This window comes from Streptomyces sp. NBC_01410, assembly GCF_045040195.1.
Lineage (GTDB): Bacteria > Actinomycetota > Actinomycetes > Streptomycetales > Streptomycetaceae > Streptomyces.
In genome coordinates this window covers 4,879,436-5,786,075 of sequence record NZ_CP109530.1, presented here as the reverse complement: position 1 = coordinate 5,786,075, position 906,640 = coordinate 4,879,436, and the positions used below count along the sequence as shown (strand labels likewise).

Below are 906,640 nucleotides of genomic sequence, written 5' to 3'. Positions count from 1 at the left end.
ATGAACAGCACCAGCATCGGGGCGACGAACGCGAGGCCCACCAGGGCCTCGCGCCGCCGCCCCTGACGCCGGCCCGGCCGGCGCGCGGCGGACTCGTGCGTCGCCGTCTTGCGCGTGGCCGCCCCGTCAGGGGCTGTCCCGTCCGGGTCTGTCTCGTCCGGAACCGCCTCGTCTGTGACCGCCTCGCTCAACGCTGTCGCGCCAGCAGGTCGTCGGCCGCCTTGGCCGCGTCGTCCAGCGCGTCCTTGGGACTCTTCTTGCCCAGCAGCGCCGCCTGGATCTCCGGTGCGAGCAGGCCCATCAGCTGGCGGGCGACGGGATTGGGCTCACCGGGACTGACGTCGGCCAGCGCGGCCTGGTACTGCTTCGCGTACGGAGAGGCGTTCGGCACGCTCACGTCCGTACGGGGTGAGAAGTAGCCGCTGGCCTTGCCGAGGGACTTGATCTGCTCCGGCGCTGTCATGAAGGCGAGGAACTTCTCCGCGCCCGCCGTGTTCTTGGACTTGGCGTTGACGCTGAGCGCGCCGGGGATGCCGAAGGCGACCTCCCGGGCGGGGCCCTTCAGCGGCGCACCCACGACGACGTTCTCGTTGCCCCAGGTCTTGGCGGCCAGTTCCGCGTCGGCGAGGACGACGGAGAAGCCCATGGCGGCCTGCTGCTTGCCCAGTGCCTGGTCGGCCAGCAGGTTGGTGTTCGTCATCGACGACTTGGGGACCGAGCCCGCCTTGTAGAGGTCGGTCAGGAAGGTGAGCGCTTCGACGCCCTCAGGGCTGTTGAAGGCGACCTTCTTGCCGTCCTTGGCGAAGACGGTGCCGCCCGCCTGCCACAGCAGCGGATAGAAGTTGAGGTTCAGCGAGGCCTCGTTGCTGGCGGAGTAGTCGAGGAGGGCCACGCCCTTCTGCTTGAGCTTGGGAGCCGCGGCCTTGATCTCGTCCCAGGTGGCGGGCGGTGTGGTGATACCGGCCTGGGTCAGCAGCTTCTTGTTGTAGACGGTGGTCGTGATGGTCTGGTAGATCGGCGCACCATAGATCTTGCCGTCCTGCTTCATCGCGTCCATCGTCGCGGGCAGGAACTTTCCGGCGCTGTCCTTGAGCGCCCCGTCCACCGGCCTGATGGCGCCGTTGGCGGAGAACTGGGGAATCTGGTCCGGCGTCAGCAGGACGACGTCCGGGCCCTTTCCGCCGCCGAACGCGGTGGCGATCTTCTGGTCGCGGTTGTCCCACGGCTGCTGCTCGACGGTGAGCGAGGTGCCCGGTGCCGCCTTCTCGAAGGCCTTCTCGATGCCGTCCCAGTAGGCCGCACTGGCCTTCGGGTCGGCGATCACCGGATACATCCAGACGGTGACCTTCTTCGAGTCCGAGCCCGCGTCGCCGTCCCCGCATGCGGAGAGCGAGGCGGCGAGCATGAACAGTGCGAGAGGTGCGGTGGCGCGCTTGAAGCCTGTCTTCATGGGGGCCTCCGGAAGGCCTGATGAGAAGGGAGCACGGAGCCCGGCTGTTTCGGCCTGGGCCGAAACTAGTCTCGGGGGATTTGACCTGTCAATGAGTCAGTAACGGGGAACCACCCGGAACAGCTCGGGTCCACGGTTCAAAGAGAAGCTGCCGTCACTGTGGACACACAGCCGCCTGTGCACGAAGCCCACCACGAGCGCCGGTTCATCGTCCTCCGCGTAGGGATCGACCCGGTAGATCAATGCGTTGTCCACGCTCACGTACAGCCTTTCCCGGGAGATCACGATGGACCCCGCCGCGCTTCTGCTGCCCAACCTGTACTGGCGCACCACCTGTTGACTGCCGAGATCGACCGCGAAGAGCGTGTGCCCGGCGAGGCCCCACAGCCTGTTGTCGGGGCCGATCGCCACGGCGCTGACCGACCGCTCCGTGGGGACGGGCTCCAACTCCCAGAGTTTTTCGCCCGCTTGCATGTCCCAGGCGAACACCGCGCCCGACTCCCGGGTGTACTCGGTGGTGCTGAGCCCTCCGGTGATCGACGCCCCTCCGTAGACCACACCCTCGTGCGCGGTCAGACAGAACACGGACTGGTCCTCGACCACATGCCGGACGAACCGGTAGGTCCCGGCCGCCGGGTCGTGGATCGCGAGCCCGCCGCCGAGCCGGTCGCCCTCGGGGACCGTGCCCACGACGATCTTCCCGTCGGCCTCCACCAGGCATCTGGCACGCATCTGGAGATGCGGCGCGAGGTTGAGGACCGGTTCGGGGTTGACGGGCGTGCCGGGCGGGCCGCCCGGCGAGTACTCGGGGCTGTTCCAGGGCCGGTCGGGCCGGTAGCGGTAGAGCCTGGCCTCGGGATAGAGACCGAGCCACACGGAACCGTCGGAGGCGGGCAGGATGCACTCCGTCTGTCCGAAACGGTGGAATTCCGTGGCGCCGGTGGCGATGTTCACCGAGGCCAGACCGCCATTGAGGAAGCCGCCCGCATAGAGGGTCCCGCCGTCGCCCGCGGCGAGCGCGAGGATCTCGATCGGGCTCTTGGTGATCCCCGTGTCCGTGATCGCGTACGCGCCGGTGGCCGGGTTGTAGCGGAACATCTCGCCGCGCGAGAGCGTGCCCACGACGCTGGGGCCCGGCCAGTCGTCGAGCAGCAGCTCGGCCCAGCCGAACGAGCGGACGCTCTGCATCTTGCCGGTGAAGGTGAGACCGGTGCTGCTGAGCTGCCGGGTGGCCGGGTCGTAGCGGTGCAGTTCGCCGTACTGGACGAGATGGATGCCGCCGCCGGGGTCGGGCGGGGCGACCGTCAGGCCGTGTGCGCCGGGGATCTCGTCGGTCCAGGCGCGCGCCTGGAGGTCGTAGACGAAGAGCGGTCCCGGCAGGTCGGAGCCGATGCGGGCGTACAGCCGTCCGTCGTGGGCGTCGAGGTCGTAGACGGCCCTTCCCACGGCGGACTCCAGGCTCGGGGGCATCGGGAGTTCGGTGACGGACCCGGTCGCCGGGTCCAGTTCGGCGATGTGGGCGGCCGCGTACGAACCGGAGTAGACCTTGCCGCCGGCGCAGGCGATGCTCCGTACGTACGTCTGACCCGCGACGACCTGCCCGAAGTCGGTGTACTCCTTGGCCGCCGGGTCGAAGCGGAACACCTTTCCCCCGGGGAAGGTGCCGCCCCAGATCGCGCCGTCCTCGTCGCAGGCCAGCGACCAGACGAAGGACTCCCCGTCGAGCGGCTGCCCGAGATCCTCGGCCTCGTCGCCCGCGCCGGGCCGCCAGCGGTACAGATGCGCGTTGCTGTACGTCCCCGCGTAGACGCCGTCGGGCGCGGCGGTGAGGGCCCAGGCGCCGTCCGCGTCGGCGAGCGGCACGCTGACCAGCTGTTCGCCGGTGGCCGGGTCGACGGCGGTGAGACAGGCGGGCCTGCCCGTGGACACATTCCACAGGGCCGGTCTGCCGCCGGGTCCCGGTGCGACCGTGCCGCCCAGAAGCAGGACGTCGGCGAGCGGTACACCCAGCGGTTCGGGTTCACGCATCAGCGTCTCCCGGGCCGGCGCGGTCTCACAGGAGTAACACCTCCGGCCCAAAGGGGGGTTATGGCAGTAGCCGAAAGTGATACGCCACTGCCCCTGAGGCGTCAACGGTGCCTGCCCGGCGGGCCCCGTGCTGCACTCCAACGGGTGCATGCCACGCCGCGGCGCGCCCGGTGACCGCGACGGACGGGCCCTGCGTGAGACTGGCCCGTGTGAGAAGCGAGAACACCCCCTTCGAGGGCGGGCCGCTGGACGGGCGCGTCCTGCCGGTGCTGACCGGGCCGACCGGCCATCCCCCGAAGTGGTACAAGGTCCCCGTCCCGAACGACGACGGCACGCCGCCGACCGTGTACGCCTACCGGCGCGTCCCCTCCGGCTACACCAAGCGGCTCGGCCTCCAGCGCGGCTGGAAGTACGAGTACGCGCCGGGGGGTGTCGAGCGGCGCACACTCAAGTGGCCCTGGTCGAAGCCGAACAGCGCGCCATAAGATCACTGGACTGTCCGTCAGGGGGGATGCTCGCCATGGAGCCGCTTCAGCAGGACGATCCGCGCCGGATCGGCCCCTACACCGCGCTGGCGCGCTTCGGGGAGTCGGCGGTCTGCGTCCGCTATGTCGCGTACGGGCCGGACGGCGCGGTCTCGGTCGTCTCCGTGGCCAGGCCCGAACTCGCCGCGCTGACGGCCTTCCGGACCCGCTTCCGCTCGGAGACGCGCAGGACGGAACGGCTCGCAGGCGGCTGGGTGGCACCCATCGAGTCCCGTACGGACGGGGATCCGCTGTGGACGGCGAGCCCCTACGTCCCGGCGCTGAGCCTGCGTGAGGCGATCGCCCTCGGCGGTCCGCTGCCGGAGCGGGCGCTGCGGACCCTGGGCGCGGGGCTGGCGGAAACCCTGTCGCGGGTGCACGCGGGCGGGGCCGTGCTGCACGGTCTCGCGCCCGACACCGTGCTGCTTGCCGCGGACGGGCCGCGGCTGACGGCCTTCGGAGCCCTGGGCGCGGCGGCCGTCGCCGAGGCGCGTCCGGACGGGCAACTGACCGTCAGGCTCGGCTATCTGACCCCGGAACAGGCAGCGGGTTCGAAGCCCGGACCGGCCTCCGACATCTTCGTACTCGGTCTGCTGCTGGCGTACGCGGCTACGGGCACGACCCCGCTGGGCGACGCGGACCGGATCGCGCACGCCGAGCCGGAACTGGACGGCGTGCCCGCTGAGCTGCGTCCGCTGGTGGCGAGCTGCCTGGCCAAGCTCCCGGAGGACCGCCCGTCGGCGGGCACGGTGGCGGCGGAACTGGCCCTGGAGGGCGCGGCGGCCCTGGCCCGGGACGGCTGGCTTCCGCCGGGCCTGGTCCAGGCGGTGGAGTCGCAGGCGGCGGAGGTCGAGTCCCTGCGGTCGGGCGGCGAGCCGGGGCAGACGGGCCCCGGGCCGACGGATGCGATCCCCCAGCAGCATCCGGGCGGGAGCCAGGACCCGGTGGGCGCACCCGAGGGCGGACAGCTCGTCACCGGCGGCGACACCCTCGTCGTCCGTGGGCGGGGGGCCGACCGGGCGACGGCTGCCCTGGGGGTGCCCAGCGCCCGGACCGCACCGGTCGTTCCCGGCGCGCCTGCGGCCGCCCCGGCCCTGCCCGCCGTACCCCTGCCGGTGCCAGCACCGGCACTGCCACCCGCGTCCCCGCCACCGCCCGCCGGGCCCGATCGGCGTGCGCTGCTCGTCGGGATCGCCGCCGGGGTCGCCGGTGTCGCGCTCGGCGGCGCCGGTGTCTACGCCCTCGGTGACGATGCGTCAAAGTCCGCCCCCAAACCGGCCCCCACTCCCCCGCGCACCCGCGTCGCCGGAGTGCCGCCCGAGCCCGTATGGCGTTACGAGCACCCCGGCAAGGAGGACGACGCGCCGCCGAACGCCACCGTCTCGGGCGACCGGGTGCTGGTCCTGACCGGCGGCGACCAGGCCGTCGGCGTGGATGTGCGCACCGGACGCCGGCTCTGGCAGCTCGCGGAGGCCGCCTCGCCCTCCCGTGCAGTACCCGTGGACGCCGAGCTCTGTTTCGTCGACGGCGAGTCCGAGTTCCTCTGGATCTCCGTACGGGACGGCCGGATCAAGCACCGGGTCGCCAAGACCACCCTCCTGGGCCCGGGCGAGGCCCTGACCGTCGGGAGCGTCACGGGCTGGGACGGCAGCACGCTCTGGATGACCGGGCACATCAAGAAGGGCGCCGCGACCACCGCGCACTTCCTCGCGTACGACCTGGTCGCACGCACCTGGCAGTGGCGCACGCAGATCACCAAGGGGCAGCCGCCCGCGATCCCGCGGTACGACCTGATCGCCGTCCGCGCCGCCGACATCGTCGTACGTCAGGACGCGGCGTCCCTGACCCCCGTACAGCGCAGGGCGTCCAAGGGCGCGTCCGTGCTGCTCACCTTCGACCGCAAGACGGGCAGGCAGCGGCAGACGCTCGCGCTCCCGGGCATCGGGCCCACCGCGGCCCTGACCGGCGATGCGGCGGAGAAGGTCTTCACCGCGTCGGCGGGCGAGCTGCACGCGTACGCCGGCAGCGGCGGGAAGCGGCTGTGGCGGCTGGCCGCGGCCGCCCTCGCCCCCGGTGAGACCGGGGTCTTCCCCTTCGGGAAGGGGGTCCTGCGAGGCTCGACGCTCTATGTCGCCAACCGCCATCAGGAGGTGTGCGCCGTCGACACGGCAACGGGCCGCGCCCTGTGGCGGCGCTCCACCGAGGCGCCGGTCTGGGGCAGCGTCCCGGCGACCGCGCTCAGCGCGAGCGGCGGCACGGTGCTCGCGGGCGACGGCGTCCAGCTCACCGCGTTCGCCGGGCGCGACGGCAGGCGGCTGTGGAAGTTCCAGGAGGCGGGTGCGAGCGACGTCCCTGGCGGACCGCGCTATGTGCCGCTGCAGGGCGGCGGCCGGATGCTCGTCGTCCAGCGGGAGCGGACCTTCTACGCGCTGCCGGTGGACTGACACGCCGGAGGCGGGCCGTACTCCCTCTCGACGAGTGACCGCGTTGCGCTGAATCGACCACCCGCCGGGCGCTTCGGGTTGCGCGCTCGCACGATGGGGCGCACGGCCCACCCCACAGCCGGAGGTGACGAGATGTCAGGCAGCGTGCTCCGATCCGTCTGTGCCGCGGCGCTGGCGGCCGCGACCGCTCTCGCGGCGGTGCCCGCCGCGGCCGAACCCGCCGCCGATCCGACGGCGAACCTCACCCGGGTGCTGACACAGCTTCAGACCCTGTACCGGCAGGCGGAGGCGGCCGGTGAGAGGTACAACGCGACGGAGGAGGAACTCACCGGGCAGCGGGCCGAGACGGCGCGGCTCGGCCGCGAGCTCGCGAAGGCCCGCAATGCCCTCAGCGCGAGCCGGGGCGAGGCGGGACGGCTGGCACGCCTGCAGTACCAGGGCCAGTCCGAGCTCTCCTCGTATCTCCAGCTCCTCCTCGCCCGGAACCCGCGCGAGGCCCTCGACCAGGACCATCTCATCGAGCGCGCGGCCCTTGGACGGCTGGCGACAACCGCCAGGCTGGAGACGGGAGCACGGCGGGCCGCGGGACTTGAGGCCGCGTCCCGCAAGGCCCTCGGCCAGGAGCAGACCCTCGCGGCGCGGCAGAAGAAGGCGAGCGAGGCCGCGACGGCGAGGCTGAAGGCCGTCGAGGCGATGCTCGCCTCGCTCTCGCCCGAGCAGATCGCCGGGCTGGCCGCGCTCGAACAGTCCGGCACCGACAAGGCACAGGAGGAGCTGATCGCCTCGGGCGCGCTCGCGGACGACCGCCCGCCCACCGAGGAGGGTGAGGAGGCCCTGCGGTACGCGGTCGAGCAGATCGGCAAGCCGTACCTCTGGGGCACCGAGGGACCGGAGTCGTACGACTGCTCGGGGCTGACCTCCCAGGCCTGGGCGGCGGCGGGCCGCGAGATCCCGCGGACGAGCCAGGAGCAGTGGGAGCAGCTTCCCAAGGTCCCGCTGCGCTCACTGCGCCCCGGCGACCTGGTGGTCTACTTCCCCGAGGCCACCCATGTGGCGATCTATCTGGGCGGCGGCATGGTGGTCCACGCCCCGCGCCCCGGAGCCACCGTCAAGGTCTCCCCCCTCGCGGCGAATCCGCTGCTCGGCGCCGTACGCCCGGACCCGGACGGCAGCCCGCTCAGTTCGTACACCCCGCCGCGGCTCCCGGACGGAGCCACGGCGGGACCGGACACCGGCTACTCGGGGGCGGAGCCGCCGGACGAGGCCGCGGAGACTTCGGCGAGGTAGGCGTTCGCCTTCTCCGGCTCGTAGAAGAAGTTCTCGAAGTCGGCCGGGTCGTTGAAGCCGTTCGCGAACCGGTTGGCGACCGGCTGCAGCTGACCGCCCGCGCCGATCAGGTTCAGTACATGCTCGGGCGGGACGCCGAGCATCGCGTTCGTCCACTTGGTGACGTGCTGCGCCGTGTCCCAGTAGCGGTCGAACGTGGACTGCATCCACTCCTCGTCGAACGGCCTGTCGCCGTGCCCGGTGATCGAGGCGAGATACGAAGCGGCGCACTTGGACGCCGAGTTGGAGCCCTGTCCGGTGATCGGGTCGTTGGCGACGACGACGTCCGCGACACCCAGGACCAGGCCGCCGCCGGGGAGCCGGCCGATCGGCAGGCGGACGGTGGGGGCGTAGCGCCCGGCCAGGGTGGCGCCCGGGTCGGTCAGCTCGACCTTGGTGGCACGCGCGTACTCCCAGGGCGTGAACTTCTCCATCAGCTCAAGCGTCAGGGAGAGGTGCTCGGCGGGGTCCTTGACGCCCTGGAACACGTCGAGCGGGCCGCCCGGGATGCCTTCCCAGAAGAGCATGTCGGCGCGACCGGTGGTGGTGAAGGTCGGCATCACGAAGAGCTCGCCGACGCCGGGGACGAGGTTGCAGCGGACCGCGTCGTAGTCGGGGTGCTCGGGGCGCGGGCCCAGGCCGTGGACGTAGGAGACGGCGAGCGCGCGCTGCGGGGTGTCGTACGGGGAGCGCGAGGCGTCGCGGCCGAACATCGAGACCAGTTCGCCCTTGCCCGCCGAGACCAGCACCAGGTCGTACGTACGGGAGAAGTAGTCAAGGTCGGAGACGGCGGCGCCGTGGATGACGAGCTGGCCGCCGCGCTGGGCGAAGGTCTCCATCCATCCGGCCATCTTCACGCGCTGGTCGACGGACTGGGCGTAGCCGTCGAGCGTGCCGACCCAGTCGACGGCACGCGAGGCGTCGGGGGCGGCGACGGAGACGCCGAGTCCCTCGATGCGCGGGGCCTGGGACTCCCAGAAGTTGATGCCGAGATCCCGCTCGTGCTGGAGCGCGGTGTCGAACATGCACTGCGTGGACATGACCCGGCCGGACCGGATCTCGTCCGCCGTGCGGTTGGACATCACGGTGACGTCGTAGCCCTGGGACTGGAGGCCGAGCGCGAGCTGGAGACCGGACTGGCCGGCTCCGACGATGAGTATCTTCCGCATGGCGGGGGTTCTCCGTTGTGTAGCTAGTCGGGGACGGCTTCGAGGGCGTGGGCGACCAGCGTCAGCAGCGACTCGACCACCGTGATCCGGCTGCGCGCGTCCATGATCACTACGGGTACGTGGGGCGGCACCGTCAGCGCCTCCCGCACGTCCTCGGCCTCGAACCGCTCCGTTCCCTCGAAGTGGTTGACGGCGACGATGTACGGCAGAGCGCTGCTCTCGAAGTAGTCGAGCGCCGGGAAGCAGTCCGGCAGCCTGCGGGTGTCGGCCAGCACGACCGCGCCGATCGCGCCGCGCACCAGGTCGTCCCACATGAACCAGAAGCGCTGCTGTCCCGGTGTGCCGAAGACGTACAGCACCAGATCGTCGTCGAGCGTGATCCGGCCGAAGTCCATGGCGACGGTGGTGGTGAGCTTGTCGGGCGTCGCGGTGAGATCGTCGCTCTCCTCGCTCGCCTGCGTCATCAGCGCCTCGGTCTTGAGCGGCGTGATCTCGGAGACCGCTCCGACGAAGGTCGTCTTGCCCACCCCGAAACCGCCCGCGACGACGATCTTGGTCGCGGTGGGGGCGCGGGTGGGGTCCAACTGCCAGGCCTGCAGCTCCTCTTCGGGCTGCGGGTCGGCCGGCGCCGGCAGAGTGCCAGGGGCGAGCGTGCCGGACGCGAGCGTGTCAGAGGCGTCGGAGTCCACTCAGCACCCTTTCGAGCAGCGCGCGGTCGGGCTGGCCGGAGCCGTGCCCGGTCCCGAACACGCGGATCCTTCCCTGGTCGGCCAGATCACTGAGCAGCACCCGGACCACACCCAGCGGCATCTTCAGCAGCGCCGATATCTCGGCGACGGTACGCATACGACGGCACAGCTCGACGATGGCCCGCAGCTCGGGCATGACGCGCGAGGAGCCCTTGGGGAGTTCCCGGCGCTCGGCCGGTGCTTCGAGCGCGGCCACGAAGGTCTCGACGAGCAGCACATGACCGAAGCGGGTGCGGCCGCCCGTGAGTGAGTAGGGGCGGACCCGGGCGGGGCGGCGGCCCTCGCCGCGCACGGGGAGCCTGCGGGCCGGTTCGGCGGCGTACGTCACTGGGCGCTCTCCTCCATCGATGTGCGCAGCTCGCTGCGGAGTTCGGGGGTGAGGACGTGTCCGGCGCGGCCGACGAAGAGCGCCATGTGGTACGCGACGACGGACATGTCGCAGTCGGGCGTGGCGTGCACGCCGAGCAGTGAGCCGTCGCTGATCGACATCACGAAGACGCTGCCCTCCTCCATCGCGACCATCGTCTGCTTGACGGCGCCGCCTTCCATCAGCCGTGCCGCGCCGATGGTGAGGCTGCCGATGCCGGAGACGATCGTGGCGAGGTCGGCGCTGGAGCCCTTGGGTCCTTCCGGGCGCTCGGTGGTGGCCGCCGCGGCGTTGCGGGCGGGGTCGGAGGAGAGCAGCAGCAGCCCGTCGGACGAGACGACGGCGACCGAGCGCACCCCTGGCACCTCCTCCACGAGATTGCTCAGCAACCAGTGCAGATTGCGGGCTTCACTGCTCAGGCCGAATGTCCCGGTCGCAGTCAACTGCGTGCCTCCTCGACTGTGTCCCCCGCTTCTTCTGTTGTTGTACGTGCGCCAGTTGCAGGTGTGCCTTCTGTCTGCTGTGTGATCTCGGCCTCGGCGTCGCGGCGGCCCGAGTCGGCGCCCTGCTGGAAGCCGCCGAGGCGGCGGCGCAGGGCATCGGCGTCGATGCCGCCGGTGCGCCCGGTGGGCGCGGCGGCGGGCTTGACGATCTTGGGGGTGCGCTTGGGGAGGCCCTTGTCGGTGACGCGCTGCCGGGCGGGATGCGCGGGCTCGGACTCCACTGCCTCGGGGTCGGCGGCCTCGGGCTCGGGTGCCGCGTCCGGCTCCGGTTCGGCCTCCGGCTGCCGTTCGGCTTCCGGCTCCGGCTGCGTGTCCGGCAGGCGCATCGAAAATGTCGCTTCATCGATGCCGTCGGCCTCCTCCACCCCGTCGGCCTTGTCGCCGTCCGCCGTTCGCTCCTGAGGGTCCGGTTCCGCGTCGCGGATCGCCTGCTCGGCGGCCACCACCAGGGGGTCGATACGCCGCGAACTGCCTGGCAGGGCATTGGAGTTGGCCTCCGCCACCGATCCGGGCAGCTGCAGCGCGGGCGCGGATCCCGCCATGGTCACCGTGGGCGACGCGGGCGCCGGCGGACCCGTCGGAAGCAGCCCCTGCGACAGCACGACGACCGCGGCGATCCCGCCGCCCTTCTGCTCGCGCAGCTGGACCCGTACGCCATGACGCGCCGCCAGGAGCGCGGCCACCCGCAGCCCGAGGCCCTCGCCGTCCCGGCCCGTCCGCGTCTGGTACGCCTGCGGGTCCGCAAGGCGGGCGTTGAGCTCGGCGATCCGCCCGGCGGTCATCCCTATGCCGCTGTCCTGTACGGAGAGCATCACCTCGCCGCTCTCCAGCAGCCAGCCCGACAGCTCGACCTGGGCGTCCGGCGGCGAGAAGGAGGTGGCGTTCTCCAGGAGTTCGGCGACCAGATGGCTGAGGTCGTCGGCGGCGAATCCGGCGACCTGGGCGTGCGGCGGCAGCGACTGGATGACGACCCGTTCGTACCGCTCGATCTCGCTGACGGCCGCGCGCAGTACGTCGACGAGCGGGACGGGTCCGGGATGCCCGTGGCTGTGCTCGGAGCCCGCGAGGACCAGCAGGTTCTCGCTGTGGCGGCGCATGACGGTCGCCATGTGGTCGAGCTTGAAGAGGGTCGCGAGCCGCTCGGGGTCCTGCTCGCGCTCCTCCAGCTTCTCGATGACGCCGAGCTGGCGCTCGACGAGGCCGAGGGTGCGCAGGGAGAGGTTGACGAAGGTGTGCTGGACGGTGTGCCGCAGGCGTTCGAGCTCGGCGGTCAGCAGGTCCGTCTGCTCCTTGAGCTCGGCGCGGCCCGTGGCGAGTTCGGCGGCGAGCGTGTCGCGGGCGCCGGCCAGGTCGCCGCGGTCGCTGTCGAGGCGTTCGGCGCGTACCCCGAGGTCCCGCACCTTGCCGTGCAGGGTGTTCAGGGAACGTACGACCTGCGCGAACTCGTCGTTGCGCCCGGTGAAGCGGACCGGCTCCTCGACCTCGGGGGCGGCGGCGAGGCGGGCCGCGCCGATCCGCAGGACGGCGAGCGGGCGGGTGAGCGTACGGGTCACGGCTGCCGAGACTCCGATGGCGACGATCACCAGGCCGCCGAGAAGCGCGACCCGGATCTCCAGTGCGGTGACATCGTCGTCGCGCAGCTGCTCGAAGCGCTCGATCCGCTCGGTGGCGAGCGTCGACTCGACGCCGCGCATCTGCTCGATACGGGCGGTGAGCGAGGTTTCGAGCTTCTCGCGGTTGGACTTGCGGTCGGCCTTCGAGAGCTCGGGCTGGTCGGTCAGCCGGGCGAGGTAGATCTCGGCGGTCTTGACCTCGGCCCCGGTGACGGTGGCGGCCAGCGAATCGCGGGCGTCCTTGTCGGCGGCCCGGTCGAAGTCGGCGAGCGCGGCGAGTTCACGCATCCGGGACTGCTGGGCGGCGGCGCTCAGGGCGTTGCGCGCGGGGTCCGCGGCGTCGTCGTCCTCGCCCTCCACCGGCAGTCCGGTGACCGGGTCGAAGTCCGGGCTGCTCTGCTTGCCGGGCAGGGCGAGCGCGGCCAGCAACAGCCCGCGGGTCGCGGAGGCCTGCTCGACGGCGAGAGCCAGCTCGGCGGGGGCCCGGGTGCCGTGGGCCGCGCGCGGCGGGGTCTTCTCGGCCAGTTCGTCGGCCAGGTCGTGCAGGCTCGCGATGACGGCCGTGTACGCCCGGTGGGCATCCATCGCCGTGCCCTTGCCGGTCAGCGCGGTGCGGCGGACGGAGGGGACGACGGACAGATCGCGGCCCAGGTCGGCGTGGTCGTCGGGGATGCTGGCGCGGATCTCGTCGATCTGGCGGTCGACGCGGGCGCTCAGACCTGCGGAGACCGCGCGCCGGGCGGCCTTGTCGCCCTTCTGGTCCGCACGGCCCGCGGCGATGTACGCGGTGACCTCGTCGCGTTCGTCGGCGAGGGAGTGGGCGAGGGTGACGGCCTGGCGGTCGAGTCCGGCGAGGGTGACCAGGCGCTGGGACTCGGTCAGTTCGGCGGAGGTGGCGAGGATGCCGGGGGTGCCCGCGGCGACCACCACGATCGTGACGGCGGCGACGCCGGCGACGAGGCGGTTGCGCACGCGCTTGGCGCGACCGCGCTCGGCGGGCTCGGGCGAGGGGTCCTGCGTCCGGGACGGCCGCTTGTTCTGCACCGGTGCTCGCAATCTTGCTTGACTCGTCCACCCATGAAGCAGAGATGACGACCGGTCACACGTGAGAGCCCCACCCCTGGTACGGCCTACGACCATTCCAGCGCCTTTGGGAGGGAGACGCGCATCGGCCGCTCCGCCACCCGAAGGAGTGAACATCACCGAGGAGTTGACGAACAACTCGCCCCGGCCACGGATACGGCGGCGCGCGGGGCCGGGCTGGATCTTCGGGCCGGGCTTTGGCAGTATGCGCGCCCGCAGCTTCCCCAGGCCGCGCCGCGGCACGTCCGGGACCCTTCTGACCTGCCGATACGAGCCATTCGCGGTCTCGTGCGGGCATCGTGAAGGAGTCATGCAGACTGGGGTCATGCGTATCGAACTGGCCAGCGCACCCGGCACCCCCGAGCGGCTCAACGAGGACTGGGCATCCGTGGCCCTGCCTGCATCGGGCCAGGGCGGAACGATCGTGGTGCTGGACGGTGTGACGCCGCCGGCGGGCGACGACGGATGTGTGCACGGTGTGCCGTGGTTCACCGCCAGGCTCGGCGGCGCGCTGATCGAACTGTCCGGTTCACGGCGGGATATGACCCTGGCCGAAATCCTCTCCGAGGCAATCCGGCGCACCGCCGACTCCCACCGCGACACCTGTGACCTTTCTCACGTCCGTACGCCTCAGGCGACGGTGGTCCTGGTGCGCTGGGGCGGCCCGGCGGACGCCGTGGAGCATCTGGTCCTCTCCGACTCCACCCTGCTGCTGGAGTCGCCGAACGGGGAGGTCCGTCCGGTGCTGGACGACCGCATCGACCGCCTGCCCCGCGAACTGCTGCGCGCACACGCCACGGCGGACGCACTGCGCAACGCGGAGGGCGGCTTCTTCACGGCGGCGGCGGACCCGGCGGTGTCGGCGCGGGCGGTGACGGGCGCGACCCCACGGTCCGAGGTCCGCGCCGTGGCGGCGCTCACCGACGGAGCCTCGCGCTGGGTCGACATGTTCGGCGAGGGCGACTGGGCCGACTGCATGGCCCTGCTCCGCAAGGAGGGCACGCAGGGCCTGATCGACCGGGTCAGGTCGATGGAGACATCGGCGCAGGAGCGGGGTGAGGTGATTCGCTGGAAGCTCCGCGACGACGCGACGGCGGTCTTCGCGGAGCTCTGATGCGTGCGGGGCTTCGCCCCGGACCCGGTATGCGACCTTCGGCCGCATGTCCTCAAACGCCGGACGGGCTGAATGTGCGGCCCAGCCGCACAATCCAGCCCCGCCGGCGCTTGAGGCGCGGTCCCGGACGCGACATTCAGCCCCGCCGGTGTTGGGACAAAGCCCGCCGCAGGCGGACCGCTCAGCTCCCCGCGCGCGCGTTCAGCTGGTGCAGCAGCCGCGCCAGCTCCGCGATCTCCCCCCGGTCCCACCCCGCCAGCTTGCTCATGTACCGGTCCCGCCTCGCGTCCCTCACCCGGCGGAAGCGGAGCCGACCTTCTTCGGTGAGCCGGACGAGTGAGGCCCGGCCGTCCGCCGGATCCGGTTCGCGGGTCACCAGGCCGAGTTCGTCCAGCGCCCGCAGCTGACGGCTCATCGTCGCCTTGCCGACGCCGAAGTACGCGGCGAGTTCGGTCGCCCGCTGCTGCCCGGCCTCTTCCAGCCGCACCAGCAGGCCGTACGCGGCGGGCTCCAGCTCGGGGTGGACCTCGCGGGCCATCTCGCCCGAGGACGCCCGTGCCCGGCGCAGAAAGACCGCCAACTCCCTTTCCAAAGCAAGGAATTCGCGGTCCACACCATTTCCGCCCTTCGCGTCCGCTTCACTCCCCGTACCGCTTTCGTGCACGTCAGCACCCCTCGCGCGCTTTCCGGATTCTGAAAGTTTCTTCCGGCGCTTCCCATCGCCGCAGCTCGGCCAGTATTTCGCAGGCGTAGACCAACGGCGTCCCCCTGCCCCCCTTCCGCAAGGGGTTCTACGCGCCTAGCTTCATTGCTGACATGTCCACACCACATGGTCCCCGCCATGGATTTCCGCCACGGCATGTCGACAGATCGCCAGATCCCCCACCGAGGTCTTCGGAGGCACGCTATGCCCGTGCACAGATCCCGAACGACCGGCCGGTCGCATCTTGCGGCAGCCGGCACCCTCCTCGCAGTACTGTCCCTGCTCCTCACACTCCCCGGCACGGCAAACGCCGCCGACGTACCCCCGCGCGGCTCCGCCCACCTGGGCATGGGCGTCATCGCCCACGACGGCCAGGGAGGACTCCCCCGTGACAGCCGGGTGGTGCAGACGGAAGGCGTCGACGTCTCCAGTCACCAGGGCAACGTCGACTGGCCCCGCCTGTGGAACAGCGGTGTGAAGTGGGCCTACGTCAAGGCCACCGAGGGCACCTACTACAAGAACCCGTACTTCGGGCAGCAGTACACCGGCTCGTACAACGTCGGGATGATCCGCGGCGCCTACCACTTCGCCACCCCCGACACCGCCACCGGCGCCGCGCAGGCCGACTACTTCGTGAACAACGGCGGCGGCTGGTCCCGCGACGGCAGGACGCTGCCGGGCGCACTCGACATCGAATGGAACCCGTACGGCGCCGCGTGCTTCGGCAAGACGCAGTCCGGGATGGTCACCTGGATCCGCGACTTCCTGAGCCGCTACAAGGCCCGCACCGGGCGCGACGCGGTGATCTACACCGCGACCAGCTGGTGGACCCAGTGCACCGGCAACTACAGCGGCTTCGGCGCGAGCAGCCCGCTGTGGATCGCGCGCTACAACACCACGCCCGGCACTCTCCCCGCCGGCTGGGTCTACCAGACGATGTGGCAGTACACCTCGTCAGGACCGATCGTCGGCGACCACGACAAGTTCAATGGCGCGCTGGACCGCGTGGTGGCTCTCGCGAACGGCTGAACAGAGCCTGGCAAGCCCGTCCCGCGCACCTGCGCGACCCGTGGGTCACGACCAGTGCGCGGGGCGGGTCAGCTCGGGCGGCAGCCTGGTCGCCGCGTCGCCCTTCGCCGCGTTGAGCTGTGGCTGGGTGACGAAGAAGCTCCCCGTCAGATCCGCGCCCGCAAGGTCCGCGTCCCGCAGATCCGCCCCGATGAGGTCCGCGAGACGCAGATCCGCGCCCGTGAGGTCGGCCGCGATGAGATACGCGCCCCGCAGATTCGCGCCCCTGAGGTCGGCGCCACGGAGCTTCGCCCCGATCAGGTCGGCCCCGCGGCGGTCCTTCTTCCTGTGTCCGGCTTCGGCCCGCACCAGTTCGCTCGTACGGAGCAGCAGCACGTTCACGTCCTGCCGGTGCGCCGCCACATCGAGCTTTTCCAGCGCCTCGGGGGCAAGACCGGTCAGGCGCTCGGTCTCCTCCAGCAGCCGGCGGATCTCGCCGTGCAGCGCGCGGGCCGGCCGCAGCTTCAGCGCCTCGGTCAGGTACCAGAGCAGTTCGTGCAGCTGCCGTACGACGGGGAACACGGCGAACATCTGCTGCGCGGTGTCCGGCGCCTGCCGCCAGTCCGTGCCGCCGAAGGTGACCTGGGAGACCTGCTGCCCGGCGCCGAAGCAGTCGTAGACCGTGCAGCCGGGAAAGCCGCTCTGCCGCAGCCGGGTGTGGATGCCGCAGCGGAAGTCCGTACGCAGATTGGGGCAGGGCTTTCCGGCGTCCTTGTTGATCGCGAAGTCCGCCGACCTGGCGAACGGCAGCGCGGCACAGCACAGCCCGAAGCAGCTCCCGCAGTCGGCCTGCAGGGGGTTTTCCATGCCTCCATTGTGAACGACCGCGAAGGACCCCCGGCGCACGGGCGCCGGGGGTCCGTCTCTCATCGGGGCCGGGGCCGGAGCCTCAGCCGCACAGTCCCGCGGGGCGTTCGCGGGTGACCAGGTCGGTCCAGCCCGTCGTGCCGTCGATCCAGATCACCTGGCGGCCGGTGCCCGCGGCCGGGGAGATCTGTTCGCCGCGGTTGCAGGAGACCCGCTCCTGGCGCGATCCGTCGGTGGTCAGCTGCCAGAGTTTCGGCAGTGACTCGTTGCGGAACGCCGTGTCGGGCAGTGCGCTGTTCACGGTGACCGCGTCGTCCGAGGCCGTGAGGTCGAAGGGCATCAGCGCGGACGGCTTGTACTCGGAGCTGATGTCCACCGTGTCCTTGCCGTCCAGGCCCGAGCGGCGGATCCCCATCTGGCCCTGGTCGTTCAGGTTCTCGTCCACCAGCCAGAAGGCGTGTGTGGCGTTGATGCCGGTCTGGCCGAGGATCTGCGGTTCGCCGAGCTGCTCCGCGAGGGCGGCCTTGCCGGTCTTGAGGTCGAAGACCTCGACGCCCAGCTTGTAGTCCTCGGGGGTCGGATACAGCTTGGCGTAGGCGAGCCTGCCGTTCTTGATCGCCGGGAGGGCGGTCAGGATCTCGAAGCCGCCGCCGTCGACGAAGGCGGGCTTACTGTCGCCGGGGCGCAGATAGCCGACGTGCCGGTCGCCGAAGATGCCGAAGCTCTCGAAGACGACGACGCCGTTCTCGACGCGCAGGCCACCGATGTCGGTGGACGAGGTGTACAGCTTCTTGATCGGTCCGCCCGTCAGGGGGCGGGAGAGGATGTCGAGGCTGGTCGTCCCGTACGCCGCCCAGACGACCGTCTTGCCGTCGGTCGCCGGATAGACGTGGTAGCGGCCGTCGTTGGGGCTGATCAGCTTCGGGGCGCCCTTGCCGTCCGTACGGCCCGCGTACACGGAGTACGGCTCCGAGCCGTCGTCGTTGGACTGCGAGGCGGTCCACCAGCCGCCGCCCGCCTGGGCTCCGGTGCCCGCGGTGTTGACCTTGCCGAGCAGCTGGTCGGAGTCGACGCCGAGCGCGTCCTCCCAGCCCGGGACGATGCCGTGGGCGTTGAACGAGCGCTTCACGGCGGTGAGCTGCTTCGCGGTGACGCCGAGGTCCTTGGCTGCGGCGAGTACCGCGTTGCGGCCGTCGGTGAAGCCGTCGAGCGGCGTCATGTACTCGGACAGGGCCTTGTACACGATGCTGTCGGCGAGCTGTCCGCCCACGTCCTGGCGCAGGTCCCACAGGGCGCCGGAGAACACGGTGGAGTTGAGGTGCACCCCGCCGCTGTCGGTGCCGTAGGTGACGCCGAGGAAGTTCTTCGAGGTGGTCGCGCCGTCGTTGAGGTCGCGGAAGGCACAGGCCCGCGGCTTCGTCGTACGGCACAGGTCCTCGCCGACGAGACCGGCGTCCGGGTCGTCCATGGAGACTCCGGACGCGGCGGTGTCGATCGCGTTGCCGAAGTAGTCGGCGAGCGCCTCGTTCATCGCGCCGGACTGTCCGGCGTAGACGAGGTTGGCGGTGTTCTCGACGACGCCGTGCGTCATCTCGTGGCCCACCACGTCGAGGTCGGCGGAGAGCGGCTTGTAGTCCTCGTCGCCGCTGCCGTAGACCATCTTCTGGCCGTCCCAGAAGGCGTTGACGTACGGCGTGCCGAACTCCGTCACGCCGACCAGGGAGTTGATGGTCATGCCGCGGCCGTCGAGGCTGTCACGGCCGTGGTTCTGCTTGTAGTAGTCGTAGACCTTCCCGGCCGCCCAGTGCGCGTCGACCGCGCCGGACTCGGTGGCGTCCTTGCCGAATTCCTTCTCCGCGTGGCTGAATTCCTTCAGCCCGCCGGGCCAGGTTCCGGCCACCTCGCTGACATCGCGGTCGCGGGCGTCCCAGGTGGTGAGGGTGTTCTTGGTGGAGCCCGCCATCCGCGTGGAGTCGATCATCAGGTACTTGTTCGCGGTGGTGTCGAGCTGGAGGTCGAGGTCGACCTTGGCCTTGTCGAGCTTGACGCCGCTGCCCTTGATCGCGGCGGCCGGGTCGGCCTCGGCCGCGCGGGCGCCCGCCGGGGCCGCCTTCGCGGTGGTGCCGGACGCGGCGGTCCCCTTCGCGGTCAGCGTCTTGATGCCGCTGAACTGCAGCACCGGGTAGCCGGCGCGGGCGTCGATGTAGACCTGCTGGAGGACCGGTTCGCCGGTGCTGGGGTTCGTGCCGCGTACGGTCACGTGGTGGGCGAGGACGCCCTCGCCGCGCGGGATCACCACGAGGCCGCCCGCGCTGCCGGTGAGGGCCGCCGCCTTCGCGGACTTGGCGCCCTTGCCGCGTATCGCGTCGGCCTTGCTGAGCGTCTTGCCGCCGAGGCGTGCGGCGGTCGCGGCGACTGCGCGGCGTACCGCGGTGTCCTTGGTGACGCTCGCCTTGGTGCCGGTCTTCAGACCGGTGAAGTACTTGCCGGAGGTGCCGGTGACGACGCGCTTGCCGCCCTTGGACTCCATCCGTACGACGTACTGGCCGCCGAACACCGGTATGCCGTGGTGCTTCTGCTGAAGACGCACGGTCTCTTCCGCGCCATTTTTGACGGTCCCCATCGGCGCGAGGTCGCGCCGCGCGTCGGCGATCTTGTAGCGGCTCTCCTTGGCGGCGAGATGGCCGCGGGCCGCGTCCGCCGGGCTTGCCTTGGCGTCCGCCGTCTCCCTGATTCCGTCGACGAGCGACGGGGTGGCCGTCTCCGCCCCCGGAAGGACATCGGCGGGCGGTGCGGTGGCCGGCGGGGTGGCCGCCTGGGCCGGTACCGCCGTCAGCAGCAGCCCGGCCGCGCCGAGCAGTGCCGCGAGACCGGTCCCCCTGGAAATACCCGATCTCTGTGTGCTTGTTCTGGCCTTGCGCACAGTACGTACCCCTCCCACGTGCTGGTCAAGCCGTAAAGGTGGTCATGGCCATGCAACCCGCGGGACGCCAACCGATCAATGTGGCCAGCATGTTGACAAGTGGACACGCACACTTGTGTGGCCCGTGAAGAGGGAGTGAGAATCCGACGCATGAGCGAGGGGGAACTGCACACCCTCGGCCTGGGGGAGGCCGAGGAACGCATCTACGAGGCACTGCTCAAGGAACGGGCCACCGGGGCCGAGGAGTTGGCACGCCTGCTGGGCCTGCCACGCGACCGCCTCGACCGGGCGCTCGGCCATCTTGTCGAGCACGGCCTCGCGCTGCCGGCGGACGGCGACGCACTGCCGCATCCGGCGGCACCGGACGCCGCGATCCGTACGCTCATCCATCGCCGCCAGGCCGAACTGCACTTACGGTCGGCCGAGCTGGAGCGATTACGGATGACCGCGGACCGGCTGGCGGGCCGCCTGATGTCGGGAGCGACCTGCGCACCCGAGCGTGGCATCGAGGTGGTGACGGGGCCGCGGGCGATCGGCGAACGGGCGGAGTATCTCCTCGCCACGGCAGAGCGGGAGGTCGCCATCCTGGACCGCTCGCCGTACGGGAAGGGGTCACGCGGGGACGGCAGTTCACGCGCACCGGCACTGGACATCGAGGGGCTCCTGGACCGCGGGGTGGAGGTGCGGACCGTCCTGGACCGGGACGGGCTGGCCCGTCCCGGCCGGATGGGGTCGGTGACCGGCCTCGTCGAACAGGGCCTGCGGGCACGGGTCGCGGCGGCGGTGCCCACCGAACTGATCACCGTGGACCGGCGGATCACCCTGCTTCCGCCGGCCGACCCGGCCGACCCGAGGGCATCCGCGCTGGTGATCGGCGACGCGTTACTGCGCAACGCACTGATGCCGCTGTTCGAGACGGTGTGGGACCGGGCCACGCCGCTCGGCGGTTCGGGCGGGGCGTGCGACGACGGGGCCCTCGTGAAGGCCCAGAAGGAGCTGCTGGGCCTGCTCGCCTCGGGCCTCAAGGACGAGGCGATCGCGCGCCGCCTGGGCGTCCATGTGCACACGGCGCGCAGAAGGATCAGCCGTCTGCTGGAGACGCTCGGCGCCGAGACCCGCTTCCAGGCCGGGGCGCAGGCGACCTTGCGGGGCTGGCTGGACTGACGGCCGCAAACAGGCAAGATGGCCGGATGAAGTGGATCGCTCCGGGGCGCCGCCCGAAGAGGCTGCTGAGGTGGCCCGCTATAGCCCTGCTCGCCGCCACGACGGCGTGCGGCGGTCCGGTTTCGGCCGCGCCCGACGCGGGGGACGAGTCCCCCTTGCCGCCGCCGCCCGCGCCACAGTCCTCGGCGACTGCTTTCGCGGGCCTGTCGTCGGCCGGCGTGCTGCTCGACAAGGACGGCCAGCACTTCTGTTCCGCGAGCGTCGTCGGCAGCCCCAAGGGCAATGTCATCGCCACCGCCGCGCACTGTGTCTTCGAGTACGGCAGCTATATGGAGAACGTCACCTTCGCCCCCAGCTTCAGCGGCCCGGGTGCGGGCAAGGCGCCGTACGGACGGTGGAAGGTCCGCGCCATCCAGGTGGACGCCCGCTGGCGCGCCGACGCCGAGGACTCCGACACCGTGGACTACGCCTTCCTGACGCTGGAGCCGGACGCCAAGGGCCGCAACGTCCAGGACATCGTGGGCGGGACGCCCGTCGACTGGACGGCGGTGCCGGCCGGCCGGGTCACGGTCGTCGGCTACCCCAACCCCGACCACAATCCGGACAACCGCCCGATCGCCTGCACCACCGACACCGAGCCGGATCCCGAACTGGCCGGATCCGTACGGATGGACTGCTCCGGTTTCTGGGACGGCACGAGCGGCGGTCCCTGGCTCGCGGGCTACCGGGACCCGAAGCATCCGGGCCGCCTCATCGGGGTGACCAGCGGCGGCGACACGGACAGTGTGTCGACGGCGGTGCGCTTCAACGCGAACGCGCGCCGGCTGTACGACAAGGCCGCGAAGCAGTAGCGCGGAGCCGTGGGGGGAAGGTCAAAGACCTTCCCCCCACGGCTCGTCGATCGTGCTCAGGCCGCGGCCTGCACCGGCACATCCGCCGGTGCGAGCGCGATCTCCAGCACCTGGAGCACATCCGTGACCGGGTGCACGTCCAGCTTCTCGAGGACCTCCGCCGGGACGTCGTCCAGGTCCGCCTCGTTCCGCTTGGGGATCACGACCGTGGTGATGCCGGCCCGGTGCGCGGCGAGCAGCTTCTGCTTCAGACCGCCGATCGGCAGGACCCGCCCGGTCAGCGACACCTCACCCGTCATCGCCACATCCGTACGCACCAGGCGCCCGGACAGCAGCGACGCGAGCGCCGTCGTCATCGTGATGCCCGCGCTCGGGCCGTCCTTGGGGACCGCGCCCGCCGGGAAGTGGATGTGCATGCCCCGGTCCTTGAGGTCGGCGACCGGAAGCTCCAGCTCCGCGCCGTGCGAGCGCAGGAAGCTCAGCGCGATCTGCGCGGACTCCTTCATCACGTCGCCGAGCTGTCCGGTCAGCGTCAGCCCCGCCGCGCCCGTCTCCGGGTCGGCGAGAGAGGCCTCGACGAACAGGACGTCACCGCCCGCGCCGGTGACGGCGAGGCCGGTGGCCACGCCCGGCACCGCCGTACGACGCTCGGCCGGGTCCTGCGCGGACTCGGGCACATGGTGCGGCCGCCCGATCAGGCCACGCAGCTGCTCGGCGCCGATCGTGAACGGCAGCTTCTGGTCGCCCAGTTCGTGCTGGGCCGCCACCTTGCGCAGCAGCCGGGCCACCGAACGCTCCAGGTTCCGCACGCCCGCCTCACGGGTGTACTCGCCCGCGAGCTTGCGCAGCGCCGACTCCTCGATGATCACCTCGCCGGGCTCCAGGCCCGCCCGCTCCAGCTGGCGCGGCAGCAGGTGGTCCCGGGCGATGACGACCTTCTCGTCCTCGGTGTAGCCGTCGAGCCTGACCAGCTCCATCCGGTCGAGCAGAGCTTCCGGGATCGCCTCCAGCACATTGGCCGTGGCCAGGAAGACGACATCGCTCAGGTCGAGTTCGACCTCCAGGTAGTGGTCGCGGAAGGTGTGGTTCTGCGCCGGGTCCAGGACTTCGAGCAGGGCGGCCGCGGGGTCGCCGCGGAAGTCGGAGCCGACCTTGTCGATCTCGTCGAGCAGGACGACCGGGTTCATCGAACCGGCCTCCTTGATCGCCCGGACGATCCGGCCCGGCAGGGCGCCGACGTAGGTGCGCCGGTGGCCGCGGATCTCCGCCTCGTCCCGTACGCCGCCGAGCGCGACCCGTACGAACTTGCGTCCCATGGCGTGCGCCACGGACTCGCCGAGCGACGTCTTTCCCACGCCGGGCGGGCCGACGAGCGCCAGAACCGCGCCCCCGCGCCGCCCGCCGACCACGCCCAGCCCCCGGTCGGCGCGCCGCTTGCGCACCGCCAGGTACTCGGTGATCCGTTCCTTCACGTCCTGCAGACCCGAGTGCTCGGCGTCCAGGATCGCCTTGGCGCCCTGGATGTCGTACCCGGCCGCGCTGTCATCAGTTCTTTCGTTCCAGGGCAGTTCGAGGACGGTGTCGAGCCAGGTGCGGATCCAGGAACCCTCGGGGCTCTGGTCACTGGAACGCTCCAGCTTCTCGACCTCCTTGAGGGCGGCATCGCGCACCTTCTCGGGGAGGTCGGCGGCCTCGACACGGGCCCGGTAGTCGTCGGACTCGTCCGCAGCGTCGGTGGCCCCGCCGTTGAGTTCGCGCAGCTCCTTGCGTACGGCTTCGAGCTGGCGGCGCAGCAGGAACTCGCGCTGCTGCTTGTCGACGCCTTCCTGGACGTCCTTGGCGATCGACTCGGCGACGTCCTGCTCGGCGAGGTGCTCGCGCAGCTGCTGGGTGGCGAGCTTGAGGCGGGCCACCGGTTCGGCGGTCTCCAGGAGTTCGATCTTCTGGGCGGTGGTCAGGAAGGGTGAGTAGCCGGAGTTGTCGGCGAGCTGCGAGACGTCGTCGATCTGCTGGACGCGGTCGACGACCTGCCAGGCGCCGCGCTTCTTCAGCCAGTCGGTGGCAAGTGCCTTGTACTCCTTGACCAGCTCGGTGACCGAGCCGGGCAGCGGATCGGGCAGGGTCTCCTCGACGCGCGAGCCCTCGACCCAGAGCGCGGCGCCCGGGCCCGTGGTCCCCGCGCCGATCTTCACCCGGCCGCGGCCGCGGATGAGCGCGCCGGGGTCACCGTCCGAGAGCCGGCCGACCTGCTCGACGGTCCCGAGCACGCCGGTCGCCGCGTACGTTCCGTCGACGCGTGGAACAAGCAGCACGGTCGGCTTGCTTGCACCACTGGAACGCGCGGCGGCCTGAGCGGCCTCCACCGCGGCTCGTACGTCGTTGTCGGACAGGTCGAGCGGCACCACCATTCCGGGCAGCACGACCTCGTCGTCGAGCGGCAGCACGGGCAGGGTGAGCGGTGTGGACGTCGAAGCCATGATCTCCCCTTAGGCAGTCAAGTTGAGCTGTATGGACTCAATGCATGAAGCCGCGGAGTTGTTCCCCCGGGGGCGTTCGCTCTGAGCGATCAGGCATGGCGCAATTTCCCAGAGGCCCGCCGACTGATCGGCCACACTGCAGCGAGAGGCCGATGACATGTGCTCGTGCGATACGGACGGCAGGTGGGCGCGTGCGAGGGACGAGGCAGGGCCGGTGCGGGGCGGCGGGAATGCTGCTGGGTGTCCTGCTGGCGGCGGGGTGCGCGTCCGGCGAAGGCGCGGACGATGGCGGGGATTCAACCCGCGCGGAGCCCTCTGCTCCCACGACGCCCGCCCCTACGACGCCCGCCCCCACGACGCCTGCCGCCGCGCGGCCGCTCGTCCACGTGACCGTCACCGGTGGCATCGCCGGCGTACACAACGACCTTCTCGTCCGGGACGACGGGACCTACACCACGTCCACGAAGACCGGCCCCAAGGGCTCCGGCAGGATGACGCCCGCCGAGCTGGCAGAGCTCCGGCGGGCTCTGGAGAAGGCGGACTTCGCGCGGCTTCCCCGTGAGGCCACCGGCAGTCCCGTCGCGGACGGGTTCACCTACCGGATCACGTACGCGGGCCATACCGTCACCACGGACGAGACGACGCGGCTACCCGCCCTGCGGGACGTATTCGCCGCGCTCCCCGACGACTGACCGGCGCACCCGCTCACGCCCTCGCGACCAGCTGCGTACGACGGGCCAGCAGGCGATACCGGCCAGCAGCGCGAGCGGGTGGCCCCAGTTGGTGAGCGGATCCGCGAAGGCCAGCAGGTCCTGGACCTGCATCAGGACGACGAAGCCGAGCAGCGTCCCGCGCTGGATGGGGCCGAGCAGTCCGGCGAGGGCGCCGATGCTCGCCATCAGGCCGAAGCTGATGCCGTAGTCGAGGCGGTGCAGCGACGTGGCGGGCAGATGCCCGGCCATGACGGAGAGGGCCACGGGTATCTCGGTGGCCAGCGTTGCCCCTACATGACCCAGCAGGAACACCCCCGCGGTGCGCCGGCCGCCGATGCGGCGCTCCAGCGCGGTGAGGGTGAAGAGAAAGGCGACGGCGTACGGGGACGCCAGGCCGCCCGCGACCCAGAGGGCGCTGGCTCCCAGAACAAGGAGCGGGGTGTGGGCCAAATGGGCGACATCGGTACTGGATCCATGGAGCAGCAAGGAGACGGTCGCCGGGTCGCCGTACTCCACGAAGAGCGAGGTGGCGATCAGGACGAGCGCGTAGCCGAAGGTGAACGGCGTGCCGGTCGGCGTGGGCAGCAGCCACAGCGCGCGGCGCCACAGGGGCCGTCGCAGACACGGGGCGGGCGCGGGCGTCAGGGCCGGTGGGGGCGCGAGTGCGGGTGCCGCCGCCCGCGTCACCGTGCGCTGGGCCGGGATGGCGCCCAGCAGCTCCTGGCCCGTGGCCGGGTAGCGCGTCGAAAGCTGGTCCACGCGTGAGGCCCCTTTCGTCCAAGCCCGAACGAACCCCCACCCAACGCGATCACCATGACCCCCGTCTATGACCTGCGCCACACGAGGCAACCTTCGCGCCACCCGGAACGTCGTGTGCACGCCACACTGCGCCGACCAGCTGTGAGTCCACTGTGGATCAGCTGTGAATCGACCGGGAAGCGACTGCGGAACCGCCGGAGCCACACCGGCCGAAACCATTTGTCCCGCTCGCCCCATCCCGGCACCATGGCCACCTGCACTGTCCACCCCCGTCGCCAGGAGGTCACCGCCATGCCCCTTCATGCCGACGCACCCGTCACCCTCGACCGCCGCGAGGGGCCCCACGGGGAGGTCGTCCTGCGGCAGCGCGGCGAGCAATACGAGATCATCGCCAACGGGTGCTTCCTCATGGACACCTCCGACGGCCGCTCCGAGCGTCTGCTCGTCGACGCCGCCTACGACGCGCTGGCCACAGGCCGCACCGCCCCCGCCCCCGCCCTCCTCATCGGCGGACTCGGCGTCGGCTTCTCTCTGGCCCGCGCCGCGGCCAACCCCCACTGGCGACGTATCGCCGTCGTCGAGCGCGAGCAGGCGATCATCGACTGGCACCGTTCGGGACCGCTCGCACGGATCTCCGGCGACGCGCTCGCCGACCCCCGCAGCGTGATCCTTCACACGGACCTCGTCACCCATCTGGGCACGACCACGGACCGCTACGACGCACTTTGTCTGGACATCGACAATGGACCCGACTGGACCGTCACCGACGACAACGGAAACCTCTACTCACCGGCCGGACTCGCCGCCTGCCAGGGGCGGTTGGAGCCCGGCGGCGTGCTCGCCGTCTGGTCCGCCAAGCCCTCCCCCGCATTTGAGGACGCGTTGCGGAATGCCGGATTCACCGGGGTAAGAACCGAAGAGATCCGGGTTGCCCGGGGAGTACCCGACGTGGTCCATCTCGCTGTTCGCCCTGCGTAGCCGGGATGCCTTCAATGCCCTTACGCTGCTCACCTACACACGGGATCTACACCGGCATGCAGCTCGCGAGAACGCGTACAGGGGCGGGGCCATGGAGCAGACACACACCACGCACAACGGCGTCGCGGCCACACCCGGCGCCCAGCGCCGCGTGCTGGTCGTCGAGGACGACTCGACGATCGTCGATGCCATCGCCGCACGCCTGCGGGCCGAGGGCTTCCTCGTCCAGACGGCCGCGGACGGACCGGCCGCCGTCGACGCGGCCGAGGCCTGGCAGCCCGATCTGATGGTGCTTGACGTGATGCTGCCGGGCTTCGACGGCCTGGAGGTCTGCCGCCGGGTCCAGGCCCAGCGCCCGGTCCCCGTGCTGATGCTCACGGCGCGCGACGACGAGACGGACATGCTCGTCGGCCTCGGTGTCGGCGCCGACGACTACATGACCAAGCCGTTCTCGATGCGGGAGCTCGCGGCACGCGTGCATGTGCTGCTGCGCCGCGTCGAGCGCGCCGCACTCGCCGCCGTGACGCCGCGCAGCGGCATCCTGCGCCTCGGCGAGCTGGAGATCGACCACGCCCAGCGCCGGGTCCGGGTGCGCAGCGAGGACGTGCATCTCACCCCGACCGAGTTCGACCTGCTGGTCTGCCTGGCGAACACCCCCCGCGCCGTCCTCTCCCGCGAGCAGCTGCTCGCCGAGGTGTGGGACTGGGCCGACGCGTCCGGCACCCGTACCGTCGACAGCCACATCAAGGCCCTGCGCCGCAAGATCGGCGCCGAGCGCATCCGTACGGTCCACGGCGTCGGCTACGCGCTGGAGACGCCGGCGCCATGAGCGCCATGAGACGGCGGCGGCCCTGGGACGGGCTGCCCGCTCGCCAGGGCTGGCGGAACTGGCTGCGTTCGGTCTCCATCTCGATCTCGATCAAGACCAAGCTGGGCTCGCTCGTCGTCGTCTCGGTCTTCATCACCACCGGCCTGCTGCTGGTCGCCCTGCGCACCGAGACCGAGCTGCGCTTCATCACCGTCTTCTCGGTGATCGCCACGCTGCTGATCACCCAGTTCGTGGCGCACGGCCTGACCGCCCCGCTGGACGAGATGAACACGGTCGCCAAGGGCATATCGCACGGCGACTACACCCGCCGCGTGCGCGGCGCGGACCGCCGCGACGAGCTCGGCGACCTCGCGTCCACGATCAATCGCATGGCGGACGACCTGGAGGCCGTGGACCAGCACCGCAAGGAGCTGGTGGCCAATGTCTCGCACGAGCTGCGCACCCCGATCGCCGCGCTGCGCGCCGTGCTGGAGAACGTCGTCGACGGGGTCTCGGCCGCCGACCCGGAGACGATGCGTACGGCGCTGAAGCAGACGGAGCGCCTGGGCCGCCTGGTCGAGACGCTGCTGGATCTGTCCCGGCTCGACAACGGCGTCGTACCGCTGCGGGCCCGCCGTTTCGAGGTGTGGCCCTACCTGTCCGGGGTGCTGAAGGAGGCCAATCTGGCCGCCGCCCAGCGCGGTCTGACCTCGGGGTCCGGCAACCACACCCGTACCGACGTCCATCTGCACCTGGATGTGTCGCCGCCGGAGCTGACCGCGCACGCGGACGCGGAGCGGCTCCACCAGGTGGTGGCCAATCTGATCGACAACGCGGTCAAGCACTCGCCGCCGCACGGCCGTGTGACCGTACGGGCCCGGCGCGGCCCGCTTCCGGAGTCCCTCGACCTGGAAGTGGTCGACGAGGGTCCCGGCATCCCGGAGCAGGAGCGCCACCGGGTCTTCGAGCGGTTCAACCGGGGCACCGTCACCGCCCCGCACGGCAAGGGCAGCGACGGCGGTACGGGCCTGGGCCTCGCGATCGCGCGCTGGGCCGTCGATCTGCACGGCGGACGCATCGGGGTGGCCGAATCGTCCCGTGGCTGCCGCATTCTCGTGACCCTTCCGGGGATCCCCTCGGCACGCGGTTGACGTAGGGTTCGAACCGGAAGCGCGCATTCTGCGTGTACGCGGTGAGGGCACGGCCGAAATGCGGCCAGTACGCCCTCCTGGGTGCGAGGCAGTGGGCCGCAGCCGCGGTGAGTCGTACCCGCGGAAAACGGAACCGAGCTTGTTTCCCGCCATTCCTTGCCCCGAAACCCGCCGATCGGTGTGACTTGCGCGACGATGACCCGCCCGGCCTGCACCTCTCGGCCAGGGAGGCGTAGCCTTTATTTCCGCTGTCCATCACCTTGTGAAGCGGAAGAGGGCGGTTGCCGCCGTGTCGTCTCAGTCCCCCAGTAACTCGAGCATCTCGACCGACCAAGGCGGGCAGGGTAAGAACCCTGCCGCCGCGTTCGGCCCCAATGAGTGGCTCGTCGACGAGATCTACCAGCAGTACCTCCAGGACCCGAATTCGGTCGACCGTGCCTGGTGGGACTTCTTCGCCGACTACAAGCCGGGCGGCGCGGGTGCCGCCGCCGCAGGCGCGAAGCCGGTCGACGGGGCTCCTGCCCCGGATGCCCCGGCCGCCACGCAGTCCGGCGCCGTAGCCGCGGGGGCTACGGGTGCCACCGCAGCGGCCCCGGCCGCGGCCCCCGCCCCGGAGGCCGCGAAGCCCGTCGCCGCACCTGCGCAGGCCGCGCCCGCCGCACCGGCGAAGCCCGCGGCTCAGGCCCCGGCCGCCCCCGCTGCGGCGAAGCCCGCCGCGGCTCCCGCCGCACCGAAGCCGGCGGCTGCTGCCGACAAGGCGGCCGAGCCCGCCCCGGCGGGCCCCGAGTACGTGCCCCTGCGCGGTCCCGCCGCCGCCGTCGCGAAGAACATGAACGCCTCGCTGGAAGTGCCCACGGCCACGTCCGTGCGCGCCGTTCCGGTGAAGCTGCTCTTCGACAACCGCATCGTCATCAACAACCACCTCAAGCGCGCCCGCGGCGGGAAGGTCTCCTTCACGCACCTCATCGGGTACGCGATGGTGCAGGCCATCAAGGCCATGCCGTCGATGAACTGGTCGTTCGCGGAGAAGGACGGCAAGCCGACCCTCGTCAAGCCGGACCACGTCAACTTCGGCCTGGCCATCGACCTGGTGAAGCCCAACGGCGACCGACAGCTGGTCGTCGCGGGCATCAAGAAGGCCGAGACGCTGAACTTCTTCGAGTTCTGGCAGGCCTACGAGGACATCGTCCGGCGCGCCCGCAACAACAAGCTGACGATGGACGACTTCACCGGCGTCACCGTCTCGCTGACCAACCCCGGCGGGCTCGGCACCGTCCACTCCGTGCCGCGTCTGATGCCCGGACAGTCGGTCATCATGGGCGTCGGCTCGATGGACTACCCGGCGGAGTTCCAGGGCACCTCCCAGGACACCCTGAACAAGCTGGGCATCGCCAAGGTGATGACCCTCACCAGCACGTACGACCACCGGGTCATCCAGGGCGCCGCCTCCGGCGAGTTCCTGCGGATCGTCGCCAATCTCCTCCTCGGCGAGGACGGCTTCTACGACGACATCTTCGAGGCGCTGCGCATCCCCTACGAGCCGGTCCGCTGGCTCAAGGACATCGACGCCAGCCACGACGACGACGTCACCAAGGCGGCGCGCGTCTTCGAGCTGATCCACTCCTACCGGGTCCGCGGCCATGTCATGGCCGACACCGACCCGCTGGAGTACCGCCAGCGCAAGCACCCCGACCTGGACATCACCGAGCACGGCCTCACGCTGTGGGACCTGGAGCGCGAGTTCGCCGTCGGCGGCTTCTCCGGCAAGTCCCTGATGAAGCTGCGCGACGTGCTGGGCGTGCTCCGCGACTCGTACTGCCGCACCACCGGCATCGAGTTCATGCACATCCAGGACCCGAAGCAGCGCAAATGGATCCAGGACCGGGTCGAGCGCGGGCACACCAAGCCCGAGCGCGAGGAGCAGCTGCGGATCCTGCGCCGTCTGAACGCCGCCGAGGCCTTCGAGACCTTCCTGCAGACCAAGTACGTCGGTCAGAAGCGGTTCTCGCTGGAGGGCGGCGAGTCCGTCATTCCGCTGCTCGACGCGGTCATCGACTCGGCCGCCGAGTCGCGGCTGGACGAGGTCGTCATCGGCATGGCCCACCGCGGCCGCCTGAACGTCCTCGCGAACATCGTCGGCAAGTCGTACGCGCAGATCTTCCGGGAGTTCGAGGGCAACCTCGACCCGAAGTCGATGCACGGCTCCGGCGACGTGAAGTACCACCTGGGCGCCGAGGGCACCTTCACCGGTCTCGACGGCGAGCAGATCAAGGTCTCGCTGGTCGCCAACCCCTCGCACCTGGAGGCGGTCGACCCGGTTCTCGAGGGTGTCGCCCGCGCCAAGCAGGACGTCATCAACAAGGGCGGCACGGACTTCACGGTCCTGCCCGTCGCCCTGCACGGTGACGCGGCCTTCGCCGGCCAGGGTGTCGTCGCCGAGACGCTGAACATGTCGCAGCTGCGCGGCTACCGCACCGGCGGCACGGTCCACATCGTCATCAACAACCAGGTCGGCTTCACCGCCGCCCCGGAGTCCTCGCGTTCGTCCATGTACGCGACCGACGTGGCCCGCATGATCGAGGCGCCGATCTTCCATGTGAACGGCGACGACCCGGAGGCCGTGGTCCGCGTGGCGCGGCTCGCCTTCGAGTTCCGCCAGACGTTCAACAAGGACGTCGTGATCGACCTCATCTGCTACCGCCGTCGCGGTCACAACGAGGGCGACAACCCGCAGTTCACCAACCCGCAGATGTACAACCTGATCGACAAGAAGCGCTCGGTGCGCAAGCTCTACACCGAGTCGCTCATCGGTCGCGGCGACATCACGCTGGAAGAGGCGGAGCAGGCGCTCCAGGACTTCCAGGGCCAGCTGGAGAAGGTCTTCGCGGAGGTCCGCGAGGCCACCAGCCAGCCGACCCCGGCGCATGTCCCGGACGCGCAGGCCGAGTTCCCGGTGGCCGTCACCACCGCGGTCTCCCAGGAGATCGTGAAGCGGATCGCCGAGTCCCAGGTCAACATCCCCGACCGGATCACCGTCCACCCGCGACTGATGCCGCAGATGCAGCGCCGTGCGGCCTCGGTCGAGGACGGCACGATCGACTGGGGCATGGGCGAGACGCTCGCCATCGGCTCGCTGCTGATGGAGGGCACCACGGTCCGGCTGTCCGGCCAGGACACCCGCCGTGGCACGTTCGGCCAGCGCCACGCGGTGCTGGTGGACCAGGAGACCGGCGAGGACTACACCCCGCTGCTGTACCTCTCCGAGGAGCAGGCCCGCTACAACGTCTACGACTCGCTGCTCAGCGAGTACGCGGCGATGGGCTTCGAGTACGGCTACTCGCTGGCCCGCCCGGACGCACTGGTCATGTGGGAGGCCCAGTTCGGTGACTTCGTCAACGGCGCGCAGACCGTCGTGGACGAGTTCATCTCCTCGGCCGAGCAGAAGTGGGGCCAGACCTCCGGCGTCACGCTGCTGCTGCCGCACGGCTACGAGGGCCAGGGCCCGGACCACAGCTCCGCCCGACCTGAGCGCTTCCTGCAGATGTGCGCGCAGAACAACATGACGGTCGCCATGCCGACCCTGCCGTCGAACTACTTCCACCTGCTGCGCTGGCAGGTCCACAACCCGCACCACAAGCCGCTGATCGTCTTCACCCCGAAGTCGATGCTGCGTCTGAAGGCCGCGGCGTCGAAGGCGGAGGAGTTCATCAACGGCGGCTTCCGCCCGGTGATCGGCGATGACACGGTGGACCCGAACGCGGTCCGCAAGGTCGTCTTCTGCACCGGCAAGGTCTACTACGACCTGGAGGCCGAGCGGGTCAAGCGCGGCAACACGGACACCGCGATCATCCGCCTCGAGCGGCTGTACCCGCTGCCGGGTGCCGAACTCCAGGCGGAGATCGCCAAGTTCCCGAACGCCGAGAAGTACCTGTGGACCCAGGAGGAGCCGGCGAACCAGGGTGCGTGGCCGTTCATCGCGCTGAACCTGATCGACCACCTCGACCTGGCGGTCGGCGCGGACATTCCGCACGGCGAGCGCCTGCGCCGTATCTCGCGTCCGCACGGCTCGTCCCCGGCGGTCGGTTCGGCCAAGCGTCACCAGGCCGAGCAGCAGCAGCTGCTCAACGAGGTCTTCGAGGCCTGATCCGGCCGACCGAGCGGCCGACCGTACGAACCGGAGGGCCCTGTCCCGCGCACACCGCGCGGGACAGGGCCCTCCGGCCTGTCAGGGGTGCCAGGCGTGCAAGGGGTGTCAGGGGCGGACTTCGAGCCGGTCGATCTCCTGCCGGACGAGACTCGCGGTCTGTGTGCGCGAGGCGCCTGCGGCCGACAGCAGGGACAGCACCGCCCGGTGTTCCTCAAGGGCCCGCCCGGGACCCGCCGTCCGTTCCAGGCGGGTCGCCCGCATCCACTGGGCGGCCGTCGCCCGCTCCAGCAGCTCGCCCGCGCCGGGCTGGGCCGCGGCGCGGCGGTAGTGGGCAGCGGCGTCCTGGAGCTTGGGGTGCGAGGCGGTGCGCTGGGCGAGCAGGGCCGAGGCGAGGGCGCGGTACCACCAGGCGTACGCGGCCAGTTCGGGATCGCCGGCGGCCCGGGCCGTGGCTCCCAGAGCCCAGTCCGCCTCGTGCAGGTCGGCGACGGTCTCGTCGGCACGGAAGCGCTCGATGTAGGCGTGGCCCAGCAGGGCACGTCGGCGCGGGAGTTCCGGATCGGCAGCCGCTGTCTCCTCGATCGCGCCGCGCAGTGCCCGTACGGCCGCGTGGATGTCGGCGGATGAGTCCTTGTCCACACCGCGCTCGGTCAGCTGCCTGCCGAGCGAGGTCAGGACCACGGCACGGCCCGGGTCGTTCCACGGCAGCAGCGGCACCGCTTCGGTCCAGGCCGCGATCGCCGAGTCGCGGTGTGCCCAGCCTCCCGTCGACGCGTACCGCTGCTCCAGGACGCGGGCCATCCGCAGCAGGATGTCGGCCAGGGCGTCCTCGTCCTTGCCGACGTGCTGGCGTGCCTGGTCCAGGGCCTGGAGGATGCGCAGCCTGTCGTCGTCGTCCGGGATCTCGTGGGCGAATTCGATGGCGTCGGCGTAGTCCAGCCAGGCGCGGCAGAGCTGCGTCTCGGGGACCGCCTCCCAGTCGAGTCCGTCGATGCCCGCGTGCAGGTCCTCGTCGGCGCGCTCGGCGTAGGCGCGGGAGGCGATCCGGTCCTGCTCGTCGGCGGCCCTGGCGACGGGGCCCTCGCCTCGGTAGTGCCGGGCCAGCTCCAGCAGCAGCCCGCCCTCGACGAGCAGCGCGGACTCGGGGCGCTCGTCGTCCAGCAGCAGTTGTACGACGTCCAGTGCGGTCTGTGTGGTCCGGGTGAACCAGTCCTCGGGCCGGACCGGGCCGCGCAGTCCGTACGGGGCGCCGGTCACGGCGAGCCGCCGCAGCACCCGGATCCTGGCGGCCGCCGCTGCCTCCCTGAGCCCGGGAACATCGTCGAACCGGGGTCGGCTGTCGGTCAGTTCGGCGAGTCCGGCATCCGCGGTCGACAGCAGGACCGATGCCACCAGACGCACATCGTCGGCTCCGGCCGCCGCCTGCAGCCGTACCCACTCCGGCATCAGCAGGGTGCTGAGCCGGCCGGACTCCACCTCGTCGGCCATCGCTTCCAGCACCTGCGCCAGCGTCAGATACGCCTGCGGCTTGCCGGTGAGCGCGTTCTGGGCGGCGTCCAGGGCCTCGCGCAGGTCCTCGGGCAGCGGCCGCACCAGCCAGCGCCGCAGCAGGGCATCGGCCAGCTCCCCGTAGAGCACGGCCCGTTCGGCGGTGCGCCGTTCGGCCTGGGTGGCCGAGCCGAGCAGCCTGATCGCCTCGTCGAGGTCGCGTACGGTGCCGTACTCGCCGAAGTGCGCCAGGCAGGCGCGGGCCTGCGCCCGCAGACCCGCCGGGCCGTCCTTGGGCAGGCCGCCGGGGGGCGCAGCGGGTTCGGGGACGCCCAGCCGCCGCAGCACCTGCGCGGACACCTGGGCGAAGGCCCACTGGCTGCGGCTGCCGGGGCCGCCGGGCGCGGCCGGATGCGGGTCCACCGAACCGGCGAGGAAGGCGGCGGCCATGGCCGGGAAGTTGCGCACCGTGCGCCCGTAGCGGTTCTCGACGTACTCGGAGCAGTGCTTGAGCACCAACGCCGCGCTGCTCGCACCCAGTTGGCCGAGCAACTCCTCGCGGACCCCGTCCAGGAAGACGTAGGCGGGGCCGCCCTCCTGCTCGGCCGGCCCGTCCTCGTCGCGCCGCAGCAGGCCGCTGAGCAGCACTTCCGCGAGCACATCGGGGCCGCCGCGGACGAGCATGGCGCGCTGGACGAGCTGCATCACGGGCAGTACCAGCGGGACCGCCGACAGATAGACGGCGAGCTGGGCGGCCGCAGGCGAGGCGGTCCTGCGGAAGGCCCGGACGCGCTGGGCGGGTTCGATGTGCCGGGCGGTGCGGGACCGGATCGCGGCGGGTCCGTGGCGGGCCCGCACCAGCGCGGCGGCGGCGTCGAGCGACTGACCGGTAGCGCCCGCCACCAGCCTGGTCCAGGCGTCGAACGAGGAGCGGCGCAGGGCGAGCACCGGCACCGGTATGCCCCGGTCGAGGTCCCCCGGTCCGGGCTGTTTCGGGGTGAACTCCAGCCGTCCCGCAGGTCCTTCGCGCCGTCGCAGCAGCCCTGGCCGCGCGGGCAGGTGCGTACGCCCCCACATCCGCTGCGGCAGCGGCTGCACCACCGCGACCGGCGCGGTCGACGCCCAGGTGTACAGCAGCCGCTGCATCCGGCCGCTGCGCCACATGGGGCCTGCGCAGTCGCTGAGGACCAGGGTCAGCTGGCGGCCGGTCGGGTCGCCGAGCTGGGCGGGCGTGGGCGCGTCCTCGCGCAGGCGGTGGACGGCGACTTCGCGGAAGGCCCCTGCGCGTTCGCAGACCTGCCGCAGTTCCTCGAGTGCCCTGTCCCATACGACGTTCGACGAGGAGACGTCCATCACGAGGGCGAGGCGCGCCTCGCGCCGCCTGGCCGTGCGCAGCACCGGCACCACGAGGCCGGTGTCGGCGGCGCGGTCGGCCGTCGCGACCTCGTCGAGGTCGCGGCGGACCGGGCGCATGGGCGGGCGGTAGCGCTGCAGGGGCCGCAGCGCGCGCTGGAGTGCCGGGGCGTCGGGCAGCGCGGCGGCGGCCGGCACCGGAACCCTGCGCATACCGGCGGGCGATACGCCTGCTGGTACGCCCTCCGTCTGCGCCGGGCCGTACAGGTCGATGCGGGGCCCCGGCGGCTGTCCCGCCCGGAACGGGGAGGGTGCGGGCGGCTGTGCCGCCTCCACCGGCGGACGGTCCACCGGCCGTGTCCCGGACTCCCCCTGGGATATCGCGCCCGGAGCCCTGGACGGGGCCGGCGGCACATGGCGGGACAGCCACAGCGCGTCGGCCAACTCCTCGGCCGTCGGCTTCAGTTCCGCCTCGCGCAGCCGGGCGACCAGCGCGGTCAGCGCCGCGGGAGGCGGAACGGCAGGCGGAACGGGAGCGGGAGGCGGAGCGGCCGCGTTCATCAGGTCACCGCTGCCGGGTGTCGAGGGGGCGGATCAGCAGCTCGGCGATCTCCTCACGCCGCCCCGACTCCGCCCGTACCGCCTGCTGTGTGAGGTAGATGGCGTTGAGCAGCTGGTCGGTGGGCCGCAGTTCGCCGTCGCCGTCCTCCCGGGTGAACTGCCCGATCAGATCGAGGTTCAACTCGTCCGCCCCGGCGCCGAAGTGGGCCTGCACCATCGCGGCGAGCCGCTCGTCGCGCGGCGGGTCCAGGTGCAGATGGATACAGCGGCGCAACAGCGGTGCGGGGAAGTCCCGCTCGCCGTTGCTGGTCATCACGACGAAGGGGAAGGCGTGACAGCGCACCCTGCCGTCCCTGACAGGCACCCGGCGGCCGTCGTCGGTGAGCACCCGCACCTCGTCGTGCCCCGGCCGGTCGGCCATCCGCTCCAGCTCCGGAAGGGCGAACTCCCCTTCCTCCACCACATTCAGCAGGTCGTTGGGCAGATCGATGTCGCTCTTGTCGAGCTCGTCGATGAGCAGCACCCGGGGGCGCTCGGCGGGCAGCAGCGCGGTGCCCAGCGGCCCGAGCCTGATGTACCGGCCGATGTCGTCGGATCCCCGCTCGGCCCCGCGCCCGGCGAGCTGGGCGTCCTGGAGCCTGCCTATGGCGTCGTAGGTGTACAGGCCGTCCTTCAGCTCGGTGCGGCTGACGATGGGCCACTGGAGGACCCGGCCGAGCCCGAGTTCGTACGCGACCGAGTGCGCGAGCGTGGACTTGCCGGAGCCGGGCTCGCCCGTGACCAGCAGCGGACGCCTCAAGTACAGGGCGGCGTTGATGAGTTCGAGCGCTTCGGCGTCCTGAGCGGGCGGGGCTCCCACGCGCGCGCCCAGCCGCCGCGTCGACGAACTGTCGATCGGCGGCGCCGGGTCGGGCAGCGGCACCCCGGAGAAGGCACGCCAGGGGGGCGGCGGTGGTAGGTGGCGGATCCGGCCGGGATCCGGTGCGCCGACGCCTCGGTAGATCAGCCAGTCGTCCATCGCTCGCTCCTCATAGGCGGCCGGTGGGACCCGTGGCGGACCACGGGGGTCTTGTACCCATCGCCCTGACTTCCGATACTGCAATTTCCGGGGGACAACCCCCGGACCCCCGGCAGGAAATGCAAGTTGGCCACGCCGCCCGGCGAGGACACTGCGCGGCGAACCCGTGGCGCCCCGACGTGGCTCGTCATGGCGAGTCCACCGGTCCGGAGTCGTCGGCGGGCAGCGGGCGGCTCGGGTCGTCGTAGAGCATGGCCACCCCTTCCGCCCAGTGCCTGCTGTTCCTCGATCCGCTGATGTCGTCCCTGATACGGCGAAGCCGGTCGGGAAGCTCAATCGCCCCCGCGCTCTGGGCGAGCAGCTGGGCCGCACCCTGCTGCATCTCCTCGCAGAACTCCGTACAGCTGAGGTCGGGATGGCCGTCCGTGTGCCACAGGGCGATGCCGTGCCCGGCTTGCAGCGCCATCCCGATGGCCCGCCGTCCGACGCCGCTGCCTGCGGGGCGGCACAGGACGGGCACCGTGGACGCCGGCATCTCCTCGAAGTGCCGCGGGCGCGGGACCTGCCGCTGCGGCGGCGTACGGGCCCCCGTGAGCACTTCGGCGGTCAGCGTCCCCTCCCAGCGGCGCTGCCAGACGGCGTCCGGTTTCCCTCGTCTCGCGAGATCGCGCAGCACCACCATCCGCCGTACTCCCACATACGCCGGATGGTGCAACCTGGCCATCTCGGTGAGCTGCCAGCGGTGCACGGCGGTGTCGAAATGATCGACGGGCAGGGCGACTTCGAGGGGAGCCGGGGCACCTGGCGAGTCCACGGAGGCGAAGACCTCCTCCAGCGGACCGCGCAGCCGCTGGACGATCTGCTCGGGCGGGACACCGTCGCCGGTCTGCTCCTCGTGCAGCGGCTCGTTCACGTCCTGGCCGTCGTCGACACGGATCCGCCAGTAGAAGCGGGCGGGGCGGGCGTCGCAGACCGGCTCCAGCTCGACGATGACGACGGCGGCCCCGTCGCCGGGCCGCGGGTAGTGCACGACGATCCGGTCCTGTCCGTCGGCCGTGCGCTGATGGACGAGTCCGGGCGGCAGCGTCGCCTGGGTGACCACGGTGTGCACGATGCGGGGCACGTCCTGCAGCCGCCGGGCCACCCAGTCGGCGAGCGCGACGGGGTCGCCGCCGCGGCTGCGCTCGTACTCGACGACCAGCTGGAGGTAGTGGAGCGCGGCGATGGCGGCGACGGGCTGCCCCGCCTCGTACAGCAGGCCGTGTCCGTCGCGCCAGATGCGCGGCAGCAGCTGGCCGGGCGGCGCGGCGACGCCGCCGCGGGCCTTCTTGGCGAGCTCGACGACGGGACGGATGGCGGCCGGCGGGTGCAGGCCCGAGAGCAGAGCCAGCGCCTCGCGCCGGTCGCGGGGGCTCCACTGGTCGCCGCTGGTGTGCACACCGGCGCCCGGGAGCTGGTGCTGGCGCTCGATCCAGTTGTGGCCCGTGACCTTCGGAGACTGACCGTGCCAGCGGTCGTGCGCGGCCATGAGGGTCTGGTAGGCGGGGCCGAAGCGGCGCAGTGCGGTGGCGGCGATGGCCATGCCGCCGTCCCGGCCACTGCGCCGGGACTTGAGGATGCCGACGACGGCGCCGGTGTGGGCGTCGAGCACCGGTGATCCGGAACCGCCCTTGGGGAACTCGGCCTCCGGCCGGAAGCGCATCCCGTAGTCGTCGTCGAAACCGTTGATCCTGGCACCGGCCTTCCAGCGCACGGCCCGCCGGATCTGGCGCACGGGGTCGTCCTCGGGCCGGTAGCCCTGCACGATCCCGCGGCCGCCCGGGTAGTCGGTGCGGTCGGTGAGCCAGACGCACTCGTGCTCGACGGCCTCGTCGACGAGGCGCACGAGGGCGAGGTCCTGCTCCACGGGCACGCGCTGCTCGGCGCGCGGTTCACCGTCGAGCAGCCAGGAGGCGAGCCGCGCATCCAGCGGCTCGCCGTCGTTCACCTCGCTGCCGCAGACGCGGAAGGTCATGGCCGGGTCGCCCTTGAGGTGGGGGGCGAGTACGTGGGCGCAGGTGAGGACCCAGCCGGGGGCGACGAAGAAGCCGCTGCCCCACATGGGGGAGTCGTCCTGCCGGTGCGATAAGTGGACGGTGGCCGCGCGGGTCAGGGCGTCTATGACGGAGTCGGAGTCGGGATCGCTCATGCCGGGTCTGCGGGGGCCTGAGCCGAGGGCCGGTCGGTCTGTCGGCGGGGCGGCTGGTCGGTCGGCTGCTCCTTGAGCTGCCAGGTGAGGGTGACCTGGACGGACGCCTTGGCCTCCCCCGCCGCCAGTACGGCGAGAGCGACTCCGGACTTGGCGGTGAGCTCGACGCCGAAGGTGACGCTCGCCTCGTCCGGCTTGGCGGCGGCCGCGGCATCGAGGACGGAGGCGCCGACCTGGGTGATCAGCTGCTGGAGCTGCTGAACCTTGGCGGTGGCGTTCTCGACGAAGCCGACGTCCTCGTCGTCCTCGCCGTATCCGCCGCCGGGAGTGGACAGCCGGGCGAGCACGACGGCTCCCCCGGGAAGTTCGATCTGCTGGACGCGTCCGGTCACGGTTCCCCCCGTCGTTGCACGGCCAACTCATCCCAGTGTCACCGCACTTGGGTGCTGTGCGAATGGCGACGACGTTACTGGCCCGGGCGGTTGCAGGGGAGAGACGGAAGTCGCCGTAATCTGAGGAGGTAGACCCCGTCCGTACCAGGAGCATGTCTTGTACTTCACCGATCGCGGCATCGAGGAGCTGGAGAAGCGGCGCGGCGAGGAGGAGATCACTTTCGAGTGGCTCGCCGAGCAGCTGCGCACGTTCGTCGACCTCAACCCGGACTTCGAGGTCCCGGTGGAACGGCTGGCCACGTGGCTGGCGCGGCTGGACGACGAGGACGAGGACGAGTAGGGGGCGGGACGGGGGGAACACCGCCCTACCCCCGACGCCCCCGCACCCGGTCGTACACCAGCCCCAGCGCCCCGTGCACGATCAGCACCGCCCCCGCCACCGCCCAGCCTCCGCTCCGCCGCCGTACCCCCCGCGCCACCATCGGCACTCCCGCCGCCGACTGCGCCGCGCTCAGCAGCCGGGCCGCCGGGCCGCGCAGCCACGGTCCGAGCGGACCCTCCTCGACCGCGTCGAGCTCCGCCCGTACCGCATCGCGCCACCCCGACCACTCCACCGGCTCCGCGCCCAGCGCGCGGGCGGCCGACCGCAACCGGTCGGCCGGTTCGCCGCCGTCCAGCCAGGGCTTTCCCTCGGGGACGAGCACGCTCCACTTCTCACCGGCCGGTGCGAGCAGCTGCTGCTCGCGCAGCAGATGGGCGCGGTGCCGTACGGCAGCCGGCTCGGCCCGGCAGAGCAGCAGCGCGCCCGCGGATGTCGCGTTCATGGCTCATACGCCAGGCCAATTTGCCCCCGTACAACCGTTATGCGCTCCCCCACGCGCCCGCCACCACGCTTGACATCCCCTATTCGCGATATATCGTATCTACCAAGAGACGCGATATGTTGCGTCAAGCCCGCCCCAGGGAGGTCAGCACCATGGCAGAGTCGACGTGGGAAGTCGCTGAGCCGAAGAAGCTCACCTTCGACGACCCCGTGACGGCACTCAACGTGCGCATAGTCAACGGAACGGTCAACGTCGTGGGCACGGACGAAGGTTCCGCCCGCCTCGAGGTCTCCGAGATCGAGGGCCCCCCGCTGATCGTGACCCAGCAGGGCTCCACGCTGACCGTGGCGTACGAGGACCTGCCCTGGAAGGGCTTCCTCAAGTGGCTCGACCGCAAGGGCTGGCACCGCAGCGCGGTCGTCTCCCTCGCCGTGCCGACCGGTTCGGCGGTCGAGGTCGGCGTGGTCGGCGCGGCGGCCTTCGTATCCGGCGTCCAAGGCACGACGGTGGTACGCGGCGTCAGCGGCGACACCACACTCGTCGGCCTGTCCGGCGCGGTCCGCGCCGACACCGTCTCCGGGAATCTGGAGGCCCAGTCCGTCACCGGCGATCTGCGCTACCACTCCGTGTCCGGCGATCTGACCGTGATCGAGGGCGCCGGAACCTCCGTACGGGCCGAATCGGTCAGCGGCGACATGGTCATCGACCTCGACCCCGCGGGCAGGCCCACCGACATCCGGCTGAGCACCGTCTCCGGCGAGGTCGCGATCCGGCTCCCGCACCCCGCGGACGCGCGCGTCGAGGCGAACACCGCGAGCGGAGCGGTCTCCAACGCCTTCGACGACCTGCGGGTCAGCGGCCAGTGGGGCGCGAAGAAGATCACCGGGAGACTGGGCGCGGGCACGGGGACGCTCAAGGCGACGACCGTGTCCGGCTCGATCGCCCTGCTGCGCCGGCCGTCCGCGGAGGACGAACCGCACGACGCAGCCCCCACCGGAAAGGTGCTCTGACATGCCGCCCGTCTTCGCTCATGGCCGTCTGCGCCTGTATCTGCTGAAGCTCCTGGACGAGGCCCCCCGCCACGGCTACGAGGTGATCCGGCTGCTGGAGGAGCGCTTCCAGGGCCTGTACGCGCCTTCGGCGGGAACGGTGTACCCGCGCCTGGCCAAGCTGGAGGCCGAGGGTCTGGTCACCCATGCCACCGAGGGCGGACGCAAGGTCTACTCGATCACCGAGGCCGGCCGGGAGGAACTGGCCGGGCGCAGCGGCGAGTTGGCCGACCTCGAACTGGAGATCCGCGAGTCGGTCTCCGAGCTGGCCGCGGAGATCCGCGACGACGTGCGCGGCGCGGCGGGCAAGCTGCGCAGCGAGATGCGCGCGGCGGCGTCCGAGACACGGACGACGTCCGGCGGGGCGGAGACGGACTGGGGCGACAAGGAGTCGTGGCGCGCGGCGAAGGAGGAGCTGCGCAAGGCGAAGCAGGAGTGGAAGGAGCAGGCGCGGCGGGCGAAGGACGAGTCGCGCCGGGCCCGCGAGGACGCCCAGCAGGCACGCCGCCAGGCGAAGGAGGCGCAGGAGACGGCCCGCCGGGAGATGCAGCGCATCGCCAAGCAGGTCCAGGACCAGGTGCAGGACCACTTCGCCCGGGGCGATTGGCCGACGGGTGTACGGGAGGGCCTGTCGGAGCTGAGCACGCAGCTGGGCGGCCTGGCGCGGGGCACGGCGTGGCCCCCCTACGTCAAGCCGGACCCTGCGGAGGAGCCCCCGGAATGGGCAAAGGACCCGGCCGACTCGGACAACCCGGCCCGGGACCTGGACCGCCTGCTGGACCGCTTCCGCGACGACATCCGCGACGCGGCGAGGGACCAGGGAGTCACGCCCACCCAACTGGCGGAGGCCCGCCGCCACTTGTCCACGGCGGCGGCCCACATCGGCGCACTGCTGCGAAACCCGGAGGCGTAGCCGCGACGCGGGGGCCCGGGGCGCGGGTCCTCGCCGGGCCCGGGGGCCACGAACGCGGTTCCGCCGCGGCGCGAAGCTGCCGCCGGGGGTGTGGGGACGTCAGCCCCCACGTCAACCTCCCCCGGGGGCCTGGGGGACCGCACCGCGAACGCCCGCACTGCAGGCTGCGGCGCGAAGCTGCCGCCCGGGGGCCGGGGGGCGAAGCCCCCACCGTTCCCGTCAGGGTTTCGCGAAGGGGCGGGGTGGGGGAAACAACCCCGCCCGCGGCGCGAAGCTGCCGCTCCGGGTGTGGGGCGCCGGCCCCCACATGAACCTGCCCAGGGGGCCTGGGGGCGTCCCCCAGTTCGGTTAGGGGGTTGGGGAAGAACCCCCCTCACCCCGCCCGCGCCGCTCCACCCCCAAACATCACCCGCTCCACCGCCTCATACGTCGCCCCATGCTCCGCCAGCACATCCGCCACCACCCCCGGCCGCGCCGTCAGCGCCAGCAGCAGATGCTCGCCCCCGATGCGCCGGTCACCCCGGCCCGCCGCGATGCGGAGCGACTTCACCAGCGTGTCCTTCGCCGAGGGGCCGAAGGCCCGGTGCCCCGACCACCGCCGCTTCGACTTGGGGCCCACTTGGAGCGCCCCCGCCCCGTGCGTCTGCTCGACCTTCGAGACGATCTCGGCCACATCGATACCGAGTCCGGCGAGGGCTTCTTCGTCCGCCTTTGACAGGCCCCCGCGCCGCCGTGCGTCCGCGAGCGCGTTCTCCACCGAGCCGCGCCGGTCGGTGATCCCGAGGGCGGCGAAGGCAAACGCCGTCCGGGTCCCCTCCTGGTCGAGCATGGCCAGGAGCAGATGCTCGTCGGTGGTGGAGTCCGCGCATGCGCGCTCCGAGTGTTCTACCGAGCCCGTGACGACCTCACGGGCGTCCTTGGTGAAGCGCTCGAACATCACTGCCTCCCGTACTTCTTGTGTACGGCCTGCCGGCTGACGCCCAGCTCGGCCGCGATCTCCTGCCACGACCAGCCCTGGTTGCGGGCACTGCGTACCTGTACGGCTTCAAGCTGCTCAAGGAGCCGCCGCAGCGCGGCGACGGCTCGCAGCCCGACCCGCGGGTCACGGTCGCCCGCCCGCTCGGCGAGATCGGTTGCTTCGGTCATGAATGTCAACCTACATTGACAGTTGTCCATAGTCAACCCCGGTTGACAACCTCTCGCCGTACCGTGGTCCCGTGATCGATTTCCGTACGTCCGCACCCGTGACCGGCAGCCTCGATGTCCAGTGGCACGCCGGCTGGCCCTCTCCGAAGCACGACCCGGCTTCCGAGATACAGGTGCATGCCTACTCCGAACACACCGTGATCCTCCGGCAGAACAAGTCCGTGCACTTCGAAGCCCCGTTCCTCTTCCTGCTGTTCGGGAACGAACGGGCGCTGCTGCTGGACACCGGCGCGACCCCGGACCCCGCCCACTTCCCCCTGCGCGCCACCGTCGACGCGCTGATCGAGCAGTGGCTGGCCCGCCATCCCCGCGCGCGGTACGGACTGGTGGTCGCCCACACACACGGACACAGCGACCACATCGCGGGCGACCCCCAGTTCGCGGACCGGCCGCACACCGAAGTCGTCGGGCCGTCGCTCTGCGAGGTACGGGAGTTCTTCGGACTTACGGACTGGCCGGACGGCCGTGCCGAGCTGGACCTCGGCGGGCGGGTGCTCGATCTGGTGCCCGGGCCCGGGCACCAGGAAGCCGCCGTCGTCTTCCACGACCGGCACACCGGGCTGCTGCTCACCGGCGACTCGCTCTACCCCGGCCGGCTGTATGTCCAGGACACCGAGGTGTTCGCCGCCACCGTAGACCGGCTCCTCGCCTTCTGCGAGACCAACCAGGTCACCCACGTCCTGGGCTGCCACATAGAGATGACGACAACCCCGGACAAGGACTACCCCCGAGGCACCACGCACCAGCCGGACGAGCCTCCGCTCCAGCTGACGACCGCGCATCTGCGACGGCTGCGCGACGCCCTCGCCGAACACAGGACCCACAGCGGGGACTTCATCGTGGTGTACCAGGACTGACGGTGACCGTGATCCGCGCGCCGGGCAGCGCCCGCACCCGCACCGCGCAGGCCCGGCCCGCCGGCACCGTCGGGGTGTCCGTCCACGCCGGGCCGTCCAGGGCGATACGCCGGCCGGACGCGCTCGGCGGCAGCGAGATCTCCGTCGCGCCGCGCTGCCCGTGCGCCCGGTACTCCAGACGGTACGTCCCGGACCCCTGGTCGTACGTATCGGCCGCGACCCGCCCCGCGACGGCCGCCGCGTACGGCGCCGCCGTCTGCTCCTTGTTCGTACGGAACAGACCGCGCTCGTCGACGGCGCAGTAGCCGCCGCCGTAGCACCAGACATAGCCCGCCCACCCTGAGCTGTAGCGGTTCAGGGATGCCAGCGCCTCACGGTAGAAACGGCCCATGTTCGGAAGGGAGTTGTTGAGGGGACCCCACTCACCCACCACGACCGGGATCCGCTGCTCCTTCGGGTAGGCGGTCACGGCCGCCTCGTACGACTCGATCCAGCCCGCCGAGGGGTCGTAGTCCGCGCCCGCCTCCATCGCGGTGTTGTAGAAGTGCGGTGCGTAGACGACCTTGGGGTCCTTGATCCTGCCGAGGCCGGTCGGGAGGCCCTCGCCCACGATCGGGGTCGGTTCGACGAAGACCCAGTTGCCGTCGTCGGCCGAACGGACGGCGTCGGCAAGGCGGTTGTACATCGGCGTGAGCTGATCGCGTTCGATGCGGCGGGCCGCGGCGGGCAGGTCCTCGCCCGCGCGCAGCTCACCCATCGGCTCGTTGATCAGGTCGTAGCCGAGAACGGCCGGGTGGTGCTCGAAGCGGTCGGCGATGACCCGCCACATCCGTGCCTGGGCACGGCGCAGGTCCTCGTCCTCGTAGAGGTGGGTGAAGGCGCGCTGCACGGCCGGTTCGAAGTACTCGGAGAACCAGTCGTCCGGATGCGGGGTGAAGGGCAGACCGTCGGTCCGGGTGGCCCATTCCGGGATTCCGCGATGCCCGAAGGCAGGGCCGAACACGTCCTGGTGGGAATCGATCAGCACCTGGATGCCGTTTGTCTCCGCCCAGTCCAGAATCCGCTCGATCTTGCGGAGATACGCGGCGCTGTAATGGCCGCGCCGGGGCTCCAGGTCGTCCCAGAAGACCAGCAGACGGGCGAAGTTGAAGCCCTGGGCGCGCATGTCGCGGAAGTGCTTCTCGGTGATGGCGGACAGCGCCCGGTCGCCGCGGTTCGTCTTGTCCTCGACGTTCCAGCCGCGCAGGGTGAGGGTCCGGCCGCGGTCGTCGGTCAGACGGGGGATGCCGGGCGGGTCCGAGGGGGTGGCGGCGGAGGCCGGAGCCACCGCCGCCAGAACCAGAAGGAGACAGCAGCCGATCAGTACCGGGATCGTTCGGCGCGTAGGCATGGGACGGATCCCATCAGCGAACCTGACGGTCCATCAAGAGGGCGTCAGCACGATCTTTCCGAAGAGGTCGCCCGCGGCCATCTTCTCGAAGCCCTCCCGCGCCCGGTCCAGCGGCAGGACCTCGTCGATCACGGGACGTACGCCCGTTGCCCCGCAGAAGGAGAGGAGATCCTCCAGCTCATCCTTGGTTCCCATCGTCGAGCCGACGACCTTGAGCTCCAGGAAGAAGATCCGGGTCAGTTCGGCGTGCGAGGGCCGGTCGCCGCTGGTCGCGCCGGAGATCACCAGCGTGCCGCCGGGCCGCAGCGACTTGACCGAGTGCGACCAGGTGGCGGCGCCGACGGTCTCGATGACGGCGTCCACGCGCCGCGGCAGCCGTGCGCCGGGCTCGTAGGCCTCCTCCGCGCCGAGCTCGACGGCCCGCTTGCGCTTGGCCTCGTCGCGGCTGGTCGCGTACACCCGCAGTCCGGCGGCCTTGCCGAGGACGATCGCGGCGGTGGCGACGCCGCCGCCCGCGCCCTGGACGAGGACCGAGTCACCGGGGCGCACCCCGGCGTTGGTGAAGAGCATGCGGTACGCGGTGAGCCAGGCGGTCGGCAGGCAGGCGGCCTGTTCGAATGTGAGCTCCTTGGGCTTGGGCAGCAGGTTCCAGGTGGGGACGGAGACCTGTTCCGCGAAGGTGCCCTGGTAACGCTCGGTGAGAATGGAGCGCGGCTCGTCGGGCCCGACGCCGTGGCCGCTCTGGCCGATGACGGAGTGGAGGACCACCTCGTTGCCGTTCTCGTCGATGCCCGCGGCGTCGCAGCCGAGGATCATCGGGAGCTTGTCCTCGGCGAGGCCCACTCCCCGCAGCGACCAGAGGTCGTGGTGGTTGAGCGAGGCGGCCTTGACGGTGACGGTGCTCCAGCCCGGTCGGGCCTCGGGGGCCGGGCGTTCACCCAGCTCCAGGCCGTTGAGCGGGGCGTCACGGTCGATGCGGGCTGCGTAGGCGGCGAACATGACCATGACGATAGGACGGCGGCCGGACGCGACGGAACCACGCAGCGGTGTGACACGCACCGCGTCCCGCGCGTCGGCGGCGGGCGATCCACCTGTTCGGCGCAAACTCGCACAGAATTTTCCCGCTACACGCCCGTACGGGCCGTGCCGCACCCCTTCAGGAGTGCCCCACGGCCCGTACGGATGCATCGGCGGCGCGCTGTCGCGCCCCGCAACAGTGCCGGGTCAGCGCCTCGCGACGCCCTCCGCGCGCGCAGCCGCCGCCACCGCCGCGGTGACCGCGGGGGCCACCCGCTCGTCGAAGGGGGACGGGATCACATAGTCGGCCGCCAGGGCGTCGCCGACCACGTCCGCCAGCGCGTTCGCCGCGGCGATCTTCATGCCCTCGGTGATCCGGGAGGCCCGGACCTGGAGCGCGCCCGCGAAGATCCCGGGGAAGGCCAGGACGTTGTTGATCTGGTTCGGGTAGTCGCTGCGGCCCGTCGCCACGACGGCCGCGTACTTGTGCGCGACGTCGGGGTGGACCTCGGGGTTCGGGTTGGCCATCGCGAAGACGAAGGCACCCGGCGCCATCGACGCGACCGCCTCCTCCGGGACCGTACCGCCGGAGACGCCGATGAAGACGTCCGCCCCGGCCAGAGCGGTCTCCAGGGAGCCCGAGAGACCGGCCTTGTTCGTGATCTCCGCGAGCTCGCGCTTCACGGACGTCAGGTCGTCGCGGTCCTGGCTCACGATGCCCTTGCGGTCGGCCACGGCCACATCGCCGATGCCCGCCTCCAGCAGGAACTTCGCGATGGCCACACCCGCGGCGCCGGCGCCGGAGATGACCGCGCGCAGGTCACTCAGACCGCGACCGGTCAGCTTCGCGGCATTGCGCAGCGCGGCGAGGGTCACCACGGCCGTGCCGTGCTGGTCGTCGTGGAAGACCGGGATGTCGACCCGCTCCTGGAGCCTGCGCTCGATCTCGAAGCAGCGCGGCGCCGAGATGTCCTCGAGGTTCACTCCGCCGAACGAGGGCGCGAGCCGGACCACGGTCTCGATGATCTCGTCCGTGTCGGTCGTGGCGAGCGCGATCGGAACCGCGTCGACCCCGCCGAACTGCTTGAAGAGGATGGCTTTCCCCTCCATCACCGGAAGCGACGCCTCCGGCCCGATGTCGCCGAGACCGAGCACCGCTGTGCCGTCCGTCACAACTGCGACGACCTGCGACTTCCAGGTGTAGTCGTGGACGAGCTCCGGATGCTCGGCAATCGCGCTGCACACCTTGGCGACCCCGGGTGTGTACGCGAGGGACAGGTCGTCCTTGTCTCGCACCGGCACCGTGGCCTGGATGGCCATCTTGCCGCCGCGGTGCAGCGCGAAGGCCGGATCGAAGGGCTCCTCGGGAGCACCCTCCGCACCGTCTTCGCTGTCGCTGCGAGGATTGACGATCTCCGCTGCCATTTTGTTGACCCCTTAAGTCTTCATCAGTTGAGGGTGGCCACTCCTGGTTGAGGAGGGGTGGGCGGGCACCGCGTAAGTGCCCCGCCTCGGCGGTTGGCCCGCCCGGCGGGGGAGGTACGTACGCGCGGGCGCGCCGCACACGCGCCCTGAGCCCCGGATGAGGGGTGTAAGCGTCCTTCTTACCGGACCGACGGCCCCGGCGACGAGTCGATATCAGCTTGCTGACAGGACTCATTGCCGCATGTCAGGACACGTCAGCTACGCACCCGGAAACCGGTGCGAAGCACCGGTCGGGCCGCAGATTTTCCGGCCGGAAGAAGGTATCTCAGTGAAAGGTCCGGCCTTGATGTACCGGCCTCGTGAGCTTCGGGGGTGTCCCGTTACCCGATTTTGACATGCGTGGCCCCCTGGTTGGGCTAGTCCGAATGGCAAGATGCCGAAAACACTCAAGGTCGCGACACTCGAAGATGAGTGGAACGACTCGAAATGTCCCAAATGGCAGCACCCTCATCCGCCGGAGGATCACGACCATGACCGCAAGCAACACCTGTCGTACGACCGCTACCAGGGCCCGGATCGCCGCGGTCGGCGCGATCGCGGTCGCCGGGTCACTGATGCTCACCGCCTGTGGTGACCAGACGGCCGAGGGCTCGAAGGAGACCAAGGGCACATCGGCGAGCAGCGCAGCGCTCTTCGACAAGCTGCCTCAGAAGTACCAGGACTCCAAGGTGATCAAGGTCGGCACCGACGCCGCCTACGCCCCCATGGAGTTCGAGGAGGGCGGCAAGATCGTCGGCATCGACCCCGACATCGCCGCCGCTCTCGGCAAGGAGCTGGGCGTCTCGTTCCAGTTCACCAACGGCACCTTCGACGGCCTGATCTCGTCGCTGAACACCGGTCGCCAGGACCTCGTCATGTCCGCCATGAGCGACACCAAGGCCCGCCAGCAGGGTCTGGACGACACGGGCAAGAAGGTCGGCGAGGGCGTCGACTTCGTCGACTACTTCACCTCGGGTGTCTCGCTCCTGGTCAAGAAGGGCAACCCGGAGAACATCCAGTCGCTCGACGACCTGTGCGGCAAGAAGGTGGCCGTCCAGCGCGGCACGACCTACGAGAACACCTTCAAGACCCAGGCCGCCAAGTGCACCAAGGACGGCAAGGGCAAGCTCACCATCGAGGCGTTCGACACCGACGCCGAGGCCCAGACCCGCGTGAAGTCCGGCGGCGCGGTCGCCGACCTCAACGACTACCCGGTCTCCGCGTACATCGCGAAGACCGCGGGCGGCGGCAACGACTTCGAGGTCGCGGGCAACCAGACCGAGGCCGGTCCGTTCGGCATCGCCGTCGACAAGGACAACGCTCAGCTGCGCGACGCGCTCAAGGAAGCCCTGAACGCGATCATCAAGAACGGCGAGTACACCAAGATCCTGGAAAAGTGGGACGTCAAGAACAGCGCCGTCACCGAGGCGACGATCAACGCCGGCAAGTAGTCCCGGCGCCCGCCTCAAGCGTTTCACTGAAGGGCAGTCACTGTGACTGACAAGTTCGACAAGACGCCTGCCGACGAGCCGCCGAAGGACTCGGCGGCCGTCAAGGTGGCAGCACACCCTGAGCAGATCAAGGCCATCCCGGTACGGCACTGGGGCCGCTGGATCAGCGGAGTCGTCGTCGTGGCGCTGCTGGTCCTGCTGGTCTATTCGTTCTCGCAGGGCGACGTCAACTGGGACACGGTCGGAGACTTCATCTTCGACGACCGGATCGTGACCGGCGCGTGGCACACGCTGCTGATCAGCGTGCTGTCGATGCTCATCGGCCTGGTGCTGGGTGTCGTCTTCGCCGTCATGCGGCTCTCGAAGAACCCGGTCACCGGTGCGGTGGCCTGGCTGTACATCTGGTTCTTCCGCGGCACACCGGTGTTCGTGCAGCTGCTGCTGTGGTTCAACCTCGCGCTGATCTTCCCCGTCCTGAACCTCGGGTTCTACAAGGACGAGATGGTCGACGTCATGACGCCGTTCATGGTCGCCCTGCTGGGCCTGGGCCTGAACGAGGGCGCGTACATGGCCGAGATCGTCCGGGCCGGCATCCAGTCGGTCGACGAGGGCCAGACCGAGGCCTCGCACGCGCTGGGCATGTCCAGCAGCAAGACCATGCGGCGGATCGTTCTTCCGCAGGCGATGCGGGTGATCGTGCCGCCGACCGGCAACGAGTTCATCAACCTGCTCAAGACCTCCTCGCTGGTGTCCGCGGTGCAGTACACCGAGTTGCTGCGCGCGGCGCAGAACATCGGCTCCACGTCCTTCGCGGTCATGGAGATGCTGCTGGTCGCCTCGGTCTGGTATCTGGCTCTGACCAGTGTCTTCACCGTCGGCCAGTACTATGTGGAGCGGTATTACGCGCGCGGTTCGCTGCGCGAGCTGCCGCTCACGCCGTGGCAGAAGATCAAGAAGAACCTGTCGTTCCGCAGCAGCCCCAGGGGGGTGTGACATGACCGCCATGGTGAAGGCCGAGGGCGTACACAAGTCGTACGGTCTGGCCCACGTCCTCAAGGGCATCGATCTGGAGGTCGCGCCTCAGGAGGTCTTCTGCCTGGTCGGCCCCTCCGGCTCCGGCAAGTCGACATTCCTGCGGTGCATCAACCACCTGGAGCAGATCAACGCCGGCCGGCTGTCGGTCGACGGCCAGCTGGTGGGCTACCGGCAGAAGGGCGAGAAGCTCTACGAGCTGAAGGACAGCGAGGTCGCGGCCCAGCGCCGGGACATCGGCATGGTCTTCCAGCGCTTCAACCTCTTCCCGCACATGACCGCGCTGGCGAATGTCATGGAAGCGCCGATACAGGTCAAGGGCGAGTCCAGGGCCGTGGCCCGTGCGCGCGCCGAGCGTCTGCTCGACCGGGTGGGCCTGGGCGACAAGGGCAAGCACTACCCCACCCAGCTCTCCGGCGGCCAGCAGCAGCGTGTAGCCATCGCCCGTGCGCTGGCGATGGAGCCGAAGCTGATGCTCTTCGACGAGCCGACTTCCGCGCTCGACCCGGAGCTGGTGGGCGAGGTCCTGGACGTCATGCGCGGCCTTGCCGAGGACGGCATGACGATGATCGTCGTCACGCACGAGATGGGCTTCGCGCGTGAGGTCGGCGATGCGCTGGTGTTCATGGACGACGGCGTCGTGGTCGAGTCCGGCCACCCCCGCGAGGTCCTGAGCAACCCGCAGCACGACCGCACCAAGGCCTTCCTCTCGAAGGTCCTCTGAGCAGCACCTTAAGCAGCACGGAAAGGGCGGTACGGACCTGGTGTCCGTACCGCCCTTTCCGCTGTGCCGTGTCGCTGCCGGCCGGGCTACTTCACGGCCAGCAGCAGCGTGTCGGAGGGCGAGGCCCATACGGCACGGGCTTCCCCGAATCCGGCGTTCCGCAGCGTTTCGGCGTGCCAGCGTACGGAGGGCATCTCCCCGTCGGCGTGCTCGCCGTAGATCTCGTAGCGCTCCGCGGTCGGTCCGGCGAGTACGGGGTCCTTGGCGGCCAGGGCCCACCACTCGGACCAGTCGAGCGCGCCCGCGGCCCTGGCCCGGTCCATCTGGGCGTGGCGGTAGGCGCGTTCGGCGGCGTTGATGCGGGGGGTGTCGCGGTCGATCATGTGGTCGGCGTTCATGAGGACGCCGCCTTCGCGCACGAGCCCGGCGATCTGTCCGTACAGCGTGGCCAGCGGTCCACTGCGCAGCCAGTGCAGGGCGGTGGCGGTGAGGACCGCGTCGTACGAGTCGTACGGCAGCTCGGTCACCCAGTCGGGGTCCTTGAGATCGGCCGTCACGAAGCCGACCCGCTCGTCGCCCTCGAAGTAGCCCCGGGCGATGGTCAACAGAGCGGGGTCCAGGTCGACCCCGGTACTGGTGGCCTTCGGGAACCGGCGCAAGAGCCGGTCCGTGATACTTCCCGTACCGCACGCGAGGTCCAGCACCCGGGGCTCGGGTCCCACCAGCGCCTCGACCATGTCGAGCATCACCCGGAACCGCTCCTCGCGATCGGGCATGTACCACTCCTGCTGCCGGTCCCAGCTCTGCTGCCAGGCCCGCCAGTCTGCTCCCGTCATCGTCTCCGACACCGGAACCCTCCCGTCCGTAATACCCTCGAAGCTGTAGCAGCTGTTACGCCGACCCTAGACCGCCGCAGTAAGGACTACAAGTGGAACTGGCCCATTACTCGGACTATGCCGTGCGCCTGGTCAACACCGAGGAGCCGGCCCGCAACAAGGACTCCCTCACCTCGGTCGCGGCCGTCCGGGATCTCTTCGGCGTTTCCGCCCAGGCCGCGCGGCGCGCCACCGACGCGGACGTCACCCGTTTCCGGTCCGTACGGGCCAGGCTGCGCGCGGTCTTCGCCGCGGCCGACGCGGGCGACGAGACCCAGGCGGTCGACCTGCTCAACTCGCTGCTGCTCGAGTTCCCCGTCAACCCGCAGATCTCGGGCCACGACTACCGGGACGAGGACGGCCGGCCCAAGTGGCACATGCACCTGGCCGAGCATCCGTCCAACGCGACAGCGGGGTACGCCGCGATCGCCGCGATGGGGCTCGCGTTCCATCTGACCGAGTACGGAGTCGACCGGCTCGGCCTGTGCCAGGCAGCGCCGTGCCGCAACGCCTATCTGGACACCTCGACCAACCGCTCCCGCCGCTACTGCTCGGACCGCTGCGCCACCCGCGCCAACGTGGCCGCCTACCGCGCCCGCAAGCGCCTCGAGACGGAACGGTCGGACAGCACCGGCCTCACCGCCGAGAACGCCCAGGCGGCGACCCCGCGCACGGATCGCTGATCCCGCGCGAGCGGCCGGTACCTGCCGCGTACCCGCCCCAGGAGCAGCTCATGGGGCACCGTGCCGAACAGCCGGCTGTCCCCCTCCGCCCCCGGATTGTCGCCGAGCACCCACCAGCCGTCCTCGCGCCGCTCGACGAGCCGCTTGACGATGAGCAGGTCCTGCTGGAGCGGATGACGCAGCACGGCGACGTCGCCGGGCCGCACCTCCGCGCCGTAGTGCACCAGCAGTTGATCCCCGTGCTTGAGCGTCGGGTACATGGAAGGACCTGTCACCTCGGCGACCCCGAACGGCACTTTCGGCTCCCGCCCCTGATCGGTCATCCGCCACCTCCGAGTCCCACGGTATGTTCGCCCACCAGTCCCATACTGGCCCTGGACTTTTGTCCTAAGCCCTAGGGGGCACTCGCGAAAACACGTCTCTCACGGAGTAATGTCCCACCTGAGAAGACGATCACGAGGAAGGACAGCTCAATGCTCTCCCGCCTGTTTGCCCCGAAGGTGAAGGTCAGCGCCCACTGCGACCTGCCTTGCGGTGTCTACGACCCGGCCCAGGCCCGTATTGAGGCCGAGTCGGTCAAGGCCGTCCAGGAGAAGTTCCAGGCCAACGAGGACCCGCACTTCCGGGCCCGCGCCACGGTCATCAAGGAGCAGCGCGCGGAGCTCGCCAAGCACCACGTCTCGGTGCTGTGGAGCGACTACTTCAAGCCGCCGCACTTCGAGAAGTACCCCGAGCTGCACCAGCTGGTCAACGACGCCCTCAAGGCGCTGTCGGCCGCGAAGGCATCGACGGACCCGGCGACCGGCCAGAAGGCGCTGGACTACATCGCCCAGATCGACAAGATCTTCTGGGAGACCAAGAAGGCCTGACCTTCGCGGTCACGTCTTTCGCGTAGGCATATCGCGTACGTACGACAGCACCCGGCATCCGCGCGGAGCCGGGTGCTGTCGGCGTTATGCCGCACCTTCCTCCGCGGATCCGGTCCGCCGGCTGTGCAGGACCACCATGCCGAGCACCGCCGCGGCCAGCAACGCCAGGGCGAGCAGGGCGGGAAGCAGGACGACGAGCCCGCCCGCGGCAAGGCAGGCGAGGCCGCCGATGATGAAGACGAGGGAGCGCCGGCCGCTGGTGCGCAGGAGGATCGCCGCCGCCGCGAGCAGGAAGACGCCCACGCCGCCGGTGAGCGCCCATGCCACCACGCCGTGCAGCGGCTCGGACAGGTCGTAGTGCTCGCTGTCGGCGACCTGGTGGAGCACCTTCTTCATGCCGAGCGCGGTGAGCACGATGCCCCCGACGAGCGGCAGGTGCAGGAAGGTGTACGCATCCCGTGCCAGGCGGGTGCGGTCGTCACCCTCCAAAGCGGTCAGGCGCTCTTCGGCCGGCTCGCTGAGCTGGCGGAAGTACAGGCGCCACAGCCCGGCGACGACCAACAGGCCCGCGGCGGCCCCGGCGAGAACCGGTGTGGAGATGGGGAGGCCGGACACCCCCACGCCGATCGCGACGATCGACTCGCCCAGCGCGATGATGACGATCAGTCCGTGCCGTTCGGCGAAGTGGCCCGGCGAGGCGACCCGCCAGCCCGAGGAGCCGGTGAGGTAGATGCCGCTGTAGTCGATGACAACCGCACCGAGCCAGATGAGCACCTGTGTCAGGCCCGTGAAGGCGCTGCCGACCAGGAGCAGGACGAACGGCGGTGCCACCGAGAGCAGTGCGGTACGGCGCAGCGTGGCATGGAGCGCCTCGTCGCCGGGGCTGGAGATCCAGTACGTGACGAGGTGCAGGACGCGGACCGCGCCGTAGCAGAGGACGAACACGAGCGGTGCGTACAGGCCGCCGGGCAGGTCGTCGTAGACCTCCGGCACGGTGACCGAGACGACCAGCACCACCGCCATCACGGCGACCAGCACGGCGAACATCGCCCCGGAGTCCGCGCGGACGACATTGCCCAGCCAGGCGAAGCAGCACCAGCACCACCACAGCAGGGCGAGCACAACTCCCCCGCCGAGCAGCCGAAGCAGGGAGGGGTCGGCCGCCATCAGTGCCGTGACCTGCGTGATCGCGTACACGAACACCAAGTCGAAGAACAGCTCGGCAGGCGTCACCCGGTGACCGCCCTCCGTGGCGATCAACCCGGAACGCTCTCTACCTGTCGGCACGGCCTCTCCCCCTCCGGCGCCCATCCCTGGGTCGGCTGATTCCGCGCGGAACAATACAGACGATGCGGGGTCCGCAACCGTTCATCACTCGCCCAGAGCCTGCCGGATGTTGGCCCTCACCATGACCGGCGAGCAGATGTCAGGCCGCCGGCGCATGCGGCAGAGGGCGCTTGTGCCGCAGCAGCCACTGCCGGTATGCGGCCGCGCGCAGCGCCGCCTCCCGGTAGGCGGCCGCCAGTTCCGCGTACACCGCCTCGTGCAGCTCCTCGCAGGCTCCGGGTCTTCGGAACAGCAGTAGCCGGACGGCGAGCGGGTCGCCCCGCAGTGGACGGATCGCCATGTCCTCGCGCGGGCCCGAGGTCGGCTGGCAGGGTGCCACGGCCTCGCCGATCGCGATCAGGGACGCCGCTGTGTGGTAATCACCGTGCAGAACGGGCGGGTTGAGCCCCGCCGCTCGCAGGACGCGGCGCAGGCCGTCCCACTCGCCGTCCACCGTCGGGTCGACCATCCAGCGGTCCTCTGCCAGATCGGCGAGTTCCACGACGGGAGCGGCGGCGGCCGGATGGTCGCGGGACATGGAGATGAACTGCGGCTCGCGCTCGACCAGTACGCGTGAGGTCAGGGCGTCCGGGACCAGGAGGGGGCATCCCTCCACCTCGTGCACGAAGGCGATGTCGAGCTGGCCCGCCGCGACCATCCTGAGCAGGGCGTTCGCGGAGACATCCACATGCAGTGAGATGTCGGTGGCGGGCAGCCGCTGCCGCAGTCGGCGCAGCCAGTCGGCAAGCACCCGGCTGGCGGTGGAGCCGATGCGCAGCCTGGGGCCGCCTGCCCGGGCGGCCGACGCCTTGGCCTCGACGACGAGTGCGGCCATTTCGGCCAGCAGGGGGCGGGCACGGCTCAGGACGGAGCGGCCGAGCGGGGTCGGCCGGCAGCCGGTGCGTTCACGCGAGAAGAGCTCCGCGCCCAGGGAGTTCTCGATCCGCCGCAGCTGGGTGGTCAAGGACGGCTGGCTGACGCCCAGTTGCCGGGCGGCTTTGTGCAGGCTGCCGGTGTCCGCTATGGCGCACAGCGCACGGAGGTGCCTCACCTCGAGCTCCATGACCAGAGGGTAAAGCCAGCCCCAACAGTCACACCAGACACCGTAGTTGGGGCACAAGGGACTGACCGGAACATGGTGATGCGCTCGAGTTATCGGCCATTGGCATCATCCGCGAGAGGGACCGGCTCCCCGAAACTCTGCCCTACCGAACCCCATCCGCCGGGGTTCACCGGACACGTAGGAGCCCCCCACATGCGTCACCAGAGAACGTTACTCTCCGCCGTACTCGGCCTCGGTCTCGCCGCCGCGCTGAGCGCGGTGCCCGCCACCGCCGCCACGAACACAGGCACGTCGGCCAACTCCCCTGAGGCCGCCGCCGCCCAGTCCTACGCCGCCTACGAAGGGTCCGACGAGGACGCCAAGGCGACCAAGGCCTTCTTCGACGCCGTCGTGAAGTCGGTCGCCGAGAAGCGCGCCGCGAACCCCGGTGCGCAGGCCGTGACCGTCATCTACAGCGCAGGCAACGCCCCGAGCTTCCGCAGCCAGATATCCCGGAGCACCCAGATCTGGAACAGCTCTGTCAGCAATGTGAAGCTCCAGGAAGGCAGCAACCCCGACTTCCGGTACTACGAGGGCAACGACTCCCGCGGCTCGTACGCGAGCACCGACGGACACGGCAGCGGCTACATCTTCCTCGACTACCGCCAGAACCAGCAGTACAACTCCACCCGCGTCACGGCCCACGAGACCGGGCACGTGCTGGGCCTGCCGGACCACTACTCGGGCCCGTGCAGCGAGCTGATGTCGGGCGGCGGCCCCGGCACGTCCTGCCAGAACGCCTACCCGAACGCGCAGGAGCGCTCCCGCGTGGACCGGCTGTGGGCGAACGGCCTGGCAGCGGCGCTCGCCCGCGTCTCCTGACCGGATCTCCACGAACGCCGGGGCGTCCCTCCACGAAAGTGAGGGGCGCCCCTCCGCCGCTTCGCGCTTAGGCTGGTCGCATGACGACGAGCCCGAGTGAGCGTCCCGAGACGCTGTACGAGGCCGTGGGCGGCATGGACGTCCTCCGACGGCTGAGCAACACCTTCTACGAGGCTGTCCTCGCCGATCCGCTGCTCGCCCCCGTCTTCGCCGACTTCACGCCCACCCATATCGAGCATGTCGCCGTCTGGCTCGCCGAGATCTTCGACGGTCCGGCCCGCTTCACCGCCGAACTGGGCGGACACCAGACTCTGCTCCGGGCCCACCTCGGGCTTTCGGTCACCGAGGAGCAGCGACTGCGCTGGATGGAGCTGATGACCGCGGCGGTGGAGAAGGAGCTCCCGGACGACGAGCTGCTGCGCCGCCGGGTGATGGAGTACTTCGACTGGGGTACGAAGATCGCCCGGTCGGTCTCGGCCGACCCGGCGGGCACGGACCTCGGCGATCCGGGCCCGACCCCGCGCTGGGGCTGGAACGGCCTGCGCTGAGGCCGCAACCGTGCGGCTGTCGCCGTACGACCATCACCGTACGACCGTCCCGCATGACCCTCCCGCATGACCGTCACCGTATGGCGTCAGGCACCCACCGGCGTCCGCACCACGAACTCCGCGCCGGGCGGCAGCTGCCTGCGTATCCGGCTGAGCGCATCACCGAAGTCGCCCCCGGCGACACCGGATTCGTACGCCGCCCCGCCGTAGTGCAGGGTCAGGTTGAGGTCCGCACGGTCGAGCGGGCCGCCGTCCTGCGGTGGCTCGCCGAGCGTCAGCAGACAGCTGAGCGTGGCTTGTTCGACACTCCCGTCCCACTGCACGGGAAGCGGCATGTCCCACTCCAGTACACAGGAGGACAGCACCCCGTCCGCGCCCACCGGCTCCAGAGCGGCGAAGGTCTCCCCTGCGTACTCAACACCCTTGATACGCGTGCGCAGTTGGCGCCCGCTCGCGGCGATCGTGACCGCTTCCGCGCCCGTGCGGTCGCGGTACCAGCCCGCCCACACTTCCGTCGACTCCGATGACATGGCGCGGACTGTAGCGGTACGCACCCCTCCGCTGAACAGGCGGGATGCCTCAAGCGGTCCCGACCGGGGCGCCGGGCCCGTCGCCCGCCTCACCGCCGGGCTCGTCGGTGTGCTCCGTGTCCCGCTGTCCGCCTCGCGGCTCAGCCCGCTGCCCGCCCGGATGCTCTCCCTCGGTGTCGACGGACTGAGGGCATTCGGGATTGTGGCAGGGGCCCGGCCCCCAGAGGGGGACGAAGGTCCCGAGAGTCTTGTGCCGCTTCACGACCGTGACGACAGGCTGTCCGCACGCAGGGCACACATGCTCGGCCCCCGGGTCATGAAGGATCTCACGTCGTTGGCTGCCCATGCCTCCAGGATATGGCGGTTTGGGCAAGCCCGACAGCTCAGCGCATGCGCCGGGTGACGAACTCCGCCAGGGCAAGGAGATCGCCCGCCGCCGCCAGATCCGGGACCGCGCGGGCGAGCTCGTGGACGGCCCGGGCCATCCGGTCCGCCGCCTGCAGCTGCGCCCAGTCACGGCCGCCTGACCTGTCCACTGCGTCCGCGGCCCGGCGCACCGCAGCGGCGTTCATGGGGCGGCGGTAGAGCTCGGCCAGTTCCGCCCCGGCCGGGGTGCCCGAGGTCAGGGCGGCGACCACCGGCAGGGACTTCTTGTGGGCGGCCAGATCGGCGCCGGCCGGTTTGCCCGTACGCTCCGGGTCGCCCCAGATCCCGATCAGATCGTCGATGAGCTGGAAGGCGAGCCCGGCCTCCCGGCCGAAGGCGTCCAGGGCAGCGGTCTCCTCCTCGCCCGCTCCCGCGTACAGGGCGCCGACCGCGCAGGCGCAGCCCAGCAGCGCCCCGGTCTTGGCCGTCGCCATGGCGAGGCACTCGTCGAGCGAGACCTCGTGCGGGGCACGTTCCTCGAAGGCCCGGTCCGCCTGCTGCCCCGCGCACAGTTCGATCACACAGGCCGCGAGCCGCTCCGACGCGGCGCCGGCCGCCGGATGCCGGTCCTCGGCGAGCAGTCGCAGCGCGAGGGCGAGCATGGCGTCGCCCGCGATGATCGCGTCCGGAATGCCGAAGACGGTCCAGGCGGTGGGGCGGTGTCTGCGGGTGGGGTCCTCGTCGATGACGTCGTCGTGGAGCAGCGTGAAGTTGTGCGCCAGCTCGACGGCGGTCGCCGCCCGCACCGCGTGCTGCGGGTCCCCGCCCAGTGCCCGGGCCGCGGCCAGCACGAGCGCGGGCCTGATTGCCCTGCCCGCCGAGCCCGCGGCCGGGGTGCCGTCCGCGTGCTCCCAGCCGAAGTGGTACATCGCGACACGGCGCACGGATCCGGGCAGCGACTCCACGGTGGTGCGCAGTTGGGGATGGACGGCTGCACGGGTGCGTTCGAGGAGGGCGACGGCCTCACCGGCCTCGACGGTGTCGGACATGGTCAACCGGGCAGTCCTTTCCAGGCGTTGGACCAGGTGGTGAGGGAACGGGGGCCGGGGGCGCGGGTGCGGTACCGCGCCCCCGGCCGGCCCGGTCACCGCCAGCGGCTCACCTCGACGTTCTCCAGAACACCGAGCGCGTCCGGCACCAGCACGGCCGCCGAGTAGTAGGCCGTGACGAGGTACGAGATGATCGCCTGCTCGTCGATGCCCATGAAGCGGACGGAGAGGCTGGGCTCGATCTCGTCGGGGATCCCGCTCTGCTGGAGGCCGATGACGCCCTGGTCGGCCTCGCCCGTACGCATGCAGATGATCGAGGTGGTCCTGGCCTCGGTGACCGGGATCTTGTTGCAGGGGAAGATCGGAACACCGCGCCAGGCGGGCACATGCTGCCCCGCGATCTCCACGCTGTCGGGGACCAGTCCGCGCCTGTTGCACTCGCGCCCGAAGGCGGCGATGGCCCGCGGATGGGCGAGGAACAGCTTCGAACCGCGCCGCCTCGAGAGCAGTTCGTCCATGTCGTCGGGGCTGGGCACGCCGTCGTGCGGCTGCAGCCGCTGGTCGTAGTCGCAGTTGTTCAGCAGGCCGAACTCGCGGTTGTTGATCAGCTCGTGCTCCTGGCGCTCGCGCAGCGCCTCGACCGTGAGCCGCAACTGCTGCTCGGTCTGATTCATCGGCTGGTTGTAGAGGTCGGCGACCCGGCTGTGGACCTTCAGCACGGTCTGGGCGACGCTCAGTTCGTATTCGCGCGGCGCCGCGTCGTAGTCGACATAGGTGTGCGGGACGACGGCTTCGCCGACATGGCCCGCGGACAGGTCGATGGCCGCCTCGCCGTACTTGTTGGTGCGCTGGTGCGGAAGTGCCGCCTGCCCGTCCAGATGCGCACGCAGCGAACCCGCGCGCTCCGCAAGGTTCAGCACATCGGCCCGGGTGAGCACGAGCGCCGTGCACGCGGTCGCGGCGCGTGCGGTGTACTCCCAGGGGGCGTCCCCGTCGAGCAGCGCGTGGTCGCCGAAGTACGAGCCGTCGGCGAGGACTCCGAGCACCGTCTCGTCGCCGTACGGACCGGTGCCGATCTGCTCCACCCGGCCGTGGGCCAGCAGAAAGATCCGGTCCGCCGCCGAACCGGAGGCGGCGAGCACCTCACCGGCCGCGAACTCCCGCTGCTCGCAGCGGTTGGCCAGCTCGGTGAAGACCGCCTCGTCGTCGAACTCCCGCAGGGCGGGCAACTCGGCGAGCTCGGCGGGGATGACCGCCACCCGGTCGCCCGTCTGCACGAACGTCACCCGCCCGTCGCCGACCGAGTAGCTCAGGCGGCGGTTCACGCGGTAGGTGCCGCCCTGTACCTGCACCCACGGCAGCATGCGCAGCAGCCACCGGGAGGTGATCTCCTGCATCTGCGGTGCGGACTTCGTGGTTGTCGCAAGGTTCCGCGCAGCGGCCGTACCAAGACTCTGCTGCTTCGGCGTCTGCTGTTCGCGGACTTCGTCGCCGACAGAACCAACCGAGCCAACCGACATGGGACTCCCTCTCGATCACGGGTCTGACCTGCGTCTGCAAGCCTTCCAGTACGGAGAGTCCTCGCACCATTACACAAATGGATGGGACTAGTTCGACCTCGGCGGGGCAGGTACGGCCGATCGCCGCTGGCCTGATCTGTTCGCACCCCCGTACCAACATATGGTCATTCCAAGGGAGTTGGGAGTAAAAGCGCGGTACGGCACATTTGACGCGCACCCCCTCACCTCCCCAAGGAGCCAGCCATGTCCCCACCCATGCCCGCGAGCAGTTTCCTCGACGCACTGCGCGACGAGGGGCTGACAGTCGTCGAGGTCGGCGAATGGCGCACACACAACCGCAACCACAAGGGCCCTTGGGGCCCGGTGCACGGCGTGATGATCCACCACACCGTCACCCAAGGCACCGCGAACACCGTCCGTATCTGCAAAGACGGCTTCGAGGCGCTGCCGGGGCCGCTGTGCCACGGAGTCATCACCAAGGACGGCACGGTCCATCTCGTCGGCTACGGCCGCGCCAACCACGCCGGGCTCGGTGACGACGATGTCCTGAACGCCGTCATCGCGGAGAAGGCGCTGCCCGCCGACAACGAGGCGAACACGGACGGAAACCGCCATTTCTACGGATTCGAGTGCGAGAACCTCGGTGACGGCAAGGACCCCTGGCCCGAGGTCCAGCTGGAGGCGATCGAGCGGGCGGCCGCGGCGGTCTGCCGCCACCACGGCTGGACAGCCCGCTCAGTGATCGGCCACCTCGAATGGCAGCCGGGAAAGGTCGACCCCCGGGGCTTCACGATGGACGCCATGCGCGCACGCATCCATGACCGTCTGAAGTGACAATGGGTGCGTGACCAGGGAAGCGCTCGATCTCACCACCGTCCTGCGGCCGCGACTGCCGTCGCCGCTGCAGCCGGTCGAGGACGAGCGCTTCACCCGGCACGGGATACGTCTGCTGCTCAAACGGGACGATCTGATCCACCCGGACCTCCCGGGCAACAAGTGGCGCAAACTCTCCCGCAACCTTCAGGCGGCAGCGGGCCGCCCGCTGCTGACCTTCGGGGGCGCCTACTCCAACCATCTACGGGCGACCGCCGCGGCGGGCCGCCTGCTGGGCTTCGGGACGACCGGCGTCGTCCGCGGCGACGAACTGGCCTCGCGCCCCCTCAACCCTTCCCTGGCCCGGTGCGCGGCGGACGGCATGCGGCTGGTGTTCGTCTCCCGCTCGCTGTACCGCCGTAAGTCCGAGCCGGACGGGCTGGCGGCGATCCTGGACCTGGCGCGCGCATCGAGCGCCGACGGGGCCGGGATACCGGGGGACATCTACGTCGTACCCGAAGGCGGGAGCAACGCACTGGCCGCCCGTGGCTGCGCCGACCTCGGCCTGGAGCTGGGTAGCGTCGCGGACGTCGTCACCGTCGCCTGCGGCACCGGCGGGACCCTGGCGGGGCTCGCCGCCGGTCTCGCACCCGGCCGGCGTGCCATCGGCTTTCCCGTCCTGGAAGGCGGGTTCCTCACCGACGCGATAGCCCGCCTCCAGCACGAAGCCTTCGGCGACCGCGCGGGCGACTGGTCCCTCGACGAGCGCTTCGCCTTCGGCGGGTACGCCCGCACCACTCCCGAACTCACGGCGTTCGCGGACGACTTCGAAGCCCGTCACGATCTTCCTGTGGAGCGCGTCTACGTCGCCAAGATGCTCTACGGCCTCACCGCGCTGGCCGCCGAAGGCGCGTTCCCGCCCGGCACCACGATCGCCGCGGTGATCACCGGTCAGGACTCCTCGCGATAGGCCGCCGCCTCCTCCAGGTCCAGTCGGCGCAGCAGCGTACGCATCATCTCGTCGTCGATCCGCCGCTGGTCGCGCAGCTGTACGAAGACCTCGCGTTCGGCGTCGATCATCTCCCTCGACAGGCGCCGGTAGGTGTCGTCCGCGGACTCGCCGGTCAGCTCGTTCACGGCGCCCAGCCGCTCCCAGACGGCGTTCCGGCGCCGCTCCAGCACGGTGAGCAGCCGGTCCGCGAGCGGCTGCGGCAGCGCGTTGCGCTCGTCCGCCAGCAGCTCTTCCAGCCGCCGCTCCGCCGCCTGCGAGGCCTCGCTCTGGGCCTGCGCCTCGGCCAGCGTCTCGGCGTACGCGTCGCGCCCCGGCAGCTTCAGCGCCCTGATCAGCGGCGGCAGCGTGAGCCCCTGGATCACCAGCGTGCCGATGACCGTCGTGAAGGTGAGGAACAGCACCAGGTTCCGCGCCGGGAAAGGTTCGTCGTCCGCCGTCGCCAGCGGGATCGAGAAGGCGATCGCGAGCGAGACGACGCCGCGCATCCCGGCCCAGCCCACGATCACCGGCGCGGTCCAGTTGGTGTCCGGTTCGCGCTCCCTGATGCGTTTCGACAGGCCGCGCGGCAGGAAGGTCGCCGGGAAGACCCAGACGAACCGCACCACCACCACGGCCGCGAAGACGCCGGCCGCGTACCAGAGGGTTTCGCCGACGCCGTACCCGCCCAGGCCCTCGATCACGTACGGCAGCTGCAGCCCGATCAGCGCGAAGACGGACGACTCCAGGATGAACGCGACCATCTTCCAGACAGCCTCCTCCTGCAGCCGGGTCGCGAAGTCGACCTGCCAGGCGCGGTGCCCGAGATACAGCGCGACGACGACCACGGCGAGCACTCCGGACGCCCCGACCCACTCGGCCGCCGCGTAGGCGACGAACGGGATGAGCAGCGAGAGCGTGTTCTGGAGGAGCGCTTCCTTCAGATGCGTACGCAGCCAGTGGATCGGAACCATGAGCACCAGGCCGACAGCGACCCCGCCGAGCGACGCCAGCGCGAACTCCGCGATGCCGCCTCCCCAGCTCGCGCCCTCGCCGACGGCGGCGGCGAGCGCCACCTTGTAGGCGGTGATCGCGGTCGCGTCGTTCACCAGGGACTCGCCCTGCAGGATCGTCGTGATCCGGTTCGGCAGTCCCAGCCGCCGGGCGATCGCGGTCGCCGCCACGGCGTCCGGCGGCGCGACGACCGCGCCCAGCACGAGGGCCGCCGTCAGCGGCAGATCCGGCACCAGAAGATAGGCGAGGTAACCGACAGCGACGGTCGCGAAGAGGACATAACCGACGGAGAGCATCGCGACGGGCCGTGCGTTCGCCCGCAGATCGAGATACGAGCTGTCGACGGCGGCCGTGTACAGCAGCGGCGGCAGGATCAGCGGGAGCACGATGTGCGGGTCGAGCGTGTAGTCGGGCACCCCGGGCACATAGGCGGCCAGCAGCCCGGCCGCCACCAGCAGCAGGGGCGCGGGAACCGGTGTCCTTCGGGCCGCCCCGGCGATCGCGGCACTCACCGCGATCAGCGCGATCAGTGGCAATGCGTCCATCTCGCCGATCCCCTGTCCGTACGTATGTCCGTAACCCGCGTCGTAATCTGGCAATCATGAGCGAGTGTTCTCACGTAGCCGAACTGCCCCGCCCCCAGCCGGCTCCCCAGAGCGAGACCTGTGTGGAGTGTCTGACGACCGGCAGCCATCCCGTGCAGCTGCGCATCTGTCTGGTGTGCGGGCATGTGGGGTGCTGCGACTCGTCGCCCCACCGGCATGCGAGCGGGCACTTCAGGCAGACGGGGCATCCGATTATGCAGAGCCTGGAGCCGGGTGCTCCCTGGCGATGGTGTTCCGTCGACGGTTCGATCGTCTGACGCGTGGGTACGTCAACCCTCCGCCGGTTCCTCGCAATTGGACCGCGCAGACCTCTAGCCACTGTGCGTACTCATGTGCTTACCATGAGTGACAGCCATCGACTGGGGGTCCCGGCGACAGGGCACCATGGATCGCGATAGCGTCGCCGGGCCACTACCGGCTACGTACGAAACGTAGCGACGGCTTCGGGATCTCCCCTCCCGTAGCCCCGTTTGAGCTTGTGCCACCTTGGAGGTGAGGGTGTCCCAGATCGCAGGCGAGCCCGGGACTCAGGACTTCGTGGAAGTCCGGCTGCCCGCTGCGGGTGCCTACCTGTCCGTGCTGCGTACGGCCACGGCCGGTCTCGCGGCGCGCTTGGACTTCACCCTCGACGAGATCGAGGACCTTCGGATCGCGGTCGACGAGGCGTGCGCGATCCTGCTCCAGCAGGCCGTTCCCGGTTCCGTCCTCAGCTGCGTGTTCCGGCTCGTCGACGACTCGCTCGAGGTCACGGTCTCGGCACCGACGACCGACGGGCGCGCGCCGGAGCGCGACACCTTCGCCTGGACGGTGCTCTCCGCACTGGCGGGCAAGGTCGACTCATCGGTCGCCGACGACCGTACGGTCACCATCAGCCTGTACAAACAGCGCGGCGCGGGACCCGGTCCGGCGTGAGGGACGGGGACGGTCCGGTGCGGAAGGAGCCACCCGCGGTGACGGGCTTCCCGGAGCAGCAGGCGCGGCCGCACCCGGAGGACGGGCTGGACGGCCAGACGGCCGCGGCGGAGCAGGCGCAGGCGCAGGCAGGGCAGGCGGACCGTATGAGCGAGCACGTGAACGAGCAGCAGCACCACGATCCACATGACCGCAGCGGGGCGCGGGCGATGTTCATCGAGCTGCGCAAGCTGCCCGACGGCTCACCGGAGCGGGCGGAGCTGCGCAACCAGCTGGTGCGGATGCATCTGCCGCTGGTCGAGCACCTGGCCCGGCGCTTCCGCAATCGCGGCGAGCCGCTGGACGATCTGACGCAGGTCGCGACGATCGGCCTGATCAAGTCGGTGGACCGGTTCGACCCGGAGCGCGGTGTCGAGTTCTCGACGTACGCGACCCCGACGGTGGTCGGCGAGATCAAGCGCCACTTCCGCGACAAGGGGTGGGCGGTGCGGGTTCCGCGTCGCCTCCAGGAACTGCGGCTCGCCCTGACGACGGCGACGGCGGAACTGTCCCAGCAGCACGGCCGCTCCCCCACGGTCCACGAACTGGCCGAACGCCTGGGCATCTCGGAGGAGGAGGTCCTGGAGGGCCTGGAGTCCGCGAACGCGTACTCCACGCTGTCCCTGGACGTCCCCGACACGGACGACGAGTCCCCCGCGGTGGCGGACACGCTGGGCGCGGAGGACGAGGCGCTGGAGGGCGTGGAGTACCGGGAGTCGCTGAAGCCGCTGCTGGAGGACCTTCCGCCGCGGGAAAAGCGGATCCTGCTGCTGCGGTTCTTCGGCAACATGACCCAGTCGCAGATCGCGCAGGAGGTGGGCATCTCCCAGATGCACGTCTCCCGCCTCCTGGCCAGAACGCTGGCCCAGCTCCGGGAGAAGCTCCTCGTGGAGGAGTAGGGCCCCGCGGTAGCGGGCCCTGGCCCGCTACCGCTGCGCGTCCCCCGCACTGCCGCGGATTCCCAGGGCCTGGGCCGTCGTCGGGTTCACCAGCAGCACCAGGCCCGTCACCGCCATCGCCGCCAGCACGATGCCCACCGGGATCAGCGCGCCCGACGAGCGCAGCAGCGTCCACGCCGGGATCAGGGCCATCAGGTGCGTGATGATCGCCGGGCCCCGGCTCCAGCTGCGCGCGCGCAGCAGCCCCCTTGCCGCGATCAGCGGAATCGCGCCGAGTGCGACAAGTGTCACCCCGCCCATCTCCGCCTGCGAGGGACTGTCCGGCCGGCCGAGCAGCCCCAGTACGAGCATGTAGACGCCGCCGGCGACCAGTACCAGCCCTTCCAGGCCGGACACCGCGGCCGCGGCGGTCAGGCGGGCGGGGCGGGGGGTCTGGTCAGTGCTCATTCCAGCAGGGTAGCGGCCGTGCGCAGCCCTGGGCTGGGCCAGGTACACACCACTGGGTACGCTGCTGCGCATGCGCGCACTTCTCGTGGTCAATCCGGCAGCAACCACCACCAGTGCCCGCACTCGTGACGTACTCATCCATGCCCTCGCCAGCGAGATGAAGCTGGAAGCAGTCACCACGGAGTACCGCGGACACGCCCGCGACCTCGGCCGCCGGGCCGCCGACTCCGACGACATAGAGCTCGTCGTCGCCCTCGGTGGCGACGGCACCGTCAACGAGGTCGTCAACGGCCTGCTGCACAACGGCCCCGATCCCGACCACCTCCCCCGTCTCGCCGTCGTCCCCGGCGGCTCGACGAATGTGTTCGCGCGCGCCCTCGGGCTGCCGAACGACGCCGTGGAGGCGACCGGCGCGATTCTGGACGCTCTCCGTGATCAGACGGAGCGCACCGTCGGCCTCGGGCTCGCGGCCGGCACCCCGGGCACGGAGGACGAGGGCGTCCCGGCCCGCTGGTTCACCTTCTGCGCCGGACTCGGTTTCGACGCGAGCGTCATCGGCAGGGTCGAACAGCAGCGGGAGCGCGGAAAGCGGTCCACGCACGCCCTCTATATGCGCCAGGTGGTACGCCAGTTTCTGGACGAGCCCCACCGTCGCCAGGGCCCGATCACGCTCGAGCGCCCCGGCGAGGACCCGGTCAGCAATCTCGTGCTGTCCATAATCTGCAACACCACCCCCTGGACCTACCTGGGCAATCGCCCGGTGTACGCCTCCCCGGAGGCCTCCTTCGACACGGCCCTGGACGTCGTCGCGCTGACCAAGCTGTCGACTCCCGCCGTGGCTCGTTATGCGACCCAGCTGCTCACATCCACCCCTGAGCGCGGACCACGCGGTAAACACGCGGTCACTCTTCACGACCTGACCGACTTCACCTTGCATTCAAAGGTCCCGCTCCCGTTCCAGATGGACGGTGACCACCTAGGACTGCGCACCAGCGTGACGTTCACAGGCGTACGCCGTGCACTGCGTGTGATTGTGTGAGCGGAAGGGCCGGAAGTCCTTTATCTCGAACGTACGGACTGGGCTCCACCCCATAGAAGTACGGCTGTGACCTAGTCGACACCGAGGAATCAAAAAAAAGTTTCCGGAAGGGGTTGTATCCGCCGCCGAGGTTTGCGAATCTCTACATGGCGATCGGGACGGCCCGCAACATCGGCCCCACAGACCGCCAGAACCCCTCCTCAGAACTCAGGACCACGCCAGTGCAACTGGCAGTCGGCCCTTCCCTTGCGGGGGGATTCGTGAAAGCGTTCACATTCACAAGCAACCTGCATGTAATACCAAGGAGAGGTAGCAGCCATGGACTGGCGTCACAACGCCGTTTGCCGCGAGGAAGACCCCGAGCTCTTCTTCCCCATCGGCAACACTGGTCCTGCGCTGCTGCAGATCGAGGAAGCCAAGGCCGTCTGCCGTCGCTGCCCCGTCATGGAGCAGTGCCTGCAGTGGGCGCTCGAGTCCGGCCAGGACTCCGGCGTCTGGGGTGGCCTCAGCGAGGACGAGCGCCGCGCTATGAAGCGCCGTGCCGCTCGCAACCGGGCGCGTAACGCCAGCGCCTGAAGCCCCTGATACGAGCCTGAGCTCTGGCGGCGCGTACAGAGAGTACGCACTCACCGCCCCCGAGCCGCAGCGCGCAGTGCCCCCGATGCGCATCGCAATCGCAGCGTGAGCAAACACAAGCTTCGAGCCCCGGACCGTTCCACGGTCCGGGGCTCATCGCTTATTTGTCGCCCTGGACCGGGATGTCGAGCACGACCCGCGTGCCCCGCCCCGGCTCCGGCACCCGCACCATGTCGAAGCCGCCGCCCAACTCCCCTTCCACCAGGGTCCGTACGATCTGCAGGCCCAGATTCCCGGCGCGCTGCGCGTCGAAGCCCTCGGGCAGTCCGCAGCCGTCGTCCTGCACGGTGATCAGCAGCCGGCCCTCGGTGCGCTGGTCACTGCGTACGGCCGCGACCTCGACCGAGCCGTGTTCCCCCTGTGCGAAGGCGTGTTCCAGGGCGTTCTGCAGCACCTCGGTCAGGACCATCGACAGCGGGGTCGCGACCTCGGCGTCCAGAATGCCGAAGCGGCCCGTACGGCGGCAGGCGACCTTGCCCGGGGAGATCTCGGCGACCATCGCGATGACCCGGTCGGCGATCTCGTCGAACTCGACGCGCTCGTCCAGGTTCTGGGAGAGCGTCTCGTGCACGATCGCGATCGAACCGACGCGCCGCACCGCCTCGTTGAGCGCTTCGCGGCCACGGACTGAATCCATCCGCCGGGCCTGGAGCCGCAGCAGCGCGGCCACCGTCTGGAGGTTGTTCTTCACCCGGTGGTGGATTTCCCGGATGGTGGCGTCCTTGGTGATCAACTCGCGCTCGCGGCGGCGCAGTTCGGTGACGTCGCGCAGCAGTACGAGCGAGCCGATGTGGGTGCCCTTGGGCTTGAGCGGGATGGTGCGCAGCTGGATGACGCCGTCGTTGCCCTCGACCTCGGTCTCGCGGGGCGCGTATCCGCTGACGAGTTTGACCAGGGCCTCGTCGACCGGGCCCCGGGAGGGCGCGAGTTCGGCGGTGGTCTGGCCGAGGTGGTGTCCGACGAGGTCGGAGGCGAGGCCGAGACGGTGGTACGCGGAGAGGCCGTTGGGGCTCGCGTACTGGACGACGCCGTCGGCGTCGAGCCGGATCAGCCCGTCGCCGACGCGCGGAGACGCGTCCATGTCGACCTGCTGGCCGGGGAAGGGGAAGGAGCCCGCGGCGATCATCTGGGCGAGGTCGGACGCCGACTGGAGGTAAGTGAGCTCCAGCCGGGACGGGGTCCGCACCGTCAGCAGATTCGTGTTGCGGGCGATGACTCCGAGGACGCGGCCCTCTCGGCGTACGGGGATGGACTCGACCCGTACCGGAACCTCCTCGCGCCACTCCGGGTCGCCCTCGCGCACGATCCGCCCCTCGTCGAGCGCGGCGTCGAGCAGCGGGCGCCGGCCGCGGGGAACGAGATGGCCGACCATGTCGTCCTGATAGGAGGTGGGGCCGGTGTTCGGCCGCATCTGGGCCACGGAGACATAGCGGGTGCCGTCGAGCGTGGGGACCCACAGGACGAGGTCGGCGAAGGAGAGGTCGGAGAGCAGCTGCCACTCCGAGACCAGCAGATGGAGCCACTCGAGGTCGGATTCACTCAGGGCTGTGTGCTGGCGTACGAGGTCGTTCATGGAGGGCACAACTGCGAGCGTACCCGCGGGGTGAACCGGTCGAGCCGCCCGCCCGTGCCGCAGGATGGGACGAGAACTATGCTCTGCAAGTGGATGGACAGTGGAGAATGGTCTAGTCCACAATGAATCAAGCTGTACGACTCCGGAGGGCGACCCCCGGATCCTGATACCTCCGCCCTCCCCGCACAGGAGGGTGGACCGAGGTCCACGGCGCTCTCTGCCCTGACTGCGCCGAGACCTCCACCCGGCCGCGCGGGACCGCACCCTGCCGGCCGGAGCGACTCCGGGCTGCGGTGCCGGACGGGTTGAGGGTCCCGTCAGGCGCCGCGGCCCGCGGGTTTCAGTGCGTCTCCGTCACCTTGGCCAGCGCCCTCGGCGCGTCCGGATCCTGGCCCCTGGCGATCGTCACCTCGTACGCCAGCAGTTGCAGCGGCAGGATCTCCAGAATCGGCTGGAGCTCCTCCGGGACGCCCTCAGTCGGCAGGACGAAGCCCGCAGAGGCCGCCTCGGCCTGGGGAGCCGGGCCCACCACCACGAGGTCCGCGCCGCGGCCGCGGAGGCGGTCCAGGACCGGCTGGAGGGCCTCGCCGCCCTTGCCGTCGGTGACCACGGCGATGACCGGGGAGATGTTGTCCACCATCGCCAGCGGACCGTGCAGCAGGTCCGCGCCGGAGTACGAGAGCGCCGGGATGTAGCTCGTCTCCATCAGCTTCAGCGCGGCCTCCTTCGCCGTGGGGTAGCCGTAACCCCGCGACGTGATCACCATCCGCTCGGCGAAGCGGTAGCGGGAGGCCAGGTGCCGTACCTCGTCCTGGCGGGCAAGGACCTGCGAGGCCAGGTCGGGAAGGACCTTCGCCGCGGCGCCGTCACCGCCCCGCAGACCCTCCACGAACAGATAGAGCGCGAGCAGCGACGCCGTGTACGTCTTCGTCGCCGGAAGCGCCTTCTCGGGACCGGCCAGGATGTCGATGTGGAACTCGGAGACCGCCGCCAGCGGGGAGTTGGGGTTGTTCGTGACCGCGAGCGTGATCGCGCCCCCCTCGCGTGCCGCCTTCGTCGAGGCGACCAGGTCCGGTGAGCCTCCGGACTGGCTGACCGTGATGACCAGAACGTCCGTCAGGTCGGGCCGCGCGCCGTATGCCGTCGTCGTGGACATGGAGGTCAGCCCGCACGGCAGACCGAGCCGGATCTCGAGCAGATACTTCGCGTACAGCGCGGCGTTGTCGGACGTGCCGCGCGCGGTGAGCAGCACGAAGCGCGGGCCGCGCGCCGCGATCGCCGCCGCCACCTCGCGGATCCTCGGCGCGCCCTGCTCCAGGATGCGCCGCAGAACCATCGGCTGCTCCGCCATCTCACCGGCCATGATCCCGCCCGGCTTTCCGGACATGCGAGGTGCCTCCATGTGGCTTTCCCCGTGCCGGGACGGACAGTCCGGCCCGGCACCGCGCGGTCCGCGTCGGTCAGGCTCCGGCGCCCTTGCCGGTGATGACCTCCGCGGCGGCCCGTCCGCAGACGCGGGCGGCGCCATGGGTCGCGATGTGCAGGGCTCCCCTCGGCTCGGCCCGGTCCAGCCCCATCTCGACCACGACCGTGTCGGGGCGGGCCGCGATCAGGGCGTCCAGGGCGTCCGCCATCCAGGGGTGGCGGTGAACGTCGCGCACTACAGCGACGATCCTACGATCACCCGCGGCACCCAGCACCTGTGCCACCAGGTGCGACACATCCGTCGCGGCGGCATAGGTGTCGGTCGTCGTGGCCCGCAGGATCGCGGCCAGCTCGGCGGCCACGCCCCAGGGAGTCTCGTCCCCCACGGCGATGTTCGCGACGGGGGTGAGAGCCGCGACGTACGGGGCGCTCGTGAGGGGCGTGAACGGCTCCGCCGCCCTCACCCGCAGGGCCCGCCGCGCGGCGACCAGACCGATGTCCCTCAGTCCGGTGTCGGCCAGTCCGGTGTCGGTGCCGGGCGCGGTCCCCTCCTCCGAAGCCGCGCCCGGCTCCGCTGCGGCCCCCCTGGCCCGTCGCGTCCAGTCGGCGAGCGCGCGCACCCGCGCGGCCGCGTCGGCCAGTCGCTCCTCGGGCAGTTCGCCGTCCCGTACCGCCCTGACCAGCGCGTCGCGCAGTCGCAGTACGGTCTCCTCGTCGGCCAGGCCGCCGCCGACACAGATCGCGTCGGCACCCGCGGCGATCGCGAGGACGGAGCCGCGCTCGATGCCGTACACCGCCGAGATGGCCTGCATCTCCATGCCGTCGGTGACGATCAGGCCCTGGTAGCCCAGCTCTTCGCGCAGCAGACCGGTGAGGATCTGCGGGCTCAGTGTCGCCGGGCGATCAGGGTCGAGCGCGGGAAGCAGGATATGCGCGCTCATCACCGCTTTGGAACCCGCCGCGATCGCCGCTCTGAAAGGCACCAGCTCACGGGCGTGCAGCGTGTCGAGATCCACATCGATCCGGGGCAGCGCGTGGTGCGAGTCCACGTTGGTGTCGCCGTGTCCGGGGAAGTGCTTGGTGCAGGCGGCGACTCCGGCGGCCTGGAGACCTTCGATGTACGCGACGGTGTGGCGGGCGGCGAGCGCGGTGTCGGCGCCGAAGGACCGTACACCGATGACCGGATTGTCCGGGTTCGAGTTGATGTCCGCGGACGGCGCCCAGTTGAGGTCGACCCCGCATTCGGCGAGCCTGCGGCCCAGTTCACGGGCGACAGCCCGGGTGAGGTCGGTGTCGTCCACCGTGCCCAGCGCGTAGTTGCCGGGGAAGGAGGAGCCGGTGCGTACCTCCAGGCGGGTGACGTCTCCGCCCTCCTCGTCGATCGCGACGAGCACGTCGTCCCGCTCGGCCCTCAACTGTGCGGTGAGCGCGGCCAGTTGATCCGGGAAGAGGATATTGCGGCCGAACAGGCCGACGGCCGAGAGGCCTTCGCCGATCCGGCGCAGCAGCCAGTCGGGTGCGGTGGTTCCGACGAAACCCGGCTGGAGGACGGCGAGGGCGTCGCGCGTCAGGGTGTCTGTGCGTACGAGAGTTGTCATGGGGACGGCGTCATCCCTTCACTGCGCCGGCCGTCAGACCCGCGGCCATTTTGCGCTGGACGAGGAGGAAGAGGATCACGATGGGGATGGCCATCATCGTGGCGCCCGCCATCATCGGGGCGTACTCGGTGCCGTTCTTGGTGGTGAAGTTGCCCAGCCACACGGTGGCGGTCTGGTTCTGCTGGCTCATCAGCATCAGTGCGTACAGGTACTCGTTCCACGCCTGGATGAAGCCGTACACCGAGGTGGCCACCATGCCCGGGGCGAGCAGCGGGAAGACCACGCGGACGAAGGCGCCGGTGCGGGTGCAGCCGTCGACCATCGCCGCCTCCTCGAGCTCCTTGGGGATGTTGACGATGAATCCGCGCAGCGTCCACACGGTGAAGGGCAGGATGAAGGTCAGGTACGTGATGATCAGGCCCGTGAGCCTGTCGTACTGACCGAGGTCGTTCAGCAGCAGGAAGACCGGGATGATCATGGCGACCAGTGGGATCATCTGGACCGCGAGGATGCCGACGATCACGATCTTGCGGCCGCGGAAGGCGAAGCGGGATATCGCGAGCGCGGCGAGCATGCCGACCGCGATGCCGATGACGACCACGACGAGCGAGACGGTCAGACTGCGTCCGACCGGTCCCCAGAAGTCGGCGATGTCCAGGGCGCGGCGGAAGTTGTCCGTCGTGAAGACGCTGGGGAAGAAGTGCGGATCGGGATCGATCGCGTCCTTGGCGGGCTTGAACGCCGTGTTCAGCATCCAGTAGACCGGGAAGCCCGCGGTGACGAAGACGAGGAGGCCGAGCAGATTCCAGCCGAGCCGGCTCTTCCTGGGACGGCGGGTGGCGGCGGGAGCCGCGGCGGTCGAAGTCACTCCACCTCTCCGATCTTGAGCATCTGGCGCATGTAGACCGCGACCACACCGAGCAGCAGGATCACCGTGACGAGCGCGATCGCCGAGCCGGTTCCGTAGTCGTTGACGACGAACGCCTTGTCGTACGAGTACGTGGTGAGCAGCTGGAACTCCGCCTCGGGATGGCCGTTGCGCATCACGAAGACCTGCGGGAACACGCCCATGTCCCAGATCACCGAGAGCGTCGTCAGCATCACGATGATGGGCTTGAGGATCGGCAGGGTGACGTAGCGGAAGACGCCCCAGGCGCCCGCGCCGTCGAGCCGGGCGGCTTCTTCGAGCTCCTTGGGCACCTGCGTGAGGCCGGCGCTGAGCGTGATCACGACGAAGGGCACGGCGCCCCAGACCACCAGCAGGATGATCACGGCGAGGCCCTGGGGGCCGCTGGCGAACCAGTTGTGGCCGATCATGTCGACGCCGGGCAGCCGGGAGAGCAGCCAGTTGAGGACGCCGTAGTCGGCGTCGAAGAGCCACTTGAAGATCGCGGTGGCGACGATGATCGGCATGCCCCAGCTCGCCACCAGCGCGATGTTGACCAGGGTCTTCACCCAGCCGGAGACACGCTGCAGCAGCAGGGCGACCAGCATGCCGATGACCATGGTCAGGACCACGGCGCTGAAGGCGAAGACGGCGGTCCGTACGACGACCGTCCAGAACTCGCTGTCCCCGAGGATCTTGGAGAAGTTGCCGAAGCCGACCGACTCCGGGTCCTTGAAGCCCCACAGCTGGGGCTGGCCGAACTTCTGGAAGGAGAGGGTGACCAGCCGTACCAGCGGATAGCCGAGGACGAGCAGCAGGATGAGCAGGCAGGGCGCGAGCAGCAGCCAGGGCACTCCCGTCCCGCCTCTGGTCCGCTTTCTGCCGGGCTTCGCGGGGGTGGCTGCGCCGGTCCCCGGTGGTGGCGACGGCCGCGTCGGCGGCGCCGTGGCGGTGGTTGTCTCTGCGGCACTCATCCCGTGCTCCTCAGCAGTCCCTCTCCCGGTACGAAAGGCAGGGCCCCGTCGCGGTGACGGGGCCCTGCCCACAGGTCACTTGGTGTTGATGACCTTGTCGATCGCGGCGTCCGCGGCCTTCGCGGCGTCAGCGACCGACTTCTTGCCGGTGCCGATCTCCTGCAGCATGGTCTTGAGGGTCTGGGCCTTCTCGACCTGACCCCAGCCCGGTGCCATGGGCACGAACCAGTTGGACTCGGCGGCGGTGGCCGGGACCACCGTCTTCGGGTCGTTCTTCAGGGTCGCGAGGTCCGTCTTGTTGTTGGGCAGATTGCCCTTGGCGAGCAGACCCTTCTGGCCCTGGGCGCCGGTGAAGGCGTTGATCCACTCGGCCGCGACGTCCTGCGCCTTGGACTTGACCGGGACGGCCAGGTCGGAGCCGCCGAGGAAGACCGGGAGGGCCTTGCCGTTCGGGCCGGGCATCACGAAGTTCTCGATCTTGTCGGCGAGCTTGCCGACCTTGTCGTTCTCCGGGGCGGCGGCGGTGCCACCCTCCCAGGCCGCGCTGAAGATGGTCGCGGACTTGCCCTGGCCGAAGACGACCGGACGGTCGGCCTCGTCCTTCGTCTTGTCGCCGTGCATGTACTTGTCGAGGATCGACTTGTACTCATTGAGGCCCTTGAGGGACTCGGGCGAGGAGAGGCTGGCCTTCCACGTGTCGCCGTCCTTCTTGGCGATGGAGCCGCCGGCGTCGTACACGAAGGACATCGCGGCGTACCAGTCGGGCGACGGCTGGTACCAGGCGCTGAACTTGTCGCCCTTCTTCTCCTGGATCTTGTCCAGGGCCGCGGTGAGCTCCGCGTACGTCTTGGGGGCGGCCTTCACGCCGGCCTCGGCGGCGATGTCCTTGCGCCAGGTGCCGACACGGCCACCGGCGTAGTACGGCACGCCGTAGGTCTTGCCCTCGTACGTGACGGACTCCTTCAGGCCGTCCAGCCACGCGTCCGACTGCTCGAACTTCTTCGGGTCGACCTCGGCGAAGGCGCCCTTGGTCATGTAGCCGAGCATCTCGGTGTTGCCCATCTCGACCACGTCCGGAGCCTTGTCCGTGGCGAGTACGGCGTCGAGCTTGGCGTTCTTGTCCGGCCAGCCGTAGTACTCGTGCTTGATCTTGATGCCCGGGTGCTTCTTGACGACCGCCGCGTCGGCGGCCTTCACCAGATCGGGCCAGTTGTTCTGCGCGTCGACCGTCAGCCAGACGGTCAGTTCCTTGGCGTCGCCGCCGCCGGCCTTGTCCCCGCCCTTGTCCGAATCGCCACAGGCCGCCAGACCGATCATCATGCCCGCGACGCCTACCGCCGCGATGAGCTTGCGCTTCACGTCACCCTCCTCAGGGATGCCTGCAACCCCCCGCCCACCGCGAAGACATACGACGAGTACTGCTCGTGGGGCTGGGACCTGGTCTTTAATGGTTTAGACCAGTACCCGGAGCTTGGCCTAGACCTTTAGGGGTGTCAAGGGTGTATAAGAAGGGCTGTCGCGTCCGTTATCGGACCGACACCTGAGGGCAGGCGAGGACCCGTGACCGTGCCCGTGCCACCATGTGAGCCGCAACAGACGGAGGAGCCGGTGACGGCAGCAGCACAGGAGTCGGGAAGGCGGGCCATGACCACGGACGGGGGCGGCACCGAAGCCGAGGGCGGGGCAGTGGCCCGTACCGCGCGCGTGCCCAAGTACTACCGGCTCAAGCGCCACTTGCTCGACATGACCGAAACGCTTCCGCCCGGCACGCCCGTGCCGCCGGAGCGCACACTGGCGGCCGAGTTCGACACCTCGCGCACCACGGTGCGCCAGGCGCTTCAGGAACTGGTCGTCGAGGGCCGACTGGAGCGCATCCAGGGCAAGGGCACCTTCGTGGCCAAGCCCAAGGTCTCGCAGGCTCTCCAGCTCACCTCGTACACCGAGGACATGCGGGCCCAGGGCCTCGAGCCCACCTCGCAGCTGCTGGACATCGGCTATGTCACGGCCGACGACACGCTGGCCGGACTGCTGGACATCTCGACCGGCGGGCGGGTGCTGCGGATCGAGCGGCTGAGGCTCGCGAGCGGCGAGCCGATGGCGATCGAGACGACGCACCTTTCGGCCAAGCGCTTCCCGGCGCTGCGCCGCAGCCTGGTGAAGTACACCTCGCTCTACACGGCGCTGGCGGAGGTGTACGACGTCCGTCTGGCCGAGGCCGAGGAGACGATCGAGACCTCGCTGGCCACCCCGCGCGAGGCCGGGCTTCTCGGCACGGACGTGGGCCTGCCGATGCTGATGCTCTCGCGCCACTCGCTGGACGCGCAGGGCGAGCCGGTGGAGTGGGTGCGCTCGGTGTACCGGGGCGACCGGTACAAGTTCGTAGCCAGGCTCCAGCGGCCGCAGGACTGACACGGCGGCCAGCCGGGTTTGCCGGGGGTCCGGGGGTTGTCCCCCGGGAGACTGCAGCGTAGCCAGGCTCCAGCGGCCGCAGGACTGACACGGCGGCCAGCCGGGTTTGCCGGGGGTCCGGGGGTTGTCCCCCGGGAGACTGCAGCGTAGCCAGGCTCCAGCGGCCGCAGGACTGACACGGCGGCCAGCCGGGTTTGCCGGGTGCGCTCGGACCGGACGGACCGTCAACAGGCCGGATCCCACCACGGGGTTCGGCCTGCTGACGAGACGCCACCGCCAAGTCGTTGCCGTACCGATATGCGGACGGGGGTGACGCTGGTCAGAACCCTCCCCTAGATTTCCTGCGCATTACAACTGGTGATACGTGAGGGGACGGAACCGCCGTATGTCAGATGTGACGGAAGTGACGGACGAGAAACAACCAGTGATCACGCCGGTGCGCGTGATCGTCGCCCTCTGCCTCTTCGCGCCGTTCGTCGCGATGCTCTGGGTCGGCTCGTACGCGAAGACCGAGCCGACGTTCATCGGCATCCCGTTCTTCTACTGGTACCAGATGCTCTGGGTGCTCATCTCCACCGCACTCACCGTGGTCGCCTACACGCTGTGGCAGCGCGACCAGCGCGCCCGCAAGGGGGGTGCGTCGAAGTGAACGACGGCGTGAACGGCGTCGCACTCGGCGTCTTCATCTTCTTCTTCCTGGCCGTCACGGTCATGGGCTTCCTGGCCGCGCGCTGGCGCAGGGCCGAGAGCGACAGCCTCGACGAATGGGGCCTGGGCGGCCGGTCGTTCGGCACCTGGGTCACCTGGTTTCTGCTCGGCGGCGACCTCTACACGGCGTACACCTTCGTCGCCGTCCCCGCGGCGATCTACGCGGCGGGCGCGGCGGGCTTCTTCGCCGTCCCGTACACGATCCTGGTCTACCCGCTGATCTTCACCTTCCTGCCGCGGCTGTGGTCGGTCTCGCACAAGCACGGATACGTCACCACCTCGGACTTCGTCCGCGGACGCTGGGGCTCGAAGGGCCTGTCGCTGGCGGTCGCCGTCACCGGCATCCTGGCGACGATGCCGTACATCGCGCTCCAACTGGTCGGCATCCAGGCCGTACTGGACGTGATGGGCGTCGGCGGCGGCGAGACGACGAACTGGTTCGTCAAGGACCTGCCGCTGCTGATCGCCTTCGGTGTGCTCGCGGCGTACACGTACTCCTCCGGGCTGAGGGCCCCCGCGCTGATCGCCTTCGTCAAGGACACGCTGATCTACATCGTCATCGCGGTGGCGATCATCTACATCCCGATCAAGCTCGGCGGCTTCGACGAGATCTTCGCCAAGGCGGGCGACGCGCTGGCGCAGATCAACCCGGCGACGGACAAGCCACGGGGCGCGCTGGCACCGGCGGAGGCGGGCCAGTGGGGTTACGCCACGCTGGCACTGGGGTCCGCCCTTGCGCTGTTCATGTATCCGCACTCGATCACGGCGACGCTCTCCTCGCGCAGCCGCGACGTGATCCGGCGCAACACCACGATTCTGCCGCTGTACTCACTGATGCTGGGCCTGCTGGCGCTGCTCGGCTTCATGGCGATCGCGGCGGGCGTGAAGGTGAAGAACGGTCAGCTGGCCATCCCGCAGCTGTTCGAGAACATGTTCCCCGACTGGTTCGCCGGTGTCGCCTTCGCGGCGATCGGCATCGGGGCGCTGGTGCCGGCGGCGATCATGTCGATCGCGGCGGCGAATCTGTTCACGCGGAACATCTACAAGGACTTCATCAAGCCGGACGCGACGCCCGCGCAGGAGACCAAGGTCTCCAAGCTGGTGTCCCTCCTGGTGAAGGTCGGCGCGCTGGCCTTCGTCCTGACGATGGACAAGACGGTGGCCATCAACTTCCAGCTTCTGGGCGGCATCTGGATCCTCCAGACCTTCCCCTCGCTGGTGGGCGGCCTGTTCACCCGCTGGTTCCACCGCTGGGCACTGCTGGCGGGCTGGGCTGTCGGCATGATCTACGGCACAGCGGCGGCGTACGGAGTGGCCAGCCCGACGCAGAAGCACTTCGGCGGCTCGTCGGCGGAGATTCCGGGCTTCGGCGAGATCGGGTACATCGGTCTGACGGCGTTCGTGCTGAACGTGGTGGTGACGGTGGTGCTGACGTTCGTACTGCGGGCGTTGAAGGCGCCGGAGGGCGTCGACGAGACATCGCCGTCGGACTACACGGCGGACGCGGGGGATCCGGGCGTGAAGGCGGAACTGCCGTCGGCGACGGCGGGCGCGGGTCACTGACGGTCGGACGTGGCGCGGGTGCCGCTGCGCGGGGCTGTTCCCCTACCCGCCCCTTCCCGATCCGGGGGCAAGCCCCCAGACCCGAATGCGACCTTCGGCCGCATGTCCTCAAACGCCGGACGGGCTGGATGTGCGGCCGAGCCGCATATTCAGCCCCTCCGGCGTTTGAGGAGCGGGGTCCGGGGCGGAGCCCCGGTTAAGGGAAGGGGCGGGGTGGGGAACAAGCCCGCCGCAGGCGCACCCCGCACCCCGTAGCCGCCCCGACACAACATGTGGTGGGTGCGGCAACTCCCCGCCCCCACATGTATGCTCATGCTCGCTGTCGCCGCAGGGGAATCCGGTGCGAATCCGGAACTGTCCCGCAACGGTGTGATGCGGTGCGCTTTGTCGTACCCCACCAGTCCGAAGACCTGCCGACGGTGCATCCGGCTCGACCGAACCGGGTGCCGACACGTCCGGGCCTCGCGGTTGGGCCGGTGGACGCGGTGAGCCGTCCCCTGACGCGCGCCCGTGACCCCCTCCCCCCGCCGGCCCAGAGCCGAGCGAGGGAGAGCACCACGTGACCATCGCGCCAGCCGATCCGGCTTCAGGCATCTCCGAGCAGGTGGCCGACGGCCCCGGGACCGCCCTTCTGCGGACCCTGACGGGTCTCACCGCCGATCTGCCCGACACCGACCCCGGCCGTGTCGCCGCCGCCGCGCTGCGCGGCCGGCACGCCGGTTCGGACGCGGCCGAACTCCGGAGCCTGGCCACCGACGCGGCCGCGGGGCTGATCTCCGAGGACCCTGCCTACTCCCGGCTCGCCGCCCGCCTGCTGACCCGTCATATCGCCGACGAGGCAGCCGGACAGGGCGCGGTCTCCTTCTCCGCCTCGGTCGCCGTCGGCCACCGCGAGGGCCTGATCGCCGACCGCACGGCCGAGTTCGTGGCGCTGCACGCCGCCCGGCTGGACGCGCTGATCGACCGGGACGCGGACGACCGCTTCGGCTACTTCGGTCTGCGCACCCTCTACAGCCGCTATCTGCTGCGGCATCCGATCACCCGTCAGGTGATCGAGACCCCGCAGTACTTCATGCTGCGCGTCGCCTCGGGCCTCGCGGAGGACAACAGCACCCGCGCCCTCGACGAGGTCGCCGCGCTCTACCGGCTGATGAGCAGGCTCGACTACCTCCCCTCCTCGCCCACGCTCTTCAACTCCGGGACCCGCCACCCGCAGATGTCGTCCTGCTATCTGCTGGACTCCCCCCTTGACGAGCTGGACTCGATCTACGACCGCTACCACCAGGTCGCCCGCCTGTCCAAGCACGCGGGTGGTATCGGCCTCTCGTACTCCCGTATCCGCGCCCGCGGTTCGCTGATCCGCGGCACCAACGGGCACTCCAACGGCATCGTGCCGTTCCTGAAGACCCTCGACGCCTCGGTCGCCGCCGTGAACCAGGGCGGCCGGCGCAAGGGCGCGGCCGCGATCTATCTGGAGACCTGGCACGCGGACATCGAGGAGTTCCTGGAGCTGCGCGACAACACCGGTGAGGACGCGCGGCGTACGCACAACCTCAACCTCGCGCACTGGATCCCGGACGAGTTCATGCGCCGCGTCGAGGCCGACGCCGAGTGGTCGCTGTTCTCGCCCGCCGATGTGCCCGAGCTGGTCGACCTGTGGGGCGAGGAGTTCGACGCCGCGTACCGCAAGGCGGAGGCCCAGGGCCTGGCCCGCAAGGCCATCCCGGCGCGCGAGCTGTACGGCCGGATGATGCGTACGCTCGCCCAGACCGGCAACGGCTGGATGACCTTCAAGGACGCCTCCAACCGCACCGCCAACCAGACCGCCGAGCCCGGCCGGGTCGTGCACAGCTCCAACCTGTGCACCGAGATCCTCGAAGTCACGGACGACGGCGAGACCGCCGTGTGCAACCTCGGCTCGGTCAACCTGGGTTCGTTCGTCGCGGGCGACGGCATCGACTGGGAGCGCCTGGACGAGACCGTCCGTACCGCCGTGACCTTCCTCGACCGGGTCGTCGACATCAACTTCTACCCGACCGAGCAGGCGGGCCGTTCCAACGCCAGGTGGCGTCCGGTAGGCCTGGGCGCGATGGGTCTTCAGGACGTCTTCTTCAAGCTGCGCCTGCCCTTCGACTCCCCCGAGGCGAAGGCGCTCTCCACGAGGATCGCCGAGCGGATCATGCTCGCCGCGTACGAGGCGTCCTGCTCGCTCGCCGAGCGCAACGGCCCGCTGCCCGCCTGGTCCGAGACCCGCGCGGCCCGTGGCGTGCTGCACCCCGACCACTACGACGTCGAGCTCAACTGGCCCGAGCGCTGGGACGCCCTGCGCGCGCGGGTGGCGAAGAGCGGCATGCGCAACTCGCTCCTCCTCGCCATCGCGCCGACCGCCACCATCGCCTCGATCGCGGGCGTGTACGAGTGCATCGAGCCCCAGGTCTCCAACCTGTTCAAGCGCGAGACGCTCAGCGGTGAGTTCCTCCAGGTCAACGCCTATCTCGTGGAGGAGCTGAAGCAGCTGGGCGTATGGGACGCGCAGACCCGCGAGGCGCTGCGCGAGTCCAGCGGCTCGGTGCAGGGCTTCAACTGGATCCCCTCCGATGTCCGCGCGCTGTACCGCACGGCGTGGGAGATCCCGCAGCGCGGCCTGATCGACATGGCCGCCGCCCGTACTCCGTTCCTGGACCAGTCGCAGTCGCTGAACCTGTTCCTGGAGACGCCGACCATCGGGAAGCTCAGCTCGATGTACGCGTACGCCTGGAAGCAGGGCCTGAAGACGACGTACTACCTGCGCTCACGCCCGGCGACCCGGATCGCCCGCGCCGCCCAGTCGCAGGCGACCATTCCCGTGCAGCAGGCGTCCGCGCCCGACGACGACGCGATCGCCTGCTCCCTCGAAAACCCCGAGTCCTGCGAGGCCTGCCAGTAATGACCACTACCGAGAACAAGAATCTCCTCGACCCGGGCTTCGAGCTGACCCTGCGTCCGATGCGCTACCCGGACTTCTACGAGCGCTACCGCGACGCGATCAAGAACACCTGGACCGTCGAGGAGGTCGACCTCCACTCCGACGTCGCCGACCTCGCCAAGCTCACGCCGGGCGAGCAGCACATGATCGGCCGGCTGGTCGCGTTCTTCGCGACCGGCGACTCGATCGTCTCCAACAACCTGGTGCTCACGCTCTACAAGCACATCAACTCCCCCGAGGCGCGGCTCTACTTGAGCCGTCAGCTCTTCGAGGAGGCCGTGCACGTCCAGTTCTATCTGACGCTGCTCGACACCTACCTCCCCGATCCGGATGACCGCGCGGCCGCGTTCGACGCGGTGGAGGAGATCCCCTCCATCCGCGAGAAGGCCCAGTTCTGCTTCAAGTGGATGGACTCGGTCGAGAAGATCGACCGGCTGGAGACGAAGGCCGACCGGCGGCGCTTCCTGCTGAATCTGATCTGCTTCGCGGCCTGCATCGAGGGGCTGTTCTTCTACGGCGCGTTCGCGTACGTCTACTGGTTCCGCTCCCGCGGCCTGCTGCACGGCCTGGCCACCGGCACCAACTGGGTCTTCCGCGACGAGACCATGCACATGAACTTCGCCTTCGAGGTCGTGGACACGGTCCGCAAGGAGGAGCCCGAGCTCTTCGACGACGAACTCCAGCAGCAGGTCACCGACATGCTGAGGGAGGCCGTCGAGGCGGAGCTGCAGTTCGGCCGCGATCTGTGCGGCGACGGTCTGCCCGGCATGAACACCGAGTCGATGCGCGAATACCTGCAGTGCGTCGCCGACCAGCGGCTCACCCGGCTCGGCTTCGCCCCGGTGTACGGCTCGGAGAATCCGTTCTCCTTCATGGAGCTCCAGGGCGTCCAGGAGCTGACGAACTTCTTCGAGCGCCGTCCGTCCGCGTACCAGGTGGCGGTGGAGGGCTCGGTCGGCTTCGACGACGACTTCTAGGCCTCACTCGAGACCTCACAGATCTCTCCCGTCACGGGGGGACGGGAGAACCGGCCGGGCGGATGCAGGGGTGCATCCGCCCGGCCTTGTCGTTGCTCGTGCCGACAAAAGTAAAGGCAAGGAGCTTGCCCACTCCTTGCCACTTTCAACATATAGCGCACAGGGGGCCTTGCGGCAAGACCCGGGGCGTGGCGCAGAATCGTCAGCCGAAGCCAGGACCTGCGTAAATCAGGGATTCGCGAAGTACGTGTGCTTTGTCGAATCGAATGGGGGATTTCATGATTGACGCGATCATTGCCGGCGGTGGACCGACCGGCTTGATGCTGGCCTGCGAGTTGCGGCTGCACGGCGTGCACGCGCTCGTGCTGGAGAAGGAGACGGAGCCGACCAGGTTTGTCCGCGCGCTCGGTCTGCACGCGCGCAGCGTCGAGGTGATGGATCAGCGCGGTCTGCTGGAGCGGTTCCTCGCGCTCGGCCAGCAGTACCCGGTCGGTGGTTTCTACGCCGGCATCCCGAAGCCGTCGCCGGAGCGGCTGGACACCGCACATCCGTATGTCCTCGGCATCCCGCAGACCATCACCGACCGCCTGCTGACCGAGCACGCCACCGAAGTCGGCGTCGATATCCGGCGCGGCTGCGAGCTGGTCGGGCTGAGCCAGGACGACGACGGGGTGACCGCCGAGCTGGCCGACGGCACACAGCTGCGCTCGCGCTACCTCGTCGGCTGCGACGGCGGCCGCAGCACGGTGCGCAAGCTGCTCGGCGTCGGCTTCCCCGGTGAGCCCACCAGGGTCGAGACGCTGCTGGGCGAGATGGAGGTGGCCGTACCGCAGGAGACGGTGGCCGCCGTGGTGGCCGAAGTCCGCAAGACCCAGTTCCGGTTCGGCGTCGGACCCTTCGGGGGCGGGGTGTACCGCGTCGTCGTACCCGCCGAAGGGCTGGCCGAGGACCGCTCGGTCCCGCCGACCCTCGAGGAGGTGAAGAAGCAGCTGCGGGTGTTCGCGGGTACCGACTTCGGCGTGCACTCGCCGCGCTGGCTCTCCCGCTTCGGCGACGCCACCCGGCTGGCCGAGCGCTACCGGGTCGGCCGGGTGCTGCTGGCGGGCGACGCGGCGCACATCCACCCGCCGGCCGGCGGGCAGGGGCTCAACCTCGGCATCCAGGACGCGTTCAATCTCGGCTGGAAACTGGCCGCCGAGGTGGGCGGCTGGGCGCCGGAGGGGCTGCTGGACAGCTACCAGACCGAACGGCACCCGGTCGCCGCCGACGTGCTGGAGAACACCCGCGCGATGATGCTGCTGATGTCCCCCGAGCCGGGTCCCCGGTCAGTGCGCCGGCTGGTGTCGGAACTGATGGACTTCGAGGACGTGAACCGGTACCTGACCGAGAAGATCACCGCGATCGGGGTCCGCTACGACTTCGGCGAGGGCCATGAACTGCTCGGCCGGCGGCTGCGGGACGTGAAGCTGAAGCAGGGTCGCCTCTACGAGCTGATGCACGGCGGCCGCGGGCTGCTGCTCGACCAGACCGGCCGGCTCTCGGTGGAGGGCTGGGCGGACCGGGTCGACCACGTCGTCGACCTCAGCGAGGAACTGGACGTGCCCGCTGTGCTGTTGCGACCGGACGGCCATGTGGCGTGGGTCGGTGACGACCAGCAGGATCTGCTCGGCCGGCTGCCCAAGTGGTTCGGCGCACCATCGGCTTGACGGCCCACGGACCGCTACTCCGCATTGCACGGGGCCTTCACCGCTGCCGCGTTCCGGCGGGAGACGGGCGTGGGCTTCGGGCTCACGATCGTCCTCGACGGGACCGGCGTGCGCACCGGAGCACGGACCCGAGCAGTGGTCGAGGAACGACGCCGGGCCTCTCGCAGCTCGGCCTGAAGCAGCCTGGCCCGGCGCACGTCCCTCCGGCCCAGCTCCGCCTCGCGCAGCTGGCGGTCGACGATGCGCTCCCTGACGTTTCCCACCAGTGCGGGAAGGAGGACGAGCCCGAGGAGGGCGATGACGAAGAGGTACTCGAGGAATGTGTTCATGCCGTCCACTGTCGTCCTCGCGCGCCAAGAAAGTCAGTGGCAGGACTGTCATGAATCATCGAATTGCTGCCACAATGGTCCCATGCTGAAAAACGTGGCCGCCGTCCTCCTGGAGGACGTGCATCCCTTCGAGCTCGGGGTCGTCAGCGAGATCTTCGGCCTCGACCGCAGCGACGACGGACTGCCCGTGTACGACTTCGCGGCAGTCTCCGCCGAGGGCCCCGTCCTGCGCACGCATGCGGGGTTCACCATCAGCACTCCGTACGGCCTCGAACGGCTGGAGGACGCTGATCTCATCGCCGTGCCCACCGGCGGTTCCTACCCGACCCGCGAGTATCCCCAGGAGTTGCTCGACGCGCTGCGCCGCGCCGTCGACCGCGGTGCGCGCGTGCTGAGCGTCTGCACCGGCGCTTTCGTCCTCGGTGCCGCCGGGCTGCTCGACGGCCGCCGCTGCACCACCCACTGGCGGCACGCCCGTGCCCTGGCCGAGCGCTGTCCGCGGGCCCTCGTCGACCCCGATGTGCTGTACGTCGACGAGGGGCCGGTGATCACCTCGGCCGGCACCGCGGCGGCGATCGACGCCTGCCTCCATGTCGTACGCCAGGAGCACGGCCCCGAGACCGCCAACAGCATCGCCCGCCGCATGGTGGTGCCGCCGCACCGCGACGGCGGCCAGGCGCAGTACATCGACCGCCCGCTGCCGCGCACCTCGTGCGACACGGTCGGCGAGGTGCTGGCCTGGATGGAGCGGCATCTGGACGTCGAGCTGACCGTCGAGCAGCTCGCCGCCCGGGCGCATATGTCGCCGCGTACCTTCGCCCGCCGCTTCCAGCAGGAGACGGGCACCACTCCCTACCGCTGGCTGCTGCGCCAACGGGTGCTGCTGTCACAGGAGTTGCTGGAGACGACGGACGAGACGGTGGACGCGATCGCGGGCCGCGCCGGCTTCGGCAACGCGGCCGCACTGCGCCACCACTTCCTGCGGACGCTCGGCACCACGCCGCACGCCTACCGCCGCACCTTCCGGGGCCCGCTGCACGGCGTCGCGTGACGCACCGCCCCGGCAGGCGCTCCCCGAAGGATCAGGCCTTGGGGACGGTCTCGTAGCGCGGCGTGCCCTCTTCCATCTGGCGCAGCGCGTCCTTGCGGTCCCGCTTGGAGAGCCGGTCGATGTACAGGTAGCCGTACAGATGGTCCGTCTCGTGCTGGAGGCAGCGGGCGAAGTAGCCCGTGCCGCGCACCTTGATCGGATTGCCTTCGGCGTCCTGGCCGCGCACCACCGCGTAGTCGGGGCGGGCCAGCGAGGCGTAGGCCGTCGGGACGGAGAGGCAGCCCTCGTTGGAGTCGTCGAGGACGCGCAGCTCCGGCGGCAGCTCCTCCAGCACCGGGTTGCAGACGACACCGGTGTGACGTCGGCCGTCGTCGTCGGGGCAGTCGTACACGAAGACCTTGAGGTCGACGCCGATCTGGTTGGCGGCAAGGCCCACGCCCTCCGCCGCCTTCTGGCTGGCGAACATGTCGTCGATCAGAGCCGCGAGCTTGTCGTCGAACTCGGTGACGTCCTTGCACTCCTTGTGGAGCACGGGGTTGCCGACGACCGTGATCGGGCGGGCCGTGCCGCGCTCGCGGTACGCCAGCTCGCGCTCCTCGCAGTTCTCCGTGTCGACGACGAAGCCGTCGTTCACCTGCTCGTCCGTCTGCTGCTGCGCCATGGCCGCTTCTGCGCCTTCCTGGGAACCCGAATCGATCCCGTACAGCCTACGGCCCTCGGTCAGCAGACTTCTTCGAGATCCCGCCACTCACGGGTGCCGGGGCTGTCGGCGACCCAGCCGTCCAGCAGGCCCCGGACCAGCCCGGCGGGGGCGGCGATCCCGCACTCGCGCTCCGGCGACCACAGATCGCCCGCTGTGCGGTGGCCCAGCGGTCCCGGGTGGCCCGGCTCGCTGTGGTCGTGCGGGTCCAGGTGCTCGCCCTCGCCCTCGGCGCTGGGCATCCGGCTCTCGGAGCAGGCCCGGCACAGCAGCCGCACGGAGGAGGACCAGTCCTCGGCGGCGAAGCCGGCGTCGGAGGCGAGCTGCTCCAGGGCGTCCCGGTCGGCCTCGGTCGCGGCTTCCAGCAGCACCACCCAGGTGGGGACGGGAGAGGGCGCCCAGAGCTCGATCTCGTCGAACACGGGGTACGAGGGCCCGGCGGTGGTGGTCCGCTCGCCGTGCGGCACGCCGTCGTGCAGGACGACCTCGCCCCAGCGCCGCCCGGAGGACGGCAGCGGGATCGAGAGCACTTCTATCCGTGCCGGATCAAGCCTGCGGCCCCACACCACCTCGGCCTCGCCCTCGGGCGACAGCCGTACGGCGGCGCTGCCGAGCTCCATGCCGACCGGCTCGCCGTTCGCCGCGGCCGCGCCGGGCACCTTGAGTCCGTAGGCCTGCCAGGCGCGGCGGGCCAGCGGCCAGTCCTGGAGGGCGGTGGCGGCGATCCCGACGTTCCACCAGTCGGGGGCGCCGGTCTCCTTGTCCAGCAGCGCGACGGCCCGCAGGCCGGCGGCGCGGGCCTGCTCCCAGTCGTGCCGGAACTTGTGCAGAAGTGCAAGGTTGAACCAGGACTCCGAGAGCCAGGGCTCCAGGTCCGCCGCCCTTGTCAGCAGCGCGCCCGCGTCCTCGTACCGGCCGTCGCCGATCAGCGTGAACGCGCGGTCGGTGGCCTGCCGCCACGAGGCGGAGGGCCGATGCCGTACCTTCCCGAAGATCCTCACGATTCCCGCCTGCCGGTCGCTCGGGTCACTGCCCCCGGACACCTGTTTTGTGCCTTCCTTCGCATCCAACCATGCCGAGCTGGAGGCTCGCTCATTACCCATGGGTTACCCAGGCGGCACCGGGGCCAGACCGCCTCGGGCAAGGACTCTGGCGAGCGATTCGACGACCTCTGGCTGGTAGTCCCGCCCTGTGCCCAGACGCAGCTGTTCGAGTGCGCCGAGCACTCCGCCCGCTGTTCGTCCGCTTCCCCCGGTCAGATCGTCGTATGCGTTGACGGCGCGGACAATCCGGGCGGGCAGCGGCTGTTCGCGGTACGGATCTGCCTGCAGCTCCACAACGACCGCGACGGCGGCCGGGACCCCGGTCTGGCGCACGACCGCACCCCCCAGCAGGGCTATCCGCCGCTGCTCGGCCACGGGCAGCAGGGCGGTGGCCCCGTCCCGAACGGGGTCCACGAGCGAGAGCTGCCCGATGTCGTGCATCAGGGCCGCGTACTCCAGAACGGTCAGCTCGGAGCCCGAGAGCCCCAGCTCGCGCCCCACCGCGGTGGAGAGCGCCGCGACCCGGCGGGCATGGCCCGGCCGGGTGTATCCGGCGATCTCGGTCGACCGGGCGAGGGAGGCGATGGTCTGCCGGTAGGTGGTGCGCACGGCCGCGTACCGGCGGAAGGACAGCTGCGTCAGCAGCAGCGGCACACAGAACACGGGCAGCGCCCAGAGCCCTGCGACGGCGACGGAGAGCGCCATCACGGCCCCGGTCGCGCAGACGGCCGAACCGATGCCGAGGAGGGCTCTGAGCTCCTCACGCAGCAGTGGTGTGTACGGGAAGCCAGTGGTGCGGGCGTGCAGCATCGCGGCGGCCAGTACGGCGTCGCACAGGGCGGTCAGCAGGAGCAGGACGACGAGGAACAGCGGGTAGTACGCCCCGTGTCCGACCCAGCGCTCCAACTCGCCGGAGTTGTACAGCGGCTGGAAGCAGGCGGCGGCGAAGGAGACGGTCAGCACCCGCCGCGCCACATGATCGAGCGCGGGCCCGCTCCCCCGCGCCACATGGGGCACGGCACCGGCGAGCGCTGCCGCGACGACGACGCAGACGACTTGCAGCACGCCGTGTGTCGTGGGCTGCCCTGCGCACTCCCCCAGGAGCGCGTACGCGAGGGCTCCGGCGGCACCGAGGGGCGCCGGTTCGCGCTCCCCGAGCAGAGCGCCCCAGCGGGCCAGCTCCCCGACGGCGATGAACGTCCCGAAGGCCAGGGCGTTTGCGGGCTGTTCGAGCCCCTGCCACAGGGTCAGGGCGAGGGCCCCACCGGTGAGCAGGGCGGCGGCGGCGTACACCCCGCGAACGGTGATCCCGGCCGCCGGGCTCACTCCGGTCCGCCCGGCGCACCGTCGCGGCCCGCGAGCGGCCCACGGACCGGCAACCGGACGGGCTGCGGCTGCGACTCCGGTTGCTGCTCAGGCTGTGGCGGGACGTTTCCGCACGCCGCCTGCGCGACCGGCTCGTCCGATGTCACCGAGGTCTCCCAGCCGTGCCGGGCGAGCGCCCGCACCAGTGCCTGCACCATCTGCGGGTCGAACTGCGTCCCCGCGCACCGCTTCAGCTCCTCGAGCGCCGCGTCCACCGGCCGCGCCCGGCTGTACGAACGCGTCGAGGTCATCGCGTCGAAGGCGTCCGCGACCGCGACCACCCGCGCGAACTCGGGGATCTGCGGCCCCACCAGACCGTACGGATATCCGCTGCCGTCCAGCCGCTCGTGGTGGTGCAGGATCGCCGCCCGCGCCTCCCCCAGGAATCCGATCCCGCGCACCATCTCGTGCCCGTACTCCGGATGCAGCTCGATCACCCGCCGCTCCTGCGGCGTCAGCGGACCGTCCTTGCGCAGTACGCGCGTCGGCACCCCGAGCTTGCCCACGTCGTGCAGGATCCCGGCGGACCTGAGCACCTCCAGGCGCCCTTCGTCCATGCTCAGTTCGCGCGCGATCAGCACGGACGCGCGCCCCACCCGCTCGCTGTGCCCCCGGGTGTACTTGTCCTTGATGTCGACCGCCTGCACCAGCGCCCGGATCGTCGCCTGATGCGCGGCCCGCTCATGGTGGTACTGCGCGAAGATCCAGCAGGAGATGTACATCGGCAGCAGGACGAGGAGCGCGGACAGCGGCCCGTACGGACTGCGCCACAGCACCGCCATCATCAGCCCGGCGAGCCCGTGCACGAGGTGCGGAGCCAGTGAGCGCAGCAGCGGCCCGCGCCAGGCGCTGCGTACGGGCAGCCGTTCCGCGGTGGCGAGGATGCCGCCGTCGAGCGCGGTCAGCACCAGACAGAAGGCGAGGGCTCCGGCCGCGGCCGGCAGCAGCGCATACGGAAAGTCCGGTACGCGCAGCGTCCGCCCGCCGCCGAGCAGCAGATACGCCTGCGCCGCGCCCCAGGTCGCGAGCGAGAGCCGGGCGGCGCGCCAGATCCGCCGTACACCCGCGGGCCGCTGGTCCACCCGCCCCAGCAGCGCGCCGGGCACGGCGACGAGCGCGGCCGCGGGGGGCGGCAGCACAAAGGCCGCGGCGAGCAGCACGGGGAAGAAGGACCCGGCGCCGACCGGCACCCGGTCGCCGGGACAGCGCCAGCGGGCGGGCATCTCGCACACCGCGTACAGACCGGCCAGCAGCAGCGCGCTCCAAGGCACCGTGGCGCCCGGCCTCACAGGGGGCAGCAGCGGCAGCGCGCAGGCCGCAGCGCAGAGCACGGCGCCGAGAATGTACGCACGTGCCGCCGTCGGTATGGCCGTCACCGCCCAGCCCCCTCCTCAAATCGAGCGCCAGGCTAGCGAGTTGAAGGGTGAACGGCGGGCGGATGCGCTCTGTTCGCACCCACGGGTGACACGTGGGTGAACATACGAGCAGGGTGCGCCGCGAGAATCGCGACGCACCCTGAACGCGTGTACGAGTTTGTTTGTCGGCTACTCCTGGGCGAGACCCGGGAGGTCCGCGCCGGCGACCGTCACATCGTGGTCGGGCACGGCCTGCCCCGAGCGGATGAGATCGATGCGCCCCATGACCTTGGCCCGCAGATCGCTGGGCACGTCGTCATGTCCGCAGCAACGCTTGACGAGCTTCTTCACCGCCTGCTCGAGACCGTACTTCTCCAGGCACGGCGAGCACTCCTCGAAGTGCACCTCGAACTTCGTGCAGTCGCTCTCGGACATCTCACGGTCGAGAAACTCGTAGAGATGGTCCAGGACCTCTGAGCAGTCCGTCTCGTGCGGCTCTCCGCAGCTCATGAGCCCGAGCCTTTCGCGTTGTTCGACTCCCCCGCACCGGCGGGTACGAGTCCGCGCTCGCGCGCGTAATCCTCAAGCATGCCGCGCAGTTGACGGCGGCCCCGGTGCAGGCGGGACATCACCGTCCCGATCGGTGTTCCCATGATGTCCGCGATCTCCTTGTACGCAAAGCCCTCTACGTCCGCGAGATAGACCGCGATTCGGAACTCCTCGGGAATGGCCTGCAGCGCTGCCTTGACGTCCGAGTCCGGCAGGTGGTCGAGAGCCTGCGACTCGGCGGAGCGCAGCCCGGTCGACATGTGCGACTCGGCGCGCGCCAGCTGCCAGTCCTCGATCTCCTCGGCGCCACTGCGCTGGGGCTCGCGCTGCTTCTTGCGGTACGAGTTGATGAAGGTGTTCGTGAGGATCCGGTACATCCACGCCTTGAGGTTCGTGCCCTCGCGGAACTGGTGGAAGGATCCGTACGCCTTGGCATACGTCTCCTGCACGAGATCCTCGGCATCAGCCGGATTCCGCGTCATACGCAGCGCGGCCGAGTACATCTGGTCCAGGAAGCCGAGAGCGTCCCGCTCGAAACGGGCATTGCGCTCGGCAGTCGTCTCCTCGGACTGCCCCGCCTGGCCGTCGTCGGTCCCTGCGTCGGTCCCAGTGACCGGACCCACCTCCTCCAACGCTGTGGCGAGACCGAATGCGGACCCGCTCGACTCGGAGGATAGACGACGATCCGCTCCGCCCGCCGCCCGACGAGGGGCGGTCTTGGCCGCGGAAAGCACCGTCCACTCCAGGTCAGCGGTGTTCGAGCGGCTCGGGCAGATGGTCGAACCCATGCTGTGGACTCCCTACTCCGTGCGCTGTGACTGACGTCCCGACAACCGCCTCAACAGTGTGTGCGCGCGCATCATTCCCGGAGCCCGCGGACCCAGTCCCGCACCGCATCCGTGATCACCCGCAGCGTCTCGCTCTCGCTGATCCCGGCCCGCTTGGGGACGGCGAAGCCGTGATCTCCGTAGGGGACTTCCACGAGCTCGTACGCCCCCTCGGGGAATTCCGCGGGCTTCCCGAAGGGATCGTTGCCGCCCTGTACGACGAGGGTGGGCACGCCCGCTCCGAGCAGCTCGTCGGCGCGGGACTTCTCGGGACGGCCCGGCGGATGCAACGGAAAGCTCAGCGCGAGCACCCCGACGGCCCCGAGCTCGACCGCGGTCCGGCAGGCGACACGGGCCCCGGCACTGCGCCCTCCGGCGACCACGGGCAGCCCGGACTTCGCCAGTACGGGCCAGATGCCGCGCCATCCGGCGTCGAGCGTCTTCGGCGCGGGGGCGACCTTCTTCCCGGCCACCCGCCAGGGCTGCTCCACCAGCGCGACGGTGACCCCGTCCGCGGTCAGGCCCCGGGCGACGGCCTGCAGATCCCGCGCCTCGATCCCGCCCCCGGCACCGTGCCCGAGCCCCAGCACCAGCCGGGCCCGCCTGGCGGCATGCCAGGTGACACGCGCCTCACCGGCGTCCGTCTCCACGCTCTCGATCCGACTCACGCTTCCATCCTGCCGCGCGAAGCGTGCGACAGGGCTGCGCCGCGACGGGGTGCGGTCAGAACAGCGTCTCCACCTCCGGCGCCGCCAGCTCCTCCAGCAGCTCCGGCCCGTTGTTGCGCACATTGCTCACCGCGGTCGTCACCGCGTACGCCCGCATCAGCCCCTCCGGCGGCGGTTCCAGCATCCCGCGCAGTTCGTCCAGGTCCGTCCGTGAGGGGTCCAGCCACGCGTCCCACCGGTCCGGTGTCAGCATCAGCGGCATCCGCGGGTGGATGTCGGAGAGCGACCGGGGGCCCTGCGCCGGGGCCACCCCCAGCGGGCCCTTCTCCGCCTCCGTGGTGATCACCGAGCACGTCACCCACCACGCCAGCGGATGTTCGTCCGGCAGCGTCCGGTCCCGCCAGAACTCGTACAGCCCCGCCATCGCGAACACCGATCCGTCCGCCGGCGTCACGAAGTACGGCTGCTTGCGCGGGCGCTTCTTCTTGCCCTCGACCTCGAGCTCCCGCTCGCCCGCCCCGGTCACCCACTCGAAATAGCCGTCCGCGGGCAGGATGCAGCGCCGCGAGACGAAGGGCTTGCGGAAGGACGGCTTCTCGTGAATCGTCTCGGCCCGCGCGTTGATCATCCGTGCCGCGCCCTCGGGTGACTTGGCCCACGACGGCACGAGCCCCCATTTCAGCGCCCGCAGCTGGCGAACCGGACGCCGGTCCGGGGCGTCTTTCACAGGGCGCTCGAGAATCGCGTAGACGTCCTTCGTGGGGGCCACGTTCCAGTCGGGCTCCAGCGTCTCCTTGGAATCCCACTTCTCGACCTCGAAGAGTCCTGAGAGATCCTCGGGCCTACGACTCGCTGCATACCGTCCGCACATGAGTGCCAGACTGCCACTCCTGCCCGCCGCCCGAGGAGCCGCCCGAGAAATGGCCATCACACAGTCAGCCACCGATCTCTGGGACCGCGTCTTCGGCTCTCAGCCCGCCCCCGACGAATGGCTCGTCCTCGTCGCGGGCGTCATCGCTCTCGGCGTCGTCGCACCCCACCCGATATGGCGGATCTCGCGCAACGCCATCACCATCGCCCACGAGGGCGGCCACGGCCTCGTCGCGCTGCTCACCGGCCGCCGGCTCGACGGCATCCGGCTGCACTCCGACACCAGCGGCCTCACGGTCAGCCGCGGCAAGCCCACCGGTCTCGGCATGATCCTTACGGCGGCCGCGGGCTACACCGCGCCACCGCTCCTGGGCCTCGGCGGGGCTTGGCTGCTCGCCGCGCACCACATCACGCTGCTTCTCTGGCTGGCCACCGCCCTGCTCATCGCGATGCTGGTGATGATCCGCAACGCGTACGGCGCGCTCACCGTGATCCTCACCGGCGCCGCCTTCCTCCTTGTCTCCTGGCTGACAGAAGCCGAGGTGCAGGCCGCCTTCGCCTACACCGCCGTCTGGTTCCTGCTGCTCGGCGGCGTACGACCGGCCTTCGAGCTCCAGTCCAAGCGGCGCCACGGCGGGGCCCCGGACTCGGACGCCGATCAGCTGTCCCGGCTGACCCATGTACCGGCCGCGATGTGGCTGTTCCTGTTCCATGCCGTGTCACTGTGTTCACTTATCGGCGGCGGCCGCTGGCTGCTGGGCCTTTGAACACCCGCGGTCCGGTGGGCGGACGCGCCGGGAAACCTGACCGGCCGAGCCCTCTATCACTCCCCGGTTACGCCCCGATTTCGCCACTTTTGATCAAGATCCTGGTCTTCGCGGAACCACTAAAGTGATGGCCATGACCGAAAGCTCCGTGCACCCCGCCCTGTGGCCCGCCCCCTACGCGACCGGAGCCGTCGAAGCGACGGTGACCGTGCCCGGGTCCAAGTCGGTCACCAACCGGGCCCTGGTGCTGGCGGCCCTGGCCGCCGAACCCGGCTGGCTGCGCCGCCCGCTGCGCTCCCGCGACAGCCTCCTGATGGCGGATGCCCTGCGCGCGCTGGGCGTCGGCATCGAGGAGACGGTGTCCTCCAGCTCCACCGTCGCGGGCAGCCACGACGGCGAGGGCGAGGCCTGGCGCGTCATTCCCGCCGGTCTGCACGGCCCCGCCACGATCGACGTCGGCAACGCCGGTACGGTGATGCGCTTCCTGCCCCCCGTCGCCGCGCTGGCCGACGGCGCGGTCCGCTTCGACGGCGACCCCCGTTCCTACGAGCGCCCGCTGAACGGCGTGATCGACGCGCTGCGCGTCCTCGGCGCCCGTATCGACGACGACGGGCGCGGCTCGCTCCCGATGACCGTGTTCGGCAGCGGCGCGCTGGACGGCGGCTCGGTGGAAATCGACGCCTCCTCGTCCTCGCAGTTCGTCAGCGCCCTTCTGCTGTCAGCGCCGCGATTCAACCAGGGCGTGGAGGTACGCCACATCGGCGGCACCCTCCCCTCCATGCCGCACATCCGGATGACCGTCGACATGCTCCGCGCGGTCGGCGCCCAGGTCGACGAGCCCGAGACCGGCGGCGAGCCCAATGTCTGGCGGGTCTCCCCCTCCGCCCTGCTCGGCCGCGATCTGACCGTCGAGCCGGATCTGTCCAACGCCCAGCCGTTCCTCGCCGCCGCGCTGATCACCGGCGGCCGGGTCACCATCCCCGACTGGCCCGAGCGCACCACCCAGCCCGGTGACGCACTGCGCCGGATCTTCACCGAGATGGGCGGTGCCTGCGAACTGACCGAGTCGGGTCTCACGTTCACCGGCACGGGCCGCATCCACGGCATCGACGTCGATCTCGGCGAGGTCGGCGAACTGACCCCGGGCATCGCGGCGGTCGCGGCGCTCGCCGACTCCCCCTCCACGCTGCGCGGCGTGGCACATCTTCGCCTCCACGAGACGGACCGCCTCGCGGCCCTGACCAAGGAGATCAACGAGCTCGGCGGCGATGTCACCGAGACCGAGGACGGGCTGCACATCCGCCCGCGCCCGCTGCACGGCGGCGTCTTCCACACGTACCACGACCACCGGATGGCGACGGCGGGCTCGATCATCGGCCTCGCCGTCGAGGGCGTACAGATCGAGAACGTGGCGACGACCGCCAAGACCCTGCCCGACTTCCCGCGGATGTGGGCCGGAATGCTCGGGGCCTGACGACAGATGCGCCGCTACGGCAAGCACACCGACGAGGACGACATCCGCTCCCGCCCCAACCGCAAGGGCAACCGGCCCCGTTCCAACATCCGCCCCAAGCACGAGGACGCGGTCGAGGGCATGGTCCTGACCGTCGACCGGGGCCGGCTCACCTGCCTCGTCGAGGACCGCGTGGTGATGGCCATGAAGGCCCGCGAACTGGGCCGCAAGGCCGCTGTGGTGGGCGACCGTGTCGGCATCGTCGGCGATCTGTCCGGCGAGAAGGACACCCTCGCGCGGATCGTGCGCATCGAGGAGCGCAAGTCGGTGCTGCGCAGGACCGCCGACGACGACGATCCGTACGAGCGCGTGGTCGTCGCCAACGCCGACCAACTGGCGATCGTGACGGCGCTGGCCGACCCGGAACCGCGCCCGCGGCTGATCGACCGCTGCATCGTCGCGGCGTACGACGGCGGGCTCACCCCGCTCCTCGTCCTGACCAAGTCGGATCTGGCCTCGCCCGACGAACTGCTGGAGAAGTACGGCGCGCTGGGCGTCCCCCATATCGTCACCACGCGCGACGAGTTCGTGGACGGCGCCGCGGCCGACCGGGTCTACGAGCACCTCCGGGGACGGACCACCGTGTTCGTCGGCCACTCCGGTGTCGGCAAGACGACCCTGGTCAACGCCCTTGTCCCGAAGGACCGTCGACGGAGCACGGGCGTTGTCAACGCGGTCACGGGCCGCGGCCGGCACACCACCACATCGGCGCTGGCCCTGCCGCTCTCGGGCAAGGAGGGCGGCTGGGTGATCGACACCCCGGGCGTGCGCTCCTTCGGTCTGCACCATGTCGATCCGTCCCGCGTGATCCTCGCCTTCCCCGATCTCGTACCGGGTACGGAGGGCTGTCCGCGGGCATGCAGTCATGACGAGCCGGACTGCGCGCTGGACGAGTGGGTCGCCGAGGGGCACGCGGATCCGGCGCGGCTCTACTCATTGCGGCGTCTGCTGGCCACCAGGGAACGACGCGAGGGGGACTGACTCCCGCACGTTTGCGGCCCGCCGCAGTTGGTAAGTGCATAATCGCACCAAGTCCGACGAAGCAGTCACCGACTGATGCGGGAGGCACAGACCATGGCGTGGCTGCTGGTAGTGGTCGCCGGAATCCTGGAGACGGGGTTCGCGGTCTGCCTCAAACTCTCGCACGGCTTCACCAGGCTGTGGCCGACCATCGCGTTCGCCGCCTTCGCGCTGGGAAGCTTCGGTCTGCTGACGCTCGCCCTGAGGAAGCTCGACGTCGGTCCCGCGTACGCGGTGTGGACGGGCATCGGCGCGGCGGGCACCGCGATCTACGGAATGATCTTCCTCGGCGACCTGGTGTCCACCCTCAAGATCGTCTCGATCTCGCTGGTGATCGTCGGCGTCATCGGTCTCCAGCTGTCGGGCTCGTCGCACTGACGGCCTCACTGACCCACTCGCCGACGGCCCCGCCCACGGCCGTGCGCACCAGCTGCCCGACCCCTTCGCCGACGGGCGCGACCACATGGGCGAGCGCGAGCCGCGCCGCCAGCTCGCAGCGACGCGCCACATCGGCCGGCTCCTCCTTCGTACGCCCCTCGGACAGCCCTTGTTCCAGCGCGGCCACCGAGCGGTCCCGTACCGCCGCGACCAGCTCCGACGGGGACGGCGGCCCCGCGTCGGCGCGCCGCTGGGCGGGCACCCCGGACAGCACCGCACCGCGCCGGGCCGGCCTCGGCGCGGGCAGCCGCTCACCCCAGCAGGCGGTGAGCAGGGCCCGCAGCAGCGGCCTCGCGCGCGCCTCGGCGACGGTCCACTCGGCGACCGAGACCAGCCGGTCCGCGGCCCCGGTCCGCTCGGCCAGCAGCCGCTCCACGCCATGGAGATATGCGTCGGCCTCGCGCCGCACCATGGCGCGGGCGAGACCGTCCTTGCTGCCGAACTCGTTGTAGAGGGTCTGCCGCGAGACCCCGGCGGCGGAGGCGACATCGACCATCCGCACCCCCGACCAGGGCAGATCGGCGAGCGCCGCGAGAGCGGCGTTCAGCAAGGACTCGCGCGCTGTAGGCATCGTCGCCTCCCCGGCCGTACGGCTCTGCGGCCGTGCGCCTCTTGGGCCGTGCGGCACTGCGCTCAGAGTTGACGCGCGGCCATCCACTGTCAAGAGCCCTGCCGGACAGGGCCCGGAAGCCGGGCGGGACAGGGCCCCAGGACCGCCCACTTGCGCCCGGATAGAGTGACGACCATGCCCGACTACCACGACGATCTGCGTCTTGCCCACGTCCTCGCGGACGCCGCCGACGCCGCCACGATGGACCGGTTCAAGGCTCTGGACCTGAAGGTCGAGACCAAGCCGGACATGACGCCGGTGAGCGAGGCCGACAAGGCGGCGGAGGAGCTGATCCGCGGACAGCTCCAGCGGGCGCGGCCGCGTGACGCGATCCTCGGCGAGGAGTACGGCATCGAGGGCACGGGCCCGAGGCGCTGGGTGATCGACCCGATCGACGGCACCAAGAACTATGTGCGCGGAGTGCCGGTCTGGGCGACGCTGATCTCGCTGATGGTGCAGGGCGAGGGCGGCTACCAGCCCGTCGTGGGCGTGGTGTCGGCCCCGGCGCTCGGCCGCCGCTGGTGGGCGGCGCAGGGCGGCGGCGCGTACACCGGGCGCAGTCTGAGCTCGGCGAGCCGGCTGCGGGTCTCCAAGGTCGGCCGGATCCGGGACGCCTCGTTCGCGTACTCCTCACTGAGCGGCTGGGAGGAGCAGGGGCGGCTCGACGGCTTCCTCGATCTGACCCGGGCCTGCTGGCGCACACGCGGCTATGGCGACTTCTGGCCCTACATGATGGTCGCCGAGGGTTCGGTGGACATTTGTGCCGAGCCGGAACTGTCACTCTGGGACATGGCGGCCACAGCGATCGTCGTCCAAGAGGCGGGCGGATCCTTCAGCGGTCTGGACGGACGCCCTGGTCCGCACAGCGGCAACGCCGCCGCGTCCAACGGTCTGCTCCACGAAGAGCTGCTGGGATATCTCAACCAGCGCTACTGACAGTCAACTGGCGGGCGTATACACCCTTTTCCGCCCGTGCGTGCCCCCTTGCTGCCCCGTCCCAGGGCTGCGACTCTGAGAGTCCCCCCACTTGTGAACTTGTGAATCGGTTCCCGAACAACCGATCCACCAAGGAGGTGGCTCCATTCATGCTCGTCCGTGACGCCATGAGCACGGTGGTCCTCACCATCGGACCCGCACACACACTCCGCCAGGCGGCCCGCCTGATGGCCGCGCGCCGCGTCGGCGCCTCCGTCGTCCTCGACAGCGACGCGGGCGGTCTCGGCATTCTGACCGAGCGCGACATCCTGAACTCGGTGGGTGCGGGGCAGAACCCCGACCTGGAGCTCGCCGGCACCCACACCACCACCGACGTCGTCTTCGCCGCGCCGTCATGGACCCTGGAGGAGGCCGCGGAGGCCATGACACACGGCGGCTTCCGGCATCTGATCGTGCTCGACAACGACGGACCCGTCGGCATCGTCTCCGTACGCGACATCATCCGCTGCTGGGCACCGGCACGGCGCCACCCGGCAACGCTCGCCGGATAGGCCGGGTGGCCGGATCCCCGGGTGGGGATCCGGCCCTCGTCAGGCGGTTTGGGCGGGCGCTTGTTTGGACTTCATCCAGATCAAGCAAGTGTCCAAAGTCACACCCGTTCGGGAACTGGGACGTGCCACTGCTAGGCTGGTCCTTATGAGTGACCTGTTGGGACGACTTCGCGGACGTGGCTGGCGCATGACGGCGCAGCGGCGTGTCGTGGCCGAGGTCCTCGACGGCGACCATGTCCACCTGACGGCCGACGAGGTACATGCGCGCGCCGTGACGAGGCTGCCCGAGATCTCCCGGGCGACGGTGTACAACACCCTGGGCGAGCTGGTCAACCTCGGCGAGATCCTCGAGGTCTCGACGGACCGCCGCGCCAAGCGGTACGACCCGAACGCGCACCGCCCGCACCAGCACCTGGTCTGCGCCCAGTGCGGCGCGATCCGTGACGTCCACCCCGCGGGCAACCCGCTGGCGGACCTCCCGGACTCGGAGCGCTTCGGCTTCACGATCTCGGACGTCGAGGTGACGTACCGGGGTACGTGCCCGAACTGTGCGTCGGCCTGACGCTCAGGTTTCCCGAAAGCCCGGCACCAAGAGGTGCCGGGCTTTCGCTTACCCTTCCGGCATTTTTTCGGCACACGACGAAGGCCCGGATCCTGATGGATCCGGGCCTTCGTCTTCAGTAGCGGGGACAGGATTTGAACCTGCGACCTCTGGGTTATGAGCCCAGCGAGCTACCGAGCTGCTCCACCCCGCGTCGATGAATGCAACACTACGTCACCCCGCCGACCAGCGCAAATCGATATTCGTCTCTACATCCGCCGCTACGCCGTGAGCTCCTGGTGGAGCGCGTCGCGCAGCCGTGCCGCACGCTCCGCCACCTCGGCGGGACCCAGTTCGACGGCACGTGCGCACCACCGCTGCCCCTCGGTCAGCTCGCCCCTGCGGGCCGCGAGGAGGGCCAGGCGCAGCGCTGCCCGGCCGTGCCCCGCGCGGGCCGCACGGGCCCACCACAGGGCCGCCTCGCGCTCATTGCCCTCGCGGGCCAGGAGCAGCCCGAGGTTGAAGGCGCCGTTGCGGCTGCCCGCCTCGGCGGCCTCCCGGTACCAGCGTGCGGCATCCGCCATGTCTCCGCGAGTCGCGGCGAGCATTCCCACCCGTACCTGGGCACGACGGTGCCCCTGCTCGGCGGCACGCTCGTACCACTCCTCGCACTCGCTCTTCTCCGCCATCGGCTCGCCGAGCGCGGGCGGGCCCGGCGGCGGCTGGCGGGAGTCGAGCACGGTGGCGAGCCGGAACGCGGCCTCGGCGCTGCCGCCGCCCGCCGCGCAGCGCAGATGCCGCTCGGCGGCCTGCTCGTCGCCGTCCCTGAGCAGCGCGATACCGACCTGGAGGGCGGCCTCGGTGTGCCCGGCGGCCGCTGCCCGCTCGTACCAGGACAGGGCCGTACGGTCGTCGTCCCGGCCGACGTAGAGGATGCCCAGGTTGAAGGCGGCGTCGACGCTTCCCGCCTCGGCGGCCTTGGAGAACCAGGGCTCGGCGCCGGTCGCGTCCCCGGCCTGCAGCAGCAGTACGGCTAGCGCGTTGGCGGCCTCGCGGTGCCCCGCGTAGGCGGCGCGGCGGTACCACTGCTCGGCCTGCGGCGTACGGTCCTGGGCAGCGCAGAGCAGCCCCAGGTTGTACGCGCCGTTGACGTCACCCGCGTCCATGGCGGCGCGGTACCAGCGCTCGGCGGTCTGCTGCTCACCGCGGGCGGCGTGCAGCGCGCCGAGGGCGTTGGCGGCATTGCCGTCACCGTCCTGCGCGGCGCGCAGCCACCAGACGGCGGCGCTCTCCTCGTCACCGGCATCACGCAGCAGGAATCCGAGCGCGCAGGCGGCGCGGGCCTCACCGTCCTTGGCGGAGGTGAGGTACCAGCGACCGGCCTCCTTGAGCTCGCCTCGCTTCTCCAGGATCGCGCCGAGGTGCAGCGCGGCCCGCCGGTGCCCACGGGCGGCGGCCTGCTGGTACCACTGAGCGGCCTCGTCGAGTACGGAGAGCTCGCCGCCCTCGCCCCCGGCGACGGGCGCGGGAACAGCGGATGCCGGGGCACCCGCAGCGAGACCGATCGCGCCGCCGCCGGCACCCGACGTACCCGAAACCGCGCCGGCAGCCAGGACCGCGTCCCCGCCGCCCGCACGACCCTGCGCCTGCACGCGCGCCGCGTTCTCCGTGCGCCCCAGAACCAGGCCCACGTCCCCTCCAGCGCGTGCCTCTTCCGCCGCCCGGCGCTCCAGCGCGCGGGCAAGCCGGTAGGCCGCCTCACGGTGTCCCTGCTCGGCCGCTGCGCGCAGCCAGCGCTCCGCGCCCACGTCGCTGCGGTGCTCCAGCAGGTCGGCGAGGGCGTACGCCCCCAGCGCATGCCCCTGCTCGGCGGACTGGCGCAGCCAGTACTCCGCAGCCGGCTCGTCGCCGCGCTCGCGGAAGTGGCGCCCCAGCGCATGGGCCGCGGCCGCGGAACCGGCGACGGCGGCGATACGCCACCATCCGGCCGCCTCGTCGGCGTACCCGCGCTGGTGGAGCAGGACACCCAGGTTGTTGGCCGCGGCGCGGTCGCCCTCGGCGGTCGCGGCACGCAGGTACGGCTCGGCGCCGTCGAGGTCGCCACCGCGCAGCAGCAGCGCGCCGAGCACGCTCATCGACGCGGTGTCGCCGCTTTCGGCCGCGCGCCGGTGCCGTGCCTCGGCCCCGGCGGTCTCCACCGAGTCGGCACTTCCACCACCGCCGGCGCCGTCAACGTTGTCAGCGGCTACGGCAGAACTGGTCGCATCCGCCACGTCTCCGGCATGCCGCTGCACAAACCGCCCTGTCTCCAACAGAGTTGCCCTGTCCCCCATAAATTCCATCGTCGCACCACCCGCAACCCGCGTACACCTGGTATACCGCAGCCAGTGAGGTCACTTCAGCGTTTTGTCGACATGCCCACAGAGAGATAAGTCAAACACGCCGAACCCCAACTCGCGCCACGCGGCACACAGTTCTCACCGGCAGCACATACGCACGAAGAGGGCCCGGATCCTCAAAGGATCCGGGCCCTCTTCATTTTCAGTAGCGGGGACAGGATTTGAACCTGCGACCTCTGGGTTATGAGCCCAGCGAGCTACCGAGCTGCTCCACCCCGCGCCGTTGTGTTGCAACCGTACCACGGCGCGGGATGGTGCCTGCTCAGACGCCTTCAGCCACGGTCAGCCGCCCTTGGACGGGGTGGCCGTCGGGCTGGGCTTGGACTGCGCCTCGGAGAGCCTGCGCAGCGCGTCGTCAAGAGCCTCCTGGGCCTTGCCGTACGCCTCCCAGTCCTTCGGATCCTTCGACAGCGCCGCCTCGGCGTCCTGATGCGCCTTCAGGGCATCCGCGATGGCTGCCTTCGTCGCCGCGTCACCGGTCGCCGGTGGCTTGGTGCCCGGTGGCGGTGTCGTCGTCGGCGGTGGCTGCTCGGTGCCGACCTGCCCGAAGGCCGCGTCAAGTGCTTCGGAGAGGCTGTCCTTGAAGACCGGCTTGCCTCCGCCGTAGGCGGCGGCCACCTTCTTCAGCAGCGGGTAGTTCGCGCTGCCGCCGCGTGCGTACACCGGCTCGATGTAGAGGAAGCCGCCGTCGAGCGGCACCGTGAGCAGGTTGCCGTACTCGATGTCCGAGTCGGTGCCTCTGAGGTTTCTCACGAACTCGGCAACGTCGTCATTGCCGTTGAGCTCACTCTGCACCTGTTGTGGACCTTGCACGGTCTCGGTGACTCTCAACAGCCTTATCGTGCCGTACTTGTCGCTGTTGGCATCGGCGTCGACCGCCATGAAGGCACCCAGGTTGGGGCGCCCGGCCGGCGTGAACGTCGTCGTCAGCGAGAACTTCTGCGTCTGGTCGCCGGGCATCTTCAGGCTCAGGTAGTACGGCGGGACGGCGCTGGTGTCCTTGTTCGTCGGGTCGTCCGGCACCTGCCAGGCGTCCGAGCCGCTGTAGAACTGCTCGGGCTCGGTGACGTGGTACCGGGTGAGCAGCTCGCGCTGCACCTTGAACATGTCCTGCGGGTACCGCAGATGGGCCTTGAGCGAGGGCGAGATCTCGTCCTTCGCCTTCACCGTGCCCGGGAACGCCTTCATCCAGGTCTTGAGCACCGGGTCCTGGGTGTCCCACTGGTACAGGTTGACCGTGCCGTCGTACGCGTCGACGGTCGCCTTCACCGAGTTGCGGATGTAGTTGACCTGGTTCTGCTGGGCGACGACCGCGCGCTGGTTGGTGGTCAGCGAGTCGGCAGTGGTCTCGCCCAGCGTCGTACGCGAGGCGTAGGGGTAGCCGTTGGTCGTGGTGTACGCGTCGACGATCCACTGGATGCGGCCGTCGACGACCGCCGGATAGGCGTCGCCGTCGATGGTCAGCCAGGGGGCGACCGCCTCGACGCGCTCCTTGGGCGTGCGGTTGTACAGAATCCGCGAGCCCTCACCGACGGCTCCCGAGTACAGGATCTGCGGCTCGCTGAAGGCGACTGCGTACGCCGCGCGGTTGAGCGGGTTGGAGAGGTTGACCCCGCTCTTGCCCTTGTAGCTCGTGTACTTGGTGGGCCCGACGCTCGCCTCGTAGTCGAGCTCCTTCTGCGGGCCGCCGACGATGGAGTACTGCTCCGTCTTCTCGCCGTAGTAGATCCGCTGCTCGTACTTGCCGAGCTGACCGCCGGTGGGCATTCCGGCCTCGGTGAAGTCGGGCGAGCCGACGGTGCCCTTGTCCGGGTCCGTGATGGTGTTCGTGCCCTTGGCCGCGATCGCGCCGTAGCCATGGGTGTAGGTGAAGTGGTCGTTGATCCAGTTGCGCTTCTGGATGCCCTTGATGTTGAGCTCGCGCAGACCGATGACCGTGTCCTGCGGCTTGGCGTCGGGGCCGGTGTAGCGGTCCACGTCGAGGGTCGCGGGGAACTGGTAGTACTTGCGCTCTTGTTGGAGCTGCTGGAAGGCGGGCGAGACCACGTTCGAGTCGACAAGTCGGTAACTCGCCGCCGAAGGGGCGGCAGCGCGCTGCTGGGCCTTCCGCTTGGGGTCACCCTTGCCGGAGTAGTCCTCGGGGTTGGCCTTGTCGATGCCGTACGCGTGACGCGTGGCCTCGATGTTCTTCTTGATGTACGGGCTTTCCTTGGCCTGCTCGTTCGGCTGGACCTGGAACTTCTGCACGATGGCCGGGTAGAGGCCGCCGATGAGGATCGCGGACAGGACCATCAGCCCGAAGCCGATCACCGGGAGCTGCCAGGTGCGGCGCCACAGCGTCGCGAAGAACAGCAGAGCGCAGATGACGGCGATGCAGAACAGGATCGTCTTCGCCGGCAGGTAGGCGTTGGCGTCGACGTACCGCAGGCCCGTCCAGTTGCCAGTGGCCTTGAAGTCGCTGGACTTCACCGCGAGGCCGTACCGGTCGAGCCAGTACGCCACGGCCTTGAGCGAGACGAAGACGCCCAGCAGCACCGAGAGATGCCCGGTCGCCGCACCGGTCGCCCGCGCGCCGGGGCTCGTGATGCGCAGCCCGCCGTAAAGGTAGTGCGTCAGCGCGGCGGCGATCAGCGAGAGCACGGCGGCCGCGAAGCCGAAGCCGAGGAGGAACCGGTACCAGGGCAGATCGAACGCGTAGAACGACACGTCCATGTGGAACTGCGGGTCCTTCTGGCCGAAGGACACGCCATTGACCCACATCAGCCAGGTGCGCCACTGACCGGTGGCGGAGGCTCCGGAGATCAGCCCGACGAGAGCGGTGATCCCGAGGAGCACCCACTTCTTGTACGGCGCGATGCCCATCCGGTACCGGTCGAGGCTCTGCTGCTCCAGCGACATCGCGCTCAACGGCGGGCGCAGCCGGTGAGCGAGCCAGATGTTGACGCCGACGGCCGCGGCCATCAGCAGCCCGAAGACGGCGAACAGTCCGACCTTTGTCCACAGGGTGGTGGTGAAGACGGAGGAGTAGTGCACCGATCGGTACCAGAGCCAGTCGGTCCAGAACCCGGCGAACATGACGAACGCCATGGCCAGAACGGCCAGGACGCCCAGCGTCATGAGCAGGGTGCGGACCCGCCGGGACGGCCGGCCCACTCTGATCCGTGGCCCTGTCGGGCCTCCGCCGCGGTCCGGCATCTGGAAAGCCAACGTGCGCACCTCGAAGTTCGCGGTCGTGTGAAACGGGCCCCGCGATCGTAGAGCCCACTACTGCAACTTACTGAGGCTTTACCTAGTTCCCGTCTTGGGGCCGGAAGGAGGCAGGATATTGGCCATGCCCAACGTTTCCCCCTCCGGCCCCCCGATGGCCGCCAGCCCGCTGACACGCGCCGTGCTCGAAATCGACGAGTACGCGTCCGGCCTCGGCTGGGACCAGCCGGCCAGGCTCTTCGCGCTCGTCGACACCGCACATCTGCGCTCCCACGAACCGGGCCTCGCGGCCCAGCTCGGCCTCGACGCCGACGAAGCGGCCGCGCCGCTCACCCCGATCGAGCAGGACGAGATCCCGGCCGGCACCCCGCTGGACGAATTCCTCGCAACGATCGCCTGGCCGGACGCGGTGGCGGGCTGCGCGCTGACGGTGGAGCGCCAGATGCTCCCGCCCTCGGCAGAGTCCTCGGTCCCGGCCGGCCTCGACGACAAGGCTCTCACCAAGTGGGTCTCGTCCCATCCCGACCGCCAGGAGGTCCGCATGACGGTCGGGGTCCTCCGCGACGGCACCCGCGAATCGGCGCTGCGCCTGCGCGAGAAGGACTCCCCGAAGGAGGTCCTGACGGGCTCCGCCCTGGTCCCGGGCCTGGCGGAGGCACTCGCGGCGACGTTCGAGGCGTAATCAGCTCTGCAACACCGCCGTACCGGGCCCGTGGCCCGGATACGGCGGTGTCTGCTGCTTGCACCACGGGCGCGGACTCATAAGGACCGAGGCGCAGTCCGGCAAGGCCCGGCATCAGCCCCCGGGGGCCTGTGGGGGCACCCCCCGGTTCCGGGGAGCCCGCCGCCCAGCTCGCCAGGGGCCACAAGCCCAGCTGTCGCGCGAAGCGACCGAAGCACAGGGCCGACCGCGGGCTCATGCACCGTGGCGCAGTCCCGTGACAGCCCCAGCATCAGCTGGCACAGCCGCGGCGCGAACCCGCCGCGATCAGGATCCGGGGCGCAGCCCCCGGCGGCACCACTCCGGGGACCTGGGGGCACCCCCCAGTTTCGGGATGGGGGTACCTCCCAGGCGAAGCTCTGGGGGAGGGCGGGCCTGGGGAGCAAACCCCCCGCTCAGCCCGCCGCGCAGCCCACCAACCCCGCCGTGTCCCCCGACCGAATCTTCTCCAGCGACTTCGTCGCATCGGCGATCGTGTTGACCTTCACCAGCGTCAGCCCGTCCGGAATGTCCGACACCGCCGCCGCACAGTTGTCGCTCGGCGTCAGGAAATACTGCGCCCCCGCGTTCCGCGCCCCCACCAGCTTCATCTCGATCCCCCCGATCGGACCGACCTTCCCCTTGTCGTCGATCGTCCCGGTGCCCGCCACGAACTTCCCGCCCGTCAGGTCCGCCGGCGTCAGCTTGTCGACGATCCCGAGGGCGAACATCAGCCCCGCACTGGGCCCGCCGACATCCGCCAGGTTGATGTCGATGCTGAACGGAAACGTGTGGTCGGTACCAGCCTGGATGCCGACGATCGCCCGGTCGCCCTTGTCCGCCTTGACCGTGGTGATCGTGACCTTCTCCGTGGTGTCCGGCTCCTTGCCCGCCTTCTCCGCCGCGGCTGCCTCCTTCGCGGGCACGATCGTGAAGACCACGTCTTGGCCGGGCTTGTGCTTCACGACCAGCTTCGCGACGTCGCCCGGCTCCTTCACCGCCGTACCGTCCACCGCGCGGATCACATCCCCCGCGTGCAGCCGGTTCTCCGAAGGCGTGTTCTTGAGGACCGTGGAAACCACGACCCGCGACTTCACCGGAATCTTCAGCTGCTGTAGCGCCGCGACCTTGGCGCTCTCCTGCGACTGGGAGAACTCCTCGGCGTTCTCCTGCGTCGACTGCTCCTCGGTCTTCCCGTCCGGGTAGAGCGTGTCGTGCGGCACCACCACGTTGTCGTGGGCCAGCCAGCCGTACACCGCCTCGACGAGGTTCATCTTGTAGTCCGCGCCGGTGACCCTGACCGTCGTCATATTGAGGTGGCCACTCGTCGGGTACGTCTTGCGGCCGGAGATCTGCAGGACCGGCTCGCCACCGGCCGCCCCGAGCGTGTTGACCGTCGGCCCGGGCGACATCTCCGAATACGGCACTGTAATGAACACCCCGGCGCAGAGCAGCGCGATGAAAATCAGGGTGGAAGCGAGCATCGTCGCGGTGCGGCGTGGCATGGAACGACAGTACGGGACGGGCCTGTCAGTGCACCGCCGGGGCCAGTCCGTACGTGGCAACTTGGCAACTGCGTACGGTCAGCGGCCGGGTCCCCCGGTCACGCGGCGTCAGGCGGCGTCGGTACCGGAGCCTGCTCTCTCCATCGCATCGCGGAACCGCGCATATCCCGCAAGCTCGGCAACATCCCCCGACGTCCGGTTACGTGAAGCCCAGCTTCCCCATATCGCAGCACCCACGGCAGCGAAAAACGGAATCAGCAGCCAAGCGAGTGCTGCCATCGCGACCCCCTTACCCCATGAACGTACGCAACTGAGTGATCAGCAGATTAGTGTCTGCGAGTTCAACACTCGTGGCAGGGGGGTGGTTACGCAAATCAGGCGCTTGGTGACTCTCCGGGTTTCATCCGATCGTGCCTCAGCAGGCGCCGACCCACTCCTCCGTGCCGTCGGAGAACTTCTGGTGCTTCCAGATCGGCACTTCGTGCTTGAGGTCGTCGATCAGCTTCCGGCAGGCCTCGAAGGCCTCCCCCCGGTGCGGGCACGACACAGCGACGACGACCGCCAGATCGCCGACCACCAGGTCACCCACACGATGGACCGCGGCAAGCGCCCGTACGGGAAACTCCGCCGTCACCTTCTCGGCGACACGGCGCATCTCGGCCTCTGCCGTGGGATGGCAGGAGTACCCCAGCGTGTCCACATCCGCGCCGCCGTCGTGATTGCGCACGGTGCCGACGAACAGCGCGATGCCACCCGCCGCGTCGTCGCCGACGGCCGCGAAGACCTCGTCGACGGAGAGCGGGGTGTCGCGGATCGCGAGCAGACGGATGGGGTCCTGGGCCGCCTGTTCACCGGGGTGGTCGTACGTGCTTGCCATGCCGTCCATCGTGCCGTACGCCACTGACATCGCGAAATAGCCCATTCGACCGGCCGCGGCGTTACCACCTTGGAGCCTCCTACATACGGCGCCTGGCCTTGCGCGCACGCCGCACCAGCGCGGCCGTACCGAGCAGCGCCACCGTCGCGCCCGCGGCGCCGGCCGCGGTCGCGTCCTTGCGGCCGAGGCGGCGGCCCGCGACCGTGTGGCGGCCCTCTACCTCCTCCAGCAGCGCAGCCAGGACTTCCTCGTTGGTCCACTGAGGACGCCAGCCCGCATCGTGGAGCCGGCTCACACTGACCACCCAGGGGTGCATCGTGTACGCCAGATCCCCGGCCGGAGACGGGGTGAGGCCGATCCGGTGGAGCCGAGCCGCAGCGCCCAGGGCGACCGCCGAGGGCAGCTCCATCCTGCGGATGCCGCTGAGCTCCTCGACCTCCTCCTGTTCGAGCCAGCCGTCGCAGCCGACCGCGAGCTCGCCGTCGACCTTCTCCAACGCGGCGTACTCCAGGGCGGTCACCAGGTCCTCGACATGGCAGAACTGCCAGGTGGGACGAGATCCGGCGACCACAAGGAGGCGCGGCGACTCGAAGTAGCGGGTCAGCGCGGTGTCCGTACCGCCCACCAGGACAGCGGGCCTTACCACCGTGACGTTCAGACCGGGGTGGGCGCGCGGGGCACGGCGGCCCAGGCGTTCGATCTCCAGCAGGTCGCCGACGCCCGTGGCTTCGGCGGTGGCGCGAAGCTCCGCGTCCTCCGAGAGGGGGATGTCGTTCTCGGGCAGCGCCCCGTAGACCATTGCCGAGGTGCACAGGACGACCCGGTGGACGCCCGCCGCCGCGGCGGCGGTCAGCACCGTCTGTGTACCGCGCACGTTGTATGCCGAGCGGGCGGCCGGGTCGGTCTCCAGGTCGAGGTCGAGCGCCAGGTGCACGACAACGTCCGCGCCCCGCAGCTTCTCGGCGATGGCCGGGTCACGTACGTCGAGGATGTGCCACTGCGCCTCCGAGACCTCGCCCCGGCGCTCGTCGATCGCGATGACCTGCTTGATCTCGTCGGACCCGGTGAGGCGCCGGGTGAGCAGGTCACCGACGCCCGTGGCGGCACCGGTGATCGCGACCACGGGGCCACGGCCGGCCGACCCGCGGCCCGGGGCCGAGGTCTGGGTTGAGTGGTTTCGCGCTGCGCGAACCTGCGGATCTGGGGAACTCACCAGGCGTCTCCAGCGGTTGTCTTCAGTACGTGAGCGAATGAACGCGTACGTACCAGGTGGCGTCCATCCTGCCGCAGGCCAAAGGTCGGCGGAGCACTGAGCCCATATGCGACCCGCATGTCTACGCTGGGTGTGTAGTCGGGCAGCCGCCGCCGGCAGGAAGCCGGCGGCCCTACGAGCCGAGGAAACCCGTGAGTGACACCCCATTCGGATTCGGCCTTCCGCCGGAGGAGCCGGAGAACGGCGACGAGGGCAAGAAGAAGGATCCCGCCGGAGGTGGCCAGGGCTCCGGCGGGCCTTCGCCTGCCAATCCTTTCGGTTTCGGCTTTGGCGACGGCGCGGACAATCCGTTCGCCGCGATGTTCGGCTCCCTGAACCCGAACGACCTGGGTGCGGCCTTCCAGCAGCTCGGCCAGATGCTGAGCTATGAGGGCGGTCCCGTGAACTGGGACATGGCCAAGCAGATCGCGCGCCAGACGGTCTCCCAGGGCACGCCGGACGGCACCAAGGACCAGAGCGTCGGCCCGGCCGAGCGCACCGCGGTCGAGGAGGCCGTGCGCCTCGCCGACCTGTGGCTGGACGGAGCGACCTCGCTTCCCTCAGGCGCCAGCTCCGCCGTGGCGTGGAGCCGCGCCGAGTGGGTCGAGGCGACCCTCCCTGCGTGGCAGCAGCTCGTCGACCCGGTCGCCGAGCGCGTCGGCCTGGCCATGGGCGATGTGCTGCCCGAGGAGATGCAGGCCATGGCAGGCCCGCTGATCGGCATGATGCGCTCCATGGGCGGCGCGATGTTCGGCCAGCAGATCGGGCAGGCCGTGGGCGTGCTGGCGGGCGAAGTGGTCGGCTCGACCGACATCGGTCTGCCGCTCGGCCCGGCCGGCAAGGCCGCGCTCCTGCCGCTGAACGTCGAGGCGCTCGGCAAGGACCTCGGGGTGCCGAAGGAGGAGGTGCGGCTGTATCTCGCGCTGCGCGAGGCCGCCCACCAGCGGCTCTTCGCGCATGTGCCGTGGCTGCGCTCGCATCTGTTCGGCGCGGTCGAGGCGTACGCGCGCGGGATCAAGGTCGACACGTCCAAGCTGGAGGACGTGGTCGGCCAGTTCGACCCCCAGAATCCCGAGCAGCTCCAGGAAGCTCTCCAGCAGGGCATGTTCCAGCCGGAGGACACCCCCGAGCAGAAGGCGTCACTGGCCCGTCTGGAGACCGCGCTCGCGCTCGTGGAGGGCTGGGTGGACGCGGTGGTCCACGAGGCCGCATCGACGCGTCTGACCTCCGCGGACGCCCTGCGAGAGACGCTGCGCAGGCGGCGGGCATCAGGCGGTCCCGCCGAGCAGACGTTCGCGACGCTGATCGGCCTTCAGCTGCGTCCGCGGCGGCTGCGGGACGCCTCGCGGCTGTGGGCTTCGCTCACCGACGCACGGGGCGTGGACGGGCGTGACGGCCTGTGGGCGCACCCGGACATGCTGCCGACGGCAAGCGATCTCGACGACCCCGACGGCTTCGTCCACCGTGAGCAGCTCGACTTCTCCGAGCTGGACAAGATGCTCGGCGAGGCCGCGGGCGGCAGCAAGCCGAGTCTCGACAAGGACCTCGGCAAGGACGACGACGAGGGCGACAAGGACAAGTGAGCCTGCACGACGAAGCGGTCCTCGTACTGAAGAGCTACGAGGACCAGGAGGAGCTGCGCCGGCTCTATCTGGACCATCTCGCGGCGCATCCCGACGGAATGTGGAAGGCCTGCGGGGCGGGGCATGTCACGGCGAGCGCGCTGGTCGTCGACCCTGAGCGCGGGCGGGTGCTGCTGACCCTGCACAAGAAGCTGGGCATGTGGCTCCAGATGGGCGGCCACTGTGAGCCGGACGACACGACGCTGGCGGCCGCCGCGCTGCGCGAGGCCACGGAGGAGTCGGGGATCAGCGGCCTGACCCTGCTGCCCGGCGGCCCCGTACGGCTTGACCGGCATCCGATTCCGGCCCCCTGTCACTGGCATCTCGATGTGCAGTACGCGGCGCTGGCTCCGTCCGGAGCGGTCGAGGAGATCAGCGAGGAGTCTCTGGATCTGCGCTGGTTCGCGTACGACGAGGTGGCGGAGGTGGCCGACACGTCGGTCGTACGACTGCTTGAGATGACGCGCGCGGCTCTGTAGCGAGCCAGGGTGCGCAGCGACGCGTAAGGGGCGGCCTCCGGGGAGGCCGCCCCTTACCTGTGCCCTGTGCGTCAGCTCCAGGCGTTGTTCTGGTTCTGGGCGTGGGCGCCGTGCTGGCCAACGCCGTACTGCGCACGCAGGCCCTGTCCGATCTCCGCGCCCTGCGGCGGCATGACCTCACTGGGCTGCACCAGCGCGAAGCCCTGGCCCAGGAAGCTCAGCTCCCAGCCCTCGCCGGTGTTGCCACGCCTTCGCCGTACACCGGAGGAGTGCGTCTGCGCCTGCATCTGCACCCGCAGCGCGGACGACCAGGCGACGATCGCATCGGCGTCGACATTGACGTACTTGTCGGGCGTCACCTGCATCATCAGCGGCTGGCCGGAGGTCATCAGCGCGACCTTGCCCCGGCCGGAGATATTGAGCTGGTACTTCCCGGAGCCGGAGATTCCGTACTGGCTGTCCACCGCGATGACTTCGGTGTGGAGCGTGGAGTCGAGCGCCAGGACGTATGCGCTGTCGACCGTCATCCCCTCCTGGTCGACGTCCACGACATGGACGTACTGCGCGAGGTTGGCGAAGTAGACGGTGCCCTGCCCGGAGCAGCGCATCAGATCCAGGCCCTCGCCGGTGTTGGCGCGGGCACGGCGCTGATTGCTCGTCTGGTACTCGCCGTCGAAGTCGACAAGACCCTGGTACGCGACCATGGCGCCCTTGCGGGCGAGGACGTCGTCGTGGCCGGTGAGCGCGACCCGCAGGAGCTGCGGGTTCTGCACGACGTACCGGTCCTGGGACTGCTGTTCCGTGTTGCTGAAAAGCGGACTCTGCATGGCGTGTTCTCGCTCCCCCTCAGTTCCGGATCCGCAGGCGGTCGGTACTGTCCTCGCTCGGCTGTACGACGACGATGCCCTGGCCCGAGAAGGCCATCTGGTACGCCTCTCCGCTGCCCCGCCCGATCAGCGAGGAAGCCTTGAAGCTGCGCTTGCCCTTCACCTTCAGGTTCGGGGACCAGGCGACAAGGGCGTCCGGGTCGACATAGGTCTCGTCCTCGCCGCGGCCGCAGTCGACGACGATCGGCGTGCCGCGCGACGTGAGGGCCACCCAGCCGGTGCCCGCCACCTCGACGTTCCACAGGCCTTGGCCAGCGAACTTGGCCAGGCCCTTGACCCGCTCGACGCCCCACTGGAGATGCGCGTCGAAGGCAAGCAGGTTGGTGCCGTTGACCGAGAGCGAGTCGTTGTTGAGGTTGATGACGACGACATCCGCGCCGTAGTCGGCGAGGTAGAGCAGTCCGTCGCCGGAGCACTTCATGATGGGCGCGCCCTCGCCGGTCACCCACTGGGAGGCGATCTGGCGGACGGCGGGCGGGTTCGGCTCGTACTGCACGAAGCCTTCGTAGGCGACCATCGAGCCGGTGCGCGCGTACAGGTCCTGGCCGCTGGACATGGCGACCTTGAGCATGGCGCGGCCGTGGTTCTCCATCCGGGCCGCCATCGGTGTCGGGGCGAAGCCCGCGAGTTGCTGGTTCATTTCTTCGGGCTCCCTCAGACCTCGTACGGCTGGACGACGATGAAGTTGCCGGGAGCGCCCCGGAACTGGAGGTTGACGGTCTCTCCGCTGTGTCCCGGGTACGCGTTGCGGCGAAGCCGGACCTGGCTGGAGAGGATCACCTGGGACGCTGCCGACCAGGCGACGACCGCATTGCAGTCGGCGAAGGTCGTCGGCGTGACCGGGAGGACCACGGGGACGCCCTGGGTCTTCACGACGACCGTGCCGGTGCCCTGGAACATCATCGTGAACAGCGCGCCGCCGGGTATGCCGTGGCCCTCGATCCTGCGGACTTCGTGCTGCAGGGACTCGTCGAAGGCGAGGACGTTCTCGGCGGAGACGCAAATGCCGTCGCCCTGCAGCTCGATGGAGTGCAGATGCGCGCCGTCCTCGGCGAGGAAGACCTGGCCGCGGCCACTGCAGCGCATCAGCTGCATCTCCTGGCCGGTGGCGTTGCCGACAATGCGGCCGGCGAAACCGGCGCCCTTGTAGCTGAAGTCGACCTTGCCCTGGTACATCACCATGCTGCCCTGGCGGGCCAGCACGGGCATGCCCCCCATGGTCAGATCGACCCGCATGACCTGCTGGTTCTGCGGGGTCCAGCGCTGGCCGGTGGCGGTCTCGCGGTACGGCTGGAGGGCGGCCTGGAGACCGGCTCCCGTCTGCGGGACGCCCTGAGGAACGCCCTGCGGAACCCCTTGCGGCATGCCCGGAGGCTGCTGCCCGTACGGGGACGGCGCCTGCTGTCCGTACGGCGAGGGCGCGCCCGGCGGGACCTGGCCGGGGACCTGCCCCGGCATCTGTCCCGGGACCTGGCCGTACTGCGGCTGCTGGGGCGTCTGTCCGTACGGAGCCGGCGCGGGCGGCGGCACAGTGCCCGCGGGCGGGCTCATCGGGGCCGCGATGGTGGGCGCGGCATGCATCTGCGGGTTCGGCTGAGGGGCCGGGGCAGGTGCGGGGGCCGCAGGGGCGCCGAACGAGGGCGCGGGCTGCGGGGCCTGAGGCGCCTGCGGTGCGGCCGGTGCGCCGAACGCCGGAGGCGCGGTGGCCTGCGAGGGCGGCGCGAACGACGGCGCGGCGCCCTGGGGCTGCTGCGCGGCCGGCTGCTCCTCGGCGACCTCGCCGCCGAAGTTCTTGAGCAGTGCGTCGAGTCCGCCGTCGAAACCCTGGCCGATGGCGGCGAAGCGCCAGACGTCCTTCAGATAGAAGTCGCCCAGCATCACCGCGCGCTCGGTGGTGAACTCCGAGCCGGTGAAGGCGTACCTGACGACCTCCTCGCCACCCGCGACGATACGGATGTACCCGGGGCCGACCTGCGACATCTGTCCGGCGCCGTCGATCGTCGCGGTGAAGGAGAGCCGGTGGATGTTCGCCGGAATGCGGTCCAGAGTGACGCGGAATGACTCGGTGTCACCGGACTGCGCGCCAAGCAGCTGGATGGACTCCTCGGGTGACTTCGGCTGGTTGAAGAAGATGAAGTACCGGTCGTCCGAAAGCTGCTCGTTGGCGTCGAGTCCGAAGCAGCTGATGTCGAAGGTCAGCCCAGGAGCGGCGATCTGCACACCTACGTACAGATCCGTTCCCGGCGTGAGATCACTGATCTTGGCCTTGTGGCCGCGTTGGAATTCCCTGGCCATGCGTAACGACCGTCCCCCATCCCGAAATGTGAATCCGTCGCGCCAGGCTAACGGCTCAGTACGACATTGAGCCAAGCCGGTACAGATTCGGTACAGGACGGCCGCCGGTCACTCTCCGCGTGCGGCTGGCAGGTGCGGCAGACGGTCGGCCGCGACGACGCCCTCGAGATAGCCTCGCGCGCGCTCGGTGCGCGGATACGCCTCAAGGAGTCGCCAGAAGCGCGGTCCGTGTCCCGGCACGAGGAGATGTGCCAGTTCATGGACGAGCACATAGTCGACGACGTACTCGGGCATCCCCTGCAGGCGGTGCGACAGGCGGATACTGCCCTCCGCCGGGGTGCAGGAGCCCCAGCGGGTGTTCTGGTTCGTCACCCATCGCACGGATGTCGGTCTTGCGCGACCGTCGAAGTACTGGGCGGACAAACGCTCGGCGCGCTCGGCCAGTTCACTGTCGCCGAGGATGCGCTTGCTCTCCTGAGCGGCGAGCTTGTCCAGCATCACGGTGACCCAGCGCCGCTCCTCCGCCTCGGACATCCGGGCAGGAATGAGGACAATGGTGCGGTCACCCTCGCGGTAGGCCGAGACCGTTCTGCTGCGCCGGGTGCTCCTTCGGACCTCGACCGCACTCGTCCCCGATCCGCGGAGCGGTCGGCTTTTCGTGCTGCGCTGTGGGGTGTCCCCAGTGAAGCGAGGGGACGGGTCGACGGACACGCCCCGACGTTACCCGCTGTCAGTGGGGGAAGTCCCGCCTCCGGGACGGTTCGAGCTTGATCCACTCCATGGCTGCACCATTTGAACGACTAATACCCCATGCCTGTGGATAACTTTTCACATCCCTCGACGCGGCCGTGCATTCTGACAACAGATCAGCGGAGAGATCCGACAAGACTTCAACGGGGAAGCGGGAACGGGGACGTGGAAATGCATCCGATGGTGAAGCCTGCCCTGAAGCGGGCATGGCGGGAGCGACAAACGGTGCAGTTCGGGACAACGCCCGCGCATGCGGTGATGGTCGGCCCGGTGGACACGGCGACGGGAGCCCTGCTCGAGCTCTTCGACGGGACGCGGGGGCTGCCGCTGCTGCGTCAGGAGGCCCGGGAGATAGGGCTGCCGGAAGGACAAGTGGACGCGCTGGTGAAGCGGTTGACATCGGCCGGACTGCTCGACGATCCGACGGCCGGCGGACCCGCGGCAGAGGCCTTACGAAAACGGACGGGCGCCTTCGACCGGCTGCGCCCCGATCTGGCATCGCTGTCCGTGGTCGATCCGGAACCGGGCGGTGGGATACGGCGCCTGGCGGCCCGGCGCGCGATGCGCGTCCAGGTCCGGGGCGCGGGCAGAGTGGGTGCGACGGTCGCCGCGGTGCTGTCGGCCTCGGGGGTGGGCCGGGTCGAAGTGCTCGACGGCGGTTGCACAGAGCCATGGGACGTGGCGCCCGGCGGGCTTCCGGCGGAGGCGATCGGTGAGCGGCGGGAGGCGGCGGCCCGGCAGCTGGTGCGGCGGACCGCGCCCGACCGCCCGCCACGTCCGGCCGAGTACACGACGGCATCGGGCTGCGGTGAGCCAGGTCTCTCTCTGGTCGTGGTGGCCCCACGGGACGGTCTGGCGGCATACGCACCCGACCCGGCCGACGCCGCGGACTGGATCGTCGGCGGAACACCCCACATTTATGCGGGAGTTGTCGAAGCAACCGGTGTGGTCGGCCCGCTGGTGCTGCCCGGCGGCACGGCGTGCGCGAGCTGCCTGGAGCTGGACGGAGTGGAGCGGGATCCGGGCAGGGCGAGGCTGCTCGCACAGTGGCGGTCGGGCCGCCGCCGCGCGCTACCGGCCTGCGATGTCGCCCTGGCCACGGCCGTTGCGGGGATGACGGCGGCGCACGCGCTGTCCCTTCTCGACGGGGAACTGCCCGCGAGCACGGGAGCGCGCTGGGAGGTTTCGCTGCCGCTGCTGGAGTGGCGCTCGGAGACAATGACGCCGCATCTTCACTGTGCCTGCGGAGCGAGAGGGAAGAGTGAGAGGGGACACACCTCAGAGTTCGGGTCGCCGCACGAGACAATGGCCGGGTAACGGCCGTCAACGGAGCAATGCCGTAAGGCACACGCGGCACGGCTGTCTGGGATTTGGAGGGGCACATGTCTGATCTTCCCCGGAAAGCGGTCACCCGGACCGCCAAGCTGGCCGCGCTGCCACTGGGCTTCGCCGGTCGGGCCACTTGGGGGCTGGGAAAGCGGATCGGCGGGAAGTCCGCGGAGATCGTGGCCAGGGAACTGCAACAGCGCACGGCGGAGCAGCTGTTCAAGGTGCTCGGCGAGCTGAAAGGCGGTGCGATGAAGTTCGGGCAGGCCATGTCCGTCTTCGAGTCCGCCCTTCCCGAGGAGGTCGCGGGTCCCTACCGCGCGGCCCTCACCAAGCTCCAGGACGCCGCGCCCCCGATGCCGACGCGTACGGTCCACGCGGTCCTCGCCGAGCGGCTGGGCGAGGACTGGCGGGAGCTGTTCCTGAACTTCGAGGACAAGCCGTCGGCCGCCGCGTCCATCGGCCAGGTGCACCGGGCGGTGTGGCACGACGGGCGTGAGGTCGCCGTGAAGGTGCAGTACCCGGGAGCGGGGGACGCGTTGCTGTCCGACCTCACTCAGCTCAGCCGCTTCGCCCGGCTGCTCGGGCCCCTGATCCCGGGCATGGACATCAAGCCTCTGATCTCGGAACTCCGCGACCGGGTCTCGGAGGAGCTGGACTACGAGCTGGAGGCGCAGGCACAGCGGGAGCACGCCGCCGAGTTCGCCGGCGATCCCGATGTGGTGGTGCCGGATGTGGTGCACCAGAGCGATCAGGTGCTGGTGACGGAGTGGATCGACGGGATCCCGCTGGCCGAGGTGATCGCCGACGGCACCGAGGAGCAGCGGAACCGAGCGGGGCAGCTGCTGGCCCGTTTCCTCTTCTCCGGCCCGGCGCGCACGGGACTGCTGCACGCCGATCCGCACCCGGGGAACTTCCGGCTGCTTCCGGAGGAGGACGGCAAGGGCTGGCGGCTCGGAGTGCTGGACTTCGGCACGGTGGACCGGCTGCCCGGCGGGCTGCCGCAGACCATCGGCGACTGTCTGCGGATGACGCTGGAGGGCGAGGCCGAGGCGGTCTACGAGCTGCTGCGCGAGGCGGGCTTCGTCAAGGAGTCGATAGAGCTGGACCCGGACGCGGTACTCGAGTATCTGCTGCCGATCATCGAGCCCGCCGAGGTCGGGGAGTTCACGTTCAGCCGCAGCTGGATGCGCAACCAGGCGGCCCGGATCGCCGATATCCGCTCCCCCGCGCATCAGCTGGGCAAGCAGCTCAATCTGCCGCCCTCGTATCTGCTGATACACCGGGTGACGCTGAGCACGATCGGGGTGCTGTGCCAGCTGAACGCGGCGGTGCGGCTGCGGGACGAACTCGAGTCGTGGCTGCCCGGCTTCCTGCCGGAGGACGAGGAGGACGGCGCGGCTGTCGAGGCGGGGGCGTGAACGATCGCCGCCGGGCGCACCGCCATCTGTAGCTCCGGCGGCACCGCGTCAGGCGGCGTTCACCACCAGGCGGAGTCGAGTCTGCCCTCGATCGCCCTGATGTTGGCGCGTGCGCAGTCGTCGCAGAAGTAGTGACGGGTGCCGTTCTCCACGGAGCAGGTCCAGGTCGGCGGTGGTCCCTCGGCGACCGTGCCGCAGTGGGAACACACGATGCTCTCGGCACCCGCCTGCGCAGGGTGAGGAGTCTGCTGCTGGTCCACCTCGTGACGATAACCCCGTAACGGACGTGCCGCAGGGACAACGCACCGCGGGGCCCGGTCCGTTCGGACCGGGCCCCGCGGGTTCAGTGCCTACGTGGCGGAGCGCTTGCGCGATCAGTGCATGAGGGCCATGGCCAGCGCGCGGCGGGCACGCAGCGAGGCGCGCTCGGCGCGGCGCTGCATCCGCCGGGCGGCGACCAGGCGCACGGCCTGGCTTTCGGCCTCGGCCTCGCGCAGGCGCTCGTGCATATGCGCACGAGCCATGGCTTCTGGGATGAGTTGCATCTCACGGGTCCTGTTCTGACGCGAGGCGTTCGCGCCGGTGGTGGTGACGTCTGGGGTGGCGGAGCCGGACGGCTCGCTCGTGGAAGGGGTCATGGGGGCCAGCTTCTGGGGATCGTGCGTGATGGGGCGGTCGATGGTTCCGATGACGGTCATGCCGCGACCGGGTTCTTGCGCGGGCGGCCACGCGGCCGCTTGCGGGCGACGACCACGCCCTGGACGAAGAGCTCTCCGCCCCAGACACCCCACGGCTCACGCCGCTCCTTGGCGCCCGCGAGGCAGGCCTCCATCAGCGGGCAGGTGCGGCAGAGGGACTTGGCGTACTCGACGTCGGCCGGGGACTCGGCGAAGAAGACCTCCGGGTCGTAAGCACGGCAGGGGACGGGTACGCCGAGGTTCTCGATGGCGTCGTCGAGCGCGGAGAGCGCGGTGAGCGGAGTCAAGGTGGAGTCCTCCGTGAGGGCGGGCGGGGGGATCGTCTCGGAAGGCGGTACGGACGGGGCGTGCGCTTCGAGTTGCACGGTGGTGTCTTCCTCGTCTGGTCGGTTCCGGCCTGTTGGCCGGGTGTCGGCTGGTACCGGGTGCTGCTTGTCCCGAGGCCCCTTCGCTCTGTGGTCCCCGTTCGGGGAAAACAGAAGGGCCGCGGATCCCGGGTGGGGTTCCGCGGCCCTGAAGGCGCCGGCCTGATCTGGATCAGGCTGGATCACTCCAGGGTTCGAGCCCACGGAAGGCCCACATCGTGTGGTGCTGCGTCGTCTGCTTCTGGGTTTCGGCACTGGCCGCCGCAATGGCATAGGCCTTGGCCTCTGCCGCTGCTACTCCTGCTTCCAGTGCCTTGGCCGGTCGCTCATTGCGCTCCAGGACGGGGAGGCCGCCCAGGCCGGACACCGGAAGCACAGCGGAGAAGCCGGACAGACCGGTGCCGTTGAACGCCGCGGAGAAGCCGAGCGTGCAGGCGGAGACGACCGAGCGATCGGTCACTTTGGTGCTGGTGAAGCGGGTCTTGGTGCTGATCACTGGAATCGCCTCCTCTCGGCGTCTAGAGGACCGGCCGGGGCCGATCGCGCGTATTCGGATAAGTACAGCACGAGGACAGGGCTTCAGAGAAGTCGCTGTTCCCGTGGTTAAGAACCTATGGGGCTGGCTGGGGCGCGCGCAAACTATTTTCTCGACGAGTTTGTATCAGTCCTCCTCCTCGCCCTCTTCGACTTCCTGACCAGCGCAGATGACCAGCACATCGGCTCCAAAGCGCTCAAGTTTGCGTCCGCCGACGCCGGAGATCTGGGCCAACTCCCCCTCGCTGCCCGGCACGGCCTCGGCGATCGCCATCAGCGTCTTGTCGGTGAACACGCAGTACGCGGGCTGGCCCAGCTCCTTCGCCTGGTCCGAGCGCCACTCCCGAAGGCGCTCGTACAGCGCCTCGTCCATGTCGGAGGGGCAGCCCTCACAGCGCATCAGCTTCATCTCGCCCGCGTCCGTCAGCGTCTTGCCGCAGACGCGGCACAACACGGGTCCGCGCCGCTTGCGCCGGCCGGCGCCGCGCTCGATGCCGCCTCCACCGCCCACGCCACGGGCGCCCGGGGCGACCGATCCCGGGCGCATCCCGTTGAGGAAGCGCGTGGGGCGGCGGGAGGCGCGGCCGCCGGGGGAACGCGACAGCGCCCAGGACAGCGAAAGATGGAGCCGCGCCCGGGTCACGCCGACATAGAGAAGCCGACGCTCCTCCTCGACCTGTTCGTCGGTCTTGGCGTAGGTGATCGGCATCATGCCCTCGGTGAGGCCGACCAGGAACACGGCGTCCCACTCCAGGCCCTTCGCCGAGTGGAGCGAGGCGAGGGTGACGCCCTGGACGGTGGGGGCGTGCTGGGCGGCGGCGCGTTCGTCGAGCTCGGCCACCAGATCGGACAGGGTCGCCTCCGGCTTGACCCGCACATAGTCCTCGGCGAGGCGGACCAGCGCGGCCAGGGACTCCCAGCGGTCGCGCACGGCGCCCGATCCGGCGGGCGGCTCGGTGGTCCAGCCCTTTGTGGAGAGCACGGCCCGGACCTGGGACGGCAGGTCACCGGCGTCGTCGAGCAGGGCGTCGTTGCCTCCGGCGCGGGCGGCACCGCGCAGGGCGATGCCCGCCTCCCTGACCTCCTGGCGCTCGAAGAAGCGCTCGGCGCCACGCAGCTGGTAGGGGACCCCGGCATCCGCCAGCGCCTGTTCGTAGACCTCCGACTGGGCGTTGACGCGGTAGAGAACGGCGATCTCCCCGGCTGGGACGCCCGCGGCGATCAGGTCGCGGATACGGCGGGCAGTGCCCTCGGCCTCGGCCGGTTCGTCCGCGTACTCGGTATAGGCGGGCTCGGGGCCTGCCTCGCGCTGGGAGATCAGTTCGAGGCGGTGCTCGGCGGCGCGGCCGTGGGCCTGGCTCAGCAGGCCATTGGCGAGATGGACGACCTGTGGCGTGGAGCGGTAATCGCGGACGAGCTTGACGACGGTCGCGCCGGGGTGGCGGGTGCGGAAGTTCAGCAGATGGTCCGGGGTCGCGCCGGTGAAGGAGTAGATCGTCTGGCTGGCGTCGCCGACGACGCAGAGGCTGTCCCGGTCGCCCAGCCACAGATCGAGCAATCGCTGCTGGAGCGGGCTGACGTCCTGGTACTCGTCCACCACGAAGTGCTGGTACTGGCTGCGGATCTGGTCGGCGATGTCGTGCCGGTCCTGGAGGATGCCGACCGCGAGGAGCAGGACATCCTCGAAGTCGATCACCGAGCGGTCGCGCTTGAGCTGCTCGTACATCGCGTAGATCTGGCTGATCTCGGCCGTGTCGCGAGGGGCGTCGCGATGCGATTTGGCGACCTCGGCCGGGTAGTCGGCGGGGACGGTCTGGGTGACCTTGGCCCACTCGATCTCGCTCGTCACATCCCGCAGCTCATTGCGGTCGAGCCGGATACGGCAGCGCGCGGCGGACTCGGCGACCAGCTGGATCTTGCGCTCGAGCAGCCGGGGCAGCTCACCGCCGACCGCCTTCGGCCAGAAGTACTGGAGCTGGCGCAGCGCGGCGGAGTGGAAGGTGCGTGCCTGCACACCTCCCGCGCCGAGCTGGCGCAGCCGCCCGCGCATCTCGCCCGCGGCGCGGTTCGTGAAGGTGACGGCCAGCACACTGGCGGGCTGGAGTATGCCGGCGCGCACGCCGTACGCGATGCGGTGCGTGATCGCGCGTGTCTTGCCCGTGCCGGCGCCTGCCAGCACACACACCGGACCGTGCAGGGCCGTCGCCACTTCGCGCTGCTCGGGGTCGAGCCCGTCGAGCACCGCGTCCGCCGACTCGGGGACCTGCGGGAAAAGGGAGGAGTGCGTTGCTGCTGTCACACCGCCATGCTGCCAGGTCGTACGAGGCTGCCGTGGCCGTTGTCCACAGGGGGCCCTGGGCAGTCGTACTAATGCGGGAATGGTGGACAGGTCGCGTACGTTCAAGTACCCGGTGCGAAGACGCATCGAGCAAAGGGACCGGACTGCGAGACAGAGGAGCGCGAGAGACGATGCAGGGCACTGTGACGATGTACAGCACCACGTGGTGCGGCTACTGCCGTCGGCTGAAGAGCCAGATGGACCGCGAGGGCATCGCGTACACCGAGATCAACATCGAGCAGGACCCGCAGTCCGCGGCCTTTGTCGAGAAGGCCAACGGGGGCAATCAGACCGTCCCGACCGTGCTCTTCTCGGACGGTTCGACGCTGACCAACCCCTCTCTGGCGCAGGTCAAGCAGAAGATCGGCGTCTGAGCCGCACGGTCTCTCAGCCGACATCACCGGGCTTGGGCAACGGCTTTCCGTACCAGAGCTCGATCAGGCGGGCCGCAATCGAGATCCCGTAGGGAGGCAGCACCTCCCCGGACTCGAAGGCGGCCCGCAGGTCGTCCCGGGAGAACCAGCGCGCCTCGTGGATCTCCTCGCCGTCCACGTTGATCTCCGCGGACGTGGCCCGCGCCACGAAGCCGAGCATCAGGCTGGACGGGAAGGGCCAGGGCTGGCTGGCGATGTACTCGACGTCGCCGACCGTGACACCTGCCTCCTCGAAGACCTCCCGGCGCACCGACTGCTCGATCGACTCACCCGGCTCGACGAAGCCCGCGAGCGTGGAGAAGCGTCCCTCCGGCCAGTGGAGCTGGCGGCCCAGCAGCGCACGGTCCTGCTCGTCGGTGACAAGCATGATCACGGCAGGGTCGGTACGGGGGTAGTGCTCGGCGCCGCAGGCTTGGCAGCGGCGGATGTGGCCCGCGGCCGCGATGACCGTGCGCTCGCCGCAGCGTGAGCAGAAGCGGTGCAGCCGCTGCCAGTTCTCCAGCGCGACGGCGTGCACCAGCAGCCCCGCGTCGCGCGGAGACAGCAGCAGTCCGGCCTCGCGCAGTCCCGCGGGACGGGCCGACTGGTCCATACGTCCGGGAAGGGCGTCCTTCTGGAGCGCGAAGTAGCGCACGCCCTCCTCGTCCGTACCCAGGAAGTAGCGGTGGGTCTCGGTGACAGGGGCCTCGAAGGCCGGGGTCATCACCAGTTCGGTACGGCCGTCGGGGGTGTCGTCGATCAGCGCCTGGCCGCCGCAGACCACGAAGACCCGGGTCGTGGGGTGACTCCAGGCCGCCGCGAGCCATGCCTCGTCGAGGCGGTGGTGCGCCTCGCGGTCGATGCCGGTCGGCGCGGTGAGAGCGATCGGGCGGTCCGCGGTGGCGTAGCTGTTGGTGCTCACGGTAATTCCAACTCCCCCGGGTGGATTGGGTGTCGTGTCAGCGGAGTTCAGCGCAGGGCTTGGGCGAGGTCGCCCCACAGGTGGGCGGTGGTCTCGACGCCCTTGACGAGCAGATCCAGTTCGACCTTCTCGTTCGGGGCATGCCAGCCGTCGGACGGTACGGAGATGCCGAGGAACAGCACCGGTGCCGCGAGGACATCCTGCAGGTCCGCGGCGGGTCCCGAGCCGCCCTCGCGCGTGAAGCGGATCTTCTGTCCGTCGAAGGCGCGGCTCATGGCCCGTACGACCGACTGCAGGGCGGGGTGGTCCAGCGGGGTCAGACAGGGGCGGGTCGAGGCGCCGAAGCGGATCTCGTGGCGGATTCCGGCCGGGACCCGATCCGCGACCCATGCGTCGACGGCCTTCTCGATGATGTCCGGATCCTGTCCCGCGACAAGCCGGAAGGTGAGCTTCAGCTGCGCCGACGACGGGATGATCGTCTTGCCGCCGGGGCCCTGGTAGCCGCCGCCGATGCCGTTGAGCTCGGCGGTCGGGCGGGCCCAGACGCGCTCCAGGGTCGTGTATCCGGCCTCGCCCAGGGTGCGGTGCGACTTGGCGGTTTTCAGCCAGGCCGCCTCGTCGAAGGGCAGCTCGGCGAGCAGTTCGCGCTCGGCGCCGGTGAGCGGCGCGATGCCGTCGTAGAAGCCGGGGATCGTCACCTGCTCGTCGGCGTCGTGCAGCGCCGCGACGAGGCGGGCGGCGACGGTGGCCGGGTTCGGGACCGCGCCGCCGAAGGAGCCGGAGTGGATGTCCTGGTCCGGTCCGTACAGATCGATCTCGCAGTCCACGAGGCCGCGCATGCCGGTGCAGACGGTGGGGGTCGTCTCGGACCACATACCGGTGTCCGAGACGATCACGGCGTCGGAGGCGAGACGGTCGGCGTTGGCCTCGACGAGTGCGCGGAAGTTCGGCGAACCCGACTCCTCCTCGCCCTCGATGAGCAGCTTGAGGTTGACCGCGGGTGCGGTGCGGCCGGTGGCGGCGAGATGAGCCCGTACACCCAGGGTGTGGAAGAACACCTGGCCCTTGTCGTCGGCCGCGCCGCGCCCGTACATCCGGCCGTCGGCGATCAGTGGCTCGAACGGGTCGCTGTGCCAGCCGTCCTCGCGGGCGGCGGGCTGGACGTCGTGGTGTCCGTAGACCAGCACGGTCGGCGCGTCCGGGTCGCCGGAGGGCCACTCGGCGAAGACCGCGGGTGCGCCGGGCGTGGGCCAGACCTCGGTGACCGGGAAGCCGGTCTCCTTGAGCTTGCCCGCGAGCCAGTCGGCGCTGCGCAGTACGTCCGCGGCGTGATCGGGCTGGGCCGACACGGACGGGATACGCAGCCAGTCGGCGAGATCGTCGAGGAAGGCGGCGCGGTGCTGCTCGATGTACGTACGGACGGCGCTGTCCGGGGTGTCGCTCATGCAGGTGAGCCTAACGGGCCTCGGCTGCTGTCTCGTCGGCCGTCTCGCCCAGCAGGATGCGCTCAAGATCGGCCCGGCCGGGGAGGTTGGTGGGGCGCGCGATGTCGCCGCTGCGGACGTAGACGAAGGCTGCTTTGACGGCTTCCGGGGGGAGGTCGTGCTGCTCGGCCCAGGCGAGGCGGTAGATGGCGAGCTGCAGCGGGTCCGCGGTGCGCGTGCGGCTGGTCTTCCAGTCGACGATCTCGTACGTGCCGTCCTCGTCGTCGCGGTAGACGGCGTCGATACGGCCACGGATCACGCGGCCCGCGAGGGTGAGCTGGAACGGCGACTCCACGCGGTAGGGGGTGCGGCGGGCGTACAGGGTGCGCTCGAAGGCCTCCTTCAGCGCGGTCAGGTCGCGCTCGTCCGCGATCCCGGGGTCGTCGGCGTCGCCCCCGGGGAGCTCGTCCGGGCCGAGCATCGGCAGCGGCAGCTCCTCGAACCGGGACTCCACCCAGGCGTGGAACCGGGTGCCCCGGCGGGCGGCAGGCTGCGGGGGGCGGGGCATGGGGCGGGCCAGCTCATGGGCGAAGCCGTCGGGGTCGGCGGCGAGGCGCATGAGCTGGGAGGCGGACAGGGAGGGCGGCAGGGCTACGTCGCGGACGGTGGCGCGGGTGCGGCGGAGCTCGCCGGTGAGGGCGGTGAGATCGCGGTCCCAGGAGGCGATGGTGCGGATGTCCTCGGGCGTTGCCCCCACGTTTCCGGGAGCGCCCGTCTCGTGACGCAAGGACGGCTCGCTGCGCTGGTGCGGCAGCTCCACCGACGGGGCGGCCTGTTCCCACTCCGGCTCCGGGGCGTCCTCGTCCCAGGGCGGCTCGTCGTCCCACAGCGGCTCGTCGTCCCCCAGCTCCGGCTCCTGTGGCTCCGGCTCCTGTGGCTCGGCCGGGAGCAGCGTCAGCGCGTCCAGGTGCGACAGCACCGTGTCCGCCGCCTCACGGCGGCGGGACAGCGACGTCGGGTCCAGAGGAAGTGGCCAGGCATGGTCGTTCGCCGACTCCCGCAGGGACGGGTTCTCCGCGTCCTGTTCCGGTTCGTCGGCCCAGATCTCGATCTCGCCGAAGCCCGCCGCGCAGTGGTCGTACAGCGCCTGAAGGAACGCCGACGGGCCCCGTCGGCGTTTCTGGGTCGGCCCCCACCAGTGGCCGGAGCCCAAGAGCATGGAGCGGGGGCGCGTGAAGGTGACGTAGCCCAGGCGTAGTTCCTCCGTGTGCTGGTGGTCCTTCATGGCGTCCTTGAAGGCCTTGAGGCCCCTCGCGTCCCAGGACGGCACGTCGGGAAGCGTGCCCGCGTCACCGCGCAGTGCGTGCGGCAGGACCTTGGACTGGGAGGTCCAGGCCTCGCGCGCCTGGTCGTTCGGGAAGTGTTTGGCGACCAGGCCGGGGACCGCCACGACGTCCCACTCCAGACCCTTGGACTTGTGGGCCGTCAGGACCTTGACGGTGTTCTCGCCGCCCGGCAGGGCGTTGTCGAGGCCCTTCTCGTACTGCGCGGCCGTACGCAGGAAGGCAAGGAAGGCCAGCAGCGAAGCCTCACCGTCCAGCGCCGCGAAACGGGCGGCCGTGTCCAGGAAGTTGGCGAGGGTCTCGCGGCGGCGGGCGGCCAGGGCGTGCGGGGACGCCGAGAGTTCGACCTCCAGGCCGGTGGTGCCAAGGACACGGTGCAGGACGTCCATCAGCGGGTCGGCCAGCGAGCGGCGCAGATCGCGCAGTTCCGCGGCGAGGCGGGCGAAACGGACCCGGGCCTGAGCCGAGAAGGGAAGGTCGTCGTCCGCCTCGCCGGCCGACTCCAGGAAGGTGTCCAGCGCGTCGGCGAGCGAGATGACCTCGGACGGATCGGTACCCTCGACGGCCGCGGCCAGCCGTTCGTCCGGGTCCGTGCCGTCGGCCCGGGTGCGGTGGACGAGCAGCCGGGCCCGGCGGCCGAGGAGGGCCAGGTCGCGCGGGCCGATCCGCCAGCGCGGACCTGTGAGCAGCCGTACGAGCGAGGCATTGGCCCCCGGGTCCTGGAGGACTTCGCACACCGCGACGAGGTCGGCGACCTCGGGGAGGTGCAGCAGTCCGGAGAGGCCGACGACCTCCACCGGGATGTCCCTGGCGACCAGCGCTCCCTGAATCTGGGGAAAGTCACCCGCCGTACGGCACAGGACCGCGATCTCGCCGGGCTCCTTGCCCGTACGCACCAGGTGGGCGATCGAGTCGGCCAGCCATTCGATCTCCTGCGCGTGGGTGTCGAGGAGGGCGATGTGTACAGATCCGTCGCGCTCGGCGCCGGGCGCGGGGCGCAGCGCCTCCACGCCCGCGTGCATGGCGCGCAGGGGCTCCGCCAGGCCGTTGGCGAGGTGCAGCAGCCGGCCACCGCTGCGGCGGTTCTCGCTGAGCGAGAAGCGCGTGGCCGGGCTGCCGTCCGCGTGCGCGAAGTGCGCTGGGAAGTCGTCGAGGTTGGCGACGGAGGCTCCGCGCCATCCGTAGATGGCCTGGCAGGGATCGCCGACCGCGGTCACGGCATGACCGGTGCCCTGGCCGAACAGGCCGGACAGCAGCAGCCGTTGGGCCACCGAAGTGTCCTGATACTCGTCGAGCAGTACGACCCGGAACTCGTCCCGCAGGATCGTCCCGACCTCGGGCCTGGTCAGCGCGAGCTCGGCGGAGAGCGCGATCTGGTCGCCGAAGTCGAGGAGGTCGCGGGCGCGTTTGGCCTCGCGGTAGCGGACGGTCAGATCGAGCAGCTCACGGCGGGCCGCCGCGGCCTCCGGGACCTTGCGCAGTTCGGCGTTGCTGAGCCGGGCGCTGTGAAGGGTGCGCAGCAGTTCCACGTCGTACGCGGCGAGCTGCCCGGGGCGTACGAGATGCTCCGCCAGTTCCCCGTCGAGCGCCAGCAGGTCGCTGACCAGGGAGGGAAAGGACTTGGTCAGCGAGGGGTAGGGCCCGGGCGCTTCGCGCAGCACGCGCGCGGCGAGCTGATAGCGGGTCGCGTCGGCGAGCAGCCGGGCGCTCGGCTCCAGGCCAATCCGCAGCCCGTGGTCGGTCAGGAGCTGCCCTGCGAAAGCGTGGTACGTGGAGATGCGCGGCTCGCCCGGCGGGTTGTCCGGGTCGATGACGTCGGGGTCCGTCACCCCGGCCCGTACGAGCGCGGTGCGGACACGCTCGGCGAGTTCGCCCGCCGCCTTGTTGGTGAAGGTGAGACCGAGCACCTGCTCCGGGGCGACCTGGCCGGTCCCCACGAGCCACACCACCCGCGCGGCCATGACCGTCGTCTTCCCCGACCCGGCTCCGGCCACGATGACCTGCGGGGCAGGCGGCGCGGTGATGCAGGCCGTCTGCTCCGGGGTGAAGGGGATGCCGAGGAGCTCCTTGAGCTGCTCGGGGTCGTTGATGCGTGCGGTCACCTCAGTGAGGCTAATGGGGACCACTGACAGCGACGGCCCCCATCGGCCTCGACCGCGTCAGGCTCCCGCGGCGGTACCGGAGCGGAAGCCTGCCGCGGTCGAGGCGGAGAGCGCGCCGGCGGCGGCCGAGCCCAGGTTGTCCACGTCCACCACCTGGTCCGGCGGCGGGGCCACCGCCTTGACGGGCTTGTTGTAGTCCGAGAACGTCAGCGCCCCGGGCTCGGCGCCGCCCGTCCTGACGACCTTGAGCAGATACGGCGCGCCCTCCTTGGCGACATACATGGTGAGCGTTTCGCCGCCCGGCTTCTTCTTCACCAGGGTCGCCACCGGCTTGCCGCCGACCACCGCGTCGGGCCCTTTGGTCATGCCCCGGAGCTCCGCGGTGTCCTTGCCCAAGTCGGCGATCATCGCCTTGAGGTCGCAGACGCCTGCCACGTTGGTGGAGGCGCCCTGCGGCACCTTCATCCAGCGGCCCTTCAGCAGCTCCGTGATGCCGTCGGCCTGCGCACCGACCGAAGCCGTCCAGAACTTCTCGTCGCCCTTGATGTACATGACCTTGCCGACCTGGCGAAGCTCGGCGTTGCCGCCCTTCATCCCGATCTTGCCGGTGCAGGAACCCTTGCTGTCCACCGCGAAGTCGACGGTCAGCAGCTCGCCGTCGCCAGTGACCTTGCCCGCGATCCGCATGGACCGCGCGGACTTGGTGGCCGCGACCGTCTTGGCGGCGATCTGGTCGGCGCTGAGGCCGCCGAACGGGTTGTCCGAAGCCTTCGTGGCCGCGGCGTCCTCGGCCTCGATCTTCTCGGTGCCGCTCTGGGCCTTGAGCTCGTCGCCGGTGGAGCAGCCCGCCAATCCGGCGGCCGCGGCCGCCCAGACCACCGCGATGACCAGGAACTTCCGCTTGGCCGCCATGTACTTCTCCTCGCAGTTCACGTGGTCCGCCGCACGGCCTTCGTGACCCGTGTCACATCGCCGCTCACTCCACTATCTGGCGGCCCTCCGGCTGTGCGCTGCATGACGCGCGGAAGGCGCAGTGGGTGCAGTGCTGCCCGGCGGTCGGCGTGAAGCGCTCGTCGAGGACGCGGCCCGCGGCGGTGGCGAGCAGCTCACCGACCCACTCCCCCGCCAGCGGCTCCTGCGCCTGGACCTTGGGCAGGTCCTCACCGCCCTCCTTCTTCGCGGCGGCCTGTCGCAGCTGTACGAGCTCGGCGCCGCCAGGCTCGGGGCGGCGGCCGCCGAAGGCCTCGTCGAGCGCGCCCTCACGCACGGCGAGCTGGTAGACGGCGAGTTGGGGGTGGCGGGCGACCTCGTCGCGGGTGGGGGTCTGCTTGCCGGTCTTGAAGTCGACGACGTACGCGCGTCCTTCGGCGTCCTGCTCGACGCGGTCCATGGAGCCCCGGATGCGCACCTCGTACGCACCGGCCTCCAGGGTGACGTCGAAGCCGTGCTCGGTGGCGGCGGGAGTGCGGCCGCCACGGTCCATGACGTGCCACCGAAGGAAGCGTTCGAGCGCCACGCGCGCGTGCTCCTTCTCCTGCTGCGACTTCCATGGGGCGTCGAAAACGAGCGCGTTCCAGACCGAGTCGAGGCGTTCCATGAGGACGGCGAGGTCGGCGGGGGTCTGTCCGGAGGCGACCTCGTCGGCCAGTACGTGCACGACATTGCCGAAGCCCTGGGCCGCGGTGGCCGGGGCGTCCGCCTTCACCTCGCGGCCCAGGAACCACTGCAGGGCACAGGTGTTGGCGAGCTGGTCCAGTGCGCTGCCGGACAGGGTGAGGGGCTCGTTCCGGTCGCGCAGGGGCAGCCGGCTGTGGGTCGGTTCGTACAGGCCCCACCAGCGGAAGGGGTGGGCTGCGGGCACGAGCGGCTGACCCTCGTCGTCGGTGAGCGCGGCGAGGCGGGCGAGGCGGCGGGCGGCGGCGTCGCGCAGCGCGGGACTCGCCTGCGGGTCCACCGTGGTGGCGCGCAGCTCGGCGACGAGTGCGGCAACGGCAAGAGGGCGGCGGGGGCGGCCGGTGATGTCCTTCGGCTCGACACCGAGTTCGGTGAGGAAACGGGAGGGCTGATCGCCGTCGTCGGCCGGTGCCTTGACGGCGGTGACGACGAGGCGTTCGCGGGCGCGGGTGGCCGCTACGTAGAAGAGCCTTCTCTCCTCGGCGAGGAGGGCGCCGGGGGTGAGCGGCTCGGCGAGGCCGTCGCGGCCGATGCGGTCGGCCTCCAGGAGTGAGCCGCGGCGGCGGAGGTCGGGCCACAGGCCCTCCTGTACGCCCGCCACGACGACAAGGCTCCATTCGAGGCCCTTGGAACGGTGGGCGGTCATCAGGCGTACGGCGTCGGAACGCACCTCTCTCTTGTAGAGCGTGTCGGCGGCGATGTCCTGGGCGTCGATCTCTTCGAGGAAGTTGAGGGCGCCGCGGCCGCCGGTGCGCTCTTCGGCGCGGGCGGCGGTGTCGAAGAGCGCGCAGACGGCGTCCAGATCGCGGTCGGCATTGCGGCCGGCCGCGCCGCCGCGGAGGGCCGCGCGTTCCAGGCGCTGCGGCCAGGGGGTGCCGGCCCACAGCTCCCACAGCGCCTCCTCGGCGGTGCCGCCGCCTTCGAGGAGCTCGCGCGCCTTGCGCAGGAGCGCGCCCAGCCGCTGGGCGCCGCGGGCGTACGCGGGGTCGTGGGCGACGAGACGCTCGGGCTCGGCGAGGGCGCGGGCGAGGAGTTCGTCGGAGGGCGGGGGGATTTTGTTCCCGCCGGCGCGCTCTTCGTCACGCAGCGCGCGGCCGAGGCGGCGGAGGTCGGCGGTGTCCATACCGCCGAGGGGCGAGGCGAGGAGGTCGAGGGCGGTCTCGGTACGGAGCCAGGGGGTGGCGGGGGCGGTCCCCTGGGCGGGGCTCCCGGGGTCGCCCGGCTTCGCGCCGGCTTCGCGGGGCGCCTCGGGTTCGGTCTCGCGCTGCTCGGCGCCGTCCGCGTCCGGGCGGGTCGCGCTCAGCCCGTCCACCGCCGACGTGTCCGTGCCCGACACCGCGACCGCCTCGATCGGCGAACCCGCAGTCGGAGCTGTCGGCGCGACGTCCGCGCCGACCCGTCCCATCACCGCCTCCGCCACCGCGCGCAACGCCGTCAGCAGTGGCGCGACCGCCGGTTCGTGGCGGAGAGGGACGTCGTCGCCGTCTATGTCCAGGGGGACGCCCGCCGATGTCAGGGCGCGGCGGACCGAGGGGATCGTGCGGCCGCCCGCGCGGACCAGTACCGCCATGTCACCCCATGGGACGCCCTCCTCCAGGTGGGCCCGGCGCAGGATGTCCGCGATGTTGTCGAGTTCCGTGGAGGCCGTCGGGTAGGTGTACGTCTCGATCCGGCCGCCCTCGCGGACGGCGCCCAGTTCCCGGTGCGCCCGGACCTTCTCCGACGGGAGGCGGGGCAGCGGCATCCTGCGCGTCAGCAGGCGGGTCGCGTCCAGCAGTTTCGATCCGCTGCGGCGGGACGTCGTCAGCACCGCCACGCCCGCCGGGCTGCCGTCCGCGTGCGGGAAGGCGTCCGGGAAGTCGAGGATGCCGTTCACGTCCGCGCCGCGGAAGGCGTAGATCGACTGGTCCGGGTCGCCGAAGGCGACCAGCGTGCGGCCCCTGCCGGCCAGCGCCTGGAGCAGCCGGACCTGGGCCGGGTCGGTGTCCTGGTACTCGTCCACGAACACCGCGTCGTAGGGGAACCCGTACGGCAGACGCTCCGCCAGCAGGACCGCCCGGTGTACAAGTTCCGCGTAGTCGAGCACCCCCTGCATGTCCAGAACATCCAGATATTCCGCGAGGAACGACGCGGCCGCCCCCCAGTCGGGGCGGCCGGTGCGGGCCGCGAAGCGGGCCAGGGAATCGGGTCCCAGCCCCAGTTCACGGCTCCGGGCGAGCACCGCGCGTACCTCGTCGGCGAAGCCGCGCGTGGTCAGACACGCGCGCAGCTCGTCGGGCCACTCGTTGCGCGCCAGCCCGTCCGCCTCCAGGTCGATCTGGCCCGCCAGGAGTTCACGTACGGCGACGTCCTGCTCGGGACCGGACAGCAGCCGCAGCGGTTCGGAGAAAAGATCGGCGTCCTGGTGCGCGCGGACCAGTGCGTAACAGAAGGAGTGGAAGGTCGTCGCCTGCGGCCCCTTCGTGCCGCCGAGCCGCAGCGCCATCCGGTCGCGCAGTTCCACCGCCGCCTTGCGGCTGAAGGTGAGCACCAGGATCCGTTCCGGATCCGCGCCCTTGGCCACGCGCGCGGCGACCGCCTCGACCAGCGTCGTGGTCTTGCCGGTGCCGGGACCTGCCAGAACCAGCAACGGACCGTGATCGTGGTCAACCACAGCGCGTTGCGTTGCGTCCAGGAGAGGGGGATCCACCGGGCCCGGCGGGGTACGCACCAGTCGGTACGCGCCGGGGGTCCCACGCCGTACCTGGTGCTGGTACGGCGTACGCCCGGTGGTGGAGGAGGAGCTCACGTGGATCGCCGGTCCTGGTGGGTGTGCTGGTGGTGATGGAGCGGTTCGCGCCGCGCGCTGACGACGCTACGCCAGCGCTTGGCGGGAACGCAGTGAGTCCGTCGCGTACCGCCTGTAGTCCCGGTACTCCGTACGGTCCTCCGATTCCCCGTGCCGCCCCCGATTGGCGGAAGCTGTCATATGTGAGCGCTGTCGTCGGCACCCTCGTCGCCGTCCCATCGCGCGCGCTTCATGTCGAGGCGCGGCACATGGCTGTCGGCGCTTCGTGCGGCCTCGCGCAGGGGCGTCCCCTCGCTGCGGTAGTGCGCCAGGGCGCTGAGCTCATGGCCGGGCAGCAGCGTGCCGTCCGAGCGGACGACGCGCCACCAGGGCACCCCGCCCCCGTACAGCGCCATGACCCGGCCGACCTGCCTCGGGCCGCCCTCTTCGAGCCATTCGGCAATGTCGCCGTAGGTCATCACGCGGCCGGGCGGGATGAGCTCGGCGACCTCGAGCACCCGCTCCGCGTACTCCCGCAGCTCTTCCATCCGGCCCATCCTGCCGCACGCCACCGACAACGCCCTGCGCCGCGGGCACCGCGCGGGCGGTCGGTTCCGGCGGGCAAAGGGGCGTATCTCGCGCACCTCCCGTCCCCGCGATGCACCCTGATGCCCCCCGCTGTCGTCCGGTCGTGCCACCATCATGCGGGCGGTGACTGGTGATACGAGATCAAGAAGAGACCGAGACGGCGAGGGAGCAGGGCGTGCAGCCTCCGAAGGTGGCAAGCACCCCTGAGGCCGAGTCGTACCCGGACGCGCCCGTTCCGCAGCCGGATACGAGCGACGAGGCGGCGGCCGGTGCCGCCTCCAGTGCCGGTGCCGGGAAAGCGTCCGACGCCGCCGCGGACAAGACCTCCTCGGACCAGACAGCCGCAGAGAAGGCAGCCGACAGGACGGCCGACGAGTCGCCGGACGCGGCCGAGGTGACCGACGTGGCCGGCGTCGACCGCGTCTCCGGGGACGAGCCGCTGCTGGCCGCCCGCGTCCACCGGCCCTCCGATCTGATGCGCCTGCTCATCGGCATCCTCGTCATCGCGATCGTCCTCGCCGTGGCCGCCTTCGCCCAGGCCACCACGACGGGCCTCGCACAGGACATCGACAAGGGCACCGACCAGGCCCCCGACCTGTTCGTCAAGATCGCCGGCCTGGTGTCCAGCATCGCCGTACTGCTCGTCCCGGTCGCCTTCGCCATCGAACGGCTGATCAAACGCGACGGTCTGCGGATCGCGGACGGCGTACTGGCCGCCGTGCTCGCGCACGGAGCCACTCTCGCCACCGACCTCTGGGTCGCCAGGGCCGCGCCCGGCACCCTCCAGGAAGCCCTGACACAGGCACAGACCGGCGGCGGGCTGACCGATCCCGTTCACGGATATCTCGCGCCCGTCATCGCCTACATGACGGCCGTCGGAATGTCCCGAAGACCGCGATGGCGGGTGGTCCTGTGGGTGGTGCTGCTGCTCGACGCCTTCGCGATGCTGGTCGCCGGGTACACCACACCGTTCTCGATCATCCTCACCATCCTGCTCGGCTGGACCGTGGCGTACGGAACGCTCTACGCCGTCGGCTCGCCGAACGTACGCCCCACGGGCCAGACCCTGCTGGCCGGTCTTCGCCATGTCGGTTTCCGCCCGGTCACCGCCATGCGGGCCGAGGACATCCCCGACAGCGCCGACCAGGGCGACCGCGGCCGCCGCTACCTGGTCACGCTGGAGGAGGGCTCGCCGCTCGATGTCACCGTCGTCGACCGCGAGCAGCAGGCCCAGGGCTTCTTCTACCGCGTGTGGCGGCGCCTCACGCTGCGCTCCATCACCACCCGCCGCTCCATCCAGTCGCTGCGCCAGGCGCTGGAGCAGGAGGCGCTGCTCGCGTACGCGGCGATCGCCGCCGGAGCCAACGCCCCGAAGCTGATCGCCACCTCCGAGCTCGGCCCGGACGCCGTGATGCTGGTCTACGAGCACCTGGGCGGCCGTTCCCTCGACTCCATGGACGACGACGAGGTCACCGACGACGTGGTGCGCGGGGCCTGGCGACAGGTGAAGGCGCTCCAGTCGAGGCGCATCGCGCACCGGCGGCTGACCGGCGACGCGATTCTGGTGGATCGTTCCGGCACGGTGATCCTCACGGATCTGCGCGGCGGCGAGATCGCGGCGAGCGACGTGGTGCTGCGCATGGACATCGCGCAGCTGCTCACCACCACCGGCCTGCGCATCGGCGCCGAGCGTGCGGTGGCCACCGCGGTCGAGGTGCTCGGCCCGGACCAGGTCGCCGACTGCCTGCCGCTGCTCCAGCCCATCGCGCTCAGCCGCTCGACCCGGGCGACGCTGCGCAGGCTCGCGCGTGAGCGGTCCCAGCGGGAGCGGGAGGCCGTCCTCGAGGCGTCGGCCGCCGCCAAGCGGGCCCGTACGGAAGAGGCGCACGCCGACCCCAAAGTCGTACGCAAGACGGAACGCGCCGAGAAGCAGGCCGACAAGAAGGCCATGGACGAGGCCATGGACGAGGCGCGCGAGGAGGATCTGCTCTCCCAGATCCGCGCCCAGATGCTGCTGATCAGGCCGCAGGCGCCGGTCGAACCGGTCCGTCTGGAACGGATCAGGCCGCGCACGCTCGTCAGCTTCATCGCGGGCGCGGTCGCCGCGTACTTCCTGCTCTCACAGCTCGCGGGCATCGACTTCGGCACGGTCTTCGGCCAGGCCCACTGGGGCTGGGTGGCGGCCGCTGTCGCCTTCTCCGCGCTCAGCTACTTCGCCGCGGCGATGAGCCTGCTGGGCTTCGTGCCCGAGCGGGTGGGATTCCTGCGGACCGTCGTCGCCCAGGTCGCCGGATCCTTCGTCAAGATCGTCGCCCCGGCGGCGGTCGGCGGTGTCGCGCTGAACACCCGCTTCCTGCAGCGCTCGGGAGTGCGCCCCGGGCTCGCTGTGGCCAGTGTCGGCGCCTCCCAGCTCTTCGGGCTCGGCGCGCACGTCATGCTGCTGCTCGCCTTCGGCTATCTGACCGGTACGGAGCGGACGGCGTCGTTCACCCCGTCCAGGACCGTGATCGCGGGGCTGCTGACGGTCGCGGTGCTGGTGCTGGTGGTGACCGCGATCCCGTTCCTGCGGAAGTTCGTCTCGACGCGGCTGCGTTCGCTGTTCGCCGGGGTCGTGCCGCGCATGCTCGACGTACTGCAGCGGCCGATGAAGCTGATCACCGGCATCGGCGGGATGCTCCTGCTGACCGGTCTCTTCGTGATGTGTCTGGACGCGTCGATCCGTGCCTTCGACAACGGCAACCAGCCGCTGAGCTACGCCAGCATCGCCGTGGTGTTCCTCGCGGGCAACGCGCTGGGGTCGGCGGCGCCGACGCCGGGCGGTGTGGGTGCGGTGGAGGGTGCGCTGACCTTCGGTCTGATCGTGGCGGGGGTGCCGAAGGAGGTGGCGGCGCCGGCGGTGCTGCTGTACCGGATGATGACGCTGTGGCTGCCGGTGCTGCCGGGGTGGTTCGCGTTCAACCACCTGACGCGCAAGGGCGCGCTGTAGGCGATGCCGGGGGGGGTGTTCCCGCCCCACCCTTGACGAACCACCCGCATGGACCGTCGTCGCGGGCGCAGCCCGCACCCGCGGCGCACGATGGGAGCATGGCCCGTTCCTCCGTCGTCCGCGCCGCCGCCACCAGCGCCTGTGCCGCCGTGCTGCTGGCCGCAGCCGGCTGTTCCGACGACGGCGGCAAGGGCAAGGAGACCGACCAGGAGCGGGCGAAGGAGCTCGCCTCCCAGAAGCTGGACTGGCAGGCGTGCCCGGCCCCCTCGGACGCGGAGGGCGGCGGCACCGCGCCGTCGCCGCTGCCCGGCGGCACGGTCTGGGAGTGCGCCTTCATGGACGCCCCGCTCGACTACGCCAAGCCGGGCGGCGACACCATCGAGCTCGCCCTCATACGCGCCAGGGCCCGCGACCAGTCCAAGCGCATCGGCTCCCTCATATTCAACTTCGGCGGACCCGGAGGCTCCGGGGTCGCCGGTCTGCCGCCCGCCGCAGCGGACTACGCAGCCCTGCACACCCGTTACGACCTGGTGAGCTTCGACCCGCGCGGGGTCGGCCGCAGCGCCGCGGTGGAGTGCAAGGACGACAAGCAGCTCGACGCGTACTACCAGCAGGATTCGACGCCCGACGACACCACCGAGGAGAAGACCTTCGCCGAAGGTCTGAAGTCCTTCGCAGCGGCCTGCGAGAAGAAATCCGGGGACCAACTGCCCTACGTCGGAACCGTCAACGCCGCCCGCGACCTGGACCTGATGCGCCAAGTCCTCGGCGACGACAAGCTCTACTACTTCGGCATTTCGTACGGCACCGAACTGGGCGGCGTCTACGCCCACTTGTATCCCACCAAGGTCGGCCGGGCGGTCTTCGACGCTGTCGTGGACCCCACCAAGAACTCCGAAGAGGGCTCCCTTGGCCAGGCGAAGGGCTTCCAGCTGGCCCTCGACAACTTCGCCCAGGACTGCGTGAACCGCGGCGACAAGTGCCTGCTGCCCGGCTCCACCGCGAAGGAGGTCGAGGCCTGGATCATCGCCCTCCTCGACGAGCTCGAGAAGAAGCCGATCCCCGCCAGCGGCGACCGGATGCTGACCCAGAGCCAGGCCACCAGCGGCATCGCGCAGGCCCTGTACTCCAAGGAGTACTGGCAGTACCTGGAGCAGGGTCTCGACGAGGCCGACGGCGGCAACGGCGGGCTGCTGCTCGCACTCGCCGACTCGCTGAACGGGCGCGGCGAGAACGGCCACTACAGCAATATCCAGGCGGCGAACGCGGCCATCAACTGCGTCGACTTCAAGGACCGATGGACCCTGGAACAGACGAAGGCGAAGCTCCCCGAGTTCCGCCGGGCGTCGCCCGTCTTCGGCGACTACCTCGGCTGGGGTCTGATGGGCTGCACCGAGTGGCCGCTGCCGGGCACCTGGGACACACCCGATGTGTCGGCCCCCGGCGCACCGCCCATCCTCGTCATCGGCAACACCGGGGATCCGGCGACCCCTTACGAGGGGGCGAAGGCGATGGCCGACGCCCTCGGCAAGGGGGTCGGCATCGAGCTCACCTACCGGGGTCAGGGACACGGCGCGTACAACGGCGGCAGCGCGTGCGTGCAGCGGGCGGTGAACTCGTACCTCCTGGAGGGCAAGGTGCCTGCCTCGGGCACGGTGTGTCAGTAGCCCCACCTAGGATGTCGAAACAATCTTCGAAGCGCGGGGGCACGTATGACGATTCGGGTACGGGCGGGGGCCCTGGCCGTGAGCGCGCTGCTGGTGGCAGGTCTGGCCGTCGGCTGTGACAGCGGTCAGGACAAGGCGGGTGACGACGGCAAGAACGCGGCCGCGCCCTCCGCCTCGCAGAACTCCCCGGGCAAGGCGGCTCCGAGCGAGCCGGTTCTGCCCGCCGCGCTCACCGGTCAGAAGCTCGACTGGAAGCGCTGCGAGGCGCCCGTGAAGGCCGCGGGCAGCAATGCGAAGAGACCGGGCGGACAGTGGCAGTGTGCCCGGCTCAAAGCCCCTCTCGACTACAGCAAGCCCACGGGCGAGACGATAGGGATCGCCCTGATCCGCTCGAAGGCCGAGGACGGGTCCAAGCGGATCGGTTCGCTCCTGTTCAACTTCGGCGGTCCCGGCGGCTCGGGTGTCGGCGCGCTGCCCGGCGCGGCCGGTCAGTTCAAGACGCTGCACAGCCGCTACGACCTGGTCAGCTTCGATCCGCGCGGTGTCGCCGAGAGCGCCGAGGTGACCTGCCGGGGTGACAAGGAGATCGAGGCCGCGCACCGGCTGGACTTCACCCCCGACACCCCGGCGGAGGAGAAGGCGTACATCGACGACTCCGTGGCCTTCGGCGCCGGCTGTGCCAAGAAGTCCGGCCGGGTGCTGCCGCATGTCGGCACCACCAACGCCGCCCGCGACATGGATCTGATACGCCAGGTCCTCGGCGACGCCAAGCTGCACTACCTCGGCTTCTCCTACGGCACCGAACTGGGCGGCGTCTATGCCCACTTGTTCCCCAGGAACGTCGGACGCCTCGTTCTGGACGCCGTGGTCGATCCCACCGCCGGCTACGCCGGACACTCGCGCGGCCAGGCGCTGGGCTTCCAACGCGCCCTGGATAACTACTTCAAGAGCCGGGACATCAGCGCCAAGGACGGCACCGAACGGGTCGTGAAGCTCCTCGACAGGCTGGACCGCAAGCCGCTGCCCACCGACGAGGGGCGCACGCTCACCCAGAGCCTGGCGCTCACGGGGATCGTCCTTCCGCTGTACTCGAAGGACAGCTGGCCCTACCTCACCCAGGCGCTGGACGAGGCGGAGCACGGCGACGGCACGCGTCTGCTGATCATGGCGGAGGCGTACTACAGCCGTGACCGGACGGGCCACTACAGCACCCAGGACCACTCCCAGCGCGCCATATCCTGCGCGGACACCAAGGGCCGGGTGACGGCCGCCGAGGTCAGGTCCCGCCATCTCGCCGAGTTCATTAAGGTGTCGCCGGTCTTCGGCCCCTATCTGGCCTGGGACCTGGCGGGCTGGTGCGCCGACTGGCCTGTCCCCGGCGAGTCCGACACGCCCGACGTCGCCGCCGCGGGCGCGGCGCCGATCCTGGTCGTCGGCACCACCGGCGATCCGGCGACTCCGTACGAGGGCGCGAAGAAGATGGCGGACGAGCTCGGTGCGGGCGTCGGAGTGCTGCTCACCAACAAGGGCGAGGGCCATGGTGCCTACGGAAACGGGGCCTGCGTGACGGAGACGGTGGACGCGTATCTGCTGGACGGCAAGGTCCCGGCGAACGGCAAGACCTGCTCGTAGCGGCGCACGCAAAGGCCCCGGACCAGCGCTGCGGTCCGGGGCCCTGCACACATCCGCGTCAGTAGATCGGCTTGTCCGGCTCGATCTGGTTGACCCAGCCGATCACGCCGCCGCCGACATGCACCGCGTCCGCGAAGCCCGCGGACTTGAGCACGGCGAGGACTTCCGCACTGCGGACACCCGTCTTGCAGTGCAGGACGATGCGCCTGTCCTGAGGCAGGTCCTGCAGAGCGGTGCCCATCAGGAACTCGTTCTTCGGGATCAGCCTGGCGCCGGGGATCGAGACGATCTCGTACTCGTTGATCTCACGGACATCGATGATGTCGATGCTCTCGCCGTCGTCGATCCACTCCTTGAGCTGCTTGGGAGTGATCGTCGAACCGGCCGCCGCCTCCTGGGCCTCTTCGGACACGACGCCGCAGAAGGCCTCGTAGTCGATGAGCTCGGTGACGGTGGGGTTCTCGCCGCAGACCGCGCAGTCCGGGTCCTTGCGGACCTTGACCTGGCGGTATTGCATCTCCAGGGCGTCGTAGATCATCAGTCGGCCGACCAGCGGCTCACCGATGCCCGCGAGCAGCTTGATGGCCTCGTTGACCTGGATGGAGCCGATGGACGCGCAGAGCACGCCCAGCACGCCGCCCTCGGCGCAGCTGGGGACCATGCCCGGCGGCGGGGGCTCGGGGTAGAGGCAGCGGTAGCAGGGACCGTGCTCGGACCAGAAGACGGAGGCCTGTCCGTCGAAGCGGTAGATCGAGCCCCAGACGTACGGCTTGTTCAGGAGCACGCACGCGTCGTTGACCAGGTAGCGCGTCGCGAAGTTGTCCGTGCCGTCGACGATCAGGTCGTACTGGCTGAAGATGTCCATCACGTTCTCGGCCTCGAGCCGCTCTTCGTGCAGGACCACGTTCACATACGGGTTGATGCCGAGCACCGAGTCCTTGGCGGACTGGGCCTTGGAGCGGCCGATGTCGGCCTGGCTGTGGATGATCTGGCGCTGCAGGTTCGACTCGTCGACCTCGTCGAACTCCACGATGCCGAGCGTGCCGACGCCGGCGGCGGCGAGGTACATCAGGGCCGGCGAACCCAGGCCGCCCGCGCCCACACACAGCACCTTGGCGTTCTTCAGCCGCTTCTGCCCGTCCATCCCGACATCGGGGATGATCAGGTGGCGGGAGTACCTGCGGACCTCGTCGACGGTGAGCTCAGCAGCTGGCTCGACCAGGGGTGGCAGCGACACGGGGACTCCGTTGCGTCGATAAGTCAGTACGGTTGTTCTCCCCGTAACACTGCCACGGCCCTCCTCATTCCGAGACACCCGGTCCGATCCGCGAGACGATTTCGTCCCAGTAGCCGGGCAGTGCCTCGAATGGACTGTTTTGCCCCCACTGGTCCGTGCGATCGGTGAAGAAGATCGTCCCGGCACCCTGCCAGCGGGCGATTCGGGTGGCCTCCTCCAGGTGGGTGCGCGGCACCCCGTGCACGAAGTGCACAAAGCGCTCCGGCGGATGGTCCGCCGTCCACTCCGCCACCTGTGACCAGCGGTAATCCGTCCATGGCCCGGAGAAGGTGACCAGCTGGTCGGCGACCTCCGCGTAGCCCGGATACGGATGCGAGCCGTGCCCGAGGACGACATGGCCGCCGTCGAGTACGGCCTCCAGCGTCGCCGTCGTGCGCCGCACCTCCTGCAGATCGGCGCGGTCCGTGGGGCAGCGGTCCAGCAGGAAGCCGTCGACCCGGTACCACTCGAGGTAGAGGTGCGCCTCGGAGACGAGATGGCCGAAGGATCGCGAGCCGTGGGCCATGTCGAGATGGCCCAGAACTCGCACGCCCGCATTGCGCAGCTTGCCCGCGGCCTCCAGGCAGTGCGGGTCGGGGCGTGCCCCAGGACCGCCGTCGACATTGAGGACGACCCAGTGCAGGGGCGTTCCCGGGCGGGTCAGTTCGGCCCATTCGACCGGGGCGAGCAGCGGGTGGGCATAGCCGGGGATGCCGAAGCCGAGTCTCTCCGCGCCGGTCGCGGAGAGCTTGGTGCCCGTGGTGGTCAGATGCGGCATGCCGCCTCCATCCAGATGTCGGCGAGGGACTCTTCGAGGTTGATGCGGGGGCGCCAGCCGAGGCGGTCGCGGGCAGTGCGCACATCCGCCTGCTGCCAGCTGCCGCAGCCGTCGGGGTAGGGGGCCGGGTTCGCGGACAGCTGCTCCAGCACGGATTCGGAGCGGGGGGCTCCGATGGAGGGGCGGCCGGGGCTCGCGTCGAGTTCGTGCAGCGCGCCCGCGTAGCCCGCGACCCGGGCCAGGACGGCGGCCGCGTCGCGCAGTCGTACGGCACGTCCCGTACCGATGTTGACGACGCCCTGCGCGGCGGAGAGCGAGGCGGCGTGCACGGCGCGCGCCACGTCCCGTACGTCGACGAAGTCGCGCTGCACGCCGAGCCCGCTGAGCTTCAGCTCACCGTCGCCGGACTGCATCGCGCGGCGCATCGCCTCGGCGAGACGGCCGAGCGGTGAACCGGCCGGGGTGCCGGGGCCGACGGGTGAGAAGACCCGCAGCACGACGGCGTCCAGGCCCGCGCCGAGTACCAGCTCGGTGGCGGCGAGCTTGCTGACGCCGTACGGGCCGCCCGGGCGCGGAATCGCATCCTCCGCGGTCGACGAACCCTGCTGGGACGGACCGTACTCGGAGGCGCAGCCGACCTGGACAAGCCGGGCGCCACAGCCGCTGCGGCGCAGGGCCTCGCAGACGGTGGCGACGGCGACGGTGTTGTGCCGGGTCAGCTCGCGGGCGCCGCCGCGGGTGGCGCCGGCGCAGTTGATGACGACACCCGGGTGGACTGCGCCCAGGAAGCGGGTGAGCGCGCCCGGGCTGCCTCCGGCGAGGTCGAAGCGTACGTCGGCGTCGTCACCGCGCCCGAGGGCGGTCAGGTGCACGGCGGGGTCGGCGAGCAGCCGGTCGGCGACGAAGCGGCCGAGGAATCCATTGGCACCGAGCAGGAGCACCCTCATCGCGCGGCCCCTGTGTGCCGACGGGCCTCTGTTGGGGGTTGGGGGGTCATGTCGCTTTCTCCTTAGGGGTGTTGCTGTCGGTGCGGAAGGGGTGCCGGATCCCGTGGCGACACGGGTGCCGGATGCGCCCGCGATGTCGGCTCCGCGGGGGTCAGACGGTGTGCGCCGAGGCCCGGGACAGGGCCGCGGTGGCATGGGCCAGCAGGCCGAGCGCCGCGGCCGAGCAGGCGATGGCAGGTAAGGCACCGGCGCCCCAGGCTCCGACGGCCGCCTCGACGGGACTCGCCAGGACCTCGAAGCCGGGCAGGCGTCCGGCCAGCAGGAGGGCGGGGAAGAGGACCTCGGCACCGCAGGCGACGGCGAGTCCCGCGGACGCGGACGCCGGGTAGCCGTGGACGATCAGCAGCCTGGCCAGGAAGAGCAGGGCGCCGAGGGCCACGGCGGGGACGAGGGCCTGATGGGGAAATACCAGGCCGGCCAGGACGAGGAGCGCGCCGAGGGATGCGACGTACAGGGCGACGATTCCCAGCAACAGCGGACGCATCCCGGACGCGAACTCCTCCAGGCCCCGGCTGCCGTCCAGCCTGCGCCGTGCCTGTACGGAGAAGAGGCGGGCGCACCCGGCCGCGGGGGCGACGGCGAGGGCGAGCCCGACGAGTGGGGCGGCGCTCAGGGGCAGTGGGCCGTCCGGGCCCCCGGCGACGATCTCGTCGAGGAGGCCTTCTCCGTACGCCGCGTACGCCAGCAGCCAGAGCGTCCACAGGCGTACGGCGGGGACCGTGCGCCCCTCGGCGCGCAGGGGACCGCGCCGCAGACACAGCGTGAGTGCGACGGCGACGCCGATCGCACCCGCGGCCGCGACGGCGATCGGGGCACCGCCGTCCATCGCCTCCGTGAGGGCGACGGCGAGGGCGCAGACGGCGCCTGGCAGGAGCGTGAGAAGTGCGCGCCCGGCGGCTCGGGGGCGGCGTCCGGCGCGCGCCTGGGCCGCGCGCGCCGGACGGCCGGCCCCTTCCGCCGACTCCGCTCCCCGCGGCACGCGGGCGTACAGCTCCTCGGCGAGCGAGAAGACGTCCCGGTGACGGAAGCGGGCGGCGGTCCGGTCGGTGATGCCGTGGGCTTCGAGACCCGCGGCGATCTCCAGGGGGTCGACGGCGCGCTCGCACAGCTCCCGGTGGCGGTGCATCAGCGCCTTGACAGGGTCGGCAGGGCCGCGCCGGGGGGCCGGGGGCCTGCGTGTCTTCGCCGGCTCGTCATCCCGGACGTCGGCGAGGTGGGCGTCGCCACGGCTGTCCCTCGCGTCGCCGCCGGCGAGCGGCCAGGCCCCGTCGAGAGCGGAGGGCTCCTTGGAGAGCCGGTCGGAGGGTCCGCTGCCGGTGCCTTCGGTGGTCCCGGTGGTCCGTGAGCTGCCGGACTCTCCGGCGCTCGGATCGGGGCCGACGGCACATGGAGCGCTTTCGGCGCCCCAGGCGTGCGCGGTGCGAAGGAGGCTCACGTGCTCTTCCGCACCCCGGGTGCTCACGTGGTCTTCCGCATCCAGAGCGTCCGACGCGCCCCCCGCGCTCTCAGTGATCCGCGACGTATTCATGCGCGCGCCTCCTTCGGGGTCACGGCCGCGCCGACCAGGCCGCCGCCGACCGGGTCCTGTCTGTCCGCCCAGCGCGGGGTGCGGCCGCTGGACGCGGCGCCGCCGCCCGTCCAGTGGCCCGGGACATGCGCCTCGGCGGGATGGGCGAAGGGCAGCGGCTCGCCGTCCTCGTCGACGGCTTCTCGCTTCACCGGGGAGTGCGAGATCAGCTCCAGGTAAATGCCGCGAAATGCCGTCAGGTTCTGCTCGATCGTGAACAGTTCGAGTGCGCGGGCGCGTGCGGCGGCGCCCAGCCGTTCCCGGCGCTCCGGGTCGCGCAGCAGCGCGAGGCAGGCGTCCGCGAGCGCCCGCGGGTTGCGCGGGGGCACGACCAGGCCCGTACCGCCGATGACTTCGACGACCGCGCCGACGTCCGTCGACACCGTCGCGCGGGCGCAGAACATCGCCTCGACAAGGCTGATCGGGAAGCCCTCGACGACGCTGGACAGGACGACCACGCCGCCGGACGCGTAGGCGTCGGCGAGTTCGGGGGCCTCGGGCCCGCCGATCTCCTCGAACGAGACGGGGTTGTCGCCCACGGCGTGCGCGTCGGCGGCCTCGTCGGGGAAGAGCTGGGCGGCCAGCGCCTTGCAGTGGGCGAGATACGTCGCGGCCTCGGGCCCGTGCACCGGCGCCCCGAACATCCGCAGCCGCGCCTGCGGCTCCTCCTTGCGCACCTCGGCGAAGGCGTGGAGCAGCGCGATGAGGTCCTTGGCGGGCTCGAACCTGCCGACCCACACCAGGGTGTGCCCGTCTCCGCTGTCGTCGCCGTCGCCGACCGCGGCGAACCGATCCGCCTCCATGCCCGGGTAGACGGTCCGCAGCTTGGCGCGATCGGCGCCGCACTTCTCCTGCCAGCGCCGGGCGTGCGTGTTGCCGGGGGTGATGACGGAAGCCTGGGCATACACCTCGGCCGCCAGTCGGCCCTGGAAGGCGGCGAGCAGCGCGCGTACCGGTGCGGTCAGCTCGCCCTCGCTCGCGGCCAGATAGTGCGCGCGCAGCTGAACGCCGTACTCCGTGACCAGCAGCGGAACCCCGAAGAAGCGTTTGGCCAGCAGGCCGGAGAGCGCTGCGGAGCCGCCGGACGCGGCATGGCAGAGATCGACGGCTCCGAGCCCGTCGTCGCCGTACCAGTCGAGCGAGAGCGGGCGCAGGGCGCGCTCCAGCTGGTCGGCGAAGGCGAGGTAGTCGGGGACGGTGGCGGCGTGCACGGTGCGGCGCGCGCCGGGGGCGCGGCAGGCGGATTCGAGGGCGCGCACGGCCAGTTCGGAGCGGAGCGCGGCGTAGAGGCCGCCCCGTTCGCGGGCGAGTTCGGCGAGGCCGTAGAGGCCGTCCGCGAAGCCTTCGCCCGGTCCGCAGACGGCGGCGGCGAGTTCCGTGAAGTGGCCGACGAAGCGCCGTCGTTCGCGTCTGCCGTATGTGTGCCCGTCGTCCTCGGGCGCCCAGAGCGGGGCGGTGCGCACGCGCTGCACCTGCGCCGGGAGCTGGATCCAGCCGTGGTCTTCCTGCTGTGCGCTGCGGCTCAGCGCGTAGATGTCGAACTCGTGCTGCGCCAGCCCGCGCACAAGCCTGTCGCACCACAGCCTGGATTCACCCGTCGCATACGGATAACCACCGTCCGTAAGCAGTCCGATCCGCACGAGCACACCCCCGATCTCCCTTGTGGGCGGCCGCCGTTGGTCCGGCGACTCGCAGCGTGACGACGTTAAGCCGGTACGACGGTGGCGCGACGGACGGTTGTCCATCGCGCCACCGGAAGGGGTGAATGCACGTAACTTTCGCGTGCCGGTTGCGTTCTGTCGCGCTACGGTGCGGTTTCAGTGATCAACTCAGCCGCCTCTGCCGACGCGCAGGGCGCGGGGGCTGAGACACCGGTCCCGCACGGCGGACTCAACTGCCGGGGTACACCCAGGGGTTGGGTCTGCACTTGATGCCGTCGATGTCGAGGGACTTGGTCTGCTGCTGCATCACCGGCGCGAGCGCTCCCGGCGTACGGCAGGTCACATGCCCGTGTCCGAGCCGGTGCCCGACCTCGTGGTTGATGAGCATCTGACGGTACGTGAGCATCGCCTGGGGGCCGTACGTCTCGGAGCCCTGGGCCCAGCGGTACGCGTTGATCATCACGCGGTCTGTCGACGCGGAATCGCAGGAGACATTGTCGGCGCTGGTGTCCAGACCGGATTTGGCGCACCAGTCGTCCGTGGTGCCGGGACTGGCGAGCGTGATGACGAATTCGGGATCGCCGGAAGATATCCGCTCGAAGGTCATCGCGCCGCCGTGCGCCCAGCTGCGGTCGTCGTTCAGGGTTTCCTGGACGGCCTTGGCGAAGAGCGCTCCGTCGAGTCCGAGGCCCCGTTCGACATCCACCCGGTAGCGGATCTTGCGGCCCTTGCCGGGCGCCTTGTCGAAGCCGGGGACGGCCTCGAACTTTCCGCTCGCCTTCAGCTTGGGGGCGAGCGCGAACTGTGAGGCCATCAGCTGCCGGTACGAGGGCGGGGCCGCGGGAGCAGCGGCTCCGCCCTTCTGCGGGGCCTGCCGGTTCTGGGAACGGGAGGCCGGGCTCTCGGCGCCACCGCGGTCCTGGCCCGCGGACTGGGCGCTGGAGTGGCCGTGATTGTCGGCTGCCACCTGGCCGGCCACGACGACCGCGAGCACGGTGGTCACCGCGGCGGCGGCGATCCCGGTGAAGGTGCGCCCCTTGCCGCCCTTGGCGGGCCGCTCCTCGGGCACGCCGTCCTCGCCCGCGCCGTCCATGTACGCGTCGAAGGCTGGGTCTGGCTCGACGTCCCAGGTGGTGGTGGAGGAGTACGGATCGTCCTGCGGCCCCCTGCCCTGCTGGGGCTGGTCGAAGGCCTCGACGAACTCCCGTCGCGGGCCCGGTATTCGCGCCCCGCCGGCCACCGTACGAGGTGGCGGTTGCGGCGTCTGCACCCGCTGCCCGCCCGGGGCACCCTGCCAGTTCTGGTACTGCTGCGGTACGCCCCAGCCACCGCCCGGCTCGCGCTGCTCGGGGTGTCCACCCCTGGCCGGCGGTATGCCGTAGCCGGAAGGCGTGTGCTGCTCGGCACCCGGCGCGGCGGGGCGGCCGAGCCGCCCGCCTGCCCGATCCGTCCCTATACCGGATTTACTGTCCGAATCGGAGCCCTTGGGTGCGGGGCCCTTGCGACTATGTCGTCCCACGCCCCGGATCAGCTCCCACCGCAGTCGTCGAGCAGCTCCCGGATGGCCAGGGCGACCGTTTCCGGGTACTCCATCATGGCGACGTGCCCCGCGTCCGGGAGTGTCAGCAGCCGGGAGTCCCGGAAAGCCGCCGCCGCTTTGCGCGCCATACGGTACGCGACGAGCTGGTCGCGTCCTCCGTACACCAGGAGCGTCGGCGCGAGCACCCGCTCCGCCTGCCGCCACAGTCCGTGCTGACCGCCCAGGGTGTACGCGTCGACGATCCCGCGCGCCGAGCGGGCCATGGCGTCCCAGAAGTACGGGAGCTGTATGCGCCGCTCCATCTCTTCCACAGCATTGCGCAGCGCCTCGTCGGTGACGCGCGTGGGGTCGCCGTAACACAGTTCGAGCACGCCTTTTGTGCGTTGCTCGGCCGACCAGTCCTTGGTGATCCTGGTGAAGAGCGAGACCACACCGGGCAGTGCCAGCAGCGCGGTGGGCACGGCCGAGCGCTGGACGCGCAGCTCGGGAAGGGCGGGCGAGATCAGGGTGAGCGTGCGCACCAGATCGGGTCTGACGGCAGCGACTCTGGTGGAGACCGCGCCGCCCAGCGAGTTGCCGATCAGATGCACGGGCCCGTGCCCCGCGGCGTCCAGAAAACGGATCACGGCCCGGGCGTGTCCCGTGAGCGAGTAGTTGCCGTCGTCCGGCGGCGGGGAGTCCCCGAAACCGGGCAGATCCAGCGCCTCTCCGTCCACGACATCCTCGAGCAGGTGCATCAGCGCGGACCAGTTGAGCGAGGAACCGCCCAGGCCGTGCACGTACAGCGCGTGCGTCAGCCCGGAGCGCGCCGGGGGACGCGATCTGACGTTGAGCGTCAGACCGGGCAGCGTTACGGAGCGAAGCTCCTCCCCCTCGGCGACCCGTACGGCCGCGACCTTGGGGGCCACGGCAGCGGTCGCGGCGCGGACTCCCGGCAGCTCGGTCGAAGACATGCGGCAATGTTACGAGACGATCACACCGTGGTTCGTGTGTTCGGCATCACACATCGCATAGCGCCGCGAATCAGTAGCTCCTACGCTCGTAGGAAAGGCGCTCTCCATGGAAAGCGGTGCCGCATGCCTGTCGATCCCACCGACCCGGAAACTTTCGAAGAAGACGACCAGGCCGCCGCTCTCGACGAGGAGGTCCCCGAGGCCGATGCGGCGGAACAGCTCAAGGACCTGCAATCCGAGCAGGACGACCAGGTCAGCCCCAATGGGCTGGACTCGGCGAACGTGGCCGACGCCGTGGAACAGGCCCGGGTGGTGGCTCTCGACGAGGACGACTACCGGTGACCTGCCCCTGATTGCCCCCGAGCAGGGAGCTACCGCGACTGTCCGGTCCGTGAAATTCTGCGCTCGCAGCACGCACAGCCGGGTTACCCAAAAGTACGATGGCGGCGCTGCGCACAGCGCGCACGGAACGATTTTGGGAGGCGGCGTGACAGCCATCGAGCAGACAGAGGCAGCGCGCCCACGGGGCACACGCCTGCCACGCCGAGCCCGCAGGAACCAGCTTCTGGGTGCTGCCCAGGAGGTTTTCGTGGCCCAGGGCTACCACTCGGCCGCCATGGACGACATCGCCGAACGGGCAGGCGTCAGCAAGCCGGTGCTCTACCAGCACTTCCCGGGCAAGCTCGAGCTCTATCTCGCGCTGCTCGACCAGCACTGCGAGTCGCTACTGCTCGCGGTCCGTACGGCGCTCGCGTCGACGACCGACAACAAGCTGCGCGTCGCCGCCACCATGGACGCCTATTTCGCGTACGTCGAGGACGAGGGTGGTGCCTTCCGGCTGGTCTTCGAGTCCGACCTGACCAACGAGCCCGCCGTGCGCGAGCGCGTGGACCGGGTCTCGCTCCAGTGCGCCGAGGCGATCTCGGACGTGATCGCCGAGGACACGGGCCTGTCCAAGGAGGAGTCCATGCTGCTGGCCGTGGGCCTCGGCGGGGTCTCGCAGGTGGTGGCCAGGTACTGGCTCTCCAGCGCTTCCGCCATTCCGCGCGATACGGCCGTACAGCTGCTGACCTCGCTTGCGTGGCGGGGCATCGCGGGCTTCCCGCTGCACGGCACCGACCAGCACCCAGGGCACGGCACCGACCAGCAGGGAGACTGACCGGCCGGTGTTCGCTCCTGGCGTTCACGGGGGACGCCTGCCGGGTCCGTTCGCCGGGCTAGTGTGTGCTGCGTACAGCGCGGCTGACCGCGCAACGCACTGACCGTTCGGAGGGACATAGCCGTGGAGGTCAAGATCGGCGTGCAGCACGCGCCCCGGGAGATCGTTCTGGAGAGCGGGCAGTCCGCCGAGGAGGTCGAGCGCGCGGTGGGCGACGCTCTGGCCGGCAAGGCGCAGCTGCTCAGCCTCTCGGACGACAAGGGCCGCAAGGTCCTGGTGCCGGCCGACCGGATCGCGTACGTCGAGATCGGCGAGCCGGCGGTACGGCGCGTTGGCTTCGGCGCGCTGTAGGGCGCCGAGACGTCACTGAAGCAGTACTACCGAAGCAGCACGAAGAGGGCCCGGCGGGAATTCCCGGCCGGGCCCTCTTCCGCTGCTCAGGGAGGGTTGTAGTCCACGAGGGCCGGGTAGTACGGGCTACGACCGATTTGCCCGCACCGGCATCCGTGAGGTGATCAGCAGTGCTGCTGGAAGCGCTCGGTTCAGTCCTGCTCGGACTCGCCCTCGCCTGGGCCGCTGTCCGGCAGCTGCCGGACCGTCTCCCGTCGCGCCGCGTGGTGCTCACCTCAGGTCCGCTCGGTGCCCTGTTCGGCGCGTATGTGACGCATGCGGCGCTCGGTCCGGGACACACTCTGGCGGTGCTGGCGGGCGCGGTGGCCGTCGGAGCCGTACTGCTCTCGCTGCTGATCAGGCCGTCGACGGGCCGGCTGCGCCGGGCGTTCCCTTTCTGAGGCCGCCCGAAGCGGCTTCCGCGAAGCCCGAGGAGCCGCGGAAGCCGCCGAAAGCTCCGGAGTCGACCGAGTCGCCCAAATCCCCGGAGTCCTCCGAGCCGAGTGAGCCACCCAGGCCGAGCGAGCCGCGCAAGCCGCCCGAGTCGACGGAAAGCTAGGCCGCCAGCCCCAGGGCCGCCATGCGCTTGGTGTGCGCCTCGGTGATCCGGGAGAACATCCGGCCCACCTCCGCGAGGTCGAAGCCGCCCGCCACACCGCCCACGAGCATCGTGGAGAGCGCGTCGCGGTCCGCCACCACCCGCTGCGCCTGCGAGAGCGCCTCGCCCATCAGCCTGCGCGCCCACAGCGCGAGGCGTCCGCCGACGCGCGGCTCGGCCTCGATGGCGGCGCGTACCTTCTCGACCGCGAAGTTGCCGTGGCCCGTGTCGTCGAGCACCGCGAGCACCAGCCCGCGGGTGTCGGTGTCCAGGCGGGCCGCGACCTCGCGGTAGAAGTCGCTGGCGATCGAGTCGCCGACGTACGCCTTGACCAGGCCCTCGAGCCAGTCGGACGGCGCGGTCTGGCGGTGGAAGTCGTCCAGGGCCTGGGCGAAGGGCTCCATCGCGGCGGTCGGCTCGGCGTCGATGGCGGTGAGCCGGTCGCGCAGCTGCTCGAAGTGGTGGAACTCCGCGGAGGCCATCTTCGCCAGCTCCGCCTTGTCGCCGAGCGTCGGTGCGAGCTTGGCGTCCTCGGCGAGCCGCTCGAAGGCCGCCAGCTCGCCGTACGCGAGCGCGCCCAGCAGATCCACGACGGCGGCGCGGTACTGGGGGTCGGCGGACGCCGTTGCCCAGTCCTGGGCGGCGATTCCGGTGGGTTCAGTGGCGTTGTCAGGCGTCTCCATGAAGCGCACAATAGCCCGCCCACCGTAGGGCGGAAGGGCCTGGTCAGCCTCGCCCGTAGTGAGGTTCCTACGAATTCGCCCAACACACATGCGCGATTCCGGGGTACAGTGGTAATGCGCCTGTCGAGCGTTCTAGTTACTCGACGGGCGATCGCATGTATGACTGGGGACTTGTTCCCCAGAGTCCCCTTGAGGATGCCCGGTCGGTGGCACGATCGGCTCCGAACCGACCGCCCTCCGCGCGGACCGTGCGCACAGTTGCGTACGACCGCAGATGAGGGGCCCCCTCAGCGGCATGACGCTCGAGCGACGGCAGTGGTCCCGCGCCATCCGGCCAACCCACGGCCGGCCCAGTACCCAGGTGCGGTACGACCCCCATCGTTCGCCTCGTGCCGCGTCTCACAGAAGAGGCAGCACCCTGACTACGACTTTCCGGGATCTTGGGATCCTCCCCGAGACCGCCGAGGCCCTTGAGGCCGTCGGCATCATGTCCCCCTTCCCCATCCAGGAGATGACGCTCCCCGTCGCCCTCACGGGCACCGACGTCATCGGCCAGGCCAAGACCGGCACGGGCAAGACCCTCGGTTTCGGTCTGCCGCTGCTGGAGCGCGTCACCGTCCCCGCGGACGTCGAGGCCGGCCGGGCGAAGCCCGAGCAGCTGACCGACGCCCCGCAGGCTCTGGTGGTCGTCCCCACCCGCGAGCTGTGCACACAGGTCACCAATGACCTGCTGACCGCCGGCAAGGTGCGCAACGTCCGCGTGCTCGCCATCTACGGCGGCCGTGCGTACGAACCCCAGGTCGAGGCGCTCAGGAAGGGCGTCGACGTGATCGTCGGCACCCCGGGCCGACTGCTCGACCTGGCCGGCCAGAAGAAGCTCGACCTGTCGCACGTGCGCGCACTCGTCCTCGACGAGGCCGACGAGATGCTCGACCTGGGCTTCCTGCCCGACGTCGAGAAGATCATCCAGCTGCTGCCGCCCAAGCGCCAGACGATGCTGTTCTCGGCGACCATGCCGGGTGCGGTCATCGGCCTCGCCCGCCGCTACATGACCCAGCCCACACACATCCGCGCGACCTCGCCGGACGACGAGGGCGCGACCGTCGCGAACACCGCGCAGTACGTGTACCGCGCGCACTCCATGGACAAGCCGGAGATGGTCTCCCGCATACTGCAGGCCGACGGCCGCGGGCTCGCGATGATCTTCTGCCGCACCAAGCGCACGGCGGCCGACATCGCCGAGCAGCTGCAGACCCGCGGCTTCGCCTCCGGCGCGGTCCACGGCGACCTCGGCCAGGGCGCCCGCGAGCAGGCGCTCCGTGCCTTCCGCAACGGCAAGGTGGACGTCCTCGTCTGCACCGATGTCGCCGCGCGCGGCATCGACGTCGAGGGTGTGACGCATGTCATCAACTACCAGTCGCCCGAGGACGAGAAGACCTACCTCCACCGCATCGGCCGCACCGGCCGCGCGGGGGCCAAGGGCATCGCGATCACGCTGGTCGACTGGGACGACATCCCGCGCTGGCAGCTGATCAACAAGGCGCTGGACCTCGGCCTCAGCGACCCGGTCGAGACGTACTCCACGTCGCCGCACCTGTTCGAGGAGCTGAGCATCCCGGCGGGCACGAAGGGCGTCCTGCCGCGCGCCGAGCGCACCCGCGCCGGTCTCGGGGCGGAAGAGGTCGAGGACCTGGGCGAGACGGGCGGCCGCGGCCGCAAGTCCGCGCATGCCACCGAGGAGCGTGCACCGCGCGCGCCGCGCACTCCGCGTCAGCGCCGCCGCACGCGCGGCGGCTCCACGCCGGAGACGGCGGAGCCGACGACCGAGGTGACGACCGAGACCACGGACGCCCCCGCGGAGCCCCGCACTCCGCGGCGCCGCCGCCGCACCCGGGTGGGAGCGGCGACGACGGCTGTGGACACGGTCGAGGCGACCGACACGGTGGTCGAGGTTGAGGCCGAGGTCGAGGCCAAGCCGCGCCGCCGCACCCGCGCCGCCAAGCCGGTCGAGGTCGAGATCACTCCCGAGGTCGAGGTCGAGGCCGAGCCGAAGCCCCGCCGCCGGACGCGTGCCGCCAAGGCCGTCGAGGTCGAGATCACGCCCGAGGTGGAGGTCGAGGTGGAGACCAAGCCCCGCCGCCGCGCCCGCGCCGTCAAGCCGGTCGAGGCCGAGGTCGACTTCCAGATCGCACCCCCGACCGAGCCGGAAACCAAGCCCCGCCGCCGCACCCGCGCCGCCAAGCCGGTCGAGGCCGTCGCGACGGCCGAGGCTCCGGACGCCCCCGAGGCGGTCGCGAAGCCCCGCCGACGTACGCGCACGGTGAAGGCAGCCCAGCCCGAGAGCAGCTGATGCACCACCCCGACGGCCCGGTCCCCTGTGCGGGGGCCGGGCCGTCGGCGTATGAGGCGCGGAGTCCGGGGCGGAGCCCCTGTCGAGGCCGGGGCCCCGTTAGCCTCGTCGCATGAGCCGGCCGCCCACCTTCACCCCGCCCCCCTGCGCCCTTCGCCGCGACCTCCCCACCGCGCGCGGCACGTTCGCCGTGCTCGACGCGCGGCCGAGCGGTCAGCCCCACAAGGGCACCGCCCTCCTCCTGCCCGGGTACACCGGGAGCAAGGAGGACTTCATCGCGCTGCTCGAGCCCCTCACCACGGCCGGTTACCGCGCTGTCGCCGTCGACGGGCGCGGGCAGTACGAGACCGATGGCCCCGAGGACCAACAGGCCTACGCCCAGGCCGAGTTGGCCCGCGACGTGCTTGCCCAGGCCGAGGCGGTCCAGGACGGCCCGGTCCATCTCGTCGGGCACTCGCTCGGCGGACAGATCGCCCGCGCCGCCGTCCTCGTCGCCCCCGCCCCCTTCCGCACCCTGACCCTCGTCTCCTCCGGGCCCGCACAGATCTCGCCCGCCCAGCAGCAGAAGGTGAAGATGCTCAGCGACGCGCTCGCGGTGCTGAGCATGGACGAGGTGTGGCAGGCGATGAAGGCGCTCGACCCGCCCGAGGACGCGGACACCGACCCCACCAACGGCGAGGACCTGCGCCGACGCTGGCTGCGGCACAACCCGTCCCAGTTGATCGCCACCGGCCGCGCCCTGACGGTGGAGCCCGACCGGGTCGACGCGCTCGCCGCCGTGCAGATGCCCAAGCATGTGGTGTCGGGCGAGCGCGACGACACCTGGCCGGTGCCGCTGCTGGACGAGATGGCACAACGCCTGGACGCCCGCCGGACGGTCATCGCCGGAGCCGAGCACTCACCGAACACCGGCCGTCCCGCCGAGACTGCAGCGGCCCTGGTGTCGTTCTGGGATCAGTACTGAGCCTGCAGGTGCTGCCAGAACCCGTCCCGCAGCGCCCGCCTCAGCACCGCATGCCCCCGCAGTGAGCGCTGCAGGACCCGCTCCGCCTCGATGAGCAGGTCCTGGTCCACCGGACCGGGCAGATAGGGATGGCCGGGCAGCAGCTCCGCCATCGGCTCCCGCCCCCGCTCCGCCAGCCATGTCGCCGCGATCTGCGCCCCCACGAAGCGCACCTCGTCGCGTGACGGCGGCGGAGCGCCCTCGTTCTCGTACGTCGTGACCGGGCGGCGGGTGATGTAGGGACGGCAGAAGTCGAGGTCGAAGGTCCGCTGGCTGTCGACCTCCCACAGCAGCGGTTCGGCCTGATTGCGTCCGTCCCCCGCTTCGATGCCCCACAGATGGACCCGGGCCCCGTACCCCTGCGCCGCCTCGACCGCCGAGACCAGGTCCTCGTCGCCGCCCACGAGGGCCGCGTCGCTGATCGCGCGGTGCCGGGCGAGTGACTCCAGGTCCGTACGGATGAGTGAGTCGACGCCCTTCTGCTGGTTGTTCGCGTTGAGATTGCCCAGGCGCACCTTGACGTCCGGCAGCTCGGCGATGGACTGCTGCTCGGAGGTGTGGATACGGCGGCGTGCGCCGTCGTACCAGTACACCCGCAGCAGTCTGCTGTCCGCGAAGATCGTGCGGGCCTTGTCGATGAAGGCCTCGATCAGCCCCTCGGCGTCCAGATCGAAGGAGCGCCGGTCCTCGGTGCCCGCCACAAGCAACCCGGCCGCAGCATAGACGTAACCGGCGTCCACGAAGATGGCATGCGTCGAAGGGGTCTTGGCGACCTCGGCGAGCATGCGATGGAGCAGCTCGTTGGTGCGCTCCAGGCGGGCGCTGATCTCGTTGATCTCTGCATCGTTCATACGAGGCTCATTCTCCGTGGCCCCGCCTCTACCTGCCAGTAGTTAGGCATCCAAAAAATTTCCTTAGCGTAGGGAATGTTTGCAGGGTGCATACCGTTGAACCACTACAGAACGCCGACGGGCAACCGTCGCCATCAGTTCTCCAGCAGGAGGATCAGACGAAGGGAGAAGCCTTGCGCTTCGAAATCATGCGACTCAACGACGTCGACGGCACCGCCGTGGACACCACCGTTGTAGACGCCGCCTCCGTCAACCGGATCGTGCAGCAGGCCGCTTCGATCGGCCAGCGCATCTACATCCGACCCGCCGAAACCACGGCCTCGTAACGCTTCATGACGTTGTGATGTGACGCACCGCGCCCCCGTACGGATCACCGTACGGGGGCGCACTGTGTTGTCGCGGCGGCTCAGGAGCTCTGGATCACCTGGGTGATGCCGTTGATGATCTGCTGCACGGCGATCGCGGAGAGCATCATTCCGGCGAGCCGGGTCACCAGCACCACGCCGCCGTCCTTGATCAGCCGGATGATCAGCAGCGAGTAGCGCATGGTCAGCCACAGCACCACATGCATGGCGACGATCGCGGCCCACACTGACACCTGCTGGGCGGCGCCGTCGGCGTGCTGCACGGCCAGAATCACCGAGACGATCGCGCCGGGCCCGGCGAGCAGCGGCATGCCCAGCGGTACGAGCGCGACATTGACGTCCTTCGTCTGCTGGGGCTCGTCCGTCTTGCCGGTCAGCAGATCGAGCGCGATGAGCAGCAGGAGCAGACCGCCCGCGATCATCAGCGCGGGCACGGAGACATGCAGATAGTCCAGGATCTGCTGGCCGAGGATGCCGAAGACGGTGATCACACCGAAGGCGACCGCGACGGCCTGCCAGGCCATGCGGCGCTGCACCTTGGCTGGCCGGCCGGAGGTCAGCGCGAGGAAGATCGGAGTGATCCCGGGGGGATCCATGATGACAAAAAGAGTCAGGAAGAGAGAGCCGAAAATGGCAGCGTCGAACACAGTGAGGGCCTAGCGAGAAGAGGAACGGAGGGAGGGCGAGGAGGCTACGCGGGACGTCCGCCCGTGCCCGGCACCGGGAACGCGCCCGTCGCGCGGCGCGTGATCTCGCCGTAGATCTCCGGGTCGGTGGTGAACTCCCCGAGCCGGCACGTCTTGCGGCTGCCGTGGTAGTCGCTGGATCCGGTGCCCAGGAGGCCGAGGTCGGCGGCCAGGGAGCGCAGCCTGGCGCGTGCCGCCTCGTCGTGGTCGATGTGGTCGATCTCGATGCCGTCGAGACCAGCCGCCGCCAGTTCCGCTATCGCGCTCTCGGGCACGGTGCGGCCGCGCTTGACGGCGAGCGGGTGCGCGAAGACGGTGACGCCGCCGGCGGCCTTGACCAGCCGGATCGCCGTGAAGGGGTCCAGCTCGTGCTTGGTGATGTGCGCACGGCCGCCGTCGGCGATCCACTCCGTGGTGAACGCGTCGGAGACGGTGGGCACGACGCCGAGCTCGACCAGCGCGGACGCGATGTGCGGGCGGCCGACCGAGCCCTCTCCGGCGATACGGGCGACCTGCGACCACTCGACGGGGACACCCAGCTCCTGGAGCTTGGCCACCATCGCCTGGGCGCGCGGCACCCGGTCGTCCCGTACGAGCTCACGCTCGCGCAGCAGGTCCGGCTCGTCGGCGTCGAAAAGATACGCCAGCAGATGCAGGCTCACCCCGTCGATACGGCAGGAGAGTTCGGCGCCGGTGACCAGGGTCATGCCCTCGGGGAGCGCGGCGATCGCCTCGGCGTGGCCGCGGGTGGTGTCGTGGTCGGTGAGCGCGACGACGTCCAGTCCGGCCGCTGCGGCGTTGCGTACCAGCTCGGCCGGGGTGTCCGTGCCGTCCGATGCCGTGGAGTGGGTGTGCAGATCGATGCGCACGACGCGTGACTCCAGGGACGGGAGGCGGACAGGGGACGGTCAAGTGTATCGGGGATTCGAACAACCCCGGTCAGCCCCGGTTCACGACAGCAGGCGGGGCGACAGCGCCCCGCAGGGCAGTAGTTCCACCTCCGCGCCCGCGTCCCGCAGATCCGTCAGCACCAGCTCGTCGTACATGAGCAGCCCGGACTGCTCGGGCCAGACGATCGCCCACAGCCACAGCCCGCGCGCCTCGCCGGCGAACACCGCGCGGTCGTCGGGGGCATCGGCGACATGCCACAGCGGGGTGGGGCGGCCGGCGGCGAGGACCTTGGCCTGCGACGGCTTGTCGACGCAGATGTGCGGGCCGGGGTCGGGGCCGTCCATCCCCGCGTAGCGCGCTCCGAGGCCGACGCCCAGTTCCTCGGCGACCAGCAGGAGTTCACCTATGCCGCCGAGGGGGCCGGGGCCCGAACAGGCCACCGCGGTCGCGCGGCCTCCGCTGCGGTCGTCGCCCGCGTAGGCGACACCGGTGAACAGCCAGCCGACGGGCAGCGGCCAGGGCATCCAGACAGGGACTTTCGCGCGGTGCACGACGACACCGAGGGCCTCGACGCTGGGCGGGATCACCGGCTGCAGCGGATGCACGGCACCGTGCACGTCGCACTGCCAGGAGTCGGCAAAGAGACCGGGCGCCCTGACCCGGCCACCGCACTTCGGGCAACTGGGTTCGCCCCTCATAGCGCCCCACGGTCCTCCCCGGCCGTCGTCGCGTCAAGGACGATCACCCGTCCGGCGTGTGCCCCCGTCAGCTTTCGGCAGTTCGGAGTTCAGACCTGAGTTCAGTCCAGAGTGACGGACCTGCGCAGCGGATCGCGCAGGTCCGTGCCGTGCGTCAGCCAGCGCTCCTGGAGTTCCTGCGCGCCGTGCACCCGCTTCCAGGCCGCCTCGTTCGACGTCATCGGCAGCAGCGGAAGAAAGCGCACCGGGTCCATCGGGGCATCCAGTTCCAGATCCTCGACAAGGCCGCCCGGCTCCGCGACGAGCACCGAGCTGAACGGCGCGGACGGCCACAGCGGATCGCCGACGTCCAGCGAGGCGCCGGGCGCCACCACCACGCCCTCGACCTGCGGTGACGCGGCGAGCACGGCGAGCGGGCGCAGCACCTTGTCGGTGTCGGCGAGCCCGCCCCGTACGGAGAGGACCAGCTCCGCGCGCGGCCCCTTCACCGGGTCGGCGAGGGCTGCCGTGGGGTCCGTCATCGGGTGCGCGGACATGCCGAGAGTGGCGTAGCGAACGATGTCCCCGTCGCCGTCGCGGTCCATGAACCGCAGCACCTCGATACGGTCCGTACCGAGGAAGGTCACCGCGGCGCGCGCGTCCGGGTCGCCAAGTGCCGTGCGCAGCCTGGCTTCGACCAGAGCAAGAACATCTTCCATGTCGCGAGCATAAAGCGCGTATGGAACGGGCAAAGCAAGGGATTGACCCTCTGTCGGCTGATAGTCTTGGCCGCTGGTCGGGACGGCACGCTGATGGGGGCACCCCCAGGCGGAGCTCTGGGGGAGTCGCTCTTCAGTCCCGACGACACGTCATCCCCTACGGGGGACCGGCCGGAGGAGGTGGGGTCTGCGGTGGATCGAAGTCGACCGTGCAGTACCAACCGCTCTTCCGCTCGACACCTCTCCTAGGTGATCTGAGGCCTTCCCGCACGGGGCCCGCGGCTTTTCGCACGACGGAAGAGCACTTCGTTTTTGCCTGTCTGTAGCGAACGCCGTCACCGCGAATCCCGCGGTGCCGCCCGCTTTGCGGACGTATGCATCACGTCCCCATTCCGGGCTGTGCCACGCCACTCGCCGACGGCCTCTCCGTGAAGGAGCCCGCCATGTCGATGATCCGTGACCTGCGCGCAGCGGTGCGCCCGGCCCTGCGCAAGAGCAGCACCCCGTACAACACGTACGACACCACCCGCGACCCGTCCGCCTCCAGCGCCGTCGTCGACTGCGCGGTCTACCGCGACGGGAAGCGGCTGGACACCGACGTCTGCCAGACGCCGCACGAGGCGATGCTGCGGGTGCGCGAGGCCGGCGGCTTCGCGTGGATCGGGCTGCATGAGCCGACGGAAGCCGAATTCGCGGGTATCGCGGCGGAGTTCGGGCTGCACCCGCTGGCCGTCGAGGACGCGGTTCACGCGCATCAGCGGCCCAAGCTGGAGCGGTACGACGACACGCTGTTCACCGTCTTCAAGACGATCCACTACGTCGACCACGCCGAGCTCACGGCGACGAGCGAGGTCGTCGAGACCGGTGAGGTGATGTGCTTCACCGGCCGGGACTTCGTCATCACGGTGCGGCACGGGGGCAAGGGCTCGCTGCGGGCGCTGCGGCACGGGCTGCAGAAGGACACCGAACTGCTCGCCAAAGGGCCGTCGGCGGTGCTGCACGCCATCGCGGACCATGTCGTCGACGGCTACATCGCGGTGGCCGCGGCGGTGCAGGACGACATCGACGAGGTCGAGATCGATGTGTTCTCCGCGCCCGCGAAAGGCAGCCCGCGGGGCAGTGACGCGGGCCGGATCTACCAGCTCAAGCGTGAGGTGCTGGAGTTCAAGCGGGCCGTGTCTCCGCTGCTGCGGCCGATGCAGCTGCTGAGCGAGCGGCCGATGCGGCTGGTCGACCCGGACATCCAGAAGTACTTCCGCGATGTCGCCGACCACCTCGCCCGGGTGCAGGAAGAGGTCATCGGCTTCGACGAGCTGCTCAACTCCATCCTCCAGGCCAATCTGGCGCAGGCGACGGTCGCGCAGAACGAGGACATGCGCAAGATCACCTCCTGGGCGGCGATCATCGCCGTGCCGACGGCGGTCTGCGGGGTGTACGGCATGAACTTCGACCACATGCCGGAGCTGCACTGGAAGTACGGCTACCCCATGGTGCTCACCGGCATCATCGGGCTCTGCCTCGCGATCCACCGCACCCTCAAGCGCAACGGCTGGCTGTAGATAGGCTGCCCGCATGACAGAAAAGCTGCTCGGCCAGGCGCTCGTCGAGGAGGCCACGAAGAAGTCCGGCCTCATCTGGGTGCGCGGCGGGGGTCCCGCGCGGGCCCTGTGGCACGTCTGGCACGAGGGCGCCGCGCATGTCGTGGGCGACGGGCCGGGCGAGCAGCCCCTGCCGCAGCTGGCGAACGGAGCGACGGCCGAAGTCACGGTCCGCAGCAAGGACAAGGGCGGCCGGCTGATCGCCTGGACGGCGACGGTGAACGAACTGGAGCCGCACTCCGAGGCCTGGGAGTCGGCCGTCGCCGAACTGAAGGGCAAGCGGCTGAACGCGCCGGACGCCGAGCAGATGACGGAGCGCTGGGCACGTGAGTGCCGGGTGCTGCGCCTGGAGCCGCAGGACGCGAACACCGACTTCCCGTCCGACTCGGGAGCGGCGGCGCCGCTGCCGACGACGGCGACGACGCGCCTTCCCGCGCCTGCGGGGCTGCCGCGGCTGCTCATGAAGCGCAAGCGGAAGAGCGGCTAACCGGCCAGGGCGCCCTAGTCGCTCGTCTTCGGGAGCTTCTGGCCGTAGTCGACCGTCTCGTCCTTCGACGGCGCCGCCAGCGCGAAGTCCTTGTCCCAGTCCCCCAGCGTCAGCACACCCGCCCCGCCCGCCCGCGCGAACTGCAGCGGATACGGCTTGCCCTCCAGCGAGACGTCGAGCGTGCCGCCCGTGCCCTCGCCCGCCATGACCTTGATCGTGCGGACGCCGCCCACCTGCGTGCGGTCGCCCTTGCTGAGGTCGCCCTGCATCCCGAGCAGGCCCTCCAGCAGCACATCCATGTCCGTGAAGCCGCGGAACTGCTTGTACGCCGGGTCCCCCTTCGGAACCTTCACGTACTTGTCGTTGAGCTTGCCCGCCGCCTGGGAGTCCGACGTACCCGGCTTCTCGTCGCCCTCGCCGTCCACGTGGGTCCAGAAGCCCGCGTCGGCCTTGAGGTAGAGCGCGTCCCCGATCCGCAGCAGTTCGAAGGTGTTGTCCTTCGAGGTGACCGAGCCGGTGCCGCCGTCGTGCTTGAGGCGCATGTTGAGCTTGTACGTGCCGCCCTTGCTGACCAGCGTCCCGGAGAGCCGTACCGACGTGGCCGCGTCCGCCGTCGCGCGCGCCTTCGTCTCGATCTCGGCCGCGGACAGCTTGGCGATGCCGTTGGTCCCCGCGTCCGGGTCCTCGCCGCACGCCGTGAGTACCGCGGTCAGCACGGCGCAGAGCGCCACGGAGAGCGCGGCCCGGCGGGCCCGGAGAACCGGAGGGAGGGGAGTCACAAGCGCACTGCCTCTCATCTGCTTGTCGTGGTGGCAGGTCGCAGCGTACCCGTGCCGGGGGCATCGATCGGAAGGGTCCCGTCCGGACGTCCAGCCAGGGCGGCGCGGAACGGTACGGGCTAGCCTGAAGCCCTCAAACAGCGGTATTCACGGGCAAAAAGGAGGCGCGGAGCATGACTGGAAGCGCCCCTCGGATCTTTGTCTCCCACCTCGCCGGTGTGCCTGTGTTCGACCCCCACGGAGACCAGGTGGGACGCGTGCGCGACCTGGTCGCGATGCTGCGCGTGGGCAGCCGCCCGCCGCGACTGCTCGGCATGGTCGTCGAAGTGCTCAGCCGCCGCCGGATCTTCCTCCCAATGACCCGGGTCACCGGCGTGGAGTCGGGCCAGGTCATCACCACCGGCGTACTGAACATGCGCCGTTTCGAGCAGCGTCCCACCGAGCGGCTGGTGCTCGGCGAACTGCTGGACCGGCGCGTACGGATCGTGGACACCGGCGAGGAGGTGGCCGTCCTCGATGTGTCGATCCAGCAGCTGCCCGCCCGGCGCGACTGGGAGATCGACAAGGTCTTCGTACGCAAGGGAAAGCCCGGGGCGCTGCGCCGCAAGGGCGAGACGCTGACCGTCGAGTGGTCGGCCGTGACCGGCTTCTCGCTGGAGGAGAACGGGCAGGGCGCCGAGAGCCTGCTGGCGACCTTCGAGCAGCTGCGCCCCGCCGACCTCGCCAATGTGCTGCACCACCTGTCACCGAAGCGCCGTGCCGAGGTCGCGGCCGCGCTCGACGACGACCGGCTCGCGGACGTCCTGGAGGAACTGCCCGACGACGACCAGGTGGAGATCCTCGGCAAGCTCAAGGAGGAGCGCGCCGCGGACGTCCTGGAGGCGATGGACCCCGACGATGCGGCCGACCTGCTCTCGGAGCTCCCCGAGGAGGACAAGGAGCGGCTGCTCGCGCTGATGCGGCCGGACGACGCCGCCGATGTGCGGCGCCTGCTGTCGTACGAGGAGCGGACGGCGGGCGGTCTGATGACCACCGAGCCGATCGTGCTGCGGCCGGACGCGACGGTCGCGGACGCGCTGGCGCGCGTACGCCAGCAGGACCTGTCCCCCGCGCTCGCCGCGCAGGTGTACGTGTGCAGACCGCCCGACGAGACGCCGACCGGCAAGTACCTGGGCACGGTGCATTTCCAGCGGCTGCTCAGAGACCCGCCGTTCACACTGGTCAGCTCGATCGTGGACAGCGATCTGCCACCGCTCTCGCCGGACACCCCGCTTCCCGAGGTGACCAGCTATCTCGCGGCGTACAACATGGTGGCGGCGCCCGTCGTCGACGAGGGCGGATCGCTGCTGGGGGCCGTGACCGTCGACGACGTACTCGACCATCTGCTGCCGGAGGACTGGCGGGAGACGGACTTCGAGGAGTCCGCCCACGAGGAGTCCGCCCGCGCCGAGTCCGCCCGCGAGGAGTCCGCACATGGGTAGCGGCAGCGAACACGGGCCGGGCGAGCGCGGCGAGCCGAAGGAGCGGACGCTCGCCGGGGCGAGTGCCCTGCCCCGTCACCGCGTACGGCTCGACCAGCCGCGCGCGCCGCGGCGCAGGCTGCTGCCGCAGTACGACCCCGAGGCCTTCGGCAGGTTCTCGGAGCGGTTCGCCCGCTTCCTCGGGACGGGGCGGTTCATCGTCTGGATGACGGTGATCATCATCGTGTGGCTCCTCTGGAACGTCTTCGCGCCCAAGGGTCTTCGCTTCGACGAGTTCCCGTTCATCTTTCTGACGCTGATGCTCTCGCTTCAGGCGTCCTACGCGGCCCCGCTGATCCTGCTGGCGCAGAACCGGCAGGACGACCGGGACCGGGTCACCTACGAGCAGGACCGCAAGCAGGGCGAGCGCTCCATCGCGGACACGGAGTATCTGACGCGGGAGATCGCCGCGCTCCGGATGGGCCTCGGTGAGGTCGCGACCCGGGACTGGATCCGCTCCGAATTCCAGGATCTGATGAAGGAGATGGACGAGCGGCGGCTATTCCCGCACGAGCGCCGGGACCGGAGTGACGAAGGCGACCGCTAGGGCTTACCGGGGGTGGCACCCCGCGCCGTACCATCGTCCTTATGGCTACACAAGACGCGGTGCTTGAAGCACTGGCGACGGTGAACGACCCCGAGATCAACCGCCCGATCACCGACCTCGGCATGGTCAAATCGGTCGAGATCGGGGCGGACGGCGCGGTCGCCGTCACGGTGTATCTCACCGTCTCCGGCTGCCCGATGCGCGAGACGATCACCCAGAATGTGACCGACGCCGTCGCGCGCGTCGAGGGCGTCACACGCGTCGACGTCACGCTGGACGTGATGGGCGACGAGCAGCGGCGCGAGCTGGCGGCTTCGCTGCGCGGCGGCACCGCCGAGCGCGAGGTGCCGTTCGCCAAGCCGGGCTCGCTGACCAGGGTGTATGCGGTGGCCTCGGGCAAGGGCGGCGTCGGCAAGTCCTCGGTGACTGTGAACCTGGCGGCGGCCATGGCGGCCGACGGGCTGAAGGTCGGCGTCGTGGACGCGGACATCTACGGGCACAGCGTGCCGCGCATGCTCGGTGCGGACGGCCGTCCCACCCAGGTCGAGAACATGATCATGCCGCCGTCCGCGAACGGCGTGAAGGTCATCTCGATCGGGATGTTCACCCCGGGCAACGCCCCGGTGGTCTGGCGCGGCCCGATGCTGCACCGCGCGCTCCAGCAGTTCCTCGCGGACGTGTACTGGGGCGATCTGGACGTACTGCTTCTCGACCTGCCGCCGGGCACCGGCGACATCGCGATCTCCGTGGCGCAGCTGGTGCCGAACGCCGAGATCCTGGTGGTCACGACCCCGCAGCAGGCCGCGGCCGAGGTGGCCGAGCGGGCCGGCTCGATCGCCGTACAGACCCACCAGAAGATCGTCGGCGTCGTCGAGAACATGTCGGGCATGCCGTGCCCGCACTGCGACGAGATCGTCGACGTCTTCGGCTCGGGCGGCGGCCGCCGGGTCGCCGAGGGGCTCACGAAAACGACCGGCGCGAATGTGCCGGTGCTGGGCTCGATCCCGATCGACGTCCGGCTGCGCGAGGGCGGCGACGAGGGCAAGCCGGTCGTCCTGACCGACCCGGACTCCCCGGCGGGCGCGGCGCTGCTGGCGATCGCCGACAAGCTGGGCAGCCGGGCGCGCGGGCTGTCGGGCATGTCGCTGGGCATCACGCCGCGCAACAAGTTCTGAGGCGGGCCTTCCAGCCTTCCGGGTCCGGGGGCAGCGCCCCCGGACCCGCAGCTCGTTCTAGGCGTACGCGCCCAGGTCCTTGACCACGGAGAAGGCCAGCCCGTACGCGCTCATCCCCCGCCCGTACGCACCGATGTGCACGCCCGCCCGAGTCGATCCCGCCAGTACCCAGCCGAACTCCGACTCGCGGTAGTGGAAGGACGTCGGCACACCGTCCACCGGCAGCGAGAGCACCGACCAGGCCGGTCCGTGCAGATCGTCGGCCAGCTCGAACGCGGTCTCCGTCTGCTGCTCCAGCCAGTCGTCGCGCAGCGAGTGGTCCATCTGGGCGGGCCAGGTGTGGGCCAGCAGTCCCGAGCCGGCCAGCCAGGCCGCCGAGGAGACCGAGGTGGCGTCCAGGACACCCGTGCCGTCACCGCTGCCGCGCACCGGGCTCGCCACGACGGTGATGACCGCCGCGAACCGCTCCCTCTCCGCGCCGCCGGCCTCCGACCGTATCGACGGCTCGTCGCCGTGGCCGATCGCGCCGTGCTGGACCGTGCCGTCCGCCGCGGCGCCGACCTGCATCAGCCAGCGCGGACCGGTGAAGGCCTCGTCGAGGCCGTACCAGGGGAATGACGCCCGCAGGTATCCGTCGACCGCGCGCCGGGCCGGCGTCCCCGCGGGTGCCGCCGCGAGCGGGCGCTGCCCGCCGGGGGCAGGGGAATCGCTGACTGTGCCTTGCGCCGCCAGCCGACTTGTCGTCTCCATCTACCCGGCCGCCTCCTCTGTGTCCGAGGCCCGGAGCGGACCCGCCCCCCTCGGGCGTCCTCACTGCCGGACAGATGGAGAATAGCCACCCTGTCCCGGCTCGCAGGGATTGACGGTACTCAGGTGGCGTCTGCGTCGAAGGGCGGGCGCTCGTCCTGATCGAGCTTTTCGCGCTTCTTGAGCAGGTCGGGGGTGCCGGGCGAGCCGTTGACGGCGGCAGGGACCGAGGTGCTGGATTCGTTGCTGTTCACCGCGTCCGCGACCTCGTTCATCTCCTTCTTGAGGTCGAAGCTGCTGCGGAGGTCCTTGAGTTCCTTCACGTCCTCGTTCTCGTTCAGCTGCTTGCGGATGAACGCCTTCGGGTTGAGGTCCTCGAACTCGAAATCCTTGAACTCCGGCCCCAGTTCGCTGCGGATGTCCTGCTTCGCGCTCTCGGAGAACTCGCGGATCTTCCGGATGAAGCGGGTGACGTCCTGGATGACTTTCGGCAGCTTGTCCGGGCCGAAGATGAGCACGGCGAGCACCACGAGCGCCACCAGCTCCAGTGCGCCTATGTCATTGAACACCCTGCTGCTCCTCGTGTTCTGTGCGGCCCGCAGGTCGGATGGGGTCCGGGCCCGATCCACGGTACCCGCCCGAACTGTCCGCGCGGTACCTTCCCACGGCCCGTGCGAGGCCCTGTGCCACGGGCGTTTCGCTGTACGTCATGTTCCGGACGCGGAGCCGAGTGTGAGGGTCAGCGTCCGTTCACGCCCGCCGCGGACGAGGGTCAGTTCGAGCCGGTCGCCGGGGCGATGGGAGCGGATCTTCACTATCAGTTCCTCGCCGCTGTGGACGCGCTGGCCGTCGACCTTGGTGATGACGTCGCCCGGCTTGATACCGGCCTTGGCGCTGGGGCCCTTGGGGGAGACGGACGGGGTGCCGTCCTTGCTCTTCTCGCCGACCCGCGCGCCGTCGCCGGTGTACTTCATGTCCAGGCTGACGCCGATCACCGGATGGGTCGCCCTGCCGGTGTTGATCAGTTCCTCGGCGACGCGCTTGCCCTGATTGATGGGGATGGCGAAGCCGAGTCCGATGGAGCCCGCCTGACCGCCCTCGGGGCCCGAGCCGGTGTCGGCGGCACGGATGGCGCTGTTGATGCCGATGACACGAGCCTTGGTGTCCACCAGCGGTCCGCCCGAATTGCCGGGGTTTATCGGGGCGTCGGTCTGGAGCGCGTCGACATAGCTGACATCGCTGCCGTCGCCCTTCTCGCCGCCCGCCGTGATGGGGCGCTCCTTGGCGCTGATGATGCCGGAGGTCACGGTGTTCTGGAGGTCGAAGGGCGCACCGATGGCCACGACCGGGTCACCGACCTGGACGCTGTCGGAGTTGCCGAGGGGCAGCGGCTTGAGGTGGGAGACACCGGTGACCTTGACGACTGCGAGGTCGTAGCCGCTGTCCTTGCCGACGAGGGTCGCCTTGGCGGTCTCGCCGCCGCTGAACGTGACGGAGATCTCTCCGGCGGAGCCTGCCGGGTCCACGACATGGTTGTTGGTCAGGATGTGGCCCTGCTGGTCGAGTACGAAGCCGGTGCCGGTGCCCTGTTCGCCGCTGCCGCTGACATGGAGGGTGACGACGCTCGGCAGCGCGCTGGCGGCGATGCCCGCGACGCTGTCGGGCGCGCGGTGGCCGTTGTCCTTGGACGCCTGCGGGAGTTCGATGTCGGTGATGCCGCCGTTGCGTTCGATGTACGCGCCGATGCCGCCGCCGATCCCGCCGGCGACCAGCGCCAGCAGGACGGCTCCGACGAGCAGCGATCCACGGCGCTTCTTCCTGGCGGGCTCGCCGACGTGGGTCAGCGGCCCGCCGGGAGTGCTCCACGGGTCGTACTGCAGCCAGAGCGAGGGGCCCGGCTGAGCCGGGACCAGGGGCTGCGGGTGCGCATGCGGCTGGGGCTGCGGCGGCGGGGCGTATCCGCCGTTCGAAGCCGGTGCCGGGCCGTTCGGCGCGCTGTACTGCGGCGGAATGGCCGTGCCGTGTGCCGGGGTCGGCACAGGCCGCTGTACGGGCGGTGCCGGCGCCCACGGGCCCGGACCGCCGTACGGCGGGGTGCTGTACTCGTCGGGCTCGTGCAGCGGCCTCGGCCCGGACGGCGAAGCAGTGACCGACGGAGCAGTGGCCGGCGGAGAAGTCGGCGACGGAGAAGTGGGCGGCAGCTCCGCTGTGACCTCGGTGTCCGGTACCTCCTCGGGGGCGGCCACCAAAGCAGGTTCAGGAACCGTCACCGGCTCCTGAATCTGCGCCTCGGGGTGGTTCGCACGTCCCGCGCTGGGCCGGCTCCACCACTTCGCCTTGGGTCCGGTGGGCTTCCCGTCGTCCATGCTCTCCCCGCAAACTGCCGACCACTGCGCGCCCCTGTGGGGCACCCCTCAGAGGATTCAACCAGGTTTGCGAATCTCCGCGCAGGTCGCGGTCACTGGCGGGGTGAGCGGGGCGCAGCAGGATCCGCCGGAGCAGCGATATGCGGGGGAACGGGTGTGGCCGTGGGGGTGACATCGGGCGCAGTGGCGAGCTGGAACGCCGAGCCCGTGGGACGTATCAGCGGGGGCCCGGAGAGCGAGGTGTCCGTCAGCACCGGTGCGGAGAAGGCGTGATTGTGCGGCGCGGCCGGGGCCAGCAGGCTGGGCTGCGCGGCGACGGCCGGCCGACTGTCGGGTCTGCCAAGGCTGTTGCCGCCGCCGCTGCGGCGGCGTTCGGTCTCCGTGGTCCTGATGCCGGTCACCCCGGAACCCGAACCGGTGGCCGTACGCAGCGGCGTGACGTTGTTCCCCGAGCCTTCACCTCGGGGACCTGCCTGGAGTGGAGCGTCCAGTGGCACGGCCCCGCCGAGGGCGATGGCCGCGAACGAGACGGCGCTCGCGGCCGCGAACGCGAACCTGCGTCCGCGCCAGGGCGAGCGCTCCGCTTCCGAACGCCCCACGTCATGGATCCGGAAGCCGCCGGACCTGCCGGGAAGCACGGACGCGTGCGGCCCCTCGGGGACGTACCCGAAGGTCTGGGTGCGGGAGTCGCGGGCTTGTCCCGACGAGGGGTTCAGCGCTCCGAATACGGAGTCGGCGATCCGCCCCCCGTCGAAAGGACCCCCCCGGTCGTCGTCACCTCCGGGGCCGGCGGGCAGCCCTTGGAGCCGCGCGAGCAGCCCCTCGGAGGGCGGCGGCGGCGCGGTGTGTGCGAAGACGTTCTTCAGGCGGCGCTGGGCATCGGCCTCGGCCTTGCACTTGGGACAGGTCGCCAGATGGGCCAGCACCCGGTCCCGTACGTCGTGTTTCAGCTCGCCGTCGACAAGCGCGGCAAGCCGGTCCCCCAGGTGCTGCTCCGCGGGGGTGGGACTTGAGCCAGTCACGCCGGTCCGCCCTCCCCTGCCAGGCTGACCGCGGCCGTCAGCGTGCGCTGCTCCGCACGGGCCTCCGGGGAGCGGTGCTGCAGAGCCTTGCGCAGATGGGACCGGCCGCGGTGGATGCGGCTGCGGACGGTGCCGAGCTTGACCCCGAGGGTCGCGGCGATCTCCTCGTACGACAGCCCCTCGATGTCACAGAGGACCACGGCGGCGCGGAACTCCGGGGCGAGGGTGTCCAGCGCCTGCTGCACATCGGCGTCGAAGTGGGTGTCGTTGAAGACCTGCTGCGGGGACGGCTCACGACTGGGCAGCCGCTCGGCCGCGTCGTCGCCGAGCGCGTCGAAGCGGATGCGCTGCTTGCGGCGGACCATGTCCAGGAACAGGTTCGTGGTGATCCGGTGCAGCCAGCCCTCGAAGGTGCCGGGGGTGTACGTCGACAAGGAGCGGAAGACGCGGACGAAGACCTCCTGAGTGAGGTCCTCGGCGTCGTGCTGGTTGCCCGTCAGTCGGTAAGCGAGGCGGTAGACCCGGCCGCTGTGCGTGCTGACGATCTCCTCCCAGGAGGGAGGGGTCCACGCCTGCGATTCCGCATCCGATGCGAACGTCGCGGTTGGTGCGGAGTCGTGGGTGCGGGACTGGTCAGCAATGTCGGTCACGGATCTCGGCTCACCCGACGACCTGAGAAAGCGCCTCAGCACTCCTCTCCGATCCGCAGGTGCAGCCGCACCTCCCCTGTCGGCTCTGGTGGTGTCCAGCGGAGCCCCTACCATAGCCACCTCGCCCGTTAGCTCCGGATAAGAATCTTTACGCGAATTTGGGTGCTGCTTCCGGTCTTGATCCATGCGCTTACCCCCGTCCTTCATAACGCCTGGTCCCATCTGCGGGTTCCCGGGCGCAGCGGATACAGTCAGCGTCGCGCCAACTACGGGGACAGGAGAGGGTCATTACCGCCAACCGGCAGACGAGCTGGGCGTTCGCCGACGCCTTTGTCGCCGAGGACGACGCGCTGCGCTGGGCCCGTGACCGGTCCCGGGAGTCAGGGCTCCCCTCGGTGTCGCCAGGCACGGGTGCCGCGCTGCGACTGCTGGCTGCCACGGCTGACGCGAAAGCGGTGGCCGAAATCGGTACGGGGACGGGTGTCTCCGGGATCTATCTGCTGCAGGGCATGCGGCCCGACGGCGTACTGACCACGGTGGACCCCGAGCCGGACCGTCAGCAGTTCGCCAAGCAGGCGTTCCGCGCGGCGGGCTTCGCCGGGAACCGGGCCCGGTTCATCCCGGGCAGGGCGCTGGACGTCCTTCCGCGCCTGGCCGACGGCGGGTACGACCTCGTGTTCTGCGACGGCGACCGGATGGAGTCGCTGGACTATCTCGCTGAATCGTTGCGCCTGCTGCGACCTGGCGGTCTGGTCTGCTTCGAGGGCGTCTTCTCGGAGGGCCGCACGGTCGACTCGGCGGCCCAGCCGGCGGAGGTGCTGCGCGTACGGGAACTGCTGCGGACAGTCCGCGAGAGCCAGGAGTTGCTGCCGTCCCTTCTTCCGGTGGGCGACGGCCTCCTCTGCGCGGTCCGGCGCGGCTGACGCCCGGCCGGAGCTCGCGCCCCCCGAAAACCTCATGGCCCCGGGAAACAGCATTGCCCCGGCACGTCAGTGCCGGGGCAATGAAAAGTGTGGGCGCTTCCGCGTCAGCCGACGACCTTCTTCAGGGCGTCGCCGAGGGCATCGGCTTCGTCCGGAGTCAGCTCGACAACAAGCCGACCGCCGCCTTCGAGCGGAACGCGCATGACGATGCCCCGCCCCTCCTTGGTCACCTCGAGCGGGCCGTCGCCCGTCCGCGGCTTCATGGCCGCCATGCTCGTTCCCCTTCCTGAAACCAGCTCATCGCAGCCGACAACCCAGGTGTCACCGGCATCGAACACATTGCTTCCAGGTCATTATCCCGCATGGCGGGACCCGATGACCAACATCGGTCGGCATCGCTTGCGCAACGCGCTCTCTCAAAACCACTCAATTCGGCGATCCGCCTGCGATACTTCGCCGCCGCGCACCGGACTGGGCCCGAAGATTGTTTGACGCAGGTCACATGTTCGGTCCCGGCGATCTCCGCCATGCTGGGCCTGAACACTCGCCGAAGATGCCTGAACAACGCTGTTTGAGCCGCAAAGGGGACCCTGCCATGGCCGACTCCGTGCTGTACGAGGTGAGCGACGGACTCGCGACGATCACGATCAACCGGCCCGAGGCCATGAACGCGATGAACACCGAGGCCAAAGTCGCCCTCCGGGACGCGGCACAGGAAGCCGCCGCGGACCCCGCCGTACGGGCGGTACTGCTCACCGCGGCCGGGCGCGCCTTCTGTGTGGGCCAGGACCTCAAGGAGCACATCGGGACCCTCGCCGCCGCCCGCGAAGCGGGCAGCGGCGATGTCATGACCACCGTGCGCGAGCACTACAACCCCATCGTGCGGGCCCTGACCGAGATGCCGAAGCCGGTCGTGGCCGGGGTCAACGGCGTCGCCGCGGGCGCGGGCCTCGGCTTCGCACTCGCCGCGGACTACCGGGTCGTCGCCGACAACGCCAAATTCACGACGTCCTTCGCGGGTGTCGCGCTGACCGCGGACTCCGGGGTGTCCTGGACGCTGCCCCGGCTGATCGGCCAGAGCCGCGCCGCCGACCTGCTGCTCTTCCCGCGGTCGTTCTCCGCGCGCGAGGCGTACGAGTGGGGCATCGCGAACAAGCTGGTCCCCGCCGACGACCTGGCCGCCGAGGCGGCCGCCGTGGCCCGCGCCCTCGCGGAGGGGCCGACCGTGGCGTACGCGGCGCTCAAGGAGTCCCTGGCCTACGGCGCGGGCCACACGCTCGGCGAGACCCTCGAGAAGGAGGACGAGCTCCAGACGCGGGCGGGCGCCTCGGAGGACCACGCGATCGCGGTCCGGGCGTTCATCGGCAAGGAGCAGCCGAAGTACCTCGGCCGCTAGGTCCTGTCCGGTCGATCAGGCCGGATCAGTGAGCGGGGTCTGGCGATGGGGGCACCTCCCGTGCCCGAAGGGCTACGGGGGAGCATCGCAGGCCGGAGGATGGGGGTCCCCCCGCCGAAGGCAGGGGGCGAGCCCACGCGGAGCGTAGGCGACTACGACAACGGTGGGGGTACCTCCCGTGCCCGAAGGGCTACGGGGGAGAGGTGCCGTGCCAGGGCACGGCACCCCGCAAGATCGGCCGGACAGGGCCTAGCAGGCTAGGACGCTTGGGAGGCGGCTCCGCGGGCGACGCAGTCGCTCAGATGGTCGTCGACGAGTCCGCACGCCTGCATCAGGGCGTACGCGGTGGTCGGCCCGATGAAACGCAGACCGCGTTTCTTCAGGGCCTTCGCCAGCGCCGTGGACTCGTCGGTGACCGCGGGCACGTCGGCGATCGAGCGCGGAGCCGGCCGCTTCGCCGCATCCGGGGCGTACGACCAGATCAGCGTGTCCAGCTCGCCGGCCGGCCAGTCGGCGAGCACACGCGCGTTGGCGAGGGTCGCCTCGACCTTGGCGCGGTTGCGGATGATCCCGGGGTCGGCGAGCAGTCGCTCCTTGTCGGCGTCGGTGAACGCCGCCACGGATGCGATCTTGAAGTCGTCGAAGGCGGTACGGAAGCTGTCGCGGCGGCGCAGAATGGTGATCCAGGACAGGCCCGACTGGAACGCCTCCAGGCAGAGCCGTTCGAACAGCGCGTCGTCGCCGTGGACCGGGCGGCCCCACTCCTCGTCGTGGTACGTGACGTACTCGTCGGCGGACAGGCCCCAGGGGCAGCGCAGCTTCCCGTCGGGCCCGGGGACGGCACCGCCCGTCACTGCTCGGGCTCCTCGCCGGGCTTGGTGAACAGGTCGCGCCTGCCCCCCGCGGTGGCCTGCGCACCGGCCAGCGCGGACTCCAGTTCGGCGATGCGCGCGTCCCGCTCGGCGAGCTCCGCGCCGAGGCGGCCCAGCACATCGTCCACATCGGCCATCCGGTAGCCACGGGGGGCGACCGGCAGCCGCAGCGCGTCGACGTCGGCCCGGCCGACGGGGCGGGAGACCGGCAGCGGATCCACGAGCTGCTCGGGCGCCACCTCCGGCAGAGCCGCACTGTCGCCGCCGCCGACCACGGCGAGTGTGACCGCGGCGACGACCACGACCATCGCGATCAGCAAGAACAAGAACACGAGCGACCCTCTCCCCGGAGCGGAAACTGTCCGGTGCTGATCGTGCCACGACCCTCTGACAGTTAGGGTCGCAGGCGGACGACCTGAGGAGGAAACCGCTGATGCTGCGGCTGGGACGGCGCGAATTCGACGCGCACGAGCCGGTGATCATGGCGATCGTGAACCGTACGCCTGACTCCTTCTACGACCAGGGCGCGACGTTCCGCGACGAGCCCGCGCTCGCCCGCGTCGAGCAGGCCGTGGCGGAGGGCGCCGCCATCATCGACATCGGTGGCGTGAAGGCCGGTCCCGGCGAGGAGGTCACCGCCGAGGAGGAGGCGCGGCGGACTGTCGGCTTCGTGGCCGAGGTCCGCAGGCGGCACCCCGACGTCGCCATCAGCGTCGACACCTGGCGGCACGAGGTGGGCGAGGCGGTCTGCGAGGCCGGCGCCGATCTGCTCAACGACGCTTGGGGCGGCGTCGACCCGAAGCTGGCGGAGGTGGCCGCGCGGTACGGCGCCGGCCTGGTGTGCACCCACGCGGGCGGGGCGGAACCGCGGACACGGCCGCACCGGATCGCGTACGACGACGTGGTCGCGGACATTCTGCGGGTGACGCTGTCGCTGGCCGAGCGGGCGGTGGAGCTGGGGGTGCGCCGGGACGGGATCATGATCGATCCGGGGCACGACTTCGGGAAGAACACGCGCCATTCGCTGGAGGCGACACGGCGGCTCGGGGAGCTCGTCGAGACGGGATGGCCGGTGCTGGTCTCGCTCTCGAACAAGGACTTCGTCGGCGAGACGCTCGACAAACCGGTGAAGGAGCGCGTGATCGGGACGCTGGCGACGACGGCGGTGTCGGCGTGGCTGGGGGCGCAGGTGTACCGGGTGCACGAGGTGGCGGAGACGCGGCAGGTGCTGGACATGGTGTCGACGATCGCGGGGCGCAGGGGGCCGGCGGTGGCGAGGCGGGGGCTGGCGTAAGGGGGGCGGCGGGGGGCGGTACCGGGTGCGGTGCGCCTGCGGCGGGCCTGTTCCCCACCCCGCCCCTTCCCGAACTGGGGGCAAGCCCCCAGACCCCCGTATGCGACCTTCGGCCGCATGTCCTCAAACGCCGGACGGGCCGAATACTCAGCCCCGCCGGCGATTGAGGCGCGGTGGTCCGGGGGCAGCGCCCCCGCCTAGCGGCCCGTCTCCTTCGTCACCATCGAGACCGCCTCCTCCACGTCGTCCGTGACATGGAACAGCAGCAGATCGTGCTCCGACGCCTTCCCCTGCGCCACCACCGTGTTCCGCAGCCAGTCCACCAGGCCGCTCCAGTACTCCGTGCCGAACAGCACGATCGGGAAGCGCGTGACCTTCCGCGTCTGGACCAGGGTGAGCGCCTCGAACAGTTCGTCCAGCGTGCCGAGGCCGCCCGGCAGGACCACGAAGCCCTGCGCGTACTTCACGAACATCGTCTTGCGGACGAAGAAGTAGCGGAAGTTCACGCCGATGTCGACGTGCTGGTTGAGCCCCTGCTCGAAGGGGAGCTCGATGCCCAGGCCGACCGAGATGCCCTCCGCCTCCCGCGCGCCCTTGTTCGCCGCCTCCATCGCGCCCGGGCCGCCGCCCGTGATCACCGCGAAGCCGGCGTCGACGAGGGCCTTGCCGATGCGGACACCCGTCTCGTACTCGGGGGTTCCCGGCGCCGTGCGGGCCGAGCCGAAGACGCTGATCGCGCTGGGCAGTTCGGCGAGCGCGCCGAAGCCCTCAACGAACTCCGACTGGATGCGCATGACCCGCCAGGGGTCGGTGTGCACCCACTCGGAGTCGCCCTCGGTGTCCAGCAGCCGCTGGTCGGTGGTGCCGGGCTGGACCTGTTGCCTGCGGCGCAGTACCGGTCCCAGTCGCTGTTCCGCCAGCGCCCGCAAACCCTCGGGTCCCTCGGGGTTGCCCATGACCTGCTCCCTCCGCCGAACATCAATGCTTTGGCTCAGGGTAGGTCGGCGAACGTTACGACATGTGAAATCAGGGCTGTCCGGCAGTGAGCCAGTCGCGGAGCCGGGTCTCGCAGTGCGTGATCTTCTCGACGGCAACGTGCTCGTCCCGCTTGTGGGCGAAGAGCGCGTCGCCCGGTCCGTAGTTGACCGCGGGCACCCCCAGCCCGCTGAAACGTGAGACGTCCGTCCAGCCGAACTTGGGCTGCGCGCTGCCGCCGACGGCCTCCATGAACGCGGCAGCGGCCGGGTGCGAGAGCCCCGGCAGCGCTCCGCCCGAGTGGTCGTCCACCACGAACTCCTCGACGCCGCAGTCCGCGAAGACCTCGTGGACGTGCGCCAGAGCCTGCTCCTCGGTGAGGTCGGGCGCGTAGCGGTAGTTGACGACGACGGTGCACTCGTCGGGGATGACGTTGCTGGCGACGCCGCCCTCGATCCCTACGGCGTTGAGCCCTTCCCGGTACTCGAGGCCGTCGATCACCGGCCGCCTCGGCTCGTACGCGGCGAGGCGGGCCAGGATCGGGGCCGCGGCGTGAATGGCATTGGACCCCATCCAGCTGCGTGCGGAGTGTGCCCGCTCCCCCGTCGTACGGAGGAAGACCCGCAGTGTGCCCTGGCAGCCGCCCTCGACCTGGGCGTCGGAGGGCTCCAGGAGGACCGCGAAGTCACCCTCCAGCCAGTCGGGGTGGGCTTCGGCCACATGACCCAGACCGTTGAGGTGTGCGGCGACCTCTTCGTTGTCGTAGAAGACGAAGGTGAGATCGCGGTTGGGCTCGGGGACGGTCGCGGCGATGCGCAGCTGGAGCGCGACGCCCGACTTCATGTCGCTCGTGCCGCAGCCCCAGAGCACGCCGTTCTCGTCCAGCCGGGAGGGCACGTTGTCCGCGATCGGGACGGTGTCGATGTGTCCGGCGAGGATGACCCGCTCGCTGTGCCCGAGGTAGGTGCGGGCGACGACGTTGTTCCCGTGCCGGTCCACGGTGAGGTGCGGCAGTTCGCGCAACGCCTCCTCGATCGCGTCGGCCAGGGGCTTCTCGGTGCCGCTGACCGACGGGAAGTCGACGAGTGCGGCAGTGAGCGCCGGGGCATCAAGAGTGAGGTCAAGCACGGTGTCGGGCATGGCTCCGACCTTAACGCGGGCTCCAGTACGGTGGGCAGGTGTCCGAGACCGCCTCCCCAGTCCGGCGCGGCCGCCTCCTGCGTATCGCGGCCGCGTTCGCCGTGCTGCTGGCACTGATCGGTTACGTCGTCGTGCAGTACGTCACCGGCGGCGGCGCTCCGCGCTGCACGGTCCGGGCGCCACAGGGCGAGGACGGCGGCCCCCGGTACGAACTCAGCGCCGAGCAGGCGGCGAACGCCGCGACGATCTCCGCGGTCGGCAGCACCCGCGGCATGCCGGAGCGTGCGGTCACCATCGCGCTCGCGACGGCTCTCCAGGAGTCGGGTCTGCGCAACCTCGGGCACGGCGACCGGGACTCGCTCGGCCTCTTCCAGCAGCGCCCCTCGAAGGGGTGGGGCACGGCCGCCCAGATCCTCGACCCCGTCTACTCCGCCGGGAAGTTCTATGAGCATCTCGCCGAGGTCCCCGGCTATTCGCGGCTCCCGCTGACGGTCGCCGCGCAGCGCGTCCAGCGCAGTGGTTTCCCGCAGGCGTACGCGAAGCACGAGCCCGATGCGACGCTCCTGGCCGCGGCGCTCACGGGTCGCGCCGGCGGGGCGCTGACCTGCGAGTCGCGTGAGCGCGACACCGCGGGCGACCCGGGGAAGTTCCGGGCCGAGCTGGTGCGGGCGTTCGGTCCCGAGGTGCTGCCGAAGGCACGGGCCTCCGGCCGGACGGGAGCGCCCGCCCCGCGCGAGGTGTCCGTGCCGGTGCCGTCGACGGCCGGGACGTACGGCGGCGGGGCCACCCAGCGGGGCTGGGAGCTGGCGCACTGGGCGGTGGCGCGGGCGAACGGGCTGCGCATCGAGGAGGTCTCGTACCGGGGCCGGGTGTGGAGCGCGCGGAATTCCGAGAAAGGCTGGCATTCCGCCGGCAAGAACACGCCACCGGAGGAGTCCGCGGCGGATTCCGGTACCGCCGACGTACGAATTCGCCTCGCACGCTGATCCGGACACTCCCCCGAACGAGGCACTCCACTCATGTCGGGACGAGAACACTCGCGGCTGTTCGGCCCACGGACGCCTGATCCCCCAATTCCCTTGTAAACAACGGGAAGTGACGGTTCGGCAGACGGTTGCGCAATGGAATGTTTGCCCGTCTTTATCCGAAGCCGATAATGCGACGCATTGCAAACTCTTTACCTCGGGGCACCGCAACTTCTCCCGCCCTTCCGGCGGTTGTCACTGCGTCCGAACCACAGTCCTTCTCGTCTCTAGGAGCATCATGTCCCTCCCCCTGACCCGTCGGATCGCCCGTGCCGCGCTGATCGTCGCGGCGGGAGCTGCCCCCGTGGTCGGTGCGGCCGGCTCCGCAGGCGCCGTGGAACTTCCGCAGGCCCCGGTGGGCGGCCTGACCGCGCTCGACACGGACGGCCTCGGCGACACGGTCGACGGTGCGTCGCACAAGACCACCGACCTGGCGGGCAAGACCGGCGGCAATGCGGTCAAGAAGGCCGTTCCGACCGCGAGCAAGGCCGTCGACAAGGCCGGCAAGACCGTCGGAACGACGGGCGAGTCGGCGCCCGGCACCGCCCAGGAGGTGGCCGGTGACACCGCGGGCAGCGCCGGCGAGGTCGTGGGCGGCACCGCCGGCACCGCGACGCAGTCGCTCGGCGGCCTCCCCGTCGGCAGCGGCCTGCCCGGCGGAGGCGACCTCCCCGTCGGCGGCGACCTTCCTGTCGGCGGCGACCTTCCTGTCGGCGACGGCCTGCCCACCGAGCAGCTGCCCGTGCAGTCCCCGCTCGGCTAGTCCGTACACACCGAAGGGGCCCCGGGAGTCTGTGCTCCCGGGGCCCCTTCGCGCGTGCACGCCCTAGCCCAGGCGCTTGACCGCGGCCTCGACGCGCTCGTCGGTCGCCGTGAAGGCCACCCGTACGAAATGCTCACCGGCCGTCCCGTAGAAGTCGCCCGGCGCCACCAGAATGCCGAGCTCCGCCAGGTGCGCCACCGTGTCCCAGCACGGCTCGTCGCGCGTCGCCCACAGATAGAGGCTGGCCTCACTGTGCTCGATCCGGAAGCCGTGCCCCTCCAGTGCGGTCCGCAGAGCGGTACGCCGGGCCGCGTACCGCGCCCGCTGCTCGCTGACATGGACATCGTCGCCGAGCGCCACGACCGTGGCGGACTGCACCGGCGCGGGCGTCATCATGCCGCCGTGCTTGCGGATCTGCAGCAGCTCGCCCAGCACCCTCTCGTCACCGGCGATGAAGGCCGCGCGATAGCCCGCCAGGTTGGAGCGCTTGGAGAGCGAGTGGACGGCGACGACACCTTCGTACGTACCGCCGCAGACGTCCGGGTGCAGCACCGAGACCGGCTCCGCCTCCCAGCCCAGTTCCAGATAGCACTCGTCGCTGAACACCAGCACGCCGTGTTCGCGCGCCCACGCGACGATGCGGGTCAGCTCGTCCTTGGCCAGCACGCGGCCGGTCGGGTTGGAGGGCGAGTTGAGCCAGAGCAGCTTGAGTCCGGCCGGGTCGAGCTCGGTCGGGTCGTCGTAGACGACGGCCTCCGCGCGGGCCAGCCGCGCCCCGACCTCGTACGTCGGATACGCGAGCCGCGGGTATGCGATCCTGTCGCCCGGGCCGAGACCCAGCTGGGTCGGCAGCCAGGCCACCAGCTCCTTGGAGCCGACGACGGGCAGGACGTTCGTGTGCGCGACGTCGACCGCGCCGAGGCGCCGCTCGACCCAGCGGGTGAGCGCGTTCCGCAGCTCGACCGTGCCCCACACCGTCGGATAGCCGGGCGAGTCGGCGGCCGCGACCAGGGCCTTTTGGATCAGGTCCGGGACGGAGTCGACCGGCGTGCCGACGGAGAGGTCCACGATGCCGTCGGGGTGGGCGGCGGCCGTCGCCTTGTACGGCTCGAGCTTGTCCCAGGGGAAGACGGGAAGGCGCGAAGAGACTGCGGACACGGGCTTCTCTTTCTGTCTTTCCGGGTTGAACGCTTCGGTCCCGTACGGACGACGAAGCCGTACGGGACCGGGGAGAGCACCTGCCGCGGGCCTACTGGTTCTGCGGCGGAAGTGCGGCGATGAAGGGGTGGTCGCGCTCGATCAGGCCGAGCTTGGAAGCACCACCGGGCGAACCGAGATCGTCGAAGAACTCGACGTTCGCCTTGTAGTAGTCCTTCCACTCCTCGGGGGTGTCGTCCTCGTAGAAGATCGCCTCGACCGGGCAGACCGGCTCACAAGCACCACAGTCGACGCATTCGTCCGGGTGGATGTACAAGGACCGGGAGCCCTCGTAGATGCAGTCGACGGGGCACTCCTCGATGCACGCCTTGTCCTTGACGTCGACACAAGGCTGCGCGATGACGTAGGTCACGCTGTCGTTCCTCCTCGGTAGGGCTGGCATTGCGCGGGAGCGCGGCGTCGTCGATGCCCGCCCCTAGTATCTCCGTTCCTGGGGACGATCCGAACAGGAGGGGCGCGCAGACCTGTGGAATTCACCGGCGGCGGACGGCTCGAGATCCGTATTACACCTGCTGACGTGGGCAAACGTGTATCAGTCCGACGCCTGACCGATGCTGACAGCGAGCTGACGAAGTTCACCGACACGGTTGGCGTTCTCACATCCTGGAAGCAGGGTGTGCTGCTGATCACACGACGGACCGGAGAGACCGTCCATATCGCGGAATCGTCCCTGGTCGCGGGCAAGGTCGTCCCTGCCGCGCCGGCTCGGCGGCGGGGGCCCGCGGCGGATTTCGGGGAACTCGCGCGGGTCACGGCGCGCGCCTGGCAGCCGGTGGAGAGCGAACGGCTGGGCGAGTGGGAGCTGCGGGCGTCGTCCGGCTTCACCCGGCGGGCCAACTCTGTGCTGCCGCTCGGCGACCCGGGGCTGCCCCTCGACGAGGCACTCGCGCAGGTGCGCGCCTGGTACGAGCGCCGGAAACTGCCCGCGTACATACAGACCGCGACCGGCGCGGCGGGCACCCAGGAGGAGCTCTGCGCGCACCTGGAGGCGCGCGGCTGGCTGCGCGAGGTGTCGGCGGAGGTGCGGATCGGGGGCCTGGCGCCCATCGGCGACCTGGACGAGGAGGTGGAGCGGGTGCGGCTCGCGCGCTCCGTCGACGAGGCATGGCTGCAGCGCTACCAGCGGTTCGGTGTGCCCGGGCCACATGTGCTCCACGTCCTGGAAAGCGGCCCTTCTGTGTGGTTCGCAGCCGTGCCCGGCGAGGGTGAGGTACCTGCGGCCATCGGGCGGTGTGTGGTCGACGGACGCTGGGCGGGCTTCATGGCTGTGGAGGTGGACCCGGCGTACCGGCGTCAGGGCCTGGCCACCACTGTGATGACCGCGCTGGCGCGGCGCGCGCTGGAGGAGGGCGCGTCGGCCGCGTGGCTGCAGGTGGAGGCCGAGAACGAGGGGGCGCGTGCGCTGTACGAGGGGATGGGCTTCGCGACCCATCACCGCTATCACCACTTCCGGCCCGCGTAGGCGGGTACGAAACGCGTATGCGCGACGAATCCCCCGACATGCCCGCCGATCGGTCCGCCGACCGGCGGCAGCAGTTCGCCGAGGAGGCCCGCTCCGAGCGGCCCGACCTCGCGGCGCTGTGCCTGCTGGTGGGCGCGGTGGCGGACCCGGCCGTGGACGACTCCGCCCTGGACGCGGCCCAGATCGAACTGGACCGGCTGGCCGGACTGCTCCCCTTCGGTCTCTCCGCTCCCCGCGCCTGGGCGGCGGCGCTGGCCGACCTCCTCGGCGCGCGCATCGGCTTCAGGGGCTCACCCGGTGACTACCAGCGCCTGGAGTCCTCCCTCCTGCACGAGGTCCTGCGGCGCCGCCGGGGCCTGCCCATCCTGCTGTCGGTGGTCTGGATCGAGGTCGCCCGCCGTGCGGGGGCCCCGGTGTACGGGGTGGCCCTGCCGGGCCACTTCGTGGTCGGCTTCGGCGACCCGGCCGCTACGGACCAGCAGGTCCTCGTGGACCCCTTCGCGGGCGGCCGGCCACTGACGGGTTCGGACGCGGAACTACTGGTCGCGGGCGCGACGGGCGCGCCGCTCGACCCGTCGATGCTGACGGCGGCGGATCCGCTGGACGTGGTGCTGCGCATCCTCAACAACATCCGCGCCTGGGCGGCAACCCGCCCGGAACGCTCGGACGTCGCCCTGTGGGCGGTCGACCTGTCGCTGCTGCTGCCCTCGCATCCGGCACGGCTGCGCTACGAGCGGGCGCAACTGCTCGTGGAGCGGGGTGAGTTCGTGACGGGAGCGGCGGAGATGGACGCGTACGCGGAGGTGGTGGCTGCGGTCGATCCGGGGACGGCGGAGGCGATCAGACGGAAGGCGCGGGTGGCACGGGCGATGCTGAACTGAGTCCCCGCCCCTAACCGACGGCGCCGGCCGCCTTGACCGCGGTGACGAAGGACGTCCAGGCGGCCGGGCCGAAGACGACGGCGGGGCCGTGGGGGTTCTTGCTGTCGCGGACGGGGATGTGGGTGGGGTGGGCGTCGTTCACTTCGAGGCAATCGCCCTCGCTCGCGCCGCTGTAGCTGGACTTGCGCCACTGCGGCAGCACCGAAGCGTCCGGGATGACGTGCTCATTGCGCATCACGTTCGTACTCCTCTGCAACGGACCTGATGAGGGCCAGCGACTTACGGTGCGACAGCGCGTCACCCAGAGCAAGATCGTAGGCAGCCATGCCTTGTTGCACCACCGATGGAAGGTCCAAGACCTTCCCGGTATTCCAGCCTTCCACGTATACGACCGGTGGCAGGTCCTCGAACCACATCAGCGAAACCATGCTCTCCAGCAGGGCATGAGCACCAGCCCCGAACGGCAGCACGTGGACGCGGACACGACGTCGATCGCCCAACTCGGCGATATGCCGCAGCTGGTGAGCCATCGCGGCCGGGCCGCCCACATGGCGGCGAAGAACCGCCTCATCCAGCATCGTCCACATGACCGGCGACTTGGGGTCGTCGAGGATTCGGGCGCGCCCCAGGCGGGTGACGAGTGCCTTGTCACACTCCTCGTCCGTCTTGGGCGGGAACCCTGCCTGAAACACCGCGCGCGCGTACGCCTCGGTCTGCAGGACACCTGGAACCAGCGTGGCCGCGTACTGCCGGATCACCGACGCCTGCTGCTCCATCTCCTTCGCGGCTTCGAAGTGTTCGGCCACCTTTCGGCCGTCCAGCGTCGGCAGAAACCGTTCGAAGATCCCGCCCGTCCCCAGCACCTGATCAAGCCGCCGCGCGTCGTCCGCCGACGGTCTGCGCCTGCCCGCCTCGATGTGCGCGATGTGGGTGCGGGTCATGATCGCCCGCTGGCTCAGCTCCTCCTGGGTGAGCCCAGCCGCTTCGCGCCGGGAGCGCAGCTCCTCGCCGTATCTCTCGCGCGACTGCGGGTTGTCCTCGATCGCCATGCCCAACTCCCCCGCGTGCATTGTCCGGTGTCACGTGCGAACCCCTACCGAGCGTAGTCATCACGACCTCATTCTGTGAGCAGTTCCGCACACAGAGCGAGAGGCCCGCCCATGCCCGACACCCCCCATGCCCCCGGCGCATTCGTCGCCCACACCGGCACCGACGTCTACGGCCCCGGCAAGGTCCTGGCCGTCGACGGCGAACACCGGCGCGTCAGATTCGTCCACTTCGTCGCGACCATCCGCGCGCACGACCTGCGCGCCGCCTCGCCCGACGAGACCGCGCAGGTGACGCAGTGGCTTCGGCAGAAGCAGAAGCAGCACGGGGGCCAGTGGTGATGACCCTGCGCGTCTCGCGCGACGGCGGCCGCACCTGGGGTCCTGCCGTCACCATCCGGCCCGAGCGGGGGGCCGTACCGATCGAGTCCGCGGTGCGCTATCCGCCGTGCGCCTGCCCGCGGTGCGCTCACTCAAGGTGAAATCAGAGCCCCCGCCCGGGTCCGGGCAGGGGCTCTTGTCAGCGACGAAGCGGCCGGCAGCTAGCTCGGGTTGAGCTCGATGACCGTGGTGCGCTCCTCGGGCGTCTTGCCGCGCAGCGCCGTGCCCATGGCCTGCGCGACATCGTCGGCGGAGACCTCGTGCTTCTTGCCGTCGCCCTTGGTGATCATGACGCCGTCGAAGACGCCGTCCAGGAGCTCGTCGATCGCCTTCTTGTCGTAGACCTCGACGAGCTTGCCGTCGATCGCCTTCATGGAAAGGATCTTCGGCAGCGACCTGGCGGGGCCGAACTGGATCTGCTTGTCGCCCGCCTTGATCGTGATCAGACCGGACATCGCGGGCTCCGCGAAGGCCTTCATCGCCCGGTCGAGCTCCGTCTGGCTTATGGTCGGCTGGCGGCTGGCTACGGGCAGCTCGACGAGGTTCGGCCTGCCCGTCTCGACCTGGGCGCGGTACGCGTCCTTGACCGAGAGCATGGAGCGTCCGACGTCCAGCGCCTGGCCCGACTTGCCCGGTACGGCCACGGCCTTGCCCGGCTCGAACCTGATCGTGCCCTCGGTGGCCGAGCCCGAGACGCCCGCGAGGTCGGTGAGCGCGACGCTCAGCTTCTCCTCGTCGACCAGGATCACCGGCTCGGCGACGCGCTCGCCGCCGAAGAGGGAGCCGATCACCGAGACCGGGTTGTAGTCGCTGCCCGCGGCGTTGCGCACGGTGGCCTGGCTGTCCAGCGAGAGCCCGGCCTTGTCCGGGGCGAGCTGCTGCTTCTTGCCGCCGACCGAGAGCTGCAACGGGGTGGCCGCGCGCTTGCCGAGAGCGGCGTCGAGCTTGCCGACGGCGTCCTCCTTGGTGCCGCCGCCGATGTCGACGCCGAGGACCGTGGTGCTCTTCGGTACGTCGGAGTGGTTCATCAGCAGGCCCGCGCCGTACGCGATGCCGAGCAGGACAAACACTCCCACGCCGGCGAGCACCAGCTTGGAGCGGCCCTTCTTGGCGGGCGCAGAACGGGGTGCCGGGGCGGGCCGGGCCGCGGCGGGCGCGGGAACGGGCGCCACCGGGCCGGCGGGGGTACCACTCGTACCGGCCGGGAACTCGGGCGCGGAGAAACCGGCGTCGGGGTCCTGCGGGCCGGGGCCGCCGATGATCGGCGTCGCGAGCGGGTTCGGCCCGGTGCCGGGTCCGGTCGCGGGTCCGGCCCCCGCGCCGGGGAACGGCGGGAAGGGCGAGCGGTGCTCCGGGGGGACCACGGGGATCCCGCTGGTGAGCGTGTCGCCGGAGACATGACCAACGGGAGGCTCGGAGGCCGGTCCTGCGGGCTTCTGCGGGGTCAGCACGGCGGTGTCGTCGGACATCAGAGGTACGCCGGAGCCAGGCCCGCCGGAGCCGGGCATTCCCGGGCCGCCCTGCCCGGGAATGCCCTGCCCGGGAATGCCGTGGCCGGGGCCCTGGGGCGCGCCCTGGCCGCCCGTACGCGGACGGATCGGCATGCTGCCCTTGACCGGGCCCCCTGTCGGGCCGCTCGGCGGCCGTACACCCGGCGGAGGCGTGCTGCCTCCAGGAGCCCCAGGAGCCCCGGGAGCCCCAGGGGCGAAGCCGTTCGTACCCGCGGGCGGCGCGTCGGCGTTCGCCGCCAGGTCGCTGAGCGCGCTGCGCGGGCGCGGCGCGGGCGTCTCGGGACCGGGGCCGGAACCGGGAGAGGCCTGACCCGGGCCGGGCGGACGCCCGCCGGACTGCTGCCCGTCGGAGAAGTACGGAAGCCCCGCCCCGGGACCACCGCCGTTCGCAGCCGCGCCAGCAGCGCCGGACCCGCCTGACGCACCGGCCGGACCAGCGGGCGCGGCGGAAGCGGACGACTGGGCGCCCGACACCGAAAGCCCTGCCCCGTTCGTACTCGACGACGAGGACTTCCTCGGCGCGAACCAGTCGCTCGCCGGGGCCTTCTCCTCGGCCCCCGGCTCCGCCGCCGCGGCGTCCTGCGCCACGTCCGGCCGGGGCGTGCTGCCCGTGCGCTCGCTGTCCTGGCCACCGGTTGCGGCCGCGTGGGCGTCGGCCTCCGCCTCGCTCATCGGCGTACGCATGACCACCGGCGGGATCGGCCGCGAACCCGGGATGTTGATCCGGATGCGGGTGGTCAGCGTGGTCTCGGTCCTGGGCTCGTCCGGCTGCGGCTCGGCGGGCGCGGCAGCGGTCTCGTCCGGAGCGTCCTGCGTGGGGTGCAGCGACGGATACTGGCGGGATCCGTACGGCGGTGTTCCCGAGGGGTACGCGGCTCCACCGCGCCCCTGGGGGCCGGAGGACGAACTGTCAGTTTCACGACTCAAAGCAGGTTCTCCCGGTTGGCTCCACCGCCCGTTTCTTACAAGTACGTGCTCTGCTGCGGGCGGCTCGGCGGCGCGCACCACCATACTGGCCGCCGCCGACAGACACCCCGGGACTGTGGAAAGCGACATTCCGCCGACCGTACGGGCATGGTCAGTTCAGTGCCTTCCCACCCCCTGGGGGCGACCCACCATAGGGGCCCGCCGCGCGGCGCGTGCGTCGGGGGGGTCCCGCCCGAGGTGAGAGCGGTGTGCGGCACATTGGCCGCGGACCGGCACACAACCGTGGAAGAGGTACCTCGCCCTGCCCTTACTTGCCAAGTCGGCCGGGGTCGCCGCCCGGTTGCGCGAGCCGCGGCAGGGTGGCACACATCACAGCGATCGCCATTCCGCCGAGCATGAAGACGAGCGGCCCCACGCCGGCGCCGAACATGCCGTCGCCCTCCGGGCGGCCGACGCTAAGCGCGACGATCGCCAGCAGCCAGCCGATGGCGGGGGCCAGCACGCCGAGCTGGGTCCGGGTCAGCAGCAGCGCGCCGTAGAACAGCCCGGTCGTGGCGAGCAGCGCGAGCACCAACCCGGCCGGGAGCCAGGCCCCTTGGACGAGTGAGCCCGCGATGCCGACGAGCGCGCCGAACACCGCGAGAGAGAGGTAACCGGCGATCCGGCCGCCGCTGACGCTCATGCCGCCACTCCCGCGAAGAGATCGTGCTCACGCTCTCCGGGCGGAGCGCCCGGCTCCCCCTGCACCAACTGGTAGTACTCCGTCACGAAGATCGGTTGTCCCAGATCGTTGGAGAGTGCGAAGAAGGGGCCGTCCACGGCGATTTGGGAGGCATGGGCGCGCATGGCCGCCGCCTTCTTTTCCGCGTACGGCCTGCCGTCGATCTCCGCGGTGATCTCGGAGTCGTCGACCACACCCGGAATGTCGTCGATCTCCGCGATGCCCGGGAAGTCCACTCCGGCGGCGCGCAGTCGCGCGAAGCCTTCAGCGGCCACCGAGCGCGGTACCCGGTTCCAGTAGATCTTGGCGATGGAGTGCGCCTCACCGAGGTCGGGCCGGAAGGCGGGATCGGCGGCCAGCTCGGCGGCGCGCATCGCAACCCGATGGGCCTGGATGTGGTCGGGATGTCCGTAACCGCCGTTGGGGTCGTACGTCACCAGGACCTGGGGCCGCACCGAACGGATGATCTCTACGAGATACGGAGCGGCCTCGTCCACGTCGGTGTTCCAGAACGCTTCCGCGCGATGGTTCTGCGGGAGGCCCATCATCCCGGAGTCCCGGAAACGGCCGGGCCCGCCCAGGAAACGGTGGTCGGTGACGCCCAGCTCCTTCATCGCGGCGGCCAGTTCGCCGATGCGATGCGGCCCGAGGCGGTCGTCCCGGTCGGGCGCGAGGTGGGCGAGGTCCGGCGGAATGACCTCGCCCTCCTCCCCGAGGGTGCAGGTCACAAGCGTGACCTGGGCGTCGTCGGCCGCGTACCGGGCCATCGTCGCGCCATTGTTGATCGACTCGTCGTCCGGGTGCGCGTGCACCAGCAGCAGACGGCGGGCGGGAAGATCCTTCATACGGGACAGCCTACGAGGCCGGGCAGCCCGCGCGACCTGGCCCGCGCTCTAGAACTTGATGCCCCCGATCATCCCGGCCACATTCGTGGTCAGTTCGTTGATGGTGGGGGCGATGGACGAGCTTGCGAGATAAAACCCGAGCAACACGCAGACCGCCGCATGCCCACCCTTCAGCCCGGACTTCCGGACCAGCAGGAAGACGACGATCGCCAGCAGCACCACCGCCGAAATCGAGAGTGCCACGGCGGTTCACCTCCACAGATATTCGGTCGGGACGGGCAGTTTGCATGTGCCAGGGAGTTCTATACCCACCTTGCGCTACGGATCATAACTATCCGTTCCCACGCATCGATCGGTGCACAGCAGCACATGGGGGCGCACGAACGCTAGGTTCGGTCGCATGACGACGAAGCCGCAGCTCTCCTTCCCGCGTCAGTACGCCAGGACCCAGCGCTTCACTCTCGGCGCCCCGCGCTCCTTCACGGTGTCGCCGGACGGCTCCCGGGTGGTGTTCCTCCGGTCGCCCTCCGGGACCGACCGGACCGGCCGGCTCTGGGTGCTGGATCTCGACGGCGAGGCACGCAAGCCCCAGGAGCGCCTCGCCGCCGATCCGCAGGCGCTGCTCGGCGGGGCGAAGGAGAAGCTCTCGGCCGAGGAGCGGGCCCGGCGGGAGCGCAGCCGCGAGGGTTCGGCGGGCATCGTCGGCTACGCGGTGGACCAGGCGGTCGAGTTGGCGGCATTCACACTTTCCGGGCGGCTGTACGCGGCGGAGCTGCGGGCCGGGACCGCCCGCGAACTGCCCGTGCCCGGACCGGTGATCGACCCCCGGCCCTCCCCCGACGGCCGGCACATCGCCTATGTGGCTCATGGCGCGCTGCGGCTGACCGGCGCGGAGGGCGAGGGGGACAGGGCGCTGGCCGAGCCGGAGGACGAGCACACCACGTACGGCCTGGCGGAGTTCATCGCGGCCGAGGAGATGGACCGCTCGCGGGGCTTCTGGTGGGCGCCCGAGTCGGACCGGCTGCTGGTCGCGCGCGTGGACGAACGGGACGTACGGCGCTGGTGGATCTCCGACCCCGCCCATCCGGACCGGGAGCCGGAGCAGGTGCGGTATCCGGCGGCGGGCACGCCCAATGCCGAGGTGCGACTGTTCCTGCTCACGCTGGACGGGGAGCGTACGGAGGTGAGCTGGGACCGGTCGCGCTATCCGTATCTGGCCCGGGTGCACTGGTCGGCGGCGGGCGCTCCGCTGCTGCTCGTCCAGGCGCGCGACCAGCGGACCCAGCTGTATCTGGCGGTGGACCCGGAGACGGGCAAAACCCGCACGGTGCATGTCGACGAGGACGCGGTGTGGCTGGATCTGTTCCCCGGGGTGCCGGCCTGGGCGCCGGACGGGCGCCTGGTGCGGATCGCGGACGAGGGCGGCGCGCGGGTGCTCGCGGTCGGCGACCGGACGCTGACGGGGGCGCAGCTGCAGCTGCGCGCTGTGCTCGACATCGGCGAGAACGATGTTCTGGTGTCCGCGGCGGCGGGCGAGGAGGCCGCGGATCCGGAGATCGGCGAGATCCATGTGTACAGGGTCAACGAGCTGGGGATCGAGCGCGTCTCGGAAGGGGCCGGGGTGCACTCGGCCGTACGCTCCGGCGGGGTGACGGTACTGGCCTCCTCACGCACGGAGGTGAGCGGCACGTCCGTGCAGGTGCTGCGCGACGGCAAACCGGTCGCCACGGTGGCCTCGTACGCCGAGCAGCCCTTGCTGTCCGCGCGGGTGCGGCTGGTGGAGGGCGGGCGGCGGCGGATTCCCTGCGCGGTGCTGCTGCCGACCGGCTACCGGGAGGCGGACGGGCTGCTGCCCGTACTGATGGATCCGTACGGCGGACCCCACGGCCAGCGTGTGTACGCGGCGCACAATCCCTATCTCACCTCGCAGTGGTTCGCCGACCAGGGCTTCGCGGTGATCGTCGCGGACGGCCGGGGGTCTCCCGGGCGCTCGCCGGGCTGGGAGAAGGCGATCAAGGACAACTTCCCGCTGACCCTCGACGACCAGATCGAGGCCCTGCACTCGCTCGCCGGGGCGTTCCCGCTCGACCTGGACCGCGTCTCGATCCGCGGCTGGTCGTACGGCGGCTATCTGGCGGCCCTCGCGGTCCTGCGCCGCCCCGACGTCTTCCACGCGGCGGTGGCGGGGGCGCCGGTGACGGACCTCCGGCTGTACGACACGCACTACACCGAGCGCTATCTCGGCGATCCGGGGGAGCAGCCGGAGGTGTACGCCGCGAACTCCCTTGTCACGGACGACGGGTTGACGGCGCCCGAGAACCCGGCGAGGCCGCTGATGATCATTCACGGTCTGGCGGACGACAATGTGGTGATGGCGCATACGTTGCGGTTGTCGTCGGCGTTGCTGGCGGCGGGGAGGGCGCATGAGGTGCTGCCGCTGAGCGGGGTGACGCATATGACTCCGCAGGAACAGATCGCGGAGAACCGGCTTCTGCTGGAGGTGGAGTTCCTGAAGCGCGCGCTGGGGTTGCGGTAGGCGGTGCCGCTGCGCGGGGCTTGTTCCCCGACCCGCCCCTTCCCGAACCGGGGCTCCGCCCCGGACCCCGCTCCTCAAACGCCGGAGAGGCTGAATGTGCGGCCGAGCCGCACATTCCAGCCCGTCCGGCGTTTGAGGACACGCGCGAAGCGCGTCCCCGCTACCACCCCGGCGGTGGCGAGCTCGGCGGCGGCGGGCCGAACACCCCCGCCGGCCCCGCCAGCCCCGCCTGCCGGGCGCCCGCCACCCCCTCCCCCCGCCGCCCCAGCGCAACCAGCAGCGTCAAGCCCGCCGCCACCTCGAACAGCCAGGACAGCACCAGCAGTTGGTCCCGCGTCGGCAGGTCGCCGAGCCGGGTGAAGAGGTCGTTCCGTACCGCGATGTCAACACCCCTACCGCCCGTGCCGAGCACGAGCGCCCCCGCCACCAGGCCCAGCGGCCGCGAGTAGACCGCGGGGAAGAGCGCGCCGATCGCCGCGACCAGCGCGAGCGCCACGGTCACCGCCGTCAGCCAGCCCGGTGGTGTCCCGAGCAGCGGCATCAGGACCGTGTCGCTGCCGGTGAAGCGGTCGAGAGCCCGCGAGCCGCCGATCTCCCTCGCCGTGTAGACCTCCCAGGCCGCCAGGACCGCCGCCGCCGTGCCGAGGAGCAGAAAGGCGAGCACGGACACCCCCTGTGTGGGCCTGGTCGGCGTCCGTTCGTGGGCCGCCAGGGGGCCATGCACGGTGTACGGGTCGTACGCAGCGGGCGCCCGCCGTCCCGCCGCAGCCGTGATGATCAGCCCCAGGCCGAGCCCCAGTGCGGCGAAGGCGCAGTACAGCGCCCTGGTGCGCAGCTCGTCGGTGGCTCGCTGCCCCATCCAGGAGGAGCTGAGCACCCACAGCCCGGGGAGCCGGACGGCGAGGGTGACCACTCCCGCCGCCACCAGCGCGGCAGCCGCGACGGGTGAGCGCAGAGCGGCGACGGCCACGGTGAGGTACACCGCGAGCAGCACCAGATCCTCGAGGGTGGTCGTCATCGGGGCGGAGGCACTGACGCCGCCCGCGTTCCCGGTCCAGTACCGCCACAGGTCGAGCGGGTCGTCCACGGTGGTGAGATCGCGGGCGATCCACACACCGACAAGGATCGCGAGGGCGGCGCACAGCACGGTGCCGGTGATCCGGGCTCCCCGCGTAAAAGTCACAGTGCGATGTTGCATCGCTGCACTGCGCTGAACAAGGGCCCGCACGGCGCGGGCGACCGGCCGGAGCCACATGGCGAGCCCCAGCCGGTCTACGGCACCCGCACGGCCGTACGCTGTTCAGCGTGGCGCGTTCGTATATCGGTGTTGCGACAGTCAAGTTGCCTGCATGTTAACGAATTTGATGGGCATTTATTGAGCTATGTCGCCCACCTCGACCGGCTGTCAAGCACGTCGCCACCTCGATCTGCACAACGTTCGCTCAAGAAGCGCACCGACATCACGCCTTTCGCCTCCAGGCTCTTGACTGGCACTGACAACGATTGCCACAGTCCGCTCAACCAGCAGCGTTTTCCGAGCTCTTGACGGCATGTCAGTACGTCAGTCATGAACCGCGAGTCATGAATTGCGGGGGCGAGCAGAAACGTGACGATTCCATCCCGTGGCGAGTTAGCCGAACAGGCCACCGATCCGGCCACCGCGGCCGGTCCGCTCCCTGCCGCCCTGACCAAGCGGGAGCAGACCCTGGTCGGCCGGTCCCCGGGCCAGCTGGCATGGCGGCGCTTCAGACGTGACCGTACCGGCGTACTCGCCGCGTACATCGTGCTGTTCTTCTTCGTCGTCGCGGCTCTCGCGCCGGTGATCGGCTGGCTGTACGGAAAGGATCCGTACACCACCTATGGCCTCGACCGACCCGAACTGCTCGATCCGATCACCAGCTATCCGGTGAAACCGAATGGCGGCATCGACGGTGAATTCTGGTTCGGAATCGAGCCGAGGCTGGGCCGCGATGTCCTCATGCAACTGGTGTACGGAATCCGCACCTCGCTGCTGATCGGTCTTGCCGCGACGATTCTCTCCACCGTCACGGGAATCCTCGTCGGAGTGACCGCCGGCTATATGGGCGGCCGTACCGACTACTTCCTGGGCCGGTTCATCGATCTGCTGCTCTCCTTCCCGCAGCAGCTCTTCTTCGTGGCCTTCATGCCGGTGGTGACCGCGCTGTTCGTCAGCCCGCAGAAGGAGACCCCGACCTACTTCCGGGTCACCGCGCTGGTCCTTGTGCTCTGGCTGCTGGGCTGGATGACGCTCGCGCGGCTGCTGAGAGCCCAGGTACTGAGCCTGCGCGAACGGGAGTTCATCGAAGCGGCCAAGGTCACGGGGGCTCCGCCCTGGCGCATCATCCGCAAGGAGCTGCTGCCGAATGTGACGACGCCGATCCTGGTGCAGTCCACGCTGATGCTGCCCAACTTCGTGACCCTGGAGGCCGGTCTCTCCTTCCTCGGGGTGGGCCTGGTGGAGCCGACGCCCGACTGGGGCCGGATGTTCGCCAAGGGCGCCGACTTCTACGAGGGCGACATCACCTACATGTTCTTCCCCGGCATCGCGATGGTGATCTTCGTGGTCGCCTTCAACCTGCTCGGGGACTCGGTCCGGGACGCCATCGACCCGAAGACCAAGCACTGACGTCCATCCCCGGGCACGTCGCAAGGCACAGCGCAAGCACAGCGCAAGGCACGTCGTAAGGCACTGAGTGTTCCGTCCGACGAGGCAGGTGCATGGAGACCATGACGTCCACCATTCAGCGAAAAGTGCGGATCTCGGCCCTTTCGGTCGCCGCCGGAGCGCTTGTGCTGTCCGCGTGCAGCAGCGGCGGCGGGGGTGACAGCAAGGACAAACAGTCCAGGGAACCCGAGCTCAAGCAGCAGACCATCAGCATCGGCACCGCCCAGGACTCCACCGGGCCCGCCCCGGACCTCCCGGGCGCCAAGCCGGGCGGCACGGTCTCCGTGCTGCAGCGTGACGCCTTCGAGCATCTGGACCCCGGCCAGATCTATGTCAGCGACGAGCTGATCATGCAGACGCTGTTCAATCGCACGCTCACCACCTACAAGATCGACGACAAGACCGGGAAGGTGACGCTGGTCGGCGACCTCGCCACGGACACCGGCAAGTCTTCCGACGGCGGCAAGACCTGGACGTACACCCTCAAGGACGGGCTGAAGTTCGAGGACGGCACGCCGATCACCTCGAAGGACATACGGCACGGCGTGGAGCGGTTGTACGCCAAGTACCAGGTCAGCGGGCCGACTTATCTCCAGCAGTGGCTCTCGGGGTCCGGGCAGACCTTCCGGAAGGCGCTGCCGGACGGCCCGTACAAGGGCAAGCATCTGCCCGACAGCGTGCTGGCCACGCCGGACGACAAGACCGTCGTCTTCCACTTCGGTCAGCCGCGGGCCGAGGTGCCCTTCGCGGTCGCCATGCCGAACATCACCGCGGTGCCTGCGGCCAAGGACACCCAGGAGAAGTACGACAAGGCGCCGGTGGCCTCGGGCCCGTACAAGATCCAGAACTTCAAGCCCGACAAGAGCATCGAGTTCGTCAGGAACACCAACTGGGACCCGAAGACGGACGCCGTACGCCATCAGTACGCGGACAAGTTCTCGGTCACCTTCGGGCACCAGTGGGTGGACTCCACCCGCCGGCTCGTCGCCGGGCAGGGCGCCGACAAGACGGGCATGACCTTCACCAACGCGGTCGACCCCTCGCTGATCTCCACGGTGCTGGGGAACAAGGAGGCGATGGCGAGGTCGTTCACCAAGACCCAGCCCTACGTGGACGTCGTCAGCTTCAACATGGACCGGCTCAAGGACAAGCGGGTACGTCAAGCGCTGGCCTGGGCCTGGCCGTCCGGGCAGGTGCTCCAGCAGTACGGCGGCGTGAAGGCCGGCGAGGTGGCGGGCGGCCTGGTCGGCCCGACCCTCAAGGGCTACCAGCCCTTCGATCCGTACGAGAAGAAGAAGTACCCGGCGGGCAACCCGGAGAAGGCCAAGGCGCTGCTGAAGGAGGCCGGCCAGGAGGGCAAAACGATCGTCTACGCCTATGCCAACACCGGTCCCGCCCAGAACGCCGCGGTGGTCGTGGAGCGGGCGCTGGAGAAGGCCGGATTCCAGGTGGAGAAGAAGGAGATCGACTCCACCACGTACTACACACAGATCGGCAAGGTGAAGAACCAGTTCGACGCCTACCGCTCCTCGTGGGGCGCCGACTGGCCGTCCGCTTCGACGGTCGTGCCGCCGCTGTACGACGGCAAGAACATCTACGACGACTCGGCGAACTACTCGCACCTCAACGCCCCGGCCGTCAACGCCGACATCGCCAAGGCGGAGAAGATCGGCGACATCGACCAGGCCGGCAATGAGTGGATCAAGATCAGCCAGAAGATTCTCACCGAGGAGGTGCCGCAGGTGCCGATCTTCTACAACCGGCTGTTCACGCTGTGGGGCTCGGGCCTCGGCGGGGTGAAGTTCCACGAGCCTTACGGGGCCGTGGACCCCACCGCAGTCTTCGTCAAGTAACCCACCCGGAAAACCGGATCGGCTCCCCGCCCGCTCCTGGGGCGGGGGCCGGTCCCTCTCACCGGAAGCCCGCGAAGCCATGCTGAGATTCCTCGTCCGCCGCACGCTCGGTGCCCTCGTCATCCTTCTGGTGATCAGCGCGGTCACCTTCTTCCTCTTCTTCGCGCTGCCGGCCGAGCCTGCCCGGCTGGCCTGCGGCAAGAACTGCGATCCCGCCGCGCTCGCGCTGATCAACAGCAACCTCGGCCTCGACAAGCCGGTTCCGGTGCAGTACTGGGACTTCATGGTGGGGATCTTCGCGGGCCGCGACTTCTCCGTCGGGCACTGCGACGCGCCCTGCTTCGGCTACTCGTTCGTCAATCAGGAATCGGTGTGGGGCACGATCCTCGACCGCTTCCCCACCACGCTGTCGCTGGCCTTCGGCGGCGCGGCCGTCTTCCTCACCGTCGGCGTGGGGATCGGTCTGCTGGCCGCCGCGCGCCGCGGCACCTGGGTCGACAAGTTCTTCAGCTCGCTGTCGCTGCTCGGCTCGTCGCTTCAGATCTACTTCGTCGGCGTGCTCTGTCTGGCGCTGTTCGTCTCCAACCTGGGCTGGCTGGACCAGCCCGAGTACCGCCCGATCACCGAGGATCCGGCCGGGTGGTTCACCGGGATGATCCTGCCGTGGCTGGTGCTCTCCATGATCTTTGTCGCCAACTACAGCCGTCTGGCACGGTCGTTGATGGTCGAGCAGTTGCAGGAGGAGCATGTCCGGGCGGCCCGTGCGAAAGGGCTCGCCGGCCGGACGGTGTTCTTCCGGTACGCCATGCGGGGCGCGGTCGCCCCGGTGCTGACCATCTTCGGCATGGACCTCGGCTCGCTGCTGGGCGGCGCGATGATCACCGAGGTCACCTTCACGCTGCACGGCATCGGCCGGCTGGCCGTGCAGTCCGTCCAGCTCACCGATCTGCCCATGCTGATGGGCGTGATGCTGGTGAGCGCGGCGGCCATCGTCTTCTTCAACATCGTCGTGGACGCCGTCTACGCCCTGCTCGATCCGCGTGTGCGGCTGGCATAGGAGTCTTGAGTGACCACGCTGACCAAGACCGATCAGCCGGCGCCCCCTGCGGCCGGCGGCCCTTTTCTCTCCGTACGCGATCTGCACGTCCACTTCTCCACGGAGGACGGCATCGTCAAGGCGGTCGACGGGGTCTCGTTCGATCTGGAACGAGGCAAGACGCTCGGCATCGTCGGTGAGTCCGGCTCCGGGAAGTCCGTCACCAATCTCTCCATCCTCGGTCTGCACGACCCCAAGTTCACCGAGACCTGGGGCGAGATCGTGCTGGACGGCGAGGAGTTGACCGGAGCCGGGGAACGGACGCTGGAGCGGCTGCGCGGCAACAAGGCGGCGATGATCTTCCAAGACTCGCTCACCGCGCTCTCGCCGTACTACACGATCGGACGGCAGGTCTCGGAGCCGTTCCGCAAGCACACGGGGGCCTCCAAGCGGGAGGCCTGGGCCCGGGCGGTTCAGATGCTGGAGAAGGTCGGCATTCCGCAGGCAAAACTGCGGGCGCACGACTATCCGCACCAGTTCAGCGGTGGCATGCGGCAGCGGGCGATGATCGCGATGTCGCTGGTGTGCGATCCGGAGCTGCTGATCGCCGACGAACCGACGACGGCGCTGGACGTCACCGTGCAGGCGCAGATTCTGGATCTGCTCCGCGATCTCCAGCAGGAGTTCGGCTCGGCGATCATCCTCATCACGCACGACCTGGGCGTGGTCGCGAATGTCGCCGACGATCTGCTGGTGATGTACGCCGGGCGGGCGGTCGAGCGGGGTTCGGTACGGGAGATTCTGCGCGATCCTCAGCATCCGTACACCTGGGGCCTGCTGGGGTCGATGCCCCGGCTCGGCTCGGACGTCTCGGAGCTGCTGACGCCGATTCCGGGGGCGCCGCCGAGTCTGCTCGCGCCGCCGTCGGGCTGTCCGTTCCATCCGCGCTGCGGCTACCCGTCGATGGTCCGGACACCCCCTGGGTGCGAGGAGGAACGGCCGGAGCTGCCCCCGGGACGGGGCTCCGCCTGCCATCTGACGGACGAGCAGAAGCGAACGGTCTTCATCGAGCAGATCAAGCCCCGGCTGGGACAGGGAGAGACGCGACATGGCGCACGAAGCCACCATCCCGGCCCCGCGTGACCGGGCGCCCGCGGGCGGCGAGGTCCTGATGACGGCGCAGGGCCTGACCAAGCACTTCCCGATCCTCGGCGGGTTTCCCTTCAAGCGGCGGATCGGGTCGGTACAGGCGGTCGACGGCATCGATCTGACCCTGTACGAGGGCGAGAGCTTCGGGCTCGTCGGCGAGTCGGGGTGCGGCAAGTCGACGACGGGCCGTCTGCTGACCCGGCTCCTCGAGCCGACCGCCGGGAAGATCACCTACCGGGGCCAGGACATCAGTCACGCGGACCGCAGACAGCTGGCACCGGTCCGCCCCGAGATCCAGATGATCTTCCAGGATCCGTACTCCTCGCTGAACCCCCGCCAGACGGTCGGCAAGATCATCTCCGGCCCCATGGAGATCAACGGCATCCGGCCGCGGGGCGGCCGCGAGAACAGGGTGCGGGAGCTGCTGGAGATCGTCGGCCTCAATCCCGAGCACTACAACCGCTTCCCGCACGAATTCTCCGGCGGTCAGCGCCAGCGGATCGGCGTCGCGCGGGCGCTGGCGCTGGAGCCGAAGCTGATCGTGGCGGACGAGCCGGTGTCCGCGCTCGATGTCTCCATCCAGGCGCAGGTGGTCAATCTGCTTCAGGAGCTCCAGCGGGAGCTGGGGATCGCGTTCCTCTTCATCGCCCACGACCTGGCGGTGGTACGGCACTTCTCGCAGCGGGTCGCGGTGATGTACCTGGGCAAAGTGGTCGAGGTGGGCGACCGTGAGTCGATCTACTACCGCCCCCGCCATCCGTACACCCATGCGCTGCTGTCGGCGGTCCCGGAGGCGGCACTCACGGACGAGGCGGAGGCGCGTGCGCACGAGCGGATCCGGCTGGCGGGTGACGTCCCGTCACCGATCGAACCTCCGTCGGGCTGCCGCTTCCGTACGCGCTGCTGGAAGGCTCGGCCGCAGTGCGCGGCCGAGGAGCCGCCGCTGGTGCGGACCGAGGGAAACCACGACGGACATCTGACGGCCTGCCACTTCCCGGAGGACCCGACGCGGGAGCGGGAGGAGGAGGTCATCCTCGACCCGGCGCTGCGCGCGGCGGAGGACCTGGCCGACGACTGAGCGGCGCCCGCCCGCCGCTGGGCCGCGTCGCCTTGCCGTACCGAGGCCGCCGGCCCGCGGCGGTGTGGTCGCGTCGCCTTGCCGTACGGCGGCCGCCGCCGGCCCGCCTCACTCCCCGCCCAGCTCTTCCTCCCCCGGCACGACGCGTTTCTCCTCCGCGAAGTGGCACGCCGACGCATGCTTCGCCGGCCCCTCCTGGAGCCGGAACACCGCGGGCACCTCCAGCAGCGGCACCTCCAGCTCGCACCTCTCCTGCGCCTTCCAGCAGCGCGTACGGAACCGGCAGCCCGAGGGGATGTTCGCCGGTGACGGCACGTCGCCGTACAGGATGATCCGCTCGCGGTGCTCGCGCGCCTCCGGGTCCGGTACCGGGACCGCGGACAGCAGCGCCTGCGTGTAAGGGTGGGTCGGATGGTCGTAGATCTCCTCGTCCCTGCCGATCTCCACCACCCGCCCCAGATACATCACGCCGACCCGGTCCGAGATGTGCCGCACGATCGACAGGTCGTGCGCGATGAAGACATAGCTCAGGCTGAACTCGGTCTGCAGATTGTCCAGCAGGTTGATCACCTGCGCCTGCACGGACACGTCGAGCGCCGAGACGGGCTCGTCGGCCACGATGATCTCGGGCTGGAGGGCCAGGCCGCGTGCGATGCCGATGCGCTGGCGCTGACCGCCGCTGAACTGGTGCGGATAGCGGTTGATGTACTCGGGGTTGAGCCCGACGACATCGAGCAGATCCTGGACCTTGCGCCGCCGGTCGCCCTTCGGCGCCACCTCGGGATGGATCTCGTACGGCTCACCGATGATGTCCCCGACCGTCATCCGGGGATTGAGCGAGGTGTAGGGATCCTGGAAGATCATCTGGATGTTCCGCCGGACCGCCTTCAGCGCGCGGCCGGACAGCTTGGTGACGTCCTCGCCCTTGTAGCGGATCGTCCCTGCCGTCGGCTCCTCCAGATGCACCAGCATCTTGGCGAGCGTGGACTTTCCGCAGCCCGACTCACCCACGATGCCGAGCGTTTCGCCCGCCACCAGGTCCAGGTCGACGCCGTCCACCGCCTTGACCGCGCCCACCTGCCTCTTGAAGAGGATGCCCTGGGTGAGCGGATAGTGCTTGACCAGGTCGCGGACCTCAAGGATCGCCTCAGCCATTGAGCTGCTCCTGCCAGAAGTGGCAGGCGCTCCTGCGGGTCTCGGACACCTCGTACAGCGGCGGCTCGTCGGTCCGGCACACGTCGCGGGCCAGCGGACAGCGCGGATTGAAGGCGCAGCCGGGCGGGATCCTCATCAGGTTCGGCGGCAGGCCCTTGATCGCGTACAGCTGCTCGCCCTTCTGGTCCAGGCGCGGGATCGAGTCGAGCAGTCCCCTGGTGTACGGATGGGCGGGAGCCTTGTAGATGTCGTGGACCGGGGCGGTCTCGACGATCCGGCCCGCGTACATCACCGCGATCTTGTCCGCGACGTCCGCGACGACACCGAGGTCGTGGGTGATCAGGATGAGCCCCATGTTGAGCTCGCTCTGGAGCGTGGCCAGCAGATCCATCACCTGTGCCTGGACGGTGACGTCCAGCGCGGTCGTCGGCTCGTCCGCGATGATCAGCGAGGGCTCCAGCGCGAGCGCCATGGCGATCATGATGCGCTGGCGCATACCGCCGCTGAACTGGTGCGGATACTGCCCCACCCGCTCCCTGGACGCGGGGATGCCCACCCGCTCCATCAGCTCGACCGCCTTGGCGCGCGCGTCCTTCCTCGACATCCCGCGATGGACGGTGAACATCTCGCCGAGCTGGTCGCCCACGCTCAGCACCGGGTTCAGGGACGAGAGCGCGTCCTGGAAGATCATGGCCATCCCGGCCCCGCGGATCTTGCGCCGCTCGTCCTCTTTGAGCTTCAGCAGATCCTGTCCCTGGAAGAGGACCTCGCCGGCGGTGATCTTCCCCGGGGGCATGTCCAGGATGCCCATGACCGCCTGTGCGGTGACGGATTTTCCGGAGCCCGACTCGCCCAGCACGGCAAGGGTCTCCCCCTCGTCCACGGTGTAGCCGACGCCGTTGACGGCCTTGGCCACCCCGTCCTGAGTACGGAACTCCACGTGCAGATCGCGCACTTCGAGCAACATGGCGGGCTCCTCAGCGCAGCTTGGGATCGAGGGCGTCGCGCACCGCGTCGCCGAGCATGATGAACGCGAGCACGGTGATCGCCAGCGCGCCGGCCGGCCAGAGCAGCATGTGCGGGGCGTTGCGGATGTACGGCGATGCGGAGGAGATGTCGATGCCCCAGGACACGGTCGGCGGCTTGAGGCCGACACCGAGGAACGACAGGGTCGCCTCCAGGGAGATGTAGGTGCCGAGCGCGATGGTCGCCACGACGATCACGGGAGCGACGGCGTTGGGGCCGATGTGCCGCAGCAGCATGCGGGAGTTGGACGCGCCGAGCGCCCGCGCAGCCTGGACGTAGTCGTTCTGCTTCGCCGTGATGACCGCGCCGCGCGCGATACGGGAGAGCTGGGGCCAGCCGAGCAGCACCATGAAGCCGACGACCGGCCAGATGGTGGAACTGGAGACGACGGACAGGAAGACCAGACCGCCCAGGACCACGGGGATACCGAAGAAGATGTCGGTGAGCCGGGAGACGACGCCGTCCCGTGCCCCGCCGTAGAAGCCGGCGACACCGCCCATGACGGAACCGATCAGTGCGACACCGAGCGTGGCACAGACGCCGACCGTGACCGAGGCACGGGCGCCGTAGACCGTACGCGTGTACACGTCGCAGCCCTGCCCGTTGAAGCCGAAGGGGTGACCGGGCTGGGAACCCTGCTGGGCCTTGGCGAGATCGCAGTGCAGCGGACTCTGCGTCGTGATCAGCGAAGGCCAGATGGAGATGATCACCAGGAAGAGGATGATCAGGCCCGAGATGATGAAGATCGGGTTGGTCCGCAGATCGCGCCAGGCGTCGGACCACAGACTGCGGGGCTTCTCGGCCGGCCCGGTGCCCAGCGGGCCGCCGGGAGTCTTCTCGAGCGTCTCCCCCTCGGTGGTGGCGAGGTCCATCGTGCCACCCGCGCCGGTGGACGCCATGGCCCCGCCGTTGGAGTACGGCTTCTGTGGCTCAGGCATACCGGATCCTCGGGTCGAGAACGGCGTACAGAAGGTCGACCAGCAGGTTCGCCAGCAGGAAGACGATGACAAGCACGGTCACAAAGCCGACGACGGTCTGGGTGTTCTGGCGCACGATGCCCTGGTAGAGCTGGTAGCCGACGCCGTGGATGTTGAAGATGCGCTCGGTGACGATCGCGCCGCCCATCAGGGCGCCCACGTCGGCGCCGATGAAGGTGACCACCGGGATCAGCGAGTTGCGCAGCAGATGGCGGCGGACGACCCGCCCTCTGGGGAGCCCCTTCGCCTTCGCGGTCCGGACGTAGTCGGAGCGGGCGTTTTCGGCGATCGAGGTCCGGGTCAGCCGCGTGACGTAGGCGAGCGAGACCGAGGCGAGCACAAGTCCGGGGATCAGCAGCTCGTTGAGCGGCGCCTCCGGGGAGACGGCGGGCTTGATGAGGCCCCACTCGACGCCCAGCAGCAGTTGGAGGACAAGACCCATGACAAAGGTCGGGATCGAGATGACCACCAGAGTGAGCAGCAGCACGCCGGAGTCGACGGGACGGCCGCGCTTCAGACCGGTGATCACACCCAGGGTGATGCCGATGACGATCTCGAAGAAGATCGCGACGAGGGTGAGCCGGATGGTGACCGGGAAGGCCTCGGCCATCAGCTCGGTGACCTCCTGACCGTTGAACGCGGTGCCGAAGTCGCCGGTGAAGACATTGCCCATGTACGTCAGGTACTGCTGCCACACCGGCTTATCGAGGCCGAACTCCTTGCGCAGCTGTGCGGCCGTCGCCGGGTCGCACTGCCGGTCGCCGCAGAGGCCCGCGATGGGGTCGCCCATGACGTTCACCATGAGGAAGATCAGCAGCGTGGTGCCGAAGAAGACCGGAATCATCTGCAGCAGACGCCGGATCACATAACGTCCCATGAGGGCTCCGGGGGTCGTGGGAAGGGGGACGGCCCGGCGCGCAGGGGACGCCGGGCCGGTTTCCCTCTGCCGTCAGCTGACCTTGATCTGGTCGTAGACAGGGACGCTGAAAGGGTTCAGCGAGACATTGGAGAGACGTTCCGAGTAGCCGGCGCTGCCGTTCTGGTACCAGAGCGGGATCGCGGCCATCTGGTCGCGTACGACCTCCTCGGCCTGCTGGAAGGTCTCGACGGCCTTGGCCGTGTCGGTCTCGGCGTTGGCCTGGTCGACGAGCTTGTCGAACTCCGCGTTGGTCCACAGGCCGTCGTTGGACGAGGCGTTGGTGTAGTAGAGCGGCTGCAGGAAGTTCTGGATCAGCGGGTAGTCCATCTGCCAGCCGGCCCGGAACGGACCGGGCATCTTGTGCTGCCCGATCTGGTTGCGGAAGTCGGCGAAGGTGCCGATGGGGTTGCCGACGCAGGCCTGGTCGTTGCCCAGCGCGTTGTTGATGCTGTTGCAGAGGGCGTCGACCCACTCCTTGTGCGAGCCGGTGTCCGCGTTGTACGAGACCTTCAGCTGGCCGCCCGGGATGCCGCCTCCCTCCGTGACCAGCTTCTTGGCCTCGGTGGGGTTGTACTCACAGGCCGTACCGCACAGGGTCTCGCTGAAGCCGCCGTCCGCGCCGAGCACGGGCGAGGTCCAGTCCTTCGCCGGCGTACGCGTCTTCTGGAAGATCGTGTCGGTGATCTGCTGGCGGTTGATCGCCATGGACAGGCCCGTGCGGACCTTGGCGGCGTTCGGGGTGTCCCAGGCCTTGTCGTAGTACGGGAAAGCGATGGTCTGGATGATGCCGGCGGGGGTGTTGATGTACCGGTCTCCGAGGTCCGCCTGAACATTCTTGAGCTGCGAGGCCGGCACATCGTCGACCAGGTCGAGGTTGCCGGCGGTCAGGTCGGTGTAGGCGGTGTTGTTGTCGGTGTAGACGATCAGGTCGATGCCGCCGTTCTGCGCCTTGTCGCTGCCCGGGTAGTCGTCCCACTTGCGCATGGACAGCTGCGAGCCCTTGGCGTACGACGCGACGGTGTACGGGCCGTTGCCGATGGGCTTGGAAAGCCAGGCGTCGTGGTTGTCGAAGAACGCCTGGGGCAGTGGCGAGAAGGCGGAGTAGCCGAGGGTGTCGGGGAACGTGGAGAACTTCTGGTTCAGCTTGACGGTGAAGGTCTGGTCGTTGACGACCTTGAGCCCGGAGAGCGTCTGGGCGGTGGCCTGCCCCGTCTCCGGGTGGACCTGGGCGTAGCCGTCGATGTAGCCGAAGAAGTAGGCGTTCTTCTGGTTGTTCTTGAGCTGGGCGCCGTAGTTCCAGGCGTCCACGAAGGACTTGGCCGTGACCTTCTCGCCGTTGCTGAAGGTCCAGCCGTCCTTGACGGTGATCGTGAAGTTGACGGAGTCCGTGGTGACGATCTTCTCGGCGAGCATGTCCTCGGCCGCGCCGGTCTTCGCGTTGTACCGCTTGAGCCCGCGGAAGAGCATGTCGAGGACCTTGCCGCCCTGCACCTCGTTGGTGTTCGCGGGCTCCAGCGGGTTCTGCGGATCACCCCAGGAGGACTTCACGATCCCGTCGGCGCCACCGCCGCCGCTGTCGCTGCCGCCGCCGCAGGCCGTCGCCACGAGGGCGACAGCCACCGCGCATACGGCGAATCTGGCGTGCGTGGCTCCACGCATGGAGTGCCTCCCGAGTCCCGAGCCTTACTTAGGACCGAATATCACTCCATACATGACTTAACGCACTTTCAGGGCATCCAGGTGGATGGTGACGCTGCCGTACGAGTGACCTCCCGCGTGTCGACGGCGTACGCACGACTCCTCGGGCCGTACGCAGCGAAGGGCGCCCGGACCACATGGTCCGGGCGCCCTTCGTTCAGGCACAGCGCACTACGCCGCGTGGACGACGTCCTTCTCCTCGGCGAAGTGGCACGCGGACTCGTGTGCCGCCGGGGTGTCGGCGCCCTTGAAGCGCTCGGGGATCGCCAGCAGCGGGACGTCCGTGGAGCACTTCTCCTCGGCCTTCCAGCAACGGGTGCGGAAGCGGCAGCCGGACGGCGGGTTCGCCGGTGACGGCACATCACCGACGAGGATGATCCGCTCGCGGCCCTCACGGGCGGCCGGGTCGGGAACCGGGACCGCCGACAGCAGCGCCTGGGTGTAGGGGTGCGTCGGGTGGTCGTAGATCTGCGTGTCCGTACCGATCTCGGCCATCTTGCCGAGGTACATCACGCCGACCCGGTCCGAGATGTGCCGGACGATCGACAGGTCGTGGGCGATGAAGAGGTAGGAGAGGTTGAACTCGTCCTGCAGCTTCTCCATCAGGTTGATGACCTGCGCCTGGACCGAGACGTCCAGGGCCGAGACCGGCTCGTCGCAGATGATGATCTCCGGGTTGAGCGCGAGGCCGCGGGCGATGCCGATGCGCTGGCGCTGACCGCCGGAGAACTGGTGCGGGTACCGGTTGATGTACTCCGGGTTGAGACCCACGACGTCCAGGAGCTCCTGGACCTTGCGGCGGCGGTCACCCTTGGGCGCCACCTCCGGGTGGATGTCGAAGGGCTCCCCGATGATGTCGCCGACCGTCATACGCGGGTTCAGCGAGGTGTACGGGTCCTGGAACACCATCTGGATATTGCGGCGTACGGCCTTCAGCGCGCGGCCGGACAGCCTGGTGATGTCCTGGCCCTTGTAGAAGACCTCGCCGGCGGTCGCCCGCTCCAGCGTCATCAGCAGCTTGGCGACGGTGGACTTGCCACAGCCGGACTCGCCGACGATGCCGAGCGTCTCGCCCTGGTAGAGATCGAAGGAGATCCCGTCCACGGCCTTGACCGCACCCACGTTCTTCTTGAACAGGATGCCCTGGGTCAGCGGGAAGTGCTTGACCAGGTTGCGGACCTGAAGGATCGGCTCACCCTGCGAAACGGGCGCCTCGATGGCGGCGACCGCCTCGGCCTCGGTGGCGGCATCGACCGTCTCGACGTCGGTGACGTTCGGGGTGGCGTCCATGGGCTCGTCGGACTTGCTGAGCTCAGCCATGGATCGTCTCCTTCCAGAAGTGGCACGCGCTGCCGCGGCCGACCAGTTCCGTGCCGTCCTGCTCGGAGACCGGAAGCAGTGCCGGGATCTCGGAGCGGCAGATGTCCTCCGCCATGGTGCAGCGCGGGTTGAACGCACAACCGGACGGTACGCGCAGCAGGTTGGGCGGCAGACCCTTGATGGCGAAGAGCTCCTTGCCCTTCTGGTCCAGGCGCGGGATGGAGTCGAGAAGGCCGCGCGTGTACGGGTGCGCGGGGCGCTTGTAGAGCTCGTGCACCGGGGCGGTCTCGACGATCCGGCCCGCGTACATGACCGCGATCTTGTCCGCGACGTCGGCGACCACGCCGAGGTCGTGGGTGATCAGGATCAGACCCATGTTGTACTCGCGCTGGAGTTCCGCGAGCAGGTCCATGACCTGAGCCTGCACCGTCACGTCGAGAGCCGTGGTGGGCTCGTCGGCGATGATCAGGTCCGGCTCCAGGGCCAGCGCCATGGCGATCATGATGCGCTGGCGCATACCGCCGGAGAACTGGTGGGCATAGTCGTTGACCCGGGCCGCAGCGGCCGGGATCTTGACCCTGTCCATCAGCTCGATGGCCTTGGTCTTGGCCTCCTTCTTGGACAGGCCCTCGTGGACCCGGAACATCTCGGCGAGCTGGTAGCCCACGGTGAGGACCGGGTTCAGCGAGGAGAGCGCGTCCTGGAAGATCATGGCGATCTTGCGGCCACGGATCTGCCGGCGCTCCTCGTAGGACATCTTGAGCATGTCCTGGCCGCGGAAGAAGATCTCTCCCTGCGGGATCCTGCCGGGCGGCATGTCGAGGATGCCCATGATCGCCTGCGCGGTCACGGACTTGCCGGAGCCGGACTCGCCGAGCACGGCGAGCGTCTCACCGGCGTTCACGCTGTAGTTGACGCCGTTGACCGCCTTGGCCACACCGTCACGGGTGTGGAACTCCACGTGCAGGTCACGGACTTCGAGGAGCGAGCCCTCGTAGTCGTTGCCGTCGCGCGGGGCGGGGACAGACGCGGTCTTGTCAATGATGGTCATGTCGTACGCCCTCCTCAGCGCAGCTTGGGGTCGAGGGCGTTGCGGACAGCTTCGCCGAGCATGATGAACGCCAGAACGGTGATGCTCAGCATGATCGAGGGGTACAGCAGGATGTGCTGCGCCGTCCGGATCTGCTGGACACCGGTGGAGATGTCGACGCCCCAGGAAACGATGGGCGAGGACAGGCCAAGACCCAGGTACGACAGGGTCGCCTCGGCCGAGATGTAACCGCCGAGGGCGATGGTCGCGACGACGATCACCGGGGCCATGGCGTTCGGCAGGATGTGCCGGAACAGGATCCGGGTGGTGCCGGCGCCGAGGGCCTTGGCGGCCTGGACGTAGTCGGCCTGCTTGATGGTGATCACCGCACCGCGCATGACGCGGGTGATCTGGGTCCAGCCGAGGAACGCGAGGGCGAAGACGACCACCCAGATGGTGCGCTCGGTGAAGGACTGCAGCACGACCATGGCGCCGAGCAGGAACGGGATACCGAAGAAGATGTCGGTGACCCGGGAGAGGATCGCGTCGATGACGCCGCCGAAGTAGCCGGCGAGCATGCCGATGACGCCGCCGAAGATGGTGACGATCAGGGTGACGCAGATGCCGACGATGACCGAGGCACGGGTGCCGTAGATCAGTCGGGCGTACACCGAGCGTCCCTGGCCGTCGTAGCCGAGCCAGCCCTCCGAGCCGACGCTGCCGAGATCCGGCTTGCCGAGGTAGTGGTGCACCAGGTCGCCGACCGTGGGCGAGGCGCTGGTGAACCAGCCCGGGAAGGCCGTGATGATCAGCAGGAAGAAGATCAGAACCGACGACACCAGGAAGTAGGGGTTACGGCGCAGATCCGCCCAGGCGTCTCCCCACAGGCTGCGCGCCTTCTCCGGCTTCTGGGGCGCGGGGGCGGCGGCGGAGGGCGGCGCGATGGCGTCCTCGTTCGCGACAGCCGCGGTCTTGGTCACGTCAGGCATAACGGATCCTCGGGTCCAGGACCGCGTACAGCAGGTCGATGAGCAGGCTGGTGACGAGGTAGACGAGCACCAGGATGGTGACGAGGCCGACCAGGGTGGTGCCCTCACGTCGGCTGATCGACTCGTAGATGACGCCGCCGATGCCCTTGACGTTGAAGATGCCTTCGGTGACGACCGCACCGCCCATCAGGGCGCCGATGTCGGTACCGAGGAAGGTGACGACGGGGATCATCGAGTTGCGCATCAGGTGGACACCGATGATCCGGCTCTTGGGCAGACCCTTGGCCACGGCAGTGCGCATGTAGTCGGCGCGCAGGTTCTCCGCCATCGAGGTGCGGGTGAGCCGGGCGACGTAGGCGAGCGAGAGGCCGCCGAGCACGATGGCCGGCGCGATCAGCTCGGACCACTTCTGCTCGTTGCTCACGTTCGGCGATATCCAGCCCAGCTCGAAGGCGAAGACCACCTTGATGATGAAGCCGAGGACGAAGACCGGAATCGAGATGATCAGCAGCGTGAAGATCAGGATCCCGTTGTCGGCGAGGCGGCCGGCCCGCAGACCGGCGATGACGCCGAGGCCGATGCCGAAGATGAGCTCGAAGGCGAAAGCCAGCGCCGCGAGTTGCAGGGTGATGGGGAACGCGTCGCCCAGCACCTCGGTGACCGGCCGCCCGTTGCGGATCTGGTTACCGAAGTCGAAGTGCAGGACGATATTGGTCATGTAGTTCCAGTACTGCTCCCAGATTGGGAGATCCAGCCCCAGTTCGTGTCTCTTCGCGGCGAGAGTCGCCGGGTCGACGCCCTTGTCGCCGAACAGCCCCGCCACGGGGTCGCCCGGGAGGCTGTAGACCATGAAGAAGATGAGAAAGGTTGTCCCGAGAAAGACCGGGATCATCTGGAGCAGTCGTCGTGCGACATAGCGCCCCATCATGCCTCCGTTGAGATGTGACAGCAGCAGCCGACGAGCCCTCCCACGGCATTCGCACCCCAGTGGGTAAACGAATGCCGTGGAAGGGCCCCCCAGCCGCTGCGTAAGAGCCAGGTGTGGGACTGAGCTGTCGTCAGCCCTGCACCGGCCTGCGGACTACGCTTGGGTGATTACTTCTTGACCTCGACGCCGGTCAGGATCGGGTCACCGTCCTGGCCGTACTTCACGCCGGAGACCTTCTCCGAGTAGCCCGCGTTGACCTTGTAGTACCAGAGCGGGATCGACGGCATGTAGTTGACCAGGTCCTTCTCGATGGCCTGGAACTGCTTCACCGAGTCGTCGAGCGTCGCGGCGCTGTCAGCGGCCGCGATCTTGGCGTCGAGCGCCTTGTTCGAGAAGTCGCCCTGGTTGCCCGCCGCGCCCGTACGGAACAGGTCGCTGATGAAGTTGGAGTTGACGGGGTAGTCAAGCACCCAGCCGGAGCGGTAGATCGACTTGACCTGCTTGCTCTTACGAGCGGTCAGGTCGGCCTGGAAGTCCGGCTTGCTGTCACCGGTGCACTTGACGCCGGTCGCCTGGGTGATGCTGTTGCAGACCGCGTCGACCCACTCCTTGTGGCCGCCGTCCGCGTTGAACTGGATGAAGATCTCGTTCTTCGGGACGCCGCCGCCGGCCTTGATGAGCTCCTTGGCCTTGGCGGGGTCGAACTTGGTGACGTCGCCCGCGGCGTTGTCCTGGTAGCCCACGACGCCCTTGGCGACCCAGCCGGTGGCCGGCTCGCGGGTACCCTGCAGCACCGTCTTGGTGATGGTGTTGCGGTCGATGGCCATGGACAGACCCTGGACGACCTTCGGGTCGACCTGCTTCGGCTTCTTCCACTGGTCCGCGTAGAACGCGATGGCCAGCGTCTGGATCGCCGAGTACGCCTGGTCCACGGCGCGGTCGCCGAGGTCCTGGCGGTAGACCGGGAGGTCCTTCGGGCCGATCTGGCGCAGGACGTCCACGTTGCCGGACTTCAGGTCCTCGTACGCGGCCTCGAGGGTGGTGTAGTTCTTGAAGACCACACCGCCGTTCTTCGCCTTGTTCGGGCCCTTGTAGGCGTCGTACCGGACGATCTTGATCTGCTTCTTGTGGTCCCAGCTCTCGAACTTGTAGGGACCGTTGCCGACCGGCTTCTCGCCCGCAGCCTTGGGGTCCTTGTAGAAGGACGCCGGCAGCGGCGCGAAGACGATGTAGGCAAGCTTGTGACCGAAGGCCGGAACCGCGCTCTTCAGCTCGATGGTGAAGGTGCTGTCGTCGACGACCTTCAGGCCTTCCATGGCCTGGGCGGTCGGCTTGGCGCCTTCCTTCTCCGGGTGCAGGGCGTCGAAGCCCTTGATGTCCGCGAACCAGGAAGACAGACCCTGGGCGTTGGTGATGTTGGCGTTCCAGTTCCACGCGTCCACATAGGACTTGGCGGTCACCGGGGTGCCGTCGTGGAAGGTCCAGCCCTTCTTGAGCTTGACGGTCCACTTCTTGGAGTCGGTGGTCTCCACCGACTCGGCGTTGATCATCTCCAGCGAGCCGTCAGCCTTGTAGTCGACCAGAGTCGAGAACAGGCCGGCCATGACCGCGGAGCCGTTGGACTCCATCGTGTCACCGGTGTGCAGGAGCTTCTCCGGCTCACCCAGCTCAACGGAGAAGATCCCGTTCGGGTCAACTCCACCCTTGGCGCTGGAACCACTGTCCTTGTCTCCGCCACCACAGGCGGTTGCTGCCAAGGCGACGACTATTGCACCCGCTACCCACTTGGCGCTGTTGGCACCGCGCATGGGTTCCTCCTCATGAGTCCACTTGTCACTACAAGAGGGGCACGTTCTACGCGCGCTGACACCCCTGACAGCGTGAACGTCAAGTGCCCCGAGTGTGCTCGTGAGTCGGCACTCCCCACAGCGCCTGACCCGTTGACCCGAGCTCAATGGAGCCAACTATTGAGTACGCCCGAGCCATTAACCACACTTTATGGGTCTCGTTTTGACAACATCACCGGACCCCGAGTGCCCGAAATCCGGACAAACTGAGCACAGACAGACACACGCGAAACGGACCCTTAACACACGTTCCGGAGATCAGCGTCCGATATCCGGACGATCGAGCCGGAAAATGGAGTTGACGAACGACTCGGCCCCCTCCCTGTAGGCGAGGGGGCCGAGTCGTTTGTGACGAAGCGTCAGTTGCGCTTGGCGCGCGAGGCCGTGCGGCCGCGCTCCTTCTGGTCCAGGACGACCTTGCGAATGCGTACGGTCTCCGGGGTCACCTCGATGCACTCGTCCTCGCGGCAGAACTCCAGGGACTGCTCCAGCGACAGCTTCCGGGCCGGCACCACGTTCTCGGTGGTGTCCGCGGACGCGGCGCGCATGTTGGTGAGCTTCTTCTCCTTGGTGATGTTCACGTCCATGTCGTCGGCCCGGGAGTTCTCGCCGACGATCATGCCCTCGTAGACCTCGGTGCCGGCCTCGGTGAAGATGACACCGCGCTCCTGGAGGTTGACCATGGCGAACGGCGTCACCGAACCGGATCGGTCCGCCACCAGCGAACCGTTGTGACGGGTGCGCAGCTCGCCGAACCACGCCTCGTGGCCCTCGAAGATGGAGTGCGCGATGCCCGTGCCACGGGTCTGGGTGAGGAACTCCGTACGGAAGCCGATGAGGCCACGCGACGGGACGATCCACTCCATGCGGATCCAGCCCGAGCCGTGGTTGGTCATGGTCTCCATACGGCCCTTGCGGGTCGCCATCAGCTGCGTGATGGCACCGAGGTGCTCCTCGGGAGAGTCGATCGTCATGCGCTCGATCGGCTCGTGCGTCTTGCCGTTGATCTCCTTGGTGACCACCTCGGGCTTGCCGACGGTCAGCTCGAAGCCCTCACGGCGCATCTGCTCGACCAGGATGGCGAGCGCGAGCTCACCACGGCCCTGGACCTCCCAGGCGTCGGGGCGCTCGGTGTCCAGGACGCGGAGCGAGACGTTACCGATGAGCTCCCTGTCCAGGCGGTCCTTCACCTGGCGGGCGGTGACCTTGTGGCCCTTGCCGCCCTTGCCGACCAGCGGCGAGGTGTTCGTACCGATGGTCATGGAGATGGCGGGCTCGTCGACCGTGATCAGCGGCAGCGCGATCGGGTTCTCGGGGTCGGCCAGAGTCTCGCCGATCATGATGTCCGGGAATCCGGCGACCGCACAGATGTCGCCCGGGCCCGCCTTCTCGGCCGGCTTACGGGTGAGCGCCTCGGTCATCATCAGCTCAGTGATGCGGACATTGGACTTCGTGCCGTCACGCTTGATCCACGTGACGGTCTGGCCCTTGCGCAGCTCGCCCTGCTCGACGCGGCACAGCGCGATACGGCCGAGGAAGTTGTCGGCGTCCAGGTTGGTGACATGGGCCTGGAGCGGCGCGGCCTCGTCGTACTCGGGAGCCGGGACGTGGTCGAGGATCGCGGTGAAGAACGGCTCAAGGTTCTCGCTGTCGGCCGGGACAGTGCCGTCCTCCGGCTTGGTCAGCGAGGCGACGCCGTCACGGGCACAGGCATAGACGATCGGGAACTCGATCTGCTCCTCGTCGGCGTCCAGGTCCAGGAACAGGTCGTAGGTCTCGTTGACGACCTCGTCGATCCGCGAGTCCGGGCGGTCCGTCTTGTTGATGCAGAGGATGACGGGCATCCGGGCCTGCAGCGCCTTGCGGAGCACGAAGCGGGTCTGCGGAAGCGGGCCCTCGGAGGCGTCGACGAGCAGGACGACCGCGTCGACCATCGACAGACCGCGCTCCACCTCGCCGCCGAAGTCGGCGTGGCCGGGGGTGTCGATGATGTTGATCGTGATCGGGGCCCCGCCGACCTTGGGGTGGTACTTCACGGCGGTGTTCTTCGCCAGGATCGTGATGCCCTTCTCACGCTCCAGGTCGTTCGAGTCCATCATGCGGTCGTCGAGGTGCTCGGCATCGTGCGCGGCGAAGGCGCCGGCCTGCTTCAGCATGGCGTCGACCAGGGTGGTCTTGCCGTGGTCGACGTGGGCGACGATGGCAACGTTACGGATGTCGTGGCGCGTGGGCATGCTGGCTGGGGCTTCTCTCGATCGTGGGATCAGGCGTTTGATGGTCGTAGCCTCGTCCGCCCGCCGGGCGGACACGCCTCGGCTGGTCCCATGGTACGGGGCCGCCGCGCCGGGGGCTTCCCGGGCCGATCGGGAGAAGGTTCCTGCGTCTGTCGGGAGCTCTGTGGGGAGCGGTGAAACCGGGATCTGAAAGCCTGGGTCAAGGGTGAGACGATCCTGCCCGCCGGCGGCGCCGGCGGGCAAGGAAATTGAGCCAGTTCTGAGGTTGTGGGCCGCTGCTTCCCGCTACGTCTCGGTGTTCTTCACTTCTTGTTCTTCGGGGCCCCGGCAGTCGGCATCTTGAATCCGATGTCCTGGTAGCGGGGAGCGGCGAAGCCGAAGGCCCCGGCGTTGGCCACCAGGGGCCTGGCCGCGACCAGCTCGGGCCGCTGATAGAGCGGAATGGATCCGGCCGCCGCCCAGATCCGGGCGTCGGCCCTGCGCATCAGGTCACGGGCCGTGACCTCGTCCAGCTCGGCGGCCGCCTGGTCGAAGAGCTGGTCGATGTAGTCGGAGCCGACGCGGGTGTAGTTCTGCTCCACCAGCAGCGAGCCGTCGGTGGCGGGCTCGGGCTTGGCGTAGATCGGGCGGGCGTCGGTCGCCGGGTAGGCGGTGGCGGGCCAGGAGTACAGCGCCATGTCGTAGTCGCCCGAGGCGATGTGGTCCTTGAAGTAGCTGTCGTCGGAGACCTTGGTGATCTCGGTGTGCACGCCGATGCGGTCCAGCATCCGCGCGATCTTGTCTCCGACGGTGCGCAGCGCCTCGGAGCCGGGGCCGGAGGGGAGGACGAAGCGCAGGGTGAGCGGCTTGCCGTTCTTGCCGACGGTGGTGCCTGCGCGGGCGGGGGCGGCGGTACCGCGCGGGGCGTACGCCCCGGCCACCGCGCCCTTCCCCTCCTGGGCGCCCGTCCTCGACCCGGCGGCCTCGTCGTCCTGTGGCTCGGCCTGGCGCTGCACCGCCATGCCACGGTCGGCAGCGGCGGGGGCGAGGATGTGCGTACCGGTCGAGCCGCTCTCGGGGCCGTGACCGGTGCCGGCGGGCTTGTCGTCGCCGATGATGTACAGCCCCTCCTTCGACGCGACGTCCTCTTCCTTCTTCTTCCGGGCAGCTTCGTTGGCGGCTTCCTTGGGCGCCTGATGGGGCCCGGCCTTGGGTGAGGCCTTGAGCGAGGCCTCACCGGGGGCCGCGCTGGCGGGGGGCTTCTTCCGGTCGGTTTCGTCCTCGCCGCCCGCCTTGGCCGGGGCGGGCTTCATACGCGCCCCCGCGGGCGTCCAGCCGGCGTCGGCCAGCAGCGCCTGCGCCTCCGCGGTGCTCTGGTCACCGAGGGCGCCGCTGTTGTCGCTGTATGCCCGCTGCCCGGCCAGCGCCAGATGGCTCCCGGGCGGGGTGGCGGGCAGGCCGAGTGGGGTCAGCACGGCCTCGGCCAGCTCCTCGCGGTCCAGTGCGCGGGCCACGGCCCGGCGTACCCGGTCGTCGGCGAGCGGTCCGGACTCGCCGTTCAGCGCGAGCTGGGTGTAGGCGGGCTCCAGCGACTTGCGTACGACATAGCCGCGCAGGGCCTTCTGTTCGGTGGCGTACTCGCTGATCGCCTCGGCGGTCTGCTCGCGGGCCAGCCGGGCGGCCTCGGCCTGCTGCTTGTTCGAGCCGTTGGCCTGTGCCCAGGACTTGAGCGCCGCGGAAGGGGTGACGGCGGCGCCGGGTCCCTGGCTGAGCGGTTGGCCGGCCGCGCCCTTGTTCTTCCGGGCCTGGGCGATGCGGTCCGCCGTGGCGCGGTCGATCTCGGCGAGATCGAGGCTGCCTGCGGCGAGCGCCGCGGCGCGCTTGTCGCGCGGCACGGCGGTGAGCACCAGCTGCTCCAGCTTGGCCCGAGACCCCCACCAGCGCGGGTTGCGTACGAGAGTGGCCGTGCCCGCCTTGGGGTCGAGGCCCTTCAGCCGGAAGGGGCCGGCCGTCGTCTCGAGCGCCGCGCGTGCGCCGTCGTTGAAGGAGGCCGGGGTCCCGGTCACTTCCTTGGGGTAGAGCGGTGTGAAGAGGGACTTCCAGTCCGCGTACGGCTTCTTGAAGGTGATCTTGACTTCGAGATCGTCGGCGCCTCGTTCGATCTTCTCGATCCGCTCGTAGCCGGCGTTGCGGGCCGTCCAGAACGCCGAGTTCTTGCCGCTCAGCGCGCGCCACTGCGAGACGAAGTCGGCCGCGCCGATCTCCCGGCCGTCGCTCCACACCGCCTGCTGGTTGAGTTTGTAGAGGACGACCTGCTTGGGCTCGCGCTTGACGATCTTCGCGGACTCGACGAAGTCGGGATTGCGCTGCGGCCGTCCGCGCCGGTCGAGGGTGAACAGGGCGGGGAGCACGGCACCGGCGATACGGGTCGTGGCGGCGTCCGCGTCGGCCTGGAAGGTGTTGAGCGTGGTGGGCATCGCGTCGATGGCCCAGCGCAGCGTGCCGCCCTCGGCGATCAGGTCACGCCCGGCGGGCGCGATGTCCTGGGCCGCGGCCCTGGCCTCGTCCGTATCGCCGGAGCCGCAGCCCGACAGGACGGGCAGAGCGAGCACCCCACTGGTGAGAAGCGCGACGGAACGGAGCGTCCGGGAGCATGTCCTCCCGCGTGGCGCGTCGACCTCGGGCATGGCTTGTACCTCATCGTCCTGTTTTGCGGAATTTAGGGATGATCACACCGATTCCCGTCCACTGAAGTGGACGAAGCCGGGCAGTCGGTGGCGACACGGCGCGGGTCGGCTCAAGGTCACCCGTGCGGCCCAAAGGAGAATCGGACACGGCGCCGCCAAAGGGGACAAAATGAGGGGAGTGAGGTTCGAACCACATGGGGCGCGCTGACAGCGCATGCGCCGGGAATCCCTGTACGTCCCCTTCACAAGCGGGGATGTGACGCGCGACACTCGCAGGCGCATGAACGAAGCCACCGCACCCTGCGGAAGTGAGGGCGAGTCATGTCCCAGCAGGAAGATCTGACGGCGATCCAGCAGCGCCTCGACGAGCTCGTCCAGCGTGTGGGCGATCTGGAACGGACCGTCGATCAGCTGCGTGGCGCCGGCCCGGCCGCGCCCGCCGAGTCGAAGACACCGGAGCGCCCCGAGCTGGTCACCATCCCCGACGTGCCGTACAACCACGCCCTGTGGACGGACTCGGACGACGAGGGCCTGGGCGTCCAGGACCGGCACGCCCCCTAGGAGATCTCGTTGGCCACAGGCACTGAACCACCACAAGTCAATACAGGCGTGCACGGCGCGACGCGCGCCGCCATCAGCCCGCGACATCTGCGGACCGACCGCTGGTGGCTGGCGCCCGCGCTGACCGCCGGCGGGCTGCTCGCCTTCATCGTCTACTCGACCTGGCGGGCGTTCGCCAACGCCGACTACTACGCGGCGCCGTATGTCTCGCCGTTCTACTCCCCCTGTCTGGCGGAGAACTGCGAGACGATGCGGGGCGGCCCCAACTGGGAGATCTTCGGCAGCTGGTGGGGCCTGTCCCCCGCGCTGCTGATCCTGATCTTCCCGCTGGGTTTCCGGCTGACCTGCTACTACTACCGCAAGGCCTACTACCGGGGCTTCTGGGCCTCACCACCGGCCTGCGCGGTCGCCGAACCGCACAAGAGGTACACCGGCGAGACCCGCTTCCCGCTCATCCTGCAGAACATCCACCGGTACTTCTTCTACGCGGCGCTGCCGGTCGCCGGGATCCTCACGTACGACACCGTGCTCGCCTTCCGCGACGAGCACTACGCGTGGGGACATATGGGTCTGGGCACGGTCGTCCTCCTGATCAACATCGTGCTGATCTGGGCGTACACCGTCTCGTGCCACTCCTGTCGGCACATCATCGGCGGCCGGCTGAAGCACTTCTCAAAACACCCGGTGCGCTATCGCCTCTGGGGCTGGGTCGGCAGGCTCAACGAACGGCACGCGCTCCTCGCGTGGGCATCGCTGATCAGCGTCGCGCTCGCCGACTTCTACGTCTATCTCGTCGCGTCCGGTGCCTTCGACGATCCGAGGTTCTTCTGATGGGTGGGGCGTTCTGACATGACGCAACTCGAACGGCAGCAGTGGGACGTCGTGGTGGTGGGCGCGGGCGGTGCGGGCCTGCGCGCCGCCATCGAGGCACGCGAGCGGGGCGCCCGTACGGCGGTGATCTGCAAGTCCCTCTTCGGCAAGGCCCACACCGTGATGGCCGAGGGCGGTATCGCCGCCTCCATGGGCAATGTGAACGCCGGTGACAACTGGCAGGTGCACTTCCGCGACACCATGCGCGGCGGAAAGTTCCTCAACCAGTGGCGGATGGCGGAGCTGCACGCGAGCGAGGCGCCCGACCGGGTGTGGGAGCTGGAGACCTGGGGCGCGCTCTTCGACCGCACGGCCGACGGAAAGATCTCCCAGCGCAACTTCGGCGGGCACGAGTACCCGCGCCTCGCGCACGTCGGCGACCGAACGGGCCTTGAGCTGATCCGTACCCTCCAGCAGAAGATCGTCTCGCTGCAGCAGGAGGACAAGGCCGAATTCGGGGACTACGAAGCCCGGTTGAAGGTCTTCCAGGAGTGCACGGTCACCCGCGTCCTCAAGGACGGCGACCGCGTGAGCGGCACCTTCTGCTACGAGCGGGAGTCCGGGCGCTTCTTCGTCCTCGAGGCCCCTTCGGTGGTGCTCGCCACCGGCGGGATCGGCAAGTCCTTCAAGGTGACGTCGAACTCCTGGGAGTACACCGGCGACGGGCACGCGCTGGCGCTGCTCGCGGGCGCTCCGCTGCTCAACATGGAGTTCGTGCAGTTCCATCCGACCGGGATGGTCTGGCCGCCGTCGGTGAAGGGCATCCTCGTCACCGAGTCGGTGCGCGGCGACGGCGGGGTGCTGCGCAACTCCGAGGGCAAGCGGTTCATGTTCGACTACGTGCCCGACGTCTTCAAGGAGAAGTACGCGCAGTCGGAGGAGGAGGGCGACCGCTGGTACGAGGACCCGGACAACAACCGCCGTCCTCCTGAGCTGCTGCCGCGCGACGAGGTGGCCCGTGCCATCAACTCCGAGGTGAAGGCGGGCCGCGGCTCCCCGCACGGCGGCGTGTTCCTGGATGTCTCCACCCGGATGCCGGCCGAGGTCATCAGGCGCCGACTGCCGTCGATGTACCACCAGTTCAAGGAGCTGGCGGACGTCGACATCACGGCGGAGGCCATGGAGGTCGGACCGACCTGCCACTACGTGATGGGCGGCATCGCCGTCGAGTCCGACACCGCGGCGGCGGTCGGCGTTCCCGGCCTGTTCGCGGCGGGCGAGGTCGCGGGCGGGATGCACGGCTCCAACCGGCTCGGCGGCAATTCCCTGTCCGACCTGCTGGTCTTCGGCCGGCGGGCGGGGCTCCACGCGGCCGGGTACGCCGAGGGGCTCGGCGTCCGCCCGGCCGTCGACGAGGCCCAGATCGACGCCGCGGCGGCGGAGGCGCTGCGTCCGTTCAGCGCCGAAGGCCCCGACGAGGGCGCACAGCCGGAGAATCCGTACACCCTCCACCAGGAACTCCAGCAGACGATGAACGACCTGGTCGGCATCATCCGGCGCGAGGCGGAGATGGCGCAGGCGCTGGACAAGCTGGCGGATCTGCGCGTACGGGCACGGCGCGCCGGGGTCGAGGGCCACCGGCAGTTCAACCCCGGCTGGCACCTCTCGCTGGACCTGCGGAACATGCTGCTGGTCAGCGAGTGCATCGCGCGGGCGGCACTGGAGAGAACAGAGAGCCGCGGCGGGCACACCCGCGAGGACTTCCCGGCCATGGAGCGCGAGTGGCGGCGGATCAATCTGCTGTGCCAACTCGTCGACCCCACCGGCGGGCTCGCGGCCACCGATCCGGTGAGCGGCCAGATCGCGCTCGTACGCAGGACGACCGAGCCCATCCGTCCCGACCTGCTCGCCCTTTTCGAGAAGGAGGAGCTGGTCAAGTACCTCGCCGAAGAGGAGCTCTACGAGTGAGCAGCTACACAGCGGCCTTCAAGGTCTGGCGGGGCGACAAGGACGGCGGGGGTCTTGAGGACTTCGCCGTCGAGGTGAACGACGGCGAGGTCGTCCTCGACATCATCCACCGCCTCCAGGCCACCCAGGCCTCCGATCTCGCCGTCCGCTGGAACTGCAAGGCGGGCAAGTGCGGTTCGTGCAGCGCGGAGATCAACGGGCGGCCGCGGCTGATGTGCATGACGCGGATGTCGGTCTTCTCGCGCGAGGAGACGATCACGGTGACGCCGCTGCGGGCGTTCCCGGTGGTGCGGGACCTGGTGACGGATGTGTCCTTCAACTACGCGAAGGCACGGGAGATCCCCTCCTTCGTGCCGCCGCCGGGGGTGAAGGCGGGTGAGTACCGCATGCAGCAAATGGACGTGGACCGCTCGCAGGAGTTCCGCAAGTGCATCGAGTGCTTCCTGTGCCAGGACACCTGCCATGTGGTGCGCGACCACGAGGAGAACAAGACGGCGTTCGCCGGTCCGCGCTTTCTGATGCGGGTGGCGGAGCTGGACATGCACCCGCTGGACGGGGCGGCCGAGACGGGCCTGGACCGCAAGAAGACGGCGCAGGACGAGCACGGGCTGGGCTACTGCAACATCACGAAGTGCTGTACGGAGGTGTGCCCCGAGGGCATCAAGATCACCGACAATGCGCTGATCCCGCTGAAGGAGCGGGCGGTGGACCGGAAGTACGACCCGCTGGTGTGGCTGGGCAACAAGATCACGCGGCGCGGGGCGGCTGACTAGCCCGTCTCCGGTCGCGGGGCCCCATCGGTCGACATAGCCTCCCAAATGTGACGCGAATAGCCGCCCGGGCTCTCGTGGCCCTGCTGGTGGCGGCGTGGTGGCTGCTGGTGCCCGCCGCTCGCTTCGCGCTCGCCGACGATGCGGTCGGCCTGTCCGGCGAGGGCCGGAGCACCGGGGCCGGGACGTGGACCGCGGATCTGGTGCTGCCCATCGTGCTCGGTGCCGCGGCCGGTGCGATCGCCGTGTACAGCTCCGCCAAGCGCCGGAGACGGACCGCGACGCGCACCACACCTCAGGGCGGCCAGGAGGGCTGGGGCCCGCCTCGGCAGGCACGCGAGAAGCCGCCGGCCGAACTCGACGCCGAGACCAGGCGGACGCGCTGGTGGCCCTGGCCACGTCGGCGCAGGCACAGGACCGGATGACGGTGGGGCTCTGTCAGAACATGCTCAGCAGCTGTTCGACCGTGGGTTCCGCCGTCGAGTCCCCGTCGGGCAGGGCGAGTTCGAACCAGACCGTCTTGCCGCGCGGCGTCCGGCGCGAGCCCCAGGCCGCGCTCAGCAGCCCGACCAGCTGAAGTCCGCGGCCGCCCTCGTCGGTGTCGCGTGCCCGGCGCCGTCTCGGCTGCACGAGGCCCGCGTCCCACACCTCGCAGACAAGGGTGCGGTCACGCAGCAGCCGCAGCCGTATCTCGTCCTCGCCGTACCGCAGCGCGTTGGTGACCAGCTCGCTGACCAGCAGCTCGACCGTGTCCACGAGCGCCTCGAGGCCCCAGGTGACCAGCTGGGCGCGGGCCAGCTCCCGGGCCCGGCCGACCGAACGGGGCTCGCGCGGCAGCCGCCAGTCGCCGACGGCGTCGACGGGCAGCCCCTGGATCCGGGCCATCAGCAGCGCGATGTCGTCCTCGCCGTGCCGGGTGTCGAGCGTGTTCAGCACATGGTCACAGACGTCTTCGAGGGGGCGTACCGGATCGGTGAGCGCGGCGCGGAAGGCGCGCAGCCCCTCGTCGAGGGGGTGGTCGCGGGATTCGACGAGCCCGTCGGTGTACAGGGCGAGGAGCGCGTCCTCCGCGAGCTCGACCTCGACCTCCTCGAAGGGCTCGCCGCCCACGCCGAGCGGCATCCCCGGCGGCACGTCGAGCAGCAGCGCCTCCTCGCCCGGTTCGACGAGGACGGGCGGCAGATGGCCGGCGTTGGCGAAGGTGCAGCGCCGGGTGACCGGGTCGTAGACCGCGTAGACGCAGGTCGCGAGATAGACCTCGGAGAGGTCGGCGTCGCGGGACTTGTGGGCCACGCGCGAGGCCTGCTGGGCGCCGCTGGGGGTGCCGAGCCCGCGGGCGATCTCGTCGAGCGCGGAGAGCACCTCGGCCGGCTCCAGGTCGAGCAGCGCCAAGGTCCGTACGGCCGTGCGCAGTTCACCCATGGCGACCGCGGCCCGCAGTCCGCGGCCCATCACGTCGCCCACGACCAGGGCGGTGCGGTGGCCGGGCAGTTCGATGACGTCGAACCAGTCGCCGCCGACCTCGGTGGCCGTGTTGCCCGGGAGATAGCGGCACGCGATGTCCAGGCCCGCGGCCTCGGGGTCACCGGGCGGCAGGAGGCTGCGCTGGAGGATCAGTGCCCGCTCGTGCTCCCTGCGGTAGAGCCGTGCGTTGTCCATACAGACCGCGGCCCGGGCGGCGAGTTCGACGGCGAGCGCCATGTCCCGCTCCCCGAAGGGCTCGCTCCCCTTCGTACGGGAGAACTGCACCAGGCCGACGACGGTGTCGTGCGCGACCATCGGAACGGCGAGGGTGGACTGCACGAGGCTGCCGTCCTCGCCCGGGATCGACTGGACGCGGGCGGCGCGCAGGGCCCTGGCGCAGGGCGAGTTGAAGGCATAGCGGTGGACCGCGCCGACTGCGATGGGGGTGCTGCCCTCCGGGCTGCAGCCCGGGGTGGCCAACAGCGGCGCGTCGGACACGGCGCTGGCGAAGGCGACCCGGCGCAACTCGGCGCTCCCGCCGCCGTATCCCTCGGAGTGCGGGGACCCCCATCTGCCGGGAGGTGCCTCGTCCCCGCTCAGGAGCCCTTGGCACAGGTCGACGGAGGCGAGGTCGCAGAAGCCGGGGACGGCGACGTCGAGCAGTTCGCGGGCCGTGGTCTCCAGGTCGAGGGAGTTGCCGATGCGGGCGCTCGCCTCGTTGAGGAGGGCGAGATTGCGGCGGGCGTTTGCGGCCTCGCGGGCGGCGATATGACGGCGGGTGACATCGGTGCCGATCCCGGCGACTCCGATTGGGCGCCCGGATCCGCTGTGCACTCGGTAGAGGTTGATCGACCAGTGCCTGCGGTCGGTGCTGCCGGGTGCCGCGCCGACGATCTGGAGGTCGATGGCGGATTCGCCGGTCTCCAGCACCCGGCGCAGCGAGGCGGTCATCCGGTCGGCCTCGGCGCGGGAGAGATAGTCGTGGACGGTGCGTCCGCGGTGATCGTCGGAGGTGCCTCCGAAGACGGTCGCGAAGCGCTGGTTGGTGCGCTGCACGGTGAGATCCGTACCGAACAGGAGGAACCCAAACGGAGATTGGCCGAAAATCGCCTGCGAAGCCGCAAGATCGGTCTCGATCCGGCGCAGTGCGCGGACGTCGACGACGATACAGAGCGCAGCCCTGTCGCCGCTCTCCGTCTCGCTCGGCATCACATATACCTCGGCGATGCCGTGCGCACCCCCCGCCCCCGGCATCCGGAACGGGACGAGGCCCGTCCACTCCTTGCCGTCAAGTATCTCGGCCACGTGCCGGTGGCCGCGCGGGCGCAGCTCGGCGGGCATGAAGACCTCGACCGGGTCCTTTCCCCTGACCTCGTCCGCGGTGATGCCGAAGAGATCAATCGCACGCCGACTCCACTGGTCGACCAGCCCGTCGGGGCCGATCGAGAAAGAAGCGACCTTGATGTAGTCATAGATCGAGCCAGGCGGGCTGCTCTGCCACATGACAGTGCTCGCCGTCTCAGGTATCTCGCTCACGCGACCGTCCCCTCCAGCTCACCGCACCGGACCGGCCATGACCGCAGTATTCAGCACTACGGGCCAGACCGGCACGGCGTTCACGATCACAGCACGGTCTCGTTCATTTTCGGCCTACTCCTGGCCAGGTCGGACCCGTGCGTGGCGTGATCGTCGTCCCCCCACTCTTCTAACCAGTCAGCGGGAGCTCGAACCACACCGTCTTGCCCGTTCTCCCGCGCCTGGTGCCCCACCTACGAGCGGAACAAGCCACCAGCTGAAGTCCGCGTCCGCCCTCGTCGTCGGGCAGTGCGCTGCGCTCGGTGGGCGGATCCGGAAGGGGATCGGAGACTTCGACCAGCAGCGACGGGGACGAGTCGCCCGGTTCGGGCCCCACCAGACGGACCCCGATGGGGCCCGATGCGTACCTCAAGGAATTGGTCACCAGCTCGCTGACCAGCAGGACGGTCACATCGCCGACGACCGAATCAAGTTCCCAGGCTCGCAGGGTGTCGCGCACGGCGTGCCGGGCGGCGCGCACGGAGTCGGGCTCCGCAGGGAAGGTCCATTCGACGCATTGACCCTCGGTGTCGATCACGCCGCTCACTTCCCCAGACCGGCAGCAGCCCAACAGACCCACGTCCTATTTCGGGGGGTTAATCAGCACATACCCGATATTCGGTGGGAGGTATCCCGGTCAGTACGGCAAGCGGCGGACCGTGGTACGAACGGCGTAGGCCTCAGTCGCGGGCGCCGTCCCGCTCGCTTCCCCGTGGCTCGCTTCCCTTCAGCTCGCCCGCGCGCAGGCGTCGTGCGGCCTCGGCCACGGCGGGCCGGTCCGGGTCGAGCCAGTCGACGGCATCGGTCTCATGGGGGCCGAGCCAGCGCAGCTCGTCATGGTCCTCCAGCGGCCGGGGCTCCCCGGAGAGCAGCCGGGCGGTCCAGACCTGGAGGACATAGCCGGGCTTGAGCGGCCACTCGCCGGGGATCCGCTCCAGCGGCTGGGTCTCGACGCCCAGCTCCTCACGCAGCTCGCGCACCAGCGCCTGCTCGGGGCTCTCCCCCGGCTCCAGCTTGCCGCCGGGCAGTTCCCAGCGGCCGGCGAGCTCCTCGGGTGCGCTCCGGCGTGCGGCCAGCAGCCGCCCCTTGTCGCACACGGCGCCGGCCACCACAACACGATCCTTCATGCGCCGGAGCGTACCGGCCTCCGGCGGTTGCTGGGCTAGTGCGTCGTCTGGCCTATGCGCTCGACCCAGTAGAGCTGCTTGTGTCCGCGGCCGTCGAGGGTGTCCGCGATCTCCTGGGCCTCGTCCCGGGTCGCGTACTGTCCCACGCGGTAGCGATTGCCGTTGTCGTCCTGCCGAATGACGAGCCAGGGGAGCAGAGCGGGGCTGTCGTTCATCGCGCCCCTCCCCGGGCCGGCCTGCAGGTCTGTAAGGATCGCCAGGAAACCGCAATACGCATATGCCCGAGCCTACGCCTGACCTTTACTCAGCGGATACGGATTTACACAAAGAGATATGAAAGAGGGCGCACCCGGCTGGATACGCCCCCTGCTGGCCGATTCCGGGCCCCCACTGAGCCTCGGCCATGCCCCGCTTCACGCACCGCGTTCCACCCCGCTCCGTGCCCCGCGACCGGCATCGTCGGCACCGGCATCAGCACCGGACCGGCCGCCGGGCCACGGACCTCTGAGTCACTTCACCGGAAGGTGGTACGCGATCCGGTAGCGGTCCGCCGGGACGACGAGGTCCGCCGTCTCGACCGCACGCCCCGACGCGTAGTACGTCCGCTCGACGACCATCACCACATGGCCCGGTACGCCGCCGAGTGCCAGGAGCTCCTCCGCAAGCCCCGGCCGTGCGCCGACCTCCTCCGCCACGTTGTCCACGACGACATCGATGGCGGCCATGCGCTCGACGACTCCGCAGCCGCCGAGCGGGCCCTCCTCGGGCAGCATCACCGGTGTGCGGCCGGTGACTTCGAGCGGCTCCCAGGAGGTGGAGAGCATCATCGCCTCGCCCGCGTCGCGGAACACATAGCGCGTACGCATCACCCGGTCGCCGAGCGGGATGCCGAGGCGGGCGGCGATCTCCGGGCTCGCCGCCTCCTGTTCGCTGCTGGACTCCCAGGTGCCCCGGATCCCCTCCTCGGCCTGCTCCTGACGAAAGGGGTTGGCTCCGGACGGCGGGCGGTAGCCGGAGCGGGCGATCCGGCGCGGGACCGGCCGCTCGCGGACATAGGTGCCGGAGCCCGAGCGGCCCTCGACGAGACCCTCCGCCATCAGGACCTTGCGTGCCTCCAGGGCGACGGTGTCCGAGACTCCGTACTCCTCGCGGATACGGGCCTGCGAGGGAAGCCGGGTGTGCGGCGGCAGCGAGCCGTTGACGATCTTCTGGCGAAGGTCGCTCGCAACGCGCAGATAGGCGGGCTGCTCACCGAATGTCACTGGCCACTCCCAACAGGTTGACAGACAGCAACAGCGTGGCAACCGTCGGTTGATGCCGCAAGCATGGGCCAAAGTTTCACTCGAAGTGATGAGTTGTGTTTGGGCAGGCACTTGCCGCAGGCGTGAACGTCAATTCCGCACCCACTCTTGACCTTAATGGTCCAGACCAATACGTTCCTGGTCATGCGTCGAAACTGCCGAAGATCCCTTGCCAGGGCGGCCGTTGCCGCCTGCTCCCTCTCCCTCCTCGCCGCGCTCGCGCCCGGCGCCCGGGCCCACGGGAACCACCACGAGCCGTACAAGCGCGTCGGCTACTTCACCCAATGGGGCGTCTACGGCCGGGACTTCCAGGTCAAGGACATGGACACCAGCGGCCAGGCCGCCAAGCTCACCCACATCAACTACGCCTTCGGCAATGTGAGTTCCAACGGAACGTGCTTCACCGGCAACGTCCCCGGCGAGGCGGACGCCTGGGCCGACTACGCCCGCCCGCTGGACGCCGCCGACTCGGTGGACGGTGTCGCCGACATCCCGGAGCAGCCGCTCGCGGGCAACTTCAACCAGCTGCGCGAGCTCAAGGCCAAGCATCCCGGTCTCAAAGTGCTGATCTCGCTGGGTGGCTGGAGCTGGTCCACCCACTTCTCCGACGCGGCCCGCACGCCCGCCTCCCGCAAGGCGTTCGTCTCCTCCTGCATCGACCTCTACATCAAGGGCAATCTGCCCGTCGACGGAGCACGCGGCGGAGCCGGCGCGGCGGCCGGGCTCTTCGACGGCGTCGACCTCGACTGGGAGTGGCCCGGCTCGGCGGGCGACACGGACACCGTCTACCGGCCGGAGGACAAGCAGAACTTCACTGCCCTCGTGCACGAATTCCGTACCCAGCTCGACGCGTACGCGACCTCGCAGCGCGGCAAGCGCAAGCACTACGAGCTGACCGCCTTCGTGCCGACCGCGCCCGCCAAGATCGACGCCGGGTTCGACGTACGCAAGATCATGTGCGACCTGGACTTCGTGAACCTCCAGGGTTACGACTTCCATGTCTCGGGCGAGAAGACGACCGCTCAGCAGTCCGCGCTGTACGCACGCGGCGACTTCAGCGTCGACCAGACCGTCCGCGAGTGGCTGCGCCGGGGCGCGCCCGCCCGCAAGCTGGTGATGGGCATGCCCTTCTACGGTCAGGGCTGGACCGGTGTGACCGGCGGCGGCGACGGCCTCGGCCGGCCGGCGGCGGCGCCCGCGCCGGCGACCTGGGCGGCGGGCTACGAGGACTACAAGGCCCTCAAGAAGCTCGCCGAATCGGGCACGTACACCCTCCACCGGGACAGGCGGAACGGGCACGCGTGGCTCTTCGACGGCACCACCCTGTGGACGTACGACGACCCGCAGGTGCTGCGCGCCAAGACCTCGTACATCCGTGAACGGGGCCTGGGCGGGGCGATGTTCTGGTCGCTGGACGGAGACACCGCGGACGGCGAGCTGATGACCGCCGTCGACCGCGGGCTCTCACGCCGCTAGTCCGGACGAGTCCGGTGCCCGGGCCCTCGTCGGCTCGGGCGCCGGACTACTGCGCCGACGGCGTGCTCCCGGACCCGGCCCGCAGCGAGCCGGTGAGCTTGCCGTCGACCGCGGCGTAGGAGCAGGTCACCGTGTGGTCGCCCAGGCGCCAGCTCTGCTTGCTCGGCATGAAGTAGTACATCGACGCGTTGTCGGGCACGGCGGAAGGGTCCGACACGTAGGCATCGTTCAGCTCGGTGCAGCGCTTCTCGGCGATCGGCTCGACCGCGGCCTCCCCGGGCCAGGCCCCGGACTGCTCCAGCCTGAACGAGCCGGTCACCTCACCGTCGTGCGGCTTGGCGCAGTCGACGACCTTGACGCTCGCGGTCTCCTGCTCCAGCTCGGTGCCGGGGACGTTGAAGCAGTCTCCCTTGCGCAGATCGAGCGTGCTGCGGGACCGGGCGGCCTCGTTGACGCCGTCCTTGAAGCTGTCGAGGGCGTCGCTGATCCCCCCGGTGAGGAGGCCTGCCAGCACCAGCACGGTACTGATCCCGGAGAGGATGCTGCCCGCGATGGCCATGCCCTTGCCGCGGTGGCCGCTCCGCTTGATCTGGGAGAGGGCGATCAGGCCGAAGATCAGGCCCAGCGGGGGTATGCAGCACACGATGCCTACGACGAGGGATGTGATGGCGAGCCCGTTGACGGGGGGATTCGGGGGTCTGGCGGGGGCGTAGGGGGGCGGGGGGTACATGGCCACGGGTGGGGCTCCTGATTTGGGTCTCACGGAGTGGTGCGAATGGGCGCGGATCTTATGCGACGGGGGCGGGGGCGCGGGTCGGGGGGTCGGGCCGCTGCGCGGGGCCTGTTCCCCACCCCGCCCCTTCCCGAACTGGGGGCTCCGCCCCCAGACCCCCGGGAGGTTGGTGGGGGCTAACGCTTCCACACCCCTGGTGCTCCGGCGGCTTCGCCGCGGAGCGAAAGACGGGGTTGCTGCCCGGTCGTGGCTTCGCGGGCGAACCCCCGCGCACCGCGACCCGACCGGTGGGGAGGGGCCGTGAAGGGTCGTCCCCGCGTTTCCAGCGTCCGTGGTGAGCGTGGGCCAGGGGGCGTTGGTGGTTGCTGTCCGGTGGGTGGCTTCGCGGGCGAACTCCCGATTGGCGGCCAACACCGGGTGCCCCTACGAACCCCTCATCGCCGCCGACGCCGAGGAGTCGATCCCGACGGCGCTTGTGCCGGGTTCGTGGGTGCCGTGGGCCAGGGGGCGTTGGTGGTTGCTGCCCGGTGGGTGGTCTCGCGGGCGAACCCCCGCGCGCCGCGACACACCTCCCCGTGGGGAGTGGCGGTGCAGGGTCGTCCCCGCGTTTCCAGCGGTCGTGGTGGGCGTGGGCCAGGGGGCGTTGGTGGTTGCTGTCCGGTGGGTGGTTTCGCGGGCGAACCCCCGATTGGCGGCCAACACCGGGTGACCAATCCAAGGGCCCGTTTGCCGCCGACGCCGAGGAGTCGATCCCGACGGCGACCCGGAACCCCGCACCCCGCGGCCGCCCGCGCAACGAACCCCAAGGCCCGGGCCACGGACCCCCGCGCCAGCCCCCGTAACACGAAAGGGGCGGTCGCCCTCGCGGCCGCCCCTCCCGGATGTCCGGTGATCAGAACTGCAGCGCCCACACGTCGATCTTGCCGACGTCGTACGCCGCGTTGTCACTCACCCGCAGCTTCCACGTACCGTTCGCGACCTCCGACGACGCGTTCACCGTGTACGTCGTGATCACGTTGTCCGAGCTGCCGCCCGCACCGTACGCCTTCAGGTTGTAGACCGAACCGTCCGGCGCGATCAGGTCGATGCGCAGGTCGCCGATGTACGTGTGCTTGATGTCCACCGGCACGCTCAGGCTCGCCGGTGCGTTGCCGGTGACTCCGCTGACCGTGACCGGCGACTCCACCGTGGAGAAGTCGCTGATCGTGTAGTCTGCGGTGTTCTCGAACTTCGGCCCCGGCGGCTGCGTCGAGCCGCCGCCCACGTACAGCAGGCGGTTCGGCGAGCCCGTCCCCGGGTTGCCGACCACGCCGGTCGTCGCGGCCGTGGTCAGCGCCGAGGAGACCTGCGCCGGTGTCGCCGTCCTGTTCGCCGCGAGGTACAGCGCGGCCGCGCCGGCTACGTGCGGGGTCGCCATCGACGTGCCGGAGATCGTGTTCGTCGCCGTGTCGCTGGAGTTCCAGGCCGACGTGATCGACGAGCCCGGAGCGAAGATGTCCAGGATGCTGCCGTAGTTGGAGAAGCTGGAGCGCGCGTCCGAGCTGGTCGTGGAGCCGACGGTGATGGCCTCGGCCACGCGCGCGGGCGAGTAGTTGGAGGCGTTGGCACCGTCGTTGCCCGCGGCGACCGCGTACGTGATGCCGGACGCGATGGAGTTGCGTACCGCCGTGTCGAGCGCGGGGTCGACCCCGCCGCCGAGGCTCATGTTGGCGACGGCCGGCTTGACGGCGTTCTGCGTCACCCAGTCGATGCCCGCGACGACCTGCTCGGTCGTGCCCGAGCCGGAGTTGTCGAGGACACGGACGCCGACGATCTTGGCCTTCTTGGCCACGCCGTAGGACGAGCCGGCGACGGTCCCGGCCACATGGGTGCCGTGGCCGTGGCCGTCCTGCGCGGTGTTGTCGTTGTCGATGGCGTCGTAGCCGTACGACGCCCGGCCGCCGAAGTTGCTGTGGGTGATCCGCACACCGGTGTCGATGATGTACGCGGTCACCCCCTCGCCCGCGGTGTCCGGGTAGGTGTAGCTCTGGTTCAGGGGAAGGGCCTTCTGGTCGATCCGGTCCAGGCCCCAGGAAGGCGGGTTCGGCTGCGTGCCGGTCGCCTTGAAGACGCGGTTCTGTACGACGGAGGCGACGGCCGGGTCGGCGGCGAACTTCTTGGCCTGCGCCTCGGAGAGCTGGACGGAGTACCCGTTCAGCGCCGCTTCGTACGTCTTCCTGATCTTCGCGCCGTACTCCGCCGCGAGCGCCTTGCCGGCCTTGGAGCCGGCGTCGGGCGCCGATTCGTCGAGCGTGACGATGTAGCTGCCCGCGATCACTCCGGGCGCGCCCGCGTTCTGGATGACGCCTACGGGAGCCGACTCGGCGGCGGTGGCCGTGAGGGCGGATGCCACGCCCAGCGAGAGCGCGGCGGCGGCTATGACGCCGCCCGTGGCGAGTCTTCGACGCGAATTACGCATCACAGACATGTGAGGGGTCCTCCTCATTGGTGGTGCGCTACTGTGGGGGAAATCGACAGGTGCATGACAAGGTGTGACGACTGGATTTCCCCTGCCCTTGTCTCGCCTGTCGAGCCAAAGGTTGACCGATCCATAGGAATCACACAAGGGTCCGGGACGGCGCGTAACACTGCGCCACACAACTGCCATGCTGGCGACCCATGAGCTCGTACATCTGCCCCGGCTGCGGCACCCACTCCCCCGTCGAGACGGCCAACTGGCGCTGCCCGGACTGCCACAGCCCCTGGGACCTCGAATTCACGTCATCGGCGATCAGCATCAAGTCCCTGCCCACCAGGGTCAATTCACTGTGGCGTTACGAGGAGGCACTACCGCTCGCCGCACCGGCCGTTTCGCTCGGCGAGGGCCGCACCCCGCTGGTCGCACTCACCGAAACCGTCTCCGCCAAGCTCGACTTCCTGATGCCGACGCTGTCCTTCAAGGACCGGGGGGCGGTGATGCTGGCGGAGCTGGCCCGCCGTCTGGCACCCCGCCGGGTCATCGCCGACAGCAGCGGCAACGCGGGCACCGCGATCGCCGCGTACTGCGCACGCGCCGGTCTGGACTGCACGGTGTATGTACCCGAGGACACCTCCGCCAAGAAGGTCGAGCAGATCCGGGCGCACGGCGCGCACCTCCAACTCGTTCCCGGTGACCGCGAGTCCACGGCGGAGGCGGCCCGCGCGGCAGCGGATGAACCCGGCACCTTCTACGCGAGCCACGTCTACAACCCGTACTTCCTGCACGGCACGAAGACGTACGTCTACGAGCTGTGGGAGGACCTCGGCGGCAGGCTCCCGGACGCGATCGTCGTCCCCGTCGGCAACGGCACACTGCTGCTGGGCGCCGACCTCGCCATCGGCGAACTCCACGCACACGGCCTGATCTCCGAGCGGCCCGCCCTCGTCGCCGTCCAGGCCGAGGCCGTCTCCCCCCTGGCCGCCGCCTTCCACGCCGGAGCCGAGACGCTGCTCGACGAGCCCGCTCCGCTCGCCCCGACGCTCGCCGAAGGCATCGCGATCCCCCGCCCGCCGAGGGCGAGGCAGATCCTGCGGGCCGTCCGCGCGTCCGGCGGCACCTTCCTCACGGTCGCGGAGGACCAGATCCGGGCCGCGCAGCTGGACCTCGCCGCCCGGGGACTGTTCGTCGAGTCCACGGGCGTCGCGTGCTGGGCGGCCGCGGGCACCTGGAGCGAGGGCACGGCCGTCGTCCCGCTCTGCGGCGCGGGCCTGAAGACGGGACTCGCGCGTCAGTCGGTCCAGTAGGTGTCGTGCTTGATGAAGAACTCCGCCTGCCGCTCGGGCGACCACTCGGTCGCGACCTCGGCGACTTTCTCGAAGTACTCCTCGCGCGGAGCGCCCGGCGTGAAGAGCAGCAGCATCGAGGCGAGCGCGTCGGAGTCGTTGCGGAACGCGTGCAGTCCGCCCTGGGGCACGTAGAGGAAGTCGCCGGCGGTGGCGTCGATCCAGCTCTCGCCGTTGTAGAGCCGTACCGTCCCCTCGATGATGAAGAACGATTCCGAGATCGACTTGTGGAAGTGCGTCTTCGGGCCGCCCGCCCGGGGCGCCATGTCCATCCGGTAGAGCCCGAACTCCCCGCCCGTGGAGGCGGCGGTGGCCAGGTAGTGCGTCGCGCTCCCGGTGCGCGAGCGCAGATCCGGTTCGGTGGCGACGGGCCGGAACTCCGCGCTGATCTCGCCCTTGCCCTCGGTGTATTTCGGGTCGGGGTACGACATGTCCCTCTCCTCCTCCTCGAGCCCCCGCCTGGGGACCGGATCAGCTTAGGGAGCCATGGGGTTGGATGAGGGCGTGAGTGTTCTCGATGTCGCCCGTCAGCTGCCCGCCGTCCCCGTCCTGCGTGACCTGTGCCGCTCGATCGCCATGCTGGACGCGATCCTCAGCCCCGAGTGGGAGGACCGGTTCTACTCCTTCAACGCGAACTGGTCCTCGTCCGAGGAGATGGCCTCGATGCGGAACGGCTCGGGCGACGAGTACGCCATCGTCTTCTCGCCCGCCGGCGCGTTCGTCCGGGGCTTCGCCCATGAGTCCCGGATGAGCCCCTACGCCTCCGACGGACCATGGCCCGGAGTGCTGGACGATGTCCCGGAGGTCTTCCGCGCCTGCGTCCAGGAACCCGCGTTCACCGACGAGGACGGCATGCCCGTCGCGACGGCCTGCCTGTGGCGCGAGCCCGCCGACGACGGCTGGCGGACGGGGACGATCGACTTCCCGGAGGACAACGAATTTGCGGACGGCGCCGGGGAGTTGTTCGCGATACTGACGGCCGGGACCCCTTCGGCCTACGAGGAGTTCGCCGAGGACTACTACGGGGTGCCGGTCGACCTGGCTGCCGTACGCCATGTGTACGCGCTGCGCCCCCTGACCCCCGAGGTGGTCGCGGCGCTCAATCCCCATCTCACGACGGCCGAACTCGGCGAGGACATCGTCTCGATCGGCTATCCGCGGCAGCCCTGACGAGCGCGCCTGTCAAAGCCGTTCGATGATGGTCGCGTTGGCCATTCCTCCGGCCTCGCACATCGTCTGAAGCCCGTACCGCCCGCCCCGGTCCTCCAGGTTGTGCAGCAGCGTCGTCATGATGCGCGCCCCGCTGCCGCCGAGCGGATGCCCGATCGCGATCGCGCCACCGCGCACATTCAGCCTGTCCGCCGAGGGGGCCCGGTGCGGGCATCAGCGCCCGCGCAGGGCGCCCGCCGTACTGCCCGTGCGCTCGCGCAGCAGGATCCGCAGCGTGTTCGCGTGCTCGTAGCCGACCTTGCCCGCGATGGACTCCAGGGAGAGGTCGGTGGTCCGCAGCAGGTGCGAGGCCTGCTCGACGCGCAGGTCCTGGACGAATCGCACGGGAGAGGTGCCCAGTACGCGGCGCACGGTCCGCTGAAGAGTGCGCTCACTGACGCCGAGCGAGCGCGCCGCGTCGACGACGCTGACCGGCTCGTCCAGATGCTGCCTGGCCCAGCGCTCGAAGGCGGCGACAAGCGGATCACTCTGGGCCAGCGCACTCGGAATGGTGTACGCGGACTGCGAAGGGCGCTTGTCGACGACCAGGTAGCGGGCGACAAGGTCGGCCAGGGCCGGACTGCTCATCCGTACGATCGCCAGCGCCAGGTCGACGTGCCCGAAGGCCGCTCCCGCCGTCGTCACCCCGTCCGATGTTGTAACCATCCTGGTCTCGTCGATCGTCACGGCCGGGTAGCGCTGACGGAAGACGGGCGCCAGCCACCAGCTCGTCGTCGCCTTCCGGCCGTCGAGCACGCCCGACTCGGCCAGCAGGAAGGTGCCCGTACAGGCCGAGGCGAGAGGGGTGCCGCGCTCACGGGTCTCGGCGACCAGGTCCCGTACCGGCGCCGACGCGGGGCCGGAGACATGGGCGAGCAGGTCGTCCGGCCGCCGCTCGGCGAGCGCGGGCACCAGGAGCAGGTCGGCCCGCTTGGCCTCGACGGCGGGTTGGGTGGTGACGATGTGCCCCGCGCCGGTGCGCACCCGGCGGCGGAAACCGACGGTCGTGACCTGCCAGGCGGGCGGCGGCTGGGGAATCTCGCCGCGCATGGCGTTCGCCCCTGCGAGCACGTCGAGGATCGCCGAGAGTCCGGAGTCGAAGACGCCGTCGTAGACCAGCACCGATACATCCATGACGGAAACCGTATCCGATGCGTCGCTTACGACACTGGGAAGGCGGGAGTGACCGGCCTACGTTTGGTGGTGTCCCCGACGACGAGGACACCGAAGCCGACCTACGGAGTGACTCACGATGAACATCGGCCTGCTGGCCCGCATCGAGGCCAAGCCCGAATACGCCGACAAGGTGGAGGCGCTGCTGCGGGACGCGCTCCAGCTCGCCCGCGAGGAGGAGCACACGGTCACCTGGTTCGCCTTCCGGGAGAGCGCCACGACCTTCGGCGTCTTCGACACCTTCGAGAACGAGGAGGGACGGAACGGTCATCTGCAGGGCCGGATCGCGGCGGCGCTGATGGAGGCGGCGGGGACGATGCTGAGTTCCGCCCCCGACATCCGTCCTGTGGACCTGCTCGCGGTCAAGCTTCCCTGAGCAGCCCGTACACCCGGTCCGGCGGTCCACGATCCGCCCGTCCGGCGTGCGTAGGCGCCGGGGCGAGAGCGCCCCGGCGCCGACAGGTTCCATCCCCCAAACCCCCGAGATCCCCCCTGAGATCCCCCTGAGGAGACGTCATCATGACGCGGCTCACGAGCAGGCCCGCCACGGGCGACACCAGCGCGACCCGCTCGCGCACCCACACCTGGGAGCCGCCGAGGAGCCTCGCGGAGGCCGGCAACCGCTCCGGCCTTGAGCTCCTCCGTCTCATCCTGGACGGCGAGGTCCCGCAGGCCCCGTTCAGCAGCACAGTGGGATTCCGGCTCGTGGAGGCCACCGAGGGCCGCGCGGTCTTCGAGGGCGAGCCCGGACAGCATCTGCTGAACCCGATGGGCAGCGTCCACGGCGGTTTCCTTGCCACACTGCTCGACTCGGCGCTCGGCAGCGCGGTGATGGCTACCCTCCCGGCGGGGCGCGGCTACTCCACCATCCAGCTGGGAGTGAACCTGGTCCGCCCGGTGTACGCGGACACCCAGCCGCTGCGCTGCGAAGGCACCGTCATCCACACCGGCCGCACGACCGCGACCGCCGAGGCGCGGGTGACCGGCAAAAACGACGGCAAGCTCTACGCCCACGGCACGACGACCTGCGCGCTCTTCGCGTTGCACGGCGGCGCCTGAGGCCGGAGGATCCAGCCCATGGACCGGACGACAGTCGTCAACCTCAAGGGCCACCGCGACGACCCCGAGTACGCGGACGTGGTCTACGTGGGCCGCGCGATGCACCGCGGCGGCTGGCACCTCGACGCCTCTCCCCTGGCCAGCCCCTTCCGCCCGGGCCCGGACGGCACCCGCGAGGAGGTCGTCGAGAAGTACCGCGCATATCTGCTCTCGCGCCCCGACCTGCTGGCCCGGCTCCCCGCCCTGCGCGGCCACCGCCTGGGCTGCTGGTGCGTCCCGGAACGCTGCCACGCGGAGGTGCTGGCGGAACTGGCCGACGCGATGGAGCCGGGCGGGGGCCGCTGACTCCGCGGGGGCCCGGGTTCGCGTTCTGGTGCGGGGGTCACCGGGGTGGGATATTTGTGGCAGAACCTCACACAGGAGGCGAAATGTCCACCATCAAGGAGAGCGTAGATATCGCCCGTTCACCGGAGGATGTCTACTCCTACGTGACTGACCCCTCCCACCTCACCGAGTGGCAGGAAAGCGCCGTATCCGTACAGCCCCTCGGCGACGCCCCGATGGGCGTGGGGTCCCGGATGGTCGTGACCCGGCGCCTCGGGCGTCGGACGTTCCCGATGACCATGGAGGTGACCGAGTTCGACCCTCCCCGCAGCTGGCACATGCACGGTGTTGACGGGCCCGTCAGGGGCGACGTCCACGGCACGATCGAGCCCCTCGGCGACGGCGACCGGTCACGCCTGACGCTCAACCTCGACTTCGAGGCCCACGGGATGGGCAAGCTGCTGGTGCCACTGGTCGTGCGTCCGCAGGCACGGAAGGAGGTGCCGAAGAACGAGCAGAAGCTCAAGGGCCTGCTCGAAAGCGGAGCCGCGTAGGACCTCAGGGGCCTCCACGGACCCAACGGACATGACGCAAGGGGCGGGCCCGAAGGACCCGCTCCCTTCGCGCCGCATCCCAGCAGACCCGAACGCGCTCAGCGATCAGTAGTGGTAGCGAGCGGCAAGGATGACGATCTCCTTGTCCGTGACCAGGTAGACGAGGCGGTGCTCGTCGTCGATCCGCCGCGACCATGCTCCAGGCAAGTGGTACTTCAGCGGCTCGGGCTTGCCGATCCCCGAGAAGGGGTCGCGCCTGACGTCCTCGATGAGCTTGTTGATCCGCGCCAGCATCTTGCGGTCGTTCTTGAGCCAGGACGTGTAGTCCTCCCAGCCCTGATCCTCGAAGACAAGCCTCACGCGGCACCCGCACCGGCGTCCGCCGAGTCGGGATCGATCAGCTCGCGCTCCGACACGTTGATGTTGCTCAAGGCGTTCTCGTACGCCTTGAGCAGTCGACGCGCGTTCGCAGGCGAGCGCAGCAGGTACGAGCCCTCGCGCAGCGCCGCATAGTCCTCGGCCGAGACGAGTACGGCGTTCCCGTGCTTGGAGACGATCTCGATCGCTTCGTGATCGTCGTTGACCTTCTTGATCAGCGGAAAGAGAGCCTTGCGGGCTTCGCTCGCGGTTATGGACATGACCTGACTCCCTTCGGCAAGTGGTACTGAATAACGTACCACTCCGGGGGTCCCTGAGCGTCAGGGATAACTGAGGATGGATCAGAAAACCCAGCACCATCCCCGCACGGGAAAAGGCATGGGGCCGACCCGCGGAGGAGTCGACCCCTTCTGACCTGCCTATTTGCCACGTCAGCAACGTGGTGTGGGTTCATCCGCTCACACGTTGAAGCGGAACTCCACCACGTCGCCGTCCTGCATCACGTAGTCCTTGCCTTCCATCCGCGCCTTGCCCTTCGCGCGGGCCTCCGCAACCGAGCCCGTCTCCACCAGGTCGGCGAAAGAGATCACCTCGGCCTTGATGAAGCCCTTCTGGAAGTCGGTGTGGATCACACCGGCCGCCTCGGGAGCAGTCGCGCCCTTCTTGATCGTCCAGGCGCGGGTCTCCTTCGGGCCCGCCGTCAGATACGTCTGGAGGCCCAGGGTGTCGAAGCCGACACGGCCCAGCGTCGCCAGGCCCGGCTCTTCCTGGCCCATCGACTGGAGCAGTTCCAGCGCCTCGTCGTCATCGAGCTCGATCAGCTCGGACTCGATCTTGGCGTTGAGGAAGATCGCCTCGGCGGGGGCGACCAGCGCGCGCTGCTCGTTCTTGAAGTCCTCGTCGACCAGCTCGTCCTCGTCGACGTTGAAGACGTAGAGGAAGGGCTTGGTGGTCAGCAGGTGCAGCTCGTGCAACAGGCGGCCCCGCTCCGTGCCGGCGGCGATGCCCGCGGCGAAGAGCGTCGTGCCGGCCTCGAGGATCTTCTGCGCCTCCTCGACCGCGGCCAGGACCGCGACCTTGTCCTTCTGGAGGCGGGACTCCTTCGTCAGGCGCGGCAGCGCCTTCTCGACCGACTGGAGGTCCGCCAGGATCAGCTCGGTGTTGATCGTCTCGATGTCGTCCTTGGGCGAGACCTTGCCGTCGACGTGGACGACGTTCTCGTCCTTGAAGGCGCGGATGACCTGGCAGATCGCGTCGGACTCACGGATGTTCGCGAGAAACTTGTTGCCCAGGCCCTCGCCCTCGCTCGCGCCGCGCACGATGCCCGCGATGTCGACGAAGTCCACCGTCGCCGGGAGGATCCGCTGCGAGCCGAAGATTTCGGCCAGCGTGGCGAGGCGGGTGTCCGGGACGCCGACGACGCCGACGTTCGGCTCGATCGTGGCGAACGGGTAGTTGGCCGCCAGCACGTCGTTCTTGGTCAGGGCGTTGAACAGGGTCGACTTGCCGACATTCGGCAGGCCGACGATTCCGATCGAGAGCGACACGTTGGCGACTTCCTGGAGTGAGGACTGGCTGTTGGCCTAGGGAGTGTCCGCACAGTATCGCCGTCCGCCCGAAGGGCGGGGACAGCGGCGTCCGGTGCGTGCGATCGCAAGGCGCCGGTGCGCCCTCGTAGCGGAGCTACTTGGGCGTATCGGCAACGCAGCGAGCGTGCGTGCAGGGCGTCGCGAGCCAGGCGAGACTTTGCGGACACGACCGACCCGGAGGTGGGCCGATCCCCCAGTTTACGGGCGGGTGGGGCCGGGCAGCGACGGTGGCCGGGAGTCGAACTCAACGCCAAGGTCACCCAAAGGGCGTGTCTCATGCCTGATTCCTCCCTGGATGCGACCTACGTTGTTCGGGTGGAGCAGCACAGGACAAGTCACCCTCGGGGCCGACAGCGACCGCAGCCCCCTCTTTCCCCCCAGAGCCCCCTCGCCCCGCAGGGCGCGCTGGCCGATGGCCCCGCCGTGTACCGGGTCGCCGCCCGGCCCGCGCGGACCGCGCCGCCCGTCGTGCTCGCCCTGCGCAGACTGCCCAATCCCCGGCTGACCGGCATCGGCGGCGGGCTCTTCGGGGCCGCGGTGATGTTTGTGCTCGGCTGCCTGGACGAGCTGCTGTTCGGCGGTGCCGCGGTGGTGTACGGGCTGCTGTTCCTGCCGGTCAGCGCGCTGACCGCGCTGTGGGTGCGGGACGCCGACCTGGTCACCGCGCCGATCAGTGTCCCGATCGCCTTCGCGGTCGGGGTCGTGCCGATCTCCGGCGGGACGGGGGGCATCGGCGGGCAGACCATGGCCGTGATCACCTCGCTCGCGGTGCACGCCGGATGGCTGTACGGCGGGACGCTGGTCGCCGGCCTCATCACGTGCGTACGGAAGGTACGGATGATGAGCCGCCGCCGTCAGCGCAACAACCGCCCCGGGGGCCCGCCCCGCCGCCGCTGATTTGCACCCGGCCCGCGGACGGCGGCCCGGGGCGCTCCGGGCTCCGCCGCTACCCTCCGGCCGCCGCCATCGCCGCGCCCACGATGCCCGCGTTGTTCCGCAGTTCCGCCGGGACGATCTCCGCCCTGATCCCCTTGATCAGCGGCACGAACTTGTCCGCCTTGCGGCTCACCCCGCCGCCGATGATGAACAGCTCCGGCGAGAACAGCATCTCCACATGCTCCAGATACTTCTGCACCCGGTGCGCCCAGTGGTGCCAGCTCAAGCCCTCGTCGTCCTTGGCCTTCGTCGACGCGTTCTTCTCGGCGTCGTGGCCGTGCAGCTCCAGGTGGCCCAGCTCGGTGTTGGGGACCAGTCGGCCGTCGATGAAGACCGCGCTGCCGATGCCCGTACCGAACGTCAGCAGCATCACCGTGCCCTTGCGGCCGCGTCCCGCGCCGAAGGTCATCTCCGCGATGCCCGCCGCGTCCGCGTCGTTGAGGATCGTCACCGGAAGGCCGCCGAGTCGGTCGCCCAGCAGCTTGGCGGCATCAACGTCGACCCAGCCCTTGTCGACGTTGGCCGCGGTGCGGGTGACTCCGCTCGTGACGACGCCGGGGAAGGTGATGCCGACCGGGCCCGACCAGCCGAAATGGCTCACCACCTCGGCGACGCCGCCCGCCACCGCGTCGGGTGTCGACGGGTGTGGGGTCAGAACTTTGTGGCGCTCCTGCGCCAGGTTGCCGCGCTCAAGGTCCACAGGTGCGCCCTTGATGCCGGATCCGCCGATGTCCACTCCGAACACGTTCATGGACACAACGTTACGGGCAGCCGCTGACAGTCACTCCCCGGACGCCTGCCCCGACGGCCGGCCCGACAGTTCCGCCGCCTCCGCGCGCAGGTCCCTGCGCAGCTCCTTGGGCAGCGAGAAGGTGATCGACTCCTCCGCCGCCTTGACGATCTCGACATCCTCGAAGCCGCGCTGCGACAGCCACTCCAGGACTCCCTCGACCAGCACCTCGGGCACCGAGGCACCGGAGGTGAGGCCGACCGTGGAGACGCCCTCCAGCCAGGCCTCGTCGATCTCGTCGGCGTAGTCCACCAGATGGGCGGCGCGCGCGCCCGCGCCCAGCGCCACCTCGACCAGCCGGACGGAGTTCGAGGAGTTCTTGGAGCCGACCACGATGACCAGGTCCGCCTCCGCGCCCATCTGCTTGACGGCGATCTGGCGGTTCTGCGTGGCGTAGCAGATGTCGTCGCTCGGCGGCGAGATCAGCTGCGGGAACTTCGTCTTGAGGGCGTCGACCGTCTCCATCGTCTCGTCGACCGAGAGCGTGGTCTGGGAGAGCCAGACGACCTTCGACTCGTCCCGTACGGAGACGTTCGCGACGTCCTCGGGGCCGTCCACGAGCGTGATGTGCTCGGGCGCCTCGCCGGAGGTGCCGATGACTTCCTCGTGGCCGTCGTGGCCGATCAGCAGGATGTCGTAGTCCTCGCTGGCGAAGCGGACGGCTTCCTTGTGGACCTTGGTCACCAGCGGGCAGGTCGCGTCGATGGTCGCGAGCCTGCGCTGCGCCGCCTCCTCGTGGACGACCGGCGCCACACCGTGCGCGGAGAACATGACGATCGACCCCTCGGGGACCTCCGCCGTCTCCTCGACGAAGATCGCGCCCTTCTTCTCCAGGGTCTGTACGACGTATTTGTTGTGGACGATCTCGTGGCGGACGTAGATCGGCGACCCGTACTGCTCAAGGGCCTTCTCGACGGCGATCACGGCACGGTCCACGCCCGCGCAGTAGCCACGGGGAGCGGCGAGCAGGACGCGTCGGGCGGGAGTCGTAGCAGTCATGCCCACCATCGTAAGGCCGCGTCGACGAGGCAAGAGATCACCCGCCGCGGGAAGACCTGGCCTGGGGCGGCGGCGTTGTCGTACGCGGCCGATACGCTCGCCCGTATGGCTCTCAACACGTCCGCGGAAGCTCCTCTGCCGGTCGGCGAGGTGTCACGGCTCATCGGCGGGTGGATCGACAGGCTCGGCGCGGTCTGGGTGGAGGGGCAGATCACCCAGCTGTCCAGGCGGCCGGGCGCCGGCGTCGTCTTCATGACGTTGCGCGATCCCTCGTACGACATCTCGGTGGGCGTCACCTGCTTCCGGCAGGTCTTCGACGCGGTCGCCGACGTGGTGTCGGAGGGTGCGCGCGTCGTGGTGTACGCCAAGCCGGAGTGGTATGCGCCGCGGGGGCAGCTGTCGCTGCGTGCCGTGGAGATAAGGCCGGTCGGGATCGGTGAACTGCTGGCGCGCCTGGAGCAGTTGAAGCGGACCCTGGGCGCGGAGGGGCTGTTCGCCCTCGACCGCAAGAAGGCACTGCCGTTCCTGCCGCACCGGGTGGGTCTGGTGTGCGGTCGGGCGTCCGCGGCCGAGCGCGACGTACTGGAGGTGGCGCGGCGCAGATGGCCCGCCGTCCGTTTCGAGGTGCGCAATGTCGCGGTGCAGGGTGTGCACGCGGTGGCCCAGGTCGTCCAGGCGGTCAAGGAGCTGGACGAGCTCCGGGACGTGGACGTGATCATCGTGGCGCGGGGCGGCGGCAGTGTGGAGGATCTGCTGCCGTTCTCGGACGAGCAGCTGGTGCGTGCGGTGTCCGAGTGCCGCACACCGGTGGTGTCGGCGATCGGGCACGAGCCGGACTCGCCGCTGCTCGACCTGGTGGCGGACCTGCGGGCGTCGACACCGACGGACGCGGCGAAGAAGGTCGTCCCGGACGTGGGTGAGGAGATGGACCGCGTGCGGCAGCTCCGCGACCGCGCGCTGCGCACGGTGCGGGGGCTGCTCGACCGCGAGGAGCGCGGTCTCGCCCATGCGCTGGCCCGCCCGTCGATGGAGCATCCGCACCGGATGGTGGACCAGCGCGAGGCGGAGGTCGACGCCTTGGTCGCGCGCAGCCGCCGGGTGCTGGGGCATCTCCTGGACCGCGCGGACTCGGAGCTGGCGCACACCCGGGCGCGGGTGCTCTCGCTGTCCCCCGCGGCGACGCTGGAGCGGGGGTACGCGGTGCTGCAGCGCGCGGACGGCGCGGTGGTCCGCTCGCCGGAGGAGGTCGCGGCGGGCGACGAGCTGAGGGCGCGGGTCGCCGAGGGCGAGTTCGCGGTACGGGTGTCGGAGTGAGTACGAACGGGGCGAATAGGGTGGGCGGCATGGCAGCCAAGACGGAAGAGAGCACGCTCGGCTACGAGCAGGCGCGGGACGAGCTGATCGAGGTCGTACGCCGCCTGGAGGCGGGTGGGACGACGCTCGAGGAGTCGCTGGCGCTGTGGGAGCGCGGCGAGGAGCTGGCGAAGGTCTGCCGCCACTGGCTGGAGGGCGCCCGCAGGCGGCTCGACGCGGCTCTGTCCGAGGGCGAGGACCAGGGCGCGGCGGCCGGTGACACCGAGGACTGAGCAGGTCAGGGGCCGCCCGGACCGGTCTGCGGTGTGAGTCGGGTCACTGCCGGGGTGTAGTTGAAATTTAATCTACCGGGGCGCGGTTACACCGGCCGTAAACATCTGCCCGCCCCGGAAGGTTCACCCCCCATGACGCTCGCCCTTGACTCCGCCGCCCAGGACCTCCTCTTCCGCGAGGCCCGCACCGCCAACACGTTCACCGAGGAGCAGGTGACCGAGGAGCAGGTCCAGGCGATCTACGACCTCGTGAAGTACGGCCCGACCGCGTTCAACCAGAGCCCGCTGCGCGTCGTCCTCGTCCGTTCCGAGGAGGCCCGCGAGCGTCTGGTCCAGCACATGTCCGAGGGCAACCGGGCGAAGACCGCGACCGCCCCGCTGGTCGCGATCCTGGCCGCCGACAACGAGTTCCACGAGGAGCTTCCGGCCCTGTTCCCGCACTTCCCGCAGGCCAAGGACATGTTCTACGCGGAGCGCCCGGTCCGCGAGCAGGCCGCCGGCTTCAATGCCGCGCTCCAGGCCGCGTACTTCATCGTCGGCGTCCGCGCCGCCGGTCTGGCCGCGGGCCCGATGACCGGCTTCGACTTCGCGGGCGTCCAGAAGGAGTTCCTGGACGGTGACCACACCCCGCTGATGATCGTCAACATCGGCAGGCCGGGCGAGGACGCCTCGCACCCGCGCTCGCCGCGCCTGGCCTACGACGAGGTCGTCACCACCGTCTGAGCCGCCGCACGTAAAGGCCGCCGCACCCGCTCCGGGTGCGGCGGCCTTTGCCGTACGTCCGTCAGCTCTTCCTGGACTCCAGCGCGGCGGCGAAGTGTGCCAGCTGCTCGTAGGACGCCGTGCCCGTCACGACCGTCGTGGAGCCCTTGTCCTCGCGCACCAGCGCGTCGTACTTCGGGCCCTCCCAGCGCTGCCACGTCACGCCCGCGATCTGCTGGGTGCGGCCCGTCTTGGCGGCCTGCTGGCTGACCTGCGGGATGTACTTCCCGGCAGGGGCCGTGGACTGCTCGACGGCAACGTATGCGCCGTCGGGGTCCAGGAAGCCGAGGTGCCAGGCGTTGCCGTCGGCCCCCTTGTACGAGACGGAGGTCGGCTTCCACTCCTTGGCCAGGCCCTCCGGAGCCGCCACCGGATACGGCGCCGCGCGCCGTGCCGTCAGCAGCTCCACGCGGTAGTCGACCGCCTTGACCGGGTCCGCCTTCTCGTCGTGCGGAATGAATACATAGATCACTGCGACGACGGCGCCGATCACCGCCATCGACAGCACCATGTCGCGCACCGTCTGTCTGCCTCGCATACCTGCCACGCCCCCATCGTCGCATCAAGGGTGCGTGCTCAAACGTGGCCCCCTCTGCTCAATTTGTCGACGTACAGATAGAGTCGCATCACCCTCTTTTCCGGCCGTCGTCGTACAGAAAGGTGCGCTCCGATGACCGAGCATTCTCTCCCGTCCCAGCTCGAGGTCTCCCCCGAGGCCCCCGACCGCAACCTCGCCCTTGAGCTCGTCCGGGTCACCGAGGCCGCCGCCATGGCCGCGGGCCGGTGGGTCGGCCGCGGCGACAAGAACGGCGCGGACGGCGCTGCAGTCCGGGCCATGCGAACCCTTGTCGCCACCGTTTCGATGAACGGCGTCGTCGTCATCGGCGAGGGCGAGAAGGACGAAGCCCCGATGCTGTACAACGGCGAGCGGGTCGGCGACGGGACCGGCGCCGAGGTCGACATCGCCGTTGACCCGATCGACGGCACCACGCTCAACGCCAAGGGCATGCCGAACGCCATCGCCGTCCTGGCCGCCGCCGACCGCGGCACCATGTTCGACCCGTCCGCGGTCTTCTACATGGACAAGCTGGTCACCGGCCCCGAGGCCGCCGACTTCGTCGACATCAACGCCCCCGTCTCGGTCAACATCCGCCGGGTCGCCAAGGCCAAGAACTCCTCGCCCGAGGACGTCACCGTCGTCATCCTGGACCGCCCCCGCCACGAAGGCATCGTCAAGGAGATCCGCGAGACCGGGGCGCGCATCAAGTTCATCTCGGACGGCGATGTCGCGGGCTCGGTCATGGCCGTACGCGAAGGCACGGGCGTCGACATGCTGATGGGCATCGGCGGTACGCCCGAGGGCATCATCTCCGCCTGCGCCATCAAGTGCCTCGGCGGCACGATCCAGGGCAAGCTCTGGCCCAAGGACGACGCCGAGCGGCAGCGCGCGCTCGACGCCGGTCACGACCTGGACCGGGTGCTGCACACGAACGACCTGGTCAGCGGCGAGAACGTGTTCTTCGTCGCCACCGGCATCACGGACGGCGAACTGCTGCGCGGCGTGCACTACCGCGCGGAGACCGCCACGACGTCCTCGCTCGTGATGCGCTCCAAGTCCGGCACGATCCGGCGGATCGACTCGACGCACCGGCTGTCCAAGCTGCGTGCGTACAGCGCGATCGACTTCGACCGCGCGAAGTAGTACGCGCGCCAGAGCGGCAGACACGGGAAGGGGCGCCCCATGTGCGGTGGGGCGCCCCTTCCCGTAGGTGCGCGTCTCCGGCGGTGTCGCCCGGATCAGGCCGCCGACGCGGGCTTCTTGAGCTCGGCCTCGCGCCGCCTGCGCCGGGCCAGCACCACGCGGCGCTCGGCGGCCGTCAGCCCGCCCCACACTCCGTACGGCTCGGGCTGGAGCAGCGCATGCTCCCGGCACTCGACCATCACCGGACAGCGGGCGCAGACCCGCTTCGCAGCCTCCTCGCGCGACAGCCGCGCGGCGGTCGGCTCCTTCGACGGGGCGAAGAACAGTCCGGCCTCGTCCCGGCGGCACACCGCCTCCGCGTGCCAGGGTCCGGCCTGATCTTCCCGAGCGGGAATCCGCTGGGGCGGAAGGGCGGCCACCTGCAAGGACTGATGCGGCAGTTGCAGCACGGTCTACTCCTGACGACGGCTTCGCGAGCGAGAGACGATGCAGCACTCCCTACCCGCTGTACGCACTCCTATTCACTGAGTGGCACTGAGGTCCGGGGTACGGAATTGCGGGACGGGCGCTCGCGGCCGGAAAGCGCTCCGGGGCGGAGCCGTCAGCCGAGGTGTTTGCGCAGGCGGTCATGGAGATCGGCGATGAACCGGCCCCGCTTGGGCTTGGCTTCGACATTGCCGAAAACCGAATACCCGTTGACGACGACGACCGGGGCCTCGGGGTCGGCGGCCTCCAGGGTGAGGACATCGAAGTTGCCGAAGAATCCGGTGCCGCTGCCGCGCAGCGAGATGTTCTCGGGGACGCGGATCTCGACATTGCCGAAAATGGCGGTCGCGTTGATCACGGTCAGCCGCTGCCCGAACAGCGCCTCGGTGAGATCGATTTCGATACTGCCGAAGAGCGAGAAGGCGTTGGTCCGGCGGCCGACGCGCCAGCGGCCCTTCCGGGTGGAGCTGGAGAAGACGGCGACCAGATTCTCGGCCGGTCCGGCAGGCTCGTCGGGCCCGTAGGCGTACGCGGGCGAATCGGGGCGCTTACGGGTCGCGGGCAAGTCCCGGACGAGCGGCTCCAGTTCGCCGAGAGTCTTGGCGCGGTAGACGGCGTCGATCCGCTCGGAGTGCTCCTCGGCGTCCAGCCGGCCCTCGGCCAGGGCGTCCCTGAGGATGTCCGCGATCCGGTCGCGGTCGGCATCGGAGGCACGGATGGCGTCGCCGGGTCCGGCGGGGGCGGCGGGCTTCTGGGAGTGCTTGTCGAGGTCCACGGATTCAGCGTAGCGAAACGCGATAGATCGCGACTAGGGGATGTCGGGGGTCGGGCGCGCCGACTGCTACCGGGGCTCCGGCCCGGACCCCGGACAGGCCCGCTGCGCGTCGAGGGCGCGGCCCCGGGTGAGCCTTACCTCACAGACCGCGGCAGCGAACCGCGTTCTACGCTGGAGGGCGCGCTGCCAATGGAGGCCGCGTCGCTGTCTGCCGAGTGAGGAATGGCCGTAATGCCAGAGTTTGCGTACTCCGATCTGCTCCCGCTGGGAGAGGACGCCACGCCGTACCGGCTCGTGACCGCCGAGGGAGTCTCCACCTTCGAGGCCGACGGCCGTACGTTCCTCAAGGTCGAGCCGGAGGCGCTGCGCAAGCTCGCCGCGGAGGCCATGCACGACATCTCGCACTATCTGCGGCCCGCCCACCTCGCGCAGCTGCGCCGCATCGTCGACGACCCGGAGGCCTCCTCCAACGACAAGTTCGTCGCGCTCGACCTGCTCAAGAACGCCAACATCGCCGCCGCGGGCGTGCTCCCGATGTGCCAGGACACCGGCACGGCGATCGTGATGGGCAAGCGCGGGCAGAACGTCCTGACGCAGGGCGGCGACGAGGAAGCCCTCTCCCACGGCATCTACGACGCGTACACCAAGCTCAACCTGCGCTACTCGCAGATGGCTCCGCTCACCATGTGGGAGGAGAAGAACACCGGCTCCAACCTCCCCGCCCAGATCGAGCTGTACGCCACCGACGGCGGCACGTACAAGTTCCTCTTCATGGCAAAGGGTGGCGGCTCCGCCAACAAGTCCTTCCTCTACCAGGAGACCAAGGCGGTCCTGAACGAGGCCTCCATGATGAAGTTCCTGGAGGAGAAGATCCGCTCGCTCGGCACGGCGGCGTGCCCGCCGTACCACCTGGCCGTCGTCGTCGGCGGTACGAGCGCCGAGTTCGCCCTGAAGACCGCGAAGTACGCCTCCGCGCACTACCTCGACGAGCTGCCCGCCGAGGGCTCCCCCACCGGCCACGGCTTCCGCGACAAGGAGCTGGAGGAGAAGGTCTTCGAGCTCACCCAGAAGATCGGCATCGGCGCGCAGTTCGGCGGCAAGTACTTCTGCCACGACGTGCGCGTGGTCCGGCTGCCGCGGCACGGTGCCTCGCTGCCCGTCGCGATCGCCGTCTCCTGCTCGGCCGACCGCCAGGCCACCGCGAAGATCACCGCGGAGGGCGTGTTCCTGGAGCAGCTGGAGACCGACCCGGCGCGCTTCCTCCCCGACACGACGGACGAGCACCTCGACGAGGCGGGGGACGTCGTCACGGTCGACCTCAACCGGCCGATGGACGAGGTGCTCGCCGAGCTCACCAAGTACCCGGTCAAGACCCGGCTCTCGCTGACCGGCCCGCTGGTCGTGGCGCGAGACATCGCGCACGCCAAGATCAAGGAACGCCTCGACGCGGGCGAGGAGATGCCGCAGTACCTGAAGGACCACCCCGTCTACTACGCCGGTCCCGCGAAGACGCCCGAGGGCTACGCGTCCGGCTCCTTCGGGCCGACGACGGCGGGCCGTATGGACTCCTACGTCGAGCAGTTCCAGGCGGCGGGCGGCTCGAAGGTCATGCTCGCCAAGGGCAACCGCTCGCAGCAGGTCACGGACGCGTGCGGCTCGCACGGCGGCTTCTACCTCGGCTCGATCGGCGGGCCCGCCGCGCGGCTGGCGCAGGACTGCATCAAGAAGGTCGAGGTCGTGGAGTACGAGGAGCTGGGGATGGAGGCGGTGTGGAGGATCGAGGTGGAGGACTTCCCGGCGTTCATCGTGGTGGACGACAAGGGGAACGACTTCTTCACTGAGCCCGCGCCGGCGCCGACGTTCACGTCGATCCCGGTACGGGGTCCGGGGCTGGGGTAACGCCTGCGGCGGGCCTTGTCCCCCACCCCGCCCCTTCCCGAACAGGGGGCAAGCCCCCAGACCCCTGCGCCCGCTTCGCAGCGCGGGCTGGGCTCCGCCCCGGGCCCCCCGTATGCGACCTACGGCCGCATGCCCTCAAACGCCGGCGGGGCTGGCATGTGCGGCAGGGCCGCACATGCCAGCCCCGCCGGCGTTTGAGGCGCGGTCCCGGACGCGAAATTCAGCCCCGCGGGGGTCCGGGGGCAGCGCCCCCGGCTAGCCGAAGCGCTGGTTCGGGCCGCCCGTGCACGGCTGCAGCCGCACCGCGTCCCGCGCCGCCGCCATCGTCAGACACAGGCCCGTCGCCGACGCCGGACGGACCGTCCCGCCCGTGCGGACGAACTGCTGGTTCGCGCCGCCGTGGCAGTTCCACACGATCGCCGCCGTACCGGCCGCATAGCTGCCGCCCGGCACGTCCAGGCACCTGTCCTGCGTCAGCTCCGTGTGCAGCGACCTGCGCGCCTCGTCGTACCACCACCCCTGGTTGCGCCCGCCGTGGCAGTCCCAGCCCACGACGCCCGTCCCGTTGCGGCTCACCGCACCCGCGACGTCCACGCACGAGCCCGTCGCCTCGTTCCTCAGCGGCCTGTACGCGTCGTCCCACGCCCCCGCGTGCAGCGCGGGCTTTCCGCTGGATGCCGCGTCCGCGCAACTCGCCTCGCGCAGACCCGAGTTGTAGAGCTGGGTCAGACAGGACGCGAAGGCAGCGTGCCCGCGCACATTGGGGTGGAAGGACTGGCGGACAGAATTGGAGTCCGGCGGGAAGGGGTTGGACAGGTCGATGTACAGTCCGCGCGCCCAGGTGTCCTCCATGCAGACCTCATGGCCGTGGAACAGCCGGGAGTTGTCCAGGTAGACCGCTCCGGTGGACTGCGCCACCCTGCGCATGCCGCGTTCGAAGGCGGGGACGGCCGTGTTGCGGCCCCAGACGGTGTCGGAGTCGTAGCCCATGCCGCCGCAGATCAGCTTGCCGGGGAAGCCGGGGTTGTCGCGGAAGTCCGGGCCGATGGGGCTCGGGTAGCCCATGACGACCAGTTTGTAGTCGCCGTCGGCGTAACCGGCGTCGTGCATCACGGTGCGCAGGTCGCGCACCGTCTGCTCGACCTTGGGGACGAGGCCGTCGACGCGGGCCTGCCAGCCGGGGGCGTACTTCGGCTCGCAGGGGCCCTGGATCAGCACATAGCGCGTGACGCAGTCGGTCATCACCGGGCCGAACTGCAGGTCGTCGTTGGCTCCGGCCACCAACAGCACCATCTTGATGCGGGTGTTGCGCGCCTTGATCGCGAGGTTGTCGCTCTGGACGAGTTCGTCGGCGTACTGCTTCGAGCCGCCGATCCTGATGTTTCCGGTGTACGCGCCGGAACAGGAGACGTTGTACGTGACGTCCGCCGCGATGCCCGTACGGTGGATGGCGGCGTCGGGGGAACGGTGGCACCAGTTGTCGGGGCCGTTGGTGCCGGGTTCGTACGCGCCGACGCCCTCGCCGGAGATCTCGCTGTCGCCGAGCGAGATCAGGCCGGTCTTGCGCTCGGCGAGCGGGCGTTCGGCGGGGCTGCCGTAGAGCTTGACGGCCTCGGCCGCGCGGATGGACTCGAGCTCGGGCGGGAGCGGTAAGGACAAGGCCACGCGTGTCTCGTCGGCAGCGGCCTGGGCGGTGGTGGTCATGCCGCCAAGTCCGGCCGCCAGTGCGGCGGCGGCCGCGACCATACAGCGAAGTCTTCGTCTCGTGCGCCTCATTGCGCCTCCCCGGTTTGTCGTTGACTGGGGTATTTACTGGCCGGTAGCGCAGATGGGAATAGGCGGAACAAGACAAGTGCTCATCTTTTCGGGAGGTACGAGAGAGATGCCTGACGCGAACCAGTACCGGATCGAGCACGACTCCATGGGTGAGGTGCGGGTTCCCGCACACGCCAAGTGGCGGGCCCAGACCCAGCGGGCGGTGGAGAACTTCCCCGTCTCCGGCCAGCGCCTGGAGCGGGCCCATATCGAGGCCCTGGCCCGGATCAAGGCGGCCGCCGCCCTGGTCAACGCGGAACTGGGCGTGCTCGACAAGGACATCGCGGGCGCCGTCGCCGACGCGGCCGCCGAGGTCGCGGACGGCCGCTGGGACGAGCACTTCCCGGTGGACGTCTTCCAGACCGGGTCCGGCACGTCCTCGAACATGAACGCCAACGAGGTCATCGCGACGCTCGCCACCGAGCGTCTCGGCCGCGAGGTCCACCCCAACGACCATGTGAACGCCTCCCAGTCGTCCAACGACGTCTTCCCCTCCTCCATCCACATCGCCGCGACGGCGGCCGTGACACGGGATCTGATCCCGGCGCTCGATCATCTGGCGGCCTCGCTGGAGCGCAAGTCCGCCGAGTTCTCGGACGTCGTCAAGTCGGGCCGTACGCATCTGATGGACGCCACCCCGGTCACGCTGGGCCAGGAGTTCGGCGGCTACGCCGCGCAGATCCGCTACGGCGTGGAACGGCTCGAGTCCGCGCTGCCCCGCCTCGCCGAACTCCCCCTGGGCGGTACGGCGGTGGGCACCGGGATCAACACCCCGCCCGGTTTCCCGGCCGAGGTCATCGCCGAGGTCGCCCGCGCCACCGGGCTGCCGCTGACCGAGGCCCGCAACCACTTCGAGGCGCAGGGCGCACGGGACGCGCTCGTCGAGACCTCGGGCCAGCTGCGTACCGTCGCCGTCTCGCTCACCAAGATCTCCAACGATCTGCGCTGGATGGCGAGCGGCCCGCGCACCGGACTGGCCGAGATCAACCTCCCCGACCTGCAGCCCGGCTCGTCGATCATGCCCGGCAAGGTCAACCCGGTGATCCCCGAGGCCGTGCTGATGGTCGCGGCCCAGGTGACGGGCAATGACACGACCGTCGCCACCGCCGGCGCCGCCGGGAACTTCGAGCTGAACGTGATGCTCCCGGTGATCGCCAAGAATCTGCTGGAGTCGGTCAGGCTGCTCGCCAACGCTTCCCGGCTGCTGGCGGACCGTACCGTCGACGGCATCACGGCCAATGTCGAGCGGGCCCGGGAGTACGCCGAGTCCTCGCCGTCGGTCGTCACCCCGCTGAACAAGTACATCGGCTACGAGGAGGCGGCCAAGGTCGCCAAGAAGTCACTGGCCGAGCGCAAGACGATCCGCGAGGTCGTCCTGGAGTCCGGCTATGTGGAGCGTGGAGCGCTGACCGTCGAACAGCTCGACGAGGCCCTCGACGTGCTGCGTATGACGTATCCGTGACATGACGGCCGTGACCCGGGTCGCAGCAGGACCCCGGCCGTCCTCCTAGGATCTGCTCATGACAGGTATTGAACGCATCGCACGCTGGACGCCCGGGGACCACATCCTCTGGCGCTATCGCGGCCATGCCCCGGACCTGTCGGGCGCCGCCGTCCACATCTGCCGCCCCGTGACCGTCGTGCAGGACACCGAGGAGCTGCTCGCCGTGTGGATGGCGCCGGGCACGGAGTGCGTGAAGCCGGTGCTCGCCGACGGCACGCCGGTCCACCAGGAGCCCCTCGCCACCCGCTACACCGCTCCGCGCACCGTCACCCGCGCCCGCTGGTCCGGCGCGGGCGTGCTGAAGCTGGCGCGGCCCGGGGAGCCGTGGTCGGTGTGGCTCTTCTGGGACCGCGGCTGGCGCTTTCGCAACTGGTACGTCAACCTCGAAGAGCCACGCACGCGTTGGGCGGGCGGTGTCGACTCCGAGGACCACTTCCTGGACATCTCGGTCCACCCGGACCGCAGCTGGCGCTGGCACGACGAGGACGAGTTCGGCCAGGCCCAGCTCGTCGGCCTGATGGACGCGGAGAAGGCGGCGCGGGTGCGGGAGGCGGGCGAGGCGGCCGTGGAGGTCATCAGGGCCTGGGGAGCGCCGTTCCCGGACGGCTGGGAGCACTGGCGGCCCGATCCTTCCTGGCGGGTTCCCGAGCTGCCCGCGGACTGGGACCGAAGACCCGCGCAGCTCACGTCCTGAGTCCGGGGCGGGGGGCGATCACCGGTGTGGCTGGTTCCGGTACGGGAACACCCCCCGGCACATGCGACCTCGTGAGACTCTTGATGCGCCCCCTGGGGGCAAACGTAGGATCGTCGTCCGCAAGGCTGCGCCGTTTCGGCAACCGTTGAGCGCAGCACATGACCTGACCGTAAGTCATCACGAGGCAGTGCCGAGGGGGTGGAGCTGTGCCGGATGCCCGCCATCCTGTCGACGCCGCCCGCAGAGCGGTTGTTTCGCCCGGCGGCTCGGGGGTTATCCCCCGAGGTAGCACAGCACCGCCCCACGAGGTGATCGCATCGCACAACCGGCCCGGACGGACGGAACCCCACGAGTGACGGAGCAGCCCACCTCCCACGAAGGCCGGCAGCCCCTGGCTGCCCGGCCGCACGAACGCACCCGGCCGCGGTCGGAGGCGCCCGGCCCATCGGCCGTGCCCTCGCCCGCCGGTCCCCCGCAGGATCTGGCGGGGACGGCACGCCGCGAAGGCGACCGGCTGCGTTTCGTGGGGGCGGCGACGCGCCGCATCGCACGCGGGATAGATCTGGACGAGATCGTCCTCGGGCTGTGCAGGGCGACCGTGCCGACCTTCTCCGACGCGATCCTCGTCTATCTCCGCGACCCGCTGCCGGTGGGCGACGAGCGGCCCGTCTCACCGTTCGTGCTGCGCCTGCGCCGTACCGACAGGCTGCGTTTAGCCGGTGAGGACGCCGATCTGGGCGCCGCTGTCCCGATCCCGGTCCTGGACCCGCAGACCGACCTCTCGCCGACCGCAGAGCTGTGCGAGGTGCGGTCCGGCGGTGCGCTTTCCGAGGTGCTGCGCGGGGTGCGGCCGGTCTTCGGCGACTCCGCTGCCGCCCGGGCCGCGCTGCCCGAACTGCTGGGCGACGGCCGTACGGTGCCCAGCGGTCATCGCGCGATACTGGCCCCGCTCCGCGGCAGGCGCCGGGTGATCGGCGCAGCCGTCTTCCTGCGCCGTCCCGACCGGCCCGCCTTCGAGCCCAACGACCTTCTGGTCGCGGCCCAGTTGGCGACCCACACCGCGCTCGGCATCGACAAGGCCGTGCTGTACGGACGCGAGGCGTACATCGCCGACGAGCTGCAGCGCACGATGCTGCCGGACTCCCTGCCCCAGCCGACCGGTGTCAGGCTCGCCTCGCGCTATCTGCCGGCCGCCGAGACGGCCCGCGTCGGCGGCGACTGGTACGACGCGATCCCGCTGCCCGGCAGTCGGGTGGCGCTGGTCGTCGGCGATGTCATGGGCCACTCCATGACCTCGGCCGCGATCATGGGCCAGCTGCGGACCACGGCACAGACCCTCGCCGGGCTCGACCTGCCGCCTCAGGAGGTCCTGCACCACCTCGACGAGCAGGCCCAGCGGCTGGGCACCGACCGGATGGCGACCTGCCTGTACGCCGTCTACGACCCCGTCGCACACCGCATCACCATTGCCAACGCCGGCCACCCGCCGCCCATCCTGCTGCACCTGGGCGGGCGGGCCGAGGTGCTGCGCGTACCGCCGGGAGCGCCCATCGGCGTGGGCGGGGTGGACTTCGAGGCCGTGGAGCTGGACGCCCCGGCCGGCGCGACCCTGCTGCTGTACACCGACGGTCTGGTCGAGTCCCGGCTGCGCGATGTGTGGACGGGGATCGAGCAGCTGCGGGAGCGTCTTGCCGCCACCGCCCAGCTGACCGGGCCCGACCACTCGCCGCCGCTGGAGGCTCTGTGCGACGACGTGCTCGACATGCTCGGCCCGGGTGACCGCGACGACGACATCGCGCTGCTCGCGGCCCGCTTCGACGGGATCGCGCCAAGTGATGTCGCGTACTGGTTCCTGGAGCCGGAGGACGCCGCCCCGGGCCGCGCCCGCCGCCTGGCCCGCAGGGCGCTGGCCCGCTGGGGCCTGGAGGAGCTGAGCGACTCGGTGGAACTGCTGGTCAGCGAGGTGGTGACCAATGCCGTGCGGTATGCGGAGCGGCCGGTGACGCTGCGGCTGTTGCGTACGGACGTACTGCGCTGCGAGGTCGGGGACGACTCCCCGCAGCTGCCCAGACAGCGGCGGGCGCGGGACACCGACGAGGGCGGACGCGGACTGTTCCTGGTGAACCGGCTGGCCAGACGGTGGGGGGCCACCCGCCTGTCGACCGGCAAGGTCGTCTGGTTCGAGCTGCCTACCCGTACGTAGCCAATTTCTGGACCCTGTCCAAGGTTGCCCACATCGCAGCCGCGGAGTTGACTGGAGCACACGGCCGAAGCGACCACAGTCCCTCTTATGGATGGGAGGACGCTCGTGACCGAGACAACCCCCAAGACTCCGTACACGACGAGCAACTCCGGCATCCCGGTGGAGAGCGACGAGCACTCGCTCACCATCACCGCCGACGGCCCGATCCTGCTCCAGGACCACTACCTCATCGAGAAGATGGCCCAGTTCAACCGGGAACGGGTCCCCGAGCGGGTGGTCCACGCCAAGGGCGCGGGTGCGTACGGGATCTTCGAAGTAACCAACGACGTCAGCCAGTTCACCAAGGCCGACCTGTTCCAGCCGGGCAGGCGTACCGAGATGCTGGCCCGATTCTCCACGGTCGCGGGCGAGCAGGGCTCCCCGGACACCTGGCGCGACCCCCGCGGCTTCGCCCTCAAGTTCTACACGGAGCACGGCAATTACGATCTGGTCGGCAACAACACGCCGATCTTCTTCGTACGCGACCCGCAGAAGTTCCAGGACTTCATCCGCTCGCAGAAACGCCGCCCGGACAGCGGGCTGCGCGACAACGACATGCAGTGGGACTTCTGGACGCTGTCCCCCGAGTCCGCGCACATGGTGACGTGGCTGATGGGTGACCGCGGCATCCCCAAGAACTACCGCCACATGAACGGCTACAGCTCGCACACCTATCTGTGGGTCAACGCCGGCCGCGAGAAGTTCTGGGTGAAGTACCACGTGAAGACCGACCAGGGCATCGACTTCCTCACCCAGGCGGAGGCCGACGATCTGGCCGGCCGCGACGGAGACGTCCACCGCCGCGATCTGTACGACTCGATCGCCTCCGGCAATGCCCCGAGCTGGACCATGAACGTCCAGGTCATGCCCTTCGAGGATGCCCCGAACTACCGCTTCAACCCCTTCGACCTGACCAAGGTGTGGCCGCACGGCGACTACCCCCTGATCGAGGTCGGCCGGATGACGCTCAACAAGAACCCGGAGAACTATTTCGTCCATATCGAGCAGGCCGCCTTCGAGCCCTCGAACCTGGTGCCCGGCATCGGCCCGTCGCCGGACAAGATGCTGCTCGGCCGGCTCTTCTCCTACCCGGACACCCACCGGTACCGCATCGGCCCGAACTACAACCAGCTGCCGCCCAACAGGGCACGCTCGCAGGTGAATTCGTACGCCAAGGACGGCCCGATGCGGTACGACGCCGCGAACACCGCGCGGCCCTACGCCCCGAACTCCTACGGCGGCCCGGCGGCCGACGTGGGGAACTTCGGCGAGCCGGCGGGCTGGGCGACCAAGGCCGGCGAGATGGTGCGCGAGGCGTACACGCTGCACCGCGAGGACGACGACTGGGGCCAGCCGGGCACCATGGTCCGCCAGGTGCTCGACGACGCGGCCCGTGACCGGCTGGTGTCGAATGTCAGCGGGCATCTGCTCACGGGCGTCTCCAGGCCGGTCGTGGACCGGGCGCTGCAGTACTGGCGCGCCATCGACAAGGAGCTGGGCGACCGTATCGCCAGCAAGGTGAACGGCGGCTGAGCCAAGACCGCACATGACGGTGCCCGCGGATCGGACGATCCGCGGGCACTGTCGTACGGCAACGGCAAACGGCTACGGCTTGATGACGGGATTGGCGTTCGGTCCGCCGGAGTCGCCGTCACCGGGATCGGTGGGCGGCGTGATGGTCGGCGTGTCCGTCGGTGTCTGGGTCGGCTCGTCCGTCGGTGTCCTGGTGGGCTTGTCCGTCGGAGTCTTGGTCGGCTTCTTCGTCGGGGTCTTGGTCGGCCCCTTGGAAGGAGTTTTCGAAGGCGTCTGGGACGGGGTGTCGGTCGGCGACGGGTCCGGGTCCGCGGTCGCGCCCTCCTCGACCTCCAGGTCGAACTCGGCTGCAGCGGCCTCGTCGTCGAGCGCGCCGGTCGTGTACTGCTGCCAGATCTTCGCCGGGACACCGCCACCGTTGGCGCGGCCCTCGTTGACGGTGTCGGTCAGCGTGACCTGCCCGCCCTTGGGGTCCTCGCCGAACAGGGCGACAGCGGTGACCAGTTCGGGGGTGTAGCCCACGAACCAGGCCGAGCGGTTGTTCTCCGAGGTACCGGTCTTGCCCGCCGCCTGGTAGTCGCCGGCCGCGTTGGTGCCCGAGCCGGACTTCACGACACCCGTCATGGCCGCGGTCGTGGTGTCCGCCGCCTCGCGGCTGATGGCCTGGTCGCCGTGGCCTTCCGGCTTGTCCAGAGTGCCGTCGCGGACCTGATGCTCGGCGGACTTCACGATGGCCGGTGCCACCTTCTTGCCATGGTTGTCGAAGGTCGCGTACACCCCGGCCATGTCCCAGGTGGATGCGCCCATCGTGCCGAGCGACATCGCCGGCTGCTCCGGCCAGCCCTTGCCTTCCTTCATGCCCATGGCGAGCGCGGTCTTCTTCGCCTTGGCCGGGGTGACGTCCACGATCATCTGCGCGAAGACGGAGTTGATCGAGCTGTTCGTCGCCCGCTGGACGCTGACCATGCCGTAGTCCCGGTCGTCCTCGTTCTCCGGGGCGAAGGGGACGTCACTGCCCTCGACGGGCCGTTTGCTCGTGCCGTCGTACTTGGTGTTGAGGCCGATCTTCAGGCCGTCCTGGGTCTCGGCACCGTTCTCCAGGGCGGAGGCGAGGACGACGGGCTTGAAGGTCGATGCGGGCTGGTAGTCGCGGCGGGTGGCGTTGGACAGCCAGTGCTCGGTGGCGCCTTTGCCGCCGTAGAGCGCGACGACATGACCGGTCTTCGGGTCGACCGAGGTCGCGCCCGCCTGGACGGTCGCGTCACGCTTGTCCTTCTCGCGTTCGAGCTTGGTTTCGAGCTGCTTGTCGACCGCCTTGACCAGGGCCTTCTGGCGCTTCTCGTCGATGTTGAGGGTGATCGTCCAGCCGCCGGCCTTGATCTCCTCCTCGCTGATGCCCCGGCGCTCCAGCTCGGCGTTGGCCGCATCGACGAGGTAGCCGATCTGGCCGCCCATGCCGGGGGCGGCCCTGGGGACCTTGGGCACGGGGAACTTCAGGCCCGCGCGCTTGCCGGAGTCGAGCCAGTCCTCCTCGACCATGTTGTCGAGTACGTAGTCCCAGCGCTCCTTGGCCAGCTTCTTGCCGGTGTCCGAGGCGACGGCCCAGTCGTACTGGCTGGGAGCCTGGAGGAGAGCCGCGAGATAGGCGCCCTCGGCGACGTTCAGGTTCTGGGCGTCCTTGCGGTAGTACGCCTGGGCCGCGGCCTGGATCCCGTACGCGTTGCGGCCGTAGTAGCTGGTGTTCATGTACCCCGCGAGGATCTCGCTCTTTTCCTTGTTCTGATCCACCTTGAGCGAGATCACCAGCTCCTTGAGCTTGCGGGTGACCGTCTGGTCCTGGTTCAGGTAGTAGTTCTTGACGTACTGCTGGGTGATGGTCGAGCCACCCTGCTTGCCCTTGCCCGTAAGGGTGTTCATCAGGCCGCGGGCGGTGCCCTTGAAGTCGACTCCGGAGTCCTTGAAGAAGGTCTTGTTCTCCGCGGCGACGAAGGCGTACTGAACGTCCTTGGGGATCTTCTCGAGTGGGACGATCTCGCGGTTGATCTTGCCGGTGCGGGTGAGGATCTTGCCGTTGCTGAACTTGTAGACGTTGCTCTGCATCTCGGCCTGGGCGTTGGCCGTGGGCACGGGAACCATCAGATAGATCACGAAGAACGCGCCCATCACCAGCAGGCAGAGGCCGAAGAAAGTGCCCAGCAGCTTCCTCCAGGTGAAGAAGCGCCGTATGCCGGTGGGCTTGGCTTTCTTCGCCCGGCGCGCGCCGCGCTGCCGGGCCTGCCGCTCATCCGCTCGGCCCATCGCTTCGTTGCTCCGCTCGTCGTTTTCTGTGGTCTCGTGGCCGGAACCGGCCCGGAATCAGCTCAGAAAGCTAACACCGCTCGTACAGACAAAGGGCAACCGATCCGGTCTTTTCCGGACGTGAGAATCAGCACCCCGTCTCATGGAACCGACTCATGAGAGGTGCGCAGGGTTGCGATGCCGGTTAAAGTGATATCACTATGCTAAGACGTCGGCGGTGGTCGCCGACGGCACAAACGGGGAGCGAACATGCCTGCCACCAGCACTTCGACCGTGGACGACCTGCCGCAGATGCCGACACCACAGGTTCGGGAAATTCCGGCACACAGCATCGGCGGGGGACTCGCCCTGCTGCTGGGGCTGCTCGGCCTCGGCGGCGGAGTGGCACTCATCGTGATCGGCGCCTCCGCCGCCGCGGCCGGCACAAAGGCGGCCCTGATAGTCCTCGGGATCGTGATCGCGGTCGCCGCGTTCTTCGCGATGTGCGGACTCAACACGGTCGCGCCGGGCGAGGCGCGGGTCGTCCAGCTCTTCGGGCGCTACCGGGGCACGATCCGTACGGACGGACTGCGCTGGGTCAACCCGCTCACCTCGCGGACCAAGATCTCCACGCGGGTGCGGAACCACGAGACCGCCGTCCTGAAGGTCAACGACGCGTACGGCAACCCGATCGAACTCGCCGCGGTCGTGGTGTGGAAGGTCGAGGACACCGCCCAGGCGCTGTTCGAGGTCGACGACTTCCTGGAGTTCGTCTCGACGCAGACCGAGGCGGCCGTGCGGCACATCGCCATCGAGTACCCCTACGACGCGCACGACGAGGACGGCCTGTCGCTGCGCGGCAACGCGGAAGAGATCACGGAGAAGCTGGCGATCGAGCTGCACGCGCGCGTGGAGGCGGCGGGCGTCCACATCATCGAGTCCCGCTTCACACACCTCGCGTACGCGCCGGAGATCGCCTCCGCGATGCTCCAGCGCCAGCAGGCGGGCGCGGTGGTCGCGGCACGGCGGCAGATCGTGGACGGCGCGGTCGGCATGGTCGAGGCGGCGCTGGCCAGGCTCCAGGAGCGGGACATCGTGGAGCTCGACGCGGAACGAAAGGCGGCGATGGTGTCGAATCTGATGGTGGTGCTGTGCGGTGACCGTGCGCCCCAGCCGGTCCTCAATACGGGCACGCTCTACCAGTGACGCCGCCGCCCGAACGCAAGCAGGTGCTGCTGCGGCTCGACCCGGCGGTGTACGAGGCGCTGGCGCGGTGGGCCTCGGACGAACTGCGCAGCGCGAACGCGCAGATCGAGTTCGTGCTGCGCCGCGCCCTGTCGGACGCGGGCCGCCTGCCGGGCGGCGTCGGGCCACTCCCGCGACGGGGCCGCCCGCCGGCGGCGGGGCCGCGGGACGAAGCGGAGTAGCTCCCGCCCGCCGGGTGGCGGGGGTCCGCCTTCTTTGCCCCACCCCGCCCCTTTCCCATAAGTGGGGCAAGCCAGACCCCCGTACGCCTTCGGTCGTGTCCTCGAAACGCCGGTCGGGCTGGATGTGCGGCCGGGCCGCACATCCAGCGCCGAGGGACCGGTGGGATCAGATCCCGCCGAACTCCTTCATCACCCGCCTGGCCTGGGCGAAGAGCATGCCCACGTTCACCGACTTGCGGCACACCGCGACTACGACGACGTCCTGGCTCTCGTTCATGCGGATGAACAGATGGGTCAAGTTGTCGCTGTTCACGAGGATTTCCTGGAAGTAGTGCTGATCGGTATTGACGCCCCTGCGTTCCTTGAAGACGTCCTCGATCATCACCACCGTGCGCCCCTGGAACAGGTCCAGCGTCGCTCCGGCGAGCAGGTCAAGCACCTCCGGCGGATGACTGTCGACGGTCTCGTACGACAGGAGCATGCCGGTCGCCAGGTCGACGACACCGGCCGCCAGACAGTCGGGCGTCTCGGACCTCATGGCCTTCACCAGGGCCATGACTTGGTCCGAGAACCCCTGGGCCATGCGTTTCGTCGCCATGCGCGTTACTTCCCTCCGGACAGGATGGCTCCGATGCGGTTCAGCATCGGCTTGGATTCGAGGTGGAGCCGTTCGACGTCGAGCCCCTCGTCGCCGAGCACCACCATCAGGGCGGTGTCACCCACCGCGTACACGGCCGCACAGCCCCGGTTTCCGTAGGCGACCGTGCGCCGCAGGGATCCGCGGCCGGTGGCCGCTGCCGTACGCCGGGCAAGACCGAGGCCGGCCGCGGCGAGCGCGGCGAGGCCGTTCGGTTCGATGGCGTCCTCTGTGTCGGCCGCGATGAGCAGCCCGTCGACGGCCACCACCGCCGTATCGGTAATTCCTGGTATCTGGTCGCGGAGTCCCTTCATTTCCCCGGCCAGAGCATTATGATCCATTCACTGAGCCCTCTCGCACATGTGCATGATTTCCCCGGCTCTTCAGGAGTCCGCGACCCCGGAATTCGCTGTCCGGGTACGGCTTCGAAATCGGAAGAGCCCTTTCCAGCTCGTCGCGGAAACGTCCGCGGCGAGAGTCTTCTCCGTAATCCCGCTGGCCCCGGGGGTGCGGCGGGGCAGCTCCCCGGTCGCGTCCCCAACATCCGGGGCGGCGGCCGGACGCCGCGGCACCGGAGCCTGCGTCGCCCACACACGCGGAACGCCGGTCCCCGCACTGCGACTGGCCCGCTCCAGCAGCCCCTCGGCGAGCATCCGGGAGATCTCGACGGTCACGTGGTAGACGCCCCGGCCGATCATGAAGGCGATGTCCCGCGGGGTGCGCCTGCCGTCGGCGAGATAGAGGATCTCCTTTCTGTGGGGCGCCAGGTCCTCGGCCGGGCCGTCGACGCCGCGGCGTACGACGACCCGCTCCCGGTCGGGCAGGACGGCGTGGGGCATCGCGGCGAGAGCGGCGAGTTTCCTGACCGCGTCGTCGAGCAGCTGCAGCGGGTCCTCACCCGGGCCGACCGGGACCAGCGGGCCGCTCTCGGTATCGGCGAGGCAGTCCCCCATGTCTCCCGCGAGGACGGCGAAGACCGCGTCCTGGAGGGCCATCGCGGATACGACCTGGAGTTCGGCGGCGCCGATGTGCCCACGCGCCACCAGTTCGGCGACGGGCCTGCGCGAGTCCCTGCCCGCCGGGACCAACGCGGCCCAGTCCGCCTCGCTGACCCGGCCGGAGCGCAGCAGCAGCGTCTCGATTCCGGGGGCGCCGGGGCTCTCGACCGCGACCACGCTGCCCTGCCGGAGATGGAACACGCCGCCGGGCCGGCCGCACACCCGAAGGACCATGGTCGATCCGGCCGCGCGGCACTGGGCCAGCGCGAGAGAGAGCATCCCCTGTCCGGCGCGGTGAAGGGATTCGCGAATGTCTGGCATCACTCCCCCTTGGCAGCCGCGCCCATCGATTCAGCGCCCATGAATTTCAGGGCACACGAATTTCAGGACACATGAATTTCGCACTGGTGCCTGACATATGACACCGAGGGGGTATGTGTATCAGCCGCGGAGGCGCATCTTCCGCCGGTCATGCAATATGACCGAAGCTGCAATGTCCCCGCCGGTCAGGGACCGTCGTCGATCAGAAAACCGACCGCCTACTTAAGAGTCAGCTCCGCGGCCCGGGGCTCCGGCGGAGAGCACCCGGACCGGAAGCACCGCCATCGCCTCCCGCAGTGCCTGCGCGAACTCCACGAACTCTCCCTGGCGTGCGGCACCCGCGCGCATCGCCAGGGCGATCCGGCGCGCGGGAGCGGGCTCCGCGAAGTACCCCGTCTGCAGCCGCCCGCCCCGGCCGGTCTCGACGTCGACCGCCGTACGCGGCAGCAGCGTCACGCCGAGCCCGCCCGCGACCAGCTGCACGAGGGTCGACAGGCCCGCGGCGGTCGTGGTCACCGGGGCACCCTCGGTGCGTCCGGCCTCACGGCAGATGTCGAGGGCCTGGTCGCGCAGGCAGTGCCCCTCGTCAAGCAGCAGCAGATGCAACTCGCGCAGTGCCTCGCGCGGGATGTCCTGCCGGCCGCCCAGCCAGTGGTCATCGGGAGTGACCAGCACAAAGTCCTCGTCGAACAGCGGCAGTTCGGTCACTCCGGGCACCCCGAGCGGCACGGCGAGCAGCAGCAGATCGAGCCGCCCGGCGCCGAGCCCCTCCAGCAGCGAGGAGGTCTGTTCCTCGTGGACCTGGAGATCGAGGTCGGGGTAGCGGTCGTGCACGAGCCGCAGCACGTTCGGCAGGAGGTAGGGAGCGACGGTCGGGATCACACCGAGCCTGAGGACTCCGGTGAAGGGGGCGCGTACCGCCTCGGCCTCCTCCATCAGCTCACCGACCGCCTCCAGCACCGCCTTGGCCCGCACCGCGAGCCGCTCCCCGGCCGGGGACAGCAGCACCCTGCGGGTCGTACGCTCCAGCAGCTGGACACCCAGTGCCACCTCCAGGGCGGACACGGCCCCCGAGAGTGCGGGCTGACTCATCCCGATTGCTGCCGCGGCGTCCCGGAAGTGCAGATGCTCCGCCACGGCCGCGAAGGCGCGCAGCTGCGCGAGGCTCGGCTGTTTCATCCTGTTTGTCCCACCCACTGATAGCTGTCTCCGATCGCGCCGACCGAGTCTAGCTATTTCTGTGATCAATGCACTCTGTGCCAGGATCGGGATCCGTCCAACCCCCTGGAAGACCCCACAAGGGAAATCCACCTGTGCAAGGAGAGCGCGTGCTCACTGTTGGTGACCAGTTCCCCACGTTCGAACTGACCGCCTGCGTCTCGCTGGAGAGCGGCAAGGAGTTCGAGGAGATCACCCACAAGTCCTACGAGGGCAAGTGGAAGGTGGTCTTCGCGTGGCCCAAGGACTTCACCTTCGTCTGCCCTACCGAGATCGCGGCCTTCGGCAAGCTGAACGACGAGTTCGCCGACCGTGACGCACAGATCCTCGGCTTCTCCGGCGACTCCGAGTTCGTCCACCACGCCTGGCGCAAGGACCACGCCGACCTGCGTGACCTGCCCTTCCCGATGATGGCCGACTCCAGGCACGAGCTGATGCGCGACCTCGGCATCGAGGGCGAGGACGGCTTCGCGCAGCGCGCCGTCTTCATCGTCGACCCGAACAACGAGATCCAGTTCACGATGGTGACCGCCGGCTCCGTCGGCCGTAACCCCAAGGAGGTCCTGCGGGTGCTCGACGCCCTGCAGACCGACGAGCTGTGCCCGTGCAACTGGACCAAGGGCGAGAACACCCTCGACCCGGTCGCGCTTCTGTCGGGCGAGTGATCGAGATGTCCCTCGACACCCTCAAGTCCGCGGTCCCGGACTACGCCAAGGACCTGAAGCTGAACCTCGGTTCGGTCATCGGCAACAGTGAGCTGCCTCAGCAGCAGCTCTGGGGCACCGTCCTGGCCTGCGCGATCGCCTCGCGCTCGCCGAAGGTGCTGCGCGAGCTGGAGCCCGAGGCAAAGGCCAGCCTCTCCCCCGAGGCGTACACCGCCGCCAAGTCGGCCGCCGCCGTCATGGCGATGAACAACGTCTTCTACCGGACCCGGCACCTGCTGTCGGACCCGGAGTACGGGACGCTGCGCGCGGGTCTGCGGATGAACGTCATCGGCAACCCGGGTGTGGAGAAAGTCGACTTCGAGCTGTGGTCGCTCGCCGTCTCCGCGATCAACGGCTGCGGTCAGTGCCTCGACTCGCACGAGCAGGTGCTCCGTAAGGCCGGTGTGGACCGCGAGACGATCCAGGAGGCCTTCAAGATCGCCGCGGTGATCCAGGCGGTCGGTACGACCCTGGACGCGGAAGCCGTCCTGGCCGAGTAAGGCCGTGTACGAAGGCGCCTGCGCCCGGCTTCGAGCCGGGCGCAGGCGCCTTTGCCGTACCGACCGCTACGGCACGAGGAGTTGGCCCGCCGCCAGCGCCGAGGCCACCGTGCCGCCGGCCACCACGGCCGAGGCCGCGAACAGCGGAACCCTCCGCGTCCAGGTGCGCAGGGCCGGGGAGCGGGAGACGCGGTCCAGCAGCGCGTCACGGCCGCGCAGCACGATCAGGCCGACGCCGGTGAGCGTCAGAGCCATCCCGGCGCCGAAGGCCGCGACCATCGCCAGGGCGATGCCGACCTTGCCGGTGAGCAGCCCGGTCAGCAGCACCAGGAAGGCGGACGGCGAGGGCAGCAGTCCGCCCGATGCGCCGAGGAGGACGAGACCTCGCCAGGTGAGCAGGAAGGCCGCGTCCGGGATCTCATGGCTGTGACCGTGGTCGTGCCCGTGATGGTGCCCGTGATGGTGATGGTGCTTGCGCAGATGCTTCCGCAGCAGGCTCACCCCCACCCCCGCCACCACCAGCGCCGCGATCAGCTGAAGCCACCCCGTCACGGCCGCCATGTCCGGGGTGCTCTTCGCCGCCAGCCACCAGCCGACGGCCAGGACCGCGACCGAGAGCGTGTGCATCACGGCGACGATGCCACCCAGCCACACCGCGTCGCGCGGTCTGCCACCGGCGCCCACCAGGTACCCGGCGGCCAGCGACTTTCCGTGCCCGGGCGCGCAGGCGTGCAGCGCGCCCACGGCCGCCGAGAGGAGCAGCGCCACCGGGAGGGCCGGTCCGCGGTCCAGGAGCGACGTCAGGTCGGTGGTCCAACCGCCGTCGGACGCTGATGAGTTGCTCCCGCCGCCCGCCGATGTGAGGGAGAGTTCCCGCGTGGGCTCCTTCGCCGTGTGCAGTCCCCCGCCGCCCAGCTCTGTCACGGAGAGCGTGCGGTACGCGGGGTCGATGTCCGTCAGCGCCGTGACCGTCAGGGTGATCCTGTCCACCGGCCGCGGACAGGCGAAGTGGAGCTTCGTCCCCTCCGCACTCTCGACACGGCACGGGCTGCCGTCCTGCCGTACGACGATGTGCGAGCGCAGATAGCCCGTCACATCGCCGCCGGACTTCTTCGTCAGGACGGCGACATCGTCCTTCTGCGCGGACCAGGCCGCGTCCACGGCCGAGCCCTTCGCCTCGACGCGGACGACGGGTGGTGTGCCGAAGGGGTGCGCCTGCGCCGTCCCCGCGCTGCCGAAGAGCAGCGCGGGGACGGCGGCCAGGACGAGCAGCACCCCGGTGCGGAGTGATCGCACAGTCGTGCTTCCCCTCAGTCCCTGCGTGCGGCCAGCGCGTGGACCGTGCCGTCGTCCGTCAGGGCGACGATCCAGTCACCGCTCACGGCCAGGGCGGAGGCAACACCCGCACCGAGGTTGTACGACGCGATCTGCTTGCCGTCGGCACGGTCCAGGACGAGCAGTCGCCCGTCCCACGTCCCCACGTACACCAGGGACTCCGTCACCAGCGGGTGCATCGTCGGAGAACCGTCGCCCACCGAACAGCCCATGGCCACCCGCCACTTGTCGTCCAGCGGGCTCTCCCCCGGCAGATAGCCGGACTTGGACTCCCACACCGGATTCGACGGATCGGCCGCGCTCGTGTCATAGGCGCGTACGACACCGTCGCGGCCCGCGACATAGGCGGTCGCGCCCCACACGGCCGGGCTGGTGATCGCGGCGGGACCCGGCTCGCAGACGCTGCGGCCGCCCAGCTTGGACTCCCAGGTGACCGCGCCCGTCTTCGGGTCGTGACCACGGGTGCTGGAAGCCGTGTTCGTCACCAGCTTCGCCGCGCCGCCCGAGGACGTCGGGTCGGTCAGGACGGGCGACGAGTGGCTGTCGATGCCGCCCGCGGTGTCCTTCGCCCACAGCTGCTTGCAGCTCGCGAGGTCCATGGCGATGACCGTGTTGCTCGACATGGAGTGCAGATAGGCGGTGTTGGAGCCGGGCTCGCGGATTGCCGTGCTGTGAGCCTGGCCCCAGGAGAACGCTGCCCCGAACCCGCCGGGCAGCAGCCCGCCGGTCTCGGCGTCCCGGCAGCGGATCGTGCTCGCGTCCTGGTAGACGGCGACCGTACGGTCGTCCCCGCCCGCCAGTCCGAAGACGCTGACCGGTCCGCCCGCGCGGCCGTAGCGGCGCACGGTGTCGCCGTGGGCCTCCTCGCGGTCGATCGACTGCCAGGCGATACCGCCGTCCTCGGTGTCGAGCGCGTAGACGCGTCCGACACCGGTCGTCAGATACACCTTGCCGTCGTGGAGCGTCGGCGCCGACTCGGCGTCGCCGTCCAGGTACGTACGCCAGATCTCACGCCCGGAGGCGATGTCGTAGGCGAGCATCATGCTGTGCGGCGAGTCGAAGGCGCGGGACGAGACGATCAGCTTGCCGTCCGCGATCACCGAGCCGTTGAGGTTGAACTGCTCGCCGGTGTGGCGGGCCCACTTGAGGTCGAGCCTCGCGCCCGGCTCGTCGCCGCTCGCGGACCGCCCGGCCTCGTTGCCGCCCTGCCGCAGCCAGTCCTGCCCGGTCTTCGGCTTCGCGAGTTCGGAGTCGCGTACGACCTCGAAGGTGTTCCGCACCTCCGGGAACTTCTTGCCCTGCGTGTCGTAGGCGACCGTCTCGGCGGTGTACGTGCCCGGCCGCAGCCCGGTCACCTTGCCGCTCGCCCGGGTCCAGGCGCCGCGTGCGTCGGGGCAGGGCTCGGGCTCGCCACCGGGAGGGGTGTAGCAGTTCTCGATGCCGGGCCGCGCCGCTCCCTTTCCGAAGCGCACGGTCGTGTACGACACCACATGGCCGCGGCTGTTGCGTACGGTCAGTGTCGCCTTCGCGGGCGTGCGGCCGTCGTCCTCCGCGTACACCTCGACGGGGACACCGGCCCTCGCGCCGTGCACGCTGTTCTGCGCCGGGCTGACCAGCGCGGAGTCGTCGTCGATGTCGAACTGCCGGTGGATGCCGGTCACATGGCCGGTGTCCTCGTTACGATATGTGCGCGGATTGTCCGTGATGCCGCTGAAGTCGAGGACCTTGTAGTCGGGGTGGGCGCCGTCGATGCCGTAGGTGCCCTGGTTGTTGATCTCGACGGACCGCTTGAAGGCGCCGCGCCGGAACTCGGCCTGCTGGTTGTGGCCTGCCGCGACCATCCGTACGTCGTACTTGGCCAGCTCGTCGATGGTCGGCTGCATGCCGGCGCCAGGTCCCCACTGGGTGAACAGCGAGCGGTGCGCGAAGACGAACACCTGCTTGCCGACCGCGTGCTGGGCCAGATCCCTGCGCAGCCATTCCAGCTGCGGCTTCAGCCCGCTCGCGTCGTAGTTGTCCTCGAGCACGACGATGTGGCGGCCGTTGCGGTCGAAGCTGTACCACTCGGGGGCGAGGTTGCGGCGGTAGTACTCCAGGCTGCCCGCGTAGCCCTTGGAGGTGGCTGTACCGCCGAAGTCGTGGTTGCCCATCACGGGGTAGAAGGGGTGGCCGAGCCGCCCCTGTTCCAGTCCCTTGCTGAACAGGTCGTAGCCGCCCTGCCGTCGCGGCTCTTCCGCATAGTCCGTGACGGTCAGGTCGCCGGTCGCGATCTGCATCGTCGCGCCGTCGACCTCGGACATCGCCTGCACCTGGCCGGTCCACTGCGGCAGTGCCGTGCGGGCCTCGGCGTCGGTGCGGTTGCCGACCTCGGGGTCGGAGTTCATGACCCACTTCTCGGTGGGGTTCGAGGCGTTGGGGTCGGGTACGAGCGCGAAGTCGATGCCGGTGCCGCCGGTCTCGGGGACCTTGTGGAAGAACTGCGGGATGTAGTCCTTGCGCAGGGCCGGGGTGTATCCGTCGGGCGAGACGATGCTGACGAGGTCGGTCTCGCGCCGGGTCGGATCGGTCTGAAGGGTGTACGAGCCGTCTGCGCGGGTGGTTGCCCAGGCGGCTCCGTCCGTGACATCGACGCCGGCCATGGGCCGCTCGCCGCTGTCCCGCTTGCCGTTGCCGTTGCGGTCCTTGAAAACGGTGCCCTCGACGGTGACGGTGGCCGGTGCCGTGTCGTCGGCGAAGGCCGCCTGGGGCGCGAGGAAGGACAGGGCGACGGCGCCCGCGGTCGCCAGCTTGAACCGGCGCCGGGTGCGGCCCAGCGCGCGTACCAGGGACGGCAGCCGCCAGGCGGCGAGCAGCAGCACGACACCGGCGGCCGTGATGAGCGCGACGGAAAGCCAGGGGAACGTCGGCAGCGCGTGCGCGCCCCTGGCGTCGACGAGCGGCGTGGCCGCGGAGGCGTCGACCGCGGTGCCGTCGAACTCGACGACGACCTGGGTCAGTCCGCCCTTCTCGATCAGCGCGCTCAGGTCGAGTGCGTCGACGTGGCAGCTCCACGCCAGTTCGATGACGACACCACCGGGAACCCCGCCGTCGTCACCGGGCACGCCCGAGCCGGTGGCCGGGCAGCCGGCCTGCAGCGCCGAGGATGCCCAGGCTCCGGCGGCCTGCGGGGAGACGATGTCGCGGTGCACGATGAGGCGGCCGCTGGTGACGTTGTCGCCGGTGGCCACGACGAGTTCGGCATGCTCGCGGGAGACATGCGCAAGTGCGGGCTGGGCGCCGATGCCCAGCACGAGGAACAGCAGCGCGAGACAGAGCCCCGCTGCTGTGCGTATGTGTTTCATGGCAGCGGACGCTAGCCACCGCTGTTCGGTTTCCGGTCAGTAATGAACGACTTTCACCAGGCTGTTCGGAAGAGTTCAGCGCACGGTTCACCGTTCGTGCGGTCAGTTGCGCATTACGCACTGAACCCGGAGCGCGGCCCCGGCTCACGATGATGCTCTCGACCCGGGGCCGCCAGGAGTTGCGCCCTGTCCGCCGCGGCGGTCGAGCACGACCGCTACGCCTCCTGCGCCCCCGGAGGGACCGGCACCGGAGTGGGCGCGGCCTCGATCGCCGTCCCGTCGTACAGCGGCTGCGCGGCCCGCAGCGCCTGCTCCTTGCTGTACGCGCGCAGATAGCCGACGACCGTGTTGGTCACCGCCACCAGCGGCACCGCCACCACCGCGCCGCCGATGCCCGCGGTCAGGCCGCCCGCCGCGACCGCGAGGACGACGGCGAGAGGATGGACCCGCACCGCGCGGCCCAGGATGAACGGCTGTAGCACATGGCCTTCGATCTGCTGCACGGCCAGCACGACGATCAGCACCATCAGCGCGGTGAACACGCCCTGGGTGACGAGCGCGACGACGACCGCCAGCGCGCCCGAGACGACCGCGCCGACGAGCGGGATGAAGGCGAACAGGAAGATGAACACGGCCAGCGGGACGGCCATCGGGACATCGAGGAAGTAGATGCCGAGGCCGATGAAGATCGCGTCGATCAACGCCACCAGCACCGTGCCGCGCACATAGGCGGTCAGTGTGCGCCAGGCCCGCGGACCGGCTCCGGCGACACCCTCGCGGGCCTGTGCCGGGACCAGCTTGAGCACCCACTGCCAGATGCGCTTGCCGTCGTACAGCAGGAAGAGCGTGGAGAACATCGCCAGCAGCATTCCGGTGAGGAGCTCCACCATCACCGTCACGCCCTGAAGACCGGCCGAGGTGATCTCCTCGGTGTTGGTCCCGATGGTGTCGCTGAGGTTCTTGGCTATGTCGTTGATCTGCTGCTCGGTGACATGGAAGGGGCTGTCGAGCAGCCAGCGCTTGAGCTCCTCGATACCGTCCCTCACCCGGTCGGAGAGATCGTCGAGGTTGTCCATGACCTGCCAGACCACGAACCAGCCGACCAGGCCCATGACGACGAAGCCTGCGATCGCGGTGACGGCGGTGGCAAGTCCCCGCGGCAGGCCCAGTCTCTTCAGCCGGGCCACGGTGGGCTGGAGCAGCGCGGTGACGAGCAGCGCGGCGACGAAGGCGAGGACGACCAGTTGCACGGCGCTGATGACGCGGATCAACACCCAGAGCGTGCCTGCCAGTACGAGCAGCCGCCAGCCGGCTTCCGCGGCAACGCGGATGCCCCAGGGGATGGCCGCGACGGGATCGGGCCTCGCGGCTATGGCGGGGGCGTACGAGGGGGGTGGCGGGACGCTTCCCGCAGCCGACGGCATGGCGTCGGGCACGACAACGTCAGGCACGACGACATCGGGCACGTCGTCCTTGGCCGCCTCGGTGCGCCGCTCCTCCAGGTGCTCGCCGATCCGGGTCAGAGAGGCGCCCATACCGGCAAGCCATCCTGGCAGTCTTGACATGATCTTCCCTCTTCCCCCCACCACTCCCCCCGGAGCTTTTCGAACCCGACGCTACACGCACGAAGCCCCCCACCGTATGACGGCGAGGGGCTCCGCGAAGTTGAGCGGCGGCCGGATCTAGTACCAGTTGTTGGCCTGCCAGAACGACCACGCGCCACAGGGGCTGCCGTAGCGCTCGTTCATGTAGTTCAGGCCCCACTTGATCTGCGTGGCCGGGTTGGTCTGCCAGTCGGCGCCGGCCGAGGACATCTTCGAGCCGGGCAGTGCCTGGACGAGACCGTAGGCGCCGGAAGAAGGGTTCTGCGCCTGGTAGTTCCAGGTGGACTCGTGGTCCACGATGTTGCTGAAGCACTGGAACTGGTCACCGGGGACCATCTGCCGTGCGATTGCCTGGACCTCGGCGACGGAGTAGGAGCTCTTCGCGGAGAAGCTCGACGCGTCGCGCACGGAGTCGCGGCTGGCGCGCGCGGCCTTCTCCTCGGCCTCGCGCTCCGCCTGCTCCTCGGCGGCTTCCTTCTTCGCCTTGGCGGTCTTGGCGGCCTGGATGCGGGCGGCTTCCTCGGCAGACTTCTTCGCGGCCGCGTCGGCGGCAGCGGCCTGTGCGTCAGCCTGCTGCGTCAGGGACGAGACCTGAATCTGGGCCTGCTGACCCACGGGTATGTCTGCGAGGAGAGTCGCGTCGGCTGCCGTTGCCTCGAGGTTGTCGCCCGAGGGCTGGGCATTGCCCGACGCAACGCCCACGACGGCGCCGACGGTGGTGACCGCAGTGGCAGATGCCACGGCGAATCCCCGGACCGAGATCCGGCTCACACGGTGTCCTTCCAGCAACGCCCGCATAGGTGACCTCGCGGGCGCAATCGTGCCCCTGGCGCTGGCCTCCCCTTGCTTGGGTCACGGGAGGCGCGGGCCCGGTGGGCAACTCCCTTCCGGGAGAAGCCGCATCATGCTCGCGGGCGGCATACGACGGCAGATCTTGAGTTGTGTGGTGCGGTGCACCTGGTGGTGCTGGTGTGCCGTATGCGGGGCCTGACGGAAGCAAGACTCTGCCGGAAGCCGACACCGCAAGGCAATTCTTCGTTGCGTGTGAAAGGTCACATGCCGTTTGGTCCAGGGGTTTTACGGAAACCGGCGGACAGCACGACGCCGCCCGGCTACGCTCTTGCGCTTTGCCGGGCGGCGCCAACTGCCGTACTGCCCCAACCTGTTGCAATCCGTACTAGATCTGTCCGTCCTCCAGCATTTCGGTCACAAGCGCGGCAATCTGGGAGCGCTCGGAGCGGGTGAGAGTGACATGCGCGAAGAGCGGATGACCCTTCAACTTCTCGACGACGGCGACCACTCCGTCATATCGGCCTACGCGCAGATTGTCCCGTTGTGCCACGTCATGCGTGAGAACAACCCGGGAATTGGCCCCGATACGGGACAGAACAGTCAGCAGGACGTTCCGTTCCAGGGACTGGGCCTCGTCGACGATGACGAACGCGTCGTGCAGCGAGCGGCCCCGGATGTGGGTGAGCGGCAGGACCTCGAGCATGCCGCGCCCCAGCACCTCCTCGATGACCTCTCGGCCCGCCACGGACGAGAGCGTGTCGAAGACGGCCTGCGCCCAGGGGCTCATCTTCTCGGCCTCGGTGCCCGGCAGATAGCCGAGCTCCTGCCCGCCCACGGCGTACAACGGCCGGAAGACCATCACCTTCTGATGCTGTCTGCGCTCCAGGACCGCCTCGAGACCGGCACACAGGGCCAGCGCCGACTTTCCGGTGCCGGCCCGGCCGCCCAGCGAGACGATGCCGACGTCCGGGTCGAGGAGCAGATCGAGTGCGATGCGCTGCTCGGCGCTGCGGCCGTGGATGCCGAAGGCCTCCCGGTCGCCGCGCACCAGCCGCACATTGCCCTCGGCCGAGACCCGGCCCAGCGCCTTGCCCCGCTCGGACTGCAGGACGAGACCCGTGTGGACGGGCAGTTCGGCCGCCTCGGGGACGTACAGCGTCTCCTCTCCGTACAGCAGGTCCACCTGATCGGCGGAGAGCGGCAGTTCCGACATACCGGTCCAGCCGGAGTCGGTGATGGCGAGCTCGGCGCGGTACTCCTCGGCGAGCAGGCCGACGGACGAGGCCTTGATGCGCAGGGGCAGATCCTTGGAGACGACCGTGACGTCGTACCCCTCGGCCTGGAGGTTGCGTGCCACCGCCAGGATCCGTGAGTCGTTGTCCCCCAATCGGAAGCCGGCCGGAAGGACGCCGGGATCGGAGTGGTTGAGCTCGACACGGAGCGTGCCTCCGAGGTCGCCCATGGGGATGGGGGCGTCGAGGCGTCCGTACCGGATCCGGTAGTCGTCCAGCAGGCGCAGCGCCTGGCGGGCGAAGTAACCGAGTTCCGGATGGTGCCTCTTGGCCTCCAGCTCTGTGATGACCACGATCGGGAGCACCACTTCATGCTCGTCGAAGCGGGTCAGAGCATTCGGGTCGGCCAGCAGGACGCTGGTGTCGAGAACATAGGTGCGCCTGTCGGGCATGCGGCGCTTTGTGCTGGTCACCACGGAAGGACGTACCCCCTCGGATCAGGTCGGGGTGCGACTGCGATGGCGTCGCGGGGGGATGGGGCCGGGCTCGGGCGCCGATGCGCGGGCCGAGCACCGGCCCTCCCCGTCGTCCGTACAGGAACTGCACGGTCGTCCTGGTGCAAAGGGCCTCCCGGGTGAGCGGACTCCATGCCACTCACTCTGGAAGGGATATTCCCTCGAACATGCGCAGCCATGCCATGGCATATGACGGCGCAAGGATGAACAGGGGGTAACAGCACTCACCCGGGTGTACGTGAGCCGCGGGAATCCCGTCAGGAGCCGTAGCGGCGGTGACGCGCCGCGTAGTCGCGCAGCGCGCGCAGGAAGTCGACCTTGCGGAAGGCCGGCCAGAAGACTTCGCAGAAGTAGTACTCGGAATGGGCGCTCTGCCAGAGCATGAATCCGGACAGACGCTGCTCGCCGCTGGTACGGATGACCAGGTCGGGGTCGGGCTGGCCGCGGGTGTAGAGGTGCTCGGAGATGTGCTCGACGTCGACGATCTCGGCGAGTTCCTCGAAGCTCGTGCCCTTGCTGGCGTGCTCCAGCAGGAGGGAGCGGACGGCGTCCGCGATCTCCTGGCGGCCTCCGTAGCCGACGGCGACGTTCACGAGTATGCCGTCGATGCCTACGGTCGCCTGCTCGGCTTCCTTCAGTACGGACTGGGTGCGGGCGGGCAGCAGGTCGAGCGTGCCCACGTGGTGGACACGCCAGCGGCCGTCGGCAGCCAGGCCGCGGACCGTGTCCTCGATGATGCCGAGCAGCGGGATCAGCTCGTCCTCGGGCCGGTCGAAGTTGTCCGTGGACAGCATCCACAGCGTGACGACCTCGACATCGGTCTCGTGGCACCAGCCGAGGAACTCGGAGATCTTGTCGGCCCCGGCCTTGTGGCCCTGCGCGGCGGTACCGCCGGACGCCTTGGCCCAGCGACGGTTGCCGTCGAGGATGACGCCGATGTGCTTGGGCACCTGGGCGTGGTCGAGGCGGCCTTCCACCCGGCGTGCGTAGAGCCCGTACACCAGGTCGCGCAAGTTCACTGAGTTCACCTCTCGGTTCTGTCGGGCGCACCGGCCCTTTGTCGGGTCCGGGGGCTCCGCGGCGCCGGCCGCTGATGTCTCAGTCCCCGGGAGATGCAGCACAGTCCCTGACCCCCGTGTGCGGCAGTCCCCGAAGCCGCCACAGTACTGCGCACGGGCCACGGCGGCCCAACCCGGTCTGTCACAAGTCCGTGATAAGGAGGGATGCGTGACTGATTCCCCTTTCTACCGAGCCGCCGCGGACCGCTACGAGTCGATGGAGTACCGGCGCAGTGGCCGCTCCGGGCTCAAGCTCCCCGCGATCTCCCTCGGTCTTTGGCACAACTTCGGCGACGACCGTTCCCTGGACTCGCAGCGTGCGATTCTGCGCCGCGCCTTCGACCTGGGTGTGACGCATTTCGACCTGGCGAACAACTACGGACCGCCGCCCGGTTCGGCCGAGCTGAACTTCGGCAAGATCTTCGCACAGGATTTCTCTGCATATCGCGATGAACTAGTCATTTCGACCAAAGCGGGCTATCTGATGCACCCCGGACCCTACGGCGAGTGGGGTTCGCGGAAGTATCTGCTGTCCTCCCTCGACGCCTCCCTGAAGCGAATGGGTCTGGACTACGTCGACATCTTCTACTCCCACCGCTTCGACCCGGACACTCCGCTCGAGGAGACGATGGGCGCGCTGGCCTCCGCCGTGCAGCAGGGCAAGGCGCTGTACGCGGGCGTGTCCTCGTACAACGCCGAGCAGACCGCCGAGGCGGCCGGCCTGCTGAAGGAGATGGGCGTCCCGGCCCTCATCCACCAGCCCTCGTACTCCATGATCAACCGCTGGATCGAGGACGACGGCCTGCTCGACACGCTGGAGAACGCGGGCATGGGCTGCATCTCCTTCGCGCCGCTCGCACAGGGTCTGCTCACCGGCAAGTACCTGGGGGGCATCCCGGAGGGCTCGCGGGCCACGCAGGGCAAGTCCCTGGACCCGAACCTGCTCTCCGACGACGTCACCCGGCGGCTGCGCGGCCTGAACGACATCGCCGCCTCGCGCGGTCAGTCGCTCGCCCAGCTGGCGCTGTCCTGGGTGCTGCGGGACCCGCGGATGACGTCGGCGCTGATCGGCGCCTCCAGCGTGCGGCAGCTGGAGGAGAACGTCGCGGCGCTGGCCGGACAGCCGCTGAGCGCCGAGGAGTTGAAGGAGATCGACACCTTCGCCGTGGACACCGCGGGCACCAACATCTGGGCCGGACGGAGCTGAGGGAGCGCCGGGAAGGCGGAGGGGAACATAAAACGGGCCGGTCCGTGGGGGGGATACGGACCGGCCCGAGGGGGGGTTTCCACCATAACCCTTCGTAAGCGGTGCCGAGTGCCACGCCATGCCGTAATCACGCTCCGGATATACGGGCACGGTGGGGGATCCCAGGCCCGGGCCCGGAAGCGGCGGCCTGCGGGCCCGGCGCCCGCCCCGGAGCCGTACCCCCCAAGAGGGACCCGGCCACGGGCGCGCCGTTGACGCCGCAGGTCCACGCCCCGTCAGACGGCCCGCTCCTTGGCTTTGTTGGCGCGTCGCCCCGCTCTCCCAGAGGCGTCCCGTCGTCCAGCGCCCACAGGATGAGCGCTTTCCGCTCTCCGCCGACGACGTCCACGGCGGCATCGAGCCCGGAGCCGCGGTCGCATCGGTGGGGCAAGGCCGACAGAAACTGACCTAGATGGCTCCTAGGGTCGTCCGCATGACGACACACAGAGTGACGTGGACCGAGGCCTGTGCCCGTCGCCTGGAGCGACAGGGACTGGCCGCACCTGCCCCAAGCTCGCCGGCGGGGATCGCCGCCGCCATGCTCGGGGCGCACGCCCAGGTGCTGTCCGCCGCCGAGCTGTCGCTCGCGCTGCGGCTGGACGGCGGCGCCACCCGGGCCGATGTGCGCGAGGCGCTGTGGGGCGAGGGCAGCCTGGTGAAGACGTACGGGTCCCGCGGCACCGTTCATCTGCTGGCCGCGGCCGATCTTCCGCTGTGGACCGGGGCGCTGTCCGCGATCCCGGCCGGTCCGAGCCCGATGCCCGCGGATGTACGGATGACTCCCGAGCAGACCGAGCAGGTCGTCGCGGCCATCGGGGACGCACTCGCCGGCGCCGAGCTGACGATCGACGAACTGACCGAGGCGATCGTCGCGCGCACCGGCTCCTGGGCCGGCGACCGGGTGATGGACGCCTTCCAGGACAAGTGGCCGCGCTGGCGTCAGGTCATGCACAAGGCCGGGCACCGAGGGGTGCTCCGCTTCGCGCCCAACCGCGGCCGCAAGGCCACCTACACCAGCCCCGGCGTCACGCCCATGGACGGGCCTGCCGCCTCGGCCGCCCTCGTGGACCGCTATCTGCGCGCCTACGGACCCGCGACACCGGCGCACTTCGCGAAGTGGCTGGCCGCGCCGAAGGCCTGGGCCGACGGCCTGTTCACCTCCCTCGCGGACAAGGGACGGATCGAGGAGGTCGTGTTCGGGGGCAGCCCGGCGTGGGTGGCCTCGGGCGGCACCGGGTTCCCCGACGAGCGTCCCCGGGGCGTGCGGCTGCTGCCGTACTTCGACGCGTACACCATCGCCTCGCAGCCGCGCGAGCTCCTCTTCCCCGGCATCGCGTACGAGCGGGCACTGGCCGGCGGGCAGGCCGGGAACTTCCCGGTGGTGCTCGTCGACGGGACCGTCGCCGGCGTCTGGCACCAGCGCCGGTCCGGGCGACGGATCGCCGTGACGGTGGAACCGGTCGGGAACGCGCTGAAGACCGCCGCGCGCCGCCGGGAGCTGGAGCAGCAGACCGAGCGGGTCGGCGAAATCCTTCAGGGGCGGGCCGAGTTGACGGTGGGCAGGGTCACCGTCGGCCCTCACGCCTGAGGCGCCGGGCCGGGCTCGGCGGCGCCGTCACGACAGGGCGTGTCCGGTGGTGCTGTCGACATGCCCGGGGATCTCGCCCTCGTGCCGGTCGCCCGTCGTGCTCGTACCGGAGGGCTCGAACATCAGGATCGAGCCGCCGGGCGACGAGGGCTTGTGCTCGGTGCCCTTCGGGACGACGAAGGTGTCGCCCTTGCGGAGCTCGACGGTGGACTCGGTGCCGTCGGCGGCACGCAGGGCGACGTCGAAGCGCCCGTCGAGTACGAGGAAGAACTCGTCGGTGTCCTCATGGACGTGCCAGACGTGCTCTCCGGCGGTATGGGCGATCCGTACGTCGTAGTCGTTCATCCGGGCCACGATGCGAGGGCTGTAGACCTCGTCGAAGGAGGCCAGGGCTTCGGTGAGATTGACCGGCTTGCAGTCCATACGGTCGATACTGCGCGGCGAAGGCCCCGTTGTCTTGCACATATACGCCGGGCCGGTTCTACGGCATCGCCGCCAGGGCTCCGAGCAGTACTCCTGCCAGCGCGCCCACGATCATGAACGGCCCGAACGGGATCGCGGTCTTGCGGCTCGCGCGGCGCAGGGCCATCAGCCCGAGCCCGTACAGCGAACCCAGCAGAAAGCCCGCGAAGGCTCCGGCGAAGAGGACCGCCCAGCCGTACCAGCCGAGAACGACGCCGAGCGAGAGGGCGAGCTTGACGTCGCCGAAGCCCATGCCGTTCGGGTGGATCAGGAAGAGCACGAAGTAGGCGGCACCGAGGACGAGCCCGCCGAGCAGCGACGTGGGCCAGGATCCGCCGTCGCCGGGGAGCAGTGCGGCGAGCCCGAGGAGGGCCGCGGCCGCGGCGGCGAGCGGGAGGGTCAGCTGGTCGGGCAGGCGGTGGACGGCGCGGTCGACGAGGGCCAGCAGCACGGCACAGGGCGTGAGCAGCAGCCAGACGGCCAGCTCGGGGCGGGGCCCGGTGGCGGCGGCGAGGGCCGCGCACACCAAAGCGGTGATGAGCGGGACGAGCGGCTGGGGGTGGCGGGCGGGCGCGCCTTCGGCTTCCGCTGTGCCGGGTGCCGTACGAGCCGGAACGGCCGTGGCGCAGGCCACGCATCGCGCCCCGCCGATCCATCCCCGCGCCGGCCCGGTGAACGGGTGGCCCTCGGCGCAGGCGTCGCGCCACGCCTCCTCCGGCTCGACGGAGAGCCGGTACACGGCGCGCGGCAGGAGCAGCCCGGCGCCCGCGCCCCACAGGGCGGCGACGGCGATCAGCGTGGCGTACACGGCAGCGAGCATAGGCCGGGATCCGCAGCCGGTCATGGGCCCTGGGACCCCACTCCCGCCGATCCGGGGCCCACAGGGATGTGCCGGGCGCTACGGTCTACGACCATGAGTGGACGGCGTCAATGGACGGGCGGCACAGGGACGTTGACCGTGGCCGGGCACAACAGCGGTGTTCCGGTGGAGATCGCGGCGACGTACGGGACGCGGCGGCGCGGGCTGCTGGGGCGGGACGGGATCGCGGGCGCGATCCTGCTGACACCGTGCAACAGCGTGCACACCTTCCGGATGCGCTTCACGATCGATGTGGCCTACCTGGACAAGGAGTTGAGGGTCGTCGAGGTCCACACCATGAAGCCGGGACGGCTCGGCCTGCCGCGCCTTCGGGCACGGCATGTGCTGGAGGCGGAGGCCGGGGCGATGGCGGGATGGGGCCTGGTCCCGGGTGGGCTGGTGACGGTCAACTGAGCTTCGCCACCTGGGCGGTGAGCAGGATTTGCGGGATCTGTGGGGTCGCCGGGCCCTCCAGGTTCGCGGTGTAGTACGTCGCGAGCGTGCCGCCGCACCGTACGACCTGGAAGACCAGGGGCACCGGATCGCCCTCGAAATCACCGGTGACCTGATAGGCGAACGCGTCGTCGCCGACCTCGGCGACGGGCAGCGCCTTCACGCTCCTGTACGTCGAAGGACTCTCGCCGCCGCTCGCCGTGAAGCCGCCCTTGCAGGCCTCGACGGCGGTACGCAACCGGCTGAGCACGGTCGCTGCGCCCTGCGCCCCGTGGGCGCTGAGGAACTCGGAGACCGCGGGGCGGTCGTCCTTGGCGCCGGTGAGCTGACGATAGGCCGAGGCATGGGCGAGGGGTTCCGGCTTGCCGTTGATGACGGCGGTGAGCGGGGCGCACTCGGGCTTGTCGGCACTCTCACCCTGGGACGGCGGGGCGCCCAGGGGGCCGACGTTGAAGCCGGGAGCGTCCGCCTTGGCGAGGATGGCCTGCTCCAACTCGGCCTGGGTGAAATCCTTTTGGGAAGTGGCAGTGGCCGAGGCTGCGGGGGTTTCCGTAGTCGGGTCCTGGGTGGCGGGCGTCGCGGCGGCGGTCTCCTGCTTCGGCTGCTGCGGCTTTCCGGCGGTGTCGTCCTCGCCGCCGCAGCCGGCCGTGAGCCCCACGGCAAGGGCAATCGCCGCTGCCGCAACTGCCGTGCGCCGCTGCGTCATCCGTGCCCACCTCGTCCGTTGTCGGGGTCCGGTCGCCGCACGCTAACAGCGGTGTAAGCGCCCCCGCATGGGCCCACGGACCCAAAGGCCCCTGCTAGATCCTGCGGCTCGGCGCGCCTCGGAGTCCGGGCCAGCGGTCGAGCATGGCGCGCCGCATGTCCGCGCCGAGCCGCCCGAGGCCGCCCAGTGCTTCTGTGCCGCCGCCCATCCCGGCCACCACCCCCAGCCGGTGCACCAGCCGCTCCCGCGCGCTCACCGTCCCCCACTCCCAGTCCTCGTCCATGACCCGGGCCAACTGGTCGACGGTCCCGCGCTCCGCGCGCTGGACCAGCGCGTCGCCCCGGATCAGCCACCCGGCACAGGCGTCGGCGAGCTCACCCTCGACATCCGTACCGGTCGCCTCCCGCCAGGTCGTGCGGTAGGCCGCCTCGGCCTGCGCGAGCAGCGGTTCGGGGGCGGAGGTCACGCACCAGCAGGTAGGGAAGCCGATCCGCAGATAGGCCAGTTCCATCAGCGCACTGCCGAGGCAGGCCTGCTCGAAGTCGATGAAGCGAACGCCGTCCTCGGTGTGCAGGTCGTTGCCCGGGCACGGGTCGCCGTGCAGCAAGGCGGGCGGTCCGTCCCATTCGGCGAGCCTGCCCAGGAGTCGGCCCAGCGCGTCCTCGACACCGTCCGGGATGGGGACCCCGAGCGCGTCGGCGAATCCCAGAAACGACACGATGTCCTTCGCGTCAGGCCCGGCCCACGGCGGCAGCTCCGCGCCGCCCCCGCCCACGCCCGCCGCATGCAGCCGGGCGAGCGCTGTCGCGTACTGGACCTCCCAGCCCGCGTGCGGGGGCCTGTGCTCCACGTACTCCAGCACCAGTACGCGCTCGTCGGCGTCCACACCCAACAGCCGTGGCACAACGGGCGGTTGCACCGGTGCGGCGAGCCGCAGCGCGGCTACCTCGCGCGCGTAGCGCTCATCGGCCCCCGCGCCCGCCACAAGCTGCTTGACGACGACGGTGCCCGCGTCGATCTCGACGCGCCACACAGCGGACCGCGGGCTGCTCTCCAGGAGCCGGGCGCGTCGCGGCACCCCCAGTTCGTCCCGCAGCCGTGCGCCGAGAGGCACGCTCATGTCTGCTCCCCCGTCTCCGCGTCCGTTTCCGGGTCCGTTGCCGCGTCCGCCTCGCTGCCCGCCGAGCCGTCCGGGACGGCGGCCGTGAAGGCATCGGTCACCGGGAGCTCGATGCGCTCCTCGCGCAGGACCTCCGGCAGCACGGTCACCCGGGCTTCCGGCAGATCCGGCACCGGCGCCTCGACGGCGTCGACGACGTACGGGTCCTCGTGCTCCTCCGGTTCGTACAGCCTGGCCCGCGTCACCAGCCCGCCGGCGGTCACCGCCCAGTACGCGCTCGGCGGGAACGCCTCGGCCGGGTACAGCACCGTCGTCCCCGCCCGCGCCGCGAACCGGCGCGCCAGCTCCGCCTCGTCGAGGATCCCGCCCATCCCCTCGGCGACGTACACATCGAGCAGGAGGCCGAGCCCTCCGGCGGGCAGCCGGGTGTAGGCGCACAGCACGGGGGCGTCCCAGTTCCGCGCCTCCGGGTCCGCGTCCGCGTCGGCCACATCGACCTCGGCGGGTGCGACGCCCACGGCTCCGGCGAGCGCGGCGACGAGCACGTCGGGCTCCAGCAGGCCCACGGTGAACAGGTCACCCCCCACGGGCGCGTCACGTCGCGGATCTTCTTCGGTCATACGGGCGTCTCGGCCCGGAACGCATCAATCACCACGGCCGCTTCCTCCGAGGGACACGTCCACGGTCTCGACGCCGGCCTCCTCGCCCGCGTACAGCTCCCGCCAGCGCTGCTCGTCGGCCACATTGCCGATCCTGATGCCGAACGTCCAGGTCGGGTCGAAGAAGAGCGTGTGGCGTCCCTCGAAGTCGAGGGCGAGACACTTGAGGTGGTCCGCGACCTGATACGCCCGCAGCCGCACGCAGCGCAGAGTGTCTCTGCCGTCGCCGAAGAGCTGTTCGCCGTACGAGGCGACGACGACCTCGTCCTCGGCCTCCGCGAGCAACTCGACGTCGTCCCAGCCGGCCTGAGGCACGCGCTCGACGGCCAGGTGGTCGTACTGTCCTGCCGATCGGAACCTCAGCAGTCCGCTGTCCAGCCTCAGCCAGACGACCAGGGGCTGCGGCCGGAACTCGGGGACGTCCCCCTCCCGGTCGATCCAGCCGGGGACGAGGACGTCATACACATGGTGGTCCCTGAGCGCCTCGTCGACCGTGCCCCAGCCACCCATTGCCCACACGCCTTTCGTTCCGCCGAAGCCCGCTCGCAACAGGCCGCCGAGGTCCCGACCGCCCAGGTCCGACCGCCAAGGACCGCCTCAACCCGCCTTCGGCGGCACCTTCTTGGTGATCTGGATCGCCGTGTCGAGCCCGGTTCCGCTCTCGAGCGCCGTCCAGAAGTCGCCGTTCTCCCGGAGGACGATGGTCACACCCTTGCCACGGTAGATCATTCCCTCGGGCTCGCCCTTCTTCAACGTGCCCTTTCCGACCAGTTCGAAGGTGCCGTCCTTGATGGCCTTCTGGATGTCCTGGCGGAACCGCGGACCGTCCTCCTTCAGCTTCTTGTACGTGGTGCCCAGGGCGTCCTCGATGAGCTTCTTGTGGCGCTGGAAGTGGCTCCTGAACTTGCTCGGATCGCCTTCGCCCACCGTGGGGTTCCTGGCGGCGGCGACCTCGTCCGCCGACAGGCAGTCGCCGTCGTTGTTGTGCACGAGGGCGCTCTCGGCGCCGATGCCGACGTAGTAGGTGTGGATACCGTCGACCGTCAGGTCATGGGTGGTCTGCCGCTGGGTGTAGCGGGAGACCGCGGCGACCTTCAGAGTCCGGCCGGACGGCATCCTCAGCCCGTCGCCCGGCACGATCTCTCCGGCGTCCGCCCAGCGGCCCCGGCCGGTCAGCCAGAAGGGGTGGGTGTCCGTCGCGGTCAGCACGGCGGGACCGCCGCTCGACGTCACCTTGAGGCGGGTGAAGTCCTTGTCGTCGTACGTCGTGATGGTGTCGGTCACCCGGCGTACGGTGGTCAGCCCGCTGACCGGGTCGGTGACGGTGACCTTCGTGCCGACGGACACGGTCTCGATCGGGATCCGCCGGCCGTCGGCAAGAAGGACGGGAGTGCCGGCCGGGAAACTGTGGACGGGACACGAGGGCGGCTTGTCCTTGTCCTTCGGTTTGTCCTTCTTCTCCGCGTCGAGCTTCCTCTTGGCGTCGGCGAGTTTCTTCTCCGCCTCGCTCACCCGCTTGCGGTTCTTGATGAGCCCCGTGAGCCCGTCGTACAGATCCCCACCGTGCTTCTTGAGCTTCCTGACGAGCTCGACGGCCTTCTTCCACTTCCAGGGCGCCCCGTACTTCGCCGCAAGCTTCCCGACGGCGCCGCCGATCAGGCTGAGCAGCACATTGACGAGCGTCTCGGTGCAGGCGCCCATGTCGCCCTTGGTGATGCAGTCGAGCGCATCGGTGATCCCGAGCTCATCGGCAAGAATCTTCGCGAGCTCCTTGGCGGCCTCGATGGCCTTGTCCTGATCGGACTTCTCGGCGGCCTGGGCGTCCTGGAGCTCTTTGAGAGCCTTTTCGTAGTCGATCTGGGACTGGGGCTTCCGGCCGGCGCCGGGGTCGTCGTCGGAGCCGTCGGTTCCGTCCTCGGCCGCGGGCTGGTCGTCGGCGGCCTGCGGGTCTCCCCCGCCATTGCCGCCACAACTGCCGCCGACCGCCTGGCAGATCTTGTTCCCGATGGCCTTGCCCGCCTCGGGCACACCACCGGTCGCCACCAGCGCGCCAATGATGGCGATCACCACCACGACCAGACCGATGTACTCCACCGCGGTCTGCCCCGACTGCGACTTCCGCAGCCCGAGTGCCCTGGCATCGGTGCGTGGCAACAGCGCACGCATCCGCCGGCGAAGCTGGCGCACTACCCCCATACGCGACATGCACACGACGCTAGGGCGCGGTGCATCCGCAGTCGTGGGCCCCAGGACCCAAAGTCGGGCTCACCTCGGCCGAACACATGAAGTAGGCCCCGCTGCAAGGTGATTGCGGCGGAGCCCACTGAGCTTCGTGCGGAGGAACCAGCCCCGCAGTCTATGAGGCCGTGCCTCGCGGGAAGGAGACCTCCACACGCCGGTTCTTCCGTCGGTTCTCCTCGGAGTTGTTCTCGGCGATCGGGAACTGTTCGCCGTACCCCCGGATCTCGTAGCTGATGCCTACGGCGGCGAGTTCCTGCGAGAGCACACCGTGCACCGCGGCGGCACGCTGCTTGGACAGCGAATCACCGTGCTCGGCCGAGCCCAAGTCGTCCGTGAAGCCGAACACCCGTACCTTCTTGGCGTTCTGCTTCTTGATCTCCTCGGCAATCTCCTTGATACGGGCGTTGGCATCGCTGCTCAGCTTTGCGCTGTCCTTACCAAAGAGGACCTCGGCCTGCAGGCTGAACCTGACCTCGGAATTCGAGTCCTCGCGCTGCTCATTGCCCGCCTCGTCGCCAACGACCTGCTTGATCTCCAGAACCTTGGCAGCGGCGAGCGTGGCACCGTCGACCATCTTGAGGTCGGGGTCGCTGACGTCGATCTTCCCCTCGTACACGGAAGTCGCTTTGGGGCGTGGTCCGTCGTCGGCTCCCGCCGACGGAACGGCAACAACGGTCAGAGCAAGGGCAATGGAGCCGATGAACACGGCCCTGCCACGCACGAATCCAGTACTGACTCGCATGCCTCACTCGCTTCCGAGCCGGAGCGTCACGGACTGGAAGGTCGGCAGCGAAAACGTCATCTGGTTCACGGTCTCAGGGGGCGCCGGGAACTGCATGAAGACCGGAGTCGACGACTTGGCCTTGACGCTGCTGACTGTGGTGACCAGCGGCCGGTTTTCCGTGTCACGCAGGACGTAGTAGCGCTTCTTCTCCTTGGCATCCACCAGGGTGGCTCCGGCCAATGAGCCACCGCCGACCGCCGAATTGACCTCGAGTTCGGAACCGGACCAGTCGGATGTGTGGTTGAAGTTGTTGTCCGTGGTGTTCCGCATGTTCCCCTGGACCGTCACAAACCCGCCTGCGTCTCGGACGGCGGCGGTGATGTCCAGCTCCATCCCGTCTTCGCCCTTGAGCGTCGTCAGGACCTTGCCCGGTCCTGGGTTCGCGCTTCCGGGATTCCCCTTGTCACCCTGATCGACCGCGCCCCCGTTGTCAGGAGTGGACGACTGGCCGGCATTGGAGGTCTTGTCAGGTTTGTCACCGTCGCTGCCGCACGCGGCCAGCGTGAAGGCCAGCGCCACCGCCGCGGTGACGGCCGCCGCCGCCCTGCGCGCCCCTGAGATCTGCCGCATGCTCATGACTGCAATTCCTCTGATAGTTGTCACTCGGTCAGTTCGGGTCGATCAGACGGACGGTGAAGAGATCAGTCAGGTCCGGCACGCTACCGAGGTCGTCCGGATCGATCAACGAGCCCAGGCCGTCGCAATCCAGCTTCGCTCCGCTGAGCGAACATTTCGGCACGACAACGCCCCTGGCCTTTGCCTCGCCCTTCTCGTCCGCCGTACCCGGGATCACCGAATCGCCGATGGTTTTCTTTGTTTCGACTCCGACCGTGAAACCCCAGTACTCCCCGTAGTACGGCCGGCAACTGGTCCTGTCCGAGTCATTCTTCTGCGCGTACTCATCGGCGGCTTGACACGCCGCGCCGGGACCGAACCCGCGTCCGAGAATGAGGTCCGCCCAGTCGTCGGGCAGCTTCGGCCCGAGCAGCTCTTCGACGATCTGATCCCGCGCATCCCGGGCTGCGGCCAGCGCGGCGGCGTCGGCAGCACCCTGGGCGCCATTTCGCTGGTCGGCGGACTCCCCGACCACGAAATACGCAAACGCGAGGAAGAGCAGGCCCGCCACCACCGTGATGTAGATGGGGAAGGCCTGCCCTGCCTCGCGCTGTCTGCTGTGCAATCCGACGATCAGCCCGACTTGCCGGACGTGCCGATCACGTCCTTGATCTTGTTGCCGATCTCCTTGCCGATGTCCCCCTTCATGGTCACCACGATCGCGATGATCGCAATGACCGCCACCAGCATGCCGATGTATTCGACCGAGGTCTGACCCTTGTCGGCCCTGCGGTTCATCCGCTCGATCGCCGTGTTCTTCCAGCCGCTCACACGCAGCTGCGTCGCAACCGCCGCCTTGAGCGCGATGTCCTTCGACATGATGTTCCCCTCCGGGTCCGGCCGGCCGCACACCGGCCGGTTCGCACGTCTCTTGTGTGCCTTCCGCGTAACCGGCTTCCTCCTGGCCGGTGCCGCTTTCGACGCGAGAAACGTACGACGGACGGATGGTCCCCGCAGAGGGTCCCAGGGCCCAATCCGAGGCCCAAAGAGAGGGATGGGCCTGTCCGTTCCGACCGTGGGCCCGGCGGTCCGCATCGCACATCGCCGCACCGCACATCGCCGTACCCTCAGCCATGGCCGGCCGCCCCCCTCGGCATGCCGCCACCGCTGTGGCCATGTGCTGTGCCGAGCCATACCGCGATGGCTTCGCTCCGGCTGGTGCTGTGCAACTTGGCGAAGATGCGGTTGATGTGGTTCTTGACCGTCTTCTCGCTGATGAAGCAGGTGGCGGCGATCTGCTGATTGGTCATGCCCGACGCGATCAGATCCATCACCTCCACCTCCCGCGAGCTAAGGCCGAACTCCGTCCTGGACCCGACGCGTTGAGTCGGCCCCCGTGGGGCTGCCGCCTGTCGCGCCTCCAAGGACTGTCCCATATCTGATTGCATACGCGAAGTATCATGTCGCGGCTGCAATGAGTTTGATACATAGGAGCCGCCCTGCTGCCCGAAGTTGGACGTCTGGCGTGGATCGGTTTGCGCCGCCGAACCATGTGCAGTCGCACCCTGATGCCCCAGCCCTCCCGCAAGCTGCTGAGGCCCGGCAGGCGCGCGCTCGCCCCGCACATGGGCGAGCAGCGCGTTGGCGGCGGTGACCGTGAAGTGTGCCCGGCCCTGCCTGATGTCCCGTACCGCGTCGACGAGTTGGTCCGCTGTGAACTCTCCGTGGACCAGGTAGCCGCCCGCGCCCAGGCGCAGCGCCTCGTGCACGATCTCGCTCTCCCGGCTGTACGTCAGCATCATCACCGGGGCGATCCGCACCAGATGCGGAAGCGCGGAGATGCCGTCGACGCCCGGCATCCTGACATCGAGCAGAACGACGTCAGGACGGTGTCGCTGGGCGGCCTCACAGGCCTCGCGGCCGTCTGCTGCCTCGGCGACGACCGCGATGTCCTCGCGGCCGGAGAGCAGCGCATGGAGCCCGGCCCGTACGACGGGGTTGTCGTCGGCGACCACGACCCGGAGCGGTGTCGGCGTCACCGGAGGGGGGAGGGCGGGGAACCCTCCGGATGCTGCAGCCGGCGGGGGAAGCGGTACCTGGGCAGGTGTGTGCTCGGAGCGGATGGGCGTGCTGTGCGACGACGTGTGCTGGGACACGTGCGACGACGGCAGTTGCTGTCCTGGTGTGTACGACGAATCGTCCGGCATGATGCGGCCTCCTTTCAGTGGGTGGGGGGAATGGCATCGGTGGGGACTGGCTCGTGCGTCAGCGGCGGGTGTGCGTCGGCGGGCAAGCCACTGCGCAGCAGGGCGTTGACGGGGATTTCGAGGCGGACTTCGGTTCCCTTGGTCGCCCGTCCGCGTCCGATGCGGATACGGGCGCCGATTCCGGCAGCGCGCTCGACCATGCCGACGAGTCCGAAGTGGCCGGCCTTTCTGAGGTCGTCGAGCGACGTGCCCGGCGGCAGACCGCGCCCGTCGTCGTAGACGCTGATGCGCAGCGCTCCGTCGACGACACCCACGGACACGTCGATGTAGGTGGGGCGGGCATGGCGGTGGGCGTTCTCCATCGCCTCGGACGCGATGGTCAGCAGGTGCCGCGCGACGGCGTGCGGGACTTCGGGTACGAGCACTTCGCCGAGGGTGTGCCAGGTGGCCCCCATCCCGGTCCGCCGGGCGAAGTCCTCGGTACGGGCGGCGAGTTCCGCGGCCACGTCGACGCCTGCGGCTTCGATATCGGTCTGGCGGCGCAGGTCGGAGAGCAGTTCACGGGATTCGGCGGCCGCACGGCGGGCGGATCTGGCGACCACTTCCGCCTGGTGCCTGACGGTGAGTGGGTCCATGCGGTCGGCGGAGGAGGCCAGACCGTCCGCGGCCATCGCCACACCGTGCAGGGTCTTGGCGACGGAGTCGTGCATCTCACGTGCCAGACGCGCACGTTCACCCTGGACGGCCTCGGTCACCGCGAGCCGCGAGCGTACCTCGCTGAGTGCCTGCGTCGCCGTACCGAAGCGGAGCATCAGCTGGCGCAGGCTGACCCCGACGGCACCCAGCACGGCACACAGGCCGGGCAGAAGTGTGGACCCGGCGATCGAGACCTGGAGCCCGGTATTGGCGGCGTAGGCGGCGAAGATGATCAAGATGGTCAGTGAGGCGAAGACGCCTGCGCCTCGCCATCCGTAGACCAGGCCGGCCAGTAGCGGCGTACAGATGGTGACGTAGCTCAGGGGGCTGGCAGGGGTGGCGGTGACCAGCAGCAGAGCGCCGAAGAAGGCGTCGATGCCTAACAGCCAGGGATGCCGCAGCAGCAGCGGGCCGAAGCGCTCCCAGTCGCGGAAGAGTACGTACGAGCCCATGAAGGTGGCCAGGATCGCTATGCCGATGAGGATGGTCGGCCAGCCGGATGCCGCGCCCACGACGGCGAACGGGGTGGCCAGTGCGATCATCGCCAGCCGGAATCCGAAGACCTGGCGGCACATGGCCTGGAGCGCGCTCAGCTGAATCCTGAGCGCGGGCTCGGCGGGAACGTCATCGCCGGAGGCGACGCCGAGCAGGCCGCGCCCCGTCATGGCGCCGGCCGGTCCGGTCGACACCTGGTGCAGTGCCATGGAACTCTCCCCCTTCCCCGGGATCCCCTGCTCATCCGCCGAGGCTCATGCCCGAGCCGAGGAACATGCCTGCCCCGATGAGCAGGATGGTGGCCGGGACCATCAGCATGGTCACGATGCCCGTTGCCTGAGGGACTGCTTTGGATGCCCGGCGGCGGGCATTCTGGGCGTCCGTACGGCGCATGTCGTTGGCGATGGCTATCAGGGTGTCGACGATGGGCGCACCGAGTTCCTCGCCCTGCTGCAGGGCGGTGACGAACTGGGCGACCTGCTCGGACGCGTTGCGCTTGCGCAGCTGCTCGAAGGCGTCGCGGCGACTCATCCCCATGTCCATCTGGCGGAGCGTGATCTTGAGCTCGTCGGCCCAGGGGCCCCGGTAGCGCTCAGCCACCCGGTCGAGGGCCTGGCGGAAGCCGAGACCCGCGGAGACGACGACCGCCAGCACGTCGAGGAAGTCCGGCAGCGTTCGTTCGATGGCGGCCTTGCGCGCGCGGGTGGCCGCCCAGATCCCTACCTCCGCCCACCAGATGCCGAACGCCACGAACAGCAGGGCGAGGAAGGGGTGCGCGTCGATGAGCAGGGCGAACGCCCCGAGCGCGCCGATGAAGCCGTAGACCGCGCGGCGCGCGGCGTAGCGGTCCACTGTCAGGCCACCGGGGTTGCCCGCCATGTCGAGCCGTATGCGCAGCTTGTTGACTCGCTTGGGGCCCATCATGCGCAGCACCGCGGGCGCGTAGCGCATGCCGAGGCGGTCGATGCCGCTGCCCACGGCGCTGGTGCGGGTGGAGCCCACTTCGAGGGCGAGTGCCAGGTCCGAGGGCAGTTTGGCGTCGGCTCGGTAGAGCCTGATCCCGTACAACATGCCGGTGACGGACAGTCCGGCGGCGAGTGCGAGCAGCAGTTCCATGACGTCCCTCAGACTTCGATCTTGGCCAGTCGGCGGACGAGGAAGAAGCCGACGAGGTAGAGCCCGAGGGCGATCAGGACGACCGCCTGCCCCAGGGTGTTTCCGGTGATCTTGTCCAGTGCGCCGTCCCACACGCTGTCCATGAGCATCAGCATCGCCAGGCCCATCCCGGGGACGATGTACGCGGTCAGCGTCACCTGCGACAGCTGGGTTCTGACCTCGCGGCGGGTCTCCTTGCGCTCTTCCAGCGTCTCCGTGAGGTTGCGCAGGGAGCTGACGATGGCGCCGCCGGAGCGGTTCGACAGGACGAGGGTGGTGACGAGGACGACCAGTTCGCGGGAGGGCAGCCGGTCCGCCAGCTCGCCGAGAGCGTCGTCGATGGAGTGCCCGAGGGCTAGGGCGTTGGCGACCTTGGCCAGTTCGTCTCCTGCCGGCTCTTCCAGCTCCTCGGCAGCCAGACTGATCGCCATCCGCAGGGCGAGTCCGGCCTGGGTGGCGTTCGCGATGATGCGGGAGAGTTCGGGCAGCTGGTTGATGAATTTCTCGATGCGCTTCTGGCGCTGCCAGTTGAGGAACGCGAACGCGGACCAGAGCGCGATCCCTCCCGCGATCGGGCCGAAGAAGGAGGCGAGTACCGAGCTGGCGAGGAGCCAGAAGCCGGCAACGGCGGCGACCATGTAGACGAAGAACTCACCAGGGGTGAGATCGAGACCGGTGGCGGCGAGACGTTGCTCGATCTTCTTGCCGAAGCGGGTCTGTTTGAGTCTGCGGTCGACGCCCCTGAAGCGCCGTCGCCGCCCGGGAGTGGTGATCTGCTGCGTCGATGACAGGCGATGCTCGAGCGCCGCGCGCTGGGCCTTGCCCGAGGCGTAGGTATGGACGCCCGCGATCAGGAGCGCGCTGAAGAGCAGGGTGGCCCCGATCGTCAGCTGATCCAGTCGATTCATTTCCTGGCACCTACTCGCTACTTGGCTTCTCTGGAGGCGAGTTGTTCGTCGGACCGTGCGATACCGAAGGCTTGTGGGACGGGCTGGCCGGTCATGTAGAAGCGGTCGGCGACGCGGCGGGGCAGCGGGTAGTACTCGAACTGCCCGTAGATCTTGCCGTCGGCTCCCATCGGCCGGGACAGGAAGCGGCACACAGAGACGATCTTGAACGGCTCACGCCCGTGCGAGTCGAGGACCGCGATCTCGGTGATCTTCCTGGAACCGTCGGCATGGCGGGTGAGCTGCACGATGACATCGACGGCGGAGTTGATCTGGTCCTGCAGGGCCGCGAAGGGGACCTCCACCTCGGACATCGAGGCGAGGGTCTGCAGTCGCATCAGCGCGTCCTCTGCGCTGTTGGCGTGGACGGTGGCGAGTGAACCGTCGTGACCGGTAGACATTGCCTGGAGCATGTCAAGCGTTTCACCGCCACGGACCTCACCGACGATGATGCGGTCCGGGCGCATACGCAGCGAGTTGCGTACCAGGTCGCGAATGGTGATCCGTCCCTTGCCCTCGACGTTCGGAGGGCGGGACTCCAGCCGGATCACATGCGACTGCTGCAGTTGCAACTCGGCCGAGTCCTCGATGGTGATCACGCGCTCGCCTTCCGGGATCAGTCCGGAGAGCGCGTTGAGCAGGGTCGTCTTCCCGGTGCCGGTGGCGCCGGACACGATGATGTTCATCTTGGACCGCACCAGTGCCGAGAGCAGATAGAGCATGTGCTCGTCGAGCGATTCCAGGCCGATCAGCTCGCGGAGCGTGAAGGCCCGGGGAAAGCGGCGGATGGTGAGAATGGCGCCCGTCAGCGACAGCGGAGGAATGATCACGTTGACGCGCTCGCCGCTGGGGAGCCGGGCGTCGACCATCGGATTCGACTCGTCCACCCGGCGGTTGACCGTGGAGACGATGCGCTCGATGGTCTGCATCAACTGGTCGTTGGAGGCAAAGCGCATCGGCAGTTGCTCGACGCGGCCGCCGCGCTCCACGAAGATCTGGTCCGGGCCGTTGACCATGATCTCGGAGACGGACGCATCCTCCAGCAGAGGTTCGAGGATGCCGAGCCCGAGCGCTTCGTCGACGACGCGCCGGATCAGCTGGGCGCGCTCGACGGTGGAGAGGACGGGGCCTTCCCTGCTGATGATGTGGCCCAGTACGCGCTCCAGGCGGACGCGGCGCTCCACCGCGGCCAGCGCCGACATCTCCGCGAGGTCGATCTCCTGAAGCAGCTTCGCCCGGTAGGTCGCGACGAGATGACCGTCTTCACGGTTCCCGCCGTTCTCCTCGGGGGCGCCTCGGCGCTCCAGAAGGCTCATCGGTTCTCCAACTCTTTCGCTCGGCCGGTCTATTCGTCGGTGCGCGGCATGGTGGACGTACGCTTCACCGGGTCGAAGCTGAACCCGGGGATGACCGAGGGAATGTCTACGGTGGCCGTCGCCTTGGCGTCATCGGCAGAACCGCTCATGTCGACCCGCGTGCCCGGCTTGATGAGATCGCTGACCGCCGCCTCACCGGCCGCCTTGGCGGCGGCATCGTCGTTGCTCTGCGAACTGATGCGGGCCGCCGTGCGAGCGGCCGTGCCCGCCTGCTGCATGGCGTAGGCGGCCAGACCGAACTGGACCAGGCAGATCCCGATGAGAATCAGGATCGGCAGGAATCCGATGTACTCGACCGCGGTCGCGCCCTTGTCGTCTCTGCGCCTGGTCATCGGTTCAGTCCTCCTCCAGCGGCGAACTGGCCTTGCCGGTCACCGTGCCGAACGAGTAGTCGGTCAGGCCGGGTATGAGGACAGGCACCTTCACACCCACGCTCGCCCGCATCGACCTGTGCCCGAGGTCCGCGATGCAGCCGGCGCTGAAGTCGTAGTCCGGATCGGCCACTCCCAGGCGTGCGCCCTCCTGGCACCGCGCGTCCTGATCCGGCCGCAGGTAGGACACGGCCGCGTCGTGTGCGGCCCGGTCGGCACCGTTGCCCGCAAGGGTGTAGGCGTAACCGAAGAGCACGGCCTGCCAGAGCAGTACACAGGTCAGGAGAATGATCGGCAGCATGCCGACGAACTCGACCGCGATCTGGCCGCTGTCCCGCTCGCCGTCCCGACGGCACAAGAGCTTCCTTCTCGGTCTCATCCCCCTGCCCCCCACGTCCCGTCCTTCGGTGTTTCGCCCCGTGTGCGGCGTCCGAAGGCGAATGACCCCCGGTCGTTCGCGGTGCGTCCGCCCTTGTTCCTGGTCCTGCCCTCGTTCTCCGCCGTTGTCACCAGGCCGAGCTCTCCGGCCAGGCCCCACAGCGCCTGCTTGACGGTGCTCTTGGCCTCCAGGTCCTGCATGCGCCCGGCGTCGACAGCGCCCTGGAGTTCCTTGAAGTTCGACGGGACGGCGATCCGCGCCACCCGGGTGCCGGTGATCCGCTCGATCAGAGGTGGCTGGATTTCCGTATTGCGCATGTGGCGGTTGACCACGGTGACCGTCTCCTCGGCCTTGCGGATCTGCAGCCGGTCCCAGAGCCGCACCATGCGTTTGGCCCCGCGCACTGCCACCACGTCCGGGGTGGTCACTAGAACTGCCCTTTCCGCCATCTCGATGGCGGTGGCGTTGGCGCTGCTCATCTGCGAACCACAGTCGATAACCACGACCTGGTAGCGCTGGCGCAGTGCGCTGACGACCTGCCGCGCCACCCGGTCCGTGACCTCCTCACCGCGCTCTCCCTCGCCCGGAGCGAGCAGCAGACCGAGGCCGCTTTCATGATGGAAGACCACGTCCTGGAGCACCCGGGGCGTGATGTCCTGGATACCCGCGAGATCGACGATCGAGCGTCGGAACTGCACGTCCAGATACGAGGCGATGTCACCCGCCTGCAGATCCATGTCCACCAGCGCCGTGTGCCGGCCGGAGGCCTGTGCGGCCAGGGCCAGTTGGACCGCGGTCAGCGTGGTGCCCACGCCGCCTTTGCCGCCCGCGACGGCCACGACCGTGCCGCCGGGACCGGAGAAGACCTCCGTGCCGTGGCCGAGGTGGCGACGCACTCCGACGGACCAGCCGGCCGCCGCCTGGACCCGGGTGACCAGCTCCTCGTAACTCAGTGGCAGTCCGATCAGACCCCGCGCACCCGAGTCCATGGCGGCCGAGAACAGCCCGGGGCTGGCGTCGGACGTGATGAGTACGACGCCGACCGCCGGGAAACGCAGGGCCACTTCCCGGATGACCTCGAGCGCCGGTACCGGTCCGATCCGCTCGTGGACCAGGACGACTTCCGGCAGCTCGTCGATCGACTCTCCGGCCAGCCGGGCCAGGGTGTCGAGGAGCGTGGTCGAGTCGCCCACCGGGCTGGCCGGCTCCGCGTCGGGGAGCTGGCTGAGCAGGGTGGTGATGGACCGTGCCGCGTCGGCGTCGCCGACCGCCGGGATGATTCGCGTGGTCATGCAGCCCTCACTTGTTCTTGTCTTCGTCGAGGGTGTAGGTGCTGTCCCCCGGGCGCAGCGTGGTGGGGCTGGAGTTGCCGAGGAGGGCCAGCCGGACGTGCTCGGCGAAGGACTCCGCGTAGGCGAGGCGCTGGGCGTCGGTGGTGTTGAGGGCGAAGGTGATGGGCACGGCTTGGCTGAGTCCGCTGCCCCGGTCGTTCTTGTCCGGTTGCAGCGCGGTGATCCGGCCGACGTCGATGACCTTGGCGTTGGGCACGATGATGCGCGACTGGTCCGTCTCGCCCTCTTTCTTGCCGGCGAAGGTGGCGAAGATATTGACCAGAGAGCCAGGTGTGATCTTTCCTGCCACACCCGTGGCCGCGTCGATCATGATGGCGATCTCCTGCTCGCCATTGCCGACCGCGGGCTTCTTCACCATCATGTCGTCCTGCAGCAGCGAGCCTTTCTTGAGCTGCGTGACGGCGATCTTTCCCCTGACCACGGACAGATCGGTGACGGCATTCCGAGACAGCCAGCGCTTGGGCATCGAAATCTTCTCGAACTGCGCCGGATCCAGGGACGTGTAGGGCGCCACATCGGTCTTGATCCGGTACGCCGCGACCTCGGGCCCCACCTTGGAATTCACGTCACTGATGACGGACAGAACACCGGCGAACACACCGAAGGCGCAGAGAACCGACAGGAGCAGAAGTATGACGCCACGGCGCTGACGTGAATTCATGGGCGGGACAACCTCGTTCAGGAGCGTTGAGGAGCGGACAGAGTCGGAACTGTGCACGTACCTGAGCTGCTGCGGCTGGGCCGGTGAGGTGGAACCTCCGGGGAGCGGCCCGAAGGCCGGTTACGAACCCTGACGCATCGGGGCCCCGTGGTTCAGGACACCGGTCGTGTGCGTTTGGTTCTCGGGCGGGGCGAGCGGTGCGGAGCAGAAACCGCAGCGATCACCGATGAGTTCTCTTTCGCACCAGGTGCACACCTCTCGCCGTACGGACGAAACCAGCTGGTAGAGCACGGAGATATCAGGCAGATAGGCAGCGAATTCGACCAGTCTGGACGTGCCCCACCAGCGGGGGGAATCAACAGGAAGCGCGGTTTCCTGCAGACCCTGCACCTGCCAGGCGGGAGCGAGCGCCGAGCTCACCCACTCGCTCTGCAACTGCCCTTTTGCGACCAGCAGTTGCGTAGCGAACTCGGGGCCGGAGAGCTCACCGGAGCCAATTTTGATCAGTTGAGGATTCGGGTTCGCCAGCACACCGAACTGGGAACCGGGTACCCAGGACTTGGCGTGGGACTTCAGGCTCACTGGAACGCGGTCCAGCCTGGTCACGGAGTTCAGCAGCGCGCCCGCATAGATGTAGTGGGAGAGCAGCCGGGCGGCGGAGGCCACCACACCCGCGCTGAAGTCGCAGATCGACAACTGCCGTAACTGGCGGACGAGTACAGCCACGCCCAGCGGTGGCAGATCCAGCTTCAGACAGGCGATCCGGTCGCTCTCCAGGACCGACCGGACCGTGTGCAGCCGGCGCTCATGGGCCAAGGTGATGGTCGAGGGATACAACGCGATCACATAGCCGTGCTGCTCCAGCAGGACGCTCATGTCGGCGAGCGCGGCGTCCAGGGGCTGGGCGTCGGGCGAGTGGAGCAGTGCCGCGGTGGGCGTCTGGTGGTCGGTGGGCGGCAGCACCAGATCGGCGCTGGTGACAGCTATCGCGGTGGGCACGCTGGTTCCCCGTTCAGCACCGGACGCCGGGGGCCCGGCGACCGCAGATACCTACTGCTCCGTGCTTCTGCCCCAGCACTTTATCCACGTCCTACGAGGCAGAGAACACCTTTGAGATCTCTGGGCCACAACCCGCACACGCTCCGCACAGGCGAAAACGGGCGAAGGCGTCAGAGGTTAACTCTCGTTTCAGGGCAGTGAATTCGCCAGGGCCCTGGTCCGCTTTGGGTCCGCGATGGGTCTCCGGGCCCAAGCCAGCCCGGTGCCCCCCTTCGTACGCTCCACTTCCGATTCCTTGTACGAGAGGCACGGCCACCGAGGGGGACGGCGGATGAGCCGGACAAGAGGACGCCGGGCGCGGAACCCGGCACGCGACAGGGGCACCACAGCCGTTGAGTACATCGGAGTGCTGGTTGTCCTCATCGCCGTCATCGCCGCGGTGACGACGCTGGGCGTGGGCCGGATGATCGGCGAGAAGATCATCTGTGTGATCTCCGGCGGGCCGTGCGGCACCGGCACCCCCCGCGCCACCCCCAAGACCGACGCCGACTACGAACCCCCTCTCTGCCAGATCTCCTCCCTCACCGACAAGGCCGGCGCCAAGGCCAAAGTGCTCTTCATCGAATGGGGCGAGGAGTACGGCTTCCAGCAGCAGACCTTCAAAGCCAACTCCGACGTCAACGGCGACGGCGCCGTCGACGACCGTGACCAGCGGGTCATGATGACCTTCACCGATGCCGCGTCCGTCGCCCTCAAGAAGGACTGGAAGCCCGGGGCCAAGGTCGGCAGGTTCGGCTCCGACAAGGTCGAGCTCGGGGCAGGGATCAAGGTCACCAACGGGGACACCTGGGTCTTCGACAGTGAGGCGGACGCCGCAGCCTTCCGGGAGGATCTGGAGTCGCTCAAGACGTACGAGCTCGCCAACCGGCACGCCAACTCCCAGGGCGGCGGGCTCGGCAGCGGCCTGCTCTACCTCTTCGGCAAGGGGCCCCTGGCCGAGGAGGAGAAGCTGCGCGAGCGCATCGAGGACAAGCTCGGCAACCGCCACATCAGTTACGGCAAGGTCGCCCTCGAAACCTCCGCCGCTGGCGGGCTGAAGATTTCCGCCGGGGACGAGAAGAAGCTGAGCGCCGCCCTCGGAGGCTCGTTCAAGTTCACGCCCGAGGCGACGTGGACCGACAACGACTTCAACGGCACCAAGTCGTACACGTACAGCGCGTCGATCGAGTACGGGACCAAGGTCGGGTACGAGGCCGGGCCGCTGAGCGGCGAGGCGTCCGCGTCGACCACGCAGACCGGGACCATCACCGTCACCCATGACAAAGCAACCGGCAAGCTGGTGCGTATCGACATGACCCGGACCGTCGAGAAGGGCTCGACCAAGGACGGGGTCAAGGTCGGGGGCGACAACGGCAAGTCCGGCAAGGACAAGCGCGGCGGCAACGCCGGGGCGAAGGGCGGCGATGCGGAGACCGGGATCGAGGTCGTCACCAACTCGCTCGCGTTCCCGCCGGAGCCCGAGGGCGATGCAGGGCGGAAGATCGCGCAGGACTGGCTGGACGGGAGCGGGCAGTACGGCGCGCCCTTCGCCTACATGTTCAACGACCATGCTCCGACCCGGCGGCCGGGTGCCGCCGACCCCTTCGGGCAGTTGCTCTTCGACGAGGGGCTGTCCAGCAGGACGACCTACACCGGAACGACCGAGGCGGCGGAGTACGGCTTCGAGCTGAACCTGGGGCTGAGCCTCGGTTTCTCGGTCTCCACCGAGAAGAAGGAGGAGACCCTCAATGCCGCCGAGTTCCTGGGCGCACCCCAGGGGAATGGCCGCGACTATGTGCCGTACAGCTACTGCGCGAACTGACCGGCCGAGGGGCGAGGGAGGACACACAGTGCAGAAGAAGAAGAGGAAGACGACGGCCGGCGCCTGGCTGACAGCGGCCGTCCTGCTGGCCGCCGGATGCGGTACGGACACGGTCGGCCAGGCACCCGAAGGGTGGGGCACCCTGCGCACGCCCGCCGTCACCGTCGCCCATCCGCCCGCCTTCGTACCGCAGAGCGACGCACAGCGCAGCAAGCACAACGCGGCCGCGGCGACCCTCACCGCGGGCGGCAAGGCCGTCGGCATGATCACCGTCCAGCTGGACTTCACCGAGGCCGACTCCGCCGAGGAGGCCGCGATCGCCGCGGAGGCGGGCATCGCGCTCGGTTCGAAGCTCCAGGGTCAGCGGGAGATCCGGGTCAACGGGCCGAAGGGCGAGGAGGCGGCGCGCCGCGTCGACTTCGAGTTCACGCAGCAGGGGGCGCGGATCAGGGGTGTGATCGTGGCCGGTCTGGACGCGGGGGACACGGCGTACGCGGTACGGATCGACGCGGCCGAAGGGCGGCTCGCGGACGGCGATCTGAAGCGGATCATCGACTCGATCACGGTCATGAAGCGATGACGCGGTACGGCTACCAGGGGGCGCACCCCGAGCGGCGGGGTGCGGCGCTGCTCGCGCTCGTACGGGCCTGGGCGGCCGGTGTCGTCGTCCTCCTGTTCAGCGAGTATCTGCAGGCCGCACTCGTCTACGAGCTGTTGGCGACGGGACCGCGCATGGAGAGTTTCGGCGGCCGGCTGCTGCTGATCCATCTGCCGAACGCGGTGTGCATCGCGCTGGCCGCCTGGGCTGCGGCGCGGATCCACCGTGAGCCGTTCCGGGAGTCGCTGCCCGGGCATCTGACGGCGGCTTTCGCGGTGCCGGTCGTGGCGCAGGCGCTCAACATGGCCGTGCAGTGGCGGGAGTTGGCGGCGGAGGGGGTGCTGCTGTCCAACGCGGTGCTGGTGGTGGGGTGCGTTGCGGGGTACGCCGCGGACCGGCTGCAGGAGGAGACCTGAGCGCGTGGCTCTGCGGCATGGGTGTGTGTATACGAATCGCTGCCACAGGTCTTGACAACCCGATTGGTCTGGACCAGCTTGTACGCCCAGCGGTGGCCACCGTTCCGTAACCCCCTCCACACCCCCAACTCCCCCACCGGAGGCAGCAAGTGGACCGCACCTCACGCTCTCGGAGACGCCCCTCCCGAAGATGGCTCGGCACAGTGCTCGCGCTCGCTGTCGGGACCGGCCTCACCCTCATGGGCATCACGGGGACCGCGCAGGCCGCCGACGTCAATGTCGCCAAGAACGCCGGCTTCGAGTCCGGGCTCGCCAACTGGACCTGTTCCGCGGGCAGCGGGAGCAATGTCTCCTCGCCGGTCCACGGCGGTGCCTCCGCGCTCAAGGGGACTCCGGCCGGGCAGGACAACGCCAAGTGCACCCAGACCGTGGCGGTGAAGCCCAGCTCGACGTACACGCTCAGCGCGTGGGTGCAGGGCGCCTACACCTATCTCGGCGCGAGCGGGACCGGCACCACGGACGTGTCCGCCTGGACGCCGGACTCGGCCGGCTGGAAGCGGCTGTCCACCACCTTCACGACCGGCGCGAACACGACCTCCGTGACGGTCTACACGCACGGCTGGTACGGGCAGGCCCCCTACTACGCCGACGATGTGAGCGTCTTCGGTCCGGACGGCGGCGGTGGCGGCGACCCCGATCCCGTCGTGCCCGCAACCCCGCCCGGCCTCGCGGTGGGCTCCGTGACCTCGTCCTCCGTGGCCCTGTCCTGGAACGCGGTGACGGGCGCGACGGGTTACAACCTCTACCAGAACGGCACCAAGGTGCAGTCGGTCGGCGGCGCCTCGGCGACCGCGACGGGGCTGAGTGCCTCCACCTCGTACCAGTTCCAGGTGACCGCGACCAACGCGGCCGGTGAGTCCGCGAAGTCCGCAGCGGTGACCGGCACCACCTCCGCCTCGGGCGGCGGCGGGGGCGGCACGGTGCCCAAGCACGCGGTGACCGGCTACTGGCAGAACTTCAACAACGGCGCCACCGTCCAGAAGATCAGCGATGTGCCCGCCAACTACGACATCATCGCGGTCTCCTTCGCCGACGCGACCAGCACACCCGGCGGTGTCACCTTCAACCTCGACTCGGCCGGGCTCGGCGGCTACACCGTCGACCAGTTCAAGGCCGACATCAAGGCCAAGCAGGCGGCCGGCAAGTCCGTGATCATCTCGATCGGCGGCCAGAACGGCACCGTCACCATCAATGACTCCGCCTCCGCGACGAACTTCGCCAACTCCGTCTACTCGATGATGCAGACGTACGGCTTCGACGGCGTCGACATCGACCTGGAGAACGGCCTCAACTCCACCTATATGACCCAGGCGCTCAGGTCCCTCTCCTCGAAGGCGGGCGCCAAGCTCGTCATCACGATGGCGCCGCAGACCATCGACATGCAGTCGACGTCGAACGAGTACTTCAAGACGGCGCTCAACATCAAGGACATCCTGACCGTCGTCAACATGCAGTACTACAACAGCGGTTCGATGCTCGGCTGCGACGGCAAGGTCTACTCGCAGGGCTCGGTCGACTTCCTCACCGCGCTCGCCTGCATCCAGCTGGAGGGCGGCCTCACCCCGGCCCAGGTCGGGCTCGGTCTGCCCGCATCGACCAGCGGCGCGGGCAGCGGCTATGTGTCGCCGACGATCGTGAACAACGCGCTGGACTGCCTCGCCCGGGGCACGAACTGCGGATCGTTCAAGCCGTCGAAGACCTATCCGTCGCTGCGCGGCGCGATGACCTGGTCCACCAACTGGGACGCGAAGTCCGGCAACGCCTGGTCGAACGCTGTCGGCCCGCACGTGCACGGCCTCCCGTAACCCGTGCCCCATCGGACAGCAGCGCCGCCGCTCCCCCGGTGGCGCTGCTGTGCGTTGTTGTACGTTGCGTCCGTGAACGCGACGGGGGACGCATCGGGTATGTGCCGGGCGCCCGGAGTGTCGGGGCCCCGGCCTTCGCGCTGGGGCCCGACACCGTCCATCTTGTCTCGGGCCCCAAGGGCAATACCCGTCTGTACGCCTACGACGCGGCGGGCGGCGCCCCGCGCTGGGACGTCCCGGCCCTGGACGGCACGATCACCGCCGCTCCGGACGGCAGGGCCCTCTACCTCCACGACGGCCGCGGCCGGCTGCACGCGCACAGCGCCGCCGACGGCCGCCGGACCTGGGCGGTGACGACGGCCCCGTACGCGCGGGACGAGGTCGTTCCGTACGGCGGCACGATCTTGCTCTCGTCCGGCGACAGTTACCGCGGCGAGGACGGCAGGCAGCTGGGGGACGACCGCCCCGGCTATGTCCTCGCCAACTCCGCCCGTACGGGCAAGGCACTGTGGCGCCAGAACCGCGAACAGCCGTCGTGGACGCTGCCGGTCCCGTCCGGGCGCCTCGCCCTCGTCGGCCATGACACCGCCTGGTGGGCGTACGACCTCGCCACCGGTGAGCCGCGGTGGCGGCTCGCGTGCGACGGGGCGCTGGCGGACGATCCGGTGGTGCGGGACGGAATGCTGTACGGCCCGAACACCGAGGGCGTCCGGGCCGTACGCGTCTAGTCGTGTCTCAGAAGAACTCCGACCACGGCTGGTCGGCGATCTGCTTGATGCACAGCACCAGGAAGAGCAGTCCGGCGACAACCAGCATGGCGTTGCTCAGGATGCCGTTGCGCCACTGGCTGGGCGTACGGCTGGAGTTGAGCAGCCAGACCAGGGTCAGCGCCAGGAACGGCATGAAGGCCGCGCCCAGCACCCCGTAGATGATCACGAGCCGGAACGGCTGGCCCTGGAAGAGCAGGATCATCGGCGGGAACGTCAGCCACAGCAGATACGCCCGGAACGGGACCGACCTCTCGCGCTTGCCCGCGGCCACCGCCTCGCCGCTGAGCTCGGTGTCCTCGGCGCCCACCGCCCTGTCCCTGCGGTAGCGCTCGACGAAGTCCGCGAACATCAGGCTGACGCCGTGCCAGACCCCGATCAGCGAGGTGAAGGACGTGGCGAAGAAGCCGATCAGGAAGAGCTTGGCGGTGGCGCCGCCGTACTCCGCCGCCAGGATGTCGCTGAGCTGGATGAGCCCCTTGTCGCCGCTCGCGATGGCGACGTCCGCCGAGTGCAGCATCTCGGCGCCGACGAACAGCATCGCGACGACGAAGATGCCGGTCGTGACGTACGCGACACGGTTGTCGAGCCGCATCACCTTCATCCAGCCGGTGTTGGTCCAGCCCTTGGCGTTGACCCAGTAGCCGTACGCCGCAAGGGTGATGGTGCCGCCGACGCCGCCGATCAGGCCGAGGGTGTTGAGGATCGAGTCCTTCTCGTCGGGCAGGACGGGCAGGAGTCCCGCGAAGGCGTCGCCGAGGTTCGGGGTGACCCGGATCGCCAGATAGACGGTGACCACGAACATCACGCCGACGAGGACGGTCATAACCTTCTCGAACACGTCGTACTTGTTGAACCAGACGAAGACCAGACCGATCAGGCCGGTCAGCATCGCCCACCACTTGAGGCCCATGACGTCAGGGAAGAGCGCCTGGAGCGGGAGGCCGCTGGACGACATCGCGGCAGCCCCGTAGACGAAGCCCCAGACGACGACGTAGACGACGAAGAACCAGGTGGTCCAGCGGCCGAGGCTGGCCCAGCCGTCGAAGAGCGTGCGGCCGGTGGACAGATGCCAGCGGCCGGCCGCCTCGGCGAGGGAGATCTTGACGACGCAGCCGATCACGGCGGCCCACAGGAGGGTGTAGCCGAAGTTGCTGCCCGCGATGAGTGTCGCGACGAGGTCGCCCGCGCCGACTCCGGTGGCGGCGACCACGATTCCGGGACCGATGTACTTCCAACTTGACTTGCGTGGAAGGGAGATGGACTCGTCGGTCGTATTGCGCTCGGTGGTGCCCGCCATGTGCGTGGCCGCCTTCCCACTCGTCCCAGGATTGTGACTGTGGTCACCAAAGCGGGGTGCGGGAGATCGCGCAAGAGGGTCTTTGCGCCTGCAGCGGGTGCAACGAACGTCCCCCCGCTGCCCCGTGCCGCTACCGCGAACCCGCCGCGCGGGTGTGCAAGATGAACGGTGCCCACGCGCCCTGGCCGAGCTCGCCACCCCACTCGTTTGGCCGAAGTTCACCCCTTGACCGGGTCATGCCAGGGCCTCACCATGTGCGCACACACCCGCACGACATGCGTCGCAACTGATCAACCCCCCACCTCCACACCCAGGAGACAGCATGCGACTTCGCATCCGCGGCAAAAGGGCCGCGGCCCTCGCCGCCCTGCTGGCAGTGGCACTTGCCGCGCCACTCACCGCGAACGGCACCGCCACCGCGTCGGCGCCGCCCCCCGTCTCGACGGACGAGGACATCCGCCAGTACGAAATCGACATCCACGCCGACAAGGTCACCCGCACGGCGCTCGCCAGGACGGGCGTGACCATCGACGACTCCGACGGCCATGTGGTCATCGTCTCCGCCGACCCGACGGAGGCCGCGAAGCTCAAGTCCCTCGGCTACAAGCTGCGGGACGTGGGCAAGGTCCCCGACCGCCGCGACGGGACGGCCGTCCGCCCGATGGACTTCCCCGGGGCCGACTCCAAGTACCACAACTACGCCGAGATGAGCACCGAGCTCAACCAGCGCGTCGCGCAGTATCCGTCGATCATGAGCCGGCGTGTCATCGGCAAGTCGTACCAGGGCAGGGACATCGTCGCCATCAAGATCAGCGACAATGTCGGCACCGACGAGGCCGAGCCCGAAGTGCTCTTCACGCACCATCAGCACGCCCGCGAGCACCTCACCGTCGAGATGGCGCTGTATCTGGTACGCGAACTCGGCGCGGGCTACGGCAGCGACTCGCGGATCACCAACGCCGTCAACGGCCGCGAGATCTGGATCGTGCCCGACCTCAACCCGGACGGCGGCGAATACGACATCGCCACCGGCTCGTACCGCAGCTGGCGCAAGAACCGCCAGCCCAACTCCGGTTCCTCGTACGTCGGTACGGACCTCAACCGCAACTGGGCCTACAAGTGGGGCTGCTGCGGCGGCTCCTCCGGCAGCAAGTCGTCCGACACCTACCGTGGCTCGGCCGCCGAGTCGGCGCCCGAGGTCAAGGTCGTCTCCGACTTCGTACGCAGCCGGATCGTCGGCGGCAAGCAGCAGATCAAGACCGGCATCGACTTCCACACGTACAGCGAGCTGGTGCTCTGGCCGTACGGCTACACCTACAGCGACACCGGCCCCGGGCTCACCCAGGACGACCGGGACGCGCACGCCGCCGTCGGCAAGAAGATGGCCGCGAGCAACGGCTACACGCCCGAGCAGTCCAGCGATCTGTACATCACGGACGGCACGATCGACGACTGGCTGTGGGGCAGCCAGAAGATCTTCAGCTACACGTTCGAGATGTATCCGTCCTCGGGCGGCGGCGGCTTCTACCCGCCCGACGAGGTGATCGAACGCGAGACGAGCCGCAACCGGGACGCGGTGCTCCAGCTGCTGGAGAACTCCGACTGCATGTACCGCTCGATCGGCAAGGAGCAGCAGTACTGCACGAGTTGATACGGGACTGAGGGCGCCCCGGGGAGTCCGGGGCGCCCTTTCGTGCACTGGCTAAAGCGCCAGGCTGAGGGCAGCCGCGACCGCGAAGCCCGCGACCGACAGGACCGACTCCAGAACGGTCCAGGACTTCAGCGTGTCCCGCTCCGAGATCCCGAAGTACTTCGCCACGATCCAGAAGCCCCCGTCGTTGACGTGCGAGGCGAAGATCGAACCGGCCGAGATCGCCATGATGACCAGCGCCAGGAATGCCTGCGAGTGGTGGCCGTTCTCGACCAGGGGCAGCACGATGCCTGCCGTGGTGACGATCGCGACCGTCGCCGAACCCTGCGCGACGCGCAGCACCAGCGCGATGAGATAGGCGAGCACGATGACGGGCAGGCCGATGTCGTTGAAGGTGTCGGAGAGTGCCTGGGCGACGCCGCTGGCCTTCAGTACGGCTCCGAAGATGCCGCCCGCGCCGACGACGAGCAGGATGTTGCCGACGGGCTTGAGCGAGGAGGTCGACACGGTTCCCAGGGACTTGCGGGACCAGCCGCGGCGCAGGCCCAGCAGGTAGTACGCCATCAGCAGCGCGATCGTCAGGGCGACGAAGGGGCTGCCGAAGAACTCGACGACCGAGCGCGCGGTCGAGGGATCCAGCGCGATGGACGAGAAGGTGGCGGCGAGGATCAGGACCAGCGGCGTACCAATGATGGTGAGGACCGTGCCGAAAGAGACCGGGCGCTCCTGCGGAGTGCGGCCCGCGGCCCTCTGCTCGGCGGCGACGGCGGCCTTCGCTTCCTCCCCGGCCTCGACCATGTCCTGCGGGACCTCGACGAAGAGGCGGTTGCCGATCCAGGCGGCGTACCCCCAGGCGGCGAGGACCGCCGGGAGGCCGACGACCGCGCCCATCAGGATGACCCAGCCGAGCGAGACATGGAGCAGACCGGCGGCGGCGACCGGGCCGGGGTGCGGTGGCAGGAAGGCGTGGGCCATCGACAGACCGGCCAGCAGGGGCATCGCGTACAACAGGAGGGACCTGCCGGAGCGCTTGGCTGCCGCGTAGACGATCGGCGCGAGGACGAAGACGCCGACGTCGAAGAAGACGGGTATGCCGAAGATCAGGCCCGTGAGGCCCATGGCGAGCGGGGCGCGCTTCTCGCCGAAGAGTCGCAGCAGACGGGAGCTCAGCACCTCGGCGCCGCCGGACACTTCGAGTATCGCGCCGAGCATGGTGCCGAGACCGATGATGATCGCGACGTGCCCGAGGATGCCGCCCATGCCGGACTCGATGACCGAGACGGCGGCGGACTTCTGGACGGTGCCGAAGAGTTCGGTGACGGAGAGTCCCGCGGCGAGGCCGACGGATATGGAGACGGCGAGCAGCGCGACGAAGGGCTGCAGCCTGACCTTGATGATGAGGAAGAGGAGCAGCGCTATACCGATGGCGGCGACGGTCAGCAGACCGGCGGTGCCGTCGATGAGGAGGAGGAGTCCTCCGGTGTGGGGCGGGGGTGGTGGGGGTGCGTCAGCCGCGATGAGCATGGGGAGTTCTCCTGTTTTCGGCAACGGAGGACCGCGGGACGGCGCTTCGGGGAAGAGCGCCGCCCCGTGCTGTGCGGTGTGCTTCAAGATCAGCCGAGGACGGCCAGGGCGTCGATCTCGATGAGGAGGCCGGCGGGCAGGCCGACGTACACCGTCGTACGGGCGGAGGCGGGGGCCTTGAGGACCTGCTCCTCGAAGTACGCGTTGTAGATCTCGTTCATCTCGGCGAAGTGGCCCGTGTCCGTGAGGTAGACGCGCATCATCATCACGTCGTCCCAGCTCGCGCCGCCCTCTTCGAGGACCGCCTTGACGTTGGCGAGGGTCTGGAGGGTCTGCTCACGCAGGGTGGGGCCCGCGGGGGTGGGGGCCTGCCCCTCTACGGCGGGCAGGAAGCCGACCTGTCCGGCGACCTGGAGGATGTTGCCCTTCTTGACGCCGTGGGAGAACTTCGCGGGCGGAGCGGTGTGGGTGGCGGGGGTGATCGCGGTCTTCTCGTTCATGGAGCCTCCTTGGGTGGGACGGTGTTTGAGTCGGGCACAGCACCTGAGTACTCCCGGCTGATGGCGTTGGCGGTGCGGCGCACCAGCGGGAGAAGGGTGAGCAGTTCCTCGGCGGTGACGACGACATTCGGCGCCGAGACCGACATGGCGGCGACGACACGCCCGTCCGCACCTCGAATGGGAGCCCCGATGCAGTTGATGGACTCCTCGTGGCCGCCGAGGTCGCAGGCCCATCCCTGTTCGCGTACGGCGGCGAGCTCCTTGAGGAACGCGGCGGCGTTCGGGATCGAACGGGATGTGTACATGGGGTAGTCGAGCTTGTCCGCGAGCGTGCGCCGCTCGGGCTCGGGAAGGTCGGCGAGGAGCAGTTTCGCCACCGCGGCGACGGTGATCGCGACGGGCTTGCCGATCCGCGAGTACATCCGGACGGGATAGCGGCTCTCGACCTTGTCGATGTAGAGGACCTCGCTCTCCTCGTACACGGCGAGGTGGACGGTGTGCCCGATCTGCTCGTTGAGGGAGACGAGATGGGGGTGGGCGATCTCGCGTACGTCGAGGTTCTCGACGGCTTCCTGGGCGAGGGCGAAGAGGCGGGCGCCGAGACGGTAGCGCTGGTCCTGCTGGCGGTAGACGAGTCCGTGCTCGTGGAGCGTACGCAGCAGCCGCAGGGCGGTGGACTTGTGTACGCCGAGGCGTTCGGCGACCTGTCCGAGGTCGGCGGGTCCCTGGGCGAGCAAGGGGAGGATGCTCAGCGCACGGTCGACGGTCTGGCTCATGGGATACGTACCTCCTGCGGGTCCTGCGGTCCCTGCTCCGCGGCCGCGGTCCAGCCGGGGCCGAGTCGCAGTCTCCCCCAGTCACGGTCGTCGAGTGCGACAAGCCGGTCGGCGTACGCCCGCGGGGGCGGGGTGGCGAGGTCCCCGGCGACGGTGAGGGTGGCGGCGGCCATGAGATGCCCGTGCCGCAGCCGGTCGTGTACGGGGAGCCCGCGGAGGGTGGCGGAGAGAAAACCGGCGGCGAAGGCGTCCCCGGCGCCGACGTGCGCGACGACGTCGACGCGGGGCGCGGGCGATTTTTCAGCCCGTCCGGCGTTTGAGGACATGCGGCCGAAGGTCGCGTACGGGGTCTGGGGGCATGCCCCCAGTTCGGGGAGGGGCGGGGTGGGGAAAGGCCCCGCGCAGCGGTCATACGCCACCGCGCCCTCCCCGCCCCGCTTCACCACGACCACCTCCGGCTCCGGCAGCGCCTCCCGGATCGCGTCCGCACCCCGCACCCCCCACGCCGCCTCCGCCTCGTCCTCGCCGACGAAGACGAGGTCCGCGCCCCGCGCCAGATCGAGCAGCACGCACGCACCGGCGCGCGCGCCCCACAGGCCGGGACGGTAGTTGACGTCGAACGAGACCAGCGGACGCCCCGCGCGCCGCGCCGTCAGGTCACGCATCAGCGCCAGGCAGTCGCCGGACAGCGCCGCGGTGATCCCGGACAGATGCAGGATCCGCCCCGCCCACACGTCCTCGTACCGCACGGTCGACGGCGACATCGCGGACGCCGCGGACCCCGCCCGGTAGTAGAGGACTTCGTGCGCATGGGACGCGCGGTCGCCCGCCGTACGGAAGTAGACCCCCGTCGGCCGCAGCGGATCCCGCTGCACCGCCGACGTGTCGACGCCGTACGACGCCATCACAGTGACCAGGTACTCGCCGAAGCCGTCCGCGCCCACCCGGCCGACCCACTTCGCGCTGTGGCCCGACGCCGCGAGAGAGCACGCCACATTGGACTCGGCTCCGCCGATGCCCCGTACGAAGGACGGCACATCGGCGAGGCGGCCCGGCACCGTGGGCAGAAACGTGACCATGGACTCGCCGAGGCAGACGATGTCCACGGGGCCGGGGTCCACCGAGCCGGGGGCCGCAGGTCCGGGCACGTCGGGGGTCACGATCCCTCAGACTCCTCATGAGTTGGTCGCCGGGCACACCATTGACCGCCCGTTGGCTCGGATGTTAGACAGCCGTAAGCGAGATGCGCAATGACCGTTGCATACACTGCAACCATCCCCCAGGGAGGGCCCATGGCAGACGGCACCACAGTCGGACGACTCGCCGACGAACCCGTCGACCACCGCTTCAAGGCGCTCCCCCCGGACGCGGAAAGCGCGCACCTCACCGTCGGCGCCCTCGCCGCCGAGCGCCGCAACCTCTTCACCGGCGGCTTCACCACCCCCGTCCTCGCCCTCTCCGCCGAGTCCGTCGAGCACAACCTCGCTCTCCTGGAGACCTACTCCGAGCGCCACGGCCTCGCCTTCGCCCCGCACGGCAAGACCTCCATGTCCCCCCAGCTCTTCGACCGCCAGCTCGCGTACGGCGCGTGGGGCATCACCGCCGCCGTCCCCCACCAGGCCCGCGTCTACCGCGCCTACGGCATCCAGCGGATCTTCCTCGCCAATGAGGTCGTCGACCCGGCCGCCCTGCGCTGGCTCGCCCACGAGCTGGACGCCGACCCCGGTTTCCGCTTCATCTGTTACGTCGACTCCGTACGCGGCGTGGAGCTGATGGACGAGGCACTCCAGGGGATCTCCCGCCCCCTGGACGTCGTCGTCGAACTCGGCGCCGGCGAGGGCGCCCGCACCGGAGCGCGTACGGAAGCGGACTGCGCCGCCGTCGCCGATGCCGTGGCCGCCGCGCGGACCCTGCGCCTCGTCGGCGTCGCGGGCTACGAGGGCGAGGTCCCCCAGGCCGATGACGACCGCGTACAGGCCTGGCTGCGCCGTCTCACCGCCCTCGCCGCCGACTTCGACAAGGACGGCCGCTTCGAGGGAGCCGAGGAGATCGTCGTCAGCGCGGGCGGCAGCGCCTGGTTCGACGCGGTCGCCGACGTCTTCGCGCAGATCCCCGAACTCTCGCTTCCCGTACTGAAGTTGCTCCGCTCGGGTGCGTACGTCTCGCACGACGACGGCCACTACCGCCATCTCACCCCCTTCAACCGCGTCCCCGAGGAGGGCGCCCTCCAGCCCGCCTTCCGTCTCTGGGCCCAGGTCGTCTCCCGCCCGACGCCCGAGCAGGCGTTCGTCAACGCGGGCAAGCGGGACGCCGCGTACGACCTCGACCTCCCAGAGGCCCAGGTCGTCCGCGACGCCCGCACCGGCGAGATCCGCCCGGCAGCCGGTATCACCGTGAGCGGCCTGTCCGACCAGCACGGCTGGCTGCGCACCACCCCGGAGGCGGACCTGGAGGTCGGCGACTGGGTCGGCATGGGCCTGTCCCACCCGTGCACGAGCTTCGACAAGTGGCAGCTCATCCCGCTGGTCGAGGCCGACGGCACGGTCACCGACTACATCCGCACCTTCTTCTGAGGGGCCGGTCCATGGACCTCGTCATCCGCGGCGTCCGGGTCATCGACGGCTCCGGCGGACCCTCGTACCGCGCCGATGTCGGCCTGGACGGCGGACGTATCGGTGCCATACGCCGCGAGGGCGACCGGGCCCTGTCCGCCGCGCGCACCCTCGACGCGCACGGACTCGCCCTGTCCCCCGGCTTCATCGACATGCACGCGCACAGCGATCTCGCCCTGCTGCGCGACCCGGCGCACGAGGCGAAGGCCGCGCAGGGCGTCACCCTCGAAGTCCTCGGCCAGGACGGACTCTCGTACGCCCCGGTCGACGACGCGACGCTCACCGAGGTCCGCAGGGCCATCACCGGCTGGAACGGAGACGGGAGCGACATCGACTTCGACTGGCGTACGGTCGGCGAGTATCTGGACTGCCTGGACGAGGGCATCGCGGTCAACGCCGCGTATCTCGTCCCGCAGGGCACCGTCCGGATGTACGCGGTGGGCTGGGACGACCGCCCGGCGACCCCCGCCGAGCTGGCCCGTATGAAGCAGCTCGTCGCCGAGGGCCTCGAACAGGGCGCGGTCGGCATGTCCTCGGGCCTGACCTACACGCCCGGCATGTACGCGGACGGCGCCGAACTGACCGAGCTGTGCCGGGTGGTGGCACGCTACGACGGCTACTACTGCCCGCACCACCGCTCGTACGGCGCCGGGGCGCTTCAGGCCTACGAGGAGATGGTCGACCTCGCCCGCGAGGCCGGCTGCGCCCTCCATCTCGCGCACGCCACCATGAACTTCGGGGTGAACAAGGGCAAGGCGCCCGATCTGCTCGCCCTGCTCGACAAGGCCCTGGACGCCGGAGCCGACATCAGCCTCGACACCTACCCCTACACCCCCGGCTGCACCACACTCGTCGCCATGCTGCCGAGCTGGGCGGGCGAGGGCGGCCCCGAGGCGGTCCTGGCCCGCCTCCAGGACGACGAGAGCGCCGAGAGGATCCGCCAGCACCTGGAGGAGACCGGCTCGGACGGCTGCCACGGTGTGCCCATCGAGTGGGACACCATAGAGATCTCCGGCGTGAGCGACCAGGGGCTCGCGAGCTGTGTCGGCAAGACCGTCCAGGAGTCCGCCGAGGCCCGAGGCGAGGCCCCCTGGGCGACCGCCCGCCGTCTCCTGATCGACGACCGTCTCGGCTCGACGATCCTCCAGCACGTCGGCCACGAGGAGAACGTCCGGCAGATCATGCGCCACCGCGTCCACACCGGCGGCAGCGACGGCATCCTGCAGGGCCACAAGCCGCACCCGCGGGCGTACGGCACCTTCCCACAGTATCTCGGCCGGTACGCACGGGAGTTGGGCATCCTCTCCCTGGAGGAGACCGTCGCCCACCTCACCTCCCGCCCGGCCGCCCGGCTGCGCCTGCCGGACCGCGGCCTGGTCCGCGAGGGCTACCGGGCAGACCTGGTGCTGTTCGACCCGGACACGGTCGCCGCGGGCTCGACCTTCGAAGCCCCTCGTACGCTGCCGGTCGGCATCCCGTATGTGCTGATCGACGGCCGGTTCGTGATCGAGGACGGTTCGCGCACGGACGTACTGGCGGGCCGGTCGGTCCGCAGGAGCCTGAGCCTCAGCTGACGCCGTGCGGGCGGAACTGGATGCTGATGCGCGGCCCCACCGAACGGGCCGTCTTCGGCACGGCATGCTCCCAGGTCCGCTGGCAGGACCCGCCCATCACGATCAGATCGCCGTGCCCGAGCGGCCTGCGCAGGGGGAGCCGGTCGCCGCTGCGCGGCCGGAGCACCAGATCGCGCGGGGCGCCGACGGACACAATGGCGACCATGGTGTCCTCGCGGGAGCCGCGCCCATGGGTGTCCCCGTGCCAGGCGACGCTGTCGCGGCCGTCGCGGTAGTAGCAGAGCCCGGCGGTGGTGAACGGTTCGCCGAGCTCCGGTCCGTAGTGCGCGGAGAGTGCGGCGCGGGCCTCGTCCAGCACGGGGTGCGGGAGCCGGTCGTCTTCGCCGTAGTGGGCGAGCAGCCGCGGCACGTCCACCACGTGCTCGTACATCTGCCGCCGCTCGGCCCGCCACGGCACCGAGGAGACGAGCTCCCCGAAGAGAGCGTCCGCCCCGCCGAGCCAGCCGGGCAGCAGATCGATCCACGCCCCGTCACCGAGCACGGTCCGCCGGACGTCCTTCAGCGGACCGAGACGTATCTCGTCGGTCTGGTCGAAGAGCGAACCCTGGAGAGGTGCTGCCATACCTCCAGGGTAGCCCTTCATTCGAACATACGAACGGATTCCGTCGGCGGACGTCGAGGACGGGCCTACGGCTTGGGCAGCACGCAGCCCGCCCGGCCCAGGTCGATCTTGTTGTCGAGCCCGACGCAGGGGACTATCCCGTATGTCTCCTGGCCGTAATTGATCCCCTCGCGCACCGTGACCTGGCCGTTCTCGTCGACCTCACACGGGTTGTTGTCGGTGCAGCGCTGGCCGTCCTCGTTGCCGGTGTTGTTGACGGCGACGACCTTGCCGGTGGCGTTGTCGACGACCGGCGAGCCCGAGGTGCCGCCTATCGTCTTGCAGCTGGAGGTGTAGCGGACCGAGTCCTTCCAGGTCCACTCACCCTCTTTGAGGCGGTAGGCGAAACCGTCGATGTTGCAGCTGTAGATCCGCTTCCAGTAGCCGGATACGACCTTGATGGCCGTGCCCTGCACCGGGTGCGCGGCGTTCAGTTCGAGCGCCTTGATGCCGTACCGGCTCTCTATCTGCTGGTAGGTGCTGGTGAGTTGGTACAGCGAGATGTCGGTGTCCGTCATCGTCGCGTACGCGATCTTGCTCGCCCGCAGCGTGCCGACTCTGCTGCCCGCGGAGTTGAGCAGCCCGAAGCTGCGGCTGGACCGCTGATCGACGATGACCTCGCCCGCGGCCGGGAAGCCGCTCTCTACGCAGTGCCCGTTGGAGAGTACGAGGGCGGGGTCGTCGGGCTCCGACGCCGGCATCCGCACCACCGATCCGGAGCAGTTGCTGAGCGCCACCGTCCCGGCGAAGTCGACCGCCTTGGCGGTGACATGGACAGCGGGCCGGGCCGATGCGGCGGTCGTGCCGGCCGGTGCCGTGTCCGCGGTGGTGACCGCGATCGCGGGCGCCGCGCCCGCCCCGAGGAGTGCCAGGGCCAGGAACGTGCCGACGAGAGGCTTCTTCATGTGGGGGTCCCCTCTTGCGACTTCTGTGACCGAAGTGGGTCTTCGGTTTGTCATGCGCATTGTTAGGGGATCCGGGTCGGCCGACAAGGGACGGTTTCCGGTCAGGTGCCGTCCATGGCGATGACTTTGACATTTCATCCGTTACCGGCCATGCGTTACGGCGTTGAAACCGTGACGGCCGCAGGCCCTGCGGCCGAGCTCTCATCTTGCAAGGAGAACTGATGTCGCGTATCGCGAAGGCAGCCGCTGTTGTCGCCGGCACGGGTGCGATCCTGGCCGGCGGTGCCGGTATGGCCGCCGCCGACGCCGGAGCACTCGGCGCCGCCGCCAACTCCCCCGGTATCGCCTCGGGCAACGCCGTCCAGGCGCCCGTCCACGTCCCGGTCAACCTGTGCAGCAACACGGTGGACGTCGTCGGGCTGCTCAACCCCGCCTTCGGCGGCGTGTGCGCGATCGGCTGAACACCGCCCCACAGCACCGCGGCCTCCCCCTTGTCGAAAGGGGGAGGCCGCGGTCGTACGTCGCCGCACGGCCGGTCCGCTCAGCGGCGCAGCCGGCTCACCGGCAGCAGGATGTGCGCCGCGCTGGTGAGGGTGTCCTCGTCGCCGAGGAAGGCCTGAAGCATCGCCTCGGTGACGGGCCGGCCCGGGACCGCCTCGGGCCAGGGGCGGCTGGCCACCATGAAGTGCGCGTGGCCGCGCTGCTCGGCGGCGGCGAGCCACTCCTGCGGGGCGCGGCACTGGGCCGACAGATAGGGCATGTTGAGAACGGCGTACCCGCCCTGGACGAGCAGCCGGATCGGGGAGTTGTTCGCCTGCGTGGCGTCGTGCACGCTCCCGCCCGGTGTGAGCCCGAGCTCGTCGATCACGGCGAGGAGGGCCGACTCACCCGCCTCGGCACCTTCTTTGCCGTCGCCGAGGGAGTAGGCGATCAGATAGGGCATGTCGTGGCCCTCTTCGGGATCCCCGGTCCACGCGAGCAGGGAAAGGGTGCCCAAATGGCCGCGCTGGACGGTGTTCTGGGAAGGGGAAGCAGTGGTCATGGACCGGCACCCTAATGCCCTGCCGACCAGGGGAAGTCAGCCGTTCACCTGGATGGCGGAGCCGGAGCTCCAGGTGCTGCATCGTGCGGCGGGAGCCAAACTCACCGGTACGTGCGACGGGCTCGAAAGACCGTTCCCCCCGTCCCCCCATGCCCTGCCCCGGCAGTGACTTCGCCCGCGGGCGCGCGTTGGCGGTCGTATGGGGACCAACACCTCTGCCCGATGGCAGCGCGTCCAGACGCTCTCAGCCCCGAGCCCGGCGAGTCCGCCCGCCGGGACCAGCCCCATCTACGAACAGCTCGCCCGCGAGTGGGCGGCGGCCGGCCGCACCCTGCCGGGCAGGCCCGATGTGGAGTGGACCCGCCTCTCCCGCTATCCGCCGCCGGGGGGCGAAGCCGACCTTCTCCCCGGCCCCCCGCCGCGCCGGGGTTGGCTCCACGAGCCGCACCCGGCATCCAACAGCTTCGCCGCACAAGGTGGTTCGGCCCACTAGCGGGTGGTCCCCGGAGCCAGGGTTTCTCCTCCGGACGGGACTCGTTACCCATGTCGACGACGGCGAGAAACGCCGTCGGAGAAAGGGATGCGAAGAGATGAAGTACTTGAGGGTTGCTGCGATCGTTGCCGGCTCCGTAGCGGCGATGGGGGCCGCGTCTCCCGCGATGGCCGCGACGACGCCGTCCATGCCTCCCATGAGCCTCAATGGTGGTCTTGCCCAGGCCCTCAGCCAGACGCCGCTGCTGGACGGAAGCGGGTCCGTGGTGAGCGATGTCGCCGACACCGCAGCGGGTGTGAACGGGGTCAAGGACGACGCCCCGCAGCAGGCCATGAAGACGACCGGTGAGCTCACTCCCATGCTGGGCGGCGTCGAACTGGGCGGCTGAACCGCCCGTCTGTGGCTGTGTGTTCAGGAGGGGGTGCGACCGTCGGCAGCCGCACCCCCTCCCGCCGTTCTCACTGTTTCCCGGCCGGGAACCGCACAAGGGTGGCGCCACCGGCTCGTACCGATGGCGCCACCCTTGTGCGTGGAGCGAGGTCAGCCGTTCGCGCAGAGGTTGCCGAAGGCCGGGTTCAGCAGGCCGATCGCGTCGACCGTGTTCCCGCAGACGGTGACCGGCACGTGCACCGGGACCTGGAGCGCGTTGCCCGACAGCACGCCCGGCGAACCCGAGGTGACACCCTCCGCACCGGCGTCGGCGAACGCGGCGCCGGCCGCGGAACCAGCGGCGAGACCTGCGGTGGCCAGGATCAGGGCGGCCTTCTTGGCAGTCTTCATGGGAAATAGCACCTTCTGTTCGATGTTCTGCCCAACATTAGGGCTCACTCAAATCGAAACGGATTACCCATAGAGATGACACGGCCGACACCAGCGATGCCCCTGTTCGGCCCAATATCCCTACGAGCACTCAACATGGGGCCAATGGAGTGAACCGGGAGAACCAATTCTCAAAGGTGCTAGTTGTCCAGGGAGCTCCACTGGCGGGCATCCACGAGACTTAAGGACAGAACATGCTCAAGAAGGTTATGGCGACCGCGGCAGTCACCCTCTCCGTGGCGGCCGCGGGCGCGGCGATGGCTCCGCAGGCTATGGCCATCGGGAACGACACCGGCACGACGTCGGAAAGCGGCACCAACTCCTCGCAGGTCTACGGCAACGCGGAGACCTGGGGGGACATGAGCCCGCAGATGGGCCTCGTCCAGGGCTCGCTCAACAAGCCCTGCGTCGGCCTTCCGGCCAAGGCCGACGTCGGCTCGCTCGTCGGCGTCGTCCCGGTCTCCGTGCAGGACATCCCGATCCTGTCGAGCCCGCAGACCCAGCAGTGCACCGAGAACTCGACCCAGGCCAAGGGCGACGAGTCGCTCTCCCACATCCTCGACGACATCTCGGCCCTGTCCGGCAACGGCTCCGCCGACAGCTGACACCCGCCCCTCGGGGCATGAGCCAGCAAGCAAGACCCCGGCACCTCTTGCAGGTTGCCGGGGTCTTCGCTGTCTGTACCGGTCCTGTCGGTACGGGTCCTGCTCAGCCGGTCCAGAAGTCCCACCAGCGGGTCAAGACGAGCATCCCGATGATGCCGATCCAGAGCACCGGCGGCAGCCAGTGGAACTCCAGCAGTCCCTTGCGCAGCCCCTCCGGCACCTTGATGATCCGGTGCTCGATGTTGTGCAGCGTGACGTAGCAGAACATCACGATGGTGGCGATCCAGGCCAGCGAGCACCACAGGCACAGCGCGTTGATCTCGTACAGCGACTGGTACTGCAGCCAGGTGCAAAAGCCCACCCCGAACAGACACCCGGCATTGAGACCCAGCCAGTACCAGCGCCGGTAACGCGCCCCCGCCAGCAGCCCCACACCGATCGCGATCACCATCGAGTACGCCACAAGCCCCAGCATCGGATTCGGGAACCCGAACGCCGACGCCTGCTCGCTCTTCATGATGTTCCCGCAGGACACCACCGGATTCAGACTGCACCCCGGCGTGAAACCCGGATCCTCCAGCAGCTTGAACTTGTCGATCGTGATCACCCACGACGCCAGCAGACCCGCCGCACCCGTGATCACCAGAAGCCAGGAGAAGGCACGACTGCCGCCGATCGCGTCCCCGTGAGTCCTTCGCCTTCTCCGCCGCCCGACGAACACCGGTCCGTCCTCTGTCATTGTCATGTAGTTTTCACCGCTTCGATTGCGTGCTGGACACCATCATTGTGCCCCAATTCGGTATTGCTCCGATCGCCGAGAATTCATTCGGCAAACGGGTGAATACGGGTCCGGACGGCTCTCCTGAGATGATGGAATGGCCGTGCAGACCGTGCATGGGATCTGCTCCGGTTGCAGGCCTCCAGCCGGCGACGCATTGCGTCGTGGGGCAGTCGTGTCTCCTGTTGGCATGGCGCAGCCGGGTGCCCGCGACGTTCTGCTCCCGTCGGCGGAGGGCCTTCTGACAGGCCCTCCGCCGATATTGCATTCCGGGCCGCATATCAAATCGTTGCGACATTCGGGTGAATGCGCGGAACCAAACCCGTCGGGCGCAGTTGATCAGTCTGCTCCACGATCGATCGATCAAAGCGAAAAGGGACGAAAAGTGATCAAGAAGATTCTGGCGACTGCGGCCGTCACCGCTTCGATGGTGGGCGTCGGTGCCTCGATGGCTCCTCAGGCCATGGCCATCGGCAACGACGGGGGCACCACGTCGACCAGCGGCGAAGGCGCCTCGCAGGAGTTCGGCAACTCCGTGACCAACGGCGACATGAGCCCGCAGATGGGCCTCGCCCAGGGCTCGCTCAACAAGCCCTGCGTCGGCCTGCCGGCCAAGGCCGATGTCGGCTCGCTCGTCGGCGTCGTCCCGATCTCCGCGCAGGACATCCCGATCCTGTCGAGCCCGCAGACCCAGCAGTGCACCGAGAACGCCACCCAGGCCAAGGGCGACGAGGCGCTGTCCCACATCCTCGACGACATCTCGGCCCTGTCCGGCAACGGCTCCACCGGCGTCTGACACTCGCTGCGACACGTGCACCCCCCGGGCATCGAGCGTTCGGGGGGTGCGCCTCTTTCAGGGCGTCAAATGTTCCGGTGAATGAGAAAATGACGCCTCGCGAAGCGGCAAGAGCCTTATCGCAAAGAAACTACTCGGCAGTTTAATAAACTGCCCGCGAGGCATCCGAGTGACTTCTCGAACTGGCGGCCATATTGAGGTTTCTTTGCGGGAATCCAATCGTTACCAGTCCATGCGGCGGGGCCCATGAACAGGAAACTGGCAGCGCAACGCGCGAAGGTCGCGCCTGCGTACGGGCACCACTGCTGAAAGGATCACACAGATGAAGCACAAGAAGGCTGCAGCCGTCGTGGCGGGCGTCATCATGGCCATGGGCGGCGCCGCCCCCGCCATGGCGGACGCGGGTGCGGAGGGCGCCGCCGTCGGTTCCCCCGGCGTCCTGTCCGGCAACGTGATTCAGGTTCCGATTCACGTTCCGCTGATCGCCTGCGGCAACACGGCCACGCTGATCGGCCTGCTCAACCCGGCCATGGCCAACACCTGCGCCATCGACTGACATTCAGCACCGAGCGGCCCCGAGGAGCGCGTGAGCTCACCTCGGGGCCGCCTTTGCGTGCGGCCGGCCGTGAGTGCGGCTGGCCGATTACGGCTCTAGCCAGCCGTTCCGCCGGTACCTACCATTCAGGTCGATCCGGCTCTTCGAGAAGCGCCAAGAAATGTTTGAAGAGTTGACATGGCCATGGTTAGCCATGGCCTGTTCCGGGATGAACCCCTCACATTTCCCCGATGGGAGAATCATGTCCCGTGCACTTTTCGCCGGCGGCGCGACAGCGGCAATTCTCGCTTCGCTGCTGGCCGTTCAGAACGCTTCCGCGGTCAGCCACACGCCCCCTGACAAAATCACGATCGACATCGCAACGGTCAATGGATCGGGCTGTCGCCCGGGGTCCGCCGCGGTGGCCGTCTCCGAGGACAACACCGCCTTCACCGTGACGTACAGCGAGTACCTCGCGAAAGTGGGCGTGGGCGCGAACCCGACCGACTTCCGCAAGAACTGCCAGCTCAACCTGGTCGTCCATGTCCCGCAGGGCTTCACGTACGCGGTGGCAAGCGCCGACTACCGGGGCTTCGCGAGCCTCCAGTCCGGCGCCACGGCAATGCAGAAAGCCTCGTACTACTTCCAGGGATCGCCAGATACGGCGGCCAGAAATCACCCCTTCAAGGGGCCACTCGACGACAACTGGCAGGCATCGGACTCCACGGAATGGGGTCAGTTGGTGTGGGCGCCGTGCGGAGTGAAGCGCAACTTCAACATCAACACCGAAGTGCGTGTGAACGCCGGGACTTCGGACCCCAAGAAAACGACCAGTTTCATGACGATGGACTCGACGGACGGTGACATCAACACCGTCTACCGGCTCGCCTGGAAGGATTGCGAGGAGTCCTGAGCAGGCTCTGTGCCCCGGCCGCTGTCTTTGCGGCGGCCGGGGCCGCGGGGGTCGCTCGGTGTCCCGGACGACTGGTGGCGTGCAATCCGGCGTGCAATCCCCTTGCAACAACACGGAGATGGGCGTCAGAACTGGGCGTAGGGGCGCGTGTGACGCTCTAGGGTGGATGCCATGTCCGCCCCTGAGCTGATCCGCATCGTCTCCCGTGACTCGCCGATGGCGCTCGCCCAAGTGGAGCGTGTACGGACCGAACTGGCCGCGCTCCACCCCCGCATCGTCACCGAGGTCGTCCCGGTCAAGACCACCGGGGACAAATGGATGGGCGATCTGGCTCTGGTCGAGGGGAAGGGTGCTTTCACCAAGGAGGTCGACGCCGCGCTGCTCGCCGGCGAGGCCGACCTCGCAGTGCATTGCGTCAAGGACGTCCCCGCCGACCGGCCGCTGCCCGCAGGCACGACGTTCGCCGCCTTCCTCAAGCGGGACGACATCCGCGACGCCCTCATTCACCCGGCGGGGCTCACGCTCGATCAGCTTCCGGCCGGGACCCGGATCGGTACCTCCTCCGTACGCCGCATCGCGCAACTCGCCGCGTCCCACCCGCAGCTCGAGTGCGTACCGATGCGCGGCAACGCCAACCGCCGCCTGGACAAACTCGCCGCGGGTGAAGCCGACGCGCTGCTCCTGGCGGTCTCCGGCCTGGAACGCATCGGTCGCACCGATGTCATCACCGAAACGCTGTCGACCGAGGTCATGTGCCCCCCGATCGGCGCGGGCGTCCTGGCTCTCCAGTGCCGCGAAGGCGACCAGGACCTGATCCACACGGTCAGCGGCCTCGGCGACCCGGACACCCACCGAGAAGTGACGGCGGAGCGCATGCTGCTCCACGTGCTGCAGGGCCACTGCAACAGCCCGATCGCCGGGTTCGCGACCGCTGAGGGCAGTGGCGACCTTTCGCTGCGGGCGTGCGTGTTCGCCCCAGACGGGAAGAGGGTCCTGAACGCCCACGAGTGGGCGGGGCCGCTCGACCCCGCAACCCTGGGAACCTCGGTCGCCGTTGCACTGCTCCGTCAAGGGGCACGGGAATTGATCGACTCCATCGCTCACTGACCGGCTCGCGCAGAGCGCCCTCTTGCAGGGTCTCGCCGAGCTCAAGACCGTCGCCGGGCATCGCCCAATGGACACCGACCTCTTCGTGGTCGTAGCGGAGAGGAAGACGGCAGCGCTGGGGTCGAGTACGGCAACTCGCGCCGCCTGACGGGGTGTTCGCATCCCGACGCAGTAGGGGTGTCGCTCGGGCCGCTCTGTCTCACCGGGCAGAGCCACGGCTCACGGCATCGATGGACGAGGGTCGCCTGAGTCAGGCAGCGTGGGCTTCGAACCACAGCGAACCGAGATCATGTCCGGCGGTCAGACGTACGTCTGCGTCCAGAGCCGCCGCCAGATGCCTGAGGAGCGCCACGGTCGGCGCGGTGCCACCCTCCTCGATGCACTCGATGTCGTCCTGCGTCATCCCTGCACGCAGGGATGACTCCTCCGTGCTCGGACCGAGCGCGATACGTCGGTCGTACAGTGCTTTCCCGAAGGCGATAGCCTCGCGGATGGCCAACCGCTCGGGATCATCGGTTGCCACGGCTGAAGGGACCCATCGGCTGTGCGGCACGGCCATCGTGGCTTCCCCTCACAGGTCGCAGTCACTGGCCCACGATGCTCGCCCTCGCAGACATGGTGCACAACTTCCGCCGTGTGGCTGGAGTTACGCGCACCCCGGTCAGTCGAAGGGGCACGCCTGGCTCCGTCGCCGCCTTTGGCGGGGAGCCGCCGACGGTCGAGCGCCGCAAGGGCGTCGTCGGTGTGCGGGGAGAGATCGCGGAAGTGATCGTCCGGGGCGGGCTCCGGCGACCGGGGCGGCGCGGGGCGGGAGCGGCGGCGTCGGGAAGGTGACGAGGGCAACACCGGCCCGTCCGCTTGCCGCTCTCGTATCGCAATCCGCAGGTGCAGGCACCGTGCCGGTGGCCCTTTCGAAGGGAAGCGGGCGCTCCCACCGGCCGATGCAACAAAGCGGACATTCGTGCCACGGCTCGGTGGCCGAAAACACCAAGCGATCAGCTTTACGCGCCCGTAAGCTCACGGGCATGCAGGTGATCCAGTCGACGAAGCTCGCAAACGTCTGTTACGAAATCCGGGGTCCGGTCCTCGAGGAGGCGATGCGGCTTGAGGCAGCGGGTCATCGCATCCTCAAGCTCAACACCGGCAACCCCGCAGCCTTCGGTTTCGAGTGCCCGCCCGAGATCCTTGAGGACATCCTCCGCAATCTCGGCGACGCGCACGGCTACGGCGACGCGAAGGGCCTGCTGTCCGCACGCCGCGCGGTGATGCAGCACTACCAGACCAAGGGCATCGAGCTCGACGTCGAGGACATCTACCTCGGCAACGGCGCCTCCGAGCTGATCCAGATGTCGATGCAGGCGCTGCTCGACGACGGCGACGAGGTGCTCGTACCGGCCCCGGACTATCCGCTGTGGACCGCGTGCGTGTCGCTCGCGGGCGGCACCGCCGTGCACTACCGCTGCGACGAGCAGGCCGACTGGATGCCCGATCTCGCGGACATCGAGCGGAAGATCACCGACCGCACCAAGGCGATCGTGATCATCAACCCGAACAACCCCACGGGCGCGGTGTACAGCGAGGAGATGCTCCGCGGCCTCACCGAGATCGCCCGCCGACACAACCTGATCGTCTGCTCCGACGAGATCTACGACAAGATCCTCTACGACGGCGCCACGCACACGCCGACCGCCGCGATCGCGCCGGACCTGATGGTCCTGACATTCAACGGGCTGTCGAAGAACTACCGGGTCGCAGGGTACCGCTCCGGGTGGATGGCCGTCTGCGGCCCGAAGGCGCATGCCGCCTCGTACATCGAGGGCCTGACCATCCTCGCCAATATGCGCCTGTGCGCGAACATGCCCTCGCAGCACGCGGTCGCCACCGCGCTGGGCGGCCGGCAGTCGATCGAGGACCTCGTCCTGCCGGGCGGGCGGATCCTGGAGCAGCGGGACGTCGCGTACGACCTGCTCACCCAGATCCCGGGCGTGACCTGCGTCAAGCCGAAGGGCGCGCTGTATCTGTTCCCGCGGCTCGACCCCAAGGTCTACAAGGTCAAGGACGACCGCCAGATGGTGCTCGACCTGCTGCGTGCCGAGAAGATCATGGTCGTGCACGGTACGGGCTTCAACTGGCCGGAGCCCGATCACTTCCGGATCGTGACGCTGCCCGCGGCGAAGGAGCTGGCGGACGCGGTGACGCGGATCGGGAACTTCCTGGACGGCTACAGCCAGCCCTGAGGTATCTCCCCCGATTGCCGGATCCAGCTCAACTTTAGACGGAATCCAAGCTAGGATGGTCTCCTGACGACCCACGCAGGAGGCCATCCCATGTACGAGCCGATCCGCACCAAGTCGGTCCATCGCATGCAGGCCGACGCGCAGGCCGACTACCCGCACCGCAGCCGCGGGGAAGAGCTGGACATCCAGCTCGCGGGCCACCTGTCCGCGCTCCTCGCCGTCACCGACGAACTGGGCCTCGACGAGGCCGCCGAGCGCATCGCCGAGCAGGTCGCCCGGCTGCGCGGCGCGCCGCCCGCCCGGCACGCCGGCCTCAGCGCCGCCGACACCGGCATCCTGCACCGCCGCGCCCACGACATCGCGGGCCGCGCCCTCGTCGTCGCGGCATCCCGCGCCGACACCGCCGCCGCGATCCTCGCCGCCGAGCGGATGGACGCGCACACCGCCGCCCTCGCACCGGCAGGCGCCCACTGACGGCCCCGGTCCGCGTGCCGAGGAGGCGCACGGACCGGGTGCCACCCCTGTCACCGCCACCTGCGTCACCGCGATCCACGCCACAAGTCCCGGCGCGGCGGCTGTGACCGCGTGCCGCTGACCTCTACCCACGGTCGCCGCAACCATCAATTGAGGAACCCGGACGGCGACCAGCCAGGTCCGCGAGAGCGGCGCCGGTTCAGGCGCAAAAAACGGGTCCGGCCCCCGGAGCCGTGAGGGGGCTCCGGGGGCCGGGGACGCGGCGGGCCGTTCGACCCCACAGGTCAGGGCGGATGTCAGGCAGGCCCGCCGCGACGTTTCCTCAGGTGGACGGCGAGCGCTCAGCCGAGACGCGAGACCAGCGCGCGGTACTCGTCCCACAGCTCCTTCGGCGCGTGGTCACCGAAGGTGTTGAGGTGCTCGGGGATCAGCGCCGCCTCCTCGCGCCAGACGTCCTTGTCGACCTTGAGCAGGAAGTCCAGGTCCGCCTCGGGCAGATCGAGGCCGTCCGTGTCGAGCGCCTCACGCGTCGGCAGGATGCCGATCGGCGTCTCGACGCCCTCGGCCTTGCCCGCCAGGCGCTCCACGATCCACTTCAGGACGCGGCCGTTCTCGCCGAAGCCGGGCCAGACGAACTTGCCCTCGTCGTTCTTGCGGAACCAGTTCACGTAGTAGATCTTCGGCAGCTTGGACGCGTCCGCGTTCTTGCCGACCTTGAGCCAGTGGCCCATGTAGTCGCCCATGTTGTAGCCGCAGAACGGCAGCATCGCGAACGGGTCGCGGCGCAGCTCGCCGACCTTGCCCTCGGCGGCGGCGGTCTTCTCGGAGGCGACGTTCGCGCCGAGGAAGACACCGTGCTGCCAGTCGAAGGACTCGGTCACCAGCGGGACGGCGCTGGCGCGGCGGCCGCCGAAGAGGATCGCCGAGATCGGCACACCCTTCGGGTCCTCCCACTCCGGCGCGATGATCGGGCACTGCCCGGCCGGGACGGTGAAGCGGGCGTTGGGGTGGGCGGCCGGGGTCTCGGACTCGGGCGTCCAGTCGTTGCCCTTCCAGTCGGTCAGGTGCGCGGGCAGCTCTTCGGTCATGCCCTCCCACCACACGTCGCCGTCGTCGGTCAGAGCGACGTTGGTGAAGACGGAGTTGCCCCACATGGTCTTCATGGCGTTGGCGTTGGTGTGCTCACCGGTGCCGGGCGCGACGCCGAAGAAGCCCGCCTCGGGGTTGATCGCGTACAGCCGGCCGTCCTCGCCGAAGCGCATCCAGGCGATGTCGTCGCCGATGGTCTCCACGGTCCAGCCGGAGATCGTAGGCTCCAGCATGGCGAGGTTGGTCTTGCCGCAGGCGCTCGGGAAGGCCGCGGTGACGTACTTGGGCTCGCCCTGCGGCGGGGTGAGCTTGAGGATCAGCATGTGCTCGGCGAGCCAGCCCTCGTCGCGCGCCATGACGGAGGCGATGCGCAGCGCGTAGCACTTCTTGCCGAGCAGGGCGTTGCCGCCGTAGCCCGAGCCGTACGACCAGATCTCGCGGGTCTCGGGGAAGTGCGAGATGTACTTGGTGGAGTTGCAGGGCCAGGGGACGTCCTGCTCGCCCTCGGCGAGGGGCGCGCCCAGCGTGTGCACGGCCTTGACGAAGAAGCCGTCGGAGCCGAGCTCGTCGAGGACGGGCTGTCCCATGCGGGTCATCGTGCGCATGGAGACGGCGACGTACGCGGAGTCGGTGATCTCGACGCCTATCGCGGAGAGGTCGGAGCCGAGCGGGCCCATGCAGAACGGCACGACATACATCGTCCGGCCGCGCATCGAGCCGCGGAAGATGCCCTTCTCACCGGCGAAGATCTCCTTCATCTCCGCGGGAGCCTTCCAGTGGTTCGTCGGGCCCGCGTCCTGCTCGTTTTCGGAGCAGATGAAGGTGCGGTCCTCGACGCGCGCGACGTCGGTCGGGTCGGACGCGGCGTAGTAGGAGTTCGGGCGCTTGATCGGGTCCAGCTTCTTGAAGGTGCCCTTGGCAACGAGCTCCTCGCACAGGCGCTCGTACTCGGCCTCGGATCCGTCACACCAGACGACGCTGTCCGGCTGCGTGATTGCTGCGATCTCGTCGACCCAGGAGATGAGCTCCTGGTGGTTGCTGGGGACGGTGCTGGGAGCCGCGATGTCGCGCGCCACGATCGCTCCTAAGTGAGGGATATGAAGGTTGATGCCCCGTGGGGGCTGCGACCCGGATGCTTCGGTCCCTTGCTCTTCTGGCGCTCATCCGGTGCCGACCGCACTCATCTGATCATCGGTGCCCTGTGCGCATATGTCCAGAGGACCTCTCACGTGAGCATCGCCACTCGCAATCCCGCCGCCCCCGCCGAGCGTTTACGCCATAGCGGTGTGAGGCTTGTAACGAGGCCCGCAGACAGCCTCGTTACCTACGGTTGCGTAGGTAACATCCACGCCATGACCTCTGCCGTGCCGGAAGCGACCGACATAGAGCCCACACCGCACAAACCGCGGCTGCGCGGCTGGCTGCACGCCGGGATGTTTCCCGCCGTCCTGGTCGCCGGGCTCGTGCTCACGGCGCTGGCCGATACCGCCAAGGCCCGGGTCGCCTGCGCGATCTACGTCTTCACCGCGTGCCTGCTCTTCGGGGTGAGCGCGCTCTACCACCGCGGCAACTGGGGCCCGCGCGGCGAGGCCGTACTGCGCCGCCTCGACCACGCCAATATCTTTCTGATCATCGCGGGCACGTACACGCCCCTGACGATGCTCCTTCTTCCCGCTTCCACCGGCCGGACGCTGCTGTGGGCGGTCTGGGCGGCGGCCGTGGCGGGCATCGCCTTCCGGGTCTTCTGGGTGGGCGCCCCGCGCTGGCTCTACACCCCCTGCTACATCGCGATGGGCTGGGCGGCCGTCTTCTTCCTGCCCGACTTCATGCGCACCGGCGGGATCGCGGTGCTCGTCCTGGTGATCGTCGGCGGGCTGCTCTACAGCGCGGGCGGCGTGATCTACGGAATGAAGCGGCCGAACCCCTCCCCCCGGTGGTTCGGCTTCCACGAGGTCTTCCACTCCCTCACGCTCGCGGCGTTCGTCGTGCACTACGTGGGGATCTCACTGGTGGCCTACCAGCACTCCTGACGCGCTCGGCATCTCCTTCACCGAACGGCCCGTGGCACCCGCCACGGGCCGTTCGGCGTTTCCGCACCCAGCGCGGGGTTGTCCCCCACCCCGCCCCTTCCCGTAACTGGGGGCAAGCCCCCAGACCCCCGACGGGGCTTCGCCCCAGACCCCGAATGCGACCTTCGGCCGCATGTCCTCAAACGCCGGACGGGCTGGATATGCGGCCCCCAGCCGCACAACGGATCGTCCCGCCTGTTCACCCGCAACCGGTCGGTCCGGCCTCAGCGGCCGCCGAGCTGCCCGGCGAGCTCAGCCGGGTCCGTCGTGGGCATCCGGCACGCGAAATTCCGGCAGACGTACGCCGCCGGGCCGCCGTCCACCAGCTGGCGCTCCCGCAGCAACGCGAACTCCTCGCTGTCCGGTTCGCCCACCGCGACCACCGCGCCGGGAGCCTGCGCCAGCAGCGCCGTACGGTGCAACTCCCGCGTCGCCGCCTCGCCTTGGGGCCCGACCACGGCCACCTCGCGCGGCCCGTCGAGCAGCGCCTCCGCGACCGCCAGCCCCCAGCCGATGAAGCGCGGCGCCCGCGGGCCGAGCGCCTTCACCACGCCCAACGCGCCTTCCGCGGCCGTGCGATGGGCCTCCGAGCCGGTGTGCGCCGCATACGAAAGCAGGGCACCGGCCGCCGCCGTCCAGCCCGACGGGGTCGCGTTGTCAGTCGGGTCCTGTGGACGGCGGATCAACGGCTCGGCGTCATGGGCCGTGTCGTACAACGCCCCGCCCTCCGCCACGAACTGGTCGATGACGATGTCCAGCAGGAAGCCCGCGAACTCCAGCCACACACCCTCGCCGGTCACACCCGCGAGCGCCAGGAAGCCCTCGGCGACATCCGCGTAGTCCTCAAGCACCCCGGCGTGCGCGCCGGGCCGGCCGTCCTTGGACGTACGGGCGAGGCGCGCGCCGTTGTCCATGTGCAGCCGCACCAGCAGATCGGCGGCCTCCGTGGCCCGCTCGACGAGATCCGGACGCTCGAAATACGCACCCACCTCGGCAAGCGCGGCGATCGCCAGACCGTTCCACGCGGCGACCACCTTGTCGTCCCGCCCCGGACGCGCCCGCAGCGCCCGCGCGGCGAGCAGCCGCTCCTTGACCGACGGATCCGCCTCGCCGTCGGGGAGTTGCAGGACGGAGGCGCCCTCCTCGAAGGTCCCCTCCTCCGTCACCCCGAACAGCTCGACGGCCCGGTGCCCGTCCTTCTCGCCCAGCACCTCACGCAACTGCTGAGGCGTCCACACGTAGAACGCGCCCTCGACATGCCTGCCCGTGCCGTCATCGCTGTCCGCATCCAGCGCCGAGGCGAACCCGCCCTCGGCCGTACGCAGCTCCCGCACCATGAAGTCCGCCGTCTCCAGCGCCACCCGCCGGGCCAGCTCCGAACCGGTCGCCCGCCACACATGCGCGTACACCCGGCACAGCAGGGCGTTGTCGTAGAGCATCTTCTCGAAGTGCGGCACCACCCACTCGCGGTCCACCGAATACCGCGCGAAACCGCCGCCGAGCTGGTCATAGATCCCCCCGCGGGCCATCGACGCACAGGTCTCGACGGCCATCTGCAGCGCCCCGTCGGACCCGGTCCGGGCGTAGTGGCGCAGCAGGAACTCCACGGCCATCGACGACGGGAACTTGGGCGCGCCGCCGAAGCCGCCGCTCCGCTCGTCGTACTCGCGGGTAAGCCCGAGCAGCGCCTGCGCCAGCTCCTCCTCGCCGGGCACACCCTCGCCGCCGTACGCGAGCGAACGCCCGGCCAGATCCCGGACGATCTTCCCGGCGACCTCACCGACCTCGTCGCGCCGTTCGGCCCAAGCGGCGGCAACGCCTTCGAGGATCTGCCGGAAGGAGGCCATACCGTGCCGGGGCTCGGGCGGGAAGTACGTACCGAAGTAGAAGGGCTCACCGTCCGCGGTGAGGAAGACGGTCATGGGCCAGCCGCCCTGCCCGGTGGCGGCCTGCACGGCCTCCATGTAGACGGCGTCGACGTCGGGGCGCTCCTCGCGGTCGACCTTGACCGGGACGAAGTGCTCGTTCACATACGCCGCGGTCTCGTCGTCCTCGAAGGACTCGTGAGCCATGACATGACACCAGTGGCAGCTCGAGTAGCCGACGCTCAGCAGCACCGGCACCCCGCGCTTGCGCGCCTCCTCGAAGGCCTCGCCCGACCACGGCCACCAGTCGACCGGGTTGTCGGCGTGTTGCAGGAGGTAGGGGGAAGTCTCATGGGCGAGGCGGTTCGGCATGTACTCATCCTCTCTCAGGTGAGGATGATCGTCAGAGTCTCTCGCGCTGACGCGCCGTACGCAGGACACTTGTCGCCGGAACGGAACCGGAACCCGAGACGGGCCGGAACCGGAACGAACCGGAGCTTCGGAGGGGGACGCACATGCGGGACAGCCATCGGGCGGAAGCCGAGCGGCTGTTGGTACGCGCCGTCGAGGAAGAGGTACGGCGTTCGGGAGGGCGGGCGGACTCCGCCGTGCTGCTGGCACGCGCGCGGGCCGCCCTGGACGGCATGGCGGCGAACGCGGACGAGGAGTACGCCGCCTACGAGCAGGCGCTGGCCGAGGCGGAGGCCGGGCAGCAGCCGCTGGCCGAGCGGTTCAGTCGGCGTAATGTGTCGACTCCCTTGCTGGTGACAGCCGTTGCGGCGATCGCGGCGATCGGCGCGGATGTCGCGCTGGGCACGGCCACGGGTACCGCTCTCGGGGCCGGGGCTGTTGTCGCCGTCGCCGGGGCGGCGACGACCGTCGCCAAGGTGACCGCCTCGCACTGGCCGGCCGCGCACCGCAGGGCCGGGGCGCTCGGGCAGCCGGGCGGGGCCGAGCAGCTGCGGCTTCAGTGGCTGACGGCGCTGGAGGTACGGGGCATCCGCCCGTTCCTGGACCAGCAGCGGATGCTGGCCTCCTCCACGCGTACCGCGACGAAGAAGCCCGCCGTGGCGCCCCAGCTGCGCGGCGCGGACCGCAGCGCGGCCGCGCGCAGGCGGTCCGTGCTGGAGCAGTCCTTCGGGCATCTGCCGGAGCTCGGTGGGGGTACCTCCCAGGCCGGAGGCTCTGGGGGAGGGCCGTTCGCCGGCCGCCGGGAGGCCATGACGCAGATCGCGCAGTGGGTGCACGCGGCCCGCGCCTCCACGGAGACGAAGCCGACGGTCGTGGTGCTGTACGGCGATGCGGGTTCGGGGCGTACGACTCTGGCCGTGCGGGCCGCGCACCATCTCAAGGACCAGTTCCGGGGCGCCTGCGTCGTCGATCTGCGGGGCGACAGCGCCGATCCGCTGTCCACGCGCGACGCGCTGCTGCATCTGTTGAACCGGCTGGGCGCGCCGCGCGAGCAGTTGCTGTTCCGTGAGCGGTCCTCGGCGGAGCAGCAGGTGCGGCGGCTGAGCGAGTTGTACCACCAGCATCTGACGGGCCTGCCGGTGACGGTGGTGCTGGACGACGCGAGCGATGCGGCGCAGGTGCGCACGCTGGTGCCGGAGCGTTCGGACAGTCTGGTGCTGGTGACCGCGCGCAGGCCGCTCGACCTGGCGGACGACATTCCGGCGTGGGTGCACCAGCTACCAGTCGATGCGCTGGATCCTGCGGGCGCCGAGGAACTGCTGCGGGCGTCGGCCGAGGAGCCTTCCTCCGGTCCGTACGACGCTCAATCGGCGGACAAAGTACGGGAGTTGTGCGGCGGGCTGCCGCTGGCGCTGCGTATCGCGGGCTCCTCGCTCGGCCCCCGGACCGCGCATCAGCTCGCGGCGGACCTGGGCGCCTACGGCCCCGTGGATCCGGTCGAGCGTGCGCTGTGGCTGCGCTACACCGATCAGTCCGAGCAGGCGCGGCGGCTGCTGCGCCGGCTCGCGCTGGCCGGACGGGCCTCGCTGGGCGCGGCAGCGGCGGCCGCGCTGCTGGCCACGGACGAGCAGGAGGCGCAGCGGCTGCTGTCGGACCTGGCGAGGACGGGCCTGATCGACCATGTGCGGGCCAGCCGGTACCGGCTGCACGATGCCGTACGGTCCTTCGCCCAGGCCCGGCTTCTCGACGAGGAGGAGGCCAAGGAGCGGGCGGCCGCGCAGGAGCGGCTGATCCAGAACTACGCGGACCTGGCCGGGGCCGTGATCCGCATGGTGGACGGCAAGATGTCCACGCGGGCGGGCCAGTTCGGGGCGCACGGCTTCGCCTCGCTGGACGCGGCGCTGCGCTGGCTGGACGACGAGTCGAGCTTCATCACCTCGGCGCTGCGGCACGCGGAGGGCGTGAACCAGCAGACGGTGCTGGGTCTGCTGGGCGCGCTGTGCGACTACTGCCTGCTGCGCGGCGACCTGTACCGCCTCGGCGAGATCAGTGAGCTGTCGCAGGCGGTGGACCAGGGGCTGCTGGAGCGCTCCGTACGCTGGCGCACCGGCATCGCGGCCCGCCAGCTCGGCGAGCTCGACAAGGCCCGTACGACCCTCTCGTCCGTCGTCGGCCTCTACCGGGAGGCGCAGAACGACTCGGGTACGGCCCTCGCGCTCTGCTCGCTCGGCATCACCCTGCACCACCAGGGCAATCTCACCGAGGCCGCGGCGAAGCTGCACGAGGCGATCGAGCTGCAGTCGTCCGACGAGCAGGCCGAGGACCGGGCGTGGTCGCTGCACGCGCTGGCCGCGGTCGAGCGCGATCGGGCCAATCTCGCGGAGGCGCTGACCCTGCTGGCGACGGCGCTGACCCTGCACCGGGAGGGCGAGTCGCTCCACGGCGAGGCCTGGACGCATTTCCAGCTGGGACAGGTGTGCCTGCGCATGGGCGACGTCCCGCGCGCCGAGTCGGAGCTGCGTACGGCGCTGGATCTGTACGGCCGCACCCGTGACGGCCGCGGTGAGGCGTGGGCGCTGACCCAGCTGGCCAGGGCGCGTCTGGTGGACGGCGACCCGGCCCCCGCGGTGGATCAGCTGCGTCAGGCGCTCTCGCGACACCGGGACAACGAGGACGCGCGGGGTGAGGCGTGGACGCTGTACTACCTCGGCCAGGCGCTGGAGGAGGGCGGCGACCGCGACCAGGCGGTACGGGAGCTGGAGCGCGCCCGGACGATGTTCTCGCGGATGCGTGACGTCTACGGTCTGGCCTGCGCCCGCCACCACTCGGGCCGCGTCACCCGCGACCAGCGCGCGGCCCAGACCGGCAACCTCCGCAACTCCGGCTTCGCCCGCCAGCTCCTGGTGGACGCCCGCGCCGACTTCCACCGCATCGGGGTGGCCCACGGCGAGGCGTGGACCTGCCTGGAGCTGGCTCTGATCGACGCGGGAAACAACCGCGTGGCGCAGGCGCTGGCGCTGTGCGACGAGGCGACGGAGCTGTTCGCCTCGTACCAGGACGACCGCGGCTCGGACTGGGCACGCTTCCTGCGCTGCACGCTGCTGCCGTTCGCGTCGCCGGGCGGCATAGAGGTCGGCTCGGTGGTGGCCCAGGAGGAGCTGGCTCAGCTGATGGGTACGTCGCACTCGTCGCGCGACGGCAAGCTGGAGGACTGCGCGGAGGCGCTCGCGGTGATGCTGGAGCGCGGCGTCCACCTGGAGGACGGCTGGCAGGCCTGGCACCTGGGAATGGTCCCGAACCGCCACGCGCGCGAGGTGATGGGCGTCCCGGTCACGGCGCCGACGTAGCCCCCGGGGGCTCCGCCCCCGGACCCCCGCGCCTCAATCTCCCCCAGACTTCGTCCGGGGGGGACCCCCACGGGGCTGATTTTCCGCTGGTCGGCCAGAACATTCTGGCCGACGGGCGGAATCCAGCCCGTCCGGCGTTTGAGGACATGCGGCCGCAGGTCGCATACCGCGTCCCGGGGGCTTGCCCCCAGTTGGGGAAGAGGCGGGTCGGGGACAGGGCCCGCCGCAGGCGTCACCCCCGCCCCGTCACCGCCTCACGCCGCCGCAGGGCCCGACGTGCCACCGGAATCCCCGGACGCCCCGTCCGCCCTCGGATCCGGCGCCTCCTCGAAGTTGACCTTCCCCATGTGCCGGTTCATCGACTTCATCAGCAGCCACACCCCCACGGCCAGTGCCGCGAAGACGAGAAAGCCCAGGACACCGGGCGTGACTTTGTTGTCGTCGACCTCCTTGGCCAGAGGGACGAGATGCGTCAGTGCGAGGTTTGCGCTTGCGCTCATATCAGGCATTCTCGCGGATGCCCGCGAAGAGGTCGTCCTCGGGGAGGGAGGTATCGACCAGAGACTTCGCCAGCTCGTACTCCTCGGTCGGCCAGACCTTCCTCTGGATGTCCATCGGAACGCGGAACCAGCCGCCGTCGGGGTCGATCTGCGTCGCGTGCGCGATCAGCGCCTTGTCGCGGATCTCGAAGAAGTCGGCGCACGGTACGTACGTGGTCAGCGTGCGTTCGGCGCGCTGGAACTCCTTCCAGCGCTCCAGCCACTCCCCGTACGGCGACTCCATGCCGCGCTCCAGCAGCGCCTCGTGCAGCGCGACCGTGCGCGGCCGGTTGAAGCCCTGGTTGTAGTAGAGCTTCTGCGGCTGCCAGACGGGCCCGAACTCGGACTCGGGGAACTTCTCCGCGTCCCCCGCGCCGTCGAAGGCGACCATCGAGATCTTGTGGGTCATGATGTGGTCGGGGTGCGGGTATCCGCCGTTCTCGTCGTAGGTCGTGATGACCTGCGGGCGGTAGGAACGGATGGACCTCACCAGTCGCCCGGCAGCCACGTCGACGTCCTCGAGGGCGAAGCAGCCCTCGGGAAGCGGCGGCAGCGGGTCGCCCTCGGGCAGACCGGAGTCGACGAAGCCGAGCCATTCCTGGCTCACCCCCAGGATCTCGCGGGCCTCGTCCATCTCCTTCTTGCGCACTTCGTGGATGTGCTCCTCGATGTACGCGTCGCCCTGGAGCTTGGGATTGAGGATGGAGCCACGCTCGCCTCCCGTGCAGGTCACGACCAGCACGTCCACCCCCTCGGACACATACTTGGCCATCGTGGCCGCGCCCTTGCTCGACTCGTCGTCGGGGTGGGCGTGAACGGCCATCAGTCGCAGCTGCTCAGTCAAGACTCGATCCTCAATGATTCGTCGCGTACGGCGGCTTCTATAGTGACCGAATCGGGGGACGGAAAATTCCGGCAGCCCCATACCGAGCCCAGCCCGAGAGGAATTGTCATGGCCGCGGTGCGCGAGCAGCTTCCGGAGGGCCGCTACGGCCGCTCGGCTGACGACCGTGCCGACCGCAAGCTCAAGATCGTGGGCGCGGGCCTTGGCGTCGCACTGCTCGGAGTCATCGGCTGGTTCGGATACGACTACATCGCCGGACAGAAGATCAGCGCCGAAGTGATCAAGTTCAGCGTCACGTCCGACACCGAGGTGCAGGTGCACCTGGAAGTACGCAAGGACGCGGACGCCACCGGCACCTGCACGCTGCGTTCCCGCTCCGCGGACGGCAGCGAGGTGGGACGCCTGGATGTCGCTGTCAGCCAGGGCAGGACGCGTATCGACGAGGTCGTCAAGCTGCGCACGACGGCGCGCGGGACCAGCGCCGAGCTGGTGCAGTGCACCGCCCGCTGACAGCGGATCCCCTGCCGGATTGCATGGCGGGTCTCGCCCGCTGACCTGCGGTGATGTAATTCTGATGGCTTTCGTCCTCCCCCTTGGGCCTCGGAATTGTTAGGCTCGTGGTTTCGCCCATCCATGGAGGCACATCCTTCTGGGTAGGGCGATGCTTTGTATTCCCAGTACCTACGAGGAGCACCTGTGACCCAGACCAGCGAAAACGTCACCTGGCTCACCCAGGAGGCGTACAACCAGCTCAGGGCCGAGCTGGAGTACCTGTCTGGTCCCGCGCGCACGGAAATCGCCGCCAAGATCGCGGCTGCGCGCGAGGAGGGCGACCTGCGGGAGAACGGCGGGTACCACGCGGCCAAGGAGGAGCAGGGCAAGCAGGAGCTCCGTGTGCGCCAGCTGACCCAGCTCCTGGAGAACGCGAAGGTCGGCGAGGCGCCGACCGCCGAGGGTGTCGTCGCGCCCGGCATGGTCGTGACGATCGCCTTCGACGGCGACGAGGACGACACCGAGACCTTCCTGCTGGCTTCGCGCGAGTACGCCTCCGACGCCATCGCGACGTACTCCCCGCAGTCGCCGCTGGGCAGCGGCGTGAACGGCAAGAAGGTCGGCGAGTTCGCCGAGTACGAGCTGCCGAACGGCAAGACGGCCTCGGTCAAGGTCCTGGCGGCCAGGCCGTACAGCGCCTGAGCCCGCCACCGGACAGCACGGCGAAAGGGCCGGACCGCGCATCGCGGTCCGGCCCTTCGCTGTAGGCATGCTCAGGCGGTCGCCGAGCGGTACTTGCGGACTGCCAAGGTCCGGAAGACGACAATGATCAGGATTGACCAGATGAACGAGGCCCAGACCGCGTGCTGCATGGGCCAGGCATCCGATACCGGATAGTTGGGCGGCAGGTTGCCGAAGAGCTCCCGGCATGCCTGGACGGTGGCGCTGAACGGGTTCCAGTTGGCGAGGGTCTGCAGGAACGCCGGCATGTTCTCGGACGGCACGAAGGCGTTCGAGATGAACGTCAGCGGAAACAGCCAGATCAGACCGCCGGAGGTGGCCGCCTCGGGAGTTCGTACGGAAAGGCCGATCAGCGCGCCGATCCAGGAGAATGCATACCCGAGAAGCAGCAACAGGCCGAAGCCGGCGAGCACTTTGCCGAAGTTCTCGTGGGTGCGCCAGCCGACGAGGACAGCGACGATCGCAAGCACCACCAGCGTCAATGCCGTCTGGACCAGGTCGGCCAGCGTGCGCCCGGTGAGAACCGCGCCGCGGGCCATCGGGAGCGACCGGAAGCGATCGATGAGGCCCTTGTGCATGTCGTCGGCGATGCCGGCACCGGCGCCCGCCGTCGCGAAGGTGACGGTTTGAGCAAAGATGCCGGCCATCAAGAACTCCCGGTAGCCGGCAGCGCTGAGTCCGGAACCGGGCACGCTGATCGATCCGCCGAAGACGTAGCTGAACAGCACCACGAACATGATCGGCTGGATCATCCCGAAGATGATCATCTCCGGGATCCGGGTCATCCGGATCAGATTGCGCTTGGCGACGACGAGCGAGTCGTTGATCGACTGGACGACGCCGCCGCGCGGCTTGGGTGCCGCGAGCCTCACGGCGTCCGTTGCGGTGGTCACTTCACGGACTCCTTCCGGGACTTCTTGGCCTTCGCGTCCTTGGGATCCTTGGCGTCCTTGACGCCCCGCGACTGCCCGTTCTCCTCGTCCTGGAGCTCGGCGGCATGGCCGGTCAGGGATATGAAGACGTCGTCGAGGGTGGGGCGGCGCAGACCGATGTCGTCGATCTCGACGCCCCGGGTGTCCAGTTCGCGGATGACCTCGGCGAGCAGCTTGGCGCCGCCGGTGACCGGGACGGTGAGCTTGCGGGTGTGCTCGGCGATGGCGACCTCGCCCTTGCCGAAGCCCAGCAGCACCTCGCGGGCCGGGGTGATCTGGTCCGGGTGCTGCACGACGACCTCGACGCGCTCGCCGCCCGTCTGGGCCTTGAGCTGGTCGGCGGTGCCGCGGGCGATGACCTTGCCGTGGTCGATGACGCAGATGTCGTGGGCTAGATGGTCGGCCTCTTCGAGGTACTGAGTGGTGAGCAGCAACGTCGTACCGCCGCCGACCAGTTCTTCGATGACCTCCCACAGCTGCATCCGGTTGCGCGGGTCGAGTCCGGTGGTGGGCTCGTCCATGAACATCACGGGCGGGGAGACGACCAGCGCGGCGGCGAGGTCGAGCCGCCGCCGCATGCCGCCGGAGTACGTCTTGGCGGGACGGTCGGCGGCGTCCGCGAGGTTGAAGCGGTCGAGCAGCTCGCCCGCCCGTACCTTCGCGTCACGTGCGCTCATCTGGTAGAGCTGGCCGACCATCTGGAGGTTCTCGCGGCCGGTCAAGTACTCGTCGACCGCGGCGAACTGGCCGGAGAGGCCGATGCAGCGGCGGACTTCGTTCGGGTGTTTCAGGACGTCTATACCGGCGACGACCGCCTTGCCGCTGTCGGGCTGCAGCAGGGTGGTCAGTACGCGCACGGCTGTGGTCTTGCCGGCTCCGTTGGGGCCGAGAAGACCCAGAACCGTGCCCTCCGGGACGTCGAGGTCGACGCCGTCCAGAGCCCTTACATCGCCGAAGGTCTTCACCAGGCCTTCGGCGTAGATGGCGCCTGGCATGTGGGTTCTCCCAAGGTGGCAGATGGGTGGGTCACTTCTTGTGAAGAGGTGCGTGAAGAGAAGGGGTGCCTAGGGGTACGACGAGATGTGGGCATGTGGGATGTCCCGCACCTGGCGGGAGCATGGCAGGACCTTCACCGTAACGCGATACATCGCGACACTCAAGACTGTCGCGAGTGCACGTGCCGAGAAAGTCCAAAGGGCCTGTCAGTGCCGCGTCAGGCTGTGTCAGCTTGCGCAGGCCGCCGGCGCCGGAGGCCACGAGAGCGCCCTCACGGGCTCAGCTCATGACCGTGTAACCCGCGTCGCGCAGCGTCGCCGCCACCAGTTCGCAGTGCTCAGGGCCCTTCGTCTCCAGCTGCAACTCCACCTCCGCCTCCGTGAGCCCGAGCCGCGGATCGGTCCTTACGTGACTCACATCAAGGACGTTAGCGTCGACCACTGACAACGAGCCCAGCAGTGCGGCGAGCGCACCAGGCCGGTCCGTCAGCCGCAGCCTCAGCGACAGATAGCGGCCGGCTGCCGCCATTCCGTGCCGCAGGATGCGCTGCATCAGCAGCGGGTCCACATTGCCGCCCGACAGCAGGGCGACGACCGGACCCTTGAACGACCGCGGATCGCTCAGCAGCGCCGCCACCGGACTCGCCCCGGCGGGCTCGACCACCAGCTTCGCCCGCTCGAGACAGAGCAGCAGGGCACTGGAGAGCTCGTCCTCGGAGACCGTACGGACCTCGTCGATAAGATCGCCAATGATTTTGAACGGAACATCTCCGGGGCAGCCCACCTTGATCCCGTCCGCCATCGTCGACGGTGCGTCGATCGACACGGGATGCCCGGCGGCGAGCGAGGGCGGATACGCGGCCGCGCCCTCCGCCTGCACGCCGATCAACTTCACATCGGGCCGCACCGCCTTCACCGCGACCGCGATACCGGCCGCGAGCCCGCCGCCGCCGATGCCGACCACGATCGTCCGCACCTCGGGGCACTGCTCCAGGATTTCGAGGCCGACGGTGCCCTGCCCGGCGATGATGTCCGGGTGGTCGAAGGGGTGGATGAACACCGCGCCCGTCTCGTGCGCGTACTCCTGCGCGGCGGCCAGGGTCTCGTCGATGACCTGGCCGTGCAGCCGCACCTCGGCGCCGTACTCACTCGTCGCCGCGACCTTCGGCAGCGGCGCCCCCATCGGCATGAACACGGTGGAGCGCACTCCGAGCAGCGAGGATGCCAGTGCCACGCCCTGCGCGTGATTGCCGGCAGAGGCCGCGACGACGCCCGCGGCCCGCTCCACCGGCGAGAGCCCGGAGATCCGTACGTACGCGCCGCGCAGCTTGAAGGACCCCGTCCGCTGGAGGTTCTCGCACTTGAGATGAACGGGCGCGCCCACCAGCTGCGACAGATGCCTGCTGCCCTCCATCGCGGTCATCCTGGCGACCCCCGCGAGCATCTTCTGAGCCCCCCGGATGTCGTCGAGGATGACGGGGCGAAAGGTGCCAGACGTACTGAAGCTCATGACGTCAAGCATCGCAGCTCACCGGGCCGACGGCTGCCCCGGTACCGGGCTTCCCCACTGGTTTGCGCAGCCCTGGTACACACCGGGTTTTTGCCGCGTACTCTGTCCCCCACCAACCGACCGCCGCACGAGAGAGCCCCCCTAGCCATGCCCACTTCTCAGGACATGACGACCCATCTCGACCCCGGCCTCCTCGATGCCCTCCAGCACCAGGTCGCCGTCTTCGCACGCCGCGCGGAACAGACCCGGCTCGGCGGAGTCGGCCAGGTCCGCAACTCGATGGACCGTGCCGCGTATCTGCTGCTCAACCGGCTCGACAAGGAAGGCCCGATGGGCGTCAAGGCGCTGGCCGCGGGGATGGGCATCGACTCCTCCACTGTCACCCGCCAGGTCGCGCCGCTCGTCGACACCGGGCTGGTCAAGCGCACCTCGCACCCCGAGGACGGCCGCGCCGTCGTGCTCCAGCTGTCCCCGCGGGGCCAGGCCAGGCTCGAAGAGGTCCGCTCCTCGCGGCGCGAGCTGATGGCACAGGTGACGGACGGCTGGACGGAGACGGAGCGCGAATCGTTCTGCACTCTGCTCACCCGTTTCAACACCGCTCTCTCCGCCCGCCAGGCCGGTCTGCCGCCCGTGGACACGGAGACGTCGCCGACCTCTTGACCCCGGCGCCTGATCTGCTCCTATATGAGGACGTGAGCGAGCGGCAGACGGGACAAGGGCGTCGCCGTGCCCGGGAGTTCGAGGCGTTCGTCGCGGGCGCGGCGCCACGGCTGCTGCATGCCGCGACCCTGCTCACCGCCGAGCCCCCGGGCGCCAATCCGCACGCCGAGCAGCTGCTGACCGCCGCGCTCGCCCATACGTACGCGCAATGGGACCGGCTGCGCGGCGAGGATCCGTACGACCGCACCCGCCAGGAACTCGCCGCCCGCTTCGCCCGCGGCGCCTGGCGCCACCACCGGGTGCGCGGCGGGGTGCTGGAACGTCTCACCCCGCAGGAGCGCCTGATTCTGGTGCTGCGTCTTTACGAGGGTGTGGCGGAGGAACAGACGGCAGCGCTGATCGGGCTCCCGGTGGAACGCGTCCGCGCGATCTTCACGCGCGCGGTGCGGAGGTTGTGCGCGAGTCCGCCCACGCCGCCGCCGCACACCCAGGTCCAGGCGGCGTCATGAGCGGCCGGGAGCGCAAGGAGACCGCGGTCCGACGGATGCTGGAGACTCCTCATCCGCCGGTCCCGGCCGATCTCGCCGCCCGCGCCGCCGAGCACGGCACCCGGCTGCTGCGCCGCCATCGGGCACTGCGCCGTGCGCTGTGGCTGCTGCTGGTGGCCGCGGCGATCGCGTTCGCCCTCTGGGCGACGGTGGCGCAGCCGTGGGTGGTGGCGCCGTCGGGCACGACGCCCCCGCTGGAGGGCTGGTAGGCCGCCCTTCGCTGCCCTGACCTGCCGGAGCGGCCCGGATCTATCCTGGAAAAAGCGGCGTACAGACCGATCCCAGGAGGTCGCCATGACCAGGAAAGTCGCCGATTGCCGCAGGTTCCCGAGCGTGATGGACTGCTCGCTCACCATCTCCGGTGAGGAAGAGGAAGTCGTACGGGCAGCAGCCGAGCACGCGGTCTCCGTCCATGGACACGTGGACAGCCTGGAGCTGCGCTCGGAGATCCGTGAATCCCTCGAGGACGAGAAGGTCACCGCGTGACGCCCGGCGCCTGACACAGCCGTCCTCTGACGTCCTCTGAGGTCCTCTGACGTCGTCTCGCCGGGCGGGCCGACGGTCAGCCCGCCCGGCGATGGTGACCGTGGGGTCAGCCCAGCGCCTGCTGAAGATCCGCCAGCAGATCGTCGGCCGCCTCGATGCCCACCGAGACCCGCACCAGGTCCGCCGGGACCTCTAGCGCGGAGCCCGCCACCGATGCGTGCGTCATTCGTCCCGGGTGCTCGATCAGCGACTCGACGCCGCCCAGCGACTCGCCCAGCGTGAACAGCTTGGCGCGGTTGCAGACCTCGACCGCCGCCTCCTCGCCGCCCTGGACCCGGAAGGAGACCATGCCGCCGAAGTGCTTCATCTGCTTGGCGGCGATCTCGTGGCCCGGGTGTTCCGGCAGGCCCGGGTAGAGGACCTGGGTGACCTTGGGGTGACGGGTGAGCATCTCGGCGACCTGGGTGGCGTTCTCACTGTGCCGGTCCATCCGGACGGGCAGCGTCTTGATGCCGCGCAGCACCAGCCATGCGTCGAACGGGCCGGCGACGGCGCCCATCGCGTTCTGGTGGTACGCCAGTTCCTCCCCCACGGCCGCGTCCGCCGCGATCAACGCGCCGCCGACGACGTCCGAGTGCCCGCCCATGTACTTGGTCAGCGAGTGCACGACGATGTCCGCGCCGAGCGAGATCGGCTGCTGGAGGTAAGGGCTCGCGAAGGTGTTGTCCACGACGAGCCGCGCGCCCGCGCCCCGCGCGATCTCGGCGACCGCCTCGATGTCGGTGATGCCGAGGAGCGGGTTGGACGGGGTCTCGACCCAGATCACCTTGGTCTTGGGGGTGACTGCCGCCCGTACCGCCGCCGGGTCGGAGGTGTTGGCCACCGACCACTCGACGCCCCACCGGGAGACGACCTTGGCGAAGAGCCGGAAGGTGCCCCCGTAAGCGTCGTTCGGGATCACCACATGGTCGCCCGGTTCCAGCAGCGTACGCAGCAGGCAGTCCTCCGCCGCGAGTCCGGACGCGAAGGCGAGCCCGCGCCGGCCGCCCTCCAGCGCCGCGAGGTTCTCCTCCAGCGCGGTACGCGTCGGGTTGGCGCTGCGGCTGTACTCGTAGCCGCCACGCAGTCCTCCCACACCGTCCTGCTTGTAGGTGGACACCTGGTAGATGGGCGGGACGACCGCGCCCGTCAGCGGGTCTGCCGTGTTGCCCGCGTGGATGGCGAGAGTCTCGAAGCTGTGCAAACTGTGCTGGTCGCTCATGAGCCCCGAGCGTAGTCGCGCCGGAGCGGCCGCGCGGCCCGGCCCCGAACGCTGTCCGGTACCCACCGCCCCGATGACTCCGCGGCGCCGTCCGGGACAATGGGCTCATGGAGATTCTCTGGTTCCTGATCGCGCTGTGCATGCTGACCGCGGTCATCGGTCCCCTCGTGCTGCGCCGGCGCTCCGGCATCCGGCAGGTCGCCCCCGGCTCCCCCGACGCCGCCGACCCGGACACGTACGGATTCGTACGCCAGGAGGAGCAGGACATCCGGCTCCCGGGACCGGACCAGGACCTCCTCGACGTACTCGAAGTCGTGCAGCGCACCCAGGACTGGCGGGCGGCATCCCAGCTGCTCGCCGGCACCCCGAAGGAGGGCGAGGTCCGCTGGCAGCGCGTGCAGGCCTTCGCCGGGGCCGCGTCCGTGGAACTCCAGCAGCAGCCCGGCGTCGGCGGCGCGTGGCTGCGCGCCTGGCGCCTCGACTCCCCCAAGGACGCGGGCGGCGCGCAGGTGCACGCGGAATTCCTGGTGCAGCAGGCGTGGCGTTCGTCGACTGCGGGTACGGACGACTTCCGGATCATCCTGGAGGAGGCCCGTACGGTCTGCGGCGAGGCGGCCCTGCTCTCGCCCGGCGACCCCGTTCCGTACATCGCCGAACTCGCCGTCGGCCGCGGACTCGGCTACTCCCACGAGCAGTTCGACCAGGTGTGGGCGAAGGTCATCGACCGCGCGCCCGAGCACATGGGAGCGCATCTGGCCGCGCTGCACTACTGGTGCGAGAAGTGGCACGGCTCCCGCGAGGAGGCGGACCACTTCGCGACGACGGCCGCGGCCCGCGCCCCGCACGGCTCGCTGCTGGCGGCGCTGCCGCTGTTCGCGGTGTACGAGCACCTGCCCGAGGTCAATCTGGTGCAGAGCTTCTACCGGAGCGAGGTCGTCACCAAGGCCATGGAGGGCGCGCTCTTCGCGGTGCACGCTGCCCGTCCCGACGACCCGATGCTCGCGCACGTACGGCACCTGCTCGTCCTCTTCCTCGTACGGTCGGAGAGGTGGGCCGAGGCGATGAACCAGCTGGTCCATGTCGACGGCCACATCGGCGCACTGCCGTGGACGCTGAGCGGGGACCCGGCGGCGGACTACACGGTTTACCGGAACCTGGCGGTGGCGGGTTACGAGGCGAACGGCGGGAGCCCGGCGACGCTGCCGCACTGATCGGGTGGGTGTGCCCGTGGGGTGCGCGGTGCTGGGAATTCCGGCGCCGCACCAATCGTTCTCACCGGTGTCGCCACCTCAAGGAGAGCCCGCATGTTCCTGTCCCGCCGCACCCCCGAGCTCCCCACCCCCGACCAGGCCCTCCGCGGCCGCCCGGAGCCCGAATTCTCCGTCCCCGCCCGCCACACGGTCCTGGGCAACCCGCTGCTCGGCCCGTACCCCGAGGGCCTTGAGATCGCGGACTTCGGCCTGGGCTGTTTCTGGGGCGCGGAGCGCAAGTTCTGGCAGACGGAGGGCGTCTGGACGACGCTGGTCGGCTACCAGGGCGGCCACACCCCGAACCCCACCTACGACGAAACCTGCTCGGGCCTGACGGGCCACACCGAGGCGGTGCGCGTCGTCTTCGACCCGAAGGTCGTCTCGTACGAGTCGCTGCTGAAGCTGTTCTGGGAGTCCCACGACCCGACGCAGGGCTTCCGCCAGGGCAATGACGTGGGCACGCAGTACCGCTCGGCGATCTACACCCACTCGGCCGCCCAGGCCGAGACGGCGGCGGCGTCACGCGAGGCGTACCAGCGAGTCCTGACGGGCTCGGGGTACGGCACGATCACGACGGAACTGCTGCCGGCGGAGGGCCGCCCGTTCTACCCGGCCGAGGCATATCACCAGCAGTACTTGGACAAGAACCCGGCGGGCTACTGCGGGATCGGCGGGACTGGGGTTTCTTGCCCGATCGGCGTCGCAAAGGCTGATGGGTGAGCTCCGGCTTCATTTGGGCGACTGCGGTGGCGTCTACTTCTTCCATTGCCGCCAGTGCCCAGGTCTCCCGTGGAACTGGCTCTTCGACTGCCACTGACCGTGGTCGTGCGCCCTGAGGGCACGCTGTTAGCTCGACGCCGCTGAGCTGCCCGGCCCGGGCTGCGGGTGGCGCTCGCGCCGGGGCCGGGACCTCGACCGCCGGGACCGACCAGGGCCGCTCAACGAACCGGGAAGCCGCAGGAGTAGCCCTGCTCCTTGAGCCAGGGGAGGATCCGGCGCAGGGCCTCGACGGTCTGGGAACGGTCGCCGCCCGCGTCGTGGAAGAGGAGCGTCGGCCCATTGGGCAGCTCCCGCTCGACGGTGGCGACGATGGCGTCCGTGCCCGGTCGTTCGAAGTCCTTGGTGTCCACGTTCCAGCCCAGCGGGCGCATCCCCCGGGAAGCGGCGAGCTTACGGCTGTGAGGGGTGAAGGCCCCGCCGGGCGCCCGGTAGTACATCGGCCGTACACCTCCGGACGCCTCGGTGATCATGCGTTCGGCGTCGCGTATCTGCTGCGACTGGTAGGCCTGGGACTTCTTGTCCATGGTGGTGTCGTGCGACACCGAGTGGTTGCACAGCCGGTGCCCGGCCGCGATCACCTTCTTCACGAGGTCCGGGTGGGCCTGCGCCTGCCTCCCCACCATGCAGAACGTGGCCTTCACCCCGTACTCCCGCAGCACGTCCAGCACTTGAGGGGTCCACACAGGGTCGGGGCCGTCGTCGATGGTGATGTTGACGCCGCGCGTCCCCTTGTCCGAGGCGTGCGCGATGGTCACCGCGACCTGCTTGACGTCACTGCCCGGCGTCGCCGACGCGGCCGCCTTGGGCGACGAGCCGCCCACGGTACCGGCCTGCGCCGTCCACACCGAGGCACCGGTGGCGAGCACCGTCACCCCGAGCGCCGCCCCGACCAGCTTGCCGTACCAGCCCCGCCCGCCACCGTGCCGTGCCATGTCCGCCCCGCTTTCGCCCAGTCCCTCGCCGATCCCCGGTCACTTTGCGACCACCTGCCAGGACGAGGGGCGGCGGCCACGGGATGCGTCCGTTACCGATCACGGACAATCTCGGGGGAGTTCGCGGACAACTCGGCCGGCAGCGGCCAGACCCGGGCCAGTTGGCCCGATCCCAGGGCGGCGGCCGCGGTGCGGGCCGTCGTTCCACTCAGCCTCCCCGGACATCCCCGACGACGAAGCACCGCCTTGGTGGACAGTCCAGCGCCTGGCGGAAGGCCAACGAACGCGACACTCACCCTCGACCGGCGCGACGTCCGTACCGCACCGCCCTTGAGACGGCACAAGGCATTCTGGGGCCCCGGCCCGACGATCTGCCGCTGTGACGAAAGCCTCCGGCATCGAAGGCCGGCCGCCCGCGGATAGGACTTCGCCAAGTCGAGGTCCTGGCGTGGGAAGACTCCTGCCCGACCGGCATCGCCCCTGCGCCGGAAGCCACTGAGGGAGTCGCCGCCAGCGGACCTGGAATTCAGTTGCCTCGCGTCACCCCAAGCTGGCTAGATTCTCCGCATGGCGGACATTCAGGGCTCATACGATGATCTGTTCACTGCCGTGCCCAGCGCGCTGGCGGCATTGCTGGACGAGGGAGACGCGGGTGGCTCGGTGGCCGTCTTCGTGGATGGCCGGCCGGTGGTGGACGTCTGGGGCGGATTCGCCGACGCCGACCGTACGATCCCGTGGCAGCGCGACACGATCGTCAACGTCTGGTCCGTCACCAAGACAATGACCGTGCTGTGCGCCCTGGTTCTCGCCGACCGTGGCGAACTCGACCTGGCCGCGCCGGTCGCCCGGTACTGGCCGGAGTTCGCCGCGGCGGGCAAAGAGAAGGTGCTGGTACGCCACCTGCTCGCGCACACTGCTGGCCTGCCCGACTGGGACGGGCCGGTGGCGGAGCTGTACGACTGGACGTCCGCCACGGCACGACTGGCAGCGCAGGCTCCGCAATGGGAGCCGGGCAGCGAGGCCGGATACCACTCGCTCACCCAGGGATTCCTCGTGGGCGAGATCGTACGCCGCATCACCGGCCGGACTCTGGGCGCGTTCTTCGCCGACGAGATTGCCGGCCCGCTGGGCGCGGACTTCCACATCGGCCTGCCCGCCGAGCACGACCACCGGGTGGCGCTCACGATCCCGCCACAGTCCCGGGACGACGGCTACGCCGCAAGTGCCGCCGCCAGCCGCGGGACTCCCGCCGCCGGGACCCCGATACGGGTCCACGACGGGAACAGCGTGGCCTGGCGCCGTGCGCAAATCCCTGCGGCAAGCGGGCTCGGCAACGCCCGCTCGGTCGCCCTCGTCCAGTCCGTGATGGCCTGCGGAGGATCGGCGCGGGGCGCGCGGCTGCTGTCGCAGGCGGGTTGTGACCGTGCCCGGGAGGAGCAATTCCACGGCGATGACCGCGTCCTGGGCATGCCGATGCGCTGGGGTCTGGGCTACGGACTCTTCGGCAACACCTACGGGTGGGGCGGTTGGGGCGGCTCACTGGTCATGATCGATCCTGACGCCCGTATGGCAGTGGCGTACGTGACACAGCAGATGCGCGAACCCGCGGACGACAATCGGGGACTAGAGATCGTCACGGCCGCGTATGACGGGCTCAGTGGTCTGCGCGCCTGATCCAACGGTCACATGGCAGCACAGACTCGTCGGGACGGGGGTCTCCTGCCCGATCGGCGTGGCCACGGCAGATGGCTGAGCCCCTCTCGCAGCCGGCGTTGGCGACGCTGAGCGCGCTGCTGACCGGCTCGGATCCGGTGAGCAGCGCGCTGCGCGCTCAGGCGGCGTGGAGTGGCCTTGGTCGCAGGCTCCATCGCGGCCCAGAACCCGTCATTGCACACCACGGTCACAGTCCAACGAGTCGTGTTTCCCCTCACGCACTTTCAGCCTGAGGGCCTCGGGCGCAGCAGTACTTGAGTGGACCGAGAAGGAGTTCGGCCTGACTTCCTCCCCGGTGGAAGCAGCGTTCGATCAACGCGCCAATCGGTACGTCTACACGTGGTAGTCGAGGACACCAGCGGTACCCGGACAAGCACCCGGCGGGGTACTGCGGGCGGTGGTCGCCCGTGAAGGTAATCGCCCCGTCGGGGACGAACTGGGGACGGTCCTGCCCGACCGGCATCGCGCTTGCCGAGAACTGACCCCAATTGGCCCCAGCCCAGGTAGGGCGGGTCCCGGCCCTTCCAAGGAGTGCTGGATGCGGAGTCGCTGCGTGTGATGCATGGGGAGGTCCGCCGAGGCGTCGCGCAGTGAAGCACGGCTGATCCCCCTAATCCGAGCCGCTAAACGCCAGGAGCCCGGTACTGGACTTGCTCGGCTTTGCGCAGGGCATCCATTGTTTCATCAACGGTCAGCAGCACTGTCGTCTCAAACGACCTAAGCGCGCCGCCTCCACTGATCGCCAGCGCAACCGCGGCCATGGACACGTTGTCGGGGGCCTCCCACAGGTTGTAGCCGTCGCGCGTGCCGAAGGCATACCAGAAGCCATGGAGCTTCCCGCCGACGGACTCGATGTACGACTGAGCGGCCTGCGCACGGTCCTCGGGCCGGCCGATCAGCCTCGCCCAAGTCTCCGGCGTGTAGCTGAACCTCGATAGATAGAGCGGCATCATGTCTCCCTTTCGCTCCATCAAGGGATGCCCCCGCGAGAGGGAAACGCGCCCGCGGCGGCCCGCGTATCCCCCGAACGGCCGCGGGCGCTGACCGGTACGGCCACCAGCCGTCGGTGAGCGACCAACCCGGGCGGTGTGGAGAGCGCCGTGCTCACGCCCGATGCTTCGACGTGCGCAGCGACGGCAGCTGGCGGCTGATCGCTGTGGCTCGCGGCGCCTCGCCTGCGCCGGCACTCCTCGTGCTCTCCGAACTCCTGACGAACGCGATCTGCCACGCCCGTGTCTCCCCCGGTAGGCAGGTCGAAACGCGCTATCGATGCATCGGTGACGGCGTACGGATCGAGGTCCACGACGCCTCGGACGAGCGGCCCATCCTTTCGGTCGCCCGATGAGGACGCTGTCGGCGGACGGGGGTTGAGCCTTGTGGCTGCTCTGGCGGACGTGAAGCGCGAGGGGCCCGGCAAGGCGGTGTGGGCAGTTCTGACGGTCGCGGGCGCGGGTGCTGAGCACGGTGTGCAACAGCAGGGGAGGTCTTGATGGCTCGGGTGACAAGGTTCGCCGACTGGACGCTGAGCCTCGACCTCTCGGGCAGCGGGCCGATCTTCGAGGCCGAATGCACGTCGTGCGGGGACTCGTCAGGAGGGGCGGATGAGAAGGAACATTCCTGAGATCTGGTGTCTGCGGCACGCGGGCCGGACCGGGCACACAGGGTTCCGCGGGATCACTACTTCGTTCTTCCGAGCAGCTCTCCTCTCTCCGCAGAGGGTGAGCCAGCCACTCTCCCGAACGCCCCAAACGCTTGGTCCTGGGTCAGGCGGGGCCGACTGCCCGGCCGATCCTGCCGGGCCCGGCTAGCGTGGGACGGGACAGACCGCGCGATCGGGAGGACGGGATGGCGGCACCACCGAAGCACGCCCTGGCGAAGTGGGAGAAGGTGCGGGCCTTTGCCCTGGGGCTGCCCGGCGCCGGCGAGGAATTCCCGTGGGGCGACACCGTCGTCAAGGTCAACAAGAAGATCTTCGTCTTTCTGGGAGTGAACGACGGCAGTTATCCGCTGGGTGTCGGTGTCAAGCTCAGGGACGAGGCGATGCACGCCCATGCCCTGTCCTGCCCGGGTGCGGAGCCGTCAGGCTATGGGCTGGGGAAGGCGGGCTGGGTGCAGATCCCGCTCGCCGTGAAGGGTGCACCGTCGGCGGAGGTGCTCTTCGACTGGGTCGAGGAGAGCTACCGCACCATCGCCACGAAGAAGCTGATCGCCGAACTCGACGCCCGCTGATCGTGACTCCCCAGGCTCTGACCTGTCGCTTTGCGTGAACGGCGTACTCCCGACGGCACCCGACGGGCCACGCGGGTCTACTGGGACCGGAGTTCACCATCGACCGAGGAGCGGATCAGCATGGCTGTTGTGTTGTCGTTGCGCTGGGCCGGAGTCACGCCCGAGCAGTACAACGCGGTTCGGGACGAGGTGCGCTGGGAAGAGAAGACGCCGGACGGGGCCGTGCTGCACGTGGCCTGGTTCGAAGGGGGCGGGTTGCACGTGACCGACGTATGGAACAGCCAAGGGGAATTCGAGCGCTTCTTCGCCGAGCAGCTCGCACCCGCTGTCCAGAAGGCCGGCATCGCAGGGCAGCCCGACACCCGGTTCACGCCGCTCCACCGGCGCTTCGTGGCGCCCGGCGTCAGCGGTTCGGCCTGAGCGCTCGTTCCCTGTGCCAGGGGCCGGACAGGATGGGACGGCACTGATCGTCGACGACCACTAACGAATGGTCTGGATTCGCGCGGTCGCGGTCGCCACAGCCACCGGCCTGTCGTCAGGGCCGATGAGCTCCCCGGCGAGAAAGCACACGTCCTTGCCGCGCTGCACAATCCGTCCCCGCCCTGTAAGCCGTCCGGGGCGGGCGGGGCGGAGGAACTGAACATGCAGATCGAGCGTCGGCGCGAACTGGTTCTCCGGCAACGTCGCGACCAGCGCCGGACCCAGAGTGTCATCGAGCATCGCGGCCAAGAACCCGCCCTGGATCACGCCGACGGGGTTCGCGAACTGATCGCCCGCCTGGAACGCCACCTCGATGGTCCCCTGCTCCGGATCCACGTCGACCAGTTCCCAGCCGAGGAGCACCGCTGCAGGTGGCGGTGGGACCCGGCCTGCCTGCACGTCCCAGAACAACCCACGCCTTTGCGTATCCATCTCCATGAGCCACATTGAACAGGCCGCCACTGACAGCCTCGGGAGGCGGCTCTCTCGCGCGATAGCGGCCGGTGCCTTCGTGCGGCTCGGCGACGGGCGGGCGCCGGCTCCTCGCCGTTAGGGTTTGCGCCGTGGGGATCAGTGAACAGGCGGAGAGCGTCCGGCGTGACGCAGGCGAGCGGGACGCATCACCCTGGTGGCGCGTCCCGCTCGTCGCGCGCGTGCCGGTTGTCGCACGCGTTCCCCTCGTCGCGATCACCGTCGTCGTGCCGCTCTACGCCCTGTGGGCGTTCTGGCTCGCCACCGGCGGTGGCGATCTGGCCGCGCAGCTCGCCTGGGCCGGCTTCATGGAGCGGCATCCGGCCTCCGCGTACAACCTCTCCTGGTACGGCGGCACCCATACCGCCAACTACAGCCTCCTCGCTCCCCCGCTGATGGCCGTCTTCGGCGTACGCGCCGTGTCCGTGGCCGCCGGGCTTGCCGGGACCTGGGTGCTGGCCCGTCTGTTCGTACGCAGCGGAGTGCCGCGGCCCCTCTGGCCCGCCGTTCTCGGGGCGGTGGCGCTCTGGTGCAACGTCGCCTCCGGTCGTACGACCTTCGCGCTGGGCGTCGCGATCGGGCTGCTCGCGCTGCTGTACGTACGCAGGACCGCGGTCGCGGCGTTGTGCACGGCGCTGGCGGCCACGGCCAGTCCCGTCGCCGGGCTGTTCCTGGTGGTGGCGGGGGCGGCGTATCTGCTGGACCGGCAGTGGCGCAGGGCCGCCGCGCTCGTGCTGCCGCCGTTCGTTGTGGTGGGCGTGGTGACGCTGCTCTTCCCCTTCCAGGGCGAGCAGCCCATGGCGGCCGGCAAGTTGTGGATGCCGCTGGCCGCGTCGGCGGCGGTCGCCGTCGCCGCGCCGCGCGGGCGTGAGTGGCGGGTGGTGCGGTACGGGGCCGCCGTGTACGGCCTCGGTGTCGTCCTGACCTATCTCATCGCCTCGCCGATCGGCACGAACGTCGAGCGCCTCGTCGGTCTCGTCGGACCGCCGGTGCTCCTCGCGGCGGTGCTCGCGGGCGGGCTCCTCAGGTTCCTGCGGGCCGTCCTCGCGGCCGCCCTCGCCCTCAACACGTACTGGCTGATCGACAAGACCAATGACGACCTGGTGGTCTCCAACGACGTGCCCGCGTGGGCGGCACACACCGACGGTGTCGTACGCGAATTGCAGAGGCTGGGCGCCGGCCGCACCCGCGTCGAGGTCGTCCCCGCCCGCAATCACCGCGAGGCGTCCCTCCTCGCCCCGCACATCAATATGGCGCGCGGCTGGAACCGCCAGCTCGACGTGGAGCGCGGGCGGCTGTTCTACGACGGGTCGCTGACCCCGGCGGCGTACCGCCAGTGGCTCGACCGGTGGGCGGTCGGCCTGGTGGTGCTGCACCACGGGCGTCCCGACGGGCCCGCCGAGGCCGAGGCGGCGATCGTCAGGAGCGGGCCGGGCTGGCTGGAGCGGGTGTGGCAGGACGAGGGCTGGTCGGTCTACCGGGTGCGGGACGCGGTTCCGCTCGTGTCCTCCCCGGCGACGGTGGTGCGCGGCGACGACGCGGAGCTGGTGGTACGGATGCCGGCGGCCGGGTCGGTGAGGGTGCGGGTGGCGTACTCCCCGTGGTTGCGGGCGCGGGGGGCGTGCCTGCGGCAGGAGGGCGAGTGGACGCGGCTTACGGTGCCACGGGCCGGTGAGTACCGGCTTGACTCGCCCTACCGCCTGTCCCGCTCGGCCGACTCGGGCTGCTGAACGCCGGTCAGCTCACCGCGGCCTGCTCCCGCCTGAGCCGGTCCGCGGTGACCGACGCGTCGTAGCCCGGAGCGACGCCCTCGACGAGGACGACGTCGCCCGCCATGTGCCGGGTGCGCAGCGGCACAAGCTCCTGATACGCCTCGGATTCGTACCAGCCGCGCGCCTCGTCCATCCCCGGGAAGCCGATGATGACGAGAGCGCCCGGCCACTCGCCCTCGCGGACCTCGACGCTCGCACCGTGGACGAGGAAACGGCCGCCGAAGGGGTCGAGCGTGGACTGGATCCGCTCCATGTAGTCGAAGATCTCGTCGTCGAGGCGGGCGGAGGGAAGCAGATGACCGATGGCGTAGGCGTTCATGATGTCCTCCTGGTGCGTACTGATTTCGGCTGTCTTCGATCCTGCCGGGGACACGGAACAGCGTCGATTACGCCTGAGGTAATCAGCGGGAGCCCGCCGCACTGGGTCAGAGCTTGGCCTGGAAAACCGCGGCCGTCCGCTCGCGCCGGTAGCCGAGCTGCTCGTTGACGGCCAGCATCGGCCGGTTGTCGTCGGCGACGCTCGTCGCGATCTCCCGTACGCCGGGCTGCGCGAGGCTCACCGCCCCCAGCATGTGCCGCTTGACCGCGCCGCCGAGCCCGCGGCCCCGGTGGTCGGGGGTGACCACCGTGTCGTACTGGACGGCGCGCACGTCCGACGGGTCGCGCAGGACCAGTTCGGTGTACGCGGCGACACTGTCACCGCTCGCCGCGTGCAGCACCGCCGAGGACAGGATCACCCCGCCCCGGTCCAGGATCACCTGCGCGGCCGCCCGCACCTTGTCGGCGTCCCACGGGGGCACCTGCTCGTCCATGTCGCCGCTCGGGGCGTCCTCCATGGCGTTGTGCGCCGCGGCGAAGGCGTCCGCGTGGGCGTCGGGCACGACGCCCGGCCACTGGGCGTACGCATAGCCCTCGGGGAGCTCCGGCGGCCGCGGGTGTGCTTCGAGCGCGTCGCGCACATTCTGTACGTACCACCCCAGCGGCAGCACGTTCTCGAAGCCGAGCCGGGTGGCGAACTGCTCGCCCGCGCCGCCGAGTTCGAGCATCGTGGAGACCGATGTCCGCCCGTCGGCGGTGAGTTCGGCGCGCACGGCCTGCCAGAGCGCGGCGCCGACGCCGCGGCGTCTGGCTCGCGGGTGGACGGCGAGCACGTCGAGGAAGGCGGTGTGCCGGTTGCCCTCGTCGCTGAACAGCAGCAGCGAGGCAACGCCGTCGTACGCGCCATCCGGCGCCGTGGCAGCGAGACGGACGGTACGCCCGTGCACCGATGACAGGCTCAGCTTCCCCTCGGTCTCGACCCGCCCGGGCGCGGGAACTGAGGCCGGAAGGTCGTGGCGGTGGGCCGCGGTGACCACGTCGTGCCAGGCGTCGACGACGGTCGCGGGCGGCGGGACGGCGAGAGGTGTGATCGTCATAGCCGGGACGGTACGGGCCGGCCCGAGCGCGCGCAGGCCAATTTCGGCGTCCTTAGCGGCAGACGAAGGCGGCGGCACCCCCGGAGGTGCCGCCGCCTTCGTACGCGAGGGGGTCAGACGGCGGAGCCGGCCTTCCACGCGCTCCAGCTCATGTTCCAGCCATTGAGGCCGTTGTCGGGCGAGATGGTCTTGTCCTGGGAGTTCTTCACGACGATGACGTCGCCGACGATCGAGTTGTTGAACAGCCAGGCGGCGGGCTGGTTGGGGTCGCCCGCGCCCTTGACGTCGTTCAGGCCGACACAGCCGTGGCTGGTGTTGGCGCTGCCGAAGATCGAGTCGGCGCCCCAGTAGTTGCCGTGGATGAACGTGCCCGACGTGGACAGCCGCATCGCGTGCGGGACGTCCTTGATGTCGTACTCGCCCTTGCCGTCCTTCTTCTTGAAGCCGACCGTCGAGCCGTCCATCCGGGTCTCCTTGAACTTCTCGGAGATCACCATCCGACCGTTGTAGGTCGGGTTCTCGGGGGCACCGGCGGAGATCGGGATCGTCTTGATCGTCTTGCCGTCCTGGGTGACCGTCATGGTCTTCGCCGAGGCGTCGACGGTCGAGACCTGGTTGCGGCCGATCTTGAAGGTGACCGTCTTCTGCTGGACACCGAAAACGCCGTCCGAGCCCTCGACGCCGTCCAGGTTCAGCTTGAGGGTGACGGTCGAGCCCTCCTGCCAGTACTGGTCGGGGCGGAAGTCGAGACGCTGCCCGTTGAACCAGTGGCCGACGACCTCCTGGCCGCTGCTCGACGTCACGGTGATCCCGGACTGGACGGCCTTCTTGTCGGTGATCGCCTTGTTGAAGGTGACGGACACCGGCATACCGACGCCGACGGTGGAACCGTCCTCGGGCGTGAAGTTGCCGATGAAGCTGTTGGCGGGCGAGACCGTGGTGAAGGTGGAGTTCTCGTGGGCCTCGAGGCCGGCAGCGTCCTTGGCCGAGGCGGTGATCTTGTACGTGGTGGAGCGGTCGAGCTGCTCGTCCGGCTTCCAGCTCTTGCCGTCGGGGGCCAGCGTGCCCTTGACGCTCTTGCCGTCGGCGGTGGCCATCGTGACCTTGGTGAGGGTGCCCTCGCTGACGGTGACCTTGGCGGCGTTGTTGATGCTCGCGTTGGTCGCGCCGTTCTTGGGCGAGATGACTATTCGGGCCTTCGAAGCGTCCTTCGCAGCGGCCTCGTCGACCTGAGCCTGCGATTTCTTCGAGCCGTCGGCGCCGCCCTTGTCCCCGTCGCCGCTGCAGCCGGATATCACCAGCACGCCGCCGAGCACCGCGGACGCGGCCATGAGGGCCCTGCGCCGCTTGCTGTCCGTCATCACACGCTTCTCCATCGTCGCCGATTTCCCCTGACCAACTGCTGAAACACTCATTCCGGGCTACCCGGTTCCACATCCGGCGGGGATGTGGCATACACCACTCGCCGACTCTCACCGACGCGGCGGTGGCCCCGCCGCTCGCAGTACGGCACGAAAACGGCCGGGCTCAGGTTCACCTACCCGGCGGTCCAGGACGGATTCGCCGGCCGCGGAGGTTACGGCCGCACGCCGTCAGGGCTTTCGTCGCTCTCGTCGCTCTCGTCCTCGTCGTAGTCCCCATCTTCCTCGTCGAGGTCCCACTCCTTCGCATCGGGGTCGTACTCGATCTGCTCGCTGCTCCAGGATGCCTGCGCGAGATCGACCCCCGGAACCTCGCTGACCAGGTCGAAGGGATCCACGAGATACGCGATGGCCTCGGCCTCGTCCTCGCGCACCGCCGAGCGTGCGTGCGCACGCTCCTCGTCCGGCATGAACTCGTCGGCCGCGATGCGCTCGAGCGCCGCGCCGGTCAGCGCCTCGGCCTCGGCGATCTCCAGCACCAATTCCACCCGCAGCCGCACATAACGTGATGTCTCAGAAGAGGTCATACGACGGAGGGTAGAGCGCCCGGTCACCCGGCTTTCCCACGACCCGCTGCTTTCACTAGCATCAGCGCACCGGCCAATTCTTGGATGCCTCAAGGGGGATCGAGTCCGTGTCCGTCGCACGTCGACCGCTTCTTACCGCCACTGCCGCAGGGACTCTGCTGTGCGCGCTGTGGTTCGTCCCCTCGGCGAATGCCACGGCCGAGACGGAAGCGGTGCCGAGACAGCAGACTGCCGCTCAGGCGTCGTCACAGGGGCTGGCTCTCGCCGACACGGGCACGGTGGACACCACGCCGTATCTGATCGGCGGCACGGCGTTCCTGGGCATCGGCGTGGGCTTCGTGACGTACTCGGTGCGCCGCCCTCAGTCGTCGGCGGGGCTGCGATGAGCCACGCCGACGACTGATTTACCGGTGCCAGGGCGTCCTGCTGCGGTTCGCCCGCGAAACCACCCACCGGACAGCAACCACCAACGCCCCCTGGCCCACGTTCACCACGAACCCGGTGACTTAGGCCAGCGGGCCCGTGACGGGCTCGACGGCCGCGATGAGCTTTCCGTCCCGTACGAACGCGTCCGCCGCCTCCAGGTCGGGCGCGAGGAAGCGGTCCGGGCCAGGGCCCTCGACGCCCGCGGCACGCAGGGCACCGATCGCGGCCTGCGAGGCGGGCGCGGGGGTCAGATGGCGCCGCAGCTCGATGGCGCGGGTCGCGGCATAGAGCTCGACCGCGAGGATCCGGTTCAGGTTGCCGACGGCCGTACGGAGCTTGCGCGCGGCGGACCAGCCCATCGAGACGTGGTCCTCCTGCATCGCCGACGACGGGATCGAGTCGGCGGAGGCCGGTACGGCGAGCCGCTTCATCTCGCTGACCAGGGCGGCCTGGGTGTACTGGGCGATCATCAGGCCCGAGTCCACCCCGGCGTCGTCTGCGAGGAACGGCGGCAGGCCGTGCGAGCGGTTCTTGTCGAGCAGCCGGTCCGTACGCCGCTCCGCGATCGATCCGAGATCCGCGGCGGCGATGGCCAGGAAGTCCAGGACGTACGCCACGGGGGCGCCGTGGAAGTTTCCGTTGGACTCCACGCGGCCGTCGGGCAGGACGACCGGGTTGTCGACGGCCGACGCGAGCTCGCGGTCGGCGACCAGGCGGGCGTGGGCGAGGGTGTCGCGTCCGGCGCCCGCGACCTGCGGGGCGCAGCGCACCGAGTACGCGTCCTGGACGCGGGGGGCCTCTTCCTCCTGGAAGTGGCCGACGAGCCCGGAGCCCTTGAGTACGGCGCTCATGTTCGCCGCGGCGACGCCCTGGCCCGGGTGCGGGCGGATGGCGTGCAGCTCGGGGGCGAGGACCTTGTCGGTGCCGAGCAGCGCCTCCAGCGACAGCGCGGCCGTGATGTCGGCGGTCACGTAGAGGCGCTGGAGGTCGGCGAGGGCCATGACCAGCATGCCGAGCATGCCGTCGGTGCCGTTGAGGAGGGCCAGGCCCTCCTTCTCGCGGAGCACGACGGGCGCGATGCCGTGCTCGGCGAGCAGCTCGCCCGCGGGCCTGACGGTGCCGTCGGGGCCCTCGGCGTCGCCCTCGCCCATGAGCGTCAGCGCGCAGTGGGACAGCGGCGCGAGGTCACCGGAGCAGCCGAGGGAGCCGTACTCGTGGACGACGGGCGTGATCCCGGCGTTCAGTACGTCGGCCATGGTCTGGGCGACCTCGGGGCGTACGCCGGTGTGGCCGGAGGCCACGGTCTTCAGGCGCAGGAACATCAGCGCGCGGACGACCTCGCGCTCGACGCGCGGGCCCATGCCCGCGGCGTGCGAGCGGACGATGTTGCGCTGGAGCTGGGCGCGGAGCTCGGGGCTGATGTGCCGGCTGGCGAGTGCGCCGAATCCGGTGGACACCCCGTAGACGGGCTCGGGCTTGGCGGCGAGGGCGTCCACGATTCCGCGGGCGGCGGCGAGGGCGGCGACGGCCTCCTCGGAGAGCTCGATACGGGCGCCCTCGCGGGCCACGGCGATGACGTCTTCGGCGGTGGTACCGGACGTCCCCACCACGACTGTGTGCATATCCATATTCAGCAGCGTACGGATTGAATCGGAACCTGTCACTAGTCGCGGCGGGGTTGACCCCTTACGCGCTCACGGGTGCCCGCCAGCCGGGCTCAGGGGTGTGCGGCGGGTCAGGCGAGCCCAGCCTGACCCGCCGCACACCCCCTAGGGCTCGCTCCAGGGTTCCTGGGCGTCCTCGGGCCGGGCGGCCCGGAACGTGCGGCGCTCGTGCTTGGAGCGGGGCGGGGAGTCCGCAAGGCGCAGCACGGTGCCGTCGCGGCCCGCGACCACGGGTTTCGGGGAGCGGGCCGCCTTCGCGCGGTACTGGGCCGCGTCCGCGAGCCGGAACAGGCGGCGGGCCGAACGCACCTGCCCGATCGGGTCGCCGGTGGACGCGACCCCGCAGGCGACGCCCTCACCCATCTCCAACTCGCCCGCCCGTACGCAGAGTTCGTCGGCGGCATGGACCACCTCGTCCGCGGTCGGGCCGACCGAGAGCAGACAGAACTCGTCCCCGCCGAGACGGGCCGCCAGCGCGCCGGGGAGCATCGCCCCGCACAGCGAGAGAACCGAGCCGAAGCGTTCGAGCAGCCGGTCGCCGACGGCGTGGCCGTGGGTGTCGTTCACCTGCTTGAGGCCGTTGAGGTCGCACACCACCAGGCTGACGACCGAGCCGTCCACCCGGTGGCGCTCCAGCGCCTCGTCGAGCCTTATGTCGACGGCGCGGCGGTTGGCGAGGCCGGTCAGGGGGTCCGTGAAGGCCAGCGTGCGGACCTCTTCCAGCCGCTCCGTCTGGGCGATCCCGGCCGCCACCACGGAGGCGATCACGGTCGCGAAGTCCGCGTCGTCCCGGTCGAAGACGGGCCGGCCGGCCGCGCGTGCCACATACAGCTCCCCCCATGCCCGCCCGTGCAGCACGATGGGCGCGACCACACAGCAGCCGCGCCCGCGCCTGCGCAGCGCGGCCACGCGCTGATGGGAGTAGCCGATCTCGCCGGCAACGGGGCCGTCGACGGTCTCCACCCAGGCGTCGGGCTCGCCACCGCCGGCCCACTGCTCGTGCAGAAACTCCGTGATCTCCGGGAAGCGGTTGACCGGATACGTCTCGGACTCGGGGAACTCCTCCTCCCCGGCGGCGCGTTCGCCGGCATTCACGAGCACCTTGAGGCGCCCGAGCTCGCGCTCCCACACGGACAGCGCCGCGAAGGAGCCGGAGAGCGCGTCACAGGCGCCGAGCGCCGCGGCGCGCCATGACTCGCGCGGGGTGCGCGCACAAGCCATTGCCTGCGCCAGCGCCACTACGGCTCGCAGCCGCCGATCCTCAGCCATCATCCCAGCTTAGGGCTGGTTTGCCTGATGTGATCAGTTGACGTAACCCGGGTCCCTGCGAGCCCTGCCGCGGGTCACTCGCCGGGCCACTGCGGCTTCCGCTTTTCGTTGAAGGCGGCAACACCCTCGGCCCGGTCCCCGGAGAAGGCCACCGAGCGCCAGGCCGCGTCCTCGACCTCGAGACCGGCCCGCAGATCGAGCCCCTGCCCGAGCCGCATCGCGCGCTTGGCGGCGCGCAGCCCGACGGGAGAGTTCGCGGCGATCCGGGCGGCGAGCTCCAGCGCGCCGGTCCTGGCATCGTCCACGAGCTGGTCGACGAGCCCCAACTCGCGGGCCTCCGCGGCCTCCACGCGGCGTGCCGTATAGACCAGCTCGGCCGCCCGAGCGGCCCCGACGCGGCGTGGGAGCAGCTGCGTCCCGCCGCCGCCGGGGATGACACCGACGGACACCTCGGGCAGCCCCACTACGGCGGTGCCGTCGGCGACGATCAGATCGCAGGCCAGCGCCAGCTCGAACCCGCCGCCGAGGGCGAATCCGTGCACGGCGGCGACGGTGGGCATGGGCAGCTCGAGAACCCCGGTGTAGGCGGCCCGCGCGGTCGGCCGCTGCCGCACCAACTCGGCGTCGGAGAAGGAGTTCCGCTCCTTCAGGTCGGCGCCGACGCAGAAGGCGCGCTCATGGGTGGAGCTGAGCACGGTGACGCGTACGTCCCGGTCGGCACCGAGGGCGTCGCAGGCCGCGGCGATGGAGCGGGCCATCTCGGTGGAGACGGCGTTCATGGCCTTGGGCCGGTCGAGTACGAGCTCGGCGACGTGCTCGTGCCTGCGGACGACGACGAATTCCCCGAAGCGCTGCTCGGACTCGGACATGAGGGCACCCTCCCGGTGAACGATGGTTAACCGGATCATAGGGGGAGGGGGGCGCCTGCGGCGGGCCTGTTCCCCTACCCGCCCCTTCCCGAACGGGGGCTCCGCCCCCGGGCTCCCGTATGCGACCTTCGGCCGCATGTCCTCAAACGCCGGACGGGCTGGATGTGCGGCCCCACCGCACAGTCCAGCCCCGCCAGCGATTGAGGCGTGGTCCCGGGCGCGAAATTCAGCCCCGTGGGGGTCCCCCCGGACGAAGTCTGGGGGAGTTTGAGGAGCGGGGTCCGGGGCGGAGCCCCGGTTCAGGAAGGGCGGGGGAACACCCCCCGCTCAGACCTCAGCCGCCGCGGCGCGACATGAGCCACGGCTCCACCACGCCGAGCCCCCGCACCGGTCGCTGCCACATCGGCTGAAGCGCGAAGCGGTACGAGGGGGGCTCCTCGCCCTCCTTCTCCGCCGCGGCCGCTTCCTCCGCCGCCTCCGACTCGGACACCGGCGCGTCCCCCGTGCGCACGAGCTCCTCCGCGAACGCGCCGTCCACCAGCACCGCGTCCTTCGGCGCTATCGAGGTCAGGCGGCTCGCCAGGTTCACGGTCGTGCCGAAGACGTCGCCCATCCGCGTCGTCACCGTCCCGAAGGCGATGCCGACCCGCAGCGCGGGCATCGACTCGTCGTCCGTCATCGTCTCTATCAACCGCAGCGCGATCTCCGCCGCCGTGCCCGCGTCGTCCGCGGCGTACAGGACCTCGTCGCCGAGCGTCTTGATCAGGCGGCCGCCGTGCGCAGCGACCAGGTCCGCGCAGGTGGTCTCGAACGCCTCGACGAGTTCCCCGAGTTCCTCCTCCTCGAGGCGCCGGGTGAGACGGGTGAAGCCCACCAGGTCCGCGAAGCCGACCGCGAGACGGCGGTCCACCATCTCCTCGTCGTCCGCCGCCTGGACCACGCGCCCCGTCGCCGCGGCGAGCTGGCGGCGCCAGACGTAGACGAGGAACTCCTCCAGTTCGGGCAGGAGCAGTTCGACCAGGGGATACGTGACTTCCGTACGGGTCATTCCGGGCTCGGGCGGCTCGGTCAGGCCCTCCAGGAAAGAATCGATCTGCCATTCCGCCAGCCGGGCGGTGGTCTGGCCCGTCGAGCGGGCCACCTGGACCGCCATCGGCTCGCTGAGCAGGCCCGCCTCGACAAGACCGGCGAGCCGTCGCAGGGCCAGCACGTCCGCCTCGGTCAGGGCCTTGGCCTGGCCGATGTCGGCGAAGCCCATGGCCCGCCAGAAGCGGGAGGCGAGCTCCATGGAGACTCCGGCCGTGCGGGCGGCCTGAAACGGCGTGTAGCGCCGGTCCGCGCCAAGGATCAGCTGCTCCAGCCGGATCGCGAGGGGGTCGTCGGTCGGCTCCACGGTGTGATCGACCTCATGGTGGGGCGGATGTACCGCGGCCGACCCGGATGCCGTGCCCGGGGGCGAGGACGCGCCGGAGGGCGACGATGACGAATTCAAGGGTCCGGACGCGCCGGAAGAGGAGCCCTCCGGCGGCTGCGCGCCCGCGCCGGAAGTGGTGTCGTCGACGGTCACCAGCCGCCTCCTGCCCGTTCCCTGCGCACTGCCCTGCCGATCTGTCGCTCGATCGCCTCAACGATACGGCAGGTGTGCCCTAGCTCACGTCCCGGCCGCCCAGCCGGTTCATCCGGCCGGCCGCAGGTGCACGATGTCGCCCGCACTGATCGCCTGCCGCCCCCCGCCCTCCGTGGACAGCACCAGCCGCCCGTCGCCGTCGATCGCGACCGCCTCGCCGATCACTGAGCGTTCGCCGGGCAGCTCGGCCCGTACGCTCCGTCCCAGCGTCGCGCAGCCCGCCGCGTACGCCTCCTGGAGCCCCGACAGGCCCGGGTCGCCGCCCGCAGCGCGCCAGTCGCCGTACCACTGCTCCAGCGAGCGCAGCACGGCCCGCAGCAGCGGGTCACGGTCGGTGGAGATCGCGTTCGCGAGGGCGAGGGAGCCCGCCTCCGGGACCGGCAGCTCCTCGGCGTGCAGCGTGACATTGAGGCCGATACCGATGACGACAGCGTCGTCGCCCGACCGCTCGGCGAGGATCCCGCCGGTCTTGCGCTCCTCGCCGTCAATCTTTACCAGCAGGTCATTGGGCCATTTGAGGTACATGTCCACCCCGGCGGCACGGGAGAGACCCGCCGCGGACGCCACCCCGGCGAGCAGCGGCAGCCAGCCCCAGCGCTCGACCGGGATGTCCGCTCCGGGCTTCAGCAGTACGGAGACGAACAGCCCGGAGCGCGGGGGCGCCGACCAGGTGCGGTCCAGGCGTCCCCGCCCGGCCGTCTGCACTTCGGCGACGAGCACGGCCCCCTCGTCCAGTGACCCGGCTCTGGCCGCCAGGTCGGAGTTGGTGGACCCGGTCTCGGGCACGATGTCGAAAGAGGTCCACAGCCCGCCCGGCTGCAGCAGCGAGTGGCGCAGCGCGGCTTCGTTCAGCGGCGGCCGGTCGAGGTCGGACCAGCGGCTCCGGGGCGCATTCTCAGGCGTCATGCAAGCCAGGTTAGGTGTGGTAAACGACGCACTGCCGAACGGTATGCGCGCCGATACGCTACGAGTCAGTAGCCACCGACCCCGTGACCAGCCAGGGAGCCGCATCCCGATGTCCGAGCCGGAACAGATCGACATTCACACCACCGCAGGAAAGCTGGCGGATCTGCAGCGCCGTGTTGACGAGGCGACGCATGCCGGTTCCGCGCGCGCGGTGGAGAAGCAGCACGCCAAGGGCAAGTTGACCGCCCGTGAGCGCGTCGATCTGCTGTTGGACGAGGGTTCGTTCGTAGAACTGGACGAATTCGCCCGGCACCGTTCCACGGACTTCGGCATGGAACAGAACCGCCCCTACGGCGACGGTGTGGTCACCGGCTACGGCACGGTCGACGGCCGCCCGGTTGCGGTCTTCTCGCAGGACTTCACGGTCCTCGGCGGGTCCCTGGGCGAGGTCTTCGGCCAGAAGATCATGAAGGTGATGGACTTCGCGCTGAAGACGGGCTGCCCCGTCGTCGGCATCAACGACTCCGGCGGCGCCCGTATCCAGGAGGGCGTCATGGCGCTGGGCATGTACGGCGAGATCTTCCGCCGCAACACCCATGCCTCCGGCGTGATCCCGCAGATCTCGCTGATCGTCGGACCGTGCGCGGGCGGCGCCGTCTACTCCCCCGCGATCACCGACTTCACGGTGATGGTCGACCAGACCTCGCACATGTTCATCACCGGACCCGATGTCATCAAGACGGTGACCGGAGAGGACGTCGGCTTCGAGGAGCTGGGCGGAGCCCGTACGCACAACACCACCTCCGGTGTCGCGCACCACATGGCGGGCGACGAGAAGGACGCCGTCGAGTACGTCAAGTCGCTGCTGTCGTACCTGCCGTCCAACAACCTCTCCGAGGCACCGGCCTTCCCCGAGGAGGCCGGCCTGGAGACGACCGACGAGGACCGCGAGCTCGACACCCTCATCCCCGACTCCGCGAACCAGCCGTACGACATGCACACGGCCATCGAGCATGTGCTGGACGACGGCGAATTCCTGGAGACTCAGGCGCTGTTCGCGCCGAACATCGTCACCGGCTTCGGCCGGGTCGAGGGCTACCCGGTCGGCATCGTCGCCAACCAGCCGATGCAGTTCGCGGGCTGCCTGGACATCAACGCCTCCGAGAAGGCCGCGCGCTTCGTGCGCACCTGCGACGCCTTCAACGTCCCCGTGCTGACCTTCGTCGACGTGCCCGGCTTCCTGCCGGGCGTCGACCAGGAGTACGGCGGCATCATCCGCCGCGGCGCGAAGCTGATCTACGCCTACGCGGAGGCGACGGTCCCGCTGATCACGGTGATCACGCGCAAGGCCTTCGGCGGCGCGTACGACGTCATGGGCTCCAAGCACCTGGGTGCCGACCTCAACCTGGCCTGGCCGACCGCGCAGATCGCGGTCATGGGCGCACAGGGCGCGGTGAACATCCTGCACCGCCGCACCATCGCGGCCGCGGAGGACGTCGAGGCGACCCGCGCGGCGCTGATCCAGGACTACGAGGACACGCTCCTCAACCCGTACACCGCGGCGGAGCGCGGCTACGTGGACGCGGTGATCATGCCTTCGGAAACGCGCTCGCAGATCGTGAAGGGCCTGCGTCAGCTGCGTACGAAGCGGGAAAGCCTGCCGCCGAAGAAGCACGGCAACATCCCCCTCTAGGAAGGGACCTGACGATGATCAAGGTCGTACGAGGAAATCCCACCCCGGAGGAACTGGCCGCCGCACTTGCGGTGGTCCAGGCACGCGCCGCGGCGACGGCCGCGGCGGTGGAGGGCACGCCGCTCCCGCCGGAGCAGTGGTCGGACCCGGCGCGGATCGCCCGCACGCGAAGGCCGCTCCCGGGCCCGCGGGCGTGGGCCCGCAGCTACTGGCCGGTCTGAGCCCACGCCTCGATCGCCGGACGGACTGAATGTCAGCCCGTCCGGCGATCGGGAGCATCAGCCCCTGACGGAACAGCAGACCGTGTAGTCCTCGCGACACCGGAAATTGGCCCGTTGGCGGCCCGCCGGTTGAGTACCCGTACTCAGGCGCCGCCCGGCTCCCCGCAGCAGGATCGAAGACATGCTGTGGTCCGACCCGGAGAACGAGCCTCCGAAAGAGCTGCGCGAGACGCAGGCGATGATGCGCCGCGCGGGCCTCCTGCTTGCCCTCGCGATGGTGGTGGCGATGTTCGTGGTCGGGCTGCACTGACCGCCGCCTACGATGACCCCATGACCGCTCACCGCCCCCGTCTCGTCCTCGGCTCCGCCTCCCCCGCGCGCCTCAATCTGCTGCGCCAGGCCGGACTCGCCCCCGAGGTGATCGTCAGCGGCGTCGACGAGGACGCGCTGAGCGCACCGACCCCGGCCGAGCTGGCCCTGGTGCTCGCCGAGGCCAAGACCGCCGCCGTGGCCGCGCGCCCGGAGGCCTCAGGCGCGCTCGTCATCGGCTGCGACTCGGTCCTCGAACTCGACGGCGAGGCCCTGGGCAAACCGGCCGACGCGGAGGACGCGACCGCCCGCTGGAAGCGCATGCGCGGCCGCTCCGGCATCCTCCAGACCGGCCACTGCGTCACGGACACGGCGACCGGCCGCAGCGTGTCGGCGACCGCCTCGACGACCGTGCGCTTCGGCGAGCCGACGGACGCCGAGATCGCCGCGTACGTCGCGAGCGGCGAACCGCTGCACGTGGCGGGCGCGTTCACGCTGGACGGCCGTTCGGCGCCGTTCATCGACTCCATCGACGGCGACCACGGCAATGTGATCGGGCTCTCGCTGCCGCTGCTGCGCACGCTGCTGGCCGAGCTCGGCTTCTCGATCACGGATCTGTGGACGGACTGAAGCGCCCGCGCCCCGGGGCGGGTTGACGTCAGTCGAGCGTCAGAATCACGTCAGACTCGACACCGGCTCGGGGTCCGGTGAGGGCGGGCTCGGGCCCGCCTCACGACCGGCTCGGATCCCGCTCAGGCAGGTGCGGCGCCGTTCGTCGGAGCGGGCTCGCTGCGGGTCTCTTCCTTCTGTGGCTTCCCGCCATTTCCATACGCCAGCAGCACCAGGACGATCAGTGCGAGCACGACCATCATGAACGCGAACGCGTCCCAGCCGACGAGACCCACCGTGAGCGCGCCCAGCACGCCGTGCGTGATCGCGCACGAGATCAGCAGGATCCGCGCCCCGCGCCCCGGGGCCCGGTCGCGCAGGCCGGTCAGCAGCAGGACCACACCGCAGGCGGCGAGGTAGAGACCGAAGACGGCGCCCATCACCCAGGTGCCCGTGACCATCGCGTCCGGGTCCAGGTCGGCGAGCGACATGCTCTGCTTCTCGAGGAACGTGGCCAGGATCCCGTTGATCACCACGATGCCGATGGCCTCCACCAGCAGAACAAGCGCGGCCACCACGGCCACCGGTCTGCGCGCCACGGCGCCCCCAACCCTCTGTTACCGGAAGTACGTACGACATCGCGAACGCTACTAACGGGTAAAGGGCGGGACAAGGGGCGCGGCACGCTCGGTCTCACAGCAAAGAATCATTGGGCCATTCGTAGGGACTCGACAAAGAAACGCGCCCGGCCGCTGGCGCCCAGAACAGAGACCTGTGCCACACCACGGGGTTACTGTGCGAGGAAGGAACCCGTCGTACCTTGGTGCGACAAGGGATTTCGCGACTTGCGCGAGCCTCGAATCACGCTCCGTGTGGCATAGCTCACCATTGGGGACGGGTCGAAGGACGGTGTGCGGCTTCCCTAAACTCAGCTTGTTTCAAGGAGGGAGCCATCGTGCGCAAGGTGCTCATCGCCAACCGTGGCGAAATCGCTGTCCGCGTTGCCCGTGCCTGCCGGGACGCCGGGATCGCGAGCGTAGCCGTCTACGCCGATCCGGACCGGGACGCATTGCATGTCCGCGCGGCCGACGAGGCGTTCGCCCTGGGCGGTGACACCCCGGCCGCCAGCTACCTGGACATGGCCAAGGTGCTCCAGGCCGCGAAGGACTCGGGAGCGGACGCCATCCACCCCGGATACGGCTTCCTCTCGGAGAACGCGGACTTCGCGCAGGCCGTGCTGGACGCCGGTCTGACCTGGATCGGCCCGCCGCCGCAGGCGATCCGCGATCTGGGTGACAAGGTCGCCGCCCGTCATATCGCCCAGCGCGCCGGCGCGCCGCTGGTCGCCGGTACGCCCGACCCGGTCTCCGGCGCCGACGAGGTCGTCGCCTTCGCGCGGGAGAACGGGCTGCCGATCGCGATCAAGGCGGCGTTCGGCGGTGGCGGCCGCGGTCTGAAGGTCGCCCGCACCCTCGAAGAGGTGCCTGAGCTGTACGACTCCGCGGTACGCGAGGCCGTCGCCGCCTTCGGGCGCGGCGAGTGCTTCGTCGAGCGCTACCTGGACAAGCCGCGGCACGTCGAGACGCAGTGCCTGGCCGACAGCCACGGCAATGTCGTCGTCGTCTCCACGCGTGACTGCTCGCTCCAGCGCCGCCACCAGAAGCTGGTCGAGGAGGCGCCCGCGCCCTTCCTCTCCGAGGCGCAGAACGCCGAGCTGTACGCCGCGTCCAAGGCCATCCTCAAGGAGGCCGGTTACGTCGGCGCGGGCACCGTCGAGTTCCTCGTCGGTGTCGACGGCACGATCTCCTTCCTGGAGGTCAACACCCGTCTCCAGGTGGAACACCCGGTCACCGAAGAGGTCACCGGCATCGACCTGGTCCGCGAGATGTTCCGTATCGCCGACGGCGAGGAGCTCGGCTACGGCGACCCGGCGGTGCGCGGTCACTCCTTCGAGTTCCGCATCAACGGCGAGGACCCGGGCCGGGGCTTCCTCCCGGCCCCCGGCACGGTGACCACCTTCGCGCCGCCGTCCGGTCCGGGTGTGCGCCTCGACGCGGGCGTCGAGACCGGTTCGGTGATCGGCCCCGCCTGGGACTCGCTGCTGGCCAAGCTGATCGTCACCGGCGCGACGCGGGAGCAGGCGCTGCAGCGTGCGGCGCGTGCGCTGGAGGAGTTCACGGTCGAGGGCATGGCCACGGCCATCCCCTTCCACCGCGCGGTCGTCACCGACCCGGCGTTCACCGCGGACCCCTTCCGGGTCCACACCCGGTGGATCGAGACGGAGTTCGTCAACGAGATCAAGCCCTTCGCGGCGCCCAGCGACGCGGACACCGAGGACGAGCCGGGCCGCGAGACGGTCATCGTCGAGGTCGGCGGCAAGCGCCTGGAGGTCTCGCTGCCGTCCTCGCTGGGCATGACACTGGCCCGCACCGGCCTGGCAGCGGGCGCCAAGCCCAAGCGCCGCGCCGCGAAGAAGTCGGCGTCGGCGGCTTCCGGTGACACCCTCGCCTCTCCGATGCAGGGCACGATCGTCAAGATCGCGGTCGAGGAGGGCCAGGAGGTCAACGAGGGCGACCTCGTCGTCGTCCTGGAGGCGATGAAGATGGAGCAGCCGCTGAACGCGCACCGCTCCGGCACGATCAAGGGCCTGTCGGCCGAGGTCGGCGCGTCGATCTCGTCGGGTGCGATGATCTGCGAGATCAAGGACTGACGTCCGGCCGAGTGTGTACGAGTGTGGGGCCTGCCCGGTACGACGACGGGCAGGCCCCACGCGTATGCATCCTGGACACTGAACGCCGGGGGGCGGACTCAGGGAGGACGACGCGATGGCGACCAGTACGGCAGTCGGCTCGCCGCGGCCGATGCGGGCGGATGCGCGCCGCAACTACGAACGGCTGCTGACCGAAGCGCGCGCCGTCTTCGCCGAGTGCGGCACCGATGCCTCGCTCGAAGAGATCGCGCGGCGGTCGGGCGTGGGCATCGGCACGCTGTACCGGCACTTCCCCAACCGCCACGCGATGATGAGCGCGGTCTTCCAGGAGGCCCTGGCCGCACTGCTGGAACGCTCGGGCGAACTGGCCTCGGCGGAGCAGCCGTGCGGGGCGCTGGTGGAGTGGCTGCGCACCCTCATCACCCATGCGGGTGAGTACCGCGGGCTGGCCCGGGCGCTCATGTCGGCCTCGCACGACGAGACTTCGGCGCTGTCGGCATGCAGCGTGCCGCTCCGCGAGGCGGGCGAACGGCTGCTGATCCGGGCGCAGGAGAGCGGGGCGGTGCGGGCGGATGTCTCGATCGGCGACCTGATGCAGCTGACGAACGCGATCGCACTGGCGGCGGAAGAGGAGCCGGGGGACGCGGAGTTGGCGGACAGACTGCTGAGGCTGACGCTGCGGGGCTTGAAGGCTGAGGGCGGCGCCCGGTCCTGAACGGTCCGGGGCGCGCGGTGCCGTGGCGTGCGGGGTCCCGTGGCTCGGGGCTCAGGCGGTCCGGGGTGCGCCGGTGCCGCGGGGCGCGGGTTCCGGGTCGCCTCCGGGCTCGACTCCTCGGCGTCGGCGGTAAACGGGCCCTTGGATTGGTCACCCGGTGTTGGCCGCCAATCGCCTGCGGGGACGACCCTGCACCGCCCCTCCCCCACGGGGAGGTGTGTCGCTGCGCGCGGGGGTTCGCCCGCGAGACCCACCACCGGGCAGCAACCACCAACGCCCCCTGGCCCACGGCACCCACGAACCCGGCACAAGCGCCGTCGGGATCGACTCCTCGGCGTCGGCGGCAAACGGGCCCTTGGATTGGTCACCCGGTGTTGGCCGCCAATCGGGGGTTCGCCCGCGAAACCACCCACCGGACAGCAACCACCAACGCCCCCTGGCCCACGCCCACCACGACCGCTGGAAACGCGGGGACGACCCTGCACCGCCACTCCCCACGGGGAGGTGTCGCGGTGCGCGGGGGTTCGCCCGCGAGACCCACCAGCGGGCAGCAACCACCAACGCCCCCTGGCCCACGGCACCCACGAACCCGGTACAAGCGCCGTCGGGATCGACTCCTCGGCGTCGGCGGCAAACGGGCCCTTGGATTGGTCACCCGGTGTTGGCCGCCAATCGGGGGTTCGCCCGCGAAACCACCCACCGGACAGCAACCACCAACGCCCCCTGGCCCACGCCCACCACGACCGCTGGAAACGCGGGGACGACCCTGCACCGCCACTCCCCACGGGGAGGTGTCGCGGTGCGCGGGGGTTCGCCCGCGAGACCCACCAGCGGGCAGCAACCACCAACGCCCCCTGGCCCACGGCACCCACGAACCCGGCACAAGCGCCGTCGGGATCGACTCCTCGGCGTCGGCGGCGATGAGGGGTTCGTAGGGGCACCCGGTGTTGGCCGCCAATCGGGAGTTCGCCCGCGAAGCCACCCACCGGATAGCAACCACCAACGCCCCCTGGCCCACGCTCACCACGGACGCTGGAAACGCGGGGACGACCCTGTACCGCCCCTCCCCAACGGAGCGGTGTAGCTGCGGGCGTCGGCCACGCGGCGCGAAGCTGCCGCAGGCGCGGGTGCGAGGGGCGCCAGCCCCTGCGGGCTTTCTCCGCGGCCAAGCCGCCGAGGCGACGCTTCCTCTCCGCGGCGAAGCCGCTGGAGTCTCGGGACGTGGGGGCGTCAGCCCCCACCCTCCCCCAGGGGTCTGGGGCGAAGCCCCAGTTACGGGAAGGGGCGGGGTGGGGGAACAAGCCCCCGCGCAAACTACCGCCGGCGCAGATCCGCCACCCTCGCCGCCCTCTCCCCCGAAGGCTCCGACGTCAGCGCGTTGCGCAGCTGCGGGCCCGGGCCCGCCCCGCCGCGGGTGCGGCGCTGGGACGGGAGCGGAACGTCGCGGCGGGGGGCGCGGCCGGGCGCGGCCGTGTCCGACGGCGCGCCCGAGCCCGCCACCGCGATCTGGACGCCCTGGTCCGCCAGCGCCTGGAGTTCCGTCGCCGCCCGGTCGTCGTGCGTCGGCGGCTCGTCCGTGACCAGCCGCGTGATCACATCCGTCGGCACCGTCTGGAACATCGTGTCGGTGCCGAGCTTGGTGTGGTCCGCGAGGACCACGACCTCCGCCGCGGCCTGGACGAGCGCCCGGTCTACGCTTGCCGAGAGCATGTTGGACGTGGACAGCCCGCGCTCGGCCGTCAGCCCGCTCCCCGAGAGGAACGCCCGGGACACCCGCAGGCCCTGCAGGGACTGCTCCGCCCCGCTGCCCACCAGCGCGTAGTTGGAGCCACGCAGCGTCCCACCGGTCATGACGACTTCGACCCGGTTGGCATGGGCCAAGGCCTGGGCGACGAGCAGGGAGTTGGTGACGACGGTCAGTCCGGGGACGCGCGCGAGCCGGCGGGCCAGCTCCTGCGTCGTCGTCCCCGCTCCGACCACGATCGCCTCGCCTTCTTCGACGAGGCCCGCGGCGAGATCGGCGATGGCCGTCTTCTCCGCGGTCGCGGACAGGGATTTCTGCGGAAAGCCGGACTCCCGCGTAAAACCGCCCGGCAGTACCGCACCGCCGTGACGGCGGTCGAGGAGTCCTTCTGCCTCCAGAGCCCGCACGTCCCGCCGTACGGTTACTTCGGAGGTCTGGACGACACGGGCGAGCTCACGGAGCGACACGGCTCCGTTGGCGCGCACCATTTCGAGGATCAATTGGCGACGTTCTGCAGCGAACACGAAACTGACAGTAACCTGACCGACCGATACTTTTCAGCACTATGCGCCGAATAACAGAAGTTGCGCACAGACGGGACCGCCAAGTGGTATGGGCGGCCCGGGAGTTGATCGGTTGCCGCGCAGAGTGCCCGGGGTTCGTCGGGTTTGCGCCCGCATCACCCTTCGCCGGTCGCCTTACGGGTGTGCAACTGCCGTGCCACCTCGGCGATCGACCCCGACAGAGAGGGGTACACGGTGAAAGCGTTTGCGATCTGTTCCACCGTCAGATTGTTGTCGACCGCGATCGAGATGGGATGGATCAGTTCGCTGGCGCGCGGTGAGACGACCACGCCGCCGACCACGATGCCCGTGCCCGGGCGGCAGAAGATCTTGACGAAGCCGTCCCGGATGCCCTGCATCTTCGCGCGCGGGTTGCGCAGCAGCGGCAGCTTGACGACGCGCGCGTCGATGATGCCGCCGTCGACGTCCGCCTGGCTGTAGCCGACGGTCGCGATCTCCGGGTCGGTGAAGACATTGGACGAGACGGTCTTGAGGTTCAGCGGCTGCACCGCGTCGCCCAGGAAGTGGTACATCGCGATACGGCCCTGCATGGCCGCGACGGAGGCGAGTGCGAAGACCCCGGTGACGTCACCGGCCGCGTACACGCCGGGAGCGCTCGTACGGGAGACCTTGTCGGTCCAGATGTGGCCCGAGTCCCTGAGCCGGACGCCGGCCTCCTCCAGGCCCATGCCCGCGGAGTTCGGGATCGCACCGACCGCCATCAGGCAGTGCGAGCCGGAGATGACGCGGCCGTCGGAGAGCGTGACCTCGACCCGGTCGCCGACGCGCTTGGCGGACTCGGCGCGGGAGCGGGCCATGACGTTCATGCCGCGGCGGCGGAAGACGTCCTCCAGGACCGCGGCGGCGTCCGGGTCCTCGCCCGGCAGCACGCGGTCGCGGGAGGAGACGAGGGTGACCCGGGAGCCGAGCGCCTGGTAGGCGCCGGCGAACTCGGCGCCGGTGACGCCGGAGCCGACCACGATGAGCTCGTCGGGGAGCTCGGTGAGGTCGTACACCTGGGTCCAGTTCAGAATGCGCTCCCCGTCGGGGAGCGCATCGGGGATCTCGCGCGGGTGGCCGCCGGTCGCGAGCAGCACGGCGTCGGCGGTCAGCGTCTCCTCGGTGCCGTCCGCGGCGGTCACGACCACCGTGCGGGAGCCGTCCGTCGCCTGCCGGCCGACCAGCCGGCCGCGACCGCGCATCACCCGGGCGCCGGCCCGGGTGACGGAGGCGGTGATGTCGTGGGACTGGGCGAGCGCGAGCCGCTTCACCCGTCGGTTGACCTTGCCGAGGTCGACGCCGACGATCCGGGCGGACTGCTCCATCGGCGGGGTGTCGTCGGCCACGATGATGCCCAGCTCCTCGTGCGAGGAGTCGAAGGTCGTCATCACCTCGGCCGTGGCGATCAGGGTCTTGGAAGGTACGCAGTCGGTCAGCACAGAAGCCCCGCCGAGGCCGTCGCAGTCGACGACGGTCACCTCCGCGCCGAGCTGGGCGCCCACCAGGGCCGCCTCGTATCCGCCGGGTCCGCCGCCGATGATCACGATCCGGGTCACTGGGGTTACGCCTCGCGCTCTCGTTCGTTCTGCCGGGGTTCGGGGGGTGGCCCCTTTGGACTGCAGTACGTCCTCCATTGTCCCGCACGGTTCAAGTGCCCTCGCCCCGGGTCCCTTCATCGGTGAACCGCAACCACCCGCGCCCCTCCCGTACCCTCGATCCCATGTCGCTCTACGCCGCGTACGCCGGCAACCTCGACGCGCGGCTGATGTCCCGCCGCGCCCCGCACTCCCCGCTGCGCGGCACCGGCTGGCTCAACGGCTGGCGGCTGACCTTCGGCGGCGAGCAGATGGGCTGGGAGGGGGCACTGGCCACGATCGTGGAGGCGCCGCGCTCCCAGGTCTTCGTCGCGTTGTACGACATCGCCCCGATGGACGAGGACTCGATGGACCGCTGGGAGGGTGTCGGCCTGGACATCTACCGGCGCATGCGGGTCCGGGTGGACACTCTGGACGGCGAGGAGCCGGCCTGGGTGTACGTGCTGAACGGATACGAGGGCGGGCTGCCGTCAGCACGGTATCTGGGCGAACTGGCCGATGCGGCGGACTCTGCGGGCGCTCCGCACGACTATGTGATGGAGCTGCGGAAGCGGCCTTGCTGATGCGTTTACCGTCGCGTTCGTGGGAAACGACAAGGCAACGATCCGAAGACCGTGCGCTGCGTCATCTACGCGCGTAGGAAATGACCGGCTACCCTCGTCGGCGTGAACGCATCTGTGAATCCGGACCTCAACGGCGTTAGCGCCGACCCCCACGCCGCCGCCGACGCCGCCGCCGCGCGCCTGCGCGAGCTGACCGGCGCCGAGACGCATGACGTAGCCCTGGTGATGGGCTCCGGCTGGGCACCGGCCGCCGACGCGCTCGGTACCCCCGAGGCCGAGTTCCCGGTCACCGACCTGCCGGGCTTCCCGCCGCCGGCGGTCGAGGGCCACGGCGGCACTGTCCGCTCGTACCGCATCGGCGTGAAGCGGGTGCTGGTCTTCCTGGGCCGTACGCACTTCTACGAGGGCCGTGGCGTCGCCGCGGTCTCGCACGGGGTGCGCACCGCGGTGGCCGCGGGCTGCAAGACCGTCGTGCTGACGAACGGCTGCGGCGGGCTGCGCGAGGGCATGCGCCCCGGGCAGCCGGTACTGATCAGCGACCACATCAACCTGACGGCGGCGTCGCCGATCATCGGCGCGAACTTCGTGGACCTGACGGACCTGTACTCGCCGCGACTGCGGGCGCTGTGCAAGGAGATCGACGCGTCGCTGGAGGAGGGCGTGTACGTCCAGTTCCCCGGCCCGCACTACGAGACGCCGGCCGAGATCAACATGGTCCGCGTCATGGGCGGCGACCTGGTCGGCATGTCCACGGTTCTCGAAGCGATCGCGGCGCGCGAGGCGGGCGCGGAGGTGCTGGGCATCTCCCTGGTCACGAACCTGGCGGCGGGGCTTACGGGCGAGCCGCTGAACCACGAGGAAGTGCTGCAGGCGGGCCGGGATTCGGCGGCGCGGATGGGCGAACTGCTGACGCGGGTGCTGGACCGGATCTGACGGTCCGGCTCCAGCGGGGGTGCGGCGCCGTTGCCCGGGCGCCCGCCGCGCGCGGGGTGCCCGTGGCTCGGGCGGGGTCATTCCCCCACCCCGCCCCTTCCCGTAACTGGGGGCAGGCCCCCAGACCCCCGGGCGGGTGAGGCAGGGGCTGCGCCCCTGCACCCCCAGCGACGCCCGCGCCCGGCGCGGGCGTTCGCCGTCGGGGTACGGGTCTGGGGGTTCGCCCGCGCCGGGGCGCGCGGGAACGCCGGACTCTCGGCGGCGGGAGTAGTCGGAGCACCAGGCCCGTGGGGGCACAGGCGCCGACCCCCTGGTTCGGGAAAGCGCGCCACGCGCCACGCGCCACGCCGGACGCTCCGCGGCGGAGCCGCCGGAGCATCGGGGGTGTGGGGGCGCAGCCCCCGCGAAACCCCCTCCTCCCAGGGGTCCGGGGCGCAGCCCCGGTTCGGGAAGGGGCGGGGTGGGGGAGCAAGCCCCCGCCGCGCCACCGCACCCCGAAACGCCCAACGCTCCGAGGCGAAGCCACCGCAGCGCCGGGTGTCCGGGCGCGGGCCCCAAGCCGGGGCGCAGCCCCACGCGGCGGAGCCGCACATCGATAGAGCCGGGCAGGGGCGGGGATCAAGCCATGCACCCGCCCCACCTCGCCCCGCACACGCGGACGTCCGTCCAGAATGGCCGGGCGACCAAACCACACGAGAGGCGGACCAACCGTGCAGCAGGACCTCATCGCGCGGGCCAGCGCGTGGCTGGCGGAGGACCCGGACAGTGAGACCCGGGACGAGCTCGGCAAGCTCATCGAGGCGAAGGATGTCGACGAGCTCGCCGCGCGGTTCAGCGGCACGCTGGAGTTCGGGACGGCCGGGCTGCGCGGCGAGCTCGGGGCCGGGCCCATGCGGATGAACCGGGCCGTGGTGATCCGGGCGGCAGCCGGGCTCGCCGCGTATCTCAGGGCGAAGGGCCAGGGCGACGGCCTCGTCGTCATCGGGTACGACGCCCGGTACAAGTCCGTCGACTTCGCGCGCGACACCGCCGCGGTGATGGTCGGCGCCGGGCTCCGCGCCGCCGTGCTGCCGCGCCCGCTGCCGACCCCCGTGCTCGCGTTCGCCATAAGGAAGCTCGGCGCGGTGGCCGGGGTCGAGGTCACCGCCAGCCACAACCCGCCGCGCGACAACGGCTACAAGGTCTACCTCGGCGACGGCTCGCAGATCGTGCCGCCCGCCGACGCCGAGATCGCCGCGGAGATCGCCGCCGTGGCGAGTCTGGACGACGTGCCGCGCGCCGGCAGCGGCTGGGAAACCCTCGGTGACGAGGTCCTGGACGCCTATCTGGAGCGTACGGACGCTGTCCTGACCCCTGGCTCCCCCCGCACCGCGCGCGTCGTCTACACGGCCATGCACGGCGTCGGCAAGGACGTGCTGACCGCCGCCTTCGCCCGTGCCGGATTCGCCGCGCCCGTCCTCGTACAGGAGCAGGCCGAGCCCGACCCGGCGTTCCCGACGGTCTCCTTCCCCAACCCGGAGGAGCCGGGGGCGATGGATCTCGCCTTCGAGACCGCCCGCCGGGTCCGGCCCGACATCGTCATCGCCAACGACCCCGACGCGGACCGGTGCGCCGTCGCCGTCCCGGACGGCGGGGACTGGAAGATGCTCCGCGGCGACGAGGTCGGCGCGCTGCTGGCCGAACACCTCGTCCACAAGGGCGCACGCGGCACGTTCGCCGAGTCGATCGTGTCCTCGTCCCTGCTGGGCCGGATCGCCGACGCGGCGGGGCTGCCGTACGAGGAGACGCTGACCGGCTTCAAGTGGATCGCCCGTGTCGAGGGCCTGCGTTACGGCTACGAGGAGGCGCTCGGCTACTGCGTCGACCCCGAGGGCGTGCGCGACAAGGACGGCATCACCGCCGCGCTGCTCGTCGCCGAGCTGGCCTCCGAGCTGAAGGAGCAGGGCCGCACGCTCACCGATCTGCTCGACGATCTCGCCGTCGCGCACGGGCTGCACGGCACCGACCAGCTGTCCGTGCGGGTCGAGGATCTGAGCATCATCGCGAACGCCATGCGCAGGCTGCGCGAGCAGCCGCCGACCGTGCTCGCCGGGCTGCGGATCGTCTCGGCCGAGGACCTGAACCGGGGCACGGCCACGCTGCCGCCGACGGACGGCCTGCGCTACTACCTCGACGGCGAGTTCAAGGCGCGGGTCATCGTCCGCCCGAGCGGCACGGAGCCCAAGCTCAAGTGCTACCTGGAGGTCGTCATCCCGGTCGCGGAGGCGAGCGAGCTCCGGAGCGCGCGCGAGCGGGCCGCCGAGGTCCTGGAGGGGATCAAGCGGGATCTTGCGGAGGCCGCGGGCATCTGACCCCGGGACGCTGACCCGTGGGCGTCAGTGCCACGGTCCCATCAGGGTTTCGGAGGGGACGGGGCGGGGGCCCAACAGCCCGCGCCCCGGGCTTGCACAGCCGGCGCGTCAGCCCGTCGCCAGCAGGATGACCAGCAGCACCGCACCCGCCACCGCGGGCGCCGCGATCTCGTACGCCCAGCGGACCTGCGGCTCACCCTTGGCACGCGGCTTGCCCGCATTGGTCTCCATCAGCTCCCGCAGATCCGCCATCGCCCGGTCCGCCGCGGGCATCAGCGGCGAGGAGTGAGAGGAGTCGGCGCCCGTCGGCATCCGGCCGCGAGTGGCGCCGTTCGCGGGCGAGAGCGGGCGTCGCGCGGCCCTCTTGCGCGCCCGCAAGGAGACGGGGATGGCCCAGAGCTGGTACTTCGCACCCTGCTGGGTGACGACCTCGCTGGAGTACCCGGCCCGCACATCCGCGACGGCCGCCCACGGAATCGTGATCGTCCGGAAGGGGTTCCTGACCCGCATCCGGTCGTCGTTCGCGAAGACGGCGGGCCGCAGCGTGAAGGCGACCACCAGGGGGACGGCGAACAGCGCCCCGGCGAGGGCCGCCCACGGCGTGCGCCCCTCGCCCCGTACGACCGCGTCTCCGGCGAGCCAGCCGATGAGCGCGAGCAGCAGCACTCCCCCTGCCATCCCGGCGGGCGACCGGAAGACCCGGTCGGCGTAGGTGGGCTCGGTGGGCTGCTGGGGACTCGTCATGGCTCCGATTCTGCCGTACGTCCCCGCCCGGCCGACCCGGTCCACCCCGCGCCAGGTCCTGTCCGGTCGATCAGGTCAGTGAGCGGGGTCTGGTGCCTGCAGTTGCAAGGCGGAGGATGGAGCCGACGCGGAGCGTCGGCGACTGACGACAACGCGGCATGGGGGCACCTCCCGTGCCCGAAGGGCTACGGGGGAGTGCGTGCCAGGGCACGCGAGCCCGGCAAGATCGGCCGGACAGGGCCTGGGAGACAAGCCCTCGACCCCACCCCCTGTACAGGCCGCTACGCGCGTAGATATGCTCATCTGGTGACCATGCCCACCATCCCCACCGCATTCGCTGACGTGACCGCGTCCGACAGCACACTGCGGCGCTTCCTCCACGGCCTGCCCGGCGTCGACGCCGTCGGCCTGGAGGCCCGCGCCGCAGGGCTCGGTACGCGCTCGATCAAGACCACGGCCAAGGCGTACGCCATCGATCTGGCCATCTCGATGATCGACCTGACGACGCTCGAAGGCGCGGACACCCCGGGCAAGGTCCGGGCGCTCGCCGCCAAGGCCGTCCACCCCGACCCGACCGACCGCACCACTCCCTCGACTGCCGCGGTCTGTGTCTACCCCGACATGGCCGCGATCGCCGCCGAGGCCCTCAAGGGCTCCGGCGTCAAGGTCGCCTCCGTCGCCACCGCCTTCCCGGCAGGCCGCGCCGCGCTCGACGTGAAGCTCGCGGACACCCGCGACGCCGTCGCCGCCGGGGCCGACGAGATCGACATGGTGATCGACCGCGGGGCCTTCCTCTCGGGCCGCTATCTCAAGGTCTTCGAGGAGATCCGCGCCGTGAAGGAGGCCGCGGGCCCGGCCCGGCTGAAGGTCATCTTCGAGACCGGCGAGCTCTCCACGTACGACAACATCCGCCGCGCCTCCTGGCTCGGCATGATCGCCGGCGCGGACTTCATCAAGACCTCGACCGGCAAGGTCGCGGTCAACGCCACCCCTGCCAACACCCTGCTCATGCTGGAGGCGGTGCGCGACTACCGCGCGCAGACCGGCATCCAGGTCGGCGTGAAGCCCGCGGGCGGCATCCGCACCAGCAAGGACGCGATCAAGTTCCTGGTCCTGGTCAACGAGACCGTGGGTGCAGACTGGCTGCATAACCACTGGTTCCGCTTCGGCGCGTCGAGCCTGCTCAACGACCTGCTCCTGCAGCGTCAGAAGCTCGCCACCGGCCGTTACTCCGGCCCCGACTACGTGACGGTGGACTGATCACCATGGCAACTGCACCCGCATCCGTTTTCGAATACGCGCCCGCACCCGAGTCGCGGTCGATCGTCGACATCGCACCGTCGTACGGCCTGTTCATTGACGGCGAATTCACCGAATCCGCCGACGGCAAGGTCTTCAAGACCGTCTCCCCCTCCACCGAGGAGGTCCTCGCCGAGGTCGCCCAGGCCGGCGCCGAGGACGTGGACCGTGCCGTGAAGGCGGCCCGCAAGGCGTTCGAGAAGTGGTCGGCGCTGCCCGGCCAGGAGCGCGCCAAGTACCTCTTCCGTATCGCGCGGATCATCCAGGAGCGCTCGCGTGAGCTCGCCGTCCTGGAGACCCTCGACAACGGCAAGCCGATCAAGGAGACCCGCGACGCGGACCTCCCCCTGGTCGCGGCGCACTTCTTCTACTACGCGGGCTGGGCCGACAAGCTCGACCACGCCGGGTACGGCGCGAACCCGAGGCCCCTCGGCGTCGCGGGCCAGGTCATCCCCTGGAACTTCCCGCTGCTGATGCTCGCCTGGAAGATCGCCCCGGCGCTCGCCACCGGCAACACCGTGGTGCTGAAGCCCGCCGAGACGACCCCCCTCTCCGCGCTCTTCTTCGCGGACATCTGCCGCCAGGCGGGCCTGCCCAAGGGCGTCGTCAACATCCTTCCGGGATACGGCGAGACCGGCGCCGCGCTCATCGAGCACCCCGACGTCAACAAGGTCGCCTTCACCGGCTCGACCGCCGTCGGCAAGGCGATCGCGCGTTCCATCGCCGGTACGGACAAGAAGGTCACCCTGGAACTGGGCGGCAAGGGCGCGAACATCGTCTTCGACGACGCACCCATCGACCAGGCCGTCGAGGGCATCGTCTCCGGCATCTTCTTCAACCAGGGCCAGGTCTGCTGCGCGGGCTCCCGCCTGCTGGTCCAGGAGTCGATCGAGGACGAGGTGCTCGACTCCCTCAAGCGCCGGCTCTCGACGCTGCGGCTGGGCGACCCGATGGACAAGAACACCGACATCGGTGCGATCAACTCCGCGGAGCAGCTGGCCCGCATCAAGGCCCTGACCGAGACGGGCGAGGCGGAGGGCGCCGAGCGCTGGTCGGCCCCGTGCGAGCTGCCGAGCTCCGGCTACTGGTTCGCGCCGACCCTGTTCACGAATGTCACGCAGGCGCACCGGATCGCGCGCGACGAGATCTTCGGCCCGGTCCTGTCCGTGCTGACCTTCCGTACGCCCGACGAGGCGGTCGCCAAGGCCAACAACAGCCAGTACGGCCTGTCGGCCGGCATCTGGACGGAGAAGGGCTCGCGCATCCTCGCGGTCGCGAGCAAGCTCCGGGCCGGTGTCGTGTGGGCCAACACGTTCAACAAGTTCGACCCGACCTCGCCCTTCGGCGGCTACAAGGAGTCGGGCTTCGGCCGCGAGGGCGGCCGTCATGGTCTGGAGGCCTACCTCGATGTCTGAAGCGACTCGTCTTGGCGTCTTCAAGACCTACAAGCTGTACGTCGGGGGCAAGTTCCCCCGCTCCGAGAGCGGCCGGGTGTACGAGGTGACGGACTCCAAGGGCAAGTGGCTGGCCAACGCCCCCCTCTCCTCCCGCAAGGACGCGCGTGACGCCGTCGTCGCGGCCCGCAAGGCCTTCGGCGGCTGGTCGGGCGCGACCGCGTACAACCGCGGCCAGATCCTCTACCGCATCGCCGAGATGCTGGAGGGCCGCAGGGACCAGTTCGTACGCGAAGTGGCGGACGCGGAGGGCCTGTCCAAGTCGAAGGCCGCGGCCGTCGTGGACGCGGCGGTCGACCGCTGGGTCTGGTACGCGGGCTGGACCGACAAGATCGGCCAGATCGTGGGCGGGGCGAACCCGGTCGCGGGCCCGTACTTCAACCTCTCCAGCCCTGAGCCGACCGGCGTCGTGACGATCCTCGCGCCGCAGACGTCGTCGTTCCTGGGGCTGGTCTCGGTGCTCGCCCCGGTGATCGCGACGGGCAACACGGCGATCGTGATCGCTTCGGAGAAGTCCCCGCTCCCGGCGCTCTCGCTCGGCGAGGTGCTGGCCACGTCCGACCTTCCCGGAGGCGTGGTCAACGTCCTCTCGGGGCGGACCGCGGAGATCGCGACTCCGCTGGCCTCGCACCAGGACGTCAACGCCATCGACCTCACCGGTGCCGAAGACGTACTGGCGAAGGAGCTGGAGATCGCGGCGGCGGACAACCTCAAGCGCGTCCTTCGTCCACAGCCTGTGGATTTCTCGGCCGACCCCGGCACGCACCGCCTGACCGCCTTCCTGGAGACGAAGACGGTCTGGCACCCGACGGGCTCTCTCGGCGCGTCCGGCTCGGCGTACTGACCGGTCCGGCCCCATGGCCGAGCCCCCTGCCGTCCCGTCCGGCGGCAGGGGGCTCTTTCATGCCCGGACTCAGAACGGCAGCAGACCCGAGGCGCCGCCCACCACCGGCAGGTCCTCCAGAGCCTGGCCCTGGGTCAAATGGCCCGTCGCCGTCGTCGTGCCGACCGGCTTGAAGTCGGCGACCTGGGTGGCGACGCCGTTGTTCAACGGGTCGACGCCGGTCTTGGCCAGCGGGTTGAGCGGGAGGCTCTTGAGCTGCCCGACACCGGCCACCGAGCTGGTGACCGCGCGGGCCGGCCCCTGGGTCTGTCCCGCGTCGAGCATGTCGAGGCCCACGGGTGCCGTCGGCGCGGCATGCGCGGCGGCCTCACCCGCGCCGAGGGCCGCGGCCACCGCCGCGACGGTCAGACCCGCACGCAGCAGGGTGAGCCGCCGGGACTGGGGAGCTGTGTGACGTGCCATGGGATTCCTGACTGAGTGGGTAATCGGACGAGCACGCAGCGTAGTTGAGGTGTGATGCTCAATACCAACGCCCGCCCCGAGGGGTCCCCTTCACGGGTCAATGCCTCACACTGGTGTCCCGTGACCTCTTCCCCCATGCCCACTCGTGTCGTGCTGCTCTCGGGTCCCTCCGGGTCCGGAAAGTCCTCCCTCGCCGCCCGTACCGGCCTGCCGGTCCTGCGCCTGGACGACTTCTACAAGGAGGGCGACGACCCGACGCTCCCGCTGGTCGCGGGCAGTTCGGACATCGACTGGGACTCCCCGGCGTCGTGGGACGCGGACGCGGCGGTGGCGGCGGTCGCGGAGCTGTGCCGTACGGGACGGACGACAGTGCCCGTGTACGACATCGCCACCAGCTCGCGCGTCGATGTGGAGGCGTTCGCGATCGACCGCACGCCGTTGTTCGTGGCGGAGGGGATCTTCGCGGCGGACATCGTCGAGCACTGCCAGGAACTGGGCGTACTGGCGGACGCGCTGTGCCTGCGCGGCCGCCCGTCGACGACGTTCCGCCGACGGCTGGCACGGGATCTGCGCGAGGGCCGCAAGTCGGTGGGCTTCCTGCTGCGCCGCGGCTGGCGTCTGATGCGCGCGGAACGGGGCATCGTGGCCCGGCAGACGGAACTGGGCGCGTACCCCTGCGGCAAGGCCGAGGCCCTCGGCCGCCTCGCGTCCGCGGCGGCGGGCCGCCACCGCAGGACGCCTGCGGCGCGCACGATGGCGTGACGGGGTTCTCCCCACCCACCCGCCCTTGAATGTGGGGGTACGGGGTACCCCCACACCCCCGGCGGTTCGCGGCAGCTGCGCGCCGCGTTCAAGCCGTCACCCCGCATCGCCAAACGCGGCGGCGGCGGCGCGGAACAGCCAGGCGCGCGTCCGCCGTAACCACCCGCATTGACCGCAAGCGGCCATTGAGCAACCCCCACCCCGCTCAACCACCTCCGCGAGAGCGGCGCCGGTTTAGGCGCAAAAACGCGGCGGGGCCGGACAAGACCCCCCGGCCTGTCCGGTCCCGCTCTGTATCCCCCGTTGGTCCCCCGTGGTCCCCCGTTCCCGCCGTCTCCCCCGAAACGGCGGCCCCGTTCCCCCGTTGCCCTCAGGCCACCAGCTCGCCGAAGGACTCTTCCTCGTCACGGCCGAAGCTGAGGACCTCGTCCTCGCGCAGCCGGCGGAGTGACCGCCAGATGCTCGACTTCACCGTGCCGACACTGATGTCCAGGATTTCCGCGATCTCCGGGTCGGTGCGGCCCTCGTAGTAGCGAAGGACCAGCATCGTCCGCTGGAGTTCGGGCAGCCTGGCCAGCGCCTGCCAGAGCACCGCGCGCAGTTCCGTACCCCGCATCGCGTCGGTGTCGCTCGCCGTCTCCGGCAGCTCCTCCGTCGGGTACTCGTTGAGCTTGCGCCGGCGCCACGCGCTGATGTGCAGGTTGGTCATCGTGCGGCGCAGATATCCCCCGACCGCCGCCTTGTCGCTGATCCTGTCCCAGGCCCGGTACGTCGAGAAGAGGGCGCTCTGCAGCAGGTCCTCCGCCTCGAACCGGTCCCCGGTCAGGTGGTACGCGGTCGCGTACAGAGAGGCGCGGCGTTCCTGCACGTAGGCGGTGAACTCCGCCTCCGACAGGTTCGTCCGCTCCCCCGCGGCCTCTCCGTACGCCGTACCAGTTGCCCCCACGTTCGCGTCAACGACCGTCATGTACGACGGCTTGTGCTGACGCCCGGCGCTGCGAACGCACCCCCGTCCGTTCACCGCGCCGGACTTCTCGGTGCTCCTCACGACGTCGTGGAGACGCGTGACAACTGCGCTTGAGTTGGTGCTGTGCAGTGCGTTCATCTCGCGCCCCCCGTCGAGTGGCTGTTTCCGTCCGTGTGCCAAAAAGATTGCCCGGGCAGTTTCATGGCGCTGTCCGTCGACTGTCACAGGCCTGTCACAGGGCCCGGCGGAGCCTCGTTGATCAGCGGTCCGGGCCTGGTCGTGACCCCCTCGCGAACCGCGGAACAAAGCGCTCGAAACGCCTCTCACAAGGGGAGGAGTCGTGTGAGAGCGCTCCAGCAGTCGAACTCCGGCTCCCCCATGGGACAGAATGACCTCCGTGCCTTTCCTGTTGCTGATCGAGGACGACGACGCCATCCGCACGGCCCTCGAACTCTCGCTGTCACGCCAGGGCCACCGAGTGGCCACCGCGGCGACGGGCGAGGACGGCCTGAAACTGCTGCGCGAGCAGCGGCCGGACCTGATCGTGCTGGATGTGATGCTGCCCGGGATCGACGGTTTCGAGGTGTGCCGGCGCATCAGGCGCACCGACCAGCTGCCGATCATTCTGCTGACCGCACGCAGCGACGACATCGATGTGGTCGTGGGTCTTGAGTCGGGCGCGGACGACTATGTCGTCAAGCCCGTGCAGGGCCGCGTGCTGGACGCCCGGATCCGTGCCGTACTGCGGCGCGGTGAGCGGGAGTCCACCGATTCGGCGAGCTTCGGCTCGCTGGTGATCGACCGCTCCGCGATGACGGTCACCAAGAACGGCGAGGATCTGCAGCTCACGCCGACCGAGCTGCGGCTGCTCCTCGAACTGAGCCGCCGGCCCGGGCAGGCCCTTTCGCGGCAGCAGCTGCTGCGGCTGGTGTGGGAGCACGACTACCTCGGCGACTCACGACTGGTGGACGCGTGTGTGCAGCGGCTGCGGGCGAAGGTGGAGGACGTACCGTCCTCGCCGACCCTGATCCGTACGGTGCGCGGTGTGGGTTACCGGCTGGACGTTCCCCAGTGAGAGACGCGCACGTCATGACCCGCGTGAACGGAAGCACTCGGTGAGCGGTGCCGCAAAGCGCGCGATACTCGCCGGACTTCGCTGGACGAGCCTTCGGCTCCGTCTCGTCGTCGTCTTCGCCCTGGTCGCGCTGACCGCCGCCGTCTCCGCCTCGGGCATCGCGTACTGGCTCAACCGGGAAGCCGTGCTGACCCGTACGCAGGACTCGGCGCTCGGCGACTTCCGCCAGGGGATGCAGAACCGGGCCGCCGCGCTGCCGCTGCGGCCCACCCAGAGCGAACTGCAGAAGACCGCCGAGCAGATGGCCGGAGGCACCTCCGGCTACAACGTGCTGCTCATCGGCGAGCGCGACAAGGGCAAGCCGATCGTCGGCGCCTCCAACCCGGACAACTTCACGCTCGACGACGTCCCGGCCAAGCTGCAGGAGGCCGTCAACGAGCGGCAGGGCGTCGGCGCGGGCAACTCCGTCCCGTACCACCTCTACTGGCAGCGCACCCAGCGCCGCGGCAAGCCCTATCTCGTCGGCGGCACGCGGATCATCGGCGGCGGCCCGACCGGCTACGTGTTCAAGTCGCTGGACCAGGAGCGCCAGGACCTCAACTCCCTCGCCTGGTCACTGGGGATCGCCACCGCGCTGGCCCTGGTCGGCTCGGCGCTGCTCGCGCAGGCAGCCGCGACCACCGTCCTCAAGCCGGTGCACCGGCTGGGCGAGGCGGCCCGCAGGCTCGGCGAGGGCAAGCTCGACACCCGGCTGCGGGTCTCGGGCACGGACGAACTCGCCGAGCTGGCAAGGACGTTCAACAAGACGGCCGAGTCGCTGGAGAAGAAGGTCGCGGACATGAGCGCGCGGGAGGAGTCCAGCCGCCGCTTCGTCGCCGACATGTCGCACGAGCTGCGCACCCCGCTGACCGCGCTCACCGCCGTCACCGAAGTGCTGGAGGACGAGGCCGACAGCCTCGACCCGATGATCGCGCCCGCCGTGAACCTGGTGGTCAGCGAGACCCGGCGGCTCGGTGATCTCGTCGAGAACCTGATGGAGGTCACCCGCTTCGACGCGGGCACAGCCAGGCTCGTCCTGGACACGGTCGACGTCGCCGACCAGGTGACCGCCTGCATCGACGCGCGCGCCTGGCTGGACGCGGTGGACCTGGACGCCGAGCGGGGGATCATGGCGCGGCTCGATCCGCGCAGGCTCGATGTGATCCTGGCGAATCTGATCGGCAACGCACTCAAGCACGGCGGTTCGCCGGTACGGGTGTCGGTGCGGACGGTCGACCACGAGCTGCTGATCGAGGTACGGGACCACGGGCCCGGCATTCCCGAGGACGTACTGCCGCATGTCTTCGACCGCTTCTACAAGGCGAGCGCCTCGCGGCCGCGCTCCGAGGGCAGTGGCCTCGGGCTGTCGATCGCGATGGAGAACGCCCATATCCACGGCGGCGACATCACCGCGGCCAATTCGGCGGACGGTGACGGCGCGGTGTTCGTGCTGCGGCTGCCGCGCGACGCCTCGTCGCTGAACGACGGCGACGGGCACGGCGACACGGACGCGGACCAGGACCCCGCGGACGACCGGGGAGAGGAAGGCGCGCAGTGACACCCGTGAAGGGCCGTACGCGGCGTACGGCAGCGGCATTCGCCGTACTCATGGGCGTGGCCGTCCTCGGCGGCTGCGGGATCCGGCCCACCCAGGTGCCCGTCGACGCCGGTCCCGCACCCTCGCGGGTGCCCTGCGAGGTGACCGGGGAGAACATCACGCCCCAGGCACAGCCGCAGGGCGTCCCGGTCCGCGTCTACCTGGTCTGCGCCTCCCAGCTGGCGTCCGTGGACCGTACGGCGACGATGTCCGACGCGAAGGCGGGCGACAGCCGTCTTCGTCTCGCCCAGGCTCTCCTCGACCAGCTGGAGAAGGAGCCCTCGGCGTCGGAGCACGAGGCGGGCTTCGCCACGTACGTACGAGGACCCCTCACTCTGAGCGGCGCGCGCAAGGGGGATCCGGCGGGGACGCTGCGGCTGAGCCGTCAGCCGGAGGATCTGCCGACGGCGGCGCTCGCCCAGATCGTGTGCACCTTCGCGGAGAGCCGGGCGGCGGCGACGGACGGTTCGGTGCTGCTGGGCGGGCCCGGGGATTACGCGCCCCGCGGGTACCAGTGCTCGGCCGCAACAAAGGAGCGGCCGGAGGAGGCCGTACCGACGCTCGGCGCGCTGCCCTCGGCGTCGTAGCGCGTCCCCCGGGCGTCCCCCGGAGCTTCCTCTTCGAGGCGGGCGGAACCGATTCGCGGGAAGCGTGCGTCTTGGGGGGCGTGCAGCGTCAAGGTTCGGCAGGCAGTGCCGCCATCCACTTCCGCGCGGCGGGGGTCATCCTCCTCCTCGCGCATCTGCTGCTCGTTTCCTGGCTGATGCTGCGCCCCCTCGATGTGGTGTGGGTGACGGCCGCGAATCTCGAGCCGCTCGCCGGTATAAAGGCGGATCTCGCGCTGGGCCCGGTGGAGGCCGCGCGCCGGATCGGCGAAGGTCTGCTGCTGCTCGCGCCCCTCGGCGTACTGCTGCCCATGGCGGGCGGCAAGCTCACCGTCTCCCCGCTGGCCTCGCTGACCCGTACGGTCGCGGCCGGGGCCCTGCTGTCGCTCGGCATCGAGCTGCTGCAGACCGGGGTCCCCGGGCGGGTGCTCGACGTGGACTCGCTGCTGCTGAACACGGCCGGGGTGGCCCTGGCCCATCTGGCCGTCGTGCCCGCGGGCCGGGCACGGCTCCGCCGCAGGCACGGGCGGACGTCCGCGGCGGGCTCCTCCCGGCGGCAGCGCGGGGCCCTGCTGCGGGATGACGCGTCTCAGGGGGCGACCCCGACGATTCCCAGGGTCGGGATCGCCCCGTAGAGCGACGCTTTGACCCCCCTCGCGGAGCCACCATGGATGCATCGGGAGCACGACAGAGATGCTCCCCGGAAGGTTCTCGAAGGAGCCCACCATGGCCGCACTTGTCCGCCCCCGAGACGGACGCATGATCGGCGGAGTGTGCGCAGCGCTGGCACGGCGCTTCGGCACCTCTGCGACGACGATGCGTGTGATCTTTGTTGTCTCGTGTCTGCTGCCCGGACCGCAGTTCCTGATCTACCTGGCGCTCTGGGCGCTGCTGCCCTCGGAGAAGACCGCCAGTACGGCCTGGTAGTACGCATCCGGCCGGACCGGCCGGACCCGCCGGGCCGGTGTCTCAGCCGGCGAGCACCTGGGCGACCTTCGCCAGCTGCTTGTCGGCGACCTCCTGAGGGACCCGCGGCGCAGTACGCCGCGCCAGGTCGAGCGCCATGAAACGCGCCACGGTCGCGCCCTTGCGCACCACGACCAGATGGATCGGGACCTGGGCGCCGTCGCCCGACCCCACGGTGGTCCAGCTGACGGTCTCGTCGGCGCCGCTGACGGTGAAGGCCGCGGTCTTCACCTCGCGGTACTCGCCACTGCGGCCGTCGAGGGTCGCGCTGAAACCCTCGCCGCAGCCCGCGACCGCCGACGTGAGCGACCGCATCAGCTTTCCTGCCGCCGCCTCGCTGTACGAACTGAGCGAGGCGGACACCGCGAGGCCGAGGCTCCCCAGGGAGCCGAGCCCGCGGTTGACGGTGTCCCGCGCCTGCGGGCTCGGCCTGTCGCCCATCGCGTCGGCGAGCGGCTGGCACGTCTGCTTGTCGGCAGCGGGCTGTCCGGAGGGCGCGAGCGCGCTCTTCCCCGGGGACACCTGGAATCCGGCCAGATCGCCGGTGGCCAGCGCGGCCCGCTCCAACTGGGGCCCGCTGAGCGGCTCGGACGCGTCGGCACCGCCCTTGGCGGTGTCGGGGCTGCGGCCCTTCTGCGTACCGGCAGGGCTGCTCGCGTCCTTGGCGGGCTGCTTGCCGTCGTCACTACTCGTACAGGCCGTGGCCAGCAGGAGCGCGGGAACGGTGACAAGTGCGGTCAGTCCTGCGGTCTTCACGCGCATGGCGGCGATCCTGGCACACGGAAGTGGGGCGCACACCCGGTTCGGGTGTGCGCCCCACTTCCGTGTACGGAGCCGTACGGAGTCTGCGGAGCGCGTCAGCCGCCGAGACCGGGCAGACCGGCGGTGGGCAGGCCGCTGGTGGGCAGAGCGCCGGTGGGCAGACCGCCGGTGGGAAGACCGCCGGTGGCATTGCCGACCGGCAGGCCGCCGAGCAGGCCGCCGACCGGGTCTGCCGCGTCGGCGTTGGGCAGTACCTTGGTGGCCGCCCCCTGGACGGTGCCCGGCAGCGTGCTCGCGCCGCCCGCCAGCGACTCCGGAGCACCGGCCGGAAGCTGCGTCAGAGCCTCCTGGACGGGCACGACGCTGGTGACGGTGTCCAGCGGGAGGGCGGAGTCGGGGAGCGCGGGCGCGGCGGTTGCGGTGCCCGCGGCGGCAGCGGCGAAGGCGGCGCCGAGAGCGGCGACACCGAGAGTCTTGGCAGCAGACTGCTTCATCAGGGATGAGTCCTTGGGACGGGGATATCGAGCGGCTCTGCAAGCTAGCCAGCCGTACTCCGCGCCCGCAAACACCACGAAGCGGCCGGGTGTTGACGGTCCCGGCCGCTTCGGAGTGCTCGCGCTCAGTCCTCGACGGGGGAAGAGTCGCTGGTCGTGGCCGTTTGCCGGAACAGCCATTCGGATTTCAACTCGGCGTAACCCGGCTTGATGACGTCGTTGATCATCGCCAGTCGTTCATCGAAAGGAATGAACGCGGACTTCATCGCATTGACGGTGAACCACTGCATGTCGTCGAGCGAGTATCCGAAAGTGTCGGTCAGCAGCTCGAATTCCCGGCTCATGCTGGTGCCGCTCATCAGCCGGTTGTCGGTATTGACGGTTGCCCTGAAGTGGAGTTTGCGCAGCAGTCCGATGGGGTGCTCGGCATATGAAGTGGCAGCGCCGGTCTGCAGATTGGAGGTCGGGCAGAGCTCCAGCGGGATGCGCTTGTCCCGTACATACGCGGCGAGCCGCCCCAGCTTCACGGCGCCGTCGTCGGACACCTCGATGTCGTCGATGATCCGCACACCGTGCCCGAGCCGGTCGGCGCCGCACCACTGCAGCGCCTGCCAGATGGACGGCAGTCCGAAGGCCTCGCCGGCGTGGATCGTGAAGTGGTTGTTCTCCCGCTTCAGATACTCGAAGGCGTCGAGGTGACGGGTGGGCGGGAAGCCCGCCTCGGCGCCCGCGATGTCGAAGCCGACGACGCCCATGTCACGGTAGCTGTTGGCGAGTTCGGCGATCTCCAGGGCGCGGGCGGCGTGCCGCATCGCGGTCAGCAGGGCGCCGACGCGGATACGGTGACCGCTCGCGCGGGCGCGCCGCTCACCCTCGCGGAAGCCCTCGTTCACGGCCTCGACGACCTCTTCGAGGGAGAGCCCGGCTTCCAGGTGCTGCTCGGGGGCGTAGCGCACCTCGGCGTAGACGACGCCGTCCTCGGCGAGATCCTCCGCGCATTCGGCGGCGACGCGGAAGAGGGCGTCACGGGTCTGCATGACGGCGCAGGTGTGCGCGAACGTCTCCAGATAGCGCTCCAGGGAGCCGGAGTCGGCGGCCTCGTGGAACCAGATGCCGAGCTTGTCGGGCTCGGTCTCGGGAAGCGCTTCATAGCCCGTCTCGCGGGCGAGTTCGATGATCGTGCCCGGACGAAGCCCGCCGTCGAGGTGATCGTGGAGGAGCACCTTCGGAGCGCGGCGGATCTGGTCCGCGTTGGGCGTGTTGAGGGTCTGGCTCGTCATCTGCGCACTCTAGCCCCTACGCGCGTAGAGAGCGCCGGGTCGATACGTAACAGTGACCGTGCGTACGGGTGGAGTACACCTGTCCTTCTGAGACTGTTCTGCCATGGCAGACCACGCACTGCCCCTGTGGTGGGGGCGTCCGGAAGGCGCGGCGGCAGCGACGGTGGCAAGGGGAGCGCGAGGGAGCCGGACGCCGCCGAGTGCGCGGCTGGGCAGGCCGGCGGGCGGACGCGCGTTCGGCACGGACTCGGCGGTGGGCGGGGTGGTACTGCTCCTCCCCGACGGCGAACCGGAGTCGGTACGCCGGCCCTCACCGCTGTCGTACGCGGCGGCGCTGCCGCTGGGCCGCACGCTGGCTCGCGCGGGCCGCACGGACGGTCTGGCGGTGCACGCGGTCCACTACCGCTGCCGCGGCTGGAACGGCCCCGAGGCGCGCCTGGCGGCGGACGCGACATGGGCGGTGGACGAGGTGGTACGGCGCTACGGCGACGTCCCCGTCTGCCTCGCGGGCCACGGCATGGGCGGCCGGGCGGCCCTCCGGGCGGCGGGCCACACGGCGGTCACCTCGGTGCTTGCGATGGCACCGTGGCTGCCGGAGGACGATGTGGCGGCCACGCCGGAGCCGGTGAAACAGCTGGTGGGCCGCCAGGTGATGATCGTGCACGGCACGAACGACGCGCGTACGGACCCGGAGCTCTCCTACCGCCTGGCGGAACGCGCGAAGAAGACGAACCGCGACACGTGCCGCTTCGAGGTCCACTCGGACGGCCATGCGCTGCGCCAGCACCATGAGGAAGTCCTGGCGCTGGCGGCGGATTTCGTCCTGGGCGCCCTGTTCACCCGCAACTTCGCCCGCCCGGTGGCCGACGCCCTCGCGGCCCCGCCACCCCTGGGCCTCCGCATGCCGCTGGCGGCAGGCTTCGGCCGCTCACTGCGCAGCTGATCCGGACTCCTGCGACCGCGCGGGCAGGGCGCGTGGTCGTTCCCGCCGGGCAGGGGGCTGCGGGGCGGGCCCCTGAGTCGCGCCGAACGCGGAGGCCCAGGGGCGCACCTGCCTCGCCCCGCCCGTGGGCTTACGGCCGGGCGAAGCCCCGGCCACGCGGCGCAGCTGCCGCGCCGACCCGCCCGGCTGCCTTGCGCCGGGCGAAGCCCCGGCCGGCCGCCGCGCGGAGCTGCGGTTCCCCGGGCCCGGGTGCCCCGCACCCCCGTGTTCCAAGGGGCGGGTGGGTGGGGAAACAACCCCCGGACGTCAGTCCGGCAGCAGATGGCCCCGGCGGGACAGCAGGAACCTCTTGAACGCCGCCACCGGTGCCGTGTCCACGTGGCCGTCCAGCCAGGCCACGCCGATCTCGCGGGCCGCCCGCGGCGACGTCACCGTCAGTTCGACCACTCCCGGGCGGGCCACCGCCGGGGGTGGGAGCAGGGCCACGCCCAGGCCCGCCGCCACCAGGCCGCGCAGGGTTTCCGCCTCCTCGCCCTCGAAGGCGACGCGCGGGGTGAAGCCCGCCTCCGCGCACAGGTCGTCGGTGATGCGCCGCAGGCCGTAGCCCGGCTCCAGGGTGACGAAGGTTTCGTCGGCCGCTTCGGCCAGGCGGATCCGCTTGCGGGCGGCCAGGCGGTGGTCGTCCGGGACCACCAGCCGCAGGCGCTGCTCGTCGAGGCGGCGGGCCACCAGGTCCGGTGCGTCCGGGACCGGTGAGGTCAGGCACAGGTCGAGCTCCCCGGCCCGCAGGCGCTCGATCATCGCCTCGCCGTAATTCTGGACGAGGGTGAAGCGGATACGCGGGTGGTCGGCCCTGAAGGCCCGGATCAGGCCGGGCACCGTCTCGGAACCCATCGTGTGGAGGAAGCCGAAGGCCACCTTCCCGGACGCGGGATCCGCGTCCGCCTGGACCGACTCCGCCGCCCGTTCCACCTCCGCGAGCGCGCGCTCCACGGACGTGAGAAAGGTCCGGCCCGCCGGCGTCAGCGATACGGTGCGGCCCTTGCGGGCGAACAGCACGACCCCCAGGTCCTGTTCGAGGCGCACGATCGCCCGCGAGAGCGTCGACTGCGGCACGCCCATCTCCTGCGCGGCACGCGTCACATGCTCGTGCCGGGCCACCCCGGCGAAGTACGCGAGCCGGGGAGCGAGCAGCAACGCGATGTCTTCTTCGTAACTACTCGGTGACAGCCGCGCCTGTGAGCTGTGTTGATGCGCCATGGGAACGATTATCGCCATTCCGTGCATTGGACGCATGAAAAATCGCGGCCTACGTTCGATGCATGTCTCCCGCAAGTACCAAGGCGTCCACCATCACCGTGGACGCCCGCACCGACCACCGCCTGACCCCCTCCTCCCCCGGCTACCGCCGCATGAGCTTCGCGCTCTTCGCCGCCGGAGTGGCCACCTTCGCCCTTCTCTACTCCACGCAGGCGCTGCTGCCCGCCGTCTCCGCCTCCTTCGGCGTGAGCGCGAGCGCCGCCAGCTGGACGGTCTCGGCCGCGACCGGCGCGCTGGCCCTGTGCGTGCTGCCGATGAGCGCACTCTCCGAGCGCTTCGGGCGGCGATCCATGATGACCGCCTCGCTCGCGGTCGCCGTCGTGGTCGGGCTGCTCGTGCCGTTCGCGCCGAGCCTGGAGTGGCTGGTGGCGCTGCGCGCCGTGCAGGGTGCGGCGCTCGCCGGTCTGCCGGCCTCGGCGATGGCGTATCTGGCGGAGGAGGTACGCCCCAAGGCACTGGTCGCCGCGATCGGCCTGTTCGTCGCGGGCAACAGCATCGGCGGCATGAGCGGCCGGATCGTCACCGGCTGGGTGGCCCAGGTCTGGGGCTGGCGCGCGGCGCTCGCCGCGGTCGGACTGATGGCGGTGGTGTGCGCGCTGGTCTTCCGCGCGCTGCTCCCCAAGGCCCGTCATTTCACGCCCGGTTCGCTCAACCCGAAGGCGCTCGCGAGGACTGTCCGCGGCCATCTGGCCGACCCGCTGCTGCTGCGGCTGTACGCGATCGGCGCGCTGTTCATGACCGTCTTCGGCGCGGTGTACACCGTGATCGGCTACCGGCTGGTCGAGGCGCCGTTCGGTCTCCCGCAGGGCGTCATCGGCTCGATCTTCCTGGTCTACCTCGTCGGTACGGTGTCGTCCGCCGCCGCGGGCACGCTGGTCGGCCGCATGGGCCGCCGCGGCGCGCTGTATCTCGCGGTCACCACCACCGCCGCGGGCCTGCTGCTGTCGCTGGCGGACTCGCTGCCCGCCGTACTGCTGGGCCTGGTCCTGATCACCGCGGGCTTCTTCGCGGGCCACGCGGTCGCCTCGTCCGAGGTGAGCCGTACGGCGAAGACGGGCCGCGCCCAGGCCTCCGCGCTCTACCAGTCCGCGTACTACCTGGGCAGCAGCGCGGGCGGCACGCTCGGCGCGATCGCCTTCCACTCCGGCGGCTGGGCGGGCACGGTCCTGCTCGGTCTGCTCGCTGTGCTCGGCGTCGTGTCGATCACGCTGTACGGGACCCGGGTGGCCCGCGCCGAGCACCGGCTGGTCCTCGCCACGTCACGCCGCTGAGCCCGGTGCCCCCGGCACCGACCCCGCCACTGCCCCGGCGCCGACATGCACTGAGATTCCATAGAGAATCCGTACAACTCCAACTCCCCGACGCGTGTCAAACCGACAGACGGCGAAGGGGAGTTGGTGGCTGTGACGAACACTAACGGGAGACGCGCGGGGATAGCGCTCGGACTGACCGGGCTCGTGGTCCCGCTGACGATGGCACTCGGCAGCGCGCCCGCGCACGCGGCCTCGTGCACGACGTCCACGGGCCCGTATCAGAGGCAGGTGGAGAAGTTCCTGGGCCGCCCGGTGGACGGCAAGCAGTCGGCGGCCGACTGCAAGGCGATCCGGACCTTCCAGGGCTGGCACGGCATCAAGCCGGCCATCGGCTACGCGGGCGTGATCACCTGGCGCACCATGAACACGATCCTCCAGCAGCGGGCGGCCGGAAAAACGCCCAACAAGGCGGGCAAGTGCCCGGTCAACAAGGGCCGTATCGCGTGTGTGGACCTCACGCGCCAGCTGACCTGGATCCAGGACGGCGCGAAGCTGAAGTACGGCCCGGTGCCGGTGCGTACGGGCAAGGACGGCACCGAGACGCGGACCGGCGCCAAGAAGATCTACTGGCGGAGCATCAACCACTGGTCGACGCTCTACAACGTACGGATGCCGTACTCGCAGTTCTTCGACCGCGGACAGGCATTCCACTCCACCACGAAGTCCATGTACAACCCGCCGGGCTCGGGCGGTTGTGTGAACATGCGGCCCACGGACGCGAAGGCATACTGGAACCTGCTGAGAAACGGCGACGACGTCTACGTCTACGGGCGCAAGCCCGGAACCTGACCCCCACTGTCAGTCCCCTCCTGTAGGTTCCGAAGGGCTGGTGCCGATGGGCGACAGGGGTGGATGGACCCGATGAGTGATCTGGCAACGACGAAGGATCTCGATTCCCGGCTTGAGCAGTACCGGCGCGAGCTGACGGGTTACTGCTATCGCATGCTGGGCTCCGCCTTCGAGGCGGAGGACGCCGTCCAGGACACGATGGTCCGGGCCTGGCGCAATTTCGAGAAGTTCGAGGGGCGCTCGTCCCTGCGCTCCTGGCTCTACCGCATCGCGACGAACGTCTGTCTGGACATGCTCAACGCCGGCAATCGCCGGGCCCGCCCGATGGATCTCACGGCCCCCACCCCGGTGGCCCAGGCACAGCTCACCTCCCGCCCGGAGATCACCTGGCTGGAGCCGGTGCCCGACGGGCGGGTGCTGCCGTCGGTCGCCGACCCGGCCGAGACGGCGGTGGAGCGGGAGACGATCCGGCTGGCGTTCGTCGCGGCGCTGCAGCATCTGCCGCCCAAGCAGCGGGCGGTGCTGATCCTGCGCGAGGTGCTGGCCTGGAAGGCGAGCGAGGTGGCGGAGCTGCTGTCCACCTCGGTCGCCTCCGTCAACAGCGCGCTGCAGCGGGCGCGGGCGACGCTCGCCGAGTCGGAGCCGGCCACGACGGACGCTGCCGACCCGCTCGACGAGGAGCAGCAGAAGCTCCTCGACCGCTATGTCGCGGCCTTCGAGGGGTACGACATGAAGGCGCTCACGGCACTGCTCCACGAAGACGCGACCATGTCCATGCCGCCCTACGACCTGTGGCTGCGCGGCCACGACGACATCGTGGGCTGGATGCTCGGTGTCGGCGAGGTCTGCCGGGGCTCGAAGCTGGTGCCGACCGTGGCCAACGGCTCCCCGGCCTTCGCGCACTACCACCCGAGCCAGAGCGGCGAGGGGTACGAGCCGTGGGCGCTCATCGTCCTGGAGATCAGGAACGGCATGATCGGCGGGATGGACTTCTTCCTGGACACCAAGCGCTGGTTCCCGCTGTTCGAGCTGCCGCCGCTGCTGGACAAGGAGGGCGCGCCCACGGGCGGGGCGACCGGCGGGGCGACGGGTTAGCCCGCGGTCAGGCGACGGCCTCGCCGAAACCCACCAGATCAAGGAGCGCCCGCAGCTCGGGCCGGGCATCGCGCAGCCGGATCCGGCACCCCTGGCGCCGGGCGGTGAGCTGCAGCCGGGCAAGGGCGTTCACGGCGGCCAGGTCGGCGTGGGTGAGTTCGCCGACGTCACAGATCACCTCGGTGGCATCACTGTGGATGAGCAGTGCGGCCAACTCCTCGCACAGGCGCGGCACATCGGCCGGTGACACTCTCCCGGCGATGCGCACGACGATGGGCTGCGCGGCGTCCACACCGAAGGGACTGCCCCTGCGGCCGGAACTCATCGCGATACCCGGTCTGCGCCCATGACCCACCTTCCCGTCCCTGGCAGGGGCGGATATGCCCTGCTCTGTGGACCGCCCGGCGGGGCGAATCTCATCGGCTCGTCGCCTTCCGGCGCGAAAACGGGACCGGTGGCTCGCGCCGCCGGTCCCGTTCCCGTTCTCGTTCCCGTACTGACAATGCGTCAGGCGATACGGTCCAGCACGATCGGGTTCGCGGTGAACTCCGTGCCCGCCGGGGCGATGTCGTACGCCGACTTCAGCGAGTCCAGCGCGTAGTCGAACTTCGCAGGGGTGTCCGTGTGCAGGGTCATCAGCGGCTGCCCCGTCGTCACCTGCTCGCCCGGCTTCGCGTGCAGCTCCACGCCCGCGCCCGCCTGCACCGGGTCCTCCTTGCGCGCGCGGCCCGCGCCCAGGCGCCAGGCGGCGATGCCGACGCCGTACGCGTCGAGACGGGTGAGCACACCGGAGGCGGGTGCGGTCACCACATGCTGCTCGCGGGCGACCGGGAGCGTGGCGTCGGGGTCGCCGCCCTGGGCCGCGATCATGCGGCGCCAGACGTCCATCGCGGAGCCGTCGGCAAGGGCCTTGGCCGGGTCGGCGTCCTTGATGCCGGCCGCTTCCAGCATTTCGCGGGCCAGCGCCAGGGTCAGCTCGACGACATCGGCGGGGCCGCCGCCCTCCAGGACCTCGACGGACTCGCGGACCTCCAGGGCGTTGCCCGCGGTGAGGCCGAGCGGGGTGGACATGTCGGTGAGCAGCGCGACGGTCCTGACTCCGCTGTCGGTGCCCAGCGCGACCATGGTGGAGGCCAGTTCGCGGGCGTCCTCGATGGTCTTCATGAAGGCGCCGGTGCCGACCTTGACGTCCAGGACCAGGGAGCCGGTGCCCTCGGCGATCTTCTTGGACATGATCGAGGAGGCGATCAGCGGGATGGCCTCGACGGTGCCGGTGACATCGCGCAGCGCGTAGAGCTTCTTGTCCGCGGGAGCCAGGCCGTCGCCCGCCGCGCAGATCACCGCGCCGGTGGTGTCCAGGACGTGCAGCATCTCCTCGTTGGAGAGCAGTGCGCGCCAGCCGGGGATGGACTCCAGCTTGTCGAGGGTGCCGCCGGTGTGGCCGAGGCCGCGGCCGGACAGCTGCGGTACGGCGGCGCCGCACGCGGCGACGAGGGGCGCGAGCGGCAGCGTGATCTTGTCGCCGACGCCGCCGGTGGAGTGCTTGTCGGCGGTGGGGCGGGAGAGCGCGTCGAAGTTCATGCGCTCGCCGGACGCGATCATCGCGGCGGTCCAGCGGGCGATCTCCGTACGGTTCATGCCGTTCAGGAGGATCGCCATCGCCAGCGCCGACATCTGCTCGTCGGCGACCTCACCGCGCGTGTAGGCGTCGATGACCCAGTCGATCTGCTCGGGGCTCAGCTCGCCCCGGTCCCGCTTGGTGCGGATGACGGAGATGACGTCCATGGAATTCCTCCAGAGTGGCTCAGAGTCGCTCTACGCGCATAGAGAAAGCGTAGGGGAACGGCCCTTCCGCTGGAGCGGAAGGGCCGAGTGCTAACCCAGATGCCCCGGCCCGAAGGCCTGCGGAAGCATCTCGGAGAGCGGGAGTACCCCTGCCGGGGTCTCCACCAGCAGCTCGGGGCCGCCGAATTCGTACAGCAGCTGACGGCACCTGCCGCACGGCACCAGGATCTCGCCGCGGCCGTCCACACAGGTGAAGTGCGTCAGCCGGCCGCCGCCGGTGGCCTGGAGCTGGGAGACCAGGCCGCACTCCGCGCACAGGCTGAGCCCGTACGAGGCGTTCTCGACGTTGCAGCCGATCACCGTGCGGCCGTCGTCGACGCGCGCGGCCACGCCGACCGGGAAGGTCGAATAGGGGGCGTACGCATGCGACATCGCCTCGCGCGCCAGCTCGCGCAGCGCGTCCCAGTCGAATTCCCGGTCGGCGTCGCTCACTTGCCCTGACCCCTCTTGTACGGAAGGCCGTCAGCCTTGGGCGGCCGCAGCCGCTGCGCGGACAGCGCCAGGACCAGCAGCGTGGTGACATACGGCGCGGCGTCCACGAACTGGCTGGGCAGCGCGTCGGTCAGTGCGTACCAGGCGTACAGGCCGGCGGCCACAGCCAGGCAGATCGCGGCCTGCCAGTGCTTCTTCTTGTACAGCTGCCAGGCGAAGGCCAGCACCAGCAGGATCGCCAGCAGCAGAAGCATGGCGTGGACGTTCTCGGCGCCGCCGCGCAGCTTGAGGCTGTCGGTGAAGCCGAAGAGTCCGGCGCCCAGCGCCATGCCGCCGGGCATCCAGTTACCGAAGATCATCGCGGCGAGACCGATGTAACCGCGGCCGCCGGTCTGGCCCTCCTGGTAGATGCCGGTGGAGACGATGGCGAGGAAGGCGCCGCCGAGTCCGGCCAGGCCACCGGAGACGAGGACGGCGATGTACTTGTACTTGTAGACGTTGACGCCGAGGGACTCGGCGGCGACGGGGTTCTCACCGCAGGACCGCAGCCGCAGACCGAAGGACGTGCGCCACAGCACCCACCAGGTGCCCGGAACCAGCAGGAGCGCCACGACGGTCAGCAGCGACAGGTTGGTCACCAGACCGCCGAGCGCACCGGCCAGGTCGGAGATGAAGAACCAGTGCCTGGCCTGCAGGTCCGCCAGCCAGTCCGAGAGTCCCGGAATGGTGATGTCGTAGATCTGGTCGATGCGCGGGGACTGCTTGGAGGAGCCGCCCTCGGCCTCGCCGAAGGTGAAGTTCGACAGATAGCGGGTGACGCCGACGGCCAGGATGTTCACGGCCACACCGGAGACGATGTGGTTGACGTTGAACGTGACCGTCATGACCGCGTGCAGCAGACCGCCGAGCGCGCCGCCGACGATGCCCAGCAGGACACCGGTCCAGGGGCCCCACTGGTAGCCCGCCCAGGCGCCGAACCAGGTGCCGAGGATCATCATGCCCTCGAGGCCGATGTTGACCACACCCGCGCGCTCGGCCCACAGACCGCCGAGTCCGGCGAGGCCGATCGGCACGGCCAGCTGGAGGGCTCCGGCGACCTGGCCGACGGAGGTGAGGTCGTTGGCACCACTGATCACCCGGACCAGCGAGAACAGCGCGAGGCCGCCCGCGATGATCAAAAGGATCACGGGCAGGGACAGCTTGCGGCGTCCGCCGCCCTTCTTGGGCGCGGTGGACACCATCGAGACGGTGCTCGTGGACTCGCTCATGCCGCGACCTCCTCACTCTTCTTGGCCTGCGCGGCAAGCTCCTCGCCGACCTTCTGCTGCTGTCGGCGAAGCCCGTACTGGCGCACGATCTCGTAGGACACGACGACCGCGATCACGATCAGGCCCTGCATGATCGTGGCGATCTCCTTCTCGTAGCCGTGCTGGTCCAGCTCGGCCGAGGCCTTGTCCAGGAACGAGAGGAGCAGTGCCGCGAAGAAGATGCCGATCGGGTTGTTGCGCCCCAGCAGGGCGATGGTGATGCCCGTGAAGCCGACACCGACCGGGAAGCTCAGGCTGTAGGTGTGGGTGTCGCCCAGCAGCAGCGGCAGACCGGCAAGTCCGGCTACCGCGCCGGAGATCAGCATGGCGGTGAGGATCATCCTCTTGGCGTCGACGCCGCTCGCCTGGGCGGCGGACTCGCTGGCGCCGGTGGCCCGCAGGTCGAAGCCGAAGCGGGTGCGGTTGAGCACGAACCAGTACACGATGCCCAGCGCGAAGGCGACGAAGGTGAAGCCATAGATGACTCCGCCGTCGACGTCCACGCCCGGGAACCAGCCCGACTCGGGGATCTCGCCGGTGGTCAGGTCGTTGGAACCGGGCAGCTGCACACCGAGGTTGGCGGGCAGGATCATCCAGGCGATGAGGCTGGTGGCGATCGCGTTCAGCATGATCGTGGAGACGACCTCGCTGACCCCGCGGGTGGTCTTCAGGACACCCGCGATACCGGCCCAGATGGCTCCGACGCCCATGGCGACGAGCACGATCAGCAGGATGTGGATCGGGCCCGGCAGATCGACGTTGGCACCGACGACGGCGGCGAGCATCACCGCGAGGCGGTACTGGCCGTCCACACCGATGTTGAACAGGTTCATCCGGAAGCCGACGGCGACGGCGAGTGCGGCCAGGTAGTACGTACCGGTCGTATTGACGATGTTGACCTGTACGTCGGTGAACTGGGCCGTGTCGTACATGATTTTGTACGGCTCGATCGGATCACGGTCCGAGACGAGCAGCACCAGCGAGGTGAGCGCGAAGGCCACGACCAGCGCGAGCGCCGGGCCGGCGATGCCCAGCAGCAGCCGGTCCTTGTCGAACTTCTTCATCGGCCCTCACCGTTCTCAGGCTGCTCGGGTGCTTCGAGGTGGCCGGTGGCAGCTCCGGTCATGGCCGAGCCCAGCTCCTCCGGGGTGATCGTGGCGGGGTCGGCGTCCGCGACCAGCCGGCCCCGGTACATCACCCGCAGGGTGTCGGAGAGCCCGATGAGCTCGTCCAGGTCGGCGGAGATCAGCAGCACCGCGAGGCCCTCGCGGCGCGCCTCGCGGATCTGGTCCCAGATCGCCGACTGCGCGCCGACGTCCACGCCACGGGTCGGGTGCGCGGCGATCAGCAGCTTGGGGTTGTGGCTCATCTCGCGGCCGACGATCAGCTTCTGCTGGTTGCCGCCGGAGAGGGAGGCAGCGGTGACCTCGATGCCGGGGGTGCGCACGTCGTACTCGCGCACGATCCGCTCGGTGTCCTTGCGGGCACCCTTGAGGTCGAGCAGGCCCCGCTTGCTGTTGGGCTCCTCGGTGACATGGCCGAGGATGCGGTTCTCCCAGAGCGAGGACTCCAGGAGCAGACCGTGCCGGTGGCGGTCCTCGGGGATGTAGCCGATGCCGCCCTCGCGGCGCTTGCGGGTCGGCGCGTGCGAGATGTCGTCGGTGTCGAGCGTGATGACACCGCCGTCGGGGATGCGCATCCCGATCAGGGCCTCGATGAGCTCGGTCTGACCGTTGCCCTCGACACCGGCGACACCCAGCACCTCGCCCTTGTGAATGGTGAAGTTGATGCCCGCGAGGACCTCGCGGACGACACCGTCGGGGTCGGTCACGGTCAGCTTCAGGTCGGAGACCTGAAGCATCGGCACGTCCGTCACCGTCGACTCGCGGGTCTCCGGCGAGGGCAGCTCGCTGCCGACCATCAGCTCGGCGAGCTGCTTCGTGGTTGTGGTGTGCGGGTCGGCGGTGCCGACCGTCGTACCGCGGCGGATGACCGTGATCTCGTCGGCGACCCTCAGGACCTCGCCCAGCTTGTGCGAGATGAAGATGACCGTGAGGCCCTCGGCCTTGAGGTCGCGCAGGTTGTCGAAGAGCGCGTCGACCTCCTGCGGGACGAGCACGGCGGTGGGCTCGTCGAGGATCAGGGTGTGGACGCCGCGGTAGAGGACCTTGAGGATCTCCACGCGCTGGCGGTCGGCGACACCGAGGTTCTCGACCAGGGCGTCGGGGCGCACGTTCAGGCCGTACGCGTCCGAGATCTCCTGGATCTTCTTACGGGCCCGGGCACCGATGCCGTAGAGCTTCTCGCCGCCGAGAACCACGTTCTCCAGCACGGTGAGGTTGTCGGCCAGCATGAAGTGCTGGTGGACCATGCCGATGCCGCGCGCGATGGCGTCGGCCGGGCTGGAGAAGGTGACCTGGGCGCCGTCGACGGTGATGGTGCCCTCGTCCGGCTTCTGCATGCCGTAGAGGATCTTCATCAGGGTCGACTTGCCGGCACCGTTCTCACCGACGAGGGCGTGCACGGTGCCCTTGCGGACGGTGATGTCGATGTCGTGGTTGGCGACGACGCCGGGGAAGCGCTTGGTGATGCCGCGCAGTTCTACGGCGGCAGGAGGGCTGGACGCGTTGATGACGCACTCTCCTTGGCGGGAAAGGTGCCTGGAGGGCAGGCGGGACGGGCTGTGGGAATGCAAGGCAGGGGATGGAGCGAAGCTATCGTGCCCCAGGACGCTCTACGCGCGTAGCACAGCCGAATAACGAAAACCGATGGCCAGAACCCGGGCCGGGGCCCGGAGGGGCGGCTGTGTGCCGCCGTCTCCGGACCCGTATGCCTTATGTCCTGGCGCGCCCGACTACGGAGCGGTCTTGACCGTGATCGTGCCGTCGGTGATGGCGGCCTTGGCCTTGTCCACCGCTGCGGTCACGTCGGTCATCTTGGTGTAGGCCGGGTTGGAGGCGGCCAGGCCGACACCGTTCTTGGCGAGGCCGTAGCGGATCTCACCGGTCTGCGGCTTGCCGTCCTCGACCGACTTGATCAGGTTGAAGACCGCGCCCGTGACATCCTTGGTCACCGAGGTGAGGATGGATGCCTTGTAGGCCGCGAGGCCCTTCTGGTTGTACTGGTCGGAGTCGACACCGATGGCCCACTTCCCGGCCTTCGACGCGGCCTCGATCGAGCCCGAGCCCGCCAGACCGGCGGCGGCGTAGACCACGTCGGCGCCCGCGTCGATCTGGCCCTGCGCGGCGGCCTTGCCCAGGTCGGGCTTGGAGAAGCCACCGAAGTCCGGCGGCTGCGTCAGGTACTGGACCTTGACGGTGACGTTCGGCTTGGTGTCCTTGACGCCCTGGACGTAGCCCGCCTCGAACTTCTTGATCAGCGGGGTCTCGACGCCGCCGATGAAGCCGACGATGTTCGACTTGGTCACCTTGGCGGCGGCGACGCCGGCCAGGTAGGACCCCTGCTCCTCGTTGAAGACCAGGTTGGCGATGTTCTTGCCGGTCTTGGAGGTGTCGTCGATGAGGCCGAAGGTGGTGTTCGGGAACTTCGGCGCGACCTGGGCGATGGCGGGGGCGTAGGCAAAGCCGACACCGATCACCGGGTTGTTGCCGGCGCGGGCCAGCGACGTGAGGCGCGAGACCTTGTCCGGGTCGCCCTCACCCTCGGTGGGCTCCGCCTCGGTGCCCTCGACCTTGAGGTCCTTCTCGGCCTTGGCCAGGCCGGCGTAGGCGGCGTCGTTGAACGACTGGTCGCCACGGCCGCCGATGTCGTATGCGATGGCGACCTTGCCGCCGTTGTCCGAGCTGGAGTCGGAAGACGAATTGCCGCCACATGCGGTGGCGGACAGCGCGAGAGCCGCGGACGCGATGCCCACGGTGGCGATCCTGGTGATCCGGCGCACTGAGGGGCTCCTTAAAACCTGACCGAAAGCGCCAGTTCCGGCGCTGGTTTCGCGGCGATCGTAACGCGCGTAGATGTCAGTTAAAGCCCTGTTCATGAGTCGTTATCGTATCGTCGCGAACAGGCCATCAGCTTTGCGCGCAGTAGCGGCTCGAGAACGCAAGGTACACCCGCGGGGGCCGCCGCTCGGCCCTGTCACACGGCAGGGTGGCTGATTTCCAGGAAACCACTCGTGTGGGCGGGGGACCAGAGGAGGAGGCACACGAGATGCCGGGACGACTGCTCGCGTGAACCCGGCCGGGGCCTGCGGGAAACAGAGGGTGTGACCACACCGCCAGAGACGGAGACCCTGTGATCGGCCCACCGGACACCACCGGCGGCGGCCATGACGATTCGGCCGTCATAGCCCGCTCGTTGGAGCGCCCCGAGGTCTTCGCCGAGCTGTACAGCCGGTACGCCGCCGACATCCACCGGTACGCCACCCGGCGGCTCGGTGACGCGGCCGCCGACGACATCACGGCCGATACGTTCCTCGCCGCGTTCACACCTTCCAGGTGCTGTTCGACCCGGAGACCTTCGCCTTCCGGGGCTTCCGGCTCGTCGCAGGGATGGGCACTTCGTCAACGGCAAGGCTTCAGGCGGCCCCTACGTGGCCAAGGGCACGGTGCTCGCCACCGCCGTGCGGGTCACCACGAAGGTCGTCGACAAGGCCGGCGCCCGCACCTGAGACGTTCCGCCCGCCCCGGCACGGGGGTCCGGGACGGGGGTCCGGGACGGGGGTCCGGGACGGGGGTCCGGGACGGGGGTCCGGGACGGGCGGGCAACGGGGTCGGCAATGCCGTGGGTCAAGACACCTGGACGCGCTCGGCGTCCAGCAGCGCGGCCGCGGTGAAGAGCTCGACGCCGACCTGGATCGCGTGCTCGTCGGCGTCGAAGTCACCCCGGTGCAGATCACGGCGCGTCGTGTCGCCGGGTGTGCGCACGCCCAGCCGTGCCATCGCGCCCGGGACGTGCTCCAGGTACCAGGAGAAGTCCTCGCCGCCCAGGCTCTGTTCCGTGTCCTCGATCGCGCCTGATCCACGGCGCGCCGTCTGCGCGTCACGCAGCAGCTCGGTCACGGCCGGGTCGTTGACCACCGGCGGGACCCCGCGGATGTAGTTGATCTGCGACTTGGCCCGGTGCAGCGTGGCGATCTCATCGATGGCGGCGTGCACCAGGTCGGGGGCCGCGCGCCAGCCCGGCAGGTCCAGGCAGCGCACCGTTCCGGACAGTTCGGCGTGCTGCGGGATGACGTTGCAGGCGTGGCCCGACTCGATACGGCCCCAGGTGAGGGCGAGCCCGGAGCGGGCGTCGACGCGGCGGGCGAGCAGGGCGGGGACGTCGGTGACGATCCTGGCCGCGGCCGTGACCAGGTCGGTGGTCAGATGCGGGCGGGCGGTGTGGCCGCCGGGGCCGTCGAGTGTGACCTCCAGGCGGTCGCAGGCGGAGGTGATGGGTCCGGGCCGCAGCCCGATGACGCCCGCGTCGACCCGGGGGTCGCAGTGAACCGCGATGATCTTGCCGACGCCGTCCAGTACGCCTGACTCCATTGCGTCGGGCGCGCCGCCCGGCAGGACCTCCTCGGCGGGCTGGAAGATCAGCCGGACGGGCTGGGGCAGCAGCCCCTGCCGGTCGAGCTCGGCCAGCACGAGCCCGGCGCCGAGGACCGTGGTGGTGTGCACGTCGTGCCCGCAGGCGTGCGCCCGGCCGGGGACGGTGGAGCGGTAGGGCACCTCTGTCTTGGTGTCCGGGATGGGAAGCGCGTCGATGTCCGCACGGATGGCGAAGAGGGGACGTACCCCGTCCCAGCTGCCGATGTCACAGATGAGCCCGGTGCCGATGGAGAGCACGCGCGGCTTGAGACCCGCCTGCTCCAGGCGCGCCTTGAGCGCCGCCGTGGTGCGGAACTCCTGGTTGCCGAGCTCCGGGTGCATGTGCAGGTCGCGGCGGAAGGCGATGAGCTCGTCGCGCAGCCGCTCGGAGAGCGTGCCTGGCAGTGCGGCTTCCCCGGGCTGGTCGGCCTCGGACTCGCGGGACATCAGTTGGTTCACCTGTTGAAGAGTAGGCCCAGACAGGGGTCAACTGACCACTGATCAACAAAAGTTCAACCCGATAGGGGAAGGAAAGATGGCCGCGAGGTGCATAGTTGCACGCTCGTGTGGGTAAGCTCACTCCTCTTCTCTACCGTAGCGCGAGTGGGCGAGCGCGCCTCTTATGCGGGGGCCGGCAGCCGCTGGACGTCGCGTGCAGTCCCCGTGACTCCCGCCAGAAACCCCTGGGCCCGCGGGGATGCGCTGTCTCTGAGCCACTCCGGGGCGATGTCGCAGACGGCCACCTGGACACCCGTACCCACCAGGGCGAGCGGCAGGGTGTGCACGACCGTGGACGGAAAGCTGAGGACCGTACGGCCGATCGGGCCACGGCGGGCGATCAGCTCCAGCGGCAGGTCCGGGCGGACGATCTCCAGGCCGGTCTCGACGGCGAGGCGGTGGAGCTTGTCCGAGCTCTCCCGGCGGTGGGCGAAATAGCGGGTGGCGCCGTGCGTACGAGCCAGGGCGGCAACCGCCTCCACATACTGGTCGAGGTCCACGACCCCCGTCTCCACCAGGGACGTGCCCACCAGGTCCGCGCCCCGCGTGATCTTGGGCGGGCCGAAGCGGGAACGGGTCCACGCGAATCGGTTCGCAGTGACGGTGATCCCGGGCGGCGGCTCGACCGGCATCGAGGTGAAGACCTCGACCTGGCGGCTGCGGGAGGGCGTGAGTCTGCGGCGGGCCAGGAAGGTGACGGGCGCGAGGACGAGTTCGCGCGGGCCCCGCCTGCCGCGCCGGTGCCAGCGCACCAGCTTCTCGCCGCGCGCGAGCTGCGCGACGAACTCCATCGTGGCCGTGCCGTCGTCGACGATGGTCAGATCCCTGCTGCCGGTCATGGTCAGCAGGAGCTGTACGTAGCGCGAGAACGGGTCACCTATGACGATGCGCTCGGCCCGGTGGAGCATCGGGGCCAGCTCCCGCACCGTCTTCAGCGGGGCCTTCGTGCCGCCGCGCGCCTCCTGCCAGCGCACCGTGAAGCCCTCGTCGCGGGCCAGCTCCGCCATCCGGCGCAGCTGGCCCCGCGACATGGGGTCGGTGGGCGACAGGACGACCACCGTGAGCTCGGCGACCGGCAGGCGTGCCGCCGCTGCCGGGCCGGTCGGCTGTGAGGGGACCCGGTCCAGCGTCGCACCGGGCCTGGAGTGGGCCCACTCCAGGACGTTCAGGAGCTGGACCGGACTCTCGACGAAAGCGAGATTCACTGAAGTTCACCTCGTGATGCCGGGACGGCCCGAGCGCCACTGCGACCGGGGGTCCGGGGGTTGCCCCCCGGGGAGACGGAGCACTGACATTCACCTCGTGATGCCGGCTGGGCCGGCCCGGCCTGCCTGTGCGGCCGGGGGTCCGGGAAGGGCTTCCCGGGGTGAGACAGCACGGCGGCCGGGCCCGTCAGACCGCGGCCGGCTCGCGGTCGTCGGCCTCGGCGACGACGCCCGCGACGCGGCGCAGCTTCTTCATCGGGGCGAGCTCGGAGTCGTAGACCTTCTTGACGCCGTCGCCGAGCGCGGTCTCGATGGTGCGGATGTCGCGGACCAGGCGCTGCAGGCCGCCCGGCTCGACGGAGGCCGCCTGGTCCGAGCCCCACATGGCGCGGTCGAGGGTGATGTGGCGCTCGACGAAGGCGGCGCCGAGCGCGACCGCGGCGAGCGTGGTCTGCAGGCCGGTCTCGTGGCCGGAGTAGCCGATCGGGACGTTCGGGTACTCGCCCTGGAGGGTGTTGATGACGCGGAGGTTGAGCTCCTCGGCCTTGGCCGGGTACGTCGAAGTGGCGTGGCAGAGCAGGATGTTGTCGCTGCCGAGCACCTCCACGGCGTGACGGATCTGCTTCGGCGTCGACATGCCGGTGGAGAGGATGACCGTCTTGCCGGTGGCGCGCAGGGCGCGCAGCAGCTCGTCGTCGGTGAGCGAGGCGGAGGCCACCTTGTGCGCGGGGACGTCGAACTTCTCCAGGAAGGCGACGGCCTCGGTGTCCCACGGGGAGGCGAACCAGTCGATGCCGCGCTTCTTGCAGTGCGCGTCGATCTGGCGGTACTCGTCCTCGCCGAACTCGACACGGTGCCGGTAGTCGATGTACGTCATCCGGCCCCACGGGGTGTCGCGCTCGATGTCCCACTGGTCGCGCGGGGTGCAGATCTCCGGGGTGCGCTTCTGGAACTTGACCGCGTCACAGCCGGCGTCGGCGGCGGCATCGATGAGCGCAAAGGCGTTGTTCAGGTCGCCGTTGTGGTTGATGCCGATCTCACCGGTGACATAGACGGGGTGGCCGGGACCGGCGGTCTTGGTGCCGAGGGTGCGCAGGCGGGACGGGCTCATGGGGGTCGTTCCTTACTTCTCGGGGGAGTTGTGGGACGTGGCAGGGGTTGCGGGGGTGTTCTCAGGGGTGTTGAGCGTCGGGCCGAGGAGCCAGGAGGCGATCTCGCGGATCGCCCCCTCGCCGCCACGCGTGGCAGTGACGGCGCGCGCCGCGGCACGTACGGAGCCGTGCGCACTCGCGACGGCCACGGGCCAGCCGACGAGGTGGAAGCACGGAAGATCGTTGACGTCGTTGCCGACGTAGAGCACCCGGTCGGGGGCGATGCCCCGCTCCTCGCACCACTGCTTCAGCGCGAGGTCCTTGCGGTCGATGCCGTGCAGGACCGGGATGTCGAGCTTGCGGCCGCGTGCGGCGACGACCGGGTTCTGCTCGGTCGACAGGATCAGCAGTTCCAGGCCCGCCCTGCGCAGATGCGCGATGCCGAGGCCGTCGCCGCGGTGCACGGCGACCGTCTCGTGGCCGTCCGCGTCGATCCAGACGCGGTCGTCGGTCTGGGTGCCGTCGAAGTCCAGGACGACGGCGTCGACGTCCTCGCGCGTGGGCAGCGCGGGGGTGTCGAGGAGCGGCGCGAGCGCGCGGGCCCGGGCCAGGTCGTGCGGGTCGTCGACTTCGAGGACCCGCGCGGGGTCGGTGCGCACCAGCGCAGTGCGGCCGAAGAAGCGGTGCCCGGCCTCCCGGAAGCCGGTGGCGGACATCGCGTACGCGGCCCCGGTCTCCAGGAAGTCCTGCGGCCGGTCCTGGCGGCGGGGCCGGAAGGACGCGTCGTGGTTGACGCCGTATCCGCGGGCCGCGGCGGTGTCGACGAGCACCGCGGTGGAGCCGCCGACGCGCTGGGCGCCGATGACCGCCGGGCCCGCGTCGCTCTCGTCCTCGCGCCAGACGAAGCCGTGGAAGGGGGCCACGGTGACCGCGCTGTCCGCGCCGCCCTCGATGACCGCGGACGCGACACCCTCGACGTCCTCGCGGGTGAGGAAGGGGCTGGTGCACTGGACGAGCAGGACCACGTCCACGGGCGCGCCGTGCATCGCCTCGTGGGCGTCCATCGCGTGCAGCACCGCGGCCTCGCTGGTGGCGGTGTCCCCGGCGATCGCGGCGGGACGCAGCACCACTTCGGCTCCCGCGGCGCGTGCCGCGGCAGCGATGTCCGCGTCGTCCGTGGAGACCACCACATCGGTGACCAGGCGGGCGGCGAGGCTCTCGCGCACGGCTCGTGCGACGAGCGGCACACCGGCCACGGGGGCCAGGTTCTTGGCCGGTACGCCCTTGGAGCCGCCCCGGGCGGGAATCACGGCGAGAACGGTCATCGGTGCTCCTGAGTACGGAAGTGGAGAGGTTGCGCTGGTGCGGGCGGGCCTCACAGTTCGCCCATCCGGCGGATGACAGGGGCGACGCGCTGCACGCCGTGGCGGTACGCGCCGCGCGCCGCATTGCGTACGGCCTCGCGCACCACGCGCCTCAGTCCGCTGGTCTCCGCCTTCGGGGCCGCGCCCGGCAGCGGGGTGCCGTCGGGGGCCAGGTGGTGGCGGGCGAGGATGCCGGGCAGATAGCCGGGCGCGGTGGCGGGGGTGTAGTACGGCGCGATCGGCGCGAGCTCCGGCCGTTCAAGGAGTTCGGCGACGCGCTTGCGGGCCGCGTCGAAGGCGGTGTCGTACGCACCGTCGGCGGCGACGCCCTGCCGCGCCAGCCAGTCCCGGTCGGGGACCGGACGGTGGCCGCCGTCCAGCTGGTCCCAGGAGGCCAGCAGCCCGGAGCCGAGGAAGTGGTGGTTGCCGAGCGCCTCGCGCACACCCAGGTCGCTGAGGACCGCGGTGGGCACGCCCCGGTGCAGGGACTCCAGCGCGGCCGTCGAGGAGACCGTCACCAGCAGGTCGGTACGGTCGAGCACCTCGCCCATGTGCCCGTACACGAGGCGGAAGTTGGGCGGCAGTCCGCCGGGCAGCTTGTCGGCGAGCTTCTGGTAGGGCAGCTCTTCGAGGTGTGTGGTGTGCTCGCCCGGCTTGGAGCGCAGCTTCAGCAGCACCTCGCGGTGCGGGTGGAGCCTGGCGTGCTCGACGAGCCGGCGCAGCAGATAGGTGCGGTCGGCGCGGGACTCGGGCACGGAGGGCTGGGCAGCGAAGACGACGGTGTCGCGGCCCTCCTCGGGCGCGTAGGGCGCGCCGCCGAGGAAGGGAAGCGCGGCTTCGGTGACGGAGGAGGCATCGGCGCCCACGCCCTCGTACACCGCGCGGAATCGGTCCGCGTCGTGCCGGGAGTTGGCGAGGACGACATCCGCGCCGTGCCGCAGCAGCAGGCCGTCGGCGAGCTTTTCGTATACGACTCCGACGTAGCCGGTGACGACGACGGGCCGCTCGGCCAGACGCAGGGCGGCCATTCCGTGGAGCATCGCCTGGACCCCGCCGCCGACGAGGGCGAGCACGACCACGTCGTACCCCTCGTCACGTATCGCCCGCAGGAACTCGTTCCCGGTGACCTCGCGCAGCTCGTCGGCGCTCACGTTGACCTCGGCGAGCTGGCGGGCCGTGGGAGTGGCCCGGCCGCGCAGCAGAAAGCCGCTCAGCTCGATGGGGTTGGTCGCGTCGTCCGGGGCGATACGGCGCGCGGTGAGCGCGCCCCATTTCCACCGGGTGTCGGAGTCGGCGAGCACGGCGACCCGTACGGCCTCGCTGGTACTTGATGGCACGTCGAGGACGTTAGAAAGGCATTCCGTTTGACGGCCCAACTGGACCGCAACAGATGGTTAACAGCGTGTCGACGGTTGGCGAAAATGCCAGGGAATCAGGCTGGTTAACCATTCCGCCATTCTTCGTTCACCCATCATCTCTCCCAGCGACAGGGCGAATGCCGGGTGGCGACCTAACCTCACGCGGGTGGTTAAGCTCTCCGTCATCGTGCCGTTCTACAACGTGCAGACATACGCGCCCGACACACTCAGAAGTCTCCAGGCGAACGCCCGCGAGGACTTCGAATTCCTGCTGGTCGACGACTGTTCGACGGACGGGACGCCGGAGATCCTCGAGCGCGCGGAGCGCGAGATTCCGGGCGCTCGGCTGATCAGACATGAACAGAACGGCGGGCTCGCCACCGCGCGCAACACCGGCCTCGACGCCGCGAGCGGGGAGTACCTCACCTTCCTGGACGGCGACGACTGGCTGGCGCCCGGCCACTACGAGACGCTGCTCACGGCCATCGAGGAGCTGGGCTGCGACTTCGTCCGCACCGACCATGTGCAGTGCACGGCAAGGGCTCGGACGGTCCACCGTGTCCCGGTCGGCCGGCGCGGCGAGGTGTTGCGTCCGCGTGACGTGATCCTGCCCGCGGACCGCTCCACCGGCGTCGACTATCCGATGGCATGGGCGGGGATGTACCACCGGCGGCTCGCCGAGCGCGGGCTGCTGCACTTCACCGACGGGCTGCGCACCGCCGAGGACCGGCCGTGGATCTGGCGGCTGCACCGCGAAGCGGAAACTTTCGCCGCGATCAGCCACTTGGGGATCTTCTACCGACGCGGCGTCGCATCATCCCTGACACAAATCGGTGACATTCGGCAGCTCGATTTCATCCGCGCATTCGACCAGGTGCTCGAAGAAACGGCGAAGGATCACGATTCCGCTCGCCTTCTTCCAAAAGCCGTGCGAACGTACTGTGCCGTTATTTCCCACCACCTGGGATCAGTTGAGAGGTTCGAACCCGCAGTGGCGCGGAAATTGCGTGCGATGAGCGCGGCGGCACTGAAACGGATGCCGCAGGACATTTTGAAGGAAGCGCTCGACTCGATGGACTCCGAGCGCGCGTCCAGGCTGCGCAGGCTGCGCCGCCGCCCCTCTCTCTCGGCGGAGGCCGCGGCCTGATGCGTACGACCCAGATCTTCTACGCGTCCTCCCTGTACGGGGCCGCCACGCTCGCCGCGGCGATCGACAGCGGCGCCTTCGCGACGGCCGACCGGCGCCTGCTCCTGGTCGCCAACAACGCCACGACGCCGGAGACTTCGCCGCCGCTCGACGCGATGCCCGGCTTCGAGCAGCTGCGGGGCCGCTTCGACGGGGTGCTGTCCTGGAACGAGGCCATCGCCCCCTTCCATCCGGGAGGCTGGTCGCCGCGCCAGGACGACATCCCGATGTGGGAGCGGTATCTGCGGATGCTGTGGGACCTCGGCGACGACAGCATCGAGCTGGCCGTCGAGTCCATCCAGGTCACCCCGGCGCTCGCGATCGCGCAGCTCTTCCCGGACGCCAAGCTGGACGTGTACGCGGACGGGCTGATGAGCTACGGCCCCACCCGCAACAAGATCGACCCGCTGGTCGGCGAGCGGGTGCGCACGCTGTTCCACCTGGACCTCGTACCGGGCCTGAAGCCGCTGCTGCTCGCGGAGTTCGGCGCCGAGCCGAAGGTCGTGCCGACCGAGGCCTTCGTCAAGGTCGTCGCCGAACTCGCCGACACCGTGACCGACCTGGCACCCGTCGAGGGCGACGGTCCGGCACTGCTGCTCGGCCAGTACCTCGCCGCGCTCGGCATCATCACGCACGAGGAGGAAGAGACCCTCCATCTGCGGATGGTGCGGGGCGCGGTCGCGCTCGGCCACCGGCGGATCGTATTCAAACCGCACCCCACCGCGCCGGCGTCCTGGACGCGCGCGCTGGAGCGCGAGGCGGAGGCGCTGGAGGCGGAACTGACCGTCCTGGACCGGCCGATCATCGCGGAAGCGCTCTACCGTCAGCTGCGGCCCGCCCTGGTGGCGGGCTGCTTCTCGACCGCGCTCTTCACGGCGAGCACCTTCTACGGCATCCCCGTCGCCCGGATCGGCACGGAGCCGCTGCTCGACCGGCTCACGCCGTACCAGAACAGCAACCGGATCCCGGTGACGCTCGTCGACGCACTGGTCCCGGACCTGGCGCTCGGCGAGTCCGGCACGCCCAAGGAGGCGGACGACACACTGAAGGGCCTGGTCACCTCCGTCGGCTACGCGATGCAGCCGCAGCTGCGGCCGGATCTGCGGGAGGCGGCGGTGGCGCATCTCGGCCGCCACATGGACTCGCGCACGATGCGCTACTTCAAGCGGCGCAGGCTGACGGTGCTGGGCCTGCCGGGAGGCATCCCGGTCCCGCGGCACGCGGCGGTACGACGGGTGGTGCGCAGGGCACGCCGCCTGAAGCGGGTGGCGCTGGGCTGAGTATTCAGCCCGTCCGGCGTTTGAGGACATGCGGCCGAAGGTCGCATGCGGGGTCCGGGGCGAAGCCCCGGTTACGGGAAGGGGCGGGGCGCGGGGACCAGGCCCGCCGCAGGCGCTACCCGCCGCCCCGCAGCACCGCTCCCACCCCCGCCACCATCGCCGCCAGCCCCACCTCGAACCCCTCCGCGTGGCCGCGGAAAATCTCCTCCCCCGCCGCCGCCGCGAGCGGATACTCCGCGAGCCGCTCGGCGCGCGCCGCCAGGTCGTACCCCTCCGCGCCCGTCGCCGGGTCCGGCCCCATCGACTGTTCCTCGATGACGTAGCCGATCGTGTAGCTGTACGCCGTGAGCCACGCCCGCGCCGCCGCGCCCGGCGTGAAGCCCGCCTCCGTGAGCAGGCGCAGATGCGCCTCCATCGGCGCGGCGTAGCTCGTGTCCGTGAAGTGCGTACCGCTGTAGACCTTCGCGCCGTCCCGGTAGCGCAGCAGATGCTCCCGCAGCCCCCGCATCGCCGCGGCGAGGACCTCCGGCCAGTCGCCCCGCGGCTCCGACGGCGCGAGGTCCGCCGCCATCCGCCGCACCATCTCCGTGGCCATCTCGTCGAGCAGCGCCTGCTTGTCCTTGAAGTGCCAGTACAGCGCGGGCGCCTTGACGTCGAGTTCCTTGGCGATCGCGCGCAGCGTCAGTCCTTCCAGGCCCACTTCGTTGAGCAGGCGAAGGGCGGCCCGCGCCACCCGGGTCCGGTCGAGTCGTTCAGCAGCCACCTTGACAACTTAACAGCGTTAAGCTCATCCTTCCAATCATGGAACTTAACAGCGTTAAGGAAACGGACGTACTGATCGTGGGGGCCGGACCCACCGGGCTCGCCCTCGCCTGCGATCTGACCCGCCGCGGCGTGCGCGCCCTCGTCGTGGAGCAGTCGGACGCCCTCTTCCCCGGCTCCCGCGGCAAGGGCATCCAGCCCCGCACCATGGAGGTCCTCGACGACCTGGGCGTGGTGGACGCGGTCCTCGCGTCGGGCGGGGCGGCCCCGGTCGGGATGGTCTGGCAGAACGGCGCCCGGCAGGGCGAGCACGACATGTTCGAGCGCCCCGGGCCCACGGATTCCGCGCCGTACGGAGAGCCCTGGCTGCTCCCCCAGTGGCGCACCCAGCAGATCCTGCACGCCCGGCTGACCGAGCTCGGCGGCAGCGTCGCCTTCGGCACCACGCTGACGCGGATCGCCCAGGACGAGCACGGCGTGAGCGCGCAGCTGTCGACCGGGACGGTGCGCGCCGTCTACGCGGTCGCGGCCGACGGGGGCCGCTCCACGGTGCGCCGGGCGCTGGGCATCGCGATGACCGGCGAGGACGTCGACCCTGCGCCGATGCTGGTCGCCGATGTCCGCATCCCCACCCTGGACCGGCTCAACTGGCACGTCTTCCCCAGTGACGGCGGCGGCTATCTCGCCCTCTGCCCGCTGCCGGGCACGGACGACTTCCAGCTGGTGGGACAGTGCACCGACGGCGAGCCGGACATCTCGCCCGCGGGCGTACGGGCCCTGGTCGCCGCCCGCACCCATCTGACCGCCGACGAGGTCACCGAGATCCTGTGGGCATCGGACTTCCGGCCGCGCGCGGCGATGGCCGAGCGCTTCAGTGAAGGGCGGGTGTTCCTGGCGGGCGACGCGGCCCACGTCCACTCCCCCGCCGGCGGGCAGGGCCTCAACACCAGCGTCCAGGACGCGTACAACCTCGGCTGGAAGCTCGGCCAGGTACTGCGCCACGGCGCGCCCGGGTCACTGCTCGACACCTACGAGCAGGAACGGCTGCCCGTCGCCGCGCAGATGCTCGGCCTGTCGACTCGTATCCACCGCGGCGAGGAGCAGCGCGGCACGGCCACGATGCAGCTGGGCCTCGGCTACCGCGGCGGCCCGCTCGCCTGCGGCTCGGCGGGCGCACTGGAGGCGGGAGACCGCGCCCCGGACGGCCCGCTGCCAGGTGGGCGGCGGCTCTTCGACCTCTTCCGCGGCCCGCACTTCACCCTGCTCGCGGTCGGCACGGACGCCGAACTGCCCCTGCTGGAAGGCGAGTTGGTGCACGTACACCGCGTCGAGGCGTACGAGCCGTACGGCAAGGGACTCTTCCTCGTACGCCCGGACGGCTATGTCGGCTGGGCGGGCGAGGACACGACCGGCCTGAGCGACTACCTGGCGAGAGTCACGCGCTAGTCGTCGCCGTCGAGCAGCCGGTCAGCGGACAGCTCCAGGGCGAGGCCCACTGAGGGCGGGACGGTGACGGACATGCCGCGCTTGTACGTCGAGCACGTCCGGTACTCGTCGCCCTCGGGGTCGGCGTGCACCAGGACCCTGTCGTGCTTACGGTCCACAACGACGTACACAGGGATGCCTGCTCTGGCGTAGGTTTCGACCTTGATGACCATGTCGTTCGACCAGTTGGTCGACGTGACCTCAAGGACCAGGCGAAAGACGTGGGGTGCGTAGCAGTTCTTCTCGACGAGTGCGTCTTTGAAGTCGGCGTCGACAAGTGACAGGTCAGGCACCGCGTAGTCGTCCGGCCCTGTCGGCAGCCACAGACCGATACCTTGCAGATACTTGAGCCCTGCCTGCTGGGCCCCTGCCTCGTGGCACTTCACGATGAGCCACGACAGCGTCTCCTGGTGCGGCCCGTCAGGCGGCGGTGTCACAACAATGCTCCCGTTGAGGATCTCCACCCGGTGGCCGGGCAGCTCGTCCCAGAGACGGTCGGCAGCATCAGCAAGCGATGTCTCGTGCATCATCACAGCCACGGCACCCTCCATTTCGGAGCCCACTGTTCACGAGCGTATCCCGGGGGGCAGGCACTCCGCCCGGGATCACTCGTTCGGGGCATGCACTTCAGAACGCGTCGGTCGGGACGTACGTCCCCCACACCGCGCGCAGTGCGTCGCACACCTCGCCCACCGTCGCCCGCGCCTTCAGCGCGTCCTTCATCGGGTACAGCACGTTGTCCGTGCCCTCGGCCGCCTTGCTCAGCTCCGCGAGCGCCGCGTCGACAGCTTCCTGGTCGCGCTCGGCCCGCAGCCTCGACAGGCGCTCCGCCTGCTGTGCCTCGATCGCCGGGTCGACCCGCAGCGGCTCGTACGGCTCCTCCGCGTCCAGCGTGTAGCGGTTGACGCCGACCACGACCCGCTCGCCGCTGTCGGTCTGCTGCGCGATGCGGTACGCGCTGCGCTCGATCTCGTTCTTCTGGAAGCCGTGCTCGATCGCGCTGACCGCGCCCCCCAGGTCCTCGACCCGCCGCATCAGCGCCAGCGCCGCCTCCTCGACGTCGTCCGTCATCTTCTCGACGACGTACGAACCCGCGAAGGGGTCCACGGTCGCGGTCACATCGGTCTCGTACGCGAGGACCTGCTGCGTCCGCACGGCGAGCCTGGCCGACTTGTCCGTCGGCAGGGCGATCGCCTCGTCGAAGGAGTTGGTGTGCAGCGACTGGGTGCCGCCGAGCACCGCGGCGAGACCCTGGACGGCGACCCGTACCAGGTTCACCTCGGGCTGCTGCGCGGTCAGCTGCACCCCGGCCGTCTGGGTGTGGAAGCGCAGCATCAGCGACTTGGGGTTCTTCGCGCCGAACTCCTCACGCATCACCCGGGCCCAAATGCGCCGCGCGGCACGGAACTTGGCGACCTCCTCCAGGATCGTCGTACGGGCGACGAAGAAGAAGGACAGGCGCGGCGCGAAGTCGTCGACGTCCATGCCGGCCGCGACCGCCGTACGCACGTACTCGATGCCGTCCGCGAGTGTGAAGGCGATCTCCTGCGCGGGCGAGGCCCCGGCCTCCGCCATGTGGTAGCCGGAGATGGAGATGGTGTTCCACTTCGGGATCTCGGCCCGGCAGTACTTGAAGATGTCTGCGATCAGCCGCAGCGAGGGCTTGGGCGGGAAGATGTAGGTGCCGCGGGCGATGTACTCCTTGAGCACATCGTTCTGGATCGTGCCGGTGAGCTTGTCCGCGGGCACGCCCTGCTCCTCGCCGACGAGCTGGTAGAGCAGCAGGAGCAGCGCGGCGGGGGCGTTGATCGTCATCGAGGTGGAGACCTTGTCGAGCGGGATCCCGCCGAACAGGACGCGCATGTCGTCGATCGAGTCGATGGCCACGCCGACCTTGCCGACCTCGCCGTGGGCGAGCGGCGCATCGCTGTCGTGCCCCATCTGGGTCGGCAGGTCGAAGGCGACCGAGAGGCCCATGGTGCCGTGGGCGATGAGCTCCTTGTAGCGGGCGTTGGACTCGACGGCGGTGCCGAAGCCCGCGTACTGGCGCATCGTCCACGGACGGCCGGTGTACATCGACGGATACACACCGCGGGTGAAGGGATACGAGCCGGGCTCGCCCAGTTTCTCGGCCGGGTCCCACCCCTGAAGAGCCTCCGGCCCGTAGACCGGTTCGATGGGCAGTCCCGACTCGGACTCGCGCGCCATGTCTGTGCCTCCGCTGAAGCTACTCGTTGGTAACCGAACCTCGCGACGGACTGTAGCGACGGGTCCCCGGCGGATGGAGAGCCCCGCGCTGGGACCTGGGGCCTGCTCACAACCCTCCGCACGGCTTTCTCCCCATCATGCGCGGGATTGCGCAACCGAGCAGGCCGGGAATCTGTCTCATGAGGCACAGCAGATACAGGGGGGCGACATGCTTCGGAACATCGTCATACGCAGATCACTCGCCGCGGCCGCGGTGCTCGCCGTGACCGCGGGCTGCACGGCCCAGGCCGCGACCGGCCGCCCGGCCGACTCGAAGGCGGGGAACACGGCATCCGCGCAGCCGCCGTCTTCATCGGATCCGGCCACGCCGTCGGCGAAGCCGAGTGAGAAGCCCGGAGACAAGCCGAGTGAGAAGCCGGGTGAGTCCGCCTCCCCGAAGCCCAAGGTGCTGATGGCGAGCGGCACCAAGAGCGAGCAGGTGCGTGAACTGCAGGCCAGGCTGGCCCAGATCGGCTGGTTCGACGACACCCCGACCGGCACCTACGGTCCGGTGACGGTCGCCTCGGTCAAGGGTTTCCAGGGCAAGCGGGGGCTGCCGACAACCGGTGACACGGACACCGTGACGTGGCAGCGGCTGCTCGGGATGACGAAGGAGCCGACGCGCGACGAGCTGGCGGGCAGGACGGTCAACAAGCCTACGGCGAAGCTGGATCCGCGCTGTATGACGGGCCGGGTGATCTGCGTCAGCAAGACCACCCGCACGCTCTCCTGGGTGGTCAACGGCAAGGTGCGGTCGACGATGGACGTGCGCTTCGGCTCGCAGTACACGCCGACCCGCGAGGGCGTGTTCAGCGTGTTCCACAAGTCGCGGGACCACGTCTCGACGATCTACCACACGCCCATGCCGTACGCGATGTTCTTCAGCGGCGGTCAAGCGGTGCACTACTCCGCGGACTTCGCGGCCCGTGGCTACAACGGCGCGTCGCACGGCTGCGTCAATGTCCGGGACAAGGGAGCGATCGCCTCGCTCTTCAACCAGGTCAACAACGGCGACAAGGTCGTCGTCTACTGGTGAGTCGAGAAGGTCGGCCGTTAGGGGCGCGGGCGGGACCGGGGGAACGTGTCCCGCCCGCGCCATTTGCGCCGAGTCGTAGGTACGGGGGGAACCCCGGCTCAGGCGCAGCCGATGACCAGTCGGCTCACTTTCTACTGCGTCACAGGCTCGAAAAACGTCACACCTGGTGGGTCCGAAACTCGATCCCGGCAATGAAGCGCAGGTCAGAGCGCGAACAGCGGGGCGCTGGGCGGCGGCGAGGGAACACTTTCGGACGGTGCGGGCGTCCAGGCGACGGGCGGCACGGACGCGCTGCCCGACTGGCTGCCGCCGGAGAACTTCCCGGCGCCACCGTCACTGTCGTTGCTGTCACCGCTGCTGCTGCCGCTGCCACTGTCTGTGCCGCTCTCGCCGCCGCCGTCTCCGCTGCCCTGGGTGTCGCCGCCCAGCAGTTGGTCGCAGAAGCGCTCGATACGACCCGCACCCTTGGCCGCGGCCTCCAGCCGCCGCTTGATGTCCGGTGCGATATGGCCGCTGCGGTAGTCGCGGCAGGCGTCCGCCGTCTTGCGGTACCACTCCTCGCGCTGCTGACGGGACTTGTCCTCGTCCCCGCGCTGCTGTCCCGAGTTGCCGTCGGTGCCGCCGACGGCGGGGTCCGGAGCTCCGGTCCCGTCGCTCGGCGAGGGCGAGAGCGGCGTGCTCGGCGATCCCGAGGGGTACGGAGGAGCCACCGCTCCCCCGCCGGTGGGCGAGTCGGAGACCAGCGGCTCGGGGGTCGCGGCCGCCGAGACGGAGGAGGCGGGCAGCGGATCGCCGCTGAAGGGGCTGGGCAGGAGGCCGGTCGTCGCGGCGACGGCGGCGCCGCCGAGCGCGCAGCCGGCGACAGCGGCGACCAGCCCGAAGCGCACCGGGCGGCCGAAGCGCGAGCGGCGCGCAGGGCGCCGATGCGACGGAGCCAGCCGTACGGCGCCGACGGCTTCCCCGGCGGGCGCCGCGGCGTCCGCCCTGGCCTTGCGGAAGGCGGCCAAGGCGGCGGCCTCACCGGGCATTTCGCCGTCACCGGCGTAGTCGAGGGACTCGTTCCGGCCCGCCTCGTACAGCGCGCGGGAGAGTCGTGCGGCCTGGATGCGGGCGTGCTCGTCCGAGGCCTCGACCGGCTCGCCGCGCAGCATCCGCTCCGCCGCTTCCCTGTCAAGCCACTCGAACTGCTCGTCGGCCATCACATGTCCTTCTGCGTCCGCAGGCGTGAATGCGTCACACCGGCGGGCGCCGACGCGCCCGGCCGGGGCCCGCGCTGCGGCGGTACTCCGTTCAGATCCGCGCCACGCTCTTCGGGGGCCGAACCGTTCGAGCCGTTCGAATTATTCGGAGCGTCCCGACTGTCCGCATCGTCCTGACTGTCCATGAAGTCCGCATAGTCCGCGGCGTCCGCGCCCAGCAGCTCGGCGAGGCGCTTCAGCCCGCGGTGCGCTGCAGTCCGTACGGCTCCGGGCCGCTTGCCCAGCGTCTTGGCTGCGCTCTTCGCGTCGAGACCGACGACGACGCGCAGCACGACGGCCTCGGCCTGATCCTGCGGCAGCTGGGCGATGAGCGCCATGGTGCTGCCGGTTGCGAGCGCCTCCATGGCCTCGTCCGCAGTGTCCGACTCGGCGGGCTTGCCCGTCAGTTCAGTCTCGTCACCGCCCACGGCGGGGCGGCGGCCTCGCATGCGTATGTGGTCGAGGGCGCGGTTACGGGCGATCCGTGCGGCCCAGCCACGAAAACGGTCGGCGTCGCCGCTGAACCGGTCGAGGTCGCGGGCTATCTGGAGCCATGCCTCGGAGGCGACGTCCTCGGCGTCGGGCTCGCCGACCAAGGTGCGTACATACCCGAGCAGCCGCGGATGCACAGCGCGGTACACAGTCCGGAAGGCGTCTTCGTTCCCGGCCTGCGCCGCGAGCACCGCGGCGGTCAACTCCGCGTCGTCCCCCAGCACTACCCCATACCCTGTCCTGAATCGCAGCTGGTCACCACTGCCGCGCCACCCTGCGCGAATCAGCACGCTACGTGCTTGCACCGTGCCACGTCCACATTTTGTACAACCCGCAACATCATGCTGCCACAGCGGGGTGTGACAGAAAACGCACGCTCGGCGCTGAGAGAAGTACGGGGCCGCTCTGCGGCCCCGGCGAACGACGACCGGGGCCTCTCCTGTGGGGGGTGGCGGCCCCGGTCGTCCTTGCATGTCCAGGACTGCCGGTCAGCGGGGCCGGGCCGCCGGTATGTCCCGGCCGTCGGGGCTGGCCGCTCGCCCATGCCCCTGCTTCTCCGGCTTCTCTGTCTCTTTGGACGGCTTCCCTTTCGCGGGCTTTCCGTCCGGGCGGCCGTCCGCAGGGTTCGGCCGGATGTCGGACTTCTCACCCTGCAACAGCCGCTCGCAGTAGGCCCGTACGAACTCCGGCCCGCCCGCGGCCGCTTCCAGCCGATCCATGGCCGCGCCCCGGGGCGGCACGCCCCGTCGCGAAACGGCCGCCAGATACACGCGGCAGTGCGCGGCTGTGTCCCGCGCGGTGCCCGGACGTGCAGGGGGAGTCGCGTCCGCGGACGGCGGCGTGGGTCCCGCCGGGCTCTCCGGTGCTCCTGTCCCGCGCCGTTCGCGGGCCCGTTCTTCCTCCGGCCCCGGTTCCGCGGGCGCGCTCCGTACCGGCTTCGGCCCCGCGCCGCCCCCGAACGGCGACGGGATCGCGCCCTTCCCGGCCGCGACCGCAACCCCGCCCACCGCCGCCGCGGCGGCAACACCCGCCACCAGCGCCCTGAAGACCCGCACCCTGTACCGCTCACCGGCCGTCCGCCAGTCGTCCCGGCTCCGCCGCCACCGCACCCGCGCCGTGAACAGGCCCGCCTCGCGCGCCTCCCGGAACGCCTGGAGCGCCCGCTCCTCGGCACCGGTATCGAGCATGCCGGGCCGGCGCGCCGCCCCGAGCAGCCTTTCGAGCTCAGGTGTGCGCGGGTCCTGCGGTTCGGGTTTCATCTCTCATCCTTCGGCGTACGCCCTGGCCAGTAGCTCCGCCAGTCCCTTCAGTCCCCGGTGCGCCGCGGTGCGTACGGCGCCGGGGCGCTTGCCCAGTACCCGTGCCGCCGCCGGCCCGTCGAGTCCGACGACCACGCGCAGCAGTACGGCTTCCGCCTGCTCGCGCGGCAGCCGGCCGATCAGCGCGAGAGCACGCTCGGTGGAGAGCGTTTCGAGCGCCGCGGCGGCCGTGTCCTGTCCGCCCGGAAGGTCCAGCACGTCCTGCTCGAGTAAAGAGGTACGCGGACGCCGCTTCTGCTTACGCAGATGATCCAGGGCGCGGTGCCGGGCAATCGTCGCAGTCCAGCCCCGGAACCCCGCACCGTCCCCCCGGAACCGACCGAGGTCACGGGCGATCTCCAGCCACGCCTCGGCCGCCACGTCCTCGGCATCGTCGCCGACAAGCCCGCGGACGTACCCGATCAGCCCTGGCTGCACCAGCCGGTACGCAACGGCGAAGGCGTCCTCGTCCCCCTGCTGCGCCCGCTCGACGGCAGCTCCGAGTTCCGCGTCGTACGCCCCCACACTTCCCTCTCCGCACCAGCGCCTGTTGGCACATGCCCCTACTTCTCTGCGTACGGAGACCGAGAAACGTCACCGTCCGCAGGCGGCCCTCGAGTCGGCGGTCCTGCGCGCCCGCCCGTGCAGCAAAAGATAGAGGCGCTGAACGGATTCTTCAGGGCCGCCCAGTTCGAAGCGGTTGACGACCTTGCCGAGCGGATTCCACACCCGCCCGTCGGGCATCCGGACGCCCGCCGGCTGCCCGAACAACTCCCGCTGCGCGGCGCCGAGGTCGACCCACTCCGCCCCGGCCCGCCGGACGATCACCTCTCCCGTGTACGCCCCGAGTCCCTGGAGCAGCCCCGCGACCTGCCCGATGTCCGGACGGCTGCGGCGTACCCCGTCCACCATGAAGTCGACGAGCCGCAGGCTGGCGACGGAGTAGTCGAGCGGCAGCCTGCTGCGCTGCGTGAGGCGGTCGACGACCCCGGCTACGTACGCGCGCATGTCGGCAGCGCTGGGCAGCACTCCAAAGTCCGTATCCATGTATGCCCAAGCGCCAGGTCGGCGCAGAACATCACGGTGTCGGGAAGTGACGGTTCTCACACACGAGTTCGAGCATTGCGTACAGACGTCGTCACGCTTCGGGCGCCGTCCGCGTCGCCCGGTGCGTCAGCCGATGGCGATGCGCGGGTGGGCGCCGGGCTGGATCCAGGACATGATCCGGTCCATGGTCGAGCGCGGCACCGATACGCAACCCGCGGTCGCCCCCTTGCCGTTGACATGCAGGAAGATCCCGGCTCCGCGGCCGGGCGTGGCGGGCCAGCGGTTGAAGTTGATGACCAGGGCCTTGGCGTACTGGGTGGGGTAGTTGATGAGGTGCTCACTGCCGCGGTCACCGGTCTCGGTGAGCGGGAAGTCGGCCCCGGCCGCGGTGTGCATCTGGTTGTAGAACTTCGACTCGGGGTCCTGCACCCACCAGTGGCTGTCGTTGACCCGGGTGTACGGCATGCTCGTGCCGCCGGACTCGACACCGAAGCCCTCGGTGATGGTGTACGTGCCCGAGGGCGTGGTGTACGTGCTCTGCCTGCGTGTTGCGCCGTCGACGACGCCGTTCGAGCCGACCCGGCCGCTGTCGGAGATGACGGACTTCCAGCCGGACGACCCCTTGGCCCATGCGGTCACGGTGGCGTACGAGCCACTGGCCTTCACGGTGATGATCTGCGTGGCAGTGCCCACGTCGACGCGCACGGGAAAGTTCGGCGCGTGGGCGGTCGGAGCCGCCTGAGCCGTCCCCGTACCGCCGTTCCCGGTGGCGCTGGAGCCGCTGGCGGCCGGCTTCGCGCTGGCGGACGGCTTCGCGGAGGCGGAGGCGGAGTTGGAGGGGGAAGCAGACGCCGAGGCGGAGGCGGAACCGCTCGGCGAGGCGGACGCGGCGGGCGCGTCCGACGTCACGCTGGTGGAGGTGGCCGCGGCGGCGTCGGCGGCCGGGGCGTCCTGGCCCTGGTGCCCGCAGGCCGTGGCCAGGAATATCGCGCCGGTGGCAGCCAGAGCGGCGGAGAAGTTACGGGACGAGGGCAGCACGAAGTAACCCTTCAGGGTGATGGGCAGGACGCGACGGCCGGATCGGCACGGCGAAGTATGGCCGGTTTATATCAGGTCGACGCCGGAACGCGAACCGGCGGACCATTCCGGCGAATCCCCCTGGAGGCCTCGTCGTCGGGGCCGGCCGGGCACGTCACGGCGACCCCGTGCCCCACCGCCTCCATGCCGGTGACCCCGGGTCATTCATGGTCAACCCCGGCACGTCACCCATGGTCACCGCGCATCGGTTCAGTCCTCGTAACTCTGGAACCAGTGCGTATCGAAGTACCGAGCGGTCGAGAAGGGATGCGCGCGTTCGGTGAGCATGCGGAAGACGACCTCGGCGGTCGAGCCGCCCAACCGGCGCCAGGAGTCCGGGATGTCCGCCGTCGCGAGGATCGGCCAATGATCCGGGTCGTCACCCTCCGTGAGCCAGAGGAACTGGTCCGCCTGCTCGGACGAACCCCATTCGAGCAGCCCGCCCGGGACTGGGTACGCGTCGTACGGCTCCCAGAGGCTCGCGAGGGCCAATGTGCTGAGCCCGGCCCGGCGCTCGGGCCCCCCGACGATGTCGACGCCGGCGACCCGGGCGTCGGGCACGTACAGGGTGAGGAAACTGTCGAAGGCCCCATACCCGAAGATCTCAACGAGCTGCTTGTAATCGCTGGGCAACACGGTGCCCAACCGCTCCTGCACGGCCGCCCAGTCGACCGTACGCATCCGGCGCTCGCCCCAGCCGGTCACAGCGACGACTTTCTCCACCCACGAGGCGTCCGCAGGCAGGCCCTCGACGACGGGTACGGCCCTCGCGGCGATCACGACAACGCGCTGGACAGCATCGCCGTCGCAAACCGTCCCGGCCCCGATCCAGCAACTCCCGTAGGCCCAGGCTCGCATGTCCACCACACGCCCACGGAACGGCGTGAGCAGCGGCAGCCCCGTCGTCGCGTCCGCCGTCGGGTCGGCACACCCGCCCATGGCAAGGTTGCGTGACGATCCGTAGCGCCCGCTGATGCCCTCGACCAGCCCGGCCAGTCCGATCTCTTGCGACACGGGAAGGCACACATGCCCCGCCCCGTGCCCGGGCTCGCCGCATTCCAGCGGCTGCCTGCCGCGTGCCGTCAACCGCGTGATGACGTCGAGCAGTCCGTCATTCCCCATCCGTTTCCACAACCCCCGTACGGATCAGCTCAGCATGTCGCCCGGTTCAGATACGTACAGGAATGATCGGCGCGGCACCCGGCAGCTGATCCAGATACGCCTGGATGTCCCCGGGATCGGATGTCGCGACCATCGCCGCACCGATCTGCAGTGCGGTGAGCGCGACCAGGCCGTCGCCAGGATCGGGCCGCTTCTTGGCAGCCAAGTCCGCCCTACCGATCAGCTCGCCCACGCGCCGCCATTCCGTATCCGTGTAGCAGCACACCACCGCACACTCCTTGAGCGCTCTGGCGAGATGAGCCCGAGCAGCCCCACCCCGCCGAGCCTGTGCAACCACAGGGGCCGGCACCACCGGAAGCCCGTTCCGGCAGAAGGCCCGGTGCCTGGCGAGGGCGGGCCCAGGCTTCTTGTCCGCGAGAGCGATGAGCATCCCGGCGTCCTAGACGACGTCGCCGAGGGCGTCAAGGTCAGGACAGGTGGGACAGCCCAGGTTCACGCCGCGGCCCCACGTCGGCGCGCGGCGGACGCGGCACGGGCCGCCGCGATCTCGGCCTCGATTCGGGCCAGCTCCTCCGCATCGACGTCACCGTCGGGCGGCCAGGGAAGCGTGTCCGCCTCCGCCTCTGCCTGGACGATCGCGGCATCGATGTCGGCGAAGGATTCCGCTATCCGCGCCAGCCGGGCAGCCTCCTTGCGGCCCGCCATGACGAGGAACGCGGAGACGTCGAGGCCATGCTCGGCGGCCACCGCCCGGATGCGCTCGGCATCCTCGGGGTCGAGGCTGATCGAAATCCGGGTCTTCGCCATACCGCGACCGTATTACGACGTATTACGCCTGCGCATCCGAGGCGCGCCGACAGCAATCAGCTGCCGGTCACGGCGACGACCATTCCTCGTGAACCGTCGTGAATGCCCTGTAACTCGCACCACACGGTCTTGCTTCCGGGCCCCTGCTCCACGCCCCACCGCAGCGTCACGGCACCGAGCAGAGCGAGGCCGCGGCCGGTCTCGTCGTCGGCGGCGGCCTCGCCCAGGAGAGGCAGGGCCCGGGGGTCGGGATCCGTGACCTCCAGTCGCGTACGGCCCTGCTCGCAGAGCACGCGGACGGTCACGGGGACGCCCTCCCCGAGATGGCGGACGACGTTCGTGATCAGCTCGCTGGCGCACAACTGAAGGTCGGCGCAGGGACCGCCCATGTACGCGCGCAGGGCCCGGCGAACCTCGGGCACGTCCTTCGGGGTGGCGAGCAGTTGCAGGGTGAGCGGTGGTCGCATCACGCAACTCCCTTGCGCAGGGCGGCGACCAGGGCGCGCGCAGTGGCCAGGTTGCAGTTGCCCAGCGCGATGAGAGGCGGGGTGCGGTAGCCGGCGGCGAAGGTCGGCAGGTCGACGCCGAGGGACGGCAGCGTGATGCCGTGGGCGGCGAGGGCGGCCCGCAGCTCCTTTGCGCAGTCCTGTACGTCGGGGTGGTCGTGCATCGGGGTCACACCTTCCAGTGCGCTCTGTGACGAACTCATCACACTCTGACGCCGGTCCGCGTACCGTGAAAGAGGTTCGGGATCCCCGCCGTGAACTGCGGTAATGCGCACCGCGATTGGTATCGGCCGGGGAAACGCCGGGAAACGGGCGGTAACGGCACCAGAGGCGGTGAACGATGGGACAGCGCAAGGACATCGACGGGTCGGCAAGCGTCCCCACCTTCTACGGTAAGGAGTTGCGCTGGAAGCGGGAGGAGGCCGGGCTCACCCTCCAGCAGCTGGTCGAGGGCAGCTTCTACGGCCCCAGCCACCTCAGCGAGATCGAACGCGGTGAGCGCCGCATGCCGGCGGAGCTGGCCGAGCACGTGGACAAAGCGCTGGGGACGGACGGCTTCTTCAAGCGCCGCTGCGAGGACGTACGGAAGGCGAAGAGGCGAGGCCACGCCAGCTACTTCGAGCGCGTCCTGGAGGCGGAGAAGCACGCGGAGACCATCGAGGAGTGGTGTCCGACGCTGATTCCCGGACTGCTGCAGACGGACGCGTACGCGCGGGCAGTTGTGCGGTCGGCGCACCCGCTAGCGCCCGAGGACGAGGTGGAGGAGAAGGTCAGTGCCCGCATGGCCCGGGCCCGGCTCTTCGACGGCGACCACAGGACCCCGGAGTACTGGGCGATCCTTCCCGAGTCGCTGTTGCGTCAGCCGATCCTCCCGCCGGTGCAGGCGGCCGAACAGCTGGAGCGGATCGCGGCATTGGCGAGGCGCCGTCGGATCGTTCCACAGATCCTTCCGTGGAACTGTGGACCGCATCCCCTCATGCTCGGCACAGCCATGATCATGACCTTCCCGGATGCCCCACCCCTGGTCTACACGGAGGCGCAGTACAGCGGGGACACCATCGACGATCCGGCCCTCGTGAAGCAGTACCGCAAGGCATACGATCGGCTCAGGGCCGCCGCACTGCCGCCGGAGGCGTCCCTCGCCCTGATCGAGCAAGCGGCTGAGGATGACCGAAATGGCAAGCAACGGGATTGACTTGAGCACGGCCGTCTGGCGCAAGAGCAGTCACAGCAACGGCGACGGAGGGAACTGCGTCGAGGTCGCCGAGGCCTTCCCCGGCGCGGCCGCCTGGCGCAAGAGCACGTACAGCAATGGCAGCGGTGGAGACTGCGTCGAGGTCTGTGACACCCACACCGCCATCGTCCCGGTCCGCGACTCCAAGCTCCCCCACGGCCCGGTCCTCACCCTCACGGCCCCCGCCTGGACATCGTTCGTCGCCTCCCTCAAGGACGCCCCGGCCGCGCAGGCTTCATAGGACCTGCCCCGAACCGCGTGCGCCAGGCTCTCCTGGCACAACCTGTCACCTGGGGCTGCGCGCCGATACTCGGGAGGAAAGCGGACGGCCCACCAGACACTCCGGCGGGCCGTTGCGATGGTCGGACTCTCCCCCCGGCTCAAGTCAGGTAGTCAACCAGTGCCGCACGGGCCCCGGAGGACAGCCTCTCCGTGTCCAGTTCGCTCAAAGTGAGCCGCAAGGTGTCTTCACGCATCACCGGGACTGCCGCAACCAGGAGGTCTTCGCTGCCGAACAGCTGCTCCGCGACCTGGAAGTACCCTGCGCCGCTCACTGATTCTTTGGAGCTCCGCAGGACCGTCTCCACGAATCGAAACTCCAGGCCAGGAGGTCGTCGTCACGATCGCGGCGCCGAGTACACACCCGAGACCGAGGGTCTCGATCCCCAGAGCGATGCACTCGGCACCACCCAGCACCGTGCCCGCGCCACCGCCGACCGTACCGAAACCACCTAGCAGCATCCCGCCGAGATCGCCGCCACATCCTGAGCGCGGGCGGTGACCACCACCATGTCACCGTCATCCGTCACATCCTCGGGCAGACCCGCTACCGGCCGAAGTCGGGGTCGGCAGAAGTGCGCTTGTACTGACACGAGTAGGACTGGCCGGGCTCCCCGGGCACCGGGACACTCCCGCTCATCCACAGCTCGCCATTCTCCACATAGAATGGCAGAAACTTGTTGTCTTTCTCCTTCTCGAATTTAAGCACCAGATAGGGCGTCAGACCAGGATCCTTGTTGACCGCATGCCATTTCCCGTCGGTCGAACGGCGCGTCACCTGCGAGTCCGCCCCTGGGCCGTCCCACGCTACCGGAAAATCCTTGACGGAAAAGGTGTAGTCGTCACGCAGCCGAATGACCGGAAGTGGCGATCTGCATTCCGGCCCTCCGTTCCATCGGCCGACCAATTCGGAATGCTGCACGGCCTCCGGAGTGACGACGGCGGGTTCGCTCGTCCCGCAAGCGGCCGAGGCGAGTACCGTCAAGGTGGCGGTCGCAAGGCTTGCACCGATGCGAAATACGTCGAGCTTCACGCTATCCACTTCCAGTCGTTCCGGGCGGCGGGGCTGCCCCCCAGGGATCCCTGGGGGGCAGCCCCGCCGTTTTCAAGGCGCGTCCCGACCGGGCAACCGGCGGGAGCGAACGCGTCAGCCTGCCATCAGAAGAGGCTGCCCAGCCAACTTGTCACGGTGTCCAGGAAGCCACTCGACTCCCCCGACGACGATGACGACGACGACTGCGACGGAGCCGTGGTGTCGTTGAGGTCGACCGTCTCCGTCCACGTGATGTCCTGCTCCTTCTTGCTGAAACGCCCCGTATCGTAATACGTATTGAGGGGTCCGGCGATGTTTTCATCCCACCAATCGCTGTACCCGCCGAGCTCCGGGGCAATATGCGTTCCAGAGTTCATGGTGCTGTTGTTGTGCACATGGAACTGAATGGTCGCCGTCCCCGCCTCCTTGTCGATGGACTTGACCGTGTAGTCCATGGTGTAGGAACCCAGGAACGCCGCGGACATGTTCGACGTGAAGTCCATGAAGAGGGTCTTGGAGTTCAGGGAGTGATTCAAGCCGTTATTCGGTATGAACCCCGTCTTCTCGTCCGGTTCTCCCTGTGCGACCGTTTCGCCCATATTGTAGTTGCCGATGTTGATGTTATCGGCCGCGATCTCCCGCACGCGCTGGACGTGGTAGTGGTCCATGAGCGACTGCGTGAAGGCGTCGTTTCCGCCGAAGTCTCGCTCCTTGGGGCCGGTGCCTGAGACCCATTCGAATCCCAGATCCACTCCATTGGGATTACCGGGAGTTCCGAAGCATCCAGGGCACTTCTCCCGAAGGATCGGCTCTGCGGCCATCACGGGGCTGGCAAGCGTGTCGGCGACAGTCTTGACGGCGCCGACATAGGCAGTGGCGAAGTTGTCGTCCCAGGGGCAGAAGGAGCCTCCTTCGCACCAGTTGTGCCCGTCGATCTCGACGCCGCTGATCGGGTTGCCGCCGGTGAAGGCGTAGCGGTTCCCTGTGAAGGGATCCGATCCCAGCCGCATGTCGGACAGGGCGCCGTTGTACATGTCCCGGCTGGTGAAGCGGTTCAGGCCGGGGCTGTAGTCACGGAAGCCCATGTCGTAGGTGCCGCTGGAGGCGTCCCAGCGCTTGGCGTTGAAGCGGTAGGGGTTGTACGCCTCCTTGTCGGGCTGGGCGGTGTCGGGCTTGTCGATGCCGGTGAACTCGGCGTCGTTGTTGGTGCCGTAGGCGGTGTAGCCGTAGGTGGACTTGGTGTCACCGCTGGTGTCGGTGAGGGTTTCGACGTCGGTGTGGCCGTTGTAGCCGTAGACGCCGAGCTCCTCGGTGCCGTCGGTGTTGTGCTTCAGCTGCGTCAGGCGTTCGCCCCACGGGCTGTACTGGTAGGACTTGGTGACCTCGCCGGCAACGGCCTCGTTCAGAACCTCGCTGGAGGTACCGAGGTAGTTGAAGTCGGTGGTCTTGCCGCCCTCCGTCTTGGATGCCGTGCGGTCAAGGGGGTCGAAGACGTAGGAGGTGGTCTTCGTCGTGACCCCGTCGGTCTGCAGCTTGGCGTTCTTGACCACGTGGTCGAAGCCGTCGTAGTCCCGGTCCTCGACCACCTTGCCGGCCGCGACGACCGTGTCCAGTCGACCGTACGGGTCGTAGTTGTAGCTGTTGCCGGCGGCGCCGATGCTTGAGCTGAGGAGCCGGTTGCGGTCGTAGGTGTAGTTGGTCGTGACGTTCTTGATCGTCTGGGTGACGACGTTGGCGTTGTTGTCGTGGACGTAGGTCTCGGTGCCCGCGCCGGTTCCCGTCTTCACGGACTGGGCGAGCCGGTTGACCGGGTCGTAGGTGTAGTCCGTGGTGGAGTTCAGGTACGCGCCGTGGTTGTCGGCGTTCATCTTGGACGCGACGTCCTGCGCCTGGTTGCCGTTGGCGTCGTAGGCGTAGGTGTGCGAGGAGACCAGGGTGCCGTTGGGCTTCTTCTCGGTCTGGGTCTTCAGCGCCGCGTTCAGGTAGTAGGCGTAGTCGACCGTGTTGCCGTTGGCCTTGGTCTCCTTCAGCCGCAGGCCACGGTCGGTGTAGGTGTAGTCGGTGGTCTTCGGCGAGGCGTCCGAGGCGGACTTGCCGACCTTCACCGTCTTGACCAGCTCACGCAGGTCGTAGATGTACTGCGCGTACTGGTCCGGGTGGGTCGTCGTCTCCTTCTGGCCGTTGGCGTCGTAGGTGAACGACGTGGCCTTCTTCTCGATGCCGGACAGCGACTCGCTGACCTTCTGGACCTGGTTCAGCCCGGTGTAGGTCATCGAGTACGTGTCGATCTTGGCACCCGAGGAGGTGTCCCCGATCGAGGTGAGGTTGCCGTTGAGGTCGTACGAGTAGGTGAAGTTCTTCTTCTCGTTGTCCGTCTCGGTGGCAGTGCGGACGATCTTCACCGCGTCGGCGACGACCTTGCCGGAGGCGTCGGTCGCCAGGGTGATCTTGGACGTGTTCCCCTGCTTGAAGGTGAACGAGCCCAGCGAGACCCAGGTGCCGCCGCCGGTGGTCTGGTTGACCGTCTTGTCGGTGGTGCCGCCGTCGTGGGTGACGGTGTACTTCGCCGCCGTGGAGGCGCCCGAGGTCGTCGGGTACTTCGCGTAGGCGGTGTAGCTGCCGTCCTGCGGAACGTTCAGAGTCCAGGTGAACGTGTCCGTCGACGTCCCCGCCGCGTGGGTGCGGTGGTCGTAGCCCTGCTGGCCGGTGGCCGAAGCCGTGGCCCAGGTGCCGGTCGCCGACGTGGTCTGGGTGTCGGAGTTGTCGGCCACCACCACGTGGGCGCCGACCGGCACGCCGTCGTCAGAGCGGGCCTGGAGGCTGCCGTCGGGGAAGTACGCCCAGCCCTGGGTCCGCGAGCTGGAGCCGCCGGCGGAGGTGAGGGTGCGCGAGACCTGCTGGCCGGTCTGGTTGTAGCCGTAGGAGGTGACGATGTCCCACGGGTCGGTGGACGTCTTGGCCCAACCGTTGTCGAAGTAGGTGTAGTCGGTGTCGTTGCGGACCGTCTGACCCGCCGACGGCGGCGCGGAGACCCGCGAGGGGCGGCCGACCGCGTCGTAGGTCGTCTGGGTGTAGACGTTGGGGTCGTTGTAGCGCGCGTCCGCCGGGTCGTAGGGCTGGAACTGCTTGACCGGGCGGTTGAGCTTGTCGTACTCGGTGCGGCTGGTGAAGTCGTCCACGGCCGCGGTGGCGGTGCCGCGCGGGCTGATCACCTTGGTGGTGTTGCCCATCTGGTCGTACTCGAACTTCGTGATGCGAAGGGTGCTGCCCGAGTAGGGGACCCGCTGCTCGATCGTCTTGCCGCGCTGGTCGTAGACGACCTCGCTGGTGTTGCCCTCCTTGTCGGTGCTCTTGACCACCAGCGAGTCCTTGTCGTACTCGCGCGTGGTGAACTTGCCCGCCGCGTCGGTGACCTTGGTCACGCGGTGGTTGAGGTCGAAGGTGCTCTTGCTGGTGTAGTCGGTGGTGTCGGCGGTGGCGTTCTTCTTCGGGTCGATGACCGTGACCGCGTTGCCGACGTTGTCGTACTCGTAGGAGACGTTGTCGCCCTGGGCGTTCACCACCGCCATGAGCTGGTAGATCTCGTTGTAGGTGTTGGTGGTGACGTAGTCGTCCGGGACGGAGGTCGTCGCCACACCCTTGGGCTCGGTCGTGGTCTTGAGGTTGCCGACCTTGTCGTAGGCGTAGCGCGTCGTGCGACCGCTCAGGTTGTTGTCCGGGCCGGTCGACTCGGTCACCTGGTCCGCGGCGTCATGGACCGCGGTGGACACCACGCCGTCCGGGGCGGTGCTGCTGGTGACGTTGTCGTTGGCGTCGTACACCGGGGCCGGAGTGGTGATGAACACCCCCTGCGCCTGATCCTTGGGCACCTTGTTGACCAGCGGACGCTTGAAGGCGTCGTAGGTCTGGGTGGTGGTGGTGCCCAGCACGTCGGTCACCGAGGTGACCTGACCGCGCGCGTCGTAGACGAACGAGGTGGCGTGGCTCTCCGCGTCGGTGATCGTCCTGGGGTAGCCCATGACGTCGAAGTCGGAGTTGACGGTGGCGTTGCCGTTGGCGTCGGTGGCCTTGGTCAACTGCCCGTAGGCGTCGTAGTCGTACTTGGTGGTGTAGTCGTCGGGCACCGAGGTGGTGGCGGCGCCCAGGGGATCGGTGACCGTCTTCAGGTTGCCGAAGGCGTCATAGCCGAACTGCCACTTGCGGCCCTCCGGGGAGGTCTTGGTCGACAGATCGGCCGAGTAGCCGTCCAGGCGGGTCTGGTACGTGTAGACCGTCGCCGCGGTGCCGTTCTTGTTGGCCTCCGCGTCCTTCATCGTCAGCGGGTTGCCGGTCTTCGGGTCGTACGTCCAGGTGGTCTGGGCGCCGTTCGCCTCCTTCTGGAGGATGACGTTGTTATCCGCGTCCCAGGACAGGTCCATGGACTCGGACTTGGCGTTGGTGGACTTCACCTGGCGACCGAAGTCGTCCAGGACGTAGTCCGTGGAGTGCGACTCGGCGTCCGTGACCTTGGTGTCGGTGAAGTTCGTGTTCGTCGTGTTCGCCTTGTAGGCGAACGTTGTGTTGTTGTTCAGCCGGTCCGTGATGGTCTTGGTCCACCAGTGGTACTTCGGGTCGTCGCCGGTCTGCGGGGCGTAGTAGTCCAGCTTGGTGGCGTTGCCCCGGGGGTCGGTGGCCGACACCATCTTGACGTTCTTGTTGCCCTGCGTGGCGTCGTAGACGAACTTGAACACCTTCGGCTGCGAAGAGCCGACGCCGTCGGTGAACTGGCCGAGCAGACCCTTGTCGGTGTACCAGAAGTTGATCTTACGGCCGGAGACGTCGGTGACCGACTTGATGTGGTCGTAGATCTTGGAGTTGGTCAGGTTCGAGCCCGTGGCGATGGTGCCGGTGCTCGAGACGTACTCGTAGGAGGCGTCGCCCTTCTTGAAGTAGTCCACCGTCAACGTCTGCCGCGACGCGGGGTCGGTGATGTACGTCAGGAACTTGGTCGGCTTGTTGTTGGACTTCCGCTCCTCGTAGGTGAACAGCATGGTGTTGCCGTTCTTGTCCACCGTGGAGGTCAGGTAGCCGTCACAGCCGAACAGGAACCGGGTGCCGTCCGGCCGGGTCATCGTCCAGGCGTCCGGGATCGGGTCCTTCAGCGGGGTGCAGTCCAGACCTGCCTTGGCGGCCAGCTTGTAGTGCACACCGGCCGGCGCCTTCCACGAGCTCGTGGCCGAGTCCCAGCGGAAGACGTGGGTGGTGCCGTCACCGTCGGGGAGACGGATCTCGGTGGGGTTCGGCTTGGGGTGGAACTCCAGGGGCGCTCCGAGACGGATCGGCCCCGATGCCTGCATGGACCAGCCGTGACCGGAGACCGTGTCGGAGGTGTCCAGGCTGTTGTAGGCCAGCCGGAAGAACGTGTTGAGACCCCGGCCGGGGTTGTTGAACGCGTTGTACGACCACACCGCGTTGCCGGAGGCGAGGTTGTTCATCATGCTGGCGCCGGCGCCGGTGTTCTTGCCGGTGTAGCCGTAGAACTTCTCCAGGCCGAGGGTGTTGGAGGTGGGGTCCTCGACCGTGACGTTCTGCTTCAGCTGCGGGATGGCGCCGGTGCCGGCGGACAGCCAGGTGCCGTCGGCGACCTTCTTGATGTCCCAGCCGAGCACGTAATCCAGGCGCTTGTTGCCCTCATCGGAGTTGATGGGGGTCTTGACCTGGGCCTGGATGGTGGCGGACTTGCCCGGCAGGAGGGCCGGGATCGCGGTGGACAGCTGGTTGCCGCCCGTGGTGACGTCCGTGCCGTCGGGCAGCTTCCAGGTGTACGACAGCTGCCGCTCACCGGCCGCCCACGCCGTGGACGTGGTGTTGGTGACCGTGAACTCGACCGTGTACTGCGAGTTCGGGGTCATACGGGCCGGCGTCTGCGGCGCGTAGTACGTGTCCTCGGTCGTCGCGTCGACGTAGATGACCTGCATGTACGGGCGCAGCTGCGGGTCCGAGGCCTCCGACGACAGGAACAGGGTGCGCTCCTGCGGGCCGGTGGTGGTCTCGTCCTTCAGCTTGACGGCGACGCCCTTGTTGTTGGCGGGCGTCTTGACCCAGGACTGCATCAGTCCGGTGGCGTCCCACCAGTGGCGGCCGACCTCGTCCGTGATCTGCGGGACGGTGTCGGCGACGGTGGCGGACATGTCGCCGCCCGCCGTCGTCCACGGCGTCGTCGAGGTCGCGTTGTTCCACGTGGCCTGGGTCTCGGTGAAGTCCCGGGTCAGCGAGTGGAGTTCGTAGATCGCACCATTGGTGGTGCTGGTGGTCTCCGCTCCCCACATGTACATCTTGTTCTCCAGCACCGTGGCGGTGGTGGGGATCGAGCTGGTAGGGAACTTCAGCACGGCGCGCGTCTTGCCGTACGTGGTGGAGTTGTTGCCGACGCTCAGCCAGGTCTGGCCGACACCGAGGGACTGGATGGCGTCCTGGTTGGTGGTCGGCTGCTGCGAGGAGAGCGTGGTGTCCGTCTGACCCGCCTGGATGATCTTCATCGTCCGACCGGCCTTGGGGATGCCCACCACCCGGGTCGGAGAGCCGAGCAGCTCGCCGCCCTTGGTCTTGACCGCGAGCTGGTAGAAGTACGACTTCCCGATCTCGCTGGAGCTGGAGTCCGGCGTCGGTACCGCGGTGGTGTCCGTGTAGGTCGTCGCCGTGGAGGCGATCGGGGCGATCAGGGTCGCGGCGGAGGGCGTGAAGACCTGCTGCGTGGAGCGGTGCAGCTGGTACTCGACGATCGCGTCGTTCGCCGCGCCGCTGGTGTTGACGTACGCGGGCCAGGACAGCTCCGGGCCCGTGCCGTGCACCACGGTCGGCGAGTCCAGCGCGGTGCCGACCTTGCCGTACGTGACGGTGAGGCGCGGAATGGTGGAGGTCTCGCCGCCGTAGTCGCCGTCGCCCGCCTCGTAGCGCGGACCACCGGTCAGCGCCGTACCCGACTCATCGGTGGCCTTCAGCACGAAGCCGTTGTTCGTGGCGGTGCCGGACACCCACTTCTGGACCGTGTCGGTGACCGGGAACTTGTGCCAGAGGTTGTACTTGCCGACCGGCTTCACGATCTGCGCCGGGTTCACCAGCCGGACCGAGTCCGCCAGCGTCCGCGTCGTGGAGCTGCCGGTGTCGCCCAGGACGACCTTGCCGGCGTTGCCCTTGGCGAAGGTGTACTCAGCGGCGTCCAGGGTCTTCCAGACCCCGCCGGTCCCGGTCTGGTTGACCGTGTAGTTCTTCGTGCCGCCGCTGTAGTTCACGGTGTACGGAGCCGCCGTGGCGGCGTCCGCAGCCGCCGGGTAGTGCACATCCACCCGGTAGCTGTCGGTCTCCGGGACCTGCGGCTGCCAGGTGTACGTCTCGCCCGTGAGCGCGTTCTTGTTGTACGCGAAGTCGTCGTTGGTCGCAGCGCCACCGGTGGTGGTGCCGCCGGGCCACTCGCCGACCGCCGCCGTACCGGGGTCCCCGTCGTCCTGCTGGACGGTGGTACCGGACAGCTCACCCACCAGGGCGTTGGTGTTGGTCCAGTTCGCCGTCGTCTCGTCCCAGGCGCCGGTGGCCCGGTGTGCCTCGATGGTGACCTGGTTGCCGTTGGTGGTGTGCGCCTGGTCGTAGTACATCTCCAGGCGGGCGGCGTCGACCTTCACGCCCGCCGGGACCTCGGTGAGCGGGAACTTGATCAGCGAGCGGGCGATACCGGTGTCCGTCTTGCCGGCCGACAGCTTCCACGTGGAGTTGAAGTTCACCGCGGCCTGGTCGGACAGGACCATCGTGTCCTGCGAGGTGGCCGCGTTCGGTGCGATGGTGATCGTCGGGTCGATCACCACCGGATACTGACGCTCTTTCGCCGCCAGCCACGTGGCGTCCGGCGCGAGGGTCAGCTTCCAGTTCTTCCCGTCCCGGGTGAGCTTCTGGGAGACCTTGGTGGAGTACGTACCACCCGTCGGCGACAGCGCGTCCTTCTTGGCATCCGTCATATACGGAGCGGGGATCACCATCACCGGCGTGCCCGGCGCCTCACCGTAGAAGGCGACCGAGCCGTCCTTGCGCGACTTCGGCGTCAGGCCCTCGGTGTTCAGGGTGAAGGTGAACGACACCGGTCCGGCCGGGCGTTCGGCCAGGACTATGTTCTCCTTCACCTGCCCCCGGCCGACCTTGTACTGCAGATCGGCGCCCGAAGCCGCGCCCTTGTACGTGATCGTGTCGCCGTCGGCCTGCGGCTTCAGGGTGTTCCCGGCCGCGCCCGTCAGGCCCATGCTGATGGCCCCGCCGCCCGCGGACTCGAAGCGCAGCAGCTTGCCCGGATCAGAACCGAACCAGCTCCGGCCGGTATTGGCCGTGTTCGCGAAGTCGAAGCCCTTGTCCTCGGTGGCGCGCACCGCGGTGTCGATCGGCTTCCAGGACTTCCCGGACTTGTACGAGACCGGCACGGCCGACAGCTCGGCCTCCACCCGGCCGTCCGACAGCTCGAAGAACCGCGCCTGCGATGTGCGCCGCTCGGTCAGCTCCTTGACCCGCTTGGCCTTCGGAAGCTTCTTGCCCTTCGGCAGCTTCTCGCGGCTGGGTATCTCCAGCTTCCCGCCGACCGGCGGCTTGTCCGCCTCCTCGTCGTCGTCGGAGAACCAGCCCTTTACGGTGTCGACGATCCCCTTGCCGTCGTCATTCGACGACGACGCAGGGGCCGCATACGCGACCTGCGGCAGCAGCGTTCCCGCCACCGCCGAGACCACCAGACAGGAGATATATCTCCCGTACGGAACTTTCACACCAATGCCCTTTCGCATCGGCGCACCAGTTCCGCCGCATGCGAAATAGGCACGCCGAATGAGCCGACCCGGAGGTTTCCGGTCGGCGTGACTCATGGCTCCACGACCGAGAACTGGCAGTTCACGGCTGTGGCGGCGTGTTTCTAATCGCTTGAGTGACGCCCAGTCAACCCCCGGGACATTCGGGACAGTTGCCCCCTGAAAAGAGCGTCGATTCGCCCGTTTCTTCCGCTCGCTCGCGCCGGGCGGGCCGCGTCATGTATAAACGCCCGGTTCCGCAGAGAGCTCAATTCACCGAAAGCCGGTCCGCCATGCCATCCACGGAATCGCCTGTATCCGTTGAATCCGCTGAGTCCACCGAGTCCACTGAAGCCGCGAGCCCGGCGGAAGCCGGAAAGAGCGGTGGCCCGGACCGGCGCGGACTGGCCATCGCCGCCGTGGCGCTGCTCGCCTGTGGCGGGCTCATCGGGTACGGCTTTCTCAACACCGACGAGAAGCCCAAGCCGCGCGCCGTCCCGACCGCGGAGGTGACGTACGAGGTGACCGGACAGGGCACGGCCGAGCTCGCGTACCTCGCGCGCAGCGAGTCGGGCAAGGCGACCGTGGAGAAGCGCGTTGCGCTGCCCTGGAAGAAGACGGTCCAGGTACCGCTGGGCAAGGCGCCGACCATCGGCCTCGTCCTGGACGACAAGGGCGGCCAGGCCAACTGCTCGCTCGCCATCCGCGGCAAGCACGTACAACTGGCCACCGCGTCGGGCAGCTACGGACGAGCCACCTGCACCGGTCAACTGCCGGCCGGGCAGCACTGACCCCCGGGGCCAGTGGGGCAGCACTGCCCCCCGGGCTCGCCCTCGATCCGGCGCCTCAGCGCTTGACGCGCGCCCGTCGCGAGACGACCGCGCGCAGCACGCGCTGGCCCTCGATCGACACGTCCAGCGCCTGGCGCAGCCCGACGCCGCCCTGTGCGTCGGCCAGGATCTCCAGGATCTGTATCTGGCGGCGCAGTTCACCGGCGACGAGCGGTCCCGCTCCGTCCGGCTCGCCCTCTCGGCAGCGCGTGAGTACGTCGACGACATCGGCAGCGGCGGGTTCGTCGGCACCCGAGCCCGCGTCGAAGCGGTTGTGGAGTTCGAGCGCGGCGACGGAGCAGTCGTCCGCCCATTCCCGCAGGGGGTCCGCCTCCCACTCCGAGGGCGCGGCGCCGAGCATCTGACGTACGAGGGCTGCGGCGTCGTCCTCGACGGCGGCGCTCTCCATGGTCGCTCTGGCCTCGGCGAGCCGTCCCGACCAGTCCTCCTCGCCTTCCACCAGACCGGCCCAGAGCGGACGCAGCGCGTCGGCCTCGGATGCGAGCACGGGCAGACAGCGGTCCAGGCAGGCGAGCCCGCTCGCGGCCAGGCCTCGCTCATCCGCCTGTGCGATCAGTTCCCTCAGGCTCTTGGACGCCACGGACGCCTCCCATCGCGGACGCAGTACTTCCTCTTACTGCGCCCCGTGGCTCGAATGCGTCACTGCGTCGGCCGGGAATACCCATTCCTTCCAGGAATCGGAAGAAAGGTCCCCCGGTTCAGCCGCGGGCCGCTTGGCGAAAAGTACTCCCTCCGGCACCCCGGCCGCCACCGTATCGGCGACCCGATCCGGAACACTTTCGCGTGCCGAGCACACACATATGCGCCACAACTCTGTTACATTCTGGCCACCTGGAACTCGGCCTGCAGAGCGCCCTGTTGGGACCGCCGCGACCCAAGACTGGTGTGGGCCCGCACACCCCCGGGCGGGCTCACACCGCGGCCTCCTTCGAGACCTGCTCCGCCCTGAGCGCCGCCTTGACGTACTGCATGCCCGTCAGCCTGCGGACGACCACGATCGCCAGCACGGCGGCCGCGATGTCGAGGATTCCCGCCAGGACGAAGGCGTCCGCGCCCGCGCTGAAGGCGTCCGGAGTGTCAGCCGAGTCAATCTGGCTGCCCGCCACCGGATTGATCAGGTTCGTGGCGAGCCACGCGGTCCACCAGACGTTGACGACGGTGTGCGGCTCCTGCTTCCCCGTTCCGAACGTGGTTGCCCGCATCCGGGAGCGGGCTATGGCCCAGCTGTCCACAGGGGATGTGCTGCAAGACGTCGACCAGGGAAGGCGCCACGCCCCCTAAGGACGCCGGGACCCAGCGAGCGCCCGGCCGCCCCTCAGCCCAGCTTCCGGGCCAGCTCCTGGAACTGCTGCCAGCTCCGCGCCGGCTTCCGCGGGTCCCACAGTTTCTGGGACGTCGCCCGCAGCGGCATCGCGATGCCGCGTGCCACCTGTTCCTGGGTCTGGGAGTTGGCGAGGTCGCACCAGACCGCGAAGCGGCCGCCCAGGATCTGGGACGAGTACTTACGGGGCACCGGCTGGGTGCCGCGGATCACGAACGGGGTCCACTGCTCGTAGATCCGGCGGCCCGTCGGATAGACGAAGGTCTGCGGCTGGCCGAGCACGTAGTACAGGTACTCGTCGTTGACATTGACCAGCCGCCGGCCCTCGCGCAGGTACTCCAGCGGCGGCCTGGCCCCGATCTCCTTGCCCGTCCAGTACTCGACCTCGAGGTCCTTGTCCGCCCTGACCACGCCGCCGCGGAAGAAGCCGTCGTTCCACGCCTTGGGCTTCTTGCCCAGGGGGCGCACCACCGCCGCGCGGTCGTTCACCCAGGCCGTCGCCAGGTCCTGGACCCGTGCCTGCGGGCCGTACTTCTGGCGGGCGAGTGCCGCCAGCTGCGGGAACGACGCCTCCGGGTTGCGCCGGACCAGGGCCTGGTACTCGTCTCCGCCGAGATGCCAGTACGCGCCGGGGAACAGGTCCGCGTACTCCTTCAGCAGCTCGTCCACGATCTCGGCCGACGCGGGCTGTCCGATGTCGATCGCCCCGCGCACCTGCCTGCCCGCGGCGTCCCGCAGCTGGAGCTGGGGATGGGCGGCGAGCACCGCGCCGAGGTGTCCCGGGGAGTCGATCTCCGGGATGACCGTGATGTGCAGCCGCGCGGCCAGGTCGATGATCCGGCGGACCTCCGCCTTGGTCAGGTGCCTGCTCGAGACGATCTCGGGGTGCGAGTCCGACTCGATGCGGAAGCCCTGGTCGTCGGAGAAGTGCAGGCCGAGCTGGTTGAGCTTGAGGTCGGCCATCTCGCGCAGCCGGGCCTCGATCCAGGCGGCGGAGAAGTGCTTGCGCGCGATGTCGACCATCAGGCCGCGCTGCGGCCGGTCGGGACGGTCGCGTACGACGCCCTCCGGCATCGCGCCGCCCGATTTCACCGCCTGCTTGAGGGTCCGCGTCCCGTAGAAGACACCCGCCTCGTCGGGTCCGGTGATTCTGACCCGGCCGCCGCTGGTGAGGGCGGTGTACGACTCGCGCGCGCCCCCGGCCCCGAGCGCCAGCTGCACGTCGCCGGCGCGGGCGGCGACCGCGCCGCGGTAGCCGAGCTTCAGCTCGCCGGCGAGCAGCCGCGCCTCGTCGGCGAGCGCCTCGCTGCCCTTGGCGACGACGACCCCGCCGCCGGGCCCCGGCCGCCAGCCCGGCCCGCGCGCTGCCTCGTGCGTGCGTACGGCGGGGATGGTGGCGGGCGCCCGGGAGAGGGCGTAGGTCCTGGAGGGTGTCGGGGTCGGTTTCGGTGACGGGCTCACGGCCGCGGGTGCCTTGGTCCCGCCCCGCGTCTGGCCGGCCGCCGTGGGCGGCTCGTCACTCGAACAGCCGGTCAGCGTCATCGAGAAGGCCGCTGCCCCGGCGAGGAAGGCGCCCGTGAACCTGGCACGCCCAGAGTGCCGTACCACTCGGATACCTCCAATATCTGGCGTAACTACCGCGAACCACCCCCACCATCGTCCATCACACGAGTCGAAACTCTCCCGTCCGGGTGAAAATCGCGCATCCGTCGGACAGCTTCCGGCAGCCACGGCTAGCGTTACGACTCATCCACCCCACACTTCCCAGCCGTCCTGCTGTCCCCTTCGAGGAGCCCACGCTGTCCAGCGAATCCCACGCCGGCCTCCCGAAGCGACCGCCGACACTCCACCACACCCAGCATGCGCTCGCCTCTTCGGCCATACCGGCCACGCTCTCGCCCCAGCTACCCGGCCAGCGCGGCGGCGAACCCGGCCTCGAGCGCTTCAACACCGCAGCGGCCGACACGGCCGAAGCGACCCTTCTCGCCTGCTGCGGCAGCCACCGCTGGGCCCAGCGGCTGGTCGCCCACCGCCCCTACCCCGATGTCGACGCCCTCCTCGCCGCCGCCGACGAGGCCAGCTACGACCTCTCGCAGGCCGACCTCTCCGAGGCCCTCGCCGTCGAGTCCTCCGCCGGTCTCCACCCGGGCGCGCCCCAGGCGGCGCACACCGCGCTGGCCGCCGCCCACGCCGCGTACGAGAGCCGCTTCGGCCACGCCTTCGTGATCAGTCTCGACGGATACCGCCCCGAGGAGTACCTGGACCAGGTGCTCGCCGGAATCCGCGCCCGGCTCGGCCACGAACCGGACGAGGAGCGGGCCGTCTCCGCCGAGCAGCTGCGCGGCCTCGCCCGCTCCCGACTGGCGCATGTAGTGGCCAACCATCCGGAATCAGACGTCGCGGGGGCTTCCCGATAGCCCGTCCGAGGCAGTTTGTTGCCTGTTTGATCACACCTATGGACCCCGGGCGAGCGAACCGACAAGTCGTCGCTACGATGGCCGGGGCCGGTGGACCGTACCCGGCCGGGCCAGACCGACAGAGAAGCCGGCATGGCCCCAATCCCCGCTTTCGGAGGGTTCTTCCGTGCCGGCTGGAACGCTGTACCGCGGCCGGGAAGGAATGTGGTCCTGGGTGGCTCATCGAGTCACCGGCGTCCTCATCTTCTTCTTCCTGTTCGTACACGTGCTGGACACCGCTCTCGTCCGCGTCTCCCCCGAGGCGTATGACGACGTCGTTGCCACGTACAAGACGCCGATCGTCGCGCTGCTCGAATACGGCCTCGTGGCCGCGATTCTCTTCCACGCGCTCAACGGCCTGCGTGTCATCGCCGTGGACTTCTGGTCCAAGGGCGCGCGCTACCAGAAGCGGATGTTCTGGATCGTGATGGTCATCTGGTTCGTGCTGATGGTGGGCGCCCTGTACCCGGTGCTCGGCCACGCCGTTCGTGAACTGTTCGGGAGCTGAGCCAGACAATGTCTTCGAACAACACAGTCGCCGACACCACCTCCGCCGTCGGCCCCGTCGAGGGCACGAGCCCCTACGACGTCGACCACCCGGCCCCGTACATCGAGGCCCCGCGCAGGCGCACCGGCAAGACCCCGAAGGCGACCCGCGGCAACTTCGAGATGGCCGCATGGCTCTTCATGCGCCTGTCCGGTGTCGTCCTGGTCGTCCTGGTCATCGGCCACCTGCTGATCCAGCTGGTGCTGGACGGCGGCGTCTCCAAGATCGGCTTCGCCTTCGTGGCCGGCCGCTGGGCGTCCCCGTTCTGGCAGGTCTGGGATCTGCTGATGCTGTGGCTCGCCATGCTGCACGGCGCCAATGGCCTGCGTACCGTCATCAATGACTACGCCGAGCGCGCCAACACGCGCCTGTGGCTCAAGGGCCTGCTGTACACCGCCACGGTGTTCACCATCCTTCTGGGCACGCTGGTGATCTTCACCTTCGACCCGAACATCCGCTAAAGCCGGGGCTGACGAGACCAATGAAGATCCACAAGTACGACACCGTCATCGTCGGCGCCGGTGGCGCGGGCATGCGCGCGGCCATCGAGTCGACCAAGCGCAGCCGTACCGCCGTGCTGACGAAGCTCTACCCCACCCGCTCCCACACGGGCGCCGCGCAGGGCGGCATGGCCGCCGCGCTCGCCAACGTGGAGGAGGACAACTGGGAGTGGCACACCTTCGACACGGTCAAGGGCGGTGACTACCTGGTTGACCAGGACGCCGCCGAGATCCTGGCGAAGGAGGCCATCGACGCGGTCCTGGACCTCGAGAAGATGGGCCTGCCGTTCAACCGCACCCCGAACGGCACCATCGACCAGCGCCGCTTCGGCGGCCACTCCCGCAACCACGGCGAGGCCCCGGTCCGCCGGTCCTGCTACGCCGCGGACCGCACCGGCCACATGATCCTCCAGACGCTGTACCAGAACTGCGTCAAGGAGGGCGTGGAGTTCTTCAACGAGTTCTACGTCCTGGACCAGCTGATCACCGAGGTCGACGGCGTCAAGAAGTCGGCGGGCGTGGTCGCGTTCGAGCTGGCCACCGGCGAGATCCACATCTTCCAGGCGAAGGCCGTCATCTACGCCTCGGGCGGCACCGGCAAGTTCTTCAAGGTGACCTCCAACGCGCACACGCTGACCGGTGACGGGCAGGCCGCCTGCTACCGGCGCGGACTGCCGCTGGAGGACATGGAGTTCTTCCAGTTCCACCCGACGGGCATCTGGCGCATGGGCATCCTGCTCACCGAGGGCGCTCGCGGCGAGGGCGGCATCCTGCGCAACAAGGACGGTGAGCGCTTCATGGAGAAGTACGCGCCCGTCATGAAGGACCTCGCCTCGCGCGACGTCGTCTCGCGCTCCATCTACACGGAGATCCGCGAGGGCCGCGGCTGCGGTCCCGAGGGCGACCACGTCTACCTGGACCTCACCCACCTGCCGCCGGAGCAGCTGGACGCGAAGCTCCCGGACATCACCGAGTTCGCGCGTACGTATCTCGGCATCGAGCCGTACACGGACCCGATCCCGATCCAGCCGACCGCGCACTACGCCATGGGCGGCATCCCGACCAACGTCCAGGGTGAGGTCCTTCGCGACAACACCACCGTCGTGCCGGGTCTGTACGCCGCCGGTGAGGTCGCCTGCGTGTCGGTGCACGGCGCCAACCGCCTGGGCACCAACTCGCTGCTCGACATCAACGTGTTCGGCAAGCGCGCCGGTATCGCCGCCGCCGAGTACTCGGCGAAGAGCGACTACGTCGACCTGCCGGAGAACCCGGCCTCCCTGGTCGAGGCGCAGGTCGAGCGGCTGCGCAACTCCACCGGCAAGGAGCGGGTCGCGGACATCCGCCGCGAGCTGCAGGAGACCATGGACGCCAATGTCATGGTGTTCCGCACCGAGCAGACGATCAAGACCGCGGTCGAGAAGATCGGCGAGCTGCGCGAGCGGTACCTGAACGTGTCCATCCAGGACAAGGGCAAGCGCTTCAACACGGACCTGCTGGAGGCCGTCGAGCTGGGCAACCTGCTCGACCTGGCCGAGGTCATGGCCGTTTCGGCACTGGCCCGCAAGGAGTCCCGCGGCGGTCACTACCGCGAGGACTTCCCCAACCGCGACGACGTCAACTTCATGCGCCACACCATGGCGTACCGCGAGGTGGGCGACGACGGCGTCGAGTCGATCCGTCTCGACTACAAGCCGGTCGTCCAGACCCGCTACCAGCCGATGGAGCGTAAGTACTGATGGCTACCCCGACTCTGGACAAGGTGGAGGCGGAAGCCGCCGCCTCGCCCTACATCACGGTCACCTTCCGGATCCGCCGCTTCAACCCCGAGGTCTCCGACGAGGCCCAGTGGCAGGACTTCCAGATCGAGATCGACCCGAAGGAGCGTGTGCTCGACGGTCTCCACAAGATCAAGTGGGACGTCGACGGCTCGCTGACCTTCCGGCGCTCCTGCGCGCACGGCATCTGCGGCTCCGACGCGATGCGGATCAACGGCAAGAACAGGCTCGCCTGCAAGACGCTGATCAAGGACATCAACCCGGAGAAGCCCATCACGGTCGAGGCCATCAAGGGCCTGACGGTCCTCAAGGACCTGGTCGTGGACATGGAGCCGTTCTTCCAGGCGTACCGCGATGTGATGCCCTTCCTGATCACGTCCGGCAACGAGCCGACGCGCGAGCGTCTGCAGTCCGCGGAGGACCGCGAGCGCTTCGACGACACCACCAAGTGCATCCTGTGCGCCGCGTGCACGTCCTCGTGCCCGGTGTTCTGGAACGACGGCCAGTACTTCGGCCCGGCGGCGATCGTGAACGCGCACCGCTTCATCTTCGACTCGCGTGACGAGGGCGGGGAGCAGCGGCTGGAGATCCTCAACGACAAGGACGGCGTGTGGCGTTGCCGCACGACGTTCAACTGCACGGACGCCTGCCCGCGCGGTATCGAGGTCACCAAGGCGATCCAGGAAGTCAAGCGCGCGCTGATCACGCGTCGCTTCTGACCGAACGGTACCGGGGCCCCGTCTCAACTTTGTGTGAGGCGGGGCCCTTTGGTGCCCGGGGTTCACCGGGCGAGGCGATACCTGGCAGGATCGGGGAACGTCTGACATGAGCAGCAGGAAAGCGGGGACGAGACCATGAGCGAGCCCAATCCGTACGCGGCTGACGGAGAGCCCGAGTACAAGTGGGGGCCGACGCAGCCTCCGGGGACGCCGGCCTACGGCTACCCGAACCAGGCGCCGGGGTACGGGTATCCGAACCAGGCTCCCGACTACAGCCAGACGCAGCCCGCTCTTCCCGTACCGGCAGGGGCCCCGGCCGCGATGGGCGGGGCGCCTCTGGTGTCGATCGGTGACATCAGTGTCATGGGCGACTCGATCGTGACTCCCGCGGGCACGCTGCCGTTGCGGGGCTCGGTGTGGAACGCCACCGACATGTCGCACACCGAGGAGAAGATGCCGACCCACGCCATCGTGCTCGCGGTCATCTTCTTCATCTTCTGCCTGCTGGGGCTGCTGTTCCTGCTGATGAAGGAGAAGAAGACCACGGGCTTCATCCAGGTCACGGTGACGAGCGGCGGCAAGCACCACTCGACGATGATCCCGGCGCGTGGCCCGGAAACGTTCCAGCAGGTCATGGGGCAGATCAATTACGCGCGTTCGCTCGCCAGCATGTAGCGGTCACGCGTCTGGGTCAGCTCCGGTACGCCAAAGGGTAGATGCCGCCACTGACGGGCGGGCTGGGAGTCGGGTCAGCCCGCCCGTGGGGAGACGGGACGTTCGAAGAACGTCTGCAGGGAAACCGTGGCCTGCGTGCCGCTGACCCCGTCGATCGCGTACAACCGCCGCAGCACGTCCTGCAGTTGCTCCGTCGTGGCCGTGCGCACCTTCACCAGCACCGACGCACTGCCCGCGATGATGTGCGCCTCCTGGATCTCCGGGATGACGGCGAACGCGGCCCCCGACTCCCCCATCCACGCCGACGACTCCACCATGACGAAGGCCAGCACGCCCTGCCCGAGCGCGGCGGCGTCCACCTCCACGGTCGTACGGCGGATGACTCCGCGTTCACGCAGTTTCCTCACCCGCTCGTGCGCCGCGCCCGCCGAGAGACCAACGGCCTTGCCCAGCGCCGCGTATGCCTGAGTGGCGTCCTCCTGGAGCAGTGCCACGAGCTCACGATCAATGCCATCCACGCTTGCGACCATACCTCATTCCGGGATATGCATGTCGTGCCGAAGCTAGTTCAGTTGAATGCTTGGAGGGCCTGACCATGTCCACCATCGATGACGCCTCGATATACGAGATCCTGGACGACCGCTTCCGGACCGGACGCTGCGCCAACGGCGATGCGCGCCTGGAGCAGCTCCACGGCGACTGCCGCTGGGCCGAAGGCCCGCTGTATCTGCCCGCCTGGCGGCAGTTGATCTGGAGCGACATCCCCAACGACCGCATGCTGCGATGGGACGAGACCACCGGCGCGATCAGCCTCTTCCGCTCCCCCGCCGGGCACAGCAACGGCAACACGCTCGACCGCGAGGGCCGGCTGATCTCCTGCGAGCAGGGCAACCGCCGCGTCACCCGCACCGAACCCGACGGCAGGCTCACCGTCCTCGCCGACCGTTTCGGGGGCAAGCGCCTCAACAGCCCGAACGACGCGGCCGTACGGTCCGACGGCTCCGTCTGGTTCTCCGACCCCGACTTCGGCATCACGAGCGACTACGAGGGCTGCCGCGCCGAGAGCGAGATCGGCGCGTGCAACGTCTACCGCGCCGACCCGGCGACGGGCGAGGTCCAGCTGGTCGCCGACGGCTTCGTCGGTCCGAACGGCCTGGTCTTCTCGCTCGACGAGCGGAAGTTGTACGTCTCCGACACCCGCGCCGGCCAGATCCGCGTCTTCGACGTACGCGAGAACGGCACCCTCTCCGACGGCAAGGTCTTCGCCGAAGTGACGGACGACGTCAGCCGTTTCGACAACATCCGCTTCGACGACGAGGGCCGCCTGTGGGCGGCGGCCATGGACGGCGGAGTGCACTGCTACGACCCGGACGGCACCCTGATCGGCAGGCTCCGCGTCCCAGAGGCGGTCTCCAACATCGCCTTCGGCGGCCCGAAGAACAACCGCTTGTTCATCACGGCGACGACCGGTTTGTACTCGCTGGTGATGTCGGTGACGGGGGCTCCGCGGATCCGCCGGCTGTAGCTTCGGCGGCGGTGCCGGGAGTCCGGCGATTCGGGTCCGCCGAGCCGGCTGTCAGTGGCGGCCCGTACCGTCAGGAGGAGTTGAGCTCGGGGAGGGGACCGGCACGATGACGGTGACGACGGACGGCCTGGAGACCAGACTGTACGAGGCGGGGGTGCGTCAGCGCACCCAAGGGGGTACGCCGGTGCGGGAGCTGCTGGAGTCCCTGACCCTCGACCAGCGGCGGCGGGCCGCGCTGTGGATACACCGCAACCTGTGCCACGGCGGTGCCGACCGCGCCGACGACTGGGCGGTGCCCTGGCTCTCGGAGCAGCGCCTCGGCTGGACCGCCGCGGAGGCCGGCACGCTGCTGCGGCGTCTGGTGGGGGCGGACGCGCTGGTCGATCCGGGGCAGCTGCTGCGGCAGTTCGGGGCGCTCGCCCGACTGCCGCTGGCCGCGGCGAAGGAGGCGGGCGGCTACGACCGGCGGCTGCTGCGGGCCGCGCGTCAGGTGTCCCTGTCCGCCTGGGGAGGGCAGGACGAGGGATCCGAGAACTTCGCGATGCGGGCGCGGCTGGACGCCCTCATCGGGCCGGAGCCTTCCGACGACACGGGGCTGCCGCCGGTCCTGCTCGACGACGAGGACGAGTTCGGGCCGCGGATGCGCACGGACCATCCGAAGCTGCTCGCCGGGCCGGGGGTCGCCGCGTTCCTGGAGCACTGCGTGGCACAGGGCCAGGTGCGCGCCACCAAGCGGTGGCGCAGGCAGGCCCGGGCCCTCCTGGCAGGCACGGAGCGGGGCGAGGAGACGGTGCGGGCGCTGCTGGACGGGATGGGCGACCAGCGTGAGCACCGGGTCGCGGCGAGCGCCTGGGTGAGTGGCAGCACCTGGCCGGGGATCGCCTCGGAGGGCAACACCCGGCTGGTGCGCGGGCTGCTGTGGGCCGCGGCGGACATCGGGGCCGACTGGGTGGTGCCCGCGGTCGGCGCGGTCGCGCTCAACTCCGGTACGGGAACCGGCGGTTCCGGCGGCTACTGCCGCAACGGCAAGATGGCCACGACCGCGGTCGCGGTCCTCGGCGACTTCGGCGGCACACAGGGCGAGCAGGCCGTCGACTGGCTCGGCCGTCTGCAGCGCACCATCCGCAACCGCACCGTGCTCAAGGGCATCACCGCCGCACTGCAGGCCGTGGCCGAGCGCGGCGGGATCACCCCGTCGATGCTCAGGGAGCGGGCCGTGCCGTCCGTGGGCCTCGATGCGCGCGGTATCCGCGAACAGGCGCTGGGCGACTACACGGCGGTCCTGTCGGTCACCGCGTCCGGGACACCCGCGCTGTCCTTCCGGGGGCCGCAGGGCCAGGTGCTGAAGTCCGCGCCGAAAGCGGTCCGCGAGGAGTACGGCGAGCAACTGACCGACATCCGGGCCGCGTTGAAGCAGCTGCGCACACTGATGCCGGTCGAGCGCGCACGGCTGGAAGAGCACCTGATGGCGGGCACCCGGTGGGCGGCAGGCGACTGGGAGCGGTACTACATCGACCATCCGGTGACCGGCACTCTGACCCGGGCGCTGATCTGGGAGGCGAGCGCGGACGAAGGCGGGCAGTGGGTTGCCGGACTGCCGGAGCGTACGGCGGGCGGCTGTGCACTGGCCGGGGTGGACGGCACGGCCGTCCCCGTGACGGACAGGGCCGTGCTGCGGCTGTGGCATCCGGTCCGGGCGGACGCCGAGGAAATACGGACCTGGCACGAGGAGCTCACCGACCGCGAGCTGCGTCAGCCCTTCAAGCAGGGCTTCCGGGAGGTCTATCCGCTCACCCCCGCCGAGGAGGAGACCCGCACCCACTCCGACCGCTTCGCCGGCCACGTCCTGCGCTACAACCAGGCGAAGGCGCTGCTCGTGGAGCGCGGCTGGGCCGGAAACCACCTGGGGTACTTCAGCGACGGATACGCCGCCGAGATGGTGCGGGAGCTGCCGCGCGCCGGTGAACTGACTTTGAGCGAGGGCGAGTTCTGGCGCGCCCGGTTCCATGTCGAACTGGTCGAGCAGGAGTCGGACGGCGGACTGGCGTCGCTGTGCTCCACGGACCGGCTGTGCTTCGAGCGGCGACGCGGGGCGCGCGGACCGTGGGAGCCCGCCGAGCTCGCCGCCGTACCGCCGCTGGTGCTGACCGAGGCGATGCGGGACGCCGACCTGTTCGTGACAGTCGCGTCGATCGGGGCGGATCCGGGGTGGCGCGACAGCGGCGAGGAGCGGGCGCACGACGGGTACTGGGAGCGATGGGCGTTCGGCGAGCTCACCGAGTCGGCGCGGATACGCCGCCAGTCGCTGGCCCGGCTGCTGCCGCGGACCCGGATCGCCGAACGGGTGGAGCTCACCGACCGGTTCCTGAGGGTGCGCGGCGAACTGCACACGTACAAGATCCATCTGGGCTCGGGGAGCATCCTGAGGGAGCCCGATGACGCGTTTCTCCGCATCGCGGTGGACCGTTCGGGGGCGGGCGGGGAGCGGCTCTTTCTGCCCTTCGAGGAGGACGGCGGACTGCTGTCGCTGATCCTGTCGACGGCGTTTGCGCTGGCGGACGACGCCAGGATCACCGACCGCACGATCACGGCCCAACTGCGGCGCGACGCGTAGGTCCTGTCCGGCCGATCTTGCCGGGCCGACCGGACCGGGCCGGGCCGACCGGACCGGGCCGACCGGACCGGGCCGACCGGGCCCACCAACTCCGGGCACCGCCACACCCATCGCTTGAACATGTTCAAAAGGAGGTCTACAGTCATGACTGCCAGCTTTTGAACACGTTCAAGGGAGGGTGGGGGATGGACCTCACTGTTGTTGCGTATGTCGTCTACCTGCTGATCAGCGTCGCGCTCACCATCTGGGTCGCGCGGACCCTGAGCCGCAACGGACGCATCTTCATCGCCAGCGTCCTCAAGGGGGACGAGAAGCTGGCCGACGCCGTCAACCACCTCCTGGTGGTCGGCTTCTACCTCGTGAACCTCGGCTTCGTCGCCCTCTACCTCAAGGCAGCCGACGCCGTCGAGGACGCCCGCGGGCTCTTCGAGGCGCTCTCGGTCAAGCTCGGCGTCGTACTCCTCGTCCTCGGCGTCATGCACCTCGGCAATGTCTGGGTCCTCAACAAGATCCGCCGGCGCGGACTGATGGAGCGCGAGCAGACTCCGCCGGTCGGGCCGCAGGGCTGGACGACCCAGGCGGGCCCCGGCCCGTGGGCCGCGCCGGCCACCGGTCCCACCGGGGCGTGAGCGCAATGGGCACCCCGGTCCGGGGACTGACCGTCCTGTACGACGCCCAGTGCTCCCTCTGCGTCCACCTGCGCAGCTGGCTGCTGCGGCAGAGGCAGCTCGTACCGCTGGACCTGGTGCCCGCGGGGTCGGCCGAGGCGCGGCGCAGATACCCGCGCCTCGACCACACCGCGACCCTGCGGGAGATCACCGTCATCGGCGACAGGGGCCAGATCTACACCGGCCCCGCCGCCTGGATCGTCTGCCTCTGGGCGCTGGCCGAGCACCGGCCGAGGGCCCACTGGCTCGCCACCCCGGCAGGCCTGCCGTTCGTACGGGTGACGATGCTCGCGGCGTCCAAGTACCGCGAGGCGACCGCGGCGGGAGGGGCCGACGGCACTCCCTGCGACGACCGGTGCTCCGTTCCCGGTTAGGCTCGGACACCGTGACAGAAGTGAAGGCGGCCCCCAAGAGCGAGCAGACCCGCACGCTCATCCTCGAGACCGCGCTCCGTCTCTTCCAGGAGCGCGGTTACGACAGGACGACGATGCGGGCCATCGCCAAAGAGGCCGGTGTCTCGGTGGGGAACGCGTACTACTACTTCGCCTCCAAGGAACATCTCGTCCAGGGCTTCTACGACCGGATCGGCGCCGAGCACCAGGCGGCTGTCCGGCCCATCCTGGACCGGGAGACTGACCTGGAGACCCGGCTCGCCGGGGTACTGACGTCCTGGCTGGAGATCGCCGAGCCGTACCACGAGTTCGCGGCGCAGTTCTTCAAGAACGCCGCCGACCCGGAGAGCCCGCTCAGCCCGTTCTCCCCCGAGTCGGAGCACGCCCGCGAGGCGGCCCTGTCCATCCACCGCGAGGTACTGGCCGGTTCCAAGGCCAAGGTCGCCGACGAACTCGTGGACGCCCTGCCCGAGTTGATGTGGCTGTCCCAGATGGGACTCGTCCTGTACTGGGTCTTCGACCGCTCGGAGGGCCGCGAGCGCACCAGGCGGCTGGCCGAACGCGGCGCCCGGCTGACCACCCGCGGTGTCGCGCTCTCCCGCTTCCGGGTGCTGCGACCGCTCGTCCACGAAGTGCACGATCTGTTCACGGACTTCATGCCCGGGATGGCGGAGACGGTCGCCGCCCGCAAGAAGTAACCGGCCGGTCCCGAGGCTCCTGCCCGGAGCCACGGGACCGGAACGCTCAGCGGCTCACGCCCAGGTCCGACAGGACCACGTCGTGGACCAGTGGATCGCCGCCGATCATGATGTGGCGTACCCACGGCTCATGGACTCCCGCCGTCACGGCCAGCATGTACGCGCCACCGGCCGGAGCGGACAGGATGTACGAGCCGTCGGCCAGCGACTCCACGCGGTCCACCTGGCTGCCGCCCGGCGAGACGAGGGTGAGGATCGCTTCCCCGACCGGCTCGCCCGACTCCGTGCGGACGAAGCCGTGCACTGCGGACCCGCCCGCCCCCGCCCCGGCTCCCGGCCGGGCGCGCGGACCCGGCACGGACAGCGCGGGCTCCGGCGCGTCCTCCCTCGGCTCCACCGCCAGATGCGGCAGCCGCTTCTCCAGGCCCGCCGGAAGCCACCAGTTGGACTTCCCGAGCAGATGCATCGCCGCCGGCACCAGCGCCGTACGCAGGATGAACGCGTCCAGCGCCACCGCCGCCGCGAGCCCGATGCCCGCCATCGCACCCTCCATGTCACCGCTCAGCACAAAGGCGCTGAAGACACAGATCATGATCAGGGCGGCGCAGTTGATGACCCGGCTGGTCTCGGCGAGACCGACCCGTACCGCCCGCGCGTTGTCCTTCGTATGCACCCACTCCTCGTGCATCCGGCTGACCAGGAAGACCTGGTAGTCCATCGAGAGACCGAACAGCAGCGACAGCATGATGACCGGCAGGAAGGCGGTGATCGGGCCCTCCTTGCCGAGGCCGAGCGCCTCCGCTCCCCAGCCCCACTGGAAGATCGCGACCAGGACGCCGAAGGAGGCCGCGGCCGCGATCAGGTTCATCAGGGCGGCGGTCAGCGGGACGACGAGCGAGCGGAACGCGATCAGGAGCAGCAGGAAGCCGAGCGCGATGATCGTCCCGACGAAGTAGGGCAGCCGGTCACCGGTCACCGCCGCGAAGTCCTTGAAGATCGCGGTGACTCCGCCGACATGGACTTCCTCGCCCGACTGCGGGATGACCTCCTCGCGCAGGGTGTCGATCAGCCGGTCCGTCTGCTCGGACTGCGGCGATGTCGTGGGGACGACCTGGATCACGGTGACGCCGGAGCCCGGCCGGGAGGGCAGTGCGACGACCTGCGCCACACCTTCCGTGGCACGCACCTTGCCCACCAGGCTCTGGACGGCGGCCGGTTCGGCGTCCTTCGCGACCAGTTGCAGCGGCCCGTTGAAACCGGGGCCGAAACCCTCGGCGAGCAGGTCGTACGCCTGCCGGGTCGTGGTGTCGTCCCGGTGGTTGCCCTGGTCATTCGCGCCGAGCCGCAGGGACAGCACGGGGATCGCGAGCGCGGCCATCACCACGAGCGCGACCAGCGCGATGGACCTGGGCCGCTTCTGCACGGTCACGGACCAGCGGGCGGCGGCGCCGCCGGGCTCCACGGACTCGGGGCCGTTCGCGGCGAGCCTGCGCCGCTGGCGCCTGCTCAGTACGCGCATGCCCAGGACGCCGAGGAGCGCGGGCAGCAGCGTGATCGCGGCCAGCACGCTCAGGACGACTGTCAGCGAGGTGGCGATCACCACGCCGTCGAGGAACCGCATGTTCATCACGAGCATTCCGGCGAGTGCGATGCACACCGTGCCGCCCGCGAACAGCACCGCGCGCCCCGAGGTGTTCAGCGCGGTGACCGCCGAGTCCTCGGGCGCCATGCCCCGCAGAATGCCCTTGCGGTGGCGTGTGACGATGAACAGCGCGTAGTCGATGCCGACGCCGAGACCGATCAGCGAACCGAGCAGCGGGGCCACTTCGGGCACATCCGTCGCGTGGCTGAGCAGCATCGTCGACAGCATTCCGGTGCCGACCCCGAAGATGGCGATCACCAGCGGAAGCACCATCGCGAAGAACGAGCCGAAGGCCAGGAACAGCACGACCGCCGCGGCGGCGATGCCGACCAGCTCGGCCGTGCCGGTCGGCGGCTCCTGGATGCGTGCGATCGCCTGCCCGCCGAGCTCGACCTGGATGCCCGCCCGCCCGGCGTCCTGCGCGGTGTCGACGAGGTCCTCGACCAGCTTCTTCGGCACGCCGTTGGCCTGCTCGGCGAAGGTGACCTGGGCGTAGGCGATTCGCCCGTCCTTGCTGATCTGTGTCGCGCCCGCCGGGACGTAGGGACTCGCGACGTCACCCACGCCCTTCATGCCCGCGATCTCCTTGAGCGCGGGCTCGATCCGCTCCCGTACCGCCGTGTCGCGCACGGAGCCCTCGGAGACCCGCCACACCACCGTGTCGGTGTCGCCCGAGCTCTCCGGGAATGCCTCGACCATCAGGTCGTACGCGTGTGTGGAGTCGGTGTCCGGAAGGCTGAAGCTGTTGGAGTAGTTGGTGCCCGCCGAACTGCCCGCGGCCCCCAGGCCGAACAGCGCCCCCACCCACAGCACCAGGACCACCAGCCGGTGCCGATAGCACCAGCGTGCCAATGCCGCCACGATTCCTGCCCCTTCGTCGATCCGTCTCCCCCGGGCCGGCCTTCAGGATCGGCCGTGGAGAGGGCCCATGGCGTGGCGCGGCCATGACTCTCAAGGAACTCCCAGACAGTGACCGGTTCCGCGCGCGGGGATCACACCGATACTGAAGGACATGGACCACGAGGGAGCGACCGTGCTGGTGGTCGAGGACGAGCCGAGCATCGCCGACGTCCTCGCCATCGCCCTGCGGTATCACCGTTTTGAGGTGATTACGGCGGGCAGCGTGCGGCAGGCGCGACAGCTGGCCGGGCAGACGCGTCCCGATGTCGCGCTGCTGGATGTGATGCTCCCGGACGGCGACGGGCGCGCCCTGGGGCGTGAACTGCGCGACGCGCAGCCCGAGACGGCCCTCGTCTTCCTCACCGCGCGCGACGCGCCCGCCGAGATCGTCGGCGCGCTCGGCTTCGGCGACGACTACATCACCAAGCCCTTCAACGTCGACGAGGTGGTGGCCCGTATCAGGGCCGTGCTGCGCCGCACCCGGCCCGCCGATGTGCTGCCCGCACGGCCGCCGCTGCGCTACGGCGATCTCGAACTGGACGACGCGACCTACGCGGCACGCCGCGCGGGCCGCTCGGTGCAGCTCACGCCCACCGAATACGCGCTGCTGCGCTTCCTCGTACGCAACGGCGGGCGCATCGTCCCCAAGGAGCAGCTGCTGCGCCATGTCTGGCAGTACGAGCACCAGATCGAGTCGACCGTCGTCGAGACCTACATCAGCTATCTGCGACGCAAGCTGGACCCCCTGGGACCGCCGCTGATCACCACCCGGCGGGGCTTCGGATACGGGCTGGCATGAGGTGCTGGAGGGGTACCAGGCGCTGGATACGGGCCCGCGCGAGGCACCACCACCGAGCGATCCACTCCCTGCGCGCCAAACTCACCCTGGTGAACGTGTGCGTGCTGACCCTCGGCATCGTCGCGGCCACCGCGGTGAGCCTGATGGGCATGCGGCACTATCTGCTGGACCGCGTGGACTCCGAGCTCATGGGCAGCCGCACCGCGCTCCAGCAGACGGGGTTCACGCAGAAGGAGATCGAGACGATCAGCGCCATCGGTGAGCTGGCCGCCCAGTTCGGCAGGACGGGGGCGGGCGGCCTGCCGCGCTCCGACACGATCATGGTGGCCGTCGACGCGAACCGTGAGCCGATCTCCCTCGCGGGCGTCGCGCCCACCGAGCGCCAGCGTGAACTCGCCGCCGCGGTCGGTGATCCGGCGGCGCTCGCACACTCCGCCGGGCCGCGGGACGTGAGCGTGGCGGGAGATCCCTACCGCACGGTCGCGACCGGTCTCGGCGACGGCACGGTGGTCGTCCTGGCGACCGACACCGGGTCCGTGCACTCCTCGATGAAGAAGGCGCTCAGACTCGATCTGGCCTTCGGCACCGTCCTGCTGGCGCTGCTCGCGCTGCTCACCATGCTCGGCGCCAAACACCGGCTGCGGCCGCTGGAGGACATGGTGGAGACGGCATCCGCCATCGCGGAGGGCGATCTGACCCGGCGCGTGCCCGCAGGGCGGGATCCGGTCACCGAGATCGAGCAGCTGCGGACCGCCCTCAACTCCATGCTCCACCAGGTCGAGTCGGCCTTCGAGACCCGCGAGCGCAGCGCGGGCCAGCTGCGCAGGTTCGTCGCGGACGCCTCGCACGAGCTGCGTACCCCGCTGTCCGCGATACGCGGCTATCTCCAGCTGTACGACAAGGGGATGCTGCGCGAGCCCGCCGAACGGGCCCGCGCGCTGGCCCGGATGACGGCGGAGGCCGACCGGATGGGGCGGCTCGTCGAGGAGCTGCTGACGCTGGCCCGCCTCGACCAGCAGCCGCAGCTGGGGGTGTGCGCGGTCGATCTGAGCCGTCTGGTGCGGGACGCGGTGGACGATCTGCGGGCCCAGCAGCCGCAGCGACCGCTCGCCGTCGCCGCCGACGGCGCGATGATCGTGCAGGGCGACGAGTCGGGGCTGCGGCAGGTGGTCGGCAATCTGCTGGCCAACGTCCGCGCCCACACCCCGGCGGACGCGCCGCTGCGGGTGGAGCTGGAACGCGAGGACGGCGAGGGTCGCGGTACCGGCGCGGTCCGGCTGCGGGTCGCGGACGAGGGGCCCGGTATGAGCCCCGAGGACGCCGACCGCATCTTCGACCGCTTCTTCCGCGCGGGCGGGGAAGGCAGCGGGCCCGCGGGCAGCGGCCTCGGGATGGCGATCGTGCAGGCCGTGGTCGCCTCGCACGCCGGCGAGGTGACCGTCAGGACGGCGCCGGGCGACGGCCTCGCGGTGACGGTCACGCTCCCGGCCGCCGCCCGTACGGTCAAGACGTAGAGGCCGGTTGGGCCCTCAGATCCAGCCGAGTTCCCACAGCCGCCAGACGCCGGTGCCGTCCGACAGGTACTGCGCGCCGCTGATGTCCTCGCTGCTCAGTACGTAGTCCTTCTTCTGCCACAGCGGCAGCAGCGGCACATCGGTGGCGATCTCCCGCTGGATCGACTTGAAGTCCTCGGTGGCGCGGGGGCGTTCGCCGTACTGCTGGGTGGAGGCGATCAGCGTGTCGACGGTCTTGCTCTCGTAGCCGCTTCGTAGCGTCGAGTCCTTGCCGACGAGCGGCTGGGTGAAGTTGTCGGGGTCGGGGAAGTCCGGGATCCAGCCGAGCGTGTACGCGTCGTACTTGCCGGCCCCGTATCCCTTCTGGAAGACCTTCCAGTCCTCGGCGACGACCTTCACCTTGAACAGCCCGGTCGCCTCCAGCTGGCGGCGCAGCTCGGCCGCCTCCTGCGCCGGACCGCTGTCGGCGCGGTGCACCAGGGTGAAGCTCACCGGTGTCCGGATCCCGGCGTCGTCGAGCAGCTCCCGGGCCTCCTTCGCGCTGGGCTCCGGATACGCGTCGAAGAAGGGGTTGGTGTGCCCGAGGGTCCCCTGCGGGATCAGCGAGTACAGCGGCTGCACGGTGGCGCGGTAGACCGAAGTGACCACCTTGGGGCGGTCGATGACCCACGCGACCGCCTGCCGCACGGCCTTCTTCGCCATCGGGGAGCCGGGCCGTACGTTGAAGACGAGATTGCGGATCTCGGCGGTGTCCGCCACGCTGACGCGCATGCCCGAATCGCTCGGGTCGAGACCGGCGATCAGCTGCGCCGGTAGCTGACGGTGGGTCACATCGACCTGTCCCGCCTTCCATGCCTCCGCAAGTTCGTCGGACCCCGCGAAGTAGCGGATCAGTACCGGCCCGCCGGTCTTGGTAAGCGCGCCCTTGTACCTGGGGTTCGGCACGAGCCGCGCCCTGTCTCCGGGCTCGTACTGCTTCAGCAGGTACGGTCCCGAACCGTCCACGCTCTCGCCCTCGCGCAGGCTCTGGTCGGGGTACTGGCTGCGGTCGACGATCGAACCCGCGCCGGTGGCGACCTTCTGGGGGAAGGTCGCGTCGCGCGTACGGAGGTTGAAGGTGACCGTCTGGCCCCTGGCCGTGACGTTCTTGAGCGTGGAGAAGAGAGGCTGCGGGCCGACGTCCGACTTGATGCGCAGCATCCGATCGAAGGAGTACTTGACGTCCTCGCCGGTGATTTTGCGGCCGTTGGCGAAGGTGAGGTCGTCGCGCAGCTCGCACTGGAACGTCTGGAGCGTCACCCCGACGAAGTCGCAGTCGCGGGCGGCGTCGGGGACCGGCGTGACGCCGTTGGGCTTGAAGGTCAGCAGCGACTGGTAGACGTTGCTGTACATGGCCCACGAGCCCGCGTCGTACGCCCCCGCGGGATCGAGTGATGTCACCACATCAGTGGTGCCGACAGTGATCGTTGCCCTGCTTTCCTCGTCGGACGGTAATAACTGCCAGCCTCCGACGGCCGCGGCCAGGACCACCGCACAAGTGACGAGTATCCGCAGACGGATCGACTGCATCGCCAAGCTCCTCTTCACGCCCACCCCTGTTCGTGACAAGGCGTTCAGCCAACCACAGCGGCCTCCACAAGAGGAAGGGTGGTTTTATGGCTCACGGACAACTGTGACAACAGCTATGCCTGGGCTATGCCAAAGCCATTCCTGCGCCATGTGGAGGACATGCGGCGGTTATGCGTGGCGGGAGGCGAGTTGTACGACGGTGATGTCCGAGGGCGCCCCGACGCGCACGGGCGGGCCCCATGCGCCCGCTCCCCTCGACACGTACAGCTGGGTGTCTCCGTACCGTTCGAGCCCGGCGACGGTCGGATTGGCGAGGTCGGCGAGATAGTTGCCCGGCCAGAGCTGGCCGCCGTGGGTGTGGCCGGAAAGCTGGAGGTCGACGCCGTGCTCGACTGCGTCATGGATGACGACGGGCTGATGCGCGAGAAGCACGGACGCGCGGGAGCGGTCCCGGTCGCCGAGCGCCTTGCCGAAATCGGGGCCGTCGCCCTCGCTCTCGCCCGCGACGTCGTTGACACCGGCGAGATCGAACGCGCCGATCTCGACGCGCTCGTTCTGGAGGGGCCTGAGCCCCAGCTCACGGACGTGGTCGACCCATGCCTCGGCGCCGGAGAAGTACTCGTGGTTTCCGGTCACGAAGAAGGACCCGTAGCGCGAGGTGAGCCGCGCGAGCGGCTCGGCGGCGGGCCCGAGGTCCGCCACACTGCCGTCGACGAGGTCCCCGACGACGGCGACGAGGTCGGGGGAGGTGGCGTTGATGGTGTCGACGATCCGCTGGGTGTGCCCGCGCCCGAGGATCGGCCCGAGGTGAATATCGCTGACGACGGCGATCCGGAATCCGTGGGCGGCACGCGGAAGCCGGGCGAGCGGGACGGTGACGCGCTTGACGCGGGGCCCGCGGAGGACGCCGTAGGTCCCGTGGGCGACGGTCCCCAGGGCGACGGAGGCGGCGGCGCCGCCGACGACACGCGAGACGAACAGTCGCCGCGAGACGGTACGTTGCCCGCCCACACCGGGGCCTGCGGCCGCGTCGGTACGGGTCGCCTCTGCGGACGCCTCGGTCGCCTCGGTACGGACGGTCCCGGGGGACGCCTCGGCGGACGCCGTCGCGGTCGTACCCGCGCGGGCTTCGGCGGGGGCCGTCCCCACGGACGCCTCGGTCGCCTCGGTACGGGTCGCACCGGCGGAGCCGAAGGGCAGCGACGGCTCAGGGGTCCGGGGGCCCTGGCCACCGGTTTCGGGGAGGGGCGGGGCGGGGGAACTCACCCTGCCCCGGCGCAGCAGCAGCGGCCGCACGAGCTCCCCCACCACCAGCCCCAGCACCAGATACAGCAGCACCGCGAGCCACAGATACCCCGGCCACGCCACCACCCGCTCCAGCCAGAACGGCGCCCCCGCCCGCCCCGAGACCAGCGCCGCCACCGACAGCAGCGGCAGCACCCACGTCGCCGCCGTGCCCACCCGGCGCGCCACGCCCCCGGGCGCGGTCGTGTCGCGGACGAGCCGTCGCCAGACGTACCAGTGCACGCCCGCCAGCAGGGCGAGGACCGCGACCACCACAAGCAGGACGACCACCAGCACGGACAGCTCCCCTATTCCTGAGGCATTTCTCGGCGCAACGCCCGAACGCCACGCAACCCGATCCCCCCGACGACCGTCCCCAGAACAAAGGACGTAATGGCGAGCACCAGATGGACCCAGAAGTACCCGGTCGGGTCACCCGCGTCGTCGAAGGCGAGCCCGCTGCCGTCCTTCCACAGGTTCTTGACGAAAGTGATCCAGATGAACCAGCTCCACACCCCGAACGCGAGCAGGAACCAGGAGACGGGGCGGCTGAGCTTCATGGACTCAGTATCGCGCCCGTACTCCGACCGGGTTCTTCGGGGTGGGCTGTCCCGGCGGTCCCCCCGGCGGGTCATCGGGCTGATGAGCATATTTTCTTCGCTGCCCTGTACGTTCTCGTCCGTGTCTGCTCTGAAGAAGACCGCGCTGACGGTCACCGCCGCCACGTTGCTGCCCGCACTCGCCGTCGCGCCCGCGTCGGCCGACAGCCCTCACAACAAGGCAGGCAAACAACACCCGAACCCACCGGCCTCCATGTCCACCGTCGGCGGGACCCAGCTCGGCAGGGCGGGCACCCAGGTCAGCCTCGGCCCGGGCGCGCCCGTGCTGCCGAAGGCTCTGAGCGGCCGGTCCTGGATCGTCGCGGACGCGGAAAGCGGGGAGGTGCTGGCCTCCCACAACGCGCACTGGCGGCTGCCGCCCGCGTCCACGCTCAAGATGCTGTTCGCCGACACCGTGCTGCCCCGGCTGCCCAAGACCGAGATCCACAAGGTGGCCCCGAAGGAGCTCGCGAGCGTCGGCGAGGGCAGCAGCCTGGTCGGGGTCAAGGAGAACCACTCGTACTCCGTCCACGACCTGTGGCTCGGCGTCTTCCTGCGTTCCGGCAACGACGCCGTGCATGTGCTGTCCGAGATGAACGGCGGCGTTCCCAAGACCGTCAAGGACATGCAGGCGCACGCCGACGAGCTCCAGGCGCTCGACACGCATGTCGTATCGCCCGACGGGTACGACGCCGCCGGCCAGGTCTCCTCCGCGTACGACCTGACCCTCATCGCCCGCAGCGGCATGCAGAAGAAGGACTTCCGCGAGTACTGCGCGACGGCGAGCGCCAAGTTCCCCGGCGAGCAGAAGCCGGGCAAGGCGCGCGCGACCTTCGAGATCCAGAACACCAACCGCCTGCTCACCGGCGACTACGGCATCTCGCCGTACAAGGGCATCGCGGGCGTCAAGAACGGCAACACCACCAACGCCGGCGCGACCTTCACCGGTGTCGCCGAGCGGAACGGCAAGGTACTGCTCGTCACCGTCATGAACCCGGACTCCAGCGAGGGCCAGGCCGTCTACAAGGAGGCGGGACGGCTGCTGGACTGGGGCTTCGCGGCGGCCGGGAAGGTCACTCCGGTCGGCGAGCTGGTCGCGCCGAGGTCCGCGACAACGCCTGCCTCCAACGGCAACGAACCGGCCAACAACGGCGCACCGGCCAAGACGGCCGCCGCGAAGGAGAGCTCAGGGGGCATCGGTATCGCGCTCGCCATCACGGGCGGGGCGCTGGTGGTGCTGGCGGCCGGGGTCTTCCTCGTCAACCGCCGCTGGCCGCTGCGCCGTCGCTAGCTCGTCGACGGCGTCGTCGCTCGCCTCGTCGACAGCTGCCTTGCTCTGCGTCGCCGTCCAGGCGGCGCAGAACAGCAGCAGTTTCGCCGAGAGGTTGATCCACAGCAGCAGGGCGACCGGGACGCCGAAGGCGCCGTACATGCTCTTCGAGGCGACATCCCGCATATAGCCGCCGAGCAGCAGCTTGAGCAGCTCGAAGCCGACCGCGCCGAGCAGTGCCGCCACCATCAGGCGGCGGCGCGGCGGCTGGACACCCGGCAGCAGTGTCAGCAGATACAGCAGCAGCAGGAAGTCGGCGACGACGGCGATCCCGATGGCCGCGACCTGGAGCAGTACGCCACCGGCTCCGCCCTTGTCGATGCCGAGCCGGTCGGCGCTCCAGCCGACGGCGGTCGAGCCGAGGCCCGACGCGGCGATCGAGGCGAGCGCGGTCGCGCCGAGACCGAGCAGGACGATCCCGTCCTTGAGCTTGCGCAGTACGGGGTTGCCCTCCTCCTCGTCGTCCAGCCCCCAGACGACCCGCAGGCAGTCCCTCATCGAGCCGACCCAGCCGATGCCGGTGATCAGCAACAGCGCGCCGGCGACCAGTCCGATCGTGCCCGCGTTGTCGACCAGGGAGTTGATGTCGAGCTGGTCGGAGATGCCCGGCACCTGCTCGGAGATCTTGTTCTCGAGCTTGGTCAGCTGCTGCTGGTCGAGCAGCGCCGCACCGACCGCCGCGGCCACGGTGATCAGCGGGAAGAGCGCGAGAAAGCTGATGAAGGTGATCGCGGCAGCCAGCCGCGTCCAGTGCACCCGGTCGAGCGTCTCGTACGAACGCCAGACGTGGGTGCGCATCAGCCGGACGATGAGCGGTCCGACGACGGGGAGCTTGATCAGCCAGTCCATGTCGTACGCGTACCCTCCGCGCGGCAACACCAGCGCCCAAGTCCCCCAGAATCGTTTAATCACCCATTTCCGGCGGACCCGTGAGGCATTGCCGAATTGCGGCATACGCGGCGATACGGTCAGCGCCATGGCGCCGCCGGCACCCGCCACAGGACCCGACGCCAACGCCGCCCCGGCTCCCGCGCGACGCTCCCCCGAGCCGCCCCTCCCTCCAAGGAGACACCAGCCATGAAGGACGCCTTCGGCCCCCCTCAGTCCCTGCTCGTCCTCGGCGGCACGTCGGAGATCGGGCTGGCCACCGCCCGGCGCCTCATCGCCCGCCGCACCCGCACGGTCTGGCTGGCGGGCCGCCACGCGCCGTCCCTCGAGGACGCGGCGGCCTCGCTCCGCGCCCTCGGGCCCGACGTCCGCACCGTCGCCTTCGACGCCCTGGACCCCCACTCACACGAGGAGGTACTGGGCAAGGTCTTCGCGGAGGGCGGCATCGACATGGTGCTGCTCGCCTTCGGCGTACTCGGCGACCAGGCGAACGACGAGTCCGACCCCCCGGCGGCCGTCCGCGTCGCCCAGACCAACTACACGGGGGCCCTCTCGGCCTCTCTGGTGTGCGCGGCGGCACTGCAGCAGCAGGGGCACGGCTCGCTGGTGGTGCTCTCCTCGGCCGCCGGCGAGCGCGCCCGCCGCGCGAACTTCATCTACGGATCGAGCAAGGCCGGCCTGGACGCCTTCGCGCAGGGCCTGGGCGACGCGATGCACGGGACGGGTGTGCACGTGATGGTCGTACGCCCCGGATTCGTGCGGACGAAGATGACAGCCGGGCTGCCGGCCGCGCCGCTCACCACCACCCCCGAGGCGGTCGCCGCGGCCATTGAGCTCGGGCTGCGGCGCAGGTCGGAGACGGTGTGGGTGCCGGGTGCGATGCGCGTGGTGATGTCGGGGCTGCGGCATCTGCCGCGTCCGCTGTTCCGCAGACTGCCGCTCTGATCAGGGCAGCAGGGTCAGGGGGTGGCGGCCGGCTCGTCCACCGGGGCGCCCTGGGAGGGGACTGCCGCGATGCCGCCCCCGAAGGCGTACTCGTGCAGCTGGCGCCACACGCCGTCCGCGCCCTGCTCGTACAGCGCGAAAGAGGCGCACGTCCAGGCCGCCTCGTACTCCGACAGCTCCTCGTACGCCCGGTCCATCGCCTGCTCGGCGATGCCGTGCGCCACCGTCACATGCGGGTGGTACGGAAAGTGCAGCTCGCGCACCAGCGGCCCGGAGGCGTCCCGCACCCGCTTCTGCAGCCAGGAGCAGGCCGCCGCGCCCTCGACGACCTGGACGAAGACGACGGGCGAGAGCGGCCGGAAGGTTCCGGTGCCGGACAGCCGCATCGGGAACGGGCGGCCGGTCGTCGCGACCGCGGCGAGATGCGCCTCGATGGCGGGCAGCGCCTCGGCGTCGACCTCGGTGGGCGGGAGGAGGGTGACGTGCGTGGGGATGCCGTGCGCGGCGGGATCACCGAAGCCCGCGCGCCGCTCCTGGAGCAGGCTGCCATAGGGCTCCGGGACCGCGATCGAAACGCCGAGCGTTACGGTCCCCACGTCGTTCTCCTCAGTCGTCGGTGGCTAGGTGTGCAGCCGCCAGTGTGGCGGGTGCACCGCCGGTGTGGCCAGAGGCCTTGGACACAGTGCTGATTCGGTGATGAATCGGTACGCAACTGTGCGTACTCAGTGCTTCGCCGGCAGGAACCCCACCTTGTCGAAGGCCGAGGCCAGGGTCTCGGCGGCCACGGCGCGAGCCTTCTCCGCGCCCTTGGCCAGGATCGAGTCCAGCGTCTCGGGGTCGTCCAGATATTCCTGCGTACGGGTACGGAACGGAGTGACGAAGTCCACCATGATCTGGGCGAGGTCCGTCTTCAGTGCCCCGTACATCTTGCCCTCGTACTCCGCCTCCAGCTCGGCGATGGTCTTGCCGGTGAGGGTGGACTGGATGGTCAGCAGGTTGGAGATGCCCGGCTTCCCGGCGGGGTCGAAGCGGATGACGGTGTCGGTGTCCGTGACCGCGCTCTTGACCTTCTTGGCGGTCGCCTTCGGCTCGTCGAGCAGGTTGATCAGGCCCTTGGGCGTGGACGCCGACTTGCTCATCTTGATCGTCGGGTCCTGGAGGTCGTAGATCTTCGCGACCTCCTTGACGATGTGCGGCGCGGGGATGGTGAAGGTCTCGCCGAAGCGGGCGTTGAAGCGCTCGGCGAGGTCACGGGTGAGCTCGATGTGCTGGCGCTGGTCCTCGCCGACCGGGACCGCGTTGGCCTGGTAGAGCAGGATGTCCGCGACCTGCAGGATCGGGTATGTGAACAGGCCGACGGTGGCGCGGTCGGTGCCCTGCTTGGCGGACTTGTCCTTGAACTGGGTCATCCGGGACGCCTCGCCGAAGCCGGTGAGGCAGTTCATGATCCAGCCGAGCTGGGCGTGCTCGGGGACATGGCTCTGGATGAAGAGCGTGCAGCGCTCGGGGTCGAGACCGGCGGCCAGCAGCTGGGCGGCGGCGAGCCGGGTGTTGGCGCGCAGCTCGGCCGGGTCCTGCGGCACGGTGATCGCATGCAGGTCCACGACCATGTAGAACGCGTCGTGGGTCTCTTGCAGCGCCACGTACTGGCGGATGGCACCGAGGTAGTTCCCGAGGTGGAACGAGCCTGCGGTGGGCTGGATACCGGAGAGCGCGCGGGGTCGGTCTGAGGCCATGTTCATCATTCTCTCAGGTGCGGAACCGATCTCCGGCCGCCGGTGGTGGCCGTGCGGGGCGGTCGCGGTCAATGAGACGAGGAACACAGCGCGCCCGGGCGGCCGCCCCGCGGTTCGGGCGGGGCGGCCGCACAACGGAGAACAATCAGGCGCTCAGCCCCGGCGCCGGGAACGCCGCCATCAGCTCGGCCACCTCCGCGCGGATCGCGGCCAGCGCGTCCTCGTCACCCGCACCGGCCGCACTCACGCCCCGGTCGATCCACTCGGCGACCGCGGCCATGTGCTGCGTACCGAGACCGCGGGAGGTGAGGGAGGGAGTGCCGATGCGGACGCCTGAGGGGTCGAAGGGCTTCCTCGGGTCGTACGGGACGGTGTTGTAGTTGACGACGATTCCGGCCCGGTCGAGCGCCTTGGCAGCCACCTTGCCGGGGACGTCCTTGGGGGTGAGGTCCATCAGGATGAGGTGGTTGTCGGTGCCGCCGGAGACCAGGTCGAAGCCGCGGGCCAGCAGTTCGTCGGCAAGGGCCCGGGCGTTGGCGACGACCGCGTGGGCGTAGTCGCGGAAGGAGGGCTGGGCGGCCTCGTGAAGGGCGACGGCGATCGCGGCGGTGGTCTGGTTGTGCGGGCCGCCCTGGAGGCCGGGGAAGACCGCTTTGTCGAGGGCCTTGGCGTGCTCCTCGCGGGACATCAGCATCGCGCCGCGGGGCCCGCGCAGGGTCTTGTGGGTGGTCGTGGAGATCACGTCCGCGTGCGGGACCGGCGAGGGGTGGGCGCCGCCCGCGATCAGGCCGGCGATGTGGGCGACGTCGGCGACCAGGACGGCGCCGGACTCCCGGGCGATCTCGGCGAAGGCCGCGAAGTCGATGGTGCGGGGCAGTGCGGTGCCGCCGCAGAAAATGATCTTCGGGCGTTCCTTGAGGGCGAGCTCGCGCACCTCGTCGAAGTCGATGAGGCCGGTGTCGTGGCGTACGCCGTACTGGACGCCGCGGAACCACCGGCCGGTGGCGGAGACGCCCCAGCCGTGGGTGAGGTGGCCGCCCATGGGCAGGGCCATGCCCATCACGGTGTCGCCGGGATCGGCGAAGGCGAGATAGACGGCGAGGTTGGCCGGGGAGCCGGAGTAGGGCTGGACATTGGCGTGCTCGACATCGAAGAGGGCCTTGGCGCGGTCGATGGCGAGCCGTTCGACCTTGTCGATGTTCTGCTGGCCCTCGTAGTAGCGGCGGCCCGGGTAGCCCTCGCTGTACTTGTTCTGCAGGACCGTGCCGGAGGCTTCGAGGACGGCGCGGGAGACATAGTTCTCGCTGGGGATCAGGCGCAGGGTGTCGGCCTGAAGTTGTTCCTCGGCACCGACGAGTGCCGCCAGTTCGGGGTCCGTGGCGGCAAGGGCGGGGTGCGGCAGGGGAAGAGTCATCGTGTCCTCCGGGGCGATCCGTCTCGGTCGTGGTCCCGGGGTGCGCTCGGGGGTCCCTGGCCAGAGGCGGGTCACCCATGGCAGGGGGCGTGCGGCACCACACGGGACGTGTCCCGGGGTACCCAGGCGGGCGGCACCTCGTGTGATCTTCCGCGCGCGGTTCCCTCGGGGTCACTTCCCCGTACGCCAGTCGCCGTGCGTACTCTCCAGCCTAAGGGGTCGGCCTGACAGCAAGGTTTCTTCGTCCACCATTCGAGCGACGATAGAAACAGGGGCACACCCCGCCCCACGCCGGATGCCTTGTCACTACGTGAACGGAGATCCCGTGTCTGCAACGGAGAGCGCCATCGCCTCTGCGGAGGCCCACAGCGCGCACAACTACCACCCGCTCCCTGTGGTCGTCGCCTCGGCGGACGGCGCGTGGATGACCGATGTCGAGGGGCGCCGCTACCTCGACATGCTTGCCGGGTACTCGGCGCTGAACTTCGGCCACGGAAACCGCCGGCTGATCGACGCCGCCAAGGCGCAGCTGGAGAGGGTCACGCTCACCTCCCGCGCGTTCCACCACGACCGGTTCGCGGACTTCTGTACGCAGCTCGCCGAGTTGTGCGGCATGGAGATGGTGCTGCCGATGAACACCGGGGCGGAGGCGGTGGAGACGGCCGTGAAGACCGCCCGGAAGTGGGGTTACCAGGTCAAGGGCGTCCCGCAGAACCAGGCGAAGATCGTCGTCGCCGCCAACAACTTCCACGGCCGTACGACCACCATCATCAGCTTCTCCACGGACCACGAGGCGCGCGCGGACTTCGGTCCCTACACGCCGGGCTTCGAGATCGTTCCGTACGGGGACCTGACCGCGCTCGAGACCGCGATGAGCGCGAACACCGTGGCCGTGCTGCTGGAGCCGATCCAGGGCGAGGCCGGGGTGCTGGTGCCGCCGGCCGGGTATCTGCCGGGGGTCCGTGAGCTGACCCGCGAGCGGAACGTGCTCTTCATCGCTGACGAGATCCAGTCGGGCCTCGGGCGGACCGGCAAGACCTTCGCCTGCGAGCACGAGGGCGTCGTGCCCGACATGTATGTGCTGGGCAAGGCACTCGGCGGAGGTGTCGTCCCCGTGTCGGCGGTCGTCTCCTCCAGCGAGGTGCTCGGCATCTACCGTCCCGGCGAGCACGGCTCGACCTTCGGCGGCAATCCGCTGGCCTGCGCGGTGGCCCTCGAGGTGATCGCGATGCTGCGCACCGGCGAGTTCCAGCAGCGCGCCACCGAGCTGGGCGAGCATCTCCACCACGAGCTGGGCCTGTTGACGGGCGGCGGCGCGGTGGAGGCGGTGCGCGGCCGCGGGCTGTGGGCGGGCGTCGACATCGTGCCGAGTCATGGCACAGGCCGGGAGATCTCCGAGAAGCTGATGGACCGCGGGGTCCTGGTCAAGGACACCCACGGCTCGACGATCCGGATCGCGCCGCCGCTGGTGATCAGCAAGGAGGACCTGGACTGGGGTCTGGACCAGCTGAGGGCGGTCCTGGGCGCGTAGCGACTCGTCCTTGCCCCGCCGTTCTGCCGCACCCGTGGCATCGGGTGCGGCAGCGGCTGGGTTCCTGCGTCGCCGCGATGTGCCGGAGCCTTCGCCCTCGGTCTTGCCGGCGATCGCACTCCACGATCGCGGACTGAGCAATACGAGCGCAGCAACGGACGTATCGACGCCATCCTTGCCGGGATCCCGCGGCAGGACCCTGACATCCCGTTACAGGAATCTGACCGCCGGGCCGTTCGGACGGCGTCGGGACCCGAGGTGCCTCTACAGTCGCTTTGTGCTCTTCGGGATGATCTGCGCGCTCGGTTCAGCGGTCTGCTACGGCACGGCCTCGGTCCTCCAGGCCATGGCCGCCCGCGCCGCGGAGCCGGGCACCGGCTCGGGGGTCGACCCGGGGCTGCTGCTGCGCTCGCTGCGGCAGTGGCGTTATATCGCCGGACTCGGCCTGGACGGCCTGGGCTTCGTCCTCCAGATCGTCGCGCTGCTCTCCATCCCCATCTACGCGGTCGGCGCGGCGCTCGCCGCCAGCCTCGCGGTCACCGCCGTCGTCGCCGCCCCGCTGCTCCACGTCCGCCTCAGCGGAATCGAATGGGCGGCGGTGGCGGTGGTCTGCGCCGGGCTGGCGATGCTGGGCCTCGCGTCGGGCGAAGAGGGCGACCGCGCCGGAACGGACGCGCTGCGCTGGTCGATGCTCGGCGTCGCGCTCGCCGTGCTCCTCCTCGGCGCCGCGGCGGGCCGCCTGCCCGACAAGTCGCGCGCCCTGGTACTCGGCCTCGGCGCGGGCTTCGGCTTCGGCGTGGTCGAGGTCTCGGTCCGCCTGATCGACTCGCTCGCGCTGCCGGGCGTACTGGCCAATCCGGCGCTGTACGCGCTGCTGCTGGGCGGCGGCGCGGCGTTTCTGCTGCTCACCTCGGCGCTGCAGCGCGGCTCCGTGACGACCGCCACGGCGGGCATGGTGCTCGGCGAGACGATCGGCCCGGCGCTGGTGGGGGTGGTGTGGCTGGGCGACCGGACCCGGGAGGGGCTTGAGTGGCTGGGGATCACGGGGTTCGCGGTGGCGGTTGCGGGCGCGCTGGCGCTGGCGCGCTTCGGTGAGCCTCCGGCGCCGGCGCGGGTGGAGGAGCCGGTGGCGCGGGGGGCGTGAACGGTTCCGCCTGCGGCGGGCTTTCACCCCACCCCGCCCCTTCCCGAACTGGGGGCAAGCCCCCAGACCCCCGTACGCGCTTCGCGCGTGTCCTCAAACGCCGGACGGGCTGAATAATTCAGCCCCTCCGGCGTTTGAGGAGCGGGGTCCGGGGCGGAGCCCCGGTTAAGGGAACGGGCGGGGTGGGGAACAAGCCCGCCGCAGGCGCTCCAGGCGGCCCCGACGAGAAGTTACTGCAGCGCGCGGCACAGCGCGTCCAGCGTGCCCGCCCACGCGCTGTCCGGCGGCGTGCCGTACCCCACCACCAGCGCATCCCGCCCCCGCGCCGCCTCCCCGTGGCGGAAGCGCGAGACGCCCTCCACCGCCAGGTTCTGCCATGCCGCCGCCTGGATCACGGAGTGTTCCGTGCCCGGCGGGAGTTCGAGCACCGCGTGGAGCCCCGCCGCGATCCCGCTGACCCGGATGTGCGGCGCCCGCTCCGCCAGTGCGGCGACGAGCTGGTCGCGCCGTCTGCGGTAGCGCAGCCGCATCCCCCGTACATGACGGTCGTACGCGCCGGACGCGATGAACTCCGCGAGCGTCAACTGGTCCAGCGCGCTGGAGACCCAGTCGACGGAGCCCTTCGCCTCCAGCACGTCCCCCACCAGTTCCTCGGGCAGCACCATCCAGGCGAGCCGCAGCCCCGGGGCGAGCGATTTGCTCGCCGTCCCCATGTAGACGACGCGGTCCGGGTCGAGTCCCTGGAGCGCGCCCACCGGCTGGCGGTCGTAGCGGAACTCCCCGTCGTAGTCGTCCTCCAGGATCAGCCCGCCCGTCCCGCGCGCCCAGTCGACCGCGGCCGCGCGCCGGTCGGGGTGCAGTGCGACGCCCATCGGGAACTGGTGCGCCGGTGTCAGCAGCACCGCACCGGCTCCGCCCCGGGCGCCCAACTCGTCCGTGCGGGTGCCCAGTTCGTCGTACGGGAGCGCGGACGTGCGCAGCCCCGCCTCGGTCAGCAGATTCCAGTGCACGTCGAGTCCGTACGACTCGACGGCCACCTCGCGTACGCGGCGCCGCCTGAGCACCTTTCCCATCAGCATCAGGCCGTGGACGAAACCGGAGCAGATGACGATCCGCTCGGGGTCCGCGTACACGCCGCGCGCCCGCGCCAGATAGTCGGCCAGTACGGTCCGCAGCTCCACGCGTCCGCGCGCGTCCCCGTATCCGAAGGCGTCGTGCGGCGCCGCCGTCAGCGCGCGGCGGGCCGCCTTCAGCCATTCGGCGCGGGGGAAGGAGGCGAGGTCGGGGCTCCCGGCCATCAGGCTGTACTGCGGTCCGCCGCGGGCCGGCCGGGTCCGCGGTGCCCCCGTCGGCGGCTTCCTCGGCGCGGCCCGCCGGGCGACACGCGTACCGGAGCCCTGCTGCGCCGTGAGCCACCCCTCGGCGACGAGCTCTGCGTACGCGTCGGCGACCGTATTGCGGGCGATCCCCAGGTCGGCGGCGAGCGAACGCGAGGACGGCAGCCGTGTCCCGGGCGTCAGCCGTCCCGTGCGCACCGCCTCCCTCAAGGCGTCCATGAGTCCCGCGCGCAGCCCGGAACCACGCAGCTCGAGATGCAGGTCGGCGCCGAAAGTGGCCCAGGAATCCGTCATGGAGATGGACCATACTCCTGCGCCGCATACGCACTAGATTCGTCCGCATGACTCCGAACGAGAGCCAGTCCCACGCCCCCGAGCACACCCCCCGACTGCCATGGGCGCAGCTCGCCCCCGAGGTCTACAAGGCCATGGCCAAGCTGGACGCGGCCGCCCGGCAGGGCCTCGACCCGGTCCTTCTCGAACTGGTCAAGATCCGCGCCTCGCAGATCAACCACTGCGCGTTCTGCCTGGACATGCATACCAAGGACGCGTTCGCGGCGGGCGAGTCGGTGGAGCGGATCATCCAGCTCAGCGCGTGGGAGGAGTCGCGGCACTTCTACACCGAGAAGGAGATCGCGGCGATCGAGCTGACGGAGGCCGTCACGGTGCTGACCGACGGCTTCGTGCCGGACGAGGTGTACGAGAGGGCCACCAAGCACTTCGACGAGGCGGAGCTCGCGCAGCTGATCTCGGCGATCACCGTCATCAACGCATGGAACCGCCTCGCCGTGAGCACGCGCATGGTCCCCGGGCACTACACGCCCGGCCAGTTCAAGCACTGAACCGCGTACGAGCAACGACCAGACCGGGGTATCCGATGACCGTTGAAACCTTCCGTTCCCTCCACCACGACCGCGTGCCCGGCGATCCCCTCGTCCTGCCGGGACCGTGGGACGCGGCCAGCGCGCTCGCCTTCGCGGAGGCGGGTTTCCCGGCGCTCGCGACACCGAGTGCGGGAGTCGCGGCGTCCCTCGGCTACGAGGACGGGCAGACCCCGGCCGACGAGATGTTCGCGGCCGTCGCCCGCATCACCCGCGTGGTGAACATCCCCGTCTCCGCGGACATCGAGGACGGCTACGGCCTGCCTCCGAAGGAGCTGGTCACCCGGCTTCTCGACTCCGGCGCCGTCGGCTGCAACCTGGAGGACTCCGACTCCCGGACCAAGACGCTCAAGGACCCCCGGCGCCACGCCGACTGGCTCGCCGAGGTCCGCGCCGCTGCCGGCGACCGCCTGTTCGTCAACGCCCGGGTCGACTCCTTCCTGCGCGGAGTGAGCGACCCGGCTGAGGCGATCACGCGGGCGCGGCTGTACGCGGCGGCGGGGGCGGACTGTGTCTACCCCTTCGCGGCACCCCCGGAGCAACTCCCCCTGCTGCGCGAGGAGATCGACGTCCCGATCAACGTCGCACCGCTGCCGGGCAGCCCGGGGATCGCGGAACTGGGGCGGTTGGGGGCGACGCGGGTGACGTTCGGGCCGTATCTGCAGCAGCAGGCGATGGTGGCGGTGCGGAAGCTGGCGGAGGGACTGCGCGGGGGCCGCGCGGACTAGCCAGGGGCACCTGCGGCGGGCCTGTTCCCCACCCCGCCCTCCCCCCTACGGCCTGGCGGCCGTGGGAGGTACCCCCATCCCGAACTGGGGCTCCGCCCCAGACCCCGAACGCCCTTCTGGGGGTCCCCCCCACGCCCGCAGGGCGTAGGGGGAGTGTCCTCAAACGCCGGACGGGCTGGATATGCGGCCCAGCCGCACATTTCAGCCCCGTGGGGGTCCCCCCGGACGAAGTCTGGGGGAGTTTGAGGAGCGGGGGTCCGGGGGCGGAGCCCCCGGTTACCCCGCGTCCGCCTCCTTCGCGAACTCCACCGCCGCCAGCAGGCTCAGCCCCGGCTGCGCCTGGCGCAGGGCCTTGATCGCGGGGATCGCGTAGGCCGGGCCCTCGATGCCCGCCGCGTCGAGCTGCTGGCGCACCCACCGGCCGCGCAGTTCGGCAGCGGAGGCTTCCGACGCCTCGGCGATGATCGCGGCGGCGCGCTCCAGGCCGGGGCGTTCCTCCGGGGTGGCCGTGGACAGCGCGGCGCGGACGGCATCGAGAATGCCGTCCGCGTCACGCACAACGAGTACGGAGAGTTCGCGCTTGCCGGATCCGAAGAACATGCAGGGATCTTCATCCGCGAACCCCCGTTCACTCAAGCGAGTTGAGCAGACTCAGAGCTCGGGTCACTTCTTCGGGAGCCACGCCTTCCACGTCGCCTCGTTCGCCTTGACCCACTTCTCGGCCGCCGCCTCCGGCGCCATCTTCTCGCCCGCGATCATCAGGGCGACCTCGTTCTGCTGCTCGGTCGTCCACTTGAAGTTCTTCAGGAACTCGGCCGCCTCGCCGCCGTTCTTGGCGAAGTCCGCGTTGAGGTACTTCTGCAGCGGGGTGTTCGGGTACGCGCACGCGATCTTCTTCGGGTCCGCGTCACAGCCCGCCTTGTACTCCGGCAGCTTGACCTCGACCATGTCGACCTGCGCGTTCAGCCACTGCGGGGTCCACCAGTACGTCAGGAAGGGCTTCTGCTCCTTCGCGTACTTCTTGATCGCGGTGATCTGCGCGGCCTCGGAACCCGAGTAGTTGGTCTTCAGATTCAGCTTCAGGTTCTTGATGAGCGCGTCGTCGTTGGTGACGTAGTCCGGGGAGCCCTCAAGGATCTCGCCCTTGTCGCCGCTCTCGCCGGTCTTGAAGTCCTTGGCGTACTTGTTGAGGTTCTTGTAGTCCGTGACGTCGGGGTGCTTGTCCGCGAAGTACTTCGGCACGTACCAGCCGATGTGCCCGGTCACGCCGAGGTCGCCGCCCTTGACGACGGTCTTCTTCGTCGTCAGGTACTGCTTCTCCTCCTTGGGGTGTCCCCAGTCCTCCATGATCGCGTCTATGTCGCCCTTGGAGAGCGCGTCCCAGGCGAGAACCTCGCCCATCTGCTGGGTCTTGACGGTGTAGCCCAGCTCCTTCTTCAGGATGTACGCGGCGACGGCGGTGTTGGCCTGGGCGCCGACCCAGGAGGGGACGGTCAGCTTCACGGTCTTGTCGCCGCCGACCGCGTCCTTCTTTCCGGTCTCCGCGGCGCCGCACGCGCTGAGGGTGAGGACGCCGAGGGCGCCGATGACAGCAGTGGTGGTTCGAAGAATGCGCATGGTGCTCTCTTGCTCCTGTTACTGAGGGACGGGGTTCAGTCGGTCTTGCGGGCTGCGGGCTGCGTGATCCGGTCCAGTACGAGACCCAGGCAGACGATCGCGACTCCGGCGGTCATGCCGATGCCCATGTCGCCCCGGGACAGGCCCTTGACGACGTCGTAGCCGAGGGCTCCGCCGCCGACCAGGCCGCCGACGACGACCACCGCCAGCACCAGCACGACGCCCTGGTTGACGGCCAGTTGCAGTGCGGGGCGGGCCAGGGGCAGCTGGACCTGGAGGAGTTGCTGGCGGGTCGAGGCACCCAGCGAGCGGGAGGCCTCCAGCGCGGCCGGGTCGACCTCGCGCAGGCCCTGGGTCGTGATGCGTACGACGGCGGGCAGCGCGTACACGACGGCCGCGATGATCGCCGAGGCCCGGGTGACACCGAACAGCGCGACCACCGGGATGAGATACACGAACTGCGGCATCGTCTGCATCGCGTCGAGCACGGGCCGCAGCCAGCGTTCGAGCCGCCCGGCCCGCGCGCAGAAGATGCCCGCGAGCACACCGAGCGCCAGCGTGAGCACGAGCGCCGCGAGCACCTGCGAGAGCGTGTCCAGGGACTTCCCCCACACCCCGAGGACGCCGATCGCGCCCATCGACAGCGTGGCGGTGAGCGCGGTCGCCCAGGTGCCGACGAGCCAGGCGACGGCCGCGACCAGCAGCAGGAGCGACCACCAGGGGAGCCAGACCAGGGCGTCGCGCAGGGGGTTGAGGATCCAGAGGGTGAACTCGCGCGACCAGACCTCGGTGAAGGTGAGGTTCTCGGTGATCCACTCCTGCGCCTTGTTGACGGGCGAGGAGATGTCGTACGTCCAGCCCTCCGGCCATGCCCTGCCGATGGCGAGGCCGGCCAGCGCGGCGGCAATGACGCCCCCGAGCACCAGGGCCCAGGCCGAGCGGCCGTGCAGCAGCCCGCCGCCGGGAGTGCCTTCGCCGAGACGGTCGCCCGCGGCCGCCGTCGTACGGTCCAGCCAGATCGCGATCAGCACGATCGGGATGCCCGCGGCGAGCGCCTTGCCGACGTCGACCGTGGACAGCGCCGAGTACACCGCTTCGCCCAGGCCGCCGGCCCCGACGAGCGCCGCGATGACGACCATCGAGAGCGCCATCATGATCGTCTGGTTGAGTCCCAGCAGCATCTGCTTGCGGGCGAGCGGGAGCCGCGCGGTCCGCAGCCGCTGCCAGCCGCTCGCGCCGAGCGACGCCGAGGCCTCCAGCACTGCCGGATCGGCGCCGCGCAGCCCGAGCGCCGTGAGGCGGGCCATGGGCGGGGCGGCGTAGATGACGGTGCAGAACAGCGCGGCGGGCGTGCCGGTCCCGAAGACCAGCACGAACGGCAGCAGATACGCGAACGCGGGCAGCACCTGCATGGTGTCGAGCACCGGCCGCAGCACCCGGTCGACGCGCGCCGACAGCCCGGCCGCGAGCCCGATCAGCACGCCCAGCAGGGCGGCGACCGCCACGGAGACCACCATCAGCGCGATGGTGATCAGCGTGGCGTCCCACATCCCGAGCAGCCCGCACACGGCGAACGCCCCGAACGCGGTGGCCGCCACCTTGATCCCGCGCCGCCCGAGCCCGGCGGCCCGCCAGGCGAACAGCACCCCGGCGACCATGACGCCCAGCCAGCCCATGGAGTCCAGGAAGCCGTAGACGGCGTCGACCGAGTCGGTGGCGGCGTTGGAGAAGTGGAGCAGGAAGTAGAGGAAGAGGGGGTGGGTGTCACGGTTGTCGATGACCCACTTGTTGGCGTCGTCGAGGGGACCCGAGACGTCGACGGTCAGCCCGGCGGGCCAGCTGCCGCTGCCCCACAGGGCGATGCCGAGGGGTACGAGTACCAGCGCGGCGAGGCCCAGCGCCAGCAGCTTGCGCTGGAAGGGGTTCTTCAGGAGGGCGCGCAGAGCGGGCGTTTCCTTGGCGGGGGCGGTGGCGACGGCCGTCATGCGACCACCGCCTTGTCGGTATGCGCGCCGCGGTCCAGACCCGCCACCACGTTCAGCAGACCCGCGTGGTCCACGACGCCCACGCAGCGGCCCGCCTCCATGACCCGGACGGGGGACCCCGTGCGGGCCACGGCCTCGATCGCCTCGAAGACCGTCGCGCCGGGAGCGATCGCCGGTCCCGCGTCCGCCTCGCCGCCGTCCGCCGGGCGCATGGCGGTGCGCACGGTCATCACCTGCTCGCGCGGCACATCGCGGACGAAGTCCCGTACGTAGTCGTCGGCGGGCGAGCCGACGATCTCCTCGGGCGTGCCCAGCTGCACGATCCGCCCGTCCCGCATCAGAGCGATACGGTCGCCCAGCTTGAGCGCCTCGCTCAGATCGTGCGTGATGAAGATCATCGTCCGGCCCTCCTCGTGGTGCAGCCGGATGACCTCCTCCTGCATGTCGCGCCGGATCAGCGGGTCGAGCGCGCTGAACGGCTCGTCGAAGAGCAGCACTTCGGGGTCGACGGCGAGCGCGCGGGCGAGCCCGACACGCTGCTGCTGACCACCGGACAGCTGGCCCGGCCTGCGGTGCTCGAGTCCTTCGAGCCCGACCTTGGCGACGACCTCGGCCGCCTTGGCCCGGCGCGCGGCCTTGCCGAGGCCCTGGATCTCCAGGCCGTACGCGACGTTGTCGAGCACCGAGCGGTGCGGCAGCAGGCCGAAGTGCTGGAAGACCATGGACGCGCGGCGGCGGCGCAGTTCGCGCAGCCGGGCCGTGTCCATGGAGAGCACGTCCTCGCCGTCGATGGCGATCGCCCCGGACGTCGGCTCGATCAGCCGGGTCAGACAGCGTACGAGGGTCGACTTGCCCGAGCCGGAGAGGCCCATGACGACGAAGACCTCGCCCTTGTGCACATCGAAGGAGACGTCGCGCACGGCGGCGGTGCAGCCGGTACGGGCGCGCAGCTCGGCCGGGCTGAGCGCGCCGAGTTCGGCGTCGCCGGGGATGCGCCCCGCCTTCGGGCCGAAGACCTTCCACAGGTCGCGTACGGAGAAGACGGGCGGCGCACTGCCGTCGCCGGCCTTCTTGGTCACGTCCACGTCCACCGCCTCGTCCACCGTCTCGTTCACGGTCACGTTCGCGGTCTTGTCCACTGCTTCGGACTTCATCGGAGTTCACCCCTCTCGTCGGACGCCGCCGCAAGCAGCTCGGCGCATTTCTCTCCCACCATCAGGACCCCGATCATCGGGTTCACGGCGGGCATGGTCGGGAAGACGGACGCGTCGGCGATACGGATGCCGTCGAGTCCCCGGATCCTCAAGTCCGGTTCCACTACCGCGAGTTCATCGGTCGTAGCACCCATTCGGCAGGTGCCGGCCGGGTGGTAGACGGTGTGCGCGACCTTGCGCGCGTACTCGCTGATCGCCTCGTCGGAGGTGACCTCGGGCCCCGGGCAGACCTCACGCTTCAGCCAGCCCGCAAGCGGCTGGGCCCGGGCGATCTCGCGGGCGAGCTTGATCCCGTCGACGAGGGTCCGGCCGTCGTAGTCGTCCTCGTCCGTGAAGTAACGGAAGTCCAGCGCGGGCTTCACATCCGGATCCGCGCTGGTCAGATACAACCGGCCGCGGCTGCGCGGCTTGGGGATGTTCGGCGTCATCGACACCCCGTGCGCGGGCCGCTCATAGCCCAGCCGCTCCGGGTTGTCGGTGAACGGTATTTGGTAGAAGTGGAACATCAGGTCGGGCCCCTGCGTGTCCGGATCGCGCCGTACGAACAGGCCCGCGTCGCTGTCCATCGCCGAGTTCTCGGGGATGGGTCCGTGCGTCTCCCAGACGATCACCGACTCCGGATGGTCGAGCAGGTTCTCGCCGACGCCCGGCAGATCGTGCACGACAGGAATGCCGAGAGCTTCCAGGTCGGCGCGCGGTCCGATGCCGGAGTGCAGCAGCAGCCGCGGGGTGTCCACCGCGCCCGCGCAGACGAGCACTTCGCGCCGGGCACGGACGACCCGCTCCTCGCCGTCCTTGGTCCGCACGTGCACGCCGGTCGCCCGGGTGCCCTCGAGCTCCAGCTTGTACGCCCAGGTCTCCAGGGCGATGTGGAGGTTCGGGCGGTCGAGGAAGGGGTGCAGATACGCGACGGAGGCGGAGGAACGCTTGTTGTTCTCCGGGTGGTACGCGAGGTCGAAGAAGCCGACGCCTTCGTGGAAGGGCTTGTTGTTGAAGCCCTCGACGCGCGGGACGGAGAGCGCGCTGTGGGCCGCGTCGACGAAGTCGCGGGCGATGGCGTTACGGTCCTTCTCGTCGACCGTGACGATGTTGTTCCGCAGCCGGTCGAAGTACGGGTCCATGGCGGCCGCGTCCCAGCCGTCGGCCCCGGCCGCCGCCCACTCGTCCCAGTCGGACGGCAGTGGCCGGAAGGCGATCAGGGTGTTGTGGGAGGAGCAGCCGCCCAGCACACGGGCGCGGCTGTGCCGGATGTGGGAGTTGCCGCGCGGCTGCTCGGTGGTGGGGTAGTCGTAGTCGAGTTCGCCGCCGAGCAGCCCCATCCAGCGCCGCAGGGTCAGGACGTCGTCGCGACCGACATCGCTCGGGCCGCCCTCGATGACGGCGACGGTGATGTCCGGGTTCTCGGTGAGCCGGGATGCGATCACCGATCCGGCGGTGCCGCCTCCGACGACGACATAGTCGTACGTGGTCATGTGTTCGTTCTCCAACTCAGCCCTGGCTCAGCCCTTGAACCAGCGCACGGGGCGCGGGGCGAGGTTCTGGTAGACGTGCTTGGCCTCGCGGTACTCGGCGAGACCGGCGGGACCGAGCTCTCGCCCGATGCCGCTCTTTCCGAAGCCGCCCCACTCCGCCTGCGGGAGGTAGGGGTGGAAGTCGTTGATCCAGACGGTCCCGTGCCGCAGCCGCCCGGCGACGCGACGCGCCCGCCCCTGGTCGGCGGTCCACACCGCGCCGGCGAGGCCGTACTCGGTGTCGTTGGCGAGGGCGACGGCCTCGTCCTCGGTGCGGAAGGTCTCCACGGTCAGGACGGGCCCGAAGATCTCTTCGCGGACGACGCGCATGCCGCGGTGGCACTGGTCGAGGACGGTGGGCCGGTAGAAGTACCCCTCGGCGTACTCGTCCCCTTCGGGCCGCTGCCCGCCGGAGCGCAGCACCGCGCCCTCGGCGAGGGCGGACGCGACGTAGTCCTCGGTCCTGGCGAGCTGCTGCGCGGACACGAGGGGACCGCACTCGACACCCTCGTCGGTGCCGCGTCCGAGGCGGATCCGCTCGGCCCGGCGGGCGAGCTCGCCGACGAAGCGCTCGCGCAGGGACTCCTCGATGATGAGCCGGGACCCGGCGGAGCAGACCTGCCCGCTGTGGATGAAGGCGGCGTTCAGGGCCTGGTCAACGGCAGTGTCGAACCCGTCGTCGCTCTCGCAGGCATCCGCGAAGACGACGTTGGGGTTCTTGCCGCCGAGTTCGAGAGCGACCTTCTTGACGCTGTCGGCGGCGGCGCGCATCACCTTCGTACCGCTGGCGAGCCCGCCGGTGAAGGACACCAGGTCCACATCGGGATGCTCGGCGAGCCGGGCCCCGACGGTGTCGCCCGGGCCGGTCACGATGTTCGCCACACCGGCGGGCAGCCCCGCCTCCTCGAGCAGCTGGATCAGCTCGACGGTCGACAACGGAGTGATCTCGCTCGGCTTGATCACAAAAGTATTGCCCGCGGCCAGAGCCGGGGCAATCTTCCAACTCGCTTGAAGGAGTGGATAGTTCCACGGCGTGATGAGGGCACAGACCCCGACGGGTTCGTGCACCACGAAGCTGTGAATGTCCGGCGAACCGGCATCCACCACTCTCCCGCCGCTCTCGTTCATGACGAGGTCGGCGAAGTAGCGGAAGGCGTCGCTGACGCAGTCGACGTCGATACGGCCTTCTTCGACGGTCTTCCCGGCGTCCCGGCTCTCCAGCTGCCCGAGCGCCTCCCGGTTCCGCTGCAGCAGATCCGCGACGCGCCTGAGCACGGCGGCCCGCTCGGCCACCGGAGTCCGGGGCCATTCGCCCTGGTCGAACCCGGTACGCGCGGCGGCGACCGCGGCGTCCGCGTCCAGGGCCCCGCCCTCCGCGACGGAGGCGAACACGGTCGCGTCAGCGGGGTCGAGTATGTCGCGCGCGGAGCCGGAGGCGGCTGCCCGCCACTCTCCGCCCACGTGGATGGTCTGTTGTGCCGACACGTCGCGTTTTGCCTTCCCGTTCCCGATTTATTCCTCGCCGGTGTGGACCGGCGGACGGGGCGCCTGCCCCTGGGCGTGGGAAGCATGCGCAATGGGTGGTCGAAAGTGTCGCGTGTCACTTATCCGGTGCCTACGCCACGCATCGGGCCTTGCCTGGACCGCTTACGCGGCTCGGCGGAAATCGAGCGCGCGGGGCGTACGGCGTGCCCAGCTGTGGCGGGCGGACATCGCGGCGGGCCCCCTCGGGAGCCGCGGGTGTCGTAGAGGTCCCCGTCCCGGTGCACGATTCGGTCCTCGGCCTCCATCGGTCAAGGCGGGAAGAATCATCATCACGCGCATGACGGACAGACTGTCCGCAGTCGCCGGGGCGAGCCGCAGCGGTCAGGTGCGCCACGCCGCCAGGAGTTCCGCCGGACCATACGCGGCGTCAAGTCCGGTGTGCCTGCTGAGACCCCCAGAGACGAACGTCAAAGTCAGCAACATCAATGTTGGTAAGCCGCAAAGCATCCACATGCGAGAAAGCTCCCGGCAGCCATACGGCCGCCGGGAGCTTTCAGCGAATTGCGGATCAGATGAGGCCGAGCTCGCGGACCGCCGCGCGCTCCTCCTCCAGCTCCTTCACCGACGCGTCGATGCGCGCACGCGAGAACTCGTTGATGTCCAGGCCCTGGACGATCTCGTACGTGCCGTCCTTCGTGGTGACCGGGAACGACGAGATCAGGCCCTCCGGCACGCCGTACGAGCCGTCCGACGGGATGCCCATCGAGGTCCAGTCGCCGTCCGCGGTGCCGTTGACCCAGGTGTGGACGTGGTCGATGGCGGCGTTCGCGGCCGAGGCGGCCGAGGACGCGCCGCGGGCCTCGATGATCGCGGCGCCGCGCTTGGCGACGGTCGGGATGAACTCCTCGGCCAGCCACTTCTCGTCGTTGACGACCTCGGCGGCGTTCTTGCCGGCCACCGACGCGTGGAAGATGTCCGGGTACTGGGTCGCCGAGTGGTTGCCCCAGATGGTGAGGCGCTTGATGTCGGAGACGGCGGCGCCGGTCCTTGCGGCGAGCTGCGAGATCGCGCGGTTGTGGTCCAGGCGGGTCATCGCGGTGAAGCGGTCGGCCGGTACGTCCGGGGCAGCGGCCTGCGCGATGAGCGCGTTGGTGTTGGCCGGGTTGCCGACGACGAGGACCTTGATGTCGTCCGCGGCGTTGTCGTTGATGGCCTTGCCCTGCGGCTTGAAGATGCCGCCGTTGGCGGAGAGCAGGTCACCGCGCTCCATGCCCTTTGTGCGCGGGCGGGCGCCGACGAGCAGGGCCACGTTGGCGCCGTCGAAGGCGACGTTCGGGTCGTCGGTGATCTCGATCCCGCGCAGCAGCGGGAAGGCGCAGTCGTCGAGCTCCATCGCGGTGCCCTCGGCGGCCTTCAGGCCCTGCGGGATTTCGAGCAGACGCAGCTTCACCGGCACATCCGCGCCGAGCAGGTGGCCGGAGGCGATGCGGAAGAGCAGCGCGTAGCCGATCTGGCCGGCCGCGCCGGTCACGGTGACGTTGACGGGAGTGCGGGTCATGGCGATCTCCGTAAGACAGCTGGCGGTAGGGGTCCCTGCCCCTGATGCTGGACATCCCCCATGATCGATCGGTGTCTCGACATGAAGAGATATCCAGCGGTCAGGCTATCCGACCCCGGACACCGCCAACCTACGCCCCCTTGTGGCACGGATCACTGCGGCGTGGTGCAGCCGTTGACGCCCGTCGTGAGCGTGGCGCACGCCTTCGCGTCGGCCGGCCCGGTCACCGCGGTCATCGGGGTGTACGCGTCCTTGTCGGCGTTCACCAGGCCGTTCTGGGCGCCCTTGCCGCCCACGCTGATCTGCACCGTGTCGCCGGGTGCCGCGCGGGTGATACGGGCCCAGGACGCCTGGCAGGTCTTGCTGTAGCGGACCTCGACGAAGGCCGTGCCGACGGTCGCGGACGAGACGGTCTTGGCGAACTCGCCGCCGCAGCCCATCGCTTCCGGGTCCTGCCCGGTGCAGTCCTTGCCGCCGCACTTCACTCCATCGGGCAGCGGCGGGCTGCTGGTCGTCGGGGCGGTGGAGGGGGGCTTGGCCACGGGCTTGTCGTCGCCGTCCCCGCCCAGGTCGGTCAGCAGCACGGCCGCGGCGATCACCAGCAGGGCGCCGACGAGACCGGCCACGAACATGGTGACCTTGCGCTTGCCGCCGCCCCCATGTCCGGGGGACGGTGCGGAGGGCAGGGACCCCGGCGCGGACGAGGAGTCCGGGTGGCCCGGCCCGCCGAGTCCGCCCGGTTCGTTGTGCGTCGGTACGTACGACGGACTCTGCGGCTGGTGATCCCGGCTGCCCGGATCCCGGCGGCGCCTGCCCGGTTCGTGGCCGCTTTCCGGGTCCGCGGGCGCGGCCGTGCGGCCGCCCGCGCGGCCGTTCGCGGTGCCCGCCGGGGCAGGCCCGAACTCCCCGAGTGCGGCCCGCGCCTGGGATATCCGTATCGCTTCCATCGTCATGTCGTGACGCATCTCGGCCCGGCTCCAGGCGCGCTCGGCGAGCTCCCACATGGTGGTCAGATGCGTCTGGTTCGTACCGGTCACCTCGGCGAGCGCGACGATCGCGCCCTTGGGCGCGAGCAGCCGCCCGTTGAGATACCGCTCCCAGGACGTCTTGCTGTACCCGGTGCGGTCCGCCACCGCGGCGATGCCGAGCCCACTGCGGTCCACCAGTCGGCGCAGCTGACTGGTGAACTCCCTGACCTGCGGGTCCAACTCCTCCGGCAGTGCCTTCCAACGAGGCATGTGCTTCCCCCCTTGTCCCCCCGAACGTGCCTGATGTGCCCCGCGCTCCTGACCCCCTGCGGTGTACCTCGGGAGTCCGTGTACCGGACTACCCACTGGGATGCGCAGGGCAAGGATGTCAGTTCCTGTTATCGGCGTGCACGGGAGCACCCGGGTCGGTCGGCGCGCCCCGTTGTGCGCCCCGCCCCGGCTGCCGGACCCAGTCTCCCATCCGTTGCGGAACGATCACACCATGGCGGAACTGTCACTTCCGTGCCACAGGCCCCTGGCGAACCTTGTCCGAGATTGGCGCGTCCATGACTCTTGAAACACGACGGCGCCCGTCCTCCCTCGGGGGAGAGGACGGGCGCCGTCGGTGTTTGCGGGCGCGATACGTGCGGTCCGCCGGTGCCCGTTCGGGCGCTGTGTCCGCGGCAGTTGCCCTGGCCGTCAGGCGGAGGCCATCTTCTTCCGCAGATTCGCGTCGAGCACGTCCAGGAACTGCTCCGTGGTCAGCCATGGCGTGTCCTTGGAAATCAGCAGCGCCAGGTCCTTCGTCATCCGGCCACTCTCGACGGTGTCGATGCAGACCTGCTCCAGGGTTTGGGCGAACCTGGTGACCGCGGGTGTGCCGTCCAGCTCGCCCCGGTGGGCGAGACCACGGGTCCAGGCGAAGATCGAGGCGATGGGGTTGGTCGAAGTCGCCCTGCCCTGCTGGTGCTGGCGGTAGTGGCGGGTGACCGTGCCGTGCGCGGCCTCGGCCTCGACGGTCCTGCCGTCGGGCGACATGAGGACCGACGTCATCAGGCCGAGCGAGCCGAAGCCCTGCGCGACGATGTCGGACTGGACGTCGCCGTCGTAGTTCTTGCACGCCCAGACGTAGCCGCCCTCCCACTTGAGCGCCGCGGCGACCATGTCGTCGATGAGGCGGTGCTCGTAGGTCAGACCGGCCTTGTCGAAGTCGGCCTTGAACTCGGCGTCGAAGGTCTCCTGGAAGATGTCCTTGAAGCGGCCGTCGTACTTCTTGAGGATCGTGTTCTTCGTCGACATGTAGACCGGGAAGTCACGCGCCAGGCCGTAGCGGAAGGAGGCGCGCGCGAAGTCGCGGATCGAGTCGTCGTGGTTGTACATGCCGAGCGCGACACCGGCGCCCGGGAACTCGTGGACCTCCACCTCGATCGGCTCGGAGCCGTCCTTGGGGGTGAAGGTCATGGTGAGCGTGCCGGGGCCCGGGATCTTCAGGTCGGTGGCGCGGTACTGGTCGCCGAAGGCGTGACGGCCGACGACGATCGGCCTGGTCCATCCCGGCACGAGCCGCGGCACGTTCTCCATGATGATCGGCTCGCGGAAGATCACGCCGCCGAGGATGTTGCGGATGGTGCCGTTCGGCGAGCGGTACATCGCCTTGAGGTTGAACTCCTCGACCCGCGCCTCGTCCGGCGTGATGGTCGCGCACTTCACGCCGACGCCGTACTCCTTGATGGCGTTGGCCGCGTCGACGGTCACCTGGTCGTTGGTGGCGTCGCGGTGCTCAATGCCCAGGTCGAAGTACTTCAGCTCGACGTCGAGGTACGGAAGGATCAGCTTGTCCTTGATGAAGGACCAGATGATGCGGGTCATCTCGTCGCCGTCGAGCTCGACGACGGGGTTGGCTACGGTGATCTTGGCCATGAGGTGGAACGTCCCTCTCACGCGTCGATGTGTCCCGCCCTCAAGGTACTCGACGTGAGCGCGTGCTAACGCACGGTGAAGTGGACCGCGTCCTCCAGGAACGGGACGTCCAGCCAGGGGTTCGGCTGGGTCACGAGCGCGATCAGCACGATCACCGTGCCGAGCAGTCCGTACGTGACCATGTCGGTGAAGCGGGAGCGCACCGCGAGCATTCCGACGGAGGGCAGGATCCGGCGCAGGACGGCGCCGGTGACGAGCGCGACCCCGATGAGGATCGTGCCCACCCGGAACGCGTCGGCGAAGGCGTCCGTGCCGACGATGACGAGCCCGAGACCGGCCAGGGCGAGAACGGTGAGCAGGGGCCACTGCCGCGCGGGCGCGGAAGCGTCGCCGGGGGCGGCGCGCCCGCCGCCTTCGGGCCGGGCGGTGTCCTGAGTCAGGGAGGGCGGCCGCCGGGAGGGGGCTTTGGGGGCGGGCTGGGTCTCGGCCTCCGGCGCGTGCGGTGCGTCGGCGGTGTGGGCCTCGGGCATCCTGTCCGAGTCGCCGGAGCCCGTACCGCTGGAGCCCTCGGAGTGGGCGTCCGCAGCCGCGGTCCGCGGGTGGACGGCCTCCGCCAGGACGGCCGCGGCCGCCACGTCCGGGGCAGGCGCCGCGGCCGCCATGCCCCGTGCAGGCTCGCCCGCGGGGCCGGGCCCGGCCCCGGGGGCCGCGCCCGCCGCGCCGCCGGCCGGCTCGGATTCGTCGTTCGTGCGTACGCCCATGGGCTCAGCCTCTCCCGATCCGCTCAGCCCTCGGCAGCGACAGTCGCGCGCTCGGCCGCCTCGACGACATTGACCAGCAGCTGCGCGCGGGTCATCGGGCCCACGCCGCCCGGGTTCGGCGAGATCCAGCCCGCCACCTCCGCGACGCCCGGGTGGACGTCTCCGGCGATCTTGCCCTCCGCGTCACGGCTGACGCCGACGTCGAGGACCGCGGCCCCCGGCTTGACGTCCTCGGGCCTGATGATGTGCTGCACACCGGCCGCCGACACGATGATGTCGGCCTGCCGCAGATGCATCGGCAGATCACGCGTGCCGGTGTGGCACTGCGTCACCGTCGCGTTCTCGGACTTGCGGGTGAGCATCAGCGGCAGGGAGCGGCCCACGGTGATACCGCGGCCCAGGACCACGATGTGCGCGCCCTTGATCTCGACGCCGTGGTGGCGGAGCAGCTGGATGATGCCGTTCGGAGTGCACGGCAGCGGCCCCTCGATGCCCAGCACGAGGCGCCCGAGGCTCATCGGGTGCAGCCCGTCCGCGTCCTTGGCCGGGTCCATCAGCTCGAGCACCTTGTTGGTGTCGATGTGCTTGGGCAGCGGGAGCTGGACGATGTAGCCGGTGCACTCGGGGTCGTCGTTGAGCTCGCGGACGACCGCCTCGATCTCTTCCTGCGAGGCGGTGTCCGGCAGTTCGCGCTGGATGGAGGCGATGCCGACCTGCGCGCAGTCGCGGTGCTTGCCGTTGACGTACCACCGGCTGCCGGGGTCGTCCCCGACCAGCAGCGTCCCGAGGCCGGGGGTGATGCCCCGCTCCTTGAGGGCCGCCACGCGGGCGGTCAGGTCGGACTTGATCGCGGCTGCGGTGGCCTTGCCATCGAGAATCTGGGCAGTCATGGACCCATCCTCGCGGATGGACCCGCCCCGGTTCCAATTCGGCCCTCGTTCCGGTGGCCGCACGCGCCCCTCCTGCCCCGGCAAACCGAAGGGGAGGTTGCACTTGCACAACACATACGGATACCGACTGGACAAAAAGTCGACGTTAATACCACGATGATCCGCGCAGTACCGCGGCAGTGTTGGGGGGCAAACCGCTGATCTTGTGAAGTTCCTCCGCTCGGACCGCATCGTCCCCGCACTTTCAACGGAGGAATCCCCCCATGAGCTTCGGCGACCCGAACAACCCGTACGGCCAGCCTCAGGGCGGTCAGCCGGGCTACGGCCAGCCCCAGGGCGGCCAGCCGGGATACGGCCAGCCCCAGCCGCAGGGTCAGCCCGGTTACGGCTACCCGCAGGCCCCGCCGGTCACGCCGTACGGCGGCGGCTTCGCGGGCGGCCCCACGGAGATGCCGGGCGGGGTGAAGGCGGCCCGCGTGATGCTCTTCATCATCGCGGGCTTCCAGGTGATCGGCGCGATCTTCGGCGCGCTGGGTGCCATCGGCGTCGCCAAGGCCAAGGACGACCCGGCCCTCAAGGACGACGTCCAGTTCCAGCAGCTCGCCGACTTCTCGGTCGGCGCGGTGTGGGCCATCGCCTTCCTGATCCTGGCCTGGGGCATCCTCGCGATCGTGCTCGGCGTCAAGTTCAGCAGCGGCGGCAACGGCATCCGCATCACCGCGATGGTCTTCGGCATCATCACGGCGGTCCTGGGCATCTACCCGTTCGTCGTCGTGGGCCTTGTCCACACCGTTCTCGCGATCCTCATCACCGTGTTCGTCGGCAAGTCCGACGGCGGCGAGTGGTTCAACCGCGCGCAGCGCTGAGCCTTTCGACAGCACGAAGGCCGTAAACCCCGCCGGCGGGCGGGGTTTACGGCCTTCTGCCGTTCAGGTCGGATGAAGTCGGGTCAGTGAAAGAAGTGCCGCGTGGCCGTGAAGTACATCGTCACGCCCGCCTTCTTCGCCGCCTCGACCACCAGCTCGTCCCGTACCGAACCGCCCGGCTGCACCACGGCCTTGACGCCCGCCGCGGTCAGGATCTCCAGGCCGTCAGGGAACGGGAAGAACGCGTCCGAGGCCGCGTACGAGCCCTGCGCCCGCTCCTCGCCGGCGCGTTCGACCGCGAGCTTCGCCGAGTCGACGCGGTTGACCTGGCCCATGCCGACGCCGACCGACGCACCGCCCTTCGCGAGCAGGATCGCGTTGGACTTCACCGCGCGGCAGGCCCGCCACGCGAAGGCGAGCTCGGCCAGCTCGCCGGCGGTCAGCGCCTCGCCGGTCGCGAGCGTCCAGTTCGCCGGGTCGTCGCCGTCGGCCTGGAGGCGGTCGGTGACCTGGAGCAGCGCGCCGCCGTCGATCGGCTTGAGCTCGACCGGGTTGGCCGGGGCGCCCTCGGCGCGCAGCACGCGGATGTTCTTCTTGCGGGCGAGGATCTCGACCGCGCCGTCCTCGTAGCCGGGGGCGACGATGACCTCGGTGAAGATCTCGGCGACCTGCTCCGCCATCTCCTTGGAGACCGGGCGGTTGACCGCGATCACTCCGCCGAACGCGGACAGCGGGTCGCAGGCGTGCGCCTTGCGGTGCGCCTCGGCGACGTCCGCGCCGACCGCGATACCGCACGGGTTTGCGTGCTTGATGATCGCGACGCACGGCTCGGTGTGGTCGTACGCGGCACGGCGGGCGGCGTCAGTGTCCGTGTAGTTGTTGTACGACATCTCCTTGCCGTGCAGCTGCTCGGCCTCGGCGAGGCCACCGTTGCCGTTGACGTACAGCGCGGCGCCCTGGTGCGGGTTCTCGCCGTAGCGCAGGACGTTCTCGCGCTCCCAGGTGCCACCGAGGAAGTCGGGGAAGCCCGACTCGTCGGCCGGGGCGTACGAACTCGCGAACCAGGAGGCGACGGCCACGTCGTACGCGGCGGTGTGCTGGAAGGCCTCGGCGGCCAGGCGCTTGCGGGCGGCCAGGTCGAAGCCGCCCTCCTTCACCGCGGCGAGAACGTCCTTGTACCGCGCGGGGCTGGTGACGACCGCGACGGACGGGTGGTTCTTGGCGGCGGCGCGGACCATCGACGGGCCGCCGATGTCGATCTGCTCGACGCACTCGTCCGGGGTGGCGCCCGAAGCGACGGTCTCCCGGAAGGGGTACAGGTTCACGACCACCAGGTCGAAGGGCTCGACGCCGAGCTCGGCGAGCTGCTCGCGGTGCGACTCGAGGCGCAGATCGGCGAGGATCCCGGCGTGCACGCGCGGGTGCAGCGTCTTGACCCGGCCGTCCAGGCACTCGGGGAAGCCGGTGAGCTCCTCGACCCTGGTGACCGGCACCCCGGCCGCGGCGATCTTCGCGGCGGTGGAACCGGTGGAGACCAGCTCGACGCCGGCCTCGTGGAGCCCGCGGGCGAGCTCCTCCAGCCCTGTCTTGTCGTAGACACTCACCAGCGCGCGACGGATGGGCTTATTCACCGACATGAACCTTTCGTCCCTCAATGCGGTAGCCGTTACGGGCCAGACGCCCCACGACCTCGACGAGCAGCTGACGCTCGACTTCCTTGATGCGCTCGTGAAGAGCGGCTTCGTCGTCCTTGTCCCGGACCTCGACCACGCCCTGCGCGATGATCGGTCCGGTGTCGACGCCGTCGTCGACGAAGTGGACGGTGCACCCGGTGACCTTCGCGCCGTACGCGAGCGCGTCACGCACGCCGTGGGCTCCGGGGAAGCTGGGCAGCAGGGCGGGATGCGTGTTCACGAACCGTCCGCCGAAGCGGGCGAGGAATTCCTTGCCCACGATCTTCATGAAACCGGCCGAGACGACCAGGTCCGGTTCGTACGCGGCGGTGGCCTCGGCGAGCGCGAGATCCCACGCCTCGCGGGTCTCGTAGTCCTTCACCTTGCACACGAAAGTGGGCAGCCCGGCGCGCTCGGCGCGCTCGAGACCCGCGATCGCGTCCCGGTCTGCCCCGACGGCGACGATACGGGCGCCGAAGCCCTGCGGATCGTCGTCGATGGCGTCGAGCAGAGCCTGCAGATTCGTACCGGATCCGGAGACCAGGACCACGAGGCGGGCCGGGCGGGCGGAGTGGGGCGGGGAGGCCACGGCGGGTCTCTTTCTCGCGTGCTTGCTGTTCGCTGGCTGTTCGGCGTTTGTGTGGTCCTACAAACCCGTCGCGCCCCGCGATACGGGGAACTCTACGAAGGGGCCGACCGTCAGCAACGATACCGGCACACAGAACGGCCCCCACGGGACGGGGGCGTGGCCGAGAGGTAGCGTCTGGGGACAGGCCCGTCCCCCGACGGGCACGACGACACAAGACCCCATGCGCGCTGGGTCTGAGGGGAAGACGTTCACCAGATGCCGGACCGACGCCGCCGTACGGACCTCCTGTTGCCGCGGGAGCGCCAGTCCACGGATGACAACAATCCCTTCGCGCCGCCGCCGGAGGGCCGGCCGGACCAGCCCTGGCAGCCGCGCCACCCTGCGAACGACGGCAACTCCGACGATCCGTCGTCCGGCTCGTCCGGCCCGTCGGACTCCTCGGGCGACCAGGGCGAGCGCCCGGCCTGGGGCAGCCAGTGGAGCAGCCGCCAGCCGGGCCGCTCGTCGGGCGGCGGCTTCGGCGGCCGCCCCGGCGGCCAGAACGGTGAGAACGGCCAGAACGGCGGAGACCGCCAGGGCAAGGACGGCGGCTCGCCCGGCGGCCTGAAGTGGGACCCGACGGACCCGGCCCAGCGGCGGGCTCGGTATGCGCTGCTGTCGGGCATGTGGGCGTTCTTCTTCGCGCTGTTCGACCTCCCGGAGATCGCGCTGCTGCTGGGTGCGCTGGCGCTGTACTGGAGCATCAGCTCCCTGCGCGCCAAGCCCCAGCGCCGCCCGGTGGACCCGACGTCCCCTCCCCCGCCCCCGACGCCGCCGACGCCCCCGAATAAGCCCCAGCTGACGGCGGCGGTGAGCGGCCTGGTGATGGCGAGCATCGCGCTGGTGATCGTGGCGGCGTCGTTCACGGCGCAGCTGGTGTACCGCGACTACTACACGTGCGTGAACGACGCCCTGACGAAGTCGGGCCAACTGGCCTGCAACGACTTGCTGCCGGACCCGCTGCGCGGAGTGATCGGCGTCAAGGAGTAGCCCCGGCCCACTGAACGCGGCGGCGATGCCGCTCCCGCCCCATCGTGACGGCCGGGGCTTGCCCGGGTGCCCATCCGGGTGCGGCAGTCGGGCCGACGTTCCCTTGCGGCGCGAAGCTGCCGCACACCCGGGGCCGGGGGCTGCCGCCGCGCCCGCCTGCGCCCCACCCCAGACAGGTGTGCTGGCCCCGCCCACGCACCTTGCAACGCGAAGCTGCCGCGCCCCCGGGCCGGGGGGCTGCCCGGGTACGGCAGTCTGGCCGACGTCCCCTGCGGCGCGAGCTGCCGCTCACCGGCGGCCGGAGGCCTGCCCCCGTGCCCACCTGCGGCCACCCCCAGACAGGTCTGCGGGCCCGCCCACGGCCCCTCGCGGCGCGAAGCTGCCGCACACCCCGGGGCCAGGGGCCAGTCCGTCCGCCTGCGGCCCACTACTGCCCCACCAGACAGGTCTGCCGGCCTCTCCGACGTTCCCCTGCGGCGCGAGCTGCCGCGCACCCGGGCCGGGGGGCCTGCCCCGTGCCCGGCCCGCGGCGCGAAGCTGCCGCCTCCCCGGGGGTCTGGGGGCCGGGCCCCCAGTTTCGGGAAGGGGCGGGGCTGGGGAAAAACCCTCCTACGGTGCCGCCGACGGCCTGGGCTCTTCCGGTGCCGGTGGCTCTCCATCCGGCTCCGCCGCAACGAGCGGCGCCGACGACCCGGGCTCTTCCGGTGCGGGTGGCTCACCCTCCGGCTCCGCCGCAACCAGCGGCACCGACGGCTCGGGCTCCTCCGGTGCCGGTGGCTCCGCCGCAACCGGCGCCGGCGGGAACTCCGCCATCAGGCCCCCCGACGCCTCCTCCAGCGCCACCACCGGCAGGAAGTCGTACCCCTCTGCCTCCTCCGCCTCCTCCGACGCCGACGCCGACGCCGACGGCAAAGCAGGCTCGGCCACAACCCCCACCCCCCGCATCCGCCACGCCCGTACCCCCAGCGCCCCCGGCACCCCCACCGCCGCCGTCCAGACCGTCGCCGCCGCGCCCGTCAGCCACCACACCGGGCCGAACACCGCCAGCCTGCCCGTGCCCATCGGGCCGCCCGCCGCCGCCGCGAGCACTGTGGTGAGGAGCCCGCAGCCCACCGCGCCCAGCAGCGCCGCGAGCGCGGTCTCGCGGACGCCCGACACCGCGTCTCTCCGTACCGTGAACCAGGCGATCACCATCCCCGCCACCACCGGCACGACCACCACCGCCCAGTTCGGCGGGGTCCCGCGCCCCTCCGCCGGGACCGCGGACAGCAGCGGGAAGTGCGGCAGTGCCGGGTCGCCGGTGAGCGCGAGCGGCGTCGCCATGGCGCCCGTACCGAGTGCGAAGCCCGGGCCGAGACCGTACGCCGCCCCCCACACCGCCGCGTTCGGCACCAGCGCAAGCCCCAGCAGCAGCAGCGCGAGCCGTCCCGACCACTCGTCCGCGAGGTGCAGGAACGAGTCCTGCGTCGCGTCCGCGTGCCACACCAGTGACACCGCGACCAGCAGCGCCCCACCCCCCAGCAACGCAAGCGCCCCCGCCGTCGCGGACCGCGCGGCGACGGTGTTCCGGGTACGGGCGAGCTCGGCCCGTACCCGCTCGGGCAGCCACGCGGGCAGCGGCCCGAGCGGCCACCCGCTCGCGTTCCACACCCCGGCCGCCGCGGAGCCCCCGGCCACCAGCGGCAGATGGAGGAGTGCGCTCAGCGGGTCGGCGGCCAGCGGACCGCGCGTCGCATAGACGACCACGGCCCCGCCGACCAGCAGATATCCCGCGGTCACCGCGCACAGCACCCCCCGCGCCGAAGCCCGCGGCCGCCCCTCGTCCGGTTCGAGCGCTTCGCGTGCGGCCCGGTGCGTGAGCAGCGCGGGCAGGGCGATGAGGAGCAGCGGTACGACGCCGACCGGCGCCGGGTTCCCGGAGAGCGTGTCGGCGCGTACGAGCTCGGTGCCGTGCGCCAGCAGCCACAGCCCCGCGGCGACGTGCAGTGCCCCGCCGGGACCCCTGTCCGGGTAGGGGGAGCTGATCCACAGCATCATCACGAGGGCGGCGAGCGCGCCGAGCCCGAGCCCTGCGGCGGTCACCCCGCGTACGAGGGCCGCGGCCAGCGCGGGCGCCCGGCCCCCCTGGACGACGGCCGGGGCCTGCGACAGCAACGGGCTGGGCTCAGTCATCTGCGTCACGCGGCCATGCTGCCAACGACACGCGGTTTATCCATGTAACAGGCGAATGCCCGCTGTGTCGCTCAAGATACGTTTATGTACTTTTCGCCTGGTGCAGCGCTGCGGGGAGCCTCTCATGGTTGAGAGCACCCGCCACTCTGCGTCCGACTCCCTGCCCTCCCCCAAGGAACGGCGCAGGCTGCGCGAGGCGATGTCCCTGAGCGAGGAGCAGGTGGCGGCAGCGGTCGGCGTCACACGGGCGACGGTCAGGAACTGGGAGACCGGGCGGAGCAGCCCCCGGGGACGCAAGCTCAAGCTGTACGCGCAGCTCCTCGCGGATGCGGGACCCGAGGAGTCGCCCCGTACACCGGACCCTGAACCGGCACCCAAGCCCAAGCCCAAGCCCCAGCCCCAGCCCCAGCCCAAGGAGGCTCACGCCACCACCCGGCCGAAGCCCGCCGCCAAGCGCGCGGCCAAGCCCCCCACGCTCCCCGCCCACCCGGCCCCGCCGCCCCCCGGCGCACCGCAGTCCACCCCGCCCCTGACACCGCCCGAACCCCCGGCCCCAACCCCGGCCGAGGCCTTCGACGCCCTCTACGCCTACGCCGCCCCCGCGCTCGTACGCCAGGCCTACCTGCTCACCGGCCGTAGCAGGCTCTCCCACGAGGCCGTCGAGCGCGCCTTCCACCTCGCCTGGGAGCGCTGGCCCGAGGTCGCGGTCGACGGGGACCCGCCCGGCTGGGTGCGGGCCGCCGCGTACGAGCACGCCATGTCTCCCTGGCAGCGAATGCGGCGCGTACACCGCCACCCCGACGCCCCGCCCGCCGAGCAGGACCGCCGCGAACTGCTGGACGCACTCCTCGAACTGCCCCCGCACTACCGCCGGACCCTGCTGCTCTACGACGGCGTGGGCCTCGATCTGCCCGACACGGCCGCCGAGACGGAGGCGAGCACGCCCGCCGCGGCGAGCCGGGTGCTGCACGCGCGCGCCGCGCTGGCCGAGCGGGTGCCCGGACTCGACGCGCCGGACACACTCCACGACCGGCTCACGGCACTCGCCAACTCCTGTCCGGCGCCCCGGCTGATGCCCGCCCAGGCGGTACGGACGGGCAGCGAGCGCCGGGCCCGGTACTGGACGCGGGTCGCTGTCACCGTCACCACCCTGATCGTCGGTGTCACCGCTCTGACGATGCTCAACGCGCCGACCCGGTACGAGCCGCCGGTCTCCCCCGGCCGGCAGGTCGAGGGCGTACCGCCGCACAAAGGACCGCAGAAGCTGACCCCGAAGGACAAGAAGCTGCGCGCGAGGCTGCTCTCCGAGCCGGCGCACGGCCCGGAACGGCTCGTACCGCAAGATCGCTGAGCCGGCGGGCCCAGGAACGCGTGTGGGCCCGCACCTCGTTGAGAGGTGCGGGCCCACACGTGCGTACTGCGAAGGTCAGCCGGCCAGAATGGCGCGCGCCAGCTTGGCCGTCTCGGTCGGCGTCTTGCCGACCTTGACGCCCGCGGCCTCGAGGGCCTCCTGCTTCGCCGCGGCCGTGCCGGAGGAGCCGGACACGATGGCGCCGGCGTGGCCCATGGTCTTGCCCTCGGGCGCGGTGAAGCCTGCGACGTAGCCGACGACCGGCTTGGAGACGTTCTTCGCGATGAAGTCCGCCGCACGCTCCTCGGCGTCGCCGCCGATCTCGCCGATCATCACGATCAGCTCGGTCTCCGGGTCGGCCTCGAACGCCGCGAGGGCGTCGATGTGCGTCGTACCGATGACCGGGTCGCCACCGATGCCGACGGCGGAGGAGAAGCCGATGTCACGGAGCTCGTACATCATCTGGTAGGTCAGCGTGCCGGACTTGGACACGAGACCGATGCGGCCGGGCTTGGTGATGTCGCCCGGGATGATGCCGGCGTTGGACTGGCCGGGAGTGATCAGGCCGGGGCAGTTCGGACCGATGATCCGCGTCTTGTTGCCCTTGCTGACGGCGTACGACCAGAACGCGGCGGAGTCGTGCACCGCGATGCCCTCGGTGATGACGACGGCCAGCGGGATCTCGGCGTCGATCGCCTCGACGACGGCGGCCTTGGCGAATGCCGGCGGCACGAAGAGGACGGAGACGTCGGCCCCGGTCTTCTCCATCGCCTCGGCGACCGAGCCGAAGACCGGCACCTCGGTGCCGTCGAAGTCGACGCTGGTGCCCGCCTTGCGGGGGTTCACGCCACCGACGATGTTGGTGCCGTCGGCCAGCATGAGCTTGGTGTGCTTCATGCCGGTGGAGCCGGTCATCCCCTGGACGATGACCTTGCTGTCCTTGGTGAGGAAGATAGCCATGGTGGTCTGATTTCCCTTACTTCGCGGCCGCGAGCTCGGCGGCCTTGTCGGCCGCGCCGTCCATGGTGTCCACGCGCTGCACGAGCGGGTGGTTGGCGTCGGACAGGATCTGGCGACCCAGCTCCGCGTTGTTGCCGTCGAGGCGCACGACCAGCGGCTTGGTGACTGCCTCGCCCTTGGTCTTGAGCAGCTCCAGGGCCTGGACGATGCCCTTGGCGACCTCGTCGCAGGCGGTGATGCCGCCGAAGACGTTGACGAACACGGACCGGACGTCCGGGTCGCCGAGGATGATCTCGAGGCCGTTCGCCATGACCTCGGCAGAGGCGCCGCCGCCGATGTCGAGGAAGTTGGCGGGCTTCACGCCGCCGTGGTTCTCACCGGCGTACGCGACGACGTCGAGGGTCGACATGACCAGACCCGCGCCGTTGCCGATGATGCCGACCTCGCCGTCGAGCTTGACGTAGTTGAGGTTCTTGGCCTTGGCGGCAGCCTCGAGCGGGTTGGCTGCGTCCTTGTCCTCGAACGCCGCGTGCTCCGGCTGGCGGAAGTCGGCGTTCTCGTCGAGCGAGACCTTGCCGTCCAGAGCGATGACGCGGCCGTCGGCGACCTTGGCCAGCGGGTTGACCTCGACGAGGAGGGCGTCCTCTTCGATGAAGGTCTTCCACAGGGTCACGAGGATGTCGGCGACCTGGTCGGCGACATCGGCCGGGAACTTCGCGGCCGCGACGATCTCACGGGCCTTCTCCAGGTCGACGCCCTCGTTGGCGTTGACGGGGATCTTCGCGAGGGCCTCGGGGTTCTCCTCCGCGACGACCTCGATCTCCACGCCGCCCTGGACGGAGGCCATGGCGAGGAACGTGCGGTTGGTGCGGTCGAGGAGGTACGAAACGTAGTACTCCTCGGCGATCTCCGGCGCCGTCTCCGCGAGCATGACCTTGTGGACCGTGTGGCCCTTGATGTCCATGCCGAGGATCTGACCGGCCTTCTCGACGGCGTCGTCCGGGTCGGAGGCCAGCTTCACGCCGCCGGCCTTGCCGCGGCCGCCGACCTTCACCTGCGCCTTGACGACCGACCGGCCGCCCAGACGCTCGGTCACCTCGCGCGCCGCCTCAGGCGTGTCGATGACTTCACCGGCCAGCACCGGTACACCGTGCTTGGCGAAGAGGTCCCTCGCCTGGTACTCGAACAGGTCCACGCGCGTCCGTCCCTTTTCTACTGATCGCGGTTCGTTGTCTGCGTGGGCGTGCCGCGAAGGGCAACGTGACTGCGCTGTCACAAGGGAGGCGTACACGGTGGCCGAGTACGCGGCATGTCCGTCTCGCAGGTTATCCCCGCCGGACCGGGGTCCCTAAATCGCAGATCACACCTGAGCGGTGATTACGGTCACAGATCGCACGGGTGGGCGCGCCGAACAGGGGCTACACCTAAGGAAACGGGCGGTCCCCACCCCAATGAGGACCGCCCGTGGAAAATCCGGCCCGCCAGCCGGACAGTGCTGCCGCCTCAGATGCCCTGGGTCAGGTGCGAGGCGTAACCCGGGGTGACCGTGGTGGCCAGCCCCTGGGCGCCGGACACGGCGTTGCCGGTGAGCTGGGTCGAGTCGGCCGTGCCGTAGACGTCCTGCGCGAACGGCCGGACCTCGGAGACCACACCGCCCGCGAACGGGGCGACGTCACCGACGACGCCCTGCGCGAGTGTGCCCGCGCTGCCACCGACCCCGTACGCGACGGGCTGGACCTGGCCGACGACGGTGTCGACGAGCGGCGTGACCGCGCCGACGACGCCGCCCGCGAAGGGCTGGACCTCGGAGACCACGCCACCGGCGAACGGCTGGACCTCGGAGACGACACCGCCCGCGAACGGCGTCACGTCGCCGACCACGCCCTGCGCGAGCCCGCCGACGTCACCGACCGCCTGACCGGCGACCGGGAGGACGCCGTCGACGGCCCGGGAGGCGATGGGCGGCAGGGTGTCCTGCGCGGCTGCCTCGGCGATCGGGGTGGCGGCGACGACGGTGCTTTGCGCCGCGTACTGGGCCTGGGCCGGGGCCTGCTCGGCGAGTTGCGGCGCGAAGGCGGCAAGCGGACCGAAGAGGTAGTCGATCTCGGCCTGGACGTCAGCGACGTCGGGGGTGGCCGGGACCTCGTACGCGGGGACCTCGTACGCCGGGAGCTCGGCCTGGGCGTACTGACGGGCCTGCTCGGCGATGCCCTGAGCGTTGGCGGCCGTGGCGGTGGCGCGCGCGTCGGAGGCGGCACCCTCGGCGGCGCGGGCGGCGTCGATGCCCTGAACGCCGGACTGGACGTCGGACGGGATCTCCGAACGGACCTCCGACGGGACGTCCGTGACGTCGCCGACGACGTCGGCCGCCTGGTCGGGCGTGGAGAGCGGCACGGAGACGGGCAGCTCGTCGGCGCTGGCCGCGGCGGTGCCGAGCGCCCACATACCGGTGGCCGTGGCGGCGACGGCTATGGAACGGCGAATGTTCTTGTGCATGCTGGTGTCAAATCCTTCGAATTGGTTCGGCTGTCCGGAACTATCCGGTTGGCGGGCAGACCTGTCCCGCCCCCGCGCGGCAGGTCTTGAGCGGGGGAAAGGACTGCCCTAGCCGGGGAATTCGAGGATGTCGCGCGGTCGTTCACGGGTCGGCGCATCCGCCGCCGACCCGCCCGCGCCGGGTACGAGCGCGAACGGCCTGTCGTACGCACTCGTCGCCGCATGCTGGTCGCCCGTACGCGGCGTGTGGGTCTCGGCGGACTGCTGCAGCGCGCCGGGGGTGGAGTCGCAGGGCTCGCCCGGGACTTGGGCGGGCGCCGAAACGGGCTTCGCGGAGCGGGCTTCAACCCGAGGACGGTCAAGGCCGGTGCCGTAACTGCCGAGCTGTCCCGGGGTGGTGACGGTCGCCGCCTCGGACGACCCGCCCGCCTCGACGACCGCGGACCGGCCGAGGAGAAGCTGCGGCGTACCCTCCTCCTTGTCCGCGTCACTGCCCGGAGGTGTCAGCGGTACGGGAGGGGGCTCGGGCAGCGACTGGGCGGGCAGCCCGCCGAGCGGCTCGGTGAGCTGCTGGACCACGGGCCGTACGACATGCCGCACTGTGGCCACGACGGGCTGCGCGACTTCGCGCACCGGCTCGACGGACCGCACCACGCGCCGCAGTTCCCGTACCGGGGCCTGCTGCACCGATGTTGCGACGTTCGCCTCGGCGTCGGCCGCCATCGCCGAGGCGTCGGTGGCCGACGTCGGCTGCGGCACTTCGGCCGCATGCGCCTGACCGCCGTGGAGAAGACCGATCGTCAGCAGGCCCCCGAGGAACAGCATCACGCGCAGCGCACGCCGCCCGCCCGCCGCCCGGCGCAGTACGCGCAGGACAGCAGCAGGACGAGCAGCTGCGGCAGTCACGGTGAGGGAGCCTTCCCTGTCGGCGGAAGCGGACCTTCCGCGGGGATCGGGACGATGCTCGCACGAGACTCCCGGGGGCACGCAAGTCCCCTGTTACTGATGGGTCACTTGTCCGGTATGGGAAGCGGCCGCTTCTCGATCGCCGCCGCCATCACCTCCGGGAACAGATCCGGCGTACACGCGAACGCCGGTGCGCCCAGCGCCGCGAGGGCCGCCGCGTGCTCGCGGTCGTACGCGGGCGTCCCCTCGTCGGAGAGCGCCAGCAGCGCGACGAACTGCACGCCCGACGCCTTCATCGCCGCGACCCGCTTCAGCATCTCGTCCCGTATGCCGCCCTCGTAGAGGTCGCTGATCAGTATGACGACGGTGTCGGCGGGGCGCGTTATCTGCGACTGGCAGTACGCGAGCGCCCGGTTGATGTCGGTGCCTCCGCCGAGCTGGGTGCCGAACAGGACGTCGACCGGATCGTCGAGCTGGTCGGTGAGATCGACGACTGCTGTGTCGAAGACGACAAGGCGGGTGGCGATGGAGCGCATGGAGGCCAGTACCGCGCCGAACACCGAGGCGTAGACGACGGAGGCCGCCATCGAACCCGACTGGTCGATGCAGAGGACGACGTCCTTCTTCACGGACTGCGACGCCCGCCCGTATCCGATGAGCCGCTCGGGCACGACCGTGTTGAACTCAGGAAGGTAGTTCTTGAGGTTGGCCCGGATGGTGCGGTCCCAGTCGATGTCCCGGTGGCGCGGGCGGCTGATCCTCGCCGAGCGGTCGAGCGCCCCGGTGAGTGTGGAGCGGGTGCGGGTGGCCAGGCGCTTCTCCAGGTCGTCGACGACCTTGCGCACGACGGCCCGGGCCGTCTCCTTGGTCGTCTCGGGCATGGCCTTGTTGAGCGAGAGCAGGGTGCCGACGAGATGGACGTCCGCCTCCACGGCCTCCAGCATCTCCGGCTCGAGCAGCAGCGTGGACAGACCGAGCCGGTCGATCGCGTCGCGCTGCATGACCTGGACGACGGAGCTCGGGAAGTACGTACGGATGTCGCCGAGCCAGCGGGCGACGGAGGGCGCGGACGCCCCCAGCCCTGCCGAACGGTTGCCGGCGCGGCCGTCGTTCCTGGCGCCCTCGTTGCCGTAGAGGGCGCTCAGCGCGCCGTCCATCGCCGCGTCCGTACCGGCGAGGGCGCAGCCGGTGCCGTCCGCGGACCCGCCGCCGAGCACCAGCCGCCAGCGCCGCAGCCGCTCGTCGTCGTGGCTCATCGGCCCACCCCCACAAGGTCGTTGTCCACACGGTCGTTGTCGTCGGCGTCCTGGGTGCCGAGCAGCAGGCGCAGGAGCGGCAGCACCGCGTCGGCACGCTCTTCGTCCAGGCCCCGGCCGAAGCCGGGGACCGTGGACTCGGCGCGTATCGCACCGGGGGCCGCCGATGGCCCGCGCCTGACCAGCTCGCCCAGAGTGCGGCGCACACCTGATTCGTACGCGGAGAACGTGCGGCGCAGCAGCGGCAGGACGTCGGTGAACGCGTCCGCCGGAACTCCCGTCAGCCAGGCGTCGACGAGCCCGAGCAGGCGCTCGTCGTGAACCAGGAGCATCCCTCCTCCCGAGGCGCCGCCGACGAATCCCTCGATCCAGGCGGCGGCTTCGGTGGGCGCTGTGCCGGGCGAGAGCGCGAGGCCCATGAGCCGCGCGGCCTCGGCCTCCTCGAGCCGGCCGTCGTCCAGCAGCAGCCGGGCGGCCCGGCCCCGTATGACCCCCGGTACGGTGTCCCGCCCCGCGAGCCGGTGCAGGACCGACCCCCAGCGCCCGCTCAACTCCTGCGCTGCGGGCAGCAGTCCGATCGCGGTGTGCACCCCGTCCAGGTGCCCGCGCATCTCGGCCGCGCCGTCCGCGTCGAGACCGGTGCAGGCGGGCGGCAGACCGACGCAGATGCGCTCGGCGAGCCCGGCCGCGACCTCGCCGAGTGCTGCCGTGTCGGTCGACCGCACGTCTCCGTACCGCAGGGAGCGGGCCAGGGCGGGGAGCGCCTGCGCGAGATGGCCGACATCGGCGTCGAGCGCGGCACGGTCGGCGAGCGCGGTCATCACGACGGGGAGTGCTTCCGGCAGTTGGGCCAGCAGGCAGTGCTCGGCGAGCTCGGTTACCTCGGCGAGGGCGATCGCCGCCACAGCGTGGTTCTCCGCCTTCGCGGTGGCCGCGGCGAGCACGGTGGTCCCCCACACCCCGGCCTCCGCGACCTTGACGAAGAGCTCGGGCTCCCAGCGCAGCCGCCAGCTCTCCCGGAAGGTGCCGGTGCTCCCCCGGCCCGTGGCGGGCTCGCCCCAGCCGACGCCGAGCAGCTTCAGCCGGTGCAGCAGGCGGCTTTTGGCCGCGTCGGTCTCCTTGCGCAGATCGAGCTCCAGCTCGCGCTCCAGCGCCTCCGGTTTGAGGCGGAGGCTGCGCTGGAGGCGGCTCAGGTCGCGCTGCAACGGCACGGCGGGTGCGGCGTCCGGCACCTCGCCGAGGACGTCCCCGACGATCAGCCGGTCCCTGATGAGGTCGAGCGGAACGTCGGAGCCGTCGCACATCACCGCCCGTACGGCATCGGTCGTCTCGGTCAGCCCGGCCAGCGGCCTGCCGCGCATCGCGGCAAGGGTGTCGGCGAGACGGACGGCCTCGATGACATGGGCCGGGGAGACCATCCGGTCCTCGTCCCTCAACAGCCGGGCGACCTTGGTCATCCAGCGCTCCACGGGCCGGTCGGGGGCGCCGAAGAGGTGCCCGTACCAGCCGGGTGAGTCGATCCCCGCGCCGTAGCCGCTGTGCCGGGCGAGCCTGCGGTGTGTCCAGGGCACCCAGGTCATCTCGGTCCTGACCTTGGGCAGCCCCTTGAGAAGGGCCTTGTCGGCGGCGAGGGTGGTCTTCACGGCGAGCGCGGGCACGTGCCAGGCGCCGCAGACGACGGCGACGTCGTCCCCGAACTCCTTGAGCGCGGCGCGCAGTTGGATCCGCATATGGGCCTCGCGGGCGAGGTCGCGGTCGTGCCCGCCGTGGCCGTACATCTCTCGCAGCGCGGTCATAGCTTCGCCGAGCGCGGCGAACGGCGCGCGAGGGTCGTCCTCCGCCCGGCCTTCCGGCCCGGCCCTGGACCCGGACCCGCGGTGCTCGACGACGTCCTCCCACCACCGCTCGGGGTCGTCGTACCCGGCGGTCTCGGCGAGGACGGCGATGGGATCGATCCGCACACCTGTGTCGGGAACGGCATCCCACTCGGGATCGACAGACTTGGCGTCGAGCGCGACCACGGGCGGCTCCCCGCCCGGAACCGCATCCCATTCGGGGTCGACGGCCACCGCGTCCGGGAGGAGCTTTTGATCCGCGTCCCGGTCCGGATCCGCGTGCGAGGAGTCCTCCTTTTCCTCCGCCGCCGCCAGTGCCAGCGAATGCGCGGCCGGCAGATCGATGAACCGCACCGGGACCTCCCGCTCCAGCGCCCAGCGGATCGCCACCCACTCCGGCGAGAACACGGCCAGCGGCCAGAACGCCGCCCGTCCCGGGTCGTCCACAGCATGGGCGAGCAGCGCGACCGGCGGGCGCATCTGTTCGTCCGCGGCCAGCGCCAGCAGCGCGTCGCCCTCGGGAGGTCCCTCGATCAGCACCGCCGGGGGCGAGGCCGCGTCCAGCGCGGCCCGCACCGCCCGTGCCGAGCCGGGACCGTGGTGACGGACGCCGAGGAGCAGGGGGCCGCTCATGCGCTCACCTCACGGCAGGCGCGGTAGAAGTCCTTCCAGCCGTCCCGCTCACGCACCACCGTCTCCAGATACTCCTGCCAGATGACGCGGTCCGCCGCCGGGTCGCGGACGACGGCGCCGAGGATCCCCGCCGCCACATCGCCCGGCCGCAGCACGCCGTCGCCGAAGTGCGCGGCGAGCGCGAGACCGCCCGTGACGACGGAGATCGCCTCGGCCGTCGAGAGCGTGCCCGAGGGCGACTTGAGCTTGGTGCGGCCGTCCGCCGAGACGCCGTCCCGCAGCTCACGGAAGACGGTGACCACCCGGCGGATCTCCTCAAGACCCTCGGGCACGGCCGGCAGATCGAGGGAGCGCCCGATCTGGTCGACGCGCCGCGACACGATGTCGACCTCGGCCTCGGGCGTCGCGGGCAGCGGCAGCACAACGGTGTTGAAGCGGCGGCGCAGCGCGCTGGACAGGTCGTTGACCCCGCGGTCGCGGTCATTGGCGGTGGCGATGAGGTTGAACCCGCGCACGGCCTGCACCTCCTGGCCCAACTCCGGGATCGGCAGGGTCTTCTCGGACAGGATCGTGATCAGCGTGTCCTGCACGTCGGCGGGGATACGGGTGAGCTCCTCGACCCGCGCCGTCATGCCCTCCGCCATGGCGCGCATGACGGGGCTGGGCACGAGCGCGTCGCGGCTGGGGCCGTGGGCGAGCAACTGGGCGTAGTTCCAGCCGTAGCGGATCGCCTCTTCGGGTGTGCCCGCCGTGCCCTGCACGAGCAGTGTCGAATCGCCGCTGACGGCGGCGGCCAGATGCTCGGAGACCCAGGTCTTCGCGGTGCCGGGCACGCCGAGGAGCAGCAGCGCCCGGTCGGTGGCGAGTGTGGTGACGGCGACCTCGACGATCCGGCGCGGACCCACGTACTTGGGCGTGATCACCGTCCCGTCGGAGAGCGCGCCGCCGAGCAGATAGGTGGACACGGCCCACGGCGACAGCCGCCAATTGACCGGGCGCGGCCGGTCGTCGGCCGCTGCGAGCACCTTGAGCTCCGCGGCGAAAGCGTCCTCGGCGTGCGGCCGCAGGGCCTCGGCGCCGGTGGCTGCCCCGGTTTCGGACACGGTCATGGATCCCCCTCCAGATCGGTTCCAGATCGTTCGACCCGATGTGGATTCCACGGTGCACCATGCCACTGACAATCGACCTCGCTCGATAAGTATCCGCAGGTCAGAGCCATTGTCAGTGCTGACCCGTAGCGTCGTCCTCATGAATCAGCTGGGGGTGCGCTGGACGTCGGAACAGGTGCTGGCACTGGCTCCTGACGACGCGTCACGCAAAGCGGGAAACAAACTCGGTGCGGCCGGGCCGTGGTCCGGTGCGGGCAGCAGCGGCTCGGGGGCCGTGTGGGGTCTGTGCAAGGGCAGCGGCAGCAAGCCGTACCAGACCGTCGTCGACACCACCGGCCCGGCGTACAAGTGCAGTTGTCCCAGCCGGAAGTTCCCGTGCAAGCACGCGCTGGGGCTGCTGCTGCTCTGGGCGGCGGACGAGGACGCCGTGCAGGTCGCGAGTACGCCGGACTGGGCCGAGGAGTGGCTGGAGGGGCGCAGAAAGCGCGCCACGGACAAGGAACAGAGCGGAGCGGGCGCGGGGCAGGCGGCGAAGACCGCCGATCCCGAGGCAGCCAGGCGCAGGGCCGAGCGCCGGGCGGAGCGGATCACCGCGGGGGCGACCGAGCTGGAGCAGCGACTGTCCGACCTGCTGCGCGGTGGCCTGGCCGCGGCCGAGCAGGCGGGGTACGGGCAGTGGGAGGAGACAGCGGCCCGCATGGTCGACGCGCAGGCTCCCGGACTGGCGGGCCGGGTGCGTGAGTTGGGGGCCATACCGGGTTCGGGGCCCGGCTGGCCGGTGCGGCTGCTGGAGGAGTGCGCGCTGATCCATCTGCTGGACGCGGCCTGGCTGGGGATCGAGCGGCTGCCGCAGCCGCTGGCCGCGACGGTTCGCACCCGGGTGGGTCTCACCTCGCCCGCCGAGGGTACGGCGGTGCGGGACGACTGGCTGATCCTCGCTCAGTACGACTCCTCGGACGGCAAGATCACCACCCGGCGCATCTGGCTGTCCGGACGCGAGTCCGGGCGCACGGCACTGCTGCTCTCCTTCGGCGCGGCGGGACGGTCCCCGCAGCAGGCCCTGCCGGTGGGGCTGATGATCGACGCCGAGCTCACTCCGTACGCGGGTGCGGGACAGCTGCGGGCGGACCTGGGCGAGCAGTTCGGCGCCCCCGTTCCGATCACGTCGCCACCGCCGGGAGGCCCGACCGCGGCGGCTCTGGAGGCGTACGGGCAGGCACTGCGGAACGACCCCTGGCTGGACTCCTGGCCGGTGACGCTGAGCCGCGTCATACCCGTTCCGTCGGACGGAGGGTGGCAACTGGCCGACGCCGACGGCAAGACCGCGCTGCCCGTCGCGCCCGCGGCGCTCGCCCGCTCCGGGCTGCTGAAGCTCGTGGCCGTCTCCGGCGGCGGCCCGGTCACCGTCTTCGGCGAGTGCGGCCACCAGGGCTTCTCGCCGCTCGCCGCCTGGTCCGAGGACGGGTCCGAGACGGTCCCGCTGATCTGAAACGTACGGAGGACCCCATGACTGGCATCACCAGCACATCGGCCTGGGAAGAACTCGTCACCGCGGCCCTGCTCGGCACCGACCGCCGCACGCCGCCGGACGCGGTCCTGACCCCGGGCAAGGACGCCCCGGCCGCACTGCTGGACGCCGCGGCGCTCCATACCGTACGGCGCAGGGCGGGACTGCTGCCCGCACTCGCGGCCGACCGTCCCGAGCCCGCGCCGCACGACGCACGACCGCGGCTGCCCGTGGCCGCGCGGCGCAGGCTCGCCCAGCTGCTGGCCGACCGGTCCGCCCCCTCCCAGGCGGGCGGGCGTCGCGGTACGGCACCCGATCTGACCGAGCTGCTCCCGCAGTGGCTCGCCGCGGCCAACGAGCACGGCTACCAGGCGCCGCCGTCCCTGCTTCCCGCGCTGCTCGACGCCGCCCGGGCGCGGACCGACCTGCGACCGCATGTCCTCGCCTTCGCCGGGTCGCGCGGGCTGTGGCTGGCCCGGCTCAACCCGGAGTGGAAGTTCGCACTGCGCGGCGCGTCCGGGAGCGCCGTGCTGCCGGATGTCACCGACGCCGAGGCGGTCCAACGGCTGTGGGACGAAGGGCTGTTCGCGGAACGCGTCGCCCTGCTGGCCGCGGTGCGGGTGCACGACGCAGGAGCCGCGCTGGCGCTGCTGACCGCGACGTGGGGCACAGAGCGTGCCGAGGACCGGCTGATGTTCCTCGACTCCCTGCGTACGGGGCTGTCCGGCGAGGACGAGCCGTTCCTGGAGCGGGCCCTGTCCGACCGCAGCCGCAATGTCCGCGCCACGGCGGCCGAACTCCTGTCCGCACTGCCACACTCCGCGCTCGCCGTACGGATGGCGGCCCGGGCGGCGTCCTGCGTCGGCCTGGACCGCAGCGGGGACGGGGCCGGCGGGGGCGCGGCGACGATCGCGGTCGAGGCACCGCACGAATGCGATGCGGACATGCAGCGCGACGGGCTGGTGCCCAACCCGCCGACGGGCCGGGGCGAAAGGTCATGGTGGCTGGGCCAGTTGGTCGAGGCGGCCCCCCTGTCCACCTGGCCGGCGCGGCTCGGCGGGCGCACGGCCGAGGAGATCGTCGCCCTGCCCGTCGCCGAGGACTGGGGGCAGGAACTGCACGCGGCGTGGTGCCGGGCGGCGGTGCGGCAGCGCGACGCGGAGTGGTCCCGCGCCCTCCTGGGCGCTCCGGCCGCCCCGCCGGAGACCGGTCCGGGCACCTCGTCCCTCGCCGAGCGGGCGAAGCTGCTCGCGACGCTTCCGGCAGGCGAGCGGGCGGCCTGGGTGGCGGAGTTCATCGCGGCGCACGGCCTGTCGGAGGCCTTCCAGCTCCTCGGCGTCTGCGCGGTGCCATGGGCGGAGCCGCTGGGCCGCTCGGTGGTCGACGCGCTGGACATCGCGCGGGACGCGGGGAGCTACCCGTGGAGCTTCAGCGGCGTGATGGGCCTGGCGGAACGCTGCCTGGACCCGTCGGAGGCAAGCCGCCTGGAGCTGCTGACGGCAACCCCGGACGAGACGGAGGGGGCGTCGCCGGGGGCGGGAGGCTACTGGTCGGAGGCGTTCCAGCGACTGGTGTCGACACTGCGATTGCGCGCGACGATGAGGACGGAGCTTGCGGGTACACCGCTCTGACCCGGGGCTCCGTCCGGCCCCCTTTGCGGGGCCCCCGAACCCCCGCGCCTCAAACTCCCCCAGACTTCGTCCGGCTGGACCCCCACGGGGCTGAGTATTCAGCCCGTCCGGCGTTTGAGGACATGCGGCCGAAGGTCGCATACGGGGAGGTTGGGGGTCCCCCGGACGGAGTCTGGGGGAGGGCGGGTCGGGGACAAGGCCCGCCGCAGGCGCACCCGCGCACCCGCGCCCCGAACCGCCCCCGCCGCGCGCTGAGCGCTACGCGCCCGCCGGCTCCCGCACATTCGCGTTGACCCACTGGACGATCGACGCCGTCGTCGCTCCCGGCGTAAAGATCTCCGCGACGCCCAGTTCCTTCAGCGGAGCGATATCCGCCTCCGGAATGATGCCGCCGCCGAAGACCTTGATGTCCTCCGCCTCGCGCTCCTTCAGGAGCGCGATCACCTTCGCGAAGAGCGTGTTGTGCGCGCCGGACAGGATGGACAGGCCGATCGCGTCCGCGTCCTCCTGGATCGCCGTGTCGACGATCTGCTCCGGGGTCTGGTGGAGGCCGGTGTAGATGACCTCCATACCCGCGTCGCGCAGCGCCCGCGCGATCACCTTGGCACCCCGGTCGTGGCCGTCGAGACCCGGCTTGGCCACCACCACACGGATCGGACCGGTCACACCCATCACTGCCTCCACATACCGACTGCGCCGCACTGGGCACGGGTCCCGCGCCGACTCAGGCCCGGGGAAGTGAACGAACGTTATCTCCAGCATCCCGCACCCGGCCGTTTCGCGGTGGGCAGCGAGGGGGAAATCACACGTGGGACAAGTTCGCTATGCGACGTACCCGCATCTGGCGGAACACAAGCCGCACCACCGCCGCGGGGACGGTCGCTACGGGAGCCGCAACAGGGTCGTTCCCCGTGCCGTCAGCCGCGCGGCACGGCGGACGACGCCGTCCGGCCCCTGGCCCGGTTCGGGCCAGGGGCCGCACAGTACCTGCGACAGCTCCCATGAGGGCACACGGGGGACGGAGCCGTCCTCCGGCGTGCCGTACGGGAGGTCGGCCATGAGGGTGCTCCCCTTCTTTCCGCTGTGTCTGCGCCCCGTCCGAGACCTGCGAATATCCGCCGCGCTGCTGCGCGCCACCGCCCTCGAGCTGGCGATCCTCGCCGGGCATCTGCTGCTCTACCCCACCGGCCTGACCCCGGAGCGCCCCGCGCCCACCCCGGCACCGGATCCGGAGCCCCACCCCTCCGACGCCGCACTGCTCCCGACCGGCGGCCCGGTCCACCCGCCCGTCGTGCTCCTCCACGGCTTCGTGGACAACCGCTCCGTCTTCGTCCTGTTGCGCCGCGCCCTTGCCCGGCACGGCCGACAGCACGTCGAGTGCCTGAACTACTCACCTCTGACCTGCGACATCCGCACGGCTGCCGAGCTGCTGGGCCGCCATATCGAGCAGATCTGCGCACGTACCGGCCGGTGCGAGGTGGACATCGTCGGGCACAGCCTGGGCGGTCTGATCGCCCGCTATTACGTGCAGTGCCTCGGCGGCGACCTGCGCGTACGCACCCTGGTCACGCTCGGAACGCCGCATTCGGGCACCGCCGTGGCCCCGTTCGCCAGTGCGCACCCCATCGTGCGCCAGATGCGTCCCGGCTCGGCCGTGATCGAGGAGCTGACCAGGCCCGCTCCCGGGTGCCGCACCCGGTTTGTGAGCTTCTGGAGCGATCTCGACCAGATCATGGTCCCGGTCGAGACGGCCTGCATGGACCACCCCGACCTCATCGCGCAGAACGTACGTGTCAGCGGAATCGGACATCTCGCCCTGCCGGTCCACCCCGCCGTAGCGGCCGCGATCCGGGAGGCCCTCGAGTCGAGCGACTCGGCGGCAGCCGCCTCGGGAGCCGTCTCCGTCGCGTGAATCGGCGTAGCACCAGGCAACCAATGGTCGAACGCATTTCGAACGTAGGATCAAAGCTGTGCCCGCAGTCCGCCGAAAGACGGCCGAATGCCCGTTTCCTGATTGCCTAAAACCTGCCGAAGATTGTCGCCGTCGCGTACCGCCGGGTACAGTCGCGCCACTGCTTTCCCCTCTGGGTCCTCCGCTCCCCGTGGCCCCAGAACCCAGGTCCTGCTGCCGAGGCGAGAGAGAAGTTGGTGAACGACCAGCACGCCCACGCCGGGTACGTCGGATACGACGGGTATTCGACCACTGGCAGCTTCGACGCCGACCCGCTCTTCGGTGCGCTCCCCGGGAGTTACGAAGCGGGTCACAGCGGCCAGTACGACAGCACCCAGTGGGACACCGGGTCGCAGCAGACCGCCGGTTACGACGTCTACGGCGTGCAGCAGGCACAACAGCCGCAGTACACCGAGCAATTCCCGCAGTACGACACTTCCGCGGTCCAGTACGACACGACCGGGCAGTGGGACGCCAACGCGTGGAACCAGACCGCGCAGACGGGTCAGTACGAAACGGCCGCGGCGACGTTCGCGTACGACACCACCGGGCAGTGGGCGGCGCCCGCCTTCGACACCGGGACCTACGACGCCACCGCGTGGAACGCGGGCGCGCAGCCCGTCGTACCGCAGCAGTTCACGCCGGAGCACGAGTACCTCCAGCCGGAGTCCCACGGCGAGGCGACGTACGACGGCCTCACCACCGAGTTCCAGCAGGACTTCCAGCCGGACTTCCAGCAGGAGTTCACGACCGAGTTCGCGGCGGCCGACTACGAAACGGCCCACTTCGCGGCCGAGCCCGAGCCCGAGACCTACTTCGACGCCGAGGCCCAGTTCGACGAGGCTCACTTCGACGCCGAGGCCCATGCCGAGACCGGCTCCGAGGCCGACGACGAACCGGACGCCGACCACGAGCACGACCCCGAGTCCGAGTTCGCATCCGACTTCGCGCCGGAACCCGAACCCGCCTCCGCCGCCGTCACCCCCCGCCCCGTCCGCCGCTCCGGCGGCTCCCGCGGCCGTCGCCGTAGCCCCGCCAAGCGCTCCGCCCTCCTGACCGTCGCCGTCCCCTCGGCCTGCGTGATGGGCGTCGCGGGCATCGCCGCCGCCTCCGTCGGCAATCTCGGCACCGACACCAAGGACGACTCCAAGAGCCTCGCGGCCGCCGATCCGTCCTCCGTGAAGCCCGTCGCGGCGAACAACAAGATGGACACGCAGCTCGCCGCTCTCAGCGCCGACGCCCGCGACTTCGGCGACCGCGCCTCCCGCACCCAGGAACGCCTCGATCTCAAGGCGCGCCAGGAAGCGGAGAAGAAGAAACGCGAGGAGGAGGCCAGGCGCCGCGAGGCCCTGCGCCCCAAGTTCGTGCTGCCGGTGAAGCAGCAGGGCCTGAGCGCCTACTACGGACAGGCCGGCGTCAACTGGATGTCCGTGCACACCGGCATCGACTTCCCGGTGTCGTACGGCACCGAAGTGAGGGCCGCGACCGACGGTACCGTCCGTACGCAGTGGAACAGCGCCTACGGCAACATGGCCATCGTGACCGCGGCCGACGGCACGGAGACCTGGTACTGCCACCTCAGCAGCACCAAGATCCGCTCCGGTTCGGTCAAGGCCGGTGACGTCATCGCGTACTCCGGCAATTCCGGCAACTCCACCGGACCGCACCTCCACTTCGAGGTCCGGCCCGGCGGCGGCTCGGCCATAGACCCGCTGCCGTGGCTTCGCAGCCACGGCCTCGACCCCGCCTAGGGCCTAAAACACGCCCTAGGCCACAGCCTCACAACTTCTCGACCGGCGCGTACCGCAGCAGCAGCCGCTTCGGCTTGGTGTCCCCGAAGTCGACCGTCGCCTGCGCGTCCGAGCCCGACCCCGTCACCTCCACCACGGTCCCCAGTCCGAACTGGTCGTGCGTGACCCGGTCACCGACCGACAGCGAGATCACCGGCTTGTCGCTCGCACGCCGCGTGGCGAAGCCCGACGCACCGCCACCCGAGCGGGAGCGCGAGGACGAGAGCGACGACGTGATGCCGGAGGTGGGCCCCGCGGGCGCGGCCATCGGGCCGGTCCGCTTCCACTCCAGGTGCTGCCCCGGGATCTCCTCCAGGAAGCGCGAGGGCGGGTTGTACGAGGGCTGGCCCCAGGCGCTGCGCATCGACGACCGTGTCAGATACAGACGCTCGCGGGCACGCGTGATGCCGACGTAGGCGAGCCGCCGCTCCTCCTCCAGCTCCTTCGCCTGGCCGAGGGCGCGCATGTGCGGGAAGACGCCGTCCTCCATGCCCGTCAGGAACACCACGGGGAACTCGAGGCCCTTGGCGGTGTGCAGCGTCATCAGCGTGATGACGCCGGAGCCGTCCTCGTCCTCGTCGGGGATCTGGTCGGAGTCGGCGACGAGCGCGACCTTCTCGAGGAATTCGGCGAGCGTGCCCGCGCCCTCTTCCTCTGCGCGGTCCTGCTCGAACTCCAGGGCCACGGCGGCCAGTTCCTGGAGGTTCTCGATACGCGTCTCGTCCTGCGGGTCGGTCGAAGCCTGCAGCTCGGCGAGATAGCCGGTGCGCTCCAGGACGGCCTCCAGCACCACCGCCGGGCCGGCGCCCGAGTCGACGACCGTACGAAGTTCCTCCATCAGCACGTTGAAGCGCTTGACGGCATTCGCGGAGCGGGACGCCATGCCGTACGCCTCGTCGACGCGGCGCAGCGCCTGCGGGAAGGTGATCTTCTCGCGCAGCGCGAGTGCGTCGATCATCGCCTCGGCGCGCTCGCCGATGCCGCGCTTGGGGACGTTCAGGATCCGGCGCAGCGGGACGTTGTCCTCCGGATTGGCGAGGACCCGCAGATACGCCAGTACATCCCGGACCTCCTTGCGCTCGTAGAAGCGCACTCCGCCGACGACCTTGTACGGCAGTCCGACGCGGATGAAGATCTCTTCGAAGACACGGGACTGAGCGTTCGTACGGTAGAAGACGGCGACGTCGCCCGCCTTCGCGTCGCCCGCGTCCGTCAGCCGGTCGATCTCGTCGGCGACGAACTGCGCCTCGTCGTGCTCGGTGTCGGCGACATAGCCGGTGATCTGCGCGCCCGCGCCCGCGTTCGTCCACAGGTTCTTGGGGCGGCGGCTTTCGTTCCGCTCGATGACCGCGTTGGCGGCGGAGAGGATCGTCTGCGTCGAGCGGTAGTTCTGCTCCAGCAGGATCGTCGTCGCGTCCGGGTAGTCCTCCTCGAACTGGAGGATGTTGCGGATGGTCGCGCCGCGGAAGGCGTAGATCGACTGGTCGGCGTCGCCGACGACACAGAGCTCGGCAGGCGGCAGGTCCTCGTACCCCGTCCCCACCAGCTCGCGTACGAGCGTGTACTGAGCGTGGTTGGTGTCCTGGTACTCGTCCACCAGGACATGGCGGAAACGTCGCCGGTAGTGCTCGGCGACGTCCGGGAACGCCTGGAGCAGATGCACCGTCGTCATGATGATGTCGTCGAAGTCCAGGGCGTTGGCCTCGCGCAGCCTGCCCTGGTACATGCGGTACGCCTCGGCGAGCGTCTTCTCGAAACCGTCGGCAGCCTGGTCGGCGAAGGTCTCCTCGTCGATCAGCTCGTTCTTCAGGTTCGAGATCTTGGCGCTGAAGGCCTTCGGCGGGAACTTCTTGGGGTCGAGATCGAGGTCCCGGCAGACCAGCGCCATCAGCCGCTTCGAGTCCGCCGCGTCGTAGATCGAGAACGACGAGGTGAAGCCGAGCCTCTTGGACTCCCGGCGCAGGATGCGGACGCACGCGCTGTGGAAGGTGGACACCCACATGGCGTTGGCGCGCGGCCCGACGAGTTGCTCGACGCGCTCCTTCATCTCGCCGGCGGCCTTGTTGGTGAAGGTGATCGCCAGTATCTGGCCGGGGTGAACGCTGCGCGTCCCCAGCAGATACGCGATCCGGTGGGTCAGCACCCGGGTCTTGCCGGATCCGGCCCCGGCGACGATGAGCAGCGGCGAGCCGGTGTGCACGACGGCGGCGCGCTGCTGTTCGTTCAGCCCTTCGAGGAGGGCGGCGGGGTCCACGACGGTGCGCGGGGCGCCGTCGCGGTGGTACGGATCCCGGGCCGGGGGCACGTCGAAGGCACCCTGGAAGAGATCGTCGGGCATCTCCTCCGGGGCCGGGTCCTCGGGCGGCGGCGGAGGGTGCTCCGAGCTGGGCTGGAGGTCCGCCAGGAAGCTGTCGTCAAAGAGGCTGCTCATCGCTCTACGAGTCTAGGCCGCCGCACTGACAGCTTGCCGCCGCATCCGGCCACCACCCTGCGTGACCTTCGCAACCCTGCGTGATCCGGCCATGTCGCCGGGTCACCTTCCGGAACGTACGGGTCCGCCGATCGGCAAGGTCACGAAAATGTATCGGGCATATCGAACATCAACCTTCACAGCGACCACACGAGTTGGCTACGGTGCTCGACCAGGCGGCCCGTATCCCCCTGGCGATCCGCGCCACATCGGGCAGCCTGCGCCGAATTCGGGCTTTCCGCAAGGAAGTTCGGAACCGGGGACCCACCATGCACAACCGGGGTGAATCGGACCGCACCCATCCGGTCCGTAGGGCGATCTTCCGTTCCGCCCGAACCCGACAGCTAACCCGGTAGGCGGTCCACGGAAGAAGGAGATGCCGGCCTTGGCGTCGCATCGCAAGGAACGCAGCCGTACCACGACCTCACCCGCCGTCGGGCTCACGACGGCAGCCATCGCCGGCGTCACGCTGCTGTCGACGCAGAGCGCCAATGCCGCGCCGACCGAGCCGAAGCCCTCCATCGAGGAGGTGCAGAAGAAGGTCGACGACCTGTACCGGCAGGCCGGCACCGCGACCGAGAAGTACAACAAGGCCAAGGAATCCACCGACGCGAAGCGGGCCGAGGTCGACGAGCTGCTCGACGATGCCGCCACGCGTACCGAGAAGCTGAACGAGTCGCGCAGAGTGCTGGGCAACTACGCGGCCACGCAGTACCGCACGGGAGCCGTCACGCCGACCGCCGCGCTGCTCTTCGCGGACAGCCCGCAGGCGTACTTCGACCAGACGCAGCTGATGGACCGGATGACCGACCGTCAGCGCACGGTGATCGACGACTACGAGACCCAGCGGGCCGCGGACGCCAAGCAGCGCGCTGCGGCGACCGAGAAGCTCGAGTCGCTCACGCTCTCGCAGAAGGCCCTGCGCAGCAGCAAGCAAGAAGTCCAGGCGAAGCTCGCCGAGGCACGGGCGCTGCTGTCGAAGCTGACCGCCGAGGAGAAGGAACGGCTCGCCGCGCTCGAGCGCCAGAAGCAGGAGGAGGCCCGCCTCAAGGCCGAGGCACAGGCCAAGGCGGAGGCGGAGGCCCGCGCCAAGGAGGCGGCGGCAGAGGCGGCGCGGCAGCAGCAGGAGGCGGCGCAGAGCCAGGACACCAGCACCGGGACGGGCACGGACACCGGCACCAGCACTGGCACCGGTACAAGCACCGGAACCGCCGACAGCACCTACGCGGCCAAGGCCGACAAGGTCCTCGCCTTCGCCCGCGCCCAGATCGGCAAGCCGTACGTCTGGGGAGCGTCCGGCCCGAGTTCGTACGACTGCTCGGGGCTGACCCAGGCCGCCTGGAAGGCGGCCGGCGTGGACCTGCCGCGCACCACCTGGGACCAGGTGAACGTGGGCACGCGGGTCGCGACGAAGGATCTGCTCCCGGGCGACCTGGTCTTCTTCTACGACGACGTCAGCCACGTCGGCATCTACATCGGCGACGGCATGATGATCCACGCGCCGAAGCCCGGTACGAACGTCCGCGAGGAGTCGATCTACTACATGCCGATCTACGGCAGCGTGCGCCCCGCGTAGCACCGCAGCAGCCGAACGCCCGGGCTTCCGAAGCGCGCCCGGGCGTTCTCATGCCCGGCGCACCCCGACGCACCGTGGCGCACCGCGGACATCCGGGCATCAGGTCCAGAGCGTCGCGATGAAGATGTTCGCGATCGTCAGCCCGCCCACCGCGCCGAACAGCGCCTTGTCGACCTTCTCCTCGTCCCGCTTGACGTAGACGAGGCCCAGGATGACCACCAGCACGGCCAGCTTGATCCCGATCTTCAGGCTGTTCACCGGCTGGTCGTCCGCCTGGTTCAGGCCCACCAGCACCACGCCGGTGACCAGCATCGTCAGCGCGCCGTGAAGCATCGCAGGGCTGAAGCGGGCCGTGCCCGCCCCCATGGCCTTCATCTGGGTGAGGAAACCGCCGAGCAGCGACGCGATACCGATGATGTGCAGGGCGACGAAGACATTGATGAGTACGTCCATGAGGCGGAGCCTAACGATCCCCATACCACCGCCCTTTGGGCAGGTGTGCCTCATTCGCCGCATCGGTCACAGCGGTAGCGGGGTCGGGCCGGTGCCATCAGGTCCGCTCCCAGAAACCGGCCCAGGGTGTCCACCTTCGGGCAAAACCGGTCCTTGCGCCCCTCCCCCGTGACCGCCAGGTCTAGCGTCCTTCCGCAGGTGACCGACTCCCCACCGCCGCCGAGCTCCCGGGCGGCCGTCGGCCACCACCGCCGAGAGATCCGGCGGCGGACCGCTCCCCCTGTGCGGACCGCCGTCGGACTCGGGCTCGTACCGCAGGCACGACAGAAGGACGTGGACGCCCTCGTGGCAGCGCACCGGAAACCGAAGCAGCATCCGCTCACCGGGCCCGCGGCCCGGACCGCCGCCACCCTCGCGCTTGCAGGCGCCGCAACAGCCACCGCATTCAACGGCACCGCACTTGCCGAGCCCGCCCTCACCCCCGCACAGGTCAAGGCCAAGGTCGACAAGCTCTACGAGGAGGCCGAGGCCGCCACCGAGAAGTACAACGGGGCCAAGGAACAGACCGCGGGCGCCCGCAGGTCGCTGGACGAGCTGCGCGACGAGGCCGCCCGCAGGACCGAGGCGCTCAACACCTCACGCAACGCGCTCGGTTCGATCGCCACCGCCCAGTACCGCGCGGGCGGCATCGACCCGGCGCTGCAGCTCGCGCTGACCTCCGACCCGGACGAGTATCTGGAGCGGGCCGCGCTCGCCGAGCGGGTCGGCACCCGTCAGGCCGACGCCATCGCCGGAGTGCACCAACAGCTCGTGGACATCGCCCGGTTGCGGGCCGAGGCGGGCGAGCGGATGGGCGCGCTCACAGCCCGGCAGACCGAACTGGCCAGGCACAAGGCCACCGTCCAGAAGAAGCTCTCGGCCGCCGAACGCCTGCTGGACCAGCTCACTGCCGCGCAGCGCGCCTCCTACGACAGCTCCCAGGGGACGTCCAACGGAGGCTACGGGGACGCCGCGACCGACGCCCGCGCCGACCGCTCCGCTGCCCCCCGCGGCTCCCTCCAGGCCCCCAACCCCCGTGCCGCGCAGGCCGTCGCCTTCGCCTACGGAGCACTCGGCAAGCCGTACGTCTGGGGCGCGACCGGGCCCGACTCCTTCGACTGTTCCGGGCTCACCCAGGCCGCCTGGCGCTCCGCGGGAGTCTCGCTGCCCCGCACCACGTACACCCAGATCAACGCGGGCCGGCGTGTGTCGAGCTCCGAACTCGCCCCCGGTGACCTGGTGTTCTTCTATTCCGGCATCAGCCATGTCGGCCTCTACATCGGCGGCGGACAGATGATCCACGCACCCCGCCCCGGCGCCCCGGTCCGGGTCGCGCCGATCGACGAAATGCCTTTCGCCGGAGCCACCCGGCCCGCATAGGATCCCCGGCGTCCCGAGATCCCGAACGCGGCAGGAGCCCGACGTGGACGTCGACGTCCAGAACTATGTACGCACCCTCGCGCTCCGCTCGCCCGACCATGTGCGGGTCGGCCCCTTCACGGTGCGCTACGACCCCAACTGGGCGATCCCGCCTGTGAATTACGCCATACCGGACCACGGCGCGGAGCCGACCACCGAAGAGATCGGCGCTCTGATCGCCGTCTTCCGCGAGCGCGACCGGATGCCGCGTCTTGAGTTCCTGCCGTCCTGCGCGCCCGAGGTCGAGCCCGCGCTGCTCGCCGCGGGCTTCGCGGTCGTCAACCGCGCCCCGCTGCTGGCCTGCGCGCCCGGCTCCCTCGTCCCGCCCGCGCCGGTGGCCGGGACAGCGATCAGCGAGCCCCGCGACCCGGCCGGATTCAGGGCCGCGGCCGCCGTGCAGCATCTCGCGTACGGCGAGACGGGCGAGCCGACCGAGGGCGAGATCGCCTGGCTCCGCGGGGCCCACGAGGGTGGCGGGGTCGCGGCCGTCGCCACGGACGACAGGGACGGGGCCACGGTCGCCGCGGGCGGCTGCTCCATTCCGGTCGACGGGATGAGCGAGCTGTGCGGTCTCGCGGTTGCCGCGTCGCACCGCCGCCGCGGCATCGGCGCCGCCCTCTCCGCGTATCTGACCGCCACCGCATTCGACCGCGGCTGCAAGGTCGTCTGGCTGGAGCCGGGCGACGCGGACGTCGAGCGGATCTACGCGGGGATCGGCTACCGGCGGGTCGGTGACAAGACCGACATGGCACTGGACGTGTCGCCCCGGTAGGCGCCATGGCCGTCACAGGGCCGTCACGGCGGGCTACTCCAGCGGTCCGGCGGCGCTGTCGGTCAGCTCCGGCTCCTGCTTCCGGTCATCGCTACGGCCCCTGGCCTGTCCCACGGTCCCTCCCTGGTCCTTTCCGTGGGGCTTGGTCATGCCCTGCAGATGCATCTGCCGCGTGAGCCACTCGAACGCGTACGGGAGTTCCCTGCTCCACACCTTGGTGAGGTGCCCGCCGGTCGTCCTGCGCACCTCCACCTTCGTGGGCGCCTTGGCCGCACGCAGGAGTGCGAGACCGGGCTGGTACCCGTCCGCGCCCTCGCCCGTCGCCAGCAGCGAGACGCGCGGCGGCTTCGTGGCCGACTTCAGGATGTTCAGTACGTCGTGCTCGCGGCGCAGGTCCGGGTCCGAGCCGGTGATCGAGTCCTTCTCCGCTGCCGGGTCGTTGTAGCCCGAGAGGCTGACGGCCGCGCGGTAGCGGTCGGGGTGGGCGAAGGCCAGTTTGGCCGCGCCGTGCCCGCCCGCGGAGTAGCCCGCGACGGCCCAGCTGTCGGGGCTGAGGGAGACCCGGAAGTTGTCGGCCATCATCTTGCGTACGTCGACGGTCAGCCAGCTGTCCGCGTTGACCGTGCCCGGAATGTTCGCGTATCCGGCGTCGGAGGCACCCAGCAGCATCGTGCGGGGCGAGACGAGTATGAAGGGCGCGACCTTGCCCGACTCGATCAGCGGCTGGATCCTGGACTGCGCCTTCATGGCCTTGAACCAGCTCTTGGAGGAGCCGGGGAATCCGGCGAGCAGTTCGACGACCGGGAACTTCTTGTTGCGGTAGGCGGGGTCGTCGTACTGCGGCGGCAGCCAGACGTAGACCTCGCCCTCCACACCCGAGATCCCGCCCTTGAGATGGGTGCGGAGCAGCCCCTTGCCGAGCTGGGGGTCGTCGACCTTGTCGAACTTCTGACGCAGCTTCGGCAGCGAGGATATCTGCCTGCCGCCGGTGCCGCTGGGGCCGAGGTCGACCGCCGTGTTCACATGGTTCGACGTACCGAGCAGGTCGTCCCAGCTGTCGTAGAGGCCATTGGAGTTGTTGACCGCCACGAACACCACCAGGACCGCCGTCGCCTGCGCGAAGAGCACCATCAGCAGCCGGCCGGCGCCCCGCACCACTGCGGGTCCGCGCAGCCGGCTCCAGAACAGGAGCGGCAGGAGTACGGCGATCACGACCAGGACGATCGTGATCACGAAGAAGGTGTTCCCCGTCAAATTCATCACGCAAAACAAGAGGTGATCACGGCGCAGTCGGTTGCCCGGCTATGTACCAGTTACCTCACAACGGGGCCTAGACCAGACGACGAGCCGTCGCCCATCGCGTCAATTCGTGCCGATTTGAGAGCTGCAACTTGCGCAGCACCGCCGACACATGGGACTCCACCGTCTTCACCGAGATGAACAGCTGCTTCGCGATTTCCTTGTACGCGTACCCCCGCGCGATCAGCCGCAGGACCTCGCGTTCGCGCTGAGTGAGCCGATCGAGGTCCTCGTCCACCGGCGGCGCGTCCGTCGAGGCGAACGCGTCGAGCACGAAGCCCGCGAGCCGCGGCGAGAACACCGCGTCCCCGTCCTGCACCCGGAAGATCGAGTCGACCAGGTCCGTACCGGTGATGGTCTTGGTGACATAGCCGCGCGCACCGCCCCGGATCACCCCGATGACGTCCTCGGCCGCGTCCGAGACGGACAGCGCCAGGAACCGTACGGGGTTCTCGGCGGCTCCCATGAGGGGGGCGCAGCGCCGCAGCACCTCCACCCCGCCGCCGCCCGGCAGATGCACGTCGAGCAGGACGACCTCGGGCCGGGTCGCCGTGATCACGGTGACCGCCTGGTCCACGTCGGCGGCCTCGCCGACCACCTCGACGCCGGTGGTGGCAGTCTGGCCGATTTCCGCCTGCACGCCCGTGCGGAACATCCGGTGGTCGTCGACGAGCACGACCCGTACGCGCCGCTGTGCGGTCTCTCCCGCAGCCTCGGTCTCGGTCATTCGCCCGCCCTCTCCATCTCCAGCTCGACCTCGGTGCCCCCGCCGGGCACCGAGCGAAGCCGTGCCGTGCCGCCGTTGCGCTGCATCCGGCCGATGATCGATTCTCTTACGCCCATCCGGTCCTGGGGCACCGAATCCGGATCGAATCCGGGCCCGCGGTCCCGTACGGAGACGAAGACCGTGCGGCCCTCGACCTCCGCGTAGACCTGCACCGCCCCGCCCTCGCCACCGTACTTGGCCGCGTTGACCATCGCCTCGCGTGCGGCCTGCATCTGGGCGACCAGTTTCTCGTCCAGCGGGCAGTCGCCGACGACCACGACCTCCAGCGGGACGCCGTGCTTGTCCTCGACCTCGGCCGCCGCCTTCTTCACCGCGTCGGCGAGGGTGTCGGGTTCCTCGTCCTCGTCCTTGCCGGTGCCCTCTGGTTTGTAGAGCCAGTTCCGCAGCTCGCGTTCCTGGGCGCGGGCGAGCCTGCGCACTTCGCCCCCGTCGTCGGCGTTGCGCTGGATCAGGGTGAGGGTGTGCAGGACGGAGTCATGGACGTGCGCGGCGACTTCGGCGCGTTCCTGGGCCCGGATGCGCATCGTCCGCTCCTCCGAGAGGTCCTGGGTCATCCGCACCAGCCAGGGCCCGGCGAGCAGCGCGACACCGGCGATCACGGCGATCGCCGCGGTCAGTACGTTGCCGAGCTGGGCGGCCGAGCCGCGGACCACGATGAAGACGGTCAGGCCCATGCCGACCAGGGCCACGCCCGCCAGTGCTCGGCCGAGCTGCAGCAGCCTGCGGCGGCGGCCGACCTCGGTCCAGCGGGCGCGCCGCGCGTTGTCCGCCTGCCGCCACACCAGCACCACACCGGCGCCGATCAGCAGGATCGGCCAGACATAGCGGCCGGCGCTGCTGCCCATCTGCACATTGCCCGCGAAGATCGCTGCGCCGACGAGCAGCGCGACCATCGCGAAGAGCTGGCCCTTGTCGGGTTTGCGCAGCCTGCGTCTGCCGTCGGCCGTGGTCTCGAAGACGGAGCGCGGCTCGGCGGTCCTGCCCCCGACGCCGAGCGGCACGACGATCCAGAAGACCGCGTACAGCAGCACGCCGAGCCCGTCTGCCATGAACAGGCCGAGGAAGACCAGCCGTACCCAGATGACGGGCAGCCCCAGATGACCCGCCAGACCCCGTGCCACACCGCCGAGCATCCGGCCGTCCGCGCTGCGGTACAGCTTGCGCAGCGGCTGCTCCTCGGGCACGGGGGCGCGGGAGGGTCCGGCGGGTCGGGGCGCGGCGACTGGCATGTTCCGATCGTCACACGCGGGGACAGGCCGCGGTATCAGGGTCGTCCCTTAAACCGACCCTGATCCCCGCCCGGGGGCGCGCGTCCGATATCAGGGAACGGCCAGGGTCGGGGTGGGTGCCGCCGGGGCGCGCGGCCCGTCACCATGGACGTATGACTCAGCCGACCACTTCGCCTCAGGCGCAGCCGGATGTGCCGCCCGAGGCGCAGCAGCTGCGCCGCGCCTCCCGCCAGAAGGTCGTGGCCGGTGTCTGCGGCGGGCTCGGGCGTTACTGCGACGTGGATCCGGTGATCTTCCGGATCGTGATCGGCGTGCTCTCCGTGACCGGCGGTCTCGGCCTGATCTTCTACGGCTTCGCCTGGCTGCTGATCCCCTTGGAGGGCGAGGAGGAGAACGAGATCCGCAGGGTGCTGTCGGGCCGGGTCGAGGGCGCCTCGCTGGCGGCCGTGCTGCTCGCACTGATCGGCTGCGGTGTGTTCCTGTCGATGCTGAGCAACGGCGGGACGCTCGCCTTCGCCGCGATGCTCTCGATCGCGGTCGCGGGCTCGGCCGTGTGGTCGCAGCGCCGCCGTGTCACCGCGCCCGGCGGGGCGCCGCTGGATGCGGCGACGGCGCACGCGGTGGCCGAGGCACCGCCGGAAACCAAGGCGCCGCCCGCTCCCGACAGCCCCTCGTGGTGGCGGGATCCGATCGTCAAGGACGGCACGACGGGCCCAGTGCCTTCCGGCTACCTGTGGGGTCCGGAGGATGCCGTCGTGGAGGCGGCGCAGGCCGGCGCACCGCCCCCGCGGCGCACGTCCTCGGCTCCCCCGCAGTCGCGCGGCCCACGCGGAATCGGAGGCACCGTCTTCCTGTTCGCCCTGCTCGCGGGCGGTCTCGGCACCGGTCTCAGCTGGGACGGCAATCCGCTGGGCACCAGCCTTCAGATCGGACTGGTCTGCGCGCTGGCGGTGTTCGGGCTCGGCCTGCTGGTCAGCTCGCTGCTCGGCCGTACCGGCTTCGGCACGATCATGATGACGATGATCACGGCGGTACTGCTGGCGGGCGCGGCCGCGCTGCCCAAGGACATCAGCACCCAGTGGGTGCGTACGGGCTGGAAGCCCGCCACCGTCGCAGCCGTGCAGGAGCACTACGAACTGGGTTCGGGCGTCGCGACGCTCGATCTGTCGTCCCTCGCCGTGCCCACGGGCCGGACGGTGTCGACGAGCGCCGAGGTCGGGGCCGGCCGGCTCAAGGTCGTCGTGCCGAAGAACGCGCCGGTGAAGATACGGGCCGAGGCGGGCATTGGCGACATCCGTCTCCCCGACGACGCGCCGAACGACATCGACGTCTCGGCCGGCAAGGAGCGGCAGGAGACGCTGCCGGCCCCCGCGGGGGCGAAGCCGTCGGGCACTGTGGAGCTGAACCTCGAAGTGGGCATCGGACAGGTGGAGGTGACCCGTGCCGCGTCGTGAACTCCGGCATGGTTTCAGGCCGGGCAAGCTGGTCGCGGGTCTCGCCGTGCTGGCCGCAGCGCTGCTGTACGCGGGCGATGCGGCCGGCGCTTGGCAGACACCCTGGTTCGTGGTCTTCCCGGTCGTCTTCGGCGGTCTGTTCCTGGCCGGGGCGGTGACCTGGATCCACTACGGAATCCGGCGCCGCCGCTCGGCCAGAAGGGCGTCGAGAGAGAACACCGCGGCGCCGCCGAGCACCAGTGGCAGCCAGGCCATGAGATAGGCGAGATCGTTGCCGTAGTAGTAAGGCTCGGTCTGCCAGCTCACGGTCAGCCACAGGCTCAGCGAGATGAGCGCACCGCCGAGCGCGGCGAGCCGGGCCAACAGCCCGACCAGGGTGCCGATGCCGACGGCCAGCTCACCGAAGGCGATCGCATAGCCGAAGCCCTCGGGGCTCTTGAGCGCAAGATCGACCAGGGCGGGCACGGCGGAGGTGTCGCGCACGCTGCGCATCATCTCTCCGATGGAGCCGCTGCCGCTGGCCGCCATGAACTGGCTGTCGGTGAGTTTGTCGATGCCCGCATAGATGAAGGTCACGCCGAGGAAGATCCGCAGCGGCAGAAGGGCGTAGCGGCTCGCCCTCTCTCTCCAGCCGCCGCGCCCGCCGTCGACCGGTCCGTAGCCGGCCGTCGTCCGATATGTGTGTGTCATCACTGGTCCCGCCTTCGGTTGACCCGTCAACTGACCATACGTACGACGAAGCCGGGCCGCTCACCAGCCGCGCGGCTCACACTGTGACAGACGAGTGTGGTGAGTCGGGCCTTCACATGTGTCAGTCCTGCACCTGGATCGGACAGCGGTTGCTCTCCACGCCCGCCGCCGTCACCACCTGGACGTCCACCTGCCCGGGCTCGACCTCGGCCGGGACCTGCACCGTGAGACCCGTGTCCGCCGGGTTGGCAAAACCGCCCGGGACCGGGATCAGCGGGACATGGACATGCACCGCGCCGATACGGACGACCATCCGGGCCAGCCGGTCGGGCGCACCCGCACCCGGCGGCACGAAGCCCGCGCCGCGGATCTCGATGTCGTCGCCCGTACGGATGGGGGCATCCAGATCCCCGGCCTCACGGGCCCGTACGACCGAAAGGACGACCGGGGGGCCGCCCTCCGCGTACTTCCCGGCGAAGTACGTCGCCGCCGAGACCGCGACCAGGAGCGCGAGCCCCCACGGCAGATCGGGCAGCTGCTCGGGCCGCCGCGCCAGCCGTACCAGCGCGAAGGTCACGGCAACGGCGCTGACCAGCGCGTACTGCACATCCGCGAAGCTGCCGCGCCCGCCGTCGTCGCAGAGCAGATCCGCGAGGCGCGGGCGGTCGGCCCGGACCTTCTGCAGCCGCCGGTTCGTGACGCGCACGGCCACCACACCGCGTACGACAACGGCGATCCCACACACCAGGGCGAGGACGGACAGCAGGCCCGCGCCCCGGGCCAGGTCGAGCCCTTCGATCAGCGCGTCCCGGTCGGCGGCCGAGGAGGCACCGGCCAGCTGGACGGCGAGCACCAGGACCGCGAAGACGACGAGCAGTACCCAGGCGGTGGCGACGGCGCGGGAGGTGGAGAGGCGGTTGTCCTCGCCGATCAGCGGCGCGAGGAGACCGCCGCGCGAACGGTGCAGCCGCGCGGCCGCGGTCAGCAGCCCGCCGACGGCGACGGCGGCGATCAGCCCTGCCGTCCGGGCACCGGTCCAGCCCGCGCCGGTCGCGGTGGCCGCCTCACCGAGCACCAGCGCCCCGACGCTCACCCAGACGATCAACAGCGAGCGGCACCAGACCAGTTGGAGCCAGGCCTCGCCCTCTTCGCGGCTGCGGTCGGCGACCGTGCGGGCCGACTGGTACAGCTCGTCCGACACCCACTGGCGCGAGGCGCTCGGCGAGTGAGAGAGCGCGACCGGCAGTCCCTGTCCGGCGGCGAGTTCGTCCCGCTTTGCGATGAAGGCCGCCACGGCACGCCGATGCTCTTCGCGCGCGCCGTGCGTGCATTCGTCGCACTGTCCCGCTTCCTGCACCGCCACGACCGACGCCGCCCTTTCCGCGTACCGACTGAACTTCCGTGCAATTCCTGGGAATTGTGCCGTACGGAAGGGGTCCACGCTCCGGCGCCGAAGGCCAGGGCGGGTGAATGTGCCGTGCCGAGATTGACTCCGGCCACCGCGTGGCCGGTTGTGGGGCTATTGAAGCAGCCCCGGCTCCTCCTGGCTGATCTGCCTCCACAAGGGCTGGTAATTGATCCAGGCGACCAGATCACTGCCGAGCTGATCGCGCGTGGCCACCGCGTCCCGGTGCTCGATCAGCACGGGGCCCGCCGCCCGGGCCGCGAGCTGCACCTGCGCGCAGCGCTCCATCGAGATGAACCACCAGGCCGCCGCGTCGACCGAGTCGCCGACGGTCAGCAGCCCGTGATTGCGCAGGACGACGGCCTTGTACGCACCGAGGGCGGCCGCGATCCGCCGGCCCTCCTCCTCGTCCACGATCACTCCGGTGTACGAGTCGACCAGCGCGTGGTCCTCGTAGAAACCGCAGGCCTCCTGCGTGATCGGCTCGATCAGCTCACCGAGGGCGGACAGCGCCCGGCCGTGCACGGAGTGGGTGTGCGCGACGGCGACGACATCCGGCCGGGCGCGGTGCACCTGCGCATGCACGGCGAACGCGGCCTGGTTGACGTGGTGGCGCCCGACGACGACCTGGCCCCCGTCGTTCACCAGGATCAGATCACCGGCCGTGACCTGCGCGAAGGGCACACCGAAGGGATTGACCCAGAAGCAGTCGGTGAACTCCGGGTCTCGCGCGGTGATATGGCCGGACACCCCGTCCTCGTAACCGAACCGCCCGAAGAGCCGCAGCGCCCCGGCGAGCCGCTCCTTGCGGTGGGCCCGCTCGTCCACCACGGTCTCGTGCACAGGCGGCATGGCGAAGCGCAGCTGCTCGACGGGGATGGGAGGGGGCGTCTCAGTCATGGCTGGAAGCTACCTTCGGGTACCCGAAGTGACCAGAGACTTGGCACGCCTTGTACGAGAATGCGCTCATGACCGACACGACATCTCCGCTGGTCCCGCTCCTCGGCCTCGAACCGCACATCGAGGGCGGCTGGTTCAGGGAAACCTGGAGGACGGCGGGCTCGACGACCCCGCCCGGCTACCCCGGCCCGCGCGCGTACGCCACCGGGATCTACTTCCTGCTGCACCCCGGTGAGAGCTCGCGCTGGCACCGCGTACGCTCCGACGAACTCTGGCTCTGGCACCGCGGCGGCCCGCTCCGCCTCCGCTTCGGCGGCACGGACGAGAAGCCGTCCGAGACGCGGAGCCTGACCCTGGGCCCCGCGGTGGAGTCCGGCGAACAGCCCCAGCTGCTGATCCCGGCCGGGACCTGGCAGGCGGCGGAGCCCGCGGGCGACGAGCCGGTCCTGGTGACCTGCATCGTCGCCCCGGGCTTCCACTACGAGGACTTCGAACTGGAGCAGTCCTAGAGGTCCTAGGAGCCGGTTACTCCCACTCGATGGTGCCCGGCGGCTTACTGGTCACATCGAGGACGACGCGGTTCACGTCCGCGACCTCGTTGGTGATCCGCGTCGAGATCTTCGCCAGCACGTCGTACGGCATGCGCGTCCAGTCCGCCGTCATGGCGTCCTCGGACGACACCGGCCGGAGCACGATCGGGTGGCCGTAGGTGCGGCCGTCACCCTGCACGCCGACGCTGCGCACGTCCGCGAGCAGCACGACCGGGCACTGCCAGATGTCACGGTCCAGGCCGGCCGCGGTCAGCTCCTCGCGGGCGATCGCGTCCGCCTCGCGCAGCAGGTCCAGGCGGTCCTTGGTGACCTCGCCGACGATGCGGATACCGAGGCCCGGGCCCGGGAAGGGCTGGCGCTGAACGATCTCGTCGGGCAGGCCGAGCTCCTGGCCGACCATCCTGACCTCGTCCTTGAACAGCTTGCGCAGCGGCTCGACGAGCTCGAACTCGAGGTCCTCGGGAAGGCCGCCGACGTTGTGGTGCGACTTGATGTTGGCGGTGCCGGTGCCGCCGCCGGACTCGACGACGTCCGGGTAGAGCGTGCCCTGCACGAGGAACGCGACGTCCTCGCCGTGCTCGGCCTCGGCGATGATCTCGGCCTGGGCCTGCTCGAAGACCCGGATGAACTCGCGGCCGATGATCTTCCGCTTCTCCTCGGGGTCGGAGACCCCGGCCAGCGCGCCGAGGAACCGCTCCTGCGCGTCGACGACCTTCAGCTGGACGCCGGTTGCCGCGACGAAGTCCTTCTCGACCTGCTCGGTCTCGCCTTTGCGCATCAGACCGTGGTCGACGTACACGCACGTGAGCTGGGAGCCGATGGCCTTCTGTACGAGAGCTGCGGCAACAGCGGAGTCGACTCCACCGGAGAGACCGCAGATTGCCCGCTTGCCGCCGACCTGCTCGCGGATGGCCTCGACCTGCTCATCGATGACATTGCCGGTGGTCCACGTCGGCTCGATGCCGGCGCCGCGGTAAAGGAAGTGCTCAAGAACCTGCTGGCCGTACGTCGAGTGCATCACCTCTGGGTGGTGCTGGACTCCGTACAGCTTCTTCTGGTCGTTCTCGAAGGCCGCGACCGGCACGACGTCGGTGGACGCGGTGACGGTGAAGCCCTCGGGTGCGGCGGAGCAGGCGTCGCCGTGGGACATCCACACGGACTGCTCGGCCGGGGTGCCCTCGAACAGGGTCGAGCCGGTCTTGGAGACATGCAGCGGCGTACGGCCGTACTCACGCGCACCGGTGTTGTCGACGGTCCCGCCGAGCGTCGTCGCCATCAGCTGGAAGCCGTAGCACATGCCGAAGACGGGGACCCCGGCCTCGAAGATCGCGCGGTCGAGACGGGGAGCGCCTTCCGCGTACACGGAGGACGGGCCGCCGGAGAGGATGATCGCCTTGGGGTTCTTGGCCAGCATCTCGGCCACGGGCATCGTCGACGGGACGATCTCGCTGTAGACCCGGGCCTCGCGGACACGGCGGGCGATGAGCTGGGCGTACTGGGCGCCGAAGTCGACGACGAGTACGACGTCTGGCGCGGCAGCGGGGGACGCTGAGGACACTGGCGGCCTTCCGGCGGTGGGAGGGGGTCGGTTTTGTCGATTCTACCGGCGCGCCGGTACCGCTTTTCGTCTCACCATCCGAACCGGGTTTTCGCCGCGGACGGCGGGCGGTCCATACTTCCGCCATGCACAAGCAGATGACCTTCGTCTTTACCTATGGCACCGGCCCGTCCGGCTGCCATGGTCGTGCTGCTTGAGCCACTGACAAGCAACTTCCCAGGCGCCCCGGGCCGACAAGGCCCGGGGCGTTCTGTCATTTCCGGGCCGTGCCGATCCGGGGCCTCCCGCAAAGGAGCCCCACCATGACCGTCACCGAGCAGACCGTGACCGAGCAGACCGGCGCCCGCACCGAAGAGGCCGCGGATCTCATCACCGGCGCGCGCGAGCGCATCGACGCACTCGACGACCGGATCATCGGCCTCGTACAGGAACGGATGGCGGTCTCGGCCGTCATCCAGGAGGCCCGGATCTCCTCCGGCGGCCGCCGGGTGAATCTCTCGCGGGAAATGGAGGTTCTCAGCCATTTCCGCGACGCGCTCGGAAAGCCCGGGACGGCGCTCGCGATGACGCTCCTGGAGCTGTGCCGGGGGCGCATCTGAGGCCGCGCCGAGGCGCCCGGAGCCGCATCTGAGTTCGGTCGCGTCCTCACCCGTACGGCGCGTGACCGCGCCCGGCGGGGCTTCGTTGGTACCGATGTCCGTGCCAGCCAGGGGCGGGCTTCGTAAGAAACCACGCGTGGCTTCGCTGGGGCGTGTGACGTACCGCAGGTACGTCGTGGGACCTCGCCCCGGCGCGCGTGACCGGTCGGCAGGGGACAGCAGCCCGGTCACCCCAAGGGCGGTCGGCTCCGGGGACGCCCGGGGCCGACCGCATCCGGTCCAAACGGTTGCGCACGCCGCAGCCCGTCCAGCACGATGCAAGAGAAGCGCGTCCCCCTCTGCGCGAAACAACTGCCAAAGGTCGATACCACCCGAGCGCCCTCTGCGCGCCGGGGCGGCGACCTTCCCCACGCGGCGCTACCCCCCGGCGCCGCGCCTCGGCACCGGCGCTGCCCTGACGTCGGTGCTGACCCCCAAGGGCCCTGCGGTGGTGCATCCGCGGGGCCCTTGGCGTTGCCGCACGCCCAAGTGGCATGTGACGGGGGCCACATAAAGATTGTGTGAGTCCGAGGGCAACCTTTTCGGCCACTGGCCGGTCAAGCATGCGAAACAACGGCCTCACCTGTGTACCCCCACCTCGGTAGGCCCCTCAAACTCCGTGCCGTGTCAAAAGCGGTACGCCTGGACTTCACTGAGGTCTTAATGAAGCTTCGCCGCGCTATGGCCGTCGCTGCAGCGACCGCTGTCATAGCACCCGCCGCGTTCCTGTCGGCTCCGGCCGCGTTCGCGACGGAAACCCCGGTTGCCACCGAGTCGCCTTCGGCCGAGGCGCCGAGCAGCTCCCCGTCCGAGACGGCCGGCAGCTCCCCCTCGGAGACGGCCAGCAGCACTCCCTCGGCCACGGCGACCACGCCGGCCGCGGACCAGAGCAGCACCCCGGCGGCCACGCCGAGCACGCCGGCCACCTCGTCGGCCGCGACGCCGAGTGCCACGGCGAGCGAGCCGGGCGAGGACGACGACTTCGAGTGCGAAGAGGGCTCCGTCCAGGTCTCCCTCGGCGGCTTCCCGAACAAGATCGTCGCGGGCAGTGGCTGGAAGAACTTCACGTTCAACGTGAAGAACAACGGCAAGACCGACATCGAGAGCCTGCTCGTCTACACCGTCGCCACGTACGCGGACAGTCTCGAGAACCCCGACGCCGACGACAAGCTCGTCGCCAAGTACGCGCACTTCGAGTACAAGGACCCCGAGTCCGGCGAGTGGGTCAACGACCTCGCGGGCTCCGGGTTCAACAACGGCGTCTTCTTCGGTGAGTTCCCGCTCGACGCCGGCAAGAAGGTCACGATCGACCTCCGCGTGAAGATCGACAAGGCCGCCCCCGCAGGCGAAGGCCTGGCGATCGCCGCCGGCACCTATGACAACGGTGCCGAAGACGACTCGTTCAAGTGCTACGACAACGGCGACATCTACCCGTTCACGATCGTCAAGGCCGGTACCAACCCCGGTGACGTCGACGACTCGAAGCCGAACGGGCAGAAGCCGGACAGCGACGTCAAGCCGCAGGGTGGGGCCAAGGAGCTCCCCGTCACCGGCAACCTCGCGTCGACCGGTTCCAGCTCCATGCTGCCGACCGTCGGGATCGCCGGTGGCATCGCCATCGTCGCCGGTGCCGGTGTCGTCTTCGCGATGAAGCGCCGCCGCAGCGGTGACGCCACCGCGTAACACCCGGCCCCAGAGCCAGAAGGCCGCTGCACTCGGAGGGGGGTGCAGCGGCCTTCGTATGTCCGAAAGGGTCAGGACTGCTTCGGCGGGACCGCCGGCATCCCCAGGAACGGCAGCCTCAGCGCGCCGAACGCCGAGTCCGGCACCGCCGGTGACTTCGGAGCCACCGCCGGAAGGCGTTCGTACGCCGTGCCCTGCTGCGGGCGGGTGTCCTCATCGCCGTTGTTGGGCCAGAGCGACATCGCCCGCTCCGCCTGTGCCGTGATCGTCAGCGACGGGTTCACGCCCAGGTTCGCCGAGACCGCCGCGCCGTCCACGACCGAGATGCCCGGGTGGCCCCACAGCCGGTGGTACGGGTCGATGACGCCCTCCTCGCCGGAGGCGCCGATCGGGCAGCCGCCCAGGAAGTGGGCCGTCAGCGGGGTGCCCATCAGTTCGCCGATGTTGGAACCCGGGTAGCCGTTGATCTCCTCGGCGAGGAGCGACGCGGCGCGGGTGGCTTCCGGGATCTGGTTGGGGTTGGGGGCGCCGTGGCCCTGGCGGGCGGTGATCAGGCCCTTGCCGATGCCTTTCGGCTTGCGGTACGTCGTCAGGGAGTTGTCCAGCGACTGCATGACCAGACCGATGATGGCCCGCTCCGACCAGCGGCGGCTGGAGAGCGAACGGACCGCGAGCCAGGGGTGCCTGGCCATGTTGCCGAACCAGGCCGCGACCCTGGAGTGGGCGCTGTAGGGGACCTGGAGGATCGTGAGGCTGCCCATCGCGTTCGAGCCCCTGCCGTAGCGCACCGGCTCGATGTGGGTGTTCTCGTCGGGGTGGATCGAGGACGTGATGGCGACTCCGCGCGTGAAGTCGACCTTCTCGGCTCCGTGCTTCTTGCGGTAGCGGCGGTTGTCGGTCAGTGCGCCGACCAGCGCCTCGGAGTTGGTACGGGTCAGCTCGCCCAGCCGCGGCGAGATCCGCGGCAGCAGGCCGCCGTCCTTCATCCGGTGCAGGAGGGTCTGGGTGCCGTACGTGCCGGCGGCGATGACGACCCGGCGCGCCGTGAACGTACGCCCCTGGCCCTTGCGCTTGTTGTCGCTGGGCAGGGTGGCGACCGCGAAGCCGCCGCGCGAGTCCTCGGTGACGGTGACGACCGAGGTCATCGGGTGGACGACGGCGCCCGCCTTTTCCGCCAGGTAGAGGTAGTTCTCGTTGAGGGTGTTCTTCGCGCCGTGGCGGCAGCCCGTCATGCATTCCCCGCACTCGGTGCAGGCCTTGCGGGAGGGGCCCACTCCGCCGAAGTACGGGTCGTCGACCTCCTGCCCCGGTTTGGCCGTCGATGTGCCGTCGGCGTCCTCGCCGTCGCCGAAGTAGACGCCGACCGGGGCCATGTGGAAGCTGTCACCGACGCCCATCGCCTGGGCGGTTGCCTTGAGATGGACGTCCGAGGGGGTCATCGTCGGGTTGAGCCGCACGCCCAGCATCCGCTTGGCCTGGTCGTAGTACGGAGCGAGCTCCTCCTGCCAGTTCGTGATGTCCTTCCACTGCGGGTCCTCGAAGAAGGCCGCGGGCGGGACGTACAGCGTGTTGGCGTAGTTGAGCGAACCGCCGCCCACCCCCGCTCCCGCCAGCACCATCACATTGCCGAGCAGATGGATGCGCTGGATGCCGAAGAGGCCGAGCGCCGGGGCCCACAGATAGTTGCGCAGGTCCCAGGAGTTCTTGGGCAGCGTCTCGCGGGTGAAGCGGCGGCCCGCCTCCAGGACGCCGACCCGGTAGCCCTTCTCGGTCAGCCGCAGCGCGGAGACCGAGCCACCGAAGCCCGAGCCGACGACGATGACGTCGTAGTCGTACTCGGATTCGTCCTGATTCCCGGCAGGTTCTGGGGTAGGGGGTAGCTCGGTCATGGCTCTCCTTGGTGCGAAAGGGGCTGTATCAGCGCAGGCGCAGGGCCTTCATCGCCTTCAGGCTGCGGCTCATGAACGCGGCGTACTTCTCGTCGTCCATCCCGAAGGACGGCGCCAGCGGCATCAGCCTCTGCTGGGCGACGGTCTGCGCCTCGGTGTACTTGAGGATGCCCTCCGAGCCGTGCCGCCGGCTGAGGCCGGAGTCCTTCATGCCGCCCATCGGGGACTGCACGCTGCCGTACGCGGGGGCGTAGCCCTCATTGATGTTGACGGTCCCGGTGCGCAGCTTCGCGGCAACGGCGTGGCCGCGCTTGCCGTCCTTGGTCCAGACGCTCGAATTCAGGCCGTACGGAGTGGCGTTGGCCTGCTTGACGACCTCGTCCTCGTCCTTGAAGCGGTAGATGGAGACGACGGGGCCGAAGGTCTCCTCGGTGCACACGGCCATCGGCGACTCGACGCCGTCCAGGATTGTCGGCTCGTAGAACAGCGGGCCGATGTCGGGGCGCGCGACGCCGCCCGCGACGAGTGTGGCGCCCTTGGCGACGGCCTCCTCGACATGCCGGGTGACGGTCTCCAGCTGGCGCTCGCCGACGAGGGAGCCCATGTCGGCTCCGTACGCGAGGGAGTTGCCGAGGCGCATGGCCTTCGTACGGGCGGCGAACCGCTCCAGGAAAGCGTCGGCGATCGACTCGTGGACGTACAGCCGCTCGATGGAGATGCACAACTGGCCCGCGGAGGAGAAGCAGGCGCGGATCGCTCCGGCCGCCGCCTTCTCGATGTCGGCGTCGTGCAGCACCAGCATGGCGTTCTTGCCGCCGAGTTCGAGGGAGACGCCGATCAGGCGGGCGGCCGCACCCTGGGCGACCTCGCGGCCGGTGCGGGTGGAGCCGGTGAAGGAGACGTAGTCCGCGTGCTTGACGACCTCCGGGCCGACGACCGGGCCCTCGCCGATGACGATCTGGAAGACCTCGGCGGGCAGTCCGGCCTCGATGAGCAGATCGCGGGCCCACAGCGCGGTGAGCGCGGTCTCGGTGTCGGGCTTCATCACGACGGCGTTGCCGGAGACGAACGCGGGCAGCGCGTCACCGACGGAGAGCTCGAACGGGTAGTTCCAGGGCGCGATCTGGCCGACGACGCCGCGCGGCTGGCGCAGTTCGGTGGTCTTGGTGAGGACGGGGACCACGCCCGTGTGCCGCTTGGGCTTGAGATAGGAGGGCGCCATGCGGCCGTAGTGACGGGCGGCGACGGCGACGGCCTGGACCTCTTCGTGCGCGTGGAGGCGGGCCTTGCCGGTCTCCAGCTGGATGAGGTCGAGGACCTCGGCCTGGCGCTCGAGTACGAGGTCGTGGAAGCGGAGCAGGACGGCGGCGCGGGCGCGGGCGGGAGTCGCTGCCCACGCGGACTGGGCGGCGCGGGCGCGCTCGAAGGCCTCGGCGACGTCGTCGGGGGTGGACTCGGGCAGGTCCGCCAGCTTCTCCCCCGTGAAGGGGGTGTGGTTCGCGGTTCGGCCGGAGCCGATCACGCCACGGGTGAGCTGGGCGACCACCTCGGGAGTGACCACGTCGGCGGCGGTGCGCGCACCGGCCGGGGCGGCTGCTGTCGGATTGGTGCCGGGGGCGGCGGCGGGGGCCTGCGAGTCCGTCATGGGGGTGAGAGTAAGCCGCATCCGGAACTTTGGGTACCCGTCGGTAACAGCTTTTCACCAGGCCCTCACCATCGCGCCAGCGATCACTGGCAGATAAGCCCTGATCAGGGGCTTGTCCCGGGTGTTCCGGGCTTCAGCCGCTCTCGTACCGGCTCGTGGAGATCCTCGATCTTCACGTGCTCGACCACCTGGTCGAAGAGCCCTCGACCACTCGCCGCTGAGCCGGTCGCCCTCCGCGGCCGCCCGGCCGCGCGGCCAGCCTGACGTCACCCTGCGGGCGTGAAGGAGTCCAGCGCGGTGTCGAAGTGCCGCCGCGCCTCGTCCGTCCTGCCGACGGGGGCCGAGACCCACACGTCGTACATCGTGCCGTTCTCGTCCCAGCAGATGTCGAACGTGTGCCGGTCACCCTCGGCCTCGGAGAAGCCGTTCCAGGTGAACTCCCAGAGCGCGGCGGTCAGTCCGTTGTGCGTGGTCGGGGTGACCTTGGCGTCGCGGTAGCCGGGGTTGGTGTTCGGGCCGTCCGCGTCCGCGCGGCGCATCGTTCCGAGCGGCCCGTCGGCGGCGGGGCTCTGCACCCGGATGCCGATCCTGATGTCCTGGTCCTGCGCCATGTAGTAGACCCGCTTGTCGTCCTGGGAGCGGGTGAAGCCCTCGGGGACGACGAGCGCGAAGCCGCCCGGGTCGGAGACCGCGAGATATCCCTCGGGCGCGACGGGTTTCTTGGCCGGGGGCGGTGTGGGCGACGTGGTCACGGTCACCGTGGGGTTCGGCCTGGCCTTCGCGGCGGGTGACTGCTCCGTACGCACCGGAGGCGAAGTGCTCTCGGCCGCGGGGCCCGGACCCGCTTCTGCGCTGCTCCCTCCGTCGCCGTGGAGCAGGACGGCTGCCGCCCCTCCCGCCCCGGCCAGCGCGGCGACGAGCGCCGCCGAGACCAGCAGCGGCGTACGCCGGCGTCCGGCACGCGCGGTCCCGGGGGCCGCGGCGGCCACGGGCTGCCGCGGCGCAGGCGCACGCGGCGTCGGCGCACTGTCCCGGCGGCTGTCGGGGCGGGTGGCGGTGTCGCGTCGGGTGCCGGTGTCGCGCCCGGCAGGCACCTGTACGGCCCCCGTCGTGACGTACGTACGCAGCAGCTCCTCCGCCTCCGTCGCGCCGAGCCGGCGCTCAGGGTCCCGATCCAGAAGCCCCAGCACGACCGGCAACAGCGGCGCCGCCTGGGCGGGCGGGCGGATCTCGTCCTCGACGACGGCGTGCAGGATGCCGCCCAACGAGTCGCGGCGGAACGGCGATTCACCGCTCAGCACCGCGCAGAGCAGTACACCCAGCGACCACAGATCCGACTCCGGCCCGGCCGTCTCGCCCTGCATCCGCTCGGGCGCGGTGTACTCGGGCGATCCGACGAACGACCCCGAGTCGGTGATCGTCGTGGACCCGGCGAGCTGCGCGATCCCGAAGTCGGTGAGGACGACCCGCCCGGTGGACTCCTCGATGAGCACATTGGCGGGCTTCAGGTCGCGGTGCAGCACCCCCAGTTCGTGCGCGGCCCGCAGCGCAGCCAGCAGGGCGAGCCCGATCCGCGCCGCCTCCGCCACATCGACCGGTCCGCCGCCGCTGATCCGCTCGGCGAGCGAGCCGCCGTCGACCAGTTCCATGACGATGTACGGGAGTCCGTCGTCGACGACCACGTCATGGACGACGATCACATGCGGATGCTTGACCCTGGCAACGGCGCGGGCCTCACGCAGCGGCGCGGCCGTGGACGTGTACGGGGACGCCGAACGGCCGCCCCTCGCATCCTCCGGATGGAGCTCCTTGACGGCGACGCGACGGCCGAGCAGCTCGTCGTCCGCACGCCACACGGTGCCCATGCCTCCGCGTCCCAGCCGGTCCAGAAGCCGGTAGCGGCCCGCGATCAGCCGCGTTTCCTCGGACACGCAACTCCCCCTCGATCAGCCTGCGTCCATCATGCCGGAGGCCGCCAGCCCCGGAGCATGATGTCGAACTGCTGACGCGTCGTCGCCCAGTCGTCCGCCGGGCCCGACATGTAGAGCGCGTACTCCGTGCCGTCTTCCTCGACGTATATCTGGTCGATGGCACGGCGCGGACCGGGGAAGGTCGTCTTCTCGTGCCAGGTGAACTCCCAGCAGGCGGAGTTCACCTGGTCACGGTAGGTGTTCTGGCCGAGCTTCAGCCGCTTGTACTGGGGAAGCCGCTTCGCGAGGCCCCGCTCCATGTCCAGCATGTGCGTATACGGATTCTCGAAGTCGGGGGAATCGTTACTGCTGATCCGGATGCGGTGCTTGCCGTTGTCGGGCGTGTAGTCGACCTGGTCGCCGTCCGTCTGGCGCGTCCAGCCGTCCGGTACGAGCAGGCTGAAGCCGTCCGGATCGTTCACGCGGTGCCAGCCGGCCTGCACGTCCGAGGAAGGGCTCGGCTTGGCCGAGGAAGGGCCGGGCTTGGTGCTCGCCTGGTCGCCCGCACGTCGTCCGCCATCGTTGTCGCCGCCCGCGTACTCCATGGCGGCAAGTCCCGCGCCGACGCCGACAACCGCCGCGAGTACGACGACGATCGCGGCCCTGCGCAGCCTGCCGCCGCGGCGCCGGGGCGTCGCGGCCTGGGCCGTCGTGCCTGTTCCGGAACCGGAACCGGAACCGGAACCGGAGCCGGAGTCGGTGTCCGGACCCGGAACAGGCACCGGAGCGGGGGGCGTCGGCGTCGGAAGGTGCGTGGTCACGGGCCGGGTGTGCCGCTCCGTCGCCCGCTGTGCGGGCACCTGCGGCGTACGCGGGGCCGCCCGGCGCTCTCCCATCGCTTCCGCCAGCATCTGCTCGGCCTCGGCTGTCGACGGGCGTTCAGCGGGATCCTTGCGCAGCAGCGCCATGATGACGTGCCCCAGGGGACCCGCCCACTCGGGATGACGCGGCTCCTCGCCCACCACGGCCTGCATGCTGGCGAGCGGCGACGAGCGCCGGAAGGGCGACTCGCCCTCCACCGCCGTGTACAGCGTCGCGCCGAGCGACCAGAGGTCGGAGGCGGGTCCGGGGTCCGCGCCACGTACCCGCTCGGGGGCCAAGTAGTCGATGGACCCCACGATTTCCCCGGTCCGGGTAATCGTCGAGTCGCCCTCGATCGCGGCGATCCCGAAGTCGGTGATCAGCACCCTGCCGTCGCGGCTGAGCAGGACGTTGGCGGGTTTGACGTCCCGGTGGAGCACTCCGGCGGCGTGCGCGGCGCCCAGCGCGCGCAGCACGTGCAGCCCGATGCGGGCGGCCTCGGCGGCCGGGATGCGTCCGGACTCCTTGGCCGCGTCGGCGAGCGAGGGCCCGTCGACGTACTGCATCACGATCCAGGGACGGGCGTCGTGTTCGAGAACGTCGTGGACGGTGACCACACCGGGGTGGCTGATCCGGGCAGCGGCCCGGGCCTCCTTCTGGGTGCGGGCGTGCAGAACGATGCGGTCCGCCTCGGAGACATACCGCCCGGCGGTCAGCTCCTTGACCGCGACGACCCGGTGCAGCACCTCGTCGTGCGCGCGCCACACCTTGCCCATGCCGCCGCTGCCGATGGTCTCGCTCAGCCGGTAGCGTCCGGCGAGCAGCAGACCCGCGCCCGTGCTTTGACTGTGTTCCACGTCCCCCGCCCAGTTTCCTTGGGATGACAGGTTACGGAAGTGAAGTACGGGCACGGAACCCCGGATGCCTCAAGTGACCAGGCCGTGATGCTAGCGGGTGGTCCGATAGGCCTTTGTGGCCTCTTGGTAGACCTCGGTCACCTTGTCTCGCTGGTCCTCCGGTCCGATCACCTGGATGACGTGGTAGCCGCCGCCGATGACGAGCGCGAGATTGCGTACGTACACCTCACGGCCGTTGCTGTCCTGCCAGGTGAACTGCCCCTCGGCCATGACCTGTTGCCCGACCTCGACACGGCGCAGCCCGGACGCCCCGGCCCAGGACGAGTCACGCCACGGCTGGAGTTCACGCTCCTTGTCGCGCTGATAGGTCAGCGGATCGTCGCCGTTCGCTTTCACGGTGTCACGGCCGGGGACGACGATCAGAGTGAAATTTCCGTCGGTGTAGCGGACTTGGCCGACATCGTTGATCGGGCGGCGCTGCCACGACTTGTCGACGGCTATCTGGAAACCTTCCGGATCCTTGCGCAGCGCGTAGCCGTACGGGAGGTTCCCGGCGGGTGCGGAGGTCTGCGGCTGCTGGGCACCGGGGCTGGTCGCTGGAGTCGACGGCCGGTTGTCGGGGGTGGCGGGGTCCGGGCTCGGACTGGTCGCCGGCGGGCGCCCGCCGTTCGCGCCCTTGGAACGGTCCTGCTGCGAGTCCGCCTTCGGCATGAACACCACGGCATACGCGACGGCCGCGACCAGCAGGAGCAGTATCAGCAGCAGGAGAGTGCGGCCCAGGGAACGCGGGCCGCGCCGCTCACGGTTGGCTTTCTTGTGGCGATGGCGGCCGTGCACCACTTCGGCCGAGCCGCGGCGTTTGCGCACCAGCTCGCCCCGGCGGCGTACGACAGGCAGCCGGGAGCCGTCGACCGCGGCCGAGGGGACCGGCACGACGTCCATCCCCGCCTCGGGCTCGGGCGCGGACCGTACGAGCGAACGCAGCCAGCCGCGCAGCTCCTCGAAGTCCGGGCGCTCCGTGGGGTCCTGGCGCAGCAGCGACTCGACGACGGGGCGCAGCGGGCCGCACTCCTCGGCGAAGGCGGGCGGCTCGGAGCAGACGAGCTGGACCAGCTCGACGGCGCTCTCCTCGGGGTACGGGGCGTGGCCCTGGACGGCTCGGTAGAGCAGGGCGCCCAGCGCCCAGAGGTCGGTGGCGGGGCCCACGGGAGCGGCCAACTGCCAGTTCTCATGGACGGGTCCGGCCTGCTCGGGGGCCCATCGCTCGGTGACCGCACCGACGACCGCGATGCGCGCCTGCCGGGCGCGCTCGGCGGCCAGGGGTGTGGCGGGTCCGCGGTAGGCGGGTGTACTGCCGCCCGCGACTATCTCGTCCCAGCGCCCGGTGGGCGCCTGGACCTCGGCGACGACGGGCCTGCGCTGGACATCGGCACGCTGGGCATCGGCGCGCAGCGCGTCCTGGGCGGTCCCGCGATGACCGGCGGGGGCGGGCACGCTGTCGGTACGGGGGCCGGGAAGTGCGGGGCGGGTGCCGTACGGGTCGTTGTGGCCGCGTGCCGCGGGACGGCCTGCGCTGTGGCTGCCGGGACTGGGGCTGCCGCCTGCCGGGAGAGGGCGCGGGCCCTCCTGGGCGGGGTAGGCGCCGTCGTGCCACGTACCGGCCAGCCTGACGCGGCCGGGGGTGCCGGACCAGCCGCCGTCCTCTTCCTCGTCGTCAATGTCGTCGTCCATGCCGAGATCCGGGCCCGGCTCGCCCGGACGCCGGGCCCACCAGTCCGGGTCGAAGCCCGCCTGGACCGGACGGTCGCCATCATGCTCGTCCTCGCCGGCGCGCGCCGCGGCCCGTGCGCCCGCGCGGTACGCCGCGATCGCACCCGCCCTCGCAGCCCGGGCGTCCACCGCGCCTGTTCCGGGCCCCGGAAGCGCGACCCGGGTGCCGGGCGAAGCCCCGTACGGCCCGTCGTCCTCTCCGACGTCCTCGCCCTCGTCCGAGTCCCTGTACCCGTCCTCCCCGTCCTCCGGATCCGCGTACGACTCCGCCTCCAGGAACGCCGGTTCCCCTGACGGCTCGCGCGCCTCGGGCGGCACCGAAACCCCTGCCAACTCGTCCGGAGGACCCGGCACCGGGGCATACCCGCACAGCGCCTCCTCCGCCGCTCCCGACGCCAGTCCGGTCAGGACCACGCGCCCGTCGTCGCAGACGAGGACCGTTCGGGAAGTGATGTTGCGATGGGTCCAGCCGTGCGCGTGCAGCACGCGCAGCGCGGTCAGTACGTCGGAGGCGACCTCGGCCGCCCGGTAGGGGCTGAGCGGCTTCTCCGCCAGGAGCGCCGCGAGCGGCCGCGCGGCGACCCGTTCGCTCACTATCCAGAGCGAACCGCCCTCCGCGAAGACGTCGAAGACCTGGTCCAGGCGCGGATGGTCGGGGATCTGGGCGGCAGCCTGCGCGGCCTCGATGGCCCGCCGCACCGCCGGGTCCGTGGGCCGCCGTGTCGTACGCCCCTGGGCTCTGCGCGGTACCGCCGCCCCGGCCAGGCCGTCCGTCTCGATGACCTCGGCGTCCACGACCTCCGGCAACGGCACCTGCCGCACCAGGACTTCCTGCCCGCTGTATGTGTCGAAAGCGCGGGTCTCGACCAGTTCGTACTCGTCGGAGGGCGGCAACGGCAGGCGGTAGCGGTCGGCGAGCACCCTTCCCGCATAGTCGTCCACGTCGCCTCCCCACGCGCGCGCTTGTCCCCCGGACGGCCTGAGGGTCGCACCAAACCGTCAATTCCGGTCGTTTGACGGCTACTTACGACCCCTTGCGGCTGCGTACCGTCCGCGAGCTCTCACGATACGTGTCCTGACTCAGTCCTTGGGCTTGAATGTGGCGAACGCCGTCTTGCGCAAGGTCTCGCACTGCGCGCTGTGCCACTCGCTCGCCTTGCACGTGATCATGATCGAGTAGCCGTGCCCGGCATCCACCTTGAAGCCCCTGTTGAGGACTCGTACCCGCTGGCCGCCCTGATTGCGCTCGAACTGCCAGTCGGCGACGGTCGGATAGCCCTTGTACTGGACCGGCTTGATCCCGAGGTGCTTGTAGCCGTCGCTGCTGGCGGCGGTCGCCAGCCTCAGCCCCTCCCAGGCAGCGGCGGCGTCGTCCGTGGGACTGCCGTTGAAGTCGACCTGAACGCGCGGGAAGCCACCCTTCTGCAGGTTGAATATCCCGCCGGAGTTCTCGCCCGCGATGCCGGTCATCCTGAAGCCCTTGGGCATCGCCATGGTGAAGTGGAACTGCTCGTTCGAGACCATCACGTACCCGGCCGGGATGCCGCCCCGGCCCGCGGGGGCACCGGTCTTGGGCCCGCCGGACGGCTGCCCGCCCTGGCCGTCCCCGGTCCCGGTGCCGTCCTTGGGGTCGTCCTTGGCGGCGTCCTTGCCCTTGCCCCCGTCCGCGGTGCCACCCGCGTCCGTGCCCTTGCCGCCGGTCACCCCGGCCGAAGTGGACTTGTCTTTGCCCGACTTGTTCTTGCCGTCCTTGTCGCCACCGCCGAGCGTCAGATAGAGCACGGTCGCCAGCACGGCGAGCGCGACGACAGCCGCGATGACCATCAGCGTGCGGCGGGGAACCACATCGGTGAGCGGCGCCCGCACCGGCTCGGGCCGCGCGGCCGGAGCCTGCGGCGACGGCTGCGGCTTCGGTTCCGGCTTGGCGGCCGCGGCGGCATTGCGCACGGAACGCAGAGCACCGCGCACCCGGTCGGCCGCCGGGTCCTTCGGCCTGGCCTCCGGCGGGGGCGGGGGAAGCGGCGGCAGCGCGACGACGCGGGTGGCCTCCGGCGACGGCTCGGGCTCGGCGGGCGGCTCCGGCGCCTCGGGGGCGTGCAGCACCCTGGTGAGCAACGCCCGTGCGCCCGCGTCGTCGAGACGCTGATCCGGGTCCTTGGCGAGCAGGCCGTAGATGACCTCCTCCAGCGGGCCCGCGTTCTTCGGCGGGTCCAGCGGCTCGGTCATCACGGCGGTCAGCGTCGCGATCGCGGAGCCCTTGTCGTACGGCGGGCAGCCCTCGACGCTCGCGTACAACAGCCCGCCCAGCGACCACAGGTCGGCGGCCGGCCCGGGCTTGTGACCGCGGGCACGCTCCGGCGAGATGTAGGAGGGCGCGCCGACGAGCATGCCGGTCGACGTGATCGACGGGTCGCCCTCGACCTGCGCGATACCGAAGTCGGTGAGCACGACGCGCCCGTCCTCGGCGATCAGCACATTGGACGGCTTCACATCGCGGTGCAGGATGCCCTCGCGGTGCGCGGAACGCAGTACGTCTAGGATCGCGAGCCCGACCTCCGCGGCCCGCCGGGGCGTCAGCGTGCCGTCCTCGCGTACGGCTTCCGCCAGGGACTTGCCCTCGACAAGCTCCATGACGATCCACGGGCGGTCGTCCTCGTCCACGACGTCGTAGACCGTCACCGCGCTGTTGTTGCGGATACGGGCGATCGCCTTGGCCTCGCGCATGGTGCGCGTGATGAGGCGGCGCTTCTCTTCCTCGTCGATGCTGCTGGGGAAGCGCAGTTCCTTCACGGCGACGGTACGGCCGAGGGTCTCGTCGACGGCCCGCCACACGGTGCCCATCCCGCCGCGCCCGAGGACACCGCCCAGCCGGTACCGCCCGGAGAGCAGCCGCCCCTGGGTCTCCCGCCCGGAACTCCGCCCGTCCGCACCCTCCTTGACGAGAGCGGTTGCCGCGGACTCGGGTGCTTTGGTCTCTGTTGCTTTGGGCGCAGGTGCCGTGGACTCGGGTGTCTTGGGCTCAGGTGCCTTGGGCTCGGGCACCTTGAGCTCAGGCGCCTTGGGCTCGGGGGACGTGGGCTTGGGTGCCTTGGGGGACGTTGCCCGGGGCGCTTTTGAGGCACCGGCCCCGGACACGGCCCCGCCACCGCGGCCCGAGTCGGGCCCCGGCCCCGAGTCCTGCCCAGCGGCGCCCCGCCCGGAAGCCTTCACAGGCTTCTCCGCCTTCTCCGCCTTCTCCGGCTCGGCACCGGATGCCGGCTCGGCCTCCGATGCGGGCACCGCCTTGGACTCCGGCTCCGTGTCGAGCTTCTTCTCGGGATCCTGGGACTCCGGCTCGGTGTCCTGAGACTCCGTCTTGAGCTCCGTCCCGGAATCCTGCCCGGCGTCCCGCTGGGGCTCCTCGGCCGTTTCCCGCTGGGGCTCCCGCGCCTGCTCCGCCTCCGACATGCGTCCCCTCTGCGATCCCTGATCTTCGCCCGCGCCTGCCGCTTCCCGCGCGATGCGGTAACCCGCCCTGGCAGAGCCCCCATTGTCCCTCACTCCGGGACCGGCGCTTCTCCCGGGTCCGCAGTCCGCCAGGACAGGTCCAGAAGCAGGCAAGCACCCACCATGCCATTACTCGCGGTGAAGCTCACCGCTTGGCTGGTCGGGGCCCCTGCCCAGCCAAGCGGAACACCTTCCTCCGGCCACACTCGCCACCCCGAACCGACCCTCCGGACGGCCGATTTCCAACGGGTCGGGGGCCGAAAACAGGGTTCCGGCAGAAAGCCCGCGAGGCAGGCCGCACGGACGGACCGGGCAACGGGATCAGATCGGCACGATGTCCGGCGCCCCCAGCCGGGCCGCGTCCGCCGTCAGGTCGTCCGGCTGCCGCTGCGACTCGCGCTCCGCCTCCACCCGCTTGTCGTAGTGCTCGATCTCCTTCTCGATGTGCTCCTTGTCCCAGCCCAGCACCGGCGCCATCAGCTCCGCGCACTCGCGCGCACAGCGTGTCCCCCGGTCGAAGGTCTCGATCGAGATCCTGGTCCGTCGCGTCAGTACGTCATCGAGGTGCCGCGCCCCCTCGTGCGATGCGGCATAGACGACCTCGGCCCGCAGATAGTCCTCCGCGCCCCCCAGCGGCTCCCCGAGCTTCGGGTCGTCGGCGATCAGTGTCAGCAGTTCCTCGATGAGCGAGCCGTACCGGTTCAACAGATGCTCCACGCGGACCACATGAAGCCCTGTCCGCGCCGCCGTCCTCGCCCGCGCGTTCCACAGCGCGCCATAGCCCTCGGCCCCGACGAGCGGGACGTTCTCCGTGACGCACGCGGCCACCCGCTGGTCGAGCGCGTGCACCGCCTCGTCCACCGCGTCCTTCGCCATCACCCGGTACGTCGTGTACTTGCCGCCCGCCACGACCACCAGGCCGGGCACCGGATGCGCCACCGTGTGCTCGCGCGACAGCTTGCTGGTCGCGTCCGACTCCCCGGCGAGCAACGGCCGCAGGCCCGCGTACACCCCCTGGACGTCATCGCGCGTCAGAGGCACCGCCAGCACGGAGTTGACGTGCTCGATTAGATAGTCGATGTCCGCGCTGGAGGCGGCCGGATGGGCCTTGTCGAGATCCCAGTCGGTGTCCGTGGTCCCCACGATCCAGTGCCGTCCCCAGGGGATGACGAACAGCACGGACTTCTCCGTCCGCAGGATCAGCCCGGTCGTCGAGTGGATCCGGTCCTTGGGCACCACCAGATGAATACCCTTGGAGGCCCGCACATGGAACTGCCCGCGCTCCCCGATCAGCGCCTGGGTGTCGTCCGTCCACACCCCGGTCGCGTTGACGACCTGCTTGGCCCGGATCTCGTACTCCCCGCCGGACTCGACGTCCTGCACCCGCGCGCCGACGACCCGCTCACCCTCCCTCAGAAAGCCGATCACCCGCGCCCGGCTGGCGACATGGGCCCCATAGCTCGCGGCCGTGCGCACCAACGTCGCCACATAGCGGGCGTCGTCCATCTGTGCGTCGTAGTACTGCAACGCCCCGACCAGGGCGTCCTTCTTCAGGCAGGGCGCGACCCGCAGCGCCTGCCGCCGCGACAGATGCCGGTGGACGGGCAGTCCGCGGCCATGACCCGACGACACCGACATCGCGTCGTACAGCGCGACACCCGATCCGGCGTAGAGCCGCTCCCAGCCCTTGTGCTGGAGCGGATAGAGGAACGGCACCGGCTTCACCAGATGCGGCGCCAGCCTCTCCAGCAGCAGCCCGCGCTCCTTCAGCGCTTCCCGGACGAGCGCGAAGTCCAGCATCTCCAGATAGCGCAGCCCGCCGTGGATCAGCTTGCTCGACCTGCTGGATGTGCCCGACGCCCAGTCCCGCGCCTCGACCAGACCGGTGGATAGTCCTCTCGTCGCGGCGTCCAGCGCGGTCCCTGCCCCGACCACGCCCGCGCCGACCACCAGCACGTCCAGTTCACGCTCGGCCATCTTGGCGAGCGCCTCGGCACGCTCCACCGGTCCCAGTGTCGCTGTCCTCACTGCTGCCTCCCGTCGCCCCCGTACGGCCCCTGCGATCGGGCTCACAAAGTCGATTCTGTCCGCAGTCGACGACTTCAGCCACCGCCTGTGGATAACACTCGGACAGCCACGAGCGCACAATGCGGCATATCGGTCATATTTACGCCTAGTGTGACATTGCGCCTGCCCGTTCTGCCCACAGGGCTTGCGCTCAATGTCCCCGCGGCTTATAGGGAAGGACGGCCCACGCCATGCCCGCAGATCTCGCCGTCATCGGACTCGGTCATCTCGGCCTGCCCCTCGCCCAGGCCGCCGTAGCCGTCGGCATCGAGACCATCGGCTATGACACCGATCCACGCCGGCTGCCCGAGCCTGCGGCGGGATGCACTCCGGCCGACATCCGCCGCATGTTCGCCGGAGGCTTCCGGACCGTCACGGACCCGGCCGATCTCGGACGCGTACGCACGGCCGTCATCTGTGCCCCCACCCCTCCCGGAGCCGACGGGGCCCTCGATCTCACCGCCCTCGCCGAGTCCGCCCGTGCACTCGCCGCGCGGCTGCGCCCGCACACCACCGTGCTGCTCGAATCGGCCGTCCAGCCCGGCACCACGGAGACGTTCCTCCGCCCGATCCTCGAAGAGGGCTCCGGGCTGCGCGCCGGCCGCGACTTCCATCTCGCGTACTCCCCCAGCCGGGTCGACCCGGGCAGTCGCACTCATGGCTACGCCAACACCCCCAAGGTCATCGGCGGCCTCACCCCCGCGTGCACCGAATCGGCCGCCGCCTTCTACGGACGCCTCACCGACAAGGTCGTCCGCGCGCGCGGACCGCGCGAGGCCGAGACCGTCAAGGTCCTCGAAACGAACTTCCGCCACGTCAACATCGCCCTGGTCAACGAGATGGCCGTGCTCTGCCACGACCTGGGCGTCGACCTCTGGGACGTCATCCGCTGCGCCGAAACCAAGCCCTTCGGCTTCCAGGCCTTCCGCCCTGGTCCTGGCGTCGGCGGCCACGGCGTCCCGCTGGACCCGGGCCTCGTCCCGCCCCCCGGCCACGGCTCGGGCCACCCCCTGCGGATGGTCGGCCTCGCCCAGGAAATCAACACCCGTATGCCGCATTACGTCATCCAGCGCTGCGCCACGCTCCTCAACGAACACGGCAAATCGGCCCGCGGCGCGCGCGTGCTGCTCCTCGGCATCACCTACAAGCCGGACCTCCCCGACCTGGAGGCCTCCCCGGCCACCGAGATCGCCCGCCGCCTGATGGACCTGGGGGCGAGCGTCAGCTACCACGACCCGTACATCCCCGACTGGCGGGTTCACGAACTCCCGGTCCCCCGCGCGGACTCGCTCTACGAGGCCGCCGCCAGCGCGGATCTGACGGTGCTGCTCCAGCACCACCGCACGTACGACCTGCAGGGACTGGCCGTCAAGGCCCAACTCCTCCTGGACACAAGGGGAGCCACCCCGGCCGGGGCCGCACACCGCCTCTGAGCCCCCAACAGCCGCATTCCAACAGCTCGATAACGCAGTGCCGAACTGTCCTACCGGACTGCTAGTCTCCGGGATCTCCGCCCGCACACTCGTGCGAGGCATCCGTCCCTGGGGGGAAATTCCAGATGAGCCAGCCTGTTCCACCGCCGTCCGGCAACCCGTTCGCCGGCGGCGACGCCGCCCCGTACGCCCCAACTCCGCCTGCCGCGCCCGTCCGTGACAACGTCGGCATCGGCATCCTCGTCGCCGTCGTCGCCGCACTGGTCGGCGCGGGTGCGTACGGCGCCCTCAGCGGTGCCATCGAGCGCGAGATCGGCTACGCGGCCATCGGCGTCGGCTTCCTCATCGGCTTCGCCGCCGCCAAGGCCGGCGGCCGCAACCCCGCGCTGCCCGTCGTCAGCGCGCTGCTCGCGCTCCCCGCCGTGTACGTGGGTCAGTTGATAGGGGGCGCTGTCGTCGTCACCAAGCTGACGGACGCCGCCTTCCTGGACGTCTTCATCGACCAGTTCGGTCTGCTGACCGACGCGTGGAGCAAGTCGGCGGACGGCATGACGTACGTCTTCCTCGCCATCGGCGCCGTCGCCGCGTTCGGTGGCGCCAAGAAGGCCAACGGCTAAGAGCCGGCGGCTGATCCGGGCAAACGGAGAGGGGCCCCGCACCACCCGGTGCGGGGCCCCTTTCGTACGCGGCGGATTCAGCGGCGGTGCTGCGAGTCGGCCACCGTCACCTCGACGCGCTGGAACTCCTTGAGCTCGCTGTAGCCCGTCGTCGCCATCGCCCGGCGCAGCGCGCCGAAGAAGTTCATCGAACCGTCGGGGCTGTGCGAGGGACCGGTGAGGACCTCCTCGGTCGTGCCCACGATGCCCAGGTCCACCAGCTTGCCGCGCGGCACGTCCTCGTGGACCGCCTCCATGCCCCAGTGGTGCCCGCGGCCCGGCGCGTCCGTCGCGCGGGCGAGCGGGGAGCCGATCATCACGGCGTCCGCGCCGCACGCGATCGCCTTCGGCAGGTCGCCGGACCAGCCCACGCCACCGTCCGCGATGACATGCACATACCGGCCGCCGGACTCGTCCATGTAGTCCCGGCGGGCCGCGGCCACATCGGCCACCGCCGTCGCCATCGGGACCTGGATGCCCAGGACATTGCGCGTGGTGTGCGCGGCGCCGCCGCCGAAGCCGACCAGGACGCCCGCGGCGCCCGTACGCATCAGATGCAGCGCGGCCGTGTACGTGGCGCAGCCGCCCACGATGACCGGCACGTCGAGCTCGTAGATGAACTGCTTCAGGTTCAGCGGCTCGGCCGCGCCCGAGACGTGCTCGGCCGAGACCGTCGTACCGCGGATGACGAAGATGTCCACACCGGCGTCCACAACGGCCTTGGAGAACTGCGCGGTGCGCTGCGGCGAGAGCGCGGCGGCGGTCACCACACCCGAGTCGCGCACCTCCTTGATCCGCTGCCCGATCAGCTCCTCCTTGATCGGGGCTTCGTAGATCTCCTGCAGACGACGGGTCGCGGCGGCCTCGTCCAGCTCGGAGATCTCGTCGAGCAGCGGCTGCGGGTCCTCGTAGCGGGTCCACAGGCCTTCGAGGTTCAGTACGCCCAGACCGCCCAGCTCACCGATGCGGATCGCGGTCTGCGGGGAGACCACCGAGTCCATCGGAGCGGCCAGGAAGGGCAGCTCGAAGCGGTAGGCGTCGATCTGCCAGGCGATCGAGACCTCCTTCGGGTCCCGGGTGCGCCGGCTCGGTACGACGGCGATGTCATCGAACGCGTACGCCCGGCGGCCGCGCTTGCCGCGCCCGATCTCGATCTCAGTCACGATGTGTGGCCTCTCCCTCTACGTCTGCGCCTACCAGTATCCCCGACGCACACGTCAGGGGCGGTCCCGGGAATCCCCGGGACCGCCCCTGAGCACGCGTGGACTACTTCCTGCTGTAGTTCGGCGCCTCGACCGTCATCTGGATGTCGTGCGGGTGGCTCTCCTTGAGCCCCGCCGAAGTGATCCGCACGAAGCGGCCCTTGCTCTCCATCTCGTCGATGGCGGCCGCCCCGACGTAGCCCATGGTCTGGCGCAGACCGCCGACCAGCTGGTGGAGCACCGCCGACAGCGGGCCGCGGTAGGGCACCTGGCCCTCGATGCCCTCGGGGACGAGCTTGTCGTCGGAGGCCACCTCGGCCTGGAAGTAGCGGTCCTTGGAGTACGAGCGGCCCTGGCCGCGCGACTGCATGGCGCCGAGCGAACCCATGCCGCGGTAGGACTTGAACTGCTTGCCGTTGATGAAGAGCAGCTCGCCCGGGGACTCCTCGCAGCCCGCGAGGAGACTGCCCAGCATGACGGTGTCGGCGCCGGCGGCGAGCGCCTTGCCGATGTCGCCGGAGTACTGCAGTCCGCCGTCGCCGATGACCGGAACGCCCGCTGCCCGCGCGGCCAGCGCCGCCTCGTAGATCGCCGTGACCTGCGGGACACCGATACCGGCGACCACTCGGGTCGTACAGATGGAGCCGGGGCCGACACCGACCTTGACGCCGTCAACACCTGCGTCGATCAGGGCCTGGGCACCGTCACGGGTCGCCACATTGCCGCCGATGACGTCGACGCCCACGCTCGACTTGATCTTCGCCATCCAGTTGAGGGCGTTGCTGTTGTGCCCGTGCGAGGTGTCGACGATGAGGAAGTCGACGCCCGCCCCGGCCAGCGCCTGGGCCCGCTCCAGAGCCTCCGGGCTGGCACCCACCGCCGCGCCGACGAGCAGACGGCCCTCGGAGTCCTTCGCCGCATGGGGGTACTGCTCGGCCTTCACGAAGTCCTTGACCGTGATCAGGCCCTTGAGGATGCCCGCGTCGTCGACCAGTGGAAGCTTCTCGATCTTGTGGCGGCGCAGCAGCTCCATGGCGTCCACGCCGGAGATGCCGACCTTGCCGGTGACCAGCGGCATCGGGGTCATGACCTCGCGCACCTGGCGCGTACGGACGGTCTCGAAAGCCATGTCGCGGTTGGTGACGATGCCGAGCAGCTTGCCCGCGGCGTCGGTGACCGGCACGCCGCTGATACGGAACTTGGCGCACAGGGCGTCGGCCTCGGCGAGCGTGGCATCGGGATGCACCGTGATCGGGTCGGTGACCATTCCGGACTCGGAACGCTTGACCAGGTCGACCTGGTTCACCTGGTCCTCGATGGACAGATTGCGGTGCAGCACGCCCACACCGCCCTGGCGCGCCATGGCGATCGCCATCCGCGATTCGGTGACCTTGTCCATCGCCGCGGAGAGCAGCGGGATGTTCACCCGGACGTTCCTGGAGACACGGGACGAGGTGTCGACCGCGTTCGGAAGTACTTCCGAAGCACCCGGCAACAGCAGCACATCGTCGTAGGTCAGCCCGAGTGTCGCGAATTTATCGGGCACTCCGTCGACGTTGGTCATGACACCTTCCCCAAATGGCCTTGATCGGTGCGGATGTCCATGCTAACGGGCCCGGAAGCCGTCTCATTCCACGATCAAGATCGTCGAACAGCTTTGTGTGTTCATACGTGCGCGAGATGCCGTACGACTCACCGCTCGGCTCACTGTTCGGCCAGGGCGCGCAACCGGCTGAGAGCGCGGTGCTGCGCGACCCGTACCGCGCCGGGTGACATGCCCAGCATCTGCCCGGTCTCCTCTGCGGTCAGCCCGACCGCGACCCGCAGCACCAGCAGCTCGCGCTGGTTCTCCGGAAGGTTGGCGAGGAGCCTCTTGGCCCATTCGGCGTCGTCGCTGAGCAGCGCGCGCTCCTCGGGACCGAGGGAGTCGTCGGGCCGCTCGGGCATCTCGTCGGAGGGCACCGCCGTCGATCCCGGATGCCGCATGGCGGCCCGCTGTAGATCGGCGACCTTGTGCGACGCGATGGCGAAGACGAAGGCCTCGAAGGGCCTTCCGGTGTCCTTGTAGCGCGGCAGCGCCATCAGAACCGCGACGCAGACCTCTTGAGCGAGGTCCTCCACGAAATGACGCGCATCGCCGGGCAGCCGGCTGAGCCGGGTGCGGCAGTAGCGAAGTGCGAGCGGATGGACGCACGCCAGAAGATCGTGCGTAGCCTGCTCGTCGCCATCGACGGCACGGTGAACGAGTGCACCGATCACCGTGGTCTCGTCGTCGCGCATCGGTCCATGGTGCCTTGGCGGCTGAGCATCCGTGGCACTGCGTCCAATGTTGTGCACCGAAGCGTTATGAGCAGGTGCGCCGGAACTCATCTCCTGCGCCCTCCCCTCCCGCTCGACCGACTCGTCCCCGAGGAACTCCACCCCTCAAGGATGCGGCATCGCGAGGGAAACGGATGCCCGCGGTCATCCGTCGCCCCGCCCACCCGGCGGCGGGCGGGGTTCATCGTGCCCTCGCGACAGCCCACCCGTCCGCCTAGCGGACCAGGCCCCAGCGGAATCCGAGCGCGACGGCGTGCGCCCGGTCCGAGGCGCCGAGCTTCTTGAAAAGCCGCCTGGCGTGGGTCTTCACGGTGTCTTCCGAGAGGAAGAGCTCCCGGCCGATCTCGGCGTTCGACCGGCCGTGACTCATGCCTTCGAGCACCTGGATCTCACGCGCGGTGAGGGTGGGTGCCGCGCCCATTTCGGCCGAGCGAAGCCGCCGCGGGGCGAGCCGCCAGGTCGGGTCGGCGAGCGCCTGGGTGACCGTGGCCCGCAGTTCGGCCCGCGATGCGTCCTTGTGCAGATAGCCGCGGGCACCGGCGGCGACCGCGAGCGCGACACCGTCCAGGTCCTCGGCGACGGTCAGCATGATGATCCGGGCGCCCGGGTCGGCGGACAGCAGCCGGCGGACGGTCTCGACACCGCCGAGTCCGGGCATGCGTACGTCCATCAGAATCAGGTCCGAGCGGTCGGCGCCCCAGCGGCGGAGCACTTCCTCGCCGTTGGCCGCGGTCGTCACGCGCTCGACGCCGGGTACGGTCGCAACCGCCCGGCGGAGCGCCTCTCGGGCAAGCGGGGAGTCGTCGCAGACGAGGACGGATGTCATGGCCGCCCTCCGCAGCTGATGCGCGTCACCTTGAGCCTCCAGGCTGGGTACGTTTCGTCACCTGTGCGGTTGAACGCTCTCGGACATGTGCCCTAGCGCTTGTTCTTTCAACCGCCTCCGCACTCTCAACGACGGTCACTCGAAAGAGTTACGGGTCGGACTTCCGCCTTCAGCACTCTATGTGAGGGGGCGTGCGCGGAGGAGAGCACTGCAGGTGATGGAGCGTTTCACCTGGAACCTATGCCCCATTTAGCTGCTTTTCTTCCCTTTTTGCGGTGTCTGTAGCTAGATTCGCAATGAGTCATATTTACATCTACTTACACAGTAGATGTACGGTCGTGAGGCACACGCGGGTGCCGGACGGGTGCCGGATACGGCTCGGATCCCGCTTCGGATCCTGCCCGCATCCCGCTCGTGCGCTACCTGACCTGTATCCACTCAGTACGGTTTCAAGGGGACATGCGCTATGGCAGATTTCTCCCGCCTTCCCGGACCCAACGCCGATTTGTGGGACTGGCAGCTCCTCGCAGCCTGCCGCGGGGTGGACAGTTCGCTCTTCTTCCACCCCGAGGGCGAGCGGGGAGCCGCACGAAGTGCGCGCGAGAACTCGGCGAAAGAGGTCTGCATGAGGTGCCCGGTACGAGCGGAGTGCGCGGCGCACGCGCTGGCGGTGCGGGAGCCGTACGGCGTGTGGGGTGGACTGACGGAGGACGAGCGGGAGGAGCTGATGGGGCGTGCGCGACATCGCCTGATCCCGGCGACCAGCGTGGGAGGACCGGCGCGGAGCTGACAGTCCGCGCTGGGAGAACCTCGAAGAAACGTTCCTGCACCACCCCCGTCCGGCTCTCCGGCGGGGGTGGTCCGGTCAGCGGGGTGCGGCCAGCGCGAGCTGATCGAGCGTGGCGGCGACCGCAGGTACCTGGGCCAGGTCCGGCAGCGTGAGCGCGACGATCTCGCGCTGGACGGACGGCTCCACGGTGACGGTCCGTGCACCCTTCAGCCGTACGGACTCCATCGCGAGTCCGGGCAGCACCGCCACGCCGAGACCGGCGGCGACCAGGCCGATCACGGCCGGATGGTCGTCGGTGGCGAAGTCGATCCGGGGCGTGAATCCGGCCTCCTCACAGACCTCGACGAGCTGGCGGCGACAGCGCGGACACCCAGCGATCCAGGACTCGTCCGCGAGATCCGCGATGGCCACGGAATCGGCGCCGGCCAGCCGGTGGCCCTCGGGGACAAGGCCGATGAGGCGGTCCGCGAGCAGGGGGCGGACGACCAGGTCGTCCCATTCCGCGGCCGCAGAGCCGTACCGGAAGGCGAGCGCCACATCGCAGTCGCCCTCCCGCAGCATCTCCACCGAACGCGGCGGCTCCGCCTCGACGAGCGAGACCCGGGTGCCCGGATGGGCCGCGCGCAGCGCGGCGAGCGCGGTCGGTACGAGCGTGGAACTGCCGCTGGGGAACGACACGAGCCGCACTCGGCCCGCCCGCAGACCCGCGATGGCGGCGATCTCCTCCTCGGCGGCGGTCAGCCCGGCGAGGATGCCCGAGGCGTGGCGTACGAGAACTTCACCCGCCTGGGTCAGCCGCGTCTCACGACCCGTACGGACCAGCAGCGGGGTGCCCGCGGATGCTTCGAGTGCCTTCATCTGCTGGCTGACGGCCGGCTGGGTGCAGCCGAGCCGGCGCGCGGCCGCGGAGAACGAGCCGGTGGCGGCCACGGCGCGCAGAACTCTCAGATGACGGGCTTCGATCACCCTCCGAATATAAGGGAGGCTTGGAGGGGAGCCTTCTTTCTGATTTGTTCCTTTGGGAGTGGGGGTTAGCGTGTTGTCCATGAAGCTTCTGACCGTGAATGTGGGCCGGCCGAAGATCGTCGAGTACACCGACACACCGGGCGGCGCGACCGGCATCGACAAACAGCCGGTGGAGGGAGCCGTGCGGGTGAGCGACCCCGGCCCCAAGGGCGAGGGCGCCGGCGGTGTCGCGGGGGACGCGGTCTGCGACCTGCGCCACCACGGCGGCACCGACCAGGCGGTGTACGCGTTCGCGCGTGAGGATCTCGACTTCTGGGAGCGGGAGTTGGGGCGGCCCCTCGGCAACGGCGCGTTCGGCGAGAACCTCACCACGAGCGGGCTCGATGTGAGCGGGGCGAAGATCGGCGAGCGATGGCGGATCGGCGACGAGCTGGTGCTCGAAGTGACGAGCAGCCGCATTCCGTGTCGTACGTTCGCGAGCTGGCTGGGCGAGAAGGGCTGGGTCAAGCGCTTCACCCGGCAGGGCGCGCCCGGCGCGTATCTGCGGGTCGTCGAGCCCGGCGAGATCCGCGCGGGCGACCCGATCGAGATCGTGCACCGGCCGGACCACGAGGTGACGGTCCACATGGCGTTCCGGGCCGAGACCACCGAGCGGACCCTGCTGCCCAAGGTGCTTGCGGCGGGCGACGCGCTCCACCCCGAACTGCTCAGGGCCGCACGGGAGTACGTCGCGAAGCAGAGCGCGTAGCGCCGGTTTCCGGGCGCGGCGGGCACGGTGGACGCGTACGCCGCGCCCGAACACGGGGCACTAACGTGCCGCCTATGACGACTGCACTGATTACGGGAGCGACCGCGGGGATCGGCGCCGCGTTCGCGCGGCGGCTCGCGGCCGAGGGACACAACCTGGTGCTGGTGGCCCGCGACACCGCGCGGCTGCAGGAGCAGGCCACCGAACTGCACGACCGGCACGGCATCGAGGCGGAGGTGCTGACCGCCGACCTGTCGCAGGACGAGGGCATCGCGGCGGTCGAGAAGCGGCTGGCCCACCGCACGGATCCGGTGGATCTGCTGGTCAACAACGCCGGCTTCGGAAACAAGGGGCGCTTTCTGGAAGTGTCCATGGCCGATGAGTTGACGATGCTGAAGGTGCACTGCGAGGCGGTGCTGCGGCTCACGTCGGCGGCGACCGGGGCGATGCGGGAGCGCGGGCGGGGCGGCGTGGTGAATGTGGCATCGGTGGCCGCGTTCGTGCCGCGCGGGACCTATGGCGCGTCGAAGGCGTGGGTCGTGCAGTTCACGCAGGGTGCCGCGCGGGATCTGGCGGGGTCGGGGGTGCGGCTGATGGCGCTCTGCCCCGGTTTCGTACGCACCGAATTCCATGAGCGGGCCGGAATGGGCACCGACAACATCCCCCGGTGGATGTGGCTCGACGCGGACAAGCTGGTGGCGGCCGCGCTGGCGGATCTGGCACGCGGCAAGTCGCTGTCGATTCCGGACCCCCGCTACAAGGCGCTGATGGGTGTGGTGAAGCTGGCGCCGCGCCGGCTGATCGGCGGGGTCACGTCCAGGACAGGCCGGAAGTACGGTCCGCAGTAGGGGCCCCGGCAAGGGTGCGGCGGCTGCCGTCCGGCCGGCGGATGCGGACGGCGGCCCCGGGAGTCGCGGCGAAAGCGAGCCCTGTGCTCCTTCTCGCCGGTGGTACGGCAGTCCGCCACGTCGGCCTCGTCGTTCGCCCAGTGACCTCAAGCGATATACGAGGAGCTCGAGTTCGACCATGGACCACGCCAGCGACCATCGCCCCGCGAACGACCCCGGCGAGCGCCCCGTCCCCGTCGAACGCGCCACGGAACGCCTCACGATGCATGCCCTGCAGCGCCCCGCCGTCCTGCTCGCCATGGGCCCCGGCATCGCCGAGCGCCTGTTCGCCGACCGCCATCGCGACCGCCTCGCCACGCTCGCCCGCAGCGATCCGCGGCTGATCGCCCACGACCTCGCCGCCCCCACGCCCGCCGTCGCCACCGCCCTGGCCGAGGCCGATGTCCTGTTCACCTGCTGGGGCGCCACCCCGCTGACGCCCGAAGTCCTCGAACGGGCACCGCGCCTGCGCGCGGTCGTGCACGCGGCGGGCTCCGTCAAGCACCACATCACCGACGCCTGCTGGGAGCGCGGCATCGCGGTCGCCTCGGCCGCCGCGGCCAATGCCCTGCCCGTCGCCGAGTACACGCTGGCCGCGATCCTCTTCGCAGGCAAGCACGTCCTGCGCTCGGCGCAGCGCTACGAGGAACTGCGCGCCGGCTACGACTGGCGGCGTGAACTCGACAGCGCGGGCAACTACCGCCGCACGGTGGGTATCGTCGGAGCATCCAGGATCGGCCGTGGCGTCATCGAGCTCCTGCGCCCCTTCGATCTGCAGGTCCTGCTCCACGACCCGTACGTCACCGCAGCCGAGGCGGCCGCACTGGGCGTCGTCCCCACCGGCCTCGACGAGCTCTGCGGCCGCAGTGACATCGTCACGATCCACGCCCCGCAGCTCCCGGCCACCCACCACATGCTCGACGCGCGCCGCCTCGCGCTGCTGCCGGACGGGGCGACCCTGATCAACACCGCGCGCGGCTCGCTGATCGACGAGCAGGCGCTGCTCGCGGAGCTGGTGTCGGGCCGACTGCATGCCGTACTCGATGTCACCGACCCCGAAGTCCCGCCCGCCGACTCGCCGTTGTACACCCTGCCGAACGTTCTGCTGACCCCGCACATCGCGGGCTCACTGGGCAATGAACTCCACCGCTTGACGGACCGGGCCCTCGACGAACTGGAGAGGTTCGCGGCCGGACTGCCCTTCGCGGACCCGGTGCATCCGGGGACCCTGAATCACTCCGCCTGAACCGGCACTATCCCCAAATCTCACTAAACTGGACGTATCCCACCCAACCCGTGGAACCGGGAGACGCGATGAAATTCGTACAGATAATCGACTGCAAGACCGAGCGGTTCGACGAGATGGACCGGCTCATGGACAAGTGGGTCGAACAGACCAAGGGCAAGCGGACCGCGACGCACAGTCTCATCGGCAAGGACCGCACCGATGGCTCCCACCTCGTCGAGATCGTCGAATTCCCTTCGTACGAAGAGGCGATGGCGAACTCCAAGCTTCCGGAGACCGACCGGATCTTCCAGGAGATGGTGGCGCTCTGCGACGGCATGCCCACCTTCACGGACCTCGATGTGGTCCGCGACGAGCAGTTGAACCAGGCAACTTCCCGGCGGTTCTTCCACGAGGTAGCCGTCGGGGGCAACCTCGACGCCATCGACGAGCTGTTCGCGGCCGACTACGCCGACCACGACGTCGCCAAGGAAGAGGAAACCGTGGTCGGGTCCGACGGAATCCGCCGCGATGTCAGCCAGTGGCGGGCCGCCTTCGACTTCACATTCGATCTCGACCGGCAGATCTGCGAGGGCGACGACGTCGTGACCCTGTGGACCTGGACCGGCACCCACAAGGGCGAATTCATGGGGATCGCGCCCACGGGCAGGCAGTGCACGATGACCGGCACCACGATCTTCCGGTTCAAGAACGACAAGATCCAGGAAGGCTGGTGGCACGAGGACCTCATGGGCCTGATGCGCCAGCTCGGCGCCATCGGCTGAGGCCACACACGCTTGGCCCGACGCCGGTACGACGCAGACCGGAACGGAGAAGGCCCCGGTTCCCGCCAGTGGCGGGAACCGGGGCCTTCACACCTCGTACGACGTCACACGTCAGTGGCTGTGGCCGTGGCCGTGCCCATGACCTGCGTCGGACTCGTCCTCGGCCGGCTTCTCGACGACCAGGGTCTCGGTCGTGAGCAGCAGCGAGGCGATGGACGCGGCGTTCTCCAGAGCGGAGCGCGTGACCTTGACCGGGTCGATGACGCCGGCCTTCACCAGGTCGCCGTACTCGCCGGTCGCGGCGTTGAAGCCCTGCCCGGCCTCCAGCTCCGCCACCTTGGCGGTGATGACGTAGCCCTCGAGACCGGCGTTCTCGGCGATCCAGCGCAGCGGCTCGACGACGGCGCGGCGGACGACCGCGACACCGGTGGCCTCGTCGCCCTCCTTGCCCAGGCCGCCCTCGAGCACCTTGGCGGCGTGGACGAGCGCGGAGCCACCACCGGAGACGATGCCCTCCTCGACCGCGGCGCGGGTCGCGGAGATGGCGTCCTCCAGACGGTGCTTCTTCTCCTTCAGCTCCACCTCGGTGGCGGCGCCGACCTTGATCACGCACACGCCGCCGGCCAGCTTCGCGAGGCGCTCCTGGAGCTTCTCGCGGTCCCAGTCGGAGTCCGTGGACTCGATCTCGGCCTTGATCTGGTTGATGCGGCCGACGACGTCCTCGTGGTTGCCGCCACCGTCGACGACGGTGGTGTCGTCCTTGGAGATCGTCACGCGGCGGGCGCTGCCCAGCACGTCCAGACCGGCCTGGTCGAGCTTGAGGCCGACCTCCTCGGCGATGACGGTGGCACCGGTGAGGGTGGCCATGTCCTGGAGCATCGCCTTGCGGCGGTCACCGAAGCCGGGAGCCTTGACGGCCACGGCGTTGAAGGTGCCACGGATCTTGTTCACGACCAGGGTCGAGAGCGCCTCGCCCTCGACGTCCTCGGCGATGATCAGGAGCGGCTTGGAGCCACCGGCCTGGATGACCTTTTCGAGGAGGGGCAGCATGTCCTGGATGGAGGAGATCTTGCCCTGGTTGATCAGGATGTACGGGTCGTCGAGGACGGCCTCCATACGCTCCTGGTCGGTCACCATGTACGGGGACAGGTAACCCTTGTCGAAGGCCATGCCCTCGGTGAAGTCGAGCTCCAGACCGAAGGTGTTGGACTCCTCGACGGTGATGACACCGTCCTTGCCGACCTTGTCCATGGCCTCGGCGATGAGCTCGCCGACCTGCTGGTCCTGCGCCGAGAGCGCGGCGACAGCGGCGATGTCGGCCTTGTCCTCGATCGGACGGGCGGTCGCGAGCAGCTCGTCGCAGACGGCCTTGACCGCGGCGTCGATGCCCTTCTTCAGGGCGGCCGGGGAGGCGCCGGCGGCGACATTGCGCAGGCCCTCGCGGACCAGCGCCTGGGCCAGCACGGTGGCGGTGGTGGTGCCGTCACCCGCGATGTCGTTGGTCTTGGTCGCCACCTCCTTCACCAGCTGGGCACCGAGGTTCTCGTACGGGTCCTCGATCTCGACCTCGCGGGCGATCGTGACACCGTCGTTGGTGATGGTGGGGGCGCCGAACTTCTTGTCGATGACGACGTTGCGGCCGCGGGGGCCGATCGTCACCTTGACCGTGTCGGCAAGCTTGTTGACGCCGCGCTCGAGGGCGCGACGGGCGTCCTCGTCGAACTTCAGGATCTTCGCCATGGGAGCTTCTCTGTCCTCTCAAACGAACTGCGCCCCTGGGCACCCGGCTACATCAGTGCGGGGGCCAGGGGCGCAGATCAAAAACGTGGGTGAATTACTTCTCGACGATCGCGAGCACGTCGCGAGCCGAGAGGACGAGGTATTCCTCGCCGTTGTACTTCACCTCGGTGCCGCCGTACTTGCTGTACAGCACGACGTCGCCGGTCTTGACGTCGAGCGGAAGACGCTCGCCGTTCTCGAAGCGGCCCGGGCCCACGGCAAGGACGACGCCCTCCTGGGGCTTCTCCTTCGCGGTGTCCGGGATGACCAGGCCAGAGGCCGTGGTCTGCTCGGCGTCGAGCGGCTGGACCACAATGCGGTCCTCGAGCGGCTTGATGGCAACCTTGGAGCTGGCGGTCGTCACGATCCGACCTCCCCCTTCGGAGATCTCACGGGGTTAACTGTCTGGATGGCGACCAGGTGGATCCGTCGTCGCGGGTGCCGGACCTGCCCGTCGCTGCGTTGGCACTCTCCAGTGGGGAGTGCCAGACCCGAGACTATGACTGCGATTAGCACTCGGTCAAGCGGAGTGCCAATTCACCGGTGCGCCGCGGTGCGGTCCCGGTACGGACAACGCCGTCGCCGATGCCAGGGTTCCGCCGCCCGGGCGGCGCCGGGTCAGACGTAGTCCTCCAGTCGCCCCACCGCGTATCCCTGCTCCTGGATACGGCGCAGCAGCGCTCCGGTCGCCCTCGCATCCGCCCGGACGATGTCGCCGGGCCGCAGCTGTTCGCCCAGCGCGTACTCACCGAACTCGCGGCCGAGCACCACCGCACGGACCCCGCAGTCGGCTGCGGCCCGCAGCGTGTCCGCGTTGTACGCGCCGCGGGGCGGGTGGAACAGGCGGCTGCGGCGCTGCCCGCAGATCTCGGCGCGCTGTCCCTCGTACGAGAGCGTGGGCAGATCGGGCCGCCCCTCGGCACGGAACACGCTGACCGGCAGCTTCAGTTCGCCCGTCATCCGCACAAACCGCGGATCGCGCGCCGCACCCGCGTCGACGGCGAGGAAGACCACCTTGTCGCGGGTCGGCACATGGTCCACGACATACGCCGCCGAGAGCCTGTGGGCGGGCGGCCGGGGCGCGCGGGTGAGCGGTCCGGCCAGCCCCCACCGCCTGTGCGCCGCGGACCGTGGCGCACCCGTGCCCGGAGTGACCTGCCGCGCGGCCTTGCGCCCGAGGCGCTCGATCGGGTCGACCGACTGGGCGCACCCCGCGGTGAGGAGCGCACCGGCCGCCAGCAGTCCGGCCAGCAGCCGGTGCGACTGCCTCATACGTAGTCCTCCAGCTTGGCCACGGCGTAGCCCTTGTCGGTGACCGTCTTCATCACCCGCCGGATCATGTCCGGCATGCTGCCCTTCCAGTCTTTGCGGCCACGGAAGTGAGTGAGGATGATGTCGCCGGGGTGCAGGGCCCGGTCCCGCTCGCGCCACTCCACGCGATCGGGAAACGCCTCGGCCGCCCACAGGGGAATGGCTTTGATGCCGCACGACCGGGCGATGCGCAGCGTGTCCTCGTTGTAGCTGCCGTACGGCGGGCGGAAGAGCGGGGGCCTGATTCCGTACCGCTTCTCGAGCTTGGTCTGCTGGTCGCAGATCTCGTGCTTCTGCTGGGCGTACGAAAGGCCGCGCAGATAGCGGTGGTTGAGGGTGTGGTTGTGCAGCGAGACGCCTCGGTCCTGCATCTGCTTGAAGTAGCCGTAGTTGCTGCTGATCAGGTAGTCGCTGAGGAAGGCGCTGTACGGGATCTGAAGATCGCTCATCATCCGGAGAAAGGCGGGGTCCTTCTCCGCGCCGTCGTCGATCGTCAGGAAGACAATCTTCTCCTTCACCGGCACGGTCGTGAAGACCGGTGGCAAGGACTCGCCGCCGTCGACCTCGAAGCCCTTGCGGGTGGTGATCTTCGGCTTGGCGCCGGGCGGCGGGGGCGCGGCGAGCGGCGTCTTGGCCAGGCCCCATTTCTTGGCGGCGACCGCCCGTACGGCCTGGGCGCGCTTCACCTTCTCCACGTACGCGGAGAGCGCGCCTGCCGGTCCGGCCTGCCGACCGGGGGCAGCGGGCGAGCCGCCGGGGTCGTCCCACGACTCGGCGGCACATCCCGAGCCGATGGCGGCGACCATGAGCACGGCGAGGACCATTCGGCCCCACTTTCCATGCTTATTTTCCTTTTGTCGTACTAGTTGCATGGCGCTGGATCCTGTCAGCACGAATCCGTACGGCCCGGCCGACACCGCCACCGCGGGCGCACCATCCCCCGTCTGGCCCACAATGGGCCGGGTGAACGACCTCGATCCCCTCGCCTCCTTCGCCGCACTGCTCACCGAGGAGGGACGGGCACTGCTCGACTCCCTGGTCGACTACGACCCGGCGAAGGAGCTGGCCACAGCCACCCGACTGCGCCGCGAACACCCCGCGGAACTGGTCTCGGCGGCCCTCGGGCAGGCGCGCCTGCGGCAGCGCGCGGTCGCGAAGTTCGGGCCCGAGGACGCACGGCGGATGTTCTTCACGCCGAGCGGCGTCGAGCAGGCGACCCGCCGCTCCGTCGCCTCGTACCGCGCCGGACGCTTCGCCTCCCTCGGCGTGCGCAGCGTGGCGGACCTGTGCAGCGGCATCGGCGGCGACGCCATCGCGCTCGCCCGCCGGGGCATCTCCGTACTGGCGGTGGACCGGGACCCGCTGACGGCACAGGTCGCACGGGCGAACGCACAGGCGCTGGGGCTGGCCGAGCTGATCGAGGTCCGGTGCGCCGATGTCACGGAGACCGACACGGCGCCGTACGACGCGGTGTTCGTGGACCCGGCGCGGCGGGGCGGCAGGGGCAGGATCTTCGACCCCGAGGCCTACTCCCCGCCCCTGTCCTGGGCAATCGCCGCGGCCCGCACCCGCCCGCACGCGGCCCTCAAGATCGCCCCCGGCGTCCCGCACGAGGCGATCCCCGAGGACGCCGAGGCGGAGTGGATCTCGGACGGCGGCGACGTGAAGGAAGCGGTGCTCTGGTTCGGAACCCGCCCCTCCACCCTCGGCGCGACCCTGCTTCCGGGCCCGCACTCCCTCACCGGCCGCGGCCTGCCCGACCCCGGCGTCAGGAAGGTCGGCCGCTATCTGTACGAGCCGGACGGCGCCGTCATCCGTGCGCATCTGGTCGCCGAGGCCGCCGAGCAGCTGGACGGCGGACTGATCGACGAGACGATCGCGTACATCACGGCGGACGAGCTCCGCCCGACGCCGTACGCGACCGCGTACGAGATCACTGATGAACTCCACTTCAATCTGAAGAAGTTGAAGGCGCTGCTGCGGGAACGCGGCGTCGGCGTACTCACGGTGAAGAAGCGCGGCTCGGCGGTGGAACCGGAGGAGCTGCGCCGCAAGGTGAAGCCGCACGGACCGAACGCGGCGACGGTGTTCCTGACGCGGGTGGCGGGGGCGCCGACGATGCTGATCGGGCGGCCCGCGTAGTCCGGGTCACAGGGGGCCCCGCGGTGTGCAACGGGCGTGCTGTCAGCCTGCGTTGTTAGGGTTCCGGGTGGGCTGGGCCACGCCCACATGCGGGCCCACCACCGCCCCTGAGCGCGGATCAGCGGTGCGCGCCGCCCGCCGCGGCCGTCGGGGCGCCCGCCCGGGTCAGCCGGATTCCCGGGCCCGCTTCAGCAGGAGTTCCCGCTCCCGTGCGTTACGCGTCAAGGACGCCGCCCGCTCGAACTCCGCCCGTGCCTCCTCCGTACGTCCCACTCGCTCCAGCAGGTCGCCTCGTACGGTCGGCAGCAAGTGGTAGTCCTTCAGCGCCGGTTCGTCGGAAAGGGCGTCGACCAGCTCCAGACCGGCCTCGGGGCCCTCGGCCATCGAGACGGCCACCGCCCGGTTCAGTTCCACGACCGGCGAGGGCATCAGCGCCACCAACTGCCCGTACAGCGTGGCGATCGTCGCCCAGTCCGTGTCCTCGTACGTCACCGCCTGCGTGTGACACGCGGCGATCGCGGCCTGGAGGGCGTACGGTCCACGGCCCGCGCGGTGCAGTGCCTCGACGCCGCGGCGGATCAGCAGGCGGTTCCACCGGGAGCGGTTCTGGTCGGCGATCAGGACGGGCTCGCCGTCCGGGCCTGTCCGGGTCGCGATGCGCGAGGCCTGGAACTCCAACAGCGCGGCCAGGCCGTGCACTTCGGGCTCCTTCGGCATCAGACCCTGCAGCACCCGGGCCAGCCGCAGCGCGTCCTCGCAGAGCGCCGGCCGTACGAGGTCGTCGCCTGCCGTGGCCGAGTACCCCTCGTTGAAGACCAGGTAGATGACCTCGAGCACCGAACCGAGGCGCTCGGCGCGGTCGGAGCCGTACGGGACCTCGAAGGGGACGCCCGCCTTCGCCAGGGACCGCTTCGCGCGGACGATGCGCTGGGCGACCGCGGGCTCGCCGGCCAGGAACGCGCGAGCGATCTCCTCGGTGGTCAGGCCGCCGAGGAGCTTGAGCGTGAGTGCGATCCGGGCGTCCGTCGACAGCACCGGGTGGCATGCGGTGAAGATCAGCCGCAGCAGGTCGTCGTCGATGTCGTCGGGACCCGACGGCTCGGGCGGCGGCGCTACGTCCTCCAGGTCCCGCCCGACCTCCGCCAGCTTGCGGGCGTACGTCTCCTTGCGGCGGACGAGATCGATCGCCCTGTGTTTGGCGGTGGCCATGAGCCAGGCGCCCGGCTTGTCCGGGACACCCGACTCCGGCCACTGCTCCAGCGCGGCGACCAGAGCGTCCTGCGCGAGCTCCTCGGCGATGCCCACGTCCCGCACGATGCGGGTGACACCGGCGATGATCCGCGCAGACTCGATCCTGAATACCGCTTCGACCGTTTCGGTCGCGCTTGCTGCCGTCACGGCTACCCATCAGAGCAGCCGTGCCGAAGCCGGGCAAGCGCGGCCGGATCAGCCCTCGTCGATCTGGCGGAGCTCGCAGGTGACCGCCCACTGCTTCGGATGGATCTCCAGGAAGCGCTTGGTCCATTCGAGCGCCTCCGCCTTGTCCTTGCACTGCATGATGGCGTAGCCGCCGATGACCTCCTTGCTCTCGGTGAACGGGCCGTCGGTGTAGCTCAGCTTCCCGTCGGACCAGCTCACGCGAGTGCCGTCGGAGGTCGGGGTCAGCCCCGCCGTGTCCAGCATGACCCCGGCCTTGGTGATCTCCTCCAGCAGCTTGCCCATACGCTCGTTGAAGTCCTCGGGGAAGTCCGCCCCGGCGAGCTCGTTCTCGTTGACACGGACCATCGACAGGAAGCGCGGCATGGTGACTCCTCGGTTCGGGAGAGCGGGGCCGTTCCCCGCCTCTCACCCATGCGTCGAACAGGAGACGGCCGGATCGACAGCCTCCCCGGAATTCTTCAGGGATTTTCCCGGCGGGCCCGGGTACGGCCACCGGTGCGGCCACCCGCTACGGTCCGATCGGGGCCTGGCTACGGCCGCGTCTCCACCGACTCGAAGCGCCAGCGGTGGACCGGCCGCGTGATCAACTGAGCGTCGGGCTCCGGGAGTTCGGGCAGTTCGGCGCCCACGTCGTCCGCGTCCCACCAGGTCATGACCAGGACCCGGTCCTGCGGGGCGCGGAAGGTCTCCCGGCGCAGCGGCTCGCTCGCCAGCTCCTGGGCCCGCGCCCACTCCAGCAGCTCGGCGCCCCTCCCCTGGACCGCCCGGGCCTCCCACATCAGCGTGACGGTCACTTGTACAAGTTCTCCCTGCTGACCTCGTGCACATGGTCGTGGCCCCGACCGGGAACGTGCGGATCGGTCACCGGAAGCGACGAATCCGCCGACAGCTCCAGGTCGGACGTCGGCCTGCCCCGCGCCACCATCTCCGCGCCCAGAGCCGCCACCATCGCGCCGTTGTCCGTGCACAGTTTCGGCCGCGGCACCCTCAGCCGGATCCCGGCCCGCTCGCAGCGCTCCTGGGCAAGCGCCCGCAGCCGCGAGTTGGCGGCCACTCCCCCGCCGATCATCAGGTGGTCCACGCCCTCGTCCTGACAGGCGCGTACGGCCTTGCGGGTCAGCACATCGACGACCGCCTCCTGGAAGGACGCCGCCACATCCCGTACGGGCACCTCCTCGCCCGCGGCCCGCTTGGCCTCGATCCAGCGGGCAACCGAGGTCTTGAGCCCCGAGAAGGAGAAGTCGTACGCCGCGTCGCGCGAACCGGTCAGTCCGCGCGGGAACGCGATCGCGGCCGGGTCTCCCTCCTTCGCAAGACGGTCGATCACCGGACCGCCGGGGAAGCCGAGATCGAGCACCCGGGCGATCTTGTCGAAGGCCTCGCCCGCCGCGTCGTCGATCGTCGCGCCGAGCGGCCGTACGTCCGAGGTGATGTCGGGCGCGAGCAGCAGGGACGAGTGGCCGCCGCTGACCAGCAGCGCCATCGTCGGCTCCGGCAGCGGCCCGTGCTCCAACTGGTCGACGCAGATGTGCGAGGCCAGGTGGTTCACGCCGTACAGCGGCTTGTTCAGCGCGTAGGCGTACGCCTTCGCCGCCGAGACGCCGACCAGCAGCGCGCCCGCGAGCCCCGGCCCCGCCGTCACCGCGATGCCGTCGAGGTCGCGCGCCGAGACGCCCGCCTCCTTCAGGGCGCGCTCGATGGTCGGCACCATCGCCTCCAGATGCGCGCGCGAGGCGATCTCGGGCACCACGCCGCCGAAGCGGGCGTGCGTGTCCACGCTGGAGGCGACGGCGTCCGCGAGCAGGGTCGTGCCGCGGACGATGCCGACGCCGGTCTCGTCGCAGGAGGTCTCGATGCCGAGTACGAGCGGTTCGTCAGCCATCTGTTAAGTCTCTGTTCCTTGTACGTGGAGCCGCATGACGAGGGCGTCGACATTGCCCGGCTGGTAGTAGCCGCGGCGGAATCCGATGGGCTCGAAGCCGAAGCGTTCGTACAGCTTCTGGGCCCTGGTGTTGTCCACGCGCACTTCGAGGAGCACCTCGTCGCACTCGAAGGCGGTGGCGTGCTGCAGCAGATCGGTCAGGAGCCGGGACCCGAGTCCGGTGCCCCACTGCTCGCGGGCGACAGCGATGGTCTGTACGTCACCGAGCCCGCCGGCCGCCGCGAGGCCCGCGTAGCCGACGATCTTCCCCTCGGCCTCGGCAACCACATAGCGGCGGGTGGCCTGCGGCCCGCGCGCATGGGCGAGCTCGGACCAGAACATCCCGGCCGACCAGGCGTCCTCGGGGAAGAGCGCGTGCTCGAGCGCGAGCACGGGCTCCAGGTCCCACCAGCGCATCTCGCGCAGCACGACGGTGGCGGCGTCGGTCACTTGGGGGTGACCACCTTGTAGTTCTTCGGCACCTGGGCGTCGGGCCTGCGCAAATACAGCGGCAGCGGCGGCAGGAACGCCTCACCCGCTGCCAGCTTCTCGGCCGCCAGCGAGGCGAGCGCCCCGGCCGAGACATGCTCGGGCACGCGGGCGTCCGGGAAGGCCTCGGGGTAGAGCAGCGCCCCCGCTCCGACGGCGGGCAGGCCCGCGAGCTGCTCGGCAATGTCGGCGGGGCGATCGACGGACGGCTCGCCCACCCGGGCGCGCGCGGACTCGTACCGCGCCCAGTACACCTCCTTGCGGCGCGCGTCCGTCGCCACCACGAACGGCTCCTCCAGAGCGGAGGCGTACGCGAGGCCGTCCAGCGTGCACAGCCCGTACACCGGCACCCCCAGCGCCGAGCCGAAGGTCGCGGCCGTCACCAGGCCGACCCGCAGTCCGGTGTACGGACCGGGCCCGACCCCGGCCACCACCGCGGTGACGGCGTCGAGTTTCACCCCGGCCTCGGCAAGGACGCGGTCGACGGCGGGGAGCAGCAGTTCCCCATGGCGGCGCGCGTCGACGGACGAGGACTCGGCGACGACGGAGCTGCCGTCGTGGAGAGCGGCGGTGACGGCGGGCGTGGCGGTATCAACGGCGAGCAGGAGCACGCAAACAGCCTACGGCTCCGGCGGCCTGGCCACGGTGCCCCGTCCGCGCGTGCGGCTGCTGCTAACGTCACCAACGGATACGTACATCAGAAAGGTGGGCACGGTGGCACGGAGCAGCTCGGGTCTCGTGGCCGGGCTCACGGCGGCAGCGCTGGCCGTCGTCGGATTCCTCGCCTACCAGGCGTCGGCGAGCGCCCCCGACCAGTTCGGCAGTCCGGCGACACCCACTGCGGTCCCCTCGGCGCAGGCCTCCGGCGGTACCGTGCAGAAGCCCAAGAACCCGCTGGCGGTGCCCGCGAAGTCGGGCAAGGGCGTGCGCGTGGTGTACGCGCTCGGCGAGCGGCGCGTGTGGCTGGTGGGCCGCAACGGCAAGCTGGAGCGGACCTTCGAGGTCATGCCGTCGACCGTCGGCCCAGTGCCCGGTGTGTACACCGTCACCTCACGCTCCGGGAGCGTGCCCGGCTCGGACGGGGTGCGCATCGAGCATGTGGTGCGCTTCGCGAGCGTCGACAGTGTGGCGATCGGCTTCAGCGCCGCGGTGGACGGGTCGATGGCGAGCCCCGACCCGGACAAGAGGACCGGCGGCGTACGGATGAAGCGGGCGGACGGCGACGCGATGTGGAAGTTCGCGGCGATCGGCTCGAAGGTCGTCGTCGTCCCGTAGCACGGCGCCTCAAGCGTCGCCGATACACCCGAACGGACTAGGCCGCGTCGCGGCGCGGTTCACGCTCCCCGGCGTGTTGCTCGACGCGGGGCGGGGTGGAGACCGCGCTGGCCGCCGCACACGACGCCAGCAGGTCACGCATCGACAGGGCCGACGGTGACATCGGCACCGGCGGCGCCGGCTGCTGCCGCGGCTCTGATTCGCGCTCGGATGCCGACATGGACGCCTCCTGGGGCTCCGGGGCAGGCGTGGTTAGGTAGACCTAACCAGGTCTCAGTACCATGTGACCACGTCCGGTACGGCCCGCGCAACATTTTGCCGACGTCTTGTCGGAACGACCAACCCTTTCTGCGCGCGTCGCGCGCTCGGACCGGCCCGGTCGCGGCTCAGCCCCCCAGGGCCGCCAGATCCACCTGCGCCCAGCGGGCGCCGAAGGCCGTCAGGGTGACCTCGCGGTGGTCGTCCACCGTGTCTCCGACCATGCGGTGGATCAGAACATGCAGCCGGTCGTCCGACAGGTCCTCGACCTTGCCGACCCCCCACTCCACGACCACCACCGACTCGGGCAGCGAGACATCGAGATCGAGGTCCTCCATCTCGTCGAGCCCGCCGCCCAGGCGGTACGCGTCCACATGGACCAGGGCAGGCCCCCCGGTCAGCGAGGGGTGGACGCGCGCGATGACAAAGGTCGGGGAAGTGACGGCGCCCCGGACCCCGAGGCCCTCGCCCAGGCCCCGGGTCAGCGTCGTCTTGCCCGCGCCGAGCTCGCCGGTGAGCATCACCAGGTCGCCGGGGCGCAGCAGCTTGGCGAGGCTGCGCCCCAGCTCCTGCATCTGCTCGGGGGACTCGACAAGGAGACGGGCGGCGGCAGACTCAGCCGCCGGGCTGTGCGGTGCTTCCATACGGGCCAACGTTAGCCGGTGCCGGGACCGCGCCGACCCGGGCCAGCAGGTCCGCCAGCCGGTCGGTGACGACCTCCGGGTGCTCCAGCATCACCAGATGCCCGGCGTCCGGCACGATCACCAGCTCCGAGTCGGGAAGCAAGTCCGCGATCGCCTCGCTATGGGAGCTCGGCGTCACCAGATCCTTGTCCCCGGCCAGGACGAGCACCGGGACCTCCAGGAAGATCTCCAGCGCCCCGGCCTTGTCGTGCTCGACAAAGGCCGGATAGAACTCCGCGACCACATCGATCGGGGTCGACTCGATGAGCCGCTCCGCGAACCGCGCGACCGCCGGGTCCACGTCCTTGGACGAGAACGAATACCGCTTGATCAGGCCCGCGAACAGATCCGCGGTGGCCCGGCGACCCCGCTCGACCAGTTCGGCCTGGGAGCCGAGCGCCTTGAGGACGCCGGGCAGCACGCGCCGTACGGCATTCACTCCCGCGACCGGCAGCCCGTAGTTGACCTCGCCGAGCTGCCCGGACGAGGTGCCGACGAAGGCGACCCCGACGACCCGTTCCCGTACGAGCTCGGGGAACTGGTCGGCGAGCGCCATCACCGTCATCCCGCCCATCGAGTGCCCGACCAGCACCAGCGGGCCCTCGGGCGCGGCCGTGTCGATGACCGCCTTGAGGTCGCGGCCCAGCTGGTCGATGGTGACCGGAACAGCCTCCGGTCCCCTCTGGGAGGCGCCCCTTTCCGAGCGGCCGTGGCTGCGCTGGTCCCAGTACACCGTGCGTACGAGACCGCGAAGGGCGGCGCGCTGGAAGTGCCAGGAGTCCTGGCTCAGGCAGTAGCCGTGGCTGAAGACGACGGTGACCGGTGCGGGCATCTTGCGGCCGAAGAGCCGGCGTCGCCGCGGGGCGCCCGCCTCCGGGTCCACCTCGTCCGCCTCGTAGTAGAGCTGCGTGCCGTCGTCGGCGGTCGCCGTGCCCGGCAGGCCGCGCAGGGAGCCGTACGGCCCCGAGGCGTCCAGCGCGAGCCGGGCCTTCTTGCGCATGCCGCGGCCGACCGTGAGGCGCTCCAGTGCGACGCCCGCGGCCGCGCCCGCGGCGATCACACCTATCGCGGCGCCGGCGATGCCCGCCTTGCGCCAGTTGCCCGTCGTGGCGGCCGTCGCCGCGGCCGCCACGACGTCCCCCGTGCTGGTCTCGCTCACCGTGCCGCTCCTACTCGTCGGAGTCCTCGTTCAGGTAGACGCGCGGAACCCTTGTTCCGATGCGGGTGACGATCTCGTACGCGATGGTGCCCGCCGCCTGGGCCCAGTCCTCGGCGGTCGGCTCACCCCGGTCGCCCGGGCCGAACAGCAGCGCTTCGGTGCCCTCGGCGACCGCCCCGCCGTCCGGTCCGAGGTCGACCACGAACTGGTCCATGGCGACCCGGCCCGCGACCCGGCGCCATGTGCCGCCCACCAGAACCGGTCCCCGGCCCGAGGCATGGCGCGGAATGCCGTCCGCGTAGCCGAGCGGGACAAGGCCGAGCGTCGTCTCCTCCGCCGTGACGTAGTGATGTCCGTAGCTGACGCCGTGACCGGCCGGGACCCGCTTGACCAGGGCCACGGACGCGGCGAGCGTCATCACGGGCCGCAGCCCGAAGTCCGCGGGCGTGCCCAGCTCGGGGCTGGGCGAGACGCCGTAAATGGCGATGCCGGTCCGGACGAGGTCGAAGTGGGTCTCCGGAAGGGTCAGCGTCGCCGGGGAGTTGGCGATGTGCCGGACCTCGGGGGTGATGCCCGCCTTCTCGGCGTACGCCACCAGGTCGCGGAACACGTCCAGCTGGGCGGTGATCGAGGGGTGCCCGGGCTCGTCGGCACAGGCGAGGTGCGACCACAGGCCGGTGACCTCGACCGTGCCCTCGGCCTCGGCGGCGAGCGCGGCGGCGACCAGCTCGGGCCAGTCGGCCGGCTGGCAGCCGTTGCGCCCCAGGCCCGTGTCGCACTTGAGCTGGATCCTGGCCGGTCGCCCCGCCTCGCGGGCGGCGGCTGTGACCTCCCGAAGGGCCCACAGACCGCTCACCGACATGTCGAGATCGGCCTCGATGGCCTCGCGCCAGGGCCCGCCCGGTGTCCACAGCCAGCACAACACGCGCGCCTGGATACCCGCCGCACGCAGGGTGAGCGCCTCGTGGGGTGTGGCGGTGCCCAGCCAAGTCGCGCCCGCCTCGAGCGCGGCCTTCGCGCAGGGCACGATGCCGTGTCCGTACGCGTCCGACTTCACCACGGCCATCAGGGCAGCACGGGGTGCGCGGGCACGGAGCGCGCGGACGTTGGCGCGCAGGGCCGCGAGGTCGATTTCGGCACGGGCTCTCAGGGGTGGTGTCTGGCTCATCGCGCCCAGTGTCTCAGAGCCGTACGACAGCGCCCGTGCAACGGTTGTGCGGTTCCTCACGACGCGGCCGCCTGCGGCGCTTTCCCCAACCCGCCCCTTCCCGAACTGGGGGCAAGCCCCCAGACCCCGGACGCCCTTCTGGGGGTCCCCCCACGCCCGCAGGGCGTAGGGGGAGTGTCCTCAAACGCCGGACGGGCTGAACTTCAGCCCCGTGGGGGTCCCCCCGGACGAAGTCTGGGGGAGTTTGAGGCGCGGGGGTCCGGGGGCAGCGCCCCCGGTCAGGCTCGTACGTCCCGCCACGCGTACCGCAGCGCGTCCGCCACCTCGTACGACGTGATCGGCGTGCCCTCCGCCGCCGCGTGTCGCGCCGCCAGGCCGTGCAGATAGGCCGCCACCGAGCCCGCGTCCCGCGCGTCCAGGCCCGCGGCCAGCAGCGAGCCCGCCAGGCCGGAGAGGACGTCGCCGCTTCCGGCCGTGGCCAGCCAGGGCGTGCCCATCGGGTTCACCCGGACCGGGGTCCGGCCGCCGTCCGGCGCGGCGACCAGGGTGGTCGAGCCCTTGAGCAGCACCGTCGCCCCGTAGCGCGCGGCCAGCTCCCGTACGGAGGCGAGCCGCGCGGACTCGACGTCCTCGCGCGGCACGCCCAGCAGCGCGGCAGCCTCCCCCGCGTGCGGGGTCAGCAGCATGGGCGCGCTCCTGCCGCGCACCGTCGCCGCGTCCAGCAGCCGCAGCCCGTCCGCGTCGACCAGCACCGGTACGTCGGAGTCCAGTACGTCCCGTACGGCATCCACCGCATCGCCCCCGTCGCCGAGACCCGGCCCGACCACCCACGCCTGCACGCGGCCCGCCTTCGACGGCGGCCCGGCGTGGACCAGGGCCTCGGGGAAGCGGGCGATCACGGCGTCGGCCGCGGGACCGACGTACCGCACGGCGCCCGCACCGCCCCGCAGTGCGCCCGCGACGGCGAGCACGGCGGCGCCCGGGTAGCGCGCGGACCCGGCGACGACGCCGACGACACCCCGCCGGTACTTGTCGCTCTCGGCGGCCGGGACCGGCAACAGCTGCGCCACATCCACGTGTTGGAGCGCCTCGACATCGGGCACGGACGGCAGGTGGTCCTCGAGACCGATGCCAACGAGCCGCACCGTCCCCGCGTACTCCCGTGCCGGATCGATCAGCAGCGCCGGCTTGTACGTGCCGAACGTCACCGTCGCGTCGGCCCGCAGCGCCTCGCCGTGCACCTCGCCGCTGTCCGCCTCGACCCCACTCGGCAGATCGACCGCGACGACCGCGGCGTTGGACCCGCGCGCGGCCCGGACCACCGGCACCGCGTCCGGACGCAGCCCGCCGTGGCCGCCGATCCCGGTCACTCCGTCCAGCACCAGATCGGTGAAGGCCAGCACCTCGAACGGGTCGTCCGCGACCTGTCCGCCCGCGCCGAGCAGCGCCGCGAGGCCGCCCTCGTGGGCGCGCGAGCCGAGCAGTACGGCCGCGACGCCCGCCCCGCGCCGTGCGAGCCGTGCCCCCGCGTACAGCGCGTCGCCGCCGTTGTCCCCGCTGCCGACGAGCAGCACGACCCTGGCTCCGTACACCCGGCCCAGCAGACCGGCGCAGGCGGCGGCCAGCCCGGCGGCCGCGCGCTGCATGAGCGCGCCCTCGGGGAGGCGGGCCATCAACTCGGCCTCGGCGGCCCGTACGGTCTCCACGCGGTAAGCGGTACGCATACGCTCAACCCTCCGCGATCACCACCGCCGACGCCACCCCCGCGTCGTGACTGAGCGACACATGCCAGGAGCGCACACCGAGCTCGGCCGCCCGCGCCGCGACCGTCCCGCGCACCCGCAGCCGCGGCTGACCGCTGTCCTCGACGTACACCTCGGCGTCGGTCCAGTGCAGTCCGCCGGGCGCGCCGAGCGCCTTGGCGACGGCCTCCTTCGCGGCGAATCGGGCCGCGAGGGAGGCGTATCCGCGCTGCTCACCGCTCGGCAGCAGCAACTCCCGCTCCAGGAAGACCCGTTCGGCCATTCCGGGCGTACGCCGCAGCGATGCGGCGAACCTGTCGATCTCGGCGACGTCGATCCCCACCCCGATGATCATTCGACGGTGACAGACTTCGCGAGGTTGCGCGGCTGGTCGACCTCGTTGCCTCGCGCCGTCGCCAGCTCGCAGGCGAAGACCTGCAGCGGCACGGTGGCCACCAGCGGCTGAAGCAGCGTCGGCGTCGCCGGGATCCGGATGAGATGGTCCGCGTACGGCACGACCGTCTCGTCCCCCTCCTCCGCGATGACGATCGTCCGCGCACCGCGCGCCCGGATCTCCTGGATATTCGAGACGATCTTGTCGTGGAGAACGGAGCGCCCGCGTGGCGACGGCACCACGACCACCACCGGCAGATCCTCCTCGATCAGCGCGATGGGCCCGTGCTTGAGCTCACCGGCCGCGAAGCCCTCCGCGTGCATGTACGCGAGCTCCTTGAGCTTGAGCGCGCCCTCCAGCGCCACCGGATAGCCCACATGCCGTCCCAGGAACAGCACCGTGTTCTTGTCAGCGAGCGAGCGTGCCAGCTCCCGCACCGGCTCCATCGTCTCCAGGACCCTCTCGACCTCGCCGGAGATCTGTGCCAGGTCGCGGATGACGGCCTGGATCTCGTCGCCCCACTTGGTGCCGCGCAGCTGGCCCAGATACAGCGCCACCAGATAACAGGCCACCAGCTGGGTCAGAAACGCCTTCGTGGAGGCGACCGCGACCTCGGGACCGGCGTGCGTGTACAGCACCGCGTCCGACTCCCGCGGGATCGTGGAGCCGTTCGTATTGCAGATGGCCAGTACCTTCGCGCCCTGCTCGCGCGCGTGCCGCACGGCCATGAGGGTGTCCATCGTCTCGCCCGACTGCGAGATCGCGATCACCAGCGTGCGCTGGTCCAGGATCGGGTCCCGGTAGCGGAACTCGCTCGCCAGCTCCACCTCGCACGGGATGCGGGTCCAGTGCTCGATGGCGTACTTGGCGATCATCCCCGCGTGGAAAGCGGTACCGCAGGCCACGATGACGACCTTGGTCGCGTCCCGCAGCACCGACACCGGGATCCGCACCTCGTCGAGGCTGAGGGAGCCCTCCGCGTCGATCCGGCCCAGCAGGGTGTCGGCGACCGCCTTCGGCTGCTCTGCGATCTCCTTGAGCATGAAGTAGTCGTAACCGCCCTTCTCGGCGGCCGACGCGTCCCAGTCCACGTGGTACGTGCGCACCTGCCCGGGCGCTCCGTCGAAGTCGGTGACGGTCACACCGTCCCGGCGCAGCTCCACCACCTGGTCCTGCCCCAGCTCGATGGCCGAGCGCGTGTGCGCGATGAAGGCGGCCACGTCGGAGGCGAGGAAGGACTCGCCCTCGCCGACTCCGACGACCAGCGGGGAGTTCCGCCGGGCACCGACCACGACGTCCGGCTCGTCCGCGTGCACGGCGACCAGCGTGAACGCGCCCTGAAGCTGTCGGCACACCTGGCGCATCGACTCGGCCAGGTCGCCGCACGACGAGAAGGACTCGGCGAGCAGATGCGCCACGACCTCGGTGTCGGTCTCCGACGCCAGTTCGTGCCCTCGGTCGGTCAACTCGGCCCGCAGGGCGGCGAAGTTCTCGATGATCCCGTTGTGTACGACCGCGACGCGTCCCGCGTTGTCCAGATGAGGGTGGGCATTGGCGTCCGTGGGCCCGCCATGGGTTGCCCACCTGGTGTGCCCGATGCCGGTGGAGCCGCTCGGCAGCGGCCTGCCGACCAACTCCTTCTCCAGATTGACGAGCTTGCCCGCCTTCTTCGCCGCGGCAAGCCCGCCGTCGGCGAGTACCGCCACACCGGCCGAGTCGTAGCCCCGGTACTCGAGCCGCTTGAGGCCCGCGATGACCACATCAAGCGCCGACTGTCCGCCGACGTAACCCACGATTCCGCACATGTCGGCAGCCTACGGCCCGCGCCTGTCCCGTCCCAGACGGCAGGCGCGCACCGACCGGGTCATGCTTTCGCCCGGTACGCCCGCATCGCCAACGGGTAGAAGACCGCGGCTATCCCGGCAGCCCACAGCAGCGACCACAGCACCGGCTCCGCGACCGGCCCGCCGAGCAGCAGACCGCGGTACGCGTCCGACAGATGCGTGACCGGGTTGACGTCGCTCCACGCCTGGAGCCAGCCGGGCATCGTGTCGACCATCACGAACGCGCTGCTGGTGAAGGTGATCGGGAAGATGATCGTGAAGGCGATGGCCTGGACCTTCTCCGCGTCGCCCGCCAGCATCCCGATCAGCACCGCGCTCCACGACACCGCCGCCGCGAAGACCACCAACAGCAGTGCGCCGAGCAGGAATCCGTCCCATCCGCCGGTGATCCTGAAGCCCAGCAGCAGGCCGAGGCCGATCATCAGCAGCATCGCCCACACATGCTTGGCGAGGTCAGCCACGATCCGGCCGATGAGCGGGGCGGAGCGGGCTATCGGCAGGCTGCGCAGCCGGTCGAAAACGCCCTTGGTCAGGTCGGTGTTCAGCGCCATCGCCGTGTACATCGTCATGAACAGCGTGTTCTGGACGATGATCCCGGGCAGCGCGTACTTCAGGTACTCCTGCGGCGAACCGGCCATCTGGCCGCCCAGCACGAACGTGAAGAGGAACACGAACATGATCGGCGTGATGCTGTAGTCCACCAATTCCAGCGGGTTGTGCTTGACCGCCACCAGACTCCGCCAGGCCATGGTGAAGGTCTGCTGGAGCCCGGCAAGTGGCCGCACCCGGCCCGACTTGCCGATCGGAGCAGTGATCGTCGTCGCGGTCACAGCGAACTCACCGCCTTCTCGAACTCGCTCTCCTCCGCATCGGTCCCGTCCGGTTGCGCGGGCTCCGCACGGTGCCCGGTCAGCGCCAGGAAGACCTCGTCCAGCGAGGAGCGCCGAAGCGTCAGCTCGCCCACCGCTATCCCCTCGCGGTCGAGCGTGCGCACCACCGAGGGCATCAGCTGAGGGTCCTTCACCGGCGCGGTGATCGACTGTCCCTCGATCTGGGTGTGCGGACCGGCTTCCCGGGCCACCAGCGCATGCGCACGCGCCAGGTCCTGCGCCAGCACCGGCCGCACCTCGAGCACCTGGCCGCCGATCTGCGACTTGAGCGCGTCCGGGGTGCCCTCGGCGATGACCCGCCCCTTGTCGATCACCACGATCTCGTCGGCGAGCACATCCGCCTCGTTCAGATACTGCGTGGTCAGCAGGGCGGTGGCACCGTCCGCGACCAGGGCACGCAGCATGTCCCACAGCTCGCCACGGCTCTGCGGGTCCAGGCCGGTGGTCGGCTCGTCCAGGAACAGGATGCTCGGCCGTCCGACCAGGCTGGCCGCCAGGTCCAGGCGTCGCCGCATACCGCCCGAGTACGTCTTCACCGCGCGCCCCGCCGCGTCGCTCAGCCCAAAGCGGCCCAGCAGCTCCGCCGCCCGCCCCTTTGCCGCGCCCCTCGGCAGACCGAGCAGGCGACCGATCAGCAGCAGATTCTCGGTACCGGTGAGGTTCTCGTCCACGGCGGCGTACTGCCCGGTCAGGCCGACGAGGGAGCGCACCACACCGGCCTCCCGCACGACATCGTGTCCGGCCACGAGGGCTCTGCCACCGTCGGGCTGCAGCAGCGTGGCGAAGATCCGCACTGCCGTCGTCTTCCCCGCGCCATTGGGCCCGAGCAGACCCAGCACCGTGCCCGTACGGGCCGCCAGATCCACTCCCGCCAGTGCCTCGGTCTCGTTGAAACGCTTGGCCAGGCCTTCCGCCTGAATCGCATACTTCATGGGGCCACCCCTCGGGCTTCACGGACGTCGGCAGGCGTCCACCTTCTCCATAACTGTGACGTACGCCACTGACATTCCGGCCGGGCCGCCGGCCCTCTCGCGTGATGGATCCCACCCGCCACGCAGGCCCGGCACACCCGACAATGGCGGTGTGATCTCTTCGCCGCCACGAAGCGCCCACCGCCGGGCCGAGCCTGCGTCGACGCCGTATGTCGACCTCACCCGCGCGGAGTGGAGCGCCCTGCGCGACAAAACCCCGCTCCCCCTCACCGCCGAGGAGGTCGAGCGGCTGCGCGGTCTGGGCGATGTCATCGATCTGGACGAGGTACGGGACGTCTACCTGCCGCTGTCCCGGCTGCTGAATCTGTACGTACAGGCCACGGCCGGTCTGCGGGGTGCGCTCAACACCTTCCTGGGCGACGCCGGCAACGGCCACGGCGAGCAGCGCGGCACCCCCTTCGTCATAGGCGTCGCCGGGTCTGTCGCGGTCGGCAAGTCCACCGTCGCGCGTGTCCTCCAGGCGATGCTGGCCCGCTGGCCGGAGCACCCGCGGGTCGAGCTGGTCACCACCGACGGCTTTCTGCTGCCGATGAAGGAGCTGGAGTCCCGCGGCCTGATGTCGCGCAAGGGCTTCCCCGAGTCGTACGACCGCCGTGCGCTGACCCGTTTCGTCGCGGACATCAAGGCGGGCAAGGACGAGGTCACCGCCCCCGTCTACTCCCACCTGATCTACGACATCGTTCCGGACGAGCGCCTCACGGTCCGCCGCCCCGACATCCTGATCGTCGAGGGCCTCAACGTCCTCCAGCCGGCCCTGCCCGGCAAGGACGGCCGCACCCGCGTCGGTCTCGCCGACTACTTCGACTTCAGTGTGTACGTGGACGCGCGGCCCGAGGACATCGAGACCTGGTACCTCAACCGCTTCCGCAAGCTGCGCGAGACGGCCTTCCAGAACCCGTTCTCGTACTTCAGGAAGTACACCCAGGTCTCCGAGGAGGAGGCCCTGGACTACGCCCGCACGATGTGGCGCACCATCAACAAGCCCAATCTGCTGGAGAATGTGGCGCCGACGCGCGGCCGGGCCACGCTCGTGCTCCGCAAGGGACCCGACCACAAGGTGCAGCGCCTCTCCCTCCGTAAACTCTGAGGATGCTGCATCTGCGCCTGATCGTTCCTGCCGACCGTACGGACGACGTCGTACGGACCGTGGAGGGGACGGTTGGCACCACCCACCTGGCCGTCGTCCCGGGCGTCGCCCGCAATCCCCCGGGCGACCTGGTGCTGTGCGACGTGGCGCGTGAGGCGGGTGACGAACTCATCGGCAGCCTGCGCGCGCTGGGCATCGACAAGACCGGGTCGATCTCGGTCGAGAACATCGACCTGTCGCTCTCCAGCCGCGCCGACAAGGCGGAGGCCGAGGCGCCGGGCGAGGGCGCGGACGCGGTGCTCTGGGAGCACCTGACCGACGCCACCCACGAGGAGTCGACGCTCTCGGTCACCTACATCGCCTTCCTGACGCTGGCGACGATGATCGCGGCGTGCGGTGTGGTGCTCGACAACGCGATCCTGATCGTCGGTGCGATGGCGGTGGGCCCGGAGTTCGGCCCGCTGGCGGGCTTCTGCACGGCGCTGGTCCAGCGCGCCCCGCGCCTGGCGTGGCGCTCGTTCCTGGCGCTGATCGTGGGCTTCGCCGTTGCCATGCTGCTGACGGTGGCCTTCAGCTACTTCATGGACGCGGTGGGCCTCTTCGAGGAGGTGAAGCTGGGCGCCGAACGCCCCAACACCAACTTCATCTACCGCCCCGACGCGTTCTCGTTCGTGGTCGCGGTGCTCGCGGGCTCGGCGGGCATGCTCTCGCTGACCTCGGCGAAGTCGGGGGCACTGGTGGGCGTCGCGATCTCGGTCACGACGGTCCCGGCGGCGGCGAACGCGGCGGTGGCCTTCAGCTACCAGGAGTACAAGCAGGCGTGGGGCTCGGCCGAGCAGCTGCTGCTGAATCTGCTGGGCATCGTGCTGGCGGGCACGCTGACGCTGCTGGTGCAGAAGTTCCTGTGGGCCAGGCAGCGGGAGCGTACGGCGGCGAGGTCCGGAGGGGCCTGAATCAGACCCCTCCGGCTGTGTGGGTCCGGGAGGATCAGCCGAGCGCGGACTTGACCGCGTCCGCGAGCCGCCCCGCCACCGAGCGGGCCTGCTCGATGTCGGCGGCTTCGACCATGACCCGTACGAGCGGCTCGGTGCCCGAAGGACGCAGCAGTACGCGACCGGTGGCGCCCAGCTCGCGCTCCGCGTCGGCTACGGCGCCTGCCAGCTCGGCGGAGGTCTTCACCCGGGACTTGTCGACGTCCGGGACGTTGATGAGCACCTGCGGCAGCCGGTTCATGACGGCGGCCAGCTCGGCCAGCGAACGGCCGGTCGCGGCGACCCGGGCCGCCAGCATCAGGCCGGTGAGCGTGCCGTCGCCGGTCGTCGCGTGGTCGAGGACGATGACGTGCCCGGACTGCTCGCCGCCCAGGGCGTAGCCCTCGGCCTTCATCGACTCCAGTACGTAGCGGTCGCCGACCGCGGTCTGCACCAGCTGTACGCCCTCGCGCTCCATCGCCAGCTTGAAGCCGAGGTTGGACATGACGGTGGCGACGACGGTGTCCTTGCGCAGCGTCCCGGCCTCGCGCATCGCCAGGGCGAGCACGGCCAGAATCTGGTCCCCGTCGACTTCCTCACCCGAGCCGTCGACGGCCAGGCAGCGGTCCGCGTCGCCGTCGTGCGCGATCCCGAGGTCGGCGCCGTGCTCGATGACGGCGGCCTTCAGCAGGCCCAGGTGCGTGGACCCGCAGCCGTCGTTGATGTTGAGCCCGTCGGGGTCGGCGCCGATGGTGACGACCTCGGCCCCGGCCCGGGCGAAGGCCTCGGGCGAGACGCGGGCGGCCGCGCCGTGCGCCTCGTCGAGGACGACCTTGAGGCCGTCGAGGCGGTTCGGCAGCACGGCGATCAGATGGGCGACGTACTTGTCGAAGCCCTCGTCGTAGTCGGTGACCCGGCCGACGCCCGCGCCGGTGGGCCGCTCCCAGGGCTCGCCGGTGCGGTGCTGCTCGTAGACCGTCTCGATACGGTCCTCGAGCTCGTCGGCGAGCTTGTGGCCGCCGCGCGCGAAGAACTTGATGCCGTTGTCCGGCATGGCGTTGTGGCTCGCGGAGAGCATCACACCGAGGTCGGCACCGAGGGCGCCGGTGAGATACGCCACGGCGGGGGTGGGCAGCACACCGACGCGCAGGACGTCGACGCCCGCGCTCGCGAGGCCCGCCACGACGGCGGCCTCCAGGAACTCTCCCGACGCTCGCGGATCACGGCCGACCACGGCGGTCGGCCGATGCCCTGCAAAGGTCCCCGCTTCGGCGAGCACATGTGCCGCAGCGACTGAGAGGCCGAGCGCGAGCTCCGCCGTCAGATCCGCATTGGCGACACCGCGCACGCCGTCCGTGCCGAAGAGTCGTCCCACAGCTGTCCTCCGAAATGCTCCGAAAATGCAAGCCTCTGAGCGCCATAGCCCGTTATGCGCCCGAGGTAGTTGATAAACGAACGCCCCGGCAGCACGGAGTGCCGCCGGGGCGAACGTAAGCCGTACAGGCCAGCGAGCGATTTAGCGCTTGCTGTACTGCGGGGCCTTGCGGGCCTTCTTCAGACCGGCCTTCTTGCGCTCGACCGCACGGTCGTCGCGGGAGAGGAAGCCGGCCTTCTTGAGCGCCGGGCGGTTGTTGTCCATGTCCGCCTCGTTCAGCGCGCGGGCCACGCCGAGGCGCAGGGCGCCGGCCTGGCCGGAGACGCCGCCACCCGAGATGCGGGCGATGACGTCGTAGCGGTTGTCGAGCTCGAGCACCTTGAAGGGCTCGTTGACTTCCTGCTGGTGCACCTTGTTGGGGAAGTACTCCTCAAGGGTGCGACCGTTGATCTTCCACTTGCCGGTGCCCGGAACGATCCGGACGCGGGCGATGGCGTTCTTGCGACGGCCCAGGCCGGCAGCCGGCTGCGGGTCGCCGAAGCGGGACGCCATGGACTCGGAGGTGTACTCGCCCTCGACGGGGGCTTCCGACTCGAAGGTCGTCACCTCGGCGAAGGTCTCTTCGCCCTCGAGCGGGGTCTCTGCAGTGGTCTCGGCCACGATTCTCCTCAGATTTCTTTTCGTCTTAGGGGGTGGCCGGAACTACTGCGCGACCTGGGTGATCTCGAACGGGACCGGCTGCTGAGCAGCGTGCGGGTGGTTCTCGCCCGCGTAGACCTTCAGCTTCGAGAGCATCTGACGGCCCAGGGTGTTCTTGGGGAGCATGCCCTTGACGGCCTTCTCGATGGCCTTCTCGGGGCTCTTGGCGAGCAGCTCGTCGTAACGGATGGAACGCAGACCACCCGGGTAGCCGGAGTGGCGGTACGCCATCTTCTGGGTCCGCTTGTTGCCGGAGAGGTGCACCTTCTCGGCGTTGATGATGATGACGAAGTCACCAGCGTCAACGTGCGGCGCGTAGATCGGCTTGTGCTTGCCCCGCAGAAGGGTGGCGGCGGTGGTCGCCAGACGGCCCAGGACAATGTCCTGCGCGTCGATGATGTGCCACTGGCGCGTCACATCGCCGGGCTTGGGGCTGTACGTACGCACGGTCGTATGCCTTCGCTTCTTCAGTGATGGGGTCTCCCAAGCCCGCTAGGGCTGAGGGGACGGGTCCTGACAAGGCCACCCGGACGATCACGACAGCCTTGGCGGCGCTACGGGGACGCAACCCGAGTGCCTGCCGCTGGTCATCGGCCCGGTGGACCGGCGTAAGGGCCCCTCACGTGAGATAGAGCAAGCCAATACGCATAACGAACCAGAAGAATACCCGCGGTCCCCCACCTGGGTCAAAATACGCGCGCTGGGCTTGGCCGGTTCCCGCTCCCACCGACGCCAGGATGCCCCTGTACGCCCTGCGCAGCACCCGATCGCGGCTCGGGCCCCGGGGCGGCCCCTGGGGCCCTCAGCTGCCGCACCCAGGGCCTGTCCGGGTGCTCCCGCGGATCCCGGCCCCCAGGCCGGACCCGCCCAGCGTGGGCGCACCCCGCCCGCACCCGGCGGCGCGAAACGGCCGCCCGCAGCGGCCGACCCACTCACCCGCGTGCGGCGCAGCCCGTCCGCACCCGGCAGCCCCCGCACGAGTCGCGCGGCGCGAAGCTGCCGCACCGCCGGGTCCGGGGCGGAGCCACGGTTTCGGGAAGGGGCGGGGTGGGGGAAACGCCCGCCGCAGGCGCCCCCCGCCAACACCTCACCGCGCCCGCGCCACCCTCCCCTCGTCCCACACCGGCTCCCCCGCCTCCCGCACCACCCCGTCCGCCCCGAACACCAGATACCGGTCGAACGTCTTCGCGAACCACCTGTCGTGCGTCACCGCCAGCACCGTCCCCTCGTACGCCTCCAGCCCCTCCTGCAGCGCCTCCGCCGACTCCAGGTCCAGGTTGTCCGTCGGCTCGTCCAGCAGCAGCGCCGTCGTGCCCGCCAGCTCCAGGAGCAGGATCTGGAACCGCGCCTGCTGTCCGCCCGACAGCTTCTCGAAGCGCTGGTCCCCCTGCCGCTCCAGTTCGTAGCGCCGCAGGACCGACATCGCCCCGCCCCGGTCCTTCGCGTGCTCGGTCCACAGGATGTCGACCAGCGTCCGCCCGAGCAGTTCCGGGTGCGCGTGCGTCTGCGCGAAGTGCCCGGGCACCACCCGCGCCCCCAGCTTCCACTCGCCCTTGTGCGCCACGGACGCGTCGCCCGCCAGCAGTCGCAGGAAGTGCGACTTCCCGGACCCGTTGGAGCCGAGCACGGCGACCCGCTCCCCGTAGAAGATCTCCAGCGAGAACGGTTTCATCAGCCCGGTGAGCTCAAGGCCGGCGCAGGTCACCGCCCGTACCCCGGTGCGCCCGCCCCGCAGCCGCATCTTGATGTCCTGCTCGCGCGGCGGCTCGGCCGGCGGGCCCGCCTCCTCGAACTTCTTGAAGCGCGTCTGCATCGCCCGGTACCGCGACGCCATGTCGGGGCTGATCGCCGCCTGCTGCCGCAGCCGCAGCACGAGCGCGCGCAGCCGCGCGTGCTCCTCGTCCCAGCGCCGCTTCAGCTCCTCGAAGCGCGCGAACCGCTCCCGCCGCGCGTCGTGATACGTACCGAAGCCTCCGCCGTGCACCCACACGTCCGACCCCGCGGGCCCCGGCTCCACGCTCACGATCTTCTCGGCCGTCCGCGACAGCAGCTCCCGGTCGTGAGAGACGAAGAGGACCGTCTTACGGGTCTCCTTCAGCCGGTCCTCCAGCCACCGCTTCCCCGGCACGTCCAGATAGTTGTCCGGCTCGTCGAGGAGCAGCACCTCCTCGGGCCCCCGCAGCAGCGCCTCCAGCACCAGCCGTTTCTGCTCGCCGCCGCTGAGGGTGCGCACCAGCCGCCACTGCGCGCTCTCGTACGGAACACCCAGCGCGGCGGTCGTGCACATGTCCCAGACCGTCTCGGCCTCGTACCCCCGCGCCTCCGCCCAGTCGCTCAGCGCCTGCGCGTATGCCATCTGCGCGGCCTCGTCGTCGACCGTCATGATCAGGTGTTCCGCGGCATCCACTGCCGCGGCCGCTTCCCTGATCCGCGTCTGGGCCACCGACACCAGCAGGTCGCGTACGGTCCGCTCGTCCCGTACGGATCCGACGAACTGCCGCATCACGCCGAGCCCGCCGCTCGACGACACCGTCCCGCCGTGCGCCTGCAGCTCACCCGCCATCAGCCGCAGCAGGGTCGTCTTGCCCGCGCCGTTCGCCCCGACCAGGGCGACCACCGCGCCTTCGCCCACGCGGAACGAGGCGTCGCCGAGGAGGACCCGCCCGTCCGGTAGGTAGTACTCCAGATGCGCCGCCTCGAGATGTCCCATGCTCCGATTCTCACCGCCGACGTCCCCCGGGCCCAACAGGTTTAGGATGCGCGGCATGAGCTTTGGGCAGGGGGGACCCCAGTGGGGGTCCGGTGGACAGAACCAGGACCCGTACGGAGGGCAGGACCCGTACCGGGGGCAGAACTCGTACGGCGCACCTGACCCGTACGGCGCGGACCAGGCCACGCCGGACCCTTTCGGCCTGCGGGCCAGGGCGGCAGCGGCGGACAACACCCCGGACTGGGCAGCGCTCGCCGACGCCTCCGCGGCCCGCACCCGCCGCAGGCGCTGGCTGCTGATCGGCGGCGGCGCGCTCGCCACCGCCGCGGTCGCGGGCATCGTGGCGAGCGCGATCGTCGCTTCCAACAGCGATGACAGCAACCAGTCCTCGGACAAGAACGCGAGCCAACTGCCCGCGGCCCCCGAGCTGCCCAGCGACACCACCCAGCCCGAGCCGTCCTTCTCGTCGGTCGCGCCGCTGCCCCCGCCGGACCCCAAGGACTTCATCTCCGACCGGAAGAAGGACACGGCGCCACTCAGCGCGGAGTCCCTTTTCCCGGGCAGGAAGCTGACGATGGGTGAGCGCGTCTACGACAAGGGCGCCACGGCCCGTACCGGTGACTGCAAGTCCGTCACCAAGGGCGCCCTCGGCGCGGCCCTCGAAAACAACGGCTGCGAACAGGTCTTCCGCGTCACCTACAGCGCGGGCGGCATCGCGGTCACCGTCGGCGTGGCCACCTTCGAGAACGAGGCCAAGGCCAAGAAGGCCGTGCAGCAGGCGTCGGGCAACATCGTGCCGCTGTCCGGCGACGGCGTCCCCGCCTTCTGCCAGGGCGGCCCGGTCTGCCGCTCCACGTACAACTCCTACGGCCGGTACGCCTACATCACGTTCACCGGCTACACCAAGGCCAAGTCCGTCACCAAGGGAGACACCAAGGCCTTCCAGATCGGCGACGACCTGGGGGAGTTCACGTTCCGTCAGATCCGCAGGCGCGGCGAGGCCCAGGCCTCAGCAGCAGCCGCCCAACCCGCCGCCTGACCCGGGCAGCGAGCGCTTGTTGCGGGCCTCCCGGTTCCGGGCGGCCAGCAACTCGTCGGCGGGGTAGCCGACTTCCTCCAGCGTGAGCCCGTGCGGCCGCACCACATGGACGGCCGAGTCCCGCACGCCCGCGGCCAGCACCTCCCCCGGCCACTCCACCGGCCGGTGCCCGTCCCCCACGAACAGCAGCGCGCCGACCAGGGAGCGCACCATGTTGTGGCAGAAGGCATCGGCCTTCACGGTCGCCGTGATGACGCCTGCCGCATCCCGCTCCCACGAGAGCTGCTGCAGCGTACGGATGGTGGTGGCGCCCTCGCGCTTCTTGCAGTACGCCGCGAAGTCGTGTTCGCCGACCAGCTTTTCGGCCGCCGCGTTCATGGCGTCGACGTCCAACGGCCAGTCGTGCCACAGCACATGACCGCGCAACAGCGGATCGACACCACCGGGGTTGTCGGTCACGCGGTAGGCGTACCGCCGCCAGATCGCCGCGAAGCGCGCGTTGAATCCGGCCGGGGCCTCCTCGACGCGCCAGATCCGCACATCGCGCGCGAGCCTCCCGGCCAGCCGCTTCAGCAGCTTCTCCCGGTGCTCGGCCCACACCTCCACCGGCAGATCCACATGCGCGACCTGCCCACGGGCGTGCACACCGGCGTCCGTCCGCCCGGCGACGGTCAGTTCGTACGTCTGCGAGGACCGCGTCACCGTACGCAGCGCGTCCTCGATGTCCCCCTGGACGGTCCGCTGCCCACGGGCCTGCTTGGCCCAGCCGGAGAAGTCCCTGCCGTCGTACGACAGGTCCAGCCGCACCCGGACGTGACCGGGCTCCACCTCGTCACTCACGTATCAGATCCTCTCAAAGCGGAACGGGCCCGCTCCCCGGAGGGAACGGGCCCGCTCGCACAGCCGGGTCAGAGCGCTCAGGCGTCCTTGGCCTCGTCGGCCGGCTTGGCGTCCTCGACGACCTCGGCCTCGGCGGCCTTGGTCTCGGACTCCTTGACCGCACGCTTGGCGGCGGCCTCGGCCTCGGCGACGGTCGCCTTCTTGGCGATCTCACCCTCGACCAGCTCGATCACAGCCATCGGGGCGTTGTCGCCACGACGGTTGCCGATCTTGGTGATGCGGGTGTAGCCACCCGGGCGCTCGGCGTAGCGAGGAGCGATCTCGGTGAAGAGCGTGTGCACGATGCCCTTGTCCGTGATCGTCTGCAGCACCAGACGACGGTTGTGGATGTCGCCCTTCTTCGCCTTGGTGATCAGGCGCTCGGCGACCGGACGCAGGCGGCGGGCCTTGGCCTCGGTCGTGGTGATGCGGCCGTGCTCGAACAGCGACTTCGCGAGGTTCGCGAGAAGCAGACGCTCGTGCGCGGCGCTGCCGCCGAAACGGGCTCCCTTGGTGGGACGCGGCATGGTGTTTCTCCTTGTGATCTGCACCGGCCGTATCAGGTACCGGTGTCAGTTACCGGCGGGCGGCCGCCCGCCGGAAGTTTCCCTGAGTCGCGGGGCTCAGTACTGCTCGGTCTCCACGAAGCCCGCGTCCGCGTCGTCGTCGGCACCGAAGGCGTCGGCGGCGGCGGTCGGGTCGAATCCGGGCGGGCTGTCCTTCAGGGCCAGGCCCATGCCGGCCAGCTTCGCCTTGACCTCGTCGATCGACTTCGCACCGAAGTTGCGGATGTCGAGCAGGTCGGCCTCGGAGCGGGCGACGAGCTCACCCACGGAGTGGATGCCCTCGCGCTTGAGGCAGTTGTACGAACGAACGGTGAGCTCGAGCTCCTCGATCGGCAGCGCCAGGTCGGCAGCGAGCGCGGCGTCCGTCGGGGACGGACCCATGTCGATGCCCTCGGCGTCGATGTTGAGCTCGCGCGCCAGACCGAACAGCTCGACCAGGGTCTTACCGGCCGACGCCATGGCGTCACGCGGACGCATGGCCTGCTTGGTCTCGACATCGACGATCAGCTTGTCGAAGTCGGTGCGCTGCTCGACACGGGTCGCCTCGACCTTGTACGTGACCTTGAGCACCGGCGAGTAGATGGAGTCGACCGGGATACGGCCGATCTCCTGGCCCACCTGCTTGTTCTGCACGGCGGAGACGTAGCCGCGACCGCGCTCGACGGTCAGCTCCATCTCCAGCTTGCCCTTGCCGTTCAGCGTCGCCAGAACGAGGTCCGGGTTGTGGACCTCGACACCGGCCGGCGGGGCGATGTCAGCAGCGGTGACCAGGCCGGGACCCTGCTTGCGCAGGTACATCACGACCGGCTCGTCGTGCTCCGAGGAGACGACCAGCTGCTTGATGTTGAGGATGAGGTCGGTGACGTCCTCCTTGACGCCCGGCACGGTGGTGAACTCGTGCAGGACACCGTCGACCCGGATGCTGGTGACAGCAGCGCCGGGGATCGAGGAGAGGAGCGTACGGCGGAGCGAGTTACCGAGGGTGTAGCCGAAGCCCGGCTCCAGCGGCTCGATCACGAACCGTGAGCGGTACTCGTCGACGACCTCTTCGGTCAGCGAAGGACGCTGAGCGATAAGCATGAGAAATGCCTCCAGTCTTGGCACCCACTATTTGATGCCAACGGAACAAGGGTACGGGCGGTACGGCACCGAAGCGCCGTACCGCCCGAAGTCCGGCCCTACGGGGTCAGACGCGGCGACGCTTCGGGGGGCGGCAGCCGTTGTGCGGGGTGGGGGTGACGTCCTGGATCGAGCCGACCTCGAGGCCAGTGGCCTGGAGGGAGCGGATCGCGGTCTCACGGCCGGAGCCGGGACCCTTGACGAAGACGTCAACCTTGCGCATGCCGTGCTCCTGCGCGCGGCGGGCGGCCGACTCGGCGGCCATCTGCGCGGCGAAGGGGGTGGACTTGCGCGAGCCCTTGAAGCCGACGTGGCCGGCGGAGGCCCAGGAGATCACGTTGCCCGAGGGGTCCGTGATCGAGACGATCGTGTTGTTGAACGTGCTCTTGATGTGGGCGTGCCCGTGAGCGACGTTCTTCTTTTCCTTGCGGCGCACCTTCTTGGCAGCGCCCTGACGACCCTTGGGGGGCATCTATATCTCCTACAGGGAGGTGGTCGGTCCTACAGCGAAGACCGCTGATGAGCGTCCGCTGAGGACTACTTCTTGCCCGGCTTCTTCTTGCCGGCGATGGCGCGACGCGGGCCCTTGCGGGTACGAGCGTTCGTGCTGGTGCGCTGACCGTGGACCGGCAGGCCGCGGCGGTGCCGCAGACCCTGGTAGCAGCCGATCTCGACCTTGCGGCGGATGTCGGCCTGAACCTCACGACGGAGGTCACCCTCGGTGCGGAGGTTGGCGTCGACGTACTCGCGGATCTTGACGAGGTCCTCTTCGGCCAGGTCACGAACGCGGGTGTTCGGGTTCACGCCGGTGGTGGCGAGGATCTCCTTGGACCGGGTGCGCCCGATGCCGAAGACGTAGGTGAGGGCAACCTCCACACGCTTGTCGCGCGGGATGTCAACACCTGAAACGCGTGCCATTCAATGGCTCCAGTTGTTTTCGGGGGTCTTCCGCAGAGCCGCTCCCGACCGCCGACCCCTCGCGCAAGAGAGGTGGTACGGCCCGGGTCCCCGGCCCCCGCCGGAGGTGTCGTCAGCCGTGGCTTGGACGGGCTCTGCGTATGTACGTATTACGTGCGTCGCGCGAAGAACTGCGAGGTGCAGGTCGTGCTTCAGCCCTGGCGCTGCTTGTGGCGCAGGTTGTCGCAGATGACCATGACCCGACCGTGACGGCGGATCACCTTGCACTTGTCGCAGATCTTCTTGACGCTCGGCTTGACCTTCATGGGATGTGAGGTTCTCCGGGTCAGTGCCACCACCCACGCCGGAGCGGGGTGCGGGCAAGATCTACTTGTATCGGTAGACGATCCGCCCACGCGTCAGGTCGTACGGAGACAGCTCCACGACGACCCGGTCGTCCGGGAGAATACGGATGTAGTGCATCCGCATCTTGCCGGAGATGTGCGCGAGGACCTTGTGACCGTTCTGGAGTTCCACCTTGAACATGGCGTTCGGGAGGGACTCGATCACGGTGCCCTCAATTTCGATGGCACCTTGCTTCTTGGCCACGCTTCGCCTTTCGAATCGGCTACCTTGATCGACTCACGCTCACCGCATGCAGACACACGAGTACACGAGAGCCGACGCATCAGTCTACGTCAGGCCATCCGAAATGACGAATCCGGCAAGTCTGCCCACCCCCGGAGATCGTTAAGCCAGCGGGTCCGGCGCCGTCGTGATGCCCAGCTCCGCCAGCTTCGCCTTGCCGCCGTCGGGCGCCGTCAGCACCAGCGGGCCCTCTTCCGTCAGAGCCACCGAGTGCTCCCAGTGCGAGGACCACGTGCCGTCGGTGGTGATGACCGTCCAGTCGTCCTGGAGCACCTCGGTGTGCGGGGTGCCCAGCGAGACCATCGGCTCGATCGCCAGGCAGAAGCCGGGAACCAGCTTCGGGCCCTTGCCGCGCTTGCGCGAGACATAGTTCAGCAGGTGCGGGTCCATGTGCATCTCGGTGCCGATGCCGTGGCCGCCGTACTCCTCGATGATCCCGTACCGTCCGCCGCCCGGCTTCGGCTGGCGGCGGATGTAGGTCTCGATCGCACGGGAGACGTCGACCAGCCGGCTGCCGTTCTTCATCGCCGCGATACCGGCCCACATCGACTCCTCGGTGACCCGGGAGAGTTCGATCAGCTCCGGAGCGTGGCCATCGCCGACGAAGACCGTGTAGGCCGCGTCGCCGTGCCAGCCGTCGATGATCGCGCCGGCGTCGACCGAGATGATGTCGCCGTCCTTGAGGACGGTCTTCTCGTCCGGGATGCCGTGCACGACCACCTCGTTGACCGAGGTGCAGATGGTCGCGGGGAAGCCGCCGTACCCGAGGAAGTTCGACTTCGCACCATGGTCGGCGATCACCTTGCGGGCGACCTCGTCCAGATCCTTCGTGGTGGCGCCGGGCACGGCCGCTTCGCGTGTCGCCGCATGGATAGCGGCGACGACCAGCCCCGCCTCACGCATCTTGGCGATCTGCTCCGGGGTCTTGATCTGCACCATGGCCTTGCCTTCCACCTCTGACGTGTCTCTGCTCAACAGTACGGCCGCGGCGTCCGTCGGACACCGCGGCCGTACCAGGAGTTACTACGGGGTACTGCTCAGCTCTTCGCGGACTTCTTCAGCGCGTCCATCGCCCGCTGCGTCACGTCCGTGACCTTGCCGAGCGCGGAGATCGTGACCACCAGATTCTGCGCCCGGTAGTAGTCGATGATCGGCTCGGTCTGCGTGTGGTAGACCTCGAGGCGCCGGCGCACGGTCTCCTCGGAGTCGTCGTCGCGCTGGTAGAGGTCGCCGCCGCAGATGTCGCAGACACCCTCGTGCTTCGACGGGGAGTACGTGACATGGAAGACATGGCCGGAGTCGTTGCGGCAGATGCGGCGACCCGCGATCCGCTTCACGACCTCGTCCTCGGGGACCTCCAGGTCGAGCACCGCGTCCAGCGTCATGCCCTCGGACTTCAGCATCGCGTCGAGCGCCTCGGCCTGCGAGACATTGCGCGGGAAGCCGTCCAGCAGAAAGCCGTTCGCGGCGTCCGGCTGTTCCATCCGGTCCTTGGCCATGCCGATGGTGACCTCGTCGGGCACCAGATCTCCCGCGTCCATGTAGGCCTTGGCCTGGAGACCGAGCTCCGTGCCCTGGCTGATGTTGGCGCGGAAGAGGTCGCCCGTGGAGATGTGCGGGATCGACAGGTTCTTGGCAAGGTACGCAGCCTGCGTTCCCTTGCCGGCACCGGGCGGCCCGACGAGGACGATTCGCATCAGCGGAGGAACCCTTCGTAATTGCGCTGCTGGAGCTGGCTCTCGATCTGCTTCACGGTCTCCAGACCCACACCCACGATGATGAGGATGCTCGTCCCGCCGAACGGGAAGTTCTGGTTCGCGCCTCCGAAGCCTGCCAACGCCATCGTCGGGACAAGAGCAATCAGACCCAGGTACAGCGAGCCCGGCCAAGTGATCCTGTTGAGCACGTAGCTCAGGTACTCGGCAGTAGGTCGACCTGCCCGGATACCCGGGATGAAGCCACCATACTTCTTCATGTTGTCCGCGACTTCCTCGGGGTTGAACGAGATCGCCACATAGAAGAAGGCGAAGAACACGATCAACAGGAAGTACGTCGCGATGTAGTACGGGTGGTCGCCCTTGACGAAGTGCTGTTCAATCCATGTCTTCCAGCCCGCTTGCGAGTTGGAGAACTGCGCGACCAGCGCCGGAATGTAGAGCAGCGACGAGGCGAAGATGACGGGAATCACACCCGCCTGGTTCACCTTCAGCGGGATGTACGTGGACGTACCGCCGTACGAACGCCGCCCGATCATGCGCTTCGCGTACTGAACCGGGATACGGCGCTGGGCCTGCTCGACGAAGACGACGAGGGCGACCATCACAAAGCCGATCAGGATGACGGTCCCGAACTCGATCCAGCCCTTGGCGAGCTTTCCGCTCGCCTTGATGGCCCACAGGGCACCCGGGAAACCGGCGGCGATCGAGATGAACATCAGGATCGACATGCCGTTGCCGATGCCGCGGTCGGTGATGAGCTCACCGAGCCACATGACTGCGGCGGTACCCGCGGTCATGGTGACGACCATGACGATGGTGGTGAAGATCGAGCGGTCGGGAACGATCTGGTCGCCGACGGAGCAGTTGCCGAAGAGCGCTCCGGAGCGGGCGGTGGCGACCAGGCCGGTGCCCTGCAGCACGGCGAGGGCGACCGTCAGATAGCGCGTGTACTGCGTGATCTTCGCGGTACCGGACTGGCCCTCCTTCTTGAGGGCCTCCAGCCGCGGAATGACCACGGTCAGCAGCTGCAGGATGATGCTCGCCGTGATGTACGGCATGATGCCGAGCGCGAAGATCGTGATCTGCAGCAGCGCTCCGCCACTGAACATGTTGACCAGGCCGAACAGGCTGTTGTTGCCCTTCGAAGCCTGGTCCACACACGTCTGTACGTTCTGGTAATCGACGCCAGGGACCGGGATGTGTGATCCCAGCCGGTACAGCACGATGATGGCGAGCGTGAAGAGCAGCTTCTTGCGCAGGTCGGGCGTCTTGAACGCCCGGGCGAACGCGGTGAGCACGGTGCCTCCTGCGACCCCCGCGCTACTGCGTCAGAGGTGACGGTATTGAGGATCGACGAATACGTATCAGGCATTCCGCTTGGTCCAGGTGCACAGACCACGCGGTTTGGGGGCACAGCCCCCTTTGTTTACAGCAACAGTGCACGCCACCTTACCGGCGGAAGTGCCCCCCTAGGAACGACCAACCGGGGATGCCCCATTTGAGAGGCATCCCCGGTCGATTTTCAGCTTTCAGCCACTGAACTCGTCTCAGACGAGCTCGGTGACGGTGCCGCCGGCAGCGGCAATCTTCTCCTTGGCGGAACCGGAGACGGCGTCAACCGTCACCTGCAGCGCCACGGAGATCTCGCCCTGGCCCAGGACCTTGACGAGGCTGTTCTTGCGCACCGCACCCTTGGCGACCAGGTCGGCAACGGTGACCTCGCCACCCTCCGGGTAGAGGGCGCCGAGCTTGTCCAGGTTCACGACCTGGTACTCGGTGCGGAACGGGTTCTTGAAGCCCTTGAGCTTCGGGAGACGCATGTGGAGGGGCATCTGCCCACCCTCGAAGCGCTCCGGAACCTGGTAACGGGCCTTGGTGCCCTTGGTGCCACGACCTGCGGTCTTACCCTTGGACGCCTCACCACGACCCACACGGGTCTTGGCGGTCTTGGCGCCCGGGGCGGGCCGGAGGTTGTGGACCTTCAGCGGGTTGTTCTCCGCCATGTCAGTCGACCTCCTCAACCGTGACGAGGTGGCGGACGGTGTGCACCATGCCGCGGAACTCGGGACGGTCCTCCTTGACAACCACGTCGTTCAGGCGCTTGAGCCCGAGCGAACGCAGGGTGTCGCGGTGGTTCTGCTTGCTGCCGATGTACGACTTCGTCTGCGTGATCTTGAGGCGGGCCATTACGCAGCACCCGCTCCCGCACGCGCACGAAGCAGAGCCGCGGGGGCGACGTCCTCGAGGGGCAGACCACGGCGAGCCGCGATCTCCTCGGGACGCTGCAGGCCCTTGAGGGCCGCCACGGTCGCGTGCACGATGTTGATCGCGTTGGACGAGCCGAGCGACTTCGACAGGATGTCGTGAACGCCGGCGCACTCGAGCACGGCGCGCACCGGGCCACCGGCGATAACACCGGTACCGGGGGAAGCAGGCTTGAGCAGGACGACGCCCGCGGCCTTCTCGCCCGTGATCGGGTGCGGGATGGTGCCCTGGATACGCGGAACCTTGAAGAAGTTCTTCTTGGCCTCTTCAACGCCCTTGGCGATGGCCGCGGGAACTTCCTTGGCCTTGCCGTATCCGACACCTACGGTGCCGTCACCGTCGCCCACCACGACCAGCGCGGTGAAGCTGAAGCGGCGACCACCCTTGACAACCTTGGCAACGCGGTTGATCGCGACAACGCGCTCAACATAAGCGGTCTTCTCGGCGGCAGGGCCACCGTCGCGACCCTTCCGGTCCCGCCGCTCGCCGCCACCGGCACCGCTTCCGCGGCGCTGGGGTCCAGCCATTGGATTTACCTCTCTCTGTTACGTCCGTTAGTCCCGGAACCGGGGCTCAGAACTTCAGCCCGGCTTCGCGGGCGGCGTCAGCCAGAGCGGCAATGCGCCCGGCGTACCTGTTGCCACCACGGTCGAACACGACGGTCTCGACGCCGGCAGCCTTCGCACGCTCGGCCACGAGCGCGCCGACCTGCTTGGCCTGGGCGCTCTTGTCGCCCTCGCCACCACGAATCGAGGTGTCCAGGGTCGACGCCGACGCGAGCGTGTGGCCCGCGATGTCGTCGATGACCTGCGCAACGATGTTGCGGTTGGAGCGCGTCACGACCAGGCGCGGACGCTCCGGCGTGCCGGAGACGTGCTTGCGGACGCGGATGTGGCGGCGCTTGATGGCGGCGCGCTTGTACGCGTCGCCCTTGGCAATCTTCACACCGTATGCCATGGCTTACTTACCCGCCTTTCCGACCTTGCGGCGGATGACCTCGCCGGCGTACTTGACACCCTTGGCCTTGTACGGGTCGGGCTTCCGCAGCTTGCGGATGTTCGCGGCGACCTCGCCGACCTTCTGCTTGTCGATGCCCTCGACCGAGAACTTGGTCGGCGACTCAACCTTGAAGGAGATGCCCTCGGGCGCCTCCACCAGGATCGAGTGGCTGTAGCCGAGCTGGAACTCCAGGTTGGAGCCCTTCGCGGCGACGCGGTAACCGACACCGCTGATCTCGAGCGCCTTGACGTACCCCTGGGTCACGCCGGTGATCATGTTCGCCACCAGCGTGCGGGACAGGCCGTGCAGGGCCTTGTTCTGACGCTCGTCGTTGGGACGGGTGACGTTGAGAACGCCGTCCTCGCCCTTAACAATCTCGATCGGCGCGGCGACGGTGTGCGAGAGGGAACCCTTGGGGCCCTTCACCGCGACCGTGCGGCCATCGATGGTGACGTCCACACCGGCGGGAACCTGGATGGGGAGCTTGCCGATTCGCGACATTAGCTATTCCTCCGTTCCCGACTACCAGACGTAGGCGAGGACTTCCCCACCCACGCCCTTCTTCTGCGCCTGCTGGCCGGTCAGGAGACCGTGGGACGTGGAGATGATCGCCACGCCCAGGCCGCCGAGAACCTTCGGCAGGCTGGTGGACTTCGCGTACACGCGCAGACCCGGCTTGGAGATGCGCTTGATGCCGGCGATCGAACGCTCGCGGTTCGGGCCGAACTTCAGCTCCAGGACGAGGTTCTTGCCGACCTCGGCGTCCTCGACCTTCCAGCCGGTGATGAAGCCCTCCTGCTGGAGGATCTCCGCGATGTGCGACTTGATCTTGCTGTGCGGCATCACGACGGAGTCGTGGTATGCCGAGTTCGCGTTACGCAGACGCGTGAGCATGTCTGCGATGGGATCAGTCATGGTCATGAATTGGCCTTCGGCCTCTCTCGCCGGGGTTTCCTGTATGCGCCATCCCTCTCCCCACTCAGTGGCGGGACGGGTGCGGTGCGGGGACCTACGGCGTAGTAAGTCGGTCAGGGCGGCGGGCGCCCAACCCCACAAGCCTACGGCATGTGAAGGAGGGCTCCCACCGACCAGATACTTACCGAGAGCCTCCGGTAATTCCCAAGTAGGGAATTACCAGGAGCTCTTGGTCACGCCCGGCAGCTCGCCACGGTGAGCCATCTCACGAAGGCACACGCGGCACAGGCCGAACTTGCGGTAGACGGAGTGCGGACGGCCACAGCGCTGGCAGCGGGTGTAGGCGCGCACACCGAACTTGGGCTTACGAGCAGCCTTGGCAACAAGAGCCTTCTTCGCCATCTCGCTTACGCCTCCTTGAACGGGAAGCCGAGGTGACGAAGGAGCGCGCGGCCCTCAGCGTCGTTGGTCGCCGTGGTGACCACGGTGATGTCCATACCCCGGACGCGGTCGATCTTGTCCTGGTCGATCTCGTGGAACATGACCTGCTCCGTGAGACCGAAGGTGTAGTTGCCACGGCCGTCGAACTGCTTGGGGGACAGACCACGGAAGTCGCGGATGCGCGGAAGCGCGAGCGACAGGGTGCGGTCCAGGAACTCCCACATGCGGTCGCCACGAAGCGTGACGTGGCAGCCGATTGGCTGGCCCTCACGCAGCTTGAACTGCGCGATGGACTTACGGGCCTTGGTGACGGCCGGCTTCTGGCCGGTGATCGTGGTGAGGTCGCGAATCGCGCCGTCGATCAGCTTGGAGTCGCGGGCGGCGTCGCCCACACCCATGTTGACCACGATCTTGACGAGGCCGGGGATCTGCATGACGTTCTCGAACGAGAACTCCTCACGCAGCTTGCCCGCGATCTCCTCGCGGTACTTCGTCTTCAGACGCGGAGTGGTGGTGGTAGCCATCAGATGTCCTCACCCGTCCGCTTGGCAACGCGGATCTTGTTGCCCTCGTCGTCGAAGCGGTAACCGACGCGCGTGACGACCTTGTTGCCGTCCTTCTCCACGACGAGCTGAACGTTGCTCACGTGGACAGGGGCCTCGGTCGTGACGATGCCACCGGTCTGCGAACCGCGAGCGGTCTGACCGGCCTTGGTGTGCTTCTTGACCCGGTTGACACCCTCGACCAGGACGCGGTCCTCGCGGGGGAAGGCCGCGATGACCTTGCCCTGCTTGCCCTTGTCCTTGCCGGTGATGACCTGAACCAGGTCGCCCTTCTTGATCTTCATGCTTACAGCACCTCCGGCGCGAGCGAGATGATCTTCATGAACTTCTTCTCGCGCAGCTCACGGCCCACCGGGCCGAAGATACGGGTGCCGCGAGGGTCGCCGTCGTTCTTCAGAATGACAGCGGCGTTCTCGTCGAAGCGGATGTACGAGCCGTCCTGGCGGCGGCGCTCCTTGACGGTGCGAACGATGACCGCCTTGACGACGTCACCCTTCTTCACGTTGCCACCGGGGATCGCGTCCTTGACGGTGGCGACAATGACGTCACCGATGCCCGCGTAGCGGCGACCGGAACCACCGAGAACACGGATGCAAAGGATCTCCTTGGCACCAGTGTTGTCGGCGACACGCAGTCGCGACTCCTGCTGGATCACGTCTATCTCCTGTTTGTCTGCCGGTTCCCGGCCGGGGCTGTACTGGACAGCCCCGGCCGAGCCTGGCGGAACCGACTCGAAGGGTTACCCCTTCGAGTAATTACTTGGCCTTCTCGAGGATCTCGACGATGCGCCAGCGCTTGGTCGCCGACAGCGGACGCGTCTCCATGATGAGGACGCGGTCGCCGACGCCGGCAGCGTTCTGCTCGTCGTGCGCCTTGAGCTTGTTCGTACGGCGGATGACCTTGCCGTACAGCGCGTGCTTCACGCGGTCCTCGACGGCGACGACGACGGTCTTGTCCATCTTGTCGCTGACGACCAGACCCTCACGGGTCTTGCGGAATCCGCGGTCGATCTTGTTCTCAGTCACGTTGCTCTCGCTCATCAGGCGCTCTCCACCGTCTCGATGCCCAGCTCGCGCTCACGCATCAGGGTGTAGATCCGCGCGATGTCCTTCCGGACGGCCTTCAGCCGACCGTGGTTCTCGAGCTGACCGGTCGCCGCCTGAAAGCGGAGGTTGAACAGCTCTTCCTTGGCCTCGCGGAGCTTGGCAACAAGCTCCTCGTTGCCCAGTTCGCGCAGCTCGGACGCCTTGGTACCGGTAGACATCACGACTCACCTGCCTCGCGCCGAACGATCCGGCACTTCATCGGAAGCTTGTGAGCAGCGCGGGTAAGCGCCTCACGCGCAATCTTCTCGTTCGGGTAGGACAGCTCGAACATCACCCGACCGGGCTTGACGTTCGCGATCCACCACTCCGGGGAACCCTTACCGGAACCCATGCGGGTCTCGGCAGGCTTCTTCGTCAGCGGACGGTCCGGGTAGATGTTGATCCAGACCTTGCCGCCACGCTTGATGTGGCGGGTCATCGCGATACGAGCCGCCTCGATCTGGCGGTTGGTCACGTACGCCGGAGTGAGGGCCTGAATGCCGTACTCGCCGAACGCAACCTGCGTACCACCCTTGGACATACCGCTGCGCTTGGGGTGGTGCTGCTTGCGGTGCTTGACCCTACGGGGGATCAGCATGTCGGTCAGGCCTCCGTTCCGGTGCTCTCAGCAGCCGGAGCAGCGGCAGCGGCGGGAGCCTCGGCCTTGGGGGCCTCGGCTGCCGGCCCGGACTGCTGCGGCTTGCGGCCGCGACCGCCACCACGCTCGCCACCACGGCCACCGCGGCCGGCCGGGCGGTCGGTGCCGCCTCGGGCCGGACGGTTGCCGGCGCGGGCAGCGGCGTTCTCGGCGCGGACCTCGGCGATGTTCTTGACGTCGCCCTTGTAGATCCAGACCTTCACACCGATACGGCCGAAGGTCGTCTTGGCCTCGAAGAAGCCGTAGTCGACGTTCGCACGGAGCGTGTGCAGGGGCACGCGGCCCTCGCGGTAGAACTCCGAGCGGGACATCTCGGCGCCGCCGAGACGGCCGCCGCACTGGATCTTGATGCCCTTGGCGCCGGCCTTCATCGTGCCCTGCATGCTCTTACGCATGGCGCGACGGAAGGAGACGCGGGAGGACAGCTGCTCGGCAACGGCCTGCGCGACCAGCTGAGCGTCGACCTCGGGGTTCTTGACCTCGAGGATGTTCAGCTGGACCTGCTTGCCCGTGAGCTTCTCGAGGTCGCCGCGGATGCGGTCGGCCTCGGCGCCACGGCGGCCGATGACGATGCCGGGACGCGCGGTGTGGATGTCCACCCGCACGCGGTCACGGGTGCGCTCGATCTCAACCTTCGAGATACCGGCGCGCTCCATGCCGGACGTCATCATCCGACGGATGGCGACGTCTTCCTTGACGTAGTCCTTGTACAGCTTGTCGGCGTACCAACGGGACTTGAAGTCCGTGGTGATGCCGAGCCGGAACCCATGCGGGTTAACCTTCTGGCCCATTACCGGGTTCCTTCCTTGCTGCTGACGACCACGGTGATGTGGCTGGTCCGCTTACGGATCCGGTAGGCACGGCCCTGAGCACGCGGACGGAACCGCTTCAGGGTCGGGCCCTCGTCCACGTACGCCTCGCTGATGACCAGCGAAGAGGCGTCGGTGTGGTCGTAGTTGTGTGCAGCGTTGGCGATGGCGCTGTCAAGCACCTTGCCAACCGGCACGCTCGCGGCCTGCGGGGCGAAACGCAGGACCGCCTGAGCCTCCGTGGCATCCATGCCACGGATGAGGTCCACCACTCGGCGGGCCTTCATGGGCGTGACGCGGATGTACCGCGCCTGGGCCCTGGCTTCCATGGTTGTCCCTTCGGTGTAAGTCATAGTCAGTCACCCCGCGTTAGCGGCGCTTCGACTTCCGGTCGTCCTTGACGTGGCCGCGGAAGGTGCGAGTCGGCGAGAACTCGCCGAGCTTGTGGCCGACCATCGACTCGGTGACGAACACCGGGACGTGGGTCTTGCCGTTGTGCACCGCGATCGTGTGGCCCAGCATGGCCGGGACGATCATCGAGCGACGGGACCAGGTCTTGATGACGTTCTTGGTGCCGGCTTCGTTCTGTACGTCCACCTTCTTGATGAGGTGGTCGTCGACGAAGGGCCCCTTCTTGAGACTGCGCGGCATCTAAACCCGCTCCTAGCGCTTCTTGTTCGTCTTGCGGCGGCGGACGATGTACTTGCTCGATGCCTTCTTCGGCGAGCGAGTACGACCCTCCTTCTGACCCCACGGGCTGACCGGGTGGCGACCACCGGAGGTCTTGCCCTCACCACCACCGTGCGGGTGGTCAACCGGGTTCATCGCGACACCGCGGACGGTCGGGCGTACGCCCTTCCAGCGCAGACGGCCGGCCTTGCCCCAGTTGATGTTCGACTGCTCGGCGTTGCCGACCTCGCCGATGGTGGCGCGGCAGCGGGCGTCGACCAGCCGGATCTCACCGGACGGCATACGAAGGTGGGCCATAGTGCCCTCCTTCGCCAGCAGCTGCACGGAGGCACCCGCGGAACGGGCGAACTTCGCGCCGCCGCCGGGCCGCAGCTCGATGGCGTGGATGGTCGTACCGACCGGGATGTTGCGCAGCGCCAGGTTGTTGCCGGGCTTGATGTCGGCGGCCGGGCCGTTCTCGACACGGTCGCCCTGCGTCAGGCCCTTGGGCGCGATGATGTAGCGCTTCTCGCCGTCTGCGTAGTGCAGAAGCGCGATGCGCGCGGTGCGGTTCGGGTCGTACTCGATGTGAGCGACCTTGGCCGGCACGCCGTCCTTGTCGTGACGACGGAAGTCGATCACGCGGTAGGCGCGCTTGTGGCCACCGCCCTGGTGACGGACGGTCACACGACCGGTGTTGTTACGGCCGCCCTTGCTGTGCAGGGGGCGGACCAGCGACTTCTCCGGCGTGGACCGCGTGATCTCGACAAAGTCGGCGACGCTGGAGCCACGACGGCCCGGGGTCGTCGGCTTGTACTTGCGGATACCCATTTCTCAGTCCTCGTCCGATTCCGGACGACTCGACCTCCGTCAGGAGGTCGGGCCGCCGAAGATGTCGATTCGGTCGCCCTCAGCGAGGGTCACGATGGCGCGCTTGGTGTCAGCGCGCTTGCCGAAACCGGTCTTGGTGCGCTTGCGCTTACCCTGACGGTTGATCGTGTTGACCCCGGTGACCTTGACCGAGAAGACCGCCTCGACGGCCTGCTTGATCTGGGTCTTGTTGGAGCCGGGCGCGACGATGAACGTGTACTTGTTCTCGTCGAGCAGGGCGTAGCTCTTCTCGGACACAACCGGCTTGACGAGAATGTCGCGCGGGTCCGTGAAGGTCTTGCTGGTTACGGTCGCCTCGGACATCAGGCGTCGCTCCCTTCGGTCTCAGCGGCCTTGGGGCCAGACACGAAGGACTCGAAGGCGGCCTTGGTGAAGACCACGTCGTCGGAGACGAGCACGTCGTACGTGTTCAGCTGGCCCGGCTCCAGGAGGTGCACCTGGGGCAGGTTGCGGGCGGAGAGCCACGCGGCCTCGTCGGCCCGCTCGACGACCAGGAGCACGTGCTTGCGCTCGCTGATCTTGCCCAGCAGGGTCTTCGCGGCCTTCGTGGAGACGCCACCGTCGACCACGCCGGTGACGACGTGGATACGGCTGTTGCGGGCCCGGTCGGAGAGGGCACCGCGCAGGGCGGCGGCCTTCATCTTCTTGGGGGTCCGCTGCGAGTAGTCACGCGGCGTGGGGCCGTGGACGACGCCACCGCCGGCGAACTGCGGCGCACGGGTCGAACCCTGGCGCGCGCGGCCGGTGCCCTTCTGGCGGTAAGGCTTCTTGCCACCACCACGGACCTCGCCACGGCGCTTGACCTTGTGCGTGCCCTGACGGGCGGCGGCCAGCTGCGCGACGACGACCTGGTGGATCAGCGGGATGCTGACCTTGGCGTCGAAGATCTCGGCCGGGAGCTCGACGGTCCCGGACTTGTCGCCCGCGGGCGACAGAATGTCAATGGTGCTCATAGTCCTCAGACCCCCTTGGCCGCAGTGCGGACGAGGACGAGGCCGCCGTTCGGACCAGGAACCGCGCCCTTGATGAGCAGCAGGCCCTTCTCCGCGTCAACCGCGTGGATGGTCAGGTTCTGGGTGGTGACCCGCTCGTTACCCATGCGGCCCGCCATGCGCATGCCCTTGAAGACACGCCCAGGGGTGGCGCAGCCACCGATGGAACCGGGCGAGCGGTGCTTGCGCTGGGTGCCGTGACCGGCGCCGAGGCCCTTGAAGTTGTGACGCTTCATGACACCGGCGAAGCCCTTGCCCTTGCTCTTGCCCGTGACGTCAACCTTGACGCCGGACTCGAACAGCTCGGCAGTGATCTCCTGGCCGAGCGTGTACTCGCTGGCGTCGGAGGTACGGAGCTCCACCAGGTGGCGGCGCGGGGTCACGTCGGCCTTGGCGAAGTGGCCCTTGAGGGGCTTGTTCACCTTGCGAGGGTCGATCTCGCCGAAGGCGATCTGGACCGACTCGTAGCCGTCGACGTCATTCGTACGGACCTGGGTCACAACGTTCGGACCGGCCTTGACCACAGTCACCGGGACGACACGGTTGTTCTCGTCCCAGACCTGGGTCATGCCGAGCTTCTCGCCCAGGATGCCCTTGATCTGCTTAGCCATCTCTTCCGCGCCTCTCAGAGCTTGATCTCGATGTCAACGCCGGCCGGAAGGTCCAGGCGCATCAACGAGTCAACGGTCTTGGGCGTCGGGTCGAGAATGTCGATCAGGCGCTTGTGCGTGCGCATCTCGAAGTGCTCGCGCGAGTCCTTGTACTTGTGCGGCGACTTGATGACGCAGTACACGTTCTTCTCAGTGGGCAGCGGCACCGGGCCTGCAACCGACGCACCAGTACGGGTCACCGTCTCGACGATCTTCTTCGCCGAAGAGTCGATGACCTCGTGGTCGTAGGCCTTGAGCCGGATGCGGATCTTCTGTCCCGCCATGGCTACTCAGTAGTCCTGTCTCTCGTAACGCTCTGGAACTCGGCGGGTACTGCTTTCTTCTCCGACCCACGCGGTCGGGCGTGTCGCACTCCCTCTACGAAGATCTCCCGAAGGATTTCCCAACCAAGGGGGTGCGGGCCGTGGCCGCGCATCGGGGGAAGAACACCCACCGAGTGCCTGGTCGGTACCCCGCTGACACTTCCCGGAAGATTCCCGTACGTCCGCTCCAGCGCTGCCTTACGGCAGATGGGGCGACGAGTACTGTGGGACTCGCTTCCGGTCCTCCCGGCGGGAGGCGCGCAGCATTGGCACTCAACCGAGCAACCTGGCTAGTGTGCCATATGGGGCAGACCCCTGGCCAATCGCGGCCGGAGAGAGTACCCCACTGATCCGCTTCTCACCCACGCCCTTGCGACGCGAGGCAACCTCGCGTGTCGATCGGCCGTCTTGCTGAGCGCGGACCGCCTGTGACCAGCCCGTCCGCCCTTATCTGAGTGTGAGAGTACGCAGCAAGGGGGGCCTGTCTGCCCGCTGCGGGGGAAGCGGACGGAGCGGGACAGATGAACATCGCGCATGCCCGGGGGGCGGCTGCCGCGCGCCTGAGCGGCCCGAGCAGACGGAATGTGGTCAGCGCCACAGCCGCCGTCGCCGCGGCCGCCGCTCTCAGCTCCTGCTCCGTACCACCCGCCCAGCGGCGCTCCTACCCCACCGCGGACCCCGCACCCGGCATACCCATCGCCAGCTCCCGGCGGGCACAGCTGATGCAGATACTCGCCCATCCCGACGACGATCTGTACTTCATGAACCCCGACACCCAGCGGATGCTGGACGCCGGGGTTCCGCTGGTCTGCGTGTACGTCACCGCCGGCGAGCACGAGGGCGTCAACCACATACCCGGCAACCCGAACGACCAAGCGGACAAGGCCGCCTACTCCTCGGCCCGTCACCAGGGCCTGCGCCAGGCCTACGCGTCCCTGCTCGGGCTCGGCAGGTTCACCGAGTGGACCAAGGACGTCGCCCCGCTGCAGGGCGGCCACCGTGCCGAGATCAACACCCTCGTCAACGGCTACCGCAGGGTCGAGCTGATCTTCCTCAACCTCCCCATGCACACCAGGCGCCGGTACATGGCGCTGCCCAGCCTGTGGCGGGACCGCGCGCTGGGGCTGACCACCGTCGTCGCCGCCGACTCCCCGCTGCGCAGGGCCGTCTCGTACGACTACGACTCGCTCGTCGACGTACTGGTCGGGCTGATGGAGCAGTACCGGCCGACCGTGATCCAGACCCTGGACCCCGACCCGGACATCCAGCACAGCGACGAGGCCACCCGCAAGAAGGACAGCGAGCAGCGCGGCTACTCGGATCACGGCGACCACACCGCGGTCGCCTCCTTCAGCTGGGCCGCCATGGTCCGCTGGGTCGCCCGTGCGACGAAGGACGGCGGCCATGTGCCCGCCTTCGTCGCCACCGCCTTCCGCGGCTACTACAACCGCCACTGGCCCAAGAACCTCCCGGCCGCGGTGCTCAAGGAGAAGGCCGACAACCTCGTCCCGTACGGCGGCGACCCGCGGTGGGAGTGCGGCAACCCGTCCGGCTGCGGCGACTACAGCGTCGGCGGCATCCGTCCGCTCAAGAACAAGAAGGGCTGGGTCCGCTCCACCCACTACCGCCACCCCGGCTCCCGCACCGTCGTCGCCGCCGAGCCGTCCGGCCGGCTGGTCGCCTACGGGGTGCTCGGGCTGCGTGCGGTCCGCTGGCGCGAGACCAGGCCGGGCAGCGGGCAGTGGGGCAACCCGGACGACCTCGGCGGCGGCCCGCTCGCGCCCGCGCTGGGCGGCGCAACGCTGAAGGACGGCCGCCAGTTGCTGTTCGCGCTGCGCTTCGCCGAGATCGGCGGCCGCGGCGGGCCCAACCGGCGCGAGGTCGTCCTGCTGGAGCAGGGCTCCCCCGGCAGCGCGTTCCTGGCCTGGAAGGGGCTCGGCAACCCCGAGCGGGGAGACGACCGCGGCCGCCGCATCGGCGTCCCGGTCGCCGTCGCGGCCCCCGACGGCCGGGTCCATCTCTTCGTCCGCAACGCCGACAAGGGCATCAGCACACGGGTCCGCGACGCCTCAGGGGACTGGGACCGCTGGCGCGACCTCGGCGGCGAGGAGGTCCAGGACGGCCTGTCGACGGTCGTGGACCGCGCGGGCCGGGTCCATGTCTTTGCCGCCGGCCGCGAGGGCGTGCACCACTGGACGCAGGACACGATGGGCCTGCCCCTCACTTACCGCGCGGGCGGGGGCCTGCCCGTGCCCGGGGACCCGGTCGCCCCGGTGCCGACCCACGACGGCGGCATAGAGCTGTACTACCGCAGGCCGACAGCCACGGCCGTGATGGCCGTACGCGCCGGGGGCGCCCCCGCACGGCCCCGCAAGGAGGGCTTCGGCGGCTTCGGCCCGGTGAGCGTGGCCGCGGCGCCCGGCGGCCCCGTACTGCTCGGCAAGGACACCCACGGACGGCTCCAACTCCGCACCGGCAGAAGGGTTCTGACGCGCACTCGGGGAATGGCGGCACTGGACGCGCCCGCCCTTCACATAGGCCGCTCGGGCGCCACCGTGGTGGGTCTGGGGGCAGACGCGCACCCCTGGACCTGGCAGCCCGAGGCAGGAACCGCCGGCTGATCCGGCTTCAGCGCACAGGCAACCAGACACAGCAAAGGGGCCCCGCACCGAAGTGCGGGGCCCCAGCTGTTTGCTCCAGGAGCAACCAGGTCAGATCAGCAATTACTTGTTGATCTTGATGACCTGGCCGGCGCCCACAGTCCGGCCACCCTCACGGATGGCGAACTTGAGGCCCTCCTCCATGGCGACCGGCTGAATCAGGTTGACCGTCATGGTGGTGTTGTCGCCCGGCATGACCATCTCGGTGCCCTCGGGGAGGGTCACAACGCCGGTCACGTCCGTGGTACGGAAGTAGAACTGCGGGCGGTAGTTGTTGAAGAAGGGGGTGTGACGACCACCCTCGTCCTTCGACAGGATGTAGGCCTGGGCCTCGAACTCGGTGTGCGGCGTGACCGAACCGGGCTTGATGATGACCTGGCCGCGCTCGACGTCCTCGCGCTTGATGCCACGGAGGAGCAGACCGACGTTCTCACCGGCCTGGCCCTCGTCGAGCAGCTTGCGGAACATCTCGATGCCGGTGACCGTGGTGGTGGTCTTCTCCTGCTTGATGCCCACGATGTCAACGGTCTCGTTGACCTTGAGGACACCACGCTCGATACGACCGGTGACGACGGTGCCACGACCGGTGATCGTGAAGACGTCCTCGATCGGCATCAGGAACGGCTTGTCGACGTCACGCTCGGGCTGCGGGATGGACTCGTCGACGGCCTTCATCAGGTCGAGGACGGTCTGGCCCCACTCCTTGTCACCCTCGAGCGCCTTGAGCGCCGAGACCTTGACGACCGGAAGGTCGTCGCCCGGGAACTCGTACTCGGAGAGCAGCTCGCGGACCTCGAGCTCGACGAGCTCCAGGATCTCCTCGTCGTCCACCATGTCGGCCTTGTTCAGGGCGACAACGATGTACGGAACGCCAACCTGGCGGGCCAGGAGCACGTGCTCCTTGGTCTGCGGCATCGGGCCGTCGGTCGCGGCGACCACGAGGATGGCGCCGTCCATCTGCGCCGCACCCGTGATCATGTTCTTGATGTAGTCCGCGTGACCGGGGCAGTCGACGTGCGCGTAGTGACGCGACTCCGTCTGGTACTCGACGTGCGCGATCGAGATCGTGATACCGCGCTGGCGCTCCTCAGGAGCCTTGTCGATCTGGTCGAAGGCCGAGGCCTCGTTCAGGTCCGGGTACGCGTCATGCAGCACCTTGGTAATGGCGGCCGTGAGGGTCGTCTTACCGTGGTCGATGTGACCGATGGTGCCGATGTTGACGTGCGGCTTAGTCCGCTCGAACTTCGCCTTCGCCACTGGGTCCTCCTGTGGAGTGGTTCTGTACGCCTTGCTTCATCGGCGCCAGGTGATCTTTGCTGGGATGCCGGGGCCCGGGGCATTCCGGCCGCATTACTTGCGTAGCGGCTGGAATGCCCCCGCAGGCTCCGGTGACAAGCCTAAAGCGTGTACTCGGGAGAGTTACTCGCCCTTGGCCTTCGCGATGATCTCCTCGGCGACGTTCCGCGGAACCTCGGCGTAGGAGTCGAACTGCATCGAGTAGCTTGCGCGACCCGAGGTCTTGCTGCGGAGGTCTCCGACGTAGCCGAACATCTCCGACAGCGGAACCAGGCCCTTGACGACCCGGGCACCGCTGCGCTCGTCCATGGCCTGAATCTGGCCACGGCGGGAGTTGAGGTCGCCGATGACATCGCCCATGTAGTCCTCGGGCGTCGTGACCTCGACGGCCATCATCGGCTCGAGAAGCACGGGGGACGCCTTGCGGGCACCCTCCTTGAACGCCTGCGAACCAGCGATCTTGAACGCGAGTTCGGAGGAGTCGACCTCGTGGTAACCACCGTCGAGAAGGGTGACGCGGACGCCCACCATCTCGTAGCCGGCCAGGATGCCGAACTGCATGGCTTCCTGCGCACCCGCGTCCACCGAGGGGATGTACTCACGGGGGATGCGGCCACCGGTGACCTTGTTCACGAACTCGTAGGTCGCGTCGCCGCCCTCGATGGGCTCCAGCGCGATCTGCACCTTCGCGAACTGACCGGTACCACCGGTCTGCTTCTTGTGCGTGTAGTCGATACGCTCGACGGCCTTGCGGATCGTCTCGCGGTACGCGACCTGCGGCTTGCCGACGTTGGCCTCGACGCGGAACTCGCGCCGCATGCGGTCGACGAGCACCTCGAGGTGAAGCTCGCCCATACCACCGATGATGGTCTGGCCGGTCTCCTCGTCGGAGTGGACCTGGAAGGAGGGGTCCTCCTCCGCGAGACGCTGGATGGCGACACCCAGCTTCTCCTGGTCACCCTTGGACTTGGGCTCGATGGCGACCTGGATGACCGGCGCCGGGAAGTCCATGGACTCCAGGATCACCGGGTTCTTGTCGTCACACAGCGTCTCACCGGTGGTGGTCTGCTTCAGGCCCATGACGGCGACGATGTCGCCGGCGCCCACCGCGTCGATCTCCTCACGCTTGTTCGCGTGCATACGGTAGATCTTGCCGATGCGCTCCTTCTTGCCCTTGGTGGGGTTCAGCACTGCAGTGCCGGACTCCAGGCGACCCGAGTAGACCCGGATGAAGGTGAGCTTGCCCAGGTGCGGGTCGCTCGCGATCTTGAAGGCCAGGGCGGCCAGCGGCTCGTCCTCGGACGGCTTGCGCGTGATGACCTTCTCCGCGTCCTTGACGTCGTGGCCATCAATGCCTTCGACGTCCAGGGGGGAGGGGAGGTAGCGCACAACCGCGTCGAGCAGGGGCTGCACGCCCTTGTTCTTGAACGCGGTACCGCAGAAGACGGGGGTGACGGTGGTGCCGCCGCCCTTGCCGGACGCGATGGTGATACGACGGATCGCGGCGTACAGCTGCTCCTCGGTGGGCTCGACGCCCTCCAGGTACAGCTCCATGATCTCTTCGTCGTTCTCCGCGACGGTCTCGACCAGCTTGCCGCGCCACTCCTCGGCGGCCTCGGTGTGCGTGGCCGGGATGTCGACGACGTCGTACATCTCGCCCTTGGTGGCCTCGGCGGACCAGACAAGAGCCTTCATACGAACGAGGTCGACGATGCCCTTGAAGTCTGCCTCGGCACCGATCGGCAGCTGCATCACGATCGGGGTCGCGCCGAGGCGGTCCACGATCATGTCGACGCAGCGGTGGAACTCGGCGCCGGTGCGGTCGAGCTTGTTGACGAAGCAGATACGCGGAACGCCGTAGCGGTCCGCCTGACGCCAGACGGTCTCGGACTGCGGCTCAACGCCGGCGACACCGTCGAACACCGTGACAGCACCGTCGAGCACGCGGAGCGAACGCTCCACCTCGACCGTGAAGTCGACGTGACCCGGGGTGTCGATGATGTTGATGGTGTGATCGACGTCCTCGAGCGGCCAGTGACAGGTCGTCGCGGCGGACGTAATCGTGATGCCGCGCTCCTGCTCCTGCTCCATCCAGTCCATCGTGGCAGCGCCGTCGTGGACCTCACCGATCTTGTAGCTCACACCGGTGTAAAACAGGATGCGCTCGGTGGTCGTCGTCTTGCCCGCGTCGATGTGGGCCATGATCCCAATGTTGCGGACCTTGGCCAGGTCAAGCGAAGTGGTGGCCATAAGGCTCAATCTTCTCTCGGTCTCGATGTGGGTAGCGACTACCAGCGGTAGTGCGCGAAGGCCTTGTTGGACTCGGCCATCTTGTGCGTGTCCTCACGCTTCTTGACCGAAGCGCCGAGGCCGTTGGAGGCGTCGAGCAGTTCGTTCATGAGGCGCTCGGTCATGGTCTTCTCGCGACGGGCGCGGGAGTAACCCACGACCCAGCGGAGCGCGAGGGTGCCGGCGCGACCGGGCTTGACCTCGATCGGCACCTGGTAGGTGGCGCCACCGACACGGCGGGACTTGACCTCGAGAGTCGGCTTGACGTTCTCGAGAGCGCGCTTCAGCGTGATGACCGGGTCGGCGCCGGTCTTCTCGCGGAGGCCTTCCATGGCGCCGTAGACGATCCGCTCGGCAGTGGAACGCTTGCCGTTGAGCAGGATCTTGTTGATCAGCGACGTGACAAGAGGAGAACCGTAGACCGGGTCGATGATGACCGGGCGCTTCGGGGCGGGGCCCTTACGAGGCATTCTTACTTCTCCTTCTTGGCGCCGTAGCGGCTGCGGGCCTGCTTGCGGTTCTTGACACCCTGGGTGTCGAGGGAACCGCGGATGATCTTGTAACGAACACCCGGCAGGTCCTTCACACGGCCACCACGCACGAGCACGATGGAGTGCTCCTGCAGGTTGTGTCCCTCACCCGGAATGTAGGCCGTGACCTCGATGCCGGAGGTCAGACGCACACGCGCGACCTTCCGCAGGGCCGAGTTCGGCTTCTTCGGGGTGGTCGTGAACACACGCGTGCAGACGCCGCGGCGCTGAGGGGAACCCTCGAGTGCGGGCGTCTTGTTCTTCTCGACCTTGTCCTGCCGGCCCTTCCGGACCAGCTGCTGGATCGTAGGCACTACTTCTCCGGTTTCTGTGTGCCGTATGTGAAACTAACCTGGAACGTCGCCGACCCACGCGGTCGGGTGTGTCGAATGCTGCAGGCTCCCCCGCAAAGGGAAGAGAGCGCAGATTACGGTGGCCTTTCGCGGACTCGCCATGCGGTTGAGGACACGCACACGAGCCCAGGCACACCCCAGGCACAAGGTCAGAGCGTACCTACCGCATCGGCTCCGGTCAAAACAAATGCACACGCGCAGGACACACCAGCCTGCAATGTACGACACAGGGCGGCCATCCGCGAGGGATGACCGCCCTGTGGGCGACTAAGCGCTTTTACTGGTTGTACGGACCGTAGTCGTAGTCCTCCAGCGGAACGGCCTGGCCGGAGCCGGTGCCGAACGGCGAGTAGTCGATGTCGTCGTAGCCGACGGCCGAGTACATCGCGGCCTTGGCCTCCTCGGTGGGCTCCACCCGGATGTTGCGGTAACGGGACAGACCCGTACCGGCCGGGATGAGCTTACCGATGATGACGTTCTCCTTGAGGCCGATCAGGGAGTCCGACTTGGCGTTGATCGCCGCGTCGGTCAGAACCCTGGTCGTCTCCTGGAAGGACGCCGCGGACAGCCACGACTCGGTCGCCAGCGAGGCCTTGGTGATACCCATCAGCTGCGGACGGCCGGAGGCGGGGTGACCGCCCTCGGTGACCACACGACGGTTCTCGGTCTCGAACTTCGAGCGCTCGACGAGCTCGCCCGGCAGCAGTTCCGCGTCGCCGGACTCGATGATCGTCACACGGCGCAGCATCTGCCGGATGATGATCTCGATGTGCTTGTCGTGGATCGACACACCCTGCGAGTTGTAGACCTTCTGGACCTCGCCGACCAGGTGGACCTGGACCGCGCGCTGACCGAGGATCCGCAGCACGTCGTGCGGGTTGGTGGCACCCACGGTGAGCTTCTGGCCCACCTCGACGTGGTCGCCCTCGCCCACCAGCAGACGGGCACGCTTCGAGATCGGGAACGGCGTCTCGTCGCTGCCGTCGTCGGGGGTGACGACGATCTTCTTGGTCTTCTCGGTCTCCTCGATACGGATGCGGCCTGCCGCCTCCGAGATCGGGGCGACACCCTTGGGCGTACGAGCCTCGAAGAGCTCGACGACACGGGGCAGACCCTGGGTGATGTCGTCACCGGCCACACCACCGGTGTGGAAGGTACGCATCGTGAGCTGGGTACCGGGCTCACCGATGGACTGGGCGGCGATGATGCCGACCGCCTCACCGATGTCGACCAGCTTGCCGGTGGCCAGCGAACGGCCGTAGCAGAAGGCACAGGTGCCGACCGCCGACTCACAGGTCAGGACCGAGCGGGTCTTGACCTCCACGACACCGGCGCCCACCAGGGCGTCGATGAGCACGTCACCCAGGTCGACATTGGCCGGCGCGATGACCTTGCCGTCGACGACGACGTCCTCGGCGAGCATCCGCGCGTACACGGAGGTCTCGACGTCCTCGGTCTTGCGCAGCACACCGTCGGCGCCGCGCTCCGCGATCTTGAGCTTCAGGCCGCGGTCGGTGCCGCAGTCCTCCTCGCGGATGATGACGTCCTGCGAGACGTCGACCAGACGACGGGTCAGGTAACCCGAGTCGGCGGTACGCAGGGCGGTGTCCGCCAGACCCTTACGGGCACCGTGCGTGGAGATGAAGTACTCCAGCACGGACAGACCCTCACGGAACGACGCCTTGATGGGCCGCGGGATGGTCTCGTTCTTGGCGTTGGACACCAGACCACGCATACCGGCGATCTGACGCATCTGCATCATGTTTCCGCGAGCACCCGAGTTGACCATCATGAAGATGGGGTTGGTCTTCGGGAAGTTCGCGTTCATCGCCTCGGCAACCTCGTTGGTCGCCTTGGTCCAGATGGTGATGAGTTCCTGCGTGCGCTCCTGCTTGGTGATCAGACCGCGCTCGTACTGCTTCTGGACCTTCTCGTCCTGCGCCTCGTAGCCCTTGACGATCTCCTTCTTCGCCTCGGGAACGACGATGTCGGAGATGGCGACCGTGACACCGGAACGGGTGGCCCAGAAGAAGCCCGCCGCCTTCAGGTTGTCGAGCGTCGCCGCCACGATGACCTTGGGGTAGCGCTCGGCGAGGTCGTTGACGATCTCGGAGAGCTGCTTCTTGCCGACGGAGTAGTCGACGAAGGGGTAGTCCTCGGGCAGCAGCTCGTTGAAGAGCGCGCGGCCCAGAGTCGTACGCAGCCGGAAGCTGTCACCCTGCTGCCACTCGCCCGCGGCGATGTCCGAGCTCTCCTCGGCGACCGGCGGGGTCCAGCCACGCGGCGGGATCGTGCCGACCGGGAAGCGGATGTCGACCTTCGCCTGGAGCGAGAGCTCCCGGGCGTCGAAGGCCATGATCGCCTCGGCGGTGGAGTTGAACGCACGGCCCTCGCCGCGCACCTCGCGCTCCTCCTCGTCCGTGGTGAGGAAGAAGAGGCCGAGCACCATGTCCTGGGTGGGCATGGTGACCGGACGGCCGTCGGCCGGCTTGAGGATGTTGTTCGAGGACAGCATCAGGATGCGGGCCTCGGCCTGCGCCTCCGCGGACAGCGGCAGGTGCACGGCCATCTGGTCACCGTCGAAGTCCGCGTTGAACGCGGTGCAGACGAGCGGGTGGATCTGGATGGCCTTGCCCTCGACCAGCTGCGGCTCGAAGGCCTGGATGCCGAGGCGGTGCAGCGTGGGCGCACGGTTCAGCAGAACCGGGTGCTCGGCGATGACCTCTTCGAGGACGTCGTACACGACCGTGCGGCCGCGCTCGACCATCCGCTTGGCGCTCTTGATGTTCTGCGCGTGGTTCAGGTCGACCAGGCGCTTCATCACGAACGGCTTGAAGAGCTCCAGCGCCATGGCCTTGGGCAGACCGCACTGGTGCAGCTTCAGCTGCGGACCGACGACGATGACGGAACGCGCGGAGTAGTCCACACGCTTGCCGAGCAGGTTCTGACGGAAACGGCCCTGCTTGCCCTTGAGCATGTCGCTCAGGGACTTCAGCGGGCGGTTACCGGGACCGGTCACCGGGCGACCACGGCGGCCGTTGTCGAACAGCGCGTCGACGGCCTCCTGCAGCATCCGCTTCTCGTTGTTCACGATGATCTCGGGGGCACCGAGGTCAAGGAGACGCTTGAGGCGGTTGTTGCGGTTGATCACACGGCGGTACAGGTCGTTCAGGTCGGAGGTCGCGAAGCGGCCACCGTCCAGCTGCACCATCGGACGCAGGTCCGGCGGGATCACCGGCACGCAGTCGAGCACCATGCCCTTGGGGCTGTTGCTGGTCTGCAGGAACGCGGAGACGACCTTGAGGCGCTTGAGCGCACGGGTCTTCTTCTGGCCCTTGCCGGTACGGATGATCTCGCGGAGACGCTCGGCCTCCTCCTCGAGGTCGAAGGACTCCAGGCGCTTCTGCAGCGCCGCGGCACCCATCGAGCCGTCGAAGTACGTGCCGAAGCGGTCACGCAGCTCGCGGTAGAGCAGCTCGTCACCCTCCAGGTCCTGGACCTTGAGGTTCTTGAAGCGGTTCCACACCTCGTCGAGACGGTCGATCTCGCGCTGCGCACGGTCGCGCAGCTGCTTCATCTCACGCTCGGCGCCTTCGCGCACCTTGCGGCGCACATCGGCCTTGGCGCCCTCGGCCTCGAGCTCGGCCAGGTCGGTCTCGAGCTTCTTGGCGCGGGCTTCGAGGTCGGCGTCGCGGCGGTTCTCGACCTGCTGGCGCTCGACGGAGACATGAGCCTCCAGCGAGGGCAGGTCGCGCGTACGGCGCTCCTCGTCCACGAACGTGATCATGTACGCGGCGAAGTAGATGACCTTCTCGAGGTCCTTCGGCGCGAGGTCGAGCAGGTAGCCAAGGCGCGACGGGACGCCCTTGAAGTACCAGATGTGGGTGACGGGAGCGGCCAGCTCAATGTGGCCCATCCGCTCACGGCGCACCTTGGCGCGGGTGACCTCTACGCCACAGCGCTCACAGATGATGCCCTTGAAGCGGACACGCTTGTACTTGCCGCAGTAGCACTCCCAGTCCCGGGTCGGACCGAAGATCTTCTCGCAGAAGAGTCCGTCCTTCTCGGGCTTGAGCGTGCGGTAGTTGATGGTCTCCGGCTTCTTGACCTCGCCGTGCGACCACTGTCGGATGTCGTCCGCGGTGGCAAGGCCGATCCGCAGCTCGTCGAAGAAGTTGACGTCGAGCACTTGTCGTCAATCCCTCTTTCGGGGTCGTGTCTCAATCATGGTCTGTACGGGTCCGGGGCAGGGCCGGGACCTCACGAGGAGGTCCCGGCCAGACCCGTCAGACCTCTTCGACGCTGCTCGGCTCACGCCGGGACAGGTCGATACCGAGCTCCTCCGCAGCGCGGAAGACGTCCTCGTCCGTGTCGCGCATCTCGATGGACATGCCGTCCGAGGAGAGCACCTCCACGTTGAGGCAGAGCGACTGCATTTCCTTGATGAGCACCTTGAAGGACTCGGGAATGCCGGGCTCGGGGATGTTCTCGCCCTTGACGATGGCCTCGTAGACCTTCACGCGGCCGGTGACGTCGTCGGACTTGATGGTCAGCAGCTCCTGGAGGGCGTACGCGGCGCCGTAAGCCTCCAGCGCCCACACCTCCATCTCACCGAATCGCTGGCCGCCGAACTGGGCCTTACCACCCAGCGGCTGCTGGGTGATCATCGAGTACGGGCCGGTCGAGCGGGCGTGCAGCTTGTCGTCGACCAGGTGGTGGAGCTTGAGGATGTACATGTACCCGATCGAGATCGGGTCCGGGAACGGCTCGCCGGAGCGGCCGTCGAACAGGTTGGCCTTGCCGGAAGGCTGGACCAGCCGGTCACCGTCGCGGTTCGGGATCGTGGCCTCGAAGAGACCGGCGATCTCGTCCTCGCGCGCACCGTCGAAGACCGGGGTCGCGACGTTGGTGCCCGGCTCGACCTGGTCGGCGCCGATGGCCTGCAGGCGCTGGGCCCAGTCGTCGGCCAGACCGGAGACGTCCCAGCCGCGGCTGGCGAGCCAGCCGAGGTGGATCTCGAGGACCTGTCCCGGGTTCATTCGGGACGGGACACCGAGGGGGTTGAGGATGATGTCGACCGGGGTGCCGTCCTCCAGGAACGGCATGTCCTCGATCGGCAGGATCTTCGAGATGACGCCCTTGTTGCCGTGACGGCCGGCGAGCTTGTCACCATCGGTGATCTTGCGCTTCTGCGCGACGTACACGCGAACCAGCTGGTTCACGCCCGGCGGCAGCTCGTCGCCCTCCTCGCGGTCGAAGACCCGGACGCCGATGACCTTGCCGGTCTCGCCGTGCGGCACCTTTAGCGAGGTGTCACGGACCTCACGCGCCTTCTCACCGAAGATCGCGCGGAGCAGACGCTCCTCCGGGGTCAGCTCGGTCTCACCCTTGGGCGTGACCTTGCCGACCAGGATGTCGCCTGCGACGACCTCGGCACCGATACGGATGATGCCGCGCTCGTCGAGGTCGGCGAGGACCTCCTCGGAGACGTTCGGGATGTCCCGGGTGATCTCCTCCGGGCCGAGCTTGGTGTCACGGGCGTCGACCTCGTGCTCCTCGATGTGGATCGAGGAGAGGACGTCGTCCTGCACGAGGCGCTGCGACAGGATGATCGCGTCCTCGTAGTTGTGACCCTCCCACGGCATGAACGCGACCAGCAGGTTCTTGCCGAGCGCCATCTCGCCCTGCTCGGTGGCCGGACCGTCGGCGAGGACCTGGCCCTCGACGACCCGGGCGCCCTCGTCCACGACAACCTTCTGGTTGACCGAGGTGCCCTGGTTCGACCGGGAGAACTTGGCGATGCGGTACGTGGTGTACGTGCCGTCGTCGTTGGCGACGGTGATGTAGTCCGCGGAGACCTCCTGGACAACACCTTCCTTCTCCGCCTTGATGACGTCACCGGCGTCGACCGCGCAGCGGTACTCCATGCCGGTGCCGACCAGCGGCGCCTCGGCCGTGATCAGCGGAACGGCCTGACGCATCATGTTCGCGCCCATGAGGGCACGGTTGGCGTCGTCGTGCTCGAGGAACGGGATCATGGCGGTCGCGACCGAGACCATCTGGCGCGGCGAGACGTCCATGTAGTCCACGTCGGAGCCCGGGACGTAGTCGACCTCGCCGCCACGACGGCGGACCAGGACACGGGCTTCGGCGAAGCGCATGTCGTCGGTCAGCGCGGCGTTGGCCTGCGCGATGACGAACCGGTCTTCCTCGTCGGCGGTCAGGTAGTCGACCTCGTCGGTCACCTGGTCGTCGACGACCTTGCGGTACGGGGTCTCGACGAAGCCGAACGCGTTGACCCGGCCGTAGGAGGCGAGCGAGCCGATCAGACCGATGTTCGGGCCTTCAGGGGTCTCGATCGGGCACATGCGGCCGTAGTGCGACGGGTGCACGTCACGGACCTCGAAGCCGGCCCGCTCACGGGACAGACCACCCGGGCCAAGCGCGGACAGACGGCGCTTGTGGGTGAGACCCGACAGCGGGTTGTTCTGGTCCATGAACTGCGACAGCTGGCTGGTGCCGAAGAACTCCTTGATGGAGGCGACGACCGGCCGGATGTTGATCAGGGTCTGCGGCGTGATCGCCTCGACGTCCTGGGTCGTCATGCGCTCACGCACGACGCGCTCCATACGAGCCAGACCCGTGCGGACCTGGTTCTGGATGAGCTCGCCGACGTTGCGCAGACGACGGTTGCCGAAGTGGTCGATGTCGTCGGTCTCGACGACGATCTGGGTGCCGCTCTCGCCCACGGTCTCGGTCTCACCGGCGTGCAGCTTGACCAGGTACTTGATGGTCGCGATGACGTCGTCGGTGGTGAGCACGCCGGCGTCCAGCGGCTCTTCGGCGCCGAGCTTCTTGTTCACCTTGTAGCGGCCGACCTTGGCGAGGTCGTAGCGCTTCGGGTTGAAGTAGAGGTTCTCGAGCAGCGTCTGAGCGGCCTCGCGCGTCGGCGGCTCGCCCGGGCGGAGCTTGCGGTAGATGTCGAGCAGCGCGTCGTCCTGGCCCTGGGTGTGGTCCTTCTCCAGGGTGGCGCGCATCGACTCGTACTCGCCGAACTCCTCGAGGATCTGCTCGGTGGTCCAGCCGAGAGCCTTGAGCAGGACGGTGACGGACTGCTTGCGCTTGCGGTCGATGCGGACACCGACCATGTCGCGCTTGTCGATCTCCATCTCCAGCCAGGCACCCCGGGACGGGATGATCTTGGCCGTGAAGATGTCCTTGTCGGACGTCTTGTCGATGTTGGAGTCGAAGTAGACACCCGGCGAGCGGACCAGCTGCGACACGACGACACGCTCGGTGCCGTTGATGACGAAGGTGCCCTTGTTGGTCATGAGCGGGAAGTCGCCCATGAAGACCGTCTGGGACTTGATCTCGCCGGTCTCGTTGTTGGTGAACTCGGCCGTGACGAAGAGCGGGGCCGCGTACGTGAAGTCGCGCTCCTTGCACTCGTCGATGGAGTTCTTGGGAGGCTCGAAACGGTGGTCGCGGAAGGTCAGCGACATCGACCCGGAAAAGTCCTCGATCGGAGAGATCTCCTCGAAGATCTCTTCCAGACCGGACTTGGTGGGGACGTCCTGTCCGCTGTCCAGAGCCGCCTCGACACGAGCCTTCCATGCGGCATTGCCGAGCAGCCAGTCAAAGCTCTCGGTCTGCAACGCGAGGAGGTTCGGAACCTCGAGGGGCTCCTTGATCTTTGCAAAGGAGATGCGCAGCGGGGCGGTGCTGGCGCCGTTGTTCGTATTCGCGGTCGAGGCGTTGCGCGAGGCGGCCAAGAGGGGGTCCTTCCGAGGGCTCGGACTCACTACGCGCGTACCGGTCCCACCATGGACACGGAGACAGACGCTCCTGGTTGGCCAAATGGCCAGCTCAGGGATGCTTCAGTCAACGATGCTCATACGTGGGGATGCCCCTGGTGACGGGCAGGGGGCAGTTAACAGGCAGCGCAAAGGGTCAGTGTAGCCACTTGGCACACTGATGTCCAGTGCGGGTTTTCGAGACCCTCGTTGTTCTCAACTCCGCGGCTTGCCCTCGCGCCAGCAGGCGCACCTCGATACTGCCCGTTCGGTCGTCGATCCATGCCTCGGATCCGGATCCTTGTGACGACGCGTCCTGAGAATTGCGCGCTACGTGCGGTTCGTCAAGGCCCCCCAACCCAAACTGGCTGCTGAGATCGTCACTGACCAGCGTCAGGGGCGCACGGCGAAGATCACGATACCCACCGGATCCGGAAGAACCCGGCAGGCCTCGCACACGTCGAAGGGCGACCACCCGTCTGGGTGATCGCCCTTCGCTGTGTCCCTTGCGGCTCCTATGCGGAACCACGCGTCAGAGACTCAATCCACGCGCCCGTGGGCGCAAGTGGGGACTTACTTGACCTCGACGGACGCGCCGGCGCCCTTGAGGGACTCGGCGGCCTTCTCGGCGGCGTCCTTGGCGACCTTCTCGAGAACGGGCTTCGGGGCGCCGTCCACGAGGTCCTTGGCCTCCTTCAGACCCAGGGAGGTCAGCTCACGCACGACCTTGATGACCTGGATCTTCTTCTCGCCGGCGCCGGTGAGGATGACGTCGAACTCGTCCTGCTCGGCCTCGGCCTCGGCCGGGGCGGCAGCGGCGCCACCAGCGGCAGCGGCGACCGGAGCGGCGGCGGTGACGTCGAACTTCTCCTCGAACGCCTTCACGAACTCGGAGAGCTCGATGAGGGTCATCTCCTCGAACTGCGCAAGCAGGTCGTCCTGGCTGAGCTTCGCCATGATGGGCGATCCTTCCACTAAATCGGCTGGTGCCGGGATGTATATGTCGGCGGGCGTTCGGCCCGCTGCGACCAGCGCGCCTTCAGGCGGCGCTGATCAATGCGCGAGCCGAATTACTCGGCACCGCCCTGCTCGGCCTTCTTGGCACGAAGCGCCTCCGCGGTGCGGACGAACTTCGAGGGAAGCGCCTGGAAGAGCGCGGCAGCCTGGGACTGCTTGCCCTTCATGGCGCCCGCCAGCTTGGCGAGCAGAACCTCGCGGGACTCGAGGTCCGCAAGCTTCTTGATCTCATCGGCGGACAGCGCCTTACCGTCAAGGACACCGCCCTTGATGATGAGGTTGGGGTTGTCCTTGGCGAAGTCACGAAGACCCTTCGCCGACTCCACCGGGTCACCGGTGACGAAGGCAACCGCTGTCGGACCGTTGAACAGGTCGTCGAGCGTGTTGATCCCGGCCTCGTTGGCCGCAATCTTGGTCAGCGTGTTCTTCACCACGGCGTACTGGGCGTTCTCACCGAGCGAACGGCGCAGCTGCTTGAGCTGAGCCACGGTGAGACCCCGGTACTCGGTCAGCACGGCGGCGTTCGAGCTGCGGAACTGCTCCGCGAGCTCGGCTACCGCGGCAGCCTTGTCGGGCCTTGCCATAGAGCGTCGGCCTCCTTCCGGGTGATGAGGACCGCTCAGAAGGGGCTGGGCAAAACGAAACGCCCCGGCGCAGGCGCACGGGGCGTAGCTCAACCGAATGGAATCCGGGAGCTGTCCACAGTCACCTGCGCAGGACGTCCGCAGCTAGCGGATCCTTCGGCCGCCACACCCTCTACGAGAGCACGGCAACGACCAGCGGTCTTTGGCTTCTGTGGAAGAGTACGGGACCGAATCCCGGTCAGGCAAATCGGGCTGTACGGCTCACTCCTGGCCGCTCCCGGTGTCCTTGAACATCTCGGCCAGGTCCGCCGTCGCGGAGGCCGGCGGCGCCTTCACGACGACCGGCTTGTTGTAGTCGAGGAACGTGATGGTGAGATCCAGCGGGCCCTTCTCGGCGGCCGCGCGGGTGCGGAACTGCTTGGTGTGGTCGTTCCCGTCGATCCACATGTCCATCGTGACGGCCTTGACGCCCATCTCCTCGTACTTCTTGAGGCTCTTCTCCCGGCGCTGCCTGGTCGCCGCGTCCTCGCCCTTGAGACTCGCGCGCATCACGTCCAGCGGCACGGTGCCCGCGTAGTGGGTGGTGGCCACGCCGTCGACCGTCTCCTGGCCGACCTTCTTGAGGTCCTTGGCGGCGGTCAGCGACGCCGAGTCCTCCGTCGGGTTCCGGTCCGCCTGGCCGCCCAGCCCGGCCAGCGGGTTCTGGCCGCCCTTGCCGAGCCCGGACAGGTCGAACTTGAGCCAGCTCTTGCCGTCCAGCTCGGCGGCGGCCTTCTCGCCTCCGTTGAGGTACATGACGCCGCCGACGAGGCGGATCTCGACCTCGGCGCTCTCCCCGGCGCTCTTCTGCTTCATCTTCATCCGCATGGCGAGCGGCTTCAGCGCCATCGCGGCCTGGCCCTCGATCGCGCCGCCCCCCGGCACCTGGCCCTTCATGCGGTACGAGAGCGAAGTCAGCTTCTCGTTCTGGTCGGCCGCGCGCTTGACCGCCGCGGCCAGGGTGACCCGGAGCGGCTTCTGCGCGGCCGGGCGGTCCGGCTTCGGCGTGGTGCCCGCCGAACAGGCCGCGGTGCCGCACAGCAGCGCTCCGGCGAGCAGACCCCCGGCCGCCTTCCGGTACATCGGATGCATGTTCCCCCCACAGGTGTACGTGATGCTCCGCAAACCCTCGTGACACTACCGTTCGACTCCGACAGCGCCAGTGATTAAAAGCGGCGCCCGAGCAAAAACCGGCCCCCGCGCCTCTGTCGAGGTGCGGGGGCCGGTTCTCGTACCGAGTGAGCCGTCAGGCTCAGACCGCGGCCGGGTCCTCCTCGACGAGGAGGTTGCGGGTGCGGTTGGAGTCCAGCGGGATGCCGGGGCCCATCGTCGTGGTCAGGGTCGCCTTCCTGATGTAGCGGCCCTTCGCGGCGGACGGCTTGAGACGGAGGATCTCCTCCAGCGCCGCGGCGTAGTTCTCGACCAGCTTGGTCTCGTCGAAGGAGACCTTGCCGATGATGAAGTGCAGGTTCGAGTGCTTGTCGACGCGGAACTCGATCTTGCCGCCCTTGATGTCGTTCACAGCCTTGGTGACATCGGGGGTGACGGTGCCGGTCTTCGGGTTCGGCATCAGACCACGCGGACCGAGCACACGGCCGAGGCGGCCGACCTTGCCCATGAGGTCCGGGGTGGCGACGACGGCGTCGAAGTCCAGACGGCCCTTCGCAACCTCGTCGATCAGTTCGTCGGAGCCGACAATGTCGGCGCCAGCGGCTTCCGCGGCCGCAGCACGGTCACCGGTCGCGAAGACCAGGACCCGGGCGGTCTTGCCGGTGCCGTGCGGAAGGTTCACGGTGCCGCGGACCATCTGGTCGGCCTTGCGCGGGTCAACACCCAGACGCATGGCGACCTCGACGGTGCCGTCGAACTTGGTGGCGGTGGTGTCCTTGGCGAGACGGACGGCCTCGAGCGGGGCGTACAGCTTCTCCCGGTCGATCTTGGCGTCCGCAGCGCGGAGAGTCTTGCTGCGCTTCACTTCTGCTCCTGTGTTGGTTCAGGTATGGAGTCGTGGTGCGGACCAGCGCTTGGTCCTACCACTGAGGTCAACGGGGGCTGTCAGCCCTCGACCGTGATGCCCATCGAACGGGCGGTGCCGGCGATGATCTTCGACGCGGCGTCCAGGTCGTTGGCGTTCAGGTCGGGCATCTTGACCGAGGCGATCTCACGGACCTGGGCGCCGGTGAGCTTGGCAACCTTGGTCTTGTGAGGCTCGCCGGAGCCCTTGTCCACACCCGCGGCCTTGAGGATCAGCTTGGCGGCCGGCGGAGTCTTGGTGATGAAGGTGAAGGAACGGTCCTCGTAGACCGTGATCTCCACCGGCACGACCATGCCACGCTGCGACTCGGTCGCGGCGTTGTAGGCCTTGCAGAACTCCATGATGTTGACGCCGTGCTGACCCAGCGCGGGGCCGACCGGCGGAGCCGGGTTGGCCGCGCCGGCCTGGATCTGGAGCTTGATAAGCCCCGTGACCTTCTTCTTCTTGGGAGGCATTCCGGGTCCTCTTCCTATTCATGTCTTTCCTGCTGCCCAAGGGGCAACCGCACAACGATAACTGCTGGGGCTGTGCGGCCAAAAACCGAGCAGGTCAGAGCGGCTGCGAGAGCCGATCTGACCTGTTCGGAGGCGTATGTTCCAGAAGACTGCCTGAAGGAGCTAGTTCTTCTGGATCTGGTCGAAGCTCAGCTCGACCGGGGTCTCGCGGCCGAAGATCTCGACGAGGCCCTTGACCTTCTTCGAGTCGGCGTTGATCTCGTTGATCGTCGCCTGCAGCGTCGCGAACGGGCCGTCGGTGACGGTGACCGAGTCGCCGACCTCGAAGTCCAGCACCTGGACCTCGACCTTGCGGGCCGGAGCCGGCTTGCCCTCGGCCTCGGCGGCCTCGCGGGCGGCCTTCTCCTCGGCCTCCGGGGCGAGCATCTTGACGATCTCGTCCAGGGTCAGCGGGTACGGGTCGTAGGCGTTGCCCACGAAGCCGGTGACGCCAGGGGTGTTGCGGACGACGCCCCAGGACTCGTTCGTCAGGTCCATACGGACCAGGACGTATCCGGGGAGCTTGTTCTGGCGGACGTTCTTGCGCTCGCCGTTCTTGATCTGGACGATCTCTTCCTCGGGCACTTCGGCCTGGTAGATGAAGTCCTCGACGTTCAGAGAGACGGCACGCTGCTCAAGGTTTGCCTTCACGCGCTTCTCGTAACCGGCGTACGTGTGGATGACGTACCACTCGCCGGGCAGACCGCGCAGTTCGTCGCGGAGCGCGGCGACGGGGTCGACCGGGGCGGCGGGCTCTTCCTCCACGACATCAACCGCCTCTTCGGCGGCTTCGACGTCGGCGGCCTCTTCGGCCTCGTCCTCGACAGCGGCTGCGGCGGCCTCGTCCTCGTCGACCTCGGCCACGGCGGTGGCCTCTTCCTCGACGTGCACCGCGGCCTGCTCGGCCGGCTCACCGGCGATGGAGTCGGCAGCCTCGGCCTGGTCCGGCTCCACAGCGTCCGCCGCCTCGACGATGTCGAGCTCGTCCTCCACGGACTCCGCCGACTCGATGGCGTCGTTCAGGTTCGGGTCAGACACGGTGGCTGCTTCTTCCTGGATACAGATGGGGTGGAACATGCGAAAGGGGCGCCGCTGCCGGCGCCCTCCGCGGGATCAGCCGAAGACGTACTTGACGGCTTCCTGGAACCCATAGTCAATCACGGTCACCAGACCAATCATGACGACTACGAAGACAATCACCACTGTGGTGTACGTCGACAGCTGGCTTCGAGTGGGCCAGACGACCTTGCGCAGCTCGGCGACGATCTGTCGGTAGAAGAGCGCCAGACGACCGAGGGGGCCCTTCTTGCCGCGCTTACCGCCCTTGCGGGACTTCTTCTTCGACTCAGGCGCCTCGTCCTCGGCATCAGGCATGTCGATGGAGCCCACGGCGTCCGTCACGATCTTTCACCTGATTCCGGGTCGTGGCCGCGCCGCGCCCGGTGGAGCCGCACGGCCGGTTCATTGAATGTACGTACATGCGCACACATCCTGGCGAAGGTGTGTGTAGCAGGGCCGGAGGGACTTGAACCCCCAACCGCTGGTTTTGGAGACCAGTGCTCTACCAATTGAGCTACGACCCTTTGTGGTTTCCCCAACCTACCCCATCCGAAGATGTGGTTGGTGTGGGCCAACGACGAGTGAGTGTACGTGCTCGCAGGCCCGGCGTCGAACAGATAGCTTCGAGCCGGTTCCTGTCCGCTACTCGAAACATGTGTGCCGGGCGGGATGGCCGTCTGGGACGATGGGCCGTATGAGCGCTGCAACCTCTCCCACCGAGCGCCGGGTCTCCGCCCGCATCGGTGCGATCTCCGAGTCCGCGACCCTCGCCGTCGACGCAAAGGCCAAAGCCCTCAAGGCCGCCGGACGTCCGGTGATCGGCTTCGGCGCGGGTGAGCCGGACTTCCCGACACCGGACTACATCGTCGAGGCCGCGATCGAGGCCTGCAAGAACCCGAAGTACCACCGCTACACGCCGGCGGGCGGGCTCCCCGAGCTCAAGGCCGCCATCGCCGCCAAGACGCTGCGCGACTCCGGTTACGAGGTCGAGGCCTCGCAGATCCTGGTCACCAACGGCGGCAAGCAGGCGATCTACGAGGCGTTCGCCGCCATCCTCGACCCGGGTGACGAGGTCATCGTCCCGGCTCCGTACTGGACCACCTACCCCGAGTCGATCCGCCTCGCGGGCGGCGTCCCGGTCGACGTCGTGGCCGACGAGACCACCGGCTACCGGGTCTCCGTCGAGCAGCTGGAGGCGGCGCGCACGGAGCGTACGAAGGTCGTGCTCTTCGTCTCTCCGTCCAACCCGACCGGCGCGGTCTACAGCGAGGCCGACGCCGAGGCGATCGGGCGCTGGGCGCTCGAGCACGGGCTGTGGGTGCTGACGGACGAGATCTACGAGCACCTGGTCTACGGCGACGCGAAGTTCACCTCGCTGCCCGCGCTGGTGCCCGAGCTGCGCGACAAGTGCATCGTGGTCAACGGTGTGGCCAAGACCTACGCGATGACCGGCTGGCGCGTGGGGTGGATCGTCGGCCCGAAGGATGTGGTGAAGGCCGCGACCAACCTGCAGTCGCACGCCACGTCGAACGTGTCCAATGTGGCGCAGGTCGCGGCGCTGGCCGCCGTCTCCGGTTCGCTGGACGCGGTCGCCGAGATGCGGACCGCCTTCGACCGCCGCCGGCAGACGATCGTACGGATGCTCAACGAGATCGACGGCGTGCTGTGCCCGGAGCCGGAGGGCGCCTTCTACGCGTACCCCTCGGTGAAGGGGCTGCTGGGCAAGGAGATCCGCGGCAAGCGCCCCCAGACCTCGGTGGAGCTGGCGGCGCTGATCCTGGACGAGGCCGAGGTGGCGGTCGTACCGGGCGAGGCTTTCGGCACTCCCGGCTATCTGCGTCTTTCGTACGCGCTGGGCGACGAGGACCTGATCGAGGGTGTCTCGCGGCTGCAGAAGCTGCTGGCCGAGGCGCGCGACTGACGTCCTGCGACGGCGGAACCCACCGACTCGACGGAGTCGGTGGGTTCCGTTTCTTCGTTCGGGCAAGAACCCGATCGGGGAAAGCGGCTGTCCCTGGGCGAGGTGTTGCGGCAAGATCCTGGGATGGAGCGTGTACGTGACGTAGCCCTGCTGCCCAAGGCTCATCTGCATCTGCACTTCACCGGGTCGATGCGGCCCACCACCCTGCTGGAGCTCGCCGACAAGTACGGCGTCCATCTGCCCGATGCCCTGACCGGCGGCGAACCGCCCAAGCTGCGGGCGACCGACGAGCGCGGATGGTTCCGTTTCCAGCGGCTCTACGACATGGCGCGGTCCTGTCTGCGCTCCCCCGAGGACATCCAGCGGCTGGTGCGCGAGGCGGCAGAGGAGGACGTCCGGGACGGTTCCGGCTGGCTGGAAATTCAGGTCGATCCGACCTCGTACGCCCCCATGCTGGGCGGGCTGATCCCGGCGCTGGAGATCATTCTGGACGCGGTGGAGCGCGCCTCGCGGGAGACCGGCCTCGGGATGCGAGTGCTGGTCGCGGCGAACCGTATGAAGCACCCCCTGGATGCGCGCACACTGGCGCGGCTGGCGGTGCGCTATGCGGACCGTGGGGTTGTCGGCTTCGGCCTCTCCAACGACGAACGCCGGGGCATGGCACGGGACTTCGACCGCGCCTTCTCCATCGCGCGGGAGGGCGGTCTGCTGGCGGCGCCGCACGGCGGCGAGCTGACGGGTCCCGCGTCGGTACGGGACTGCCTGGACGATCTGCACGCCTCGCGGATCGGGCACGGGGTGCGGGCGGCGGAGGACCCCCGACTGCTGCGGAAGCTGGCGGAGCGCGGGGTGACCTGCGAGGTGTGCCCTTCGTCGAATGTGGCGCTGGGCGTGTACGAGAAGCCCGCCGACGTGCCACTGCGCACCCTGTACGACGCGGGGGTACCGATGGCTCTGGGGGCGGACGACCCGCTCCTCTTCGGCTCGCGGCTGGCCGCCCAGTACGAACTGGCACGCAGGCACCACGGCTTCACGGACGCCGAACTGGCCGAACTGGCACGCCAGTCGGTGCGGGCGTCGGCGGCTCCGGGCGAGGTGAAGGACAAGCTGCTGGCGGGGATCGACAACTGGCTGGCTACCGGCTGATTCCGCGCAGCAGGGCGCGTGCGATGCCGGCGGCGAACTCGTCGAGGGGCTGTGGGGGTTTGCCGGCCTCCGTCATCTCGTAGGCGAAGGCACGCTGGGCGCAGGCGCCGAGGAGCAGCGAGGCGGCCGCGTAGGTGTCCGCCTCGGCGCTGATACGGCCCGCCTGCTGCTCGGCCCGCAGGTAGGCGTCCAGGCCCTGGATCGGCCTGTGCGGTCCCGCGCCCATCTCACGCATGGCCTGCTCGTGGCGTCGCTTGAGCTGCGGCTCGGCGTAGAGCGAGGCGGCGATCGGGAAGGTCTGCTCGTAGAAGAGCGCGGCCTCGCGGGCGACCGCCGTGAGGTTCTCCTCGACGGGATGCTCCCCCGGCTCGGCGGCGAGGCCGGCGAGCAGCGGGCTCAGCTTGGGCAGCCGCTCTTTCAGGACGGCGATGAACAGTTCCTCCTTGCTCGCGAAGTTCTTGTAGAGCGCGGCCTCGGAGCAGCCTGCCGCCCTGGCGATCTCCTTGGTGGTGGTGCGGGCGAGGCCGAGGGTGAGCATGAGCTCGTGGGCGGCGTCGACGATGCGTGCGCGAGCCGGTTTCTGCATGGATCCTCCGACGGGGCTTGACGAGTGAGTGAGTACTTACCCACTCTAGAGGTGAGTGAATACTTACCCACCCGAGGAGGGTGCGCCATGAAGCTCACAGTTTTCGGTGCGACCGGCCAAATCGGTCAGGAGATAGTCGCGCAGGCGCTGGCGGCGGGACACGAGGTGACGGCGGTGGTGCGCGATCCGGCTCGGTTCACGATCACGGGTCCCGGCCTGCAGGTGTTCCAGGCGGACCTGAAGGAGGGCGAGTCGCTGCGTAAGGCGGTCGCCGGGCGTGACGCGGTCCTCTCGGGTCTTGGTGCACGCAGGCGCGGGGACGCCGGGGTCGCGGCCGCGCTGACGCGCTCGGTGCTCTGGGCGATGGAGGCGGAGGGCACACGCCGGCTGCTGGTGGTGAGCGCGGCCCCGCTCGGCCCGGTCCCCGATCGCCAGCCGATGCTGGACCGCACGACGCTCGCGGTGATCAACACCTTGCTGAAGCCGGTGTACGACGACCTCCGTTCCATGGAGGAGGAGCTGGCGCGCAGCACGACGGACTGGACCTCGGTACGCCCGCCACGGCTGCTGAACAAGCCGCTGACAGGCACGTACCGGACGGTTGTGGGCGGCACTCCGCGCAGCGGCAGGACGATCGGCCGTGCGGATGTGGCCCACGCGATGCTGGGAATGATCGAGAACCCCACGACGGTCAAGCAGGGTGTGGGCGTGGCGTACTAGACCCTGTCGGGGAACCGCCCGGGCGCGACTTCGCGGATCAGTCGCACTCGTCGCCCTTGTGGTCGACCAGTTGGTAGTTGATCTTCCAGTTCTTCCCGGGCTGGGGGATCTCGAGCAGAGCGGTGGTGCTGTCCGCCTGGGTCATGTACGCGGCGAGGGGCCTTTCGTTCACCCAGTCCACCCGGAACCCCGACGACGATTTCTCGTCGGCCTTCCACCACCTGCCGCCGAAGGCCGCGTACTGCATCTCGCACTCCTTGGTCATGGAGTACGGATACCTGGCGCCTATGCGTGGTTTCTTCGGACCCATCGGGTAGGCGGGCTCGTCGGACAGCGCCCGCTGCGGTTCCCGTCCGATGCAGGGCACCTTTCCGGAGACTGGGTGCAACTCCAGCGCGGGCAGTGTGGGGTCGTCGGTCTCGAAGAGGGCGGAGTCTGTGTCTATCAGCGTCATATACCCGCTGTGACGGTCGGCGCCGTGCGCCCAGCGGAGGACGTACTGCGGCCCCCTGCCACCGACCTCCCAGGTGCGCCCGCCGAAGACGGCATGCCGCACATTGCAGGTCTGGGACATGTCGTACCGATACCTGACGCCCTCTTCGGGCTTGGCGGGCCCGGTCGCCAACGGGCCCCCCTTCGGCGCCGGGCTCTCCGTCGCCTTGCTCACCACACTGTCCGGCCTTGGGTCGCCGACAGAAAGCCGCACTCCCAGCCCCGTGCCGCCCGCGAACAGCACCACTGCGCAGCCGGCGACCGCCGCACGTCGGCGAGCCCGGGCCCGGTGGGCCTTCGCCAGGAATGCCTCCACCGCCGTCAGACCCCCGGCCTGGCCGCCCACCTCGGCCAGATCCTTCAGGCCCCGCCTCAGCACCTCTTCCTCGTCGCTCACTGCGCGCCCCTTCCCGCATAGCCGGCCAGCGCACCTGCAGTACGCAGCCGCTCCAAGGCCCTGTTGGTACGGCTCTTGACCGTCCCGGGCGAACAGCCGAGCAGCTCGGCCGTCTGTTCCACCGACAGGTCCTCGTAGTAGCGGAGCACCACCACGGCACGCTGGGCGCGGGGCAGAGCCGCGAGCGCGCGGCCCAGTTCGAGCCTCGCCTCCGCACTCCCGGCCATGTCGTGACCGTCCGCTGCGCTCTCCGCTCCGGTGTGGGCGACCTCGCTGTGCCAGCGGCGCCTGCGCCAGGTCGCGTAAAGGTTGACGACGGCCTTGCGGGCGTACGCCTGAGGCGAGTCCCAGCCGGCCGAGCGGCCCCAGTGCGCATAGACCCGTATCAGCGCGGTCTGCACGAGATCCTCGGCCGTGTGCGGATCACCCGTCAGCAGACGGGCGGTCCGCAGCAGCGACACATGTGACGCCGTCACGAAATCCGCGAATTCCGAATCGCGAGCCGAGCCGCCCTGACGCACTGGCGCTCCCCCCGAGCGGTGTGTGGTCCGAAGACCCTGTCACTCACTCGACAACCTGGGGAGCACGGCGGGTTCCATCGGCTTTTGCGGACCGATGCATGCCTTGTGCAGGCTGGGCTGCGGCCCGGGAACAGGCCGGGTTACAAGCTGACGCCGACCGTCACCGGCTCGTTGACGAGCGTGACACCGAACGCCTCGCGCACGCCCGCCACGACCTCGCGTGCCAGCGCGAGCAAGTCCTCGGTGGTGGCCTCACCGCGGTTGGTGAGGGCGAGCGTGTGCTTGGTGGAGATCCGGGCCGGGCCGGTGCCGTACCCCTTGGTGAAGCCGGCCCTGTCGATCAGCCAGGCCGCCGAGGTCTTGGTGCGCCCCTCCCCCGCCGGGAAGGCGGGCGGCGCGACATCGGGTCCGAGGCGGTCGTGAACCCGGGTGAGAAAGATCTCGTACGCGGCCTGATCGAGGATCGGGTTGGTGAAGAAGGAACCCGCCGACCAGGTGTCGTGGTCCTCGGGGTCCAGCACCATGCCCTTGCCCGCGCGCAGTTTCAGTACGGTCTCGCGGGCGGCGGCCGCCGGGACACGGTTGCCCGCCTCGACGCCGAGTGCGCGCGCCGTCTCGGCGTACTTGAGCGGCGCCGACAGCCCGCCCGCGTCCTCCAGCTCGAAGCGGACCCGCAGGACGACATAGCGCTCGGGGTCCTGCTTGAAGCGGCTGTGGCGGTACGAGAAGGCGCACTCGGCGTTCGGGACGGTGACCGTCTCACCGTTGCGGCGGTCGTAGGCCACGACCTCGGTGATGGTGCTGGAGACTTCCTGACCGTAGGCGCCCACGTTCTGGATCGGCGTGGCACCGGCCGAGCCGGGGATGCCCGCCAGGCACTCGATGCCCGCGAGGCCCGCTTCCACGGTGCGGGCGACGGCGTCCGTCCAGACCTCGCCCGCGGCCAACTCCAGCGTGGTACCGGACAGTTCGAAGCCGCGGGTGGCGATGCGCAGCGCGGTGCCGTCGAATCCCTTGTCGCCGATGACCAGGTTGCTGCCGCCGCCGATGATCAGCAGCGGGGTGCCCGCGGCGTCCGCCTCGCGTACGACGGCGACCACCTCGTCGTCGGTGGTCGCCGTGACGAGGCGGGTCGCGGGGCCGCCGAGCCGGAAGGTGGTCAGGGGGGCGAGGGGGGCGTCGTGGAGTTCCTGCACGGGGACAAGGGTACGGTCCGTGGCTCCACCGCTCGGGCGGGGCCACGGACCGGATGCGTACGCCGCTGTCGTACGGATCACACGGCGACGGGTCACACCGTGTCCGATCACACGACGTCCGATCACACGCTGACGGGCACGGACTTCTCGACGGCCTCCGAGCTCACCGGGGCGTCGGCCGGTGTCAGGTGGCGGCGGCCCGGGATCAGCAGGGCGACCAAGGCCGCGACGGCCACCGCGCCCGCGCCGATCCACAGCGCGGGGACGGTGCCGTCGGTGAAGGCCTGGGGGGACTCGTAACTGCCCTGGGCTGCGAAGACCGCGCCGAGGACCGCGACACCGAGCGCGCCGCCGACCTCGCGCAGGGCGTTGTTCGCGCCGGACGCGACGCCCTGCTCGGCAGGGCGGACGCTGGACATGACGACACTGGCAGCGGGGGCGAAGTACAGCGCCATACCGATGCCGCTGAGGATCAGTGCGGGCAGCTGCGCGGAGTACGACACACCCGGCTCCAGGACCAGCGCGAAGAGCGCCAGGCCCACGGCCTGAAGGGCGAGGCCGGTGGCGACGACCGGGCGGCCGCCGATCTTGTCGGAGAGATATCCGGCGATGGGCGCGACGATCAGCGGCATTCCGGTCCAGGGGAGCATCCGCAGACCCGCCTCGGTGGGCGAGTACCCGGCGACGCCCTGCAGGAACTGGCTGAGCAGGAAGATCGAACCGAACATGCCCAGGAACATCAGCAGGCTCGCGACATTGATGCCGAAGAAGGCGCGGTTACGGAAGAGCCGCATGGGGAGCATGGGGTTCTTGCTCGTCAGACCGTGCCGCACGAAAGCGGCCAGGAGGAGCGTGCCCAGGATCAGACCGGCCAGGATCGGGGTGCTGCTCCAGCCGTCGGCCTGGCCGTTGACCAGGGCGTAGACGATCCCGAAGAGGCCGCCGCTGACGAGCAGGGTGCCGGGGATGTCGAGCCGGGCGTTGGGTGCGTACGACTCGTCCAGACGCAGCCGGGCCAGCGGCAGCAGCGCCAGGCCTATCGGTACGTTCAGCCAGAAGATCCACTGCCAGGAGATGTGCTCGGTCAGGCTGCCGCCGATGAGTGGGCCGCTGGCGACGGCGAGGCCGGTGACGGCGCTGAAGATGCCGAGAGCCGCACCGCGCCGGGCGACCGGAACGGCCGCCGTGAGCAGGGTCAGGGTGAGCGGCATCATGATCGCTGCACCGACACCCTGGACGGCGCGGGCCGCGATGAGGGCGTCGATGCCGGGTGCGAGGGCGGCCGCGGCGGAGGCGCCGGTGAAGACGGCCAGGCCCGCTATGAAAAGCCTGCGCCGGCCGAAGCGGTCGCCGAGTGCGGCACCGAACATCAGCAGGACGGCGAAGGTGAGCGTGTACGCGCTCACCGTCCATTCCAGGTCCTCCAGCGCGCCTCCGAGGTCCTTGCGGATGGACGGAAGGGCGGTGGTGACGACGAGGTTGTCGAGGGCCGCCATGAAACCGGCGACGCTGGTGATGACGAGTGCCCAGGCGGCGCTGCCGCGGCGGGCCGTGCTCTGTTCCATGACTTTTCCCTGATGTTAGTTATCGATGACTAACTTCCGTAGGCAGAGAAACGCACATCCATGGACGCGCGAGCGCCCTACTTCGCCACTGGAATGCTGGACATGTCGAAGCCCGACCAGACGCGATGCCCCTTCGGGAAGCCGAGCGACGCAAGGACGTTGATCAGCATTCCGTAGGACAGGAAGTACGTGGTCTCCTTCACATCGGCGCCGAGGGCAAGATGCGAGAAGTCCCAGAGCTTCTCCCACTCCGCCCGGATCGCCTCGCCGAACTCGTGGTCCCCGGCCGCCTCGGCCGAGGCCACGGCGACGTACACCTGCATCTGCATGAGCAGCCTGTCGGGGTCCTCGGCCAGAAGCCGCTTGTACGCGGTCCCCATCGCCAGGTGCACATCTTCCGGCGCCACATCGCGCGCGGCATCCGCCATTGCCTCGCGGGTCTGATCCAGACAGCGGGTCGCCGCCGCGAGAAAGAGCTCCTGCTTGTTCTTGAACAGCCGGAAGAGATACGGCTGCGACACCCCGACCCGCTTAGCGATCGCCTCGGTGGAGGTGCCGTCGTAGCCGCCTCGCGCGAACTCGGTGATCGCTGCGCGGATAACGCTCTCGCGTCGCTCTTCTGCGCTCATCCTGACCATGAGAACTAAGTTAGTGGCCAATCACTAACAAGTCAAGAAGCGAGTGAAAGGTAGGGAGGCAGGGCAAGGGGAAGCGAGGTAAGGGGCACCCCCCGATGAGGGGCGCCCCTTACTCAGCGCCGTACCGCTCGGGACTCAGCGCCGTACCGCTCGGCTGCGGCACCTCAGGAGAGCTGCACCACGGCGCGGGACATGCTCAGTACCTTCTGTCCCTCGCTCATCACCGTCACGTCGACCTGGACGCGGTTGTCGTCCAGCTTCGCCGCGACCTTGCCGCCGACCTCGATCAGCGCGCCCTTCTCGTCGTTCGGCACGACGACGGGCTTGGTGAAGCGGACGCCGTACTCGACGACCGCGCCCGGGTCGCCGGCCCAGTCCGTGACGACGCGTACCGCCTCGGCCATGGTGAACATGCCGTGCGCGATCACATCGGGAAGTCCCACCTCCGTGGCGAACTTCTCATTCCAGTGGATCGGGTTGAAGTCGCCCGAGGCGCCCGCGTACTGCACCAGCGTGGCCCGCGTCACGGGAAAACTCTGCGCCGGAAGCTCGGTGCCCACCTCGACGTCCGCGTAAGAGATCTTCGCAGCCATCACGCCTCCTCGGCAGCGCGCGCCACCAGCTTGGTCCACGCGGTCACGACATGCGCGCCGGCCTCGTCGCGCACCTCGCCACGGATGTCCACAACATCGTTGCCCGCAAGGGACTTGATCGACTCAATGGTCGAGACGACGGAGAGCCGGTCCCCCGCGCCGACCGGCCGGGTGTACGCGAACTTCTGCTCGCGATGCACGACGCGGTCGTAGTCGAGCCCCAACTGCGGGTCCTGAATAACCTGTTCAGCAGCTTTGAAAGTGATCGCGAAGGCGAAAGTCGGCGGCGCGATCACATCGGAGTGGCCGAGCGCCCTGGCGGCATCCGGGTCGGTGTACGCGGGATTGGCGTCGCCCACCGCCTCGGCGAACTCGCGGATCTTTTCCCGGCCTACCTCATAAGGCGAGGTGGGCGGATAAGTCCGCCCCACGAAGGACTGGTCGAGCGCCATGGACTGGCTCCCTCCTGACAGATGGACCTCAACAAACGACACGAGGCCGCCCCCGAGTCGGGGGCGGCCTCGTATACGAGCCTGATTAGCGCGTTTCGCGGTGCGCCGTGTGCGAGTTGCAGCGCGGGCAGTGCTTCTTCATCTCAAGACGGTCCGGGTTGTTACGCCGGTTCTTCTTGGTGATGTAGTTCCGCTCCTTGCACTCCACGCAGGCCAGCGTGATCTTCGGGCGGACGTCGGTGGCAGCCACGTGAGTGCTCCTTGGACGGACGGATGAACGGATGAACGCATAAAAGAGTAGCCGATCGGAGGACCGACCCCACAATCGGCTACTGTGTGTAGCGGTGACCGGACTTGAACCGGTGACACAGCGATTATGAGCCGCTTGCTCTACCGACTGAGCTACACCGCTGCGATGCCGGATCTCCTCACCCGGAGGTGAGGATCCCCGACATCAGAGCCCCAATACGGAATCGAACCGTAGACCTTCTCCTTACCATGGAGACGCTCTACCGACTGAGCTATTGGGGCGAGCGATGAAGACATTACACGGTCCGTCGCCGATCGCCCAAATCCGTTTCGGCGCCCTCCGCAGGGCCTGAGCCCCGTGCGTCCCGTACGCCACTCGTGGCCACACCGGTACGACTATTGCGCTCCTCCTCGAAGCGCGCTCGGCGCGCCCCTAGGCTCGACTCACGCTGCGTGATCTTGTCTTTGTGATCTTGTTTTCCGTCACGTCGCCCGAGCCCCACCGCCCCACCGCCCCACCCAGGAGCGCGATGCCCGACAGCCAGCCGCAGCCACCCGACGGCGCCACGGCGGACACGACCGCGCTGCTGCTCTGCGACGCCAGGCTCACCGACGGCCGCACCGTGGACGTCCGGCTCAGCGGCGGACGCATCGAGGCCGTCGGCACCGCGGGCAGCCTCACCCCGCACGCCACCCGCGTCGACCTGAGCGGCTATCTGCTGTTGCCCGCCCCTGCCGATCCGCACACCCATGGGGACACGGCACTGACCGCCGACTCGCTGGGACCCGTTTCGTACGACACCGAGGACGTCCAGCGGCGTGCCACCGAGGCTGCCCTGCTGCAGCTGGGACACGGGGCGACCGCGCTGCGCTCGCACGTACGGATCGGAGACGTGCACGCGCTCGGCCCGCTGGAGGCGGTGCTCCAGGCGCGGCGCTCGCTGCGCGGGCTCGCGGATCTGACGGCCGTGGCCGTGCCGCGGCTGCTCACAGGCGTCGCGGGAGCCGACGGCCTGGCGATGCTCCGGGATGCGGTGAAGATGGGCGCCGGGGTGGTGGGCGGCTGCCCGGACACCGACCCCGATCCGACCGGGTACGCCGAAGCCGTGCTCGAAGTCGCCGCCGAACACGGCTGCCCCGTCGACCTGCACACCCACGGCGACGATCCGGCCCGGCTCGCCCGGCTCGCGGCGATGGCGGGCGGACTGCGGCCCGGCGTCGCGATCGGGCCGTGCGCGGGGCTCGCCCGGCTGCCGCGCGAGGTGGCGTCGAGAGCGGCCGACCAGCTGGCCGCGGCCGGGGTCACGGTGGTCTGTGTGCCCCAGGGCGGCTGCGGGGCCGTCGAGCTGCGGGGCAACGCGCCGGTGCGCCTGTTGCGAGCCGCAGGGGTGCGGGTCGCGGCGGGCAGCGGGGCGCTGCGCGACGTCTCGAACCCGGTGGGCCGCGGCGATCCCTTGGAGGCCGCGTATCTGCTGGCTTCTCAGGGCGGGATGGCGGCGCGTGAGGCGTACGGGACGGTGGCGGGCGTCGCGCGGCAGGCGATGGGACTGCCGGAAGTACGGGTCGAGGCAGGCTTCCCGGCCGAGCTCCTCGCGGTGCGCGGCGAGCGGATCTCGGGGGTCCTGTCGCTCGCGTACAGCCGGATCGTGATTCACCGCGGACGGGTGGTGGCCCGGACCAGCGCGGTACGGGAGTATTGCGACTCGGCGGCCGCGGTCGCCCTCGAACTGCCCCGGCAGGGGCGGCCGGACACCTGTCCCTGACGTCTGCGCCTCGCGTCTGCGCGTGACGTGGCAGACGGTGAGTCCCTGAGCGAGCCGGGCGCTTCGGACGTACCGTCGTAGGCATGCGCATTGTCATCGCTGGAGGACACGGTCAGATCGCACTCCGTCTCGAACGGCTGCTGTCGGCGGGCGGACACGAGGTCGCGGGCATCATCCGCAGACCTGAGCAAGGCGACGACCTGCGTGAGGCCGGTGCCGAACCGGTCCTGCTCGACCTGGAGTCGGCTTCGGCCGAGGAGGTCGCCGCCACGCTTCAGGGCGCCGACGCCGCCGTCTTCGCGGCGGGCGCGGGTCCGGGCAGCGGCAAGGCGCGCAAGGACACGGTGGACCGGGGCGCGGCGGTGCTGTTCGCGGACGCGGCGGAACGGGCAGGCGTACGGCGGTACATCGTGGTCTCCTCGATGGGCGCGGACGCCCGGCACGCGGGCGACAGCGAGTTCGACGTGTACCTGCGGGCGAAGGGCGCGGCGGACGACGACGTACGGTCCAGGCAAGGCCTCGCCTGGACGATTCTGCGGCCGGGCTCACTGACCAACGACGCGGGCACCGGCCTCGTACAGCTGAAGGCGTCGACAGGGCGCGGGATGGTGCCGCGCGACGATGTGGCGGCGGTGCTCGCGGAGTTGGTGGAGACGTCCGCGACGGCGGGGCTGACGCTGGAGCTGATCAGCGGCTCGGTGCCAGTGATGGTCGCGGTGAAGGACGTCGCCGGAAACTGAGCCGTGGGCGATGTGGTCCGCGTTTCCGTTCTGACTTGATGAGGGAACACATGCCTGACATTCACCCCACGGTCGTGGAGCGCGGAGAACAGCTCTACGCGTTCGTCCGCGGAACCGTGCGGATGGACGCCTTCGCCCCGATCGCGGACCGGCTGCCGGAACTGTTCGGCTGGCTGACCGGCCGCGGCGCGGAGCTCGCCGGTGCCCCCTTCTTCCGCTTCAACAGCATCGACATGGAAGGGGAGTCGGAGGTCGAGGCGGGCATCCCCGTCGTGTCCATGCCGGAGCCCGAGGGCGATATCGGCGTCGCCGTGCTGCCTCTGGGCCGCTATGTGACGGTCACCCATGTCGGCCATCCCGACCAGCTGTTCGGGGTCATCACTGCGGTGCGGGCATGGGCGGAACGGGAGGGTCTGGAGTGGGACATGACGGTGGTCGACGGCGCTGAGCGCTGGGCCTGCCGCCTGGAGTCGTATCTGACCGACCCCCGCGTCGAGCCGGACCCGTCCAAGTGGGAGATCGAGCTCGCGTTCCGGCTGGCCGACTGAGGGCGGGGTGATCACGCCGACGAGGGACGGCAGGGGGTGTTGCGCCGCCCGGACGGGGACACCTGCGGTCCGGAAAGGGTGTCTGGCGTCCGCCGGTGCCGACCCTGGGACAGGCGTAAACGCCGATGGCCCCCGGTCCGCGTTTCCGCAGATCGAGGGCCATCTTCATCACGTGGCGGCGCCAGGATTCGAACCTGGGTAGGCAGAGCCGACGGATTTACAGTCCGTTCCCATTGGCCACTCGGGCACACCGCCATGGGATGTCGCCGTGAAAGCCACCCCCTATGGGGTGGTGCTCCGCGGCAACGACGTAAACGATACCTGATGCCCGGGGGTGCTCCGCCACCGGATTGATCAGCCCTCGGGACGGGTGCGGGTGGCTAGGCTTGCGGGTGCGGTCCGGGACTCCGGCCGCGCCTCCACGCACCCGAACCAAGGAGCCACAGGACATGGCCGACTCCAGTTTCGACATCGTCTCGAAGGTCGAGCGGCAGGAGGTCGACAACGCCCTCAACCAGGCCGCGAAGGAGATCTCCCAGCGCTACGACTTCAAGAACGTCGGGGCTTCGATCGCCTGGTCCGGCGAGAAGATCCTTATGCAGGCCAACTCCGAGGAGCGCGCCGCCGCCATCCTCGATGTCTTCCAGACCAAGCTGGTCAAGCGCGGGATCTCGCTGAAGGCGCTGGACGCGGGCGAGCCCCAGCTGTCCGGCAAGGAGTACAAGATCTTCGCCTCGATCGAGGAAGGCATCTCCCAGGAGAACGCCAAGAAGGTCGCGAAGATCATCCGCGACGAGGGCCCGAAGGGCGTCAAGGCGCAGGTCCAGGGCGACGAGCTGCGGGTCAGCTCGAAGAGCCGGGACGACCTGCAGGCCGTACAGGCGCTGCTGAAGGGGCAGGACTTCGAATTCGCGCTGCAGTTCGTGAACTACCGCTGATTCCGGCGGCTCGTGCCCGGCGACCCGGGGGCGGAGCGGCTGGGCCGCCCGCCCTCGCCCCGTGTGGCGGGGTCGGGGCGCGTCGGCCCGGCGTGATGTCCGAATACCGCCAGCTTCGGCGGAGCGGGGGTCGCAGACTCGTAGGCGTACGGCGCAGGACACGCTGCGAGGAAAGGAACGGGCCATGACCGCCAGGACGGTCTACACGACCATCGACAGCCCGCTGGGCGAACTGCTGCTGGTCGGCGAGGAGTCCCCCACGGCGAAGGGCGGCACCGCGCTTGCCTCGCTGTCGCTGCCCGGCCAAAAGGGCGCGGCCGTCGTACGGGACGGTTGGCGGCGTGACCCTGCGGCCTTCGAGGAGATCAGCAGGCAGCTCGGCGCGTACTTCGAGGGCCGGCTGACCCACTTCGAGATCGAGTACGTGGACGGCGGGACGGACTTCCAGCGCCGGGTCTGGCAGGCACTGGAAGAGATTCCGTACGGGGCGACGGCAACATACGGGCAGATCGCTCAGCAGGTCGGCACCTCGGCCGCGGGGGTACGCGCCGTGGGGACCGCGATCGGGCGCAATCCCCTGCTCGTGGTGCGGCCGTGTCACCGGGTGATCGGCGCGGACGGCACCCTTCGCGGGTACGCGGGCGGGCTGGAGCGCAAGCAGCGGCTGCTCGGGCTCGAGGGTGTGCGCGAGGGCGTGCCGACGCCGTGAGGGGTGAGGCACTGTTCCCCAGGGAGCGGGCGGTGATCGCCCCTGGGGCGGTGCATGTGCCGGGGTGGCTGGCGGTGGAGCGACAGCGGGAACTGGTGGAGGCATGCCGCTCCTGGGCCCTCGGCCCGGTCCCGATCCGCCACACCTTGCTCCCGGGTGGCGGCGTGATGTCCGTGCAGACCGTGTGCGTGGGCTGGCACTGGCAGCCGTACCGGTACAGCCGCACGGCGGACGATGTGAACGGCGCCCGGGTCGCCGAATTCCCTGACTGGCTTGTGGAGTTGGGGCGGTCGGCTGTTGTCGCGGCGTACGGGGAGGACAAGGCGGATCGGGCGTACGCCCCTGACACCGCCCTGATCAACTTCTATGACGGTGCGGCGCGGATGGGGATGCACCAGGACAAGGAAGAGCGTTCCGGTGCTCCGGTGGTGTCGCTGAGCATCGGCGACAGCTGCCTCTTCCGGTTCGGGAACACCGAGACGCGGGGGCGTCCGTACACGGATGTGGAGCTGGCGTCCGGGGACCTGTTCGTCTTTGGCGGACCCACACGCTTCGCGTACCACGGGGTGCCGAAGGTGTACCCGGGCACGGCCGACCCGGCGACGGGCATGAGCGGTGGACGGCTGAACATCACCCTGCGCGAGACCGGCCTGCCGGGCTGAGCGGGCGCGGCGGGTGCTGGGCGAGTACTGCGGCGGTCAGCGCGAGCGCGAGTGGCCGAACAGGATCCGGTAGACGATCAGCAGCACGAGCGCGCCGCCGATGGCGGAGGCCCAAGTCGCCCCGTCGTAGAACTCGTTGGTGATGGGCCGGTCCAGGTACCGGGCCGATATCCAGCCGCCGATGAATGCGCCTGCCACACCTATGAGCGTGGTGCCGATCAGGCCCCCCGGGTCGCGGCCCGGGAGCAGGATCTTGGCTATGGCGCCGGCGAGCAGCCCGAGAATGATCCAGCTGATGATGCCCATGCCGTGAACCTGCCTTTCGTACGGTGTTGCTCGTGTTCTCAAGGACGTCGGGGGAGCTGAGCGCGGTTGCGGAGATCAGTAGGGTCGTCACATGACACCGGAACTGCGGCGGTCCCTGGGAGTCTTCGACGCGGTCGTGATCGGGCTGGGGTCGATGATCGGCGCGGGCATCTTCGTGGCACTCGGTCCCGCCGCCCGTGCCGCCGGATCGGGGCTGCTGCTGGGGCTTGCTCTGGCGGCCGTGATCGCGTACTGCAATGCCATGTCGTCGGCACGGCTCGCCGCCCGCTATCCGGCTTCCGGCGGGACGTATGTGTACGGGCGGGAGCGACTCGGCGAGTTCTGGGGCTATCTGGCGGGCTGGGCATTCATCGTCGGGAAGACCGCTTCGTGCGCGGCGATGGCGTTGACGGTCGGGGCGTATGCCTGGCCGGACCAGGCGCACGCGGTGGCGGTCGCCGCGGTGGTGGCGCTGACTGCCGTGAACTATGGGGGCGTTCAGAAGTCGGCGTGGCTGACGCGGGCGATCGTGGCGGTGGTACTGGCGGTTCTGGCTGCGGTCGTGGTCGTCTCCCTCGGGTCGGACTCGGCGGACTTCGATCGGCTGGACGTGGGCGCGGACGTGTCGGCGGGCGGCGTGCTCCAGGCCGCGGGGCTTCTCTTCTTCGCGTTCGCGGGGTACGCCCGGATCGCCACGCTCGGCGAGGAGGTGAAGGATCCCGCTCGTACGATCCCGCGCGCCGTGCCGCTGGCGCTGGGAATCGCGCTGGTGGTCTATGTGTGCGTGGCGGTATCGGTCCTTTCTGTGCTGGGTGCCGGGGAGTTGGGCAGGGCGACGGCTCCGCTCGCCGACGCCGTGCGAGCTGCGGGCGCCCAGTGGCTGACGCCCGTCGTGCGGGTGGGGGCCGCGGTGGCGGCACTCGGGTCTTTGCTCGCGCTGATTCTCGGCGTCTCACGGACGACGCTTGCGATGGCCCGGGACGGTTATCTGCCGGGCGCGCTGGCCGCCGTGCACCCCCGTTTCCAGGTGCCGCACCGCGCGGAGCTCGCGGTGGGCGCTGTTGTCGCCGTGGTGGCGGCGACGGCGGATGTGCGCGGGGCGATCGGCTTCTCGTCGTTCGGAGTGCTGGTGTACTACGCCATTGCTAACGCCTCGGCATGGACGCTGAGTTCCGAATCGGATCGGGATACGCCCGTTCGAGTGACGCAGGCACGAGCGATGACGGTGCGGGTGACCGCGGGCCTCGGGCTCGCCGGGTGCCTCGTGCTGGCCTTCGCACTCCCGGCGCTCTCGGTGGCGGCAGGCGCAGCAGTTCTGGCCGTGGGCGTCGTGGTGTACGCGGTACGCCGAAGGGGTTAAAGGGTGTCTTCGCCTAGCGCACTGCGAACGGCTGGTCCGTGCGGACGATCTCCTTGCCGAAGGGCAGGAGCGAGACCGGGATCAGCTTGAAGTTGGCGATGCCCAGCGGGATGCCGATGATCGTGATGCACAGGACGATGCCTGTGACGATATGGCCGAGCGCCAGCCACCAGCCGGCGAGGACCAGCCACAGCACATTGCCGACGCAGGACGGCGCTCCGGCATCACGGCGTTCGACGACGGTGTAACCGAAGGGCCAGAGGGCGTACACGCCGATGCGGAACGCGGCCAGACCGAAGGGGATGCCGATGATCGTGATGCACAGCACGAGTCCCGCAACCATGTAGCTGAGGAACATCCAGAAGCCGCACAGAACGAGCCAGATGACGTTCAGGATAGTTTTCACGGGCGACGACCTGCCATTTGCTCGAGTCGGGCGATGCGCTCCGTCATGGGCGGGTGTGTCGAGAACATCCTGGTGAGGCCCCGTCCCGGGCGAAACGGATTCGCGATCATCATATGACTCGCGGTCTCGAGGCGCGGCTCGGGCGGCAGCGGCAACTGCTTCGTACCGGCATCGAGTTTGCGCAGGGCGCTCGCGAGGGCGAGCGGATCACCCGTGAGCTGGGCGCCCGAGGCGTCCGCCTCGTATTCCCGCGAACGGCTGACGGCCAACTGGATCACCGAGGCGGCCAGCGGACCGAGGATCATGACCAGCAGCATGCCGATGAGGCCGGGGCCCTCGTCGTCGTCGGAGCGGCCTATGGGGATCAGCCAGGCGAAGTTCACCAGGAACATCACCACCGAGGCGAGCGCGCCCGCGACGGAGGAGATAAGGATGTCGCGGTTGTAGACATGGCTCAGCTCGTGGCCGATGACGCCGCGCAGCTCGCGCTCGTCGAGAATCTGCAGGATTCCCTCGGTGCAGCACACCGCGGCATTGCGCGGGTTCCGCCCGGTGGCGAAGGCGTTGGGTGCCTGGGTGGGCGAGATGTACAGGCGGGGCATGGGCTGACGGGCGGCGGTGGAGAGCTCACGGACCAGGCGGTACAGCGCGGGCGCCTCGAATTCGCTGACGGGACGGGCGCGCATGGCCCGCAGTGCCAGCTTGTCGCTGTTCCAGTAGGCGTACGCGTTGGTGCCGAGCGCCACGAAGAGCGCGACGATCAGGCCCGTACGGCCGAAGAAACTGCCGATGACGAGGATGAGAGCGGACAGTCCCCCGAGGAGTACGGCGGTCTTCAGCCCGTTGTGCCGGCGGTGCACGGTACGCCCTCCAAGTGGTGCCGCAGGGGAACCCTTCGCGTGATGGTGCTCCACTCACCAGTGGACCCTTCTGTACAGGTCAACGCCAGGCGAGGGAGGCTAGTTCCCTTGTGCTCCGGCCCTTGGAGTGGGCCGTTCGGGTGTCGCTCAGAACAGGTTGATCGCCGCGAAGCGGAGCACCAGTTGGGGATAGCCAGAGAGGACGACGCCGACGACGGCGGTGAGGACGATGGCCACGGTGACCGGGGCGGGGGCGCGCCTTCTGGCCGCAGCTGCTGCCTCGCCGCCCGCCTCGGCGCTCTCCGCGGCTGCCTCCGCGGCCCCTTCGGGGGCGCGGAAGAGGATCGCGGTCCACTGCAGGTAGTAGTACAGGGCGATCACGACATTGATGGCCATGACGACGGCCAGCCAGCCCAGGCCCGCGTCGACGGCCGAGGAGAAGACGGTCACCTTCGCGAACAGGCCGACGATGCCGGGCGGCAGGCCTGCCAGGCAGAGCAGGAAGAAGCCCATGGCGAGGGCGGTGAGCGGGCGGGTGGCGTAGAGGCCGCGGTAGTCGGAGATCCGGTTGAGCGGCCGGGTACGGGCGACGACCGCCGCCACCGCGAAGGCTCCGAGGTTCACGATTCCGTACATCAGGGCGTACGCGACGGTCGCGCCGATCTGGTCGTCGCTGGAGTACGCAGCGGCCGCGATCGGCACCAGGAGGTACCCGGCCTGCGCCACGGAGGACCATGCCAGCAGGCGTACCGCGCTCCACGCGCGCGTGGCCGACTGGCGCAGCGCCGCAACATTGCCCGCGGTCATGGTGAGACCCGCGAGGACAGCCATGGCCGGGCCCCAGACATCCGCGTATCCGGGGAAAGCGATGACCGTCACCAGGATGAGACCGGAGAAGCCGACGGCCTTTCCGACGACGGACAGATACGCGGCGACGGGCAGCGGGGCGCCGACATACGTGTCGGGGACCCAGAAGTGGAAAGGAACCGCAGCCGTCTTGAAGGCGAAGCCGACCAGGGTCAGCGCGACGCCCACCTTGGCGAGACTGTCCAGCTGGCCGGGGACCTTGTCGAGCTCGGTGGCGATCTGGGTGAGGTGCAGGGACCCCGTCGTGGCGTACACAAAGCTGACACCCAGCAGCATCACGGCGGTCGCGGTGACCGAGGACAGGAAGAACTTCAGGGCGGCTTCGCTGGAGAGCCGGTCGCCGCGCCTGAGGCCGACGAGCGCGAAGGCCGGCAGGGATGCGACCTCGAGGGCGACGACCAGGGTGGCCAGGTCGCGCGAGGCGGGCAGCAGTGCCGCACCGGCCGCCGAGGAGAGCAGCAGGAACCAGAACTCCCCTGCGGGGAGCTTCTTGCGGGTGTCGTGGAGCGAGAGCAGGGCGGTGAGCAGGGCGCCACCTAGCACAAGAAGCTGGATCACGAGCGTGAAGCGGTCGGCGGTGTAGCTGCACGCGTCCGCGTCGGTCGTGAGGCAGAACGTCGCGCGGTTGCCCTTGCGCAGCGGCACGAGGGTGATCAGCGCGGCGACCAGACCGGCGATCGAGATGGCCCCGAGCAGCGGCTTGCGCTTCTCGGACACGAACAGGTCGGCGACCAGGACGATCAGAGCCACCGTCGCGGTGATGGTGGGCGGCGCGATCGTGAGCCAGTCGACTGACTGGACGAGGCTGGTGACGCTGTCGGCTGCCACGGTCACGACTTGCCTCCTGCGAGGAGCTTCTGCACGGCCGGGTCGGTGAGGCCGAGGAGGACGGCGGGCCACAGTCCGGCGAGGACGGTGAGGGCGACGAGCGGGGACCAGGCCGCGAATTCGTAGCTCTGGACATCGGCGAGCGGTTTCACGAGCTGCTCCTCCTGCCCCGTCTGCCCCTCCGGTCGCAGCGCGCCCATGCAGACGCGGCGTACGACGACGAGGAGGTACGCCGCGGTGAGCAGGGTGCCGAAGCCGGCGATCACCATGAACGTGAGGAAGGCGGGTCGGTTCAGCCCCTCGGCGGGATCGAACGCGCCGAACATCGCCAGCATTTCGCCCCAGAACCCGGCGAGGCCGGGCAGGCCGAGCGAGGCGACGGCGGCGAAGGCGAGGAGGCCGCCGAGGCGCGGGGCCCGGCCGTAGAGGGCTGCCCCGGTGGCCCCGGAGAGGGTGTCGAGGTCGGCGGTGCCGTAGCGGTCTTTCAGGGCGCCGACCAGGAAGAAGAGCAGACCGGTGATCAGGCCGTGCGCGATGTTGGCGAAGAGCGCGCCGTTGACGCCGGTGGGAGTCATCGTCGCGATACCGAGGAGCACGAAGCCCATGTGCCCGACGGAGGAGTACGCGATCAGGCGCTTGAGGTCGCCGCCCGCGCCCTGCTTGGCGAGGGCGAGGCAGGCCAGGGATCCGTAGATGATGCCGACGACGGCGAAGGCGGCGAGATACGGCGCGAAGGTCTGCATGCCGTCAGGCGCGATGGGCAACACGATGCGGACAAACCCGTACGTACCCATCTTCAGCAGTACGCCGGCGAGGAGGACGGAGCCGACGGTCGGTGCGGCGGTGTGCGCGTCCGGCAACCAGCTGTGCAACGGCCACATCGGGGTCTTCACGGCCAGCCCGAGCCCGATCGCCAAAACGGCGATGACCTGCGTGGATGCGGTCAGCCCACGGCCGTTGTCAGTGGCGAGTGCCACCATGTCGAATGTGCCGGTCTTCAGCCCGATCAGCAGCAGGCCGAGCAGCATGACGACAGAGCCGAGCAGCGTGTAGAGGATGAACTTCCAGGCGGCGGACTGCCGCTCCTCGCCGCCCCAGCGGGCAATGAGGAAGTACATCGGGATGAGCACCATCTCGAAGGCCAGGAAGAAGAGCAGCAGGTCGAGGACGGCGAAGGTCGCGAGAGTCCCGGATTCCAGGACGAGCAGCAGCGCGACGAAGCCCTTCGGGGACGGACCCGAAGGCATCTTGTAGTAGCTGTACAGCGCGCACAGGAAGGTCAGCAGCGCCGTAAGGACCAGAAGGGGGAGGGAAATGCCGTCGACGCCGATGTGGATCCGCACATCGAGTGCCGGGATCCAGCTGATGTCCGTCGTGGCCTGCATCTTCGACGGGTGGTCGTGGTCGAAGCCGATGGCGAGCACGATCGCCGCGGCGAGGATCGCGCCGGTGATGGTCACGCCGTGGCGCAGGACCGCCTGGTCCGGGCTCTTGCCGCGCAGCCCGGGCGGGGCGGGCAGGAGCGCGGCCCCGGCCCCGATGAGCGGGCCGACGACGATGAACGCGAGAAGGAACTGCATCACGGACTCGCTGATATCGATCACGGCTCACGATCCCGCGTTGACGTTGGAAAGGACGACGGCGGCGATCGCCAGGACGACGGAGCCTGCCAGCAGCGCGCTCAGGTAGGTCTGCACATTGCCGGTCTGGGCGCGGCGGACTGCCGCGCCGAGCCAGCGGGCTCCCGTGCCCGATCCGCGTACGTACGTCTCGACGACCTCGCGGTCCAGGAAGCTGACCAGCTGGGCTGCGGCCCGGACGGGGCGTACGAACAGTGCGGAGTAGACCGCGTCGACGTGGAAACCGGCGGCGGCATGGCGGTGGAGCGGGCCGAGCAGAAGTCGGCCGGGGTCCGACTGGTCGGGGGCTGCCGCGATGTCGCCGTACGCGGGGGTGTGGGTCGCGATGGCCTCGGCCTCGGTGACCGACGGTGCCGCCTCCGGGTGGGCGGCGACCGCGCCCATGGGCGCCGGGGCGAGGGCCGCTCCAGCGCGGAACTGCAGGGCGCGCCAGGTGCCGTAGGTGATCAGTCCACCGACGAGCGCGACGCCCGTGCCGAGGACGGCGGTGGTGACGGTCGGGGCGAGGCTCTGGCCGTCGAACCAGTCGTCGAGATAACCGATGGTCAGGCCGATGCCGAGAGAGGGGACGGCGAGCACCCAGAGCACCGCGTTCATGGCGACGGGCTCGCGGCCGTGGTCCGGGGCTTCGACTCCGCGCCCGCGGAAGGCGAGCAACCACAGGCGCATCGCGTACGCGGCGGTGAGAAGGGCGGCGATCAGGCCGGAGACCAGCACCGTCCAGCCGGCGGCGCCGGGCGCGATGTCGGATTCGCCGAGCGCCGCGTGTTCGGCGGCGACAAGGATGGCTTCCTTGGAGAAGAAGCCCGCGAAGGGAGGAATGGCGGCGAGCGCGAGCAGGGCGACGGTCATCGTCCAGTACGCGTCGGGGATGCGCTTGGCGAGGCCGCTCATCCGGGACATGGCGGCCAGCGAGTTGGTGCCCGCGGCATGGATGATGACGCCCGCGCCGAGAAAGAGGAGCGCCTTGAACGCGCCGTGCGCCAGGAGGTGGAAGACAGCGGCGCCACGGTTACCGACGGCCAGCGCGCCCGTCATATAGCCGAGTTGGCCGATGGTCGAGTAGGCGAGGACCCGCTTGATGTCGTCCTGGGCGAGGGCGGCGAGGCCCGAGCCGACCATGGTGACGGCGGCCATCACGGCGAGAACGATGAGTGCTGCCGCGGAGGCGGTGAAGACAGGAAGGAGCCGGGCCACGAAGTAGACACCGGCGGCGACCATCGTCGCGGCGTGGATCAGCGCGGAGACGGGGGTGGGGCCCGCCATCGCGTCGGGGAGCCAGGTGTGCAGCGGGAACTGCGCCGACTTGCCCGCCACACCCGCCAGGAGCAGCAGGGCGATCAGCGTCGGGTGATCGATTCCGCCCGCCGCGACGGAGCCGAGGATTCCGGTGATCTGGAAGGTTCCGGCGTCAGTGGCGAGCGCGAACAGACCGAAGAGGAAGGGGACATCGCCGAGCTTGGTGACCAGGAAGGCCTTGAGGGAGGCGGCGCGCGCCTCGGGCGTCTCCCAGTAATGGCCTACGAGGAAGTACGAGCAGATGCCCATGATCTCCCAGCCGACCATGAGCACCATCAGGTCGCCGGAGTAGACGACGAGCAGCATCGCGGAGGTGAAGAGGGAGACGAGAGCCGCGTACGAGGGGTAGCGCGGGTCGTCACGCAGATAGCCCGTCGAGTAGATCTGCACGCACGACGCGACGACGCCGACCAGGACGGCGACGAGGACCGCGAAGCCGTCGAGATACAGGGCGAGGTCGATGGGGACCGACCCGGTCGGGGTGAGCTGGGTCGAGGCGTCGATCGGCTTGTCCCCGCCCTGGCGGACGGCGACGAGGACGGCGATGGCTGCCGCGGCGAGGGTCGGCAGGACGGCAAGGGGCCGTACGAAACCGGGGGCGGTGCGGCCGAGGAGCAGTCCGGCCGCGGCGCCCAGGAACGGAAGGAGGGGGACGAGGACGGCGAGGGTCGTGGTGGTCACGCGGTGGCCTCGGCCTTCTGCGCCCGGGCGGCTGCGTCGGCGTCAGGGTCGTCGGGCTCGCCGTCAGGGTGCTCGGCGGTGTCGCGAAGCTTGTCGACGTCCGAGGTTCCGCGGTTGCGGTAGACCATCAGGACGATCGCCAGGCCGATGCCGATCTCCGCGGCGGCGATGGCGATGGTGAAAAGGGTGAGGGCCTGGCCGGCGTGCAGGGTGTCGCGCATCCAGACGTCGAAGGCGACGAGGTTGAGGTTGACCGCGTTGAGCATCAGCTCGACGGACATCAGGACAAGGATCGCGTTGCGGCGCGCGAGCACTCCGTACAGCCCGACGGAGAAAAGGAGGACGGCGAGCACAGCGGGATAGGCGAGGTGCATCAGCTCTTCCCCTCGGGAGCCTTGACGTCCTTGCGGGACAGGACGATCGCCCCGACGAGGGCGGCGAGCAGCAGTACGGAGAGCGCCTCGAACGGCAGCACCCAGTGCCGGAAGAGGATCTCGCCGGATACCTGGGTGGAGCCCTGGGACGGTCCGTCCAGGTCGATCCAGGTCGTACGGAACGCGTCCACGACCACCCAGACCAGGGCGCCCCCTGCGGCGAGCGCGACCGCGAGGGCGACCCAGCCGTTGCGGGAGTCGGCGTCCGGGGAGCGGCCGATGGGGGCCTTGGTGAGCATCAGCCCGAAGAGAAGGAGGACGACCACGGAACCGACGTAGATCAGGACCTGCACCCAGGCGATGAACTCGGCCGTCAGCAGCAGATATTCGACGGCGAGGCCGCCGAGGGCCACGACCAGCCAGAGGGCGGCGTGCACCAGCTGCTTGGTCGTGACCGTGATGGCGGCGGCGCCGAGCGTGGCGATGCCGACGAGGAGAAAGGCGATCTCGACGCCGGTCGGGGAGAGGAAGCCGTGCGTTTCGGCTGCGGCGAGCATCATGCGGGACCTCCCTCGTCCGCGGGCGGTTCGGCCTGGGCGGCCGCGAGCTTTTCGACTGCCTTGCGGGCCGCGGCGATCTCCTTCGGCTCCTCGGCGCCCGGGTCGAGCGCGGGCGGCGCGGGCACCGTCCACATCCACTCGCGGAGCTTGTCCCGCTCATGGGTGAGTTCGCGGATGTCCGTCTCCGCGTACTCGAACTCCGGTGACCAGAACAGCGCGTCGAAAGGACAGACCTCGATGCAGATACCGCAGTACATACAGAGCGAGAAGTCGATGGCGAACCGGTCGAGGACGTTGCGGCTGCGCTCGCGACCGCCGGGGGCGGCTGCCGGAATCGTCTCCTTGTGGGAGTCGATGTAGATGCACCAGTCGGGGCACTCACGGGCGCAGAGCATGCAGACCGTGCAGTTCTCCTCGAACAGGCCGATCACGCCACGGCTGCGGGGCGGGAGTTCGGGCTGGGCATCCGGGTACTGCTGAGTGACGGTCTTCTTCGTCATCGTCCGCAGGGTGACGGCGAGGCCCTTCGCGAGGCCGGATCCGGGGATCGGAGGCATTACTGCATCACCACCTTCACGATGCCGGTGAGGGCGATCTGGGCGAGGGCGAGCGGGATGAGCGTGGTCCAGGCGAGTTTCTGCAGCTGGTCCTCGCGCATCCGCGGATAGCTCACGCGCAGCCAGATGACGACAAAGGCGAGTACGGCCGTCTTGAGCAGGGTCCAGACCCAGCCGAGACCGTCCGCCCCGAACGGGCCGTGCCAGCCACCCAGGAAGAGGACGGTGGTCAGAGCGCACAGGACGACGATCCCCGCGTACTCGGCCAGGAGGAACAGCGCGAAACGCAGGCCGGTGTACTCGGTGTACGCGCCGAAGATGATCTCGGAGTCGGCGATCGGCATGTCGAAGGGCGGACGCTGGAGTTCGGCGAGGCCCGCGGTGAAGAAGACCAGGGCGCCCACGATCTGCCAGGGCAGCCACCACCACTCGAAGGCGTTCAGGATGCCCGGCAGCGAGACCGTGCCGGCCGCCATGGCGACGGAGGCGGCGGTCAGCAGCATCGGCAGTTCGTACGCCAGCAGCTGCGCGGCGGTGCGCAGTCCACCCAGGAGGGAGAACTTATTGGCCGAAGCCCAGCCCGCCATGAGCGAGCCGAGCACCCCGACGCCCATCACGGCGAGCACGAAGAAGATGCCCGCGTCGACGACCTGACCGACCGCGCCCTCGCTCGGGCCGATCGGGATCGCGACCAGTACGAGCAGGTACGGGAGAAGGGCGACGGCGGGCGCGAGCTGGAAGATGCGGCGATCGGCACCGGCCGGGACCACGTCCTCCTTCTGCGCGAACTTCACGCCGTCCGCGACGAGTTGGGCCCAGCCGTGGAAGCCGCCCGCGTACATGGGGCCGAGGCGGCCCTGCATATGGGCCATCACCTTGTGCTCGGTCTGCCCGATGACGAGGGGCAGGACAAGGAAAACGGCGAGGATGACGACCAGCCGGAGGGCGACGTCAAGAGCGTCGTTCACGCGCCTCCTCCGGGACGTTCGGCCGAGTCGGCCGAGTCGGTCGGGGCCTCGTCGGCCTCGGGCCGCTCGGGTTCGTCGGGGGTGGGTTCGGACGGGGTCGGCTCTTCGGCGGCCGGGGCTGCCTTCGGCGCGGGGGTCGCCGGCTCTTCGCCGGCGGGCGGCTCGGGTGCCGTGGGCGCCGGCGGCGCCTCGTTCCCGGCCGCCGGGACAGCCTGGTCCGGCTGCGGCTCCGGCTCGGGTGTCGGGACAGGCTGGTCCGGCTCCGGCTCGGGTGCTGCGGGCCCTTCCGTACCGGCCGCCGGGTTCGCTTCGGTACCGGCCGCCGGGGCCGGGGCGGGCGGCTTCGGCTCAGGCTCCGGCGCGGGCGTCGGGCGGTCCTCCGTCGGCGCGGGCTCAGCCGTGGCCGACTCGTCGAAGGCCGGGCGGGCGTGGTGCCAGGGGGCGTCCGGCGTGCCCGGGCGGGCTGCGGCGGCGGGCTGCTGGGAGGCCGAGCCCTCGGAGGCGGTGCGTGCGCGGCGGGGACGGGCGGCCGGAGCCTCGGGGGTTTCCGCACCGGCCGTCGCCTCGGGCACAGCCGCGGCCTGCGACTCCGAGCCCTCCGACGCACTGCGGGCACGGCGCGGCGGGCGTTCCACCGGCGCGGCCTCCTGCGAGGCCGAGCCCTCGGCGACGCTGCGGGTGCGGCGGGGCGGGCGTTCGCCGGGTGCGGCGGGCGCGCCCGCAGTGCGGGCTGCCCTCGCGGGGCGGGCCGGAGCCGGGGGGAGCTGGCCCTTGAGCGGGCCCCATTCGTTCGGGTCCGGGACGCCCGGCGGAAGCATCTGGCGGCGCTTGGGGCCGCCGTGCTCCGACTCGCCCGGCTCCTTCGCGCCCGGCCAGGCCTTCGCGACGCGGGCCGCCAGCACGAAGTCCTTGCGCAGCGGGTGCCCCTCGAAGCCCTCCGGGAGAAGCAGCGGGACGAGGTGCGGGTGATCGGTGAAGGTTACGCCGAACATCTCGTACGTCTCACGCTCGTGCCAGGCGGCGCCCGCATAGACCTCGACAGCCGACGGGAGGGAGGCAGCGGCGTGCGGAACGGTCGTACGGATCAGCAGGCGGCGGACCGTACCGCCGCCCAGCGCGACGACATGGGCGCAGACCCGGAAGCCCGTGCCCGGTTCGTCGACCGCGCTCAGCCAGTCGAAATACGTGCAGCCCAGCGCGTCGCGGGCGATCTCCAGCGCGGCGATCCAGGAGCCGGCGGGGACGTCGACCGTGAGCAGGTCGTAGGCCCGCTCGGCGGTGGCTTCCTCGCCGAAGATCTCCGTAACGGCGTCGGGGAGTCGGTCGTAGGCGCTCACCGGTCACCTCCCGGCACCGGCGGCGGGGTGACCAGACCGCTTTGCAGCTGATCGACCGACGCCCGCGCGCCACTGTTTCCGTACCGCTCGCCGAGCGATTCGCGCGCGATCTTCTCCTGCAGCTTCAGAATGCCCTGGAGCAGCGCCTCGGGCCGGGGCGGGCAGCCGGGCACGTACACGTCGACGGGGATGATCTGGTCGACGCCCTTGGTCACGGAGTACGAGTCCCAGTACGGGCCGCCGCAGTTGGAGCAGGCGCCGAAGGAGATCACGTACTTGGGCTCGGGCATCTGCTCGTACAGACGCTTGACCGCCGGGGCCATCTTGTCCGTCACCGTGCCCGAGACGACCATCAGGTCGGCCTGGCGCGGGCCGGGCGCGAAGGGGATCACGCCGAGCCGGATGAAGTCGTGGCGCGCCATCGAGGCCGCGATGAACTCGATCGCGCAGCAGGCGAGCCCGAAGTTGAAGACCCAGAGGCTGTAGCGGCGACCCCAGTTGAGGACCACCTTCATGGGCTCCGGGGCCAGGCGTGACAGCACGCCCAGGCGTTGCGGCTCCGGCAGGAGCACGGGCTGGGCCTCGGGCCGGGTCACGTCCATGCCAGGACGCCCTTCTTCCATGCGTAGAGCAGTCCCACGGCCAGGAAGCCGAGGAAGATGAACATCTCCACAAGCGTCGTCGCGCCGTATCCCGCCGCGGCGAAGACCGTGGCCCACGGAAAGAGGAAGATCGAGTCGACGGCGAAGATCACGTACAGAAAGGCGTACACGTAGTAGCGGACCTGGGTGTGCGCCCAGCCCTCACCCACGGGGTCGACGCCGCACTCGTACGTCAGCATCTTTTCCCGCGTGGGCACCACGGGCCGCAGCAGCCGGCCCGCCCCGAAGGCCACGGCCACGAACAGCACGCCGATCAACGCGAGCAGTCCGACGACCGAATAGCTCTCGAAATAGTCCGCAGCGAGCACGGCCACGGTCGGTTCCGGCACCTCTGCCCCTCGCTCCCTGAACCTCGAACCTCGTTGGCGATCTGACCGATCTGTTCGATCTGTTCGACGATCTATCTCTACGCACGGGAGTCTAGGCCCTGCTAAAGGGACCGTAAGCAGTCGAGTGGCACATCAGGTGGGGTTATCCCTACTACATCCCACCCATGAACCCCATGGCGTGGGGCGACCCGGCCCGGCAGGCTGGGCGCCATGACCGCGAGCATCACCGCACCCGACGACGACCGGCCGCCGGCCGCGCGCTTCGCCTTCGACCGCCGCACCTGGAAGGAGATCGCCCATCTCCTCGCCAATCTGCCCGCCGCGCTGATCGGCTTTGTGTACGTGGCGGTCATGATCTCCACCGGTGCGGGGCTGTCGGTGACCGTGATCGGTCTGCCGCTCCTCGCCCTCGGGCTCGCGGGTGCGCGCCTGATCGGCCGGTCGGAACGGGGCAGGGCGCGGGCACTGCTCGGCGTACGGATCGACGAGCCGAGCCCCTTGCACGGCCCGCACCGCCGGGACGGGCTGTTCCCCTGGCTGTGGGCGAGCCTCAAGGATCCGGTGGCCTGGCGGTCGGTGCTGTACTCCTTCATACGGCTGCCGTGGGGCGTACTGACCTTCAGCGTGACGCTGGTGAGCCTGTTCGCGCTCTGGCCCGTACTCCCCTTCATCGCGCGCGGTCTGGCCAACGCGGACCGGGCGATGGTCCGTGGGCTGCTCGCGCCCTCCGACGAACTGGAGCGGCGCATCGCGGAACTGGAGTCGGACCGGGGGGTCGTCGTCGACACGGCCGCCGCGGATCTGCGGCGCATCGAGCGCGATCTGCACGACGGGGCGCAGGCCCGCCTCGTCGCCCTCGCGATGGGGCTCGGCCTCGCCAAGGAGAAACTGCTGGAGGACCCCGACACGGCCGCGGCGATGGTGGACGAGGCGCACGGCGAGGTGAAGCTCGCGCTGCAGGAGCTGCGCGATCTGGCGCGCGGGATCCATCCCGCCGTACTGACCGACCGCGGGCTCGACGCGGCGCTCTCGTCCGTCGCCTCTCGCTGCACGGCGCCGGTCAAGGTGACCGTCGACCTGACGGAGAGGCCCGCCGCGGCGATCGAGGGCATCGCCTACTTCACCGTCTCCGAGCTCCTGCAGAACGTCAGCAAGCACGCGCAGGCGAAGAGCGTCGCGGTGGATGTGTGGCGGGCGAACGACCGGCTGCTGATCCAGGTCACCGACGACGGGCGCGGAGGCGCGCGGCTGGACGGGGGCACGGGCATGTCCGGGCTGGCGGAGAGGCTGGGGGCGGTGGACGGGCTGTTCGTGCTGGACTCGCCGGTGGGGGGGCCGACGGTGGTGACGGCGGAGCTGCCGTGGAGGAGGCGGGTGGAGGGGTGAGGCGGGGGTTGTTCCCCCACCCCGCCCCTTCCCGAAACCGGGGCTTCGCCCCAGGCCCGTGAGTGTGGCGGGGGCTGGCGCTCCCGCACCCCTGGTGCTCCGACGGCTTCGCCGCGGAGCGGGTACCACGCGGGGTTGACCCCGTAGACGCGCTCCGCACCTGCTCAGGTACGAGACGGCCGCAGGGCTGACGCCCGCGCCGCCCCGGCGCGGGTGGGCGGGTGGGTGGGAGCGGTACGTGGCGGCTGACGCCCCCACACCCCCGGGCTCCGGCGGCTCCGCCGCGGAGACGGTCCGTGGGTGCCGTGGACCAGGGGGCGTCGGTGGTTGCTGCCCAGTGGGTGGCTTCGCGGGCGAACCCCCGCGCACCGCGACACCTCCCCGTGGGGAGGGGCGGTGCAGGGTCGTCCCCGCGTTTCCAGCGTCCGTGGTGAGCGTGGGCCAGGGGGCGTTGATGGTTGCTCCCCGGTGGGTGGCTTCGCGGGCGAACCCCCGATTGGCGGCCAACACCGGGTGACCGATACGAACCCCTCATCGCCGCCGACGCCGAGGAGTCGAGCCCGGAGGCGACCCGGAACCCGCACCCACGGCACCGGGCACCACCGAACCCCAAAGCCCCCACCACACGGCACCAGGCGGCCCGGACCGCCAGACCCGCACCCCGCGGCCCCGGGCGGCCCGCCACCCCCGGAAACCCCCACGGTAGGGAAAACCCCCCTCCCAACACGGTGCCCCTCCTCATGGCGCCCCCGCTCCCCCGGGGCCCACGCTTGACCCATGACAGCCCGCATCGCAGAACGGACGACCCCGATGGCCACCGAATACGGATCCGAGCGCCGGGAGCACTTCCTTCCCGCCGCTCTGCGCGCGCCGCTCGAAGGGCGGACATGGCGGGAGTTCGGCTATTTGTTGCTGAGTCTGCCGATCAGCATCGTCTTCTTCACCTTCGCAGTCACCGGCGTCTCGCTCGGCGCGGGCCTGCTCATCACCTTCCTCGGGATTCCGGTCCTGGCCGCCGGGCTGGCCGGGTGCCGGGGGCTCGGGGCGATGGAGCGGGCGCGGGCGCGGGCGCTGCTGGGGCTCGAGGTCGGGAATCCGGATCCGATACGGGCCCGGAAGGGCGGGCTGATGTCCTGGGTCGGCGCCGTCCTCAAGAGCGGGGCGTCCTGGCGGCATCTGCTCTACGCGCTGCTGCACTTCCCGTGGGCGATCTTCGCCTTCGTCGTCTCGGTCACCTTCTGGGTGAACGCCTGGGCCCTGCTCACGTATCCGCTGTGGCACTGGACCTTCCCGCGCTACCTCGACCGGCCGGGCATCTCGCTCTACGGCGACAGCGACGGCAACCAGCTCTATATCGACACTCCCTTCGAGATCGGCTCCGCCGCCGCCGTCGGCCTGGTGCTGGTCCTCGTGACTCCTTGGGTGATCCGCGCTCTCGTCTCCTTCGACCGGGTGATGGTCACCGGGCTGCTCGGCCCCTCCACGCTGGCCACCCGCGTCGTCGAGCTGGAGTCGGACCGCGGCGTGGTCGTCGACACGGCGGCCGCCGATCTGCGGCGTATCGAGCGCGATCTGCACGACGGCGCCCAGGCCCGCCTCGTCGCCCTGGCCATGGATCTGGGGCTCGCCAAGGAGAAGCTGGCCGAGGATCCGGACGCGGCCGCGCGCATGGTGGACGAGGCGCACGGCGAGGTGAAGGTGGCGCTGCAGGAGCTGCGCGATCTGGCGCGCGGCATCCATCCCGCCGTACTGACCGACCGCGGGCTGGACGCCGCCCTCTCCGCCGTCGCCTCGCGCTGCACGGTCCCGGTGACGGTCGAGGTGGACCTGCCCTCCAGGCCCGCCCCCGCCATCGAGGGGATCGCCTATTTCACCGTCTCCGAGCTGCTTCAGAACGTCAGCAAGCACGCGCAGGCAAGCCGCGCCACGGTCGACGTCTGGCGCTCCCAGGACCGCCTGATGCTTCAGGTCACCGACAACGGCCGGGGCGGCGCCGACCTCAGTGCGGGCAGCGGTCTCGCGGGCCTGGCGGAGCGGCTGGACGCGGTGGACGGGATCCTTGCCCTGGACTCCCCGGCCGGCGGTCCGACGACGGTGACCGCCGAGCTTCCCTGGCGTGGCTGATCTGCCCCCAATCGCCCGATCCCGTTGATTCCCCCGGCCAGGGCACAGCCGGGTCCCATACTGAGATGCTTGTAGGTGCACGGGTGGGACACAGATCGACATGGGGGCTTCAGGGTTGTGGAGGACAGGGTGCGGGTGGTCATCGCCGAGGACTCAGTGCTGCTTCGGGAGGGCCTGACCCGGCTGCTGACCGACCGCGGGCACGATGTCGTGGCCGGCGTGGGGGACGCCGAGGCGCTGATCAAGACGATCGGTGATCTCGCGGCGCAGGAGTCGCTGCCCGATGTCGTGGTCGCGGACGTGCGGATGCCGCCCACACATACGGATGAGGGTGTACGGGCTGCGGTGCAGCTGCGCCGGGAGCATCCGGGGATCGGGGTGCTGGTCCTTTCGCAGTACGTCGAGGAGCAGTACGCCACCGAGCTGCTGGCGGGCAGCAGCCGCGGCGTGGGCTATCTGCTCAAGGACCGGGTGGCCGAGGTGCGTGAGTTCGTGGACGCCGTGGTGCGGGTGGCCCGGGGCGGCACCGCGCTGGACCCCGAGGTCGTGGCGCAGCTGCTGGGCCGCAGCCGTAAGCAGGATGTGCTGGCCAATCTCACCCCGCGCGAGCGTGAGGTCCTGGGCCTGATGGCCGAGGGGCGTACGAATTCAGCGATCGCCAAGCAGCTGGTGGTGAGCGACGGCGCGGTGGAGAAGCACGTCAGCAACATTTTTCTGAAGCTCGGGCTGTCCCCCAGCGACGGGGATCACCGGCGTGTACTGGCGGTGTTGACCTACCTGAACTCCTAATTGACTGACACTCTGTCAGTTATTGAGCGGGTCGTTAGTCCCAGAACCAAAGTATGAATGGGGAGCGTCTTACAGGAAGGACCCGGGGGGCGAACAAAATATGGCAAACCAGGGCGCCGGGGTGTCTCACAAGGATGTCCGGCATATGAGCGGTCCAGGGAAGGCGACCCTTACGGACGTAGGGTGGCTAATGGGACGGCCGGTGGGCCGACCGGGCCCGAGCAGCCGCCTCGAGGGAGGTCCAGTTCAGTGACCAGCCAGGTCAGTAGCCCAGCCGAGCAGGCCGATGAGGCCGATGACGAGTCCAATGAGGCTCTTGTCGGGGAACAGCGCAAGCCCGCCGGCGACAAGGAGATCCGCCGACTGGACCGGGTGATCATCCGCTTCGCGGGTGACTCCGGTGACGGGATGCAGCTCACGGGTGACCGGTTCACCTCGGAGACGGCGTCGTTCGGGAACGACCTGTCGACGCTGCCGAACTTCCCCGCCGAGATCCGGGCCCCGGCCGGCACCCTGCCCGGGGTTTCCAGCTTCCAGCTGCACTTCGCCGACCACGACATCCTCACCCCCGGCGACGCGCCGAACGTGCTGGTGGCGATGAACCCGGCCGCCCTGAAGGCCAATATCGGCGACGTGCCGCGCGGCGGCGAGATCATTGTCAACACGGACGAATTCGCCAAGCGGGCGATGGCCAAGGTCGGCTACGACACCTCCCCGCTGGAGGACGGCTCGCTGGACGCCTACCACGTCCACCCCGTGCCGCTGACGACGATGACGATCGAGGCGCTCAAGGACTTCGGGCTGTCCCGCAAGGAGGCCGAGCGCAGCAAGAACATGTTCGCGCTGGGGCTGCTGTCGTGGATGTACCACCGCCCCACCGAGGGCACCGAGACGTTCCTGCGGACCAAGTTCGCCAAGAAGCCGACCATCGCGGAGGCGAACATCGCCGCGTTCCGGGCGGGCTGGAACTTCGGCGAGACGACCGAGGACTTCGCCGTGTCCTACGAGGTCGCCCCGGCCAGCACGGCCTTCCCGACCGGCACGTACCGCAATATTTCCGGGAACCTGGCCCTGTCCTACGGGCTGATCGCCGCGAGCAAGCAGGCCGATCTGCCGCTGTATCTGGGCTCGTATCCGATCACGCCGGCCTCCGACATCCTGCACGAGCTGTCCAAGCACAAGAATTTCGGGGTACGCACCTTCCAGGCCGAGGACGAGATCGCCGGGATCGGTGCGGCTCTGGGCGCGGCGTTCGGCGGGGCGCTGGGGGTGACCACCACCTCCGGGCCGGGTGTGGCGCTGAAGTCGGAGACGATCGGGCTTGCGGTCTCGCTGGAGCTGCCGCTGCTGGTGGTGGACATTCAGCGCGGCGGGCCCTCGACCGGGCTGCCGACCAAGACCGAGCAGGCCGATCTGCTGCAGGCGATGTTCGGCCGCAACGGTGAGGCGCCGGTGCCGATCGTGGCGCCGCGGACGCCTGCGGACTGTTTCGACGCCGCTCTGGAGGCCGCCCGGATCGCCATCACCTACCGGACTCCGGTGATGCTGCTGTCGGACGGCTATCTGGCCAACGGCTCCGAGCCGTGGCGGATCCCCGACGTGGACGAGCTCCCCGATCTGCGGGTGCAGTTCGCCACCGGCCCCAACCACACCCTGCCCGACGGCAGCGAAGTCTTCTGGCCCTACAAGCGCGACCCCAAGACGCTGGCGCGGCCGTGGGCGGTGCCCGGCACGCCCGGGCTGGAGCACCGGGTCGGCGGGATCGAGAAGCAGGACGGCACCGGCAACATCTCCTACGACCCGGCCAACCACGACTTCATGGTCCGTATCCGCCAGGCCAAGATCGACGGCATCGAGGTCCCGGACCTGACCGTGGACGACCCTGACTCGGCCCGCACCCTGGTGCTCGGCTGGGGCTCCACCTACGGCCCCATCACCGCCGCCGTCCGCCGCCTGCGCGCCGCCGGGCTGCCCATCGCCCAGGCCCATCTGCGCCACCTCAACCCCTTCCCGAGGAATCTCGGAGAGGTCCTGGGGCGTTACGAGAAGGTAGTGGTACCGGAGATGAACCTCGGCCAGCTCGCCACCCTGATCCGGGCGAGATACCTGGTCGACGCGCAGAGCTACAACCAGGTCAACGGCATGCCTTTCAAGGCCGAGCAGCTGGCCACGGCTCTCAAGGAGGCCATCAATGACTGAGGCGCTCTCACTGGTGCCCAAGGCCGAGGCCAAGCAGTCCATGAAGGACTTCAAGTCCGACCAGGAGGTGCGATGGTGCCCGGGCTGCGGTGACTACGCGATCCTCGCCGCCGTGCAGGGCTTCATGCCCGAGCTCGGCCTGGCGAAGGAGAACATCGTCTTCGTCTCCGGGATCGGCTGCTCCTCCCGCTTCCCGTACTACATGAACACCTACGGGATGCACTCCATCCACGGCCGCGCCCCCGCGATCGCCACCGGCCTGGCCTCCTCGCGGCGGGACCTGTCGGTGTGGGTGGTCACCGGCGACGGCGACGCGCTGTCCATCGGCGGCAACCACCTCATCCACGCCCTGCGCCGCAACGTGAACCTGAAGATCCTGCTGTTCAACAACCGGATCTACGGCCTCACCAAGGGCCAGTACTCCCCGACCTCCGAGGTCGGCAAGATCACCAAGTCGACGCCGATGGGCTCCCTGGACGCCCCCTTCAACCCGGTGTCGCTGGCGATCGGCGCCGAGGCCTCCTTCGTCGCCCGCACCATCGACTCCGACCGCAAACACCTCACCGAGGTACTGCGCCAGGCCGCCGACCACCAGGGCACGGCGCTGGTGGAGATCTACCAGAACTGCAACATCTTCAACGACGGCGCCTTCGAGGCCCTCAAGGACAAGCAGCAGGCCGAAGAGGCCGTCATCCGCCTCGAACACGGACAGCCGATCCGCTTCGGCACCGACGACGACAAGGGCGTCATCCGCGACCCGGCCACCGGCGACCTGAAGGCCGTCCGCATCACCGCCGAGAACGAGTCGCAGATCCTCGTCCACGACGCGCACAACCCCAGCCCCACCACCGCCTTCGCGCTGTCCCGCCTCGCCGACCCCGACACCCTGCACAACACGCCGATCGGCGTGCTGCGCAGCGTCGAGCGGCCCGTCTACGACATCCAGATGTCCGACCAGCTCGACACCGCCATCGAGCAGAACGGCAAGGGCGACCTCGCCGCCCTCCTCGCCGGCAACGACACTTGGACCGTCGTCGGCTGACCTGTCGCTGAGCCACCAAGGCCCGGATCTCCCCTCAGGAGGTCCGGGCTTCGTCGTACGCGGTACGCGCGGCAAGGACGGTCGCGGCGGCACTCGCCGCGTCGTAGCCATCCATGATCCGTCATGACCGTATGGCGATACGGGCATGACAGCCCGGCCCTGCGCGGCGTACCTTCGACGGGATATTGCGCGCGTGGGGCGGAGGGGCCAGTGAAGTCGGACGCTGAGCAGCGGGCAGGACTGCTGTACGGGATCGGGGCCTACGGAATGTGGGGCCTGGTCCCGCTCTTCTGGCCGCTGCTGAAGCCGGCCGGAGCGCTGGAGATCCTCGCCCACCGGATGGTCTGGTCGCTGGCCGTCGTCGGCATCGCGCTGGTGGCGCTGAAGCGGTGGACCTGGATACGGGAACTGATACGTCAGCCCCGCAAGCTGGCCCTCATCTCGGTCGCCGCCTCGGTGATCACCGTCAACTGGGGCATCTACATCTGGGCCGTGAACTCCGGCCATGTCGTCGAGGCCTCGCTCGGCTACTTCATCAACCCGCTGGTCACCATCGCGATGGGCGTCCTGCTGCTCAAGGAGCGGCTGCGTCCGGCGCAGTGGGCGGCGGTCGGTACCGGCTTCGCGGCGGTGCTCGTCCTGGCGATCGGCTACGGGCAGCCGCCGTGGATCTCCCTGACGCTGGCCTTCTCCTTCGCGACATACGGCCTGGTCAAGAAGAAGGTCAACATCGGCGGTCTGGAATCGCTCGCCGCCGAGACCGCGATCCAGTTCCTCCCGGCGCTCGGCTTTCTGCTGTGGCTGGGGGCGGACGGCTCCGCCTCCTTCGGCTCGCACGGCGAGGGCCATGCGGCGCTGCTCGCCGCGACGGGTGTCGTGACGGCGGCGCCGCTGGTCTGCTTCGGCGCGGCGGCGATCCGGGTGCCGCTCTCCACGCTGGGGCTGCTGCAGTATCTGGCGCCGGTCTTCCAGTTCCTGCTGGGGATCCTGTACTTCCACGAGGCGATGCCCGCCGAGCGGTGGGCGGGCTTCGCGCTGGTGTGGCTGGCGCTGACGTGCCTGACGTGGGACGCGCTGCGGACGGCACGGCGTACGAGGGCGGAGGCGCTGCGACTGGCCGCCGCGGCGGCCCCGTCCCGGGCGGCGCAGGTCCCGGCACCGCAGTCTCCGGCTCCGCAGTCTCCGCAGCCGCAGGCGGAACCCACCGCCTGACCCTCAGGCCACGCCCAGGGCGTCGGTGACCTCGCCCATCACAGCCTTCCAGTGTGCCCGCTGCCGCTCGCGCTCCTCCGCGTTCGCGAGACGCTCCTGGTGGAAGCGGAGCACGGCGCTGCCTTCACCGGACGCCGAGACCGCGACCTGGAGGGTGCTCGTGCCGTACGTGAGCCGGACCCGGTCACCGGGCCGGTAGCTGGCCACTTCACCCGCGATCCCGTGCGCCGTCTCGTACGACTCCCCCTTCTCGGTGGGCAGCCGGGCACCCTCGCCGAGCCAGAGGGCGACGCCTTCGGGGCTCGCGATGAACTCCCACACGGCGGCCACCGGCAGGGGCAGGGTCCTGGACACGCCGATCTCCCAGCCGGCGTCCTGCGTGAGTCCTGTGGGCATGGTTCGGCCTCCTTCGTGGCGGACGCGGTGCGCCCGGACCTTGTTGCGGTTGCCGCACCGTTCCATGGCGCACCAGCGCCGCCGGCCCGGGCGTGAGGTGTCGACGAAGAGCAGCCGGCAGTTGTCCGAGCCGCATTCGCGGATGCGGTGTGCGTACGGACCGGTGAAGAGGTCCACCGCATCGCGCGCCACGGCGGACAGCAGCTGGGTGCCGGTGGCCCCGGGCGCCCAGGCGCGGTCGCCCCGGTCGGTGATCCGGGGCGCGGGCGGGGTCTGCGCCGCGGCCTCGTTGACCACGGCCAGGTCGGCGGGGCTCGGGGCGCGGCCGTGTACCCGGGCCGAGGCAAGCCGCCACAGCGCGTCCCGGAGTACCCGTACGGCCCACACCTCGTCCGGCGCGACGACCGGCTCAAGACCGTCCGGCAGCCGGCTCTCGGCCGCCCAGCGCACCAGGTCGGCGGGCTCGTGCAGCACCTCGTACCGCGCGAAGTCCCCGGGTCCCCCGGTCGTCAGCAGTTCAAGGCAGAGCGCGCCGGGGTCGAAACGAAAGTGACGCCCGTCCGGCGTACGCAGGGTCAGTCCTCTTGCAGCCTCGCTCACGTAACCACTATAAGTGGTTAGCATGACCCTGCACTGGAAACTGGTCGTCGATACGTCCGACCCGCACGCCCAGGCGGACTTCTGGGCCGAAGCCCTCGGCTACGAGGTCGAGGACAACAGCGCACTCATCGAGCGGCTGCGCGGATACGGGCAGTTGCCGGAAGGATCGACGGTCCAGTCGCACGGCCGGGACGCCTTTCGCGACTACGTCGCCATCCGGCATCCGGACGATCCGTTCGACAAGGACACCGGGATGGGACGCGGGCGCCGGCTGCTCTTCCAGCGCGTGCCGGAGCCGAAGTCGACCAAGAACCGGCTCCATCTCGACCTGCACGTCGGCGCTGAGCAGCGCGTGGCGGAGGTGGCACGGCTGGAGGGCCTGGGGGCGCGGGTCCTCTACCACGCGGACCAGCCGGAGGGCGTGTGGACGACGATGGCCGACCCGGAAGGCAATGAGTTCTGCGTGGAGTAACCGGGCCCGGGTGGCGGATCTCCCGCTACTCCGACTCGTTCCAGCTGAACGACTCCAGCCCCTCGCACTCCTCCTCGGAGTCCGTCCACCGGCGGCGGATACGACGTGTGCCCAGCGCGACGAAGCCGACCAGTAGACCCATCACACCCACGGTGATGAACGCGACCACTACGCCGACGCGCAGGAACAACTCACCGAAGAACGCCAGGAGGACGAACGGGTCCAGGTTCATGCCGTCAGCTTGCGGCCCGGCGGCTTCTTACGCCCCCGGCCTGCGGCCCCGTACCTGAACAGCGCCGCGGCATTGGCCATTCCGTGACCCGCATCGACCCCGTCGGCGCCGGACTGTCCGGCATGCGAACACCGCTGACCGGTTTCCGCCCTTGACGGTGAGTCAAACTCTCGCTGAACTCTCAGCACGTACCGCGCACCAACAGCTCCAACGCCCTGGGACCCGCCATCCCAGGGCGTCTCGCACGTTCCGTCCTGTCCCCGTTCGGAATTCGGAGCCCCCACACATGCACCTGTCCATGCCCAGACGGTCCCTGCCCATACGCACGGCCGCTGCCGCCGCGCTCGCCCTCGCCGGGCTGCTCGCATCCGCCGCGCCCGCGGCCACCGCGGCACCGGCGCCGGTGCTCGCCGCCCCCGACATACCCATCGCCAACGTCAAGGCGCATCTCACCGAGCTCCAGTCGATAGCCACCGCCAACGGCGGCAACCGCGCCCACGGCCGTACCGGCTACAAGGCGTCCATCGACTACGTGAAGGCCAAGCTGGACGCGGCCGGATTCACCACGTCCCTCCAGCAGTTCACGTCCAGCGGCGCCACCGGCTACAACCTGATAGCCGACTGGCCCGGGGGTGACGCCAACCAGATCGTGATGGCGGGCGCGCACCTGGACTCGGTCTCCTCGGGTGCAGGCATCAACGACAACGGCTCGGGCTCCGCAGGCGTACTCGAGACCGCCCTCGCCGTCTCCCGCGCCCAGTTCCAGCCCGCAAAGCATCTGCGATTCGCCTGGTGGGGCGCGGAGGAGCTGGGCCTGGTCGGGTCGAAGTACTACGTCAACAACCTTCCCGCCGCCGAGCGTTCGAAGATCTCCGGCTATCTCAACTTCGACATGATCGGCTCACCGAACCCCGGCTACTTCGTCTACGACGACGACCCGGCGATCGAGAAGACCTTCAAGGACTACTTCGCCGGTCTGAGCGTCCCCACCGAGATCGAGACCGAGGGCGACGGCCGCTCCGACCACGCTTCGTTCAAGAACGTCGGCATACCGGTCGGTGGTCTGTTCACCGGCGCGAGCCGTACGAAGTCCAGCGCCCAGGCACAGAAGTGGGGCGGCACGGCGGGCCAGGCCTTCGACCGCTGCTACCACTCCTCGTGCGACACGAGCGCGAACATCAACGACACCGCGCTGGACCGCAACAGCGACGCGATCGCGCACGCGATCTGGACGCTGTCCGCCGGGACGACCACCCCGCCGGGTGATGTGTACGAGTCCACGGCGGACGTGGCCATCCCGGACAACGGCGCGGCGGTCACCTCCCCGGTCAGCGTCACCGGCCGCACCGGCAACGCGCCGAGCACCCTCAAGGTCGGCGTGGACATCATCCACACCTGGCGCGGCGACCTCGTCGTCGATCTGCTCGCCCCGGACGGAACGGTCTACAACCTCAAGCCGTTCAGCTCCTCCGACTCGGCGGACAACGTCCAGGCGACATACACGGTCAATGCCTCCTCCGAGGTGGCCAACGGCACCTGGAAGCTCCGCGTCCAGGACAAGGCGGCATACGACACCGGCTACATCAACAGCTTCAAGCTCACCTTCTGAGTCACCTTCCGGGAGGTCTCCGCGACCGCCACCCCCCATGGACTGCATGCGTGTGCATATACTGCACACGCATGCAGTCAATTCGAGGGGTAGTCATGGACCGCACGTTCCTGTTCCTGCTGGGCAGCAGCCGCAGCGGCGGCAACACCGAGACGCTGGCCCGCCTGGCCGCCGAACAGCTTCCGGCCGGGGCCGAGCAGCGCTGGCTGCGGCTCTCCGAGCTCCCCCTCGCGGAGTTCGAGGACCTGCGCCACGAGGGCGACGGCACCTACCCGGCACCCACCGGGCATGCCGCGACCCTGCTGGACGCCACCCTGGAGGCGACCGACCTCGTCATCGCGTCCCCGCTGTACTGGTACAGCGTCTCGACCTCGGTCAAGCGCTATCTCGACCACTGGTCGGGCTGGCTGCGGGTGCCGGGCGCGGACTTCAGGGCGCGGATGGCCGGACGGACGCTGTGGGGCGTCACCTCGTACGCGAGCACCGCCGACAAGGCCGAGCCGCTGATCGGCACCCTGCGCAACACCGCCGACTTCATGGGCATGCGCTTCGGCGGCGTCCTGCTCGGCAACGGCACCCGGCCGGGTCAGGTGGAGAACGACGCGGACGCGACCGCCCGGGCCAAGGAATTCTTCACGCCATGACGCCCGCGCCGATGCCTTTCAGGCCGTGACGTCCTTCGTCGTGAAGCGCGCCCACGCCGCCGATCCGAAGACCGCCGCGTAGGCCCCCTGCAGACCGAGGTTCTTCAGCACCTCGTCCCAGTACACCGGTTCTCGCAGCAGGTCCGCGAACGACAGCCAGTAGTGCGGGAAGAGATACGGATGGATCCCGTTCAGCTGCGGGATGGTGTCCAGGATCTGTACCGTGATCAGCAGTCCGACCGTGGTCGCCATCGCCGCGATGCCGCTGCCCGTCAAGGTCGAGACGAACAGGCCCAGTGCCGCGATCCCGGTCAGCGACGCCGCGACGACTACGGCGATCAGCCCGGCCCGCAGCAGTCCGTCCCCGAAGGAGATCCGGGTGCCGGAGATCGTCGTGACCTCGCCGAGCGGGAAGAGCAGCGCCCCGACGGCGAGCGCGGACGCCGCCACGACCAGGGTCGCTACGAGGCAGAAGGCGCAGGCCGTGGCGTACTTGGCGAGCAGCAGCCGGGTCCGCCCGGCCGGGGCGACGAGCAGATAGCGCAGTGTTCCGGCGTTCGCCTCGCCCGCGATCGCATCGCCCGCGACGACACCGATCGCCATCGGGAGGAAGACGGGCAGGGTCGCGGCGAGCGCGGCGAAGACCAGGAACAGGCCGTTGTTGGTGATCTGCGTGATGAACGCGGGCCCCTGGCCGCTGCCGCCGCCGGCCTGCCCGCCGTCACTCGTCTCGATCTTGACGGCGATGCCGATCAGTACGGGAACGGCGGCCAGCACGCCCAGCAGGGCGAGCGTGCGCCAGCGCCGCAGTGTGGTGGTCAGCTCGGAGCGGAAGAGGCCGAGCGTCCACAGCGGGCTGCTCGTCCTTTCGCCCGCTGCCAGTGCGAGCGTGTCAGCCTGCGACATCGAAACCCTCCCCGGTCAGCGCGACGAAGGCGTCCTCGAGCGATGCCCGCTCGACCCCGAAGCCCCGTACCCGTACGCCTGCTTGGACCAGCGCCGCGTTGAGCTCCGCGAGGTCCTTGGCGGGCGGCTCTCCCGTGACCCTTTCGTCGGTGACGGCCAGATCGGTCACACCCTGCTCCTTGAGAACGCGCGCGGCATCGGCCGGGTCGGGGGTGGTGACCACCAGCCGTCCGAGCGCGCCCGCCGCGAGATCGGCGACCGGACCCTGAGTGAGCAGCCGCCCCTGGGCCATCACTGCCGCATGCGTACAGACCTGTTCGATCTCGTCGAGCAGATGGGAGGAGAGAAAGACCGTGGTCCCATCGGCCGCCAACTCCCGTACCAGCGAACGGATCTCACGCATGCCCTGCGGGTCGAGGCCATTGGTCGGCTCGTCGAGCACCAGCAGTTTCCGCGGCTGCAGCAGCGCGGCCGCGAGTCCCAGCCGCTGCTTCATGCCGAGGGAGTACGCCTTGGCCTTCTTGCCCGCGGCCGAGGCCAGCCCGACCCGGTCCAGCGCGGCGGCGACGCGGCTGCGCCGGGTGCGCGGATCGGCGCTGGGGTCGGCGGAGTCGTAGCGCAGCAGATTGTCCCGGCCGTTCAGGAACCCGTACAGCGCGGGCCCTTCGATCAGCGCGCCCACCTGCGGCAGTACGGTGCGCACGGCGCGCGGCATGGGTTTGCCGAGGACCGAGGCGCTGCCCGCGGTCGGCTCGATGAGCCCCATCAGCATCCGGATGGTGGTGGTCTTACCGGAACCGTTGGGGCCGAGGAACCCGAAGACGCTGCCGTCGGGCACGCTCAGATCCAGTCCGTCGACGGCCAACTGGCCGCCCCGGTACCGCTTGGTGAGCCCGCGCGTCTCGATGACGGCTGTCATTCCGGTCCCCCGTTTCCCTCGGTCAGCGGTCCGCCCCGCCGTATGGAGCGTACGGCGGGGCGGACTGTCAACGCGTGTCGTGCTACCCGATGGGTGCGCTGTGGGGCTACTTGCCCTCGTTGGCGGCCTTCACGAGCGCGTCCTTGGTCACGGCGCCGACATAGACCGTGCCGTCGTCCGTCATCAGGGCATTGACCAGGCGGGTCGTGAAGACCGTGCCCGAGCCGAACTTCCCCTCGACCTTGTCGCCGAACGCGTCCAGGAGCTTGCTCGCCTCCGGCGGCACGTCGCCGTCCTTCGGCGCGCCGGAGCCCTGGCCACCGGGCATCTCGATCTTCGCGATGGAGGCCCAGCCCTCACCGATGACGTTCAGGCCCTTGAAGTCCTCGGCACCCTCGAAGCCCTCGTGACCCTTGAGGTCCTTGGGGCCCTTGAAGTCCTCGTGGCTCCCGGCGCCCTTGCCCTTCTCCAGCTCGTCGGCCTCGGTGACCTTCGCGCCCTTGGGCGGGGTGAAGTCGAAGGTGGAGGCGGCCGGCTTGGAGAAGTCCACCTTGGTGAAGCCCGCGTCGATCACGGCCTTGCCGCCACTGGTCGGCGTGAGCGTGAACTTCAGCGGGACGCCGTTCTCCGCGTCCACCGCGATCTTGATCGAGCCGATCGTCGAACCGCTCTGCTTGGGCTTGATGACCAGCTGGTACGCATCGCGGCCTGCGACCTGCGCCGTACCACCGACGGTCACCGACGTGGTGTCGTCCGCGGCCTTCAGCGCCTCGTCGGCGAATTGCTTCGGCGTGGTCGGGAGGTCCTTCGGCAGAGCCTCGTGCTCATTGCCCTTCTCACCGGAGCCGCCGTCCTTGGCGTGGAATGCCTCGTTCGAGGCGCTGTCGTACGCCCAGACCTCGTCGCCGTTGTGGATCAGGCTGTACTCGGCGGCGTCCTCCAGGATGGAGACCTTCGCCTTGTCGGGGCCGTCGGCCGCGACGCGCAGGGTGTGCGAGCCGGAGGCCAGCTCCATCAGCTTGCCCTGGGGATCGGCGGACGAGCCTTCGCCTCCGCCGCCCCCGCCCTTGGGGCCGAAGGAGCCGCCGCCCAGCCCCGCGAGGCCGCCCAGCGGGAGGCCGAGGTCCGTGTTGATCTTCACGCTGCCGGACAGCTGCTGGGTCTCCGACGCGGCCATCTTCTCGATGAGTTCCTGCGCGCTGATCTTCGGCAGATCCGGGTCACCGGAGGCAGCGAGCGCCGGGACGAGCCCGATGGTCGCCGCCGCCACCCCGGCCACCGCGACCGGGACGAAGTAGCGCGCTGCCCTGCGGCGGCCCGCTGCGAGGTCCTCGGCCTCTTCGGTGGTCTGTGCGCTGTCGTTCGGTGCCATGGTGTGCCCTACCTCCGTGGTTGGTCAGGTTCCACTGAATCCATCTGACCAAATCGGGCGAACGGAAGCGTCAGCCCGCGGGAGCAACTTGGCGTACTGCTATGGGATGACAGAAGGACGCGGCGCCTCCCCCAACCAGTAGGGGAAGCGCCGCAGGCCCAGTTGAGGAGGGGTTACTTCTGGATGAAGACGTAGTCGGCCCCGTAGGGGACGCCGACGACGGCTCCCTTCTCACAGCTGCCGGCCGGGGCGACGCCGCCCACGGTGTTCAGCCGGAAGATCTCCTGGGTGCCGGCCAACAGGCCCCGCTTCTTGCCCGACTGGGTCGCCTTCAGGTCCAGCTCGGCGATGTTCTTGTCGCCGTTCGGGGTCTTGCTGATCAGCTTGCCGGTGACGGCGCTGTGGTCCGGCGCGATCCACTGCGGCGTACCGGAGTTGGGGGCGACGAAGGAGTGGGCGATGTTCCCGCCGAGGACGGCCCGGACGTCGCGCTGCTGGAAGGAGAGCGTGCCGTCCTCGCCCTTCTTGCACTCGTAGATCTGCTTGCCCTTGACCACGGAGGCCTGGAAGTTGTCGAGGGCGTGTGCGAAGTTGAAGGAGCCGGTCACCTTGTGGAACTGGCCGCGGACGGCGCCGCCCGGGAACTGTGCGGTGTGCAGGTTGGCGTAGAAGCTGTTCGGGTCGGCCTTGAAGGCGTCGAGCACGGCCTTGTCCTTGACCTTGACCGTGCCGGTGACGGCGCCGGTCCAGCCCTTGGCCTTGGTCCTGCCCTTGCCGACCAGCTCGGTAAAGTCGATCTTGATGCCGCCGTTGGTGCCCTTCGCGCCCTGGTGGATGTGGAGGGCGGTCGGCTTGTCGGTGCCGCGGAACTTCACGGCGACGGACACCTTGTCACCCTTGACCTTCACGAACTCCAGGGCGGCGCCGTCGCGGTCACCGACGGCGGGTCCGCCCTGCACCGGCACCTCGTTCGCGCCGTTCAGGCTGGAAACGAAGAGGGAGGCACCACTGTCCGGGCCGCTGCCGCCGCTCTGGACCGAGATACTCGCGCCGCTGTCCCCCTGGCCCCCGTGGCCGGCGGTGGAGCTCTTGCTGTCGGCGAAGGCCGGCAGAACGGCGAGCGCGACGCCCGCGGCTGTGGCGACGGCGGTCGTACCGACAAGAAGTGCCTTGTTGCGCTTCATTCTGAAATCTCCCCGTACTGATGCCAACGCCCGGTGCGTCGGCTTCCGGGCATGAGTACGGAGTCGATCCGAGATTGGACTCAATCCAAGAGTGAGACCTGCGTCACATCCTTCGGATGGAACCCGAAGGCAGGTCGCAGGCGTGATAACTGGCTCGTCAGTCCGCCCGCCGGCGGTCATGGACCGAGGGCGTTGCCCTAGCCCGCGCGGTGGACCACCGCGTCGCAGAGCTCCTCCAGGGCAGCCTTCGCAAAGCACTCGGGCAGCGGGGCGAGCATCGCCCGCGCCTCCTCCGCGTACCGCACGGTGTCCCGCCTGGCCTGCTCCAGCGCGGGGTGGACACGCAGCCGCCGCAGCGCCTCGCCGTGCCGGACGTCGTCCGTCAGATCCCCGTCCAGCAGGGCGACGAGCTCCAGATCCTCGGGCCGTCCGTGCGCCTCGGCCTGCGCGCGCAGACGCAGCACCGGCAGCGTCGGGATGCCCTCGCGCAGATCCGTGCCGGGCGTCTTGCCCGACTCGTGCGAGTCGCTCGCGATGTCGAGTACGTCGTCGGCGAGCTGGAAGGCCACGCCGAGCCGCTCCCCGTACTGGGTGAGGATGTCCACGACACCCTCGTCGGCGCCGGACATCATCGCGCCGAACCGGCCGGAGACCGCGATCAGCGAGCCCGTCTTGCCGCCGATGACATCGAGGTAGTGCTCGACCGGGTCGCGGCCGTCGCGCGGCCCCGCCGTCTCCAGGATCTGGCCGGTGACCAGCCGTTCGAAGGCCTCGGCCTGGATGCGTACGGCCTCGGGGCCCAGGTCGGCCAGTATGTGCGAGGCCCTCGCGAACAGGAAGTCGCCGGTCAGCACCGCCACGGAGTTGCCCCAGCGGGCGTTGGCGCTGTCCACGCCGCGCCGCACATCGGCCTCGTCCATCACGTCGTCGTGGTACAGCGTCGCGAGATGGGTGAGCTCGACGACCACGGCCGAGGGCACGACACCCGGCGCGTACGGATCACCGAACTGGGCCGCGAGCATCACCAGCAGCGGCCGGAAGCGCTTGCCCCCCGCCCGTACGAGATGCTGTGCGGCCTCCGTGATGAAGGGCACCTCGCTCTTGGTGGCATCGAGCAGACCCGCCTCGACAGCCGCCAATCCGGTCTGGACATCGGCCTCAAGAGCCTGGTCCCGCACGCTCAGCCCGAACGGCCCGACGACGGTCACGAGGGGATCTCCTGTCTGCTGACGGTCACACGGATTGTCGATGTGTCGCTGGATTCACTCAAGTCAGCGTATCCGGTCGCCTTTCGATCACCATGGGCGCCTTCCCGTCACCGCCGGTATGTTCGTGATCAGCTGGTACGACATCGAGTGACCCTTTCGCCAGGAAGCTCCCGCCATGCGCATCCGCACCGATTTTCCGTACGAGACCGCCCATGACGACGTCCGTATCCCCCTCAAGGACGGCACACGGCTGTACGCGCGCATCTGGCGGCCGCTGACCGGCGAACCCGTTCCCGCCCTGCTCGAATATGTGCCCTACCGGCTGACCGACTGGACGGCGCCGCGCGACTATCAGCGCCACCCCTGGTACGCGGGCCACGGCTACGCCTCCGTACGGGTCGATGTGCGCGGACACGGCAACAGCGAGGGACTGCCCGGCGACGCGTACGACACCACCGAGGCCGCCGACGGGGTCGAGGTGGTCGACTGGCTGGCCGGACAGCCCTGGTGCACGGGCCGGGTGGGGATGTTCGGGATCTCCTGGGGCGGCACCGACGCCCTGCGGATCGCCGCCCTCGCACCCGAACCGCTGAAGGCCATCGTCACCGTCTGCTCCACGGACGACCGCTACGACAACGACGCGCACTACATGGGCGGTTCGGTCCTGGCCGGCGGGATGCCCGCCTGGGCCGCGACCCTGCTCGCCTTCACCGCCCGGCCGCCCGACCCGCTCCACGTCGGCGATGCCTGGCGCGAGCAGTGGCTGAACCGGCTGGAGGCCCTTTCTCCCTTCATCCACACCTGGCTCGCCCACCAGATCCGCGACGACTACTGGAAACAGAGCAGCATCCGCGAGAACTACGCCGCCGTCGACGCGGCGGTCCTGGCGGTCGGCGGCTGGCACGATCCGTACCGGGACACGGTGCTGCGCCTGGTCGAGCAGCTGCCACCCGACCGGGTACGCGGCCTGATCGGCCCGTGGCCGCACGAGTACCCCGACCGCGGCCGCCCGCCGGGACCCGCGATCGGCTTTCTCCAGGAGACGCTCCGCTGGTGGGACCACTGGCTGAAGGGCAGGGACACCGGCGTCATGGCCGAGCCCCTGCTGCGCTCCTGGATCAGCGAGTCGCACCGGCCCGCGACCGTCTACTCCGAACTGCCCGGCCGCTGGGTCGGCGACCCCGCCTGGCCCTCGCCGCACATCACCTCCATGCCGTACGCGCTGACGGGCGAGCCGGTCATCGTCGACTCGCCGCAGCACACCGGCCTGGACGCCGGACGTTTCCTCCCCACCGGCAACGACGCCGATCTGCCGCCCGACCAGCGCGACGAGGACGCCCGCTCGGCCTGCTTCGAATTCCCGGTCACCGACCCGCCGGTCGAGATCCTGGGCCGCCCCCGGGTCACCCTGCGGCTGCGCCCGGACGTGCCCTACGGACAGGCGATCGCCCGCCTCTGCGACGTCGCCCCGGACGGCTCCTCCACCCTTGTCACCCGTGGCGTGCTGAGCCTCTCCGCCCGCCACGGCCGCGAACGCGCAAACGCCTGGCCACCCGGCACGACCGAGGACGTGGCCTTCGAGCTGAACGCCATCGGCCACACCTTTCCCCCGGGCCACCGCATCCGGCTCGCCGTCTCCTCCGCGTACTGGCCCTGGATCTGGCCCCACAGCGGCTCCGCGGGCTTCACCCTCGACCCGGCGGGCTCCCGTCTGGAGCTCCCCGTACGCGATCCGGGCGCGGGCGCCGAGTACAGAAACGTCTTCGAGGAGCCCGAACAGTCCGAGCCGCTCGGCGTCAGCTCCCCCGTGACGCTCGACGAGCCGCGGCCCGGGCGGCTGGTGACCCGTGACGTCGCCAAGGGCGAATGGCGCGTCGAGACCGACCCGCGCCACGGCGCCACGCTCGTTCATCCGGACGGCCTGGAGTACACGGAGGACGTGCTGGAGACGTACACGATCCGCGAGCGTGACCCGCACTCCGCGCACACCCGCTCCACCTGGACGATCCGGCTGCACCGGCCCGAGATGGCCTGGGACGTGACGATCGAGACCCGCTCGGAAGTCGGCTGCGACGCGGCCGACTTCATTACGTCGGACGAGGTGGTCTGCCGGGACGGCCGCGAGATCGTCTTCCACCACACCTGGGAGCGGCGGATCCCCCGAATGGCCGGGTGAGAGCACAGGCCGGGCGGCCTGCCGCGGCGGGGGAACATCCACGTAACGTGGGACCCACACCCGTGGAAAGCGAGGCAAGCACCGATGCCCGAGCAGAGCCCGCTCGATCTGGCCGAGGGCGATCCCTTCGGCCCGCACAACCTGCCGTACGGCGTTTTCAGCACGGCCGACGAGCCCGGCCGCCGGCGGCTCGGCGTCCGCATCGGCGGCCATGTGCTCGACGCCGGGGCCGCGGCCCACACCCTCGGATCCCCCTATGCCGCGCTGCTGGCACAGCCGAGCCTCAATCCGCTGCTCGCCGCGGGCCGCACCGCCTGGCGCGATGTGCGCCGCGCGCTCACCGCCTGGGTCACGGTGCCCGCCCACCGCGCGGACATCGAGCCGCTGCTGCACCCGCTCGACTCGGTCACGCTGCATCTGCCGTACGAGGTCGCCGACTATGTCGACTTCTACGCGAGCGAGCACCACGCCACCAACGTCGGCAAGATCTTCCGGCCGGACGGGGACGCGCTGACCCCCAACTGGAAGCACCTGCCCATCGGTTACCACGGCCGGTCCGGCACCGTCGTCGTCTCCGGCACGGATGTGGTGCGCCCCTCCGGCCAGCGCAAGACGCCCGCGGACGCCGCCCCCGTCTTCGGCCCTTCGGTCAAGCTCGACATCGAGGCGGAGGTCGGCTTCCTCGTCGGCACCCCCACCGAGCTGGGCACTCCCGTGCCGCTCGGGGACTTCCGCGAGCATGTCTTCGGGCTCTCGCTCCTCAACGACTGGTCTGCGCGAGACATCCAGGCCTGGGAGTACGTCCCGCTCGGCCCCTTCCTCGGCAAGTCCTTCGCGACCTCCGTCTCCGCCTGGGTGACCCCCTTGGAGGCCCTCGACGCGGCGCGGACCGCCCCGCCCGCCCGCGACTTCGATCTGCTGCCCTACCTCGACGACTCCGGCGAGGACGAGCCGGGTGGCTTCGATGTGCGCATCACGGTGGCGATCAACGGCCATGTGATCTCCGAGCCGCCGTTCGCCACGATGTACTGGACGGCCGCCCAGCAGCTGGCCCATATGACGGTCAACGGCGCGTCCCTGCGTACGGGCGACCTCTTCGGCTCCGGCACGGTCAGCGGCCCCGAGGTCCACATGCGCGGATCGCTCCTCGAACTCACCTGGAACGGCCGGGACATCCTCGAACTCCCCGAAGGCAAGCGGACCTTCCTGGAAGACGGCGACGTGGTGACGATGACCGCGTGGGCGCCCGGCCCGGACGGCACCCGGGTGGGCCTCGGCGAAGTGACCGGCCGGATCGTCCCGAGCACCGGCTGATGAGCGAACTCACCCTACCCGAGGAGCTGTTGCTCCTCGCCCTCGACCCGGCGACGGGCCGCCGGCACTGCAACAGGAGCTACCTCCAGTACGGGCTGGCCGGCGCGGCCCTCGCCGAACTGGAGCTCCAGGGCAGGGTCGCCGAGGCCCGCGGCCGGGTGACGGTGGTCAATCCACTGCCGCCGCAGAACCCGCTCTCGGCGCAGATCCTGGCGAGCCTCCCGGCCCCGCGCGGGAGCCGCTTCGGCGACGGCGTCCATGCCCGGCGCTGGGTCAGGAGCACCGGGCGCCAGGTCGAGGAGCTGTGCCTGCACCACCTGGTGGGGCGCGGTGCGCTGCGGGTGGAGACCCGCCGCTTCCTGGGTCTCTTCCCGTACCACCGCTACCCCGCGGCGTCCGAGGACTGGTCGTCACCGGCTCGGGGGCGCTACGCCCAGTCGATGGCGGCCGGCTTGCCGGACCGCCGCAGCAGGCTGCTGGCCGCCTTCACCACGGCGATCGGCCTTGCCCGGGTGCTGCACCCGGGCCGGACCTGGCGGGAGAGCGGCGCGCTGCGCATTCTCGTACGGGGGGAGTGGGCCCCGTACGCGGTGCACCGCGCCGTCAAGCAGGACAAGCGGTCGAGCAGCATCAGCGTCGGGGACGGGGGCGGGTCCGACGGCGGAGGCAACGGCGGGGGCGGCGGAGGCGACTGACGTGCCCGGGGTGGCAGATCTTCCCCACTGATCGACATCATCGCAGGTCAGCGGGGTGTTTCGGCGGTCGCCGGTGGCGCAACACTCTGGCAACACCACAGGTGGGAAAGCCTCGGTATGGTCCACCGCATGCCAGCCGAACGAATCCGTGAGCACACCGTGCCGGTCGCCGCGGCGCGCCGGCGGCGGCTGCGCGCGGACCAGGCGCGGCAGCTCGCCGACCTGTTGCGCCACCAGATGCGTACGGGCGGCTTCCCCGGCGGCGTACTGCCACTGGAAGGCGCCATCGGCGACGACTACCGCGTCTCCCGCAACACCGTCCGGCAGGCGCTGGATCTCCTTCGTACGGAGGGGCTCATCGAGCGGCAGCCCGGCGTCGGCACCGTCGTGGTGTCCGAGAAGTACCCGCACGGCCTGGACCGGCTGCAGGGTCTCGCCGAGACCCTGCGCGAACACGGCGACGTCACCAACGAAGTCCGTACGGTCGGTCCCGTCCCCGCGCCCGCACCCGTGGCCCGGCGACTCGGCATCACGGAGCACACCGACGTGCTCTACATCGAGCGGCTGCGCAGGCTGAACGGCCTGCCCCTCTCCCTCGACCTCACCTATGTCCCCATGGACCTCGGCTCCGGGCTGCTCGGCTGCGACCTGGAGCACACCGATGTGTTCCGGCTGCTCGAAAGCCTCACCGGGCAGCAGTTGGGCAGGGCCGAGATCACCCTGGAAGCCGTCAACGCCGACGCGCACTCCGCCACCGTGCTCGAAGCCCCGCGCGGCGCCGCCGTGCTCATGCTCGAACGGCTCACGCATCTGTCCGACGGACGCCCCGTGGACCTGGAGTTCATCCGCTTCCGCGGCGACCGCATCACGATGAGCGGGCTGCTCCACCGCTCCGCCTGACCCTCACCCGCACCTCTTTCCGGGAGACAGCCATGCCTCTGGCACCCCAGCGCGCCGACGTGCCCGTGACCATCGACGAGTCGAAGTGCATCGACGGCTGCACCCTCTGCGTCGACATGTGCCCGCTCGACTCCCTCGCGATCAACCCGGACAGCGGCAAGGCCTTCATGCACGTCGACGAGTGCTGGTACTGCGGCCCGTGCGCTGCCAGGTGTCCCACGGACGCGGTCACGGTCAACATGCCCTATCTGCTCCGGTGAACCCGGCAAAGGTCGAGAGGTCCGAACTCCCATGACACGCAAGCCACTCGCGTTCCTCGCCGCCGCCCTGCTGCTGCCCCTCACCGGCTGCGGCGGCGACGCGAGCGCAGGCGACTCCGGCACGGTCACCGTCACCGTCGGTTACCAGTCCAAGACCATCAACACCGTCACGGCCGGGACGCTGCTGCGCTCGCTCGGCTACTTCGAACGGGAGCTCGCGGCCCGCGGCAAGCGCGAGGGCGTCACGTACAAGGTGAAGTGGCAGGACTACGCCACGGGCGCGCCGATCACCGCGCAGATGACCGCCGGGAAGGTCGACATCGGCTCGATGGGCGACTTCCCGCTGCTCATCAACGCCGCGCGCGGCAAGCAGCTGAACCGGCCGACGAAGCTCGTCTCCGTGACCGGCTACAACCTGCGCGGCGGCCTCAACACCATCGTCACCGCGCCCGGTTCGGAGCTCGCCTCGCTCAAAGACCTGCGCGGCAGGAAGGTCTCCACGAGCGTCGGATCGGCCGCCGACGGGACGCTCGTACGGGCGCTCCAACGGGCGGACATCGACCCGGAGAAGGACATCCGCAAGCTCAACCAGCAGCCCGCGGTGGGCGCGTCGGCGCTCCAGGCGGGCAGTACTGACGCGCTCTCGCAGTTCGTGGCCTGGCCGGGACTGCTGGCCTTCCAGGGCCGGGCGCAGGCGCTGTACGACGGGGCGGAGCTGAACCTTCCGACCTTCCACGGGGTCACTGTCCGTGAGGACTTCGCGAAGAAGCGGCCCGCCGTGCTGGAGGACTTCCTGCGCGCGCAGGCCGCCGCGACGGACTACCTGAACAAGCAGCCGGTCGCGGCGGCGGAGTCGGTGGCCGAGGCGACCGGACTGCCGCCCGAGGTCGTCTACCTCTACAACGGCGCGAACGGCATCGCCACCTTCGGCCTGGCCCTGCGGGCGGAGCTGGTGGACGCGCTGAAGAAGGACGTGCCGGTGCTGAAGTCGGCCAAGCTGGTGGGCGACGTGAATGTGGACGCCTTCGTCGACGAGCAGTACGTGAAGCGGGCGTTGGGCGACGGATACGCGAAGGCGCTCGCGGCGGCCCCGGAGGCCGCGAAGAGCGAGGTGTGGCTCAAGAGCGGCGCGACGCGGTCCTTCGCCACTCCGGCCGAGCTGCTGCGCCACATCACCGCGCAACAGGGCCAGGTACGGGCCGCGTACGTCCCCGACGCCACGACCGGGACCCTCTGGTTCGCGGACAAGGCGGTATGGGTGGCGGACGGCGTGAAGCTGCTGCCCTTCGTGACCCGTTCGGGTGCGGCCGCGTACGTCTCGGGGCACGCGGGTGCTCGTACCCTCCCGTACGCCGAAGCCCTGAAGCGGGCGTCATGACCGCGCGGCGCCTCCTGCGTGTCCTCTCGCTCGCCGGGGCGCTCGGGCTGTGGCAACTGCTGACCGCGCTCGACATCAATCTGTGGCTGCGCTTCGAGCAGTTCCCGACGGTCGTCGACGTGGCGCGGGAGTTCGGGGAACGGGTCGGCAGCGGCCCGTACTGGCAGGACCTCACCGACAGCCTCACCCGTATCGTCACCGGCTTCGCCCTGGCGGCGGTCGCGGGCGTGGCCGTCGGCACGGCCATCGCCCGCTCCCGCCTCGTGGCGGACCTGCTCGGCCCGGTTCTCGAAGTCCTGCGCCCCATCCCGGCGATCGCGCTGGTGCCGGTGGCGATCCTGCTCTTCCCCAGCAATGAACAGGGCATCGTCTTCATCACCTTCACCGCGGCGTTCTTCCCGGTCATGGTCTCCACCCGCCACGCGGTGCGCGCCCTGACCCCGGTCTGGGAAGAGGCAGTTCTCACGATGGGCGGGGGACGGTGGCGGGTCCTCGGTTCGGTGGTCCTGCCGGGAGCACTGCCGGGCATCCTCGGCGGACTGTCGGTCGGGATCGGCGTCTCGTGGATCTGCGTGATCTCGGCGGAGATGATCTCCGGGGAGTACGGGGTGGGTTACCGCACCTGGCAGGACTACACGGTGGTCGACTACCCCGGCGTCTTCGTGGGGATGGCGACGATCGGAGTCCTGGGCTGGCTGACGTCGACGGCGGTGGAGCTGGCGGGTCGCCGGGTGACGCGGTGGCTCCCGCGGACGGAGCACGGGGGGTCGGGGGGTTCGCTGCGGGTGCGGGTGCGCCCTGCGGGGCTTTCCCCCACCCCGCCCCTTCCCGTAACCGGGGGCTCCGCCCCAGACCCCTGCGCCCGCTTCGCGGAGTGAACTGGGGGCTTCGCCCCCGAGCCCCGATACGGCTTTCGGCCGTGTCCTCAAACGCCGGACGGGCTGAATGTGCGGCTCGGCCGCACATCCCGGGACGCGAAATTCAGCCCCGCCGGCGTTTGAGGCGCGGGGTCTGGGGCGGAGCCACGGTCCGCGCCGCGAAGCGGGCGCAGGGGTCTGGGGCTTGCCCCAGTTCGGGAAGGGGCGGGTAGGGGAAAAGCCCCGCGCAGCGGCCCCCGCCCGCCACCGCACCCGCACCCGCACCCCGATTCCCATCCGCCCCCCAAGGAGGCGCAACCGTGACCACCCGTTCCGAGACCCTCGCCCCCACCACGCAAACGACCCCCCGCGGCGCCCACCTCACCCTCTCCCGCGTAACCCTCGGCCGCCCCGGCGCCCCCGTCCTCGACAGCCTCGATCTCGACATCGCGCCCGGCGAGATCCTGACCGTCGTCGGACCGTCGGGCTGCGGCAAGTCCACCCTCCTGCGCACCCTCGCCGGACTGCTCCCCGCACTCCACGGAGCCGTCGAGCAGGACGGCTCCCCCATCACCGCCCCCCGCGCCGAACGCGCCCTGGTCTTCCAGGACGACGCCCTGCTCCCCTGGCGCACCGTCCGCGCCAACGTCGAACTTCCCCTCGCCATCCGGGGATCGAGCCGGACCGACCGCCGCCGCAAGGCCGAGCAGTGGCTGGACCGCGTCGGCCTCGCCGACCGCGCCGCCCACCTCCCCTACCGAATATCCGGCGGCCAGCGCCAACGCGTCCAGCTCGCCCGCGCCCTCGCCGCCGAGCCCCGCGCCGTCCTGATGGACGAGCCCTTCGGCGCGCTCGACGCGCAGACGAGGGCCGGTATGCAACAGCTGCTCGTCGACGTGCTGCGCGGCACCGGCGCGACCGTCGTCTTCGTCACGCACGACGTGGACGAGGCGATCTTCCTCGGCGACCGGGTCGCCCTCCTCGGTACCGGCCGCGTCCTCGACGTACCGCGGCCGCGTGACCGGGAGGCCCACAACGATCCCGCGACCGTCGCCCTGCGCCGCGACGTACTCGAATCTCTCGGTACCAAGTGAAAGGCACGACCGTGCAGATCCCCCCTGTCACCGACGCCGAGGAACTGACCTGCGACGTCCTCGTCATCGGCGGCGGCACGGCCGGGACGATGGCCGCACTCACAGCCGCCGAGCGCGGCGCGAACGTGCTCCTCCTGGAAAAGGCGCACGTCCGCCACTCGGGCGCCCTCGCCATGGGCATGGACGGAGTCAACAACGCCGTCATCCCCGGCCGCGCCGAGCCCGACGACTACGTCGCGGAGATCACCCGTGCCAACGACGGCATCGTCGACCAGTCCACGGTCCGCCAGACGGCGACCCGCGGCTTCGGCATGGTGCAGCGCCTGGAGTCGTACGGCGTGAAGTTCGAGAAGGACGAACACGGCGAGTACGCGGTCCGCCAGGTGCACCGCTCCGGCTCGTACGTCCTGCCCATGCCCGAGGGCAAGGACGTCAAGAAGGTGCTCTACCGTCAGCTGCGCCGCCGGGAGATGCGCGAACGCATCCGGATCGAGAACCGCGTCATGCCGGTCCGGGTCCTGACGGCGGACGGCCGGGCCGTGGGCGCGGCCGGCCTCAACACCCGCACCGGCGGGTTCGTCACGGTCCGCGCGGGCGCGGTCATCCTCGCCACCGGCGCCTGCGGCCGCCTGGGTCTGCCGGCCTCCGGCTATCTCTACGGCACGTACGAGAACCCCACCAACGCCGGTGACGGCTACGCCATGGCCTACCACGCCGGCGCCGAACTCACCGGCATCGAGTGCTTCCAGACCAACCCGCTGATCAAGGACTACAACGGCCCGGCCTGCGCATACGTCGCCAACCCCTTCGGCGGCTACCAGGTCAACCGCCACGGCGAGCGCTTCGTCGACTCCGACTACTGGTCGGGCCAGATGATGTCGGAGTTCGCCGCCGAACTGGCCTCCGACCGCGGTCCGGTCTATCTCAAGCTCAGCCATCTCCCGGAAGAGTCCATCAGCGCGCTGGAGGGCATCCTGCACTCCACCGAACGCCCCACTCGCGGCACATTCCACGCGAACCGCGGCCACGACTACCGCACCCACGACGTCGAGATGCACATCTCGGAGATCGGCCTGTGCGGCGGCCACTCGGCCTCCGGCGTACGCGTCGACGACCACGCCCGCACCACTGTGCCCGGTCTGTACGCGGCCGGGGACCTGGCCTGCGTCCCGCACAACTACATGATCGGCGCGTTCGTCTTCGGCGACCTGGCGGGCGCCGACGCCTCGCAGTTCACGGCGTACGAAGGTGAATTGCCCGCCGACCAGATCCGGGACGCCCACGAGCTGATCTACCGCCCCCTGCGCAACCCCGACGGCCCGCCGCAGACCCAGGTCGAGTACAAACTCCGCCGCTTCGTGAACGACTACGTCGCCCCGCCCAAGTCCGGCGCCCGGCTCTCCCTCGCCGTGGAGCACTTCGAGCGGATGCGCGGCGAGATCTCCGAGATGGGCGCCGAGACCCCGCACGAGCTGATGCGCTGCGCGGAGGTCAGCTTCATCCGCGACTGCGCCGAGATGGCGGCGCGCTCCTCACTCGCCCGTACGGAATCCCGCTGGGGCCTCTACCACGAGCGTACGGACCACCCACAGCGCGACGACGAGAACTGGCTGCACCACCTGGACCTGCGTAAATCCCCGTCCGGGGCAATGGAGTTCACTGCCCGCCCCGTGTCTCCGTATCTGGTGCCGGTCGACGAGTTCAGTCCTACCGGCGGGCTGTCCCGCCACCTCGGGGAGGTCCACCCGGAGCAGGTCTCCACGGCCGGACAGCGCGATATCGCGCCCATCGGCTCGGGCGTCCGCGTCACGATCCCGCAGGACACGGCCGCCGCCTCCCACTCCCCCCGCATCCTGGAACTGCTCAGCCTCACCGAGGACGAGCCCGAACTCCCCGAGCTGCGCCCGTTCCTGGCCGACCCGGATCCTGCCGTCCGCCGCGCGGCCGTCGCCGCACTCACCGAAACCGTCCCGCCCGGCACCGGCCCGGCGCTAGCCGAGACCCTCGCGGACCCGGACCCCGGCGTCCGCAGCGCCGCAGCGGCGTCCCTGCTCGAACTGGTCGAAGTCCTGCCCCCAGAAACGGACTTGGCTCGCGGCCTCACCGAGGCGCTCGGTAATGGCGACCCCGCTGTCCGCTCCACCGCGCTCGACGTCCTTCGGGCCCTGCGCCTGGGCGACGCCACCGCCTACGCCCGTACGCTCGACGACCCTGACATCGAGGTCCGCATCGCGTCCGTACGCGCCCTGGTCTCGGTCGACGCGCTCGACGTCGTCGCCCGTGCGACCGCCGACCCGGCCCGCGAGGTCCGCGTCACGGTGGCCCGCAGCCTGACCGACCCGGGAGCGCTCGCCTCCCTGCTCCAGGACCCGGACATCCTCGTCCGGGCGGCCGCACTCGCCGCTCTGTCCACCACCGGCTGCCCCGCCCCGTACGACACCGCGGCCGTCACCGCACTGACCGCCCCCTCCTGGCAGATCCGCGCGGGCGCTGCCTCGGCCTTGGGCGCGGCCGGCCCCGAACTCGCCGTCCCCGCCCTGACCAAGGCCCTCGCCGACCCGAACGCCGACGTCCGCAAGGCGGCGGTACTGTCCCTGCTCCGCCACTCCACCACCCCGGAGGCCCGCGCGGCCCTGTCCACGGCAGTCCACGACCCGGACGCAGATGTACGCGCCTACGCCGCCAGGGCGGCTACCCCGGCCTGAGCGGCGGCACATCAGGCGGGCGCGTGATCATTCCGGTCGCGGACGCCCACGGTGACGGAGGACGCGTCAACGGCACGTGATTCGTTCACACGTGCGTGGGGGCCTGATCAACTTCCCCCGGGTTGCACGGAACAGGCCAGCCAGACTCCCGTCCCATGGGAACACCGATGAGCGACGGCCCTGGGGTCACGAAGCCCAACTGGCCCACCCCGCCCACGGGCGGCTGGACCGCCGACGACCTGGACAGGATTCCGAATCTTCCTCCACACACGGAGCTGATCGACGCGAGTCTCGTCTTCGCAGCTCCGTAAACGGTCTTTCATTCCCGTGCGGTGGGTTACTTCAGAGGCCAACTGGAATCGGCCGCACCCAAGGAACTGGAGATCGCCGCGCGATTCACCATCGACATCGACCGCCAGAACAGGCCGGAGCCCGATGTGATCGTTGTGCACGGGGAGGTCATCAAGGACTGGAACCAGACCCGGTTCCCTGCCGAGTCCGTGGTCCTGGCCATCGAAGTCGTATCCACCGACTCTGTGACCCGGGATCGCGAGACTAAGCCGATCAAGTACGCACGGGCCAAGGTCCCGCACTACTGGCGAGTGGAAGACAACGGGGGTCAGGCCGTGGTCCACGTCTTCGAGCTGGAACCGACCACGGGCGCGTACACCAGCACCGGCATCTTCCATGACCGGATAAAGGTCTCCGTCCCCTTCCCCGTCGACCTCGACCTCGACCTCGACCTCACCCAGATCAGGCCACGCCGTAACAAAGCCGCCGAAGAGTAGCCGGTCACCCGCGTGCGAAGGCCCGGCAGGTGTACGTCACGAAGGACGCCCACTGGGCTTCGGTGAAGGCGAGTTGGGGGCCCTGGGGGTTCTTGGAGTCGCGGATGTGGACCGTGCCGGGGGTGGCTGCGACCTCGACGCAGTCGTTGCCGTTACTGCTGTCGCTGTAGCTGCTCTTGAACCAGTCCAGCCCGGTGCCGTCCACAGCGAAGGGCTTGTTGGTCATGTGTCTCCCAGCGCTTTCTCGATGAAGGCCAGCGACTCCCTCGGGCTGAGAGCCTGGGCCCGGATGATCCCATAGCGCAGCTCAAGGATCCGTAGCTCCCTCGGATCGGTGATCGGACGGCTGGTGAGCTGGCCTTCGTCGTGGCCCACCGCCGAGCCGTCCTTGAACTTCAGCACCTGGATCCGACCGCCCATTCCGGCGTGGTCGTCACGGTCGGTCGGCATCACCTGGATCTCGACGTTCCGCAACCTTCCTACCTCCAACAGGCGTTCGAGCTGCTTGCACAGGACCATTCTGCCTCCGATGGGACGGCGGAGGGTCACCTCTTCTTGGACGAATGTGAGCGCGGGCGCCGGTGACCGGTCGAAGATCGGCCGCCGAGCCATACGCGCGGCGACCATGCGCTCCACCTCGTCCTCCGAGTACGCGGGCCGCCACGTCTCGATCAGCGCACGCGCGTACTCCTCGGTCTGGAGGAGGCCGTGCAGGTTGTGGTTGCCGTACACCCCGACCTCGACCGCTTGGGCCTCCAGCTTCGCCAGGTCGCGGACCTTCTTCGGGTACCGCGCCTCCGCGATGTCCTTCTTCATTGCGGCGATCTTGCCGCCCGCGCCCAGCACTTCGTCGGCCTTGTCCAGGAACTCCGGCCTGGGGATGCGCTTTCCGCCCTCCACCTTGTAGACCAGGTTCTCGCCGTACCCGATCGCCGCCCCGAACTCGGCCGGCCGCAGCCCCGACGCCTCGCGCCAGAGTTTGAGTTGGTGGCCGAGTGCCGCGACCACCGCCGCCGAGTCGTTCTCCGGATCGACTTCCCAGCCGGGCTCGTCCGCCCCTTCCGCCGCGTGCTCCGCGCGTTCCCCGTCCACGCTCATCCGCGCCCACCTCCGAAAATGTCATGGTGGACAGCCTGTACAGGCCTGGACAGCCGCCAGACAGTCACCGTACGCATCGGCTTCATCACTGTTCAAGCTACGCATGCCCGGCCACGCTGAGTTACGTGAATCCAGAAATCACCCAAGCCAGCACCACCGTTCGCCAGTTCAGCGTGCAGCTCTCCGCCACCCGCAGAGGTGCGCGGTTGGCTCGTCTGCTCGCGACCGAGCAACTCCGCTCCTGGGGGCTCCCGTTCGAGACGGCGGCTCAGGTGGTCGCAGAGCTGGCTTCGAACGCCGCGCTGCACGGGCGCGTACCGGGACGGGACTTCCGCCTCGCCCTCGCGGCCACCGCGCGCACTCTGCGTATCGAGGTGACGGATACCCGCGGTGACCGTCTGCCCGTCAACCGGGGGCTCGGAGACGACGAGTCCGGACGCGGTCTCATCCTCGTCGACGTTTTCGCCGACCGCTGGGGCGTCACCCCCGGCCCGGCGCCCCGCAAGACCGTATGGGCCGAGATTGATCTTGCTCCTTGAACGGGTCCCACCGAATCGAGGCAAGCCACGTCCCGGTGAGCCATCATCCGGTGGGGCACGACATCAAAAGCCCTAAAGAACCGGGGCAAAGACCTTACCCATCCCCTCCAGCCTCCCCGTCACTCGCAAGGGTGAAGGTTCCCAACTGGGCTGGATTTGCGACGGGTTGTCGGGCATATGCTCGCCGCAACAACTCCACACATGCGACGGCCCCCGGCCGGGACTCGCAATCCCGATCGAGGGCCTGACCACCGAGGAAGTACAGGAGCTTCCTGATGGATACGCAGAACCCTAGCGCGCCCCCGCGCGGTTCGTCCCCCGATCCCGGGGCCATTGACACGACCGTGTCGCGGTCCGGCGTCGTTCACGTCAACGTCCGGCACACCAGCCACTACACGGTCATCGGCAACCATCTCGCCCAGCACCGCAAGCTCAGCCTCATCGCGATCGGACTGGCCGTCTACATCCAGTCGCTGCCTGCCGGTGCCCAGGTCGACATCAAGACCCTCACCGCCCGCTTCCCGGAAGGCGAGATCCGAATCGCCGCTGCCTTACGGGAACTTGAGGAATTCGGCTATCTGGAGCGCACCCGGAAGCGGCTCCCCAGCGGCCAGATGGTCACACTCACCGTGTCGTACAACCAGCCGGGGGTGAGCCCTACTTCGGCACCAGAGGCCCCGGTCGCGATGACGGAGAGCGCCCCCGTCTACGTACCTCCGGCGCCTCCAGCTCAAGACCCGCAGCAACTCGACCCCGAAGAGCACCGCCCCGCCGCCGCCATCCTCGCCGACCTGCGGCGCCACGAGCCCCGGCTGCTGCTCTCCGAGCGGGACGTACACCGCCTCGCCCCGGCTGTCACCGCCTGGCTGGAGCGCGGTGCCGCTCCCGAGGCCGTACGGCGCACGCTGACCGCCAGCCTCCCGCCTGACCTGCGCCACCCGGCAGCCCTGCTCGCCCACCGGCTGGCCGAACTCCTGCCACCGCCTCTGCCCGCAGTGCCCAGCGGACCGGCGCCGCTCCAGAACTGCGAGGCCTGCGACCGCGCATTCCGCTCCCCCGAACCGGGCCGGTGCCGTGGCTGCGCCACATCCGGCGCACTCCTCGCGGCATGAAAGAGCGCTCGCCGCGGCGTCGACATCGTTGAAGACGAAGACACCGCGGCGAGCGCTCAGAAGCCGGGGCCGGGCTACCGCACAAACACTCCCGCCTGGCTCGCCAGGTCCAGGAAGTACTGCGGCGCCACGCCCAGGACCAGCGTCACCGCCACGCCCACCCCGATCGTCGTCATCGTCAGCGGCGACGGCACGGCGACCGTCGGGCCGCCCTCCTTCGGCTCGCTGAAGAACATCAGGACGATCACCCGGATGTAGAAGAACGCCGCGATCGCCGAGGAGATCACACCGACCACGACCAGCGCGCCCGCGCCGCCCTGTGCCGCTGCCGAGAAGACCGCGAACTTTCCGGTGAAGCCCGAGGTCAGCGGGATGCCCGCGAAGGCGAGGAGGAAGACCGCGAAGACCGCCGCCACCAGGGGTGAACGGCGGCCCAGGCCCGCCCACTTGGACAGGTGCGTCGCCTCGCCGCCCGCGTCCCGGACCAGGGTGACCACCGCGAACGCGCCGATCGTCACGAAGGAGTAGGCCGCCAGGTAGAAGAGGACGGACGAGATGCCGTCGGGCGTCGCCGCGATGACACCGGCCAGGATGAAGCCCGCGTGCGCGATCGACGAGTACGCCAGCAGCCGCTTGATGTCGGTCTGCGTGATCGCGACGATTGCGCCGCCCAGCATCGTGACGATCGCGATGGCCCACATCACCGGCCGCCAGTCCCAGCTCAGGCCGGGCAGGACGACGTACAGCAGGCGCAGCAGCGCACCGAACGCGGCGACCTTGGTGGCCGCCGCCATGAAGCCCGTGACCGGGGTCGGCGCGCCCTGGTAGACGTCCGGCGTCCACATGTGGAACGGCACCGCGCCGACCTTGAAGAGCAGGCCCATCAGGATCATCGCGCCGCCGATCAGCAGCAGCGCGTCGTTGCCCATGGTGTCGGCGAGCGCCGGGTCGATCGTGCGGACGGTGCCGTCGACGACGTCCGCGATCCTGGCGTACGAGACCGAGCCCGCGTAGCCGTACATCAGCGCGATGCCGAAGAGCAGGAAGGCGGAGGAGAAGGCCCCGAGCAGGAAGTACTTCACCGCCGCCTCCTGGGACAGCAGCCGCTTGCGGCGGGCGAGCGCGCACAGGAGGTAGAGCGGGAGTGAGAAGACTTCCAGCGCGATGAACAGCATCAGCAGATCGTTGGCTGCCGGGAAGATCAGCATGCCGGTGATCGCGAAGAGCACCAGCGGGAAGACCTCAGTGGTGGTGAACCCGGCCTTGACCGCGGCCTTTTCGCTGTCGCTGCCGGGCACGGACGCTGCCTGCGCGGCGAAGGAGTCGATGCGGTTGCCGTGCGCCGCGGGGTCGAGCCGGCGTTCGGCGAAGGTGAAGACGGCGACCAGCGAGGCCAGCAGGATCGTGCCCTGCAGGAAGAGCGCCGGGCCGTCGACCGCGATGGCGCCCATCGCCGCGATGTGCGCCTTGGTGGTGCCGTATCCGCCGGCCGCGAGTGCCACGACCGCCGCGAAGGCGGCCGTCAGCGCGACGACGGTCAGGAACACCTGGGTGTGGTAGCGCGCCCTGCGCGGGACGAGTGCCTCGACCAGCACACCCACGACGGCGGCGCCGACCACGATCAGCGCGGGTGCCAGCTGGGCGTACTCGATGGTCGGGGAAGGGATCTTGTCGATCGGCTCGGCGGCCGTCATCCACAGGCTGTGGACAGCCATAGTGCTCACTTGGCCGCCTCCGCTTTTTGAATAGGCACAGTGGGCTGGGGGTCCTTCTGCTGTACGTCGGACATCGTTTGCTCCACCGCCGGGTTGATGATGTCCGTCAGCGGCTTCGGAAAGACGCCGAGGAAGATCAGCAGCGCGATCAGCGGTGCGACCACCGCCAGTTCACGTGCCCTGAGGTCGGGCATCTTCGACACCTCGGCCTTCACCGGGCCCGTCATCGTCCGCTGGTACAGGACGAGGGTGTAGAGCGCGGCGAGCACAATGCCGAAGGTCGCGATGATTCCGGCCACCGGGTAACGGCTGTACGTGCCGACCAGGACCAGGAACTCACTGACGAAGGGCGCGAGGCCGGGCAGTGAGAGTGTGGCCAGGCCGCCGATGAGGAAGGTGCCGGCGAGCACCGGGGCGACCTTCTGCACTCCGCCGTAGTCCGCGATGAGCCGCGAGCCGCGCCGGGAGATCAGGAAGCCGGCCACCAGCATCAGCGCGGCGGTCGAGATTCCGTGGTTGACCATGTAGAGCGTCGCGCCCGACTGTCCCTGGGAGGTCATCGCGAAGATGCCCAGGATGATGAAGCCGAAGTGCGAGATCGAGGCGTAGGCGACCAGGCGCTTGATGTCGCGCTGGCCGACCGCGAGCAGCGCGCCGTAGACGATGCTGATCAGCGCCAGTACGAGGATCACGGGCGTGGCCCACTTGGATGCCTCCGGGAAGAGCTGGAGGCAGAAGCGCAGCATCGCGAAGGTGCCGACCTTGTCGACAACAGCGGTGATCAGCACGGCGACCGGGGCGGTCGCCTCACCCATGGCGTTGGGCAGCCACGTGTGCAGCGGCCACAGCGGCGCCTTGACCGCGAAGGCGAAGAAGAAGCCGAGGAACAGCAGCCGTTCGGTGCTGGTCGCCATGTCGAGCTGCCCGCTGGCGCGGGCGTCGGCGATCTCCGTCAGGGAGAAGCTTCCCGCGACGACATAGAGCCCGATGACCGCGGCCAGCATGATCAGGCCGCCGACGAGGTTGTAGAGCAGGAACTTCACGGCCGCGTAGGAGCGTTGAGCCGCGGCGTTCTCGTCGGTGCCCGAGTGGGCCCGGTCTCCGAAGCCGCCGATGAGGAAGTACATCGGGATGAGCATGGCTTCGAAGAGGATGTAGAAGAGGAAGACGTCGGTGGCCTCGAAGGAAAGGATCACCATCGCCTCGACCGCGAGGATCATGGCGAAGAAGCCCTGAGTCGGCCGCCAGCGCGAGGACTTGGTCTCCAGCGGGTCGGCGTCGTGCCAGCCCGCGAGGATCACGAAGGGGATCAGCAGGGCGGTCAGCGCCAGCATCGCGACCGCGATGCCGTCCACGCCCAGTTCGTACCGGACGCCGAAGTCCTTGATCCAGGCGTGGGATTCGGTCAGTTGATACCGGTCGCCGCCGGGCTCGAAGCGTACGAGCACGATCGCGGCCAGCACCAGTGTCGCGAGTGAGACGACCAGCGCCAGCCACTTGGCGGCGGTCCGCCTCGCGGCCGGGACGGCGGCGGTGGCGATGGCGCCGAGCGCCGGAAGCGCCGCCGTCGCCGTCAGGAGTGGAAAGGACATCTCAGACCGCCCTCATCAGCAGGGTCGCGGCGATCAGGATCGCCGTACCGCCGAACATCGAGACCGCGTACGTGCGGGCGTAGCCGTTCTGCAGCTTGCGCAGCCGGCCGGAGAGCCCGCCGAAGGAGGCAGCCGTGCCGTTGACCACGCCGTCGACCAGGGTGTGGTCGACGTAGACCAGGGAGCGGGTGAGGTGCTCGCCGCCGCGCACCAGGACCACGTGGTTGAAGTCGTCCTGGAGGAGATCGCGGCGGGCGGCCCGGGTGAGCAGCGAGCCGCGCGGCGCGAGGACCGGCACCGGCCTGCGTCCGTACATCCCCCAGGCGATACCGGCGCCGATGACCAGGACCACCATGGTGGCCGAGGTGACGGTGGCCGCGCTGAGCGGGGATTCTCCGTGGGAGTCCCCGGTGACGGGCTCCAGCCAGTTCAGGAACCGGTCGCCGATGGTGAAGAACGCGCCGGCGAAGACCGATCCGAAGGCCAGGACGATCATGGGGATCGTCATCGACTTCGGAGACTCGTGCGGATGCGGCTCATGGCCCGCCGCGTCCGGCTGCCAGCGCTTCTCGCCGAAGAAGGTCATCAGCATCACGCGGGTCATGTAGAACGCGGTGATGGCCGCGCCCAGCAGAGCCACGCCACCGAGGATCCAGCCCTCCGTACCGCCCTTGGCGAAGGCCGCCTCGATGATCTTGTCCTTGGAGAAGAAGCCGGACAGCCCCGGGAAGCCGATGATGGCCAGATAGCCGAGGCCGAAGGTGACGAAGGTGATCGGCATGTACTTCCGCAGGCCGCCGTACTTGCGCATGTCGACCTCGTCGTTCATGCCGTGCATGACCGATCCGGCGCCGAGGAAGAGCCCGGCCTTGAAGAAGCCGTGCGTCACCAGGTGCATGATCGCCCAGACGTAACCGATCGGGCCGAGGCCCGCCGCAAGGATCATGTAGCCGATCTGCGACATCGTCGAACCGGCCAGCGCCTTCTTGATGTCGTCCTTCGCGCAACCGACGATCGCACCGAAGAGGAGCGTGACCGCGCCGACGACCACGACCACCAACTGGGCGTCGGGCGCGCCATTGAAGATCGCCCCGGACCGGACGATGAGATACACGCCGGCGGTCACCATGGTCGCCGCGTGGATGAGGGCCGAGACCGGAGTCGGGCCTTCCATCGCGTCCCCGAGCCAGGACTGCAGCGGTACCTGTGCGGACTTGCCGCAGGCGGCCAGCAGCAGCATCAGCCCGATGGCCGTCAGCTTGCCCTCGCTCGTCTCACCGGTCGACGCCAGGACCGGCCCGAAGGCGAAGGTCCCGAAGGTGGTGAACATCAGCATGATCGCGATGGACAGGCCCATGTCGCCGACGCGGTTGACCAGGAAAGCCTTCTTCGCCGCCGTCGCCGCGCTGGGCTTGTGCTGCCAGAAGCCGATCAGGAGGTACGAGGCGAGGCCGACGCCCTCCCAGCCGACGTACAGCAGCAGGTAGTTGTCAGCGAGGACCAGCAGGAGCATCGCCGCGAGGAAGAGGTTCAGATAGCCGAAGAAGCGGCGGCGCCGCTCGTCGTGCTCCATGTACCCGATGGAGTACATGTGGATCAGCGAGCCGACCCCGGTGATCAGCAGGACGAACGTCATCGACAGCTGGTCCAGCTGGAAGGCGACGTCCGCCTGGAAGCTCTCGACGGGGATCCAGGTGTACAGCTTCACGTGCAGGGCGCGGTCGTCCGCGTCCTTGCCGAGCATGTTGACGAAGAGCACCACGCCCATGACGAAGGACGCGGCCGCGAACAGCGTGCCGATCAGCTGGCCGCTGCGGTCGAGCCGCCGCCCGCCGCACAGCAGGACCGCCGCTCCGAGCAAGGGCGCCGCGACGAGCAGCGCAATCAAGTTCTCCACGATTCAGCGACCCCTTACAGCTTCATCAGGCTGGCGTCGTCGACCGAGGCCGAGTGGCGAGAGCGGAACAGCGACACGATGATCGCGAGCCCGACCACGACCTCCGCGGCGGCCACGACCATCGTGAAGAAGGCGATGATCTGGCCGTCGAGATTGCCGTGCATCCGGGAGAAGGCGACGAACGCGAGGTTGCAGGCGTTGAGCATCAGCTCGACGCACATGAAGACGACGATCGCGTTCCGCCGGATCAGCACGCCGGCGGCGCCGATGGTGAACAGCAGCGCCGCGAGATACAGATAGTTGACGGGATTCACTTCGCGACCCCCTCTTCGTGTGCCTGCGAATCGTGGTCACGGCCGAGCCGCTCCTCCGCGCGCTGTTCCAGCGCCTTGAGGTCGTTGAGGGCATCGCTCGACACATCGCGGATCTGGCCGCGCTCCCGCAGCGTCTTGCTGACGGTGAGCTGGGAGGTGGTGCCGTCCGGCAGCAGGCCGGGGATGTCCACGGCGTTGTGCCGGGCGTAGACACCGGGTGCGGGCAGCGGGGGCAGTTGCCTGCCTTCCCGTACGCGCTGCTCGGCCAGCTCCCGCTGGGTCTTGGCCCGCTCGGTGCGCTCCCGGTGGGTGAGCACCATCGCGCCGACGGCCGCGGTGATCAGCAGCGCGCCGGTGATTTCGAAGGCGAACACGTACTTGGTGAACAGGAGAGCCGCGATGCCTTCGACATTGCCGCCGTACGCGCCGTTGGCCGCGCCCAGTCCGTTGAAGTTCTTCAGCGAGGCATTGGCGATACCGGCGATCAGCAGCACACCGAAGCCGAGACCGCAGGCCGCGGCGAGCCAGCGCTGGCCCTTCAGCGTCTCCTTGAGCGAGTCGGCGGCGGTGACGCCGACCAGCATGACGACGAAGAGGAACAGCATCATGATCGCGCCGGTGTAGACGATGATCTGGACGACTCCGAGGAAGTACGCCCCGTTGGCGAGATAGAAGACCGCCAGGATGATCATGGTCCCGGCGAGGCTGAGCGCGCTGTGCACGGCCCGCTTCATCAGGATCGTGCCGAGCGCGCCGAGCACGGCGATGGTGCCGAGCACCCAGAACTGGATGGCCTCACCCGTCGAAGTGACAGTGGCCGCGAGGGTGTTCATACGTCCGCCTCCTCGGCCTTCTGGGCCTTCTCGTCCTTGGAGACGGCGGCCTGCTGGACCGTGCCGGGAGCGGCCTCGGTGACCAGGCCCCGGTAGTAGTCCTGCTCGTCCGTGCCCGGGAAGATCGAGTGCGGAGAGTCGACCATGCCCTCCTCGAGACCGGCGAGCAGCTGCTCCTTCGTGTAGATGAGGTTCTCGCGGGAGCTGTCGGCCAGTTCGAACTCATTGGTCATGGTCAGCGCCCGCGTCGGACAGGCCTCGATGCACAGCCCGCACAGAATGCAGCGTGCGTAGTTGATCTGGTAGACCCGGCCGTACCTCTCACCCGGGGAGTAGCGCTCCTCGTCGGTGTTGTCCGCGCCCTCCACATAGATGGCGTCCGCCGGGCAGGCCCAGGCACACAGCTCGCAGCCGATGCACTTCTCGAGCCCGTCCGGATGACGGTTCAGCTGGTGCCGGCCGTGGAAGCGCGGCGCCGTGACCTTCTGCTGCTCCGGGTACTGCTCGGTCAGCCGCTTCTTGAACATGGCCTTGAAGGTCACGCCGAAGCCGGCAACCGGATTCTGGAACTTGTCCTCGGATCCCTCAGACATCGTCAGCCTCCTTTCCGTCACTGGAGCCGTCACCCTGAGTATCGGGGCCACCACTGACAATCAACTCGCGCTCTCGGCGCGGCCGCCTGCGCGGCACGGGCGGCAACTCCTGTCCCGGCAGCGGCGGTACGGGGAATCCGCCCGCCATCGGGTCGAAGGCCGGGGGCTCGCCCTTGGCGGCTTCGGCCTCCTGCTCCTTCTTGTTGCGGAACATGTCGGCGACGAAGGAGAGCAGCAGCACCGCGATGACCGCGCCTCCGACGTACAGCACGATCTGCTGGAAGTCGTAGTTCTCGTTTCGCAGCGCCCGTACGGTCGCGACCAGCATCAGCCAGACCACCGACACCGGGATGAGGACCTTCCAGCCGAGCTTCATCAGCTGGTCGTAACGGACGCGCGGCAGCGTGCCGCGCAGCCAGATGAAGAAGAAGAGCAGCAGCTGGACCTTGATGACGAACCAGAGCATCGGCCACCAGCCGTGGTTCGCGCCCTCCCAGAAGGTGGAGATGGGGTACGGAGCCCGCCAGCCGCCGAGGAAGAGCGTGACCGAGACCGCGGAGACGGTGACCATGTTGACGTACTCGGCCAGCATGAACATCGCGAACTTGATCGAGCTGTACTCGGTGTTGAAGCCGCCGACTAGATCGCCCTCGGACTCCGGCATGTCGAAGGGGGCGCGGTTGGTCTCGCCCACCATCGTGACGACGTAGATGATGAAGGAGACCGGCAGCAGGATGATGTACCAGCGGTCCGCCTGCGCCTCGACGATCGCCGAGGTCGACATCGACCCGGAGTAGAGGAAGACCGAGGCGAAGGCCGCGCCCATGGCGATCTCGTACGAGATCATCTGCGCGCAGGAGCGGAGTCCGCCGAGCAGCGGGTAGGTCGAGCCCGACGACCAGCCCGCCAGCACGATGCCGTAGATGCCGACGGAGGCGACCGCGAGGATGTAGAGCATCGCGATCGGCAGGTCGGTGAGCTGCATCGCGGTGCGCTGCCCGAAGATCGAGACCTCGTTGTTGGAGGGCCCGAAGGGGATCACGGCGATCGCCATGAAGGCCGGGATCGCCGCGACGATCGGAGCGAGGACATAGACGACCTTGTCCGCGCGCTTGACGATCAGGTCTTCCTTGAGCATCAGCTTGATGCCGTCGGCGAGCGACTGGAGCATGCCCCAGGGGCCGTGCCGGTTGGGTCCGATGCGCAACTGCATCCAGGCGACGACCTTGCGCTCCCACACGATGGAGAAGAGCACGGTGATCATCAGGAAGGCGAAGCAGAACACGGCCTTGATGGCGACGAGCCACCAGGGGTCGGTCCCGAACATCGAGAGATCCTCAGCGGCGAGGACGCTCCGCTGCGCTTCGGCGACTTGAGCGAGGGCGGTCATGCGCGCACCTCCGGTGCGGGGGTGGCCGGTGCTGCGCCCGGCTGAACGGCCACCTCAGGGGGGGCGGTGAAGGCGGTCACGACTGAACCTCCGCGTCCGTGGCGGCAGCCTCCGCGGCCGCCGGGCCGATGCGGACCAGCTGTCCGGGGACTGCCCCGGTGTCCGAAGTGACGCCGCCGCCCACGGAGTTCAGCGGCAGCCACACCACCTTGTCGGGCATCTCGCTCACCTGGAGCGGCAGCCGCACCTCGCCGGCGGGCCCGCTGACGGCCAGGACGTCGCCGTCCTTCACGCCCGTCTCGGCCGCCGTGGCCGCCGAGAGCCTGGCGACCGCGGCATGGCGAGTACCCGCCAGTGCCTCGTCGCCCTGCTGCAGCAGGCCCTGGTCGAGCAGCAGCCGGTGGCCCGCGAGGACCGCCTCGCCCTCGCCGGGGCGGGGCAGGGTCTGGGCGGACTCCAGCGGTTGGGTGGCCCGGGGGCCGTCCCAGATGCCGAGCCGGTCCAGCTCCCTGCGTACGGACTTGAGGTCCGGCAGCCCGAAACTGACGTCGAGCGCGTCCGCGAGCATGTGCAGCACCCGCGCATCGGTCGGCGCGAGGCGACGGGTCATCTGCTCGGGCTTGAGCGCGGCCTCGAACAGCCTTGCCCTGCCCTCCCAGTTGAGGAAGGTGCCGGGCTTCTCGGCGACGGCCGCGACCGGGAAGACCACGTCCGCCCGCTCGGTGACCTCGCTCGGCCGCAGCTCCAGGGAGACCAGGAAGCCGACCGCGTCGAGTGCTGCACGCGCGCGTGCCGGGTCGGGGAGGTCCGCGAGCTCGACGCCCGCCACGAGCAGCGCGCCCAGTTCGCCGGTGGCCGCGGCCTCGACGATCTGGCCGGTGTCGCGGCCGTAGCGGTGCGGGAGTTCGCGTACTCGCCAGGCCGCCGCGGTCTCCTCGCGGGCCCGCGGGTCGGTGGCCGGACGTCCGCCGGGCAGCAGCGAGGGGATCGCGCCCGCCTCGATCGCGCCGCGTTCGCCCGCCCTGCGCGGGATCCACACCAGGTGCGCGCCCGTGGCGGTCGCGGCCAGAGCGGCCGCGGTCAGCCCGCCGGGCACGCCCGCCAGCCGCTCGCCGACCACGATCACCGCACCTTCGGTGCGCAGTGCCTCGGCCGCCTTCGCGGCGTCGCCCTTCAGACCGGTGCCGGAAGCCAGCGCGTCCAGCCACTCGGTCTCGGTCCCGGGCGCCGCGGGCAGCAGCGTGCCGCCCGCCTTCGTCAGGCCCCGGGTGGCGTGGGTGGCCACGGCGAAGGTGCGCTGGCCGTGCTTGCGGTTCGCCTTGCGCAGCCGCAGGAAGACGCCGGGGGCCTCCTCCTCCGACTCGAACCCGACGAGCAGGACCGTCGGCGCCTTCTCCAGCGAGGTGTACGTGACGCCCTCGCCGTCCAGGTCCCTGCCGCGGCCCGCGACACGGGCGGCCAGGAAGTCGGCCTCCTCGCTGCTGTGCACGCGCGCGCGGAAGTCGACGTCGTTGGTGTCGAGTGCGACCCGGGCGAACTTGGCGTACGCGTAGGAGTCCTCGACGGTGAGCCGGCCGCCCACCAGGACACCGGCGCGGCCGCGGGCGGCGCTCAGCCCGCGGGCCGCCGCCTCCAGCGCCTCGGGCCAGCTCGCCGGTTCCAGGACGCCGGCGTCATTGCGTACGAGCGGAGTCGTGAGCCGGTCCGGCTTCTGCGCGTAACGGAAGCCGAAACGCCCCTTGTCGCAGAGCCACTCCTCGTTGACCTCGGGGTCCTCGGCCGCCATGCGTCGCATGACCTTGCCGCGCCGGTGGTCGGTACGCGTCGCGCAGCCGCCCGCGCAGTGCTCGCAGACCGAGGGCGAGGACACCAGGTCGAAGGGGCGGGAGCGGAAGCGGTACGCGGCCGAGGTGAGCGCGCCCACCGGGCAGATCTGGATGGTGTTCCCGGAGAAGTACGACTCGAAGGGGTCGCCCTCGCCGGTGCCGACCTGCTGCAGTGCGCCGCGCTCGAGCAGCTCGATCATGGGGTCGCCCGCGACCTGGTTGGAGAAGCGGGTGCAGCGGGCGCAGAGCACGCACCGCTCGCGGTCGAGCAGCACCTGTGTGGAGATCGGCACGGGCTTCTCGTACGTGCGCTTCTTGCCCTCGAAGCGGCTGTCCGGGTCGCCGACCTGCATGGCCTGGTTCTGCAGGGGGCACTCGCCGCCCTTGTCGCAGACCGGACAGTCCAGCGGGTGGTTGATCAGCAGCAGCTCCATCACACCGCGCTGGGCCTTCTCGGCGACCGGCGAGGTGAGCTGCGACTTGACGACCATGCCGTCGGTGCAGGTGATGGTGCAGGACGCCATCGGCTTGCGCTGGCCCTCGACCTCGACGATGCACTGGCGGCAGGCGCCGACCGGGTCGAGGAGGGGGTGGTCGCAGAACCGGGGGATCTCGATGCCGAGCAGTTCGGCGGCCCGGATGACCAGGGTGCCCTTGGGCACGCTGATCTCGATGCCGTCGATCGTCAGCGTGACGAGGTCTTCCGGCGGAAGTGCCGCCTCCCCGCCCCCGGAGGGAGCGCTGTTTGTCGTGACCGTCATGCGTTCACCTCCAGGTGCTTGTCGGCCCAGGCGGTCGACTTGGCGGGGTCGAAGGGGCAGCCCTTGCCGGTGATGTGCTGCTCGTACTCCTCGCGGAAGTACTTGAGCGAGGAGAAGATCGGGGACGCGGCGCCGTCGCCGAGCGCGCAGAAGGACTTGCCGTTGATGTTGTCGGCGATGTCGTTCAGCTTGTCGAGGTCGGACATGACGCCCTTGCCCGCCTCGATGTCGCGCAGCAACTGGACCAGCCAGTAGGTGCCTTCGCGGCAGGGTGTGCACTTGCCGCAGGACTCGTGGGCGTAGAACTCGGTCCACCGGGTGACGGCCCGCACCACGCAGGTGGTCTCGTCGAAGCACTGCAGCGCCTTGGTGCCGAGCATCGAACCGGCGGCGCCCACACCCTCGTAGTCCAGCGGGACATCGAGATGCTCGTCGGTGAACATCGGGGTCGAAGAGCCGCCCGGCGTCCAGAACTTGAGCCGGTGGCCGGGGCGCATGCCGCCGCTCATGTCGAGCAGCTGGCGCAGGGTGATGCCGAGCGGTGCCTCGTACTGGCCGGGGCCCGCGACATGGCCGCTGAGCGAGTAGAGCGTGAAGCCCGGGGACTTCTCGCTGCCCATCGACTTGAACCAGTCCTTGCCCCGATGGAGGATCGCGGGAACCGACGCGATGGACTCGACGTTGTTCACCACAGTGGGGCACGCGTACAGACCGGCGACCGCGGGGAAGGGGGGACGCAGCCGGGGCTGACCGCGACGGCCCTCCAGTGAGTCCAGCAGCGCGGTCTCCTCACCGCAGATGTACGCGCCCGCGCCCGCGTGCACGGTGAGTTCGAGGTCGAGTCCGCTGCCGAGAATGTTCTTGCCGAGGTAGCCCGCCTCGTACGCCTCGCGTACGGCTTCGTGCAGCCGCCGCAGTACGGGGACGACTTCACCGCGCAGATAGATGAACGCGTGAGACGAACGGATCGCATAGCAGGCGATCACGATGCCTTCGATGAGCGAATGCGGGTTGGCGAAGAGGAGCGGGATGTCCTTGCAGGTCCCGGGCTCCGACTCGTCGGCGTTGACAACAAGATAGTGAGGCTTGCCGTCGCCCTGCGGAATGAACTGCCACTTCATTCCGGTGGGGAAGCCGGCGCCGCCGCGGCCGCGCAGACCCGAGTCCTTGACGTAGGCGATGAGGTCGTCCGGCGACATGGCCAGCGCCTTGCGGAGCCCCTCGTATCCGTCGTGCCGCTTGTAGGTCTCCAGCGTCCAGCTCTCCGGCGCGTCCCAGAAGGCCGACAGGACGGGTGCGAGCAGCTTCTCGGCGCTGGTCTCGCCCCCGGCGCCCGGCCCGGAGGAGCCGCTGTATTCGGTGGACATGGTCATCACTCCCCCTCCTCGGCGTCACGCGGGTGCACCACTCGCGGGGCCTCGCCCCTGGCGAGCCGCAGGCCCACCAGCGAGGCGGGACCCGCGCCGCCGCCCGCCTCGACCGCGCCGGGGCGCTCGTCGGGGAAGCCGGCCAGGATCCGCGCGGTCTCCTGGTACGTGCACAGCGGCGCTCCGCGGGTGGGAGTCACCTGCTCCCCGGCCCGGAGGTCGTCCACCAGCTGCTTGGCGGACTCGACGGTCTGGTTGTCGAAAAACTCCCAATTGACCATCACCACGGGAGCGAAGTCGCAGGCCGCGTTGCACTCGATGTGTTCGAGGGTGACCTTGCCGTCCTCGGTCGTCTCGTTGTTGCCGACGGCGAGGTGCTCCTTGAGCCCCTCGAAGATGGCGTCCCCGCCCATCACCGCGCACAGGGTGTTGGTGCAGACGCCCACCTGGTAGTCGCCGCTCGGCTTGCGGCGGTACATCGAGTAGAAGGTGGAGACCGCGGTGACCTCGGCCGTGGTCAGGCTCAGCATCTCGGCGCAGAACCGGACGCCGGTGCGGGTCACATATCCCTCTTCCGCCTGCACCAGGTGCAGCAGCGGCAGCAGGGCCGACCTGCTGTCGGGGTAGCGGGCGATGATCTCCTTGGCGTCCGCTTCGAGCCGGGCGCGCACATCGGCCGGGTAGTCGGGGGCGGGGAGCTGCGGCATCCCCAGTTGAACCTCTTGCTTGGGCGACTGGGCCGTCATCGGTCGACGCCTCCCATCACGGGGTCGATGGACGCGACGGCGACGATGACGTCGGCGACCTGGCCGCCTTCGCACATCGCCGCCATGGCCTGGAGATTGGTGAAGGACGGGTCGCGGAAGTGGACCCGGTAGGGGCGGGTGCCGCCGTCGGAGACGACATGGACGCCGAGCTCGCCCTTGGGTGACTCGACTGCCGCGTAAGCCTGACCGGCCGGCACCCGGAAGCCCTCGGTCACCAGCTTGAAGTGGTGGATCAGGGCCTCCATGGAGGTGCCCATGATCTTCTTGATGTGGTCGAGGGAGTTGCCGAGTCCGTCGGGCCCGAGCGCGAGCTGCGCGGGCCAGGCGATCTTCTTGTCGGCGACCATGACCGGTCCCGGCTCCAGACGGTCCAGGCACTGCTCGACGATGCGCAGCGACTGCCGCATCTCTTCGAGGCGGATGAGGAAGCGGCCGTACGCATCGCAGCTGTCGGCGGTGGGGACGTCGAAGTCGTACGTCTCGTAGCCGCAGTACGGGTCGGTCTTGCGCAGATCGTGGGCGAGGCCCGCGGCGCGCAGGATCGGGCCGGTCGCGCCGAGCGCCATGCAGCCGGTCAGATCGAGATGGCCGATGTCCTGCATACGGCCCTTGAAGATGGGGTTGCCGGTGGCGAGCTTGTCGTACTCCGGCATGTTCTTGGTCATCTTCTTGACGAACTCACGCACCGCGTCGACCGCGCCCGGCGGCAGGTCCTGGGCGAGTCCCCCGGGCCGGATGAACGCGTGGTTCATCCGCAGGCCGGTGATCAGCTCGTACAGGTCCAGGATCATCTCGCGGTCCCGGAAGCCGTAGATCATGATCGTGGTGGCGCCGAGCTCCATGCCCCCGGTGGCGATGCAGACCAGATGGGACGAGAGCCGGTTGAGCTCCATCAGCAGGACGCGGATGATGCTCGCCCGGTCCGGGATCTGGTCGGTGATGCCGAGCAGCTTCTCCACGCCCAGGCAGTACGCCGTCTCGTTGTAGAACGAGGTGAGGTAGTCCATGCGCGTGACGAACGTGGTGCCCTGCGTCCAGGTCCGGTACTCGAGGTTCTTCTCGATGCCGGTGTGGAGGTAGCCGATGCCGCAGCGGGCCTCGGTGACCGTCTCGCCGTCGATCTCCAGGATGAGGCGGAGCACGCCGTGCGTGGAGGGGTGCTGCGGGCCCATGTTGACGACGATGCGCTCGTCGTCGGCCTTGGCCGCGGACTGGACGACCTCGTCCCAGTCGCCGCCGGTGACTGTATAGACAGTCCCCTCGGTGGTCTCACGGGGGCTTGCAGGTGGGGTGGTCACGAGTACGACCTCCGCTGGTCCGGAGCCGGGATCTGGGCGCCCTTGTACTCGACGGCGATGCCGCCGAGCGGATAGTCCTTGCGCTGCGGGAAGCCCTGCCAGTCGTCCGGCATCATGATCCGGGTGAGGGCGGGGTGGCCGTCGAAGACGATCCCGAAGAAGTCGTACGTCTCGCGCTCGTGCCAGTCGTTGGTCGGATAGACCTCGACCAGGGACGGGACGTGCGGATCGCTGTCCGGGGCGGAGACTTCGAGGCGGATCAGCCGGCCATGGGTGATCGAGCGCAGGTGGTAGACGGCGTGCAGCTCGCGGCCCTTGTCCTGGAGGTAGTGGACACCACTGACGCCCGTGCAGAGCTCGAAGCGCAGTGCCGGGTCGTCGCGCAGGGTGCGGGCCACCTGGAGCAGGTGCTCGCGGGCGATGTGGAAGGTGAGCTCGCCGCGGTCGACGACCGTCTTCTCGATGGCGTTCTCGGGGACGAGTCCCTGTTCTTCCAGCGCGCCTTCGAGTTCGTCGGCCACCTCGTCGAAGTAGCCGCCGTAGGGGCGGTGCGAGGCGCCCGGCAGGGTCACGGTCCTGACGAGCCCGCCGTAGCCGCTCGTGTCCCCACCGTCGCCGGCGCCGAACATGCCCCTGCGTACGCCGATGACCTCCGGCGAATCGTCGCGCGGGGCGGGGACGTTGTTACCGTTGGTGTGTTCGCCGTCACTCACCGGAGCAGCCCCTTCATCTCGATGGTGGGGAGCGCCTTGAGGGCCGCTTCCTCCGCCTCGCGGGCCGCTTCCTCCGCGTTCACACCGAGCTTGGAGCTCTGGATCTTCTGGTGGAGCTTGAGAATCGCGTCCAACAGCATCTCGGGACGCGGCGGGCAGCCCGGCAAATAGATGTCAACGGGAACAACGTGATCAACACCCTGCACAATCGCATAATTGTTGAACATTCCGCCCGATGACGCACAAACGCCCATGGAGATAACCCACTTGGGGTTGGGCATCTGGTCGTAGACCTGCCGCAGGACGGGCGCCATCTTCTGGCTGACGCGTCCGGCGACGATCATCAGGTCGGCCTGGCGCGGCGAACCGCGGAAGACCTCCATGCCGAAGCGGGCCAGGTCGTACCGTCCGGCGCCCGTGGTCATCATTTCGATGGCGCAGCAGGCCAGACCGAAGGTGGCCGGGAAGACGGATGACTTGCGCACCCAGCCCGAGGCCTGTTCGACCGTGGTCAGCAGGAAACCGCTCGGCAGCTTCTCTTCGATTCCCATTGGTGTGCCCCTCAGCCCCTCAGTCCCATTCCAGGCCGCCGCGCCGCCATACATAGGCGTAGGCGACGAAGACGGTGAGCACGAAGAGCAGCATCTCCACGAGCCCGAAAATCCCCAGGGCGTCGAAGGTGACCGCCCAGGGATAGAGGAAGACGATCTCGATGTCGAAGACGATGAAGAGCATCGCCGTCAGGTAGTACTTGATGGGAAAGCGGCCGCCTCCGGCCGGCGTGGGAGTGGGCTCGATGCCGCACTCATACGCTTCCAGTTTTGCGCGGTTGTACCGCTTTGGGCCGATAAGCGTGGCCATGACCACGGAGAAGATCGCAAACCCTGCCCCGAGGGCGCCGAGCACAAGGATGGGCGCGTAAGCATTCACCCTCCCCGCTCCTTCCAGTCGTCCTTGACCGTTGGACCGCACCGGGCATCCGCCTCGCCGCCTCGCGAAGATCGTGCACATGTGAGGCAGTTCACAAGCCCGACTGCTCCGCATCCTATGCCTGCCGGTCTGTGATCTGCGACACGGGGTGGCCCAACGTCTTTGTGATCTCCACCACCAGGCGAACGATCATGAAGTCGGATGAGCGGTGATCTTCATACGCGAAGCGCCCGAGTGATCACCAGACGTGACATCTGGCCGTGTTACCGCTGGTCGGAGACGTGGCGCCCTATCAAGGGGTGGCCCGTACAGGCAAATTGGCGATGGACCGCATCGGGTGATAGTGGACGCACCCTCACCCGTCCGGGCAACAGGGCGGATTGAGGTGGACGCGTGCACGCGTTCACGAGCTCTCACGTTCTCCGAACGGTGACCTTCCTGTGACCTGTACCACTCGCTCCCGGGCTCAACAAAAGCGGGCTTGGCCATGGGTGTGAAGCGATGGTAGGCGCCAGGCAATTCGGACCTTTCACGGAAAGGCCGTGATCACAGCCGGAATCACGGGTGCCCGGTTTGCCCGTTACGGCGTCAATAAGGGCGCAACATAAGCGGATTCAGGCGTTCCGAACGTAACTGTGGCGCAACACACGTTTCTTGAAGGGAACCGGGCGCCCCTGATAGCGGTAGTACTCATGTCCCACACCGCTCACATACCCAGCCACCGGAAGCCCCGCCGCAGCAGCTCGAAGCTCGCACTGCGGGCCGGAGTTGCCGGTGGCGTCCTCAGCACCATCGCAGTGGCTTCAGGAGCCGGGCCGGCGACCGCCGAGCCGGTGACCGAGACCATTGAGATGCCCACGCTCACCTCCGGCCTCTCCGCCGCCGTCGCGCAGTCCGCCGAGGCCACTCAGCAGGTCGCCCTCGACCTCGAGCTGCAGGTCCAGGAGGACGCTGCGGCCGCCAAGGCCGCGCAGACCGCCAAGAAGGCCAAGGCCGAGGCCGAGCGCAAGGCCGAGGCCAAGGAGAAGGCCGAAGCGAAGGAGCGCGCCGAGGCCGAGGCGAAGGAGCGCGCCTCGCGCGACTCCGAGCGCACCACGCTCTCCGCGAAGACCAGCACCTCCTCCAACGCGACGGGCTCCGCAGCGACCGTTGTCGCCTTCCTCAAGGCGCAGCTCGGCGACGCCTACGTCATGGGTGCCACCGGCCCGAACTCCTGGGACTGCTCCAGCCTGGTCCAGGCCGCGTTCCGCCAGGTCGGCGTCGACCTCCCCCGCGTCTCGCAGGACCAGTCGGTCGCCGGTACCCAGGTGGGCACCAGCAACCTCCAGGTCGGCGACATCCTGTACTGGGGCGGCGCCGGCAGCGCGTACCACACCGGTGTCTACATCGGCGACGGCCAGTACCTCGACGCCGCCAACCCCGGCAAGGGCGTCGTGATCCAGGACCTGTCGGGCTACCCGGCGAGCGGTGCGGTCCGCGTACTCTGAGCGCAGATATCGCATATACGGACACAAAGGGCCGCGGCTCCCCCGCTCGGGGGTGGAGCCGCGGCCCTTCGCCGTGCCGTATCGCTCAGGCCTTCGGGGCCACCTTCGAGAGGCCGTTGATGATCCGGTCCATAGCGTCGCCGCCCGTCGGGTCGGTGAGGTTGGCCAGCATCTTCAGCGTGAACTTCATCAGCAGCGGGTGGCTCAGTCCGCGCTGGGTCGCGATCTTCATGACCTTCGGGTTGCCGATGAGCTTCACGAACCCGCGGCCCAGCGTGTAGTAACCGCCGTAGGTGTCCTTGAGGACCTTCGGGTAGCGGTGCAGCGCCAGCTCGCGCTGCGCCGGGGTCTGGCGGGCGTGCGCCTGGACGATCACGTCGGCGACAAGCTGCCCGGACTCCATGGCGTACGCGATGCCCTCGCCGTTGAACGGGTTGACCAGGCCGCCCGCGTCGCCCACCAGGAGGAGACCGCGCGTGTAGTGCGGCTGGCGGTTGAAGGCCATCGGGAGCGCGGCGCCGCGGATCGGCATCGTCATGTTCTCCTCGGTGTACCCCCAGTCCTCCGGCATCGAGGCGCACCAGGCCTTCAGCACCTCGCGCCAGTCCAGCTCCTTGAAGGAGGCGGAGGTGTTGAGCACGCCGAGGCCGACATTGGAGGTGCCGTCGCCCATGCCGAAGATCCAGCCGTAGCCGGGCAGCAGCCGGTCCTCGCCCGGGCCGCGGCGGTCCCACAGCTCCAGCCAGGACTCCAGGTAGTCGTCGTCGTGACGGGGCGAGGTGAAGTACGTCCGCACGGCCACGCCCATCGGGCGGTCCTCGCGCCTGTGCAGCCCCATGGCGAGGGAGATCCGGGAGGAGTTGCCGTCGGCGGCGACCACGAGCGGGGCGTGGAAGGTGACCGGGGTCTTCTCCTCGCCCAGCTTGGCGTTCACGCCGGTGATACGGCCCGTACGGTCGTCGATGATCGGGACCCCGACATTGCACCGCTCGTACAGCCGCGCGCCCGCCTTCTGCGCCTGCCGGGCCAGCTGCTCGTCGAAGTCGTCGCGCTTACGGACAAGTCCGTAGTCCGGGTAAGAGGCGAGATCCGGCCAGTCGAGCTGCAGCCGCACGCCGCCGCCGATGATCCGCAGGCCCTTGTTGCGCAGCCAGCCGGCTTCCTCGGAGATGTCGATGCCCATGGCGACCAGCTGCTTGGTGGCGCGTGGGGTCAGGCCGTCGCCGCACACCTTCTCGCGCGGGAAGGCGGTCTTCTCCAGGAGCAGGACATCCAGTCCGGCCTTGGCCAGGTAGTACGCGGTCGTGGAGCCGGCCGGGCCTGCCCCGACGACGATCACATCGGCGGTGTGTTCGGAGAGGGGCTCGGTCACGGCGGGTTCTCCCGAAGACTCGATATTGCGTACCGAATGGCACAGGACGTGTGCAGTCTATGGGGGCGTACTGATCCACAAACTGAAGGGCACCCCCTATGAGCAGGCCGCTCCCCGCCGTACAGCTGCGTGTGCCCACCGACGAGGACGCCGTGGCCTGGCACCGGATCTTCGACGACCCCGAGGTCATGGAATTCCACGGCGGAAAATCGGCGGAGCTGTCGCTCTACGAGGAGTTGACCGCCCGGCAGCGCAGACACGACGCCGAGCGCGGCTTCTGCTTCTGGACCATGCTCGACGAGGAGGGCAGGGTCATCGGCTTCACCGGGGCGCAGCCGTGGCCGCACGAGACCTTCGGCCCGGTGGGCGAGATCGAGATCGGCTGGCGGCTGGCGCGCGAGGCGTGGGGCAAGGGGTACGCGACGGCCGCCGCCCGCACCACGCTGGAGCGGGTGCGGGCGGCAGGCGTCGAGCGGGTGGTGGCGATGGTGAACGCCCGCAACGAGCGCTCGATCGCGGTGATCCGGCGGCTCGGGATGGAGCTGGCGGAGACCTTCACCACGCCGGTGTCCGACCAGAAGGGGTACTGCTTCCGGATGGAGCTCAGTTCACCGTGAACGTGCTCGTCGCGGTCGAGAAGACCACGTCCTTGCTCGCGTCCCACAGATCGGCGCGGCCGGCCGCGAGGATCGCGTACTCCGTACCGTCGGCGGCGACGAAGGCCTGGTCGATGATGTGGCGCCGCAGGCTGCTCTCGTCGGGCTCGGGGATGTGGGTGAACTCCCAGAGCGCGCCCGGCCGTCCCTGATAGGTGTTCTGGATCAACTGGCCGCGCCGGTAATTCGTTTCCGGGGTCTCCAGGTGCTTGCTCTCCAGGCCGAGGAAGTTCTCGTACGAGGTCGTCGGCGTGTTCTTGACGATGCCGATTTGGAGGTAGGCGCCGCCCGTCGGGGCCTCGTAGTAGATCTGGCTGCCCGCCTGTCGGCGCTTCCAGCCGTCCATCACGCCGACGGAGAATCCTGCGGGGTCCTGCTTGAGCACGAAGCCCGTGGGGAGGGTCGCGGTGCCCTGCGAGGCGGACGGGGACTGGGACTGGGACTGGGAGGGGCTGGTCGACGGGGTCGCGGACGCGGAGGGCTGCTGGTTCTGCTGGTCCTGCTGGTCCTCTTGCGGGGTGGGTGACTGCGAGGCGGCAGGCGGCTTGTTCTGTGCCTGGCCGGAGTCGTCGTTGTTCTTCTTCAGGAGCAGGGCTCCGGCGGTCGCGCCGCCGCCGATCACGAACGCGGCGGTGAGGGTGGCGGTCCAGATGAGGACCTTCCGCTTCCGCTCGGCCGCGGGGTCCGCGCCGGGCACGGCGGGCGCGCCAGGCACCACGGGCACCACCGGCCCCGGTGAGGCGCCGAGGTGCATGGTGTGGGGTTCGACGGCGTACGGAGCGGACGGCGCGGCGGCGACGGTTGCGGGGTGATCCGGTACGTCGGGGTGCGGGGGCGCGACCGGGTTGGCCTGCGGGACACCGGGCAGCGCCGCGGCAGCCGGAGCCGGAGCACCCGGCGCGTACCCCGCTCCCGGGCTGTACGCCGGAGGCATCGGCGGCGCGGTCGGAGCCGGCGGGACCAGCGCCTGCTGCCCCACCAGCCGCAGCACATACGGGCCCAGGAACGTCGCCGCCCCCACCCACAGCAGACCGAACAGCAGCGCGTCCGGAACGCTCGGTGCGAACTCCGACGTGCCCCGGCCGCCCCAGTCCGCCAGGCCGCCCGCGAGCTTCGCCGAGACCCCGCTGACGCCCGTGAACAACAGGACGAGCCCCAACGAGAAGCCCGCGGCCAGCAGTTGCTCGCGACGGTCCGCCGAGCGGCGCGCCGCCCAGACACCGAGCGTGAGCGCGCAGACGGCGCCGAGGCTCAGCGCCCCGGCGACCGCACCGTTGCCCCATACGTCGCCGATCTCGGACAGCCCGAAGCTGCCGCTCTCCGCGCTGGAGCCGACCGTGCTGAACTGCCCCTGAACGTCGAACTTCACCGGCGCGCCCCAGCTGAGCCCCAGTACCGCGAAGCCGATGTTGGGCAGAATCGGCAGCGCGATGAGCAGGGCCGTGCCGTCCACGTCGTCCGTGGTGGCGTACGCGACGAAGCCCACCAGCGAGCAGAGCGCCACGACGGCGCCCAGTGCGCGCACCGCGGTCCCGAAGGCCCGCACCGCCGCCTGGGCCCCGGGCCGCTGCGCCAGCCAGGCCGCGAGGTCGTCGCGCTGCAGCACCCCGCAGGTCACCGCGAGCGAGATCGCCAGCGCGCCGAGCGCCGCGAGCAGCGGGGACGAGGAGATCTCGACTCCCTGGATCTCGGGCTGCGCGAACAGCCCGAGGACCAGCACCAGTCCGGTGACCAGCAGCGAGAGCCGCGCGGCGGCTTCCAGTCCGGCGCCGCGCGTACGCAGCATCCGCGCACCGAGGTAGAGCGCGCCGATCCACAGCAGGGTCACCGTCAGCGGTACGAGGGAGAGCGAGGCCGCGCCCATCGCGTCCGTGCCCGAGTCGCCGAAGATCCCGCCCGAGGAACCGGAGCCGGAGCCTGAGCCGGAGTCCGAGCCGAAGGGCGAGGAACCACCGCTCGCCTTCACCTCGAAGCCGCCGCCGAAGCCCTGCAGCAGCATCGCCAGCGCGATCCGCAGCCGGTCGCTCCAGCCGACGACGACCTCGTCGTCCTGGCCGTACGAGGGGATGGCGAGCGCCACCGCCATCACCAGCAGCAGCCCGGCGGGCCAGGCCGCGGCCTTCACCGAGGACAGCCAGTCGCCGCGGAACACCCGCCCGAAGAACGCCCCCACGGGAGAGGGCTGAACGGGACCGGGGACGGAACCGGGGACAGGACCCGGGACGGAACCAGGACCGTACGCGGGCGGCGGTGGCGCGGGCGGCGCCACAGCGGCAACGGGCAGCCTCTCGCGCCCGCATGTCATGCAGAAGCGAGCCTCATCCGGGGATGGGTTGCCGCAGTGCGGGCAGAACGACGCCATGGTCAGACTCCGAGGTGAGACACGGGGACGGGCGGGGAGATAAGAACGTCGTAAACAAACGTCGTAGACAACGGACACATCTTCCCCGGCCGCCGGTTCCCGTCAACTCGCCCTGCGGAACGGCTCCTTCACCCAGCGTGTGTCAGAAAACGGAAAGCCCCGTCAGCGTCGTGAAGCGGTCCAGCGCCGCAACTCCCGCCACCGAGTTCCCCCGTGCGTCGAGCCCCGGGCTCCAGACGCCCAGCGTGCAGCGCCCCGGCACGACCGCCACGATCCCGCCGCCCACGCCGCTCTTGCCAGGCAGTCCGACCCGGTAGGCGAACTCGCCGGCCGCGTCGTACGTACCGCAGGTCATCATCACCGCGTTGACCTGCTTGGCCTCGCTGCGGGTCAGCAGCCGCGAGTCGTCGGCGCGCAGCCCGTGCCGGGCCAGGAAGAGGGCCGCACGAGTCAGGTCGGCGCAGCTCATCTCGATCGAGCACTGCCAGAAGTAGTGGTCGAGGAGGGTGGGGACAGGGTTGGCGATATTGCCGTACGAGGCCATGAAGTGGGCCAGCGCGGCATTGCGGTCGCCGAACGCGGACTCCGACTCGGCGACGTCCGGGTCGAAGGCCAGCTCCGCGTTCCCGCTCTCCTGCCGCAGGAATTCGAGGACTTCGCTGCTCGCGTCGCCGGTCAGGGTCAGCAGCCGGTCGGTGACGACGAGCGCGCCCGCGTTGATGAACGGATTGCGCGGGATCCCGTTCTCGTACTCCAGCTGCACCAGCGAGTTGAAGGGGTTGCCGGACGGCTCACGCCCGACGCGCTCCCAGAGGCTGTCGCCGCCCTGGGCGAGTGCCAGGGCGAGCGTGAACACCTTGGTGATCGATTGCGTGGAGAAGGGCTGCTGCCAGTCCCCCACCCCGTACACCGTGCCGTCCACGTCGGCGATGGCCATGCCGAAGCGGTGCGGGTCGACGGCGGCGAGCGCCGGGATGTACTCGGCGGGGGTGCCGCTGCCGACCTGGGGGGCGATGTCCTGCGCGATCCGTTCGAGGACCGCCTGGTAGTCCATGGGTGGCTCAGCGGGGCTTGGTGCCGCGGTGCAGAGCCACGATCCCGCCGCTCAGATTGCGCCAGGCGACCTGGGACCAGCCCGCCCCCTGAAGCCGCTTCGCGAGACCGGCCTGGTCGGGCCAGGCCCGGATGGACTCGGCGAGATAGACGTACGCGTCGGGGTTGGAGGAGACCGCGCGCGCCACCGGCGGGAGCGCCCGCATCAGGTACTCGGTGTAGACCGTCCGGAACGGCGCCCAGGTCGGCTGCGAGAACTCGCAGATCACGACTCGCCCGCCCGGCTTGGTGACCCGGTACAGCTCGCGCAGCGCCGCGTCCGTGTCCTGGACGTTGCGCAGCCCGAAGGAGATCGTCACGGCGTCGAAGACATCGTCGCGGAAGGGCAGCCTCGTCGCGTCGCCTGCGGTGAGCGGCAGCCACGGGTGGCGCTTCTTGCCCTCGCGCAGCATGCCGAGGGAGAAGTCGCAGGGCACCACATACGCGCCGGTGGCGGTGAAGGGGAGCGAGGACGTGCCGGTGCCCGCGGCCAGGTCCAGGACCTTCTGTGCCGGGCGGGCGTCCACCGCCTTCGCGACCTCCTTGCGCCACCGCCGGTCCTGGCCGAGCGAGAGCACGTCGTTGGTGAGGTCGTAGTTCGCCGCCACGTCGTCGAACATCGAGGCGACTTCGTGCGGCTGCTTGTCCAGGGTTGCGCGGGTCACTGGCGTTCGGCCTCGCTCGTGTCGTGGGGCGGGTGACGTGGTGGACGTCATTGTCTCAGGCGCCCGGTCGGCGTCGGCGGTGGACCATGCGCCCGTCGAGGACGGTGACCAGGCAGGTGCCGTCGTCGGCGAAGACGGCGAAGTCGGCGGGCCGGCCGACGGCGAGGGCGCGCGGCCCGGCGGCGTACTTCAGGCCGGAGCGCTCGACGGCGAGCCGTACCGATGGGCGCCCGACGGGCCCGGCCAGGGTGGTCGTGCCCGACGCCAGGAGCCGCTGGACCCCGCGCCGGGCGCTCGCGCCCCACCGGGTGTCGGTCATCCCGAGCGCGGCCAGTGCGTCCCCGGTGAGCGGCCCGGTGCCCAGCTCACCGGCCTCCCGCGGGTCGGGCCAGTACGCGTGCTCCAGCAGGGCGACAGCGTCCGGCTCGTGGCGTCCGGGGCCGAGGACCCCGTCCCACTCGCGCACCCGGGCCCGCTCCCCGTACGCGGCGTACAGCTCCTCGTACGGGCCGATCGCGGCGATCCGCGCGCCCTCGACAACGAGCGAGTCCGAGTCGGGCACGCGGTGAAGTGTCAGCACAGCACGCTCAGTTGGCGCTGAGCAGCTTCAGCTCGGGGTGCGCCGTGCCGCCCTCGATCGCCGTCGACGAGATGTGCGAGGCGACCCGCTCGTCGACCGGGTCGTTCGCCGGGTCGTCGTGGACGACGATGTGCTCGTACGTCGTCGTCCGCTGCGCCGGGACCCGGCCCGCCTTGCGGATCAGGTCGATGATCTCCAGCCGGTTCGAGCGGTGCTTGGCGCCCGCCGAGGAGACCACGTTCTCCTCCAGCATGATCGAGCCCAGGTCGTCCGCGCCGTAGTGCAGCGACAGCTGGCCGACCTCCTTGCCGGTGGTCAGCCACGAGCCCTGGATGTGGGCGACGTTGTCGAGGAAGAGCCGCGCGATCGCGATCATCCGCAGGTACTCGAAGAGCGTCGCCTGCGTCCGGCCCTTGAGGTGGTTGTTCTCGGGCTGGTACGTGTACGGGATGAAGGCCCGGAAGCCGCCCGTCCGGTCCTGCACGTCGCGGATCATCCGCAGGTGCTCGATCCGCTCGGCGTTGGTCTCGCCGGTGCCCATCAGCATCGTCGACGTCGACTCGACGCCCAGACCGTGCGCGATCTCCATGATCTCCAGCCACCGCTCGCCGCTCTCCTTGAGCGGGGCGATCGCCTTGCGCGGGCGCTCGGGGAGCAGTTCGGCGCCCGCGCCCGCGAAGGAGTCGAGACCGGCCGCGTGGATACGCGAGATGGCCTCCTGCACCGGGACGCCGGAGATCCGCGCCATGTGCTCGACCTCGGAGGCTCCCAGCGAGTGGATGACCAGGTGCGGGAACTCCTTCTTGATCGCGGCGAAGTGCTCCTCGTAGTACTCGACGCCGAAGTCCGGGTGGTGCCCGCCCTGGAACATGATCTGGGTGCCGCCGAGCTCGACGGTCTCGGCGCAGCGCCGCAGGATGTCGTCGAGGTCGCGCGTCCAGCCCTTGGCCGTGTCCTTGGGCGGGGCGTAGAAGGCGCAGAACTTGCAGGCGGTGACGCACACGTTGGTGTAGTTGATGTTGCGCTCGATGATGTACGTCGCGATGTGCTCCGTACCGGCGTAGCGCCGCTTGCGTACGGCGTCGGCGGCCACGCCGAGCGCGTGAAGCGGTGCGGAGCGGTAGAGGTCGAGCGCCTCTTCGGGCGTGATCCGCCCGCCCTCGGCAGCACGGTCCAGCACGGACTGAAGGTCGGCCTTCTCGGTCACCGGGCGTCACCTTTCGGCGGTGTTTCAGAGCATCAGCGGGCCGATCCAGCCTACGCCAGCCGCCTCACCCGCTCGCGGGCGCGGTCGGCGGGTCACTGCTTGCGCTCCAGAGTGGCGTGCGGGTCGCCCGCGCGTGGTTCCTTGGAGGTGTACTGGACGCGGGCTCCGTCCAGTCGCAGCTTCACCGTATGTGTGCCGGGCGTGCACTTGGTACCCGGTCTGCCGCTCGACCTGCCGTCGGCGACCAGCTCCTTGGGGGTCGCGCCGCGCAGCACGAGATTGTCCTCGCAGGAGAGGTTGCCCAGCGCGTCGAACTGGCTGACCGTGGCGAACTTCGCGCCCGTCCTCCCCGCGCGGATGGCGACAGAGAAGGTCCCGGCCTCCAGTTCGCTGCCCGCGAAGCTGACCTTGAAGGGGCCCTCCCAGGTGCCGATGAAGGCCTTCGGCACCTTCTTCACCTTCTCGCCCGGCACCGTGCCTTCCGAAGCCGCCGGGCTGCTCGCACTCGGCGGGCCGCCCGCCGTGTCGTTGCTCTTGTCGCCTCCCGTGCCCGGAAACAGGTCGAAGAGGAATCCGCCGCCCACCGTGACCGCGGCCAGTGCCGCGGCCACCGTCAGCGTCACCGTGCAGCTCACCTTCCTGCGGGCGCGCGCGGGCGGCGGGCTCTCCAGTGGGCTCCCCTGGGTGTGCGGCGGCGCGTCCTGGGGAGCCACCGCCGAAGCGGGCGGCGTCACCGGTTCGACCGGCGGCCCGAAGGTCCCGATCGCCGGACTGCTGAACGCCACCGGCCCCGACGCACGCGGATCCGCCGGTGCCGGCTCCAGGTTCAGCAGGCTCACCGCCGACCGGCTGACCTGCTCCACCAGCGGGCCGGGCAGCCAGCCCGCGCCGACCAGCGAGGCCGCCCCGCCCGGGGCCAGCCTGTAGGCGATCTGCGCGGGCGCGGGCCGCGCGGCCGGGTCCTTGGCCAGGCAGTCGGCGACCAGCTCCCGCAAGTCGCCCTCCAGGAAGCCCAGTTCGGGCTCCTCGTGCACGACCTTGTAGAGCAGCGCGGCCGACGAGTCGCCCGGGAAGGGCGCAGCCCCCGTCGCCGCGTACGCCAGCACCGCGCCCAGCGAGAACACGTCGGCCGCGCCGGTGACGCCCCTGCCGAGGATCTGCTCCGGCGACATGTAGCCGGGCGAGCCGACCGAGACCCCGGTGGAGGTGAGCGAGGCGGTGCCGTCGGTGGCACGGGCGATCCCGAAGTCGATCAGCCGCGGTCCGTCGAGCGTGAGCAGCACATTGGACGGCTTCACGTCCCTGTGCACCAGTTCGAGGCCGTGTACGGCCGCCAGCGCCTCGGCGAGCCCCGCGCCCAGCACCCGTACCGCATGCGTGGGCAGCGGACCGTGCTCGGTGATCGCCTGCGACAGCGCGGGGCCGGCCACGTAACCCGTGGCCACCCAGGGCACGGTCGCCTCCGGGTCGGCGTCGAGGACCGGCGCCGTCCACTGGCCGCCGACGCGGCGGGCCGCCTCCACCTCACGCCGGAACCGCGCCCGGAACTCCTCGTCGAGCGCGAAGTGCGGATGGACCACCTTCACCGCGACCGTGCGGCCGCCGGCGCTGCGCCCGAGATAGACGCGGCCCATTCCGCCCGCCCCCAGCCGTCCGAGCAGCCGGTACGCCCCGATGCTCTGCGGCTCGCCCGGATCCAGCGGCTGCATCTGTACTCCCCCCGATTGCCCTTGCCCTGACGGCCCTTGCCTGCTGTGGCTCCTCAGCGTAGGGGGCGCCGTGTCGGGCATCACGAGGATTCCCGCCGCCCGGCAGCCAACCGAACCGGGCCTGACGCCATCTCCCTGCGTGTAGGGGGTGTCTTCCGGATCTTGCCGGGCTCGCGTGCCCTGGCACGCACATCTGCTGCGTTGTCGTCAGTCGCCGACGCTCCGCGTGGGCTCCTTCCTCCGCCTTGCACCTGCACGCACCAGACCCCGCTCGCTGATCCGGCCTGATCCAGAAGACACCCCCTAAATCACACCGCTTGTCCGAAAGCCGCCTGTGCCGCGACGCCTCGGCCAGAATCCCTCGGAGTCCGTCCATGAAACGCCTGCCCAAAGCCCTCATAGCCACCGTTGTCCTCGGCTCTGTCGCGCTCGGCTCGTACGCGCTCGGCGCGGGCTGGTGGGAGGAGGGCGAGCCGCTCACCTTCGACGGCCCCACCGCAGCAGCCCCCAGGCAGCCGGGCGGCGCCCAGGACAGCGGCACCGGCGACAAGGCGGCCGACGAAGCCGCCGCCAAGACGCTGATGCCGACCGGCCCGAAGGCCTCGTTCACCACCCAGAACAGCCTGGACGACGGCACCAAGATCGGCGTCACCACGCTGGAGGGCAAGAAGTCCGGCTTCCAGGGCAAGGTGTGGGTCTGGGCTCCCAAGGAGTACTTCGACCCCAAGTACGCCAACAGCGGTTTCCCCGTGCTGATCGCGCTGCCCGGCGGCAACGGCTACCCCAAGAACTACTGGATGGGCACCGACCTCAAGCTGCAGAGCAGCATCAGCAAGTGGTCGCAGGAAGGCAAGAGCCTGCCCTTCATCGTGGTCATGCCGGTGCTCAACCCGGACGCGAAGTACTACTACGACGGCAGTGACATACCGGGGCAGCCGAAGATGGGCACCTGGATGACCGAGGACGTCCCCGACTTCGTGAAGGCCAACTTCCGTACCTTCACGTCCCGTGACGGCTGGGCCTTCATGGGCTCCTCGTCCGGCGCGTTCGTCGGCCTGAAGTCGGTGCTCCAGCGCCCGGACAAGTTCAAGGCCGTGATCGCCTCCGGCCCCGACACCGTGCCGGACTCGCCGCTGTGGGCGGGCCACGAGACCAAGCGGCAGGCCAACAACCCGGAGAAGCTCGCCAAGGCCCTGGCCGCCAAGCCCGACACCAAGGCCAACGACGTCTACCTGGCCTTCCAGATAGGCACCAAGGAGCGCGGGGTCACAAGCCTCAAGAGCTTCATCCGTGACTACTGCAAGGGCCCGGTCAAGAGCCGCCTCCAGCTCATCCAGGACGGCGAGCACAACGCCAAGACGTACGTGAAGGGCATGGGCGACGGATCCATCCAGTGGATCAGCGAGCACATGCAGGCCCCCATACCCGCGTCCTAGCCGAGCAGCCTCCCAGGAGGCGAACAGCTGTCAGGGGCCGAGCAGCTCCACGCGTACGTCCGCCGGGAACCCGGTCGTCGGCCCGGTCCGGCGCGCGAACTCCCGTACGCCCGCGAGCTGCTCGGCACCGAAGCGGAAGTCCAGAGTCCTGAAGTACCGCTCCAGGAGCGCCTTGTCGAAGCTCTCCCAGCGCGCGGCCTGCTCGGCGACCTTGGAAACCTCCTCCAGCGAGACGTCCCGCGAGGCGAGGAAGGCCTCGTGCACCTGCCGTACGACCAGGGGCTCGCGCGCCAGATAGTCCTTGCGCGCCGCCCACACGGCGAAGACGAAAGGCAGCCCGGTCCAGTCCTTCCACATCAGCCCCAGGTCGTGGACCTGAAGGCCGAGCCGGGGGGCGTCGTGGAGCGAGGCGCGCAGCGCGGCGTCGCCGATCAGTACGGCCGCCTCCGCCTCCTGCATCATCAGGCCGAGATCGGGCGGGCAGGTGTAGTAGTCGGGCGCCACCTTGTACTGCTCGGCCAGCAGCAGTTGAGCCAGCCGTACCGACGTGCGCGAGGTGGACCCGAGTGCGACCCTCGCGCCGTCCAGCCGGTCCAGCGGGCCCTGGGACACGATCACGCAGGACATGACCGGGCCGTCGCAGCCGACCGCGAGATCGGGGAAAGCAACGAGCTGATCGGCATTGCGCAGGAATTCGACGAGTGTGATCGGCGCGATGTCGAGTTCGCCGCGCACCAGCTGCTCGCTGAGCTTCTCGGGGGTGTCCTTCGTCAGCTCGAGATCGAGGAGAGTTCCGGTACGGGCCAGCCCCCAGTACAGGGGGAGACAGTTGAGGAACTGGATGTGGCCGACACGGGGCCGGCTGCGGCGGTGGTCGGTTGCTGTGCTTTCTCCAAGACTGTCCACATCGCGAGGCTAGACCTGTGACGCGCCGACGGCCCCGCCGGGGCCGGGCGCGCCCCTCCCGAGCTGCAATTCGTCAGCGATTCATGATCCTTTCAAACGTCCGGGTGACGTGATCTTTCCCTCTACCGCTGCGCACACGCTGCGTGCTAGGCTCGACGCAAGTTGCAGTTTGGTTTCCCTTGCAGTACAGAGCCTGCGGAGCATGTAACCCGCAGGCTTTTGTAGTTTTCAGACTTCTTGCAGGTTCTGGAGCAGGGCAACCCTTTGGCCCAAGGAGGGCTTATGGCTACCGGAACCGTCAAGTGGTTCAACGCTGAAAAGGGCTTCGGCTTCATCGCCCAGGACGGCGGCGGCCCGGATGTCTTCGTCCACTACTCCGCGATCAATGCGTCTGGTTTCCGCTCTCTCGAGGAGAACCAGGTCGTGAACTTCGACGTCACTCAGGGCCCGAAGGGCCCGCAGGCGGAGAACGTCACCCCGGCCTAGTCAGCCACGGGTCGGCGATCGCGCACGACTTAGCAGTACCAAGGAGCCCCGTTCCGTACGGACCGGGGCTCCTGCCTTTATTTCGATGGAGACGCCCTCCTCCCGCCTCCTACAGTGACCGGACCCGATGTCGTCACGGAGAGCGGTCATGCGCGTTCACTACCCCCGCACACCACATCTGCCGTGGTCGCCGGGGGCCGCGTCGGACGACGTACGAGCCGGTGATCTCTCGCCTCTGCTCGGCCGTGAAGTCGTGGTCACCGAGAAGCTCGACGGGGAGAACACCACCCTCTACGCCGACGGGCTCCACGCCCGGTCGCTGGACTCCGCGCACCATCCCTCGCGGGCCTGGGTCAAAGCTCTGCAGGGCCGGATCGGGACACAGATCCCGCGGGGGTGGCGGGTGTGCGGCGAGAACCTCTACGCGCGGCACTCGATCGCCTACGAGGACCTGGAGAGCTGGTTCTACGGGTTCTCCGTCTGGGACGGCGACGGCCGTTGCCTGGACTGGGACCGGACCGTCCGCTTCCTGCGGCGGCTGGGTGTTCCCGTGCCACGGGTGCTGTGGCGGGGTGTCTTCGACGAGCGGGCACTGCGCGCGCTGCGGCTGGACACCGCGCGGCAGGAGGGCTACGTCGTACGGACCGTGGAGGGCTTCGGCCAGGACGAGTTCGGGCAACGGGTGGCCAAGTGGGTGCGCGGCGGCCACGTGCAGACCGATACGCACTGGATGCACGCCGCGGTCGTGGAGAACGGGCTGAGCCCGAAGTCCGCGCTGTGGGCGGTGCGTTCGGGGGCCACCGCCGACGGGGAGTCCCTGTCGGCGGCCGTCGGCGTCGCTCCCCGGGACATGGCCGCCGCCCGGGCCGCCGTCGCCGAGGTGTCGGCGAGGCTCGATGCGCTGGGCCGCTCCGGTGACGCGCGGCTGGCGGGCGTCCTGGCCGCGCTGCTGCACGGAACACGCCGGGGCTCGCTCGCCGGCCGGCTGGTGGCCCCGCTGGGCATGCCGCTCGCGCGGCAGGTGGCCGACCTGGTCGGACTGCACCCGAATCTGCACCGGCCCTATCCGGACGAGGACCGCCGGACCGGTCTTGTACGGATGTCGTTCGCGGCCGACCTGGGCGTGCTGCACACCGTTGCCGGTGCGGTGGCGGCGGACAACGCGGGGCGCGAGCAGGTCGACTGGTCCGCGCTGTACGCCGAGGACGCCGGACTGCTCGGCGGGGCGGAGGTGCCGGCGGGACTGCGGGAGGCGTTCGCCGACCTCGACACGGAGCCCGCCGACCGCTGCCGGGCCGAGGCGCGGGAAGCGTACGCGCAGGGGCGGATCCGGACCGTCGACGAGGCCGTCGCGGCGACCTGGCGGTGGCGGAACGGGAACTTCCCGCGGCTGATCCACCTGGTCGGCCCTTCGGGCAGCGGGAAGAGCACCTTCGCGCGCGGCCTGCGCGGAGTCGACGCGTACGTGTCCCTGGACGAACTGCGCGAGGCGCGCGGCTCGCGCGCGGACCAGCGCGCCAACGGGGACGTGCTGCGCGCGGGCCTCGACCGGCTCGACACCGCACTGGCGGCGGGCGGGACCGTGGTGTGGGACGCCACCTCGCTCAACCCGCACCAGCGTTCCCTGGTGCACTCGGTCGCGCACGGCCGCGATGCGCTGACCACGCACGCCGTGGTGCTGGTCGACGATGATGAACTGGTCCGGCGCAACGCGGTGCGGCCGCATCCCGTGCCGCCCGACGTGCTCACCGCGCAGCTGCACCGGTTCGTGCCGCCCTACCCCGGCCAGGCGCATCGCACCTGGTACATCGGGCCCGGCGGAACCGTCGAGGAGGCGGTCTAGTGCGTACGAGCGACGAGATCTATCACCGCGTCCGCTGGGACGCGCGCTTCGACCCGGCCAGGTTCGTGATCGGGATCAACCAGCGCGGGGCCGCCCCCAAGCGGATCCCGCTGCCCGCCTTCGTCCCCGGGGGCGACATCCCGTGGCACCGGGTGCTGTTCTTCGAGGCGGACGGTGAGCTGGTCTGGGACCGGGCGACCGGGGTGGACCGGATCGACAGCTCGGACGCGGGGCGGGCACGTGACCCGCGCCTCCTGCGCGCGCCGTTCTTCACGGCCGGGACGCCGCACGCGTGGGACCCGGCGACGGAGCGGTGGCGGCCCGCGGGCGGCGCATCCCGGGCTGCCGCGCCGCCCGGGAGGAGTCTGCGCGTACTGACGTGGAACACGCTGTGGGACCGGTACGACAGCGAGCGCATCGACACCGCCCGGCGCAGGCCCCTGCTGCTCGCTGCCCTGGAGGAAGCGGACGCGGACGTCATCGCGCTCCAGGAGGTCGAACCCGCGCTGCTCGCCCTGCTCCTGCGGGCGCCGTGGGTCCGCGCGGGCTACACCCTGGGCACCGACGCGGGCGGCAAGGACGTCGACGACTGCGGGCTGCTGCTGCTCAGCCGGCTGCCCGTACGGGAGGCGGGACGGCACGAGTTCGGACCGCACAAAGCCGTCACGGCCATCACCGTGGAGACCGGCTCCGGCCCGCTCGTGGTGGCGGCGACCCATCTGAGCAGCGACCACTCCGAGGACGGCCCGGCCCGGCGGGAAGCCGAACTGGGCAGCCTCGCCGAGGGACTCGGCGGGATCGACGGCGAGCTGATCCTGCTCGGTGACTTCAACGACGGCGGCGACGGACCGGCCGAAACGCTCGGGCTGCGGGACGCCTGGACTCAGCTGCACGGGCCGGACGACCGGACCCCCACCTTCGACCCAGGCGTCAATCCGCTGGCCGCGGTGTCCTCGCTGTCCGGCCGTGTCTCCCGGCTTGACCGGATCTTCCTGCGCGCGGGGCGGCTGCGGGCGACCCGTGCGGTCCTCCGGGGCGACGTGCCCAGCCCGGAAGGGCTGTACATATCGGATCATTACGGCGTGGAAGCAGACCTGACGGTTGGCGGTTCCGAACCCGCCGAAGACAACCTCGCCGACGTCCTCGCCGTCGCGCCGACGCCGCGCACCGCCGTGGCCTGGATTCCGCCCCAGGAGCTCTGGCCGTCGATCCAGCACATCCGCCAGGAGCACGACCGGCAGATCCACCGCTGGCCGCCGCACGTGAACCTGCTGTTCGGTTTCGTACCGGAGTCCGACTTCGAGCGGGCGGCCCCGCTGCTCGCCGCGGCGACGGCCGGGACGGCGGCGTTCACCGCCCGTCTGGAGGGAGTGCGCTCCTTCCGGCACCGGGAGGACTCCACCGTCTGGCTCGACCCGGCGGCGGCCGACGCGGCGCCCTGGGCAGAACTGCACCGCGCCCTGGAGCGGCGATTTCCCCGCTGCGGGGGCCGGGCCCCGAGCTTCACCCCGCACCTCTCCCTGGGCCGTACCCGGGATCCGCACACGCTCGCCGCGCACTGCGCCGCCCTGCTCGACGGCATGCCGTCGGAGGTGAGCGAGCTGGTGCTGCTCTCGCGGCGGGGCGACGGGCCGATGCGGCCGCGGGCCACGATCGCTCTGGGAACGGGCGAGGTGCGCTGGCTGCCGGACTCCCCCGAATCCGCCGCGTCCCTTGAAGCGGTCACCGCCGAGCCGGTCGCGGAGGACCGGATCACGCAGCACCTCTCCGAAGCACTGGGCGAGGGAGTCGTCCACGTCGTCGGATCACGGCGCATGGGCTGCGCCCTCGCCGGAGCCGACCTGGACCTGGTGGCGGCGCTGCCGGGCTCCGTCGGCATGGCGGACGTCCGCGCGCGCGTAACGGCCGCACTGCCGGACGCCACCCGGGTACGGGAGGTGACCGGCGCCCGGGTGCCCGGCCTGCGGCTGCGCGTCCACGACATCGACGTGGACCTGGTGGTCGTCGCCACCGGTGCGCTCGATCCGGCCGAAGCGGTCGTACGGCGCGCCGAGTTGGGCGAGGCGGCTGCGATCGCGCTGAGCGCGGTGAGCGACGCGGACGCGGTACGGACCGAAGTCGGCGCCGACCATGCCGCGTTCGCCCGGCTGGCCAGACAGGTGAAGGCATGGGCGAAGGCACGCGGCCTCGACTCGGCACCCTTCGGCGGACTCCCGGGCCTGGCCTGGTCGGTGCTCGCGGCCCGTACGGCACGCGAGTCGGCGGGCTCCACCGACGCGGACCGGCTGCGTGACTTCTTCGGCACCTGGGCCGCCTGGGACTGGCGCGAACCGGTCGGCCTCGCGGATGCCGTTACGGGACCACAGGGTGCCCTGACCGTCATGACCCCGACCGCGCCCGTGCGTACCTGCACCGGGCAGGTCACCGCAGGCTTCCGGAACCTGCTCACCGACGAGCTCTACCGGGCCTGGACCATCCTGGAGACGGCCGCGGAAAGCGGCGCGGACCCCTGGCCCGAGCTGCTGTCACCGCCGCCCCTGCACCGGCGGCACGCCGCCTGGGCGACGGTGACCGTACGCCCGGGCCCGGGCGGGGAGTTCGAGGAGACCCTGGGCCGCGTCCGGGGCCGCCTGCGCGCGCTGCTCACGGCCTTGGAGGACGCGGGGGCGGTGGACGCGCACGCCTGGCCCCGCCCGTACGAGACCGGCCCGGCGCTCGCGCGGTACGCGATCGGCCTCGGCCGCACGCCTCCGGACGCGGCCCGGCTCGCCCGGATCGCCGAAGCGTGGGGCCGGGGCCTGCGCGGGGTCGACGTGGAGCGTGCGGAGTGCGGCGCGGTGCCGACGCTGCGCTGATCCCGGCGGCGAACCGCCCCGCCTACCATGGACGCACGAGACGGGAGGAGCGGCCGTGACCGAACGCAAACCCCCAGGTGTCAGCTTCGAATCGTGGGTCGACAAGCAGATCCGGGACGCTTCGGAGCGCGGGGACTTCAAGGACCTGCCCGGCTTCGGAAAGCCGCTCCCCGACGACACGGCTCCGTACGACGAACTGTGGTGGGTCAAGGGCAAGATGCACCGCGAGGGCGTCTCCGTCCTGCCGCCGGCGCTGGCCCTGCGCAAGGAGGCGGAAGACGCGCGGGAGGCGGCGGGGCGGGCGGCGACGGAGTCCCAGGTGCGGCGGATTCTCTCCGAGGTCAACGAGAAGATCGAGGCGGCGATCCGGAGACCGCCGGCGGGGCCGCCGCTGGGTCTTGGGCCGTTCGACATCGACGCGGTCGTCCGCGAGTGGCGGGCGGGGCGGTTGGGTTAGGCGGGGCCGCTGCGCGGGGCTTGTTCCCCACCCCGCCCCTTCCCGAACTGGGGGCAAGCCCCCAGACCCCCGTACGCGCTTCGCGCGTGTCCTCAAACGCCGGACGGGCTGAATGTGCGGCCCTGCCGCACATTCCAGCCCCGCCGGCGTTTGAGGCGCGGGGTCTGGGGCGGAGCCCCAGTTCGGGAAGGGGCGGGGTGGGGAACAGGCCCGCCGCAGGCGCAGGCGCACCCGCACCCGCACCCCGTCGACCCGCACCGCACCCCGCCCCCTCACCGCCGCGCCTGCGGCAACGCCGGGAGTTTCTCGTCGTACAGCCACATCCGGAACAGCCCGTCAAGCGGATGCTCCGAGTACCTCTGCGCGAGCGCGATGAACTCCTCCGTCGTCACCACCCCGTGCCGCCGCGTCGTCGTCCACTCCCGCAGCACCGCCACGAACGCCGCATGCCCGATCACCGTCCGCAGTGCGTGCATCGTGAGCCCGCCCCGCTCGTAGAGCCGGTCGTCGAACAATCGCCGCAGTCCGGGATCGCCGATCTTGATGTCCTGCCGCAACAGGGCGAGCTTGGCCCGGGACTTGGCCGCGAGCGCCGCGGCCGAGGGCCCGCCGGACACTTCGGACCACAGCCATTCGGCGTATTTCGCGAAGCCCTCGTTGAGCCAGATGTGCCGCCAGTCCCGGACGGTCAGGCTGTTGCCGAACCACTGGTGGGCCAGTTCGTGCGCGATGAGGCGCTCGCTGCCGCGCCGCCCGTCGACATGGTTGGACCCGAAGATCGACAGGCCCTGTGCCTCGCAGGGCACGTCCAGTTCCTCGTCGACCACGACGACGGCGTAGTCGTCGAAGGGGTACGGGCCGAAGAGGTCCGTGAAGGCCGTCATCATCTGCGGCTGGCGGGCGAAGTCGTGCTCGAAGCGGCCGAGCAGTTCGCGCGGCACGGCGGCGGGCTGCGGCACGGGTCCGGCGTGGGCGATGTCGACCAGTTCGTACGGGCCGATCTGGACGGTCGCCAGATACGTCGCCATCGGCGCGGGCTGCTCGTACACCCAGGTCGTCGTGGAGGCGCTGATCGTACGGGAGGTGAGGGTCCCGTTGGCGACCACGGTGTACGGCGAAGGGGCGGTCACCGCGATCCGGTAGACCGCCTTGTCGCTGGGCCGGTCGTTGCACGGGAACCAGGAGCGCGCGCCGCTGGGCTGGGAGGCCACGAGCGCGCCCTCCTCCAGGTGTTCCCAGCCGATGTCCCCCCAGTCCCGGGTGCGGACGGGATGGGGGACGCCGGTGTAGCGCACCTCGACCGTGAACGGGGACCCGGTGCGCAGCGGCTTGGCCGGCCGGATGCGCAGTTTGTCGGCGCGGTGGGTGTACCGCGCCGGGCGGCCGCCGTTGACGAGGACGCGGTTGATGCGGAACTGGCCGAGGTCCAGGACGACTTCGGCCAGGTCACGCTCGGCGACGGCGCTGATCCTGGCCCGGCCGGACAGCCGGCCGGTGTGCGGTCGGTAGTCCACCTCCAGGTCGTACTCCGTGGTGCGGTAGCCGCTGTCACCGTGCTGCGGCAGGTAGGAATCCCTCACCGTGGTGCGTCCTCGCGTTTCTTGCTGTGGTGCGTGTGCGTGTGGCTGATTCTGGGCTACGGCTTCCAGGCCGTGATCGGATTGCCCAGCCAGCGGGTGCCCGCGGGCACCCGCTCCCCACGCATCACCAGCGACGCCGGACCGACCGCGGCGCGGTCGCCGATCACCGCGCCGGGCAGCGCGATGCCGTGCGGGCCCAGCGTCGCGCCGGCTCCGAGGACGACATTGTCCATACGCATGATCCGGTCATGGAAGAGGTGCGTCTGAACAACACAGCCACGATTCACGCTGGCACCGCCGCCGACGCTGACCAGGTCGGCCTCCGGCAGCCAGTACGTCTCGCACCAGGCGCCGCGGCCGATGCGGGCGCCGAGCGAGCGCAGCCACAGATTCATCAGCGGTGTGCCGCCGGTCGCGCCGATGAGCCACGGCACCGCGAGCACCTCGACAAAGGTGTCCGCGAGCTCGTTGCGCCACACGAACGACGACCACAGCGGGTGCTCGACCGCCTTGAAACGGCCCACCAGCAGCCACTTCGCCGCGATGGCGACCAGGCAGGCCACCAGGCCGCCGGCGAGCAGCAGCCCGCCGGTGGACAGCACCGCGAGGCCGACGCCGACGCGGGAGGCCAGCAGCGCGAAGGCCGCGAGCACGAGCACGGCGAGCGCAGCGCCGCACATGACCGGCACGATCCGGCAGACCTCGACGGCCGCGCGCGCCCACATCAGCCGCTTCGGCGGCTCGAAGGTACGGCTCTGGTCGCCCGCTTCGGCCGCCCGGGGCAGCTTCATGGGCGGCATGCCGAGCCAGGAACTGCCCGCCTTGGCGCGCTTCGGGGTCGACGACAGCACGCCGACCAGGCCCCGCTTGGGCACGGAGCGGCCGGCGGCCGTCATCCCGGAGTTGCCGAGGAAGGCCTTCTTGCCGATCCGTGCCTCGGCGATCCGCAGCCAGCCGCCGCCGAGTTCGTACGAGGCGACCATCGTGTCGTCGGCGAGGAACGCCCCGTCCCCGACCGTCGTCATCGCGGGCAGCGCCAGCACGGTCGACGCCTCGACCCGGCGGCCCACCTTCATGCCCAGTGCCCGCAGCCACACGGGCGTGAACAGGCTCGCGTACAGCGGGAAGAGATGCACCCGGGCCATGTCCATCAGCCGTTCCGTCGCCCATGCCTGCCAGGCGACCCGGCCGTGGACGGGGTAGTAGCCCTCGCGCAGGCCGATGCTGAGCAGCCGCACACCGGCCAGGACGATCAGTGCGTACGTGACCATGGCGACGACGGTCGCGAGCGGCACGGCGGCCAAGGCGGCGGTCAGCGCCTCGCCGAGGTCCGCGCTGCCGCGTACGAACAGGCCGATGACGAGCAGGCCCGGAAGCGCCGCGATCGCGGGCAGCAGCCCGAGCAGCAGCGAGGTCAGCGAGTAGAGGCCGATCCAGCGGCGCCTGCGGGGCGGGCGGCCGTCGGGGAGATGGCGGTTGGCCTTGCCCTTGCGCGTGGCGGGCACGCCCGACCAGCGCTCGCCCGCGGGGACCGTACCGGTCACGCCCGACCCGGGCGCGACCTCGGCGCGCTTGCCGATCCGCGTGCCGGGGAAGAACGTGCTGCGGGCGCCGACCGTGGCTCCCGCGCCGATCCGGATGGAGCCGATGTGCAGCCGGTCGCCGTCGAGCCAGTGCCCGGACAGATCGACCTCGGGCTCGACGGCGCAGCCCTTGCCGAGCCGCAGCATGCCGGTCACCGGCGGCAGGGCGTGCAGATCGACGTCCTCGCCGATCCGGACGCCGAGAGCGCGTGCGTAGTAGGTGAGCCAGGCGCCCGCGAGGCTGGTCGCGCCGCTCATCTCGGCGAGGCGTTCCGCGGTCCACAGGCGCAGATGGACACGGCCGCCGCGCGGATACGTACCCGGGCGCAGGCCGCGCAGCAGCAGCCGCGCACCGCCCGCGGCGATCACGATCTTGCCGACCGGGCTGACGAAGAGCAGCCAGCCGAGCGCCACCCACCACCAGGACACGGCCGGGGCCCAGGGCCCGCCGATCACATTGCCGACGGCGGCGGCGACCACGCCCCAGCGCAGCCCTGCCACACCGAACAGCGGCAGCATGAGCAGGGTCTGCGCGATTCCGGTGCGGCGCGGCACCGGCGTGACGTCACGTGCGTCGGCCGCGCCCGCGGAGGATGCCTCCAGCGTCCGGGCGAGCGCGCCGAGGGTCGGGTTCTGGTAGATGTCGCCGACGGATCCGGCGGCGAACCGCTCGCGAATCCGCGATACGAGCTGGGCGGCGGCGAGAGAGCCGCCACCGCTCGCGAAGAAGTCCGCGTCGGGCCCGCTCACCGGCGCTCCGAGCAACTCGGTCCATTGCCCGGCGAGCCACGCCTCGGTCTCGGTGAACTCGGCCGCATCCGCGTCCGCACTCTCCACGGCGGGCAGCGGCCAGGGCAGCGCGGCGCGGTCGACCTTGCCCGAGGTCCGGGTCGGAAGGGTGTCCACGACGGCGAGCAGCGGCACGAGCGCGGCGGGCAGCTCCTTGCGGAGCCGCGCCACGGCGTCGGCGGGGTCGAAGGCCACGGTGTCGAAGGGCAGCGCGCCCAGAACCACGTCGTCGGCGTCAGGGGCGGCATCCTCCGCCGACGCGCTCGGGACCACGTACCCCACCAGCAGCTGATGCCCCGCGCCCGTCGTACGGACCGCCGCCGCCGCGCCCGCGACGCCCGGGAGCGACTGCAGCGCGGAGTCGATCTCGCCGAGTTCGATACGGCGGCCGCCGAGCTTGATCTGCTCGTCCGCGCGGCCCATGAAGAGCAGGCCCTCGGCCTCCGCCTTGACCAGGTCGCCGCTGCGGTAGGCGCGGTCCCAGCCGAGGGCGGGCAGGGGGGCGTACTTCTCGGCGTCCTTCTCGGCGTCCAGGTAGCGGGCGAGGCCCACGCCGCCGATGACCAGTTCGCCGGTCTCGCCCATGAGCACGACCTCGCCGCGGGCGTCCACGACGGCGAGCTCCCAGCCGTCGAGCGGCAGCCCGATCCGTACCGGCCCCTCGCCGGTCAGCGGTGCCGCGCAGGCGACGACGGTGGCCTCGGTCGGGCCGTAGGTGTTCCAGACCTCACGGCCCGGGACGGCCATCCGCTCGGCCAGCTCGGAAGGGCAGGCCTCGCCGCCGAAGATCAGCAGCCGTACGTCGTCGAGTGCCTCGCCGGGCCAGAGCGCCGCGAGCGTGGGCACGGTCGACACAACGGTGATGCCCTGCTCGACCAGCCAGGGGCCGAGGTCGAGGCCGGTGCGTACGAGGGAGCGGGGGGCGGGCACCAGGCAGGCGCCGTGCCGCCACGCGAGCCACATCTCCTCGCAGGAGGCGTCGAAGGCAACGGAGAGCCCGGCGAGCACCCGGTCGCCGGGGGCGAGCGGCTCCTGGGCCAGGAAGAGGCGGGCCTCGGCGTCGACGAACGCGGCGGCGCTGCGGTGGGTGACGGCGACGCCCTTGGGCTTGCCGGTGGAGCCGGAGGTGAAGATGATCCACGCGTCGTCGTCGGGCCCCGGCCGGCGGCCGGTGTCGCCGTCGCTGGATCCGAGCGGCGTGATCTCGCGGCCCGCGCCGATGACGGCGCTCACGGCGGCCTCGGTGAAGACGAGCTCGGCTCGCTCGTCGGGGTCCTCGGCGTCGACCGGGACATAGGCCGCGCCCGCCGCGAGGACGGCGAGGATCGAGACGTAGAGGTCGGCGGTGCCGGACGGCACACGTACGCCGACACGGTCGCCGATGCCGATTCCGGCGCCGCAGAGGCGGGCTCGCAGCGCCTCGACCTCGTCCAGGAGCGCGCTGTAGCTGAGGGGCGCTTCGCCGTCGTCGACGGCGAGTGCATCCGGGTGACGGCGTGCGCTCTCGTCGAGAATGTCGAGGAGGGTGCGCTCACGGGCGGCGGCGCCGGCGGTGAACAGCGCGGTCGCGGGCGCGGCGTCGAGCACCGGATCGAGAAGAGTCGGCGACTCCGGGGCCATAGTCATGCAGTGCACCGATCGCCGGCCGACAGGTCGCTCGGATCAGGTCCGATCCGGTGGATGTCACACAGGTTCGTACGCATCTCTCACTCTCCGTAGGTCGTGTCGAGTGCGCTGCGAATCCCCATTCCGCGCACGGCAAACGAGGAGTTTATCCCCCGTTCACCCGACTCGCCTGTTGTATGAGCGAGAGGCGGCCGGGTCCCGCCGACCGGCCGGAGAGTCGCCGGAACGGCATAGCACCTGCTCACGCGGGTCGCGGCCACCGCTCTACCGACGGGTATCCGGAGCGCCCCCGGCCGCCCGACTGTGGCGAAGGGCACTCGTCAGTCACCGTTTGTTCACCGTCCGAGACGGCTCTGACGGCCCCATCCGCGGGCCGGGACACCACCCTCGAACGGCACCCCTACTCCCGAGCAAGGGTGCCGACGATCGCACCGCGCGGGACTGATCCCGGCACGGCTCAGCGGGAATGCGACCAGCTCTCCCCGCGCATCAGATTCCCCAGCCCCATCCAGGCGAAGTTCATCAGCGTCCCGGCCGCTTCCTTGGCGGAGACGTCTTCCGCTTCGTTCGCCCACCCGGCGAGCGATTCGGCCGCCCCCACCAGTGCCTGAGCGAGCCCGGCCACATCGCGGTCCGCGAGCTCCTGATCCCGGTGCGCCTCACGGGCCGCTGCCCCGATCAGCCCGGTCACCACCGCCACGATCGTGTCCCGCATCACCGCCACGTCGGCGGCGAACGGCTCCCCGTGCGTACGCGCCTGACGGTGCAGCACCGCCCAGCCGTAGGGATTCTCGGCGGTGTGCGTGAAGAAGGCCGCGAGTCCCGCCCAGAGTTGCCGGTCCGCCGCGAGCCCCGGCTCGACGGCCGCCTGTACAGCGGCGATCAGCGCATCCGCCTCACGCCTGATGCACGCCGTGAAGAGCTCTTCCTTGGAGTTCAGGTACAGATACACGAGTGGCTTGGAGACCCCGGCGAGCTCGGCGATCTCATCCATGGAGGCCGCGCGGTAGCCGCGCCGCCCGAAGGTCTGCACAGCCGCGTCCATCATCTGCCGCTCACGGACGGCACGCGGCATGCGTTTGGCCTTCGCGCCTTTCACCGCACCCATGTCAAACATCCTCCCGCCCCACACCCCAACTCCGCGGTAAGCCTACGGCCACCGCTGAGTTCGAGTGCCTGGCCCCCGCACAGCCGGCGTACACCGCGCTCGCCGCACAACTCGCCGCACAAGGAGACGCGTGCTGCACCCGGAGAACGGGCACAGCACGCGTCGTCACGATCTCGGCCGGGTCAGGACTGCCACCGGGCCGAGGCCACTAACACGAGGTCAGGAGTGCTTCCTGCCCTTTTCGCTCGGAACGACACCCATCAGGCCCGCGTTGCTCGAACCACTGGCAGCCGGGGCGAGTTCCGGCGTCACCTGCGGGGTCCACACCTCGGTGCACGCAAGGCTCGGGGGCGTAAACGGAGCCACAGGGAGCCCGAAGACCAGGGTGCACTCGGTCTCGTACACATCCCCGCCCTCGGTGAGCACCTGGACCGAGGCGGTGTTCAGGGCCCCGTTGCTGGCCACCGAGATGGCGCAGGCGTCCGCCGGGTAGCCGCCGAGCGGGGTGTTGCTGATGTTCTCCCAGTCGTAGACGCCCCCCGGAACAGTCCGGATGCCGGCGAAGGCGACCCCGTCGACGAGCGCGGCGCTCACCTGGTGGGTGCTGACCGGGGCGACCACGAGGGGGTTGTAGGTGTCGATGTCGCTGCAGGGACCCGTGTCACCGGTCGGACCCGTGGGACCGTCCAGACCGTCAAGACCGGCCGGACCCGTCGGACCGGTCGCACCGTCCAGGCCGTCAAGTCCGGCCGGACCCGTCGGACCGGTGGGGCCAGTGGGGCCGGTGGGGCCGCGCCGGCCGGTGGGCCCGGTGGGCCCGCAGTCGCGGTCGGCCACGACCGACTTCTCCGTCACGTCACAGCCCACGCCCGACGGGCCGGACACGGACGTGGGCGCCTTGGCACTCTGCGCCATGGCGATCCCGGGGGTCGCGATACCCGAAACCACGAGGGCGAGCGACGCCATCGTGCCGCCGACCAGCCAGGCGCGCCGCTTCGGAAGCGGACCCAGAGAGGACTTGGTCCTGTTCTCAGGACTCATACAGGTGCTCCTTCTTGAACCAGTTCGAGTGAGACTCTGGAAGCCAGTTCGAGCCTCCTTCGACATCATCGGTTCGCGGACGCAACGTCCTTGAGAGCATCGCGGAGCTATCAACGCAATGGCGTACGAGTAGCACACCAATGGCTGTGTACGCGGCAGGGAACGGCACAGTCGTCGGCGTGCCGTGACCGCGCCGCCGGGTCCGGTGCCTAAGGTCGCCGCCGGAGAGACCCGCCGGAAGTGGTGATGCCATGAAGCCGACCGTGTGCCTGTGCATGATCGTCAAGAACGAGGCGAAAGTCATCGAACGATGCCTCGCGTCCGTGCGAGACCTGGTGGACACCTGGGTGATCTCCGACACCGGCTCGACCGACGGAACCCAGGAGTTGATCCGCACAACGCTGCAGGGCATTCCTGGCGAGCTCCACGAGGAGCCCTGGGTCAACTTCGGCCACAACCGGAGCCTGAACATCCGGCACGCCCGCGGCAAGGCCGACTATCTGCTCCTCCTCGACGCGGACCATGTGATCCGCCAGGACGGCCCGCTGCCTCGCCTCACCGCCGAGGCGTACATGCTGCGCCACGAGAGCGCGACCGAGTACCGCATCAAGCGCCTCGTCCGCGGCGACCTGCCATGGCGCTACGAGGGCGTCACCCACGAGTACCTCACCGCCGACCGGCGCGACACCCAGGAGAACCTCGACGCCCTCGTCATCGAGGACTACGCCGACGGCGGCTCGCGGCACGACAAGTTCGAGCGCGACGCGCGTCTGCTGAGCGCCGAGATGGAGCGCGACCCCGCCAATGGCCGCACGGTCTTCTATCTGGCGCAGACCATGCGCGACATGGGCAGTGCCGACGAGGCGATCACCCTGTACGAGCGCCGCGCGGAGATGGGGGGCTGGGGCGAGGAGGTGTACTACTCGCTGCTCCAGGCCGGGATCCTCCGGGCGGACTCCGGCGACTGGCCCTCGGCCATGGACACCCTCTCCCGCGCCTGGGAGTCGCGCCCGCAGCGGCTCGAAGCGTGTTACGAACTGACCTCACGGCTGCGCCGGCAGAGCCGCCATCACACCGCGCACGCGATCGTCCGTGCCGGGCTCGGCAAGAAGCAGCCGGACGACATCCTCTTCATCCATCCGTGGGTGTACCGCTGGGGACTGCTCTTCGAGTACTCGATCACGGCCTACTGGGTGGGCGACATGGCCGCCTCGCTCCAGGCCTGCAACCGTCTGCTGGCGATGCCCGACCTGCCCGAGCCCTATCGGGAACAGACCCTCACGAACCGAGGATTCGCGCAGCGTCGACTCACGCCGGAAACGGCGGTGGGACGGCAACGCCCCGGCCGGGCGCGAGGCTCCCGCCGACGCGTGTGACAGGACCTAGGGGCCCTACTGAACGGCGCCGTCCTCCTGGGACCGGTTCGCCTCGAGACGGGCCTTGGTCCTGTCGACCTTGCCAGCGATCTGCTCGGACATCGCGTCACGCTGCTTGCGCAGCAGTACGAAGCTCAGCGGCGCGGACAGCACGAGCGCGAGCAGGACGACCCAGACGAAGTTCGAGTCGCCGAGCCCCTTGGGCAGGGCGCCGACCTGGACCAGGCCGCCGACGACGACGAAGCAGCCGATGAAGATCGCCAGGCGCAGGGTGGTGTACCTGATCGCGGCGCTCGACTTGGCGGACACGGCGGGCCTTCTCTCTTCGTACGACAGGTAGTGCCCGTCCAGTGAAGCACGTCCGCTATGGGATCAATTCAGCGGGAGCAGCATCATGATGTCGTCGCGGTCGTCACCCTCGGCGACCCGGATCGCACCGGGCACCCGCCCGACTTCCTTGTAGCCGCACGCGGCGTAGAAGCGGTCGACGCCGGTCCCGCCGCGGCAGGTGAGCCGTATCGCCTCTATGCCCTCGAAGCCGCGGGCCGCTTCCTTCACCGCCGCCATCAGCTCGCGGCCGTAGCCCGCTCCCTGGTGGCGGGGGTGGATCATGACCGTGTACAGCCACACCCAGTGGCGCATCAGCCGGTGGGTGTTGTGCGTGAGGAAGGCGGTGGCCGCAACGGCGCCTTCCTCGTCGTACCCCACCAGCAGCCGGCTGCGGCCCTCGGCCATCGAGACCAGTTGCTTCACAAACTCCGGCCGTACGGCCTCTTCGTCTACGGGCGGCACGAATCCGACGGCGCCCCCGGCATTGGACACGTCGGCCCAGAGCGCTACGACCCCGTCCCGCAGCGCGCGGTCGACCGGCGGATCCAGTTCGAAGGTAAGGGACATGCGCGAAGATTATCCATTACGCGGAAGGCCGTTCAAACCGGGCTCACTCCCCGGGACGCCGGGTCCGCCCGGGCTCTTGAGCAGGACGAAGCCATCCTCGTAAGCCACGCTGCGGTACCCCTTGCGCAGCGCGCCGTCCAGTTTGAATTTCTCCTGTCCGGCGGTCAGCGGCCATCGCCGCTCCGCCGGCACCCGGGTGTCCACCATGATCCACTGAGGCAGGGGGCGGCTCGCGGGCCAGCCGTACAGGCTGACGCTCGTGCGCCTGGTGAGCTGGGGCACCAGATGGCTGGACGCCTGGACCGTGGCGCCGTCGGGGATCTGATCCATCAGACGGTGGGCGACAGCGACGCGGGGATCGGTCCGCCAGGTGGCCGACTGGACCAGCTGCCACAGCGGAAACTGCGGAAGCAGCAGGACGGTGATCGCGGCAGAGCCCACGAGATACCGGCGCAGGCTGCTCGCACTGGAGCGCCGTCGGACCAGAGCGTCGATGAATGCCGCGAAGACGATCGGCATCAGCACCAGCGAATAGTGGAACTCGGTGCCCCAGTGAACCGCGTTGCCCGAGGCGCCGCGCCAGAGCAGAGTCGGCAGCGCGATCCACAGCAGCGGGGATCGCAGAGCCAGGAACAGGGTCGGGGCCAGTACGAGCACAAGTGTCGACATCTTGGCTGCGGGGGTGATGAGACCGACCGTGTACTTGTGGAGCAGATCTCCCGGTCCGCCTCCACTTCCTGCCGGGCTGTCCAGGTAGAACCAATAGGCAAAGGAACCGGTCGGGTTGACGGCCGGCAGAATCACCAGCAGCGCCAGCACGGTCCCGGCCAGACCGGCGGACGCGGTGATGATCCCGAGTCTGCGGTTGCCGCGCAGGGCGACGACGAGACCGATCACGGCCACCGTGAGTCCGAGGTCTTCCTTCACCAGCAGCAGGGGAAGAGCCCAGTACGCCGCGGCGCGCAGCCGGTCGTTCGCGAGAGCCGTCAGTGAAAAGGCGAGGAGGGGGACGGCGAAGGCCACTTCATGGAAGTCGAAGCCGACCGCCGTCGCGATGCCCCAGGAAAGGCCGTAGCAGACACCGATGACCGCGGCGGCCACGGAGCCCAGCGTTCGCTTTGCCCAGACGGTGAGGGGCAGAACGCTCACGGCGATCAGCGCCGACTGCGCCACGAGCAGGGCATTCGGTGCCGGCCACAGCCAATAGAGCGGTGCCACCAGGGCCAGAATCGGGGAGAAATGGTCCCCCAGAACGGGAAAGTCCGGACCCTTCAGTTCGGCGACGGGCAGGTGGCCGTGCGCGTAGGACTGGACGACCTGCTCGAAGATTCCCAGGTCGTAGCTGTTGGAAAGCATCCGCTGATGGATACGAAGGGACAGCGCCGCGTAAAGGAAGAACAGCGCTCCCGCCAGGACCCACATCCACCATGCGACGCCGGAGCGCCTTTCATGAACCGTCTCCGCCGACGACTGTTTGTCGGACTCCGATTGCTGCGATGGCAGAGTGGTGCCGCTGGTGGGGAATGCTTGCATGGCCATGCCTTCCAGAAGCTGAGGCTGAGTGGCCATCAAGATGCCAGCAACCTGGAAGACTTGACTCTGAGCAAACTGCCGTGTGGTAAGAATCCCCCGAATGGCCGCGCCCCAGGGCGAATTCGGAAACGTCCGTGCCCGGGGCGCAGCCTCAGGCCGGCGTCAGACCCGCATCGGCTGGGGCGACTCGCGGCGGTCCGCGTCCGGCCCCGGGTACTCCCGGATGACCTCGTAGCGCGTGTTCCGCTCCACCGGGCGGAAACCGGCGTCGCGGATCAGGTCGAGCAGGTCGTCACGCGTCAGCTTGTTCGGCGTGCCGTAGTTGTCCGCGTCGTGGGTGATCTTGTACTCGACGACCGAGCCGTCCATGTCGTCCGCACCGTGCTGCAGCGCCAGCTGAGCGGTCTGCACACCGTGCATCACCCAGAAGACCTTGACGTGCTGGACGTTGTCGAACAGCAGCCGCGAGACCGCGAAGGTCTTCAGCGCCTCGGCGCCGGTCGCCATGGTGGTGCGCGCCTGGAGGCGGTTGCGCACCTTGCCGTCCTGCATGTCCACGAAGTCGTGCTGGTAGCGCAGGGGGATGAAGACCTGGAAGCCGCCGGTCTCGTCCTGGAGTTCACGCAGGCGCAGGACGTGGTCGACCCGGTGCCTGGGCTCCTCGATGTGGCCGTACAGCATCGTGCACGGGGTCTTGAGACCCTTCTGGTGCGCGAGCCGGTGGATGCGCGACCAGTCCTCCCAGTGGGTGCGGTGGTCGACGATGTGCTGCCGGACCTCCCAGTCGAAGATCTCGGCGCCGCCGCCGGTCAGCGACTCCAGACCGGCCTCGATGAGCTCGTCGAGGATCTCGGAGGCGGACAGCCCGGAGATCGTCTCGAAGTGGTGGATCTCGGTCGCCGTGAAGGCCTTCAGCGAGACGTCCGGGAGGGCCTTCTTGAGCTCGCTCAGCGACCGCGGGTAGTAGCGCCACGGCAGGTTGGGGTGGAGCCCGTTGACGATGTGCAGCTCGGTGAGGTTCTCGCCCTCCATCGCCTTGGCGAGGCGGACGGCCTCCTCGATGCGCATCGTGTACGCGTCCTTCTCGCCCGGCTTGCGCTGGAAGGAGCAGTACGCGCACGACGCGGTGCACACGTTGGTCATGTTGAGGTGCCGGTTGACGTTGAAGTGGACGACGTCACCGTTCTTGCGCGTCCGCACCTCGTGCGCGAGGCCGCCGAGCCACGCCAGGTCGTCCGACTCGTAGAGGGCGATGCCGTCCTCGCGGGTCAGCCGCTCCCCGGAACGGACCTTCTCCTCCAGCTCGCGCTTGAGCCCAACGTCCATGTACGGCCGCCTCCCATACGATTCGTCAACAGGCCCCACCAAAGGTACGCCCCTGCCTACTCGGGCAGATCTCCGACCCGGTTCTCCCACTTCGTGGAGAGCACGATCGTCGTACGCGTACGCGACACGCCCCTCGTGCCGGACAGCCGGCGGATCGTCTTCTCCAGACCGTCCACGTCGTTCGCCCGCACCTTGAGCATGTACGAGTCGTCGCCCGCGATGAACCACAGGTCCTCGATCTCGGCGAGGTCCTTGAGCCGGCGCGCCACGTCCTCGTGGTCGGCCGCGTCCGAGAGCGAGAGACCGATCAGAGCCGTGACGCCGAGACCGAGCGACCTGGCGTCGACCGTGGCGCGATAGCCGGTGATGACGCCCGCCGCCTCGAGGCGGTTGATGCGATCGGTGACGGAGGGCCCCGAGAGCCCGACGAGCCGGCCGAGCTCCGCGTACGAGGCCCTGCCGTTCTCCCTGAGGGCCTGGATGAGCTGCCTGTCCACCGCGTCCATATGCCTGGACCCTTCCATTATTCAGCGATTCCGCAAGTTTACCATGAGAATCTAAGGTGCGCAGCGCAAAATTCCTACGAATTATACAATTCAAGCGTGAGGTGCCGGCGGGTCAGTCCGTACGAGGGCCACCCAGCTCACCCTCCCAGCGGCGGTACAGCCGATGCGGCACCCCCGCCGCGTCCAGCACCCGTCCCGCCACGAAGTCCACCAGATCCTGAATGTGCGTCGCCCCCGCGTAGAACGCCGGAGAGGCCGGGAGCACCACCGCACCCGCCTCGTCCAGTGTCACCAGATGCCTGAGGGTCTGCCCGTTCAGCGGGGTCTCGCGCACCGCGACCACCAGCTTCCGCCGCTCCTTGAGCGTCACGCTCGCCGCCCGCTGCAGCAGATCCTTCGAGAGCCCGAGCGCGACTCCGGCCACACACGCCGTGGACGCCGGGACGATCAGCATCCCCTTCACGGGATACGAACCCGACGAGGGCCCGGCGGCCAGATCCCCGGCAGCCCAGTGCCGTACGTCGTCGACGTCCACCCGGAAGGTGCCCGGCTTTCCGTCCGCCCCGCGCGCCAGCCACTCCCGCAGATCCTCGCGCCAGTGCGCGTCACGGAAGGCGATCCCCGTCTCGTCGAGCAGTGTCAGCCGTGAGGCCCGGCTGACAACCAGGTCAACGCTCTCGCCGGCGGCGAGCAGCCCGCGCAGCACGGCGGCGGCGTACGGCGTCCCGGACGCGCCGGAGACGCCCACCAACCAGGGGGTGCGCTTGGCCTCGTTCATGCCGCTGAGCCTATCCGCCGGTCACACCGTCAGGCCGCGCACCATCAGATCGAGCAGCGCGCACCCGAACAGGGCGATGCCGATGAAGCCGTTGACGGTGAAGAAGGCGCGGTTGAGACGGGACAGGTCGTGCGGCTTGACGATCGTGTGCTCGTAGAGGAACGCGGCGGCGACGATCAGCAAGCCGGTCCAGAAGAACCCGCCCGCCTCCGTGGCCAGCGCGTACCAGACCAGCAGGACGGTCGTCACGACATGCGCGGCCCGGGCCCCGTACAGCGCGGCCGGGACGCCGAAGCGGGCCGGGACCGACATCACGCCGTGCGCGCGGTCCGCCTGCACGTCCTGGCAGGCGAAGATCAGGTCGAAGCCGCCGATCCAGACGCCGACGGCAAGACCGAGGATCACCGAGTCCCAGGACCACGCGCCGGTGATCGCGATCCACGCGCCGACCGGGCCCATGGCCTGGGCGAGGCCGAGGATGGCATGCGGGAAGTTCGTGAACCTCTTGCCGTACGGATAGACCACCATCGGGATCACGGCGATCGGCGCGAGCGCGAGGCACAGCGGATTGAGCGCGGCCGCCGCCCCCAGAAAGACGACGACGGCGATCAGCGCGCCGGTCCAGGCGGACCGCACCGACACCGCCCCGGTCACCAGTTCACGGTTCTCGGTGCGCGGATTGCGGGCGTCGATCTCGCGGTCGATGATCCGGTTGCAGGCCATCGCGAAGGTCCGCAGCCCGACCATGGCGAGGGTGACCAGCAGCAGCCGCCCCCAGTGGATGTTCCGGTCGAACTGGAACATCGCGGTCAGCGCGGCGATGTACGCGAAGGGCAGCGCGAAGACCGAGTGCTCGATCATGACGAGCCGCAGAAACGACTTGGTCCTGCCGGGTTGCGGGACTGCTGCGGCGGCGCTGCTCACAGGCCGTACTCCTTCCACCGGCGGTCGACCTTCGCCGCCGTATCCGGGTCCGACTCGACCATGTCCGGCCAGCCGCCGTCCCGGACGTACCCCTCCTCGGGGAGCTTCTTCGTCGCGTCGATGCCCGCCTTGCCGCCCCAGAACTGCTGGTACGAGGCGTGGTCGAGATGGTCGACCGGGCCCTCGACGACGGTGAGATCACGGGCGTAGTCGGTGTTGCCGAGCGCGCGCCAGGAGACCTCGTGCAGATCGTGCACGTCGCAGTCCGCGTCGACGATGACGATCAGCTTCGTCAGGGACATCATGTGGGCGCCCCAGATCGCGTGCATGACCTTCTGCGCGTGCTTCGGGTACTTCTTGTCGATCGAGACGATCGCGCAGTTGTGGAAGCCGCCCGACTCGGGAAGGTGGTAGTCCACGATGTCCGGAACGATGATCTTGAGCAGGGGCAGGAAGAACCGTTCCGTGGCACGGCCGAGCGGTCCGTCCTCCGTCGGCGGGCGGCCCACCACGATCGACTGGAGGATCGGCCGCCTGCGCATGGTCACGCAGTCGATGGTCAGCGCGGGGAAGGGCTCCTGGGGAGTGTAGAAGCCGGTGTGGTCGCCGAAGGGGCCCTCCGGGAGCATCTCGCCCGGCTCCAGCCAGCCCTCCAGGACGACTTCGGCGTTCGCCGGGACCTGGAGCGGCACCGTCTTGCAGTCGACCATCTCGATGCGCTTGCCCGCCACGAAGCCCGCGAAGAGGTACTCGTCGATGTCACCGGGCAGCGGCGCGGTCGAGGCGTAGGTCACCGCGGGCGGGCAGCCGAAGGCGATCGCGACCGGCAGCCGTTCACCGCGCTTGGCCGCGACCTGGTAGTGGTTGCGGCTGTCCTTGTGGATCTGCCAGTGCATGCCGATGGTGTTCCGGTCGTGCCGCTGAAGTCGGTACAGACCGAGGTTGCGCACGCCCGTCTCCGGGTGCTTGGTGTGGGTCAGACCCAGGTTGAAGAAGGAGCCGCCGTCCTGGGGCCAGGTGAACAGCGCGGGCAGTTGGTCCAGATCGACGTCGTCACCGCGCAGGACGACCTCCTGCACCGGCGCGTCCTTCACCTTCTTCGGCGGTACGTGGACCATCGTGCCCAGCTTGCCGAAGGCCTCGCGGACCCCGACGAACCCGTGCGGCAGCTCGGGCTTGAGCAGCCCGCCGATCTTGTCGCTGATCTCGGAGTAGGACTTCAGGCCGAGCGCCTTGAGCAGCCGGCGGTCGGTGCCGAAGACGTTCATCGCGAGCGGCATCGCCGACCCGCGGACGTTCTCGAACAGGAGCGCCGGACCGCCCGCCTTGTTCACCCGGTCGACGATCTCCCCGACCTCCAGATACGGGTCGACCTCGGCCTTGATGCGCTTGAGGTCACCCTCGCGCTCCAGCGCCCGGAGCAGGGAGCGAAGATCGTCGTAAGCCATGCCGTCCAGTATCGGGCAAGGACTAGGCTTGGCCTGTCACCGGGGCCCCAAGCAGCCCCGCCACCGCTCCCCGGGGGGAACGCACCACCATGCTCCGGTATCTGCCCTTCCTGCTGGTCCTGGCGCTGTGGATCTACGCCTTCATCGACTGCCTCAACACGCCCGAGCAGGAGGTCAAGCACCTCCCGAAGGTGGTCTGGGTCATCATCGTGCTGCTCTTCGGCGAGGTCCTGATCGGCCCGATCGCGTGGCTCGTCGCGGGCAGGGACCGCAAGGCCACCGCCGGCGGCAGCACACCGTCCCCATGGCACCGCAACCACCGCACCGAGTTTGTCGCGCCCGACGACAACCCGGACTTCCTGAAGTCCCTCAAGGACGAGGCTGTGCCTTCTGAAGATGTGAAGGACGAGGCGCTCCTCAAGGACTGGGAGGCGGATCTGCGCCGCCGCGAGGAGGAGCTCAAGCGCCGCGAGAACGGCGACGACCCCCAGAAGCCCTGACATGGAACTGCGCCTGCTGGTCACCTTCGAGAAGGTCGCCACCGTCCTCAGCTTCACTCAGGCGGCGGCCGAGCTGAAGTACGCCCAGTCCAGCGTGACCAGCCAGATCCGCTCGCTGGAGACCTCTCTCGGCACGGAGCTCTTCGACCGGCTCGGCAGCCGCATCCGGCTCACCGAGGCGGGCGCGCGGCTGCTGCCGTACGCACGCCGGATCATCGAGCTCTCCGAAGAGGCCAGGGTCGCCGTCACCGGCGCCGACGAGCCCGCCGGGGCGATCAACGTCGGCACCATGGAGTCGCTGACCTCCTACCGGCTGCCCGCGCTGCTCGAACTGTTCCACCACCGCTATCCGCAGGTGAGGCTGTCGCTGCGCCCCACGCTCGGGGACGAGACCCGTCAGGCGCTGCGCCAGGGCGTGTACGACATCGGCTTCCTGATGGAGCGGGAGACCGAGCACGCGGGCCTTCAGACCGAGGTGCTGACCGCCGAACCGCTCGTCCTGGTCTGCGCGCCCACCCATCCGCTCGCCGACGCGGCGAAGCTCGCGACCGTCGATCTCGCGGACATCCAGCTGGTGGGTACGGAGCCGGGCTGCCCGTACCGCGACCTCTTCGAGGAGGAGCTGCGCGAACGCAACGGCGCTCCCCCGCCCTTCATGGAGTTCGGCACGATCGAGGCGACCAAGCGGGGTGTGGCCGGCGGCCTCGGGGTCGCGCTGCTGCCGCGCATGGCGGTGCGCGAGGAGCTGGCGTCGGGGACGCTCCTCGCGCTGCCGTGGGAGCCGCCGTTCCAGCTGTACACGCAGGTCGCGTGGCGGGAGGGGAAGCGGCTGCCGCGCCATGTGCGGCTGTTCATCGACGAGACGATGCGGCTGGTGCGGGAGCAGGAGTCGGCGAGCCGGTCCGAGGAGCCGAACCGGTAACCGTACGGGGCGACTTGGCGAGGTTGACCTTCAGGCTGGCGAACACGATCAGCGGGACGCCGAGCGCCTGGACGAGGCCGATGTGGTGCCCGTACACCGCCCAGTCGGCGACCATCGCGACGGCCGGGTAGGTGAAGGCGAGCACGGCGATCTTCGCGGTGGGCAGCTTCTGGTAGGCGGCGTACATCAGGACGTACATCAGGCCGGTGTGGATGAGTCCGAGGCCGATCAGCCAGCCCCAGTCGGCGCCGGTCCCGCTCATGGCGCCGAAGTCGGCGAGGGGCAGCAGCAGCGGGATGCCGACGAGGACCTGGACGAGTGCGATCAGGTGCGGGCGTACCCCCGTGACGCGCTTGGTGACGAGCGTGGAGAGGCCGTAGAGGAGCGCGGCGGCGAGCGCCTGGCCGATGCCGAGCAGATAGGTGCTGTTGCCGCCCGTGAAGTCGCCCGGCGTGACACCGGAGACGAGGATCAGCCCGGCGAACGCGAGCGCGATCCAGCCGACCTTCGCGGCGGTGAGGCGCTCACGGAAGAGCAGGGCGCCGAGCAGCACCACGTAGAAGGGCTGCGTGTGGTAGACGACGGTCGCGACGGAGATCGACGTGTTCTCGTACGACTCGAAGAGCAGCACCCAGTTGAAGACGATGAACAGGCCGCCGAGCGCGGCCAGTCCGAGCTTCTTCGGGGTGAGGCCGTGGTCGCGGAAGTAACCGCGGGCCAGTGCGTAGCTCCCGAGGGCCAGGGCGCCGAAGAGGACGCGGAAGAAGACGACGTTGAAGGCGGAGGCCCCCGACTCGACGACGAAGATTCCGAGCGTGCCGGACAGGACCATGGCCGCGGTCAGCTGCAGGGTGCCCTTGCTCTCTGTGTTCATGACCATGACGCTACGAGTGGGGGCGGGAGCCGGTCCACGAGCCAGTGGGGCGTCCTGCCGATGGGCCGATCGGCGCCGCCGATGACTTAAGGTCCTGTCCGGCCGATCAGGCCGGGCTCGACCTAGCTTCGGAAGGTGAGCGTCATGGAGAACGCGCGGTACGGGGAATGGCTGCGGGCGGCCGTCGAGGAGGCCAGGACCGGCCTCGCGGAGGGCGGGATCCCGATCGGGGCCGCGCTGTACGGCGCGGACGGGAGCCTGCTGGGGCGCGGCCACAACCGGCGGGTGCAGGACGGCGATCCGTCGATGCACGCGGAAACGGCCGCCTTCCGGGCGGCCGGGCGGCAGCGCTCGTACCGGGGCACGACCATGGTGACGACCCTCTCGCCGTGCTGGTACTGCAGCGGCCTGGTCCGGCAGTTCGGGATCTCCCGGGTGGTGATCGGCGAGGCGGCGACCTTCCACGGCGGGCACGACTGGCTGGCCGAACACGGCGTGGAGATCGTGCTGTTGGACGACGCCGAGTGCAGGACCCTGATGGAGGACTTCATCAGGGAACGTCCCGACCTGTGGAGCGAGGACATCGGTGACTGAACCCAGGATTCCCACCATCGATCTGCGCCACTGGTCCCCCGGGGACCCTGCCGCCCGTGCCGCCGTCGCGGCGATGGTCGACACGGCCCTGCAGCGCGCCGGATTCCTCCTGGTCACGGGCCATGGGGTCGATCCCGGACTGCGCGGACGGATCCGGGAGGCGGCGGGAGAGTTCTTCCGGCTGCCCGAGGCGGCGAAGGAGCGGTACGCCGTGCGGGTCGGCGGACGCGGCTGGCTGGGCCCGGGCGCGGAGGCCAACGCCTATGCGGAAGGCACCGAGTCTCCCCCGGATCTGAAGGAGTCGCTGTCCTTCGCGGCGGACGAGCCGACCGGCGACCCGGCGGTGGACGCGGAGTGGTTCCTGCCCAACACCTGGCCGGACGAGGTGCCGGGGCTCAAGGCCCTGGTCGAGACGTATCTCGCGCAGATGCGGGAGCTGTCGGACCGGCTCCTCGGACTCCTCGGCGTCGCGCTGGGCGAGCCGGAGACCTTCTTCACCCGGCACACCGGGCACCCCACCTGGGGCTTCAACATCAACTGGTACCCGGGCAGGGACCGGCTCGGAGATCCGCAGCCGGGCCAGTTCCGCATCGGCCCGCACACCGACTTCGGCACGGTCACGGTCCTGGACCGGCAGGCGGGCAAGGGCGGGCTCCAGGTCTTCACCGACGAGGGCGGCTGGGAGGACGCGCCGTACGACCCCGGGGCCTTCACCGTCAACATCGGCGATCTGATGGCCCGCTGGACGGGCGACCGCTGGCGCTCGGGCCGCCACCGGGTGCTGCCACCGCCCGCGGACGCGCCCGCGGAGGAGCTGATCTCGCTGGTCTACTTCTACGAGTGCGACCCCGGCACCGATGTCCTGGGCATCGACTCGCACACCTATCTGCGGGCTCAGCTCGACGCGATCACGGCCGGCTGACGTACTCCTCGCGCAACAGCTGAATGCTGCCGTCCCGGGGCTCGCTGGTGCCATGGCGGATCGCGTCCATGGCACCAGCTCAGGACTCGTGCACCCTAGGGCGTCTGGCGTACCCGGTCGACGACGGCCCGCTGAAGGATCGCGCTGGAACCCTCCAGCTCGCCCTTCTTCAGTCCGCCCTCGATGTCCCGGACCGCGACGGACCGCTCGCCGAGGTACTTCTTGGTCTTCTTGTCGAAGATCAGCTCCTCCCGTATGCCGGAGTCCTCCCGGGCGACCGCCACGCCGTGTCGCCCCGCCGCGTCCACGGAGTCTTCGACGATCTGGACGCCGGGGATCTTCGCGGCCGCCCGGTAGAGCGCTGCGCTCACCTTGGGCGGCATCAGCGACTCGGCGACCAGGTCGCCGACGAGGACGAAGGCGTTCTGGTCCTTGCTCTTGCCGCCCTCGCCCCTGTCCACCTTGTGGAGCCAGGTCAGCATCGCGTCGGGGTCGGTGGGCAGGGTCTGGAGATGGCGGTAGTTGGTGTTGCTCTCCACACCCGGGGTGTCGGGGTTCAGCGGCCTCTGACCGACGTGGTTGGCCTCGCGCAGGAAGCCTGCCCGGGAGCCGTCGACGGAGCGCCAGACCTCCCTCTTGTGGATGGGTTCGAGCTTCGGCTTCCTGCCCGCCTGGTACCCGACGTAGCCGACCTTGCTCTCGATGTAGACGAACTGGTCGTCACGGATGTCGCCGGGCACGGTCCCGTGCTCGGCGGCCAGCGCGACGTCCTCCAGCAGGGCCGCCGCCTCGGACGGGGCCGGCCTGACACCGCCCGCGTCGTGCCCGGTGAAGACAAGTCCGGCGATGACCGAGGCGGCCACCGCGACCGCCGCGAGCGGAGCCAGCACGCCGGGCCTGCGCCAGCCCTCCCTCATCGGCTTGCCCTGGACGCGGACCCCGTTGTCCTGGGTGCGGTCCTTGGCGCGGTGTGGGGTGCGGTCTGGGGTGCGGATCTCGCTCATGAGGTGCTCCTTCAGGACGCGGTGGCGGCCCGGCGGGAGGTCCCTCTCGGGAAGTTCGGTCATCGGTTCCCCTCCTGGATGGGCCCGGCCGCGGGGTCGCGGCCATCTCTTACCTGTCCGCGCCTCGTCGGCGGTTCCACCTCTTTTGCGAGCTTTGTACGGGCCCTGAACAGCCGGGATCTGACGGTGCCGACCGGCACGCCGAGCGCCTCGGCGGCGGCCGCGTAATCGAGACCGGCCCAGACGACCAGGGCGAGCACCTCGCGCTCGGGCCGCCGGAGAGTTGCCAGGGCGGTTTGTACGAGGGCGAGTCGGTCGGTGTCGTCGAGGCGCCCCGCGACCTCGTCCGCGAAGTCCCGCACCGCCTCGCCCGGCGGCAGCCGGGCCACGGCGGCCGCGTGTCTGCGCGCCGCCCGCCGGGCGTTGCGCGTCACGTTCGTGGCGATGCCCAGCAGCCAGGGCCGCAGCGAACCGCCGTCCCTGTCCGCCTTCCCGCGCAGGCGCCACGCCTCCAGAAAGGTCAGCGAGACGACGTCCTCCGCGACCGACCAGTCCCCCGTCAGCCGGTAGGCGTGGTTGTAGACGGAGCGTGCGTACGCGTCGAAGAGCTCCCCGAAGGCCTCTTGGTCCCCCGCCCGGATCCGGGCTCGCGAAGTGTCCACACCCTCCAACTGTCCGTACGACAAAGGCCGGTTCCCGTGACGTGGGTCACAGGGGAACCGGCCTCGGGTGCCGTACGGGAAGGGTCAGACCCCGGCGTAGGAGTGCTTGCCGGTGACGAAGATGTTCACGCCGTAGTAGTTGAAGAGCCAGCAGCCGAAGGCGATGAGCGCCAGGGTGGCCGCCTTGCGGCCCTTCCAGCCCGCGGTGGCGCGTGCGTGCAGGTAGCAGGCGTACGCGACCCAGGTGATGAAGGACCAGACCTCCTTGGGGTCCCAGCCCCAGTAGCGGCCCCAGGCGTCGCCCGCCCAGATCGCGCCCGCGACGATCGTGAAGGTCCACAGCGGGAAGACCGCGGCGTTGATGCGGTACGAGAACTTGTCGAGCGAGGCGGCCGCGGGCAGGCGTTCCAGGACCGAGGTGGCGAAGGAGCCGGGCTTCACGCCGCGGGCCAGCTTGTTCTCGTAGCTGTCGCGGAACAGGTAGAGCAGCGTGCCGACCGCGCCCAGGTAGAAGACCGCGCCGCAGAAGATCGCGGTGGAGACATGGATCCACAGCCAGTACGAGTGCAGGGCCGGGACCAGTTGGTCGCTGTCGGTGTAGAGCCAGGTGGTGGCGATGCCGAGGTCGAGGAGGACCGTGGTGACCAGCAGCAGGCCCATCCAGCGGACGTTCTTCCTCGCCAGCAGGAAGCCGAGGTACGCGCCGACCGCCACCGTGGAGAAGGTGATGGAGAACTCGTACATGTTGCCCCAGGGGGCCCGCTGCACCGACATCGCGCGGGCGACGACGCCGCCCGCCTCGACCAGGAAGGCCAGGACCGTCAGCGAGACGGCGATCCGGCCGTACAGGTCGCCCTTCTCGGTGCCGCCTGCCGCGCCGGGACCGTCCGGGACGTCGCGGGTGCCGGCCGCGGAGCGCGTGATGACCTTGGGCTTGTCCAGTACGGCGGTGCCGCCGGCCTGCTTGACCCGGACCGTGACCGAAGGGGCCGCGGCGGACCCGGCACCGGTCAGCGCGGCGGCCGTGCGGCCGACCTTGCTGCGGCTGCCGAAGACCCATTCCGCGATGTGCGCGAAGAAGGCCAGCGTGTAGACGGCCATCGACGAATAGATCAGCACATTGCTGATGTGCGCGAGATTCTCGTTGGTTGCGGCGGCGAGAGTCACTTCTCAGCCCCTTCGGCAGGTACGTCTGAGGAATCGGGCGCGGTCGGCGCCTCGGCGTTGAGGGTCAGGGCCAGATCGCCCAGCTCTTCGGGAAGCTTGGGGGACTCGCTGCGGCCGAGTCCCGCCAATTCGACGACGGTCACGCCGTCCTCACCGGTCACGGCCCGCACCCAGACCCGGCGGCGCTGGATGAACAGCGAGCCGACGAGGCCCGCGATGGCGGCGATGGCGCCGGTCAGCGCCCAGCCGTTCCCGGGCTGCTGCGAGATCTGGAAGCTCGCCCACTCCTTCACTTCCTTCTCGAAGGTGATGGAGCCCGCGCCGCCCGGGAGGGTCATCTTCTCGCCGGGCAGCAGCCGCGCCTTGAGGATCTGGCCCTTGGCGTCCTTGAACTGGGTCATCTTGGCGGTGTCGAGCTGGTACACGTTCTGCGGCAGGCCCGCGTTGACGCCGAGGCTGCCGTGGTAGCCGGTCAGCGCGATCACGGGGAACTCGAGGCCGGGGAACTGCGAGAACATGGTGCCCTTGCCCGCACCGCCGAACGTCGGCACGAAGAAGGCCTGGAAGCCCAGCTGGTCCTTCTTGCCGTTCTTGTCCCGGTAGCCGTCCATCACCTTGATCGCGCCGGTCGAGGTGATGTTGTTGTCGATCGGCAGCAGCGGGACGGCGCCGTTGAAGACGACCTTGCCCCGGCCGTCCCGGACGGTGACGACGGGCGCGTACCCGTGCGAGAGCAGATAGACCTTGGTGCCGTCGATGACCAGGGGCTTGTTGACCTGGATGACGGACTTCTTGTCCGGGCCGCCGCCCTGGGAATAGGTGACCCCGGCCTCGAAGGTGCGCGGCGTGCCGCGCTGCGGCCCGCTCTTCTCGTACGTACCCGTGAACCGGTCCAGCTTGAAGGTGAACGGCACGAGGTTGTCCGTGCGGAACAGCGAGCCGGACCTGAAGTCGTCGTACTGGGTGAGGGTGTTGGAGAAGCCGTCGCCCTCGACGATCAGCTTGCCGCCCTCCGACTTGAAGAGCTGGCCCGCGGCGAAGGCCACCAGCATCACGATCAGCGCGATGTGGAAGACCAGGTTGCCGGCCTCGCGCAGATAGCCCTTCTCGGCGGCGACCGCGTCACCGACGGTGTGGGCGCGGAAGCGGCGCTTCTTCAGCATCGCGAGCGCGGCCTCACGCACCTGCTCGGGCTCGGTGTGCGTACGCCAGGTCGTGTACGCGGGCAGCCGGGTCAGCCGTCCGGGCGCGCCCGGCGGGCGGCCGCGCAGCTGTCCGACGAACTGCCAGGAGCGCGGCACGATGCAGCCGATGAGCGAGACGAACAGCAGGATGTAGATCGCCGAGAACCACACCGAGCTGTAGACGTCGAAGAACTGCAGCTTCTCGTAGATCGGCGAGACCGTCGTGTGGGTCTCCTTGAAGGTCCGCACCTTCAGCTCGTCCACGCTGTTCTGCGGAATCAGTGAGCCGGGGATCGCGCCGAGCGAGAGCAGGAAGAGCAGGATCAGCGCGACCCGCATCGAGGTCAGCTGCCGCCAGAACCAGCGGACCCAGCCGACGACCGAGAGGGAGGGCCCGCCGGTGAGCTCCTCGCGGGGGGCGGTGGACAGCTGGGCGCCGGCCGCGCCGAGGTCCTTGCCGTCCTGGGCGTCCCCGCCGTCGCGCTGCTCTTCGGTCTCCGTCGTGCTCATGGAACTCAGATCCCCACCGTGAAGCCATTGGTCCAGCCCTGCATGTCCTGCACCAGGCTGTCCCAGACGCCGGTCAGCAGCAGCAGACCGGTCGCGATCATCATGATGCCGCCGATCCGCATCACCCAGGCGTAGTGGCGCTTGACCCACCCGAAGGCGCCGAGCGCCTTGCGGAAGGCCACCGCCGCGAGGACGAAGGGCAGTCCGAGCCCGATGCAGTACGCGACCGTCAGTATGGCCCCCCGGCCGGCGCTCGCCTGCTCGGCGGCCAGCGCGTTCACGGACGCGAGCGTCGGGCCGATGCACGGCGTCCAGCCGACCCCGAAGAGCGCGCCGAGCAGCGGTGCGCCGAGGAGCCCGGTCACCGGCCGCTTGTGGATACGGAATTCGCGCTGCGTGAGCCAGGGCATCAGCCCCATGAAGAACACGCCCAGCAGGATCATCAGCACGCCGAGGACCTTGGAGAGCGTCTCCTTCTCGGCCTGAAGGCTCGCGCCGAAGTAGCCGAAGAGGGCGCCGCCGGAGACGAAGACGGCGGTGAATCCGAGGACGAAGAGGGAGGCTCCCGCGACCATCCGGCCGCGCTTGGCCTCGGCCAGGTCGGTGCCGCTGACTCCGGTGACGTAGGAGAGGTAGCCGGGTACGAGAGGCAGCACGCACGGCGAGAAGAAGGAGACGAGACCGCCGAGTACGGCGATGGGCAGTGCGAGCAGCAGCGCACCGCTGAAGACCGTCTCATTCACCGCGACTCACCTCGCGAGGACCGTTCCACGATCACTTCTCCGCGACCAGCGGATCGATGATCTTGTGGAGTCCCTCGCTGTCGAGAGCCATGAGCGAGCGTGCCGCGATCTTTCCCTCCCGGTCGAGAACGATCGTGGAGGGAATGGCCTGCGGATTGAGGCTGCCCTTGGGGAAGCCGTTGACGATCAGCTTGCCCACCGGGTCGTACAGGCTCGGATAGCCGATCTCGTAATCCTTCTCGAAGGCGAGAGCCGGACCCTTGTTGGCGTCGCGGGTATTGATCCCGACGAACTCGACACCCTTGGCCTTGGTCTCCTTGGCGACCTTCGCGAAATGCGGTGCCTCGGCGCGGCAGGGCGGGCACCAGGAGCCCCAGACGTTCAGCACGACGACCTTGCCCTTGAGGTCGGCGACGTCGAGCTGCTTGCCGTCGAGGGTCTCGCCGGAGAGCGTGTGCGGGGTGGCGCGCTTGTTCTTGGCGACGGTGGAGATGCCACCGGTGTCGGTGACGAAGTTGGTGTCGCCGCCACCGCCGGACTTGCCGTTGGAGTCACCGCTGCAGGCCGACAGGGTGAGTGCGCCGGCAGCGACCACGGCGGTCAGCAGGGCGGCGCGGGGGGCACGGCTAAGGCTCATGTGAAAAGTTTCGCATGGCCCTTCCGCGGATCATTCCGCGCCCCCCTGGGTGCCCGTGAAGCCCCTTGTCAGGCTGCCTTGAAGAATGTGTTCCAGCCGCCTGCCGGGGACTGGCCGACCTCGAGCGTACGGAGCTTGGCGAGCACCTGCGGGTCCTGGACATCGAGCCAGTCGCAGAACTGCCGGAAGGAGACCAGCCGTACGTCCTTCTTGCCGGCCATGCCCTTGAGCACCTCTTCGACGGCGTCCATGTAGATGCCGCCGTTCCACTGCTCGAAGTGGTTGCCTATGTAGAAGGGCGCGCGATTGCTCTCGTAGGCCCGGTTGAATCCGGCGAGGTACGCCTCGGTGGCCTGCTTCTTCCAGCCGGGATAGCGCTCGGGCATGCCCTTGGTCGAATTGTTCGACTGATTGGCGAGGATGTTGTAGTCCATGGAGAGCACCTCGAAGGAGTGCCCGGGGAACGGAATCTGCTGGAGCGGCAGATCCCACAGGCCCTGGCGCTTCTCGGGCCACATCTGGCGGCCGCCGGGCGAGCTGGCGTCGTAGCGCCAGCCGAGCTTCTTCGCGGTGGGCAGCAGCTTGTCCTGGCCGAGCAGGCAGGGGGTGCGGGCGCCGACGAGTTCCTTGCGGTAGTCGAAGGGCAGCGGATCGATGTCCTTCCAGCCCGTGTTCGTACGCCACTCGGTGACGAACTTCACAGCCTGGTCCGTCTCGTTCTGCCAGTCGGCGGGCGACCAGTTGCCGACCGATCCCGAACCGCCGCAGAAATGCCCGTTGAAGTGCGTGCCTATCTCATGGCCGTCGAGCCATGCCTGGCGTACGTACTTCAGCGTCTCCCTGATGTGACCGTCGGTGAGATAACCGATGTCGGATGCGCCGATGCCGTTGTTCGGCGGGCGATAGAGCGTCTTCTTCGACTCGGGGAGCAGATAGAGCCCGGAGAGGAAGAACGTCATCGCGGCGTCATGATTCTTCGCGAGTTCGAGGAAGCGCGGGAAGAGGCCATTGCCGACCTCGCCCGCACCGTCCCAGGAAAAGATCACGAATTGCGGCGGCGTCTGGCCCGGTTCGAGCCGAACGGGCCTGGGCGGCTGGTTCGGCTGCTTGCCGGTGTCGGACGTGGAGCCGTCACCGATGAGCCGGCCCTGACTCCTGGACGGGGAGGGCTTGCCGTCCCCGCCGGATCCGGCTTGTCCCCCTTTGCCCTGACCCAAGGAGCCGCAGCCCGCGATTCCGATCGCGGCTGCGGCTCCAAGTCCCGCCCCGAGCAAGCCCCTTCGACTGATGTCGCCCATCTCGTCCCCCATCCACGCTCTCCCGGTCGGAGAGAGCACATCCAAACCGGCAATGGTCTAGATGGACTTCCGGAGAGAGGCGTTCCGGGGACTGGCGCCCATTTCGTGAAGGTTCGTGAAGAACTGTTTTCGATCTACGCGCCGAATGCTTTGGACTTGCCCTTCACAGGCTTTGCACCGGCGAGAAGATGAGCCGGAACAAGATCACGGGCGGGCTCGCTGTAACCGACAGAAACAATACGGTCGCCCTGATAGGTGAACGTGGTCAGGGACGCGAGCGTGCACTGCCGGCGGCGCGGGTCGTGCCACAGCCGGCGCCGCTCCACGAAGCTGCGCACGATCCAGATCGGCAGCTGATGGCTCACGCACACGGCCTCGTGCCCGCGGGCCGCGTCACGCGCCGCGTCGAGCGCGCCCATCATCCGTACGACCTGATCGACGTACGGCTCGCCCCACGAGGGGCGGAACGGGTTGGTCAGATGCTTCCAGTTGGACGGCTTGCGCAGCGCGCCGTCGCCGACGCCGAAGGTCTTGCCCTCGAAGACGTTGGCCGCCTCGATCAGCCGCTCGTCGGTGTCGAGGGTGAGGCTGTGGCTCTTGGCCACGGGAGCCGCGGTCTCCTGGGCTCGCTCCAGCGGGGAGGAGACGGCATGGGTGATGTCGCGGTCCGCGAGATGCTCGGCGACCCGGTCGGCCATCTGCCGGCCGAGCTCGGAGAGGTGGTACCCGGCGCGGCGGCCGTAGAGCACACCGTCGGGGTTCTCAACCTCGCCGTGGCGCACCAGATGGACGACGGTGATGTCCTTGTCCTCGTTCATGCGGACACCTCCGTCGCCTCGGCCGCGGCACGGGCGGCGGCGGGCAGCGCGGCGGCGATCCGCTCGACCGCCCGCTCGTCGTGGGCCGTGGAGACGAACCAGGACTCGAAGGCGGACGGCGGCAGATAGACGCCCTGGGAGAGCATCGAGTGGAAGAAGGCGGTGAAGCGGAAGGACTCCTGCTTCTTGGCGTCCTCGTAGTTCGTGACGTCCGAGCCGGTGAAGAAGACGGAGAACATGTTGCTCGCGCTCTGCAGCCGGTGGGCCACGCCCTCCTTGGAGAGCGCGTCGGTCACCAGCGACTGGATCTGTGCCGAGACGGCGTTGATCTTCACGTACGCGGCGTCGTCGAGCAGCCGGAGCTGCGCGAGCCCGGCGGCGGTGGCCACCGGGTTACCGGAGAGAGTGCCCGCCTGGTAGACCGGGCCGGCCGGGGCGAGATGCGCCATGACGTCCTGGCGGCCGCCGAAGGCCGCGGCGGGGAAGCCGCCGCCCATGACCTTGCCGAAGGTCATCAGGTCGGGCGCGACGCCGTCCACGCCGTACCAGCCGGCCCTGGACGTACGGAAGCCGGTCATGACCTCGTCGGAGATGTACAGCGCGCCGTTCTCGGCGCAGGCCGCCTTCAGGCCCTCGTTGAAGCCCGGCCGCGGCGGGACCACGCCCATGTTGCCCGGCGACGCCTCGGTGATCACACAGGCGATCTCGCCGGGGTGCGCCTGGAAGGCCTCGCGCACGGCCTGGATGTCGTTGTACGGCAGCACGATGGTGTCGCCCGCCTGCGCGCCCGTGACGCCGGGGGTGTCGGGCAGCCCGAAGGTCGCGACGCCCGAGCCGGCGGCGGCGAGCAGCGCGTCCACATGGCCGTGGTAGCAGCCGGCGAACTTCACGATCTTGGCGCGGCCGGTGAAACCGCGGGCCAGCCGGATCGCGGACATCGTCGCTTCCGTACCGCTGGAAACCAGCCGTACCTGCTCGACGGGCTCGATACGGGCCACGATCTCCTCGGCGAGTGCCACCTCACCCTCGCCGGGCGTGCCGAAGGAGGTTCCGCGGGCCACGGCGGACTGCACGGCCTCGATGACGGCCGGGTGGGAGTGCCCGAGGATCATCGGTCCCCACGAGCAGACGAGGTCGACATACTCGCGCCCGTCGGCGTCGGTGAGGTACGGACCCGTACCGGACACCATGAACCGGGGCGTACCGCCCACGGCTCGGAAGGCTCGGACAGGAGAGTTCACGCCGCCGGGCGTCACGAGGGACGCACGGTCGAAAAGCGTCTGCGAAACGGGGGCTTCGTATGAATACGCCACTTTGGTCCTGATCTGCTATGCGGGTGTTCGGGGTGCCGGGACGGAGGATCTCGGCCACCGGTGAGCAGGGAGCGCGGTCTCCTCGTATTACGAAAGGGCGTCACCACGCTCGCGTCTGCGAAACTGGGGCGACACAGGGAAAGCTCACGGAATCCATGGTGTCAGAGCCTTCGACGTTCTTGCGGACTGGTGTTTCACAGCACGTTCGTGGGGGAGGTCACTGTCACGATGATCGGGTTGCGCGGCGGGGGCTGCGAGTGGTCGGGTGGAGATATGCATCGCGGTGGCGGACTGGGCGAGGGGACCGACGGTCTGGGTCCTGAGCCTGCCCGGCGGGGAAAGCACCGGCGAGGCGAATCGGGCGCGGGCGAACCCATGGAAAGCGCCAGCGAACCCATGGAAAGCAGGAGCGGCCGAGTGGGGGTGACCTACAAGTACTTCGGCGCACCCGACGGCGCCACGGCGGCACGCGTGCCGATCTCGATGCGCCCCGAGGAACTGGGCGGCGACGAGCTCGGCATGGGCGGAATGTTCGCCAAGATCAAGCCGGAGACCATAGCCGCGATGGTGCTGACGGGCATCCAGGGCATGCCGCTGAACAAGGTGCCGCCGCTGGAGCTGGTGGTGCTCCACCCCGACTATGCGGTGGTCAAGCTTCCGATGACGGTGGTCGACCCCCTGCGCGGCATCGGCGAGGAGTCGGTGGGCGCGGCGGCCTTCATATGGTCGACGGTCCCGGACCGGGGCGGTCCGCGGGACGCGTTCAACGTGTACCAACTGCTTCACGAGTGGCAGGACTTCTCGGTGCGGTTGCATGAGGCGGGGCACCAGCCGTACTGCCTGGTGTGGCCCTAGCGGGCCTCGTCCGGCCGGATCGCACAGGCCGAGCCCGGGCGGCGCGCCGTTGACCTGGGCGAAGCGCAGATCGCGGGAGGGCGCCGCGTGTAAGACGGCCTACGGCCGCCAGTGCGGATCGCGGCCCGTCAGCCCCAGCACCCGGTCGAAGGCGGACGCGTCCTGGCCCACCTCGACGGGCTCGCCGTACACGCCGCCCTTGTGGGCCATCGGCGCCAGCTCCGCGAGGGCGGGCTCGATCTCCTCGACGACGGCCGGGTCCGGCGTGAAGTCCTGTCCGGTGGCGCGGGCCAGGTCCCAGGCGTGCACGGTCAGATCGCCCAGCGCCATGTTGGCGACGGTCCTGGCCGGGAAGCCCATCCTCCCGGTGGTGCCCTCCTCGGCGCCGGGAGCCGCCCACGCCGCGACGAGTGCGTCGGCCTCGTCGGCGAACCGGGACCGCCAGTCGCCGTCCATGTAGTGCGGTTCGGCACCGAAGTCGGATTCCTGCTTCGCGGCCAGCTTCTGGAAGTTGATCAGCACCTGGATGAGGTGATCGGTCAGAGTGCGTACGTCGTACTCGGCGCAGGGCGTCGGGTCGGCCAGTTGGTCCTCGGTGATGCCGCGCACCACCGGTACGGCCCGCCTCGCCGCCGCGTCGAGCAGCTCACTGATGGGTTTCGTCATGCCTCGACGGTAGGCCCGGCAGAGTCCCTGCGTATTGAACAAACGCGACATAGGATCCGCGTCATGGCAGGTCCGCGCCGCGACACCAGGGGAATCGTCGAAGCCCGCGAGCTCTTCGCGCGGGTCGACTTCCGCCGCCGCGAGCCCGCGCCCGAGCTGCGTCCGTATCTCGAGCACTACTGGCTCATCGACTGGGACCTGCCGGAGCCGTACGCCTCGCATGTGGTGCCGCATCCGTCCGTGAACGTGGTCTTCCAGCGGTACGGCGACAAGCCGCCGTGGGGCGAGGTCGCGGGCATCGGCCTGGGGCTGTTCACGCAGAAGCTGGAGGGGCGGGGGCGGGTGTGCGGGGTGCAGTTCCGGCCCGGCGGCTTCCGGCCGTTCGCCCCCGGGCGGCCCGTGTCCGACTGGACGGGGCAGCGCCTGCCGCTCGCGGACGTCCTCGCGGGCACGGCGGGCGCGGACACGGACACGGCGGGCGCGATCCTCGGGCCGGAGGCGGAGGACGAGCGGGTCGCCGCGCTCGACGCCTTCCTGCTGGGGCTGGAGCCCGCGGCGGACCCGCAGGCGCTGCGCGCGATGGAGCTGGTCAATCTGGTGCGCAGGGACCGTACGATCCGGCGGGTCGCCGAGCTGGCGGAGGCGGAAGGGGTGTCGGCGCGTTCGCTGCAGCGGCTCTTCGCGGCGTACGTCGGGGTAGGCCCGAAGTGGGTCATCCTGCGCTACCGCATCCATGAGGCACTGGAGCGGGCAGAGGCGGCGGAGGACGCCGCGGCCGAGGGTGGCGGCGGGGGGACGGACGCCGGCGTGCTGGACTGGGCCGCGCTGGCCGCCGAGCTCGGCTACAGCGACCAGGCCCATCTCGTACGGGACTTCACGGCGACGGTGGGCGTACCGCCGACCGCATATGCGCGCCAAGCCCCTTAGGTCCTGTCAGTAACTCACGGTGACGCCGACCGCGCCCGTGCCATGGGCGGCCGCGTACCGCAGCACTCGCAGCGGCCCGTCCAGCAGCGTGCGCGCGTCGAAGCCGGGCTCGTCGCTCATGGCCGACATCCAGGCGTCGACACGGCCGATGATCTCGGTACGGCGGGGCCCGGTGACGGCGAGCACGGACTCGGCGTGCGGCAGGACGGCCCGTACCTCGGCGGCGGTCAGCAGGAAGTCGCCGAACCAGCCGGGGAGGCCGGCCGCGGCCTTGGCCCCCAGGCCGTAACAGAGGGCGACGGCCGGATCGCTCTTGCGTGCCGCGGCTGCGAACGCGGCTTCCCCTTCCGCGTCCCGCAACAGGTCCATGCCCGCCTCCTTCATCGCGGCGACGGGCGGCGCGCTGGGCCCGCCACTGCGCGCGAAGGCGGCGAAGCGGAGGGCTGCGGGCGTGGGCCCGGGCGTGAAGTACGGTTCGCGGTCACCGCCGCCGAGCCACCACGCCAGATCCTCGGCGTAGCCCGGAGGCGTGGTCCACTCCCCCTTCAGATGCGCGAAACGCCCGGGCAGGGCGGCGACTTCGGCATCGGGGACGGCGCCGATCGCCCACACACCGGTGAAGCTCATCCTCAGGACCCCCGGTTGTCAGACCCCCGTCTTACAGTGCGTGACATGGAGATCAAAGCATCGGCGGTGCGGATCGAGCCATGGTCTGAGGACGACTTCGACCTTCTCCGGGCTGCGAACGCACCGGAGTTGATGGAACACCTGGGAGGCCCGGAGACAGAGGAGCAGCTGGTCAAGCGGCACGCGCGCTATGTGGAGCTGAGCTTTGACCGTACGGGCAGGGGCCGGATGTACCGCATCGTCCTGGAGGAGACCGGGGAGTCGGTGGGCTCGGTCGGCTTCTGGGAGAGGACCTGGCAGGGCGAGGAGGTGTACGAGACGGGGTGGGGCGTCCTGCTCGGCTTCCAGGGGCGCGGGATCGCGACATCGGGCACGCGCGCGGTGGTCGAGGCGGCGCGCGCCGAGCACAAGCACCGCTATCTGCACGCGTTCCCGCCCCCTGACAACGGCCCGTCGAACGCGGTGTGCAGGAAAGTGGGCTTCGAGCTGCTGGGCGAGTGCGACTTCGAGTACCCGCCGGGCCATGTGGCGGTGTCCAACGACTGGCGACTGGACCTGTGGGGAACTCCGCCCGCCGGCTGAGGCGCGGCTGACGCGCGGGCTGGTGCGGGTCTGCTTGACGAGAGGGCCACTTTCGCGGATATTTATCTGCGCCACACAGATTCTGCGCGGCGCCAAGCATGTGCAACTCCCTTAAGGAACCCCACCCATGACCGTCCTCGTCACCGGAAGCCGCGGCAAAGTCGGCTCCGCCCTCATCGCGCTCCTCCACGAGGCCGGAGCCGGTGTCCGCGCCGCCTCCGCCGCCCCCGACGAGCTCAGCCTCCCGACGGGGGTCGAAGCCGTGCACTGCGCGCTCGACGACCCCGCGACCTTCCCGGCCGCCCTCGACTCCGTGACCTCTGTCTTTCTGTACGCGGAGCCGTCGCAGACCGGCGCGTTCCTCGACGCCGCCGCGGCGGCGGGCGTCGAACACATCGTGCTTCTCTCCTCCAGCTCCGTCCTCGATCCGGGCGCCGCCGACAACCCGATCGCCGCGTCGCATCTCGCCGTCGAGCAGGCGCTCGCCGCCTCGCCCGTCGAGACGAGCGTGCTTCAGCCGGGCGCCTTCGCGGCCAACGCGTTCCAGTGGCGCTGGGCGCTGGAGTCCGCGGGCTCGATCGACCTGCCGTACCCAGGCAGTTACGGCGACCCCATCCACGAACGCGACATCGCCGAGGCGGCGTTCGCGCTGCTCACCCGGCCGGAGCTGCGCGGCAGGACGTACCACCTGACCGGCCCCGAATCCCTCACCTTCACCGAGCAACTCGCCATCCTGGAACGCGCGGTCGGCAGCCCCTTCCCCTACACCACGGTGAGCCGCGAGGCGTGGAAGGCGGCCATGGCCGGATACATGCCGGGCGCCTTCGCCGACGGACTGCTCGACTACTGGGCCTCGACCGACGGCTCGCCCACGCCGCTGACCGACGCCGTCGAGGAACTGACCGGCCACCCGGCCCGCAGTTTCGCCGCGTGGGCGGCGGAGAACGCCGACGCCTTCAAAACGGCCTGGCTGACTCGGGCCGCCCGATGACATGCTGGCGGCGTGAACGGACCGGAAATCCATCTCAGCGTCGCCCCTGAGCTGCGCCTCTTCGTCCCTTCGGACCGCCGCCAGGGACGTACGGCCCTGGTCACCGACGGCTCGTCGACCCTCGGCCATGTCATCGAGTCGCTCGGCGTCCCGCTCACCGAGGCCGGCCGGGTGCTCGTGGACGGCCGCGAGGTGCCCGTCTCCCACATCCCGCGCACCGGCGAGACCGTCGAGGTGCTCGGCGTCGAACGGCCCCAGGAGGTCCCCGGAGCCCCGCTGCGCTTCCTCCTCGACGTCCACCTCGGCACGCTGGCGCGACGGCTGCGGCTCCTCGGCCTCGACGCCGCGTACGAGAACGAGGACATCGGCGACCCGGCGCTGGCCACCCTCTCGGCGAAGGAGCAGCGGGTCCTGCTCTCCCGGGACCGCGGACTGCTGAGGCGGCGGGAGATCTGGGCGGGGGCGTACATCTACAGCGACCGCCCGGACGACCAACTGCGGGACGTACTGGAGCGGTTCGCGCCAAGGCTCGCGCCGTGGACCCGCTGCACGGCGTGCAACGGGCGGCTGACGGACGCGGACAAGGACTCGGTCCAGGACCAGCTGCAGCAGGGCACGCAGCGGACGTACGACGTGTTCGCGCGGTGCACGGCCTGCGAGCGCGTGTACTGGCGGGGCGCGCACCATGCCCGCCTGGAGGCGATCGTCGAAGAGGCACTGAGGGAATTCGGCGACGCCGCGGCGTAATTTCAGCCCGTCCGGCGCTCAGGCGGCGCGGCTGCATATCCAGCCCGTCCGGCGTTTGAGGGCACTCCCCTTACGCCTTGCGGGCGTCGGGGGGACCCCCAGAACGGCGTATGGGGGCTCGGGGGCGGAGCCCAGGTTCGCGCCGCGAAGCCGGCGCAGGGGTCTGGGGGCTTGCCCCCAGTTCGGGGTGGGGGTACCTCCCACGGCCGCCAGGCCGTATGGGGAGGGCGGGTAGGGGAAAGCCCGCGGCAGGCGCCCCGCACCCGCACCCAGCACCCGCACCCCGCACCGCGCCCGCGCCCCCGCGTCAGAGCTCGCCGCCCCGCAACCGCTCCACCTGCGCCGCACTGAGCTCGACCGTCCGCCTCATGTGCGCGGTGAGGAGCGCGATCTCCTCATCGCTGTACGCGTCGAACATGGCGAACCACGAGCCGTTCAGCTTCTGCCACACCTCGCCGAACTCCGCCATGCGTTCGGGCACCAGCGTCACCAGCACCCGCCGCCGGTCCTCGATGTCGCGCTCGCGCGTGACGTATCCGGCCCGCTCCAGCCGGTCGACGAGCCGCGTCGCGGACCCGGTGGTCAGCCCGGTCAGCTCGGCGACACGTCCGGTGGTCACCGGGCCGGGCTCGAGCGCCAGCAGATTGAGGCACTGCAAGTCGGTGGGATGCAGCCGCAGATGGTCGGCGAGGGCCTGGTTGAACAGGGCGTACGAGGCCATATAGCGCCGCGAGGCGGTGGACAGCTCGTCCATCAGCCTGCCGCGACCGGCCACACTCTTCTGCGTCATGCAGAGATTGTACGAACCAAGCTGAACCGTCGCCGCCGGCGAGGCGGGGAGCTTCGGCGGGCGTCATACGGGCGCGAGGCCTCGCGTGGCAGGCTGCCCCCATGCTCGTCGTCCGTTCCGCTGCCCTCTTCCTCGTCGCCGCCGTCTTCGAGATCGGCGGAGCCTGGCTCGTCTGGCAGGGACTCAGGGAGCACCGGGGCTGGATCTGGATCGGCGCGGGCGTCATCGCCCTCGGTGCGTACGGCTTTGTCGCGACGCTCCAGCCGGAGGGCGAGTTCGGGCGGATCCTCGCCGCGTACGGCGGAGTCTTCGTCGCGGGCTCCCTCGCCTGGGGCATGGTCGCCGACGGCTACCGCCCGGACCGCTGGGACGTGATCGGGGCGCTGGTCTGCCTCGCGGGCATGGCATTGATCATGTACGCACCACGGAGCCGCTGACGCCGGGCCGTCGCTCGCGGGACCCGCCGCCTATCCTGGGCCCGTATCGATCACATGCGCGAGGAGTACGACATGACCGCCGCTGGGACCCCCGTCGCCGTCATCACCGGAGCCAGCAGCGGCATCGGCGCCGCCACCGCACGCGGGCTCGCGGCCGCCGGGTACCACGTCGTCCTCACCGCCCGCCGCAAGGACCGTATCGAAGTGCTCGCGGCCGAGCTCGCCGCCGCGGGCCACCGGGCCACCGCGTACGCCCTCGATGTCACCGACCGCCCGGCCGTCGACGAGTTCGCCTCGTCCCTCGACCGCTGCGACGTCCTCGTCAACAACGCGGGCGGCGCACTCGGCGCGGACCCCGTCGCCACCGGCGACCCCGCCGACTGGCGCCAGATGTTCGAGGTCAACGTCATCGGCGCCCTCAACACCACCCAGGCGCTGCTCCCGGCCCTCACCTCCGGCGGCGACGGCACCGTCGTGATCCTCTCCTCCACCGCGGGCTTCGCGACCTACGAGGGCGGCGGCGGCTATGTCGCCGCCAAGCACGGCGCCCATGTCCTCGCCGAGACCCTCCGGCTGGAGATCGTCGGCACCCCGGTCCGGGTGATCGAGATCGCGCCCGGCATGGTCAAGACCGAGGAGTTCGCCACGACCCGCTTCCGCGGCGACGAGGAGAGGGCCGCAAAGGTCTACGCGGGCGTGGCCCAGCCGCTCACCGCCGACGACGTGGCGGACACCATCACCTGGGCGGTCACCCGCCCCTCGCACGTCAACATCGACCTTCTGGTGGTCCGTCCCCGCGCCCAGGCCTCCAACTCCAAGGTCCACCGCGAGCTGTAGGCCCATCCTCCGCCCAGTCGCCGGGGCGAGGCCTGGTACGCGTTGCACCCTGCCGACGTCCGGCTGGGTGGACGCCCGCGCTGCCCGCCACGTACAGGGCCTATCGCACAGTGTCTGAGGTCGCGGCGGTTTCAGCAGGTCTTCAGCTGTGCGACGGAGGGTGCCGTGAGGTTGCCGCCATGGCCGACGTACACGGTGGTCGGAGCATGGTTGGCGATGGCACGCATGCTGCGGGCGGCGGCGTCCAGGTCGGTGGCGAACATCGGCTTGCGCGCCATCCGGGCGCGGAGCATGCCGCCGGAGAGGGCGTCGCCGGCCAGGATGGTGTTGTCGGCGAGGAGGACGCAGACAGATCCGGAGGTGTGGCCAGGGGTCACGAAGGACCGGCCGATTCCTCCGTGCCCGCTCAGGTCTTCTTCGTCGCCGAGGACGATGTCGGGCTCGATGGCCGGGATTTCGGCCTTGGCGAGCATGACCTTCATGAGCCGAGGCATCAGGCTGGTGGGCTGCAGGTCGACCCGCCCGCCGCGTCGGAGCTGGTCGGCGTCGTCGCGGTGGATGGCGATGGGCGCTCCGGTCGCCTCCCGCAGTTCCAGCGCCGAACCGCTGTGGTCGGCGTGGTGGTGGGTGAGCAGGATGAGCCCGACGTCGGCGGGGCGCAGGCCCGCGTCGGCGATCTGCTTGAGCATCGCCGGGGCCCGCCCGGCGACACCGGTGTCGACGATCATGGCCCGGCGGCCGTCAGTGACGAGAAAGGCGGACGAGGCGACGTTCTTGACGGCGTAGACGGTCATGGCTTCTCCACGTGTCCTGGTAAGGTTCGACGATGTGAACACCACTAACATAGCATGGATGTTAGAAGCGTTCACATGATTTCGGAAACAGATACCCGCCACGCATCCGGCGGGCGCGTTGATAGCGTGGACAGATGGGAGCCAAGCAGGTGGCACGCACGAGTTACCACCACGGAGCGCTCCGGCAGGCGTTGATCGACGGAGCCAGGGAGATCCTGGCCGAACGGGGACACGACCAGTTCAGCCTCAACGAACTCGCCCGCCGCGTCGGCGTGAGCACCTCCGCCCCCTACCGTCACTTCGCCAACCGGGACGATCTCCTGGCCGCGGTCGCCGATCAGGGCTACGCGACACTGCACAAGAGCCTCGAACACACGGCATCGGACACACCCGACGTCCGCGAGCGGCTGATCCACCTGGCAGGGGCGTACGTGCGTTTCGCGCACGACCACCCCGACCTGTACGCGACGATGTTCCGCGCCCGGCCGGGCGCGGAACCGAAGGGCTACGAGTCCTTCGAGGTGCTGCTCCGGACCGTCGACGAAGCTCAGCAGCAGGCGATAATCCCCACCACCGTGTCCGCGGAACTGATGTCCCGGTCCATCTGGGCGACCCTGCACGGTCTCGCGCTGCTCAACCTCCGGCAGCCCCACGAGCGGTTCGGCCTGAACGAGCCTCCGGAAGCCCTCGCCGCCGACACCCTGTCAGCGCTCTTCGGACTCTAGGCACGGCACACGCCGCGCCGGTTCAGGCTTCGTCAGCGGGTGTCTTATTCGCGCCGGAACCCGCGCTGACGTCTCGGCCCTGGATCGTTGCGGCCGCACGGTGCAGTTCGGTGAGCACCAGCCGTACGGCTCGCCGTGCGGCACGTTCGGGGCGGTGAAGCACGTCGATGTGGCGTCGGGTGTGCACGCCGCTGAGAGGTCTGAGGATCAGTGCGGGGTGCGGACGTGTGGTCCAGCGGGGCATCAGGGCCAGGCCGCCTCCGGCGGCCACCGCTTCGGCGACCACCGTGAATTCGTTGATGCGATGGACGATGTTGAGCCGTCGGTTCGCGGCGGTCGAGATGGCATCGATGGTGGCCATCAGCGGGAAGCCGTCGTGAACGGTGATCCAGGGTTGATCCGCGACGTCTCGCGGGGTGAGGCGTCGTTTGGCGGCCAAGGGGTGGTCGGCCGGCAGGGCGATGTCGAGCGGTTCACGCAGCAGCGTGCCGGCGGTGACCGTTGCCGGCCACGGTGGCGCATGGTCGAGACGGTGGGCGAGTACGAGGTCGTAGTCCCGGGTCAGTCGCGGGAATTGGTCCTGCGCGACGTCCTCGTCGGCGAGCGAGAGCTGCGGGCGTCCAGGGCCGGCCTGCCCAAGCAGCAGTGGGAAGAATGCGGCGGCCGCGCTGTGGAAGGCCGCTACCGACACATCAGCGTCCGGCTGGTCGACGAATTCCTCGATGGTGTGCCGTGCCCTGGCCAGCGCGGTCTCCACCTCGATCGCCGCACCGGCCAGGGCTTGTCCGGCATCGGTGAGCACCAACCGCCGTCCGTCACGTTCGGTGAGTGGGACCGGGATCGAGCGTTGCAGCAGCCGCAGCTGTTGGGAGATTGCCGAAGGCGTCATCATCAGCGCCTCGGCGGTCGCGGTGACGCTTCCCAGCTCGCCGAGCTCCCGCAAGATCTGCAACTGCCGTTCGTTCACCCTCTCAGTGTAGTGATGCTTCAAGATTGTTGAAGAAGCTCGTTCTTGGCTTCAGAGTGAAGGCAATGCAGCGTAGGGGCGTGTTCCACGCCCGCCGCACTGACGCAGTGCTCCTCCTTGTCGCCATCGTCTGGGGCTCCAGCTACCTGGCCGCGAAGACGGCCACCTATGCCCTGCCGGTCCTGATGGTGCTGTTCGCGCGGTACGCGATCTCCGCGATCGCCTGCCTCGCCCTCGTCGCCGCCCGCCGCCGGAACGGGCGCTGCACGCGAGATGAGGTTCGTGTCGGGGCATTGCTAGGGATCACACAGGCTGCTGTCCTGGTTCTTGAGACCTACGGCGTCGCCCACACCAGCGCGGCCAACGCGGGCCTGATCATCAGCCTCACCATCGTGCTCACCCCACTGCTGGACCGCACGGCAGGCAACGGCCGGCTGCCCCCGCGCTTCTTCGCGGCCACGGGCGTGTGCCTGCTGGCCGTCGCACTGCTCATGTCCGGCAGCGGCTTCCACACTCCCCGGGTCGGCGACCTGCTGATGCTCGCCGCCGCGGTGGTGCGCGCAGCGCACGTCGCGCTCGTGGGGCGACTCACGAAGGGCCGCGCTGTGCGGCCGTTGCAGCTAACGGCCGTCCAGACGGTTGTCGGCTCGGCGCTGTTCGTCATGCCGGCCGCGAGCGGCATGTCGACGCTCACTCAGGTCGATGCCGCGGTCTGGGGCCAGCTCGTCTATCTCGCCCTGTTCTGCAGCGTGTTCGCCTTCCTCGCCCAGACCTGGGCCGTGCAGAACAGCTCCGCCAGCCGGGCCAGTCTGCTGCTGGGCACCGAACCGGTCTGGGCGGCCGCGGCCGGCATCGGCCTCGGCGGCGAAAAGTTCACCACCCTTGCCGGCCTCGGGGCGGCGCTCATGGTCACCGGAACGTACTGGGGGCAGAGCATCGAACGCGCCCACCGCACCACCAACGAGGAGGAGTCCCCATGCCGGACAACGGCACCTACGAGCGTCTGATCAGCCTGCTCCACAGCACCGCAACCGCGTACAAACTCATTGACCATGAACCGGAAGGCACGACCGAGACTGTCAGCGCACTGCGCGGACACCCGGTGTCGGAAGCCGCGAAATGCCTCATCCTCATCGTCAAGATCGACCGGCGGGTCACTCGCTACGTGCTAGCGGTCGTCCCCGGGGACCGGCGTGTGGACCTCAACGCCATCCGCACGCTGTTCGCCGCCCGCTACGTCGGATTCTGCGACGCAGCCACTGCCGAGCGACTGGCCCATGCCGTCCCCGGCACCGTCCTGCCCTTCAGCTTCGACCCTGAACTCGAAGTCGTCGCAGACCCGGACGTCATTGCGCGGCCGTGCCTCTACTTCAACGCCGCCCGCCTTGATCGCTCGCTGGCCATCTCCGGCGCGGACTACGCGAGGCTCGCCGAGCCGCGCGTCGAGCGCATCACCAGTTCGGGCTCGAACTGACGCAGCTCACGAGCCCGCTGATCCGGCCGGGCCACCACCCGGACCGCGGGTGGGGCGTTCTGCGGGCGATCCGCCACCGCCGGGCTCGTCCGTACCGCAGACGGGTCCAGACCGAACAGCTCGCACAGTGCCTCCGCGTACGACTCCCTGCCCGGCTCACCCGCCAATTGCTTGACCCGCACGGTCGGCGCGTGCAGCACCTTGCGGACAAGCCTGTTCATGCTCTGTGTCAGCTCGGCCCTGGTCGCGGCGTCCAGCTCGGGCAGCCGGCCGCAGAGGCGTTCCAGCTCGGAGTCGGCCATCTCGGACGCCGTGGCGCGCAAGGCGACGACGGTCTGGGTGACCGCGGCGGCACGCTGGGCGGCGGTGAAGGAGTCGACCTCCTCGGCGACGATCCGGCGTACTGCCGCGACATCAAGCGCGCCGGCGGCGTCCTCGACGTTCCGGGCGGCCTGGGCCAGCGTGTCCAGCCCGACCAGGTGCACGCCTTCGAGCTCGCGTGCGGCAGCGTCGGCATCACCCGGCATCGCCAGGTCGAGCACTGCCAGCGGGGCGGGTGCCGTCGGTCGCCCGCCGCGACTGCTGCTCGTGTCGTTCCGGCCCGCGACTCCTGATCGTCCGGCCACCGCCCCGGCCAGGTCCGCCGCACTCAGCACGATTCCGGCCGACCCCGTGCAGGAGATGACGACGTCGGCCTCGGCCAACGCGGTGGCGACGTCTTCGTACGGCACGGTCCTCGCGCCGTACTCGGCGAGCGTCGCTGCCAGCCGCTCCGCGCGCTCGGGGGTGCGGTTGGCGATGACAAGTTCGCTGACTCCGGCTCGCGCCAGCGTCGCCGCGGCCAGCGAGCTCATCGAGCCGGCGCCCACCACCAACCCGCGCTTTCCCGCGATCGGGCCCACGCGCTTCGCGACCTGCTCCAGGCCGAAGGCGACGAGGGACTGACCGGCTCTGGCTATCCCGGTCTCGCTGTGCGCCCGTTTGCCGACTCGCAGCGCCTGCTGGAACAGCTCACCGATGTGTCCCCCTGCGGTGTGCTGATCCTGGGCGAGCGACAGCGCGCTGCGCAGCTGGCCGAGGATCTGCGCCTCGCCGACCACCATCGAGTCCAGCCCGCACGCCAGCGAGAACAGATGCTCCACCGCGCGGCCCCCGTGGCGGACGCCGAGGTACGGGGTCAGCTCTTCCGGGTCGAGACCGGTGTACTCGGCCAGCAGCGCGGACAGTTCGGCAACCCCTGCGCGGACGTTGTCCACGTCGGCGTACAGCTCCATCCGGTTGCAGGTGGCGACAAGCGCCGCCGCGTTCACCTGAGCCACCGCAGCGGCAGCGCGCAGCAGCCGCTGCGGGGCATCTCCGGTGAGGGCGGCACGCTCCAGCAGGGTCACCGGTGCCGTGCGATGGCTGAGGCCGACCATCAGGACGCTCATGCTCGTGACCCGCTGACCTGGCCCCTGGCCGCGGCGACGCTGTTGGTCATACGCAGTGAGGGCAGGCCACGACGCCGGATCATGAACTCCGCGATGACTATGTTGGGCAGCCAGCACAGGAACGGCAGGGGCGCGTAGGCCTCGCGCATGATGGTGGTGAACGGGTCCGCGCCGTGGATGAACGGGATCTGCGCGAAGATCAGCACGCCGAACCACAACCGCAGCGTGACTGCCGCGTAGGTGAGCGCGAAGCTGCGGATCGTCCAGGCCTGGTGGCTGCGGAAGTCTCGCTGCCGGGCGGCGCGGTAGGCACGCCACGTCGTCCAACCCCACAGCACCGCCAGCGAGCCGAAGCCGAAGAAGCCCGCCAGGCCCACGGAGCTGAACATCGACATGACGAACCCGGAGACCGAGCCGATCAGGACGCTGGCGACGTAGACCCGGCCCGTGCAGCGATGGACGCGCGGGCGGCGGCTGCGGATGCGGCGGGAGAACTGGAACGGCCCCAGGGCCAGGGCCAGTCCGGCGGTGACGATGTGGACGTAGAAGGCCACCTGGATCGGCAGCGCGCGGGGGGCGTACGTGCCTGCCAGTCCGACTTCCTGGTGGGCGAGGGAGTCCAGGGTGCCCTGGGCGTACTGGCCGACGAAGTAGCCGGCGATGGCCACCGACGACAGGGCCACCCAGGCCCAGCTCCACTTCGAGCCGCCGGTTTTGCGGCGCTGCCTGCGCGGTGCGGGGGTTGCGACGGTGGTCATGGGGACTCCTGGTCTCCTCGTGCGGCTCCTCGATGTGAATGGCTCTAACATAGCAGCAATGTTAGAAGTATTCACTTGTCTGCGAGAACCGATCCCGGCCCGCCTCCGACGTGCTGGTCAACAGCACGAACAGACGGGACGCGAGCCGATGCAGGAGTCCGGGACCGTTGGTGCGGTCCGGAGTCGCTTGTCGCGGAAGCGGGGCGCTAGCGGGGTCATGGCCCCGATACGCCGGAAACCCGCCCGCTCAGGGGACCCACCTGTACTTGCCTCCGCCGACCCATCGCACGACCGCGGGATCGTCGACGTCGATATGGGTCATCCCCGCCCGGTGCGCCAGCCTGATCACATCCAGCATGGTGTATGCGGGCCCGGCCACCTCCCCGTTGATCTCCACCAGGCGGTACGGCGGGTCGCTCGGCACTACGCCGAGCACGACGACGGGGGTGGGGTGGAACACCTCTTGAGCATCGCTGGTCATGCTTACAGCGTGTGGCAGGGAGGCGACGCGCACATGTCGAGCGGACCAGCGGGTGAGGGGACGCCGCCACGTTTCCCCGCGGCCGGGGAGGGAGTTCCGGCGCCTGCCGTCCGAGGGCGGCCGAGCGGCTCGCCGGCGCGGAAGCCGATGGCTCGCGGTGCCTACGCTTTGAGCGCCTGCGAGATGCGCACCATGTTGCCCGAGGGGTCCCGGAACGCGCAGTCGCGCGGGCCCCAAGGCTGGTCGACGGGCTCCTGGAGCACCTCGGCACCGGAGGCCCGCACCTTCTCGAAGGTCGCGTCGAGATCGTCGGCGCGGAACACGACCATCGGCAGGACTCCCTTGGTCAGCAGCTCCTGCAGAGCGTCGCCGTCGGCCTGGGACCGGCCGGCGTGCGGCTCGGAGAGCACGATCTCCAGGTCCGGCTGGGACGCGCTGCCGAGGGTGACCCAGTGGAACCCGCCCGAGGCGACGTCGTTGCGCAGCTCAAGGCCGAGAGCGTCGCGGTAGAAGGCGAGCGACTCGTCCGTGTCGTTGACGGTGATATGGCAGTACTGAAGTGAAATGGTCATGGAACCAAGGCTAGGTCCCCTCCCGCCGCGGCTGCGCGGGCCGCTTCTGCGATCGTGCCCGGTTGCTCCCTGGTCGGCCGGGTGCGCATCTTGGCCACGCACGCGGGCATCGCCGTTACGGCGCGGTGCTCCCGGGCCCGGTACGCGCTCGGCGTCACCCCCACGAGCTCGGTGAAGCGCGAGCTGAACGAGCCGAGGGAGCTGCAGCCGACCGCCATACACGCCTCGGTCACACTCATGCCCCCGCGCAGCAGCGCCATCGCCCGCTCAACCCGCCTGGTCATCAGGTAGCTGTACGGCGTCTCGCCGTAGGCCGCCCGGAACGCCCGGGAGAAGTGCCCCGGCGACATCAGCGCGTGGCGGGCCATCGTCGGCACGTCGAGCGGACGCGCGTACTCCCGGTCGACCAGATCCCGCGCCCGGCGCAGGCGCGCAAGGTGGGAAAGGTGTTGCTCGTCCATGGGACGAGGGTACCGTTCCACTCTGACAAAGCCCTGCTGACCTGCACGGATGCGACTTGGTGGGGGTCATGCGCGACCGAGTCGACGGAGTTCCTCGATGCTGTTTGACGTTCAGCCTTGCCTCAAGGGCGAATTGGTCGAACTCAAGCCGCTCCGCGCGGAAGACTACGCAGACCTCTATGCCGTCGCGGCGGACCCGCTCGTCTGGGAGCAGCATCCCGACCCCGAGCGATACCGGGAAACGGCGTTCAGCGGCTTCTTTCGCGACGCCCTGGAATCCGGAGGGGCGCTGGCCGTCATCGACAACGAAGACGGCCGTCTCATCGGGTCCTCGCGGTACCACGGATACGACGAGGAGCGCGACGAGGTCGAAATCGGCTGGTCGTTCCTGGCCCGGTCGCACTGGGGCGGCGCCTACAACCGTGAGCTGAAAAAGCTCATGCTGGACCATGCCTTCCGGTTCGTCAGCAGCGTCATTTTCCTCGTCGGGCCCGACAACCTGCGTTCCCAGCGTGCTGTGGAGAAGATCGGTGGCGTACGGGCGGGCTCACGGGTCGACGGGAGTGGGCAGCAGAGTCTCCTCTACCGGATCGAGGCTTCCACCCGGCCTTGAGGATGTCGGATCCGGTGCCTGGCGTCAGAATTGGCGTTATCTGCTGTTTCTGCCGGATCGGAGACATCCATGAAGGACCTCAAGTTTGAGCAGAAGCGCTCGCTGTCACGCCTTGAGGCGGCTGATCAGCTCACGGCGCTCGCGGCGGCACTGAGGCACGGTGGTGATGCCGATCTGGAGCTCGGCCCCGGGCGGCTGAGCCTGCGGATCCCCGACGACCTTCGCAGTGAGATAGAGGTCGAGGTCGGTAACGGGGAGATCGAGCTGGAGATCGAGTTCAAGTGGCCGACCGCAGAGACCCGGACAGCACCGTCACCGGCGGCGGCAGGCGCGGAGTAGACCCGCCGCCGCACGTCGCCAGGTGCGGCTACGGTTCCGCGGAGCCGGGCTGGGTGGTCGGGATCCGCTGGGTGAAGAACAGCGCGAGCAGGCTGGCCAGAGCGAGGACGGCGAGAGCGGCCCGCAGACCGTCGAGCCTCGCCGCCTCATTCGCGTCGAGCGCCGCCTGGGTGACCTCCTCACTCGTGCCCGCTTCGTCGAGGGCGTCCTTGAGCTGGGCGTCCGACAGGAAGGGCACACCGCTTTGGAGTTCGACGGTCGCCCGGCTCTTGACGTCGGCCGGGATCGCCTCGTTCTGCTCGACGCTGGTCAGGAACGAAGCCGTCAGCGCGGCGATCAGGATCGACCCGGCGAGTGCCGTACCGATCGAGGCGCCGAGGTTGGTGACCGCGTTCTGGATGCCGCCGACCTCCGCGCTCTGCTTGTCGGGCACCGCGGACACCGTGACCGACCCGAGCTGGGACGCCAGCGCGCCCATGCCGAGCCCGATCAACAGGAGGGGGATGGTGACGATTTCCGCACCGGCGTCCGCGTCGAGCGCGGCCATCAGCACCACCGCACCCGCGAGCAACGCGAGGATCCCGAGCCGGACCACGCGTCGCGGTGAGACGTTCGGAAGGAGACGCGGGATCAGGATCGCGGCGGCGAGCAGTGTCAGCGAGAGCGGCAGGATGCGTGCCCCGGTCTTGAGCGCGGACAGGCCGAGTGCGACCGAGAGGTAGAGCGGTACGACGAAGAACACGCCCATCTGCACGAGGTACTGGAAGAAGAACATGGTCAGGCCGCCGGTGAGCTGCCTGTTCCGCAGGAGCGCCGGATCCACGAGGGGCTCCTTGCGCTCCTCCACCAGGCGGGCCTCCCAGCGCAGGAAGAGCCAGATCAGGAGCAGACCCGCCAGCATCAGCCACACGACCAGCGAAATACCCAGCCAGGAGGGTGCGTCGGGCTTGGGCCTGAACCAGCCCCATTCGTCCGAGCGGAGCACTCCGTAGACGAAGATCCCGAGCCCGAGGGCGGAGAGCGCGGCGCCGACGAGATCGAGGGGCCGGCGTTGGCCGGTCGGGGCGTCGGTGACCTGGCGGGCGAGCATCAGGATGCCGAGCACGATCACGACCTCACCGGCGAAGACCCAGCGCCAGGAGAAGTACGTCGTTGCGACACCCCCGATGATCGGCCCGACCGCGATCGCCACGGCTCCTGCGGCCGCGACGAGTCCGTAGGCGGCGGGGCGGCGTTCCGCGGCGAAGTTGCCGGCGACGAGCGCCACGATCGCGGGCAGGATGAGCGCCGCCCCGACGCCTTCGAGGAACGACCAGCCGAGCAGGAGGACAGGCAGGTTCGGGGCGAGCGCCGTCGTCAGGGATCCGCAGCCGTAGATGCAGCAGCCGATCATGAATGCGCGCTTACGGCCGATGATCACGCCGATCTTGCCGCCGGGGATCATGAACATCGCCATCACGAGGGTGTATGCCGTGATCGCACTCTGGATCCCGGTCACCGTTGTGCCGACGTCTTCAGCCACCGTCGCGATCGAGACGTTCATGACGGAGCTGTCGAGCGCCATCAGGAACTGCCCGGCCGCGAGAGTCAGCAGGACGAGTCCTGCCTTTGTCGAACTCCCCGTGCCCGCGTTGGATGTCATGGGCCGCATCGTCCCAGCGCCCCCGGCGGGGGAACCTCGGCCCGCCTCGGAGGTCAACCGGTTGGCGGACATTTTCGCGCCGAGAGCGAGGCGGTACTTCGTGCGGGAGGGGGTAGGTCAGCTTGTCCCCGCGCCGGAACCGGATCCGGGCCCGGGGTGTGGGAGCTCCTGCCGCAACGCGGCGATCTCGGCTCGCAGAGCGGCGACGTCGTTCTTGTCGGCCGCCTGGTCGCCCTCGCGCAGGCTGACCAGCAGCGAACCGCTCGGCTCCAGGCTGACCGAGGTGGTCTCGGAGACATCGTCGCCGCCCTGCCGTTTGACCGCGACATCCAAGTCCGCGCGGTTCAGTCCGCTGCGCCTGACCTCGGAGGGCAGCCACTGCCCGTCGCGCGCGAGAATGACAGGCGTTCCCTCGAGCAGGCGGCCGAGCCGGCTGGACAGCGAGGCAGCCCGGACCACGAGTGCGTTCACCGCGAGCAGCACGGCAGCGCCGAAGGCGGCTCCGGACACGGAATTGTCGGGTCCGATGATGGCGTTCTGCACCACGTTGGCCAGCAACAGCATGACCACCAGGTCAAAGGTGTTGAGCTGAGCGAGCTCCCGTCTCCCGCCCCACCGGAGCAGCACCAGGATCACCAGATAGACCAGCACGGTGCGTACCGCCTTCTCGCCGTACGAGATGCCCACACTCATCAGGTCTTGCCACATCGCGTCTCCCGCGTCTCGTCGGTCCGCTCACTTGCTCATCGGCGGCTTGCCCCAACCCTCTTGACCGGCCATCAGGCGGAGCTTCCTCTGGTGCTCACCTGGTTCGGCCTGGCCGCTCCCCGTCACTCGACGCGTTCGCCCGGCCGTGAAACGATGCCGGCCGGAGAGAGGGGGGCGTGATTCAGTCGGTGCTCGCGAACATCGCGATCGGGCTCGTGACGAGCTTGCTCGGCGGTGGGTTCGTCTGATTGAGGGAGCGCGCCAAGCGCGCTCGGGCTGTGAACAAGAGGGCAGCGTTCTTCGGCGTCCGGCCCGGGCAGACCTGCCTGATGGTGCTGGGCAACAAGCACAACGCGCCCGGCACAGCGCATCATCGGGATGTACGGGCGGTGCTGGAACTGGCCATGCTTGCCGCTGAGTTGGACTGCCACGTCTCATTGGAGTCCGGTGACTTCCGTGGCGGCAACGGAGATCGCACCGAATTCTGCGTAGGCGGACCCACCGGGGGCGCCAACGTCCGCACCGGCGGTCACCTTGCCGCCCACATGCCCGGCGTCGTCATGCATCCCTACGACGCCACCCGTGCGGACTCGGTGGCCATCGAGGTCGGTGGGGAGAAGTTCCTCTTCGACAAAGGCAACCAGGAGTACGCCCTCGTCGCGAAGTTCACGCCCGTGGAGTCCGTCTGCCCCGTGTTCCTGGTGGCCGGGCAGACGCCCGTGGCCAACCTGGCCGCGATCCACTTCCTGCGGCGCGAGTACGCGCGGGTGGCCGGACAACTGTCGTCGGTGGAGCGCTTCTGCCTGCTCATCAAGGTCTCCGACATCGGGACCTACGAGTTCCACCGCGCGGAACTGGAACGGGAAGTCACCGCGGCCGCGTTCGGAGAGTGAGCGCCTCAAGTCCGACCAGCCGAAGTGCAGCTGGCGCCCTAGACGTCGCCGTCGCGTCGTACGAGACGGTAGGTGAAGGTGTGGGATCTCCGGCCTGCCGCCCTGGACGCGGCGACTCTGTTCCGGAAGCCCTGTGCCGCCGTTACGAGATGACGGACTGACGGATTGTCACGGCGCAGACGCTGAAACACGGAGCGGGGAAAGCCGATGAGGGCTTCGGCATCCCGTACGCCCATGCCGTACCGGATGGCCTGCAGCATCACGCCCAACTTGACCGGATTGATCTTGGTCTCGGTGAGGTGATGCTGCTCGGCCAGATGCTGCGCGGCGCGCATAGCCGTGTCGAACGCGGGCAGGTCGGCCCGCCATCGCTCAAGGAGTCTTTCGGGGATACCGGCAGCCTCCGCACAGCCCGCCGGGGGCAGTCCCATTGCCGCCGCCCGCAGTGCTTCGGCCTGGCGGAGGGCGTTTTCCGACGGGAGGCTGGGGAGGGGATGGCAGGCCGTGTAGAGGGCGCGCTGTGCTTGTTCGGAGGAGGCCAGCGCTGCCATCAACACACTTGCCCCGGCCGGGTTGTCGGGGGCTTGCTCCAGCTCTTCGTTCACGGCAGCTGCCTTCGTGCGGGCCTATGACGTGGGCGGCTCAGGGTACCGGGCAATGGCCCCCGGCCGGCCTCAGCCGGCCGCGGTTGGCAGTGCGACCGATCATGCGGAGGCCGCCACGGTGTGCCCGGCCGTCCGGAGGCCGAGGGAGGCGGAGTAGCGGCGCAGCAAGAGCACCGCGGTAGCAGCCAGTCCGGTGAGCAGACCCAACCAGATGCCGAGGGTGTCGAGGGCCAGCGGATAGGCCAGGAGCCAGGCGGCCGGGAGTCCGATGGCCCAGTAGCCGATGAGGGTGATGCGGAACCCGCTCTTGGTGTCGTCGAGACCACGCAGGAGTCCGACCCCGATGTTCTGGGCGCAGTCGAAGAACTGGAGGAACGCGGTGACGACAAGCAGGTGGGTGGCGATGGTCAACGCCTGCCCGGAGCCGGAGTCGAGGAAGGGGGCCAGGACCAGCCGGGGAATCGTGAGATACAGGATGCCGACGAGCGCCATGACGGCGGCGGCGCAGGCGAGAGCGGTGTTCTTGATGCGGCGGGCGTCATCAGTGCGACCAAGCGCCAGTTCACGGCTGACGTTGATGGATGCGGCGTGGGACAAGCCGACGGCCACCTGGAAGACGATGTAGACGAGCTGGTTGACGGCCGTGTGGGCGGCGAGCGCGTCCGGTCCGAAGGAACCGGCCATCAGCGCGGTGACGGAGAAGAAGCCCGCTTCGGATCCGTACGTCGCCGCGATCGGGACGCCAAGTGCGATCAGTCGCTTCACCGTGGCGGGGTCCGTCTTGGCGATGTTCAGGCTGAGCAGCGGCGCCAGCTCGCTGTCTTTCTTCGCCGAGAGGTAGAGGGCGATGAACGACAGCAGGTAGACGGTGGAGGTGGCGACGCCGATGCCGGTCAGGCCGAGCCGGGGTATGCCGAAGGTGCCGTGGATGAGTATCCAGTTCAGGCCGGCGTTGACGGCGACGGACGCGATGGTGATCTGCAGCAGAGCCTGGGGCCGGCGCATGCCGACGGTGAACTGACGGATGGCCTGGAACCACAGGCAGGGCAGCAGTCCGGGGGCCAGGGCCATCAGCATGGTCTGCGTGCGGTCGACGACGCCGGCGTCCTGGCCGAGCAGGCTGAGGGCCTGCCCGATGAGGATCATGAGGATGATCCCTGCGACGCCGGCGAGGGTGGCGACGGCAAGGCCGGCCCGCACGATTCGGCGGACTTCCTCGTTCGCCGAATCGCCTTTCTCCTGCGCGCCCTCCTGCGCGTCCTTCTCCGCTCGTGCCGCAGCCGCGGCGATCTGGTTGCCGACGGCGGTGACGAGGCCGACGCCCATGGTGCGGAGCTGGTTGAAGATGACGATGGCCAGGCCGCCGGCGGCCAGTTCCTGGGTGCCGAGCAGGCCCATCATCACCGTGTCGGTGGTCGTCAGAGCGACTTGAGCGAGTTGGGTGAGGACGAGCGGCACTGCGAGGGTGGCCAGGGCGCGGCTGTCGCGGAGGAGGGTGGTCAGCATGGGGTTATCGGTTCCTGCGGAGTTTGCTGAGGAGCTCGTCGATTTCGCGCTCGGCCTCGTCGTTGAGGAGATTGCGCTCCTGCATCCAGTCGTCGTTGAAGACGGTGTCCATGTACTTTTCCCCACCGTCGTTGATCAGGGCGACCATAGTGCTGCCTGGAGGAAGGGATTGCAGGCGGGTCAGCGCCTCATGGACGACGCCGCCGGCAGAGCCGCCGATGAGCAGTCCGGTCCGGGCTACGGCCCGGCATGTCGCGAACGCCTCGACGTCGCCGACCTTGACGCCTTCGTCGATCAGGTCGAAGTCGACCAGGGCCCCGATCTCGGCACCTTCGGGCGTGCCGGTGCCGGACTGGTAGTAGTCGTGGGCGGGGCCGCCGAATGCTATGGAGCCCTTGGGCTCGACGCCGATGACAGTGAATCCGGAGATCAGCTTGCTCAGTTCGCGGCTGGTGCCACACAGCGCGCCGCCGGTGCCGACCGCGCCGATGAGAACGTCGATTGCCCCGTCGAGGGCTTCGTTGAGCTCGTGGGCGACGGGGAAGTAACCGACGCCGTTGGCAGGGTTGTTGTGCTGCTCGGTGAAAATGGTGTTGTCCTGGCCGCGGGCCATGTCCTCGGCGAGTTCCTCGCGGGCGGCAGTGGCGAGTTCCTCCGTGCCGTCGTCGACGACGTAGACGAGTTCGGTGCCCAGGGCCTTCATGCCGCGCAGCTTGTCCACGCATGCGTGGTTGTCGACCACCGCGGTGAACGTGTAGCCGCGCTCGGCGGCGATGACCGCCAGTCCGAGGCCCGTATTGCCCGAGGTGGACTCGATGATTCTGCCGCCGGTCCGCAGTTCGCCGGCCTCTTCGGCGGCGGTGACCATGGCCCGGGCCATGCGGATCTTCGCCGTGCCGGTCGGATTGAACATCTCCAGCTTCAGCAACAGGCGGCTGCCTGTCTCGGTGGAGGCGAGTTCCAGCAGAGGGGTGTAGCCGATGAGGTCGGACACGCGGGAGACCACGGCGGGACGCTGGAGTGCTCCGGGCATCGAATGCTCCTGTTGAGGGGGACGGGCGGGGCAGGCGGGACCGGTCAGGCGAAGTGGCGGTCGAGACGCCAGCGCGGGCGAGGCCGGTCGGTCTGGTCGATGACGACCTTGGGCGGCAGCGGCAGGTCGTGGAAGGGCGACTCGTTCGAGTCCATCTGGTATCCGGCGGTGTTGGGATAGACCAGCAGGTCACCGGTGCGCGGCCGCCGGGAGAAGCCGACCTTGCGCCAGGTGATCATGTCGGATTCGAGGCAGGTGGCGGCCCCGACGCTGGCCGGGTAGGTGCCGACGGGTCCGGTGGTGTCCTGCGGCAGGAGGCGGGGGTCGGGCAGGAATTCGCTGTTGAACCACTGCTCGGACAGGCTCAGGCTGGTGCCGTCGACGGTCAGGAGCTGGTATCCCTCCCGGTCCTTGACGCCCTGAACGCTGAAGACGGTCGCCCCGGCCTGGTCGAGGAGAGCGCGGCCCGGCTCGAGCAGCAGCTCCACACCGGCGTCTTTCACCATCTCGGCGAGCGACTGGTGGCTTCCTTCGGGTGTGGCTGCCAGCAGTGAGGACAGGGCGGCGGGCCCGGCCTCCGGAGAGTGATAGGGGTAGAAGTCACTCGTCTGGAATGTCTTGCCCGCGTGGTAGTAGCGGCTGTGGTGCTCGGCGAGGAAGGTGTGCCAGCTGCTCGCGTCGGTGTAGCTGATGGGCAGGCCGCCGCCGATACTGATCCGGCTGGCTTCCAGGCCGTGGATGCGGGCCTTGAGGCAGCGCTCGACGAGACGGCCGACGAGGTCGGCGCGGGGCTGGAGAGCGTAGCCGGACAGGTGGAAGCTGAAGCCTTCCATGCGCAGTGCCTCGCCCGCCTGGACACACCGGTCCATGGCGGTCGCCAGTTCGTTCTCGTTCATCCCGAAGCGGCTGTGCGGCTGCTCGGGGGGAAGGCAGCGCAGCAGGACACGCGCCGGGCGCACGCGACCGGTCAGTGCGATGGTGATCAGCGTGTCGAGTTCGTCGAGGGCGTCGACCGCGATGAGCGCACCGTGCTGGACCGCCAGGCGGAGCAGGGAGGCGTCCTTCGCCGGGCCGGTGACGACGACATGTTCGCCGCGGACACCGTGACCGAGGGCTTCCCGCAGTTCACCGGCGGAGGCGACATCCACGCCGGCGCCGCCCGCCGCCGCCCGTTCGACGAACACAGCTGCCTTGTTGGCCTTCTTGGCGAAGTACACGAAGCCGTCCACTCCTGCGGCCGCCAGCGCGTCCTGCATGGCGCGCAGGTTGGCGTCGAAAGCGTCGGGGAGCAGGAAGTGGAACGGGCCGCCGAAGGCATGGGCGAGTTCAGGCAGCAGCCCGCTGTCCAGCACCTGCTCCGTTGCCGGGTCGGCGAGGGCGGGGAGCGCAGGCCAGCGGCCGGGGCTCACTGCCACAGCGGCACCTCGGTGCCCAGGCCCTGGGCGATGGCCAGCTGGGCGAAGTGATGTCCGAGAGCGATGTCGGTGACGACGAGGCCGCTGTTGTAGGCGAAGATCCGCTCAGTACTGCTGAGGCGGCCCGCGGTGGTTCCCGCGAGTACGGGCGGGAACTCCGAGTCGACGGCGGGCAGTTTGCCGTCGGCGTCGGCCATGTCGGTGCCGGTGACGTTCATCTGCGCCTCGCTGGTCGCGATGACACGGTCCGCCCGGTGCAGGGTCGACGGCGCGAGTCCGTGACCCACCAGGACGGACAGCGCGCCGGGCTTCAGCCACTCGGCTTCAACCGCGGCCGGGGTGTGGGCGCCGGCGGTCGCGACGATGACATCGGCGTCCGCGGCGGCGGCCCGCACGTCGGTGACGATCTCGATGTCCCGGTCGGGGAAGTGGACTTTCAGCTGCTCGCGGACGGCGGCGATGCCGTCGGCGTGGGTGCCGAACACCATCAGCCGGTCAAGGCCTGGCAGGGTAGTCAGCAGGAACGGCAGAGCGAGGCGGCCTTGGGTGCCGGTTCCGATGACCAGTGCCGAGCGGGCGCCGGGGGCCGCACATTCGCGGGCCAGCAAGGCGGACACGGCGGGCGTTCGCAAGGAGCCGATGCGGGAGCAGTCCATCATCGCGACCGGGAGCCCGGTGGTGTCGTCGTAGATCGTCAACGCGGTGTAGTAGTGCTGTTCCTCGCGACCCTTGTCCAGGCCGTGCTTGTACGAGGTTTTGATCGCCACAACGTTGCGGGAGCCGTCCCGGCCGAGCATCGCGTAGGAGACGGAGTGACCGTCCTGCGGCTTGACGGTCAGCTTCCGGGGGTTGTCGGACTGGCCGGCGTGCAGGGTGCGGTAGGCACCCTCCACGGTGGCGACCACGTCCGCGAGGGATATGTCGATCCCGGCGAGGTCGGTGGTCGACAGGACCCGCAGGCTCTTGGGGTCGCCGGATATGGCGGTGCCGTCGGCGGCGGCCGAAGTGTCCGTCATGGTGATGCTTCCTCCAGTGCGGGGCGGGTGTTCAGCTCGCATGTGCTTCGAGGGCGGCCTGACCGAACCCGTGCTCGGCGGATTCGGCCGCGGGGCGTGTGCGCCGCCCGGGGACGCGTACGGAGGCACGCTTGAGCCAGCGGTCGGTTCCGTCGTACCGGGCCTGGAACGGCACTCGGCCGTGGACGACCATGTCGTTGTCGACGACGAGGATTTCGCCGGGGCTGAGGCTGACGGCCACCGACACCCGCGCGAGTTCGTCCGACAGCCTTCCGTACGCGCTCCGGTAGGCCTCGTCCGCGTCGTCCAGCGGCGTGTACGCCGGGTCGAAGCGCAGCGTCATGCCGTCCTCGGCGGCGTACAGCGCCGGTACCGCGGGCGCAGCCTCGTCCGTGTAGCCCTGAGCAGCTTCGTAGGCGTCGTCGGGCAGGATCGGCACCACCGGCTTCCTCAGCGTTTCGGTGTCCGCGTCGGTGAGGCGGGTCTTGCGGATGCTGGCCGCGGTGGTGGCGATGTTGTCGGGGTTGCGCATGCAGCCGAGCATCAGCAGATGGGCGCGGCCGGGGTGGAAGGCGTCCTCGGTGTGAGGGCTCAGCAGCACGCTGCTGGATGCGCCGGTCTGCTCCGTCTCATGTCCCGGGGAGGGGACGATGTTGTGGACGAAGCGGCCGTCCTGCTGGCCGTCCCAGGCGATGGGATTGCCCATCACGGTGGCGAGAAGCAGCAGGACGATGTCATACACCGCGCCGCTGTCGCCGGCGGTGGCCCAGCTGGACGGGGTCGGGCCGGCCTCCTCGTCGTCGACGTCCAGGCCGCGCAGGACGAACAGTCCGTCAGCGGTGTCCACGGGGCGGCATTCGTCGCGCAAGGGCCGGCTCAACCCACTGGCGACTTCCCGGACACGGACCAGAAGTTGCGGACTGGTGGCAGAGGTTCCGAACTCGGCGAGCAGTTTCTCCGCAGCCTGGCGGAGTTCGCCCACCGTGTGGGCATCGAGCGTGCGGACAGGTGCGGCTGCCGTGCTCATGGCGAAGAAATCCGTTTCAGTCGGATGGCAGGGGGGCATGCCGGTTCACTGGCGCAGTTCACTCACGACGAAGGCAAGGCTCCGTAACTGACATGATTCGACGGCTGGTTGGGGGCCGGCCGTGGCCGCGCGGACCCGGCGAACGGCCCGAACAGTAGCAGGGAACTTAGGTAAGGCAAACCTTAGCCACAAACCCCGGGGGCAAATTCGGACATGTGATCCATCGCGGGCGACAGGTTGCGGCTACGCACGTCGTTAGGGTAGGCAAACCTAAGCACCCCCCAGTTTGCCAGCGGATCGAGGGACGTACGTGGACATCAACAGGCGCCAAATACTGCTGGCCGGCGGAGCGATAGGCGCGACCGCACTGCTCGCCGCCTGCTCCTCGGGGTCGGGAAACACCGACGCCGCACCGGCCGGTGGCGGCAAGCCCAAGAGCGGCGGCACGCTCCGCGTCGGAGCACTCGGCCGCGCGAGCGCCATCACTCGCGACCCGCACGGCACCCAGGCCAATGAGAGCGACTACCTCATCCTCGCCCTCATCCACGACACCCTCACGATCCCCGGCGCCAACCCCAACACCAAGCCCCGGCTGGCAGCTTCGTGGGAGCCGTCAGCCGATCTGAAGACCTGGAAGTTCAAGATCGCCAAGGGGGCGGCCTTCCACGACGGCAGCCCGGTGACGGCCGCGGACGTCGTCTGGTCGCTGAAGCGCCTGCGCAACACCCCTTCGGGTGCCGCGCGGCTGCCGGGCATCAAGCCTGAGAACATCCGCGCCGAGGGAACCGACACCGTCGTCCTGGTCTCCGACTACGCCAACGCCGAACTGCCCCTCCTCACCCGCCTGACGACGTTCGTCCTCAAGAAGGACACCGCCGACAAGGCCGTCGAGAAGGCGCCGGGCACCGGCCCGTTCAAGCTGGACTGGTACCGCGGCGGCAACGCCCGCCTGGTGAAGAACGACAAGTGGTACGGCGGTGCCGTACACCTCGACGCCATCGAGGTCACCATGTTCGAAACCCCGCAGGCCATGGCCAACGCCCTCCTCGCCGGCCAGATCGACGTCGCCTCCAACGCCGGCGCGGTCGCCGCCCGCACCGCCGAAAGCCGCAAGGACATTCAGGTCCTGCGTCGCCCCAACGACATGGCGATGCCGATCGTGATGCGCACCGCGAGCGGACCGTTCGCCGACGTACGCGTGCGCGAGGCCATGCGCCTGGTCGTCGACCGCGACGCGATGGTCAAGCAGGTCCTGTCCGGATACGGCACGGTCGCCAACGACATCATGGGCACCGGGGACCCTCACCTGGCCAAGGACATCCCCCAGCGCAAGAAGGACCTGGCAAAGGCCAAGTCCCTCCTCGCGGAAGCCAAGTTCGACCTGTCCAAGACCTACGACCTCGTCACCACCGAGGACATCCCCGGCCTGGCCGAGTCCGCGACGCTCTTCGCGAACCAGGCCCGCGAGGCGGGCATCAAGATCAAGGTCGTCAAGCAGGAGTCCGGCACCTTCTGGGACAAGACCTGGAAGAACGGCGACTTCTACACGACGTACTGGGGCACCAACGACTCGGTCGTCTTCTTCGCCTCGAAGACCATGGTCAGTGAGGCGGGACAGAACGAAGCCGGCTGGGCGGACAAGGAGTTCGACGCCTCCTACCTGAAGGTCATCGGCACGGCCGACGAAACGGCTCGCGCTGCCGCGCTGACGGAACTCCAGCAGATCGAGTTCGCCAAGTCCGGCTACCTGCTGTGGGGCATGGCCGACGGCATCGACCTGGCGGCGTCCAAGGTCCAGAACCTGCCCAAGCTCGCCGGCTACGGCCGGGTCCAGCTCGAGGACGTGTGGCTTCGTTGAGCCCCACGGCCAGCACCGACACGGTGGCCGCCCCCGCTCCGGCAGGGGCGGCCACCGCGTCGCGTCGCGCCACCGCGCTCGCCGGCCGGGCAGCCGCGGCAGTCGCTCGCCGTGCGCTGATGCTCGTGGTGCTCCTCGCCGTGGTCTTCGCCGCCGTCGAAGTGCTGCCCGGAGACGCGGCATCGGCATCGTCCGAGCGCGGTGACAGCGCGGCCGACGTGGCCGCCCGACGTCAACTGCTGGGTCTTGACCGGCCGCTGTGGGAGCGCTTCTGGAACTGGATGACCGCACTGCCCACCGGTGACCTCGGCACGTCGGCCCGCGGCCAGGACGTCACCGAACTGCTGGCCGACCCCCTCCCCAACACCTTGCTGCTCGGGGGGAGTGCGTTCGTGGTCACCGTCGTCCTGTCCCTGGCTCTCGGCTGCTGGGCCGCCGCCCGTCCCGGACGGCTCGTCGACCGGATCGTCGGACACACGGCCACCGCGGCATTCGCCGTACCCGAGTTCGTCATTTCCGTCCTGCTGCTGCTCGTGCTGTCGCTGTGGACAGGCTGGCTGCCCGCCGTCACCGTCACCGGCGCCGACGGCTCCCCGGCGACCTGGACGATGCTGATCATGCCGGTCCTCGCCCTGGTCATCCCGCAGACCGGTTGGAACACACGGATTGTGCGCGGAGCCCTTGCCGACCAGGCCGCAACGCCCCACGTCGAAGCCGCCTTTCTGGACGGCCTGCCAACCCGCCAGGTGCTGCTGCGTCATGCCCTGCCCGGGGCCGTACCGACCATCGCCACCGGCATCGCCACGTCGACCGGCATGCTCCTGGGAGGCGCCGTGGTGGTGGAAACCCTCTTCAACTACCCCGGCATCGGCAGTGTCCTGTCCGGTGCCGTCTCCGGCCGCGACACCCCGCTCGTCGCCGGCGTCGTCATATGTGCCGGCGCCGTCATCAGCCTCATTCTGCTGGCGGCGGACCTCATCCGCGCCCGCGCCCTGGGAGCCCGCGCATGAGCGCCACCACTGCCGCCCGCAAGCGGCGGACCGCCTCCGCCCGAGCCAAGGCCCTGCCTCGCATCGCCCCCGGTGTCCTGCTCGTCCTCCTGGCCCTGTGCGGCCCCTTCCTCTCTCCTCACACCATCGACACCCCCGTCACCGGCCCCTACATGACACCGGGCAACGGCGCTCCCCTGGGCGGCGACCAGCTGGGCCGCGATGTCCTGAGCCGCCTGTTGCACGGCGGCACCGCCCTGATCGGCGGCGCCTTCCTCGTCGCAGTCGTCGTCACCCTGGTGGCAACACTTCTGGGATGCATCGCCGTACTGCGTCCCGCCGTCGGCCGGGCCGTCGAGCGGACCGCCGACGTCGCGATCCTCCTCCCGCCCATCCTCGGCATCATGCTCATCGCCCTGGCCTGGCCCGGCGGCGGACGCTGGGCGGTCATCTGCGCGGCGATCGTCCTCGGCATCCCGTACGCCGTGCGGATCGTCGCCAGTGCCGCGGCCCCCCTCGCCGCTTCCGGCTACGTCGAAGCAGCCCAGGCTCGCGGCGAGAGCCTCGCCTACATCGCGCTGCGCGAGCTGCTGCCCAATCTCCGCGCCACCGTCCTGGCCCTGTTCGGCCTGCGGTTCGTCGAAGCCACCTACGTCATCTCGATGGCCGGCTTCCTCCAGATCGGCCCGCAGCCGCCGGACCCCGACTGGTCCCTGATGGTCCGCGAGAACGCCCCCGGCATCCTCCTCAACCCCTGGGCCGTCGTGGCTCCGAGCCTCGCCATCGCCCTCCTCGCGATCACCGTCAACCTCGCCTCCACGGCCCTGGCGCCCCCCTTCGTCCGCAGGACGGTGACCACCTCATGAGCGACACCGCACATCACGACACACAAGCCGTCCCGGCCGACCAGACCCCGCGGAAGGACGCGTCGTCGCCCGTCGCCACGGTCACCGATCTCAAGATCGCCGTCCAGGATGGGCCCGTCCTGCTCCCGACCGTCTCCGCCGCCTTCCACGCAGGCCGTGTCACCGCACTCACCGGCGCCTCCGGATCCGGCAAGACGACCCTGCTTCGCGCCTTGATCGGCCACATCCCGCCCGGGGCCGCCATCTCCGGTGGAACGCTCGATGTCCTGGGCCACCACACCCCGACGCTCTCCCCCAAGGAGCTGCGGAATCTGCGCCGCTCACGCATCGCCTACGTCGGGCAGGATCCCGGATCGGCTCTCAATCCACGGATGAAGGTCCGTCAGCTCGTGGCCGAAGTGGCCCACGACCGCAGCGAAGCAACCATCCTGGGGCTCCTGCGCGAATGCCGGCTCCCCGTCGACGACGGACTCCCCGAGCGACGCCCCACCGCCCTCTCCGGGGGGCAGCAACGCCGCGTCGCCATTGCCCGCGCGCTCGCGCGCACGCCCGATGTTCTGCTGCTGGACGAACCCACCGCAGGGCTGGACGCAGCCCTGCGCGACGAGATCGCCACTTTGCTGCGTGACCTGGCAGCCGGCCGGGGCCTCGCCGTCGTCATGGCCACCCACGACGCTGATCTTGTCCGGTCCTACGCCGACGACGTCATCCAGCTGGCCACCCCGGCATTCCGCAGCCTTCCCGCCCAGAAAGCCCCAACCCCCGCAAGCCGCCCGATCCCGGCTACGCGCGAGACCGAGCGGAACGGGCTCGCGGCACGCTCCGTCAGCGTCGCGTTCCGTCACCGCGGCGGCCGCCACCTGGCCCTCGACGCCGTCGACTTCACCGCCCCCGCCGGGTCCGCCACCGGCATCGTCGGCCCCTCAGGTTCGGGTAAGACCACACTCCTGCGGGTCCTCGCCGGACTGCACCCCCCGGACACCGGCGAGCTCACGCTCGACGGACGGTCACTGGGGCACAGAGCACGTCGGCGCACACGGGAGGACCAGCGCCGCATCCAGTTCGTCCCACAGAACCCGCTGGCAGCCCTCAACCCCTCACACACGATCGCAGCAGCCCTGACCAGGCCCCTGCGCCTGCACGCCGGCCTTTCCCGGGCCGCCATACCCGGCCGGATCACCGAGTTGCTCAAGCAGGTTGAACTTCCGGGCGACTTCGCCGGGCGCTACCCGGCAGAGCTCTCCGGCGGTCAGCGTCAGCGCGTCTCCATTGCCCGCGCTCTGGCCGCCGCTCCTGACGTCCTGCTCTGCGACGAGATCACATCCGCCCTCGACCCGGCCACCGCCACTGCGGTCATGGACCTTCTCACCCGGCTGCGGACCGAGCACGCCATGACGATCGCGATGGTCTCCCACGAACTCCACCTGATCGCCGACTACACAGACACCGTGCACATCCTGGACGCCGGCCAGATACGGGAGCACGGCTCCACCACAACCCTGATGCCTGGACAATCACGGGGCCCGGAGGGCCGGTGAGGCACGTAGTGAGCACGGCAGCGCCACCAGAAGTGCTCACGGACAGCCCGTTATGGGACTGCAAATCGTTCGGTGCAACTCCCGATCATGCCCCGGCCAAGGGGAGGCCCTAGCAGTAACCCGCGTGCAGAAAGCCGCGCCGGCCCGGTGTCCCCAGGTCCAGCGGGATGGTGACATGGCTGGGCAAGGCGGTGAAGGGGGCGCTCGGCAGGATGAACTCGCGGCCCGTGTACCGCTCCCGCACGCTCTGCCGGTCGGCGGGCCGACACACGAACGGATTGGCGTACGTGTTGTACCCCAGCCCCACACCGGTGTTGAGGAACCCGGCGTCCTGGCACTGGAACAGCGCGCCCCGCAGCGCCGAGGCGTCCCGGTGGCCCCGGTAGCGCGTCTGGAAGTTCGCGAAGCACGTCCGGGAGTCACCGCCGTCGTACGGGGACGGGCCGGCAGCCGCCAGCGCGCCGAGGAAGGAGCGGTCGCAGCCGATCTCCGCCGAGGGAGCCTCACCCGCGAGCAGTGCGTCGCGGCGGCAGCCGGTGACCTCCTCGAACGCCCCGACGACGTCCTCGCCCCGGTCCAGCTGTGAGTACGCGACAACCAGGTCGCGCTGGGCCGCGAGCGGGTACGCCCCCGTCGTACCGAACTCCTCGTCGAGCAGCCGGAACCAGGTCTCGAAGGCCGGCACCTGCGCACGGACGCCGGACGGCAGCGTGTAGACCTCCAGATCGGTCGGCGTCGACCAGTCGTCCAGTCCCGGGTAGCCGACGTAGGACAGGACCCCGATGCCGACCTTGGCCGGCTGGTCGCCGTACCGCGCGCGCAGCTTCAGGTACTGCTCCAGGTTGGTGCTGGAGCCGGCCCATGCATAGCGAAAGCCGCTCGGGTAGAGGGAGGTCTGGCCCCGGGTGTACGCGGTCCCGAAGAGGGACGGCGCCACGCACCGGACCTCGCGTGCCTCCCACGCGGCCCGGTACGCGACCGGTGTGGAGACGCAGCCGGCGGCGGCGACACTCGCGCCGTCCCGGGAGAGCGGGAACGCGCTCGGTGCGCCCGCCAGCAGGAGCAGTCCCGCCACGAGGGCGGCCAGCGATCGGGCGCGCGATCCGAGGAATCGTTGTCGGTGATTCATAGGGCCAAGTCTCGAAACGGGCTCGCGGCCCCGCCAGCCCACTGCTCTACTCGGCCCAGCGGGGCCATTCCCCCGGTCCGTCGCACGGGCGGAGGAAAGCGGCCGGGCGGCGGCCGGACAACCGCCGCGCCGGACCTCTACGTGGCGTCCCGACGGTGAGGAGACGCGCAAGCGGGTGTTCGGCGTCATAGGTCGGCTACTACCAGAATCTGGGCCAAACGCACGTCCGCCAGCGCACTTCAAGCGCGCTCAGTCGACCAGGTCCCGCTGCCCCCAACGAGCCCCGGACTGCTACCAGTCCGGGGCCCTCGTTCACGTGACGTGCTGGACCTCAGCCCTTCACGCAGATGACCTGCTTCAGCTTGGCCACCACCTCGACCAGGTCCCGCTGCTGCTCCATCACCTTCTCGATCGGCTTGTACGCACCCGGGATCTCATCCACGACGCCGGAGTCCTTACGGCACTCCACACCCCGCGTCTGCTCCTCCAGATCCTTCGTCGAGAACCGCCGCTTCGCAGCGTTCCGGCTCATTTTCCGACCCGCCCCATGCGAGGCCGAGTTGAAGGACGCGGGGTTTCCCAGGCCCTTCACGATGTACGAGCCGGTCCCCATCGAGCCCGGGATGATCCCGAAGTCGCCGCTCCCCGCCCGGATCGCGCCCTTACGCGTGACCAGCAGGTCCATGCCCTCGTACCGCTCCTCCGCCACGTAGTTGTGGTGACTACAACTGACCGGCCCCTCCAGGCGAGTTCGCGGCCGCGTACTCGGCCGCCACGTTGAAGACACCGCCGCAGTTACTTGCCCCTCACGCCAGGAGTCGCGAGTCCGCCAGTTTCCGCAGGTCCCCGACTGCCTCCGAGCACGTTAGGAGGACGTCATCCTCGCCGTGGTCCTGCAGCGCACAGTCCGCGCGCTTCTCGATCTCCTTCTTGTTCCGGGCTCGGCAGCGTGAGCGGCCGAGCCGCCGGATAAGGGACAGTCCGTCCACAACACCCCTGCCGATGAGGCGACTTCAAGCCACGTGGAGAGAAACAACCGTCCGGATTGCGCCTTATCGCATGATGCGAGGCGCAACCACTCTCAGATCTTCCTCAAATCGAACAAATTTGCTGCACCTTGCGCTCAGTGTTCATATGATTGCTCGGCGAGCTTGCATCAATCACAAGGGCAGCTCTGCGGCTCATACGCCACAGAGCTCGCGCGCATCGGAGGGGATCGTGACAAGTATGCGTAAGGCAACGGCTGTCGCCGCGGGGGGCGTTGTGCTCCTGGGCCTGGGTGTGCTCCCGGCTCATGCCGAGGGCCACCGCTCCACCTACATATCCGTGTGGGAGCGAGGCCATGAGTCCAACCGCTGGTATGACAGAAACAGTGACAGCATTAGGACGGCTGTTTCCTTGACCACCTGCCATACGGACGCCATCTTCAGCTCGGCCACTCTGAAGCTCTCCAAGGAAGTCGACTTTGCGCCGGACGAGAACCGTGGGTCCCGGACCAACTACTGCAACGCCACCTCGAACTGGGGTGACGAATCCGCCGGCACCTACTACTTCACGCTGACCGGGTTCAACGGTGGCTCACGTCTGAGTGTCAACAGTGTCGGTATCAACTGGTAGTTAGGGGTAGCGCAGGGGCTCGGCCGTCACCGGCTGCCGGGCCCCTGCTGCCCGTACGTGGTCATGGACCGAACTGTGCCCGCAGATGCCGCGGCAGAATGAGTTTGCACATATGTCACTGCATTTCAGCCGAATCGCTTTCCGCTACAACCGGAGCGCGTCGGTGTTCACTGGCCTGGACCTGACGATCGATAACCCCACGACAGTCCTGCTGGGGCCGAATGGCGCGGGCAAGTCGACCCTGATGGCTCTGGCGGCGACCCATCTACGTCCTGAGCACGGGCAAGTCACCTGGAAGGACCAGAGTCCCGTAAGCCGCCGAGGCAAGGCTGACTATGTCCGGGCTGTGGCCTGGTTGCCCCAGGAGATTGTGGCGATACCTGGACTGACGGTCCGTGAGCAGGTTGCCTATTCAGGGTGGCTGAAGGGGATGTCTCGCTCATCTGCGTGGCAGGCGTCGGCCGACGCGCTGACGCGGGTGAACCTCGGGGATCTCGCCGACCGGCGCAGCCACCAACTGTCCGGAGGGCAGAAGCGGCGGATGGGCCTGGCCGGTGCCCTCACGCATCAGAGTGAACTGATCCTCATGGACGAGCCGACCGCCGGCCTGGATCCCACACAGCGACGCGTGTTCAGGGGCCTTTTGGAAGAGCTCAGTGCGGATGTGAATGTCGTGGTCTCCACCCACCAAACGGAAGACCTGGCCGACTCATACTCCCAAGTGGTCGTCCTGGACCGTGGAATGGTGTGCTTCCAGGGAAGCACTGAAGATTTCCACGCCTTGGCCGGTCATGGCCTGGTCGGGTCCCGTGAGCAAGCCGAGGCCGCCTATGCCCACCTGGTTCACGGGGAGGCGTGAGCATGCTGCTTCGTACCCTCATGCGATCTTCCGCGGCAACCTACGTCGTGCCGTTCCTCGTTGTGTTCGTACTGGTCGCGCTTGGTAACGACCTCACGGCCTGGACCACCGATCACTACTGGCCTTCGGCCACTGCGAACTCAACCTACGCTCAGCCGTTCATCTTCACTACCTGTGCGGCCCTGGGAGCTTGGGAAGGTGCCCGCCTGACACGGGGTCGCGTGTTCAAGCAAGCCAGCGCGCGCAGTGCGCTGGGGATCACTGCCCCGATCCTGGCACCAGTGGTCGCCGGTGGCGTCATCGCCGCGCTCGTTGCCCTGTTCCTGTCGGTCGGCTCGGCCGATCTTGGCCTCGGTATGCCGGATGTCCGAGTACTGGGCGTCGAACTTCTGCTACTGATCGCCAACACGCTCGTCGGCCACTGCATCGGCCGACGCTGGCCCGCAGTCATCTCCGTACCCGTCGTCCTCGTCGGAGCGTTCATCTGCAACGCCTATCCGGTGGCCTGGAGCGTCCTGTGGGTGCGGCATCTCGTCGGCGCGGGGTTGCGCAACTGCTGCGCCGTCGACCAGATCATGGACCCCCGAGCACTGTGGAGCGCGGCCGCCTTCGCCGTTAGCCTCGCCCTCGCCTGCGCCGTCCTAATCAATTACCGAACGTCACGCCAAGCCGTGATTGTGGCGCTGGCGTTGGTGATGGCCGGGGCAGGCACAGCAGCGTCCGCCGCGTACGGGCTGAACGCCGATCCTGTGATCGCTCGCCCCACCGCGGGCCTGATCTGTCGAGGCCAGGGCGGCGTAGATGTGTGCCTGTGGCCAGAGGTGCGCGACGCTGACATGATCCGCAGCGAAACCGGCAAGGTCATCAAAGCTCTCGCCACAGCCGGAGTTCCCACACCCGCAGGCTTCACCATGGCCGCCAGCCCGGCGCCGGGCGAAGCCAAACTCGGAGTCCTGCCCAACGCCCAGGCCCAGGACATCCCCGTCGGGGTGGTCTCAGGCATGATGCCCTCGCCGCCAGCCTGCGCGTCCACGGGCCCCTACCCCGCCGGTGCCGCTCGCGCCCCTGTGGCCGCCTGGCTGTTGCTCACCGCAGGATCTTCTGCCGAAACTGTCACCCAGCAGACAGGTCCCATGGCAGCGGCCGTGGCACAGAAGGTCAGGCAGTTGCCCCAAGCCACTCAGTTGACGTGGTATCAGGTCAATACACGAGCCATGACAACCTGCACTACGAAGCCCCAACTCGTGCCCGTCGGGGGGACCCCGTGACCTGGTGGCTCAAGGCCCGCGCGGCGGCGGCCTTCTTCGCCACCGCCCTCATCACCGCCTGCGGCGGTCTCCTGTTCGGGGAAACCGACCTGCCGATCCCCGTACTAACGGGGCAGTCGGGAAGCTTCCTAGTGGGGCACCTGATCACGGTGCTGCCAGCGGCCATGCTGATGTATGGCCTCAGCCGTACCGACACACGCATGGAAAGCGTCGCAGTCCGCCCGATTCCACTATGGAACACCGCCTTGGGAATGTCGGCCGCCACGCTCACCGTGCTCGCGGCCTTGCTGCTCTACCTTGTCTCCTACAAGGAGATCGCGGTCGTCATGGGTCGCAACACAGCGGGTTACATCGGATTCGCCATGCTGGTGTCAGCCTTTCTCGGACCGCGAATCGCCGCAGTCATCACCGCGGCCGTGCCGTTGATCTGCGCGGCCACCGGCTGGACAGCGGCAGGGCAGCCCGAACCGTGGGCTTGGATCCTGCAGCCCGCTCGGTCGTCCTCCGCCGTCATCGCCGCAATGCTCGTGCTGGTGGCGGGAGCGGCCGCCACCTCAGGGCGGCGCGCGCCGATCGAGATCAAGCGCTGAATCGCACCGATTCCCAGGAGCTCCATGCACTGCCCCACTCCGCCCGTCTGGGCTTTGGCAGGGCAGCGTTAAACGAGGGGAATGATGGGCCGGAACCGATGGCACCCGGCGTGAACTACGGGGGTCTCGATGATCTGCGGTGGCCGCCCGCATACCCGCAATAGCGCAGATTGAAGCAGGCCCCAAACTGACAAACAGTCCGGGGCCTGTCGTTCCGGTGGAGCACCGGACTTCAGCCCTTGACGCAGATGACCTGCTTGAGCTTCGCGACCACCTGCACCAGGTCCCGCTGCTGCTCCATCACCTTCTCGATCGGCTTGTACGCACCAGGAATCAGGCATCACTCAGCTGCGACCAGTCCGTCATGCCGCGATTCAAGCAGGGGGCCACGCTCGTGATCGAGGAGCTTTCCGCTGTTCGGATCGGCGGCTACGCCTCCTCTTCCACGACCGTGTCCCAGGCCGGCAGGGAAACGCCGTAACCGGTCGTGATCTCAAGTACCTCGCAGCCCAAGAGCCGGACGGCAGCGAAGAGGCGCTGCCGAACCTGTTCCATGTCCTCGGGGGGAAAGCCGACGCGAATCTGGTGGGGGCGGTCCGTGTCGTAGGTGAGCAGCCAGTCGGAGTTGACGGTCGCGAAGTGGTCCTGACCCATCTCGTCGTGTTCTGACCGCCACGAGCCCCGGTCCACGGTGGGAGCCAGGGCTTCGCGGAGGATCCGCAGCCGCTCGCGATAGGTGAGGGTGCCTTTGGACAGGCGGATGCAACGGTGGATACGGGGCCGGAAGGCGTTGAACCACGGCGCCAGGTCCGCTTCCATGTCTCCGAGCAGCCGGGAAGTGACGCGTCCGCCGGCCCAGCCTTCGATGAACTCGGCCGCGCCCATGGCAAAGGTCTCGTAGTCGCCGTCCCGGTCCCACACCACGACGGGCCAGCCCTGCGGGTCCCCGGCGGTCAGCCAGCACAGCCGGTCGGCGTCCATGGTGGTGCCCCAGATCAGCAGTCCGCCCCGTGCTGGGTGCAACGGATACGGGTAGCGTCCTCTGTCCCTGTCGGGCGCCCCCGACAGGCGTCCGCTCTGCCACTCGACGCCGTTGTGTTCGTTCGTGCCGAACGGCGTCCGCAGGTAGAGGAAGTCGCAGAACTCGCCCCACCCGTATGTCTCGACCAGCCGTTTGTAGTCCTCGGGCAGCCGCACACTGAGCGTGCTCTCGGCGACGGTCCAGTCGCCACGGGCATCAATGGGCCGGGCCGGCGGCGCTACGAACCGCGCCAGGCTGTCGTGTCCTATCACGGCGCATCGCACCGCACGAGCGCCCTGGCGACAGGCTCGCCAGTAGGCCGTGCGTACGCCACCCGCTCGCGCGCCTCGCGTAGCGTGCGGGGCCGGTATCCAGGTCCGCCGCAGCAACTCTTGTGGAAGGCCACGCCTGCGTTCAGCAGGACCGAGAGCGTCCGCCAGGCCGCGATGTCCCGCCGCCTGGGCGCGGCGAAGGCCGATCCCGCGTGGATCAACGGCTGGGCGCAGCGCGGGCAGATCCGCTGCCGGTCGCTGTCGTAGGACTGCTTGTACGAGGCCCGACAGGGCAGGCAGACGTACGAGGTCTTCGCGTGGGCGGCCATGCCATCAGCGTAGGCATCACCCCACGATGGATTCGACAGAGTTTCAGGGCCGGAAAGAGTGATTTCACAAGTCACTGGCGCGCCCGTCACCTGCTCGATCGGCTTGTACGCACCCGGGATCTCATTTAGGGGCCGTGCGTTGCCCCCGGCAGGTCGACTCAGTTGTCGAACCAGACGACGAGTCGAACATTGTCGTCGCCGTGCTGCGAAGCGAGCGATTCCATCACGGTCCAGACCGGCTTCCACTCACCGTCCTCGCGCACAGCGTCCCGCCGACGGAGCGTCTCGGACCTGTAGAGCGTGTCGCCGATGAGCCATTCCCTTCCGTCGGGCCACGTCGGTGGCGGGTCGGAAGGTCGCTGCGGCAGGTTGAGCGCCTGCGCGAACCTCGCGTCCCAGGACGCCTTCCCTACGAGCTTGAGCCCGTCCGAGGTCTGCCGGTACTGGTGGATACGGCTGTCCGGCAGTTCCGCCGGCTCATCCCAGTCGACCGCCTTCAGCTCGGTCCAGGTGATCCAGGTAGTGCCGAATGCCTGATCGGGCCATTGGGCGAGACCATCCAGTTCGGTACGAACCGTCTCCGACGCATCGACGGGTCGGCCGCGCTCGCCAGCCGACGGTCGGAAGTTGGCGTAGTTACGCATCCCGAACAGGCAACCGAACGCGTCATAGTTACGGGTGATGTTGAGGAAGAACAGGTCGATGACGGCGCGCCAAACCGCGTCTTCCTCTTCCTCATGGAGGTGCCACGCTCGGCACTCGATGAACCCATTGATATCGGTACCCACGCGAAAACTCCCTGCCGGACGGTCAGTTCAGCGAGGAGGGACCGCAGACGTCGCACAGTGTGCGGAGTCCGCGGCCCCTCGACGGTAAGCGCCCTCAGCCCTTCACGCAGATGACCTGCTTGAGCTTCGCGACCACCTGCACAAGGTCCCGCTGCTGCTCCATCACCTTCTCGATCGGCTTGTACGCACCCGGGATCTCATCCACAACGCCCGAGTCCTTACGGCACTCCACACCCCACGTCTGCTCCTCCAGGTCTTTCGTCGAGAACCGCCGCTTCGCAGCATTCCGGCTCATCTTCCGACCCGCCCCGTGCGAAGCCGAATTGAACGACGCCGGGTTACCCAGACCACGCACGATGTACGAGCCAGTACCCATCGAACCCGGGATGATCCCCCACTCCCCCGAGCCCGCACTGATCGCACCCTTACGCGTGACCAGCAGATCCATCCCCTCGTACCGCTCTTCACTGACATAGTTGTGATGGCAGCTGATCACACCAGGGCGGTACTCGACGGTCCTCATCTGACCTTCGGCATCCTCCTGCTGACTACAACTGACCTGCTCTGATGGACGAGTTCGCGACGGCCACGCGCCGCGCAGAACGCGACGCCGGAGGTGTAGGGGGTTCCCTCATGCTTCGGCCGGTCCGACACGGAACGCTGATCAAGGCAATTGGCTGCCGTGGCGGCGAACCGAACAGAAGGACACCCATGAGACGTCTCTCCGTAATCCGCAACGCAGGGCGCGCAGTGCTCGCGTCGGGAATCGTCGCGGCGCTGCTATCGGGCGGCGTCGCGCATGCCACGGATGCCGAACCGAAGCCGGCCGGCACGGCACCGATCAGCAACTCCGCCAGCGGGCCGTCGATCTCCGCCGACGGCCGCTACGTGGCTTTCACTTCGCTGGCAAGGGATCTGGTGGCTGGCGACACCAACCGAGCGGACGACGTGTTCGTCCGCGACCGGCAGACCGGCGTCATCACCAGGGTCAGCGTCGACTCCGCGGGCAACCAGGCCAACAACGTGAGCCGGAATCCGTCGATCTCCGCCGACGGCCGCTACGTCGCGTTCGAGTCCTTCGCGACGAACCTGGTGGCCGGTGACACCAACCGCTACCGCGACATTTTCGTGCACGACCTGCAGACCGGTGAGACGACCAGGGTCAGCGTCGGCAGGCACGGCGAGCAGAGCGACAGTGAGAGTTTCGATCCGTCGATCTCCGCCGACGGCCGGTTCGTCGCGTTCGACTCTCCCGCGTCGAACCTGGTGTTCGGCGACACCAACGACATCCACGACGTCTTCGTGCGGGACCGGCAGACCGGTGAGACCACCAGGGTCAGCGTCGATTCGAACGGTCGCCAGGGCGACGACATCAGCCAACTGCCGTCGATTTCGGCAGACGGGCGCTACGTCGCTTTCTCCTCCGGGGCGAAGACACTGTCCCTGTTCCCCGACAACAACCACGCGGACGACGTGTTCGTGCACGATCGGCTGACCGGGTACACCGACCGGATCAGCGTCGGTCCCGACGGCAACGAAGGCAATTCCGCCAGTCGCACGGCGACCATCTCGGCCGACGGCCGCTACGTCGCGTTCGAATCCACGGCGTCGAATCTGGTGGCGGGCGACACCGGCGGTCGGAACGACACCGACATCTTCCTGTACGACCGGGTTACCCGGACGACGACGCAGGTGAACCTTGGCCCCAATGGCCTGAGCGACAGCGGAACCCCCGGCCAGGAGCGGACGACACTCTCCGCCGACGGCCGCTACATCGCGTTCGTGTCCGGCGAGGACAAGCTAGTGACCGGCGACACCAACTCAAGCTGGGACGTGTACGTGCGAGACCGGGTGACCGCCACCACGACCAGGGTCAGCGTCGCCAATGACGGCTCTCAGAGCGATGGGTACAGCTACAGCCCCTCGATTTCGGCCGACGGCCACCACGTCGCTTTCACGACCAGCGCGACGAACCTGGGCGGTGACGGCACCAGCCGGAAGTTCAACCTGTACGTACGCGGCCTCGGCAACTGAGTTGTTGGCTGCCGTGGCGTCCTCAATCACGCGCCGAGGCGGCCCACACGCCGGCCAGAGCAGCACGACCGGAGACGCCGACCTTCGCGTAGGCCCGGCCCAGGTGGACTTCGACGGTCTTGGGACTCAGATGCAGCCGGAGGCCGATGTCCCGGTTGGTCAGGCCGTCCGAGACCAGGTTGACGATCTCGACCTCACGGGCGGTCAAGTCGAACCGCTCGGCGCCGCTTTCGGGCCGGGGGCCGCGCGCGTTCAGGCGCCGCTCCTCGCGCGCGACCTGAGGCAGGAACAGTTGCGCGTCACACCGGGTGAACAACGCACGGGCGGACACGAGGTGCGCACGGGCCTGGTCGATCGCCCCGCTGCCGCCGAACGCCGTCGCGGCGAGCAAGTGCGCCCGCCCGGCCTCCACAGCCGCCCCGATCCGGCCGAACGTGCCGGCAGCGGCGACAGCGAGCGGTGCGGCTGCCGCCGGATCCGTTGGCAGCGTGGCGATCGCGCGGGCTTGCTGTGCCATGGCGGTGCGCAGCGGAAGCTCGAGCTGGCCGGCAGCGTCCTCCGCTCGGTCGGCCCATGCTGCGGCCGCGGCAACCCGGCCGGCCGCGACCTCCGCCTCCGTGAGCATCAGGTACACCAATGGCCTGGTGCGGAGGCCCACCGCGGGCAGCTCGGTCCCACCGCCACTGGTGAGCAGCAGCTCGATGCAAGCGTGCGGATCACCCGAGTGCAACATCGCCTGCGCCAGCATCGCCTCGGCCTGGCCACTGCGCCAGGAACTCATGGCCGTCGCCTGGTCGTCGACGACGATGGCCTCCTTACCCAGGCGGATCGCCTCGGCCAGGTCGCCGCGCCAGGTGGTGATCCAGCACCCGAAGGTCAACGCCATGACGCGCAGCTCCTCGCTGCCTGTCAGTTCCGCCGACTCCAGGCTGTCGTCGAAGCAGGTCGTCGCCGCCGCCAGCTCGCCGAGGTAGGCATGCACCATGCCGCGGATCGCGGTCAGCAGCGCGATCTTGTGGGACTGCCTGCTCGCGCGAGCCAGTTGCAGGCCACGGCTCATGTGCCGGCTCGCCGCCATGAGCCGATCGGCGGAGACTTCCGACCAGCTCAGCCAGAACGCCGCATCGATGTCGCGGACCAGGTCGCTGTCGGGCAGCGCGTCCAGGAGTGCGGCCGCCTCGTCCAGCCGGTCCGCCCGCCGGTCGATGAGCGTTGCAGCCGACAACGCCGTCGCCAGCAGCATCGGATCCCCGACTTCCCGCGCGGCGGCGATCGCCTCGGCCACCCGGTCCTGTGCGTGCTCGCGCTCGACACTTTCACCGGCAACGAGCGCGACGAGCAGGACGGCCGCCGAGTGGGCGTCAACACCTTCGACGCGTTTCCACTCGCTGTGCAGCATCGCCCTGGCCTCGGTGTAGCGCCCGAGAATCTGCTCCACCGTCGCACAGGCCCGCGCTGTCTGTGCCCGGATCTGGGTGAGTTCGGCAGGCAGGAGCCGCAGCACCTCGTGCATGGTTTCCCTGGCCTGCCGCAGGTCGCCCGTGGCGCCGAGTACGTGCGCCAGCCGGCCGAGCAGGATCAGGCGCTGCGGCGTGGCCGACTCCGAGTCGGGGAGCAACCGGATGGCCGCCCGCAGGAAGTGCCCGGCGGTCGCCGGCGTGGTGTGCATCGTCGCCTCGGCGGCCTCGGTGAGCGCCGCGACCGCCTCGAGGTCACCGCGGACGGCGGATCGCTCCACGTGCCGGGCGAACTCGGCCGGCGGCGCGCCCCGGCTCCGGAGTGCCGACGCGGCCCGGCCGTGTGCCTGAAGCCGCCAGCCAGGACCGGCGTCCTGGTAGGCGACGCTGCGCACCAGCGGATGCCGGTACCGGAACCGGCCGGTCGCGCCGTCCAGCCGCACCAGGTCACGGTCGGCGAGCCGGTCGAGCGCGGCGAGAACGGACCCGGCGTCTATTGCCGCCGTTTCGGCGAGCGAATCAGCCTCGAAGTCGTCACCCACGACCGCGGCGGCGTGTGCGACGACCCGCTCTTGCGGGGTCAGCGCGGCCAACTCGGCGGCGAGCACCGCGTGGACCGCCACCGGGATCGCCCCGTCGGGGTGGAGCGCCGTATCACCGACGGCGATACCCCGCTCACCAGCCCGCACCAGGGCTTCCAGGTAGAACGGGTTTCCGCCACTGGCCTGGTAAAGCTCTTCCCGCCGGGAACGGCCCAGACCTTCCGGCATGAGGTGGCCGGCATCGGCTTGGCTCAGCGGCGCGAGTTCCAGCAGCTCGGCCCCTCCGTCGGTCGCGGCGCGGGACAGCGCGTGCCACAGCCGCAGCGACGTCTGCCGGGGCCTGCCCGCCAATGCCAAGACCAGCCGCGCCTGGGGCGGGTGGCGCAAAAGGTGGTCGAGCAGCTCGACCGAACCCTCGTCCGCCCAGTGCAGATCGTCGAAGACGAGCACCAGCCCGGACGGCTCGGCGACCAGTTCCAGCAACGCCCGAACCGCGCGGTGCAGCCGGTACCGCTCCGCGTCGACCAGGTCGGCGGGGCCGGCGGCGGGAATCGCCCGGAACACGGTCGCGAGAAGTGCGAGCTGCTGTTGCCCGAGGGCGGCGAGACGCTCCGGGCCCAGCTCGGCGAGCTGGTCGTCGAGCGCGTTGACGAACACACCGAACGGGATGTGGGACTCGAACTCCGCCGCGCGTGCGCTGCGGACCGTCCATCCTGCTGTATTCGCGAGCTTCCCCAGCTCCCTCAGCAGCCGGCTCTTGCCGATCCCCGGTTCACCGGTGACCGCGACGCACCCGGTGCCGCCTTCGCCCGCCAGCACCGCGCGCAGGATCGCGACTTCTCGCGCCCGGCCGGGAAATCCGCCGACGAGTTCCCCTCTCACCTCGGCTGTCATGCTGGCGTCGACTCACTTTCCGTCTCGACTAGGCGATGGTCTCGACACTCACGCGCCCTCAGCAGGGGCCCACCCGATCACAGGCCGTGAAGTTCCCCCCTGATCTTGGACAGCGTGTTCTTACGCTGCGGGGGGTGAAGTCGTGCTGCAGCCTGGTCCGGGTTTCGAGGGGGGTGAGGTACCCGAACTCGGGGTGTCTGCGGAGCGTGGTGCGGTTGTACTCGACCTCGATGAAGCGGAAGACGTCGGCGCGGGCCGCGTCGCGGCTCTCCCAGAGGGTGGTGCCGATCTCCGCTTTCAGCAGTCCGAAGAAGCTCTCCGCTGCGGCGTTAGCATATGCCAGTTCTTCCCATGCTCTGCCTCTGATCCAACTCCCTTACCAGAGCACGGAATTCACCGCTCGTATACTCGCTGCCGCGGTCGGTGTGCATGATGCAGTCGGCCTGGAGCGCGCCCCGGCCGGCGGCCATGCGCAGGTCGTCGGTGACCAGCTCGGCGCGGTGGTGCTCGGCCATCGCGTACCCGATGACTTCGCGGGTCGCCAGGTCGATCACCGTGGCCAGGAACCACCAGCCCTCGACCGTCGCCAGATACGTGATGTCCCCGACCAGCTTCGTGCCGGGCCGTGCGGCGGTGAAGTCCCGCCCGACCAGGTCCGGAGCCGGGGCGGCCTTGATGTCCTGCATGGTCAGGTGGCGGCTTACAGACACCCCAACGAGCGGAAGGCCCCGGACTGCTATCAGTCCGGGGCTTGTCGATCAGGTGGTGTGCTGTTCCTCAGCCCTTGACACAGATGACCTGCTTGAGCTTCGCGACGACCTGCACGAGGTCCCGCTGCTGCTCCATCACCTTCTCGATCGGCTTGTACGCACCCGGGATCTCATCCACGACGCCGGAGTCCTTACGGCACTCCACACCCCGCGTCTGCTCCTCCAGGTCCTTCGTTGTGAACCGCCGCTTCGCAGCGTTCCGGCTCATCTTCCGGCCCGCCCCGTGCGAAGCCGAGTTGAACGACGCCGGGTTACCCAGGCCGCGGACAATGTACGAGCCCGTGCCCATCGAGCCGGGGATGATCCCCCACTCCCCCGAGCCCGCACTGATCGCACCCTTGCGGGTAACCAGCAGATCCATCCCCTCGTACCGCTCTTCACTGACATAGTTGTGATGGCAGCTGATCACACCAGGGCGGTACTCGACGGTCCTCATCTGACCTTCGGCATCTTCCTGCTGGCAGGAGATCACCGGCTCGAAGGTCACCTTCGCCTTCTTGAACTCCTTGCGGACCACGTCCTGGAAGAGCGACATCATGATCGCGCGGTTGTACTTCGCGTACTCCTGCGCCCAGAAGAGGTCGTTCCGGTACGCGGCCATCTGCGGGGTGTCCGCGATGAACACCGCCAGGTCGCGGTCGATCAGGCCCTGGTTGTGGGGCAGTTTCTGGGCCTCGCTGATGTGGAAGTCCGCGAGCTCCTTGCCGATGTTCCGGGATCCGGAGTGCAGCATCAGCCAGACCGCGCCGGACTCGTCCAGGCAGAACTCGACGAAGTGGTTTCCGGAACCGAGCGTTCCCATCTGCTTCGTCGCACGCTCCTGGCGGAACTTGACCGCTTCGGCCACCCCGTCGAACCGCGCCCAGAAGTTGTCCCAGCCCGCCGCCGGGAAGCCGTGCAGCTGTCCCGGGTCGACCGGGTCGTCGTGCATCCCCCGGCCGACCGGGATCGCCTGCTCGATCTTGGAGCGCAGCCTGGAAAGATCTCCGGGCAGGTCGTTCGCGGTCAGCGAGGTCTTCACCGCCGACATACCGCAGCCGATGTCGACACCCACCGCCGCCGGGCAGACCGCTCCGTGCATCGCGATCACCGAGCCGACCGTCGCGCCCTTGCCGTAGTGGACGTCCGGCATCACGGCGAGGCCCTTGATCCAGGGCAGCGTGGCGACGTTCCGGAGCTGCTGCATCGCGCCGCTCTCGACCGTCGAAGGATCCGCCCACATCCGGATGGGGACCTTCGCACCCGGCACCTCTACGTACGACATACTTCCTCAATTCCCCCGAAACACCATGAAAAGTCTAAAGCGCAAAAGCCGGGGCCTAAGCCCGCATATGACTCAACGGACCGGCATCCACGGCTGTGCGTGCGATAGACATTGTGTTCATCGGCCGCTCTCGCGCGGCAACCGTTTTTCCTCTCGAAGGGAGCCTGGGACCGTGCAACGAAAGGCGTACGTACCCGGCCTCGCGGCGCTCCTCGCGGCGCTCCTCGCCGGCTGCACCGCCGACAGCGGCACCGACGGCTCCGCCATCGACTCCAAGGCCGGCAAAGGCACGTCCTCCGTCGCCCAGCCCGGCAAGTACCGCACCCTGCGTGAGCCCTGCGGCTCCGTCCCGGGCTCCACGCTCAAGGACCTGCTGCCCGGCACCGCCGAGCTGCCCGAGGAGCAGCGGCAGAAGATCTTCCGCGGCACGTCCACCGTCACCTATGACACGGACCGCCGGGTCGGCTGCAGCTGGAAGGCCGACTCCCCGGACGCCTCCCACCACCTCAGCCTCGACTTCGAGCGTGTCGTCTCGTACGACGGGGCGGTGAGCGACGACGACCGGGCGCAGGAGGTCTTCGCCACGAAGCAGGACGCGGCCGACCTGCCGATCCCCGCGAGCAGCGCCGCCACCGACGCCGACGACAAGCGGGCCCAGGTGTCCCCGCCCCCCACCCCCTCGACCTCGAAGCCTGCGACGGGCACCCCGTCCGGCACGCCCTCGGGAACCCCGAGCGGCACCCCCAGCGGAACCTCGACCGGCACCACCGACGGCCTGCAGCCCCGTGTCCTCGACGACCTCGGCGACGCCGCCTTCCTCGACGACGTCCTCACCGGAGCCGGGGCCGGATCCACCGCCCAGCGCCGCACCGTCAGCGTGGTCTTCCGCACATCCAACGTGATCGTGACCATCGTCTACGGCGAGCAGGCCGCCCGTACGACAGAGGTCCCGGACGGCAAGGAACTGCAGGACAAGGCCCGGAGTCTGGCCCGCAAGCTCGCCGAGGAGTTCAGCGGCTGACCCTCCCCGCGGACGGGTTGCGATGTGGCGTACGTATCGGGAGACAGTCCCACGGAAGGGCCGGGTCCGCGTACCGTGGCCTGGCCGACCGGACCGACCGTACGACTGTCGACCGACATCGACTGACATCGACTGAAGGAACCATGCACCGTTCAGCCCCGCGACTCGCCCGCATTCTCGCCTGTGCCGCCGTCCCGGTGATGCTCGTCGTCGCCGGCTGCTCCTCGCTCTCGGACTCCGACAGCAAGAAGGACTCGGGCACGGACTCGTCCTCCTCCGCCACCTCGCAGGGCGGGCAGAAGCCCGCGGCCGTCGCCCCGGTGAAGTACGCCAAGCTCCCCGAGCCGTGCAAGTCGATCTCCGCCAAGACGATCGCGAAGCTGGTCCCGAAGACGAAGGCCAAGGCGGGCACGGCCGGAAAGTCCTCGGACACCACCAGCCGCGGCAGCTGCTCCTGGAACGGCCTGGACGACAACGGCATCAAGGGCTCCCAGTACCGCTGGCTCGACGTCTCCTTCCTCCGCTACGAGTCCGAGCAGTCGCTCGGCGTCAGCGGCAAGAAGCGCGCCGAGGACAACTACGCCAAGGAGGTCGCCAACGCGCAGGCGACCGAGGGCGCGAAGAAGGTCAGGACCTCGCCCGCGAGCGGCGTCGGCGAGGCGGCCACGGCCGTCGGCTACGAACTGGCCAAGACCGGCGAGGACTTCACCTACGCCACGATCGTGACCCGCGTGGACAACGTCGTGATCACGCTGACCTACAACGGCACGGGCTACGCGGGCGCCAAGTCCCCGTCCTCCTCCGAACTGATGGAAGGTGCTGTGGCGGCGGCCAAGGAGGCCGTCACCTCGGTGGGCACCGCCAACAAGTAGGTTCCGGCCAGAGCCTGTTGACGGATCCCGCCACCCGGGCGTACCCGCGGTAGCACCCGACGAGGGTCGCCCGGAGGGGCGGGCTCCGTACGCATGTGCCAGGCTGTGCCCGCTGGAATCGAATACGGGAGGGGATCGCGCGTGGCCGCGATGCAGCTGACACGCACGCACCGCATACTCATCGGGCTCGTCGTCACGGGCGCGGTCATCATCGCCGCGATCGGATTCGCGGGCTCGTACGCCGCCGTGCGCGAGCTCGCCGAGAGCAAGGGCTTCGGCCGCTTCTCCCTCGTCTTCCCCATCGGAATCGACGCGGGCATCTGTGTACTGCTCGCCCTCGATCTGCTGCTGACCTGGCTGCGCATCCCCTTCCCGCTGCTGCGCCAGACCGCCTGGCTGCTGACCGTCGCGACGATCGCCTTCAACGGCGCGGCCTCGTGGCCGGACCCGCTCGGCGTCGGCATGCACGCGGTCATCCCGGTGCTGTTCGTCGTCTCGGTCGAGGCGGCGCGGCACGCGGTGGGCCGGATCGCGGACATCACGGCCGACAAGCACATGGAGGGCGTGCGGCTCACCCGCTGGCTGCTGTCCCCGATCCCCACGTTCAGGCTGTGGCGCCGCATGAAGCTGTGGGAGCTGCGCAGCTACGAGCAGGTCATCAGGCTGGAGCAGGACCGGCTGATCTACCAGGCACGCCTCCAGGCCCGCTTCGGGCGGGGCTGGAGACGCAAGGCGCCGGTCGAGTCACTCATGCCGCTGCGCCTGGCGAAGTACGGCGTGCCGCTCGCCGAGACGGCCCCGGCGGGGCTGGCCGCGGCGGGCGTTGAGCCGGCACTGATACCGCCGGCGCCGCCGCAGTCGCAACAGCCGCATCCGCAGCTGCCGCGGGGCCAGGAGTGGGCGCAGGAGCCCGAGCCCGAGCAGTACGAGCCCGAACAATACGAGCAGCCGTACGAGCAGGAACAGCAGGAGCAGTACGAGCAGGGCCCCGCCAACCACGAAAGCCCGTGGTTCGCCGCGCCGCAGGTCCCGCAGGTCCCGCAGGTCCCGCAGGTCCCGCAGGTCCCGCAGGTCCCGCAGGAGGCGTACCAGGAAGCGTACGAGAGCGCCTTCAACCCGACGTACGTGGAGGAGGACCTGGAGCCCACCCCCGTCCGCGTCCCCTCCGGCCCGGGCCGCACCCGCCCCCTCGGCGGCATGGTCCCCGGCCAGCGCGTGGAGGGCCCCGCACCGGAGCCCGTCCAGGAGGAGTTCCCGGAGCCGCCCGCCGACACGGAGGAGTTCAGGGAGCTGGCCTATCCGGTCTTCCAGGCGTACGTGAACCAGCACGGCGCGTTCCCGAGCGCGGAGCAGCTGGACATACACCTCACGGACGGCCACGGGGTGCGGCACCCGCGGAGCGCGGCGCTGCTGCGGCGGCTGATGCCGGAGTTCAAGAACCGGTTCCAGGCGGAGCTCGAGGCGGAGCACATCGCTTGAGCGGGGAGTTTTCCCCCACCCGGCCCCTTCCCTGAACTGGGGGCAAGCCCCCAGACCCCCGACGGGGCTCCGCCCCGGACCCCGTATGCGACCTTCGGCCGCATGTCCTCAAACGCCGGACGGGCTGAATGTGCGGCTCGGCCGCACATTTCAGCCCCGCCGGCGTTTGAGGCGCGGGGGTCCGGGGGCAGCGCCCCCGGTTACGGGAAGGGGCGGGGTGGGGAACAGCCCCGCCGCAGGCGACCCCCTACGCCCCCAGCAGCTTCCGCACCCGCTCCGCCCCCACCGCCAGCAGCAGCGTCGGCAGCCTCGGCCCCGTCTCCCTGCTCACCAGCAGCCGGTACAGCAGCGCGAAGAACGTCCGCTGCGCCACCTTCAGCTCCGGCGTCGGCTTCGCGTCCGGCTCCAGGCCCGCCATCACCTTCGGTACGCCGTAGACCAGCGTCGTCAGGCCGTCCAGGGACCAGTGCGTGTCCAAGCCTTCCATGAGCAGCCGCAGCGACTCGCGGCCCTGCTCGTCGAGCGAGGACAGCAGCTCCGTGTCGGGCTCGGAGCGCACGACCGTCCGCGCCTCCGCCGGGACCTGCGAGGTGATCCAGTTCTCGGCGCGGTCCAGCCGGGGCCGGGCCTCGTCGAGCGAGGACAGCGGGTTCGACGGGTCGAGGTCGCTCAGGATGCGGATCGTCTGCTCGTCGTGCCCGGCCGTGATGTCGACGACCGACGCCAGCGTGCGATACGGCAGCGGCCGCGGCGTCCGCGGCAGCTCTCCCGCCGCCGTGCGCGCCGCGCGCGAGTACGCCGCGGCGTCCGCCGCCAGCGCGCTCCCTTCCGCGACCTTGCTCTCCAGCTTGTCCCACTCGTCGTAGAGCCGCTGGATCTCCTGGTCGAAGGCGATCTTGAAGGACTGGTTCGGCTTGCGGCGCGCGTACAGCCAGCGCAGCAGCTGCGGCTCCATGATCTTCAGCGCGTCCGCCGGCGTCGGCACGCCTCCGCGCGAGGACGACATCTTCGCCATCCCGGAGATCCCCACGAACGCGTACATGGGGCCGATCGGCTGCACTCCGTCGAAGATGTCGCGCACGATCTGCCCGCCGACGACGAACGACGACCCGGGCGAGGAGTGGTCGACACCGCTCGGCTCGAAGATCACGCCTTCGTACGCCCAGCGCATGGGCCAGTCGACCTTCCAGACCAGCTTGCCGCGGTTGAACTCGCTCAGCCGCACCGTCTCGCCGAAGCCGCACGCCGTGCAGACGTAGGTCAGCTCGGTGGTCTCGTCGTTGTACGAGGTGACGGTCGTGAGGTCCTTGTCGCACTGCCCGCAGTAGGGCTTGTACGGGAAGTAGCCCGCCGCCCCGCCGCTGCCGTCGTCCTCCTCGGCCGCGCCGGATCCCTCCGCCGCCTCCAGCTCCGCCTCGTCGAGGGGCTTCTGCGACTTCTTCGCGGGCGCCTTCTTCGTGCGGTACTGGTCGAGGATCGCGTCGATCTTCGCCCGGTTCTTCATCGCGTGCAGGATCTGCTCGCGGTACACACCGGAGGTGTACTGCTCGGTCTGGCTGATGCCGTCGTACTCGACGCCCAGCTCGGCCAGGGACGCGGTCATCGCGGCCTTGAAGTGCTCGGCCCAGTTCGCGTGCGGAGAGCCTTCCGGCGCGGGCACCGAGGTCAGCGGCTTGCCGATGTGCTCGCCCCACGAGTCGTCCACACCGGGGACCCCGGCCGGAACCTTGCGGTACCGGTCGTAGTCGTCCCAGGAGATCAGGTGCCGGACCTCGTAGCCGCGCCGCCGGATCTCGTCGGCGACCAGGTGCGGGGTCATCACCTCACGCAGATTGCCCAGGTGGATCGGGCCCGAGGGCGAGAGGCCGGACGCGACGACGACCGGTTTGCCAGGCGCACGTCGCTCCGACTCGGCGATGACCTCGTCCGCGAAACGGGAGACCCAGTCGGTCTCGGTGCTGCTCTGAGCCACGATCGGCACGTCCTTGAATGCTTGGGGTTCTCTTGGGTTCTCGACAGGCGTCGTACGCCATTGTCCCAGACGGAACCGCTCCCCCTGAGGTTGCTCATCGCCGTGCTGATTCCGGGGAGAAATCCGAGGAGAAACAGGTTGCTGCCCCATGGGACACTTGACAACCGAAATAGACCTCCCGACGAGACTCGACAAGAACGGAAGCTCATGGCCTCGGTCCCTTCCCTCGCTTCGACCGTGCAGCAGCGCCTCGCGGACGCCCTCTCGGCAGCTCTGCCGGAGGCCGGTTCCGCCGACCCCCTGCTGCGACGTAGCGACCGGGCCGACTTCCAGGCCAACGGCATCCTGGCGCTCGCCAAGAAGCTGAAGGGCAACCCGCGCGAGCTGGCGGCCAAGGTCGTCGGGGGCTTGTCCACCGGTGATCTGATCGAGGAGATCGAGGTCTCGGGCCCCGGCTTCCTCAACATCACGCTCACCGACGAGGCGATCGTGAAGACCCTCGCCGCGCGCGCCACCGACGACCGGCTCGGCGTCCCGTACGCGCAGAACCCGGGCACCACGGTCATCGACTACGCCCAGCCGAACGTGGCCAAGGAGATGCACGTCGGCCACCTGCGCTCCGCGGTGATCGGCGACGCGATGGTCCAGATCCTGGAGTTCGCGGGCGAGAAGGTGATCAGGCGCCACCACATCGGCGACTGGGGCACCCAGTACGGGATGCTCATCCAGTACCTGATCGAGCACCCGCACGAGCTGGACCACGAGGGCGCCGAGGAGGTCTCCGGCGAGGAGGCCATGTCCTCCCTGAACCGCATCTACAAGGCTTCGCGCGCGCTCTTCGACTCCGACGAGGCGTTCAAGGACCGCGCCCGGAACCGGGTGGTGGACCTGCAGGCCGGGGACCCCGAGACGCGTGCCCACTGGCAGCGGTTCGTCGACGAGTCGAAGATCTACTTCTACTCGGTCTTCAACAAGCTGGACGTGGAGATCCACGACGCCGACATCGTCGGCGAGTCCGGCTACAACGACATGCTCGACGAGACCTGCCGCCTCCTGGAGGAGTCGGGCGTGGCGGTCCGCTCGGAGGGTGCGCTGTGCGTCTTCTTTGACGATGTGAAGGGACCGGACGGCAACCCGACTCCGCTCATCGTCCGCAAGAGCAACGGCGGTTACGGCTACGCGGCCACCGATCTCTCCGCCATCCGCGACCGGGTGCAGAACCTCAAGGCGAACACGCTCATCTACGTCGTGGACGCCCGGCAGTCCCTGCACTTCAAGATGGTCTTCGAGACCGCCCGCCGGGCGGGCTGGCTGAACGACGAGGTCAAGGCCGTCCAGCTGGCGTTCGGCACGGTGCTCGGCAAGGACGGCAAGCCGTTCAAGACCCGTGAGGGCGAGACGGTACGGCTGGTGGACCTGCTGGACGAGGCGATCGAGCGGGCGACGGCGGTCGTCCGTGAGAAGGACGTCCAGAAGCAGCTCACCGAGGAGGAGATCGCGGAGCGCGGTACGCAGGTGGGCATCGGCGCGATCAAGTACGCCGACCTGTCGACGTCGGCGGCGCGGGACTACAAGTTCGACCTGGACCAGATGGTGTCGCTGAACGGCGACACGTCCGTGTACCTGCAGTACGCGTACGCCCGTATCCAGTCGATCCTCCGGAAGGCGGGCGAGGTCAAGCCGGCCGCGAACCCGGAGCTCGAACTGGCTGCGGCGGAGCGGGCGTTGGGTCTGCACCTCGACGAGTTCGGCGAGACGCTGGCGGAGGTCGCGGGCTCGTACGAGCCGCACAAGCTGGCCGCGTACCTCTACCGGCTGGCGTCGCTGTTCACGACGTTCTACGACCAGTGCCCGGTCATCAAGCCCGCGCCCGCGCGCGAGGTCGCCGAGAACCGCCTGTTGTTCTGCGACATGACGGCCCGCACGCTGCACCAGGGCATGGCGCTCCTCGGCATCCGCACCCCCGAGCGTCTCTGACTCCCGGGGTCTCTGAGGGTCGGCCGACCCTCAGAGACCCTCAGGACGCGGGCTGCTCGACCCAGGCGCTCCTGTCCGGCCACCACCCGTACTGCTTCCGCCCCTCGATCGCGCTCGTACGGAACGGCTTCCCGCCGTCGTCGACGCGCACCGTGCCCCGCCGGTCCCCGCTGCTCCAGTCGAGCTCCAGGTACCAGCTGACGTCGTGTCCCTCGGTGTGGAGGTCGAGGTTGAGCACCTGCGGATCGTTGGACGCGACCTTGTACGGGAAGTCCTTGGCGGGCACCACGGTGTCCCCCTGCTGCCCCGCCACGGGCTTCGCCAGCGGATGCGGCGCGTCCAGGTCGACGTCGAAGGTCTGCGGGGTGACACCGCTGCCGCAGCCGTCTCCCATCGAGTACGCATTCCAGTCGAGGGGTGCGCTTCGCCCGACGACCCGTACGTGTACGGCATTCAGCACCACGGAGTCCGCGGTCTTGCCCGTCGCTGTCAGCTGAAGCCGCATGCTGCCGCCGTCGACACCCCCCAGCGCACGGGCCCAGCCGCGGACGTCCTGCGGCGCAGGCTGTGGCGGGACAGTATCCGGAGCCTGGTCCAGCACATAGAACTGACCGCAGGGCTCGTCCCAGTTGTACGAGCTGACGCCCACCCGCAGCGGTACGCCACCCGTCGCCGGCGGCGTGGCCCGGCGGTTCGGAGCAGCCGAGGGCGACGGGCTCCCGCTCGGCGAGGTGCTCGGGGAAGGACTGCCGCTCGGCGAGGCGCTGGAGGGTGCGGTGCGTGGTGCGGTGGTACCTGGCGGGGCACTGGCTCCGGAGACGGCGTCCGACCTCTTCCCGCCCTCGTCCCCGTCGGCCGCGTGCACGGCGACGAAAGCGGCGGGCACGGCGAGGGCGACAACGGCCCCCGCGGCAAGGGCGATTCGTATCCGGTTACGGTCGCGGCCGCGCGGCGCGACGGCGGCTTCGGGCGCGACCTCGGGCTCCGTGGCAGCGACCGGAACCTCGGCCTCCGCAGCCGCTGGAACATCTGCCCGTGCCCGCTTCCGCGCGCCGTCCGCCAGAATCCAGCGCCGGTGCAGGTCCACCAGCTCGTCCGGCGTCGCCGCGCACAACCGAGCGAGCCGCTCCACGGGGGCGTAGTCGGTCGGGACGGCATCGCCGTTGCAGTACCGGTGCAGCGTGGACGTACTGACATGGAGCTTGCCCGCCAGCACGCCGTAGCTGCGTCCAGAGCGGTCCTTGAGTTGCCTGAGCAGGGCCGCGAACTCCTCGGCCTCTGGCGTCGCCACTGCTGTGTTCCCCCTCGTGAGCCCTGCCGACTGTCCCGGATCGCCGTTCCAGGGACATGAAATCCGCCCAGGTCACAGTACGCGCCGCCGTTCCAGCATCCCCAATGGTTCAGGGCCTGTTGCGGCCGGAATCCGCCGAGGCCCAGCCTGTGATCAATGCGAAGCCACATCCGCGACAGCCTCATTGATGTCGTGGCGGCACTCGTACTGATCGCGGCGACCACGATCGTCACGGCCCTCATCTGCCGCTACTGACCCAACAGACCGACCACGGGGAGAACCGAACACCATGCGCAACACCGCCGTAGCCGCCACCGCTCTGCTGGCCGCCCTCTCACTGACCGCGTGCCAGTCCGCCGACGACGACGCAAAGAAGCCCAGCGCGTCGGCCCCGACCACGAGCGCCCCCGCGGCCGACACGACCGGGCCCACGACCGACGCCAAGACCCCGGCCGCGGACACGGCCAAGCAGCCCACGACGGGCACCAAGCCCACCTCCGCGGGCAAGGGCAAGACCGGCGGTGGCACCGGCACTGACACCGGCCCCGTTACCACCGCCTGCACCGACGCGAACACCAAGGTCACCGTCACCAAGGTGAGCCGCCCCATCAACCATCTGCTGCTCACCGTCACCAACACCGGCTCCAAGGCGTGCAACGCCTACCACGCCCCGTTGCTTCGCATCGACGAGGGCCAGGCCGTCACCCGGATCATGGACGAGAGCAAGCCGCAGGCAGTCGTCACGCTCTCCCCCGGACAGTCCGGGTACGCGTCGATCCTCCTGTCCGCTGCCGACGGCAGCGGCGAGAACGGGCGTACGGCAAAGACTCTCGGAGTCCTCTTCGCCCCGCGCAACGGTTCCGGCTCCATCGGGAGCCCCCACGTGCTCAATTTCCCCGCGAACACGTACACCGACGACTCGGTGGCCGTCAGTTACTGGCAGACCAGCATGTCCGACGCGCTCATGTACTGACCCGCACCGCGTACTGACGCACGCCACGCGACAGCCCCCCACCGGTTCCCCGGCGGGGGGCTGTCACCGCATTCCGGTCACCTCAGGGGGTGCGACATCCTGCCCGAGGCTTCGTCGATCTCCACATGAGCCTTCTGCAGCAGTTGCGAGGCGATGTCCATGAGCGCCCGCGCGCCCGAGATCTCCTCGCCGACCCGGAGCTGTTCCGGGTCGGAGTGGTGACGCTGGGCATTACCGTGGCCGCGGATTTCCGTGCCGTCGCTCAGTCTCACCATGGCGGCCGCCCTGGTCCGGTCGCCTTCCTCCTGGAATTCCATCTCAACGTGCCATCCGACGAGTGTCTGCATGGCGGATCACCTCCAGCGGTACCTCCAGAGTGCGCCGCCGGGCCCGTGATCACCACATCACTGACCGAATGGTGCGTACCCGACTTATTACGCTCAAGCGCCGACGGCGAACTCGCACCACACGATCTTCCCCGGATCGCGCTCGCCGACCCCCCACTTGTCGGCGAGCGCGGCCACGAGCAACAGACCCCGCCCCGACTCCTCGCCCGGCTCCCGTACCGCCGGCAGCCCGCCGCCACTGTCGTGCACCTCGACGCGCAATGCCCCGCCCTCGTCCCCGTAGAGCCACAGCTTCAGCCGGTAGCCCCGCCCGGGCGGCACGCCGTGCACGAGGGCGTTGGTGGTCAGCTCGCTCACACAGAGCAGTACGTCGTCCATACGCGCGCCGAGCCCCCAGTCGGTCACGGCCGTGCGTACGAACTCCCTGGCCGCGGGAACGGATCGCCGCTCACGTCGGTAGAACTGCTCGCGCAGACAGGGCTGTTGAATCAGGTCGTCCATGAGACGAGCGTCACTGACTGTGACTACGGTGGTGCAGTACGCGAGCCCGTACGAGAATTTCGTACGGGCCCGAAGTGCGTGACGTACGGACATGGGTGGGGAGTTGGACGTGTATGCACCCCAGAAAGCGGCAGCGGAAGAACGCGTCGGCGATGAAGCTCGTGGGCGCGCTGGTGGGCCGGTTCCGGGTCTTCGCCGGGCTCACACAACGCGAACTGGCCGAGCGGGTCTCCTTGCACGAGGAGACGATCGCGTCGTTGGAGCAGGGCCGCCGCCCGCTGAAACCTGACCTGGCGAGTGCGCTGGACAGGATCCTGGATACGAAGGGGGCGCTGGAGACGGCGGTGGACAACATGCCGGAGATCGATCTGATCCCGGCGTGGGCGGAGCAGTACATGGACATCGAGGCCGAGGCGATCGCGCTTTCCTGGTTCGAGAACCAGGTGTTACCGGGTCTGCTCCAGACGGAGAGCTACGCCCGCGCGGTCTTCCGCACCAGGATCCCGTCCTTTAGGGAGGAGGAGATCAATGCCCAGGTGGCGGCCCGGCTGGAACGCCAGGAGATCTTGCGCCGCATGGCGCCGCCGAACTTGAGCTTCATCCTTTCCGAGGCGATCTTGCGGGATCGCCTCGGTGGCGTTGCGGTGTACCGCGAGGCGCTGCGGAACCTCCGCACGTGTGCCGATCTTCCGGGCGTCACGATCCAAGTCATGCCGCTCGGCCGCGAGACGCATGCCGGGCTCACCGGCCCGTTCATCCTTCTGGAAACGCCGGACCATCAGCACCTCGCCTACACGGAGACCCAGCGCGGCAGCCAACTGATCTCCGACCCCGACGAGGTCAGCATCCTGGCGCAGAAGTATGCGATGCTGCGAACGCAGGCCCTCAACCCCGAGGATACGAAGGGCCTGTTGGACACGCTGCTAGGAGACCAATGAGCACGGCACTTGAGTGGTTCAAGTCCAGCTACAGCGGCGAGGAGGGCGGCGCCTGCCTCGAAGTCGCGTACGACTGGCGCAAGTCCACGTACAGCGGCAGCGAAGGCGGGGCCTGCGTCGAGGTCGCCGCACACCCCGCCGCCGTCCACATCCGGGACTCCAAGAACCCCGACGGCCCCATGCTCACCCTCACCCCCGCCACCTGGGCCGCCTTCACCACCACCCTGCTCTGATCCAATTGTCAGTGGCGACCCCTAAAGTCGCCTGCATGGTGATCAACCCGAACGCACTGGGCCTGGATCTGCCGCCCGGTGCCATGCGTGTCCAGCCGTCCCTCTGGTACGCGAACGAGCCCGCACAGCCGAACACTTGGGCGCGCCTGCTCCCCGCCCGGGAGGCGTCCGGCATGCACCCGGTGCTGCTCGTGAACGACGAGGACCGCTCCCTCACCTGGGACCGGGACCTGGATCTCGACCACATGTCGCATCCGGACGACCACGACCCGGAAGAAGTCCTCGCGTCCCTGTGGGACTACGACATGGAGGAGAACGAGGACGACGAGGACGCCGACACCATCGCCCCGTTCACGGCCGAGTGGCCGGGCCTCGCCCCGGCGGGCGAGCCGGCGGCCGACGCGGACGCCACGGCCGCCCGTGTCGCCGCCGAGCTGCTGGATGCCGGCCGGCTGCCCGGGGCGAGGGCAGGGCTGATTCCCGTACGCCGCGGCGCGGACATCCTCACCGCGCTGGGCTGGACCGGCGCCTGCAATCACGCGGACAGCGGCCTGCTCTCCACCGTCCTGCGTTCATGGGAGGACCGCTTCGGACTGCGCGTCGTCGCGCTGCACTTCGACCGCCTGGACGTCTCCGTCGCGGCCCCGCCGCGCACGATGCCGGAGGCTCTGGCAGTCGCGGCCGAGCATCACGCGTTCTGCCCGGACACCGTCCGGCAGGGGTACGACACGATCCGCGAGTACGCGGCGGAGGGCGTGCTGGGGAAGCAGCACTGGACGTTCTGGTGGGACTGACCCCAGGAGCGGTTTTCGACTGACCAAGATTCGCATTGGTCTATACCTTGACTCGATCACGTCAAGCGCGCTTGAGTAAGTTGCACAACCCCCCACCACGGCACGGCCGTTGCGTGCTAAGGAGTGATCGCGTGCTGAGACGACACCGCATCATGGCGTTGCTGATCGCCATCCTCGTAGGAAGCGGCCTGGCGGCGGTCTTCATGCCCGCCGCCACCGCCGCCACCACGGACGCCTGCACCTCCGCGCCGAACTGGTCGGCCGGTACCTGGTACGGCACTGGCAACGTTGTCAGATACACGGACGGCAAGTACTACATAGCCGAGCACGACAACCCGGGCTACGACCCGACGATCAGCACCTGGTACTGGGACCCGTACAGCTGCAGCGGCGGCGGAGACCCGTCCCCGTCGGGCTTCGTCGTGAGCGAGGCGCAGTTCAACCAGATGTTCCCGAACCGGAATTCGTTCTACACGTACAGCGGGCTGAAGGCCGCGCTGAGCGCGTACCCGGGCTTCGCGAACACGGGCAGCGACACGGTCAAGAAGCAGGAGGCCGCGGCCTTCCTGGCGAATGTGAACCACGAAACGGGCGGTCTGGTCCACATCGTGGAGCAGAACCAGGCCAACTACCCGCACTACTGCGACTGGAGCCAGCCCTACGGCTGCCCCGCCGGCCAGGCGGCGTACTACGGCCGCGGGCCGATCCAGCTCAGCTGGAACTTCAACTACAAGGCGGCGGGCGACGCGCTCGGCATCGATCTGCTGGGCAACCCCTGGCTCGTGCAGAACGACGCGGCCGTGGCCTGGAAGACCGGCCTCTGGTACTGGAACACCCAGAACGGCCCGGGCACGATGACCCCGCACAACGCGATGGTCAACCAGGCGGGCTTCGGCCAGACCATCCGCTCGATCAACGGTTCGCTGGAATGCGACGGCAGGAACCCGGCGCAGGTCCAGAGCCGGGTGAACAGCTACACGCAGTTCACGCAGATCCTCGGTGTGCCCACCGGATCCAACCTGTACTGCTGACCCACCCCCACAACGGACCGCGGGCCGGGAGCTGTTCCCCCGGCCCGCGGTCAGCCATGTGAGTCCCATTTCGCGCCACAGTCACTGTCGCCACTCCCTGTTCACGCGCCCCCAGGCAACCCACAGGATCTTCTCCCCGTCCTCCGGAATCGAGAGGCACCCGGGCCCAACCGGGCGCTCCGGTCGGGGGGTTGAGGAGAGAGACGTTGATACGTGCCCGGAGAGCATGGGCCACCGCGATAGCGGTGCTCACGGTGGCGGGGGTGTCGCCGGCCGTGGCTTACGCCCAGCCGCAGCCACCTGATGTCAGACCCGTCACGGCGGCGAACGACGAGGATGGCCTGCCGCCCGGCTGGCGGATCACGAACACCGACGGGGAGCAGACCTTGGAGTGGCGCTCCCCGCGCCCGGTGCCGGCGGGCGACGCGCGCGTGGAGTTCCACGCCGATGGCAAGCTGGTCGGCGTGCCCGACGCGGAGGAGGACGGCCGGACCTTCCGGCTGCCCCTCGACGACGCACGCACAGCGGATCTGGCGGACCTTCAGGTGCTGGCGGCCGGCCGACGGCTGGACCAGAAGGCAGACGCCCGTGACGGGCGCTCCCCGTCCGCCGCGAAACCGCCTGGCGAGCTTCCGGCCGGCTCCGTCGACCCGGGCAAGCCCGGCTCGTACCGCACGGTCACCGGCGAGTACGCGCTCGCCCCGGTCCGCCTTCCCGGCTTCCCGGCGCCTGTCGAGATGCGCGGCGTCGTCGTCGCGCCGAAGGGAGCCACGGGCAAGCGTCCGGTCGCACTGTTCCTGCACGGCAGGCATGCCACGTGCTACGTCCCGGGCAGCGAGGAGCCGAACATCGACTGGCCGTGCGCGAAGGGCGCCAAGCCGATCCCGAGCCACCGGGGCTATCTGCGCGACCAGGAACTGCTGGCCTCCCAGGGCTATGTGACCGTGTCGATCTCCGCCAACGGCGTCAACGGCCAGGACGGGAACGTCGAGGACGGCGGCGCGCAGGCGCGCTCCTCCCTGGTGCGCAGCCACCTGGCCCGCTGGGCCGATTGGGCCGCCAAGCCCGCCGCGGCACCCGCGGCCGTACGCAAGGCGCCGAAGGCCGACCTGTCCCGCGTCCTTCTCGTCGGGCACTCGCGCGGCGGCGAGGGCGTCAACCGGGCCGCCATGGACAGCCTGTACCCGCCCCCGCCCGCCCAGGACGGCTACCGGGGAAAGGTGCGCTGGAACATCCGCGGGACCGTGCTCATCGGGCCGACGATCTTCGGCCACAACCCCGTGCCGGACGTGCCGTCGCTGACGATCCTGCCGGGCTGCGACGGCGACGTATCCGACCTCCAGGGCCAGGTGTACGCCGACGGCACCCGCGGGGTCAGCCGGGGCAAGGCCCTGCACAGCGCGGTCTACATGGTCGGCGCCAACCACAACTACTTCAACAGCGAGTGGACGCCGGGCCAGGCCCAGGCACCCGCCGACGACGACTTCGGCCACGACCCCGAGCGGCCGGACCCGGTGTGCTCCCCAGGCACCGCGACCCGGCTGACCGCCGACCAGCAGCACCGGGCGGGCGCCACCTACATCGCCGCCGCGGCCAGGCTGTTCGTCGCCGGTGACGACCGGGTGCGCGAGCTTCTCGACGGCTCGGGCCGCCGGGCCCCCTCCGCCGACCCCGCGCGGGTGCTGACTCACGCGGTCGGCGCGAACCGCGGCGCCGGGTTCCTCCCGGACGACTCCGTGAAGGTGACCGGCGGACGGCTGTGCTCCGCGATCGATCCCGACCCGCGCGTCGCCTGCCTGAACACGGAGGCGGGCGGCAACTCGCCGCACTTCGCGCACTGGCAGCCGGAGCGCGAGAGGGGCCGTTCCGCGGTGGCGCTGCGCTGGACCGCGCCGGGCTCGGCGGTGACGGTGCGCCCCGCAAAGCCGCTCTCCGTCAAGGACGCCAAGAGCCTCGCGCTGCGCGTCTTCGTGCCGCCGAACTCCACCGGCACACAGCTCGACGTGTCCGTCACCGACGCCTCCGGCAAGCGGGCGAACCTCGGCCGCGTACGGGTGGACGGCCTGCCCGGCAGCGACCGCACCTCCTCCTACTGGGCACGCGAGGTGCGCGTACCGCTCACCGCCGCCACCCGCTCCGGTCTCGACCTGCGCCGGATCGCCTCCCTTGAGCTGACCCCGCGCACCCGCTCCGGGCAGGCGTGGCTGATGGACGCCTGGGCGTGGAGCCCCGGCACCCCCGCCGTGCAGGAGGCCCCACTGACCCGAGTCGACCTCGGCCGCCTGAAGGTCAAGGAGGGCGACTCGGGCGTCCGCACCTACCGGGTGCCCGTCCGCGCGTCCGGGAAGGGCAGCGGCACGGTCCGGCTGTACGTCCTCGACCCGGCCACCGGCAAGGCGAAGGACCGGCTGGTGACGGTGCGGCCCGGCCACGGCATCGACGTGACGGTGCAGGTGAAGGGCAACAAGCGGTTCGCCTGGGACGTGTCCCACGACGTGATCGTGAAGGCGGTCCGCGGGACCGTCGTCGGCTCGCACGCGGGCGGGGTCCTCGCCGAGAACGACGACCCGAAGCCCAAGATCACCGTGAAGCCGGTCGCCGGCAAGGTGACCGAGGGGCAGCCCCTGAAGTGGCAGGTCTCCCTGTCCGCGCCCGCCGACGTGGAGGTCGACAAGAGGATGCGGTTCGTCCCCGTCCCGGGCCGCCGCGAGCTGTCCACCGCGGACGTCGACCGGCAGTGGCTGACTGATCTGCTCGGCGAGGTCCCGGACCCTGAAGTGCCGCTCTCCCAGCTGAACTACGCCTACCTGTGGGTGTCCGTACCGGCCGGGAAGACGAGCGCGGAGGTGCCCGTGCCCACGGTCCGCGACAAGGTGGCCGAACCGACGGAGTACGTGGGCATCCAGCCCCTCGACGACGAGGACAAGCCGCAGGGCCCGGTCCTGACCGGCACGGTGCTCGACGCGCCGTAGGCGCAGGCGCGTTGGTCACGCGGGCGTCAGCCGACACTTTCGGTTCACGCCCGCGTGTGCGTCTTACGTCAGCGACCTGCGCCGATCCCCTGCGCGACCTCGGTCGCCCAGTAGGTGAGGATCATGCTCGCACCGGCCCGCCGGATTCCGGTCAGGGCCTCCAGGATCGCCTTGTCCCGGTCGATCCAGCCCTTCTCGGCCGCGGCCTCGATCATCGCGTACTCACCGCTGATCTGGTACGCGGCGACCGGCACGTCGACGGACTCTGCGACCTTCGCCAGCACGTCGAGGTAGGGACCCGCGGGCTTGACCATGACCATGTCGGCGCCCTCTTCGAGGTCCAGCGCCAACTCCCGCAGGGACTCCCGGAGATTGGCGGGGTCCTGCTGGTACGTCTTGCGGTCGCCCTTGAGGGAGGAGCCGACGGCCTCGCGGAAGGGTCCGTAGAAGGCCGACGAGTACTTCACCGTGTACGCGAGGATCGCGACATCCTCGTGGCCGGTCTGGTCCAGCGCGTCGCGAGTGACGCCGACCTGGCCGTCCATCATGCCGCTGGTGCCGACGACATGAACGCCCGCGTCGGCCTGCACCTGGGCCATCTCGGCGTACCGCTCAAGGGTGGCGTCGTTGTCGACGCGGCCGTCGGCGTCCAGGACGCCGCAGTGGCCGTGATCGGTGTACTCGTCCAGACACAGGTCCGACATGATGACGAGCTCGTCCCCGACCTCGGCCTTCACGTCCCGGATCGCGACCTGCAGAATCCCGTCCGGGTCCGTCCCCGCGGTCCCCGCAGCGTCCTTCTTCGCGTCCTCCGGCACCCCGAACAGCATGATCCCGGCGACGCCCGCCTCCAGCGCCTCGACGGCGGCCTTCCGCAGGGTGTCGCGGGTGTGCTGCACGACGCCGGGCATGGCGCTGATCGGCACGGGCTCGTGGATGCCCTCCCGGACGAAGGCGGGAAGGATCAGATCGGCGGGATGAAGACGAGTCTCGGCGACCATGCGGCGCATGGCGGGGGTGGTGCGCAGCCGCCGTGGCCGCGCGCCGGGAAAGGATCCGTACGCAGTCATATGGGAACGGTACGCCTGTCGGTGGGGGTCACGTACCGACAGCCCGTCGGCGGGGGCGGTGCCGCTGCGCGGGGCTTGTTTCCCCACCCCGCCCCTTCCCGTAACTGGGGCTCCGCCCCAGACCCCCGACGGGGCTTCGCCCCGGACCCCGTATGCGACCTTCGGCCGCATGTCCTCAATCGCCGGACGGGCTGAATTTCGCGGCCCGGGACCGCGCCTCAATCGCCGGCGAGGCTGGAATGTGCGGCTCGGCCGCACATCCAGCCCGTCCGGCGATTGAGGACACGCCCGAAGGGCGTATGGGGGCTTGGGGGCGGAGCCCCCGGTTACGGGGTCTGGGGCGGAGCCCCAGTTACGGGAAGGGGCGGGGTGGGGGAACAACCCCCCGCCCCGCCCCGCGAAACCCGCACCGCACCCCGACAGGGCTACGTCGTCCTCCGACGCCGCCCCCCGGGACGGCGTTCGCTCGGCCGCGTCACATGCTCCCCCGCCTCCAGCGCCGCCATCCTCCGCCGCGCCCCGAACTCCGCGAGCGCCTCCGCGAGCTTGTGCACCGACGGCTCGGGGGACAGCACGTCCACCCGCAGCCCGTGCTCCTCCGCGGTCTTCGCAGTCGCAGGACCGATGCACGCGATCACGGTCACGTTGTGCGGCTTCCCGGCGATGCCGACAAGATTCCGCACCGTCGACGACGACGTGAAGAGAACGGCGTCGAAGCCGCCGCCCTTGATCGCCTCGCGCGTGTCCGCCGGCGGCGGCGACGCCCGTACCGTCCGATAGGCCGTGACGTCGTCGACCTCCCAGCCGAGTTCGATCAGGCCCGCGACCAGCGTCTCGGTCGCGATGTCGGCCCGCGGCAGGAAGACCCGGTCGATCGGGTCGAAGACGGGGTCGTACGGCGGCCAGTCCTCCAGGAGACCGGCCGCGGACTGCTCACCGCTCGGTACAAGGTCCGGCTTCACGCCGAAGTCCACCAGTGAGGCCGCGGTCTGCTCCCCCACCGCCGCGACCTTGATCCCCGCGAAGGCCCGCGCGTCGAGCCCGTACTCCTCGAACTTCTCCCGCACCGCCTTGACGGCGTTCACCGAGGTGAAGGCGATCCACTCGTAGCGGCCCGTCACCAGGCCCTTGACCGCGCGTTCCATCTGCTGCGGCGTGCGCGGCGGTTCGACGGCGATCGTCGGAACCTCGTGCGGCACCGCGCCGTACGAACGAAGCTGGTCGGAGAGCGACGCCGCCTGCTCCTTGGTCCGCGGCACGAGCACCTTCCAGCCGAACAGCGGCTTGGACTCGAACCACGCGAGCTGGTCGCGCTGAGCAGCGGCACTGCGCTCACCGACCACGGCTATGACGGACTGGTGGCCGTCCGGCGACGGCAGCACCTTCGCCTGCTTCAGGGTCTGAGCGATCGTGCCGAGCGTCGCGGTCCAGGTGCGCTGCCGCGTCGTCGTACCCGCGACCGTGACGGTCAGCGGGGTGTCGGGCTTGCGGCCCGCGGCCACCAGCTCGCCCGCCGCCGCGGCGACCGTCTCCAGTGTCGTGGAGACGACGACCGTGCCGTCGCTCGCGCCGACCTCGGTCCAGCAACGCTCGCTCGCGGTGCGGGCGTCGACGAAGCGGACGTCCGTACCCTGCGCGTCGCGCAGCGGCACACCGGCGTACGCGGGCACACCCACCGCGGTGGCGACACCGGGCACGACCTCGAAGGGAATCCCCTCCGCGGCGCAGGCGAGCATCTCCTGACCTGCGTCGGTGTCCAGGCCGGGATCGCCGGTCACCGCACGGACGACCCGCTTGCCGTGGCGCGCGGCCTCCATGACAAGATTGGCCGCATCCCTGAGGACGGGGATTCCGGCGGCTGTTGACGCGTCGTCAACAGCCGTCAGTTCAGGCGTGCTTACATTCGCCCGCGCATGGCTGCGTACGACGTCGAGCACATCCGGTTCGGCGATCAGTACGTCCGCTCCCGCGAGCGCTTCGACGGCGCGCAGTGTCAGCAGTCCGGGGTCGCCGGGACCGGCGCCGAGGAAAGTGACGTGCCCGTGTGCCGAGAGCGTCGAGGATGCGTTGTTGGTGGGGCTGGTGGGGCTCAAAGTTCTCGCTCCCCCATAAGACCGGCCGCACCCTTGGCGAGCATCTCGGACGCAAGTTCGCGACCGAGCGCGATGGCGTCGCCGTGCGACGTGGGTACGGGACCGGTGGTGGACAGCTGCACCAGCGTGGAACCGTCGGTTGTGCCGACGACGCCGCGCAGGCGCATTTCGGTGACAACCTGTCCGTCGCCCAACAGGTCGGCCAGCGCACCCACAGGTGCGGAGCAGCCGGCCTCCAGGGCGGCGAGCAGGGAACGCTCGGCGGTCACGGCGACCCGGGTGTGCGGGTCGTCGAGCTCGGCGAGCGCGGCGGCGAGGTCCGCGTTGACCGCGGCACACTCGATCGCCAGTGCCCCCTGGCCGGGGGCGGGCAGGACGAAGTCGACCGACAGGAAGTCGGTGACCTCGTCGGTCCTGCCGAGGCGGTTGAGCCCGGCCGCGGCAAGCACCACGGCGTCCAGCTCTCCGCTCCGTACATATCCGATCCGGGTGTCGACATTGCCGCGGATCGGCACGGCCTCGATGCTCAGGCCGTGCGCGCGGGCGTACGCGTTGAGCTGCGCCATGCGGCGCGGCGAACCGGTGCCGATCCGGGCAGCCCCCCTCGGGGAAGGAGCAGCCAGCCGGTCGAAGGTCAGCCCGTCGCGGGCCACCAGCGCGTCCCGCGGGTCCTCGCGCGGCGGCACGGCCGCCAGCGTCAGGTCCTCGGGCTGCGCGGTGGGCAGGTCCTTCAGGGAGTGCACGGCGAAGTCGACGTCACCCCGCAGCAGGGCGTCCCGCAGGGCGGTGACGAAAACCCCCGTACCGCCGATCTGCGCGAGACTCTCACGGGAGGTGTCTCCGTACGTGGTGATCTCGACGAGCTCGACGGCACGGCCGGTCAACTGGCGCACCGCCTGAGCCACTTGCCCGGACTGGGCCATGGCCAGTTTGCTGCGCCTGGTCCCGAGCCTCAAGGCCCTCTCGGTCATACTCGCCCTCGATTCGGGTCATTCATGTCGGCCCGGCTGACGGATGCGACCGTCTCCGGGTCGAGGTCGAAGAGTGTCCGCAGCGCGTCCGCGTACCCGGCGCCGCCGGGCTCGCTGGCCAGCTGCTTGACCCGCACGGTGGGCGCGTGCAGGAGCTTGTCGACGACGCGGCGCACGGTCTGGTTGATCTCGGCGCGCTGCTTCTCGTCGAGACCGGTCAACCGGCCCTCCAGGCGCGCCATCTCACCGGCGACCACATCGGCGGCCATCGTGCGCAGGGCGATGACGGTCGGGGTGATGTGCGCGGCGCGCTGGGCCGCGCCGAAGGCGGCGACCTCGTCGGAGACGATGCGCCGCACCTGGTCCACGTCGGCGGCCATGGGGGCGTCGGCGGAGGCCTCGGCGAGCGACTCGATGTCCACGAGCCGCACACCGGCGAGGCGGTGGACGGCGCCGTCGATGTCCCGCGGCATGGCGAGATCAAGCAGCGCGATCCGTACGTCGCCATTGGCCCGCGTCGTCCGGGTGCCGGATGCGGTGCGGATGCTCCGTCCCGCATTGTCGACCCAGGCCGCGTGCTGCGCAGCTTCGTCGGCGTGCCGGTCGTTCAGCCCCACCGGGCAGGCATCGGCGAGCTCGCCGTCGGCACGCCCTTCGGGCATGTCCTCAATCGCCGGACGGGCTGAATATTCCAGCCCCGCCGGCGTCTGAGGCGCCGGGCCCGCGACGGAGACCGCCGCGTCCGTACCGGTGTTACTCACACCCGTGTCGCCGAACGACGTGCCCGCGAGCGACTTGTCGGCCACGCGGCCGTCCCGCGCCGCCACCGCGGCAAGGCGCGCCACCAGGCTGCCGTCCGGCGCGCGCAGGCTGTCGCCCGCACCCGCGTCCGGAGCGGAGGGCGCCACCGCGAGGGCCGCCGCGATCGACTCGGCCGTCAGGACAAGACCCGTCGCACCGGTGCAGGACACCACGGCGTCGGCACGTGTCAGCTCATCGGCGAGGCCGTCCATCGCGACCGCGCGCGCCGTCACCCCGCCGGGCTCGCCCAGCGCCGCGGCCAGTCGCTCCGCGCGGTCCAGCGTCCGGTTGGCGATGACCAGTTCACGTACACGCAGGCGCGCGAGCGTCGTCGCGGCGAGCGAGGACATCGAGCCGGCGCCGATCACCAGCACCCGCTTGTCCGCGGCCCACTCCTCGACGTCCGCGCCGTCCGCGAGCTGCTCCAGTCCGAAGGTGACGAGCGACTGCCCGGCCCGGTCGATCCCGGTCTCGCTGTGCGCGCGCTTGCCTACGCGCAGCGCCTGCTGGAAGAGGTCGTTGATCAGGCGGCCCGCGGTGTGCAGCTCCTGCCCGAGCGCGAGGGCGTCCTTGATCTGCCCGAGGATCTGGCCCTCGCCGACGACCATGGAGTCCAGGCCGCAGGCCACCGAGAAAAGATGGTGGACGGCCCGGTCCTCATAGTGCACGTAGAGATAAGGAGTGAGCTCCTCGAGCCCGACGCCGCTGTGCTGCGCGAGCAGCGTGGACAGCTCGGCGACGCCAGCGTGGAACTTGTCCACGTCCGCGTACAGCTCGATGCGGTTGCAGGTGGCCAGCACCGCCGCCTCGGTGGCGGGCTCCGCGGCCAGCGTGTCCTGGAGCAGCTTGATCTGCGCGTCCGCGGACAGCGAGGCACGCTCCAGCACGCTCACCGGCGCACTGCGGTGGCTCAGTCCAACGACCAGAAGGCTCATGCCGGCATCACGGCGGGCATGTCCCCGTCCGGTCCCTTCCGGCCTGCCGCGGCCTCGGCCTCCTCGCCGGCCTTCCGCTGCTCGTGGAAGGCGAGGATCTGCAGCTCGATCGAGAGGTCGACCTTGCGCACATCGACGCCGTCGGGCACGGAGAGGACGGTGGGGGCGAAGTTGAGGATGGAGGTGACACCGGCGGCGATCAGGCGCTCGCACACCTGCTGCGCGGCACCGGCGGGCGTCGAGATGACGCCGATGGACACCCCGTTGTCGCTGATGATCTTCTCGAGTTCGTCGGTGTGCTGGACCGGAATCCCGGCGACGGGCTTTCCGGCCATGGTGGGGTCGGCGTCGATGAGCGCGGCGACCCGGAAGCCACGGGAGGCGAACCCGCCGTAGTTGGCGAGCGCGGCGCCGAGGTTACCGATGCCGACGATGACAACCGGCCAGTCCTGCGTGAGGCCGAGCTCACGGGAGATCTGGTAGACGAGGTACTCCACGTCGTAGCCGACGCCCCGCGTCCCGTAGGAGCCGAGGTAGGAGAAGTCCTTGCGCAGCTTCGCGGAGTTGACCCCGGCGGCGGCCGCGAGTTCCTCGGAGGAGACCGTGGGTACGGACCGCTCGGACAGCGCGGTCAGTGCGCGGAGGTACAGCGGAAGACGGGCGACGGTGGCCTCGGGGATTCCTCGGCTACGGGTCGCCGGTCGGTGATTTCGGCCAGTTGCCACGGTGCTCCTGCGGGATGAGCGAGGCTGCAGGCGGCCAGACGTCCAAGGACCGCCCCGTCGAATGCAGGCTATGTCTTTGTGAACGCGTGCACAAAGATGGTGTCCGTTTTGTCCGCGCAAAGTGACCGGGGTCACGCAATCCGGCCACACGATCCTGGAACCGTGAACCGCATCGGTCCGTTGAAGAGTCGAAGGGGGCAAAGCCGTACACACTCCTCACGATGCCGCCCCCGAGACCGCTCTACTGTGCCCTGTCCGTGTCGCGTCCGGATAGAGCCGGACCCGCCGGAAAAACCCAGCAAAACGTGCACGGTGGTCACGAACCTTCCGGTCAGGCCCCCAGCGCGCGGCGAAGCCGTCCGGCATCCACGCGCCAGAAGGTGTGCTGCTCCCCGTCCACCAGGACGACCGGAATCTGCTCCCAGTAGGCACGGTGCAGCGCTTCGTCCTGAGTGATGTCCTTCTCCTCGAAGGACGCACCCGTCTCGGTGCACACCTCCTCGATCACCGACCGCGCGTCGTCACACAGGTGACACCCCGGCTTCCCGATCAGCGTCACCACGCGCTCGCCGGCCTTCTTCTTCGTACGCCGCAACACAGGACTCATGCAGCCATTCTCCGCCCGTCCGCGCGCGATGCGTCCCCCATGCCTCGTCTGACGAATCGCCCGTTTAACAGGCAGGTCGCAGAGTGTTCACGCCATGGCATCCCGGCGTGTCGGGAAGTACCGAACAGACTGGCTATGCTCACGACATGGCCGCACTGGGATGGCTCACCCCCCGTAGGCGCTCCGCCACAGCACGGAGCGTGCTCGCAGGCGAGGCAGCAGCCGAGGCAGCGCGCAAGTCGTCACAGCAGTTCGAGGCACTCGACGCGCTCGAAGCGAAGGACGGCACTGCCCCGGCCGAACCGGAATTCCCCGTCACGGGGGACGACCGGGCAGCCGCCTTCTTCGACCTCGACAACACCGTGATGCAGGGCGCCGCGATCTTCCACTTCGGCCGCGGCCTGTACAAGCGGAAGTTCTTCCAGCGCCGCGAACTCGCCCGTTTCGCCTGGCAGCAGACCTGGTTCCGCCTCGCCGGCGTCGAGGACCCGGACCATATGCAGGACGTCCGCGAGTCCGCCCTGTCCATCGTCAAGGGCCACCGCGTCTCCGAGCTGATGTCGATCGGCGAGGAGATCTACGACGAGTACATGGCCGACCGCATCTGGCCGGGCACCCGCGCACTCGCCCAGGCTCACCTCGACGCGGGCCAGAAGGTCTGGCTGGTGACCGCGGCCCCCGTGGAGACCGCGACGATCATCTCCCGGCGCCTCGGCCTGACCGGCGCGCTCGGCACCGTCGCCGAGTCCGTCGACGGCGTGTACACCGGCAGGCTGGTCGGCGAACCGCTGCACGGACCCGCCAAGGCAGAGGCCGTACGGGCGCTGGCCCACGCCGAAGGCCTGGACCTGACCCGCTGCGCGGCGTACAGCGACTCGCACAACGACATCCCCATGCTGTCGCTGGTGGGACATCCGTACGCCATCAACCCGGACACCAAGCTCCGCAGGCACGCGCGGGCCCGCGAGTGGCGGCTGCGCGACTACCGGACGGGCCGCAAGGCGGCCAAGGTGGGCATTCCGGCCGCCGCCGGCGTGGGCGCCATCGCGGGCGGAACCGCCGCGGCGGTCGCCCTGCACCGCCGCCGCCGCTGACGCACATCTGCCCGGTTTCCGGGCGGACACGGGCGGCGCGCACCCCGCCATTCCGGGGGCCCTGCCCCGGCGCGCCCCCGGCCAGTCCTGTTGCCGCGGCGCGGGCGCATTCCACCGCCCGACCGGACACATCACGACGCAATTCGATCAACAAGCGTTCACAATCTGCTACTTGATACGTCGCCGAGACGTAACGGAAGCGACGGAAACGGCGATTTGAGCAACTGGGTGTAGCACTGCCTGTACGAAGCGTTATTCTCCTCAGACGCATGACGGACCGCCACCAGTCCCCACGACGGGTGAACGGTCCCGCACTGCACGTGATGGAAGCTCTGCCTCTGGGAGTCCCGTGTACCCACACGTCGGGGTTGACGCCTCGGGCCTGGCTACGCTGCGCGCAGCGGTCCTCGACCACTTGCGCGGCTTCGTCCCCACCGCGTACGCCGTCCCCGCATTCGCCATGCCCCGCCTTGCCGTAAGCGGCCCCGCCGCCCCCTGCTACGCCCTGGCCGACGGCCGCGCGGCGGTTGGCAGACGGGGCAGCCGGGGCAGCTCCGGCGCCTCGACCACCGCCCGCCGTCCGAGTGCCGACAGTGACAGCGCACGCATGATGGAGCTGGTCGAGCGCGCCCAGGCGGGCGAGGCCGACGCCTTCGGCCGTCTCTACGACCAGTACAGCGACACCGTCTACCGCTATATCTACTACCGGGTCGGCGGCAAGGCGACGGCGGAGGACCTCACCAGCGAGACCTTCCTGCGCGCCCTGCGCCGTATCTCCACCTTCACCTGGCAGGGCCGGGACTTCGGCGCCTGGCTGGTCACCATCGCCCGCAACCTGGTGGCCGACCACTTCAAGTCCAGCCGCTTCCGGCTGGAGGTCACCACCGGCGAAATGCTCGACGCCAACGAGGTCGAGCGCAGCCCCGAGGACTCCGTCCTGGAGTCCCTTTCGAACGCCGCACTGCTGGAAGCCGTCCGCAAGCTCAACCCCCAGCAGCAGGAGTGCGTCACTCTGCGCTTCCTGCAGGGCCTCTCGGTCGCCGAGACGGCCAGGGTCATGGGCAAGAACGAGGGTGCGATCAAGACCCTCCAGTACCGCGCGGTGCGCACCCTTGCCCGGCTCCTTCCCGACGACGCCCGCTGACCCGAACCCAACTCACAATCGGTGACGCCTCGATGACGCACTGGTCCGATCATCCTTCGCGCGTAACCCAAGTGCCGCGACGCTCGTTGTGCGGGATGCAGGCTCCCTGTGGTCACGCCATGCCCACAGCCACTCACTCGATCGTGTGGATGTGCTCAAGGCGTGCAACCCTCCAGACCCCCAGGGGAGTCGATCGTCATGACGAGAGGAGGTGCCGCCAGTGATCGCGAACGTATCGGCGCACCGGCGGGCGAGCGCCTTCGCCCAGGCCTTGGAAGATCAGGCGGCCGGACAGCCCGAAGAATCGGTCGAACCGACCGAGCCCGGACGGCTGTTGGCTCTGGCGAACGGTCTCGGCGAGCTGCCGAAACCGGAGATGGATCCCGAGGTCAAAGTGGTGCAGCGAGCACAGCTCGTGGCCGCCATGGAAGAGATGTTCGCCTCGGCAGGTGCGTCCCAGGGCTCCGCGGTGCCCGGGCAGCGGACCGGCCGGGGCGCCCATCGCGCCTCCCCACTCCGGAAATTGCGACCACGCTCCCGCTGGTCGAAGGGCCTCGCGGCCGGCGGCTTGACCGTCGGAGTCGCCGCGGGAGCCTTCAGCGGGGTGGCCGCGGCCAGTTCCGACGCGCTGCCCGGTGACTCGCTCTACGGGCTGAAGCGTGGCATGGAAGATTTCAAGCTCGGCCTGGCGGACGACGACTCCGACCGCGGCGAGCTCTACCTCGACCAGGCGTCCACCCGACTGAGCGAGGCCCGGCGCCTGATGGAGCGGGGCCGCGCGGGCGCCATGGACCACGAATCACTGGGCGAGGTCCGCCGCGCGCTCAACGGCATGCGGCACGACGTGAGCGAGGGCCACCGCCTGCTGCACGCGGAGTACGCACGGGACGGCTCGCTCGGCCCGATGGCTACGCTCAATTCGTTCGCCAGGTCCCACCGCGACACGTGGAACGGTCTGCGCGACAGGCTGCCCGCTCAGCTGACCGACGTCGGCGACGAGGTGAACTCCGCCTTCGACGCCATAGACCAGGAGGTCGGCCCGCTGGAGTCGCTGCTCCCCCGTGCCCCGGAGAAGGGTCGCGGCTCCCAGCCGTCCGGCTCCACGCAGGACTCCGGACGCACCACGGGCCCTGGTCGTACGTCACCGGCCTCACCCGGCGACGACAGCCCGCCGGGAGACAGCGGCAAACTCAACCCGTCGGGCTCGACCACCACGGCGGACGAGGGCCTGCTGGGCGGCAACACGGGCGGCCTGTTCGAGCCCCCGGCGACCGGCGCATCGCCGGCCCCGTCCGGGAACACCTCGACGGTGCCGCAGCCGCCGGATGTGACGATCCCGCCGCTGCTGCCGGGAATCCTGCCGGGTCTCGGCTTCGAGAGCGACGACGAATAGCGGTACTGGCTCTACGTGGCAGGGAGGTAAAGCCCTCCCTGCCACGTACGTCAGAAGAACACGGACCGGCGCTGCACCAGCAGCTTGTACAGGGTGTGCTGGATCTGCTCCCGGACCTGGTCCGTCAGGTTGAACATCAGCATCGGATCCTCCGCCGCCTCCGGCGGGTATCCGTCCGTCGGAATCGGTTCGCCGAACTGAATCGTCCACTTCGTCGGCAGCGGCACCGCACCCAGCGGCCCCAGCCACGGAAACGTCGGCGTGATCGGGAAGTACGGGAACCCCAGCAGCCGCGCCAGAGTCTTCGCGTTGCCGAGCATCGGGTAGATCTCCTCAGCCCCGACGATCGAGCACGGCACGATCGGCGCCCCGGCCCGCAGCGCCGTCGACACGAACCCGCCGCGCCCGAACCGCTGAAGCTTGTAGCGGTCGCTGAACGGCTTCCCGATGCCCTTGAAGCCCTCCGGCATCACCCCGACGACCTCGCCGCGCTGCAGCAGCCGCTCGGCGTCCTCCGAGCAGGCAAGCGTGTGCCCGGCCTTGCGGGCCAGTTCGTTGACCACGGGCAGCATGAAGACCAGGTCCGCGGCGAGCAGACGCAGATGCCGGTTCGCCGGGTGGTTGTCGTGGACGGCGACCTGCATCATCAGCCCGTCCAGCGGAAGCGTCCCGGAGTGGTTGGCCACCACCAGCGCCCCGCCGTCGGACGGGATGTTCTCGATGCCCTTCACCTCGACCCGGAAGTACTTCTCGTACAGCGGCCGGACCATCGACATCAGGACCTGGTCGGTGAGCTCCTTGTCGTAACCGAACTCGTCGACCTCGTAGTCACCGGTGATCCGCCGGCGCAGAAACGCCAGCCCGCCCGCGATACGCCGCTCCCAGCCGCCACCGTCGCCCGCGGGCTGCGGGAGCAGCCCGGGCTCCTCGCCGGGCGTCTCGGAAGCCCTCAGCACCCCCTGATGCCCCGGCAGGGGGCTGACCGGAACCTCGTGTACCGCCGCGGGCTCGGCCTTCCGGCGGCCCCCCGCAGGGCGTCGCCGCGCCGCACGCTGAGCGCCGGCGCGCGAACGGTCGTCGTCGAACGGAATGACCTTGGCGTCCGCCATCGTTGGCTGCGCTCCTTATTCGGCGTCGCTCTGAGCCGTCTTCGTGGCCTTCGTGGCTTTCGTACGCGCACCGCCCACGCAAGGCAGTGCCGCCGCCACCTGGTCAACAGCCTTGGCCAGGGCTTCCGGCGGCAGCAGCCCCGGGCCCCGGCTGCGGGCGAAGTCCGCGAACGTCTCCGCGGTCGTGTACTTCGGGTTGAAGCCCAGTGTCTCGCGCATCTGGTCGGTGCTCACGACCCGGCCATGGGTGAGCAGCCGGATCTGCTCGGGCGAGAAGTCCGTGACACCGACCGTACGCAGCGCGGAGCCGACCCAGGTGACCGCGGGCAGCAGCACCGGCATCGTGGGCCGCCCCAGCCGCCGTGAGCACTGCGAGAGCAGCAGCACACCGTCGCCCGCGATATTGAACGTGCCGCTGTTCAGCGTCCCGCGCCGCGGCTCGTGCAGGGCGATCCGCAGCACGTCGATCACGTCGTCCTCGTGCACGAACTGCAGCCGCGGGTCGTAGCCGAAGACGGTCGGCATGACGGGCAGTGAGAAGAACTCGGCGAGCGGGGAGTCCGCGCACGGCCCGAGGATGTTCGCGAAGCGCAGCACGCAGACCGCCACATCGGGCCGCCGCCGGGCGAATCCGCGTACGTACCCCTCGACCTCCACCGCGTCCTTCGCGAAGCCGCCGCTCGGCAGAGACTTGGGCGGGGTGGTCTCGGTGAAGACCGCCGGATCACGGGGAGCCGAGCCGTAGACGCTCGTACTGGACTTGATCACCAGCCGCTTGACGGTGGGCGACTTCTGGCAGGCGCCGAGCAGCTGCATGGTGCCGATGACATTGGTCTCCTTGACCGTCGTCCGGCCGCCCGCGCCCAGTGGCGTACCGGTGACATCCATATGGACGACCGTGTCGACGCCGTGCTCGGCCAGTACGCGCCCTATTGCGGGCTGGCGGATGTCCGCGCGGACGAAATCGGCCCCACCGAGATGGTGCTCGGGCCCCACCGCATCGACACCGATGACCCGGTCCACCTCGGGATCCCGCTGGATGCGCCGTACGAGACGGCCTCCGAGCTGCCGGGCCACTCCGGTGACGAGCACGACCTTCCCCAAGATCAGCGCCTTCCCATAGCTCCGCCTAGGTCCGCGTAGGTCCGCCTAGGTCCCACTCTCACGCGTCACCGTAGCGGCTCGGTGTTGCGCTGTGATGACCACGCGACCCACTTTTGCCACCCGGCCGAAAACCACCGCGGCCCTCCCACCGTGCTGGTGGGAGGGCCGCGGCGACACGAACAGCTGTCGCTTACTTCTTGTTGCGACGCTGAACGCGGGTGCGCTTGAGCAGCTTGCGGTGCTTCTTCTTAGCCATCCGCTTGCGCCGCTTCTTGATAACAGAGCCCACGACTACCCTCGCTCACTTCTCTTCACTCGGTGCGGGGCGTCTGGGCCCACACGACCTACGTCGGCCTAGCCTACCCGCCCGAGCTCCGAGCCTGTAATCCGAGGGGAACCGACCGGCTCCGGCTATGCCGATTCCACCCCCACGAAGGATTCGCGGAGGTACTCGTGAACTGCTTGCTCCGGAACCCGGAAGGACCTGCCCACCCGGATCGCCGGCAGATGACCGCTGTGTACCAAGCGGTACACCGTCATCTTCGACACTCGCATTACCGAGGCGACTTCCGCCACGGTAAGAAACTTGACCTCGTTGAGAGGCCTCTCGCTGCCAGCAGCCATGACCCACCTGTACCTTCCGCACACGACGCACACCGGCTTCCCCTCCGGTGACTCTTCGTCGCTGTGCGCTCACTCCCCAGACTAGGGGCGGGTGATGCGAGTGGGGAAGAGGAGCAGCCATCGGCCGCCTACTGTGACAGACACGCTCGATTGAGTACATAGCGAGTCAGCGGTCGGTAGTAATCAGACCGCACAGCGTCATCAAGCGGAACGACGACGGACACGCGGCCCTCGGCCTCGCCGACAAACAAGGCCGGATCGTCCGTATCGGCGAGGCCAATGGCCTCAATCCCCAGCTGACCTGCCCCGCAGACCCAGCCATGGTCCCCGACGACCAGCTCGGGCAGCGGCCCGCCGCCCTGCACAACGCCCTCCAGGGCAGCCCGAACCGGGAGCGGCGAGTGGGTGTGTGCGCCGGTGGCACCGGCGGCGCCCTGCGCTCCGGGTTCCCGCACCAGAGCGACTCCTCGTACGTACTCAAGGTTGTAGGTGCGTACGCCGAACCGGGTCGTTATGTCGACACATCGCCCCTGCGCGGGTGTGAGGACCTCGCACCCCACTGCCGACAAAGCGTCTGCCAGCGCGGCGTAGAAATCGAGCAGCCGATGCGGATGCCCGGTCCCGATCAACACGGCTCCCCGCCGGGCGGCCACGTCCCCGAGCCGCTCGGCGAAAGCCCTGAGCGCGCTCAGCGTCCGCTCGGGATCAATCACATCCGGCCCGACGACATGCGCGGGATCGCGGGAGACCCCGCACTTGTCGGCCATCAACGCGATCAAGTCCCGCTCGCTCCAGTCCCATTCGGGATCGAGCCCGAGGGTGACGCGGGGATCCCTGGCGGCGAAGAGCCGATAACTGCGCAGACTCGCCTCCCGCGAGGTGGCCACGGGCCCGGCCAACCGAGCGGCCAGGAGATGCGCACGCAGGGCTCCGGTACTCAACACACGGTTGATGCTGCCGCACGGGGCAGAATCCCGGGCCAAAAGGCGGAATACCACCCACAGTTGGCGTAATGGCACAGGTCGGCGGCACCAGGCGGCCGCCCTCCGACGGCTCGGGCCGCGCCGTACGCTTCCGGGCTCCTCGCAACTGGTGCCGAATGGCTGACATCCGCCCGGCCTCGGCACTCGGTTCGGGCCGGCGGGGTGGCGCGGCCTACCGGGCGGGCGCCACGAAGAAGGACCCCGAACGCGCCCGACGCCAGGCTGCGGCCGCCGAGGGCGCGGGACCGAGACTGAGGCACCCGGCACACCGGGCGACGCGGAGCCGGGGCGGCCCGAGCTCACCGGTGACGAGCAACCCTGCCGCCCCAGGGGCGTCGGCCGAAGCCGTGGCCCCGCCCCACCGGGCGCCACGAAGCAGGCGCCCGAACGCACCCGCGGCGCGAAGCTGCCGCGCCCGCCGGGGGCGTGGGGGTACCCCGTACCCCCACAAATCAAGGGCGGGCGGGTGGGGAAACTCGGGGGTCCGGGGCGGAGCCCCGGTTCGGGTAGGGGCGGGATGGGGAAACGCCCCGCGCAGCGGCAACCCGCGCCACCGAACCGAACGCCACCGCGCCCGAACGCCACTGCACCCCTACGCCAACAACCCCCGCAACGGAAACACCGCCCGCCGCGTCGCCCGCACCGCCTGGTCCAGCCGGTCCGCCGGGTCGTACCCCTCTTCCCACGACCGCCACACCGGCTCGCGCCCATCCGTCATCCGCCCCGGCCCCAACTGCCGCGTCAGCGCGTACACCTCATCCCGCCACGACGACGGAATCACCGACTCCGGGTCCACCGGCGCATGCCCCGCGATCCCCACCAAATGCGTCCACGACCGCGGTACGACATCCACCACCGCGTACCCACCGCCTCCGAGCGCGACCCACCGCCCGCCCTCGACCCACTCGTGGGCCAACGCGTGGCACGACTCCTGCACCACCCGCTGCGCGTCCAGGGACACCGCTAGATGCGCCAGCGGATCCTCGAAGTGCGTATCCGCCCCGTGCTGCGTCACCAGTACCTGCGGCCGGAAGTCCGCCAGCAGCTCCGGCACCACCGCGTGGAACGCCCGCAGCCATCCCGCGTCCCCCGTCCCCGCGGGCAGCGCCAGATTCACGGCCGAGCCCTCCCCCGGCCCAGACCCGCCCGTCTCTTCCGGCCACCCGGTCCCCGGAAACAGCATCCGCGGATGCTCGTGCAGCGAGATCGTCAGCACCCGCGGGTCGTCCCAGAACGCCGCCTGCACCCCGTCACCGTGATGCACATCGACATCCACGTACGCGACCCGCTCCGCCCCCAGCTCCAGCAGCCGCGCGATCGCCAGCGACGCGTCGTTGTACACACAGAACCCCGCCGCCGACCCCGGCATCGCATGATGCAGCCCGCCCGCGAAGTTCACGGCGTGCGTCGCCTCGCCGCGCCACACCGCTTCCGCGGCCCCCACGGACTGCCCCGCGATCAGCGCCGCCGCCTCGTGCATCCCCGCGAAGGCGGGATCATCGACAGTCCCCAGCCCGTACGCCTGATCCGCCGCCCGCGGATTCGCCGACGCCGCCCGCACCGCCGCCACATAGTCCTCGCGGTGTACGAGCCGCAGCGTCGAGTCGCCGGCGGGCTTCGCCGCCACCACACCGACGGCGCGATCCAGCCCGTACGCCCGCACCAACCCCATGGTCAGCGCAAGCCGCACCGGATCCATCGGATGGCCGTTCCCGAAGTCATACTTCGTTACCGCCTCGTCCCACATCAACAACCCGCGGCCGCTCATGCCCGCCACGGTATCCGGCTTGTTGCGCATCGAACGACCTGGCGTACCTCAGGGTCATCAGCACCAACACCATCGGCACGACCATCGCCCACCGGTAGCTCCACGCGTCCCCGAGCGCCCCCACCAACGGCGAACCGATCAGAAACCCCACATAGTTGAATACATTCAGCCGCGCCACCGCCGCGTCGCTGGCCCCCGGATCGCCGCTCTCGACAGCCCGGCGCCCCGCCGCCGCAAAAGTCTGCGGCACGATCACACACAGCCCGAGCCCCAGCATCGTGAACCCGAGAATCCCCGCCCACGCCCCGGGCGCCACGGCCACCACCCCGAACCCGGCCGCCGCCAGCGCGGTCCCGCACCGGACCACAGCCGCCGCCCCGAACCGCCGCACCCCCAGATCCCCGACGGCCCGCCCGAGCAGCGTCGTGACCATATAGGCGTTGTACGGGACGGTCGCCAGCTCCTCCGAGCTGCCCAGCACGTCCTGCAGATACTTCGCGCTCCAGTTGGAGACCGTCGAGTCCCCGATGTACGCGAAGGTCATCACCAGACAGAGCGGCAGCAGCAGCTTGAACGCGACCCCCGTCCGTTTCCCCTCTCCCTGAGCCTCGTCCTGGCCCTCGCCCTCGGCCGAGACCGGCCCGCCCCGCTCCCCGTCCGCGTACCACCTGCTCCCGATCAGCGCCGCGGGCAACAGCACACCCACCACCGGCAGATACGAGACAAGCAGCGACAGATGCCAGTGCGCCCCGGCCCACGCGAGCGAGGCGCCCGCGATCCCGCCCAGGCTGTACGCCGCGTGGAAGCCGAGCATGATGCTGCGCCCGTACGCCCTCTGCAGGCTCACCCCGAGCATGTTCATGGACGCATCAAGCGCACCCACCGCCAGCCCGAACACCCCGAGCGCGAGCGCCACCTGCCACAACTCGTCGCCCGCGGCGACCCCGAGCAGTGCCAACAGCACGACCGGCTGCGCCCACCGGAGCACCACACTCGGCGCGACCCGCCGCACCAGCCGCTCGGTGACGACACTCGCCACCCCGGCCAGCACCGGCACGGCCGCAAGAAAGGCGGGCAGCAGCCCGTCGGATATCCCGTACCGGTCCTGGACCGCAGGTATACGCGTCACGAGCAGCGCGAACGCCACTCCCTGCGCAAAAAAGCTCAACGCCAAGGAGGCACGCCCGTGCCGCAACCGCGCATCTGTCATGGCCGGACAGCGTAGGGCGCTCCTCTACCCATGGGTAGATCGATCACACAAGCAATGCGGGCAGCTCCGCCATCTCCCCGAAGTACCCCTTGGCCCCCGCCAGCTTCTCGGCCGCGGTCATCGCCGTGAACCCGTACACATCCATCCCGGCCGCCCTGGCCGCCGTCACCCCGAGGCGACTGTCCTCCACGACGACGCACCGCTCCGGCGCGACCCCCATCCGCTCGGCGGCATGCAGAAACAGATCCGGCGCCGGCTTCCCCCGCCCCACATCCTGCGCGCTGAACACCGTCCCGTCCTCGAACCACCGGTCCAGCCCGGTCTTGCGGTGCCCGACCCGGATCCGCTCATGGCTCCCGGACGACGCGACGCAGTACGGCACCGAGTCCGCGACCAGCTTCTCCAGCACGTCCGTCACACCGTCGACGGCGACCAGCTCCCGCTCGAAGGCGGCAAAGACGCGAGCATGCAGGGTGTCGTCGAAATCCGCAGGCAGCCTCTGCCCGGTTCGTTCCATAACTGTGTCGTGTATGCGATGCACAGCGGCCCCCATGTAGTCGCGCAGGGAGTCCTCGTACGAGGTGGGGTGCCCAAGCTCGGTCAGATACCCGGCGAGGATGGTGTTGGAGATGGGCTCGCTGTCGACGAGCACACCGTCGTTGTCGAAAATGACAAGGTCGTAGCGCATGCCCCCAGCCTAGGAGGACCCCACGCCTGGCGCACAACGCAAAAATGCCTCAACCCCCGGACAGAGTCCGGGGGTTGAGGCTAAAAATTGTTCGGCGGCGTCCTACTCTCCCACAGGGTCCCCCCTGCAGTACCATCGGCGCTGAAAGGCTTAGCTTCCGGGTTCGGAATGTAACCGGGCGTTTCCCTAACGCAATGACCACCGAAACACTGTGAAGATATCGATTCCGGAATCCCCCCGTGACCGTGGGGGGACTCGACAGTTCGTTACTTCAGAACTGACACAGTGGACGCGAGCAACTGAGGACAAGCCCTCGGCCTATTAGTACCAGTCAGCTCCACCCCTTGCGGGGCTTCCACATCTGGCCTATCAACCCAGTCGTCTACTGGGAGCCTTAACCCCTCGAAGGGGGTGGGAGTCCTCATCTCGAAGCAGGCTTCCCGCTTAGATGCTTTCAGCGGTTATCCTTTCCGAACGTAGCCAACCAGCCATGCCCTTGGCAGGACAACTGGCACACCAGAGGTTCGTCCGTCCCGGTCCTCTCGTACTAGGGACAGCCCTTCTCAAGACTCCTACGCGCACAGCGGATAGGGACCGAACTGTCTCACGACGTTCTAAACCCAGCTCGCGTACCGCTTTAATGGGCGAACAGCCCAACCCTTGGGACCGACTCCAGCCCCAGGATGCGACGAGCCGACATCGAGGTGCCAAACCATCCCGTCGATATGGACTCTTGGGGAAGATCAGCCTGTTATCCCCGGGGTACCTTTTATCCGTTGAGCGACGGCGCTTCCACAAGCCACCGCCGGATCACTAGTCCCGACTTTCGTCCCTGCTCGACCCGTCGGTCTCACAGTCAAGCTCCCTTGTGCACTTACACTCAACACCTGATTGCCAACCAGGCTGAGGGAACCTTTGGGCGCCTCCGTTACTCTTTGGGAGGCAACCGCCCCAGTTAAACTACCCATCAGACACTGTCCCTGATCCGGATCACGGACCCAGGTTAGACATCCAGCACGACCAGAGTGGTATTTCAACGACGACTCCACCTGAACTGGCGTCCAAGCTTCACAGTCTCCCACCTATCCTACACAAGCCGAACCGAACACCAATATCAAACTGTAGTAAAGGTCCCGGGGTCTTTCCGTCCTGCTGCGCGAAACGAGCATCTTTACTCGTAGTGCAATTTCACCGGGCCTATGGTTGAGACAGTCGAGAAGTCGTTACGCCATTCGTGCAGGTCGGAACTTACCCGACAAGGAATTTCGCTACCTTAGGATGGTTATAGTTACCACCGCCGTTTACTGGCGCTTAAGTTCTCAGCTTCGCCACACCGAAATGTGACTAACCGGTCCCCTTAACGTTCCAGCACCGGGCAGGCGTCAGTCCGTATACATCGCCTTACGGCTTCGCACGGACCTGTGTTTTTAGTAAACAGTCGCTTCTCGCTGGTCTCTGCGGCCACCCCCAGCTCAAGGAGCAAGTCCTCTCACCAGTGATGGCCCCCCTTCTCCCGAAGTTACGGGGGCATTTTGCCGAGTTCCTTAACCATAGTTCACCCGAACGCCTCGGTATTCTCTACCTGACCACCTGAGTCGGTTTAGGGTACGGGCCGCCATGAAACTCGCTAGAGGCTTTTCTCGACAGCATAGGATCATCCACTTCACCACAATCGGCTCGGCATCAGGTCTCAGCCTTAATGTGTGACGGATTTGCCTATCACACGGCCTACACCCTTACCCCGGGACAACCACCGCCCGGGCTGGACTACCTTCCTGCGTCACCCCATCGCTTACCTACTACCACCTTGGGCCGGCGGCTCCACCACTTCCCTTTGCCCGAAGGCTCCAGGACGGCTTCACGGCCTTAGCATTAATGGGTTCAGTACTGGGCGTTTCAAAGCGGGTACCGGAATATCAACCGGTTGTCCATCGACTACGCCTGTCGGCCTCGCCTTAGGTCCCGACTTACCCTGGGCAGATCAGCTTGACCCAGGAACCCTTAGTCAATCGGCGCACACGTTTCTCACGTGTGTATCGCTACTCATGCCTGCATTCTCACTCGTGTACCGTCCACCACTCGCTTACGCGGCGGCTTCACCCGGCACACGACGCTCCCCTACCCATCCCAGCGGGCGTTGGCCCTCATGCTGGAATGACACGACTTCGGCGGTACGCTTGAGCCCCGCTACATTGTCGGCGCGGAATCACTTGACCAGTGAGCTATTACGCACTCTTTCAAGGGTGGCTGCTTCTAAGCCAACCTCCTGGTTGTCTCTGCGACTCCACATCCTTTCCCACTTAGCGTACGCTTAGGGGCCTTAGTCGATGCTCTGGGCTGTTTCCCTCTCGACCATGGAGCTTATCCCCCACAGTCTCACTGCCGCGCTCTCACTTACCGGCATTCGGAGTTTGGCTAAGGTCAGTAACCCGGTAGGGCCCATCGCCTATCCAGTGCTCTACCTCCGGCAAGAAACACACGACGCTGCACCTAAATGCATTTCGGGGAGAACCAGCTATCACGGAGTTTGATTGGCCTTTCACCCCTAACCACAGGTCATCCCCCAGGTTTTCAACCCTGGTGGGTTCGGTCCTCCACGAAGTCTTACCTCCGCTTCAACCTGCCCATGGCTAGATCACTCCGCTTCGGGTCTTGAGCGCGCTACTAAACCGCCCTGTTCGGACTCGCTTTCGCTACGGCTTCCCCACACGGGTTAACCTCGCAACACACCGCAAACTCGCAGGCTCATTCTTCAAAAGGCACGCAGTCACGACTGTTGCTCCGAAGAACAACAGCGACGCTCCCACGGCTTGTAGGCACACGGTTTCAGGTACTATTTCACTCCGCTCCCGCGGTACTTTTCACCATTCCCTCACGGTACTATCCGCTATCGGTCACCAGGGAATATTTAGGCTTAACGGGTGGTCCCGCCAGATTCACACGGGATTTCTCGGGCCCCGTGCTACTTGGGTGTCGCACAAGCAAGCCGTATAGATTTCAGCTACGGGGGTCTTACCCTCTACGCCGGACCTTTCGCATGTCCTTCGCCTACCTATACGGTTTCTGACTCGCCCAACAGCCGGCAGACTGTTGAAGTGCGATCCCACAACCCCGTATGCGCAACCCCTGCCGGGTATCACACGCATACGGTTTGGCCTCATCCGGTTTCGCTCGCCACTACTCCCGGAATCACGGTTGTTTTCTCTTCCTGAGGGTACTGAGATGTTTCACTTCCCCTCGTTCCCTCCACACTGCCTATGTGTTCAGCAGCGGGTGACAGCCCATGACGACTGCCGGGTTTCCCCATTCGGAAACCCCCGGATCAAAGCCTGGTTGACGGCTCCCCGGGGACTATCGTGGCCTCCCACGTCCTTCATCGGTTCCTGGTGCCAAGGCATCCACCGTGCGCCCTTAAAAACTTGGCCACAGATGCTCGCGTCCACTGTGCAGTTCTCAAGCAACGACCAGCCACCCACCACCCCACCCAACAGGGCGAGTTCACTGGGGCCGAGCATCGCGAAGGTCCAGACGTTTCAGTCCGTACCCTCAGACACCCAACAGCGCGCCCGGCACGATCCCCTGACTCACACGTTCCACGCCGAAGCAGTACTAGTGAAGTCCTGAAACCGTGCCGAATAGTCAACGTTCCACCCATGAGCAACCAGCACCGGACGTACGCCGATGTACTGGCCTCTGGACCGGCAAAGACCGGCCTAGAAGTGCTCCTTAGAAAGGAGGTGATCCAGCCGCACCTTCCGGTACGGCTACCTTGTTACGACTTCGTCCCAATCGCCAGTCCCACCTTCGACAGCTCCCTCCCACAAGGGGTTGGGCCACCGGCTTCGGGTGTTACCGACTTTCGTGACGTGACGGGCGGTGTGTACAAGGCCCGGGAACGTATTCACCGCAGCAATGCTGATCTGCGATTACTAGCAACTCCGACTTCATGGGGTCGAGTTGCAGACCCCAATCCGAACTGAGACCGGCTTTTTGAGATTCGCTCCGCCTCGCGGCATCGCAGCTCTTTGTACCGGCCATTGTAGCACGTGTGCAGCCCAAGACATAAGGGGCATGATGACTTGACGTCGTCCCCACCTTCCTCCGAGTTGACCCCGGCAGTCTCCTGTGAGTCCCCATCACCCCGAAGGGCATGCTGGCAACACAGAACAAGGGTTGCGCTCGTTGCGGGACTTAACCCAACATCTCACGACACGAGCTGACGACAGCCATGCACCACCTGTATACCGACCACAAGGGGGGCACCATCTCTGATGCTTTCCGGTATATGTCAAGCCTTGGTAAGGTTCTTCGCGTTGCGTCGAATTAAGCCACATGCTCCGCTGCTTGTGCGGGCCCCCGTCAATTCCTTTGAGTTTTAGCCTTGCGGCCGTACTCCCCAGGCGGGGAACTTAATGCGTTAGCTGCGGCACCGACGACGTGGAATGTCGCCAACACCTAGTTCCCAACGTTTACGGCGTGGACTACCAGGGTATCTAATCCTGTTCGCTCCCCACGCTTTCGCTCCTCAGCGTCAGTAATGGCCCAGAGATCCGCCTTCGCCACCGGTGTTCCTCCTGATATCTGCGCATTTCACCGCTACACCAGGAATTCCGATCTCCCCTACCACACTCTAGCTAGCCCGTATCGAATGCAGACCCGGGGTTAAGCCCCGGGCTTTCACATCCGACGTGACAAGCCGCCTACGAGCTCTTTACGCCCAATAATTCCGGACAACGCTTGCGCCCTACGTATTACCGCGGCTGCTGGCACGTAGTTAGCCGGCGCTTCTTCTGCAGGTACCGTCACTTGCGCTTCTTCCCTGCTGAAAGAGGTTTACAACCCGAAGGCCGTCATCCCTCACGCGGCGTCGCTGCATCAGGCTTTCGCCCATTGTGCAATATTCCCCACTGCTGCCTCCCGTAGGAGTCTGGGCCGTGTCTCAGTCCCAGTGTGGCCGGTCGCCCTCTCAGGCCGGCTACCCGTCGTCGCCTTGGTAGGCCATCACCCCACCAACAAGCTGATAGGCCGCGGGCTCATCCTTCACCGCCGGAGCTTTCAACCCCCAAGATGCCTCGGAGGGTGGTATCCGGTATTAGACCCCGTTTCCAGGGCTTGTCCCAGAGTGAAGGGCAGATTGCCCACGTGTTACTCACCCGTTCGCCACTAATCCACCCCGAAGGGCTTCATCGTTCGACTTGCATGTGTTAAGCACGCCGCCAGCGTTCGTCCTGAGCCAGGATCAAACTCTCCATGAATGTTTACCCGTAATCGGGTCGAACACCACAAGAGCGGGACAACCAGTCGGAATAAGACCAGTCATCCACAGCGTCCTCGCTGTGTCATTGCCTGCCCGCCACAAAGGGCCGACAGGACTTTCAAAGGAACCTCAACCCACCGAAATGGGCCGGGGTTGTCAATCTGGCGTTGACTTTTGGCACGCTGTTGAGTTCTCAAGGAACGGACGCTTCCTTCGTACTCACCCTCACGGGCTTTCCTCCGGGCGCTTCCCTTCGGTCTTGCGTTTCCGACTCTATCAGACGCTTTCGTGTCCGATTCCCCGTCGGCGGGGCTCGCTTTCCGGCCTTTCGGCTTTCCGGCGATTCCGACTCTATCAGATCCTTTCGGGCCTGATTCCCGGTCGAACTCGGGTTGTCATTCCGGCCGTTGAGCCGTTCCGACGAGTGAGACTTTAGCGGAATCCTTGCCCTCGACGCTAATCGGGGTTGCGTCCGTTCGAACGCCGATTCCTCATTTCGCAAAAGCGCACGGAAAGCCGGGCGACGGAGAGTCGCTTGCTGTAGTGGATCTTGCGGAATGGTTGTCCCGGGACCGGCCGAAGTCGGTTCTCACGCCGGACAACTCGGAGAACAGTACGGATGTGGGAATCCGCTGTCAACCTGGTGCCTGCCAGCGTACTCTCGTTCGCATGACTATGCGTACGTGCCTCCTTCAGTGGTGGGCCGCCTGACGGCGGCCGGCACCTGCGCATGTACTCAACGGCCGCCGCTTCGGCGGCCGTTCGTGTTTCTCCCTCCGGGAGTCCGGCCGCTGGTGGCGGCGGCTCCGACAGAGACGGAGAGCGTGATGACGCGGATCTTCAGCGGGATCAAGCCCACGGGGCATCTGACGCTGGGCAACTACCTCGGGGCGCTGCGCCGGTGGGTCGACGTCGATCAGCACCAGGCGGACGCGCTGTTCAGCGTGGTCGATCTGCATGCGCTGACCGTGGAGCACGATCCCGCGCGGGTGCGCAGACTCAGTCGGCAGGCTGCCACGCTGATGCTGGCGGCCGGGCTTGATCCGGAGCTGTGCACCGTATTCGTACAGAGTCATGTGGACGAACACGCACGGCTGTCGTATCTGCTGGAGTGCACGGCAACCGACGGCGAGTTGCGACGCATGATCCAGTACAAGGAGAAAGCCGCGCAGGCGCAGGCGGCCGGGCAGAGTGTGCGGCTGTCGCTGCTGACGTATCCGGTACTGATGGCTGCGGACATCCTGGCCTATGGGACCGACGAGGTGCCTGTGGGGGACGACCAGACCCAGCATGTGGAGCTGACCCGGGATCTGGCGGTGCGCTTCAACCAGCGGTACGGGCACACGTTCACCGTGCCGAAGGCGACGCATCCGCCCGTGGCCGCGCGGGTCATGGATCTGCAGGACCCGACGTCCAAGATGGGGAAGTCGCACGAGGCCGGGGCGGGGATCGTCTATCTGCTCGACGAGGCCGACGTCGTCCGCAGGAAGATCATGCGGGCGGTGACGGACAGCGGACGCGAGATCGAGTACGACCGAGCGGCCAGGCCCGGTGTCGCGAATCTGCTCGAAGTGCTGGCGGCCTGTGAGGGTGGGGACCCCATCGAGCTGGCCGGTTCATATGAGTCGTACGGCGCCTTGAAGAAGGACACGGCCGAGGCGGTGGTGGAGCTGCTCCGGCCGGTCAGGGAGCGGCATGCCGCGCTGGCGGCGGATCCGGGACATGTCGACGACGTACTGAGGAAGGGAGCAGAGCGGGCCAGGGTGATGGCCAGGCCGAGGGTGGACGCGGCCTATCGGGCGATGGGGCTGCTGCCCGCCTAGGTCCTGTCCGGTCGATCAGGCCGGATCAGCGAGCGGGGTCTGGCGTGGTGCATCGCAGGCCGGAGGATGGGGGTCCCCCCGCCGAAGGCAGGGGGCGAGCCCACGCGGAGCGTAGGCGACTGACGACAACGCAGCGAGGTGCCGTGCCAGGGCACGCGAGCCCGGCAAGATCGGCCGGACAGGACCTAGCGGGGGTGGCGGGAGGACCCCCGCCGCCGTGGCACCACGGCGGTGGGCCGATCTCTCAGCCGTTGCCGGAGGCGAGCTCGCGGCTGCGGTCGCGGGCCGCTTCGAGGGCCGCGATCAGGGCGGCGCGTACCCCGTGGTTCTCGAGTTCACGGATGGCGCTGATGGTGGTGCCGGCGGGGGAAGTGACGGCTTCACGGAGCTTGACGGGGTGTTCGCCGCTGTCGCGGAGCATGACGGCGGCGCCGATGGCGGCCTGGACGATCAGGTCGTGCGCCTGCGCGCGCGGGAGGCCGAGGAGGATGCCCGCGTCGGTCATGGCTTCGACGAGGAAGTAGAAGTACGCCGGACCCGAGCCGGACAGGGCGGTGGCCGCGTCCTGCTGGGACTCGGGGACGCGGAGGGTCTTGCCGACGCCGCCGAAGATCTCCTCGGCGTGGGCGAGGTGGTCGGCGGTGGCATGGCTGCCGGCCGAGATGACGGACATGCCCTCGTCGACGAGTACGGGGGTGTTGGGCATGACGCGGACGACGGGGGTGCCCGCGGCCAGGCGCTCCTCGATGAAGGCGGTGGGGATACCGGCCGCGGCGCTGATGACGAGACGGTCCGCGGCGATGTGCGGGCTGAGTTCGTCGAGGAGCTTGCCCATGTCCTGGGGCTTGACGGCCAGGATGAGGGTGTCGGCTCGTTTGGCGGCCTCGGCGTTGGTGACGGGCTCTACGCCGTAGCGGGTGCGGAGCTCGTCGGCCCGGTCGGCCCGGCGGGTGGTGACCAGCAGGTCGGCGGGGCGCCAGCCGGCGCGGATCATGCCGCTGAGGAGCGCCTCGCCGATCTTGCCCGTACCGAGAACTGCGACTGTCTGGGTCATGGCTCTGTTCACCTCGCCGGTGGGGATACGTGCGGCCATCCTCGCACCGGGGGCGTGACGCTGCCGTGACGTCCGAGGGGCGGGATCACAGGGCGCTGCGGGAGCGCCATGCGGACCAGGAGAGGTTCCAGTCGCCGTAGCCGTTGCCCGCGGCGAGGGTGTCCTTGGAGTTGGTCACGCGGATGACGTCGCCCGGGATGATCTGCTCGTAGAAGCGGCGGGCGGTGCCGTCTGATGCGAGGCCTATGCAGCCGTGGGTGATGTTGCTGCGGCCCGCGAAGGTGTTGGCCCGGTCGTTCTCGTGGAGGTAGGTGCCGGAGGTCGTGAGGTGGACGGCGTAGCCGTACCAGCCCTGGTAGGAGTCGGCGATGTCGACGGTGCGGGAGTCCATATAGACGCGGCGCTGTTTGTCCGAGACGACCATCGTGCCGTTCCAGGTGTCGTAGCCGGGAGCGCCGGCGGTGATCGGGACGGTCCTGGTGGCCTCGCCGTCCTTGGCCACCGTCATCTTGTGGCTGCGGACGTCGACCGTCGCGACGAGTGAGCGGGCGATGGTGAAGGAGCGGGCGAGGGAGGGGGCCGTGAGGCTGATCTTGGTGCCCGGCTTCCAGTAGGTCTCGGGGCGGAAGTCGACGCGCTGGCCGTCGTGGAGGTTGCGGTCCTTGATCCAGGCCCAGGAGCCGGTGACTGCGGGGTTGGCGGTGACCTTCAGCCGGCGCTCCACGTCGGCGCGCTCCGACTCGGGTATCGGGCGTTTGAAGGTCACCGAGACCGGCATGCCGACGCCGACCCGCTCGCCTTCGGTGATGTTGACGGAGGCGTCGGACAGGTGGGCGAGGGTGGCGGCGGTCGGCGGGGTGGCCGTGGGCCGGGATGCTCGGGGGGACGTGGTTGAACTGTCGCCGGCCGGTCGCGCCGATGCCGCGGCGGCGCCCGGTGTGCCGCTCGCTCCCGAGCAGCCGGTGAGCGACAGTGCGCAGATCAGGCCGAGTACGGCGGCGCCGAAGTGTCCTCGCATGGTTCCTCCCCCTGGGTCAGCTGATGGTCAGCTGTGTGTTCGGCTTCTGTACGCATGGGGAGAGGGGGAGGTTGCAGGCGTGGCGCGGAAAGTTCCGAGGGAACCGCGGGGGCGCGCCGGCTGTCCTACCGCTCGTGACCGAGGAGGAATTCGACACCTTCTACGCGGCCTCTTTCCCCCGCCTGGTGGGGCAGTTGTATGCGTTGACGGGGGATCACGGCGAGGCTCAGGACGTGGTCCAGGAGGCGTTCGTACGAGCCTGGGACCGTCGTGCCTCCTTCCTGGCCGAGGCGGCTCCGGAGGCGTGGATCCGTACGGTCGCGATGCGGCTCGCGGTGAGCCGCTGGCGGCGGGCGAGGCGGTGGGTTGAGCTGGTGCGGCACCATCCGCCGGCGGACCGTACGCCGGGTCCTGGACCGGAGCACACGGTGCTGGTGGAGGCGTTGCGGCAGCTGCCGGAAGCGCAGCGGCAGGCGGTGGTGCTGCACCATCTCTGCGACCTGAGCATCGAGCAGATCGCCGCGGAGACGGGATCTCCGGCCGGTACGGTCAAGGCGCGACTGTCTCGTGGGCGGGCCGCGCTCGCGAAGTTGTTGTCTCCCGGGGAGTCCGCCGACGAGAGGGAGGGGAGCCATGTCTGAGCAGGAGCGGTACGCGCTCGGCTCCGCGTTGCGGGCACTGGCCGCGGATGCACAGGCGCCGCCGTCGCTGTCGGGCGGGCAGATCCGGCGCCGCGGTGAGGCGCGGGGCAGGCGTCGGCGGGTGGTGGGGACGGCGGCTGTGGCCGCCCTGCTGGTGGCGGGGGCCTCGTTCGGGGTTCCGCAGGTGATGGACGCGGGTGAGGCCTCCCAGCCGCCTGCCGCGTCGACGCCGAGCCCTTCGTTGCCGAAACCGCCGCCCCTGTCTGCGGCCAGCCTCGATACCGAGAACAAGGTGCTGACAGTCACCGGGCGCGATGGCCGGTCGCGCTCGATCGGCGTGTCGATGAAGGAAGGCACTTCCTTGATCCGGCTCACCGTCGCCGACAAGTACCCCAAAAGCGAGTTGCCCGACGACCTGCTCTCGGCGGGCAAGTACGTGTATGGCGCACAGTGGGTGGTGGAGCTGACCAGGACGGGCGGTTCTCCCGTCTACATCGCGCAGGCGTCCAAGAACTCGAGGTTTTCCTCGAACGTGATCGCAGTGGGCTCTGCCGACGCGAAGTGGGTCTACGACCAGCTCGACGTCGGGGACGTGATCGTCCCGAACTAGGGCCTGTCGTTTGGATCAGGCCGGATCAGTGAGCGGGGTCTGGTGCGTGCGATCGCAGGCCGGAGGATGGGGGTCCCCCCGCCGAAGGCAGGGGGAGAGCCCACGCGGAGCGTAGGCGACTGACGCAACGCGGCATGGGGGCACCTCCCGTGCCCGAAGGGCTACGGGGGAGTGCGTACCAGGGCACGCGAACCCGGCAAGATCCGAACGACAGGCCCTAGGTGTGCAGCTGACGGAGGCCTATGACAGTGGGTTCTGGGCTTTCTGTCGGAGGCGTTCGTAGGGTGTCTGGCCGGTGAGTGCGCCGTGGGGGCGATGGTAGTTGTAGTAGTCCTCCCATTCCTGGAGCTTGCTGTTGAACAGGTTGACGTCGTCGATGACCTGTCCCTCCAGGAGGCGGTAGAACTCTTCGGAGTCGATGCGGTGGGACCGTTCGACCTTGCCGTTCAGCCGCGGCGTGCGGGGCTTGATGCGGACGTGGCCGATGCCCTTGTCGAGCAGGTGCCAGTGGAACGCTGAGCCGAATTCCTGACCGTTGTCGGTCTGGACCTGCTCGACGGCGAACGGCAGCTTGGCCAGCACGTGGTCGATGAACTGGATGGCGGTCTTCTGGTCGTTGCGCGGGTAGGCGCGCAGGACCCGGAGCCGGGTGCAGTCGTCGATAGCGGTGTACTGGTAGTAGCGCTTCTTGCGGCCCGTCTGGCCGAGGGGCTCGATGAACTTGACGTCGACCTGCAGCTGATGGCCGGGCCGTTGCTTCTCGTAGCGCTTCCAGCGGGTGGAGCGGCGCTTGTAGCGCTGCGAGGCCGGCAATCGGTTGAGTCCCACCTTCTTCAGGATCCGCCAGACGCCGGACGAGCTGACCTTGACGTCGTGATACCGCTCCAAGTACATCGCGATCTTGGCCGGCCCGAAGTGATACTGCTGCCGCAGCCACAGGATCTTCTCCACCACGTCTGCCTTGGTGGCATGCGGCGTGTGGTGCGGCGCGCTTGAGCGGTCCTTCAGCCCCTCAAGCCCCTCGGCCTCGTAGCGTCGCAGCCATATGTAGTAGCACTGGCGGCTGATGCCGTAGTAGCGGCAGGTGGCGGCCACACTGCCGCTCACCTCCTCGACGTGGCGCAGCACCGAGAGCCGATGCCGGGCGCGCCTTTCAAGCTCGCGTTCAGTCATGCAGGTCTCCTAGATACGAGAGACCCACCTGTCAATAACGTCCGTCAGTTTTAGACCTAGGCCGTGCGGCGGCGCAGGGTCGCCGCGCCCAGCGTCAGGACGAGGATCGCGCAGGCCGCGACGATCAGGACGTCGCGGGTGAAGTCGCCCGTGGCGTCCGGGTGGCGCAGGACCTGGTTCATCGCGTCGACGGCGTACGACATGGGCAGGACGTTCGAGATCCCCTCCAGAACGGGCTGCATCTTCTCCCGCTCGATGAACAGACCGCAGAGCAGCAGCTGGGGGAAGATCACGGCGGGCATGAACTGGACCGCCTGGAACTCGGAGGCGGCGAAGGCCGAGACGAAGAGGCCGAGTGCCGTGCCGAGCAGGGCGTCGAGGAGTGCGACGAGGAGCAGCAGCCAGGGCGAGCCGATGACGTCCAGGCCCAGTGCCCACAGCGCGAGACCGGTGGCGAGGAGGGACTGGACGACGGCGACGAGTCCGAAGGCCAGGGCATAGCCGCCGATCAGATCGCCCTTGCCCAGCGGCATGGCGAGGAGGCGTTCCAGGGTGCCGGAGGTGCGTTCGCGCAGGGTGGCGATGGAGGCCACCAGGAACATCGTGATCAGCGGGAAGATGCCTAGCAGCGAGGCGCCGATGGAGTCGAAGGTCCGCTCGCTGCCGTCGAAGACGTACCGCAGCAGGAAGAGCATCAGACACGGAACGAAGACCATCAGCGCGATGGAGCGCGGGTCGTGGCGCAGCTGGCGCAGGACCCGGGCGGCGGTGGCGAGGGTGCGTGAGGTGCTCATCGGGCGTTCTCCTCAATGGCCTGGGTCTTCGGCATCCGGGGCGCGTGGTCGTCGGCCCGGCGGGCGTTGGCTTCGTCGACGAGGTGGAGGAAGGCGGCCTCGACCGTCTCCGAGCGGGTGCGCATGCGCAGGTCGTCGGGGCTGTCCTCGGCGAGGATCTCGCCCTCGCGCATGAGCAGCAGGCGGTGGCAGCGCTCGGCCTCGTCCATGACGTGCGAGGAGACGAGGATCGCCGCGCCGCGCTCTTCGGCGAGGCGGTGGAAGAGGTTCCACAGGTCGCGGCGCAGGACGGGGTCGAGGCCGACGGTCGGTTCGTCGAGGACGAGCAGTTCGGGTGCGCCGAGCAGGGCGACGGCGAGGGAGACGCGGGTGCGCTGGCCGCCGGAGAGCCTGCCTGCGAGGGAGTCGGCGTGCGAGGTGAGGTCGACGTCGGCGATGGCGCGGGCGACGTGTTCGCGGCGGGCGTCGCGACGGCGGCGGCCGGGTTCCAGTACGGCGGCGAAGTAGTCGAGGTTCTGGCGGACCGTCAGGTCGTCGTAGACGGAGGGGTCCTGGGTGACATAGCCGATCCGGGAGCGGAGGGAGGCGTCGCCCGCGGGCTTGCCGAGGATCTCGAGGGTGCCGGTGACCTTGGCCTGGGTGCCGACCACGGCACGCATCAGGGTCGATTTTCCGCAGCCGGACGGGCCGAGGAGGCCGGTGATACGGCCGGGCGGGACGGTGAAGTCGATGCCGCGCAGGACGGTGCGGTCTCCTCGTACGACGGTGAGGCCGCGGGCCAGGACGGCCAAGCCAGAAGAATTCATCATGCGATGAATAATGCGCCCGGGGCTGGACCGCGTCAAGAGATGGGGGATGCGTCAGGGGCATCCCCCATGGCGCTCCCGGGGAAAGACGGCGGACCGTGGACATATGAGCCACAACAGTGAGATCTCGAAGGCCGAGCGGCGGCGGCTCGCCATCGCCTCGGCGACGCTCGGGCCGTGGCGCGCGGCGGCGGCGGTCGGCGGGCTGGGCGGCGGGGTCGCCCTCGCGTTCGGCGCGATCGACGACGGAATCGGACTGGGGATGCTGGCCGGGGCGTTGTCGGTCGCGCTGATGCTGTTCTTCATGGTCGGCGGGGCGGGAGCGGTGCTGGGCGGCGGCCCGTCGGCCGCCGGGGCGGCCGATACCGACCGCCGGATACGCCGCTGGGCGGCGGCCCACCCGTGGCGGGTCGCGGCGGTGCCGGGGGCACTGATGGTGGCGGCGGACGTGGTGGTGCGGCAGGTGCTGACGTCGCAGGGGTTGTTCGGCAGCCTGTGGGAGGGGCTGTGGCGGGGGGCGCTGGTGGTCGGTGTGGTGGGAGTGGTGGGGCGGGTGTCGCGGGGCCGGCGGTGAGGCGGGCGTGGGGGGGGGAGCCGGCGGATAAGCGCGCGGGACTTACCGGGTGGACGATCCCGGCGCGCGGACGGTGACACTGAGCTCGACCACGTACGCCTCCTCGACGACGCCGTCCGGGAAGACCTTCAGCAGCTCGGCGCGCTCCCGGGCGAGGAAGGACGCCGTGGCCTGCGCACCCAGCACCAGGAAGAGGGAGTGGCTGCCGAGGTTGTCGAGATGGGTGTCGAGGGAGACCCGCCGGGTCCAGTGGACCCGCCGCTCCGTGCGCTCCAGCCCGTCCGGCAGGCGCCGGGCCGCGCCGGCGGCTCCATGGGCGCCGTCCTTCAGCTCGTCGCGGAGCCGTTCGTCCTGCGCGGCTATCCACGGGACGTCGTTGTCCGAGACGTTCCACCACAGTGCCAGCGCACCTCCCGGCCGCAGCACCCTCAGCGCCTCCGGGAAGGAACGTTCCGGGTCGGTCCAGTGCCAGGACTGGGCGTACGCGACGAGGTCCGCGCAGCCGTCGGCCAGCGGCAGCGCGTCGCCGAGGCCAGGGCGTGTTTTAGAAGTAGCGCCGTCCGCTCGCAGGGCGGGCCCCGCGGCGTCTGGTGCGTGCAATCGCAAGGCGGTGGGGGCACCCCCGGACGAAGTCTGGGGGAGATCGCCCTCGTACTGGACGTACTTGGGCGACTCCGACAACACCGCGAGTGCGCGTGCCAGGCGTCGCGGGGTGGGGGCACCTCCCAGGCGAAGCTCTGGGGGAGCGACTTCTCAAACACGCCCTAGCACGAGCGGTATGTCCGGCAGGGCGCTGCGCAGTTGGGCCGCCATCCCGGGGCCCGGCTCCACCGCGGTGACGCGGGCGCCGCGCTCCCGCAGCAGCCGGGTCGCGATGCCCGTACCCGCACCGACGTCGATGACCCGGGAACCCTTGAGGGGACGGCCGGTCAGATCCTCGACGGCGTCGAAGAGGGCGGGCGGGTAGCCGGGGCGGGCCGCGTCGTACTGCGCTGCTGCCGCGTCGAAGGCGAGTCCGCGCTGCGCGTGATCCGTATGCGTCATGCGCTCCATCCTCACCGCGACACGGCTACCTACGCTTGGACTTGGCGCCCTTCTGCCTGCGCGCGGCCGGGTTGCCCGCGCGGGCGCCGCGGCGCTTCTCGTACCGGCCGCGAGCCGTCTCGTACTCCTCGCGGTGCAGCTTCTCGCCGGGCGCCTCGGCCAGCGAGCGGAAGAAGTACGCGAGGAGTACGCCGACGAAGCCGATCGCCTTGAGACTGCGCAGCGAGTCCTCGCCTACGGAGCCGGTGGGGCGGCGGGTGAAGCCCTCCCAGGTCTTGCGGAAGGCGATGGCGCTGCAGGTCGCGAACATCACGACGACCAGCATGTTGACGAAGCCGCCGATGTCGGCGACCGCCAGGCCCTGATAGGCGAAGCGCAGGACGAGGCAGCCCGCGAGCGCTGCGATGAGCGAACCGGCGGCGACGGCGGCACGGCGCGGCCCGTAGCCCCCGTCGTGGCCCACCCAGGTCGTGCCGAAGAAACGGATGGGCTCGGGCTGCGGGCCGTCACCGGCGCCGTCAGTGGTGTTCTGGATCTGCTCGCTCACGGGGCGATTATCCCCGTACCCTCATGAGCAGCGGATGGCCACATAGCCGTCGCTGCCCGTGTTCACATAGGCGTCGGAGACGAACTCCCCGTTCGCGATGTTGTCCCACAGGTTGGACGTGCCGTACGGGCCGCTGATCCACTCCCCCGGCTTCTGGCAGTTGATCGGCACCCGCGACCCGACGGGCAGCACCCTGATGAGCCGGTAGTTGGTGCCGGGACCGCTGCGGACGTTCAGTGCGACGCCCGGCGCGACCGGGTAGCGCTTGACCGTGGTCTCCGCGAAGCTCTCCGACTCGCTCCGCACTTCTTCGACAGCCATGAAACTCTCCCCCGTCAATGTGGCTTGGGCCCATGTGGCTTGATCTGTACGGTTCGCCCGTACGCCGCGCAGGCTAGCAAGCCACACCGGCATCGGACGCATCATCGACTAGGCTCCGTGCGTCGCGCGTGTGCACGAACATCACGGGGGTGGGGAAATGCCACCGCTGCGCAGCACCGGTCGGTTCCCGGAAGCGGAGCATCCGGAATATGCCGGGCAGTACCGGCTTGAGGCATGCCTCGGCAATGGCGGTATGGGGGTCGTCCATCTGGCCACCTCTGCCTCGGGGTTGCGCCTCGCCGTCAAGGTCATCCATGCCGAGCATGCGACGGACCCGGAGTTCAGAGCGCGGTTCCGGCAGGAGGTCGCGGCAGCCCGGAAGGTCAGCGGCGCGTTCACCGCGCCGGTGGTCGATGCCGACCCGGAGGCCGAACGGCCCTGGATGGCCACGCTGTTCATCGAGGGCCCGACGCTTGCCGAGCGGGTGAAGCGGAACGGGCCGCTGGGCGCACAGGAGTTGCGCAAGGCGGGCGCGGGCCTGGCCGAGGCGCTGCGCGACATCCATCGCGCCGGCGTGGTGCACCGCGATCTCAAGCCGAGCAACGTACTTCTCGCGCCCGACGGTCCCAAAGTCATCGACTTCGGCATCTCCCGTCCCGCGGACAGCGATCTGCGTACGGAGACGGGCAAGCTGATCGGTACGCCGCCGTTCATGGCGCCCGAGCAGTTCCAGCGCCCGCGCGAGGTCGGTCCGGCCGCTGATGTGTTCGCGATGGGCGCGGTGCTGGTGCACGCGGCGACCGGGCGCGGGCCCTTCGATTCGGACAGCCCGTACATCGTGGCGTACCAAGTGGTGCACAACGAGCCGGACTTGGCGGGGGTGCCCGCGGACCTCGTACCGCTGTTCCGGCGCTGCCTGGCGAAGGACCCGGACGAGCGGCCGACGCCGTACGAGCTGATGGTCGCGCTTCGCAGCTCGTCACCCTCGTCCTCGTACGACACCCAGGCCTACATACCGGTGCAGCGGACGCCGGACCCCCGCGAGAACCTGCCCCCGGGCCTCGCCGCCGGAGCCCGGCCGGGGCGACGGCTGGGCCGGAAGGTGAAGTGGGCCGCCGCGGGGGTGGCGGTGGCGGTGCTGGTCACGGCGGGGTTCGTGGTCGCCGGGAGGGTGGCGGACGGCGAGAGCCCCGGGTCTTCTCCCTCCGCGCCGCCTGCCGAACAGGGCTTCCAAGGCTGGAGTGTGCCGCTGCGCGGCGGGAACGGCGAGAACAGGACACCGGTCTGCGCGACGGCGGGCGGCGGGCTGTACTGCGCGGCGCCCGGGATCAAGGCAGCCCGGCTGGACCCCGACGACGGCACGATCCTCTGGTCGCAGAAGGCCGCCGACACTGCGGCGCAGACCGACGAGGGCATGACGCCCGTGCTCTCCGGAGGTCTGCTTCAGGTGGTCGCGCCCGGCGGGAACCGGCTTGAGGCGCTCGACCCCGCATCCGGCACGGTGCGCTGGGACCTCGACATCTCCTCGTACTCCTCGGTCCGGTACAGCGGCGAGGTGGTGCTGCTGGTGGCCGAGAGCGGGCGGGTGCGGGCGGTCGACGGCGCGACGGGCAAGGAACGCTGGACCGGGCAGCGCGGCGGACGCGGCACCCAGTGGGTCTCGTCCCCGGGCGGCGAGGGGCCCGCGCTGAGCGCGACGCCCGCGCCGGACGGTACGACGACGCTGATGAGCGCGGTCGATCCGGGAAGTGGAAAGCTGCTGTGGGAGAAGCGGGTCAAGGGGGCGCTGAGCCCGGTGCGGTTCGTTGGCGGGTCGCTGTATCTGCTCGCCGCGAACGCCGACGGCTTCACGGACGCGGTCGTACGCATCGACACCGCGGGCGGCAAGCGTGCTGTCCGCCGGATCGTGCTGTCCGCGCCGCTCGACCAGGCGCAGGCGACGGTGGCGGCGTCGGGGGACGTCGTCTACCTGAGCGGGTCGGGCGGGTCGCTGATCGCCCTCGACACGAGCGGGAGGAAGACCGCGCAACTGTGGCGTCTCGAGACCCAGGTCACGCATCTCTCGCGACCCGCGGCGGACGGGCGCGCGGTGTATGTCACGGCGGGGGACGGGCGGCTGCTGGCGGTGGACGCGGTGCGGGGGGTGCTGACCGGTCAGTCGAAACCCCGTATGGACGACGGGCGTTACACCTTCGCGTCGGCGCTGCCGGCGCCGGTGGCGGGGGGCGGGAGGGTGTACGGGATGGCGCCGGACGGGTCGGTGTTCGCGCTGGACGGGCGGGGCGCGGCGGGATGGTGAGGGGCGCGGGTGCGGGTTGCGGTGCGCCTGCGGCGGGCTTGTTCCCCGACCCGCCCCTTCCCGAACTGGGGCTCCGCCCCAGACCCCGCATGCGACCTTCGGCCGCATGTCCTCAAACGCCGGACGGGCTGAATAATTCAGCCCCGCCGGCGATTGAGGCGCGGGGGTCCGGGGGCGGAGCCCCCGGTTGGTCAGCCGAGCCGGGACACGTCCCGGACCGCTCCCTTGTCCGCGCTCGTCGCCATCGCCGCGTACGCCCGCAGCGCCGCCGAGACCTTCCGTTCGCGGTTCTTCGGCGCGTAGACGCCACCCAGCGCCTCACGACGGGCCGCCAAGTCGTCCTCCGACACGAGGAGTTCGATCGAGCGGTTCGGGATGTCGATACGGATGCGGTCGCCGTCCTCCACCAGGGCGATGACGCCGCCCGACGCCGCCTCCGGTGAGGCGTGGCCGATCGAGAGGCCCGACGTGCCGCCGGAGAAGCGGCCGTCCGTCACGAGCGCGCAGGCCTTGCCCAGGCCGCGGCCCTTCAGGAAGGAGGTGGGGTAGAGCATCTCCTGCATACCGGGGCCGCCCCTGGGGCCCTCGTAACGGATGACGACGACGTCGCCCTCCTTGATCTCCTTGCGGAGGATCTTGTCGACGGCCTCGTCCTGCGACTCGCAGACGACGGCCGGGCCCTCGAAGGTCCAGATCGACTCGTCGACACCGGCGGTCTTCACGACACAGCCGTCGACCGCGAGATTGCCCTTGAGGACGGCGAGGCCACCGTCCTTGGAGTACGCGTGCGCCGCGTCGCGGATGCAGCCGCCCGCCGCGTCGGTGTCCAGCGTCTCCCAGCGTTCCGACTGCGAGAACGCCGTGGCCGAGCGGACGCAGCCGGGTGCCGCGTGCCACATTTCGACTGCCTCGTCCGACGGCGAGCCACCGCGCACATCCCACTCCTCCAGCCACTCCTTGATGCCGGGCGAGTGGACGGTGTGCACGTCCTCGTCGAGCAGTCCGGCCCGGTAGAGCTCGCCGAGGATCGCGGGGATGCCGCCCGCGCGGTGCACGTCCTCCATGTAGTACGTGCCGCCGGGGGCGACGTTCGGTGCGACCTTGGCCAGGCAGGGCACCCGGCGCGAGACCGCGTCGATGTCCTTGAGGTCGTAGTCGAGCCCGGCCTCCTGGGCGGCGGCGAGCAGGTGCAGGATCGTGTTGGTCGAGCCGCCCATGGCGATGTCGAGGGCCATGGCGTTGTCGAAGGCCGCGCGGGTGGCGATATTGCGCGGCAGGACCGACTCGTCGTCCTGCTCGTAGTAACGCTTGGTGATCTCGACGACCGTGCGGGCGGCGTTCTCGTACAGCGCCTTGCGGGCGGTGTGGGTGGCGAGGACGGAGCCGTTGCCCGGCAGGGAGAGGCCGATGGCCTCGGTCAGGCAGTTCATGGAGTTGGCGGTGAACATGCCGGAACAGGAGCCGCAGGTCGGGCAGGCGTTCTCCTCGATACGCAGCACGTCCTCGTCCGAGACGTTCTCGTTGACCGCGTCGACGATGGCGTTGATCAGGTCGAGCTTGCGGACCGTACCGTCGACGAGGGTCGCCTGACCGGCTTCCATGGGGCCGCCGGAGACGAAGACGACGGGGATGTTGAGGCGCAGGGCGGCCATCAGCATGCCCGGGGTGATCTTGTCGCAGTTGGAGATGCAGATCAGCGCGTCCGCGCAGTGCGCCTCGACCATGTACTCGACGGAGTCGGCGATCAGGTCGCGGGAGGGCAGGCTGTAGAGCATGCCCGCGTGACCCATGGCGATGCCGTCGTCGACCGCGATCGTGTTGAACTCACGGGGCACGGCGCCCGCGGCCAAGATCGCGTCGGAGACGATCCGGCCGACCGGGGCGAGGTGGGTGTGCCCGGGGACGAACTCCGTGAAGGAGTTGGCGACCGCGATGATCGGCTTGCCGATGTCCGAGCTCGCTACGCCCGAGGCCCGCATAAGGGCGCGGGCGCCCGCCATGTTCCGGCCGTGGGTGACAGTGCGGGACCGCAGCTCGGGCATCGTCGCTCGCTCCTTCGGACGGATCCTTCAGGCAGATCCTTCAGACAGATAGGACTGCAATCGAGCGTACGCCGAGGCTCCAAGATCTGGACACTCTGTCCGCTATACGGGACGCACGGCTCACGCTTCGGTCAGATACCGCTGGAGCGTGGGGGCCACCATCTGCACGATCTCCTCGGGATCCACCGAGGCCAGCGGCTCCACCTTGATCACGTAGCGCAGGATCGCGATGCCGATCATGTGCGAGGCCGCGAGCTCCGCGCGGAACTTCGGATCCGGTACGTCGAGCTCCCCCGCGATCCGCTCCAGCAGCCGCCGCAGCACAAAGCCGCGCAGCACCGTGGCCGCCGCCTCGTGCGTGAGCGCGGAGCGGACGATGGCCAGCAGCGGGCCCCGGGTCGCCGGGTTCTCCCACACCCCGATGAAGTAGCGGGCGAGCCGCTCGCCGATGCCCTCGTTGCCCTGGCCCAGGATCGCCGGGACGACCAGGGCCGGCTCGAAGGAGACCTCGATGGCGGCCGCGAAGACCTCGTCCTTGGTACCGAAGTAGTGGTGCACCAGGGCCGGGTCGACGCCCGCGGCCCTGGCGATGCCGCGGACGGTCGTCTTGTCGTAGCCGCGCTCGGCGAATTCCGTACGGGCCGCCTCAAGGATCCGGTCCCGGGCGCCGGGCCCCTCGTCGGTCTTGGTACGGGCCGGACGGCCGCGCCGCCGCGGAGCCGCCGCACCCGTCATGAGCCGCGCACTCCCGAGGAGGCGGCCGACGCGAGGTGCAGCCGGGTGAAGGCGAGCGCCTCGGCGAGGTCGGCTTCGCGTTCGGCGGCCGACATCGCGCGCCTGGTGTTGACCTCGATGACGACATGGCCGTCGAAGCCGGACCGGGCGAGCCGTTCGAGGAGCTCGGCGCAGGGCTGGTTGCCGCGCCCGGGCACCAGGTGCTCGTCCTTCGACGATCCCTTGCCGTCGGCGAGGTGCACATGACCGAGCCGGTCGCCCATCCGGTCGACCATGGCCATGGTGTCGGCGCGGGAGGTCGCGGTGTGCGAGAGGTCGATCGTGAAGTGCCGGTAGTCCTCTTTGGTGACGTCCCAGTCGGGGGCGTACGCGAGCATCTCGCGGTCCCGGTAGCGCCAGGGGTACATGTTCTCGACAGCGAAGCGGACGTCCGTTTCGTGCGCCATGCGCCAGATCCCGCTGACGAAGTCACGGGCGTACTGCCGCTGCCAGCGGAACGGCGGGTGCACGACGACCGTCGACGCGCCCAGCTTCTCGGCCGCCGCCTGCGCCCGCTGGAGCTTCACCCAGGGGTCGGTGGACCAGACCCGCTGGGTGATCAGCAGACACGGCGCGTGGACGGCGTGGATCGGCACCTGGTGGTAGTCGGACAGGCGGCGCAGGGCCTCGATGTCCTGGCTGACGGGATCGGTCCAGACCATGACCTCTACGCCGTCGTACCCGAGGCGTGCGGCGATCTCGAAGGCCGTCGCCGTGGACTCCGGATAGACGGAAGCCGTCGACAGGACAACCTTCGCATCCGGGATGCGCACCACTGGTTCTGCCACGGGAGACAGCGTACGGGCCAACACTAGGAAGCCGGGAGGTGGTCGAGACGCCGCAGGATGACGCCCTCGCGCAGCGCCCAGGGACAGATCTCCAGGACCGGTACGCCGAACAGCTCCATCGCACCCTCCGCGACCAGGGCTCCTGCGAGCAGCTGGCGGGCGCGGCCCTCGGAGACACCGGGGAGCGTGCTGCGCTGCTCGACCGTCATGGTGGCGAGTTTCGGCACCCACTCCCGCAGCGATTTGAGACTGAGCTCACGCTGCACGTACAGCCCCTCGGTGGAGCGCGCGGCGCCCGCGATACGGGCCAGCTGCCGGAAGGTCTTGGACGTCGCCACGACGTGGTCCGGCTTGCCCAGCCGGGTGAACTCTCCGACCGTACGGGCGATTTCGGTCCGCGCCTGGCGGCGCAGCGCCCTCACGTGCTCGGCGTCGGGCGGGTCGCCGGGCAGCATCCCGGCCGTCAGCCGGCCCGCGCCCAGCGGCAGCGACACGGCCTTGTCCGGCTCCTCGTCGATCCCGTACGCGATCTCCAGCGAGCCGCCGCCGATGTCCAGGACCAGCAGTCTCCCGGCGGACCAGCCGAACCAGCGGCGGGCCGCGAGGAAGGTGAGGCGGGCCTCCTCCTCGCCGGTCAGCACCTGAAGATCCACGCCGGTCTCGGTCTTGGCCCGGGCGAGCACCGCGTCGGCGTTGGTGGCCTCGCGCACCGCGGATGTGGCGAACGGCAGAACCTGCTCGCAGCCCTGGTCCTCGGCGGCCTGCACCGCCCCGGCGATCGTCTCGATCAGCCGGTCGATTCCGGCGGGGCCGATCGCCCCGTCGTCGTCGAGAAGTTCGGCGAGCCGCAGCTCCGCCTTGTAGGAGTGGGCGGGCAGGGGGCGGGCGCCGGGGTGCGCGTCCACCACCAGCAGGTGCACTGTGTTCGAACCGACGTCGAGGACTCCGAGTCTCATGGACCGAACGCTACTGCGGTCGCGGACATACCCTTGGCCTGTGCCAAAGACGAAAAAGGCGAAGCCGGGCAAAGCCAAGCCCCCGAAGCAGAGCAAGCGCGACCGGGACGGCGTGCAGAGCGCTGTACCGGCCGCCGTGCCGGACGCTGTACCCGACGAGAAGGGCCTGGACTTCGCGCGCGCGTGGGTCGAATTCCCGGACCCCGCCGACGACGAACAGGTCTTCCGCTGCGATCTCACCTGGCTGACCTCGCGCTGGAGCTGCATCTTCGGCAGCGGCTGCCAGGGCATCCAGGCTGGCCGCGCGGACGACGGGTGCTGCACGCTGGGAGCGCACTTCTCCGACAAGGACGACGAGAAGCGGGTCGCGGAGAATGTCGCGCGGCTCACCCCCGAGCTGTGGCAGTTCCACGACGTGGGCGCCGAGACCGGCTGGGTCCAGCTCGACGAGGACGGCGAACGCCAGACGCGGCGCTGGGAGGGCTCCTGCATCTTCCAGAACCGTCCCGGGTTCGCGGGCGGGGCGGGCTGCTCGCTGCACATCCTGGCGCTGCGGGAGGGCAAGGAGCCGCTGGAGACCAAGCCGGACGTGTGCTGGCAGCTGCCGGTGCGGCGGACGTACGACTGGATCGAGCGGCCCGACGACACGAAGGTGCTGCAGGTCTCGATCGGCGAGTACGACCGCCGGGGCTGGGGCCCGGGCGGCCACGACCTGCACTGGTGGTGCACGTCGGCAACGTCGGCGCACGGGTCGGGGGAGCCGGTGTACGTGACGTACCGGCCGGAGCTGACGGAGCTGATGGGCAAGGCGGCGTACGAGGTACTGGCGGAGCTGTGCGAGGCGCGGCTGTCGTCCCAGCTTCCCCTGGTGGCGCCGCATCCGGCGGACCCGAAGAGGGACTGAGCGGCGGGGGCCGCGGATGGTGCGGGTGGCCGCTGCGCGGGGCCTTTCCCCCACCCCGCCCCTTCCCGAACTGGGGGCAAGCCCCCAGACCCCCGTACGCGCTTCGCGCGTGTCCTCAAACGCCGGACGGGCTGAAAATCCAGCCCCTTGGGGGTCCCCCCGGACGAAGTCTGGGGGAGTTTGAGGAGCGGGGTCCGGGGCGGAGCCCCAGTTCGGGATGGGGGTACCTCCCACGGCCGCCAGGCCGTAGGGGGAGGGCGGGGTGGGGGAAACAACCCTCCCTCAGCCCGATGGCGGCGGCGGGTCCTCCTGGGACGGCGGCGGGTCCGACGGAGCCGCCTCCGACGAGGAGGGGTCCGTGGGCGGCGGGTCCGAAGGGGGCGGGGTCGGATCCGTAGGAGCCTGCGTCGGAGTCGGTGTCGGGTCCGTCGGCGTCGGGGACGGATCCGACGGGGTCGGCGTCGGGTCTGCGGGCGTCGGCGTGGGCGTGGGCGTCGGGTCCGAAGAGGGCGGCGTCGGGGTCGCGCCGTAGCCGTCGATCTCCAGGACCGCTCCCGACGGGTCCACCCCCACCCGCGCACTCCACGGCCCCGCCGGCTCCCGCCCGTGATCCACGCTCACGTAGATCGTGACCGACTCGCCCGGACGCAGCGTCCCGGAGGAGCGGCTCACATACAGCCAGGGCGCGTCCGTCCACAGGGACCAGGCCACCGGGGCACCGCCCGACGCCCTGAGCGTGATGCGCGTCGTGTCGCCCGCGGGCTCCGCCTCCACCGTGATGCGGCCGGGTCCCGGAACGCCGGGGCGGGCCGGCGGGAACGAGGCACCCGCGCTGATGACCTCGACCGAGACGTCGGGCGAGCGCATGCCCGCCGTGAACCTCGGGTCCGGTTCCGCGCGCGCGTTGCCCGCGTTCTCGTAGTAGTCGTACGGCTCGCCGTCGAGCCCGCCGGGGCCGTCCGCCTCGCTCGCGGTGACCGAGGACCCGTTGTGCCCCTCCCCCGTCTGCGGCGCGCCCCGGTATGCCGCCCACAGCGCGAGCACCGGCGCCGCGACGACGGTCGCCACGACCGTGGTCGTCACCGCGCGCGCCCGCAGCCGGTCACGCCGGGCCGCGTGGTCCTTGGGGTCGAGCGGAAAGCCGCGGGGGCCGAAGCGCGGCGCGCCCGCGCGGGCGCGCGGGACGTCCAGCATCGCGCTGTACGCGGCGGCCCGCGGAGCCTCGACCAGGGGCAGCTCGGCCGGGGTGGCACAGGACCCCGGCCAGGGCCCGCCCGCACCGGCGCGCTCGGCGGCGCGGCGGCAGCGCGGGCAGTCGTCGACGTGGCGGACGAGTTCCTGGCGCAGCGCGGCTGAGAGCAGGACGCGGTGGTCGTCGGTGAGCCGGGCGACGGCCGGGCAGTTGCCGGTCTCGACGACGGCGAGCGCGGCCCGGGTGCGCTCGACCTCGCACGCGGCTGCGGCGAGCAGTTCGCGCGCCGCGAGTGCGCCGAGGCCGAGGACAGAGGCGACTTCGGAGGCTCCGAGCCCGTGCCGGACGGCGAGTTCGAGGGCCTCGCGCTGTTCGGGTGTCGTACCTGCCGCCTCGGGCCAGGCCAGCAGCGCCAGTTCGTCGCGGCGGCGCTCGGCGACGTCCTCGCAGACCCGCGGGGCCTCGTCCGGGACGGCGGGCCGCGTCGGCCGCCCGGTGTGCGCCCCCTGCCGCTTGCGCCGCTGTTCGGCCAGTCGGCGCAGACAGGCCCAGCGCGCGAGCGCGTACAGCCATGCCTTCCGCTCGGCCTCGCCCGAAGGGCACCGCCCGTCATGCCGCTCGGCGATGGCGAGTACGTCGCCGAGCAGCGCGGTCGCGGCGTCGTGGTCGCAGAGCACGGAGAGGCAGTAGGTGAACAGGCCGTCGAGGTACGGCTCATGGCGCGCGGGCGGCCGTGGTGCGCAGGGGCGGGGCGCACGCCGGTGTCCCCGGTGTGCGCCGGTGATGTGGGTCGGTGGCTCCAGCCTGCTGCTCGTCACGCCGTGACCGTAGGCGCTGTGACACATCCCCTTCGTACCCCTTGAACACTTTTAATCCTTACGGGTGAACACATCGCTCGAAGGGGGACAGGAATCGTTAATTCCACCCCTACCGGTCCGCCCCCCGGCGATGACAGACCGCAGCGGACCTCGTTGTCAGTGGTCCCCTATACGGTTCCTGCATGGCTGCCCGTACGAAATCCGCGAAGGACCGGCCGTCCTACCGCTGCACCGACTGCGGCTGGACGACCGCCAAGTGGCTCGGCCGCTGCCCTGAATGCCAGGCCTGGGGCACGGTCGAGGAGTACGGCGCACCCGCTGTCCGTACGACCGCCGCCGGGCGCGTCTCCACCGCCGCGCTCCCCATCGGCCAGGTCGACGGCAGGCAGGCGACCGCCCGCTCCACCGGTGTGGCCGAGCTGGACCGCGTCCTCGGCGGCGGCCTCGTGCCGGGAGCCGTCGTGCTGCTGGCGGGCGAGCCGGGCGTCGGCAAGTCCACGCTGCTCCTCGACGTCGCCGCCAAGGCCGCGAGCGACGACCACCGCACGCTGTATGTCACCGGCGAGGAGTCCGCGAGCCAGGTCCGCCTGCGAGCCGACCGGATCAACGCGCTGCACGACCACCTGTATCTCGCCGCCGAGACCGATCTCTCCGCCGTCCTCGGCCACTTGGACGCGGTCAAGCCCTCGCTGCTGGTCCTCGACTCCGTACAGACCGTCGCATCGCCCGAGATCGACGGTGCGCCCGGCGGCATGGCCCAGGTCCGCGAGGTCGCGGGCGCACTGATCCGCGCCTCCAAGGAGCGCGGCATGTCCACGCTCCTGGTCGGCCATGTCACCAAGGACGGCGCGATCGCCGGACCGCGGCTCCTCGAGCACCTGGTGGACGTCGTGCTGTCCTTCGAGGGCGACCGGCACGCCCGCCTCCGTCTCGTACGAGGCGTCAAGAACCGCTACGGCGCGACGGACGAGGTCGGCTGCTTCGAGCTGCACGACGAGGGCATCACCGGCCTCGCCGACCCCTCGGGCCTCTTCCTCACCCGCCGCGCGGAAGCCGTCCCCGGCACCTGCCTGACGGTCACCCTCGAAGGCCGCCGCCCTCTCGTCGCCGAGGTGCAGGCGCTGACCGTCGACTCGCAGATCCCCTCGCCCCGGCGCACGACCTCGGGCCTGGAGACCTCACGGGTGTCGATGATGCTGGCCGTACTGGAACAGCGCGGCCGGATCACCGCGCTCGGCAAACGCGACATCTACAGCGCGACGGTCGGCGGCGTGAAGCTCTCCGAGCCCGCGGCGGACCTCGCGATCGCGCTCGCCCTGGCGTCGGCGGCCAGCGACACCCCGCTGCCCAAGAATCTGGTCGCGATCGGCGAGGTGGGCCTCGCGGGCGAGGTCAGAAGGGTGACGGGCGTCCAGCGAAGGCTCGCCGAGGCGCACCGGCTCGGCTTCACGCATGCCCTTGTCCCCACCGATCCGGGCAAGATCCCTGCGGGTATGAAGGTCACGGAAGTGGCCGACATGGGGGACGCTCTCAGGGTGCTCCCGCGCGGTCGCCGGACGGCTCCCGACAACAGTGCCGAAAGGCGCTCCGACAGGGCTTCCGAAAGGGGTCAGTAGACCGCCGCGGGGAAAGAGCGCACCGAGGCCCCACGGGCGGGCGACACGCGCCGGTAGACTTTGCCCTGGTCTCGCCCATCCGTACGAGCCGGAGGAGTGCAGTGGCAGCCAAGGACGGGGCAGGTGCACCCGGAAAGTCCGGCGGAGGCTCCGGCAACGAAGCACTGATCCGCGCCGCCCTGAGCGCGGTCGCGCCCGGGCAGGCCCTCCGCGACGGGCTCGAGCGGATCCTCCGCGGCAACACCGGAGGCCTGATCGTCCTCGGCATGGACAAAACGGTCGAATCCATGTGCACCGGCGGCTTCGTGCTGGACGTGGAGTTCACCGCGACCCGGCTGCGCGAGCTGTGCAAGCTGGACGGCGCGCTCATCCTCGACAAGGACATCAGCAAGATCCACCGGGCCGGTGTGCAGCTGGTCCCGGACGCGTCCATCCCCACCGAGGAGACCGGCACCCGCCACCGCACGGCGGACCGGGTCTCGCGCCAGTGCGGCTTCCCCGTCGTGTCCGTCTCCCAGTCGATGCGCCTGATCGCGCTGTACGTGGACGGGGAGCGGCGGGTCCTTGAGGAGTCGGCCGCGATCCTCTCCCGCGCGAACCAGGCTCTCGCGACCCTTGAGCGCTACAAACTCCGCCTCGACGAGGTCGCCGGCACGCTCTCCGCGCTGGAGATCGAGGACCTGGTGACGGTCCGCGACGTGACGGCGGTGGCGCAGCGGCTGGAGATGGTGCGCCGGATCGCGACCGAGATCGCCGAGTACGTGGTGGAGTTGGGCACCGACGGCCGTCTTCTCTCGCTGCAGCTGGACGAGTTGATCGCGGGCGTCGAGCCGGAGCGGGAGCTGGTCGTACGCGACTACGTGCCGGAGCCCACGGCGAAGCGGTCGCGCACGGTGGACGAGGCGCTTACCGAGCTGAACGACCTCACGCACACCGAGCTGCTCGAACTGCCCATAGTGGCAAGGGCGTTGGGCTACAGCGGCTCGCCCGAGACGCTCGACTCCGCGGTCTCGCCGCGCGGTTACCGTCTGCTGGCGAAGGTGCCGAGGCTGCCCGGCGCGATCATCGAGCGGCTCGTCGAGCACTTCGGCGGCCTGCAGAAGCTGCTGGCGGCGAGCGTCGACGATCTGCAGACGGTCGACGGCGTCGGGGAGGCACGGGCACGGAGCGTGCGCGAGGGCCTTTCGCGGCTGGCGGAGTCCTCGATCCTCGAGCGGTACGTCTGAGGTACCTGTCGTCAATCGCCGGACGGGCCGGATCTGCCGGCCCGTCCGGCGATTGACGACAAACCCCGACCGTGCGGCCCAGGCTCCGGCTCAGTCCTTTTCGAGGCGGAACGACGCCGGCAGCACCGTCACCCCCGGGAACGCCGCCTCCACCAGATACGTGCCCGGGGCCACCGCCCCCGCGGGAGGCGTGGCGCACTGCGCTGCGCTCCGCTTGCGGTCCCACTCCACGGTGTGCGTGATGCTCGCCCCCGCCGGGACCCTCAGCAGCAGACTCCCCGCCGCCCGCGGGCAGTCCTTCGACGACCACACCGTGTCGTCCTCGTCGTCGGTGACGGTGAGGACGGCAGCCTTGGGCCCGAAGTCCGCCTTGCACGTCGTCGCCGACGAGTTGGAGGCGACCAGCTGGAACGCGGGCTTCTCCCCCGGCCCGTAAGCGACTTCGATGCTGCGCAGGGTCAATTTCAGTGCGCCCGGGGCGCAGTCGGGCAGGCTGGAGCCGGCCGGGACCTGCTGGCCGCCCGCGCCGCCATTGGCCGCGCCGCCCGCCGCGGTGTCGCCGTTCTTGCCCGCGGTGGCGCCACCGTCGCCGCCCGCGCTGTCGCCCGTACCGCCGCCGTCACCGGTGCCGTCGCTGCCGCCGGTTTCACCCGACTCGTCGCGCCCGCCCGGCTGTTCACTGATCGCGGTGCCGGACTGCGAGGGTCCGGGGGTGATGGTGCGGGCGGGCGTCGAGCCGTTGGCACTGTCGCCGTCGCCCTTGCCTCCGTTGCCGCCGCCGGAGCTGACGGTCCATACGATCAGCATCGCGAGCAGCGCGATCAACGAAGCCGCGACTGCCCTCCGTCGCCAGTAGATGGAGGAGGGGAGCGGCCCGATCGGATTGCGCAGAGATCCCACGGCCCAAACTCTACGAGAGATCCGGTCCAACTCCGGCCCCACCCGCCGCCGGAGTTCGCAAGTTCTGCCGATCATCATCCCGGGCGGCATCGGCCAGTGCGTACACCCGTCACCGAGAGAAGGCGACGGCCTCACGGAGCGTATGCAGCATCGGCTCCCCGGGACGTGCCAGGATCGGAGTGATGACTGAAACCACCACAGACCCTGCCCCGGCCGATGCGACGGGCCTCCACGCCCCCGTCATCGCCTGGTTCGACGAGCACGCACGCGATCTGCCCTGGCGCCGCCCCGAGGCCGGCGCCTGGGGTGTGATGGTCAGCGAGTTCATGTTGCAGCAGACCCCGGTCAACCGGGTGCTGCCGGTGTACGAACAGTGGCTGGCCCGCTGGCCGCGCCCGGCCGATCTCGCGGCCGATGCGCCCGGCGAGGCGGTCCGCGCCTGGGGGCGGCTCGGCTATCCGCGCCGTGCGCTGCGCCTGCACGGGGCCGCGCAGGCGATAACGGACCGGCACGGCGGCGATGTACCGAGCGACCACGCCCAGTTGCTCGCACTGCCGGGCATCGGGGAGTACACGGCGGCCGCGGTGGCCTCCTTCGCGTACGGACAGCGCCATGCCGTCCTCGACACCAATGTCCGCCGGGTCTTCGCCCGCGCGGCGAGCGGCATCCAGTACCCGCCGACCGCGACGACCGCGGCCGAGCGCAAGCTGGCACGGGCACTGCTGCCCGACGACGAGGAGACCGCCGCCCGCTGGGCAGCGGCATCCATGGAGCTTGGCGCGCTGGTGTGCACCGCGAAGAACGAGGACTGCGCGCGCTGCCCGATCGCCACGCGGTGCGCCTGGCGGCTGGCCGGTAAGCCCGCGCACCAGGGGCCGGCGCGCCGCGCCCAGACCTACGCGGGAACGGACCGCCAGGTGCGCGGCAGGCTCCTTGCCGTGCTGCGCGAGGCCGTGGTGCCGGTGCCGCAGTCGGCGCTGGACGCGGTCTGGCACGAGCCGGTGCAGCGGGCCCGGGCGCTGGACGGTCTGGTCGCGGACGGCCTTGTGGAGCCGCTGGAGAACGGCGTCTACCGCCTCCCCCAGAACTGACGCCGAGCAGCCTCAGAGCAGGCGCCGAGCCGCCGCGGAAAGCCGTGCCCCCGGCCCGGTCCGCAACACGCCCGGGGGCCATTCCCACCCGAACCGTGCCTGAAACCTCTCCTGTTACACAACCGATGGATGGCCGTGCGCCCTCCGACGGCTGGACCGCACAGCCCCGTGACAACCCCTCCGTAACTTCATCTGGCGTAAGGGGACGGCAGTTGCTTGTCACGGGGATTCACGGGGATGGAGGCGGTTGAAATGGCGCACGGCGAGGTGCTCGAATTCGAAGAGTACGTACGCAACCGGCAGGAGGCTCTGCTGCGAAGCGCCCGGCGCCTCGTACCCGACCCGATCGACGCCCAGGACCTGTTGCAGACCGCTCTGGTCCGCACCTACGGCCGCTGGGACGGCATCGCCGACAAGTCGCTGGCCGACGCCTACCTCCGCCGCGTGATGATCAATACGCGTACGGAGTGGTGGCGGGCCCGCAAGCTCGAAGAGGTACCGACCGAGCAGCTGCCGGACGCGAGCGTCGAGGACGGCAGCGAGCAGCGCGCGGACCGCGCCCTGTTGATGGACGTACTGAAAGTTCTGGCTCCCAAGCAGCGCAGCGTCGTCGTACTGCGACACTGGGAGCAGATGAGCACCGAAGAGACGGCTGCCGCGCTGGGCATGTCGGCCGGTACGGTGAAGAGCACGCTGCACCGGGCCCTCGCCCGGCTCCGCCAGGAGCTGGAGAGCCGGGACCTGGACGCCCGCGCCCTTGAGCGCGGCGAACTGCGGCGTGACCGTGAGCTCGACGAACGGGGGCAGGAGCGGTGCGCGGCCTGAAAGTCAGAGGCGGCAACAAAGGCTTGGCGGCGAGCGGCGCGGCAATGGCCGGGCTCGCCGCCGTAGGCGTGTTCACCGTTGCCTGCTCCTCGGGCGGCAGCGGGGTCCACGACGAGGGCGCGGCTCATACCGACGTGGTCGCGAAGGCCACCCCCTCGCCCAACTCGAGCCCCACGAGCGGTGCGCAGAAGACCGAGGGCGCGAACCCGGTAAAGCTGATCATGAGTGACCCCAAGGTCAGCGAACGGGTCAAGGCCGACCTCAAGCCGTGTGCCCGGGACTCCTACCCGCTGGACACGTCCTATGGAAACCTCACCGGCGGGACCAAGCCGGATGTGGTCGTCAACGTCCTGACGTGCGGCGACGCGGTTGGCATGGGCACCTATGTGTACCGCGACAACGGCGAGAGGTACGAGAATGTCTTCGCGGCCGAGGAGCCCGCGGTGTACTCCGCGATCGACCGGGGCGACCTGGTGGTGACTAAGCAGGTGTACGCCAAGGGTGATCCGGCCGCCGAGCCGTCGGGCGAGGAAGTCACCACGTGGCACTGGGCGGGCGGGAAATTCGTCCAGCAGTACTGGGTACGCAACGAATTCAGCAGAGCGGTCGGCGAGGGCGAAGCAATCGTCCCCGAACCGTCATCGACGAGCGAGAACTGAGAGAGCAGCGGGATGGCCGAGACCCATGTCCTGTTCGTGGAGGACGACGACGTCATCCGCGAGGCGACCCAGCTGGCGCTGGAGCGCGACGGCTTCAGGGTCACCGCGATGCCCGACGGGCTCCAGGGCCTCGACGCGTTCCGGGCGAACCGTCCGGACATCGCGCTGCTCGATGTGATGGTGCCGGGCCTTGACGGCGTGAGTCTGTGCCGCCGTATCCGGGACGAGTCGACCGTGCCGGTGATCATGCTGTCCGCTCGGGCCGACTCCATCGATGTGGTGCTCGGCCTGGAGGCCGGCGCCGACGACTACGTCACCAAACCCTTCGACGGCGCGGTGCTGGTCGCCCGTATCCGCGCGGTCCTGCGCCGCTTCGGCCACGCGGGCGGCGCGGCGGGCGCCGAGTCGGGCACCGCGGGCCAGGAGACGCAGGAGGCGCTGCTGGTCTTCGGCGATCTGGAGATCGACACGGAGGGCATGGAAGTACGCAAGGCCGGTGATCCGGTGGGGCTGACGCCGACCGAGATGCGGCTGCTGCTGGAGTTCTCCTCCGCGCCCGGCACCGTGCTCTCCCGCGACAAGCTGCTGGAGCGGGTCTGGGACTACGGCTGGGGCGGCGACACCCGGGTCGTGGACGTCCATGTCCAGCGGCTGCGCACCAAGATCGGACAGGACCGGATCGAGACGGTCCGCGGCTTCGGTTACAAGCTCAAGGCATGAGGCGGCTCGTACTGCGCACCGGCGTCCGGTGGAAGATCAGCATCGCGATCGCAGGGGTGGGCGCACTGATCGCCGTGGCGCTGAGTCTTGTCGTGCACAACGCAGCCCGCGTCTCGATGCTGGACAACGCGCGCGACGTCCAGATGAAACAGGTGCTGATCGCGCAGCGCTGGTACGAGACGTCCAAGAAAGACCCCCGCTTCAACACCAAGATCAATGACCCCGCGCTGCCCAAGTCGCTCCAGAAGCTGATGCGGGAGAAGCGGCGCGGTAGTTACGTCGACGAGAGCCACGGCAGCACCCCCGACATCTGGGCCGCCGTCCCCCTCTCCAACGGCGATGTGCTCTCCCTGCACAGCCAGTTCACCGGACGCAGCGCCACCGTCATGAACGACCTCGACCGGGCGCTGATCATCGGCTCGGTCTCCGTCGTGTTCGGCGGCTGCGCGCTCGGCGTGCTGATCGGCGGACAGCTCTCGCGCAGACTGCGCAAGGCCGCCGCGGCCGCCGGCAATGTCGCCCAGGGCAAGACGGACGTACGGGTCAGGGACGCCATCGGCGGTGTCGTACGCGACGAGACCGACGATCTCGCCCGTGCCGTCGACGCGCTGACCGACGCGCTGAACGAACGCATCGAGGCGGAGCGCCGCGTCACCGCGGACATCGCGCACGAACTGCGCACCCCCGTCACCGGGCTGCTCACGGCCGCCGAGCTGCTGCCGCCCGGCCGCCCCAGCGAGCTCGTACGGGACCGGGCCCAGGCCATGCGGACGCTGGTCGAGGACGTCCTGGAGGTGGCCAGGCTCGACAGCGCGTCGGAGCGGGCCGAACTCCAGGAGATCGCGCTCGGCGAGTTCGTCAGCCGCCGGATCACGGCACTGAATCCGGACGTGGTGGTCCGGGTCGTGCACGAGTCCTGGGTCAGCACCGATCCGCGCCGCCTCGAACGCATCCTGCTCAATCTGCTGACCAATGCCGCGAAGTACGGAAAGCCGGCGGTCGAGGTCACCGTCGAGGGCCGCGTGGTGCGGGTCCGCGACCACGGTCCCGGCTATCCCGAGGCGCTGCTGCGCGAGGGCCCGAGCCGCTTCCGTACGGGCGCCAGCGACCGGGCGGGCACGGGCCACGGCCTGGGTCTGACGATCGCGGCGGGCCAGGCGCGCGTCCTCGGCGCACGGCTGACCTTCCGCAATGCCGCGCCGGAAGGGATGCAGACGCCGCTGGGCGAGTCGGGAGGCGCGATCGCGGTGCTGTGGCTGCCCGAGCACGCGCCGACGAACACGGGCAGCTTCCCGATGATGCCGCTCCCGGACTAGTAGGTCCTAGCCGCGCCCCGCGCTAACAGGCCCAGTCCTTGTCGAGGTCGAGGCCACCCTCGCGCCGCTGCGTGAAGGAGAACCAGTTGCCCGAGTCGTCGCGCAGGATCGCCTCCGTGCCGTACGGACGCTCCTGCGGGGCCTGCAGGAACTCCACCCCGCGTGCCTTGAGCCTCTCGTAGTCCCCATGGACATCGTCGGTGGTCAGCACCCCGGCGCCCATGACGCCCTTGCTGATGAGCGTCTTCATCGCCGCGGCCGCCTCCGGGTCCATCGCGGGCGCGCCCGGCACCATCAGCGTCAGCTCCACGTCCGGCTGGTCCTTCGCTCCGACGGTCAGCCAGCGCATCCCGCCGTCGCCCATGGTCATGTCCGTACGGACCTCAAGACCGAGCTTCTCGGTGTAGAACTCCTTGGCCCGGTCCTGGTCCAGTGACCGTGGAAATGGCAAGACCCTTGATCATGAGGTGCTCCTCGGTGGGGTGCGTCGAGCGGGGTGGTCCCTGCCCGTGGTGTCACCGCAGGCAGCGCCCCCGTCAGTCGGCTTCTCCAGAATTGCTCTGTCGGTCCGGACCCTGTTTCGCGGGGAAGCCGCCCGCCCACAGCAGGGCATAACACCCCGGTATCAGCGCGGCCCCGCGCCCCACATACCGGGCGCGGTACTCGCTCGGTGTCAGCCCGGTCTGCTTCTTGAACCGGGTGGAGAAGGTGCCGAGGCTGCTGAAGCCGACCAGCGTGCAGATCTCCGTGACGGACAGATCCGCCGAGCGCAGCAGCTCCTCGGCCCGCTCTATGCGCCTGCAGGACAGGTACAGGCCGGGCGTCTGCCCGTACACCGCCTTGAAGGCGCGCACGAAGTGATACCGCGAATACCCGGCATGGGCAGCCACCGCGTCCAGGTCGAGCGGCTCGGCCCAGTCGCGGTCCATGGCGTCCTTGGCGAGGCGCAGCTGCCGCAGATGGGCCAGGCGCGCCGGCGCCGCAGGGGTGCTTTCCACATGTCCGATGCTGGCACGCACCACTGACAACGGCCCCCGGTGTGCACACCGGGGGCCGTCGGCCGGGCATTCTGCGGGGTTCGGGCGCGGTCAGACCCTCTCAGCGACCTTCTCGCCGCCGGCGTCCCGGCTCTCCTCCGCGTCCGCACTCTGCCCTGCGTCCGCTTTCGGTTCCGCGGCGGGCGCCGGGGCCGCCCCGCGCAGCGGTACCTCCTTGACGAAGAACGCCGCCAGGAAGCCGATCACCGCGACCGCCGCCCCCAGCAGGAAGGCCGCGTGGGTGCCGGACGACACCGCGACCTCGTACGCCTCCCTCACCGGGTCCGGCAGCTTCGCCAGGCTCGCGGCGTCCAGCTGCGCGGAACGCTCGGTGATCGCCGAGCCGCCCCTGGCCGCCATCTCGTGCTGCACCCGGCTGGTGAACAGCGCGCCCATGATCGCGACGCCGAAGGAGCTGCCGAGCGTACGGAAGAGGGTGGCGCCGGAGGACGCGACGCCCATGTCCTTCAGCTCCACGCTGTTCTGCGCGACCAGCATGGTGATCTGCATCAGGAAGCCCATGCCCGCGCCGAGCACCGCCATGTAGAGGCTGGAGGTCAGCCGCGAGGTCTCGGTGTCCATCGTCGAGAGCAGGTAGAGGCCGACCATCATCAGCCCGCCGCCGATGATCGGGAAGAGCCGGTACTTGCCGGTGCTGGTGGTGACCCGGCCCGCGATCATCGAGACGACGAGCATCGACATCAGCATCGGGAGCAGCAGCAGGCCGGAGTTGGTCGCGGACGCGCCCTGGACCGACTGCTGGTACAGCGGCAGGAAGAGCACCGCGCCGAACATCACGAATCCGGTCAGGAAGCCGATCACCGACATGAGGGAGAAGTTGCGGCTGCGGAAGATGTGCAGCGGCATGATCGGTTCGGCGGCCTTGGTCTCGACGAAGAAGAAGCCGGTGAGCGAGGCGACGCCGATCGCGATGAGCTCCATGATCACGGCCGAGTCCCAGGCGTACTCCGTACCGCCCCAGGTGGTCACGAGCACGATCGAGGTGATGCCCACGGTCAGCAGCCCGGCGCCCAGATAGTCGATGCGCGCCTTGGTCCGTTCCTTCTTCGGCAGGTGGAGCACCGCGGTGACCATGGCGAGCGCGACGGCACCGAGCGGCAGGTTGATGTAGAAGCTCCAGCGCCAGCCGAGGTGGTCGGTGATGGTGCCGCCGACCAGCGGTCCGCCGATCATCGCGACGGCCATGACGGCCGCCATCATGCCCTGGTACTTGCCGCGCTCCCGCGGCGGAACCAGATCGCCGATGATCGCCATGACCCCGACCATCAGTCCGCCCGCGCCCAGGCCCTGGATGGCGCGGAAGCCGATGAGCTGGCCCATGTCCTGGGCCATGCCGCTGAGTGCCGAGCCGATCAGGAAGAGCACGATCGCGGTGAGGAAGGTGCCCTTGCGGCCGTACATGTCGCCGAGCTTGCCCCAGATCGGGGTGGAGGCCGCGGTGGCCAGGGTGTACGCGGTGACGACCCAGGAGAGATGCTCCAGGCCGCCGAGCTCACCGACGATGGTCGGCATCGCGGTGCCGACGATCATGTTGTCGAGCATGGCCAGCAGCATGGCGATCATGAGCGCGAGAATCACGACCCGGACACTGCGCTCCTGAGGCTGAGCCTCCTGCTGCGCCTGTGACGGTTGCTTCGCCTGTTGCTCCCCCGGCGCCTCGGCGCTCGGCTTTTTCTTGTCTCCCGATATACCGGCCATCGTTCCCACTCCCCGACACTTACTTGCCGCCCGGCTAGCTGACTACACTGGGAAGGTAGACCCGCAACTAGCCGGGCGTCAAGTAAGTTTTCAGGAGAGCCCCATGGCCAGAGGCAACACCCGCCAGCGCATTCAGGACGTTGCCCTGGAGCTCTTCGCCGAGCAGGGCTACGAGAAGACCTCACTGCGCGAGATCGCAGAGGCCCTCGACGTCACCAAGGCCGCGCTGTACTACCACTTCAAGACCAAGGAAGACATCCTGATCAGCCTCTTCCAGGACCTGACGAGGCCGATGGACGAGCTGATCGAGTGGGCGCAATCGCAGCCGCACACCCTGGAGACGAAGAAGGAGATCCTGCGCCGCTACAGCCAGGCACTGCTCGGCGCGGCCCCGCTCTTCCGCTTCATGCAGGAGAACCAGGCGACGCTGCGCGATCTGAGCATCGGCGAGACCTTCAAGGACCGGATGCTGGCGATGGTGGAGCTGATCAAGGAGCCCGAGGCGGCACTGTCCGACCAGGTCCGCTGCTTCAGCGCACTCTTCACGATGCACGCCGGGATGTTCCTGCTCAAGGACGTCGAAGGCGACCCGGAGGACAAGCGCATGGCCGTCCTCGAGGTCGCCACCGATCTCGTGAGCCAGGCTCACGGCGTCAAGGGCTGACGCGCTCCGGCGTCAGGCTCGGCGCACCGGGTTCGGCGCGTCCGGCTCGGCGCGTCCGGCTCGGCGCGTCCGGCTCGGCGCGTCCGGCTCGGCGCGTCCGGCTCGGCGCGTCCGGCTCGCTGCGTCAGAGGGAGACGCCCTCGGCGCGCAGGAAGGCCATGGGGTTCACCGCGGAGCCGTAGTTCGGGGTCGTACGGATCTCGAAGTGCAGGTGCGGGCCGGAGGAGTTACCGGTGTTGCCCGAGCGGGCGATCGTCTGACCGGTCTTCACGTGCTTGCCGACGAACACGTTGATCTTCGACAGGTGGGCGTACTGCGAGTACGTGCCGTTGGCGTGCTTGATCACAATGGCGTTGCCGTACGCGGAACCGTCGCCGCCGCCGTTCGGGCCGGCCTTCACGACGACACCGCCGTGGGTGGCCTTGACCACGGTGCCGACCGGAACGGCGAAGTCCTGGCCGGAGTGCTTGTGGGACCACATGGCGCCGCCCTGGTTGAAGCTCGCGCTCAGCGTGTAGCGGGCGACCGGCTTGACCCAGCCGACCTTCTTGGCGGCCTTGGCCTTGGCGGCCTTCGCGGCAGCGGCCTTCACCGCGGCAGCCTTCGCGGCCTTGGCCTTCGCAGCCTTGACCTTGAGGGCCTTCGCGTTGGCGGCGGCCTTGGCGGCCGCGGCAGCCTTCGCCGTCGCGGCGGCCTTGGCGGTTGCGGCGGCCTTGGCCTGCACGTCGGCCTGGACGGCCACGGCGGCGGCGGGGGTCGTGGCGGCCGCCTTGCCCGCAGTTGCGGAGGCGACACCGGCACCGGCTCCGACGACCATCACGGCGCCGAGTCCGGCGGCGACGACGGTGCCACGGTTACGGAGCACGGACGGGCGGAGACGGTGATTGATGACGCGCTTCGACATACGGGAGAACCTCCGGGCATGAATGGACCCGGCGCGCTGGCACCGGGCTGGCCATCCCTTGGTAACCCGAGCTCCCGTTCCACCTCAAACACCCCATCTACGACATTGCGTCGTAGCCGCCACCCCGGGAATTCAACTCTTGACGCCATTCCCATCCACGCCGGAGTCCCTTGAAATCCGGACAAAATATCCCAGCGGAGAGAGGTTTAAGCCCTTGTGCGAACCAGCCGAAACCGACATCCCGCCCGGATAAGCACCTCTCGCCCAGTCATGGACCAAAGGTCTCGCCGCAACCCTGGACGGAGGGCACCCTTCGAGGGGCGGCAAGTGCTCCTATCCCGGCTAGTAGGGCCGGATGGGCCTGTGTGCCTTGTCACGGACCCGGGGCCCACAACCGGCCGCGAATGTTAGCCCCGCCACACCAACTCCCGTGTCACAAATGCCGGTTTCGCCCCATATCGGCAGTCCGGAAACGGCGCCCATACGACCGAACCGCCACCTTCCCGACCCGCCCCGCCTCCGGGATGCTCCTGTGCCATGAGTAGACCCGTGATTCGCCCGACCGGAGGCCGCGGACAGCTCCGCGGCCGGCTCAGGCCCGCCCTCTTAGGCCTCGCCTTCATCCTCACGTCCACACTCACCTGGAGCGCACCCGCCGGAGCCGGACCCTCCGACACCGGGCTCAAGGGCGCCATCGACGCGATCCTCGCCGACGCCCGCATGGACGGCGGGGCCGCGAGCGTGGTCATCGCCGACGCCGCCACCGGGGAGCGGCTCTACCAGCGCGACGGCGCCGACCGCCTGATGCCCGCCTCCAACACCAAACTCGCCACCTCCGCCGCCGCGATGGCCCTGCTCGGTCCCGAATACCGCTTCCACACCGACGTCCTGTCCACCGGCAGCCGTCACGGATCCACCATTCGCGGCGACCTCTATCTGCGCGGCGGCGGCGATCCCACGACCCTCGCCAAGGACTACGACCGGCTCGCCGCCGACCTCGCGGCCTCGGGCGTGAAGCGTGTCACCGGCCGCCTCGTCGCGGACGACACCCGCTTCGACACCCAGCGCCTCGGCCGCTCCTGGGCCGCCGACGACGAGTCCTCGTACTACTCCGCGCAGATCTCACCGCTCACGCTCGCGCCCGACACCGACTACGACTCCGGCTCTGCCATCGTCGAGGCGCTGCCGGGCGCCGCCCCCGGCGACAAGCCGCGTGTGAGCCTCGCCCCGCTCACCGACTACGTACGCGTCGTCAACCGCGGCACCACGGTCCCCGCCGGGCAGACCGACACCCTCGCCATCGAGCGGCAGCACGGCACCAACACGATCGTCGTCAGCGGGAACATCCCGGTCGGCGCGAGCACGACCAAGGAGTGGGTGACCACCTGGGAGCCCACGGGCTACGCCGCCGCGGTCTTCTCCGACGCGCTCGCCGAGCACGGCATACGCATCTCGGGCAGCCCCCGCCTCGGCCGCGCGACACCGCCCGGCGCGAAGCTGCTGGCCTCTCACAACTCCATGCCGCTGCGGGAGTTGATGCTCCCCTTCATGAAGCTGTCCAACAACATGCACGCCGAGACGCTCACCAAGACGATCGGCTACGAGACGGCGGGCCGCGGTACCTGGGAGGCGGGCCTCGCGGCAATCGGCGGTTACCTGGGGAAGGAAGGCGTACGGACCTCCACGATCCGCCAGTTCGACGGCTCGGGCCTGACCCGTATGAATCTCTTCCCGGCCGAACAACTCGCCACGCTGCTCCTCTCCGTACGGGACGCTCCCTGGTACGCCGACTGGTACGCATCCCTCCCGGTGGCCTGCAACACCGACCGCGCGATCGGCGGCACCCTGCGCTCCCGTATGTGCGGGACGCCCGCGGCCCTCAACGCCCGTGGCAAGACAGGGTCGTTGACGGGCGCCTCGGCGCTGTCGGGGTATGTGAAGGACGCCGCGGGCCGCGAGCTCGTCTACAGCATCGTCCTCAACAACTACCTGGCGTCCTCGGTGAAGAGCATCGAGGACGCGATCGTCGTCACCCTCGCGAAGTCGGACACGGGGGCGGGCACCATCACCGCTGTCGCCCCGAACGCGGTGCGTACCCAGGAGCTTCCGTCCAGCCTCGAATGCTCCTGGCAGAAGCCGAAGTTCTGCTGATAGCCGGACAGGCAGAAGGGGCTGCCCCGGACCGTACGAAACGGTCCGGGGCAGCCCCTTCAGACACTCAGAACGCTTACGCGTCCTTCGACAGGTTCGGCCCGGCTCCGCCGGCCGCCTGCTCGATCGGAGGAACGTCCGGCAGCGCCGACTTCTCCTCGCCGCGGAAGGTGAACTTCTTCTCCTCACCCTCGCCCTCGGTGTCCACGACCACGATGTGACCGGGGCGCAGCTCGCCGAAGAGGATCTTCTCCGACAGGATGTCCTCGATCTCGCGCTGGATCGTCCGGCGCAGCGGCCGGGCGCCCAGAACCGGGTCGTAGCCCTTCTTCGCGAGCAGCGACTTGGCCGTGGGGCTGAGCTCCAGACCCATGTCGCGGTCCTTAAGGCGCTCGTCCACCTTGGCGATCATGAGGTCGACGATCTGGATGATGTCTTCCTCGGTCAGCTGGTGGAAGACCACGGTGTCGTCGACACGGTTGAGGAACTCGGGCCGGAAGTGCTGCTTCAGCTCTTCGTTGACCTTGACCTTCATCCGGTCGTAGTTCGACTTGACGTCGCCCTGCGCCGCGAAGCCCAGGTTGAAGCCCTTCGAGATGTCCCGGGTCCCGAGGTTGGTCGTCATGATGATGACCGTGTTCTTGAAGTCCACGACGCGGCCCTGGGAGTCGGTCAGCCGACCGTCCTCCAGGATCTGCAGAAGGGAATTGAAGATATCGGGGTGGGCCTTCTCGACCTCGTCGAAGAGGACGACGGAGAACGGCTTCCGGCGCACCTTCTCGGTGAGCTGGCCGCCCTCTTCGTAACCCACGTATCCGGGCGGGGAACCGAAGAGACGCGAAACCGTGTGCTTCTCGCTGAACTCCGACATGTCGAGGGAGATCAGCGCATCCTCGTCGCCGAAGAGGAATTCGGCGAGCGTCTTGGAGAGCTCGGTCTTACCGACACCGGACGGGCCGGCGAAGATGAACGAGCCACCGGGGCGCTTCGGGTCCTTCAGACCCGCTCGCGTACGGCGAATGGCCTGCGAGAGCGCCTTGATGGCGTCCTTCTGACCGATGACGCGCTTGTGGAGCTCGTCCTCCATGCGCAGCAGCCGGGAAGACTCTTCCTCGGTGAGCTTGAAGACGGGAATGCCGGTCGCCGTGGCGAGGACTTCGGCGATGAGCTCGCCGTCGACCTCGGCGACGACGTCCATGTCGCCGGCCTTCCATTCCTTCTCGCGCTTGGTCTTCGCCGCGAGCAGCTGCTTCTCCTTGTCGCGGAGAGAGGCCGCCTTCTCGAAGTCCTGGGAGTCGATCGCCGACTCCTTGTCGCGGCGGACGCCCGCGATCTTCTCGTCGAACTCGCGGAGGTCCGGCGGCGCGGTCATCCGGCGGATGCGCATCCGGGAACCGGCCTCGTCGATCAGGTCGATCGCCTTGTCCGGCAGGAAGCGGTCCGAGATGTACCTGTCCGCCAGCGTCGCGGCCTGGACCAGCGCCTCGTCGGTGATGGAGACGCGGTGGTGGGCCTCGTAGCGGTCCCGCAGACCCTTGAGGATCTCGATGGTGTGCGGCAGCGACGGCTCCGCGACCTGGATGGGCTGGAAGCGGCGCTCGAGCGCGGCGTCCTTCTCCAGGTGCTTGCGGTACTCGTCCAGCGTCGTGGCGCCAATGGTCTGCAGCTCACCACGGGCCAGCATCGGCTTGAGGATCGAGGCGGCGTCGATCGCGCCCTCGGCGGCACCCGCACCCACCAGGGTGTGGAGCTCGTCGATGAACAGGATGATGTCGCCGCGGGTGCGGATCTCCTTGAGAACCTTCTTCAGGCGCTCCTCGAAGTCACCGCGGTAGCGGGAGCCGGCGACCAGCGCACCGAGGTCCAGGGTGTAGAGGTGCTTGTCCTTGAGGGTCTCGGGCACCTCACCCTTGACGATGGCCTGCGCCAGGCCCTCGACGACCGCCGTCTTGCCGACGCCGGGCTCGCCGATGAGAACCGGGTTGTTCTTGGTACGGCGGGAGAGCACCTGCATGACCCGCTCGATCTCCTTCTCGCGCCCGATGACCGGGTCGAGCTTGGACTCACGAGCGGCCTGGGTGAGATTCCGGCCGAACTGGTCCAGGACGAGCGAGGTCGAGGGGGTGCCCTCGGCCGGGCCGCCTGCAGTGGCGGCTTCCTTGCCCTGGTAGCCGGAGAGCAGCTGGATGACCTGCTGCCGCACCCGGTTGAGATCGGCGCCGAGCTTCACGAGGACCTGGGCGGCGACGCCCTCGCCCTCGCGGATCAGGCCGAGCAGGATGTGCTCCGTGCCGATGTAGTTGTGGCCCAGCTGAAGGGCCTCTCGGAGCGACAGCTCCAGGACCTTCTTGGCACGGGGGGTGAAGGGGATGTGCCCGGACGGAGCCTGCTGGCCCTGCCCGATGATCTCCTCCACCTGCTGGCGGACCGCCTCGAGCGAAATCCCGAGGCTCTCCAGGGCCTTAGCGGCGACACCCTCACCCTCGTGGATAAGGCCCAGGAGGATGTGCTCGGTGCCGATGTAGTTGTGGTTGAGCATCCGGGCTTCTTCCTGAGCCAGGACGACAACCCGCCGCGCGCGGTCGGTGAACCTCTCGAACATCGTTAATCGCTCCTCAGAGCGGTCAGGCAGTAAGGGGTCGGTCCCCTCCCTGTCCTTCCGCAGCTTAGTCCCGCAAGCGGGGACCGCTCATTCCAACTGCCGACACCCGTCTGTGGCCTCCTGACCGCTGAACGCCGACAACTGCTCAACCCGATGGTGCGAGACGATGTTCCCGCAGGCCAGGCAGTTACCCTCACCACCGCTACGCCGATGGCGAACGTGAGCCTGCACCTGCGAGCGTGTCGCCCCTCCCCACTAGGAATGTCTTACCCGTAAGCACTGACACTCCATGCGGAGCGCACCGGTTCCCTCAGCTACGGGCGAACAACCTTGCGCCTGCTGAAGCGCGCATACGCCCCCAACTCAGACACCCTGTGCGATCGCACTCACACTCTGCGTAACTCCCGGGGCGGCTCTCCCGTTCCCGGGGGTATGGCTTCCATGGTCCCGCTTCCCCGCGCGTCCTGCGACGGCAGTGCCGCGCGGTGGTACGAGAACGAACTCGGCTGGGCCGCCGCGGAGGGGTCGCCGGTGCGGCTGCTCACCGGGCTGCGCTTCGATGTGCTGGAGCTGCCCGCGGACGCGGGCGCGGCCGTGCTGCGCCGGGCGGAGACGGCCGGGCCGGTGGTTCTGATGGGGCGCCGAATGCGGTTTCTGGTGGCCGCGGGAAGCGCGGAAGAGCTGCCCGGTCTGCTCGACTGGCTTCAGTGGGGCGGGATCGCGCTCGATCTGACCACCATCGGCGCGGGCGGACTGATGACCGCCCCGCCGCCGCCCGGATGGCCTGGCTCGCGGGGGGCCGCCGTATGGCTGCGACCCCCCGTGCCGGGGCGCGAGGTGGAGCCGACGCTGCCGGCTCTGGCCCCTTTCGGACGCAGTGCCGGAACAGGTGGGGGTATCAGCCCCGATCTCGTACGACTCGTGGACACCGTGGCGACCGAGTGCCACCGGGCCCGTTTGCTGCGTACGAATACGCCGCGCACTAATACTCAGCCGTTGGCCTTCTCGTAAGCCTCACGAACCGTGGCCGGGACACGGCCGCGGTCGTTCACCTCGAAGCCGTTCGCCTTGGCCCAGGCGCGGATTTCTGCGGTGTCCTTGTTACCGCCCGCGGCGGGACGACCCTTGCCACGGCCGGATGCGGCGCGGCCACCCGTGCGCCGACCGCTCTTGGCGTACGGCTCGAGGAGACCACGGAGCTTGTCCGCATTGGCGGTGGTGAGGTCGATCTCGTAGGTCTTGCCGTCCAGAGCGAACGTCACGGTCTCGTCCGCCTCGCCGCCGTCGAGGTCATCGACAAGAAGGACCTGAACCTTCTGTGCCACCGGATTTCCTTTCATCGAAAATGCAGTACGCGGAAAGGAAACCGCTTTTCCCTGGAAAACACAAACCCTTGGGAGAGGTTCAGAACCTCAAGAACGCGGGAAACATGCGCGATTCGGACATAGGGTTCCGACTCTTGCGGTGATCACAGGTGCAGAAGCATCCGGCTGTTGCCCAAGGTGTTCGGCTTCACTCGTTCGAGCCCGAGGAACTCGGCGACGCCCTCGTCATAGGAACGCAGCAGCTCGCTGTAGACATCTCCGTCGACCGGAGTCTCACCGATCTCCACGAAGCCGTGCTTCGAGAAGAAGTCCACTTCGAAGGTGAGACAGAAAACCTTGCGCACCCCCAGCCAGCGGGCGGTCTGCAGCAGCTTGCCGAGCACCTGATGACCGATGCCGGTGCCCTTGAAGACAGGATCGGTGGCGAGAGTGCGTACTTCCGCGAGGTCTTCCCACATGACATGCAGTGCGCCGCAGCCGACAACCCGGGCATCCTCGTCGCGTTCCGCGACCCAGAACTCCTGGATGTCTTCGTAAAGGGTGACCGTCGCTTTGTCGAGCAGGATGCCGTCACTCACGTACGGGTCGACGAGTCGGCGGACCTCGGGCACATCGCTGGTCCTGGCCCGCCTGACGGTGATGGCATTTGCTGCGGCATAAGGCATGGCCCGACGCTATCGCCCCGGCGGCGTACCGCCCTCGGGGGCCTCGTCGTCCTGAACGATGCGGACCGCGGCTTGCAGGTACTCGCGCTGCTCGGCAGACATCATGCCGAAGAAGGCGACGAGTGCGGCGGCGGGGTTGTCACTCTGGGACCAGGCTTCGTTCATCAGTGCTGCCGCGTAGGCGGCGCGGGTGGAGACGGCGGTATATCGATAGGCGCGGCCGTCGACTTCCCTGCGCACCCAGCCCTTCTGATGGAGATTGTCCATTACGGTCATGACGGTGGTGTAGGCGATGGACCGTTCCTGCTGAAGGTCTTCAAGGACTTCCCGGACGGTGACCGGCCGGTTCCATTGCCAGACGCGAGTCATGACGGCGTCTTCCAGCTCTCCCAATTGGCGGGGCACAGCGCCACCATAGTGCGAGTTGTGCCGGAATGGCCTGTTATTGCCGCAGCAAAAAGGACGTACGACGGGAAATCTGCCGTACGTCCTCGGTGCGAAGGGATCCGCCGGTGAACGTCAGTCGTCGCGGCCGGCCTGGCGGGTGGCTGCCGCACGGGCGAGCGCGGCGTCCACGATCGCATCCTCCTTGGCCTTGTTCGGGCCGCCCTGGCTCTTGACGATCGTCACGACCAGGAAGGTGAAGAAGATGGCCATCACCACGGGGGGCAGGAGCGCGGATACGTAGTCCATGGCTCCCAGAGTAGCCAAGTCCTGTCCGGCCGATCAGGCCGGATCAGCGAGCGGGTCTGGCGATGGGGGCACCTCCCGTGCCCGAAGGGCTACGGGGGAGCATCGCAAGGCGAAGGAAGGAGCCCACGCGGAGCGTAGGCGACTGACGACAACGCAGCGAGGTGCCGCGTCAGGGCACGCGAGCCCGGCAAGATCGGCCGGACAGGACTTAGCCCGCAGCCAGCTGTTCCGGTGGGGGGACGGGCTTGCGGCGGGGCGGGAAGACCTCGGAGGGCTTGGGCACCGGGCGCTCGCCGGGTGCGGGCGCCTTGGGCTGCGGTTCCTGCTGGGGCTTCTCGCGGGGTTTCTGCTGCGGCTTCGGCTCCTCGGCGGCGCGGCCGCCGGGGAGCGCGTGCAGTCGGGTGCGGGGGGTCGGGGCGCTCGCCGGGGCGCGCGACCCGGTCCGTACCGCGCGGCCGGCCAGCCGGGCGCGTACGGAGTGCTCCGCCAGCGTCTGGCAGCGGCGCAGCACGGCGGCACCGACGGGATGCCCGCGCAGCGTGCGCAGCGCGGCCAGATCCTCGGGGCGGGGGTCGTAGCCGGCGGCCAGGGCGTCCTGGAGGAGCTCCAGATAGCCGGCTGCCGAGCCGGGGAGCGCTTCGCGGTAACGGGCGAGGTCGGCGAGGAGAAACGTACGCAGCCGGCCGGCCTCGCGTACCGCCTCGTCAACGGAATCGGCCAGACGCAGACAGTCCTGGACGTCCTCGTCGGCGAGAGGGGCGGGATGGAGGGCACTGGCGAGGGCGCGTCGGAGCACACGCAGCTCGTCTGCGCTGAAGGCCATGCCGCCGCGGGATCCGTATGGCGTGGGCATGGGGCGACGATACGTGCGACTTGGACAAAATCGGGTTAATTCCGCGAATCCGGGCGCGGCGGGGGTGCGCCTGCGGCGGGCCTTGTCCCCGCCCCGCCCCTTCCCGAACTGGGGGCAAGCCCCCAGCCCCGGACGGGCTTCGCCCCGGACCCCGTATGCGACCTTCGGCCGCATGTCCTCAAACGCCGGACAGGCTGAATGTGCGGCCCCGCCGCACATCCAGCCCCGCCGGCGATTGCCTACATCCGCGACACGTTCCGCTCGTACACCAACCGCAGCCCGATCAGCGTCAGCCACGGCTCGTGTTCGTCGATTGCCGACGCCTCGCCCAGGACCATCGGTGCCAGGCCGCCCGTCGCGATCACGGTGACGTCCTCCGGGTCGTCGGCCAGTTCGACCTTCATGCGGCGGACCACGCCGTCGACCTGGCCCGCGAAGCCGTAGACGATGCCCGACTGCATCGCCTCGACCGTGTTCTTGCCGATCACGCTGCGCGGGCGGGCCAGTTCGATCTTGCGGAGCTGGGCGCCCTTGACGCCGAGCGCCTCGACGGAGATCTCGATGCCGGGGGCGATCACGCCGCCCGCGTACTCACCGCGCGCGCTGACCGCGTCGAATGTCGTCGCCGTGCCGAAGTCGACGACGATCGCCGGGCCGCCGTACAGGTCGACGGCGGCGACCGCGTTGATGATGCGGTCCGCGCCGACCTCCTTGGGGTTGTCCATCAGGATCGGCACGCCGGTCTTGATGCCGGGCTCGACGAGGACGGCCGGGACGTCGCCGTAGTAGCGGCGGGTCACCTCGCGCAGCTCGTGCAGGACCGAGGGGACGGTGGAGCAGATCGCGATGCCCTCGATGCCGTCGCCCAGTTCGTCGCCGAGCAGCGGGTGCATGCCCATCAGGCCCTGCAGCAGGACCGCGAGTTCGTCGGCGGTGCGCCGGGCGTCGGTGGAGATGCGCCAGTGCTCGACGATCTCCTCTCCGTCGAACAGGCCGAGGACGGTGTGGGTGTTGCCGACGTCGATCGTGAGCAGCATCAGATGCCTGCCTCGCGCAGGTCGAGGCCGATGTCGAGGATCCGCGAGGAGTGCGTGAGCGCGCCCACCGCCAGGTAGTCGACGCCCGTCTCGGCATAGGCCCGGGCGGTGTCGAGGCCGAGGCGGCCGGAGGACTCGAGCAGGGCGCGGTGCGCGACGATCGCGACGGCTTCCTCGGTCTCGGCGGGGGTGAAGTTGTCCAGCAGGATCAGGTCGGCGCCCGCGTCCAGGACCTCGCGGACCTGGTGAAGGGTGTCGACCTCGACCTCGATGGCGAGGTCGGGGAAGGCGTCCCGTACGGCCTTGAAGGCCGCCGCCACGCCGCCCGCGGCCACGACGTGGTTGTCCTTGACCAGCGCGGCGTCCGAGAGCGACATGCGGTGGTTGACGCCGCCGCCGCAGCGCACCGCGTACTTCTCCAGGGCGCGCAGTCCGGGCGTGGTCTTGCGGGTGTCGCGGACCTTGGCGCCGGTGCCTTCGAGCACGTCGGCCCACGCGCGCGTGGCGGTCGCGATGCCGGACAGACGGCACAGCAGATTCAGGGCGCTGCGCTCGCCGGTGAGCAGATCACGGGTGTTGGTGGTGACGGACAGCAGCTTCTGGCCCGCCTCGACGCGCTCGCCGTCCTCGACATGCCGCTCGACCTCGAAGGCGTCGGTGCAGACGATCGACAGAACGGCCTCGGCGATGCGCAGGCCCGCGACCGTACCGGCCTCGCGGGCGGTGAAGTCGCCGGTGGAGACGGCGTCCTGGGGGACGGTCGCCACGGTGGTGACATCCACGCCGCCGTCGAGGTCCTCGGCTAGGGCGAGGTGCGCGATGTCCTCGACCTGTACGGGATCGAGGCCCGCGTCGGCCAGCAGCTGGGCGAGGCCGGGGTCGAGGCCGCACTCCAGGTCGTCGTACCCCTCCTCGTCGCCTCCGCAGCCGCACGCGTCGCCGCAGCCGCCGGTGGAGGCCGCGGCGGGTGCGCCGATCTGGATCAGCGGTACGTCCACGGGACGCGGACGTTCTTCGGGCGTGCTCACGGCTGGGGCTCCCTGGGGGCGACGGGGACGGCGGGGACGGTCGGGGCGAATGCGGTGTTCTCGGTGCGGCTGACGACGAGAGACCGGTCGGGGGCGAGGCGTACGACGAGATGGCGGCGCCACTGGGCGTCGTCGCGCTCGGGGCGGTCCTCGCGCCAGTGGCAGCCGCGGGTCTCCTCGCGCCGCAGCGCGGCGGTGGTCAGCACGCGCGCCACGCACAGAAGGTTCGAGGTCTCCCAGGACTCGACGCCGGGCTCGGCCGTCTTGGCGGCGGAGCCGTTCCGTCCCTCGACGGCGTCACGGTGGACGGCGTCGAGCGCGGCGGCAGCGGCGGTGAGGCTATCGGCCGAGCGGAGCACGCCCGCGCCGTGCGACATGATCCGCTGGATCTCGGTGCGGGTCTCGGGGGCGATGAGCGGCAGTACGGAGGGGGTCGCCGGCGCGGCGGGCGCACCGGCCCGCAGCGGGGCCCGGGACGCGATGTCGGCGGCGATGCGCTCGGCGAAGACCAGGCCCTCCAGCAGGGAGTTGGACGCCAGCCGGTTCGCGCCGTGGACGCCCGTGCAGGCCACCTCGCCGCAGGCGTACAGGCCCGGGACCGTGGTGCGGCCGTGCAGGTCCGTGCGGACGCCGCCGGAGGCGTAGTGCGCGGCGGGCGCCACCGGGATCGGCTCGGTGACGGGGTCGATGCTGTGCGCGCGGCACGCGGCGAGGATCGTGGGGAAGCGGGAGGCCCACATCTCTGCGCCGAAATGGCGGGCGTCGAGATACATGTGGGCCACGCCCTGCTCCTGCATCCGGCGCATGATGCCCTTGGCGACGATGTCGCGGGGCGCGAGCTCGGCCAGTTCGTGCTGCCCGAGCATGAAGCGGGTCCCGGACGCGTCGACGAGATGGGCGCCCTCGCCCCGTACCGCCTCGGAGACCAGCGGCTGCTGGCCCTCGCGGTCCGCGCCGAGGAAGAGCACCGTCGGGTGGAACTGCACGAATTCCAGGTCGCTCACCTCCGCTCCGGCGCGCAGCGCGAGCGCCACGCCGTCGCCGGTGGAGACCGCGGGGTTGGTGGTGGCGGAGAAGACCTGGCCCATGCCGCCGGTGGCCAGGACGACCGTGGGGGCGTGGACCGCGCCGACGCCGTCGTGCTGGCCCTCGCCCATGACATGCAGGGTGATACCGGCCGTACGGCCTTCGGCGTCCGTCAGCAGGTCAAGGACCAGGGCGTTCTCGATGGTTCGCAGGCCCGCGTCGCGCACCGCCTCGACCAGCGCCCGGGAGATCTCGGCGCCCGTGGCGTCGCCGCCGGCGTGCGCGATACGGCGCCGGTGATGCCCGCCCTCGCGGGTGAGCTCTATCTCGCCGGCGTCGGAGGTGTCGAAGTGCGCGCCGGTGGCGATCAGGCGGCGTACGGCGCCCGGCCCCTCGGTGACCAGGGTGCGTACCGCCTCCTCGTCGCACAGCCCCGCCCCCGCGACGAGGGTGTCGTCCAGATGCTGCTCGGGGGTGTCCCCCTCGCCGAGCGCCGCCGCGATGCCGCCCTGGGCCCAGCGCGTGGAGCCGTCGTCCAGGCGGGCCTTGGTGACCACGACCGTGCTCAGCCCCTCCGCTGCGCAGCGCAGCGCCGCGGTCAGGCCGGCGACGCCGGAGCCGACCACGACGACGTCCGCGTCGATGGCCCAGCCGGGGGCGGGAGCGTTCAGCCGTATTCCGGTCATGCGGGGGCTCCGAAGGTCAGGGGAATGTTGTCGATCAGCCGCGTGGTGCCGACCCGGGCGGCGACGGCCAGGACGGCGTCGCCGGTGTGGTCGTCGGGGACGTCGGTGAAGTCGGCCGGGTCGATGAGGGCCAGATAGTCCAGTACGAGCGGGGGCTTGGCCCTGGCCGCCTCGTCGAGAACGACGCGGGCGGCGGCCCGTACGGCATCGGCGCCGCCCGGTCCCGCCTGCGCCACCGCGTGCGCGTCGGCCGCGGCGCGGGCCTCGCCGAGCTTGGAGAGCGCGGCTGCCCGGGACTGCGACGCGGGCTGCGACCGGGCACGCGCGCGCAGCGCCTGCTGGGCGGTGAGCCGGTCGCGGGCCGCGAACAGCGCCCCCGACAGCGCGAGGGCGGTGCGGCGCTCCTCGGCGGAGAGATAGCGGTTACGGCTGGACAGGGCGAGGCCGTCCGGCTCCCGCACGGTCGGTACGCCGACGATCTCGACGGGGAAGTTCAGATCGCGGGCCATCCGGCGGATCAGGGCCAGCTGCTGCGCGTCCTTCTGCCCGAAGAAGGCGGCATCGGGGCGTGTGAGGTTGAGCAGCTTGGCGACGACGGTGAGCATGCCGTCGAAGTGGCCGGGGCGCGAGGCCCCTTCGAGCCGCTCCCCCATCGGGCCCGCGGCGATGGTGACCTGTGGCTTGCCGCCGGGGTAGACCTCGTCGGCCGAGGGGGCGAACACGACGTCCGCGCCCGCGTCTTCGGCCGTCTTGAGGTCGGCGTCGAGGGTACGGGGGTACCGGTCGAGGTCTTCGCCCGCGCCGAACTGCAGCGGGTTGACGAAGACCGTGACGACGACGAAACCCTCGCGGCCGACGTGCGCGCGGGCGGTGCGGATCAGGGTGGCGTGGCCCTCGTGGAGCGCGCCCATGGTCATCACCACGGCGGTGCGGCCGGGGACGGCGCGCAGGCCGAGGACGCGGTTCAGTTCGTCCACGGCCGGAACGAGTTCGAAACCATGGCTCATCGCTGGTCATCCTCCGCAAGAACGCCCAGCAGATCCTCCGCGAGCTCCGGCTTGAGCAGGCCGTGCGCGAGGGCGCGGTCGGCGGTGGTGCGGGCCATCGCCAGATATCCGGCGACGGTTCCCGGGGCGTGCTTGCGCAGCTCCGCGACATGGGCCGCGACGGTGCCCGCGTCGCCGCGGGCGACGGGTCCGGTCAGGGCCGCGTCGCCGGAGCGCAGGGCGTTGTCCAGGGCGGCGCCGAGGAGCGGGCCGAGCATCCGGTCGGGAGCGGCCACCCCGGCCTTGCCCAGCAGCTCCATCGACTGGGCGACCAGGGTCACCAGGTGGTTCGCGCCGAGGGCGAGTGCCGCGTGGTAGAGCGGGCGGTTCTCCTCCTCGATCCACTCGGGCTCGCCGCCCATCTCGATGACGAGCGCCTCCGCGGCCAGCCGCAGCTCCTCCGGGGCGGTCACGCCGAACGAGCAGCCCGCCAGCCGCTGGACGTCCACGCTCGTCCCCGTGAACGTCATCGCGGGGTGCAGCGCGAGCGGCAGCGCACCGGCCCGCGTGGCGGGGGCCAGCACCTTCGTGCCGTAACGCCCCGAGGTGTGCACCAGCAGCTGCCCCGGGCGGACCGCGCCGGTCTCGACGAGGCCTTCGACGAGCGCGGGCAGGGCGTCGTCCGGGACGGTCAGCAGCACCAGGTCGGCGCGGGCGAGTACGTCGGCGGGTGTCACCAGAGGAACGTCGGGGAGCAGAGCGGCCGCCCGCCGCACGGACGCGTCGGAGACTCCGGAGACGGCGACCGGACGGTGTCCGGCGAGCCGCAGCGACGCCGCGAGAGCGGGACCGACACGGCCCGCTCCGACAACGCCGACGCTCAGGCGGGCGGGACGGTCCCGCGGGTCGAGCGGTTCCTGTGGTGCTGTGGCATTCACGCGGCGGGGCCTTCCGTTCCAGTCCGCGGGGGGTACCGGACGATTTCCCGTCATGCTACGCCAGCGCTTGGCCACCCCTTGCGGTTGTCCACAGGCTGTGGGTCGTCCGTACGACACGGGCGTGGGCGATGATCTGTGGATGACTGAGCAGAGCGAGCAGGACCAGCGCCGGCGCAGGCTTGCGGCATGGCGGGCCTGTGACCGGGTGCTGTCGCGGGGCTCGGCCGACCGCCGCGTCGGCGAGCGGCTCTCGGCTCTGGCGGCGGACGCTCGGTCCGTCTACGACCTGGACGAATGGACCGACGTCTACGGAAACGGGGTCGTCGCCGAACTGGAGCAGCGGGTCGCCGAACTGCTCGGCTTCCCGGCCGCGGTGTACTTCCCGACCGGGACGATGGCGCAGCAGGTGGCGCTGCGGTGCTGGGCGGGACGTACCGGGAACACGACGGTCGCGCTGCATCCCAGGGCGCACCCGGAAGTGCACGAGCGGGGCGCGTTCGGTGCGCTGAGCGGGCTGCGCACTGTCCACCCGACGAGTGAACCGCGGCTGCCCACAGAGGATGACGTACGGGACTTCGAGGAGCCCTTCGGGGCGCTGATGCTCGAACTGCCGCTGCGGGAGGCGGGGTTCGTACTGCCGGCGTGGGACGAGCTGGTGGCCGTGGTCGAGGCGGCGCGCTCCCGCGACGCGGTGGTCCACTTCGACGGCGCGCGCCTGTGGGAGTGCGTCTCGCACTTCGGCCGCCCGCTGGAGGAGATCGCCTCGCTCGCCGACAGCGTGTACGTGTCCTTCTACAAGTCGCTCGACGCGCTCTCGGGCGCGGCACTGGCGGGCCCGACGGATCTGATGGACGAGGCCCGCGCCTGGCGCCACCGGTACGGCGGCATGCTCTTCCAGCAGTACCCCGCGGCACTGTCGGCACTGCTCGGCCTGGAGCGCGAGCTGCCCCGGCTGCCGTCGTACGTGGCCCACGCGAAGCTCGTCGCGGCGACGCTGCGGGAGGGCCTGGCGGCGGCGGGCGTGCCGTGGTTCCGGGTCCACCCCGGCGAGCCGCACACCCACCAGTTCCAGGTCTGGCTGGCAGGCGACGCGGAGGCGCTGAACGAGGCGTCGCTGACCCAGGCCGAGGAGACGGGCGTGACGCTGTTCCGTCACTGGTCCACGGAGGGGTGCCCGCCGGGGATCACGGTCACGGAGGTGACCGTGGGGTCGGAGGGGCTGGAGTGGACGGGGGAGGACGTGCGGGATGCGGTGGAGGAGTTCGTGCGGCGGGTGGGGTAGCTCCCCCACGGGCCGGCGCCCCCGCTTGGGCTCCCGCCGATTGACGAGCCCCGTCAAATGACGCGGGACCACCTGACCGCACCCCGCACCATGGAGGGGTGAGCGTGAGCATCGACATCGCGGGGCTGCCCCCGGAGCGCATCGTCTTCGAGATTTCCCCCCTCGCCGAGCTGGGCGTGGCGCTGCACGCGCTCGCCGAGCCCGGACACCATCCCGGGCTGCACGGCTGGGCCACGGCCACCTCCGCCGGGCTCAAGCCCGATCTCGCGGACCGGCTGCACGAGGCCGAGTTCCTGTGGCGGACCACCTTCTCGGACGTCTTCATGCCGTTCGCCGGGCTGCCCGCCTCCGCCCGTGGGCACGGCGACAGCACCGGCGCGAGCCTCGCCGACGAGCTGGACATGCTCGACCGGCTCGACGACGAGCGGTTCGTCTCCGCCGCCCTGGAGTTCACCTGCGTCAGTACGTACGGGACGGGCGTGCCCTCCGCCCTCAGCGACCCGGTCCGCCGTGAGCGCGCCCTCGAACTCGCCGCCACCCGCGGCCCCAAGCAGCTCGACTTCACCCGGCGGCTGCTGGACGACCCCGTCTCCGTACGCGCCTGGGTGCGCCGCCTCTTCGAGGACTGCGACCAGGCGTTCTTCGCCGACACCTGGCGCCGCATCAGCACCCAGCTCGCCTCCGACGCCCGCCACAAGACCGAGCTGCTGCGCCACAAGGGCCTGGCCGAAGCACTGCACGCCGTCTCCCCGGCACTCGCGGTGGACGAGGACCACACCCGTATCAGCGCCGACAAGCTCGCGGACGGGCATACGACCGCCGTCGACCCGGTCGTCGGCGCCGGGCTCTCCCTCATCCCGTCCAGCTTCGGCTGGCCGCATCTGATGGTGCTGCACGCGCCCGGCTGGCGGCCCGTGATCCACTACCCGGTCGGCTCGCCCGCGCTGCCGGGACCGGCTCCCGTAGAGCTGCTGAAGCTCCGGATGGAGGCGCTGGCGCACCCCATGCGCATGCGCCTGTGCCGCAACCTCGCCCGCGCCCCGTACACGACGAGCGAGCTGGCGGACACGTACGCGATCACCGCGCCCGAGGTCTCACGGCATCTGGCCGTGCTGAAGAAGGCCGGGCTCATCTCCACCCGGCGGCGCGGCCGTTACGTACTGCACCAGCTGGACGTCACCGCCGTCGCCCGCCTCGGCAGCGACTTCCTGGAGACGGTGCTCCGCTAGTTCGGCGGTGACCGGGAGGTCCACCGCCCGTCCACCTTGTGGATCAAACAGGGCCCCGAGGATACGCCGCCGATACCAGCGGGTCTAAGGTCTGAAATCGGGGACAGAACGATGGGAGGCGGCCGCCAGTGGCACAGGACGAGGCCGTGATCGGCTGCCCCGGAGAGCTGCTCATCGGTACGCGTGGAGCGGCCGGTCCCGGCGAGATCCTGGTACGGGTCAGAGGCGGATCCGAGACGTTCCTCGCCTGGTCCGAAGAGCCCCTGCCGAGGGGCGCGACCGTGCTGGTGATCGGATCCCGCGGCCATCGCCAGGTGGACGTCATCGAGTGGGCCGATCCGTTGGATGCGCTCGGCGGCGGCGCCGTCGGCGCCGGCTAAGGAGACGAAGGATGTTCGGTTACCGGGTTCCGGCCCCCGACGAGGCGATGCTGATCTCGGGAGGCAGGCGGGGTCTTGGGGGTGCGCCGTTCCGTGTGGTGACAGGCCACGGCAAGTTCGTGCTCCCGATCTTCCGCAAGACGCGCTTCCTCACCCTGTCGATGTGCGAGTCCGAGGTCACCGAGACGTGTGTCACCCGGCAGGGCATCGCACTTCACGTCCGCGCCGTGATCGCTTTCAAGGTCGGCAATGACCACGAGAGCATCATCAACGCGGGCCAGCGATTCCTCTCCGACCAGGACCAGATGTCGGTGCTGACCGGGCGGATCTTCGCCGGCCACCTGCGCGCGATCATCGGCTCGATGACGGTCGAGGAGATCGTCACCGAACGGCAGAAGCTCGCGGCCGAGGTCCTGGACACCTCGAAGACCGAGATGGCCAAGATCGGTCTGATCGTCGACTCGCTGCAGATCCAGTCGATCGACGACGGCGACACCGGCTACATCGACGCGATGTCGGCCCCGCACAAGGCGGCCATCCAGCGGCAGGCCCAGATCGCCCAGGCCCAGGCCACCCAGGCGTCGGTCGAGGCCCAGCAGGTGGCCGCGCGGAACCAGGCCGAGTACGCGCGACAGACCGCGGTGGTGAAGGCGGAGTACTCCGCGGAGGTGGAACGCGCTCAGGCCAAGGCGGCGCAGGCCGGGCCGCTGGCGAAGGCGCACGCGCAACAGGAGGTGCTCGCCGCGCAGACCGAGCTGGCCCAGCGCGCGGCACAGCTCCGCCAGCAGGAGCTGATGGCCGAGATCGTCAAGCCGGCCGAGGCCGAGGCCGAGCGGATCAGGGTGCTGGCCGTGGCCGAGGCGGAGCGGATGAAGATCCAGGCCGAGGCCGCCGCCTCGTACGACCGGGTGGCGCTGGACCGGATGCTGATCGACCAGCTGCCGCAGATCGTGAAGGAGGCGGCGGGCGGCCTCGCGGGGGCCAACGTCAATGTGCTCAACGGCGCCGACGGCCTCGGCGAGATCGCGGCGGGCCTGGTCGGCCAGGGACTGACGATCCTGGATTCGGTCAGGCAGAACCTGAGCGGTTCTGATCAGCGCCCGGAGAAGCCGGAGAAGGCCGACGGCAGGCTCGGGCTTCCGGGACGCCTGTCGGCGCCCGACAAGGGCACGGACAAGAAGGACGGCCCGGTCGTCATCGACTAGGGCGCCCTGTCCGGCCGATCAGGCGCGAGCCCGGCAAGATCGGCCGGACGGGACCTCAGTCGAAGCGGATGTGCCGCAGGCCGATCCGGATGCGGCGCAGCCGGTGCCGCAACGCCCCGTCCCTGTTGGGCTCCAGCGCCAGCCCCGCCGACTCCGCGATCCGGTCCGCCACTTGAGGCACACTCACCCGGTCGGTGTGGACGTGCTCGGCGAACTGCGGCCCGCGCAAACGCTCCAGACACAGGTCCAGCCGCCGCACGGCGAAGCTCTCGCGCTTGAGCCCACGGCCAAGTCCGCGCTCGCTCAGCCGCCGCAGCACGGTCTCGCGTTCGGCAAGCAGTGCGAAGTGGTGCACCTCGTGTCCGGCCTCGCGCAGCCGGCCCACCGTCTCCTCGAAGTACGCCGGTTCGATCAGCGTCATGGGCGCGATCACCACGCCTTCGTACGAGCGCAGGCTCAGATCGAGCACCTCGTACACGCCCTGCCGCCAGGCGGCCAAGTCCTGGAAGTCGCCCCGCAGTTGCGGCGGCGCCATCCGGTGCAGACCGAAGCCGACATGCTCCGGATCGCAGACGACGCTGCCCGGCAGGCGTCGCTTCAGCTCGTACGCGGTCTGGGTCTTGCCGCCCCCGAACGGGCCGTTGATCCAGAGCAGCATCCCGTCAGAACACCGGTCCGCCGCCCGCCCGCACCAGGCCGGTCTCGTACGCCAGCACCACCACCTGGACCCGGTCCCGCAGGCCCAGCTTGGTGAGGATGCGGCCCACATGGGTCTTGACCGTGGCTTCGGAGAGCACCAGACGGCCGGCGATCTCGCCGTTGGACAGGCCCTGGGCCACCAGCATCATCACCTCGCGCTCGCGCTCGGTGAGCCGCTCCAGCTCCTTGTGCTGCGGCTCGCTCATGCTGCTCGGCAGCATCGGCGAGAAGCGGTCGAGCAGCCGGCGGGTCGTGGACGGCGCGACCACCGCGTCGCCGCTGTGCACCGAGCGGATCGCGCTGAGCAGTTCGGCGGGCGGCACGTCCTTGAGCATGAAGCCGCTGGCGCCCGCCTTCAGCCCGGAGAAGGCGTACTCGTCCAGGTCGAAGGTGGTCAGGATCAGCACCTTGGGCGCCGTCGGCTCGGCGCAGATCCGGCGCGTCGCCTCGACCCCGTCCAGCCTGGGCATGCGTACGTCCATCAGCACCACGTCCACGGCCGTGGAGCGGAGGTTCTCGATCGCCTCCGCGCCGTCGCCCGCCTCCGCGACGACCTCCATGTCCGGCTGGGCGGCGAGCACCATGCGGAATCCGGTGCGCAGCAGCACCTGATCGTCGACGAGCATCACGCGGATGGACATGTCAGTCGGTTCCTCGGTCTCTTGTGGGCGGGCCTAGTGGGCGGGCTTGAGGGGAAGCAGTGCGCTGATACGGAAGCCTCCGCCGGGCCGCGGCCCCGCGTCGAGCGTGCCGCCGACCATACCGACGCGCTCGCGCATGCCGATCATCCCGTGGCCCTTTCCGTCGGCCCCGCCGTCCTCGTACAGCTCGTGTGCCGAACCGCGGCCGTCGTCCTCCACCAGCAGGCCGAGGCCGTCGTCGAAGTACACCAGCCGCACACTGGCGCCGGCTTCGGGGCCGCCGTGCTTGCGGGTGTTGGTCAGCGCCTCCTGGACGATGCGGTACGCCGTGAGCTCGACGCCGCTCGGCAGTGGCCGCGGTGTGCCCTCGATCTTGAAGTCGACGGTCAGGCCCGCGCGGCGCACCTGCTCGACCAGGTCCTCGATCTGCTGCACATCGGGCTGCGGGACGTACTCCCCGCTCTCGGGGGCGTCGCCGGTGCGCAGGACGCCGAGTAGCCTGCGCATCTCCGCGAGCGCCTGGCGGCCGGTGGTGGAGATGGTCTCCAGCGCCTGCTTGGCCTGGTCGGGCGCGGCGTCGAGCACGTACGCGGCGCCGTCGGCCTGCACGACCATCACCGAGACGTTGTGCGCGACGACGTCGTGCAGCTCGCGGGCGATCCGCGCCCGCTCTGCCGCGACGGCGACCTTCGCCTGTGCCTCGCGCTCCTTCTCCAGCCGGGTGGCACGCTCTTCGAGCTGGGCGAAGTACGCCCGCCGGGTGCGTATCGAGTCGCCGAGCACCCAGGCGAGGGCGAAGGGCACCGTCATGACGATCGTGACGAAGATCCTGCCGCCGACGCCGCCTTCCTCCTCCGGCCAGCGCAGCTGCGCCAGGGTGGCCGCGGACATTCCTCCGGCGAGCGCGAGACGGGACGTCCAGCGCGCCCCGTCATGGGCGGCGACGGTGTAGATGATCACGAGCATCGCGAAGTCGCCCGGATTGACGTCGACGTCGAGCGCGAGCTGGGCGGCGCCCAGCAGCGCGGCGAGGATCAGCATCTTCTCCGGCATCCGGCGGCGAAGGGCCACCACCACGCTCAGCAGGAGAACGATGAATCCCGCCGACCACTGGGTCTCGACCCCGACCGGCACGTCGATCACCCACAGCATGGAGAAACCGAAGAGCACGACAGCCCAGAAGGTGTCGACGCCCGTCGGGTGTCTGCGGATGAAGTCATAGAGGCGCTGCACGTAACCCAGAGTAGGGAAAGCAGATAGGTGCAGGGGTCAACCGGAGGGGCGATCCGGGCGGCCGGGGCGTACTCCCCAAGGTGGAGACTTGTGCGCGTGATGGATGACGTGACTGATGAGACGTGTCAATGGCGGGGCTGGCGGGAAGCCGCTCAGGCCGCACTGTACGGTCCCGGCGGCTTCTATCTGCGGCCCGAGGGACCTGCCGGGCACTTCCGTACGTCCGTGCACACCTCGCCCCTGTTCGCCTCGGCAGTGGCCCGTCTGCTGACCTCACTCGAACTCGACGACATGGCACTCGTCGACGTCGGCGCGGGCCGCGGAGAGCTCCTCACCGGCGTACTGGCCGCGCTCCCCTCCGGCTTCCCGCTCCGGGCGTACGCCGTCGAACAGGCCCCCCGGCCCGCGGACCTCGACCCGCGCATCGAGTGGTGCGCCGAGCCGCCCGCCGGCGTGAGCGGACTCCTCTTCGCGAACGAATGGCTGGACAACGTCCCGGTGGACGTCGCCGAGGCCGATCCCGACGGGGTGGCGCGCTACGTCCTCGTACGCCCGGACGGCACCGAGCGCCTCGGCTCCCCCGTCGAGGGCGCTGACGCGACGTGGCTGGCGCGCTGGTGGCCGCTGACCGAGCCCGGAACGCGGGCGGAGATCGGGCGCCCGCGCGACGAGGCGTGGGCGTCGGCGGTGGGCACGCTGCGCGCGGGACTCGCCGTCGCGGTCGACTACGCGCACACGGCCGGGTCCCGGCCGCCGTTCGGCACGCTGACGGGCTTCCGCGCGGGCAGCGAGGTACGCCCGGTCCCGGACGGCAGCTGCGACATCACGGCGCACGTGGCCCTGGACGCCTGCGCACTGCCGGGCGCGGAACTGCGCACCCAGCGGGACGCGCTGCGCGACCTGGGCCTGACCGGCGCACGCCCACCCCTGTCCCAGGCATCGTCCGACCCGACGGCCTACGTCCGCGCACTGGCCTCGGCGAGCGAGGCGGCGGAACTGACGGCCCGCGGCGGCCTCGGCGACTTCGGCTGGCTGGCGCAGCGCATCCGATGACCGGGGTCCGGGGCGGAGCCCCGGGTGCTCACCGCACAAGGGATACTGGCCGCATGACGGAGACGACGGTCGGCATCGGCGGCGCGGCGGAGAGCACCGACATGGTGCTCAACATCGGCCCCCAGCACCCCTCCACCCACGGCGTCCTCCGCCTGCGCCTCGTCCTCGACGGCGAGCGCATCCAGCACGCCGAGCCGGTCATCGGCTATATGCACCGCGGCGCCGAGAAGCTCTTCGAGGCGCGCGACTACCGCCAGATCGTCATGCTGGCCAACCGCCACGACTGGCTCTCCGCCTTCTCCAACGAGCTCGGCGTCGTCATGGCCGTCGAGCGCATGCTCGGCATGGAGGTCCCGGAGCGAGCGGTCTGGACCCGTACGCTCCTCGCCGAGCTCAACCGGGTGCTGAACCACCTGATGTTCCTCGGGTCGTACCCCCTCGAACTGGGCGGAATCACCCCGATCTTCCACGCCTTCCGCGAGCGCGAAGAGCTCCAGCACGTCATGGAGGAGGTCTCCGGCGGCCGGATGCACTACATGTTCAACCGGGTCGGCGGCCTCAAGGAGGACCTCCCGGCGGGCTGGCTCGGCCGGGCACGGCACGCGATCGCGGAGCTCAATTCGCGGATGGACGTGTACGACCGCCTCGTCCTCGGCAACGAGATCTTCCGCGGCCGTACGCGCGGCGTGGGCGTGCTCCCGGCCGAGGCGGTGCACGCCTTCGGAGTGAGCGGCCCGATCGCCCGCGCGTCCGGCGTCGACTTCGATCTGCGGCGCGACGAGCCGTACCTCGCGTACGGGGAGCTGCAGGACACCCTCAAGGTCGTCACGCGCGCGGACGGCGACTGCCTGGCCCGCTTCGAGGTGCTGCTCGATCAGACGCACAACGCGCTGGAGCTGGCGGACGCCTGCCTGGACCGGATCGCGGAACTGCCGCCCGGCCCGATCAACCAGCGGCTGCCTAAGGTGCTGAAGGCTCCCGAGGGCCACACCTACGCCTGGACCGAGAACCCCCTGGGGATCAACGGCTACTACCTGGTCTCCAAGGGCGAGAAGACGCCCTACCGGCTCAAGCTGCGCTCGGCGTCGTACAACAACATCCAGGCGCTGACCGTGCTGCTGCCGGGCACGCTGGTCGCCGACATGGTCGCGATCCTGGGATCGCTGTTCTTCGTCGTCGGCGACATCGACAAGTAGGCGAGGGGCCGGTCAGCTGACCGCGTCGCGCAGCTCGACCACGTCGAGCGTCTCCGTTTCGTCGTGCGCGGTCAGGTCGATGACCTTGCCGACGGCACGGGAGTCCGCCGGATGCTCCGCGGCCAGGGCCTCCTCGCCCACCACATCGGCGAGATCCTCGTCCTGCACGGCCTCGATCGCCTTCTGCGCGCCCGCTCCCTCGGCGGCCGTGCCGAAGAAGTCGAAGCCGCCCTCGGGGCGCTTGACGGGGCGACGCTGCGGGCCGTACGGAACGATCGCGGTGGCCGCGGGAACGGGACGACGGGCGGGAACGGCGGACGTCGGGCGGGTGTGCTGCTCTCCCCCGGCGGCCGCCGCGTGCTTCCCCTGCGGCTCGTCCGCCTCACGGGACCGCTCGGCCAGATCCCGGGCGCGGGCCTCCTCGACGGTTCTCTTCGCCTCCTGGGCCGCGGCGTTGCGGGACAGCTCGTCCAGCGCCTTGTTGGCCCGCAGATAGGTCGCCGGGGTGGGCGTGGTCCCCGCCGGGGGCAGCGCCTTGACCGGGGACGCGGCTTCCAGCGCGAGCTGCCGGCGGTCCTCCAGGACACCGGCCCGGTCGGTCTCGGCGGTCGCGTAACGCCGCAGCAGGGCGGCGTGCTCACCGCGGAGCGCCGCCAGCTCGACGCGCTTGGCGCGCAGCTTCGCATCGAGCTTGGCGCGCAGCTCGCGCGATTCGTCGATGTCGGTTTCGAGTTCGGCTATGCGCTCCTCGGTCTTCCACGCGTCGCTGGCGCGGGCGCGGGTGAGCTCCGCGACGCGGCGACCCGCGGAACGGTCCCAACTGCGCATGAGGACCGCACCGGTCACTGCCGCGGCCGTCGCCGCGGTGACCAGCGAACGGAGCATGACCGGCTCGGTGAGAAACCACGCGCCGGCGGCACACAGAACCGACGCTCCGGCGACCGCCGAGGGCGGCAGCAGCCTGTGAAGGGGTGGGGAATGACGGTGGCGTCCACGTGGCATGGCCCGAAATTTACCCTGCGTAGACGCCGAATGGGGTGTCGGCCCGGCAAATCTCTCGCTCAAGAACGCCGGGCCGCACCGCCGCCACTTCCAAGGCGGCCTCTCGCTACTTCTTGAGCAGGCCCTTCGACTCGAGATATGCCTTCGCCGCGTCCTCGGGCTTCGCGCGCTCCGCGTCCACCTTGCGGTTCAGCTCGGCGAGATCCTCGGTGGTCAGCACCTTGGTGAGCTTGCCGAGTACGTCGGCTATCTCCTGGGAACCCGCGTCCTTGGCATTGACCACCGGCAGGACGTTGTCGGCGTTCTGGAGCTTCTTGTCGTCCTCAAGGAAGACCAGTCCGTCCAGCACCGCGTCCGTGGTCGTGGTCAGCACCAGCTGGTCGGCGCCGTCCTTGACCGCCTGCTTGGACTGGGGAGTGCCCACGCCCTTGGGGTCGATGCCCACGACATCAATGCCGTACGTCTTCTTCAGTCCCGGTGCGCAGAAGGGCCGCACCTCGCACTCGTCGCCCGCCGCGATCTTCACCTTGAGCTTCGACTTCCCGAGGTCGGAAAGCGTCGTGAGCTTGTTCTTCTCGGCGAATTCCTTGCTCACCGCGAAAGCGTTCTGGTCGACGGCCGCACCGGCCGGCAGCACCTTCAGCCCGCGCGGCTCGGCAAGCTTGGTGAGAGCCGCGACGGTGGCCGCGACATCGCCGGAGGCGACCGGCTTCCCCTCGGGCGCCTTCGGGCCGTTCACCTTCGCGTTGAGGAATTCGGCGATCGTCGCCGCGTATTCCGGTACGACGTCTATCTCGCCCTTCTCCAGGGACGGCTCGTACAGCTCACGGTTCTTCACCGTGGTGACCGAGGTCTTGTATCCGGCGTCGCCCAGGAGCTGTGCGTAGAGCTCGGCGAGCACCTTGGACTCGGTGAAGGACGCGGCGCCGATGACGAGCGTGCCCTTCTTGTCCGAGCCGCCCCCCGAAGCCGAGCCGCCCTTCTCCTTTTCCAGGCTGTCGCCGCCGCATGCGGCGAGAGAACCCGTCAGGGCCACCACACCGAGTACAGCACCCGCGATGCGCGAGGTCTTGATCATCAGGTTCTCCGTCCAAGTGTTGTCACACGGTCTTACGGAGGGGGTTCAGCAGCCGGTCGGCCGCGACCAGAACCCCCTCGACAAAAAGCGCGAGCAGCGCCGCGAGGAGCGCGCCCGCCACCACCTGCGGGGTGTTGTACGTGTTGAATCCCGCGGTGATGATCCGGCCCAGGCCGCCCTGGCCCACCATCGAGGCGATCGTGGCCGTGGCCACCACCTGGACGGCGGCCGACCTGAGCCCGGTCATGAGCAGGGGGTAGGCGAGGGGCAGTTCGACCCGGAAGAAGAGCTGGCCGCCCGACATGCCCATCCCCCGCGCGGCCTCGACCACCGCCCGGTCCACCTCCCGCATCCCCACATAGGCGTTGGTCAGCAGCGGCGGCACGGCGAACAGCACCAGGGCGATGATCGTCGGCAGATAGCCGGCGCTGCGCAGCGGCGTGAGCATGAAGAGGGCGAGGACGGCGAAGACCGGGATCGCCCGGCCCGCGTTGGAGATGTTGACCGCGAGCGCGCCCCCCTTGCCCAGATGCCCCAGCCACAGCGCGATCGGCAGGGCGATCGCGCAGGCCAGCGCCAGGGACACCCCGCTGACGTACACATGCTCGCCCAGCCGGTGCCAGGCACCGCTCTCCCCCGACCAGTTGGAACCGGTGGTGAGCCACGTCCACGCGTCGGCGAGGACTCCCATCAGACCGCCACCTTCACCTTCGGTGCCGGCGCCGCGGCCGGTTTCGCCGTGCGTATTCGGGTCCAGGGGGTGAGCAGCCGCTGCAGGCCGAGCAGCAGCAGATCAGCGACGGCCGCGAGCAGCACACAGAGCACGGACGCGGTCAGCACCTGCGCCTTGAAGGTGGTCTGCACTCCGTCGTCGATGAGATTGCCCAGACCGCCCTTGCCGACCAGCGCCCCGACCGTCGTCAGCGCGATCGTCGAGACGGTCGCTATGCGCAGGCCCGCCATCAACGCTGGCAGCGCGAGAGGCAGTTCGACCTCCCAGAGCAGCCGCCCCGGGCCGTACCCCATCCCGCGCGCGGCTTCCCGCGCCTCGCCGGGCACCGCGTCGAGACCCGCCATGATGTTCCGTACGAGAATGGTGAGCGAGTACAGCACCAGGCCGGTGACCACCAGCGCGGCCGACAGTCCGAAGACGGGCAGCAGCAGCGAGAACATCGCGAGCGACGGAATGGTGTAGAGCAGAGTCGTCAGCCCCAGGACCGGGCCCGCGAACCGCGGTTTGGCGCGTGCGAGCAGAGCCAGCGGAAAGGCCACGGCAAGGCCGATCAGGACGGACACCACGGTGATCCAGACATGCTGGATCGTCGCGTCGGTCAACTCCTGGCTGCGGGTGCGCAGATACTCCCCGCAGATCCAGTCATTGGCTGCCAGACAGCTCTGCGCAGCGACCTGCGAACTCATGCACCCCCACCTCCCCAGCAGTGCCGAACGTATGTCTGGCGACCATATCCCTGAGCACTGACAATCGCCGAGGGCCGCCACATTGCAGCAACATGGCCTTCACACAACACCCGTCACAATGGGGAACCATGATCCGATTCGAGCACGTCACCAAGCGGTACCCGGACGGAACGACAGCCGTCGACGACCTGTCGTTCGAGGTCGCCGAGGGCGAACTGGTCACGCTCGTCGGGCCGTCCGGCTGCGGCAAGACCACCACCATGAAGATGGTCAATCGCCTGATCGAACCGAGCAGCGGCCGGATATATCTCGACGGGGACGACATATCCGCCATCGACCCGGTCCAACTGCGCCGCCGAATCGGCTATGTGATCCAGCAGGTCGGTCTGTTCCCCCACAAAACGGTCCTGGAGAATGTCGCGACAGTCCCGCATCTCCTCGGCTGGAAGCGCGGCAAGGGCCGCGAGCGCGCCGCCGAACTCCTTGATCTGGTGGGCCTGGACCCGTCGGTGTACGGCGACCGCTACCCCGAGCAGCTCTCCGGCGGGCAGCGCCAGCGCGTGGGCGTGGCCCGGGCACTGGCCGCCGACCCGCCCGTGCTGCTGATGGACGAGCCGTTCGGCGCGGTCGACCCGGTGGTGCGCGAGCATCTGCAGAACGAGTTCCTCAGGCTCCAGTCGCAGGTCCGCAAGACCGTGCTCTTCGTCACCCACGACATCGAGGAAGCCGTACGCCTCGGCGACCGTATCGCCGTCTACGGACACGGGCGCATCGAGCAGTTCGATGCACCGGCCGCGGTCCTCGGCACGCCTGCCACCGACTACGTCGCGGACTTCGTCGGCGCGGACCGCGGTCTCAAGCGGCTGTCGGTCACCCCCATCGAGGAGAGCGATCTGGACCAGCCGCCCGTCGTCCGGCTCGATGACCCGCTGCCGCGCGAGATCGGCTCCCGCTGGGCCGTCGTACTGGACGGATCGGGCGACCTGCACGGCTGGATCTCGGCCGAGCAGGCACAGCAGAAGGGCTCCGTACGCGAACACGCCCGCCGGATGGAGGCCTGGCTGCCCGTCGGCGCATCGCTCAAGCAGGCCTTCGCCACGATGCTCCAGCACGACGCGGGCTGGATCGCGGTCATCGACAAGGAGGAGACCGGGCGTTTCCTCGGTGTGCTCACCCCGGCCCGGCTGCACGAGGCGCTGCGCCGCTCGATCGACGCGGACGCACAGGACATCCCGCGCACGGAAGTCTCGCTGGAGACGATCGAGACGGTCTCGGCCGTGACGAAGCTCTGAGGAAGGTGCCGCGGGGAGCGAGGCTGACCCAGGGAGCGAAGCTGACCCAAGGAGCGAAGTGGCCTCAGAGAGCGGAGCTGGCCCAGGGAGCGAGGCCGTCTCAGAGAGCCGTCGGGGCCGCGCCGCTCCCGTTGTCCTCGTCCTCGGGGAGTTTGCAGACCCGCTCCAGGAAGAACGCCGCCGCGATCACGCCGATGCCCGCCACCACCGAGAAGCCCGCGTAGATCGCCTGGTCCCGGCGGGCCGGAATGTCCAGCGAGCCGAGCAGGTAGACGCCGGTACCGGCGTACATCCCCGAGACCAGCGCCGCCACCAGCGCGCTCGCCTGGCCGAAGACCACCGCTCGGGCCGCCATCAGCGGCTCCACGCCCTTCGCACCGGGGCGGCGTTCGCGCTGGGCCCGGAGGCGGGCGCGGAGGGAGAGTGCCGTCGCCGTGAGGACGACCGCGATCACCGCCAGCACGATCGGCGCGGCAAGCGGCACCTTCGGCAGGGTGCCGAACGCCTCCCACAGGCGGGCGCCGCCCCACGACAGCACGCCCGCCGCGGCGAAGAGACCGGCCAGTACACCGAGCCGTAGTTGCTTCACCGAGAGCGCCGCCCTTCACCTGTCTTGCGTATCCGAAGAGCCTAACGACTACTCGGGGAGACGGAGTTCCAGGTCGGCCCGGGCAGCCACACCGTCCTGTGCGACGCCGGCCAGCAGCTGGGCGACCGCTCCGCGGCCGGGCAGCTGTGCCTCCGGCTCCACGTCGTGCCACGGAGCGAGCACGAACGCCCGCTCGTGGGCGCGCGGGTGGGGCAGCGTGAGCGCCGGGTCGTCGGAGACCACATCGGCGTACGCCACGATGTCGACGTCGATGGTGCGCGGACCCCAGCGCTCCTCCCGGACCCGGTCGAAGGCCTCCTCGATGGCCTGACCGCGCTCCAGCAGGGAGGAGGGAGGAAGCGTGGTCTTGATCACGACCACCGCATTGAAGTACGAGGGCTGAGTGCCGGGCTCGACGCCCCACGGCTCCGTCTCGTACACCGGAGAGACGGCCTTGACCCGCAGGCCCGGGGTGTCCTCCAGCGCGTCGATCGCGCCCTGCAGGGTCTCCAGGCGGTTGCCCAGGTTGGAGCCGAGAGAGATCACAGCCCGTTTCGGGTTGGACAGGGTGACATCCGCCGCGTCGACCTGTTCCACCACGGAGGCGGGCACCGGCTGCACGGTCGGGTCGCTCTGGGTCGCATTCATACTCGGCTCCGGGTGATCGTGATGGTCACGTCGTCGAAGGGCACCGTGATCGGCGCGTCCGGCTTGTGCACGACCACCTCGACCTCTTCGACGCCGTCGTGCTTGAGGCACTGCTGCGCGATCCGCTCCGCGAGCGTCTCGATCAGGTCGACGGGCTCGCCCTTGACGACCGCGACGACCTCCTCGGCGACGATGCCGTAGTGCACGGTCTTGGCCAGGTCGTCGCTGGCCGCCGCGGGGCGGGTGTCGATGCCGAGCACCAGGTCCACGATGAAGGTCTGGCCCTCCTGGCGCTCCCGGGGGAAGACGCCATGGTGCCCGCGGGCCTTGAGGCCGCGCAGCGCGACACGATCCACGCGAATCACTCCTGCTGTTGTTGGTCTTGCGGGCACACTGCCGCGTGCGGGCGGCACGGTATCCACATTCGAATCTACCTGCGGGCACCGACAGTGCCCGCCAACGGGGGCTGTGGACGGGCACTCCGCGAGGCTGGTAGCCGCCCCTACCCGGAGGGCCGGATTTCCAATCCCCGAAGGCCCGCCTACCCACTTATGAGGGGGTTTCGTCGTCCTCTTCCTCGTCGCTTTCCGCCAGAACGGGTGATCCGTGATGTGACCAGATCTTCCAACCGTCCGATGTGCGGCGAAACACATTGGTGGCGACGACGAGCTGGCCGACGAGGGGGCCGAGTTCGCCGCTCTCCTCGGCGGGACCGCCGCTGAGGATGTTCTCCGTACAGGTCACCAGGGCGGTGTCGCCGGCGAGGCTGACCTTCACGTCCGTCAGGAAGAACTGGATGTACTCGGTGTTCGCCATGATCAGGGCGTACGAGCGGAGCACCTCGCCGCGGCCGGTCAGGACCGGCCAGCCGGGGTGGATGCAGGAGATGCCCTCGTCCAGCCAGAGGCCGGAGAGCTCCTCGAAGTCACCGCGCTCCATCGTCTCGTAGAACGTGGTGTTGGCCTCTTCCACCAGCTCCACGTCAGTACGGCTCACCGGGCACCCTCGACGGCGCGGGCGACGCGGACGGCGTCCGCCGTGGCGCGCACCTCGTGCACGCGTACGGCCCATGCGCCCTCGTGGGCCGCGATGGCGGACACCGCGGCGGTCGCGGCGTCCCGCTCGCGGGCCGGTGGCGGGGCGCCCTCCCTCGCCAGTACGTGGCCGAGGAAACGCTTGCGGGAGGCGGCGACGAGGAGGGGGCGGCCGAGCGCGCGGAGCTCGTCGAGGTGGGCGACGAGGGCGAGGTCGTGCTCAGCCTGCTTGGCGAAGCCGAGGCCGGGGTCGATGACGATGCGCTCGGGCGAGATGCCGCCCGCGACGACGGCGTCCATGCGGGCACGCAGTTCGCTGACGACTTCGGCGACGACGTCGGTGTAGACGGCGCGGGCGTTCATGTCCTGGCTGAAGCCGCGCCAGTGCATGACCACGAAGGGGACCCCGGTGGCGGCGACAGCGGGGACCATACGGGGGTCGGCGAGGCCGCCGCTGACATCGTTGACGAGTACGGCGCCGGCGGCGACGGCCCGTTCGGCGACGGAGGCGCGCATGGTGTCGACGGAGACGGTAACGCCCTCGGCGGCAAGGCCGCGTACGACGGGAATGACGCGGCGCAGCTCCTCGTCCTCGTCGACGCGACTGGCACCGGGCCTGGTGGACTCGCCGCCGACGTCGACGAGGTCGGCGCCCTCGGAGACGAGGTCGAGGCCGCGCTTGACCGCGGCGGTGGTGTCGAACCAGCGACCGCCGTCGGAGAAGGAATCGGGCGTCACATTGACGACCCCCATGACCGCACAGCGATCCCACTCCGGCAGGCCGCTGGCCGTGCCCCGTCCGCGCAACGTACTCATACGCCCAGCCTAGGCCCGTGGGGCGGGCCGGACGTCACGCCGGTGGCGGACGAGGGATTTGTCCCCACCCGCCCGCCCTGTGCATACGGGGTTGCTGGGCACCCGCGCGCGCACGTGGCCCGACCCGCGCGAAGTGGCGGCCACGCGGCGAAAGCGGGCGCCTGAGCCCGGCCCCCGGTCAAAGGGCTGGGCTCAGGCGCCCCCACACGAACCCCGCCGTCCCGGGCGGCGGGCGGGGCGGCAGGGCTGGCTGTTACGGCGTTACGCCGCCTGAACCTCGCGTTCCGGCTGGTGGACCGTCATGTGCGCGCACGGGCGGGGCTGGCGCGGCGGGCGGCGGCGCGGGAAGAGGCGCGGGAGCGCGACATTGACGAAGCCCTCCGCCTGCATCGCCGCGAAACCTATCCGCGGCAGGTCGCGCGTGTTGCGGAAGACCACGAAGCGCGGCTCCCAGCGCGGCTGGAACTTCGCGTTGAACTTGTACAGCGACTCGATCTGGAACCAGCGGGAGAGGAACACGAGAAGTCCGCGCCACATCCGCAGCACCGGGCCGGCGCCGATCTTCTCGCCGCGTGCCAGCGCCGAACGGAACATCGCGAAGTTCAGCGAGACCCGCTCGATCTTCAGCTCGGGCGAGGCCTGCAGGGCGGCCACGATCAGGAGTTCGTTCATGCCCGGGTCGGCCGAGCGGTCGCGGCGCATGAGTTCCAGGGACATGCCGTCCGGCCCCCACGGGACGAAGTGGATGATCGCCTTCAGGTCGCCGTAGGGAGAATCGGGGTCCTCCTTGTGCGCCGTCGCGATCACCGCGTCGCCGTCGGCCGCGTCGCCTATCCGGCCCAGGGCCATCGAGAAGCCCCGCTCAGTGTCGGTGCCCCGCCAATCCGCCGCGGCCAGACGGACGGCCTCCAGCTCCTCGTCGGACAGATCACGGGCTCGCCGTACCCGCGTGGTGTACCCATTGCGTTCGATGCGCTTCACCATCTGGCGTACGTTGCGCATCGCGCGCCCGGTGAGCGAGAAATCCGCGACGTCCACCACCGCCTCGTCGCCGAGCTCCAGCGCGTCCAGTCCGGTCTCCCGGGTCCAGACCTCACCACCGGTCTCCGAGCAGCCCATCACCGCCGGGGTCCAGGAGTGCGCCTTCGCCTCGTCCATGAAGCGTTCGATCGCGCCCGGCCACGCCTCGACGTCGCCGATCGGGTCGCCGCTGGCGAGCATCACGCCGGAGACCACGCGGTAGGTGACCGCGGCCTTGCCGCTCGGCGAGAAGACGACCGCCTTGTCGCGGCGCAGCGCGAAGTGCCCGAGCGAGTCCCGCCCGCCGTGCCGGGTCAGCAGGTCGCGCAGCCGGAGCTCGTCGTCCTCGGTGAGGCGCGCCGCCGGGTGCTCGGGGCGGAAGGCGAGATAGATCGTGGTGACGGCGGTCAGCAGGCCGAGCGCGCCGAGGGAGTAACCGACCGTCCAGGACACCCCGTCGGCATAGTCGACGGGACCCTCGAAGCCGAACAGCCCGTACAGGACATGCTCCAGGCGGTCCGCCAGGCTGGGGCTGCCGACCTCGTTGTGCGGATGTGCGCTGACGATGACCAGGCCGAGGCCCAGGGAACCGGCGCCCATGAGGATGAAGTTGGCGAGCGCCTTCCAGCGGCTGCGCGGGTCGGGCAGCGCGGCGAACTCACTGCGGTGGCGCAGCAGCAGCGTCAGCAGCAGCAGCGAGACCAGCGCGCCGATCACCGAGTGACGGTAGACGAACTGCCCCACCGCACCGACGGGCAGCAGGATCACCGCGGCCCGCCAGGCACGGCGCTTGTGCCGCTTGAGCCCGTGGGCGAGCAGCAGGAGCAGCACGCCGACGCTCAGCGAAAGTGCCGCGGCGAAGGGCCCGGTGGCCCCCGGCAGCACCTCGGCGAGCGAGTGCATACGGCTGTGCCGGAACCGGGGGAACACCCCGGCGGCAATGTCGATCAGGCCGACGAGTGTGCAGGCCGTGCCGACCAGCGAAGGAACCACTTCCGGTCGGGGGCCGCGCAGAACGCGACGTACCCGATCCGGAACCGATCCTGATTTGTCCCCATCTACCGTTGCAGACATCGCTTCCCGTGACTCCGCGAGAGATCCTGTGTCCGTGCGCCGCAGTTCAGCGGGCTCCGGACGATTTGCGTTCTCTAGGACGGGACTTTCGGGAGGCGGGTTCACTCACTCACAGGAAATTCTCAAGGAAGAAAGCTCACGCGACTCATGGGTCTGACCAGTAACAAAGTTCTGGCCTTGGCCATCCTCGTGGCCGTGGTGCTGTTCGGCGTCACGATCTGGCTCTGGCCGCGGCTCGCGCGGCGCAGCTGGCGGGCCGTGACCGGCAGGATCGGCCTGCTGCTCGCGACCCAGCTGGCACTGTTCGCCGCAGTCGGACTCGCCGCGAACAACTCGTTCCTCTTCTACGGCACCTGGTCCGACCTCTTCGGCCAGGAACAGGACATGGGCGTCGTCGTCGACCACTCGGCCGGCGGCAAGCGGATCAAGGTCGTCGAGAAGAAGAAGCTGGATGTTCCGGGCAGCTCGCGACCCGCGACGGGTGGTCAGATACAGAAGATCGTCGTGGCGGGCGAGAAATCCCGTATCGACAGCACTGCGTACGTCTATCTGCCCCCGGAGTACTTTCAGCCGAAATACCAGAAGAGCACCTTCCCGGCAGCCCTTGTGCTGACCGGCTATCCCGGGACGGCCGAGAACCTGCTCAAGGGGCTGAAGTACCCGCGGACGGCCTTCATGCAGGCCAAGGAAGGCCGGATGCAGCCGATGATCCTGGTGATGCTGCGGCCGACCGTCGCACCGCCGCGGGACACCGAGTGCGTGGACGTACCGGGCGGGCCGCAGACCGAGACCTTCTTCGCCAAGGATCTGCCGAAGGCGATCTCGCAGACGTACCGCGTGGGCACCAAGCCCCGGAACTGGGGCTTCATCGGGAACTCGACCGGCGGCTACTGCGCCCTGAAGATCGCGCTGCACCACCCGGAGCAGTTCGGAGCGTCCGCGGGCCTCTCTGCGTACTACAAGGCGGCCGACGATCCGACGACCGGCGATCTCTTCCACGGCGACAAGAAGGCGAAGAGCCGCGCCAATCTGCTGTGGAGCCTGGACCATCTGCCGCAGGGCAAGTCGTCGTTCCTGGTGACCAGTTCGAAGGCGGGCGAGGGCAACCTCAAGCACACCCTGCAGTTCATCGACAAGGTGAAGGCCCCGGCGCGCGTCTCGTCGATCATGCTCGACAGCGGCGGGCACAACTTCAACACCTGGCGGCGCGAGATCCCGCCCGCCCTGGCGTGGCTCAGCAGCCGGCTCAGCGCGTCGTAGACCTCAGCAGCGCGCAGGGGCGCGCCGACGCCCGGACAGGACCTAGCGAGCCATGATGAGGCTCATCGCCTCATTGCGCGTCGCCAGGTCGCGCAGCTGGCCGCGCACCGCGGAAGTGATCGTCTTGGCACCCGGCTTGCGGATGCCGCGCATCGACATGCACATGTGCTCGCACTCGATGACGACGATCACTCCGCGCGGCTCCAGTATCTCCATCAACGAGTCGGCGATCTGGGTGGTGAGCCGCTCCTGCACCTGTGGGCGCCGGGCGAAGACGTCGACGAGACGGGCCAGCTTCGACAGTCCGGTGATCTTGCCGTCGGTCGACGGGATGTAGCCGACATGCGCCACACCCCTGAACGGGACCAGGTGGTGTTCACAGGTGGAAAAGACTTCGATGTCCTTCACCAGGACCATCTCGTCGTGCCCGAGGTCGAACGTCGTCGTCAGGACCTCTTCCGGCTTCTGCCACAGGCCCGCGAATATCTCCCGGTATGCCCGCGCCACCCGCCCCGGCGTCTCCCGCAGGCCCTCCCGGTCCGGGTCCTCCCCGACCGAGATGAGAAGTTCTCGCACAGCGTTCTCGGCCCGCTTCTCGTCGAACTCGCCGATCGTGCCCTCGCCGTCCAGCGTCACCGGGTCGGTCATCTGTGCCTCGTTCCTCTTGCTCTTGCGGGCGGGCATACGAAAACGCCGCGTCCCCCAGGCTAAAACCTGGGGGACGCGGCATTCATTCCGGGCCCTGTGCGGCGCCGTGCGACCACGGCGCCGGAAGGGATCAGCCCTCCGGACGCTCCTCGGGGACCGCCTCTATGGCCGGGACGGTGTCCGTCGGTGCCGAGCCGTTGGAGCCGACGGCTCCATTGGTCAGCGCCAGCTCCTTCGGCGAGAGCACCGGCGGCCGCGTCGACGGAGTGCGTCGCGAGGAGCCGGTCCAGGCCGGGCGGGCCGGGCGCTTCACGATCGGCGCGAAGATCTCGGCGATCTGCTCCTTGCCGAGGGTCTCCTTCTCGAGGAGCTGCAGAACCAGATTGTCGAGTACGTCACGGTTCTCGACCAGGATCTCCCACGCCTCGTTGTGCGCGGTCTCGATGAGCTTCTTGACCTCTTCGTCGACCAGCGCGGCGACCTCTTCCGAGTAGTCGCGCTGGTGACCCATCTCACGTCCGAGGAACGGCTCGGTGTTGTCGCCACCGAACTTGATGGCACCAAGACGCTCGGTCATGCCGTACTGCGTGACCATCGCCCGGGCCGTGGTCGTGGCCTTCTCGATGTCGTTGGCCGCACCCGTGGTCGGGTCGTGGAAGACGAGCTCCTCGGCCGCGCGCCCGCCCAGCATGTATGCCAGCTGGTCGAGCATTTCGTTGCGGGTCGTGGAGTACCTGTCCTCGTCCGGCAGGACCATGGTGTATCCGAGCGCCCGTCCACGGGACAGGATCGTGATCTTGTGAACCGGGTCGGAGTTCGGCGAAGCCGCCGCGACCAGGGCGTGACCGCCCTCGTGGTACGCGGTGATCTTCTTTTCCTTCTCCGACATGATCCGGGTCCGCTTCTGCGGGCCCGCCACGACGCGGTCGATCGCCTCGTCCAGGGAGTGGTTGTCGACCAGCTTCTTGTCGCTGCGCGCCGTCAGGAGCGCCGCTTCGTTCAGCACGTTCGACAGGTCCGCGCCGGTGAAGCCTGGCGTACGCCGGGCAACCGCGCCCAGATCGACGTCCGGGGCGACCGGCTTGCCCTTCTGGTGGACCTTGAGGATCTCCAGACGGCCCTGCATGTCCGGGCGGTCGACGGCGATCTGCCGGTCGAAACGGCCCGGGCGCAGCAGCGCCGGGTCGAGAATGTCGGGCCGGTTCGTGGCGGCGATCAGGATGACGCCGCCCTTCACGTCGAAGCCGTCCATCTCGACGAGCAACTGGTTGAGGGTCTGCTCGCGCTCGTCGTGTCCGCCGCCCAGACCCGCACCGCGGTGTCGGCCGACGGCGTCGATCTCGTCGACGAAGACGATCGCCGGGGCGTTCGCCTTGGCCTGCTCGAAGAGGTCGCGCACTCGGGACGCACCGACACCGACGAACATCTCGACGAAGTCGGAGCCGGAGATCGAGTAGAAGGGGACACCGGCCTCGCCCGCGACGGCGCGCGCGAGGAGCGTCTTGCCCGTACCGGGCGGGCCGTACAGCAGCACACCCTTCGGGATCTTGGCGCCGACCGCCTGGAACTTGGCCGGCTCCTGCAGGAACTCCTTGATCTCGTAGAGCTCCTCGACCGCCTCGTCGGCCCCCGCCACATCGGCGAAGGTCGTCTTCGGGGTGTCCTTGGTGATCAGCTTGGCCTTGGACTTCCCGAAGTTCATGACTCGGGAGCCGCCGCCCTGCATCTGGTTCATCAGGAAGAGGAAGACCACGACAATCAGGACGAAGGGCAGCAGCGAGAGCAGCACCGAGACGAACGGGCTCTGCTTCGACGGCGAGACGGTGTAACCCTTCTCGATGTCACCGGCCTCGTACTTCGTCTGGAGCTTCTCGGCCAGATCGGCACCCTGGGTGCCGATGTAGCTCGCCTGGATCTTGTCGCTGCCCTTGACCTTCTGGCCGTCCTTCAGATCAACCTTGATGATCTGTTCGTCGCCGGTGGTCAGCTTGACCTGGTCGACCTGGTTCTTGTCGATCGCCTGGACGACCTCGCCGGTGTCCACCGTCTTGTAGCCGCCGGACGAGCCGACGACCTGCATCAACACGACCACGGCGAGGACGGCCAGCACGATCCACATGACCGGCCCACGGAAGTATCGCTTCACGTCCATCCATACGGAGCGGAAATCGCCCCGTCCCTCCTGCCCGTAGGTAAATGCTGCTGTGAGAAAAGACTGTTCTTCGGACGGTACCCCAGCATTGTCACCCGTGGCCGCCTTCCCTTGCTCCAACGGCGGGAGAGAGGCCAGGGTTCCCGTGCTTTCGGGGGCCTTCAGCCGCCGTACACGTGCGGTGCGAGCGTGCCGACAAACGGCAGATTGCGGTACTTCTCGGCGTAATCCAGTCCGTACCCGACGACAAACTCATTGGGAATGTCGAAGCCGATCCACTTCACATCGATCGCGACCTTCGCGGCATCCGGCTTACGCAGCAGTGTGCAGACCTCGAGAGAGGCCGGCTCGCGCGAGCCGAGGTTCGACAGCAGCCACGAAAGCGTGAGGCCGGAGTCGATGATGTCCTCGACGATCAGGACGTGCTTGCCCTTGATGTCGGTGTCCAGGTCCTTGAGGATCCGGACCACGCCCGAGGACTGGGTGCCCGCGCCGTACGAGGACACCGCCATCCAGTCCATCGTGACGGGGGTGGACAGGGCACGCGCCAGGTCCGCCATCACCATCACGGCGCCCTTGAGGACACCGACGAGGAGCAGGTCCTTGCCCGCGTACTCTGCGTCGATCTTCGCGGCCAGCTCGCCCAGCTTCGCGTCGATCTCTTCCTTGGTGATGAGCACCGACTGGAGGTCGGCGCCCATGTCCTTCTCGTTCACCCGGGTCACTTTCGTTTGCTGCGTCAGCCTTGCCGAATGACCAGTCTGCCACCCTGCCGTCGTGCCTCGACGCGGCCGGGCAGATTGATGGCTCCCTGGCCGCGCCAGCCCGTGATCAGCCGGTCGACTTCCTCGACGTGCCGGGCGAAGAGCGAACCGGCGGGCGCTCCCGCCTCGATGACGGCCCGGCGCAGGATCCTGCGGCGCACGGCGGGCGGCAGCGTGTACAGCTTCGCGCACTCCAGGCGGCCCGCGTCGTCCCGTACGGCGGCGTCCGCGTCGGCGGCCCAGGTGTCCAGGGCGTCGGCGTCGTCGCGGGAGAGCTGTGCGGTCCGGGCGAGCGCCTCGACGACGCCCTTGCCGAGGGCCTTCTCCAGGGCGGGCAGGCCCTCGTGGCGCAGCCGGGAGCGGGTGTAGGCCGGGTCGGCGTTGTGGGGGTCGTCCCAGACGGGCAGCGACTGGGCCATGCAGGCCTTGCGGGCGGTCTGCCGGTCGAGCTGGAGGAAGGGGCGGCGGTAGCGGCCGGCCGCCCCCGAGACGGCCGCCATCCCGGAGAGCGAGCGGGTGCCGGAGCCGCGGGCGAGACCCAGCAGGACGGTTTCGGCCTGGTCGTCGCGGGTGTGGCCGAGCAGGACGGCGGCGGCCCCGTGGCGCTCGGCGGCGTCGTCGAGGGCGGCGTAGCGGGCGTCGCGGGCCGCGGCCTCGGGGCCGCCGTCGCGGCCGACTCGTACGGTGATGGCTTCGACGGGGTCGAGCTGCATCGCGGTGAGCCGGACCGCGACCTCGGCGGCGCGGAGGTCGGAGCCGTCCTGGAGGCCGTGGTCGACGGTGATGCCGCCGGCCCGGACGGAGAGTTTGCGGGCCTCGAAGGCGAGGGCGGAGGCGAGGGCCATGGAGTCGGCGCCGCCGGAGCATGCCACCAGGACGAGCGGCTGCTCGTCTGTGGGCGCGTGATGGAAGGAGGAGGCCGAGCGCGCGGGGGCCGCGTGGCCGACGGAGCGCGCGAGCCGGTCGGAGTGTTCGGTGAGTACGTCGTGGAGTACGCGGCGGACCGCCAGGCGTATCGCCGCGACCGCAGGATGGGGACCCATGTCCGGTGCCCTTCGTGAAAAGTTGGGGGGTGCCTCGGTCGGTTGTCGGGACGGGAGGATCAGTCACTCAGAGTGCGTCGATGGTGACAGAACCGAGCCGATACCCGAGCATTGCACGCCTACCCATTGCCTACGGTCCCTCGGATGGGTGATTAGGGGGGCGTCCTTCTGCCGTCGGACGCCGCCCGCTCACGAGTCTGCTTTACGGTGCACCCTCGCGACCCAGTCCGCGGGTTTGGCGATCTCCGCCTTGGTGGGCAGCGTGTTCGGAGACGTCCAGACGCGGTTGAATCCATCCATTCCGACCTCCTCGACGACGGACCGGACAAACCGCTCGCCGTCGCGGTACTGGCGCAGCTTGGCGTCGAGGCCGAGCAGCTTGCGCAGTGCCTGGTCCAGACGGCTCGCGCCGCGGGCCCTGCGCTGCTGGAATTTCTCGCGGATCTCGGCGACGGAGGGCACGACATCGGGCCCGACGCCGTCCATCACGAAGTCGGCATGCCCTTCCAGCAGGGACATCACGGCGGTCAGCCGACTGAGGATCTCGCGCTGCGCGGGGGTCTGGACCAGCTCGACGATGGAGCGGCCGCTCTCGTCCTCCTCGCCCTCGGGGCGGGCGCCGGAGAGCGACTGGGCGGCCTCCCGGAAGCGCTCGAGGACCGTCATCGGGTCGACCTCGGTCTCGCCCAGAAATGACTGGATCTCGCCCTCGAGGTGGTCGCGCAGCCAGGGCACGCCGGTGAACTGGGTGCGGTGGGTCTCCTCGTGGAGGCAGACCCAGAGCCTGAAGTCGTGCGGGTCCACTTCGAGTTCACGCTCGACATGGACGATGTTCGGGGCGACCAGGAGCAGGCGGCCGCCGCCGGCGCCCGGGCCGGAGGGGTCGCCCGCGGGCAGTTCACGGGTGGCGGGCGCGAAGGTCTCGTACTGACCGAGGACCCGCGAGGCCAGGAACGACAGGAGCATGCCCAGCTCCACGCCGGTGACCTTGCCGCCGACCGCTCCGAGCATCGCGCTGCCGGCGCTGCCCGAGCGGCGCTCCTGCATCTTGTCCAGCAGCGGCTTCAGCAGTTCGCGGAAGCCCGCGACATTCGCCTGGATCCACCCGGCCCGGTCCACGACGAGGACGGGGGTGTCCTTCGGTTCATGGCCGTCCGGGATCATCCGGGTGAAGCCCCGCACATGTACTTCGGCCGCCTTGGCATGCCGCCGCAGCTCGGCGACGACGGCGCGCGCCTCCTCCCGGCTCACGTCGGGTCCGGGCCGCACGAAGCGGGTCGCGGTCGCCACGGCGAGGTTCCAGTCGACCATCTCGGCACCACCGATGCTCGTCATGCGTCAACCGTACGTTGTCGGCTCCGGGAGCGGTCAGGTGTCGGCAACGGCCGGTTCGCCCATTGAGTCACGAGGCCAGCGCGGCCGCCAGCCGGTCCAGAGCGGGCTGGGCGAGCTCCTTGGACGGGGTGTTGGCGGCCATGAAGGCGAAGGCGAGGAGGCGTCCGTCCGGGGCTACGACGGTGCCCGCCAGGGTGTTGACGCCGGTCAGGGTCCCGGTCTTGGCGCGCACCAGACCGGTGCCGGGCGAGTTCCGGTTGTAGCGGCTCTCCATGGTGCCGTTGAAGCCGGCGACCGGCAGGCCCGTCAGGACCGGGCGCAGTTCGGGGTGGGCCGGGTCGGCGGCGCGGGCCAGCAGCGCGGTGAGCAGCCCGGCGCTGAGGCGGTCGTCCCGGTTGAGCCCGCTTCCGTCGGCGAAGCGGGCGCCGGTCAACGGGAGCTTCAGCTTGGCCAGTTGCCCGGTGACGGCCCGTCCGCCGCCCTCGAAGCTCGGCTCCTCGCCGGTGGCGACGGCGGTCTGCCGGGCCAGTGCTTCGGCGATGTCGTTGTCGCTGTTGGTCAGTGCCCGTTCGACCAGGGCCGACAGGGGTACGGAGAGCACCTTGGCCAGCGGGGCGGACCCGGCGGCGGGACGGCCGGGGGCGGGGGCGGCGGACGTGGCGATGCCGCGCTCCTTCAGCAGCCGCTCGAAGGCACGGGCCGCGTCTCCCGCCGGGTCGGGGCTGCGGTCCACGGGCCCCGTGCTCTTCCCGTCGGACCGCCCCTCGCCCACCATCAGTGCGCTGACCGGGGCGAGGTTCGGGTTGAGGCCGATGGGGTGCCGGAGGGGCCCCTTGTAGAGCGAGGTGTCGTACGCGAGCCGGACGGAGACGACTCCGCGCTCGCGCAGGGCACGGGCCGTACGGTCGGCGAGCGTCCGCAGTCCTGCCGAGTCGAGGCTCGGGTCTCCGCCGCCGACCAGCGTGAGCTGCCCGGCGTCCTTGGAGGCGAGGACCGTGGTGGGGATGCGGTGGTCGGGGCCGAGAGCGGACAGGGCGGCGACCGATGTGGCGATCTTGATGGTGGAGGCGGGGGTCATCGGGTCGAAGACCCCTTGTCCGTACAGCTGCTTGCCCGTCGCGAGATCGATGACGCAGGCCGTACGGACCGTCCCGAGCCCGGGGGCGCCGAGCAGCGGTGCGAGCACCTGTGCGAGTTCGGCGGGGGCGGCCTTCGCGGACTTGGCAGTGGCGTTCGAGGGGGCGCCGAGAGCGGCGAGCACACCGGGTGCGCTGGGCGCGGGAGCCGGGGCCTTCCGCCTCGGTGTCCCGTGATGTGCGCCACCCACCGGATTCCGGGCAGCCGCCCACTCCTTCTCGGCCTTACGCTGGCCCGAGTCCCAGGGACCAGCGGCGGCCACCGCCCCGGCGGCGAGGGCGAGGCCTGCCACGGCGGCGCCCGCGGCGAGCTGCCACGTACTGACCTCTGGCACCTCGCACCATCCCCTTTCGCGATCACACACCTGCGTGAGGGACACTTAACCACCAGACGTATGTGTTGATCATGGAGGAGCCACCCGTGGAGTTCGACGTCACCATCGAGATCCCGAAGGGTTCGCGGAACAAGTACGAGGTGGACCACGAGACCGGTCGGATCCGCCTTGACCGTCGACTCTTCACCTCGACCAGCTACCCGGCCGACTACGGATTCGTCGAGAACACCCTCGGCGAGGACGGCGACCCGCTGGACGCGCTGGTCATCCTTGACGAGCCGACCTTCCCCGGCTGCCTCATCAAGTGCCGCGCGATCGGCATGTTCCGGATGACGGACGAGGCGGGCGGCGACGACAAGCTGCTGTGCGTGCCTGCCTCCGACCCGCGCGTCGAGCACCTGCGCGACATCCACCACGTGTCCGAGTTCGACCGCCTGGAGATCCAGCACTTCTTCGAGGTCTACAAGGACCTGGAGCCCGGCAAGTCCGTCGAGGGTGCCAACTGGGTAGGCCGCACCGAGGCCGAGGCGGAGATCGAGGCCTCCTACAAGCGCCTGGAGGCGCAGGGCGGCGCGCACTGAGCACGTAGCTCTTCGGCATCGAGCTGACGACGGGCGGGGCACCGACGGGTGCTCCGCCCGTCGTGCGTGTGCGACGGCTCGGCGGCCGGAGGCCGGCGCAGCGGCGCGAAGCCTGGGAGGCGCCCCGGCGCCGAGCAGTGCGAGCGGCGCGTCAAGAAAGGTGGTGCCGCCCGTCGTGCGTGCGGCCGCCGGTCCACACCCATACTGAGCTGACACGCGACACAAGAGGGAGCGAGGACAGCACGTGGTGGCGGAGCCGGAGGGTCCGGAAGACCGGAAGCCTCAGTCCGACGAGGCGCACAGCGCCTTCACCCCGCCGCCCGGGGTGGGACAGCCGGATGTACCCGAAGAGGACCATCCCTCCTCGGAGTTCGCCGTTCCGGCCGGGGTCGGCACCGAGGGCCCGGCCGGGCCGGAGGGTTCCGCCTTCGCCCTGCCGAGCACCTACAGCGCCAAGAGCTCGCCACCCGCGTTCACGCCCGCGCACGGCATCCCCATGGTCCGGCTGACCAGCCACGCCCCCTGGCAGGACCGGATGCGGGCGATGCTGCGGATGCCGGTGGGCGAGCGGCCCGTGCCGGAGGCCGTGCAGCGGCACGAGGAGGGCGGCCCGGCCGTCCCCCGCGTGCTTGACCTGACGCTGCGTATCGGGGAGCTGCTGCTCGCGGGCGGCGAGGGCGCCGAGGACGTCGAGGCGGCCATGTTCGCCATCTCGCGTTCGTACGGACTCGACCGCTGCGAGCCGACCGTCACCTTCACCCTGCTGTCGATCACCCACCAGCCCTCGCTCGTCGACGACCCGGTGACGGCGAACCGGACCGTTCGCCGCCGGGGCACCGACTACACCCGGCTGGCCGCGGTCTACCGGCTGGTCCACGACATCAGCACCGAGGAGTCGGAGGTCTCGCTGGAGGAGGCCTACCGCCGCCTCGCCGAGATCCGCCGTAACCGGCACCCCTACCCCGGCTGGGCGCTCACCCTGGCCGGCGGACTGCTGGCGGGCGCGGCGTCCGTGCTGGTCGGCGGCGATGCGCTGGTGTTCCTGGCGGCGGCGATCAGCGCCATGCTCGGCGACCGGCTGGCCTGGCTGTGCGCCGGGCGCGGACTGCCGGAGTTCTACCAGTTCGTCGCCGCGGCCATGCCCTCCGCCGCGATGGGCGTCGCGCTGACGCTGTCGCCGCTGGACGTACGCGCCTCCGCGGTGATCACCGGTGGTCTGTTCGCCCTGATCCCGGGGCGGGCCCTGGTCGCCGGCGTACAGGACGGCCTGACCGGCTTCTACATCACCGCTGCGGCCCGCCTGCTCGAGGTCGGCTATCTGGTGGTCGGCATCGTCGTCGGCGTACTGAGCGTGCTCTATCTGGGCCTCGCGCTGGGCGCGGGCCTGAACCCCGAGACGGCCATCCACAGCGTCGACCGGCCCCTCGTGCAGACGCTGGCAGCGATGGCGCTGTCCCTGTGCTTCGCCGTGCTGCTCCAGCAGGAGCGGAACACGGTGCTGTGGGCGACGTTCAACGGCGGCATCGCCTGGGTGGTGTACGGCGCGCTCGCGAATAACGCGGGTGTCTCGCCGGTCGCCGCGACGGCCGCGGCGGCCGGTCTGGTGGGCCTGTTCGGGCAGGTGCTCTCGCGCTACCGGTTCGCGTCCGCGCTGCCGTACGTGACCGCGGCGATCGGGCCGTTGCTGCCCGGCAGCGCGACGTACTTCGGGCTGCTCGAGATCGCAAGGAACGATCTGAACTCGGGCCTCACCCAGCTCACCAAGGCCGCCGCCCTGGCGCTGGCCATCGCGATCGGGGTGAACCTGGGCGGCGAGCTGTCCCGGCTGTTCCTCAGGATGCCCGGCGTTCAGGGCCCGCTGCGCCGCGCGGCCAAGCGGACGCGCGGATTCTGAGCGGCCCGGGAGCCTGGCTCAGCGCTTGGCGTGGCGGCCGCGCTGCGCCGGGGGCACGTCGTCGGACGGTCCGCCGGCGGCTGCTTCCTTCTTGTTCCTCGAGCGGGCCCGCAGGAATTCGATCGCGATCGGGATCACCGAGAGCAGCACGATCAGGATCAGGATGGCCTCGATGTGCTTGTTCACGAACTCGACCTTGCCGAGCCCCGCGCCGAGCAGTGTCACACCCGCGCCCCAGAGCGCGCCGCCGATGATGTTGAACGTGATGAACGAGCGGTAGTTCATCCGGCTCACACCGGCGATGATCGGCGTGAACGTGCGCACGATGGGCACGAAGCGGGCCAGGACCAGCGACTTGGGACCGTACTTCTCGAAGAATTCGTGCGCCTTCTCGACGTTCTCCTGCTTGAAGAGCCGGGAGTCGGGGCGCTTGAAGAGCGAGGGGCCGACCTTGCGTCCGAAGAGATAGCCGACCTGGTCACCGACGACGGCCGCGAACACGATCAGCGCGCACACCGCCCACAGCGGGAGCTCGTCGAGCTTGCCGGTGGTCACCAGCAGGCCGGTGGTGAACAGCAGCGAGTCGCCCGGCAGAAAGAAGCCGATGAGCAGGCCGGATTCGGCGAAGACGATGACCAGGACCCCGATCAGGCCGAACGTCGAGATCAGATAGTCCGGGTCCAGCCAGCTCGGTCCGAGCGCAAGGGTAGTCACGAGGTCCGGGCTCCTGAGTCGATAGTCGGTCGATCGTCGATTCGGCCGTCGATTCGGCGTGGTCGGCCACCCAAAGCTATCAACGCATCGCCGCTGCTCCACGTTCCGTCCGCCCGCCCAGGATGCACTGTGCCCCGTCTGGGACAAAGCTGTGCGTCACAAGCCCGTACGGAAGGTGGACGCAGATGGGCATCGAGGATTACGGCGGCGGACAGGGTCCGCAGTCCGACGTACTGGTCGTCACGACGAACGATGTACCGGGATTCCAGGTACAGCAGGTCATCGGCGAGGTCTTCGGCCTCACCGTGCGCTCGCGGCATCTGGGCAGCCAGATCGGCGCCGGTCTCAAGTCGATGATCGGCGGCGAGCTGAAGGGGCTGACCAAGACCCTGGTCGAGACCCGTAACCAGGCGATGGAGCGCCTGGTGGACCAGGCTCGCTCACGCGGCGCCAACGGTGTGCTGATGTTCCGCTTCGATGTGTCGGAAGCGGCGGACGTGGGCACGGAGGTCTGCGCGTACGGGACGGCGGTGGTCCTGGCCAAGAGCTGAGGAGCCCCGGG

General features: G+C 69.7%; 847 protein-coding genes, 6 tRNA genes, 3 rRNA genes, 10 pseudogenes and 2 riboswitches (1 of these 868 only partly in view). Of the genes and pseudogenes, 324 read left to right on the top strand and 542 right to left on the bottom strand.

Features of this window, described 5'->3' with window-relative positions:
- The 3 genes from OG741_RS26780 to OG741_RS26770 all read right to left on the bottom strand — a co-directional run.
- Nucleotides 1-191: the 5' end (the start) of a carbohydrate ABC transporter permease gene (locus OG741_RS26780; protein WP_405601995.1), read on the bottom strand. 802 nt of this gene lie to the left of the window's left edge; only the first 191 of its 993 coding nucleotides appear in the window; its start codon is at nt 189-191; its stop codon lies beyond the left edge, outside the window.
- On the bottom strand, nt 188-1,450 hold the full coding sequence (locus OG741_RS26775; protein ID WP_405601992.1) for an ABC transporter substrate-binding protein: 1,263 nt from the start codon (nt 1,448-1,450) through the stop codon (nt 188-190). Before OG741_RS26775 ends, OG741_RS26780 begins: the two co-directional genes overlap by 4 nt.
- A gap of 96 nt (nt 1,451-1,546) precedes the next feature.
- A complete protein-coding gene (locus OG741_RS26770; RefSeq protein WP_405601989.1) occupies nt 1,547-3,478 on the bottom strand; it encodes a hypothetical protein in 1,932 nt (643 codons plus the stop codon).
- 209 nt (nt 3,479-3,687) lie between these two features.
- On the opposite strand from OG741_RS26770, the gene OG741_RS26765 reads away from it, so the two are divergent.
- The 3 genes from OG741_RS26765 (at nt 3,688) to OG741_RS26755 (ending at nt 7,733) form a co-directional block, all read left to right on the top strand.
- Entirely contained in the window at nt 3,688-3,963 is a 276-nt protein-coding gene (locus OG741_RS26765; protein WP_405601987.1) for a hypothetical protein, read from the top strand.
- A 35-nt stretch (nt 3,964-3,998) separates the two neighbouring features.
- Entirely contained in the window at nt 3,999-6,446 is a 2,448-nt protein-coding gene (locus OG741_RS26760) for a PQQ-binding-like beta-propeller repeat protein (protein WP_405601984.1), read from the top strand.
- Between the two features lie 132 nt (nt 6,447-6,578).
- Nucleotides 6,579-7,733 (top strand): NlpC/P60 family protein, encoded by a 1,155-nt coding sequence (locus OG741_RS26755; RefSeq protein WP_405601983.1) that lies wholly within the window; start codon nt 6,579-6,581, stop codon nt 7,731-7,733.
- On the opposite strand, the gene OG741_RS26750 is transcribed toward OG741_RS26755, so the two are convergent.
- Genes OG741_RS26750 through OG741_RS26730 form a run of 5 tightly spaced genes read right to left on the bottom strand, consistent with a single transcriptional unit; the run spans nt 7,682 to nt 13,217 of the window.
- The gene (locus OG741_RS26750) at nt 7,682-8,941 is read right to left on the bottom strand and encodes a styrene monooxygenase/indole monooxygenase family protein (protein WP_405601981.1); all 1,260 of its coding nucleotides are present in this window, start codon (nt 8,939-8,941) and stop codon (nt 7,682-7,684) included. The genes OG741_RS26755 and OG741_RS26750 overlap by 52 nt on opposite strands.
- 23 nt (nt 8,942-8,964) lie before the next feature.
- On the bottom strand, nt 8,965-9,576 hold the full coding sequence (locus tag OG741_RS26745) for a GTP-binding protein (protein WP_405605795.1): 612 nt from the start codon (nt 9,574-9,576) through the stop codon (nt 8,965-8,967).
- 34 nt (nt 9,577-9,610) lie between these two features.
- On the bottom strand, nt 9,611-10,018 hold the full coding sequence (locus tag OG741_RS26740; RefSeq protein WP_405601979.1) for a DUF742 domain-containing protein: 408 nt from the start codon (nt 10,016-10,018) through the stop codon (nt 9,611-9,613).
- Entirely contained in the window at nt 10,015-10,500 is a 486-nt protein-coding gene (locus tag OG741_RS26735) for a roadblock/LC7 domain-containing protein (protein ID WP_266487317.1), read from the bottom strand. Before OG741_RS26735 ends, OG741_RS26740 begins: the two co-directional genes overlap by 4 nt.
- Complete coding sequence (locus OG741_RS26730; protein ID WP_405601976.1) at nt 10,497-13,217, bottom strand: nitrate- and nitrite sensing domain-containing protein; 2,721 nt, start codon at nt 13,215-13,217, stop codon at nt 10,497-10,499. The genes OG741_RS26735 and OG741_RS26730 overlap by 4 nt, the downstream gene beginning before the upstream one ends.
- Before the next feature lie 364 nt (nt 13,218-13,581).
- Here OG741_RS26730 and OG741_RS26725 point away from each other — a divergent pair, with 364 nt between their 5' ends.
- Nucleotides 13,582-14,370 (top strand): hypothetical protein, encoded by a 789-nt coding sequence (locus OG741_RS26725; protein WP_405605793.1) that lies wholly within the window; start codon nt 13,582-13,584, stop codon nt 14,368-14,370.
- 181 nt (nt 14,371-14,551) lie between these two features.
- Here OG741_RS26725 and OG741_RS26720 read toward each other — a convergent pair whose 3' ends face one another.
- On the bottom strand, nt 14,552-15,034 hold the full coding sequence (locus OG741_RS26720) for a MarR family winged helix-turn-helix transcriptional regulator (protein WP_405601974.1): 483 nt from the start codon (nt 15,032-15,034) through the stop codon (nt 14,552-14,554).
- A gap of 243 nt (nt 15,035-15,277) precedes the next feature.
- Here OG741_RS26720 and OG741_RS26715 point away from each other — a divergent pair, with 243 nt between their 5' ends.
- The gene (locus OG741_RS26715; protein ID WP_405601973.1) at nt 15,278-16,102 is read left to right on the top strand and encodes a lysozyme; all 825 of its coding nucleotides are present in this window, start codon (nt 15,278-15,280) and stop codon (nt 16,100-16,102) included.
- A 45-nt stretch (nt 16,103-16,147) separates the two neighbouring features.
- Here OG741_RS26715 and OG741_RS26710 read toward each other — a convergent pair whose 3' ends face one another.
- Both OG741_RS26710 and OG741_RS26705 read right to left on the bottom strand, forming a co-directional pair.
- Nucleotides 16,148-16,948 carry a pentapeptide repeat-containing protein gene (locus OG741_RS26710; protein WP_405601971.1) on the bottom strand — a complete coding sequence of 267 codons (801 nt, stop codon included), beginning with the start codon at nt 16,946-16,948 and terminating at the stop codon, nt 16,148-16,150.
- A gap of 82 nt (nt 16,949-17,030) precedes the next feature.
- A complete protein-coding gene (locus OG741_RS26705) occupies nt 17,031-19,871 on the bottom strand; it encodes a M4 family metallopeptidase (RefSeq protein WP_405601969.1) in 2,841 nt (946 codons plus the stop codon).
- Nucleotides 19,872-20,021: 150 nt separating this feature from the next.
- Here OG741_RS26705 and OG741_RS26700 point away from each other — a divergent pair, with 150 nt between their 5' ends.
- Nucleotides 20,022-21,035 (top strand): helix-turn-helix domain-containing protein, encoded by a 1,014-nt coding sequence (locus OG741_RS26700; RefSeq protein WP_405601967.1) that lies wholly within the window; start codon nt 20,022-20,024, stop codon nt 21,033-21,035.
- 26 nt (nt 21,036-21,061) lie between these two features.
- Complete coding sequence (locus tag OG741_RS26695) at nt 21,062-21,886, top strand: trypsin-like serine peptidase (RefSeq protein WP_405601965.1); 825 nt, start codon at nt 21,062-21,064, stop codon at nt 21,884-21,886.
- Nucleotides 21,887-21,942: 56 nt separating this feature from the next.
- On the opposite strand, the gene lon is transcribed toward OG741_RS26695, so the two are convergent.
- Nucleotides 21,943-24,363, bottom strand: coding sequence for an endopeptidase La (lon, locus tag OG741_RS26690; RefSeq protein WP_405601963.1), 2,421 nt, complete (start codon nt 24,361-24,363; stop codon nt 21,943-21,945).
- Between the two features lie 191 nt (nt 24,364-24,554).
- On the opposite strand from lon, the gene OG741_RS26685 reads away from it, so the two are divergent.
- The gene (locus OG741_RS26685; RefSeq protein WP_405601961.1) at nt 24,555-25,055 is read left to right on the top strand and encodes a protealysin inhibitor emfourin; all 501 of its coding nucleotides are present in this window, start codon (nt 24,555-24,557) and stop codon (nt 25,053-25,055) included.
- Here the strand turns inward: OG741_RS26685 and OG741_RS26680 are convergent.
- Complete coding sequence (locus OG741_RS26680) at nt 25,011-25,835, bottom strand: rhomboid-like protein (protein WP_405601959.1); 825 nt, start codon at nt 25,833-25,835, stop codon at nt 25,011-25,013. The two genes, OG741_RS26685 and OG741_RS26680, sit on opposite strands and share 45 nt — an antisense overlap.
- A gap of 291 nt (nt 25,836-26,126) precedes the next feature.
- Between OG741_RS26680 and OG741_RS26675 the strand changes: the two genes are divergently transcribed.
- The 4 genes from OG741_RS26675 to OG741_RS26660 all read left to right on the top strand — a co-directional run bounded on the left by OG741_RS26675 (nt 26,127) and on the right by OG741_RS26660 (nt 32,916).
- A complete protein-coding gene (locus OG741_RS26675) occupies nt 26,127-26,813 on the top strand; it encodes a spermidine synthase (protein ID WP_405601957.1) in 687 nt (228 codons plus the stop codon).
- 91 nt (nt 26,814-26,904) lie between these two features.
- Nucleotides 26,905-27,642 carry a response regulator transcription factor gene (locus tag OG741_RS26670; protein ID WP_355835608.1) on the top strand — a complete coding sequence of 246 codons (738 nt, stop codon included), beginning with the start codon at nt 26,905-26,907 and terminating at the stop codon, nt 27,640-27,642.
- Nucleotides 27,643-27,647: 5 nt separating this feature from the next.
- Nucleotides 27,648-28,772: an ATP-binding protein gene (locus OG741_RS26665; RefSeq protein ID WP_405605791.1), complete on the top strand. Its 1,125-nt coding sequence runs from the start codon at nt 27,648-27,650 to the stop codon at nt 28,770-28,772.
- A gap of 289 nt (nt 28,773-29,061) precedes the next feature.
- On the top strand, nt 29,062-32,916 hold the full coding sequence (locus tag OG741_RS26660) for a multifunctional oxoglutarate decarboxylase/oxoglutarate dehydrogenase thiamine pyrophosphate-binding subunit/dihydrolipoyllysine-residue succinyltransferase subunit (RefSeq protein WP_405601954.1): 3,855 nt from the start codon (nt 29,062-29,064) through the stop codon (nt 32,914-32,916).
- 108 nt (nt 32,917-33,024) lie between these two features.
- On the opposite strand, the gene OG741_RS26655 is transcribed toward OG741_RS26660, so the two are convergent.
- The 4 genes from OG741_RS26655 to OG741_RS26640 all read right to left on the bottom strand — a co-directional run bounded on the left by OG741_RS26655 (nt 33,025) and on the right by OG741_RS26640 (nt 39,919).
- Nucleotides 33,025-36,321: an SAV_2336 N-terminal domain-related protein gene (locus OG741_RS26655; RefSeq protein ID WP_405601952.1), complete on the bottom strand. Its 3,297-nt coding sequence runs from the start codon at nt 36,319-36,321 to the stop codon at nt 33,025-33,027.
- Between the two features lie 4 nt (nt 36,322-36,325).
- Nucleotides 36,326-37,339, bottom strand: coding sequence for an AAA family ATPase (locus OG741_RS26650; RefSeq protein WP_405601950.1), 1,014 nt, complete (start codon nt 37,337-37,339; stop codon nt 36,326-36,328).
- A 187-nt stretch (nt 37,340-37,526) separates the two neighbouring features.
- Entirely contained in the window at nt 37,527-39,527 is a 2,001-nt protein-coding gene (locus OG741_RS26645; RefSeq protein ID WP_405601948.1) for a trypsin-like peptidase domain-containing protein, read from the bottom strand.
- Complete coding sequence (locus OG741_RS26640; RefSeq protein ID WP_405601946.1) at nt 39,524-39,919, bottom strand: CU044_2847 family protein; 396 nt, start codon at nt 39,917-39,919, stop codon at nt 39,524-39,526. Before OG741_RS26640 ends, OG741_RS26645 begins: the two co-directional genes overlap by 4 nt.
- Nucleotides 39,920-40,076: 157 nt before the next feature.
- Between OG741_RS26640 and OG741_RS26635 the strand changes: the two genes are divergently transcribed.
- On the top strand, nt 40,077-40,259 hold the full coding sequence (locus OG741_RS26635) for a DUF6104 family protein (RefSeq protein ID WP_014176503.1): 183 nt from the start codon (nt 40,077-40,079) through the stop codon (nt 40,257-40,259).
- 25 nt (nt 40,260-40,284) lie between these two features.
- Here OG741_RS26635 and OG741_RS26630 read toward each other — a convergent pair whose 3' ends face one another.
- Nucleotides 40,285-40,743 carry a hypothetical protein gene (locus OG741_RS26630; RefSeq protein ID WP_405601944.1) on the bottom strand — a complete coding sequence of 153 codons (459 nt, stop codon included), beginning with the start codon at nt 40,741-40,743 and terminating at the stop codon, nt 40,285-40,287.
- 152 nt (nt 40,744-40,895) lie between these two features.
- Here OG741_RS26630 and OG741_RS26625 point away from each other — a divergent pair, with 152 nt between their 5' ends.
- Together OG741_RS26625 and OG741_RS26620 are read left to right on the top strand one after the other, a co-directional pair.
- Nucleotides 40,896-41,753 carry a DUF4097 family beta strand repeat-containing protein gene (locus tag OG741_RS26625; protein ID WP_405601943.1) on the top strand — a complete coding sequence of 286 codons (858 nt, stop codon included), beginning with the start codon at nt 40,896-40,898 and terminating at the stop codon, nt 41,751-41,753.
- A 1-nt stretch (nt 41,754) separates the two neighbouring features.
- Entirely contained in the window at nt 41,755-42,705 is a 951-nt protein-coding gene (locus tag OG741_RS26620) for a helix-turn-helix transcriptional regulator (protein WP_405601941.1), read from the top strand.
- A gap of 373 nt (nt 42,706-43,078) precedes the next feature.
- On the opposite strand, the gene OG741_RS26615 is transcribed toward OG741_RS26620, so the two are convergent.
- Together OG741_RS26615 and OG741_RS26610 are read right to left on the bottom strand one after the other, a co-directional pair.
- Nucleotides 43,079-43,642, bottom strand: coding sequence for a Clp protease N-terminal domain-containing protein (locus OG741_RS26615; RefSeq protein WP_405601940.1), 564 nt, complete (start codon nt 43,640-43,642; stop codon nt 43,079-43,081).
- Nucleotides 43,642-43,851, bottom strand: coding sequence for a helix-turn-helix domain-containing protein (locus OG741_RS26610; RefSeq protein WP_018571396.1), 210 nt, complete (start codon nt 43,849-43,851; stop codon nt 43,642-43,644). The genes OG741_RS26615 and OG741_RS26610 overlap by 1 nt, the downstream gene beginning before the upstream one ends.
- A gap of 71 nt (nt 43,852-43,922) precedes the next feature.
- Between OG741_RS26610 and OG741_RS26605 the strand changes: the two genes are divergently transcribed.
- Entirely contained in the window at nt 43,923-44,768 is an 846-nt protein-coding gene (locus OG741_RS26605; RefSeq protein WP_405601937.1) for an MBL fold metallo-hydrolase, read from the top strand.
- On the opposite strand, the gene OG741_RS26600 is transcribed toward OG741_RS26605, so the two are convergent.
- The 3 genes from OG741_RS26600 to OG741_RS26590 all read right to left on the bottom strand — a co-directional run bounded on the left by OG741_RS26600 (nt 44,746) and on the right by OG741_RS26590 (nt 48,600).
- A complete protein-coding gene (locus OG741_RS26600) occupies nt 44,746-46,158 on the bottom strand; it encodes a glycoside hydrolase family 5 protein (RefSeq protein WP_405601935.1) in 1,413 nt (470 codons plus the stop codon). The two genes, OG741_RS26605 and OG741_RS26600, sit on opposite strands and share 23 nt — an antisense overlap.
- A 33-nt stretch (nt 46,159-46,191) precedes the next feature.
- Entirely contained in the window at nt 46,192-47,157 is a 966-nt protein-coding gene (locus OG741_RS26595) for a zinc-binding dehydrogenase (protein ID WP_405601934.1), read from the bottom strand.
- A 225-nt stretch (nt 47,158-47,382) separates the two neighbouring features.
- Complete coding sequence (locus OG741_RS26590; protein ID WP_405601931.1) at nt 47,383-48,600, bottom strand: NADP-dependent malic enzyme; 1,218 nt, start codon at nt 48,598-48,600, stop codon at nt 47,383-47,385.
- A gap of 530 nt (nt 48,601-49,130) precedes the next feature.
- On the opposite strand from OG741_RS26590, the gene OG741_RS26585 reads away from it, so the two are divergent.
- From OG741_RS26585 to OG741_RS26575, 3 genes are read left to right on the top strand one after another with little or no spacing between them, the layout of a single operon-like run.
- On the top strand, nt 49,131-50,090 hold the full coding sequence (locus tag OG741_RS26585; protein WP_405601929.1) for an ABC transporter substrate-binding protein: 960 nt from the start codon (nt 49,131-49,133) through the stop codon (nt 50,088-50,090).
- Nucleotides 50,091-50,132: 42 nt separating this feature from the next.
- The gene (locus OG741_RS26580) at nt 50,133-51,083 is read left to right on the top strand and encodes an amino acid ABC transporter permease (protein ID WP_405601927.1); all 951 of its coding nucleotides are present in this window, start codon (nt 50,133-50,135) and stop codon (nt 51,081-51,083) included.
- A 1-nt stretch (nt 51,084) separates the two neighbouring features.
- Nucleotides 51,085-51,846, top strand: a complete 762-nt coding sequence (locus OG741_RS26575; protein ID WP_405601925.1) for an amino acid ABC transporter ATP-binding protein — start codon at nt 51,085-51,087, stop codon at nt 51,844-51,846.
- Between the two features lie 86 nt (nt 51,847-51,932).
- Here the strand turns inward: OG741_RS26575 and OG741_RS26570 are convergent, their stop codons facing one another.
- Complete coding sequence (locus OG741_RS26570) at nt 51,933-52,682, bottom strand: class I SAM-dependent methyltransferase (RefSeq protein WP_405605789.1); 750 nt, start codon at nt 52,680-52,682, stop codon at nt 51,933-51,935.
- Between the two features lie 92 nt (nt 52,683-52,774).
- On the opposite strand from OG741_RS26570, the gene OG741_RS26565 reads away from it, so the two are divergent.
- Nucleotides 52,775-53,404 carry a CGNR zinc finger domain-containing protein gene (locus OG741_RS26565; protein ID WP_405601922.1) on the top strand — a complete coding sequence of 210 codons (630 nt, stop codon included), beginning with the start codon at nt 52,775-52,777 and terminating at the stop codon, nt 53,402-53,404.
- On the opposite strand, the gene sodX is transcribed toward OG741_RS26565, so the two are convergent.
- Entirely contained in the window at nt 53,308-53,727 is a 420-nt protein-coding gene (gene sodX / locus OG741_RS26560; protein WP_324973142.1) for a nickel-type superoxide dismutase maturation protease, read from the bottom strand. The two genes, OG741_RS26565 and sodX, sit on opposite strands and share 97 nt — an antisense overlap.
- A 150-nt stretch (nt 53,728-53,877) precedes the next feature.
- Here sodX and sodN point away from each other — a divergent pair, with 150 nt between their 5' ends.
- Nucleotides 53,878-54,273: a superoxide dismutase, Ni gene (sodN, locus tag OG741_RS26555; RefSeq protein ID WP_215095254.1), complete on the top strand. Its 396-nt coding sequence runs from the start codon at nt 53,878-53,880 to the stop codon at nt 54,271-54,273.
- Between the two features lie 84 nt (nt 54,274-54,357).
- On the opposite strand, the gene OG741_RS26550 is transcribed toward sodN, so the two are convergent.
- Both OG741_RS26550 and OG741_RS26545 read right to left on the bottom strand, forming a co-directional pair.
- On the bottom strand, nt 54,358-55,560 hold the full coding sequence (locus tag OG741_RS26550) for a low temperature requirement protein A (RefSeq protein ID WP_405601919.1): 1,203 nt from the start codon (nt 55,558-55,560) through the stop codon (nt 54,358-54,360).
- Between the two features lie 139 nt (nt 55,561-55,699).
- Nucleotides 55,700-56,662 (bottom strand): LysR family transcriptional regulator, encoded by a 963-nt coding sequence (locus OG741_RS26545; RefSeq protein ID WP_405601917.1) that lies wholly within the window; start codon nt 56,660-56,662, stop codon nt 55,700-55,702.
- Between the two features lie 192 nt (nt 56,663-56,854).
- On the opposite strand from OG741_RS26545, the gene snpA reads away from it, so the two are divergent.
- Both snpA and OG741_RS26535 read left to right on the top strand, forming a co-directional pair.
- Nucleotides 56,855-57,523 (top strand): snapalysin, encoded by a 669-nt coding sequence (snpA, locus tag OG741_RS26540; RefSeq protein WP_405601915.1) that lies wholly within the window; start codon nt 56,855-56,857, stop codon nt 57,521-57,523.
- 80 nt (nt 57,524-57,603) lie between these two features.
- A complete protein-coding gene (locus OG741_RS26535; protein ID WP_405601912.1) occupies nt 57,604-58,071 on the top strand; it encodes a group II truncated hemoglobin in 468 nt (155 codons plus the stop codon).
- 86 nt (nt 58,072-58,157) lie between these two features.
- Here OG741_RS26535 and OG741_RS26530 read toward each other — a convergent pair whose 3' ends face one another.
- From OG741_RS26530 to OG741_RS26515, 4 genes are all read right to left on the bottom strand, one after another.
- A complete protein-coding gene (locus OG741_RS26530; protein ID WP_405601911.1) occupies nt 58,158-58,601 on the bottom strand; it encodes a DUF6304 family protein in 444 nt (147 codons plus the stop codon).
- Nucleotides 58,602-58,650: 49 nt separating this feature from the next.
- Nucleotides 58,651-58,947 carry a hypothetical protein gene (locus tag OG741_RS26525; protein ID WP_405601908.1) on the bottom strand — a complete coding sequence of 99 codons (297 nt, stop codon included), beginning with the start codon at nt 58,945-58,947 and terminating at the stop codon, nt 58,651-58,653.
- Between the two features lie 37 nt (nt 58,948-58,984).
- Nucleotides 58,985-60,016 carry a family 2 encapsulin nanocompartment cargo protein polyprenyl transferase gene (locus OG741_RS26520; RefSeq protein ID WP_405601906.1) on the bottom strand — a complete coding sequence of 344 codons (1,032 nt, stop codon included), beginning with the start codon at nt 60,014-60,016 and terminating at the stop codon, nt 58,985-58,987.
- A 95-nt stretch (nt 60,017-60,111) separates the two neighbouring features.
- Nucleotides 60,112-61,536 carry a family 2B encapsulin nanocompartment shell protein gene (locus OG741_RS26515; RefSeq protein ID WP_405601903.1) on the bottom strand — a complete coding sequence of 475 codons (1,425 nt, stop codon included), beginning with the start codon at nt 61,534-61,536 and terminating at the stop codon, nt 60,112-60,114.
- 243 nt (nt 61,537-61,779) lie between these two features.
- On the opposite strand from OG741_RS26515, the gene OG741_RS26510 reads away from it, so the two are divergent.
- Nucleotides 61,780-62,370, top strand: coding sequence for an N-acetylmuramoyl-L-alanine amidase (locus OG741_RS26510; protein ID WP_405601900.1), 591 nt, complete (start codon nt 61,780-61,782; stop codon nt 62,368-62,370).
- Nucleotides 62,371-62,380: 10 nt separating this feature from the next.
- Nucleotides 62,381-63,319 (top strand): 1-aminocyclopropane-1-carboxylate deaminase/D-cysteine desulfhydrase, encoded by a 939-nt coding sequence (locus OG741_RS26505; protein ID WP_405601898.1) that lies wholly within the window; start codon nt 62,381-62,383, stop codon nt 63,317-63,319.
- On the opposite strand, the gene OG741_RS26500 is transcribed toward OG741_RS26505, so the two are convergent.
- Complete coding sequence (locus tag OG741_RS26500) at nt 63,301-64,896, bottom strand: Na+/H+ antiporter (protein WP_405601896.1); 1,596 nt, start codon at nt 64,894-64,896, stop codon at nt 63,301-63,303. The two genes, OG741_RS26505 and OG741_RS26500, sit on opposite strands and share 19 nt — an antisense overlap.
- 56 nt (nt 64,897-64,952) lie before the next feature.
- Here OG741_RS26500 and OG741_RS26495 point away from each other — a divergent pair, with 56 nt between their 5' ends.
- The 3 genes from OG741_RS26495 (at nt 64,953) to OG741_RS26485 (ending at nt 66,806) form a co-directional block, all read left to right on the top strand.
- Complete coding sequence (locus tag OG741_RS26495) at nt 64,953-65,213, top strand: UBP-type zinc finger domain-containing protein (RefSeq protein ID WP_405601894.1); 261 nt, start codon at nt 64,953-64,955, stop codon at nt 65,211-65,213.
- A gap of 241 nt (nt 65,214-65,454) precedes the next feature.
- Nucleotides 65,455-65,868, top strand: a complete 414-nt coding sequence (locus OG741_RS26490; RefSeq protein WP_266487247.1) for an anti-sigma regulatory factor — start codon at nt 65,455-65,457, stop codon at nt 65,866-65,868.
- Nucleotides 65,865-66,806, top strand: coding sequence for an RNA polymerase sigma factor SigF (locus OG741_RS26485; RefSeq protein WP_405601893.1), 942 nt, complete (start codon nt 65,865-65,867; stop codon nt 66,804-66,806). Before OG741_RS26490 ends, OG741_RS26485 begins: the two co-directional genes overlap by 4 nt.
- Nucleotides 66,807-66,833: 27 nt before the next feature.
- On the opposite strand, the gene OG741_RS26480 is transcribed toward OG741_RS26485, so the two are convergent.
- On the bottom strand, nt 66,834-67,253 hold the full coding sequence (locus OG741_RS26480; RefSeq protein ID WP_405601892.1) for a hypothetical protein: 420 nt from the start codon (nt 67,251-67,253) through the stop codon (nt 66,834-66,836).
- A 70-nt stretch (nt 67,254-67,323) separates the two neighbouring features.
- Here OG741_RS26480 and OG741_RS26475 point away from each other — a divergent pair, with 70 nt between their 5' ends.
- Entirely contained in the window at nt 67,324-68,292 is a 969-nt protein-coding gene (locus tag OG741_RS26475) for a diacylglycerol kinase family protein (RefSeq protein WP_266487242.1), read from the top strand.
- Nucleotides 68,293-68,610: 318 nt separating this feature from the next.
- Nucleotides 68,611-68,868: a WhiB family transcriptional regulator gene (locus tag OG741_RS26470; protein ID WP_003953983.1), complete on the top strand. Its 258-nt coding sequence runs from the start codon at nt 68,611-68,613 to the stop codon at nt 68,866-68,868.
- A gap of 160 nt (nt 68,869-69,028) precedes the next feature.
- Here the strand turns inward: OG741_RS26470 and OG741_RS26465 are convergent, their stop codons facing one another.
- The 6 genes from OG741_RS26465 to OG741_RS26440 all read right to left on the bottom strand — a co-directional run bounded on the left by OG741_RS26465 (nt 69,029) and on the right by OG741_RS26440 (nt 76,743).
- On the bottom strand, nt 69,029-70,501 hold the full coding sequence (locus OG741_RS26465) for a PAS domain-containing sensor histidine kinase (protein WP_266487711.1): 1,473 nt from the start codon (nt 70,499-70,501) through the stop codon (nt 69,029-69,031).
- A gap of 340 nt (nt 70,502-70,841) precedes the next feature.
- Nucleotides 70,842-71,888 (bottom strand): SIS domain-containing protein, encoded by a 1,047-nt coding sequence (locus OG741_RS26460; protein ID WP_405601890.1) that lies wholly within the window; start codon nt 71,886-71,888, stop codon nt 70,842-70,844.
- 73 nt (nt 71,889-71,961) lie between these two features.
- Nucleotides 71,962-73,524, bottom strand: coding sequence for a glycoside hydrolase family 3 protein (locus tag OG741_RS26455; RefSeq protein WP_405601889.1), 1,563 nt, complete (start codon nt 73,522-73,524; stop codon nt 71,962-71,964).
- 10 nt (nt 73,525-73,534) lie between these two features.
- Nucleotides 73,535-74,392: a carbohydrate ABC transporter permease gene (locus OG741_RS26450; protein ID WP_405601887.1), complete on the bottom strand. Its 858-nt coding sequence runs from the start codon at nt 74,390-74,392 to the stop codon at nt 73,535-73,537.
- Nucleotides 74,389-75,384: a carbohydrate ABC transporter permease gene (locus tag OG741_RS26445; RefSeq protein ID WP_405601885.1), complete on the bottom strand. Its 996-nt coding sequence runs from the start codon at nt 75,382-75,384 to the stop codon at nt 74,389-74,391. The genes OG741_RS26450 and OG741_RS26445 overlap by 4 nt, the downstream gene beginning before the upstream one ends.
- Before the next feature lie 75 nt (nt 75,385-75,459).
- A complete protein-coding gene (locus OG741_RS26440) occupies nt 75,460-76,743 on the bottom strand; it encodes an extracellular solute-binding protein (protein WP_405601883.1) in 1,284 nt (427 codons plus the stop codon).
- Nucleotides 76,744-77,028: 285 nt separating this feature from the next.
- Between OG741_RS26440 and OG741_RS26435 the strand changes: the two genes are divergently transcribed.
- The 6 genes from OG741_RS26435 to rox all read left to right on the top strand — a co-directional run bounded on the left by OG741_RS26435 (nt 77,029) and on the right by rox (nt 85,712).
- Complete coding sequence (locus OG741_RS26435) at nt 77,029-77,793, top strand: GntR family transcriptional regulator (RefSeq protein WP_324973218.1); 765 nt, start codon at nt 77,029-77,031, stop codon at nt 77,791-77,793.
- Between the two features lie 385 nt (nt 77,794-78,178).
- On the top strand, nt 78,179-78,442 hold the full coding sequence (locus tag OG741_RS26430) for a DUF3311 domain-containing protein (protein WP_405601881.1): 264 nt from the start codon (nt 78,179-78,181) through the stop codon (nt 78,440-78,442).
- Nucleotides 78,439-80,064, top strand: a complete 1,626-nt coding sequence (mctP, locus tag OG741_RS26425; protein ID WP_405601879.1) for a monocarboxylate uptake permease MctP — start codon at nt 78,439-78,441, stop codon at nt 80,062-80,064. The genes OG741_RS26430 and mctP overlap by 4 nt, the downstream gene beginning before the upstream one ends.
- 265 nt (nt 80,065-80,329) lie before the next feature.
- Nucleotides 80,330-80,497: riboswitch (cobalamin riboswitch) on the top strand.
- A 126-nt stretch (nt 80,498-80,623) separates the two neighbouring features.
- A complete protein-coding gene (locus tag OG741_RS26420; RefSeq protein ID WP_405601876.1) occupies nt 80,624-82,990 on the top strand; it encodes a ribonucleoside-diphosphate reductase subunit alpha in 2,367 nt (788 codons plus the stop codon).
- The gene (locus tag OG741_RS26415) at nt 82,990-84,006 is read left to right on the top strand and encodes a ribonucleotide-diphosphate reductase subunit beta (protein ID WP_405601873.1); all 1,017 of its coding nucleotides are present in this window, start codon (nt 82,990-82,992) and stop codon (nt 84,004-84,006) included. Before OG741_RS26420 ends, OG741_RS26415 begins: the two co-directional genes overlap by 1 nt.
- Before the next feature lie 278 nt (nt 84,007-84,284).
- Entirely contained in the window at nt 84,285-85,712 is a 1,428-nt protein-coding gene (gene rox / locus OG741_RS26410) for a rifampin monooxygenase (RefSeq protein WP_405601870.1), read from the top strand.
- Between the two features lie 14 nt (nt 85,713-85,726).
- On the opposite strand, the gene OG741_RS26405 is transcribed toward rox, so the two are convergent.
- Nucleotides 85,727-86,041: a hypothetical protein gene (locus tag OG741_RS26405; RefSeq protein WP_405601868.1), complete on the bottom strand. Its 315-nt coding sequence runs from the start codon at nt 86,039-86,041 to the stop codon at nt 85,727-85,729.
- Nucleotides 86,042-86,123: 82 nt separating this feature from the next.
- On the opposite strand from OG741_RS26405, the gene OG741_RS26400 reads away from it, so the two are divergent.
- Entirely contained in the window at nt 86,124-87,092 is a 969-nt protein-coding gene (locus OG741_RS26400) for a GlxA family transcriptional regulator (RefSeq protein WP_405601865.1), read from the top strand.
- Between the two features lie 31 nt (nt 87,093-87,123).
- On the opposite strand, the gene def is transcribed toward OG741_RS26400, so the two are convergent.
- From def to OG741_RS26360, 8 genes are all read right to left on the bottom strand, one after another.
- Complete coding sequence (gene def / locus OG741_RS26395) at nt 87,124-87,753, bottom strand: peptide deformylase (RefSeq protein WP_405601862.1); 630 nt, start codon at nt 87,751-87,753, stop codon at nt 87,124-87,126.
- A gap of 59 nt (nt 87,754-87,812) precedes the next feature.
- Nucleotides 87,813-88,793 (bottom strand): hypothetical protein, encoded by a 981-nt coding sequence (locus tag OG741_RS26390; RefSeq protein ID WP_266487706.1) that lies wholly within the window; start codon nt 88,791-88,793, stop codon nt 87,813-87,815.
- Between the two features lie 105 nt (nt 88,794-88,898).
- Complete coding sequence (locus OG741_RS26385) at nt 88,899-90,161, bottom strand: HD-GYP domain-containing protein (RefSeq protein ID WP_405601859.1); 1,263 nt, start codon at nt 90,159-90,161, stop codon at nt 88,899-88,901.
- A complete protein-coding gene (locus OG741_RS26380; RefSeq protein WP_405601856.1) occupies nt 90,158-91,576 on the bottom strand; it encodes an HD-GYP domain-containing protein in 1,419 nt (472 codons plus the stop codon). Before OG741_RS26380 ends, OG741_RS26385 begins: the two co-directional genes overlap by 4 nt.
- 168 nt (nt 91,577-91,744) lie before the next feature.
- Nucleotides 91,745-92,065, bottom strand: a complete 321-nt coding sequence (gene rsrA / locus OG741_RS26375; protein ID WP_266487220.1) for a mycothiol system anti-sigma-R factor — start codon at nt 92,063-92,065, stop codon at nt 91,745-91,747.
- Entirely contained in the window at nt 92,062-92,727 is a 666-nt protein-coding gene (locus tag OG741_RS26370; protein ID WP_266487700.1) for a sigma-70 family RNA polymerase sigma factor, read from the bottom strand. The genes rsrA and OG741_RS26370 overlap by 4 nt, the downstream gene beginning before the upstream one ends.
- Nucleotides 92,728-92,963: 236 nt before the next feature.
- On the bottom strand, nt 92,964-93,599 hold the full coding sequence (locus tag OG741_RS26365; RefSeq protein ID WP_405601854.1) for an alpha/beta family hydrolase: 636 nt from the start codon (nt 93,597-93,599) through the stop codon (nt 92,964-92,966).
- Nucleotides 93,600-93,654: 55 nt separating this feature from the next.
- The gene (locus OG741_RS26360) at nt 93,655-94,470 is read right to left on the bottom strand and encodes an SOS response-associated peptidase (protein ID WP_405601851.1); all 816 of its coding nucleotides are present in this window, start codon (nt 94,468-94,470) and stop codon (nt 93,655-93,657) included.
- A gap of 49 nt (nt 94,471-94,519) precedes the next feature.
- On the opposite strand from OG741_RS26360, the gene OG741_RS26355 reads away from it, so the two are divergent.
- The 4 genes from OG741_RS26355 to OG741_RS26340 all read left to right on the top strand — a co-directional run bounded on the left by OG741_RS26355 (nt 94,520) and on the right by OG741_RS26340 (nt 98,147).
- Nucleotides 94,520-95,236, top strand: a complete 717-nt coding sequence (locus OG741_RS26355; RefSeq protein WP_405601848.1) for a M50 family metallopeptidase — start codon at nt 94,520-94,522, stop codon at nt 95,234-95,236.
- A gap of 133 nt (nt 95,237-95,369) precedes the next feature.
- Nucleotides 95,370-96,710, top strand: a complete 1,341-nt coding sequence (aroA, locus tag OG741_RS26350; RefSeq protein ID WP_405601845.1) for a 3-phosphoshikimate 1-carboxyvinyltransferase — start codon at nt 95,370-95,372, stop codon at nt 96,708-96,710.
- A 6-nt stretch (nt 96,711-96,716) separates the two neighbouring features.
- Nucleotides 96,717-97,730, top strand: coding sequence for a ribosome small subunit-dependent GTPase A (rsgA, locus tag OG741_RS26345; protein ID WP_266487215.1), 1,014 nt, complete (start codon nt 96,717-96,719; stop codon nt 97,728-97,730).
- Nucleotides 97,731-97,823: 93 nt separating this feature from the next.
- Nucleotides 97,824-98,147 carry a multidrug efflux SMR transporter gene (locus OG741_RS26340; RefSeq protein WP_328682331.1) on the top strand — a complete coding sequence of 108 codons (324 nt, stop codon included), beginning with the start codon at nt 97,824-97,826 and terminating at the stop codon, nt 98,145-98,147.
- On the opposite strand, the gene OG741_RS26335 is transcribed toward OG741_RS26340, so the two are convergent.
- On the bottom strand, nt 98,113-98,778 hold the full coding sequence (locus OG741_RS26335; protein WP_405601841.1) for a TetR/AcrR family transcriptional regulator: 666 nt from the start codon (nt 98,776-98,778) through the stop codon (nt 98,113-98,115). The two genes, OG741_RS26340 and OG741_RS26335, sit on opposite strands and share 35 nt — an antisense overlap.
- Nucleotides 98,779-98,952: 174 nt before the next feature.
- Here OG741_RS26335 and hisN point away from each other — a divergent pair, with 174 nt between their 5' ends.
- The 3 genes from hisN to OG741_RS26320 all read left to right on the top strand — a co-directional run bounded on the left by hisN (nt 98,953) and on the right by OG741_RS26320 (nt 100,866).
- On the top strand, nt 98,953-99,753 hold the full coding sequence (gene hisN, locus OG741_RS26330; protein ID WP_405601840.1) for a histidinol-phosphatase: 801 nt from the start codon (nt 98,953-98,955) through the stop codon (nt 99,751-99,753).
- Between the two features lie 149 nt (nt 99,754-99,902).
- Entirely contained in the window at nt 99,903-100,304 is a 402-nt protein-coding gene (locus OG741_RS26325) for a cyclic nucleotide-binding/CBS domain-containing protein (protein ID WP_405601838.1), read from the top strand.
- Nucleotides 100,305-100,449: 145 nt separating this feature from the next.
- Nucleotides 100,450-100,866, top strand: a complete 417-nt coding sequence (locus tag OG741_RS26320; RefSeq protein ID WP_405601835.1) for a Fur family transcriptional regulator — start codon at nt 100,450-100,452, stop codon at nt 100,864-100,866.
- 119 nt (nt 100,867-100,985) lie between these two features.
- Here OG741_RS26320 and OG741_RS26315 read toward each other — a convergent pair.
- The 4 genes from OG741_RS26315 to OG741_RS26300 all read right to left on the bottom strand — a co-directional run bounded on the left by OG741_RS26315 (nt 100,986) and on the right by OG741_RS26300 (nt 106,439).
- Nucleotides 100,986-101,059 (bottom strand) — tRNA-Met (locus tag OG741_RS26315).
- 67 nt (nt 101,060-101,126) lie between these two features.
- Nucleotides 101,127-103,187 (bottom strand): sel1 repeat family protein, encoded by a 2,061-nt coding sequence (locus tag OG741_RS26310; RefSeq protein ID WP_405601832.1) that lies wholly within the window; start codon nt 103,185-103,187, stop codon nt 101,127-101,129.
- Between the two features lie 203 nt (nt 103,188-103,390).
- Nucleotides 103,391-103,464 (bottom strand) — tRNA-Met (locus OG741_RS26305).
- Between the two features lie 62 nt (nt 103,465-103,526).
- Nucleotides 103,527-106,439: a UPF0182 family protein gene (locus OG741_RS26300; protein ID WP_405605786.1), complete on the bottom strand. Its 2,913-nt coding sequence runs from the start codon at nt 106,437-106,439 to the stop codon at nt 103,527-103,529.
- A gap of 136 nt (nt 106,440-106,575) precedes the next feature.
- Between OG741_RS26300 and OG741_RS26295 the strand changes: the two genes are divergently transcribed.
- Nucleotides 106,576-107,133, top strand: coding sequence for a PPA1309 family protein (locus OG741_RS26295; RefSeq protein ID WP_405601830.1), 558 nt, complete (start codon nt 106,576-106,578; stop codon nt 107,131-107,133).
- Nucleotides 107,134-107,567: 434 nt separating this feature from the next.
- Here OG741_RS26295 and OG741_RS26290 read toward each other — a convergent pair whose 3' ends face one another.
- The 3 genes from OG741_RS26290 to OG741_RS26280 form a co-directional block, all read right to left on the bottom strand.
- Nucleotides 107,568-108,656 (bottom strand): PDZ domain-containing protein, encoded by a 1,089-nt coding sequence (locus OG741_RS26290; RefSeq protein ID WP_405601828.1) that lies wholly within the window; start codon nt 108,654-108,656, stop codon nt 107,568-107,570.
- Between the two features lie 415 nt (nt 108,657-109,071).
- A complete protein-coding gene (locus tag OG741_RS26285; RefSeq protein WP_405601827.1) occupies nt 109,072-109,533 on the bottom strand; it encodes a molybdenum cofactor biosynthesis protein MoaE in 462 nt (153 codons plus the stop codon).
- Nucleotides 109,534-109,612: 79 nt separating this feature from the next.
- A complete protein-coding gene (locus OG741_RS26280; RefSeq protein WP_405601824.1) occupies nt 109,613-110,746 on the bottom strand; it encodes an SDR family oxidoreductase in 1,134 nt (377 codons plus the stop codon).
- A gap of 191 nt (nt 110,747-110,937) precedes the next feature.
- Between OG741_RS26280 and OG741_RS26275 the strand changes: the two genes are divergently transcribed.
- Both OG741_RS26275 and OG741_RS26270 read left to right on the top strand, forming a co-directional pair.
- The gene (locus OG741_RS26275; RefSeq protein ID WP_405601822.1) at nt 110,938-112,368 is read left to right on the top strand and encodes a zinc-dependent metalloprotease; all 1,431 of its coding nucleotides are present in this window, start codon (nt 110,938-110,940) and stop codon (nt 112,366-112,368) included.
- Complete coding sequence (locus tag OG741_RS26270; protein ID WP_405601820.1) at nt 112,365-112,886, top strand: NUDIX hydrolase; 522 nt, start codon at nt 112,365-112,367, stop codon at nt 112,884-112,886. The genes OG741_RS26275 and OG741_RS26270 overlap by 4 nt, the downstream gene beginning before the upstream one ends.
- Nucleotides 112,887-112,957: 71 nt before the next feature.
- On the opposite strand, the gene OG741_RS26265 is transcribed toward OG741_RS26270, so the two are convergent.
- The 4 genes from OG741_RS26265 to OG741_RS26250 all read right to left on the bottom strand — a co-directional run bounded on the left by OG741_RS26265 (nt 112,958) and on the right by OG741_RS26250 (nt 116,779).
- Nucleotides 112,958-113,713, bottom strand: coding sequence for an AIM24 family protein (locus OG741_RS26265; protein ID WP_405601818.1), 756 nt, complete (start codon nt 113,711-113,713; stop codon nt 112,958-112,960).
- Nucleotides 113,714-113,732: 19 nt separating this feature from the next.
- Nucleotides 113,733-114,413 carry an AIM24 family protein gene (locus OG741_RS26260; protein WP_266487198.1) on the bottom strand — a complete coding sequence of 227 codons (681 nt, stop codon included), beginning with the start codon at nt 114,411-114,413 and terminating at the stop codon, nt 113,733-113,735.
- Nucleotides 114,414-114,427: 14 nt separating this feature from the next.
- A complete protein-coding gene (locus tag OG741_RS26255) occupies nt 114,428-116,068 on the bottom strand; it encodes a TerD family protein (RefSeq protein WP_405601814.1) in 1,641 nt (546 codons plus the stop codon).
- 108 nt (nt 116,069-116,176) lie between these two features.
- On the bottom strand, nt 116,177-116,779 hold the full coding sequence (locus OG741_RS26250) for a M48 family metallopeptidase (RefSeq protein WP_405601812.1): 603 nt from the start codon (nt 116,777-116,779) through the stop codon (nt 116,177-116,179).
- A 210-nt stretch (nt 116,780-116,989) separates the two neighbouring features.
- Between OG741_RS26250 and OG741_RS26245 the strand changes: the two genes are divergently transcribed.
- Both OG741_RS26245 and OG741_RS26240 read left to right on the top strand, forming a co-directional pair.
- Nucleotides 116,990-118,135, top strand: coding sequence for a ThiF family adenylyltransferase (locus tag OG741_RS26245; RefSeq protein ID WP_405605784.1), 1,146 nt, complete (start codon nt 116,990-116,992; stop codon nt 118,133-118,135).
- Between the two features lie 65 nt (nt 118,136-118,200).
- Nucleotides 118,201-119,565, top strand: coding sequence for an ABC1 kinase family protein (locus OG741_RS26240; RefSeq protein WP_405601809.1), 1,365 nt, complete (start codon nt 118,201-118,203; stop codon nt 119,563-119,565).
- Between the two features lie 59 nt (nt 119,566-119,624).
- On the opposite strand, the gene OG741_RS26235 is transcribed toward OG741_RS26240, so the two are convergent.
- From OG741_RS26235 to OG741_RS26215, 5 genes are all read right to left on the bottom strand, one after another.
- On the bottom strand, nt 119,625-119,825 hold the full coding sequence (locus OG741_RS26235; protein ID WP_266487192.1) for a hypothetical protein: 201 nt from the start codon (nt 119,823-119,825) through the stop codon (nt 119,625-119,627).
- Between the two features lie 114 nt (nt 119,826-119,939).
- Entirely contained in the window at nt 119,940-120,263 is a 324-nt protein-coding gene (locus tag OG741_RS26230) for a hypothetical protein (protein WP_405601807.1), read from the bottom strand.
- On the bottom strand, nt 120,260-120,628 hold the full coding sequence (locus OG741_RS26225; protein ID WP_142213804.1) for a WhiB family transcriptional regulator: 369 nt from the start codon (nt 120,626-120,628) through the stop codon (nt 120,260-120,262). The genes OG741_RS26230 and OG741_RS26225 overlap by 4 nt, the downstream gene beginning before the upstream one ends.
- A gap of 172 nt (nt 120,629-120,800) precedes the next feature.
- On the bottom strand, nt 120,801-121,124 hold the full coding sequence (locus OG741_RS26220) for a hypothetical protein (RefSeq protein ID WP_405601805.1): 324 nt from the start codon (nt 121,122-121,124) through the stop codon (nt 120,801-120,803).
- Between the two features lie 165 nt (nt 121,125-121,289).
- Complete coding sequence (locus tag OG741_RS26215) at nt 121,290-123,587, bottom strand: ATP-dependent DNA helicase UvrD2 (protein WP_405601802.1); 2,298 nt, start codon at nt 123,585-123,587, stop codon at nt 121,290-121,292.
- A gap of 44 nt (nt 123,588-123,631) precedes the next feature.
- On the opposite strand from OG741_RS26215, the gene OG741_RS26210 reads away from it, so the two are divergent.
- Complete coding sequence (locus tag OG741_RS26210; RefSeq protein ID WP_142213806.1) at nt 123,632-123,874, top strand: mycoredoxin; 243 nt, start codon at nt 123,632-123,634, stop codon at nt 123,872-123,874.
- A gap of 13 nt (nt 123,875-123,887) precedes the next feature.
- On the opposite strand, the gene nudC is transcribed toward OG741_RS26210, so the two are convergent.
- The 6 genes from nudC to OG741_RS26180 all read right to left on the bottom strand — a co-directional run bounded on the left by nudC (nt 123,888) and on the right by OG741_RS26180 (nt 134,693).
- The gene (gene nudC, locus OG741_RS26205) at nt 123,888-124,835 is read right to left on the bottom strand and encodes an NAD(+) diphosphatase (protein ID WP_405601799.1); all 948 of its coding nucleotides are present in this window, start codon (nt 124,833-124,835) and stop codon (nt 123,888-123,890) included.
- A 47-nt stretch (nt 124,836-124,882) separates the two neighbouring features.
- Nucleotides 124,883-126,280 (bottom strand): dipeptidase, encoded by a 1,398-nt coding sequence (locus tag OG741_RS26200; protein WP_405601797.1) that lies wholly within the window; start codon nt 126,278-126,280, stop codon nt 124,883-124,885.
- Between the two features lie 10 nt (nt 126,281-126,290).
- Nucleotides 126,291-129,704, bottom strand: coding sequence for an ATP-dependent helicase (locus tag OG741_RS26195; RefSeq protein ID WP_405601794.1), 3,414 nt, complete (start codon nt 129,702-129,704; stop codon nt 126,291-126,293).
- Between the two features lie 57 nt (nt 129,705-129,761).
- On the bottom strand, nt 129,762-130,616 hold the full coding sequence (locus OG741_RS26190) for a hypothetical protein (protein ID WP_405601792.1): 855 nt from the start codon (nt 130,614-130,616) through the stop codon (nt 129,762-129,764).
- A gap of 64 nt (nt 130,617-130,680) precedes the next feature.
- Entirely contained in the window at nt 130,681-134,166 is a 3,486-nt protein-coding gene (locus OG741_RS26185) for an ATP-dependent helicase (RefSeq protein WP_405601790.1), read from the bottom strand.
- Nucleotides 134,167-134,342: 176 nt separating this feature from the next.
- Nucleotides 134,343-134,693, bottom strand: a complete 351-nt coding sequence (locus OG741_RS26180) for an MGMT family protein (protein ID WP_405601788.1) — start codon at nt 134,691-134,693, stop codon at nt 134,343-134,345.
- 215 nt (nt 134,694-134,908) lie between these two features.
- On the opposite strand from OG741_RS26180, the gene OG741_RS26175 reads away from it, so the two are divergent.
- The 3 genes from OG741_RS26175 (at nt 134,909) to OG741_RS26165 (ending at nt 141,018) form a co-directional block, all read left to right on the top strand.
- A complete protein-coding gene (locus OG741_RS26175) occupies nt 134,909-137,719 on the top strand; it encodes a lysylphosphatidylglycerol synthase domain-containing protein (protein ID WP_405601787.1) in 2,811 nt (936 codons plus the stop codon).
- A gap of 98 nt (nt 137,720-137,817) precedes the next feature.
- Nucleotides 137,818-139,386 carry an alpha/beta hydrolase gene (locus OG741_RS26170; RefSeq protein WP_405601785.1) on the top strand — a complete coding sequence of 523 codons (1,569 nt, stop codon included), beginning with the start codon at nt 137,818-137,820 and terminating at the stop codon, nt 139,384-139,386.
- 45 nt (nt 139,387-139,431) lie between these two features.
- Nucleotides 139,432-141,018, top strand: coding sequence for an alpha/beta fold hydrolase (locus OG741_RS26165; RefSeq protein WP_405601784.1), 1,587 nt, complete (start codon nt 139,432-139,434; stop codon nt 141,016-141,018).
- A gap of 58 nt (nt 141,019-141,076) precedes the next feature.
- Here OG741_RS26165 and moeZ read toward each other — a convergent pair whose 3' ends face one another.
- From moeZ to OG741_RS26130, 7 genes are all read right to left on the bottom strand, one after another.
- Nucleotides 141,077-142,255, bottom strand: a complete 1,179-nt coding sequence (gene moeZ / locus OG741_RS26160; RefSeq protein ID WP_361914778.1) for an adenylyltransferase/sulfurtransferase MoeZ — start codon at nt 142,253-142,255, stop codon at nt 141,077-141,079.
- A gap of 64 nt (nt 142,256-142,319) precedes the next feature.
- Nucleotides 142,320-143,072: a spherulation-specific family 4 protein gene (locus OG741_RS26155; protein ID WP_405601782.1), complete on the bottom strand. Its 753-nt coding sequence runs from the start codon at nt 143,070-143,072 to the stop codon at nt 142,320-142,322.
- A complete protein-coding gene (locus OG741_RS26150; protein ID WP_405601779.1) occupies nt 143,060-144,019 on the bottom strand; it encodes an NAD-dependent epimerase/dehydratase family protein in 960 nt (319 codons plus the stop codon). Before OG741_RS26150 ends, OG741_RS26155 begins: the two co-directional genes overlap by 13 nt.
- A gap of 151 nt (nt 144,020-144,170) precedes the next feature.
- Entirely contained in the window at nt 144,171-145,514 is a 1,344-nt protein-coding gene (locus OG741_RS26145) for a hypothetical protein (RefSeq protein ID WP_405601776.1), read from the bottom strand.
- 89 nt (nt 145,515-145,603) lie between these two features.
- Nucleotides 145,604-147,286, bottom strand: coding sequence for a DUF3492 domain-containing protein (locus tag OG741_RS26140; RefSeq protein WP_405605782.1), 1,683 nt, complete (start codon nt 147,284-147,286; stop codon nt 145,604-145,606).
- Nucleotides 147,287-147,536: 250 nt separating this feature from the next.
- Nucleotides 147,537-148,826 carry a DUF3152 domain-containing protein gene (locus tag OG741_RS26135; protein WP_405601775.1) on the bottom strand — a complete coding sequence of 430 codons (1,290 nt, stop codon included), beginning with the start codon at nt 148,824-148,826 and terminating at the stop codon, nt 147,537-147,539.
- An 8-nt stretch (nt 148,827-148,834) separates the two neighbouring features.
- Complete coding sequence (locus tag OG741_RS26130; RefSeq protein WP_405601774.1) at nt 148,835-149,800, bottom strand: alpha/beta fold hydrolase; 966 nt, start codon at nt 149,798-149,800, stop codon at nt 148,835-148,837.
- 123 nt (nt 149,801-149,923) lie between these two features.
- Between OG741_RS26130 and OG741_RS26125 the strand changes: the two genes are divergently transcribed.
- The 4 genes from OG741_RS26125 to OG741_RS26110 all read left to right on the top strand — a co-directional run bounded on the left by OG741_RS26125 (nt 149,924) and on the right by OG741_RS26110 (nt 151,750).
- A complete protein-coding gene (locus OG741_RS26125; RefSeq protein WP_266487163.1) occupies nt 149,924-150,142 on the top strand; it encodes a hypothetical protein in 219 nt (72 codons plus the stop codon).
- Nucleotides 150,143-150,287: 145 nt separating this feature from the next.
- On the top strand, nt 150,288-150,959 hold the full coding sequence (locus OG741_RS26120) for a TetR/AcrR family transcriptional regulator (protein ID WP_405601772.1): 672 nt from the start codon (nt 150,288-150,290) through the stop codon (nt 150,957-150,959).
- 123 nt (nt 150,960-151,082) lie between these two features.
- Complete coding sequence (locus tag OG741_RS26115) at nt 151,083-151,310, top strand: DUF3107 domain-containing protein (RefSeq protein WP_142213842.1); 228 nt, start codon at nt 151,083-151,085, stop codon at nt 151,308-151,310.
- Between the two features lie 170 nt (nt 151,311-151,480).
- Nucleotides 151,481-151,750 carry a hypothetical protein gene (locus tag OG741_RS26110; protein WP_266487160.1) on the top strand — a complete coding sequence of 90 codons (270 nt, stop codon included), beginning with the start codon at nt 151,481-151,483 and terminating at the stop codon, nt 151,748-151,750.
- 154 nt (nt 151,751-151,904) lie between these two features.
- Here the strand turns inward: OG741_RS26110 and OG741_RS26105 are convergent, their stop codons facing one another.
- A complete protein-coding gene (locus OG741_RS26105; RefSeq protein WP_266487158.1) occupies nt 151,905-152,630 on the bottom strand; it encodes a ferritin-like fold-containing protein in 726 nt (241 codons plus the stop codon).
- Between the two features lie 487 nt (nt 152,631-153,117).
- On the opposite strand from OG741_RS26105, the gene OG741_RS26100 reads away from it, so the two are divergent.
- Nucleotides 153,118-154,980 (top strand): DEAD/DEAH box helicase, encoded by a 1,863-nt coding sequence (locus OG741_RS26100; RefSeq protein WP_405601769.1) that lies wholly within the window; start codon nt 153,118-153,120, stop codon nt 154,978-154,980.
- 112 nt (nt 154,981-155,092) lie between these two features.
- A complete protein-coding gene (locus OG741_RS26095; protein ID WP_405601766.1) occupies nt 155,093-155,944 on the top strand; it encodes an alpha/beta fold hydrolase in 852 nt (283 codons plus the stop codon).
- Here the strand turns inward: OG741_RS26095 and OG741_RS26090 are convergent.
- Nucleotides 155,935-156,834 carry an NYN domain-containing protein gene (locus OG741_RS26090; RefSeq protein WP_266487154.1) on the bottom strand — a complete coding sequence of 300 codons (900 nt, stop codon included), beginning with the start codon at nt 156,832-156,834 and terminating at the stop codon, nt 155,935-155,937. The two genes, OG741_RS26095 and OG741_RS26090, sit on opposite strands and share 10 nt — an antisense overlap.
- Before the next feature lie 86 nt (nt 156,835-156,920).
- Between OG741_RS26090 and OG741_RS26085 the strand changes: the two genes are divergently transcribed.
- Complete coding sequence (locus OG741_RS26085) at nt 156,921-157,160, top strand: hypothetical protein (RefSeq protein WP_405606008.1); 240 nt, start codon at nt 156,921-156,923, stop codon at nt 157,158-157,160.
- Nucleotides 157,161-157,240: 80 nt separating this feature from the next.
- Here the strand turns inward: OG741_RS26085 and OG741_RS26080 are convergent, their stop codons facing one another.
- The 4 genes from OG741_RS26080 to OG741_RS26065 all read right to left on the bottom strand — a co-directional run bounded on the left by OG741_RS26080 (nt 157,241) and on the right by OG741_RS26065 (nt 160,172).
- Nucleotides 157,241-157,846 (bottom strand): MarC family protein, encoded by a 606-nt coding sequence (locus OG741_RS26080; protein ID WP_266487152.1) that lies wholly within the window; start codon nt 157,844-157,846, stop codon nt 157,241-157,243.
- Between the two features lie 44 nt (nt 157,847-157,890).
- Nucleotides 157,891-158,754, bottom strand: a complete 864-nt coding sequence (locus OG741_RS26075) for a PHP domain-containing protein (protein ID WP_266487150.1) — start codon at nt 158,752-158,754, stop codon at nt 157,891-157,893.
- An 81-nt stretch (nt 158,755-158,835) separates the two neighbouring features.
- Nucleotides 158,836-159,474, bottom strand: coding sequence for a DUF6758 family protein (locus OG741_RS26070; protein WP_266487148.1), 639 nt, complete (start codon nt 159,472-159,474; stop codon nt 158,836-158,838).
- Between the two features lie 101 nt (nt 159,475-159,575).
- The gene (locus OG741_RS26065) at nt 159,576-160,172 is read right to left on the bottom strand and encodes a suppressor of fused domain protein (protein WP_405601764.1); all 597 of its coding nucleotides are present in this window, start codon (nt 160,170-160,172) and stop codon (nt 159,576-159,578) included.
- Nucleotides 160,173-160,615: 443 nt separating this feature from the next.
- On the opposite strand from OG741_RS26065, the gene OG741_RS26060 reads away from it, so the two are divergent.
- Nucleotides 160,616-161,731, top strand: a complete 1,116-nt coding sequence (locus OG741_RS26060) for a magnesium and cobalt transport protein CorA (protein WP_266487146.1) — start codon at nt 160,616-160,618, stop codon at nt 161,729-161,731.
- Nucleotides 161,732-161,744: 13 nt separating this feature from the next.
- Entirely contained in the window at nt 161,745-162,257 is a 513-nt protein-coding gene (locus OG741_RS26055) for a hypothetical protein (protein ID WP_405601763.1), read from the top strand.
- Nucleotides 162,258-162,271: 14 nt separating this feature from the next.
- On the opposite strand, the gene OG741_RS26050 is transcribed toward OG741_RS26055, so the two are convergent.
- The gene (locus OG741_RS26050) at nt 162,272-163,036 is read right to left on the bottom strand and encodes a hypothetical protein (protein ID WP_266487143.1); all 765 of its coding nucleotides are present in this window, start codon (nt 163,034-163,036) and stop codon (nt 162,272-162,274) included.
- A gap of 173 nt (nt 163,037-163,209) precedes the next feature.
- On the opposite strand from OG741_RS26050, the gene OG741_RS26045 reads away from it, so the two are divergent.
- Genes OG741_RS26045 through OG741_RS26035 form a run of 3 tightly spaced genes read left to right on the top strand, consistent with a single transcriptional unit; the run spans nt 163,210 to nt 166,278 of the window.
- Nucleotides 163,210-164,517 carry a magnesium transporter MgtE N-terminal domain-containing protein gene (locus OG741_RS26045; RefSeq protein WP_405601761.1) on the top strand — a complete coding sequence of 436 codons (1,308 nt, stop codon included), beginning with the start codon at nt 163,210-163,212 and terminating at the stop codon, nt 164,515-164,517.
- Nucleotides 164,510-165,103 (top strand): DUF1003 domain-containing protein, encoded by a 594-nt coding sequence (locus tag OG741_RS26040; RefSeq protein WP_405601759.1) that lies wholly within the window; start codon nt 164,510-164,512, stop codon nt 165,101-165,103. The genes OG741_RS26045 and OG741_RS26040 overlap by 8 nt, the downstream gene beginning before the upstream one ends.
- Before the next feature lie 41 nt (nt 165,104-165,144).
- Entirely contained in the window at nt 165,145-166,278 is a 1,134-nt protein-coding gene (locus OG741_RS26035) for an Mrp/NBP35 family ATP-binding protein (RefSeq protein WP_405601758.1), read from the top strand.
- 57 nt (nt 166,279-166,335) lie between these two features.
- On the opposite strand, the gene OG741_RS26030 is transcribed toward OG741_RS26035, so the two are convergent.
- The 5 genes from OG741_RS26030 to sigE form a co-directional block, all read right to left on the bottom strand.
- The gene (locus OG741_RS26030; protein WP_405601756.1) at nt 166,336-167,028 is read right to left on the bottom strand and encodes a hypothetical protein; all 693 of its coding nucleotides are present in this window, start codon (nt 167,026-167,028) and stop codon (nt 166,336-166,338) included.
- Between the two features lie 119 nt (nt 167,029-167,147).
- The gene (locus OG741_RS26025; RefSeq protein WP_405601754.1) at nt 167,148-167,594 is read right to left on the bottom strand and encodes a sec-independent translocase; all 447 of its coding nucleotides are present in this window, start codon (nt 167,592-167,594) and stop codon (nt 167,148-167,150) included.
- A gap of 138 nt (nt 167,595-167,732) precedes the next feature.
- A complete protein-coding gene (locus OG741_RS26020; protein ID WP_405601752.1) occupies nt 167,733-169,391 on the bottom strand; it encodes a S1C family serine protease in 1,659 nt (552 codons plus the stop codon).
- Nucleotides 169,392-169,483: 92 nt separating this feature from the next.
- Nucleotides 169,484-170,413, bottom strand: coding sequence for an anti-sigma factor family protein (locus OG741_RS26015; RefSeq protein ID WP_405601750.1), 930 nt, complete (start codon nt 170,411-170,413; stop codon nt 169,484-169,486).
- Nucleotides 170,410-171,177: an RNA polymerase sigma factor SigE gene (gene sigE / locus OG741_RS26010; protein WP_405601747.1), complete on the bottom strand. Its 768-nt coding sequence runs from the start codon at nt 171,175-171,177 to the stop codon at nt 170,410-170,412. The genes OG741_RS26015 and sigE overlap by 4 nt, the downstream gene beginning before the upstream one ends.
- Nucleotides 171,178-171,308: 131 nt before the next feature.
- Between sigE and OG741_RS26005 the strand changes: the two genes are divergently transcribed.
- A complete protein-coding gene (locus OG741_RS26005; RefSeq protein ID WP_266487688.1) occupies nt 171,309-171,986 on the top strand; it encodes an O-methyltransferase in 678 nt (225 codons plus the stop codon).
- Nucleotides 171,987-172,090: 104 nt separating this feature from the next.
- On the opposite strand, the gene OG741_RS26000 is transcribed toward OG741_RS26005, so the two are convergent.
- The gene (locus OG741_RS26000) at nt 172,091-172,258 is read right to left on the bottom strand and encodes a DUF3117 domain-containing protein (protein ID WP_003966491.1); all 168 of its coding nucleotides are present in this window, start codon (nt 172,256-172,258) and stop codon (nt 172,091-172,093) included.
- Nucleotides 172,259-172,581: 323 nt separating this feature from the next.
- Between OG741_RS26000 and OG741_RS25995 the strand changes: the two genes are divergently transcribed.
- Entirely contained in the window at nt 172,582-173,382 is an 801-nt protein-coding gene (locus OG741_RS25995; RefSeq protein WP_405601745.1) for an enoyl-CoA hydratase/isomerase family protein, read from the top strand.
- Between the two features lie 257 nt (nt 173,383-173,639).
- On the opposite strand, the gene OG741_RS25990 is transcribed toward OG741_RS25995, so the two are convergent.
- Complete coding sequence (locus OG741_RS25990; RefSeq protein ID WP_405601744.1) at nt 173,640-174,236, bottom strand: DNA-3-methyladenine glycosylase I; 597 nt, start codon at nt 174,234-174,236, stop codon at nt 173,640-173,642.
- Nucleotides 174,233-174,586, bottom strand: a complete 354-nt coding sequence (locus OG741_RS25985) for a DivIVA domain-containing protein (RefSeq protein WP_361908950.1) — start codon at nt 174,584-174,586, stop codon at nt 174,233-174,235. Before OG741_RS25985 ends, OG741_RS25990 begins: the two co-directional genes overlap by 4 nt.
- A gap of 101 nt (nt 174,587-174,687) precedes the next feature.
- On the opposite strand from OG741_RS25985, the gene folP (OG741_RS25980) reads away from it, so the two are divergent.
- On the top strand, nt 174,688-175,548 hold the full coding sequence (gene folP / locus OG741_RS25980) for a dihydropteroate synthase (protein ID WP_405601741.1): 861 nt from the start codon (nt 174,688-174,690) through the stop codon (nt 175,546-175,548).
- A gap of 197 nt (nt 175,549-175,745) precedes the next feature.
- On the opposite strand, the gene OG741_RS25975 is transcribed toward folP (OG741_RS25980), so the two are convergent.
- Nucleotides 175,746-176,504 (bottom strand): TIGR00730 family Rossman fold protein, encoded by a 759-nt coding sequence (locus tag OG741_RS25975; protein WP_266487127.1) that lies wholly within the window; start codon nt 176,502-176,504, stop codon nt 175,746-175,748.
- A 70-nt stretch (nt 176,505-176,574) separates the two neighbouring features.
- Nucleotides 176,575-177,663 (bottom strand): succinyl-diaminopimelate desuccinylase, encoded by a 1,089-nt coding sequence (dapE, locus tag OG741_RS25970; protein WP_405601738.1) that lies wholly within the window; start codon nt 177,661-177,663, stop codon nt 176,575-176,577.
- A gap of 38 nt (nt 177,664-177,701) precedes the next feature.
- Here dapE and OG741_RS25965 point away from each other — a divergent pair, with 38 nt between their 5' ends.
- Nucleotides 177,702-178,649, top strand: coding sequence for a hypothetical protein (locus OG741_RS25965; protein ID WP_405601736.1), 948 nt, complete (start codon nt 177,702-177,704; stop codon nt 178,647-178,649).
- Between the two features lie 277 nt (nt 178,650-178,926).
- Nucleotides 178,927-179,451: an ATP-binding protein gene (locus OG741_RS25960; protein WP_405601734.1), complete on the top strand. Its 525-nt coding sequence runs from the start codon at nt 178,927-178,929 to the stop codon at nt 179,449-179,451.
- A gap of 63 nt (nt 179,452-179,514) precedes the next feature.
- On the opposite strand, the gene OG741_RS25955 is transcribed toward OG741_RS25960, so the two are convergent.
- Both OG741_RS25955 and fdxA read right to left on the bottom strand, forming a co-directional pair.
- Complete coding sequence (locus tag OG741_RS25955; RefSeq protein ID WP_405601733.1) at nt 179,515-180,609, bottom strand: bifunctional succinyldiaminopimelate transaminase/glutamate-prephenate aminotransferase; 1,095 nt, start codon at nt 180,607-180,609, stop codon at nt 179,515-179,517.
- Between the two features lie 91 nt (nt 180,610-180,700).
- Nucleotides 180,701-181,021 carry a ferredoxin gene (gene fdxA, locus OG741_RS25950; RefSeq protein ID WP_266487120.1) on the bottom strand — a complete coding sequence of 107 codons (321 nt, stop codon included), beginning with the start codon at nt 181,019-181,021 and terminating at the stop codon, nt 180,701-180,703.
- A gap of 114 nt (nt 181,022-181,135) precedes the next feature.
- On the opposite strand from fdxA, the gene OG741_RS25945 reads away from it, so the two are divergent.
- Nucleotides 181,136-182,131, top strand: coding sequence for a GNAT family N-acetyltransferase (locus tag OG741_RS25945; RefSeq protein WP_405601730.1), 996 nt, complete (start codon nt 181,136-181,138; stop codon nt 182,129-182,131).
- 17 nt (nt 182,132-182,148) lie between these two features.
- Nucleotides 182,149-183,012, top strand: a complete 864-nt coding sequence (locus OG741_RS25940; protein WP_405601729.1) for a transglutaminase-like domain-containing protein — start codon at nt 182,149-182,151, stop codon at nt 183,010-183,012.
- A gap of 10 nt (nt 183,013-183,022) precedes the next feature.
- Here the strand turns inward: OG741_RS25940 and OG741_RS25935 are convergent, their stop codons facing one another.
- Both OG741_RS25935 and OG741_RS25930 read right to left on the bottom strand, forming a co-directional pair.
- Nucleotides 183,023-183,247, bottom strand: coding sequence for a DUF397 domain-containing protein (locus OG741_RS25935; RefSeq protein ID WP_405601727.1), 225 nt, complete (start codon nt 183,245-183,247; stop codon nt 183,023-183,025).
- Entirely contained in the window at nt 183,237-184,061 is an 825-nt protein-coding gene (locus OG741_RS25930; RefSeq protein WP_405601726.1) for a Scr1 family TA system antitoxin-like transcriptional regulator, read from the bottom strand. The genes OG741_RS25935 and OG741_RS25930 overlap by 11 nt, the downstream gene beginning before the upstream one ends.
- Nucleotides 184,062-184,172: 111 nt before the next feature.
- On the opposite strand from OG741_RS25930, the gene OG741_RS25925 reads away from it, so the two are divergent.
- Nucleotides 184,173-184,400, top strand: a complete 228-nt coding sequence (locus tag OG741_RS25925) for a hypothetical protein (RefSeq protein ID WP_405601725.1) — start codon at nt 184,173-184,175, stop codon at nt 184,398-184,400.
- 200 nt (nt 184,401-184,600) lie between these two features.
- Here OG741_RS25925 and OG741_RS25920 read toward each other — a convergent pair whose 3' ends face one another.
- The 4 genes from OG741_RS25920 to OG741_RS25905 form a co-directional block, all read right to left on the bottom strand.
- On the bottom strand, nt 184,601-186,877 hold the full coding sequence (locus tag OG741_RS25920) for a hypothetical protein (protein WP_405601723.1): 2,277 nt from the start codon (nt 186,875-186,877) through the stop codon (nt 184,601-184,603).
- A 307-nt stretch (nt 186,878-187,184) separates the two neighbouring features.
- Complete coding sequence (locus tag OG741_RS25915; protein WP_405601721.1) at nt 187,185-187,559, bottom strand: DUF6113 family protein; 375 nt, start codon at nt 187,557-187,559, stop codon at nt 187,185-187,187.
- Nucleotides 187,556-188,443, bottom strand: a complete 888-nt coding sequence (gene mshB, locus OG741_RS25910) for an N-acetyl-1-D-myo-inositol-2-amino-2-deoxy-alpha-D-glucopyranoside deacetylase (RefSeq protein WP_405601718.1) — start codon at nt 188,441-188,443, stop codon at nt 187,556-187,558. Before mshB ends, OG741_RS25915 begins: the two co-directional genes overlap by 4 nt.
- 48 nt (nt 188,444-188,491) lie before the next feature.
- Nucleotides 188,492-188,686, bottom strand: a complete 195-nt coding sequence (locus tag OG741_RS25905; RefSeq protein WP_142213873.1) for a hypothetical protein — start codon at nt 188,684-188,686, stop codon at nt 188,492-188,494.
- Between the two features lie 157 nt (nt 188,687-188,843).
- On the opposite strand from OG741_RS25905, the gene OG741_RS25900 reads away from it, so the two are divergent.
- The gene (locus OG741_RS25900) at nt 188,844-190,979 is read left to right on the top strand and encodes a prolyl oligopeptidase family serine peptidase (RefSeq protein ID WP_405601716.1); all 2,136 of its coding nucleotides are present in this window, start codon (nt 188,844-188,846) and stop codon (nt 190,977-190,979) included.
- A 160-nt stretch (nt 190,980-191,139) separates the two neighbouring features.
- Here OG741_RS25900 and OG741_RS25895 read toward each other — a convergent pair whose 3' ends face one another.
- A complete protein-coding gene (locus OG741_RS25895; protein ID WP_405601713.1) occupies nt 191,140-192,162 on the bottom strand; it encodes a hypothetical protein in 1,023 nt (340 codons plus the stop codon).
- A gap of 423 nt (nt 192,163-192,585) precedes the next feature.
- Here OG741_RS25895 and OG741_RS25890 point away from each other — a divergent pair, with 423 nt between their 5' ends.
- The 5 genes from OG741_RS25890 to OG741_RS25870 all read left to right on the top strand — a co-directional run bounded on the left by OG741_RS25890 (nt 192,586) and on the right by OG741_RS25870 (nt 198,781).
- The gene (locus OG741_RS25890; protein ID WP_405601712.1) at nt 192,586-193,626 is read left to right on the top strand and encodes an ABC transporter permease; all 1,041 of its coding nucleotides are present in this window, start codon (nt 192,586-192,588) and stop codon (nt 193,624-193,626) included.
- Nucleotides 193,627-193,727: 101 nt separating this feature from the next.
- Complete coding sequence (locus tag OG741_RS25885; RefSeq protein ID WP_405601710.1) at nt 193,728-195,518, top strand: ABC transporter substrate-binding protein; 1,791 nt, start codon at nt 193,728-193,730, stop codon at nt 195,516-195,518.
- Between the two features lie 79 nt (nt 195,519-195,597).
- Nucleotides 195,598-196,575 (top strand): ABC transporter permease, encoded by a 978-nt coding sequence (locus OG741_RS25880; protein ID WP_266487097.1) that lies wholly within the window; start codon nt 195,598-195,600, stop codon nt 196,573-196,575.
- A gap of 9 nt (nt 196,576-196,584) precedes the next feature.
- Nucleotides 196,585-197,697: an ABC transporter ATP-binding protein gene (locus OG741_RS25875; RefSeq protein WP_405601707.1), complete on the top strand. Its 1,113-nt coding sequence runs from the start codon at nt 196,585-196,587 to the stop codon at nt 197,695-197,697.
- Entirely contained in the window at nt 197,663-198,781 is a 1,119-nt protein-coding gene (locus OG741_RS25870) for an ABC transporter ATP-binding protein (protein ID WP_405601705.1), read from the top strand. The genes OG741_RS25875 and OG741_RS25870 overlap by 35 nt, the downstream gene beginning before the upstream one ends.
- Nucleotides 198,782-198,889: 108 nt before the next feature.
- On the opposite strand, the gene OG741_RS25865 is transcribed toward OG741_RS25870, so the two are convergent.
- From OG741_RS25865 to OG741_RS25810, 12 genes are all read right to left on the bottom strand, one after another.
- Nucleotides 198,890-199,936 carry an ABC transporter ATP-binding protein gene (locus tag OG741_RS25865; RefSeq protein WP_405601703.1) on the bottom strand — a complete coding sequence of 349 codons (1,047 nt, stop codon included), beginning with the start codon at nt 199,934-199,936 and terminating at the stop codon, nt 198,890-198,892.
- Nucleotides 199,929-200,903, bottom strand: a complete 975-nt coding sequence (locus tag OG741_RS25860; protein ID WP_405601701.1) for an ABC transporter ATP-binding protein — start codon at nt 200,901-200,903, stop codon at nt 199,929-199,931. Before OG741_RS25860 ends, OG741_RS25865 begins: the two co-directional genes overlap by 8 nt.
- A 10-nt stretch (nt 200,904-200,913) precedes the next feature.
- On the bottom strand, nt 200,914-201,900 hold the full coding sequence (locus OG741_RS25855; protein ID WP_405601699.1) for an ABC transporter permease: 987 nt from the start codon (nt 201,898-201,900) through the stop codon (nt 200,914-200,916).
- Nucleotides 201,893-202,816 carry an ABC transporter permease gene (locus OG741_RS25850; protein ID WP_405601697.1) on the bottom strand — a complete coding sequence of 308 codons (924 nt, stop codon included), beginning with the start codon at nt 202,814-202,816 and terminating at the stop codon, nt 201,893-201,895. Before OG741_RS25850 ends, OG741_RS25855 begins: the two co-directional genes overlap by 8 nt.
- Nucleotides 202,817-202,888: 72 nt before the next feature.
- Nucleotides 202,889-204,517, bottom strand: a complete 1,629-nt coding sequence (locus tag OG741_RS25845; protein WP_405601695.1) for an ABC transporter substrate-binding protein — start codon at nt 204,515-204,517, stop codon at nt 202,889-202,891.
- Between the two features lie 210 nt (nt 204,518-204,727).
- Nucleotides 204,728-205,876 carry an ABC transporter ATP-binding protein gene (locus tag OG741_RS25840; RefSeq protein WP_405601693.1) on the bottom strand — a complete coding sequence of 383 codons (1,149 nt, stop codon included), beginning with the start codon at nt 205,874-205,876 and terminating at the stop codon, nt 204,728-204,730.
- The gene (locus tag OG741_RS25835) at nt 205,869-206,927 is read right to left on the bottom strand and encodes an ABC transporter ATP-binding protein (protein WP_405601692.1); all 1,059 of its coding nucleotides are present in this window, start codon (nt 206,925-206,927) and stop codon (nt 205,869-205,871) included. Before OG741_RS25835 ends, OG741_RS25840 begins: the two co-directional genes overlap by 8 nt.
- A 14-nt stretch (nt 206,928-206,941) precedes the next feature.
- Entirely contained in the window at nt 206,942-207,895 is a 954-nt protein-coding gene (locus tag OG741_RS25830) for an ABC transporter permease (protein ID WP_405601690.1), read from the bottom strand.
- The gene (locus OG741_RS25825) at nt 207,888-208,820 is read right to left on the bottom strand and encodes an ABC transporter permease (protein ID WP_405601688.1); all 933 of its coding nucleotides are present in this window, start codon (nt 208,818-208,820) and stop codon (nt 207,888-207,890) included. Before OG741_RS25825 ends, OG741_RS25830 begins: the two co-directional genes overlap by 8 nt.
- A 170-nt stretch (nt 208,821-208,990) precedes the next feature.
- Nucleotides 208,991-210,631 carry an ABC transporter substrate-binding protein gene (locus OG741_RS25820; protein ID WP_405601687.1) on the bottom strand — a complete coding sequence of 547 codons (1,641 nt, stop codon included), beginning with the start codon at nt 210,629-210,631 and terminating at the stop codon, nt 208,991-208,993.
- A gap of 398 nt (nt 210,632-211,029) precedes the next feature.
- A complete protein-coding gene (typA, locus tag OG741_RS25815) occupies nt 211,030-212,904 on the bottom strand; it encodes a translational GTPase TypA (RefSeq protein ID WP_405601685.1) in 1,875 nt (624 codons plus the stop codon).
- 302 nt (nt 212,905-213,206) lie between these two features.
- Entirely contained in the window at nt 213,207-215,570 is a 2,364-nt protein-coding gene (locus OG741_RS25810; RefSeq protein ID WP_405601683.1) for an ABC transporter substrate-binding protein, read from the bottom strand.
- 321 nt (nt 215,571-215,891) lie between these two features.
- On the opposite strand from OG741_RS25810, the gene OG741_RS25805 reads away from it, so the two are divergent.
- Genes OG741_RS25805 through OG741_RS25785 form a run of 5 tightly spaced genes read left to right on the top strand, consistent with a single transcriptional unit; the run spans nt 215,892 to nt 220,104 of the window.
- The gene (locus OG741_RS25805) at nt 215,892-216,131 is read left to right on the top strand and encodes a hypothetical protein (RefSeq protein ID WP_324986346.1); all 240 of its coding nucleotides are present in this window, start codon (nt 215,892-215,894) and stop codon (nt 216,129-216,131) included.
- A gap of 9 nt (nt 216,132-216,140) precedes the next feature.
- Nucleotides 216,141-216,962, top strand: a complete 822-nt coding sequence (locus OG741_RS25800; RefSeq protein WP_405601680.1) for a hypothetical protein — start codon at nt 216,141-216,143, stop codon at nt 216,960-216,962.
- An 18-nt stretch (nt 216,963-216,980) separates the two neighbouring features.
- Nucleotides 216,981-218,909, top strand: coding sequence for a fumarate reductase/succinate dehydrogenase flavoprotein subunit (locus tag OG741_RS25795; RefSeq protein WP_405601679.1), 1,929 nt, complete (start codon nt 216,981-216,983; stop codon nt 218,907-218,909).
- Nucleotides 218,906-219,682, top strand: a complete 777-nt coding sequence (locus OG741_RS25790) for a succinate dehydrogenase/fumarate reductase iron-sulfur subunit (protein ID WP_405601677.1) — start codon at nt 218,906-218,908, stop codon at nt 219,680-219,682. Before OG741_RS25795 ends, OG741_RS25790 begins: the two co-directional genes overlap by 4 nt.
- A 47-nt stretch (nt 219,683-219,729) precedes the next feature.
- A complete protein-coding gene (locus OG741_RS25785; RefSeq protein WP_405601676.1) occupies nt 219,730-220,104 on the top strand; it encodes a hypothetical protein in 375 nt (124 codons plus the stop codon).
- Between the two features lie 13 nt (nt 220,105-220,117).
- Here the strand turns inward: OG741_RS25785 and OG741_RS25780 are convergent, their stop codons facing one another.
- From OG741_RS25780 to OG741_RS25760, 5 genes are all read right to left on the bottom strand, one after another.
- A complete protein-coding gene (locus tag OG741_RS25780) occupies nt 220,118-222,679 on the bottom strand; it encodes a SpoIIE family protein phosphatase (RefSeq protein WP_405601674.1) in 2,562 nt (853 codons plus the stop codon).
- Nucleotides 222,680-222,848: 169 nt separating this feature from the next.
- On the bottom strand, nt 222,849-223,265 hold the full coding sequence (locus OG741_RS25775) for an ATP-binding protein (RefSeq protein ID WP_405601673.1): 417 nt from the start codon (nt 223,263-223,265) through the stop codon (nt 222,849-222,851).
- A gap of 133 nt (nt 223,266-223,398) precedes the next feature.
- Complete coding sequence (locus OG741_RS25770; RefSeq protein WP_405601670.1) at nt 223,399-223,845, bottom strand: (deoxy)nucleoside triphosphate pyrophosphohydrolase; 447 nt, start codon at nt 223,843-223,845, stop codon at nt 223,399-223,401.
- Between the two features lie 35 nt (nt 223,846-223,880).
- A complete protein-coding gene (locus OG741_RS25765; RefSeq protein ID WP_324986323.1) occupies nt 223,881-224,060 on the bottom strand; it encodes an SPOR domain-containing protein in 180 nt (59 codons plus the stop codon).
- Between the two features lie 294 nt (nt 224,061-224,354).
- Nucleotides 224,355-225,107 carry a GntR family transcriptional regulator gene (locus OG741_RS25760; protein WP_405601668.1) on the bottom strand — a complete coding sequence of 251 codons (753 nt, stop codon included), beginning with the start codon at nt 225,105-225,107 and terminating at the stop codon, nt 224,355-224,357.
- A 183-nt stretch (nt 225,108-225,290) separates the two neighbouring features.
- Here OG741_RS25760 and OG741_RS25755 point away from each other — a divergent pair, with 183 nt between their 5' ends.
- Entirely contained in the window at nt 225,291-226,622 is a 1,332-nt protein-coding gene (locus OG741_RS25755; RefSeq protein WP_405601667.1) for a glycoside hydrolase family 18 protein, read from the top strand.
- A 46-nt stretch (nt 226,623-226,668) separates the two neighbouring features.
- Here the strand turns inward: OG741_RS25755 and OG741_RS25750 are convergent, their stop codons facing one another.
- Together OG741_RS25750 and OG741_RS25745 are read right to left on the bottom strand one after the other, a co-directional pair.
- Nucleotides 226,669-227,352 carry a DUF4190 domain-containing protein gene (locus tag OG741_RS25750; protein ID WP_405605780.1) on the bottom strand — a complete coding sequence of 228 codons (684 nt, stop codon included), beginning with the start codon at nt 227,350-227,352 and terminating at the stop codon, nt 226,669-226,671.
- Between the two features lie 895 nt (nt 227,353-228,247).
- Nucleotides 228,248-229,822, bottom strand: coding sequence for a S8 family peptidase (locus tag OG741_RS25745; protein ID WP_405601666.1), 1,575 nt, complete (start codon nt 229,820-229,822; stop codon nt 228,248-228,250).
- Between the two features lie 191 nt (nt 229,823-230,013).
- Between OG741_RS25745 and OG741_RS25740 the strand changes: the two genes are divergently transcribed.
- Nucleotides 230,014-231,117, top strand: a complete 1,104-nt coding sequence (locus OG741_RS25740; protein ID WP_405601663.1) for a pyridoxal-phosphate dependent enzyme — start codon at nt 230,014-230,016, stop codon at nt 231,115-231,117.
- On the opposite strand, the gene OG741_RS25735 is transcribed toward OG741_RS25740, so the two are convergent.
- Entirely contained in the window at nt 231,102-231,587 is a 486-nt protein-coding gene (locus tag OG741_RS25735) for a cupin domain-containing protein (RefSeq protein WP_405601661.1), read from the bottom strand. The two genes, OG741_RS25740 and OG741_RS25735, sit on opposite strands and share 16 nt — an antisense overlap.
- Before the next feature lie 55 nt (nt 231,588-231,642).
- Here OG741_RS25735 and OG741_RS25730 point away from each other — a divergent pair, with 55 nt between their 5' ends.
- Complete coding sequence (locus OG741_RS25730) at nt 231,643-232,326, top strand: hypothetical protein (protein ID WP_405601659.1); 684 nt, start codon at nt 231,643-231,645, stop codon at nt 232,324-232,326.
- Between the two features lie 12 nt (nt 232,327-232,338).
- Here the strand turns inward: OG741_RS25730 and OG741_RS25725 are convergent.
- Both OG741_RS25725 and OG741_RS25720 read right to left on the bottom strand, forming a co-directional pair.
- Nucleotides 232,339-232,515, bottom strand: a pseudogene (locus OG741_RS25725) (steroid 3-ketoacyl-CoA thiolase); the annotation flags it as partial.
- 24 nt (nt 232,516-232,539) lie between these two features.
- Nucleotides 232,540-233,499, bottom strand: a complete 960-nt coding sequence (locus tag OG741_RS25720; protein ID WP_405601656.1) for a GlxA family transcriptional regulator — start codon at nt 233,497-233,499, stop codon at nt 232,540-232,542.
- A 118-nt stretch (nt 233,500-233,617) separates the two neighbouring features.
- Here OG741_RS25720 and OG741_RS25715 point away from each other — a divergent pair, with 118 nt between their 5' ends.
- The 4 genes from OG741_RS25715 to OG741_RS25700 all read left to right on the top strand — a co-directional run bounded on the left by OG741_RS25715 (nt 233,618) and on the right by OG741_RS25700 (nt 235,475).
- Nucleotides 233,618-233,914, top strand: coding sequence for a putative quinol monooxygenase (locus OG741_RS25715; RefSeq protein ID WP_266487054.1), 297 nt, complete (start codon nt 233,618-233,620; stop codon nt 233,912-233,914).
- A gap of 143 nt (nt 233,915-234,057) precedes the next feature.
- Nucleotides 234,058-234,597 (top strand): PaaI family thioesterase, encoded by a 540-nt coding sequence (locus tag OG741_RS25710; RefSeq protein ID WP_405601654.1) that lies wholly within the window; start codon nt 234,058-234,060, stop codon nt 234,595-234,597.
- A gap of 18 nt (nt 234,598-234,615) precedes the next feature.
- Nucleotides 234,616-234,942 carry a DUF4326 domain-containing protein gene (locus OG741_RS25705; RefSeq protein ID WP_405601652.1) on the top strand — a complete coding sequence of 109 codons (327 nt, stop codon included), beginning with the start codon at nt 234,616-234,618 and terminating at the stop codon, nt 234,940-234,942.
- Nucleotides 234,943-235,025: 83 nt separating this feature from the next.
- Nucleotides 235,026-235,475, top strand: coding sequence for an SRPBCC family protein (locus OG741_RS25700; protein ID WP_405601649.1), 450 nt, complete (start codon nt 235,026-235,028; stop codon nt 235,473-235,475).
- 105 nt (nt 235,476-235,580) lie between these two features.
- Here the strand turns inward: OG741_RS25700 and OG741_RS25695 are convergent, their stop codons facing one another.
- From OG741_RS25695 to ychF, 3 genes are all read right to left on the bottom strand, one after another.
- Entirely contained in the window at nt 235,581-235,835 is a 255-nt protein-coding gene (locus OG741_RS25695) for a Txe/YoeB family addiction module toxin (protein ID WP_168530032.1), read from the bottom strand.
- Nucleotides 235,832-236,113 (bottom strand): type II toxin-antitoxin system Phd/YefM family antitoxin, encoded by a 282-nt coding sequence (locus tag OG741_RS25690; RefSeq protein ID WP_405601646.1) that lies wholly within the window; start codon nt 236,111-236,113, stop codon nt 235,832-235,834. The genes OG741_RS25695 and OG741_RS25690 overlap by 4 nt, the downstream gene beginning before the upstream one ends.
- 198 nt (nt 236,114-236,311) lie before the next feature.
- Nucleotides 236,312-237,400, bottom strand: coding sequence for a redox-regulated ATPase YchF (ychF, locus tag OG741_RS25685; protein ID WP_405601644.1), 1,089 nt, complete (start codon nt 237,398-237,400; stop codon nt 236,312-236,314).
- A gap of 357 nt (nt 237,401-237,757) precedes the next feature.
- On the opposite strand from ychF, the gene OG741_RS25680 reads away from it, so the two are divergent.
- Nucleotides 237,758-238,339, top strand: coding sequence for a DUF6542 domain-containing protein (locus tag OG741_RS25680; protein ID WP_405601643.1), 582 nt, complete (start codon nt 237,758-237,760; stop codon nt 238,337-238,339).
- 49 nt (nt 238,340-238,388) lie between these two features.
- Here the strand turns inward: OG741_RS25680 and ppgK are convergent, their stop codons facing one another.
- Nucleotides 238,389-239,129: a polyphosphate--glucose phosphotransferase gene (gene ppgK, locus OG741_RS25675; protein ID WP_405601641.1), complete on the bottom strand. Its 741-nt coding sequence runs from the start codon at nt 239,127-239,129 to the stop codon at nt 238,389-238,391.
- 30 nt (nt 239,130-239,159) lie between these two features.
- Entirely contained in the window at nt 239,160-240,167 is a 1,008-nt protein-coding gene (locus OG741_RS25670) for a 4-hydroxy-3-methylbut-2-enyl diphosphate reductase (protein WP_405601639.1), read from the bottom strand.
- Nucleotides 240,168-240,272: 105 nt separating this feature from the next.
- Here OG741_RS25670 and xseA point away from each other — a divergent pair, with 105 nt between their 5' ends.
- From xseA to OG741_RS25655, 3 genes are all read left to right on the top strand, one after another.
- Nucleotides 240,273-241,481 carry an exodeoxyribonuclease VII large subunit gene (xseA, locus tag OG741_RS25665; protein ID WP_405601637.1) on the top strand — a complete coding sequence of 403 codons (1,209 nt, stop codon included), beginning with the start codon at nt 240,273-240,275 and terminating at the stop codon, nt 241,479-241,481.
- A gap of 29 nt (nt 241,482-241,510) precedes the next feature.
- Complete coding sequence (locus OG741_RS25660; RefSeq protein ID WP_405601635.1) at nt 241,511-241,753, top strand: exodeoxyribonuclease VII small subunit; 243 nt, start codon at nt 241,511-241,513, stop codon at nt 241,751-241,753.
- A 132-nt stretch (nt 241,754-241,885) separates the two neighbouring features.
- Complete coding sequence (locus OG741_RS25655) at nt 241,886-242,476, top strand: malonic semialdehyde reductase (RefSeq protein WP_405601634.1); 591 nt, start codon at nt 241,886-241,888, stop codon at nt 242,474-242,476.
- Between the two features lie 61 nt (nt 242,477-242,537).
- On the opposite strand, the gene OG741_RS25650 is transcribed toward OG741_RS25655, so the two are convergent.
- On the bottom strand, nt 242,538-243,053 hold the full coding sequence (locus tag OG741_RS25650) for a DUF4245 domain-containing protein (RefSeq protein WP_405605778.1): 516 nt from the start codon (nt 243,051-243,053) through the stop codon (nt 242,538-242,540).
- 132 nt (nt 243,054-243,185) lie between these two features.
- Between OG741_RS25650 and glpX the strand changes: the two genes are divergently transcribed.
- Nucleotides 243,186-244,217, top strand: coding sequence for a class II fructose-bisphosphatase (gene glpX / locus OG741_RS25645; RefSeq protein WP_405601632.1), 1,032 nt, complete (start codon nt 243,186-243,188; stop codon nt 244,215-244,217).
- Nucleotides 244,218-244,312: 95 nt separating this feature from the next.
- Here glpX and OG741_RS25640 read toward each other — a convergent pair whose 3' ends face one another.
- Nucleotides 244,313-244,666, bottom strand: a complete 354-nt coding sequence (locus OG741_RS25640) for a WhiB family transcriptional regulator (RefSeq protein ID WP_405601629.1) — start codon at nt 244,664-244,666, stop codon at nt 244,313-244,315.
- A gap of 152 nt (nt 244,667-244,818) precedes the next feature.
- Nucleotides 244,819-245,478 carry a DUF1707 domain-containing protein gene (locus tag OG741_RS25635; protein ID WP_405601627.1) on the bottom strand — a complete coding sequence of 220 codons (660 nt, stop codon included), beginning with the start codon at nt 245,476-245,478 and terminating at the stop codon, nt 244,819-244,821.
- 222 nt (nt 245,479-245,700) lie between these two features.
- Between OG741_RS25635 and OG741_RS25630 the strand changes: the two genes are divergently transcribed.
- Nucleotides 245,701-247,377 carry a fumarate hydratase gene (locus OG741_RS25630; RefSeq protein WP_405601624.1) on the top strand — a complete coding sequence of 559 codons (1,677 nt, stop codon included), beginning with the start codon at nt 245,701-245,703 and terminating at the stop codon, nt 247,375-247,377.
- A 255-nt stretch (nt 247,378-247,632) separates the two neighbouring features.
- Here OG741_RS25630 and OG741_RS25625 read toward each other — a convergent pair whose 3' ends face one another.
- Nucleotides 247,633-249,153 carry a ricin-type beta-trefoil lectin domain protein gene (locus OG741_RS25625; RefSeq protein ID WP_405601622.1) on the bottom strand — a complete coding sequence of 507 codons (1,521 nt, stop codon included), beginning with the start codon at nt 249,151-249,153 and terminating at the stop codon, nt 247,633-247,635.
- Between the two features lie 106 nt (nt 249,154-249,259).
- On the opposite strand from OG741_RS25625, the gene OG741_RS25620 reads away from it, so the two are divergent.
- From OG741_RS25620 to OG741_RS25605, 4 genes are all read left to right on the top strand, one after another.
- Nucleotides 249,260-250,654 (top strand): class II fumarate hydratase, encoded by a 1,395-nt coding sequence (locus tag OG741_RS25620; protein ID WP_405601621.1) that lies wholly within the window; start codon nt 249,260-249,262, stop codon nt 250,652-250,654.
- Nucleotides 250,655-250,712: 58 nt separating this feature from the next.
- Nucleotides 250,713-251,390, top strand: coding sequence for a DUF402 domain-containing protein (locus tag OG741_RS25615; RefSeq protein WP_405601618.1), 678 nt, complete (start codon nt 250,713-250,715; stop codon nt 251,388-251,390).
- A 352-nt stretch (nt 251,391-251,742) separates the two neighbouring features.
- Nucleotides 251,743-253,593, top strand: coding sequence for a SpoIIE family protein phosphatase (locus tag OG741_RS25610; protein ID WP_266487026.1), 1,851 nt, complete (start codon nt 251,743-251,745; stop codon nt 253,591-253,593).
- Between the two features lie 87 nt (nt 253,594-253,680).
- Entirely contained in the window at nt 253,681-255,165 is a 1,485-nt protein-coding gene (locus tag OG741_RS25605) for a catalase (protein ID WP_405601616.1), read from the top strand.
- 72 nt (nt 255,166-255,237) lie between these two features.
- Here the strand turns inward: OG741_RS25605 and OG741_RS25600 are convergent, their stop codons facing one another.
- Entirely contained in the window at nt 255,238-257,463 is a 2,226-nt protein-coding gene (locus tag OG741_RS25600; protein WP_405601614.1) for a transglycosylase domain-containing protein, read from the bottom strand.
- Between the two features lie 249 nt (nt 257,464-257,712).
- On the opposite strand from OG741_RS25600, the gene OG741_RS25595 reads away from it, so the two are divergent.
- Together OG741_RS25595 and OG741_RS25590 are read left to right on the top strand one after the other, a co-directional pair.
- Nucleotides 257,713-258,648: an SPFH domain-containing protein gene (locus tag OG741_RS25595; RefSeq protein ID WP_405601612.1), complete on the top strand. Its 936-nt coding sequence runs from the start codon at nt 257,713-257,715 to the stop codon at nt 258,646-258,648.
- Nucleotides 258,645-258,869, top strand: coding sequence for a hypothetical protein (locus OG741_RS25590; RefSeq protein WP_405601610.1), 225 nt, complete (start codon nt 258,645-258,647; stop codon nt 258,867-258,869). The genes OG741_RS25595 and OG741_RS25590 overlap by 4 nt, the downstream gene beginning before the upstream one ends.
- A 166-nt stretch (nt 258,870-259,035) precedes the next feature.
- Here the strand turns inward: OG741_RS25590 and OG741_RS25585 are convergent, their stop codons facing one another.
- The 4 genes from OG741_RS25585 to OG741_RS25570 all read right to left on the bottom strand — a co-directional run bounded on the left by OG741_RS25585 (nt 259,036) and on the right by OG741_RS25570 (nt 262,004).
- The gene (locus OG741_RS25585) at nt 259,036-259,467 is read right to left on the bottom strand and encodes a hypothetical protein (RefSeq protein ID WP_266487019.1); all 432 of its coding nucleotides are present in this window, start codon (nt 259,465-259,467) and stop codon (nt 259,036-259,038) included.
- 5 nt (nt 259,468-259,472) lie between these two features.
- The gene (locus OG741_RS25580) at nt 259,473-259,820 is read right to left on the bottom strand and encodes a roadblock/LC7 domain-containing protein (RefSeq protein ID WP_405601608.1); all 348 of its coding nucleotides are present in this window, start codon (nt 259,818-259,820) and stop codon (nt 259,473-259,475) included.
- Between the two features lie 69 nt (nt 259,821-259,889).
- Nucleotides 259,890-260,825 (bottom strand): MarR family transcriptional regulator, encoded by a 936-nt coding sequence (locus OG741_RS25575; RefSeq protein WP_405601606.1) that lies wholly within the window; start codon nt 260,823-260,825, stop codon nt 259,890-259,892.
- A gap of 222 nt (nt 260,826-261,047) precedes the next feature.
- A complete protein-coding gene (locus OG741_RS25570; RefSeq protein ID WP_405601605.1) occupies nt 261,048-262,004 on the bottom strand; it encodes a hydrogen peroxide-inducible genes activator in 957 nt (318 codons plus the stop codon).
- A gap of 149 nt (nt 262,005-262,153) precedes the next feature.
- Here OG741_RS25570 and OG741_RS25565 point away from each other — a divergent pair, with 149 nt between their 5' ends.
- Both OG741_RS25565 and OG741_RS25560 read left to right on the top strand, forming a co-directional pair.
- A complete protein-coding gene (locus OG741_RS25565; protein WP_405601603.1) occupies nt 262,154-262,708 on the top strand; it encodes a peroxiredoxin in 555 nt (184 codons plus the stop codon).
- A gap of 5 nt (nt 262,709-262,713) precedes the next feature.
- A complete protein-coding gene (locus OG741_RS25560) occupies nt 262,714-263,247 on the top strand; it encodes an alkyl hydroperoxide reductase (protein WP_405605776.1) in 534 nt (177 codons plus the stop codon).
- A gap of 66 nt (nt 263,248-263,313) precedes the next feature.
- On the opposite strand, the gene OG741_RS25555 is transcribed toward OG741_RS25560, so the two are convergent.
- The 6 genes from OG741_RS25555 to OG741_RS25530 all read right to left on the bottom strand — a co-directional run bounded on the left by OG741_RS25555 (nt 263,314) and on the right by OG741_RS25530 (nt 273,085).
- Entirely contained in the window at nt 263,314-264,543 is a 1,230-nt protein-coding gene (locus tag OG741_RS25555; RefSeq protein WP_405601601.1) for a hypothetical protein, read from the bottom strand.
- 14 nt (nt 264,544-264,557) lie between these two features.
- Nucleotides 264,558-267,923, bottom strand: coding sequence for a PQQ-binding-like beta-propeller repeat protein (locus OG741_RS25550; protein ID WP_405601600.1), 3,366 nt, complete (start codon nt 267,921-267,923; stop codon nt 264,558-264,560).
- A 215-nt stretch (nt 267,924-268,138) separates the two neighbouring features.
- Nucleotides 268,139-269,488: an AI-2E family transporter gene (locus tag OG741_RS25545; RefSeq protein WP_405601598.1), complete on the bottom strand. Its 1,350-nt coding sequence runs from the start codon at nt 269,486-269,488 to the stop codon at nt 268,139-268,141.
- Between the two features lie 117 nt (nt 269,489-269,605).
- A complete protein-coding gene (locus OG741_RS25540; RefSeq protein WP_405601597.1) occupies nt 269,606-270,298 on the bottom strand; it encodes a transglycosylase SLT domain-containing protein in 693 nt (230 codons plus the stop codon).
- Nucleotides 270,299-270,704: 406 nt separating this feature from the next.
- Nucleotides 270,705-272,027 carry a PhoH family protein gene (locus OG741_RS25535; protein ID WP_405601595.1) on the bottom strand — a complete coding sequence of 441 codons (1,323 nt, stop codon included), beginning with the start codon at nt 272,025-272,027 and terminating at the stop codon, nt 270,705-270,707.
- A gap of 296 nt (nt 272,028-272,323) precedes the next feature.
- A complete protein-coding gene (locus OG741_RS25530) occupies nt 272,324-273,085 on the bottom strand; it encodes an isoprenyl transferase (protein WP_266487006.1) in 762 nt (253 codons plus the stop codon).
- 208 nt (nt 273,086-273,293) lie between these two features.
- Here OG741_RS25530 and mgrA point away from each other — a divergent pair, with 208 nt between their 5' ends.
- Together mgrA and OG741_RS25520 are read left to right on the top strand one after the other, a co-directional pair.
- A complete protein-coding gene (gene mgrA / locus OG741_RS25525; RefSeq protein ID WP_405601592.1) occupies nt 273,294-274,331 on the top strand; it encodes an L-glyceraldehyde 3-phosphate reductase in 1,038 nt (345 codons plus the stop codon).
- Between the two features lie 472 nt (nt 274,332-274,803).
- The gene (locus tag OG741_RS25520; protein ID WP_405601590.1) at nt 274,804-275,958 is read left to right on the top strand and encodes a winged helix DNA-binding domain-containing protein; all 1,155 of its coding nucleotides are present in this window, start codon (nt 274,804-274,806) and stop codon (nt 275,956-275,958) included.
- Between the two features lie 27 nt (nt 275,959-275,985).
- On the opposite strand, the gene OG741_RS25515 is transcribed toward OG741_RS25520, so the two are convergent.
- On the bottom strand, nt 275,986-276,381 hold the full coding sequence (locus tag OG741_RS25515; protein WP_405601588.1) for a cupin domain-containing protein: 396 nt from the start codon (nt 276,379-276,381) through the stop codon (nt 275,986-275,988).
- A gap of 58 nt (nt 276,382-276,439) precedes the next feature.
- Complete coding sequence (locus OG741_RS25510; protein ID WP_405601587.1) at nt 276,440-277,228, bottom strand: prepilin peptidase; 789 nt, start codon at nt 277,226-277,228, stop codon at nt 276,440-276,442.
- 105 nt (nt 277,229-277,333) lie between these two features.
- On the opposite strand from OG741_RS25510, the gene OG741_RS25505 reads away from it, so the two are divergent.
- Nucleotides 277,334-277,693 carry a DUF192 domain-containing protein gene (locus OG741_RS25505; RefSeq protein ID WP_405601584.1) on the top strand — a complete coding sequence of 120 codons (360 nt, stop codon included), beginning with the start codon at nt 277,334-277,336 and terminating at the stop codon, nt 277,691-277,693.
- Here the strand turns inward: OG741_RS25505 and OG741_RS25500 are convergent.
- The 19 genes from OG741_RS25500 to OG741_RS25410 all read right to left on the bottom strand — a co-directional run bounded on the left by OG741_RS25500 (nt 277,686) and on the right by OG741_RS25410 (nt 294,435).
- On the bottom strand, nt 277,686-278,438 hold the full coding sequence (locus OG741_RS25500; RefSeq protein ID WP_405601582.1) for a hypothetical protein: 753 nt from the start codon (nt 278,436-278,438) through the stop codon (nt 277,686-277,688). The genes OG741_RS25505 and OG741_RS25500 overlap by 8 nt on opposite strands.
- Nucleotides 278,439-278,532: 94 nt before the next feature.
- Nucleotides 278,533-279,558: a phosphotransferase family protein gene (locus OG741_RS25495; RefSeq protein ID WP_405601581.1), complete on the bottom strand. Its 1,026-nt coding sequence runs from the start codon at nt 279,556-279,558 to the stop codon at nt 278,533-278,535.
- Nucleotides 279,555-280,178: a hypothetical protein gene (locus OG741_RS25490; RefSeq protein ID WP_405601579.1), complete on the bottom strand. Its 624-nt coding sequence runs from the start codon at nt 280,176-280,178 to the stop codon at nt 279,555-279,557. Before OG741_RS25490 ends, OG741_RS25495 begins: the two co-directional genes overlap by 4 nt.
- Before the next feature lie 24 nt (nt 280,179-280,202).
- On the bottom strand, nt 280,203-280,727 hold the full coding sequence (locus tag OG741_RS25485; RefSeq protein ID WP_405601576.1) for a hypothetical protein: 525 nt from the start codon (nt 280,725-280,727) through the stop codon (nt 280,203-280,205).
- Between the two features lie 87 nt (nt 280,728-280,814).
- A complete protein-coding gene (locus OG741_RS25480) occupies nt 280,815-282,422 on the bottom strand; it encodes a polymorphic toxin-type HINT domain-containing protein (protein ID WP_405601574.1) in 1,608 nt (535 codons plus the stop codon).
- A 151-nt stretch (nt 282,423-282,573) separates the two neighbouring features.
- Nucleotides 282,574-283,200 (bottom strand): OmpA family protein, encoded by a 627-nt coding sequence (locus tag OG741_RS25475; RefSeq protein ID WP_405601571.1) that lies wholly within the window; start codon nt 283,198-283,200, stop codon nt 282,574-282,576.
- A 3-nt stretch (nt 283,201-283,203) separates the two neighbouring features.
- The gene (locus tag OG741_RS25470; protein ID WP_266486993.1) at nt 283,204-283,818 is read right to left on the bottom strand and encodes a hypothetical protein; all 615 of its coding nucleotides are present in this window, start codon (nt 283,816-283,818) and stop codon (nt 283,204-283,206) included.
- A 31-nt stretch (nt 283,819-283,849) separates the two neighbouring features.
- Complete coding sequence (locus OG741_RS25465; RefSeq protein ID WP_405601569.1) at nt 283,850-284,422, bottom strand: pilus assembly protein TadG-related protein; 573 nt, start codon at nt 284,420-284,422, stop codon at nt 283,850-283,852.
- Between the two features lie 8 nt (nt 284,423-284,430).
- Nucleotides 284,431-284,676, bottom strand: a complete 246-nt coding sequence (locus OG741_RS25460) for a hypothetical protein (RefSeq protein WP_266486991.1) — start codon at nt 284,674-284,676, stop codon at nt 284,431-284,433.
- Between the two features lie 248 nt (nt 284,677-284,924).
- Nucleotides 284,925-286,004, bottom strand: a complete 1,080-nt coding sequence (locus OG741_RS25455) for a response regulator (RefSeq protein WP_405601567.1) — start codon at nt 286,002-286,004, stop codon at nt 284,925-284,927.
- A gap of 14 nt (nt 286,005-286,018) precedes the next feature.
- Nucleotides 286,019-287,365, bottom strand: a complete 1,347-nt coding sequence (locus OG741_RS25450) for a sensor histidine kinase (RefSeq protein ID WP_405605774.1) — start codon at nt 287,363-287,365, stop codon at nt 286,019-286,021.
- A 70-nt stretch (nt 287,366-287,435) separates the two neighbouring features.
- On the bottom strand, nt 287,436-288,311 hold the full coding sequence (locus tag OG741_RS25445; protein WP_405601565.1) for a DUF5936 domain-containing protein: 876 nt from the start codon (nt 288,309-288,311) through the stop codon (nt 287,436-287,438).
- 8 nt (nt 288,312-288,319) lie between these two features.
- Nucleotides 288,320-289,258, bottom strand: coding sequence for a type II secretion system F family protein (locus OG741_RS25440; RefSeq protein ID WP_405601563.1), 939 nt, complete (start codon nt 289,256-289,258; stop codon nt 288,320-288,322).
- Nucleotides 289,259-289,275: 17 nt separating this feature from the next.
- Nucleotides 289,276-290,613, bottom strand: coding sequence for a CpaF family protein (locus OG741_RS25435; RefSeq protein WP_405601561.1), 1,338 nt, complete (start codon nt 290,611-290,613; stop codon nt 289,276-289,278).
- Nucleotides 290,614-290,642: 29 nt separating this feature from the next.
- The gene (locus OG741_RS25430; protein ID WP_405601558.1) at nt 290,643-291,005 is read right to left on the bottom strand and encodes a TadE/TadG family type IV pilus assembly protein; all 363 of its coding nucleotides are present in this window, start codon (nt 291,003-291,005) and stop codon (nt 290,643-290,645) included.
- A 4-nt stretch (nt 291,006-291,009) separates the two neighbouring features.
- On the bottom strand, nt 291,010-291,423 hold the full coding sequence (locus OG741_RS25425; RefSeq protein WP_405601555.1) for a TadE/TadG family type IV pilus assembly protein: 414 nt from the start codon (nt 291,421-291,423) through the stop codon (nt 291,010-291,012).
- Entirely contained in the window at nt 291,420-292,715 is a 1,296-nt protein-coding gene (locus tag OG741_RS25420) for a CpaE family protein (protein WP_405601553.1), read from the bottom strand. Before OG741_RS25420 ends, OG741_RS25425 begins: the two co-directional genes overlap by 4 nt.
- Before the next feature lie 7 nt (nt 292,716-292,722).
- Entirely contained in the window at nt 292,723-293,436 is a 714-nt protein-coding gene (cpaB, locus tag OG741_RS25415; RefSeq protein WP_405601552.1) for a Flp pilus assembly protein CpaB, read from the bottom strand.
- 120 nt (nt 293,437-293,556) lie between these two features.
- Entirely contained in the window at nt 293,557-294,435 is an 879-nt protein-coding gene (locus OG741_RS25410; RefSeq protein WP_405601551.1) for a hypothetical protein, read from the bottom strand.
- Nucleotides 294,436-294,766: 331 nt separating this feature from the next.
- Here OG741_RS25410 and OG741_RS25405 point away from each other — a divergent pair, with 331 nt between their 5' ends.
- The 5 genes from OG741_RS25405 to OG741_RS25385 all read left to right on the top strand — a co-directional run bounded on the left by OG741_RS25405 (nt 294,767) and on the right by OG741_RS25385 (nt 299,903).
- Complete coding sequence (locus OG741_RS25405; RefSeq protein WP_405601549.1) at nt 294,767-296,296, top strand: Flp family type IVb pilin; 1,530 nt, start codon at nt 294,767-294,769, stop codon at nt 296,294-296,296.
- 28 nt (nt 296,297-296,324) lie between these two features.
- Nucleotides 296,325-296,876 carry a hypothetical protein gene (locus tag OG741_RS25400; protein ID WP_405601548.1) on the top strand — a complete coding sequence of 184 codons (552 nt, stop codon included), beginning with the start codon at nt 296,325-296,327 and terminating at the stop codon, nt 296,874-296,876.
- Nucleotides 296,873-297,310, top strand: a complete 438-nt coding sequence (locus tag OG741_RS25395; RefSeq protein WP_405601546.1) for a hypothetical protein — start codon at nt 296,873-296,875, stop codon at nt 297,308-297,310. The genes OG741_RS25400 and OG741_RS25395 overlap by 4 nt, the downstream gene beginning before the upstream one ends.
- Before the next feature lie 239 nt (nt 297,311-297,549).
- A complete protein-coding gene (locus OG741_RS25390; protein ID WP_405605772.1) occupies nt 297,550-299,175 on the top strand; it encodes a chitinase in 1,626 nt (541 codons plus the stop codon).
- 38 nt (nt 299,176-299,213) lie between these two features.
- Nucleotides 299,214-299,903, top strand: a complete 690-nt coding sequence (locus OG741_RS25385; RefSeq protein WP_405601544.1) for a PQQ-binding-like beta-propeller repeat protein — start codon at nt 299,214-299,216, stop codon at nt 299,901-299,903.
- Nucleotides 299,904-299,910: 7 nt separating this feature from the next.
- Here OG741_RS25385 and OG741_RS25380 read toward each other — a convergent pair whose 3' ends face one another.
- Complete coding sequence (locus OG741_RS25380; RefSeq protein WP_405601542.1) at nt 299,911-301,242, bottom strand: Nramp family divalent metal transporter; 1,332 nt, start codon at nt 301,240-301,242, stop codon at nt 299,911-299,913.
- Nucleotides 301,243-301,564: 322 nt separating this feature from the next.
- Between OG741_RS25380 and OG741_RS25375 the strand changes: the two genes are divergently transcribed.
- A complete protein-coding gene (locus tag OG741_RS25375; protein WP_405601540.1) occupies nt 301,565-302,893 on the top strand; it encodes a M14 family metallopeptidase in 1,329 nt (442 codons plus the stop codon).
- 51 nt (nt 302,894-302,944) lie between these two features.
- Here the strand turns inward: OG741_RS25375 and OG741_RS25370 are convergent, their stop codons facing one another.
- From OG741_RS25370 to OG741_RS25355, 4 genes are all read right to left on the bottom strand, one after another.
- Nucleotides 302,945-304,417: a GntP family permease gene (locus tag OG741_RS25370; protein WP_405601537.1), complete on the bottom strand. Its 1,473-nt coding sequence runs from the start codon at nt 304,415-304,417 to the stop codon at nt 302,945-302,947.
- An 89-nt stretch (nt 304,418-304,506) separates the two neighbouring features.
- Complete coding sequence (locus tag OG741_RS25365) at nt 304,507-304,917, bottom strand: RidA family protein (RefSeq protein WP_405601534.1); 411 nt, start codon at nt 304,915-304,917, stop codon at nt 304,507-304,509.
- On the bottom strand, nt 304,914-305,693 hold the full coding sequence (locus tag OG741_RS25360; RefSeq protein ID WP_405601531.1) for an IclR family transcriptional regulator: 780 nt from the start codon (nt 305,691-305,693) through the stop codon (nt 304,914-304,916). Before OG741_RS25360 ends, OG741_RS25365 begins: the two co-directional genes overlap by 4 nt.
- On the bottom strand, nt 305,690-306,841 hold the full coding sequence (locus OG741_RS25355; RefSeq protein ID WP_405605770.1) for a sugar kinase: 1,152 nt from the start codon (nt 306,839-306,841) through the stop codon (nt 305,690-305,692). The genes OG741_RS25360 and OG741_RS25355 overlap by 4 nt, the downstream gene beginning before the upstream one ends.
- 144 nt (nt 306,842-306,985) lie before the next feature.
- Between OG741_RS25355 and OG741_RS25350 the strand changes: the two genes are divergently transcribed.
- Nucleotides 306,986-308,266, top strand: a complete 1,281-nt coding sequence (locus tag OG741_RS25350) for an amino acid deaminase (RefSeq protein WP_405601529.1) — start codon at nt 306,986-306,988, stop codon at nt 308,264-308,266.
- Between the two features lie 11 nt (nt 308,267-308,277).
- Complete coding sequence (locus OG741_RS25345; RefSeq protein ID WP_405601526.1) at nt 308,278-309,879, top strand: amidohydrolase family protein; 1,602 nt, start codon at nt 308,278-308,280, stop codon at nt 309,877-309,879.
- Here OG741_RS25345 and OG741_RS25340 read toward each other — a convergent pair.
- Together OG741_RS25340 and OG741_RS25335 are read right to left on the bottom strand one after the other, a co-directional pair.
- The gene (locus OG741_RS25340; RefSeq protein ID WP_405601524.1) at nt 309,872-310,501 is read right to left on the bottom strand and encodes an alpha-ketoglutarate-dependent dioxygenase AlkB; all 630 of its coding nucleotides are present in this window, start codon (nt 310,499-310,501) and stop codon (nt 309,872-309,874) included. The two genes, OG741_RS25345 and OG741_RS25340, sit on opposite strands and share 8 nt — an antisense overlap.
- A 65-nt stretch (nt 310,502-310,566) precedes the next feature.
- Nucleotides 310,567-311,445 carry a serine protease gene (locus OG741_RS25335; RefSeq protein ID WP_405601522.1) on the bottom strand — a complete coding sequence of 293 codons (879 nt, stop codon included), beginning with the start codon at nt 311,443-311,445 and terminating at the stop codon, nt 310,567-310,569.
- A 221-nt stretch (nt 311,446-311,666) separates the two neighbouring features.
- Between OG741_RS25335 and OG741_RS25330 the strand changes: the two genes are divergently transcribed.
- The gene (locus tag OG741_RS25330; protein ID WP_405601520.1) at nt 311,667-311,906 is read left to right on the top strand and encodes a chaplin; all 240 of its coding nucleotides are present in this window, start codon (nt 311,667-311,669) and stop codon (nt 311,904-311,906) included.
- Between the two features lie 80 nt (nt 311,907-311,986).
- On the opposite strand, the gene OG741_RS25325 is transcribed toward OG741_RS25330, so the two are convergent.
- Nucleotides 311,987-312,487: a DUF5949 family protein gene (locus OG741_RS25325; RefSeq protein ID WP_405601519.1), complete on the bottom strand. Its 501-nt coding sequence runs from the start codon at nt 312,485-312,487 to the stop codon at nt 311,987-311,989.
- A gap of 199 nt (nt 312,488-312,686) precedes the next feature.
- Here OG741_RS25325 and OG741_RS25320 point away from each other — a divergent pair, with 199 nt between their 5' ends.
- A complete protein-coding gene (locus tag OG741_RS25320; protein ID WP_405601517.1) occupies nt 312,687-312,980 on the top strand; it encodes a hypothetical protein in 294 nt (97 codons plus the stop codon).
- 97 nt (nt 312,981-313,077) lie between these two features.
- On the top strand, nt 313,078-313,368 hold the full coding sequence (locus OG741_RS25315) for a hypothetical protein (protein ID WP_405601516.1): 291 nt from the start codon (nt 313,078-313,080) through the stop codon (nt 313,366-313,368).
- Between the two features lie 152 nt (nt 313,369-313,520).
- Here the strand turns inward: OG741_RS25315 and OG741_RS25310 are convergent, their stop codons facing one another.
- Nucleotides 313,521-313,760 carry a chaplin gene (locus OG741_RS25310; RefSeq protein ID WP_405601513.1) on the bottom strand — a complete coding sequence of 80 codons (240 nt, stop codon included), beginning with the start codon at nt 313,758-313,760 and terminating at the stop codon, nt 313,521-313,523.
- Nucleotides 313,761-313,993: 233 nt separating this feature from the next.
- On the opposite strand from OG741_RS25310, the gene OG741_RS25305 reads away from it, so the two are divergent.
- The gene (locus OG741_RS25305; protein WP_266486955.1) at nt 313,994-314,404 is read left to right on the top strand and encodes a rodlin; all 411 of its coding nucleotides are present in this window, start codon (nt 313,994-313,996) and stop codon (nt 314,402-314,404) included.
- A 103-nt stretch (nt 314,405-314,507) separates the two neighbouring features.
- Here the strand turns inward: OG741_RS25305 and OG741_RS25300 are convergent, their stop codons facing one another.
- A complete protein-coding gene (locus OG741_RS25300; protein ID WP_405605768.1) occupies nt 314,508-315,143 on the bottom strand; it encodes a vitamin K epoxide reductase family protein in 636 nt (211 codons plus the stop codon).
- A 424-nt stretch (nt 315,144-315,567) separates the two neighbouring features.
- Between OG741_RS25300 and OG741_RS25295 the strand changes: the two genes are divergently transcribed.
- The 4 genes from OG741_RS25295 to hemC (OG741_RS25280) all read left to right on the top strand — a co-directional run bounded on the left by OG741_RS25295 (nt 315,568) and on the right by hemC (OG741_RS25280) (nt 318,533).
- Nucleotides 315,568-315,978, top strand: a complete 411-nt coding sequence (locus OG741_RS25295; protein WP_266486953.1) for a rodlin — start codon at nt 315,568-315,570, stop codon at nt 315,976-315,978.
- 322 nt (nt 315,979-316,300) lie between these two features.
- A complete protein-coding gene (locus OG741_RS25290; protein WP_323136122.1) occupies nt 316,301-316,534 on the top strand; it encodes a chaplin in 234 nt (77 codons plus the stop codon).
- Between the two features lie 241 nt (nt 316,535-316,775).
- Nucleotides 316,776-317,426 carry a DUF4360 domain-containing protein gene (locus tag OG741_RS25285; protein WP_405601510.1) on the top strand — a complete coding sequence of 217 codons (651 nt, stop codon included), beginning with the start codon at nt 316,776-316,778 and terminating at the stop codon, nt 317,424-317,426.
- Between the two features lie 171 nt (nt 317,427-317,597).
- Nucleotides 317,598-318,533 carry a hydroxymethylbilane synthase gene (gene hemC, locus OG741_RS25280; protein WP_405601508.1) on the top strand — a complete coding sequence of 312 codons (936 nt, stop codon included), beginning with the start codon at nt 317,598-317,600 and terminating at the stop codon, nt 318,531-318,533.
- Nucleotides 318,534-318,783: 250 nt separating this feature from the next.
- Here hemC (OG741_RS25280) and OG741_RS25275 read toward each other — a convergent pair whose 3' ends face one another.
- Entirely contained in the window at nt 318,784-319,092 is a 309-nt protein-coding gene (locus OG741_RS25275) for a transcriptional regulator (protein WP_405601506.1), read from the bottom strand.
- A 466-nt stretch (nt 319,093-319,558) separates the two neighbouring features.
- Between OG741_RS25275 and OG741_RS25270 the strand changes: the two genes are divergently transcribed.
- On the top strand, nt 319,559-320,770 hold the full coding sequence (locus OG741_RS25270; RefSeq protein WP_405601504.1) for a pyridoxal phosphate-dependent aminotransferase: 1,212 nt from the start codon (nt 319,559-319,561) through the stop codon (nt 320,768-320,770).
- A 90-nt stretch (nt 320,771-320,860) separates the two neighbouring features.
- Nucleotides 320,861-321,244: a hypothetical protein gene (locus OG741_RS25265; protein WP_405601502.1), complete on the top strand. Its 384-nt coding sequence runs from the start codon at nt 320,861-320,863 to the stop codon at nt 321,242-321,244.
- 341 nt (nt 321,245-321,585) lie between these two features.
- Here OG741_RS25265 and OG741_RS25260 read toward each other — a convergent pair whose 3' ends face one another.
- Nucleotides 321,586-323,409 carry a phosphoenolpyruvate carboxykinase (GTP) gene (locus tag OG741_RS25260; protein ID WP_405601499.1) on the bottom strand — a complete coding sequence of 608 codons (1,824 nt, stop codon included), beginning with the start codon at nt 323,407-323,409 and terminating at the stop codon, nt 321,586-321,588.
- A gap of 276 nt (nt 323,410-323,685) precedes the next feature.
- Between OG741_RS25260 and OG741_RS25255 the strand changes: the two genes are divergently transcribed.
- Complete coding sequence (locus tag OG741_RS25255; protein ID WP_405601497.1) at nt 323,686-324,363, top strand: hemolysin III family protein; 678 nt, start codon at nt 323,686-323,688, stop codon at nt 324,361-324,363.
- A 263-nt stretch (nt 324,364-324,626) separates the two neighbouring features.
- Here OG741_RS25255 and OG741_RS25250 read toward each other — a convergent pair whose 3' ends face one another.
- On the bottom strand, nt 324,627-326,639 hold the full coding sequence (locus OG741_RS25250) for a thioredoxin domain-containing protein (RefSeq protein ID WP_405601494.1): 2,013 nt from the start codon (nt 326,637-326,639) through the stop codon (nt 324,627-324,629).
- A gap of 143 nt (nt 326,640-326,782) precedes the next feature.
- Between OG741_RS25250 and OG741_RS25245 the strand changes: the two genes are divergently transcribed.
- Nucleotides 326,783-330,025, top strand: coding sequence for a tetratricopeptide repeat protein (locus tag OG741_RS25245; protein ID WP_405601493.1), 3,243 nt, complete (start codon nt 326,783-326,785; stop codon nt 330,023-330,025).
- A gap of 254 nt (nt 330,026-330,279) precedes the next feature.
- On the opposite strand, the gene OG741_RS25240 is transcribed toward OG741_RS25245, so the two are convergent.
- Nucleotides 330,280-330,534: a hypothetical protein gene (locus OG741_RS25240; protein ID WP_405601491.1), complete on the bottom strand. Its 255-nt coding sequence runs from the start codon at nt 330,532-330,534 to the stop codon at nt 330,280-330,282.
- Nucleotides 330,527-331,408 (bottom strand): mycothiol conjugate amidase Mca, encoded by an 882-nt coding sequence (gene mca, locus OG741_RS25235; protein ID WP_405601489.1) that lies wholly within the window; start codon nt 331,406-331,408, stop codon nt 330,527-330,529. Before mca ends, OG741_RS25240 begins: the two co-directional genes overlap by 8 nt.
- Nucleotides 331,409-331,516: 108 nt before the next feature.
- Between mca and OG741_RS25230 the strand changes: the two genes are divergently transcribed.
- Together OG741_RS25230 and greA are read left to right on the top strand one after the other, a co-directional pair.
- Nucleotides 331,517-331,918 (top strand): DUF4307 domain-containing protein, encoded by a 402-nt coding sequence (locus tag OG741_RS25230; protein ID WP_405601487.1) that lies wholly within the window; start codon nt 331,517-331,519, stop codon nt 331,916-331,918.
- A 186-nt stretch (nt 331,919-332,104) separates the two neighbouring features.
- The gene (gene greA, locus OG741_RS25225) at nt 332,105-332,602 is read left to right on the top strand and encodes a transcription elongation factor GreA (protein WP_142213983.1); all 498 of its coding nucleotides are present in this window, start codon (nt 332,105-332,107) and stop codon (nt 332,600-332,602) included.
- A 71-nt stretch (nt 332,603-332,673) separates the two neighbouring features.
- On the opposite strand, the gene OG741_RS25220 is transcribed toward greA, so the two are convergent.
- The 3 genes from OG741_RS25220 to ilvA all read right to left on the bottom strand — a co-directional run bounded on the left by OG741_RS25220 (nt 332,674) and on the right by ilvA (nt 336,078).
- Complete coding sequence (locus tag OG741_RS25220; RefSeq protein WP_405601485.1) at nt 332,674-333,534, bottom strand: ABC transporter permease; 861 nt, start codon at nt 333,532-333,534, stop codon at nt 332,674-332,676.
- Nucleotides 333,531-334,568, bottom strand: coding sequence for an ATP-binding cassette domain-containing protein (locus tag OG741_RS25215; RefSeq protein WP_405601482.1), 1,038 nt, complete (start codon nt 334,566-334,568; stop codon nt 333,531-333,533). Before OG741_RS25215 ends, OG741_RS25220 begins: the two co-directional genes overlap by 4 nt.
- 280 nt (nt 334,569-334,848) lie before the next feature.
- A complete protein-coding gene (ilvA, locus tag OG741_RS25210; protein WP_405601480.1) occupies nt 334,849-336,078 on the bottom strand; it encodes a threonine ammonia-lyase in 1,230 nt (409 codons plus the stop codon).
- 147 nt (nt 336,079-336,225) lie between these two features.
- On the opposite strand from ilvA, the gene OG741_RS25205 reads away from it, so the two are divergent.
- The 4 genes from OG741_RS25205 (at nt 336,226) to OG741_RS25190 (ending at nt 337,772) form a co-directional block, all read left to right on the top strand.
- Nucleotides 336,226-336,738 (top strand): MarR family winged helix-turn-helix transcriptional regulator, encoded by a 513-nt coding sequence (locus OG741_RS25205; protein ID WP_266486929.1) that lies wholly within the window; start codon nt 336,226-336,228, stop codon nt 336,736-336,738.
- A 32-nt stretch (nt 336,739-336,770) separates the two neighbouring features.
- Nucleotides 336,771-337,247 (top strand): sigma factor-like helix-turn-helix DNA-binding protein, encoded by a 477-nt coding sequence (locus OG741_RS25200; protein WP_405601477.1) that lies wholly within the window; start codon nt 336,771-336,773, stop codon nt 337,245-337,247.
- Nucleotides 337,244-337,495 carry a hypothetical protein gene (locus OG741_RS25195; RefSeq protein WP_405601475.1) on the top strand — a complete coding sequence of 84 codons (252 nt, stop codon included), beginning with the start codon at nt 337,244-337,246 and terminating at the stop codon, nt 337,493-337,495. The genes OG741_RS25200 and OG741_RS25195 overlap by 4 nt, the downstream gene beginning before the upstream one ends.
- Before the next feature lie 85 nt (nt 337,496-337,580).
- Nucleotides 337,581-337,772, top strand: coding sequence for a DUF1059 domain-containing protein (locus tag OG741_RS25190; RefSeq protein WP_266486926.1), 192 nt, complete (start codon nt 337,581-337,583; stop codon nt 337,770-337,772).
- 106 nt (nt 337,773-337,878) lie between these two features.
- Here the strand turns inward: OG741_RS25190 and OG741_RS25185 are convergent, their stop codons facing one another.
- Entirely contained in the window at nt 337,879-339,033 is a 1,155-nt protein-coding gene (locus OG741_RS25185; RefSeq protein WP_405601472.1) for a cystathionine gamma-synthase, read from the bottom strand.
- A gap of 107 nt (nt 339,034-339,140) precedes the next feature.
- Between OG741_RS25185 and OG741_RS25180 the strand changes: the two genes are divergently transcribed.
- Nucleotides 339,141-340,244: a hypothetical protein gene (locus OG741_RS25180; RefSeq protein WP_405601470.1), complete on the top strand. Its 1,104-nt coding sequence runs from the start codon at nt 339,141-339,143 to the stop codon at nt 340,242-340,244.
- A 93-nt stretch (nt 340,245-340,337) separates the two neighbouring features.
- Nucleotides 340,338-341,003: a peptide-methionine (S)-S-oxide reductase MsrA gene (msrA, locus tag OG741_RS25175; protein WP_361918221.1), complete on the top strand. Its 666-nt coding sequence runs from the start codon at nt 340,338-340,340 to the stop codon at nt 341,001-341,003.
- 218 nt (nt 341,004-341,221) lie between these two features.
- Here msrA and OG741_RS25170 read toward each other — a convergent pair whose 3' ends face one another.
- Nucleotides 341,222-341,995 (bottom strand): polysaccharide deacetylase family protein, encoded by a 774-nt coding sequence (locus OG741_RS25170; RefSeq protein ID WP_405601468.1) that lies wholly within the window; start codon nt 341,993-341,995, stop codon nt 341,222-341,224.
- Between the two features lie 567 nt (nt 341,996-342,562).
- On the opposite strand from OG741_RS25170, the gene OG741_RS25165 reads away from it, so the two are divergent.
- Nucleotides 342,563-343,669, top strand: coding sequence for a serine hydrolase domain-containing protein (locus OG741_RS25165; RefSeq protein WP_405601466.1), 1,107 nt, complete (start codon nt 342,563-342,565; stop codon nt 343,667-343,669).
- A 662-nt stretch (nt 343,670-344,331) separates the two neighbouring features.
- Here OG741_RS25165 and OG741_RS25160 read toward each other — a convergent pair.
- Nucleotides 344,332-344,658 (bottom strand): GYD domain-containing protein, encoded by a 327-nt coding sequence (locus OG741_RS25160; protein ID WP_405605766.1) that lies wholly within the window; start codon nt 344,656-344,658, stop codon nt 344,332-344,334.
- A 173-nt stretch (nt 344,659-344,831) separates the two neighbouring features.
- Between OG741_RS25160 and OG741_RS25155 the strand changes: the two genes are divergently transcribed.
- The 3 genes from OG741_RS25155 (at nt 344,832) to OG741_RS25145 (ending at nt 346,357) form a co-directional block, all read left to right on the top strand.
- Nucleotides 344,832-345,053, top strand: coding sequence for a hypothetical protein (locus tag OG741_RS25155; protein WP_405601464.1), 222 nt, complete (start codon nt 344,832-344,834; stop codon nt 345,051-345,053).
- A 500-nt stretch (nt 345,054-345,553) separates the two neighbouring features.
- Nucleotides 345,554-345,937 (top strand): MmcQ/YjbR family DNA-binding protein, encoded by a 384-nt coding sequence (locus tag OG741_RS25150; RefSeq protein WP_405601462.1) that lies wholly within the window; start codon nt 345,554-345,556, stop codon nt 345,935-345,937.
- A 120-nt stretch (nt 345,938-346,057) separates the two neighbouring features.
- Complete coding sequence (locus OG741_RS25145) at nt 346,058-346,357, top strand: hypothetical protein (RefSeq protein WP_405601460.1); 300 nt, start codon at nt 346,058-346,060, stop codon at nt 346,355-346,357.
- 60 nt (nt 346,358-346,417) lie between these two features.
- On the opposite strand, the gene OG741_RS25140 is transcribed toward OG741_RS25145, so the two are convergent.
- The gene (locus OG741_RS25140) at nt 346,418-346,855 is read right to left on the bottom strand and encodes a PaaI family thioesterase (protein WP_328670120.1); all 438 of its coding nucleotides are present in this window, start codon (nt 346,853-346,855) and stop codon (nt 346,418-346,420) included.
- A 215-nt stretch (nt 346,856-347,070) separates the two neighbouring features.
- On the opposite strand from OG741_RS25140, the gene OG741_RS25135 reads away from it, so the two are divergent.
- Entirely contained in the window at nt 347,071-348,618 is a 1,548-nt protein-coding gene (locus OG741_RS25135; RefSeq protein ID WP_405605764.1) for a hypothetical protein, read from the top strand.
- Nucleotides 348,619-348,625: 7 nt separating this feature from the next.
- Here the strand turns inward: OG741_RS25135 and OG741_RS25130 are convergent, their stop codons facing one another.
- The 4 genes from OG741_RS25130 to OG741_RS25115 all read right to left on the bottom strand — a co-directional run bounded on the left by OG741_RS25130 (nt 348,626) and on the right by OG741_RS25115 (nt 352,023).
- Nucleotides 348,626-348,979: a DUF1330 domain-containing protein gene (locus OG741_RS25130; protein WP_405601457.1), complete on the bottom strand. Its 354-nt coding sequence runs from the start codon at nt 348,977-348,979 to the stop codon at nt 348,626-348,628.
- Nucleotides 348,980-349,085: 106 nt separating this feature from the next.
- Nucleotides 349,086-350,075 (bottom strand): GNAT family N-acetyltransferase, encoded by a 990-nt coding sequence (locus OG741_RS25125; protein ID WP_405601456.1) that lies wholly within the window; start codon nt 350,073-350,075, stop codon nt 349,086-349,088.
- Nucleotides 350,076-350,188: 113 nt separating this feature from the next.
- Nucleotides 350,189-351,451 carry an Ig-like domain-containing protein gene (locus tag OG741_RS25120; protein ID WP_405601454.1) on the bottom strand — a complete coding sequence of 421 codons (1,263 nt, stop codon included), beginning with the start codon at nt 351,449-351,451 and terminating at the stop codon, nt 350,189-350,191.
- A 200-nt stretch (nt 351,452-351,651) separates the two neighbouring features.
- Nucleotides 351,652-352,023: a hypothetical protein gene (locus OG741_RS25115; protein ID WP_405601452.1), complete on the bottom strand. Its 372-nt coding sequence runs from the start codon at nt 352,021-352,023 to the stop codon at nt 351,652-351,654.
- A 107-nt stretch (nt 352,024-352,130) separates the two neighbouring features.
- Here OG741_RS25115 and OG741_RS25110 point away from each other — a divergent pair, with 107 nt between their 5' ends.
- Nucleotides 352,131-352,409, top strand: coding sequence for a hypothetical protein (locus OG741_RS25110; RefSeq protein WP_405601449.1), 279 nt, complete (start codon nt 352,131-352,133; stop codon nt 352,407-352,409).
- 120 nt (nt 352,410-352,529) lie between these two features.
- Here the strand turns inward: OG741_RS25110 and hutH are convergent, their stop codons facing one another.
- The 5 genes from hutH to OG741_RS25085 all read right to left on the bottom strand — a co-directional run bounded on the left by hutH (nt 352,530) and on the right by OG741_RS25085 (nt 358,784).
- Nucleotides 352,530-354,071: a histidine ammonia-lyase gene (gene hutH / locus OG741_RS25105; protein WP_324988176.1), complete on the bottom strand. Its 1,542-nt coding sequence runs from the start codon at nt 354,069-354,071 to the stop codon at nt 352,530-352,532.
- Between the two features lie 147 nt (nt 354,072-354,218).
- Entirely contained in the window at nt 354,219-355,385 is a 1,167-nt protein-coding gene (locus OG741_RS25100; RefSeq protein WP_405601447.1) for a diguanylate cyclase domain-containing protein, read from the bottom strand.
- Nucleotides 355,386-355,456: 71 nt separating this feature from the next.
- Nucleotides 355,457-356,251, bottom strand: coding sequence for an enoyl-CoA hydratase/isomerase family protein (locus OG741_RS25095; RefSeq protein WP_405601445.1), 795 nt, complete (start codon nt 356,249-356,251; stop codon nt 355,457-355,459).
- A gap of 334 nt (nt 356,252-356,585) precedes the next feature.
- Nucleotides 356,586-357,818 carry an adenylate/guanylate cyclase domain-containing protein gene (locus OG741_RS25090; RefSeq protein ID WP_405601443.1) on the bottom strand — a complete coding sequence of 411 codons (1,233 nt, stop codon included), beginning with the start codon at nt 357,816-357,818 and terminating at the stop codon, nt 356,586-356,588.
- Between the two features lie 108 nt (nt 357,819-357,926).
- On the bottom strand, nt 357,927-358,784 hold the full coding sequence (locus tag OG741_RS25085; protein WP_405601442.1) for a biotin--[acetyl-CoA-carboxylase] ligase: 858 nt from the start codon (nt 358,782-358,784) through the stop codon (nt 357,927-357,929).
- A gap of 109 nt (nt 358,785-358,893) precedes the next feature.
- Between OG741_RS25085 and OG741_RS25080 the strand changes: the two genes are divergently transcribed.
- The 4 genes from OG741_RS25080 (at nt 358,894) to OG741_RS25065 (ending at nt 361,637) form a co-directional block, all read left to right on the top strand.
- Nucleotides 358,894-360,477: an acyl-CoA carboxylase subunit beta gene (locus tag OG741_RS25080; RefSeq protein ID WP_405601441.1), complete on the top strand. Its 1,584-nt coding sequence runs from the start codon at nt 358,894-358,896 to the stop codon at nt 360,475-360,477.
- Nucleotides 360,478-360,491: 14 nt separating this feature from the next.
- Nucleotides 360,492-360,698 (top strand): acyl-CoA carboxylase subunit epsilon, encoded by a 207-nt coding sequence (locus OG741_RS25075; protein WP_405601440.1) that lies wholly within the window; start codon nt 360,492-360,494, stop codon nt 360,696-360,698.
- Nucleotides 360,699-360,879: 181 nt separating this feature from the next.
- A complete protein-coding gene (gene mmpB / locus OG741_RS25070; protein WP_266486898.1) occupies nt 360,880-361,008 on the top strand; it encodes a morphogenic membrane protein MmpB in 129 nt (42 codons plus the stop codon).
- 20 nt (nt 361,009-361,028) lie between these two features.
- Nucleotides 361,029-361,637: a Maf family protein gene (locus tag OG741_RS25065; protein ID WP_405601437.1), complete on the top strand. Its 609-nt coding sequence runs from the start codon at nt 361,029-361,031 to the stop codon at nt 361,635-361,637.
- 122 nt (nt 361,638-361,759) lie between these two features.
- Here the strand turns inward: OG741_RS25065 and OG741_RS25060 are convergent, their stop codons facing one another.
- On the bottom strand, nt 361,760-362,215 hold the full coding sequence (locus OG741_RS25060; protein WP_405601435.1) for a hypothetical protein: 456 nt from the start codon (nt 362,213-362,215) through the stop codon (nt 361,760-361,762).
- 356 nt (nt 362,216-362,571) lie between these two features.
- On the opposite strand from OG741_RS25060, the gene OG741_RS25055 reads away from it, so the two are divergent.
- Together OG741_RS25055 and OG741_RS25050 are read left to right on the top strand one after the other, a co-directional pair.
- Nucleotides 362,572-364,326, top strand: coding sequence for an acetyl/propionyl/methylcrotonyl-CoA carboxylase subunit alpha (locus OG741_RS25055; protein WP_405601433.1), 1,755 nt, complete (start codon nt 362,572-362,574; stop codon nt 364,324-364,326).
- Nucleotides 364,327-364,441: 115 nt separating this feature from the next.
- Complete coding sequence (locus OG741_RS25050) at nt 364,442-365,041, top strand: TetR/AcrR family transcriptional regulator (protein ID WP_405601431.1); 600 nt, start codon at nt 364,442-364,444, stop codon at nt 365,039-365,041.
- Between the two features lie 1,314 nt (nt 365,042-366,355).
- Here OG741_RS25050 and OG741_RS25045 read toward each other — a convergent pair.
- Together OG741_RS25045 and OG741_RS25040 are read right to left on the bottom strand one after the other, a co-directional pair.
- Nucleotides 366,356-367,309, bottom strand: a complete 954-nt coding sequence (locus OG741_RS25045; protein WP_405601429.1) for a DeoR/GlpR family DNA-binding transcription regulator — start codon at nt 367,307-367,309, stop codon at nt 366,356-366,358.
- 155 nt (nt 367,310-367,464) lie between these two features.
- Nucleotides 367,465-368,904, bottom strand: coding sequence for an NAD(P)H-quinone dehydrogenase (locus OG741_RS25040; protein ID WP_405601426.1), 1,440 nt, complete (start codon nt 368,902-368,904; stop codon nt 367,465-367,467).
- Between the two features lie 164 nt (nt 368,905-369,068).
- Here OG741_RS25040 and OG741_RS25035 point away from each other — a divergent pair, with 164 nt between their 5' ends.
- The 3 genes from OG741_RS25035 to OG741_RS25025 all read left to right on the top strand — a co-directional run bounded on the left by OG741_RS25035 (nt 369,069) and on the right by OG741_RS25025 (nt 372,790).
- On the top strand, nt 369,069-369,506 hold the full coding sequence (locus OG741_RS25035) for a gamma-glutamylcyclotransferase (RefSeq protein ID WP_142214025.1): 438 nt from the start codon (nt 369,069-369,071) through the stop codon (nt 369,504-369,506).
- A gap of 102 nt (nt 369,507-369,608) precedes the next feature.
- The gene (locus OG741_RS25030) at nt 369,609-370,439 is read left to right on the top strand and encodes a purine-nucleoside phosphorylase (RefSeq protein WP_405601424.1); all 831 of its coding nucleotides are present in this window, start codon (nt 369,609-369,611) and stop codon (nt 370,437-370,439) included.
- A 710-nt stretch (nt 370,440-371,149) separates the two neighbouring features.
- Nucleotides 371,150-372,790, top strand: coding sequence for a phospho-sugar mutase (locus tag OG741_RS25025; protein ID WP_405601421.1), 1,641 nt, complete (start codon nt 371,150-371,152; stop codon nt 372,788-372,790).
- Nucleotides 372,791-372,898: 108 nt separating this feature from the next.
- Here OG741_RS25025 and OG741_RS25020 read toward each other — a convergent pair whose 3' ends face one another.
- Nucleotides 372,899-373,534, bottom strand: coding sequence for a PH domain-containing protein (locus OG741_RS25020; protein ID WP_405601419.1), 636 nt, complete (start codon nt 373,532-373,534; stop codon nt 372,899-372,901).
- 312 nt (nt 373,535-373,846) lie between these two features.
- Between OG741_RS25020 and deoC the strand changes: the two genes are divergently transcribed.
- The 3 genes from deoC to OG741_RS25005 are packed head-to-tail and all read left to right on the top strand — an operon-like array spanning nt 373,847 to nt 377,131.
- On the top strand, nt 373,847-374,794 hold the full coding sequence (gene deoC / locus OG741_RS25015; protein WP_361902721.1) for a deoxyribose-phosphate aldolase: 948 nt from the start codon (nt 373,847-373,849) through the stop codon (nt 374,792-374,794).
- A gap of 5 nt (nt 374,795-374,799) precedes the next feature.
- Complete coding sequence (locus OG741_RS25010; RefSeq protein ID WP_405601417.1) at nt 374,800-376,248, top strand: aldehyde dehydrogenase family protein; 1,449 nt, start codon at nt 374,800-374,802, stop codon at nt 376,246-376,248.
- On the top strand, nt 376,241-377,131 hold the full coding sequence (locus tag OG741_RS25005; RefSeq protein WP_405601415.1) for an aldehyde dehydrogenase family protein: 891 nt from the start codon (nt 376,241-376,243) through the stop codon (nt 377,129-377,131). Before OG741_RS25010 ends, OG741_RS25005 begins: the two co-directional genes overlap by 8 nt.
- A 69-nt stretch (nt 377,132-377,200) precedes the next feature.
- On the opposite strand, the gene OG741_RS25000 is transcribed toward OG741_RS25005, so the two are convergent.
- A complete protein-coding gene (locus OG741_RS25000; RefSeq protein ID WP_405601412.1) occupies nt 377,201-377,593 on the bottom strand; it encodes a hypothetical protein in 393 nt (130 codons plus the stop codon).
- Between the two features lie 54 nt (nt 377,594-377,647).
- On the opposite strand from OG741_RS25000, the gene OG741_RS24995 reads away from it, so the two are divergent.
- A complete protein-coding gene (locus tag OG741_RS24995; protein ID WP_405601410.1) occupies nt 377,648-378,355 on the top strand; it encodes a uridine kinase in 708 nt (235 codons plus the stop codon).
- Between the two features lie 370 nt (nt 378,356-378,725).
- Here the strand turns inward: OG741_RS24995 and OG741_RS24990 are convergent, their stop codons facing one another.
- A complete protein-coding gene (locus OG741_RS24990) occupies nt 378,726-379,460 on the bottom strand; it encodes a SigE family RNA polymerase sigma factor (RefSeq protein ID WP_405601409.1) in 735 nt (244 codons plus the stop codon).
- Nucleotides 379,461-379,719: 259 nt separating this feature from the next.
- On the opposite strand from OG741_RS24990, the gene afsQ1 reads away from it, so the two are divergent.
- From afsQ1 to OG741_RS24965, 5 genes are all read left to right on the top strand, one after another.
- Complete coding sequence (gene afsQ1, locus OG741_RS24985) at nt 379,720-380,397, top strand: two-component system response regulator AfsQ1 (protein ID WP_266486879.1); 678 nt, start codon at nt 379,720-379,722, stop codon at nt 380,395-380,397.
- Between the two features lie 40 nt (nt 380,398-380,437).
- Nucleotides 380,438-381,994, top strand: a complete 1,557-nt coding sequence (locus tag OG741_RS24980; protein ID WP_405601406.1) for an ATP-binding protein — start codon at nt 380,438-380,440, stop codon at nt 381,992-381,994.
- A gap of 5 nt (nt 381,995-381,999) precedes the next feature.
- Entirely contained in the window at nt 382,000-382,620 is a 621-nt protein-coding gene (locus OG741_RS24975; protein ID WP_405605762.1) for a hypothetical protein, read from the top strand.
- 80 nt (nt 382,621-382,700) lie between these two features.
- Nucleotides 382,701-383,273: a VanZ family protein gene (locus tag OG741_RS24970; RefSeq protein ID WP_405601405.1), complete on the top strand. Its 573-nt coding sequence runs from the start codon at nt 382,701-382,703 to the stop codon at nt 383,271-383,273.
- Nucleotides 383,274-383,364: 91 nt separating this feature from the next.
- Nucleotides 383,365-383,565: a PspC domain-containing protein gene (locus tag OG741_RS24965; protein WP_266486876.1), complete on the top strand. Its 201-nt coding sequence runs from the start codon at nt 383,365-383,367 to the stop codon at nt 383,563-383,565.
- Nucleotides 383,566-383,607: 42 nt separating this feature from the next.
- Here the strand turns inward: OG741_RS24965 and OG741_RS24960 are convergent, their stop codons facing one another.
- From OG741_RS24960 to OG741_RS24950, 3 genes are all read right to left on the bottom strand, one after another.
- Nucleotides 383,608-384,366 (bottom strand): hypothetical protein, encoded by a 759-nt coding sequence (locus tag OG741_RS24960; RefSeq protein ID WP_405601402.1) that lies wholly within the window; start codon nt 384,364-384,366, stop codon nt 383,608-383,610.
- Nucleotides 384,367-384,461: 95 nt separating this feature from the next.
- Entirely contained in the window at nt 384,462-384,860 is a 399-nt protein-coding gene (locus OG741_RS24955; protein WP_405601399.1) for an ATP-binding protein, read from the bottom strand.
- A gap of 125 nt (nt 384,861-384,985) precedes the next feature.
- Nucleotides 384,986-386,140 (bottom strand): adenosine deaminase, encoded by a 1,155-nt coding sequence (locus OG741_RS24950; RefSeq protein ID WP_405601396.1) that lies wholly within the window; start codon nt 386,138-386,140, stop codon nt 384,986-384,988.
- Nucleotides 386,141-386,402: 262 nt separating this feature from the next.
- Here OG741_RS24950 and OG741_RS24945 point away from each other — a divergent pair, with 262 nt between their 5' ends.
- The gene (locus OG741_RS24945) at nt 386,403-387,083 is read left to right on the top strand and encodes an alpha/beta hydrolase (RefSeq protein WP_405605760.1); all 681 of its coding nucleotides are present in this window, start codon (nt 386,403-386,405) and stop codon (nt 387,081-387,083) included.
- 306 nt (nt 387,084-387,389) lie between these two features.
- On the opposite strand, the gene OG741_RS24940 is transcribed toward OG741_RS24945, so the two are convergent.
- Nucleotides 387,390-388,343, bottom strand: coding sequence for a LysR family transcriptional regulator (locus OG741_RS24940; RefSeq protein WP_405601394.1), 954 nt, complete (start codon nt 388,341-388,343; stop codon nt 387,390-387,392).
- Nucleotides 388,344-388,405: 62 nt separating this feature from the next.
- Between OG741_RS24940 and OG741_RS24935 the strand changes: the two genes are divergently transcribed.
- The 3 genes from OG741_RS24935 (at nt 388,406) to OG741_RS24925 (ending at nt 391,600) form a co-directional block, all read left to right on the top strand.
- Nucleotides 388,406-389,674 carry an MFS transporter gene (locus tag OG741_RS24935; protein ID WP_405601391.1) on the top strand — a complete coding sequence of 423 codons (1,269 nt, stop codon included), beginning with the start codon at nt 388,406-388,408 and terminating at the stop codon, nt 389,672-389,674.
- A gap of 201 nt (nt 389,675-389,875) precedes the next feature.
- Nucleotides 389,876-390,505: a L,D-transpeptidase gene (locus OG741_RS24930; protein ID WP_405605758.1), complete on the top strand. Its 630-nt coding sequence runs from the start codon at nt 389,876-389,878 to the stop codon at nt 390,503-390,505.
- Between the two features lie 72 nt (nt 390,506-390,577).
- Nucleotides 390,578-391,600 carry a sigma-70 family RNA polymerase sigma factor gene (locus OG741_RS24925; protein ID WP_266486866.1) on the top strand — a complete coding sequence of 341 codons (1,023 nt, stop codon included), beginning with the start codon at nt 390,578-390,580 and terminating at the stop codon, nt 391,598-391,600.
- Nucleotides 391,601-391,607: 7 nt separating this feature from the next.
- Here the strand turns inward: OG741_RS24925 and OG741_RS24920 are convergent, their stop codons facing one another.
- From OG741_RS24920 to OG741_RS24890, 7 genes are all read right to left on the bottom strand, one after another.
- Complete coding sequence (locus OG741_RS24920) at nt 391,608-391,925, bottom strand: STAS domain-containing protein (RefSeq protein WP_405601389.1); 318 nt, start codon at nt 391,923-391,925, stop codon at nt 391,608-391,610.
- A 182-nt stretch (nt 391,926-392,107) separates the two neighbouring features.
- Nucleotides 392,108-393,385, bottom strand: coding sequence for a thymidine phosphorylase (locus OG741_RS24915; protein WP_405601386.1), 1,278 nt, complete (start codon nt 393,383-393,385; stop codon nt 392,108-392,110).
- A gap of 90 nt (nt 393,386-393,475) precedes the next feature.
- Complete coding sequence (locus OG741_RS24910) at nt 393,476-393,877, bottom strand: cytidine deaminase (protein ID WP_405601384.1); 402 nt, start codon at nt 393,875-393,877, stop codon at nt 393,476-393,478.
- Nucleotides 393,874-395,145 (bottom strand): ABC transporter permease, encoded by a 1,272-nt coding sequence (locus OG741_RS24905; protein ID WP_405601382.1) that lies wholly within the window; start codon nt 395,143-395,145, stop codon nt 393,874-393,876. The genes OG741_RS24910 and OG741_RS24905 overlap by 4 nt, the downstream gene beginning before the upstream one ends.
- A complete protein-coding gene (locus OG741_RS24900) occupies nt 395,142-396,248 on the bottom strand; it encodes an ABC transporter permease (RefSeq protein WP_405601379.1) in 1,107 nt (368 codons plus the stop codon). The genes OG741_RS24905 and OG741_RS24900 overlap by 4 nt, the downstream gene beginning before the upstream one ends.
- Nucleotides 396,245-397,783, bottom strand: a complete 1,539-nt coding sequence (locus OG741_RS24895; protein ID WP_405605756.1) for an ABC transporter ATP-binding protein — start codon at nt 397,781-397,783, stop codon at nt 396,245-396,247. Before OG741_RS24895 ends, OG741_RS24900 begins: the two co-directional genes overlap by 4 nt.
- Before the next feature lie 255 nt (nt 397,784-398,038).
- A complete protein-coding gene (locus OG741_RS24890) occupies nt 398,039-399,085 on the bottom strand; it encodes a BMP family protein (RefSeq protein ID WP_405601377.1) in 1,047 nt (348 codons plus the stop codon).
- A gap of 350 nt (nt 399,086-399,435) precedes the next feature.
- Here OG741_RS24890 and OG741_RS24885 point away from each other — a divergent pair.
- Nucleotides 399,436-399,627: pseudogene (locus tag OG741_RS24885) on the top strand (RNA polymerase subunit sigma-70); the annotation flags it as partial.
- 302 nt (nt 399,628-399,929) lie between these two features.
- On the opposite strand, the gene OG741_RS24880 reads toward OG741_RS24885, so the two are convergent.
- From OG741_RS24880 to OG741_RS24860, 5 genes are all read right to left on the bottom strand, one after another.
- Complete coding sequence (locus OG741_RS24880; RefSeq protein ID WP_405605754.1) at nt 399,930-401,162, bottom strand: amidohydrolase; 1,233 nt, start codon at nt 401,160-401,162, stop codon at nt 399,930-399,932.
- 173 nt (nt 401,163-401,335) lie between these two features.
- Nucleotides 401,336-402,418: a hypothetical protein gene (locus OG741_RS24875; RefSeq protein WP_405601374.1), complete on the bottom strand. Its 1,083-nt coding sequence runs from the start codon at nt 402,416-402,418 to the stop codon at nt 401,336-401,338.
- Nucleotides 402,419-402,605: 187 nt separating this feature from the next.
- Nucleotides 402,606-403,529, bottom strand: a complete 924-nt coding sequence (locus OG741_RS24870) for an N-acetylneuraminate synthase family protein (protein ID WP_266486854.1) — start codon at nt 403,527-403,529, stop codon at nt 402,606-402,608.
- Nucleotides 403,530-403,541: 12 nt separating this feature from the next.
- Nucleotides 403,542-404,834, bottom strand: coding sequence for a cytidylyltransferase domain-containing protein (locus tag OG741_RS24865; RefSeq protein ID WP_405601371.1), 1,293 nt, complete (start codon nt 404,832-404,834; stop codon nt 403,542-403,544).
- Nucleotides 404,835-404,884: 50 nt separating this feature from the next.
- Complete coding sequence (locus OG741_RS24860) at nt 404,885-406,210, bottom strand: DUF6716 putative glycosyltransferase (RefSeq protein WP_405601369.1); 1,326 nt, start codon at nt 406,208-406,210, stop codon at nt 404,885-404,887.
- Between the two features lie 187 nt (nt 406,211-406,397).
- Here OG741_RS24860 and OG741_RS24855 point away from each other — a divergent pair, with 187 nt between their 5' ends.
- Together OG741_RS24855 and OG741_RS24850 are read left to right on the top strand one after the other, a co-directional pair.
- Nucleotides 406,398-407,378: a glycosyltransferase family 2 protein gene (locus OG741_RS24855; protein WP_405601367.1), complete on the top strand. Its 981-nt coding sequence runs from the start codon at nt 406,398-406,400 to the stop codon at nt 407,376-407,378.
- Nucleotides 407,378-408,697 carry a polysialyltransferase family glycosyltransferase gene (locus OG741_RS24850; protein ID WP_405601366.1) on the top strand — a complete coding sequence of 440 codons (1,320 nt, stop codon included), beginning with the start codon at nt 407,378-407,380 and terminating at the stop codon, nt 408,695-408,697. The genes OG741_RS24855 and OG741_RS24850 overlap by 1 nt, the downstream gene beginning before the upstream one ends.
- 115 nt (nt 408,698-408,812) lie before the next feature.
- On the opposite strand, the gene OG741_RS24845 is transcribed toward OG741_RS24850, so the two are convergent.
- Nucleotides 408,813-409,460, bottom strand: coding sequence for a TetR/AcrR family transcriptional regulator C-terminal domain-containing protein (locus OG741_RS24845; RefSeq protein WP_405601364.1), 648 nt, complete (start codon nt 409,458-409,460; stop codon nt 408,813-408,815).
- 38 nt (nt 409,461-409,498) lie between these two features.
- On the opposite strand from OG741_RS24845, the gene OG741_RS24840 reads away from it, so the two are divergent.
- Nucleotides 409,499-410,905 carry an FAD-dependent monooxygenase gene (locus OG741_RS24840; protein WP_405601361.1) on the top strand — a complete coding sequence of 469 codons (1,407 nt, stop codon included), beginning with the start codon at nt 409,499-409,501 and terminating at the stop codon, nt 410,903-410,905.
- Here the strand turns inward: OG741_RS24840 and OG741_RS24835 are convergent.
- Both OG741_RS24835 and OG741_RS24830 read right to left on the bottom strand, forming a co-directional pair.
- Nucleotides 410,902-411,474: a Uma2 family endonuclease gene (locus tag OG741_RS24835; protein ID WP_405605752.1), complete on the bottom strand. Its 573-nt coding sequence runs from the start codon at nt 411,472-411,474 to the stop codon at nt 410,902-410,904. The genes OG741_RS24840 and OG741_RS24835 overlap by 4 nt on opposite strands.
- Nucleotides 411,475-411,571: 97 nt before the next feature.
- Nucleotides 411,572-413,152 (bottom strand): methylmalonyl-CoA mutase, encoded by a 1,581-nt coding sequence (locus OG741_RS24830; RefSeq protein ID WP_405601359.1) that lies wholly within the window; start codon nt 413,150-413,152, stop codon nt 411,572-411,574.
- A gap of 208 nt (nt 413,153-413,360) precedes the next feature.
- Here OG741_RS24830 and OG741_RS24825 point away from each other — a divergent pair, with 208 nt between their 5' ends.
- On the top strand, nt 413,361-414,227 hold the full coding sequence (locus tag OG741_RS24825) for a L,D-transpeptidase family protein (protein WP_405601356.1): 867 nt from the start codon (nt 413,361-413,363) through the stop codon (nt 414,225-414,227).
- Nucleotides 414,228-414,430: 203 nt separating this feature from the next.
- Here OG741_RS24825 and OG741_RS24820 read toward each other — a convergent pair whose 3' ends face one another.
- The 6 genes from OG741_RS24820 to OG741_RS24795 all read right to left on the bottom strand — a co-directional run bounded on the left by OG741_RS24820 (nt 414,431) and on the right by OG741_RS24795 (nt 419,007).
- Entirely contained in the window at nt 414,431-415,426 is a 996-nt protein-coding gene (locus OG741_RS24820; protein WP_405601355.1) for a hypothetical protein, read from the bottom strand.
- A complete protein-coding gene (locus OG741_RS24815) occupies nt 415,426-416,181 on the bottom strand; it encodes an RNA polymerase sigma factor (protein ID WP_405601353.1) in 756 nt (251 codons plus the stop codon). Before OG741_RS24815 ends, OG741_RS24820 begins: the two co-directional genes overlap by 1 nt.
- A gap of 264 nt (nt 416,182-416,445) precedes the next feature.
- Entirely contained in the window at nt 416,446-417,216 is a 771-nt protein-coding gene (locus OG741_RS24810; protein ID WP_405601351.1) for a hypothetical protein, read from the bottom strand.
- 3 nt (nt 417,217-417,219) lie between these two features.
- On the bottom strand, nt 417,220-417,780 hold the full coding sequence (locus tag OG741_RS24805; RefSeq protein WP_389372553.1) for an RNA polymerase sigma factor: 561 nt from the start codon (nt 417,778-417,780) through the stop codon (nt 417,220-417,222).
- 69 nt (nt 417,781-417,849) lie between these two features.
- Nucleotides 417,850-418,302 carry a hypothetical protein gene (locus OG741_RS24800; protein WP_405601348.1) on the bottom strand — a complete coding sequence of 151 codons (453 nt, stop codon included), beginning with the start codon at nt 418,300-418,302 and terminating at the stop codon, nt 417,850-417,852.
- A 126-nt stretch (nt 418,303-418,428) separates the two neighbouring features.
- On the bottom strand, nt 418,429-419,007 hold the full coding sequence (locus tag OG741_RS24795; protein ID WP_405601346.1) for a L,D-transpeptidase family protein: 579 nt from the start codon (nt 419,005-419,007) through the stop codon (nt 418,429-418,431).
- A 61-nt stretch (nt 419,008-419,068) separates the two neighbouring features.
- Between OG741_RS24795 and OG741_RS24790 the strand changes: the two genes are divergently transcribed.
- A complete protein-coding gene (locus OG741_RS24790) occupies nt 419,069-419,347 on the top strand; it encodes a hypothetical protein (RefSeq protein WP_405601345.1) in 279 nt (92 codons plus the stop codon).
- A gap of 242 nt (nt 419,348-419,589) precedes the next feature.
- Here the strand turns inward: OG741_RS24790 and OG741_RS24785 are convergent, their stop codons facing one another.
- From OG741_RS24785 to OG741_RS24765, 5 genes are all read right to left on the bottom strand, one after another.
- Nucleotides 419,590-420,501 carry an SMI1/KNR4 family protein gene (locus OG741_RS24785; RefSeq protein ID WP_405601342.1) on the bottom strand — a complete coding sequence of 304 codons (912 nt, stop codon included), beginning with the start codon at nt 420,499-420,501 and terminating at the stop codon, nt 419,590-419,592.
- Nucleotides 420,502-420,547: 46 nt separating this feature from the next.
- Nucleotides 420,548-420,733 (bottom strand): hypothetical protein, encoded by a 186-nt coding sequence (locus OG741_RS24780; protein ID WP_405601340.1) that lies wholly within the window; start codon nt 420,731-420,733, stop codon nt 420,548-420,550.
- A gap of 260 nt (nt 420,734-420,993) precedes the next feature.
- Entirely contained in the window at nt 420,994-421,308 is a 315-nt protein-coding gene (locus tag OG741_RS24775) for a hypothetical protein (protein ID WP_405601338.1), read from the bottom strand.
- A gap of 56 nt (nt 421,309-421,364) precedes the next feature.
- The gene (locus OG741_RS24770) at nt 421,365-421,775 is read right to left on the bottom strand and encodes an ATP-binding protein (protein ID WP_405601335.1); all 411 of its coding nucleotides are present in this window, start codon (nt 421,773-421,775) and stop codon (nt 421,365-421,367) included.
- Nucleotides 421,775-421,978 (bottom strand): hypothetical protein, encoded by a 204-nt coding sequence (locus OG741_RS24765; protein ID WP_405601333.1) that lies wholly within the window; start codon nt 421,976-421,978, stop codon nt 421,775-421,777. The genes OG741_RS24770 and OG741_RS24765 overlap by 1 nt, the downstream gene beginning before the upstream one ends.
- Nucleotides 421,979-422,154: 176 nt before the next feature.
- Here OG741_RS24765 and OG741_RS24760 point away from each other — a divergent pair, with 176 nt between their 5' ends.
- Together OG741_RS24760 and OG741_RS24755 are read left to right on the top strand one after the other, a co-directional pair.
- Complete coding sequence (locus OG741_RS24760) at nt 422,155-423,009, top strand: helix-turn-helix domain-containing protein (protein ID WP_405601330.1); 855 nt, start codon at nt 422,155-422,157, stop codon at nt 423,007-423,009.
- Nucleotides 422,990-423,289, top strand: coding sequence for a DUF397 domain-containing protein (locus tag OG741_RS24755; protein ID WP_405601329.1), 300 nt, complete (start codon nt 422,990-422,992; stop codon nt 423,287-423,289). Before OG741_RS24760 ends, OG741_RS24755 begins: the two co-directional genes overlap by 20 nt.
- 139 nt (nt 423,290-423,428) lie before the next feature.
- Here the strand turns inward: OG741_RS24755 and OG741_RS24750 are convergent, their stop codons facing one another.
- The 3 genes from OG741_RS24750 to OG741_RS24740 form a co-directional block, all read right to left on the bottom strand.
- Nucleotides 423,429-423,635 (bottom strand): hypothetical protein, encoded by a 207-nt coding sequence (locus OG741_RS24750; protein ID WP_405601328.1) that lies wholly within the window; start codon nt 423,633-423,635, stop codon nt 423,429-423,431.
- A 239-nt stretch (nt 423,636-423,874) separates the two neighbouring features.
- Nucleotides 423,875-424,360, bottom strand: coding sequence for a hypothetical protein (locus tag OG741_RS24745; RefSeq protein WP_405601326.1), 486 nt, complete (start codon nt 424,358-424,360; stop codon nt 423,875-423,877).
- 125 nt (nt 424,361-424,485) lie between these two features.
- The gene (locus tag OG741_RS24740; protein ID WP_405601325.1) at nt 424,486-433,155 is read right to left on the bottom strand and encodes a DNRLRE domain-containing protein; all 8,670 of its coding nucleotides are present in this window, start codon (nt 433,153-433,155) and stop codon (nt 424,486-424,488) included.
- A 293-nt stretch (nt 433,156-433,448) separates the two neighbouring features.
- On the opposite strand from OG741_RS24740, the gene OG741_RS24735 reads away from it, so the two are divergent.
- Nucleotides 433,449-433,946: a hypothetical protein gene (locus OG741_RS24735; RefSeq protein ID WP_405601324.1), complete on the top strand. Its 498-nt coding sequence runs from the start codon at nt 433,449-433,451 to the stop codon at nt 433,944-433,946.
- 55 nt (nt 433,947-434,001) lie between these two features.
- Here OG741_RS24735 and OG741_RS24730 read toward each other — a convergent pair whose 3' ends face one another.
- The 3 genes from OG741_RS24730 to OG741_RS24720 form a co-directional block, all read right to left on the bottom strand.
- Nucleotides 434,002-434,586, bottom strand: coding sequence for a hypothetical protein (locus tag OG741_RS24730; protein ID WP_405601321.1), 585 nt, complete (start codon nt 434,584-434,586; stop codon nt 434,002-434,004).
- 331 nt (nt 434,587-434,917) lie between these two features.
- Complete coding sequence (locus OG741_RS24725) at nt 434,918-435,238, bottom strand: DUF4328 domain-containing protein (RefSeq protein WP_405601319.1); 321 nt, start codon at nt 435,236-435,238, stop codon at nt 434,918-434,920.
- An 83-nt stretch (nt 435,239-435,321) separates the two neighbouring features.
- The gene (locus OG741_RS24720; protein ID WP_405605750.1) at nt 435,322-436,869 is read right to left on the bottom strand and encodes a beta-N-acetylhexosaminidase; all 1,548 of its coding nucleotides are present in this window, start codon (nt 436,867-436,869) and stop codon (nt 435,322-435,324) included.
- A 338-nt stretch (nt 436,870-437,207) separates the two neighbouring features.
- Between OG741_RS24720 and OG741_RS24715 the strand changes: the two genes are divergently transcribed.
- The 6 genes from OG741_RS24715 to OG741_RS24690 all read left to right on the top strand — a co-directional run bounded on the left by OG741_RS24715 (nt 437,208) and on the right by OG741_RS24690 (nt 441,999).
- Nucleotides 437,208-437,744: a 2-oxo-4-hydroxy-4-carboxy-5-ureidoimidazoline decarboxylase gene (locus OG741_RS24715; RefSeq protein WP_405605748.1), complete on the top strand. Its 537-nt coding sequence runs from the start codon at nt 437,208-437,210 to the stop codon at nt 437,742-437,744.
- A 166-nt stretch (nt 437,745-437,910) separates the two neighbouring features.
- Nucleotides 437,911-438,291 carry a succinate dehydrogenase, cytochrome b556 subunit gene (gene sdhC / locus OG741_RS24710; RefSeq protein ID WP_266486808.1) on the top strand — a complete coding sequence of 127 codons (381 nt, stop codon included), beginning with the start codon at nt 437,911-437,913 and terminating at the stop codon, nt 438,289-438,291.
- Between the two features lie 8 nt (nt 438,292-438,299).
- Complete coding sequence (locus tag OG741_RS24705) at nt 438,300-438,791, top strand: succinate dehydrogenase hydrophobic membrane anchor subunit (RefSeq protein ID WP_266486806.1); 492 nt, start codon at nt 438,300-438,302, stop codon at nt 438,789-438,791.
- Nucleotides 438,792-438,811: 20 nt separating this feature from the next.
- Nucleotides 438,812-440,566 carry a succinate dehydrogenase flavoprotein subunit gene (gene sdhA / locus OG741_RS24700; protein ID WP_389372567.1) on the top strand — a complete coding sequence of 585 codons (1,755 nt, stop codon included), beginning with the start codon at nt 438,812-438,814 and terminating at the stop codon, nt 440,564-440,566.
- Complete coding sequence (locus tag OG741_RS24695; RefSeq protein ID WP_361902513.1) at nt 440,566-441,324, top strand: succinate dehydrogenase iron-sulfur subunit; 759 nt, start codon at nt 440,566-440,568, stop codon at nt 441,322-441,324. Before sdhA ends, OG741_RS24695 begins: the two co-directional genes overlap by 1 nt.
- A gap of 135 nt (nt 441,325-441,459) precedes the next feature.
- Nucleotides 441,460-441,999: a hypothetical protein gene (locus OG741_RS24690; RefSeq protein WP_266486803.1), complete on the top strand. Its 540-nt coding sequence runs from the start codon at nt 441,460-441,462 to the stop codon at nt 441,997-441,999.
- Between the two features lie 74 nt (nt 442,000-442,073).
- On the opposite strand, the gene OG741_RS24685 is transcribed toward OG741_RS24690, so the two are convergent.
- The gene (locus OG741_RS24685) at nt 442,074-442,517 is read right to left on the bottom strand and encodes an Lrp/AsnC family transcriptional regulator (RefSeq protein ID WP_405601317.1); all 444 of its coding nucleotides are present in this window, start codon (nt 442,515-442,517) and stop codon (nt 442,074-442,076) included.
- A 77-nt stretch (nt 442,518-442,594) separates the two neighbouring features.
- Here OG741_RS24685 and OG741_RS24680 point away from each other — a divergent pair, with 77 nt between their 5' ends.
- The 5 genes from OG741_RS24680 (at nt 442,595) to OG741_RS24660 (ending at nt 447,896) form a co-directional block, all read left to right on the top strand.
- Nucleotides 442,595-443,524, top strand: a complete 930-nt coding sequence (locus OG741_RS24680) for an SMP-30/gluconolactonase/LRE family protein (RefSeq protein WP_405601316.1) — start codon at nt 442,595-442,597, stop codon at nt 443,522-443,524.
- A 106-nt stretch (nt 443,525-443,630) separates the two neighbouring features.
- Entirely contained in the window at nt 443,631-446,138 is a 2,508-nt protein-coding gene (locus OG741_RS24675; protein WP_405601315.1) for a DUF4132 domain-containing protein, read from the top strand.
- Nucleotides 446,139-446,323: 185 nt separating this feature from the next.
- Complete coding sequence (locus tag OG741_RS24670) at nt 446,324-446,767, top strand: hypothetical protein (RefSeq protein ID WP_266486800.1); 444 nt, start codon at nt 446,324-446,326, stop codon at nt 446,765-446,767.
- Between the two features lie 5 nt (nt 446,768-446,772).
- On the top strand, nt 446,773-447,180 hold the full coding sequence (locus OG741_RS24665) for a thiol-disulfide oxidoreductase DCC family protein (protein WP_405601312.1): 408 nt from the start codon (nt 446,773-446,775) through the stop codon (nt 447,178-447,180).
- Between the two features lie 11 nt (nt 447,181-447,191).
- Nucleotides 447,192-447,896 carry a TetR/AcrR family transcriptional regulator gene (locus OG741_RS24660; protein WP_266486797.1) on the top strand — a complete coding sequence of 235 codons (705 nt, stop codon included), beginning with the start codon at nt 447,192-447,194 and terminating at the stop codon, nt 447,894-447,896.
- A gap of 46 nt (nt 447,897-447,942) precedes the next feature.
- Here the strand turns inward: OG741_RS24660 and OG741_RS24655 are convergent, their stop codons facing one another.
- Entirely contained in the window at nt 447,943-450,390 is a 2,448-nt protein-coding gene (locus tag OG741_RS24655) for an MMPL family transporter (protein WP_405605746.1), read from the bottom strand.
- A gap of 160 nt (nt 450,391-450,550) precedes the next feature.
- On the opposite strand from OG741_RS24655, the gene OG741_RS24650 reads away from it, so the two are divergent.
- Complete coding sequence (locus tag OG741_RS24650; RefSeq protein ID WP_328670286.1) at nt 450,551-451,237, top strand: response regulator transcription factor; 687 nt, start codon at nt 450,551-450,553, stop codon at nt 451,235-451,237.
- Nucleotides 451,234-452,751 (top strand): ATP-binding protein, encoded by a 1,518-nt coding sequence (locus OG741_RS24645; RefSeq protein ID WP_405601309.1) that lies wholly within the window; start codon nt 451,234-451,236, stop codon nt 452,749-452,751. Before OG741_RS24650 ends, OG741_RS24645 begins: the two co-directional genes overlap by 4 nt.
- A gap of 15 nt (nt 452,752-452,766) precedes the next feature.
- Here the strand turns inward: OG741_RS24645 and OG741_RS24640 are convergent, their stop codons facing one another.
- The 3 genes from OG741_RS24640 to OG741_RS24630 form a co-directional block, all read right to left on the bottom strand.
- A complete protein-coding gene (locus OG741_RS24640) occupies nt 452,767-454,320 on the bottom strand; it encodes an ABC transporter substrate-binding protein (protein WP_405601307.1) in 1,554 nt (517 codons plus the stop codon).
- A gap of 168 nt (nt 454,321-454,488) precedes the next feature.
- Entirely contained in the window at nt 454,489-455,901 is a 1,413-nt protein-coding gene (locus tag OG741_RS24635) for a metallophosphoesterase (RefSeq protein WP_405601305.1), read from the bottom strand.
- A gap of 11 nt (nt 455,902-455,912) precedes the next feature.
- Nucleotides 455,913-456,164 carry an SCO4848 family membrane protein gene (locus OG741_RS24630; protein WP_405601304.1) on the bottom strand — a complete coding sequence of 84 codons (252 nt, stop codon included), beginning with the start codon at nt 456,162-456,164 and terminating at the stop codon, nt 455,913-455,915.
- A 121-nt stretch (nt 456,165-456,285) separates the two neighbouring features.
- Here OG741_RS24630 and OG741_RS24625 point away from each other — a divergent pair, with 121 nt between their 5' ends.
- Nucleotides 456,286-457,494 carry a D-alanyl-D-alanine carboxypeptidase family protein gene (locus OG741_RS24625; protein ID WP_405601302.1) on the top strand — a complete coding sequence of 403 codons (1,209 nt, stop codon included), beginning with the start codon at nt 456,286-456,288 and terminating at the stop codon, nt 457,492-457,494.
- Here the strand turns inward: OG741_RS24625 and OG741_RS24620 are convergent.
- Nucleotides 457,390-458,382 (bottom strand): YihY/virulence factor BrkB family protein, encoded by a 993-nt coding sequence (locus OG741_RS24620; protein WP_405601300.1) that lies wholly within the window; start codon nt 458,380-458,382, stop codon nt 457,390-457,392. The two genes, OG741_RS24625 and OG741_RS24620, sit on opposite strands and share 105 nt — an antisense overlap.
- A 228-nt stretch (nt 458,383-458,610) precedes the next feature.
- Here OG741_RS24620 and OG741_RS24615 point away from each other — a divergent pair, with 228 nt between their 5' ends.
- Nucleotides 458,611-459,366, top strand: a complete 756-nt coding sequence (locus OG741_RS24615; protein ID WP_405601298.1) for a decaprenylphospho-beta-D-erythro-pentofuranosid-2-ulose 2-reductase — start codon at nt 458,611-458,613, stop codon at nt 459,364-459,366.
- 14 nt (nt 459,367-459,380) lie between these two features.
- Here the strand turns inward: OG741_RS24615 and OG741_RS24610 are convergent, their stop codons facing one another.
- The 3 genes from OG741_RS24610 to glyA all read right to left on the bottom strand — a co-directional run bounded on the left by OG741_RS24610 (nt 459,381) and on the right by glyA (nt 462,516).
- Nucleotides 459,381-459,962, bottom strand: coding sequence for a 2'-5' RNA ligase family protein (locus tag OG741_RS24610; RefSeq protein ID WP_405601296.1), 582 nt, complete (start codon nt 459,960-459,962; stop codon nt 459,381-459,383).
- Nucleotides 459,963-460,088: 126 nt separating this feature from the next.
- Entirely contained in the window at nt 460,089-461,102 is a 1,014-nt protein-coding gene (trpS, locus tag OG741_RS24605) for a tryptophan--tRNA ligase (protein WP_405601294.1), read from the bottom strand.
- Nucleotides 461,103-461,247: 145 nt separating this feature from the next.
- Complete coding sequence (gene glyA / locus OG741_RS24600; RefSeq protein ID WP_405601292.1) at nt 461,248-462,516, bottom strand: serine hydroxymethyltransferase; 1,269 nt, start codon at nt 462,514-462,516, stop codon at nt 461,248-461,250.
- A gap of 325 nt (nt 462,517-462,841) precedes the next feature.
- On the opposite strand from glyA, the gene rocD reads away from it, so the two are divergent.
- Both rocD and OG741_RS24590 read left to right on the top strand, forming a co-directional pair.
- Nucleotides 462,842-464,047 carry an ornithine--oxo-acid transaminase gene (gene rocD / locus OG741_RS24595; protein ID WP_405601290.1) on the top strand — a complete coding sequence of 402 codons (1,206 nt, stop codon included), beginning with the start codon at nt 462,842-462,844 and terminating at the stop codon, nt 464,045-464,047.
- A gap of 289 nt (nt 464,048-464,336) precedes the next feature.
- Entirely contained in the window at nt 464,337-465,191 is an 855-nt protein-coding gene (locus OG741_RS24590; protein WP_405605744.1) for a hypothetical protein, read from the top strand.
- Between the two features lie 230 nt (nt 465,192-465,421).
- Here the strand turns inward: OG741_RS24590 and OG741_RS24585 are convergent, their stop codons facing one another.
- On the bottom strand, nt 465,422-466,822 hold the full coding sequence (locus OG741_RS24585) for a PLP-dependent aminotransferase family protein (protein ID WP_405601288.1): 1,401 nt from the start codon (nt 466,820-466,822) through the stop codon (nt 465,422-465,424).
- Nucleotides 466,823-466,869: 47 nt separating this feature from the next.
- On the opposite strand from OG741_RS24585, the gene OG741_RS24580 reads away from it, so the two are divergent.
- The gene (locus tag OG741_RS24580; protein WP_405601285.1) at nt 466,870-467,370 is read left to right on the top strand and encodes a carboxymuconolactone decarboxylase family protein; all 501 of its coding nucleotides are present in this window, start codon (nt 466,870-466,872) and stop codon (nt 467,368-467,370) included.
- A gap of 35 nt (nt 467,371-467,405) precedes the next feature.
- A complete protein-coding gene (locus OG741_RS24575) occupies nt 467,406-468,137 on the top strand; it encodes an isocitrate lyase/phosphoenolpyruvate mutase family protein (protein ID WP_405601284.1) in 732 nt (243 codons plus the stop codon).
- A 276-nt stretch (nt 468,138-468,413) separates the two neighbouring features.
- Here OG741_RS24575 and OG741_RS24570 read toward each other — a convergent pair whose 3' ends face one another.
- From OG741_RS24570 to OG741_RS24520, 11 genes are all read right to left on the bottom strand, one after another.
- Entirely contained in the window at nt 468,414-468,737 is a 324-nt protein-coding gene (locus tag OG741_RS24570) for a hypothetical protein (protein WP_405601282.1), read from the bottom strand.
- A gap of 63 nt (nt 468,738-468,800) precedes the next feature.
- Complete coding sequence (locus OG741_RS24565) at nt 468,801-469,754, bottom strand: ABC transporter substrate-binding protein (RefSeq protein WP_405601280.1); 954 nt, start codon at nt 469,752-469,754, stop codon at nt 468,801-468,803.
- A 35-nt stretch (nt 469,755-469,789) separates the two neighbouring features.
- Complete coding sequence (locus tag OG741_RS24560) at nt 469,790-471,739, bottom strand: ABC transporter permease subunit (protein ID WP_405601277.1); 1,950 nt, start codon at nt 471,737-471,739, stop codon at nt 469,790-469,792.
- Nucleotides 471,736-472,893: a glycine betaine/L-proline ABC transporter ATP-binding protein gene (locus OG741_RS24555; RefSeq protein WP_405601275.1), complete on the bottom strand. Its 1,158-nt coding sequence runs from the start codon at nt 472,891-472,893 to the stop codon at nt 471,736-471,738. Before OG741_RS24555 ends, OG741_RS24560 begins: the two co-directional genes overlap by 4 nt.
- Complete coding sequence (locus tag OG741_RS24550) at nt 472,890-474,425, bottom strand: GMC family oxidoreductase (RefSeq protein WP_405601273.1); 1,536 nt, start codon at nt 474,423-474,425, stop codon at nt 472,890-472,892. Before OG741_RS24550 ends, OG741_RS24555 begins: the two co-directional genes overlap by 4 nt.
- 27 nt (nt 474,426-474,452) lie before the next feature.
- A complete protein-coding gene (locus OG741_RS24545) occupies nt 474,453-475,949 on the bottom strand; it encodes an aldehyde dehydrogenase family protein (protein WP_405601270.1) in 1,497 nt (498 codons plus the stop codon).
- A gap of 568 nt (nt 475,950-476,517) precedes the next feature.
- Complete coding sequence (locus OG741_RS24540) at nt 476,518-477,507, bottom strand: malate dehydrogenase (RefSeq protein WP_405601268.1); 990 nt, start codon at nt 477,505-477,507, stop codon at nt 476,518-476,520.
- Between the two features lie 152 nt (nt 477,508-477,659).
- Entirely contained in the window at nt 477,660-478,745 is a 1,086-nt protein-coding gene (locus OG741_RS24535) for a DUF2690 domain-containing protein (protein ID WP_405601266.1), read from the bottom strand.
- A gap of 429 nt (nt 478,746-479,174) precedes the next feature.
- Entirely contained in the window at nt 479,175-480,395 is a 1,221-nt protein-coding gene (locus OG741_RS24530; protein WP_405601264.1) for an NADP-dependent isocitrate dehydrogenase, read from the bottom strand.
- 65 nt (nt 480,396-480,460) lie between these two features.
- The gene (locus tag OG741_RS24525; RefSeq protein WP_405601262.1) at nt 480,461-481,156 is read right to left on the bottom strand and encodes a DUF3017 domain-containing protein; all 696 of its coding nucleotides are present in this window, start codon (nt 481,154-481,156) and stop codon (nt 480,461-480,463) included.
- 23 nt (nt 481,157-481,179) lie between these two features.
- Nucleotides 481,180-482,046 (bottom strand): bifunctional methylenetetrahydrofolate dehydrogenase/methenyltetrahydrofolate cyclohydrolase, encoded by an 867-nt coding sequence (locus OG741_RS24520; protein WP_405601260.1) that lies wholly within the window; start codon nt 482,044-482,046, stop codon nt 481,180-481,182.
- 263 nt (nt 482,047-482,309) lie between these two features.
- On the opposite strand from OG741_RS24520, the gene OG741_RS24515 reads away from it, so the two are divergent.
- Entirely contained in the window at nt 482,310-482,912 is a 603-nt protein-coding gene (locus tag OG741_RS24515) for a hypothetical protein (RefSeq protein WP_405601258.1), read from the top strand.
- 83 nt (nt 482,913-482,995) lie between these two features.
- Here OG741_RS24515 and purH read toward each other — a convergent pair whose 3' ends face one another.
- Entirely contained in the window at nt 482,996-484,549 is a 1,554-nt protein-coding gene (gene purH, locus OG741_RS24510) for a bifunctional phosphoribosylaminoimidazolecarboxamide formyltransferase/IMP cyclohydrolase (protein ID WP_405601255.1), read from the bottom strand.
- A complete protein-coding gene (gene purN, locus OG741_RS24505) occupies nt 484,536-485,174 on the bottom strand; it encodes a phosphoribosylglycinamide formyltransferase (RefSeq protein ID WP_361912407.1) in 639 nt (212 codons plus the stop codon). Before purN ends, purH begins: the two co-directional genes overlap by 14 nt.
- 255 nt (nt 485,175-485,429) lie before the next feature.
- Between purN and OG741_RS24500 the strand changes: the two genes are divergently transcribed.
- A complete protein-coding gene (locus tag OG741_RS24500) occupies nt 485,430-486,203 on the top strand; it encodes a hypothetical protein (RefSeq protein ID WP_405601253.1) in 774 nt (257 codons plus the stop codon).
- 609 nt (nt 486,204-486,812) lie between these two features.
- Here the strand turns inward: OG741_RS24500 and OG741_RS24495 are convergent.
- Complete coding sequence (locus OG741_RS24495; RefSeq protein ID WP_405605743.1) at nt 486,813-488,375, bottom strand: DUF6350 family protein; 1,563 nt, start codon at nt 488,373-488,375, stop codon at nt 486,813-486,815.
- 124 nt (nt 488,376-488,499) lie between these two features.
- Between OG741_RS24495 and OG741_RS24490 the strand changes: the two genes are divergently transcribed.
- Nucleotides 488,500-489,726 carry a helix-turn-helix domain-containing protein gene (locus tag OG741_RS24490; protein ID WP_405601251.1) on the top strand — a complete coding sequence of 409 codons (1,227 nt, stop codon included), beginning with the start codon at nt 488,500-488,502 and terminating at the stop codon, nt 489,724-489,726.
- Between the two features lie 75 nt (nt 489,727-489,801).
- Here OG741_RS24490 and sucD read toward each other — a convergent pair whose 3' ends face one another.
- From sucD to OG741_RS24455, 7 genes are all read right to left on the bottom strand, one after another.
- A complete protein-coding gene (sucD, locus tag OG741_RS24485) occupies nt 489,802-490,686 on the bottom strand; it encodes a succinate--CoA ligase subunit alpha (RefSeq protein WP_266486715.1) in 885 nt (294 codons plus the stop codon).
- A 16-nt stretch (nt 490,687-490,702) separates the two neighbouring features.
- Nucleotides 490,703-491,881: an ADP-forming succinate--CoA ligase subunit beta gene (gene sucC, locus OG741_RS24480; protein ID WP_266486713.1), complete on the bottom strand. Its 1,179-nt coding sequence runs from the start codon at nt 491,879-491,881 to the stop codon at nt 490,703-490,705.
- A gap of 308 nt (nt 491,882-492,189) precedes the next feature.
- Nucleotides 492,190-493,182: a hypothetical protein gene (locus OG741_RS24475; RefSeq protein ID WP_405601247.1), complete on the bottom strand. Its 993-nt coding sequence runs from the start codon at nt 493,180-493,182 to the stop codon at nt 492,190-492,192.
- A gap of 108 nt (nt 493,183-493,290) precedes the next feature.
- The gene (locus tag OG741_RS24470; RefSeq protein WP_405601245.1) at nt 493,291-494,088 is read right to left on the bottom strand and encodes a hypothetical protein; all 798 of its coding nucleotides are present in this window, start codon (nt 494,086-494,088) and stop codon (nt 493,291-493,293) included.
- A gap of 104 nt (nt 494,089-494,192) precedes the next feature.
- Nucleotides 494,193-495,344 (bottom strand): VWA domain-containing protein, encoded by a 1,152-nt coding sequence (locus OG741_RS24465; protein WP_405601243.1) that lies wholly within the window; start codon nt 495,342-495,344, stop codon nt 494,193-494,195.
- Entirely contained in the window at nt 495,341-497,812 is a 2,472-nt protein-coding gene (locus OG741_RS24460) for a DUF5682 family protein (protein ID WP_405601241.1), read from the bottom strand. The genes OG741_RS24465 and OG741_RS24460 overlap by 4 nt, the downstream gene beginning before the upstream one ends.
- Nucleotides 497,809-498,921, bottom strand: a complete 1,113-nt coding sequence (locus OG741_RS24455; protein ID WP_405601238.1) for an AAA family ATPase — start codon at nt 498,919-498,921, stop codon at nt 497,809-497,811. Before OG741_RS24455 ends, OG741_RS24460 begins: the two co-directional genes overlap by 4 nt.
- 139 nt (nt 498,922-499,060) lie before the next feature.
- Between OG741_RS24455 and OG741_RS24450 the strand changes: the two genes are divergently transcribed.
- Complete coding sequence (locus OG741_RS24450; protein WP_405601236.1) at nt 499,061-500,410, top strand: SWIM zinc finger family protein; 1,350 nt, start codon at nt 499,061-499,063, stop codon at nt 500,408-500,410.
- 17 nt (nt 500,411-500,427) lie between these two features.
- Nucleotides 500,428-502,059 carry a DUF5691 domain-containing protein gene (locus OG741_RS24445; RefSeq protein WP_405601233.1) on the top strand — a complete coding sequence of 544 codons (1,632 nt, stop codon included), beginning with the start codon at nt 500,428-500,430 and terminating at the stop codon, nt 502,057-502,059.
- Between the two features lie 258 nt (nt 502,060-502,317).
- On the opposite strand, the gene OG741_RS24440 is transcribed toward OG741_RS24445, so the two are convergent.
- Together OG741_RS24440 and OG741_RS24435 are read right to left on the bottom strand one after the other, a co-directional pair.
- Nucleotides 502,318-502,731, bottom strand: coding sequence for a cobalamin B12-binding domain-containing protein (locus OG741_RS24440; RefSeq protein WP_405601231.1), 414 nt, complete (start codon nt 502,729-502,731; stop codon nt 502,318-502,320).
- 210 nt (nt 502,732-502,941) lie between these two features.
- Nucleotides 502,942-503,118, bottom strand: coding sequence for a hypothetical protein (locus OG741_RS24435; RefSeq protein ID WP_266486699.1), 177 nt, complete (start codon nt 503,116-503,118; stop codon nt 502,942-502,944).
- On the opposite strand from OG741_RS24435, the gene OG741_RS24430 reads away from it, so the two are divergent.
- The gene (locus OG741_RS24430) at nt 503,117-503,971 is read left to right on the top strand and encodes an esterase/lipase family protein (protein WP_405601229.1); all 855 of its coding nucleotides are present in this window, start codon (nt 503,117-503,119) and stop codon (nt 503,969-503,971) included. The two genes, OG741_RS24435 and OG741_RS24430, sit on opposite strands and share 2 nt — an antisense overlap.
- A 236-nt stretch (nt 503,972-504,207) precedes the next feature.
- On the top strand, nt 504,208-505,761 hold the full coding sequence (locus OG741_RS24425) for a M23 family metallopeptidase (protein ID WP_405601227.1): 1,554 nt from the start codon (nt 504,208-504,210) through the stop codon (nt 505,759-505,761).
- Nucleotides 505,762-505,789: 28 nt separating this feature from the next.
- On the opposite strand, the gene pcrA is transcribed toward OG741_RS24425, so the two are convergent.
- Complete coding sequence (pcrA, locus tag OG741_RS24420; protein ID WP_405601225.1) at nt 505,790-508,231, bottom strand: DNA helicase PcrA; 2,442 nt, start codon at nt 508,229-508,231, stop codon at nt 505,790-505,792.
- Between the two features lie 250 nt (nt 508,232-508,481).
- A riboswitch (cyclic di-AMP (ydaO/yuaA leader) is annotated at nt 508,482-508,644 on the top strand.
- Between the two features lie 2 nt (nt 508,645-508,646).
- On the opposite strand from pcrA, the gene OG741_RS24415 reads away from it, so the two are divergent.
- Nucleotides 508,647-509,846 (top strand): NlpC/P60 family protein, encoded by a 1,200-nt coding sequence (locus OG741_RS24415; protein WP_405601223.1) that lies wholly within the window; start codon nt 508,647-508,649, stop codon nt 509,844-509,846.
- Between the two features lie 99 nt (nt 509,847-509,945).
- Here OG741_RS24415 and OG741_RS24410 read toward each other — a convergent pair whose 3' ends face one another.
- The gene (locus tag OG741_RS24410; RefSeq protein WP_405601221.1) at nt 509,946-510,299 is read right to left on the bottom strand and encodes a hypothetical protein; all 354 of its coding nucleotides are present in this window, start codon (nt 510,297-510,299) and stop codon (nt 509,946-509,948) included.
- A gap of 345 nt (nt 510,300-510,644) precedes the next feature.
- Between OG741_RS24410 and OG741_RS24405 the strand changes: the two genes are divergently transcribed.
- Nucleotides 510,645-511,718, top strand: a complete 1,074-nt coding sequence (locus OG741_RS24405) for an NlpC/P60 family protein (protein WP_405605741.1) — start codon at nt 510,645-510,647, stop codon at nt 511,716-511,718.
- A 43-nt stretch (nt 511,719-511,761) separates the two neighbouring features.
- Nucleotides 511,762-512,529, top strand: coding sequence for a GNAT family N-acetyltransferase (locus OG741_RS24400; protein ID WP_405601219.1), 768 nt, complete (start codon nt 511,762-511,764; stop codon nt 512,527-512,529).
- Nucleotides 512,530-512,562: 33 nt separating this feature from the next.
- Here the strand turns inward: OG741_RS24400 and OG741_RS24395 are convergent, their stop codons facing one another.
- The 3 genes from OG741_RS24395 to OG741_RS24385 form a co-directional block, all read right to left on the bottom strand.
- Nucleotides 512,563-513,789, bottom strand: coding sequence for an alpha/beta hydrolase (locus OG741_RS24395; RefSeq protein ID WP_405601216.1), 1,227 nt, complete (start codon nt 513,787-513,789; stop codon nt 512,563-512,565).
- A 70-nt stretch (nt 513,790-513,859) separates the two neighbouring features.
- Nucleotides 513,860-514,555: a response regulator transcription factor gene (locus OG741_RS24390; protein ID WP_266486690.1), complete on the bottom strand. Its 696-nt coding sequence runs from the start codon at nt 514,553-514,555 to the stop codon at nt 513,860-513,862.
- Nucleotides 514,552-515,844, bottom strand: a complete 1,293-nt coding sequence (locus OG741_RS24385; RefSeq protein WP_266486689.1) for an ATP-binding protein — start codon at nt 515,842-515,844, stop codon at nt 514,552-514,554. Before OG741_RS24385 ends, OG741_RS24390 begins: the two co-directional genes overlap by 4 nt.
- A gap of 152 nt (nt 515,845-515,996) precedes the next feature.
- Here OG741_RS24385 and OG741_RS24380 point away from each other — a divergent pair, with 152 nt between their 5' ends.
- The gene (locus OG741_RS24380) at nt 515,997-517,298 is read left to right on the top strand and encodes a PspC domain-containing protein (RefSeq protein ID WP_405601213.1); all 1,302 of its coding nucleotides are present in this window, start codon (nt 515,997-515,999) and stop codon (nt 517,296-517,298) included.
- 168 nt (nt 517,299-517,466) lie between these two features.
- Here the strand turns inward: OG741_RS24380 and OG741_RS24375 are convergent, their stop codons facing one another.
- The 3 genes from OG741_RS24375 to OG741_RS24365 form a co-directional block, all read right to left on the bottom strand.
- Nucleotides 517,467-517,988: a DoxX family protein gene (locus tag OG741_RS24375; protein WP_405601210.1), complete on the bottom strand. Its 522-nt coding sequence runs from the start codon at nt 517,986-517,988 to the stop codon at nt 517,467-517,469.
- Between the two features lie 121 nt (nt 517,989-518,109).
- Nucleotides 518,110-519,351 (bottom strand): hypothetical protein, encoded by a 1,242-nt coding sequence (locus OG741_RS24370; RefSeq protein ID WP_405601208.1) that lies wholly within the window; start codon nt 519,349-519,351, stop codon nt 518,110-518,112.
- 156 nt (nt 519,352-519,507) lie between these two features.
- Complete coding sequence (locus OG741_RS24365) at nt 519,508-520,293, bottom strand: class II aldolase/adducin family protein (RefSeq protein WP_405601205.1); 786 nt, start codon at nt 520,291-520,293, stop codon at nt 519,508-519,510.
- A 68-nt stretch (nt 520,294-520,361) separates the two neighbouring features.
- Here OG741_RS24365 and OG741_RS24360 point away from each other — a divergent pair, with 68 nt between their 5' ends.
- Nucleotides 520,362-520,802: a cupin domain-containing protein gene (locus OG741_RS24360; protein ID WP_405601202.1), complete on the top strand. Its 441-nt coding sequence runs from the start codon at nt 520,362-520,364 to the stop codon at nt 520,800-520,802.
- Nucleotides 520,803-520,818: 16 nt separating this feature from the next.
- On the opposite strand, the gene guaA is transcribed toward OG741_RS24360, so the two are convergent.
- Complete coding sequence (gene guaA, locus OG741_RS24355) at nt 520,819-522,402, bottom strand: glutamine-hydrolyzing GMP synthase (protein WP_405601200.1); 1,584 nt, start codon at nt 522,400-522,402, stop codon at nt 520,819-520,821.
- 302 nt (nt 522,403-522,704) lie between these two features.
- On the opposite strand from guaA, the gene OG741_RS24350 reads away from it, so the two are divergent.
- Together OG741_RS24350 and OG741_RS24345 are read left to right on the top strand one after the other, a co-directional pair.
- Entirely contained in the window at nt 522,705-523,001 is a 297-nt protein-coding gene (locus OG741_RS24350; RefSeq protein WP_266486679.1) for a chorismate mutase, read from the top strand.
- Nucleotides 523,002-523,721: 720 nt separating this feature from the next.
- The gene (locus OG741_RS24345; RefSeq protein ID WP_405601198.1) at nt 523,722-524,723 is read left to right on the top strand and encodes an LPXTG cell wall anchor domain-containing protein; all 1,002 of its coding nucleotides are present in this window, start codon (nt 523,722-523,724) and stop codon (nt 524,721-524,723) included.
- A 71-nt stretch (nt 524,724-524,794) separates the two neighbouring features.
- On the opposite strand, the gene OG741_RS24340 is transcribed toward OG741_RS24345, so the two are convergent.
- From OG741_RS24340 to OG741_RS24310, 7 genes are all read right to left on the bottom strand, one after another.
- On the bottom strand, nt 524,795-526,612 hold the full coding sequence (locus OG741_RS24340; protein ID WP_405601195.1) for a GMC oxidoreductase: 1,818 nt from the start codon (nt 526,610-526,612) through the stop codon (nt 524,795-524,797).
- 28 nt (nt 526,613-526,640) lie between these two features.
- Nucleotides 526,641-528,257, bottom strand: a complete 1,617-nt coding sequence (locus OG741_RS24335) for a succinic semialdehyde dehydrogenase (RefSeq protein WP_405601193.1) — start codon at nt 528,255-528,257, stop codon at nt 526,641-526,643.
- 266 nt (nt 528,258-528,523) lie between these two features.
- Entirely contained in the window at nt 528,524-530,188 is a 1,665-nt protein-coding gene (locus tag OG741_RS24330; protein WP_405601191.1) for a protein kinase domain-containing protein, read from the bottom strand.
- A 29-nt stretch (nt 530,189-530,217) separates the two neighbouring features.
- The gene (locus OG741_RS24325) at nt 530,218-531,885 is read right to left on the bottom strand and encodes a serine/threonine-protein kinase (protein WP_405601190.1); all 1,668 of its coding nucleotides are present in this window, start codon (nt 531,883-531,885) and stop codon (nt 530,218-530,220) included.
- A 90-nt stretch (nt 531,886-531,975) separates the two neighbouring features.
- Nucleotides 531,976-534,597 carry a protein kinase gene (locus OG741_RS24320; protein WP_405601187.1) on the bottom strand — a complete coding sequence of 874 codons (2,622 nt, stop codon included), beginning with the start codon at nt 534,595-534,597 and terminating at the stop codon, nt 531,976-531,978.
- A 138-nt stretch (nt 534,598-534,735) separates the two neighbouring features.
- The gene (locus OG741_RS24315; RefSeq protein WP_405601184.1) at nt 534,736-537,102 is read right to left on the bottom strand and encodes a protein kinase domain-containing protein; all 2,367 of its coding nucleotides are present in this window, start codon (nt 537,100-537,102) and stop codon (nt 534,736-534,738) included.
- Nucleotides 537,103-537,462: 360 nt separating this feature from the next.
- Nucleotides 537,463-539,169 (bottom strand): glycerol-3-phosphate dehydrogenase/oxidase, encoded by a 1,707-nt coding sequence (locus OG741_RS24310; RefSeq protein WP_405601182.1) that lies wholly within the window; start codon nt 539,167-539,169, stop codon nt 537,463-537,465.
- A gap of 230 nt (nt 539,170-539,399) precedes the next feature.
- Between OG741_RS24310 and OG741_RS24305 the strand changes: the two genes are divergently transcribed.
- Together OG741_RS24305 and OG741_RS24300 are read left to right on the top strand one after the other, a co-directional pair.
- Nucleotides 539,400-540,641, top strand: a complete 1,242-nt coding sequence (locus OG741_RS24305) for a nucleotide sugar dehydrogenase (protein ID WP_405601180.1) — start codon at nt 539,400-539,402, stop codon at nt 540,639-540,641.
- 125 nt (nt 540,642-540,766) lie between these two features.
- Entirely contained in the window at nt 540,767-541,258 is a 492-nt protein-coding gene (locus OG741_RS24300) for a hypothetical protein (RefSeq protein ID WP_405601178.1), read from the top strand.
- A 77-nt stretch (nt 541,259-541,335) separates the two neighbouring features.
- Here OG741_RS24300 and OG741_RS24295 read toward each other — a convergent pair whose 3' ends face one another.
- From OG741_RS24295 to OG741_RS24280, 4 genes are all read right to left on the bottom strand, one after another.
- Nucleotides 541,336-542,460, bottom strand: coding sequence for a GuaB3 family IMP dehydrogenase-related protein (locus OG741_RS24295; RefSeq protein WP_405601176.1), 1,125 nt, complete (start codon nt 542,458-542,460; stop codon nt 541,336-541,338).
- A 103-nt stretch (nt 542,461-542,563) separates the two neighbouring features.
- A complete protein-coding gene (guaB, locus tag OG741_RS24290) occupies nt 542,564-544,063 on the bottom strand; it encodes an IMP dehydrogenase (RefSeq protein WP_266486662.1) in 1,500 nt (499 codons plus the stop codon).
- Nucleotides 544,064-544,203: 140 nt separating this feature from the next.
- Nucleotides 544,204-544,779, bottom strand: a complete 576-nt coding sequence (locus tag OG741_RS24285) for a sigma-70 family RNA polymerase sigma factor (RefSeq protein WP_266486661.1) — start codon at nt 544,777-544,779, stop codon at nt 544,204-544,206.
- A gap of 253 nt (nt 544,780-545,032) precedes the next feature.
- Nucleotides 545,033-545,644 carry a response regulator transcription factor gene (locus OG741_RS24280; RefSeq protein ID WP_003948568.1) on the bottom strand — a complete coding sequence of 204 codons (612 nt, stop codon included), beginning with the start codon at nt 545,642-545,644 and terminating at the stop codon, nt 545,033-545,035.
- Nucleotides 545,645-546,110: 466 nt separating this feature from the next.
- Here OG741_RS24280 and OG741_RS24275 point away from each other — a divergent pair, with 466 nt between their 5' ends.
- Nucleotides 546,111-546,434 (top strand): WhiB family transcriptional regulator, encoded by a 324-nt coding sequence (locus OG741_RS24275; protein WP_266486659.1) that lies wholly within the window; start codon nt 546,111-546,113, stop codon nt 546,432-546,434.
- A gap of 75 nt (nt 546,435-546,509) precedes the next feature.
- On the opposite strand, the gene OG741_RS24270 is transcribed toward OG741_RS24275, so the two are convergent.
- A complete protein-coding gene (locus tag OG741_RS24270) occupies nt 546,510-547,400 on the bottom strand; it encodes a LysR family transcriptional regulator (protein WP_405601172.1) in 891 nt (296 codons plus the stop codon).
- Between the two features lie 79 nt (nt 547,401-547,479).
- Between OG741_RS24270 and OG741_RS24265 the strand changes: the two genes are divergently transcribed.
- From OG741_RS24265 to OG741_RS24250, 4 genes are all read left to right on the top strand, one after another.
- Nucleotides 547,480-548,148 carry an MOSC domain-containing protein gene (locus tag OG741_RS24265; RefSeq protein WP_405601169.1) on the top strand — a complete coding sequence of 223 codons (669 nt, stop codon included), beginning with the start codon at nt 547,480-547,482 and terminating at the stop codon, nt 548,146-548,148.
- 74 nt (nt 548,149-548,222) lie between these two features.
- Nucleotides 548,223-548,996, top strand: a complete 774-nt coding sequence (locus tag OG741_RS24260) for an SDR family NAD(P)-dependent oxidoreductase (RefSeq protein ID WP_405601166.1) — start codon at nt 548,223-548,225, stop codon at nt 548,994-548,996.
- A gap of 262 nt (nt 548,997-549,258) precedes the next feature.
- On the top strand, nt 549,259-550,281 hold the full coding sequence (locus OG741_RS24255; protein ID WP_405605739.1) for a hydroxyacid dehydrogenase: 1,023 nt from the start codon (nt 549,259-549,261) through the stop codon (nt 550,279-550,281).
- 68 nt (nt 550,282-550,349) lie between these two features.
- A complete protein-coding gene (locus OG741_RS24250; RefSeq protein WP_266486655.1) occupies nt 550,350-551,045 on the top strand; it encodes an ester cyclase in 696 nt (231 codons plus the stop codon).
- A gap of 111 nt (nt 551,046-551,156) precedes the next feature.
- Here OG741_RS24250 and groL read toward each other — a convergent pair whose 3' ends face one another.
- From groL to OG741_RS24230, 4 genes are all read right to left on the bottom strand, one after another.
- A complete protein-coding gene (gene groL / locus OG741_RS24245; RefSeq protein WP_405601164.1) occupies nt 551,157-552,785 on the bottom strand; it encodes a chaperonin GroEL in 1,629 nt (542 codons plus the stop codon).
- A gap of 94 nt (nt 552,786-552,879) precedes the next feature.
- Nucleotides 552,880-553,188: a co-chaperone GroES gene (gene groES, locus OG741_RS24240; RefSeq protein ID WP_266486653.1), complete on the bottom strand. Its 309-nt coding sequence runs from the start codon at nt 553,186-553,188 to the stop codon at nt 552,880-552,882.
- 254 nt (nt 553,189-553,442) lie between these two features.
- The gene (locus OG741_RS24235) at nt 553,443-554,096 is read right to left on the bottom strand and encodes a hypothetical protein (protein WP_405601162.1); all 654 of its coding nucleotides are present in this window, start codon (nt 554,094-554,096) and stop codon (nt 553,443-553,445) included.
- The gene (locus OG741_RS24230) at nt 554,093-555,007 is read right to left on the bottom strand and encodes a polysaccharide deacetylase family protein (RefSeq protein ID WP_405601160.1); all 915 of its coding nucleotides are present in this window, start codon (nt 555,005-555,007) and stop codon (nt 554,093-554,095) included. The genes OG741_RS24235 and OG741_RS24230 overlap by 4 nt, the downstream gene beginning before the upstream one ends.
- Nucleotides 555,008-555,089: 82 nt before the next feature.
- On the opposite strand from OG741_RS24230, the gene OG741_RS24225 reads away from it, so the two are divergent.
- Entirely contained in the window at nt 555,090-556,277 is a 1,188-nt protein-coding gene (locus OG741_RS24225; protein WP_405605737.1) for a THUMP-like domain-containing protein, read from the top strand.
- A 165-nt stretch (nt 556,278-556,442) separates the two neighbouring features.
- Here the strand turns inward: OG741_RS24225 and OG741_RS24220 are convergent, their stop codons facing one another.
- From OG741_RS24220 to tsaB, 6 genes are all read right to left on the bottom strand, one after another.
- Complete coding sequence (locus OG741_RS24220; RefSeq protein ID WP_405601158.1) at nt 556,443-557,675, bottom strand: RNA polymerase sigma factor; 1,233 nt, start codon at nt 557,673-557,675, stop codon at nt 556,443-556,445.
- Between the two features lie 48 nt (nt 557,676-557,723).
- Nucleotides 557,724-558,080 (bottom strand): YciI family protein, encoded by a 357-nt coding sequence (locus OG741_RS24215; protein WP_405601156.1) that lies wholly within the window; start codon nt 558,078-558,080, stop codon nt 557,724-557,726.
- 167 nt (nt 558,081-558,247) lie between these two features.
- Nucleotides 558,248-558,511 (bottom strand): hypothetical protein, encoded by a 264-nt coding sequence (locus tag OG741_RS24210; RefSeq protein WP_405601154.1) that lies wholly within the window; start codon nt 558,509-558,511, stop codon nt 558,248-558,250.
- On the bottom strand, nt 558,508-559,599 hold the full coding sequence (tsaD, locus tag OG741_RS24205; RefSeq protein ID WP_405601152.1) for a tRNA (adenosine(37)-N6)-threonylcarbamoyltransferase complex transferase subunit TsaD: 1,092 nt from the start codon (nt 559,597-559,599) through the stop codon (nt 558,508-558,510). The genes OG741_RS24210 and tsaD overlap by 4 nt, the downstream gene beginning before the upstream one ends.
- A 3-nt stretch (nt 559,600-559,602) precedes the next feature.
- Nucleotides 559,603-560,055 (bottom strand): ribosomal protein S18-alanine N-acetyltransferase, encoded by a 453-nt coding sequence (gene rimI / locus OG741_RS24200; protein WP_328682399.1) that lies wholly within the window; start codon nt 560,053-560,055, stop codon nt 559,603-559,605.
- Between the two features lie 29 nt (nt 560,056-560,084).
- Complete coding sequence (gene tsaB / locus OG741_RS24195) at nt 560,085-560,738, bottom strand: tRNA (adenosine(37)-N6)-threonylcarbamoyltransferase complex dimerization subunit type 1 TsaB (protein WP_405601149.1); 654 nt, start codon at nt 560,736-560,738, stop codon at nt 560,085-560,087.
- 103 nt (nt 560,739-560,841) lie between these two features.
- Between tsaB and OG741_RS24190 the strand changes: the two genes are divergently transcribed.
- Nucleotides 560,842-561,402: a hypothetical protein gene (locus tag OG741_RS24190; protein ID WP_405601147.1), complete on the top strand. Its 561-nt coding sequence runs from the start codon at nt 560,842-560,844 to the stop codon at nt 561,400-561,402.
- A gap of 37 nt (nt 561,403-561,439) precedes the next feature.
- Here OG741_RS24190 and OG741_RS24185 read toward each other — a convergent pair whose 3' ends face one another.
- The 9 genes from OG741_RS24185 to OG741_RS24145 form a co-directional block, all read right to left on the bottom strand.
- Entirely contained in the window at nt 561,440-561,622 is a 183-nt protein-coding gene (locus tag OG741_RS24185; RefSeq protein ID WP_405601145.1) for a hypothetical protein, read from the bottom strand.
- Between the two features lie 166 nt (nt 561,623-561,788).
- Nucleotides 561,789-562,304, bottom strand: a complete 516-nt coding sequence (tsaE, locus tag OG741_RS24180) for a tRNA (adenosine(37)-N6)-threonylcarbamoyltransferase complex ATPase subunit type 1 TsaE (RefSeq protein ID WP_405601142.1) — start codon at nt 562,302-562,304, stop codon at nt 561,789-561,791.
- A complete protein-coding gene (locus OG741_RS24175) occupies nt 562,276-563,502 on the bottom strand; it encodes an alpha/beta fold hydrolase (protein WP_405601140.1) in 1,227 nt (408 codons plus the stop codon). Before OG741_RS24175 ends, tsaE begins: the two co-directional genes overlap by 29 nt.
- Nucleotides 563,503-563,512: 10 nt before the next feature.
- Nucleotides 563,513-564,670: an alanine racemase gene (alr, locus tag OG741_RS24170; protein ID WP_405601138.1), complete on the bottom strand. Its 1,158-nt coding sequence runs from the start codon at nt 564,668-564,670 to the stop codon at nt 563,513-563,515.
- A 278-nt stretch (nt 564,671-564,948) separates the two neighbouring features.
- Entirely contained in the window at nt 564,949-566,394 is a 1,446-nt protein-coding gene (locus OG741_RS24165) for an NAD(P)H-hydrate dehydratase (RefSeq protein ID WP_405601137.1), read from the bottom strand.
- A gap of 4 nt (nt 566,395-566,398) precedes the next feature.
- The gene (locus tag OG741_RS24160; protein ID WP_266486630.1) at nt 566,399-566,767 is read right to left on the bottom strand and encodes a holo-ACP synthase; all 369 of its coding nucleotides are present in this window, start codon (nt 566,765-566,767) and stop codon (nt 566,399-566,401) included.
- On the bottom strand, nt 566,764-568,611 hold the full coding sequence (glmS, locus tag OG741_RS24155; RefSeq protein ID WP_405601135.1) for a glutamine--fructose-6-phosphate transaminase (isomerizing): 1,848 nt from the start codon (nt 568,609-568,611) through the stop codon (nt 566,764-566,766). The genes OG741_RS24160 and glmS overlap by 4 nt, the downstream gene beginning before the upstream one ends.
- A gap of 59 nt (nt 568,612-568,670) precedes the next feature.
- Nucleotides 568,671-569,480: an ABC transporter permease gene (locus OG741_RS24150; protein WP_405601132.1), complete on the bottom strand. Its 810-nt coding sequence runs from the start codon at nt 569,478-569,480 to the stop codon at nt 568,671-568,673.
- Nucleotides 569,477-570,472, bottom strand: a complete 996-nt coding sequence (locus tag OG741_RS24145) for an ATP-binding cassette domain-containing protein (RefSeq protein ID WP_405601129.1) — start codon at nt 570,470-570,472, stop codon at nt 569,477-569,479. The genes OG741_RS24150 and OG741_RS24145 overlap by 4 nt, the downstream gene beginning before the upstream one ends.
- Before the next feature lie 151 nt (nt 570,473-570,623).
- Between OG741_RS24145 and coaA the strand changes: the two genes are divergently transcribed.
- Nucleotides 570,624-571,619, top strand: coding sequence for a type I pantothenate kinase (gene coaA, locus OG741_RS24140; protein WP_328670957.1), 996 nt, complete (start codon nt 570,624-570,626; stop codon nt 571,617-571,619).
- 2 nt (nt 571,620-571,621) lie between these two features.
- The gene (locus OG741_RS24135; protein WP_405601126.1) at nt 571,622-572,572 is read left to right on the top strand and encodes a DUF389 domain-containing protein; all 951 of its coding nucleotides are present in this window, start codon (nt 571,622-571,624) and stop codon (nt 572,570-572,572) included.
- Nucleotides 572,573-572,606: 34 nt separating this feature from the next.
- Here the strand turns inward: OG741_RS24135 and glmM are convergent, their stop codons facing one another.
- The 4 genes from glmM to OG741_RS24115 form a co-directional block, all read right to left on the bottom strand.
- On the bottom strand, nt 572,607-573,965 hold the full coding sequence (glmM, locus tag OG741_RS24130; RefSeq protein WP_405601124.1) for a phosphoglucosamine mutase: 1,359 nt from the start codon (nt 573,963-573,965) through the stop codon (nt 572,607-572,609).
- Between the two features lie 141 nt (nt 573,966-574,106).
- Nucleotides 574,107-574,625: a 30S ribosomal protein S9 gene (gene rpsI, locus OG741_RS24125; RefSeq protein ID WP_266479141.1), complete on the bottom strand. Its 519-nt coding sequence runs from the start codon at nt 574,623-574,625 to the stop codon at nt 574,107-574,109.
- A 42-nt stretch (nt 574,626-574,667) separates the two neighbouring features.
- Nucleotides 574,668-575,111, bottom strand: coding sequence for a 50S ribosomal protein L13 (gene rplM / locus OG741_RS24120; protein WP_100108616.1), 444 nt, complete (start codon nt 575,109-575,111; stop codon nt 574,668-574,670).
- A gap of 640 nt (nt 575,112-575,751) precedes the next feature.
- Entirely contained in the window at nt 575,752-577,374 is a 1,623-nt protein-coding gene (locus OG741_RS24115) for an ATP-binding cassette domain-containing protein (protein ID WP_405601122.1), read from the bottom strand.
- Between the two features lie 55 nt (nt 577,375-577,429).
- Between OG741_RS24115 and OG741_RS24110 the strand changes: the two genes are divergently transcribed.
- The gene (locus tag OG741_RS24110; RefSeq protein WP_405601119.1) at nt 577,430-578,413 is read left to right on the top strand and encodes a hypothetical protein; all 984 of its coding nucleotides are present in this window, start codon (nt 577,430-577,432) and stop codon (nt 578,411-578,413) included.
- Here the strand turns inward: OG741_RS24110 and truA are convergent.
- From truA to rpsJ, 31 genes are all read right to left on the bottom strand, one after another.
- Entirely contained in the window at nt 578,384-579,253 is an 870-nt protein-coding gene (gene truA / locus OG741_RS24105; protein ID WP_405601117.1) for a tRNA pseudouridine(38-40) synthase TruA, read from the bottom strand. The two genes, OG741_RS24110 and truA, sit on opposite strands and share 30 nt — an antisense overlap.
- 77 nt (nt 579,254-579,330) lie before the next feature.
- Entirely contained in the window at nt 579,331-579,819 is a 489-nt protein-coding gene (gene rplQ, locus OG741_RS24100; protein WP_266479151.1) for a 50S ribosomal protein L17, read from the bottom strand.
- A gap of 96 nt (nt 579,820-579,915) precedes the next feature.
- Nucleotides 579,916-580,938: a DNA-directed RNA polymerase subunit alpha gene (locus tag OG741_RS24095; RefSeq protein ID WP_146481858.1), complete on the bottom strand. Its 1,023-nt coding sequence runs from the start codon at nt 580,936-580,938 to the stop codon at nt 579,916-579,918.
- A 106-nt stretch (nt 580,939-581,044) separates the two neighbouring features.
- A complete protein-coding gene (gene rpsK / locus OG741_RS24090; RefSeq protein ID WP_003956432.1) occupies nt 581,045-581,449 on the bottom strand; it encodes a 30S ribosomal protein S11 in 405 nt (134 codons plus the stop codon).
- Between the two features lie 65 nt (nt 581,450-581,514).
- Entirely contained in the window at nt 581,515-581,895 is a 381-nt protein-coding gene (rpsM, locus tag OG741_RS24085; RefSeq protein WP_142214193.1) for a 30S ribosomal protein S13, read from the bottom strand.
- A gap of 191 nt (nt 581,896-582,086) precedes the next feature.
- Nucleotides 582,087-582,200: a 50S ribosomal protein L36 gene (gene rpmJ, locus OG741_RS24080; RefSeq protein ID WP_003956441.1), complete on the bottom strand. Its 114-nt coding sequence runs from the start codon at nt 582,198-582,200 to the stop codon at nt 582,087-582,089.
- A 61-nt stretch (nt 582,201-582,261) separates the two neighbouring features.
- Nucleotides 582,262-582,483 carry a translation initiation factor IF-1 gene (infA, locus tag OG741_RS24075; RefSeq protein ID WP_003956442.1) on the bottom strand — a complete coding sequence of 74 codons (222 nt, stop codon included), beginning with the start codon at nt 582,481-582,483 and terminating at the stop codon, nt 582,262-582,264.
- A gap of 141 nt (nt 582,484-582,624) precedes the next feature.
- Complete coding sequence (map, locus tag OG741_RS24070; RefSeq protein ID WP_405601113.1) at nt 582,625-583,461, bottom strand: type I methionyl aminopeptidase; 837 nt, start codon at nt 583,459-583,461, stop codon at nt 582,625-582,627.
- 98 nt (nt 583,462-583,559) lie between these two features.
- Nucleotides 583,560-584,219: an adenylate kinase gene (locus OG741_RS24065; RefSeq protein ID WP_266479157.1), complete on the bottom strand. Its 660-nt coding sequence runs from the start codon at nt 584,217-584,219 to the stop codon at nt 583,560-583,562.
- Nucleotides 584,219-585,538 (bottom strand): preprotein translocase subunit SecY, encoded by a 1,320-nt coding sequence (gene secY, locus OG741_RS24060; protein ID WP_266479159.1) that lies wholly within the window; start codon nt 585,536-585,538, stop codon nt 584,219-584,221. Before secY ends, OG741_RS24065 begins: the two co-directional genes overlap by 1 nt.
- A gap of 249 nt (nt 585,539-585,787) precedes the next feature.
- A complete protein-coding gene (rplO, locus tag OG741_RS24055) occupies nt 585,788-586,243 on the bottom strand; it encodes a 50S ribosomal protein L15 (RefSeq protein ID WP_142214197.1) in 456 nt (151 codons plus the stop codon).
- 1 nt (nt 586,244) lies between these two features.
- Nucleotides 586,245-586,427 carry a 50S ribosomal protein L30 gene (rpmD, locus tag OG741_RS24050; protein ID WP_005313525.1) on the bottom strand — a complete coding sequence of 61 codons (183 nt, stop codon included), beginning with the start codon at nt 586,425-586,427 and terminating at the stop codon, nt 586,245-586,247.
- Entirely contained in the window at nt 586,427-587,032 is a 606-nt protein-coding gene (rpsE, locus tag OG741_RS24045) for a 30S ribosomal protein S5 (protein WP_266479162.1), read from the bottom strand. Before rpsE ends, rpmD begins: the two co-directional genes overlap by 1 nt.
- Before the next feature lie 46 nt (nt 587,033-587,078).
- On the bottom strand, nt 587,079-587,462 hold the full coding sequence (gene rplR / locus OG741_RS24040) for a 50S ribosomal protein L18 (protein ID WP_266479163.1): 384 nt from the start codon (nt 587,460-587,462) through the stop codon (nt 587,079-587,081).
- 3 nt (nt 587,463-587,465) lie between these two features.
- The gene (gene rplF, locus OG741_RS24035) at nt 587,466-588,005 is read right to left on the bottom strand and encodes a 50S ribosomal protein L6 (protein ID WP_266479164.1); all 540 of its coding nucleotides are present in this window, start codon (nt 588,003-588,005) and stop codon (nt 587,466-587,468) included.
- A gap of 21 nt (nt 588,006-588,026) precedes the next feature.
- Nucleotides 588,027-588,425 carry a 30S ribosomal protein S8 gene (gene rpsH, locus OG741_RS24030; protein WP_307661675.1) on the bottom strand — a complete coding sequence of 133 codons (399 nt, stop codon included), beginning with the start codon at nt 588,423-588,425 and terminating at the stop codon, nt 588,027-588,029.
- A gap of 210 nt (nt 588,426-588,635) precedes the next feature.
- Nucleotides 588,636-588,821, bottom strand: a complete 186-nt coding sequence (locus OG741_RS24025) for a type Z 30S ribosomal protein S14 (RefSeq protein ID WP_099500629.1) — start codon at nt 588,819-588,821, stop codon at nt 588,636-588,638.
- Between the two features lie 5 nt (nt 588,822-588,826).
- Complete coding sequence (gene rplE, locus OG741_RS24020; protein WP_266479165.1) at nt 588,827-589,384, bottom strand: 50S ribosomal protein L5; 558 nt, start codon at nt 589,382-589,384, stop codon at nt 588,827-588,829.
- Nucleotides 589,384-589,707, bottom strand: coding sequence for a 50S ribosomal protein L24 (gene rplX, locus OG741_RS24015; protein WP_142214201.1), 324 nt, complete (start codon nt 589,705-589,707; stop codon nt 589,384-589,386). The genes rplE and rplX overlap by 1 nt, the downstream gene beginning before the upstream one ends.
- Nucleotides 589,708-589,709: 2 nt before the next feature.
- Nucleotides 589,710-590,078 (bottom strand): 50S ribosomal protein L14, encoded by a 369-nt coding sequence (gene rplN / locus OG741_RS24010; protein WP_003956455.1) that lies wholly within the window; start codon nt 590,076-590,078, stop codon nt 589,710-589,712.
- A gap of 100 nt (nt 590,079-590,178) precedes the next feature.
- Nucleotides 590,179-590,463 (bottom strand): 30S ribosomal protein S17, encoded by a 285-nt coding sequence (rpsQ, locus tag OG741_RS24005; RefSeq protein WP_266479166.1) that lies wholly within the window; start codon nt 590,461-590,463, stop codon nt 590,179-590,181.
- On the bottom strand, nt 590,463-590,687 hold the full coding sequence (gene rpmC / locus OG741_RS24000; RefSeq protein ID WP_142214203.1) for a 50S ribosomal protein L29: 225 nt from the start codon (nt 590,685-590,687) through the stop codon (nt 590,463-590,465). Before rpmC ends, rpsQ begins: the two co-directional genes overlap by 1 nt.
- Complete coding sequence (gene rplP, locus OG741_RS23995; protein ID WP_014047785.1) at nt 590,687-591,106, bottom strand: 50S ribosomal protein L16; 420 nt, start codon at nt 591,104-591,106, stop codon at nt 590,687-590,689. Before rplP ends, rpmC begins: the two co-directional genes overlap by 1 nt.
- Nucleotides 591,107-591,111: 5 nt before the next feature.
- On the bottom strand, nt 591,112-591,957 hold the full coding sequence (gene rpsC / locus OG741_RS23990; protein WP_405601102.1) for a 30S ribosomal protein S3: 846 nt from the start codon (nt 591,955-591,957) through the stop codon (nt 591,112-591,114).
- Complete coding sequence (gene rplV, locus OG741_RS23985; protein WP_004571827.1) at nt 591,957-592,304, bottom strand: 50S ribosomal protein L22; 348 nt, start codon at nt 592,302-592,304, stop codon at nt 591,957-591,959. Before rplV ends, rpsC begins: the two co-directional genes overlap by 1 nt.
- A 40-nt stretch (nt 592,305-592,344) precedes the next feature.
- Nucleotides 592,345-592,626, bottom strand: coding sequence for a 30S ribosomal protein S19 (gene rpsS, locus OG741_RS23980; protein ID WP_003956461.1), 282 nt, complete (start codon nt 592,624-592,626; stop codon nt 592,345-592,347).
- 12 nt (nt 592,627-592,638) lie between these two features.
- Nucleotides 592,639-593,475, bottom strand: coding sequence for a 50S ribosomal protein L2 (gene rplB, locus OG741_RS23975; RefSeq protein WP_108151510.1), 837 nt, complete (start codon nt 593,473-593,475; stop codon nt 592,639-592,641).
- 39 nt (nt 593,476-593,514) lie between these two features.
- On the bottom strand, nt 593,515-593,838 hold the full coding sequence (gene rplW / locus OG741_RS23970; protein ID WP_405601098.1) for a 50S ribosomal protein L23: 324 nt from the start codon (nt 593,836-593,838) through the stop codon (nt 593,515-593,517).
- On the bottom strand, nt 593,838-594,488 hold the full coding sequence (gene rplD / locus OG741_RS23965) for a 50S ribosomal protein L4 (RefSeq protein ID WP_266479169.1): 651 nt from the start codon (nt 594,486-594,488) through the stop codon (nt 593,838-593,840). Before rplD ends, rplW begins: the two co-directional genes overlap by 1 nt.
- A 5-nt stretch (nt 594,489-594,493) precedes the next feature.
- A complete protein-coding gene (rplC, locus tag OG741_RS23960) occupies nt 594,494-595,138 on the bottom strand; it encodes a 50S ribosomal protein L3 (RefSeq protein ID WP_266479171.1) in 645 nt (214 codons plus the stop codon).
- A gap of 14 nt (nt 595,139-595,152) precedes the next feature.
- Complete coding sequence (rpsJ, locus tag OG741_RS23955) at nt 595,153-595,461, bottom strand: 30S ribosomal protein S10 (RefSeq protein ID WP_003948644.1); 309 nt, start codon at nt 595,459-595,461, stop codon at nt 595,153-595,155.
- Between the two features lie 560 nt (nt 595,462-596,021).
- Between rpsJ and OG741_RS23950 the strand changes: the two genes are divergently transcribed.
- A complete protein-coding gene (locus tag OG741_RS23950) occupies nt 596,022-598,121 on the top strand; it encodes a PIG-L family deacetylase (protein ID WP_405601095.1) in 2,100 nt (699 codons plus the stop codon).
- 102 nt (nt 598,122-598,223) lie between these two features.
- Here OG741_RS23950 and tuf read toward each other — a convergent pair whose 3' ends face one another.
- The 14 genes from tuf to OG741_RS23880 all read right to left on the bottom strand — a co-directional run bounded on the left by tuf (nt 598,224) and on the right by OG741_RS23880 (nt 616,173).
- The gene (gene tuf / locus OG741_RS23945) at nt 598,224-599,417 is read right to left on the bottom strand and encodes an elongation factor Tu (protein ID WP_266479175.1); all 1,194 of its coding nucleotides are present in this window, start codon (nt 599,415-599,417) and stop codon (nt 598,224-598,226) included.
- 162 nt (nt 599,418-599,579) lie between these two features.
- Entirely contained in the window at nt 599,580-601,706 is a 2,127-nt protein-coding gene (gene fusA / locus OG741_RS23940; protein ID WP_328671400.1) for an elongation factor G, read from the bottom strand.
- 38 nt (nt 601,707-601,744) lie between these two features.
- The gene (gene rpsG / locus OG741_RS23935) at nt 601,745-602,215 is read right to left on the bottom strand and encodes a 30S ribosomal protein S7 (RefSeq protein WP_266479179.1); all 471 of its coding nucleotides are present in this window, start codon (nt 602,213-602,215) and stop codon (nt 601,745-601,747) included.
- A 2-nt stretch (nt 602,216-602,217) separates the two neighbouring features.
- Nucleotides 602,218-602,589 (bottom strand): 30S ribosomal protein S12, encoded by a 372-nt coding sequence (gene rpsL / locus OG741_RS23930; protein ID WP_003948652.1) that lies wholly within the window; start codon nt 602,587-602,589, stop codon nt 602,218-602,220.
- A gap of 316 nt (nt 602,590-602,905) precedes the next feature.
- The gene (locus OG741_RS23925) at nt 602,906-606,817 is read right to left on the bottom strand and encodes a DNA-directed RNA polymerase subunit beta' (RefSeq protein ID WP_405601090.1); all 3,912 of its coding nucleotides are present in this window, start codon (nt 606,815-606,817) and stop codon (nt 602,906-602,908) included.
- Between the two features lie 97 nt (nt 606,818-606,914).
- Nucleotides 606,915-610,400: a DNA-directed RNA polymerase subunit beta gene (rpoB, locus tag OG741_RS23920; RefSeq protein WP_405601088.1), complete on the bottom strand. Its 3,486-nt coding sequence runs from the start codon at nt 610,398-610,400 to the stop codon at nt 606,915-606,917.
- A 594-nt stretch (nt 610,401-610,994) separates the two neighbouring features.
- Nucleotides 610,995-611,378, bottom strand: coding sequence for a 50S ribosomal protein L7/L12 (gene rplL / locus OG741_RS23915; protein WP_266479185.1), 384 nt, complete (start codon nt 611,376-611,378; stop codon nt 610,995-610,997).
- Between the two features lie 113 nt (nt 611,379-611,491).
- Nucleotides 611,492-612,022 (bottom strand): 50S ribosomal protein L10, encoded by a 531-nt coding sequence (rplJ, locus tag OG741_RS23910; protein WP_266479187.1) that lies wholly within the window; start codon nt 612,020-612,022, stop codon nt 611,492-611,494.
- A 261-nt stretch (nt 612,023-612,283) separates the two neighbouring features.
- On the bottom strand, nt 612,284-613,144 hold the full coding sequence (locus OG741_RS23905; protein ID WP_405601084.1) for a DUF1396 domain-containing protein: 861 nt from the start codon (nt 613,142-613,144) through the stop codon (nt 612,284-612,286).
- 169 nt (nt 613,145-613,313) lie between these two features.
- Nucleotides 613,314-614,036, bottom strand: a complete 723-nt coding sequence (rplA, locus tag OG741_RS23900; RefSeq protein WP_266479191.1) for a 50S ribosomal protein L1 — start codon at nt 614,034-614,036, stop codon at nt 613,314-613,316.
- An 80-nt stretch (nt 614,037-614,116) separates the two neighbouring features.
- Complete coding sequence (gene rplK / locus OG741_RS23895) at nt 614,117-614,551, bottom strand: 50S ribosomal protein L11 (RefSeq protein ID WP_142214219.1); 435 nt, start codon at nt 614,549-614,551, stop codon at nt 614,117-614,119.
- Between the two features lie 162 nt (nt 614,552-614,713).
- Entirely contained in the window at nt 614,714-615,628 is a 915-nt protein-coding gene (nusG, locus tag OG741_RS23890) for a transcription termination/antitermination protein NusG (RefSeq protein WP_405601080.1), read from the bottom strand.
- Nucleotides 615,629-615,703: 75 nt separating this feature from the next.
- Nucleotides 615,704-615,991 (bottom strand): preprotein translocase subunit SecE, encoded by a 288-nt coding sequence (gene secE / locus OG741_RS23885; protein ID WP_405601077.1) that lies wholly within the window; start codon nt 615,989-615,991, stop codon nt 615,704-615,706.
- 109 nt (nt 615,992-616,100) lie between these two features.
- A tRNA-Trp gene (locus tag OG741_RS23880) sits at nt 616,101-616,173 on the bottom strand.
- Between the two features lie 170 nt (nt 616,174-616,343).
- On the opposite strand from OG741_RS23880, the gene OG741_RS23875 reads away from it, so the two are divergent.
- Together OG741_RS23875 and OG741_RS23870 are read left to right on the top strand one after the other, a co-directional pair.
- Nucleotides 616,344-617,570, top strand: coding sequence for a pyridoxal phosphate-dependent aminotransferase (locus tag OG741_RS23875; protein ID WP_405601074.1), 1,227 nt, complete (start codon nt 616,344-616,346; stop codon nt 617,568-617,570).
- Between the two features lie 123 nt (nt 617,571-617,693).
- Entirely contained in the window at nt 617,694-618,716 is a 1,023-nt protein-coding gene (locus tag OG741_RS23870; RefSeq protein WP_405601071.1) for an adenosine deaminase, read from the top strand.
- Here the strand turns inward: OG741_RS23870 and OG741_RS23865 are convergent.
- The gene (locus tag OG741_RS23865) at nt 618,706-619,302 is read right to left on the bottom strand and encodes a TetR/AcrR family transcriptional regulator (protein WP_405601069.1); all 597 of its coding nucleotides are present in this window, start codon (nt 619,300-619,302) and stop codon (nt 618,706-618,708) included. The two genes, OG741_RS23870 and OG741_RS23865, sit on opposite strands and share 11 nt — an antisense overlap.
- Nucleotides 619,303-619,389: 87 nt before the next feature.
- Here OG741_RS23865 and OG741_RS23860 point away from each other — a divergent pair, with 87 nt between their 5' ends.
- On the top strand, nt 619,390-620,022 hold the full coding sequence (locus tag OG741_RS23860) for an NAD(P)-dependent oxidoreductase (RefSeq protein WP_405601066.1): 633 nt from the start codon (nt 619,390-619,392) through the stop codon (nt 620,020-620,022).
- A gap of 37 nt (nt 620,023-620,059) precedes the next feature.
- Here OG741_RS23860 and OG741_RS23855 read toward each other — a convergent pair whose 3' ends face one another.
- From OG741_RS23855 to OG741_RS23810, 10 genes are all read right to left on the bottom strand, one after another.
- A complete protein-coding gene (locus OG741_RS23855) occupies nt 620,060-620,911 on the bottom strand; it encodes a hypothetical protein (protein ID WP_405601063.1) in 852 nt (283 codons plus the stop codon).
- On the bottom strand, nt 620,908-621,432 hold the full coding sequence (locus tag OG741_RS23850) for a SigE family RNA polymerase sigma factor (RefSeq protein ID WP_405601061.1): 525 nt from the start codon (nt 621,430-621,432) through the stop codon (nt 620,908-620,910). The genes OG741_RS23855 and OG741_RS23850 overlap by 4 nt, the downstream gene beginning before the upstream one ends.
- A gap of 140 nt (nt 621,433-621,572) precedes the next feature.
- Nucleotides 621,573-622,628 carry a UDP-N-acetylmuramate dehydrogenase gene (locus OG741_RS23845; protein ID WP_405601059.1) on the bottom strand — a complete coding sequence of 352 codons (1,056 nt, stop codon included), beginning with the start codon at nt 622,626-622,628 and terminating at the stop codon, nt 621,573-621,575.
- 122 nt (nt 622,629-622,750) lie between these two features.
- A complete protein-coding gene (locus OG741_RS23840; protein WP_405601057.1) occupies nt 622,751-624,193 on the bottom strand; it encodes an MFS transporter in 1,443 nt (480 codons plus the stop codon).
- A gap of 77 nt (nt 624,194-624,270) precedes the next feature.
- Nucleotides 624,271-624,831 (bottom strand): TetR/AcrR family transcriptional regulator, encoded by a 561-nt coding sequence (locus OG741_RS23835; protein WP_405601055.1) that lies wholly within the window; start codon nt 624,829-624,831, stop codon nt 624,271-624,273.
- Between the two features lie 164 nt (nt 624,832-624,995).
- Nucleotides 624,996-625,424 carry a MaoC family dehydratase gene (locus OG741_RS23830; RefSeq protein WP_142214228.1) on the bottom strand — a complete coding sequence of 143 codons (429 nt, stop codon included), beginning with the start codon at nt 625,422-625,424 and terminating at the stop codon, nt 624,996-624,998.
- Nucleotides 625,424-625,876 carry a MaoC family dehydratase N-terminal domain-containing protein gene (locus OG741_RS23825; RefSeq protein WP_405601053.1) on the bottom strand — a complete coding sequence of 151 codons (453 nt, stop codon included), beginning with the start codon at nt 625,874-625,876 and terminating at the stop codon, nt 625,424-625,426. Before OG741_RS23825 ends, OG741_RS23830 begins: the two co-directional genes overlap by 1 nt.
- An 85-nt stretch (nt 625,877-625,961) precedes the next feature.
- Nucleotides 625,962-626,126 carry a 50S ribosomal protein L33 gene (gene rpmG / locus OG741_RS23820; RefSeq protein ID WP_003956487.1) on the bottom strand — a complete coding sequence of 55 codons (165 nt, stop codon included), beginning with the start codon at nt 626,124-626,126 and terminating at the stop codon, nt 625,962-625,964.
- 89 nt (nt 626,127-626,215) lie between these two features.
- Nucleotides 626,216-626,288, bottom strand: a tRNA-Met gene (locus OG741_RS23815).
- 46 nt (nt 626,289-626,334) lie between these two features.
- Nucleotides 626,335-626,407, bottom strand: a tRNA-Thr gene (locus OG741_RS23810).
- Between the two features lie 248 nt (nt 626,408-626,655).
- Here OG741_RS23810 and OG741_RS23805 point away from each other — a divergent pair.
- The 3 genes from OG741_RS23805 (at nt 626,656) to OG741_RS23795 (ending at nt 629,176) form a co-directional block, all read left to right on the top strand.
- Nucleotides 626,656-627,888 (top strand): amidohydrolase family protein, encoded by a 1,233-nt coding sequence (locus OG741_RS23805; RefSeq protein WP_266479220.1) that lies wholly within the window; start codon nt 626,656-626,658, stop codon nt 627,886-627,888.
- An 83-nt stretch (nt 627,889-627,971) separates the two neighbouring features.
- Nucleotides 627,972-628,628, top strand: a complete 657-nt coding sequence (locus tag OG741_RS23800; protein WP_405601051.1) for an SDR family oxidoreductase — start codon at nt 627,972-627,974, stop codon at nt 628,626-628,628.
- A 50-nt stretch (nt 628,629-628,678) separates the two neighbouring features.
- On the top strand, nt 628,679-629,176 hold the full coding sequence (locus OG741_RS23795; protein ID WP_405601049.1) for a GyrI-like domain-containing protein: 498 nt from the start codon (nt 628,679-628,681) through the stop codon (nt 629,174-629,176).
- 173 nt (nt 629,177-629,349) lie between these two features.
- Here OG741_RS23795 and OG741_RS23790 read toward each other — a convergent pair.
- Nucleotides 629,350-629,431: transfer RNA gene (locus OG741_RS23790), tRNA-Tyr, on the bottom strand.
- 194 nt (nt 629,432-629,625) lie between these two features.
- Between OG741_RS23790 and OG741_RS23785 the strand changes: the two genes are divergently transcribed.
- From OG741_RS23785 to OG741_RS23775, 3 genes are all read left to right on the top strand, one after another.
- The gene (locus tag OG741_RS23785) at nt 629,626-630,114 is read left to right on the top strand and encodes a YajQ family cyclic di-GMP-binding protein (RefSeq protein ID WP_405601046.1); all 489 of its coding nucleotides are present in this window, start codon (nt 629,626-629,628) and stop codon (nt 630,112-630,114) included.
- A 184-nt stretch (nt 630,115-630,298) separates the two neighbouring features.
- Nucleotides 630,299-630,823, top strand: coding sequence for a methylated-DNA--[protein]-cysteine S-methyltransferase (locus tag OG741_RS23780; RefSeq protein WP_405601044.1), 525 nt, complete (start codon nt 630,299-630,301; stop codon nt 630,821-630,823).
- A 32-nt stretch (nt 630,824-630,855) separates the two neighbouring features.
- Entirely contained in the window at nt 630,856-631,485 is a 630-nt protein-coding gene (locus OG741_RS23775; RefSeq protein ID WP_405601043.1) for an alpha-ketoglutarate-dependent dioxygenase AlkB family protein, read from the top strand.
- 36 nt (nt 631,486-631,521) lie between these two features.
- Here OG741_RS23775 and OG741_RS23770 read toward each other — a convergent pair whose 3' ends face one another.
- Complete coding sequence (locus tag OG741_RS23770; protein ID WP_405601041.1) at nt 631,522-631,791, bottom strand: GlsB/YeaQ/YmgE family stress response membrane protein; 270 nt, start codon at nt 631,789-631,791, stop codon at nt 631,522-631,524.
- Between the two features lie 91 nt (nt 631,792-631,882).
- Here OG741_RS23770 and OG741_RS23765 point away from each other — a divergent pair, with 91 nt between their 5' ends.
- The gene (locus OG741_RS23765) at nt 631,883-633,151 is read left to right on the top strand and encodes an APC family permease (RefSeq protein ID WP_405601038.1); all 1,269 of its coding nucleotides are present in this window, start codon (nt 631,883-631,885) and stop codon (nt 633,149-633,151) included.
- Nucleotides 633,152-633,164: 13 nt separating this feature from the next.
- Here OG741_RS23765 and OG741_RS23760 read toward each other — a convergent pair whose 3' ends face one another.
- The 12 genes from OG741_RS23760 to OG741_RS23705 all read right to left on the bottom strand — a co-directional run bounded on the left by OG741_RS23760 (nt 633,165) and on the right by OG741_RS23705 (nt 644,519).
- Nucleotides 633,165-633,557 (bottom strand): YccF domain-containing protein, encoded by a 393-nt coding sequence (locus tag OG741_RS23760; RefSeq protein WP_324985416.1) that lies wholly within the window; start codon nt 633,555-633,557, stop codon nt 633,165-633,167.
- Nucleotides 633,554-634,417: a zinc metalloprotease HtpX gene (gene htpX, locus OG741_RS23755; RefSeq protein WP_405601035.1), complete on the bottom strand. Its 864-nt coding sequence runs from the start codon at nt 634,415-634,417 to the stop codon at nt 633,554-633,556. Before htpX ends, OG741_RS23760 begins: the two co-directional genes overlap by 4 nt.
- 147 nt (nt 634,418-634,564) lie before the next feature.
- Nucleotides 634,565-636,118 carry an NADH-quinone oxidoreductase subunit N gene (locus OG741_RS23750; RefSeq protein ID WP_405601032.1) on the bottom strand — a complete coding sequence of 518 codons (1,554 nt, stop codon included), beginning with the start codon at nt 636,116-636,118 and terminating at the stop codon, nt 634,565-634,567.
- Nucleotides 636,115-637,692 (bottom strand): NuoM family protein, encoded by a 1,578-nt coding sequence (locus tag OG741_RS23745; protein WP_405605734.1) that lies wholly within the window; start codon nt 637,690-637,692, stop codon nt 636,115-636,117. The genes OG741_RS23750 and OG741_RS23745 overlap by 4 nt, the downstream gene beginning before the upstream one ends.
- 27 nt (nt 637,693-637,719) lie before the next feature.
- Nucleotides 637,720-639,732: an NADH-quinone oxidoreductase subunit L gene (locus OG741_RS23740; RefSeq protein WP_405601030.1), complete on the bottom strand. Its 2,013-nt coding sequence runs from the start codon at nt 639,730-639,732 to the stop codon at nt 637,720-637,722.
- Complete coding sequence (gene nuoK, locus OG741_RS23735) at nt 639,729-640,106, bottom strand: NADH-quinone oxidoreductase subunit NuoK (RefSeq protein WP_405601027.1); 378 nt, start codon at nt 640,104-640,106, stop codon at nt 639,729-639,731. The genes OG741_RS23740 and nuoK (OG741_RS23735) overlap by 4 nt, the downstream gene beginning before the upstream one ends.
- On the bottom strand, nt 640,106-640,666 hold the full coding sequence (locus OG741_RS23730) for an NADH-quinone oxidoreductase subunit J (RefSeq protein WP_405601026.1): 561 nt from the start codon (nt 640,664-640,666) through the stop codon (nt 640,106-640,108). Before OG741_RS23730 ends, nuoK (OG741_RS23735) begins: the two co-directional genes overlap by 1 nt.
- Nucleotides 640,663-641,223: an NADH-quinone oxidoreductase subunit I gene (locus tag OG741_RS23725; protein ID WP_266479257.1), complete on the bottom strand. Its 561-nt coding sequence runs from the start codon at nt 641,221-641,223 to the stop codon at nt 640,663-640,665. The genes OG741_RS23730 and OG741_RS23725 overlap by 4 nt, the downstream gene beginning before the upstream one ends.
- On the bottom strand, nt 641,223-642,191 hold the full coding sequence (locus OG741_RS23720) for a complex I subunit 1 family protein (RefSeq protein ID WP_266479259.1): 969 nt from the start codon (nt 642,189-642,191) through the stop codon (nt 641,223-641,225). The genes OG741_RS23725 and OG741_RS23720 overlap by 1 nt, the downstream gene beginning before the upstream one ends.
- On the bottom strand, nt 642,188-643,528 hold the full coding sequence (locus OG741_RS23715) for an NADH-quinone oxidoreductase subunit C (protein WP_405601023.1): 1,341 nt from the start codon (nt 643,526-643,528) through the stop codon (nt 642,188-642,190). Before OG741_RS23715 ends, OG741_RS23720 begins: the two co-directional genes overlap by 4 nt.
- Entirely contained in the window at nt 643,525-644,130 is a 606-nt protein-coding gene (locus OG741_RS23710) for an NADH-quinone oxidoreductase subunit B (protein WP_405601020.1), read from the bottom strand. The genes OG741_RS23715 and OG741_RS23710 overlap by 4 nt, the downstream gene beginning before the upstream one ends.
- Nucleotides 644,121-644,519, bottom strand: a complete 399-nt coding sequence (locus tag OG741_RS23705; RefSeq protein WP_266479267.1) for an NADH-quinone oxidoreductase subunit A — start codon at nt 644,517-644,519, stop codon at nt 644,121-644,123. The genes OG741_RS23710 and OG741_RS23705 overlap by 10 nt, the downstream gene beginning before the upstream one ends.
- Nucleotides 644,520-644,729: 210 nt before the next feature.
- Here OG741_RS23705 and OG741_RS23700 point away from each other — a divergent pair, with 210 nt between their 5' ends.
- The 6 genes from OG741_RS23700 (at nt 644,730) to rarD (ending at nt 653,271) form a co-directional block, all read left to right on the top strand.
- Complete coding sequence (locus OG741_RS23700) at nt 644,730-645,905, top strand: sensor histidine kinase (RefSeq protein WP_405601017.1); 1,176 nt, start codon at nt 644,730-644,732, stop codon at nt 645,903-645,905.
- Between the two features lie 810 nt (nt 645,906-646,715).
- Nucleotides 646,716-648,029 carry a sensor histidine kinase gene (locus tag OG741_RS23695; RefSeq protein WP_405605732.1) on the top strand — a complete coding sequence of 438 codons (1,314 nt, stop codon included), beginning with the start codon at nt 646,716-646,718 and terminating at the stop codon, nt 648,027-648,029.
- Nucleotides 648,030-648,158: 129 nt separating this feature from the next.
- Entirely contained in the window at nt 648,159-648,818 is a 660-nt protein-coding gene (locus OG741_RS23690) for a response regulator transcription factor (RefSeq protein WP_323136067.1), read from the top strand.
- Between the two features lie 249 nt (nt 648,819-649,067).
- Nucleotides 649,068-651,017, top strand: a complete 1,950-nt coding sequence (locus OG741_RS23685; protein ID WP_405601015.1) for a 2-oxoacid:acceptor oxidoreductase subunit alpha — start codon at nt 649,068-649,070, stop codon at nt 651,015-651,017.
- On the top strand, nt 651,010-652,059 hold the full coding sequence (locus tag OG741_RS23680; RefSeq protein ID WP_405601013.1) for a 2-oxoacid:ferredoxin oxidoreductase subunit beta: 1,050 nt from the start codon (nt 651,010-651,012) through the stop codon (nt 652,057-652,059). Before OG741_RS23685 ends, OG741_RS23680 begins: the two co-directional genes overlap by 8 nt.
- 210 nt (nt 652,060-652,269) lie before the next feature.
- The gene (gene rarD / locus OG741_RS23675; RefSeq protein WP_405601011.1) at nt 652,270-653,271 is read left to right on the top strand and encodes an EamA family transporter RarD; all 1,002 of its coding nucleotides are present in this window, start codon (nt 652,270-652,272) and stop codon (nt 653,269-653,271) included.
- A gap of 3 nt (nt 653,272-653,274) precedes the next feature.
- Here rarD and OG741_RS23670 read toward each other — a convergent pair whose 3' ends face one another.
- Both OG741_RS23670 and OG741_RS23665 read right to left on the bottom strand, forming a co-directional pair.
- Nucleotides 653,275-653,667 (bottom strand): SRPBCC domain-containing protein, encoded by a 393-nt coding sequence (locus OG741_RS23670; RefSeq protein WP_405605730.1) that lies wholly within the window; start codon nt 653,665-653,667, stop codon nt 653,275-653,277.
- Nucleotides 653,668-653,685: 18 nt separating this feature from the next.
- Nucleotides 653,686-654,291 (bottom strand): annotated as a pseudogene (locus OG741_RS23665) (CGNR zinc finger domain-containing protein); the annotation flags it as partial.
- On the opposite strand from OG741_RS23665, the gene OG741_RS23660 reads away from it, so the two are divergent.
- A complete protein-coding gene (locus OG741_RS23660; protein WP_405601008.1) occupies nt 654,290-654,739 on the top strand; it encodes a VOC family protein in 450 nt (149 codons plus the stop codon). The pseudogene OG741_RS23665 and the gene OG741_RS23660 overlap by 2 nt on opposite strands.
- Before the next feature lie 25 nt (nt 654,740-654,764).
- Here the strand turns inward: OG741_RS23660 and OG741_RS23655 are convergent, their stop codons facing one another.
- A complete protein-coding gene (locus OG741_RS23655; RefSeq protein WP_405601006.1) occupies nt 654,765-654,971 on the bottom strand; it encodes a hypothetical protein in 207 nt (68 codons plus the stop codon).
- 286 nt (nt 654,972-655,257) lie between these two features.
- Between OG741_RS23655 and OG741_RS23650 the strand changes: the two genes are divergently transcribed.
- Together OG741_RS23650 and OG741_RS23645 are read left to right on the top strand one after the other, a co-directional pair.
- Nucleotides 655,258-656,580 (top strand): M28 family metallopeptidase, encoded by a 1,323-nt coding sequence (locus OG741_RS23650; RefSeq protein ID WP_405601003.1) that lies wholly within the window; start codon nt 655,258-655,260, stop codon nt 656,578-656,580.
- A 95-nt stretch (nt 656,581-656,675) separates the two neighbouring features.
- Nucleotides 656,676-657,224 (top strand): flavodoxin family protein, encoded by a 549-nt coding sequence (locus OG741_RS23645; protein WP_405601001.1) that lies wholly within the window; start codon nt 656,676-656,678, stop codon nt 657,222-657,224.
- 18 nt (nt 657,225-657,242) lie between these two features.
- Here the strand turns inward: OG741_RS23645 and OG741_RS23640 are convergent, their stop codons facing one another.
- From OG741_RS23640 to OG741_RS23620, 5 genes are all read right to left on the bottom strand, one after another.
- On the bottom strand, nt 657,243-658,130 hold the full coding sequence (locus OG741_RS23640; protein WP_405600998.1) for an ABC transporter permease: 888 nt from the start codon (nt 658,128-658,130) through the stop codon (nt 657,243-657,245).
- Nucleotides 658,117-659,049 (bottom strand): ABC transporter ATP-binding protein, encoded by a 933-nt coding sequence (locus OG741_RS23635; protein WP_405600997.1) that lies wholly within the window; start codon nt 659,047-659,049, stop codon nt 658,117-658,119. Before OG741_RS23635 ends, OG741_RS23640 begins: the two co-directional genes overlap by 14 nt.
- A gap of 106 nt (nt 659,050-659,155) precedes the next feature.
- Nucleotides 659,156-660,421 (bottom strand): LolA family protein, encoded by a 1,266-nt coding sequence (locus OG741_RS23630; protein ID WP_405600996.1) that lies wholly within the window; start codon nt 660,419-660,421, stop codon nt 659,156-659,158.
- A 173-nt stretch (nt 660,422-660,594) separates the two neighbouring features.
- Complete coding sequence (locus tag OG741_RS23625; RefSeq protein ID WP_405600994.1) at nt 660,595-661,605, bottom strand: CHRD domain-containing protein; 1,011 nt, start codon at nt 661,603-661,605, stop codon at nt 660,595-660,597.
- 197 nt (nt 661,606-661,802) lie between these two features.
- The gene (locus OG741_RS23620) at nt 661,803-662,813 is read right to left on the bottom strand and encodes a polyprenyl synthetase family protein (protein ID WP_405600991.1); all 1,011 of its coding nucleotides are present in this window, start codon (nt 662,811-662,813) and stop codon (nt 661,803-661,805) included.
- Between the two features lie 175 nt (nt 662,814-662,988).
- On the opposite strand from OG741_RS23620, the gene OG741_RS23615 reads away from it, so the two are divergent.
- From OG741_RS23615 to OG741_RS23570, 10 genes and pseudogenes are all read left to right on the top strand, one after another.
- A complete protein-coding gene (locus tag OG741_RS23615; protein ID WP_405600989.1) occupies nt 662,989-664,989 on the top strand; it encodes a CocE/NonD family hydrolase in 2,001 nt (666 codons plus the stop codon).
- Between the two features lie 84 nt (nt 664,990-665,073).
- Nucleotides 665,074-666,303, top strand: coding sequence for a fumarylacetoacetase (gene fahA, locus OG741_RS23610; RefSeq protein ID WP_405600986.1), 1,230 nt, complete (start codon nt 665,074-665,076; stop codon nt 666,301-666,303).
- Entirely contained in the window at nt 666,303-666,998 is a 696-nt protein-coding gene (locus OG741_RS23605) for a GPP34 family phosphoprotein (RefSeq protein ID WP_405600984.1), read from the top strand. Before fahA ends, OG741_RS23605 begins: the two co-directional genes overlap by 1 nt.
- 129 nt (nt 666,999-667,127) lie before the next feature.
- On the top strand, nt 667,128-667,898 hold the full coding sequence (locus OG741_RS23600) for a GntR family transcriptional regulator (RefSeq protein WP_405600982.1): 771 nt from the start codon (nt 667,128-667,130) through the stop codon (nt 667,896-667,898).
- Between the two features lie 32 nt (nt 667,899-667,930).
- Entirely contained in the window at nt 667,931-668,158 is a 228-nt protein-coding gene (locus OG741_RS23595) for a ferredoxin family protein (RefSeq protein ID WP_266533934.1), read from the top strand.
- Nucleotides 668,159-668,189: 31 nt separating this feature from the next.
- The gene (locus OG741_RS23590) at nt 668,190-669,536 is read left to right on the top strand and encodes an ABC transporter substrate-binding protein (protein ID WP_405600979.1); all 1,347 of its coding nucleotides are present in this window, start codon (nt 668,190-668,192) and stop codon (nt 669,534-669,536) included.
- Nucleotides 669,533-670,414, top strand: a complete 882-nt coding sequence (locus OG741_RS23585) for an ABC transporter permease (protein WP_405600976.1) — start codon at nt 669,533-669,535, stop codon at nt 670,412-670,414. Before OG741_RS23590 ends, OG741_RS23585 begins: the two co-directional genes overlap by 4 nt.
- A 299-nt stretch (nt 670,415-670,713) precedes the next feature.
- A complete protein-coding gene (locus OG741_RS23580) occupies nt 670,714-671,487 on the top strand; it encodes an ABC transporter ATP-binding protein (protein WP_405600973.1) in 774 nt (257 codons plus the stop codon).
- 11 nt (nt 671,488-671,498) lie between these two features.
- Nucleotides 671,499-674,192, top strand: a complete 2,694-nt coding sequence (locus tag OG741_RS23575) for a fumarate reductase/succinate dehydrogenase flavoprotein subunit (protein ID WP_405600971.1) — start codon at nt 671,499-671,501, stop codon at nt 674,190-674,192.
- A 167-nt stretch (nt 674,193-674,359) separates the two neighbouring features.
- Nucleotides 674,360-674,980: pseudogene (locus tag OG741_RS23570) on the top strand (Uma2 family endonuclease).
- Between the two features lie 4 nt (nt 674,981-674,984).
- Here the strand turns inward: OG741_RS23570 and OG741_RS23565 are convergent.
- Both OG741_RS23565 and OG741_RS23560 read right to left on the bottom strand, forming a co-directional pair.
- A complete protein-coding gene (locus OG741_RS23565) occupies nt 674,985-675,206 on the bottom strand; it encodes a DUF397 domain-containing protein (protein WP_405600968.1) in 222 nt (73 codons plus the stop codon).
- A complete protein-coding gene (locus OG741_RS23560) occupies nt 675,203-676,078 on the bottom strand; it encodes a helix-turn-helix domain-containing protein (RefSeq protein ID WP_405600966.1) in 876 nt (291 codons plus the stop codon). The genes OG741_RS23565 and OG741_RS23560 overlap by 4 nt, the downstream gene beginning before the upstream one ends.
- Nucleotides 676,079-676,203: 125 nt before the next feature.
- On the opposite strand from OG741_RS23560, the gene OG741_RS23555 reads away from it, so the two are divergent.
- Together OG741_RS23555 and OG741_RS23550 are read left to right on the top strand one after the other, a co-directional pair.
- The gene (locus OG741_RS23555) at nt 676,204-676,617 is read left to right on the top strand and encodes an ATP-binding protein (protein ID WP_405600964.1); all 414 of its coding nucleotides are present in this window, start codon (nt 676,204-676,206) and stop codon (nt 676,615-676,617) included.
- Nucleotides 676,618-676,892: 275 nt separating this feature from the next.
- A complete protein-coding gene (locus OG741_RS23550) occupies nt 676,893-677,729 on the top strand; it encodes a helix-turn-helix domain-containing protein (RefSeq protein WP_405600961.1) in 837 nt (278 codons plus the stop codon).
- Nucleotides 677,730-677,803: 74 nt separating this feature from the next.
- Here the strand turns inward: OG741_RS23550 and nuoN are convergent, their stop codons facing one another.
- From nuoN to OG741_RS23480, 14 genes are all read right to left on the bottom strand, one after another.
- A complete protein-coding gene (gene nuoN / locus OG741_RS23545) occupies nt 677,804-679,453 on the bottom strand; it encodes an NADH-quinone oxidoreductase subunit NuoN (protein ID WP_405600958.1) in 1,650 nt (549 codons plus the stop codon).
- Nucleotides 679,450-681,036 (bottom strand): NADH-quinone oxidoreductase subunit M, encoded by a 1,587-nt coding sequence (locus tag OG741_RS23540; protein ID WP_405600956.1) that lies wholly within the window; start codon nt 681,034-681,036, stop codon nt 679,450-679,452. The genes nuoN and OG741_RS23540 overlap by 4 nt, the downstream gene beginning before the upstream one ends.
- Before the next feature lies 1 nt (nt 681,037).
- Complete coding sequence (nuoL, locus tag OG741_RS23535; RefSeq protein WP_405600954.1) at nt 681,038-682,933, bottom strand: NADH-quinone oxidoreductase subunit L; 1,896 nt, start codon at nt 682,931-682,933, stop codon at nt 681,038-681,040.
- Nucleotides 682,934-682,947: 14 nt separating this feature from the next.
- Nucleotides 682,948-683,247, bottom strand: a complete 300-nt coding sequence (gene nuoK, locus OG741_RS23530) for an NADH-quinone oxidoreductase subunit NuoK (protein ID WP_069927518.1) — start codon at nt 683,245-683,247, stop codon at nt 682,948-682,950.
- Complete coding sequence (locus OG741_RS23525; protein ID WP_405600952.1) at nt 683,244-684,080, bottom strand: NADH-quinone oxidoreductase subunit J; 837 nt, start codon at nt 684,078-684,080, stop codon at nt 683,244-683,246. The genes nuoK (OG741_RS23530) and OG741_RS23525 overlap by 4 nt, the downstream gene beginning before the upstream one ends.
- Nucleotides 684,077-684,673 (bottom strand): NADH-quinone oxidoreductase subunit NuoI, encoded by a 597-nt coding sequence (nuoI, locus tag OG741_RS23520; protein ID WP_405600950.1) that lies wholly within the window; start codon nt 684,671-684,673, stop codon nt 684,077-684,079. Before nuoI ends, OG741_RS23525 begins: the two co-directional genes overlap by 4 nt.
- Nucleotides 684,666-686,063 (bottom strand): NADH-quinone oxidoreductase subunit NuoH, encoded by a 1,398-nt coding sequence (nuoH, locus tag OG741_RS23515; RefSeq protein WP_405600948.1) that lies wholly within the window; start codon nt 686,061-686,063, stop codon nt 684,666-684,668. Before nuoH ends, nuoI begins: the two co-directional genes overlap by 8 nt.
- A 76-nt stretch (nt 686,064-686,139) precedes the next feature.
- Nucleotides 686,140-688,650 (bottom strand): NADH-quinone oxidoreductase subunit G, encoded by a 2,511-nt coding sequence (locus tag OG741_RS23510; RefSeq protein WP_405600946.1) that lies wholly within the window; start codon nt 688,648-688,650, stop codon nt 686,140-686,142.
- Nucleotides 688,647-690,023, bottom strand: coding sequence for an NADH-quinone oxidoreductase subunit NuoF (nuoF, locus tag OG741_RS23505; RefSeq protein WP_266479356.1), 1,377 nt, complete (start codon nt 690,021-690,023; stop codon nt 688,647-688,649). Before nuoF ends, OG741_RS23510 begins: the two co-directional genes overlap by 4 nt.
- Nucleotides 690,023-690,763 (bottom strand): NADH-quinone oxidoreductase subunit NuoE, encoded by a 741-nt coding sequence (nuoE, locus tag OG741_RS23500; RefSeq protein WP_405600943.1) that lies wholly within the window; start codon nt 690,761-690,763, stop codon nt 690,023-690,025. The genes nuoF and nuoE overlap by 1 nt, the downstream gene beginning before the upstream one ends.
- Nucleotides 690,760-692,082 (bottom strand): NADH-quinone oxidoreductase subunit D, encoded by a 1,323-nt coding sequence (locus OG741_RS23495; RefSeq protein ID WP_405600940.1) that lies wholly within the window; start codon nt 692,080-692,082, stop codon nt 690,760-690,762. The genes nuoE and OG741_RS23495 overlap by 4 nt, the downstream gene beginning before the upstream one ends.
- Complete coding sequence (locus OG741_RS23490) at nt 692,079-692,795, bottom strand: NADH-quinone oxidoreductase subunit C (protein WP_405600938.1); 717 nt, start codon at nt 692,793-692,795, stop codon at nt 692,079-692,081. Before OG741_RS23490 ends, OG741_RS23495 begins: the two co-directional genes overlap by 4 nt.
- A complete protein-coding gene (locus OG741_RS23485; RefSeq protein ID WP_405600935.1) occupies nt 692,792-693,346 on the bottom strand; it encodes a NuoB/complex I 20 kDa subunit family protein in 555 nt (184 codons plus the stop codon). Before OG741_RS23485 ends, OG741_RS23490 begins: the two co-directional genes overlap by 4 nt.
- 19 nt (nt 693,347-693,365) lie before the next feature.
- Nucleotides 693,366-693,725 (bottom strand): NADH-quinone oxidoreductase subunit A, encoded by a 360-nt coding sequence (locus OG741_RS23480; protein ID WP_003992243.1) that lies wholly within the window; start codon nt 693,723-693,725, stop codon nt 693,366-693,368.
- Between the two features lie 692 nt (nt 693,726-694,417).
- On the opposite strand from OG741_RS23480, the gene OG741_RS23475 reads away from it, so the two are divergent.
- Entirely contained in the window at nt 694,418-695,212 is a 795-nt protein-coding gene (locus tag OG741_RS23475) for a C40 family peptidase (RefSeq protein WP_405600933.1), read from the top strand.
- Between the two features lie 85 nt (nt 695,213-695,297).
- On the opposite strand, the gene OG741_RS23470 is transcribed toward OG741_RS23475, so the two are convergent.
- Nucleotides 695,298-696,584, bottom strand: a complete 1,287-nt coding sequence (locus OG741_RS23470) for a geranylgeranyl reductase family protein (protein ID WP_405600932.1) — start codon at nt 696,582-696,584, stop codon at nt 695,298-695,300.
- Between the two features lie 98 nt (nt 696,585-696,682).
- Between OG741_RS23470 and OG741_RS23465 the strand changes: the two genes are divergently transcribed.
- Complete coding sequence (locus OG741_RS23465) at nt 696,683-697,201, top strand: GNAT family N-acetyltransferase (RefSeq protein ID WP_405600930.1); 519 nt, start codon at nt 696,683-696,685, stop codon at nt 697,199-697,201.
- Here the strand turns inward: OG741_RS23465 and OG741_RS23460 are convergent.
- From OG741_RS23460 to OG741_RS23430, 7 genes and pseudogenes are all read right to left on the bottom strand, one after another.
- Nucleotides 697,188-699,413, bottom strand: a complete 2,226-nt coding sequence (locus OG741_RS23460; RefSeq protein WP_405606006.1) for a hypothetical protein — start codon at nt 699,411-699,413, stop codon at nt 697,188-697,190. The two genes, OG741_RS23465 and OG741_RS23460, sit on opposite strands and share 14 nt — an antisense overlap.
- Nucleotides 699,414-699,533: 120 nt before the next feature.
- A pseudogene (locus tag OG741_RS23455) lies at nt 699,534-699,602 on the bottom strand (zinc-ribbon domain-containing protein); the annotation flags it as partial.
- A 142-nt stretch (nt 699,603-699,744) separates the two neighbouring features.
- On the bottom strand, nt 699,745-700,656 hold the full coding sequence (locus OG741_RS23450) for a glutaminase (RefSeq protein ID WP_405600928.1): 912 nt from the start codon (nt 700,654-700,656) through the stop codon (nt 699,745-699,747).
- A gap of 7 nt (nt 700,657-700,663) precedes the next feature.
- Entirely contained in the window at nt 700,664-701,359 is a 696-nt protein-coding gene (locus OG741_RS23445) for a demethylmenaquinone methyltransferase (RefSeq protein WP_405600926.1), read from the bottom strand.
- 55 nt (nt 701,360-701,414) lie between these two features.
- Nucleotides 701,415-701,939 carry a hypothetical protein gene (locus tag OG741_RS23440; RefSeq protein ID WP_405600925.1) on the bottom strand — a complete coding sequence of 175 codons (525 nt, stop codon included), beginning with the start codon at nt 701,937-701,939 and terminating at the stop codon, nt 701,415-701,417.
- Nucleotides 701,940-701,946: 7 nt separating this feature from the next.
- The gene (gene mqnC / locus OG741_RS23435) at nt 701,947-703,146 is read right to left on the bottom strand and encodes a cyclic dehypoxanthinyl futalosine synthase (RefSeq protein ID WP_405600924.1); all 1,200 of its coding nucleotides are present in this window, start codon (nt 703,144-703,146) and stop codon (nt 701,947-701,949) included.
- A 92-nt stretch (nt 703,147-703,238) separates the two neighbouring features.
- Nucleotides 703,239-704,855, bottom strand: a complete 1,617-nt coding sequence (locus tag OG741_RS23430; protein ID WP_405600921.1) for a protein kinase domain-containing protein — start codon at nt 704,853-704,855, stop codon at nt 703,239-703,241.
- Between the two features lie 374 nt (nt 704,856-705,229).
- Here OG741_RS23430 and OG741_RS23425 point away from each other — a divergent pair, with 374 nt between their 5' ends.
- Complete coding sequence (locus tag OG741_RS23425) at nt 705,230-706,291, top strand: alpha/beta hydrolase (RefSeq protein ID WP_405600919.1); 1,062 nt, start codon at nt 705,230-705,232, stop codon at nt 706,289-706,291.
- A 30-nt stretch (nt 706,292-706,321) separates the two neighbouring features.
- Here the strand turns inward: OG741_RS23425 and OG741_RS23420 are convergent, their stop codons facing one another.
- On the bottom strand, nt 706,322-707,197 hold the full coding sequence (locus OG741_RS23420; RefSeq protein WP_266479391.1) for a menaquinone biosynthetic enzyme MqnA/MqnD family protein: 876 nt from the start codon (nt 707,195-707,197) through the stop codon (nt 706,322-706,324).
- Between the two features lie 282 nt (nt 707,198-707,479).
- On the opposite strand from OG741_RS23420, the gene OG741_RS23415 reads away from it, so the two are divergent.
- The 4 genes from OG741_RS23415 to OG741_RS23400 all read left to right on the top strand — a co-directional run bounded on the left by OG741_RS23415 (nt 707,480) and on the right by OG741_RS23400 (nt 712,838).
- The gene (locus tag OG741_RS23415; protein WP_003967102.1) at nt 707,480-707,683 is read left to right on the top strand and encodes a cold-shock protein; all 204 of its coding nucleotides are present in this window, start codon (nt 707,480-707,482) and stop codon (nt 707,681-707,683) included.
- Between the two features lie 148 nt (nt 707,684-707,831).
- Nucleotides 707,832-709,526 (top strand): RNA ligase family protein, encoded by a 1,695-nt coding sequence (locus OG741_RS23410; protein ID WP_405600916.1) that lies wholly within the window; start codon nt 707,832-707,834, stop codon nt 709,524-709,526.
- The gene (locus OG741_RS23405; RefSeq protein ID WP_405600914.1) at nt 709,526-712,381 is read left to right on the top strand and encodes a poly(A) polymerase; all 2,856 of its coding nucleotides are present in this window, start codon (nt 709,526-709,528) and stop codon (nt 712,379-712,381) included. Before OG741_RS23410 ends, OG741_RS23405 begins: the two co-directional genes overlap by 1 nt.
- A 55-nt stretch (nt 712,382-712,436) precedes the next feature.
- Nucleotides 712,437-712,838, top strand: coding sequence for a DUF1992 domain-containing protein (locus OG741_RS23400; RefSeq protein WP_405600911.1), 402 nt, complete (start codon nt 712,437-712,439; stop codon nt 712,836-712,838).
- Nucleotides 712,839-713,110: 272 nt separating this feature from the next.
- On the opposite strand, the gene OG741_RS23395 is transcribed toward OG741_RS23400, so the two are convergent.
- The 4 genes from OG741_RS23395 to OG741_RS23380 form a co-directional block, all read right to left on the bottom strand.
- Complete coding sequence (locus OG741_RS23395; RefSeq protein WP_405600908.1) at nt 713,111-714,418, bottom strand: M1 family metallopeptidase; 1,308 nt, start codon at nt 714,416-714,418, stop codon at nt 713,111-713,113.
- Nucleotides 714,419-714,474: 56 nt separating this feature from the next.
- Complete coding sequence (locus OG741_RS23390; RefSeq protein WP_405600906.1) at nt 714,475-718,416, bottom strand: Pls/PosA family non-ribosomal peptide synthetase; 3,942 nt, start codon at nt 718,414-718,416, stop codon at nt 714,475-714,477.
- 457 nt (nt 718,417-718,873) lie between these two features.
- Entirely contained in the window at nt 718,874-719,524 is a 651-nt protein-coding gene (locus tag OG741_RS23385) for a TetR/AcrR family transcriptional regulator (protein ID WP_405600904.1), read from the bottom strand.
- A gap of 219 nt (nt 719,525-719,743) precedes the next feature.
- Nucleotides 719,744-720,565 (bottom strand): hypothetical protein, encoded by an 822-nt coding sequence (locus OG741_RS23380; RefSeq protein WP_405600901.1) that lies wholly within the window; start codon nt 720,563-720,565, stop codon nt 719,744-719,746.
- Between the two features lie 251 nt (nt 720,566-720,816).
- Between OG741_RS23380 and OG741_RS23375 the strand changes: the two genes are divergently transcribed.
- Nucleotides 720,817-721,941, top strand: a complete 1,125-nt coding sequence (locus OG741_RS23375; protein WP_405600898.1) for a glycosyltransferase — start codon at nt 720,817-720,819, stop codon at nt 721,939-721,941.
- A 15-nt stretch (nt 721,942-721,956) separates the two neighbouring features.
- Here the strand turns inward: OG741_RS23375 and OG741_RS23370 are convergent, their stop codons facing one another.
- From OG741_RS23370 to OG741_RS23335, 8 genes are all read right to left on the bottom strand, one after another.
- The gene (locus OG741_RS23370; protein WP_361908204.1) at nt 721,957-722,250 is read right to left on the bottom strand and encodes a DUF4229 domain-containing protein; all 294 of its coding nucleotides are present in this window, start codon (nt 722,248-722,250) and stop codon (nt 721,957-721,959) included.
- 63 nt (nt 722,251-722,313) lie between these two features.
- Nucleotides 722,314-722,838: a GNAT family N-acetyltransferase gene (locus tag OG741_RS23365; protein WP_405600895.1), complete on the bottom strand. Its 525-nt coding sequence runs from the start codon at nt 722,836-722,838 to the stop codon at nt 722,314-722,316.
- 9 nt (nt 722,839-722,847) lie between these two features.
- The gene (locus tag OG741_RS23360) at nt 722,848-724,377 is read right to left on the bottom strand and encodes a DUF2079 domain-containing protein (protein ID WP_405600892.1); all 1,530 of its coding nucleotides are present in this window, start codon (nt 724,375-724,377) and stop codon (nt 722,848-722,850) included.
- Nucleotides 724,378-724,533: 156 nt separating this feature from the next.
- Nucleotides 724,534-725,697 (bottom strand): aminofutalosine synthase MqnE, encoded by a 1,164-nt coding sequence (mqnE, locus tag OG741_RS23355; protein WP_266479414.1) that lies wholly within the window; start codon nt 725,695-725,697, stop codon nt 724,534-724,536.
- A gap of 56 nt (nt 725,698-725,753) precedes the next feature.
- Complete coding sequence (locus OG741_RS23350) at nt 725,754-726,203, bottom strand: Lrp/AsnC family transcriptional regulator (protein WP_142214307.1); 450 nt, start codon at nt 726,201-726,203, stop codon at nt 725,754-725,756.
- A gap of 112 nt (nt 726,204-726,315) precedes the next feature.
- A complete protein-coding gene (locus tag OG741_RS23345; protein WP_361908193.1) occupies nt 726,316-726,981 on the bottom strand; it encodes a UbiX family flavin prenyltransferase in 666 nt (221 codons plus the stop codon).
- Nucleotides 726,982-727,002: 21 nt separating this feature from the next.
- Nucleotides 727,003-727,905 (bottom strand): menaquinone biosynthesis prenyltransferase MqnP, encoded by a 903-nt coding sequence (mqnP, locus tag OG741_RS23340; protein ID WP_405600888.1) that lies wholly within the window; start codon nt 727,903-727,905, stop codon nt 727,003-727,005.
- Nucleotides 727,902-729,353: a menaquinone biosynthesis decarboxylase gene (locus OG741_RS23335; RefSeq protein WP_405600885.1), complete on the bottom strand. Its 1,452-nt coding sequence runs from the start codon at nt 729,351-729,353 to the stop codon at nt 727,902-727,904. Before OG741_RS23335 ends, mqnP begins: the two co-directional genes overlap by 4 nt.
- 89 nt (nt 729,354-729,442) lie before the next feature.
- Between OG741_RS23335 and OG741_RS23330 the strand changes: the two genes are divergently transcribed.
- Both OG741_RS23330 and OG741_RS23325 read left to right on the top strand, forming a co-directional pair.
- The gene (locus tag OG741_RS23330) at nt 729,443-729,853 is read left to right on the top strand and encodes a PLD nuclease N-terminal domain-containing protein (protein ID WP_405600883.1); all 411 of its coding nucleotides are present in this window, start codon (nt 729,443-729,445) and stop codon (nt 729,851-729,853) included.
- 1 nt (nt 729,854) lies between these two features.
- Nucleotides 729,855-730,775: a LysR family transcriptional regulator gene (locus tag OG741_RS23325; RefSeq protein ID WP_405600880.1), complete on the top strand. Its 921-nt coding sequence runs from the start codon at nt 729,855-729,857 to the stop codon at nt 730,773-730,775.
- On the opposite strand, the gene OG741_RS23320 is transcribed toward OG741_RS23325, so the two are convergent.
- Nucleotides 730,705-731,649, bottom strand: coding sequence for a DMT family transporter (locus OG741_RS23320; protein ID WP_405600877.1), 945 nt, complete (start codon nt 731,647-731,649; stop codon nt 730,705-730,707). The two genes, OG741_RS23325 and OG741_RS23320, sit on opposite strands and share 71 nt — an antisense overlap.
- Before the next feature lie 144 nt (nt 731,650-731,793).
- Here OG741_RS23320 and OG741_RS23315 point away from each other — a divergent pair, with 144 nt between their 5' ends.
- Together OG741_RS23315 and OG741_RS23310 are read left to right on the top strand one after the other, a co-directional pair.
- Complete coding sequence (locus OG741_RS23315) at nt 731,794-732,243, top strand: nucleoside deaminase (RefSeq protein WP_405600876.1); 450 nt, start codon at nt 731,794-731,796, stop codon at nt 732,241-732,243.
- Complete coding sequence (locus OG741_RS23310) at nt 732,236-733,165, top strand: isopenicillin N synthase family dioxygenase (RefSeq protein ID WP_405600874.1); 930 nt, start codon at nt 732,236-732,238, stop codon at nt 733,163-733,165. Before OG741_RS23315 ends, OG741_RS23310 begins: the two co-directional genes overlap by 8 nt.
- A gap of 95 nt (nt 733,166-733,260) precedes the next feature.
- Here the strand turns inward: OG741_RS23310 and OG741_RS23305 are convergent, their stop codons facing one another.
- The 9 genes from OG741_RS23305 to hemL form a co-directional block, all read right to left on the bottom strand.
- Nucleotides 733,261-734,232, bottom strand: a complete 972-nt coding sequence (locus OG741_RS23305; RefSeq protein ID WP_405600872.1) for a CU044_5270 family protein — start codon at nt 734,230-734,232, stop codon at nt 733,261-733,263.
- Nucleotides 734,229-734,831, bottom strand: a complete 603-nt coding sequence (locus tag OG741_RS23300; protein WP_405600869.1) for an RNA polymerase sigma factor — start codon at nt 734,829-734,831, stop codon at nt 734,229-734,231. Before OG741_RS23300 ends, OG741_RS23305 begins: the two co-directional genes overlap by 4 nt.
- Before the next feature lie 84 nt (nt 734,832-734,915).
- Nucleotides 734,916-735,998 carry a c-type cytochrome biogenesis protein CcsB gene (ccsB, locus tag OG741_RS23295; RefSeq protein ID WP_405600866.1) on the bottom strand — a complete coding sequence of 361 codons (1,083 nt, stop codon included), beginning with the start codon at nt 735,996-735,998 and terminating at the stop codon, nt 734,916-734,918.
- Nucleotides 735,995-737,692 (bottom strand): cytochrome c biogenesis protein ResB, encoded by a 1,698-nt coding sequence (locus tag OG741_RS23290; RefSeq protein ID WP_405600863.1) that lies wholly within the window; start codon nt 737,690-737,692, stop codon nt 735,995-735,997. The genes ccsB and OG741_RS23290 overlap by 4 nt, the downstream gene beginning before the upstream one ends.
- A gap of 5 nt (nt 737,693-737,697) precedes the next feature.
- Nucleotides 737,698-738,435, bottom strand: coding sequence for a cytochrome c biogenesis CcdA family protein (locus tag OG741_RS23285; RefSeq protein WP_405600860.1), 738 nt, complete (start codon nt 738,433-738,435; stop codon nt 737,698-737,700).
- Nucleotides 738,436-738,466: 31 nt separating this feature from the next.
- Complete coding sequence (locus OG741_RS23280) at nt 738,467-739,072, bottom strand: TlpA family protein disulfide reductase (protein ID WP_405600858.1); 606 nt, start codon at nt 739,070-739,072, stop codon at nt 738,467-738,469.
- Nucleotides 739,073-739,140: 68 nt separating this feature from the next.
- Nucleotides 739,141-740,370, bottom strand: coding sequence for a hypothetical protein (locus OG741_RS23275; protein WP_405605728.1), 1,230 nt, complete (start codon nt 740,368-740,370; stop codon nt 739,141-739,143).
- Between the two features lie 134 nt (nt 740,371-740,504).
- Nucleotides 740,505-741,188: a histidine phosphatase family protein gene (locus tag OG741_RS23270; protein ID WP_405600856.1), complete on the bottom strand. Its 684-nt coding sequence runs from the start codon at nt 741,186-741,188 to the stop codon at nt 740,505-740,507.
- A complete protein-coding gene (gene hemL / locus OG741_RS23265; protein WP_405600854.1) occupies nt 741,185-742,501 on the bottom strand; it encodes a glutamate-1-semialdehyde 2,1-aminomutase in 1,317 nt (438 codons plus the stop codon). Before hemL ends, OG741_RS23270 begins: the two co-directional genes overlap by 4 nt.
- Before the next feature lie 273 nt (nt 742,502-742,774).
- Between hemL and OG741_RS23260 the strand changes: the two genes are divergently transcribed.
- Nucleotides 742,775-743,356: a hypothetical protein gene (locus OG741_RS23260; RefSeq protein WP_405605726.1), complete on the top strand. Its 582-nt coding sequence runs from the start codon at nt 742,775-742,777 to the stop codon at nt 743,354-743,356.
- 99 nt (nt 743,357-743,455) lie between these two features.
- Here the strand turns inward: OG741_RS23260 and OG741_RS23255 are convergent, their stop codons facing one another.
- Nucleotides 743,456-744,022, bottom strand: a complete 567-nt coding sequence (locus OG741_RS23255) for a TIGR03086 family metal-binding protein (RefSeq protein ID WP_405600851.1) — start codon at nt 744,020-744,022, stop codon at nt 743,456-743,458.
- Nucleotides 744,023-744,085: 63 nt separating this feature from the next.
- Between OG741_RS23255 and OG741_RS23250 the strand changes: the two genes are divergently transcribed.
- On the top strand, nt 744,086-744,949 hold the full coding sequence (locus OG741_RS23250) for a DUF6597 domain-containing transcriptional factor (protein WP_405600848.1): 864 nt from the start codon (nt 744,086-744,088) through the stop codon (nt 744,947-744,949).
- A 6-nt stretch (nt 744,950-744,955) separates the two neighbouring features.
- Here OG741_RS23250 and OG741_RS23245 read toward each other — a convergent pair whose 3' ends face one another.
- Complete coding sequence (locus tag OG741_RS23245) at nt 744,956-745,576, bottom strand: hypothetical protein (RefSeq protein WP_405600846.1); 621 nt, start codon at nt 745,574-745,576, stop codon at nt 744,956-744,958.
- A gap of 45 nt (nt 745,577-745,621) precedes the next feature.
- On the opposite strand from OG741_RS23245, the gene OG741_RS23240 reads away from it, so the two are divergent.
- The 3 genes from OG741_RS23240 to OG741_RS23230 all read left to right on the top strand — a co-directional run bounded on the left by OG741_RS23240 (nt 745,622) and on the right by OG741_RS23230 (nt 747,896).
- Nucleotides 745,622-746,158 (top strand): GNAT family N-acetyltransferase, encoded by a 537-nt coding sequence (locus OG741_RS23240; RefSeq protein WP_405600844.1) that lies wholly within the window; start codon nt 745,622-745,624, stop codon nt 746,156-746,158.
- Nucleotides 746,159-746,285: 127 nt separating this feature from the next.
- Nucleotides 746,286-747,149 carry an NAD(P)H-binding protein gene (locus OG741_RS23235; RefSeq protein ID WP_405600842.1) on the top strand — a complete coding sequence of 288 codons (864 nt, stop codon included), beginning with the start codon at nt 746,286-746,288 and terminating at the stop codon, nt 747,147-747,149.
- Between the two features lie 12 nt (nt 747,150-747,161).
- Nucleotides 747,162-747,896 (top strand): Mut7-C RNAse domain-containing protein, encoded by a 735-nt coding sequence (locus OG741_RS23230; protein WP_405600841.1) that lies wholly within the window; start codon nt 747,162-747,164, stop codon nt 747,894-747,896.
- Nucleotides 747,897-748,203: 307 nt separating this feature from the next.
- Here the strand turns inward: OG741_RS23230 and OG741_RS23225 are convergent, their stop codons facing one another.
- A complete protein-coding gene (locus OG741_RS23225) occupies nt 748,204-748,686 on the bottom strand; it encodes a MarR family winged helix-turn-helix transcriptional regulator (protein ID WP_405600839.1) in 483 nt (160 codons plus the stop codon).
- Between the two features lie 101 nt (nt 748,687-748,787).
- Here OG741_RS23225 and OG741_RS23220 point away from each other — a divergent pair, with 101 nt between their 5' ends.
- Both OG741_RS23220 and OG741_RS23215 read left to right on the top strand, forming a co-directional pair.
- Nucleotides 748,788-749,123 (top strand): YnfA family protein, encoded by a 336-nt coding sequence (locus OG741_RS23220; RefSeq protein WP_266479462.1) that lies wholly within the window; start codon nt 748,788-748,790, stop codon nt 749,121-749,123.
- Nucleotides 749,124-749,195: 72 nt separating this feature from the next.
- Nucleotides 749,196-749,960 (top strand): SDR family NAD(P)-dependent oxidoreductase, encoded by a 765-nt coding sequence (locus OG741_RS23215; protein ID WP_405600837.1) that lies wholly within the window; start codon nt 749,196-749,198, stop codon nt 749,958-749,960.
- A 131-nt stretch (nt 749,961-750,091) separates the two neighbouring features.
- Here the strand turns inward: OG741_RS23215 and OG741_RS23210 are convergent, their stop codons facing one another.
- Nucleotides 750,092-750,754 carry an MBL fold metallo-hydrolase gene (locus tag OG741_RS23210; protein ID WP_405600835.1) on the bottom strand — a complete coding sequence of 221 codons (663 nt, stop codon included), beginning with the start codon at nt 750,752-750,754 and terminating at the stop codon, nt 750,092-750,094.
- A gap of 134 nt (nt 750,755-750,888) precedes the next feature.
- On the opposite strand from OG741_RS23210, the gene OG741_RS23205 reads away from it, so the two are divergent.
- Entirely contained in the window at nt 750,889-751,479 is a 591-nt protein-coding gene (locus OG741_RS23205; protein ID WP_405600832.1) for a TetR/AcrR family transcriptional regulator, read from the top strand.
- A gap of 22 nt (nt 751,480-751,501) precedes the next feature.
- Here the strand turns inward: OG741_RS23205 and OG741_RS23200 are convergent, their stop codons facing one another.
- The gene (locus OG741_RS23200; RefSeq protein WP_405600829.1) at nt 751,502-752,446 is read right to left on the bottom strand and encodes a LysR family transcriptional regulator; all 945 of its coding nucleotides are present in this window, start codon (nt 752,444-752,446) and stop codon (nt 751,502-751,504) included.
- A gap of 65 nt (nt 752,447-752,511) precedes the next feature.
- Here OG741_RS23200 and OG741_RS23195 point away from each other — a divergent pair, with 65 nt between their 5' ends.
- Both OG741_RS23195 and OG741_RS23190 read left to right on the top strand, forming a co-directional pair.
- Entirely contained in the window at nt 752,512-753,453 is a 942-nt protein-coding gene (locus tag OG741_RS23195) for a DMT family transporter (protein WP_405605724.1), read from the top strand.
- Entirely contained in the window at nt 753,423-753,920 is a 498-nt protein-coding gene (locus tag OG741_RS23190; protein ID WP_405600827.1) for a YbaK/EbsC family protein, read from the top strand. Before OG741_RS23195 ends, OG741_RS23190 begins: the two co-directional genes overlap by 31 nt.
- Here the strand turns inward: OG741_RS23190 and OG741_RS23185 are convergent.
- From OG741_RS23185 to OG741_RS23165, 5 genes are all read right to left on the bottom strand, one after another.
- Nucleotides 753,863-755,350 (bottom strand): glutamyl-tRNA reductase, encoded by a 1,488-nt coding sequence (locus OG741_RS23185; protein ID WP_405600824.1) that lies wholly within the window; start codon nt 755,348-755,350, stop codon nt 753,863-753,865. The two genes, OG741_RS23190 and OG741_RS23185, sit on opposite strands and share 58 nt — an antisense overlap.
- Nucleotides 755,347-756,108: a DUF2306 domain-containing protein gene (locus OG741_RS23180; RefSeq protein WP_405600821.1), complete on the bottom strand. Its 762-nt coding sequence runs from the start codon at nt 756,106-756,108 to the stop codon at nt 755,347-755,349. The genes OG741_RS23185 and OG741_RS23180 overlap by 4 nt, the downstream gene beginning before the upstream one ends.
- 247 nt (nt 756,109-756,355) lie before the next feature.
- Nucleotides 756,356-756,589, bottom strand: coding sequence for a hypothetical protein (locus OG741_RS23175; RefSeq protein WP_405600818.1), 234 nt, complete (start codon nt 756,587-756,589; stop codon nt 756,356-756,358).
- A gap of 161 nt (nt 756,590-756,750) precedes the next feature.
- Entirely contained in the window at nt 756,751-757,161 is a 411-nt protein-coding gene (locus OG741_RS23170) for a VOC family protein (protein ID WP_405600816.1), read from the bottom strand.
- Complete coding sequence (locus OG741_RS23165) at nt 757,158-757,622, bottom strand: helix-turn-helix transcriptional regulator (RefSeq protein ID WP_405600814.1); 465 nt, start codon at nt 757,620-757,622, stop codon at nt 757,158-757,160. The genes OG741_RS23170 and OG741_RS23165 overlap by 4 nt, the downstream gene beginning before the upstream one ends.
- A 97-nt stretch (nt 757,623-757,719) precedes the next feature.
- Between OG741_RS23165 and OG741_RS23160 the strand changes: the two genes are divergently transcribed.
- On the top strand, nt 757,720-758,235 hold the full coding sequence (locus OG741_RS23160) for a GNAT family N-acetyltransferase (RefSeq protein ID WP_405600812.1): 516 nt from the start codon (nt 757,720-757,722) through the stop codon (nt 758,233-758,235).
- Nucleotides 758,236-758,304: 69 nt separating this feature from the next.
- Nucleotides 758,305-758,574: an amphi-Trp domain-containing protein gene (locus OG741_RS23155; protein WP_405600809.1), complete on the top strand. Its 270-nt coding sequence runs from the start codon at nt 758,305-758,307 to the stop codon at nt 758,572-758,574.
- Between the two features lie 28 nt (nt 758,575-758,602).
- Here OG741_RS23155 and OG741_RS23150 read toward each other — a convergent pair whose 3' ends face one another.
- Together OG741_RS23150 and OG741_RS23145 are read right to left on the bottom strand one after the other, a co-directional pair.
- Complete coding sequence (locus OG741_RS23150) at nt 758,603-760,216, bottom strand: MFS transporter (RefSeq protein ID WP_405600808.1); 1,614 nt, start codon at nt 760,214-760,216, stop codon at nt 758,603-758,605.
- Nucleotides 760,217-760,333: 117 nt separating this feature from the next.
- Nucleotides 760,334-760,909: a DUF421 domain-containing protein gene (locus OG741_RS23145; protein ID WP_405600806.1), complete on the bottom strand. Its 576-nt coding sequence runs from the start codon at nt 760,907-760,909 to the stop codon at nt 760,334-760,336.
- 293 nt (nt 760,910-761,202) lie between these two features.
- On the opposite strand from OG741_RS23145, the gene OG741_RS23140 reads away from it, so the two are divergent.
- Nucleotides 761,203-761,817, top strand: a complete 615-nt coding sequence (locus OG741_RS23140; RefSeq protein WP_405600804.1) for a hypothetical protein — start codon at nt 761,203-761,205, stop codon at nt 761,815-761,817.
- A gap of 38 nt (nt 761,818-761,855) precedes the next feature.
- Here OG741_RS23140 and OG741_RS23135 read toward each other — a convergent pair whose 3' ends face one another.
- The 6 genes from OG741_RS23135 to OG741_RS23110 form a co-directional block, all read right to left on the bottom strand.
- Nucleotides 761,856-762,422 (bottom strand): hypothetical protein, encoded by a 567-nt coding sequence (locus OG741_RS23135; RefSeq protein ID WP_405600802.1) that lies wholly within the window; start codon nt 762,420-762,422, stop codon nt 761,856-761,858.
- 99 nt (nt 762,423-762,521) lie between these two features.
- Nucleotides 762,522-763,928 (bottom strand): MATE family efflux transporter, encoded by a 1,407-nt coding sequence (locus tag OG741_RS23130; RefSeq protein ID WP_405600800.1) that lies wholly within the window; start codon nt 763,926-763,928, stop codon nt 762,522-762,524.
- A 4-nt stretch (nt 763,929-763,932) separates the two neighbouring features.
- Nucleotides 763,933-764,961 carry a cysteine synthase family protein gene (locus OG741_RS23125; RefSeq protein WP_405600798.1) on the bottom strand — a complete coding sequence of 343 codons (1,029 nt, stop codon included), beginning with the start codon at nt 764,959-764,961 and terminating at the stop codon, nt 763,933-763,935.
- Nucleotides 764,962-765,005: 44 nt separating this feature from the next.
- Entirely contained in the window at nt 765,006-766,376 is a 1,371-nt protein-coding gene (locus OG741_RS23120; protein WP_405600796.1) for a Y4yA family PLP-dependent enzyme, read from the bottom strand.
- Nucleotides 766,367-767,392 (bottom strand): ornithine cyclodeaminase family protein, encoded by a 1,026-nt coding sequence (locus OG741_RS23115; RefSeq protein ID WP_405600795.1) that lies wholly within the window; start codon nt 767,390-767,392, stop codon nt 766,367-766,369. Before OG741_RS23115 ends, OG741_RS23120 begins: the two co-directional genes overlap by 10 nt.
- A 31-nt stretch (nt 767,393-767,423) precedes the next feature.
- Nucleotides 767,424-768,419, bottom strand: a complete 996-nt coding sequence (locus tag OG741_RS23110) for a TauD/TfdA family dioxygenase (RefSeq protein ID WP_405600793.1) — start codon at nt 768,417-768,419, stop codon at nt 767,424-767,426.
- 310 nt (nt 768,420-768,729) lie between these two features.
- Between OG741_RS23110 and OG741_RS23105 the strand changes: the two genes are divergently transcribed.
- The 4 genes from OG741_RS23105 to OG741_RS23090 are packed head-to-tail and all read left to right on the top strand — an operon-like array spanning nt 768,730 to nt 773,670.
- On the top strand, nt 768,730-770,277 hold the full coding sequence (locus OG741_RS23105) for an ABC transporter substrate-binding protein (RefSeq protein WP_405600790.1): 1,548 nt from the start codon (nt 768,730-768,732) through the stop codon (nt 770,275-770,277).
- Nucleotides 770,265-771,287, top strand: a complete 1,023-nt coding sequence (locus OG741_RS23100; protein WP_405600789.1) for an ABC transporter permease — start codon at nt 770,265-770,267, stop codon at nt 771,285-771,287. Before OG741_RS23105 ends, OG741_RS23100 begins: the two co-directional genes overlap by 13 nt.
- The gene (locus OG741_RS23095; RefSeq protein ID WP_405600786.1) at nt 771,284-772,132 is read left to right on the top strand and encodes an ABC transporter permease; all 849 of its coding nucleotides are present in this window, start codon (nt 771,284-771,286) and stop codon (nt 772,130-772,132) included. The genes OG741_RS23100 and OG741_RS23095 overlap by 4 nt, the downstream gene beginning before the upstream one ends.
- Complete coding sequence (locus OG741_RS23090; protein ID WP_405600784.1) at nt 772,129-773,670, top strand: ABC transporter ATP-binding protein; 1,542 nt, start codon at nt 772,129-772,131, stop codon at nt 773,668-773,670. Before OG741_RS23095 ends, OG741_RS23090 begins: the two co-directional genes overlap by 4 nt.
- A 109-nt stretch (nt 773,671-773,779) precedes the next feature.
- Here the strand turns inward: OG741_RS23090 and OG741_RS23085 are convergent, their stop codons facing one another.
- Nucleotides 773,780-774,799: a hypothetical protein gene (locus OG741_RS23085; RefSeq protein ID WP_405600782.1), complete on the bottom strand. Its 1,020-nt coding sequence runs from the start codon at nt 774,797-774,799 to the stop codon at nt 773,780-773,782.
- 331 nt (nt 774,800-775,130) lie between these two features.
- On the bottom strand, nt 775,131-775,586 hold the full coding sequence (locus OG741_RS23080; RefSeq protein WP_405600779.1) for an RtcB family protein: 456 nt from the start codon (nt 775,584-775,586) through the stop codon (nt 775,131-775,133).
- Nucleotides 775,587-776,026: 440 nt separating this feature from the next.
- Between OG741_RS23080 and OG741_RS23075 the strand changes: the two genes are divergently transcribed.
- The 4 genes from OG741_RS23075 to OG741_RS23060 all read left to right on the top strand — a co-directional run bounded on the left by OG741_RS23075 (nt 776,027) and on the right by OG741_RS23060 (nt 779,133).
- Entirely contained in the window at nt 776,027-776,416 is a 390-nt protein-coding gene (locus OG741_RS23075; protein WP_405600776.1) for a hypothetical protein, read from the top strand.
- 112 nt (nt 776,417-776,528) lie between these two features.
- The gene (locus OG741_RS23070) at nt 776,529-777,275 is read left to right on the top strand and encodes an ATP-binding cassette domain-containing protein (RefSeq protein WP_405600773.1); all 747 of its coding nucleotides are present in this window, start codon (nt 776,529-776,531) and stop codon (nt 777,273-777,275) included.
- A 2-nt stretch (nt 777,276-777,277) separates the two neighbouring features.
- Nucleotides 777,278-778,543, top strand: a complete 1,266-nt coding sequence (locus OG741_RS23065; protein ID WP_405600770.1) for a hypothetical protein — start codon at nt 777,278-777,280, stop codon at nt 778,541-778,543.
- Nucleotides 778,540-779,133, top strand: coding sequence for a hypothetical protein (locus OG741_RS23060; protein ID WP_405600768.1), 594 nt, complete (start codon nt 778,540-778,542; stop codon nt 779,131-779,133). Before OG741_RS23065 ends, OG741_RS23060 begins: the two co-directional genes overlap by 4 nt.
- A 232-nt stretch (nt 779,134-779,365) precedes the next feature.
- On the opposite strand, the pseudogene OG741_RS23055 reads toward OG741_RS23060, so the two are convergent.
- From OG741_RS23055 to OG741_RS23035, 5 genes and pseudogenes are all read right to left on the bottom strand, one after another.
- Nucleotides 779,366-779,467 (bottom strand): annotated as a pseudogene (locus OG741_RS23055) (RtcB family protein); the annotation flags it as partial.
- A 95-nt stretch (nt 779,468-779,562) separates the two neighbouring features.
- Nucleotides 779,563-780,426 carry an SMI1/KNR4 family protein gene (locus OG741_RS23050; protein WP_405600765.1) on the bottom strand — a complete coding sequence of 288 codons (864 nt, stop codon included), beginning with the start codon at nt 780,424-780,426 and terminating at the stop codon, nt 779,563-779,565.
- Nucleotides 780,423-780,755: a deoxyxylulose-5-phosphate synthase gene (locus OG741_RS23045; protein WP_405600762.1), complete on the bottom strand. Its 333-nt coding sequence runs from the start codon at nt 780,753-780,755 to the stop codon at nt 780,423-780,425. Before OG741_RS23045 ends, OG741_RS23050 begins: the two co-directional genes overlap by 4 nt.
- A 158-nt stretch (nt 780,756-780,913) precedes the next feature.
- Nucleotides 780,914-781,543: a hypothetical protein gene (locus tag OG741_RS23040; protein ID WP_405600761.1), complete on the bottom strand. Its 630-nt coding sequence runs from the start codon at nt 781,541-781,543 to the stop codon at nt 780,914-780,916.
- Nucleotides 781,544-781,637: 94 nt separating this feature from the next.
- Nucleotides 781,638-782,057, bottom strand: a pseudogene (locus OG741_RS23035) (RtcB family protein); the annotation flags it as partial.
- A 53-nt stretch (nt 782,058-782,110) separates the two neighbouring features.
- Here OG741_RS23035 and OG741_RS23030 point away from each other — a divergent pair.
- Nucleotides 782,111-783,577: a TolB family protein gene (locus tag OG741_RS23030; protein ID WP_405600759.1), complete on the top strand. Its 1,467-nt coding sequence runs from the start codon at nt 782,111-782,113 to the stop codon at nt 783,575-783,577.
- Between the two features lie 22 nt (nt 783,578-783,599).
- On the opposite strand, the gene OG741_RS23025 is transcribed toward OG741_RS23030, so the two are convergent.
- The 4 genes from OG741_RS23025 to OG741_RS23010 form a co-directional block, all read right to left on the bottom strand.
- Nucleotides 783,600-786,470 carry an AAA family ATPase gene (locus OG741_RS23025; RefSeq protein ID WP_405600756.1) on the bottom strand — a complete coding sequence of 957 codons (2,871 nt, stop codon included), beginning with the start codon at nt 786,468-786,470 and terminating at the stop codon, nt 783,600-783,602.
- A gap of 58 nt (nt 786,471-786,528) precedes the next feature.
- Nucleotides 786,529-786,813, bottom strand: a complete 285-nt coding sequence (locus tag OG741_RS23020) for an IS3 family transposase (protein ID WP_405605722.1) — start codon at nt 786,811-786,813, stop codon at nt 786,529-786,531.
- Nucleotides 786,800-787,180, bottom strand: coding sequence for a DDE-type integrase/transposase/recombinase (locus OG741_RS23015; protein ID WP_405600754.1), 381 nt, complete (start codon nt 787,178-787,180; stop codon nt 786,800-786,802). The genes OG741_RS23020 and OG741_RS23015 overlap by 14 nt, the downstream gene beginning before the upstream one ends.
- 67 nt (nt 787,181-787,247) lie before the next feature.
- Entirely contained in the window at nt 787,248-788,504 is a 1,257-nt protein-coding gene (locus OG741_RS23010; RefSeq protein WP_405600751.1) for an RtcB family protein, read from the bottom strand.
- 172 nt (nt 788,505-788,676) lie between these two features.
- On the opposite strand from OG741_RS23010, the gene OG741_RS23005 reads away from it, so the two are divergent.
- The 3 genes from OG741_RS23005 (at nt 788,677) to OG741_RS22995 (ending at nt 791,876) form a co-directional block, all read left to right on the top strand.
- The gene (locus OG741_RS23005) at nt 788,677-789,525 is read left to right on the top strand and encodes a DUF3558 domain-containing protein (RefSeq protein WP_405600749.1); all 849 of its coding nucleotides are present in this window, start codon (nt 788,677-788,679) and stop codon (nt 789,523-789,525) included.
- Between the two features lie 143 nt (nt 789,526-789,668).
- Nucleotides 789,669-790,397 carry a DUF3558 domain-containing protein gene (locus tag OG741_RS23000; protein ID WP_405600746.1) on the top strand — a complete coding sequence of 243 codons (729 nt, stop codon included), beginning with the start codon at nt 789,669-789,671 and terminating at the stop codon, nt 790,395-790,397.
- A gap of 141 nt (nt 790,398-790,538) precedes the next feature.
- Nucleotides 790,539-791,876, top strand: coding sequence for a DUF2637 domain-containing protein (locus tag OG741_RS22995; protein WP_405600744.1), 1,338 nt, complete (start codon nt 790,539-790,541; stop codon nt 791,874-791,876).
- A gap of 247 nt (nt 791,877-792,123) precedes the next feature.
- On the opposite strand, the gene lysS is transcribed toward OG741_RS22995, so the two are convergent.
- Nucleotides 792,124-793,857 carry a lysine--tRNA ligase gene (lysS, locus tag OG741_RS22990; protein ID WP_405600742.1) on the bottom strand — a complete coding sequence of 578 codons (1,734 nt, stop codon included), beginning with the start codon at nt 793,855-793,857 and terminating at the stop codon, nt 792,124-792,126.
- 198 nt (nt 793,858-794,055) lie between these two features.
- Between lysS and argS the strand changes: the two genes are divergently transcribed.
- Complete coding sequence (argS, locus tag OG741_RS22985) at nt 794,056-795,825, top strand: arginine--tRNA ligase (RefSeq protein WP_405600741.1); 1,770 nt, start codon at nt 794,056-794,058, stop codon at nt 795,823-795,825.
- Nucleotides 795,826-795,865: 40 nt separating this feature from the next.
- Here the strand turns inward: argS and OG741_RS22980 are convergent, their stop codons facing one another.
- The gene (locus OG741_RS22980; protein ID WP_405600738.1) at nt 795,866-797,116 is read right to left on the bottom strand and encodes a helix-turn-helix domain-containing protein; all 1,251 of its coding nucleotides are present in this window, start codon (nt 797,114-797,116) and stop codon (nt 795,866-795,868) included.
- Between the two features lie 289 nt (nt 797,117-797,405).
- On the opposite strand from OG741_RS22980, the gene OG741_RS22975 reads away from it, so the two are divergent.
- Nucleotides 797,406-798,089, top strand: a complete 684-nt coding sequence (locus OG741_RS22975) for a DUF4232 domain-containing protein (RefSeq protein ID WP_405600735.1) — start codon at nt 797,406-797,408, stop codon at nt 798,087-798,089.
- Between the two features lie 77 nt (nt 798,090-798,166).
- Here OG741_RS22975 and OG741_RS22970 read toward each other — a convergent pair whose 3' ends face one another.
- The gene (locus tag OG741_RS22970; protein WP_328671805.1) at nt 798,167-798,436 is read right to left on the bottom strand and encodes a DUF1876 domain-containing protein; all 270 of its coding nucleotides are present in this window, start codon (nt 798,434-798,436) and stop codon (nt 798,167-798,169) included.
- A gap of 93 nt (nt 798,437-798,529) precedes the next feature.
- Complete coding sequence (locus OG741_RS22965) at nt 798,530-798,937, bottom strand: ATP-binding protein (protein ID WP_405600732.1); 408 nt, start codon at nt 798,935-798,937, stop codon at nt 798,530-798,532.
- 113 nt (nt 798,938-799,050) lie between these two features.
- Here OG741_RS22965 and OG741_RS22960 point away from each other — a divergent pair, with 113 nt between their 5' ends.
- The 5 genes from OG741_RS22960 (at nt 799,051) to OG741_RS22940 (ending at nt 804,905) form a co-directional block, all read left to right on the top strand.
- A complete protein-coding gene (locus OG741_RS22960) occupies nt 799,051-799,875 on the top strand; it encodes a Scr1 family TA system antitoxin-like transcriptional regulator (protein ID WP_405600730.1) in 825 nt (274 codons plus the stop codon).
- Complete coding sequence (locus OG741_RS22955) at nt 799,872-800,108, top strand: DUF397 domain-containing protein (protein ID WP_405600727.1); 237 nt, start codon at nt 799,872-799,874, stop codon at nt 800,106-800,108. Before OG741_RS22960 ends, OG741_RS22955 begins: the two co-directional genes overlap by 4 nt.
- Before the next feature lie 35 nt (nt 800,109-800,143).
- Entirely contained in the window at nt 800,144-800,902 is a 759-nt protein-coding gene (locus OG741_RS22950; protein ID WP_405600725.1) for a DUF4253 domain-containing protein, read from the top strand.
- Nucleotides 800,903-801,036: 134 nt separating this feature from the next.
- On the top strand, nt 801,037-801,933 hold the full coding sequence (locus OG741_RS22945; RefSeq protein WP_405605720.1) for a glycoside hydrolase family 19 protein: 897 nt from the start codon (nt 801,037-801,039) through the stop codon (nt 801,931-801,933).
- A 206-nt stretch (nt 801,934-802,139) separates the two neighbouring features.
- Entirely contained in the window at nt 802,140-804,905 is a 2,766-nt protein-coding gene (locus OG741_RS22940; RefSeq protein ID WP_405600723.1) for an alpha/beta hydrolase family protein, read from the top strand.
- Nucleotides 804,906-804,973: 68 nt separating this feature from the next.
- Here the strand turns inward: OG741_RS22940 and hemB are convergent, their stop codons facing one another.
- From hemB to OG741_RS22910, 6 genes are all read right to left on the bottom strand, one after another.
- Entirely contained in the window at nt 804,974-805,975 is a 1,002-nt protein-coding gene (hemB, locus tag OG741_RS22935; RefSeq protein ID WP_405600721.1) for a porphobilinogen synthase, read from the bottom strand.
- A 425-nt stretch (nt 805,976-806,400) separates the two neighbouring features.
- Nucleotides 806,401-808,068, bottom strand: a complete 1,668-nt coding sequence (locus tag OG741_RS22930; RefSeq protein ID WP_405600718.1) for a uroporphyrinogen-III synthase — start codon at nt 808,066-808,068, stop codon at nt 806,401-806,403.
- Nucleotides 808,065-809,039 (bottom strand): hydroxymethylbilane synthase, encoded by a 975-nt coding sequence (gene hemC / locus OG741_RS22925; RefSeq protein ID WP_405600715.1) that lies wholly within the window; start codon nt 809,037-809,039, stop codon nt 808,065-808,067. The genes OG741_RS22930 and hemC (OG741_RS22925) overlap by 4 nt, the downstream gene beginning before the upstream one ends.
- Nucleotides 809,036-810,775, bottom strand: coding sequence for a glutamyl-tRNA reductase (locus tag OG741_RS22920; protein WP_405600712.1), 1,740 nt, complete (start codon nt 810,773-810,775; stop codon nt 809,036-809,038). Before OG741_RS22920 ends, hemC (OG741_RS22925) begins: the two co-directional genes overlap by 4 nt.
- Nucleotides 810,772-811,500, bottom strand: coding sequence for a redox-sensing transcriptional repressor Rex (locus tag OG741_RS22915; protein WP_142214354.1), 729 nt, complete (start codon nt 811,498-811,500; stop codon nt 810,772-810,774). The genes OG741_RS22920 and OG741_RS22915 overlap by 4 nt, the downstream gene beginning before the upstream one ends.
- Nucleotides 811,501-811,831: 331 nt before the next feature.
- Entirely contained in the window at nt 811,832-812,107 is a 276-nt protein-coding gene (locus OG741_RS22910; RefSeq protein ID WP_324979395.1) for a glutaredoxin family protein, read from the bottom strand.
- Between the two features lie 146 nt (nt 812,108-812,253).
- On the opposite strand from OG741_RS22910, the gene OG741_RS22905 reads away from it, so the two are divergent.
- The 3 genes from OG741_RS22905 (at nt 812,254) to OG741_RS22895 (ending at nt 815,738) form a co-directional block, all read left to right on the top strand.
- On the top strand, nt 812,254-813,201 hold the full coding sequence (locus OG741_RS22905; RefSeq protein ID WP_405600711.1) for an HAD family hydrolase: 948 nt from the start codon (nt 812,254-812,256) through the stop codon (nt 813,199-813,201).
- A gap of 349 nt (nt 813,202-813,550) precedes the next feature.
- Nucleotides 813,551-814,345, top strand: coding sequence for an ECF subfamily RNA polymerase sigma factor, BldN family (locus tag OG741_RS22900; protein ID WP_405600709.1), 795 nt, complete (start codon nt 813,551-813,553; stop codon nt 814,343-814,345).
- Nucleotides 814,346-814,565: 220 nt separating this feature from the next.
- Complete coding sequence (locus tag OG741_RS22895; protein WP_405600707.1) at nt 814,566-815,738, top strand: DUF5667 domain-containing protein; 1,173 nt, start codon at nt 814,566-814,568, stop codon at nt 815,736-815,738.
- 50 nt (nt 815,739-815,788) lie between these two features.
- On the opposite strand, the gene OG741_RS22890 is transcribed toward OG741_RS22895, so the two are convergent.
- The 11 genes from OG741_RS22890 to OG741_RS22840 form a co-directional block, all read right to left on the bottom strand.
- Nucleotides 815,789-816,847: a lysophospholipid acyltransferase family protein gene (locus tag OG741_RS22890; protein WP_405600705.1), complete on the bottom strand. Its 1,059-nt coding sequence runs from the start codon at nt 816,845-816,847 to the stop codon at nt 815,789-815,791.
- Nucleotides 816,848-816,862: 15 nt separating this feature from the next.
- Nucleotides 816,863-817,951: an NAD-dependent epimerase/dehydratase family protein gene (locus OG741_RS22885; protein WP_405600704.1), complete on the bottom strand. Its 1,089-nt coding sequence runs from the start codon at nt 817,949-817,951 to the stop codon at nt 816,863-816,865.
- Nucleotides 817,952-818,141: 190 nt separating this feature from the next.
- A complete protein-coding gene (locus tag OG741_RS22880; protein WP_003948845.1) occupies nt 818,142-818,240 on the bottom strand; it encodes a 30S ribosomal protein bS22 in 99 nt (32 codons plus the stop codon).
- Between the two features lie 122 nt (nt 818,241-818,362).
- Nucleotides 818,363-818,575: a helix-turn-helix domain-containing protein gene (locus OG741_RS22875; RefSeq protein ID WP_014046653.1), complete on the bottom strand. Its 213-nt coding sequence runs from the start codon at nt 818,573-818,575 to the stop codon at nt 818,363-818,365.
- 128 nt (nt 818,576-818,703) lie between these two features.
- Entirely contained in the window at nt 818,704-819,519 is an 816-nt protein-coding gene (locus OG741_RS22870) for a phosphatase (protein WP_405600702.1), read from the bottom strand.
- Nucleotides 819,520-820,150: 631 nt separating this feature from the next.
- Nucleotides 820,151-821,326, bottom strand: a complete 1,176-nt coding sequence (locus tag OG741_RS22865; RefSeq protein ID WP_405600701.1) for an acetoin utilization protein AcuC — start codon at nt 821,324-821,326, stop codon at nt 820,151-820,153.
- Entirely contained in the window at nt 821,277-822,536 is a 1,260-nt protein-coding gene (locus tag OG741_RS22860; protein ID WP_405600699.1) for an MFS transporter, read from the bottom strand. The genes OG741_RS22865 and OG741_RS22860 overlap by 50 nt, the downstream gene beginning before the upstream one ends.
- A 43-nt stretch (nt 822,537-822,579) precedes the next feature.
- The gene (locus OG741_RS22855; RefSeq protein ID WP_405600697.1) at nt 822,580-823,224 is read right to left on the bottom strand and encodes an HAD family hydrolase; all 645 of its coding nucleotides are present in this window, start codon (nt 823,222-823,224) and stop codon (nt 822,580-822,582) included.
- Between the two features lie 89 nt (nt 823,225-823,313).
- A 5S ribosomal RNA gene (rrf, locus tag OG741_RS22850) occupies nt 823,314-823,430 on the bottom strand.
- 95 nt (nt 823,431-823,525) lie between these two features.
- Nucleotides 823,526-826,649: ribosomal RNA gene (locus OG741_RS22845) — 23S ribosomal RNA — on the bottom strand.
- Between the two features lie 305 nt (nt 826,650-826,954).
- Nucleotides 826,955-828,479: ribosomal RNA gene (locus tag OG741_RS22840) — 16S ribosomal RNA — on the bottom strand.
- Together the 16S, 23S and 5S rRNA genes form the textbook arrangement of a ribosomal RNA operon.
- An 829-nt stretch (nt 828,480-829,308) precedes the next feature.
- Between OG741_RS22840 and trpS (OG741_RS22835) the strand changes: the two genes are divergently transcribed.
- Nucleotides 829,309-830,304 (top strand): tryptophan--tRNA ligase, encoded by a 996-nt coding sequence (gene trpS, locus OG741_RS22835; RefSeq protein ID WP_405600695.1) that lies wholly within the window; start codon nt 829,309-829,311, stop codon nt 830,302-830,304.
- A gap of 244 nt (nt 830,305-830,548) precedes the next feature.
- On the opposite strand, the gene proC is transcribed toward trpS (OG741_RS22835), so the two are convergent.
- On the bottom strand, nt 830,549-831,358 hold the full coding sequence (gene proC / locus OG741_RS22830; protein ID WP_405600692.1) for a pyrroline-5-carboxylate reductase: 810 nt from the start codon (nt 831,356-831,358) through the stop codon (nt 830,549-830,551).
- An 85-nt stretch (nt 831,359-831,443) separates the two neighbouring features.
- Nucleotides 831,444-832,376 (bottom strand): L,D-transpeptidase, encoded by a 933-nt coding sequence (locus OG741_RS22825; protein ID WP_405600690.1) that lies wholly within the window; start codon nt 832,374-832,376, stop codon nt 831,444-831,446.
- Nucleotides 832,377-832,510: 134 nt separating this feature from the next.
- On the opposite strand from OG741_RS22825, the gene OG741_RS22820 reads away from it, so the two are divergent.
- Both OG741_RS22820 and OG741_RS22815 read left to right on the top strand, forming a co-directional pair.
- On the top strand, nt 832,511-833,017 hold the full coding sequence (locus OG741_RS22820) for a SigE family RNA polymerase sigma factor (protein ID WP_405600688.1): 507 nt from the start codon (nt 832,511-832,513) through the stop codon (nt 833,015-833,017).
- Nucleotides 833,010-833,627 carry a hypothetical protein gene (locus OG741_RS22815; protein WP_405600685.1) on the top strand — a complete coding sequence of 206 codons (618 nt, stop codon included), beginning with the start codon at nt 833,010-833,012 and terminating at the stop codon, nt 833,625-833,627. The genes OG741_RS22820 and OG741_RS22815 overlap by 8 nt, the downstream gene beginning before the upstream one ends.
- 240 nt (nt 833,628-833,867) lie before the next feature.
- On the opposite strand, the gene OG741_RS22810 is transcribed toward OG741_RS22815, so the two are convergent.
- Genes OG741_RS22810 through OG741_RS22800 form a run of 3 tightly spaced genes read right to left on the bottom strand, consistent with a single transcriptional unit; the run spans nt 833,868 to nt 836,403 of the window.
- Nucleotides 833,868-834,800 (bottom strand): IS481 family transposase, encoded by a 933-nt coding sequence (locus OG741_RS22810; RefSeq protein WP_405594160.1) that lies wholly within the window; start codon nt 834,798-834,800, stop codon nt 833,868-833,870.
- A 56-nt stretch (nt 834,801-834,856) separates the two neighbouring features.
- Nucleotides 834,857-835,594, bottom strand: coding sequence for an ABC transporter permease (locus OG741_RS22805; protein ID WP_266479579.1), 738 nt, complete (start codon nt 835,592-835,594; stop codon nt 834,857-834,859).
- A complete protein-coding gene (locus OG741_RS22800; RefSeq protein WP_405600683.1) occupies nt 835,591-836,403 on the bottom strand; it encodes an ABC transporter ATP-binding protein in 813 nt (270 codons plus the stop codon). Before OG741_RS22800 ends, OG741_RS22805 begins: the two co-directional genes overlap by 4 nt.
- Before the next feature lie 103 nt (nt 836,404-836,506).
- Between OG741_RS22800 and OG741_RS22795 the strand changes: the two genes are divergently transcribed.
- Complete coding sequence (locus OG741_RS22795; RefSeq protein WP_405600681.1) at nt 836,507-836,974, top strand: hypothetical protein; 468 nt, start codon at nt 836,507-836,509, stop codon at nt 836,972-836,974.
- 42 nt (nt 836,975-837,016) lie between these two features.
- Here the strand turns inward: OG741_RS22795 and OG741_RS22790 are convergent.
- The 4 genes and pseudogenes from OG741_RS22790 to OG741_RS22775 all read right to left on the bottom strand — a co-directional run.
- A pseudogene (locus OG741_RS22790) lies at nt 837,017-837,511 on the bottom strand (class I SAM-dependent methyltransferase); the annotation flags it as partial.
- Between the two features lie 225 nt (nt 837,512-837,736).
- Nucleotides 837,737-838,027, bottom strand: a pseudogene (locus OG741_RS22785) (class I SAM-dependent methyltransferase); the annotation flags it as partial.
- Between the two features lie 16 nt (nt 838,028-838,043).
- Nucleotides 838,044-838,565, bottom strand: a complete 522-nt coding sequence (locus OG741_RS22780; protein WP_405600680.1) for a hypothetical protein — start codon at nt 838,563-838,565, stop codon at nt 838,044-838,046.
- A 21-nt stretch (nt 838,566-838,586) separates the two neighbouring features.
- A complete protein-coding gene (locus tag OG741_RS22775) occupies nt 838,587-838,886 on the bottom strand; it encodes a peptidase (protein ID WP_405600678.1) in 300 nt (99 codons plus the stop codon).
- A gap of 157 nt (nt 838,887-839,043) precedes the next feature.
- On the opposite strand from OG741_RS22775, the gene OG741_RS22770 reads away from it, so the two are divergent.
- Entirely contained in the window at nt 839,044-841,185 is a 2,142-nt protein-coding gene (locus OG741_RS22770; RefSeq protein WP_405600676.1) for a protein kinase domain-containing protein, read from the top strand.
- A gap of 191 nt (nt 841,186-841,376) precedes the next feature.
- On the opposite strand, the gene ilvD is transcribed toward OG741_RS22770, so the two are convergent.
- The 4 genes from ilvD to OG741_RS22750 all read right to left on the bottom strand — a co-directional run bounded on the left by ilvD (nt 841,377) and on the right by OG741_RS22750 (nt 845,745).
- Nucleotides 841,377-843,227: a dihydroxy-acid dehydratase gene (gene ilvD, locus OG741_RS22765; RefSeq protein ID WP_266479601.1), complete on the bottom strand. Its 1,851-nt coding sequence runs from the start codon at nt 843,225-843,227 to the stop codon at nt 841,377-841,379.
- Between the two features lie 120 nt (nt 843,228-843,347).
- Complete coding sequence (locus OG741_RS22760) at nt 843,348-843,962, bottom strand: TetR family transcriptional regulator (RefSeq protein ID WP_405600674.1); 615 nt, start codon at nt 843,960-843,962, stop codon at nt 843,348-843,350.
- A complete protein-coding gene (locus OG741_RS22755; RefSeq protein WP_266479607.1) occupies nt 843,959-844,789 on the bottom strand; it encodes a sugar phosphate isomerase/epimerase in 831 nt (276 codons plus the stop codon). The genes OG741_RS22760 and OG741_RS22755 overlap by 4 nt, the downstream gene beginning before the upstream one ends.
- Nucleotides 844,790-844,812: 23 nt before the next feature.
- Complete coding sequence (locus OG741_RS22750) at nt 844,813-845,745, bottom strand: Ppx/GppA family phosphatase (RefSeq protein ID WP_405600672.1); 933 nt, start codon at nt 845,743-845,745, stop codon at nt 844,813-844,815.
- Between the two features lie 40 nt (nt 845,746-845,785).
- Here OG741_RS22750 and OG741_RS22745 point away from each other — a divergent pair, with 40 nt between their 5' ends.
- Nucleotides 845,786-846,649 carry a hypothetical protein gene (locus tag OG741_RS22745; RefSeq protein WP_405600670.1) on the top strand — a complete coding sequence of 288 codons (864 nt, stop codon included), beginning with the start codon at nt 845,786-845,788 and terminating at the stop codon, nt 846,647-846,649.
- Nucleotides 846,650-846,931: 282 nt separating this feature from the next.
- Here OG741_RS22745 and OG741_RS22740 read toward each other — a convergent pair whose 3' ends face one another.
- Nucleotides 846,932-848,659, bottom strand: coding sequence for a BACON domain-containing protein (locus OG741_RS22740; protein WP_405600669.1), 1,728 nt, complete (start codon nt 848,657-848,659; stop codon nt 846,932-846,934).
- Nucleotides 848,660-848,841: 182 nt separating this feature from the next.
- Here OG741_RS22740 and radA point away from each other — a divergent pair, with 182 nt between their 5' ends.
- Both radA and disA read left to right on the top strand, forming a co-directional pair.
- Nucleotides 848,842-850,275: a DNA repair protein RadA gene (gene radA / locus OG741_RS22735; protein ID WP_405600667.1), complete on the top strand. Its 1,434-nt coding sequence runs from the start codon at nt 848,842-848,844 to the stop codon at nt 850,273-850,275.
- A 101-nt stretch (nt 850,276-850,376) separates the two neighbouring features.
- Entirely contained in the window at nt 850,377-851,501 is a 1,125-nt protein-coding gene (disA, locus tag OG741_RS22730) for a DNA integrity scanning diadenylate cyclase DisA (RefSeq protein WP_405600665.1), read from the top strand.
- Nucleotides 851,502-851,591: 90 nt separating this feature from the next.
- Here disA and OG741_RS22725 read toward each other — a convergent pair whose 3' ends face one another.
- Entirely contained in the window at nt 851,592-852,401 is an 810-nt protein-coding gene (locus OG741_RS22725; protein ID WP_405600663.1) for a hypothetical protein, read from the bottom strand.
- Between the two features lie 173 nt (nt 852,402-852,574).
- On the opposite strand from OG741_RS22725, the gene OG741_RS22720 reads away from it, so the two are divergent.
- From OG741_RS22720 to cseC, 5 genes are all read left to right on the top strand, one after another.
- Complete coding sequence (locus tag OG741_RS22720; RefSeq protein ID WP_405605718.1) at nt 852,575-853,492, top strand: A/G-specific adenine glycosylase; 918 nt, start codon at nt 852,575-852,577, stop codon at nt 853,490-853,492.
- A gap of 252 nt (nt 853,493-853,744) precedes the next feature.
- A complete protein-coding gene (locus OG741_RS22715; protein ID WP_266481599.1) occupies nt 853,745-854,317 on the top strand; it encodes a SigE family RNA polymerase sigma factor in 573 nt (190 codons plus the stop codon).
- Nucleotides 854,305-854,976 (top strand): hypothetical protein, encoded by a 672-nt coding sequence (locus tag OG741_RS22710; RefSeq protein WP_405600661.1) that lies wholly within the window; start codon nt 854,305-854,307, stop codon nt 854,974-854,976. Before OG741_RS22715 ends, OG741_RS22710 begins: the two co-directional genes overlap by 13 nt.
- A 12-nt stretch (nt 854,977-854,988) precedes the next feature.
- Nucleotides 854,989-855,696: a two-component system response regulator CseB gene (gene cseB / locus OG741_RS22705; RefSeq protein ID WP_405600659.1), complete on the top strand. Its 708-nt coding sequence runs from the start codon at nt 854,989-854,991 to the stop codon at nt 855,694-855,696.
- Nucleotides 855,693-857,012: a two-component system sensor histidine kinase CseC gene (gene cseC / locus OG741_RS22700; protein ID WP_405600657.1), complete on the top strand. Its 1,320-nt coding sequence runs from the start codon at nt 855,693-855,695 to the stop codon at nt 857,010-857,012. The genes cseB and cseC overlap by 4 nt, the downstream gene beginning before the upstream one ends.
- Nucleotides 857,013-857,034: 22 nt before the next feature.
- On the opposite strand, the pseudogene OG741_RS22695 reads toward cseC, so the two are convergent.
- The 3 genes and pseudogenes from OG741_RS22695 to OG741_RS22685 form a co-directional block, all read right to left on the bottom strand.
- A pseudogene (locus OG741_RS22695) lies at nt 857,035-857,476 on the bottom strand (VOC family protein).
- Between the two features lie 72 nt (nt 857,477-857,548).
- The gene (locus OG741_RS22690; RefSeq protein ID WP_405605716.1) at nt 857,549-857,941 is read right to left on the bottom strand and encodes a helix-turn-helix transcriptional regulator; all 393 of its coding nucleotides are present in this window, start codon (nt 857,939-857,941) and stop codon (nt 857,549-857,551) included.
- 159 nt (nt 857,942-858,100) lie between these two features.
- Nucleotides 858,101-859,768, bottom strand: coding sequence for an MDR family MFS transporter (locus OG741_RS22685; RefSeq protein ID WP_405600655.1), 1,668 nt, complete (start codon nt 859,766-859,768; stop codon nt 858,101-858,103).
- 103 nt (nt 859,769-859,871) lie between these two features.
- Between OG741_RS22685 and OG741_RS22680 the strand changes: the two genes are divergently transcribed.
- Entirely contained in the window at nt 859,872-860,432 is a 561-nt protein-coding gene (locus tag OG741_RS22680; RefSeq protein ID WP_405600652.1) for a TetR/AcrR family transcriptional regulator, read from the top strand.
- Nucleotides 860,433-860,556: 124 nt separating this feature from the next.
- On the opposite strand, the gene OG741_RS22675 is transcribed toward OG741_RS22680, so the two are convergent.
- Nucleotides 860,557-861,336 (bottom strand): M23 family metallopeptidase, encoded by a 780-nt coding sequence (locus OG741_RS22675; RefSeq protein ID WP_405600650.1) that lies wholly within the window; start codon nt 861,334-861,336, stop codon nt 860,557-860,559.
- 537 nt (nt 861,337-861,873) lie between these two features.
- Here OG741_RS22675 and dacB (OG741_RS22670) point away from each other — a divergent pair.
- A complete protein-coding gene (gene dacB, locus OG741_RS22670) occupies nt 861,874-863,487 on the top strand; it encodes a D-alanyl-D-alanine carboxypeptidase/D-alanyl-D-alanine-endopeptidase (protein WP_405600647.1) in 1,614 nt (537 codons plus the stop codon).
- A gap of 76 nt (nt 863,488-863,563) precedes the next feature.
- On the opposite strand, the gene OG741_RS22665 is transcribed toward dacB (OG741_RS22670), so the two are convergent.
- Entirely contained in the window at nt 863,564-866,089 is a 2,526-nt protein-coding gene (locus OG741_RS22665) for an ATP-dependent Clp protease ATP-binding subunit (protein WP_266479644.1), read from the bottom strand.
- Nucleotides 866,090-866,521: 432 nt separating this feature from the next.
- Here OG741_RS22665 and OG741_RS22660 point away from each other — a divergent pair, with 432 nt between their 5' ends.
- Nucleotides 866,522-867,100 (top strand): SCO3374 family protein, encoded by a 579-nt coding sequence (locus OG741_RS22660; RefSeq protein WP_405600645.1) that lies wholly within the window; start codon nt 866,522-866,524, stop codon nt 867,098-867,100.
- Here OG741_RS22660 and OG741_RS22655 read toward each other — a convergent pair.
- From OG741_RS22655 to OG741_RS22610, 10 genes are all read right to left on the bottom strand, one after another.
- Nucleotides 867,079-867,414, bottom strand: coding sequence for an Lsr2 family protein (locus OG741_RS22655; RefSeq protein WP_142214397.1), 336 nt, complete (start codon nt 867,412-867,414; stop codon nt 867,079-867,081). The two genes, OG741_RS22660 and OG741_RS22655, sit on opposite strands and share 22 nt — an antisense overlap.
- 143 nt (nt 867,415-867,557) lie before the next feature.
- Nucleotides 867,558-868,079 (bottom strand): amino-acid N-acetyltransferase, encoded by a 522-nt coding sequence (locus OG741_RS22650; protein WP_405600643.1) that lies wholly within the window; start codon nt 868,077-868,079, stop codon nt 867,558-867,560.
- A 9-nt stretch (nt 868,080-868,088) separates the two neighbouring features.
- A complete protein-coding gene (locus OG741_RS22645) occupies nt 868,089-868,484 on the bottom strand; it encodes a BlaI/MecI/CopY family transcriptional regulator (RefSeq protein ID WP_405600641.1) in 396 nt (131 codons plus the stop codon).
- 114 nt (nt 868,485-868,598) lie between these two features.
- The gene (locus OG741_RS22640; RefSeq protein ID WP_405600640.1) at nt 868,599-868,772 is read right to left on the bottom strand and encodes a hypothetical protein; all 174 of its coding nucleotides are present in this window, start codon (nt 868,770-868,772) and stop codon (nt 868,599-868,601) included.
- Nucleotides 868,773-868,980: 208 nt separating this feature from the next.
- Nucleotides 868,981-869,595, bottom strand: a complete 615-nt coding sequence (locus OG741_RS22635; RefSeq protein WP_405605714.1) for a hypothetical protein — start codon at nt 869,593-869,595, stop codon at nt 868,981-868,983.
- Nucleotides 869,596-869,864: 269 nt separating this feature from the next.
- A complete protein-coding gene (locus OG741_RS22630) occupies nt 869,865-870,662 on the bottom strand; it encodes a type III pantothenate kinase (protein ID WP_405600638.1) in 798 nt (265 codons plus the stop codon).
- Nucleotides 870,662-871,690, bottom strand: coding sequence for a carboxylating nicotinate-nucleotide diphosphorylase (gene nadC, locus OG741_RS22625; protein ID WP_405600636.1), 1,029 nt, complete (start codon nt 871,688-871,690; stop codon nt 870,662-870,664). Before nadC ends, OG741_RS22630 begins: the two co-directional genes overlap by 1 nt.
- Nucleotides 871,687-873,402 carry an L-aspartate oxidase gene (locus OG741_RS22620; protein WP_405600634.1) on the bottom strand — a complete coding sequence of 572 codons (1,716 nt, stop codon included), beginning with the start codon at nt 873,400-873,402 and terminating at the stop codon, nt 871,687-871,689. The genes nadC and OG741_RS22620 overlap by 4 nt, the downstream gene beginning before the upstream one ends.
- Nucleotides 873,399-874,409: a pantoate--beta-alanine ligase gene (gene panC / locus OG741_RS22615; RefSeq protein WP_405600632.1), complete on the bottom strand. Its 1,011-nt coding sequence runs from the start codon at nt 874,407-874,409 to the stop codon at nt 873,399-873,401. Before panC ends, OG741_RS22620 begins: the two co-directional genes overlap by 4 nt.
- Nucleotides 874,406-875,326 carry a Rossmann-like and DUF2520 domain-containing protein gene (locus tag OG741_RS22610; protein ID WP_405600630.1) on the bottom strand — a complete coding sequence of 307 codons (921 nt, stop codon included), beginning with the start codon at nt 875,324-875,326 and terminating at the stop codon, nt 874,406-874,408. Before OG741_RS22610 ends, panC begins: the two co-directional genes overlap by 4 nt.
- Nucleotides 875,327-875,465: 139 nt before the next feature.
- Between OG741_RS22610 and OG741_RS22605 the strand changes: the two genes are divergently transcribed.
- The 4 genes from OG741_RS22605 (at nt 875,466) to OG741_RS22590 (ending at nt 879,422) form a co-directional block, all read left to right on the top strand.
- On the top strand, nt 875,466-876,608 hold the full coding sequence (locus tag OG741_RS22605) for a threonine aldolase family protein (RefSeq protein WP_405600628.1): 1,143 nt from the start codon (nt 875,466-875,468) through the stop codon (nt 876,606-876,608).
- A gap of 104 nt (nt 876,609-876,712) precedes the next feature.
- Nucleotides 876,713-877,837: a DUF5937 family protein gene (locus OG741_RS22600; protein WP_405600626.1), complete on the top strand. Its 1,125-nt coding sequence runs from the start codon at nt 876,713-876,715 to the stop codon at nt 877,835-877,837.
- Between the two features lie 128 nt (nt 877,838-877,965).
- Nucleotides 877,966-878,217 (top strand): hypothetical protein, encoded by a 252-nt coding sequence (locus OG741_RS22595; RefSeq protein ID WP_266479677.1) that lies wholly within the window; start codon nt 877,966-877,968, stop codon nt 878,215-878,217.
- A gap of 11 nt (nt 878,218-878,228) precedes the next feature.
- The gene (locus OG741_RS22590; protein ID WP_405600624.1) at nt 878,229-879,422 is read left to right on the top strand and encodes a flotillin family protein; all 1,194 of its coding nucleotides are present in this window, start codon (nt 878,229-878,231) and stop codon (nt 879,420-879,422) included.
- A gap of 55 nt (nt 879,423-879,477) precedes the next feature.
- Here the strand turns inward: OG741_RS22590 and OG741_RS22585 are convergent, their stop codons facing one another.
- From OG741_RS22585 to OG741_RS22575, 3 genes are read right to left on the bottom strand one after another with little or no spacing between them, the layout of a single operon-like run.
- Nucleotides 879,478-880,080: an AAA family ATPase gene (locus OG741_RS22585; RefSeq protein ID WP_405600623.1), complete on the bottom strand. Its 603-nt coding sequence runs from the start codon at nt 880,078-880,080 to the stop codon at nt 879,478-879,480.
- A gap of 4 nt (nt 880,081-880,084) precedes the next feature.
- The gene (locus OG741_RS22580; protein WP_405600621.1) at nt 880,085-880,762 is read right to left on the bottom strand and encodes a response regulator; all 678 of its coding nucleotides are present in this window, start codon (nt 880,760-880,762) and stop codon (nt 880,085-880,087) included.
- 33 nt (nt 880,763-880,795) lie between these two features.
- Complete coding sequence (locus OG741_RS22575) at nt 880,796-881,995, bottom strand: sensor histidine kinase (protein ID WP_405600619.1); 1,200 nt, start codon at nt 881,993-881,995, stop codon at nt 880,796-880,798.
- Nucleotides 881,996-882,094: 99 nt separating this feature from the next.
- Here OG741_RS22575 and OG741_RS22570 point away from each other — a divergent pair, with 99 nt between their 5' ends.
- Nucleotides 882,095-883,048, top strand: coding sequence for an SAM-dependent methyltransferase (locus OG741_RS22570; RefSeq protein WP_405605712.1), 954 nt, complete (start codon nt 882,095-882,097; stop codon nt 883,046-883,048).
- A 53-nt stretch (nt 883,049-883,101) separates the two neighbouring features.
- A complete protein-coding gene (locus tag OG741_RS22565) occupies nt 883,102-884,244 on the top strand; it encodes an NADH-quinone oxidoreductase subunit D (protein WP_405600617.1) in 1,143 nt (380 codons plus the stop codon).
- A gap of 12 nt (nt 884,245-884,256) precedes the next feature.
- Here OG741_RS22565 and OG741_RS22560 read toward each other — a convergent pair whose 3' ends face one another.
- From OG741_RS22560 to OG741_RS22545, 4 genes are all read right to left on the bottom strand, one after another.
- Nucleotides 884,257-885,246 (bottom strand): hypothetical protein, encoded by a 990-nt coding sequence (locus tag OG741_RS22560; protein ID WP_405600615.1) that lies wholly within the window; start codon nt 885,244-885,246, stop codon nt 884,257-884,259.
- 106 nt (nt 885,247-885,352) lie between these two features.
- Nucleotides 885,353-886,324, bottom strand: a complete 972-nt coding sequence (locus tag OG741_RS22555) for an ABC transporter substrate-binding protein (protein WP_405600614.1) — start codon at nt 886,322-886,324, stop codon at nt 885,353-885,355.
- Nucleotides 886,325-886,346: 22 nt separating this feature from the next.
- Nucleotides 886,347-887,015: an ABC transporter permease gene (locus tag OG741_RS22550; protein WP_405600612.1), complete on the bottom strand. Its 669-nt coding sequence runs from the start codon at nt 887,013-887,015 to the stop codon at nt 886,347-886,349.
- Nucleotides 887,015-887,743, bottom strand: coding sequence for an ABC transporter permease (locus tag OG741_RS22545; protein ID WP_405600610.1), 729 nt, complete (start codon nt 887,741-887,743; stop codon nt 887,015-887,017). The genes OG741_RS22550 and OG741_RS22545 overlap by 1 nt, the downstream gene beginning before the upstream one ends.
- A 128-nt stretch (nt 887,744-887,871) precedes the next feature.
- Between OG741_RS22545 and OG741_RS22540 the strand changes: the two genes are divergently transcribed.
- Entirely contained in the window at nt 887,872-889,035 is a 1,164-nt protein-coding gene (locus OG741_RS22540; protein WP_405600607.1) for an ABC transporter ATP-binding protein, read from the top strand.
- 100 nt (nt 889,036-889,135) lie between these two features.
- On the opposite strand, the gene OG741_RS22535 is transcribed toward OG741_RS22540, so the two are convergent.
- From OG741_RS22535 to OG741_RS22510, 6 genes are all read right to left on the bottom strand, one after another.
- Entirely contained in the window at nt 889,136-889,624 is a 489-nt protein-coding gene (locus OG741_RS22535) for a DUF3180 domain-containing protein (RefSeq protein WP_405600605.1), read from the bottom strand.
- A 48-nt stretch (nt 889,625-889,672) separates the two neighbouring features.
- Nucleotides 889,673-890,272: a 2-amino-4-hydroxy-6-hydroxymethyldihydropteridine diphosphokinase gene (folK, locus tag OG741_RS22530; RefSeq protein ID WP_361902826.1), complete on the bottom strand. Its 600-nt coding sequence runs from the start codon at nt 890,270-890,272 to the stop codon at nt 889,673-889,675.
- Nucleotides 890,269-890,628, bottom strand: coding sequence for a dihydroneopterin aldolase (gene folB / locus OG741_RS22525; protein ID WP_266479715.1), 360 nt, complete (start codon nt 890,626-890,628; stop codon nt 890,269-890,271). The genes folK and folB overlap by 4 nt, the downstream gene beginning before the upstream one ends.
- 193 nt (nt 890,629-890,821) lie before the next feature.
- Nucleotides 890,822-891,268 (bottom strand): nuclear transport factor 2 family protein, encoded by a 447-nt coding sequence (locus OG741_RS22520; protein ID WP_405600602.1) that lies wholly within the window; start codon nt 891,266-891,268, stop codon nt 890,822-890,824.
- Complete coding sequence (folP, locus tag OG741_RS22515; RefSeq protein ID WP_405600600.1) at nt 891,265-892,122, bottom strand: dihydropteroate synthase; 858 nt, start codon at nt 892,120-892,122, stop codon at nt 891,265-891,267. The genes OG741_RS22520 and folP (OG741_RS22515) overlap by 4 nt, the downstream gene beginning before the upstream one ends.
- A 261-nt stretch (nt 892,123-892,383) precedes the next feature.
- Nucleotides 892,384-894,216 carry a phosphatidylglycerol lysyltransferase domain-containing protein gene (locus OG741_RS22510; protein ID WP_405600598.1) on the bottom strand — a complete coding sequence of 611 codons (1,833 nt, stop codon included), beginning with the start codon at nt 894,214-894,216 and terminating at the stop codon, nt 892,384-892,386.
- Nucleotides 894,217-894,363: 147 nt separating this feature from the next.
- Here OG741_RS22510 and OG741_RS22505 point away from each other — a divergent pair, with 147 nt between their 5' ends.
- Complete coding sequence (locus tag OG741_RS22505; protein WP_405600596.1) at nt 894,364-895,476, top strand: alpha/beta hydrolase; 1,113 nt, start codon at nt 894,364-894,366, stop codon at nt 895,474-895,476.
- Nucleotides 895,477-895,518: 42 nt separating this feature from the next.
- On the opposite strand, the gene folE is transcribed toward OG741_RS22505, so the two are convergent.
- From folE to dacB (OG741_RS22475), 6 genes are all read right to left on the bottom strand, one after another.
- Entirely contained in the window at nt 895,519-896,124 is a 606-nt protein-coding gene (folE, locus tag OG741_RS22500; protein WP_266479725.1) for a GTP cyclohydrolase I FolE, read from the bottom strand.
- Between the two features lie 130 nt (nt 896,125-896,254).
- Nucleotides 896,255-898,276, bottom strand: a complete 2,022-nt coding sequence (gene ftsH / locus OG741_RS22495; protein WP_405600594.1) for an ATP-dependent zinc metalloprotease FtsH — start codon at nt 898,274-898,276, stop codon at nt 896,255-896,257.
- 161 nt (nt 898,277-898,437) lie between these two features.
- On the bottom strand, nt 898,438-898,977 hold the full coding sequence (gene hpt / locus OG741_RS22490; RefSeq protein WP_142215096.1) for a hypoxanthine phosphoribosyltransferase: 540 nt from the start codon (nt 898,975-898,977) through the stop codon (nt 898,438-898,440).
- Nucleotides 898,978-899,015: 38 nt separating this feature from the next.
- Nucleotides 899,016-900,083 carry a tRNA lysidine(34) synthetase TilS gene (gene tilS / locus OG741_RS22485; protein ID WP_405600591.1) on the bottom strand — a complete coding sequence of 356 codons (1,068 nt, stop codon included), beginning with the start codon at nt 900,081-900,083 and terminating at the stop codon, nt 899,016-899,018.
- 189 nt (nt 900,084-900,272) lie between these two features.
- A complete protein-coding gene (locus OG741_RS22480) occupies nt 900,273-901,418 on the bottom strand; it encodes a zinc-dependent metalloprotease (protein WP_405600589.1) in 1,146 nt (381 codons plus the stop codon).
- A 67-nt stretch (nt 901,419-901,485) separates the two neighbouring features.
- Nucleotides 901,486-902,889, bottom strand: coding sequence for a D-alanyl-D-alanine carboxypeptidase/D-alanyl-D-alanine-endopeptidase (gene dacB / locus OG741_RS22475; protein ID WP_405600587.1), 1,404 nt, complete (start codon nt 902,887-902,889; stop codon nt 901,486-901,488).
- 86 nt (nt 902,890-902,975) lie between these two features.
- Here dacB (OG741_RS22475) and OG741_RS22470 point away from each other — a divergent pair, with 86 nt between their 5' ends.
- Nucleotides 902,976-903,470 carry an inorganic diphosphatase gene (locus OG741_RS22470; protein WP_108151010.1) on the top strand — a complete coding sequence of 165 codons (495 nt, stop codon included), beginning with the start codon at nt 902,976-902,978 and terminating at the stop codon, nt 903,468-903,470.
- Nucleotides 903,471-903,714: 244 nt separating this feature from the next.
- Nucleotides 903,715-905,364 (top strand): threonine/serine exporter ThrE family protein, encoded by a 1,650-nt coding sequence (locus OG741_RS22465; RefSeq protein ID WP_266479735.1) that lies wholly within the window; start codon nt 903,715-903,717, stop codon nt 905,362-905,364.
- An 18-nt stretch (nt 905,365-905,382) separates the two neighbouring features.
- On the opposite strand, the gene OG741_RS22460 is transcribed toward OG741_RS22465, so the two are convergent.
- Nucleotides 905,383-906,078, bottom strand: coding sequence for a DedA family protein (locus OG741_RS22460; protein ID WP_405600585.1), 696 nt, complete (start codon nt 906,076-906,078; stop codon nt 905,383-905,385).
- A gap of 185 nt (nt 906,079-906,263) precedes the next feature.
- Here OG741_RS22460 and OG741_RS22455 point away from each other — a divergent pair, with 185 nt between their 5' ends.
- The gene (locus OG741_RS22455; RefSeq protein ID WP_405600583.1) at nt 906,264-906,629 is read left to right on the top strand and encodes a YbjQ family protein; all 366 of its coding nucleotides are present in this window, start codon (nt 906,264-906,266) and stop codon (nt 906,627-906,629) included.
- The last annotated feature ends 11 nt before the right edge of the window (nt 906,630-906,640 follow it).

What these genes read in the sequence shown, in the direction of transcription:
- OG741_RS25010 (WP_405601417.1), top strand. Translation starts at nt 374,800, where the DNA reads ATGGCAACTGCACCCGCATCCGTTTTCGAATACGCGCCCGCACCCGAG.
- OG741_RS24705 (WP_266486806.1), top strand. Translation starts at nt 438,300, where the DNA reads ATGTCTTCGAACAACACAGTCGCCGACACCACCTCCGCCGTCGGCCCC.
- OG741_RS23805 (WP_266479220.1), top strand. Translation starts at nt 626,656, where the DNA reads ATGCCCGACAGCCAGCCGCAGCCACCCGACGGCGCCACGGCGGACACG.
- OG741_RS25320 (WP_405601517.1), top strand. Translation starts at nt 312,687, where the DNA reads ATGGGGACCAACACCTCTGCCCGATGGCAGCGCGTCCAGACGCTCTCA.
- OG741_RS23605 (WP_405600984.1), top strand. Translation starts at nt 666,303, where the DNA reads ATGAGCGAACTCACCCTACCCGAGGAGCTGTTGCTCCTCGCCCTCGAC.
- OG741_RS25830 (WP_405601690.1), bottom strand. Translation starts at nt 207,895, where the DNA reads ATGCCTGACGTGACCAAGACCGCGGCTGTCGCGAACGAGGACGCCATC.
- OG741_RS26465 (WP_266487711.1), bottom strand. Translation starts at nt 70,501, where the DNA reads ATGAACGACCTCGTACGCCAGCACACAGCCCTGAGTGAATCCGACCTC.
- OG741_RS26030 (WP_405601756.1), bottom strand. Translation starts at nt 167,028, where the DNA reads ATGGAGACGACAAGTCGGCTGGCGGCGCAAGGCACAGTCAGCGATTCC.
- OG741_RS25460 (WP_266486991.1), bottom strand. Translation starts at nt 284,676, where the DNA reads ATGTCGAAGGACATCGCGCTCAAGGCGGCGGTTGCGACGCAGCTGCGT.
- OG741_RS23130 (WP_405600800.1), bottom strand. Translation starts at nt 763,928, where the DNA reads ATGCTGACCACCCTCCTCCGCGACAGCCGCGCCCTGGCCACCCTCGCA.
- rpmC (WP_142214203.1), bottom strand. Translation starts at nt 590,687, where the DNA reads ATGTCTACCGGTACCAAGGCGTCCGAGCTGCGCGAACTGGGCAACGAG.
- pcrA (WP_405601225.1), bottom strand. Translation starts at nt 508,231, where the DNA reads ATGAGCAGCCTCTTTGACGACAGCTTCCTGGCGGACCTCCAGCCCAGC.
- rpmJ (WP_003956441.1), bottom strand. Translation starts at nt 582,200, where the DNA reads ATGAAGGTCAAGCCGAGCGTCAAGAAGATCTGCGACAAGTGCAAGGTG.
- OG741_RS25650 (WP_405605778.1), bottom strand. Translation starts at nt 243,053, where the DNA reads ATGCGAGGCAGACAGACGGTGCGCGACATGGTGCTGTCGATGGCGGTG.
- rpsE (WP_266479162.1), bottom strand. Translation starts at nt 587,032, where the DNA reads ATGGCTGGACCCCAGCGCCGCGGAAGCGGTGCCGGTGGCGGCGAGCGG.
- cseC (WP_405600657.1), top strand. Translation starts at nt 855,693, where the DNA reads ATGAGGCGGCTCGTACTGCGCACCGGCGTCCGGTGGAAGATCAGCATC.
- OG741_RS23825 (WP_405601053.1), bottom strand. Translation starts at nt 625,876, where the DNA reads ATGGCGCTCGACCAGTCCTTCGTGGGGCGGACTTATCCGCCCACCTCG.
- OG741_RS25805 (WP_324986346.1), top strand. Translation starts at nt 215,892, where the DNA reads ATGTCCCAGCAGGAAGATCTGACGGCGATCCAGCAGCGCCTCGACGAG.
- OG741_RS25020 (WP_405601419.1), bottom strand. Translation starts at nt 373,534, where the DNA reads ATGACGAGTCCCCAGCAGCCCACCGAGCCCACCTACGCCGACCGGGTC.
- OG741_RS24620 (WP_405601300.1), bottom strand. Translation starts at nt 458,382, where the DNA reads ATGGACTGGCTGATCAAGCTCCCCGTCGTCGGACCGCTCATCGTCCGG.
- OG741_RS23360 (WP_405600892.1), bottom strand. Translation starts at nt 724,377, where the DNA reads ATGGCCATGCAAGCATTCCCCACCAGCGGCACCACTCTGCCATCGCAG.
- OG741_RS25605 (WP_405601616.1), top strand. Translation starts at nt 253,681, where the DNA reads ATGGATGGGAGGACGCTCGTGACCGAGACAACCCCCAAGACTCCGTAC.
- OG741_RS22715 (WP_266481599.1), top strand. Translation starts at nt 853,745, where the DNA reads ATGGCGCACGGCGAGGTGCTCGAATTCGAAGAGTACGTACGCAACCGG.
- OG741_RS23115 (WP_405600795.1), bottom strand. Translation starts at nt 767,392, where the DNA reads ATGACGGACACTTCGGCCGCCGCCGACGGCACCGCCATATCCGGCGAC.
- OG741_RS26500 (WP_405601896.1), bottom strand. Translation starts at nt 64,896, where the DNA reads ATGGACGCATTGCCACTGATCGCGCTGATCGCGGTGAGTGCCGCGATC.
- OG741_RS25120 (WP_405601454.1), bottom strand. Translation starts at nt 351,451, where the DNA reads ATGGAGAAGCGTGTGATGACGGACAGCAAGCGGCGCAGGGCCCTCATG.
- groL (WP_405601164.1), bottom strand. Translation starts at nt 552,785, where the DNA reads ATGGCGAAGATCCTGAAGTTCGACGAGGACGCCCGTCGCGCCCTCGAG.
- OG741_RS24900 (WP_405601379.1), bottom strand. Translation starts at nt 396,248, where the DNA reads ATGAAGAAGTTCGACAAGGACCGGCTGCTGCTGGGCATCGCCGGCCCG.
- OG741_RS25140 (WP_328670120.1), bottom strand. Translation starts at nt 346,855, where the DNA reads ATGGAGATGGATACGCAAAGGCGTGGGTTGTTCTGGGACGTGCAGGCA.
- OG741_RS25345 (WP_405601526.1), top strand. Translation starts at nt 308,278, where the DNA reads ATGGACCTCGTCATCCGCGGCGTCCGGGTCATCGACGGCTCCGGCGGA.
- OG741_RS26415 (WP_405601873.1), top strand. Translation starts at nt 82,990, where the DNA reads ATGACCACTACCGAGAACAAGAATCTCCTCGACCCGGGCTTCGAGCTG.
- OG741_RS22635 (WP_405605714.1), bottom strand. Translation starts at nt 869,595, where the DNA reads ATGGCCTTCAGCGCAGACGAGCTGCGTGTGCTCCGACGCGCCCTCGCC.
- OG741_RS26405 (WP_405601868.1), bottom strand. Translation starts at nt 86,041, where the DNA reads ATGAACACATTCCTCGAGTACCTCTTCGTCATCGCCCTCCTCGGGCTC.
- OG741_RS25075 (WP_405601440.1), top strand. Translation starts at nt 360,492, where the DNA reads ATGATCAAGGTCGTACGAGGAAATCCCACCCCGGAGGAACTGGCCGCC.
- purH (WP_405601255.1), bottom strand. Translation starts at nt 484,549, where the DNA reads ATGTCGGTGAATAAGCCCATCCGTCGCGCGCTGGTGAGTGTCTACGAC.
- OG741_RS23585 (WP_405600976.1), top strand. Translation starts at nt 669,533, where the DNA reads ATGACCGCGCGGCGCCTCCTGCGTGTCCTCTCGCTCGCCGGGGCGCTC.
- OG741_RS24445 (WP_405601233.1), top strand. Translation starts at nt 500,428, where the DNA reads ATGACTGGCATCACCAGCACATCGGCCTGGGAAGAACTCGTCACCGCG.
- OG741_RS22455 (WP_405600583.1), top strand. Translation starts at nt 906,264, where the DNA reads ATGGGCATCGAGGATTACGGCGGCGGACAGGGTCCGCAGTCCGACGTA.
- OG741_RS24530 (WP_405601264.1), bottom strand. Translation starts at nt 480,395, where the DNA reads ATGGCCAAGATCACCGTAGCCAACCCCGTCGTCGAGCTCGACGGCGAC.
- OG741_RS22605 (WP_405600628.1), top strand. Translation starts at nt 875,466, where the DNA reads ATGACTGAGCAGAGCGAGCAGGACCAGCGCCGGCGCAGGCTTGCGGCA.
- nuoK (WP_405601027.1), bottom strand. Translation starts at nt 640,106, where the DNA reads ATGCACCTCGCCTATCCCGCTGTGCTCGCCGTCCTCCTTTTCTCCGTC.
- OG741_RS26400 (WP_405601865.1), top strand. Translation starts at nt 86,124, where the DNA reads ATGCTGAAAAACGTGGCCGCCGTCCTCCTGGAGGACGTGCATCCCTTC.
- OG741_RS26655 (WP_405601952.1), bottom strand. Translation starts at nt 36,321, where the DNA reads ATGAACGCGGCCGCTCCGCCTCCCGCTCCCGTTCCGCCTGCCGTTCCG.
- OG741_RS26620 (WP_405601941.1), top strand. Translation starts at nt 41,755, where the DNA reads ATGCCGCCCGTCTTCGCTCATGGCCGTCTGCGCCTGTATCTGCTGAAG.
- OG741_RS24585 (WP_405601288.1), bottom strand. Translation starts at nt 466,822, where the DNA reads ATGACGGATTCCTGGGCCACTTTCGGCGCCGACCTGCATCTCGAGCTG.
- mqnE (WP_266479414.1), bottom strand. Translation starts at nt 725,697, where the DNA reads ATGGACGTTGGGCTCAAGCGCGAGCTGGAGGAGAAGGTCCGTTCCGGG.
- OG741_RS22950 (WP_405600725.1), top strand. Translation starts at nt 800,144, where the DNA reads ATGGTGATCAACCCGAACGCACTGGGCCTGGATCTGCCGCCCGGTGCC.
- OG741_RS23125 (WP_405600798.1), bottom strand. Translation starts at nt 764,961, where the DNA reads ATGCCCGGAGCACTCCAGCGTCCCGCCGTGGTCTCCCGCGTGTCCGAC.
- OG741_RS24450 (WP_405601236.1), top strand. Translation starts at nt 499,061, where the DNA reads ATGAATCAGCTGGGGGTGCGCTGGACGTCGGAACAGGTGCTGGCACTG.
- OG741_RS23430 (WP_405600921.1), bottom strand. Translation starts at nt 704,855, where the DNA reads ATGCAGCCGCTGGATCCGGGCGAGCCGCAGAGCATCGGGGCGTACCGG.
- OG741_RS23835 (WP_405601055.1), bottom strand. Translation starts at nt 624,831, where the DNA reads ATGGTCAGGATGAGCGCAGAAGAGCGACGCGAGAGCGTTATCCGCGCA.
- OG741_RS25750 (WP_405605780.1), bottom strand. Translation starts at nt 227,352, where the DNA reads ATGTACCCCCCGCCCCCCTACGCCCCCGCCAGACCCCCGAATCCCCCC.
- rplF (WP_266479164.1), bottom strand. Translation starts at nt 588,005, where the DNA reads ATGTCGCGAATCGGCAAGCTCCCCATCCAGGTTCCCGCCGGTGTGGAC.
- OG741_RS24800 (WP_405601348.1), bottom strand. Translation starts at nt 418,302, where the DNA reads ATGGATACGGACTTTGGAGTGCTGCCCAGCGCTGCCGACATGCGCGCG.
- rplQ (WP_266479151.1), bottom strand. Translation starts at nt 579,819, where the DNA reads ATGCCGCGTCCCACCAAGGGAGCCCGTTTCGGCGGCAGCGCCGCGCAC.
- OG741_RS23710 (WP_405601020.1), bottom strand. Translation starts at nt 644,130, where the DNA reads ATGGACGTGACCCGGCCCGAGGCCCAGCCCGTGCTCCTGCCGGAGCCG.
- OG741_RS25500 (WP_405601582.1), bottom strand. Translation starts at nt 278,438, where the DNA reads ATGACGCAGCGGCGCACGGCAGTTGCGGCAGCGGCGATTGCCCTTGCC.
- OG741_RS26520 (WP_405601906.1), bottom strand. Translation starts at nt 60,016, where the DNA reads ATGTCCGACACCGTCGAGGCCGGTGAGGCCGTCGCCCTCCTCGAACGC.
- OG741_RS23415 (WP_003967102.1), top strand. Translation starts at nt 707,480, where the DNA reads ATGGCTACCGGAACCGTCAAGTGGTTCAACGCTGAAAAGGGCTTCGGC.
- OG741_RS25520 (WP_405601590.1), top strand. Translation starts at nt 274,804, where the DNA reads ATGACGACACACAGAGTGACGTGGACCGAGGCCTGTGCCCGTCGCCTG.
- OG741_RS23745 (WP_405605734.1), bottom strand. Translation starts at nt 637,692, where the DNA reads ATGCAGTTCCTTCTCGCGTTCATCGTCGTCGGCCCGCTCATCGGGGCC.
- nuoF (WP_266479356.1), bottom strand. Translation starts at nt 690,023, where the DNA reads ATGACCATGTCCACCGAATACAGCGGCTCCTCCGGGCCGGGCGCCGGG.
- OG741_RS25930 (WP_405601726.1), bottom strand. Translation starts at nt 184,061, where the DNA reads ATGGCGATCGAGGACAACCCGCAGTCGCGCGAGAGATACGGCGAGGAG.
- OG741_RS22665 (WP_266479644.1), bottom strand. Translation starts at nt 866,089, where the DNA reads ATGTTCGAGAGGTTCACCGACCGCGCGCGGCGGGTTGTCGTCCTGGCT.
- OG741_RS26645 (WP_405601948.1), bottom strand. Translation starts at nt 39,527, where the DNA reads ATGAGCGATCCCGACTCCGACTCCGTCATAGACGCCCTGACCCGCGCG.
- OG741_RS24095 (WP_146481858.1), bottom strand. Translation starts at nt 580,938, where the DNA reads ATGCTTATCGCTCAGCGTCCTTCGCTGACCGAAGAGGTCGTCGACGAG.
- OG741_RS25860 (WP_405601701.1), bottom strand. Translation starts at nt 200,903, where the DNA reads ATGTTGCTCGAAGTGCGCGATCTGCACGTGGAGTTCCGTACTCAGGAC.
- OG741_RS23870 (WP_405601071.1), top strand. Translation starts at nt 617,694, where the DNA reads ATGGAGCGTGTACGTGACGTAGCCCTGCTGCCCAAGGCTCATCTGCAT.
- OG741_RS26710 (WP_405601971.1), bottom strand. Translation starts at nt 16,948, where the DNA reads ATGGAAAACCCCCTGCAGGCCGACTGCGGGAGCTGCTTCGGGCTGTGC.
- OG741_RS24590 (WP_405605744.1), top strand. Translation starts at nt 464,337, where the DNA reads ATGATCTGCGCGCTCGGTTCAGCGGTCTGCTACGGCACGGCCTCGGTC.
- OG741_RS25545 (WP_405601598.1), bottom strand. Translation starts at nt 269,488, where the DNA reads ATGTCAAGACTGCCAGGATGGCTTGCCGGTATGGGCGCCTCTCTGACC.
- OG741_RS26070 (WP_266487148.1), bottom strand. Translation starts at nt 159,474, where the DNA reads ATGAGGGGCGAACCCAGTTGCCCGAAGTGCGGTGGCCGGGTCAGGGCG.
- OG741_RS23160 (WP_405600812.1), top strand. Translation starts at nt 757,720, where the DNA reads ATGCTGTTTGACGTTCAGCCTTGCCTCAAGGGCGAATTGGTCGAACTC.
- OG741_RS26470 (WP_003953983.1), top strand. Translation starts at nt 68,611, where the DNA reads ATGGACTGGCGTCACAACGCCGTTTGCCGCGAGGAAGACCCCGAGCTC.
- OG741_RS23045 (WP_405600762.1), bottom strand. Translation starts at nt 780,755, where the DNA reads ATGGCCGCCCACGCGAAGACCTCGTACGTCTGCCTGCCCTGTCGGGCC.
- OG741_RS25180 (WP_405601470.1), top strand. Translation starts at nt 339,141, where the DNA reads ATGGAGATTCTCTGGTTCCTGATCGCGCTGTGCATGCTGACCGCGGTC.
- rplW (WP_405601098.1), bottom strand. Translation starts at nt 593,838, where the DNA reads ATGTCCGAGGCGACCGTAACCAGCAAGACCTTCACGGACCCGCGCGAC.
- OG741_RS24925 (WP_266486866.1), top strand. Translation starts at nt 390,578, where the DNA reads ATGAGTGATCTGGCAACGACGAAGGATCTCGATTCCCGGCTTGAGCAG.
- OG741_RS23510 (WP_405600946.1), bottom strand. Translation starts at nt 688,650, where the DNA reads ATGACGGTCACGACAAACAGCGCTCCCTCCGGGGGCGGGGAGGCGGCA.
- rplB (WP_108151510.1), bottom strand. Translation starts at nt 593,475, where the DNA reads ATGGGTATCCGCAAGTACAAGCCGACGACCCCGGGCCGTCGTGGCTCC.
- OG741_RS24500 (WP_405601253.1), top strand. Translation starts at nt 485,430, where the DNA reads ATGCCGGACCGACGCCGCCGTACGGACCTCCTGTTGCCGCGGGAGCGC.
- OG741_RS25240 (WP_405601491.1), bottom strand. Translation starts at nt 330,534, where the DNA reads ATGCCTGATATGAGCGCAAGCGCAAACCTCGCACTGACGCATCTCGTC.
- OG741_RS25375 (WP_405601540.1), top strand. Translation starts at nt 301,565, where the DNA reads ATGCGACTTCGCATCCGCGGCAAAAGGGCCGCGGCCCTCGCCGCCCTG.
- OG741_RS26575 (WP_405601925.1), top strand. Translation starts at nt 51,085, where the DNA reads ATGACCGCCATGGTGAAGGCCGAGGGCGTACACAAGTCGTACGGTCTG.
- argS (WP_405600741.1), top strand. Translation starts at nt 794,056, where the DNA reads ATGGCCTCGGTCCCTTCCCTCGCTTCGACCGTGCAGCAGCGCCTCGCG.
- snpA (WP_405601915.1), top strand. Translation starts at nt 56,855, where the DNA reads ATGCGTCACCAGAGAACGTTACTCTCCGCCGTACTCGGCCTCGGTCTC.
- cseB (WP_405600659.1), top strand. Translation starts at nt 854,989, where the DNA reads ATGGCCGAGACCCATGTCCTGTTCGTGGAGGACGACGACGTCATCCGC.
- OG741_RS25390 (WP_405605772.1), top strand. Translation starts at nt 297,550, where the DNA reads ATGGGCATCACGGGGACCGCGCAGGCCGCCGACGTCAATGTCGCCAAG.
- OG741_RS23270 (WP_405600856.1), bottom strand. Translation starts at nt 741,188, where the DNA reads ATGAACGAGGACAAGGACATCACCGTCGTCCATCTGGTGCGCCACGGC.
- OG741_RS24490 (WP_405601251.1), top strand. Translation starts at nt 488,500, where the DNA reads ATGGTTGAGAGCACCCGCCACTCTGCGTCCGACTCCCTGCCCTCCCCC.
- OG741_RS22590 (WP_405600624.1), top strand. Translation starts at nt 878,229, where the DNA reads ATGTTCGGTTACCGGGTTCCGGCCCCCGACGAGGCGATGCTGATCTCG.
- OG741_RS24515 (WP_405601258.1), top strand. Translation starts at nt 482,310, where the DNA reads ATGAGCTTCGGCGACCCGAACAACCCGTACGGCCAGCCTCAGGGCGGT.
- ftsH (WP_405600594.1), bottom strand. Translation starts at nt 898,276, where the DNA reads ATGGACGTGAAGCGATACTTCCGTGGGCCGGTCATGTGGATCGTGCTG.
- OG741_RS24435 (WP_266486699.1), bottom strand. Translation starts at nt 503,118, where the DNA reads ATGGCCGACCTCCCGTACGGCACGCCGGAGGACGGCTCCGTCCCCCGT.
- OG741_RS23195 (WP_405605724.1), top strand. Translation starts at nt 752,512, where the DNA reads ATGCAGCGTAGGGGCGTGTTCCACGCCCGCCGCACTGACGCAGTGCTC.
- OG741_RS25215 (WP_405601482.1), bottom strand. Translation starts at nt 334,568, where the DNA reads ATGCCAGGCGCCATCTACGCCGAAGGCCTGGTGAAGACCTTCGGCGAT.
- OG741_RS25900 (WP_405601716.1), top strand. Translation starts at nt 188,844, where the DNA reads ATGACGACGAAGCCGCAGCTCTCCTTCCCGCGTCAGTACGCCAGGACC.
- OG741_RS23465 (WP_405600930.1), top strand. Translation starts at nt 696,683, where the DNA reads ATGAGCAGGCCGCTCCCCGCCGTACAGCTGCGTGTGCCCACCGACGAG.
- OG741_RS25495 (WP_405601581.1), bottom strand. Translation starts at nt 279,558, where the DNA reads ATGAGCGTGCCTCTCGGCGCACGGCTGCGGGACGAACTGGGGGTGCCG.
- OG741_RS23180 (WP_405600821.1), bottom strand. Translation starts at nt 756,108, where the DNA reads ATGACCACCGTCGCAACCCCCGCACCGCGCAGGCAGCGCCGCAAAACC.
- glyA (WP_405601292.1), bottom strand. Translation starts at nt 462,516, where the DNA reads ATGACTCTTCCCCTGCCGCACCCCGCCCTTGCCGCCACGGACCCCGAA.
- OG741_RS24650 (WP_328670286.1), top strand. Translation starts at nt 450,551, where the DNA reads ATGGACCACGAGGGAGCGACCGTGCTGGTGGTCGAGGACGAGCCGAGC.
- OG741_RS25130 (WP_405601457.1), bottom strand. Translation starts at nt 348,979, where the DNA reads ATGAACGCCTACGCCATCGGTCATCTGCTTCCCTCCGCCCGCCTCGAC.
- rimI (WP_328682399.1), bottom strand. Translation starts at nt 560,055, where the DNA reads ATGCGCTGGTGGGACCTGGAGCCCGTGCTCGCGCTCGAGCACGCGCTC.
- OG741_RS25145 (WP_405601460.1), top strand. Translation starts at nt 346,058, where the DNA reads ATGGCTGTTGTGTTGTCGTTGCGCTGGGCCGGAGTCACGCCCGAGCAG.
- OG741_RS25560 (WP_405605776.1), top strand. Translation starts at nt 262,714, where the DNA reads ATGTCCCTCGACACCCTCAAGTCCGCGGTCCCGGACTACGCCAAGGAC.
- OG741_RS25690 (WP_405601646.1), bottom strand. Translation starts at nt 236,113, where the DNA reads ATGTCCATAACCGCGAGCGAAGCCCGCAAGGCTCTCTTTCCGCTGATC.
- OG741_RS23070 (WP_405600773.1), top strand. Translation starts at nt 776,529, where the DNA reads ATGTCACTGCATTTCAGCCGAATCGCTTTCCGCTACAACCGGAGCGCG.
- folE (WP_266479725.1), bottom strand. Translation starts at nt 896,124, where the DNA reads ATGACCGACCCGGTGACGCTGGACGGCGAGGGCACGATCGGCGAGTTC.
- OG741_RS26105 (WP_266487158.1), bottom strand. Translation starts at nt 152,630, where the DNA reads ATGGAGACGCCTGACAACGCCACTGAACCCACCGGAATCGCCGCCCAG.
- OG741_RS23840 (WP_405601057.1), bottom strand. Translation starts at nt 624,193, where the DNA reads ATGGAACAGAGCACGGCCCGCCGCGGCAGCGCCGCCTGGGCACTCGTC.
- OG741_RS23670 (WP_405605730.1), bottom strand. Translation starts at nt 653,667, where the DNA reads ATGCCCACAGGACTCACGCAGGACGCCGGCTGGGAGATCGGCGTGTCC.
- OG741_RS23185 (WP_405600824.1), bottom strand. Translation starts at nt 755,350, where the DNA reads ATGAGCGTCCTGATGGTCGGCCTCAGCCATCGCACGGCACCGGTGACC.
- OG741_RS24360 (WP_405601202.1), top strand. Translation starts at nt 520,362, where the DNA reads ATGACCGACACGACATCTCCGCTGGTCCCGCTCCTCGGCCTCGAACCG.
- rpsK (WP_003956432.1), bottom strand. Translation starts at nt 581,449, where the DNA reads ATGCCCCCCAAGGGTCGTCAGGGCGCTGCCAAGAAGGTGCGCCGCAAG.
- OG741_RS26455 (WP_405601889.1), bottom strand. Translation starts at nt 73,524, where the DNA reads ATGACAACTCTCGTACGCACAGACACCCTGACGCGCGACGCCCTCGCC.
- OG741_RS24785 (WP_405601342.1), bottom strand. Translation starts at nt 420,501, where the DNA reads ATGGGGAATGACGGACTGCTCGACGTCATCACGCGGTTGACGGCACGC.
- OG741_RS22920 (WP_405600712.1), bottom strand. Translation starts at nt 810,775, where the DNA reads ATGAGCCTTCTGGTCGTTGGACTGAGCCACCGCAGTGCGCCGGTGAGC.
- OG741_RS23145 (WP_405600806.1), bottom strand. Translation starts at nt 760,909, where the DNA reads ATGAGTGTGGGCATCTCGTACGGCGAGAAGGCGGTACGCACCGTGCTG.
- ilvA (WP_405601480.1), bottom strand. Translation starts at nt 336,078, where the DNA reads ATGAGCTTCAGTACGTCTGGCACCTTTCGCCCCGTCATCCTCGACGAC.
- rplO (WP_142214197.1), bottom strand. Translation starts at nt 586,243, where the DNA reads ATGGCGGAGAACAACCCGCTGAAGGTCCACAACCTCCGGCCCGCCCCG.
- rplV (WP_004571827.1), bottom strand. Translation starts at nt 592,304, where the DNA reads ATGGAAGCCAGGGCCCAGGCGCGGTACATCCGCGTCACGCCCATGAAG.
- OG741_RS23450 (WP_405600928.1), bottom strand. Translation starts at nt 700,656, where the DNA reads ATGGACTACCAGGCGGTCCTCGAACGGATCGCGCAGGACATCGCCCCC.
- OG741_RS23875 (WP_405601074.1), top strand. Translation starts at nt 616,344, where the DNA reads ATGAGCGCTGCAACCTCTCCCACCGAGCGCCGGGTCTCCGCCCGCATC.
- OG741_RS25755 (WP_405601667.1), top strand. Translation starts at nt 225,291, where the DNA reads ATGCGTCGAAACTGCCGAAGATCCCTTGCCAGGGCGGCCGTTGCCGCC.
- OG741_RS26055 (WP_405601763.1), top strand. Translation starts at nt 161,745, where the DNA reads ATGACAGAAAAGCTGCTCGGCCAGGCGCTCGTCGAGGAGGCCACGAAG.
- OG741_RS26545 (WP_405601917.1), bottom strand. Translation starts at nt 56,662, where the DNA reads ATGGAGCTCGAGGTGAGGCACCTCCGTGCGCTGTGCGCCATAGCGGAC.
- OG741_RS26155 (WP_405601782.1), bottom strand. Translation starts at nt 143,072, where the DNA reads ATGCCGCATCTGACCACCACGGGCACCAAGCTCTCCGCGACCGGCGCG.
- OG741_RS24955 (WP_405601399.1), bottom strand. Translation starts at nt 384,860, where the DNA reads ATGAAGCAGTCTGCTGCCAAGACTCTCGGTGTCGCCGCTCTCGGCGCC.
- OG741_RS23770 (WP_405601041.1), bottom strand. Translation starts at nt 631,791, where the DNA reads ATGGGCATCATCAGCTGGATCATTCTCGGGCTGCTCGCCGGCGCCATA.
- OG741_RS25515 (WP_405601588.1), bottom strand. Translation starts at nt 276,381, where the DNA reads ATGGACTGCAAGCCGGTCAATCTCACCGAAGCCCTGGCCTCCTTCGAC.
- OG741_RS22805 (WP_266479579.1), bottom strand. Translation starts at nt 835,594, where the DNA reads ATGAGCACCTCACGCACCCTCGCCACCGCCGCCCGGGTCCTGCGCCAG.
- OG741_RS22680 (WP_405600652.1), top strand. Translation starts at nt 859,872, where the DNA reads ATGGCCAGAGGCAACACCCGCCAGCGCATTCAGGACGTTGCCCTGGAG.
- OG741_RS24930 (WP_405605758.1), top strand. Translation starts at nt 389,876, where the DNA reads ATGGCACTCGGCAGCGCGCCCGCGCACGCGGCCTCGTGCACGACGTCC.
- OG741_RS26060 (WP_266487146.1), top strand. Translation starts at nt 160,616, where the DNA reads ATGTCGATGATCCGTGACCTGCGCGCAGCGGTGCGCCCGGCCCTGCGC.
- OG741_RS23090 (WP_405600784.1), top strand. Translation starts at nt 772,129, where the DNA reads ATGAGCGACACCGCACATCACGACACACAAGCCGTCCCGGCCGACCAG.
- OG741_RS24555 (WP_405601275.1), bottom strand. Translation starts at nt 472,893, where the DNA reads ATGAAGTCCGAAGCAGTGGACAAGACCGCGAACGTGACCGTGAACGAG.
- OG741_RS22815 (WP_405600685.1), top strand. Translation starts at nt 833,010, where the DNA reads ATGTCTGAGCAGGAGCGGTACGCGCTCGGCTCCGCGTTGCGGGCACTG.
- OG741_RS24115 (WP_405601122.1), bottom strand. Translation starts at nt 577,374, where the DNA reads ATGGGACATCTCGAGGCGGCGCATCTGGAGTACTACCTACCGGACGGG.
- OG741_RS24280 (WP_003948568.1), bottom strand. Translation starts at nt 545,644, where the DNA reads ATGACATCCGTCCTCGTCTGCGACGACTCCCCGCTTGCCCGAGAGGCG.
- proC (WP_405600692.1), bottom strand. Translation starts at nt 831,358, where the DNA reads ATGACCCAGACAGTCGCAGTTCTCGGTACGGGCAAGATCGGCGAGGCG.
- OG741_RS23225 (WP_405600839.1), bottom strand. Translation starts at nt 748,686, where the DNA reads ATGACGCAGAAGAGTGTGGCCGGTCGCGGCAGGCTGATGGACGAGCTG.
- OG741_RS23650 (WP_405601003.1), top strand. Translation starts at nt 655,258, where the DNA reads ATGCACCTGTCCATGCCCAGACGGTCCCTGCCCATACGCACGGCCGCT.
- OG741_RS24315 (WP_405601184.1), bottom strand. Translation starts at nt 537,102, where the DNA reads ATGTCGGAGGCGGAGCAGGCGCGGGAGCCCCAGCGGGAAACGGCCGAG.
- OG741_RS26335 (WP_405601841.1), bottom strand. Translation starts at nt 98,778, where the DNA reads ATGCCTACAGCGCGCGAGTCCTTGCTGAACGCCGCTCTCGCGGCGCTC.
- OG741_RS24690 (WP_266486803.1), top strand. Translation starts at nt 441,460, where the DNA reads ATGAGCGAGCCCAATCCGTACGCGGCTGACGGAGAGCCCGAGTACAAG.
- OG741_RS23425 (WP_405600919.1), top strand. Translation starts at nt 705,230, where the DNA reads ATGAAACGCCTGCCCAAAGCCCTCATAGCCACCGTTGTCCTCGGCTCT.
- OG741_RS22505 (WP_405600596.1), top strand. Translation starts at nt 894,364, where the DNA reads ATGGGTCTGACCAGTAACAAAGTTCTGGCCTTGGCCATCCTCGTGGCC.
- OG741_RS24870 (WP_266486854.1), bottom strand. Translation starts at nt 403,529, where the DNA reads ATGAGCCCGTCCCGCCTGCGCACCCTCGGCACCAAGACCGCCGGTCCC.
- OG741_RS25715 (WP_266487054.1), top strand. Translation starts at nt 233,618, where the DNA reads ATGAACATCGGCCTGCTGGCCCGCATCGAGGCCAAGCCCGAATACGCC.
- rsrA (WP_266487220.1), bottom strand. Translation starts at nt 92,065, where the DNA reads ATGAGCTGCGGAGAGCCGCACGAGACGGACTGCTCAGAGGTCCTGGAC.
- dapE (WP_405601738.1), bottom strand. Translation starts at nt 177,663, where the DNA reads ATGCCCGACACCGTGCTTGACCTCACTCTTGATGCCCCGGCGCTCACT.
- OG741_RS25165 (WP_405601466.1), top strand. Translation starts at nt 342,563, where the DNA reads ATGGCGGACATTCAGGGCTCATACGATGATCTGTTCACTGCCGTGCCC.
- folP (WP_405601741.1), top strand. Translation starts at nt 174,688, where the DNA reads ATGCTGCGGCTGGGACGGCGCGAATTCGACGCGCACGAGCCGGTGATC.
- OG741_RS23275 (WP_405605728.1), bottom strand. Translation starts at nt 740,370, where the DNA reads ATGGGCGACATCAGTCGAAGGGGCTTGCTCGGGGCGGGACTTGGAGCC.
- OG741_RS22810 (WP_405594160.1), bottom strand. Translation starts at nt 834,800, where the DNA reads ATGACTGAACGCGAGCTTGAAAGGCGCGCCCGGCATCGGCTCTCGGTG.
- OG741_RS25005 (WP_405601415.1), top strand. Translation starts at nt 376,241, where the DNA reads ATGTCTGAAGCGACTCGTCTTGGCGTCTTCAAGACCTACAAGCTGTAC.
- rplJ (WP_266479187.1), bottom strand. Translation starts at nt 612,022, where the DNA reads ATGGCAAGGCCCGACAAGGCTGCCGCGGTAGCCGAGCTCGCGGAGCAG.
- OG741_RS25825 (WP_405601688.1), bottom strand. Translation starts at nt 208,820, where the DNA reads ATGGGGCGCTATGTCGCACGACGACTGCTCCAGATGATCCCGGTCTTT.
- OG741_RS24995 (WP_405601410.1), top strand. Translation starts at nt 377,648, where the DNA reads ATGCTCAATACCAACGCCCGCCCCGAGGGGTCCCCTTCACGGGTCAAT.
- OG741_RS23320 (WP_405600877.1), bottom strand. Translation starts at nt 731,649, where the DNA reads ATGAACACAGAGAGCAAGGGCACCCTGCAGCTGACCGCGGCCATGGTC.
- OG741_RS26165 (WP_405601784.1), top strand. Translation starts at nt 139,432, where the DNA reads ATGACGATTCGGGTACGGGCGGGGGCCCTGGCCGTGAGCGCGCTGCTG.
- OG741_RS25360 (WP_405601531.1), bottom strand. Translation starts at nt 305,693, where the DNA reads ATGAGCCAGACCGTCGACCGTGCGCTGAGCATCCTCCCCTTGCTCGCC.
- OG741_RS26255 (WP_405601814.1), bottom strand. Translation starts at nt 116,068, where the DNA reads ATGGCCAGGGAATTCCAACGCGGCCACAAGGCCAAGATCAGTGATCTC.
- OG741_RS26090 (WP_266487154.1), bottom strand. Translation starts at nt 156,834, where the DNA reads ATGAACGATGCAGAGATCAACGAGATCAGCGCCCGCCTGGAGCGCACC.
- OG741_RS26460 (WP_405601890.1), bottom strand. Translation starts at nt 71,888, where the DNA reads ATGTCCGGAAAGCCGGGCGGGATCATGGCCGGTGAGATGGCGGAGCAG.
- OG741_RS25065 (WP_405601437.1), top strand. Translation starts at nt 361,029, where the DNA reads ATGACCGCTCACCGCCCCCGTCTCGTCCTCGGCTCCGCCTCCCCCGCG.
- OG741_RS25425 (WP_405601555.1), bottom strand. Translation starts at nt 291,423, where the DNA reads ATGAGACCGAGAAGGAAGCTCTTGTGCCGTCGGGACGGCGAGCGGGAC.
- OG741_RS24915 (WP_405601386.1), bottom strand. Translation starts at nt 393,385, where the DNA reads ATGGACGTCATCTCCGTCATCCGCACCAAGCGGGACCGGGGCGAGCTG.
- OG741_RS23065 (WP_405600770.1), top strand. Translation starts at nt 777,278, where the DNA reads ATGCTGCTTCGTACCCTCATGCGATCTTCCGCGGCAACCTACGTCGTG.
- OG741_RS25470 (WP_266486993.1), bottom strand. Translation starts at nt 283,818, where the DNA reads ATGAGCATGCGGCAGATCTCAGGGGCGCGCAGGGCGGCGGCGGCCGTC.
- OG741_RS26595 (WP_405601934.1), bottom strand. Translation starts at nt 47,157, where the DNA reads ATGTTCGCCGCCTACGCAGCCCGCATCGACCGTGACGCCCCGCTCAAC.
- OG741_RS24250 (WP_266486655.1), top strand. Translation starts at nt 550,350, where the DNA reads ATGAAATTCGTACAGATAATCGACTGCAAGACCGAGCGGTTCGACGAG.
- OG741_RS24645 (WP_405601309.1), top strand. Translation starts at nt 451,234, where the DNA reads ATGAGGTGCTGGAGGGGTACCAGGCGCTGGATACGGGCCCGCGCGAGG.
- rplD (WP_266479169.1), bottom strand. Translation starts at nt 594,488, where the DNA reads ATGAGCACCATTGACATTCTGTCGCCCGCGGGCGACAAGTCCGGGACC.
- OG741_RS25630 (WP_405601624.1), top strand. Translation starts at nt 245,701, where the DNA reads ATGGCCGTAATGCCAGAGTTTGCGTACTCCGATCTGCTCCCGCTGGGA.
- OG741_RS24345 (WP_405601198.1), top strand. Translation starts at nt 523,722, where the DNA reads ATGGCCGTCGCTGCAGCGACCGCTGTCATAGCACCCGCCGCGTTCCTG.
- OG741_RS26300 (WP_405605786.1), bottom strand. Translation starts at nt 106,439, where the DNA reads ATGCCGGACCGCGGCGGAGGCCCGACAGGGCCACGGATCAGAGTGGGC.
- OG741_RS26230 (WP_405601807.1), bottom strand. Translation starts at nt 120,263, where the DNA reads ATGACCGTCATCGGAACCATCGACCGCCCCATCACGCACGATCCCCAG.
- OG741_RS23110 (WP_405600793.1), bottom strand. Translation starts at nt 768,419, where the DNA reads ATGAGCACGGCAGCCGCACCTGTCCGCACGCTCGATGCCCACACGGTG.
- OG741_RS23280 (WP_405600858.1), bottom strand. Translation starts at nt 739,072, where the DNA reads ATGAGCCTTAGCCGTGCCCCCCGCGCCGCCCTGCTGACCGCCGTGGTC.
- OG741_RS24560 (WP_405601277.1), bottom strand. Translation starts at nt 471,739, where the DNA reads ATGACGGCCGTCGCCACCGCCCCCGCCAAGGAAACGCCCGCTCTGCGC.
- OG741_RS22760 (WP_405600674.1), bottom strand. Translation starts at nt 843,962, where the DNA reads ATGACGGGTGCGGCGGCTCCGCGGCGGCGCGGCCGTCCGGCCCGTACC.
- OG741_RS26650 (WP_405601950.1), bottom strand. Translation starts at nt 37,339, where the DNA reads ATGGACGACTGGCTGATCTACCGAGGCGTCGGCGCACCGGATCCCGGC.
- glmS (WP_405601135.1), bottom strand. Translation starts at nt 568,611, where the DNA reads ATGTGCGGAATCGTGGGTTACGTCGGCGGACAGTCGGCGCTTGATGTG.
- OG741_RS26245 (WP_405605784.1), top strand. Translation starts at nt 116,990, where the DNA reads ATGCATCCGATGGTGAAGCCTGCCCTGAAGCGGGCATGGCGGGAGCGA.
- OG741_RS26100 (WP_405601769.1), top strand. Translation starts at nt 153,118, where the DNA reads ATGTCCCCCTTCCCCATCCAGGAGATGACGCTCCCCGTCGCCCTCACG.
- OG741_RS22855 (WP_405600697.1), bottom strand. Translation starts at nt 823,224, where the DNA reads ATGCGCTACGACCTTGTCATTTTCGACAACGACGGTGTGCTCGTCGAC.
- rplK (WP_142214219.1), bottom strand. Translation starts at nt 614,551, where the DNA reads ATGCCTCCCAAGAAGAAGAAGGTCACGGGGCTTATCAAGCTCCAGATC.
- rpmD (WP_005313525.1), bottom strand. Translation starts at nt 586,427, where the DNA reads ATGGCCCGCCTCAAGATCACGCAGACGAAGTCGTACATCGGCAGCAAG.
- OG741_RS22640 (WP_405600640.1), bottom strand. Translation starts at nt 868,772, where the DNA reads ATGGACTACGTATCCGCGCTCCTGCCCCCCGTGGTGATGGCCATCTTC.
- OG741_RS24525 (WP_405601262.1), bottom strand. Translation starts at nt 481,156, where the DNA reads ATGGGCGTACGCACGAACGACGAATCCGAGCCGGCCGGCGGCGCGGCG.
- OG741_RS25335 (WP_405601522.1), bottom strand. Translation starts at nt 311,445, where the DNA reads ATGAAGAAGCCTCTCGTCGGCACGTTCCTGGCCCTGGCACTCCTCGGG.
- OG741_RS26585 (WP_405601929.1), top strand. Translation starts at nt 49,131, where the DNA reads ATGACCGCAAGCAACACCTGTCGTACGACCGCTACCAGGGCCCGGATC.
- sdhA (WP_389372567.1), top strand. Translation starts at nt 438,812, where the DNA reads ATGAAGATCCACAAGTACGACACCGTCATCGTCGGCGCCGGTGGCGCG.
- OG741_RS24540 (WP_405601268.1), bottom strand. Translation starts at nt 477,507, where the DNA reads ATGACCCGCACTCCCGTCAACGTCACCGTGACCGGCGCGGCCGGCCAG.
- OG741_RS25850 (WP_405601697.1), bottom strand. Translation starts at nt 202,816, where the DNA reads ATGGGACGTTATGTGATCCGGCGTCTGCTGCAGATGATTCCGGTCTTC.
- OG741_RS23165 (WP_405600814.1), bottom strand. Translation starts at nt 757,622, where the DNA reads ATGGACGAGCAACACCTTTCCCACCTTGCGCGCCTGCGCCGGGCGCGG.
- tilS (WP_405600591.1), bottom strand. Translation starts at nt 900,083, where the DNA reads ATGGGTCCCCATCCTGCGGTCGCGGCGATACGCCTGGCGGTCCGCCGC.
- OG741_RS23385 (WP_405600904.1), bottom strand. Translation starts at nt 719,524, where the DNA reads ATGGGTGCGGTGAAAGGCGCGAAGGCCAAACGCATGCCGCGTGCCGTC.
- OG741_RS25835 (WP_405601692.1), bottom strand. Translation starts at nt 206,927, where the DNA reads ATGACCATCATTGACAAGACCGCGTCTGTCCCCGCCCCGCGCGACGGC.
- OG741_RS24720 (WP_405605750.1), bottom strand. Translation starts at nt 436,869, where the DNA reads ATGACGCTGACCGGCTGTTCGAGTGACGAGCCGCCCACGGCGGCCGGC.
- OG741_RS24640 (WP_405601307.1), bottom strand. Translation starts at nt 454,320, where the DNA reads ATGCAGTCGATCCGTCTGCGGATACTCGTCACTTGTGCGGTGGTCCTG.
- OG741_RS24305 (WP_405601180.1), top strand. Translation starts at nt 539,400, where the DNA reads ATGCCCGCAGATCTCGCCGTCATCGGACTCGGTCATCTCGGCCTGCCC.
- OG741_RS24905 (WP_405601382.1), bottom strand. Translation starts at nt 395,145, where the DNA reads ATGAGCGAGTCCACGAGCACCGTCTCGATGGTGTCCACCGCGCCCAAG.
- OG741_RS23030 (WP_405600759.1), top strand. Translation starts at nt 782,111, where the DNA reads ATGGACGAGTTCGCGACGGCCACGCGCCGCGCAGAACGCGACGCCGGA.
- OG741_RS24535 (WP_405601266.1), bottom strand. Translation starts at nt 478,745, where the DNA reads ATGCCTCGTTGGAAGGCACTGCCGGAGGAGTTGGACCCGCAGGTCAGG.
- OG741_RS24390 (WP_266486690.1), bottom strand. Translation starts at nt 514,555, where the DNA reads ATGACCGAGACCGAGGCTGCGGGAGAGACCGCACAGCGGCGCGTACGG.
- OG741_RS25885 (WP_405601710.1), top strand. Translation starts at nt 193,728, where the DNA reads ATGACGTCCACCATTCAGCGAAAAGTGCGGATCTCGGCCCTTTCGGTC.
- OG741_RS23155 (WP_405600809.1), top strand. Translation starts at nt 758,305, where the DNA reads ATGAAGGACCTCAAGTTTGAGCAGAAGCGCTCGCTGTCACGCCTTGAG.
- OG741_RS23410 (WP_405600916.1), top strand. Translation starts at nt 707,832, where the DNA reads ATGCGCGTTCACTACCCCCGCACACCACATCTGCCGTGGTCGCCGGGG.
- OG741_RS24675 (WP_405601315.1), top strand. Translation starts at nt 443,631, where the DNA reads ATGACGGTGACGACGGACGGCCTGGAGACCAGACTGTACGAGGCGGGG.
- OG741_RS22630 (WP_405600638.1), bottom strand. Translation starts at nt 870,662, where the DNA reads ATGCTGCTCACGATCGACGTCGGCAACACCCACACCGTCCTCGGCCTG.
- rpsS (WP_003956461.1), bottom strand. Translation starts at nt 592,626, where the DNA reads ATGCCGCGCAGTCTCAAGAAGGGGCCCTTCGTCGACGACCACCTCATC.
- mshB (WP_405601718.1), bottom strand. Translation starts at nt 188,443, where the DNA reads ATGAAGGATCTTCCCGCCCGCCGTCTGCTGCTGGTGCACGCGCACCCG.
- OG741_RS24770 (WP_405601335.1), bottom strand. Translation starts at nt 421,775, where the DNA reads ATGCGACCACCGCTCACCCTGCAACTGCTCGCCACCCCGAAGGACGTG.
- OG741_RS25935 (WP_405601727.1), bottom strand. Translation starts at nt 183,247, where the DNA reads ATGCGCAATGAGCACGTCATCCCGGACGCTTCGGTGCTGCCGCAGTGG.
- OG741_RS26530 (WP_405601911.1), bottom strand. Translation starts at nt 58,601, where the DNA reads ATGTCATCGGAGTCGACGGAAGTGTGGGCGGGCTGGTACCGCGACCGC.
- OG741_RS26695 (WP_405601965.1), top strand. Translation starts at nt 21,062, where the DNA reads ATGAAGTGGATCGCTCCGGGGCGCCGCCCGAAGAGGCTGCTGAGGTGG.
- OG741_RS25740 (WP_405601663.1), top strand. Translation starts at nt 230,014, where the DNA reads ATGAGCTCGTACATCTGCCCCGGCTGCGGCACCCACTCCCCCGTCGAG.
- OG741_RS22865 (WP_405600701.1), bottom strand. Translation starts at nt 821,326, where the DNA reads ATGAGCGGCCGCGGGTTGTTGATGTGGGACGAGGCGGTAACGAAGTAT.
- folP (WP_405600600.1), bottom strand. Translation starts at nt 892,122, where the DNA reads ATGAGTACGTTGCGCGGACGGGGCACGGCCAGCGGCCTGCCGGAGTGG.
- OG741_RS23765 (WP_405601038.1), top strand. Translation starts at nt 631,883, where the DNA reads ATGACACCGGAACTGCGGCGGTCCCTGGGAGTCTTCGACGCGGTCGTG.
- OG741_RS23255 (WP_405600851.1), bottom strand. Translation starts at nt 744,022, where the DNA reads ATGACGAAACCCATCAGTGAGCTGCTCGACGCGGCGGCGAGGCGGGCC.
- OG741_RS23830 (WP_142214228.1), bottom strand. Translation starts at nt 625,424, where the DNA reads ATGGCTGCGAAGATCTCTTACGCGGACGTCGAGGTGGGCACCGAGCTT.
- OG741_RS23205 (WP_405600832.1), top strand. Translation starts at nt 750,889, where the DNA reads ATGGGAGCCAAGCAGGTGGCACGCACGAGTTACCACCACGGAGCGCTC.
- OG741_RS22795 (WP_405600681.1), top strand. Translation starts at nt 836,507, where the DNA reads ATGAGCCACAACAGTGAGATCTCGAAGGCCGAGCGGCGGCGGCTCGCC.
- OG741_RS23175 (WP_405600818.1), bottom strand. Translation starts at nt 756,589, where the DNA reads ATGACCAGCGATGCTCAAGAGGTGTTCCACCCCACCCCCGTCGTCGTG.
- rplL (WP_266479185.1), bottom strand. Translation starts at nt 611,378, where the DNA reads ATGGCGAAGCTCAGCCAGGACGACCTGCTTGCGCAGTTCGAGGAGATG.
- OG741_RS26700 (WP_405601967.1), top strand. Translation starts at nt 20,022, where the DNA reads ATGAGCGAGGGGGAACTGCACACCCTCGGCCTGGGGGAGGCCGAGGAA.
- OG741_RS25170 (WP_405601468.1), bottom strand. Translation starts at nt 341,995, where the DNA reads ATGGCACGGCACGGTGGCGGGCGGGGCTGGTACGGCAAGCTGGTCGGG.
- OG741_RS24825 (WP_405601356.1), top strand. Translation starts at nt 413,361, where the DNA reads ATGCTTCGGAACATCGTCATACGCAGATCACTCGCCGCGGCCGCGGTG.
- OG741_RS25305 (WP_266486955.1), top strand. Translation starts at nt 313,994, where the DNA reads ATGCTCAAGAAGGTTATGGCGACCGCGGCAGTCACCCTCTCCGTGGCG.
- OG741_RS22480 (WP_405600589.1), bottom strand. Translation starts at nt 901,418, where the DNA reads ATGACGAGCATCGGTGGTGCCGAGATGGTCGACTGGAACCTCGCCGTG.
- OG741_RS23220 (WP_266479462.1), top strand. Translation starts at nt 748,788, where the DNA reads ATGCTCGTCGTCCGTTCCGCTGCCCTCTTCCTCGTCGCCGCCGTCTTC.
- mmpB (WP_266486898.1), top strand. Translation starts at nt 360,880, where the DNA reads ATGCTGTGGTCCGACCCGGAGAACGAGCCTCCGAAAGAGCTGCGCGAG.
- OG741_RS24430 (WP_405601229.1), top strand. Translation starts at nt 503,117, where the DNA reads ATGAGGGTGCTCCCCTTCTTTCCGCTGTGTCTGCGCCCCGTCCGAGAC.
- OG741_RS25350 (WP_405601529.1), top strand. Translation starts at nt 306,986, where the DNA reads ATGGCAGACGGCACCACAGTCGGACGACTCGCCGACGAACCCGTCGAC.
- OG741_RS25700 (WP_405601649.1), top strand. Translation starts at nt 235,026, where the DNA reads ATGTCCACCATCAAGGAGAGCGTAGATATCGCCCGTTCACCGGAGGAT.
- alr (WP_405601138.1), bottom strand. Translation starts at nt 564,670, where the DNA reads ATGAGCCAGACACCACCCCTGAGAGCCCGTGCCGAAATCGACCTCGCG.
- rpsQ (WP_266479166.1), bottom strand. Translation starts at nt 590,463, where the DNA reads ATGAGCGAGAGCAACGTGACTGAGAACAAGATCGACCGCGGATTCCGC.
- OG741_RS24460 (WP_405601241.1), bottom strand. Translation starts at nt 497,812, where the DNA reads ATGAGCGGCCCCCTGCTCCTCGGCGTCCGTCACCACGGTCCCGGCTCG.
- OG741_RS24380 (WP_405601213.1), top strand. Translation starts at nt 515,997, where the DNA reads ATGACTCAGCCGACCACTTCGCCTCAGGCGCAGCCGGATGTGCCGCCC.
- OG741_RS25660 (WP_405601635.1), top strand. Translation starts at nt 241,511, where the DNA reads ATGGCAGCCAAGACGGAAGAGAGCACGCTCGGCTACGAGCAGGCGCGG.
- OG741_RS23250 (WP_405600848.1), top strand. Translation starts at nt 744,086, where the DNA reads ATGGCAGGTCCGCGCCGCGACACCAGGGGAATCGTCGAAGCCCGCGAG.
- OG741_RS25195 (WP_405601475.1), top strand. Translation starts at nt 337,244, where the DNA reads ATGAGCGGCCGGGAGCGCAAGGAGACCGCGGTCCGACGGATGCTGGAG.
- rpsJ (WP_003948644.1), bottom strand. Translation starts at nt 595,461, where the DNA reads ATGGCGGGACAGAAGATCCGCATCCGGCTCAAGGCCTACGACCACGAG.
- OG741_RS25710 (WP_405601654.1), top strand. Translation starts at nt 234,058, where the DNA reads ATGACGCGGCTCACGAGCAGGCCCGCCACGGGCGACACCAGCGCGACC.
- OG741_RS24740 (WP_405601325.1), bottom strand. Translation starts at nt 433,155, where the DNA reads ATGCGAAAGGGCATTGGTGTGAAAGTTCCGTACGGGAGATATATCTCC.
- OG741_RS26045 (WP_405601761.1), top strand. Translation starts at nt 163,210, where the DNA reads ATGACTGGAAGCGCCCCTCGGATCTTTGTCTCCCACCTCGCCGGTGTG.
- OG741_RS25160 (WP_405605766.1), bottom strand. Translation starts at nt 344,658, where the DNA reads ATGCCGCTCTATCTATCGAGGTTCAGCTACACGCCGGAGACTTGGGCG.
- OG741_RS25420 (WP_405601553.1), bottom strand. Translation starts at nt 292,715, where the DNA reads ATGACCACGCGAATCATCCCGGCGGTCGGCGACGCCGACGCGGCACGG.
- OG741_RS24775 (WP_405601338.1), bottom strand. Translation starts at nt 421,308, where the DNA reads ATGGCGAAGACCCGGATTTCGATCAGCCTCGACCCCGAGGATGCCGAG.
- OG741_RS26125 (WP_266487163.1), top strand. Translation starts at nt 149,924, where the DNA reads ATGCCTGTCGATCCCACCGACCCGGAAACTTTCGAAGAAGACGACCAG.
- OG741_RS24765 (WP_405601333.1), bottom strand. Translation starts at nt 421,978, where the DNA reads ATGCACGACCACCCCGACGTACAGGACTGCGCAAAGGAGCTGCGGGCC.
- OG741_RS23655 (WP_405601006.1), bottom strand. Translation starts at nt 654,971, where the DNA reads ATGAACCTGGACCCGTTCGTCCTCCTGGCGTTCTTCGGTGAGTTGTTC.
- OG741_RS23365 (WP_405600895.1), bottom strand. Translation starts at nt 722,838, where the DNA reads ATGTCCCTTACCTTCGAACTGGATCCGCCGGTCGACCGCGCGCTGCGG.
- trpS (WP_405600695.1), top strand. Translation starts at nt 829,309, where the DNA reads ATGACGCGGATCTTCAGCGGGATCAAGCCCACGGGGCATCTGACGCTG.
- OG741_RS24160 (WP_266486630.1), bottom strand. Translation starts at nt 566,767, where the DNA reads ATGATCATCGGGGTGGGGATCGACGTCGCCGAGATCGACAGGTTCGCC.
- OG741_RS25670 (WP_405601639.1), bottom strand. Translation starts at nt 240,167, where the DNA reads ATGACTGCTACGACTCCCGCCCGACGCGTCCTGCTCGCCGCTCCCCGT.
- OG741_RS26610 (WP_018571396.1), bottom strand. Translation starts at nt 43,851, where the DNA reads ATGACCGAAGCAACCGATCTCGCCGAGCGGGCGGGCGACCGTGACCCG.
- OG741_RS22550 (WP_405600612.1), bottom strand. Translation starts at nt 887,015, where the DNA reads ATGGGAGTCCTCGCCGACGCGTGGACGTGGCTCACCACCGGTTCCAAC.
- OG741_RS25770 (WP_405601670.1), bottom strand. Translation starts at nt 223,845, where the DNA reads ATGAAGGATCGTGTTGTGGTGGCCGGCGCCGTGTGCGACAAGGGGCGG.
- OG741_RS23550 (WP_405600961.1), top strand. Translation starts at nt 676,893, where the DNA reads ATGGATACGCAGAACCCTAGCGCGCCCCCGCGCGGTTCGTCCCCCGAT.
- xseA (WP_405601637.1), top strand. Translation starts at nt 240,273, where the DNA reads ATGGCTCTCAACACGTCCGCGGAAGCTCCTCTGCCGGTCGGCGAGGTG.
- OG741_RS24935 (WP_405601391.1), top strand. Translation starts at nt 388,406, where the DNA reads ATGTCTCCCGCAAGTACCAAGGCGTCCACCATCACCGTGGACGCCCGC.
- OG741_RS25285 (WP_405601510.1), top strand. Translation starts at nt 316,776, where the DNA reads ATGTCCCGTGCACTTTTCGCCGGCGGCGCGACAGCGGCAATTCTCGCT.
- OG741_RS24550 (WP_405601273.1), bottom strand. Translation starts at nt 474,425, where the DNA reads ATGACCACGTACGACTATGTCGTCGTCGGAGGCGGCACCGCCGGATCG.
- OG741_RS24415 (WP_405601223.1), top strand. Translation starts at nt 508,647, where the DNA reads ATGCCGGCCTTGGCGTCGCATCGCAAGGAACGCAGCCGTACCACGACC.
- OG741_RS26725 (WP_405605793.1), top strand. Translation starts at nt 13,582, where the DNA reads ATGCGTATCGAACTGGCCAGCGCACCCGGCACCCCCGAGCGGCTCAAC.
- OG741_RS23615 (WP_405600989.1), top strand. Translation starts at nt 662,989, where the DNA reads ATGCGCATCCGCACCGATTTTCCGTACGAGACCGCCCATGACGACGTC.
- OG741_RS26675 (WP_405601957.1), top strand. Translation starts at nt 26,127, where the DNA reads ATGCCCCTTCATGCCGACGCACCCGTCACCCTCGACCGCCGCGAGGGG.
- OG741_RS25620 (WP_405601621.1), top strand. Translation starts at nt 249,260, where the DNA reads ATGCCTGACGCGAACCAGTACCGGATCGAGCACGACTCCATGGGTGAG.
- OG741_RS26150 (WP_405601779.1), bottom strand. Translation starts at nt 144,019, where the DNA reads ATGAGGGTGCTCCTGCTCGGTGCCAATGGATTCCTCGGCCGCTTCGTC.
- rplC (WP_266479171.1), bottom strand. Translation starts at nt 595,138, where the DNA reads ATGGCTAAGCAGATCAAGGGCATCCTGGGCGAGAAGCTCGGCATGACC.
- OG741_RS23680 (WP_405601013.1), top strand. Translation starts at nt 651,010, where the DNA reads ATGACTGAGGCGCTCTCACTGGTGCCCAAGGCCGAGGCCAAGCAGTCC.
- rpsG (WP_266479179.1), bottom strand. Translation starts at nt 602,215, where the DNA reads ATGCCTCGTAAGGGCCCCGCCCCGAAGCGCCCGGTCATCATCGACCCG.
- OG741_RS22555 (WP_405600614.1), bottom strand. Translation starts at nt 886,324, where the DNA reads ATGATCAAGACCTCGCGCATCGCGGGTGCTGTACTCGGTGTGGTGGCC.
- OG741_RS25125 (WP_405601456.1), bottom strand. Translation starts at nt 350,075, where the DNA reads ATGACGATCACACCTCTCGCCGTCCCGCCGCCCGCGACCGTCGTCGAC.
- OG741_RS24285 (WP_266486661.1), bottom strand. Translation starts at nt 544,779, where the DNA reads ATGCGCGACGACGAGACCACGGTGATCGGTGCACTCGTTCACCGTGCC.
- OG741_RS23095 (WP_405600786.1), top strand. Translation starts at nt 771,284, where the DNA reads ATGAGCGCCACCACTGCCGCCCGCAAGCGGCGGACCGCCTCCGCCCGA.
- OG741_RS23860 (WP_405601066.1), top strand. Translation starts at nt 619,390, where the DNA reads ATGAAGCTCACAGTTTTCGGTGCGACCGGCCAAATCGGTCAGGAGATA.
- OG741_RS23700 (WP_405601017.1), top strand. Translation starts at nt 644,730, where the DNA reads ATGACCGCGAGCATCACCGCACCCGACGACGACCGGCCGCCGGCCGCG.
- OG741_RS22970 (WP_328671805.1), bottom strand. Translation starts at nt 798,436, where the DNA reads ATGCAGACACTCGTCGGATGGCACGTTGAGATGGAATTCCAGGAGGAA.
- OG741_RS24255 (WP_405605739.1), top strand. Translation starts at nt 549,259, where the DNA reads ATGCATGCCCTGCAGCGCCCCGCCGTCCTGCTCGCCATGGGCCCCGGC.
- OG741_RS25380 (WP_405601542.1), bottom strand. Translation starts at nt 301,242, where the DNA reads ATGGCGGGCACCACCGAGCGCAATACGACCGACGAGTCCATCTCCCTT.
- OG741_RS23800 (WP_405601051.1), top strand. Translation starts at nt 627,972, where the DNA reads ATGCGCATTGTCATCGCTGGAGGACACGGTCAGATCGCACTCCGTCTC.
- OG741_RS24830 (WP_405601359.1), bottom strand. Translation starts at nt 413,152, where the DNA reads ATGGCGCGCGAGTCCGAGTCGGGACTGCCCATCGAACCGGTCTACGGG.
- OG741_RS23540 (WP_405600956.1), bottom strand. Translation starts at nt 681,036, where the DNA reads ATGTCCTTTCCACTCCTGACGGCGACGGCGGCGCTTCCGGCGCTCGGC.
- OG741_RS25035 (WP_142214025.1), top strand. Translation starts at nt 369,069, where the DNA reads ATGTCGCTCTACGCCGCGTACGCCGGCAACCTCGACGCGCGGCTGATG.
- OG741_RS25315 (WP_405601516.1), top strand. Translation starts at nt 313,078, where the DNA reads ATGAAGTACTTGAGGGTTGCTGCGATCGTTGCCGGCTCCGTAGCGGCG.
- OG741_RS23565 (WP_405600968.1), bottom strand. Translation starts at nt 675,206, where the DNA reads ATGACCAACAAGCCCTTCGCTGTGGACGGCACCGGGCTGGACTGGTTC.
- OG741_RS23075 (WP_405600776.1), top strand. Translation starts at nt 776,027, where the DNA reads ATGCGTAAGGCAACGGCTGTCGCCGCGGGGGGCGTTGTGCTCCTGGGC.
- OG741_RS23010 (WP_405600751.1), bottom strand. Translation starts at nt 788,504, where the DNA reads ATGTCGTACGTAGAGGTGCCGGGTGCGAAGGTCCCCATCCGGATGTGG.
- OG741_RS24065 (WP_266479157.1), bottom strand. Translation starts at nt 584,219, where the DNA reads ATGCGAATCGTCCTCGTCGGGCCGCCCGGTGCCGGCAAGGGAACGCAG.
- OG741_RS26130 (WP_405601774.1), bottom strand. Translation starts at nt 149,800, where the DNA reads ATGTCTTCGACCGAGCTGCCGGGAGTCCGCGCCGCGACCGCTGCCGTG.
- OG741_RS22910 (WP_324979395.1), bottom strand. Translation starts at nt 812,107, where the DNA reads ATGAGTCCTGTGTTGCGGCGTACGAAGAAGAAGGCCGGCGAGCGCGTG.
- OG741_RS25190 (WP_266486926.1), top strand. Translation starts at nt 337,581, where the DNA reads ATGACCAGGAAAGTCGCCGATTGCCGCAGGTTCCCGAGCGTGATGGAC.
- OG741_RS23215 (WP_405600837.1), top strand. Translation starts at nt 749,196, where the DNA reads ATGACCGCCGCTGGGACCCCCGTCGCCGTCATCACCGGAGCCAGCAGC.
- OG741_RS22860 (WP_405600699.1), bottom strand. Translation starts at nt 822,536, where the DNA reads ATGACAGATGCGCGGTTGCGGCACGGGCGTGCCTCCTTGGCGTTGAGC.
- OG741_RS24630 (WP_405601304.1), bottom strand. Translation starts at nt 456,164, where the DNA reads ATGAAGCTCAGCCGCCCCGTCTCCTGGTTCCTGCTCGCGTTCGGGGTG.
- OG741_RS24275 (WP_266486659.1), top strand. Translation starts at nt 546,111, where the DNA reads ATGGCAGATTTCTCCCGCCTTCCCGGACCCAACGCCGATTTGTGGGAC.
- OG741_RS23330 (WP_405600883.1), top strand. Translation starts at nt 729,443, where the DNA reads ATGCTCCGGTATCTGCCCTTCCTGCTGGTCCTGGCGCTGTGGATCTAC.
- OG741_RS25615 (WP_405601618.1), top strand. Translation starts at nt 250,713, where the DNA reads ATGACAGGTATTGAACGCATCGCACGCTGGACGCCCGGGGACCACATC.
- OG741_RS24465 (WP_405601243.1), bottom strand. Translation starts at nt 495,344, where the DNA reads ATGAGCCACGACGACGAGCGGCTGCGGCGCTGGCGGCTGGTGCTCGGC.
- OG741_RS24475 (WP_405601247.1), bottom strand. Translation starts at nt 493,182, where the DNA reads ATGCACAAGAACATTCGCCGTTCCATAGCCGTCGCCGCCACGGCCACC.
- OG741_RS23475 (WP_405600933.1), top strand. Translation starts at nt 694,418, where the DNA reads ATGTCCCACACCGCTCACATACCCAGCCACCGGAAGCCCCGCCGCAGC.
- OG741_RS22825 (WP_405600690.1), bottom strand. Translation starts at nt 832,376, where the DNA reads ATGCGAGGACACTTCGGCGCCGCCGTACTCGGCCTGATCTGCGCACTG.
- OG741_RS23380 (WP_405600901.1), bottom strand. Translation starts at nt 720,565, where the DNA reads ATGAGTCCTGAGAACAGGACCAAGTCCTCTCTGGGTCCGCTTCCGAAG.
- OG741_RS24575 (WP_405601284.1), top strand. Translation starts at nt 467,406, where the DNA reads ATGACCGTTGAAACCTTCCGTTCCCTCCACCACGACCGCGTGCCCGGC.
- OG741_RS25205 (WP_266486929.1), top strand. Translation starts at nt 336,226, where the DNA reads ATGCCCACTTCTCAGGACATGACGACCCATCTCGACCCCGGCCTCCTC.
- OG741_RS26320 (WP_405601835.1), top strand. Translation starts at nt 100,450, where the DNA reads ATGAGTGACCTGTTGGGACGACTTCGCGGACGTGGCTGGCGCATGACG.
- OG741_RS25795 (WP_405601679.1), top strand. Translation starts at nt 216,981, where the DNA reads ATGACGCAACTCGAACGGCAGCAGTGGGACGTCGTGGTGGTGGGCGCG.
- OG741_RS24760 (WP_405601330.1), top strand. Translation starts at nt 422,155, where the DNA reads ATGGGACAGCGCAAGGACATCGACGGGTCGGCAAGCGTCCCCACCTTC.
- OG741_RS25625 (WP_405601622.1), bottom strand. Translation starts at nt 249,153, where the DNA reads ATGAGGCGCACGAGACGAAGACTTCGCTGTATGGTCGCGGCCGCCGCC.
- OG741_RS25880 (WP_266487097.1), top strand. Translation starts at nt 195,598, where the DNA reads ATGCTGAGATTCCTCGTCCGCCGCACGCTCGGTGCCCTCGTCATCCTT.
- OG741_RS22750 (WP_405600672.1), bottom strand. Translation starts at nt 845,745, where the DNA reads ATGAGACTCGGAGTCCTCGACGTCGGTTCGAACACAGTGCACCTGCTG.
- hemC (WP_405601508.1), top strand. Translation starts at nt 317,598, where the DNA reads ATGTCCGCCCCTGAGCTGATCCGCATCGTCTCCCGTGACTCGCCGATG.
- OG741_RS25595 (WP_405601612.1), top strand. Translation starts at nt 257,713, where the DNA reads ATGCCTGCCACCAGCACTTCGACCGTGGACGACCTGCCGCAGATGCCG.
- OG741_RS23000 (WP_405600746.1), top strand. Translation starts at nt 789,669, where the DNA reads ATGCACCGTTCAGCCCCGCGACTCGCCCGCATTCTCGCCTGTGCCGCC.
- OG741_RS23190 (WP_405600827.1), top strand. Translation starts at nt 753,423, where the DNA reads ATGCCGGACAACGGCACCTACGAGCGTCTGATCAGCCTGCTCCACAGC.
- OG741_RS25720 (WP_405601656.1), bottom strand. Translation starts at nt 233,499, where the DNA reads ATGGATGTATCGGTGCTGGTCTACGACGGCGTCTTCGACTCCGGACTC.
- OG741_RS24735 (WP_405601324.1), top strand. Translation starts at nt 433,449, where the DNA reads ATGCCATCCACGGAATCGCCTGTATCCGTTGAATCCGCTGAGTCCACC.
- OG741_RS26325 (WP_405601838.1), top strand. Translation starts at nt 99,903, where the DNA reads ATGCTCGTCCGTGACGCCATGAGCACGGTGGTCCTCACCATCGGACCC.
- OG741_RS26625 (WP_405601943.1), top strand. Translation starts at nt 40,896, where the DNA reads ATGGCAGAGTCGACGTGGGAAGTCGCTGAGCCGAAGAAGCTCACCTTC.
- OG741_RS24135 (WP_405601126.1), top strand. Translation starts at nt 571,622, where the DNA reads ATGCTGCATCTGCGCCTGATCGTTCCTGCCGACCGTACGGACGACGTC.
- OG741_RS24820 (WP_405601355.1), bottom strand. Translation starts at nt 415,426, where the DNA reads ATGGCCGACGAGCAGTTCGAGTGGCTTGACAGGGAAGCGGCGGAGCGG.
- sodN (WP_215095254.1), top strand. Translation starts at nt 53,878, where the DNA reads ATGCTCTCCCGCCTGTTTGCCCCGAAGGTGAAGGTCAGCGCCCACTGC.
- OG741_RS23335 (WP_405600885.1), bottom strand. Translation starts at nt 729,353, where the DNA reads ATGGCTTACGACGATCTTCGCTCCCTGCTCCGGGCGCTGGAGCGCGAG.
- OG741_RS25505 (WP_405601584.1), top strand. Translation starts at nt 277,334, where the DNA reads ATGAGTGGACGGCGTCAATGGACGGGCGGCACAGGGACGTTGACCGTG.
- OG741_RS25865 (WP_405601703.1), bottom strand. Translation starts at nt 199,936, where the DNA reads ATGGCTGAGGCGATCCTTGAGGTCCGCGACCTGGTCAAGCACTATCCG.
- OG741_RS25655 (WP_405601634.1), top strand. Translation starts at nt 241,886, where the DNA reads ATGACGCTCGCCCTTGACTCCGCCGCCCAGGACCTCCTCTTCCGCGAG.
- OG741_RS26445 (WP_405601885.1), bottom strand. Translation starts at nt 75,384, where the DNA reads ATGAGTGCCGCAGAGACAACCACCGCCACGGCGCCGCCGACGCGGCCG.
- hemC (WP_405600715.1), bottom strand. Translation starts at nt 809,039, where the DNA reads ATGACCGAGAGGGCCTTGAGGCTCGGGACCAGGCGCAGCAAACTGGCC.
- fusA (WP_328671400.1), bottom strand. Translation starts at nt 601,706, where the DNA reads ATGGCCACCACTTCGCTTGACCTGGCCAAGGTCCGCAACATTGGGATC.
- OG741_RS26755 (WP_405601983.1), top strand. Translation starts at nt 6,579, where the DNA reads ATGTCAGGCAGCGTGCTCCGATCCGTCTGTGCCGCGGCGCTGGCGGCC.
- OG741_RS26615 (WP_405601940.1), bottom strand. Translation starts at nt 43,642, where the DNA reads ATGTTCGAGCGCTTCACCAAGGACGCCCGTGAGGTCGTCACGGGCTCG.
- typA (WP_405601685.1), bottom strand. Translation starts at nt 212,904, where the DNA reads ATGCCCACGCGCCACGACATCCGTAACGTTGCCATCGTCGCCCACGTC.
- OG741_RS26670 (WP_355835608.1), top strand. Translation starts at nt 26,905, where the DNA reads ATGGAGCAGACACACACCACGCACAACGGCGTCGCGGCCACACCCGGC.
- OG741_RS24755 (WP_405601329.1), top strand. Translation starts at nt 422,990, where the DNA reads ATGGCAAGCAACGGGATTGACTTGAGCACGGCCGTCTGGCGCAAGAGC.
- OG741_RS24670 (WP_266486800.1), top strand. Translation starts at nt 446,324, where the DNA reads ATGGACCTCACTGTTGTTGCGTATGTCGTCTACCTGCTGATCAGCGTC.
- OG741_RS26360 (WP_405601851.1), bottom strand. Translation starts at nt 94,470, where the DNA reads ATGTGCGGACGGTATGCAGCGAGTCGTAGGCCCGAGGATCTCTCAGGA.
- OG741_RS23640 (WP_405600998.1), bottom strand. Translation starts at nt 658,130, where the DNA reads ATGTCGCAGGCTGACACGCTCGCACTGGCAGCGGGCGAAAGGACGAGC.
- OG741_RS25290 (WP_323136122.1), top strand. Translation starts at nt 316,301, where the DNA reads ATGAAGCACAAGAAGGCTGCAGCCGTCGTGGCGGGCGTCATCATGGCC.
- nuoI (WP_405600950.1), bottom strand. Translation starts at nt 684,673, where the DNA reads ATGTCTGAGGGATCCGAGGACAAGTTCCAGAATCCGGTTGCCGGCTTC.
- OG741_RS25765 (WP_324986323.1), bottom strand. Translation starts at nt 224,060, where the DNA reads ATGAACGACAGCCCCGCTCTGCTCCCCTGGCTCGTCATTCGGCAGGAC.
- OG741_RS25405 (WP_405601549.1), top strand. Translation starts at nt 294,767, where the DNA reads ATGAGCCGGACAAGAGGACGCCGGGCGCGGAACCCGGCACGCGACAGG.
- tsaE (WP_405601142.1), bottom strand. Translation starts at nt 562,304, where the DNA reads ATGGAAGCACCGCACAGCCCGGCGGCTGAGTCTGCCGCCGCCCGTCTC.
- OG741_RS24880 (WP_405605754.1), bottom strand. Translation starts at nt 401,162, where the DNA reads ATGTCCCGCGAGTCCGAGGCCGACCAGCCCGGGGAAGCCGCACTGCCA.
- OG741_RS25275 (WP_405601506.1), bottom strand. Translation starts at nt 319,092, where the DNA reads ATGGCCGTGCCGCACAGCCGATGGGTCCCTTCAGCCGTGGCAACCGAT.
- OG741_RS24865 (WP_405601371.1), bottom strand. Translation starts at nt 404,834, where the DNA reads ATGACCGTTCTCGCCGTGATTCCCGCCCGGGGCGGCTCCAAGGGCGTA.
- OG741_RS24835 (WP_405605752.1), bottom strand. Translation starts at nt 411,474, where the DNA reads ATGATGCACGAGACATCGCTTGCTGATGCTGCCGACCGTCTCTGGGAC.
- OG741_RS26630 (WP_405601944.1), bottom strand. Translation starts at nt 40,743, where the DNA reads ATGAACGCGACATCCGCGGGCGCGCTGCTGCTCTGCCGGGCCGAGCCG.
- OG741_RS23560 (WP_405600966.1), bottom strand. Translation starts at nt 676,078, where the DNA reads ATGAGCGTGGACGGGGAACGCGCGGAGCACGCGGCGGAAGGGGCGGAC.
- rsgA (WP_266487215.1), top strand. Translation starts at nt 96,717, where the DNA reads ATGCGCCGCTACGGCAAGCACACCGACGAGGACGACATCCGCTCCCGC.
- OG741_RS25995 (WP_405601745.1), top strand. Translation starts at nt 172,582, where the DNA reads ATGGCCGACTCCGTGCTGTACGAGGTGAGCGACGGACTCGCGACGATC.
- OG741_RS22620 (WP_405600634.1), bottom strand. Translation starts at nt 873,402, where the DNA reads ATGACCGGAATACGGCTGAACGCTCCCGCCCCCGGCTGGGCCATCGAC.
- OG741_RS25080 (WP_405601441.1), top strand. Translation starts at nt 358,894, where the DNA reads ATGTCCGAGCCGGAACAGATCGACATTCACACCACCGCAGGAAAGCTG.
- OG741_RS25255 (WP_405601497.1), top strand. Translation starts at nt 323,686, where the DNA reads ATGACCTCTGCCGTGCCGGAAGCGACCGACATAGAGCCCACACCGCAC.
- OG741_RS22540 (WP_405600607.1), top strand. Translation starts at nt 887,872, where the DNA reads ATGATCCGATTCGAGCACGTCACCAAGCGGTACCCGGACGGAACGACA.
- OG741_RS25735 (WP_405601661.1), bottom strand. Translation starts at nt 231,587, where the DNA reads ATGTCGTACCCCGACCCGAAATACACCGAGGGCAAGGGCGAGATCAGC.
- OG741_RS25265 (WP_405601502.1), top strand. Translation starts at nt 320,861, where the DNA reads ATGTACGAGCCGATCCGCACCAAGTCGGTCCATCGCATGCAGGCCGAC.
- OG741_RS25475 (WP_405601571.1), bottom strand. Translation starts at nt 283,200, where the DNA reads ATGCGAGTCAGTACTGGATTCGTGCGTGGCAGGGCCGTGTTCATCGGC.
- OG741_RS26095 (WP_405601766.1), top strand. Translation starts at nt 155,093, where the DNA reads ATGAGCCGGCCGCCCACCTTCACCCCGCCCCCCTGCGCCCTTCGCCGC.
- OG741_RS25585 (WP_266487019.1), bottom strand. Translation starts at nt 259,467, where the DNA reads ATGGCGACGAAACGCATGGCCCAGGGGTTCTCGGACCAAGTCATGGCC.
- OG741_RS24810 (WP_405601351.1), bottom strand. Translation starts at nt 417,216, where the DNA reads ATGAAACCCGAACCGCAGGACCCGCGCACACCTGAGCTCGAAAGGCTG.
- rplP (WP_014047785.1), bottom strand. Translation starts at nt 591,106, where the DNA reads ATGCTGATCCCCCGTAGGGTCAAGCACCGCAAGCAGCACCACCCCAAG.
- OG741_RS26240 (WP_405601809.1), top strand. Translation starts at nt 118,201, where the DNA reads ATGTCTGATCTTCCCCGGAAAGCGGTCACCCGGACCGCCAAGCTGGCC.
- OG741_RS26510 (WP_405601900.1), top strand. Translation starts at nt 61,780, where the DNA reads ATGTCCCCACCCATGCCCGCGAGCAGTTTCCTCGACGCACTGCGCGAC.
- OG741_RS26590 (WP_405601931.1), bottom strand. Translation starts at nt 48,600, where the DNA reads ATGGCAGCGGAGATCGTCAATCCTCGCAGCGACAGCGAAGACGGTGCG.
- OG741_RS23260 (WP_405605726.1), top strand. Translation starts at nt 742,775, where the DNA reads ATGCATCGCGGTGGCGGACTGGGCGAGGGGACCGACGGTCTGGGTCCT.
- OG741_RS25600 (WP_405601614.1), bottom strand. Translation starts at nt 257,463, where the DNA reads ATGGGCCGAGCGGATGAGCGGCAGGCCCGGCAGCGCGGCGCGCGCCGG.
- OG741_RS23950 (WP_405601095.1), top strand. Translation starts at nt 596,022, where the DNA reads ATGAACATCGCGCATGCCCGGGGGGCGGCTGCCGCGCGCCTGAGCGGC.
- OG741_RS24225 (WP_405605737.1), top strand. Translation starts at nt 555,090, where the DNA reads ATGGGCCGGGTGAACGACCTCGATCCCCTCGCCTCCTTCGCCGCACTG.
- OG741_RS22585 (WP_405600623.1), bottom strand. Translation starts at nt 880,080, where the DNA reads ATGCTGCTCTGGATCAACGGCCCGTTCGGGGGCGGCAAGACCCAGACC.
- OG741_RS25940 (WP_405601729.1), top strand. Translation starts at nt 182,149, where the DNA reads ATGCGCGACGAATCCCCCGACATGCCCGCCGATCGGTCCGCCGACCGG.
- OG741_RS26775 (WP_405601992.1), bottom strand. Translation starts at nt 1,450, where the DNA reads ATGAAGACAGGCTTCAAGCGCGCCACCGCACCTCTCGCACTGTTCATG.
- msrA (WP_361918221.1), top strand. Translation starts at nt 340,338, where the DNA reads ATGTTCCTGTCCCGCCGCACCCCCGAGCTCCCCACCCCCGACCAGGCC.
- OG741_RS24215 (WP_405601156.1), bottom strand. Translation starts at nt 558,080, where the DNA reads ATGCCGCGCTTCCTGTCGATGGTCCGTGTCAACGAGAACGAGCTCGCC.
- OG741_RS25185 (WP_405601472.1), bottom strand. Translation starts at nt 339,033, where the DNA reads ATGAGCGACCAGCACAGTTTGCACAGCTTCGAGACTCTCGCCATCCAC.
- OG741_RS25230 (WP_405601487.1), top strand. Translation starts at nt 331,517, where the DNA reads ATGGCCGCGGTGCGCGAGCAGCTTCCGGAGGGCCGCTACGGCCGCTCG.
- OG741_RS25450 (WP_405605774.1), bottom strand. Translation starts at nt 287,365, where the DNA reads ATGACGGGGCGCGGCCTGCTCGGCGTCGCCTCCGGCGATGACGTTCCC.
- OG741_RS26475 (WP_266487242.1), top strand. Translation starts at nt 67,324, where the DNA reads ATGCGCGCACTTCTCGTGGTCAATCCGGCAGCAACCACCACCAGTGCC.
- map (WP_405601113.1), bottom strand. Translation starts at nt 583,461, where the DNA reads ATGGTGCAGATCAAGACCCCGGAGCAGATCGCCAAGATGCGTGAGGCG.
- OG741_RS25340 (WP_405601524.1), bottom strand. Translation starts at nt 310,501, where the DNA reads ATGGCAGCACCTCTCCAGGGTTCGCTCTTCGACCAGACCGACGAGATA.
- OG741_RS22565 (WP_405600617.1), top strand. Translation starts at nt 883,102, where the DNA reads ATGACGGAGACGACGGTCGGCATCGGCGGCGCGGCGGAGAGCACCGAC.
- OG741_RS24455 (WP_405601238.1), bottom strand. Translation starts at nt 498,921, where the DNA reads ATGACCGTGTCCGAAACCGGGGCAGCCACCGGCGCCGAGGCCCTGCGG.
- OG741_RS25150 (WP_405601462.1), top strand. Translation starts at nt 345,554, where the DNA reads ATGGCGGCACCACCGAAGCACGCCCTGGCGAAGTGGGAGAAGGTGCGG.
- rplE (WP_266479165.1), bottom strand. Translation starts at nt 589,384, where the DNA reads ATGGCTACCACCACCACTCCGCGTCTGAAGACGAAGTACCGCGAGGAG.
- rpsM (WP_142214193.1), bottom strand. Translation starts at nt 581,895, where the DNA reads ATGGCACGCGTTTCAGGTGTTGACATCCCGCGCGACAAGCGTGTGGAG.
- OG741_RS26665 (WP_405605791.1), top strand. Translation starts at nt 27,648, where the DNA reads ATGAGACGGCGGCGGCCCTGGGACGGGCTGCCCGCTCGCCAGGGCTGG.
- OG741_RS26180 (WP_405601788.1), bottom strand. Translation starts at nt 134,693, where the DNA reads ATGGAAGAGCTGCGGGAGTACGCGGAGCGGGTGCTCGAGGTCGCCGAG.
- sucD (WP_266486715.1), bottom strand. Translation starts at nt 490,686, where the DNA reads ATGGCTATCTTCCTCACCAAGGACAGCAAGGTCATCGTCCAGGGGATG.
- OG741_RS26715 (WP_405601973.1), top strand. Translation starts at nt 15,278, where the DNA reads ATGCCCGTGCACAGATCCCGAACGACCGGCCGGTCGCATCTTGCGGCA.
- OG741_RS24260 (WP_405601166.1), top strand. Translation starts at nt 548,223, where the DNA reads ATGACGACTGCACTGATTACGGGAGCGACCGCGGGGATCGGCGCCGCG.
- rox (WP_405601870.1), top strand. Translation starts at nt 84,285, where the DNA reads ATGATTGACGCGATCATTGCCGGCGGTGGACCGACCGGCTTGATGCTG.
- OG741_RS26265 (WP_405601818.1), bottom strand. Translation starts at nt 113,713, where the DNA reads ATGCAGAGTCCGCTTTTCAGCAACACGGAACAGCAGTCCCAGGACCGG.
- OG741_RS22800 (WP_405600683.1), bottom strand. Translation starts at nt 836,403, where the DNA reads ATGATGAATTCTTCTGGCTTGGCCGTCCTGGCCCGCGGCCTCACCGTC.
- OG741_RS22580 (WP_405600621.1), bottom strand. Translation starts at nt 880,762, where the DNA reads ATGTCCATCCGCGTGATGCTCGTCGACGATCAGGTGCTGCTGCGCACC.
- OG741_RS25245 (WP_405601493.1), top strand. Translation starts at nt 326,783, where the DNA reads ATGCGGGACAGCCATCGGGCGGAAGCCGAGCGGCTGTTGGTACGCGCC.
- OG741_RS24410 (WP_405601221.1), bottom strand. Translation starts at nt 510,299, where the DNA reads ATGGACGTACTCATCAATGTCTTCGTCGCCCTGCACATCATCGGTATC.
- OG741_RS26600 (WP_405601935.1), bottom strand. Translation starts at nt 46,158, where the DNA reads ATGCCTACGCGCCGAACGATCCCGGTACTGATCGGCTGCTGTCTCCTT.
- OG741_RS26285 (WP_405601827.1), bottom strand. Translation starts at nt 109,533, where the DNA reads ATGGCAAGCACGTACGACCACCCCGGTGAACAGGCGGCCCAGGACCCC.
- OG741_RS22545 (WP_405600610.1), bottom strand. Translation starts at nt 887,743, where the DNA reads ATGAGTTCGCAGGTCGCTGCGCAGAGCTGTCTGGCAGCCAATGACTGG.
- fahA (WP_405600986.1), top strand. Translation starts at nt 665,074, where the DNA reads ATGCCCGAGCAGAGCCCGCTCGATCTGGCCGAGGGCGATCCCTTCGGC.
- OG741_RS24185 (WP_405601145.1), bottom strand. Translation starts at nt 561,622, where the DNA reads ATGTCGGCATCCGAGCGCGAATCAGAGCCGCGGCAGCAGCCGGCGCCG.
- OG741_RS24565 (WP_405601280.1), bottom strand. Translation starts at nt 469,754, where the DNA reads ATGCGCATTCTTCGAACCACCACTGCTGTCATCGGCGCCCTCGGCGTC.
- OG741_RS26525 (WP_405601908.1), bottom strand. Translation starts at nt 58,947, where the DNA reads ATGGGCAGCCAACGACGTGAGATCCTTCATGACCCGGGGGCCGAGCAT.
- OG741_RS23865 (WP_405601069.1), bottom strand. Translation starts at nt 619,302, where the DNA reads ATGCAGAAACCGGCTCGCGCACGCATCGTCGACGCCGCCCACGAGCTC.
- def (WP_405601862.1), bottom strand. Translation starts at nt 87,753, where the DNA reads ATGGCGCAGCAGCAGACGGACGAGCAGGTGAACGACGGCTTCGTCGTC.
- OG741_RS23660 (WP_405601008.1), top strand. Translation starts at nt 654,290, where the DNA reads ATGACCCTGCACTGGAAACTGGTCGTCGATACGTCCGACCCGCACGCC.
- OG741_RS23635 (WP_405600997.1), bottom strand. Translation starts at nt 659,049, where the DNA reads ATGACAGCCGTCATCGAGACGCGCGGGCTCACCAAGCGGTACCGGGGC.
- OG741_RS24960 (WP_405601402.1), bottom strand. Translation starts at nt 384,366, where the DNA reads ATGCGCGTGAAGACCGCAGGACTGACCGCACTTGTCACCGTTCCCGCG.
- OG741_RS24110 (WP_405601119.1), top strand. Translation starts at nt 577,430, where the DNA reads ATGAGCTTTGGGCAGGGGGGACCCCAGTGGGGGTCCGGTGGACAGAAC.
- OG741_RS23315 (WP_405600876.1), top strand. Translation starts at nt 731,794, where the DNA reads ATGGAGAACGCGCGGTACGGGGAATGGCTGCGGGCGGCCGTCGAGGAG.
- nuoE (WP_405600943.1), bottom strand. Translation starts at nt 690,763, where the DNA reads ATGACGGCCCAGTCGCCCAAGCAAGAGGTTCAACTGGGGATGCCGCAG.
- OG741_RS24165 (WP_405601137.1), bottom strand. Translation starts at nt 566,394, where the DNA reads ATGCGTACCGCTTACCGCGTGGAGACCGTACGGGCCGCCGAGGCCGAG.
- OG741_RS25820 (WP_405601687.1), bottom strand. Translation starts at nt 210,631, where the DNA reads ATGCGCGGTGCCAACAGCGCCAAGTGGGTAGCGGGTGCAATAGTCGTC.
- OG741_RS22685 (WP_405600655.1), bottom strand. Translation starts at nt 859,768, where the DNA reads ATGGCCGGTATATCGGGAGACAAGAAAAAGCCGAGCGCCGAGGCGCCG.
- OG741_RS24340 (WP_405601195.1), bottom strand. Translation starts at nt 526,612, where the DNA reads ATGACCGAGCTACCCCCTACCCCAGAACCTGCCGGGAATCAGGACGAA.
- OG741_RS22890 (WP_405600705.1), bottom strand. Translation starts at nt 816,847, where the DNA reads ATGGCGGACGCCAAGGTCATTCCGTTCGACGACGACCGTTCGCGCGCC.
- OG741_RS24025 (WP_099500629.1), bottom strand. Translation starts at nt 588,821, where the DNA reads ATGGCGAAGAAGGCTCTTGTTGCCAAGGCTGCTCGTAAGCCCAAGTTC.
- OG741_RS23150 (WP_405600808.1), bottom strand. Translation starts at nt 760,216, where the DNA reads ATGACATCCAACGCGGGCACGGGGAGTTCGACAAAGGCAGGACTCGTC.
- deoC (WP_361902721.1), top strand. Translation starts at nt 373,847, where the DNA reads ATGCCCACCATCCCCACCGCATTCGCTGACGTGACCGCGTCCGACAGC.
- OG741_RS25490 (WP_405601579.1), bottom strand. Translation starts at nt 280,178, where the DNA reads ATGACCGAAGAAGATCCGCGACGTGACGCGCCCGTGGGGGGTGACCTG.
- OG741_RS24665 (WP_405601312.1), top strand. Translation starts at nt 446,773, where the DNA reads ATGGGCACCCCGGTCCGGGGACTGACCGTCCTGTACGACGCCCAGTGC.
- ppgK (WP_405601641.1), bottom strand. Translation starts at nt 239,129, where the DNA reads ATGAACGTGTTCGGAGTGGACATCGGCGGATCCGGCATCAAGGGCGCA.
- OG741_RS26210 (WP_142213806.1), top strand. Translation starts at nt 123,632, where the DNA reads ATGCAGGGCACTGTGACGATGTACAGCACCACGTGGTGCGGCTACTGC.
- OG741_RS26435 (WP_324973218.1), top strand. Translation starts at nt 77,029, where the DNA reads ATGACCACGGACGGGGGCGGCACCGAAGCCGAGGGCGGGGCAGTGGCC.
- OG741_RS25925 (WP_405601725.1), top strand. Translation starts at nt 184,173, where the DNA reads ATGCCCGACACCCCCCATGCCCCCGGCGCATTCGTCGCCCACACCGGC.
- OG741_RS25330 (WP_405601520.1), top strand. Translation starts at nt 311,667, where the DNA reads ATGTCGCGTATCGCGAAGGCAGCCGCTGTTGTCGCCGGCACGGGTGCG.
- OG741_RS26570 (WP_405605789.1), bottom strand. Translation starts at nt 52,682, where the DNA reads ATGACGGGAGCAGACTGGCGGGCCTGGCAGCAGAGCTGGGACCGGCAG.
- OG741_RS25840 (WP_405601693.1), bottom strand. Translation starts at nt 205,876, where the DNA reads ATGGCTGAGCTCAGCAAGTCCGACGAGCCCATGGACGCCACCCCGAAC.
- OG741_RS23625 (WP_405600994.1), bottom strand. Translation starts at nt 661,605, where the DNA reads ATGAAGCGCAACAAGGCACTTCTTGTCGGTACGACCGCCGTCGCCACA.
- folK (WP_361902826.1), bottom strand. Translation starts at nt 890,272, where the DNA reads ATGAATGCGACCCAGAGCGACCCGACCGTGCAGCCGGTGCCCGCCTCC.
- OG741_RS26495 (WP_405601894.1), top strand. Translation starts at nt 64,953, where the DNA reads ATGAGCGAGTGTTCTCACGTAGCCGAACTGCCCCGCCCCCAGCCGGCT.
- OG741_RS25095 (WP_405601445.1), bottom strand. Translation starts at nt 356,251, where the DNA reads ATGTCCGAGTCCGAGCAGCGCTTCGGGGAATTCGTCGTCGTCCGCAGG.
- OG741_RS25810 (WP_405601683.1), bottom strand. Translation starts at nt 215,570, where the DNA reads ATGCCCGAGGTCGACGCGCCACGCGGGAGGACATGCTCCCGGACGCTC.
- OG741_RS23390 (WP_405600906.1), bottom strand. Translation starts at nt 718,416, where the DNA reads ATGACTATGGCCCCGGAGTCGCCGACTCTTCTCGATCCGGTGCTCGAC.
- trpS (WP_405601294.1), bottom strand. Translation starts at nt 461,102, where the DNA reads ATGGCCTCAGACCGACCCCGCGCGCTCTCCGGTATCCAGCCCACCGCA.
- OG741_RS24940 (WP_405601394.1), bottom strand. Translation starts at nt 388,343, where the DNA reads ATGGCGCATCAACACAGCTCACAGGCGCGGCTGTCACCGAGTAGTTAC.
- OG741_RS22650 (WP_405600643.1), bottom strand. Translation starts at nt 868,079, where the DNA reads ATGCCTTATGCCGCAGCAAATGCCATCACCGTCAGGCGGGCCAGGACC.
- OG741_RS25960 (WP_405601734.1), top strand. Translation starts at nt 178,927, where the DNA reads ATGTCCCTCCCCCTGACCCGTCGGATCGCCCGTGCCGCGCTGATCGTC.
- OG741_RS22510 (WP_405600598.1), bottom strand. Translation starts at nt 894,216, where the DNA reads ATGTCTGCAACGGTAGATGGGGACAAATCAGGATCGGTTCCGGATCGG.
- OG741_RS25300 (WP_405605768.1), bottom strand. Translation starts at nt 315,143, where the DNA reads ATGACAGAGGACGGACCGGTGTTCGTCGGGCGGCGGAGAAGGCGAAGG.
- OG741_RS25915 (WP_405601721.1), bottom strand. Translation starts at nt 187,559, where the DNA reads ATGAGCGTCAGCGGCGGCCGGATCGCCGGTTACCTCTCTCTCGCGGTG.
- OG741_RS24440 (WP_405601231.1), bottom strand. Translation starts at nt 502,731, where the DNA reads ATGGGTGTGACCGGTCCGATCCGTGTGGTGGTGGCCAAGCCGGGTCTC.
- OG741_RS26260 (WP_266487198.1), bottom strand. Translation starts at nt 114,413, where the DNA reads ATGAACCAGCAACTCGCGGGCTTCGCCCCGACACCGATGGCGGCCCGG.
- OG741_RS26020 (WP_405601752.1), bottom strand. Translation starts at nt 169,391, where the DNA reads ATGGACGACGGGAAGCCCACCGGACCCAAGGCGAAGTGGTGGAGCCGG.
- glpX (WP_405601632.1), top strand. Translation starts at nt 243,186, where the DNA reads ATGACCGAGCATTCTCTCCCGTCCCAGCTCGAGGTCTCCCCCGAGGCC.
- OG741_RS26190 (WP_405601792.1), bottom strand. Translation starts at nt 130,616, where the DNA reads ATGGCGGCCAAGCGGAAGTTCCTGGTCATCGCGGTGGTCTGGGCGGCC.
- panC (WP_405600632.1), bottom strand. Translation starts at nt 874,409, where the DNA reads ATGAGCCATGGTTTCGAACTCGTTCCGGCCGTGGACGAACTGAACCGC.
- OG741_RS26760 (WP_405601984.1), top strand. Translation starts at nt 3,999, where the DNA reads ATGGAGCCGCTTCAGCAGGACGATCCGCGCCGGATCGGCCCCTACACC.
- OG741_RS26035 (WP_405601758.1), top strand. Translation starts at nt 165,145, where the DNA reads ATGGCTACACAAGACGCGGTGCTTGAAGCACTGGCGACGGTGAACGAC.
- OG741_RS25485 (WP_405601576.1), bottom strand. Translation starts at nt 280,727, where the DNA reads ATGGGTGGCTGGGGCACGGTCGACGAGGCGCTCAGGGACCACCATGTG.
- hutH (WP_324988176.1), bottom strand. Translation starts at nt 354,071, where the DNA reads ATGCACACAGTCGTGGTGGGGACGTCCGGTACCACCGCCGAAGACGTC.
- OG741_RS24920 (WP_405601389.1), bottom strand. Translation starts at nt 391,925, where the DNA reads ATGAGTTCCGGCCGCAGGGGCAGTCCCTTCGGTGTGGACGCCGCGCAG.
- aroA (WP_405601845.1), top strand. Translation starts at nt 95,370, where the DNA reads ATGACCGAAAGCTCCGTGCACCCCGCCCTGTGGCCCGCCCCCTACGCG.
- OG741_RS24495 (WP_405605743.1), bottom strand. Translation starts at nt 488,375, where the DNA reads ATGACTGAGCCCAGCCCGTTGCTGTCGCAGGCCCCGGCCGTCGTCCAG.
- guaB (WP_266486662.1), bottom strand. Translation starts at nt 544,063, where the DNA reads ATGACCAACGTCGACGGAGTGCCCGATAAATTCGCGACACTCGGGCTG.
- OG741_RS24300 (WP_405601178.1), top strand. Translation starts at nt 540,767, where the DNA reads ATGAGCCAGCCTGTTCCACCGCCGTCCGGCAACCCGTTCGCCGGCGGC.
- OG741_RS25445 (WP_405601565.1), bottom strand. Translation starts at nt 288,311, where the DNA reads ATGGAACTGCTGCTCGCACTCGCCGCCGGACTGTCCGTCACCGGCATG.
- OG741_RS26065 (WP_405601764.1), bottom strand. Translation starts at nt 160,172, where the DNA reads ATGGAAGATGTTCTTGCTCTGGTCGAAGCCAGGCTGCGCACGGCACTT.
- OG741_RS24950 (WP_405601396.1), bottom strand. Translation starts at nt 386,140, where the DNA reads ATGACGAGCCAGACCCTCAACACGCCCAACGCGGACCAGATCCGCCGC.
- OG741_RS25440 (WP_405601563.1), bottom strand. Translation starts at nt 289,258, where the DNA reads ATGAATCGACTGGATCAGCTGACGATCGGGGCCACCCTGCTCTTCAGC.
- OG741_RS25310 (WP_405601513.1), bottom strand. Translation starts at nt 313,760, where the DNA reads ATGAAGACTGCCAAGAAGGCCGCCCTGATCCTGGCCACCGCAGGTCTC.
- OG741_RS24965 (WP_266486876.1), top strand. Translation starts at nt 383,365, where the DNA reads ATGGCCGCACTTGTCCGCCCCCGAGACGGACGCATGATCGGCGGAGTG.
- OG741_RS24230 (WP_405601160.1), bottom strand. Translation starts at nt 555,007, where the DNA reads ATGCAACTAGTACGACAAAAGGAAAATAAGCATGGAAAGTGGGGCCGA.
- OG741_RS22960 (WP_405600730.1), top strand. Translation starts at nt 799,051, where the DNA reads ATGCACCCCAGAAAGCGGCAGCGGAAGAACGCGTCGGCGATGAAGCTC.
- OG741_RS22905 (WP_405600711.1), top strand. Translation starts at nt 812,254, where the DNA reads ATGGCCGCACTGGGATGGCTCACCCCCCGTAGGCGCTCCGCCACAGCA.
- OG741_RS25455 (WP_405601567.1), bottom strand. Translation starts at nt 286,004, where the DNA reads ATGCCGGACGATTCGTCGTACACACCAGGACAGCAACTGCCGTCGTCG.
- nuoH (WP_405600948.1), bottom strand. Translation starts at nt 686,063, where the DNA reads ATGACCGCCCTCGCTCAAGTCGCCGAAGCGCAGCGGAGCGTCCTCGCC.
- OG741_RS23305 (WP_405600872.1), bottom strand. Translation starts at nt 734,232, where the DNA reads ATGACCGAACTTCCCGAGAGGGACCTCCCGCCGGGCCGCCACCGCGTC.
- OG741_RS26480 (WP_405601892.1), bottom strand. Translation starts at nt 67,253, where the DNA reads ATGAGCACTGACCAGACCCCCCGCCCCGCCCGCCTGACCGCCGCGGCC.
- OG741_RS23905 (WP_405601084.1), bottom strand. Translation starts at nt 613,144, where the DNA reads ATGTACCGGAAGGCGGCCGGGGGTCTGCTCGCCGGAGCGCTGCTGTGC.
- OG741_RS26215 (WP_405601802.1), bottom strand. Translation starts at nt 123,587, where the DNA reads ATGCGTCTTCGCACCGGGTACTTGAACGTACGCGACCTGTCCACCATT.
- rpsH (WP_307661675.1), bottom strand. Translation starts at nt 588,425, where the DNA reads ATGACCATGACTGATCCCATCGCAGACATGCTCACGCGTCTGCGTAAC.
- OG741_RS23210 (WP_405600835.1), bottom strand. Translation starts at nt 750,754, where the DNA reads ATGACCGTCTACGCCGTCAAGAACGTCGCCTCGTCCGCCTTTCTCGTC.
- OG741_RS22875 (WP_014046653.1), bottom strand. Translation starts at nt 818,575, where the DNA reads ATGGCTGCTGGCAGCGAGAGGCCTCTCAACGAGGTCAAGTTTCTTACC.
- OG741_RS26515 (WP_405601903.1), bottom strand. Translation starts at nt 61,536, where the DNA reads ATGTCGGTTGGCTCGGTTGGTTCTGTCGGCGACGAAGTCCGCGAACAG.
- hemB (WP_405600721.1), bottom strand. Translation starts at nt 805,975, where the DNA reads ATGACTGCGTACGGATCCTTTCCCGGCGCGCGGCCACGGCGGCTGCGC.
- OG741_RS24350 (WP_266486679.1), top strand. Translation starts at nt 522,705, where the DNA reads ATGACCGTCACCGAGCAGACCGTGACCGAGCAGACCGGCGCCCGCACC.
- OG741_RS23350 (WP_142214307.1), bottom strand. Translation starts at nt 726,203, where the DNA reads ATGGACGCGGTGGACAGGCAGCTCATCCAGGCCCTCAGGGAGAACGGC.
- OG741_RS24385 (WP_266486689.1), bottom strand. Translation starts at nt 515,844, where the DNA reads ATGCCAGTCGCCGCGCCCCGACCCGCCGGACCCTCCCGCGCCCCCGTG.
- rpsC (WP_405601102.1), bottom strand. Translation starts at nt 591,957, where the DNA reads ATGGGCCAGAAGGTTAACCCGCATGGGTTCCGGCTCGGCATCACCACG.
- OG741_RS23245 (WP_405600846.1), bottom strand. Translation starts at nt 745,576, where the DNA reads ATGAGCTTCACCGGTGTGTGGGCGATCGGCGCCGTCCCCGATGCCGAA.
- OG741_RS24375 (WP_405601210.1), bottom strand. Translation starts at nt 517,988, where the DNA reads ATGACACACACATATCGGACGACGGCCGGCTACGGACCGGTCGACGGC.
- OG741_RS25365 (WP_405601534.1), bottom strand. Translation starts at nt 304,917, where the DNA reads ATGAACGAGAAGACCGCGATCACCCCCGCCACCCACACCGCTCCGCCC.
- OG741_RS23630 (WP_405600996.1), bottom strand. Translation starts at nt 660,421, where the DNA reads ATGGCACCGAACGACAGCGCACAGACCACCGAAGAGGCCGAGGACCTC.
- sodX (WP_324973142.1), bottom strand. Translation starts at nt 53,727, where the DNA reads ATGACCGATCAGGGGCGGGAGCCGAAAGTGCCGTTCGGGGTCGCCGAG.
- hisN (WP_405601840.1), top strand. Translation starts at nt 98,953, where the DNA reads ATGCCCGACTACCACGACGATCTGCGTCTTGCCCACGTCCTCGCGGAC.
- cpaB (WP_405601552.1), bottom strand. Translation starts at nt 293,436, where the DNA reads ATGAATTCACGTCAGCGCCGTGGCGTCATACTTCTGCTCCTGTCGGTT.
- OG741_RS23170 (WP_405600816.1), bottom strand. Translation starts at nt 757,161, where the DNA reads ATGACCATTTCACTTCAGTACTGCCATATCACCGTCAACGACACGGAC.
- OG741_RS23595 (WP_266533934.1), top strand. Translation starts at nt 667,931, where the DNA reads ATGCCTCTGGCACCCCAGCGCGCCGACGTGCCCGTGACCATCGACGAG.
- rplX (WP_142214201.1), bottom strand. Translation starts at nt 589,707, where the DNA reads ATGAAGATCAAGAAGGGCGACCTGGTTCAGGTCATCACCGGCAAGGAC.
- OG741_RS25550 (WP_405601600.1), bottom strand. Translation starts at nt 267,923, where the DNA reads ATGAAACACATACGCACAGCAGCGGGGCTCTGTCTCGCGCTGCTGTTC.
- OG741_RS23725 (WP_266479257.1), bottom strand. Translation starts at nt 641,223, where the DNA reads ATGCCTCCGATCCCCGGATCCGGCCTCGCGAAGGGCCTCGCCGTCACC.
- OG741_RS23235 (WP_405600842.1), top strand. Translation starts at nt 746,286, where the DNA reads ATGACCGTCCTCGTCACCGGAAGCCGCGGCAAAGTCGGCTCCGCCCTC.
- OG741_RS25570 (WP_405601605.1), bottom strand. Translation starts at nt 262,004, where the DNA reads ATGAAACAGCCGAGCCTCGCGCAGCTGCGCGCCTTCGCGGCCGTGGCG.
- OG741_RS24265 (WP_405601169.1), top strand. Translation starts at nt 547,480, where the DNA reads ATGAAGCTTCTGACCGTGAATGTGGGCCGGCCGAAGATCGTCGAGTAC.
- sigE (WP_405601747.1), bottom strand. Translation starts at nt 171,177, where the DNA reads ATGGTAGGGGCTCCGCTGGACACCACCAGAGCCGACAGGGGAGGTGCG.
- OG741_RS24335 (WP_405601193.1), bottom strand. Translation starts at nt 528,257, where the DNA reads ATGACGGACTCGCAGGCCCCCGCCGCCGCCCCCGGCACCAATCCGACA.
- OG741_RS25395 (WP_405601546.1), top strand. Translation starts at nt 296,873, where the DNA reads ATGACGCGGTACGGCTACCAGGGGGCGCACCCCGAGCGGCGGGGTGCG.
- OG741_RS22775 (WP_405600678.1), bottom strand. Translation starts at nt 838,886, where the DNA reads ATGGCTGTCGAAGAAGTGCGGAGCGAGTCGGAGAGCTTCGCGGAGACC.
- OG741_RS25270 (WP_405601504.1), top strand. Translation starts at nt 319,559, where the DNA reads ATGCAGGTGATCCAGTCGACGAAGCTCGCAAACGTCTGTTACGAAATC.
- OG741_RS25975 (WP_266487127.1), bottom strand. Translation starts at nt 176,504, where the DNA reads ATGGGCAACCCCGAGGGACCCGAGGGTTTGCGGGCGCTGGCGGAACAG.
- OG741_RS25870 (WP_405601705.1), top strand. Translation starts at nt 197,663, where the DNA reads ATGGCGCACGAAGCCACCATCCCGGCCCCGCGTGACCGGGCGCCCGCG.
- OG741_RS23785 (WP_405601046.1), top strand. Translation starts at nt 629,626, where the DNA reads ATGGCCGACTCCAGTTTCGACATCGTCTCGAAGGTCGAGCGGCAGGAG.
- OG741_RS26750 (WP_405601981.1), bottom strand. Translation starts at nt 8,941, where the DNA reads ATGCGGAAGATACTCATCGTCGGAGCCGGCCAGTCCGGTCTCCAGCTC.
- OG741_RS24850 (WP_405601366.1), top strand. Translation starts at nt 407,378, where the DNA reads ATGCGTACGACCCAGATCTTCTACGCGTCCTCCCTGTACGGGGCCGCC.
- OG741_RS25430 (WP_405601558.1), bottom strand. Translation starts at nt 291,005, where the DNA reads ATGACCAGGCGCAGAGACGACAAGGGCGCGACCGCGGTCGAGTACATC.
- OG741_RS24695 (WP_361902513.1), top strand. Translation starts at nt 440,566, where the DNA reads ATGGCTACCCCGACTCTGGACAAGGTGGAGGCGGAAGCCGCCGCCTCG.
- OG741_RS24235 (WP_405601162.1), bottom strand. Translation starts at nt 554,096, where the DNA reads ATGAGGCAGTCGCACCGGCTGCTGGCCGGACTGCTGGCGGCCGGTGCG.
- OG741_RS23645 (WP_405601001.1), top strand. Translation starts at nt 656,676, where the DNA reads ATGGACCGCACGTTCCTGTTCCTGCTGGGCAGCAGCCGCAGCGGCGGC.
- OG741_RS26355 (WP_405601848.1), top strand. Translation starts at nt 94,520, where the DNA reads ATGGCCATCACACAGTCAGCCACCGATCTCTGGGACCGCGTCTTCGGC.
- OG741_RS26040 (WP_405601759.1), top strand. Translation starts at nt 164,510, where the DNA reads ATGGGTAGCGGCAGCGAACACGGGCCGGGCGAGCGCGGCGAGCCGAAG.
- OG741_RS23795 (WP_405601049.1), top strand. Translation starts at nt 628,679, where the DNA reads ATGCCTGACATTCACCCCACGGTCGTGGAGCGCGGAGAACAGCTCTAC.
- OG741_RS22570 (WP_405605712.1), top strand. Translation starts at nt 882,095, where the DNA reads ATGGATGACGTGACTGATGAGACGTGTCAATGGCGGGGCTGGCGGGAA.
- OG741_RS25325 (WP_405601519.1), bottom strand. Translation starts at nt 312,487, where the DNA reads ATGACCACTGCTTCCCCTTCCCAGAACACCGTCCAGCGCGGCCATTTG.
- OG741_RS23375 (WP_405600898.1), top strand. Translation starts at nt 720,817, where the DNA reads ATGAAGCCGACCGTGTGCCTGTGCATGATCGTCAAGAACGAGGCGAAA.
- OG741_RS22770 (WP_405600676.1), top strand. Translation starts at nt 839,044, where the DNA reads ATGCCACCGCTGCGCAGCACCGGTCGGTTCCCGGAAGCGGAGCATCCG.
- OG741_RS25855 (WP_405601699.1), bottom strand. Translation starts at nt 201,900, where the DNA reads ATGCCTGAGCCACAGAAGCCGTACTCCAACGGCGGGGCCATGGCGTCC.
- OG741_RS23345 (WP_361908193.1), bottom strand. Translation starts at nt 726,981, where the DNA reads ATGAACGAGGCCAAGCGCACCCCCTGGTTGGTGGGCGTCTCCGGCGCG.
- OG741_RS26290 (WP_405601828.1), bottom strand. Translation starts at nt 108,656, where the DNA reads ATGCCACGCCGCACCGCGACGATGCTCGCTTCCACCCTGATTTTCATC.
- OG741_RS26310 (WP_405601832.1), bottom strand. Translation starts at nt 103,187, where the DNA reads ATGGAATTTATGGGGGACAGGGCAACTCTGTTGGAGACAGGGCGGTTT.
- OG741_RS22675 (WP_405600650.1), bottom strand. Translation starts at nt 861,336, where the DNA reads ATGTCGAAGCGCGTCATCAATCACCGTCTCCGCCCGTCCGTGCTCCGT.
- OG741_RS24570 (WP_405601282.1), bottom strand. Translation starts at nt 468,737, where the DNA reads ATGTTCTTCGGATCCGGCAAGCGCGAACTCTCCGTACTCGTTGTGCGT.
- tsaD (WP_405601152.1), bottom strand. Translation starts at nt 559,599, where the DNA reads ATGGCTGACGAACCGCTCGTACTCGGCATCGAGACCTCCTGCGACGAG.
- OG741_RS25730 (WP_405601659.1), top strand. Translation starts at nt 231,643, where the DNA reads ATGGGGTTGGATGAGGGCGTGAGTGTTCTCGATGTCGCCCGTCAGCTG.
- OG741_RS23695 (WP_405605732.1), top strand. Translation starts at nt 646,716, where the DNA reads ATGGCCACCGAATACGGATCCGAGCGCCGGGAGCACTTCCTTCCCGCC.
- dacB (WP_405600647.1), top strand. Translation starts at nt 861,874, where the DNA reads ATGAGTAGACCCGTGATTCGCCCGACCGGAGGCCGCGGACAGCTCCGC.
- OG741_RS26000 (WP_003966491.1), bottom strand. Translation starts at nt 172,258, where the DNA reads ATGGCGGCCATGAAGCCGCGGACGGGCGACGGCCCGCTCGAGGTGACC.
- OG741_RS22560 (WP_405600615.1), bottom strand. Translation starts at nt 885,246, where the DNA reads ATGCCACGTGGACGCCACCGTCATTCCCCACCCCTTCACAGGCTGCTG.
- OG741_RS25250 (WP_405601494.1), bottom strand. Translation starts at nt 326,639, where the DNA reads ATGCCGAACCGCCTCGCCCATGAGACTTCCCCCTACCTCCTGCAACAC.
- rplR (WP_266479163.1), bottom strand. Translation starts at nt 587,462, where the DNA reads ATGGCATACGGTGTGAAGATTGCCAAGGGCGACGCGTACAAGCGCGCC.
- OG741_RS23485 (WP_405600935.1), bottom strand. Translation starts at nt 693,346, where the DNA reads ATGGGAATCGAAGAGAAGCTGCCGAGCGGTTTCCTGCTGACCACGGTC.
- hpt (WP_142215096.1), bottom strand. Translation starts at nt 898,977, where the DNA reads ATGGGCGCCGACCTCCAGTCGGTGCTCATCACCAAGGAAGAGATCGAC.
- OG741_RS25745 (WP_405601666.1), bottom strand. Translation starts at nt 229,822, where the DNA reads ATGTCTGTGATGCGTAATTCGCGTCGAAGACTCGCCACGGGCGGCGTC.
- OG741_RS25580 (WP_405601608.1), bottom strand. Translation starts at nt 259,820, where the DNA reads ATGAAGGGACTCCGCGACCAGATACCAGGAATTACCGATACGGCGGTG.
- OG741_RS22975 (WP_405600735.1), top strand. Translation starts at nt 797,406, where the DNA reads ATGCGCAACACCGCCGTAGCCGCCACCGCTCTGCTGGCCGCCCTCTCA.
- OG741_RS24145 (WP_405601129.1), bottom strand. Translation starts at nt 570,472, where the DNA reads ATGAAGTATGCGATTCAGGCGGAAGGCCTGGCCAAGCGTTTCAACGAG.
- radA (WP_405600667.1), top strand. Translation starts at nt 848,842, where the DNA reads ATGGCTGCCCGTACGAAATCCGCGAAGGACCGGCCGTCCTACCGCTGC.
- OG741_RS24520 (WP_405601260.1), bottom strand. Translation starts at nt 482,046, where the DNA reads ATGACTGCCCAGATTCTCGATGGCAAGGCCACCGCAGCCGCGATCAAG.
- OG741_RS22955 (WP_405600727.1), top strand. Translation starts at nt 799,872, where the DNA reads ATGAGCACGGCACTTGAGTGGTTCAAGTCCAGCTACAGCGGCGAGGAG.
- OG741_RS25050 (WP_405601431.1), top strand. Translation starts at nt 364,442, where the DNA reads ATGGCGACCAGTACGGCAGTCGGCTCGCCGCGGCCGATGCGGGCGGAT.
- OG741_RS26430 (WP_405601881.1), top strand. Translation starts at nt 78,179, where the DNA reads ATGTCAGATGTGACGGAAGTGACGGACGAGAAACAACCAGTGATCACG.
- OG741_RS26200 (WP_405601797.1), bottom strand. Translation starts at nt 126,280, where the DNA reads ATGAGCGACACCCCGGACAGCGCCGTCCGTACGTACATCGAGCAGCAC.
- OG741_RS24990 (WP_405601409.1), bottom strand. Translation starts at nt 379,460, where the DNA reads ATGAACGCACTGCACAGCACCAACTCAAGCGCAGTTGTCACGCGTCTC.
- OG741_RS23085 (WP_405600782.1), bottom strand. Translation starts at nt 774,799, where the DNA reads ATGAATCACCGACAACGATTCCTCGGATCGCGCGCCCGATCGCTGGCC.
- OG741_RS26170 (WP_405601785.1), top strand. Translation starts at nt 137,818, where the DNA reads ATGGCCCGTTCCTCCGTCGTCCGCGCCGCCGCCACCAGCGCCTGTGCC.
- OG741_RS23325 (WP_405600880.1), top strand. Translation starts at nt 729,855, where the DNA reads ATGGAACTGCGCCTGCTGGTCACCTTCGAGAAGGTCGCCACCGTCCTC.
- OG741_RS24365 (WP_405601205.1), bottom strand. Translation starts at nt 520,293, where the DNA reads ATGACTGAGACGCCCCCTCCCATCCCCGTCGAGCAGCTGCGCTTCGCC.
- OG741_RS26535 (WP_405601912.1), top strand. Translation starts at nt 57,604, where the DNA reads ATGACGACGAGCCCGAGTGAGCGTCCCGAGACGCTGTACGAGGCCGTG.
- OG741_RS24395 (WP_405601216.1), bottom strand. Translation starts at nt 513,789, where the DNA reads ATGAATTTGACGGGGAACACCTTCTTCGTGATCACGATCGTCCTGGTC.
- OG741_RS25845 (WP_405601695.1), bottom strand. Translation starts at nt 204,517, where the DNA reads ATGCGTGGAGCCACGCACGCCAGATTCGCCGTATGCGCGGTGGCTGTC.
- OG741_RS26770 (WP_405601989.1), bottom strand. Translation starts at nt 3,478, where the DNA reads ATGCGTGAACCCGAACCGCTGGGTGTACCGCTCGCCGACGTCCTGCTT.
- OG741_RS24680 (WP_405601316.1), top strand. Translation starts at nt 442,595, where the DNA reads ATGTCCACCATCGATGACGCCTCGATATACGAGATCCTGGACGACCGC.
- OG741_RS25435 (WP_405601561.1), bottom strand. Translation starts at nt 290,613, where the DNA reads ATGAGCCTTCTGGAGCGCCGAGGCGCCCCCGAGGAGAACGGCGGGAAC.
- OG741_RS23025 (WP_405600756.1), bottom strand. Translation starts at nt 786,470, where the DNA reads ATGACAGCCGAGGTGAGAGGGGAACTCGTCGGCGGATTTCCCGGCCGG.
- OG741_RS23600 (WP_405600982.1), top strand. Translation starts at nt 667,128, where the DNA reads ATGCCAGCCGAACGAATCCGTGAGCACACCGTGCCGGTCGCCGCGGCG.
- lon (WP_405601963.1), bottom strand. Translation starts at nt 24,363, where the DNA reads ATGGCTTCGACGTCCACACCGCTCACCCTGCCCGTGCTGCCGCTCGAC.
- OG741_RS25575 (WP_405601606.1), bottom strand. Translation starts at nt 260,825, where the DNA reads ATGCCAGACATTCGCGAATCCCTTCACCGCGCCGGACAGGGGATGCTC.
- OG741_RS22690 (WP_405605716.1), bottom strand. Translation starts at nt 857,941, where the DNA reads ATGGACCGCGACTGGGCCGAGCCGCTCGACCTGGACGCGGTGGCTGCC.
- OG741_RS26295 (WP_405601830.1), top strand. Translation starts at nt 106,576, where the DNA reads ATGCCCAACGTTTCCCCCTCCGGCCCCCCGATGGCCGCCAGCCCGCTG.
- OG741_RS25000 (WP_405601412.1), bottom strand. Translation starts at nt 377,593, where the DNA reads ATGGCACGTCACACAGCTCCCCAGTCCCGGCGGCTCACCCTGCTGCGT.
- OG741_RS23525 (WP_405600952.1), bottom strand. Translation starts at nt 684,080, where the DNA reads ATGAACACCCTCGCGGCCACTGTCACTTCGACGGGTGAGGCCATCCAG.
- OG741_RS23730 (WP_405601026.1), bottom strand. Translation starts at nt 640,666, where the DNA reads ATGATGCTCGCCGCAGCCGAAACGCACGGCTTCCTCTCCCCGACCGGC.
- OG741_RS24580 (WP_405601285.1), top strand. Translation starts at nt 466,870, where the DNA reads ATGACTCCGAACGAGAGCCAGTCCCACGCCCCCGAGCACACCCCCCGA.
- OG741_RS22965 (WP_405600732.1), bottom strand. Translation starts at nt 798,937, where the DNA reads ATGGACGACCTGATTCAACAGCCCTGTCTGCGCGAGCAGTTCTACCGA.
- OG741_RS24615 (WP_405601298.1), top strand. Translation starts at nt 458,611, where the DNA reads ATGAAGGACGCCTTCGGCCCCCCTCAGTCCCTGCTCGTCCTCGGCGGC.
- OG741_RS23590 (WP_405600979.1), top strand. Translation starts at nt 668,190, where the DNA reads ATGACACGCAAGCCACTCGCGTTCCTCGCCGCCGCCCTGCTGCTGCCC.
- OG741_RS25705 (WP_405601652.1), top strand. Translation starts at nt 234,616, where the DNA reads ATGGACCGGACGACAGTCGTCAACCTCAAGGGCCACCGCGACGACCCC.
- OG741_RS23290 (WP_405600863.1), bottom strand. Translation starts at nt 737,692, where the DNA reads ATGAGCACGACGGAGACCGAAGAGCAGCGCGACGGCGGGGACGCCCAG.
- OG741_RS26340 (WP_328682331.1), top strand. Translation starts at nt 97,824, where the DNA reads ATGGCGTGGCTGCTGGTAGTGGTCGCCGGAATCCTGGAGACGGGGTTC.
- OG741_RS24840 (WP_405601361.1), top strand. Translation starts at nt 409,499, where the DNA reads ATGGAACTTAACAGCGTTAAGGAAACGGACGTACTGATCGTGGGGGCC.
- ilvD (WP_266479601.1), bottom strand. Translation starts at nt 843,227, where the DNA reads ATGCCCGAGCTGCGGTCCCGCACTGTCACCCACGGCCGGAACATGGCG.
- OG741_RS25085 (WP_405601442.1), bottom strand. Translation starts at nt 358,784, where the DNA reads ATGACGCCTGAGAATGCGCCCCGGAGCCGCTGGTCCGACCTCGACCGG.
- OG741_RS25100 (WP_405601447.1), bottom strand. Translation starts at nt 355,385, where the DNA reads ATGATGGCTGAGGATCGGCGGCTGCGAGCCGTAGTGGCGCTGGCGCAG.
- OG741_RS25370 (WP_405601537.1), bottom strand. Translation starts at nt 304,417, where the DNA reads ATGCTCATCGCGGCTGACGCACCCCCACCACCCCCGCCCCACACCGGA.
- OG741_RS25480 (WP_405601574.1), bottom strand. Translation starts at nt 282,422, where the DNA reads ATGTCGCGTATGGGGGTAGTGCGCCAGCTTCGCCGGCGGATGCGTGCG.
- OG741_RS23240 (WP_405600844.1), top strand. Translation starts at nt 745,622, where the DNA reads ATGGAGATCAAAGCATCGGCGGTGCGGATCGAGCCATGGTCTGAGGAC.
- OG741_RS25115 (WP_405601452.1), bottom strand. Translation starts at nt 352,023, where the DNA reads ATGACCTCTTCTGAGACATCACGTTATGTGCGGCTGCGGGTGGAATTG.
- OG741_RS22660 (WP_405600645.1), top strand. Translation starts at nt 866,522, where the DNA reads ATGGCTTCCATGGTCCCGCTTCCCCGCGCGTCCTGCGACGGCAGTGCC.
- OG741_RS23780 (WP_405601044.1), top strand. Translation starts at nt 630,299, where the DNA reads ATGACCGCCAGGACGGTCTACACGACCATCGACAGCCCGCTGGGCGAA.